The sequence below is a fragment of the Pedobacter cryophilus genome, from assembly GCF_005116455.1.
GTDB lineage: Bacteria > Bacteroidota > Bacteroidia > Sphingobacteriales > Sphingobacteriaceae > Pseudopedobacter > Pseudopedobacter cryophilum.
Window position 1 is genome coordinate 115,344 of sequence record NZ_SWBP01000001.1, and the last position, 922,746, is coordinate 1,038,089.

Sequence of the window (922,746 nt, forward strand, 5' to 3'; positions counted from 1 at the left end):
CTGCTAATGTAAACCTCAATTGCTCAATCCATTCGTCGCTTAGCCATTCCAAAGAAGCTATGCCCATGTCATCTGTATTTGATGGAAAGGAAATTGGGTTAATTTCTACACCTCCAATACCAGCATCTTTCAATAACCTGAGCTCTCTGGCCAGTTCAGTTTTTTCTATTTTATTGCCATTCCACCACCAACGCACAAAAGGGCGGTAATTTGCCGATGGATCTTTAAATAGTTTGTATAAATTATCTGTGGAATTGTCACCAAGGGTATCTAAAATTTCTTTTGAAAAAGAATTGGTGCTCAGCATTAAAACGCCAGCTGCCGAAAGTATGGAGCCTTGTAGCAAGAAATTTCTTCTCTTCATAATTTTTTATAATTGGTGATGAGTTCAAATTAAGAACTGACTTTATATTATTATTTATTTTTTGGGCGTTTTAACACGCTTTTCGCTGTATCTTTTTTTGTCACCCTGAGCGGAGTTGAAGGGCTCGCAAAAAAAGCCTGCCCGACCGTTCAGGCGGGGATGCCGCTTCAATCGTTAACGCAGCCTATTCAACCCATTAAGATTGGTAACGATGTTGTAAAAAATCTTTCATCCAAAGGTTCAATCGCCATTGTTCCTTAACTAAAGAAATTTCTCTGTTTCCTTTAGCCATGTAAGGTGGCGGACCAAATTCTGGTGTGAAAGAAAAATAATCTCTGTTATGTTGCTTCGCTAAGGCCACACATTTATCCCAAATTATTAAATGCTGTTGCAAAGCTTCTGCATATTCGGCATTTGCCGGATCCCAAACCTGCGGTCCCTCTGTATGCCCTACTCTTGCATGAATATGGCGGGTATGGTTTATGGCTTCATTTACTGCTTTTTGTTGATCCTCCAAGTAACTTTCAGACACACAAAACCAATGAGAAACATCAAAAGTTAATTGCACATTTTCATTCTTTTCAAGAACAGGTCCTACTATATGTGCCGCATAAGACCATTTATTACGATGCGTTTCCTGATAAATTGGTGTGCTGTATTCTTCTTGAATTTTATCACAAAGCTGCAAACATCCTTTTATTTCATCATCATTAAAAAACTCTCTTCCGGTTTGTGCACTTATAAATAATGGAGCTTTTTTTGAATTTCTAATCTCCATTAATTGAATCAAATCTTTTTCCAATGCTGCAAGGTAATCCTGATATCTATTGTATGGTTGCAAAACTGCCATTACTATGCAAAAATCTAAATCGTAGTGATGAAGAAGATCTAAAACTTCCTGAACATCACATTTTTCGCCGAAAGGGAACCACTCTATACCTGCATAGCCAGCTTCTTTTACTGAACTTAAAAACTCATCCCAAGGAATAGATTCAGAACCCCAACGCGGACAAAAGAATTTAATTTGAAACATTTGCGGGGATTTTATGAATGATAAATTAAAGGGTTTTGTTCATCATCATTCAGCAAATCACCAACTGTTAAGGTCTTTAAATATTTTTCGGGCAAAATATTAGGTTCGCCATTAAAAACATTTCCATCTGGCATATAAGCACAAGTCATGGCTCTTCTATGTCCGCTGGTCATATTTGCGCCAGCGCCATGTATGGTTAAGCCGTTGTGAAAAGAACAACTTCCGGCTTTCATAGCTGCTGGCACCGAAACCACTTGAGCAAATTGAGGATAAGCTTCAAAAATACCATCCATGTTTTTACCAATGCCTTTATTTACAAACGTGGTTTCTTTAAAAGATGCCGGGATAAAATAAAGACAACCGTTTTCTAAAGTTGCATCATCTAATGCCACCCAAATTGATAGTGCTCTTCTGTCTGAAAAAGACCAAAAAGGAGTATCTAAATGCCACGACGTTGGATTTGCCCAAGGGCGTTTAAATAAAGCCTGATCATGCCAAATTCTAATACCTTCAGCACCCGAAAGTTGAGCTGCCATTTTACCAATCCGCTCATCTAGCATAATCTCTTTCACCTTATCATTGGTTTGCCAAAGATTAAGCAACTGATCAAAAACCTTAGAGAAATAATCTGAATCCTCGTTTATACCGTCATCCATACCAACTTGCACATCTTTACCGGGCATTTTAAGGCCTTTTCTCTCTTTAACGGCTTCTGTCACAGCAATACGCCATTTTTCTACTTCTTCAGGCGTAAGAAAATCTTCAATAACAACAAAACCATTAGTTTGGAAATGTTGTATCTGATCTTGAGTTAATTCACATTTCATGATATAAAAAATTAGTGATTAATAAATTCCTAAAAGAAACAGCCCGGTTTGAAGCTGCAACCTTAATGGGTAACAATTAGCAAAACCTAAAAATTATGTCTAATAAATACGGACACTGCTTTTTTCATCTAAAAACAATATGGCGTTTGGATGCTCTCTTAACTTAGTAGAAGGAAATTTAGCACTGATTTCTTCCTTTAAAGTATGATAAATTGCATCAGCTTTTTTATCACTTGGCACTGTACAAAAAGCATAAGGAGCACTCATTAAAGCGGGAATAGTGAGTGTTAAAGCATGGGTAGGTACTTCTTCAATACTGTTGAAACAACCATCATTAACTTGCTGCATTCTACATTTCTCATCCATATCCACCACTTTTACCAAAAGTGGATCGTTAAAATCAGCCACATGCGGATCATTAAATGCCAAATGGGTATTTTCTCCTATTCCAAGACATACAATATCTGTTTTGTATTGCTCCAATAACGCAGCATAACGCAAACATTCCTCCTCAGGATTTTCTAAATTCCCGTTAAGGTAATTAGCGGTATTAAATGGAACTTTCCCAAATAAGTATTCTTTCAAAAAATTACCAAAACCCTGTGGCGCATCAGCACCTAAATTGATGTACTCATCCATGTGAAAAGCATTCACTCTAGTCCATTCTACATCTTTTTTAATTAAAGATGCAAAAAACTCATTTTGTGACGGAGCAGCGCCAAATATGACATTAACAAATGGCTGTGTTTTTAACAATTCATTTATTTTTTCGCTTACCGCCACAGCAACAGACTCCCCCATAAGGGTTCTGTTTTCAAAAATCCTCACCTTAAGCTTGTCTTTTATTAATTCTATCATTTGAAATTATTTTATTTACCTATTTTTTAGAAATCGGATGCATTGTAAACTACTTTCCCATTAATTATGGTGGTTTGTATATTAATATTGTCGTCAAAAATTACAATATCTGCATCCTTACCTGCCACCAAAGATCCTTTAGTATCGGCAACACCCATAATGGTGGCCGGTGTTTTAGAAATCATTCTAATAGCTTCAATTAAAGGAACATCAGCCATTTTAATCATGGTTCTTACCAACCTATCGGTAGTAGCTACACTACCAGCAAATGAAGAACGATCTGGCATAATGGCCACTCCGTTTTCTACAAAAACTTTTGTGCCGGTATCTATATTTCCAAGAATACTATCGCCTTCAGGCATCCCTGCTGCTCGCATTGCATCAGTAATTAGCGCAATATGATCTGCCCCTTTTATTTTATAGGCTAATTTTAAAAGTGGCGGCGGCATGTGAATTCCATCTCCAATGACTTCAATATCCATGGAATCAATTAAATACGCAGCTTCAATTACGCCCGCATAACGGTAAGTATTACGCCTGGTTACGCCCGACATTGCCGAGTAAAAATGCGTAGCTAAGGTGTAACCTACTTCAAAAGCTTCTACCACTTCTTCATAAATAGCATCTGTATGAGCTATTGCGGCTAGTACTCCTTTAGATTTTAAATATCTGCCAAACTCAATAGCGCCTTCTAATTCAGGAGCGGCGCTCCAACGTTTAATATCATTTGAGTAGGCTAAAACTTCTTTATATTCTTCTATATCTGGATTTCTGATGTAGCGAGGATCTTGAGCGCCACTTTGAGCAAGTGCAAAATAAGGGCCTTCTAAATGCATCCCTAAAAACTGGGCACCCATGGTGTTTTGCTTATTGGCTTCTGCATAAACATCCAATGATTTTAACAAATCAGCTTTGCTACAGGTGAGTGTTGTGGGAAACATGGAAGTTGTACCATATTTAGCATGTGTTTCGGCAATCTTTAAAAATGCATTTACAGTGCCATCCATAAAATCATGTCCACCGCCGCCATGTATATGAATGTCAATAAATCCGGGAGAAACATATTTACCCTCGGCATCAATGATCTCGGCATCTGTTGCATAAATATCCCCTTCACTTACCGCTTCAATGGATGTGCCTTTAATGAGTAAAGTTCCACCATCAATAATGCGATATGGAGTAATGATACGGCCGTTAATTATTTTTATTCTTTTCATATTTATCGTTAAAGGTGATTTGCACCTCCAAATTCTATCGCTCCAAAAAATTCGGGTAAATGAAAATCAGGAGATGGAGCTTTAATCATGTTCCAGGCAAAAAAATGTGGCTCGGGCAAATCATCTCCGCATTTAAAAAAGTTGCCATATCCATTTTGGCCTGCAAAAGATTCGAAATTGTTAAACTGAAAAACTTCTATGGGAATAACAAGCGTAATTTGCCATTCAAAATTTGTAGGACTATTTGCCGGTGCAGATTTAATGATGATACTTCTCTGAATTTTGTTGATGATTTCTTCAGATAAGTTTTTCCTATTTGATCTTCCATTACCATAAGCCATTAAACAAACACCTAAGCAGTTTAGCTCTATATTGTAGTATTCTTTTTCTGAGGCAAATGCAACAAAAAATTCTACGCAATTGTCTTTATGTACCTGATCATTGGTTTGATGCATAGCAACTTTAATCACATCATCGCACACATAATATTTTAAGAAAAGGGCATTCCCAGAATGTGCAATGGCAAATCTGGTTTGAGATTTACTTGTAAATTCTGGCCAAGGTTGATGATTGATGTAATTTTTTGGAAATGTATCCATCAACGCCGCTACCTCTTCAATATCAGAATGAACATCAATAGAATCTGTAAATGGGAGAAATAAATTTTTCATCTGATAATAAAAAGATCTTTCGTTATTATTTTAAAACTTATAGTTATTTACTCATCATAAATTTAGCCACAGGCTTTTTACCCCGCCTTAGCGACCAATAGCTTATTTTATGACCATAAAAAGCATAAAACATGAGATATAAATAACAAGGAAATAAAATCCAATAAGCACTTCGCACATTATAAATATCTGCTACATAACCGTATAAAAGAGGGAAAAGTGCACTTCCGCACAAAGCCATAATGAGTGCTGATGAACCTACTTTGGTAAATCGACCTAAGTTATTTAATGCCAATGGCCATATTCCAGCCCATACTAATGAATTAGCTAATCCTAATAATACCACAAACCATATAGAAATATCTGCAGTATGACCCAAAATAGTACGTGTGCCGAAAGCGTAAATAATAAGCAGCGTAAATATTGCCCCCAGAGAGGTACAAATTCTTAAAACATTTACTTGAGAAATATATTTAGGAATGAGAATAATACCCAATACATAACCCACTATGGTACTAAATAAGGTGTAAGACGGAAAAACCTTGGCTTCCATAATTTGTATACCCATAGAATTTGCATAACCAATAATGGTATCAATAGCAATAACTTGTGTGCCTACATGGAAAAAAATAGCCAATACACCCAAAATCAAATATGGAAACTGAAATAGGTTTTTCTTATCTGCATTTAAAGTAAGTAATTCCGGACTTTCTTGTTCGGTATCAATTTCGGGTAGCGGAGAATAGCGTATAAAAATTCCAAAACCAATAAGGGCAACACCAAGAATAGCATAAGGCACAATTACCCTTCTTATTAATTCATCTAAGACCTCGTTTTTTTGAATTTCGCCCATAAAGGGTAATTGCTGAAGCAATTCATTATCTGTTACTTTAAATATGACTGATGCAAATAATAAAGGCGCTAATATTCCTGCTCCTTTGTTGCATATCCCCATCATACTGATACGCTGAACAGCTCTTTCTTTATGACCAAGAATGGTGATGTAAGGGTTTGCTGCCGTTTGCAGAATGGCTAGTCCGGATCCTATAGTAAATAACCCGATCAGAAAAATTTCATAAGTTCTACTTAATGCAGCAGGAATAAAAATGAGCACCCCAATGGCCATTAACCAAAGCCCATACATAATTCCCTTTTTAAAGCCTACAGCCTTAAGCAAATAAGACGAAGGAACCGACATTAGAAAATAAGATATATAAAAGGCGAATGCTACTAAATAAGACTGAAAATTGGTAAGCTCACAGGCGATTTTAAAATAAGGTATTAAAATAGCGTTTACCCAAGTAATAAATCCGAAAACAAAAAACAAAGACCCTAAAATAAGCATAGAAATAGTAGTTTCTCTCCCGCTTAGCGTTCCCACTTGCACTTGCACTATACTTTTCTTGGTTTTTATCGACATACTTATAAGGATAAATATTTTATAAAAGATGAAAATTAAAATTCGTTAGATTACCTAAATTTTGTAAACAAGCCACATTTAATTTGCCTATTGTTTATTTATCAAATCAATTTTCGGATTAATTATTAAGTTTTGGCTGTTCGTTAACGTACACGAATATAGGAAAGATTTTTTATTACCAAAATTGTTTTTCATTTAATTTGCTTGGCTCTGTGTGTAAATAAATAAACTTGATAAGATTTAGCTCATTATTTTAAACCCTTTTAAGCTTTCTTGATTTTATAAAACAAAATCAAGAAATTCTTTAAACAAAAAAAGCGTCCCAAATGGAACGCTATTAAATAAAGTTAGAGAAGAATTAAATACTAATCTATAAAATCAAACCCGGTAAAAGGCACTAAACATGCTGGCACTTTAATGCCGTTTTCTGTTTGGTTATTCTCTAAAATAGAAGCCAATATTCTTGGCAAAGCTAAAGCACTACCATTTAAAGTATGTGGCAATTGTGTTTTACCTTCTTTACCTTTAAATCTCAATTTTAAGCGATTACTTTGGAAAGTCTCAAAGTTAGAAACAGAAGAAACCTCTAACCAACGCTCCTGAGCTGCACTATAAACTTCCATATCATAAGTTAATGCAGAAGTAAAGCCCATATCGCCACCACATAATCTTAGTACACGATATTGTAAACCTAATTTTTGTAATAAACTTTGTACATGCAAACTCATTTGCTCTAAAATCTCGTAAGATTGATCAGGATGAACAATTTGTACAATTTCTACTTTATCAAACTGATGCAAGCGGTTTAAGCCACGTACATGTGCCCCGTAAGAACCAGCTTCTCTTCTAAAACATGGCGTGTAACCGCAATTTTTTATGGGCAATTCCTCTTCTTTTAAAATTACATCTCGATATAAATTAGTTACCGGAACTTCGGCTGTTGGTATTAAATATAAATTATCAATCCCTACATGATACATTTGCCCTTCTTTATCTGGCAATTGGCCGGTACCAAAACCAGAAGCTTCGTTTACCAAAAGAGGCACCATCATTTCATCATAACCCGCTTTTTCTGCCTCAGCTAAAAAGAAATTAATTAAGGCTCTTTGCATTTTTGCGCCTTTACCTTTATAAACAGGAAAACCTGCTCCGGCAATTTTTACGCCCAATTCAAAATCTATGATATTGTATTTAGCGGCTAATTCCCAATGCGGTAAAGCACTAGAAGGTAAATTTGGTTTTTCACCATTTTGCAATACAACCTCGTTTTCTTCGGGAGTTTTTCCTAAAGGAACGCTAGCATGTGGAAGATTTGGTAATTGCACCAGTTTTTGATACAATTCAAGCTCAATTGCAGCTAAATTTTCCTGCAATTGTTTAACATCTTCTTTAGATTGTGATGTTTGTGATTTAAGCTGTTCTGCTTCGTCTTTTTTACCGTTACGCATTAATTCGCCAATCTGTTTAGCAGCGGAATTGCCTTTTGCTAAAAGATCATCAGCTTGTGATTGAGTACTTTTTCTTTGATCGTCTAATAAAATAATTTCATCTACCAATTCTAATTGATTGAAATTCTTTACACTTAATCGCTCTAAAACCTGCTCTTTATTTTCGCGGATATAATTAACTTGCAGCATCTTTTTAATTTTTTACAAATATAGTATTGCGTATGGAGTATTTGTGTAGGGAGAATTGATAAATGTTAAAAATAGAAGATAAATGTAAAATATGAACGGCAAACTATACCTTGTACCCACACCTATTGGCAATTTAGAAGACATCACTTTAAGAGCATTAAGAGTGCTAAAAGAAGTGGATTTAATTTTAGCTGAAGATACCCGAACATCAGCCCCACTATTAAAGCATTTTAATATTGATCAGAAAGTTTTTGCGCATCACCAACATAATGAGCATAAGGCTGTTGCCGAGATTGTTCGCTTTTTAAAAGAAGGACAAAATATTGCACTCATTTCTGATGCCGGCACTCCAGCTATTTCTGACCCCGGTTTTTTATTGGTTAGGGAGGTTTTAAAAAATGATTTACCTGTAGAATGTTTACCAGGTGCTACAGCATTTGTTCCGGCCTTAGTCAACTCTGGTTTACCTAATGATCGTTTTACTTTTGAAGGTTTTTTACCAGTTAAAAAAGGCCGTCAAACCCGTTTAAAAGAATTAATTTATGAACCAAGAACGATGATATTTTATGAATCCCCACATCGCTTATTAAAATTTTTGGAAGAATTAATAGAATATTTTGGTGCAGACCGACAAGCTTCTATTTCTAGAGAGCTCACTAAAATGTTTGAAGAAAACGTAAGGGGAACTTTGGAAGAGATGAAAACTCATTTTGAAGAGAACATTTTAAAAGGCGAATTTGTAATTGTGGTTGCTGGTAGCACCGAATCTGCACCTAAAAAAGACGATAAATATTATAAAAAATGAAGCGACAAATTTGGTTAGCCCTGTTTTCGGCAGCTTTACTTTGGTTGGCATGGCCACCTATACCATTTACCTCTCCTATCCTACTCTTCGCTTTTTTACCTTTGATGATTGCTTTGCAAGAAATTGAAGAATCTGACCGAAAAAAGAAAGGAAGAATTGTTTTTTTAACTGCCGGATTAACTTTTCTAGTTTGGAATACCGCTTCTATTTATTGGGTTTTCAACTCTTTAAATGCGGTAATGCCCACTTTTATTGCTGCTTTACTTTCGTTGATTCCTTTTGGCTTAGGCGCTTTTTTAATGACCCTTAGTTTTTGGTTGTATCGCAAAATCAGTAAAAAAACTAAGCCGCTTATTGCTGATATCTGCCTGATTGGTTTTTGGATAAGTTACGAATTCCTACACCAAAGCTGGGATTTAAAATTCCCTTGGATGACTTTAGGGAACGGATTTGCTACCACACCACAACTCATTCAATGGTATGAATATACTGGCGTTTATGGCGGTAGTTTTTGGATTTTATTAAGTAATATTTTACTGTTTAGAATTTGGGTAGTTTTAAGAGCCGAAGGCGGAAGGCAAAAGGCAAAAGGTTATTTAATTGCTTTTATTGTTTGGATTTTTGCACCCATCAGTTTATCTATTTTAGTATACGCCACTTATGAAGAAGAAGTTAATCCTTCTAATGTAGTGGTGGTGCAACCTAATATTGATCCTTATGGCAAACATTTTATTTTAACTCCAGCTCAGCAAACTCAAAAATTGATTGATTTGAGTAAAAATAAGGCTCAAGTAAATACTGAGTTTTTTATATGGCCAGAAACTGCTCTTACCGGAATGACGGAGGAAGATGATTTTAGAAATACCGATAACTTTAAATCTGTTCAGGTTTTTTTAGATAGTTTTAAAAATGCCACAGTAATTAGTGGTGCCGAAACGTATTTGATTTATGATTACCAAAAAACTTCTACAGCCAGATTTAGCAAAGAAAACAACTTTTGGTGGGATAGTTTTAATACTGCTGTAGCGATAGAAAACACCCCGAAATTGCAGTTTTATCATAAATCTAAACTAGTACCGGGAGTAGAAAAAATGCCATTCCCAGAAGTTTTATCAGTGATAAGCCCTTTATTTGAAAAATTTGGAGGAACACCTGGTGGTTACGGTTCACAAAAAGAGCCTTCTAATCTTTATGCATCAAGCGGAATTGGAGTAGTACCAGCTATTTGCTATGAATCTATTTGGGGCGAATGGATTGCAAAATCTGTACAAAAAGAAGCTCAATTTATCACCATTATTACTAATGATGGTTGGTGGGGAAATACATCAGGTAAAGATCAACATTTAGATTATGCCAGCTTAAGAGCGATAGAAAACCGCCGTTGGGTGGCCAGATCTGCCAATACTGGGATTTCTGCTTTTATTAACCAAAGAGGAGAAATTGTACAACAAACAAAATGGTGGGAAGCCGCAGTAATTAAACAAGATATTAACTTAAATTCTAACCTTACTTTTTACACCACTCACCCAGATTGGATTGTTTATCCTTTTTTATTAGTTGGTAGTATTGGGGTGTTGTTTTTAGTGTTTTTAAGGTTTAGAGGAAGAAAGACGGGATAAAGATTTTTTTTTGCCACGAATTGTACAGATTAACACTAATGCTTTGTGGCTAACTTTTTAACACGGATTTCACGAATTCTTTGCGGCTACCTTTTGAATGATATGATTTTTTCGCCACTCATTTCACGAATAAACACGAAAGCTTTGTCACTGATTTTTTAACATGGATTTTGCGGATTAACATGAATGCAAATCATTTTTTGTCATTCAGATTTGTGAAAATTCGTGAAATTCTTGGCTAACTTTTAATTTTCCTTTTTTGCCACGAATTGCACAGATTAACACTAATGCTTTGTGACTATTTCTTAGCTGGTCAGACTTGTAGAATTCCTAGAATTTGTGTTTAACCAAGCTTCCTTAACAACACTTCAAACCGCTCTCTCCATTCTAGCGTGAGTTCCTCTAAATTCACTAAACGCTGTAATTCGGCTTTATTTTTATTATCGTGGTAACGAATTTGGTTTACATGCATAACAGAAATTTTCTCGGGATGAGAAGATAAATGAATTAACTTATCAGTCTTTTTTACTACGCCTTCTTTAATGGTTCTAAAGTAAAAACCTGTAAAACCAGTTTGCTGGCAAAGGGCTGGAAAAGGTTTGAAATTATATCTTATTCCAATCATATAACATGGCCCGCGAGGTTCTGAAACTTCTACAATGGCTTCTCCTAATTGATACCGATCTCCAATAAAAACATTTTCTTCTAAAGCGCTCTCGCCTTCTAAAGTTAAATTTTCTCCAAAGGCAGCAAATTCTAAATCAAAACCTAATTCGCTTTTCCAATGAGAAAATCTATCAGAATTGTAACAACAAATGGCCTTATCATTTCCGCCATGATGTTTTTTATCTACTACAATGTCTCCTTCAAAACCTGTTAGGGTTAAAAATATTACTTCTTGTTGAACAGGTTCTTTGCAATAAGCAGTTTTTGCAGATTGATGATCGGCTTTTAATTCTTCGGCTTTGCTTTTGATGTTGATAGACTGTATGGAAATGTTTTTATTCATATTCTAATTTTACTGTTTTAGGCTTTTGCGTTAACGATTGAAGCGGCATCTTTTTTGGCTTTTTCTGCCAAAAAAATATAGCGGAAAGCGTGTATAAACGCCCCAAACCATTTCGGCTTTAAACATTTAAAATATAAAACTAAAGAAAAACAACATCAAATACTGTAAAATCAAAATTCCATCGAGATAGAAAAAATAATAATATTCGTTCTTTTCCCATTTAGATTTAAAAATTAACCATCCTGTTAAAAAAGTAGTTGCGGTAAGTGCAAAAAAATTAGAATTAAAACCTTGATTTCTAAAAACAAAAAGCAAAACCAAATAGCTCACAAGCATAATTTGACAAAATATATAAGCTCCCTTTTCACCAAAAACAGTAGGGATGGTTTTTAAATCATAAGCTTTATCTTGAAAAATATCTCGGATATCAAAAGGGATGGTAATTGCCGCAACTAATAAAAATCTTTTAGCTGTGAGGATGATGATATCTGGCAAAGAAACCTCCTGATTTTGAAGCTCAAAAATGGGTAAAACCACCGAACTTAAAGACCAAACTAAAGCAATTAGAATTAGTTTTAAGCCTGGGATATTCCTCAATCCAAATTTTCGATCTCCGGCAGAAAACAATGGCAAAGCATAACCCAAAGAAAGAATTCCTAATAAAATAATTAGAATTTTAGATGGAGTGGAGACTAATAAAAAAAGAAAAAACAGAAGTATTGCTGCCATAATGGCGATACTCACATTAAGTTTAAAATGAGTAAAAATCCATCTTACCCGCCTAAATTTGGATAGTTGAGGTTGTTTTGGCTTAGCTATTAAAATGCTAATATTATAGATAAAAATGGTTGCGCAAAAAAGGAAGGTTAATATAATATAAGAAGGTTGAGCACCTATTAAATGATAGGTGACCAAACCTTGGGCTACCGCCCCAAAAGCAATAAATATATTGGTGAATAAGAGAAAATCTAAAGATTGCCTGAGGTATCTCATTTATCCAACCATTAAATTAGGTTTAGCCTTTGCGCAATTCAAAAATGGTAATTTCGGGCATAATACCTACCCTACCTGGGTAACCAATAAAACCGTAACCCACGTTTACATATAATTGCTGTTTACCTTCTTGATATAAGCCATTCCACTCATTATATATGTATTGAACAGGACTCCATTTTAAATATTCAGTTTCTACGCCAAATTGCGAACCGTGAGTATGCCCAGCAAAAGAAGCATCAATTTGAGGATATTTCTCTAAAACTTCTGCTCGCCAATGAGAGGGATCATGAGATAAAAGTAATTTTACAGCCAAATCATCGGTGTTTTTTATGGCTTCCTCCATTTTCCCGAACTTAGGGAAACGACCGGCTCCCCAGTTTTCTATTCCTAAAATTCCTATTTCTTGTCCGTTTACTTTTAATCTTTTATGCTCATTCATCAATAAATTCCAACCCATTAATTGATGCACTTTTTTGATAGCTTCTAAATTATCTAATCTTGCTTTTTCGGTTGGCCATTTTTCATACAAACCGTAATCGTGGTTTCCTAAAGAAGAATAAACGCCCAAAGGAGCTTTCACTTTTGAAAAAACATCTTGATAATCTCTCATTTCAGATGCCTTTCCGTTTACTAAATCGCCGGTAAAGAAAATGAAATCTGGTTTTTCTTTCAAGAGCATATCTACGCCACCAGCAACTGCTTTTTGATTATAAAAACTCCCGGAATGGATATCAGAAAGTTGCCCCAATTTAATACCGTCAAACTCTTTAGGAAGGTTTGGAAAATACAGCGTTTGTCTTTTAACATGATAATCATAAGCACCAGAAACAATTCCCCAGGTTAAAGTCCCAAAAGGAATAGCAGCAACGCCCATTCCTGCTTTAACTAAAAATTCTGACCGAGAAATTTGAGTTGATGTTTCCTGTTTAGGTTGAGGTTCCTTTTTAAACTTATTCTTAAGCCAAATAATGCTTCTTCTAATATCGTCTATAAAAAGAATGGGGATGAAAGATAATTTGGTGACAAACGTGATAAAAAAGCCGACCAATAAAACTGCCCTTATCCCTAATTGAATATTAAAGAAAATACTAATAAATACGCCTGCAATTAACAAAAGACTGAATCCCCACCAAATAGCAGTAAAATTATTCTTCTTTTTTTTGCTCCAACTTGGATAAATATTGAGAATAGCCTTATAAATGTATAAATCAAAAATTAGCAGTAAAATGCTGACAAATATTAATGGAATAACTCTACCCATGTTTTAAAAATAAATATTAATAAACGGCTGCAAATTAATACTTATCATCAAAACCGTCCTCATCATCATCGGCAAATTCTGAACTAAATAGGCTATTAAACATATCTTTAAATTCAAAACCCTTTTCTAGATAACCTTTGCTCACCATAGAAAACTCGGCTAAACCATGTAAAACAAACTCCATTAACAACAATTGCTGATTCGCACTTATTTTTGGATGAAAAAGTTTTACTACCTCTTTTAATCCAGGAACGGTATTTAAAAGCTTTTTATATTCCTGATCAGAAATATCATCTAATAAATTTAAACTATTTCCATTAGCAAACCAGTTGATGACTTCGGTATAAGGATTGGCAGTTTTTGCTTTTTTAGTCTTTTCTGGATCGGGGAAATAGGTTTGCAATAAAGTTTTAATCGCTTTTCCAATTAAAATATTGGCCACTTTTGCCGGCCCTTCTAATTCACCTTCATAAACTAATTCTATTTTACCGGTAATAGCAGGAATTACCCCTAAAAAATCGCTGATACGAACAACGGTAGAGCTATCGCCGTTAATTAACATTCTACGCTCGGCATGTGAAATTAAATTCTCATAAGCAGAAATGGTTAAACGAGCCGAAACTCCAGATTTTTTATCAATATATTCTGAATTACGGGCTTCAAAAGCAATTTGCTCAATCAAATCTTTTACCAAACCATCTGCCTCAATTGCTTTTTGATCTGGTGTGATAGAAGCTTCTTGCTGCGTAATTTTTCTTGAAATGGCTATAGATTTTGGATAATGCGTTAAAATCTGGCTTTCAATTCTGTCTTTTAAAGGGGTTACAATAGAACCACGGTTGGTATAATCTTCTGGGTTTGCAGTAAATACAAACTGTACATCTAAAGGTAATCTTAGTTTAAATCCTCTAATTTGGATGTCTCTTTCCTGCAAAATATTAAACAAAGCAACCTGTATTCTGGCTTGTAAATCGGGTAATTCATTAATCACAAAAATACTACGGTGTGCTCTCGGAATCAATCCAAAATGAATCACTCTTTCATCAGAATAATTCAGTTTTTGTGTAGCTGCTTTTATAGGATCTACATCACCAATTAAATCGGCAACGGTTACATCTGGTGTGGCTAACTTTTCGGTATATCTTTCAGATCGGTGCCACCAAGCTATCTGAGTTTCCTCTCCATGAATCTCGATGGTATTTTTTCCAGCCCAGCTAATTGGGTTTAATGGATCATCAAACAACTCGGTTCCGGCTATATAAGGTATATATTCATCTAATAAATTCACCATTAACCTGGCAATACGGGTTTTAGCCTGCCCTCTTAAACCCAATAACAAGATATTGTGCCTGCTTAATATAGCTGTTTGTAAATCTGGCATTACGGTATCTTCAAAACCAATAATTCCTTCAAAACCTAAGTCTTTTTGTTTTAACCTGGTAATCAAATTTTGTCTCAACTCGTCTTTAATTGAGCGACTTTGATAACCTGATTTTTTTAAATCTCCTAATGTTTTTATGTGCAATAAATCTTTCATGTATCTATTTCTGTAGTATTTTTTTAATTAATAAGCCAAAAAGGCGTCTTCAAATTTTCAAATCTTTAACGAACCGTTTTTCTTCTGTTTTTAATGTAGTCTTCAAATATATATTCGCCCAATCCTTTTAAAGAACTGTAGAATGCTCTCCCTCCATTTACCTCTGTAAATTTCCTTACAAATTGCTGTAAATATGGGTCTTGGGCAATCATAAAAGTAGTAATAGGTATATTTAATCTTTTACATTGCGCAGCCATAGTGAGCGTTTTGTTCACCACCTTTTTATCTAAACCAATACTGTTTTTATAATACTTTAAACCTTCTTTTAAGCAAGTTGGTTTACCATCAGTAATCATAAAAATTTGTTTGTTGTGAGTTTTTCGCCTCCTTAAAATGTCAGCTGCCAATTCTAATCCCGCATAAGTGTTGGTATGGTAAGGCCCAACTTGTAAATAAGGTAAATCTTTAATTGTAATAGGCCAAGCATCGTTACCAAAAACTACAATATCTAAAGTATCTTTTGGGTATTTTGTTCTAATCAACTCGGCCAAAGCCATGGCTACCTTTTTGGCTGGTGTAATTCTGTCTTCACCATAAAGAATCATCGAGTGCGAAATATCAATCATCAAAACGGTTGATGTTAGCGTTTTATAATCCCTTTCTTCTACCTCCAAATCACGCTCTGTCATCATAAAATCGCCAATTCCATGGTTAATTTGCGCATTTTGAATAGAAGCCGTCATATCTATCTGATCAGAACTATCTCCAAACTGATATTCCCTTCTATCAGCATTTTTTTCTTCTCCCGTACCAGATTGTGGCGCATTATGATTCCCTTTTCCAGATTTTTTTAGCTTCCCAAAAATTTCTTCCAAAGCAGATTGTCTAATAGTTTGTTCGGCTTTAGCAGTAATTTTAAAACCACCATCGGGCTCATTATCGCTTAAATAACCTTTATTTTTTAAATCCTCAATAAAATCGCCCATCCCATACTCCTTACTGGTAATGTTATGCTGCTTATCCAGCTCATTCATCCAGTCTAAAGCCTCATTGGCATCTCCTGCGGTATAATTTAGCAGCTCCAAAAAAAGCTTAAAAAGATCCTCAAACCCTCCTTTAGGAAGATTGCTGGGTATATATTGTGAAAAAGCGTAACCTCTCATGTTTGCTCTGTTATACTCTGTTAACGATTTTCTAAAGTTAAAAGTTTGAATTTGGCTAAACTCTTTCTTAAGGTTATATTGCTGTCATATTATTTTAACGTTTGAGGATAAAAGATAGAAGGTTTAAAGCGCATTCAAATGTAATTTAAAGTCAATTAATTTAGTTTAATTAGGGCGTTTAAACACGCTTTACGCTGTATCTTTTTAGCAAAAAAGCTAAAAAGGATGCCGCTTCAATCGTTAACGCACCTTGCAAAATCAAAAAAAACAAAATAAAAATATGAAAAAATTAATCCTGTTTTTCGCCATGTTAATGAGCAGCTATATTGGTTTTGCTCAAGAAAATGAAATCAAAAACTTATTAGAACAACAACGCTCAGGCTGGAATAAAGGCGATATGGAAGCGTACATGCAAGGTTATTGGAAATCTGATTCCTTACTTTTTGTTGCTAGAAGTGGCCCCGACTATGGATGGCAAAAAACACTAGAATCTTATAAGAAATTTTATCCTGACAAGGCTTCTATGGGATTTTTAACTTTTGATATTAAAGAAATCAAGATGATTGATAAAACCCATGCCTTTGTTTTAGGTGCTTGGAACATAAAGAAAGAAAAAGATGAAGCGAAAGGCTTTTTCACTTTAATAGTTCAAAAATTTGAATCTGGCTGGAAAGTTATTGTTGATCACTCCAGTTAACTAACGGAAACAGGTTGAAATATATTCATCAGCGTATCTAAAGTAATTGGCTTGATCATATATTTTGAAATTCCCGAAATTCCTTCTGCTCTCTCAACATCTCTTGGGTTTACAGATGAGCTAATCATGTAAATAGTTACTTTTTTAGCCGGATTTGAATGAAGTTTAGTAAACTCTTCAACAAATTGCCATCCATCCATTACAGGCATATTAATGTCTAAAAGAATAATTTCGGGCAACAAATCTGGCGTATTAATAATAGGCTTTAAATAATTTAGAGCCTCTTGCCCATTACCAAAAACCATTAAATTTTCACAAAGTTGTTTTAATTGAATTAATTTTCTTACTCCATAAACATAAATATCATCATCATCTATGATACAAGCAATCTCAATTTTTTTTTTCATTCTAGACTAAGAAAAATAAGCACAAATTTTTTAAATCGTCCCCAACAACATTAATTATTTAAATGTAAGGCAAATTTTTGTCAAAAAAAAAGCCTCAGTTTACACTGAAGCTTTCTTTAAAATTTTTTGAAATTTATTTTGGAGTTACCACACTATCAATAACATGTATCACACCATTTTTTTGGTTAACATCAGCAATAGTTACATAAGCAGTACCACCGTTTTCATCTGTTAACTTTACTTTTCCTGCATCTACAGAAGCCATTAATTTACCGCCAGAAACTGTAGTGAAAGTTGCAGTTCCTTTTCCTTTTTTAATAGCTGCCATTACATCACTTGCACTGTATTTACCAGAAATTACATGGTAAGTTAAAATTTTAGTTAAAGTTGCTTTGTTTTCTGGCTTAACCAAAGTACCTACTGTACCTGCTGGTAATTTATCAAACGCTGCGTTTGTTGGCGCAAACACAGTGAACGGGCCTTCACTAGCTAAAGTTTCTACTAAACCTGCTGCCTTTACTGCGGCAACTAAAGTGGTATGATCTTTAGAATTTACTGCGTTTTCTACAATATTTTTAGTTGGGTACATTGCTGCTCCGCCTACCATTGGATTTTTTTGAGCGAATGTTTCTGGTGCAAATGCTATAGCTACTAAGGCAAATGCTGCTACAATAATTTTTTTCATTTTTATTTTTTTCTTTGTTTGGGGAAATTAACGAAGAAAAAAAACTGCTGGATTTTTGGATTTGAAAAAAATATTAGATAACCAAAAACTTGAATTTTCTAAATCACTTTTCTCTTCCTAATCATTTTTGAGAAATACTTTGGGAAAAACCTTTTAATAAATACGCCATACTTTTCCTTTCCTCCTATTAAAACTTCTTCTTTTTTAGCGTCAACAGCTTCTAAAATTTTAGTAGCACATTCACTGGCACTTATTCCGTTTTCTTGGTTAGTATCCATCATTCCGTATTTACCACCATTTGCAGTTACAGAATTGATGCTCACATTAGTTTTTACAAAGCCCGGGCAAATGATACTTACAGTAATTCCTTTATCATAAACCTCGCATCTTAACGAATCAAAATAACCATGTAAAGCATGTTTAGATGCCGAATAGGTACTTCTATATTGTGTGCCAAACTTACCTACCAAAGAACTCAAAACAACCAAATGCCCATTTCCCTGGTCTATCATTTTTGGGAGCAATGCCTTACTCAAATTTACAGTCCCCCAAAAATTAGTATCCATAATTTTTTCTTCTACCGTAGATTCTGTCTCTACAGCTTCAGATCGCTGACTAATTCCACCTGCATTAATTAAAATATCTATCCTACCGTAAATTTTAAAAGCTTCATCAGCTTTGCTAAAAAGAAATGGCTTTTGCTCTAAATCCAAAGGTAAAACGTGAATATCTAAAAGATTTTTTTTGCATCCTTGTTTTACTTTGTATAAGCTCTCAGCTTTGCGAGAAGAAATAATGAGCTTTGCCCCTTGCTGGTTTAACTCATAAACTAAAGCTTCGCCAATACCAGATGAAGCTCCGGTAATCCAAACAATTTTATTCTTAAAATTCATTTTCGGTAATAAATAATTCTGAAGCTATTAAATCGGCATAGAGTTTACCTTCTTGGGTTAAAATCAGTTTTTCATCGGCGTAAGCCAACCAATTTTTAGAGAGGTATTCATCGGCAGCAGCCAATAATTTGTCTTTTATTTGAGAGTCAAAATCATGATTAACCTTTCTCAAATCTATTCCCCACATGGTTCTTAAACTGGTCATAATGTATTCATTAAATCTATCGTTTAAGCTTAGCGTCTCCATTTCAAAAGGGATTTTTTTGGTTGCTAATTCTGCTAAATACTTGGCATTATTGGCAATATTCCATTGCCGGCTTTCGCCATTAAAAGAATGCGCCGAAGGACCAATTCCTAAATAATGAACCCCTTTCCAATAGTTTGTATTGTGTTTTGAAAATTGATTAGGCTTAGCAAAATTGGAGATCTCATAATGTTGAAACCCATTGGCCGCCAATTCGGCCATTAATATTTGAAACTGAGCTGCACTTTGGGCATCATCTAAAGGCTTCTGTTTTTCTGTATTTATAAAATTAGCCAATGCCGTTTTTGGCTCCACCGTCATACTGTAAGATGAAATGTGCGGAATTTGAAACTGAATGGCTTTTTGAATATTCTGTTCCCATTTTTGGTCGGTTAGCAAAGGATAGCCGTAAATTAAATCGATAGTGATGTTCTCAAAACCAAAATCTTGCGCCCTTTTTATGGCACTTTCTGCTTCGTTAGCCTGATGAGCCCTATTCATCCACTTTAAATCTTCATCAAAAAAAGATTGTACGCCAATGCTAAAACGGTTGATGCTGGTGTTTCTAAACTCTCGTAATTTTTGAAGATTTAAATCATCGGGATTTGCTTCTAAAGTAACCTCAGGCATTTTAGACAAATCATATTGAGTTTGAATGGCTTCGATAATCCTAGAAACCTCATCTCCAGTTAATAAAGAAGGCGTTCCTCCACCAAAATAAACCGTTTCTATAGTTTGACTGCCCAAATAATTTTGCTGTAACCCAATTTCTTTGATGATAGATTGAAGCATTTCATCTTTATATTTTAATGAAGTGCTAAAATGAAAATCGCAATAATGACAAGCCTGCTTGCAAAAAGGGATGTGAATATAAATACCTGCCATTTTACGAAAGTACGTAAATCTGGTAAATGCTTAAATAAATGGCAATTCTTAGATGTATAAGCTTCGTCATTTTTTTCTTCGATGATATAAAGCTAATTTTAGGCTTGATTTGGCAAAAGGTAAGGATGAGAATTGCTTTTACGGCATTATTTGTTTTTTTTACAAGTATTTGTTTTGCGCAAAATCAAAAGATAATTCTTCAAATTTCGGGTTTACCTAAACCCTTAAATAAAACTACTTTTCAAAATTTTACAGATTCATTATCAGCCTTTAAGGCGATAAAAAAAGAAATTTCGGCTTTACAATTTGTTGGCTATTTTAATGCAGATGTTGCCTCTTTAAAATGGAATAAAGACACTTTAAATGCTGAAATTATTACCGGAGATTTAACTAAAGGCATTTATTTTAAAAATGGAAATATTAGTCAAGATGTAATTATTGCGGCTGATTTAAAAGATAAATTGGAGAAAAGAAGAGCTTTACCCTTACAAACTTTAACTAAGATTTACGAAAACCTTTTAAGCCATTATGAAAACAATGGTTATCCCTTTGCCGAAGTTTGGCTAGATAGTTTAAAAGTAGAATCAGATGCCATCTCTGCAAAAATATTTAGCAACCCTAATCAAAAAATAATTATTGATACGCTAAGATTAGTGGGAAATGCTAAAATAAATCAGGGCTTTTTAACTTCTTATTTGGGGCTTAAAAAAAATCAAAACTATAACGAAGAAAAAATCAGACTATTAGATAAAAAGCTGCGTGATTTAGCTTTTGTAAGTATCCCTAAGCCTTCGGAAGTTGTTTTTGCTGGAGAAAAAGCTAAAATTAATATCTTCTTAGAAAAGCAAAATGCAAATCAGTTTGACGGAATAATTGGTTTTTTACCCAATTCAAACAACGGAAAATTACAACTTACCGGAGATTTTAAACTGAGTTTACAAAATGCTTTAAAAAGTGGCGAATCTTTCGATTTTAATTATCGAGGCTTACCCTCACAATCGCAAGAATTAGCTATCAAACTAAAATACCCGTATTTATTTAGGAGTCAAATTGGTTTTGATTTTGATTTTCAACTTTTTAAAAGAGATACCAGTTTTTTAAATCTTACTTCAAAAATTGCATTTAGTTATCACTTTAATACTTATCAAAAACTAAGTTTTTTTTTAGAGAATTTTAACGGAAATCAAGTCGCTAATCAACTTAATACTCCATCAGGAATACCCACATTTGCCAATATTAAATCTACTTTTTATGGCCTTTTAGGAAATTATATAAAGTTAGATGATAAAATAACGCCTTTAAAAGGCTTCGATTTTATTTTGCAGACCGGCGTAGGAAACAGAAAAATTAGCCCGACAGAAAATTTTAATCCTAATGATTACTTTGGGGCAAAAGCACCTGTTCAAATCAAAATAACAACAGATTTAAAAAACTATATTAAAATGAGCAATCGCTCTTCGTTTTATTTACGCACCCTAGCTTCTTACCTCAGCGGAAGCAATTTATTTGAAAATGAAGGCTTTAGAATTGGTGGCTTTAAAACTTTAAGAGGTTTTGATGAGCAATCTTTAAATGTGAGCAGCTTTATTGTTCAAACTTTGGAGTTTAGGTATATTATTGAAAAAAACTCTTACTTAAGCGCATTCTATGATCAAGGTTTTATCAAAAAAGACTTTATTAATCAGCAATCTAAAGATCATCCATTAGGTTTTGGTTTAGGAATTAATTTTCAAACCAAAGTGGGTATTGCATCTTTAAATTACGCATTGGGAAAACAAAAAAATATTCCTGTAGATTTGCAGAAGGGGAAAATCCATTTTGGGATCATCAGTTACTTTTAATTCATGAGATTTTTATTTTTTGTATCATTCTTGTTTTGTTTTGCTTTAACGGGCTTTGCAGATGTACAAAAAGATTCTACACTTTTAAAAAGAGACAGCTTCCAAACCTCAACCATTAGAAATAGATTCCTTCCAGACTCTGCAACATTGGCTAGAAAAACATTTTTAAGAGATTCTTTAACCTATCAATACCTAAAACCAGACCCCAACAGACCCAATCCGTTTATAGAAGATCTGCTGAAAAAAGTAATTATTACCGATCCTTATTTACTGACCCCAGCAAAATCTGTAAAAATTAAAAAAAGCAATTTTGGTACTGGTGAATATATCGGTAAAATGCCCATTTGGTTCTTTTTAGTTATTGTTTTACTATTTGTATTCTTTGGTATTGTAAAAATTGCATTTAAAAAACAGGTAGATCTAATTTTTAAAGCTTTTTATGATAACAGAACCCTGCATCAGATTAACAAAGAAGATAACATATTCATGTCATGGCAGTTTCTTTTTCTTTACCTCATTTTTTCATTTACAGTAGGCCTATTTACCTGTTTAATACTGTATAAAACCAAAGCTTCCAGTACAGCGACAGATTTTTATACTTTTTTATTGGTTTCTTTCTCTGTATTTATATTTTTTGGGTTGAAAATTTTGATGGTTAGATTTTTAGGCATCGTATTTCAAGTTCAAAAGTTAGTTAGAGAGTATACCAATATTATTTACCTCACTTATTTTAATTTATTATTTGTTTTATTACCGATAACATTTTGCTTAAGTCTTATAAATTTAGAACATCAATACACTGTTTTTTGGTTATTTACCGCTTTTTTACTGATCATTATTGCGATTCAGTTTACCAGAATTACAATTAATATTTTATTAAACTACAGGTTATCAAAATTTTATTTAATTCTTTATCTTTGCGCTCTTGAAATTTGTCCGATTTTGATATTTGCGAGAACAATTAATATCAGTTTATAGTGCTTATGGAAATTAATTTGGAAGATCGAAAAACGAAAGTTAAAAGTATACTGGTTACGCTACCTGCACCAGAGAGTGAGAAATCTCCTTATTATGATATAGCGGCTACACTAAATTTGAAAATCGATTTTAGATCATTTATTCATGTTGAAGGTGTGCCAGCAAAGGAAATTAGAAAAGAAAAAGTTAATCTTGCTGATTTTAACGCTGTAATTTTAACAAGCAGAAATGCCGCTGATCACTATTTTAGAGTATGCGAAGAGATGCGATTTGAGGTTCCGGCAGAAATGAAATATTTTTGTATTTCAGAATCTATTGCATTATATCTTCAAAAGTATATTCAATACAGAAAAAGAAAAATATTTTTTGGCAAACAAACACCAAAAGATTTAGCCGAGGTATTAAAAAAACACACCACAGAAAAATTCTTATACCCTTGTTCAGATGTGGCCGCAGAGGCAACTGAAACTTTTTTAAGAACTCAGGGAATAGATTTTACCCCTGCAGTTTTGTTTAAAACGGTGGTATCAGACTTGTCTGATTTGGCAGAAGTATTTTATGATATTATAGTTTTCTTTAGTCCATCAAGTGTGCAATCATTGCTTATAAATTTCCCCAATTTTAAACAAAACAACACACGCATAGCGGCATTTGGAAAAACTACACAACAAGCAATTTTAGATGCTGGTTTAATCTTAGATATCCCCGCTCCTACACCAGAAGCGCCATCTATGACCATGGCCATTGAACAATATATTAAGTCTGTTAGATAATTTGGATTACAAATTGTCTACTAGTAAAGCAGCTAAAATTTTAGCTGCTTTTTTTTTGAAACTTTATCAATATGATAACGTATTACGATAAAAATTATATTAATAAAAATACCTATTAAAAGGTATTGCAACTATAACATTAGGAGTTTACATTTAGAAATATTCTTTTTGTTTTATAAATATTGGTGCTAAAATTATTTTTTTTTACTTGGAAGTGTTGAATTTCTGTATATTAGAAACGTTTTTGCACAATTAAAACACAATAAAACTTGAAATGCACATGAGAAATTTATACATATCGTCTTTGATACTGGTCTCTTTTGCCCTATTTAGTTGCGGAAAAGGCGACGGTAGAGGAGAGCTAATAGGTACCAGAGCAAAGACTGTTAAACAAGAATTACCCTACGGAATGGTTTACATACCGGCTGGAACTTTTGTTATGGGTCAGGTAGATCAAGATGTGACCATCTCGCAATTCCCTCAAAACAAGCAAGTTACTATCTCGGCATTTTACATGGATGAGACTGAAATTTCAAACAGCGAATACAAACAATTTGTAAACTGGGTGAGAGATTCAATTGCTTATTATCAAGTTGGCAAACCAGCAAAATATACTTTAAAATCTAAAGGTGGTAAGTCTAGCGGTTACATCAACTGGAAAGCAATGCAAGCCGGTAAAGGAATTTGGGCTGATAAAACTTTAGGCCCTAAGCTTGAAAAAGCCATGTATTATGATGGAAATGAAAAATTTTTTAACAAAAAAGAATTAAAAGTAGAGCAGCTTAAATATGATTATGCTTGGATAGACTTTAAAAAAGCAGCAAACTACAGAGCAGCAAGAAATCCTAACCTTAATAAAAACGGTTTATCTATTACCAGAGATAGTTTTATTGTAAAAGAAGAAACTTTTATTTATCCAGATACTTTAGTTTGGATTTCTGATTTTACGTACGCACAAAATGACCCAATGGCAAAAGGATATTTCTCACATCCTTCTTTCTCAAATTACCCTGTTGTAGGAGTAAATTGGGAACAGGCAAAAGCTTTTTCAGTATGGAGATCTAGATTAAATGAATCTTACAAAAATTCTAAAAAATTACCTGCTCGTTTAGATTATGATTTACCAACTGAGGCGGAATATGAATATGCTGCCAGAGGCGGAAGAGTAGGCACAAGTTATCCTTGGGGTGGACCATACATAAGAAATGCTAAAGGTTGTTTATTGGCAAACTTTAAGCCAGGAAGAGGAAACTACATTGATGATGGAGGCGCCTTTACCGTTTATGTAAAATCATATTTCCCTAATGATTATGGTTTATATAATATGGCAGGTAATGTTTCTGAATGGACCAGTTCTATTTATAATGATGCTGCATCTGCTTATGTAAGCACCATGAATCCATCATTTAATAAAGCCATTCAAAAAGGAGATCCTGATTATAACAAAAGAAGAGTTGTTAAAGGTGGCTCTTGGAAAGATATAGGTTATTTCTTGCAGAATTCAGCAAAATCTTACGAATACCCAGATTCAGCAAGATCATCAATTGGTTTTAGATGTGTTACTCCTTTCTTAGGACGAGACATCAAAGATAAACCAGGCAAAATGAAACCTTAATTTTTAAATTCAAATATTCTCAATCCAAAACTTAAAAAAACGTCTAAAAAAATGGCTCAAAAAAAGAAATTTAAATTTTCCCTTGATGCAGTTATATCTTGGGGAGCTACAGTAGTAATTGTAGGTGCAATGGCAAAAATCCTTCATTGGCCAGGTGGCGAATTAATTATTGGAGTTGGATTAGCTACTGAAGCAGTTTTATTTTTCATCATGGGATTTGTTCCTCCTCATAAAGATCCTCAATGGGATAAAGTATATCCTCAATTATCAGAAGATTTTGCCGGCGCTTCTATTGACACTACTAAAGCTGTTAAATTAAATGAATTAGAGATTAAAGGTTCTGCTGGTGGTGGTCTTCCTGATTTAAAAATAGGTGATGATGTAGTTGCAAAAATCAAAGAAGGTTTAGACAATTTCAGTAATAAGGTTGCTTCCATATCAAATTCAGCAGATGCCTCTATAGCAACCAAAGAATTCTCTGACAATTTAAAAACTGCATCTTCTAAAGCAGTGAATTTGAGTTCAGCTTTTGATCAAGCTACTGCTGGAGTTTCTGAAATTGCTGGTGCTGCTCAAAGTTCTAAAGAATATCATCACCAAATAAACACTTTAGGTAAGAGTATTTCTGCTTTAAATGCAGTTTATGAGTTAGAATTACAAGATTCTAGTGCTCACCTAAAATCAATGAATAAGTTTTACCAGAACTTATCACAAACCATGTCTAATTTTAATGAATCAATGGACGATTCTAAGCAATTTAAAGAAGAAGTTGCAAAACTTTCTAAGAATTTGTCCAGCCTAAATGCAGTTTATGGCAATATGCTATCTGCTATGAATCAGCCTAGAGCTTAATCTTTTGTTCATTAATTTAAATACGCTTTTAAAAAAATAAGATATGGCAGGCGGTAAGGAAACCCCAAGGCAGAAGATGATTGGTATTATGTACTTGGTGTTAATGGCAATGTTAGCATTAAACGTAAGTAATACTGTATTAGATGCCTTTAAAACAGTAAGAGATGGTTTAGAAAAGAGTAATGACAACATGAATGATCGTTTAAAATTCATCATGACATTATTCCAAAACTATTATAATAACGCTCCTAAAAAAGCAGAAGTAAATTTTAATAAAGCCAAAGAAGCTAAAAAAATAGGTGACGGTCTTGTTGAGGAAATAGAAAAGCTAAAGAAAGAACTCATCACCATGACAGATGGCCTTGATGATTTAGGCGATTTAAAGAAAAGAGATGATTTAGGTATTTCACACAAAGAACTTGTTGAAAAGAAAAAAGCAGATGTTTTACAGAAAAAAATTGAAGACGCTGCTTTAAAACTGGGTAAGTTAGTTGGCCAAACACCAAAGGCAATTGGGTTAGAATTATCTTGGCCGAAGATAAATCCAAGCACCAAAGGAAAACAAACTTGGGCTGATTATAATTTTGGGGAAGGCAAACCTCTAACATCTACCATTACTTTACTTTCTAAGTTTCAAAACGATGTAAAGAATGCCGAAGCTTACGTAATTAACAAACTATACCAAGAAACTACTGGTGGTGGAGTTGTAGATTCATATAAAGCAGTAGCAGTAGCTAAAAGTAGCTATATTTTAGCCGGACAAACTTATGAGGCTGATGTTTTTTTAACAGCTTCAAGTTCAAGTATTCCAATTACAGCATCAGTAAATGGTTCTTCTTTACCTTCTGAAAACGGTGTTGCTACCTACAAATCAGGCGGAACGAAAGAAGGTGTTTACAAATGGACGGGTACTGTTTCTTTTAAAGATCCAACTTCAGGAGAAATTAAATCTTTTACTACAGATCCTATAGAGTATCAAGTTGCCAGACCATCAGCTGTGGTTTCTCCAGATAAAATGAATGTATTTTACATGGGAGTGAATAACCCTGTTTCTGTTTCTGCGCCTGGTATTGCTAAAGAAAAATTAAAAGTAAGTGTAAGCGGGGGTTCAATTAGCGGCTCAAACGGTAATTATGTTGTAAAGGTGAGTAGCGGAACTGAAGCTACTGTTACAGTTTCAGCAGAGATTGAACCAGGTAAATCTCAAGTTTTGGGAGCTACAAAATTTAGGATCAAAAAAGTTCCTAATCCTATTGCCACGTTTGCAGGTAAAGCATCAGGACAAATTTCATCTGCTTCGGCAAGAGGAACCAATTTATTGGAGGCTGAATTAAAAGATTTTGACTTTGATTTAAAATTTAGAGTAATTAAATTTAATTTATTTATCACAAGACCAAGACAAGATCCATTGTTTTATCAATCAAATGATGGTAATTTTTCTGGAAGTATAAAGCAAAACATCGCAAGCTTAAACCCGGGTGATGTAATCAACTTCCAGAGTATTGTAGTTGCAGGAGAAGATGGTACAACCAGAACACTTGAAAGTCCAGTTAGTATATCAATAGGGAGATAACATGAAAAAAATTAGCATCACATCACTACTTTTCTTTTTGACCATTCAATTATTTGCTCAAAAAGAATCAGACAAGCCTAAGACTATGCCTATTTACTCTATTTTTCAGAAATCAGAAGCTGAAAAAGCACTTAGGGAAAAAGATTTGGGTAAATCTGTGCAAAACTGTGCTCCTGCATTACCAAATGTTAAGAGTGATGATGTAATTTTCGCAAAGAGAGTCTCTAGAGATATTTACTTTGCTGATCCTGCAAACAGATACCTTGTTCCTGTTGATACAAATAGAAATTTTTTAACTGTATTATTAAGAGGGATTTCTACAGCTAATGTAGAAGCTTACCAATCTTGGAACCCAAGTACTGGAAGAGTAGAGGAATTAATTGACTATAACACGTTATTAACAAAGTCTGATGCATCTGCAGGATTAGGATTTGCTTTACAATTCTCAGATCAAGAATTATTAGCTAAATGTGGGTTAAGATTGGTTGAAGATTGGTACTTTGATACTAATCGTTCTGAACTTAAATCTTTTATAGTTGCTATAGGATTTATTGTTCCTGGGGCTGCGGCAGCTTCGGCAAATGTTCCAAAACTTAAAGATCCAAATGTTAAATTAGGAGAAACTGGTGATGGAATGGTTGGTTTATTTTATGTCAACTACCCTACCATCAGAAATTACATCTGCAAATTCAATGTATATCATCCTAATGAAAAAATTAGATACAGTTTTGATGATGTTTTTCAACTTCGCTATTTTTCAAGTTTAATTATTGAGGAGTCTAACCCAGATGGTTATAAGTTGGCTAACAGACCAGATCTTAAATCTGGTTTAGACAAATTATTAGAAGCAGATAGAATTAAGAAATCTTTGATTCAATATGAGCAGGATATGTGGCAACACTAAATCTAAAATTTAAATTTATACCAAAAGCCCTTTCTATTTAGAGAGGGCTTTTCTGTTGGAAGAAGTTTAAAATGGCCTTTGCTTGCTTGGTGTTTACCACTTTTAACAATTCTGTTTCTTCTGCCTCTTTTATTTTTTTAACCGATTTAAAATGCTTCAATAAATTATCGGCTGAAGTTTTACCAATCCCTTCTATTAATTCTAGCTCGGTTTTTAATGTCCCTTGATCTCTTTTTTTGCGGTGAAAGGTAATTCCAAATCTATGGGCTTCATCTCTCAACTGTTGAATAATTTTTAACGTTTCAGATTTTTTATCTAAATACAATGGGTATTGGTCTCCAGGATAATACAACTCCTCTAATCTTTTTGCAATACCAATTACAGTAAGCTGATTAAAAATTTCTAACTTTTTTAAACTCTTTACAGCTGATGATAGCTGCCCTTTACCACCGTCAATAATTACCAATTGAGGCAGAGGTTCTCCTTCCTCTAATAAGCGCTTATATCTTCTATAAACAGCTTCTTCCATGGTGGCAAAATCATTAGGCCCTTCTACCGTTTTTACGTTAAAATGCCGATAATCTTTTTTAGAAGGTTTTGCATCCTTAAAAACCACAATAGCCGAAACCGGATAATCACCTTGAAAATTTGAGTTATCAAAACATTCTATATGCCTTGGCAATTCAATTAATCGCAAATCCTTTTGCATCTGCGTAAGCAAACGATCTGTTCTAAACTCGGGATTCAATTTTTCATATTGATCTATCCTGTCTTTCCTAAAGAAATGAACATTTTTTTGTGAAAGTTCTAATAGCTTTTTCTTTTCTCCCTGCTTTGGTACGGTGAACTTCACGTTTGCATCATCCAATTCTAAATCAAATGGAACTATGATTTCTTTAGATTGGCTTTGAAATCTTGTCCTAAATTCTGAAATCGCAATAGACAGTAATTCTTCATCAGATTCATCTAACTTTTTCTTTATTTCTAAAGTTTGAGTTTGGATAATGGTGCCATGCATCACTTTTAGGTAATTTACAAAGCCTATTTTCTCGTCAGATGCAATGCTAAAAACATCTACTTCGGTTATGGATGAATTTACTATGGTAGATTTGCTCTGATACTTTTCTAAAAGCTCATATTTTCTTTGTAAACGATGTGCCGCTTCAAAATTAAGCAAAGCAGATTCTTGGTTAATCTCCTCTTTTAAAGCCTTTAAAACAGTATAAATTTTTCCGCTTAAAATATCTTTAATCTCTTCTATAAAAACATTGTAATCATTTTCGCTTTGTAAAGCCTCACAAGGGCCTTTGCAATTTCCTATCTGATATTCTAAACAAACCTTAAATTTTTTTGCCCTAATATTTTCAGGCGTAAGCTGCAAATTACAAGTCCGGAGTTGGTAGGTATCTTTAATTAATCCTAAAATAGAATGCATCATCCCTACCGAAGGATAAGGTCCTAAATATTTAGAACCATCTTTCACTAATCTTCTGGTGTATTGTATTCTTGGGAATTTCTCATTTTTGATGACTATCCAAGGATAAGTTTTATCATCCTTAAGCATCACGTTATACCGTGGCTGATGCTTTTTGATTAAGCTATTTTCTAAAAGCCAAGCGTCAATCTCGGTATCAACAATAGTGAAAGTTATTTTATTGATTTTACTGACTAAAACTCTGGTTTTTGCATTTACCTTATAGTTATCCCCATTAAAATATGAATTAACCCTGTTTTTTAAATCTTTTGCTTTCCCTATATAAATCAATTCTTCATGCACATCATAGTATTGATATACACCCGGTTTATGAGGGATATTTTTAATTGCAGATTTATAATCGAACATAAGATTGGCAAAATTAAAAAAACCACCATAAGGTGGTTCTCCTAAATTAAAATGATGTTTTTAGAATCCTAACCTATCATCTAAAGTAGATGATTTCCCACTTTCTTGATTTTGATATTGGTTACAATCTAATGTAATGGTATTGCCTCCTTTAGGTGGCGTAAAATCTCCTTTTTTAATCCCTAAAGAATTATCAGCATATACTTTTTTTAAGAATAGCGCAAATATTGGCAAAGCGGTATTGGCTCCTTCTCCTAAATTGGTACTTCTAAAATGTATGGCTCTGTCTTCACAGCCTGTCCAAACACCTCCAACAAGCTGTGGAGTAATTCCCATAAACCAGCCATCAGAATTATCATTAGTTGTTCCTGTTTTTCCTCCAATTGGGTTGTTTAAGCCATATTTATATCGCATTCTCACACCAGTTCCTTCTTCTACTACACCTTTTAACATATAAGTCATTACGTATGCTGTTTGTTCACTCAATGCCTGCACCACTTTGGGTTTACGTTCATAAAGCACATTTCCATTTTTATCTTCTATTCTGGTTAAATAAATAGGTTCTGTCCAAACGCCATGGTTTACAAAAGTACCGTAAGCACCAACCATGTCATAAACAGAAGCTTCAAAAGAACCTAATGCAATAGAAGGATAAGGAGGCACCGGCGTAGTAATCCCCATTCTTTTAATCAAAGTAGAAACTGCTGTTGGCCCTACTTGCTGCATCACCCATGCCGTAATATAGTTTTGAGAATTTGCCAATGCTTTGCGCAGAGGAAGATAACCGGGAATAGAATTGAACCCTCTTGGCGTCCATGGTTCTCCAAAACCAGTAACGGTATATGGCACATTATTTACTTGGTAACAAGGAGAATAGCCATTATCTATACCCACAGCATAAGTAAAAGGTTTTGCTGTTGAGCCCACTTGTCTGGTTCCCATTTTCACCTGATCATACTTAAAATGCTCATAATCTATTCCTCCTACCCAAGCTCTTACCTCTCCATTTGAAGGGTCCATCGCCATCATAGAATTTCTTAAAAACATTTTATAGTATTTTATGGAATCCATGGGAGTCATGGTGGTATCAATATTTCCTCTCCAACTAAAAATCTCCATTTTTACCGGAGTATTAAATTCCTCTTTTATCTCACTTTCTGTTTTTCCACTTTCTTTAAGATTGATATATCTATCAGACCTTCGCATGCCTTGAGTAAGTAACGCTTCATTTCCTTTAAAAGGATTCATCCCTTTCCAATGCTTATTAAATTGCTGCTGAAGATCTTTCATATAAGTTCTTTGAGCTTCTTCTGCATATTTCTGCATTTTAGAATTTATAGTGGTATAAACTCTTAATCCGTCTCTATCTAAATCATAAGGAGTGCCATCAGCTTTTGAAATAGATAAATCTTGAAAAGTTTTTTGAATATCTTGTTTCAAGATCGTTCTAAAATAGGTTGCAAGTCCTTCGTTATGATTGGTTGGTCTAAATTGTAGCGCTAAATCGGTTGTTTTTGCTGATTGATATTCTTCTTCGGTAATAAACTCTTCATCAACCATTTTACTCAAAATAAGATTTCTTCTGGCCAAAGACCTATCGGGATTCCTAGTTGGAGAGTAAAGCGTAACGCCTTTTAAAATACCTACTAAAGTTGCTGCTTGAGCAGGCGATAATTTACCTGGTGTTGTACTAAAATAAGTTCTGGCTGCTGCTTTTATTCCAAATGAGTTATTTCCAAAATCTACGGTATTTAAGTACATCGTAATAATTTCTTCTTTGGTGTAATTACGCTCTAATTTAATAGCCACAATTAATTCCTTCAATTTTTGTGGAATTCTTTTCCAAGCAGATTTTGCCCTGCCCTCTTCAGAAAATAGATTTAATGCCAATTGCTGTGTAATGGTACTTGCACCTTGTTTTTTACCTATCAGGTTATAAAAAACGATAGAAAAAGTTCTTTTAAAATCTATTCCAGAATGATCTTTAAACCTTACATCTTCTGTGGCAATTAAAGCGTTGATTACGTTTGGAGAAATATCTTGATACCTGATATTAGACCTGTTTTGCACAAAATAATTCCCCAACTCTACTTTATCTACGGTATAAATTACTGATGCTTGGTTACTTTTAGGGTTTTCAAGATCCCGAAATGAAGGAAGGTCTCCAAATAATCCAAAACCGGTTACCGTAATTATTAATGCTATAAATATTACAAACCCAATAACTAGCTTCCAAAAGGATTTATTAAATGATGAGATTTCGTTTTTATGAAGAGTTTCTTTGTTTTGCATTATTTTTTTTCTGAAATAGATTTGACATATTGTTCTATGGCTTCTCTGGTGGTAAGTAAATTTAAATTGGTTTCAGAAACAACAAATTTGATATACTTTGCGGCTTGCCCTTCCATAATTTTAGGCAAATTCTCGTCTAATTCGCTTGCTATTTTATCAGCATCAGCTTTAGCGTAAAAATCACCACTAACGATAATAAATTTATCTGTTTGCCCTACAACTCTAATTACCAAATTAACCTTTGAAGGGTCAAATTTAGAATAAAAATATTGAGATAGCCGAGAAAAAGGTTGTGCAACATTCACCTTTGGATCTGTTATATCAATAACTATAAAATGTCTTTGTCTGGTATTGGCATTAAAAATTATTCCTTTAGGCTTCTCGGGCACAAATACAACAGCTTCTTTTTTTTCTGGAACTATTTCAACTGATTTATTTGTAACTGCTAAAACTGGTTTATCGTCTAATTCCTTTTTAGCTTCTTTTTTTTCTGAAACCAATTCAACTGGTTTATTGGCAACTGCTAAAACTGGTTTATCATTTACCTCCTTTATAGTTTCTACTTTAGGTGGCGCAACCGTTGAAGGTTGCGGCTGCTCTACTTTAGGAATATTCAAAATCTCCTGATTTTTTGCCAACTGCTCATTTCCATCATAAGCCAAAAGAGCCGTTGGTCTTTGATCAAAAACACTTCTATTGCTTGTTATAAATGCTATTTGTTGTTTTACTAACGGGGTAACTTCTGTATTCTCAGGATATTTAATTACGATATCATTTAAACTGGCTAAAAATGGAGGTAATTTTTGTGTATTACCTAAAGCCAATGCCTTTAAATAAGCAAACTGAGGTTCTAATTTTCTAAAAGAGCCCAAACTATCTTGCAATAACGTAATTTGTTGCAATACCTGATTGTACTTTTTTTGCTGATAAAGCTCATATAAACTAGTGTAATACAGTTTAACTTTCTCATCCGATAGCTCTTCATCTTTACCAAAATTGGGATCTGAAATTGTTTTGGCAAAAACCGAATTAGGATATTTTTGGAGCAATTGAGTTTTAAAATTTTCAGAACGATTTTTATCAGTACTTTCTAACAACCTGTAGAGTTGATAATAAATGCTTGCTGCATTGGTATCATTAGGATAATTGATAATTAAAGCTTCTAAAGCCTCCGCAGCTTCAAAATTATCTTTCAAAACATCTTTGTAAAAAATTGCGATTTCATAAAGTGCGGTAGATATTTTAGAATTTGCACTTTGCTTTGCTCCTGGGCTATAGGGTAATGTCTTCAAAAAATCAGCTTTTAGCGAATCCATGTTTACAGAAATTGTAGCTGCGGTATTTGCTAAGCCGTTATTTATCGGATTCTTAGCAACATCATTAGCTAAACTATTGGTGCTTATTCGCCAATTATCTGCTAATTTCCTATTGCCCCATCTTTTCTTAAATTCATTTAATCCCTGACTTAAAGCCGCAGCATTATAAAAATAAAAATTCCCGCCAGACTGATTAGGATTTAAAACAGGCGTATTATTATCTATCGAAGCAGTATTTGAAGGAGTTGGTTGCGCTACTAAAGCATCTTGTTTTTCTTTAAACAATTGATCAACTTTTTCATCAATCTCTTTATCAGACAAATTAGCCAATTGCAATAAATTCTTTTGAGTTTCTATAATCGTAAGTCTATCTGCCAAATATTTTAAGTTATTGGCTTTTATAGCGATATTCTTATAATCCGGATAATTCTTAGGAAGATATTGTAGAGTGCTATCGTAATAAAGTTGGGCTTGGGTATAATTTTTTAACGAATCAAAATTAAGCTGAGCCAGTTTCAAAAAACTTAATCCTTTTTGTTTAACCGTACCCGGCACCGTATGTGCTGATGTTTGAAAATATTCTGTTGCTTTATCAAATTGTCTTATTTCACTGTGAGCTATTGCTATTTGATAATAAATTTGTTCTTTAAACTCTCTGTTTTTATCTTCTTTTAAAAGCTTTTTTAAAGTTGCAATCTTGTTAAATTGCTTTCCGTCGGCATTTTCATTAATTCTTATGCTTGCTAAATTGGCATTAAAAGACATTTCAAATGAAGCATTACTTTTTGCAATTTTTAAGTAGTTTTTGTAGGCTTCATCAGGTTCGTTATTTAACTCTTGTAATTGCGCAAGAATATATCTCCATCTTATTTTGTTATAGCTATTACGAGTTAGATTAACCGCTTTTTCTAAATGAAGTATTGCTTCTTTAATATCATTTTTATTTAAAGCCAATTGAGCCTGAGCGGCTTCCACCTCATCTTTAAAATATTTATAATCTAGCTGAACCGCTAATTTAAGTACAGAATCTGCCTCTACAGCGTTATTTAAAGCAAAATCGCTTTTAACCTGCCCTAAATATGCGGCTAATTTATTCTTTTTCTCTTTCGGAAAAGTTGATCCTACATAACTGTAATACTCAACTGCATTATAAAAATCACCTTTTAGATACTCGGCTTTAGCCAATAGTAAATAAGAATCATCTAACCAATTACTTTCATATTTATCTATTGCAATGGTATTCGCTTTTTTTATAACTTCATTTAAATTTCCCGTTTCATTTGCCGAAGATTCTTCATTAGGAATTGGAAATATCGCTAAAATCAGATTAAAATCATCTTCTAAAGATTTCTTAATAGTCTGTTCACTTTCCTTTAGAAGTTCATTGGCATTAAAATATATGTTATAGTGAGCCGTTACATTTTTCATGAAACGAACTTTTGGTCCTTCTTTCTTAGCGGAACAACTCCACATCATGAAGCAAATTAAAGAGCTAAAAAAAATAGTACACTGTTTATAAGGAAACTTCAAGATGGTGTTTTTAAATAATCGAAATTAATACGAACAAAAATATTTTATATTGCCGATATTTTGGAAATAAAGATATTAATTAAGCCATGATTTTTTAATAAGAATGAGTAAAAGAAAAAAACTCATAGACAGGTTAAAAGAAAAATACAAATTAGTAATTCTTAATGATGATACTTTTGAAGAGAAAGCATCATTTAATGCATCGCTATGGTATTTAATTATTGGGACAACTGCATTTGCAATTATTCTGATATTTTTAACCATCACCACTATTAGGTACACGCCTCTTAGAGAATATTTATCTGGAGTGACGGATGAAGGCTCAAAAAAAAATATTATTGAGGCCTATACCAAGATAGATTCGTTAGAACAGCTTTCAAAAGCAAATGAGGTTTATCTAGCCAACTTAAAAAACATTATCAATGGCGAAGTAAGTAATGTAAAACTAGAAAAGCCCAAAGATTTATCTAAAGCCTCTGATAGCATTAGGCTTAATCAAAAACTATCAAGCGAAGAAAAAGAATTAAGAGAACTCATAGAAGCCGAAGGGAAATTTGATTTAAATGCAGAAAATGAGCCTTTAAAAACAGGAATTGCTTCTTATGCTTTTTTTAATCCATTAAGAGGTAAAATAAACAACGTTTTTAATTCTCAAAAGCAACATTACGGAGTAGATATTACCTCCCGAAAGAATGAAAACATTAAAGCTACTTTAGATGGCACTGTTGTTTTTTCTAATTTCACCTCAGAAACCGGATACGTTATTGCCATTCAGCATGGTAATAATCTGCTTTCGTTTTACAAGCATTGTTCCGTTTTATTAAAAAAAGTTGGTAGCTTCGTTAGTGCAGGTGAAGTAATTGCAGTAGTTGGAGATACAGGAGAATTTTCAACCGGACCACACCTCCATTTTGAATTATGGTTTAATGGAATACCTGTTAACCCACAAAATTATATGACCTTTTAAAACTTTAGTCATGTTCAAAAAAAAGAAAGAAGCTTCTTTACAAGGAGAGCAAAAAGCTGGCTCCATTAACATTATTGGTGTTGGAACAGAAATAAATGGTGATTTAAGCACCAAAGGAGATGTTAGAATAGACGGAAAAATCATTGGCGATGTAAGCTCAAAAGCAAAAGTAGTAATTGGAACTACCGGAGAAGTAATTGGCAATATATACTCTGAAAGTGCCGAAATATCTGGTTCTGTTAACGGAAATCTTAATATTACTGAAATCTTATTTTTAAAAGCCACCGCCAATGTAAAAGGAAATGTGGCTTCTAATAAATTTGTGGTAGAAAACGGAGCAAACCTAACCGGCCATTGCGAAACAGGAATAACCCAAACGAAATCTATCATCATTAATAATTTAGATGGAAGAGAAGAAATTGCCTCAAAAAGAGAAGCCAGCGCTTAATAGCTACATTAAATATTCTGGATTAGGCTTTCAAATGATTGGTGTTATTGGCGCATTTACATTTGCAGGGTATAAGTTGGACGAATCCCAACAAACCAAAACACCCATATATACTGGTATTTTGAGCTTAATAGGTGTACTCGCTTCTTTATATATTGTTTTAAAAGGATTAAAATCAAACTAAATTGAGCTTACAAAAATTTGCAATTTACTTTATCATATTAATTACCTCTACCGCCCTTGGTTTTTACTTATTAGATCATTTTAGCGCAACAACCATTCTTATCCCACACTTTTGGCTTGTATTTACTTTTATGGCAGCCATTACTTTAATCATTTATTTTCTCTCTGTTTTAGGAATTAAAAAAGGAGGTGAGTATCAATCTTTCATCTTACTTGGAGGTATTGTAATAAGATTATTGGCAAGCATGGCTTTTGTATTGATATACCTGCTTAAAGTTAAAGTAAACGGCATTTTATTCATCGGTAATTTTTTTTCTATTTATTTCTTATTTACTGTCTTTGAAATTTATTGTTTGTTACGTAACTTGCGCCACCAAATTAAAAAGTAAAAAACACGTAATAAATGTATTTTAGCCACATTTTAAATTTTAAAAATTCCTCTCAAAGAGCAGTAATCGCTCTTTTTCTTACATTTTTATCATTTAATTCTTTTGCAAAGCAAGAAAATGAGGCTCCTGCAAATGAGGTAAAAAAAGAAGAAGTAGCTGTTTCACATGAAGCTAAAGCAGAAGAAAAATTTGATCCTACTGTTACTATTTTGGAACATATTGGTGATTCTCATAGCTGGCACTTGTGGGGACATACCACAATCCCTTTACCAGTTATTCTTTACACTCCTTCTGGATTAGAGATTTTTTCATCATCAAATCTGATGGATGCCCATCATGAATCTACTCCATACAGAGGGGAATATTACACTTATTTTAACGAAGAAGAACATATTAAAATTTTAGGTGCAGATGGTAAAATTGATGAGGAATTATCATCAAAGCTTTATGATTTTTCTATCACCAAAAATGTAGCTGCATTATTTGTTGCCGTAATACTAATACTAGTTGTATTTATAAGTGTAGCAGGTTCTTACAAAAAACGAGTTGGAAAAGCTCCTAAAGGTTTACAATCTTGGATTGAGCCTCTTATCATTTTTATTCGTGATGATATTGCCAGACCAAACATTGGCTATAAATTTGAGAAATTTATGCCTTTATTATTAACCATTTTCTTTTTTATATGGTTTAATAACTTGTTAGGATTGATTCCTATATTTCCAGGAAGTGCAAACGTAACAGGAAACATAGCGGTAACCATGGTATTATCTGCAATTGTATTAATTGTAGTGAATGTTAATGGTAACAAATACTATTGGTCTCATATTTTTAAACCAAACGTTCCTTTTTGGTTATTACCAATTATGTGGGTAGTGGAGATTATAGGTGTTTTCTCTAAGCCATTTGCATTGATGATTCGTTTATTTGCGAACATTACAGCAGGTCACATTATTGTTTTGAGCTTAATCTCCTTAATTTTTATTTTCAAAACTATTGCTATAGCACCAGTTTCAGTTGCATTCGTTTTATTTATGGATGTTTTGGAACTGTTGGTCGCATTTTTACAAGCTTTTATTTTTACTATGCTTACTGCTTTATTTATAGGTACAGCAGTAGAAGAGCATCATCATTAATTAGAAACATTTTGTTTAATAATCATATATAAATTTAAAGTTATGGTAGGTTCAATCGCTGCAATTGGTGCAGGTTTAGCAGTTATCGGTGCTGGTATCGGTATCGGACAAATTGGTGGTAAAGCAATGGAAGGTATTGCTCGTCAGCCAGAAGCTGCATCAAAAATTCAAACTGCAATGATCATTGCTGCTGCACTTGTAGAAGGTGTTGCATTATTCGCAGTGGTAGTAGCACTTTTAGGAAATAATCCTGCTTAAGGATTTCCTCACAAAATCAAGAATTTAGCGATTGGCTAAATTCTTGATTTTAACAAAGACTATTTATTAAAATTTATATTAATAAAAATGGATTTAGTAACCCCAAGTATAGGTTTAGTTTTTTGGACATTAGTATCCTTCTTAATTTTGTTAGTTTTATTAAAAAAACTAGCTTGGAAACCAATGTTAGGTGCCATTCATGAGCGTGAGCGTTCTATTGAAGATGCATTAAACAAAGCAGAATTGGCTAGAGAAGAAATGTCTCGTTTATCTAACGAAAACGAAATATTAATGAAACAAGCCAGAATAGAGCGTGATGAGATTTTAAAAGAAGCTAAAGAATTAAAAGATCAAATTTTAGTTGAAGCTAAAAATCAAGCTCAAATAGAAGGTGCAAAACTGATTGAAAAAGCAAAAATTGAAATCAACAATCAAAAGGTTGCTGCTTTAGACGAAGTGAAAAATCAAGTGGCTTCTCTTTCTATTGAAATTGCAGAAAAAGTATTGCGTAAACAATTTGATGATCAAAAAACGCAAAATACTTTGGTGAGTGATTTGCTAAAAGACGTTAAGTTAAACTAAGTTATTAAGTGATAAGTTTTAAGTAATAAGTTATAGGTGTAAAGGGTGATACTTTTTATACTTAAAACCTAAAACTTACAACTAATTAACTCAAAGATATGTCAGAAATAAAAGTAGCTTCAAGATACGCTAAATCATTAATTGATCTTGCTTTAGAACAAAAAGCGTTAGAGGAAATTAAAGGTGATATGGAGCTTTTTGTGAATACATTAAAAGCGAGTTCTGAATTACAGGCTGTAGTAAAGAATCCGATTATTCCTTATGATAAGAAAAATTCAATCATAAAGGCATTATTTGCAGATAAGGTTCACAAAGTAACTTCGGCTTTTTTAAAGATTGTAATTGACAAAGGCAGAGCCGATATTATTTTTGGAACTGCTAAAGAATTTTTAAATCAGTATTACGAATTTAAAAATATTGTAACTGCTAAAGTGGTATCTGCGGCACCTTTAAATGAAGAAGCTAAAGCTGAAATCATCAATAAAGTAAAAGCTGTTACCGGTGGTGAGGTTGTTTTAATTGCAAGTGTTGATGCTGATTTAATAGGTGGATTTATTTTAACTGTTGGAGATAAGCAGTTTGATAGCAGCATAGCCAGTAGCTTAAGCAGATTAAAAAAGGAATTTGCCGAAAAGGTGATTGCTTAGTTTATAAACCTGATAGAAATCCCTGCCTGACGGTAGGCAGGGATACCGGCATTGTGGCTAAAGCCTGTGCAGTATGAATGGATAGCAGGACTGCATTTACAAAAGAATTACAGAAACAGAGTTTTTCAAAAAATAAAAATCTTAAATAAAAACAAAGATGGTAGAGGTAAGACCAGATGAAGTTTCGGCGATTTTACGTCAGCAATTATCGGGCTTCAAGTCTGAAACTGAATTAGAAGAAGTAGGTACTGTGCTCCAAGTGGGTGACGGTATTGCTCGTGTTTATGGTTTAACCAAAGTACAAGCTGGAGAGCTGGTTGAGTTTGAATCAGGCTTACAAGGCATTGTATTAAACTTGGAAGAGGATAATGTGGGCGTGGTTTTGTTGGGTCAATCTGACGAGATTAAGGAAGGTGATACCATTAAACGTACAAAACGTATTGCATCTATTAACGTAGGTGAAGGTATGTTGGGTCGTGTGGTAAACACTTTAGGTGCTCCAATTGATGGTAAAGGACCAATAACTGGACAAACTTATGAAATGCCTTTAGAGCGTAAAGCTCCGGGTGTTATTTACCGTCAGCCAGTAACAGAGCCATTACAAACAGGTATTAAAGCTATTGATGCGATGATTCCTATTGGTAGAGGACAACGTGAGTTGGTTATTGGTGATCGTCAGACTGGTAAATCAGCAGTTTGTATTGATACCATTATCAACCAAAAAGAATTTTACGATGCCGGACAACCTGTATTTTGTATATATGTAGCTATTGGCCAAAAAGCAAGTACTGTAGCTAACGTAGTTAAAGCGTTAGATGAAAAAGGCGCAATGGCTTACACATGTGTAGTTGCTGCAACTGCTGCTGACCCTGCTCCTATGCAGTTTTACGCTCCGTTTGCTGGTGCTGCAATTGGTGAGTTTTTCCGTGATACAGGAAGACCAGCTTTAATTATTTATGATGATTTATCTAAACAAGCGGTAGCTTACCGTGAGGTTTCATTATTATTAAAACGCCCTCCAGGTCGTGAGGCTTATCCAGGAGACGTTTTCTATTTACACAGTCGTTTACTAGAAAGAGCAGCAAAAATCAATCAAAATGATTCTATTGCTCAACAAATGAATGATTTGCCAGAGTCTATTAGATCAATAGTAAAAGGTGGTGGTTCTTTAACTGCTTTACCAATTATTGAAACTCAGGCTGGCGACGTTTCTGCCTATATCCCAACCAACGTAATTTCTATTACTGATGGTCAGATATTCTTAGAATCTAATTTATTTAACGCAGGTGTTCGTCCGGCTATTAACGTAGGTATTTCGGTATCTCGTGTGGGTGGTAATGCTCAAATTAAATCAATGAAGAAAGTAGCTGGAACACTTAAATTAGACCAAGCACAATACCGTGAATTAGAGGCTTTCTCTAAATTTGGTTCTGATTTAGATGCTTCCACTAAACTAGTTTTAGATAAAGGTGCTAGAAACGTTGAAATTTTAAAGCAAGGTCAATTCTCTCCGGTATCAGTTGAAAAGCAAGTTGCCATCATCTATGCAGGTGTTAAAAACTTAATGAGAAACGTACCAGTAAATAAGGTAAGAGAATTTGAAGCAGAATATACTACACAATTAGAGCAACGTCATCCAGAAGTTTTAGCAGCCCTAAAAGCTGGTAAATTTGATGATAGCTTAACCAGTGTTTTAGAAACTGTAGCAAAAGAAATTTCAGGAAAATACTAATTAAGTAGCAAGATATTAGTATCAAGTATCAAGAGACCACATGTGGTCTCGATACTTGATACTCTCTACTAGATACTAAACAAGAATGGCAAATTTAAAAGAAGTAAGAATCAGAATCAAATCGGTAAGCTCTACACAGCAGATTACCAAGGCGATGAAAATGGTTTCGGCTGCTAAATTAAAAAGAGCAACTAATGCCATAATTCAGCTACGTCCTTATGCTAATAAACTAAAAGAGATTTTAAGTAATCTTTCTGCAAGTTTAGAAGATGGAGTTTCTGTTTATACTCAAGAGCGTGAAGTAAAAAACGTGTTATTGGTTGTAGTTACTTCTAATCGTGGATTGGCTGGTGCATTTAATACCAATGTGATTAAAACAACCAATCTTTTAATAGCCGAAAAATATAGTTCTTTTCACAAAAGCGGAAATTTACATATTGTAGCCATAGGTAAAAAAGCGCAAGATTATTACGAAAAACGTAAATACAATACCATTGGAAACAATAATGAAGTATTTGCAGCTCTTAATTTTGAGAATGTTTCTTTAATTACCGATGCCATAATGGATGGTTTTGTAAGTGGCAAATATGATAAAGTAGAGGTTGTTTATAATCAGTTTAAAAATGCAGCAATGCAAATTTTAACTGTTGAGCAATTGTTACCTGTACCTAAAGTTGAGAAAAAAGAACAAGTATCTGCCAACCAAGTTGATTATATTTTAGAACCTTCACAAGAGGAAATTGTAGAACAACTGATTCCAAAAAATATTAAATTACAGTTATACAAAGCAGTTTTAGATTCTCATGCATCAGAGCATGGCGCTAGAATGACGGCTATGGATAAAGCGACTGATAACGCTGGAGATTTATTAAAGAAATTAAAATTAGCTTATAACCAAGCTCGTCAGGCAGCCATTACAACCGAACTTTCTGAGATTGTAAGTGGAGCAGCAGCTTTGTCTAACGGATAATTACCAAGAATAAAGCTTAAAACTAAAACCTCTATCAAATTTGATAGAGGTTTTTTTATGAATAATAATATTTAAAATCCTAAATTATTATGTTTATTTTAGAATTTAATCCTAAATTATTATGTTTATTTTAGAATTGAATCCTAAATTATCATATATTTGAGATGTGATTAAGAGATTACAAATAAATTATGCTTTACAAAGAATGTTTAAAAACAAAGCTTTTCTTGTTTTTGGACCAAGACAAACTGGCAAAACCACTTTTGTAGAAACGCTATTAAAAGAAATTAATAAACGTACTTTAACATTAAATGGTGATGATGCTGATGTTAGAGACCTTCTTGCTAAACCTAATGCAACACAAATAGCCCAATTATTGAATGGGTATGAAGTTTTGTTTATTGACGAAGCACAAAGAATTAATGAGATTGGTTTATTGTTAAAAATAATTGTAGATAGATTCAGAAACGTACAAGTAATTGCAACAGGTTCATCAGCTTTTGAATTATCAGGTAAAGTGAATGAATCTTTAACTGGTAGAAAATATGAAATGATGCTATTGCCTTTTTCATACGCAGAGCTAGTTAGCCATACTGACTATCTAACAGAAGAAAGATTATTAGAACAAAGATTGATTTACGGTTCTTATCCAGAAATTATAAATAAACCTACTGATGCAGAGGAACACCTTAAACTTTTAGCAGATAGCTATTTGTATAAAGACTTATTTGCCTTAGAGCAAGTGAGTAAACCCGCTTTATTCAAAAAAATAGTAAAAGCTTTAGCCCTACAGGTAGGAAGTGAAGTTAATTTCTCTGAGTTAGCACAATTAGTAAAAGCCGACCAGAAAACAATTGAGAAGTACATCAATTTATTAGAAAAAGCTTTTGTGGTTTTCTCCTTAACTGCTTTTGCTGGAAACGTTAGAAATGAAATTAAGAAGAATAGGAAAATTTATTTTTATGATAATGGAATTATAAACGCTATAACCCGAAATTTCAACAGTTTAAACAACAGAAACGATGTTGGTGCGCTTTGGGAAAACTACATGATAAGCGAAAGAATTAAATTCTTAGCTCAAAATCAATTAGAAGCAAAAACTTATTTTTGGCGAACTACGCAACAGCAGGAAATAGATTATATTGAACAAACAGGCGATGCTATTTTAGCAGTTGAATTTAAATGGAGAGAAAATCAAAAAGTCAGAATACCTACAACTTTTACAAAAGCTTATCCTCAAACAAAAACGTTAATCTTGTCAAATAAAGATAGAGTTTCCTTTCTTTTAACTCCAGCCCCCTTAAAGTAAAAATGCCCTATTTCTAATAGAAACAAGGCATTGGGGGTTATTCATTAATTGTTAAGGTTAATTATTTTTGCAATAGAATTACTGTAGGGCTCGTGTTAGAAAAAGAAAGTACTGAATTATTGAGCTTAAGCTGTGTGATTTGTAAAATATCGCAACAAGTCTGATTAATAAATTTAGTTTCAACTTTAAGTTCATCAGTTGCTGTGTTAGCTAATTTAATAGCAAACTCATCAGTAACGCTGGTAGAAATTAAAATATATTTATCTGATTTAGTTGTGCTATCTACGTTAAAATCAATATTTCTTTTAAATCTGCTGCTGTAAATTTTTAAATCATTAAGGCTATACTTTGCTACTGTTCCAAAAAATAAATCAGTTTGTTTATCCTTATCAATAAATTTTAACTTAAAAAATTGGGTGGGTGTGGCGCATAAAACAGTAGGACAAACTGAATCTGAATTATCATTTTCTTGATTACAAGCTAAAAGTAAAAAGGCGAGAAAACTGATGTATAATTTGATGCTCATAAAATGATTATGCTGTTATTACGCCAGAGTTTTAATAAATGATACAAGATTTTGATTTTATCAGAAGATTTTGCGATTTGATAACAAGTATTTGAACAATAGTATTATTTTTGCAGCACATAAAAACAAAAAAATCTTATGGTAAATGCAAATAACCCTTCTCATTACAAATTGATCATCGGCGGACTTTTCGTAACGTTATTCGGTATTTATGTTAAACAATTTATAGAGCATTCTACAATAGTAGATTTAATTGGATGGGCTTTAACTTTTATAGGTGCTTTTATTAGCATAGCTGGAGTTTTAAGAGTTTTAAAAGACTAATACACAAAAATATAAAAGGCATAATTTAAATATTATGCCTTTTTCTTCTCTACTAAACCTAGTAACTCCTTATTTTTTGCGATTTGATTTAGTGCTTCTTCATGCGCTATCCAAAAAATTTCTTCCGCTTTTTTTACATCAAAAATACTGGTTTCACCTAAAGATTTAGGCTCTATCAAAACATCTATTAATTTCCGCTTTTCATCCATATCATGATTAATAGATAATAAAGCTGCCCTTTCTATCACATGTTTCATGTTTCGGAATTTATCTAAAAGAGGTAAATGATTACAAGACGACCCAATAATAACGTCGCATGTATTTTGAAGAGGCTGTATGGGGAAATTATTGAGTACCCCGCCATCTACATAAAATTTGCCTTCAATCATAATAGGATTAAAAACACCGGGAATGCAACTAGAAGCTAATACTTTTCTGATTAAATCTCCTTCGGAAAAGTAAACCAGTTTACCTTCGTTAAAATCTGTTGCGGTAACCGTCAACGGAATTTTTAAACCCGAAAAAGAATCATGAGGTAAATAGGCTTTAAACAATGGATAAGCCGTTTCTAAATTTAGTAAAGCAGGTGATCTAAATGCCGGACGAATGAATTTAAGAAGTTTAGTTCCGATAAAAATCTTTAATGCTTCATAAGGTGGGATGTCGTTTGCAAATAAAGCTCCTGCTATTGCACCGGCACTTGTTCCGGTAATCATTGCTATTTTAACTCCCTTATCTTGTAAAGCTTTTAAAACACCTAAATGAGCAATTCCTCTTATCCCTCCTCCACTCAATACAATTCCTATTTTCATTTTTCTAGATTTTAGATGGCGATGTATTCTATTAGACCTTTATGATTCCATTAAATAATTAGGTTTATTCCTTTGGTTTATTTGAAGGCCTATATTTTGCCTGATTCAATATTTTTTGCTCATCTCTTTCCAACATCAAATCCTTTAAGGTCATCTCTGGATTATTCTCCACAAACTTTTTTACAATTTGCCACCCAATATACAAACCTAATTTTGGCGCCGAATCATTTTGATTACCTAAGCCAGGCGTAAATGGTGCCTCGGCTAAATATTTTTGAGTTTTGAAATAATCTGTATCAAACAATAAATCTTGCTCTAAAAAATAAGCCCAAGCATCCGATTCAAAATCATTTGCCCATTTCATTTGCTTTTCAGAATACCCAATAAGCGTACTATCGGAAACATCTGGCAATACTTTACTCATAAAATAAAGTACTTTTCCGTTATAAATCATTTTAGCTAAAAGACTCTTGTCTTGATCTATAGTCGGAAAAAGATCTTCTCTGGCAATTACTTCTACCACTCGTGGTGTAATGTTTTCTGGAGTAAATCTTCTACTTATATATCTTGGAACACTTTCTACCAAAGCCGGATAAAATTTAGATTTAGAACCTAAAAACATATCTAATCCAATACCTATATAATCAGACCCTATTGGTGTTTGAACTTGAAAACCAGATATATAAGCAATTATTTTTGGCTCTTTCCAATCTGGGTACTCATATTTTATATGTTTAAAAGCATCTTCTAACTGCGGCCTTTGTTTCTCTAAATTAGGATAAACAGAATCTGTTTCTTTTTGCAAATCCTGAAAAGGTTTCCCAGTTAAAATTTGCTCAACCATGGTGTAGTATTGTTGATCTTTGGTTGAGCCCACACTTAATATTTTCTCAAAATAATCATCGTAAAATACCCCATACTTTTTTTTAAGTTCAGGAAGTTTTACAGCTAGTTCGTTGGGTTTAATTTTAGCAAATTCTTGGTCGAATCTTTGTATAGATAAGTTTACTTTAACATGGCTTACATCAACTCTTTTATCTTGATTACAGCCAAAAGCCAGAAATGATATCAGAAAAAAAAGAGTAATTTTGAATCGATTTGAAATAGAATTGAACACAGAAAAACATTTAAATGATAAGTAAAGTTATAAAACTTTCACGAGCCGTTAATTGTAGAAAATTAAAAAATTAAACATTACAATAAAATCAAACACTAATTAAATAGATTTATTATCATGAAAAAAATACTAACTAGTACATTTTTAATTTTAACTACCTTTTTTGTCTTTGCGCAAGAAGAAACTCCATCTCAATTTAGACTAGGCTTAACCGCTCATCCAACTTTTGCTTGGATAAAATCAGATATCCAAGGCATAAAGTCTAACGGATTAAGAGCTGGGTTTTCTTATGGTGTTTTAGGGGATTTTTATTTTGCCGAAAATTATGCTTTTAGTACCGCTTTAAAGTTAACCACCATTAACGGACAAACAGAAAGTGAATTAGTAGCCAATGCTGGTGAACAACAAACGTATAAACTACAATATATAGAAATACCTTTAAAACTTAAGCTGAGTACTAATGAAAGCAATGGCCTAAAGTTTTTTGGTGAATTTGGATTAGGTAATGGCTTTAATGTAAGAGCAAAACAAGATATTAAATCAGCAAATAATTCAACTATAGAATCTGATAAAGATATTTATTCAGAGACCGCCTTTTATAGAGCTTCTTTAGTAATTGGGGCAGGCGCTGAGTTTAAAGTGGGTGAAAAAACTTCTATTGTTGGTGGTTTATCTTTAGATAATGGCTTTACTGATATCAAATCAGGAAGTGGAACTCTAAAAAGCTCTTATTTGGGTTTAAATTTAGCCGTGTTTTTTTAATAGCCAATCAATCCTTAAATATTCATGAAAATAGCTTTAGCACAACTAAATTACCATATTGGTAATTTTGAAGCCAATACACAAAAAATCATCAAAACTTTAGAAGAACAAAAAGCTAAAGGAGTAGATTTAGTGGTTTTTGCCGAATTATGTATTTGTGGCTATCCGCCAAGAGATTTTTTAGAATATCCTGAGTTTATTGATCATTGCGAAGCTGAGGCACAAAAAGTTGCCGCTGCAAGTGTAGGCATAGCCTGTATTATTGGTTTGCCCAAATTAAACCCCGTTTTAGAAGGCAAAGATCTTTACAATGTTGCTTACTTTATTGAGGATGGTAAGGTGAAACAAACTGTAAAAAAAGCTTTGCTCCCTACTTATGATGTTTTTGATGAATACAGGTATTTTGAACCTGCCCATGAATTTAAATGTGTAGATTTTAAAGGCTATAAAATTGCCTTAACCGTTTGTGAAGACCTTTGGAATTTAGGTGATAATCCCTTGTACAAAACTTGCCCCATGGATGAGCTCATCAAAGAAGAACCAGATTTGATGATCAATATTGCGGCTTCTCCTTTTGCTTATAATCATGATGAAGAGCGTATTTTTGTACTCTCTCAAAATTGCCATAAATACAACTTGCCTCTTTTTTATGTAAACCACGTAGGCGCCCAAACCGAATTAATTTTTGATGGCGGATCCTTAGTTTTTGATAAAGCCGGAGACATTGTACATGAATTTAAATACTTTGAAGAAGATGTCCAGGTTTTTGATGTAGAGCAAATTAAGAGATCTATTGTTTTAAATAAAGAACAAGTTAGACAAACCCATACAGAACAAGTTTATCAGGCTTTAATTTTAGGGATTAAAGATTATTTTGAGAAATCTGGTTTCACAAAAGCAACTTTGGGCTTGTCTGGCGGCATTGATTCGGCAGTTGTTTGCGCATTAGCTTGTGAAGCTTTGGGCGCAGAAAACGTGATGGCGGTACTAATGCCTTCTAAATATTCATCAGATCATTCTATTAAAGATGCCGAAGACTTGGTGAAAAACTTAGGCTGTAAAAGCACTATAATTTCTATTGAAGAAGTTGCTGATGCATTTGAGCATACGCTAAAACCTGAGTTTAAAGATTTGCCAGCAAATGTAACTGAAGAAAATATTCAGGCCCGTTCTAGAGGAGTGATATTAATGGCGATGTCTAACAAGTTTGGCTATATTTTATTGAATACTTCTAATAAAAGTGAATCGGCGGTAGGTTATGGAACACTTTATGGCGATATGTGTGGAGCTATCTCTGTAATTGGCGACTGTTATAAAACCCAAGTTTACCAGCTAGCAGAATATATTAACAGACAAAAAGAAATTATACCGGTAAACAGCATTGTAAAACCACCATCTGCAGAATTACGTCCCGGGCAAAAAGATTCTGATTCTTTACCTGATTACGATATTTTAGATAAAATTCTTTTTGAATACATTGAGTTAAAGAAAAGCTTAAAAGATATTGTTTCTTTAGGTTATGATGAAGCTTTGGTAAAAAGGATTTTAAAAATGGTGAATCAAGCTGAGTTTAAACGTTACCAAACTCCACCTACCTTAAGAGTTTCTCCAAAAGCTTTTGGCATGGGCCGAAGAATGCCTATAGTAGGGAAATATTTAAGTTGATTTTTTAATTTCCACAGTGTTTCCAAAAAAATGCTGTGGAAATTAAATTCAAAGTCATCTCCTAAATTAATTAGACTCATTTTTTATTAACTTAATTAATATTACATTAGATTTTTAATCTTTAATGAAAATCTAATGAGCAAAAAGAAATTGATATTAAAGGTTTCAGGATTCATATTTATCCTGCTCAACTTAAATTCTAACATTTCTTACAGTCAATTAAACAAAATTGATGTTGGTTTAAGGTTTCAAAAAACCATTGATCTTTATTACGAAAACGGCATTACCGGTCAATATCACTTTTCTAAAAGAATAGTTTTTGGAGCATCTTATATCACCAGTCGTTTAGGTTCTGGCATAAACTCTAACGCCATTAAGCAAGATAATTTTACCATTTCAGGCGCTTATCTGTTTCGGCCAAATAAAAAATTACAGCCCTTTGCCCGCTTAAACACAGGTTATTTTACTGCCGATTACGAATCGCCTATTTTTAATAATTTGCAAAATAATTCTGCAATATTCGCTCTTGATGCAGGTTTACTTTATTCGTTTAAAAACCCTTTAAAATTGAATATTTCTTTAGGATATAACGCCATTACTGGCGACGGAAAACAAGGTGCAGGCACTCTATATCCAGTTTATTTGCAAACAAGCATCTTATGGAACTTAAAAAAATCTAACTCAAAATGAAAAAGCAACTCGTACCATTTATAGCCATATTTTTCATTGCCTCCTGCAGCAAGGATCCTAAAATAGATGATACCATGTTAGATAGCGGGTTATATTTCGACCAATCTATCTACAATCCGGAAAAATACTTAGTCTCTAGCTCTAATCCTAGCCCAACTCCTACCGAAGCATTAAAACCAATAATTATTGCCATACATGGTTATGGAGCTACCACCTTTGAATGGGACGAATTTAGAAATTGGAAAGGGCTTAGAACAGATTTTTCTATATCACAAGTACTTTTAGGTGGACATGGCAGAGATTACCAAACTTTTAAAAATTCTACCTGGCAAGATTGGCGCCAACCTATTATTAATGAGTTTGAAAAACTGGAAAGTCAGGGTTATAAAAACATCAGTTTTGCAGGTTCATCTACAGCTTGTACCTTAATATTAAAAATGCTTGCTGATCATTATTTTGATGATCATATTAAACCCAAACATATTTTTCTAATCGACCCCATTATAGTTCCCGGTAATAAAACCTTATCATTAGTTGGGGTATTAGGACCAATGATTGGCTACACAACGGTTGAAAACTCTGCTGGCGAAGAGAAATATTATTTTCATTACCGCCCTTATGAAACGCTCCAGCAACTCCGAGATGTTATAAATGTGGTACGTAAAGATTTAGAAAAAGGAATTGTTTTGCCTGTAGGTTGTACTTTAAATGTGTTGAAATCAGAAAAAGACGATGTGGCCGACCCTGTAAGTGCTGTGCTAATTTATAAAGGCACAAAAGCCAGCAATGGAACCTCTATAAATGTAAAATTAGTTGCCTCTGATTTACACGTTTTTACCAGATTGAGTGCTAGAAATCCCACGCCAACTGCAAATGATTTCATCAACCAAACCAATGCTTTTAATGAGATTGCTAATTTGCTTACTCAGTAAAAATTAAATATTACAGGTTTGTTAGTTTGAAGATAATGGGTTAGTTTTTTTGATACAACTTAGCACTCAATTCCACTTCTTTTTTACTTCCTGTAAGGAAATAATAACCTAATGCGTTACTATCATAATATTTGATCTGCAGATTTTGGTTATTCAACTCTACATATCCATTGTACGTGTCTTGAAAATAAAGTGCGTATTTTTTTGAAGAATAAATAGCTTTTAAAGTCTTCATCTTATAGATCTTCTGTTTTAACTTTCTGTTTTTATGCTTAAAAAAGTCTTCATTTTTTGTAGTAGATAAACTAAAAGAATGACAAGAATCGGAGAGAGAAACACTTTGATTAATGGTATAAAGTTGCTCTTTTGTGGTTTGAAATTTAATTTTAAAATCAAGCTTATTAATGATTACTAAAAGAGAATCTGTTTGCATAAAAATATCATCTAAGTTTTGAGTAATCCTCACATCAACTGAAGTATCAGCTTTTTGCTCCTCTTGTATCTCTGGCGCAGCTTTCTTATAGAAATTCACTTTTATTATGTTTGCTTTAATTACCTGAAGCTTAATTAAGCCATTATCTGAAAAAACTTTCAGCGTTTGATTTTCAAACTCCTTATGATCATAAATATCTAAAGAATCTAATATTTGGGCTTCGCCAAAAAAAGGGAATAAGAATAGTAAAAAGATGTAACAGCATTTCATAATCAAAAGATTGCTCCAAAGAAAAAAGGCCTTTTGGGCCTCTTTAATCAAATTTATTTATTCGTTATTAAACTTATATCCTACTCCTCTTACGGTTTGTAAAAAATCAGGTCTATCGGGGTTTTTTTCGATTTTTTTCCTCAACCTCACAATATGCATGTCTAAAGTACGAGTGTTTACATCTGAATTATAACCCCAAACTTCCATCATTAAATTATCTCTGCTAATTACTTTATTCATGTTTTTTAAGAAATAAAGTAATATGCGGTTTTCTAATATGGTTAATTCAATTTTTTTATTCCCTTTAATTAAAGAATGGGTATTGGGGTGGTGTTCCATATCGCCAAACTTAATCTCTATTTTATCATGTACCACATATTTCACCTTACTTTCTAGCATGGCTACTAAAACATCCATATTAAAAGGTTTGGTTACATAGTCAGAAACTCCAAAATTAAAGGCATCAATCTTATCAGGATCTTGAGATTTTGCTGTCATCATGATGATCACATTTTCAAAGCCCTTCTCCCTCACTTCAGCACATACTTCGGAGCCTTCTTTATCTGGCAACATCCAATCTAATAAAACAATATCCGGCTTTTCGGTTAAAATTAAATCTACGGCATCATTTCCATTGCCTGTTTCTAAAACCTTATAACCTTCTTTTTCTAAGCGATGAGTCACTAAAAATCTTAAGTTTTCATCATCTTCTACAATTGCAATTTTAGTTTCCTTTTGCATATTTAAATATCGTAAGGGAGCATTACATCAAACTGTGAGCCTTTTCCGGGCTTACTTTTTACTGTAATATTTCCATTCATAAAATTAACCAGTTCTTTACAAAATGCCAAACCTAAACCAACGCTGCCCTGCTGGTTATATCTGTTTTGTATCCTATAAAATTTCTTAAAAATATTTTCTAACTCACTATCTTCAATTCCAATTCCTTGATCTTTGAAAGAAAACATTAAGCCCTTCTTGATTCTATAAATAGAAATTTCTAACTTTTTTTGACCTGGCATGGCGTATTTGTAAGCATTCTCCATTAAATTATGGTAAATACTACTTAGTAAAACCGGATCGGTAAAAAAGTGGGTAACATCTTCAATGTTTAATTCAATTTCATAATCTGGATATTTTAACTGAAAAGCATCAATCATATTATGAGAGAAAACTTCTAAATTTATTTCCTGAGATTTTATTTTAATTGCCTTATTCTCAATTTGAGTGAAAGATAATAGTTTATTCATCAGATCGTTCAACTTATCAGCTTCTTCGTCTAAAATTTTTCCATACCTCAACCGTTCTTTTTCACTTAGCTCTTTAGCATTTAAAATATTATTACCCGCAATTTTTATTACCGATACTGGCGTTTTAAACTCGTGAGTAAAATTATTAATGAAATCATATTGAAGGCTAAACATTTTCTCATTCACATTCAAATTTCTATAAATAAGAAAAGTAATGAAAGCCAAAACCAAATAAATCACAAAAACTCCTATGGCTATAGGCAAAAACCTATGATTAACTTCTTTATCCAAAAATCCTTTTTCACTGGCAAAGTAAATTTTATAATCAGCGAAAGCACCAGGCAAAGTAATATCTGTGGTCACTAAATCTGGTCGTTCTAAAATTGGATCATAAGAAAGTGGTCTGATACTTATAAATTGATATAATTCTGGATGAATATTTTTGATTTGCAGCTTAAACGGATTCAGTTCAAAAGAAAAAATATCTTGCTCAAAAAGCGGCGAAGGAGCTCTGTCTTTCAACATCAAATCCTGATAAATTTTAATGTCTTCCCTCCTGGGGATATTCATATAATTTATTTTGTTGGATGCGATACTATAAAAAATCTTAAATATCTGATCATTAGTAAATGCTTTGGTAGTATCGGCGGTTTCTACATAGCTAGCAAATTTTAACCCTATTTTATTGAATTCATCGCCACTGCTGAGTGATAAAGTACCCGGTTTATTATTCTTAAATATTAAAGTAGAATCTTTAGGGATATTCTGGCCAAACTGATACAAGCTTTTAACGCCTAAAGAAAGTCTTCCAATCCTTAAACCATCTTCAATTGGGCGGTTACTTATTTGTGTATCAAAAAATTGAATTTTTTCTACAAAAGGATAATTTTTAAAAATGGTATCTACATATTTTGCCGCAGATAGAGAATCTAAAAATCCTTGATAAAAAGATATTTCTGGAATTTTATTCTGAAAAAGGCTATTATAAGGTGCTATGGTTTGTTCATGCACTTCTATTTTTAAAGAAGCAAATTCATTTTCAATGTATTTTTTGGTAAAATTATAACCCAAAAATAAGGCTATTACTAAAGAAATAGAGATCAATACCATAAATGATATGATCAGCATGAAGTTTTTTCTGTAGCTATTTTTTTTTGCGTCCATTTAATATTGATCTGGATGCAAATATTTATCTAAAAAGAGTTCTAGTTTTTTATAAAATGCCAGCCTATTTGCAGGATCTCTAAAATAATGACTCTCGTTATCGTTTAAAATATATTCTACCTTAATATTTTTCTTCTTTAATTCTTTCACAAACTGGTTAGTCTCATTAACGTTAACCCTATCGTCTTTCCCTCCTTGTGCAACTAAAAGTGGGGTTTGAATCCTGTCTATCTGAAAAATTGGCGATGCATATTTAAGATAATCAGCATCAAGTTTTGGGTTTCCAATAATTTCATTTAGCATTTGCTGATAAGGCTTGTAATAAGCCGGAAAACCTTTTATGTAGGTAAATAAATTGATAAAACCAGAGTAAGATGCCGCACATTGGTATAAATCTGGATGATATATAGCTTGATTTAAAGCTGCATATCCGCCAAAACTATAACCATAAATTGCTATTTTTTCTGGATCTGCAATCTTTTCACTAATTAACCAATTTACACCATCGGTAATATCATCCTGAATTTTTTTACCCCATTGTTTATGCCCAGCAGTTTGAAAATCTTTCCCGTAACCTGTAGAACCACGAAAGTTCATCTGAAAAACAGCATATCCTCTATTGGCTAAAAATTGGACTTCTGGCGAATAGCCCCAAACATTTCTGGTTGCTGGCCCTTGGTGCGGAATAACCACGCAGGGTAAGTTTTCACCTTTTTTATTCAACGGAATAGTTAAATAACCATGTATAATCAATCCGTCTCTGCTTTTATAGCTTACAGGCTTCATTTCACACATTTGGTCGGCCTTAATTTCTGGATTTAAATCAGCTAACTTAATCAGTTTCTTATCTTGATATAAATAATACGCTCCAGGATCTTTGTCAGTATAGGTTTTAATCAAGAAACTTTTTTCTTTTTGATCTCTATCTATAATTTTCACCTCTTGATTTGGGAGTTGTGAGCGTACATCATCATACATCTCTTTTACTTGATTATCTAAAAAGAAAATTTCTCTTTTAGAAATTTCATAAGTAAGATAGGACAGCTTATTAGATGACTTTGAATAAATTACGTCAAGTATATCCGCTTCTGGGTTTTCATAAATTACTTTTATCTCTTTCCCGGTAGAGCAGTCAAAATCTACCAAAGCCAATTTATCTCTGTTTATATTTGATAAAGCGTAGATGTGATTTTTTTGATTAGTAAAGCCTAAAGGTTTTAGGGTGTTTTTAAAATTGTTACTAATTACAGGTTTAAATTCCCCGTTATTATGTTCTCTGTAATATAAGGTTTCATTAACCCCGTCACTTCCTACTGCCAATCTAACGTTTCCTTCTTTATCAGAAATCCACTCTACAATACTTCCCGGGTTTTTAATGATCATTGTTTTTTGCCCGGTATTGATATCCAATTTGTAAACGTCAAAATTCTCTGGATTACGCTCGTTCATCGCTATCAAAATATATTGATCATCATTTTTCATTTGATCAATAATTTCAACTCTGGTATCTGTAGCGGTTTCTATAAGGCTGGTTTTGGTTCCATCTTTATTTACCGAGAAAAGCTGATAGTGTTGCAAACCATCCTTATCTTTCATGTAAAAAAGCTTCTCGTTCCCTGCCCAAAAATAATTTTTAACAGACTTATCTATATAAGCGGTAATTTGGGTAACCTCATTACGTTCTAATGATTGAACAAAAATATTGAGTTTGCCTTTATAGGGTTGTAAATAAGACAAATACTTGCCGTCTGGAGAAATATGAAAAGAAGATTTTTGAGGATCGTTAAAAAAAACCTCTGCCTTTATTTTTTCTGTTTTAGTGTTTGAACTGCAGCTTAACAGCATCACACTTAAACAGATATAAAAGTATTTTTTTAACAAATCTAACATCAGGTTAAGCTTTTTTATTTAATCGTAGATTTTTAAACTAAGGTAATATAATGTCCAAATTAACTAAATCTGAATAACAAGGCTATATAAAATGAGTAACATTTAAAATACAAGTATTAAACAAGTAGAAAGCAAATAATTACTGCTTCTAAGTTTATTTTTTTAATTTTAATATCATGCTTCAACTAAAAAAATCTCTCTTTTTAATTATTATATTTTCGATAAGTTTTTCGGTTTTTGCTCAAAATTTAAATGATCCCTTATTAGCTGAGCAATTCTTTAGAAATGGCGAATATGAAAAAGCGTTAACTATTTATGCCAAATTGTATCAAGCTAAAAATGGGTCGAACCAATATTATAACGATTATCTAAACACACTGCTCAAGCTTAAACAATATGATGAGGCCGAAAAAATTATCAATAAAAAAATAAGGGAAAACCCAAATTTCAAATTAGACCTAGGGCAGCTTTACCTAGAAAAAGGTGATTTAGCAGCCGCCAATAAAATATTTGACAGCGTGATTCAAAATATGCCCGCAGATCAGTTTGAGATTACAGAAATTGCCAATTCCTTTTATACCTCTGCTAATTATGATTATGCCATTAAAACCTTTTTAAACGGCAGAAAACTATTAAAAAATGAAGACTTTTTCATTTACGAACTAGTTAATTTATACCGATTTAAAAGAATTAAAGATGGCTTGGTCTTTGAACTTTTAAAACTTATTGAAAGCCGCCCAGAAATGCTTCAAATGGCAAAAACCAGCGTCAGCCGAACTTTTGAAACAGATGCTGATTATGACAATCTCAAATCTCAATTATTAAAGAAAATTCAGAAAGACCCTCAAAATGTAAACTATATTGATTTTTTAGCCTGGCAATACATCCAACAAAAGCAATTTGATTTGGCTTTAATTCAAATGATAGCTTTAGATAAAAGAATGAACGATGTTGGTGGTAGAGTATTTAATTTAGGGAGTTTATTATTAGAGAACAAAGCTTATGATGCCGCCAATAAAGCTTTTGAATATCTAGTGAGTAAGGGAGAAAGTTCTCCTTATTATATCCCAGCTAAGGTTTCTCTATTGAAAAATAAAAATCAACAAATTTTAGAAGGTTTGTACACCACCAAAGATTTAGAATCCTTGGTTTCTTCTTATGAAAGCTTACTCGCTGAATTTGGTAAAAACAACCAAACTATTTTTGCGATTAGGCAATTAGCCAATATTAAAGCATACTATTTAAATAAGTTGGTAGAAGCTCAAGATTTATTGGAACAAGTACTCACATTTAATGGCACAAAACCACAAACCCTAGCAGAAGTAAAACTAGATTTAGCCGATATTTATGTTCTCAACAATGACAGATGGGAAGCAACGTTACTTTACGGACAGGTAGAAAAATCTTTTAGTAACGAGCCTTTAGGGCAAGAAGCTAAATTTAAAAATGCCCGACTTTCTTTTTATAATTCTGATTTTAGTTGGGCAAAAGCTCAATTAGATGTATTAAAAGCATCTACTTCTCAATTAATTGCAAATGATGCCTTAGATTTGAGCTTGCTTTTGCAAGATAATTTAGCTTTTGATAGCACTGGTAATGCGCTTAAGTTGTATGCTAAAGCAGAGCTCTTGTTGTTTAAAAATCAAAACGAAGCCTCGCTTGCCGTTTTAGACAGCATAAACACTCTTTTCCCTCAAAATGATTTAGCTGATGATGTTTTAATGACCAAATCAAAAATTTACAGAAAGCAAAATGATTTTAAAAAAGCGGCCAATGTGTTAAAAGAAATTATAGAAAAATACAATTACAGCATTTGGGCTGATGATGCCTTATTCACTTTAGCTACAATAGAAGAAGAAAAACTGAATGATAAAGCCAATGCTCAAAAACATTATGAACTATTGCTCACCAACTTTCCAGGAAGTTTATATGTAATAGAAGCCAGAAAAAGATTTAGAAATTTACGAGGAGATAGTTTATAATAAAATCCCTATGATTAACTTCGCCGCATGATTATTTATAACGTCACCATCATTTTAGAAGAAAATATTCACGATGAATATTTAACATTTATGCAGCAAATTCACATGCCAGCAGTGATGGCCACAGGAAAGTTTACTTCCTGTGTTTTGTTAAAATTAACAGAACCTGTAAACGAGGGCATTACTTATTGCGCCCAATATATTACAGATGAAATAGAAAAATTAAACGATTACCGCGAAAACTATTCCCCTAAACTTCAAGAAGATTTTAAACAAAAATTTGAAACTGGCTATGTAGCCTTTAGAAGTGTTTTAGAATCTTTATAACCCAACACCATGAATATTATTGAAACCCCAATAAAAGATCTTTTAATTATAGAACCAAAAATATGGAAAGACGATAGAGGTTATTTTTTTGAAAGCTACAACAAAAAAGCATTTAAAGATGCTGGTATAGATGCTGAATTTGTTCAAGACAATCAATCTTTTTCTCAAAAAGGCGCTTTAAGAGGTTTACATGCACAAGCAAATCCTTATGCTCAGGGTAAATTGGTTAGAGTAATTCAAGGAAAAGTTTTAGATATTGCTGTAGATATTAGAAAAAACTCTCCAACTTATGGTGAACATTTTAGTTTGGAATTAAGTAGTGAGAATTTTAAAATGTTTTGGGTTCCGCCAGGCTTTTTACATGGCTTTTCTACCTTAGAAGACAATACCATTTTTAGCTATAAATGCACCAATCTTTACCAAAGAGATGCTGAAATTGGCGTAATGTGGAATGATAAAGACCTCAACATTGATTGGAAAGTTGATAGTAAGGACGCCCTTCTTTCTTGCAAAGATATTGCCCTTCAAAATTTTAAGGATCTAAAAAGCCCTTTTTAATATCCCTGCTACATGTCAGCTCAACAAGAAACTTTACGCCTAAACAAAGCCATTAGTGATACTGGTTTTTGCTCTAGAAGAGAGGCCGATAGAGTGATTGAAGAAGGTAGAGTAACTATTAATGGCAAAGAGGCGGTTTTAGGAGACCGTGTAACCAGTCAAGATGATGTAAGAGTAGATGGCCGTAGAATAAAATTTAAAAATCAAGACGACTCTATTTACATTGCATTTAATAAACCACGAGGCATTACTTGCACTACAGAAACAAATGTGCAAGGCAACATTATTGATTATATCAGGCATCCTAAACGTATTTTCCCTATTGGCCGCTTAGATAAACCATCCGAAGGTTTAATATTTTTAACCAGCGATGGAAACATCGTGAATAAAATACTTAGAGCCGGCAACCAACACGAGAAAGAATATATAGTAACCGTAAACAAACCCATTACCCCAGAATTTTTAAAGAAAATGGGGAATGGCGTACCGGTTTTAGATACCATTACCGCCAAATGTTTCATCAAAAAAGAAAGTGATTTTGTTTTTAAAATTATTCTTACCCAAGGCCTAAATCGCCAAATTAGGAGAATGTGCGAATATTTAAATTACGAAGTAACCAAATTAAAACGCGTTCGCATCATGAACATTTCCCTACAAAATATCCCAGTAGGTAAATGGAGAAACCTCACTAAAGAAGAGTTAGCAGAGATCATGAGAATGGTGGAAAGCTCTAGCAAAACCGAAGAAGCTTCTACCAATTATTCAAAACCCACAAAAAAGAAATTTTAATTTTTTGAAGCGCAATGCCTCTGCTACTATTAAACCGCTAATCCTGCTTTGCGCTACAAATCCTCGCCCAATAAAAATTGGGCTGCGGGTTTTCCGCTTCAATCAGGGCTATTTAAGAAAAGACGTTGCAACAAACCTAGTTTTACATTAAAATTATAAAAGCAATTATATTCTATTTACTTGAACTTCCTTTTTCTTTATAAAAACCATCTTAAACAGAATAACCAATTTTTCAACCAAAAAACCAACAATCAATCCGCCAACGGCACAAGCTAATGCTTTTGCAAGCCAAGCAATTACGGGTATTTCTGCTAAAGCAACTTCTAAATTATGCAATAAATGAGTGGTAAAAGGAATGCCATGTGCTATAATTTCGGCACCTACCCAAAGCATAGCAGCAGTACCCACGTAGCTTAACAGACTTAAAAAATGCGGCATAAATTTAACCACGCCTCGTCCAATTTTTTGCGTAGCTGGATGGTATTTATCCTGCGCAAGGTGTACTCCAATATCATCAGCCTTAACAATAAAACCAACAAAACCATAAACTGCAACAGTAATAAATACAGCAACAGCAAGCATCACAATAATTTGGTTTACCACCGATTGTTCGGTGACTTGGCTGTAAGCAATAGCCATAATTTCGGCAGATAAAATAATATCAGTTCGCACAGCACCTTTTACCCTTGCTTTTTCTAATTCTTCGGGTGTAATTATTTCTAAATCTGCTACCTCTGGTTTAACTTCAGCATGTTTGCTAAACATAGAATGTACCTTTTCATAACCTTCAAAACACAAATAAGCACCTCCAAGCATTAAAATAGGCGTGATGGCCCACGGCGCAAAGTATCCCAACAATAAAGCAGCTGGACTTAAAATTAAAACTTTATTGATTAAAGATTTTTTGGCTATTTGAAAAATAATGGAAAGCTCTCGCGAAGGGTCGAGACCAACCACATATTTTGGTGTAACCGCCGTATCGTCAATTACAATACCTGATACTTTCCCTGTGGTTTTAGCAACTTGAGCAGGTATGTCATCCAAACTTGCAGCACTTGCTTTTACCAAAGCAGAAATATCATCTAATAATGCAAAAAATCCTGAAGCCATATTTTAAATTTCGTTAATAATTTTTCATAAATATAAGTGAGGTAATTTTAGTGAATTTTACTTACTAAATGTGTTAATCAGCGTAAAAAAATGATATTTTTACTTTACTCTTTTTACAAATTATTAAGTGCAAAAGCTTAATTGTTGATAATAATAGTAAATTAGATTAAAATTAATTGTCAAACTACATTATTTAAATCGACAGAAGCTTAACCACAAATTCTTATCTACATTTAAATTTCGCTTGATGAAAAAATCCTTCTTCTTTTTATTAGTATGTTTCCTGATTAAACAATCAGTTTTGGCACAATCACCAGAGGCGTTAAAAATTAGAAAATACGGCAGTGAAAATGCCATAAAAATTATTAGCGAGTTCTCAGAGTTTTTATCCATACCAAACGTGGCCTCAGACCCTATTGGTCAGCAAAAGACTGCTTCATTTATTATGGAAATGATGCAAAAACGCGGAATACAAAACACACAGCTATTAAATGCTACTACACCAAATGTTCCTCCAGCGGTGTATGGGGAAGTAATAGTTCCGGGTGCAAAACAAACCCTTATTTTTTATGCCCATTATGATGGTCAGCCAGTTAATCCTACCCAATGGGCGGCTGGGCTTGAACCATTTAACCCCAAATTATTTACAAATGCGCTAACTAAAAATGGAATTGATATTCCTTTTCCAAAAGACGGTAACTACCAAGATGATTGGAGGATATATGCCCGTGGCGCTTCTGATGACAAGGATGGGGTAGTTGCCATTTTAAATGCATACGATGCAATCAAGAAAAACGGACTAACGCCAAACTATAACCTTAAATTTTTCTTTGAGGGCGAAGAAGAAGCTGGTTCTCCACACCTAAATGAAATATTAGAAAAACACAAATCATTACTCCAATCAAACCTTTGGATTATCTGCGATGGACCTGTTCATCAATCTGGTAAAAAGCAAATTGTATTTGGTGTGCGGGGCGATACTCATCTTGATCTTACGGTTTTTGCCTCGAAAAGACCATTACATAGCGGTCATTACGGCAATTGGGCTCCAAACCCCGGTTTGATGCTGGCAAAATTATTATCATCTATGAAAGATGAAAAAGGAAAAGTAACTATTAAAGGATTTTATGATGATGTAACTCCATTGTCTCCATCTGAAAGAAAAGCTTTAGATGAAGTACCCTCTGTTGATGAACAAATGAAACTAGAATTGGGAATAAATGACGTCGAAATGCAGGGATTAAACCTATTTGAGTCTGTCAACCTACCTTCATTAAATATTAATGGTATGCAAAGCGGTAATGTTGGTAAAATGGTTTCTAATCAAATACCCACCAATGCAACTGCTGTTCTTGATTTGAGATTGGTTTTAGGTAATGATTGGGAGAGGCAACAACAAAAAGTTATCGATCATATAAAAACACAAGGCTTTTATGTAACGGACAAAGAGCCGACTGATGAAGAAAGAAGTAAATATGCTAAAATTATAAAAGTGATTCGAGAAGATGGCGTTAATGCGCAACGTACATCTATGGATTTACCGATTATACAAAAAGTGATTACCGCAGTAAAATTGACCACTAATGATCAGGTTGTATTGCAGCCAACAAATGGAGGTACGCTTCCTCTTTTTTTATTTGAGAAATATCTGAAGGCTATAACTGTTACGGTACCGATAGCCAACCACGATAATAACCAACATGCTGAAAATGAAAATATCCGGATTGGTAATTTATTTGATGGCATTGTTACCATAGGCGCAGTGATGATGATGAGATAATGGACTAATAAATGGAGAATTAGCTTTATATCCATATTTTAAAATTTAAGCGCATCGGTCTTTTTCATTAATTATGTTAAAAAAGTTTTTCTGAAATTTACATTTTCTAAAGAAATTAATGAAATATCAGGATTTCTAATATTCATCTAAAATCCCTACTTTCATATATTAAACCCTTTCCAAAATCAATTGAATTATGAAAAGAACCCTACTTTTTTTAGCTGCATTTTTGATGCTGCAAACCTCCTTTGCGCAAAAGAAATCTAAATTAACAAATACACTTAAATCTAATTTTCAGTTTGATAGTGTTTTATATGCCAATTTAAAATACCGTGATATAGGTCCGTTTAGAGGTGGCAGAAGTGCTGCGGTAACTGGCGATTTAAAACAGAAAAATTTATTCTACATGGGAGCTGCCGGTGGTGGAGTTTGGAAAACCCAAGATGGTGGCAATAATTGGAAAAACATATCAGACAAATATTTTGGCAGCAGCATTGGTTCTGTAGCCATTGCCCCTTCAGACAATAGCATTTTATATGTTGGTGAAGGAGAAAATACCATGCGAGGAAACGTAAGTGAGGGGCTTGGTGGCATTTGGAAAAGTGAGGATGGCGGAAGAAGCTGGATAAATAGAGGATTAAAAGACACCCGACATATTACAAGAATTATTATTCATCCTAAAAACCCGGATATAGTTTGGGTAGCCGCTGTTGGGCATTTATTTGGCCCAAATGAAGAAAGAGGTGTTTATAAAACTACAGATGGCGGTAAAAATTGGAAAAGGGTTTTGTTCGCTAATAATTTAGCCGGAGCGGTTGATTTAGTAATGGAGCCAGAAAATCCAAAAGTTTTATATGCTACCACTTGGAGAGTGATTAGAACTCCTCACAGTATGGAAAGTGGCGGTGAAGGAAGCGGTTTATGGAAAAGTATTGATGGTGGCGATTCTTGGAAAAACATTTCTCGTAATAAAGGTTTGCCTACCGATACCTTGGGTATTTTAGGCGTTGCGGTAAGCCCATCTAATCCAGATCGTATTTATACCATCATTGAGTCTAAAACTGGTGGGCTTTTTCGTTCTGATGATGCTGGCGAAAGCTTTACTAAAGTGAATAGCGAAAATGAGATTCGCCAAAGAGCTTGGTATTATAGCAAAGTTTTTGTAGATCCTAAAAATGAAAATACTGTTTACGTCTTAAATGTCGACTTTTTACGTTCTCGGGATGGAGGTAAAACCTTTCAAGAAATTAGCACTCCTCACGGAGATCATCACGATTTATGGATTGATCCTGAAGATGGAAATAGAATGATTATTGGTGATGACGGTGGCGGGCAAATAAGTTTTGATGGTGGTGCAAATTGGAGTACTTATCAAAATCAGCCTACTGCGCAAATTTATCGCGTAAGCACAGATAATCATTTTCCTTACCGCATTTTAGGTGCGCAACAAGACAATTCTACCATCAGAATTATGTCTAGAACTTACGGTGGTGCAATTACCGAAAATGATTGGGAATCTACAGCAGGGTCAGAATCTGGTTATGTAGTTGCCGATCCTTTAAATCCTGATGTAGTTTACGGTGGTAATTATGGTGGTTATTTATCTCGTTTAGACCATAAAACGGGCGAAAATAGAGCTGTTTCTGTTTGGCCAGACAATCCGATGGGTGCTGGTGCTGATGTTTTAAAATATCGTTTCCAATGGAATTTCCCTATTTTCTTTTCTCCAAACAATCCAAAAGCTTTATATGCTGCCGGAAATATCCTTTTTAAAACCTTAAATGAAGGTCAAAGTTGGGAAGCGATTAGCCCTGATTTAACAAGAAATGACAAGAAACGTCAAGGACCAAGTGGTGGAATTATTACTAAAGATAATACCAGTGTAGAATATTACGGAACTATTTTTACTGCAACAGAATCACCTTATGAAGCCGATTTATTATGGGTTGGAAGTGATGACGGATTACTTCACGTAAGTAAAGATGGTGGTAAAAACTGGGAGAATGTAACGCCTAAAGGAATGCCAGAGTGGATGATGTTTAATAGTATAGATGCGCATCCATTTAAAAAAGGAGCTGCTTACGTAGTTGGAACAAGGTATAAATCTGATGACTATCATCCATACATTTATAAAACCGAAGACTATGGAAAATCTTGGAAGCTCATTACGAATGGAATTCCTGCCAATCATTTTGCTAGAGTGGTAAGGGCAGATCAAAAACGCCCCGGATTGTTATATGCCGGAACAGAATTTGGAATGTACATTTCTTACAATGATGGAGAAGATTGGAAACCTTTTCAATTGAATTTACCTATGGTTCCTATTACAGATCTTACCATTAAAGAAAATGATTTGATTGTGGCTACACAAGGAAGAGCTTTTTGGGTGTTAGATGATTTAAGCTTGGTGCAACAATTAAATACAGGTTTAACTGGTAAAAATTTACATGTTTTTAATCCAGGAGAAACTTACCGAAGAGACGGTTTTGTAAGAAACATGCCTAATGCAGGAAAAAATCCAGCCAATGGTGTGGTTATTAATTATTATTTAAAGAATGTTACCGACTCTTCAAAGGTATTTGTTAGCCTTTACGACCCAAATAATAAGTTAATCAGAACTTACAGCACCAAAGGGAAAGCTGATGAAAAGATTGAAGTAAAAGCAGGAATGAATCAGTTTGTTTGGAACTTGACTTACCCAGCTGTAGAAAAAATTGATGGAATGATTTTATGGAATGGAAATATAACTGGACAAAAAGCTACCCCCGGAAACTATAAAGCCATTATTAAAAATGGAACAGATTCTTCTGCCGTAAATTTTGTAGTAAAACCTGATCCTAACTATAAATTATCTATAGAAGAATATCAGCAACAATTTGCTTTCTTAACTATGGTGAAAGATAAATTCTCTGAAACTCAAAAAAGCATAAAAGATATTAGAAACATAAGATCGCAGCTGAATAGTTTTACTGAAAAAAGTAAAGATTTACCTAAAGAAATAAAGGATAAAGCAACTGAAATCAATAAAAAAATAACAACTATTGAAGAAACACTGTATCAAACAAAAGCTAAAAGTGGGCAGGATGTATTGAATTATCCAATTAGATTGAATGATAAACTATCTGGTGTATTTGATGTAGCTAGCTCTGGCTATGCCGCACCAAGCAAACAAGTTAAAGAAGTTTATACTGAGTTAGCTAAGCAAATTGACGCTGAATTAGTAAAGTTAAAAGCCGTAAAAGAAACTGATTTAAAAGAGTTTAATGATTTGGTAAGAGCGAAAGCTGTACCGGTAATTGTAGTGAATTAAGAAACCATCAATTAAAAAAAAAAACGGATGAAATTGAAATTCATCCGGTTTTTTTATGCTATTTAATTAAGTTGTACAGCTCATCTAATTTAGGAGAGAGTACAATTTCTATTCGTCGGTTTTTACTTCTGGCTTCTGGCGTATTCCCTAATGCTATAGGTTGGAATTGCCCTTTACCGGTTGCGGTTAATCTTTCGGGAGTAGTTTTTTGTAATTCGGTTAAATATCTAACTACAGAAGTAGCTCTTAAAACACTTAAATCCCAATTATCTTTGATTTGACCTAAATTTCCTACTTTTTGATTATCAGTATGACCTTCTACTGCAATATTAATTTCTGGCTGAGTATTTAAAACTTTAGCTAATTCTTGCAAAGCCAATTTCCCTTTATCATCAATCACAATAGAACCTGTATCAAACAATAGTTTATCAGATAAGGAAACATAAACTTTTCCGTTTTTAATTTCTACCGTTAGGCCACTTTCCTGAAAACCTAATAATGCTTTTTGCAATTTCTCTTTTAAAGCATTTGTAGCTTCATCTCTTTTTCTAAGAATTTCTTCAACCTCCTTTAATCTTGCTTCGCGTTTCTTTAAATCATCTGAAAGCGAATTTAAATCTCCAGAGAGTTTGTTAATTTCTGACGAAGAATTACTCCTTAGCGCTGCATAGTTTGCGTTAAGCGCTTCTAATTGACCATTTAAATCGGCTATTTTACTATTTAGCTTAGCCGTATCAGCTTGTAAGGCTGCTTGTGTTTCTTCTAAAGATTGTATGTTTACTTTTGCGGCATCCCAACCAATACTTAATGAATCTTTTTGTGATAATAAAGCTTCGTATTTTTTCTTAGACAAAACAACACAAGAACTAAGTCCCAATAATAAAAATAGTGTGGCTAACAACCCTGATTTCTTCATATTTAATTTGATTTTATAAAATGGCGTGTGATAAAAATACGTTTAGTGGATAAATTAATTTTAAACCTTTTAGAACAGCTGCTACAGCGTTTGGGCCCATAAGCTCTTCATCTGTAAAAGAATGAGTAACAGTAAAACTTTTTAATTTCAAAATTTCAATATAAGGATGTTCTGCATCATATCCTTTAGGAGTAGTCTTCAATGTTTGCTCTTTATCAAATCCCCCAAAAAAATCTTTAAATTCTTTATCATCAATAACTTTAAGCAAATCACCTGTATTATAATCTATCTCTTGCCTGATGGCTTTTAAATGCTCTGCTTGCGGCAGCCAATAACCACCTGCTACAAAACTTGCACCCGGCTGAATATGAATATAGTAACCTGCACCATCATTTCCTTTTCCTCTGGCAGAAATACCTATTCCAAAGTTATTTTTATAGGGAGATTTATCTTTGCTAAATCTAACATCCCTGTAAATCCGCATCACACATTGCTTTGCAGTAATTTCTTTGGGAATAGAGCCATCTGTTTTGATGAGCTCGGCAATAATTACATTAGCAAAATCATCAACATTCTTTTTAGCATCATCATAACGAGATTTATTCTCTTGAAACCAAACCCTATCATTATGCGCAATCAGATCGTTTACAAATGCTAAAGTTTCCTTTTTAATCATGATCGTAATGCGCTACATACTTTACTTTCGGCGAAAGCCAATACAATAAAATTACCCGAGAATATCTAAAATTTATAGGGGCTGTTATAAAACTAGCCAGTAGAATAGTGATAATATAAACCCAAGGAGACTCCAATTCATTTGTGACCATATATGTTGCAATTCCAACAGTTACTGCTAAAGCTACATTTAAGGTATAACCTACATACATGGCTGCATAAAAGTATCCTGGTTCAATTTCATATCGCATGCCACACTTCGGACAAACATCAAACATCTTCTGCGATTTGAATCCGTACATTGATGTTTTAAACAAATCTCCTCTTCTGCATCGTGGACATTTTGCATGCAACATTGCAGTTAATTTTGGTGTTTTTGGCATATACAAATATAAAAAATCCCGCCTCATTGGGCAGGATTAGATTTGTTAAATTTCACTTAGTTTAAATGAATTTTATTCTCTTTTATGTTAATGGCAACGTTCTTTTTCCTGTATTTTTTATACCATAAAAAGCCTATGGCAGCCATGGCTAAATAAGGAACTGCTAGTAAATACATAATCCCGCTGTTTAAACCACTACCCGTTGTACCACCACTTTTTAAGTTAGATTCTACTGTAGCGGTACACATGGCGCATTGCGCTTGAGCGTTTGTGCTCAATAATGCTGGACTAATCAAAATAAACAAAATCACTACTATTTTTAATACTCTCATGAATTGAAATATTTAAAAATTAAAAATTGTAATATGGAGAAATCATTAAATAAACAATCACTCCGGTGGTGGTCACATAAAGCCAGATTGGGAAACTCCATCTCACCAATTTTCTATGCTTCTCTACTTGCATTTGTAACCCTTTATGAAAACTCAATAAAATTAAAGGCAAAACACCCGCAGCCAAAATGATATGACTAATTAAGATAACGTAATAAACGTACCTTAAATTACCCGCATTTATGATCTCTACAGCACTTAATACACCATTATGATCTGAATCTCCAAACTTTGTTTCAGGAGCGAAATAATGGAAAACGATGTAGGAAACTAAAAAGCCAGATGATAAAACAAAAGTGAGGATATTGGTTCTTTTGTGGTTTTTAATATCTTTTCTTTTAATAAAATAAAGAGAGACTAATAGTAAAACACTACATGCACCATTAATAATTGCATTTAAAGTCGGCAAGAAATAAACAAAATTTGGAGTAGGAATAGTTACCGGAATAAGTTTTCTATTTAAGATTACCACCACCAAAAAAACAAAAATAGAAACGCCACTTATTAACCTGAATATTGTTTTATCACTCATATTTACTAAACACTAATTATTTAAATCAGTTTCAAAATTCTGCTTTAATTTTCCTTAATTCTTCTGTGATTAAAACTTTAATCTCGTCACTTAATCTTTTCACTTCATCTCTTGAAGTTCCAATATAATATCCTCTAATTCTGTGATCGGCATCTAACAAAATAAATTGATCGCTAAAAACAAAATCATCACCATTATTATTTGGCTTCAACACATTTACAAAGAAATCTTTTTTAGCTAATGGATAAACTATTGAGGTATCCGCAACTACAAAATCCCATTTATTAGGCTTTGCGCCGATGGTTTGGGCATAACTTTTTAAAACGTCTTTAGTATCAAAAAAAGGATCTACAGAAATAGATAAAAACCTAATCATTGAATTTGTTTCGTATTCACTGTTTAAGCTTTTAAGCTGCTCATTCATTGCCTTCGCAGGATCGTTATTTCTACTGTAAAAGAAATTCACTATCAACAACTGCTTTTTGATATCAGCTAAATCTAAAGAATCTCCATTACCAGTTAAAAATTTAACATCAGCTATTTGGTGATAAATGGTATCGGGTATTTTTTTACCTCTTTTGGTTTTAAAGGTAGCCGCAACTTCTTTAGGGCCGTAAATAGGTAATGGTTTATACCTGTTTTTACCTTTAGCCTGAAGTAAATAATATAAAAATCCTGGTACCGCTAATATGGTTACCAGGATTAAAATTTTTAAAATAGGAAATTTACGATTACTCATATATTCATATGGCTATTCATATAATCTCCTTCTGTAAGCATCAAAATAATAAAGTAAATGATGAAGATGAAAGAAACGAGAATACCAACAATGAGGGCGTATTTTTCGAATTTAAGGTGCATAAAAAATGCAACTATATAATATGCTTTTACTAAAGTTAAAGCAACATAAAGAAAGTTTTTAATCCCATGTGGCAATACTGTATCTGGTATTGCTAATGCGATAATAAATTCTACAACCGTAATGGCTAAAAGAATGAAAAAAACTTTCCATATTCTACTTTTAGACATGGTTTCATGCTCTCCGGCATGTTCTAGGTTTGTATTTTCAGAAGACATTGCTTATGTATTTAAAATAAATTATACTAAATAAAAGAAGGTAAAAACAAATACCCAAACCAAATCAACAAAGTGCCAGTAAAGACCTACTTTTTCTACCATTAAATAATGACCACGTCTTTCAAAAACGCCTACCATTGTCATAATTAAAATAATGATATTAATGATTACCCCAGAGAAAACGTGGAAACCATGAAAACCCGTGATGGTAAAAAATAAATTAGAGAATTGCTGGGCACTCACTCCATCGGCGCCTAGTTCTTTAATTGTTTCTGCATTAGGAATAGTTCCCCACCAAAATCCTTCGTGGTGTAAATGAGACCATTCTAAAGCTTGGCAACCTAAAAACATGAATCCGCCAATAATAGTAGCAACCATCCACCAAACTACTTCTTTTTTAGAATTACGGTGACCAGCTTCAACTGCTAAAACCATGGTAACCGAACTCATAATTAAGATAAAAGTCATAATCCCTACGAATACTAAGGGAGCTCCTGAATCTGTAATGCCGGGAATTGATTGAAAAACCAAATCTGGATCTGGCCAAGTAAATTTACTGAAACGTTGTGCTCCATAATAAATTAAGAATGCAGAAAAGGTAAATGCATCTGATAAAAGAAAAAACCACATCATCAGTTTACCGTACTCTACAGAGAATGGAGATCTTCCTCCGCTCCAAGGAGTGGTTTTAACTTCGTCTAATTTTGCTATCGTGTCCATCAAATATTATAGGTTGTAAATTTTAAGTAAAATTTTTACTGGCTCAAAAGTAAGAAAACGTACAAATAAATCCATAAAATATCTACAAAATGCCAAAATATTGAGGCAATTTCCATTCTAAAGAGATTTGTAACGTTAGGCAATTTTTTATAACTACTAGCTAAAGCGGTTAGAATGATGATTAAACCCGCAATTATGTGTAAAATATGGGTTAAAGTGAATACATAAACAAAACTGATGGAGGCATTAGAATTTATAAAAAATATGCCCAAATCGGTCCAAACCGCCCATCCATAAATTTGCATTCCAATAAAAACTAGTCCTAAAACTAGGGTAATCCATAAACCTAGCTTCTGCCCTTCAAACTTTAGTCTTTTGGTTTGCAAATAAGACCAATGTAAAGTAAAGCTGCTGATGATGATAATTACAGTACTATAAATAAAAGCTTTTGGCAAAGGCACATTTAAAGATTTGCCAGCTCCATCTCCAGAATACACAATAAATCCGCTGGTTAGGCCTGCAAAAAAGATAATAGAAGATATCATAAATAACCACATGATAAACTTCTTAGGCTGCAAATTATACCTATCTACTTCGTTATTCATACTTTGCATATTTCTATTTTAAATTAAAAAGTAAAACTAATTGTACAATTGGTAAATAAATAAAACTACCAAACATGAGTCTTCTTGCAGATTTAACATCTAGTTTTCTAACCAAGGTTAATGCTTGGTAACAAAAAATTAATCCACAAATTACAGATACCACCGCTATCGTATAGCCTCCAAAACCATAAAAAGTGGGTAATAAACTCACCGGTATCAAAATAATAGTGGATATGAAAGTGATGATGGCACTAATTTTATCTCTTTTGGTGGTAGGCAATAATCTAAATCCTGCTTTCTTGTAATCATCATCTAATACCCATGCTATGGCCCAAAAATGAGGGAATTGCCATACAAACTGTATCCCAAATAAAATTAATGCAATATGATCTATTTTACCATGTGCGGCAACATAACCAATTAAAGGAGGCAAGGCACCAGGAATAGCTCCAACAAAAACTGCAATAGGTGTTTTCCTTTTTAAAGGAGTGTAAATAAATGCATAAAATAATATAGAAAAAACAGATAATATGCCTGTTAGATAATTTAAACTCCCTAATAAGTAGGTGCCAAAAATACCCATCAATAAACTCAATACTAAAGCCTGCCCATTGTTCATCCTACCAGAAGGTAAAGGTCTATCGGCTGTTCTAGTCATAAGTTTATCTAGATCTTTCTCTATGATCTCATTAAATCCGTTGGCAGCTGAAGTCACCAAAAAACCACCAATAATTAATTTTAGCCAGTTTATCCAATTTATGTCTCCATCAGTTCCAATAAGAAATGAAATAGAAGCAGAGAAAACCACTAACAATGTCAACCTTAGTTTGACTAAATTTTTAAAATCTTTTAAAAACACCCCCACTACTTCTTATTTAATAAAATCTTGTTTATTCTTAAAAATTAACAGCAAATAAAATTGTGCTCCAAAAAGTACTGTAGCAAATAAAACATGTGTAGCTTGTGCCCATGGCGCCAAAGCAAAATTACTTAAGGCTAAACCTGTAACAATTTGTAAGGCAATTAGCAATCCTACAAAATAGGCTGTATTCATCACCTCTTTCTGAATTACTTTGCGCCTCAGTAGAAAATACAACAATGTATTTAGCAATACTACAAGCAAGGCAATATCTCTGTGGTAAACAAAAATTCTTCCTACTTCGTCTAACCACTCTTCTCTTTTAAGCTCTGGAAAAAAATCCTGTACAGCATCTACAGCTTCTCTAACTTCTGTTCCGATAGTGATTTGAACAATTGAAATGATTACCGTTAACAACGACACAAATTTAACCAACCAGCCTGCTTTCTTAGTCAGTAAAGATTCATTTCTAAGAGACTTTATATCATGATAAGTGTAAATAGAAACCGCAAGAATAAGAATGGCAACCAGCATGTGTATAGTGATAATCCAAGCAACTAAATTGGTAGAAACCACAATAGAACCTAACCAAGCTTGAAATACAACTAAAAGTATATTAGCCAAACTTATCCAAAAAACCCTTCCTCTTGCTTTTCTAATGCCCCAGGCATAAAAACACGTTAACACTAAAAATATCCCAGTAAGCGCACCAATTAATCTGTTAATGTATTCCGTATAGGTTTTAACAGGATTAAATTCTTCTGGAACTTTAATACTTTCATCATTTCTGATTTTAAAAGCTAAATCTTTGTAGCCTGCTTTGTCTAATAGCTTGGCAAAACGTTCATTCTTAGCTAATCTTTCGGTAACATATTTCTCTTGATAATCTTTGGGTAATTGAGAAATATCTGTTGGTGGAATATATTGATCGAAACATTTAGGCCAATCTGGGCATCCCATACCAGAACCTGAACTTCTCACTATCCCTCCTGCAAGAATAAGTAAGAAGAGCGATAGGATAGAAATAAAATTAATTCTTAAAAATCGCTTTTCAGCTTTAGAATACATTTTGCTAAGATAAAAATTGGGGTATCTGTAATTAAATACTAGATACCCCAATAGATTTACAACACCAATAAAGAGGTTACTTTACTTCTTCTGTATTGTTGATATTATTATGTTCAGTATCCCATTTACTTTGGATTCTTTCTGCCTCTTCATTTCCTTCGAAATCATGTGCAAGATTAGAACTCATTGTTTGAGAGTGAGGTGTAGTTTGCATAATAAAGTCTGTTTCATGACCTGGTTTGCTGTAATCATAAGGCCAACGATAAACTGTTGGTATTTCACCTGGCCAGTTACCATGTAAATGTTCTACCGGGGTAGTCCATTCTAAAGTTGTTGACTCCCAAGGATTTTGTGTTGCTTTCTTACCAAAGAATATAGAGTAAAAGAAATTATACAAAAATGCTGCCTGCGCAACCGCTCCTAATATAGCAGCCCAAGTGATAAATTTATTAACTGATAACCACTCAGCCATAGATTCAAATTCAGTGAAAGCGTAGTATCTACGAGGTACTCCGTCTAATCCCATAAAGTGCATTGGGAAAAACACCAAATAAGCAGAAATGAAGGTTAACCAAAAATGCAAATAACCTAATTTAGCATTCATCATTCTACCAAACATTTTAGGGAACCAATGATAGATTCCTGAAAGCATACCAAATATTGCAGCAGAACCCATTACCAAGTGAAAGTGAGCTACTACAAAATAAGTATCATGTAAATTGATGTCTAAAGCTGCGTTACCTAAGAAAATACCGGTTAAACCGCCAGAGATAAAGAAAGAAACCAAACCAATAGCAAAAAGCATAGCTGGTGTAAATCTTATATTCCCTCTCCAAAGTGTAGCTAAATAATTAAAGGTTTTTACCGCAGATGGAACCGCGATAATTAATGTGGTAATCATAAATACGCCTCCTAAGAAAGGATTCATACCTGTTACAAACATATGGTGACCCCATACAATAAATGATAGTACTGTAATCCCAATTAATGAATAAACCATGGCGTGGTAACCAAAAATAGGTTTACGTGAATTAGTGGCAATTACTTCTGATGTGATTCCTAAAGCCGGCATCAAAACGATATAAACCTCTGGGTGACCCAAGAACCAGAATAAATGTTGCCATAAAACCGGACTTCCACCTTCATTTGGTAATACTTGTCCTTGAATAACGATATCTGAAAGGTAAAATGAAGTTCCAAAACTACGATCGAAAATTAATAGTACTACTGCCGCAACCAAAACCGGGAAAGACAAGATACCTACGATAGCTGTTAAAAAGAATGCCCAAATAGTTAATGGCATTTTCCATAAATCCATACCTTTAGTACGCATGTTTAATACGGTAGAAACATAATTGATACCACCCATTAAAGATGATGCAACAAATAATACCATAGATATTAACCACATCGTCATTCCTAAACCTGAACCTGGCATAGCTTGTGGCAATGCCGAAAGTGGCGGATAAATAGTCCAGCCGGCTCCCGCAGGTTGAGTTTCGATAAAGAAAGTAGATAACATAATCACACTGGCAGTAAAAAAGAACCAGTAAGAAAGCATGTTCATAAAAGGAGAAGCCATATCTCTTGCTCCTAACTGTAATGGTATTAAAAGGTTAGAGAAAGTTCCACTTAAACCTGCTGTTAATACAAAGAAAACCATAATAGTTCCATGTATAGTAACAAGTGAAAGGTAAAAGTTAGAGTCTAATCTTCCTTCTGGTGCAAATTTCCCTAATAATACTTCTAATAATGGAAAACTTTCATCTGGGTAAGCGAGTTGAATTCTGAAAAGTATAGATATTCCCATGGCTATTACACCCATGATGATACCTGTAATCAGAAATTGCTTGGCAATCATCTTATGATCTTGACTAAAAACATATTTAGTTAAGAAGGTTTCTTTGTGATGAGCATGTGAATGATCATCATGATGGGATGCGGCTGGGTTATGAATTGCAATTGTTGACATAATCTCCTTCAGTTTTTCTTAATTGTTTAATGCAATTTTATTGTTTTCGCTTTTGATGTCTTCTTTCATCGCTAACTGATATACTTTTTTCATTTCTTCAGTAACAATTGGCTTTTGATCTTTTAACCAAGCCGCATATTCTTTTTCTGAAACTACTCTAACAGCAAACTTCATGTTGTAATGAGAACCACCACAAATTTTAGCACAATATAACTGATAACTAAATTTAGGATCGTTTGTTTTTTCTCTCATTTCTGCCGTAGTAATTTTTGGAGTAAATTGAAAGTAAGTAGCCATACCTGGTACACAGTTCATTTGGACTCTAAAATGGGGCATGTAAAAACTATGTAAAACATCTTGAGAACCTAATGTAAATCTTACCGATTTATTAACAGGAAGTACAATTTCCGTCACCTTTAAATCATCGTAATTTTTACTATCAGCTAAGTCTAAGCCTAAATTGTTTAAGCCATTTAAACTTCCAACTAACTTATAGTTCTTTTTTCCATTTTGGTTATCCTTACCACCGTATCTAACATCCCAAGCAAATTGGTGCGCAGTTACATCTACTTGAATTGCAGCTTGCATATCACCTTTTGATATGTTAGTAATGCCTCTCCAAGTGAAAAAACCCATCAATACCAAAATAGTTAAAGCAATAGCAGGAATAATAGTCCAGTACTTTTCTAAAGTATTGTTGTGGGCTAAGTAGTAGGCTTTTTTCTTAGTGCTGTGTTTGTATTTGTATGCAAAAAGAAATAAAAGAATGTGTGTTATTACAAATACAATTGTTGTAATAATTAAGGTAATATTAAACATAGAGTCAATTTTTTCTCCATGTTCTGAGGCTGCATCTGGTAAAATTTGAGCTCCTTGTACAGTATAAGACCAATATGAACCATATAAACCTGCAATTAAAGCAACAACAAAAATATATCCGTTCACTTTATCCCAAGAAATACCTTCTTTTTTTCCTTGTATCTTGCGGGTTAATTCGTAAACCTGTAATACTTTACCAATAATTCCGATAAATACACAAGCAAGAAGAAACAATAGCAAGTAATAACCTACCATTTTTCCTAGACCTTCATTTTTATCCACCACATCTGCTGCTCCAGCTACTTGAGCCATCGCTTGATGAAGTGAAAGTCCTAATACCATTAAAAATGATAATAATAATTTCGGGTTGAAATATTTTTTTATATCCATTTTATTAATCGAATCTTATTAATGCTTAAATGTGATGATTTATACTTTCTTCTAAAAATGGGTGATTTTTTGGCGCTAGCGAAACTTTACTTAAACTAGTTAACATAGAAAAAGCAAACAAGCCAACAAATCCTAAAGCTGTACCAATTTCAATAATTCCAAATCCAGATTCTTCACCTAATGTACCTGGCATAATCATCATATAATAATCTAACCAGTGACCGCAAACTAGTATGATACATATTGCAAGTAACACATTTGCTTTTCTTTTAGCATCTCTTGTCATTAAAATTAAAAGAGGGGCTAAAAAGTTAACGACTAGATTTAACCAGAAGTATGGTAAAAATTTTGGTTCCCATCTCTTATAGAAATACACTGTTTCTTCAGGAATGTTTGCGTAATAAATCAAAAGGAATTGAGAAAACCAGATGTACGTCCAAAAAATAGAGAAAGCAAAAACAAACTTTCCTAAATCATGTAAGTGACTTTCGTTTAACCAGCCTAAATAACCAGCCTTTCTTAGAAGAATAACAGTGATAGCAATAGTTGCCATCCCAGAAACCCACATGGCAGCAAAATTATACCATCCAAACATGGTAGAGAACCAATGTGCCTCTAAAGACATGATCACATCAAATGCCCAAATTGGGGTAGTGAATCCAAAAATCACTAAAAATATAGCGGAATTTTTAATACTTCTCTTGTAAGATGATAAACCACCTATCAAATCTTCGTTAGTAGATAGTTTAGTAATTAAAACTGCGAAAAAACTGTAACTCGCTAAAAATATAACCAATCTTGTAATAAAGAAAGGCACATTAAGATAAGCAGATTTACCAGCAATTAAAGCATCATAATTTGGACTATTAGGATCTGACAATCCTTCTTCAGCCCAATGGTGATAAAGATTATGAGTAAGCAATCCTGTGGTTACAACAGCGATAAGAATTAAACTAGCAAAAGGTAACACTCTGGCAAATGCCTGAGGAACTCTAAGTAAACCTGCCGACCAACCAGCTTGTGCCACAAACTGAACCGCAAGAAAAAATAAACCTGCCGCACAAACACAGGTAAAATAATAACTCATTAATAATAAGTTAAGAAATGTACGCTCTGCATGGCCTGAAATAAAACCATAAGCAATTGCAGCAATACCAACAAGAATAGCAACTATACTTAGTGTTTTTACTTTGCCACTAAAGTCAAATTGTTCTGAAAAATTATATGTCTGAAGATGAGCTCCCATTATTTTAATCTATTATTGTCCTTTTTGTAATTCGTGAACGTACATTACTACTTTCCATCTTTCTTCTGGAGATAGTTGAGAAGCGTATGATCCCATTAAATTTAAACCGTATTGCATTGTATGATAAATTTTACCGTCGGTTAAATCTTTCATTGCTCCACCTCTTGATGACATACCAGATGCGTAAGCGGGAGGTGCAGGATATTTACCTAATTCAACAATTTTACCATTACCGGCACCTTTTTCTCCATGACATGGAGCGCACATAGCAATATATAGTTGTTGACCTTCTAATAAGTTTTTCTTATTTACAACTAAAGGATTAACCATATTATTACTTGCCTCTAAATAACCTTCTGGTGTATCTGCAAACTGATCATAGCGAGTAAAACCTACCGGAGTTGTATTATTTGGCGGCAATTGTGCTGTTTTACCATCTGCAAAATTCTTATTCTTTTGATCTGGGTTAAAAGCTATAGGATAGTACATATTAGGTGCGTATTCTAATCCTCTACTTCTCTTATCCTGACAAGAACTTAGTATAGCAGCTACTGCTATTCCTACAAAAATTAAACTAAATATATTTGCCTTATTCATAACTAACATACTTTCTATCGTTGTGTTTAATTTCTATAGCTCCAGCCTCTTTTAATAAACTGTCAATTTTATCTGCATCAAAACCTTTGTTAGCTTCAATTGCAATTACAAATCTATCAGCCGAAGCTCTTAATTCCATTACTCTGGGTGCTCTGCCTGGGAAAAAGTGGTTTTTAAAAAAGAACGCACCAACCATTCCAAAAGCACAAAATAAAACAGTAAGCTCAAAAGTAATTGGAATAAAATCTGGTAAAGCAAAATTTGGTTTACCACCAATATTCATTGGCCAATCAACAGCCATGGTAAAGTACATTAAACTTAATGCTGTTATTGTTCCTGTGATACCACAGCAAAATGCAACAATTGGAAGTCTGCTTCTCTTTACTCCTAATTTATCTTCAATTCCGTGAATAGGCATTGGGGTAAAAACATCATAAATACTGATGTTATTTTTTTGAAGTTGATCAATCCCATGCATCATATCATCAGGATCTTCAAAAAGGCCTAAAATATATTTGATATTACTCATTTTTAAATTTTTTCGTATTCTGCTTGTTCAACACTATCATATTTCTCTAAAGACTCTACATAGTATTCTGCCTCATGAGCTTTCACTTTTCCTTCTGCCATTAATTTTTTCTTAGCTTGTTCTGAAGAAGATTTTACTAGTAACCTCACTTCGGCCATAGCTACTGAAGGTAATACTCTTATAAACAATAAGAACAAAGTAAAGAACACACCTATTGAACCAATAAAGATTGAAATATCTACCCATGTAGGATAAAACATAGCCCAACTTGATGGCAAATAATCTCGGTGTAAAGAAGTTACAATAATTACGAAACGCTCAAACCACATCCCAATATTTACGACGATAGATAATATCCAAGATAATGGAATATTAGTTCTCACTTTCTTAAACCAGAATAACTGTGGGGTAATAACGTTACAAGTCATCATAATCCAATATGCCCAAGCGTAAGGACCAGAAACTCTATTTAAGAAAGCATATTGTTCATACTCAGCACCTGAATACCATGCAATAAATAATTCAGTTAAATAAGCCACCCCAACAATTGAACCTGTTAATACAATGATTTTGTTCATTGATTCAATATGGAACATGGTGATGTAATTCTCTAATCCTAATACTTTTCTAGTGACTAATAAAAGTGTTTGCACCATTGCAAAACCAGAGAAAATTGCTCCAGCAACAAAGTAAGGAGGGAAAATTGTAGTATGCCATCCGGGGATAACCGATGTTGCAAAGTCCATAGATACAATAGTATGTACAGAAAGTACCAAAGGTGTAGAAACACCTGCTAAAACAAGAGATACTATCTCAAATCTTTGCCAAGTTTTTACTGATCCATTCCATCCAAAAGACATGATAGAATAAATTTTTCTTCTTAAGCCTGTCGCTCTATCTCTAATAGTTGCAATGTCAGGCAATAAACCAACATACCAGAACACTAATGAAACCGAGAAATAGGTGGAGATTGCAAAAACGTCCCATACTAATGGAGAGTTAAAGTTAACCCATAATGATCCAAACTGATTTGGAAGTGGTAAAGGCCAATAAGCTAACCAAGGACGACCCATGTGAGAAACTACATAAGTAGCCGCACATATTACCGCAAAAATGGTCATTGCTTCTGCTGATCGGTTAATAGAATTACGCCAGTTTTGACGGAAGAGTAATAGTACAGCTGAGATTAATGTTCCCGCATGACCAATACCTACCCACCATACGAAACCTGTAATATCCCAAGCCCAACCTACAGTTTTATTTAATCCCCATGATCCGATACCGTACCAGAAAGTATAACTTACTGCAAACAACCAAAGACCCGCTCCTGCTGCTGCAACAATAAAACCTATCCACCAAGCTCTATTTGGCTTGTTTTCTACAGGCATCAATACTTCTTCTGTAATTCTAGAATAAGTAATGTTTTTACCTGTAATTAACGGTTCTCTTAATATTGATTCGTGATGAGATGCCATATCTTAATTTATATCTTTTAAATATTAAGCTTCTTGTAATCCAGTGTTGGTAATTTTTGTCATATAACCTACACCTGGCTGTACATTTATTTCTTCCAATACATAGTAGGTTCTTTCATTTTTCAAAGCTTTTGAAACCTCTGAATTAGGATCATTAGCATCTCCAAATACAATAGCATTGGCCGGACAAGTTTGTTGACAAGCAACTTTAACGTCTCCATCTACTAAAGGTCTTTTCTCAATCTTAGCTTTTAATTTACCAGCTTGAATTCTTTGAATACACATAGAGCATTTTTCCATCACCCCACGAGAACGTGTAGTAACATCAGGATTTAATACTAATTGTGTGAATTCATTATTTAGGTAATTATCAAAACGAGAATCATTCCAGTAGTTAAACCAGTTGAAACGACGCACTTTGTATGGACAGTTATTTGCACAATATCTTGTACCTACACAACGGTTATAAGCCATGTGGTTTAAACCTTCTGTAGAGTGAACAGTTGCTAAAACCGGACAAACAGTTTCACAAGGTGCATGTTCGCAATGTTGACACATCATTGGCTGATGAACAACAGATACGTTTTCCATTCTACCTTCTATATGATCAATTTCTTTCTCTTCAGTAATTTGCTTGCCTTCTTCGTTGAAAGTGTAGTAACGATCTATACGAATCCAGTGCATATCTCTTCTGCGACGAACTTCATCTTTACCTACAACCGGAACATTATTTTCGGTATTACAAGCAACAATACAAGCGCCACAACCGGTACAAGCATTTAAATCAATTGCCATTACCCAATTATGCCCTGGTTGCTCGTACTTATTCCATAAATCGTAAGTCTCGTGTTTAGCACCATGATTTCCACTTCCATGTGCTGCATCTTCTTTGTACTGCGCAAAAGTGGCTTCACGAATAATGTTTCTTCCTTCAAAAGAATGGTGAGTTTGTGTTTGAGCCAATTCCTCAATTGCACCAGTTTTAGAGATAGTTACATTATTTGCAAATTGAAACGTACCATTACTCATCGCTAAAAATGGATAAGCATTTTGACCTACGCCATCTGCAACTTTACCGGCTTTAGTTCTTCCGTAACCTAAAGCTACAGAAACAGTACCTTGTGCTTGACCAGGTTGAAAAAGAACTGGTAAATCAATCTGATACTCTCCACCTTTTAAGGTCACTACATCATATTGAGCAAGACCTAAACTCTCTGCATACTTAGGATTTAAGGCTGCGTAATTGTCCCAAGTTACTTTAGATACTGGATCTGGAGTTTCTTGTAATAATGGATTATTAGCTTGCTGACCAGATCCTATTGCTACAGATTGGTAAACATGTAATTCAACATCTTTAGCAACAGATTTGCTTTGCGCCGAAACAAAAGAAGCGGCAGCAGCTACATTTCCTGCAAAAACAGTTGCTCCAACAGCTTTGGCTGGCAAAACAACAAATCCGCTTTGTAAAATCTCATCCCATTTCTTACCTGCCGCTAAAAGAACTGATTTTTCCCAGTTGTTTCTTACGTAAGTGTAATAATCCGAAACAGGATTATTAGACCATATCAATAAGCTTTGCTCTGCCTGACGGGTGTTGTAAATAGGATTAATAGTTGGCTGTACCAATGAATAGTAACCTTCTACTGCATTTGCATCTCCCCAAGATTCTAAGAAATTATGGTTTGGAGCAATTAATTGACATAAACTAGCTGTTTCATCTTCTCTATCAGAGAATGAAATGGTTAGCGAAACTTTTTTCAAAGCTTCAGCAAATTCTTTGGTATTTGGAAGGCTGTAAACAGGATTAGCGTCTAAAAACATTACTGCTCCAACTTTACCCGCTTTCATATCAGCTAATAAAACGCTAAAATCTGCTTCTTTACCAGTAAATTGATAAGATGGATTGTCTAAATCTATTGTAGTACCGTAACTTCCTAATGCACTGTTAATAGCATTAACAATAGTTTGGGTAGCTACATCATTTGAACCAGCTACTACTAATGCAGCTCCTTTTGCGTTCAACAGTTCTTTTGCTGCTAATTTAATGGCGCTATCAGCAACTTTATTTTCTCCTAAAGAAGAATTACCTAAGCTTGATCCTGTTACGGCTGCATATAATGCGAGCAACGCTGGACCTTCTTCTGATAATTTAATAGCAATTCTAGAATCGGCATTGGTACCTGTCATACTCATTCCAGCTTCAAACTGAATATGTCTCGACATTCTTTTCTCGTTAAGAGAAGCCATACCACGGTTACTTACATATTGCTTGGTAAACTGAACCGGAGAAATCCATGATCCTAAAAAGTCTGCACCAAAACTTACAATAACATTTGCTTTATCAAAACGATATTGAGGCAATACTGCTTTACCAAAACTAGCTTCATTAGCTGTTATAATACCTGCATAAGAAACAGGATCAATAGTAATATGCTTTGTTGAAGGAAACTGGGTAGTAAAATCTGCAATTACTGCTTTAGAAGAAGGACTATTAATAGTTGAACTTACAATAGCAATGGTTTTACCTGATGCCTGAATCTTGTTTAGTTCTCCTTTTACGTGTTGATCTATATCTTCCCAAGATTGTTCTGCTCCTTTAAACCAAGGGCCTTTCAATTTAGAAATATCATAAAGATCTAATACTGTAGCCTGAGCTTGAGCACTTAATCCACCTTTATTAATAATACAGTTTGGATTTCCCTCCACTTTAATAGGGCGACCTTCTCTGGTTTTCACCAAGATACTTCCGCCTTTATAACTTGAGGCATAATAATTTGGAATACCTGGAGTAATCTCTTCTGGCTTAATTAAATAAGGAATAGATTTTTGAACCGGCGCAACATTACATGCTGCTAAACTCACCGCCCCTAAACCAAAGCCCATTGCCTTTAAGAAATCTCTACGAGGTGTAGCGGCTTTTAAGCCAGAACCTTCCAATAATTCTTCAATAGGAAGAGATTCAGCAAATTCGTTTTTATTCTTTTCTACGAACTCAGGAGTTTTATTAATCTCCTCTAAACCTTTCCAATATTTTTTTGTGCTTTCCATTTAAGCTATATAAAACTGTAATTGTTTATGCTAATTAATTAATAATGACACTTACCACACTCTAAACCACCCAACACTGCCGCTGTCACTTTTTCACCTTTTTTAATCTTATCATGAGCTGCAATTACTTTATCGTAATAAGCATTATCTTGATATTTAACTTCAGTTTCTTTATGACAGTTGATACACCATTTCATTGTTAATGGAGAGTATTGATAAACTTCTTCCATAGTTTGAATAGGTCCGTGACATTTCTGACAATCAATACCTGCAACTTTAACGTGTTGTGAGTGGTTAAAATAAGCTAAGTCTGGAAGGTTATGAATTCTTACCCACTCAATAGGTCTTGGGTTTTCACCATACTTTTGAGTTTCTGGATTATAATCTAAAGCCGAGTAGATTTTGTTGATTTCTGGAGAAATTTCGCCATCATACTTTTCTGTTGCTTGAACGTATTTATGACAGTTCATACAAACGTTAAGTGATGGAATAGATGCATTCTTAGATTTCCATGCACCAGAGTGACAGTATTGACACTGTATTTGATTGGTTCCGGCATGTAACTGGTGAGAAAACTTAATAGGTTGTACGGGCTGATAGCCAGTTTGAATACCTGTATTCCATAAACCCATCCATCCAAAAGAAGCTAAAGTAATAACACCTGCTAAAACTACAAAAAACACAAACTTCTTATTTTTTGCTAATTTCTTAACTACGGCAAATCTGTCTTTTGTTTCACCTTCTAATTCTTCCTCTTCTTCAAGCAATACTTTGCTATCTGTTTTTAATAACAGTCGCTCTAAAGTTCCAATTACTCGGTTTAAAACCAAAATAACCAAGAAAGCAATAATAACAACGGCAATTAAACCAATTAACATAAAGTCACTGATTCCGCCACTTTCAGTAGAAGCTGCTGCACCTGCATCAGTTGCTGCTGGAGCTGCTGCTTTCTTATCGCCCTCTACTTGGATGTAAGCTAAAATGTTTTTTACATCATCATCAGAGAACTGAGGAAATACGGACATGGCTGCCTTGTTGTATTCTTCATAAATGGCTACCGCTCGTTTATCCCCCGCAGCAATCATTGCCGGAGAATTTTTAATCCATTTAATTAGATACGCTTCATCGTTATACTTTTGGTTAACGCCAGCTAATGCCGGACCCAATACTCTTTTATTGAGCGCATGGCATGAAACACAATTGGCGGTCCATAAAGCTTCTCCAGCTGTCGCGTCTCCGGTTGGAGCTGCGGCACCGGCTGCTGCTGGTGTTGCTGTTTTTGAAGTATCTGCAGGAACTGCTTGACCAAATATTACCCCAACCGAACTTAAAGTAATGGCCGAAACCACCGTTAGGGATCTAATTAATCTTCTAAAATCAGATGAGAAGTTTCTCATATTGAGTTTGTTATACACTAAATTTGATTATTAAGATTTAAAAAAAGGCTCGATTAATTGTTTAACCTCACATTTTCGAACCACAAAAGTATAATTAATTACGTTTTGCCTGACAATTTGATGACTTGTTTTACTAATTTAAAATCATTCTAAACAAGGTTAAAAAACTCACTTCCTATTAAAAAATAAAGCTTTTAATAGAAATAGCACAAATCACACTTTTGTTTTGGATTTTATAATTTGATTTAAATTATTTATTGTCTTAAAATCCAAGCGAAAATAAGTGGGCAAACTATGGTAGCATCAGACTCTACAATAAATTTTGGAGTATGGATATCTAACTTTCCCCAAGTGATTTTCTCGTTAGGAACTGCTCCAGAATAAGAACCATAAGAAGTGGTCGAATCTGAAATTTGGCAGAAATAACTCCAGAAAGGAATATTTTCCATTTCCATATCCTGATAAAGCATTGGAACTACACAAATAGGAAAATCTCCGGCAATACCACCACCAATTTGGAAAAAGCCTAAACCTTTACCCTCAGAGTTTTTCGGATACCAATCTGCCAACCAGGTCATGTATTCGATCCCACTTTTCATGGTGCTGGCTTTTAATTGACCTTTAATCACATAAGACGCAAAAATATTACCCATGGTAGAATCTTCCCATCCTGGAACTACAATTGGCAAGTTTTTTTCGGCGGCAGCCAACATCCATGAATTTTTTGGATCAATTTCATAGTATTGTTCTAAAACCCCACTTAAAAGCATTTTATACATGTATTCATGAGGGAAATAACGTTCGCCAGCGGCTTCGGCATCCATCCAAATCTTTTGAATATGCTTTTGCAACCTTCTAAAAGCCTCTTCCTCAGGGATACAAGTATCGGTTACCCTGTTATAATGATTCTCTAATAAATCCCATTCATCTTGTGGGCTTAAGTCTCTATAATTTGGCACTCTTTTGTAATGAGAGTGTGCTACCAAATTCATAATATCTTCTTCTAAATTGGCACCTGTACAAGAAATAATAGCCACTTTATCTTGTCTAATCATTTCTGCTAAAGAAATACCAAGCTCGGCGGTACTCATTGCTCCTGCTAAGGTGATCATCATTTTTCCACCTTCTGCTAAATGAGTTTCATAACCTTTAGCCGCATCCATTAATGCCGCAGCATTAAAATGCAAATAGTTTTTTTCTATAAATTGTGAAATTGGACCTCTTGATTCGCTCATTTGAATTGTTTTTGCTTGCAAAAATAGAATTTTGGTTTACATTCTGGTGAATGTTATTTTAAGCCATTCAACATTAATACCCTATATAAAGTTAAAATTGCAGTGACTATGGAGCATTATTGGATAAAAATTATAGATAATTAACCCTTACGTTAAATTATTAATTGTTTATGCATTGATAATTTATATTTTTGACACAGTAAAAAATACTTAAAAAATAGTGAGGAAACCTAAAGTTTTAATTACAGGAGCAAGCAGAGGTTTAGGATTAGCAATTGCAAACGCTTTAAATGATGATTACTGCCTAATTTTACATGCTACAAAAACAGAAAATATCACTCACCTAAAAGAAGGCAATTACATTTTAGCCGCCGATTTTTCTAAACCTGAAGAAGTTACCGCTTTTTGTAAAGAACTTAAAGCACAACATGGTGATGATTTATATGCAGTAATTAACAACGCAGGTATCAATGTAAGTAAACCTTTATCTTTTCAGCCCGAGCGGGAAATTGATAATGCGATACAAATTAATCTAAAAACCCCAATTCAAATATCTAAAACAGCATTCAAAATTTTTTCGGTTAAACAAAAAGGAGTAATTATTAATATGAGTTCTTTAGTTGCCGATACTGGGAATGCGTACCAAACTGTTTATTCGGCAACAAAAGCAGGTATTGCAGCATTCACAAAATCATTAGCTAAGGAAGCTGGCGCACTTTTCGAAAATAATCAAATTAGGGCAATCAGTGTTTCGCCAGGTTTTATAGAAACAGAAATGACGGCAGTAATCCCTCAAATAGAGCAAGATAAATTGGTTGCAAATATTCCATTGAAAAGAGCTGGCAAAGCCGATGAAATTGCACAAGTTTTAGCTTTTTTAATTTCAGACAAAGCATCATTTATCAACGGAAGTACTATCAATATAAACGGAGGAGTACTTTAATGGAAGTAAATTTAGTAGGTACTGCCCCTAACAAAGTTTTAATTCACGGACCAAGTAAATTATTGGTAAATGAATACAATTGGCATGATCCTAATCATGGTATTGTTGCAAGTTATACGCCTACAGCTTTTGATGTAAAAGACCACTTTGGTGTTTTTAGAGGGGTAGATATGATAGAATCTTTTGCCCAGGCAACCTCAGGTTCTTGTGCAGAGTTTTTAACTCGATTGAAACGAGGTGATGATACTTCAAAAACTCATAGTGATTTTATACCTACTTTCATTAGTGTAGGTGGAGTTAATTTTCACTCTTACCTTTTAGAAGGCGACACATTTATCAGCATGGGTAAAATTATGTTTTTTAAATTTAGGCAAATTGTTATTGATGGAAGGGTTTATAAAGTGCCAGCAGGTTTAGATTTAAATGCACACTTTAAAGACTTTACTACAGAGAAATTAAATAATTACGAAATAGATGATAGCTTTACTTTAGTTGCTGAGTTATTTGGCATTACTGGTAGAGCCATTAAAAGAAAATAAATATAGAATACAACATGGAAAGAAAAGAAATTATTGATGGATTGGTAGAAATTCTACAAACGGTTAGAACAATCGATCAAGAAAAGTTAAAAGATATAAAAGAGGAGACTGATTTTATTGCTGATTTAAAAACTCCATCTACAGAGATGATTAATATTGCAGCTAAAGCCGAGCAAAAATTTGATTTAGAATTTGATGATGATGATATTGATGATTTAGGATCTAAGGTTAGAGATTTTGTAGATTTAATTATCAAAACAAAAGCTAACAGTTAAAAATGAATATGAAAGGCAGAAAGGTTGCAGTTGTGGGCATGGGAGGTGTTTTCCCAGATTGTAAAGATCTTTTAGATTTTGAACAAAAACTATTTAGCAACCAAAGCCTGATTAGAAGCTGGGATAAACCTTTAAGCTACGGAAAGCAAGTACGTTCATCAGTTGCAGGTTATATTACCGAAGCAGAGGTGAATTTAGAGCCTGTAACGTCTAGTTTGGTAGAAGGTTATCCAGAATCTTATATTGATTTATTGAACAGAATTCCAGATAGAAACTTGGCTACCGCAGACATAGGGAGTATTTGGGCAATGTTAAGCTCAATAGACGCTATAAAAATGGCTGGATGGAATAACTCCGAAGTTGAGTCTGAACAAACAGGCGTAGTAGTTGGTTCTGGGAGTTGTGGTAACGAGATACAACGTATTGCATGGCACAACTTTTTTGAACTTGGCAAAAAAACACGTACAGTAGGTGCTCATACTGTAGATAGGGGAATGGTTTACCGTGAAGCAGCCAATGTATCCTGTCTAATTAAGAATAGAGGAGTATGTGAAGCGATGGGCTCTGCTTGTGCAACTGGTCTTGGTAATATTGGATATGCTTACCGTTTAATAAGTTTCGGTTTGCAAGATCGTATTGTTGCCGGAGGCTCAGAAGGCACCGCATTAGAAACTTTTTTAGGTTTTGATGGTATGCAGGTTTTGAGTCGTGGGTTTGAACCGCACCAAAGTTCAAGACCATTCGATAAAGATAGAAATGGGTTCGTTTGCTCTTTTGGAACTGGTATAGTTTGTTTAGAAGCTTATGATATAGCCAAAGCTAGAGGTGCAAATATTTTAGGAGTAATAGATTCGTACTTTAATAATTCAGATGGTGATGGTGATATGTTTGCTCCATCATTTTCTGGACAAAAAAGACTTTGGAAAGGTCTTTTGAATGATACTTCTCTTCGCACTGATGTAGTAAAGGTTCATGGAACTTCTACACCAACAGGCGATGCTGTTGAATTACTAAGCGTAGTAGATACTTTAGGCGATAAAGGCTTTCAAATAGCAGCTCCAAAATCACAATTTGGGCACATGTTAGGCGCAGCTGGTGCGGTTGAATTTATAACAGCGATACTCATGCTTAAAAGGCAAGAGGTTCTTCCTTGTTTAAATTCTGATAACTTAAATCCAGAGTTAGAAACTTTTCAAACTGTAGATAGTTGGAGTGGACCAAAAGAACCGTTGCTTTATTATAGAGATTTATTAAAGCAAGAAGTTTTTTCTAAAGAAATAAATAGTGTTGCCTGTTTAAATTATGGCTTTGGCGGAACCAATAGCGCCATGTTAGTATCAAAAGATAATTAATGATTGATAATAAAAATAAAGTAGCCGTTGTTTTTGGCGTAAGAAACGAAAGTTCTATCGCTTTTCAAATCGCTTTAAAACTACATTTATCAGGATGTAGAGTAGCTGTTAGTTATACAAAAGAAACCAAAGATGAGGTTTTAGCTATTTTAAAGGCACATGAGATAGAAAGTATTACCCAAGAAGTTGATGTAAGAAACGAGCAAGAAATTGCAGACTTTTTAAATGCTGTTTATAATACTTGGGGTCCAATTAACTACTTATTGCATGGCGTTGCATTTGGAAATCAAAATGTAATATGCAATAGTTTTTATGGTTCTGATGAAGCTGCGCCAAGTTATATTGATATTCCTTTTGAGGATTTGATGGATTCTTTTAATATCAGTGCGTATTCATTATTGAGAATTTGTAGAGTTGCAGAGCCACTTTTAACCGAGAAAGCATCTATTTTAACCCTAACTTATAACGCATCTCAACGGGTTTTTCCAGATTACGCAGGAATGTCTATAAATAAAGCAGCTTTAGAGAATATCATGAAATTTCTATCTCATTATTTTAGAAAGTCAAAAGTAAGAGTAAATGCAATTTCTGCGGGATTAGTGATGACCACTTCTTCTGGAGGTATAAGTGGTGTAAGAAAGCTAAGGAAAATTGGTAAAGTAACAGCGCCACTAGGAAATGTAACTGCCCAAGATGTTGCAGACACTGCCATTTATTATTTCTCTGATTTATCTACAAAAGTAAGTGGTAATATTCATTTTACTGATGGTGGTTTTAATATTATGGGTATTGTAATAGATGAAGAATAATATAGAACAATCATTAATAAATCTTATTCCTAAACAAGGTTTTTCATTAGGAAACGATTTAGTTTTTCTCCCTGATTTTGAACTTTCATTTAATCCGCTATTTCAACAAAAAGTTTATACCAAGCGTGAGATTGAATATTGTAAACTTTTTAATCCCTCAATTTTAAGATATGCCTCTACTTGGGCGGCAAAAGAAGCTACTTATAAAGCTATAAAGCAAATATATAGTGAAGCATTACCTTTTAAAAAAATCGAAATTTTAAGAGAAAAAATTTCTGGAAGACCTAGTGTTCACTTACCTGAAAATCTCATCCATCTAAATATAAGTTTAACAATAAGCCATGATGGAGATTACGTTTGGGCGGGTGCCTTAGTTAAAAATGTTTGCTAATGATAGACTATTATTTTGACCATCCGCTAGCAAAAATTCATTATTACAGATTTGGGGTTGGAGATAAACCCATGCTTTGCTTTCACGGTTATGGTATGCATGGTAAACAGTTTAAAGTTTTAGAAGAGCAATTAGGTCACAAATATACTTTTTATGGTTTTGATTTATTCTTTCATAAAGAAACCGTTTTAAAGCATCCAAATCTCGAATTTATAAAAAAGGGAATCAGCAAAAAAGAGTTAAGTGATTTATTTTTAGATTTTTGTAACAATCACCAAATTACTACTTTCTCAGTATTGTCATATTCTATGGGTTCGCATTATGCGGCAACCTTAGTAGAAGAAGTTCCAGAGCGTATCAACGAATTTATTACAGCAGCACCTTCTACATTGCAACCGGGTTGGTTAGTTACATTTCTCAGCACAAAAAAAGTTGGTAACAAATTATTAGAAAGGCTAGCTCTTAGTGATAAAGGAATGTTAAATCTTTTGAAGCTTATTAAAAAAGTTAAAATAGTTGATGATAAAACCTTTCACATTCTTCACAAAGAAATAGAAACATACGAGCTTCGTTTTGCATTTTACGCAAGTACTACCTTTTTAAAACAACTCGAATTAAATAGCTCTAAATTTATCACCAACTTAAATACCCATCAAATTAAAAGTTTCTTCATTTTTGGGGCTAGAGACAAAAATTATCCAGAAAAGATTGGCTACAAATTCATTCCAAAAATCAAAAATGCCACACAATTGGTTTTAGATGAAAATCATGAAATGATTAATGTTAACTTTTCAAGTCAATTAACTAAGTTATTAAATGATTATTAAAGCCAAATTACTTCCAAAATCAGTTTATTTTGCTTGTGCAAAGTTTTTAAATTGGTTTTTAAAGAGACGATTTAACAAGTTAATAATTCATGATGTTCCCATACAATCTGATTGTTCTTATTTATTAATGTGTAACCATCTAGGTTTTTGGGACGGCTTTTGGGCATTATTTCTAAGCTACAACGCAATTCATAAAAAGCAAAATTTAACTGGTTTTAATATTATGATTTTGAAAAAGCAACTTCAGAAAAACCCTTGGTTAAGATATTTTGGCTGCTTTTCTATAGCTCCACACTCAAAATCATCATCAGAAAGTTTAGCCTATGCTGCAGAAATATTAAGTACACCTGGCAATGTATTAATCATGTTTCCACAAGGTAATTTAGAGTCTCAACATGTTAGATACATAGAAGTTAAGGATGGCATTAATAATATTTTATCAATGGTTAAAGGAAAATGTCAGTTAATTTGGAGTAGCAACTTAACAGAATACTTTGAAAGTCTAAAGCCATCTGTTAATTTCCAAATGTTAGACTGTGGCAATAATGACCAATTTGATTTTGAGGTATTAAAATCAAAAATTAATAGCCACCATCAACAAGCTATTCAAAAACAGTTTAGGTTTACAAAAGAACAATAATAGAAGTGGTTTTAGTTCGATAATTATTATTTATTTAAGAGTTAATTAGCATAGTTTTTGTACTTAAAAAGAGCATTAACTTTAGCAGTCTACCGTGTAAACACATCTGTTTTTAAAGCAAATCCAGAATAAATTTGATAAAATTTATTGCTGCTATTAAGAATAGTTGTAGTCTCTGACTTTCTTTAATTTCTATATCCCATCCTTCCTTTTAGTCTAGAGAATATCATCCATAAAGTACAAGCATTAACTTTAATAGCAATAGGGAGATTTGGTATTGTGAGAACACAGACCGAGGTATTAAAACACTTACATCACTTCGTCTTTACTATTTTATTAATCAAACTATCTTCTGCCGAAGCTTTCATTTTTACCACATCGTCCATTATTGGATTTGGAATTGTTGCAGATAAAATATATTGCTTTACTTTCCACTGGTCGCCTTGTTTAATCAATACGCCAGAACCTCTACAAATTTTCATTTGGGTGTTTAGCAATTCATCAAACCAAGCTATATTTCCTGTGCTATCAAAATTGATATGCCTTTCTAAAGCAGTGAAATTCCAAGCTCTTCCTCTTTCAAAAATAGGCTTAGCCCAAACCATAAACTCTTCTTTATCCCAGCGTTCGGTAGCATCTGTTCCAGTGAAAATAGCATCATCGGTATAAAAACTAAAATACAGATCAAAGTTAGCATCGGCAGCAGCCTGATTAAAAGAATCTAACATGATGTTAATCTCTGGCTTTTCTTTTTCGGCATTAAATGTAAATTGGCTTGTTTGATTTTCTTGTGGATTGCAAGAGTAAATTAGGATAGCTATTAAGCTGATGATATTAATTTTGAGGTATCTCATGAAACTATTTTATTAACAAAAGATTTAAACTATAAATTTATGATTCAAGAACTTGGATTAAATAATTTGCTCTTCAAAAACTCAACTCGTATTTTCATAAATGGTTTCTCTATACAATAATGAAGTATTAGGGAAAAAAAACCACAAAATATCAAAGAAAATAAAAAAGTAAGATTACTGTTTTTAATTATTCCAAACTCAAAAAGTATGGTTTGCATAGACAGAAAAACTGCCATGTGAATAAGATATATACTATAAGAAAGTTGTGCTATTTTAGAAAGCAGTTTAGACTTCCATTGATACAACATACTATTGGGCATAATAGCGCCTAATACCAGCAAACCGAAAGCTAGACATATTGTAGGAAAACCAAAAATGGTATTCACAAAATTATATTGGTACCTGCTAGGAAAGTAAGCAATAATAACAATCAATATCCCTACAACAATAATTGTATTTGCGTAATTAGAAAGTTTTAAGAAAAGAGAAGGCAGGTAATTATAAAATGCTGCTATTACAACTCCAATCAATAAACCATCTAGTCTACAATAAGTAGGAAAGTAAATTGTACTTAGCCAGATTGCCTTATTAGCTATTCCATTAATTGCTGAGAGATAGATATACTTATAACAAAACATCCTAATTAAAAAACCGCCTAAAAACAAAATAATTAACAGCAGATAAGCTTTTTTAAGCTTACCTACTTTTAAAAAAAACAATAAGGTAAAAGGTAGTATCAGGTAAAATTGTTCTTCTACACAAAGCGACCAAACTTGGCTAAAGGAACCAGTATTGGCAAAATCGGCATTAAAGTTTTGCGTAAAGGTTAAAAATTTCCAAAGTGGAGGAAGTTGTTGTCTGGCACCAAAATCATTACTAAAGAAAGAGAATAGAAAATAAATAGCCACAACAAAATAATAGACTGGTATAATTCTGAAAAATCTTTTGATGAAAAATTCTCTCATTGAAAAAGCACCTTCCTTTTTGATTTGGACAAACAGTTGAGAGGATATTAAAAACCCACTAAGCACAAAAAATAAATCAACACCTATCCAGCCAAACTCAAAAACTTTAGGAAACCAAGCTGGGTGTTGAAACCATCCTGAATAATGAAAAAGTAATACCATAATAATAGCAAAAGCTCTTAAGTTATCTAGACCATAAAATTTTAAGGGATTTGATATCTCTGCCATCTTTTTGATGAATAATAAAATTTGAAATTACATCTTACAGATTTATTATTTCATTTTAGGAGTAAATATTTTGTCATTCAGTTTTTTAAAAGCTGAATTCGACAAATAAATGAGGTTAATTTGGTTTTTTTAATAGTTTAATATTTGATTACTGTTTGTTTTTAAATAATATTTACTTAAAGAAGTTTTCAGTTTTTGAAGGAGTTCTATCATCCTTATTGGCTTCGTTATCAATAAATTAAGTGTTTCTCTTTTATAATTGATAACTCAATGGAGTTTAAATTCATAAAATTCCATCTATATTCTATTTCCTTTTATGTCCCAATCTATAAAATTATAGTTGTGTGTAAAGGGTAAGTTTGGAGTGGCAATTCTGCCTTTTTGGTCGGGCATCCTTATTTCCATTTCGGAGATGAAGATATAGCGGATAGCCCCAAAAGGATGGGTTTGATACGTATTAAAACGCCCAAATTATTTTGTTTTTATTATTGAGCTTAGGTTTTAATAACCCAATCTACTTAAACCATCCTTCGCTTTATTTTCTATACTGCTTTCATATTCATGATTTTTCATCGCAATAGCTTGCTTGTAAAAATTGGCTGCTTTGCCTTTATCTTGCTTTTGCTCATAAATTAAGCCTATGTTTAAAGCAGAATTAGCAGCAAAATAATAGCTGCTTGACTTACCAGCATAAATAGTTTTTTGATAATTAATTAAAGCATCATTGCTTCTCCCTAACTCGTCATAAATTCTCCCTAATCGATAATAGAATTCTATTTGATCTCTTGGGAGTTTAAAATTAGCTATTGTTTTATCTTTCAAATAATTTAAAGCTTTACTGTGATAACCACCGTCAAAAGCAAAACGAGCTCTTAATAAGTCCAAATTTGGCGGATTGTCATTCGCTTCCTTTAACGCTTGTTTATCTTTTTCATCAAAAACATTTCCTTGTGTTTTTACCTGCCTTAAAAACGTTTGGTATCTAGGTAAATCATTTCTTAGATAATAATAGTAAGCCAGCTTCAAATAAGCATCTTTCACATAATTTATTCCGCTATATTCCTTTAAATACTTTGCAAAATAAACATAAGCGTCAGAATCGTTCCTGTTTAATTTTGCACTACCCAACAAGTAGTTTATTCTGGGAAAATTGATATAGGTCTTCTCTAATGACGTTACTTTACTTAAATAACGAATAGCATCATCATTATGGGTGTTTTTATAAGCAACATAACCTTGCAAGTAGCTTTTTAACAAACTATCATCACCAAAACCATTGGTAAGATTAATGATTTTTTGGTAATTGGCTCGGTTATGCAATAGTTCTGTCTCTATGTAACACAAAAAAAATATCACTTCCTCCTTGTAAAAACTGTAGGAGCTATTGGATAGGGATGTGGAAAGAAGATCTAACTTTTTTATCCCCTGGTTTACATCTCCTCTAAAACCAAAAGACTGCAAAATTCCTTTTATATTTGGTGGGATGGCTCCTAAAATAACATTTACCAAGCCCGAGCTTTTTTTATTTGGCAAAAAACCAGGAAACTTAGCCTCATTTTCTTTTAACAGATTATCAGCTTTTCTAATATCTAAACCCGATGAAAGATAATCTTGATATCTACTTTTTAGCATTCCCCATTGTAAATTAATCTCGGCCTGTGCAAAAAGATAATAAGGAGAAGATCTGTCTTGCTTCTCTAGTGCTGATAACCTACTTGATTTTAAATTTTTTAAGTTGTTATACTCAGCCAGATTCTCAGATATTAACAGTGAAAAGAAATCAACGTAATTATCTAAAAGAATTGTAATGCCATTATTGGGATGTACTTGCTTTTCTTGTTTAATAAGAAATTTAGCATCATTAATTCTTAAATCAAAAATTGCTTGATAAGCCTTCACGCAATTATTGTTGAAATCAAAATTTGCTTTTGTATTTACCGTAAAACCAAGAAAAATAATTAGAAATAAACTTAACCTTTTTAACATTTTAACATTTTAAATTAAGAGCTTCAGCAATTTATGTACAGCGCCAAGGCTTTTAAGTTTTTAAATTTTTAATAACCATTCAAACTATTTTTCACCAATTAACTTATATAGCAAAAATTTAGTCGAAACATGGTAAGTGCTACAAAGGTGTAAAAAATTAATAAAAGCCCTTAGCAAATCACAAGCCAATTAATTTTGACAAACTAAATCAGAGAGATATTATGAAACAACATCACCATGTTTTTCAAATATTGATATGTATCTTTGCCCCAAATATGAAAAAAATCATCATCACCTTAATGTTAATTACTTCAACATTAAGCGCTTTTTCCCAAAAAAAACTTATAAAAAAACTATTCTCTAGTGATACTACAAGGCATAATAGTTTTTTACCTGTTCCTCTTTTTGGTTACAGCCAAGAGGCCGGCTTTGAATTTGGTGCAGTAGGGATTTACTCTTTTTATATAGACAAAGCCGATACCATTATTAGAGCGTCACAAGTATACGGTGTGGCCTATACCAGTACAAAAGGCGTTACTCAGATTTCTGCTAGAGGTGATATTTGGTCTAAAAAAAATAAATGGCACCATATCTATGAGGCAAGATTTTCTAATACTCCTTTTAATTTTTATGGCCTTGGCAACCAAACTTTAAGAGCTGATGAAGATTTGATTACTCAAAAAAGGTATCGTTTTAATACTGAAATAGAGCGCCAATTAACTAAATCTTATTATCCGGGCTTGGGTGTAGAATTTGAATCTTTAAACTTTAAAGACCGTGAGGCAGGTGGCATTTTTGATACCGAAAGTCAGGCGCCTTTGTTTGATAAAGACGGTGGCAGATTTTTATTATTGAAATTAACCCAATTACTTGATACCAGAAATAGCAACACCTACACCACAAAAGGCTTTTACACCAGGTTAAGATATGGATATGCCCCCAATTTATTTGGCGGCAACAACTTTACAGGAAACCTTTTTACGGCCGATGCTCGTTATTTTTATACGCCAACCAAAAAATTAACCATTGGTAGTCAATTATTTTACGAAACCATAAGCAGTAAAAATGAAATTCCGTTTTACCTATTGCGCCAATTAGGGAACGACCAAATTATGCGTGGTTACTATTTAGGGCGTTACCGCGATAGAAATTATTTGGCTTTACAGGCAGAGTTAAGATTAAGGTTGATAGATAGATTAGGTTTGGTTGCTTTTGGAGGAACTGGTTCTACTTATGGAAAGGATGCAAACGTCACACAAAACCTTAAACCCAATTACGGTATTGGCACCAGAATATTTTTTGATCTAGATAAAAGTTTAGCCTTAAGATTAGATTATGGATGGGGAGAAAAACCCACAGGCGAAAAAAGAATTTCAGGCTTATATATTTCCTTAGGCGAATCTTTTTAGTAACATTTTAATGGTAAAGACCTTAAAAACGAAACATTTTTTAAGGTCTTTTCTTTTTTCACTAATTTGAACTTTTAATTATCTTTTGTAAAAGATATCAAACCAATTTTATGAAAAAATTTCTCCTGCTTTTTCTATTCCCTGCAACATTATTTGCTCAAAAATTTACAAAAACAGAAATAAAGCGCTATCAGGCCCAAGCCAAACAAGTCGAAATTATTAGAGACCAATATGGCATTCCTCATGTTTACGGAAAAACCGATGCAGATGCTGTTTTTGGTTTGCTTTACGCTCAATGTGAAGATGATTTTAAAAGAGTAGAAATGAACTATGTGGAGAAATTAGGTCGTTTATCAGAAATTAAAGGAGAAAAAGAAATTTATAACGACTTACTTATCAGGTTATTAATTGACTCTACCGAAGCCATTTCAGATTACCAAAATGCTGAACCCTGGATGAAAAAATTATTAGATGCTTACGCCGATGGAATAAATTATTACCTCTACAAAAACCCAAATGTAAAACCAGCCCTACTCACTAAATTTAAACCCTGGTACCCATATTTATGGACAGATGGAAGTATTGGCGCCATTAGTACCGCAGATATTACTGTAAATGAATTAAGAAATTTTTACTCGGGAGAACAAAAAATTGGCACTTTGGTTCCTAAAATCTTAGATCATCAAACGGGTTCAAACGGGTTTGCCATTGCACCACAAAACACCTTATCTGGCAATGCCATTTTATACATTAACCCGCATACCACTTTTTATTTCAGACCAGAAGTACAAGTCACTAGCGAGGAAGGCTTAAACGCTTATGGAGCGGTAACTTGGGGACAGTTTTTTATTTATCAGGGCTTTAATGAAAACTGTGGGTGGATGCATACCTCCAATAATGTGGACGTGGCGGATAGTTATATTGAAAAAATAAGTAGAAAAGACGGAAAACTTGTTTACGAATATGATGGAAAATTACTTCCTGTTACACAAAAAAAGATCAGTATCAAATACAAAAACGGAAACCAAACAGCAGAAAAAAACATTGATGCTTATTTTACACAACATGGCCCAATAATGGCCGAAAGAGATGGTAAATGGGTGAGTTTAAAATCGTTTAACCGATCAGCAAAAAGCTTAGAACAAAGCTGGGTGCGCACCAAAGCCAAAGGTTTGGATGACTACATCAAAGCCATGGATTTAAAGGCAAATACCTCTAATAACACCGTTTTTGCAGATAGCAAAGGAAATATTGCTTATTGGCATGGCAACCATATTCCGGTAAGAGATACTAAATTTAATTGGTCTAAACCGGTTGATGGATCTACATCGGCGACAGCCTACAAAGGCTTACATAGCGTAGAAGAAGGCGTACATATCTATAATCCAAAAAATGGCTGGTTACAAAATTGCAACTCTACTCCTTTTACAGTAGCCGGAATTTACAGCCCTAAAAAAGAAAATTACCCAGCTTATATGGCTCCTGATGGCGATAACTTTAGAGGTTTAAATGCGGTAAAAGTACTCAGCAAAGAACATCAGTTTACTATAGATAAAACTATTGAAACCGGTTACGACCGCTACCTATCAGCTTTTGACTTATTAATTCCTGCCTTATTAAATGCTTATCAGGCTAAAGCCGATGCCTATCCCAACTTAAAAGAACCTATTGCTGTTTTAAAGAAATGGGATTATCGTTCTTCGGCATCTTCTGTTGCCACTACTTTAGCCATAGAGTGGGCACAAAAGTTAAGCCCCGATATTCAGAAAGTTTATGTTGACCAAGGCGAGGCCGATCAGGTAGAAAAAACCACTGCTTTTGTAAAAACCGCTACCCCCGAAAAATTATTGGGCACCTTAAATACTATTCTGAAAGATTTAGAAAGCAAATTTGGAAAATGGGAAATGCCTTGGGGCGATGTCAACCGCTTTCAAAGGTTAACCGGCAATATTGATGAAGTTTATGATGACCAAAAAGAAAGTATTCCGGTAGGTTTTGCTTCTGCCCTTTGGGGACAGTTACCTTCTTTTAATAGCAGAGTGATGCCCGGTACCAACAAACGCTATGGAGTAAGCGGAAACAGTTTTGTATGTGCCGTAGAATTTGGACCCAAAATTAAAGCAAAATCTTTACTGGCTGGCGGTGTAAGCGGAAATGCAAACTCTCCTCATTTTTATGATCAAGCAAAAGCTTATACCGAAGGAAAGTTTAAAGATGTGCTATTTTATAAAGAGGAAATACTGAAGAACGTAAAGAAAAGGTATCATCCGGGGGAATGATTTTTTAGCTTTTTCCAAAATTTCTTGCAAAAGACGCACTTATATGATTATATTTGTTTTATTAAGACCTTAAAGATAAAAGGATTGGGGTGTCCCCGGTCGAGCTAAAGCCAAACCTTGTGTTTGGCTTTCGTTTTTTATGGAAATGTTTTAAGTCCATACTTTTTTCCATTTTTCGAGTAGAATTTATCTGCAAAGTTTTCAAATGCAGGATTAGCCCTTTTAGGCTCTAATATATACCTAGCTGTTGGATAAGCCAACAAATCTGCTAATTGTAACCCATTAATATTTTCTTTTTTATCTCTGAATGTAATTTTAAGTTGCAGATATTTTAATCGCTCTGGAGAAACATAACCTGTGCCTCTGGCAATTAAGCGCTGAAAATGTTCTCCTAATTTCTTGTCTTCTTTAGGGCCTCGTTTCTCTATCACAATCTCCAGTTCTTTATTTGGATCTGGTTGTTCATCTAAATAAAATACTGCTCTTTCAATAATAAAAGACAATGAAAGCTCATAAACATCATTTGATAATTTTCCGTATTGTTTAATGTACTTTTCTTTGCCAATAGCCGATGCTATAACGGTATAATTCTGATTAATTATAGACTGATTTAATTGATGATAAAATTGCTGTTTTAACTCTAAATCAAATAAAATCTGAAACTCCTTTTCACACTTCCTAATGTCACGAGAATGAAAAATCACTTCTTTGTTACCCCAAAAATTAGCTTTTATTTCATTAAAGTCTTCCCTCACTTTTTGGTAATGATCTTGATGAATCACTATGCCACATAATAAAAATATAGGAAAATTTAGGTCTAAAGTAACTAAGCCATGATCTCCACTTTCATCAATGAACAAAAAATATTTATTTATAATTTGGGACATACTAAATAAAAATACAACTAATATCTAGATTTTAAGTTCGTCCAAAAGGTATCTCAAATTTGAATTTCATCATTTAAAAAAATAAAATATTTCAACGCGACATTTATTGAGCCGATCTTACTTTTTTCTGTTCGGTAATATCCCAGGAAATCCCTAATAAATAAAGTGGGTTTCCTGATTCATCTTTAATGGTTATTTTTCTGGTATGAAGCCAATGTTTACCCGTTTTGGTTTCTAGTACCTCTTCTGGGATGTCAAGAATTCCACCTTTATTGATCACGTCTTTGTCTTTAGCGGTAAAAAAATCAGCTTGTTCTTTCGGAAAAAGATCGTAGTCATTTTTTCCAATTAAATCTTCTTTTTTATATCCTAGTAATTCTTCCCCTGCTTTATTGAGACGAACAAAGCGCAATTCTTTTGCATCTTTTACAAAAATCATATTCGGGATGTTTTCAAGAATAGAATCGAGAAAAATATTACCCTGTTTTGTTTCCTCAGATTTTTGCTTTAGTGCTATTTCTATTATTTTTTGTTCGGTAATGTTGCGGGCAATGGCATAAATTTTTCCCGTAGCTGGATCTGGAGTGGAGTTCCAATCAAGCCATAAATAACCACCGTCTTTTTTCCGAAACCTATTCATAAAATTAACAGTAACAGCTCCGCTTTTTAGTTTCTCAATTTCCTGCAGGGTAGAATCCAAATCATCAGGATGTACAAAATTAAAAAACTGTTTTTCAAGCAATTCTTTTTCCGAATAGCCCAACACCTTTTCAAAGTTGGGATTAAGAATTTCAAAATAGCCCTGTACATTGGCAATGCAAGAAAGGTCATAACTGTTATTAAAAAAGTGCTGGTATTCTTTTAATTTTTCTTTCGCTTTCTTAGTTTCTGTAATATCTTCTATAATGGCAGTAAAAAAATCTTCATTATTAGATTTCCAGGTCTCTACACTCAATTCAATTGGAAATTCAATTCCGCCTTTTTTAAGGCCACTCATTTCAATATCTCCTTTACCAATAATTCGGGCTTCTTTAGTTTTAAGAAAATGATCAAATCCTACTTTATCTTTTTCAAGGTATTGTTGAGGTATTATAAGAGATATGGGCTTTCCAATAGCTTCGTCTAAAGAATAACCAAACATTTTTTCGGCTGCTGTATTCCAATAAATTATTTCCCCTTCTTTATCAGCCGAAATAATAGAATCGTTGGCAGATTCTACAATAGCATGAAACTTTTCTTCGCTAGAAGACAGCTCAGCAGTTCTGGCTTTGATACGTTCTTCCAGTACTTCATTTAATTTTTTTAAATCCTCCTCGGTTTTCTCCCTTTCCTCAATTTCTAATGAAAGCGAAACTATACCTGCAATGGAGGTGGCAAAAGCCTGTTCTTCATAAGTCCATATTCTTTTTGGCCCTACGTGTTCATGACAAACAATCCCCACTATTTTTCCTTTAAACTTAACTGGAATGTTCATAATGGATGTTATTCCATAATGCTTCAAATAATCTTTGGTTAATTCAGCCGTACGTGGATCATCCTCTGCATTATTTGCATCAATGATATGATCAAACTCCAATTCCGAAAAATATCTTGGATAATCCGTTCTGGCAATGGAAACACCAAGGCCATAATCAGATTTACTCAATAAATAAGTGTTTTCAGAGGTCAAAGAAATCCGGTCAGTATCAAACATTTTGATGCTCACTCGCTCTACTTTAATTGATTTACTATCCGTTTCAATTATTTTTTTTAGCTTTTCCTTAATCGGCAAACTATTTATTAAATTATTTAACCTCAATAATCCGGTTTGGCGTTCAATGATGGTAACAATCCTATATTTTTCCTCTTCCTCTTCTTTTCTACGTTCGGTAACATCCATCAATGCCCCAATCATTCTAATGGGTTGCCTTTGTGGGTTGTAAATAATAAATCCCCTGTCAATTACATTGGCATATCCTTTATTTAAAGTATTAAAACGGTATTCTTGATTCCATAACTGATCATACCGGCTAAAAACACTTTCACGCATTGCATTAACACCCGCAACTTCATCAGGGTGAATATTTTTGTTCCACCATTCTAAATCGGGGCCTGTGGGCCCACCAAACAACTTTTCAAATTGTTCATTCCGCCAAATTCTACCGGTCTCCAAATTCCAGTCGTAAATAGAATCTTGTGTTGCCGCAAGTACATAATTAAAACGGCTTTGATTTTCTTGGAGAGATTCTTTTAACCGTTTAAGATCAGTAATATCAGTAGCAATTCCACCTATGGCGTAAATCTTACCCTCTGCATCTCGTAAAGGGAATTTCACAATAATGTAAGTATGTAAACCGTCATCATGCGGAATGTTTTCTTCATAAGTAAGCGGTTTTTCTGTTTTAGCTATTAACTTATCTTTTGCTATAAAAGACTCGGCAAATTCTTTTGGAAATATCTCATAATCAGTTAAATTAATTACTTTTTCTCTGCTTACTTTATACAGCTTTTCAAATTCTTTGTTGATAAATAAATATTTTCCGTTTAGAAATTTGGCAAAAATAACAGCCGTAGTATTATCCATAATATCCTGAAATCTCTTTTTAGAAATATCCAGGTTATTAAACAAAATCATGTTCTCATAAGAAACGGCGGCTTGTGTAGCTAAAATTTTTAATGCCACCACTTTTTCGGCAGTAAAAACACCCGTGAAAAGACTATTTTCAAGATAAATAATCCCAATCATCTTTTTTTCTTTAAGAATAGGGATGCAGGCAATTGATTTTGGATGTGCTGTTAAAATGTACTTATCTAACCCAAACATTTTATCCTTAGAAACATCATCAATTACAACTTTCTCATTTGTTTTTTTAACATATTCAATAATATTGTTGGGAAGGAAACTATTATCGGGACCTTTTAACTTAGCATACGTTTTTATTTCAATTCCTTTGTTTACTACTGCTTCTGCGGTAATAGACAATTGATTTTCAAGCTCAAGCAATAAATAACCTTTATCCGCTCCAGACGCTTGCATAGCAATTTGCATTAATATTTCAGAAAGTTTTCCCGGCAACAGCTGTTCTGAAATGGCAAGGGAAGCCTTAAGGATGGCATCCAAGTCGAGCTGTTTAAGCGGAAATCCTTCTGTTGAAGTGAGTCTTGATTGCATATTTATCATTTTCTCTAAGCGTAAACTTTTCTTTTCCTTTTTTCTTCAGTTATATATCCACAAGAATTACAATCAATAGGTATGATGTTTTTTATATCACAATAATAACCTACTGAAAATAAGATATTTATATTCCTACTAATTAATTTTCTAATTATTTATTTTATTTGTGCGAGTTAATAAAAATACCATACAACTACTTTTAATTAGTTGACGACAGTCAAAATGGGGCTTGATTCTGATCATCTGTAGATAAATTTATCAGTTAAATTTAATTACTTGTAAATCATCTATTTATAGGCAAAACGATCTTTATCATGCGCTGTTTTGACCGCCATCAATACTATAAATTTGAATGTCTCCTAAATTTGAAAATTTCAGAAAGTTAATTCTTAAACTTTTGGAATTTCAGAACTAGGAGCCATGGTTGAAGTAAAAAAAGAAGGGATTATTTTAGAAAAAACATCATTAGGTTTTGAGAATGACGGAGTATTTAATCCGGCGGTAATTAAAGAAGGAAACACGGTACATCTATTTTACAGGGCGGTAAGAGTTGGCAATTACTCAACCGTTGGCTATTGCCGTTTAGAAGGCCCTTTAAAAGTTGTGGAACGTTATGATAAACCGGTTTTGTTTCCTCAATTTGACTATGAAATTCAAGGCGTAGAAGACCCCAGAATTGTAAAAATTGATGACACTTATTACATGTCATACTGCACCCATGATGATTTAAACGCCATAGGTGCACTTGCCACCTCTAAAGATTTAAAAGAATGGACAAAACACGGCATCATCACCCCTTTATTAACTTATGACGAATTTAAAACCCTTACCGAGGTAAATATTGGGTTAAACGAAAAATACTACCGTTATTATTCAGACTATAAGCTTCGTGGATTTTTAGATAAGAAACTTTATTTATGGGATAAAAACATTGTTTTTTTTCCGAGAAGAATAAATAACCAACTCGTTTACCTGCACAGAATACGTCCCGGAATTCAAATTGTTAAAATTAATTCCTTACAAGATTTAACCAAAACCTTTTGGGAAACTTATATGCTTAATTTTAAAGACAATATTGTGCTCGACCCTAAATATCAACATGAAGCAAGTTACCTTGGCGGGGGCGCTCCTCCCATAGAAACCAAAGAAGGTTGGGTAATGATTTACCATGGGGTGGAAGATGCCCCTAAAGGATATATTTACAATGCTTGCGCTGCACTTCTGGATTTAGATCACCCCCAAAAAGAAATTTCGAGATTAAAAGTCGCTTTGTTTAAACCTGAAAATAACTATGAACAAGAAGGTGTGGTAAGCAATGTGGTTTTCCCCACCGGCACTGCCATGTTTGATGAACGCTTATACATTTACTACGGTGCAGCCGATGCAAAAATAGCCGTTGCTTCTTTAAATTTTAATGAGCTGTTAACCGAGTTGATCAATTCTAAAAGCTGATGGTTTTAGAGGATGTTTTGGAAATTAGGTAGAAAAGCAATATCACTGGTCTTTAAGAGAAAACTAAAATAAGGGAATGGCTTATTTTAGAAAATCAAGAAAAACTAAAATAAGAACATTTCTTATTTTAGAAAATTGCAAAAATCTAAAATAAGAATGCTCCTTATTTTAGATAATTGGTAAAAACTAAAATAAGGAGTACATTTGATTTAGATTTTTCTAAAAAAATGAAAACATTTAAATCAGGAGTCTATATCAACCAGGGTTATTATAAAAGCTTTCAGCCTGAAAATATCAATCAGACTTGGAAACTTGATGATATAGAAATCATTAATTTATTAAGTCAAGCAGATAGACAATTAGGCAGGCTGGATATGTATTCTGAATACATTCCAAATATTGATCTATTTATTAGTATGCATATTGCTAAAGAAGCTACACAATCCAGTAAAATTGAAGGTACGCAAACCAATGTAGAAGAAGCGTTCTTAGAAAAAGAAGAAGTTGCAAAAGAAAAACGTGATGACTGGGAGGAGGTGCAAAATTATATCTTGGCAATGAATAAGGCTATTACCTTGTTAAATGATTTACCTTTTTCATCAAGATTAATTAGAGATACCCATAAAATTCTATTGCAAGGAGTTAGAGGCGATCATAAGCAGCCGGGAGAATTCAGAAAAAGCCAAAATTGGATTGGAGGAGCAACAATCAATGACGCCATATTTATTCCGCCAGTACATACCAGTATTGCAGAATTGATGTCTGATATAGAGAAATTTGCAAATGATGAACTCAACCAATTTCCCGACTTATTAAAGATTGCTTTAATTCATTATCAATTTGAGACTATACATCCTTTTTTAGATGGCAATGGAAGAGTTGGACGATTAATGATCACACTGTATTTAGTGAGTAAAGGAATTTTAAAAAAGCCCATTCTTTACCTCTCTGATTTTTTTGAACGTAACAGAGGTTTGTATTATGATAATTTAATGAATGTGAGAACTAAAAATGATTTAAGCCAATGGTTTAAGTTTTTTTTAGTGGGTGTAATAGAAACCGCAAAAAACAGTATTACAACATTTGACGGAATATTGAAATTACAAAAACAGGTAGAAATCAAAATTCAAACTTTAGGATCAAGAGCTGTAAATGCGCAAAAATTGATTTTATATTTATACCAAAGACCGGTTATTGAAGTACAAAAAGCCGCTGAAGTAATAGGTTCATCCCCCACCACAGCTTATAAGCTATTAGCCGATTTCGAAAAATTAGGTATTTTAAGCGAAGTAACCGGCTCACAAAGAGGTAAATTATATACGTTTAAAGATTATTTGGAGTTGTTTAAATAAGCCTTGGTTCGTGTCCCCACGAAACATTGCGATGTTTTAGCATTAAGAATAGCTGATCTCATTTTAGGTGTCCCCCGCTGGCGGGGGTTGGGGGTGGTAAACCTATTTCAGGATAAGACACACTTTTCAATATCAATGTACATTTCTCATTTCCTCTAATTTACCTTCACATAACTTTATGGTAATTTGCAAAAACGCACCCACCTTTTTTAATAAAATCTCCGCCTCTTCTGCTGAAACTATAAACCCATCTCTATATCTGGCTTCCGAATAGCTTTTTTGCAACAAATCAAATAATCGCTTTTCTTCAAGGCTATTTTGTGGAAATACAGTTAAAAGCTCCTCGGTAAAACAAAGGCATAATTTTAATAGCCTTCCCAAATGATGAATATCAGAACGATAAGCTAAAAACACTCGAATCAATGCTGCGCAAGCCTGCTCTACACTTTGATGCAATAAGAAAACAGCATTTGCCTCGTAATTAACTTTTAATAAAGCGGCCGCACCTTCTAAAAAACCTTTAGCCATTTCTAAACGATTATAAAAACACTTTTCTGTTTGTTCAAAAAGTTCAGCAGGATTGAAATAGGGTAATTGATTGGTGATACCCATCCCATCAGCAGCATACAGAATTGTCCCAAAATTTAATACCCTGGTAAAAAATTTGTGCTGCGCTATTATTTTCTCTGCTATGGTATCAGAACCATGCGAAAGCAAAGTAATTTCCCCCTCGGTAAAATGAGTAGTCACAAAATCTTGCGCTTCATGTTCAAAGCGGGTTCTGCCTTTGGTCACCATGAGTAAAAAGTAATGGTGATCACTTGCTAATTGTTGTTCATTAAAACAAAGGTAGCTTTCTTGATGCCTCAAGCGATAAGCAAAACAAATGATCCAAACAGGTTGATACCGATGGATCATTTGAGTTAACATAGGTTTTAACGGAGAAAACGTAGCGTTTGAAAATCCAAAATAAGGCGACCTGCTATTCATCGAGTTTTCCATTAGGCATCCCCTCCTTTCGCATTCATTTCATCCTCAGCAACATCCAGTAAGGTGGTGAGGTAATAAAAATCAATTAAATAGTCCTCAAAATCTACCGGGAGCCCCCCAATATTATAATGTAAAAAATCAAGCATCATTTTTCTCAAATTTCTATTCAGCCGCTTGGCTGGGGTACTCTCTACAAAAGCTTGAAAAGCCTTAAATAATTTTTCATTGACTGGCCCTTTAGCATGCTCCCTATTCTTTTTATTTAAATAGCTCAAACATTGCTGTTCATCTTTAGCTTTTGTGGCCTCATCTTCATTTCCTAATAAAAATGCCACCTCAATCATCTTTTCTAAGTATTCATAAGCCACCAGAAAATCGGCATCCTCTGTAGCGCTTGTAAAACTGGTTTGAGTTAAGGCATACTCGGCCCACTCTGCTAAAACATTTTGCCACTGCGCTAATGACTGAAATTGGAAACAAGCCTTAATAGCCAGGTAAGGGTTTTCAAGCTCCGCCAAGCTCAATTTTTTCACTTTACCTGTATGACTGTAAAATACCTTATACAGGTTCTTTAATTCTTCTCGCTCCAAAATAATTTGCTCCCGACTGCCTAACTGAAAATGATCAATTTGCAATTCCCCTTCTTCCACTTCCCGGCTTTTTAACAATAAATAAAGGGCTTCCAGTAAGCGGAGCATATCTTTTTGAATCCTAACAACACAACCCGGCTCCCCACGGTAAGTCCAACTAAAATTAGAAACAGTTGCTTTAAGCAGTTCCCATAAGTCTTTTTTAAAATTTTCCGACGATTGCGCATCAAATAATTGAATCAACACCTCTTGGGGTTGCTCCATTTCTGCTGCACTTAATAAACTGGTTTCGCATCTTAACTCTTCATTTTCCATCACTGTTATTTTTATACCTACAAATGAAGCGCAGCAAATAGGCGTACCCAACCAATTTCAATTGTATTTTACAATCAAACAGTTGTTTTGTACATTTACCTTAAAGCAATACATTTACACCATGAGCGAAACTTTACACATCGGCAGAAAAATTAGTCGTATCCGCGAACTGCGAGGTATGAAGCAAGAAGCATTAGCGGTAGAATTGGGCATTAGCCAACAAGCAGTTTCTAAACTAGAGCAAAGTGAAAAAGTGGAAGAGGAAGTGTTGGATAAGATTGCGAAGGCTTTAGGAGTGACTGCGGAGGCTATGAAAAATTTTAGTGATGAAGCCGCTTTAAATTATTTTAACACTTTTAATGATAGTAGCACTGGGGCTTTTAATAACTTCAATTGCACCTTCAATCCAATCGATAAAATAATTCAACTATATGAAGAAAAAACAGCTTTATTAGAAAGGCTATTGGCTATTGAAAGAGAAAAAGTAGAACTTTTGAAGGGGAAATAATAAACTCATGATTTATCAGACATTTATCGGACATATAGTACATTTATCAGACATTCTATTCTGAATTATACTGCCCATATAATTACGATGGACTAAAGCATTCAATAACATCTCTCTTAAAGCTGCAACGGAGTATTCCCCCTTTCTCAACTCGCTGAATACCTTCAAAAACAACTAAAGCCTAGGTTCGTGTCCTCACGAACCTATATTTATCTTTATCCTGCTTAGTATAAGAACCGAAAACTTGACATCTTAATTTTTCAATAAAAACCTTATAAATAAAGAAAGCGAGGTTTTATCCCCGCTTTAAATGTTTTCACAACGGAATAATCCTTATTGTGATTTGCTTTCAATTCAAATTTAGAAATTATTTTCATTAAAAAATATTTAATGAAAATTTTAAAATATTTTTTCTTTTTAGTTTTATTTTCAGGACCTTACAAGAAATAAATACCTCCATTTCACCAAACTATTTAAAACACATTTAAAAATACCTCAAAAACATTATGCTTATGAAAACAATTTTAGGGCTTGATTTAGGGACCAACAGTATTGGTTGGGCTTTAATCGAGCAAGATTTCGATAACAAAAAAGGAAATATTATAGGAATGGGTAGCCGTATTATACCTATGACACAAGATATCAAAGATGAATTTGGAAAAGGGAACTCTATTTCACAAACTGCAGACAGAACAAATTTTAGAGGTATTCGACGTATTCGGGAGCGCTACCTTTTAAGGAGAGAAAGATTACATCGTGTAATAAATGTTCTGGGATTTTTACCAAAGCATTATGCCAATCAAATTGATTTCGAAAAGCGCTTAGGAAAGTTTATTGATGAAACAGAACCAAAACTGGCTTATGATGAGAAGAACTTCATCTTCAAGAAATCTTTTGAAGAAATGCTAACCGACTTTAAACAACATCAACCTCAAATATTAGTCAATGAAAAAGGAGAAGATAAATTAATTCCTTACGACTGGACAATTTACTACCTAAGAAAGAAGGCTTTAACTGAGAAAATAGAGAAGAACGAGTTGGCTTGGTTAATTCTAAATTTTAATCAAAAGCGAGGATATTATCAACTACGTGGAGAGGAAGAAGAGGAAAATCCGAACAAGTTAATTGAGTTTCATTCACTCAAAATTAGTGATGTAATTGCTGATGATACACTAAAAGGTAAATCAGAAATTTGGTATTCTTTAATTTTAGAAAATGGATGGATATACAGACGTTCTAGTAAAACCCCTTTGTTCGATTGGAAAGATAAAGTGCGTGACTTTATAGTCACAACTGACCTGAATGATGACGGATCTGTTAAAACCGATAAAGAAGGTAGTGAAAAGAGAAGTTTTAGAGCTCCAAGTGAAGACGATTGGACTTTACTAAAAAAGAAAACAGAACAAGAAATTATCCACTCTAAAAAGACTGTCGGCACTTACATTTACGAAGCGCTACTACAAAATCCTAAACAAAAAATTAAAGGAAAATTAGTTAGAACTATTGAGCGCAAATTTTATAAAGAAGAATTAAAGGCCATACTAAAAGCACAACAAGTATTTCATCCAGAATTGAATGATATGGATTTATATATTGAATGTGTGAGAGAATTATATCGTAATAATGAAGCTCATCAAACCTCATTAGGCAAAAAAGATATTGTTCATTTGTTAACAGATGATATTATTTTTTATCAGCGGCCACTACGAAGTCAAAAGTCATCTATCAGCAGCTGCACTTTAGAGTTTAGGAAGTATAAAGACGAAAATGGAGTAGAACAAACTAATAATCTCAAAGCAATTCCAAAATCACACCCACTTTATCAGGAGTTTCGCTTATGGCAGTGGATTTACAACTTAGGCATTTATACAAAAGAAAATGATATAAATGTAAGTACTAAACTTTTAGAAAACATTGAGGATTACGAGAATCTTTTCAATTTTTTATTTAGTAAAAAGGAAATCAAACAAGATATTTTACTTAAGTTTTTATTGGAACAAAAAGGATATAAAAGCAAACTATTATCCGCAGAAGTGGCAAAGTACCGTTGGAATTTTGTTCCTGATAAGATTTACCCATGTAATGAAACAGGATCACAAATACGCTATAGATTATCTAAAATAGAGAATATTTCTGATGATTTTTTGACCTCTGAAATGGAACAAAAGCTATGGCATATCATCTATTCGGTAACTGATAAAATTGATTATGAAAAAGCCTTAAATACTTTTGCCCAAAAACACAATTTAGATGTTAATTCCTTTGTAGATAACTTCAAAAAGTTTCCCCCATTCAAAAGTGAATATGGTTCTTTTTCTGAAAAGGCTATTAAAAAACTTTTACCATTAATTCGAATAGGTAAACATTGGGACTGGAATACTATAGACCATAAAAGTCAGGAAAGAATTAGTAAAATAATTACTGGAGAATTTGATGAAAGTATAAAAGATAGAGTAAGAGAGAAATCAATTAATTTAACAACTGAAGATCATTTTCAAGGCTTACAACTTTGGTTGGCACAGTATATTGTTTATGGACGTCACTCGGAAGCTGTGAATTTAGGTAAATGGAATACTGTCAGCGACTTAGAAACCTATCTTAAAGAATTTAAGCAGCATTCCTTAAGAAATCCGATTGTAGAGCAAGTAATTACCGAAACACTTCGAGTAGTGAAAGATATTTGGAAGAAATACGGAGCTGGTGCAAAAGATTTCTTTAAAGAAATACACGTAGAGCTTGGCCGTGAAATGAAAAATACCGCTGATGGCAGAAAGCAACTTACTAATCAGATAACAGAAAATGAAAACACTAATTTAAGGATAAAGGCTTTACTTACAGAACTACTAAATGATAGCAATGTTGAAAATGTGCGCCCATTCTCTCCAATGCAGCAAGAAATTTTGAAGATTTATGAAGATGGTGTACTCAACTCAAATATAGAAATTGATGATGAATATTTAAAGATTAGTAAAACTGCTCAACCATCAAGTTCAGAATTAAAACGTTATAAACTATGGTTAGAACAAAAATACCGTTCACCTTACACTGGAGAAATTATCCCATTAAATAAATTGTTTACACCAGAGTATGAAATTGAACATATCATTCCTCAATCAAGATATTTTGATGATAGTTTCAGTAATAAGGTCATTTGTGAGTCGGCTGTCAATAAACTAAAAGATAAGCAGCTAGGCCTTGAGTTTATTAAAAATCATCACGGTGAGATTGTGCCTACTGGCTTTGGTAGGCAAGTAACTGTCTTTGGTGAAGATGAATATGAAACATTTGTAAAAGAAAACTATAGTAAAAACAGAGGGAAGAAAAATAAGCTAATGTTGGAAGAAATTCCAGATAAAATGATTGAACGACAGCTAAATGATACACGTTACATTAGTAAATTCATCTCTGCCCTTTTATCAAATCTCGTACGTGAAGAAAGCAACGATGATGGCGTAAATTCGAAGAATGTATTACCAGGAAATGGAAAAATCACTACAGAACTTAAAAGAGATTGGGGCTTAAATGATGTATGGAATGATTTGATCTTGCCACGTTTCGAAAGAATGAATAAATTAACAGACTCTACAGCTTTTACAGCATGGAATGCAAATCATCAAAAATTTCTCCCTACAATACCCTTAGAATTTTCAAAGGGTTTTCAAAAGAAAAGAATCGATCATAGACATCATGCTATGGATGCTTTAGTAATTGCCTGTGCGTCTAGAGATCATATTAATTTATTAAATAACCAATCGGCAAAATCACAAACAAAACGATACGATTTACAACACAAACTTAGGCGGAAAGAACCTTATTTCAACCAGAAAGAACAAAAGCAAAAAGAAGCCTTTAAAGAGTTTTTTAAACCTTGGGACAGTTTCACGGTTGATGCTCGAAATAGCTTAGAAAATATAATAGTAAGTTTTAAACAAAATCTTCGTGTTATTAATAAAACAACAAATAGCTATGAGAGTTACAAAGACGAAAACAACAATTTAAGAATTGGTAAAGATGGAAAGTTTAAGAAAGATTTAGTACCACAAACTAATGGGGACAGTTGGGCAATTCGTAAGTCTATGCATAAAGATACAGTTTCGGGACTTGTTAAATTGGATAGAGTTAAAATACCTAATGGTAAGATTTTAACCGCGACAAGAAAAAGAATTGACACCTCCTTCAATTTTAAAACCATTGAATCTATTACAGATACTGGAATTCAAAAAATCTTAAAGAATTATCTTATCAGCAAAGGAAATGATCCAGAATTAGCTTTTTCTCCGGAAGGTATTGAAGATATGAATAAAAATATCAGAAAATATAACGACAATAAAAATCATCAACCTATTTATAAAGCCAGAGTTTTTGAATTAGGCAGCAAATTTCCATTAGGTCAAACTGGCAATAAAAAATACAAATTTGTAGAAGCAGCCAAGGGTACAAATCTCTTTTTTGCAATTTACCAAGATGAAAAAGGTAAAAGAAGTTATGAGACTATTCCTCTAAATATTGTTATTGAAAGGCAAAAACAAGGCTTAAACTCTGTTCCTTTAGAAAATAATAAAAGTGAAAAACTATTATTTCATCTTTCGCCAAATGATTTGGTTTATGTGCCAAACCATGAGTTATTATTTGAAGATAATGAAGTTAGCATAAATAATTCCCTAAAGGGCGAAAGAGAGAATATATACAAAATGGTAAGTTCCTCTGGTGTTCAATGCTTTTTTGTTAAGCAAGAATTAGCTACAACTATTGTAAATAAAGTTGAATATTCAGCATTAAATAAGATGGAAAGAAGTCTTCATGGAGTTATGATAAAGGACAGTTGTGTGAAGTTGAATATTGACAGACTAGGAAGTATTTCTATAGTTATATGATCAAACGAACCCTTTATTTTAGCAACCCCTCCTATTTAAATTTAAAAGACCAACAATTACAAATAGACTTACCTCATTTAAAAAGTTTAGGAGAAAAAGAGAGTAAAAAGCACATCCCTATAGAAGATATAGGGATTGTGATTTTAGACCATCAACAAATTACCATTACCCATGCTTGTATGGCGGCACTGTTGGCTAATAATGTGGCTTTAATTACCTGTAACCATACACATCATCCGGTAGGCTTATTATTACCCATGGATGGGCATCATACCCAAAGCGAAAGATATAAATACCAGATTGAAGCAACACAACCTTTAAAAAAGCAACTTTGGCAACAAACTATTCAAGCTAAAATATTAAACCAAGCGGCGGTATTATTTGAAAGAGGCATTGCTTGCGATAATATGATCCATTGGGCAAAGGCGGTAAAAAGTGGCGACCCGGATAATTACGAAGGCAGGGCAGCAGCTTATTATTGGAAAAACGTTTTCCCTAAAAAGATCGACTTTTTTAGAGGGAGAGAGGGCGACCCACCCAATAATTTACTCAATTATGGTTATGCCATATTAAGAGCTATTGTGGCTCGAGGTATAGTTTCTTCTGGCTTAATACCCACTTTAGGCATTCATCATAAAAATAAATACAATGCCTATTGCTTGGCAGATGATGTGATGGAACCTTATCGCCCATTTGTAGACCAAATTGTTTTAAAAATTATTGATAAGGGTGAAAACTTTTTAGACCTATCTCCTGCTATAAAAAGTCAGTTATTAAACATTGCCAGTGTAGATGTAAGTTTTGAAAGAGGAACCAGCCCTTTAATGGTAGGCGTACAATATACCACCGCCTCTTTAGCTAAATGTTATGAAGGCGGTATAAGAAAAATTAACTACCCCATATTGAAAGACTTTGAAGCAAAAAAAGCAAAACTTTATAAAAACGAAGATCATATTAGCTTAGCTGCCGAAGAGGAGATGAAATTGAATAAGCAAAATGCTGATGATGATGAGCCATTGCCATTTTAAACATGCGCCTTAATGAATATAGAATTTTGTGGGTATTAGTATTTTTCGACCTCCCAACAGAAACCAAAAAAGAACGAAGCACTGCAAGTAAGTTTCGTAAAGAAATTATGCGTGATGGTTTTGCGATGTTTCAGTTTTCTATTTATTTAAGACATTGCAGCAGCCGTGAAAATGCAGATGTGCACATTAAAAGAGTCAAAAGATTATTACCATCCAAAGGCCATATAGGCATCATGACAATTACGGATAAACAATTTGGGATGATGGAATTATTTTATGGAAAAGAAGAAAAAAGTTTGCCTGATACTCCTCAACAGCTAGAATTATTTTAAAATATTAGCACTATAGCCTGAAAATTTCATTAGAATAAAAATCGAAGAGCATAAAACCCTTCGATTTTTTAAATTCTAATTTTAAATACAACAAACTGATTAACAGCAAAATAAGACCACCTATGTTGTTGTAAATATCAGTTCTTCAAAGAATGAAAGCAAATCACAACGAGTTTCTCCGATTTGTAAAAGGCATTTTCGTTGTTGTAAATATCAGTTCTTCAAAGAATGAAAGCAAATCACAACGATAAGCTTTCGGTTAATAATGTGGCGCAGTTGTTGTAAATATCAGTTCTTCAAAGAATGAAAGCAAATCACAACGGATTTTATATTCTATGTAAGCAAATTGTTGTTGTTGTAAATATCAGTTCTTCAAAGAATGAAAGCAAATCACAACCAGTATCAGTGAATCTTTTTGCCATTTGTGTTGTTGTAAATATCAGTTCTTCAAAGAATGAAAGCAAATCACAACTCTAGTCAATAATTAATAGTCAATTAACAAGTTGTTGTAAATATCAGTTCTTCAAAGAATGAAAGCAAATCACAACGCCCTCGCATTTGGAGCGGTAAACCTTATAGTTGTTGTAAATATCAGTTCTTCAAAGAATGAAAGCAAATCACAACGTGAATGATGTTTTGGTTGTAACACTAAATGTTGTTGTAAATATCAGTTCTTCAAAGAATGAAAGCAAATCACAACATCAAAAAGGCTATCATTTAGGCAATATTGTTGTTGTAAATATCAGTTCTTCAAAGAATGAAAGCAAATCACAACGACAAAAACTCTTTCCATTAAACCTAATTTGTTGTTGTAAATATCAGTTCTTCAAAGAATGAAAGCAAATCACAACATGTTTTCATGTTTTGGATTTCTTAATTCTGTTGTTGTAAATATCAGTTCTTCAAAGAATGAAAGCAAATCACAACAACAGATGGAATCAAAACTTTAAGCGGAAAGTTGTTGTAAATATCAGTTCTTCAAAGAATGAAAGCAAATCACAACTATTGGAAGTTCTGTTCCTTATATCTTAGAGTTGTTGTAAATATCAGTTCTTCAAAGAATGAAAGCAAATCACAACAACTATACAGTAGTAAGTAGAAGACCCGTGTTGTTGTAAATATCAGTTCTTCAAAGAATGAAAGCAAATCACAACAAATTATCACAAATAATGTAAAAGGCATATGTTGTTGTAAATATCAGTTCTTCAAAGAATGAAAGCAAATCACAACAAAGTAATGTATTGAGTATTACTGTTGCGTGTTGTTGTAAATATCAGTTCTTCAAAGAATGAAAGCAAATCACAACAGCAAACGAGCCGAATGAGGCAATAATTAAGTTGTTGTAAATATCAGTTCTTCAAAGAATGAAAGCAAATCACAACATCGATATATGCTAAAGTTACAGCTGATGGTTGTTGTAAATATCAGTTCTTCAAAGAATGAAAGCAAATCACAACAGCTTTAAGCTCTAATATTGTTTTTACTGAGTTGTTGTAAATATCAGTTCTTCAAAGAATGAAAGCAAATCACAACACACATGGTTTGCAAAATGCTCGGTTGAACGTTGTTGTAAATATCAGTTCTTCAAAGAATGAAAGCAAATCACAACATAGCTCAAACAACTGATTTAAAGCGTGTTGTTGTTGTAAATATCAGTTCTTCAAAGAATGAAAGCAAATCACAACCCTCTTGCGGATATTGCGGATTGCTATCGGGTTGTTGTAAATATCAGTTCTTCAAAGAATGAAAGCAAATCACAACATAGCGGAAATTGGGGGGTAGGGGTTACTAGTTGTTGTAAATATCAGTTCTTCAAAGAATGAAAGCAAATCACAACACCAGGTGGTGATGTGATTTGCTTTCAATCCAACGTTGTTGTAAATATCAGTTCTTCAAAGAATGAAAGCAAATCACAACAAACAACTCAGCTTCAAGATACCTTTATTAGTTGTTGTAAATATCAGTTCTTCAAAGAATGAAAGCAAATCACAACCTTAGCGCAAAGAGGCATCGCATTAGTGGCGTTGTTGTAAATATCAGTTCTTCAAAGAATGAAAGCAAATCACAACGGGTTATACCATTTTTCAACCGGAACAATAGTTGTTGTAAATATCAGTTCTTCAAAGAATGAAAGCAAATCACAACGATAAATGGCACTATTCGAGACAGGTAATCGTTGTTGTAAATATCAGTTCTTCAAAGAATGAAAGCAAATCACAACCATGTTCTGTAAATCCAATTGTACTTCCTTGTTGTTGTAAATATCAGTTCTTCAAAGAATGAAAGCAAATCACAACCCGGTGTTAACAAGGTGTCCAATTTACCGAGTTGTTGTAAATATCAGTTCTTCAAAGAATGAAAGCAAATCACAACATCTTGAGTCCCAGTAATAATAAACTTTCTGTTGTTGTAAATATCAGTTCTTCAAAGAATGAAAGCAAATCACAACAAGGGCAACCAGACAGTAGGCATTTTAAATGTTGTTGTAAATATCAGTTCTTCAAAGAATGAAAGCAAATCACAACTATAAACATGGTTTTTTAAGTTATGGTAGAGTTGTTGTAAATATCAGTTCTTCAAAGAATGAAAGCAAATCACAACATTAAATGATTCAGGAAAAAATAATAGTGAGTTGTTGTAAATATCAGTTCTTCAAAGAATGAAAGCAAATCACAACAATAGCATCTAATTTATGTCTTTCAGAAGGTTGTTGTAAATATCAGTTCTTCAAAGAATGAAAGCAAATCACAACACCCGCCCCAGGTGTTACCTGTCAAACATAGTTGTTGTAAATATCAGTTCTTCAAAGAATGAAAGCAAATCACAACATTTAAAAGACAATGATTTATAATTACAAGGTTGTTGTAAATATCAGTTCTTCAAAGAATGAAAGCAAATCACAACATGGGAGACAAAGAAGTTTCTTTTTTTATCGTTGTTGTAAATATCAGTTCTTCAAAGAATGAAAGCAAATCACAACACTGGCCAATGGCTTTGTTTTAGTTCCTGCGTTGTTGTAAATATCAGTTCTTCAAAGAATGAAAGCAAATCACAACATAAATTAGGCATTATTTTAGCACTCATTGTTGTTGTAAATATCAGTTCTTCAAAGAATGAAAGCAAATCACAACTACAAGCTTACTTGCATGGCTTTGGTTGTAGTTGTTGTAAATATCAGTTCTTCAAAGAATGAAAGCAAATCACAACAATGAAGATTCTTACTTAATTTGTCAGGATGTTGTTGTAAATATCAGTTCTTCAAAGAATGAAAGCAAATCACAACACTATTGAAGATATTGAAATGACTTGGTCTGTTGTTGTAAATATCAGTTCTTCAAAGAATGAAAGCAAATCACAACGAACGGACGCTAACTTTCTGCTTATTTGAGTTGTTGTAAATATCAGTTCTTCAAAGAATGAAAGCAAATCACAACAAAGCAATGTATTAACTATTACTGTTGCGTGTTGTTGTAAATATCAGTTCTTCAAAGAATGAAAGCAAATCACAACATGTCATGTATTACGGTGGCGAAGCTCTTTGTTGTTGTAAATATCAGTTCTTCAAAGAATGAAAGCAAATCACAACTAATGTATAAATAGTCTTTCTTCCAAAGTGGTTGTTGTAAATATCAGTTCTTCAAAGAATGAAAGCAAATCACAACATATATCTTAGCTTATCTATTCTTTGATAAGTTGTTGTAAATATCAGTTCTTCAAAGAATGAAAGCAAATCACAACTTAAATCATCTTCAATAATGTGCAAGCCTAGTTGTTGTAAATATCAGTTCTTCAAAGAATGAAAGCAAATCACAACTGGGTATGAGCAGGAATAATATTAAACGCTGTTGTTGTAAATATCAGTTCTTCAAAGAATGAAAGCAAATCACAACTTGATTCTAGAACTCTTTCTTTTATTTTTGTTGTTGTAAATATCAGTTCTTCAAAGAATGAAAGCAAATCACAACACATTGCCAGCGTTATTATTTTTAAAGTATGTTGTTGTAAATATCAGTTCTTCAAAGAATGAAAGCAAATCACAACGATGATTTACAAGGTTCTCAACTTTGCCGTGTTGTTGTAAATATCAGTTCTTCAAAGAATGAAAGCAAATCACAACGGTGTGTATCACACAAACTTCTAAAATACCGTTGTTGTAAATATCAGTTCTTCAAAGAATGAAAGCAAATCACAACAAATGAATTATGCACTAAAATTGAATGCTCGTTGTTGTAAATATCAGTTCTTCAAAGAATGAAAGCAAATCACAACGGCGCCACATATTGATAACCCATATCTGCTGTTGTTGTAAATATCAGTTCTTCAAAGAATGAAAGCAAATCACAACCAGAATCAACCGCATACTTATATCAAGAAAGTTGTTGTAAATCTCAGATTCTCAAAGAATGAAACGGAGCTTGCGGAGTTCTTGAATACCTTAAAAAAACAATGAAAACTAATGAAAAAAGCAAATCACAACTAGGCATAATTATACTGAAGCCATGGTTCGTGTCCCCACAAACTGATCTTAAATTTCAATAAAAATGCTGTTTCGTGAGGACACGAAACAAGGCCTAATATAACCAACCACCATACTACAACTATAGGATAAACGTAGGATGAAGCCGAGAACACTAAGGGATAACGAAGAGACAAGACCAGTAGCACACCTGATCAACGAATGGATAGAAATAAAAATAGTAATATTTTTAAAAATAAGCTAAATTTAGTTTATCAAACACATTAAAATATGGCTACAAGTAAAAATCCCTTACTCAAAGGTTTTAGCGGGCAAATTGGTAAAACCATTGTGGTAAAGCAATATCCCGGAGACCGCACCATTATTACTGCTTACCCAGACATGAGCAAAGTAAAACCTACTGCCGCACAATTGGCAGCCAAAAGTAAATTTGCTGATGCGGTGGCTTATGCGCAAAACATTAAAGCCAAGCCCGAATTAAAGATGCTGGCAGAAAAACGCCTAATAGACCGTACTGGAACACTATACCACGCTTTAATTAAAGAATTTATGCAGCATAAAACGTAGAACGAAATAAATAATCTTAATCAATTTGTTGGGTTCAACGAAATCATAAATTGGCACATCTTCAAATCAGCAAATTTTCAAATCTTCAAATCCCCCATCTTCAAATCAAAAGAATTTATGCAAAAATTGAAAGAGTAACAAACACCATCTCTTCGGGAAGGGATATAGTCTTGTTCTGGACTCCTTTTGCCATCCTACGTTGGCCAACGTAGGATCACCGAACAAGGTCAAAAGGAAACCAAAAGGGATACCGAAAGATGATCGTTTTTTTATCCCTTTTTAAAATAAACCCTTCAAAAACATAAAGCTTATAAATACGGCATAAAGTCCTCTATAGGTAAAAGAAAAAGCCTTGCTTTTTCTTAAAAACAAGGCTTTTCTATACTCAAACACACTATTTTAAGTATCTATTCTTAATGTTTAGCACCCAGTTTCATAACCGTCTAAGATTAGGTTGCAAATTTTTCTGATATGAACTTCATCATTCACAAAATTAAAGCTATCCCGAAAACTTATATTTCCCATCTCTACCAATATGGATGGAACTAAAGCATCGGATAAAACAGCTAATGACTGCTCTTTTAAAGAATCTCTAACCGTAATGCCCTTTATATTCTTCAAGGATTTTAAAACCTGATTTCCAAACATTTTAGATTCTTTTAGTTTGTCACCTGCCTTGGCTTCAACACTTACATAAACTTCTATCCCATTAAAAACATTTGGATATTTTGAAGCCCTTTCTATTGGCATTGAATTAAAATGTAATGAAATAAATGCATCTCCATCAATACCTCTGTTTCTTCTTTCATATAGCCCTAAATATTCATCTTTCGTTCTAGTCAACACCACTCTAATTCCTCTTTTCTCTGCTTCTTCTTTTAAAATAAAAGCAGCATTAAGCGTCATGTCTTTTTCTAAAATACCTGTAACACTTTTGGTAGCACCATCTTTTCCTCCATGACCTGGATCAATTACCAATGTTCTTTGATTTTTAATGACAGGCATTTGTGAAGCAAAGTTTATTGTATTAATTCTTGAAATTTGTTTGGTTTCTACAACGGCTATTAATTCTCTTTTAAGATTGCTCTCCGGCATATTCGCCTGTTTAGCGCTTACCGTACTTTCAAACCTTAAATCTGTTTTCTTAATGGTCTCTTTCGGTTGTTGATGAGCAGCAATACTTAAAGAATTAGCTGGAGACTGCATATAAACGAAAACTTCCTTTTGATTGATGAAAGCCATGCAGCAAATAATCACCAATGGCAAAGCGGTTAAATAAATGAGTTTTTTCATGTAATTGCTTGGTTTTTTAAACAGCATATGCATCCTTTTTTTTAAAGGCAACTTGCTGAAATGGTTAATAAATAAATGAGAAGAAGGTTGTGCTAAATTCAGAATTAAACTGGCATAGGTTCTTTTATCAAAAGTCAATACACTTTTGGCATCAACTTCATATTCGTGATTGGCATCAATAGAATTTAAATAAGCATACGCAAATGGATTAAACCAAAGTACACATTTACATAATTGGGCAATTAGTTTATCCATAAAATGAAAGGCCTTTATATGAATTTTTTCGTGATGGATAACTTGCTCCTTTACTTTCTCAGGAAGGCTTTGATCAATAAAAAGATAATGACAAAAAGAAGAGTTTTTAAAGCTACAATTGGGTGAAACTGAAACGTACTTTAGCTGGTCTTTATAAACATAGTTTCTACTTTTCCATAATATGTGTCCTATGCCTATAAATAGTTTGGTCAATAAAATAGCAAAGACCAAAACATAAAGGGCCATCAATATCGCTTCTAAAGAGATCTGATTCAGCACAGTATGTTCCCCATCAATATACTCAGGGTCCATGGCATTTCCCCGGCTATTACTTATAGCAATTTCGCCTGCACTTTGCTGTAAAGTGGTTAAGGGAGAAACTACTTCTCTTTTTACGGTAACGCTTAACAGCGGAATAATAAAGCTTAAAACCAATGTCCCAATTAAATACCATCTATTAAAACTAAAGAAGGTAAACCTAGAGAGTATAAAATGATAGAAAAAATAAAATACTGCTGTACAAGCCGACACTTTTGCGAAGTATAAAAACAGTTCCATAAGCTTAAGAATTTTGGTTGATTATTTTTTTGATCTCCTCTAAATCACTTTCTGATAATTGCTCTTCTTTTACCATAAAAGAAAGCAGGCTTGAAGCAGAATTATCAAAATAGTTAGCGAAAAACTTTTTAAATGATTGCTTTCCGTAAGTGTCTTTATCTATAGCAGGGAAATATTCATACGTTTTTCCATAGGCTTTGTAAGACAAATAACCTTTTTTCTCTAATATTCTTACAATAGAGGAAATGGTATTATAGGGAGGTTTAGGCTCTTCGTCAATTTCTTCAATTACATCTTTCACAAATGCCTTTTGCAGCTTCCAAAATATCTGCATAATGCGTTCTTCTGCTTTGGTTAATTCTTCCATAACCAAATGTAAAACTTATAATTCAGTTTTACAACTTATTTTTCAGTTATATAACTGATTAATCAATTATATAACTTACCCAACCGTGAAAATCAAAAATATGATTTTTGATTTTCACGGTTATTTGATTAAAACCTCACTCTAAAATCTTCTTTAGCTTGCCCTTTTTTGAAAAATACTAAGCCTATCCAAAAAAGATCAATGCTTACACTCACTTGTGGATGCGCTTTAATTTGCTCCCAGGCTTCTTTCATTCCGGCACTCCAGTAAATGTCATCAAAAATCATTACTGAGCGATCATGAACTTTTGGCAAGCACCATTCAAAATAATCTAATGTAGCTTGTTTGCGGTGGTTTCCATCTACAAAAACAAAGTCTAATTGCGCTAAATTTTGAATAATTGGAGGTAATGTGTCATCAAAATTGCCAACAATCACATCAATATCATTTAGCTTAAGCTGATCTAAATTTTCTTTAGCAATTGCGGCTGTTTGGGGGCAGCCCTCTAAGGTATAAATCTTTGCATCGGCAACAGCCTTACCAAAATAGCCAGTGGTAATGCCTAAACAAGTGCCTAATTCTATGATGTTGTTTGGTTGAAACTCTTTAGCTAAACGATAAAGCAATTGCGCTAATTTTTTAGGTTTTAAAGCATTTTTAGCTAAGGTTTTTATTTGCTTTTGTTTTTGATTATTTACATGTGAACCAGCACCTAAATCGGTAATGGTGATGCTTCGCTCATCTTTAAGTAACCTTTTACGTAAATCTTCTATGTTTTTGTAGGAAGATTTATCTTTAAAATCGTAAATTACTTCATCTATTAATTTATATACAAAAGGTGAATGCACACCATGGCGAGTTTTAGCACTGATGATGTGTTTGATATAATTGATGAACAAAGTACTGTTTAACATGGTTGCGAAAATACGCTTTAAGGATCAAAGAGTAAAGAACAAGGAATAAAGATTCTAAAAGCGTCTAAAAACAAAAAAGATGAACGAGAAAGAAATAGCGTCTCTAATAAAATTGTTGGATGATCCTGATCCACAAATTTTTGAGCACATAGAAGATAAGCTTTTATCTTATGGCAATCAGGTAATTACTTACTTAGAAAGCGCATGGGAAAAATCTTTTGATGCCATTTTACAGGAACGATTAGAAAATTTGGTACATAAAATTCAATATAATAATGCAAAAGAAGATTTAGCATTATGGTATCAAAGTGGTGGTTTTGATTTGTTAAGAGGTATTTTAATTATTAACCGCTACCAATATCCTGATTTAAATGAAGAAAAAATTATTAACCAGATAGAGGCCATTAAAAGGGATATTTGGCTTCAAATGATGTACGAGGCTAGTCCGGTAGAAAAAGTAAAGCTCATTAACCATATTTTTTATAACGTTTATGGTTTTTCTGGGAATACAGCTAACCACCAAGACCCTCAAAACTCTTACCTGAGCCAGGTATTGGAAAGCAAAAAAGGGAATCAAATTTCATTAGCTATCATTTATTCTATTATTGCTCAAAAGCTAGATATCCCAATTTATGGGGTAAACCTGCCGCAACATTTTATTTTAGCTTACACAGATGAGTTAGAAAAAACCGACGAAGAAAATGGAATCCTATTTTATATTAATGTATTTAACAAAGGCTACATTTTTGGAAAAAGAGATATAGACCAATTTTTACGTCAGCTAAAAATAGAACCCGAACAGCTTTTTTATCAGCCTTGCTCTAATACTGATATTTTAAAAAGAGTATTGAGAAATTTAATAAGTTCTTACGAAAAAGCCGGAGCAGAAGAAAAAGTAAGTGAGCTACAAAAACTTTTAACGGTATTAGAAGACTAAGAATTAATTACTCTTAAACCCAAAATACGCCATAGATTTCAGCCAAGATAGAGGCCTAGTTTAGTCTATTTAAAAAGATTTATCTTTTAAACTCCGTGTCCTCTGAATCTCTGTGGTTCTAAAAAAACACTTGGTTAAGGTTCTATAAAACAACCGCTAAAATCCTTTAGCTATGATGAAAAAATCTAAACCACAAAGCTCACGGAGGTCACAGATCGAAATGGTGGCAATAAAAAAGATAAACGCACTTCATTAGACATCTTTATTGCTTCATTCAGGCTAAAACAATACATCAAAAAAAAATCAATCCGTATTAAATACAGATTGATTTTTTTATGGATTAATCATTCGCTAAAATTATTCAAACAACTTAGCATCAGCCATCCAATTTTTCAATCGGTCTATCCATTGGTCTGAAGTGGTTTTGTTGTTTAACCCAAAACCATGTCCACCCGCAGGATACAAATGCAATTCGCATTTTACGCCCACCTGCTTAAAAGCTCTAGCCAAAAACAAGCTATTTTCTGATGGTACGGTTTTATCATCATTAGCATGAGCTAAAAATGTAGGCGGGGTATTGGCAGTAATCTGTAATTCGTTAGAGTATAATTTCACTTGCTCTTCAGTTGGATTTAAGCCTATCAAATTATTTCTAGATCCTTTATGTGCAAATTCTCCAAAAGAAATTACCGGATATAACAGCACCATAAAATCAGGTCTTAAACTGGTGTTTTCTGTATTAGCAATTTTTGCTTCGTTAAAATGAGTGCCTAAAGTTGATGCCAAATGCCCACCAGCAGAAAAACCCATAATCCCTATTTTAGCAGGATTAACTTTATACTTTAAAGCATTTTCTCTCACCATTTTTATAGCTTGTTGCGCATCCTGCAAAGGCCCTATGCTTTTATCAACCATAATTAAATCAGATGGTAAACGATATTTTAACACAAAAGCAGTCACGCCCATTTTATTAAATACTTCCGCAACATCATATCCCTCATGTTTAATGGCTAAAATAGAATATCCACCACCGGGGCAAATAATTACGGCCGCCCCATTAGGTTGAGCTGGGTAGTAAGCAATAAGTTGTGGCTTTATAACTTTACCTACTCTAATTTTACCATCGGCAGCTGTATCTGCTTTTTCTACATAATCAGCAGCCTGTTTAGCATTAGGCACACCATTAGGATACAAATTAATGACCTCTGTTTTTTGCGCTTTTACCGAAACAAATGCCAGCATTAAACTAAAAATTAAAGTATACTTTTTCATATTGTTAATTATTTCCACCAAACTCCATTAAATAAGCTTTTAAAAACTCGCCTAAATCACCATCTAAAACTGCTTGCGCATTAGAGGTTTCATAATCTGTTCTTAAATCTTTCACCAATTTATAGGGATGTAAAACGTAATTTCTTATTTGAGAGCCCCACTCAATCTTCTTCTTATTTCCCTCAATGGCATTACTAATTTCCATCTTTTTACGCAGTTCAATCTCATAAAGCTGAGATTTTAATAAGCGCATTGCATTTTCTTTATTTTGCAACTGAGAACGCGATTCTTGGTTTTTAATAATAATTCCCGAAGGCTTGTGATGTAACCTTACCGCCGTTTCTACCTTATTTACATTTTGCCCACCAGCACCACCAGATCTAAAAGTTTCAAACTCCACCTCAGCCGGGTTAATGTCAATTTCTATCGTATCATCTACCAAAGGGTAAACATAAACCGATGCAAAAGAAGTATGACGCTTAGCATTAGCATCAAACGGAGAAATACGCACTAATCGGTGCACCCCATTTTCACCCTTTAAATAGCCATAAGAAAAATCACCATCAATTTGAATAGTTACCGTTTTAATACCGGCCACATCTCCCTCCTGGTAATCCTGCTCAGTTACTTTATAGCCATTTTTTTGTGCCCACATGGTGTACATCCGCAATAACATACCAGCCCAATCGCAACTTTCTGTACCGCCTGCACCTGCCGTAATTTGGACTACCGCACTTAACTGATCTTCATCTGCCGAAAGCATGTTTTTAAACTCCAAATCTTCCATTTTTGCCAAAGCGCTTTCATACTGCTCCTTCATCTCCTCTTCCGTAGCATCTCCGGCTTGTAGAAATTCCAGCATCACCGCAGCATCTTCTACAGCAGCAACTACCTGTTCAAACCCATCTGTCCAGGTTTTTTTCAATTTAATGGCGTGTAAAACCTTTTCGGCTTCTTTTGGCTTGTCCCAAAATTCGGGACTCATGGTAATGGCTTCCTCTCTGGTTAAAGCTTCTAATTTAGCATCAACGTCAAAGATGCCTCCTCAGAGACGTTACCCTGTCTCTCAAATCCTGCAATTGTTCTTTAGTCATGCGGCAAATATAATAGAAATGTAGGCAGCAATAAATAATTTATGGTTCATTCATTTTAATAGGGAAAAGCAAGGTTCTAAGCATCCTTTAAAGTCAGTCTTGCTATTTGTTCATACTGCGCTCCTTACCCTCAAAACCAGCCCCAGCCTTAAACTCTTGGCCGGTATCCACTGCTATCAAGTTTATTTAACTCGGGCATTTACAATCTTACAAAGCCAGCTCTCATAAATGTCCACAAAACGAAGTTGGGCTTTACCCTGAATGTCGTTAGATGTCACCCTGAGGTTTAATATATTTCATATAAATCAATATAAAATGACGTTCACCTTCGATATTAATCAAATCGATCAAGCCTAAGCAGAAAACCTCCGTTAGCTTTTTTTCCGCCTTGGCTATTGCGGCAAAGATGAAGAAGTGATAGCACTAACTTTAATAGCAATAGGCGCAGCGGGGAGTTTTTGGGTACTTTTTTCGGAAAATTGCGAAGCACTCTTGAATGCCTTTTTGATTAAATAAATACTAATGAAAAAAAGTGCCTAGCTTGGCCGGTAATGAGGCCGGAAAGCCTTAAGGGTAAGGGCCTTGAATTTTTTATTATTTAGAAAGAACGTCAATGGTAGCGGAGTCGAAGGGTCTACACATGTAGCAAGGGCTTCCACTCCGCTCTGCCTGACAAATATCAGATAGTCATATAATTTAGCATTAAATGTAAATCGACAAAGAATATTATCTTGAGTGTTGTTTTGATGTCACCCTGAGCGGAGTCGAAGGGTAATTCCAAATTCCTACTCAACCAAAAAATCCTCAACTTTCGAAGAGGATTTTTTAGGATAGGATATTTAAATTTCTTTGAACAAGTTTTTAAATCTTATAAAGCGTTAGCGCTTCCAGTGCCGCTCACCAATAATTTTTTAGCGTAAACTCTAGTGTTAGCACTTACTTTAACAGTGTAAACACCAGCGGCTAAGTAACCAAAAGAGAAATGTAATTTTTGTTGCCCTTGAGAAACATTAAAATCTTGAGACTTAACAACCTGACCCCACATATCAACTAAAGCAACTTTAGCACCGTTATCATCAATTAAGTTTAAAACTAAGTCAGTATAATCAACCGCTGGATTAGGGAAAACATCCATTTTTACTAATTCTAAATTTGGGAAAGCTGGAGATAATAAAGCTTCAATACCTTTAAAAGATGGTTGCTCAAAACCTTGAGTAACGTAATCAGCATTGTTTTCAGTTAATGTATTGGTTACATAAGCTTGACCAATAGTGAATTGAATGTTTTCTCCAAAAACTGAAGTAGCTTCTCCACTTCCTGAATTAAAACCTTGTTGAGATATTTCTTGGCTGTAAGATGTTAATCCTAAAACTGCTATGATGATGGTTAAAATGATTGACTTGTTCATGTTTAGTATTAGGCAAGTTCTAAGCCAGCCAAAATAAACCACCCCTAATTCCCCAATTTGAGGCTCAAAAACAATGTTTTTTGCATAAAAATCAGTCTCATTTAATAAATAGATTATTTCAAAAATGGCCTTCAAACCTTTTAAAACACCTTTTATACCTAAAGTGAGGCGCTAATAAAGAAAAAATGATAAGATATAGCTGTAGGCGATTTGACAAAAGGCATTAGAAATTATATTGGGGAATAAAAGCCTTATTTGGGGAAATTATATTGAATATATGTAGAAATAAATTCTCTTTATGGAACCCAATAAACCTACATATTCTCATTTTCAGCAGCTCATAGAGAGTTAGCCGCCTTTATACGGATATCATTTTAAATAGATTCAAGAAAATAAAAAATATTTCAATATTAACACAACCCATAATCGGTAATTAAATACCCGATAATACATTAAATACTTAACAAAAACAATGCTTTAATATATATTTACCCAAATAGGGTAATTATCTCTACATTATAAGTAATAATAAAGTTGAGATCACTATTTATAAATTTTTCTTAAAACAAAAAAAGTCCCTTGAGAAAAATCTCAAGGGACTTAGGTATTTAAAAAAGATCTATCTACTTAACTAATGATATTAACTGCCAATCAGTACCATCAGATTGTATGGTCATGATTTCATCACTTTTCGCTTTACTTTGACTAGCGCCTGTTCTATCTAAATAATTACTGATGTTCCAATCATTACTTGCAATGTTCTTGATGATGTAAATTCTACCAGTACAACTGCTTGCAGTAGGCAATGTTATGGTTCTTGCAGAGCTTCCCTTACAAATTACCGTATAGTGTGCTTCATTTAAAGTGAGGTTGGCTGTTGTTGAAACAATAGACATTGAAACAGAACCAGTTACTTGTAAAGTAGAATTAGCTATTGTACCATTATTATTAATACCTATCCTCACATTATCATTTAACCCATTACCCTGCATTCTCATCATTTCCACATTACCTGCTGGGCTATAATTATATTTAGAAAACACTATAGGCTCATCACCATCATCACCAACAACAAACTCTAATCTACCGCTATTAGCAGTTCCTGCACTTCCTATTTCAAAGAAATCGGTGCCAGCCGCACTTCCTTTTAACCTAAAATTACCATCAGTTGTAGTAAAGAACATTGGCTTATAAAAATTAGCAGCACTAGCAGCAAATTGTAAAGCAGAGGTAGTTCCATCTCCGTTAATGTAAGCTAATGGTTGATCATTATTGGTATAATCTGGATAAGTTTGAGTTAATCCCAATGTTTGTCTTCTTCCAAACTGCATCATAGTCCAGTCATTAGACTTAATATTCATAGCTATATCATTGGTATTTCCCAGAAAAGAAGCTGCTGTTGCGTTTGAGTTCCCTGTAGTTAACCAGTTAGAAGAAGCGGCTTCCGTAGCTGGCGCCCAATTTGTACCATTATATTTTAATACTTGGCCGTTTGTTGCAGACATTGCATTTAATTTAGCTGCCGTTATAACTCCATCAGCAAGATCTGCTGTCGCAATGGCTCCATCAGCAATTTTTGCTGAAGTAATCGCATTATCTGCTAAATCAACTGTAGCAACCGCACCAGTTGCAAGTTTTGCTGTAGTAATAGAATTGTCGGCAATATCAGCAGTTGCAATGGTACCATCAGCAATTTTTGCTGAAGTAACTGCATTATTGGCCAAGGTTGGCAAAGCAGCAGTACCTGATAAATCACCAGCTAATTGAACAATTCCTTTTGCAGAGGCGCTAGCATCAGTAGCAGCACTTGCATTTGCAGGCACCCAACCTCCACCATTCCAAGTAAGAACCTGATTATTAGTTGCTCCAGTTTGAGCTAATTTATTTGGATTGATGGTAGCGTAACCAATAGCATTATCTGTTACCGATGCACTTGCTAGTTTTGCAGCAGAAATTACACCATCTTGGATTTTAGCTCCTGTTACCGTAGCATCAGCTAATTTTGCAGTTTGAATCGTTCCATCAGCAATTTGATATCCTTCTACCGCTCCTGTTACTAATTGCATTTGATTAAGTGAACCACTTATATCTCCACCGCCAGTACCAATTGCACCAGTCAAATTAACTGCAACTACATTACTATTGAGGGTAATTAATGAGCCAGCAGTATAAGTAGTTCCTGCTGCTGTTGTAGCAGGCGCCCAAGTTGTACCATTCCAAGTTAATACCTGATTGCTTGTCGCTCCTGATTGAGCTATTTTTGCCAAAGTGACGTTACCATCTACTATTTTTGCGGTGGTAATAGAATTACTTGCTAAATCACCTGAAACTATCGTTCCGTCGGCAATCTTTGCTGAAGTAATTGCATTATTAATTATGGTTGGCAAAGCAGCAGTACCTGACAAATCACCAGCTAATTGAATTTTACCTTTAACAGAACTACTTGCATCTGCTAATGTAGCCCCATCTGCTCCCGCAGGACCAGTAGCTCCCGTTGCTCCGGCAGGACCAGTTAATCCTATTGGACCTTGTGAACCTGTTGCTCCAGCTGCACCTGTTAAGCCTTGTATTCCTTGAGCGCCTGTTGATCCAATTGCTCCGGTTAAACCCTGTGGACCTGTTGCTCCAGTTAAACCTATATCTCCTTTTGCGCCTGTTGCACCCGTTAATCCTATATCACCTTTCGCTCCTGTTGCTCCTGCAGCTCCGGTCAATCCTATATCACCTTTGGCTCCCGTTGCACCTGCAGCGCCAGTTAATCCTTGAGTTCCTGTTGCTCCGGTTAATCCTATATCGCCTTTAGCACCTGTTGCTCCAGCAGCGCCAGTTAATCCTATATCACCTTTGGCTCCGGTTGCTCCAACAGCACCCGTTAATCCTTGAATTCCTTGTGGACCTGTTGCTCCAGTTAATCCTATATCGCCTTTAGCACCTGTTGATCCGGCAGCTCCGGTCAATCCTATATCACCTTTGGCTCCTGCAGCGCCAGTTAATCCTTGAGTTCCTGTTGCTCCGGTTAATCCTATATCGCCTTTAGCACCTGTTGCTCCAGCTAATCCTTGTGGACCTGTTGCTCCAGTTAATCCTATATCGCCTTTAGCACCTGTTGATCCAGCAGCTCCGGTCAATCCTATATCACCTTTGGCTCCCGTTGCACCCGTTAATCCTATATCACCTTTAGCACCTGTTGATCCAGCAGCTCCGGTCAATCCTATATCACCTTTGGCTCCCGTTGCACCTGCAGCGCCAGTTAATCCTTGAGTTCCTGTTGCTCCGGTTAATCCTATATCGCCTTTAGCACCTGTTGCTCCAACTAATCCTTGTGGACCTGTTGCTCCTGTTAAACCTATATCCCCTTTGGCACCTGTTGCTCCGGTAGCTCCGGTTAATCCTATATCACCTTTGGCTCCCGTTGCTCCGGTAGCTCCGGTTAATCCTATATCACCTTTGGCTCCCGTTGCTCCAGCTAATCCTTGTGGACCTGTTGCTCCAGTTAATCCTATATCGCCTTTAGCACCTGTTGATCCAGCAGCTCCGGTCAATCCTATATCACCTTTGGCTCCCGTTGCACCTGCAGCGCCAGTTAATCCTTGAGTTCCTGTTGCTCCGGTTAATCCTATATCGCCTTTGGCTCCTGTTGATCCAGCAGCTCCAGTCAATCCTATATCACCTTTTGCTCCTGTTGCTCCAACTAATCCTTGTGGACCTGTTGCTCCTGTTAATCCTATATCGCCTTTTGCTCCAGCAGCACCCGTTAATCCTTGAGCTCCTTGTGGACCTGTTGCGCCAACAGCTCCAGTTAAACCCTGTATTCCCTGAGAACCTGTTAAACCAGTTGCTCCCGCATCACCTTTGTCGCCTTTTGCTCCATCTACTCCGTTTGTTCCTGCATCACCCTTTGCTCCGGCTGCTCCAACAGCGCCATTTAATCCTTGTATTCCCTGAGAACCTGTTAAACCAGTTGCTCCCGTATCGCCTTTGTCGCCTTTTGATCCATCAACTCCGTTTGTTCCTGCATCACCCTTTGCTCCGGCTGCACCAACAGCTCCGGTTAATCCTTGTATTCCCTGAGAACCTGTCAAGCCAGTCGCTCCTGTATCACCCTTATCGCCTTTAGCTCCAGTTAAACCTGTTACTCCAACATCGCCTTTATCTCCTTTTACTCCATCTACTCCGTTTGCACCAGTTGCTCCTATTAATCCTTGGATTCCTTGTGGTCCTGTTGAACCAACATCACCTTTATCTCCTTTGACTCCGTCAACACCATTTGTTCCGTTCGTTCCTGCTGTTCCGGTATCGCCTTTTGCCCCAGTTAATCCTTGTGGACCTGTTGCTCCTGTTAATCCTATATCGCCTTTAGCACCAGATGCTCCAGCAGCACCTGTTAATCCTTGTGGACCTGTTACTCCAGCATCTCCTTTGTCTCCTTTTGCTCCATCTACTCCGTTAGTTCCTGCTGTTCCAGTATCGCCTTTTGCTCCAGTTAAACCTTGAATTCCTTGTGGACCTGCAGCTCCTGTTGCTCCTGTATCACCTTTTGCTCCAGCATCTCCTTGAGGCCCTTTATCGCCGTCTGAACCTTTTAAACCTTTATCGCCGGCTAAACCTTTGTCGCCATCTGCTCCTTTTGAACCAGCTAATCCTACTGGTCCTTGATCACCAATTACTCCTTTGTCGCCTGTTAATCCCTTGTCTCCTGTTAAGCCTTTATCACCCGCTATTCCTTTTGATCCTGTATCGCCAGTTAAACCTTTGTCGCCTACTATTCCTTTATCGCCATCTGCTCCTTTTGAGCCAGTTGCTCCAGCTAATCCTATCGGACCTTGATCGCCTATTAAACCTTTATCCCCTGTTAAGCCTTTATCACCATCTGCTCCCTTTGATCCTGCATCGCCGGTTAATCCTTTATCACCCGCTATTCCTTTGTCGCCGTCTGCTCCTTTTGATCCTGCATCGCCAGTTAATCCTTTATCACCTGAAATTCCTTTATCGCCATCTGCGCCTTTTGTTCCTGCATCTCCAGTTAATCCTTTGTCGCCTGAAATTCCTTTGTCGCCGTCTGCTCCTTTTGAACCGGTTGCTCCGGCTAATCCTATTGGACCTTGATCGCCTACTAAACCTTTATCTCCTGAAATTCCTTTATCGCCATCTGCTCCTTTTGAACCGGTTGCTCCAGCTAATCCTATTGGACCTTGATCGCCTACTAAACCTTTATCTCCTGAAATTCCTTTGTCACCATCTGCTCCTTTTAAACCTGCATCGCCGGTTAAACCTTTGTCGCCATCTACGCCTTTTGAACCAGCTAATCCTACTGGACCTTGATCACCAATTACTCCCTTGTCGCCTGTTAAACCTTTATCACCTGTTAAGCCTTTATCGCCATCTGCGCCTTTTGAACCGGTTGCTCCAGCTAGTCCTATCGGACCTTGATCGCCAATTAATCCTTTATCACCTGCTATTCCTTTATCGCCATCTGCGCCTTTTGTTCCAGCATCGCCGGTTAAACCTTTGTCGCCTGTAATTCCTTTGTCACCATCTGCTCCCTTTGATCCTGCATCTCCAGTTAAGCCTTTGTCGCCTGTAATTCCTTTTTCGCCATCTGCTCCTTTTGAACCGGTTGCTCCAGTTAATCCTTTGTCACCTGCTATTCCTTTTTCGCCATCTGCGCCTTTTGAACCGGTTGCTCCAGCTAGTCCTATCGGACCTTGATCGCCAACTAAACCTTTGTCGCCTGAAATTCCTTTGTCTCCATCTGCTCCTTTTGAACCAGCATCGCCAGTTAAACCTTTGTCTCCTGAAACTCCTTTATCACCATCTGCTCCTTTTGAACCGGTTGCTCCAGCTAGTCCTATCGGACCTTGATCGCCAACTAAACCTTTGTCGCCTGAAATTCCTTTATCGCCATCTGCTCCTTTTGAACCAGCATCGCCAGTTAAACCTTTGTCACCTGTTAAGCCTTTATCGCCATCTGCGCCTTTTGAACCAGCATCGCCAGTTAAACCTTTGTCACCTGCTATTCCTTTTTCGCCATCTGCGCCTTTTGAACCAGTTGCTCCAGCTTGTCCTATCGGACCTTGATCGCCTACTAAACCTTTGTCGCCTGCTATTCCTTTATCGCCATCTGCTCCTTTTGATCCTGCATCGCCAGTTAATCCTTTGTCTCCTACTAATCCTTTATCGCCATCTGCTCCTTTTGATCCTGCATCGCCAGTTAATCCTTTGTCGCCTGAAATTCCTTTGTCTCCATCTGCTCCTTTTGAACCAGCATCGCCAGTTAAACCTTTGTCACCTGTTAAGCCTTTATCGCCATCTGCGCCTTTTGAACCAGCATCGCCAGTTAAACCTTTGTCACCTGCTATTCCTTTTTCGCCATCTGCGCCTTTTGAACCAGTTGCTCCAGCTTGTCCTATCGGACCTTGATCGCCTACTAAACCTTTGTCGCCTGCTATTCCTTTATCGCCATCTGCTCCTTTTGAACCAGTTGCTCCAGCTAGTCCTATCGGACCTTGATCGCCAATTAAGCCTTTGTCGCCTGAAATTCCTTTGTCGCCATCTGCTCCTTTTGATCCTGCATCACCAGTTAAACCTTTGTCTCCTACTAATCCTTTATCGCCATCGGCGCCTTTTGATCCTGCATCGCCAACTAAACCTTTGTCGCCTGTAATTCCTTTGTCACCATCTGCTCCCTTTGATCCTGCATCTCCAGTTAAGCCTTTGTCACCTGCTATTCCTTTTTCGCCATCTGCGCCTTTTGAACCAGTTGCTCCAGCTAATCCTACTGGACCTTGATCGCCAATTAATCCTTTGTCGCCGTCTGCTCCTTTTGTTCCAGCATCGCCAACTAAACCTTTGTCGCCTACTAATCCTTTATCGCCATCTGCTCCTTTTGATCCTGCATCGCCAGTTAATCCTTTGTCGCCTACTAATCCTTTATCGCCATCTGCTCCTTTTGATCCTGCATCGCCAGTTAATCCTTTGTCGCCTGAAATTCCTTTGTCTCCATCTGCTCCTTTTGAACCAGCATCGCCAGTTAAACCTTTGTCACCTGTTAAGCCTTTATCGCCATCTGCGCCTTTTGAACCAGCATCGCCAGTTAAACCTTTGTCACCTGCTATTCCTTTTTCGCCATCTGCGCCTTTTGAACCAGTTGCTCCAGCTTGTCCTATCGGACCTTGATCGCCTACTAAACCTTTGTCGCCATCCGCCCCTTTTGAACCAGTTGCTCCAGCTAATCCTACTGGGCCTTGATCACCAATTACTCCCTTGTCGCCTGTTAAACCTTTATCACCTGTTAAGCCTTTTGATCCTGCATCACCAGTTAAACCTTTATCGCCATCTGCGCCTTTTGATCCTGCATCGCCAGTTAATCCTTTGTCGCCTGAAATTCCTTTGTCTCCATCTGCTCCTTTTGAACCAGCATCGCCAGTTAAACCTTTGTCACCTGTTAAGCCTTTATCGCCATCTGCGCCTTTTGAACCAGCATCGCCAGTTAAACCTTTGTCACCTGCTATTCCTTTTTCGCCATCTGCTCCTTTTGAACCAGTTGCTCCAGCTTGTCCTATCGGACCTTGATCGCCTACTAAACCTTTGTCGCCTGCTATTCCTTTATCGCCATCTGCTCCTTTTGATCCTGCATCGCCAGTTAATCCTTTGTCTCCTACTAATCCTTTATCGCCATCTGCTCCTTTTGAACCAGTTGCTCCAGCTAGTCCTATCGGACCTTGATCGCCAATTAAGCCTTTGTCGCCTGAAATTCCTTTGTCGCCATCTGCTCCTTTTGATCCTGCATCACCAGTTAAACCTTTGTCTCCTACTAATCCTTTTTCGCCATCTGCTCCTTTTGAACCAGCATCGCCAACTAAACCTTTGTCGCCTGTAATTCCTTTGTCACCATCTGCTCCCTTTGATCCTGCATCTCCAGTTAAGCCTTTGTCACCTGCTATTCCTTTTTCGCCATCTGCGCCTTTTGAACCAGTTGCTCCAGCTAATCCTACTGGACCTTGATCGCCAATTAATCCTTTGTCGCCGTCTGCTCCTTTTGTTCCAGCATCGCCAACTAAACCTTTGTCGCCTACTAATCCTTTATCGCCATCTGCTCCTTTTGATCCTGCATCGCCTGTTAAGCCTTTGTCTCCTACTAATCCTTTATCGCCATCTGCTCCTTTTGATCCTGCATCGCCAGTTAATCCTTTGTCGCCTACTAATCCTTTATCGCCATCTGCTCCTTTTGATCCTGCATCGCCAGTTAATCCTTTGTCTCCTACTAATCCTTTATCGCCATCTGCTCCTTTTGATCCTGCATCGCCAGTTAATCCTTTGTCGCCTACTAATCCTTTATCGCCATCTGCGCCTTTTGAACCAGCATCGCCAGTTAAACCTTTGTCACCTGCTATTCCTTTTTCGCCATCTGCGCCTTTTGAACCAGTTGCTCCAGCTTGTCCTATCGGACCTTGATCGCCTACTAAACCTTTGTCGCCTGAAATTCCTTTGTCTCCATCTGCGCCTTTTGAACCAGCATCGCCAACTAAACCTTTGTCGCCTGCTATTCCTTTATCTCCAGTTAAACCCTTTTCGCCATCTGCGCCTTTTGAACCAGTTGCTCCAGCTAATCCTACTGGACCTTGATCGCCAATTAATCCTTTGTCGCCGTCTGCTCCTTTTGTTCCAGCATCGCCAACTAAACCTTTGTCGCCTACTAATCCTTTATCGCCATCTGCTCCTTTTGATCCTGCATCGCCAGTTAATCCTTTGTCTCCTACTAATCCTTTATCGCCATCTGCTCCTTTTGAACCAGTTGCACCAGCTAATCCTATAGGACCTTGGTCGCCAATTAAACCTTTATCTCCTGTTAAGCCTTTCTCACCATCTGCTCCTTTTGAACCTGAATCGCCAGTTAAACCCTTTTCGCCATCTGCGCCTTTTGAACCAGTTGCTCCAGCTAGTCCTATCGGACCTTGATCGCCTACTAAACCTTTGTCGCCTGCTAATCCTTTATCTCCATCTGCTCCCTTTGAACCTGCATCACCAGTTAAACCCTTGTCGCCATCTGCTCCTTTTGATCCTGCATCGCCTGTTAAGCCTTTGTCACCTGAAACTCCTTTATCACCATCTGCTCCTTTTGAACCAGCATCGCCAGTTAAACCTTTGTCACCTGCTATTCCTTTTTCGCCATCTGCTCCTTTTGAACCAGTTGCTCCAGCTTGTCCTATCGGACCTTGATCGCCAACTAAACCTTTGTCGCCTGAAATTCCTTTGTCGCCATCTGCTCCTTTTAAACCTGCATCGCCGGTTAAACCTTTGTCGCCATCTACGCCTTTTGAACCAGCTAATCCTACTGGACCTTGATCACCAATTACTCCCTTGTCGCCTGTTAAACCTTTATCACCTGCTATTCCTTTTTCGCCATCTGCGCCTTTTGTTCCAGCATCGCCGGTTAAACCTTTGTCGCCTGTAATTCCTTTGTCACCATCTGCTCCCTTTGATCCTGCATCGCCAGTTAATCCTTTGTCGCCTGTAATTCCTTTTTCGCCATCTGCTCCTTTTAAACCTGCATCGCCGGTTAAACCTTTATCACCTGAAATTCCTTTATCGCCATCTGCCCCTTTTGAACCAGTTGCTCCAGCTAGTCCTATCGGACCTTGATCGCCAACTAAACCTTTGTCGCCATCTGCTCCTTTTGAACCAGTTGCTCCAGCTAATCCTACTGGGCCTTGATCACCAACTAATCCTTTTTCTCCTGAAACTCCTTTGTCACCATTTACTCCTTTTGATCCTGCATCGCCGGTTAAACCTTTATCACCTGAAATTCCTTTGTCGCCTGTTAAGCCTTTGTCGCCATCTGCTCCTTTTAAACCTGCATCGCCAGTTAATCCTTTATCACCGTCTGCTCCTTTTGAACCAGCTAATCCTACTGGACCTTGATCACCAACTAAACCTTTGTCTCCCGCTATTCCTTTATCCCCATCTGATCCTTTTGAACCGGTTGCTCCGGCTAATCCTACTGGACCTTGATCGCCTACTAAACCTTTATCCCCTGTTAAGCCTTTATCGCCATCTGCTCCTTTTGAACCAGTTGCACCAGCTAATCCTATAAGACCTTGGTCGCCAATTAAACCTTTATCTCCCGTTAAGCCTTTCTCACCATCTGCTCCTTTTGAACCTGAATCGCCAGTTAAACCTTTGTCTCCTGAAATTCCTTTGTCGCCATCTGCTCCTTTTGAACCAGTTGCTCCAGCTAATCCTACTGGACCTTGATCACCTATTAATCCTTTGTCGCCTGTTAAACCTTTATCGCCATCTGCTCCCTTTGAACCTGCATCACCAGTTAAACCCTTGTCGCCATCTGCTCCTTTTGATCCAGTTGCACCAGCTAATCCTACTGGGCCTTGATTACCAACTAATCCCTTGTCTCCTGCTATTCCTTTGTCACCACTTAAACCTTTGTCGCCATCTGCGCCTTTTGAACCAGCTAATCCTATTGGACCTTGATCGCCTGTTAAACCTTTGTCTCCTGCTAATCCTTTGTCACCACTTAAACCTTTGTCGCCATCTGCGCCTTTTGAACCAGCTAATCCTATTGGACCTTGATCGCCTGTTAAACCTTTGTCTCCTGCTATTCCTTTGTCACCACTTAAACCTTTGTCGCCATCTGCGCCTTTTGAACCAGCTAATCCTGTTGGACCTTGATCGCCTGTTAAACCTTTGTCTCCTGCTATTCCTTTGTCACCACTTAAACCTTTGTCGCCATCTGCGCCTTTTGAACCAGCTAATCCTGTTGGACCTTGATCGCCTGTTAAACCTTTGTCTCCTGCTAATCCTTTTGAACCAGAATCGCCAGTTAAACCTTTGTCGCCATCTACTCCTTTTGAACCAGCATCGCCAGTTAAACCTTTATCTCCTGAAACTCCTTTATCACCAGTTAAACCCTTTCCGCCATCTGCTCCTTTTGAACCTACATCGCCGGTTAAACCTTTATCACCCGCTAATCCTTTATCGCCGTCTGCTCCTTTTGAACCAGTTGCTCCAGCTAGTCCTACTGGACCTTGATCGCCTGCTAAACCTTTATCGCCTGAAACTCCTTTATCACCAGTTAAACCCTTTCCGCCATCTGCTCCTTTTGAACCTACATCGCCGGTTAAACCTTTATCACCCGCTAATCCTTTATCGCCGTCTGCTCCTTTTGAACCGGATACTCCAGCTAGTCCTATTGGACCTTGATCGCCTACTAAACCTTTATCGCCTTTTGCTCCAGCATCGCCAATTAAACCCTTGTCACCAACTGGCCCTTTTGGACCACTATCTCCAGTTATTCCTTTTTCTCCTTGTGGACCTTTTTCTCCAATAGGACCTTGAGGGCCAACTGCTCCGGCAGAGCCCACACCACTGTTACTGAGATTACTTGATCCGCTTGATTTAGCGTAAAGGGCAAAAGGAACCGCAATTAATTCGGAACTACCAAAGGGTTGAAAATTATTTCCCCCAGTTAAATCTAGTTCTACTTTTAAATAATAATTAGATACTGAAAAGTCAATATCAATTAATTTTATAGAAGAAACCGGTGTTCCACGACCTATGATATGGGTAAAAAGACCAAATTGATTTGAATTTATCTTTTGTGTTTCAGAATATACCTCTACGCCGTTAGATGATCCACTTAAAAGCGTAAACCTTGCGTTAATTTTTTGATTAGAGAGTTCTTTTCCATCTGCCTTTCTAACAACAGCCTGGTATTGGAAACCATTTAATCCGTTTTGAGCATAGGCGGTACCTAATGACAAAAACAATAAACAAAAATAAAGGAGTAAAGATTTTTTCATGCGTTTTGGATTATGTATTATATTAATCAAGAGTTAAGCCACTAAGAATTTGAACTGAAATTTATTTATTTTGTACATTTATTTTATCTGCATTATTCGTCTTTTAATAATTAAAGTTGCATTTAAACGCCCTTTATATTACAATTTTGAATAAAGCGATCAAAATAATAGGTTAAACAGATTTTAAAATCATGAATATTTTTTTTCTAAATAATTAAAACTAATGTAGTTTAATTTGACCCCATAATTAAGTCGGTTATAATCGGGCAAATAGTTCCCATATATTTTATTTTTTGTAGAATATTTTACCTCCTTAAAATCCACTAAGGTTTTGCACATTTTTTTATTGTAATGTTAATAACTTTTTGAAGCCTTGTTAAAAAACATCCTTCTAGGCATCATAACTTAGTGTTTTTGTTTTAAACATTTTATTCTATTTGTAAGATAGCATGTATTGGCTTTACCTTTTAGTTCTAAATCCAATCATAATCAATGATACAATTGAAATCAATCACAAGTTTGTTAAATTTTAAACAACGCATTCAAAAGACAAAATTCTTAATGTTTGCCAGAAATGTTAAATTTGGGCTATGACAAGCATTGCTGAGAAGTTTGTAGAAGTTTCTACTCAAAAATCTTTTGATTTATCCCATCGTGGGATTATCAACCACAATATTGGGAAATATGATTCTGCGGTAGAAAGAGGGTTATCAAGATTGATAAATTTAGAGCATGCTAAAAAGAAAAGCCATTTAATTAAATGGAAGGTGATGGAGAATTTGGATAAAATACTACCTGAATTTGAAGCTAATTTTCAAAAACGTGGAGGCAAAGTATTATGGGCTAATACAATTGAGGAAGCTCAAAAAGAGATTCTAAATATTATTACTAAAGCCAATGCTAAATCTGTTATCAAATCAAAATCTATGGTAACAGAGGAAATTCATTTAAATGAATTTTTAGAGAGCCATCAAATTTCTTCTTTGGAATCTGACTTAGGAGAATATATTGTTCAATTGCTTGGTCAAAAACCTTATCATATTGTGACCCCTGCAATGCATTTGAGTAAAGAGAATATAGCTGATCTTTTTCACGAAAAATTTGGAACGCCAAAAGATGCTACTCCAGAACAACTCACGATGAAAGCCCGTGAATTGCTAAGAGATAAATATTTAAGCGCTGATGTTGGAATATCTGGAGCTAATTTTTTAATAGCAGATACTGGCAGTATTGCCATTACAGAGAATGAGGGCAATGCAAGGCTAACTACCACATTCCCAAAAATACACATTGCTATTGTAGGAATTGAAAAACTAGTTCCTTCTATTGCTGATTTGGATTTATTTTGGCCAATGCTTTCTACGCATGGAACTGGCCAAAATTTAACAGTTTACAATACTATTTTAAGTGGCCCAAAACAAGCTGGTGAAACTGATGGACCAGAAGAAATGTATGTAATCTTATTGGATAACGGCAGAACGGATTTATTGGCTCAAAAAGAACAAAGACAAGGCCTTTATTGTATCAGATGTGGCGCTTGCTTAAATGGATGCCCTATTTACAAAAACATTGGCGGCCATGCTTATGACACTACTTATAGCGGACCAATTGGCTCTATTATTACCCCTCATTTGAGCGGAATGAAAGAGTTTAAACATTTAAGCTATGCATCAAGTTTGTGCGGCAAGTGTACCGAGGTTTGTCCGGTAAAAATTGATATTCATAAAATGTTACTTTTTAACAGAAGAGATGCCGTAAATGAACAACTCACCACTAAGACTGAACGTTGGGGATGGTTTTTTTGGAAAAAGGGAATGCTAAAACGAAGCTATATGGATAAATTTGGAGGAAAATTCAAAAACACTATTTTGCGCAAGTTTTTTAGTAAAACCTGGGGAGAGAAAAGGGTTTTACCGGAAGTTGCCCAAAAATCTTTCAGTAGTGAATGGAAAGAAAATCATCCGTCTTAAGCTTTAAAGATTGAGGCTGAAGCCGAGCTGCTGAAAGCCTACTTAAAATTTACTCTCAAAAGAATTGTTTAATAGTGGATCAAAAAGTTAAAATTCTATCTAAATATATTCCTGAAGAAGCAGCGCCTTTGATCAGTAAATGGATTGATTTTTATAAATGCGATTTTAAAATTTCTAAAAGCCGAGATACAAAATTAGGAGATTACAGATCTCCTTATAATGGCGACGGGCATAAAATATCTGTAAATTACAATCTTAATCCGTATGCTTTTTTGGTAACTACGGTACATGAATTTGCACACTTAATTACCTGGAATGAGCATAAGCATCATGCTAAACCTCATGGACAAGAATGGAAGAACAACTTTAAGAGGATGATGATCCCTTTTTTTGAGTTAGAGGTTTTTCCAATGGATGTAAAAAAAGCGATAGTTTCTTATTTACAAAATCCGGCTGCTTCTAGCTGCTCTGATTTAAATTTATACAAAACATTAAGAAATTACGATCAAAAAGATCCTTCTTTTATTTCTGTGGAAAAGATCCCCCATCAACATCATTTTATGATGAAAAATGGGCGGGAATTTAAAAAATTAGAGAAAATTAGAAAAAGGTATCGCTGTGTGGAAGTAAAAACAGGGCTAATTTATCTTTTTAGCCCCATTGCCGAGGTGATGTTATTGAATTCAGAAAGCGCTTAGTTCTCCACCTTTATAAATCATTCTTGTGCCTTGTTTAGCATGCTTAACTTTCAGTTTCTTTCCTTTATAAGCATAAGGATTCTCTTTAATTTTTGAAATTAAAGAATCGGCTTTTGTAATCTGATAGGTTGATTCATAAGTGTTGGCCTTTTTATTTGCCATCACTAAGTATTGTTTGGTTGCAGAAAGTGAATCTATCCTATCAAAAGTCAAATTAAAATCTCCTACCTCGGCATTTGCATCTTCTAATCTTTTAAAATCAAACTGCTTATTCTTGTCTAACAAATAATCATCCACTAAAACAAACGGAATTTGACTCAATAAAGAATCACCGGCGGCTACTCTTTCCTCTCCTTTTAAGAAAACATTGTTTCTAAAATATATTCGGGTTTCTTTAAACTCATAAACAGGTTTTTCTGTAGAAGATGCCTGTTTAGTTTTCTCCCAATAAAGCACCAATTCTCCATTATCCAAATAATACTTTTTCTCTACAAATCCGTTATCACCAGCTTCTCCATATTCTATAAAAAGTACAGGAACACTATCTTGACTGTAAATTGAAGTATAAAATGAATAATCTCCTTTGGTGAAAACCGGACTTTCTTTATTTGCTAATGACTCTTTTAATTTTTCTAAACCATCAGTATATATTAAAATACTGCTATCAGAACTGTTAAGAGCCTTTAAAGAATCTTGAACTTGAGCCATTTTTTGCTGGTTAGATTGGCAGCCCATCCAGCTTATAGAAATGAGTAAGAAGAGTATTAAATAATAAGCGTAGTTTTTTTGCATTTAAGTTAATTTGCGTTTAAAATGATATCAATTTCTGTATGTTTTGATGCAATCTAGAATTAGCCAAAAACTGATGTTCTAATGCTTTATTCATAGGTATTGCGGTGTCTAAACTAGCACACCGAAGTACAGGTGCGTCTAAAAAAGCAAAACAATGCTCAGTAATAGAAGCGGCAATTTCTGCACCAAAACCACAACATAATGTATCTTCATGCAAAATGAGTGCCCTACCCGTTTTTTTAACCGATTTATATACCGCCTCTTTATCCCAAGGCTGTAAAGACCTTAAGTCTAAAATATCAAAATCATATTCAGAATGCTCTTTTTGATACGCTATAGCCCAATGAACGCCTAAACCATAAGTAATAATGCTAAACATATCTCCATTTGCATGTAGTTTTGCTTTTCCTATCGGGATACTAAAATAACCATCGGGAATAGTTCCGGAGCTTTTTCTGTACAAATATTTGTGTTCAAAAAACATCACTGGGTTGGGATCTTCAACTGCTGCAATCATCAACCCATAAACATCTTCTGGAAAAGCAGGATAAACCACTTTTAACCCCGGAGTTTTAGTAAACCAAGCCTCGTTACTTTGCGAATGGAAAGGTCCGGCTCCAGTACCTGCTCCGGTTGGCATTCTTATCACTACATCTGCTTTTTCTCCCCACCTATAATGCGTTTTAGCCAAATTATTTACAATCTGATTAAAACCACAAGTTGCAAAATCTGCAAATTGCATTTCCATAATAGCCTTATAACCATTAATGGATAAGCCTAAAGAGGCTCCCACAATTGCCGATTCGCAAATAGGGGTATTCCTCACCCTCTCTTTGCCAAATTTTTCAACAAAACCTTGTGTAATTTTAAAAGCGCCACCATACTCGGCAATATCTTGTCCCATAATTACCAAATTGTGGTATTTCTCCATCATTAAGCTCATGGCTTTGCTTATGGCATCAATATATCTTCCATCAGTAAATTCAGTTGGTTTATTTATAGGCTTTTGCTGATAAGGGAAATACATATCCTCTATTTCCAGCTCTTCATCAACAACAGGTTCTGGTTCGGCGAAAGCCTTCTCTATCTCTGAATTGATATAAGCTGTATTATCTGACCGAATTTGTAGGATGAAATTTTCGTCAATTATTTCTTGCTCTAATAAATAGGTTTCATAATTTTTTAGAGGATCTTTTTGTTCCCATTCTGTAAACAACTCTTGTGGAACATACTTAACTCCTGAGGCCTCCTCATGTCCACGCATTCTAAAAGTGATACATTCAACTAAAACTGGTCGGGGGTTTTCTCTTAAATCTTCGGCCAAAGCTTTAATGGTGTGGTAAACTTCTAACACATTATTTCCATCAATTTTAACACCTTGCATTCCATAACCTTTGGCTCTATCTACCAATTGTGCGCATCGGTATTGTTCGTTGGTTGGTGTAGATAAACCATAGCCATTATTTTCGATGATGAAAATAACAGGCAAATCCCAAACGGCGGCAACATTTAATGCTTCATGAAAATCGCCTTCGCTGGTTGCGCCTTCACCTGTAAAGGCCAGAGTTACTTTTTCCTTTTTTTCTAAAATATCTGCTAGCGCAATTCCATCTGCTAAAGCCAACTGAGGCCCTAAATGGGAAATCATTCCAATAATTTTATATTCTTGAGTGCTAAAGTGAAAAGAGCGATCTCTACCTTTTGTAAAGCCTGTTGCTTTGCCCTGCCACTGCGCCATTAATTTCCATAAGGGAATCTCACGAGCAGTAAAAACCCCTAAATTTCTATGCATTGGCAAAATATACTCATCAGCATTTAATGCTAAAGTACAACCAACAGCAATAGCTTCTTGCCCAATGCCCGAGAACCATTTCCCAATTTTTTCTTGCCTTAACAACTTCAACATTTTCTCTTCAATCATTCGCGGAAGCAAAAGATTTTTATAAATGTTTTTAAGTTCTGTTGTAGAAAGGTTTTTAGGATCAAAAATCATCTATCTAAGCTAATGCTTTTTTAAAAAAACTGGAATGCTTCTTGAAATTTATTTGGGTATAATGCTGTATGCTTAATCTTTTTGGAAAGAAAAAACCAGAAAGAATTTTAAACACAGAGGGCGCTGAGTTCACAAAGCTACAGGACTGTAAAATTTATGAAATCAATAATCGAAGCTTATAAAACCATTTAAATTTCTTTATTTCTCAATATCCAACTCTATGGCTGGATCCCAATAATGGGCTTTGAAATTAATAATCTGATCGTTTTCTACTTTAATCCCTTCGTTTTCTAATAGTTCTTCCATTTGAGTTAAGGAACCAAAATGGAATTTACCCGTTAATAACCCATTTCTGTTAACCACCCTGTGTGCGGGTAAATTAGGATGAGATTGAATAGCGCCATTCATAGCGTAACCTACCATTCTAGATGATCCTTTTGTGCCCAAATAGGAAGCTATTGCACCATAAGAAGTCACTTTACCTTTGGGAATTAAAGCGACCACTTGATAAACCTGATCATAAAAAGACGCTCTATCCATTAAATTGAAACTTCAGGTAATTGATGTTTTTTCCCTTTTGTAGGTATATTCTTTCATAATGAGTTTTGATAGAAAGAATTTCGTCTGAATGATGGTCTCTGTAAACGTTGGTGGTTTGCTGTAAAGCAGGAATATTTAATTCGGTGATTTTTTCTAAAGTGTAATCGTAAAAACCATCGTTATCTGTTTTAAGATGCATGATTCCGCCTGGTTTTAACACTGTTTTATATTTTCCTAAAAAAGTGGGGTTGGTTAATCTTTTACGTTCTAATGGGCTTTGCGCCTGGGGATCTGGAAAAGTAAGCCAAATTTCGTCTATCTCATCCACTTCAAAATAATCTAATAGATTTTGGATTTGAATTCTTAGAAAACCAACGTTATCTAAACCTTCATCAATAGCCATTTTTGCTCCAACCCATAACCTGTTTCCTTTATAATCAATGCCTATAAAATTCTTATCAGGAAATTTCCTTGCTAGGTTAACACTATACTCTCCTTTTCCACAGGCTAACTCTAAAATTATAGGATTTGTATTTTTAAAAAAATCTTTACCCCAATTTCCTTTAAAGGGTTTTCCTTCTTCTAATTCCTTCACATTATTAAATGTTCCTATTTCTGTGAAACGCTGTAATTTTCTTTTAGCCACTACTCCTTATTTTATAGCACAAAAGTAAGATTTCATCTTTATTAATCAGATTATTAAAAGAATAGGTTTTAACACAAGGATTAGAATTTTATCTTTGAACATATTTACAACAAACACATTGGAAAAAACAGCAAAAATTTATGTCGCAGGGCATAACGGAATGGTAGGTTCGGCCATTGTAAGAAAATTAGAAAAAGAGGGTTATACCAACATTATTAAAAGAAGCTCTAAAGAGTTAGATTTAAGAAATCAGTTGGCTGTTGCCGAGTTTTTTGATCAAGAAAAACCAGATTATGTTTTTTTAGCCGCCGCTAAAGTGGGAGGCATTATTGCCAATAATACTTACAGAGCCGAGTTTCTTTATGAAAATTTACAAATTCAAAATAACGTTATCCATCAATCTTATTTGCATGCAGTAAAAAAATTGATGTTTTTAGGCTCAAGCTGTATTTATCCAAAAATGGCTCCTCAACCTTTAAAAGAAGAGTATTTATTAACTGGCTTATTAGAAGAGACTAATGAACCTTATGCCATTGCTAAAATTACTGGAATCAAAATGTGTGATGCATACAGAGCACAATATGGTTGCAATTACATATCAGCAATGCCCACCAATTTATATGGTTATAATGATAATTACCATCCTCAAAACTCTCATGTTTTACCTGCTTTAATCAGGAAGTTTCATGAAGCTAAAGTAAACCATGATAAAACAGTAACCATTTGGGGAAGCGGCAGCCCAATGAGAGAATTTTTATTTGCTGACGATTTAGCTGATGCTTGTTTTTACTTAATGCAAAATTATGATGAGCCTAACTTAATTAACGTTGGAACTGGGGAAGATTTAAGCATTAAAGATTTAGCTTTATTGATAAAAGAAATTATTGGCTTTGAAGGCGAATTGGTTTTTGATAGCAGTAAACCTGATGGCACTCCACGTAAATTAATGGATGTAAGTAAACTACATGGCAAAGGTTGGAAACATAAAATTGATTTGAGAGAAGGAATAGCTTTAGCTTACCAAGATTTTTTAGAGAAGTTTGTTTAACAAGGAATTTAAATCTCATAAAAAAGCCCTAAAATGATTAAGTTCATTTTAGGGCTTAATTTTTTAACTATTTCTTTAGTGAATAGGCTTTCCAGAATAGGTTTCACTTTCTGGCGAAATGCCGTAATCAATATCTTCATTCTTGCTCCTAGCTTTTTTAGAAGAAGGAGAATCTACCCAGTCTACTAATTTATCTATCCAACCACCCAACATTCCTTTATTAAAAATTTTAGAATTTATGGTGTTTTGCGAAAGTAAAGAGACAATTGATTTAAAAATAAAACCTCTACCACTCAGTAGCGTTTTATTAAGCAAGAAAGGAATACCTATTCTAGCTAAATTTGTAACCCAATCTGCTTCTTGTGGTGCTTTACTTTTATTATCTCTTAAGCCTAAAAATGAAAGTGATCCTTTTATAAAACTTAAAGGGCTATTTAAAGCTTTGCTAAAACTAGTTACCTTTTGGCTTAAATAAATCTCCTGTTCTGCTCTATGCAATCTCAAAATTGCAATTTCTAATCTTAATTGATCAATGTTTTCAATTTTAGTTTTTGCCATTACTCCTCCTCCTCGTTTTTAAAGATCTTTTTAATCATTCCATTAATGATTGGCTTTTCTAAATACTTGTCTTTGATTAAATAAATTATCAAAGCGAAAATAAAATAAATGATTGCCATGATGAAAAACCCACCAAAAGAGTTTCCTAATAGTTCTGACAAATAAAAACCTAGGGCTAAGCTGGTAAACAAAAAAGCCAAAATCAGAAATATTACAACTAACCCATCAGTAATTAAATTAGAAAATAAGTAAACGCCTTTTTCTATCAGCGTAAGCTTACCTAACTTCATTCTGGTGTTAAGGTATTCTTTTAATTTTTCTAATAATTGCTCTAGGCCTTTATTACCGCTATCTTCCATAGTGTTGTATTAAAATCACTATACGTGATCAGTTTCTTGAGTGTATTCGTTTTCTGCCTGTTTAATTTTAGATTTAATGTTACTAACAACTTTTTCTTTAAAATCAGTTAGGTTATCAATTTCACTCGCAGCTCTTTCTTTGATACTATCTCCTAAATTTTTTAATGAATCTGAAAGTTTATCTCTTGTATCTGAACCTTTTTCTGGTGCAAATAACATTCCTAAAGCGGCGCCAGCAGCTAAACCTGCTAATAAAGCAATTACGGTTTTTGAGTTATTGTTCATGTTATAGATTTTTAATTTTATGAATAATTTAAGACTTACATTGATATAAGAAAATACCTTGCCAAACTATTAATTAACACCTATTAATTTTCACTTTTTTGTAGTTGTTGTTCTAATCGCTCGGCAGCAATTTTATCGGTTTCATAAACTTGTATCAAGTGTAAAAACCAAGATAATAATAATGGACCAAAAACCAATCCTACAAAGCCAAATAAAGGAAGCCCTATTACTACGCCAACTACTGTAATGATGGGGTGAGTATCTGCTATTCGTTTATTGATCATAAATCTTATTACGTTATCAATATTTATAATAATTATAAGAGTAACCAGAAGTACAAAAGTTCCCTGCCAATTTTCTCCGTTAATAAAAAGAATTAATGCGGCCGGAATTGTCACTATAGGCGCCCCAATTACTGGCATAAATGATAAAAACAAGCTCACTACTCCCCAAAACACAGCATCGTTAATTCCCGCAATAAAAAAACAAATGCTAACTAACATTCCTTGAATTAGTGCTATAAAACCTTGCCCTAACACATTGGAATAAGTGGTGTTTTTTAGTTCTGTTGCAAATTTAATGGCGTGATGTTCTCTTAAAGGGGCGTACTTTAATAAGCCTCTTTCAAATTCCTGATATTGTACAAACATGAAGTAAAGTATAAAATACATCATGGCTATAGTTAAAAATATATCTAAAGTACCTCCTAACACTGTTGGAAATAAGTCTTGAACAAATTCACTAAACCTTGCTACATATTTATCAATTAAATTTGGCTGATCTAATTTTAATCCAACATAATCATCTAAACGAGAAATCATTGCCTTTACCATAAACTGATCTTTTTTAAGATCACTTAACCTATTTACAATCATAAAACTGAGTGTAAAAAATGGGATGATAATGATGCTAAATGAAATTAAAATTATAGAAACAGCAGAGAAAACTCTACCTATTTTCTTTTTAAAATATATAAACAACGGCTTAAATATAGTGTAGAGGATAATAGAACCCAAAAAGGCAGTAAATAATCCTTTTAGACTGTAGAATATAACAACTGCCAAAATAATAATGGCTAACAGTACTAAATTGTTTCTTTGTTTATAAGAGAAAACCGACATGCTTTAATTTTTTTTCAATCTAAACAAAAAAAGCTCCGAAATTATTCGAAGCTTTTAATTTTTTTATTGGATGTTATTTATTGTTTTAAAACATTTAAAGGGCAACCTGCTCCATCTACTTTAACACCTGTTGGCGTACTAGGGCATTTATCTAAATGATCTGCAACTCCGTCTCCATCAGTATCTTTCTTAAGATCCTGAATTTTTTCTTCAACTTTAGTTGTACGTCCTTTTAATTTGTTAACGTCTTCACGTAATGATGCATCATTTAATTCATCATACATATTGGCTACAGGATTAGCCCAAGTTAAATCTTGTTTAGATTTTGGCCCTAAAGCAAATTCTAATCCTAATGAAGTATAAGAAAATTTATCTTTAGAATTTGCTTTTGCATAATTAGCATCTAAATTATCACTATCAAGGTAATTCATTGTGTAACCTAAATCAAAGTTGATCCCTTCTGAAACTTTGAATTTTATGCCCATTCCTAAAGGAATATAAGCTTCTTTAATATAATCATCACCGCCATCTGCTTTACCTTTCCAATCAACGGTTGTACCGGTTGCATTTACATAACTTGGTGCGTAACTTAATAAGCCGTATCCCAAATTAAGAGAAAAGTTAACTGCATTTTCTCTTTTTAAAAAGTCTACAGATCCTAAACTTAATACTCCTCTTAAATCTAAACCAAAAGCCATTTTAGTATCAAAAGATCTGAATCCGTTTGTTGCAACATCGTTATTACCTGATAATTTACCAAATAACAAATTACCTTGTAAGCCAAAAGAATGCGCTAATTGTTTACGTAAAGAAACACCATAACCTAAATTAACGTCCCAATTTGCAAAATCATTTGATCCTCCTGTTAAAACAACCGGAGCTAAAGCGCCTGCATTTACTCCAATAGAAAAAGTTCTGTATTGGTCTCTGCCTCCAAAGGTTTTTGCTTTTGCTGATGCTGTTGTTTCTTGTGCATTAGCTGATGCTGATAGTAATAAACCAGCGGTAATAAATAAATTTACTATTTTTTTCATATTTAATTTTTTGATCGCCAAAGGTAATATTTTTATAAAAACAATTAAATTTTTCTTTTTAATTAAACATCAAAGCCTTCCCACAGTTGCGTTTGGTTGGTAAGCGGCAATTTAATTACAAATTTAGTCCCCTGATTCTCTGTGCTTTCAAAGTGTAAATTACCTTTATGGTTGATGATGCTTTTTTGTGCATTGGTTAAACCCAAACCCAAGCTTTTTTGCTTTGTAGTGAAAAAAGGTTCGTAAATTCTAGCTTGATTTTCTACAGAAATCCCTTCGCCATCATCAATAATTTCTATGATTGCGAAATCATTTTGTTCATATACATTAATGATTATTTCTTTAGAGAATGCTCCAATTGCATTTGATAAAATGTTGTAAAAAGTACTTACAATTCTTTCATTATCTACATCAACCAATAAATCTGTTTGATTAAACTCTTTGTTTAATACAACTCTGCTTTTATCTATTTCTAATTTAATTCTATCAATACTTTCATCTATTAAAATATTTAAAGCTCGGGGCTGAATATTTAATTCTAATGATTGGGTAGAATTTATAAAATCAGTAATCAATAAATTTATTCTTTCAAAATTAGTTTGGATAATGTCTATATAAAGATTAACAGACTCATCTTCTGATTGAACATCTAACTTTAACTGCTCTATAGATAAATTGATGTTAGAAAGCGGGTTTCTTATTTCATTGGCTAAACTTTTTGCAATGCGCTCTGTCACCGCAATTTTCTCAGCATCTACAGAAGCTTTTTCTTCTTTCTTTCTATCGGTAATATCATGAATAATGCAATAATAAAGTTCTTCTGTAGCATGTTGGTCTATTTGTAAAAAAGCAGATATGGTTACTTTTTTTATCTCTTTATCTTTTGTAATTAAGTCGGTTTCAAAATCATTTACGGCTCCCTTCTCATCCATTAATTCTGAAAAACTCAAACTATCTTGCTTGTTAGCATAAAGACTAGTTGCATTTAAATTTCTTATTTCATCAATAGAATATTGAAAAAATTTAAGCCCGGCTTTATTAATATCTCTTACCCCGCCTAAAGAATCCATTATTATGAACGGCTCTTTTGATCTCTCAAAAATTATTCTGAATTTGTTTTCGCTTTCTCTTAAGGCTTTAATGGTGTGTTTACTTTTTAAGGCATAGCGTAATGATCTTTCAATGGTGTAAGGATTAATTTGATCTTTCACTAAATAATCTGCAGCACCAGTTTCTAAAGCCTCTTCATCAACTTTAGCATCTCCTTTTCCTGTTAGAATAATGATAGGTTCATCTACATTAGATTTAATTGCTTCGTGTAATAAATCTAAGCCAGTATACTTTCCCAGGCGGTAATCCACTAAATAAACATCATAATGACTCTTAAGCATTGCATTAATACCTTCTTCGTAGTTATTAATCCAGCTTAATTTATACTTTTCCTTTTGTGGAATATCATTAAAAATATCTCTGGTTAAGATATAGTCGTCTTCATCATCATCTACTAATAATACTTTTATTGGTTTCATATTAGCTTAATTATCCGTATTTAGATATTAGATTTTTTGTGATTTCAATCATCAAATCAAAACTAAAAGGCTTGGTAATAAAATCATCAGCCCCCATTTTCATGATCTTCTCTCTATCGTGAGCATTTCTGGATGTGGTGAGAATAACAACAGGAATGTCTTTAGTTTTATTGCTCTTTTTAATTAAACTCAAAAGCTCTAAGCCATTAATTTTTGGCATATTTAAGTCTAATATCAGCAATGAAGGATAACCTGATAAACCATCAACTTCATCTTCATTAATTTTTAATAAAACTTTTTCTCCATCCTCAAAAAAACTTAACGTTTCTAGATAATGATTTTCTTCAAAAGCTTCCTTAATAATTAGCCTATCGTCAGGATCATCTTCTGCTATCCAAATAGATCTTTTCATCATTCTTGATTATTTATTATTGGTTTACAGGTAATATGATGGTGAACATAGTCCCTTCGTTTTGTTTACTATTAACTTTAATAATTCCATTATGTTTCTCAACAATTTTCTTACAAACAGCTAATCCAATACCGGTTCCCTGGTATTCATTTCTGGTATGCAATCTTTGAAAAAGTTCGAATATTTTTTCAGAATATTGTTGGTCAAATCCAATTCCGTTATCTTTTACTGTTATTCTGCAGTAATCTTTATTTTGCTCTAATTGCTCTTCGTTAAAGGCATCTCCTCTTAATATTTCCGATTTAATTTCCACTAAAGGTGGCACTCCTTCATTAGTAAACTTTACTGCATTACTAATTAAATTTTGGAATAACTGCCTAATTTGACCTGGAATTGCACAAATACTGTGGTTAACCATTAAATCTATTGTAGCGTTTTTCTTCTCAATAGTAAATTCTAAGTCTTCAATAATTTTTTGAAGTTGATCATGCAAATCTACTTCCACATAACCTTCATCCGTACGGGTTACTCTTGAGAAAGTGAGCAAATCATCAATAAGGGTTTGCATCCTTTCAGATGCGCTTTGCATTCTTTTAATATAATCTAAACCTTCATCGGCAATATTGCTGCTAAATTTAGTTTGCAATCTATCGCCAAAAGCTCTAATTTTTCTTAGTGGTTCTTGCAAATCATGTGATGCTACATAAGCAAACTGCTCTAAGTCTTGGTTAGATCTGTTTAATTCTTCTACTTTAGATTCTAAACTTTTTTGAACTTTTTTGATCTCTGTAATATCATGCATTACCACCATTACATTAAAAATATCTCCCGAAGCATTTCTTACTGGTTTAAAATCAATCATGAAAGTTTTCTCGTTTTCAAAATCTTTCTCAACTTGTAATTCTTCACCTTCAAAAGCTCTTTTTAAAATATCTTCATTTTGTTGAGCTTCTTCTGCCGAAAACATATCACTTAAAGGGATACCGGTGTACAGTTCGTTCTTAAAAGTAATGTTTTCTAAAATTGGGCCATCAAAAAGTATCAATTTGAAACTTCTATCGTACATTAATACTACAGAATCTGGCACATTGCTGGCAATAGTTTTATAAATACTTTCTGTTTTTTCTAATAATATAGCGGCATTTTTTAGCTCGGTAATATCTTGTAGGTTTCCTATAATTTTATTGATACTTTCATCTTTAGACAGGATTACTTTAGCCGTTAAATAAACATATCTTACTTCTTTATCTGGCCTAATAATGCGGTATTCTAAAGCAAAATTCTTCTTGCTCTCGGCTATTTTTTGTTGAAGTTTCTCACACCTTTCTAAATCATCAGGATGAACTAATTTTTTATAAAACTGAAAAGTAAGGTTAATCGAATTAGGTTCATATCCATGAATCCTGAACAACTCATCCGACCAAAAAATATGATCTACTCCATTAAACCATTCAAAACTTCCGTTATGAGCAATAGACTCTGCTTCTTTTAATAAAACTTCATTTTGACTTAATTTTTGTGTGGTTTCTTTTAGTTCAGAAATATCTAAACAAGTACCAATAATCTTTTTATCAGAAGCAATATATCTGCACTGTGCTAAAATGTATCTTCTTTCTCCGTTAACCCATAAAACCTCATACTCTGTATTAAAAGAAGTTTGATTGGTAATGGCATTTTCTAACATTTGCTTATACTCCGCCCTGTAATCGGGGATAATCATGTTATACATCAATTCTAAACTTGGAGATATAGAATTAGGCATGTAACCAAATATTTTATAAAGTGCATCAGAAAAATTTATTTCCTTGGTTTCTACATCCAAATCCCAACTCCCCATATTGGCTAATTTTTCTGCATGTTGTAATAAACTTTGTCTTCTTTCTAAATCTTCTTGTACTTTTTCTTTTGCCCTTATTTCCTCATCTAACATCATATTCATTTGATGTTGTTTGGCAATATTTCTAGAGTAGTTTAAGCTGATTCCAATTAAAGGAACCACATAGGCTACTAGCTTTAAAAACTGGGCAAAGTTATATTCAATATCAAAATTCTTAAAAAATATAGCCATGTGTATATTTGAGAAGATGGCTGGTATCATGCTTAAAATAAGCATTTGAAAGAAAATACCCTGATAAATTTTTAATACTTTAGGCATCGCTAAGCCTCCCCAAACCAAATAAATAAGGATACTTAATAACTCAAAAGGATGTGTGAAAAAAGAATCTCTTTGGATAATACTTTCGGGAATTTCTTTTACTTTAATTACGTAAACAATTAAAAACAACGTGATTACTAAAAATGATATCCCTAATGTTTTAACTAATTTAACTTTTTGCTTATCAGATTTTATATACTCTGGCCTGGTATTTAAAATAAATATGGTACCTGCCAATAACAACACCGCATGGAGCAACCTACTGATAAACCAACTGTAATAAATAGCTTCATCTAAACCTAATTTAACATGTAACGCACCAAGCACAATAAGAAGGTGAACCATATCAAATATGGCACTACAAACCAGTATTAAACCTATTACTGGTGCTGCAATATTTTTTTTAACCTTAAAATCTATAAGTGTGAGTATGCAAGTAAAAATACCTACGGCGATACTAAAAATGATCCAGATGGTAGTAAAAGTTCTACCAAGAATAAGCTCTGTAGAAATACTTTGATTTATTTTTGAAAACGAGATGAGCTTGTATTCATCATAAATAATTTCAACGCCCAACAACGATAATAAAGTTGGAGTAATACATACTATAAAAATGGCCCAAAAATATCCCATAGGGATGTTGAATCCATTATTTTTTTTCCCTATAGGAATTGCACTTATTGCCACCTTATTAAGTTAGGTTTAATTGTTATTCTAAATTAATTGCTTTCATTTTATTGTAAAGCGTTTTTCTATCAATATTTAAGAGCTGTGCTGCTTTGGTTTTATTAAAATTCACCTCTTTTAAAACCTTCAAAATAGTTTCATATTCTGCTTCAAGAGCAGCGTTTTTTAAATCTAATTTTCTCTCTTTAATATGGCCATTTGTAGAAATATCCATGGCGTTTTCAAAAGCAGAAACTTTAGAATGTGTAGAAATCTCTAATGGCAATGCTTTACTTTGTATAAAATCTCCTTCACTTAAAAGAACAGCTCTTCTTAACACGTTTTTTAGCTCTCTAACGTTTCCTGGCCAAGGATAAGTTAGAAAACACTCTTCCACTTCGGCAGAAAATCCTTTAACTTCTTTATCTAATTCTTTATTTGCTGAAAAAAGAAAGTACTCTGCAAAAATCATAATATCCTTTCCTCTTTCTCTTAGCGGTGGCATATAAATACCAAACTCATTAAATCTGTGATATAAATCTTCTCTAAATCTTCCTTTTGTAATGGCATCTATTAAGTTTTCATTAGTTGCAACAATTATTCTTACATCTAAATCTATTTCTTTGGTAGAACCAATTCGTTTTACTTTTCTTTCTTGTACTGTTCTTAAAAGTGCCGCCTGAATCTCGTAAGAAAGATTTCCAACCTCATCTAAAAACAAGGTACCTCCGTTAGCCATTTCAAAATGACCAATTTTGGTGTACAATGCTCCGGTGAACGACCCTTTCTCGTGACCAAAAAACTCTGAACCTGCTAATTCCTTGGTGAGCGAGCCACAATCCATAGCAACAAAAGGTTTATCTCTTCTAGGGCTTTTAAGATGGATACTTTTAGCTACCGACTCTTTACCGGTACCGCTTTCTCCAATTAAAATTACGCTGTAGTTGGTTGGCGCAACCAAATCAATTTGTCTAATTAATTCTTTAGCTGCCGGGCTTTGTCCAATAACGTAATCTTCTTGCTCAAAAGAAGCTTTTTTTGCTTCTCTGTTTTTGGGTAAATCTGAGGTAGACTTTGGCTTGTCCATCTCTTCATTTAAGGCTTGCTGAGTTTCTATAGCCTTATTAATAGTATTTAGAATTTCATCTGGATAAAGTGGCTTAGTGATATAATCATAAGCACCCATTTTAATAAGTTCTACCGCAAGCTTAATATCTGAATAACCTGTAATAATAATCACACCGGTTCTTGGATATAATAACTTAATTCTTTTCAGAATTTCTCGTCCATCAGTATCTTCTAATCTGAAATCACATAAAACAAGGTTAAAACTCTCGTTACCTAATATCTCAAATGCGGTTGCCCCAGATGTTGCTGTCTTTACTTCAAAGCCATTTCTTGATAAAAACTTAGAAAGAAGCAAGCCAATATTTACTTCATCATCAACAATCAGAATTCTTTTCATGAATATAATTTGTGTTTAAACAGTTTTGCTGTTTAAAAGCATGAAGCGAATATAAATATTTATTTTAAACGGGAAAAACATTCCACACAATTAACTTTTGATTAAAATTAAATCTATAAAATAAACTTAATCTCTTTCAAAAGTAGATTTACGCTTCTCTAAAAATGCAGAAACCCCTTCTTTGAAATCTTTGTTGCCAAAACACTTTCCAAATTCTTCAATTTCTACGGTAAAACCGTTTTGATTTTTGTCTAAAGAGGCATTTACAGCAACTATTGCTGCGCTAATTGCTTTTGGAGAACGACTTAAAATCTTGCTCATCATTTCTTCGCAGCTCAACATTAAATTTTCTTGTGCCACTACTTTATTTACCAAGCCACAAACAAGGGCTTGTTCACCATCAATCATATCTGCGGTGAGTATCATTTCCATGGCTTTGCCTTTTCCTACCAGTTCTGTTAACCTTTGTGTGCCACCATAACCAGGTATTAAACCCAAAGTTACTTCGGGCAAACCCATTTTAGCATTTTCTGAAGCTATTCTGATATGACAAGCTAAAGCTAATTCCAGACCTCCGCCCAAAGCGAAACCATTAATTGCGGCTATTACAGGCTTTGCGCTATTTGCAATTACGTCAAAAACTTTATGATGCCCTTCTTGCGAAAGCATTTTCCCTTCCTCCTCATTAAATAACGCAAATTCAGAAATATCAGCCCCAGCCACAAAAGCCTTTTCACCAGCTCCGGTAATGATAATCCCGCCAACGGTAGCATCTATTTGGGCGCCTGAGATTGCAAAATGCAATTCGGCCAAGGTTGCTTTATTTAAAGCATTAAGCCTATTTTCTCTATTAATTACAATGAAAAGAATTTCATTACTAATGTTTAATAAAAGGTTTTCGTAAGTCATGATAAAATTTTTAGAAATTTCTATTTTCGTATGCCCAATCATTGATATAATTTACAATATCTGTTGTTGGTGTGCCTGGTGTAAAGAGTTTACCCACACCTATATTGGTTAAAGCTTCGCTGTCTTTATCAGGAATTATGCCTCCTCCAGTAACCAAAACATCATCCATTTCTTTTTCTTTAAGGAGCTGCATAATGCGAGGAAAAACCGTCATGTGTGCGCCAGAAAGTATGGAAACGCCAATAGCATCTACGTCTTCTTGTAAAGCGGTATTTACTACCATTTCTGGTGTTTGCCTTAAACCGGTGTAAATCACTTCCATACCTGCATCACGTAATGAGGTAGCAATAATTTTTGCGCCTCTATCATGCCCATCTAAACCTACTTTTGCGACCAAAACACGTACCGGACGATTCAATTTTTTTTCCATCTGTTTAAGCTTTTACTGAATTGGTTATTTTGGTAAAAGTACTAAGAAAAATTCTTTTGCTGCATTTGCAATAGCTTTGATTTTAAATGGGATATTAAACAATAAAGCATGCCGCTTTTATTAAATTGTAGTGTATCTTCATTTATGTTTAGTACGCTAAAAATCTTTAAATTTTTTGTGTTTTTTGTCTTTTACGGTTTAATGATTACCAATGTGAGGGCAATTTCTTTAAAAGACTTTCTATTGATTAAAAGTTATTCTGTTGAACAAAAATCTTTAATTACAACAGCTTTTAAACATCCTGATTTTTTAATTGGCGACCAGCTAATAGATTTAGACTCCAAAAGTTTTATAATAACAGGTGCTGATAAGCTTCAACTAAATATTTATTTAAGTGGGATAAATAATAAGCATTTTATTCATTTTGACACTAATTTTGAAGGTGCAACCACTCAGAAACAACTTTTAGCATTTACTAATTTTCAAAAAATCAAAGCCATTAACTTCTGTTACCAAGGTTTGTATTCATCGGCTATAGCTAATTATAATTCTGCGTTATCAGGTTTTAAAATTTTAAAAGACACACAAAACATGGCTTCAACGAGTGCTAATTTAGCTCGCTTATATTTTTTAAAACGTGATTTTACACAATCGGGAGCGCATAATAAAACGGCAATAACTTATTACAGTTTGCTAAAAATTAAGAATCAACAAATAAACGGTCTAATTTTTAAAGCACATCTAGCTTTATTAAATGGCGACTTTAAAACTGCTGAAAATTTAATCCTAAAAAATGTATTATTGTTGGGGGTTAACAAAATAAATGAACAGAAATGCTATCTTGAATTAGGAAAAATATATTTAAAAAGCAAAAGATATACCGAAGCAAAATGGTTTTTTATCCAATCTTTAACCTTAGCAGAAAAACTAAATTCTAAATCATCCAAAATACAATCTTTACTACTTTTAGCTCGGGTTAAAAACATTATCAAAGATCATTCGTTAGCATTGAAAGATCTTAATATTGTAAAAATGTTACTAGATAAATCATCTGAGAGTTATAAACAAGATCTGGATTTTGAAATGGCTCAGACTTATTCTTACCTTCAAAACCGAAGCGGAAAGAAATAAAGATTTAAATAAAAAATAAAAACCTAAATCATACTTTTGCGCCCAATTACAACTTGATAAAGTGAGTTTTTATTAAAAAAATTACTTTATCATCAACAAAAAACAAACATGTATATTATAACCTTTTTTATCGGTCACTGGTTCCTTTCTTTATTTGTTCAAACCTTTTTCTTACATCGCTACGCTTCTCATAAAATGTTTAGCTTAAACAGTTTTTGGTATAAGTTTTTCTACGTTTTAACTTATGTTGGTCAGGGTGCATCATATCTAAAACCAAAAGCTTATGCTATAATGCACAGGATGCACCATGCTTTTAGTGATACTGAAAAAGATCCTCACTCTCCTCATTTTTTTGAAGATGTTTTTCAAATGATGTGGAACACAAGAGGAATGTACGTGATTTACGAAAAAGATTTACAGCAACCAGAACCACAATTTAGAGGCGAATATGCTGAATGGAAACTTGTAGATAAAATGGGGACTTCCATGACATCAAGAATTTTATTTAGTGTGGCTTACGTAGCTTTTTACGTTGTTTTTGCAACCCAATGGTGGATGTGGTTATTCTTGCCTTTCCATTTTGTGATGGGACCATTGCATGGTGCTATTGTAAATTGGTGCGGACATAAGTATGGCTATTCTAACTTTGATAATCAGGATAAATCAAAAAACACTACCCCGTTTGATTTTTTAATGCTTGGTGAGTTATTTCAAAACAACCATCATAAGTTTCCAAACAGCCCAAATTTTGGTAAAAAATGGTTTGAGATAGACCCTGTTTATCCAATTATGAAGGTTTTAAGCTGGTTAAGAATTATAAAATTTAGAAAAGTACAGTCTTAAAATACACCACCTAAGTGTAGTGAGAACACCTTTTATGTTAATTAAATATTATTTATACAATTATATGTTGTAATTAATAAAAATAATATGCTCTTTTGCGGAAGAAAACAGGTATAACTACCTGATAGCTAAAGAAAATGAAACAAAATAATTTACATACAGAAAAAAGCAATTCATCAAATTACGGTGACGCATTTTCTATGGTTATTTGTTTACCTTCTTCAAGAATAATCTCTTTACGACGACGACCCCTATTTATTCCCAGATTTTGATTAATCTGAGAATAAAATTCTAAAACCAAAAAGGTCATTTTCAATGGCTTACGTCAATTAACAATTCCATTTAATTAAAAATATGTGGTTTTAAAAGCCACTCTCTATCAATGCATACTCCAAATTTTAATATACTGGTTGCAGGATTACAACATGTAAACTTTGCAGAAACCATTTGTGATGAAATGGCTGTATCTGCCAAAGCAAGAGGCACAGGTATTGCTAAACGTTCACCAGAATATATTTCTAACAAAATGCTAGAAGGAAAGGCCGTAATTGCGCTTCATAAAGATGGCACATGGGCTGGGTTTTGTTATATCGAAACCTGGAGTCATGGAGATTTTGTAGCTAACTCCGGTTTAATTGTAAACCCAATTTATAGAAAAGCAGGTTTAGCAAAGGCTATTAAAACCAAAATATTTGAACTTTCTCGCCAAAAATACCCCGACTCGAAAATATTTGGTTTAACCACTGGTTTAGCGGTAATGAAAATTAACTCTGATTTAGGTTATGAACCCGTTACTTATTCAGAATTAACTCAAGATGAAAATTTTTGGAAAGGTTGCCAAAGCTGTGTGAATTACGATATTTTAATGAGCAAGGGCAGACAAAATTGTATGTGTACGGCTATGCTTTATGATCCGGCAGAGAAAAAAATTGAAGAGGAAGAACGTTTTACAAAAATCGCTAAAAAGGCAAATTTATTAAAACGATTAGAAGCTAAAATTCGCAGTTTCACCAAAATTGTAGCAGTTAGTTTAACAAATTAAATTTTATTGATTAATGATTATGCGATTGCAAGGTCTCATATCTCACATCTCATCCCGGTAGCTTATCGGGACTCATATCTGATAATAATGAAAAAGAAAGTAGTTTTAGCTTTTAGTGGAGGATTAGATACCTCATTTTGCTGTATTTATTTAACCAAAGATTTAGACCTAGAAGTCCATTCTGTAATTGTAAATACCGGTGGTTTTTCTGAAGAGGAATTAAAACAAATTGAAGAAAGAGCTTACAGTTTAGGCGTAACCTCACATCATGCTGTTGATGCCGTTAAAGGATATTATGACAATTGTTTAAAATATTTGGTTTTTGGAAACGTATTAAAAAACAATACCTACCCACTTTCTGTGAGTGCCGAAAGAGTAACCCAAGCTACTGCAATTGCAAATTATGCTAAAAAAATTGATGCTGATTTTGTTGCTCACGGAAGTACCGGAGCAGGGAATGACCAGGTTAGGTTTGATATGATTTTCAATATTTTGGTTCCAAAAGTGGGTATCATCACTCCTATTAGAGATTTAAAATTAAGCAGAGAAGCAGAGATTGAATATTTACACAAACATGGTGTAGAAATCAACGCAGAAAAAGCTAAATACTCTATCAATAAAGGAATTTGGGGCACATCAGTTGGTGGTAAAGAAACTTTAACCTCTAACGGAATGCTTCCTGAAGAAGCTTGGCCAACTCAAGTCACTAAATCAGAACCAGAAAATGTTGAATTAGAGTTTGTTAAAGGCGAGTTAGTAGGCCTGAATGGCGCATCTTATAGCCACCCAACAGAAGCGATACAAGCATTACAAGAAATTGCTGCACCTTTTGGTGTGGGCAGAGATATTCATATTGGTGATACTATTATAGGAATTAAAGGAAGAGTAGGTTTTGAAGCGGCAGCTCCAATGGTAATTATTAAAGCTCACCACGCTTTAGAAAAACATACTTTAACCAAATGGCAATTAAGCTGGAAAGACCAATTATCTATGTTTTATGGAAATTGGATGCATGAAGGTCAGTTTCATGACCCTATTATGCGTGATATTGAAGCTTTTTTAAGTAACAGTCAAAAAACAGTAAGCGGAAAAGTTTTCATCCAATTAATGCCTTATCGTTTTGTTGTAATAGGTATTGAATCTGAACATGATTTGATGAGTAGTAAATTTGGAAGCTATGGAGAAATGAATGAAGGATATACCGGAGATGATGTAAAAGGTTTCTCTAAAATATTTGGAAATCAAGTATCTATTTGGCACAAAGTAAACCCCCAAACCCCCTAAAAGGGGCTTTCCTACGAGTAGGAATTAAAAAATTTGAAATTATGAGTAATAATTTAAATAAAGAATTGCAAAGTAATGCCCGCTCAAGGGGCTTGGGGGTGGGAATTATAGGTGGAGCAGGTTATACAGGTGGTGAGTTACTAAGAATCCTAATTAACCATCCGAATGTTGAAATTGCATTTATTCATAGCAACAGCAATGCTGGAAACCTAATTTCTGATGTACATACTGATTTATTAGGAGACACTGATTTAAAATTTACAGATCAGCTTTCGCAGGATATTGATGTTCTTTTCCTTTGTGTAGGACATGGAGATGCCAGAAAGTTTTTAGAAGCAAATCCAATAAGTGATACTATTAAAATCATTGATTTATCTCAGGATTTTAGACTAAATCAAAAATCGGAAATTGGAAATCGGAAATTCATCTACGGTTTACCCGAACTCCATAAAGAAGCCATTAAAACCGCTCAAAACATTGCTAATCCAGGTTGTTTTGCTACTTGCATTCAAATGGCTTTATTACCGCTAGCTAAAGCTGGATTATTAAATGCAGAAGTTCATATTTCTGCTACCACTGGTTCTACAGGTGCCGGACAAAAACCCGGCTCAACTACTCATTTTAGCTGGAGAAATAATAACCTATCGGTTTATAAAGCTTTTGAACATCAGCATTTGAATGAAATCGGCGAAAGCTTAATACAACTACAAGCCGATTTCTCTAAAGAAATTAATTTTATTCCTTACCGTGGAGATTTTGCTCGTGGGATTATGGCATCATCTTATATAGAATCTGATTTAACTATAGAAGAAGCAGAAAAACTATATACAGACTTTTACGCCGAACATCCTTTTACTCATATCAGCAAGCAAAATATAGATTTAAAGCAGGTAGTAAATACCAATAAATGTTTAATCCATTTAGAAAAGCATGGTAATAAATTGTTGATTTTATCCATCATCGATAATCTATTAAAAGGTGCATCCGGGCAGGCAGTGCAGAATATGAATTTGATGTTTGGGTTGGAAGAAATGGCGGGATTAAGGTTGAAAGCTTCTTATTTTTAGCCTCACCCTAACCCTCTCCAAAGGAGAGGGAACACTGGGCGCAGACTTTAAAAAAACAGTAAGATTTTCAGATTTAAAAAATCTCAAAACAAATTAAATAAGTATTAAAAATTTATAAGAACTCCCTCTCCCTTGGAGAGGGCTGGGATGAGGCAATTATGAAACTATTCGACGTATATCCAATCAACCATATAAACATTGTTAAAGGCAAAGGAAGCCAGGTTTGGGATAATAATGGGCAAGAATATTTAGACTTATATGGAGGTCACGCCGTGATTTCTATTGGTCATACTCATCCACATTATGTAAAAAGGCTAAAAGACCAATTGGGTCAAATAGGATTTTACTCTAACTCTATTGAAATTCCTATTCAAGTAGAATTAGCTAAAAAATTAGGCGAAATATCTGGTAAAGAAGATTTTCAGCTTTTCCTTTGCAACTCGGGTGCAGAAGCAAATGAAAATGCGCTTAAGTTGGCTTCGTTTGCTAATGGAAGAAAGAAAATTATTGCTTTCACTAAATCTTTTCATGGTAGAACTTCTTTAGCCGTTGCAGTTACAGATAATCCTAAAATTATAGCTCCGGTTAATGAGAATCCAAATATTATTTTTCTTCCTTTTAATGATATTGAAGCTTTAAAAAACGTTTTTGAAGACGAAGGAGAAGAAATTTGTGCTGTAATTATAGAAGGCATTCAAGGTGTAGGTGGAATTAGGGTAGCAAGTGAAGAATTTTTAAAAACCATTCGTATGCTTTGTGATGAAAACGGAGCTTATTTTATTGCCGATTCTGTACAATGTGGTTACGGTAGAAGCGGTAAATTTTATGCTCATGATTTTTCTGAAGTGGATGCAGATATTTATTGCATGGCTAAAGGAATGGGCAATGGCTTCCCAATTGGTGCAATTAGCATCAGCCCGAAATTAAAACCTTGGCATGGAATGCTAGGAACCACTTTTGGAGGAAACCATTTGGCTTGTGCAGCAGCTTTAGCAGTTTTAGAAGTAATAGAACAAGACAACTTGATTAAAAATGCTGAAACAGTTGGAAATTACTTGATTACCGAACTTCAAAAATTTGATAAGATTATAGAAGTAAGAGGCAGAGGTTTAATGATAGGTATTGAATTACCAGAAGAATTAAGTCATGTTAAAAAAGACTTACTTTTTAAAGAACATATTTTTACCGGCGAAGCCAAACCCAATGTGATTAGGTTATTGCCTGCTTTAAATTTAACAATGGCTCATGCCGATAGGTTTTTGACTTCGCTGTCAAAGTTTGTTTAATGGCATTTAATTATATTTGTATATGACAGTAAAATATTTAATCTACGAAAAGGGGAATAAAACTGCAGTTCAAATGAGCCTAGAGGATTATCATGCACTTTTGGCAAGTGCAAATATTTTACCTGATTATGTAATTAATGGTATCAAAAAAGGTCAGGAAGAAGGGAAATTAGGCATGACCAAATCTACTGAGGAAGTGATGAATAAATACAAATCATGAAATTAGAAGTTCGTTGGTCACCTAATTTATGAAGTATTTGATAACTACATCCTTCTAGTTTTCTTCTGGGATAATCGACAACAACCTATTTTTTAAATCAATCTCATATAAATGAAATTATTCACTTCTGTAAATGATGTAACCGACATCAAAAAACTGGTTTCAGAAGCCATTTCAATGAAGAAAAATCCTTTTGCTGATGAACAACTGGGCAAACATAAAACTTTAGGTTTAATTTTTTTAAACCCGAGTTTGCGTACCCGTTTAAGCACTCAAAAAGCTGCCTTAAATTTAGGAATGCAGGTAATGGTAATGAATCTTGACAAAGAAGGTTGGGCTTTAGAAACCAGAGACGGCGTAATTATGAACGGCACAACGGTAGAACATATCAGAGAAGCTGCCGGTGTAATGGGCCAATATTGTGATGTTATCGGTTTCAGATCTTTTCCTGGTTTAATAAATAGAGAAGAAGATTATTCGGAAGGAATCTTTAATAAGTTTGTTAAATATTGTGGTGTTCCTGTCGTAAGTTTAGAATCAGCTACCCGTCATCCTTTACAAAGTTTGGCGGATTTAATCACCATAGAAGAATTAAAGAAAACGGCAAAACCTAAAGTGGTTTTAACGTGGGCACCTCACGTTAAACCTTTACCTCAAGCTGTTGCCAATTCTTTTGCTGAGTGGATGAATAAAGCCGATTATGATTTTGTAATCACCCATCCAAAAGGTTATGATTTAGCCCCGGAGTTTGTAGGAAATGCAAGAGTAACTAATAATCAGGATGAAGCTTTGGCTGGCGCCGATTTTGTGTACGTTAAAAATTGGTCGTCTTACAACGATTACGGGAAAATTTTATCTGACGGTGAAGGTTGGATGATGACTAATGAAAAGCTAAAACTCACCAACAACGCCAGTGTAATGCATTGTTTGCCCGTAAGAAGAGGTTTAGAACTTTCTCACGAAATTTTAGACGGTACAAATTCTTTAGTTTTAAATCAAGCGAATAACAGGGTTTGGGCAGCACAAGCTGTTTTGAAAAGGTGCCTCACCCAAACCCTCTCCAAAGGAGAGGGCTTACCTGAAATGAGAATAAAATGAGTGATAACAAAAATCAACTAAAAAAGGAAACACTTGGCTCCCTCTCCTTTGGAGAGGGCCGGGGTGAGGCTCTTTATATCATAAAAATAGGCGGAAATGTAATTGATGATTCTGAAAAATTACATCATTTTTTGAATGCTTTCGCCGATTTAAAAGGTTTTAAAATACTTGTTCATGGTGGCGGTAAAATGGCGACCAAATTAGGTGATGAAATGGGTATTGAAGCCCAAATGATTGATGGTAGAAGAATCACAGATATTGAAACTTTACGCATCGTAACCATGGTTTATGCGGGTCTAATCAACAAAAAATTGGTGGCACAACTACAGATGAATAGTTGCAATGCTATTGGTTTAAGTGGTGCAGATGGAAATATCATTACAGCAAAAAAAAGACCTATAAAAAAATTGACAGCCAAAGATGGAAGCATTAAAGAAATAGATTTTGGTTTTGTTGGCGATTTAGAAGAAAAATCTATCCACACTAAAAACCTTTCCATTTTAATTGATAACGGCTTTGTCCCTGTTTTTTCGGCAATTACTCATGATGGCGAAAGTCAGCTATTAAACACCAATGCAGATACCATTGCTTCGGTAATTGCAGTAGCCATGTCGGCTCATTATGAAACCTCATTGGTTTACTGTTTTGAGAAAAAAGGCGTTTTGATTGACGTTGATGATGAAAATTCTGTTATTAGAGAAATTAACCCTATCACTTACGAAGAATTAAAAACCACCGGAGTGATTACCGATGGAATGTTGCCTAAATTGCATAATGCTTTTGAGGCTATTAATAAAGGAGTAAAAGAAGTTTTTATTGGCAAAGCCGATGATTTAACCGACTTAAAAAACGGAACATTATTTGGCACACGATTAATGAAATAGTATTTTTTTTACCACAAAGAGAACAGAGATTTGCACAAAGAACACAAGGATATAAATATTTGACTGACTAGATTAGGAGAATTAAACTATAACATTGCCTGCGTTAACGATGGAAGCGGCATCCTTTTTTGTCATTCTGAGCGGAGTCGAAGAATAAGGCAAAAAAGATATAGCGAACAGCGTGTTTAAACGCCCAAATTAATTATGTTTTAGTCTCGTCAACTAACAAACTGAAAAAATGAACTCAAATAAAATCACCATTATAGGAAGTGGAAACATTGGTTTATCACTTGCAAAAGGCTTGGTAAAAAGCGGACTTTATCCTGCCAGTGCCATCACCTTAACCAGAAGAAATATAAACTCTTTAGCAGAATATGCAGCACAAGGTTTCCAAACTTTTGATAATAATGCCCAAGCTGTTAAAAATGCAGATATCATTGTTTTAGCCGTTTTGCCGCAACAGGTAAACAAAGTTTTAGATGAAATTAAGCCTTCTATCAACCCAGAAAAGCAATTATTTACCTCTGTAGTTTCTGGCGTAACCTGTAATAATATCAAAGCAAAATTATATGATAGCTTACAAGTGGTGCGGGTAATGCCAAATACTTCTATCGCTATTCAGCAATCTATGACTTGTTTTGCCACTGATAATGCATCGGCGGAAAGCCTAAAATTAGTGAAAGATATTTTTGATACCGTTGGCATGACCATCCAAATTGAGGAAGGATTAATGACATCAGCTACCGCTTTGTGTGCTTGCGGAATTGCTTTCTTTTTACGCTCTATCAGAGCGGCTTCGCAAGGTGGTGTAGAAGTTGGTTTTCATGCTCATGATGCTTTAATGATGGCGGCACAAACCGCAAAAGGTGCAGCAGATTTATTGTTGCAATTGGCTTCTCATCCAGAACATGAGATTGATAAGGTGACATCGCCAAAAGGCTGTACCATAGCCGGCTTAAATGAAATGGAGCACAATGGTTTTAGTTCTGCAATGATTAAAGGGATTAAAACATCGGCTAAAATTGCAGGAGAATTGTACACCAAAGAGTAGCAAGATATAAGTATCAAGATGCAAGACAAAAATACGCTATATGAAAATGCAGTTGAGCTTTTAAAAAACCTCATCTCCACCCCTTCTCTAAGTAAGGAAGAAGAGGGAACATTTAACATTTTATGCAATTTTTTTAAGCAAAATGAGATTCCATGCCATACCAAAGGCTTTAACATTTGGGCTTATAACAAGCATTTCGATAGCAAAAAACCAACAATTCTTTTAAACTCTCATCATGATACCGTAAAGCCAAACAAAAGCTATAGCCGAGATCCTTTTGCTCCTGATGAAGAAAATGGTAAATTATTTGGCTTAGGAAGTAATGATGCTGGCGGTTGTTTGGTTTCATTAATTGCTGCTTTTCTTCATTTTTATCCTCAAGAAAATCTTAAATATAATATAGCGGTAGCAACAACCGCCGAGGAAGAAAACTCGGGGAAAGGCGGTATAGAATCTATCCTTCCTGATTTAGGGAAATTAGATTTCGCCCTAGTTGGCGAGCCTACTTTAATGGATTTGGCTATTGCCGAGAAAGGCTTACTGGTTTTAGATTGCTTAGTAAAAGGAAAATCTGGTCATGCTGCCCGAAATGAAGGCGACAATGCCATTTACAAAGCGCTACAAGATATAGAATGGTTTCAAAATTATCAGTTTACTAAAGTTTCTGAAACTTTAGGCCCAATAAAAATGACGGTGACTATGATTAACGCTGGCAGTTTGCATAATGTAGTGCCAGACCAATGTTTGTTTACGGTAGATGTTAGGATAACTGATGCTTATAATAATGAAGATGTTTTAAAAATCATTCGATCTTTTGTGAGTTGTGAAGTAACGCCAAGGTCAGTAAGATTGAAGCCTTCCTCCATCCCAAAAGAGCATCCAATTGTACAAGCCGGATTAGCCTTGGGTAGAACAACTTATGGCTCGCCAACCACCTCAGACCAAGCTTTATTAAATATTCCATCTTTAAAATGTGGCCCTGGAGATTCCGCTAGGTCGCATACAGCAGATGAATTTATTTATTTAAAAGAAATTGAAGAAGGAATAGAAGGATATATTAAAATGATTGAGAGGGTGGTAATTTAGGATTTGGGCAATTCCCTGATGAAAAATCAGGGTCGGGCTTTGCAAAAAAACCTGTTCAAAACGAACAAATTATTCAAAATTCATATGTCGATTCAATCGACATATAATTATAACGTGTCGATTTTTTTGATTATTTTCGACATATCAATTCCTTATGTCGATTCAATCGACATATACAAAATCAAAAAAAATGAAGAGTTTTGATAGAAATAAACCTTTTAATAGCATTGCAAATTTACCTCCAAAAGTAAATTTAGAAAGCGTAGAAATACTAAAAGCGAGTATTGAGGCGAACAAACTATTAGCAGAATTAAAAGGATATTGCCAAACACTTCCAAATCCAAATTTATTGCTAAACACCATTGTGCTGCAAGAAAGTAAGGAATCTAGCGCTATAGAAAACATTGTTACCACACAAGATGAGCTTTATCAAGAAACGTTAAGAATATCTGAAAACATAAAAAATGCATCTGCTAAAGAAGTAATTCAATACCGCGAGGCCATGTATTGGGGTTTACATGAAATGCAAAAGAACGGGTTAATCACCACCAATTTGTTAGTTGGCATTATGCAGCGATTAAGAAATACTAATGAAAACATCAGAAACACACCCGGAACAAAATTAGCAAACCCAAGCAATCAACAAATTGTATATACTCCGCCTGAGGGAGAAAACATCATTAGAGAAAAGCTAAAAGAACTAGAACAATTTATGAATGATGATGAATTTTCTGGTTTAGATGGCTTAGTAAAAATGGCGCTCATACATTATCAATTTGAAGCTATACATCCTTTTTCTGATGGAAATGGCAGAACCGGAAGAATCTTAAATGTTTTATACCTCATTAATCAAAATTTAATTGGCTTACCAGTTTTATACTTAAGCTATTACATTATCCAAAATAAATCTGATTATTATAGATTATTAAGAGAAGTTACAGAAAAAGGTAATTGGGCAGAGTGGGTACTTTTTATTGTAAAAGGCGTAGGTGAAACAGCAGCATTAACCTTACAAAAAATCAACGCAATCTTACAACTAAAAGCAAATTCTGAAGAGAAGATAAGAGCGGCGTTAAAGGCCTCCTACTCTAGAGAATTATGTGATTTATTGTATAGTTATCCTTATATCAAAATAAAAATTTTAGAAGAGAATAATATTGCAAAAAGGCAAACAGCTTCAGAATATCTTAAAAAATTATCAAAAGCTGGCTTGTTAGAGGCGGTTAAAATTGGGCAAGAAATGTATTACATCAATAAAGGATTGATGGAAATTTTAGTGAAATAATTAAAAAGCATATATGTCGATTGAATCGACATATCTAAAACATATGTCGATTTTTTTTAATTTTTTCGACATACAAAATTCTTATGTCGATTCAATCGACATACATATTTATATTTAAAACAATAGTAAATCAAAATGAAACTTTGGCAAAAAGAAACATCAACTAACAATTTGGTAGAACAATTTACTGTTGGACAGGATAGAGAAATGGATTTACATTTAGCCGCATTTGATGTATTAGGTTCATTAGCTCATACTCAAATGCTAGAAAGCATTGGATTAATGAGTGCTGATGATTTAGTTCAAATACAAAAAGAGCTTAAAAATATTTACCAAAGTATTCAAAAAGGAGAATTTGTAATTGAGGAAGGTGTAGAAGATGTACACTCTCAAGTAGAAATGCTTTTGACTAAGAAACTAGGCGAAGCCGGAAAAAAAATACATAGTGGCCGTTCTCGTAACGACCAGGTTTTGGTGGACTTAAAACTTTTTTTTAGAAGTCAGATTGCAGAAATGGTGACTTCTGTAAACGAATTATTTGAACTGCTCATTCAACTTGCTGAAACTCATAAAGGCAAATTAATGCCTGGCTATACGCATTTGCAAATTGCTATGCCATCATCTTTTGGTTTATGGTTTGGCGCTTACGCCGAAAGCCTAATTGATGATTTAGAGTTGATGTTGGCCGCTTATAAAATTTGCAATAAAAACCCTTTAGGTTCTGCTGCAGGATATGGTTCTTCGTTTCCGCTAAACAGAACCATGACAACTCAATTATTAGGTTTCGAATACCTGAATTACAACGTAGTTTATGCGCAGATGGGACGTGGAAAAACCGAAAGAATATTAGCTCAGGCAATGTCATCCATCGCGGCAACGCTCAATAAAATGGCGATGGATGCCTGTTTATTTATGAATCAGAATTTTGGTTTTATTTCTTTTCCTGATGAATTAACTACTGGTAGTAGCATTATGCCACATAAGAAAAACCCTGATGTTTGGGAACTAATTAGAGGCAGAAGCAATCAATTACAAGCTTTACCAAACCAAATCATGATGTTGACTACTAATCTACCATCAGGCTATCACAGAGATATGCAATTACAAAAGGAAACGCTTTTTCCTGCTTTCCAAAGTTTAATGGCTTGTTTGGATATGTCTAAATTGATGTTGCAAAACATCAAAATTAAAGACAATATTTTAGACGATCCTAAATATCAATACCTTTTTTCAGTAGAAGAAGTCAATAACTTAGTCTTAGCCGGAACACCTTTCAGAGAAGCGTATAAAAAAGTAGGTGCGGATATTGAAGCTGGAAATTTTGGTGGTAAATATGAAATTAACCATACTCATGAAGGTAGCATTGGCAATTTGAATTTGCCTGAAGTGAAGGAAATGATGGAGAAAATTTTGGGTGAGTTTGAATTTGAGAAAGTGGAGAGGGCGATTAAAAAATTGGTCTCTTAAATCTATATCAACAAAAAACAGCAAGGCTTACTTCAAAAAAAGCTTAAAAACAATTGAATTTTATACTTAAAAATTCAATTTTTTTGAGCCCTCAATAGATTTTTAAGCGTTTTGAAAAAGTTGAAAAATAGTTTCATAACCCATCCAAGCCATAAAAATCACTACTAAACCACCCAAAATACTCAGCCATAAAGGATGCTTATACGTATTTACAATTTTTGTTTTATAGGCCGCGATGAGCATCACACCAAGTGAAACAGGTAATATCATCCCATTTAAAGCGCCAACATAAATTAATGTTTTTATAGGTTTCCCGATAGATAAAAATAAACCCGTAGAGATTAAAATGAACAAGATGGTTATTGGTCTATCCCATTTTACAATTAGCGGATGAAACGATTTAATAAATGAAACTGAAGTATAAGCAGAACCAACCACAGAGGTAATTGCAGCCGACCACATTACTAAGCCAAACAATTTATAGCCTATTTCTCCGCTTGCTATTCTGAAAATTGATGCTGGTGGATTTGCAGGATCTAAATGAAAGCCTTTATAAACTACGCCAAAAGCGGCTAAGAAAAGTAAAATCCGCATTAATGATGCAATACCTATGGCAGTAACTGCACCTTGGTTTACATGTTTTAAATTAGCTTGTCCAGTTATGCCAGCTTCAAGTAGGCGATGCGCACCCGCAAAAGTGATATAACCACCAACAGTTCCACCAACTATCGTTAATACAGCGGGAAAACTAAACTGCAAAGGAACAAAAGTACGGAGTACTGCTTCCTGGATTGGTGGACTACTAGAATAAGCAATGTAACAAGTTAAGGTGATCATCACTAAACCCAATAATTTTGTCACCCAATCCATTAATGCCCCAGCTTCTTTATAAATAAAAATAGCTATTGCTAGTATAGCACTTATTAAACAGCCTTGCCAAATACTTATCCCAAATAAAACATTTAGGCCTAAACCTGCTCCAGCTACATTTCCAATATTGAAAGCTAAACCGCCTAAGAAGACTAAAAATGATAAAAAATAACCTAAACCAGGGAGAACAAGGTTAGCGATTTCTTGAGCTGGTTGATTAGAAACAGCAATAACTCGCCAAATATTTAATTGAGCAATGGCATCTAAAAAAACTGAAATTAAGATCACAAAACCGAAACTCGCCCCCAATTGCTCGGTAAATACCGCTGTTTGTGTTAAAAAACCTGGTCCAATGGCTGAAGTAGCCATTAAAAATGCTGCTCCAACTAAAATACTTCTGGTAGACTTTTTCATGAACGAGTTGGCGATTTGATACTGATTCCTTCTCTTATTAATGTCTCTTTAATTGTTTTTGCAAACTCAACGGCATGTAAACCATCACCATGAATACACAATGTATCTGCTTTTATTGAGATAATTTTTTTATTCACAGTTTCTACTTGTTGATGATTCACCATTCTTAAAACTTGTCTTAGAGATTCCTTTTCATCAGTAATTAAAGCATTACTTTGAGAGCGAGGAGTAAGTGAACCATCATCCTGATAAGTACGATCAGCAAAAACTTCTGAAGCCGTTATTAATCCGATTTTTTGAGCAGCGGTAATCATCTCACTTCCTGCCAAAGCAAATAATATTAAAGATGGATCAAAATCATGAATAGCACTTACTATAGCTTTCGCTAAATTCTCATCTTTAGCTGCCATATTATATAAAGCACCATGTGGTTTTACATGATTAAGCTTTCCTTGTGCCGCCTTTACAAAAGCATAAAGGGCTCCAATTTGGTATAAGGTAAGCTGATAAGCTTCTTTGGCTGAAATTTTAATTTCACGTCGACCAAAACCTTGAAGATCTTGCAAACCAGGATGCGCACCAATAGACACGCCTTTTCTGATAGCCATGTTTACGGTGTTTTGCATTACTTGTGGATCACCTGCATGAAAACCACAAGCAATACTCGCAGAAGAAATATAATCGAATAAAATTTCATCATTTGGCATTGGATAATTCCCAAATGCTTCCCCCATATCACAGTTAATATCTATAGTTGCCATGGTACTTAATTAAATAATATTGAATTTAAATTGGATAGCATGATTCAATTTTCGCAAATCCTTTTCTTGATTAAGATACAGAATTTCAGCTTGTTCCATACTTATTGGCTCAAAATTCAAAAGATCTCCTGGTTTTAACTGAGCACATAAAGGCATATCAACTTCTGCTACTTTAGCTATTCTTGGATAGCCCCCAGTTGTTTGGCAATCAGCCATTAATAAAATAAGAGCCCCGCTACCAGTTACCTGGATAATTCCTGGAGCGACAGCTGTTGAAAGCAACTCTTGTTGATGGCTGTTTTTTCTATTCAAAACCGGCCCATCTAAATGATAACCCATTCTATTACAATTAGCTGTTAGTTGATACGGCTTTGTTAAAAAATCAGCAATTGCAGATTCATCAAACCACTCAAACTCTCTTCCTAAAATAACCCTTATTGTATTGGCTGTATTTGTTAAGAACTGCTTTGGCGGAACACTCCACATGGTGTAATTTATCTTCTCTCCTTGTAATTGAGCTAAAATTATTTGGCTTGTTAAAGAAAGTTGCTCATTACTACTTGGCACATCATTTTCTTGGAGCTGTCTTCCTTCAAATCCACCAAAAGAGGCAGTAAGAAAAGTACTTTTACTACCTAAAACTTCCGGCACATTCCATCCCCCAGCTACTGCGAGATATGAATGACTTCCTTGTGTGTTATTTTCAATAAAAACTTGCGTTCCTTTGGGGATAAATACCGGTCTGTTTAATGGAATTTTAATTTCATTAGCCTTAAAAAAAGCACCTAATCCTACTAATGCTATTAAGCAATCTGTTTCTGTTGTAAAAAGGATGCCTCCGTAAGTAAATTCAATCACAGCATCGTTATCGGCATTTCCAAGTAATTTATTAGCTATACCAGATAACAATTGATCTAAAGCCCCAGAAATAGGAACTGCTTGAGCAAGAAATTTTATTCTCCCTGCATCCTGTATGGTGCTTAATAAGCCTGGTTTTTTAATCCTTATCCTCATGATAAGATTGAAAATTTGCTAAACTAATTGGATTAAATTTCACACTATCGCCAGCTTTTAATAAAGAAGGTTGTTCTCTATTTACATCAAATAATGTTAAGGGTGTTTTACCAATAATTTGCCATCCACCTGGAGTTTCTAAAGGATATATCCCTGTTTGCTGTCCAGCTATCCCAACAGAACCAGCTGGTATAAATTTACGTGGCGTTAACTTTCTTGGACTAGCCAAAAGCTCAGGCATTCCTCCCAAATAAGCAAAACCAGGCACAAAGCCAATCATAAAAACAGTATAAATTGCTGAACTATGTAATTTAATAATTTTTTCTTTAGGTACCTGATGCAAGATAGACAACTCATCTAAATCTAATCCAAATTGTTCATCATAACATACCGGAATATTGATGATATCCTTAGGTTTCTCAATAGAATTATCATTTGTTTGAGCCATTTGAGACAAATAGTTAGAGACTTTATCAAAACAAAATTTCCCACTTAAATTTTTATCACTAATAACTTTTACAGGGTTATAAAACAAAGTTAAAGTTGTGTATGCTGGCACTGTACAGTCTAACCCAATAAAAGGATTTTCTAGAATAAGCCGATTCAAATTGCTTATTCTTTTCATTATCTCTGCCTCTATCTTTTGCCCAAACTCTATTGAAACCGCTTTTTCGCTGATAGGATAAATAAGAAATTTTGTGTGATTATGGGCCATAATTTGATTGAAATATACTTAATTTTCTACCCAATAAAAAAGCCCCTGAATTTCAGAGGCTTTTGTGTTTCAGACGAGAATCGAACTCCTATCTAAAGTTTAGGAAAATCTAGCTATTTCGGAATAATTTTAGCCTATTGTTTCACAAATTGTTTAATCATCACACCGCTTTTTCCTTGTAATTTGATGATGAAAGTTGAAGCAGGTAATTCTAAAATGTTTAAACTAACTTTACTTTCTGTTTCAGCAATCTCTTTTTTGATGATTACTTTCCCAGCCAAATCTATCACTGATATATTACTGAATTGATTAGTTTCAAATTCAACGTTTACAATAGATGTACTAGGGTTTGGATAAATTTTAATTTCACTGCCATCATCAAAACTAAAGTTTACAGCTTTTATACCTAACACTGTTTTTGTGCCATCTAAATCTATTTGGACCAACTTGTAATAGTTTTCTCCTTTAACGGGAAATAAATCTGTAAAACTATATTGATTTTTGCTACTGCTATTTCCGTTTCCTTTAATAAAACTAGTCTTGCTGAAGATCTTACCATCTGTGGATTTTAAAATCTCGAAGCCCTGGTTATTTTGCTCTGATATTGTTGTCCAGCTTAACAGCACTGATTTATTATTTTGGATCTTAGCTTGGTAATCAATCAAACTAACAGGCAATGTACCTTTCTCAACAGTTATCGTATAGGTTTTAGTAGTACTACCATCTTGTGCCGTAACTTTTACCTCTACGGTATTGCTACCTGCGTTTAAAACTAATGCTGTGGAAGCGTTTCCACTGATTAACGTTGCATAGCCACCAGAATTTACTTGTACTTGAATAGTTGTACTAGCATCTGATTTTGTTGGTGTTACGGTAATGCTTGTTGTTGTGTTATCAACATTAGCTGTGTATGTAATTGTGCCCGCAGCAAAAGTAGGACTCAATGTTCCAGAACTGATGCTTAAATTACTTAAATCTGCATTTTTGGATACATTTTGTAATACCGAAAAAACTGCCTGACTTGAAATCACTAATTCAGGCTTACTGTCTCCATTCAAATCGCCAATGATTACTAAATATGGGTTTGAACTAGTTATAAAATCAACCTTTGGGGTAAAACTACCTGATCCAATGCTGCCAGTAGATGATGTATTTCTATAGACGGAAACCGTACTTGAACCCTGATTTGTAACTGCCAAATCGGGTTTTCCATCCCCGTCCAAATCGCCTATGGCTACTGAAAATGGACTATTACCTGTAACAAAATCTTGTTTAACTGCAAAGCTGCCAGCACTTATACTGCCACTACTAGAGGTATTCCGTAATACCGAAACAGTACTTGAACCCTGATTTGTAATTGCCAAATCGGGTTTCCCATCCCCGTCCAAATCGCCTATGGCTACTAAAAATGGATTATCACCTGTTGTAAAATCTTGTTTAACTGCAAAGCTGCCAGCACTTATACTGCCACTACTAGAGGTATTCCGTAATACCGAAACAGTACTTAAACCACTATTGGTTACTGCTAAATCAGGTTTTCCATCCCCATCCAAATCGCCTATGGTTACTGAAATTGGATTATCGCCTGTTGAAAAATCTATCTTTGACGCAAAACTTCCAGTACCTAGGCTTCCAAGAGTGGAGGTGTTACGTAAAATTGATACGTTATATGAACTATAATTCGTTACTGCTAAATCGGGTTTTCCATCTCCGTCCAAATCGCCTATGGCTGCTGACCAAGGACTTAATCCTGTTGCAAAATCAACCTTTGTGGCAAAACTACCTGATCCAATGCTACCAATAGATGATGTATTTCGATAGACTGAAACCGTATGTGAATCAAAATTTGTAACCGCTAAATCAGGTTTGCCGTCTCCATCTAAATCTCCTATGGCTACCGACCATGGCTGTGATCCTGTTGCAAAATCAACCTTTGCGGCAAAACTACCTGATCCAATGCTGCCAGTGGATGATATATTTCGATAGACTGAAACCGTATTTGAGCCGTAAGTTGCAACCGCCAAATCGGGTTTGCCATCTCCATCCAAATCTCCCATGGCCAATGAAAAAGGATTTGTTCCTGCTGTAAATTCTTGTTTTGTTGCGAAATCACCAGCTGCAATGTTGGTTTTAGCTGGGCTATAAGTAGGTGTAAAGTTTTTTAAGGTATAAGCCGCTAAACTAGTACCTGTATTTAATAAAGTGATAGGCGCATAAGTAGCTCCGCTGGGTACTGTTACGGTTACGCTTGTTGCAGTTGCTGCAGTTACTGTTGCTTGGGTTGCGCCAAAGAACACGATATTATTGGCACTGGTGGTGTTAAAACCTGTACCTGTTAATGTTACTGGATCTCCTGGTTTGGCATTTAATGGACTAAAACTAGTAATGATAGGTGGGCCAATTGCTCTAGTAACTGTTGTAGTATAAGTTTTGATGGTTGCGCCGTCTTGTGCGGTAACTTTTACATCTATGGTATTTGTACCCACTGCTAATGTTAATGAACCTGATGCATTTCCACTGGTTTGTGTAGCGTAACTACCTCCATTTACTCTTACTTCTATCGTTGCATTTGCATCCGATTTTGTTGGGGTTACTGTTAAACTGCTTACTCCGTTAGTTACACTTGCTGTATATGCAATTGTGCCAGCAGCAAAAGTAGGACTCAATGTTCCAGAACTTAAGCTTAAATTACTTAAATCTGCATTGTTGGATACATTTTGTAATATAGAAACAGTATTTGAACCTGAATTTGTTGCTATCAAGTCGGGTTTGCCATCTCCGTCTAAATCGCCTATAGCTACTGAATTTGAATATGTTCCTGTTGCAAAATCTACATTTGTTGCAAAAATACTACTTGTAATACTACCCATGGTAGCGATATTGCGATAGACTGAAATAGCAGGAGATTCATAACTTCCAACTGCCATATCGGGTTTGCCATCCCCATCCAAATCGCCTATGGCCATTAGTTTAGAACGATTACTTACAGTTACAACATATACTTTTGCAGCAAAACTACCACTAGTAATGCTACCATTGGTTGCGGTATTGCGAAATATTTCTACACCTTCGCTATTAAACGCAGCTACGTCTAGTTTTCCGTCTCCATCTAAATCGCTTAGGATTAAAGACGATAGAATGCCATCAGTTGCAAAATCGACCTTTGCTGCAAAACTGCCTGAAGATATATTACCGCTGATAGTGGTATTTCTCAATACCGAAAACCCATTAACACCATAATCATTTTTAGTAATTACTAAATCGGGTTTGCCATCTCCATCTATATCACCTATATCTATTGAATTAGGAAAACCCCCGGTTGTAAAATCTTGCTTTGCAGCAAAACTACCTGTATTGATGTTGCCACTTGTAGTGGTATTTCTAAATACTGAAACACCATTTAAATAAGCGACAGCCAAATCAAGCTTGCCATCCCCATCTAAATCGTCTATGGCTACAGAATTAGGTGAATTACCTGTTACAAAATTTACCTTAGTTGCAAAACTACCTGTTGTTATGCTTCCACTAGTTGATGTATTTCTAAATATCGAAATATCATTTGCAGAGTAATCGTTTGGACCAAAATCAAATGAACGATAGTTCACAAACACCAAATCAAGCTTACCGTCCCCATCCAAATCGGCTAAGGCGATTGATGATGCTTTTGTATTTGTCGCAAAATCTACCTTAGGTGCAAAACTGCCTGCTCCAATGCTACCAGAAGATGATATGTTTCTATAGACAGAAAAACTACTACCAGAATTTGCCACTACTAAATCGGGCTTCCCATCCCCATCTATATCACCTACGGCTACCAAATTAGGAGCATCCACGGTTGTAAAATCTACCTTTGCAGCAAAATCACCAGCTAAAATATTAGTTTTAGCTGGGCTATAAGTAGGTGTAAAGTTTTTTAAGCTATAAGCCGCTAAACCATTACCTGTATTTAATAATGTGATAGGTGCATAAGTAGCTCCGCTTGGTACCGTAACGGTAACGCTTGTTGCAGTTGCTGGGGTTACTGTTGCTTGGGTTGCGCCAAAGAATACGATATTATTTGCAACTGTGGTATTAAAACCTGTACCTGTTAATGTTACTGCATCTCCTGGTTTGGCGCTGGTTGGGCTAAAACTAGCGATAATAGGAGGCCCAATTGCTCTAGTAACTGTTGTAGTGTAAGTTTTAATGGTAGTACCATCTTGTGCTGTAACTTTTACATCTATGGTATTGCTACCTTCATTTAAGCTTAGTGCTACTGATGCGTTTCCACTGTTTACCGTAGCGTAGCTTCCGCTGTTTACCCTAACCTCTATCGTTGCAGTAGCATCTAATTTTGTAGGCGTTACTGTTACACTTGTTATGTTGTTGCTCACGCTTGCAGTGTAGGTTGTGGTGCCAGATGCAAAAGTAGGACTTAACGTTCCAGAACTGATTGCCAATGCACTTAAATCTGCATTGCTAGATATGTTTTGTAAAATAGAAACGGTATTTGAACCTTCATTTGCCACCACTAAATCAGGCTTGCCATCTCCATCCAAATCGCTTATGGCTACTGAATAAGGACTTGTTCCTGTTGCAAAATCTACTTTGGCGGCAAAACTACCTGATGTTATGCTGCCGTTAATTGCCGTATTGTGAAAGACTGAAATATTTTGTGAATTTTGATTAGTCACCGCCAAATCAGGCTTACTATCTCCATCCAAATCGCTTATGGCTACTGAATAAGGACTTGTTCCTGTTGTAAAAGCTACTCCAGTAGCAAAACTACCTGCTGTTATGCTGCCACTAGTTGTCGTATTGCGAAAGACTGAAATATTTTGTGAATTTTTATTAGCCACCGCCAAATCAGGCTTGCCATCTCCATCTAAATCGCCTATAGCTACTGAAGTAGGACTAGTTCCTGCTGTAAAATCTACTCTAGTAGCAAAACTACCTGCTGTTATGCTGCCAATGGTGGAGGTATTGTGAATGACAGAAATATAACTTGTATTAGAATTAGCAACCGCCAAATCAGGCTTGCCATCGCCATCTAAATCACCTATAGCTACTGAATAAGGAGAACTTCCTGTGGCAAAATCTACTTTAGCGGCAAAACTACCTGCTGTTATGCTACCACTGGTAGAGGTATTGCGAATCACTGAAACAGAAGATTGATTTGTCACCGCCAAATCAGGTTTGCCATCGCCATCTAAATCGCCTATAGCTATTGAATTAAGACTACCTCCTATGGCAAAATCTACTTTAGCGGCAAAACTACCTGCTGTTATGCTGCCACTGGTAGAGGTATTGCGAAAGACTGAAAAAGTAGTTGAACTTCGATTAGCGACCGCCAAATCAGGCTTGCCATCGCAATCTAAATCGCCTATAGCTACTGAAATAGGTTGACTTCCTGTTGCAAAATCTACTTTAGCAGCAAAACTGCCACTGCTCACACTACCATTAGTACTGGTATTGCGATAGACAGAAACACTATTTGAGTAATGATTAGCTACCACTAAATCAGGCTTGCCATCACCGTCCAAATCGCTTATGGCTACTGATTGAGGATTATATTCAGTTGCAAAATCTTGTTTAGCGGCAAAATCACCAGCTAAAATATTGGTTTTAGCAGGGCTATAAGTAGGGGTAAAGTTTCTTAAACTATACGCCGCTAAACTAGAGCCTGTATTTAGTAAGGTGATTGGTGCATAAGTAGCTCCGCTGGGTACTGTTACAGTAACACTTGTAGCTGTTGCTGCTGTTACAATAGCCCTAGTTGCACCAAAAAATACGATATTATTAGCAGTTGTAGTGTTAAAACCTGTACCTGTTAAAGTTACTGCATCTCCCAGTTTGGCATTTAAAGGACTAAAACTAGTGATGTTAGGGGCGGGTATTGATGTAACAACGCCGGCCACCCAATTGCTGCTATTACCAGATAATGCGAAACCACTTAATGTTCCATTATTGGCATTTCCAGAAGCATCTATAGCAGTAGTTATTCCAGTATTGGTGCCATTAGCAATACCTTGATTAAAACGATATAAGCCTACCAAGCCTGTTTGTGCACTTAATTCGGTATTCATATTGGCCGCTAATTGTGCTTGTGTACGCACCACATTCCAAACCCTAACCTCATCTATTGTTCCATTAAAATAGTAGGGCTGGTTGTGTATTCTTCCTATTGAAAAATGAGTACCAGTGGGCATTTGTGATGGGGAAAGGGTATTGCTGTTACTAGCAACCTCTACTCCGTTTACATATAATTTTTTACCATTAACAGAACTATTGGTAATAGCAATGTGATACCAAGTATTTGCAACGATGGTACCTCCTGCAAAAACACTTGTTCCTACACCTGCACTTTGGTTGTAGGATACTAACTGACCGCCACCTATTTCTAATTGAAGTCTTTCGTTTAGTGTCCCATCAGAAAAGTGCATAATCCACGCTGAGCCTCCTTTGTAATAGATATTGGCCTCTATGGTATAATCAGTTATCGAGGACATTCCTGTTCCTGCGTCAACATAATCATCTGTTCCGTCAAAATCTAAGGCGTTTCCGGTAACTTGCGCAAACGATAAATTGCCCAAAAAGAGAAATGTAAAAATGAGTAAAAGTTGTTTCATGATTTGATATTTTATGTGAGCGTTTTATAAAATTTAAGCACTAGACTTTTTTAATCTGAAGCGAAAACAAAAACCATATAATAGCAATCAAAACTATGGTTGCCATCAACAGTAAAATGAATGGAAGTTTTGATTCTTCTTGCTTCATTAACAAACGTAGTAAAGCCAATAGCTTAAAACATCATTTTTAGGCGGACCATTTCGGACGATTAACAATTAATTGAAAATCAGTTATTTACGCCATTAAAAGGAGATCTTAATTGATTTATTAGTATTGGAGAAACACTAGATTGGAGAAATTAGATCAAGGTAATGATGTAGTCTTCGAGCTGCTCGATGCTATTAAAGTTTAGGTTAGCTCTTAAACGTCGCTTAGATTTACTAACGCTATCTTTACTAATTCCTAGGGTGTGTGCAATTTTTTCATTATCCAATTTCAGGAAAATGAGCATGGCCAAACGTTCATCTGATTGAGTGAGTTCTTGGTGCTTAGAGCGAATGAAAGGTAAAAAACGTGGGTAGGCTTTAGTAAAATCAATTCTGAATTTATTCCATCCATCGTCTGTAATCAAAGTGAAATGATGGAGACTTTCTGGTAATTCTTCTACATTTCTCCAGCTTGCTTCTGCTTTAGCTTCTAAACTAGCAATCAAGTCTTCTTTTTCAAAAATATTCTTTTTGAAAATTTCAATCTGACTTAATGCGTTTTCCACTTCCTGTTCTTTTAGCTCCGTTTCTAGTGCCAAAATCTGTATTTTCTTCTGCTGCTTAGATTTATAATTACGGTAAATGAAAAAGCCGAAAAATGAAAGGAGAATCACAAACCCTATTAATGAATTTCTAATCCATGTTAATTGGTTTATTTTTAACAGTCTTTCTCCTTCCTGTTTTTGAATGTTATTGTAATAGAGCTCTGTTTCAATTTTTTTTAGTTTACTATTCTCTATCAAAGATTGGTCGACTTTCTGATATTGATTATAAAGCTCTAAATAAGTAATTGCCTTTTCTAAGCTACCTAACCTTTGGTTTGCTTGATATAAAACTTTATAAATTTCGGCAGCAATTTTTCCCTTATAGATTAACTTGTTTAAATAGGTTTCTGCTTTTAAAGCGTACTTGATAGCCTGCTCGTCTTCACCTTTTAAATAATATATATTGGCTATATTTTGGAGAAATTCGCAAGTATTACCTTGATCATTATATTTAATAGAAGCATTTAATCCTCTTTCTAACAAAGGTAAGGCTTGGCTTATTTTCTCATCCGCTAAATAGGCTTGACCTATATTTCCATAAGTAAATTCATACCAAAAATCATAGAAAGGAATTCCCTTTAAATGATTCATTTCTATTGCATTAGTAATTTGTTGGTAGTAAAAAATAGAAGTTTTGTATTGCCCAATTTTTTTATTTGCCGCACCTAATATGTCATTCATTAAAATATTTGGTTCTTTACTTTCATTCTTTTGCAGGTTAAAATATTTTAATGAAAGCTGACCATAATAAATACATTTTTTATAATCTCTGGTTTGATATAAGGCTTTAGCTAAAGAATAATAAACATTACTAAAAACCGCAAAAGAGTATGACTTAATACCTACCTTTTCATGTAAATCGACAGATAGTTTAAGGTAATAAACAGCTTTTTCAAGTTCCCCTTTCCAAAAACACACATCACCCAAAAACCGGAAATACCAAGCCAATGCGTAGTCATTTTTTACCTTAGCTGCAAGCGGTAGTAAATTGAGCATTTCATTATAAATGGGTTTTTTATTATCCCCAGCTATATCAGAGCCCGTTATTAACTTAGAGATCTCAAAATAAAGCTTTATTTTAGGGTCAGCATCTTCATCAATTAAATTGGCTATCTCATGATACTGTTCTTTTACAGAATCTGGTAAGCCATAATCCAAATACTTCGCAAGGTCTCTATATTTAGGGTCAGTCTTTTGCTCATCATTTTCCCAATAATCAACAATCTGCTTGGAAGTATATTTATGAGCTTTGGCAACCTTAAATAGAAAGCTTAGAATAAGGACAAGTAGAAATAGTTTTTTAGACATTTATGATAAATATTCTACCTAAAATAGAATTTGTTTTTCTTTTAAAAAGAAAAATAGTATAATAAGTTAAAATAGAGCTAAAACAGTAATTATTTTAATTTTCAATACATTAAAAAAACTCAGCGGAATTTATAATCTCCAAACATGTAACTAATTTTATAAAGGCAAAACCATTGTTTTAAATCAATAATTGACTATTTGTACATAAAAAAACCTCTAAGATTATTAGAGGTATTTGTGGTCCCGACGAGAATCGAACTCATATCTAAAGTTTAGGAAACTTCTATTCTATCCGTTGAACTACGGGACCATTCTATTTTTGATTTACTATTGCAAAGCAAATCTAAAATCGTGATTTATCTTATCACACTTCCAGCAGGAAATTTATCCTTTGGAGTCGCAAAAGTAAGTTTTCCATCCGAGTTTTCGGCCATTAAAATCATCCCTTGAGATAAAATGCCTTTTATCTCTCTGGGTTCCAAATTAATTAAAATATTGACTTGCTGTCCAATAATATTTTCAGGTTCAAAAAACTCGGCTATGCCAGAAACAACTGTTCTATGATCCAACCCTGTGTCTATGGTTAACTTCAATAATTTCTTGGTTTTAGCTACTTTCTCGGCGGCTAAAATAGTCCCGACTCTAATGTCTAAACTCGCAAAAGATTCAAAACTGATGTTCTCTTTTGCAGGTAAAACCTCTATTTTTTGCTCAATAACCATTTGTTCTTTTTTATCTGCTAATTTTTTGATTTGGAAATCCACCACTTCATCTTCTACTTTCTCAAATAATAAAGAAGCCGGGTTTAGCTGATGTCCATCGGCGAAGGTAATTTCCTCATCGTAAGAATAGCCATCTTTATCTGCGTTAAGCATATAAAACAACTTTTTAGCGCTGTTAGGTAAAAATGCCTGCGTTAACGTTGCCAAATGAGCAATAATATGCAAGCAATTTTGCAATACTTCTCTGGCTGCCTCTGGGTTTTCTTTATAAACCTTCCAAGGTTCGTTTTCTGTTAAATAACGGTTACCTAATCTGGCTACATCCATTATTGCAGAAATGGCATTTCTAAATTTATAGGCATTTAAATTTTGTTCCACTTCATCATAAGCAGTCCCAATTTGATCGTAAATAGATTGATCTTTTAAAACCTCTCCACCCAAAACTTTACCATCATAAAATTTGTGCATCAAAATCATCACCCTGTTCACAAAGTTTCCTAAAATAGCTACCAACTCATTATTTACCCTAGCTTGGTAATCTTTCCAGGTAAACTCGCTATCGCTAGTTTCGGGCATAATAGAGGTCAAAACGTAACGTAATTCGTCTTGCTTATTAGGGAATTCTTCTAAATACTCATGCAACCAAACCGCATGATTTCTAGAAGTAGACAATTTATCGCCTTCTAAATTTAAAAACTCATTAGCGGGCACTTGTTCTGGTAAAATATAATCTCCGTGTGCCTGCAAAATGGAAGGGAAAGTAATGCAATGGAAAACAATATTATCCTTACCTATAAAATGAATCAAACAGGCATTATCGGCTTCATTTTCTTGCTTTTTCCAATACAATTGCCAATCCTTATCATTGTCAATAGCCCATTGTTTTGTGGCAGAAATATAACCAATAGGTGCATCTAGCCAAACGTATAATTTCTTTCCTTTTGCTTCTGTTAAAGGCACATCTACACCCCAATCTAAATCTCTGGTCATAGAACGAGGCTGCAAACCCTGCTTTAACCAAGAACTGCACTGCCCGTAAACGTTGGTTTTCCAAACATCTTTTTTACCTTCTAACAACCATTTTTCTAACCAAGGCTGGTATTTATCTAATGGCAAATACCAATGTTTAGTAGGTTTAAGAATCGGGTTGTTTCCGCTTAAAGTAGAGCGAGGATTGATTAACTCGGTCGGACTTAATGAAGTACCACACTTTTCACACTGATCTCCGTAAGCATTATCGTTTCCGCAATTAGGGCAGGTTCCAATAATATACCTATCCGCTAAAAACTGCTGAAATTCTTCGTCAAAATATTGATCCGAAAATTTCTCTATAAACTCCCCTTTTTCATATAAATTCAAGAAAAACTCTTTCGATAAATCATGATGAATAGGAGAAGAAGTACGGTGGTAAATATCAAAAGCAATCCCAAAATCTTCGAAACTCTTTTTAATTTGAGTATGGTATTGATCTATAATGGCTTGCGGAGTAGTACCCTCCTTTTTTGCCTTAATAGTAATTGCCGCACCATGCTCATCAGACCCACAAACGTAAACTACGTCTTTCTTTTTTAAGCGTAAGTGTCTTACAAAAATATCGGCAGGTAAATAAGCTCCAGCTAAATGGCCAATATGTAAAGGTCCGTTTGCGTAAGGCAAAGCCGATGTAATGGTATATCTTTTAAAAATTTTATCCGTCAAAACTGAATTTCTGTTTGTTTTACTAATTTGCAAAGATAATTGATATTATGAGAATGGCTCAAGAGAATGAGAAAAGAAAAAATAGAATCTCTTATCAATCAATTTAATGCACAAACCAAAAGGTAATATAATTAGTCCTATTAATTTGGGCGTTTTAACACGCTGTCCGCTTTATCTTTTTTTGTCACCCTGAGCGGAGTCGAAGGGCGCTCAAAAAAAGGATGCCGCTTCCATCGTTAACGCTTTAAAAAAGAGAAAATATTCAAAAATGATTCAACCACCAGCTTTAAAAAAAGGAGACAAAATAGCCATCACATGTCCTGCAAAATCATTACTAAACCCTATGACAGCAGCCATTCAGCTTTTAGAATCTTGGGGGTTAGAAGTGATTTTGGGAGAAACTGTAGACGCTAAGTTTCATCAATTTTCTGGCACTGATGAATTAAGAGCCAAGGATATGCAAACGTTTATCAACGATAAGGAGATTAAAGCCATAATAGCTGCCAGAGGCGGATACGGTTGTATTAGAATTGTAGATCAAATTGACTGGACTCCTTTAATTGAAAACCCTAAATGGATTATTGGTTTTAGCGACATTACCGTTTTTCATCTTCAACTGCAAAGTTTAGGAATACAAAGTTTACATGCTCAAATGCCCTCAACCATTAAAGAAAGTAGTAAAGAGGGATTAGAAAGTTTAAGAAAAGTTTTATTTGGAGAAGAATTGGCTTATGAAATTGAAACGTCTAATTTAAATAAACAAGGAATAGCCCAAGGAGAATTAATTGGAGGAAATTTGAGTCTATTGATTGCCAGTTTAGGATCTAAAACAGATGTAGATTATACCAACAAAACCCTCTTTATTGAAGACGTTGGCGAATATTTATACAGTATTGATAGGATGATGAGGACGCTTGACAGAGCAGGCAAACTAGCCCAATTAAAAGGTTTAATTGTTGGTGGCTTTACTTCTCTAAAAGATAACGACATCCCTTTTGGCTTTACACATCAAGAAATCATAAATGATGTAATTTCAAAATACAATTATCCGGTTTGTTATGATTTCCCTGCAGGACATTTGCCAGATAATAGGGCCTTAATTTTTGGGAGGACCGTACAATTAGAAATTAATGACCATTGCACAAAAATCACTTATAAATAAAAATATGGCTTACTTATCAAAAATTAAAAATTACAAAGACCAAGGATTATTGATTGCTAGAATTGGACTTGGCGGCATGATGATTTTTCATGGATTACCAAAACTTATGGGTGGTATAGCAAAATGGGAAGCCATTGGTGGCAGTATGCAAAATTTGGGAATTACCTTTATGCCTGCATTTTGGGGATTTATGGCCAGTGCTGCCGAAGGTGTTGGTGGTTTACTCATTCTAATAGGCTTACTATTTAGACCAGCTGCAATACTCATCATCTTCACCATGATAGTTGCTGCAATTCAACATTTATCAGCAGGTGACGGCTTAATGGGCGCCTCTCATGCCATTGAAACCGCTTTTGCATTCTTTATTCTGTTATTTACTGGTCCGGGGAGATTTAGTTTGGATAAGAAATAAAAAAGTCTCCCTAATTGGGAGACTTTTTTTAAACTCATTTAAATATTCGATTAGTTTGGGACAATTAATGTATTTGTTCTTATTTCATTAATTGGAATTGGCCAAATATATGCCTTTTCTGTAGGAGCAACTGCATTTACAGGTTCTGTCGGGCTAATTTTTCCTGGAATAGTTTGATTTGTTCTTAATAAATCAATTGATCTAAATCCTTCGCCAATTAATTCAATTCTTCTCTCCGTTAAAATTGTATTAATCAATGCTGCTGGAGTAGCAAGATTAGTAGGGTCAAAGTTATATGTTGCATCTGATCTTTGTCTAACTGCATTTAGTAACGCAATTGCTCTTAAACTTGGCGTAACAGATGTTCTAGCATTTGCTTCAGCAAGATTTAATAAAACCTCTGCATACCTTATAACAGGAACATAATCTGCAAATGGCGAAGTTTTATTATACTTTATTAAGTAAGATTGCCCTCCACTTACTGTAATGAAGTTTGTTTTTCTTGCATCCGTAGCAGGCCATAATGGATTATTCAAGATTCCAGCTGAGGCAGTATTCAAATAATATTCTCCGTTTCCAAATCCAGAACCAGCTTTATTAAAATAATATCCAAGTTGGTTTTGAGTGCCTGGAGGGTTTGCATCTGTCATAGGCATAGACATAATGGACTCTACTGTTGTATAATTTGTATATGGAGTAGCCACACTAGCCTGAAGCTGGTGAAGAACTCCTGTAGGGGCTCTATATGGAGCAACTGCAGGAACCAATTTGTTACCTTCTGTGATCACATCAGCATATCTTCCCATGGTTAAATATACTCTAGTTTTAAGTGCTATTGCGGTATTTTTATGCGCTCTTGTTGTGTTTAACAATGCTGTTGAATAAGTTGAAGGCAAACCTGGTTCCGCTTCATTTAAATCCAAAAGAATTTGAGTATAAACTTGTGCAACAGTACTGCGAACTAAATCATTATTTGCACCGGTAGACTCAGGAAGTAATCTCAAAGGCACACCTAATGAAGCACCATTATCCAACGTAAAAGGTTTAGCATATAACTGTAATAAACTATAGTAAGTTAAAGCTCTTATTAATTTAGCTTCTCCTCTATAACTTGCTAAAAGAGTAGGGTCTATTTTAGCAGCATTATCATCTAATCCTTTTAAAAACACATTTACTCTGTTAATAGTTGAATAGGCTGTAGCCCATAGATTATTAACTTCATCTCTGCCAGACTCTACGTTTAGAGACCACACCGCTTTACCTGTAACAAGGTTATCTAACCTGTTGATAAATTCTTCACCTCGTATATCGTTATAAATTAAATACCTGCCACCATAAAACTGACCACTTTTTAATGTAGAGTAAAGTCCATTTATTTGTTGCTCAATTCTAGTAGGAGTATCAAAAGCATTGGCATCTGAGATAGCCGTTTCTGAGACAGGACTAAGTATTTCTTTATCGCAAGAGGATAATAAAAATAAGGTTGTCAGAGACAGTAAAACTATCTTCTGATTATGTTTTTTAAATATTCTAAATTTCATCTTAGTAAATTTTAAAGTTAAAATCCAACGTTTAAACCAAAAGTAAAAGTCCTTCCTTGTGGCACACTGTTTCTCTCTACTCCTGGAGCTAAGTTAGAATTACCATTTGTAGAAGTTTCTGGATCAGAACCAGTATAATTTGTTATCAAAAATGCATTGTTAACAGATGCATAAATTCTAACTGATCCAATTTTTGCTTTAGTCAATAAATTAGTTGGCAATTTATATCCCAATGTAGCATTAGAAAGTCTTAAAAAGTCTCCGTCTTCAACGTTAGCATCAATTGGGAAAGCAGAGCCATTTGAGACGTTATCACCAAAAATAGGTCTTGGAATATCTGTGATTTGTCCTGGTGTAGTCCATCTTCTCAAAACATCAGTCTGGTTGTTCCAAAAACGTTGATCTCTTAATCCTGCTTGAGAACCATTGTAGATAACATTACCACCACTATAAGTAAATTGTAAACCTAAATCTAACCTTCCGTAAGAAAAGTTATTGTTAAACCCACCATACCATTTTGGAATTGCGCTTCCTTGAATTTGAGCATCAGCCAAAGTGATAGCAGGAGCAATTGATCCATCCATAAAAGTCCATCTACTTTGTCCAGTCAAATTAACATGCTGATATTGAACCATTTGACCAGCTTTATTGATGAATATTCTTCTACCGTTATCAGGATTAATACCTGCAGTTTTAACGGCGTTTATACTTCCAACGGAATAGCCAACTCTTGTAATATTAGCTGTTTCTAAAGATGTAACACCAGCTATGTCGGCGTTACCTGTAGCTAATGATGTAACCTCATTTTTAACATTTGTATAATTGATATTTGCATTCCATTTGAACTTTCCTTTTTCTAAAATAGATGCATTAATACCAAGTTCAATTCCTTGATTGTACATTGAACCAATATTTTGTAATATAGTATTTCCAGGAATACCTTTAGATGGGGATTGTGGCGCATCTAAAATTAAACCATCAATGTTGTTTTTGAAATAAGTGGCTTCAAAAGATATTCTATCGTTTAAAAACCCTAAATCTAAACCAATATTGGTTTGCTTACTAGTTTCCCATTGCAATTCTGTATTTCCTGCTTGCGCAAATACTAAAGTAGAAGAAGCTCCATAAAGACCCGATCCAAATAAGAAATTTGAACCAAAGTCAGAAGGAAGATTTCCATTACCAACAACTCCATAACTTCCTTTAATTCTAATTTTAGAAATATTATCAGATAACTTTGAGTTTTTAAAGAATCCTTCTTCTGATATTAACCAACCAGCAGAAACACCACCAAAATTTCCATATTTTCTACCAGCTGCAAGAGTTGAATTACCATCTCTTCTTAAGTTAGCTGTTACAAAATATTTACCTCCATAGTTATAATTTAATCTAGTAAAAACAGCTGCAAAAGCTCTTTGACCAATTGCATTTCCTACTGGAGGCTGGTTAAGTGTATAATTACCTTGATAATCGTTGAAGAAAGGATCAGCTACTTGCTGACGTAAGCCACCCCAGTTTCTGGTAGTGAATTCTTGCGCCTCATAACCAACTAAAGCATCAACATTATGTTTTGTGGCAAATGTTTTATTATAATTTAATGAACTTGACCAATTCCAATTATTCCTATTTCCTAAATAATTTGCTGCTTCTCCTTGAACGGTAAAGCCATCACCATGCACTGGAGATGAAAAAGAAATACTTTCTGTAGTAATTTTATCAACAGAATAATTAGAAGTTAATGTTAATCCTTTAACTAAGTTAATTGTAGTACCAACAGTTGCTAAAATTCTATTACTTTCGGAAGTAAAAGTGTTTAAATCAAGAATTGCTGCTGCGTTTGTAAAACCAGATTGACTTAAATTATTACCTTGACCAACTAGGTTAGCACTCGAAATATTATAAGATCCATCTGGATTAACTGCATAAACGTTAGGAGCTGTTAGAACAGCTAATCTACCTAATCCAGAAGTGCCAAAAGCTTGACCTGGTAAAGACCCTGTATTTGGCGCTTCATTTTTAGAATTGGTTATATTAATGTTTCCTACAAATTTCAACCAATCTGTAACTTTTTGATTTACATTAAATCTAGCCGTGTTCCTTTTAAAATTGTTCCTTTTGATGAAACCATCTTGATCTGATAAACCTGCTGAAAAATAATAAGTAGTTTTATCAGTAGCGCCAGAAATTGACAGCGAATGATTTTGAGAATAGGCTTCTCTGTAAACTTCATCATACCATCTCGTATCTACTATAGAACCATCAGGATTATTGATTGGGAAGAAAAGTGCAGACGCTACTGCAGGATTAGCTGCATTTCCACCGGAAATCTTCGAATTTAATACGGCTTCGTTTTTATACGCAATATATTCAGAAGCATTTAAAATGTCAGGCAATCTTGTTGGGTTTGTAATCCCAAACCAACTGTCTAAATTAACTTTAGCTTGGCCTTGCTTACCTTTTTTTGTTGTGATAATTAATACTCCGGCGGCACCTCTTGACCCATAAATGGACGTTGAAGCAGCATCCTTAAGGATGTCTATTGATTCGATATCTGAAGGATTAATATCTCCTAAAGTATTGTTAGCCGCATTATTTGGAGAGACATCGCCTGAAACAATAGGAATACCATCTACCACAATTAATGGGAATGAACTTAAAGAAATAGAATTAAAACCTCTTACTCTAATCACAGGTGGATTGTTTAAAACACCGTTTGGCTGAATAATATTCACTCCGGCGGCTTGTCCTGTTAAACCTTGTCCAAAACTTTGAATTGGCCTATCTTTCAAAACATCACCAGATACTTTAGCGCTTGACCCAGTGAATTCATCTCTTTTTTGCGTACCGTAACCAGTTACAACTACCTCAGATAATGCTCTTGAATCAGATTCTAATACAACATTTACAGTGCTCCCTTTAATAATTGCCGTTTTACTTATAAAACCGACATAAGAAAATACTAATTCGCTAGAATTTAAAGGTACTTGTATAGAATACCTTCCATCTAAGTTGGTTTGTGTTCCTACCTTATTACCCTTAATAGTAATACTTACTCCTGGCAGTGGTGTACCATCATCTTTTGCTGTGACAGTACCAGTAATTGTTCGATCTTGTGCTATTGCGGTAGATGCAATAAACAAAAGCGTGAACAAAATTTGTACAAGTTTTTTCATACAATTCTAATTAATGTTAGTTAGTTATTAGTGTTAATTAATTTTAAATATACCGTAACAAAATTGTTAAGTACAAGCAATTATTTAACAATTTTTAACACTAAAAATCAATGATCTGATTTTCAATACTTTAGTTTTTTATTGTAAATAATTATGATACTAATATTAAAAAATGTCTATTAATTAATATTTGCTAAAAAAGACGCCCTAAGCATCCTGTATTTTATATTTATTGTAATTAAAACATGACTGATTAACAATCAGCTCACATTAAAATCAACATTAAAATTTTTTTAGTACTTTGTATTGCATAATACTAAATAAAACATATATCTTTGTATTATGATAATAGATAATACACAAACTCAAATGAGGAAAGGTATTTTAGAATACTGCATCCTCTCCATAATTTCTAGAGGAGAGACTTACGCCTCAGATATTATAGAAGAATTGAGGGTGGCTAAACTTCTAGTTGTAGAAGGTACGTTATACCCTCTTCTTACCCGCTTAAAAAATAATGGTCTCTTAAATTATAATTGGCAAGAATCTACATCGGGGCCACCCAGAAAATACTACCAACTTTCTGATGCCGGTAAAGAAATACTTCACCAATTAGATCAAACTTGGTTTGATTTAGCTTATGCTGTACAAACCAGCATTAAAGACAGAGTTATAAATATCAACACCAATCCTATTAAACCTTAACATCATGAACAAGACTATTATAATAAATATAAGTGGGGTAATCTTTCATATTGAAGAAGACGCCTATGAGATGCTTAAAAATTACATGAATGAGATCAAAAGACATTTTTCTTCTTATCAAGATAATTTTGAGATCATTACCGACATTGAAAACAGAATTGCTGAAATGTTTACTGAGTTACTAGAAAAAGAAAGTAAACAAGTAATTGTTACTGCTGATGTAGTTTTAGTAACCTCTAAAATGGGGAATACAGAAGATTTTGGAGACGACAATGCATCGGATTTTGAGCCAAACCCAACGGCCGATCCCATTGAAAACAAAAGAAAACTTTTTAGAGATATTGATGACCGAGTAATTGGCGGAGTATGTTCTGGCGTTGGTCATTATTTTGGGATAGAAGCCAGATGGATAAGAATTGCCTTTTTTGTGCTTTTCATCTTTTATGGCTTTGGCCTTTTCCCTTACCTATTACTTTGGATTATTATGCCAAAAGCGGTAAGTAGAACTGATAAAATGGAAATGAAAGGTGAGAAAATAAACCTTCAGGCTTTTCAAAAAAATGTGGAGGAAGAGCTTCAGGCAGTCACACATAATATTTCTAAAGCTCATGAATATGCTAAACCAGGCTTAGGTAGATTAGGCTCTTTTATAAGAGATGTGGTTACTGGTTTGTTAAAATTTTTAGGTGGTACAGGAAAACTAATCCTAAAAATTATTGGTGTTTTGATCATCACTTTTGTTGGATTTTTACTTATCGCCGCTTTTATTGCGCTATTAGTGTTTTTAGGTTATGCTGGTAATACAGATGTTTCTACCATTTTTCCTATTAATGCACTTACGCCGGCACTAAGACCAGCCATATACGTTTGTGCTTTCTTGGTTATTTTTATTCCGCTTTTAGGGATTATCCTTTTCATTATAAGAGTACTTTTTAATAGCAGAAAACTAACCAGAACCATTGGTTTTAGCCTATTAATGACCTGGGTTTTAGCCTTAGCTGTTGGCATCTTTTGTATTGCCAAAAATGCTACAGATTTTAAAGAAGAAGCCAGCTTTAGCGAAGCCACAGGATTAAAAACTAACACGCAAAATATTTATTACCTACAAATGGGCGAAGAAAGAACCATACAAGAGGATTTTGTAGATGGCAATAGAACCAAAATTATTACTATAACAGGAAATGACAGAGATTTTGATACGCCAAACAGAGTTGATATTGATTTACATTTAGTAGAAAGTGGTACACCTACTTTAACCAAAACATATTCGGCAAGAGGTAAAAACTTTGATATGGCTTTGCGTAATGCTAGGCAAATAGAATATTATTATACCCAAAAAGATTCTCTATTAGTTTTTGATTCTCACTCTGAATTAAAAGAAGGAAGTTTATGGCGCAACCAAGAGGTTAGATTAAAACTCAATATCCCAATTGGAACAGTCCTCTATATTCAAAAACAATTTGCTAGTCGCTTTTTCCAAAGTCAAATGTATGATTGTTTAGACTATGATGATGACAATGAGGATTTGATTAAAGTTGTGGCCACTAAAGAAGGTTTTACCTGCCAAAAAACAGATAAAGCAATAGCAAGACAAAAAGAGTATAACCAAGAAAATGAAATTAAAGACTCGGTAAGCACTATACTTAAATTTTAAAAATTTTTAGCCAAAAGGTGTAACCTTTTTTAAAGTTTATACATCTAATCTAAAAACACAAACTCACCCGTTAAGAAATCTTAACAATTTGATAATCAAATTAAAAGAAAATTTTAGGATTTTCTTAACGGGATAAATATTGCTCAAAATGAAGACTTTAAAAACTTTAATTTACATTTTTGTCGCCCTCTTTACCATTGGAAAAGTAAGCGCACAAAACACAACCCGCATCAATGGAAAAGCCGAATTAAAAAACGGAAGCTCGGCAGATTTTGCCACCATTACTTTATATAAATCTGCAGATTCTACTTTAGTTAAAGGAGGTTTTAGTGATGATAGCGGAAAATTTACCTTCGAAAACATCAAATCTGGATCTTATTATATTGAAGTGAGTTTAATGGGATTTCAAAATACAAAATCCGCGTTTTTTGAGGTGAACGGACAAGAGAAATTAGATCTCCCAACTATAATATTAACTGATCAGAGTAGAAGTTTAAAAGAAGTTGTAGTAACAGCAAGTAAGCCTTTTATAGAAAGAAAATTAGATAAAATGGTGATGAATGTTGAAAACAGCAGTTTAAACGTAGGGAACAATGCCTTAGAAATACTTGAAAAAGCACCTGGTGTAACTATAGATAAAGATGATAATCTGGCTATGAAAGGGAAACAAGGCGTTTTAGTGATGATGGATGGAAAACCAACCTATATGAGCAATGCTGATTTGGCTAATATGCTACGTAATACGCCTAGCGCAAACATTGAAAGTATTGAGCTCATCACCAATCCATCTGCTAAATATGATGCTGCCGGAAATGCAGGTATCATCAATATCAAAACCAAGAAAAATAAAAATTATGGTTTAAACGGAAGCATATCAGCCGGAAGTGGGTATGGCCAAACTTCTAAATATAATACTGGAGTAAACCTTAATTATCGCAAAAACAAAATCAATGTTTTTGGAAACTATAATTATGGTAATAATGGCAATTTAAGTAGCTTAAAACTACAAAGAGCGGTTAATTACCAAACTCAAACCACAAACTTTCAACAAAATACAGATTGGGAAAGACGCCGAAACAGCAATTCTTATAAAATAGGAGTCGATTTTTATGCAACGCCTAAAACCACTATAGGTGTTTTGTATAATGGCTACCAAAATGGAGTTGATGGAAGCAGTTTAAGCGGGACTAACATGTCAAACGGTGCTTTTCAGCTCGATTCTTCTATTGCCGTAAGTAGCAACAATTTAGAACGATATAGAAACAATGCTTTCAATGCTAATTACAAAACCACTTTTGACAGCTTAGGTAATGAATTAAGTGTAGACGTAGATTATTCTAATTATTTTGGAAACGGAAATGAATTTAGAAATAACAGCTACTTTAAAAGTGATGGAAGCATCAATAAAAATCCATTAAACATTAATTTTTCGACTCCAAGTCAAATAGAAATTAAATCAGCAAAAGCAGATTTTACGCATCCCATTAGTAAAGCCTCCCGCTTAGAAATTGGCTGGAAAAGCAGTTGGGTAACTACCGATAATAATTTCAAATTCTCAAATTTAGTAAGTAACGAGTGGCAAAACGACATCAGCAAAAGCAATCATTTTGTGTACGAAGAAAACATTAATGCCGGCTATTTAAATTTTAATACCGAAATTAAAAAAACAAGTCTTCAATTTGGCTTAAGAGCCGAGCAAACCGTATCAAAAGGAAACTCGGTAACTTTAAACAAAGTAGTGGATAGAAATTATTTAGAGTGGTTTCCAAGTGTGGCCATCTCTCAGCAATTATCAAAAAACCATCAGTTAGGATTAACCTACAGCCGCAGAATAGACAGACCGGCTTATGATGATTTAAATCCTTTTAGAGATTTTTTAGATGAATTTACTTATCAGGAAGGAAACCCATTTCTTAACCCTCAATTTACTAACGCATTTGAAGCATCTTACACCTATAAAAGCAAATACACGCTTGGTGTGAATTACAATATCACTAATGACGCCATTACAACCGTTACTGAGCAAAATGATGAAACCAAGGTTACCATAGCAAAAAACATAAATCTTGATACGCAAAAACAATATGGGGTTTCTGTTTATGCACCTTTTAACATTACTAAAGGGTGGAGCGTTAATAACAATTTAATGGTTTTTTACATGAGCTTTAGTTCGGCAATTGCGGGCAGTCAATTACAGGCTGGCCAAACCGCCTATAACTTTAGTAGCAACCAAAATTTTGTATTGAGTAAAACAAGTAGTGCTGAAATGTCTTTCAACTATCAATCTGGACTGAAATATGGTATTTTCACTATTAAACCACAATACGGTTTAAACTTAGGTTTCAAACAAAATGTGTTAAAAAATAAAGGAAGCCTAAAACTGAGTATAAATGATGTGTTTAATACTCGAATTCAAAGAATTTCTACAAACTTTAGTAACATGAATATAAGCTTTAATGAAAAACGAGAAACTCAAACACTTAATTTATCTTTCAATTATAGGTTTGGTAAAAACACTGTAAAAGCAGCCAGAAAAAGAGCTACCGGCTTAGAAGATGAATCTAACAGGATAAAAAACTAACCAACTTTTTCGCAAAAAAACGTTCTTAAAAAATTTAAGGACGTTTTTTTTGTTTAGTTGATGCTTGATATTTAAGATTTTACGTACTTTTCAGGTCTGTAACAATATTTTTGTACTAATACCTACCTATGGTTAAAAAATTACGTTTTCTATTTACATTGTTAATCATCAATAATGCGCTTGTCTATTGTCAAACTTCAGATTTTAAAATTACTGGTAAAGTATTTGCCAAATCAGAAAATATAGAGAATGTAAACGTTATTCTAATTACTGTTAAAGATTCTACAGTAGTAAAAAGTGTATTATCAGATGCTATTGGCAATTATGAAATTCTCAATATAAAGCCAGGCAATTACCGTCTTTCCTTTATTAAAACTGGTTATCAAACTGTATTTACTGATGAATTACAGCTTAATCAAAAAGGTTTGGGGCTAACCATTCCTTTAATAGAAATAATTAAGCAACCAAAACAACTAAAAGAAGTGGTGGTGCAGGCAAAAATACCTTATATAGAAAGAAGAGCCGGCAAAACTGTAATCAATGTAGAAAACAGTGTTTTTGGATTGGGCAGTTCGGGTTTAGAAGTATTACAAACCGTACCTGGCATTAGAATTGAAAATAACGACCAACTTTCTATCCAAGGGAAAAACAATGTAGCTGTTTATATAGATGGCAAACCCAGCAACCTATCGGGAATTAATTTAGTAGAGTTTCTTAAAAACATCCCCACCAATAATATAGAACAAATAGAATTATTAAATGGCTCTTCGGCCAGATATGATGCTGCGAATAACGGTGGAATCATCAACATCAAATTCAAAAAAGGAAAAAATATTGGCGCAAACGGTACCGCTTCTTTTGGCGGTGGCTTAGGCCGAAATTATAGATATAATGCTGGTTTGAGCTTAAATAACAGAACCGAGAAATCTAATATCTATTTCAATTATGATTTTAGCGAAATTAAAGCAGTTGATGATAACTACCTACGTAGAAACATAAATAACCCCAGTTTAAAAACTCTTTTTGATATAAAAAACAACGATTTAAAGACGAGGACTAATCATAATTTTTTGTTGGGATTAGATTATAACCTGAATAAAAATCATGCGGTAGGTTTTTTGGTGAATGCCTTTAGCAATAAAATGCTGTCTGATGAGCATAACAAAAGCTTAATTTTTAATAATAGTATTCAAGATTCTACCATTTTATCTACCTCTTTAGAAAACAGAAGAATTAACAATATTTCTACCAACATTAATTATGCTGGCAATCTTGGTAAAAAAGGCACCAGCTTAAAAGCCGATGTAGATTACCTTAATTACGCCAGAAAATCTGACGAAAATTTAGGAAGCATTTATTTAGACAACAACGGTTTTGAGTTTAAATCCCCATTGCAATTTAACAACTTAAGCCCTTCTCAAATTGATATTTTGTCTATTAAAGCTGATATTTCAAATCCTATTAATAAAAATTCATCATTAGATGCCGGTTTAAAAAGCAGTTGGGTAAAAACATCAAGCCAAAGAAATATAAATATTACCTCTGGCCAAAATTATATTTTTAACCCAAGTACTTTATTTAATTATAAAGAGCAAATTTATGCCGGCTTTATAAGCTTTAAAACTAAAACAGAAAAAAGCAATTTAGAAATAGGTTTAAGAGCCGAACAAACCATTGCCAAGGGAGATACTTCTTTAACAACTAAGTTAATAGATAGAAACTACCTCAACCTTTTCCCAAATTTATTATATGCTTTAGATTTCAACCAAAATCATAAAATTAGCTTTTCATTTAGCCGAGGAATCACCAGACCACGTTATGAAGATCTTAATCCGTTTTACTATTTTTTAGATCAATACACCTATAATCAAGGAAATCCTTCGCTTTCGCCATCCTACATTAATGCCTCTAAAATAAACTGGGAAATTAAGTCGAAATACAATTTTAGCTTGCAGTACAACTACATCAAAGACTTTGCTTACGTTGTTTATGAACAAGATAACGCCACACAAACCGCAACAACCAGCCGAAATAATTTTGATTACCGCCAAACCTTAGGTTTTGAAATTGGCATTCCAATCACCCTTGCATCTTGGTGGGATATAGATTTTAACACCCAAGCTTATTACGAATTTTTTAAATACACCAACAACCAAAAAAAACAAATTAATAACGAGAGCACTAGCTTTTTAGTCACTCTAAATCATACTTTAACGCTTCCAAAAGGTTTTAATGCTATGGCTAATATGCATTACGAAAGCCCTACTTCTTATGGCATTTTCACCTTTAAGCCGCTTTATTATGTCAACTTTGGCATCTCTAAATCTATTTTAAATAAACAAGGAAGCATTAGGTTTTTAGCTACCGATTTGTTTGACACCAACAGCAACAGATACGGTACCAACTTTTACAATTTAGATTTAAACGCCAAAGAGAAAGCCGAAACCCGTAGTTTCAGACTCAGCTTTAGCTATAAATTTGGTAAAAAAGAAGTGAAAGCCTATCGACAAAGAAAAGTTGGCGCAGCCGAAGAAAAATCTAGAGTAGGACAATAAGAATAATTTGAAAAGCAAGTTCCTGTTCAACTATTAGCGGTAGCCCCGCTTTACGCATTACAGGCCTTCTCTCACAAAACCCATTACGGTAATTGCTGCAATCGGGTTTAGCTTACATAGGCTTGTGCTACTTATTCAAATTCAAGCCAACCTCAGTCTATAAAAAAAGCAGGGCTAACTTAAATTTAAGTTGAACCCTGCTTTTCCAAAAATATTTTTAATTATTGCCCAACCATAAAAACGGCATTGCTAAACAACAATTTTCCGTTTTCCCAAAAGCTTCTAAACAATGGGTTATCAGCCATGTAAACTACAGAGCCTCTTCCAATTTCTTCAACGGCCAATAAAGTTCCGTCTTGAATTTTCTTTTTGGTTTGAGTTCCGGCAAAACCAGTTACATAGTTATTCTTTTTAACGGTTCCAACATTCCAACCATTTTCTAAGAAATTATAGGTGTTGGCATCTAACTTTAAAGTGTAATAATAAGAGGGGAAACCAAAACCTAATGGGTGCGTATTGTCTAAATCAATTTTATAAATAGCCCCAGGAATGTTGTTTACAATACTGGCTCGCTCTCTATCAGCGTAAGGCTTAATTAGATCATAAGCATCTTTTTTGGCAGCGTCCTTTTCTCCTTCTTTTTTCTCTTCTTTAGATTTTAAAGAAAACCCTTTTTTGTCTGCCAGTTGCTTTACAGCACCATCAATGGCAATTAATTTACCGCCAGCTTTAATCCATTCCTGAATTTTCTCGTTATCTAAATTTTGGTAGTAACCATCAGGCGCAATAAGTACTTGAATATCGTTCCATACTACTCTACCTAAATCAGAAGTTTTAATTACCGTAATTGGATACCCAATTTGTTGCTCAAAAAAGTGCCAAACTTCGCCAAAAGCTAAAGAATTTACTTCATCTCCAGCTAAAACTGCTACAGTTGGTTTGTTTATAAATCTAATTTTATCAGATCCAAAATCAGCACCTTTATCTACAAAACCACTGTTTATTTTGGTTAAATCTTCTCCACTTTCATTGGCTATTTTCATTAAAGAAGCTTCTAATTTATCGCCCATAGCTTCATTACTGGTTTTAGCAATAATTAAAGACCCGGCTCCAAATTTTTTACCATTTACTTCAAAAGGCACTTCGGTATATCTTACTTTAATGTTGTTTTTAAGCAAGGCCGCTAAAAATTTAACATCATTTAAAGACTTCCATTCGGCAATCCAGGCATAAGCACTTCCAGTAACCTCTGGGGCTTTTGGAGGCATTGGTGGTGCAATTTGCTGTGTAGCTTTAATAGATTCTTTAATGGCGTAAGCCTGCAAACCATAAGCGTAAGGTAAAGCCCAAGCAGTAATATCATAAGTATTAGAATCGGCAACAAAAGTGCGGGGTTCTAATAATACTTTAGCCAAAACAGATTTTGGTTGATATAAATTCACTATCAAATCTGAAGAAGCGATGTTAAAAGTCTCGGTTTTACCAGAAAAATAATTGAATCCACTGGCAGATTTTGAAACTCCGTAACCTACTTCTATTCCGTTAGTCTTCAATAATGAAGCTAATTTATTGGCATTATCTGTATTCTCGCTTTTAATTACATAGGTTTTATACTCGCTTTGAGGATTGTTTTTTGAATCGTTAAAGAATTTTTTAAACTCAACCACTACTTTATCTGCATGGTTAGCAGTAGCTTCTACAGTAGAAAGTCCGGTAGTGTAATGGTGTGCAATTCTATCTTTTAATGTTAAAGTATCTCCTTCTTCATTCAAAATAGCTAAACCTGCTACTCCACCGCCACCTTGTTCAAAAGTCATCCCAATAGACCCATTGTAAATTGGATAAGTATCTCCATAAGAAGGGTACAATAAATCAAAACGTTCTTTAGTAAAGTACATCCAACCTTTTTGATCAAAATATTTGGCGTTATTTTTTCCTATAATGGTTTGAAACTCTCTTTGCCAAGGCGTAATTACCTGATGAAAAGGCTCGGCAGCAGGCGCAAAATAATAAGGTTCGTTTACGCCTTGCTCATGAAAATCAACATGAATTTGGGGTAACCAACTGCTATATAAAGCTAATCTTTGCTTGGTTTCTATTTGTGTTTGCCAAGCCCAATCTCTGTTTAAATCAAAATAATAATGATTTGCTCTACCTCCTGGCCAAGGCTCTCTATGCTCACGGGCGTAAGCCTTTGGATCTGAAATTAAATTAGCCACCGGATTATAAAAATTCACATATCTATCTCTCCCATCAGGGTTAATACATGGGTCTATCACCACAACGGTATTTTTTAACCATGCTTTAGTTTTGGTATTAGTTGGGTCTAACAAATCATAAATGGTTTTCATAGAAGCTTCTGTAGAAACCGACTCGTTACCATGTACATTATAACTCAACCATACAATTGCAGGCTGATTAGCCATTGCCGTTCCGCCTTCAAAACCAGCGTTAGCTAAATTACTTTTTCTAATTTCTTCTAATTTGTTGATGTTTTCATCATTGGCTACCATTGCCACTAAAAGCTCTCTGCCTTCGTTTGTTTTACCATAATATTGCAACTTTACATTTTTAGAGTTTGCGGCTAAATATTGGTAATACTGCACCACTTTATAGTGAAGCGTAAATTTAGACCCTAGCGGGTAACCTAAAAATTCATCAGGAGATTGCAGTTTTTGTTGCGCAAATGTGAAGGATATACCTGTAATGAGCAAGCAAAAGGAAAATAGAAGTTTTTTCATATTACTAAACTAACTATTTAGCCTTGTTAAAAAAACGATGTTTAATAATTCCTCTTATTTTTGGGAAATAAGCCCTACAAAACTAATATTGTAAATAAAAAATTACACATGACCATTGCGCAATTGTATCAACATTACCTTTTACACCCAACAATTTGTACCGATACCAGAAAAATTACTCCGGGTTGTTTATTTTTTGCCTTAAAAGGTGAAAATTTTAACGCCAACACTTTTGCTTTACAAGCGTTAGAAAACGGAGCTGCTTTTGCAGTGATAGACGATGTTGAATATCAAAAAGACAATAGGTTTATATTGGTAAATGATACTTTAATAGCTTTGCAGCAATTGGCTAAGCACCATAGAACGCAACTTAACATACCGATAATTGGGCTTACGGGCTCTAACGGAAAAACCACTACCAAAGAATTAATTTACAGTGTACTTTCTCAAAAACTGAATACACATGCCACCAAAGGGAATTTCAATAACCACATTGGCGTACCCTTAACGCTTTTAGAAATTAAACCCGAGGCGGAAGTTGCGATAATAGAAATGGGCGCTAATCACCAAAAAGAAATTGAGCTGTTATGTGATATTTGCCAACCCAATTACGGCTTAATTACCAATGTTGGAAAAGCACATTTAGAAGGTTTTGGCGGTTTTGAAGGCGTAAAAAAGGGGAAGGGAGAACTCTATAATTTTTTGGAAAAGAACCACGGTACGGCATTTATCAATAAAGACAATACGCATTTATTAGGCATGGCCGAAACTAGAAAGCTAGATAAAATTGTTTATTACGGCACTCATCCTTCTAATGATGTAAGTGGCGAATTAATTAAAAACGACCCTTTTTTGGAAGTGAAATGGAGACATCAAGGAGAAAACTATACGGTACATTCTAAACTGACGGGTATTTACAATTTTGAAAATATTTTAGCCGCTGTTACTATTGGTTTAGCGTTTGGCCTATCGGCTGATGAAATAAACCAAGGGATTAACACTTATGAACCGCAAAATAACCGATCTCAAATTATTAAAACAGCAAACAACACCGTAATTGGCGACTATTATAATGCCAACCCAAGCAGCATGTTGGTTGCCATAGAAAATTTAGCCAAGCTAGCTGCCAACGAAAAGGTGATTATTTTAGGAGATATGTTTGAACTTGGCGATGAAGCCGCTGCTGAGCATGAAAATATCCTACAAAAAGCTTTAGAGCAACATTTTTATAAGACTATTTTTATAGGGCAAGAATTTTACAAGCTGAATGCATCAGCTGATACTTTTTTCTTTAAAACCACTTTAGAAGCAGCTGCCGAATTAAAGAAAAAACCAATTAAAAACGCTTTAGTTTTGTTAAAAGGCAGTAGAAGTATGAAGTTAGAAAGCCTGATGGAGTTATTATAACTAATGAAATTTACCGGGGTATCCTAAATAAAATACCTAAAGACATGCTCTGGCTAGATTGTATTTTTCCGCTAAAATCATCATCGTACAAAGCAGTGCCGTTAACCGTAACATTAATCAATCTGTTTACTTTTGCTGTTATGGTTACATCTAATCTTTGATCTATGTTGTTTAATTTTTCATAGGCTGCAAAAAGCAGATACCTCGATTTTAAATTTAAATTTTCGGCAATATCCTTATCAAAATTTGCTACAGCCTGAAAAGCCAGCTCATTTCTAAATGTTGCGCCAACGGGTACCCCAAAGTTTTTTGGATTATTTCTATACAAAGCAGTATCTATCATAAAAGTTTGCCTAGCCGTTCCTGTACCCAATCTTAAACTAAAATACTTTTTTGGCTTATATTCAAACCCAAAAGATTCGGTTAAATATCCCGGAGCTAAAAAATTAGAGATAACTTTTCTGGTTTCTTTTCCCTGAGCATCTTTTCCAAAGCTATAACCTAAATCAAACTGAGATTCAAAACTTATAGAACCAAATACACTCCAGTTTTTAGATAAAGACATGGCAGCTTTATTATCAAAAAATATTCTGTCGTTGGTTTTTCTTTCTAACTGCCCTTGGTTCTTTAGTTTTCCATATTGCATTAATATCTCCGACGTAAAATTCATTCCGTCTTTATTATACTCGCCTTTATAATTCACCAATGCCCCTAAAGCAATAGAATTTACCCCTCCGCTACTCCAGTTATCACTAAAAGCAGCCTGATTAAGGTTAATTCCAAAACTACCTTTGGTTTTCCAATAATTAACTTTGAGGTTTAAAACACTTAAAGAAAGGTTTCTTTTATAAATATAAAATAAGGGAGGCCGGGTATAAAATGGATTCTTTTTAGGCTGCAAACTGCTTACCTCAACAGGTTCTATTTTTTCTCTTTGAGCCAAAACCGACTTAAAAGACAATAAAAAAGCAACTATTAAAAGAAAGCAAACACTGAATTTGCATTTATTCATACCGCAAAGGAAATAATTTAAGAAGGATTACTGAAATCTAATTGAAATTAATGATGAGAAAGGCTTAAATTAAACCTCCTAAATTAAAATTTGAGCTAATGTGCTTTTAGCTTTATCTGTTTAATAATATTACTATTATCAAATCTGTATCTTTAGTTTCATTTACTCGTAATACCTTTATCCTCATGAAATACTCTATACAGAAACTCTAGATAAATATCTATTGTATTTAAAAAAATCATCTTCAACAAATTTTAATTATGAAAAAATTAACTTTTTTTACTCTCATTCTTAGTTGTTTTCTTTTATCATGTGAGAAAGAGAAATTAACTAAAGCTACTCAAATAGGAGCGAATACTTTTTCTTGTAAAGTAAACGGACAAATCCTAATTCCTAATAATGAAGCTTTTTCAGTTGATGCAATAAGTACTTCACTTGTCTTAAATGAAGATCCGAATTTCTACAATCTCAAAATTTTAACTAATTACTCGAAAACAAATCCATCCAAAAAAATTTATTTAACGATTTATAAAATCAATTCAATCGGCGTGTATATATTCAGCGGTAGCGATTTTAGATATGGGGAGTATTTCATTAGTGCCCCAGACAATAAAGAATATAATTCTAGAACATCAAATATTGGAGAAGTAAAAATCACTAAACTAGATTTAGCAAATAAAATTGTATCTGGTACTTTTTCATTTGAAGCCACTAATAAAAACGATCCAAATGACAAAGTTTCCATTACAGATGGAAGGTTTGATTTAAGATTAAGATAATCTAAATTAAAACAGGATCTCTCATTTGCTCTAAGGCCATCATGGCATCATCAATATTTCTAACGTCTTCAATACCATCCTCGTTTAAGTGTTCCGCTAGGATCACTTAAATGCTTTTTAAAAACTGAGGACTGTGTCCGGAATAATATCACCACATTCTTTCTATTGGCAATAAACCTATAACAGTAACGTGATGCTATAAATAATTAAGATAATTTTAATAATTATCTTTAATTACTGAACGGAACTGAAATTTATCAGAAATTATAAATGAGAAACAATTAAATTAAAACAGGATCTCTCATTTGCTCTAAGGCCATCATGGCATCATCAATATTCCTTACGTCTTCAATCGCAATACGTAAAGTACTTTTTACTTCTTTCAAATTTACTTTTCTAGGGTTTTGTTGTGCATACTGTAAAATCCTACCAAAAGATTCGGTCTCAAAATATTTTGATTGCTTATCGCTGATAAAATAACCTCTTAATACTCCTTTTTTCCAGCTAATTTTTTCTAAGCCAATTTCCTTACCAATCCATTGCAGCTCCACGGTTCTTAATAAATCTCGCACTTGCCTTGGCATTGGCCCAAAACGATCATGCAATTCTCTACCGAAAGCTTCTAAATCATTTTGATTTTCAATTTTTGAAAGCTCAGTATATAAGTTATATCGTTCTTGAATGTTGGTGACATATTCATCCGGAATTAATAATTCCATATCGGTTTCTACCTGCGTAAAACTCACAAAAGCTCTAGGTTTATCATCAGGAAAAACACCTTTAAACTCGTCTTCTTTTAATTCCTGAATGGCTTCGTCCAAAATTTTATGGTACATATCAAAACCAATTTCGGCAATAAAACCACTTTGCTCGGCTCCTAAAAGATTCCCGCTTCCGCGGATGTCTAAATCTCGCATAGCCACGTTGAAACCGCTACCCAAATCAGAAAACTCCTCAATAGCACTTAATCTTTTTCTAGCCTCGGGAGTTAAAGTAGATAACGGCGGACTTAACAAATAGCAAAAAGCTTTTTTGTTAGAACGTCCTACCCTGCCTCGCATTTGGTGTAAATCACTCAAACCAAACATGTGGGCATGGTTAATTAACATGGTATTTGCATTGGGCACATCTAAACCTGCTTCTATAATGGTGGTGGCCACTAAAACATCGTATTTACCATCAATAAAAGCCAGCATAATATCTTCTAACTGGTCGCCTTCTAACTGCCCATGCGCAATAGCTATTTTTGCCTTTGGAACTAATTTCTGAATCAATCCACCTAATTGCCTTAAATCTGCTACTCGGTTATGAATAAAGAAAACCTGTCCATCTCTATCCAATTCAAATTCTACCGCTTCTTTAATCAATTTTTCATTAAAAACATGTAATTCTGTTAAAACGGGTTGCCTGTTTGGTGGCGGGGTTTGCATAATAGATAAATCTCTGGCGCCCATTAAAGAGAAGTGCAATGTTCTTGGTATTGGAGTAGCGGTAAGCGTAAGCGTATCTACATTGGCTCTAAATTGCTTTAATTTTTCTTTAACGGTTACCCCAAACTTTTGCTCTTCATCAATAATTAAAAGACCTAAATCTTTAAATTTTACATCCTTACTTACCAGTTTGTGCGTTCCTATAATGATATCTACTTTACCAGCTTTTAAGGCTTCTAAAGTGTCCTTAACTTGTTTTGATGATTTAAATCTGTTGATATAATCTATCCTTACGGGGAAATCAGCTAATCTTTCGTTAAAAGTTTTGTAATGCTGCATCGCCAAAATAGTGGTAGGCACTAAAATAGCCACCTGTTTGCCATCTGTTGCGGCTTTAAAGGCTGCCCTTATGGCAATTTCTGTTTTTCCGAAGCCTACATCACCACAAACCAACCTATCCATTGGGTGCGGAGATTCCATATCCTTTTTTACATCGGCTGTAGCTTTTTCCTGATCTGGCGTATCTTCATAAATAAAAGATGCTTCTAACTCATTTTGCAAATAGGTATCAGGCGAGAAAGCCATTCCCATTTGAGTTTTACGCAAAGCATAAAGTTTAATCAGGTCTCGGGCAATATCTTTAACTTTTTTTTTTGTGGTTTTCTTCAGTTTATCCCAAACATCTGTCCCTAATTTGTTCATTTTAGGCACATGGCCATCTTTACCGGTATATTTAGAAATGCGGTTTAAAGAGTTAATATTTACATAAAGCAAATCATTATCGGCGTAAACCAGCCTAATCATTTCTTGCACTTTATCATTTACCGTCACCTTTTCTAAACCAGCATATTTTCCAATTCCGTGGTCTATATGGGTTATGTAATCGCCTGGTTTTAGGTCTCTAAGTTCTTTTAAAGTGATGGCTTGGGAACGGGCATAACCTCGCTTCAATTTATATTTATAAAACCTATCAAATATTTGATGATCTGTATAACAAGCTATTTTTTGTTCGTGATCTATAAACCCTTCTCTGATAGAAATATTGATGGGCGCAAACTTCACTGTTTTATCTAAATCGTCAAAAATGGCAAATAAACGTTCTTGCTGTTTGGCGGAATCAGTAAGGATAAAATTATTGATTCTTTGAGCTTCGTTTTGTTTGATATTATGGATAAGCAAGGTAAAATCTTTATTAAAAGACGGCTGTGGCCTTGCATCAAAATTAATTACGGTGGTTGCATGGTAAAAAAACTGCTTTCCAAACTCTATCACCGGAAAATCATTCAGCTGATCTGAAATCATTTTCTCATCTGTAAAAGCAAATTTTGGATCAATCCAATCTGGGTTTTGTTGCTTTTGTTCGGCAGATAAAGCTTTCCATAATTCGGTAGACTTTTTATAACCTGCTTTAATCACATCGAGTGTAAACTCTACATCTTTAAACCATACAATGGCATCTTTATCCAAAAATTCTAATATAGAGATATTACTTTCTGTTAAAAATTTAGCCTGCACATTAGGTACAATCGTAATAGATTTTACTTGTTCTACCGAAAGCTGACTTTCAATCTCAAAAGTTCTGATGGTTTCAATATGATCTCCAAAAAACTCTATTCTGTACGGTAAATCATGCGAGAAAGAAAAAATATCTACAATGCCTCCACGAACAGAAAATTGACCAGGCTGATAAACAAAATCTGTACGATCAAAATCATAATCAATTAAAAACTCATTAATAAATTCGATACTGAGCTTATTGTTGATAGAAATTTCTAAGGTGTTTTTAATGAGCGAATTTCTATCAATTACTTTTTCTGCTAAAGCTTCGGGATAGGTTACAATTAGGTTTCCAAATTCAGTGGCATGATTAAGATCATTTAAAACCTCGGCTCGCATGAGTACATTTGCAGAGTCGGTTTGGGTAAAGTCGAAAGATTTTCTGTAAGATGATGGAAAAACCAACACCGTTTTATCCATTAAACTTTCTAAATCTGCCTGAAAGTAATTGGCTTCTTCCCTATCTGGCAGCACAAAAACCATATTGCTATGATTTAAACAATAAAGTGCCGCAGCAGCAAATGCATCTAAAGAACCTATTAAGCCTTTTAACTGAACTCTTGAATTTTTTGATTGAACAACTTTTGCCAAAGCAAGTACTCGCTCATCAGTTTTATATAAATCTAATATCTCTTTAATATTCATTTACGGTAATTGCTGCAAATATAACTATTGACAAAGTAAACCAACATAGAAGATAAATTTGCCAATAAAATTGATAAATCTTATATTTAATTAAAGATTTCTACAAATTTAAAAAAATATGAAAAACGCAGTCATATCGGGAATAATCATAGGCATAGTATCTGCCTTATGGATTATAATTATGCAAGCAGCTGGTTATAATCCGCAAAATTTAGAAGATTCTAAAAATAGCTGGTTAGAATACACCTCCATTTTAATTCCGTTTTTTGGTCTTTATTTTGGAATAAGAGGCTTAAAAAAACAACAAGGGAATAAACTTACTTTTTTTGAAGGACTGTTTGAAGGCTTTAAAATTTTAGCTGTAGGAGGCTTGTTGGCTGCTGCTTTTAGCTTTATATATGTAAGCTTATACGCCAAAGACCTTACAGTTGATTATATGGAGCGTATTTTTGGAGCATTAATTATTGGCTTATTATTCACTTTAGCCAATTCTTTGTTATTAATGAATAGCCCAAAAGATTTATAATGTTGTTGGGATATTTAAAAAAAGCACCCCTTGAACTCCTTTTTTTCACCTCAGCTTTAGTGTGTTTGTTTTTTTTAGACACCAATAAACCTCATTTTACTTTATGCCCATTGGCGGCTGCCGGATTTGATTTTTGCCCTGGTTGCGGTTTAGGTCGTTCTCTTCATCATTTAATGCATTTTGAGCTTCATCAATCTTGGAAAATCCATCCTTTAGGTTTTTTTGCATTGATTGTAATAACTCATAGAATTTATACTCTAACAATAAAACAAATCAAGCTTTTTAAACCGTTAAAACCATGAATATAAATTACTTATTTAATTTCTCTAACATCACTGTTGAAGAAATGATGTATCTGAAAGAACTTATTGCAAACTTAAATGAAGAAGAACAAAAAACTTTTGCCATGATTTATTCTGGAAAAAGAAGAGATCCTCAACATCTTCTTTTATTTGCTATTTTAGGTTTTTTTGGTGTTGCGGGTGTTCAACGTTTTGTAACCAACCAAATAGGAATGGGCATTTTGTATTTTTTAACGGCTGGTTTATGCTTTATAGGAACTATTATTGATTTAGTGAACTACAAAAGCTTGGCTAATGAGTACAATCATAAAATGGCAATAGAATCTAGAAGGTTTATGGAAATGATGAAAAAAAATTAATCATCAATCATTTTATTAATTTGATTGATGGTTGCATCTAAAGATTGAGCTTCTGATTCCAATAGATTTAGATACTCTTTCTTTTCGCCTTCATCCTTCAATAAAAAAATTAATCCTAAAATATTAGCTAAATGCTTTCTTAATTTATGTGAATTAAAATAAGCCAATTCCTTTAATTTTTTATTTTTCAGAAAAATGGTGTCGGTTCTTGTTGCTACCGTTTCCTCTAGGTTAGCATTGTGCTTTTTGATAATTAAATTAGCTTCGTGAAGTTTTGCATAAGCTTTATTTCTCTTTTTAAAGTTTGAAAAGGCAATAAATCCTAAACAAACAGACACAGTTATTCCCCCTAAAAGAATAATGAGTATTATTTTTTGTTTAGATAATTCATTTTCCTTTACAACGGCATCCATTCTTAACACATCATTCTCTAAATCTTTTTGTTCTGTAATAATGCTATTTAAATCGCTAATTATTTTACCAGATGTTTGGTAACCCAAAAGCGCATCTTTTAACGTATCCTTTTTACTCATATAATTAATGGTAGATTTATAATCCTTCATTAACAATGATAAATTACTTAAGCCTTCGTAAATTTTAATCAACTCAAATTGGGCGTTTGATTGATTTGCGATGACTAGAGCTTTGTCAAAAAACATTTTACTTTCATTAAATGAGCCTTTATCTTTCGCTAAAGTGGCTAAACCATAATAAGCAGTTATAACTTGGTCTGGTTCTGCTGGTTCAAATTTTAAAACCTTTTTAAAGGCTATTTCTGCCGAATCAACAATTCCAGCTCTCAAATAAATGTCTCCCAATTCTGTGTTAAAAAAACCCTCATCAAAAATCCCGATTACTCCCTCCGCTGTTTCTTTTGCATCGTATAAATGAGTTAAAGCTTTGCTGTGTATATTTTGAGCACTATATATTCTAGCCATTAGCATTAATGAAATTGACGTTGATTTCTTATTCTTATACTTTTGATTGAGGCTGTAAGCTTGTGCTATATATTTTTTAGCATTTTCAACATCTCCCATTTTCAACAAAACCTCGGCTATATTATTTAAATTTTTGGGAGTTTCGTCTTCAATTCCTGCCTTTTTATTTGCGTTAAGAGCCGCCAAATAATTTTGCAAAGCTTTATCTAACTTACCTATAGAAGAGTAGCTTAAACCTATAAAATTATAAGATTTTGCAATCCCTCTGGGATAGTTAATTCGCTTTGCAAGTTTTAAAGCTTCGGTAGAGTAATAAAGACTTCTAGTAAAATCTACATATTGGTATACAAAAGAGAGCTTCCCCATAATTTGTACCTTTACAGCATCGTTGGTTTCTGATTTTAATTCCTTTATACTTGCTTTAATACTAGAATCTTGAGAACTAAAACAAGCACAAGAAAAAAACATCAAAAAAACAAGCAAGATATATTTTAAAGTCATTCAGTTGTTTTTTGTAAAAAATTACCGTTATTTTTTTGAGAGGTTTTAATAAGAATTAGAATAAATTTATAAACAAATAGCATATAACAAACAATTATATAAATTAATAAAATGCGCCTAAAGGAATTAATTGATTGTTTAGAAGAATTTGCCCCTTTAAATTATCAAGAAAGTTATGATAATTCAGGTTTAATAATTGGAAATCAAGAAAATGAGATTCATAAAGCGCTCATTAGTTTAGACTGTACTGAAGAAATAGTTGATGAAGCCATTGCAAACCAATGCGACATTATTATTTCACACCATCCTATTGTTTTTAAAGGTTTAAAAAAGTTTAATGGAAATAATTATGTAGAAAGAGTAATTATTAAAGCCATAGAAAATAGAATCGCCATTTATGCTATTCATACCAATTTAGATAGCGTTTTAAATGGCGTAAACGGAAAAATTTGCGAGAAAATAGGCCTCAAAAACTGTAAAATTTTAGCTCCAAAAACTGGCCTACTCAAAAAATTAGTGTTTTTTGTTCCTCTTAAAAACGCAACAGAGGTTAGAAATGCAGTTTTTGAGGCTGGTGCAGGTAGTATAGGTAATTATAGTGAATGTAGCTTTAACACATCCGGGCAAGGTACTTTTAAAGCAAATAATGAAGCTAAACCTTTTGTAGGAGAGCTTAATAAATTGCATGAAGAAAATGAAATGCGGGTGGAAGTGATTTATCCGGCCCCTGCCGAAAAAAAAATTATGACTGCTTTATGGGAAAATCATCCTTATGAAGAAGTAGCTTATGATATTTATGCTTTAGAAAATACACATCAACAAGTGGGGTCTGGAATGATTGGCGAACTGGAAACAGAAATTTCTGGCTTAGATTTTCTTCATCAATTAAAAGAAAAAATGGGCTTATCTGTTATTAGACATACCAAAATACTAGATAAAAAAATAAAAATAATCGCCGTTTGTGGCGGTTCAGGTAGCTTTTTGTTACCCAAAGCTATTCAGGCTAAAGCCGATATTTTTATCACTGCAGATTTTAAATATCATGAGTTTTTTGATGCTGATGAAAAAATACTAATTGCCGACATTGGACATTTTGAAAGTGAGCAGTTTACACAAGAATTACTATTAGAAATAATTACAAAAAAATTTCCTAACTTTGCGGTCCGTTTAACAGGAAATAATACAAACCCAATAAAATATTTGTCTTAATGGAACAAACCGTAGAACAAAAGCTTGAAGCTTTATACGAGCTACAGACTATCCACACTAAAATTGATAAAATCCGTCAGACACGTGGGGAACTTCCAATGGAAGTAGCAGATTTAGAAGATGACGTTGCCGGATTAGAAACTCGTATCCAAAAAATCAAAACCGAATTAGATGATTTAGAAGATTCAATTGTGAATCGTAAAAACATCATCAAAGAATCTTTGGCTTTGGTTAAAAAATACGAAACACAGCAAAACAACGTAAAAAACAATCGTGAATTTGATGCAATTTCAAAAGAAATTGAAATTCAAGGTTTAGAAGTACAAGTTTGCGAGAAAAAAATCAAAGAATTTCAGTTTGAGATTAACAACAAAACTGAAGTTTACGATAAGGCACTTTCTGATTTAGAGGAAAGAAAAAGCGATCTTGAAATCAAAAGAACTGAATTAGCTAATATTACTTCTGAAACTGAAAAAGAAGAAGAAGTTTTAATTAAGGATTCAGAAAAAGCTGAAGAAAAAATTGATGCTCGTTTAAGAGTGGCTTACAACCGTTTAAGAGGAAACTTTAAAAATGGTTTAGCGGTAGTAACTATCGAGCGTGATTCTTGCTCAGGATGTTTCAACCAAATCCCACCTCAACGTCAGTCTGATATTCGCCAACGCAAAAAAGTGATTGTTTGCGAGCATTGTGGTAGAATTTTAGTTGATGAAACTATGGCTGAAGACATTAAAAACGTAGCAACTACAGTTTAATCATCTTATTTTTAGATATAAAAAAAGACCCAAACGTTGTTTGGGTCTTTTTTTATATGTGTTACTCCGGTATTACTCGCAATTCTCTTTTCTTCTGGTATCAGCTATCTGAATAATTTTCCAATTGTTGTTTTCCTCCTTAAAAAGCTGAAAAATATTTACGCCACAATGGCTTAGTTTATTGTTGACATAAAATTGATAAGGCGTCCATGCGGTGGCTAAATTACCATCAATCTTAATTTCAAAAGATAAAATCCTTTCTTCAATATTAACTGACAATGGAATGGAAGCAATTTGCTTTAAAAAATCTGACACATGATCATCCTTCAAAACAGATTTTCCATTTTTATCAAATGAAGCACTTTGCAACCTTGCTGATTGATGCATCACCGACTTTATTTTTACAGAATCTTTACTAGCCATGCTACTAAATAAAGCCTCAATGCTTTGCTTTACTTTTAATTCTTCAGGAGTCTGAGCCATTGCAAAAAAGCTGAAAAACACAATTAAACCTATTAATATAGTTTTCATCATGAGTTTAAAACTGATAAACCATTGCATTGATGTTCATTCCAGCACCAACAGAAGCAAGTAATGCCACATCTCCTTTTTCTAAATGCTGACCATCCATTTCATTTTTTAAGATAATATCTAACAAAGTAGGAACTGTTGCTACCGATGAATTTCCCAATTTGGCAATGGTCATAGGCATAATAGCTGCTGGAGGAGTATCAACCCCGTATAATTTAAAAAACCTTTTTAAAATGGCTTCATCCATCTTTCCATTGGCTTGATGAACCAATACTTTGGTGATTTTATCTAAAGAAACACCAGCTTTTTCAACTGCTGCTTTCATTACTAAAGGAACATTAATTAAAGCATACTCATACACTTTACGTCCATCCATTTTTAGATAAAGATCGTCTTCTGCTTCATAATCTTCTTTATAAGAACCTTCCATACGTAAAAACCAAGCTTCGTTTTGAGTATGTGTTTGAGATTTATGACTTAAAATTCCAGCCTCTCCTTCAACAGAAGCTGATAAAATAGTAGCTCCAGCTCCGTCAGAATAAATCATACTATCCCTATCATGCGGATCGGTAATTCTTGATAAAGCTTCGGAGCCAATTATCAAAACCTTTTTAGCATCTCCAGATCTGATGAAATAATCAGCCTGAATCATTCCTTGTAACCATCCTGGGCAACCAAAAGGCAAATCATAAGCCACACAATCTGGATTTTGGATATTCAATTTGTGCTTTACTCTGCTGGCCAAAGTAGGAACCATATCTGTTCTATTTCCGCCAAAATTAATATCACCAAAATTATGTGCTACTATAATATAATCTAATTCTTCTGGATTTTCTCCAGAACTATCTAAAGCATCTTTTGCAGCAAAGTAAGCTAAATCAGATGTGTTTTCATCTGCTTCGGCATATCTTCTCTCCTCAATTTCTGTAATAGCCTGAAACTTATTTATAACGTCGGTATTGTTTCTTAAAACTAATGAACCATCTTTCTCAAAAAAGGTGTGACTTAAAAAATCTTCATTCTTAATCACTTTTTTTGGAACATATTTCCCTGTTCCGCTTATCACTGACTTTATCTTATGAACCATAAACACACTATATAGACTAAAAACTTAATTGGTATAAAGTTAAAGTTAGGAATTAATATTAATTCGGCAACTGCTCTTCATAAATATTAAAATTTTAAACGGAGAAAATTAATAAAAGATTTGTTGGGAATAAAATTACGGTCGAGAATCCTTAGATTTTAGGAAAAAAAATATTAGGGTCAGCTAATTTTTCTCAAAATTATTGACAAATCACATCAATTTAAATAAGGGTATTTATTTGGGACTATCGTCTAATAAAAAAACATATAACTCTTTAGGACCATGGGCTCCTAAAACTAAAGTTTTTTCAATATCAGCAGTTCTGCTTGGCCCCGTAATGGTAGAAAGCATGGATGGCAATTGATTACCATATCTCTCCTTAATAATTTTAAAAGCATCTTTTAAATCCATTACCAATTGGGAAGTATAGGCCACTACAATATGTTGATGAGGATAAATGCTTAATCGTCTGCCGGCCGCATTGGCGTTACTTACCAATACTGATCCATTTCTGGCAATTAATGCTTCACATAACGTTAAACCTACTTCTGCAAGCTCAAAATCCTTATCTGTAGCGTAAAAAGGATATTCATATTGATTTAACAATTCTTGCAAAGCTGGCTCCCAGCAATAGATTTTTCGCCATTTTTTCTGTTCTGCTAATAAAAGAATATTTTCTATAAACTGTATTTCGTCTTCACAAAAAACAAATTGACCACTTACTTTGCTAAGTTCTTCTGCAAAAACTACTTCCAAAATTTCTGAGTTTGGAGGATAAAGAGGAAGTTCTTCTAGATTTGGATAGGGATTCTCTCTTTTTTCTAGTAAAGCTTTTCTGATTTTTTTAAGCAATTTTTCTTTAGAGGTGGTACTATCCTTCATTCATGCTAAGTTAAAGCGATTTTTTCTTTTATACTTTAAATAAAAAGCCCCTCGGATGGTTAATCCGAGAGGCGCTTTAAATAATTTACTTTATTTCTGCCGTATCACTATTCAATGGTTCGGTAGAATCTCCAACCGGTTCGGTATGGATGTTTTCTGCAATAATGCTTTGGTCTCCACCTTCAATTCCATTCACAAATTCATCATAAGTGGTACGGTTATCAAATGGTCTTTTACCTAATATTTCTTCCAAATCACTTTGAAAAAGAATTTCCTTCTCTAAAAGTTTAACCGCCAAAGCTTCTAACCCTTCTTGCTTATCTTTTAATAAAGCCTTAGTTTTTTGATAAACGCCATCAATTAAGGTTCTAACTTCGCTATCAATTAACTCAGCTGTTTTATCTGAATATGGCTTATTAAAGTTGTATTCTCCTCCTTGATCATTAAAAGAAACGTTACCAACTTTTTCACTCATCCCGTAAACGGTAACCATTGCATAAGCTAGTTTGGTGATTCTTTCTAAATCGTTTTGCGCACCAGTAGATATCTTACCAAAGGTAATGTCTTCTGCAACCCTACCACCCATGGTCATACACATCCCATCAGAAAGTTGCTCTGTAGTGTACAAAAATTGTTCTTTAGGTAAATATTGCGCATAACCCAATGCTGCTACCCCACGAGGAACAATAGACACTTTAACCAATGGATCTGCATGTTCTAAAAACCAACCTGCAATTGCATGTCCGGCTTCATGATAAGCAACTATCTTTTTCTCTTCTGGAGAGATAATTTTGTTTTTCTTCTCTAAACCACCAATTACACGGTCAACAGCATCTTGAAAATCTTGCATATCAACTGCTTCTTTGTTTTTACGAGCCGCAATTAAAGCTGCTTCATTACAAACATTGGCAATTTCTGCCCCAGCAAAACCTGGAGTTTGTGCAGATAATTTTTTAGGATCTACGCCTTCAGCTAATTTTAGTGGTTGTAAGTGAACTTTAAAAATTTGCTCTCTACCTACTAAATCTGGTTTGTCAATAGAAATTTGTCTATCAAAACGACCTGGTCTTAACAATGCAGAGTCTAATACATCTGGCCTGTTGGTTGCTGCCATAATGATAATCCCTGAATCAGTTCCAAAACCATCCATCTCAACTAAAAGTTGATTTAAAGTATTTTCGCGTTCATCATTTCCACCTACCATACTATTTTTTCCACGAGCTCTGCCTATGGCATCAATCTCATCAATAAAAATAATACAAGGTGCTTTTTCTTTGGCTTGTTTAAATAAATCTCTTACTCTTGAAGCTCCAACGCCAACAAACATCTCTACAAAATCAGATCCTGATAAAGAAAAGAATGGTACTTGAGCTTCACCAGCAACAGCTTTTGCCATTAAGGTTTTACCTGTTCCGGGCGAACCTACTAAAAGAGCTCCTTTAGGTATTTTACCTCCTAAATTGGTATACTTCTTAGGGTTTTTAAGGAAATCTACAATTTCCATTACCTCTTGTTTGGCTTCTTCTAGGCCTGCAACATCACTAAAAGTAATATTTACCTGAGATTCTTTATCAAACAAAGTTGCTTTAGATTTACCAATATTAAAGATTTGACCACCAGCACCTCCGCCAGCTCCTCCGCCCATCTTTCTCATGATAAATATCCAAATCAGTGCAAATAATACTACTGGAAAAATGATTGTCCAAAAGATATTAGACAAAGGATTACTTCTAGATTCGTAGCTTAAAGGTACTTTTAAGTTTTCGGGAGTCTCTTTTTGTGAGTTATTTAATCTTGCTTGTAAGGATTCAAAAGAGCCATCGGTAAAGTAATATTGAGGGTTGCTTCCGCTTACCGAAAAATTATTTTTACCTTGAGAATCTTTATATTTCTCGGCATTTAATTTTTCCTTTTTGATGTAAACTTCTGCAATTACCAGCTCCTCTTGCTTATAAGCCACAACTTTCTCTACATCTCCCGACTTAAGCATTTCGTTTTCAAACTTTTGATAAGTAATTAAACGAGCACTGCTGCCGCTCATAAAAAATTGTATGGCTAAAATACTAACAATGATGATTCCATAAAGCCACATAATATTAAACTTTGGTGGCTTAGGAATAATTTTTTTCCCAGGAACTTTCTTGATTAATTTCTTTTTATCTAAACTTTCTTTCATTTCTTTAATTTGGAAACGCCCTTATGCGCTTTGATAATGTTTCATTTCTGCGTCGCCCCATAAATCTTCAATACCGTAATATTCTCTCTTATCGGTTTTAAAAATATGAACAACTGCGTCGCCATAGTCTAATATGATCCATTCGGCATTTTGAAACCCCTCTTTTCTAATTGGGTCTTCTTTTAGCGCTTTAAATACCTCTTCTTCTACGCTATCGGCAATAGCTTTTACCTGCGTAGTTGAGTCTGCATTACAAACAATAAAATAATCGGCAACAGAACTGTGAATGTTTCTTAGATCTAATCTCACGATATCATTTCCCTTCTTTTCCTGTATTCCGTGAACGATAGCTTCGGATATATTGGTAGATTGGATAGCAATTTTACTTTTTACCATCAAAAAAAATTAGTTTTGAGCAATTAAATTAATATGATTAAACATTGCAAAATAACACAAATTTAGCGCTATTTGTTGGACATAGTTTAGTAAAATTACATGAAATTGATTCTACTAATACTTATCTTAAAAACTTACTTTCAAATTCTAAGCCATTAATAGAGGGAACTGTTATTATGGCAGACCATCAATATGCTGGCAGAGGGCAAAACCAGAATGTTTGGGAAAGCGAAGCTGGTAAAAATTTAACCATTAGTATTTACCTAAAACCTAGTTTTTTAGCTGTAAATGAACAATTTGATTTAAACAAAGCTGTTTCTCTTGGAATAATAGATTGTTTAAACAACGTTTTAGGGGAAAATTGCCACATAAAATGGCCTAATGATATTTATTTTCATGACAAAAAAATTGGTGGAATATTGATCGAAAATGTCACTAAAGGCTATAATTTAAAAGAAAGTGTTATTGGAATTGGAATAAACGTAAACCAAATAAATTTTCCAAATCAACTAGGTAGGGTAAGTTCCATTTCAAAGGTCTTACATAAAGATTATAAACTTGAAAAATTATTAGCGCAAATTTGTAAAAATATTGAAAGCAGGTATTTGCAATTAAAAGCAGGAAAAAAAGAACTTTTAGCTCACGACTATAAAAACAATTTATTCAGACTAAATGAACAGCATTATTTTGAAATTGAAAATGATGTTGTTTTAGGAACAATTAAAGGTGTAACAACAACAGGTAAGTTATTATTACAAGTTGGTAAAGAACTTAAAGAATTAGATTTAAAAGAAGTGAAATTCATTTTCGATTAGCCATTCAAAACTATTAAAATCATAAATTAATGAAAAAATTTATTGCCATTACGGTATTTATTTTGGCCAGTTTATCTGGATTTACTCAAATTTTAAAGCCAGTAAAATGGTCGTTCAGCTCAGAAACTATCAATGAAAAAGAAGCTTTTATTCTTTTAACTGCCAACATAGATCAAGGTTGGCATGTTTATTCTCAATTTATAGAAGAAGGAGGCCCAATACCCACAGCTTTTATTTTTAATAAAAGTGCAGATTACAAACTCCTAGGTAAAACTTCAGAAACACCTAAAGCCACATCAGCATTTGATAACAACTTTGGAATGCAAATTTCTTGGCATGAGCGCAAAGTAGTTTTCAAACAAAAAATAAGCTTGAACAAGCCAGAAGTTAAAGTAAATGGCACTTTAGAGTTTATGGTTTGTAACGATAAACAATGTTTACCGCCTGAAGAATTAGAGTTTTCATTAGTGGTAAAAGCAGGGAAATCAGCAATAATTGCCACTACTCCTGTTGCGACAACTGTACCCATTGAAAACATTTCGGATAGTACTACATTAATTGACACCAGTAATAAGATAGTCTCTACAACTATTAAACCTACAAAAATCGAGATTAATGATGCTACCAATCAAACATCCAACCCATCACTCTGGGCCATTTTTTTAGCCGGATTTATTGGTGGCCTATTAGCATTGATTATGCCTTGCATTTTTCCAATGTTGCCTTTAACGGTAAGTTATTTTACCAAAAAAGCCGGAAGCAGACGTAAAGCCATTTCACATGCCGGTATTTATGGATTATCCATCATTGTGATTTACGTAGCCTTAGGAATGATTATTACCTTAATTTTTGGTTCTGACGCTTTAAATGAATTAGCCAGCAACGGCATTTTCAATTTTCTGTTTTTTGTTTTGTTGGTTGTTTTTGCTATTTCATTTTTTGGAGCCTTTGAAATTAACCTTCCTAGTTCATGGATCAATAAAATAGACGCACAATCTGATAAAGGCGGATTGGTAGGATTATTTTTTATGGCTTTTGCATTAGCATTAGTTTCATTTTCTTGTACCGGACCAATTATTGGAACATTATTGGTTCAAGCTGCCGCAATGGGAGAATTAATGGGCCCAGCAATAGGAATGTTAGGCTTCTCTTTAGCTTTAGCCATTCCTTTTACACTATTTGCCAGCTTTCCTTCTTTACTTAAATCTTTACCAAAATCTGGCGGATGGTTAAATAGTGTGAAAGTTACTTTAGGTTTTATAGAATTGGCTTTAGCCTTTAAATTCTTATCAAACGTAGATTTAGCTTACCATTGGGAATTTTTAGACCGAGAAATATTTTTAGTGCTATGGATTGTGATTTTTGCCATGATGGGTTTCTATTTATTAGGAAAACTAAAGTTCTCTCACGATAGTGATTTACCTTTTATTACCATTCCAAGGCTTTTTTTAGCCATTATTACTTTGGCTTTTACCATTTACATGATTCCCGGCTTATGGGGCGCTCCACTAAAAGCAATTAGTGCTTGGCTGCCTCCACAAACCACACAAGATTTTGATTTATATACGAATACTTTATCTTCGCCAGAAGTTAAGCAAGATACTGTTAAGAAAAAATACGGAGGCTTATTTAAAGCGCCACACAATTTAAATGCGTTCTTTGATTACGAGCAAGGTTTAGCTTATGCAAAACAACAAAACAAACCAGTATTAATAGATTTTACTGGTCATAGTTGTGTGAATTGCAGAAAAATGGAAGCTGCCGTTTGGAGCGAACCAGAGGTTTTAGAGCGATTAAAAAAAGATTACGTTCTAATATCGCTTTATGTTGATGATAAAACAGATTTACCAGAAAATGAAAAATATATTTCTAAATTTTCTGGCAAAAAAATCAAAACTATTGGCAATAAATGGAGCGATTTTCAAGCTTCAACATTTCAAACCAACTCGCAACCTTATTACGTGATTGTGAATAGCGAAGGAAATGTATTAGTTGAACCACAAGCTTTTAATCTCGACATTAAAAATTATGTGAATTTTCTTGATAGTGGTTTAGCAGCTTATCAAAATAAAAAATAACAATGAGTGAAATTAAAAAAATAGGTGTTTTTACTTCGGGCGGAGATGCCCCAGGAATGAATGCTGCCATAAGAGCAGTGGTTAGAACTGCTTTATATTATAATGTAGAAGTAGTTGGTATTGGACGTGGATATGAAGGGATGATTAACGGCGAATTCTACCCAATGAACCGACGATCTGTAGCCAACATTATACAAAGAGGAGGAACTATATTAAAAACTGCCAGAAGCAAAGCTTTTATGACCCCTGAAGGTAGAAAAGAAGCTTATAATCAACTTACAAATCAAGGTATTGATGCTTTAGTGGCTATTGGTGGAGACGGAACTTTTACTGGTGCAAAAATTTTTGGTGAAGAATACAACATTCCAATTTTAGGCTTAGCAGGTACTATTGATAACGATTTGTACGGAACCGATTTTACCATTGGATATGATACCGCTATTAACACCGTAACTGATGCTGTGGATAAAATTAGAGATACTGCCGAATCTCATGATCGTGTTTTTATAGTTGAGGTAATGGGTAGAGATTCGGGTTTAATTGCTTTAAGAAGTGGAATTAGCATTGGTGCTGAGTCTATCATGATTCCTGAAACTAAAACTGATATTGAAGCTTTGCTCAACCGCTTAGAAATGAGCAGAAAAGATAAATCTTCAAGAATCATTATCGTTGCCGAAGGTGAAGAAGATTCTGGTGGAGCCTTTCATGTTGCTGATGTGATTAAAAATCGTTTTCCAACTTTTGACACCCGAGTTTCTATTCTTGGCCATATACAAAGAGGCGGAAAACCAACCGCAATGGATAGAGTTTTAGCTTGCAGAGTCGGTGTTGCTGCAGTTGAAGAACTTTTAAAAGGAAGAAAAGCCGAAATGGTGGGTTTAGTACATGGAAAAATAGCTTTCACGCCTTTTGATCATGCCATTAAACATCACGTAGAAATTAACCAAAATCTACTTAGAATAGTAGAAATTTTATCGTTGTAAAATTATGAGCCATCAACAAATTAAATCCCATTTTGAAGAAGCAGAAAACGTGTTGGTTAATTTTTTAGCCAATGAGCAAAACTTCATTAACATAGAAAAAGCTGGGATTTTTATGGTTGATGCCATCAAAAACAATAAAAAAATCATCTCTTGCGGCAACGGAGGTTCCATGTGTGATGCCATGCATTTTGCCGAAGAACTCTCTGGCCGCTACCGCGATGACAGAAAAGCTTTACCCGCCATTGCCATTGCAGATGCTTCACACATTACCTGCGTAGGCAACGATTACGGCTTTGATCATATTTTCTCTCGTTTTGTGGAAGGTTTAGGCAACCAAGGCGATGTTCTTTTGGCCATTAGTACCAGCGGAAACTCTGCAAATGTGCTCAATGCCATTAAAGCCGCAAAAGATAAAGGGATAAAAGTAATTGGCTTAACCGGTAAAGACGGTGGTAAAATGGCTTCTTTATGTGATGTTGAAATTAGAGCGCCATTCTCTAAATACTCCGACCGGGTGCAAGAAATTCACATCAAAGTCATTCATTCTTTGATAGATTATATAGAGCAAAATCACTAAGTTTTATTTTTTTAGAAAAGCAAATGCTATGGTTTTTTAAGGACCGACAGTCTGGTTTTCCGCTGTATTTTTTGCCCAAAAACACAAAGCCAACCAGCAAAAAGATGCCGCTGCACCCCAGTTTATTTTACTTAATGCAGTGCAATAACCAAAATAAACCGGATTGAAGTGGAAATCCCTGCCTGTCCGGCAAGGCAGGCTTTTTGTTTTTCACAAAAAGATTGCAACAAAAAGCCGGACTAGCCTTTCTTAAAAAGCAGTACAGCGCCTTTTCAAAAATTATTTTTTCTTTTTCAGCCTTAAATCGTAAAAATCAGTTCTTCTGTCTTTTAAGTTTTTAACGCTTCCAAACTCATGAAGTTCTTTCAATAAATCTAGGTTAACATCTGCAATCAAGATATTTTCTGTATTCGGAGTAGTTTCGGCAACTATGGCGTTAGAAGGAAAAGCAAAATCTGATGGCGAAAAAATGGCGGATTGTGCGTACTGCAAATCCATATTATTAACCTTTGGCAAATTACCCACAGAACCTGTAATGGCTACATAGCATTCGTTTTCTACGGCTCGGGCCATGGCGCAAAGTCTTACTCGGTTATAAGCATTTTGGGTATCTGTCCAAAACGGAACAAAAAGAATATCCATTTTTTCTAAGGCAAGTAAACGGCCTAGTTCAGGAAACTCTACATCGTAACAAATTAAAATTCCAATTCTACCGGCATCGGTATCAAAAACCCGAAGATCGTTTCCTCCCCTCATCCCCCAAGAACTAATTTCTGAAGGTGTTGGATGCACTTTAATGTAGCGGTCAAAACTTCCATCTCGGCGACACAAATAAGACACGTTAAACAATTGATCATCTTCTAACAAAGGCATACTGCCAGAAATGATATTTACGTTGTATGAAACCGCAAGTTCACAAAATTTATTACGGATAGATTCTGTGTAGTTTGCTAATTCTCTAATGGCTTTTGCCTCGCCCAAATGGTTATAATCTGCCATTAAAGGCGCATTAAAAAACTCGGGAAAAACCACAAAATCTGAAGAATAATCGCTTACCGCATCAACAAAATACTCGGCACTTTCCATTAAAGCTTTCACGTTTGGAAACAAGCGCATTTGCCATTGTACCAAACCTATTCTTACCGTAGATTTCTTTAATAGGTTATCTTTTTTCTCATCTATATAGTAAATATTATTCCACTCTAAAAGCGTGGCAAATTCTTTAGATTGCTGATCTTCTGGTAAATAGTTTTTGAGAATTTTCTTTACGTGAAAATCATTAGAGATTTGAAAAGTTAAGGTGGGATCGTAAATTTCCTTCATTTTCACCTTATCAATATATTGACGAGGGGTGAGTGTATCATGAAATTTTTCATAATTAGGAATTCGGCCCCCCAAAATAATTGATTTCAGGTTTAGGTTTTCGCAAAGCAATTTACGGGCATCGTATAATCTTCTGGCTAATCTTAATCCTCTATAATCTTGATGAACAAAAACTTCTATCCCATATAAAACATCTCCTTCATTATCATGTGTGCTAAAGGTATAATTCCCTGTGGCTTGTGCGTAAGTATGGGTTTCTCCTAATTTGGCATAATCAACAATAATGCTTAAAGCGGTAGCTATCACTTTTCCATTTACTTTTATACAAAGCTGGCCTTCTGGAAATATTTCAATCAAACGTTCAATAGATTTTTCTCTCCAATAGCTTTCTCCCATTTCTTCATATGCAGAAATCATGGCCGATTTTAATTCTAGATAATCAGCTTGCTTTAAGGTTAGCAATTCAACTGTTTCTATTTGTATTGGTTTCATTTTCATAATATTTTATATAAACGAAAAACCCGAAAAGGACATTTTCGGGTTTTCAATATCTCTTAGTTTAATAATTACTTTAAAATTAATTTCCTTGTGGCTCTTTTGTCTCCACTAATAATTCGCATTAAATACATGCCTCTGTTTAAAGAGGTGAGATCGGTTTCTTGTTCACCGTTAAGATTATTATTTTCAAAAACCTTTCTACCAGAGGTATCATAAAACTCTAAATTGTAACGTTCAGAAAAATTAGTGTGTAAACTAGTTACTACTGGGTTTGGATAAAAACTAAATGTTTTGAAACGGGCATCCTCTCTAATTGCTGTTGTAAAATAATTGATAGGATCTGAAAATGTACTGCAACCAGTAGCCGTATTTTTTGCTTCTACCCTATATACACCACTTTGCGTTGGATTATAGGTTTGTGAAATGGCCCCAATAATTAATGTGTTAGAAACGTACCATTGATAACTTGTAGAAGTAGTGGAAGTTAAAGTTGTTGCAGTTTGTGAAATAACAGGTTTGGCAGGAGATGCCGAAACAGCAACTGTTTTTGAAACCACAGGACCAGCACAAGGCCCGTTAGTTTGATTAATAGGCGTAACTTGTATGGTTACATTTGCGCTGGCAAAAACAATACTATATTCTGTATCTGAAACTCGGGTGAAATCTTGTGCTCCGGTAATTACCCAATTGTAAGTGGTGGCATTGCTTACACCAGAAATGGTATAAGTAGCTACTCTATCTGTACAACCTGTTGCGCCTCCATTAATAACTCCTCCTGCCGGAATAACACAAGTTTGCGCTATAGAATAGATAGGGAGTAAAAATGTTAAAACAAAAAGAAAAGGTAGTAATTTCTTCATATAATTAAATTTGCCTAAAGTTAGCTAAAATATTATTTAACTGATTAATTAATTGAAATATTCATTTATTGTAACCAATCTGCAATAAGTACAATTAAATACTTCATTTAGTTATGGTCTTATACCCCTTTTATAGGAAATAGATTCATAAATGTTTAATTTTGCATCATGAAAATGCCAATTATAGCTTACGGAGATCCGGTTCTTAAGAAAGTTGCTGAAGACATTACTAAAGAATATGATCAACTTACCACCCTTATTGAAAACATGTTTGAAACCATGTATGCAGCTAATGGCGTAGGTTTAGCGGCTCCACAAATAGGGCTTCCCATTAGACTTTTTGTAATTGATGCAACACCTTTTTTTGAAGACGAAACTAAATCTACTGGCTTAAAAAAAGTTTTTATAAATGCTACAATCTCAGAAGAAAAAGGAGAAAAATGGATATTTAATGAAGGCTGTTTAAGTATTCCTGATGTGAGGGAAGATGTAAGCCGTCATCCAGATATTTTCATATCTTATTATGATGAGAACTGGAATTTTCATGAGGAAAGTTTTACTGGTTTAATAGCCAGAGTAATTCAGCATGAATATGATCATATAGAAGGAAAACTGTTTACTGATAGAATTAATCCTTTAAGAAAAACAATGCTTAGAGGGAAGCTTGATGCGATTACCAAAGGATTAATAAAGGTTGATTATAAAATGAGGTTTCCGTTCTTAAAAAAGAGAAGGTAATTAATCCTTATTTCTATTTTTATCTCCATCCATAATCTGCTTAATTAAAGCACCCCAAGCAAATGGGTTTAATAATGGATTAGTTTGAACCATATTTTTGTTAGATAAACCTATATGGTTATTGTTAAAACTAGACCCTGAAAACTCTCGACCATCTCTGGGTAAACTAGCAGATAATTCGGTTAAACTAGTTTTAGATAAGTTTTTTCTAGCAATTTCTAAATCATCATCAGCAAATTTCATCGTCAAGAATTCTTTTTTGAATTCATCAGTGCTAGCCCAGGGAAAAACCCTAACCGTAGGCAACTGAATATTATCAGATTTCATCTTAATAATAACAGTAAATTTTTTCTCCTTTAAATTAGTTGGAATAATTACTTCTACTCTTTTATATCCTATGGAACTAAAAATAATGCTATCCCCTTCTTTGGCTACAAAAGAGAAATAACCTTTAAAGTTAGCAGAGTAACTTTTTTTCTCGCTAATGTTTCTTAAAGTTACGTAAGGAACTACGGTATTGCTATCCAAATCATAAATAACACCCGAAAACTGGACCAAAGGCTTACTTTGCTGTGCAAAAGCCCCACATCCAACAAACATTAGTATTATGATTATTAATTTTTTCAATGTTCTAATTTTAAAATTTAAATTTATAACAAACCTTTTAATTATAAAGTTAAATATTGTTAAAGAAAAAAGCCTTCATCAGTATTAACGATGAGGCTTTTTTAATGTTTTACTTTTAATAAAATTACTTCATATTTTGTGGTAAAACCGCATGCGGATCATCTATTGCGGTGATATTAATTGCCTCTACCCCAATTATTTCTGGTACTGCTTTTAACACCGCTTGTTCTATCCCGGCTTTTAAAGTCATGATACTCATTGGGCAAGATTCGCAAGAACCTAATAATCTAATTTTTAAAATTTTATCTTCTGTAATTTCTACAATTGAAACATTACCCGCATCGGCTTCTAGATAAGGCCTAATGGTATTTAATGCCTCTTCTACCTTTTGTAATAAGCTTTCTTGAGTATTCATTTAATTTAATTTTGGTAAAATATTTTTTTTTGTAGCCTCAAATTAGCTGTTTGAAGCAGTTTTAGCTTTGTCGTTTTGTATAGCTACTTGTTGCGCTACTTTTTGTGCAAGTTGTAAAAAAGCTTGAGCCATTGGGTTGTCTTTTTCCAGAATTACAGGCTTGCCCGCATCTCCTGCTTCACTAATACTTTGCACCAAAGGAATCTCGCCTAAAAATGGAGCATTATAGCTTGAAGCCAGTTCTTGACCTCCATTTTTACCAAAAATATAGTATTTATTTTCTGGGAGTTCGGCAGGTGTGAAATATGACATGTTCTCTACAATGCCCAATAGAGGCACATTTATAGCATTCATCATAAACATTCCTATCCCTTTTCTAGCATCAGCCAAAGCTACTTGTTGCGGAGTGGTTACTATTACCGCTCCGGCAATTGGGAAACTTTGTGTAACCGTAATATGAATATCTCCTGTTCCTGGTGGCAGATCAACTACTAAGTAATCTAACTCGCCCCAATCAGCATCATTAAATAACTGCTTAACTGCTGTGGATATCATAGGACCTCTCCATGGCACTGGTTGATTAGGATCTGTAAAAAAACCAATAGATAATAATTTGATTCCGTATTTTTCAATAGGTTCTATAGTAGTTTTTCCGTTTATTTCTGATGCTTTTGGCCTTGCGCTTTCCAAACCAAACATAATAGGTACTGAAGGCCCATAAATATCAGCATCAATTAATCCAACTTTTGCGCCATTTAAACTTAATCCTATGGCTAGGTTAGCCGCTACCGTAGATTTCCCTACTCCACCTTTGCCAGAAGCTACTACAATAATATTTTTAATATTACTAGAAAACTGCTGTTGAGGTGTGGTTACTCTACTAGTCATTTTTATGCTAATCTCTGCATCTTTACTTACAAAATGCTTTACCGCATTACTGCAAGCGTTTTCTAACATCTCTTTCATTGGGCAAGCTGGCGTAGTTAAAACAACTGTAAAACTCACTTTGTTTCCGTCAATAACTACGTCTTCTATCATGTTGAGCGTTACCAAATCCTTTTTCAGATCAGGATCCTCTACATTTTTTAAAGCACTAAATATATTTTCTCTGGTAATAAGCATCATTAATTAAATTATCTTCGAAATTACAAAAACTCGCCCGATTACTTTTTGTTTCGGCTTGGTTTTTAAGATAACTTTGAAAATTATTTAAATGCACCAAAATACAGCAGCCCAACGTTTTTTCTTCTTATGAAAAATATATTTAAAAATTTCTCTTTCAGGAAATATAAAAAAACTTTGCTCATTGTGTTTGCAAGCGTCTTTTTATTGTTTTTTGTGGGTGGGGTAATTGCTTATTCTAAAAGAGAAGCATTGCTTAAAACTGTGATTGAAAAAAGCATTGCCAAAGCAAAATCCAAGTATAATTTGAATGTAAAAATAGGTTCTTATCGTTTTAGCGGCTTAAGTACAGTACATTTTGAAAATATTACCGTAGTGCCAAACCAAAGAGACAGCTTAGCGAATATTAAAAATTTAACTATAGGAGTTAAATTATTCCCTCTAATATTTGGAAAGGTAAAAATATCAGAATTAGGTATTGAAAACTCACTTATTTCACTCACTAAAAAGGACAGCATTAGTAATTACGATTTTATTTTCAAAAAAGACAAAAAAGATTCTACTAAGAAATCTGCTATTGATCTTTCAGATTTAGCTAATAAACTGATTAACCAAACATTAGATAAAATTCCTGAAGAAATGAATATTAAACAATTCATGATCAGGTTTGATGAGGACACTACTCATGTTAGTTTATTAACAGAAACTGCAACTATTAATAACGGAGAAGTAAATTCTACTTTAAAGGTGAACGGTAATGAAGCTATTTGGCATGTTGCAGGTACGGCTGATCCCTCCAATCAGCAATTAGATTTAAAATTCTATGGCGATCGTAAAAAAGTTGAATTCCCTTATTTGGAAAATAAATACGCTTTAAAACTGAATTTTGATACTGTTAGAACCATTATGACTAGTGCAAAAAAGGTTGGAGACGAATTTGAGATTGAAGGAAGTTGGTCGGTGAAAAATCTTTTAATTAATCATATGCGAATAGCTGCAAATGATGTGATTATTAAAGATGGTTCTATTGATGCAAAAATATTAGTAGGCAGCAATTATGTTGGTTTAGACAGTACATCGGTGATTTATTTAGGTAAGGCGCAAATAAATCCTTTTATCAAATACACCATTAAACCTCACAAAATTTATGAAATGCAGCTTCATGCTTTTGACCAAGAAGCACAAGACATTTTTGATGCTTTTCCTGTCGGATTATTTGAATCTTTAGAAGGTATAAAAGTGAATGGAAGATTAAGGTACGATCTTAACTTTTATTTGGATAGTAGTAACCCCGACAAGGTTATTTTTAATTCGGCTTTAACAGGAAGTGATGATTTTAAAATCACCCAATTTGGCAAAACCAATTTTCAGAAAATAAATAGTGCATTTATTTATACTCCTTTTGAAAAAGGGAAGCCTGTACGTCCAATTTTAATAGGTCCAGAAAATCCAAATTACACTCCAATAGATCAAATTTCTCCTAACATTAGAAATGCGCTACTTACGTCTGAAGATCCTTCGTTTTACACACACAACGGTTTTGTAGAAGAATCTATCAGGCAATCTATAGCTACAAATTTTAAAGCAAAATCTTTCAAAAGAGGCGGAAGTACCATTTCTATGCAATTGGTAAAAAATGTTTATCTCAACAGACAAAAAAACTTGGCTCGTAAAATTGAAGAAATATTAATTGTATGGCTCATAGAAAATCAAAAATTAACCCCAAAATCCAGACTGTATGAAGTGTATTTAAACATTATAGAATGGGGAAGAAATGTTTACGGAATTGGAGAAGCGGCTAGATATTATTTTAGTAAAACTCCAGCTGAGCTTACCATAGGAGAAGCTATTTATTTAGCTCATATTGTTCCTAAACCAAAATCATCTTTATATGCGTGGCAGTCTGACGGATCTTTAAAGCCATACCTATCAGGATATTACAGATTAATTGGGGGATTAATGGCCCGAAGAGGTTATACCACCAATGATAGTAGTAATTATGGTTACTACGGCGTGAGGCTAAAGGAAAGTTTGAGGCAACAAATTGCTCCATCAGATTTTATTCCTGATAGTTTAAGTGAAGAAGAAGATAATAACTTCTTTAATCTCAATATTTTTAACCCCTCAAAAAAAGATTCGCTATCAAAAAAAGAACCTTTCTCAAATAAATCAATTGTTTCGCCAGAAAACAAAAAAGATACCACCAACAAAACGCCTAAGGAACTTAGGCTAGAAAAAAGACAAAAAAGGAAAGAAAATATCATTAATTAATTTCAATATACCTGTCTCCATTTTTTTTGTGAGCTGCTTTGTTTGCTATAACAATGGAAATAACTTTTTTTTAGGACAGGCAGGTAGCTAATGGCTTATTCTTTCTCTATTTTTAACAAAAAATTATCCAAATCCCCCTAAAAAGTCCTTTTAACTTCATCATTTATAAGTCATAACAAATTAAAAAAAACATTTGCATGTTTAAACACATATATTTGCATAAAATAAATTTGAAATGGAAAATACACAAACAGAAAATATTATTAGCTCTTTAGATTGGAGATACGCCACCAAATCATTTGATGCTACTAAAAAATTAAACAATCAACAGTTAGACTTATTACTAAGTGCTGTTCAATTAAGTCCTAGTTCTTACGGTTTACAACCCTACCAAATCATTGTAGTAAGCAATCAAGAAATTAAGGAGCAATTGAAAGCCGCCGCTTATGGACAAGCACAATTAGCTGATGCCTCTCATGTTTTTGTTTTTGCAAGAACCAAGAATTTCGGCACTCAACATGTTGATGAATATGCGGATAACATTGCAAAAACAAGAGGAACTTCTATTGATGCTATTAAAGGATTTGTTGATGTGATGAAAGGTACTGTAGATAGCCGTAGTCAAGAAGAATTAGCAAATTGGAATGCTCGCCAGGCATATATTTCTTTAGGAATTTTATTACAAACTGCTTCACTTACAGCGATTGATGCTTGCCCTATGGAAGGATTTGACAGCTCTAAATTTGATGAAATATTAGGTCTTGATGAAAAAAACCTGACTGCCGTAGTAATAGCTCCAGTTGGTTTTAGATCAGAAGATGATGCTTACCAACATTTTCAGAAAGTAAGAAAATCAAAAGAAGATCTTTTCATACATATCTAAAAAATACAATTTCATAAAAAAAGCTTCCTGAAATTTCAGGAAGCTTTTTTTGTGCCTTAAAGTTTAGAAAACTTATTCAGCAGCTGGAGTTTCTTCAGACGCATCGTCAGCAGCTACTTCAGCTTCTGCCGTTACTTCTTCTTCTACTTCTGCAACTGGTTCTTCTTCAACAACTGGAGCATTTTTAGCCGCTACAGCAGCTGCTACAGCTTCTTTCTTTTTAGTTTCAGCTTCTAAAGCGACTTTCTTCTCAGATTCTTTCTTAGAAAGTAAACCGTCTTTTTTAGTTTGAATTTTTCCTTCTTTACCTTCTAACCAAGTAGCAAATTTAGCATCTGCTTGTTCTTGAGTTAAAGCGCCTTTAGTAATACCACCGTTTAAGTGATTTTTGTAAAGTACACCTTTGTAAGAAAGGATAGCTTTTGCCGTATCTGTTGGAGTAGCACCTGTACTTACCCATTCTACAGCTTTTTCGAAGTTTAATTCGATAGTAGCTGGGTTAGTGTTTGGATTGTAAGAACCTAATCTTTCAATAAATTTACCATCTCTTGGAGCTCTTCCGTCTGCTACCACGATGTAATAAAAAGGTTTACCCTTTTTACCATGTCTTTGTAATCTAATTTTAGTTGCCATTTTTTAAATACATTAAAGTTTTGCAATATTCCTTTTTCTCGAAAAGGAATGCAAAAGTACCATTTATAAACTATAAAACAGTGTTGGTCAGAAAATTATTTTTTTTATCAATAACTTATGAAATGTCTGTACTTTTATCAAATGGTTCATAAATCGGTATTCATAACACTCGCCTTTTGTTTTTGCTTATTGCTGTCACAAGCTCAAGAAAACAGAATTTTAATCACTTATCAAAATAAAGAGACCAAATCTTTAAAAAAAGGAGATAATATTCGTGTTTCTTATCCAACAGCCAAGCTTGATCTAAAAAAAGACAATAGAAATCCAGAAATTTTAGGCTTTAGGGGAAAAATAGACTCCATTAGCGCTAATCAAATATGGCTAAAAACCGATAAAAGAAGCTCTAAGAACCTTGCCTTAAACGTAAATGATTTGATAGCGCTAAAAAAAATATCAGGTAGTTCTACCTTTTTTACTTTTTTAGCAACATATGCAATTATAGGAACCGGAGCAATTCTGTATACGAATTCTTTGGATATTAATTCTGGCGTTACTGCATTTGCGGGTGCTTTTTCTATTTTCCCTGCCGCAGTTATTACTGCAAACGTGTTTTATCCGGCTAAACCGCACAAAAAAATAGGTAATGGATACACTATTAAGGTGATTACCATCAACTAAATTTTAGAATTTGGAAGTAACATTTTCAAAGTAACACTATCTAAATTGATAAAAAACAAGAACATGATTATTACAACAACTCATAGTATAGAAGGAAAAAAAATAGTTAAATATCTAGGATTGGTTTCTGGAGAGGCTATTATTGGGGCTAACCTTGTAAAAGATTTTTTTGCTGGGATAAGAGATATAGTTGGCGGAAGAGCTGGCTCTTATGAAGAAGGTTTAAGAGAAGCTAAAAACATTGCATTGGCCGAAATGCAAGAACACGCAGCAAGGTTAGGCGCAAATGCAATAGTTGGAATAGATTTAGATTACGAAACAATGGGAGGCAGTGGCAGCATGCTTATGGTGTCAGCAAGTGGAACGGCTGTAATTGTAGAATAATTTTATTTTCAAGAAGCAAGTAGTTCAAGTATCAAAAATGCTTGAACTATTTTTTTGTTTCAATTTGCGAAAAATCTACGCCGCATTTGCAACTAGAACCACATCCTTTTTTAGCTTTTAAGCTTAGAAAAACTGATCTTGAGATATAAAAAACCGCTCCCAAAAAAAGAATAAATATAATTATGATTTGAAAATCCATGATGTTATAAAGTTAAATTATTATTAATTATACATAGTCATATAAAATTCAAATGATTAACCTGCTGAAAGTTCCAATTTAAACCCTAACTTTGCAAAAATTTTTTTAGAGCTTTTTTTAATGCAAAAGATAAGGAATATTGCGATTATCGCACACGTTGACCACGGTAAAACCACATTGGTTGACAAAATTTTACACTCTTGTTCTATCTTTAGAGATAACGAATCTACAGGAGAATTAATATTAGACAACAATGATTTGGAGCGTGAACGTGGTATTACTATCGTTTCTAAAAACGTTTCTGTTCAATATAAAGATGTAAAAATCAACATTATTGACACTCCTGGTCACGCTGATTTTGGCGGTGAAGTAGAGCGTGTATTGAAAATGGCTGATGGAGTTTTAATACTTTGTGATGCTTTTGAAGGCGCCATGCCTCAAACTCGTTTTGTAACTCAAAAAGCTTTAGCATTAGGCTTAAAGCCAATTGTTGTTGTAAACAAAGTAGATAAAGAAAATTGCCGACCAGAAGAGGTTTATGAGCAAATTTTCGAATTATTTTTCAACTTAGAAGCCACAGAAGATCAATTAGATTTCCAAGTAATTTACGGATCTTCTAAACAAGGTTGGATGAGTACTGATTGGAAAGTTCCTACAGATAATATTTTTCCATTGATGGATGCTATCTTAGAAAACATTCCTCCAGCTCCTATTCAAGAAGGTACTTTGCAAATGCAAATTACTTCTTTAGATTATTCTTCTTTCGTTGGTCGTATTGCAGTTGGTAGAGTTGCCCGTGGTACTATCAAAGAAAACATGCCAGTTTCTTTAGTGAAACGTGATGGTAAAATTGTAAAATCAAGAATTAAAGAATTATACACATTTGAAGGGTTAGGTAAGGTTAAAGTTACCGAGGTTTCTTCGGGTGATATTTGTGCTGTAGTTGGTATTGAAGGTTTTGACATTGGTGATACCATTGCCGATTTCAACAATCCTGAGCAATTAGAAGTTATCCATATTGATGAGCCAACAATGAATATGTTGTTTACTATCAATAACTCTCCTTTCTTTGGTAAAGAAGGGAAATTTGTAACCTCACAACGTTTACGTGAGCGTTTATACAAAGAGATGGAGAAAAACTTAGCCTTAAAGGTGGTAGAAACAGAATCTCCTGATGCTTATTTAGTTTACGGACGTGGAATTCTGCATTTATCGGTTTTAATTGAAACCATGCGTAGAGAAGGTTACGAAATGCAGGTTGGTCAGCCACAAGTTATTGTGAAAATGATTGACGGCGTTAAATGCGAACCAGTTGAAACCTTAATTGTAGATGTACCAGGTGAAGTTGCTGGTAAAGTAATTGAATTGGTAACTCAGCGTAAAGGTGATTTATTAATTATGGAGCCTAAAGGCGATTTACAACATTTAGAATTTGAAATCCCAGCTCGTGGCATCATTGGATTAAGAAATAATGTTTTAACTGCTACTGCAGGTGAAGCGATTATGGCACACCGTTTTAAAGCTTACGAGCCTTGGAAAGGTCCAATTCCTGGAAGAGGAAATGGTGTTTTAATTTCTATGGATAAGGGTATGACAACTGCTTATGCGATTGATAAATTACAAGACAGAGGGCGTTTCTTTATTGATCCAGGAGTTGATATTTACGAAGGTCAAATTTTAGGAGAGCACATTCGTGATAATGATTTGGTAATTAACATCACAAAAGGAAAGCAATTAACCAACATGAGAGCTTCTGGTACTGATGACAACGTTCGTATTGCACCAGCTATTAAATTCTCTTTAGAAGAATGTATGGAATACATACAAGCTGATGAATATATTGAGGTTACACCAGCGAGCATCCGTTTACGTAAAATTTACTTAACAGAAAATGAGCGTAAAGTGAATGGCAAAAAGTTTGTGAATCAATAAGCAATAGCTATTTTTATAAAAGCCCTTCAAGTTTAAAACTTGAAGGGCTTTTTTTTTGTGATATTTTTATCTCTTTATTCCAAAACATGACATAACTTATTAATTTCAGAAACACTTAAAACTCTATTATAAATTCTAAATTCGTCTATTTTTCCTTTTAAAGGAAAAGAACCATCATATCTGCAACCTAATTTTGCTATTACTTCATTGTTGCTATAAAATGGCAGAACATTAAAACTTGATGATACTTCACCTACTAAATTACAATCGACAAATAGTTTTAAGGTATTATCGGACCTTGTTGCAATCAATAGATACCATTTTTTAGCCTCTAAAGGAATATTACTTGCCTTAAAAAAAGAATTGTAATTTTTATTGTAAGCTCCAATAGCCCACCCATCTCCATCAGATACATTATTCATAGCTTGAAAATGTTGATCTCCACCAATATTTCCTATTGAAAAAGGCATAAACTGACTAGAAAATACTGGAACTTGATCTAAATAAACCCATAAACAATAGGTGTAATTATTTAAAATAAGTTTTTCTGAAGGTATCTTAATATAGCTATTGGCACTTCCATTAAATTGATAAGCAGAATTCAAAACACCTGCTTTACCAGTCGTAAGCAAAACTTGACTTGAATTTCCGTGGATCAAATTTCCAGACTTATCATTAGTGTTTCCATCAAAATCATAGTGAAGTACTAATCCTTTTTTTAAAATATTATTCACTTGAATAATTACCTTAACCTCTACAGAATCTTTTCCATCTTTTGAATAAACCATAAGTTTAGCGGCTGAAAACCCTTCTCTAAAATACTTAACAACTGGACTTAATTCCTTAGATTGATTTGGAGATCCTCCTTCAAATGTCCACTTAAATTTAGCGTCTTTAAATAGACTTGACGTATTGGTGAATTTGATACTGTCTCCTTCAAAAATATTAGTGTTTGAGACTTCAAATGAAACTTTAGTTTTAAAATCATCATCAACCACAATAGAATCTTTCTTTTTACAAGAATAAAATACAGTTATAAAAAGAAGGATAAAACAAAGATTTTTCATAAAAAGAAATTTATTAAATCTACTTAATTCAAAATAAAATATTGTGAGGATATGATTTATGATCAAACTTAATTAGCCAACGGTAAAATTTATGAAATTAAACATCCTCTTTATTAAGTATCTATTATTTTGTTAAAAAAGTATATTTGCATTTAATTTAAAGATTGTTGAATGGCAGATGACAGGTTAAATCCCACCCTTTTTCATACTCGATATGTCGTTTTAACGCAGTTAAGAGATACAACTGTGGCTAAAATAAAAGAACTTACATCTAGTAAAAGGGATCAAATTCTTGTAGATTTTGGATGTGGAGATATGCCTTATAGAAGTATTATTGAACCTCTGGTTGGTAAATATTTAGGCGTTGATTTAGATATTAACCCAAAAGCTGAGCATTTTATTGATTTTGACAGTAAAACCAGCCTGCCAGATAATTATGCTGATATTATTTTATCTAATCAGGTATTGGAACATGTGGACACTCCAAGTGGCTATTTAAAAGAAGCATTAAGAATTTTAAAGCCTGGCGGATCTATAATTTTAACTACACATGGATATTGGTTTTATCATCCTACACCAAATGATTACTGGAGATGGACAAGTGCGGGGCTAAGAAAAATTATAGAAGCAGAAGGTTATAAAATTGACTCATTTTATGGAATACTAGGTTTAGCGGCTAGTGGTTTGCAATTATTGCAAGATGGTATAGTTTTAAAATTACCAAAATTCTTAATCCCACCTGTTGCTTTAGTAATGCAATCGCTCATTCGTCTTTTTAATAAAATAAACTCACAAACGCAGCGCAACCGAGATGGGGCACTATATGTAGTAGTTGCTCGAAAACAATTATAATATCGAAATTATACCTTTCATTTTTTTTGCTAATACTAAATGTCTGAAAAAATAACCCATAATAATGTTGTCTCTTATTATGATGAACACACAAAATTCAAAATAAACGATTTTGTTAAAGTAAATCCTCGAGTTGAGGAAGCTTGGCAAACATTAATCAAAAACACCCCAGCTAAACCAAAACGCATATTAGAAGTTGGTTGCGGAGTAGGAAGTATTTGTGCCAGAATGAGCAAAAAATGGCCAGATGCACAAATTACAGGCATAGATATTAGTGTTCAATCAATAGCTGCCGCTCAAAAATTATTCGCAAATCACAAAGTTAATTTTATTGTTTCCTTACTTTCTGAAGAAACTTTTGATGAAAAGTTTGACCTCATTGTCTTTATGGATGTATATGAACACATTGCAATAACAGACAGGCCTTTTGTAAATACTGCTCTTAAAAAGATTTTAAATAACAAAGGGAAAATATTCTTATCAGTTCCTACACCACAAAATCTAAAATGGTCATTAATTCATAAGCCAGAGACTATGCAACCTGTTGATGAGCATATTTCTTTTGATGTGATTAATAAATTAGCCTTAGATACAGATACAGAAGTACAATTGTATCAAGTAAAAAGTATTTGGAATACAGGGGATTATTCTCACGTAGTACTCGAGAAAAATGATGATTTTGAGTCTGCTTTTTTCTCTAACAAACCTGTAACCAAGTCTGAAAGAGCAAAACGAATCCTCAATAAAATAAAAAATATGCTTACTCAACCTTTAAGACGTTACTTAGTGGTTAAGAAATTAGGATAATGAATGATATCGATTTTAATTTATGCATCATTAAACCTAATGCTTCTGTTTACTCCGAAACATTTATTCAAAACCATATTGACAATTTACCGGGGAACGTTTCTCTATTATACGGAGGTGCGTTTCCTGTTTATGAACAAGACGGCAGGTATCTAATAAAATCCAAACTAGATTTATTAATCTACCTATTTCAGAAGAAGATTTTAAAAAAAACAAATATTAAAGTTAGAAACAAAGCTCTTGTTCATTATTTAAAAAGTAATAAAATTGATGTTGTTTTAGCAGAATACGGGATGGTTGGAGCTTCTGTTTGCAATGCTTGTGAACAAGCAAATGTCCCACTTATTATTCATTTTCATGGTGCAGATGCTCATCATTCTCCAACAATTAATAAGTTTAAATTCTCTTATAAAAACGCATTTAGATATGCAAGTGCCGTAATTTGCGTATCTAAATTCATGTATCAAGCTTTACTAAAACTTGGCGCATCTCCTGAAAAATTATTCTTAAATCCATATGGAGTAAATTTAAATAAGTTTGAGATTTCACATCCAGAAAACAACTCCCCTATTCTTTTTTTTGCAGGTAGATTTGTAGCTAAGAAAGCCCCTCAAATAATAATTAAAGCTTTCTCAATTGTGAAGAAAGAAATGCAAGATGCTAAACTTATTATGGCTGGTGATGGGCCCTTATTAGCAGAAAGTAAATTATTGGCACAATCATTAAACCTCGAAAATGATATTGAATTTCCTGGCGTTTATACTCATGAAAAAGTGGCAGAAAAATTAAAATTTGCTAGGGCGTTTGTGCAACACTCAGTTACCGCATCTGACGGCGATAGTGAAGGAACTCCAAATAGTATTTTGGAAGCATCTGCCTGTGGTTTACCTGTGATTTCTACCAAACATGCAGGAATAAATGAAGCTGTACTAAATGAAAAAACTGGATTATTATCTGATGAATATGATATAGATACTTTTGCGAAAAATATGTTACGTGTTTTAAAAGATCCTACATTAGCTTCTGAATTAGGAAAAAATGGAGCTTTACATATCAAAGAAAATTATGACTTAAGTTCTCAAATTTTATCACTTAGTCAAATTATAAAAAATGCTGTCTCAAAGTAAAAATATCTTTCTTAAACATTCAACATGAACCTCCTCAAAAAACAAGGCTTTTACAATAGTATCACTTTATATGTGGGTACTCTGCTTGGTTTCTTGAATCTCATAATCCTGTTTCAACGCTACTTACAAATTGAGGAAATTGGTTATTTTAGTTTACTCATTGCCATATCGTTGTTGTACACACAATTATCTTTATTGGGTTTTGGAAGTGTAATTACACGCTATTTTCCGTTTTATAGATCAAATGATAAAAAACATGGCGGATTTGCAACCTTAACTTTCTTATTCGCTTTAATTGGTTTCGCTATAATCACCATTGGTTTTATTGGCTTAAAGCAACTTATTATTGGCCTACATCAAGAAGATAAAGGTTCATCCCTACTCAACCAATATTACTATTATATTATCCCGGTTGCATTATTTACCATGCTATTTAGCATACAAGAAACCTTTGCTCGCACTACCTTTCACAACATTTTTCCTGCTTTTTTAAGAGAAGTATTTTTAAAATTGAGTACCACCGTTGGAATCATATTAATTGGTTTCAATATCTTAAATTTTGAAGGCTTTATCACCTATTATGTTGCCGCCAACCTTTTCATTTTATTAGCTATCACCTGGTATATCAATAAAATTAATAGTTATAAGCTTTCGCCGATAGAAACCGCTTTAAAATCGCAGACTAAAAGCATGTTGAAATACGGATTGTATTCTACCCTAGCTGGAGGCTCTGTAGCACTGATCCAAAACTTAGACATCATCTTTTTAAAGTTCTTTACTGATGAAAAAATGGTAGGAATTTACAGCACTTTTTTTGGAATGGCTTTAGTGATTAGTCTACCGGCTAAAGCTTTAAATACAACTTCTTATCAAATTATTGCCGAAGCATGGAAAAACAACGACCTTCAAAAAATCGCAAAGATTTACCATAAAACATCTGTAGTACAATTTCTTATTGGCTGTTTATTACTTGTCGGACTCATCGCCAATTGGCAAAACATTTTAATCCTTTTACATAAACCTATTTACAGCTCTTATTTTTCTGTTTTTGTAATTATTGGGCTCGCTTTTTTAGCCGACATTACCGGAGGTTTAAACGGTGCCATTATTAGTTTTTCTAAAAACTATAAAAATGTGATGTACTTTTTAATTAGTGCAGCAATACTTTGCGTTTTACTCAACATCATTTTAATCCCAATTTATAAATTACCCGGAGCAGCTATGGCTTACCTATTTACCATGATAGCACTCAACTTTGCCTATTGGCTATACAATAAAGTAAAATTTAATCTACAACCTTTCGATTCCTCATTTATCAAAATTATCATCATCAGTGCTGTTGCGTTAACCCCCGGAATATTTTTACCGAAAATAGATTTTTATATTTTGGATATCTTATTTAGATCTGGCTTAGTTGGCGGAATTTTTGTTGGTTTAGTTTATACCATGAAAATCTCTGCAGACATTAACGAGTTTTTAGAGCAAATCATCAGTAAAATTAAATTTAGATAAAGCGATGCAAAATTTAGCTCCAATTGCACTTTTCGTATATAACAGGCCCGATCATACCCGAAGAACATTAAAATTTTTACAAGCTAATTTTCTAGCCGAAGAATCTCGTCTTTTTATTTATGCCGATGCAGCCAAAACAACTAAAGAAACAGAAGCGGTAAAAGAAGTTGAAGACATTATACATGCTGCAGAAGGTTTTAAATCGATAAAAATCATAGTCCAAAAACAAAATTTAGGTTTAGCACAATCTATTATCAATGGCGTAACAGAATTAGTGAATGAATATGGTAAAGTAATTGTTTTTGAAGATGATTTATTGAGCTCGCCTTATACTTTAGAATATTTTAATGAAGCTTTAGATCTTTATAAAAACGATTCAAAACTTATGCACATTAGTGCTTACATGTATCCTTTGGCTAAGGCCGATGATTTGCCCGAAACTTTTGTTTACCGAGCAGCACATAGCTGGGGATGGGCAACTTGGAAAAGAGCTTGGGATCATTTCAATCCAGATATAGACCACATCATTGCTCAGTTTGACGCTAAAAAAATCAAAGATTTTTCTATTGATGGAAAAATGAATTTTTGGAAACAAATACAAGGTTTTAAAGCTGGTAAAAATAATTCGTGGGCCATTAGATGGTACGCTTCTGTATTTTTAAATAACGGTTTAAGTTTAAATCCTTCCAAATCATTAATCAATAATATTGGGCATGATGGTACAGGCATACACTCTATTATAGAAAACACCTACGCAGTAGAAATTCACAAACATGCTATTAAAGAATTTCCAAAAACCACAAAAGAAAACCCAATAGCTTATAAAATGGTGAAAGACTTTTTAGCCAAAAGAAAAGGAAATATCCTTCAAAGAGTTATCAGATTTATTAAACAGAGAATACGTTAATCTTATCTATTCGCCTTTAAAACAATGTAAGGTGATAATAATTTACTTTCTACCGGAATAATACGAGTAATAATTTTACCTGCGTACCAAATGCCTTTAACTAAAAATTTGGTCATAAAAGATTTCTCTTCTTTATTTTCTAACCAAGTACTAAATCTTCCAAAATAATAGGCTTCTATATTTTTTAATCCTAATTGCTTAGCAATTTGAGCTAAATGAACAGGATTCATACATTCTAAAACATGCTTATCATAGTTGTAACGGTCAAAAGTTTTTTGAACCCAACCATTTACTCCTTTAAAATTTGGGAGCGTAATTAATAGCGTTCCATTTGCATTTAGAAAGGGAATATGTTTAGCAATAATTTCTTCTGTGTTTTTAAAATGCTCAATTAATCCGCAAGAAAGCACTAAATCATATTGTTTAGTGGGCTGGTGATTAAACAAATCTGCTTCAATGACTTCTACATCTTTCTCATCCAAATTATTCACCGTTAAAACCTCTTTTAAAATTTTGGGATGAATAAAATAATCTAAAAGTGAAGCTTCAATACCAAAATACTTTTTTAGAAAAATGGCATAATAACCCGGAAAACCGCCTAATTCTATGGCCGAAGCCATCTTTTTTTCTTTTGTGATTTGCTGAATAATTTGATAAAAAGTATAATTTTCTGGTACTTTAAAAGCCAATCCTTTTTTAGATTCCCAGTAATTTGCCCAAAACTGCTTATCGGTTAATTCGTTCTCCGTCATTTCAACAAAGAAAACAAAAAGAAAAGCGCTTTCAAAAATTAAAATAGCGAATAGTTAAAGTGAGTCTAAATTTCCAATTGATGAGTGCGTTAACGATTGAAGCGATATACTTTTTATTTGATTTTAGATTTGTCAACTCTCTAAATGATTTGGCAAGAGAGTTGACAAATCTTCAAATAAAAAGATTTAGCGAAAAGCGTGTTAAAACGCCCAAATAAACATTCAACAGCTCAATTTAATCTTAACTAGCGCAAATCAATTGCATAGTCTTATCAAATCACACAAAGAATTGTATTTTTACAACTCATGAAAGTGATTCACCTTAATACTTATGATGGCAACGGAGGTGCAGGCAGGGCTTGTTACAGGTTAAATACCGCCTTACAAAATGCCGGCTTAGAAAGTGAAATGTACACTTTTATGAAATTTAGCCAAAAGCCAAATATCCACGCTTTATATCCAAATTTGGTTCAGCGGGCTTTAGCTACCACCAATATTTTAGCCGAAAGGTATTTGCCAAAGTTTTATACCAAAGACTTAAAGCTTCCGTTTTCGCTATCTCTTTTTGGGATAGATATTCATCAACATCCGGCAGTTAAAGCAGCAGATATTATCCATTTACATTGGGTAAATCATGGATTTTTAAATCCGGCGGCGTTAGAAAAACTCGCACTTTTAAATAAACCCATAGTTTGGACCATTCATGATAGTAACACCTTTACCGGAGGTTGCCATGTAAGGTTTAATTGCCAGCAATATTTAAATGCTTGTGGTTTTTGCCCCTTGTTAAAAAAACCAGCTAGTAATGATATTTCCAATCAAATTTGGCTAAAAAAGCAAAAAGCTTATCAAAAAATAAAACCACAAATTATTAGTCCGAGTACTTGGTTAGCTGAAGCCGCCGGGCAAAGTGGACTGCTAAAAAATGCTTCTATAAACGTAATTCCAAATACTTTAGAAACGCAAATTTTTAAGCCCACCAATAAATCAGCAGCTAAAAAAGCTTTAAATATTCAAGAAAATCAATTTGTTCTACTCAGCGGATTTATGCCATCAAAAAAAGATGCGCACAAAGGAACCGCTTACTTAGTAAATGCTTTAGACCTTTGGATTACAAAAAACCCTGATTTAAAAGATAAAGCAACACTGCTTATATTTGGTAACCGACAAACAGAAACGAACTTGCCTTTTAAAATACCAGTTCAGTTTTTAGGGACCATTAATGATGATGAAAAATTAGCTATAGCTTATGCCGCTGCTGATGTTTTTTTAACCACTTCTTTAGAAGACAATCTGCCAAATACAGTAATGGAAAGCTTGGCCTGTGGCACTCCAGTGGTTTCTTTCACTACGGGCGGCATTCCAGATATGGTTATTCACCAGCAAAACGGTTATTTGGCCGAATATAAAAATACCGAAGATTTTACCCGAGGAATTCACTGGGTTTACCAACATCCTGAAAAGGAAAAACTAAATACCAATGCTCGCGAAACGGTAATGAACAAGTTTTCAGAAGAAATTATAGCGCAACAACATCTTAAGTTATACCAGCAAATCTTAAATAAATGACCAATCAAGAATTCAAACCTCTTTTGTCAGTCATTACGGTGGTATATAACAACGCAAAAGATATTGAACGCACCATTAACTCGGTATTGCAGCAAAATTATGCCAACATAGAGTATATTGTGATTGATGGCGGCTCAACCGATGGCACTTTAGAAATTATTCATCAATTTAAAAACAGATTAGCTCAATTTATTTCAGAGCCTGATAAAGGAATTTATGATGCCATGAATAAAGGTTTGCAACTTGCCACCGGAGATTATGTGTTGTTTATGAACTCTGGCGACGAGATTTATGAAAAAGATACCGTTCAAAAAGTTTTTAGTAGCGCCCCAAATGCCGATATTTATTATGGAGAGACTGAAATGCTAAATGAACGACTTTTAAGCGAAGGCAGGCGACGACATCAATCTCCCGAAGAGCTAACCTTAAAAAGCTTTAAATACGGCATGAGCGTAAGCCACCAAGCCATTTACATTAAACGTAACCTTACTAAACTTTACGATGCTCAATACCAACTCAGCGCAGATATTGATTGGATTTTATCAGCAATTAAGCAATCTAATAAAGTAGTGAATACGCAACAGTATGTAGCTAAATATTTAATGGGCGGAATGTCTAAAAAGAAACATCGTCAAAGTTTGTTAGAACGTTACCGCATTTTTAGAAAATACTACGGCTTTTTACCTAATATTTTCCATCATTTCATCATCTCCTATAGGTTAATGAGCTATTGGTTGGCTAATAAAAAGACAAACGATTAATTTTTAGAAAAGCAACAACAGTGGTTCTTAAATTCCGCTAGTCCCGTCTTCCGCTTATACTACACAAGGCCTTATTCTTGAGGCCGGTAAACGCTTCAACCGGGTTTATTTTACTTAAACTATTGCAATAAAAAAAGCCCTAAAAATAGAAATCCCGATCTTTTTGAATCGGGATTTTCTCTTATAAAACTGGTTAGTTTAAGCTGGTTGCTTACGGGATTTTGCTTGGTATATTGCAAAACCTAAGATTAAAGTTAAGAGAATAGATCCAATTAATGAAATATTTTCTCCTAAAAAATAACTTTGAGGTTCAAATCGCCATTCAACTTTGTGATTTCCACCCGGTAAAACAGCTGCTCTTAAAATATAATTTGCTCTAAAATAAGGCTTTTCTTCCCCGTCAACGTACATTTTCCAACCTTTAGGATACCAAATTTCTGAGAATACAGCTACCACATCTTTATCAGAAGTATATTCATATTTTAATAGATCTGGATGGTAACTTGTTAAAACAATACCACCATTTTGGGCAACTCCTACTTTTTTAACATCAATTAACGACTTAAATTCTTGATGAACAATAGCTTCTTTCTTAGGATCAAAAGAACTAATGGCTTTCATCTCCTGATCATTGTTATCCGCAAATTGAATGCTTTGTACAAACCAAGCGTGACCACTAGCCGTTGGGTTTACTTGCATAGAAACATTTTGCCCATCTTTACCCTGAGTGATAAAGTATTTGGTATTCAACATATCCAAAACATCCTGATTAAGACTCCCAGTAAACTGCTTATCAATCACTTCTTGAAAACGCTTTAATTTTGCGGCATGATAACCTCCAATAGTTTTATGAAAATTAGTAGCATCAGCACTTTGGAAAGTAGAAATAGTTAAATCAAGTACTCTAAAATTAGGGTCTTTATCTCTTAAAATAAATTCATCTACTTCTCTAGGCTTAGCTTGTTGAGTCATAATGGCTTTGGCTACAAACTTTTCATCATTTAGGTATCTTTTATCTACCGACCATAAATCTGTAAGGATAATTAAACCAATAATGATAAAGCCGATAGGCTGACTAACTTTTTTATTGATCAATGCCCAAAGCACTCCTATTCCAACAGCAATAAATAAGAACGAACGGAAAGCATCTGCTCTAAATAAAGACATCCTATCTTCTACCAAGGCTTGAGCTATACCAGCACCAAAACTTTGGTCGCCACCAGCCATTTGATTTAATTGGTTTAAAAGATCTTGATGCGTATCTGATTTAAAAGAGAACAGTAGAGAAGGTAAACCTATCATTACTATTAATATTCCTAAAACTATGTAAGCACTGGTTTTAAGTTTTTTAATGATTTCTTTTTGATCAACCCCTGCTTTTGTAGCTTCAAATACGGCTAGACACGCTAAAATTGGTACACATAAACTGGCTATAACTAAATTAAATTCTACCGATCTAAACTTATTGTAAAGTGGGAAATAGTTAAAGAACAAATCAGAAACTACACTAAAATTCTTCCCAAATGAAAGCAAAATACTTAAGATAGTAGCGCTTAACAACCACCATTTTAACCTGCTTTTTACTACAAACAAACCAAAAACAAATAGAAATAAAACAAAGGCTCCAAAATACCATGGACCAGAAGTAAAAGGTTTTGGACCCCAATAAACGGGCATTTGCTGTGCAAATCCAAAAGCTTGTTGTGCGTCTGCCCCCTTGGCTTGTAGGGCTTTTGCTACTTGAGAATCTTCTTTTAAAATTGGGGATGATGCGCCTCCGTAAGCATTAGGAATTAATAAAGTAATGGTTTCTCCTACTCCCTGGCTCCATTGGTAAGCATAATCTTTATCTAAACCATTATTAGGTTGAGCGCTATCTGTGGTGATGTTAGATTTTCCTCTGGTAGAAAACTGTCCGTATTCATAAGTTGTCCATAATGTACCTGCATTTACTGCGATGGCTAAAACAACTCCTAAAGTTAAAAATCCAAAAGCTTTACCAAATTGGGGTAATGTTTTGTTTTTATAAGCATGATAAAATTCTATCCCAACTAAAATAAGCAAGGCTATAAAAAGATAAAAGGTCATTTGAATGTGGTTAGACCTAATTTCCATAGCAATAAAGAAAGCTGTTAAAGCTGCCCCAAGCCAATATTTTCCACGTAAGGTGAGCAAAATACCTGCTAAAATTGGAGGAAAAAAAGCAATTGCCATAGCTTGATTGCTATGCCCCGCTTCTAGAAATATGAAATTATAAGAAGAAAATGCAAATGCGATGGCACCTGCTGCTGCTAACCAAGGACTCAACCCTAAAACCAGCAGTAAAAAATAAGTTCCTAAAAGGTAAATTAAAACAGTATCTACCGGGTTTGGAAATGTAACCTTTAAAAAAGTAATAACATGAGTAGTAATGTTTTTAGGATACTTTAACCAAATTTGATAAGTGGGCATTCCGCCAAACATACTGTTTGTCCATAACGGAGATTTACCGTCTATGGCCTTGTATTTCATAATTTCGCTTTGCGTAGCTGCTGCTTTTTGCACATCGCTTTGCATTAATACTTTACCCTGAAACGCGGGTGCAAAATACACAAAACATAAGGCTACAAAAAAAGCTGCAATAGCTAAATGTATACCATTCTTCTTAAACCAATTATTCATTTTAAATTAAATTACGAGCATCAAAAATAGAAATATACTCCTTGAAAAGAAATCAACAGGTCCAAAATAATGAATATGATACCGATATTAACTGTTTTAATTTTAAAAGCTACTGTTTAACCTATCATAACCCTAATTAATTGGCTTAAAATCTTTTTCATTTAGGTTTGGCATCTAAAATTTACAATCAAAAAAGCCAAATGCTAAAACAATAACATCGCTCATCAAAAGGTTTAAATTTCAGTTAGTTATAAAAAAATATGAATTTATTTTCAGTTTAACAGAATCTATTAGTAGATTAGAATTTTTTCTATCTACTACCTCCTTAAATTACCTAAATTTTTTTATCCATTTAATGTTAAGAGTTGCAACAGATAAACCCTGTAAGCTAGTATATTCATTTGCTAAGCATGAGTATTTAGGCTTTTTAATTGAACCTCATATTGTTCAGTTAAATCCTGACGGGGATTTTTCTCTCACCTACCAAAGACTTTTTACCAGTACGGCAAAAGAATTTACCAAATGGCTTGATCCTACTGATTTTAAGCTAATAAAACTTTTAGAGGATGTAGAACAAGATAGCATCATTAAAAAATTCTACAAAAAACCCATTAGAGCTACCGAATTTTTTAGTAAAAACTGGGATGAAAAATTTTATGATGCTGTAAGACCAAAAATTGAACAAAAATTAAGTGACGCTTTACTCCTTTTAAGAAATAAAGAAGTTTATGTGATGAGTAAAGAAGGTTGGCCGGTAGAAAAACAAATACATTTTGCAGAAGAGCCTGCAACCGTTTTATTTCATTTTAGAAGAAACGAAACAGAAACGAGATACTTCCCGACTATAAAATATTTAGAAAAAAGAATAGATTTCATGTTTAAAGATGCACAGGTGATTATCAATCATCCTGCTTATTTATTATTGGATGATGTCCTTTACAATTTTGAACAAGACTTAGAAGGTAAAAAATTATTGCCTTTTTTAAATAAGCGTTTTATTTCTATCCCAAAATCATCAGAGGCCACTTATTTTGAAAAATTTGTTGCTCCCTTGATTGAGAAATACCATGTTTATGCAGAAGGATTTACCATCCATACCGAAAAACATGAAGCAAAACCTATTTTAAAAGTGGTTTATGTATCTGGCGGAGTATCAGAAATCCAGCTATTTTTTAAATATGGAAATTACGTTTTTGCGGCTGGTGGCGATTTAGCCGTAACCGTAAGGATGGAAAAGGAAGATGATAATTATGTTTTTCACAGGATAAAAAGATCATTAAGCTGGGAGAAAAAGAAATTAGAGGAGCTTTTGGCTATGGGTTTAACCAAGCAAAGCGAATTATTTGTTCATTTAGAAGTTGCCCAAGTGAATGAAGAAAGCGATCGTTCTTTTTCTGTTTTTGACTTTATTAGCGAAAATCATGATGTTTTAATTGAAAAGGGTTTTGAGTTTGAACAAGATACCAGCGCTAAAAAATATGTTATTGGCAGCAGCAAAATAGACCTCGAGATTAAAGAGAAAAACGATTGGTTTGATATTGAAGCCATTGTACAATTTGGGAATTATAAAATTCCGTTTATTCAGCTAAAGCATCATATCCTCAATAAAAAAAGAGAATTTACTTTACCCAACGGAGAGATTGCTATTATTCCTGAAAAATGGTTTTCTCAGTATGGAAATCTGTTAAACTTTACAGAAGGCGATGAGGAGCTACGGTTAAAGAAGCTGCATGTAGGCTTGGTACATGATTTTGCCAATAGCGAGTTGGCTACCATTACCATGGACAGAAAATTACAACGCCTTTCTGATTTTGATAATATTGAAGAAATAGCTGCTCCAATTAATTTTAAAGGAGCTTTGCGTCCTTACCAAAAAGCAGGTTATGATTGGTTTCACTTTCTGCAAAAGTATAATTTTGGTGGTTGTTTAGCTGATGACATGGGTTTGGGGAAAACCATTCAAACTTTAGCCTTACTTCAAAAAGGAAAAGAAGAGCAAGCAGAACAAGGAATACACACTACATCATTAATTGTGATGCCTACCTCATTAATTTACAATTGGGTAAATGAAGCTAAAAAGTTTACCCCAAAACTAAAAATCCATACCCATACCGGAACTTTTAGAGATAAAAATATTGCTGTTTTTGATAAATACGATGTAGTAATTACCACCTATGGCATTACCAGAGTAGACATTGACGTGATAAAAGAAATGTATTTCCATTACATTATTTTAGATGAAAGTCAGAATATTAAAAACCCATCATCTAAATCTTTTAAGGCTGTAAAACAGTTAAAATCTAAGCATAAATTGATTTTATCGGGCACACCGGTAGAAAATACCGTGAATGATCTTTGGACACAAATGTCATTTATTAACCCAGGCTTATTGGGTTCGCAAACTTTCTTTTTAAAAGATTTTGTACAGCCTATAGAAAAGAAAAAAGATGAGGAAATGGCCCAAAAGCTACAGGTATTGATTAAGCCTTTTGTAATGCGAAGGACCAAAGAACAAGTAGCAACAGAATTGCCTCCAAAAACAGAAAACTTATTCTTTAGTGAAATGACTGAAGATCAGCTAGAGATTTATGAGCAAACAAAATCAGATTACCGCAACGAAATATTAAAGGCTTTAGAAACTGGTGATTACAGCAAATCGCCCATTCAAATGCTACAAGGCTTAACCAAATTACGCCAAATTGCTAATCACCCTGCTTTAGTAGATGCGGATTACAAAGGAGAATCGGGTAAATTTGAAGACGTAATTGATAAATTAAAAAGCGTAGTAGAAGCTGGGCATAAAGTTTTGGTTTTTTCTCAGTTTGTGAAACAATTAGATCTTTACAGAAAATATTTAGAACGTCATCATTACAAATATTCTTATTTAGACGGCGCTACCACCAACCGTGGAAAAGTAGTAGAAGAATTTAAAGCCGAACAAGACATTCAAATATTTTTAATCTCTATTAAAGCTGGCGGTGTTGGTTTAAACCTTACCGAGGCAGATTATGTATTTATTTTAGACCCTTGGTGGAACCCCGCGGTAGAACAACAAGCTATAGATAGAACCCACCGAATTGGGCAAAAAAAGAATGTGTTTATCTATAAATTTATCACTAGAGACACGGTGGAAGAAAAAATTCTGGCTTTACAAAATAAAAAACTACGAGTAGCCAAAAGCTTAATTACTACAGAAGATAGCTTTATGAAATCTTTATCAGAGGCTGATATTAAAGAGATTTTAGCCTAAACAAGTTTACCTCTCCAATTTCTGAGATCATTTTTTAAAAAATTTTAACGTTTTTATTCTTAAATAAAAACATCTTTCGCGTTTACATGTTCGAACATGTAAATAAAAATAAGATCATGAAAAAAATTTATATCCTAGCCATAGCATTAATAGTTAGTGCTACGGCGTTTAGCCAAACCAAAATGGCATGTTGTAATACTGCGGCTTCCACTCCAGATGGCTCAACAAAATCTACTGCAACAGTACAGTTTGCTTCTTTAGCAGATGATAAAAGTTTTGTTCAAGAACATCAAAACCCTTCTCCTTTTACAGCTACTACAGATTTAGGCGAAAAAATTACTTTTAAAGCAGCTGATGGTACTGATGCGAGCGGCTTTATGATTAAAGCTGCAAACCCAACTAACAACTACATTTTTGTAATTCACGAGTGGTGGGGATTAAATGATTACATCAAAGAAGTATCAGGCAAATTATATAAAGATTTAGGCAACATCAATGTAATTGCTTTAGATCTTTATGATGGAAAAGTAGCTACTACACAAGAAATGGCTGGTAAATTTATGCAAGGTGCTGATGAAAATAGGATCAAAAATATTATTAACGGGGCTATTAATTTAGCCGGTCCAAATGCTAAAATTGCAACTATTGGTTGGTGTTTTGGCGGAGGCTGGAGTTTACAAACTGCTATTATGGCTGGTAAACAAGCTGCTGGTTGTGTAATGTATTATGGTATGCCCGAAACTAATATAGAACGTTTACAAACTTTAAACACCGATGTTTTAGGGATATTTGCTAACAAAGACGGATGGATTACGCCTAAAGTTGCCGAAGATTTTCAGGCCAATATGAACAAAGCTGGAAAGAAATTAATACTAAAACAATATGATGCAGACCATGCTTTTGCAAATCCATCAAATCCAATTTACAATAGTGTTGCTGCTTCTGATGCTTATGCAGCAACTTTAAGTTTTTTAATGCCCCGATTGAAATAACATAAAGAATTTATAAATTATAAAAGCTCCTTTCTTTTTGAATTGGAGCTTTTTTTATGCCTTTAATATTCAATAAAAATTTAAAGCCTCATTAAGAATAATTTATAAGTTTGCAGAACTAAAATTTAGATAGATTTTGTATGCTTTTTTATTAGACGATTGAATCTAAATTTGCAGGTTGCGTTAACGATTGAAGCGGCATCCTTTTGGCTTTTCGCCAAAAGATACAGCGTAAAGCGTGTTAAAACGCCCAAATAAAATATTTTAAAAATGAATCGTTTTCAAATCACCTTTACTCTTCTTATTCTAATTATTGCCGGCTGTTCACCAAAGCCTTTTCAGCAAGCTCAAAAAATTCAGGAAGAAAAAGTAAAAGCAGTGGAAGAAAAAATGGAATTAAATGTAGCTCCATTTTTAGCAGATTCTTTTGGAAATGTTATTCCAACTTCTTATGTCCCTACGGTTAATTTTAGTAGTAGAAAACCTAATTTTGTAGTTATCCATCACACAGCGCAAGATTCGCTAGAACAAACCATTAAAACTTTTATTTTAGAACGCACACAAGTAAGTGCCCATTATGTAGTTGGCCGTAACGGGCATATTGTACAAATGTTAAATGACGAGTTAAGGGCATTTCATGCGGGTGTAAGTAAATGGGGAAATAATTACGATATGAATTCTTGTTCTATTGGGATAGAATTAGACAACAACGGTACAGAGCCTTTTAGCGACGCTCAAATTAATAGTTTATTAATTTTGTTAGCAAAACTAAAAACCACGTATAGTATTCCAACTCCTAATTTTATAGGTCATGCGGATATTGCACCCAAACGTAAGTCAGATCCAAGCATTTTATTTCCATGGAAAACTTTAGCCGATAAAGGTTTTGGTTTATGGTATGACATTCCAAGTGCATTGCCTCCTAAAGATTTTGATGTAGAAAATGCTTTACACAGAATTGGCTATGATACCAGAGATTTACCCTCGGCAATCATCGCATTTAAAAGACATTTTGTGAAATTAGATATCAGCCCAATAATGAGCAGTTGGGATAAATGTGTGCTGTTTAATTTGTATAGAAAGTATTGATTGAGTTATAAGTTGTAGGTTATAAGTTCTAAGTACTCTGCCAACCTAAAACTTATAACCTAAAACTTAAAACTCTTATCTCAAAACTTCTTTAGCCCAAGTATCTTTTAAAGTTACAGTTCTGTTAAATACTAAATGATCTTCTGTAGAATCTTTGTCTACACAAAAATATCCTTTTCTAATAAACTGGTAACGTCTATCGGGGTTTTCTTCTAATTGTTTACTCGCGTTGGCTAAATCTGGTTCTATGTAGGCATTTTTCAATACCACTAAACTTTCTGGGTTGATATAGTCTTTAAAATCGCCTTCTTCACGGTCGGGTTCTTCAGATGTAAATAACCTGTCGTACAACCGTACTTCGGCAGTTTTAGCATGTGGAACACTTACCCAATGCATAGTTCCTTTTACTTTTAAGCCCGATGTATCTTCTCCAGATTTAGAATCAGGGAAATAAGTACAATGAATTTCGGTTACATTTCCATCTGCATCTTTAACAAAAGAATCACATTGTACGATGTAAGCATTTTTTAAACGGCTCATTAAACCAGGCCCCAAACGGAAAAACTTTTTAGGCGGTTCTTCCATAAAATCTTCGCGTTCAATCCATAATTCTTTGCTAAAAGGAATTGCTCTTTCGCCATCATGACCCTCAACTTCTGGATTATTCTCGCCATGCAATAGTTCTTCTTGTCCTTCTGGATAATTGGTAATCACCATTTTAATGGGATCTAAAACCGCCATTCTTCTCCATGAAGTTTTGTTTAAATCCTCTCTGATAAAGAATTCTAACAAACTGTATTCTAATAAGTTATCACGTTTAGAAATCCCTGTTCTATCACAAAAGTTTCTGATTGATGACGGCGTAAACCCTCTTCGGCGTAAGCCACTTATCGTTGGCATTCTTGGATCATCCCAACCATTCACATATTTTTCGGTTACTAATTGCAACAATTTACGCTTGCTGGTAACGGTATAATTTAAATTTTTACGAGCAAACTCATATTGATGAGAAGGATAAATCTCCAATTGCTCAATCAGCCAATTATATAATTCGCGGTGCGGAATAAATTCTAAAGTACAAATGGAATGGGTTACATTTTCAATGGCATCACTTTGTCCGTGGGCAAAATCATACATCGGGTAAATGCACCATTTATCTCCGGTACGGTGATGATGGGTATGTTTTATGCGGTATAAAATAGGATCACGCATCAACATATTTACATGCGCCATATCTATTTTAGCTCTTAAAGTACGGCTTCCATCAGGGAATTCGCCGTTCTTCATGCGTTCAAATAGGTCTAAATTTTCTGCTGTAGAACGGTTTCTATATGGACTATCTTTTCCAGGTTCGGTAGGTGTACCTTTCAAAGTTGCCATTTCTTCTGCACTAATCTCATCTACGTAAGCCAAACCTTTCTCAATCAGTTTTACTGCGTAAGTATAAAGCGTATCAAAATAATCTGACGCATAAAACTCATTTTCCCAAGTAAAACCTAACCATTTAATATCATTTTTAATACTCTCTACATACTCTGTATCTTCAGTTACAGGGTTGGTATCATCAAAACGGAGGTTGGTATAGCCATTAAACTTTTGCGTTAAACCAAAATTTAGGCAAATGCTACTCGCATGCCCAATATGTAAGTAACCATTGGGTTCTGGCGGAAAACGAGTGACAATTTGAGCGTATTTTCCACTTTTCAGATCGTTCTCTACAATCTCTTCAATAAAGTTTAATGATTTTTCTTCAGACATCTTCAATAATTAACAAGTCACAAAAGTAAGAAAAAGGCGGGAAGCCTGTTTGTCATCCTTAATTTATTTCGGCAGCTGTAAATTAATGGTTTAAACTTTTTAATAATCAGAAAAGCAAAACCTATAATTCTTAGGTTATGATAGTCCCGTCATCCGCTCATACTGCACAACCTGTCCCGAATATCCATCGGGAGGCATTATTCGCAGGGCCGGTAAACGCTACTACCGGGTTTAGTTAACATAGGTTATTGCTACTATCTAAAAAAACCATATATCATTCACAAATTTTAATCTTCACCGTAAATTGATATTAACTTAAAACTTAAATGATAATTATTTAACATTTTAATTAAACGGGCTTAACCACAGCGAAATAGCTTTGGAAAAATTAAAATCCGAATATGAAATTAAAATTAATTACACTCTCTTTTATTTTATTAGCCTTTGCATCTTGTAAGAAAGATGAACCAGAATTTTTTGTTAATGAAGACGCCGCTACTTTTAGCGAGATAGGAAGTATAGATATTGGTGATGTTGGTGCAGCAGAAATTTCTGCTTTTGACCCTCAAACTAAAAGGTTATTTGTGGTAAATAACGGTACAGTTAACAAAATAGATGTGTTAGATTTTTCTGATCCTACAAATATTAAAGTAATTGCTACTATACCAACACTACCTTATGGTGGCGTAGTAAATAGTGTAGCCGTAAATGATGGTAAACTAGCTGCTGCAATAGAATCAACAAATAAGCAAGCAAATGGTAAAGTAGTTGTTTTTAAAACCAGCGATTACAGCGAGATTAAAGTAATAGAAGTTGGTGCATTGCCAGATATGATTACCTTTTCGCCAGATGGAAAATTTATTTTAACGGCTAATGAAGGTGAACCAAGTGACGATTATGCAAACGACCCGATGGGAACAATTTCTATTATAGCTGTAGAAAATTATACGGTAACCACCCTTAACTTTACTTCATTTGCAAGTCAGAGTGCGACCTTAAAAAGTAAAGGTTTCAGAATTTTTGGACCAAGCAATGATTTTGCTAAAGATATTGAACCAGAATACATCACCGTTTCTGAAGACTCTAAAACTGCTTGGGTTACGTTACAAGAAAACAATGGAATTGCAAAAGTAGATTTAAGCACAAAAACCATTACCAGCATCTTTCCTCTTGGTTTTAAAGATTATAATGTTGCAGGTAATGAAATTGACCCTAGCGATAAAGACAGTAAAATGAGTTTAACTAAATGGAAAGTAAAAGGCATTTATATGCCAGATGCTATTGCGGTTTTACAAAGCGGAGGAATTCCTTACCTTTTTACAGCTAACGAAGGTGATGCCAGAGAATATGCTGCCTTTGCAGAAATTAAAAGAGTCAAAGATATCAACTTAGATGCAACTGCTTTTCCAGACGGAGCCACTTTAAGAACTGATGCGCAATTAGGAAGATTAAATATTACCACTACTTTAGGAGATACTGATGGAGACGGAGATTTTGATGCTCTTTATTCTTTAGGAGCAAGATCTTTTAGCGTTTGGAATGGGAATGATGGAAATTTAGTTTTTGACAGCAAAAACGAATTAGATGCAAAAGCTATATCTGCTAATTTTTACGACGATGCAAGAAGCGATGATAAGGGTGCAGAACCAGAAGGAATAGCCATTGGAACCGTTGGAAATAAAAAAGTAGCCTTTATTGGGATGGAAAGAGTTGATGCCGTTGCTATTTATGATGTAACAGTGCCAAGTGCCCCAGTATTTCTACAAATCATAAAATGTGGCGATGCCCCAGAAGGTGTGTTATTTATTGAGGCTAAAAACAGTCCAACCAAAAAGAGTTTATTGATTGTTAGTAGTGAAAACGATGGTGTTATAAAAATTTACAGTCCAAGAACAATATAAAAACATAAACTAAATCTTTAAAAAGCCACTTTTAACCGAGTGGCTTTTTTGTTGAAATTTATGCTCCTATTATGTGAATTCTATAAATTATATTTTTAATTGGAGCAGCAAAAACATCAAAAAAAACATGAACAAAACGAAATTTTAAAAAAGATTTTAGAAATTCTGGAAAAGTCCCAATCAAATTAACCTAAGAGCGGTTATTTTTTTACCTAAAAACACCTATTTTAAATACCATAATCTTCACTATTATCTAACAAAACTGAACTAAAATCGTCTTCGTGATTTACGGCATAAATAATAGCTGTTTTAACAAAGTCATTTAAAGAAATATCATGTAAAGAAGCAAATGTTGCGGCCTTTTTATGTAAGCCTGCAGGTACTCTCACATTAAACATTCCTTTATAGGTTTTATCGGGAGTTTTACCTAAATTCTTACAGCTTTCGAAATAATCTTCTACTGCTTCTTTAAAAGCAGCTTTCAACTCTGCAACAGAAGTCCCTTCAAAAGTAATCAAATCTGTAATGCCCACTACTTTACCAAAAAACACTTCATCATCTGTACTGTATTGAATAGAAGCTGTATAATCCTGATATTTTAAGGAGTTAATCATTTTATTTTTCCTTTCTCTTTTAAATGATCCAAAACTTGTTCTATCACATAAGATTTAACAATAGGTTTTGGGTGTGGCTTGTGTAAACTAATAATTGATTGATCCTTATCCGAAAATTTCCTTCTAGACCCCCCGGTTTTTCCAGTTGCTATTTCTAAATAACCATAGTAACCTAAAATGACTACCAATTCATCCCAAGTCAAATCTTTTGGCTTATTTAAAAAACGGGTAATTAGTTTTTCTATTTTACTCAAATCAATATGTAACTATAATTCAGTTACAAATATAATAAAAAAATCATTTTCACGAATTTATCTCCTGCACATCAACTTGTAGTACTCCAAAAAATATTTAACTTCAGTATTCCAAAATCAAAACCTTAACGTTATTAAAAATGAAGAAGTTAAACCCAATTCTAACCATCGCTTTACTTTTTACGATTACCTTATTTTATTCCTGTAAAAACCAACAAAAGCAAACCACAGAAAACACCTACTTTGAAAAAACGGGAGATGATGTACAAACAGGTGGGGTAAAAATGATTCCTATTAAAACTCCAAAAGGGACTTTTAATGTGTGGACTAAACGTTTTGGGAATAACCCAAAAATGAAGATTCTTTTGCTAAACGGAGGTCCTGGTGCTACCCATGAATATTTTGAATGCTTCGAGAATTTTATGCCTGCAGAAGGAATTGAATTTATTTATTACGACCAATTAGGTTGCGGCAATTCAGACGATCCTAGAGATACTAGTATGTGGGATTTACCAAGGTATGTGGAAGAAGTTGAACAAGTACGCCAAGCTTTAGACTTAAGTAAAGATAATTTTTATGTGTTAGGACATTCTTGGGGTGGCATTTTAGCCATAGAATATGCTCTTAAATATCAAGACAACTTAAAAGGGTTAATCATTTCTAATATGATGGCTAGCGCTCCAGATTATAGTAAATACGCAGAAGAAGTGCTTTCTAAGCAACTAAAGCCTGAAGTTTTAAAAGAAATTAGAGAAATTGAAGCAAAAAAGGATTTTCAAAATCCACGTTATATGGAGCTGCTAATGCCAAACTTTTACGCCGAACATATTTTAAGAATGCCTGTAGATAAATGGCCCGAGCCAGTAAATCGCTCGTTTGCCAAAATGAACCAATCTTTATATGTAACCATGCAAGGACCTAGTGAATTTGGGCTTTCTGGAAAATTAGAAAAATGGGATCGTATGGCAGATTTAAAGAAATTGACCGTCCCTACTTTGGTGATTGGCGCAAAACACGATACCATGGACCCTGCACACATGGAACAAATGTCTAAAAATGCTCAGAACGGAAGTTATTTATTTTGCCCAAATGGCAGCCACATGAGTTTGTACGATGATCAGGAAACCTATTTTAAAGGGCTCATCAAATTTGTGAAAGGTGTAGATGGTGGTGAGAAAAAAGTAAGTCTCTAAAATATTTAGTAATCAAAACCATCATTAGAAAGAAGAAAAAGTCATCCTAAAAAAAAAGCGAAGGTTAATCTTAAAAAACCTTCGCTAAATAATTACCCAATCAAATGAGCTTTAAAATCTTGAAAGCTGTTATTCATGCTTTTCTTTTGATTAACTTTTTGATATAATTCTTCTACCTGAGCTGGAATATCATATTGAATATTTAGCTCTTCAAAAACATCTGGAAATTTACAAGGATGTGCGGTTGCTAAAACCACATAAGCTGTTTTTTTCTGCTTAGGATGTTGTTCTTGATCTGCTTTTACGGCTAAATAACCGGTTGCTGTATGCGGACAAACCACATAGTTTTCGGTTTGGTAAACTTCTACAATGGCTTTTTTAATTTGCTCATCGTTAAAAGCAAAAGAGCTTAACATTTCTTTTAAAGCCGATAAATCGTTATTAAACAAATCTAAAATTCTCACAAAATTACTTGGGTCGCCAACATCCATCGCGTTAGCTAAAGTTTGAACAGAGGGCCTAGCATTGTAAATTCCAGTTTCTAAAAATTCAGGAACAATATCATTGCTATTGGTAGCGGCAATAAAACGTTTAACGGGTAAACCTAATTTCCAAGCCATCATTCCGGCAGCAATATTTCCAAAATTTCCGCTTGGCGTTACAAATATAATGTCTTCATATTGATCTTTTAGCCTTGCATAAGTATTAGCATAATAAAACATCTGAGGAATTAACCTGCTAATGTTAATGGAATTTGCAGAGGTTAAATTTAATTTCGCATTCAGTTCTTCATCATGAAAAGCTTGTTTTACTAAAGCTTGGCAATCATCAAAAGTACCTTCAATGGCTATGGCTTCAATATTATTTCCGTTGGTGGTTAACTGCAATTCCTGTATCGGACTTACTTTTCCCTCTGGATATAAAATGGTGACTTTAATTCCCGGAACATTTAAAAATCCTAAAGCTACGGCTCCGCCAGTATCGCCAGAAGTGGCTACTAAAATTTGAATTTCTTTTTGTTCTTTTTTTAGAAAATGAGCCATAATTCTGCTCATAAATCGTCCGCCAAAATCTTTAAATGCTAAAGATGGTCCGTGGAAAAGTTCTAGAACAAAAGTATCATGAGCTAATGGATGCAAAGGCGCTTCAAAATTAGCCGCATCATCAATAATTGCTTTTAAATCCTCGGCAGAAATATCATCTTTCAATAAAGTATAAGCAATATCAAAAGCAATTTCGGGCAAAGTTTTTTGTTCCCAATTAGCCATTAAAGTAGCCTCAAGTTTTGGGAAAATTGTGGGCATATATAAGCCTTTATCAGCCGGAAGGCTATTAAAAACTGCGGTTTCAAAATCTACAGAAAGCTCGTGATTTTTAGTGCTGTATAATTTCATTTCTATTTAGTATCGAGTAGTTAGTATCAAGTATCAAGACACTTATAGATCTTGATACTTGATACTAATGTCTTGCTTCTATAAAACAATTGGTCCGTTTTTATTAATTTCTGATAAGTAAATATTGCTTTCAATTCCTTTACTAGCTAACAGCTGTTTTAAGTTTGAAAGTACTTTTTGAGCATTATCTGCTGATCTATAAAGAGAAAAAACAGTTGGGCCAGAGCCTGAAATACCAAAACCCAAAGCTCCATTTTCCATGGCTGTTTCTTTCATTTTATCAAACTCCGGAATCAACATTGATCTTACAGGTTCTACAATCACATCTTTCATGCATCGGCCTAATAAATCATAATCTTGAGTGTAAAGTGAACTGATTAAACCTGCAATATTTCCCCATTGAGTAACGGCATCTTTCAATAAAACTTTAGATCTGATGATTTGGCGGGCATCACGAGTAGGCACATCAACATGTGGGTACAACAAAGCACAATATAAATTTGGAACTGGCAATGCAATTACTTCTAAAGGTTCATAACTTTTAATGAGTGTAAAGCCTCCAAATAAAGCTGGCGCAACGTTATCAGCATGCCCATGTCCACAAGCTAAAGCTTCGCCTTCCATGGCAAAAGGCAATAATTGTTCTTTGGTTAAAGGCTGGTCTAGCAATTCATTAAGGGCAAATAAACCCGCCACAGCACTAGCCGCACTAGAACCTAATCCGCTACCCATTGGCATTTTTTTCTTTAAGCGAATATTTACGCCTAAATCTTCTCTGCCAATTTGTTTAAGTAAACTAATTACACTTGCACTTACCGTATTTTTTTGTGGATCTAAAGGTAATTTACCTTCATCACCTTCTATAGATACAATATTTACTCCCGGCTTCTCGGTCAGCTCCATCATCAGCTCATCGCCAGGTTCATTTACTGCAAAACCCAAAATATCAAAACCACAAACCACATTGGCTACAGTGGCGGGTGCAAAAACTTTTATAGATTTTTTCATTAACCTCGTCCTAAATCCTTGTTCTTTAATCTTTGTTCCTTATTCCTTTAGCTCTTACTTGCTCCTACCTTAACCAAATCTGCAAATACACCGGCGGCAGTAACTGCTGCTCCTGCTCCTGGTCCTTTCACTACCATTTGCGTTTCGTTGTATCTATCAGTAGTAAATGCAATGATATTATCACTTCCTGATAAGGCATAAAAAGGATGATCTGCCCCTACAGATTGTAAGCTGATTTCTACTTTTCCGTTTTCTAACTTCCCAATATATCTTAACACTTTTCCTGCTTGGGCAGCGTCTTTTTTCATTTTCTCGAAATAAGCGTTAGAGTTTTTCAACTCTTGATAAAAGGCATCAACATTTGGTGCTTCCGCACAGTTTTGAGGTAAAATTGCACCTAAATTTACATCACTAGCCTCCACTTCAAAACCTGCGTTTCGGGCTAAAATCAGCATTTTACGCATAAAATCTATCCCACCTAAATCATCACGAGGATCTGGTTCGGTATAGCCTTTTTCTTGTGCTTGTTTTACCACATCATGAAAATTATGCTCACCTTTAAAATTATTGAAGATAAAAGATATAGTTCCCGATAGGATGGCTTCAATTTTGGCAATCTTATCTCCACTAACTATTAAATCACTTAAAGTTTTAATGATGGGCAAACCTGCACCAACATTGGTTTCATAATAAAAATCGACGCCATGTTTTTGTGCCGTGTTTTTTAAATCGGCAAACTGGGAGTATGCACCAGAATTAGCGATTTTATTACAAGTTACCACCGAGATATTCGCCTCAAAAGCTTCTTTATAAAATTTAGAAGGATAAGGGCTTGCGGTATTATCAATAAACACACAATTTGGCAAGTTTAAAGCCTTCATTTGGGCCACAAATTCTTCTAAATTGGCTTTCGCCGATGAGGAATCTAAAGCGGCTTTCCAATGAGCCAAATCGATCCCATCGGTATCAATCAACATTTTTTTGGTGTTAATTAATCCCAATATTTTAATGTTAATGAGATTGTTTTTGGCTAAAAACTCTTGATGCCCGTTAATCTGATTCAATAATTCGGTACCTATGTTTCCTACACCCACCACAAACACATTTAAGGTTTTTTGTAGTTCGGCAAAGAAGGCATCATGTACTGCATTTAACGCTTTTGATAAATCTTGTTGATAAATAATTACCGAAATATTATACTCAGAAGAACCTTGTGCAATGGCAACCACATTAACTCCGTTTCTTCCTAAAGCGTTAAAAAGCTTCCCGGAAATTCCTGGAGTTTTCTTCATATTCTCGCCAACAATGGCTAAAATAGAAAGATTGGTCTCAATTTTTACGGGCTCTAATTTACCAGCTTGCAACTCTAATTCAAACTCTAACTCAATTAAGGCTTTTGCTTTTAAAGCATCATCCGGGTTGACTGCAAAAGTGATAGAATGCTCTGAAGAAGACTGCGTAATTAAAATCACATTCACTTGTTCGCGAGAAAGTAAGGAAAATAACCTACCGCTAAAACCTGCTTTACCCACCATTCCGCTTCCTTCAATATTAATAATGCTGATATGATCTACCGAAGAAATTCCACGTATAATGGTTTGAGTTGGTTTTAAATCATGTTTGATGTAAGTTCCTTCAAAATCTGGCTCAAAAGTATTTTTGATTACAATTGGTATCTTCTTTAAAAAAGCCGGAATCATGGTTGGCGGATAAATCACCTTAGCGCCAAAAAACGAAAGTTCCATAGCTTCGGTATAAGAAAGTTCTTCCATAGAGAAGGCCTTTTTCACTCGTCGTGGGTCGGCGGTCATCATTCCGTTTACATCAGTCCAAATTTCAATTTGGCTGGCGTCTAAAGCTGCACCTAAAATAGCTGCGGTATAATCGCTTCCACCTCTACCTAAAGTGGTTATTTTTTGTTGGTTATCGCTAGAAATAAAGCCTGTAACCACCACTAATTCTTCTTTATGATGCTCAAAATAATCTTTTACCAAAAAATTAGTTTGCTCAAAATCTACTTTTGCATTCCCATAAGAACTGTCTGTTTTTATCACTAAAGAGGCATCTAAAAACTCAGTTTTTTCATGAATGGTTTTCAAAATCCGGCTGATCATAAAAGCCGAACTTTTCTCACCAAAGCTTAAAACAGCATCTTTAGTTTTTGCGCTTAACTCCTGCAAAGAACTAATGCCTTGCAAAATGTCTTCTAACTCTTGAAAATACAACTTGAGTTTAGTGAGTACCTGATTTTGCTGCTGCAAAGGCACTAATTCCTTTATGACTGCAAAATGTCTTTTTTCCAGTTCTAATAAAGAGGTAGAAAAATCTAGTCTTTCTACTGCGTTTTCAGCCATTTTTAACAGTTGGTTAGTTACACCTCCCATGGCAGAAACCACTATAATAATTTGCTCTTTTTGATCAAGATTGGTCTTGATAACTGCCTTTAAGGCTTTTAGTGCTTCTACGGAACCTACGGATGTCCCCCCGAATTTTAAAATTTTCATTGTTTGAGTATAAAAAAAAGCGCCTTCCGGTTTCTCGGAAGGCGCTTGAATATGTTATTTTAAACCATAAACTACCTTCCCTTACGCTTTAAGCGTAGTGGTTGTTGTAGTATATGTTGTGTAAAAAGTCATTCTTAATGTGTATTTGATACACCAAAGCTAATGTTTCAAATTTTATTTACAAAATTTTTGTTACAAATAAAATAAGGGCGTTTTAAACCCAATGAAATATTGGGAAAAGCTAGTCTATAAAGCTATATTCTGCTAGATTAACCATCTTTTGGCTGTAGGGATAATCCTCGGATTATCAGATACGATTTTATTTAACAATACTCATTTTACTCAATTATTGAGTATTAACTAAACACAAAACAATTTTCAAAGCCATTCTTTGTCAAAAAAGGTTTATGGCTATCTTTACAAACAATGCAGGGACTAGTTATAAAATCTACAGGAAGTTGGTACACCGTTATAGGCGAAGATCAAAATAGGTACGATTGTAGAATTAAAGGGAAATTTAGGATGAAAGGTTTGGTAAGCACCAATCCGGTTGCTGTGGGTGATCAGGTTGATTTTGAGCTAGAACCCGACCAAGAAACTGCGGTAATTTCTAAAGTTCACCCCCGTAGAAATTATATCATCAGAAAATCCATCAACCTTTCTAAGCAGGTTCAAATTATTGCTACAAACTTAGATCAGGCTTGTTTGGTAGTTACTTTGGCTTCTCCACGCACTTCTTTAGGTTTTATTGATAGGTTTTTGGTTACTGCCGAAGCTTATAGAATCCCTGCTGTTTTGATCTTTAATAAGTTAGATTTATTTAGTCAGGAAGGATTAGAAATTTTAGATAATTACATAGATCTATACGAAGGGATTGGCTATAAATGTTTGGCTGTTTCTGCCATTAAAGGAACTAACTTAGACCAATTAGAAGCGCTATTAAAAGATAAAACAACCTTATTTTCTGGCCATTCTGGTGTGGGAAAATCTAGTTTAATTAATCAGATTATTCCTGGCAAAGAATTAAGAACTGGTGAAATTTCTGACTGGAGTGATACCGGAAAACATACCACCACTTTTGCAGAAATGTTTGAATTGCCTTTCGGCGGAAAATTGATTGACACCCCAGGTATTAGAGAATTAGGCCTTACAGATATAGAACCGAAAGAATTAGCTCATTTTTTCCCAGAAATGAGGGCTTTAATGAATCAATGCAAATTTAATAACTGTGTACACATTAACGAGCCTGGTTGTGCTGTTTTAAAAGCATTAGAAAATGGGGATATAGAACCAACCCGATACGACAGCTATCAAAGTATGTATTTTGGTAATGATACGAGGCATTAGAATAGATGCAAGAATCAAGACACTAAACTACAGAGATATGATTCGAGTAACACGAGTAACAAGGACTGTAAACTGATAACCGAAAACCAACAACTGAATGAGAGCAGTAATACAAAGAGTAAGTGAAGCAGCCTGCAAAGTAAACGGTGAAATTACCGGAGTTATTGAGCAGGGGTTTTTAGTTTTATTAGGAATTGAAGATGCTGATACGGATGAAGATTTAGTTTGGTTGGCTCAAAAAATTGCCAATATGCGTGTATTTGGTGATGAAAATGATTTGATGAATAAATCATTAGCTGATATTGATGGTAGAATTCTTCTCATCTCTCAATTCACTTTATTTGCCCAAACCAAAAAAGGAAATCGCCCATCTTTTATAAGAGCTGCCAAAGTAGACAAAGCTATTCCGCTTTACAATAAAATGATTTTAGAACTAGAAAAACTGACTGGTAAAAAAACTGAAACAGGAATTTTTGGAGCTGATATGAAAGTGAGTTTGGTGAATGATGGACCAGTGACGATTATGATTGATAGCAAGAATAAAGAATAAAAAGATTTTTGACACGGATTATAAGGATTTCACAGATTCTGAATGTTTAGGATTTAGTAGATTTTTGTAACGTAATCTTGTTTATTGTGATTTTGTATTTACCTTGAGTTTCATTTATTTCTATCTATCTGAATAATGACTGAACTTTTATTTAAAGAAGAATCATACGAAATTATTGGTGCTTGTATGAAAATTCATAGTGCATTAGGATGTGGTTACAAAGAAGCTATTTACCAAGATGCTTTAGAAGTGGAACTGATTAATAGAGAAATACCATTTTTGAAAGAAAAGAAATACGAAGTTGTTTATGAAGGAATCATACTCAAACATCATTTTATCGCAGATTTCGTCGTTTTTGAAAATATAATAGTCGAGCTAAAATCTAGTAAAGAGATTGTAAATCCATTCATCGCTCAAACTATAAACTATTTAAAAGCATCGGGATTAAAAGTTGGTCTTATTATAAACTTTGGGACACCTTCTCTACAAACAAAAAGAATAATATTCTAAATAATCTAATCCTTATTCAATCTGTGAAATCCTTATAATCCGTGTTAAGAAAAAAATCAAACTTTAAATTATGACCATACAAGAAGCTCAAAAACTAGTAGACAATTGGATAAATACCACCGGCGTTAGGTATTTTAATGAGTTAACCAATACGGCTATTTTAATGGAAGAAGTTGGAGAAGTGGCCAGAATTATGGCTAGGAAATACGGGGAGCAATCTTTCAAAAAATCTGATGAGGAAGTAAATTTAGCAGATGAAATGGCAGATGTTCTTTTTGTTTTAATTTGCTTAGCCAACCAAACAGGTATTGATTTAACTGATGCTTTAACCAAAAATATGGATAAGAAAAGCATTAGAGATGCTACCAGACATAAAGAAAACGAAAAACTAAAATAAGACCAGCTGTTCTTTTTTATTAGCTGCTGCCTTTTGCGTTAGGGGTTGAAATGGCATCCCCGCCTGAACCGGACGGGTAGGCTTTTTGGTTTTTTTTACCAAAAAGATATAATGGAAAACCCGCCCGAACGCCCCAAAAAACTTATTATTTTAGTTTGCGTAAAACTCTTTCTCGGCCTTTTTTCTCTTTTTCTCTACCCTGCCTGATACTGCTATACTAAGTTCATACAATAAAAATAAAGGGAAACTTACCGTTAACATGGTGGGTACATCTGGCGTTGGCGTCACTATTGCCGCAATTAATAAAATGATTACTACTGCATATCTTCTTTTCTCTCTCATAAATTTTGGTGTCATGATGCCTAAACGAGAAAGGATGTAAATTACAATAGGTAATTCAAAAATTGCTCCTGTACACAAGGTTAGCGTGGCAACTGAAGAGAAGTAAGAATCTATGGTGATGGTGTTCTCAATATCTGGACTGATACTGTAATTAGATAAGAAATTGATAGATAATGGAGCGACGATAAAATAGCCAAACATTAAACCAATGATGAATAACATACTGGCGTAAAACACAAATCCGCTGGCCGATTTACGTTCGTTATCTTTTAAAGCAGGTTTTACAAAAAGCCAAACTTCCCATAATAAATATGGAAAACCAAGGATGACGCCTATCATTAAAGCCGAATTAATTTGCAAAGTAAACTGCCCTGCCATCTCGGTATTGATAATTTTACCGGGAATATTGGTGATGCAAAAATCTGGCCCCATGTTAAAGTATTCGCCAACTTTACACATCATTCTATAAGTCCAGAAACTAGGCTTATGAGGCCCCATAATGATGGTATCAAATAGAAAATCGTAGTAAAAGAAACAAACAGTAGTAAAAACTATTACCGCTATAGAAGCTCTAATCAAATGTATTCTAAGTTCGGCTAAGTGATCAAAAAAAGACATCTCTGCCTCTATTGTTTTGCCTTTTTCTTTGATGGATTCTACTAAATCTGTTTTTCTTGCTTTACTCATTCTACAATCTCTCGAAACAAAAATACCATTTTGAAACTATTCAAAATGGTATTTATATATACATATTTTCAAATATTAATCTTCGGCAGTAAGATCAAAGGTTTCCATAAACTTAGTAGTAAAATTACCAGCTCTAAAATTAGGATCCTTCATTAATTTTAGGTGAAAAGGAATAGTGGTTTTTATGCCTTCTATTACAAATTCACTTAAGGCTCTTTCCATGGTACATAAAGCTTCTTCTCGGGTTTGAGCCACGCAAATTAGCTTTGCAATCATAGAATCATAGTTTGGAGGAATGTTATAACCTGCATAAACGTGGGTATCTACTCTTACACCATGCCCACCTGGAGAGTGAAAATGGGTGATTTTTCCGGGTGAAGGTCTAAAGTTGTTAAATGGATCTTCGGCATTAATTCTGCATTCTATAGCATGCATTTCTGGGGTGTAAGATTTTCCAGAAATAGGAATTCCACAAGCTACTTTTATTTGTTCTTTTATTAAATCGAAGTTAATTACCTCTTCTGTTACGGGATGTTCTACCTGAATACGGGTATTCATCTCCATAAAATAGAAGTTACGATGCTTATCTACCAAAAACTCTACTGTTCCGGCACCTTCATAGCTTACTGCCATTGCTCCTTTAATAGCGGCTTCGCCCATTCTTTCTCTCAAATCTGGAGTCATAAATGGTGATGGAGCTTCTTCTACCAATTTTTGATGGCGACGTTGAATAGAGCAATCTCTTTCTGATAAATGGCAAACTTTTCCAAACTGATCTCCAATAACTTGGATTTCTATATGCCTTGGATCTTCAATATATTTTTCTAGATACATGCCATCATTACCAAAAGCGGCAGCTGATTCCTGACGAGCAGAATTCCATGCATCTTCAAAATCTTCATCTTTCCAAACTTGTCTCATTCCACGACCACCACCACCGGCAGTAGCTTTCAAAATTACAGGGTAACCAATTTCATTTGCAATTTTTAATCCTTCTTTCACATCAACTAGTAAACCTTCAGATCCTGGGATGGTAGGTACACCGGCAATTTTCATGGTTTCTTTAGCAGATGCTTTATCTCCCATACCATTTATTTGGGCAGCAGTTGCTCCAATAAATTTTATTCCGTACTCTTCACAAATGGCAGAAAATTTTGCGTTTTCTGATAAAAAACCATACCCTGGATGAATGGCATCAGCATTGGTTAACTCTGCTGCAGAAATAATATTTGGGATATTTAGATAAGAATCTTTACTTGGTGGTGGGCCTATACAAACTGCTTCATCTGCAAAACGCACATGCAAACTTTCTCTATCAGCGGTAGAATATACTGCTACTGTTTTTATCCCCATCTCTTTACAAGTACGGATAATACGAAGTGCAATTTCTCCTCTGTTTGCGATTAATATTTTTTTAAACATCTTAATTCAATTTGTCGGTTTGTTTATTTTGCTAAATAGCTTTTCATAGGGAAAATTTACTGGCTAATTGACAAATTGATTTAAATTGGTTCTACTAAAAATAAAGGTTGATCATATTCTACAGGTTGAGAATTATCAATTAAAACTTTCACAATTCTTCCTGAAACTTCAGATTCTATTTCATTAAACAATTTCATGGCTTCTACAATACAAAGCACCTGACCTGCTTCAATTTCATCACCAACGTTCACAAAATTGGCTTTATCTGGCGATGATGAACGATAAAATGTTCCAATCATTGGAGATTTTATGGTAATGTATTTACTTTCATCTGCCCCTGCAATTACAGGTACATTTGGCAAACTAACAGGGGCTTGTTGATGAGCCATTGGAGCAGCAACCGGAGCTGCAGCTGGCATAGCCGATGTTACATAAGTATGTTCCTGAGTAGTTTTTATAGTGATTTTAAAATCTTTTTCTTCAATTGATACTTCATTCACTCCTGATTTTGATACAAATTTAATCAGATCTTGAATTTGCTTAATATCCATTCCCATGTTTACTGGTTTAATTTTGTGTTTAATTTAGAAAACTAATATAACAATTATATGTAAATACCTATTGTTAATAGGCCCATTTTAGATAAACCGAACCCCAAGTGAATCCACCACCAAAAGCGGCAAGAATCAAATTATCTCCTTTTTTCAATTTACTTTCCCACTCCCATAAGCATAATGCTATGGTTCCGTTGGTTGTATTTCCGTAACGTTCAATATTGATCATTACTTTATCAGACCCAACACCCATACGGTTGGCTGTGGCGTCAATTATTCTTTTATTAGCTTGATGAGGTACTAACCAAGCAATATCTTCGGCAGTCAGGTTATTTTTATCCATAATCTCTGCTGCAACATCTGCCATATTAGTTACTGCAAATTTAAAAACTGCTTGCCCTTCTTGATGAACCGCATGCTCATGAGCATCAACCGTTTCATGTGAAGCTGGCTTTAGAGATCCTCCTGCTTTTTGATGCAGATATGGCCTGCCAGATCCATCACTTTTAAGAATAGAATCTATTACTCCGTAACCATCAGTATTTGGCTCTAATAATACAGCACCACAACCATCTCCAAAAATAATGCAAGTCACCCTATCTTGGTAATTGATGATAGATGACATTTTATCACCACCTACTATTAATACTTTTTTATGCTTTCCAGATTCTATAAATTGTGACCCTGTGGCAATTCCGTATAAAAAACCAGAGCATGCTGCATTTAAATCATATCCCCAGGCATTTTTTGCTCCAATTTTATCTGCTAAAATATTTGCCGTTGCCGGGAAAGGCATATCTGGAGTAGAGGTACAAAAAATAATTAAGTCTAGTTCATCAGCGGTAATGCCTCTTTTTTTCAATAGCCCTTCTACAGCAGGGACTGCCATATCTGAAGTAGCTAAACCTTCTCCTTTTAAAATTCTTCTTTCTTTAATTCCAGTTCTGCTGGTAATCCACTCGTCATTGGTGTCTACCATGGTCTCAAGCTCCTGATTTGTTAAGATATAATCAGGGACATAACCGTTTACAGCAGTAATTGCAGCATGAATTTTACTCATAATTAATGGATTTTATGAATTGAAGGCTGTTTTAAACTTTTCAATTATTTTGGTTTCTACCATCTCTTTAGATAGTAGTATCATATTTTTAATGGCTTCGGGACTAGAAATCCCATGACCTATCATTACCGGAGCATTTACCCCTAATATTGGGCTTCCTCCGTATTGTTCGTAATTAAATCTATCAAAAAACTCATCTTTTAAGCCTTTCTTTAGGGTTAACACATAAAAAGACTCGGCTAACTTTAACATTACATTACCTGTAAAGCCATCACAAACCACTACATCTGCTTTATCATTAAATAAATCTCTGCCTTCAATGTTTCCAAAAAAGTTAATCAGTTTGCTTTCTTTGAGTAAAGGATAAGTAGCTTGAGTTAATAAGCTGCCTTTTTCGGCTTCTTCCCCCAAATTCATTAAACCAACTTGAGGATCATCAATATGATAAACATGTTTGGCATATAAACTTCCTAAAATGCCAAACTGCAAAAGATTTTCAGGTTTACAATCTGCATTTGCGCCAGCATCAAGTAAAATCTTAAAACCACCTTTCAATTTGGGCATAATCGCAGAAATTGCTGGCCTAATAACCCCCGGAATAGCTTTTACACTAAACAGGGCGCCCACCAACATTGCACCTGTATTACCCGCAGACGCAAATGAATCTATATTTCCTTCTTTTAAAAGTTGAAAACCTACTGAAATGCTTGAATTTGGTTTTTGAACGATGGCTTTTGTAGGATGTTCTCCCATGCCTATCACTTCTGTAGTATGAATATACTCGAAATGATCTGGATTAAAATTTTGTTCTTGTAGGAGCGGAGTAATCAAATCCTTATCTCCTATTAATACTAAATGCTGATTAGTTGCAAGGTGCGCTTGTGCTGCTATAGCCCCCAAAACAGTTGAATTAGGCGCATAATCGCCACCCATAATATCTAAGCCAATTCTCATTAAAATAAATATTCAGTATTAGTGGAGAATAACCTCTTAAGGCTAAATAATTTGCTTGTAAAAAAAAACGAAGAACCCTTGTACATTAGGTTCATTTAAAATTTTGAAGTATGTACAAGGGATCTGTCATTATTATTTTCTTAAGCTATAGAAGTGTTTTCTATAATCAACTTACCTCTAAAATAAAGGTTACCATCTACATTGTAAGCTCTGTGTGGCAAGTGAACCGCACCTGTTTCTTTACATGTCCATAATGATGGAGCAACTGCTTTATAGTGGGTTCTTCTTTTATCTCTTCTTGATTTCGAGATTTTTCGTTTTGGATGTGCCATTTTTTCCTATTTTTAATTTTTGCTAATATTCTTTAATTTATCCCAGCGAGGATCATTATCATCGCTTTTTTCTTGTTCTTGTTCTTCAGAAAATTCTTTCAGTTTAGAAAGCATTTCTTGATCGCAAGCACTTAAATTACCGGGATCTTCACATACGTTGATGTAAGGAGCCGATAAATTGATTATCTCATATATAAATGATGAGGTATCAATTTCACTATCATTCTTTGATAAAACCATTACCTCTTCGGTATCTTGTAAATCTTCTATATTAGAAAATTTCGCAATTAAACGGTCTTTTGCGTCTAACTGATGTGGATAATCAGCTAAACACTTATCACAATTTAATTTAATATGCCCGGTAATATGAAAATCAAGCACCAACATGGTTTCTTGCTTTTCTAACAAAAGATCTACTTTTAACAGACCTTGCTTTACCAGAGAATACTCAAACTCATTAAAGAAGCGATCATCAACTTCAAAAGTGAATTGATGCTGACCAATCTTTAATCCCGTAAAGGGAATTGAATATTGTTTTAACGATTTCAAAGTTCGACAATTAAGCCTGCAAATTTAGGAAAAATAATTTAGCTGTAAAGGTTTTTTTCAAAAAGACATCAATAGTCTAATTATAGCTCGGTGTTTAACCTATAAAACAACCTGATTTTTATCTTCTGGATGGTTAAAGTTTAAGAAACAAATCGATCAAAATTTAATTTCTAATCTCTATCTCGGCTCATTTTAGTAAAAGGCAAGGTGTTTTCTTCCAATTGCTGTTGCTCTCTTCTTCTTTTTACAATATGAATGGCTTCAAAAAGTGCATCTCTAAATGAAGTTGGCGAAGCGCTATTTTTACCAGCAATATCATACCCTGTACCATGATCTGGCGAAGTTCTTACCACAGGCAACCCAGCTGTAAAATTTACACCATGGTGAAAAGACAATGATTTAAAAGGAATTAAGCCTTGATCATGATACATGGCTAAAACTGCATCAAATTTGGTATAACCTTGATTTCCAAAAAAACCATCGGCAGGGTACGGACCGTAAGCAAAAATACCTTCTTTTTTAACGGTTTCTAAAGCTGGAATAATGATATCTAACTCTTCGTTACCTAATAAACCATTATCACCAGCGTGAGGGTTAAGCCCCAATACCGCTATTTTTGGTTTCTCTATCCAAAAATCTTTCTTTAATGATTGATGCATTAATCTTAGTTTAGAAACTATGGCATCATGTGTGATATTTGTGGCAATATCTTTAACCGGAATGTGCCCGGTAACTACGCCTACTTTTAATTCATCGCTCATTAAAAACATTAATGAATCTGGAGCACCAGACATGGCTTGAACGTATTCTGTATGACCAGCAAATTTAAAAACCTCATTTTGGATATTGTGTTTATTGATTGGCGCAGTAACTAAAGCATCTATTTTCCCCGAAACCAAATCTTCGGTTGCTCTTTGTAAAGACAGGAAAGCGTATTTGCCGCCCGTTTCATTTGCAACGCCTAACTCTATTTTTACATCTTCTTCCCAACAGTTAATCATGTTGGGTTTTCCCTGATGAGCCTGATCTGCATTGTTAATTACCTGAAATATAAACTCCTGAATTCCAACAGTTTTACGATGAAATGAAGCTACCTTGGTGTGCCCGTAAACTATGGGTGTACAGTACTGATAAACTTCGGCTTCGGCTAAAGTTTTAATAATGACTTCTAAACCAATTCCGTTTACATCACCTATAGAAATTCCAATCTTTAACAAATCGCTCATAAAAAATGAATGCTTAATTTTTCTGCAAATTAAAGATTTTGAAATGAATGTTGATTTTAAAGATTAAACTTTCCGTAATTTGTAGTTCATCTTTACATAAATATGAGTCTGGTAAAAGCAAAAAAACATTTAGGGCAGCATTTTTTAACCGATAAAAACATTGCAGAAAAGATTGTAAACAGCCTGATTCATCATAATGCTTATGATAAAGTATTGGAAGTAGGCCCCGGAATGGGTGTTTTGTCTGATTTTCTATTACAAAAAAAAGAATACGAAACTTTTTTAATTGATATTGATAAGGAGTCGTTTTTATTCCTCCAAAAAAAATATCCCGATTTAGGAGATAAATTATTAAATGCAGATTTTCTTCATCTTGATTTTAAAAGTGTTTTTCCATCGGCTTTTGCCATTATTGGAAACTTTCCTTACAACATTAGTTCTCAAATTTTATTTAAAATTTTAGATAACCGAAACCAAGTACCCGAAGTAGTAGGCATGTTTCAGAAAGAAGTGGCCGAGCGTTGTACCGCAAAACCGGGCACCAAAGAGTATGGCATTTTAAGTGTTTTTCTGCAAGCATATTTTAAGTGTGAGTATTTATTTACGGTGAAAGCTGGCGTTTTTAATCCACCACCAAAGGTGCTTTCTGCAGTAATTAGGTTGAGCAGAAACGAAGCTTTACATTTAAATTGTGATGAAAAATTATTTTGGCAGGTGGTAAAAGCAGGTTTTAATCAGCGAAGAAAAACTTTGAGTAACGCTTTATCTGGTATTATCCCAAAAGAAAAACAAGACGACCAAAATGTTTGGACTTTAAGAGCCGAGCGTTTAAGTGTAAATGATTTTGTAGAGTTGACTCAAAATATTAGTTTAAAATTAAAATGAGCAATAAAATATTAATAGTTGATGATTTGCATCCAGCTTTTAAGTTGGCTGCAGAAGCGATTATTCAAATTCATTAAAAAATGAAGCAAAATAATTTAGAGCAAAAGGAAAACTTAGTAAGCGAAATTAAAACGCTTATAGAAGATAGTAGGCAACAGGTTTCTATTGCAGTTAACTCTACCATGACTATGCTTTATTGGCAAATTGGCAAAAAAATTAATACTGAAATTTTAAAAGATACTAGAGCAGAATATGGAAAACAAATTGTCGCTACACTGTGGCGACAATTGGAATTAGATTATGGGAATTCATTCTCTGAAAAAAATCTTCGAAGAATGATTCAGTTTGCAACAGTTTTTACAAACCATGAAATTGCCGTTTCATTGATACGGCAATTAAGTTGGTCTCACATAAAAATCTTAATTCCTATTGATGAAGAGTTGAAGAGAATGTTTTACATAGAAATGTGTAAAATAGAAAAGTGGAGCACAAGAACTTTGCAAGATAAAATCAACTCCATGCTTTATGAGCGTACTGCTATCAGTAAAAGGCCAGAAGAAACCATAAAAAGAGAGTTAGAACGCCTATCCAATAAAAATCAAATCACGCCAGATTTAGTTTTTAGAGACCCTTACTTTTTAGATTTCCTAGGTCTAAAAGACACTTATTCAGAAAATGATTTAGAGTTGGCAATTTTAGCAGAGTTACAAAGGTTTATTTCTGAGCTAGGCTCTGATTTTGCTTTTGTTGCTCGACAAAAAAGGTTAATGATTGATAATAGAGATTATTATATCGATTTACTTTTCTATCACCGAAGATTAAAATCTTTAGTAGCTATTGATTTAAAAATTGGTGAGTTTGATGCTTCCCATAAAGGTGAAATGGAGTTATATTTAGCTTATTTAGAGAAATATGAAACTATTGAAGGAGAAAATCCTCCCATTGGATTAATCTTATGTGCGGGTAAAAATCCAGAACATGTTGAGTTATTACAACTCCATAAAAGCAATATCAAAGTAGCAGATTATTTCACCATTTTACCATCAAAAGAAATTTTACTTAATAGATTAAACAGAGCAATTGAAATAGCTCAAAACAAAAGAATAGATGAGCAATAAAATATTAATAGTTGATGATTTGCATCCAGCTTTTAAGTTGGCCGCAGAAGATTTAGGTTTTGAGGTAGATGATTTACCGCTTATCAAAAAAGAAGAAGTTCTAAAAATTCTTCCAAACTATATTGGTTTAGCCATTAGAACCAAATTTAGGGTAGATAAAGAAGTGATAGACGCTGCGCCAAACCTAAAATTTGTTGCTAGGGCTGGTGCCGGAATGGATAATATTGAAGTAGCTTACGCCGATGAAAAAAATATCCAACTCATTAATGCGCCCGAAGGAAATTCTGATGCCGTTGGCGAGCATGCTACAGGTTTATTGCTTTCGCTGATGAATAATTTTAGAAAAGCAGATATAGAAATTAGAAAACAAATTTGGGACCGAGAAGGTAACCGCGGTTACGAGCTAAAAGGCAAAACCGTAGCTATTATAGGTTACGGACACATGGGACAAAGTTTTGCTAAAAAATTAAAAGGTTTTGAGGTAAATGTAATTGCCTATGATAAGTATAAAACAGGTTTTTCTGATGAATTTGCCAATGAGGTAAGTATGGAAGAAGTGGTAAAACACGCCGATGTTTTGAGCTTGCATATTCCACTTACCAAAGAAACCAAGCAAATGGTAAATGATGAATATCTTTTACATTTTAGACGCCCCATATTTTTCTTAAACACCGCCAGAGGCGAAATAGTGAATACATCATCTGTTTTAAAAGGCATTAAAAACGGTAAAATATTAGGTGCCGGTTTAGACGTTTTAGAAACAGAGAAATTCCCAAATTTAGCTAAGGAAGCATTTTATGAAGATTTAATTACCGAAGGAAAACTCATATTAACCCCACACATTGGTGGCTGGACTTTTGATTCATATCGGAAAATATCAGAGGTATTAGCGCTCAAGCTTAAAAATTTGGAATTATAAATTCTAAATTTATATCTTCGTATAATTAGAAACAAGACTATGTATGCGTAAAGCAAATGTAGTCTTGTTTGTTTTTTAGAGCTTGGCAATGTCCAGGCTCTTTTAGTCAATAACCAATTAAAAAGGAAGAAGATGACAGAGGTAGCTTATTTTACCAAAGAAGGTTTAGAAAAACTAAAAGAAGAATTACATTATTTAAAGACTGAAGGACGAAGAAAAATATCTGCTGCTATTGCCGAGGCAAGAGACAAAGGTGATTTATCTGAAAACGCCGAATATGATGCAGCAAAAGAGGCGCAAGGTCATCATGAAACTAAAATTGCCCAGTTAGGAAATATATTAGCTTCTGCTCGCTTAATTGACGAATCTAAATTAGATACTTCAAAGGTGTTGGCTTTATCTATCGTAAAAATAAAAAATACCAAAAACGATACAACCATGACTTATCAACTAGTTTCAGAAAACGAAGCGGATATGAAGACTGGTAAAATCTCAGTAAAATCGCCAATTGCTAAAGGTTTGTTAGGCAAATCTGTTGGAGACAAAATAGAAATTACTGTACCTGCTGGGGTTATAGAGTTTGAGATTTTAGAAATTTCAAGATAGTTTTTAAAAAAATCAAGATTTAAGACGTAAGAATCAAGACTAATTAACCAACCATTTCATGTCAACCATATTTAGCAAAATAGTTTCTGGAGAAATACCGGCACATAAAGTGGCCGAAACTTCAGATTATCTGGCTTTTTTAGATATCAACCCATTAAGAGCGGGTCATGTTTTGGTGATTCCTAAAACCGAAGTTGATTATATTTTTGATTTAGATGATGAGCAATATACTGGCTTAATGATTTTTGCTAAAGTGGTAGCTACGGCTTTAAAAAAAGCCATGCACTGCAAAAAAATAGGAATCACTGTTATTGGTTTGGAAGTGCCACATGCACACATCCATTTAATTCCAATTAATGGAATTGCCGATATGAATTTTAGTCAGCCTAAGCTAAATCCTACCGAAAAAGAATTAAGTGAAGTAGCACTCAAAATTTTAGAGGCACTTAAAGAAAGTTAAATATTAATGGCAACCCAAAAGGTTGCCATTTTTGTTTGCGGTTAATTCCTTAGATTCTTTCTAAACACCGCTTCTAGAAAGCATTATCTAAAAAGAATAGATAAATTAGATAAAAATATCAACCAAATTTATGCCTGCCAATCATTTTGATATTAAAGGATTAACCGACGCACAAGTTCTTGCTTCGAGAGAAAAAAACGGACAAAATGTTTTAGACTATAAAAAAGAAAACAGCTTTTTAGATGCCCTTAAAAGCATTGCAAAAGAACCCATGGTGATTTTACTTTTGGTGGCATCGTCAGTATATTTTATAAGCGGCGATGTTGGTGATGGCTTTTTTTTGGCTTCGGCAGTAGTTTTAGTGGCCACTATTTCGCTTTATCAAGATTCAAGAAGTAGAAATGCATTAGAAAAACTCAAAGACTTTACGCAACCCAAATGTAAAGTCATCAGAAATGGAGAAGTAGTAGAAATAAAAAGTGAAGATTTGGTATTAGGCGATAGCTTAATGGTAGAAGAAGGCACTTCGATAAGTGCTGATGGAGAAATTATACATTCTAATGATTTTTCGGTCAATGAATCTATCCTTACCGGCGAATCTTTATCAGTAGAAAAAGACCAGTCTAAAGATGATCATTTTATTTACCAGGGAACTGCCGTAGCTGGTGGTTTGGCCATTGCTACTGTTACAGCTATTGGAAATCAAACAAAACTAGGTGCTATTGGCAAAAGTTTGGAGGGAATTAAAGAAGAAAAAACTCCATTAGAAGTCCAAATCAGTGATTTTGTAAAGAAAATGGTAATTGCGGGGGCAATTGTTTTCTTAATTGTTTGGGCTATAAATTACGCTCAATCTTTAAGTGTATTAGATAGCTTAATTAAAGCCCTTACCCTGGCTATGAGTATTTTACCCGAAGAAATTCCGGTAGCATTTACCACATTTATGGCTTTAGGTGCTTGGCGATTGATGAAAATGGGCATTATCGTTAAACAAATGAAAACCGTAGAAACTTTAGGTAGCGCTACCATAATTTGTGTGGATAAAACCGGCACCATCACAGAAAATAAAATGAGTTTAGCAAAACTTTACCTGCTTTCTAATCAAAAAATAACTGATGCAGAAAACATCAACTCGGATGAAGAAAAAGACCTCATTCGTTTGGCGATGTGGGCCAGCGAACCTATTCCTTTTGATGCCATGGAAGTTGCCTTGCATGAAGTTTACCAAAAAACCACTTCTTCAGATCAAAGGCAGGCTTTTAAAATGATTCATGAATATCCGCTGAGTGGTAAACCACCCATGATGACACATATTTTTGAAAATGAAGCTAAAGAAAGAATTATTGCTACAAAAGGCGCTGCCGAAGCGTTAATAAACGTTTGCAACCTTAACGAGGTAGAAAAAAAACAAATTGAGAAAGCTATTCAGCTTCTATCATCTGAAGGTTACAGGGTATTAGGCATTGGAGAAACTCATTTTGAAGGAACTCAATTCCCGTCGAAGCAACAAGAATTTAAATTTAATTTTAAAGGGCTCATTGCCTTTTATGATCCTCCAAAGAAAAACATAAAAAAAGTTCTACAAGATTTTTATAAAGCCGGCATTCTGGTAAAAATTATTACCGGAGACAATGCCCTAACCACCACCGCAATTGCTAAACAAATTGGCTTTAAAGGTTATGAAAAAAGCCTTACCGGCGATGAATTGATGGCTTTAACAGATGGCGAACTGATCCAAAAAGTTTATGATACCAATATTTTTACCCGGATGTTTCCAGATGCTAAGCTCAAAATTATTAATGCCTTAAAGGCCAAGCAAGAAATTGTAGCCATGACAGGTGATGGCGTAAACGATGGACCAGCACTTAAAGCCGCTCATATTGGTATTGCAATGGGTAAAAAAGGGACTGAGATTGCTAAAGAGGCCGCCTCCTTAATTTTAATGGAAGATGATTTAGCCAGCATGGTAGATGCCGTAGCCATGGGCAGAAAAATATATACCAACCTCAAAAAAGCCATTCAGTACATCATTTCTATTCATATCCCTATCATCCTCACCGTATTTATTCCTTTGGCGCTAGGCTGGCTTTATCCTAATATTTTTTCGCCCATTCACGTTATTTTATTAGAGTTGATTATGGGTCCCACCTGCTCTATCATATTTGAAAACGAGCCCATGGAAAAAAACACCATGATTCAACAACCAAGGCCATTTACCAATACTTTTTTTAATTGGAAAGAACTGGCAACAAGTGTTGTACAAGGCTTAATGATTACCGCTGGAACTTTAACAGCGTATCAATTTGCAGTTTATAACGGCTTAAATGAAGACAGTACGCGGGCATTAGTTTTTAGCACCCTCATTTTTGCAAATGTTTTCCTTACGCTAGTCAATCGCTCATTCTATTATTCGGTTTTAACCACACTAAAGTATAAAAACAACTTAGTAGCGTTAATTATTGGAATTACGCTAGTGTTTTTAGCCTGCTTACTTTTCATCCCTCCTTTTACCAAATTTTTTGGTTTCCAAAGGCTTTCTTTATCAGCTATAAGCATAAGTGCAGGCATAGGTTTCTTATCTGTAATATGGTACGAATTGGTGAAATGGAAAAAAAGATTGAGCAAATAATGAGCTAAGCGTATGTTTTTTATTTGGGCGTTCCCCAGAAAAGGGTCGCGTTTTGCAGGGCTTCACTTCGTTACGGTGCTACGCACATTTGCCAAAAGGCAAATCCCTTACACCCGCTAACGCAAAAGCCTTAATAATCAAACAAAAAGCTTGTAAAACAATAGGGAAAATTTATTTGATGACTAAGAAAAGCTTAATAAATGATACTTATCATCTTATAAATAATCAACTATACTTATATTAGTTTTTATTAAAAAAACAGCTTTTAAAGCCCAACGGAATTAAAAAGTGTTAAAATTTAACAACCTTCATTAAAGAAACATAATTTTAAAAACACATCAATTCAAATAGAAAAAAAATCAGGTAAATGGAATTTATAGACTATTACAAAATATTAGAAATTGATAAAAAAGCAACTGATGATGCTGTTAAAAAAGCTTACAGAAAGTTAGCTAGAAAATACCACCCTGATTTAAACCCCGAAAATAAGGAAGCAGAAAAAAAATTCAAAGAAATAAACGAGGCTAATGAGGTTTTGAGTAACGCCGAGAACCGAAAAAAATACGATAAATACGGCAAAGACTGGAAAAATGCGGAGCAGTACGAGCGAGCAGGTCAACAGCAATATGGTGGAGGTAACAGAGGCCAGCAAGCTAATGGCGGCGGAGGATCTGAAAATGATTTTACCGACTTTTTTGAATCGATGTTTGGTGGAGGAGCTAGATCTAGAGGAGGAGGCCAAGTAAAATATAAGGGGCAAGATTACCAAACAGAATTGCACTTAGATTTAAAAGATGTTTATACCACGCATCAAAGAACTTTAACGGTAAACGGACGAAACATTAGATTAACCATTCCGGCGGGAGTAAAAAATGGGCAGGTTATAAAAATTAAAGGTTACGGTGGCGAAGGCGTAAATGGTGGCCCTAAAGGAGATTTAGATATTAAATTTTCTCTTGCAAATCACACCGCTTTTAAACGTGATGAAGAAAACTTATACAGCACTGTTGATTTAGACTTATATACCGCAATATTAGGCGGAGAAATCACCGTAGATACTTTTGATGGTAAGGTAAAACTTAAGGTAAGCCCAGGCACTCAAAATGGAACAAAAGTAAAACTCAAAGGAAAAGGATTTCCTGTTTATAAAAAAGAAGGGGTATTTGGAGATTTATACATTACCTATCAAATTACTATTCCTACTGTTTTAAGCGAAAAAGAAAAGGAATTATTTATGGAGCTTCAAAAATTAAGAACGCCATGAACACAGAAAACTTCATCTCATTAAATACTTTGAGTAGCCATTACCAAGTAGATATATCTTTTTTTAACACCTTAGTTGAAATGGGATTAATTGAAGTAGAAGTATTAGACCAATCTTTCTATATCCAACAAGATAAAATAACGGTGGTAGAAAAAATGATTAGGCTGCATCATGAATTAGAAGTTAATGTAGAAGGAATTGATGTGGTTTTTAATCTTTTAGAAAGAATACAAGATTTACAAAACGAGTTAATGATAACAAAAAACAGGTTACGTTTATATGAGAGTTAACAAAAAATGCTATTAAACGCTGATCATAAATATTAAAACACAAAAATTATGAAAAAAAACATGGGAAATGCAGACCGTATAATCAGAATAATTATCGCTGCAACTATTGCTTTACTTTATTTCAACAACATCATTACCGGTACATTAGGCATTATTTTAATGGTTTTTGCAGCAGTATTTGTTCTTACATCTTTAATTAGCTTTTGCCCGCTTTACACCTTGTTTGGATGGAATTCTTGTTCAACAAAAAGTAGAGATTTAGTTAAGTAAGCACTATTTCATTCTTTTTTGATTGTCTTTAGCAAAAGCTTCCCAACCGCTATAGCTTTTACCGGTACCAGCAGTAGATATTTTTTGGAAGGAATGACAAACAGCCACTGCTAAACCATCTGTAGCATCTAAAAATTCTGGAGTTTCGGTAAATTTTAAAAGTTGTTTAAGCATAGCGGCAACCTGCTCTTTGGTGGCGCTTCCGTTTCCGGTGATAGATTGTTTTACTTTTTTTGGCGAATATTCAAAAATCGGAAGTCCTTTAGCTAAGCCAGCCGCCATGGCTACACCTTGCGCTCTTCCTAATTTTAACATTACCTGTATGTTTTTACCATAAAATGGCGCTTCTAAAGCCATACAATCTGGTTTATATTGTTCTATTAAACTGCTGGTTCTTTCAAAAATGCGTTGTAGTTTTAAAAAATGATCATCTAAATGAGTCATTTTTACCACGCCCAAACTCAATAATTCAATTTGATTTCCGGTTTCTTTTAGCACCCCATAACCCATTACCGCAGTACCCGGATCTATTCCTAAAATAATACGTTCTTTGGATTTTTCTCTCAACATGAAAGCAATATTAAGGTAAATTCTTAACATTGCACAAATTCTATAGGGTTTGACCAAGTCACAAAAAAAAATATTCAGCTACATCATAAAGACAATTATTGTGTCTCTTGCTGCGGTATTTATTTATGAAAAACTGTCAGATAATCAAAATCTTAAAAATTTTTTACAACTTATTAATCAGCTCAATACCTCAAATGTATCGTTGGTAATCTCTTTAATTTTTTTATTGATGCTGCTTAACTGGTTTCTAGAGAGCTTAAAGTGGCAATACCTCATTAGTAAAGTAGAGAAAATTAGCCTTTATAAAGCCATAGAATCTGTTTTTTGTGGTTTAACCTGGGCCGTTTTCACCCCAAACCGCATTGGAGAATATGGCGGAAGAATCTTCTTTTTATCACCCCGAAAAAGAATTCAAGGAATGGTTGCCATGAGTGTTGGTCACATTGCGCAAATGGTGATTACCAATGTTTTAGGCTCTCTTTCTTTATTATGGTTTATCTATAATTTTATACCCTTACATGCTTGGCTTTTTACTGCTTTTTGCTTTTTGGTATTTATATTTTGTTTGTTCTTTATCTTGTTCTATTTTAATATCAGGTGGTTAGAAGGCTTGTTAAATAACATTGGATTTCTTAAAAGATTTAAAAAATACTTTTCAGTTTTAAACAGATATCATCAAATAGAATTAACAAAAGTAATGCTGTACAGCTTAAGTAGGTTTGCGGTATTTACCACCCAATACTTATTAGTTATTCATTTATTAATTGCTGATATTCCATTTTTTCCATCAGCTTTAATGGTATTGATTCTGTTTTTTATACAATCGGCTTTACCTTCTTTAGATTTATTAGATATTGGGGTGCGAAGCTTAACAGCAACCTATTTTTTTGGCTATATTACCCACCAAGAAATTGCTATAATGGCTTCAACAGCTTTAATATGGTTTGTAAATCTTATTATCCCTGCTATTTTAGGCTCTTTCTTTGTGTTTAAACTCAATTTCTTTGGCAACAACAATCGTTAGTATAATTTCTCTGCTGCTTACATTTTTGTACGCCTTTTTAGTCCTTTTTTTAAGAAGTGGTTGGTTAAAAATACTTCCCTTTCAAAAAGCAAATATTAGCCCTGCCACTAAGGTTTCTATTTTAATTGCCGCCAGAAACGAGGAAGATAAAATACACCTGACTATAGAAGATATTATTGCTCAAAACTATCCCAAAGAGCTTTTTGAACTTATTATTGTAGATGATCATTCTACAGATAGCACCTCTCAAATTATAGCCAGCTATGCTCCACAAGGAGTAAAACTTATTAAGCTTAATGAAAAAGAACCTTTAAATTCTTACAAGAAGAAGGCTATTGCCGAAGCTATTCAAATTTCAACAGGCGAATTAATTATTACCACTGATGCAGATTGCCGAATGGGTAAAAATTGGTTAAGCACCATTGTAAATTATTACGATCAAAATAATTATAATTTAATTAGCTCACCGGTAATTTATTTTGAAGAACGCAGTCTTTTTGAAAGATTACAAACTTTAGAATTTTTATACCTGATAGGCTTGGGAGCCGCTGGAATTGGGAATAAAGTACCTTCTACCTGTAACGGAGCAAATTTAGCTTATAAAAAAGAAGTGTTTATAAAGTTAGATGGCTTTAAAGGCATTGATGATTTAGCATCTGGCGATGATGAGTTGTTTTTACACAAAGTAGCACTTGCCTACCCGGGCAGCATTGGTTTTTGCAAAGCAGAAGATGCCATAGTTTACACGCATGGCAAAGCAACAGTTGAGGAATTTATACAGCAAAGAAAAAGATGGGCCAGTAAAAGCGTAAAGTATAAAGACAAAAAAATGATGTTTTTAGCCATTGCCATTTGGCTTTTTAATGTCTCTTTAGCAACCAATTTAATTTTAGGCCTATTTTTTCCAGATTTACTAAAATTAGTCTTCATCCAATTTGTAATTAAATTTATTGCCGAACTCTTTTATCTAGAGCCTCTTACCACTTTTGCTAAAAGAAAAAGTTTACTTTATTACCTTACATTTCTTACCTTTTTACACGTAGCTTATTTTATTTATATAGGCTTGGCAGGCAATTCTGGAAAATATCACTGGAAAGGCAGAATGGTTAAATAAATAATGAAAATATAGCTTGTGAATAGTCATCCTCAAAAAAGCGATTGGAAAAAATTTAAAAGAAATAAGCTTTCTGTTGCGGGTTTAGTATTCATCATATTGATTACTTTAATTTCAGTAATTGGCTATTTAATTACGCCTGATGATAGCCCAATGGCTAATAAAATGAATTTACCACTCAACATAGAAAAACCAGGAAAAACTTTTACACTACTCAAAATTCCAAAAAGCCCACAACCAGAAAGCCAAAATTTTTTAAATAAAATGCTTTTTGGGCAAACTACTCAATTTGATGAAATTCCTGTTTCTGAATATCGTTTCCATAAAAACCAGCTGATTTACCGCGAATACATTGGCGGAGATGAAGCCGGCGAATTAGTAGCGCTTCCTTTAAAAACTTTTCAATCAAACAACATCCAAAAAATTAAGGCTGATTATATTATTAAAAAAACTTATTGGTTAGGCACTGATATTTATGGCCGAGATTTATTAAGCCGAATAATTATAGGTTCTAGAATATCCTTAATGGTAGGTTTTATGGCCGTACTTATTAGCTTAATTTTAGGAATTAGTTTGGGCGCAACCGCAGGTTATTTTGGCGGAAAAACCGATGCCTCTATCAGCTGGTTAATGAATGTGATATGGTCTTTACCTGCTTTACTTTTAGTAATTGCCATTTCATTTGCTCTAGGTAAAGGCTTTTGGCAAGTATTTATTGCTGTAGGTTTATCTATGTGGGTAGAAGTTGCAAGGTTAGTAAGAGGCCAAGTTTTAGCCATGAAAAATGCTCAATTTATTGAAGCTGCAAAATCTTTAGGCTTCGGAAATACGAGAATTATTTACAGGCATATTTTACCCAATATTGTTGGACCAATTTTAGTTGTGGCAGCCTCTAATTTTGCGTCGGCCATTTTGTTAGAAGCCGGATTAAGTTTTTTAGGCTTTGGCGCTCAGCCACCAATGCCTACTTGGGGAGGAATGATTAAAGAACATTACGGCTATATTATTATTGACGCGGCGTATTTAGCCCTCATTCCCGGGTTAATGATCATGTTAACAGTATATTCTTTTAATCTCATTACCTTAGGTTTACGAGATTTATTCGATGTTAAATCACAAAATACAAATGTTTAGTTGTAGTTTTTCAAATGATTAATTACTTTCGATAAGTTCTAAAAAATCGATTTGACATCAAAAGAAAATTCATCAGAAAATGAGGATCAAATAGATCTGATTGAACTTTTGCTTAAAAGGCAAGCTGAGCTTAATGCTTTATTAGAAATTACCAGAGCAATCAATAGCAATGTACCAAGTGAAACATTGATAGAGATGCTGCAAATGATTATGATGAGCAATCTGAGAATTAAAAAATTCAGGTTGTTACTTCAAAACATTGATGAGTTTCATTGCGTTTCTAATTTTGGTGGCGAGCTAGAATCTTTTGAAGATCTACAATACATTGCTGCCGAACTAGCCGAATTAAAAATTCCTATCCCAATTACTGATCATCCCCATCCATTAATTAATGCTTACGATTTTTTTATTCCGGTACATCATAAAGATGAAGCTTTGGCTTTTGTACTAGTTGGAGATTTTGAAGCTGATGAAAAATTAGTGAACAATAAAATAGATTACATACAAACCTTAATTAATGTAATAGTTGTTGCTTTTGAAAATAAAAAGCTTTTTAAAGAACGTTTACACCGAGAACGTTTACAGCGTGAAGTTGAGTTAGCTAGCCAAGTACAAAACATGCTCATTCCGCAAAAACTGCCCAGTAACCTGGTGGTAGATGTAGAGGCTATTTATCGTCCGCACCAAAGCATTGGTGGCGATTTTTTTGATTTCATACAGCTTAACGATGATAAATTTTTATGGTGCGTGGCTGATGTTTCTGGTAAAGGAATCTCGGCAGCATTAATTATGGCAAACTTTCAGGCTAGTTTAAGAGCTTTGGTTTCTTTAGACATGAGCCTTACAGATTTAATTGAAAGACTAAATCAGGTAGTGTTTAACAATACCAAAGGAGATAGGTTTATCACTCTTTTTATTGGTGTTTACAATAAAATTACTCGTACAGTAAATTATATAAATGCTGGGCATAATGCCTCTTTGGTGATTCAAAACAACAGCATTACCCCTCTAAAAAAAGGAACCACCATGATTGGGGTTTTTGATGAGCTTCCGTTTGTGAACGAAGGAGAAATTACTATTGAGGCAGAAGCCATCATCTTTAACTACACAGATGGTATTATTGAGTTTGATGGTGATGAAGAACAATCTTTATCTGAAGATGATTTAATGGAATTTTTATCAAACAATAAAGACGAAGATTTAAAGGAAATTCACCATTTATTAATGGAAAAAATTGAAGATTTAAGACACCAAAGTGAAGCATCTGATGATATCACTATTTTATCTTTAAAGTTTCATTAACATCGGCTTTATGCCTAATTGCTATCGCAATACACATTCCCATCATCGCCCAAAAAATAACTGCGGCTTTATCCTGATCTAAAAAATTATTCATCAGGCCATGAAAAAAATAGGTCATTAAACTCAGCAACAACGCTAAACTCAACATTTTTACTTCTCTATTTACCGTTTGATAATAGGTTTTCATTAAGGTTTGAATGTAAATCCCAAAAACAAAAAGCATAGTCAACAAACCAAATATTCCACTTTCTACTAAAGGTCCAAAATACTCACTATGTATGTTTCCCATGGTACCTTGTGTGGTACTTATAGAAGTCATTTCATGTGCTCTTTGATAGGGCGAATATTTAAACATGTAAGTCCCCGGACCAAAGCCTAAAAAAGGTTTTTCTTTAAACATTCGCCAACCTGCTTCCCATCGATTTAAACGCTCTACATTAGATTCGTCTGTTTTTACATTGGCAATAGACTTGATATCGCCTTGTAAACTTTTTCCAGATGCCGTTTTATTAAATCTTAACTGCTGATAAATTTCATCTTGATAAATAAAAGCAACGCTTAAAATAATTACAAAAGAAAGCACTAAGGTTTTAAACCTGATTTTTAGTTTCAAAATCAAGTAAAACACAAAAGCAAAAGCAATACTCAGCCAAACCGCTCTTGAGTAAGAGAAAACAACACCAACTAAGGCGCATCCGCTGATAAAAAAAGCCAATAAACGTTCGGTAAAATTCACTCCCGAGTTTTTATACCAAGTAATAATAAGGCTGTAAACCAAAACAATAGCGCAAACAGCACCATAAATGGTATGATCATCCATAAAAGGTTTCATCACTTTATTTGCATCATCTTGGCTAAAGCCTTTTAAATAGTGCTTGCTAAAAGTATAAAAAACAACCACCGTTAATCCTAAACCAAATGCCAATAAAAAAGCTTTTATTTTTTTTGGTTGATTAAACAAAATGCTTCCCCAAAAAAAACCAGTAACTATAAACCATAATCTGGCGATAAAGAATTTAAACGAGACTAAAGGCATACTACTGGTTATTGTAGTGAACAAAACCCAAAGTAAATTGATACTAATAGCTAATGTTAGCGGGTGTTTTAGTTGTTCTTTAATAAGGAGAGATTGCTCAAATAATTTGATGAAAAACACCAACATCATCACCAGCATTAAAGGCTCATCTATTAAATTAATTCCCGAATTTCCAATCAGTATTTTAACCGAAAAGGGCGTACAAAAAGCAATTAATAAAAGGATTTTATCTAAAGAAAGTAACACTAAACATAAGCCAAATAATAATGCCGGCAATATTAAAGCTGTTAAAATTAACTGCGAATAGGCTAAGTAAATGGCCAATAAAAGCAATCCTAAACCATAGCTGTAAAACCTTTTAACGGCTAATGTTTGCATTTAAGCTTTCTTAAAATTCGGCAGAATGATATCGTTATAAATAGCCATAAACAACCCGATTAAGAATGCAACTAAGGTGGTAATTAAAACCACTAATAACCTGTTTGGATATGATTTCATCTCAGGCTTTTGAGCTTTATCAATAATAAATTTTTGGTTAATAGATTGACCAAAATCTACCTGAGCGTTTTCGTATTTGTTTTGCAAAATGGCCAATGCTTCTTTTTGCTTTTCAAATAAGGCTTCATTCTCCACGTAATCTCCACTATACTTTCCAAAAGTTTCTATACGTGGTTTTAAAGAACTAATAGCTGCTTTAGCTGCGGCTAACCTGCCCTTTGCCCTAATAATGGTGGTATCAGGTAATTTGCTTTTATAAGCATCATAAACTTTTACTCTAGCTTCTTCTTCTTGCAATTGAGTTTCGGCTTTTACAATAGCAATAGTTAACACTTCAGATTGTGCCAAATAATCATAAATCCCTTTTTGCCTTAAGCCAGTTAAAACATTTTGTAGCGAATCTAATTCCTTCTTCTTAGAAAAGTATTGAATTTTTATGATTTCAAAAGCTTGTTTGGTTCTTTGTTGTTGAATGTTGGTTTTTAAACTGTCTAAAATATAACCTACATAATTAGCCATATTAGCCGCGTAATCTGGGTTTTCATCCGTAATGGTGATTTTTACCGCTAAATAATCTGTACGCTTAAATTCGGCATTACTTTCAAATTTCCTTTTTACTTTAGTGATTACGTATTTATCGTTTTTATCTATCCCGTAATGTTCTATCAGGTTAAACTTTTGAATTGCTTTTTCTTTGATCTGATCAGAATTTAAGATTTGCAGCATTTGATCGGTTTGCTCTTCAGACCCAAATTCCATTAAGCCTTCTAGGTTGTTGTTATCTAAAACAGATTTAGAAATAGAACTGTTAGCCGGCGCATAAAATATGGTGAAAGCCTCATATTTAGGCTTAATTACAAAGCTTAAGATAATGCCTAATACAGCGCCTATTAAAGTGAAAATGATAATATGCTTACGATACTTAATCCCAACCTTGGTAATAGCTATAAGGTTAAACTGTTGGAGTTCTTCTGATTGCATAATTAAGTTAGGATGGTAAAGTGGTTAAACGGTTTGCAAGTTTAAGTTGTGCCCGATTTACATCATTGCTTTCTATGTTTGCGCAAACATAGTTAATTTGCAATGCAGGCAAAGTGAGCACCTTGCCTAGCCATAGATTAAACTTGCTGTTAGTGGTTGCCTTTCTCATTGTTCTATTTTAAAGATTTAGTTAATTTCCACATAATGTCCAAATAGGAGCTTGAACAGATTCCAAAAATCAAAATGATTACACAAAACCCTAAAAAATCTATCCAATTCCATCTTCTATTATAGTCTTCTTTCGAGTCCTTAGCACATTTTACTAAAATTAAAATAGCGTGAAATAACATGCAAACTATAATAATAAAATAGAAAATAATGTCGGCTCCACCAGAATGATTGAATAAGAAAAGCGAACTAAAAAAGAAATATATCACGAAGATTGCCAGCTGTCTTAAAATTCTATTTCTGATTTCGTTCATGTCGGGTTTAGTTTACCGCTAACAATTATTTTGGTGAATATAAAAAGAAAGGTCAATTGATTCCTTCAATGGCTTCTATTTTAATTAAATTCTTTATTTTTTTAATGGAGAACAACCTCAATAATAATGTATAAGAAAGAGCTAAGATGAGATAAATTGCTAAGCCTAATAACCAATTAAAGTTTGTAAAAGTTAAAATATAACCAGTGCCTAATAACAGACCTATAAGAGCACTCATTTTAAATACTGTATTTAAATTTATTGCAGATTTAAAGTATCGATAATAATATAAAAAATATAACAAACCCACCCAAAATAGAGATATTAAGGTGCTAATTGCAGCTCCAAGCGCCTGGTGTTTTGGAATTAAAAAAAGATTGATAAAAAAGTTAAGCAGCAAGCCCGAAGCAGAAATTAAATTCAAAACCTTTAAGTTTTGATTAGCTGTAAGCACTGTACTAAAAATATAAAACAGCACAACTAAAGGACTGCTAAACATTAATACCCCAAAAATTTGTGCTAAATAAACGCTACTTTTTGTTCCATAAATAAAAAACATCAGCTCGGTTTTGTAAAACCAACAAGCAAAAGCAATAATAATTGATAAACTAAATAAAACTTCAAAACTCACATTTACCAGTTTGGAAATGTCCTTTTTTAGGGCTAAATATTGGCTTACAACCGGATAAAATAAAGAAGCAAATAAAATAGGCAACATATTAGAAGCATCTAATAAGCGATAAGCAGCCGCGTAAATACCCGTCTCTAATTGTCCGTTAATCAACATTTTATCTAGCATAATGGTATCTATTTTATTGTAAGCCAAAACCAAGAAAGTGAACAAGGCAAAAGGTGCTACTTTTTTTAACACAGAAAACTCTGGCTTAAAATCTCTAAAATCAAAAAGCACAATTCCTTTGCTTTTGAGTACAAAAAAACAAAGCACAATACTTATCAAAATCGCAATAACCTGACTTACCGCAAAAAAGTAAATGCTACTCATAAAATCTGTTTTTAGATAAAGAAAAGGCAAAAACAGGGCAATTAACAGTGTTTTATCAAAAACAGAAAAGAAGGTTTCTAAATTAAATAATTGATGCGCTTTTAAATATCCTCTCAAATAAATTAAGAACGACCATAAAAAGTGATACACACTTAATAGTAGTAAAAGCTCAAAATAATCATCGCGGTAGCCCATTAAATAACCTAAACTTAGGGCTATAAAAAAGAAAGCAAATGATAAAAAGAGCTTTAAAAAAAACAGACTAGAATAATGATCGGTGTTTATTTTATCAATAGATAAGGAGTGGATAAGGTAATTACTGAGGCCAGGATCTGAAATTGCACTTAAAATAAAAGTGAAATTAAAAAGGCTGTAATAAAGTCCGTATTCGGCAAAGCCAACGCTAATTTGCACTCCTCTTTCTACCCCAAAAATCCAGATTAATTTAATGATTAAATTAACCAACACTAAAACAACTACCTGACTTGCAAATTTTTTAGACATATAATTTCTTCAGCAAAATAAATGTTTAAAAGCTAAGCCGCAATTTTATTATGGCAAGGCTTTATTTAACTTAGCGATACCTAAACCAAAATAAGGTGATTATAGCCGTTAACACTCGTTTATTACAAAAAAACAATTTAGAAGGAATTGGAAGATTTACTTTTGAAACCTTTAAAAGAATGGTGCTTAACCATCCTGAAGTTGATTTTATTTTTTGTTTTGATAGAAAGTTTGACGCCTCCTTTATTTTTGCTTCAAATGTAAAACCGCTCATTATTTATCCCCAGGCAAGGCATCCATTTTTATATTATTTATGGTTTGAGTATGCTTTACCAAACGCTTTAAAACCATATAAAGTTGATGTTTTACTATCTCCTGATGGCTTTATTCCCCTAAAATCTAATATCAAAACACTTGCTGTAATTCATGATATTGCTTTTGAGCATGATGCAAACGGTGTAGATTGGCTCACTCAAACATATTATAAACATTATTTTCCAAAATTTGCTAAAAAAGCAAATAGAATAGCCACGGTTTCTACCTTTAGTAAGCAAGATATCATTAAAACTTATGGCATTAATGAAAGCAAAATTGATGTAGTATATAACGGTGTTTCAGCTGTTTTTAAAGCACTTTCTTTACCAGAAAAAGAGCAAGTGAAAGTGAAAATCACCAATGGGAAACCTTATTTTGTATATACGGGATCTATTCATCCTCGTAAAAATATCATCACCTTATTAAAAGCTTTTGAAGCGCTAAAAAAACAACATCAAGTCCAACATCAATTGGTTTTAGTGGGCAGAAAAGCTTGGAAAAACAAAGAGTTAGAACAATTTTTATCGCAAATGACGTTTAAAAATGAGGTGATCTTTACAGGAAAATTGAGTGATGAAGAATTAAGTAAGGTTTTGGCTTCCGCCGATGTTGCCGTTTATCCTTCTACCTTTGAGGGATTTGGATTGCCCGTTATTGAAGCTTTTGCTTGTGGTGTTCCTATCATTACTTCTAAAAACACAGCAATGGAAGAAATTGCAAAAGGAGCAGCCCATTTATTTAATCCTTTAGATGATGATGAACTAAAAAACTTACTATTCAACTTGATTACTCATCCATTTAAAACAGAAGAAAAAATTAAACTTGGTTTTAAGGTTGCACAAAGTTATACTTGGGATGGTGTAGCCGAAAAACTTTGGACATCTTTAATAAAAACGACAACATGTTAGCATCATTTTATCAGCAAGAATTTATAGAAGCAGGTTGTGACGAAGCTGGAAGAGGTTGCCTAGCTGGACCCGTTTTTGCTGCGGCTGTAATTTTACCAGCAGATTTTTATCATCCACTGTTAAATGATTCTAAGCAAATTAAAGAGAAAGACAGGTTCACATTAAGGGATGAGATAGAAAAAACAGCTATCGCTTTTGCCGTGGCCATGGTTGATCATCAAGAAATTGATAAAATAAATATATTAAATGCCTCTTTTTTAGCCATGCATAGGGCAATTGATCAATTATCCCTAAAACCAAAATTCTTAATTATTGATGGTAACAGATTTAATGCCTATCCCAATATTAAACATCATTGTATTGTAGAAGGAGATTGCAAATATTTTTCTATCGCAGCAGCTTCAATTTTAGCTAAAACTTATAGAGATGAATTTATGGAAAACCTACATCAGGAATATCCTATTTATAATTGGAATACCAACAAAGGTTACCCAACAATACATCATAGAAATGCGGTTTTAAACCACGGTTTTAGTCCTTACCACCGAAAAACTTTTCGTGTTACTGCCCCACAACTATCCATTTTTTAGTAATTTGCATTTATGCGTGTATTGCTAGTTACAAACCGAGTTCCTTTCCCTGCCGATGGTGGTTATGCCATTGTGGTACACCATACCATTAAGGCTTTAGTTGACTTAGGTTGCGAGGTAACTTTGTTTAGTTTAAATACCACCAAGCACTTTGTTAAGGTAAAAGATATTAAAGACCCGCTATTTAAAAGCATCAAATTTGTTCAGTATAAAATAGATAACAGGGTAAAAGCTAAAGATGCTTTTCTCAATCTATTTTCAGATCAATCTTACAATATCAGTAGGTTTTATGATGCTGGCTGTGCCAGTAAATTGGGTCATCTTTTAAGAAGCAACACCTTTGATATTGTACAGTTTGAGGGCTTACAAGTTACGCCGTATTTAGAAGTAGTAAAAGCAAATACCACCGCAAAACTTATTTATAGAGCCCATAATATTGAACACCAAATTTGGAAACGCTTAACCACCAAAGAAAACTTCTTCATCAGAAAAATATATTACAACATTTTAAGCAAAAGATTACAACGTTTTGAATTCAAAATCTTAAATAGTTTTGATGCCTTAATAGCCATTAGCTTTGTAGATGAACACTTTTTTAAAAGCATTTGTAGTATTCCGGTTCATACTTTTCCGGTAGCTTTAAATCTCGAAAATTACAGTAATAACTTTCGCTTATCGCCAAACAAAAGCGTAGGCTATATTGGATCAATGGATTGGCGCCCAAACATAGAAGGATTAGAGTGGTTTTTAGATACCGTATGGCCTTCTATAAGGCAATTAGACTCTGGCATTACCTTCCATTTGGCGGGTAAAAATATCCCAAAACAATTTAAAATAATGGGCGATGAATCTTTTATTATGGAAGGTGAAGTAGAAAATGCGACCGAATTTATAAGCAGGCAACATGTGCTCATTGTGCCCTTACTATCTGGCAGCGGCATGAGGGTTAAAATTATTGAAGCCATGGCTTTAGGTAAATGTATCATTGCCACCTCTATTGCTGCCGAAGGCATTAATTATCATCATGATAAAAACATATTAATTGCTGATAAAGCTGATGACTTTTACAAGCAAATATTACGCTGTTTTACCGATAAAACTTTAATTACTAAAATTGGTGAAGGCGCCCGTAAGCTGGCCGAAAAAAATCACGACAATGCTAAACTCAGTAAATCTTTACTAAAAGTTTACCAAGAACTTTGCGAACCCAAAGGGTGAAAATTTTTATTAATTTCGCCTTTTAAAATTTAAATTTTTAATCGGCCTTATGGGCCATTTACTTCCTTTAAATAAGATGAAAAATACCGCTTTAACAGACAAACACATTGCCCTTGGCGCTAAAATGGTGCCTTTTGCAGGATACAATATGCCGGTTTTATATGCCGGAATTAATGCAGAACATGAAACGGTAAGAACAGCTGTTGGTGTTTTTGATGTAAGCCACATGGGCGAATTTATTTTAAAAGGCGAAAAAGCTTTAGACCTTATTCAACAAGTAATTTCTAATGATGCCTCCAAACTTTTTGATGGCAAAATTCAATACGCTTATCTTCCTAATTTAACCGGAGGAATAGTGGACGATTTACTGGTTTACCGCATAGACGAAAAAACTTATATGTTGGTGGTAAATGCATCAAACATAGAAAAAGACTGGGACTGGATTAGTCAATTTAATACCTACGGAGTAGATATGAATAACATTTCAGATCGCACTTCTTTGTTGGCCGTTCAAGGTCCAAAAGCTACTGAAGCTTTACAAAGTTTAACGGCTGTAAATCTTTCTGAAATGGAATATTACACTTTTAAGAAAGGAACTTTTGCTGGCGTAGAAAACGTTTTAATTTCGGCTACAGGTTACACTGGCGCTGGTGGCTTTGAAATTTATTTTGATAACGCCCATGCTGATGTAATTTGGGATGCTATTTTTAAAGCAGGAGAACCTTATGGCATTAAGCCGATAGGTTTGGGCGCAAGAGATACCTTACGTTTAGAAATGGGATTTTGCCTTTACGGAAACGATATTGACGATAGCACCTCGCCAATGGAAGCCGGCTTGGGCTGGGTAACCAAGTTCACCAAAGAATTTAACAATTCAGCTGCCTTATTAGAACAAAAACAAAACGGAGTAGCTAAAAAACTAGTTGGTTTTGAAATGGTAGAAAGAGGCATTCCTCGCCATGATTATGAAATTGTTGATGCAGATGGAAACATCATTGGAAAAGTAACATCAGGCACTCAATCGCCATCCTTACAAAAAGCCATTGGCTTGGGTTATGTTCACACTTCATTTGCCAAAGAAGGCGATGAGATTTTCATCAAAATTCGTGAGAACAAAGTGAAAGCAAAAGTGGTAAAATTCCCATTCTACAAAAATAAATAATGGATAAAAGAAAAATTGAAGTTTGCTTCACCCCTGCCCTTTTGCCCATTTATGATATTAGCAATGCCATTGTAGTGGTGATAGATATTTTTAGAGCCACCTCTTCTATTTGTTACGGTATAGAAAACGGTGCGGCAGCAATTATCCCCGTTGCCACAGTAGAAGAATGTAAAAGCTATGAAATTGATGGCTTTTTATTGGCTGCTGAGCGAGATGGAAAAGTGGTAGAAGGATTTGATTTTGGCAATTCTCCTTTTGCTTACGCCGAGGATAAAGTAAAAGATAAAACCATTGTATTAACTACCACCAATGGTACTTACGCCATTGACGAATCCAAAAAAACTGCCTTTCAAGTCATTATTGGTTCTTTTCTAAATTTAGACGCCATTTGTAATTACTTAAAATCACAAGATAAAGATGTGTTTTTATTATGTGCCGGTTGGAAAAACAAATTCAATTTAGAAGATACTTTATTTGCTGGTGCTGTAGTTCATCATCTTAAAAATGAAGATTATTATTTAGACGATTCTAGCATATCTGCTGATGATTTATACAACATTGCAAAACACGATTTAGAGGCTTATACCGCTAAAACTTCTCACAGCGAAAGATTAAAAAAATTAGGAATTGAAGAAGATATAAAGTTTTGCCTCAACGTAAATATCGCTACCACTATTCCGGTTTTAGAAGGTAATAAATTGGTAAAGTTGATTTTAAACTAAATTGATATTAACACTCAAAAAAAACCAATCAAATCTATTTTTACAACCAAATCTTTACAAATAAGAAGCTTCAAAAAAACTACATTTGGTTTGCAATAATCGAATAAATTAAGATTTGCATAACCAATCATCAACATTTAAAATAAAGATTAAATGAAAAAACTATTCATTATTACCAGTTTAATGGCTTTTACCCTTGCGACCCAAGCACAGGATAAAAAAGCAATGAAATACGCTAAAACAATTACCAGTAAAGATGCTACAGAAATTTTAACCATTCTTGCTGGCGATGATTATGAAGGCAGAGAAACCGGTAAAGCTGGCGCTAACAAAGCGGCTCAATATATAAAAGAGAAATTTCAAAGTTTTGGTTTAACCGCCCCAGTAAATGGCGATTATTTTCAAATGTTAGACTTAAAAGAAAGAACTTTAGCACAAAAAAACGTGATAGCCAATGGCGAAACTTTAGAGTTTTTAAAAGATTATTACGTTTTACCCGGCAGTTTTGACGACACCAAAAAAACTTTCAAAAACTTTGTGTTTGTAGGTTACGGCATCACTTCTGATAAATACGATGATCTAAGTAGCTTAAACTTAGAAGGTAAAATAGCGGTAGTTTTACCTGGCGAACCTTCTTTAAACGGAAAATCATTAATTAGCGGTACAGATAAAATGTCTGATTGGACCACCAGTCGCACCAAAAAAATCAATGCCTTAAAAGCAAAAAAACCAGCTGGAATTATCATTTTAAATGCTGATATGTCTAGAATGGCGGCCAATAAAGCATATTTTGATCGTCCATCTTTAGTTTTAGGCGAAGTGAAAACCGGAAATTTATTGACCGTTTATGCTAGTAAAATGGCTATTAATAAATTAATGGCAAATTCTTCAAAATCAATTGATAGCCTATCGGCACAAATTAATAAAACTTTGCAACCAGCATCTTTTAGCTTCAACGCAAACTTGGATGTAGATTTACAAAATAAAATGACTCCAGTAGAAGCCAAAAACGTTTTAGGCTTTCTAGAAGGTTCAGATCCTATCCTGAAAAAAGAAATTCTGGTGATTACAGCGCATTATGACCATGTTGGCGTTGGCGATGATGGCGAAGTATTTAACGGTGCAGATGATGATGGATCTGGAACTACAGGTGTTTTAGAAATTGCTCAAGCTTTTACAAAAGCTAAAAAAGCAGGAAAAGGACCCAAAAGAAGTATTCTTTTTATGACTGTGGTTGGAGAAGAAAAAGGCCTATTAGGTTCTGAATGGTATTCAGATCATCCGGTTTATCCTTTAGAAAACACCATTACTAATTTAAATATTGATATGATTGGTAGGGTAGGCGATTTATATAAGGGTAAACAAGATTCGGCTAATTATATTTATGTGATAGGTTCTGAAAAGTTAAGCTCTACCTTAAAGGTAATTAACGAGAAAAATAATAACACCTACACTAAAATGACTTTAGATTATAAGTTTGATGATCCGGCTGATACCGAAAGAATTTATTACCGTTCTGATCATTACAACTTTGCAAAGCACAACATTCCTATCATTTTTTATTTTAATGGTACGCATGAAGATTATCACAAAAAAACCGACGAGGTAAAGAAGATTAATTTTCCTTTACTTACCAAAAGAACTCAGTTAGTATTTTATACCGCATGGGAAATTGCAAACATGGCCAACAAACCTGTTGTTGATAGACAAAATGATATGCCTAATAGCAGATAAATAAACAACTTATTCCTAATAAACTCCATTTACATAAAAAAGGCTTCGAAAATTCGAAGCCTTTTTTGTTTTATACCAAAATTGACTATAAAATTTCTTAAATAAACCCTAAATAATCTTTATTTAATTTTTATAGCAGCCAATTTTGAATCAAATTTCTATAAACACAATAATTAACACCATTTATTTACAAAATTTAGAGTTTAAACATCAATTAATGCCATTTTTAAACAATTTATTTTGTAAAAAACTACTTTATTATAAAATATACATCATTTGAAAATAAATATTTAATATAATTTTTATAGTTTTTATTAAATCAGTACAAAAATTGGCAAATAATAGCTTATTTACTTACCTATATTTGAAATAATAACAAAAATTAATGAAAAATTAACGCACTATTAACGTTTTAATTAAAAAATTCTAAATTTAAATTTCAAATTTAATCAAAAACAACGCATGACTAAAAAACTACTACTCATTTTGCTTCTTTTTGGTATTTATACTAAAAACTTAAAAGCACAAACCCGTATTATTACCGGAACAGTAACAGACAAAATGGACGGATCATCATTACCAGGTGTGGCCATAATGGTTGTTGGTTCTAATAATGGTATTCAAACTAGTGCTGACGGAAAATTTTCATTAAAAGTTCCAACTGGTGCACAATCTTTAAAATTCACTTATGTAGGCTACTTGTCAAAAACATTAACTGTTACCGGAAATGTAATAAATGTTGCCCTTGAACAAGATTCTAAACAATTAAGCGAAATTGTGGTAACGGGCTATGGAACTCAAAGAAAAGCTGATAATGTAGGCTCGATAGCAAGAGTTTCTAGTAAAGAATTAGAAAACAAGCCAGTTCAAAGTTTTGATCAAGCTTTAGGAGGAAAAGCTGCCGGAGTTCAAATCACTATTCCAAATGGTGTATTAAACAACCCTCCAGTCATAAGAATTAGAGGTACAAACTCTATTTCTCTTAGCTCTTTTCCATTAATTGTGATTGACGGAATTGCCACTTTTACTGGGGATGCCAGCGGATCTAGTGCTGCAGGTAATGCTTTAGCAAGTATCAATCCAAATGATATCGAATCAATTGACGTATTAAAGGATGCAGCAGCGGCTGCAATTTACGGAAGTAGAGCTGCAAATGGGGTATTGATAGTTACTACGAAGAAAGGTAAATCAGGCAAAGCAACTGTATCTTATGACGCTTGGGTAGGAAGTGTAAAACCACGAAATTTAGAACCATTATTAGATGCCTTTCAATACACCGATTTAAAGAACGAAGCATTAAAAAACTTTGGAACTTATAACACTGGCCCTACTGGCACCAGAGCTTTTTTTGCTTTAACTAATGACGCAAGTGGGAATCCTATAAATACAAACTGGTATGATTATATCTACCGCGAAGGATTTTCTCATAGCAATACAGTTAGTATTTCTGGTGGTAACGAAAGCACTTCGTATTATTTATCAGGTAATTTTACAGCCCAAGAGGGAATTATTGTAAAAAACGACTACAATAGAAAATCCGGATTATTTAAAATTGATCATAAAGAAGGTAAAATGTTTTTATTGGGAGGTAAGATATCTTATACCAATCAAGAAAATTTAGCCGCTACTTCTTCAGGATCTTTGCCTGGAGAGGCTTTTGGAACTGGCGGATTAGGCAGACTAGCTATAGTAACAGCTCCCAATGTTGCGCCTTTAAATCCTGATGGATCATATAGTATTTTTAATGCAACTACCATTGGCAGAATGGGAAATGTTGGATCTGATGTAGGTTTTTATAACCCTTCAACCGTTATAGATTTAGATCGTTCTAATAACGAATTAAACACGGTTCAATCTAACTTTTACCTTCAAGCTAATTTAACCCCCTGGTTAAATTTAAAGACAGTTTATGGTATTGATTATATTTTATCAGATAACGATGCGTTTTTCAACCCAATTAATGGTGGTTCTGCTGCCTCATTAGGTTCTGCTGCTAAAAGTTTGAATAAAAACAAAAGATGGGTTTGGACAAATACAGCTCAAGCTGATTATACTTTTTCAGAAAAGCATAATTTCTCTTTGTTATTAGGTAATGAACAACAAAGAAGTGAATCTGATGGTTTCAGTGGTAGCAGAACAACATTATCAGATTTAGCTTTTGATAATTACGCTGCAGGATTTGCTACGCCAGCAACAGCAGGTGCCGTTGGAGAAAATTATCTAGTTTCATTCTTTAGCAGATTTAATTATGATTTTAATAAGAAATATTTTTTAACCGCTAATCTGCGTCAGGATGAATATTCTGCATTTGGAGCCAACAATAAAAAAGGAATATTTTATGGTGTTGGTATAGGTTGGGAAATTGCTCAAGAGAAATTTTGGACCAAAGCTGGCCTAGATAACCTATTTACCACTTTTAAAATTAGAGGAAGTTACGGTACAATAGGAAACTTTAGTGGTTTAGGGAATCTTGCTTCTTATTCATTCTATGGAACAGGTTTATATGCAGGAGCATCTACTTTGGTTCCAACACAAACCGGTAATGACCAAATTGGATGGGAAACTAGTGATAAATTAGATGTTGGTTTCAATTTTGGAATACTTAATGACAAGATCACTGTTGAGGCAGCTTATTACAAGAATTCTTTAGGAGGCTTGATCTACAATGTCCCTCAAGTCCCATCAGCTGGTTTACCAAGTACTCCGCAGATCAATATTGCTTCTATGTATAATAAAGGGTATGAATTAACCGTAAACGCAGACCCTGTTAGAACTAATAATTTTAGTTGGAACACCTCATTAAACATTTCATTTAATGAAAATAAAATCACTTCTTTATCACAAGGTATAGATCAGTTTTTAACCACAACATCTGGATTAGAATCTGCGAGTATTTCGAGAGTAGGAAGCTCATTAGGGATGATCTATGCAGTTCCTACAGCAGGGGTTGATCCTGCAACAGGCAGAAGAATATTCATTGAAAAAGCTACAGGAAAAAAAGTTCTTTATAGCCATAATATCACAACAAGTGGTTTCTTAAGGTGGAGTTATGAAGACGGTACTGCCGCACCAGTTATCTCAATAAATGATGCTCAAGTTGCAGGAAATACACAACCGAAATTTGTTGGAGGTTTTTCAAATAATTTTAGATATAAGAAATTTGATTTAACTACAACCTTAACATACCAGTTAGGCTTCTCAATCTATTATGGAACCAATGCTGGTTTAAGAGATCAACGTTTTTGGAATAATTCAACAGATATGTTGAGAAGATGGACTACTCCTGGTCAAATCACAGATATTCCAAAATTAAATTTTACAGACAACGTATCTAATGGCTCTTCTTTTCCAATTGATGTAAATATATACAAAGGAGATTTTGTGAAATTGAGGAATATTAGTTTAGGCTATACTTTGCCAACCCAGTTCTTAAGTAAGGCGAAAATTTCTAGTGCCAGATTATATGTAAGCGGTGATAATTTGTTGATCTTAACAAAGTATCCAGGGTCAGACCCAGAAGTTTCTTCTAACGGAAATTCAACTTCTTCGTTAGGGGTTGAAAGAAACTCAGTTGCAAATGGAAGAACTTTAACTGCAGGTTTATCACTTAAGTTTTAATTTTTAAAAGGAATATCATGAAAAAGAAATTTTTATATATAAGTATATTGATTACCGTGATGATGGGCGGTTGTCAAAAGGATCTATTAACTCCTGATTCAGAGACACAGGTTTCAACACTTGATTTAGCCCAGTTCTCAACCGTTGCCAGAATTGATGGCCAAGTAAGAGGATTATATACTGGCTTAAGAGCGGCAGATTTTTATGGCGGCAGATATATTGTTTATAATGAATTAAGGGCAGATAATTATGTTGCACAAAGTTCAAATTCTGTTACTGCAACCCAAACGTATGCTTATACTTTAGGTAATGGTGCGCAAGAAGTTAATGGCTTTTGGGCATCAGCTTACAACACTATCAATAGATGCAATTTATTTATTGAAGGAATGGCCGCAAAAGGAAATGCTGTTATTGGGGATGCAACTGGTAAGAATTATATAGCCGAAGCAAAAATGATACGGGCAATTTGTTATTATAGCTTACTAACCTTATACGCAAGACCTTATTATGATGGAAATGGCAGTAAACCAGGTTTACCTTTGCGTTTAACCGGAAACTCGGTGTCGGGTAATTTTGATTTAGCTAGAAGTACAGTTGCTGAAGTTTACACTCAAGTTTTAAAAGATTTAAATGAAGCAGAGATAGACTTACCAGCCAACTATTCTACGGCTTTAAATAATACCATTAGAGCACACAAAAATACTGCTATTGCTTATAAGACACGTGTTTATTTAACTATGCAACGCTATGCAGATGTAGTAACTGAGGCTAATAAGATTGTGCCATTAGTAGCTCCATTTACAGCAACTTCTGGTGTTGCACATGCTTTACAAGCAGATATTACCAATGTATTTAAAACACCATACACCACAACAGAATCTATATTATCTATGCCTTTTGTGAGTGGCACTGAGAATGCTGCCGGACAAAGTGCTTTAGGTTCTTATTTCTTCGGTGTTGTATTATATTCAATGAATCCTACTGGTATTATTGCTGATGCAGGATGGAAATCAACCGATAAAAGAAGAAGTTTCATAGGCTCTAGATCGGGCTTTACTGTTCTATCAAAGTACCCAACATTAGCTGCATCCAACTATGCTGATTATGTTCCAATAATAAGATATGCTGAGGTTTTATTAAATTTAGGGGAAGCGCTTGCAAGAAGCACCACTTCCGTTAATCCTAGGGCTGTAGCATTACTTAATGCTGTTAGAAATCGTTCTGATGCTACAACAACCTTTTTAGTAACTGGCTTTGCAGCACCACAGGCTTTGTATGATGCATTTCTGAAAGAAAGAAATATAGAATTACTGGGAGAAGGTTTCCGCAGTCCTGATTTATTACGTTTGGGACTTACAATTCCTGGGAAAGAAAGTATACCAGCTGTTCTACCGTCATCTCCTCTTTATATTTGGCCAATTCCTTCAAGTGAGTTATTGTACAACAAGTTAATGACAGATAATTTGTAATCATCATTAATAAAAATATCCTTTAAACAAAACAGCCTCTGATTAAAAATCAGAGGCTGTTTTTATTTTATTTTAATTAAGAATTAAGCCATTTGTATTTTATCTATTTTCAAGAAAAATTCTTCAAAGTTTACGGTATTTCCACTCAAACAATTAAATAAAGCAAATATTCCTTGATCTTCTTTTTTACCATTACCAGTTTGTACAACAAACTTTTTTACTACTGTAGGAATAAGCACTTCTGCTATTTCTTTAGCCGCCGAAGAACTAATGGAATAATATTTATTTAATCGGTTGGCGTATTTATTAATCATCATTTTAAGTAATAGATCACTTTCCGCCTTCTTACCTTTAAAAAAACTCATTAAATCTTTTGCCTTACCATTATCAAGTTGCGATTTAAGAATATCTATAATCACACCTGCAGCCTCATAAGTTGCAGATTCAAAAGAACTTGCAGTTATTCCAGCACTTAAGAAAACCTCCTTCTTAGAATTTTCTTTCACCAATTGATTTAGTTTTTCAAACATCTCTTTAAAGATTAAATTATTGATTAGCAAATTGATTACAAACAACTATTATTAATGTGATATATTTAAATATTTAACAAATAAAATAAATTTTACTTAATTAAAAGACCTGTTATTTAAAAATATTTTAATACAAAAAAGGAATTTAATGTGTCCACTAAATTCCTTTTCTAATTGTATATTTTTTGGTAATTAATTACCTGCCGCAGCTTTTGCTTCAGCCTTCATTGCTTCATTAGCAACAATTACAACTTCTACTCTTCTGTTTAAAGTTCTACCTTCATCTGTATCGTTAGATGCAATTGGCTCATTTTCACCTCTACCAGAAGTTTTTAATCTATTTAAATCAACCCCTTTAGATACTGCATAATTTTTTACAGCATTTGATCTTTCTAAAGAAAGTTTGTTATTTATTGCATCCGTTCCCACTGCATCCGTATGACCAATAATCATAATGTCTGTATTTGGATACTTATTTAATGATGCGGCAAGGTTGTCTATGTTTTGCTTTGCTGCAGTAGATAAACTTGATTTACCAAATTCAAATAATAAACCAGAATCAAATTTTACAATAATTCCTTCTCCTGCCGGTATTACTTCTGCACCTGGTACGCTTTGCTCAATTTCTTTAGCTTGCTTATCCATGTTACGACCAATGTATGCACCCGCTGTACCACCAATTGCACCACCAATAATTGCACCTACAGCAGTATTACCTGCCTTTTTACCAATTAAAGCACCAATAGTACCACCAGCTACAGCACCAATACCCGCTCCTTTTTGAGTATTTGATAAAGACTTACAAGCCGGAAAAATTGCAGATGTTCCTACTAAGGCTACTAAACCTAATACGGAAACTTTTAATTTATTTGAATTCATCATTTTTTTATTTCTTTTTTTATTGAATACTTAGTTCAAAGTGGATGCCAAAATTTTGTTTTAGTACTTTTGACTAGTATGAATATAACAAAAATTAATAAAATTGCAGTATTAGGTTGTGGCTGGCTGGGGCTTCCTTTAGCTAAAGAACTAATAGAAGATGGTTATTTTGTTAAAGGTTCTACCACCACTATCTCAAAAATAGCTGTATTAGCTGCGCAGCATATCGACCCGTTTTTAGTACAATTAAATCCAGAAATTGAGGGTGATGATATCCAACTATTTTTAGATGTTGATCTTTTAATCATTAATATCCCTCCAGGGAGGCATAAAGGAACAGAAAATAACTATGTGACCAAAATGGCGAACATCGCCAAAGCAGTTACAAATTCTCCTATTTCTAAAATAATTTTTATTTCTTCCTCTTCGGTTTATCCCGAAAATTGTACCGAAGTAGCTGAAGAAACAGCGATAGATGAGCATACGCCATCAGCTTTAAGCTTATTCCAAGCCGAAGAAATTTTTAGAAATTTAAAGCAAATCAAAACAACCGTTGTCAGAATGTCGGGTTTAATTGGGCCAGAAAGACACCCGGGAAGGTTTTTTGCCGGAAAAGAAAATATACCTAACGGACTAGCTCCAGTAAATTTGATTCATTTGGTAGATTGCATAAGCATCATCAAATTCATTATTGAAGAAGAAATATGGGATGAGACGATCAATGCCGCAGCTCCTGATCATCCTAACAAAATGGATTTTTACGCTTTAGCTTCTGAGAAGTATAACCAAAGCACAGCTCAATTTATTGCCGAGAAACAGAATTTCAAAATTGTAAGCTCCAAAAAATTAATAGATAAATATGGTTACCAGTTTAAGATTCCTAATTTGATGGAATGGCTTCTTCAAACTCCTCAAAGTTAAAATTAGCTTTATCTAAAACATCCCAGGTAGAATCAGACAGTAAACGAATGGTTGATATATGTCTTTTAAAAGATTTTGACCTCCCCCATTCTTGAGGTGCAATCATGCTCACCAAAAATTGTCCTTGCTCTTCTTTTTCATAAAGATGATAAACTTGCCCCATTACAGGCTTAAACTTCATATCAGCTTTATAAATTAATTCGGATATTTTTAAACGATCTTCAATGTCTTTTACCTGCTGCATAATGAGTTCGGCCTGTTTTCTAAGCATCCCAATTTGTTGTTGAGCTTGCATGTGCATGGCTTCAACGGCATTGGCTCTCACCTTATTCTTATCAATTAATTTAATAACTGGCGAACTTACCGTCATTGGAACCGGCGAAAACTTTGCTTCGCCAGTGTAATAAGAAAACTTATCTTTTTTTTCTTCTGAAGATTCCTGATTATTCATGCTCACTCTTAAACCACAATTCTTTAATTTAGTTTCCGTTTATCGATAAAAAATTACCTTTCATCTGATTATTTGACTGACGGTCTGATAATTCATCAGCATTTACAATGCTATACTTACTTTAGCAGAAACAAATTTAAGCATGAAAGACTTTATAAAATGTGCAATTAATGGTTTAAAAATTGGGGCAATAGTTGCTGCTATTTTAATTGCATTCTACTTTATTTCTGCAAATAATGTAAGTTGGCGCTATGTAGGGGTAACTTTTATGTTTAGCGTTGCTATTTCTACCTCCATTTCGAGCTTTATGCAATTAGTAGAAAACTATCGTAAAAAATACAACCCTAAAAACTACTATTTTATTTGGGGCTTATATTATTTATCTGCTTTAGTGGGGATGACCATTGCTAGCGAAATTTGCCTTTTTATTCTTAATGCATTTATTTTAAAAATTGATTACACCATTTTTTCCGACCCAAAACAGCTTTTAATTAATTTAGTGATTTCTTTAGTAGTTACCACCATAGTTGGCGTTTATCAAACACAACGCAGCAATTTAGAGTTAAGATTAAAGCAAAAGGAAGTTGATATTATCAAACTCAATCAACTTAAAACACAAGCCGAATTACAAACTTTACAATCTAGAATTAACCCTCATTTTTTGTATAATTCTTTAAATTCTATTGCCAGTTTAATTCACATTGATGCAGATAAAGCCGAAGATATGACCCTTAAACTTTCTAAACTTTTTAGATACAGCATCAACACTCAAAACGAAAATTTAACTTCTGTAAAAGAAGAAGTAGAGATTGTAAAAACCTATTTAGACATAGAAAGAGTACGCTTTGGAGAACGTATTAATTTTAATTTAGAAATTGATGATGCCGCATTAGAAGAGAAAATTCCTAGATTTATATTGCAGCCTTTAGTAGAAAACGCTTTAAAGCATGGCTTAAACGATCAAATAAGTGGTGGTTTATTAAAAATAATTATAAAAAACGCACCAAATGAACTGTTACTAATTGTGAGTGATAATGGCAAACCTTTTCCATCGGAGTTAAATTCTGGTTATGGTTTACAAAGCACTTATGAAAAATTACAATTATTATATCCAGATAATTATCAATTACAAATAGTAAACGAACCCGAAAAACAAATTAAAATCTCTATACCAAAACAACATGAATCATAAATTTACCTGTATCATTATTGATGATGAAGAACTTGCCCGCCAAAGACTCATCAGATTAATTACGCCTTACAACGTGTTTGAGGTAATTGCCCAAGCTACAAACGGACAGGAAGGCTTAAAATTGGTAGAAGAACACCAACCCGATGTTATTTTTTTAGACGTGGAGATGCCGGTAATGAATGGTTTCGAGATGTTATCTAAGCTTAAAAAACAACCCAAAGTTATTTTTACTACCGCTTATGATCAATATGCGATTAAAGCCTTTGAAGAAAATTCTTTAGACTATTTACTAAAACCTGTAGAAAAAGACCGATTAGAAAAATGTATTGCCAAGTTACAAGCCACTCATAAACCTATGGAAATGCCTTTACAGCAATTGCTAGAGCAATTAAAACCAAAAAAAGAAATAAAAACACTGACCGTAAAAATTGGAGACAAAATTTTATTGATTCAGCTTAATGCGATAATTGCCATTGAAGCCGAAGAAAAATATGTGTTTTTACTCACCGAAGACGGAAATAAACACCTTACAGATTTTACACTGAGTAATTTAGAAGACCGTTTGCCTGATACTTTTTGTAGAATTCACAGAAGCACCATCATCAATACCGATAAAATTAAAGAAATCAGAAAAAGCTTTAATGGTGCTTTAGTTTTTGTAATGAACAACAAAGAGCAAAGCAAATTCACCAGCAGCCGCAGCAATTCTGAAGCATTAAGGGAAAGGTTTGATATATAATAGGTTGTAGGTTTTAGGTTGTAAGTTTTATAAACTATAACTTATAACTCAATTTACGCAAAGCTTTTTACTTAAAACTTTCAACCTAAAACTTAAAACTGACTTAATAAACCCTACACAACAATCCCTTTAAATACTCCCCTTCTGGAAAAGAAATTCTAATAGGATGATCTTCTGGTTGGCTAAATTGATGTAGAATTTGGACTTCCTTACCTGCATCTAAAGCCGCCCAGGCAATAATTTGTTTAAACGTTTCCATATCCACAGCGCCCGAACAGCTAAATGTAGCCAGCAAACCGCCTTTTTCTAAAACCAGCATTCCCAATCTGTTCAAATCCTTATAAGCTCTCGCTGCTCTGTCTAATGCCGAACGGGAAGGCGCATATTTTGGTGGATCTAAAATTACTACATCAAACTTTTCTTCTTGTTCTTTAAACAAACGCAATTGTTTATTTACATCACTTTGAATCGCACTAAACTGGGTAGAATCAAATCCATTTAATACTATATTTTTGTTCAAAGTTTCTATCGCCAAAGCAGAACTATCTACTGAAACTACTGAAGTTGCACCATTCAATAAAGCATTTAAAGTAAAACCACCGCTATAACTAAAGCAATCTAAAACACGTTTTCCCTTAGCATAAGAAGCTAATATTTTTCTATTATCCCTTTGGTCGCAATAAAAACCAGATTTTTGCCCTTCAACAATATTAATGTGGTATTTAACCCCATTTTCCTTTACCTCTACAAAATCTGGAGGTAATTCCCCCCAAAGCAAGCCTTCGGTTGCTTCTAATCCATCATGCGCTCTGGCGCTGGCGTCACTTTTATCAAAAATTCCTTTAGCTCCTGTTAATTTCTGTAATTCGTCTAAAATCACAGGCTTCATATTCTCTGCTCCAGATGTTAAAATCTGCAACGATAAATAATCTCCATATTTATCAGCAATTAAACCTGGTAAGTAATCAGATTCGCTAAAAACCAAACGACAAGCATTGGTATCTTCACTTAAAATAGTTGCTCTTGCAGCCACAGCAGCTTGCAAACGCTTTCTCCACCACAACTCTTCGGGCAAATTATCTTCTTCCCAACTCAACAACCTAACTGCCACTCTAGACGATCCGTTGAAGTACCCGTAAGCTAAAAACTCATCGTCAAAAGCAATCACTTTTACTAAATCGCCGTTTTTTGGTTTGCCTTTAACCTGTTGCAAAGCGCCAGAAAAAACCCAAGGATGACGTTGTAAAACAGCTTTCTCCTTACCCTTTTTTAAAATTATTGTGTCCATTGTGTGCAAAAGTAGTTAAAGACAATGAAAAGATTTTGAAAAGCAATGCTATTGCTCCTATTACCGGCAGTCCTGCTTTCCCTACAAGTACGTTTGTCTTCCCCTAATCACCAGCCAAAACACGCCAATCCGGGCTTTTCGTTCAATCAGGTTTATTTTGCAAGGCTTGTGCAAAAAACTTAAACTTATATTACACCACAAATAAATTTGAAGGATTTTATATCCTCTACGTTAAAACTTTTAGCTCCGTGATCTCCGCGTCCTCTGTGGTTAAAATCTTTTTATCACAGCACTTAATTTATATTAAAAAAGCTTTCAGGGGAAGCTTTATTTTATAACCACAGAATAACAGAGGGCACAAAGTGAAAAGGTAAGTCTTTTATGAGAAAAAAATTATTCTCAATACTTAGATTCCGGATTAAATCTTTCTACCGTCTCTTATCAAAACTTCAGATCCTTCAGCTAAAAATACCGAATTAGGCTTTTCTTGATTTAAAAAGGCAAAATCAGCTCCATACATATCTTCAAAATCAACCTCTATTTGGTGGTTGTTAACTTTATAAATCTCCCATGACGGATGCTCTACCCCATATTCTGAAGTCGTTTGTTTTCCGGCTGTGGTATAGCCCCAGTAATGTTCAGTAATAAATTGCTCCTCACTTCCTTGCAAAAAGGGTTGTGCTTCAAATTCTGCTTCTAAAGCAAATTTGCACCATTCCTTCTTTTTCCATTGGTAAGAAATATGCAGCTTATTATTTTTTGTTTCCCAACTATGTTTGGTTTTTAGGGTGGTATAATGTTCGTGAAACAAAGTGTTGGCAACTAAAGAAATCATAGGTTTAGAAACCACCTCACTAATAAAAACGGCTCCTCGTCGCCATTCGTTTCCTTCTTTATAACGCACATAAAAACGCAAATTTACTTCCTCAAAATTTATATGAAAAGGAATTTTAAAGCCTTTTATTTTGGTATTCAAAAACATAAAACCAATTAAACTCACATAGCAATTGCCGTTGTAAAAATCTAGTTCGGTATGAGGCGGAACATACTTTTGTAGGATAGTTGGGTCAATTATATAATTGGCCATGGCCAGTTTTCGCCATTCGGCAGTTAAAAAAATCTTCTTCATTTATAATACAACAGCAAAAATAGGCTGGCTTTTGTTTTTAAAGCTGCGTTTATTTTTAAGTTAATTAGCAATAACCTGGGTAAAATAAACTTGGGTGAAACGGCAGCCCGATTGAGGTGGGTTTGAGACTTGGGCGGACTACAGTGTAAAACAAGACTAGCGGAACGTAAGAACGAATGAATTTGCTTTTCTAAAAATCAATTTAAAATTGAGATATAGGTATTACCACAGCTAACTTCAACCCAAGAAAACATAAAGAATTACAAAATTACATTTCAAATTAGGAGATAAAGTTATTGACTTGATTTAAGGCTTTTTGATGCTATAATTTAACCTAACTATTTAAAGAATAAAATTTTATGCTTTAAGCTAAATTTGTATCTTGCGCCCTCTAAAATTAAAAAAAAATACAGGTCATATGGGTATTATGGGTTTTTTGCGTAACCGAGCGGGGGTGATTATAGTTGTCGCTATTGGTATTGCAATTGTGGCGTTCCTTTTAAGTGATGCGATAAGAAGTGGACAAGGTTTTATAGCCGATTCGCAAAGTGAAGTAGGTAAAGTAGCCGGTGAAGCTATTTCTTACAAAGATTTTAATGAAAAAGTAGAACAAAACTCTCAACAGTTTAAAGCCCAAATGGGAAGTTTAAACGGTCAGATGATGTCTTACGTGGTAGAAAACACTTGGAATCAAACAGTTTCTGGAATTATTTTAAAACAACAAACTGCCAAATTAGGCTTAACTGTTGGTCAGGCTGAGTTATTTGATTTATTGTTTGATAATCCTTCTGATCAGGTAAAACAAATTTTTACTAATCAGCAAACCGGTCAATTTGATAGAGCTACAGCCATTAATTCTAGAAAAAGCGCTGATACTGATCCTTCTGGGCAAATGAAAGCTCAATGGGTAGCTTTAGAAGACAATGTACAGCAACAAAGAATTAATGAGAAGTATATTAATTTGGTTAAAAATGGTGTTTACGTAAATAGCTTAGATGCAAAAGACGATTATACCAACAGAAACAAATTAGTGAATTTTGATTATGTATTTACTGATTACGGAGCCGTACCAGATGCAGAAGTTAAAATTACCGATACAGATTACAAAGATTATTACGAAAAAAACAAATACAAGTTTAAAAACGCTACCGAAACCAGAAGTTTTGAATATGTAGCTTTTGACGCTGCTCCATCTAAACAAGATACTTTAGACACAAAAATGAAAATGTCTAAAATTACTGATGGATTAAGAACTTCAACCAACGATTCTTTATTTGTTGCGATTAATGCGGATACAAAAGCACCTTTAGTTTATCAGAAAAAAGGACAATTAGAACCAGCTTTAGATTCTGTAATGTTTAGCGCAGGTAATGGCTTTATTTACGGTCCTTATTTTTCTAATGGCGCTTATAAAGTAGCCAAGTTAATTGATGCAAGAGTGAGTCCAGATTCTGTAAAAGCTCGTCATATTTTACTTAACCCAGCTACAGAAGGTGGTGCTGATAAAGCGCTAGCCAAAGCTGATTCTTTAAAGAAATTGATACAAGGTGGTGCTGATTTTGCAAAATTAGCTGCTCAATATGGAACTGATGGTTCTAAAGATAAAGGTGGCGATTTAGGAACCTTTGGTAGAGGAGCAATGATTCCTCAATTTGAAGATGCTGTATTTAACGGCTCAACTGGTCAGTTAATGATAGTATCTACACAATTTGGAGTGCATTTAATCAACATTCAAAGTCAAATAGGTTCTTCTAAAGTAGTAAAAGTAGCTATCGTTGATAAAGCATTAGCACCAAGCTCTTCTACAGAACAGGTTGCTTACCAAAAAGCACAAAGCTTTTTAAGTACCGTAAGTAATGCTACTCAGTTTAATGAAAATGCTCAAAAAGAGAAATTAAATAAATTGGTTGGAGAAGATGTTGGTCCATTACAATCAAGTTTACCTGGTTTAGAAGATGCTCGTAACTTAATTCGTTGGGTTTACAAAACAGATGAAGGTAAAGTATCTGACGAGATTTTTGACATAGGAGATAAGTACATTGTAGCGGTTTTAACTAAAGTAAAACCAGAAGGTACCTTATCTTTAGAAGATGTTAAAAAACAAATTGAGCCAGAAGTAAAGAAAGCCGTACAAGCAAAAGTTTTAAAAGAAAAATTTGAAAAAGCTACAGCTGGTGCATCTTCTTTAACTCAAATTGCACAAAAATTAGGTACAAGTGTAGTTCCAGTAGAAAATGTGGTTTTTGCAAACCCAGTGATTCCGGGTGTGGCACAAGAAAACAAGGTAATAGGTTCTATTTTTGGATCTCAGCCTAATAAATTGTCAAAAATAGTAGAAGGTGATAGAGGTGTTTATGTTTATACTGTAAAAAGTTTTACTAATCCACCTGCTTTAAGCAATGTTTTAAAAGTTAAAGAACAATTAGAACAATCTATCTCTCAACAAGTTGACGCTGCTGTTTTTGAAGTTTTACGTAAAAAAGCAAACATTAAAGACGATAGAGCGAAGTTCTATTAATAGATAAAATACTTAATTTTGAAACCGAAGGCTTTAATGGTCTTCGGTTTTTTTGTTTAAAAGAATATGGAGATTCAAGAAAATATAATCAATAAAGTAGCGCAAAGCGGATTAGTTTCTTTTGACCTTGCTGATCTTTATCATCCCGGCGAAAGAGTGGTTTATGATATCAAAGAAAATCTTTTTCATGGATTAATGCTAAGAGAAAAAGATTTCAGAGAATTTATAAAGACTCACAACTGGCAATCTTATGAGGGGAAAAACGTAGCTGTAATTTGCTCTGCAGATGCCATTGTACCGACTTGGGCTTATATGCTCATTGCATCTAAATTAACTAATGTGGCTAACTATTTTGTGTTTGGCGATTTAGAAATGCTAGAGACTTCTTTGTTTTTATCAGCTATTGATAAATTAGACCTTGAACAATTTAAAGATCAGCGTTTGGTGATCAAAGGATGTGGAGATATTCCAGTTCCCACGGCAGCCTATGTCGCTATCACTTCAAAATTAATAAATGTAGCCAAAAGCGTGATGTATGGCGAGCCCTGTTCTACAGTACCCGTCTTTAAAAGGAAAGATTAATTTTGGTGCATTTATTGTATAATTAGCATTATGAAAAAACTATTTTCGATACTTTTCTTTCTAATTTCAACCACGCTCTTATCACACGGACAAAATATACCATATTTAAATAGCTCAACATTTAATGCTGGTGAAACAATCAGATATAAACTTAAATATGGCTTTATCACTGCTGCTGAAGCCACCATACAAGTAACAACAACTGATATTAAATTCAACAATAAACCCACCTATCATCTTACGGCACAGGGAGTAACTTCTGGTACTTTTGATATGTTTTATAAAGTGAGAAACAGGTATGATTCTTATATAGATCAAAAAACTTTCACTCCTTATTTGTACACAGAAAACATTCGTGAAGCCCGATACACTAGAAATGATAAAGTAAGATTTTACCAATCTGAACAAAAAGTTATAGCTAAAAAGGGAACTTTTAAATCTCCGGTGAGCCAAACTTTTGATTTGGTATCTGCTTATTATTTTGCCCGTAACTTAGATTTAAGCAACGTAAAACAAGGTGATTTATTTACGCTCAATTATTTTTTAGATGATGAGGTTACACCCCTAACCATAGAATATATTGGTAAAGAAGTTTTAAAAACTAATTTAGGATCCATAAGATGTTTAAAATTTAGCCCCTCTATAAAACCAGGTAGAATTTTCAGAAAAGACAGTAAACTATATTTATGGGTGACTGATGACGGTAACAGAATACCCGTTAGGGCGCAAGCAGAAATCTTAGTGGGTTCTATCATTATGGAAATAGAATCTGCAAATGGACTAAAACAACCCTTAGCGCTGGCTAGGTAACCAGTACTATATTTCAAATAATTTCATATTTTTACCTTTCGATGAATAAGAACATCCCAAAAAAGGTAGCGTATAAAATAGGAATCATAGGGCAGGGATATGTGGGTTTACCATTGGCAGCTGCCTTTGGTAGCGTTTTCGAAACCATAGGCTTTGATATCAATCAACACCGAATCAAAGAATTACAACAATTTAATGATCAAACCAAACAACTTTCTAAAGAAGAAATAAAGAGTGCTCAGCTCCTCACCTTTTCTTCTCATTTGCAAGATATTGAAGATTGCAATATTTATATCGTTACCGTCCCTACGCCTATTAATCAGTTTAAATCACCAGATTTAAGTTTGCTGTTAAAAGCTACCGAAATGATTGGGCAGATACTTAAACCCAATGATTTGGTCATTTATGAATCTACTGTTTATCCGGGTTGCACAGAGGAAGATTGCATTCCATTATTAGAAAAAATAAGTGGCTTAAAAATTAATTCAAATTTTTTTGTAGGCTATTCGCCAGAACGCATCAATCCTGGAGATAAAATCAATACCCTCTCAAAAATCATAAAAGTAACCTCAGGCTCCAACACTGCTACTGCTCAAAAAGTAGATCAACTTTATCAAACCATCATTACCGCAGGAACGCACTTAGCCCCTAGTATAAAAGTAGCTGAAGCTTCTAAGGCTATTGAAAATGCACAAAGAGATCTCAATATTTCTTTTGTAAATGAACTGGCACTCATTTTTGATCGGATGAATATTGACACCAGTGATGTGATTGAAGCAGCAGCCACCAAATGGAATTTTTTAAAGTTTAAACCCGGTTTAGTTGGAGGGCATTGTATAGGCGTTGATCCTTACTATTTAGCTTATAAAGCAGAATCTTTGGGTTATCATCCACAGGTTATTCTTTCTGGACGCCGAGTGAACGACAATATGGGTATGTTTGTAGCCAATAAACTCGTTAAATTAATGCTCAAAAAAGAGCATAAAATTGTAGAATCAAAAGTTCTGATTTTAGGCTTTACTTTTAAAGAGAACTGTCCGGATATTAGAAATACCCGAGTGATAGATATTTATAAAGAATTGGTTTCTTTTGATTTATGTGTGGACGTTTATGATCCTTGGGCTAATGCCGAAGAAATAAAAAAAGAATACAAAATAGATATCATCAATCAAATAGATGCTCAAAAATACCAAGCGGTAATCATCGCGGTAGCGCATAGCCAATTCCTTGATATAGATTTTAGCTTATTCAAAGAAAACAACGCCGTAGTTTTTGATACCAAATCTATTATTGATAGAAATTTTGTAGATGCCCGACTTTAGCATGAAAGAGATTAAAATGATTGATCTTAAGGCAGAATATCAGCTACTCAAACCCATACTGGAGGAAGAAATTATTCAGGTTTTAGAAAAAGCAAGCTATATTAAAGGAGAAGAAGTCGCTCTTTTTGAAAATAATTTAGCCCAATACCTAAAAGTAAAGCATGTGATCAGCTGCGGAAACGGAACAGATGCCTTACAAATTGCCCTCATGGCTTTGGGTATTGGCATTGGTGACGAAGTGATTATCCCAGCTTTTTCATACATCGCCGTTATTGAAGTAGTTTGTTTATTAGGCGCAACACCCGTTTTAGTAGACGTTGATGCTGATTATTTTCAGATCAATAATCTGGATTTAGAAAAAGTGATTACGGCTAAAACAAAAGCTATTATTCCTGTACATTTATTCGGACAATCAGGGAATTTAGAGGAGCTCCTTCAAATCGCTAAAAAATATAACATTCCAATTATTGAAGATAATGCACAGGCATTAGGCGCAAAATATATGCTGCACAATGAAGAAAAGTTTTTAGGCACCTTTGGGGCTATAGGCTGTACTTCTTTCTTCCCAACCAAAAATCTTTCTTGCTTTGGTGATGGTGGAGCATTATTCACTAATGATGATGAATTAGCGAACACAATAAGAATGATTGCCAATCATGGGCAAGTAAAAAAGTACGAACATGAAATGGTAGGCATCAATTCTAGATTAGATACTTTACAGGCCGTTATATTAAATCATAAATTAAACCTTTTATCTAAAAACCTATCTATTAAGCAAAATATTGCTATTCAATATTTAAATGAATTGGTCAGCTTATCATTTATTCAATTACCCAAAGTGTATCAACATAATTTACATTCCTGGCATCAGTTTACTATTAAAGTTCCTGATCATCAAAGGGATAAATTAAAATCTTTTTTAAAGCATAAAGGGATAGAAACGATGGTTTACTATCCTAAAACATTAAATCAACAAAAGGCTTATACCCGTTTTAGGGTATATTGTCCTATTTCTGAAGATTTATGCAAAGGTGTGTTATCTTTACCCATTCATCCTTTGCTCCGTAAAGAAGATATTAACTATGTGAGCAATAGTATCAAAGCGTTCTTTCATGCAAAAAACTGATTTTTATATTCATTCTTCTTCATTTATAGATGAAAATGTAAGCATTGGAAAAGGCACTTCTATTTGGCATTTCTGTCACATTTCTGAAGGAGCAGAGATTGGTGAGCATTGCAACATTGGTCAGAATGTGTTTATAGGAAAAAACGTGAAGATTGGTAATGGGGTAAAAATCCAAAATAATGTATGCCTTTTTGATGGAGTGGAAATAAAAGATGATGTTTTTATTGGTCCTTCGGTGGTCTTTACAAATATTTTAACCCCTAGAGCATTCATTAATCGCAGAACCGAATTTTTAACTACAACCGTAGAAAAAGGAGCGAGTATTGGCGCCAATAGTACCATCATTTGTGGAAATACAATTGGAGAATATGCGTTAATAGGCGCTGGCAGTGTATTAACAAAGTCAGTTTGTGATTTTGAGCTTTGGTATGGCAATCCAGCTCAAAAAAAAGGAATGGTGAACAAGCTTGGAGAAAAGATAAAGGGATAAAGAATTAAATATGAAAGAGAAAATAATGATTGAGGTAGGCGGGCATTTAGTTTCTGAAGAATTGATTAAAGAAAACTTCATTTGTCACTTAGAAAAATGTAAAGGAGCTTGTTGTATTGAAGGAGATGCCGGAGCACCATTATCAGCAAGTGAAGTGGCTATTTTAGAAGAAATATACCCAGCAGTGAAACCTTACATGACCGCTAAAGGTATTCAAACCATTGAGGCAGTTGGCACTTCTGTAAAAGACTTTGATGGAGATTTAACCACTCCTTGTGTAGACACCAATAAAGAATGTGCGTATGTGATTTGGGAGAATGGCATTACAAAATGCGCCATTGAAAAAGCTTATGAGGATGGAAAAATAAATTGGAAAAAACCAATCTCTTGTCACCTCTACCCTATTCGCTTAACAGAATATCCAGAATTTGACATGTTGCATTATGATAGGTGGAGCATTTGTAGTACGGCTTGCAGTTTTGGTGATGAGCATCAAGTTAAGGTTTATCAATTTTTGAAAGATCCGTTGATCAGAAAATATGGTGAAGCTTGGTATCAAGAACTAGAAGAAAATATTATTGCTTTAAATCAGGCATAATTTTTTAGCTTTGTCGCACTTATGTTAAAATATTTAAATTTTAATCCTTAAAATCAATAAAATTGAAAGGAATTATACTTGCAGGTGGCTCAGGCACCAGATTACACCCATTAACACTAGCAGTAAGTAAGCAAATGATGCCTATTTACGATAAACCGATGATTTATTATCCTTTATCAACATTAATGTTAGCTGGAATTAATGAAATCTTAATTATTTCTACCCCTCATGATTTGCCGGGTTTTCAAAAGCTATTAGGTAACGGAGAAAATTTAGGATGTACATTCTCTTATGCCGAACAGCCTTCACCTGATGGATTAGCACAAGCTTTTATCATTGGTGCAGATTTTATTGGCGATGACGCTGTAGCCTTAGTTTTAGGAGATAACATTTTCTTTGGAGACGGAATGGCTAAATTAATGCAAACCAATAATGATCCAAAAGGTGGCGTAGTATTTGCCTATCCGGTAAACGATCCAGAGCGTTACGGAGTAGTAGAGTTTGATGAAAATAAAAATGCCATTTCAATAGAAGAAAAACCAACACATCCAAAATCTAATTATGCAGTCCCAGGACTTTATTTTTATGATAATGAAGTGGTAGAAATAGCAAGCAATATTAAGCCCTCCCCAAGAGGTGAATTAGAAATTACGGATATCAATAGAGTATATTTAGAAAGAGGTTTATTAAAAGTTGGTTTATTAAGCAGAGGAACTGCTTGGTTAGATACCGGAACCTTTGAATCTTTAATGCAGGCAGGGCAATTTGTTCAAGTAATTGAAGATCGCCAGGGATTAAAAATTGGCTGCATTGAAGAAATTGCTTTTCGCATGAATTTTATAGACGCCAACCAACTGCGTAAATTGGGCCAGCCATTAATTAAAAGTGGTTATGGTAAATATTTGATAGACATTGCCAACGGGAAAATCCTGTAACGGTTTTCACCCTGAGCGGAGTCGAAGGGATTTTAATAGGTTTAATAGAGTGCTTCAACTCCGCTCAGCATGACAAAAGATTTAGAACAGCGTTAAAAGAAACAACAAACATAACAGGAAGAAGAATTTAAATTGAAGACACATTCAAACAATCCAAAATTCCAATCCTCCAAACAAAAAAAATGAGTAAAGTTGCCCTTATCACAGGAATCACCGGACAAGACGGTGCGTATTTAGCTGAATTTTTATTAAAAAAAGGCTATCATGTACATGGTTTAAAAAGAAGATCTTCACTATTTAATACCGATAGGATAGATCATTTGTATCAAGATCAACATGAAGAAGGGGTGAAATTGACCCTGCATTACGGAGATTTAACGGATTCTACCAATTTGATTCGTTTAGTTCAAGAAATACAGCCAGATGAAATTTACAATTTGGCAGCTATGAGCCATGTAAAAGTAAGTTTTGATACGCCAGAATATACCGCTAATGCGGATGGTATTGGAACATTAAGAATTTTAGAAGCGGTAAGGTTATTAGGTTTGACTCAAAAAACCAGAATTTACCAGGCATCTACTTCAGAATTATATGGTTTAGTACAAGCTGTACCACAATCAGAAACTACTCCTTTTTACCCAAGATCGCCTTATGCTGTAGCTAAAATGTATGCTTACTGGATTACGGTAAATTACAGGGAAGCCTATAATATGTATGCTTGTAATGGGATTTTATTCAATCATGAAAGTCCTATCAGAGGGGAAACTTTTGTGACACGTAAAATAACCAGAGCAGCCGCTAAAATAGCCATGGGCCTACAAAACTGTTTGTATTTAGGGAATTTATCTTCTCAAAGAGACTGGGGACATGCTAAAGATTATATAGAAGCCATGTGGTTAATTTTACAACAAGAAAAACCAGAAGATTTCGTTATTGCAACTGGCGTAACCACTACAGTAAGAGAATTCATCAGAATGAGTTTTGAAGAGTTAGGGATTACCTTAGAGTTTTCAGGAAAAGATGAAAACGAAAAAGGAGTGATTATTGATGTAGATCAAGAAAAAGCTAAGGAATTAGGTTTAAATATAGATTCATTAAAATTAGGGCAAACCGTAGTAAAAGTAGATCCTAAATATTTCAGACCAACTGAAGTAGAATTACTTTTAGGTGATCCTACCAAATCAAAAGAAAAACTAGGTTGGAAATTGAAGTATGATTTACCTGCTTTAGTAAAAGATATGGTTCATTCTGATTTGCATTTGACTAAAAAAGATCAATATTTGAAAGATGGTGGTTATCAAACCATGAATTATTTTGAGTAAAAAATTGTCATGCTGAATTTATTTCAGCATCTCACTTGCAAATCATTGATTTACAGAGCGTTGATTTTGAAAGGGCTGTCACCCTGAGCGGAGTCGAAGGGTAATTAACGGGTCAAATGAGCATAAGGGGATTCAACTCCGCTCACCCTGACAAAAAAATTGAGGTTAAACAAAATGTCACCCTGAGCGGAGAAGGGTAAGTTAGAACATTATAAGTATTACATAATCGATAAATGAACATCAAAAGAATATTTTTCTGTCTAGTTATCCTTATAGGTTTAACCTATTCCAATATAGGTCATGCCCAAAGCGTTAATCAACAAAACTTCAGTAATGTAAGAGTTGATGATTTAACCGATGACCAAATCAGACAGATTGTAAAGAACATCGTTTCTTCTGGGATGTCTGAATCTCAATTAGAACAAATTGCAGCAGCAAGAGGAATGCAACCCTCCGAAATTCAAAAACTAAGAACAAGAGCTAATGCGCTAAATGCTAAAAGTTCTTCCACTGGTGCAGCAGATGCTACTGTTAAAGGAAAAGATGGGAGTAGCAGCAGAAGCTTTGAAGGGGAAGTTTCTACCATAGCCAGTTCTGATCAAAAAAAGACAGAAACCGAAGCAGATGCAGCCTTACAATCTTTAAAATCTAAGATTTTTGGGAAAGAGCTTTTTTCTAATGCCTCCACCACATTTGAGCCAAATTTGCGTTTAGCAACCCCTTTAAATTACATTATAGGGACTAATGATCAATTGTTAATTGATATTTATGGCTATTCTGAAGTAAGCTATCAACTAACCGTAAGCCCAGAGGGAACAATTAACATTCCTTACGCTGGAGTAACACAAGTAGGTGGTTTAACTATAGAAGCAGCTACTTCCCGTATCAAAAACAAACTATCCACCATTTATAGTGGGTTAAATACAGGAAACACTAAACTAAGCGTAACCTTAGGAAATATTAGAAGTATCAAAGTGATTTTAACGGGCGAAGTGATGAAACCAGGCACCTATACCTTACCGTCCTTAGCTACTTTATTTAATGCTTTGTATTCCTCTGGTGGTCCTACAGAAAATGGTTCTTTTAGAAATATTGAAGTCATTAGAAATGGAAGAAAAATAGCAACGCTTGATGTGTATGATTTCTTATTAAAAGGCGAATTAAAAAATAACATTCGCTTACAAGATCAAGATATTATTAGAATTCCTGTTTATCAAAAAAGAGTAGAAATAGTAGGAGAAATTAAAAGACCCGCTATTTTTGAAATGAAAGATGATGAGGATTTAAATACTCTTTTAAGTTTTGCAGGAGGATTTACCGAAAGAGCTTATCAAGCTAGAATTAAAGTATTAAAAAACACCCCCACTGAGAGAAAAATTAACGACATTACTAAAGAACAATTTTCTACCTATAGCCCAGAAAGTGGTGATAAATATTTTGTAAATGAAATATTAGACCGTTTTGAGAACCGAGTGACTTTAAATGGTGCTGTATTTAGACCTGGTGAATATGAGTTAGAACCCGGTTTAACTCTTAAAAAATTAATTGAAAGAGCAGAAGGTTTAAAAGAAGATGCTTTTAGAAACAGAGCTTTTATTACCCGTTTACTACCTGATAACCAAACGGAACTGGTTTCTTTTGATCTTCAAAAAGTGATGGATGGAACAGCAGAAGATATTATTTTGAAACGTGAAGATCAAATTTCCATATCCTCCATATTTGATTTAAAAGAAGAATTTCAAGTCACCATTAATGGAGAAATTAGAAGACCAGGGCAATTCAAATATTATGAAAACATGAGTTTAGAAGAGCTCATCATATTGGCCGGTGGTTTAAATGTTTCAGGTTCTAACCAAAGAATAGAAATTGCCAGAAGGGTCATCAATGATAATCAAACCGCTATTTCAGCAGCCGCAAAAACTGCTCAAATCTTTCAAATTGATGTCAATAAAGTATTAACCGTAACTGATGCTAAATTTGTTTTACAGCCTTTTGATATCATTACCATTAGAACAATACCTGGATATGAAGTCCAAAAGCAAATAAGAATAGATGGCGAAGTTTTATATCCAGGAAATTACACTATAGTAAGAAAAAATGAAAGAATCTCTGATTTAATTAAGAGAGCAGGAGGCTTAACAGAGCTCGCCTATACTGATGGTGCTTCTTTAAAAAGAGCTGGCGCTTTTGAATCTCAATTGGAAAAAGAAAAAGAAGATCAAAAATTGCAACAATTCAAAAAAATCCAAAAAGATGCTAAAGATTCTACGGCATTGTCATTAGATAATGTAGCCTCCAGAAACAGCTTTGTTGGCATTAACTTAACAGAAATCATCAATAAACCAGGAAATAAAAAGGACTTGTTTTTAGAAGACGGAGATATTTTGAGCGTCCCAAAAGAATTACAAACGGTAAAAGTAAGCGGAGAGGTTTTGTCTGCAAATACAGTAATATACACTAAAACGAAAAGCTTTAAGCAATACATCACTAATGCAGGTGGTTTTGGACAAAATGCTTTAAAAGGCAGGTCTTATATTATTTATGCAAATGGTTCTGTAAGAAGCACAAAAAAATTCCTGTTGTTCAACAATTACCCAATAGTTAAAACTGGTTCAGAAATTTTTGTACCAAAAGCTCAAGATAAAAGAAAATTAACTGCCACAGAAATTGTCGGCATAACTTCCGGATTGGCTTCATTTGGCGCTATTGTATTGGGAGTAATGAATCTATTGAATTAAAAAGATGACTCAAGAAAATACAAATTTTCCTTCAGACGAAAATATTTCCCTCAGAGAACTAATAATTATTTTTAAGAAATGGTATTTATTATTGTTAAATAAATGGAAAACGATTCTTTTAGTTAGTTTTCTTGGAGGGTTGCTAGGTTTAATATTAGCGATTATTATTAAGCCAACTTATACAGCAGAAACAACTTTTGTACTAGAAGAAGGTGACAAAACTAGTTTGGGACAATATTCCGGTTTGGCTTCTATGGTCGGTTTAGATTTAGGAGGAGGAAGTGGTGGAGTATTTCAGGGAGATAATATTCTTGAATTATATAAATCAAGAACTATGATTAAACAAACTTTATTGACTAAAGATACTTTCAATAATAAGTTGCAATTTTTAATTGATAGGTATATTCAGTTTAATAATTTACGAGAAAAGTGGAGAAATCAAAAGGAATTGAGTGAAATTACTTTTGATACGAATTTTTCTAATTACACACGATTACAAGACTCTGTTATTGGGAAAATAACAGAAACCATTAATAAAAGTAGTTTAATGGTAAGTAAACCAGATAAAAAACTCTCTATTATTAATGTGAAATTTAAGTCTAAAGATGAACTATTTGCAAAATCATTTACAATGAAAATTGTTTCAAATGTTAATAAATTTTATGTCCAAACCAAAACAAAAAAATCATCAGAAAATTTAGCCATATTACAACATCAGGCTGACAGTATTAAATCGGCATTAAACTTTAGCATATCGGGTGTTGCTTTAGCCACTGATGCAAATCCAAATACTAATCCTGCCTTTCAAACTTTAAGGGTGCCATCTCAAAGGAAACAAGTGGAAGTACAAGCTAATCTAGCAGCGTATCAAGAGATATTAAAAAATTTAGAAATTGCCAAGATAACATTTAGAAAAGAAACCCCACTAATTCAAGTAATTGATGACCCAACTTTACCACTAGACAAGGAGAAATTTGGAAAAATAATTATGTCTGCTATATTTTCATTATTTTTTGTAATTACATATTCAGTAATTTTACTATCAAGACATATAATTAGGAATACATTATGAATATTAGATATAAATTATTGAACAAAAACAACAGATTATTCATTAATGGATTTTTATCTATACTTCAAGTAGTTTTCCTTTCACTATCCTATTTTATAATATACACTTTATTATTAAGAAAATTAGGCCCAACAAAATTAGGGATATGGTCAATTGTATTAGCAACATCATCCGTTGGTGGAGTTGCAAGTGCAGGTTTAACATCAAGTTTAGTAAAATATATTGCAAATTATTCAAGAGAGAGGGATTATCAGAAAATAAATAGCTTAATTAAAACTGGATTAATCTCCTTAACAGTGTTAAACTTATTTATAATTATTATTTTATTTTATTTAGGAAATTTTTTTTTGCCAAAAGTTGTACCCATAACTGAGCTAGCTGAAGTGACATCATTACTACCTCTATCTTTACTTAGCTTGTTGTTAAACACTACAGGAGGAATATTTTTATCTGCAATTGATGGGTTACATTTTTCCTTTCTAAGAAGTGTAATTTATATATTTTCTTCATTACTATTCTTATTGTTAGCCTACTTTTTTATTGATATTTACGGATTAAAAGGAATTGCATTTGCTCAAATTGCACAAGGATTTTTTGTAATAATATCAAGTCTAGGTATAATTAAATCAATATTTATTAAGTTTAGTCTTTATCCTTTAATTTGGGAAAAAAAAGTGTTTAGAAAAATATTTAACTACAGTTTAAATTTTCAAATAATTAGTTTCTGTTCCATTTTCACAGAACCATTAACAAAGTTTTTACTCTCCAAATATTCTGGACTTGATTTTGTTGGTATATATGAGATGGCTAGTAGACTTATAAGTCAGCTTAGATCTTTGATGGTTTCTGCTAATCAAATATTAGTTCCATTTATTTCAAACAAATTTTCAATTGGTAAAAATGCCAAAGACGAAAGCTATCCAATTGTATTAAAATTTTCATATTACATTGCTTGTATATCAATGCTCTTTTTAATTATTTTTTCCCCAATAATTTCATTTTATTGGATTGGTGTTTACAGTGACGTTTTTGTTTACTCAACAATTTTAGTTGGTTTAGCAATGATAGTGAATATAGTAAGTACACCTTCTTATTTTTCAAGCATGGGAATGGGGAAATTAAATGGTATTAAATATTCACATATTGCTATTTTAATAGTTAATGGAATACTAGGATTAATCTTAGGTCCAATTTTTAAAGGTTGGGGAATCTTGGTTAGCTATTCTGTTGCATTAATAGTTGGATCCTTAATCACATTAATTTATTATCATAAAATGTATGATTTCTCAATTAGAGAGATTTTTAAAAAATCAGGAATATTAAGCACTTTATATATCTTTTTATGCTTAATTATAACAACAGTTAGTTATAATTTCAACCTTACTGCGAATCGCTTGATATACTCTATTGTTGCTTTCATAATTTTATCAATCTATATCATATGGATTTATTTTAATGAAGATTATTTAAAATTTAAGATAGATAAATTTATTAAAAACATATAACGCATTTATATATAGATTTTTAATGGATTTTAAACTCACATTTTTATGAACAAAATAAAAGATTTGCAAAAGAACTTAAAATTATCTTTCCCAACACTTTCGATAAATTCTATTGATTTTATTATCTCTTCACTAATTAAAGATGATAGCATTTTTAGTGACGATAATTTTTTTGAGTGGCTTAAAAAATTGAATCAAAAGGTTACATTTAAAACTGAATTTATCTCAATAAAACAGATAGCAAATTGGGAATTAGATCGGAACAATAATTTACACCACATTAGCAAAAAATTTTTTAGTATAATAGGATTAAGCATTAAGGCTCAGTTTAAAGATAAAATTTATGAATGGAAACAACCTATAATTAATCAAGCAGAAATAGGATTTTTAGGTTTCTTATGTCAAAAGAAAAATGGAGTTTTATTTTTTTTAATGCAAGGAAAAATTGAACCCGGTAATGTCAATAAAATACAATTATCTCCAACTCTACAGGCCACTAAAAGTAATTTTACCCAAGTCCATGGGGGTACACCACCCCCATTTCTTGATTATTTTAAAAATCAAATGGAAGGAAAAACAGTATTAGTAGATCAACTTCAATCTGAACAAGGAGCTAGATTCTTGAGGAAAAGGAACAGAAATATGATTGTTAAAATTGAAGAGCAAATTGAAATCGATACTCCAGAAAATTTTTGCTGGCTTACAATTAAACAAATTAAGATGCTTTTAAAATATCCTAATTTAGTTAACATGGATACAAGGACCGTTTTATCGACTATACAAATTATTTAGCATGGAATTATATAAGGATCCGTTCCAAAGGGACATATTTGAGTCTTTAATAAACAGAGATAATCAAACTAATTCATTTGAAAATATAATCAGTTGGTTTACGAACCTCAAAATGTTTGCTAATCTTGAAATTAAAGAATGTAATATTGATGATTTAGATTTCTGGAGTGTTTCAGAAGATTCAATTTCACATAATTCAGGTAAATATTTTGAGGTTTTAGGTATAAAATGTACAGTTGGAAATCGAGAACTTTCAGAATGGTGCCAACCTATAATCAGACAAAGAGAAGAAGGTGTAATCGGGTTTATTGTCAAAAAGATAAATGGAGTTCTCCACATATTAATTCAGGCTAAATTAGAAGCGGGAAATTTTGATATTTTAGAGATGGCCCCTACAGTTCAATGTATCACGGGAAGTTATACAAATCCAGAACATAGTGTTGAGTATTTGGACTATTTTTTAAATAAAAAAGGTATAGTTCACTATGATGTGATTCAATCTGAAGAAGGAGGGCGATTTTTTCACGAGCAAAATAATAATATTGTTATCGAGGTGGCTGAATCCGATTTAAATCAGATTCATCCCAATTTTATTTGGATGACCTTTAATCAAGCTAAAGAATTTATAAAATTCAACAACTATTTTAATATTGAAGCCAGAAGTTTGTTGGCTTGCATAACACCTGTTTAATGGAAAAGATTAAAATTGGAATAATTGGATGTTCGGCAATAGCAAATAAGACGGTAATTCCTACTATTCAAAAAAACAATTTATATGAATTAACCTACTTAGGATCAAGATCTTATGAAAAAGGAAAGTTGTTCTCTGAAAAATTTAATTGTCCATTTGGAAGCTATGATGATGTACTAAATTCTAACAATGTTGACGCTATCTACGTATCTGTTCCTACTGGTTTACATTTTAAATGGGGCAAAAAAGTTTTGCTTTCAAATAAGCATTTATTGTTAGAAAAACCTTTCACATCAACCCTTGAACAATCTAAAGAATTAGTTAAAATAGCTAATATTAATAATAAAATCGCAATGGAAGGCTTAGCATATGTTTATCATCCATGGTTTATAGAATTACAAAAACAACTAAACAATAGAGTGATTGGTGAAATCAAGCAAATTAGTTCGTCTTTTGGCTTTCCTTATTTACTTAAAACTGATATTAGGAATAATCCAGATATTGGAGGAGGTGCAATTTTAGACAATTTAATTTATCCTTTAAGTCTAAGTTTAAACTTACTTGGAGAACCAACCTTGGGAATTTCATATCATATTATTAAAGATAAAATATTAGGGATAGATGAAAGTGGTTTTTTACGCTTAAACTATTTAAATGCCGCTGCAACTTTGACTTATGGTTTTGGCTTTAGTTATAAAAATGAAATTGAGATATGGGGAACTTTAGGTTCAATATTCATTGAAAGGGCATTTACGAAACCACCTGATTTAGAAGCTAAACTTTATGTAAAAATTAATGACTCCATTAAGGAAATATCAATTGGTTACCATGACCAATTTTATTTAATGTTTAATGCTTTCTATCAAAAAATAATTAAACAAGATACCTCAAACAAGAATGAGTCAAAAGACATCATAACAAGAATGAAAATTATATCAGAAATATATAAAAGTACTAAAAATGAATAAAATTGTTTTACTAGGTGCAAATGGTTACATAGGACAACACTTAGCTTCTAAGTTAATAAATGAAAATTGTTTAGAATTATATTTATTTGATATTCAGGAAAAATCAGTGAATAACTTTCCAAATTATTACCAATTAAATTTATTGGAGGATATCCCTGAAGAATATAAAGAAATCATTATATCTGCAAATTATATTTTTCATTTTTCAGGAATAACAGGAACCTTAAAAAGTATCGAATATAACCGGACATACATTAATGTAAACGAAATTGGATTATTAAATATTCTTGATATAATCAGAAAAATTGATGGTATTAAACCTAAAATAATATTTCCATCTACCCGATTAATATATAAAGGCGCTAAGAATACTTTACTTAGAGAGGATGCTGAAAAAGAGTTTAAAACAATATACTCAGTAAATAAATTTGCTTGTGAGCAATATTTAGAAATTTATAAATCTCTGTATAATATTACCTATTGTATACTGAGAATATGTGTTCCATATGGCAATATGTTAGAAAGCAATTTATCTTTTGGGACAATTAGTCATTTTATTAATAAAGCTAAATCCAAAGAAAATATTATAATTTATGGAGATGGGAGCTTAAAAAGAACTTTTACTCATATTGATGATTTAACAAATTTAATAATAAAAGGAGGCTTAAGTAAAAAAACAGATAATCAAACTTTTAATATTGCTAGTAATAATCATCTAACTCTTTTAGAAGTAGCGCAACCTATTGCAACTAAATATAACGTCAAAATAGAATTAAAAGAATTTCCAGAACAAGATTTAATAATAGAATCCGGAGATACAATTTTTGATGGGAGAAAATTAAAAGACATTTTGTTTTATGAATATAAGCATAATTTTAATGATTGGATTAAAAACTTAAAGACGGTGTAATTCCTTAACAAAATGCAAAAACTAAAAGCTATTTTATCACAAGGACATGGCCGCATACAATTAGGTGAAACTAGCGTCTTTTTAAAGCAATCTGGTATTAATGTAAGATTAATAACTGGATGGGTTCCGAGAAAAATCAGCCCTAAATTGGTTAATTTTTTAGGAAAAGTTGTAGGTAGGCCTAATTTATACAAAAGAATAATTATTAGGCAACCTAAAGAATTATCTAATGAAGAAGTAATCAGTTCTTCTTTACCTGAATTTACCTTTTGGTTTTTGATATTACTAAGTAGATTTAAATTTATTAGTGAAGACAACGCCCTGACATTTGGCTGGTTATTTTTAGGATGGCGTTCGAAAAAATACATTAAAGACGCGGAAATATTTCATGTTAGAAGTGGAGCAGGCCAAGGCGGAGCAATTCAAATAGCAAAAAAATTAAAAATGAAAATCATAGTTGATCATAGTATAGCTCATCCTGTTTCTATGAAGAATTATTTATTGAAAGAATATGATAAATTTAACAAAAAATATGACTTGGATCCGAGTACAAAATTCTGGACTCTTGTTCAAAAAGATTGTGAAGAAGCTGACTACATAGTAGTTAATTCTGACTTTGTGAAACAGACTTTTCTAGAAAATGGCTTTGAAAATGAAAAAATAAAGGTAATTTATTTTGGAGTAAGAAAAGATTTTATTGGAATCAAAAAAGATTGGAGAATAAAACTAGGCGAACCTACTAAGTTATTATTTATAGGGAATTTTGGGTTCAGAAAAGGGGCTAGAGTATTAATTGATGCAATTAAAATTTTAAACTCAAGAAACCTAAATGTCCAACTAGATATATTGGGAATTGTTGATGAAATGGGAAGAATTGATATCCCTTCAAACATTAATTTTAGAGGTATCTTTCTTTATGATGAGTTAAAAAACTTTCTAAAAACCCGAGATATTTATGTTTTCCCCACCTTTGCTGAAGGCTCTTCTAGAGCAGCTATGGAAGCAATGGCTTCAGGAATACCAGTAGTTACAACTTATAATTGTGGAGTTCCTATTACACATAATTTAAATGGCATAATAGTTCCGATAGATGATTCAACAACATTGGCAAATGAAATTGAAAGATTAATGTTAAATGAATCTCTAAGACAAACGATAGGTTTAAATGCTTCCAATCTAATTAGGGATTCATACACTTGGGAAATTTATAGAAAAAATATTGTCGAATTTTACAGAGAAATTATTGCTAACTAATTATGCCATACACCCCTTTTATTACTATTATTATAGCTACTTATAATTCGAAATTAAAATTAGAGTCATGCTTGCAAAGTATTTGGAACCAAGACTTTGCAAATTATGAGCTTATTTTAATAGATGGTTTATCAAGTGATGGTACTTTAGAAATAATCTTAAATAATCAAGATAAAATTAATTACTGGATCAGTGAAAAAGATGAAGGTATTTACGATGCTTGGAATAAAGGAATAAGCAAAGCAAAAGGTGATTGGATAACATTTATTGGATCAGATGATTTATTTTACCCTAATGCTTTAAGTGATTATGTAAATTTTATTACTAATTTAGAAGATTTTCAAAAGGTTGAATTTATTTCCTCGAAAATGGACTTAGTAAATTCTAAAGACAAATTAGTTAAGACATTTGGCTTACCTTGGGACTGGAGGATATCAAAATATATAAACACAATTTCTCATCCTGGTTCATTACATAAAAGAAGTCTTTTTGAAAAGTACGGTTTATATAAAACAAATTATAAAATCTGTGGCGATTATGAATTTTTATTGCGTCCAAAGGAAAATCTAAATTCAAAATTTATGAATAAAGTAACTGTTAGAATGGCACAAGGTGGAGCTAGTTTTAATGGGAGAAAATTATTTAATGAGCATTATCATGCTACAAAAAATACTGCTAATATTAACAGTATATATGCATTATATTTTTATATACTTCAAATGAGTAAATACTACATTAAAAATTTATTGCGATTTTTAAGCTTTAATATTTAATCTTCGAAATTTACTTATGTTAAATACAAATGAACTTAATCTTCATAAAACTAATAATTTTACAATTCATCAGTTTTTGATGAAAGCTTTTTTATTTTTTTTACCTTTTTCACAAGCTCTAACTATCAATATCTCATTCCCTTTAAAATTATCAGAAATCTTTCTAATATTAATTGTATTAGTTGAATTATTAAACAGAAAGTTCAATAAAAACACCTTAGACAAAAAAATACTTTGTTTGCTTATACTTTTTATATTTTTCATATCAATTTCAATTGTAGTGAATACATTTTATACATATAACTATCCTTTAGCGGAAGATGCCGTTAGAATAAGTGGTTTAGTTGATAGTCTATTGAAATTTTTTTACGTATTAATGGTAATTATATCACTAATAATTACTTTCAATGCCTTTAAAGAAACCCGTAACCTTATAAATTATTTTTTATTTGGAGCATTTATAGCCTCCTTATACTCATGGTATCTTTTTTTTTCTGGTTTTCTTTCACTCCCAACGTTCATTCTTCCTGGAATTGATAATCCTCAATATATAAACTTAAAGCTTGGTGGAGATTTTATTCGGTCTGGCACATTCACTGAGGGAAATTTCATGGGGTTTTATTTATTTATATCTGCCGTTCTAGCTAAATATTTTACCAAAAATAAGTTGTCTCTTTTTTTTTTCATAACAATTATCACGACTTTTTCTACAGCTTCATTTTTGTGCTCAATTATTTTTTGGTTAATTATTTTTTATAATAAATACAAAAAACATAAAATAAAGATGATTGCTGGACTATTTTGTATTTTCACAATGTTTTCTGTTTTAACAGAATTGAGTCCTACATTTAAAAGTTTATTTTATAATAAGTTATTTGCAACTGAAGAGTCCTTGGAAAACCCCAATGATATCTATTCCAGAGTGGATAGATTAAATACTAGCTATTCAGCGCTTATTATCTTTTATCATAATCCTGTATTAGGAGTTGGACTTGCAAATTTTGGACGACATTTCCGTCATTATAATCCCTTGCCAGAGCTTGATTTGGGCGGTAAAGCTATACCTAATGACATTTATGTAGAAATACTTTCAGAATGCGGAATTTTCGCTTTTTTTATATTTCTCTTATTTTTGAATCAAATATTTAAGAAATCCAAAATAAGTTTAGTGTTATCGTCTGGTTGTTTTGTTTCTTTACTTTATTTTTTTGCATTTCCGACATTCTCAATGTTATTCATTTGGGTTTTCTTTGGGATAATATTATCGACTAATCAACTAAAAATTTCAAATTGAACTTAAAGATCTCAGAAATTAATGTAATTGTGATTAATGATTTCTCCAATATTAATGGTGGAGCTGCTAAGATTGCTATAGAAACTGCAATTGGATTAAGTAAATTTGAATGTGTAAAAGTATATTTTTTTTGCGCAACAGGATCGATAGATCCAGAACTTTTAAATTCCGGAATTGAGGATATATATCACTTGGAGCAAAATGAAGCAATAAAGAACCCTAATAAATATCATGGTATTTTAAATGGCATATTTAATATCAAGTCTTACCAGAAAATAAGCAATATATTAGATAACTTTAATCCCAATAATACAATCATCCATGTGCATGGCTGGACTAAATCACTTTCATTCAGTCCAATTTATGCTTGTTTAAAAAAAAAATTCCATTTAATTATTACGCTTCATGACTTTTTTATTGCGTGTCCAAATGGAGGCTTTTATAATTATCATAAGGCTGAAATATGTACTAAAATTCCATTATCTCTTGATTGCTTGACTACAAATTGTGATTCCCGTAACTACAAAATAAAGCTCTATAGATTCACTAGAACATTTTTACAAAATTTCATATTTAACATTTATAGAAAACAAATAAATCTGATATCACTTAGTAAACTATCCTATAATATTTTAGAACCTTATATTGAAAAATTTAATAACATATCTTTTATTGAAAATCCAATAGATTTAGAAAGAAATGGTAAAGCTGACGCAATAAAAAATACAAATTGTATCTTCATAGGAAGATTGTCTGGGGAAAAAGGAGTGGAGTATTTTTGTGAGGCATTAAAATCTCTAAATCTTCATAATGGAATTGTTGTTGGAGAAGGAGACAAACTAAACGAACTTAAAATTAAATATCCAATGGTGAAATTCTTGGGTTGGAAAACTAAAGAAGAAATATATACCCTCTTAATAAAATCTAGATTTCTAGTATTCCCTTCTGTTTGGTATGAAACCTACGGACTAGTAGTACAAGAGGCTGCATCTTATGGCATACCTAGTATCGTTTCTGACTGTAGTGCTGCAAAAGAATTAGTTACAAACAATTTTGATGGTTTACATTTCCAAGCAAAAAATATTACTCAACTATCAAAATGTATTGACTTATTAATGACAGACAATAATTTGTTGCATAAATTAAGTTTAAATGCTTATTCCAGATTTTGGAATAAAAATAGATCTAGGAGTGATTATTCCACTAAAGTACTTTCTTTTTATAATATGATTTTAAACTCTTAATAAGAGAATATTTAATGAAAAAAACCGCAATAATTACCGGAATAACGGGCCAAGATGGAGCATACTTAGCTAAATTTTTATTAAAAAAAAATTATAGAGTAATAGGTCTTACAAGAGGTTATTCAAATTATAATAATAAAAACCTTTCTTATCTAGAAATAAGTGAATTAATAGAGATTGAAGAATGTGATTTATTAGATTTCTCCAGCTTATTTAAATTAATGCTAAAGTATCAGCCAGATGAGTTTTATAATTTAGCTGCTCAAAGTTCTGTTAGTCTTTCATTTGAACAACCAATTGGTACAATTAATTATAATACTCATTCTGTGCTGTCAATTTTAGAATGTATTAGAATTTTAGGTTATTCAACTAAATTTTATCAGGCTTCCAGTAGTGAAATGTATGGGAAAGTTAAAAATTTACCCGTTAATGAAGATATGCCATTACATCCTTTAAGTCCATATGCCATTTCAAAAGCTTCAGCTTATTGGATTTTGACCAATTATAGAGAGTCTTATGGGATTTATGGAGTAAATGGAGTTCTATTTAATCATGAATCTTATTTAAGAAGCCCCAATTTCTTCATTAAAAAAGTTTTAAAAACATCTTTAGACATCATTCATAAAAAAACTGACAAACTCATTGTAGGTAATATTGATATTAAGCGTGATTTTGGCTACGCAAAAGATTACGTTAAAGCTATGTATTTATCATTACAACAAAACAATCCTGATGATTATTTAATATGCTCCGGCCAATCTCTATTTTTACGAGATATCATCTATTATGTATTTGAAAAGTTGAACATCTCAAAAAGCAAATTATTTGAGGATTCAAAACTTTTTAGACCAACAGAAATAGAGGATATTTATGGAGACAATACAAAGGCAAAAAAACAGCTTGGGTGGGAATACAATAAAACATTTTATGATGTTTTAGATATTTTAATTGACGAAGAAATAAAAAATTATATTATATGAAAATTGCAATTGTACACGATGAGTTATTAAGAAAGGGAGGAGCAGAACAAGTTGTTCGTTGCATGCACATGGCATTTCCTATGTCAAAAATATATACCATGGCATATAATAAGGAACTAACTTATCCTTATTATAAAAGCACAGAAATAGTAACATCTAACATGCAAAAAATTGCAAATAATGAGATCTCTATGAAAAGACTTTTTTTTCCATTTGGTATAATCGCAATGAGAAACCTCAAAATCCCAAATGAAATTGACATTCTTTTAATTTCAACTACCCATGCAGGAAAATATATAAATGTTTCTGACAGGACCATTGTAATAACCTATTGTTACACCCCCTTTAGATTAGTTTGGAGTCCAAATTCATATTCAGAGTATGTTGATAGCAAAGGGGTTAAAAAGTGGATTTTTAATCTAGTAATTAAATTAATAAAAAAAATTGATTTTAAAGCTGCGCAAAGAACTGACTATTTTATTGCAATGACTGAAGAGACAAAGCAAAGAATCAAAGATTCTTATCATCCAAGAAATGAAATAATAATAATAAAACCTCCAGTTAACATAGGTAATTTTTATATTTCACCAAAACAAGGTAATTATTATTTATTAGTATCGCGTCTAGAATTCTATAAAAAAGTTGATCTGGTTATAAAAGCTTTTAACGTTTTAGGATTCAAACTAATAGTAGTTGGGAAAGGGTCAAAAGAAAATGAACTGAAAGAATTAGCTAATGAAAACATTGAATTTAAGCATGGACTAAGTAGTGAAGATCTTGCAAGTATTTATTCTGAAGCAAAAGCATTTATATTTCCTCAACATGAAGATTACGGCATAACCCCTTTAGAGGCTAATGCTTCTGGAAGGCCTGTTATAGCTTATGGTAAAGGAGGTGTTTTAGATACTATGATACCATATACTGATGATGCAAAGAAGGCTACTGCCTTATTTTTTATGGATCAAGAAGTTGAATCCTTAATCAATGCAGTAAGAAAATTTGAGTCCTTAAAGTTTGATAGCAATTTCATAAGAAGACATGCTGAAAATTTTGATGAACCTATATTTATATCAAAAATTCGTAACTTCATCGATGCGAAATACAAAGCTAGTTTAGACAAATAAACTAATTCAAGTCTATGTCATTAATTAAACATAAAGTATACACAATTAGGTTTATTGCTGACATTATATGTCTCATTCTATCTTATTTAATAACTTTTACCTTGATAAGAGTAAAGTTAAATTCATTTTATTTCACCCTTTTAGACTTAGGATTTCTATTATACTTAATTTCAACTTGGTATTTTACCTCAAAATCAAATCAATTATATGATGAATCTAGAAACAGAAAAGCATTTGCAATTGAATTGTTAAAAAGTTTTAATTCTATTTTCTTTCAGGCAATAGCTTCTGGTTTATTTTTATTCACTATAAATTATGAATTATATGGTAGAACTTTCGTAATTATATATATAAGTAGTTTACTTTTTATTATTCCCTCAACCAAAATACTTTTAAAAAGAGGTACACTTTATCTTAGAAAAAGAGGTCAAAATTTAAGGTCAATTATTATAATAGGTGCAGGGAAAACAGGCTTAGATTTTTATAAAACGATTAAACTAAATCCTAATTTTGGTTATGAAGTTATAGGTTTTTTAGATGATCAATCAAAGAAATATATAAGCGCAGAATATCTTGGCAATATAAATCAATTAGAAAATGTCATAAAAACATATCCTAATTTGAATGAAATCGTAATAGCATTACCTAATTATGCCCATGAAAAAGTATTTGAAATTGTAAAAAAAGCCAACAATGGTGGTGTAAGGGTAAAGCTTATACCTGACTATAATTATATACTTTCTAATAGATACACCATTGATATATTTGGTGGTCAACCAGTAATTACCTTAAGACATGAGCCATTAGAAGCTCCACATTTAAGATTTGTTAAAAGATCATTTGATATAGTTTTTAGCGTTTTACTTATTTTACTTGTATTTCCGTGGCTATTTTTAATAATTGCAACATTAATAAAAATTGATTCAAAAGGACCTGTCTTTTTCTTACAGAAGAGATTAGGTAAAGATAAAATACCTTTTTTTTGCTTCAAATTTAGAACTATGAAAACAAATAATACTTCAGATACCTTTCAGGCAGTGAAGAAAGATAACAGAGTTACAAAAGTTGGAGAATTCTTAAGAAAAACAAGTTTAGATGAGCTCCCTCAATTCTTAAATGTTCTTTTAGGTGAAATGTCGGTTGTTGGTCCAAGACCTCACATGATATTGCATAATGAAGAATATTCTAAATTAATATCATCATATATGGTTAGACAACTAATTAAGCCAGGTATAACTGGGTGGGCTCAGGTCAACGGGTATAGAGGAGAAACGAAGCACATAAACGATATGAAAAAAAGAGTGGAATATGATGTTTTTTATTTAGAAAACTGGTCACTTTCACTTGATTTAAAAATTATTTTTTTAACTGTTTGGAATGTATTAAAAGGCGAAGAAAATGCCTATTAAGTATAATAACATGAAAAAAATTATTTTTTTTACCTCATTCTTAATCTTTATAATTCTAAATCAGGCAATTTCTCAAACAAATAATCAATATATACCTTACACTTTTGAATCCTACCATAAGCTAGATAGCTTTTATTATAATAAATATACATGGATTCATACTGCTTTAAAGCCATACTTTAAAAGTGATACAACTGATTTTTTCTCAAAAAAAAATGATACACTAATTGTTTCAAATAAAAGTTGGATTTACAGAAAATTATTTGAAGAACATTTAATTGATTTAAAACGTAAAGATTATACGTTTTACATTGATTTTTTACCCGATTTTCAGTTAGGCAGTTCAAATAAAGAAACAACTTGGCAGAATACCAGAGGATACCAAGTTGGTGGAACTATAGGAAAGAAATTTTCATTTTATACAAGTGGTTACGAAAATCAAGCTCTATTTCCTGAGTATCTAAACCAATATATCTTTAAAACTAATATAGTCCCTGGACAAAGCTATGATAGGACGCCTCAAGATCTTGCCAGAGATTGGTCTTACTCTACTGCGATTTTATCATACACACCGGTCAAATATTTAAATATTACCCTTGCTCAAGATAAATTATTCCTTGGGGATGGTTATAGATCTATGCTTTTATCAGATTATGGATCAAATTATCCGTTTCTGAAAGCTACTGCTAAACTAGGAAATGTACAATACACATCTATTTGGGCTGGATTTCAGGAGCCAAAAGCTAATAAGTTCTCATATGATGCAGGGAACAGAAAAAAAGGAGGAATTTTTCATTATTTAGACTGGAATGTTAATAATCGTTTATCATTGGGATTTTTTGATGCTATAATTTGGGCGGCTTATGATGATTCAGGAAATAGAAGAGGTTTTGATTTTACCTATATTAATCCATTTATTTTTTTAAGGCCTATAGAAGCAATGAATGGATCTCCAGATAATGCATTGATTGGCTTTACATCTAAATACGAATTATCTAAAGGAATTACACTATATAGTCAATTTGCTTTAGACGAGTTTGAAGCAAAGAATTTTTTTAAGAAATCTGGTAGTAGTAGAAATAAATGGGGTATTCAATTAGGAATGAGAGGGGCCAATTTAATTGGAATAGAAAATCTAAATTATTTATTAGAATACAATACTGCTAGACCTTATACCTACTCATCCAGAAATTTAATTGGTAGTTATACTCATTATAGTGAGCCATTAGCTCATCCATTTGGTGCAAATTTTAAAGAGATAGTAGGTTTTTTGAGTTATAATATCAATCGATTTAATTTCATCACAAAACTTAACATAGGTGATTATGGCTATGATATAGGCACAAGTAATTATGGCAAAGATCCCTTTAAACCATACCTTACTGCGGTTAAGCCGTTAGATAATACTATCGCTCAAGGATTAGAAACAAATCTTTTTTTCTTAGATGCAAAAGCTTCTTACCTTATAAATCCTAAAACAAATCTAAGATTAGAAATTGGATCTGTGATTAGAAGAGAATCAAATTCATTAATAAATCATAAAACCAGCTGGATTTCTATAGGACTAAGGAGTAGTTTTAGAAATATTTATAATGATTTTTAGTTTTATGTCTTTTTAATATGGATAATAACGATATTAAGCAAGTCATTTTAATATATCCTTACCTAAGAGAAGAAACTACATCAAAAGCTAGATTTCTTAGCATATTAAATTCTTTAATAGAAGAAAAATTTGATGTAAAAATTCTTGAGTTTAAATATCCATTAAAAAAGAGAATTGGTCTTGGTCATGATGAAGAAAAGAAACCTCTTGATGAATTTGTCGAGGATAGAATTTTGAAGATTAATCCAAGGCTTAATTTTATTCAGAAAATTGTTTTCCTACTAATTAACAAAGGGTATAATCGAACATGGAAATTATTTAATTTTATAAATCAAATTTTAACTGGCAAGGATGTATTTAGTCCCTCTAACTCGAACATTGAGGAGTTAATTATTGCGTTAGCGCCTATCAAAAATGGATATGTAATAGTATTTGGTGGCCCTTTTGGGATATTTACTTATGCTGACAAGCTTTCAAAAACAATAAATTACAGACTTATATTAGATTATAGGGATCCTTGGACTTTTGGTTATTGTGCTTTAGATGCGAATCCCGTAATCCAATTTCTTAAAAAAAAATTACACATTAGTAGAGAGAAAAACCTTTTAGATAGGGCTTCATTGATAATTACAGTTTCCGAAACACTTAGGAATTATTTTCCAAAAAAGTACCAAAAAAAAATTAAGGTCATAATAAATGGAAGCAATTTTGAATATAAACAACCATTAAAGTTTATAGAAGCTGGTACATTTAATATAGTATACCTTGGTACAATTTATAATGAACAATTAAAGGATGGAACTTTTTTTGAGGCAATTAATATTTTTTTAAAAAATAAAAATAGAGCAAAGGTGAAGGTGCAATTTCTTGGAGCGCACTTAAATAAACTATTATTCTCCAAAATTAATGACTACAAATTAAATGATGTTTGTGAGGTAACAAATAGGTTGAAAGCTGAAGAGTTAATCCCCTACTTAAATGATGCATCTTTATTTCTACACCTTAAATACGGTAATAGGTCTGGTATAATTACTTCAAAACAAATGGACTATATTTCATTTAGAAAGCCTATTTTATTACCTAAAACAGATAATGGCGATTTAGAAAAAAGTATTACTGAACATGATGCTGGTTTTGTTTGTAACTCAATTGAGGAAACATTAAACATCTTGGAAAAAATGTGGGTTAAGTTCGAAAAAAATGAAAATTTTAATATCACTCCAAATAATTACTCCAACGAGAACAAAAGACAAAGTCAATCGAAAAGATTTGTTGAGTATATTTTACAAAATGAGTAACCTATTTTATACAATACCAATATACTGGTATTGAAAATTCAATATTAAACCATAATTTTGAATTTAATTACAATTATTTAGAACTATTTAAATAATTGCTATATATAATTGTTTATATTTTAATTGAACGCTCTATTAATTTTTAAATTCACCTATTCTATTCCTAAGAATCGGTATAATTGAATATATGAATTTTAAAAATTTCTGCTAATTAAAATTAAACCTTTTGGATTAAAATACATCTATTATAAAAATACTCTCATGAAAAATTTTACAATAACTACTCAAAACAATATCAGTCACTTTTGGAGCGAACTATCAAAAACCGTTATTTTGCTTATTATTTGTATAACAATTTGGTTCATAACTGATTTAATTTAGGATCAAAAAAACCAATACTTGAAACATACTGGTTTTTTGTTTATTTTATTACCCTACCAAACTCTTCGTTGGTCTGGCCATTACCATTTGCTTCACTTCATAAATAATCGCATGGGCATCATAGCCACATTCGTCCCATAATTCGGCTTGTTCACCATGTTCAATCACAGCATCGGGCATACCTAATCTTTTGATCTCCGCTTTGTATTTATGATCGGCTGCAAATTCTAGTACGGCACTTCCAAATCCACCTTGAATACAACCGTCTTCTATGGTAATGACTTTACTAAATTTAGAAAAAACTTCATGCAGCATTCTTTCATCTAAAGGCTTAGCAAATCGCAAATCATAATGTGCAGGATGATAGCCTTCAGCATTTAATTCTAAACAAGCTTTTACCGCTTCGTTACCAATATGACCTAGAGTTAAAATAGCTATATCTTCTCCATCGCAAATTTTTCTTCCTTTTCCTACTTCAATTTCTTTAAAAGGACGTTTCCAATCTGGCATTACGCCATTCCCTCTGGGATAACGAATAGAAAATGGTCCGCCATGATGTTTGAGTTGAGCCGTATACATCAAATTTCTTAACTCCTCTTCATTCATCGGAGCAGAAACAATCATATTAGGAATACACCTAAAGAATGCAATGTCATAAGCGCCATGATGTGTTGGTCCATCAGCTCCAGCTATTCCTGCCCTATCTAAACAGAAAACAACAGGTAATTTTTGTAACGCCACATCATGCACCACCTGATCAAAGGCTCTTTGCATAAAGCTAGAGTAAATATTGCAATAAGGAATTAAGCCTTGTGTAGCTAATCCAGCAGAAAAAGTGACTGCATGTTGTTCGGCAATACCCACATCAAATGCCCTGTTTGGCATGGCTCTCATCATAATATTTAGAGAACAACCAGAAGGCATGGCTGGGGTAATCCCCATAATTTTATCATTTTGCTCGGCCAACTCTACCATAGTATGTCCAAAAACATCTTGATACTTTGGAGGTTGTGGTTTATCTACCACAGTTTTTTTAATCTCTCCGGTAATTTTATCAAAAAGACCTGGGGCATGCCATTTGGTTTGATCTTTTTCTGCTAATGCAAATCCTTTCCCTTTAATTGTTACACAATGCAAAATTTTAGGGCCTGGAATATCTTTTAAATCATTTAACACTTTTACCAGATGCTCTATATCATGCCCATCAATAGGGCCAAAATATCTGAATTTTAACGACTCGAATAAATTACTCTTTTTTAATAAAGTTCCCTTGATGCTCTTTTCTATTTTTTTAACAATCTCATGAGCGTTCGGACCTAATTCAGATATCTTGCTGAGTACCGCAGATACATCATCTCTGAAACGATTGTAAGATTTACTGGTAGTAATATCTGTAAGATATTCTTTTAAAGCTCCCACATTGGGGTCAATAGACATGCAGTTGTCATTCAAAATCACTAAAAGATTAGAGTTTTCTATTCCTCCATGATTTAAGGCCTCAAAAGCAATTCCTGCTGTCATAGCTCCATCGCCAATTACGGCTACATGTTGACGGTCTGTTTCTCCTTTGTAATGAGAAGCTACAGCCATACCTAAAGCAGCGGAAATAGAAGTAGAAGAGTGACCTACACCAAAAGTATCGTATTCACTTTCTGATCTTTTTGGGAATCCACTAATCCCATTATAAATTCTGTTGGTATGAAAAACGTTTCTTCTACCAGTTAATATTTTATGTCCGTAAGCCTGATGTCCTACATCCCAAACCAATTGATCGTATGGTGTATTTAACACATAATGAAGCGCCACAGTAAGCTCAACAACACCTAAACTAGCTGCAAAATGCCCACCATTAACCGAAACAACATCAATAATATATTGCCTTAATTCTTTACAAATTTCTTCTAACTGATCTTCATTAAATTTCTTTAAATCGGATGGATAATTAATTTGTGATAAGAGAGGCCCCGCCTGAACTTCCATTTTATGCTTAGGATGAATTATAATCTACAAAGTAATAAATTCTTTACTAATTATCATGACAAAGCAAGCCAAATAATGTTTTGCTAAGATGATATTTTTAAAGAATTTTTATGTTTTATAAAAATACGCTGACTACTAATTAAAGAACTTTAGATTTTCCAAAGAAAAAATAAATAATAGCCCCAACTAAAGGAATTAAAATAACTACAATTATCCAAAGTAATTTTTGGTTATTGTTGAGTAATTTGTTGTTAAAAATATCTTTTATAGCGAATAAACTCACTAATAATGGGAATAAAAACAAGCCTACAAGCACTATTTTTTCCATTTATTTTAATTCTAGTGTTTCAGCTTGAAAACGTTCTCCAATCTGTTGCCTCCACATGGCAAAATAAAGTCCTTTTTCTTCTAATAATTGAGCATGCTTACCTTCTTCAACAATATTACCTTTTTCTAAAACAAAGATTTTATCAGCATGCATAATGGTAGATAAACGGTGTGCTATTAAAATAGTAATACGATCTGATTCATCAGAAACATCTCTAATAGTTTTAGTGATTTCCTCTTCGGTGATAGAATCTAAAGCAGAAGTGGCTTCATCAAAAACCAAAATATTAGGCTTTCTCAATAAAGAACGAGCTATTGACAAGCGTTGCTTTTCTCCTCCAGAAACTTTCACGCCTCCTTCACCAATGATAGTATCTAAACCGTGTGCTGCTCTTGCCAATAAAGATTCGCATGCTGCTTGTTTTAAAACCGCCATACATTCTTCATCTGTTGCATTTGGCCTAACAAATAATAAATTTTCTCTAATAGTACCCGAAAAAAGCTGAGTATCTTGTGTTACAAAACCTATTTTTTCTCTTAAATCATCTAAATCAATTTCTAGGCTATCAACCTCATTATATTTTATTTTTCCAAATATTGGAGGATATAAACCCACCAGCAACTTCACCAAAGTAGTTTTACCCGAGCCTGATGGACCTACAAAAGCTATGGTTTCGCCGTTCTTCACTTTAAAACTGATGCTATTTAAGGCGTTTCTGGTTGCTGTTAAATGTTTAAAGCTTACTTCTTCAAAAACTAATTCCTTAATTATTCCAGTTGCAACCGGATTTGAAGGTTTCACTTCAACAGGCGTACTTAAAATACGCTGAAAGTTATTTAACGATGCTTCTGCCTCCCTATAGGTTAAAATAATATTTCCAAACTCTTGTAATGGACCAAATAAAAAGAAAGAGTAAAACAAGAAAGTGAAATACTGCCCTGCCGAAATATCATTTTTAAATATCAGCAACAGTAAAATAATCACCATCGCACTTCTTACCAAATTCACGGTGGTTCCTTGTAAAAAGCTCATGCTTCGTACGTATTTAACCTTCTTTAGCTCCAAGTCTAAAATTTTGTACGTGGTATTGTTTAATCTATTGATTTCTTGATTGGCCAAACCTAAACTTTTCACCAATTCTATGTTCCTTAAAGATTCTGTAGTAGAGCCGGCTAATGAAGTGGTTTCCCCAACAATTTTCTTTTGGATCACTTTAATTTTTTTACTGAGCACCCAACTCACTAAAAAAATGAGTGGAATAGCGGCAAAATAAACCAGCGTAACTTTATAACTGATGGTTAAAGAATAAATGATCACAAAAATCATCCCTACCAAGCTTGTAAACAAAATATTAATAAAGGATATGATAAATTTCTCTGAATCTGTTCTTACCTTTTGTAAAATACCCAAAGTTTCGCCACTTCGTTGATCTTCAAAGGTTTGATATGGAAGTTTTAGAGAATGTGCTAAACCATCAGCATACATGCTGGCTCCTAATTTTTGTGTAATGATGTTGGCAAAATAATCTTGAAAGTTTTTAGCAATTCTTGACACCATTGCTGCACCAACCGCCAAGCCAATAAGCTTTAATACCCCGTAAGTAAATTCTTGCTCAGAAAGCTGATCTTTCTTTTCGATAAACTCATCTACTATTCTTCCAGTAATATGTGGATCAATTAAAGAAAAGCATTGATTAATGGCTGCAAATAATAATGCTAATCCAATTAAGCCTTTATATTTTTGAAGGTAAACCTTTAATATTTTCATCTATTTTCAATAATCCGCAAAAATACGAAAGGGAATAAGTATTTATCCTATTCCCTTTAGATGTGATGATGAAATGACTTATTAAACAGTCATTACGTCTTTTTCTTTGAGTTCAGCTAACTGATCTACTTTTATAATATAACTATCCGTTAATTTTTGAACTTCAGCTTCACCAACTTTAATATCATCTTCAGAAGCACCATCATTTTTCAATTTCTTGATGCTTTCGTTAGTTGCTTTTCTGATATTTCTAACGGTAATTCTTCCTCGCTCTGCCTCTTCTTTTACCTTTTTCACTAAATCTCTTCGGCGTTCTTCTGTTAATGGCGGCACATTTAAACGAATAATTATCCCATCGTTTTGTGGGTTTAACCCGATGTTTGCCTCCATTATAGCTTTCTCTATAGGGTTAATCATGCTTTTCTCCCAAGGCTGCACTACAATTGTTCTTGCATCTGGCGTATTAACGTTTGCAACCTGACTTAAAGCAGTAGCAGCGCCATAATAATCAACCATAATTCCGTCTAACATTCCTACGGTGGCTTTACCTGCTCTAATTTTTGAAAATTCTAAATCTGTATGAGTTAAGGCCTTATCCATGCTAGACTTTGCCTCATCTAGTTCCATTTTAATGAATTCGTTCATGTTTTTAATCTTAAAATTTTTACTTCACTAAAGTTCCTATAGTATCTCCTTTAATTAGCTTCATCAGGTTTCCGTCTTTATTCATGTCAAAAACAATAATAGGTAAATTGTTTTCATCACATAAAGTAAAAGCAGTCATATCCATTACATTTAGGTTTCTTTTGTAAACTTCGTCAAAAGTTAAATGTTCAAATTTGGTAGCTGTTGGATCCTTTTCTGGGTCGGCTGTATAAATGCCATCTACTCTTGTTCCTTTTAACACCACATCAGCTTTAATTTCAATAGCTCTTAAGGCTGCGGCAGAGTCTGTAGTAAAATATGGATTTCCTGTACCAGCACCAAAAATTACTACTCTCCCTTTTTCTAAATGCCTGATGGCTCTTCTGCGAACGTAAGGCTCGCAAATTTGCTCCATTTTAATAGCAGATAACAATCGGGTGTAAACCCCTAAAGTTTCTAAAGCATTTTGTAATGCCATAGAGTTAATTACTGTGGCTAGCATTCCCATGTAATCTGCTTGGGCTCTATCCATTCCAGATTTTTCAGCACTTAAGCCTCTGAAAATATTACCACCACCAACCACAATAGCTACTTCTACACCTTCTTCTTGAATTGCTTTAATCTCATGGGCATATTGCAGCACCATTGCATTATCAATACCGTATTGTTGAGAACCCATTAATGATTCGCCACTTAATTTTAGTAGAATTCGTTTATATGCCATCAGCTATTTAATTGATTTGATAAAATGCCGTTGCTCTTGTTATTTTTTTAAAAACATAAAGACGGTCACATTTCATTTTGGGGAATTTTGTCAAAAATATGAAAATTATCGTTTTTATACGATTTGGATTTAGAAAATATCAAACACAAAAAATCCCCATCTAATTAAAGACGAGGATTTTTTATATCATTTTGCAAAATATTGGTACTTGATACTTCTATCTCGATACTTATTAAGCACCTAAAGCAACTCTTTTAAAAGCAGTTACTGTTAAACCTTTAGAAACTTCGTCTAAGAATTTACGAACATCTTTAGTAGAATCTTTTACAAATTCTTGGTTTAATAAGGTTTGTTCTTTGTAGAACTTGTTTAATTTACCAGCAGCAATTTTTTCAACCATTTCTTCTGGCTTTCCTTCTGCTCTGATTTGCTCTTTAGCAATTTCAGTTTCTCTTTCGATGATACGAGTATCAACATCAGCTTTATCAACTCCAACTGGGCTCATGGCTGCAATTTGCATCGCAACGTCTTTTCCTGCTTCGTCTAAACCACCAACCGATTGATTAAAACCAACCAAAACAGCTAAACGGTAGTTACCGTGAATGTAAGGAACAACTTTATCAGCTGAGATGGTTTCAAATTTAGAAACACCAATTTTCTCACCAATTTTACCAGTTTGATCAATAATCAAATCAGCAATTTTAGTTCCGTTTAAATCTAAAGAAGTTAATTCTTCAATACTATTCACATTGTTTTCTACTGCTTTATCAGCAATAGCCTGTGCAAAAGCAACAAAATCAGCATTTTTAGCCACGAAATCTGTTTCGCAATTTACTTCAACAATGATTCCTTTTTTACCATCAGCAGTAGTTTTAGCAATTACCACTCCTTCGTTAGAATCTCTATCCTGACGAGAAGCAGCTACTTTAGCTCCTTTTTTACGTAAAAAATCAATTGCCGCTTCAAAATCACCATTAGATTCTGTTAAAGCTTTTTTGCAATCCATCATGCCTGCGCCAGTTTGTTGACGAAGTTTATTTACATCTGCTGCAGAAATTTGTACTGTAGACATCTTATAAAAATTTGGCCCCCTCGTTCCCCCTTAAGGGGGATGAACCGGGTGTGAATATTTTGTTTATTACTTATAATGCAAATCCATTTCGACATCCCCTTTAGGGGACCCGAGGGGCTTATTCTCCTTTTGCTTCTTCAGCTACGGGAGCTTCAGCAACTGGAGTTCCAGCGTCAGCACCTTTTCTTACTCTTTTACCAGCTTCAGCAGGTGTTTTTTCTGCTGCTACTGCTGCAGGAGCATCTAATTTTGCTTTCTCTGCTGCTGCTTCTTTATCAGTTTCAGCATCTTTTTCTTGCTTGCGTTCTTCTAAGCCTTCAATAATTGCATTTACAATAATGCCAGTAATTAAAGAGATAGATTTTGTAGCATCATCATTTGCTGGAATAGGGAAATCGATGTTAGAAGGATCAGAGTTAGTATCAACCATTGCAAAAGTTGGAATATTTAACTTTAAGGCCTCAGTAACTGCGATATGTTCTTTCTTCACATCCACTAAAAATAATGCCGCTGGTAAACGATTTAAATCAGCAATACCTCCTAAAAGGCTTTCTAACTTAATACGCTCACGTTGTATCATTAACTTTTCTTTCTTAGATAATACATCATAAGTACCGTCTTTAGTCATCTTGTCAATGTTGGTCATTTTCTTGATAGACTTTCTAACAGTTGCAAAGTTGGTTAACATACCACCTAACCATCTTTCGGTTACGAAAGGCATGTTTACAGATTTTGCGTATTCTGCAACGATGTCTTTTGCTTGTTTCTTGGTAGAAACAAATAATACTTTACGACCAGACTTTACAATTTGTTTGATAGCAGAAGCTGCTTCTTCAACCTTTGTAAGAGTTTTGTTTAAGTCGATAATGTGAATTCCGTTACGCTCCATAAAAATGAATTGCGCCATTTTCGGATTCCACTTGCGGGTAAGGTGACCAAAATGTACACCTGCATCCAATAAGTCCTGATAAGTTGTTCTTGCCATTGTCTTGTCCTCCGAATTTTAACGTTTACTGAATTGGAATTTCTTACGAGCTTTAGCTCTACCTGGTTTCTTACGTTCAACCATACGGTTATCACGTGTCATTAAACCTTTAGCTCTAAGAGCTGGTTTCCTAAGTGCGTCTAATTCTACAATAGCTTTAGCAATTGCTAAACGAACAGCCCCAGCTTGTCCTTTAACACCACCACCTGCAACATTTACAGTTACATCAAATTGGCCTGTTACCTCAGCAACAATAAAAGCCTGATTTACAATGTACTGTAAAGGAAGTGTTGGGAAATATTCTTTGTAGTCTTTACCGTTAACGATAATGGTACCGTTACCCTCTTTCAAATAGATACGGGCAACTGCAGTTTTTCTTCTTCCAGAAGTGTTTGTAACTGACATTTCTTTTCTCCTTTAAATTTAAAATTTAATTGTTGTAGGGTTTTGCGCAACATGCGGATGCTCGTTTCCTGCATAGATATACAGGTTTTTGAAGATTGCTCTTCCCAAACGATTTTTAGGTAACATTCCGCGAACAGCCTTCTCAATCACACGAGTTGGATGCTTTGCCATTAACTCCTTAGGAGAAATGAAACGCTGACCACCTGGGTATCCGGTGTAAGAGATATAGGTCTTATCAGACATTTTATCTCCGGTCAGTTTTACCTTGTCTGCATTGATAACAATCACGTTATCTCCGCAGTCTACGTGTGGGGTAAAATAAGGCTTGTTTTTTCCTCTGATAATCTTAGCGATATTAGAAGACAAGCGCCCCAAAATCTCGCCCTGAGCGTCAACAACAACCCATTGTTTGTCAACGGTCTTTCTATTGGCAGAGACAGTTTTGTAACTTAACGTATTCACTTGCTTTATATTTAAATAATTAATAAATTGATTTCCCCTAATTTTAGGGACTGCAAAGATAGAACTATAACTTTAAAAGTCAAACAGTTGAGAAGAGTTTTTTTGTTGGAAGTTATAGGTGGTAATTTTTAGGCAAGATAATTGTAGAAATTTATAAGTGACTTCGCGTCTTAATACTTTATTCATTTTGGCAAGTCAACGATTTATTTTTCACAAATCATCTGCTTTGGATTCAATTTTTTTCTTTTAACAGGATTTATTTTATGCTGAATTAATTCATCTATACACTTAAAAACTGTGGCTATGCATTTTTCATGGCTTTGTTAATCCTTCTATAACCTCACTAATTTCTAAATCTATTCAGATTTTTCACTCAATAAATTTCGCAACCTCGAAAAAATTCTAATAATTTGAATATTTACTTGAATAGCTTGGTGGCTGTTTAAAACACTAGACAACATCAAAACTCCATATTCAGTAAAAACGTTGGGTAATTTCCTTCTACCTCCCCAACTTGATATCACAAATTGTGACTTCAAGTTTAACCACTCTTCATCATTCAACTGAAACATAAAATCTTCAGGAAATCTATCTAAATTTCTTTTAATCGCCTGATTTAAAAAACACCATAAAGTTCTGCCAAGTCACTGTCAAGCATTACCTTAAAATTTCTAATCTCTTAATTTTATTGATTAGAAAGTCGTCAGAGATGGTATTCAAAATAGTGGATGTCTTAATCATGAGTAAATGTTAAAATCCAATATAAACTTTTCTCATCAAACTATTTTCAAGCTTCAATCTTACTTTTTAAGATCATCACCTTCCATAAATTCTCTTAAAAAACAGAGGCTTAATGTATTTATAACACTTTTGCCTGAATAATTCTTTTTGTGAATTAAATTCCTAAATTCACAGTACCAAATAAACTTAATTCATGTCAAATCAAATCTATGATGCCATAGTTATAGGCTCTGGTATATCTGGAGGCTGGGCTGCTAAAGAACTCACCGAAAAAGGCTTAAAAACTTTATTGCTAGAAAGAGGCGAGAATATAGAACACGTTAAAGATTATAAAAACGCCACAAAAGCACCATGGGAATTGCCTCACAGAGGTGGAAGAACCCAGGAAATGATTAATAACTACCCGGTTTTAAAAAGAGACTATGCTTTATCAGAGAAAAACCTAAATTATTGGGTGAATGAAAAAGAGTCGCCTTATGTAGAAACTAAGCGTTTTGATTGGTTTAGAGGCTACCATGTTGGTGGACGATCTTTAATGTGGGGAAGGCAATCTTACCGCTGGAGTAATATGGATTTTGAAGCCAATGCTAAAGATGGTATTGCGGTTGATTGGCCTGTAAGGTATGATGAAATTGCCCCTTGGTATAGCCATGTAGAAAAATTTGCAGGCATAAGCGGGTCAAAAGAAGGTATAACGCATTTGCCTGATGGTGAGTTTTTACCTCCTATGGATTTAAACTGCGTAGAAAAAGACGTGGCCGCCCGTATAAAAAGCGAATACAAGGATCAGCGACAAATGATTATTGGTAGAGTTGCTCATGTAACTGGCCCTTTACCCGGCAGAAGCAATTGTCAATACAGAAATAAATGTGATTTGGGTTGTCCTTTTGGAGGATATTTTAGCACACAATCTTCTACCCTTCCTGCTGCTGTGGCTACGGGTAACCTTACTTTAAGACCTTATTCTATTGTTACTAAAATATTGTATGATAAGGATTCACAGAAAGCTACCGGCGTAGAAGTACTAGATGCACAAACTAATCAAACCATAGAATATAAAGCAAAAGTGATTTTTTTGTGTGCTTCCACTTTAAACTCTGCTTGGGTATTAATGAATTCTGCAACTGATGTTTGGGCTGGTGGTTTAGGCAGTAGTAGCGGAGAATTAGGACACAATTTAATGGATCATCATTTTAGAACTGGTGCATCTGGAGATGCCGAGGGTTATGAAGATAAATATTACTTTGGGCGAAGACCTAATGGTATTTACATTCCTCGTTTTAGAAACATGAACGGAGAAAAAAGAGATTATATCCGTGGTTTTGGCTATCAAGGTGGTGCAAGCCGACAAGGTTGGAACAGGGAAATTGCAGAGTTAAGCATCGGCGTAGACCTAAAAGAAGCTTTATCTGAACCTGGAAAATGGACCATCGGTATGACCGGTTTTGGAGAGATTTTACCCTATCATGAAAATAAAGCGGTATTAGATAAAAACGTAAAAGACAAATGGGGATTGCCTGTTTTAGCTTTAGATGCCGAGATTAAAGAGAATGAAATTAACATGAGAAGAGACATGATGGAGGATGCAAAGGAAATGTTAGAAAGAGCTGGAATTAAAAATGTGAAAGGAAGAGATTCTGGTTATGGCTTTGGGCAAGGTATTCATGAAATGGGAACTGCCAGAATGGGGCGTGATCCTAAAACTTCTGTTTTAAACAAGCATAACCAAGTTTGGGATGCTAAAAACGTTTATGTAACTGATGGCTCATTTATGACATCAGGGAATTGTGTGAATCCATCATTAACTTATATGGCTTTTACGGCAAGAGCGGTTGACCATGCAGTTTCAGAATTAAAGAAAATGAATTTATAATTAAACCTATGAATAGAAGAGAAGCCCTTTCCTCTGTTGCGGTGTTGCTTGGAGGTACAATTATAGGAGGTCAGCTATTTAGTTTAGCTGGCTGCAAATCTACACCAGAAATGGTGAATAATCTTTTTAATAGCGATGATGTAGGCTTGATGGATGAAATTGCAGAAACCATTATTCCAGAAACTAACACTCCTGGCGCAAAAGCTGCTAAAACCGGTGCTTTTATGGCGCTTATGGTAAAAGATTGTTATAAGCCAGAGCATCAACAGATATTTACTGCAGGTTTAAAAACCATCAATGATTTAGCCCAAAAACAATATCAATCGTCTTTTATGGATTTAGATGCCGAGAAGAGGAAAACCATGCTTACAGCTTTAGATGTTGAGCAAAAAGAATATTCTGAAGTTGAAGCAAATAAAGAAACGCCTCATTATTTTAGAATGTTAAAGGAGTTAACCTTATTAGGATTTTTTACTTCAGAAGTTGGAGGCACACAAGTTTTAAAATATGTAGAAGTACCTGGCAGGTATGATGCTTGCATCCCGTATAAAAAAGGAGATCCCGTTTATCTATAAATCAATACCATAATTAATGAAAAAATTAAGATTAGGCATGATTGGAGGCGGTCCAGGCTCATTTATTGGCGCTATCCACCGTATTGCCGCCCGAATGGATAATCATTACGATTTAGTTTGTGGAGCTTTTAGCAGTTCGGCAGAAAAATCTATCCAAACAGGGAATGAATTAGGCTTAAATACAGATAGAATTTATCCTTCATACGAGAAGCTAATTACTGCAGAAAAGTCTTTACCAGAGGAGAAACGCGTACAAGTCATTAGCATTGTTACCCCAAATCACCTTCATTTTGAGCCTGCTAAAATGGCGCTAGAAAACGGTTTCCATGTTATTTTGGATAAACCCATTACCCTTTCTTTGGCTGAAGCTTTATTATTAAAAGATATTCAAGAAAGAACAGGTAAATTTTTATGCTTAACCCATACTTATACTGGTTATCCAATGGTTAAAGAAGCTCGTCAGCAAATTTTAGACGGTAAATTGGGTGAAATAAGAAAGGTTTATGTGGAATATCCACAAGGATGGTTAAGTACTGCTGTAGAAAACAAGCAAGCCGACTGGCGTACAGACCCATCAAAAAGCGGTATTGCTGGTGCAATGGGAGATATTGGTACTCATGCTTTTAATTTAGCGGAGTATGTAAGCGGTTTATCTGTTCAAAAGCTTTGCGCTGATATAAATACCGTGGTGGCTAACCGACGATTGGATGACGATGGTGCGGTATTATTAAAATTTGAAAACGAAGTAAGTGGTGTTTTAATGGCGACTCAGATTGCTGCCGGAGAAGAAAATAACGTTAAAATAAGAGTTTATGGTGAAAAAGGCGGTTTAGAGTGGCAACAGGCTGACGCCAACACCTTAACACTTAAATGGTTGGATGAACCTGCTCAAACTTACAGAACTGGTGGCTCTTATTTAAGCTCTTTTGCGCAACATAATACCCGCACTCCATCTGGTCATCCGGAAGGATATTTAGAAGCTTTTGCAAATATTTATAAAAATTTTGCAGAGCATATTTTAGCCATTCAAAATCAGTCGGAGCCTAAAAAAGAGTCTTTAGATTATCCGGGTATCACCGAAGGAATAAGGGGAATGGCTTTTATAGAAACGGTAATTGCATCCGGGAAATCAACACAAAAATGGTTAGATCTTAAAAAATCATGAATGAAAACAATTAAAGGTCCGGCATTATTTATTGCCCAATTTATTGGGGATGAAAAACCTTTTAACAATTTAGAAAACATTTGCGAGTGGGCAAGCAGTTTAGGTTTTAAGGGATTACAAATTCCAACTTCAGACAGTCGGTTTTTAGATCTTAAACTAGCCGCAGAAAGCAAAACTTATGCTGATGAAATTAAAGGAAAAGTAAATGCTGCGGGCTTAGAAATCACAGAATTATCTACCCATTTACAAGGGCAATTGGTAGCCGTTCATCCGGCTTATGATGATTTGTTTGATGCTTTTGCGCCTACCGAATTACATAAAAACCCTAAAGAAAGACAAAAATGGGCAGTACAGCAGTTAAAATATGCCGCTAAAGCTTCAAAAAATTTAGGCTTAAATGCCCATGTTACTTTTAGTGGCGCCTTATTGTGGCCTTACGTTTATCCATGGCCACAAAGACCAAGTGGTTTAGTAGAAACAGGTTTTACTGAATTAGGTAAACGTTGGACACCCATTCTTGATGTTTTTGAGGAAAACGGAATAGATCTTTGTTATGAGTTACACCCCGGTGAAGACTTGCATGACGGCATAAGTTTTGAGCTATTTTTAGAAAGTGTAAATCAACATCCAAGAGCCAATATTTTATACGATCCTTCACATTTTGTTTTGCAATGCCTTGATTATTTGGCCTTCATAGATATTTATCATGAAAGAATTAAAATGATGCATGTAAAAGATGCTGAGTTTAACCCAAGCGGCAAACAAGGTGTTTACGGTGGCTTTCAAAATTGGATAGACAGGGCTGGGCGTTTTAGGTCATTAGGGGACGGACAAGTTGATTTCAAAGGCATTTTTAGCAAACTGGCTCAATATGATTATGAAGGATGGGCTGTTTTAGAATGGGAATGCGCCTTAAAACATCCAGAAGATGGGGCAAAAGAAGGTGCTCAATTTATTAAAGACCATATTATTAGGGTAACCGAAAGGGCCTTTGATGATTTTGCTGCGGCTGGCGGAAATCAAGATTTTAACAATAAACTTTTAGGCTTATAATTTTAAAATATCACACCATGAAAAAGTATTTAGGACTATGCCTGATAGGCGCATTTTTAGTAGCCTGCGGAGGTCAACAAAGTTCAGAAAACAATGAATCACCCATTCCAGAACTTGAAAACTTTGCCCCAATTGAATTAAAAGGGAAGCAATTAATTGCTGAATCAGGCTGTTTAAGCTGCCATAAAGAAAGAGAAAAATTAATTGGACCAGCTTACGCCGATGTAGCCAAAAAGTATGAAAACACGCCAGAAAACATCAGCCTTTTAGGCGGAAAAATAATTACTGGCGGAAAAGGTGTTTGGGGAGAAATACCTATGACACCCCATCCTCAAATAAGTCAGGAAAATGCCGAAGAAATGGTAAAATATATATTTACGTTAACTCCATAAATATGAAGGCTTTATTAAGCATTACTACCTTGTTTTTTATAATTACATCATGTAGTTCTCAAAAAAAGCTGAATATGGAAAATTGGCAAAGTTTAGTAAGTAACAACACCAATGGTTGGCATACTTATGGAAAAACCTATGCGGGTAAAGCTTGGTCTGTTAATAATAATGTCCTTTATTTTAATCCATCTGTAGAAGATCAGACCCAAAGAGGTGATTTGGTGACAAATGAAATTTATGAAAACTTTCATTTAAAATATGAATGGAAGATTTCTAAAAATGGGAATAGCGGGGTAATTTTTAATGTAAATGATGACGCTACAAAATATCAATATCCTTATTTAACAGGTCCAGAAATGCAGGTCTTAGATAATAGTGGTCATCCTGACGCTAAAATTTTTAAACACCGGGCTGGCGATTTATATGATTTAATTGCAAGCAAACCAGAAACTGTTAAACCTTCCGTAGAGTGGAATGCTGCCGAAATCATCTTAAATAATGGGAAATTAGCCTTTTTCTTAAATGGAAAAAAAGTTGTTTCAACCATCATGTGGGATAATAATTGGAAAAAAATGGTAGCAGGGAGTAAGTTTAAAGATATGCCAGATTTTGGAAAATCACGTTCAGGCAAAATTGTATTACAAGACCACGGCGACGAGGTTTGGTATAAAAACATCGTCATCAAAAAATTATAACTAACCCACTAAACTAAAATAATAAACAATGAATAACATTAACAAGAATCAACTTTTTTGGGCAAGTTGCTTGGCTTTATTAGTAACCTCTCTATCATTTGGAATTAGAGCTGGGATTTTAGGAAAGTTAGGAACTGATTTCCAACTTACTACTGCAGAATTGGGAACTATAACAGCCACTGCTTTTTGGGGATTCCCCTTAGCGGTAGTTATTGGTGGGTTTATTGTGGACGTTATTGGAATGAAAAAGCTCTTAGTGATGGCCTTTCTTTTCCATTTGCTAGGTATCGTTTTAACCATATTTGCACAAGGATATTGGACACTTTTCATCTCTACTTTACTTATTGGTATAGCTAATGGAACTGTGGAAGCGGCTTGTAATCCATTGGTGGCAACCATATATTCTGATAATAAAACCACCAAACTAAATCACTTTCATTTATGGTTTCCTGGAGGAATATTCTTAGGAACTTTAATTGTTATTTTGTTTAACTCATTAGGTTTAAGTTGGCAAATACAAGTTGCAGTGATGATCATCCCTACATTGGTATATGGTTACTTATTCTCCAAATTAGAATTTCCAGTAACAGAGAGAGTAGCTTCCGGTGTATCTACATCAACAATGTATAAATCTGTAACCTCACCTTTATTTATTTTTATGTTTATATGCATGTTTGGCACTGCTATAACAGAATTATTTACTGGGCAATGGATAGACGTTTTATTGAAAAATGTAACTGATAATGCCATTCTTATTTTAACACTCACCACAGGAGTGATGGTAATTGGTAGAGGATTAGCAAAACCTGTTGTGCATCGTTTTTCACCTCAAGGAGTATTATTGATCTCAGCAATTTTATCAGCTTTAGGCTTATACTTATTAAGCACTTTGACAGGAAATTCTATCTTTTTTGCAGCATTCATATTCGGTTTAGGCGTATGTTACTTTTGGCCAACTATGTTGGGATTTGTAGCAGAAAACATTCCTAAATCGGGTGCTTTAGGTTTAAATCTAATGGGCGGAGCCGGAATGTTTGCAGTATCTGTTTATACTATTTTTATGGGAGGATTTTACGATAAATTAATTTTACAAAAACTACCCGAAGGAGCAAATGAAGTCGATTATCTAAATGCAACACCGGGCTCAGAGATGGCTGATGCACTAAATTTAGCAAAAAATGCTGCTGGACCAGAAATACTACAAGCTACATTAATTGTCCCTATTATTTTAACAATTGGTTTTTTGGGATTAGTGATTTACATGAGAAGTAAGAAAACCAACTTAATAATTTCTAAATAGACCACCATTTAAATACAAATTATGCAAAGTAGAAGACAAGTGATTAAAAATATCATCGCCGGTTCTGCGGCAATTTCATCAGCAGGAATACTTTCTTCATTTTCAAATTCTAATCCTAAAGAAAAATATATGTTGAAAGGAAATATCAATCATGCTGTTTGCAGATGGACTTATGGCTTTTTAAGCCTAGAAGAACTTTGTAAAGTAGCTAATGATATAGGCATTAAAGCCCTTGATTTAGTTGGACCAAAAGATTGGCCAATTTTAAAAGCACATAACTTAGATTCTAGCATGTGTAACGGTGCCGAAATTAATTTAGTAGATGGCTTTGCCGAACCAAATTTTCATGAAAAACTACTTCAAAATTATACAGAAATGATTCCTATTGTGGCCAAAGCAGGTTATAAAAACTTGATTTGCTTTAGCGGTAACAGAAGAGGAATGGATGATGAAACCGGTTTAAATAATTGCACCAAAGGTTTACAAAAACTAATGACATTGGCCGAAAAGAATGGGGTAACTTTAGTTATGGAGCTCCTAAATAGTAAGATAAACCATAAAGATTATTTTGCTGATAAAACTGCATGGGGAGTTGAACTCTGTAAAAGAGTGGGCTCACAAAATTTTAAATTGCTTTATGATATTTACCACATGCAAATTGATGAGGGAGATGTAATTAGAACCATCCAAACTTCGCATCCATACATTGCGCATTACCATACCGCTGGCGTACCCGGCAGAAACGAGATAGAAGAAAACCAAGAATTGTATTATCCAGCTATTATGAATGCTATTTTACAAACAGGCTTTAAAGGCTACGTAGCTCAAGAATTTATTCCTAAAAAAGAAGATAAAATTGCCTCTTTAGCTAGAGCAGTAAAAATATGTGATGTTTAATTTTTAAAATAAGATGAATAACAGCAGAAGAAATTTTATTAAACAAACAGGCTTAGCCGCTGCAAGTATTACCCTATTGCCTTATTTGGGTTGTGCCGAAACAGCAAAAATAAAGAAATTTGGCATTCAGCTTTATTCCTTAAGAAATGAGATTACAAGCGGAATAGAAAAAGTAATTGGTGAAGTTGCTAAAGCCGGATATAATTACGTAGAAGGTTATGGTTATTCTGAAAAAACAGGCTTTTTTGGACTTAAACCTCAAGCATATAAGGACTTATTAGACAAAAACAACTTAACCACTCCAAGTGCTCATTATGATTTTGGAGATTGGGAAAAATCGCAGGATGATAGTATCCTAAAATCTTACATAGATGCAGCAAAAATATTAGACCAAAAATATATTGTTGTTCCTTATACCAATCCTGATATTTTTAAGGATGAAACTGCCTGTAGAGCCTACATTGCAAAATTAAACAGAGCCAGTAAAATTGTGAAAGATGCGGGTTTAAAATTAGCCTACCATAACCATGATCTAGAATTTTTTGATTTGAAGGGTAAAACTGGTTTTTCTATTTTATTAGAAGAATCAGACCCTGAGCTTTTAGATTTAGAGCTTGATTTATATTGGGTAATGAGGGCAAAACAAGATCCTATTCAGTTATTTAAAGATCACCCCGGGAGGTTTACCATGTGGCATGTAAAAGACATGAGTAAAACCAATAATTTAAAAAATACAGAAGTTGGAAATGGAACTATTGATTTCACCACTATCTTTAAAAACGCTAAACTATCTGGCTTAAAATACCCTTTTGTAGAACAAGAAAATTTTGAAATTGATCCTTATCAAAGCATCACAAAAAGTGCTAGCTATTTAAGTAAATTGATAAAATAATGAGGTAAAAGATAGATGTAAGGGCAAGCTAAAGCAAAGTTTATTTGTCTTTGTTGCTGCTCAATACCTCCATAAAAACAGTAAGTTCTTTTGTAAAAGCATCTAAAGAAACAGCAGATTTTTTAATGTTATCTATTAATATTTTTAAATCCTCGTACTCAATCGAATAATCTAACAAACCAGACAAGCCTATGATGTTTGCAACAGGTTGTCTTACTTTATGAGAGGTCATAAACATCATTTCTTCTAAACCTAAAATGTATTCCTTTAAATATTCTTCGGTTTTTTTTAATTCGCTATAAGCACTAACTAATTCACTAGCTCGCTTCTCTTTTTCTATGTTTTGATATGCAAGTTCCTTATTGGCAATTATTAATTCGGCAGCTCTATTTTCCTTTTCCAAATTCTGATACGCCAATTCTTTATTAGCAATAATCAACTCATTTGCTCTATTTTCTTTTTCTAAATTCTGATAAGCTAATTCTTTAATGGCGATAACCAACTCATTTGCTCTACTTTCCTTCTCTTCATTTTGATACGCTAATTCTTTAATAGCTATAACCAACTCATTTGCTCTACTTTCCTTCTCTTCATTTTGATAAGCCAATTCTTTGTTTGCAATGATCAACTCATTTGCTCTATTTTCTTTCTCTAAATTCTGATAAGCTAATTCTTTATTAGCAATTACTAATTCGGCAGCTCTATTTTCCTTCTCTTCATTTTGATACGTAAGCTCTTTATTGGCAATTACTAATTCAGCAGCTCTATTTTCCTTCTCTTCATTTTGATAGGCCAATTCTTTATTGGCTATAACTAATTCACTTGCCCTATTTTTCTTCTCTTTTTTTTGATACGCTAATTCTTTATTGGCTATTTCAAGCTCGGCAGCTCTATTTTCCTTCTCTTCATTTTGATACGTAAGCTCCTTATTAGCAATTTCCAATTCACTCGCTCTATTTTTCTTCTCTTTTTTTTGATACGCTAATTCTTTATTGGCTATTTCAAGCTCGGCAGCTCTATTTTCCTTCTCTTCATTTTGATACGTAAGCTCCTTATTAGCAATTTCCAATTCACTCGCTCTATTTTTCTTCTCTTTTTTTTGATACGCTAATTCTTTATTGGCTATTTCAAGCTCGGCAGCTCTATTTTCCTTCTCTTCATTTTGATAAGCAAGCTCCTGATTTGCAATTACCAATTCAGCGGCTCTCTTCTCCTTTTCTTCATTTTGAAAAGCAAGTTCTTGATTAGCTAAATTTAGTTCTTCGGATTCGTGTTTTTTTTGCATAGGGTACTTAAAAAGAATTTAATAAAAATAATTTTTTCTTCTTTAAATCACAATTAATTTTGACTTTAAAAATTTAAGTACAAAATTATGCCAATTTTATCTTTATCTACAAGAAGTGGTTTTTACGAAAAATTTAGTCGATTTTTTTCTTGCTCATGATTTCTTATTTTAAATCAAGATTTAATTAAATAGGCTTAAGCATACATTTAGGCAGATGTTAAACATTGATATAGCTTCCATTTTTTGGTTTGGATAGCCTATTTTGACAGAAAAAAGGCCCTTTGCCTTGTGTTTAAAAATTAATCTTTTTGTACTAAACAAACGGCATAAGCTACTACGCCTTCTTCTCTACCAATAAAACCCATGGTCTCATTAGTGGTAGCTTTAATAGAAATATCTTCTACATCTAAACCCATTGCCTTGGCAATATTAACTTTCATTACAGGCACATGTGGGTTAATTTTTGGGGCTTCTAAACAAAGCATGGCATCTACATTATTAATACTATAGCCTTTTTGGGTAAGCATTTTCACACACTCTGTCAATAAAATTAAGCTACTAATTCCTCGCCAGCGTTCATCAGTATTTTTAAAATGATGCCCTATGTCTCGAAGATTTGCCGCCCCTAATAAGGCATCGCAAATGGCATGCACCAAAACATCGGCATCTGAATGCCCAAAAGCACCTTTATGATGGTCTAAAGTTAAACCTCCTAAAACAAATGGATGTCCGTCTTTTAATTGATGAACATCAAAACCAAAACCAACTTTAATTTTCATTAGTTTGCGTTAGCGCCTGTATCACCAAAGTTAAATATGAGCGAAAATCTTAAGGTATTTGCCAAAGGCGATTTTTGTTGATTTGCAATCAGGTATGAAAAATCTATATCTACAATATTATATTTCAAACCTAAACCCAGTGTTAAATACTGGCGGTTTCCTTTGTTCGGGTTTTCGTAAAAATAACCTGCTCTTACTGCAAACTGACGGTTGTACCAATATTCTAATCCAGTAGAAATACTTACTTCTTGTACTTCTTCTGAAGCACCACCCGGAGCATCAGAAAAAGAACCAAAAATACCTGCGGGTACAGAGCGATTTGGATCTTTACCGCTTACAATTCTTCCGTTTGCATCATAAATTGGAGGCGTTGGCACTAGTAATTTATTCAAATCAAGGGCAAAAGTAAAATCGTTAAAATCATCTAAATGAAAAGTAGATGCGCCACCTAATCTCATGTTGGTTGGTAAGAAATATTTTTGACCACCATCTGCATAGCTCATTTTTGTACCAATGTTAGAAATATCTAAACCAAAAGCCAAAGTGGTATTTGTATTAAAAATTTGTTTGTCGTCTTTGTAATAAGCAGAAACATCTGCCGCTACCGCGGTACCTGGCTTTGTTTGCTGTCCGTCAAAAAACTGACCAGATGAAAGGTTAGAATAAATAAATCTTAATGCGGTACCTAGTGAAAAATTCTCGCCAAAGCTTCTGGCAAAAGTACCATCAACGGCTAACTCGTTTGGGCTGTAATTTCCTAGTTGAGTTTGGTTGGCATCCACCAGTTGAATTTCTCCTAAAGAGAAATACCTTAATGAGCCTCCAATTACATTTCTATCGTCAATACGATAATAACCATTTATGTAAGCTAAGTTAATATCGGGCACAAGCTTTTGTAACCACGGACTGTATGATAAACCAAAGCCATACTGATCTTTCATAAAAGCTAATTTTGCCGGATTCCAGTGAGTAGCATTTACATCAGGCGTTGTGGCTACACCAACATCTCCAAGGGCGCCAGATCTGGCATCTGGTGTAATCAATAAAAACGGAACTGCGGTTGTAATGGCATTTCCTTGCCTTCCATCTGTTGTCGGATTTTCTGTCCCTCCAACTTGTGCAAAAGCCGTTGTTAACCCAAAAACTACAAATATTAAAAGAAAAGTAAAAGGTTTAAAATTCATATGGTAAAACTAAAATATTAAATGTAAAATTTTGATTTAAAGTAAAACAAGTTTTTCTATTTTCTGAATCGATTTTCCCGATAGGAAAGAACGTACTTTTAATTCATAAATGTATACTCCTCTGCCAATTTTTTCGCCATAATCATCTTTACCATCCCAAAAAATATCATTCACTCTAGTTCCTGTAGAATTCACTAATTGATTAATTGTTTTAATTAACCTGCCAGAAACTGTTTTAATGTTTATTTGAACTTCTAAATCTTCATTTGGATGGTTATGCTCAAATTGAAAACTGGTGCGTGTGGTAAATGGATTTGGGTAATTAAGTACATGAGCAAGGGTAAGCTCTTCGGCGTTTTTTACTTCAAAGGTGAGGGTCTCTTCTGAAGAATTATTGAAAACATCCCAAGCTTTAATTTTTAAAGAATATAAGCCCGGGGCCAACTCTGAAATTGGGTATTTTACTGTTCCTTTTTGATAAGAATCTAAAGTAGCTTCATAAAAAGTATTTAAAATAATGGTTTTGTCTTGTGCCGTTTGCGAACTTAGGGTAGCTACAATATCATGTCCAATCCCTATTCCTGTGGTGTTTATCCCGCTTTCATCTTCCAATTTAACCAATAACATGGGTTTAGGATTGGTAATGCCGCCAGATACAAACTGCTCATCATTTAAAAATAATTTAATTGCTGGTCCAATTTTATCGCTGCTATTGGCATTTACAATTCCTCCTATATTAATATTGTTAAAACCACCATTAGCATCTAACAAAGAATTATTGGCATAATAGCTTATTTTTCCTTTCCCAACCTGTAAGTTAATGTCTTTGGGTACAATAAAATCAAAACTAAAATCGCCGTTTGTGACGGTAGATTTTCCTTTATAAATAATGTTTTTTTGTTGATTAAAAGCTTGTTCATAGCTTCCATTTATCTTTTTATCTTGCCCTAAAGTGGTAATTACCGATGGCTTATCATAAATTAAAGGATAAACAAAACCGTTAAAATTGGTGAGTTTAATGCCGTTTTCATTAGTCACTATTCCTTTAATATTAACTTTTTGACCCGCTTTTAATGTATCTAATGCTGTAATTGGTTTATTGTTTATACTACTTGTAATTATATTGTTGGTAGGAATTGGAAACAAGGTAGAAGGATCTCCCAATAAGGTAAAGTTTCTTGAATTGATATTTAATCCACCAATATTATTGTTCTTAGCGGCTTTAAAAACCTCTCCAAAACTTATTTTCTTATTAAAAAAAACAGGGTCAAATAGGGCTTTTAAAAAACTTTGGTTTAAATCAAAATTGTAGGAAGCAAATACAATACGTGTTGTGGTAAATAAAGCTGGAACGCCTGCATTTTCTTTGAGTAAAGTTAACTCGCCTGCTGAGGTCACTTCGGGATCATCCCATCGTCCAAAAGAACAAGTTGCGGTAAAAATAATAGGTAATTTCTTAGGATTATTCCATGAATTGATAATAGGAATGGTTAATACTCTTTCTTCTGCCCAGCCACTTTCGCCACCGTGGCCGGTATAATTAATTAATAAGGAACCCGAATTTACTTTCTGGCTTAACGCAGCTTCGGCTTCGGGATACCGGTTTCCTCCGGCAGCACTTTCTTGCTGATAGGCATCAAAATATATTTTATCGATATTAGGTTTGTTTGTTCTTTGAGCAATAATTGCGGCGTTGGCTTCTGCCTGATTTAAATGAAGGTTATTATCTTCATCATCTGCAATAATAGTAAATTGATTGCGCCAATCTCCAAAACTTGATTCATCAGCATAATCAATTAACTTATCTACTACATTTTTTGCTTCAGTTAATGATTTAACTGGAATACGACCAATAGCAATGTCTAATAATCCCGGGTTGGTGTTAAAATCTTCAGAAAAATCTCCTTCATTATCATCTAATAAACCAAAATAATCATCTGAGGTATAGCTTTGGGTTGGCGACAAAGAGTTTTCTGATTGGTAAGTCGGCACAAAGTTATTGTCATTAAACTTGATCATCTTATTATCAAAAGATCCTTTACCAAAAAGCAGCAAATATTTGGGTGCTGATACAGAATTGAATCCTGCTCGGTCATAAAACATTTTCACAAAATCTCTAATGGCAGTAGCTTCTCTCCCTCCTGAAGAAAATTCATTAAACACTTGCTGAGGCGTAACTATCTGATAGCTTATATTTTGCTCTAACTTTCTAAAATCTCCTAATCTTTTTGCTTCAGGAAACCATTCTTGTGGTGATATAATAATCATATCAGCCTGAGCTAAAGCATGTAAATTTTGATTTTGTATTTTTCCTATTGCTACGGGCTCTTTAAAAGTGATTGGATTAAAAATTACAAACTCTTTGAGTTCATCAGTATTGATGATAAAGCTTGCATTGCTGCCTAAAAGAGTTAAGTTTTGTTGAATAGGTTGAAGAGGATTAGTCACATCCCAAACTTGGGAGCCGGCTGCCACATTTTTGACATCAAACCTAGAAATATTTCCAAGCCCAACATTATTTTTATCCCTAAATCTTAAGAAATTTTGAGCGGCATCTAAATCTCTTCTAAAATTAATTTCCAAATAATCTAACCAAGCATTAGCAGATGAATTAGGTTTAATATAGTTAATATTTACCCTTAAATTAGTTCCGGTTAAGCCGTTAAAGGAATTTACACCATTAGCTTCTCTGGCAAAATCAGTCTCAAAATTTAAAGGTAAGGAGTTAGCCTGTAAACTATAAGCGGGTTGATTATTTACGCTAATTGATGCACTTGAACTTACATTAGCCCTAATTAACATATTAGTTTTAAGAAATAAGGGCGTATTAGGCTGTATGCCACTTATATTAAAGTCAAAATTTCTGGATGCGTTAAATTCAAAATCTTCACCATACCAGTTTCTTCCAGATTTTATGCTTGAAGTAACCAGCGTGTATAAATCTTTTTCATAAAGTTGGTGGTCATCATATTCATTACTGGTGTAATTTGGCGTTTGAACTACAGATGAATTGAGGCTAATTCTTTTTCCTAAGCCTTTATCAACATTAATAAAGTAGTAAGAACTATCTGTATATACGTTATTCTGGTGCTGAAAATATTCGTTAGTATTATTTATACTCCACTTTGTGTTTCCTTGAGCATAAAATAGAATGTAATCTGTATTATCTAATTTTCCATCGTTTTCTCCAAAAACCTGAATGGCATTTTCTTGTAAATCATCAATCCTATTTTGAGCATTATTTTGAGGTAGCATAGCGCCTCCGTTTCCATAAACTCTAATGTTTTTAGGATTAATGGAGTTAACATCTATCCCTAAATTTCTTAAAAAATCATAGCTAATTCTATAAATGCCTTCATTTTTTACAGCAATTTTATACCAATTACCAGTAGCTAATACAGAATTGGGCAAATAGGTTCTTAAATTTTTTGCTGGCGTACCAAATTCTTTAACTGCATTAATTTGTAAACTATACTCTTCTACTTTTTTTAACCCTTGATTATCTTCAAAAAGAGGCAAAAAGCTAATCAATAAAAAAGGCTTTTTATTCTCGTAAACGGTATGATAAGTAAGCTGAATATCTGATTTTATTATGTTCTCATCCTCCTTATTTGTTGCTAAAAAGGCAACAGAAGTTTTGTTTAAATTGATGCTTACAGTATGATTAGGACTATTAACCGGTATTTTTAAATAAACTGAAGGAAGGTTTCCAAATTTTTCAGATGAAAACCTAGGGAACTCTTTACCGGTAATTAAACCTGTATACTGGTTTAATTTTACAGAGTCAGAAATCCATTTAATACTCCTGTTTTCAGATAAATCTTGTGCAGAAAGATCTGCTAAAGGATTTAAGAGAAAAATAAAAATGATAATAAGCTTATTTACAATGTCTTTCAAAGTGAAATAATTATTTATCTTTATTGTAACTATTATCTTAACTGTTCGTTTTAATAGTTAAAATTATTGAAATGCTTTTAATAACGTACAATTTAAATTAATCAGTTTGATTAATCATAATTTATTATTTTTAGCTTTGAAAACACAATAAAGCACATGAGAAAACTTATTTTACCTGTTCTTGCAGTATGTATTGGCTTCACGGCTATATTATCATCTTGCTCTTCTCCCGGTAAATCGGCAAAAATATCATCTAAAACAGGGGCGCAATATAACGCTAAAAGACCTGGTTCACTTCAAGTATCCGGAAAAACTAAACCTACACCGGGTCCTGGTTTGGTACATATAGAGGGTGGAACTTTTGTTATGGGAGGATCTAATATAGATGATATTGGTTTTGATTACGCCGCACCAAAAAGAAGAGTAACCGTTGCTACCTTTTACATGGATGAGACCGAAGTTTCAAACGTTGACTGGTTAGAATATTTAAATTGGATAAAAGAAGTTCCCGCAGATCCAAGATGGTATTATGAAGCGCTACCAGATACTTTAGTTTGGAGAAGCCCTTTAGCCTATAATGAACCTTACGTAAATAATTATTTAAGACACCCCGCTTATCAGGAATATCCTGTAGTAGGTGTAACTTGGGAACAAGCAATGGCTTATTGCGATTGGAGAACCAATATAGTAAATGAAAATATTTTACGTAATAAAGGAGTATTAAATGATTGGAAAACTTATGCTACTGCAAAAAGCGGTGTAACAGGAAAAGGCGGAGCTGCTGCAACTGGAAAAGGTGGAACACCTGCTAAAGTAAGTACAGATCCTTTTGATCTTGATTTATATTTAAATGGTCAATATGATGATAAAGGAAAAGGAGCTCCAAAAGATTTAAATCCAAAACCTGGAGCCGCTGGTGCTGTTGGAGCAAGTGGGAAACCTTCAGCTTCTGAAAAAAATCAAAGATTTGCCAGAATTGAGGACGGTGTTTTCACCCCAGGCAGATATAGATTACCTACCGAAGCAGAATGGGAATATGCAGCATTATCTTTAATTGGTACTGCTAATAATAATATTGTAAATAATAGCAAAACATATCCTTGGTATGGCCTAGGAATTAGATCTCCTGGCAAAAGTACAAGAGGTTTAATATATGCCAACTTTAAAAGAGGAGAAGGAGATAATATGGGTGTAGCTGGCTATTTAAATGATGGTGCAGATATTACCGCCCCTGTTAAAAAGTATCTGCCAAATGATTTTGGTTTATATAACATGGCGGGTAACGTGAGCGAGTGGGTATTAGACACTTACAGACAATTAACTTTTGATAAAGTTGAAGATTTTAGTCCGTTTAGAGGAAATGATTTTGAAAACAATGAGTATGACACCAACGGTAAAATACAAACTATTGGCAAAACTAACGTTCCAAAGAAAACTAAGGCTACTTCTGGCAAAAAAGATCCGTATGACAAGCAAGCAAATAAATATGGTAACATTACAGAAGCAAGCCCATCTACACCAGATGCAATAGATACTACTAAAATGCCTGCTTTAAAACCATCATTTGATGCAGATGAAAGAGGCGCCTTAGACCCACAAAATTTAGACCTTTACGGAAAAATCACTTTAGTGAATGACCGTTCTAAAGTTTTTAAAGGTGGTTCTTGGAATGATAGAGCTTATTGGTTAAACCCAGGAACAAGAAGATACCTTGATCAGGGAGAAGCCAGTTCAGAAATTGGTTTTAGATGCGCAATGAGTAGTGTTGGCGATCCTCAAATTAACAAGAAAAGTACGCCTCAGTTTAAACAACCTAAATCAAGAGTCGGCTTTAAAGGCAAATAAATAAGAGCGTCCATAATATTTAAACAAAGCCCTTCTAAATTTTAGAGGGGCTTTTGTTTTAAAGAAAAATAATATGTGTTATAAAAAAGCACTTATTTATTTGTTAAATACCTATTTAAGACATCTTTAGCCTAGAATTTAATTGATAAATATAAATGAGCGATGTAAATCACAATAGATTATTATAAAGTGTTTAGAAGGGTTATAATGGATGCTTTAAAAGACTACGGATTAGTGGCTGATGTCAATTTAATTGTTTATTGTGATAATAATGATGAAAGCAATTATCAAATTATTCATCATTTAAGAGACCCACAAATACCAGATAGCTTATTATCTTCGGTACAAAAATTAGCCTTATTATCTTATCAAAGTTGTATTGATTTAAAAATTAATATTCCTCGTGATTTAAAATCAATAGTTTTTCTAGCCTTAAAATGCCTTTCTATCTTACTTTAAGCCCCATTAAACAGCTCCGCATTTGAAATGGCGTTCGCTGCAAATATTCTTTTTAAAGCAATTAGAAGAGAGCAAAGACAATCTTATAGAAATGGAATCAGAGATTGTAATAGAGAATTTTCTCAATAACCAAATCTATAAATTATAAGATTTCTTAATATACAAAATAGGCTATACCGAAAATCGATATAGCCTCTTTTATGTTTGAACTAATTTAATGTAGCCGCCAATTAAATTTCAACTGCTTTCATTTTAGGCACCAATGCTTTCATCACAGACCAAGCAACAATGTAAGCCAAAGCGCAAATGGTAAACATAATGGTATAACCTGTTTCTATATGCCCTAAAGCTTTATAATGATCAAATAAATAACCACCTAATTTAGACATAAATACACCACCTAAACCACCTGCCATTCCGCCAATTCCAATAACAGAAGCTACTGTTTTCTTTGGAAACATATCTGATACTGTAGTGAAAATATTAGCAGACCATGCTTGGTGAGCTGATGCTCCAATACCAATAAGGATAACCGGAAACCAAACACTATAAACACCTAAAACTGGCGCTAATAACACAACTAAAGGAATTAATGCAATAATCAACATTGCTTTCATTCTACCATCATAAGGCTTGTACCCTTTGTTGATAAAGTAAGTAGGGAAATAACCACCACCAATACTTCCAAACATAGTCATGGTATAAAGAACCGCAATAGGCAACATAATATCAGTACCTGTTAACCCATATTGTGCCTTTAAATACGCCGGTAGCCAGAATAAGAAAAACCACCATACGCCATCTGTCATAAATTTACCAAATACAAATGACCATGTTTGCTTGTACCCTAAAAGTTTAAACCACGCTACTTTTTCAGTAGCAGGTAATGTATCTTCTTTTGTTATTTCATCTACATCACTTTCAATATATGCTCTTTCAGCTACAGATAAGCGCTTTTGTTTAGAAGGCAATTCGTAAAATAAAAACCAAAAAATAAGCCATACAAAACCAAAAGCCCCAATTGCCCAAAAAGCAAATTGCCAACCATATTGATAGGCAATCCAAGGCACCGTTAAAGGAGCCAAAATAGCGCCAACGTTAGAACCAGAGTTAAATATACCAGTTGCAAAAGAGCGTTCTTTCTTAGGGAAATATTCTGCAGTTGCTTTTATGGCAGCCGGAAAATTTCCTGACTCTCCAAAACCTAATAAAGCCCTAGAAACCATAAATCCTAATACAGAAACAGATACCGTTGTAATGCCTAACCATGTTGTTAAAGGAAGCATTAAAGCGCCAATACCTTCGGCGTAAGCATGTAATATAGCCGCTATAGACCATATAATTAATGCTAAAGCAAAACCTGTTTTAGTTCCTAATTTATCTATTAACCTACCGGCAAATAACATAGAAATTGCATAAGAAAACTGGAAAACAGCGGTGATATTAGCATAATCTGTGTTAGTCCAACCAAATTCATCAGCTAATAATGGTTGAAGAAGACTTAATACCTGACGATCTAAATAATTAATGGTGGTAGCAAAAAATAACAGCGCACATATTGTCCACCTGTATTTTCCTATTTTTTCTTGTATCATGTTTTAAAGATTAACCTTTAATAGATTTTATAACTGCTAATACGTCTTTCGTATTTTGCGCTAAAAGAGCGTAGTTGCCATCAGTCATTATTTCTTTACTGATTAATTTACTTCCCATTCCAACTGCACAAACACCTGCTTTAAACCAGCTACCAATGTTTTCTTTACTTAAATCCACCCCACCTGTTGGCATAAATAGCTGCCCAGCAAAAAGTTCTTTTATAGAAGAGATAAACTCTTGGCCTAAAATATTAGCAGGAAAAATTTTAATTAATCCAGCACCATTTTTTTGTGCAATAGAAATTTCTGTAGGCGTCATACAACCAGGTATCCAAAGCAGATCGGCTTTTTGACAAACCTCGGCAACCTCAGGAGTTACAATTGGGCAAACAATAAAATCAGCACCTGCATCAATAAAATCTTGTGCTTCTTTAGGGTTCTTAATAGTTCCAATACCTAACATTAACTCGGGCATTGTTTCTAAAGCAACTTGTTTCAATTTTCTAAAATTGGCCAAAGCCTCTTTTCCTCTGTTGGTATATTCTATTACTCTTACACCTGCATCATAAACAGTTTGAGTAATGTCTATACTTTTTTGCTCATCGGGATGAAAAAATAAAGGAAGCATTCCTTGGTCAGTAATCGCTTTTAGAAGTGAAGATTTCTTATCCATTTAAGTTTAATTTGGTTATTTTATAATAGCTAACTAAAGTAGAAAATTTATGGCTTTAAAGAAGAAAATGAGGGTGATTTAAAAAAACAATCTACGCAATCGATACCGATGATTTTTTTTAAAATCTTCTTCGATATATGCCATTAAGTGTATTTTTGGATTCTGTTCGATATAAAATTGAATATAACCACTTTATTTACTTAATACAACACAAAACGATGTCTAAAAAAGTCGTAACACTGGGAGAAATCATGATGAGATTATCTACACCAGACTTCAAAAGATTTGTACAAAGCGATACATTTGATGTAACCTATGGCGGTGGAGAAGCTAACGTGGCTGCTGCTCTTTGCAATTACGGATTAAACGGAACATTTGTTTCTAAAGTGCCTGATACTGCTATTGGCCAAGCGGCAATTAACCATTTACGCAGATATGGTGTAGACACTAAATTTGTTGCCAGAGGTGGTAACAGATTAGGAATTTATTTCTTAGAAACTGGTGCTTCTATGAGAGCTTCTCAAGTAGTTTATGACAGAGCAGACGCTTCTATTTCTGATGTTGATGCTGCTGAATTTGACTGGGATGCAATTTTTGAAGGTGCAGATTGGTTTCACACTACCGGTATTACACCTGCATTAAGTGATAAAGCTGCGGCTTTAACTTTAGCAGCTTTAAAAGCTGCAAAAGAAAGGGGCATTACTACAAGTATCGATTTAAACTATCGTAAAAAACTTTGGAGTAAAGAAAAAGCTAGAAAAACAATGACAGAACTTTGCCAATACGTTGATGTTTGTATTGGAAACGAAGAAGATGCCGATACTAGCTTAGGTTTTACCAGCAAAGGCACTGATGTAACCAAAGGCGAATTAAACTTAGACGGTTTTAAAGATGTTTGTAAGCAAATGAAAGAGAAATTTAATTTCAAATACATCGCATCTACTTTAAGAGAAAGCCATAGCGCATCTGATAACGGATGGAGCGCATTGGTTTATGATGGCACAAGTTTTCACCATACCAAGCAATATGAAGTTCGTATTGTAGACCGTGTTGGAAGTGGAGATTCATTTGCAAGTGGATTCATTTACGGCTTAGTAACCGGAAAATCAATGGCTGATGCTGCTGAATTTGGTGTTGCTGCTTCTGCATTAAAACACACTATCCCTGGCGATTTAAACCATGCAACACTTTCTGATGTAGAAGGTTTAGTAGGTGGCGATGGTTCTGGTAGAGTTCAAAGATAATTTAAGAAAGTCGGCAGTCCGCAGTAAACTTATATAAGCGGTACGCGGACTGCTGACTTTTAACCCTAATCTTTAAAAATCATGATTATAGATACTTTGGCTAACGCCGATAAATACCTAAGTGTTCACCCATTATTTGCACCTGCATTTGAATACCTTAAATCGGTGGATTTAGAGGCTATTGAAGATGGAAAATATGAAGTTTCTGAAGGCTTAAAATCTATTGTTGCTACTAAAATAGGAATGACGGCGCAAGAGTCTGAAGCTAAATTTGAATGCCATAACAACAACATTGATATTCAGGTTTGCATCAAAGGAAACGAAACTTTTGGTTGGAAATCTAGAAACGATTGTAAAAGTCAAAAAGGAGAATACAATCCAGAAAAAGATGTATTGTTTTTTAATGATGAACCAAGCATGCACTTTACCCTAAACGGTGGAGAATTTGTGATCTTTTTCCCTGAAGACGTTCACGCCCCAATGATTGGCGAAGATGAAATCAAGAAAATGGTGATTAAAGTGAAGAAATAATTTTCGCTTTTTAAAGCTGATAAAATTTGAGGTCTGTGGTTTTCTGCGGACCTTTTTTTGTGTTTTGTGTTTTGGGCGTTCGAGCGGGCTTTACGTTACAATCTTTTTGTGAAAAACAAAAAGGATTTTCACTGCAATCCCTAACGCATTATTATCTCACTGATAAACCGTTGAAACGGTTTCAACTAAATTCAATTTACATAGCCCACGGTTTAAACCGTGGGCTATTTATGGTCAATATTTCCCTTTTTAACAGTTAAAACATCCTGAGTAGTTGCATCGCCTTGTTCTTGCAGTTTGCCAAAAGCAGCTGCTGTAGCGTAATCTACAATTTCTTGAGCTTGATGTTGGTTGTAAAAGCCATAAATTAACCCGCCCATAAAACAGTCGCCGCTACCTGAACGGTCAACTACGCCTTCGCAACTCAACTCTGGCGAGTGGTAAGATTTTCCTTGAGTAAATAAAGCGGTATAATAGTTTAACAAATTGCTATCGCTATCAAACCTAAAAGTGTTAGCTACAGTTTTGCATTTTGGGAATTTTTGAATCAACTCCTTTGCGGTGGCTTCGGCATGAGCCAAATAATCTTTTCTATTGCCTTTAGCATGAATGTTTTCATCAATTGAGGTACCCAACAAACTATTTGCCGACCAGATATTTCCCATCAGTACATCACAATATGCTGCTAATTTGGGCATAATTTCTATTGGTTCTTTACCGTATTTCCATAACCGGGCTCTGTAGTTTAAATCGCAAGAAATGGTAATCCCTTTTTGTGCGGCAGCCTCGCAAGCTTCTAGGCAAACATCGGCTACGTTTTCATTTAATGCCGGACTAATGGCTGTAAAATTAAACCACGAAACATCTCTTAACACTTTATCCCAATCTATCATTCCTCTTTTTAATTCAGAAAAAGAAGAATGCTCACGATCATATACCATACTGCCTTTTAAATCGGCACCACGTTCTAAATAATAAACGCCTATTCTTTTACCAGCAAAAAGTATGGCCGAAGTAAAAATTCCTTTGTACTCTAAATAGTCTAACACATGGCGTGACATAAAATTATCTGGCAAAACTGTGCAGTATTTCACTGGAACATTCCAACCTGCTAAAGCTGTTGCCGCATTAGCTTCGGCGCCACCCATGTATAGTGTGAAAGGATTATTTTCACTTAATAAATCATCTGCTGGTGAAGGAGAAATACGCAGTAACAATTCGCCAAAACAAAGGACTTTTTTCATGAAAATGCTTTAAAAATAACAAATCTATTTTATCGCAGAGTCCTCTGCAAGAGAACCTGCTTGGCCGTGAATTTAAATAGCCCACGGTTTAAACCGTGGGCTATTAATAATTACAAGCTAAAATATTCTTTTGCGTTGTTGTAAGATATGTCCTGTACAATTTTACCAATCCACTTTTCATCATCAGGGATTTGACCATTTTCCATTTCGCTTCCCAATAAATTACATAGTACTCTACGGAAATACTCATGACGAGAGTAAGAAAGAAAGCTTCTAGAATCTGTTAACATCCCAACAAAAGTGCTTAAAACGCCCATGTTAGATAAAGAATTCAATTGCTTTTCCATTCCGTCTTTCTGATCTAAAAACCACCAGCCAGAGCCAAATTGCACTTTTCCTTTAGTTTTTCCATCGGCAAAGTTTCCAATCATGGTTGCAAAAACATCGTTATCTGCAGGGTTTAAATTGTAGATAATGGTTTTAGCCAACTGATCATCTAAACTTAAATTTCCTAAGAAATTAGATAAACTTTGTGCTTGTTTAAAATCGCCAATAGAATCATAACCTGTATCTGGACCAAGCTGACGCATCATCCCATGGTTATTATTTCTAATGGCACCTAAGTGAAATTGTTGCACCCAACCTTTTTCGTGGTAGATTTTGCTTACTGCTGTTAAAACATATCCAGCGAAAGCATCCGTATCAGAAAAAGTATCTACGGCGCCGCTTAAAAATTTAGCAAACTCTGATTTTTGCGCATCAGTTAAAGTTAGTTTTGCAGGAACGGTAGTTAAACCATGATCTGAAATAGAGCATCCATGAGCTGCAAAAAAATCAATCCTGTTTCTTAGAGCTGCAATTAAAGACTCTACATCTTTAATTTCTACGCCCGAAGCAGCAGATAGTTTGGCTATGTAAGCTCTGTAAGTTGCTGCATCACCAATTATCAAAGATTTATCAGGACGGAAGGATGGTTTTACTTTGATCTCAAAATTTTGATCAATTAAAGCTTTGTGGTATGCTAAACTATCTGTAGGATCATCAGTTGTGCCCACCATTTTCACGTTAAATTGCTTTAACAAACCTTGGGTTGAGAAATTATCCTGAGCTAAAAGTTGATTACTATGTTGATAAATTTCCTTCGCCGAACCTTCATTTAAAAATGAATTTACCCCAAATGGATTTTTTAGTTCCATGTGTGTCCAATGAAATAATGGGTTTCTGATTGTTGCAGGAACTACTTTTGCCCAAGCATTAAATTTCTCTTCATCAGATGCATCACCAGTAATAAAACGTTCGTTTACTGCCAAAGTACGCATGGCTCTCCATTTGTAATGATCGCCTTTTAACCAAATTTCAGTGATATTTTTAAACTTTTTATTCTCGGCAATTTCTTGCGGAGGCAAGTGATTATGGTAATCTATAATCGGCATATCTTTAGCATAATCATGATAAAGAATTTTTGCCTTTTCAGAATAAAGTAAAAAATCTTCTGGGATTACCGCTCCGTCTTTCATCGTACTTAGTGTACGAATGGTATCTAAAATATCCATTTTAAAACTTATTTAAATATTTATAATGAAACCCCTCTTTTCCAAGGGATAAAATCGTCTTGTACGTGTTTTACTGCTGCTACCTCAATTTCTCCACTAGCTACTTTTATGAGGTAATCTAAAATTCTTTCTCCAGCTTGGTAAATTGTTTCCTCACCATCAATAATGCTTCCGGTATTTACATCCATAATATCACTCATTTTATTAAAGAGCGTAGTATTGCTAGAGATTTTTACCACTGGTGTAATTGGATTGCCTGTTGGCGTACCTAAACCCGTAGTAAACAACACTAAATTTGCTCCGGAGCCTACTTCTGCTGTGGTAGATTCTACATCATTACCTGGCGTACATAATAAGTTTAAACCTGGTTTGGTTACTTTTTCTGGATAATCTAAAATGGCTACAACGGGAGAAGTTCCTCCTTTTTTTGCTGCACCGGCTGATTTAATGGCATCGGTAATTAAACCGTCTTTAATGTTCCCTGGTGAAGGATTCATGTCAAAACCAGAACCTGCTTCAACCGCTCTTTGGTTATAGGTTTTCATTAATGATGAAAAACGAGTGGCTTCTTCTGCGGTCACACATCTATCGCTTAAGTTTTGTTCTACACCACAAAGCTCAGGGAATTCGGCAAGGATTACTTTACCACCTAAAGCCACTAATAAATCTGAAGTATAACCAATAGCCGGATTTGCCGAAATGCCTGAGAAACCATCAGAACCACCACATTCTAAACCAATAGTGATTTCACTTAATGGAGCGGGTTTTCTGGTGTTTTGATTGGCTTGCATTAAGCCAGCAAAAGTTTGTTTAATGGCTGCGGCTAGTAAATCTGCTTCGGTACCTACTTTTTGTTGATCTAAAATATAAAGTGGTTTACTAAAATTTGGATCTCTTTTTTTAATCTCAGCTTCTAAAATAGGCACTTGAGCATTTTGACAGCCTAAACTTAATACCGTTGCGCCCGCCACATTTGGATGGGTAATGTAACCAGCTAATAAGCCGCAAAGTGTTTCGGCATCTTGTCTTATTCCGCCACAACCGCCATCGTGATTTAAAAACTTAATTCCATCTACGTTAGGGAAAAGCCTTTTACTTTTCTCTGCTTGTTCTTCAATAAAAATATCAGCGTTTATGATGGTTTCTACATCGGCACCAGCCTGATACAAATCAATTAATTTAAGCGCTTGATTTTGGTATGCTTTTTTGCGACCATAACCTAAAGGCGTAACTAATGCTTCTTGTAAAACCTCTAAATTTCTGTTTTCGCAAAAAACCATTGGTATCACTAACCAATAATTTGCAGTTCCAACGCTTCCATCCGGCCTATGAAAACCATTGAAAGTAGCATTTTGCCATTTGCTTACATCGGGTTTATCCCAAGCCAAATTTCTTTCGCCAACTTCAAAAGAATTGGCGGCATGCTTAATATTTGCGGTGGTAATTAGGTTTCCGGCTTTTAAATCAATTTGTGCTTTACCCACTAAAACACCATACATGATGATTTCTTGACCTTGCTTTAAATCTACGGTTACAAATTTATGCTTGGCTTTTACATCATCTAAAAGGGTGATTTTTTCATCATGAAAAATGATGATTTCGCCTTTAAAAAGATTTGTTAATGCAACCAGCAAATTATCTTTTGGATGAACTTTTAATACTCTTTCCATGATACTAAGATTGAATTTTTGCTATTTCACTTTTCACCATTTCTTTAAGCGCAGCTTGGCTATCCATTTTACTTAAGTACTGATTTACTGCTTTACTAAAGCCCGGAATAATGGTTAATTTATCTCCCCAAAGAAGGGTGTCATTTAAGACGGCATCAACAATTTTATCTTGCGAATTTTTATTCCACAAATCAGCTAAATGGGCTGCCTTGGTATCATTAATCAGGTATTTTTTACCTTCAAAAGAGCCAAAAACCTCTGTTCCTTTTTGGATTTCGGGCTTCATAAACCTGATATAAGCCGCAAAACCTAAAGCCATTAAATTTGGCGCCGATTTAAACACTTCTTGGTATTGAAGCAAGATGGGCACTACTCTCATTTTAAGTTTTGATGTAAAATTTGCCGTAATACTTAACCATTGGTGGTTGATATGTGGATTACGAAACCGATCTAAAACCTTGTAAGAGAAATCGTCTGTTTGTTCTTTTGTAACCTTGTAAGGAATTGCCGGAGCAATTTCATTCCTCATTAAATTTGAAATAAAATCTGCTGTTGATGCATCGTCCATTGCAGATTTTACGTTATCAAAACCTGATAAATAGGCTAATCCACAACTTAAAGTATGTGTGCCGTTTAGTAAACGAAGCTTTAACTCGCGGTGTAAATTAATATCAGGAGTAATGACTACGCCTTTATCTGCTTTGGCAAAAGTGAGTTTTTCGCTTATTTTTCTATCGCCTTGTATGGCCCAAAGTCTGTAAACTTCAGAAGAGATTAATAAATTATCTTCATAGCCTAATTCGGTTTGCAGATTGCTAATTTGCTCGGCATCTGGTTTGCCTGGTACAATACAATCAACCAAAGAATTACAAAAAGAATTGTGATTTTTTATCCAGGCTATAAATCCGTTTGGTAGGTTGTTTCTTTTAGCCAACATGATCACAATTTCTTCTAGCTTGGTTCCATTATCAACAATTAATTCTGTTGGAACAATTACTAAACCCTTGTCTTTTGCACCATTAAATTTTTTGTATCTATGAAGCAATAAAGCCAACAATTTACCCGGAAAAGAAAGCGGTGGTTTTGCATAAACATCATCTTCTACCAGTTGAATTCCAACTTCTGTGGTATTGCTGATGACGATTTCTAAAGATTCACTAGCGGCTAATTCTAAAATTTGATCCCATTGTTTGCCAGCAGTTAACACTCTGCTAATGGCTGATGAAATAATATTTTGCTCAATAGTTTCGCCGTTTTCAATCCCTTTTATACATAAAGTATAGAGCGAATCTTGCTCATCAAAATCACTGGTAGAACCTTGGTCGGTTGATTTTACGACTACAATTCTGCCATTAAAAACACCTTGTCTGTTTGCTTTATCAATAAAATAATCAGGCAAGCCTCTTAATAAAACGCCTGTTCCAAATTGTAAAACTTTTTCTGGCAAATTAAAGATAGCATACTCCGGAACGGTTACTTTATCTTTATTTACAGCGTGGATATTTAATTTATTTAAAATCATTTTCTTAATTATTTCTTTGGGACTTGCTTTAAAAGCCATTCCATTAATTCTTTAGTAGCCGTTAAATTTTGGAAGCTATCAGAAAGTCTTCTGCCATCTATATACTCATTATATAACCAAGGATCGCCAACGGCAAACACAGTTCCTTTACCTAATTTAGAAATTGCCATTACCACATCTCCTTTATGGGTTACTACTGGTGTTGCTGGCGCTGTTAAATTTAAAGTGCTAATTTCTTTTAAATAAGCATTAGGACCCGATGGGAAAACCATATTTCCTTTTGGGATGCTAATCATTCCCATTTCATATTGGGTACCAATTACTGGGTTTTTCATTTCCTTTTTAAACTCTATTCCAAAAGCTTTTGATAATCCGTTAAAACGATCTAATTCTGCATTGGTAGAATCATTAGCCAACAATAATAAAACACCTCCATTTTTTACCCAATTGGTAATATTTGTAATGGAAGTAGCATCCATAAAGTTTGGTTTTTCTGTTTCCTTTTTGGTATCAGGATCTACAATGATGTACACATCGGCTTTGCCTAAATTTGAAAGTGTAGGTGCATCTTTTAAGGTTTCTGTTTTTGCGCCCATGTTTCTGATGCTTTCTCCTAAAAGCCCAAAACCGTTATTATCCCACTCGTCCCAAACGTAATGAAAGCTTTCTTTTTTACCTGTAATATCTATTCTAAACTCGTTATTAAAATAATTATCAAGCATTACAGTTTTACCATTACCCACAGCAGGAATATTTCTTAGCTCCATTTCATTGCTAGCCAAAATAAATGCACCCATTCCTTTGGCATCATCCTGAATTACTTTTTCGCTCAAGTAATACTCATAACTACCATCTCTGTATGGTTTTCCGCCTAAACCAGCAACGCTTACGGTGCCGTTAAGGTGTAATAATCCTTTATCATCAACTTCTAAAAATTCTTTTTGGATGCCTTTATATGCTTTTGCCGCCACCGACTCGAATTTTGAAGGTAAATAACCCAACCTTACCCCTTTAGCTAACGCATATACAAACATGTTAGCTGCAGAAGCTTCCAAATAATTTCCTTTTCCGGTTGGTTTATCCATTACTTGGTACCACAAACCAGATTTAGCATCCTGACTTTTTTCTATAGCAGTAGAAAAACGTTCTAAAATTGCAATCAGGTCTTTTCTTTTTGGGTGATTTGCTGGAAAGTTATCTAAAACATCCACTAAAGCCATCCCGTACCATCCCATCGCTCGGCCCCAAAAATGAGGGGAGTTTCCGGTGGTTTTATTAGCCCAAGCTTGTTCTTTAGATTCGTCCCAGCCGTGATAAATCAATCCAGAATTTGCGTCTCTGGCTACACTTTCTATATGTATAAACTGGTTGGCAATATCATCAAAAGCTTCAGGCTCATGAAATTCTGCTGCCCACTCTGCTAAAAATGGCATTCCCATATATAATCCATCTAACCAAACCTGGTGTGGATAAATCTTTTTATGCCAAAAGCTACCTCCTTTTGTACGTGGATGATCTTTTAATTGCTTCCTAAGCTCGGCAGCAGCGGTATAATATTTCTTTTTTCCGGTAACCTGATACATCAATAACAGAGATCTGCCGGTGCGTACGTTATCAATATTATAATCTTCTAACTTGTAGGTTTTGATTTTGCCATCTTCTCCTACAAAATTATCCATACTTCTTTGTACGTAATTATAGTAATCTCCATTTCCGGTACGTTTCCAAACATTGGATACGCCTTCTAAGTAAACTCCTGTTTCATAAGTCCATTTTAAAGGGCGACTTTCATTTTCTATTGGAAAAGGCCATTTCACTAAAACGGTTTTAGCCATTTCTTCTGAAAGGCTTTTCTGATCTTTTACATTAGCCGTTTTATAAGAAGCACAAGAACTAACTACAGTTAGTAGGATTAATAATGCGACACTATATTTTTGAAAATGATTCATATTATTTGATGGTTAATGAAGAAGAATTTGCTCCGAGACTGTAGGTTACTTTTTCTTTTGCTGCAGGAATCGTTGAATTTGAAATGCTCACTCCTGATGTTTTTTCGCCTGATAGATTTAAAAGAGTTTTAAAATCAGCTAATGGTTTTAAGGCATTAAAGCTAATTTGCTTACTGTTTCCAACAGCAATTAAATGATCAGTTTTAGTGCTTAGTAAACTCAAATTTTTGAAGGTTACATTACTAGCTTCTGAAATTTCTACTCCTTTATCAGACTGAATAACTATGTTTTCAAAGTGAATATCTTGAATGTTTATCTCAGGCAAACCTCTAATAAATATTGCTTTAGCGGCACCGTTACAAACTACATTTCTGATATGAAAATCTTTAAATTGAGGAGTTTCTTCTGTTACTGGAAGTAAAACTACTTTTGGAGCATCGGCTTTTTCGCCAGCTAAAGGAACCGGATCTTTTGCCATGTAATACATATCAAATAAAATAGCCTCGCCAGCAATATCACTCATGTTGATATCAGAGATGTAAATTTTTTCTACCACGCCTCCTCGGCCTCTGGTGGTTTTAAAACGTAAACCTATATCGGTACCAATAAAAGAATTTTTATAAACGAAAAGATTTTTAGCTCCGCCAGACATCTCGCTACCTATTACAAAGCCGCCATGTGCATGGTAAACCACATTGTTTCTTACAATTACATTTTCTGTTGGCATTCCTCTTTTCCTACCATCCTCATCTCTGCCAGATTTGATACAAATTCCATCATCGCCAACATCAAAAGTAGAGCCTTCTATCATCACATTTTTACATGATTCTATATCAACGCCATCGCCATTTTGTGCGTACCAAGGGTTTTTAACGGTTAGGTTTTTTAGGGTAAGATCTTCACACATTAATGGGTGTAAACCCCAAGCTGGTGAATTTTGAAAGGTTACGTCTTCTAATAAAACCTTTTTACAATTGGTAAGAACCATTAAGTTAGGACGAAAGAAATCTTTCATATCCTGATAATCTGCTAAAGATTTACCGGGTTGAATGACGCCGGCATCTTTAGTTTGATCTCCTTTTAAATAGCTGTCAGATGGAAACCAAATTCTTTTATCGGCATTTAACAATCCGCCAGATGCTACCAGCTTTTTCCACTGAGATTCTGTTAATTTATCTTTTTTAACCGCTCTCCAAACATCTCCGTTACCATCTATAATTCCAGAACCTGTAATGGCAATATTTTCTAAGTTAGTGCCTGAAATTGGTGATTGATTTCTAACTGCTTTTTTACCTTCCCAATTACCTTCTATTAATTTATATTGAGATTTATCTGGTGTGAAAAGCAAAATTGCGCCCCTCTTTAAATGCAAATTTACATTGCTTTTTAACTCTACCGGACCAGTTAGCCATAACCCACTAGAAATTAAAACTACGCCGCCACCTTTTTTGTTACAAGCAATAATTGCATCATTAATACTTTTAGTATTGAGTGTAATTCCATCGGCCTTAGCCCCAAACTTTAAAATATCAAAGGTATCTTTTCTAAAAACCGGAGTTTTTATAATGGGCATTTTAACCTTAAAATAATTGATAAAAGCCAGTGAATCTGTAATTTCTGATGAATTACTTATTGCTGATTTAACTGTTTTAGCTGAGCATGATAATAGTAAAACCTCAAAAACAAGGCCCATTAAAATTGCTGATTTTAGATTTTTCATTTATTTTTCCCCGTTTTAACACAAATAACTTAGGCTATTTATTTAAAAATTAACCTAAGTTATTTATGCGTTTGTTTAATTTAAAAAGCCCCCTTAAAACATTTGAACTAACCAATAGAAAAAAAATGAAAAACGGGGGCTTAAAGCTTTATTTGGTTTATTTTATATCTGTAATTTTTATAATATCCATATCACCATAATCTTGGTTTTCGCCGCCCATTCCCCATATAAAAGAATAACTAGCGGTACCACAACCAGAGTGTATAGACCATGGTGGACTGATGATTGCCTGGTGATTATGCACTAAAAGGTGACGAGTTTCTTGTGGTTCGCCCATAAAATGAAATAGCGTTTGGTCTTCAGCTAAATCAAAATAGAAATAGGCTTCCATTCTTCTATCATGTGTGTGAGATGGCATGGTATTCCAAACACTACCTGTTGTTAAAGTGGTTAAACCCATTACTAACTGGCAACTTTGAATGCCATCTGCATAAATATATTTATGAATTGTTCTATGATTAGAAGTATCTGCAGAGCCTAAAACTACTGGGGTAGCTGCCGCTTCTTTCATTAATGTGGTAGGATATTCTTTATGTGCCGGAGCAGAAAGAATATAAAATTGTGCTGGCTCACTTGCAGATACAGAAGTAAAACTCACTTCTTTGCTTCCTCTGCTTATGTATAAACAATCTTTTTTAGCTACATCGTAAGTTGTTCCGTCTACGGTAATACTTCCTTCGCCACCAACATTAATTACGCCTAGCTCTCTTCTTTCTAAAAAGAAATCGGCTTTAAGCATTGGATAATTTTCTAGTGCCAAGGCTTTAGTTGTGGGCACTGCGCCACCAACAATAATTCTATCATAATGGCTGTAAGTAAAAACTACTTCTCCATTTTTCATTAACTCTTCTATCAGAAATTGTTCACGCAGTTCTGCGGTGTTCATTCCTTTTACTTCTTTTTGGCTGTTGTGATATCTTTGTTTCATGTTCTAAATTTTATCTGCCCATCCAACCACCATCAACGGTGATAATGGTTCCATGTACATAATCTGCTGCTTTTGATGCTAAAAAAACGGTAACTCCACCAAAATCTTCTGGGGTGCCCCATCTTCCGGCCGGAATTCTGCCGAGTATAGATTTACTTCTTTCTTCGTCGTTTCTTAATGCTTCGGTATTATCTGTTGCTATGTAACCTGGCGCTACTGCATTTACATTAACCCCTTTTGATGCCCATTCATTAGCAAAAGCTTTTACTAAACTACCTATTGCTCCTTTACTTGCGGCATAACCAGGTACAGTAATTCCACCTTGGAAAGTTAAAAGAGAAGCAGTAAATATGACTTTACCCGAGCCATGTTCTAGCATTCTTGCTCCAATTTCTCTGGTTAAAATAAATGGTGCATCTAAATTGATGGCTAAAACATTATCCCAATATTCATTTGGATGTTCTGCTATTGGTTTACGCATGATGGTGCCTGCGTTATTCACCAAAATATCTATGACTGGGTTTTCTGCTAGTACTGTTACTATGAACGACTCTAAAGCTTCTCTATTGCCAAAATCGCATTGATAAGCCTTAAATTTTTTACCTAGTTTTTGAACCTCCATTTCGGTTTCGCCTCCACTTAATGGCATATTTGCAGATACGCCAATAATATCAGCTCCAGCCGCAGCAAGTGCTAAAGCCATCCCTTTACCAATGCCTTTATTACAGCCGGTAACCAAAGCAACTTTCCCACTTAAATCAAATAAATTCATCATTTTTCTTTAATAAAATATTGTTTGTGTTGGTTTAAAAAATATTTCTGATTGATTAGAAATCTTGGTTTATTAACAATTTTAATCATTATTAACCTGTTTTTGATGCCAATATAGCCTATTTATTTATGCAATCGATGCCGGTAAGGTTTGCGTAAAGTGTGATTAGGGATGATCGTGTTTTAAATGCGAAGGGTATAGTTGAAAGTGAAATTTTAACCACTAAGAACACAGAGATCTCAGAGCTAAAATACAAACTTAGGTTTAAATTTTTTATAGCCACGAACACACGAATTTCCTCGAAGCTGGGTTGGTGACTACAAATTAAATAAAGTTTTTTTTGCCACGAATACACGAATTTTCTCGAAGCTGGATGGCTATTCTTCCTAAATCATTTAAACTTTTTATCTGCAATAGCTTATCTCCTTAATGCATTAGTGTTTTATTCGTGTATTCGTGGCAAAAAATTAAACGCTTTTTTTTAAGACACAAATTTTCTCGAAGCTGGGTGGTTATTCTTCCAAATCATTTAAACTTTTTATCTGCAATAGCTTATCTCCTTAATGCATTAGTGTTTCATTCGTGTATTCGTGGCAAAAAATTAAACGCTTTTTTTTTAAGACACAAATTTTCTCGAAGCTGGGTTGGTGACACAAATTAAATAAAGTTTTTCTTGCCACGAATACACGAATTTTCTCGAAGCTGGATGGCTATTCTTCCAAATCATTTAAACTTTTTTATTTGCGATAGCTTAATCTCCTTAATGCATTAGTGTTTTATTCGTGTATTCGTGGCAAAAAATTAAACGCTTTTTTTAAGACACAAATTTTCTCGAAGCTGGATGCCCAATTATCGCTATTTAAAAACGCGATCTAAAAACTTAATGGTGTAATTTACCGTTGGGCTAAACCAAGGATTAAAAAACCAAAAAGGATGTGGCGTATTGGGAAACTCATGTATTTCTGAATAAATATTAAAGCTATTTAGTTTTTTAACCATGTCATCTCTTCCGCCATGAAACCTAGGTGTGGAGCTATTGATAAAAATTATTGGAACCGAGTTTTTATCCACATGGCTTAAAGCCGATGCCTCGTTCCAAATTTCTGGTTTATCTAAATAAGTTCCGCCTAACCATTGAGCAGCTACAACACTTTCAGAAGATTCGGGATGATGGAAAGCTAAAACGCCATCTACATCTATAACGGCTTGTATGTCGCCAGCTATTTTTGAATCTGCTGTGGGTCCATCGTATTTTTTATCTCCATTGGTTGTGCCTAATAAAGCCGCCATTTGGCCACCAGAAGAAAAACCCATTGCCGCTATTTTATTAGAATTGATTCGGTACTTTTTAGCGTTTTCTCTCATCCAGCGAATAGCTGATCTAACATCTTGTAATCCGGCAGGATATGCTGCTTCTAATGATAATCTATACTCCACAGCAACAGTTACATAACCACTTTCGGCAATTTTTTTGGCGATGGCTATGGTTTGAGATCTATCACCAGAGCGCCAGCCACCACCATGAATTAAAATAACAGCTGGATAACCATTTTTTATCTTCTTTTTAGGATAAATAATATCTAAATGCAGCGCTCTGTCCCCAATCTTTTTATAAACTAAATTCCCTTTTAATAAGAGATTTTTGCTTAGCAGAGAATCGGCAATGGTAATAAAAGGAAATTTCTTTTTCTCCTTGATAAAAGTGCTTTGCAAAGTAAAACTGGTATCTCTAGGAATATTGGTTTTTTGCCGGCCTAAAGCCGAATTTGTAAATAACACGAAAAGAAAAATCCAAAATATCTTCATTAAAATTTATTTCAATTGGTACGCTATTACTGAGTTTTTAAAAAAAGTTGGAATGTAAGCTGTCTTTTTTTGAGCGTTATAACCCAAATCAGCTGTATTAATTTTTTGCTTTCGGGTATCCATTAATTGGGTTACTGTTCCATCCATTTTAACTTCATACACTAAACCAACCCAACAAGAAACTAAAAAAGTATTTGCAGCAATGGGCTCAATTCCATCTCCGCCAGATGCTAACCCTTTAGCAATTGTGGTTATTTTCCTTTCCGCATCTACCTTTAATAATGTTGGTCCGCTTAAAATAAAAAGATTATCACCAACTACTTTTAAGCCGTTGGCATTGGTCATTTTATCTAAATAAAGTGCGACTTTGTTGTTTTCAATTTTATAAATATGCCCTAATCTGGTATCAGAAACATACACTCCACCTTTAGCGTCTATGGCAATATCATTTAAAAATACGGTTCCTTCTACAGGAATTTTATTGGTGATTTTTCCTGCTTTTACCTCAATCACCACCACTTCATTAAGATCAGCAACGTAAAGTTTTCCTTTATAAATACCCATTCCTTTGGGTGCATTTAAACCGGTTACCCAATTTTTATTGATGATTTTTCCGTCTTCACTTAAAATTGCAATTCCACCTTTTCCATCTGCTTTAGCGGCATCGCCGTCTATTAAAGACACATACAGGCTTTTTCCATTTTTAGTTGGCAAAACCGATTCGGGTGTGGGCAAATCTGTAGTTTCCCAAAGTTTAGTGAGCGTAACTTGCGCATTTGCAGTAACAACAAATAAAAGGAAGCAAAGAATTAGACTATTTTTCATGATTTTGAATAAGATTATTTTTTAGCTTTAAAATAATAAGTTCCCCCAGCTTCTGTCTCAAAATCTGACAGAGTAGTTCCCTGAATTTCAATTCCTTTTAATACTGCTTTTGTTGAAATTAAAGGTTGTTTTACAATATTTACCGCATAAAAAGAATTTGTATTTTCTCCTACTGCTGCTTTTAAAATCGCATCTCCTATTAATTCCACTTCGGCATAAAGCCTTAATCGGCAATTTCCACCTAATTTAGAATAAACGGTGAGTTCTTTGATTTTTTTATTCTCCCATTTCATGTCAATTTCAAAACCACCTCTGGCTTTTAAACCCTTTACGTATCCATCTCTCCATGCATTTGGTAATGCAGGCAAAAGAAAAATATCTCCATCGTAACTTTGCATCAACATCTCAGAAATCCCGGCGGTACAACCAAAATTACCGTCAATTTGAAACGGGGGATGAGCATCCAATAAATTAGGATATGTGCCACCAGATTGCCCATTGGTTTCTTCTGGCGCTGGATTCAATTGATCTGAAATCAATTTATAGGCTCTTTCTCCATCCAATAATCTAGCCCACCAATTCACTTTCCATCCCATAGACCAACCAGTTGATTTATCGCCACGATAGGTAAGCGAATTTTTAGCAGCTTCAAATAATTCGGGATTTCTAAATGGGGAGATTTGACCAGAAGGAAATAATCCATAAAGGTGTGAAATATGGCGATGTTTGTCTGCCGGCTTGTCTAAATCTTTTAACCATTCCTGTAACTGATTATACTGCCCAATTTGCATCGGTGGCAACCTTTTTAAAGAACTTTTTACAGAGTCTACAAATTGCTCATCCGTCTTTAAAATCTCAGCAGCCTTAATGATATTATTAAAAACATCAAATACCAGTTGGTTATCCATTGTAGTACCCGCCGTAATAGCTACACTTTTCTCATAAGTGTTTTCAGGCGACATAGATGGTGATACCACCAGCCACTTATTGCTTGGCTCTTCTTGTAAAACATCTAGATAGAATAATGCCGCATTTTTTAAAACCGGATAATATTCTTTTAAAAAAGCTTTATCGCCAGTGAATAAATAGTGTTGCCATAAATGTTGGGTAAGCCATGCGCCACCCATGGGCCAAACCCCATAAAAACCACCATCAACTACCCCAGTAATTCTCCATAAATCTGTATTATGATGCATATTCCACCCTCTGGCGTGATACATTTTTTTGGCACTTTCTACACCAGTTTCTGAAAGATCTTTAATCATTGAAAACAATGGCTGATGCATTTCACTTAGATTAGTGACTTCAGCAGGCCAGTAATTCATTTCCGTATTAATGTTAACCGTGTATTTACTATCCCAAGGAGGCGAAAGTTTATCATTCCAAATTCCTTGAAGATTAGCGGGCTGACCTCCCGGTTGAGAGCTTGATATCAAAAGATACCTCCCAAACTGAAAATATAAAGACACCAATTGCGGATCTTGATTGGTTGCAAATTCTTTTATCCTTACGTCTGTGGTTTTAAGAGATTGCGGAGAATCACCCAGCATTAAATCAACCCTTTTAAAGTAATTCTGGTATTTCTTAATGTGCTGCTCTTTAGCTTTATCATAAGAAATAAGAACAGCTTTATCCAATATTTCCGTAGCTTTTAAAGTAGAATTAGCAGAAATATCTTTATAGCTTTTAAAATTTGAAGCAATAGAAACGTACAAAATAACCTCATCGGCGTTTTTAATTTGCAACTGATTTTCTGTTGATGTTAAAGTCCCACCTTTTAACACCGGCTTCACTTGCATCTCAAATTTAATCTTACCCGTCTTATTATCATTCGATCCACTAAATCCATTAAGCAGCAATCGATTGTTATTTACTTTAATACTTTGATTTTTTTGAGGGCTGGTTACATTGATATCAAAAGTGATGCTTTTACGCTTATTGGCTGTTAAGCGCACAATCATGATATCATCTGTAAAGGAAGAAAAAAATTCTCTTTTATACTTTACGCCATCCACAGTATAGCTTACAGATGAAATTGATTGTTCAATATCTAAATCACGGGTGTAATTTTTAAACTGCTCATGACCAGGAAAATTAAGCCATAAATTCCCTACCGATTGATAAGGCATTCCATAATTTAGGTCGCTAGGGGCCTTTCTTGGAAATGCAGTATTGGAGAGATCTTGCGCTTCTTGATTTTTGCCTTCAAACAGTAATTTTCTAATTTGTTGAATATCCTCAAATTTATTCTCTGGCACATTATTTCCGGGCTCACCCGCCCAAACAGTTTCCTCATTGAGTTGCAATTGCTCAATCGCAGGATTACCAAAAACCATCATCCCCAGTCGGCCATTCCCTAAAGGCAGGGCCTCATTCCAATTTTTCGCAGGCTTGTTATACCATAATTTATATTTATTCTGACCAAATGCACTACACTGAATAATAGCAAGGAGTAGTAAAATATGTAGCGTTTTTTTCATCTTATTTAGGATTCCAATTTTTAAACACGTTTTTTATGGTGTATTCTTTGGCTTCTGCCGATGATAATTGCTTAGACCAGCTTACTCTACTTGAGGGTTGCGCCCCAGGACCATAATTTTCATATTCAACATATCGCGATAGCGGAAACGTATCTAATTTATTCCACACCGACCAACCTTCTGATTTGATATGCGGTCCCATATAACAATGAATATAGGCCACACTAGCGTAAGGACGCCATGGCCTACCGAGCGAAACTTTGTTTAAAGAAGTATCGCCAGTTAAAACGCAATTGTAAAAAACATAGCCATAAGAATTATTTTGTGGCGTTGAAGCTGCCGTAACATGCGAATTCTTATTGCTTTGAATATGACAGTTTTGAAACCACGCAGTAGCCGAACCAAAAATAAAATCGGTGGTGCCCTCTAAGTAACAATTCTCATAATATTGACGGCTACCTTCTGCATTTAAATAGAGAATATCTTGATTCCCGATAATTCTACAATTTTTAAAAACCGCCCTGTCGCCACGTACTTCTAAGGCAACAGCCTGTCCGGCTGTAAAACCTGCATCGTTTTGAAAAGTTATATTTTCTGCAGAAAAATCATCGGCTAAAGCCAAAAAACTATACGATGATTGCGTATTTATTGGCGATCCCGTTTTAACTACTTTGCTAGGGGAATCATCATAAGTTAAAATGGTTTTAAACTGATCTTCACCAATCAATTTAACGTTGTTTTTGGTAGAATCTAAAAGCAATTTCTCTTTATAAACGCCATTTTTGATGTATATTTCTACCTTCTCTTTATTATGAAGCGGCACCGCATTTAAAGCTTGCTGAACGGTTTTGAAATTACCATCGCCATCTTGGGAAACTACTATTTTGGTTTGGGAATAAGCAAGAGCGCCAAATCCAAGGAATAAAAAAGTAAACAATGTTTTCTTCATCAGGTTTATTTTATGGATTTATGGATTCCAATCTCTAAAAATATTTTTAAGCGTATATTTTTTGGCTTCCGCCGATTTAAGTTGCCTAGCCCATTTCACTCGGTTAGAAATTGCTGCTCCAGCACCCAAATTTTTATATTCGGCATAGAAAACCGTTTTTTCTTTATCAGGAAACATGGCATCTCCTTTCCAAGGGTCCCAACCTTCGGGCTTAATATGCGCCCCTATTTCTGTGTTTATAAAAACGGTTTTTGCATACGGCCGCCAAGGTCTTCCTAAATAAACTCTATCTATTCCATCAGCAGCAATTAATTTACAGCTCAAAAAAACGAAACCAAAAGCTTGCTCTTTGGTGGTTGATGCAGCGGTGATAAAAGAATTATGTAAACTCTTGATGGTGCAGTTTTCAAAAACCGCAGTGGCTTCTCCAAAAATAAAATCGGTAGTGCCTTCTATGTAGCAATTTTCAAAATAGTTTCTACCATCTTTTGCCAAATAAAGCGTATCCTGATTTCCAAGAATTTCACAACTTTTAACCACACATCTATCGGCTTCAATCATCAAAGCTACGGCTTGCCCAACTTTACCCGCTGTGTTTTTAATGGTTAAATTTTCTAAACTACAATCATTGGCTTGCATTAAAACGGTGTAAGAAGTGTAAGTGCTGTATTTTGCACTTCCAGTTTGGTCTTTTCCCAAAAAATCTTTCCCCGAATAATCATCATTGGTAATAATGGTTTGCGCTTGGCTTTCGCCAATTAAAGCGATGTTTTTTTTCCAAGATGGAATCACTAATTTCTCTTTATAAATTCCGTTTTTGATAAAGATGGTGACCTTTTTTTGTGAATGATCTCTTACCTTGTTTACCGCTTCTTGAATAGTTTTAAAATCGCCACTACCATCTTGAGCAACGGTGAATTTTAAAGGCTGCTGTTGAGCTTGTAAACCCAGCATCAGCGTAAGCAAAAAAGTAAACAGACTAATTTTTTTCATACCCAATTATTTTACGAACTCGCTCCTAATCATTTAAAAGAGATTATTTCAGTTTTAAAAAGTCTATTTCAGGCAAACTTCCATCTGCTTTGCGGGGCTTATAAAGTTCTTCAGTATCTAAGCTTTTAAAATCACTAGCTTTTAATGCCGAAGAATTTTGCCAGCTATTATTCTCGATATCCTTCACATCGGCATTTAAACCTCCTACTTCACCATAAACCAGCGAATTTTTAATGGTTAGTTTTGATAGTGGATTCTTGCTGCCGAAACCCATATTAGCTTGCTGATTGTTGTATGCTTTGCAATTTATTAAAGTAACTTCACCACGGTTGCTGTTATGATCAAAGCCTTTTTTAAGGTTTGAAACCGAAATGCAATTTTCATAAACTGCATTGTGTTTTAACAATTTATCATCGCTTCCGCCAGATTTAAAACCGTTGCCATCGCCACCGCTAGGTTTTCCATCCTTCAACTCTCCGTTATTAAAAGCCCAGCAGTTAATGTAGGTGGTTGTAATATTATCAGTGTTTTTTAAGTAGCCATCCCAACCATCATCCAAATTTTGCCAAGCTCGGCATCCTTCAAACTTATTGCCAGTACCAGCATCAATTTTACAAGCAAAACCATCGGCATTTTCAATTTTAGAATCGGCGTTATGGTAAGAATCGCAGTTTAATATCAGGTTGTTTGCCGCACCAGCAACCAATTGCAAACCTGTATCAGAACATTCAGAAAATGTACAAAATTCAATGATATTATTGCTTCCGCCGGCAATCAATAAACCGTTGTCGCCGGCATTAAAAATATCTAATCCTTTGATGTGCCAATTACTGGCTCTCAAAATTATTCCTTGGTTAGAATCATCTTCTGGCAAAGCAGTGAAATTAAATTTTGGTCGGCTAGCGCTTTTTTCATCCGCCTTAAAAACAATTTTATCTGTTAAGGTACCGCTTGTTTTAATATCAATTCTTTTATCAAATAAATACGCTCCGCCCTGCACCAAAATTACATCTCCGGGTTTGGCAATTTTTACTGCATCAAAAACTTCTTGAACGGTACTTACTTTCAACTCGGTTTTTCCTGTTAAACTATTTTTAGCTACAGAACAAGATTGCGTTATTAAAAAAATAAGCACAAAAGATAAAAAACTGAGTATTAGATTTTGCTTTTTTAAATATGTCATGAACTAATTTTTTTTATTTATCTATCCTAAACCAGTCAAAATCGGCATAGCCTGTATCGTTAATTTTTGTGTTTCCGGTACTAAACAAACCTATTTTAGCACCTACCCATTTACCCGGTAAAGCCTGAAAATTTTGAATGGCTTCTGTATAGGTGATTCCGTCTAAACTGTAAGAAAAAGTACATTTTGCCCCTTTATCAACTTTAACTTTTAACCAAACTTCTGCAGTGTTTAATTTGGTGATGATGGTTTCAATTTCTGGATTTCCTTTATCCGCTTTTTCACAAATTCCTTTTACCAGATACAATCCATCTGTTTTACTTTTAATAGAAAGATTGGCGTAACTTAAACCCAATATTACTAGGCCGGCTTCTTCATTCTTAGTTTTTAAATTGGGATTTGGAGTAAACTTTAATTTGGTAGTGGCAGTAAATTCATCGGCCGGAAACTTTTGCCCAATAATATTAGGCACATCCCAAAGATTACGGGCACTATCTGTAGCATGAGCATATAATCTTAGTTTTCCATTATTGGCTGTCATTAACCAATTACCCACCCAATTAGCTTCCCATTGCCATTGTTTACCCAATTCTTTATCATTAAACTCATCAGATTCTGCCGGAGTTTGAATAGGATAAGTTTTGCCAATAGCTGGCTTTTTATAAGTTAAAACAGGTTCTCCAATTCCGTCACCATCTTTATCCAACCCAATTACTGGCCAATCATTTATCCATTTCATGGGTTGTAAATGCACCACTCGTCCATAAGCATCTTTATCTTGAAAATGAAAAAACCAATCTTCGCCTTTTGGGGTGCTTACCCAAGCGCCTTGGTGTGGACCATTAATTTCGCTTTTTCCTTCATCCATCACTACTTTTCTTTCATAAGGACCTAAGATATTTTTTGACCGCAAAACCAATTGCCAGCCTGTTGATACTCCCCCAGCAGGCGCAAAAAGATAATAGTAATTATTTCTCTTATAAACTTTAGGCCCTTCAATGGTTGGGTCGGTTTCGTGACCATCATATACCACCATACTTTCCCCAGTAACTTCTGTTCCATCAGTATTCATGGGTGCTATGGAAATAATGCTTTTAATACCTGCTCTACTCCCAGCATAAGCATGTGTTAACCAAGCTTTACCATCTTCATCCCAAAACGGACAAGGATCTATAATTCCCTTGCCGGGATATACCAATAATGGTGTTGACCAATCTTTGGCAGGATCTTTAGTTTTTACCATGTAAATGCCATAATCAGGATCGGGATAGTAAATATAAAACTCATTATTATGGTAACGAATAGCAGGCGCCCAAACTCCGTTTCCATGTTGAGGCTTGTTAAAAACATTAAATGGCGGCTGTTTTTTTAATGCATGGTTAATGAGCGTCCAGTTTACCATATCCTTAGAATGTAAAATGGGTAGCCCTGGGATATGCTCAAAACTAGAGGAAGTTAAATAATAATCCTCGCCAACTCTTATCGCATCCGGATCTGAATAATCTGCATTTAAAACAGGATTTTTATAAGTTCCATTGCCTTGATCAGAGACCCAAACTTTGGAAACCTCGTTCTTAGTTGCTTGTTGTGCGAAAGAAGTGCTTACTAAACTTACTAGAATGGTTAAATATTGAAAAGCTTTGATCATGAAAATAATTTTGAAAATGGATAATCATTGATACCGAATTAAAAAAACGATATATTATAATTGGTAAAAATTTAATTGGGTTGCCAGCCTCTTAATATATTATTCAGACTGTAATTTTTCACTTCATCATCACTAAGTTGATGAGACCATTTTACTCTTTTATCAGGCTTAAAGCCGATACCTTTATTTTGATATTCGGCGTAAAAAGCGGTTTCTTTATTAGATTCTTTACCCCAATGGTCCCAACCTTCTGGTTTAATAAAAGCGCCTAAATCACAATTGATAAACACGGTTTTGGCAAAAGGACGCCACGGCCGACCTAAAAAATAAGACGCTCCTTCTTCTCCTTTAATATTGCAATTGATAAAAACGTAACCAAACTTTGTAGAATCTGGCGTAGAAGCTGCGGTAATATACTGTCCTCCTTTTTTACAAAAAATCTCGCAATTTTTAAAAACTGCGGTTGCTGATCCAAAAATAAAATCGGTAGTTCCTTCTATGTAGCAGTCTTCAAAAAATTGTCTGCTGCCATAACCATAAGTGTACAAAGTATCTTGAAAGCCTAAAAATTTACAGTTTTTAAAATGCGATTTATCTCCGGCAACCCAAATTGCAACTGCTTGCCCCACCGGCCCAGATGAATTTGCAAAAGTGATATTCTCGGCAGAAAAATCGTCGCCATAAACATAAAAAGAAGCAGAACCTGATGTGCCTTTCTCCTCACCAAAAACATTCTTCTTTTGGGCATAATCATCATAAGTTAAAATGGTATTGGCTTGGCTTTCGCCGATGATTTTTACCATCTTTTTAGATGCAGCTAATACCAATTTCTCTTTATAAATGCCGTTTTTAATAAAGATAGTACTGGTTACTTTTCTAAAATCGGGTACGGCATCAAAAGCTTCTTTAATAGTTTTAAAATCTGCACTTCCATTAGCATCTACCACAAAATCATAATCTTTGGCTTTCGCCGATAAAAGACTAAAACTTAAAATCAAGAAAAATAAAAGATACTTTTTCATTATTATTTTGAGTTTACGATGAACTTAGAAAGTGGGAGTTTTTGAGCTTTGATATCGTTTAAAACTAATTCTGCTATTAATCTAGCTCCATATTCATTAAAATGAGTGCCATCTGTTACGCCAGCCGGGTAATTTGGATGTACGTTTGCCGCCATATCTAAAAACAGCAGTTTAGAGTTTTCTGCTCCATATTGCTGATACAATTTTCGGCTCATTTCATCTAAATCAATTAAAATAACTTGCTCTGATTTGGCTAATTCCCTTACCACATCTGAATAAGGAGCATGAGTTTGTCTGATATTACCTTCTTTATCAAAATAGCGACGAGAAACCGGGGTAATTAAAATTGGAATGGCTTTTTTAGCTTTAGTTTCTTCTAAATATTTAATGAGGTTAACTTTAAATTCATCGGGCGTGGTGCTTCTATCTTTATAACGTTCTCCTTTTCCTTCGTCATTATGCCCAAATTGGATAAAAACATAATCACCTGCTTTTAAATTTTGTTGAATAGGCAACCACGAGCCCTCAGCCAAAAAAGTGCGGGTACTTCTTCCATTTTTTGCTCGGTTTTCTATAGTCACTTTTTGAGTGTCAAAGTAATTTTGGAAAGGCATTCCCCAACCTGTTTCTGGATATTTAGTCGTTAATTTCTCGGCAATGGTAGAATCACCCACTAACCAAATGGTTACTTTTTCATCAGCTGATTTAAAAGCTAAAAGGCAAAAAACTAAACCGAATAATAAGATTTTATTTTTCATTATTTTTTTGGTTCTACTGGTTTTACAATTTGGTTAACCAAGGATAAATTCAAGTTTTTGATCTCGGCTAATACCAATTGAGCCATTAATCTGGCCCCCAATTCATTAAAATGGGTATCGTCTGTTTTCCCATTAGGGTAATTTGGATTTTGCCCCGCTTCTAAATGATTGAACAAATATTTAGATTTTTCTATCCCATAATTTTGGAGTAGCTCCATGCTTTTTACAGATAAATCTATTAATGGAACTTGGTTTTTTGAGGCTACCTCCCTTACCAATTGCGCATATTCTTGGTGTGTATCTACCACTTTACCTTCTGCATCAAATTTTCTGCGGGCTACTGGTGTAATTAAAACCGGAATACCTTTTTTTGCTCTTGTTTCTGAAACATAAAGCAACAAATTAGCCTTAAATTCTTCGGGTGTGGTATATGTTTTTTTGGTAGAAACTTCATCGTTATGCCCAAATTGGATAAAAACATAATCACCTTCTTTTAAGGTTTCTAGTACTGGTTGCCACCTATTTTCTTTAATAAAAGAACTGGTGCTTCTGCCATTCATGGCTCGGTTATTAATCTTTATATTTTTATCAAAAAATTGAGTAAAAGGCATTCCCCATCCTGTTTCTGGGTATGTTCTTTTATCTTTTATGGATAGGGTAGAATCACCAATTAAATACACTGTAATTTGCTTTTCTTCTAATGATTTAAAGCTCAATAAAAAAAAACAGATGGTTAGAAAGTATGAAATATGTTTTTTGCTCATCGCTTATTTTACTAAAGAGTTGATATAGATTTCTATGTTGGTGTAATTATTAGCTAAGCTTTTTAAAGACGCATCATTTAGTGCCGGATTTAAGCCTTTTTCCTTTTCCCAAGCATCGGGCATTCCGTCTCTGTCGCTATCTTTTTTAGGTTTTTTTGATTTCAGAGTTGGCCAAGCATTTACGGTTTCCTCATAAGTTGTGCCGTGTTTAAACCCGCCTTGCACATCAATTAATCCTCCAGTTCTGTTCCTCACATTTTTGATGATTCTTTTGTCCAAAGTATCTCTGCAAAAGCTTGCTCCTGCTGATTTTAAAACATCGGCGTAAGCCAAAACAGCTGATTTTTCTATTAAATTGATAGCCTGAAATGGTGTTTTAACCAAAGCTTTTTGTTTCTCAAAATCAGTGGTGTTTTTATCTAAATGAACTCCTAGTTCGTTATTTACAGTTACATCTTCAGCACCATCTACAAAATTACCAGCCACATAAAATTCACCAATTCCTGATTCTCCTTTGCTCGGGTTCACAATCCTAGATTTTACGTTTTTACTAGTTATTGGGCCGTATTTGTAGTAATTGTTTACCATGTTATAATTGCCGCCCTCGCCACCGTAAACATTATTATGCCCCCAATTATAAATTACGTTATTTCTAAAATCAACTAATTCTTCTGTAGCACCCAATCTTGCTCCATTAAAACGAGGGTTTCTGCTGTTGCAGTGTGCAAATAAATTATGATGAGCACTTAAATGTGTACCACCCCAAATTCCGCCGTATCCATGTTTTTCAAAATCTTTATCGCCGGTTTCAAAATGATAAGAATAGTTGAGTGGTTCTGATAAAATATTCCATTGCAAGGTGGTGCTGTCTCCTCGGTAAACCGACATGACTTCATCGGTACTCCAGCTGATGCTGCAATGATCTATAATGATATTTGTTTTGCCGTTGCCACCAAAAGCATCGTCGCTACCAGCGCCATCAACCATTCCGTTGTTTTGATACCTATCGCCCATTCTAAAACGTAAATACCTTACAATAATGTTATCGCCACCTAAACTTACCGGATAATCGGCTAAGCAAATACCATCTCCCGGTGCAGTTTGCCCGGCAATGGTTGCGTTTTTAGAAATATCTAATCTTGATTTTAAATGGATAGTTCCCGAAACTTCAAAAACAATAATTCTAGGGTGTTTTGCAGTTGCAGCAACTCTAAAACTTCCTTCGCCATCATCATTTAAATTGGTAACAATATAAACCTTGCCTCCTCTGCCTCCGGAGGTGTATTTCCCAAACCCTTCGGCCCCGGGAAAAGCAATTGATTGAGCATAGGTATTTTTTTGGCTGATAAAAATTAAGATCAAAAGAACTTTGATTGTTTTACTTATCATCTTAAGTGAATTTATATCAGTAAAAAACCAAAAGCAAAGTAATAAACCCTGCTTTTGGTTAATATGATTAATAATTTGGATTTTGCTTCAATATACCACGATAAGCATCTAAAGTAGCTTGATCAAAAGGAAATAATTCGCTTTTATTTGGAACAAAGAATCTAGCAATTCCTTGGTCTAAAGGTAAATTATCTATCAAAGTATTTGATGTTAAATGCTGTCTCCAGTCTGTTCTAGTCCAGCCAGTAGTTGGGCTAGGCACCGCAGTTGTTGTAAAAGGAGTTGGAGAAAAGAATTGAATTTCTTCACCGTTTAATTTCCAATAAACATACTGAGGAACGTTGGCATAAGCACCTTGAAAGTTTCTAATTTGTTGAAGCTTAGTTCTAGTCTCAGCAATTTTAGAGGCTAATAAATTCCAGCGGATTAAGTCATATTTGCGGATAGCTTCACCACCAAATTCTAAATAACGCTCATTCACAATAGCATTAAAAAAAGCATCTTTAGTTGTTGGTGTAACTCCAATACTGTTCACATTTCCTCTGTAAGCTCTTTTTCTAACCTCTTCAAATGCTGCAATAGCCGCTGCTGTTGGAGAGCCATTAATCTTATTCTCTGCCTCGGCAAACATTAACAATACATCGGCAAAACGAATAATTGGCCAGTTATAACCTAAATTTAGTACTGTACCTGGTAAAAATGGGTTACGCCAATCTCTTCTAAATTTACCATCAGTAAGTTCTGCTAAACGTCTTAAGCTTTTGTTATTGTTGGCTGCAATTGCATAATAGGTGATAGATACATCTCTTCTCGTATCTATTGGTTCAAAAGAATAAAAGTAATTTGGTAATGTTAGAATACCCCCGCCACCAGTACCATATCTTGATGCTGCATTCACACTTGGACCATTGTAATTTCCCATTCTGCTATCAGAATTGCTATTGCCGCCACCTGCACCTACTTCAAAAATAATTTCTCCGAAAGGGTCAGGTTGAAAAGAACTTAAATAACGCTTCCAAATGTCTTCATAATTAGGATTTAAAGTATGTTGGTCTCTTCTAGCCATTAAATCAGCACATTCATCTCTTGCGATGGTGTAATATTTAAGAGAATCGCTTCGGCGCTCCATAGTTTTGGTTTCGTTTCTTAGCGAAAAACCGCCTCTAAACATTGCTAATTTAGCTCTTATGGCTTTCACCGCTCCTTTTGTAATTCTTTCATTTCTAACTACTTCTGTTCTCCAAGGCACTAAATCTTTGGCAATTGCTAAATCGGCAATTAAACGATCGTAAGTAGAATCACGATTAGCTTGAGGAATATATAGATTCGGATTTTTATAAGAAGGTGTAAATGGAGCAGGAACATCGCCCCAGTTTCTTACCAATTCAAATAAAAATTGTGCTCTCAAGGTAAGTGCTTCTCCGTGTAATCTTCTGAGTTCTTTCTTTTCTGCTTCAGTACCGTTATTATACTGGGTCATTTGAGGTATCTGATCGATACATAAATTGGCTTTTTCTATCCCACGGTATAACTGTACAAAAGGATTACGTAATTCTGAATTGGAAAGTAATAACTGGTATCTTCCAATTCCCCTTCTTCCATTGTCTAAACCTCCACTTACTATGGCTTCATCAGAATCATAAGGATAGTATAAATTAATACGTATTCCATAACCATTATCACCCTGCAACTCATCATATACACCTAAAAGTGCTGTAGTTGCATTTGATACGTCGGAGAAAGCTTGTTCTACATTGTATTGAGAAACTGGTTCAACTTCTAAATACTTTTTACACCCTACAAATCCTAATGTAGAGATTATGGTGATTGCTATTATTATTGATTTTGAAAATCTCATTTTCATATTCTTAAAATTTAAAAAGAAATATTTGTTCCAAAAACCCATGTTTTTGCCCTTGGGTAACCTGCAAAATCTACTCCCTGTGTCAATGGATCTGATCTTCTTGTGCTAATTTCCGGATCAAAACCTGTGTATTTAGTAATAGTTGCCAAATTATTAACCGTTGCATATAATCGCAGATTAGCAATTTTTACTTTTTGAAGTACTGTTTTTGGAATGGTGTACCCAAAAGTTAAGTTATTGATACGAAGGAAAGAACCATCTTCTATTGCATAAGAATGTAAATAATACCTTTGGTTACGTACTGGCGACCAAATTTTTGCATTTGCATTTAAAGTAGTTAACTCAACAGGGTCTGTTACTACTTGACCAGTACTGTTGATATTGGTAAACCTGTCTTTCATTTCACTTAATAAATTGAGGTTCAAGAAACTTCCGTTGGTCCACTCAATTCTGTTTGCATTATAAACATCATTACCCACTACAAAATTCACAAAAACGCTCATGTCAAAGTTTTTATAAGAAACTTGATTGTTCCAGCCTCCTGTAAATTTTGCATTTGCATTTCCTAAAACAGTTCTGTCTTTATCTAAAGTTACTAAACCGTCTCCGTCAATATCTTTAAACTTAAGAGAGCCAGGCTGTGGATTTCCAAACAAGGAAGTATTGTTGGCCATGCCGGTTTTTAATGTGTAAACCCCAGCTGCGTAATTAAAATCGTCTACTTTATAAAAACCATCAGTTACAAAACCATACATTAAACCAATTGGCTGTCCAACTTTAACTAAATAATCATCAGCACCATCAGACCCTTGCCAACCTGCACTTCTAGTTTGCTCTCTAATAGCGCCTAAGTTTTCTACCCGGTTTCTATTAAAAGCGATGTTGAAACTAGAAGTCCAATTCACATTTTTAGTATTAATGGCTGTGGCATTTAATTGAAATTCTAAGCCTCTATTAGTAGTAGAACCCACGTTTTGTAATTGTGAAGTATAGCCTGTAGTTGGTGGTATTGCTGCAGAAAGCAATAAATCGTTTCCTCTGTTTAAGTAAGCATCTGCAGTAAATTGAATTCTATTATTTAGAAAAGAAAGATCAAGACCTATATTTTGAGAAACAGACCTTTCCCATTGTAAATCTTCATTAGCTAAGGCCGATGGTGCGAAGCCAGGTAAAACAGTATGACTTAAAGCATATTCACCTGTTACTCCATATAATTGTTGATATAATAAATCGCCGATTCTATTGTTTCCTGCTACACCATAACCAACTCTAACTTTTGCGTCATTAATAAACTTAATATTCTCCATAAATTTTTCGTTAGAGAAGCGGTAAGCTACTGTACCAGAAGGAAAAACTAACAATCCTTTTTCATACTTAAATTTTGTAGAACGATCTGCCCTTACAGCAACTGATGCTAATATCTTTTTATTGAATGAATAATTAGCTCTTCCAAAGAATGATAAAATTCTGTTTGGTGGATTCTCAAAAGAAGTGGGCCTAGGTTGAGTTGAACCTGTTGGAGGAGAACCCAAACCTAAATTTGATAAAGCTTTTTCGGCAGAAATATCAGCAGGGAAATAACGTGTTTCTACTGTGCTACCTTTAGAAAGTGTTTCATAGGTTTCTTGCCCAATCAACAAATCAATATCATGTAGCTTTTTTATTCCATTTTTTACAAATTGTAGCGTGTTAGAATTATTAAAAGTTCCGTTGGTTTGTATAGCAAGAGAAGCTACAGGTAATGTTCCAAAATTTCTGGCTGTTGGCGTAATTTTACTAAAAAATAATTCCTGCCTAACATTTGTGTTGTCAAAACCAGCAGTAGTTTTAAAGGTTAAGCCTTTTACAATTTGGTAACTTAAATAACCACTAATGTTGGTCCCTGTTGTTGGAGCATTACGATATTCTGCCCTTGTTAAATTAACAGGATTTTGAATTTGATTTGAATTTAAATAATAATCTTCATCAGATTGATCAATCTGAGGAGCATTAGCTAACTCAAATGGGCGATAAATAATGCTATGGCGTAATCTATTGGTAGTTCTTGTACCGCTTGATGTAGTGCCAGCGCCTTGCACTTCTTGAGACAAATATCTTGCTGTTAAACCAACTCTTAATTTACTAGATGCTTTATGGTCTAACTTAAAGTTGGCTAAATATCTTTTAAAGCCCGACTCAAGCAATAATCCTTGCTCATCATTTGCTGTTAAACTTAAGTTAAAAGTAGTTGATTCACTACCCCCACTTATGGCAACATTATGATTTTGATAAAAAGCGCTTCTACCAAATACCTCTTCTTGCCAGTTAACAGCTGGTATATTTTTGTAAACACTTAAAGTATCAAAAGTACTCCCATAATTTCTGGCAAAAGCATCAATATCTGTTTGGCTACTTCTACTTCTCTCATATTGCCATAAAACAAAATCGTAAGGGTTTAAAACATCAATTTTTTTAGATAATTCTCTAAAACCAACCGAGCCATTATAAGAAACTATCGTTTTACCTGGTTTACCTGATTTTGTAGTAATAATAACCACTCCGTTTGCACCTCTTGCGCCGTAAATAGCGGTTGTAGAGGCATCTTTCAAAACATCAACTGATTGTATATCTTGAGGTGATAATACTGACAAAGCATTTTCTACTTGCACACCATCAACAATAAAAATAGGAGAATTATCTTGTGTAATAGACCCTCCGCCTCTTACTCTTATTTGCACTTCGGCTCCTGGTGCTCCTTCTGATGTAGTCACCTGCACACCCGCTAATTTTCCTGTTAAGGCCTCTGCAGCATTAGTTAGTGGAATATCTCTCAGTTGTTTTGCTCCAACTGAAGAAACTGGACCAGTTAAATCGCTCCTATTTACTGTTGCGTAACCTATAGCTACAACTTCTTGCAACTCTTGTGCATCAGACAATAAAGTAACATTTATTGTGGTTTGATCAGTAATAACGACCTCTTGAGTTTTGTAGCCAATATATCTGAAAACCAACACTGCATTTCCGTTGGATACGCTGATGCTATAATCTCCATTAACATTAGTTTGGGTGCCTTGTGAGCTATTTTTAACTGATACGGCAACTCCAATTAAAGACTCGCCCTTGTCGTCTCTAACTTTACCCTTAATTTGTTTAGTTTGTGCTTGCACAAAATCTTGCAGAACAAAACATAACGTAAATAATAGTAGAATTTTTTTGATCATAAATTTAGATTTTAATTGATGGTTATCAATAGCGCTTATCCAGAATAATTTTGCTCGCAAACAAGTCTTATAAGTAAGGCTAAATGGCTCGAAAAAAATTAAATAGAAAGTCTATTTTATAATTGGTTCTAACAATATTACTGAGTAAAATGCCAATAAAGAAGAATAACTAAGTAAATAAATGTGCAATCGATGCCGGCAACGTTGCCGTATAAAAACTAAAGGTCTTATCCATGCAAAAGTGTTTTCACATTTAAGTTTTAATATCTATTTTAGCCATAAGCAGTTCAAGAAATTTAAACCAGAAAATGTTCAAACCTACTACCATAAAAGACATTGCAAAAGCGTTAAACCTTTCTACATCAACGGTATCCAGAGCATTAAGAGGTGGCTATGAAATTAGTGAAGAAACAAAAAAAATTGTTTTGGAATATGCAGAGAAAATTAATTTTACCAGAAACCCAATTGCATTAAGTTTAAAAGAAAGAAGGAGCTATTCTATAGGAATTATTGTGTGCGAGGTAGCTAATGTTTTTTTCTCTCAAGCCATTGCCGGGATTGAATCAATTGCCTACAATAAAGGATACCATGTGGTTATTTCCCAAAGCCATGATCAATATGAAAGAGAAGTAACCAATATACAGCATTTAGCCAATCGGTCTGTTGATGGAATTATTATTTCATTAGCAGCAGAAACTAAAGATTATACCCACATTGAAAAATTACATGAACAAGGTTTACCCATAGTTTTCTTCGACAGGATTTTAGAAAGCATGCAAACGCATAAAGTAACTAGTAACAATACACAAGGGGCCTTTGAAGCTACCGAGTTTTTGATTAGTAAAGGATGCAAAAAAATAGCTCATTTAGCAAACGCACCTCAATTATCTATCACCAAACAAAGGCAAATTGGCTATGAAGATGCTTTAAAAAAGCATGGAATACCTGTAAAAAACGAGTATATTAAATATTGCGAACATGGTGGCAGTGAAAAAGGTGAAGTAGAACTGGCCGTAAAATCTTTATTAAATTTACCCCAAAAACCCGACGCTATATTTGTAGCCAGCGATAGGTTAAGCATGGGCTGTTTAGCCGCTCTTAAAAAGTATAATACCGGAGCCGATTTAGTAATTGCTGGTTTTAGCAATTCTGATGTGGTTGATTTATTAAAACCTTCCCTTTCTTGTGTAAGACAACCTGCATTTGAAATGGGCCGAATTGCTACTGAAATGTTGATTAATTTAATAGAAAGCAAGTATCCGGTAGAAGAGTTTGAAACCAAAATGTTAAACACTACTTTTCAAATTAACGAATAGAGATTGTAGCTTTTTAATTCCTTATAAACTAGATTTCAAATTACCATCAATTAACAAATCATGAATAAACAACGTTTAAACAGATTAAAAATTTGTTTAGTTGCCCTTGCCTTTATATTTGGTTTTTTAAACCCTCTAAAAGCGCAACTCAATAAAGCTGAACTCATTCAAATCATTATCTATCATTGTAGTACAGATTCTCAGGTATTAAAAACAGAAAGGTATTTAGAACAGGCTTTTTTACTAGCCCTTCATCAATCTAAAATAAACAGAGTTGGTGTTTTTAAGCCCCTTGACTTTGAAAAAGATAAACGAATTATGGTGATTATTCCTTACCAATCTTTTAAGCATTTCACAAAAATAAGCGCCCTAATAAAACAAGATAAACAACACCTTCAAAATGGTAAAGCTTACCTTAATGCCGCTTATAACGCATCTCCTTATGATAGAATGGAAACTATTTTTTTAAACAGCTTTTTTAAAGAACCGGTATTAAAGAAACCCAATTTAAGTGGCTCTATTAAAGATAAAATTTATGAATTGAGAAGTTACGAAAGCGCTACTGAACTATTGCACCAGAAAAAAGTAAAGATGTTTAATGAAGGTGGGGAAACAGAAATATTTAGTCGTTTAAACTTTAACCCTGTTTTTTACGGGAGTGTTATTTCAGGTTCAAAAATGCCAAATTTAATGTACCTCACTAGCTTTGAAAACATGGACGACCGCAAAGCACATTGGGCAGCTTTTAGTGCTGATAATGCTTGGAAAAAGTTATCGGCTTTGCCAGAATATAAAAACACTGTTTCTAAAAACGAGACTACCTTTTTAAGAAGCACTTCTTATTCTGATTTATAAAAAAAGCAGCCCACAATTTAAATCGTGGGCTGCTTTTTTTTAATTGCCTCTATTACTTGGCCTGCTTGGTCTACTTTCACTAGTACTTCCTGATGATCTGGAATTCCCACTTTCACTTTTTGCAGGTGCTGATCGCTGACTTTCTACACTTCTGCTTGGTGCAGGCTGACTTCTTTCTGGCCTGCTGCTGGTTTCAGGTCTTGTTTCTTGCCTTTGTGGTGCTGAACTCCTGCTTTGATCTGCACTACCTTGCGAGGTTGGTCGTTCTGTTCTGGCTGGAACATCTGAGCGATTAGACCTGCCGGATGGTTGACCATTTGAAACATCAGGCCTTTGACTTCTACTTTCTGAAGTTCTAGAAGGTTGATTATTTCCATCAGGTTGAGTTCTTACATCAGGCCTTTGAGATCTGCTATCTGTAGCACTACCGCTCGGTCTTGAACTCCCGGTGTTTCCACTTGCATCTGGTCTTTGAGAACGATTATCAATTCCTCTATCTGTAGCGCTACCGCTTGGTCTTGAGCTTCCTGTATTTCCACTTGCATCAGGTCTTTGAGAACGATTATCAATTCCTCTATCTGTAGCACTACCGCTTGGTCTTGAGCTTCCTGTATTTCCACTTGCATCTGGTCTTTGAGTTCTTTGAGCAACAGATCCATTACCATTTCCATTTCTGTCAATAGAATTATCACTACTTCTACTCGGTCTTGCAGAACTGCTTGCAATAGATTTTGGAGCAGAGCTTCTATCGTCTTTTCTTACATCGGGCCTGTAAATGCTAATGGCATCTTTTTCCACTCTAGTAGAACCTGGTCTGATATTATCTGCTATGCGATAAACTGGTACATTTTGTCGGGTTGCTCTTCTAATATCATCAGCCCTTGGGCCACTATTATACCTTACGTTTCTGTTTACATATACATTATTAATAATAGTGGTATTGTTAAAGATGTAAACGTTACGCCTTGGTTCCCAATACCTGCTGTACGATGGATAATAAATGCACCTTTGTGGTATAAACACCCAATGATTATGAGGCGTATTATATCTTCTGCCAATATTAATGTTGATGTTAATTCTTGGTCCTAAAGGTGCCCATCCATAGTAACCACCACCGGTTCTCCAATCTACCCAAGCTGGGCCCCATTCTGTATCTGGTGTCCAAATCCAACCATCGTAATCATCATAAAACCATCTTCCGTAATGGAAAGGCGCCCATCCCCATTCATAATCAGAAACCCAAGTATTTCCATACTCTGTCATTGCCCATCTTCCGTTGGTATAATATGGCCTAAAATCGCTTCCAACATCTGGTCGCCAAACGTAACCATAATCAGGATTGTTAATCCAATCACCATAATAAGATAATTCATCATAAAAAACCTGTAAAGAAACGCTCCTGTTAGGGTACGCTTGTACCTTGTTAGAGCCTAAGCTTAGTAATAAGATAAATATTCCAAAAGCCGCTACTGTTTGATTGATTCTCCTGCTCATGTTTTTCTTCTTTTAAAAACTAAATATTCTGTTAAATAACGCTCTCAATATTATTTTTAATACTCTGCTATTCTTAAATTATGTAACATAATCGAAACACAATTTTGCATTTAAGCATATTTATAAATTATAATATTGATATAAGAACAAGTCTCAAATTAAATGAGTTCTATAAGTATAGACGATATCCATTTTAAAAAGGTGTCAACAAATTTTTAGATTTTACAATTTGAATTATTTTAAAACCAAATGGTTTACTTTGTAACATGATAAAAGGTACTTTATATCTGATTCCGGTGGTAATGGCCGAAGGAGCCGAGAGCAAATCTTTAACTCCTTACCTTCAGGCAACCATTAATCAAATCAAAGAATACATTGTTGAGAACGAAAAAACCGCTAGACGTTGTTTAAAAGAAGCCGGTTTACAAACCAAACAAAGCGAGCTTATTATTCATGATTATGGAAAACATCAGCGTGGCGGCAGTATAGCCGAGTATTTTGAAGGCTTAGAAGCCGGAAATGATGTTGGATTAATGAGTGAAGCTGGTTGCCCTGGAGTTGCTGACCCCGGTGCCGAAATTGTTGCAGAAGCGCACAAAAGGAATATAAAAGTTGTGCCTTTGGTGGGCCCGAGTTCTATTTTATTGGCTTTAATGGCTTCGGGTTTTAACGGACAAAGTTTTGCTTTTCATGGCTATTTACCCATTGATAAAATGGATAGATCTAAAAAAATTAAAGATTTGGAAGGTTTTGCCGAAAGATTTAAGCAAACCCAAATATTTATGGAAACGCCTTTTAGAAATAACCCTATGTTGGATGAAATTCTAAGAAGTTGTAGAAATGACACTAAATTATGTATTGCCAGCAATCTTACTGCTGCTGATGAGTTTGTACAAACTAAAACTATTGGCGATTGGAAAAAAGCACAACCAGATTTACATAAACAGCCTACTATTTTTGTTTTGTATAGAACACGATGAGAATTCCTTCTAGTTCATCAATTCTAATATCGGGGATAAACCCAGTTTCTTTAGCTTTTGCAAGTATTTTAAGTACTTGTGGGGTTAAAGTTTTAGTGGTTGATGAATGGAAACCAGTAGCATTTGGTATTGCAGAAATTACCCTAGATAATTATAGTTTTGAATTGCTACAGCACATTGGTTTTGAATTAGAAACCAATATGAAACCTAAAATTAATGCGGCTGATTTTGTTAAGCAAAGCCTAAAGGTTTTGGCAACTAATCTTTGTAGTGTGATTTGGGATACCCAGGTATCATCAAAACCAAAAGCATCTTCTCAAATTTATAGGTTAAAACACGAGAACGAAATTTTTGAACACCAAAGCCAATACTTTTATACTACACATGATTTGTTATCAAATCAAACTCAATCCATTTTAAATTTTAGAAATATTTTTGCTTTGGCCTGGCGCTTAATTGGTGTTTTAAACAACAATTTGGATCAAAAAATATTAGAATCTTACCCTAAAGAAGTAGACCTTTTAAAAGAACAATTTGATATTTTTAATAGTTCGAAAAAGCAATTTCATAAAGTAATTCAGCAATTATTTAGCTCAAAAAAGCGAGAACTTAATTTGGTTGACAGTAAAATTAGTTTGCATTTAAGTCAGCATAGAAATATTGAAGCTGGTGATTTACTCCCCGATTTAAATTTTTATGACGAGCAGCTTCAAACAGAATCCTCTCTTTATAAATGGTGTAACTATCGCCATTTTTCTGTTTTTATGTTTGGCTATTTAACACCCAGCCATCTGTTTACCATTGCTAAATGGCTACAGTTAAACTATGCTGTACAATTATTTTATTTGCCACCAAGCGAGAGAAATCAACCCGTTTTTGATACTTTTCAAATATTAACAGGAGAAAGAAAAACCTTGATTATTAGGCCTGATAGATACATTGGACTAATTAGCGATTCTATTGATATAGACATTATAGATAATTACCTCAAAAGCATTATCATGATGAAAGCAAAAGACCCTTTACAACCAAAAGAATCAAAAGGCCTAGATAATTAATGCAAAAGTCTTTTAATTAACATGATAATTAATAATAAAATTAACATGAAAATATACGCTAATGGCTTAGCAAAATTGAGTGTCCAGCCAAATAAAGAATTAGCTTTTGGAGCAATTAAATTCTCATCATCAGGGTTAAAATAAAATATTCCCCACTTATATTTAGATTGATCTGGTTTATTATCCATTTTAATTAGCCATGTATAGTTTCGGCTTTGCCGTAATTTTGTATCACTTTGCCTTCATAATCTAACCATTCTTGCCAGCGCTTTTCTACATCAATGCCTTCGCCGTATTTGCGGGCCAAACCAATAAAAAGGGTATAATGTGTGGCTTCAGAAATCATAAGCTCATGATAGAATTCTGATAGCTCTTTATCATCTACATACTCAGAAAGCACTTTAAATCTTTCGCAACTGCGGGCTTCAATCATGGCGGCTAATAAAAGCCTGTCAACCATGCTTTCTGTTCTTTTAGATTCGCCACCGCCACGTTTTAAAAATTTAATGAGTTCGTTTACGTAATTGTCTTTACGTTCTAAACCTAAAGTATAACCGCGTTTAATAATAATTGCATGCACTCGCTTAAAATGATCCATTTCCTCTTTTACCAATTCGGCCATTTCTTGAACCAGCTCAGCAATATTTGGGTTTTGAATAATTAGCGTAATGGCATTAGTCGCCGCTTTTTGCTCGCAATAAGCATGATCTGTTAATATTTCTTCGATGTTACTTTCTACTACGTTTTTTACCCAAAAAGGATCGGTAGGCAGTTGAAGTTTAAACATGGTTTTCTCGCTCATAGTGCAAAATTAACTTATTTGGACAAAATTTGTTTTCAAAAAGTATAATAGCTATTGATTTATAATTTTTTAGAAGAACACCCTCAATGCTACTTATACAAGCTTTTACTATCAATAAAATCAATCACTTTATCAGGAAGGAAGAATTGTACGTTTTTATCATCGGCAATGGCTTTTCTAATAAATGTAGAGGAAAGCTCCATTAAAGGTGTTTTGGTGATGGTAACAGACGAGTGGTTTTGTAATTCTTCATTCTCAAATCCTGGCCTTGGGTAAATATAAATGTGGTAATCTCTTAAAATCAATTCGTAATTTTTCCACTTCTTTAATGATTTTAAATTATCGGCACCCATAATTAAGATGAACTCATGTTCTGGATAAAGTTCTCTTAAATAAGTGAGCGTATCTATGGTGTAAGATGGCTGTGGAAGTTTTAATTCTACATCACTCACCACAATGTTTTCAGCTTCTTCAATGGCTAGTTTTGCCATCTCTAATCGGTCATAAACCTGTATTAAATCTTTTTTTTCTTTTAATGGATTATGAGGCGAAACTACTAACCAAACTTTATCTAAACTGGTGTGGTTTGCCATGTAGTTGGCAATAATTAAATGCCCAATATGGATGGGATTAAATGAACCGAAAAATAAACCAATTTTCATGTTTAGATCATTAAATTATTGGTTTAATCAACTCTGATTTGTCATCAACTTCTTTAGGTTGTTCCGACTTTTCATCTTTGAGAAAATTTTCTTTCAAATACACATTTACATCTCTTTGTGGGAACGGAATTTTAATTTCTTGCTTATAAAATTCCTCATAAATGGAACTCATTAAAATACTTCGCACTCGCAACCAATCATCAATATCACTTACCCAGCAAAGAACTTTAAAGTTTAGGGAACTATCGGCAAAATCATTCAATAGAATAAGTGGCGCAGGTATTTTCATTACCTCGGCATTAGCCTCTACAATATCTTTAAAAATGCTTTTCACTTTTTCTATATCTGTACCGTAAGCTACCCCAACCTCTAAAGATATTCTTTTGTGGTTATTACTTAATGTCCAGTTGATGAGGTTTTGCGAGAGTAAATCGCCGTTAGGCACAATTACTTCTGAGCCATCTAAAGTTAAAATTTTACTTGCCCTTAAACCCATAGAGCGAACCGTACCGGTTTTATCACCCACTTCAATTAAATCTCCAACCTGAATAGGTTTTTCAAACACCATCACCAAGCCAGATACCACATTGTTTACAATATTTTGCAACCCAAAACCAATACCTACTCCTAAAGCTCCTAAAATAATGGTTATTTTATCTGTCGGCACACCCGATGCGGCAATAGCGATTAAAAACCCTATAATCCAAATAGATAACCTTACCAATAAAAGAGAAGATCCGTATTTTACTTTTCGAGTTTTTTTAGACGATTGTTCATCGGCAAATTCAAAGAAATAACTGACTACCCTAGCTATTATAGTAGCAATATAAATAATGAATAGGAATAGGATAAACCCTCCAAAAGTAAATGAGGTGCTGCCAATTTTTCTAACCTCTAATAAAAATTCTTTGGTGGCATCATAAATATTATCAAAGATGCCTAGGTTTTGGGTGAAGAAGATAAAAAGCAACCCAAAAGACAAAAACCTTAAGAAATTACCAATTCTGTTTTTTAGGTTCTTAAAATCTAAATAAGATGAAATGGTATTGATTTGAATTTTACCCACTTCCATTTGTAAGTAAATAGCTTCGGTAATAATTTTCACAAAAATGAATAAGCTATAACCTTCTATTAAGGTGAAAATAGCTGTAGTAGTGGCAATTTTAGATAAGCTGTATCGCCCAAAAACATTAGTAACAAGTGATGATGCTAATAAAATAAAATAGATCACTAAAAGGTATTTTCCCCGGGTTTGATTCTCTTTTGGAATGCTTTGCCAATGCCTTTTATAATACCAAATAGAAAAAGTTAAGAGCATGGCAGTAAGTAAAAAGAAAACTAATCTTTCTGATACAAAAACTCCAAAATATAAATTTACAATGCTAAAGAAAAGCAGGAATGGAAATAGAAACAGCCAGCATTTGATGAATACTTTAGAGTAGATTTTTCTAATTAAAATACCTACGCAAACCATCAATACAATTAAATAAATCTGATTTAAAATAATAGGTGGGTGGTAGTAAAAAAACGGACCAATGGTACAGGTTACAGCTAAAGCCGCTACTTTGGGGTACCTTGAAGTAAGCATAGCCTGCTTAAAAATACTAATGGCTGACGGGTTATCCTTTAAAATGGTATTTCTATTTTTGGTTAACCACAACGCTATAAGAAGAAACAGAAAGAAATTGATGAGATGTACTTTGTAACTGTATTTTAAATAATAAGCTAATATTCTAAAATTAACAACTACTGTTCGTAGTAAAGTATCTTTAAGCTCACTAAAAAAATTTTCAGTTTTAAGCTCCCACAAATAATCATATTCCTTTGTAAAAGTCCTTACACTAAGTAGTTTTAAGCCTGTTTTTATTTGCTCATTAAACTCTATAGATTGCACTTGCGCTGCCGAAACCCTGCTTTGTAAAAATCCAATATTTAAAATGGCCTTGGTACTTAGGGAATCTAAACGAAACCATTTACTCCCTAAAGAATTTACCCTACTAAAAAACCGTTCTCGTAGAGCAGAATCGGCAGGTAAATTTTTAAAAGTAGAATCAGTAGTTAAGCCGCAAAGGGTTTCTTGCATGGCTATTAAAGAAGTATTGTAAATGGTCAATTCATTTTCCCATTTATCAAGCTGCTTTTGAGAAGTAGCAAAATAATCTTTAAACGTTGATAGGTACCTCAAAGTGATGGCGTTACCATCAAAAGAGTTGTTTTTTAACCTCAATTGCATGGCTTCAATCTCTGGCAAACCCGCACTAATTTCTAAGGTATCAAAGCCGTTATTAAGCTGCGTATTTATTTTGTTAAACTGATCTGCATAATAATCAACCCTTTGAATGAGGGCATTAAAAGAAGTATCGGCAGAGCCGACTGTGGTAGCAGAAGAGGTAGTGTTTTTGTTTTCTTTGCTGGTCTTAAAAATAGAATCTTTAAGATTTTGCCCATAGATTGGAGAACCTAAAATGTATAAAAACAATAACAGACAAAAACGTTTATACATTTTAAATGAACTTATTAGAAATTTAAATTAAAGAAAAATAATTAGTCTTTCTTATTCATAAAGTTTAAAACCAAATCTTCTGCTTGTGAGCAAGCGGTATGAAGATCATCATTTTTTAAAATCACATCAAATTTTGGGGCATAAGCCAATTCTTTGGCTGCCTTATTAATTCTTTCAATAATTTTTTCGTCAGAATCTGTACCTCTACCTTTCAACCGCTCTATTAAAACCTCTAAAGAAGGTGGTTGTACAAATATGGCCAAGGCATTTTCTTCATATTTCTTTTTAAGTCTTAAGCCACCTTCCACATCTAAATCAAAAATTACCGATTTCCCTTCGTTCCAAATTCTTTCTATTTCACTGTGTAAAGTGCCATAAAAAGTACCAGAATAAACTTCTTCAAACTCCACAAACTCATGCTTTGCCACTTTATGCAAAAACTCGTCTTTAGAGATAAAATAATAATCTTTATTGTGTTGCTCATCTCCCCGGGCCTGCCTGGTGGTTGCAGAAATAGAAAATGCAATTTTATCAGGAAATGTTTTTAACAGATGTTGTACTATGGTGGTTTTACCGGCACCCGATGGTGCAGAAAATATAATGAGTTTCCCTTTTTTCATTCTTAAAAGCTAATGCTTAAAGCTGAATCTTAAAGCCTTTTGCCTTAAGCCTTCTTACCTTAAGCCTTATAGTACGTTTAACAGTTGTTCTTTAATTTTTTCTAATTCTTCTTTCATCCCAACTACATAACGCTGAATGTTGGCATCGTTAGCTTTAGAACCCATGGTATTAATTTCTCTTCCAATTTCTTGGGATATGAAACCTAGTTTTTTGCCGTTGGCATCTTTATCCATTAGGGTTTCTACAAAGTAATTGCAATGGCTTTTTAGCCTTACTTTTTCTTCGGTAATATCTAATTTATCGATATAATAAATCAACTCTTGCTCTAACCTGTTTTGATCTACGTTTTCTGCCCCTACAGCAGTAGCAAGCATATTATTTAATTTTTCTTTTATAGCAGGCACACGGTTTGGCTCGTCTCTTTCTACTAAGCTCATTAAATGTAAAATGCCCTCTATTCTAGAAATTAAATCAATTTCTAAAACCCGACCTTCATCTGCTCTAAATTGTTGGAAATTTTTAATAGCTTGATAAAAAGTTTCTAGCATTTGTTTCCACTCGTCTTCAGAAACAGCGTTTTCATCATATTTTACCACTTCGGGTAAACTTACCGCTATTGACATTAAATCCCCACTGTTTTCTCCTAATTCTTGAGCAGCAGTTTTTAATTCGGTAAAATAATGCTTTAATAAATCTTTATTGATTGAGGCGGCTTTTGTACCTGCATCATTAGTTTCTGAAGTAACAGAAAGCATTACTTTTCCTCTTTCTATCAGTTTGCTACATTCGGTTCTTAAGAAAAACTCTTTGTCTGAAAACGCTTTGGGCAGTTTAATATTGAGTTCTAAAAATTTGCTGTTTAGCGATTTTATTTCTACGGTGTATTTTCCGTTATCGAGATCTTTGATACTGGACCCGTATCCCGTCATGGATTTAATCATTTGCAAAGATAAAATTTATCAAGCAATTAAAGGAGTGCTTTGGTTGATGCTTTTGTATTTGAGTAATTCAGCTTCCATTTGGTTATAAACCTGCTTTTTTAATTTTCCCATATCTTCTGTTTTTAAGCCTTTTACAGGGATAGCGTCAGAAAAAACGCAATGAATCAATCCTGGTTTTATTGCCGTAGCATCGCTTCTGGGCATTAATTCTTTGGTATTGATAATGGTTAATGGCATAATGGGTGTTTGTGTTTCAATAGCAATTCTAAAAGCGCCGTCATAAAAAGCCCCCAATAATTGGTCGCTTTTGTTCATGGTTCCTTCAGGGAAAATTAAAATAGATTGCCCTCTGGCTATTTCGGCTTTTAAATCTTTCACACATTTCTCTCGGCTTTCTCTAGAACTTCTATCTATTAAAACCACCAATTTTTTATAAATCATTCCGAAAATTGGAATTTTAACCATCTCTACTTTTCCTAATGGTTTAAAAGATTGTGGAATTACCCTTACTACTGCTAAGGAATCTAAATAAGAACTATGGTTTACTACAAAAATGTAAGGTTGATTTTTTTTAACCCATTGCTTTCCTACAACATGATACCTGTAGCCCATTAATAGGTTTACGCCTCCAGCCCAAATATTAAGAAAAATAGAAACAACATCTGTTGCTTTTTTACCGTTCAATAAAGCATAAGAAAGCAATATGAAGGGCATCATTAATAGCATAAATACAAAAAATGTAATTAAGCCCCAAAACAAGTAAAGAATGTTAAATAATCTTAAAATTGATTTCATTTTTGTTTGTTAAGCATTTCAACTGCTAATTTTAAGCATCTTTGTTAAAGCATCAAAATGTTAAAGCAGCTATTTTTAATAATTCTTCTTCTTTTTTTAAGCTCCCTCACTTTTGCTCAAGAAAAAATTACCCTAAAAGGTTTAATTTTTAAACGTGGAAGCAGCCAAAGGCTAAGTAATGTAAGCATTAAAAGCAAAGCTTCAAATACTTTAACTTATAGTGACGAATGGGGAAATTTCTCTATCCTAACTACTTTAGGAGATACTTTAGTTTTTCAAAAAGACGGTTTACAGGATTTTGAAAAAGTAATTATACAGCCTCAAAACTTAATTATTTATATGGCCGTTCCTTTATTATTAGAAGAAGTGGTGGTAAAAGAGAAAAGTAAAAAACTAGAGCAAAAAGAAATTTTAGATGGCTTTAGAAGTAAAGGTGTTTTTTATAACGGAAACCCGCCTTTATTGGTTTATATTTTTAGCCCGCTAACGGCTTTAAATGAATTGCTTGGTAAAGATGCCAACAACGCTAAACGTTTTGGAAATTACATAGAAAGAGAAAATGCCGAAAGTAATGTAGATGCACATTTTAATATCCAAATTATAAAAACAAGCGTAGCCATAAAAGATACCGAATTGGTAGAGTTTATGTATCTGTATAGACCCAAGCCAGAAGAGGTAATTTACAGAAACACTTATGACGATATGAACTATATCAAAAAAAGTTATCAGGCTTATCTTGCCAAAAAAAATTAACCCGTTTTAGCCAAAAAAAAGCCTCCTAACAACAATAGCTATGAGGCTTTTTTAATGATCAATTATTTATTTAAAAGCTTCAATTGCTTTTTCTATTCTATTAATAGTTTCTTCCTTGCCAATTTTTGTGGCTATATCAAAAACTTGGGGTCCAAATTTACCGCCTACCAACATAATTCTAAAAGGCAACATCAATTCTCCTACTTTAATATTTTTTTCGGTAGCTAAGGTTTTAAAGTTTTGTTCTAAAACGGCGCTGTTTTCAAAATTTCCCAACTTTAAATTTTGTATAAAAGCTTCAAAAAATTCTACTTTTTCTGTATTCCATTTAGGTTTCACTGCATTTATATCATAAGCTTGTGGTGCTTTAAAAAAGAATGCTGCTTGCTCGTAAAAATCGGGCAGTAAAATGCATCGTTCTTTTACCATATCAATAATACTTAATAGGTAATCCTCAGGAATATCAACAATTTCATGCTTCTCAAACACTTCTTTTACGTAAGGTAAAAGATAAGAAGCATCACTTCTTTTTATCCATTCGGCATTGTACCATTTGGCTTTTTCATAGTCAAATTTTGCTCCGCCTTTATGTATCCTGTCTAAAGAAAATTTAGATATCATTTCTTCTAAGCTGAATATTTCTTGGTCGGTTCCATCATTCCAACCTAACATGGCCAGCATATTTAAAAATGCTTCGGGTAAAAAACCTACATCTTTAAAACCATCGGCTTTTTCTTTAGTGATGGGATCAATCCAGTTAATGGCATAAACAGGAAAACCCAATCGTTGTCCATCACGTTTACTCAATTTACCATGCCCATCAGGCTTCAAAATTAATGGCAGATGCGCCCATTTTGGCATATCGTCTTCCCATCCTAAATACTTCCATAGTAAAATATGAACCGGAGAAGACGGCAGCCATTCCTCGCCTCTAAAGGCATGAGAAATTTTCATTAAATAATCATCTACCACAACCGCTAAATGATAAGTTGGCATTCCATCGGCTTTTAAAAGCACTTTATCATCTACTTCATTGCTGTTAAAACTCACATGCCCACGAATTAAATCAATAAAGGATATATTTTCATCAGATGGCATTTTTATTCTAATTACATGGGGAGCACCTTCTTTAATAAGGTTTTCTACCGCTTCATGCGGAATAGTTAAAGAATTTCTAAGCAGCTTTCTGGTTTGATGATCATACCTAAAGTTTTCTATCACCTGCCTTTTGCTTTCTAATTCTTCGGTAGTATCAAAAGCATAATAAGCATATCCGGCTTTTACCAGTTCTTCGGCGTATTTTCTATAATCGGCTTTTCTTTCGCTTTGGCGATAAGGACCAAAATTTCCTCCAACTTGCGGACTTTCGTCAGGGGTAATTCCGCACCATTTTAAGCAATTTACAATGTACTCTTCTGCACCTTCTACAAAACGGGCTTGGTCTGTATCTTCTATCCTTAATATAAATTCTCCCTTATTTTGTTTGGCAAAAAGGTAGTTGAACAAGATGGTTCTCACACCACCAATATGTAATCCTCCAGTTGGGCTGGGGGCAAATCTTACTCTTATTTTATTTTCCATATCACGTTAAATAAACTTGTCGCAAACAAAAACTATGCGAAATTTTGATTCACACAAAGTTAAGATTAAAGCTGAAAACACAGGATTGTGTTTTCTGAAATAAAAATTAAGTGATTCCTAAACCCGCTTTGGCTTCTAAAATATATTTACCACCAATAAATTTGGGTGTTTGATAAGGATTGTTGCTGGTTAAAAAAGGTCCGTCTAAATCGGCCCAATCACATAAAGGTGCTAATGCAGCACCGGCTAAAGTGGCTATACTGGTTTCACTCATGCAGCCAATTAAAACCTTTAAATGATGTTTTCTAGCTGCTTTTATCATTTTAAAAGCTTCATGCATTCCGGCAGATTTCATCAATTTAATATTAATACCGTGGTAAATACCTTCGGCTTTTTCTACATCGGCTAATCGTTGTACGGCTTCGTCTCCAACAGTGGGAATAGGACTATGCGCTGTCAGCCAAGCATTGCCTTCTATATCTTCTTTAGGCATAGGTTGTTCAATTAATAAAACGCCTTGTTCTTTAAGCCAATACGCCATTTCTAAGCCTTCATGTTTATCTGTCCAACCTTGGTTTGCATCTACATATAAAGGCAAATTGGTGACAGATCTAATGGTTTTTATCAATACTTTATCGGTGTTTCTACCCAATTTTATTTTCAACAATTTAAAATCATCAGCCAAAGCATCATTTATTTTTTTAATAATGATATCAGGCTCATCAATACCAATGGTGAAAGTGGTGAAAGGCATTTTATCGGGCGAAGACCCAAAAAATTCATAACAAGGTTGTTGAGCTATTTTTCCAGACAAATCATGTAAAGCAATATCAATTGCAGCTTTAATAGCGGGTTGCCCGGGTGCTAATTCATCTAAATAAGCCATAATTTCATCCATGTTAAATGGATAAGAAAAGGGAGATAAATTTACTTTTTTAAGAAACGCTGTTGCTGTTGCCAAGCTTTCGCCCATATAAGGCACCATAGAAGCCTCGCCTAAACCAATAAAACCTTCGTAATTAATCTCAATAAGCATTAAAGGGGTAGATGTGCGAGAGAATTTTGCAATAGTAAAAGGGTATTTTAATTCTAATTCGAAGGCTTTGTGGGTGATTTTCATTTTATGCTACGCTATTTGGTAAAGATGATCATTATCAGCGTTTAAATAAAGATCAAAAATATTTTGGGCGTGTCCTTACAGGTCGGGCTTTTTATTCATACGCCTTCAAGGCCTTACACATTGGCCTGTATCCATTTCAATCCCTCACGCAAACAAATTTTGTAGCCAGAAATTTTAAAATTTATTAAATACGAGAATTTAAAACTGACAGATTTATTTTAACAACATTTATTTTAATAAATAGCAACCTTTTAATTAATTGAGCGTAGAAATTGTGAAATCGGCACTCTCATGAAGATATTTTTACTTTCCATTTTACTTTTTTTCGTAAAAAGTATTTCTGCTCAAGTTGTTCAACGGCAAATGATTTCATCACTTGGCGTGAGTAAATCATTGTCTAATGGCTTAATGGTTAGTCAAACTATAGGGCAGCAAAGTATTACAGGCACTTCTTCAGGAGATAAATTTTTAATACAACAAGGTTTTCAGCAAGCTTTAATTTCTAAAATAGTTCCTGTTACTAGTTTTATGACTATACAAACTGCTGCTTTTCCTAATCCATTTGTAGACATTATCTGTTTTAAATTTTCTCAGCATCTTAAAGGAGATTTAACTGTTGCGGTTTATGATTATGTAGGAAGAGTTGCTTACAAAAAAGTATTTAACTCGCCAGGAGATGTCGTTAATGTGAACTTAGGTGTATTAACTCCGCAAAAATATGTTGTTAATTTAACTGCAACCAATTATTCTTACTCCACCATTATAGCCAAAGAATAACCTCCACCAAATTAACACTCATTCAAATCATAAAATTAAACTCCCATCATATTCCTTATTATGAAAAAAGCTTTACTATTTTTCTTATTCTTTATTAGCATCCAAGTTTATGGGCAAAATAAGGGTATCAATTATCAAGCTGTTATTTTAAATCCGGCAAGTCCTAATACCACAAACACACCTTTAGCAAATAAGCAAGTGTGTATGTCTTTTAAGATTATGGATGTCAACTCTCAAATAGAGTATCAAGAAACTATACAAACCACCACCGATCAATTTGGGATGGTGAATTTAGTGATTGGAACAGGTAGTCAAATAAGTGGATATGCTTCTTCTTTTGGTACAATTACATGGAATTTGTTATCAAAAAGTTTAATCACTAGTATCAATACAGATGGAAGTTGTTCTACTTTTACAGAGATTAGTAACCAACCTTTTACAGCTGTTCCTTTTGCTTTATTTGCTGCAAATGCGCCATTAATAAACGCGACCAATACCATAAAAGGATCTATCCAGTTGGCTGGAGATTTGGCAGGTTCTGGCTCAACATCAAGCAATCCAATTATTTCTAATAATGCCATTACTACTATAAAAGTAGCCGATGCTGCTATTACTGATGCGAAAATTGCAACAGGAATTAGTGCTACAAAAGTAGGTTTAGGAAACGTAAATAATACGAGTGATGCAAATAAGCCAGTAAGTACAGCTGCGCAAATTGTACTGAATACGAAAGAAGACGTTATAAATAAAAGCACCAATGTAAGTACCGATGGAACATCCGATATAAAGTATCCGAGCGTAAAAGCAATAAAAAGTTATGTAGATGAAAATATCACTATAAATAATAGCGGACTAACCAATGAAGTTTCTAGAGCGACAACGGCAGAGGGAATAATTGCTTCCAATTTAACTATAGAAATAGAGAGAGCCAAAATAGCTGAATCAACAAATGCAATTGCAATAGCAGCCAATACAGCTAAAGTTGGATATACAGACGCTCTAGTTGAGGCTAATCCAGCAGTAGCTGCAAATACGGCGAAGGTTGGAATTACAAATCGACAAGCAAGTGACATTACGGCTAATAATGCGAAAGTTGGTTATACAGACGCATTGGTTTCTGCGAACACGGATGTAGCAGCAAACACGGCTAAGGTTGGGATTACAACTCAACAGGCAATTGATATCACCGCAAATAATGCGAAAGTTGGGATTACATCAGCACAAGCAAGTGCAATTACAGCTAATACGGCAAAAGTTGGTTATACAAACGCTTTAGTTGCAGCAAATTCAGCAGTAGCTGCAAACACAGCTAAGGTTGGAATCACCACACAACAAGCGAGTGACATCACTACAAATAATGCGAAAGTTGGGATTACATCAGCACAAGCAAGTGCAATTATAGCTAATACGGCAAAAGTAGGTTATACAGACGCCCTAGTTGCAGCAAATTCAGCCGTAGCAGCTAATACAGCGAAGGTTGGAATTACAACTCAACAAGCAAGTGACATTACGGCTAATAATGCGAAAGTTGGTTATACAGACGCATTGGTTTCTGCGAACACGGATGTAGCAGCAAACACGGCGAAGGTTGGAATTACAACTCAACAAGCAAGTGACATCACTACAAATAATGCTAAAGTTGGTTATACAGACGCTTTAGTTGCTGCAAATTCAGCCGTAGCTGCAAACACAGCTAAGGTTGGAATCACCACACAACAAGCTAGTGATATCACTGCAAATAATGCTAAGGTTGGAATCACCACACAACAAGCTAGTGACATTACCGCTAATAATGCAAAAGTTGGTTATACAGATGCTCTAGTTGCTGCAAATTCAGCCGTAGCAGCTAACACGGCGAAGGTTGGAATTACAACTCAACAAGCAAGTGACATCACTACAAATAATGCTAAAGTTGGTTATACAGACGCTTTAGTTGCTGCAAATTCAGCCGTAGCTGCAAACACAGCTAAGGTTGGAATCACCACACAACAAGCGAGTGATATCACTGCAAATAATGCTAAGGTTGGAATCACCACACAACAAGCTAGTGACATTACCGCTAATAATGCGAAAGTTGGTTATACAGACGCATTGGTTTCTGCGAACACGGATGTAGCAGCAAACACGGCTAAGGTTGGGATTACAACTCAACAGGCAAGTGATATCACCGCAAATAATGCGAAAGTTGGGATTACATCAGCACAAGCAAGTGCAATTACTGTCAATACCGCTAAAGTAGGTTACACAGACGCTTTGGTTTCTGCTAATACCGATGTAGCAGCAAACACAGCTAAAGTTGGTTATACAGATGCTCTAGTTGCTGCAAATTCAGCTGTAGCAGCTAACACGGCGAAAGTTGGGATTACATTAGCACAAGCAAGTGAAATTACAGCTAATACGGCAAAAGTAGGTTATACAGATGCTTTGGTTTCTGCGAACACCGATGTAGCAGCTAATACAGCAAAAGTTGGTTATACGGATGCATTAGTTGCAGCCAATTCAGCAGTAGCAGCTAACACGGCGAAAGTTGGGATTACATTAGCACAAGCAAGTGAAATTACAGCTAATACGGCAAAAGTAGGTTATACAGATGCTTTGGTTTCTGCGAACACCGATGTAGCAGCTAATACAGCAAAAGTTGGTTATACGGATGCATTAGTTGCAGCCAATTCAGCAGTAGCAGCTAACACGGCGAAAGTTGGGATTACATCAGCACAAGCAAGTGAAATTACAGCTAATACGGCAAAAGTTGGTTATACAGACGCTCTAGTTGCTGCAAATTCAGCCGTAGCAGCTAATACAGCGAAGGTTGGAATCACGACTCAACAAGCAAGTGATATCACCGCAAATAATGCGAAAGTTGGGATTACATCAGCACAAGCAAGTGAAATTACAGCGAATACGGCAAAAGTAGGTTATACAGACGCTTTGGTTTCTGCTAATACCGATGTAGCAGCAAACACAGCTAAAGTTGGTTATACAGATGCTCTAGTTGCTGCAAATTCAGCCGTAGCAGCTAACACGGCGAAAGTTGGAATTACATCAGCACAAGCAAGTGAAATTACAGCTAATACGGCAAAAGTAGGTTATACAGACGCTCTAGTTGCTGCAAATTCAGCAGTAGCAGCTAACACGGCGAAAGTTGGGATTACATCAGCACAAGCAAGTGCAATTACAGCTAATACGGCAAAAGTTGGTTATACAGACGCACTAGTTGCTGCAAATTCAGCAGTAGCAGCAAACACGGCTAAAGTTGGAATTACATCAGCTCAAGCAAGTGAAATCACTGCAAATACAGCTAAGGTTGGTTATACAGACGCTTTGGTTTCTGCAAATTCAGCAGTAGCAGCTAATACAGCGAAGGTTGGAATCACGACTCAACAAGCAAGTGATATCACCGCAAATAATGCGAAAGTTGGGATTACATCAGCTCAAGCAAGTGCAATTACAGCTAATACGGCAAAAGTTGGTTATACAGACGCACTAGTTGCTGCAAATTCAGCAGTAGTAGCAAACACGGCTAAAGTTGGAATTACATCAGCTCAAGCAAGTGAAATCACTGCAAATACAGCTAAGGTTGGTTATACAGACGCTTTAGTTGCAGCCAATTCAGCAGTAGCTGCAAACACAGCTAAGATTGGAATTACATCAGCTCAAGCAAGTGAAATCACTGCAAATACAGCTAAGGTTGGTTATACAGACGCTTTAGTTGCAGCCAATTCAGCAGTAGCTGCAAACACAGCTAAGATTGGAATTACACCTCAACAAGCAAGCGATATCACAGCAAATAATGCAAAAGTAGGAATCACAACAGGACAAGCTAATGCAATTACAGCAAACACAGCTAAGGTTGGAATCACTACTCAACAAGCAAGTGACATTACCGCTAATAATGCGAAAATTGGTTATACAGACGCACTAGTTGCTGCAAATTCAGCAGTAGCAGCAAACACGGCTAAAGTTGGAATTACATCAGCACAAGCAAGTGCAATTACAGCGAATACAGCTAAAGTAGGTTACACAGACGCTTTGGTTTCTGCTAATACCGATGTAGCAGCTAATACGGCTAAGGTTGGAATTACATCAGCACAAGCAAGTGCAATTACAGCTAATACGGCAAAAGTAGGTTATACAGATGCTCTAGTTGCAGCAAATTCAGCAGTAGTAGCAAAAGCACCATTAGCTTCACCAACGTTTACAGGCACAGTTTCAGGAATTGATAAAACGATGGTAGGTTTAGGTAACGTGGATAACACAACAGATGCTTTGAAACCAATTTCAACAGCTACTCAAACTGCTTTAGATCTAAAAGCAAATTTGGCTTCGCCTACATTAACAGGAACTCCATTAGCACCAACAGCTATTGCTGGGACATCTACTACACAAATTGCAACTACTGCTTTTGTTAATTCTGCTATCAGTGCGTCTACTGTCACAGGTCTTGACGGGCTATCCGATGCCAAAGTGGGTGGCACTAATTTCACAAACAGTATATTGATAGGACATCAAACTACTGGAACACTGACTTCTGCTGATAGAAATATAGGTATAAGTGGACTTGTCTCAATAACCGAAGGTGATGATAATATTGCAATTGGAACCCAAACTTTAAATAATACTACAACAGGCAGTAATAATACAGTAATAGGTACTGGAGCTGTTTATTATAATACTTCAAATAGTTATATAACAGCAGTGGGTAAAAGTGCGTTGCATGCAGAGCAAGGCGGAGGAAACACTGCTTTAGGATATAATGCAGGGTCAAGAGGACCAGTTGCAAGTACCCTCACCAATAGTACATTTTTAGGTAATAGTGCATCTGCCGGAAATGGAACTATTGACAATGCAACAGCCATTGGTAGCGGAGCTTCTGTTTCTGCAAGTAATACTATACAACTGGGTAACAGTAGCGTAACATTAGTCAATACCAGCGGTGCTATTACAGCATCAGGTGCCATAACTTCCAGTGCCGGATTAACCGGTACTACAATTACCGGTACTTCCATTGTCAAATCAGGTGGCACCTCTGCACAGTTTTTAAAAGCAGACGGTAGTGTAGATGCAACCTCATATTTAGTTAGAGAGGTAGCTGTTGAAGTTTCAGCAGCAGCAGCTCAAACAAATTTCACTTTATCTCAAGCTCCATCAATAAATAGTAAAGTAAAAATGTATATAAACGGAATTAGAATTAGTAATACTGCTTATAGTCTTGATGGTGCTAGGACTACCCTAACTTATATTCCTGCAAATAATGGGGCTTATGCTTTAACCTTAAATGATAGAATTCAGTTTGATTATTATTATTAGTTAATCAAACAAATGCTAAGGATAGTAACTAGTTTATTGATAATTTAAAGTTTTATATCAAACCAAAAAATATTTGAAATGAAGATAAATTCATTGATCAACATAAATATTTATAAATTTATAAATCATAGTTTTTTAGTAAAAAAAAGCCTCTCCATAATATTTCTTTCCTTGTTAATTTTATTGGGAAACTTACGCCTGTTTGCGCAAAATATTAGCGCTACAGGTACATTAACATCTTTTACAAGTTGTGCTGGAAATCCATCAACTTCACAAGATTTCACGGTAGAGGGTACAAGTTTAACCAATGACATTATTATAACAGCTCCAACAGGGTATGAAATTAAGTTAAATTCAGATCTTACTTATGGTGCCTCTGTCACTTTAACACAAATTAGTGGTAATGTAAGTACTACTACAATTAACGCTCGTTTAATGAGCAATGCTGTTAACGGGGCATCGGGTAATATAGTAAGTTCTTCCTCTGGTGCATCCGCTGTAAATATAGCCACTGGCACTGCCGTAGTAACAACATTAGTTGTAAACCCTATTACTGGTCCAAGTACAGTATGTGTAGGATCAACAATTAATTTATTTAGCTCAAATTTAATTACTACTACGCCAATTATGGTAGGCTATAGCTTACGTAAATTAATAGGTAGCCATTCAGGCCCGGCTGTAAAAGTGAGAAGAAGTATAGATAATGTTGAAACAGATATAGGTTTTACTTCATCAGGTGATTTAGATGAAGCTGCATTAAAAACATTTGCAGGCACTGGTAATGATGCTTTTGTGACAATTTGGTATGATCAAAGTGGAAATGGTAAAAATATGACCCAAACAAATACAAGTCTTCAGCCTAAAATTTTATTTGCAGGTAACTTAAAATATATCAACAGCAGACCCACTATAGATTTTTATTTGAATAAGGGATTATTTTTTAACACCACTACAAACTTAGCTAGTGTCTCAGCGGTTATTAAATCAGAATATAATGCTTTTCCACAATATCATACTATTTTAGGCTCTGGAAACAATAGACTTGGTGGCTTATTAGAAAATAACGGCACAAATTTTCATGGCAACGTATATCCTTCAGCTTTATGGAAAAATGGGACTTCTTTAGCTTCTAATGCTTCATTAAATCCTATTCTAAATACACCAATGGTAATTTCATATACCACAACTATTGCTCCAAGTGGTACTACAGTTGGGTTATGTATTGGAAACTATAATAACGGTACTAACGGTGGCGCTATACTTCAAAGTGAAGTTATTGGTTATGCAACTACTGTTTCTTCAACAGACAGACAAATAATAGAGGTTAATCAAGGGACTTATTACGGTGTTTCAGGTGTGGTTGGGGCAAGCTCATCTGGTACTGGTGCTTGGTCTAGCGATGATACTAATATAGCAGATGTTGACGCAACAACAGGTGTGGTTACAGGTAAAGTTGCAGGAAATGTAAACATCAATTATACTTTAACCTCAGGAAGCTGTAGTATCATTGCTACAAAAAACATTACTGTAAACAGCGTACCAACAATCACCTCCTTTACGCCAGCATCAGCAACAACAGGTGCTACTGTTACGATAACAGGTACAAATTTCACAGGTGCTTCTGTAGTAAACTTTGGAGGCACAGCCGCCACATCATTTACAGTAGTTTCATCAACAAGTATTACGGCAGTTTTAGGTAATGGAACAACGGGAAGTGTAGGCGTAACTACCAATAACTGTACAGCAACAAGAACTGGTTTCACCTTTATATCCTCAGATGCAAATTTATCAGCATTAAGCACCTCAGCTGGAACTTTAAGCCCTATGTTTGTATCGGGAACAATAGCCTATATCGCTAATGTGAGTAATGCAACAACTAGTATTACGGTAACTCCAACAAAATCAGATGCGAATGCAACAATCACTGTAAACGGAACAACGATAACCTCTGGCTCTGCATCTGGTTCAATAGCTTTGGTTTCTGGAACTAACACCATTACAACTATAGTAACTGCACAAGATGGTTCAACCACAAAAATCTATACTATAACGGTTAACAGAGGTTTAGCGCCAACTATTATTAATTTTAATAACGTAGCAAAAAATTATTTTGATGCTTCTTTTACTATAACAGCACCAACAAGTAATAGTACCGGTGCATTTACTTATAGCAGTAGTAACTCAGCGGTAGCTACAATTAGCGGTACAACGGTCACCATTAATGGTGCTGGTAGCGCTACCATTACGGCTACACAAGCTGGAGATGCTACCTATTATAGCAGTAGCGTTACGTCTACTTTAACAGTAAGTAATGTTTCCGTAGTTACTAAAAATGGTCAAGTTTCTACTAGTAATGCAAATTTTGTAAGTAAAAATGGGGTAGTAGGAGGTGATTATGGTGTTAATCAAAATGGGATGTCTCAACAAACAAAATCATACGACTTAACTACTGGTTTAGTGATGCATTTAGATGCTGGTAATGCAGCCAGTTACTCAGGTACAGGTACAACATGGACAGACTTAAGTGGTAATGGAAATAATGGTACGTTAATAAATAATCCTACTTATAACTCTTCAAATAACGGAAATCTTGTTTTTAATGGTTCCAATACTTACGTAGATGTCCCGCTTACCAAAACTGCCTCATGTACATTCTCTGTCTGGACAAAATCATCTTCTGCAAACAATATGTTGTTTAATGCGGGTAATGATGGCTCTGGTCCTGATTTATTTTTCAATGGTGGGATAGTGAGTTGGAATACCTGGGATAGCTCAAACAATCCTTTTGGAAGCATTCCAGCTACTGCATCAAACGGTAATTGGCATAATTACATACTCGTAAACGATGCCGTATCTAATACAGCTAAATTATATTATGATGGGGTGCTGTATGGAACTGCAGGTTACAGAAATGCCTCTACAAATACTAAATTATATATTGGAGGTTCTAATGGTAGCTGGGTATGGAATGGTGCTATTGGAAATTTCCAAGTTCATAATAGAATTTTAACCTCTGCCGAAGTTTTACAGAATTTTAATGCTCTAAAAACAAGGTATGGCTTATAGCATTAAATAATTTTCTTTTAATGGAATATCCCTTTTTTTTATGCTTCAATCCGAGCGCCCTTTCACCTAATAGCTTTTGATAAACTCCTAAATTCAGTACAAACTAAACATTTTTTTATCCCCTGTAAAGGGTAATTTGTTATTTTTCTCTCCTCTCAGTTTCCATCAAAATCACAAAAAAAAGTCATTACAATTGGTTGTTTTGCAAAAGCCGTTTATACATATTATCTCCATTGAATTTTATTTTTAACGATAAATCCTAAACTATAAGTATTAAATTTTTTTGTGGTACGCAAGTTGCGTAGTGTTCACTATACAATTTAAACCCCTCATTTAGAGTACACAAATTACTTTTAAATCGAATATTCTTTTAACCAAAAAAATTATGAAACTTAAAAAAATTACAAAATTTCTATTAGCAATAGGCTTAGTTACCGCTTTTGCTACATCGTATGCACAAGAAATAGACAGAAATGATAAAGACGGCGATGGTATAAAAGACAGAAAAGATTTATGCCCAGCTACACCTGCCGGTGTAAAAGTGGATGCAAACGGTTGTCCGCTGGATACAGATAGAGACGGTGTGGTTGATTATTTAGACAAGTGCCCAGATACCCCGGGAAGTGCCGCTATGAATGGTTGCCAAGATAAAGATAACGATGGTGTTGCCGATAATGAAGATAGCTGCCCTGATGTACCCGGACTTGCAAGATTTAAAGGTTGCCCTGATAGTGATAATGATGGCGTGGAAGATTCAAAAGATAAATGTCCTAATCAAAAAGGTTTAGATCGTTTTAACGGTTGCCCAGATACAGATGGTGATGGCATAGAAGATTCAAAAGATAAGTGTAATGACACCCCAAAAGGTGTTAAAGTAGATGCTAACGGATGTTCTGCAGATAGTGATAACGATGGTGTAATTGATTCTGATGATAAATGCCCTAATACAAAAGCAGGCATTAAAGTAGATGCTAATGGTTGTGCTGCCGATACAGATAAAGATGGCGTAATTGATTCTGAAGATGCTTGTCCTGCAGTTGCTGGTACTGCGGCTAATAAAGGATGCCCTGAGAAGAAAGTTGATGTGAAAAAACGTTTGCAATTTGCTGCTCGTGGGATTAATTTTGAAACCGGAAAAGCAACTTTAACCACGGCTTCTTACCCCATGTTAGATGAAGTGGTGAGCATATTAAATGAATACGTTGATTATAACTTAAAGATGGGTGGCCATACAGATGCTGTTGGTAAAGACGCTGCTAACTTAGCGCTTTCTCAAGCCCGAGTAGATGCTGTAAAAGCTTATTTACTAAGTAAAGGAATAGCAGATACCCGTGTGGTGGCTACTGGTTTTGGTGAAATAAGACCCGTTGCATCTAATACAACTGCGGTTGGGAGAGCAAAAAACAGACGTGTTGAATTAGAACTGTTCTTGAAATAGAAAATTTTAAAACCTCTGCCAAATTTAAATTGGCAAAGTTTAGTCAAAAAGTAAAATTTAAAAGCAAGCTTAATTTATTAGGCTTGCTTTTTTTGTGGACTATACTTCTTATTTTCGCTTTGGGGAAAGGATTTTCCTAACCATCTTTTGCTTAGCAAAAAGCAGGTATTTAATTAAAATTAACAAGATGTTAGACGCAACCAAACGGGGCTGATTAGCGTCTAATATTTAGGAATCGTTTAAAAATCATTCATTCTTCAATAAAAAAATATGAACAGCAAAGGTTTTGGAGTGCTCTTAATAGGATTAATCACTCTGGTTTCAGTTTCATGCAGCAGCGGAAAAAAATCATTACAAAATGGCAATTATGATCAGGCTGTTTATACCGCTGTTAATCGTTTAAAAAGTAATCCTAATAAAGGAAAAGCAATAGCCACCTTACAAAAAGGTTATGATTACGCACTGGATAAACACCTTAGCAACATAAAAGATATTAAACTTACTGATGACCTATTTAAATGGGAACAGGTTATTAATGAGTACCAAAGCATCAATAATTTAGCTCTTGCAATTTCTAATTGCCCGGCTTGCATGGATGCCATTCCACAGCCTCAAAAGTTTATTGCCGAAGTAAGTGATGCTAAATATTTTGCTGCTGAAGCAAGGTATGATAAAGGAAAAAAACTGTTGAGTCAAAACAACAAGGCGGCAGCAAAAGAAGCCTATTTTAATTTTGAAAGAGCCGAGCAACTTTATCCTGATTTTAAAGATGCACAAGAAATGATTGATAATGCTTATTGGGCTGCATTAACAAGAGTTTTGGTTGAGCCTGCACAAGTAAATTCTAGGTTTTATAAATTGAGTAATGAATACTTCCAAAATAAGGTAAACGAGTTTATGAAAAATTACGAAGCTAAAAGCTTTGTTCGTTTTTATACTCCAGATGAAGCCAAATTGGTAAAAGTAAAATTTGATCAAATATTAAGTTTAAATTTTGATGATTTTGTGGTGGGTCAAACTTATTTAAAAGAACGAATTGAAGACATCAAAAGAGATAGTATTAAAATTGGTGAAACCAAAGATTCTTTAAAAAAACCTATTTACACTACCGCTAAAGGCAAACTCACCACTTTTGAGAAAACAATTACCTCATCGGGTTTATTAGATTTTAAGATTATAGACATTGCCACCAACAAAGTAGTAAACCAAGAGAAAATGCCGGGCACCTTTATTTGGAAGGATGTTTGGGGTACTTACCGTGGTGATGAACGAGCATTAACAAATGATGATAAAGCGCTATTGAAAAGAAGAGAAAGCATTCCGCCTGCGCCCCAAGATTTGTTTATAGAATTTACTAAACCTATTTATGACCAACTGACTAATAAGGTAAGAAACTTTTACGCCAGAAATTAATAAACAGCAAATCGTAATAATTGCAAATGCCCAAGGTTTTTTACCAAGGGCATTTGTATTTTTGTAGCTTATGCAGTCAAAATTATTCCATCCGTTTAAAAAAATGCAGTTTGATAACCAGCATTGCTTTTTAAGTGGAGAGTTACTTAATAAAGGGCAAAACAAATTCCCGATTTTTGCCAATTGGCTAACCGAAGCTTATAAATTAAAAGAAATGCCTTTTAAAATGCTTGATGAAAGCATGTTAAGCTATGCTGATATTCAGGTGCCTTGTTCTGAAACGGTGGCCAAGCAATTAAATGATTTAGAATTAACTATTCAAAAAGCATTTGAAAACGGCTATGAAAGTGTGAAAGAATTAGATCAAGATCTTCTTTTTCTTTGGGTAGCAAAAACGGTTTATGGTGTTATTTTTAACGAAATTCAATCGGCCATTAAACAGCAAAACACTTTTACTGATGGCTTTAACATGTCGCAGGGCTTAATTCATAAATTTGGAATGCTGCATACCATGTTACAAAAGGTAAATCAACCTATAGTTTTTGAAGATTTTAAACCCTACAGTATTTTCATTTCTAAAGTAAATAATCTAGAAAATGACTTTGCTTATCGCGATGAAATAAATACCCTTACTTTTTCTTTACGGATGAAAGATTTTGGACTGTTGGTAAACCTTCAAGACAATGGCGTGAATAAAAAATACCACGAAGAAGTTTGGGAAAAAATGAAAGACAAAACCTTGCATCCCATTCAGTTTGAAGAGCTTTGTGCAAAGGTTTTTTACTCCGCTTATTTGTTTAACCGATTGCCAGAATATCATATTATCCCAACAGATGATACTATTTTTATAGAAGCCATGCCATTAAGAGGGATGAATGCCAAACCCATTTTTGACGATTGGCAATTTAAAACCTACGGACAAGTGGTAGAAAATTTTTGGAAAGCCTGGGGTTTTCTATTATTAGAAATTATCAAAAACCCTGAAAAACCCATGAGTTTTATTTTAGATGAAAACGGGGAGTTTATTGCCGAAGTGAGTTTATAGTATTCAGTTTGTAGTTGTGGGTTATCAGTTGTCAGTCAATGGACCGTATAAAATGGACTATCGTCAAATCAACTATTCATCACAGAACCAGCATTAATATCAATAGTTTGCCCAGTAATAGAACTTTGTTTAACTAAATAAGAAACCAAATCGGCAATTTCTTGTGGTTGGCTCATTTTCTTTAAAGGCACACTTTGCATCGCAATATCAAAGAATTCGGGTTTAGAAATACCAATTCCATCGGCTATGCCCTGTAAACCTTGTTGCGCCATATCGGTATCTACCCAGCCGGGTGCTATAGCATTTACTAATATATTTTTAGGTGCAAACTCCATTGCCCACGAACGCATTAAACCTAATAAACCCGCTTTTGAAGCACAATATGCGGTATAATTCACTACGCCCAATCTGGCTAAAACAGAAGAAGTTAAAAGAATATGTTTGGTTTCATTTTGTGATAACTGAAGATTGGGTAAAAACGCATTCACAAAATTATAAGTCCCGGTTAAGTTGGTATTAATAATTTCATCCCATCTATCTTTTTCTCCCCAATTATTTTCTCCTCCAACTCCGGCATTCGCAATAATTCCGTCAATGGCTAGGTTTTTTATTTCATCGGCGCAAGCCAAAATCTCTTGCTTATTGGTAATATCAGCCTGAATAATCAGATGCTTTCTATCACTTAAAGACACAAAAGTTTCTTCTAACTTTTTTAAATCTCTACCCACTAATATCACTTGATGACCTGAATGATCAAATTTTTGAGCAATTGCTTTTCCAATTCCGCTACCGCCGCCGCTAATGATGTAAGTTTTTGTGTGGGTCATATTAAAATGATAAAAGTTGAAAGTCCTATTTTTTAACTTATGAGATGCTAATTTGAGCAAATCTTTTAAATTTTTAACCAACATCAATAAAAATTTACCGTTATTTAAAATATGGAAAATAAAATTAAGGTAGGCCTGATGGCTTACGGAATGTCTGGCAAAATTTTTCATGCCCCATTTTTTGCAAATCACCAAGGCTTTGATTTGGTTGCTATAACCGAAAGATCAAAAAATGAGGCTGCAAAAGATTATCCGGGAGTTAGAATTTATAGAGACGTGGATTCATTATTAGCTGATGATACTTTAGAGCTGATTGTAGTGAATACGCCTAATTACACACATTACGAATTTGCTAAAGCAGCTTTAAATGCTGGAAAACATGTATTGATAGAAAAGCCATTTTCTGTTGTGAAGGCCGAAGCCGAAGAACTTTTTTCTTTAGCTTTTAGAAAAGGTTTAAAAGTGATGGCTTACCATAACAGAAGATTCGACAGTGATTTTATGGCGGTTCAAAAGGTGGTAAAAAGCGGAAAATTGGGTAGAATAATAGAAGCACACATTCGATTTGATCGTTACAGAAATGAGATCAGCCCGAAAGCTTTTAAAGAAAACCCAGTACCTGGAGCAGGAATTTTTTATGATTTAGGTTCTCACATGATAGACCAAGCCATTGCTTTATTTGGCATTCCATCTGAATTTCATAAAACTTATGGAAAATACAGAGCAGATTCTGAAGTAGATGATTTTGCACAAGCGCATTTAAAATACCCAACCGGCTTAAATGTTTATGTCACTACCAATATGTTAGTGGTAAAACAACACGCAGCCTACACTTTTTATGGCACTACAGGTACGCTTACCAAATACCGAACCGATGAACAAGAAAACCAGTTAAATGCAGGTGTGAAATTAACCGACCAACAATACGGAAAAGAAAAACCCAACCAAGAAGGCCATTTATACACTTTAGATGCTGATGGAAATGTAGTTGAGGAATTGCTACCAGCCGAAACCGGAAATTATAGATTATTATTTGATGAAGTTTATAATGCCATAAGGGGCGATGGTTCTTATTTTGTGAATCAGAATGATGTTTTGGGGCAGCTTTCTATTTTGGAGAAATAGAGAATGATTAAATTTTTGAAACTCTAATTTTATCACTAAAAACCGGTTTGTATGGTTGTCATTCCGAATTCATTTCGGAATCTTATCATAGATTATTTCTTACCTATGAGATGCTGAAATGAATTCAGCATGACAAGATTTAAACAAATAAAGGATAAGCCGAGGCTTATCCCTACCTAAATTTTACTTGATGAGCAGAGGAAATCTTCCCCACTCTTTTTACTTTTTCTCTGGCAATAAAATTAATTTGATAAAATCAGATGATTTTAAATATTGGTTTGCCGTAGCTTTTGTACTGGCGACAGATACCTGATCTAAAGTTTTTTCATACGTTAAAATATCCGCAGGGTTTTTACCTGTAGTGTAAGCATCTTGTAAATAACCTAACCAAAAACCGTTTTCTCTAACCTGTAGTTCTAACTGTCTTTTTTCTTCGGCTTTAAACTTTTGAATATCTTCTGCCGTAGCTCCGTTTTGTTGCAATTTGCTTACTTCATCAACTGCAGCGGCAATCAACTTATCTACATTTGCGGTTGCACAGCTAAAATAAATACTCATGCTGTAATTCCCTTTTGGCTCATCATTATAACTTACACCAACACCCGGGCTGTACACACCACTTTCTTTTTCTCTTAAACGCTCGGTAATTTTAATATCTAAAATGGCTTTAAGTGCATCTAATTGCAAATTGTTTTGATCAGAGTAATTGTAATTACCATGATAAACCAAAGTAACGGTGGCTTTGTCTTCTAAACCTTTGTAAACTTTTTTGGTAATAGCGCCTTTTATTGGTTCTAAACCTAAATCTTTAAAGTTTTCTTTATTGGTATTTGCAGGTAAACTTCCTAAATAAGTAGCTAACAAAGGTTTAATTTCTTCTACCTTAAAATTACCCACAAAAGTGAAGGTGAAATCGCCGGCATTTGCAAAACGTTCTTTGTAAAAAGAAATAGCTTTATCTAAATTAATTTGATTAAGCTCTTCTATTTTAACTTGTTGCGCTCTGGCTTTATAGCTATTTAAAACTGCTGTAGCAGTATCCTGATAAACTGCTGTTGGTTGCGTTAAACGGTTGCTTAATACCGTTCTCATTTCTTCTAGCGCTGTTTTTAATACTTTATCGTCTTTACGAGGCATGGTAAAGTATAAGTTTGCCAGTTGTAAAGCTGTTTCTAAATCTTTTGGAGAAGCAGAACCACTCATTCCTTCGCGGTAAGTGCTAATGTAAGGATTTACACTCGCTACTTTCCCGGTTAAAAGTTTGCCCAATTGGATTTCGTCAAATTCAGAAATACCAGAAGAACTTACCAATTGGCTAGCCATCTCTGCCGATCTAAAATCGGCATCAGAAGCTAAAGAAGTTCCACCTTTACTGGTTGCTGCAAAAATAATCTGATCGTTTTTAAAATCAGTAGGCTTTAAAACCACTTTAATTCCGTTAGATAAAGTCAGCTCGGTTACACCAATAGCATCAACTTTTTTCTCGGCAGTTACGCTTCCCGCTTTTGGTTTAGTTGCCATTAAAGGTTTAGTTACTGCATTATCTACGTAAGGCGTAACATTTGCACCAGCATTTTTAACCCAAGATAATAATCCTTCTTCTGAAGGTAAATTTTCTTTTTCTTTCTCAGGAGCTTGAACAATGGCTACTAAATTATTATCGGTTACAAAAGTTGCCGCCAATTGGTTAATGGCTTCTAAACTTAATTTACTCAAGTTTTGAGTATAAAACTGATGAACATAATCTAAACTAGGAATAGCTTCTCCTTTTAAAAAGTTCTCTACATATTGCTGTACAAAAGCAGCAGATTTAGTTTTATCTTTTTCTTTAAACTGCTTATCAATACCGGTTTGTAAATTGGTTTTGGCTCTGTCTAATTCAGATTGCGTAAAGCCAAATTTTTTCATCCTTACGTTTTCTGCCAATACTGCAGAAAGCGCTGCTTCTAAACCTTTGGCATCTTTAGAAACGGCTATACTGTTAAAAGCGTCTAAGTCTACTAAACCACCCTGAAAAGCGCCATAATTGCTTTGTGCAAATATGAAAGGTGCATTTCCTTTTTGTACAATTTCTGTTAATCTGGCTCCCAACATGGTGTTAATTAAACCAGTCATTATTTTAGTTTTTAGCTGCTCCTCATTAGTTTCTACTTCTTCGGCGTGTTTGTATGTAATAGCCGCAATGTTGTACGGAAACTCAGGATCGGTAATAATTTTAACCAAAGGTTGTTCATTAGCCGGAATGCTGTATTTTTCTCTCTTTCTTGGGTTTGCGGGATTTTTAAGATCAGAGAAGTTTTGCTTAATTAAGTTTTCTACCTGTTTTACATCAAAATCTCCCACTGCAATTACAGCTTGTAAATCAGGGCGATACCAATCTTTATAAAACTGCTTTATGGTTTCGTATTTAAAACTTTGTAATATTTCTACTTTCCCGATAGGAATACGTTCTGCATATTTAGAGTTAGCTAATAAAACAGGTAGCAATTGCTTGCTCATTCTTTCCTGAGCATTTTTACCTCTTTGTCTGTCTTCTTCTACAATTACACCACGTTCTTGGTCTATTTCTTTATCATCAAAAGAAACATATCCTGCCCAATTGGCTAAAATATCAAATCCTTTTTCAAAAACGGCAGTACTATCTGTTGGTAAGGGCAATTGATAAACTGTTTGGTTAAAACCGGTATAAGCATTTAAATCGGCACCAAAACGTACACCCGCTTTTTGTAAATAACTTACTAATTCGTTTTTAGGAAAATCTTTAGTTCCGTTAAAAGCCATGTGCTCTGTAAAGTGCGCCAAGCCTTGCTGATCATCATTTTCTACAATAGAACCTACTTTGTTTACTAAATAAAGTTCGGCTCTTTTCTTAGGCTCCACATTTTTTCTGATGTAATAGGTTAAGCCATTAGGTAGCTTACCAATATTCACACTGCTATCAATTGGGATAGCCGGCGATTGAGCGTTAGTACCCATTTTTTGATCTGCCATTTTTGGGCTACAGGCAGCAATTGTAAATGCAATACAAGCAGATACTAGGAGATAATTTAGCTTCATGATTTTTGAATTGGGTAATAGATGATTTTTAATAATTACTGTTTTTGCTTTTTAAATAGAATTAGATGCTAAAATAACTGAATTATTACAAATTTTGTTTTTTAAGGAAGTTTTCTACCGCAGAAATAGCTTTTTTTAATCTATCATCAGTACCCCCAACTTCTACAAATGAAGCGTTTATGTTGTTTAACTCTTTACGCCAAACTTCCATAAAATGGTCGCCCATATCTTTAAAATCTCTTAATGGGTCATCTTCCCAAGGCAAATCATTTTTCAATAAAAGATAATGATCATAATGATGTGTTTTTATAGCTTCTAAAACCGTTGCAGGAGTTTCGCCTAACTGATGATCGCTCCAAATTTTTACCGTCATAAAGGTGGTATCACAAATCAGCAAATTGTTTTTAGCCACTACTTCCATAGATTTTTCTAAGGCTAGCTGCCCATAAAACATGTTTAATTCATCTTGTAAAGTGCAAGCAGCGGTTAATCCTTCACAATAGTAACGGGCATATTCTGGCACCCAAACCGTATTAAAATGTTTAGCTAATGCTGATGAAATGGTGGATTTCCCGGTAGACTCTGGACCAACTATCGCAATTTTAATGAGTTCTTTTTTCATCCCACAGACACAGTTTGACTGTTTAAAGTTTTTTTCCAGTCTAAATATCCTTTCAAAGCTATAAACAAGAAAACAAAATATAAAACGGCGGTAGCCAATAAATCTTTATGAATGTATAATGGGATATAAATGATATCGACAAAAATCCAGATGAGCCAATTTTCTAATTTCTTTCTGGTCATTAAATATTGTGCAATAAAGCTGGTAACGGTACAAAATGCATCAATAAAAGGCACATCAGAATCTGTGTATTTATCTAATGCAAAACCAATTAAAATGCTCAATGCAATTAGTAAAACACTTAAAATAATCCATTCTTTAGGCTTTACTTTGCTTACCGGCCTTTCAGATTTTAAATGCGTTGCTTTTCCGTAAGTCCAGTAATACCAACCATAAACAGAAGTGGCCAAAAAATAAAACTGTAAAATGGTATCGCCATACAACTTAGCCTGATAAAAAATATAGATGTAAGAAATTACACTTAACATGGCAATGGGCCAGTTTAAAATGTTTTCTTTTGCCGCCAAATAAACACATAAAGCCCCGGTAATTACACCAAACCACTCTATATAACCAATGGCTTTAAATTGCTCCCAAATTTGAAAAAAGGTTTCCTCCAAAATAAAAAAATCTTATCCCGCAAATTGGGGATAAGATTTTATGCTTCAAAATAATGTTTTTTATTAATTAGCGGTAGTTGGGCTGCTGTTAAAACCTAAACTCGCTTTTACACTTAAGTCTACATTTAAACCACTTTGTAAAACGTAATCCATTCTTACTCTTAAAGTGCCAGCTTTAACGTAATCATCTAAAAACTTACTGTTATCAATGTCTAATACCAATGAACTGCCAGAAGTTGCTGATACATCATTTCTTGATGCAACCAATACTTCATTAGAACCATTTAATAAATAAACTTTAACCGACTTAAAAACCCCTAAACTCTGACTGCTTGGACTAACCGCTTCAATTTTTGCTGAAGCCATTCTCACTTGGCTAATCTGACTGGTATTTGAGCCACTCCCTGTAAAAATTTGATCGATACTACTTGCTGTACTGGTAGCAGAAAAAGTTCTTCCTGTTTGTGATGTAGCAGGAATAATCAATGTTGAAGTATAAGGAAAGGTAGATTTTACAATAGATTGCAAAGTTGCGCAACTGGTTACAAAAACGGTAAGGATAATTAATCCTGATAATATCTTTTTCATGTTCTTAATTTTTTCATGGTAATGGCAAATACTATTCCAGATGAAATTTTTTTAATATTTTAGTGGTAAAATATCTAATTATGAAAAAACTATTTCTACTTAATTTTTACATTTTGCTAGCATCTCAAATTTTTGCACAAGAAAAAACTACTTATTATATAAAGGAGCAAAATAGGCCCGTAAGTAATTTAGATAGTGCAGATTATATCAGAACAATTGCGAATTATAAAAATAATGAGGGATTATATGATGTTTTTGAATATTATAAAGATAACTCCAAGAAGAGAATTGGTAACTCATTAAAAAACACTTTCTCTCCAGAGTATTCAGGTAATGTTTTATCTTACTATAAAAACGGAAACAAACAATCTGTAGAAAACTATACTAAAGGCAAGAAGAACGGAATCAGTAATTATTTTTATCAGAATGGGAATCTCAAAAAAAAAATCGAGTTTTCAGTGAATGAGAAAAAAGAGGAAGTAGAATTGATGATTCAGATTGCAGATTCTTTGGGCAAAAATTTTTTGGATGAAACATCATCAGGAAGATTTAAAATAATTGATGGTAATAATGAAATTGAAGGCGAGTATTTAAATGGAAATAAAAATGGCGTTTTTAAAACTCATGATTTTAATCTTAATGAAGATTATTTAGATGAATATAAAAATGGAGAATATATAAAAGGTAAAACAACCGACTCATCAGGAAAAGAAATCGAATACAACAAGCTATTTGTTCTCCCAACATTTAAAGGTGGGCTACAGGCTTTTGGGAAATTTTTATCAAAAAATCTTGAATATCCAGACATTTCAAGAAGAAATAAAACCCAAGGACGAGTATACTTATCATTTGTTGTTGAAAAGGATGGGAGCTTAAGTGAGATAAAAGTTTTAAAAGGTGTTTCATCTGAAATAGATACCGAAGCCCTGCGAGTTCTTAATATTTCCCCAAATTGGACCTCTGGCACTTATAGAAGTAAACCCATAAGAGTTTCTTATACTCTTCCTATTAGTTTTCAATTGTAAGAAGCATGATTAAATACCTATTTACAGCAATTTTTACTTTAACTTCTATTTTCTCTTTTGCTCAAAAAAAGCAAAACGTTTACTACTACAAAAACAATGGTAAACAAGTAACAATACCTGATAGTGCAGATTTTGTTAGGATTATAAAAGAACCAGACTTTGGGTCTGCAAATTTTGATTTAATAGAGTATTATCCTAACAGTAAAGTAAAAAGAGAAGGACACGTTTCTACTTATACCCCTCGTTTAGTTTTTGAAGGAAAATTGACTTCTTATTTTGAAACTGGTATCATAAAAAGTATAATGAATTATAAAAGCAATAGGCTTGATGGAGAATATATTTATAATTACGCTAATGGAAATTTATATGAAAGTAGGCTTTATTTTCTTTCAGTAGAAGACGGAGCTAAAGAAACCTTAGAATATAAAACTACTCAAGTAGGCGACTCTCTTGGCCGTAAATTTTTTGATGATAAAGGTACAGGCACTGTAGATATTGTTTGGCCAAAAGGGAATAAAGATTACGGCAATTATGTAAATGGTTTAAAAGAAGGAACTTGGACACAATACATTGCCAAAACAAAAACCACTTATGAAGACCAATATAAAAACGGCGTTTTTGTAAAAGGAAAATGTATTATAGAAAATGGCGAATCTACTAGCTATAACACTTTAGACGCCATACTTCCCTCTTTTAAAGGTGGTGTAACAGCATTTGGTGATTTTTTAAATGATAATTTAATTTATCCAAAAGAGGCGGTAAAGCTACAGGAAGAAGGAAAAGTTTATTTAAATTTTAAAATAGATATTGATGGTAGCTTAAAAGATATTAGAGTAGCAAGGTCTGTTTCTTTCTTGTTAGACCAAGAAGCAATGAGGGTAATGAAGTTGTCTCCTAATTGGGAGCCTGGTATGCAAAGAGGGAGAAAAATTCAGGTTACTTATACTGTTCCGATTGTTTTCCAACTTAAGAAAAAATGATTTTTTAAATTAATCCTCTAAAAACCCATACAATTTCTATCTTTGCATCCCGAACAAGCATTCGGGATTTTAATATAAAAATGCGTAAAATCCCATAAATTTACGCCATGCCAAAAAATAACTCCATAAAATCAGTTTTAATCATCGGTTCAGGTCCTATCATTATTGGTCAGGCTTGCGAATTTGATTATGCCGGTTCTCAAGCTGCTTTATCTTTAAAAGATGAAGGAATAGAGGTTTCTATCATCAATTCTAATCCGGCCACCATCATGACGGATAAAGTAATTGCAGATCATGTTTACCTTTTACCTTTAACCGTTGCTTCTATTGAAGAAATTTTAAAAGAGCGTAAAATTGATGCCGTATTGCCAACAATGGGTGGTCAAACTGCATTAAATTTAGCTATTGAAGCAGAAGAACGTGGCATTTGGGAAAAATACGGCGTACAAATTATAGGTGTTGATACCGCTGCGATAGAAAAAACAGAAAATCGCGAAGCCTTCAGGCAACTGATGGTGGATATTGGCATTGGCGTTGCCAAATCAAAAATTGCAAACTCATTTTTAGAAGGTAAAGAAGCAGCACAACAAATTGGTTTTCCTTTAGTGATTCGTCCATCTTATACCTTAGGTGGTTACGGAGGTGGTTTTGTACACAAAAAAGAAGATTTTGACGCCGCTCTTTCTCATGGTTTACAAGCTTCCCCAACTCACGAAGTTTTAATTGAACAGGCCGTTATTGGTTGGAAAGAATACGAATTAGAATTATTAAGAGATAATAAAGACAATGTGATCATCATTTGCTCTATAGAGAATTTTGATCCCATGGGCATACACACCGGAGATTCTATTACGGTTGCGCCAGCCATGACATTGTCTGACCGTTGTTACCAGGATATGCGTAACCAGGCTATCAAAATGATGAGAGCCATTGGTAATTTTGCAGGGGGTTGTAACGTACAGTTTTCGGTAAATCCGGAGGATGAAAGCATCATTGCGATAGAAATTAATCCAAGAGTTTCTCGGTCATCGGCCTTAGCCTCAAAAGCAACCGGCTATCCTATTGCTAAAATTGCGGCAAAACTGGCTATTGGTTATAACCTAGACGAGTTAGAAAATCAAATCACCAAAACCACTTCAGCATACTTTGAACCGACTTTAGATTACGTGATTGTTAAAATTCCTCGTTGGAATTTCGATAAATTTAAAGGCGCCAATACCGAATTAGGTTTACAAATGAAATCGGTTGGCGAAGTAATGGCTATTGGCCGTTCATTTATTGAAGCTTTACAAAAAGCTTGTCAGTCTTTAGAAATTGGCAGAGCAGGTTTAGGTTCAGATGGTAAACAAAACCGTAATATAGAAGACATTATGCATAAGCTAGAGCACCCAAGTTGGGATAGGCTTTTTGCAATAAAAGATGCTTTTAGAATGGGCGTTCCGTTAGAATCTATAAGAAAAGTAACCAAAATAGACCGTTGGTTTTTAAATCAAATACAAGAGTTAGCCACTTTAGAACAAGAGTTAAAACGTTATTCGTTAAACAACATTCCTAAAGATTTCTTCATCAATATGAAGCAAAAAGGCTTCTCTGATATTCAAATTGCCTGGATTTTAGGGAATGTAACGGAGGATGAAGTTTACGACAGAAGAAAAGAATTAGGTATTAACCGAGTATATAAAATGGTGGATACTTGTGCGGCAGAATTCCCTGCAAAAACACCTTATTTTTACTCTACTTATGATGGTGAAAACGAATCTATTCCATCTAACAAGAAAAAAATTATTGTATTAGGATCTGGTCCAAACCGTATTGGGCAAGGTATAGAGTTTGATTATTCTTGCGTACATGGTTTAATGGCCGCCAACGAAGAAGGTTACGAAGCCATTATGGTAAACTGTAATCCCGAAACTGTTTCTACCGATTTTAACATGGCCGATAAACTTTACTTCGAGCCTGTGTTTTGGGAGCATGTAAGAGAGATTATAGAGCTAGAGAAGCCAGAAGGTGTAATTGTACAACTTGGCGGGCAAACTGCTTTAAAAATGGCAGAAAAGCTGCATGAGAAAGGCATAAAAATTATTGGTACTTCTTACAGCAATATGGACATTGCCGAAGACCGCGGACGTTTCTCAGATTTATTAAAAGATTTAAATATTCCTTATCCTAAATATGGCGTTGCCGAAACTGCCGAAGAAGCCATTGAAGTAGCACATGAGGTTGGTTATCCGGTATTGGTGCGTCCTTCTTATGTTTTAGGCGGACAAGGAATGAGCATTGTGATTAACGATGAGGATTTAGAAAAAGCAGTAGTAAAATTATTAGGTGATTTACCCGGTAACCGAGTATTAATTGACCATTTTTTAGACCGAGCAGAGGAAGCAGAATCAGACGCAATTTTTGATGGTGATGATGTACATATCATAGGTTTAATGGAACATATTGAGCCTGCAGGTATTCACTCCGGAGATTCTTTTGCAGTATTGCCTCCATTTAATTTATCAGCAAATGTGATTGCTAAAATGGAAGAATATACTGATAAAATTGCCCGAGCTTTAAATATCAGAGGTTTGATGAATATGCAATTTGCCGTTAAAAACGAAGATGTTTATGTAATAGAGGCCAATCCACGAGCTTCAAGAACGGTTCCTTTTATCGCCAAAGCGTATGATGTGCCATATATTAACATTGCAACCAAAATTATGTTGGGCACCAAAAAGTTAAAAGATTTTAAAATCGAAAGAAAGCTAGAAGGTTACGCCATTAAAGAACCTGTTTTCTCTCACCATAAATTCCCCGAAATTCAGAAAGAATTAGGCCCAGAAATGAAATCAACCGGCGAATCTATCCGTTTCATTAAAGATTTAGAAGATCCTTATTTTATACAGTTATACAAAGAGAAATCAATGTATTTAAGCAAGTAGGGATAACCCGAGGGTTATCCTTTTGGAGTTACATTTTAAAACCATCTCATTCATTTGAGGTGGTTTTTTTGTTTTATTAACTATCTTATTTTTTTGTAAGTGAGAACTAAATAACTTTAAAGCACATTATTTAGTTTTTATAAATATTTAATTATAAAATTAATTCTTAATTATAATTTTTTTCTTATATTTATAATATTTGTAAAAAACTACAGGGTGTATATTTTTTACTTTTTATCACTAAAACTACTAAACTATGAAATTAATTCACTTCCGATTAGGCATGTTATGTTGCCTAATTGCCACTACAACGTTATTTAACGGCTGCAAAAATGAAAAAGTTGAAACTCCTCTTGAGAATAACAAATTAAATCTAATCAATAATTAAATTAATAATCTCACAGTATCCTATAAATCGGGATTGTACATTATATCCTATGATGCTAGAACACATGAGAAAATAACCGAATCTAATGTAGTTATTAAAAGAGCTGCTGATGGTAATGTTGTTTTTAAATCTACATACACAGTTAACGTTGGTTTGACAGCTTATAAATTAGCTTCACATGAAAGTATAATTAATCAAGCTGAAATAGTAAAAGAAACATATCAAAATGAAATAGAAAATATCAAAATTTTATTTGAAGATTTCGGTAAAACCCTTGTTAATGACCCAAGATTAGATCATACGTTACAGATTATTCAATCTGTTTTCTATCATAATTCAATAATAAATACTGCTTATAGAAGTATTATTGAAGAAACTGATTGCGGTTGTACACCACATCCCGCCTATATTCTTGATAAAAAAGGGTTTTGGTGTCAAGAAGACTACATGATAAATCCCGAACAATTATTAACAGCAATAAAAGATTTTAATTATAAAATTCAAGACCGCGAGATTAAAGCCTTTGAATATCTAAAGAGCCACAGAAAAGAATCTAGTATTTCTCTTGACAAAATATCAAACTTAATTGAGCCAAGAGAACAATTTATGAATAGAATAAATAGTGCTTATTACAGTAATTCAAATAACTACATAAAACAAAACTCTATTAAAATAGAATGTACTTCTCAAGGTTCTGATCTTGGTTGTTGCGGTAATTACTCAGGTTGTTGCATTTATTGGAGCTTAGTGTGCTTAGAACATGATCTGTACTGCTTAAAATGTGATCATTGGTATTGTGGACCTCAATGTAAACCTTTATAAATATGAAACAATTAGCTAAATTTATTACCTTTTTATCGGTTTTATTGAATTTTTATTACAACGGAAGTTGGATTTATTCTTTCAATAAATTTAATTTACAATTAGAAAGAACCAGTTATTTTTCTGAAAATTTCTTTTTTGCGTTGTCTGTTTTACACATTAATATTTCTTTAATTGTTTTAACAGTAAGCAGTTTGATTATTTTATTTGCTTTAAACTATAAATATATGATGCTAAAAACAGTTTTAATTGTTGTCCAATTTATGTTTCTAGTTAATTATTTATGGCAACTTATTTAAACCATAATCTTATCTTTATACCTTTTAAAGGTCTATCCCAAAACCGGTTTTAAATGTTCCGAAGGGTCACTTAAATCTAAACTTAAAAATTGAGGACTGTGTCCGGCATTCGAAGAGAAAAGGAAATTTATACCAGACAGAGTCCTCGGTTTCTAAGAAGCATTTACGTGATCCTGAAAAAGGAACAATAAACGAGTTGCATAAGTGACGTTTGTCTTTTTAAAATCGTTGGCTATGGGTTAAAATCTCTTTAGCCCAGATAGCAATGGATACCGGCCAAGCGCTTAATGCCTCGAGCAGTATGAATGGATAGCTGGAATAGCTTCAAATAAAATTAAAGTTGATTTTGTATCATGATGCAGTCTTTGGTCCAATTAACTAATAAATAAGTTATTCTTTACTCTAATTGCAAAACGCTGATAAACTAAAAAGGTTAAAGTATTCATTAAGAACGAACACTTTAACCTTTTTAATAAAATTTATTACCGTTAACGAATTACAAACACCTGTTTGGGTCGAACGTTAGGGAAGCATTAGCCAAATTACCTGCCCAGTTATCAGCAGGGAAAGATGGATATGGACCAGCTATGTTAACACCTTCTAAAGGCCATCTCCAAGTTCTTGGTATAATAACACCATTTGGATAAACGTTTCCAGATGCTGAAGTCCAGGTATCCTGACCTGAAAAATCATAAATAGAAAGGTCGTAATTGCCACCACCGTAAGGCGCTGCACCCGAAGGATAAACGCTGATGAATGGTAGGTACGGCTTGCTAGTATTGTATTCAAAATCCTCATTTACTTGAAGCGTGATTTCTTTTACGCCAAATGCCACACATGGATATTGAAGGAAAACATTAGCTTGATCATACGGTGCTCCATTGGCTTGCATAGCAAATTTAGTACTGCTAAAAATGGTGATGATATAGTCATTACCATCAGTGGTATAACTAGACTGACCGCTATTTGCATCCAAAATACCAGTGATACCAGTTTTAGGAATTCTGATTTTAAACTGGTGATCGTTCCAAGCTCCTCTTGCAGAAATTTTAAAAGTAAGTTTGAGATCGTTTCCAGTGCGTAAGCCATTAGCCATAACTACAAGGTCATTATAGTCTCCATCATTACCGTGGTTTTGAAGGTCTTCCCATGCAAATGTAAAGTCTACGCCACTACATTCTGAAGTATTAAAGTCAAAATAAACAGACCAGTTAGCTCCTGGAAACTGATAAGCATTTTCTAAAGATGTGCCTTTAGAGCTATCTTTAGTGATACCTGCCCATGCGCTATCTCCTGTTGAAAGCGTTGCGTGTGTTGCAATAAATAACTTGCCGTTTACAGCATTTTGGTCAACATAAGATTTTGGAATTACAACTGTGTAACTTGTTGTTTTGCTTTCAGCAGTAAAGGTGTTGCTATAATTAAATTTACCTGGTACTGCACCACCTCCACTAATTTTTCTATCGCCTTTAAATTGTTCAATGGTTTCAAAAATGTCAGCATGTATTTGCAATAAATAAACATTAGGCTTAGTAATGTTATAAGTTAGATACAATTCTCCTTTAATGCCTACGGCTACATCTACCGTACCAACAATTGTATTTTGCCCAGCAACCAGCGAGCGTTGAATACATGGTTTTGGTAGAGATGCCAATAACAAATTGTTTGTTGAAGCTTTTTTAGAAACAACATTGGTTTCAACTAAATTTGAAAATTCTTTTTGACAAGAAGAGAGTAGAAACAGTAAACTGCAGCAAGTAATTATTAGATTAGTTTTAATAAATTTCATTTTATAATTGTTTTTTTTACGTTTATTCAATTACTGCACCAATTTAATAATGCAGCATATAAAGGGTTTTCAGGTAAAATTTGGGGATTTATAGGCTTAAGTATTACTCAACTTGCGTCATTAAATACCCGTATAAATTGCCTCCAACACACTAAAATCATCTTTGTAAATACAACATAGAAAGTTAATAATATATGGATAGGAACAAAAGCCTTCAGATCTGTAGTCTCTAACATGTACTACCAACTACGCATTTAGTAATAAAAAAGATTTTTTAGTTCTCTAAAATCAAAACGAGGAGTTTTGTAAAACCTTTTCTGTATTTAACCCCTCGATGTTACGGATTCATCGATAAAAAAAGAGTTTTCAAATCCGCTAAATAAAAATCAATTTTTATAGAATTTAAAAGCTAAACTATATTACAAAAAGTAACATTAGGAGGTCTCTGCAGAAGGATTTCGATGTGTTAAATTACTCTAATTGGTAATTCTTATGCAAAACTAAGAAGCTTGCTTTTTCTTCCTTTTTAAAAGGGATATCCCAGTTTCCTTGGTAGCTGATTTTTGTAGGCAGCAAATCTCCACCAAAATAGCTCATTTCAATGTTCATTTGTACATCAAATTCAAAAGCCATGTTGTCTATCTTCATATCAATGTATCGTCCTAAAATTTGGAAGTTTCTTTGATCAAAAATGGTGGTGAGTTCTTTAATCATGATGCCGTCTTTTGTCCAGTTGCTCAAATCAGGTTTCATCAAAACTTTAAATCGGTAAACCGGAATAGAATCTAAATAAGTTCCTTTAAAAAAAGAGTAATCGTAATACTGACGCATGTTGGCAGTAAAAATTTCAGTTTTACCCGCTATAAAAGGAACTCCTTTAATTGGCCTGCCTGGTGTGAAAACTAAAGTTTTTAATTTGTCTTTGTAAGATTCATTAGTACCGCCTTTGCCGGCGGGTGCGTTAGCAGAATTGGGAACAAAATCTGAATTATAGGCATTCATAAAAATATAGTCGAACATCTCAACAGTGTATAAATCATATTTGCCGTTTTTTTTGTAGAGGTTTCCGCTATCTCCTTTTTCTAAAAACTTTAAATTATGGCCTTTTGCATCGTTATTATGAAATATCTTTCGGTAAACCTTCCCTTCTACCTTATCTTTTTTATCATAAGTAAATACTCTGTTTTCTGCAGTAAAAGCATATTTTTTCATGTTTCTAAAAGCCTGATAAAAGCTGGTATCAGTGACAATTTCCTGAATAAAATCTTCAATATCTAATCCTGCTTTACCAATTTTAACTACCGCATCCTGATCCATTTTCATGGTTAAAACTGTATCGGGATTAAAACGTGGTATAGCCTGACTAAAAGCTGAAGAGCCAGAAAAAAGTAAAATAAAAAAAAGGATGTGGTTTTTCATCGTCTATAAAAAAAGGCTTCCGTTTTGTGAAAGCCTATATTGTTAACCTTTTAAATACATTTTTGTGTTAATTGCCTAATTCTTTTATGGTCATATAAGCCATTAAACCAGTACTTATACCTAAAGCATTTTCATCAATATCAAAAGTTGGAGTATGTACAGATGAAGTAATTCCTCGGGCTTCGTTTCTGGTTCCTAATCTGTAAAAACAGGCATCAGCGGCTTGAGAAAAATATGCAAAATCCTCGGCAGCCATCCAAATATCTAAGTCTAAAACATTTTCTACTCCTAAATATTCAATCGCATTTGCTTTCACTCGGGCTGTTAACTGCTCTTCGTTTACTAAAAAAGGATATCCTTTTTCTATTCTAAAATCACAGCTTCCACCCATACCTTCAGCAATGCTTTCGGCCATTTTCTTCATTTTCAAATGTGCTTCTGCTCGCCATTTTTCATTCAATGTTCTAAATGTTCCTTCTAAATAAACTTCATTAGGAATTACATTGGTTGCGCCATTGGCAATCACTTTCCCAAAAGAAAGAACTGATGGTGAACGAGGATCGGCACTACGGCTGATAATGGTTTGCAAAGCGGTTATCATGTGCGCCATAATCACCACCGGATCTATATTTTGTTGTGGTTGTGCGCCATGCCCACCTTTTCCTTTTATGGTAACATAAAGCTCATCTGTTGATGCCATATATTTACCCGGGCGAATACCAATTTTACCAGCATCTATCAAAGGCATTACATGTTGCCCTAAAACAGCATTCGGCGTTGGGTTTTCTAAAACCCCTTCTTTAATCATTAAATTTGCGCCACCGGGCAATCTTTCTTCGGCAGGTTGAAAAATGAGTTTAACCGTTCCGGCAAATTCATCTTTTAATTGATTTAAAATACTGGCGGTTCCTAAAAGTGACGAAGTATGTACATCATGTCCGCAGGCATGCATTACTCCTTGGTTTTTAGATTTATAAGTAACATCGTTTGCCTCTACAATGGGTAAAGCATCCATATCTGCCCTTAAAGCGATTACTTTATCTGATTTTTTACCTTCAATTAAACCCACTACACCGGTATTTGCCATTTCTTTAAAAGGAATGCCCATTTTGGTTAATTGTATTTTCACAAATGCAGACGTGTTGTATTCCTCAAAAGATAGCTCTGGATGAGCATGCAAGTGTCTTCTGTTTACAGTAACTTCCTCGTGGATTTCACTGGCTAGGGATTTGATTTTATCGATCAACATTAAATTCATCAGCTTTAATCGGGTTAATGCGCTCACTAAAAATAAATAAGGTAGGAAACTCTGCCCTCAATTCATTCATTAATTTTTGCGCTTCTGCTCGGGTTCTAAAATCGCCTACTTTAACCCTATAATTGGGTTGGGTGTAAGACAAATAAGTATTTAATTCTGGATATAAAGACTTAAATCTGGCTTGTTCATTATAAGCATCTTTCCTATCGGTACCAAAAAAAACCTGCACTCGGTAACCATAAACAACTATTGGTGTTCCGTTATTAGAAACACCTTTATTTAAAGCAATTCTTCGGGCAATTAAACTGTCTATTAAAGGGTTTTTAACTACCGTAACTTTGCCATTTGATTGCGCAAAGCCAATGCTTGAAATTACAAGCAACAGGATAGTTAAAATATTCCTTTTTATAGTCATTACGCAGTTAATCCGTGACAGCTTTTATATTTTTTACCACTACCACATGGGCAAGGGTCGTTTCTACCGATTTTAATTTCGGCTTTAATGGGTTGTGTTTTTTGTATTTCACGAGTATCATCAACCGGTATGCCGTTACTTTCTTGTGCAAGCTCTGGTTTAGAGATTTTTAGCTTGCTCATATCAGTTTTAGGCTGAGGCTTGGCTTCTTTTAGCGGCGCTTCGCCTTGTACAGGGATGCCACCTTTAAATAGGAAACTCACTACATCTTTATTTACTACCGCCAACATGTTTTTAAACAAGTTAAAAGCTTCCATTTTATAAATTACTAATGGATCTTTTTGCTCATAAACTGCATTTTGAACTGATTGCTTTAAATCATCCATTTCACGTAAATGCTCTTTCCAGGTCTCATCAATCAGCGAAAGCGTAATGGTTTTTTCAAAAGATCTTACCACTTCTTTACCATGAGTTTCTACTGCCTTTTTAAGCGGTGTAGCCACTTGAATGCCATGTAATCCATCGGTAAAAGGAACAATAATATTCTCGATGCTTTCTCCTCGGGTGTCAAAAACATCTTTAATTACCGGATAAGCTTGTTGTGCTACCATTTCAGATTTGTGTTTGTAGAAATTACTAGCTTCTGCAAAAACTTTATCTGCTAATTTATCAATGTTACTACCAGCAAATTCAGCATCGGTGATGGCACTGTCCATGGCAAAAACCCTTAATAACTCTAATTTTAAACCTTCGTAATTATTGGTTTCTTTAAACTCAGTCACCACATCATCTACCACGTCTAAAATCATGTTTTCAATATCCACGTCTAAACGTTCGCCAAATAAAGCATTTTTACGTTTAGAGTAAATTACGCTACGTTGTGAGTTCATCACATCATCATACTCTAACAAACGCTTACGAATACCGAAGTTGTTTTCTTCTACTTTCTTTTGCGCTCTTTCTATAGAATTGGTGATCATAGAATGCTGAATGACTTCCCCTTCTTCAATACCCATTCTCACCATTAAGCTGCCAATACGTTCTGAACCAAATAAACGCATCAAGTTGTCTTCTAAAGAAACGAAGAATTGCGTAGAACCTGGGTCTCCCTGACGACCAGAACGACCTCTTAACTGTCTATCCACACGACGAGATTCGTGTCTTTCTGTACCTACAATAGCTAAACCACCAGCTTCTTTAACGCCTTCGCCTAGTTTAATATCCGTACCACGACCAGCCATATTGGTTGCAATCGTAACCGTTCCGGCTTTACCAGCTTCGGCAACAACATCCGCTTCTTTTTGGTGGAGTTTTGCGTTCAATACATTGTGCTTGATGCCTTTCATTTTTAGCATCCTACTCAATAATTCAGAAATTTCAACCGAAGTAGTTCCCACCAAAACTGGTCGACCAGCTTGAGTTAATTCTACAATTTCATCAGCAACGGCATTATATTTTTCACGCATGGTGCGGTAAACTTTGTCTTGCCTGTCTTCACGGGCAATAGGGCGATTGGTTGGGATTTCTACCACATCTAATTTATAGATTTGCCAAAGTTCACCTGCTTCTGTTACCGCAGTACCCGTCATACCCGCTAATTTGTGGTACATTCTGAAGTAGTTTTGCAAAGTAATGGTGGCGTAAGTTTGCGTAGCATCCTCTACTTTTACATTTTCTTTAGCTTCTATGGCTTGGTGTAAACCGTCGGAATAACGGCGACCATCCATAATACGACCAGTTTGCTCATCAACAATTTTTACTTTTCCTTCATCAATGATGTATTCTGTATCTTTTTCAAATAAAGTATAGGCTTTTAGCAATTGATTTACCGAGTGGATACGCTCTGATTTTACCGAGAAATCTCTAATCAATTCGTCTTTTTTAGCCGCTTTATCTTCGTTGCTCATCGCAGATTTTTCAATATCGGCAATTTCTGTCCCTACATCTGGCATCACAAAAAAGTGTGGGTCTTCGCCCGAGGCAGTAATCAATTCAATTCCTTTTTCGGTTAATTCAACCTGATTATTTTTTTCGTCAATCACAAAGAAAAGCTCCGCATCAGCTTTTGGCATTTCTTTGTTTTGATCTTGCATATAATAATTTTCAGTTTTATTAAGGACTCCCTTCATACCGGGCTCACTTAAAAACTTAATTAATGCTTTATTTTTTGGCAACCCTCTATGTGCTCTTAATAGCGCTAAGCCACCTTCATCAGGCCCACCTTTACCATCGTTAATTTGCTTTTTAGCTTCGTTTAAAACGCCAGTTACAAAATTCTTTTGTGCATTTACTAAACGCTCAATTCTTGGTTTTAAATCATAAAACTCATGCTCATCTCCTCTTGGAATAGGACCAGAAATGATTAAAGGCGTACGGGCATCATCAATTAAAACCGAATCAACCTCATCAATTAAAGCATAATGCAATTTGCCTTGTACTAGTTCTTCTGGAGAGCGTGTCATATTGTCACGCAGGTAATCAAAACCAAATTCATTATTGGTTCCGTAAACTACATCGGCTTGGTAAGCTTTTCTTCTTTGTGGCGAGTTTGGTTGGTGTTTATCAATACAATCAACAGCTAAACCATGAAATTCGAAAACTGGTCCGTTCCACTCCGAGTCACGACGAGCTAAATAATCATTCACCGTTACTACATGAATTCCTTTTCCGGCCAATGCATTAAGATAAATAGGAAGCGTTCCTACTAATGTTTTACCCTCTCCAGTACCCATTTCGGCAATTTTTCCTTGGTGCAAAACAATACCACCAATTAACTGCACATCATAATGAACCATGTTCCATTTTACCTCTGTACCAGCAGCCAACCAACTATTATGGTGGACGGCCTTTTCACCTTTTATGATTACGTTTGGTTTTTTAGTTGCTAAATCGCGGTCAAATTGGGTAGCAGTAACTTCAATGGTTTCATTTTCTGTAAACCTACGGGCGGTATCTTTCATTACCGCAAAAGCTTCGGGCAATATTTCTAGTAAAACAGCTTCTAATTGCTTGTTTCTGTCTTTTTCTAGTTTATCAACCTCGTCATAAGCAGCTGTTTTCTCGTGTAAAGGCAAATCTGGATTTTGCTCTACATTGGTTTTAATCTCTTGTATTTTGTTATCAGTTTCTGCTAAAGCAGTTTTAATACGCTCTTTAAATTCTAAAGTTTTCGCTCTTAACTCATCATGTGTGAGACTACTTAACTTTTCAAATTCTTCTTTTATCTTATCAACAATAGGTTTAACTATTTTTATATCGCGGTCTGATTTGCTACCAAAAATCTTATTTATAAAACTTAACATTTCTTAATTTATGTTTAAAAATCATTTAAAAACAACAATTACGCCACAGACTGATTTAAGTCAAGTTGACATTGTTGGGGGCGTAAAAATAAGATTTTATTTAGGAGTTTATCTTTAATACTAACAGAAACAAGGCTTTTAACAAAAAAATTATCATTGATAGATACTGATTTATTTTAGGGATGCTTGTATTAAGGAATATTCATTTTTTTTGTTGTCTTCAAACCACATATTTTTATTGAGATGATCAATCTAAACTCTTTAAAATACAGATGAGATTTTTATCTTTTAGTGGGAATTCGTGTATTCATGGCAAAAATCATTTTTTAAAATAGCCATCGTAATATGAAGCCCCGAATATGGATGAAATCGGTATCGTTTTAAATACTGGTTGATTGCTTAATCCTTATTTGCAATTATTTTATTAAAGTTAACAGGATCGGTTGCTCCTTCGGTATTAAAAAATAAGATGTTGGATGTTGGGGCGATTTGTAATTCTTCTTTAACTTTTTGGAAACCATTTTTAGTCATGATCGCAATGAATCCTGCTAAGCCGCCAACTCCAGATTCTCCAGCAATTATTCTTTCATCACTTCCGCTTGGATAGTATAAATCTCTTATAGCTTGTTCTGCAAATTCGTCTCTTATTTTTATCGAAATATCAACTCCGTTTTTGATGATGTCCCAAGCGCTTAAAGATGGGATTCCGCAGTTAAGCCCTGCCATAATGGTTTTAAAATTTCCTTGTGGAGTTACAGGCTTTCTTGCTTTAAATGATGCTAAAATTCCATCCGATTCATAAGGTTCAACTAGTACAATTTTAGGTTTTTGATGCCCATATCTATTCAAATAATACCAAATACCAGCGGCGGCCCAACTTCCCACACCCGCTTGCAAAAAAACAACATCAATTTTAGGATTTGAAATGAGATGTAAAGTGCTTTCCAATTCTTGAAAATGAGTTAAATACCCCGCCATTATTTGAGCAGGAATCTCTTCATAGTTTTCTGATGAGGTATCCTGAATTAATTTCCAGCCGTTTTCTTCACCTATTTTTGCAGCTGCAATACAGGTTTCATCATAGTTGCCATTAATAACTACAACTTTTGCGCCTTCGTTTTCTATAGCTTTGATTCGGCTTGCTACAGTATCTTGTGGGACAAATACCACCGCTTTTTTACCTTCTTTTTTTGAAGCCCAAGCAACTGCCCTACCATGATTACCATCTGTAGCAGTACAAAAAGTGGAGATATTTCTATCTGTTTGAAGGGTTTTATAGATAGCATAAGATGCGCCCAAGGCTTTAAAGGCATTTAACCCAAAACGATGAGATTCATCCTTGATATAAATATTTCCCACACCATATTTAGTAGCCAAATTTTTCAGCTGAACCAAAGGAGTTGATTTGTATTCTGCTAAAGTTTGATGATATTTTAAAGCTTCGCTGTTCTTAAGAATTTCGGTTGTTAAATTATGATTGACGATGCAGTTAGGCTGTTGAATATGATAATCTATCATTTGAAATTATTCTGTTCCTTTTTTCTCTAAAGTTGGATAAGTAATTCCTAACTGCTCTAAATAGGTTTTGTACTTGGTAGGGTCGTAATAATATTTCTTTAGCTGAGGTCTAAATTCGTCCATTATCTTTTTGTTGAGATGTGTTGCTGCAGGTGTGCTTGGCTCTAAAAAAGGAATGTATTTTACATCTTTTGTTTGAACATTTTTATGATAATCAGCAGCATCGGTAATAATTTTAGGATTGGTTAACATATCTAATAAAGTTGCTGCAACAACCTTGCTCCCAGCTACTACACCTTTGTGCGCAATAGGTGTGGCCATAGAAATGGCATCGGCCCAATTATGCCCTGGCGTACCTGGAATGTTTGATGGATAACGAAAAACCACCGTTGGCACATTCCAAGCTATATCTGCAATGTCATCGCTGCCGCCTCCAGATGAAAACTGAACGGGTCCGTTTAAAGTGTCAATTTTTGTAGCTAAACCGTCAATTGGTTCTCCTCTTTGAGTTTTCTTTGGCGCATTTACTAATTTTTGAACGGCTCTGGCCAATTGTTGGTCGGCGGTGTCCCAAGTTGGTAACCCAACTGTTTTAATGTTTTTATAAACCGTCTCGGCAATTGGTTTGTTAAAATGACCCGGCCAAGCGGTCCCTAATAATTGATGAGAAACTTTTGTACCGGTCATAGCCGCTACAGATTTTGAATATAGAATAGCTTCATCATACATGCTTTTAATATCCTCGTAGGTTCTTTCTCTTAAATAATACCAAACCGAAGCTTTTGAAGGAACTACATTGGGCTGGTCGCCACCATCGGTAATTACATAATGAGATCTTTGTGTTGGTTTAAGGTGTTCTCTTTTAAAATTCCACGCAATATTCATTAATTCTACAGCATCTAAAGCACTTTTTCCTCTCCAAGGTGCTCCTGCCGCATGAGCAGAACTTCCCTCAAACTTAAATTCGACTGAAACCAAGCCGTTATTGCCAGCATCGCCCCAAGAAACGCCCATATTACTACCTACATGGGTAAAAATACACGCATCAACATTTTTAAAATAGCCATCTCTAATGTACCAAGCTTTGGTACCCACTAATTCTTCAGCAACACCCGGCCAAATGATTAAGGTACCGGCCATTTTCTCACGCTCCATTATTTTTTTCACTTCAATAGCTGATAAAATCACTAAAGGCAATCCTGAATTGTGCCCTTCGCCATGCCCCGGTGCATCAGCAACAATAGGTTCTTTATATGCCACTCCTGGTTTTTGAGATGCTTTTGGGATGCCATCTATATCACTTCCTAAAGCGATGAATGGTTTTCCGTTTCCCCATTTTGCCATCCAAGCGGTTGGTATGCCGCCGATGCCTCTTTCTATGGTAAAGCCGTTTTTCTCTAAAATATTGGTGAGATAATTAGACGTTTCTGTTTCTTGGAAACCTAACTCAGAAAAACTGAAAGTCATATCTACCATTTCTTGAGCGGTTTTAGATTTTGCTTCCAAAGCATTGATGACTTCCTTTTTGAGTGCTTCAGTTTTTGAGTTTTTGCTTTTTTGTGCGAAACCGAAAGAGGAAATGAATACTAAACTTAGGAGAAGTATTGATTTTGGGTAAGAGTTGGACATATTTTGAAGTTTATGATTGATGAAGAAAATTAAACCGTCTGTAAAATTTAAACAAAAGAAAAAACATACTAAAAGAGAAAATGACTCTTAAAAATACAATTAATATTAACACAAAATAAACAGGCTCAATTTGAGAAATGCTAATCAGTGTAATTATGCTTTTTATAAACATTAAAATAGAAATTATAAAGCATAGAAGTGTTAATACTTTTAACCAGTTTGCCGAAATAATAAACTTACCATTTACCTCCTTTAAAACGACCCAATTGAAAAGCAAAATAATGGCAATACCAATGAGACTAATCCAATCTCCTTCACTTTTTATAATCGCAAAAAGACATATACCGTAAATAAGATTAAAGTAGGAAAGCTTCTTAATCATTATAATTTATAATTACGGTCGCCATTTAAAAGATTTAGCATCAACAGCTCGCATGGTACATAAAACACCATCCAAATGGTCGTACTCGTGTTGTAGCAATTCGGCTAAATCGTTTTCCATTTTCCAAACCTGAGGTTGCCAATGCTCATCTAAATAATTCATTTTTAAATGTTGGTGACGTTTTACTTTGACCAATAAGTTGGGGAAACTCATACAATCATCCCAAAGCTCAAACATTTCTTCGCTTAGTTCAACAAATTCTGGGTTGATAAAAACTACAGGTTGATCAATATTCATGTAAATCAGCCTTTTCATAATGCCTAGTTGTGGTGCGGCAATGGCTCTGCCGAAGTTATATTTTGCCCTAATTTCTTGCATCACATTGTGCAAGTCAGCCACCCAATCTTTTACTAAAGGTAATTCGCTTTCTAAAACTGGTTCACAAACTTCGTAAAGTTTTGGATGGCCAAGTTGGAGTAAATCTGAAAGGGTTTTCATTAATTAATATTCTAAATGATCATTCGAAGACAATAACTTTAAAATACTAAAGGTAATTGATTATCACTTAATTTAAAATTTGGAATGATGAGGCTAACATCACCAAAAAAAGAACATAGCTACGCTAAAAACCAGTCTATCATTCTGATTTTAAAAGATAATGTAAAAGAGATTTTGGATAGTACTAAATATCTTTGAAGGTTGTTCCAGCTGCTAAAACTAAAAATCCAATTAACAATAAAGGATAATTGTATTCTGTAAGCATTGGAACGCTAGCATAATGACCAATAATACCGGCAATACCAGCAACTAAGCCAATAATCCAAGTAATTTGTTTTGGGGAAGAGGGTGCTTTCATAATTGTTATTTATGAAGCTGTTGGCAATAAGCGAACCGAGTTTTATGAAAGGGGATTTTGATGTTATCTCCACTTATTTAGTGTAAATAAAATAAATAAGTGGAGTTTTATTGACCCATAAAAAGAACAGAATACTGTTTACCGTAAAGAAATACTGCCATTCTCTTGGGTATTTGCATTAAAGGCTTTTAAATTTCTATTTGGTCAAATGATGTAATTAATCCTCATTTTATGTTTCCTGAGCCCCAAATTCTTATTTAAAAGCAATAACCCAAGTTAAATAAACTGGGGTGAAGCGGCATCTTTTTGCTCATTAGGCTTGTGCAGGGCGCAAAAAATATAGCGTAAAACCAGGCTATTGGAACTTTTGAAATACGGGTGTTGCTTTACTAATCTTCTACCACTTCTACCGGTTTTTCACGCTTACTGCCATCATATAATTCATATTCTAGCAAACGGCAATCTAATTTTCCGTTATAAAATTCTATTCTTTTAGATGCTCTTAAGCCTATTTTTTTGGCCAAATCTGGGTTGCCTGTAAAAATATAGCCTTTATAGCCTTTACAACTTTGTTTCATAAAATCGCCAATGCGTTTGTATGTGGCTTCTAGTTTAGAATGAACGCCTAAACGCTCTCCATACTCTGGGTTAAACATAATTACTCCGCCACCTTCTGGAATTTGGGTATCGGCAAAGTCACAAACAACAAAATCAATTAAAGTATCTACGCCGGCTGTTCGGGCATTTCTTTCAGAAATATCAACCGCATCTTCAGAAATATCTGAAGCTATAATTTTGAAATCTATTTGCTTCACCACCTGATCTTTTAATGCTCTACGCTCGGCAAAGAAAACTTCTTCATCGTAACCTAAAATATGCATAAAGCTATAGTTCATTCTAAACAAACCTGGTGCTCTTTTGGTGGCAATTAAAGCGGCTTCTATAGCCAAAGTTCCTGAACCACACATGGGGTTTACAAAATTTGATTTTTTGTCCCAACCGGTTGCATGAATGGTGCCTGAAGCTAATGCTTCTAACATAGGCGCTTTTCCCGGAATTTTACGGTAACTGTGTTTTGCTAAGGTTTCGCCAGAGGTGTCAATATAAATTTCGGCATTTTCATTTTTCCAATATAAATGAATTACAGCCTTGGTATAATCGGAGCCAGAATCAGGACGAATTTTGTGTTTTTCTTTAATTCTATCTACAATGGCATCTTTTACTCTAAGGTTTGCGAACAAAGGAGTGGTGATAGTAGGGTTATCCACATTAGAGGTTACAGAAAAATATCCACTAAAATCTATGAGACTTTCCCATTCTAATTTTACTAATTCTCGGTGTAATTCATCAGCGTTTTCTGCAGTAAATTCGTGTAAACGATAAAGAACCTGACTGGCGCATCTGAGGTTGAGATTCAGCCTGATACATTCATTTAAACTAAGGTTTAGTTCTACACCGGTAGAGAAAACTCTTATCGGCTTAAAGCCTAATTCCATCACCTCTTGTTGAAGGTAAAGTGCTAGTCTTTTATTACAGGTGATGATCACCTTTGAGGGAGTGTTGAAAACTTGATTCATATAGTTGCGCAATTTACTCAAATAAATTTTAGAGATTTGAAACAGTTTCAAAACGTTTTTAATATGGATATCAAAGGAAAAGTTCACGAAGTTTCAGAAGTCATTGAAGTGACCGAAAAATTTAGAAAAAGAGAGTTAGTGGTAGAATTTGCTGAGAATCCTCAGTATCCTGAATATGTAAAATTTGAAGCCATCCAAGACCGTTGTTCTTTGATGGATAATATAAAAGTTGGTAATGATGTAGAAGTTTTCTTTAACCTTAAAGGTCGTAAATGGACTGATAAAAACGGTAAAGATCAATTTTTTAACACTTTACAACTTTGGAAGGTAAATGTGCTTAGCGCTTCAGAAGCAGCGGCTAGCAATTCAACTCCAGCCTATGCTGCTCCGGTAGATATTAGCGCAGCACCTGGAGAAGATGATGATCTTCCATTTTAAAGAGCCTATTTTCTAATTACAATGCGATAAAAGCGGCTTCAACTTCCCAAGTTGGCCGCTTTTTTATTTCTTATTTTTGTAGGATAAAATATCCCAGAAAACAAAAAAAGGCATCAGTTTTCACCAATACCTTTCCCAAATTTAAACCACAAAACTAATTTTTAATCACTTTTTTGAGGAAAGTTTTACTTCCCTGCTTCACCTGCAAATAATATATTCCGTTTTTAGCCCAAGGAAACTGCTTGTTATAGGTATCACCAGTAAGGGTTTTCTTTTCTGAAAAAATGGCGTTTCCTGACGAATCTAGTAATTTAACATCTAAAACACCTTTGACACTTGTGGTAAATGAAAGCGATGTTTTACCTGAAGAGAAATTTGGGTAAAAAACTAAATTATCCACTGATAAAGTGTTGATATCTACATTTTCACTTTTAAAAACCGCTTTAACATCTGATGGAGTAGGGTCTATTAATGAGATTTGGGTACGAGTGGTAAAGCCATCTTTATCTGTTGTTGAATAATTAAAATTGCTTGAATTTGGTTTAGTTACCGCTCTTTCAAAATTAAGATTTGAACCATTTCCTCTAAGCATTGGCATTGCAGGCATACCAGGAGCTCTTTTAGGATGCACCATTCCCCAATCTAAATCATCATTTAAATGTTTACGAATAATAATTTCACGATCTTGAAAATCGTTTATTCCATTTGATAAACTATCATTTCTAAATTCTAACGTCATAGGTTGATGATCTCCTTTGAAAGTAAAAACCTTGGTTTTTACAGAGTCCATAGTTAAGGTCTCCACACCATCAACATTTCTAACAATCACTACTTTAGATTGATTTGAGTGAGGCCCAGACATCTTCAGTCTTTTCGCTCCCGAATTCATCCCTTCAAACTTTTTTCTCAATTCAATTTTTTCGTTTTCGGGTATCTCTTTAAATTTTTTTCCGTTTACAATGGTATCGCCATTATTTATAATAATTGAAGTTCTAATCTCTTCTGTGTTTTGAGCTTGAGCGGTTTGAAGAGCACCTGTAAGTGTTCCTAATAAGCAATAACCAAAAAGTATTCGTTTTTTCATGACCTTAAAATTTAGTTTATCAAAGGTAAACTTCATTGCCTCATCATTTTGTTAAAGCTCTGTTAATGAATGTTAAAAATTGTTAAACAAATTATCGCAAAATTGTACTTGAGTATATTTGCTTGGTAATGAAAAGAAAAAGCATCAGTTTGATTATAGGTTTAATGAGTTTTGCTCTGCTTGGAGTAATGGCCATGCAATACTATTTCATCAAAGAATCTTACGGCTTAAAATCTCAACTTTTTGACCAAGCTGTAAATGATGCTTTAAATAATGTAACCAATAAATTAGAGAAGAAAGAGGCTTTGGTTTTTTTAACCAATAAAGCAGAGCAAGAGATAGAAGAAAACAACAGGCTTTTAAAAATCCGACAGCTGGTAAAAAACAAAGTCCAAAAAATTGTTGAGCCGCTAATAGAAAACAATAATCCATTAAAAAGTCAACCAAAAAAATTATCATTTATAAATAATAGAAAGTCTCGTTTAGCAACGATGATGGGTAAAAATTCTACTAATGAGCCCATTATTTTGTTTGGAGAGCCTACTCATTTATATCATTTAGAAAGTAAATCTAAATCACAATCATTTGATAAAGGCAATGCTGCCATTTTTGAAGCCACAAAAGCTAAATTTCAACGGGTAAATAAAGATTTTAATACTGATACCAACCTCAATTTTGTGAGGTTGATGAAAGCAAAGCAATTACAATCTGATAGTGTTTTTAAAATTAGAGACAGTATTTTAAGAACAAGATACCCTAGCAGATTAGTTTATAACGGTCCTATTGAGGCTGAATTTGCGGCTCCCACCAATTTTGATTTGCGCATAGATGTAAATGAGGTGGTTGATGAATATGGAAATGTTTATAACGAAGTGCAACAATCTGTGGTAGAGCGTCCGGTAAAACCCACTCGTCAGCGGGTAATTAGAAGAGGTGTAGCCGTGGTAGATTCTATTAAACAATATGTTGTACAAGATCCTATTCAAGGTTATGTATTAAGAACTCTCCCAAAAGCTAATTTTTTAACTGGCATATCTGATATTGAATTAGCCCTAGCCTCGCAAAAAAAAGAATCCGAAACACAAATTAAAAATGTAAATAAATATTTGGCTGCCGCCGAAAAAAAAGGATCAAAAAGTGCGGTTTTTGAGTCTATTGCGTCAGAAATGCAGCAAGTAAATATTCCACTTAGAAAACGTATTCAGCCCCAAACTATAGATTCATTATTGGATATTGAATTGGCCAATCATGGCATTCATTTAAATTACAGTTACAAAATCAGCAACAGCAAAGAAGATTCTGTTATTTTTATTAAAGCTTCTCAAAACGAAGAAGAATTTGTGCCCGAAAACACTTACAAAACTGTTCTTTTTACTAAAGATATGGTAAGAGACGCTGGTTTTTTAACAGTGACTTTTCCCGAAAAAAACACCCTGATTTTGAAAAACATGGATGTAATTTTGTTTTCTTCAGCAGGTTTATTGCTGATTTTAGCCGGAAGTTTTGCTTACACTATTTCCTCTATTTTGCGTCAGAAGAAAGTTTCTGAAATGAAAACCGATTTCATTAATAACATGACCCACGAGTTTAAAACTCCGGTAGCAACCATCATGATTGCCAGTGAAGCCTTAAAAGACCCTGTAATTAACGAAGATAAAGCCCGGGTAAATAAGTTGGCTGGTATTATTTATGATGAAAATATCCGACTAGGAAATCATATAGAAAGAGTCCTAAATATTGCTAAAATTGAGAAAGATGATTTAAAGTTAGAGCGTCACCCGCAAAACATGAATGAGTTAATTACCAACGTAATTGACAGCATGAATTTGCAATTACAAAAAAAGAATGCGCTGGTAAGCCTAAATTTAAATGCCACCAAAACCACTATTATGGGCGATGAATTGCACCTTTCTAACGTAATTTATAATTTGGTAGATAACGCCAATAAATACTGTAAAGAGCAGCCAGAAATAGTTATCACTACAGAAAACCACCACAACCAACTCATTATAAAGGTAGAAGATAAGGGAATTGGGATGAACCGAGATCAACAAAAGAAAATATTTGAGCAATTTTATCGCATCCCTACCGGAAACTTACATGATGTAAAAGGTTTTGGTTTGGGCTTAAGCTATGTGAATAACATGATTAAAAGAATGAATGGCAGCATCAGCGTTAAAAGTGAAAAGGATAAAGGTTCAGAATTTGAAATTAAATTTCCGTTAACTTAGCAGATAAGCAAAAGTTGATTCCCTAAACACTATAAAAAGCAGAAACATCAGCTAAAACCAAAAAACATGAGTCGAAAAAAAATACTTTTAGTAGAAGATGATCCCAACTTAGGAATGCTTTTAGAAGATTATCTCGCTTTAAAAGGAAATTTTGAAGTAAAACTTTGCGTTGATGGCGAAGAAGGCCTAAAAGCATTTATGGCAGATACTTATGACATTTGTATTTTAGATGTGATGATGCCAAAAAAAGACGGTTTCACCCTAGCTCATGATATTAGAAAAGTGAATACCGCCATTCCTATAATTTTTGCTACAGCAAAAGGAATGATGGAAGACAAAACCGAAGCATATAGTTTAGGTGCCGATGATTATATTACCAAACCTTTTAGAATTGAAGAGCTTTTATTGCGTATTAATGCCTTGTTAAAAAGAGTAGCGCAGCAAGATATTGAGCCCGAAAATAAACCCACAAAGTTTGATATTGGCGGCTATCATTTTGATTTTCAAACCCAAATTATTACCAAAGAAAACGACCAACAAAAGGTAAGTACCAAAGAAGCAGAACTTTTAAGATTGCTGTGTTTAAAAATGAATGATGTACTTACCCGCGAAGAAGCTTTATTAGAGATTTGGCATGATGACAACTATTTTAACGGCCGTAGCATGGACGTTTTTTTAAGTAAATTAAGAAAATACCTTCGAGACGACCCTAAAGTAGAAATTATTAATGTACATGGTAAAGGCTACAAGCTGTTGGTGAATTAATATCATTACTTTATATTTATGGAAATAAGCTGATATGAAATTTCCATCTTTAAGTCAATTATGGCTTTCTACCTCAAAAGTTTTCTTAAGATTTCCTATCCCTATTTTATTTGCAGCACTTGCCACCATTTGTGCTTACGTACTTTCTTACCAAACCAAAGATTTATCTCTTGAGCAAAACCTCATTAAAGGCATTTATTTAGGGAATTTAGGTTTAGCTTTTTCTTTGGCTTTCACATTATTTTCAGAAGCCAGGGCTTTAAAAGGAATATCAAAATGGCTAGGAAATACTTTGGTATTTGCCATTATTATCCCCATATATCTTTGGTTAAACCCTTTTAATAAACAGGTTGATGTTGTTGTTTTATTAATCATTGTTTTTGCTTTTCATTTAATGGTGGCCATTTCTGCTTTTATTTCTAAAGAAGAAAATAATGGCTTTTGGCAAATGAATAAAACCTTTTTTATCCGTTTTGCTACGTCGGCTTTATACAGTGCTGTATTATTTGCGGGTTTAAGTATTGCCTTATTAAGTATCCAAACTTTGTTTGATATTAAATGGGAAGGTGAAGTTTATTTAAGGCTTTGGATTATCATTGTAGGTCTGTTTAATACTTTATTTTTCCTATCGGGAATTACCCAGCCTTTAAAACAACTTAATGAGGAAAAATCCTACCCAAAAGGCTTAAAGGTGTTTACTCAATATGTACTTATCCCGCTTACCAGTATCTATTTATTAATATTATTAGTTTATGAAGCTAAAATTTTACTAGAATGGAGTTTGCCTGAAAGCTCTGTGGCAATTCTTATTTTAGGCTATGCCGTTTTTGGTATTTTATCTCTTTTATTGGTTCATCCCTTACAACATTTAGAAGAAAACAAATGGATAAAATTGTACAGCAAAAGCTTCTATTTATTAATGCTTCCGCTGATTATTTTACTGGTTTTTTCTATCCAAAAAAGAGTGGCTGATTACGGCATTACCGAAAGTCGTTATGTAATTATTGCTTTAACCGTTTGGCTTATATTTATCACACTTTATTTTTTGATCAAAGGAAGAGAACAAATCAGGATGATTCCGATCAGTCTTTGTATCATTTCCTTGATAATTATTGTTGGACCATGGGGAATAAAAGCTGTTTCTAAAAACTCTCAGCAAGAAAGATTAGCTGGTTTTCTAAATCAGAAATCCAGTCCAAAAAGAAATAACGAAGTAAGAGACATTACCCGATATTTATATCAACACCATGGTGTTTTGTCTTTACAATCTTTCATAAAAGATGATGTTTTAAGCGTGGAAAAGCATTTTGAAAATAAATATGCTAAAGAAGTTTACTCCGCCTATAAAATTAAAGGCGAAACTCAAGATTCTTTATTAAGACTTTTAAAAGTAAATCCCGAGTATGAAATTGCCGATGATAATGGCTTATTAATTTCTCAAGAAAGAAAATTTGACAATCAGGAAAAAGGAATTTTAGATATAAATGGTGCTATAAAAATTGTAGAGTTCAATTCTAATATGAATATTCAGGACAAAAAAAGCACTCCTTTTTATGTAGACAAAGAGCAATTTACATTGACTGTAGATTCTCTCAACAACTTAAATATAAGTGCTAAAAACGGAGAGAAAATTACTTTTAACAACAATAATATGCTTAAAAAATTACTCTCTCATAAAGAATTTAAAAGCCAAAAAACAGATATAGAAAGATTTGATGTCCCAAATTCTTTAATGTTAGTACAACAAAATTTTAAAGATTACACCTTTGTTTGCCGCTTTGAAAGAATAAATGGAGGTTATAAAACCAAAGCTAAAAAGGAGATGAGTAATATTTATTTTAATGGGTTTTTGATTATTTATCCAAAAAAATAAGGATGAAGATTTAATTTAACCTTCATCCTTACACCCTAAACCTAAAACCTCAAAAACTACAAATCAAATTTTATCCCCTGCGCCAAAGGTAAAGTTGTAGAATAATTAATGGTATTGGTTTGGCGTCGCATATAAGCTTTCCAAGCATCAGAGCCAGATTCGCGGCCTCCGCCAGTTTCTTTTTCGCCTCCAAAAGCACCACCAATTTCAGCTCCTGAGGTGCCAATATTTACGTTTGCAATACCACAATCAGAACCGGTAACAGATAAAAATCTTTCGGCTTCACGCATATTGGTGGTCATAATTGCGGAGGATAAACCTTGTGGCACACCGTTTTGCATCGCGATAGCTTCATCTAAATCTTTATATTTCATGATGTACAAAATAGGCGCAAAAGTTTCATGCTGTACAATAGCCATTTCGTTTTTAGCTTCGGCAATACAAGGCTTTACGTAACAACCAGATTCATAGCTTTCACCAGTTAAAACGCCGCCTTCTACCACAAAATTTCCACCTTCGGTTTTACATTTTTCTATAGAATCTAAATAATTTTTTACCGCGTCTTGATCAATTAGCGGCCCAACATGAATGTGCGTATCTAAAGGATTTCCAATACGTAATTGCCCATAAGCTCTCACTAATTTCTCTTTAAAAGCATCATAAACACTTTCGTGGATAATGAGTCTTCTGGTGGAAGTGCAACGTTGTCCGGCTGTACCAACGGCGCCAAAAAGTGCTCCAATTAAAGTCATGTCTAAATCAGCATTTTCGGTAATGATGATAGAATTATTACCTCCCAATTCTAAAATATGTTTTCCTAATCTGGCACCAATGGCAGCACCCACTGCTTTCCCCATTCGGGTAGATCCAGTTGCAGAAATTAAAGGCAGTTTGGTATCATGAGCCATTAATTCGCCAATAGCTCTATCACCTATCACCAAACAAGAAACACCTTCAGGAATATCATTTCTCACCAAAACTTTTTGCATAATTTTTTGGCAAGCAATGGCGGTTAAAGGTGTTTTTTCAGATGGCTTCCAAACACAAACGTTTCCACAAACCCAAGCTAAGGCCGCATTCCAACTCCAAACAGCAACAGGGAAATTGAAAGCAGAGATAATTCCTACTACGCCAAGCGGATGCCATTGCTCATACATTCTGTGGAAAGGACGTTCAGAATGCATGGTTAAACCATATAATTGGCGAGATAAACCCACTGCAAAATCACATATATCAATCATCTCTTGCACTTCGCCCCAGCCTTCTTGCAAGCTTTTACCCATTTCATAAGAAACCAGTTTGCCTAAATCATCTTTATGCGCTCTTAATTCGTCTCCTAACTGACGTACAATCTCCCCTCTTTTAGGCGCAGGCACCATTCGCCAGCTTAAAAAAGCCTCTTGAGCAACTGCAATAGTTTCCTCATAATCTTTAGCTGTGGCAAATTTAACAGCCGCTATTTTTTTTCCGTCAACTGGAGAATGAATATCTTTTAGTTGGGCTTGGCCACTACTTTTCCAATTTTTACCGGTGCTTACGGCATCATTAATTTCATCTATTCCAAGATTCTTTAATACATTTTCTATGGCTACTTGCATATTAATTGGGATGATAAGGGGTTATTTTTATGTTAAAACCTTAGGTTTAATTTGGTAACTTTGTAAAGTTAATAATTTATAAAGAGAGCGCATTCATACTAACATCACCACAAAATAATAATCACATCTTAGAATTATTATACCATTTTAAAAATCAATTGATTAGCGTTTTAATTGTCTAATTGTTGAAAAATAAAAATCAAACTTGTTTGTATAAATTATAATTTGAGAGTAATAAATCAGAAAGTGGTGTTTACACTCAAATTTTAGCCACTTTAAAACGTTCTCTTAATATTTGATAAAGAATGGAAGAAGAATTCGAATTTGATTTTACTGAAGATCCAAAACTTTCAGTAGAGCGTTATGAAGAGATGATTCGTAATCAGGATCAGTATTTCTTTGATGCGCAAGCATTTGAAAACATCATCGATTACTATATTGATAAAAACGATCCTGTTAAGGCATTGCAAGTAATAGATTATGCGGTAATGCAACATCCTTACGCTGCAATTTTCCACATAAAAAAAGCCCAGTTAAATGTTTTCACAAACGAAATAACACAGGCTTTTGAATCGCTTGAAAAAGCAGAATTGTTAGAACCATCTGATCCTGATATCTACATGATTAAAGGAAACATCTACGAGAGCATGGATCGCCATGAAGATGCTTTAGAAAATCTGAAAAAGGCTTTACAAATGGCCGAAAACAAAGATGAAGTTTTAATGCAAATTGCTTTTGTTTATCAAAACATGGGCGATTATGATGAAGCGGTAACTTATCTTAAGCTTTGTTTAGAAAATAATATGGAAAACCAAGATGCTTTATATGAACTGGCATTTTGTTATGATGTTTTAGATAAACAAGAAGAAAGTATCCAGTTTTATGAGCAATATATTGATAACGAGCCTTATTCTTTTGCCGCTTGGTACAATTTAGGAAACGCTTTTCATAAACTTTCTCTTTTTGAAAAAGCGATTGATGCTTATGATTACGCCATTTTAATTAAAGACAGTTTTGCATCGGCATATTTCAACAAAGGAAATGCGCTGGTTCAATTAGATCGTTTTGATGAAGCTATTGAGGTTTACCGACAAACTTTTGAGTACGAAAAACCCAATGCCGATACTTATTGTGCTATAGGCGAATGCTATGAGAAGTTAGAAAAAATGGATGAAGCCCGTTCTTTTTACAAAAAATCTGTGAAAATGGACCCTAAGTTGGCTGACGCTTGGTACGGAATTGGCGTTACCCTTGATTTTGAAGAGCGTTATTTTGAATCGCTTCATTTCTATAAAAAAGCCTTAAACATTGATGATCAAAATCCAGATTATTGGTTTGCTATTGCAGATGCACACTATAAATTAGGAAATTTAAAAGATTCTGAAGCGGCTTATGAAAAAGTGGTGGAATTAAATCCATTAGATACAGAGGCTTGGCTAGATTATTCTTCCGTTGTTTTTGAACAAGATAATATCCCAAAATGTATTGAGATTATTGCGCTAGGAATAAAAAACAATCCAGATTCTGCGGAGCTTTATTACCGTTTTGTAGCTTATTTGTTTGCAAACGGAGAGTACAATGAAGCTTTAAATCAGTTAGAGATTGCTTTAAATACAGATGTAGAAAAAAATTATCTCTTGTTTGAATACCTTCCACAATTACAAACTAATAAGGTAATTGTAGATATCATTAACAGATTCTCAAAATAAATTTTACTTACCAGATTACAAAAAAAATCAATTTCATAAAATTTTGATTTTTTTTTTTGATTTTTGCACCCAAATATGAATTATACTTTAAATAATATTCCTGAGCGTACCGCAAAACCTCGCCAGAATGGCCTAACCATGGTAATGGATAAAGGACTAAGCTTAAGACAAGTAGAAGACTTTTTAGAAGTTGCTGGTGGACATACAGATATTGTGAAATTAGGTTGGTCTACGTCTTACGTGACTCCAAATTTGACCGAAAAATTAAAATTATACAGGGATGCCGGTATTCCCGTTTACTTTGGTGGAACTTTATTTGAAGCCTTTGTAATTAGAAACCAGTTTGACGATTACCGTAAAGTATTGGATAAATATGGAATGGAGTATGTAGAAGTTTCTGATGGTTCAATAGAAATTCCTCACGAAGAAAAATGCGAATACATCCAAACCTTAAGTAAAGATGTTACCGTAATATCTGAAGTAGGTTCTAAAGACGAGAAAAAGATTTTTGCTCCTTACAAATGGATTAAACTGATGAAAGCCGAAATTGAAGCCGGTTCTTGGAAGGTAATTGCCGAAGCAAGAGAAGGTGGAAATGTAGGAATTTACAGAGACTCTGGAGAAGTAAGACAAGGTTTGGTTGATGAAATTTTAACACAAATACCAGAAGAAACCATTATTTGGGAAGCTCCTCAAAAAGCACAACAAGTTTGGTTTATAGAATTAATTGGCGCAAATGTAAACTTAGGTAACATTGCCCCAGCTGAAGTTATCCCATTAGAAACCATCAGATTAGGCTTACGTGGCGATACTTTTAACCATTTTTTAAATATGAAGTAATGAAAATAGGTAGGTAAAACTACCTGTGGGTTTAGATTGTGATGAAAAAATTTGGTTTAATTGGTTATCCCCTTGGGCATTCTTTCTCTGAAAAATATTTCACAGAAAAATTTAAAGCAGAAAACTTAGAAAATTGCGTATATGAGCTTTTTCCTGTACAAAATCTAAGTGATTTACCTCAACTATTAGCAAAGGAGAAACACCTTTGTGGTTTAAATGTAACCATTCCGCATAAAATTGGAGTGATGTATTATTTAGACGAGATTGATAAAGATGCGCAAGAAATTGACGCCGTAAATTGTATTAAAGTAACGCATCACCATTCGGTAAAATCTATTTTTTCTGGCGAATTGTGTACTTTAAATCCTCATAAACCTAAATTAGTTGGCTATAATACAGATGCTTATGGTTTTGAAAAATCATTAAAACCATTATTAGAAACTCATCATAAAAAAGCTTTAATATTAGGAAATGGAGGAGCGGCCAGAGCAGTTAAATTTGTATTAGAAAAATTAAAAATCGACTATAAATTTGTTAGTCGCAGGCCTTTAAAAGGAATGCTGAACTATAATGACCTTAGCGAAGCCACTTTAAAAGAATATAGAATTATTATCAATACTACCCCATTGGGTACTTTCCCTGATGTAGAAAACTGCCCGGATATTCCTTATCAGTACTTAACAAATAAGCATTTGCTGTATGATTTAATTTATAACCCGGCCGAAACTACTTTTTTAAAAAAAGGAAAAGAAAAAGAGGCTAAAATTAAAAATGGCGCAGAAATGTTAGCGCTACAAGCCGAAAAATCTTGGGAAATCTGGAATAAGTAACAAATTCCTTTTCTCTTTTAAGGTAGATATTTGTTGCTCATGATTCATCAAAATTTTATACCTTAAACCCATGAAATATTATTTTTTCATTCTTTTTTTAGTATTGGCTATTTCTTCATGCAGCACCTCTGAAGATTATGCCCCTAAACCAAGAGGGTATTTTAGAATTGAGTTTCCTAAAAAAAGCTATCAGTTATTTACAAACCAAACGCCTTACAGCTTTGAATACCCAAAATATGCTAAAATGTATTTGGATAGTGCTAATGGAAATCAACCTAACTGGTATAACCTAACTTTCCCTCAATTTAATGCTCGTTTACACATTAGCTATTACCCCATAAATTCTAAGCAAGAATTTGATAAATTAGTGGAAGACTCTAGAAAATTAGCTTTTAAACATACCGTTAAAGCTACCGGAATAGATGAAGGGCTAATTAAAATTCCAGAAAACAAAGTCTATGGAATATTTTATACCATAGAAGGAAACACAGCCTCTTCTTCACAATTTTTATTAACAGATAGTACAAAGCATTTTTTAAGAGCTTCTTTATATTTTAACGAAAAACCAAAAGAAGATTCTATACAACCTATTATAAAATTCATAAAAACAGATATAGACCGAATGATTAAAACCTTAAAATGGTCTAACAATTAAATATCCATAACCATAAATGATTAAGAAATTTAAACTTTTATTAATAGCATTATTTTTAAGTACTGCTACTTTTGCCCAAAATATATTAGCCTATATTGATACTGCAAACAGCTTTTTCTCTACGTTAGATGAAGGAAAATATACAGATGCTCAGGCATTTTTTGACCCTTCATTAAAGGATAAAATTACGGCAGAAAGTCTGGAAAAAATTTGGGGACAATTGAGTGCTAGCTTAGGCAAATTAGAATCTGTAGATGGTGCTCAAAATAAAGCTCAGGGCGAATATCAAATCGTTGTTTTAAATTGTAAGTTCACAAAAGATAAACAAGCATTTCAGTTTGTATTTAATAAAGACCAAAAATTAGTTGGCTTTTTTATACTTCCAAAACAGCCAAATACCGATTATAAATTGCCTATATATGCAGATACTACTTTGTATAAAGAACAGTTAATTACTATAAAATCTGGTACGCATAATTTACCGGCTATGCTTACGCTTCCAAAAGATTCGTTAAAATCTCCAATTGTAATTTTTGTACATGGATCTGGTCCTGGAGATATGGATGAAAGTGTTGGGGTACAAAAACCTTTTAAAGATATGGCTACCGGTTTAGCGTCTAAAGGAATTGGATCTATCAGATACGTAAAAAGAACCGCCTTGTACGGGCAAGAATTTGACAAAGCATTTACCACCAAAGAAGAAGTTACAGATGATGCTTTAGCTGTTATAGAATTTGCTAAAACCGTACCCCAAATTAATGCTGAACAAATTTATGTATTTGGCCATAGCTTAGGCGGAATGTTAGCGCCCAAAATTGCAACACTAAATCCAGAAATTAAAGGAATTATTTTAGCCGCAGCACCAGCCAGAAAGCTTCAGGATGTTTCTGTAGAACAGTATAATTATATGTTTAAGCAAGCTAATGATACTACAAAAGCAGGCAAAGAAGCTTTAACTAAAGCCATAAAAGACGTTAATTTTACCAAAACCATCACCCCTACTAATTTCCCTGCCGATTCTGTTATTTTAGGTTTACCTGCGGCTTATTGGGCTGATTTAAATTCGCTTGACCAAGTAGCTTTAACCAAAAAATTAAAAATGAAAACCTTTATTATTCAAGGAGGTAACGATTTTCAGGTTTCGGCGCAAGATTTGAACTTATGGATTGCTGGTTTAAAAGGTAAAAAAGAGGTGCAAACCAAACTTTATCCAATGCTTAATCACTTATTTTCTTTTGTAAGCGAGAAAGGTACGGTAGCACAATATCAACAAGTTAACCACGTAGACCAACCTGTTATTGATGATTTGGTAAATTGGATTTTAGAGAAATAATGAACTTAAAAGCTTTTGTAAATAATCCTTATCAGGAGAATACCTATATCGTTTATGATGAAACAGGCGACTGTGCCATTATAGACCCAGGGATGTATAACGCTGACGAGCAAAATGCAGTCGTAAAATACATTAAAGACAATAACTTAAAACCCGTTTTACTACTCAATACGCATTGCCATATAGACCATGTATTGGGCAACAAATTCATTTTTGATCAGTATGGTTTAAAGCCACAATGCCATAAAGGCGAATTGCCTCTTTTACATTCCATTCCTTCTTATGCGCCAATGCAAGGGATAAATTATGAAATATCGCCAGAACCAGAAGTTTTTTTACCTGAGTTTGGAACCATTAAATTAGGAAATTCCACATTAGAGATCCTATTTGCGCCTGGCCATTCTCCAGCTCATCTTTGTTTTTACAGCAAAGCTGATGGCTTTTTAATAGGTGGCGATGTCCTTTTTAAAGGAAGCATTGGGAGAACAGATTTACCCGGCGGAAATTTTGATATTTTAATCAGCAGCATAAAAAATCAATTATTTGTATTGCCTGATGAAGTAAAAGTATATCCCGGTCATGGACCGTTTACCACCATAGGTTTCGAAAAATTATATAACCCTTTTTTAAATTCCTAACTTTTTGAATACCGCTTTCTACATAGCTAAAAGGTATCTTTTTTCAAAAAAGTCTACCAATGCCATCAACATCATTTCGGGCATTTCTATGTTGGGCGTTTTTGTAGGAAGCGCCGCTCTAATCATCATTTTATCGGCTTTTAATGGCTTAGAAACTTTAGTGATTTCTTTATCAAATACCCTAAATCCCGATTTAAGAATTGAACCTGTAAAAGGCAAAACTTTTGACCCAAATAACAGCATTTTGTTGTCTTTTAAGAAAAACTCAGCTATTGCAAATTATACAGAAGTATTACAAGAAAAAGCGCTTTTAAGGTATGATGGACAACAATTTATTGGGCAAATAAAAGGGGTAAGTGCTGATTTTTTAAAAAACAAGGAAATAGATTCTACCTTAACACAAGGTCTTTTTTTATTAGAAGAAAATGGACAAAATTATGCGGTAATTGGCTCGGCGGTGCAATATACTTTAGGCGTAAACATTAATGACCATATGCGTTATTTAGAAATTTATTCGCCTAATAAGAGAACCAGTTCTGGTTTAAGTCCTTCAGATGAATTTGTTTCTAGATATTTACTGCCTGTAGGTGTTTTTCAGTCTAATCAAGAATCTGATAACGATGTAATTATTCCGTTAAATGTAGCCCGAGAGTTACTTGGAGAATCAAAAAATATTAGCACCGTTGAAGTTATTTTAAAAAACCCAGAAGAAGCCCAAAAAGTTAAAAAAGATTTGCAAAACAAGCTAGGCACTAGTTTTATAGTAAAAGACAGAATGCAACAAAATGCCCTGCTTTATAAAATTTTAAACTCCGAAAAATGGGCGGTTTACCTTATTTTAACTTTTGTTTTATTAATAGCCACCTTCAATATTGTAGGTTCTTTAACCATGCTGGTAATAGATAAACAAAAAGATATAGCCGTTTTAAATAGTTTAGGCGCAGATAAAACCATGATTAGGCAAATATTTTTATTTGAAGGCTTAATGATTTCTTTTATTGGCTGTGTAATGGGCTTATTGCTTGGCGGAATATTCTGCTTCCTACAAATTCAATACGGTTTTATCACCATGTCGCAAGAAAACATGGTGGTAAGTGCTTATCCAATTACCCTAAAACCAATGGATTTTATATTGGTGTTTTTCACCGTTTTTGTGATCTCTTTTATAGCGTCGCTCATTAGCTCTAGATTGAGTGTGAAAAAATTTGAACAGTTGAAGCAGGCTTTATAATTTATTTTTTGAAGCTATTCCTGCTATCCATTCATACTGCACAAGGCCTTATTCACCTAGCCGGTACCATTTCTATCAGGGCTAAAAAAGCAAATAAGAGTGTTGCTTGGTACAAAAAGGGCCACTCGCAGTTGAAGAAGAGCCAAAAAGTAAATTTATCATTTTGAAAATTAAACAGCGCAGGGTCCTCAAAAGAGAGACCCTGCTTGGATAAAGATTTACTTGGAAAGAGAACCTAATTTTTTACAGCAACCGAATATTAGGTAAGCGTCTAATGTGTAACTAAAATGCACCGAATGGAGTAAAATAAACGTGGGTGAAGCGGCACCCCACAGTAGTGATGGGCTTTGCGAATTGGGAAACTGTGGAGTATAGCGTAAAACACGACTGGCGGAAATAATAAGCTGTGCGGTTGCTTTTCCAAATTATTTTATCTTTATTAAAAAGATTTTATGCCGGCTGAATACTTGAATGGGCTTTAATTATTATATTTAAAGAATGGACGAAAACCCTCTTCCTCAAAAAAAGCATACCCTGGTAAAATGGTTAATGAGTTTTTTTGGGTTACTCATAATTGTTTTATTGGCTTCGGCATGGTACATTAACCACCGTTGGAAACCTTTGCTAACGTCTATTATTCAAAATACGGTAATCACAGCTACAGATAGCTTATACAAGGTGAGTTTTTCTAATATAAAAATCAACATTATATCTGGCGGGGTTACTATTGATAGTATTGAGGTAATTCCGGATTTAAAGGTTTACCAAAAATTAATTGATCAAAAAGCAGCGCCAGAAAACATCATCAATTTAAAGGTGACTAAGCTTACACTTAAAAATGTTAATCCAATAAAAGTATATCGCCACAAAAAACTAGACATTAAATCTATTGTTATTGAAAACCCATCTTTAACGGTGTTTTATTCCAAATTAAAAAACCAATTAGCTCAAGCCAAAGACAACAGAACGGTTTATGAAAGGATAAAAGAGGTTTTAAAAGAGGTGAAAATTGAAAGTTTATTTTTATCTGACGTGAATCTAAAATATGTTGATCAATCTTTTGAAATTCCCAAAACCACGTATTTAGATAAAGTAAATATTCGCTTAAATGATATTTTAATTGATTCTACCTCAGCCACTGATCATCATAGAATTTTTACAGCAAAAGACGTAATTGCAGAAATTAGCGACTATAATTTTGCTACGCCAGATTCTATGTATCATTTAAACATTAAACATGTAGGGGTTTCTACGCAAAACAAGCATTTGATTGTAGAGGGTATAGCTTTAATTCCTCGGTATAAAGAAATAGCGTTTTCTAACCAATTTGAATATCAAAAAGAGCGTTATAAAATTATGTTTGATAGCTTAATAGCCAATAACATTAATTTTAATGATTTATTAGAAAAAAGAACTTTTGCAGCATCAAGTGTTAAATTAATGAACGGCGAATTAGACGTTTTTTTAAATAGAGATAAAGCAAAACCGAAGGTAGATAAGGGTAAAAATTTTCCTCATTTAGCTTTGCAGCGAGTAGCTTGGGGTATTATTACTGACACTTTAATACTTAAAAATATAAATATTAGTTATAAAGAATATAACCCTAAAACTAAAAGCAGAGGGGTGGTTTTTTTTAGTGATTTAGACGGCCGAGTATTTAATGTGACCAATGATTCTACTGCGTTGAGTAAAAACCATTTTGCGAACGCACATTTATCAACTTTATTAATGGGGAAGGGAAAATTAAACGTTCATATTTCTTTTGATTTAACCGATGCAAAAGGCGGCTTTAGTTATGATGGAGATTTAGGACCCATGCAAACATCAACCATTAATGCGTTAACTAAACCTTTGGCCATGGTAATGACAAGTTCTGGCAAAGTAAACAGTATGAATTTTGCTATGAAAGGGAATGTTGATGGCGCAGGCGGAAGCATGACTTTAAACTATGAAGATCTTAATGTGATTTTGATGAAAAAGGATGAGCAAGAGAACTTCAAAAGAATGGGCTTGATGTCTTTATTTGCCAATGCTTTGCTTTTAGAGCGAAATAATCCTTCGGGAAAGAACCCGATTAGGGTTGCAAAACCTTATTACGCCCGACCAACAGATGGCTCGTTTTTTAATTTAATGTGGAAAGTTATTTTTGCAGGATTAAAAGAAAGTGTAGGAATTACTAAAGAAAAAGAAGCTAAATTATTGCAAAGGGCAGAGAACTTTAAAGACGCCAAAGTGAAAAGAGAACAAAGAAAATATATCAGACAAAAACGTAAAGCCGAAAGGAAATCAAATAAATAATGTTTAAAAAAATGAATATAAAGTTTAGAATATTAGCCCTCGCTTTTATTGGGCTAACAGTGGTTACTGCTTGTTCAGAAAAAGTAAGTAACGGTTTAGTTGCCGCCACCAACTTAAAGAAAATTGGGGTTGATGAAAAAAATCTGGATAGGGTGGATAGCTTAATTGCCACCGGATTAGTAAACAATTGGATGGCTGGCGCAACAGCATTAATTGCTGTTGATGGGAAAGTAATTTATGATAAAGGTTTTGGATTTAGAGACCGCGAAACTAAAGCTTTAATGCGCCCTATAGACCAGTTTAGAATTGCTTCTATGACCAAGCCTATAGTTACCGCTGCAGCAATGATTTTAGTTGAACAAGGCAAATTAAAACTAACCGACCCTGTTTCTAAATACATTCCTGAGTTTAAAAATATGAAAGTATTGGCTTCTTTTAATGCAAAAGACACTACTTACACTACTGTTGACGCTAAAGAACCCATCACTATTAAAAACTTAATGACGCATACCTCTGGTGTGGGTTATGGATTTATTGATCCTAGATTGGCTTTAATTTTTGCTAAAAATGGCGTTCCAGATTTAGCTTCGTCTGATAAAATTACCATTGCTGATAAAATGAAAACTTTAGGAAAACTGCCTTTAGGCTTACAACCTAATGCCGCATTCTATTATGGTTTAAATACTGATGTTTTAGGCTATGTGATTGAAATTGCAAGTGGTAAAAACTTAGACGAATATGTAACCGAAACCATTTTAAAGCCTTTAGGAATGGAAAACACATTCTTTTTTATTCCAACGGAAAAAGCAAATAGATTATCTGTAATGTATGGCGAAACTAAAGATGGCAGGTTAGAAAGATTGCCTTTAGTTACCAAAGGCTACAATGTGAATTTCCCAATTACAGGTGCAAAAACTTATTTCTCCGGCGGATCAGGATTGTCATCTACCGTAGAAGATTATGCTAAATTTTGCCAAATGATTTTAAATGAAGGCTCTTTTGGAGGAAAACAAATTTTAAGCTACGAAACCGTAAAACAAATGACCACCAACCAAATTGGAAACCTAAACGTAGGTAAAAACAAATTTGGTTTAGGTTTTGAAATTGCCACCAAAGAAGGATTAGCAAATGGAGCCAAAATTGGTAAATTAAGTTGGGGCGGCGCTTTTAATACTACTTTTTGGATTGACCCAAGTAGAGGATCAATTGCCATATTAATGACTCAGGTTTACCCCGCTGTTCATAAAAAAGAATTATTCAGTCAGTTTGAAAAATTGGTGAATGAGGCTTTGGATAGATAGGTTTGGGATGAAAGAGGAAAGAGCAAGTAATAAAGACATTTCAATATCAACCAAAAAGAGCCAAGACGTAACATCTTGGCTCTTTGTTCTTTAATCCTTTATCTAAAATCTAAACTACAAAATTCCAGCCTTTTACATCTTCTACTCGGCCGTATTTAATATCATCTAAAGCTTTTCTCATTTTTACAGCAAATACGCTTTCAGATGGATTTGGCAAAGTATAAGTTTTCCCTTCATGTACAATCTCTGCAACTTGGGCAATGGTCGCGGCTGTTCCAGCACCAAAAGCATCTGTACAGGCTCCATTTGCAATGGCTTCTAAAACCTCTTTAACAGAAACCCTACGCTCTTCCACTTCCATTCCAAAATCTTTAGCTAATTGGATAATGCTTTCCCTAGTTACTCCATTTAAAATGGTATCTCTGGTAGATGGAGTAACTAATTTGCCATCAATTACAAACATCACGTTTGCCGCACCCATTTCTTCTACATATTCATGGGTTTTAGCATCTGTCCAAATTAATTGGTCGAAACCCTGTTCCATCGCTTTCTTTGCAGGCAGCATAGAACCACCGTAATTTCCGGCTGCTTTAGCAAAACCAAAACCACCTTCACTAGCTCTGGTATATTCAGTTTCTATTTTCACCTTCAAGTTTTTAGAAAAATACGGACCAGTTGGACCTAATAAAACCATAAACTTATAAGTACTTGATGGCGCAACACCCAAATATGGGTCGGTTGCAAACATAAACGGTCTAATGTAAAGCGTATAGTTTTCTTTGGTTGGCACCCAATTTCTATCCATATCAACAATTGCCGCTATACTTTGAATAAAAAATTCTTCTGGCAATGCGGGCATACACAATCTCTCTGCAGATTTATTGAAACGAGCAGCGTTTTTCTCTGGCCTAAAAACAGAAATCTTTCCATCAGCATGTTTGTAAGCCTTTAAGCCTTCAAAAAAAGCCTGGCCGTAATGTAAAGCAGAAATAGCTGGACTCAAACCAATATCGCCGAAAGGCAAAATTTCAAAATTTTTCCACTCGCCATCTGCATAATCAGCAGTTAACATGTGGTCAGAAAATGTTTTACCAAACGGTAGATTATCAAAATCTACCCCTGCTAATTTAGAACTTGTTGCCTTTGTTACTTTGATATTTAATGTCTCGGTCATGTGATTGGTCTCCTTTTTCAAGTCTCGCAATTTAGCAAATTGTTTATTGATTTCTTATTTAGAACTATGTAATACTTCGTTTACCCACGTTTTTCCCCATTCTTCTGTTTCTAATTCAGACCATAAAGCCGGGTAAAATATCCGCTTTTGAAAACGCGGAGGCAAATATTTTTGCCAATTGGTTCCTCCGGTTGCTTTAATCTCTTCTGGTTCTCGGTTTAAATACCGCACTGCCGATTTATAATGCACCAAAGGCCAGTTCACATTTACCAAAACATCAAACCTTCTCAATAAATTCTCTGCTTCTGTTAAATCAATTTCTTTTGCTATAAGCTGCAAATAACATTGCCACAAATTGCTTTGCTTTACCTTGTTTGCTAATGAAATAAATCCTTCGGCATACTTCTTTTCAAACTGTTTTAAAGTCAATGTTTGCTTTCCAGTAGAAAGTTCTGTCGCACCAAATTTCCAATAAATTTGCTCAAATTGCTTTTCCACCAATTCATTTCTCAAAACCTCTCTTTGGTCTTTAGCCACCAGATTAATAAAATCTGTCGCATAAATTTCAATCATTCTATACTGCCCACTCTGAAAACCACTCGCCGGTAATAAAGACATCCTGAACTGCAAAAACTGCTCTTTTTCCATCCCTTCCACCATAATTCCGAAAGACTGAGTTAAGGCTTCGAAGTAATTAATCATCCGCTTTAAGCGAGTGCAAAAAAAAGATGCATCCAAATTTTGATGCTCTGCCAACTGTTCGCACTCATGCAAAACCAATTTAAAGTACAACTCGGTAATTTGATGGTACATTATAAAAATTTCCTCATCAGGGAAAGGCGTTTTGGGTGTTTGCAAGCTCAACAAAGTATCTAAATGGATATAATCCCAATAGGTCAAATAATCAGCGTAAAGCAACCCATCTAAATAAGACGACATATCTTGCCCCATTGCCTCATATTTCTGCTGCAATTTCTCTAATCTATCCTTAATTTCTGGAGTGATTTCCATTTTTTGAGATCCTTTAATAATTCATCCAATGCACCAAATTTTTCATTTAGGCACATCAAAATAACATATAAAATTAGGCATTATAAAAGATAAAATAAGGAGGGCGCATGCTGAAAAAGCACTAGGCTATTTGTTCATACTGCACCGGGCATTAGCCACAACCCAATGCTCAAAAAACCCAACGCTTTGCCGGTATCCACGCCTATCCCTTACGCAAAAACCTATATGATGGCAAAAGAAAAAAATAGATATATTTGAAGCATCAAGCAAAGGGTAATGGTGTTCTACCCATTTGAACCGACCAAAATATTTCATTTTGGTATGATGACGCCTACCGATAAAATATATTTTTAATTTTTATTTGTAGGAATGTTCGAAAAAACCATCAAATCAGCTCATTTTTTAATCATCAGGTATTTCTTTAAGTGGTTTTTTTTAACCTTTCCGGTAGCCATTACAATTGGCAGTATGGTAGCCTTTTTTCTTTGGTTACTTAACGCAGCTATATTTTATCGCTTTGCGCAACCTTGGTTACTTTATCTTTTACCATTGGTTGGGGTAGCTATTCATTTTTTATATAAATTATTGGGTAAATCATCTGAAAAAGGGAATAACCTCATCATAGATGAAATTCACGAACCAGGCGCTGGCATTCCAGCCCGAATGGGTCCTTTAGTATTATTAACAACGGTATTGACCCATCTTTTTGGCGGTTCGGCAGGCCGAGAGGGTACAGCCGTTCAAATTGGAGGTAGCATAGCCCAACTTTTTGCAAAATGGTTTAAACTGAATGAAAAAGAAGTAAAAACCTTATTAATGGCCGGAGTAGCAGCAGGTTTTGGAGCTGTTTTTGGAACTCCTCTAACCGGAGCTATATTTGCTATTGAAGTTATTGCCTTGGGTAAATTACAATACAATGCCATTATTCCTTGTTTAATTGCCAGTATCATCAGTGATTTTACGGTTAACATTTGGGGCATTCAACACACCGTTTACCATCTAGATTTTGTGCAAAGCAAAGATTTTTTCTTATCCGCTTATTTACATTGGGATGTCTTATTGATGGCTAAAATTATTGGCGCTTCAGTTGCTTTTGGTTTAGCCAGTTATTTATTTGCAACCTTAGTACATAATGTTAAAAATATAGGCTTAAGCATTTTTAAAACTACTTGGTTAATTCCATTAACAGGTGGAATCATTATCATATTGCTTTACTGGCTGGTAGGCAAACCAGATTACTTGAGTTTAGGTGTTAACGCCGAATATCCTACAGCGGTAACCATTTTATCTGCCTTTAACCAAGGTGGTGCCGATGCCATGAGTTGGCTTTGGAAAACTATTTTTACCGCCGTTACCTTAGGCACAGGCTTTAAAGGCGGCGAAGTTACTCCGCTATTTTACATTGGGGCAACCTTAGGAAACAGCTTAGCCACTTTATTAAATGCACCAGTAAGTTTATTTGCTGCATTGGGTTTTATTGCTGTTTTTGCTGGCGCCACCAATACGCCTTTGGCCTGCACCATTATGGGTGTTGAATTGTTTGGCGGCGAATATATTTTGTTTTTTGCCATCGCTTGTTTTACCGCTTACTTTTTTAGCGGACATTCTGGTATTTACAGTTCGCAACGTATTGCTATTCCTAAATTATTTGAAACCGATTTTTCTGAAGGTGATACTTTGAAAGAAGTGCAGGAAAGAAGGAGGGGTTATTTTGGGAAGAAGTTGGGGAAGTATAGGGTTTAGCTTCTTATCATCCTGAATTCATTTCAACACCTATTTAAATTCTATAGTCTTCAACTTTCATCCAATTTGGCAAGAAAGTTGACACCTTGTTGTTTTATAAAACAATTTATCATGCAAAATTTAGTTAATAAAGTAGCGCTCATTACTGGCGCAAGCAAAGGAATAGGATACGGTATTGCAGAGGCATTAGTAAAACAAGGAATAAAAGTAGCTATTACCAGTCGCTCTCAAGAAAGTGCAGATGAAGCCGCTAAAAAATTAAGCAGTTTAGATGGCGAAGTTTTAGCCATTGCTGCTGATGTAAAAGATTATGAATCTCAACAAAAAGCAGTAGAACAAATTATTGCCAAATGGGGACAAATAGATTTCTTGATTGCCAATGCTGGCGTTGGGCATTTTGCACCTATTGATGAAATAGACATTAAAGACTGGAATGATACCATAGACACCAATTTAACCGGTGTGTTTTACAGCGTAAAAGCGGCTATACCGGCATTAAAAAATTCGGAAGGTTATATTATTACCATTTCTAGTTTGGCAGGAACCAATTTCTTTCCAGAAGCTTCAGCTTACAATGCCAGTAAATTTGGTTTAACAGGTTTTTCACAAGCTATTATGCTAGATTTAAGAAAGTATGGCATTAAAGTAACTACCATTATGCCGGGTTCTGTAGCCACTCATTTTAACGAACACGAACCAGATCAAAATGCAGATGCTTGGAAAATTCAACCCGAAGATATTGGACAAATGGTTTCTGATTTACTACACATGAACCCAAGAGTTTTACCAAGTAAAATTGAAGTAAGGCCTACTAAGACCTCTAATTAACTGGTTTTTAATTGATACTCTTTTAAAAGATATTCAGCCGGAATTTTTAAAAGCTGGCTGAACTTTCTAATCATGCTCAGAGAAAGCGATTGTTTGTAGTTTAAAACTTTACTCACTGTTCCTTTATCTCCATAAACCTGAGCTAAATCAGCAGATTTGTAGCCAAAGTCTTCCATTCTAATTTTGATCATCTCTATGGGATCAACATCTGGCAAAATAGTGGTCCTCTCTTCGTAATTCGAAATCAAATGAACAAGCAAAAGTTTCTCTTTATGCTCTTGAGTTCCTTTTAGCGCAGATTTAATGGCTTCATATCTGGCAATTGCTTCCAAATATTCTTGCTATGTTTCTATTATAAACCAATTTGACTTTTTCATTTTTTATGGTTTAAAGTTAATTGCAAAAACCCAAGTAAAATAAACCGGATTGGCAGCGGTATGCCACTTTTTCTGTGGCATTTAGCAGAAAGCCGGACTAGCGGAAGCTATGAAATACAGGTATTGCTTTTCTAAAAAATAATAGCTTAAAAGATTTAATACAATACCCTAAACTTAATGGTATTCTCAATCTTCCTCAACTCTTTTAGCAAAGTTTTATCGTAAGTGGTGTCAATATCTGTAATTACGTAGCCAATTTTTGGGTTGGTCATTAAAAACTGCGCTACAATGTTAATTTCATGTTTAGCCAGCACTTTGGTAATTTTAGACATAATGCCGGGAACGTTTTTATGGATATGGACCAAACGGTGTGATTCGGCAATTTTTGGAAGTTGTAAATTAGGGAAGTTTGCGCTTCGGTGGGTTGTTCCGGTATTGATAAAATCGGCCATACGGCGAGCAATTAGGGTTTTATTTGCTGTACTACTGTTTGAACTATCAAAAACTACAATGCCCATTTCGGTACAAAGGTTTAAATTGATTTTTTCTTTAGCGCTCCCTATAAATCCCAAAGTCTTCAATTTCACAGCATTTTTAAGCTGCTCATTGCTAATTAACTCGCCATTTCCTAAAAGCAACATGCCCACATCTTTCACATATTTTTCTTCGAAAGTGTCTTTATGGCGGATAGAAAAGCCGTCTTTCTTTAATAATTCGATGCTTTCTTGAGGTACATCACCAACCAAAAGACAAAGAATTCTGTTTTTAGGATAAGAAATGGCTCGTGGTAAATCACTTACATATAAAAACTCGTCGAAACTTGGTGCCACATGATCTGCTTTTTCGGCAACGGTTTTTCTTTCAATATTTTCTGTAAAAGCAAAAAACTTCTTAATCATTCCAAATTCTTTGAGTTGGAAATCAGAATGACCATCTCCAATGCCATAAATATCTCCTTTTAAGGCCATTTGTTTCAATAACTTTACTTTTCCGTTTTCTTGAGATAATGGGTTTTCAGCATCGTAACCTATAATTTGATCATCGGCATCAAACACAAAAGTATTGGCATAAATATTTTTCTTTTTGATGTAATAAGGGGAAACTACGGGCGTAATAAATTCTTTAAAACCACCAGAAACAATCAAAACTTCATCGGCGTGTTTTTTGAAAAACAATTTGTTTCTATGAAAAGAAGCGGATACTTTTTTCTTTAAATGCTTTATCAGTTGAGTTAAATGGCTCTTATTGGCGTTTAACAATTTCACTCGTCCTTCTAAACTTTCTGAAAAAGAAAGCTTGCCTTCCATGGCTAAATTGGTTAAATCTTCTATTTTTTGATAGATGATTTCTCTATCTGGATGATGTTTTAAAGAAATTCGAGCTAACTCGTCTAAGGCTTCTACCTGGGTAAAAGTACTATCGAAATCTATGATAAAGTATGGCTTCAAAGCAATTTTTTTATTCCGCAAAAATGCAGAAATGATTTCTAAAAAGCTAAAAATTTATAGGTTTTAGCTAATTTTTAGACTATTTACGATTTTGGTAATGCTTTGGCTAATGGGGATAAACTCTAAATTTAATTGCTTTTTAATTTTGGCATTATTAAACTCCCGAATGGTAGATGCACTTTTTGAAGTAGATTTTGTTAATCCTCCTTTGGCATTGGTGATTGCATTTTTTATCGCATTTGCTCGCCAAACTAAAGCCAACATCCAAGGTTTTGCCTCTTTTGTGGGAACAGGAAGATGAAAAGCCTGAGCAATTTCGGTAAATAAGTTTTTATAAGAATAGTTTTCGGCATTGATGATGAAACGCTCATTGCTTACCTCGCTTTCCATCAATAAAATCATCGCTTTTGCTACATCTTTAACGTCAACAAAGCCGCCTGCACCACGGGTATAATATTTGATCCCACTTTTTACGGTTTCAAAAAGAGCTCCGCTTCCTGCTGTTCCTGCATCCTCCCCAATAATGATAGATGGATTAACAATTACGGCATTTAAACCTTCATTAATTCCTCGCCAAACTTCCATCTCAGCTCTATATTTAGAAACTGAATAGGCATCATGAGATTCAAAACCTTCCCAAAATATTTTTTCGTCAATTAACTCGCCTTCTTTAGCCTCGCCTAAAGCAGCAATAGAGCTTACATGAACTAACTTTTTAACAGAATGGCTTAAGCATAAATTTACAATATTGGCCGTTCCTTCTGCATTTATAGCTAACATTTTTTGCTTTAACGATGGATCAAAAGAGACCAAAGCCGCACAATGATAAACTTTAGAAATACCTTCAAAGGCATCATCCAAATCCGAATAATCTAAAATATCGGCAATAAGCCATTCTATTTTATCATTAAAAGGAATAAGCTTTTGTGGAATTGCTGAATTTGCCCTTTTAATACATTTAATTTGAGTTTCTTTTTGTAAAAGTTGAACTACCAACTCTGCACCTAAAAACCCTGTTGCGCCTGTAACTAAAATCATGCTGTTAAAATTTGATCCGCAAAATTCACTGAGGAATTACAAAGCTAAAAGAAAAAAGTCTTAAAAATATTTGCACTCTGCCAGTAAAAAATGATTCTGAACACCTCAATTTAATTTAAAAAATAGATATTTGGGAGAATTGTTTTTCTTATGTCTTTATCTGATTTTTTTTCTCCTGTAAACGTTTCTAAATTCACTCCAAAAGAGGGGTATTATTCTAGCCATTTAGGTTCGAAAATAGCTATTCATGAAACGTCTTTTCCTGATTTGGAAGAAGAAAAATATGATGTTGCCATTATTGGGATTTTAGATGACAGAGGTGCGGTAAATAACCAAGGTTGTGCCTTAGGACCAGATTATATCAGAGAAAAATTATATGCCTTAAATGAAGGCGCTTACAAAGCAAAAATTGTTGATTTAGGGAATATCAAAGCCGGAGAAAAAATTTCTGACACTTATATTGCTTTAAAAATGGTGGTGAATGAGCTCATTAAGAATGAGATTTTTCCCGTTATTTTAGGTGGTGGGCAGGATTTAACCTACGCCCAATACATGGCTTATGAAGAATTAGAGCAAAAAGTAGATTTAGTAATTATAGATTCTCAGTTTGATTTAGATGAATCTGAAGATGATTCTGTGGCAACTAATTCTATTTCTTACCTCAATAAAATTTTCTTGCATCAACCCAATTACCTATTCAATTTTAGCAATTTGGGTTACCAAACCTATTTTGTAAATCAGGATAGTTTGCGGGTAATGGATAAACTTTTTTTTGACGCTCAACGTTTAGGAGAAATTAGTGGCGCTATGCATATTGCAGAGCCTGTGATTAGAAATGCTGATATGATTAGCTTTGATATATCTAGCATTAGAGCTTCTGATGCTATGGCTAATGCCAACGCCGGCCCAAACGGTTTTTATGGCGAAGAAGCTTGTCAGCTTTGCCGCTATGCGGGTTTTAGCGATAAATTAAGTTCTATTGGTTTTTATGAATTTAATCCGGCTTATGATCAAAACGGACAAACCGCAATGTTGGTAGCCCAAATGATTTGGTGCTTTTTAGATGGCTTTTACAACAGAAAGAAAGATATTCCGTTAAAGCCAAAAACAGATTACGTAATTTATAAAACCAGCTTAAAGGAAGATGCACATGAGCTAATTTTCATCAAAAGCAAAAAAACAGATCGTTGGTGGATGCAGGTTCCTTATCCAACTTTAGGCTCTAAAAACGAACGCTTTCATTTAGTGCCTTGCTTGTATGAAGATTATCAATTGGCAGTGTCTGGAGAAATGCCCGATTTATGGTGGCGAACCTATCAAAAATTAAACTAAAATGAAACGATTTATATTTTCTATCATCCTGCAAATTCCTTTATTGGTTTTTGCGCAAAGCACTTTTAGCCTTAAAGGCGAGATTAAAAATTTAAAGGCGAATAAAAATATTTACCTTATTCATCTTGCTAATCAGCAAGAAAAATTAGATTCTGCCAAAATAATTAATGGAAAATTTGAGTTTAAAATAGGATTAGCTTCACCTGCTGTAGCCATTTTATTATTAGACCATAGCGGCAAAGATTTGCAAGACAAGCAAAGCCCTAAAGATATTTATCGGTTTTTTATTGAACCCGGCGAAGCTACTTTAACAGCTTCAGATTCTGTAGCTAAATCTATGGTTTCGGGCTTAAACATTTTTAAAGATAATGCCGCTTTTATTAATGCAACCCAACCTATAGAACAAAAATTAATGGCTATAAACGATGAGTTTGGAGCTTTATCACCAGAAAAAAGGAATAAACAAGAAATTGCCCAAGGCTTTCAAGACAGATATTTGGCTTTGATAGAAGATAGGAAGAAATCCATTGCAGACTTTATCACTTCCAAACCAAATTCTTATATCAGTTTATATGCTTTAAATGCGGATTTAGCCACCGAAGATATGAATGTTGATATGGTTGAAAGTACTTACCAAAAACTTTCTGATGAGCTGAAGAAAGATATTTTAGCACAATCTGTTTTAGAAAGACTCTCCTTAGCAAAAAGAACTGCCATTGGTGTGAATGCAGTAGATTTTGAAGAAAAAACTGCCGAACAAATTGCGATTAAGCTTTCTAGCTTCAAAGGACAATATGTTTTAATTGATTTTTGGGCGTCGTGGTGTGGCCCATGCCGACAAGAAAACCCTAATGTGGTCAATGCCTATGAAACGTTTAAGGACAAAAACTTCACTATTTTAGGTGTTTCAATAGATCAACGAGAAGACCTTTGGACAAAAGCGGTAAAAGCAGATGGTTTAGTTTGGACTCAGCTTTTAGATAGAACTAATAATATTGCCCAACTTTATGGTGTAAATTCTATTCCTAAAAACTTTTTAATAGATCCAACGGGGAAAATCATTGCAAAAAACTTAAGAGGTCCGGCTTTGCTTGATAAACTGAATGAGGTTTTGAATAAAAAGAAATTTTAAAGTTTCATTAAAAACCCAATTAGGGCAAAAATTATTCCGGCTATAGAAATTAAGTAGGCCATTTTTCCAAATATCAAACCTAAAATTACACCCATTACACCTAATACTAAACCGGCTAATAAAAAATTATTGCCTCTTTTAGCATTTGTCATGGGTTCAAAACTTTTTGTACTACTGCTATCTTCTATAATAGGTTCTCTTTGAAACGATGGAGAAGAATCTTTTGAAACAACCTGATTTGTAGGTTTTTCGGTTGTCTTGTTTGCTATCGGTTCAGCTAAAACTTTTTTTTTAGCTGGTTCTTTAATCACTTTTTTATCCTTTACAGGAATTTTAAGTGCTCCGTTTAATTTATCGGCTGAGGTATCTTGTACTTCTTTAGCTTTTACAACAGGTTTTTCTTTTTCTACTTTTACTTCGGGCTGTAAAGCTTTTACAGGTGTAGTTTTGATTGGGGCATCTGATTTCTTTTTACCACTTTTTTTGACGGTAACTTTGGGTTTTACTACTTCAACAGGAGCTGTTGGTTGTGCTGAAATATAAGCTTCCGGACTTTCAAAATAAACCCTTTTTTCTTTTTCTTTAAGATCTAAAGTTAAATCTACCTGCCTTACCCCTTTTTGATATGGCGTACTTTTACTGGCTGAAATAAGTTTATCGGGATTAATATTAACCCATTCAAAATTCTGACGACAAGCCGAAAATATGAGCAAAACAAATAAACTTACACTATATTTTTTTAAAGTAACCATCATTTTTGTAATCAAATATGAAAGTATGAAACACCAAAAACCATGCAAAAACAAAGTAAATTATGGTGATATGGGCTTAAAATTGGCTGTAAAGCATTTCAATCTAACTATAAATTTAAGGAAGATTTTTTAAATTATTTCTCAAACACTAAAAAGAGTAGAATTTAAAGAAAAATTTTGCCCAAATTTCTACAACAAATCAAAACCTATGTCTTTTCTAAAGTTGGCGCCGTCAAAATAAACTCTTCCAGCATCTGCGGTGGCTTGTTGTAAAGCATCAAACATATTGTCTTGCAGGCTAGTAATGGCTAAAACCCTACCGCCATTGCTCTTTATAATTCCGTTTTCTAATTCGGTACCGGCATGAAAAACCAAACTTTCTTTAATGTTTTCTAAACCTGTAATGCTTTTTCCGTTAATATATTCTCCGGGATAACCGGCAGATACAATCACAATTGTTGCAGCAGTTTTATCAGAAATTTTCAACTTATAATTAGCTACTGTTTCATTTGCTACAGCTTGCAAAAGCTCCACAAAATCACTTTCCAATCGTGGTAAAACGCTTTCCGTTTCAGGGTCACCCATTCGGCAATTATATTCTATCACCTGCGGCTCTCCATTAGTGTTCATCAAACCAATAAAAATAAATCCTTTATAATGAATATTCTCAGCTTGTAGCCCTTTTATGGTTGGAATTACCACTCGCTCTTCTACTTTCTTTAAAAAAGCAGCATCGGCAAATGGAACCGGCGAAACCGAACCCATACCGCCGGTATTTAAACCTGTATCTCCTTCACCAATTCTTTTATAATCTTTTGCAGAAGGCAAAATCACATAGCCTTTACCATCACTCACCACAAAAACAGAAAGCTCAATACCAGTTAAAAACTCCTCAATTACCACTTTTTCACTTGCAGCACCAAATTTAGATTCGGCTAACATTAAACGTAATTCTTCTTGCGCTTCTTCTAAAGTAGTACAAATCAAAACTCCTTTTCCGGCAGCTAATCCATCGGCTTTTAAAACTACAGGCATAGGATGATGCTTTAAATAAGTTAATCCCTCACGCAAAGTTTCTACTGTAAAAGTGTGTGATGCGGCAGTAGGGATTTTATATTTCTCCATAAAAACCTTCGAAAAATCTTTGCTTCCCTCTAATTGAGCTCCATCTTTTTTAGGTCCAATTACCGGAATATTTTTCAAAGCTTCATCAGCCAAAAAATAATCATGAATACCTTTTACTAAAGGTTCTTCGGGCCCAACTAGCACCAAACCTATTTTTTTACTCAGCACAAATGCTTTAATCCCATCAAAATCGGTCACTTTAAGTGCTACATTTTTTCCGTAAGCACCAGTTCCTGCATTACCAGGAGCAATAAACAATTCGTTACATAAAGGACTTTGAGCTATTTTCCAGGCGAAGGTACTTTCTCTACCGCCAGAACCGAGGATTAGAATATTCATGCCCCAAAAATAGAACATCTCTTTAATATGAGCGGTTTAAATATGAAATAAGCTGTTTCTTTTTTCGAAAAGCAATTTCCTAAGGTTTTTGGGGCCTATTCTCATTCGCTTTTTTGTGCTTTTAAAATGTTAATTTTGCAGATAATAATGGAACAGATTCAAAAAAAGGATATTAGGGCTTTAAGTTTGCCTGAGCTGCGAGAGGTTTTTGTGCAAATGGGCGAAAAGGCTTTTAGGGCAAACCAAGTTTACGAATGGTTATGGCAAAAAGCGGCTTATAACTTTGAAGAGATGAGTAACTTATCTAAGGAACTAAGAGAAAAATTGAATTTGAATTTTAGTATTAACGCTGCTAAAATTAACAGTTCGCAGTTTAGCGCTGATAGAACTATTAAAAACACCTTTAAATTGCATGATACCCATTTAATTGAAGGAGTTTTGATTCCTACATCAGAAAGAATGACGGCTTGTGTATCTTCTCAGGTAGGATGCAGTTTAACCTGTAAATTTTGCGCTACTGGCTATATGGACAGAAAACGTAATTTAAATGCCGATGAGATTTTTGATCAGGTGGTTTTAATTAATAAACAAGCACTAGAAAATTACAACATTCCGCTTTCTAATATTGTTTATATGGGCATGGGTGAGCCTTTGCTTAATTACAGTAATGTGCTAAAATCTATTGACAGGATTACGGCTGAAGATGGCTTAAACATGTCTTACAAAAGGATTACTGTTTCTACTGCTGGTATTGCAAAAATGATTAAGAAACTAGGTGATGATGGCGTAAAATTTAATTTAGCACTTTCTTTACATGCTGCAAATGATGATAAGCGTAATGAAATTATGCCCATAAATGAGCAAAATACTTTAAGTGCTTTGGCCGAAGCCTTGAAATATTACTTTGCTAAAACTAAAAACCCTGTCACCTATGAATACATCATTTTTAAAGATTTTAACGATGGTATAGAAGACGCTATGGATTTGGCTAAATTTTGTAAACATGTACCTTGTAAAGTAAATATTATAGAATACAACCCTATTTCTTTTGCTGATTTTGTAAATGCAGATGAAGACAAAACGGAAATATTTGCTAATTATCTTAAAAAACAAGGCATCAACACCAATATAAGAAGAAGTAGAGGAAAAGATATTGATGCTGCTTGTGGGCAGTTAGCGGTTAAAGAAACCCAATAACCTATTTGCATGAATGTGATTACAGGTTACCTAAAAGATTTTGCATCGCTTATTTTCCCAGAGCTTTGTCAAGCTTGTGGAGATTCTTTAGTAAACACCGAAAAGCATTTTTGTACCACCTGCATTTATCAATTACCCTATACCAATTATCATTTAGTGCCTGATAATAGATTGGCTAAACAATTTTGGGGACGAGTAAATATTAATGCAGCTACAGCGTTTTTATATTTTAACAAAGCCGGAAAGGTGCAAAACATGATGCATCAATTAAAATATAATAACCAACCACAAATTGGTGAAGAGCTAGGTAAAATGTTTGGCAAACAATTGAAAGAAACTTTTCCTTACCATTTAGCCGAAGCTATTATTCCAGTTCCTTTGCATCCTAAAAAATTAATAAAAAGAGGTTATAACCAAAGTGAAACATTTGCTAATGGTTTAGCCGAAATTTTGCAAATTCCGGTGGTTACTGATTTGCTTTTTAGAGACAAAGCGGCCGAAAGTCAGACTGCAAAATCAAGAAGTAGTAGATTTGAGAATATGAAAACGGTATTTAAAGCTTTAGATAATCAACATAGCTACAAAAGTGTATTATTAGTGGATGATACCATTACAACTGGAGCTACATTAGAAGCTTGCGCTTTTGCACTTCAAGAAATTGGAATTAAAGAAATAAATATTGTTGGGATAGCTTTCACAGAATAATTAATTAAAGCATATTTGGTGTAATGAAGAATTTTATTCTTGTATTTTCTTTTCTGATTCTTGTGATTTCTGCTTGCCGCAAGGATGAAATTATTGACGACAACCCTAATATTCAACTTCAATTCTCTACCGATTCTATTTTATTTGATACCATTTTTACCAATAGCGGTTCTACCAGTAGAGTTTTAAAGATTTTTAATTACAACAAGAACAGCATCATTATTTCTGATATTCATTTAAAAGGCGGAAGCTCATCAGCTTTTAAAATCAATATTAATGGTGTAGCCTCATCTGCGATAAGCAATTTAAAAATCCGAGGAAATGATTCGGTTTATGTTTTTGTAAAAGCTTTTATAGATCCAAACAACATTAACAGTCCTTTTATAGTAGAAGATGAAATATCTATTACTATGAATGGGAATTTAGAGAAAATTCCTTTGCAAGCTTATGGCCAAAATGCTATTTATTTAAACGGAGCTACCATTAATACTAATACCACTTTTACTAAAGATAAACCCTACATTATTTACAACTATGCAATTGTTAATCAAAATGTTACGCTACAAATAAATCCTGGGGCAAAATTATTTTTTCATAAAGGTGCTACCTTATTTGTATCGGGAAGTTTAAAGGCTAATGGAACTTTTGCTGATAGCATTACTTTTTCTAGTGATAGATTAGAAAGAATTTACGACGATGAACCTGGCCAATGGGGCGGGATTCATATTTTACGTCCGAGTTTTGATAATCAAATTAATTATGCCGCTATAAAAAATGCTTTGGTAGGTATAAGGGTTGATTCTTTGAGTAATAATGCCAATCCTAAATTGCTGTTGAGCAATTCTATTGTTAAAAACCACGAGGTTGCTGGCTTATTGGGCTATACGGCTTCTGTAATTGGGTTAAATAACTTGTTCTATAATTGCGGTCAGTTTTTAGTGATTGGCTTATACGGGGGCAATTACGCCTTTTATCAGAACACTTTAGCTAACTATAACTTTAATTTTCCACGTAAAACACCGTCTGTTTTTTTTAGCGATAATTTAAATGACAACACTACTATAACTAAAGGCCTAAGCACTATTTTTATAAATAACATTATTTACGGCAGCTTAACAAGGGAACTAGAATTTGATAAAAAAGGAACAGGTTTGTTTATTACCGATTTTCAGAATAATTTAATCAGAACAGATATCCAAACCTTAGGGAATAGTAATATATATAATCAAGATCCATTATTTATTAATACTCGAAAAGAGAATTACAAATTACCAGCTAATAGTGTTGCAGTAGGGAAGGGGAAAGATTTAACGACTAACAGCTACTTTAACAGCTATTTATCTAAAGATTTGGAACAAAATAACAGAATTTTTCCATCTGTTTTAGGCTGCTATGAAAAATAATTGTAACCTTTTGAAACCTGCAGGAGTACAAGTATTTGAGAGCGTTAATTTAGATTAGGAAAAGCGGAATTCAAATTGAATTTCGCTTTTCCCTTTTATAGGGTTTTTTACTTTTTAAGGTATTTAGCAATTTTCTCAATCAACTCATCTGGTTTAAATGGTTTAAGTTGATAATCATTCATCCCATATTTATAAATGGTATCTAAATCTTCATTCATTATAGAAGCTGTTAGCGCAATAATTGGGAGTTCTTTAAAATACACATCGTCTATTGCTCTTAATTTTTCAGTAGCTTCATAACCAGACATTTCTGGCATGTGAATATCCATTAATACCACATCAAAATCTTTTGCTTGTAATAATTCAATAGCTTTTAAACCGCTTTCGGCAGTAACTACTTCTACTTGAAATTTAGTTAATACTTTTCTTGCAAGAATTCTATTGATTTCATTATCATCAACTACTAAAACCCTTGCATTTAGCGTTTTAATAGCATTAGACTCCTCTTTAATTTCCATCTCTGTTTCTTTAAAATTATCAAATTTAAGGTCAAAATAAAATGTTGAGCCTTTTCCTAATATACTTTTGACTTTAATTTCGCCGCTATAAAGTTCTACTAATTTTTTTGTGATTGTTAAACCTAAGCCTGTACCGCCATATTTTCTTGAAGTATTAGCTGCTGCTTGAGTAAAGGATTCAAATATATCTTCAAATTTATCCTCGGGGATTCCTATTCCGGTATCGGTTATTTCAAAATGAACGAAGGTATGCTGTTTAGTAATTTTAGCGACAGCTACAGCTACTTTTACAAATCCTTTTTCAGTAAACTTTAAGGCGTTATTAATTAAATTGATTAAAATCTGATAAAGCCTCGTTTTATCACCTCTTACTAATTCGGGCAAATCTGGACTAATTATATAATTTAGTTCAATTCCTTTTTCGTTTGTTTTAAAAGCTAAAGAGTCTACAATATCTTTAATAAGATCTCTAATATTTACTCTTTTATATTCTAGTTCCATTTTTCCAATCTCCATTTTAGAAAAATCAAGAATATCATTAATAAGATTTAAAAGGTTATCAGAAGAAAACTTAAGTAAGTTGAGCGATTGTACTTGATGCTCTAATTTTTCTTCGTCTAATAAAATATTAGTTATTCCAATTACGGCATTTAAAGGTGTTCTAATTTCATGACTCATCACAGAAAGAAACATTTCCTTTGCCTTGCTTAATTGCATAGCTTGCTCTTTAGCAGCTAACAACTGTATTTCGGCTTGCTTTCTATCCGAAATATCGTTAATGATTTCAATTTCTCTTTCTATATTTCCTTGCTGATCAAGAATTGGGGTATTAGAAACAGATAACCAAACGGGTGTTCCATCCTTTTTATTAACTTTTAATTCTAAATTATATGGGATAGATTTTCTAGCTCCGTCTCGGGCTTGATTAAGCATTTTAATATCCGTTTCCTCGCCTTTAACAATATCTCCTACTCTTTTTCCTATGAGCTCTTCTAGTTGGTAACCTATCATTTTTGATAAAGCAGCGTTAATCCATTTCACTCTGCCAGTTTTATCACTTATAGAAACCCCATTCTCGGTTTTACTAGCAACTAATGAAAGTAATTCTAACTGCTCTTCTGCTTCTTTCCTTTCTGTAATATCTATAACAATTTCAATTAAGCTTTCTACTTCACCTTTAGAATCTAAAATAATAGTGTTGTAAATAGAAAGCCAAATAGGTTTTCCATCTTTTCTATAAGCCAATAATTCTACAGAAAAAGATTTTTTGTTTTGGGTTTCTATTCTTGCTTTCTCTATAATGTCAATATCGCTATTTGCACCAACTATTACATCACCTAGCTTTTGATCTTCTAAATCCTCTATGGTATATCCGGTTATTTTTGTAAAAGCATCATTTATCCATAAAACATTGTTGTTGGCACTACTAATAACCACCCCATTATTTATTTTACTTGCTACTGTTGATAATTGATTTAATTGATGTAAAGTTTCTTTATATTTTGAAATATCTCTGCCAGTAACAAACCACATTTTGTTTTTAGAGATGGCATTCCAACTAATCCATTTTATGCTTTTATTCTTATTAACTACCCTGGTTTCAACTTCAAAATGCTTAATCTTATTCCTCAAACTTTCTGTTGCGGTATTAAAAACATTCATTTTATCTTCTGATAACATGAACTCAGAAATATTTAATCCGATACAATCTTTAACATCATAACCCATAATATCAAAAACAGCCGAATTAATATTTACTATTTTTTGGTCGGCACTTAATAAGCAAATTAAATCAGGCGATGAATTAAATAAATCTGTAAATTCTTCACTTTTTAATTTACTTTTTATTTCTTGAATATCTTTTTTACGTAACTCAAGGTTATTAATTACCTGCAATCCTAAGGCATAAAATGCTTTGATTTGGCTATCTGTTAATTTTTTTGATTGTTGATCAATTACGCAAATTGTGCCAATAATTACGCCTTTTGGACTAACAAGAGGAAGGCCAGCATAATATTTAAAGTCATAATTAGCCCCTTTTAAAAGAGCTTTTGCTTTGGCATTATTGGGTACATCTTCTATTTCAAAAAAATTATTTTCAAGAACAGTAAATTGACATAAAGATTGCTCAAGAGGTATTTCTGAGGTAGGAATACCTTTGGTGTATTTAACACATTGAAGGTTTTTCTCAAAAAAAGAAATAAAAGAAATTGGACTGTTTGTGATAAAACAGGCCAATTCCAAAATGTGATCAAATTCTATATCGGAGGAAGATTCATAGTAATCATATTCTACCTTTACTGGTAGGTTAGATTTATGATAATCTAAAATAGAAAATTCCTCGGCATTCATGTTTACTATTTTTTATAAAGAGGGTGTTTAGCCATCATCTCATTTACTTTTTTACGAATTTTATCTAAATAAGGTTCGTCATCGTGATGTATTAATGCTTCGTCAATAAACTCAACAATTTTTTCCATGTGCTTCTCTTTCAAGCCTCTTGTAGTAATAGCCGCGGTTCCAACTCTTATTCCTGAGGTAACAAATGGAGATCTCTTATCAAAAGGGACCATGTTTTTATTTACAGTAATCTCTGCTTTTCCTAAAACTTCTTCGGCTAGTTTCCCAGTAATATTCTTATTGCTAAGGTCTATTAACATCAAATGATTATCTGTACCACCAGAGATTAATTTATAGTCTCTAGCTACAAAAGCTGCCGCCATAGCTTGGGCATTCTTTTTAACCTGAACAATATAGTCCATGTATTTATCACTTAAAGCTTCGCCAAAAGCGATTGCTTTTGCAGCAATAATATGCTCTAATGGCCCACCTTGTGTACCTGGAAAAACAGCTCCATCTAACAACGCCGACATCATTTTTATTTCTCCCTTTGGTGTTTTAATGCCAAAAGGATTTTCAAAATCTTTTCCCATCATAATTAAACCACCACGTGGTCCTCTTAATGTTTTGTGAGTTGTAGTTGTTACCACATGGCAGTAAGGAAGTGGATCTGCAAGTAACCCTCTGGCAATTAACCCTGAGGGGTGAGAAATATCTGCTAAAACTAATGCTCCAATTTTATCAGCAACTTCTCTAATAAATTTATAATCCCAATCTCTAGAATAGGCTGATGCTCCACAAATAATTAACTTAGGCTTCTCTCTAAGTGCAACTTCTTCTAATTGTTTATAATTAATTAAACCTGTAGCTTCTTCTACGCCGTAGAAAAAAGGCTTATATATTTTACCCGAAAAATTAACAGGCGAACCATGAGTTAAATGACCACCATGAGATAAATCAAATCCTAAAATTTTATCCCCAGGATTTAAAAGCGCTAAAAAAACTGCCGCATTTGCCTGTGCGCCAGAGTGTGGCTGCACATTAGCCCAAGCTGCGTTAAATAATTCTTTTGCTCTTTCTATTGCAATATTTTCAATTTCATCTACTACTTCACAGCCACCATAATATCTTTTCCCTGGCAATCCTTCTGCGTATTTATTGGTTAATACAGAGCCTGCTGCTTTCATAACTTGCTCGCTTACAAAGTTTTCTGAAGCAATTAGTTCAAGGCCGTTTTCTTGTCTGGCTTCTTCTTCTTCTATTAAACTGAAAATTAATTTATCCTTTTTCATTTATTTTTATTGAAAATGTATATTATTACAAATTAAACAGATACATTCAAAAAACAAGGCCTAAACCCCCGTTTTGAATGAAAGCCCTAAATTAGATATTTTGCACCATTTTTAAATATTAAAACTGTACATGAAAGAAATTAGTTTCGTTATTATAGGTGTGGGCAATATTGGCGCAAAATATTCGAGTTTACTTTCAAACTTTAGTGATACAGAATTAGTTGCCGCTGTTGACATCGATTTTAACAAACGAAAATCTATTGATAAATTGATTCCCTTTTTTACTTCTGTTGATGATTTTTTTGCTGCAAAAATTCCGGCTGATGTAGTTTGTATTTGCACCCCAAATGGCTTACACCCAAAACACACCATTGATTGCTTAAATAAGGGATATCATGTAATATGTGAAAAGCCCGTTGCTTTGCAAGCAGATGAGGTTTTTGAGATGATGCAAGCGGAGCGAAATTCTGGTAAGAAAGTTTTTGCAGTAATGCAAAACCGTTACAGCCCAGTTGCTATTTGGCTTAAAAAACTAGTTTCGCAAAAGAAATTAGGCGATCTCTTATTTCTTCAGATCAATTGTTTTTGGAATAGAAACCAACGATATTATGATGATTCTCAATGGAGAGCTTCAAAAGCCATTGGAGGAGGCCCTCTTTATTCTCAGTTTAGCCATTTTATTGATTTGATGATTTGGCTTGTTGGTGAGCCAAACCAAATTAACAGCGAATTATTTACACTAAACAAAGACATCAAAACTGAATTTAACGATAGTGGAATTATTACTTTTAATTTGGCAAATGGAGGCAAAGGAGTTTTTAATTTCACCACAGCTGCTTATCAAAACAACATAGAAAGTAGCTTGACAATTATTGGCACCAAAGGCAACGTAAAAGTTGGCGGGCAGTATATGGAAAAATTAGACTTTGTTAATATTGAGGATAAATTTGACATGCCTGTTTTTGATCAAATTACTCAAGCTAATACTTACCAATATTATAAAGGATCCGCTGATAAGCATGATGACTTCTTAAAAAAAGTGATCTACTGTTTACGCAACAACCAAGAACCTGAAATTGGCTTAGAGGATGAATTAAAAGTGATTCATTTTATTGAGCAATCGCTTACTTTTGCTGAATCCAAAAGTTATTAAATCCCAAGCCAATTTGGATGCTTAACAGTTGTTGCTGCAACATTTCTAGAACTGCCAAAAAATTATAAACAAACTGTACTTTATCTTTTGATATCTTCAAAAGATTTTTAAAATCTAATTGAGAGTTGATATTTAGAAGATTAGTAATTTGTATTTTTTGCTCTTCTATGCTGTAAGGATATTTTTCTACGGTATGTTTTACCTCTTCGGTTCTTACCATATAATTTCCCATTACTTTTTGGTAAGTCTTTAACAATTTATATAAATCAAAAGAAGAAAGATCCTCTGCTGGTTCTGTTTGGCTCATTAAATTATGAATATCTTCAGCCATATTACCTCGCTTTTCTTTATGGAAACGGGCTTCCTCAAGTAATTTAAACTCTTCAGTAACTTCCTTAAATCTTTTATATTCTAAAAGTTTTTGTACTAAATCTCTTTTTAAATCAATTTCCTTGCCTTCTTCATTAAGCTCTGGTCTAGGTAAAAGCATTTTTGCCTTTATCCGCATTAAAGTGGCTGCAACAAAAATAAATTCGCTTGCCAACTCCATATTTAATGAATTGAGTTGATGCAGGTAGCTTAAAAAATCATCAGTAATTTTTGCTATTGGGATATTATGGATATCCAATTCATCCTTTTCAATAAAAAAAAGAAGTAAATCAAACGGCCCTTCAAAAACAGGAAGCTTAACTGAAAAATCTTCATCATCTTTCATATTAAACCTATTGAATTAAGAGTTACTAATGTCTTCTAAAGACATGGGAACCAACTTTTTGGTTTTATACCATGTTACAGCAGCAACAAACAAAGTCATACTGCCTCCAAAAACTATTGCGGGAACAGTTCTCATTAATTTTGCGGTTAAACCTGATTCAAACTGCCCAATCTCATTTGACGACCCAATAAACATTGAATTTACTGCCGATACTCTTCCTCGCATTTCGTCAGGGGTAACGAGCTGTAAAATAGTAGATCTAATAATTACGCTTATGCTATCAAAAGCACCTTCTAAAAAAAGAAAGAAGAGCGTAAGGTAAAAATTTGTAGACAAACCGTAACAAATAATAGAAACGCCAAATCCGGTAACGGCAAAAAGCAAGTTTCGCCAAGGCTTTCCCATTGGAGAAAATCTAGTCATTAATAACATGGTTAAAACTGCTCCAACTGCTGGCGCTGCTCTTAACATCCCAAATTCTGTTGCTCCAACATGTAAAACTTCTGTAGCTACAACGGGTATTAAAGCTACCGCCCCTCCAAAAAAAACAGAGAAGAGGTCTAAACTTAAAGCACCAACCAATATTTTGGTTTTAAAAACAAATTTTAATCCTTCTGAAAGGCTTTTATAAATGCTTCCTGTTTTTACAAAAGTTGATGGTCTGCTTTTAAAGAAAAATGTACCTATAAATGATATAGATATACAAATCAACACAAAAATGAAAGTGTGGTTTATACCTGCAAAACCATATAACAACCCTCCTAATGCTGGGCCAACAATTGAAGCCGTTTGCCAGGCAGAGCTATTCCAAGTAGATGAATTTGGATAATGCTCCCTTGGAATAATCATTGCCATTATGGAAAAAGATGTGGGAGCATAAAACCCTCTGGCCATTCCAATCACAAATACCATAATATAAATGGTAGTAATTAATAAAGATTGACCCAAGTAAACGGTAACAGCAGGAAGTGTTACAATATACAACACTATAGATGCAAATAGAATTACACCTACAACCCTATTTAACAGCGTTTTTTTATTTGATTTATCAGCAATATAACCTCCATAAAGGGCAATTCCTATTGCAGGAACCGCTTCGCAAAGACCAATTAACCCTAATGATAAAGGATCTTTGGTGAGATTATAAATGTACCAGCCTAAAACTACCCCTTGAATTTGATAGCCTATGGTTAGAAAAAAACGCATCACCAAAAAAGACCTAAACTCTGGAAACTTTAATGCGACGTAAGGATCTTTTTTAAGATTATTGGATTCCAAAAAACAAAACTAAAATATAATTATTTAATACCGTGTTGATCTATTAAGTAAACCAAAGCCGTCATCGCTGCAGCGCCTAATTCTAATTCTCTTTTATTTACGTTTTCAAAAACATCATTTGGTGTGTGATGAATATCAAAATAGCGTTGAGAATCTACTCTATATCCAATTAAAACAGCTTCTTTAAAAACAGCTAATGGTGCAATGTCACTACCGCTACCGCCTTTGCTTAAACGATCTGCAAGGTAAGGCGTAAGTAATTCTTTCCAGTTTGAATTGATATTATTGATGGTTTCAGTAGAAACATCCTGAAAAGTAAAACCTCGGGGAGTAAAGCCACCACCATCAGATTCTATGGCTGCAATGTGTTGTTCTTTATTTTTGAGTGCTAATTCGGCATATTTATCACCTCCTCTTCCTCCATTTTCTTCATTCATAAACATTACTGCTCTAATAGAATGTTTAGGTTTCATACCCATTGCTTTGTAAATTCTTAAAACTTCTAAAGACTGAACGATACCTGTACCATCATCATGAGCGCCTTCTGCTAAATCCCACGAATCTAAATGACCTCCAACAGTAATAAATTCATTCGGACTTTCGGATCCTGTAATTTCCCCAACTACGTTATAAGATTTTGCGTCAGGTAGAGTTTTACAGTTTTGTTTAAAGTAGAACTGTACTGTTGGTGATTTTTTAAGTTTTAATAAAGCACTCAGTTGATTGGCTCCGTTGGTTGAAATTGCTGCGGCTGGTATTTTTCTGGATCCTTCTGGAAACTGAGTAGTTCCGGTATGAGGATAATCATCCAAGCTCTCTGTTAAAGATCTTACTATTACACCTACGGCTCCTAATTTAGCCGCAACAGCCGGACCAGCAAATCTTTGATCACCTGCAGCACCATAAGCTTTGCCTGTTTCTATAAATCTAGGGTCAAATGGGCGATTGAAAAAGACAATTTTGCCTTTTATGGCTGCTTCACCTAAAATTTCTAACTCATTTAAACTTTTAACTTCTATAACTTGAGCGGTAATTCCTCCTTTTGGTGTTGCAGGAGACATTCCTAAGGCACAAATTGGAACATCAATACTGGTTTTTCCATTAATTATTTTTCCAACTTCTTTTTCTCCTCTAACCCAATGCGGAACCATACATTCTTGCAAAAAAACTTTGTCAAAACCGTAGCTTTCCATTAAGCTTTTAGTCCACTCAACTGATTTTTGTGCTTGAGGAGATCCGCTTAAACGAGGCCCTATTTGCTTACATAAATATTTTAAATTTTCGTAGCTTTTTCCGTTTACTAGCGCTTCATCATAAATTTTTCTCAACACTAAAGAGTCTTGACTATGAACTGTTAAAACAAATAAAAAGATAACAGCAACAAGCAATTTAAAAGATTTCATATTTCAAGTTTTAAAATCAAATGTAATAGATATATGCTAAATATTATGATATTTTATCTAGGGTAATTCCGTTTTCGGTTTTAGCAAAAAAACTTTTTAAACCTTCGTGTTCTGATTTTAAAAGCTCGGGGTCTTCATCTAAAATTTTAATCACACATTTTCTAGCTTCCTGCAAAATTTTCTGATCTAGTGCTAAATCAGCAATTTTTAAGTCCATTATGCCGCTTTGCTGTTTCCCTTCTATGTTTCCTGGGCCACGTAATTGCAAATCTATCTCTGATATTTCAAAACCATCATTAGTTTTTACCATGGTTTCTAATCTGATTTTACCTTCTCTGCTTAATTTTGTACCCGACATTAAAATGCAATAAGATTGATCAGCACCTCTGCCAACTCTACCTCTTAATTGGTGCAACTGAGATAAACCAAAACGCTCAGCATTTTCTATAATCATTACTGTTGCATTAGGCACATTTACTCCAACTTCTATTACCGTTGTAGCCACCATAATTTGAGTTTCGCCTTTTACAAATCTTTGCATTTCAAACGCCTTATCTGCGGCTTTAAGCTGCCCATGAACTATGCTAATTCTATAATCAGGTAAAGGAAATTCTCTGCTCATTACATCAACCCCATCCATCAAGTTTTTTAAGTCCAATTTAGCGCTTTCTTGAATTAAAGGATAAACAACATAAACTTGCCTTCCTTTTGCTATTTCCTGTTTCATAAGGCCAAACATTCTGAGTCGTTGGTTTTCAAACAAGTGCAAAGTTTCAATCGGTTTTCTTCCGGCTGGTAGCTCATCAATTACAGATACATCTAAATCGCCATAAAGCGTCATTGCCAAAGTGCGGGGAATTGGGGTTGCTGTCATCACTAAAACATGAGGTGGAATGATATTTTTTCTCCATAACGCTGCTCTTTGTTCTACACCAAAACGATGTTGCTCATCAATTACTGCAAAACCCAAATTTTTGAATTTTACAGGCTCTTCTATTAAAGCATGGGTTCCAATCAAAATAGATAAAGTTCCTAATTCTAATTGTTCAGCTATAATTCTTCTGCTCTTCTTTTTTGTTGACCCAGTTAAAAGTTCAACAGAAACAAATTCGTCTTTTAGTAATGATTTTATAGAATGGTAATGCTGTGTGGCTAAAATCTCTGTAGGAGCCATTAAACAGGCCTGAAATTTATTATCAATAGCCAATAGCATTGCCATTAATGCAACAACGGTTTTACCAGACCCAACATCACCTTGCACCAGTCTATTCATTTGGATACCCTTATAAGTATCAGCCCTAATTTCTTTAATTACCTTCTTTTGTGCGTTGGTAAGCTGAAAAGGCAATATATTTTCATAAAACTCGGTGAATTTCTCTCCCACATTTTCAAAAACATTTCCTTTAAACTTTTTAGTACGAAGCAATTTAGACCTCAATAATTTAAGCTGAATGAAAAAAAGTTCTTCAAATTTTAAAGTGTTTTGGGCTCTTTTAAGTGTATTAGCATCCGCTGGAAAATGGATATTTTGAAATGCTTCGGCTCTTTTGTTTAATTTATATTGATGAATTAAATAAGTTGGTATTACTTCATCAATCTGAGACAAACAAACATCAAGCAAGGACGCCATTAACCTTTGAATTCCCTTAGAATCTAAACTATACTGTTTTAACTTTTCTGTAGAAGAGTAAACGGGTTGCAAACTAAGGTTTCCTCTGTTGCTTTGCTCTTTGTTAAACAGCTCCATTTCTGGATGAGCCATTTGTGCTTTTCCATTATAAAAAGTTACTTTCCCAAAAATGATATAAACTTGATTGAGATGAAGGTTTTTTTGAACCCAAGAAATGCTTTGAAACCAGATTAATTCAATTTCACCGGTATCATCAACAGCTTGGGCAATTAAACGTTTTGTTCTTTTATCGCCTAAATGCTCAAAAGATTTAAGTCGTACTAAAATTTGAATATAAGGAAGATCAAGGTTAAGATCTCTTATTTTGTAGAACTGAGTTCTATCAATATATCTAAAAGGGTAATAACTAAGCAAATCTCCATAAGTAAATACAGCTATTTCTTTTTTAAGGATCTCTGCCCTTTGCGGACCAACTCCTTTTAAATACTCAATGGGTGTTTTAAATATTTGATCATTCAAAATCAGGAAATGACATCAACTTCTGGTTTGCTTTTGATAATTTTAAAGATATTTTCTTTTAAAATTTTCCAATTAAAAATTACAACGGCAATAGCTAACAAGCTGTAAGCAAATAATTGGTTCATTTTAATAGTTTCATGAAAATAGAAAAATGCTACACCAAATGCAACAATTGGATTAACATAAATTATAATCCCAACGGTTGATGATGGCAAACTGTTTAAAGCAAATAAACTTAATAATAATGGTACAAGCGTAAACAATACCGCTATAATTACAATATCAACCCAAAATGACAGATTTAAAGGAATAGGTTGTAGATTGATGAAAAACAAAGGCAAAATTAAAAATAATGCTATCAATAATTGAAAACCCAGCATATTTAATTTACTAATGTTTTTGATGATTCTTTGAATAACCAAAAAGAAAGCATAAAAAGCGGCTGTAATTACTGACCACATTACATCTGTAAAAGAGCCTGTAGCTAAGGTAATTATGGAGATGATTGCAATTGCTATAGCTATTAATTTTAACCTGCTTAATTCTTCTTTTAAAATTAAAAAGCCTCCTAAAGCGGTAATTAACGGACAAACCATGTAAGCAAATGCTCCTGATTTTAGATTTACATTGTTAACCACATAAATAAAAGTAAACCAGTTTAGTGTGATTAAAACTCCTGATAAAACAATTAGAAACCACAGCTTTAACTTAGGTATTTCATTGTCCCCTTTTAATTGTAAGATATCAGACTTTAATTGTTTCCTGTTAAATAAGAAAATGACAATCCAACAAATGATAAACGAAACAAAAATGCGATAGTATAAAATTTGATCTACTGAGTAATCCTTTAAAAATCTTAATGCAATTGAAAAAAATCCCCAAATTATATTTGCACTTAAGGCTGCTAATAACCCACCAACCCTTTTACTCATTAAGATTTAAGAGCCGTTATTGAGATTTCTACATTTACGTTTTTGGGTAATGTTTTAACCGCTACAGTTTCTCTTGCTGGAAAATCAGCGGTAAAATACTGCCCATAAGTATCGTTTACCTTTCCAAAGAAATCCATATCACTTAAAAAAATGGAAGTCTTCACTATATCATCAAATGTCATTTCGGCAGCATCTAAAATTGCTTTAATATTTTTCATTACTTGATGCGTTTCTTCTTCAATAGATTTATCAATAATGTTTCCTGTAGCAGGATCTATTGCAATTTGACCGGAAGCAAAAAGCATGTTATTTACTAAAACCGCTTGACTATATGGACCAATAGGAGCAGGAGCATTAGGCGTATTAATTATTTTTTTCATCTGTTTTAGCTTATTTTTTTAAAATGAATAGGTCTATGAGTTTCCATATTACGCCACCAAGGAAAACAATAATAGCAATGCGGTTAATCCAATGCATTGCTCTCAGGTTAAAATTATCTGGTCTGTTGGGATCTTTTTTTCTAAAAAAATACATCATAGTCAAATTTAAAAATAAAAAAAAGGGAGTCCGTATGAACTCCCTTTTTTTACAAATTAATGTTTTTAATTATAGTTGTCTAAACTCAACACGACGGTTAGCTACACGACCTTCTTCAGTTGCATTTGATGCAATTGGACGAGTTTCGCCATAACCTTTTGTCATCACTCTTTTAGCATCAACACCTGAGTTTACTAAATAAGTTTTTACTGCATTTGCTCTGTCAATAGATAATTGCATGTTATATTCGTCAGTTCCTTCTTGAGAAGCGTGACCATCTAATTGCAAATTCATGTTATTATCTGCTCTCATGCTTGAAGATATTTTATCTAAAGTAGCATAAGAAGAAGTTCTTAACACTGAAGAATTATATTCAAATTGAATGTTTTGAACATCTTTCATAGTAGCAGTTCCCATTTCTGGACATCCGTTTAACTCAGCAGTACCTGCTTCTGTTGGACATTTGTCTTTCCAATCTGGAACACCATCACCATCTGTATCTAATTCACAACCTGCACCATCAACTTTAGCACCTGCTGGAGTATTAGGACATTTGTCTAAATGATCAGCAACACCGTCACCATCTGAATCTTTTTTCAAATCTTCAACAGCTTGTTCAACATTTGTTACTCTTCCTTTTAAAGCTTCAACTTCTTGACGTAATGTAGGATCTTTTAATTCATCATACATCATAGCAATTGGATTCACCCAGTTTAAATCTGGCTTAGATTTAGCACCTAAAGAAAATTCTAAACCTGCATGAGTATAAGAAAATTTATCTTTTGAAGTTCCGTTAGCTCTAACACCATCAAAATTATCTCCATCAATAAACTTCATATCATAACCTAAATCTAAAGCAACTCTATCGTTTAATTTAAATTTAAATCCTAATCCAACTGGAATGTAAGCTTCTCTGATGTAATCATTATTATCACCTGCTCCACCCCATTTTCCTTTGTTGTTTACTGATCCAGCTTCAACATCATAAGATCTATAAACTTGAGGATTGTAAGCTAATAAACCATAACCAGCAGTTAAGTAAAAATTAACTGCATTTTCTCTGTTAAGAAAATCAATAGTAGCAACATTAACTACTCCACTTAAGTTAACATCATATTGAACTTCAGTTTTTGCAGAGCTGTATGGACCTGTACCACCTGTAAGGCTTGTTCCAGAGTTTTTGTTGTAAGATACAACATGACCTCTATTTAAATTAGCTTGTAAACCAAAAGCATGAGTTAATTGCTTTCTCAAGTTTAAACCATAATATGCTCCAAAAGTATATTCGCCTAATCTAACGTTTCTTCCAAAATCGTTAGTACCGCCAATAATTACTGCTGGTGCTGTAAAACCTCCGTTTACTCCAAAGGTCCATGTTCTGTACTGTGCTCTTCCACCAAATACTTTGGCAGGGCTAGTAGTTGCGCTAGTAGTAGCATCTTGTGCATTCGCAGTTACAGCGAAAGCAGTTGCTAAAGACAAAGCGACTGTTTTTTTAAATGTAGAATAATTCATAAATTCTTTTTTAAGGTTAACAAATTTAATTGCTTAATTATTTGTAAAATTAATTATAAGTTTGACATGAACAAACTATTCAAAATCTGTTCCAAACTTTAATTACGACAAAAATAAGTATAAAAGCTTTGTAATTATAAAATTTTCTCCTTTAAATGAAATATCAAATTTTAAATTTTAAATTATTTTCACAAAATAGATCGAATTTTACTTCTAAACTAAAAAAAAATAGTTTAGCAATTATAAATTCTAGTGATGAATTTCCAAGAAGTGGTGATCAAATCTATGCTTTTAAGCAGAATCCAGACTTGTTTTACCTGTCTGGAATAGATCAAGAGCAAACTATTCTCTTACTTTTTCCCGATTGTCCTAATCCGTTATACAAAGAAGTCCTGTTTTTAAGACAGACGAATGAACACATTGCAATTTGGGAAGGGCATAAATATACTTTTGAAGAAGCTAGAAAAATATCAGGCATCCAAAATATCTATTGGATAGACGAATTTTGGAATATTTTATCTGCAATTATCCATTATGCAGATCATATTTATTTAAATACGAACGAAAACGATAGGTATGCGCATACAGTACCTTATAAAGATATCAGGTTTATAGAAGAGTTAAAATCAAAATATCCTTTACATCATTATGAAAGAGCTGCTTTAATATTCAGGTCTTTGCGCCCAATAAAATCTGAAGCAGAAATATTTTATACTCAAAAAGCATGTGACATTACTGGAGATGCCTTTAGAAGAATTTTGAAATTTATAAAACCTGAAGTTCAGGAATATGAAATAGAGGCAGAAATTATTCATGAATTTATTAAACAGCAAGCTACTGGGCATGCCTACACTCCAATTATAGCATCGGGTAAAAATGCATGTATTCTTCATTATAACGATAATAACCAAACTTGTAAAGACGGTGATGTTATTCTTTTTGATTTTGGAGCTGAATATGCTAACTACAATGCAGATTTAAGTAGATCTGTGCCTGTGAGTGGCAAATTTACTAAAAGGCAAAAAGACGTTTATAAATCGGTGCATCATGTGATGAAAGAAGCCACAAAGATGCTTGTTGCCGGAACTATATGGAATGAATATCATGAAGAAGTAGGTAAGATTATGACTAGCGAACTAATTAAATTGGGATTGTTAGATAAACATGATGTAGAAAAACAAAACCCCAAAATACCGGCTTACAAAAAATATTTTATGCATGGCACTTCACATCATTTAGGGATAGATGTTCATGATTTTGCAAGCCGATACGAGCCATTTGCTGTGGGTAATATTTTAACCTGTGAGCCTGGAATATACATTTTAGAAGAAGGATTAGGAATTCGTTTAGAGAACGATATATTAATCACACCAAATGGACCAGTAGATTTAATGGCTAATATTCCTATTGATGCAGATGAAATAGAAGAGATTATGAATTCTTAAATTTCTCTACAAATTTATAAAGATTAAAATCTTTTTTTAAAGCTTCAGCAATTTCTTGTTGAAGCTTTTCTTTGTTTAAATCTTTCATTCTAAAGTGTTGGATCAGTCTCCAAGCCTTTTCAGTTAATAAATAGGGCTTTCTTAAATTGTTTTTTGAGGAAACAACTTGAATCTGTTCAATTAATTCATTAACTCCTTGCGACTGCGATGCAACTGTTTTTAATACCGGAATAGGTTGATGATTGTGATTTAGCATCATTTTTAAATGATTTGCAAAGGTATCTGCACCTTCTCTATCGGCTTTATTTACTACAAAAACATCTGCTATTTCCATCAATCCCGATTTTATGCTTTGAATTTCATCTCCAGCTTCGGGCACTAAAACCACAACTGTTAAATCTGCAAGACCGGCAATTTCAATTTCTGATTGCCCTACACCTACTGTTTCTATAAAAATATAATCAAAATCAGCAGATTTAAGTACATCAACCATTTCTATGGTTTTGGCAGATAAACCACCCAAAGAACCTCTTGTTGCTAATGACCTGATGAATACATTTTGATTATTAAACTGATCTGTCATTCTAATACGGTCTCCTAATAAAGAGCCCCTATTAAATGGAGAAGTCGGGTCAATAGCTAAAATGGCTATTTTGTTATTTTTTGAGAGTTCATTTAAAACTGCATTTACCAAAGTACTTTTTCCGGCTCCCGGCGGGCCAGTAACTCCAATAACAGGAACTTCTTTAATTTTTAAAGTTTTAAGAATATCATCGGCGCCAGCCAAATTATTCTCTACAATAGTTAATAATCTAGCCAGCGCTTTTAAATTACCATTTTGAAACTGATTTATTAACTGTTTTGCCTTCTCTAACATTAATTTACCTTTGGTATCAATTAAAGTAAAAATATCATTTTAAAATGAGCAAGATAGTAAGCAAAGAAAACTATTCTTCTTTCATTAGCAATAATGCTTTGGAATGGTCTTGTTATCTATTAGTTTTTGGTTTGTTTTACTCAAGAGCGTTACTCTCTATCAGCACCGTTTTAATCTTATTAAGTGGTCTTTTATCCTTTTATCAAAAGAAAAATAAAGAAATTAAAATTGGATTAATTCAGTATTTATTTCTTGCAATTTATGCCGCTTTCATTTTTAGTATTTTTCATACTGAAGATATAAATGAGTGGAAAAGCATTGTATTTAAAGTTAATTACTTGATTTTATTACCCTTTGGGTTTTTATTAGCGCCAAAACTCAATCAAGTAAAAATAAAATATTTATTAGCTTTCTTTATTTTATGTTGTTTTGCTTGTTTAACTATTGATAGTATTTATGTTCTTTTAAATTATGAGCATTTTATTAAACAGGTTGCTGTAAGTAAAAATATAGTATCGGTATTTGGGCCGGTACATACTGAGTTAGGATTGCTAAGCACCGTTTCCTTTGTTCTCATCATATATTTTATATCAATTGAAAAAAACAAGCTCAAATTACTGTTGCTTACTTCTCTTTCCCTTGTATTTTTTCTTGAGCTTTGTGTTATTTCTTTTAGGTTTTCTTTACTTAGTATATTCATAATTGGCATTTTATACCTCCTCTATCAAACGTTTATCTTAAAAAAGTACATTCAATTGATTTATTTGGTTTTAGTTGCGTTTAGTGCTGTTGTTCTTATTAAAACTGTGCCACCTGTAAAAGCCAGATATGACAATACAGTACAAGATATTTATTCTATTATTGAAAATAAAAACCCAAACTATCAATCATTGGGTCAGCGTTGGGCGGCAGTAAAATGTACAACAGAAATTATTAAAAAAAATGCTTGGTTTGGCGTATCTCCATCTGATTTAAAAGATGATATGCAAGCTCAATATCAAAAAGATTCCTATTTATTGATTCCTGAAAACAGAATTTTTATTCATAATCAATTTCTTTATTACGCGGCCTCTTTTGGAATCCCATTTACTGTGGTTGTTTTCATTGTTTTTCTGATTTTAATCATAAAAAAAACTCAAAAAAACTACCTCATTTTTTGGTTGATGGTGCCTTTTTTCCTTCATATGTTTTCTGATAATACTTTAGAAAGACAGATTAGTGGTGGCTGTATCCTATTTTTTTTACTTTTACTCCCTAATCTTAATATGAAATCTCAAACATGAAAGTAGCCGGTTTTACATTCATAAGAAATGCTGTAACTAACGATTATCCAATTGTGGAAGCTATAACTTCCATTTTACCCTTATGTGATGAATTTATTATCGCTCATGGTAATTCTAGCGATGATACCTTGAAATTGCTTCAATCTATAGATTCTCCTAAAATCAAAATTATTGAAACCACTTGGAATGATGAAGTAAGAGAAGGAGGTAAAACATTTGCTTTAGAAACAGATAAAGCATTCAAAGCCATTTCAAAAGATGCTGATTGGGCATTTTATATCCAAGGAGATGAGGTAATTCATGAAAAATACCATGCTGAGATTAAAAAAGAAATGGAAAACTGCCTAAATGATAAAAACGTTGAAGGCTTACTTTTTAAGTATTTACATTTTTATGGTTCTTATGATTATGTAGCTGTTTCTAGAAGATGGTATAGAAAAGAAATAAGAATTGTAAAAAATTTGGAAGGAATTTCTTCTTACAGAGATGCCCAAGGCTTAAGAATTAACGGCAGAAAAATAAAAGTTAAAGAAATAGAGGCTTATGTGTATCATTATGGTTGGGTAAAACCTCCACAAGGATTAAATAATAAAGTTAGAAATTTTAACAAGTTTTATCATGAAGATGATTGGATTGAAACCAACATGCCAAAAGCACAAAGCTTTGATTATGGAAATGCCGATGAATTAAAGAAATTTACTGGCTCTCATCCCATCGCTATTCAACAAAGAATTACCAATACAAATTGGGAGTTTTCTGTAGACCCTACTCTTATTAAGAAAAAGCTATCTTTAAGAAGAAGATTTTTAAAGTTAATAGAAGAGAAAACGGGTTATCGCCCATTTGAATATAAAAACTATAATAAAATTAAATAGAAACAGGCTTTTTTAAACGTAGTTAAGACGAAATACCAAAATATAATTAATAGTTAGTATGTTAGAATACATTAAGAATTCTTTAGCTAGAAAAAGAGCAAGAAGAATTACCCAAGAGTATCCACCGCAAGTTGAAACTTTTGATTTGGGAAAATATGGCGCTATAGAATTTGCCAATTGGTCTAATCCTTTGGTTACTCCAATTAAAATAGATTCTGCTATGGTTGAGTTTTTCAATCAATTTATAAAAGAAGGTGATTTTGCTATTGATATTGGTGCAAACATTGGAGATACCACCGTTCCAATGGCTTTATGTACTGGCAAAAGTGGATTAACAATTGGCTTTGATCCTAATCCGTTTGTGCAGAAAATTCTTCAAAAGAATGCCTCTTTAAACCTAGATAAATATCATTTAGTTCCTCAGCCTTACGCCATTTCTACTCAGGATGAAGAGTTTTTCTTTGTTTCATCAGAAGCTTCTTTTGCTAATGGCGCCATTTCACCAACAAAAGATAGTCAGCATGGTAAATTTGTTCAGCCAGAAAAGATTAAAGGCGTAAATCTGAAATCCTTTTTAGAAAAAGATTATCCAGATTGGATGAATAAATTATCATTTATTAAGATAGATGCTGAAGGTTACGACAAGGAAATTATTAAATCTATTACTGATTTAATAAAAGGATGTAAGCCTGTTATTATTGCAGAGAGCTTTGGAGAAGCGAGTGATGAAGCTAAAATTGAGCTTTATGATGTTATAGCCAAAAATGGTTATGATATTTTTTATTTTGAAGATTTCAATATTAACTTAAGAGTAGAGAAATTGGATAAAAACACAGATATGTTGAAATTTAAAAAAACCGTCAACATTTATGCTACACCAAGATAGCTTAAAATTAAACCCCAATTCTCGATAAAATTCAATGATACGCTTAGAAAAGTGCACTTTATTAATTTCAACCTATAATTGGCCCGAAGCTTTAGAATTGGTTTTAAAAAGTGTGACTTTACAAACCGTTATCCCTTCAGAGATTATAATTGCTGATGACGGCTCTACTCATGAAACAAAAAAAATCATCGATTCTTACAGAGCAGTACTCAACATTAAACATGTTTGGCATACAGATGAAGGATTTAGAAAAACCATCATCATGAATAAAGCGATAAAAGAAGCCGAACATGATTATATCATACAAATTGATGGTGATATGATACTTCATCCTAAATTTATTAAAGATCATCTTCATTATGCCAAAGAAAACTACTTCATAAAAGGCAGTAGAGCGATGCTGCATCAAAACCTAACTCAAGAAATATTAAAACTAAAAACATTTGATTTTTCGGTATTGAGTAATCATGTTAGGTCAAAAATTAATGCAACCCGACTTCCTTTTTTAGCACCTTTGTTTTTTGGGAATAAATATAGAACCAACAATCTTAGAGGCTGTAATTTTGCTTTTTGGAAAAAAGATTTTATACTGGTAAATGGCTATAATAATGAAATTAATGGCTGGGGACATGAAGACATTGAACTTGCTGCCAGATTGGTTAACAATGGTGTATTAAGAAGACAATTTAAAATGATAGCCATTTGTTTTCATTTATATCACAAAATAAACACCAGAGAAAAAGAATTGGAGAACTTGTTTGTTTATGAGCAAACAGTAAAACAAAACATAAAAACTATCCCAAACGGATACCAACAATTTTAATATTCATATTAATGAAAACCTATTTTCGCTTATTATCTTTTGCAAAACCCATAGGAAAATTTGCTTCTCCATATTTCTTATTTACATTATTATATGCCTTATTTAACACCGTAGTTTTTTCTTTATTAATGCCTGTTTTAAATGTTTTATTTAAGCAAGGAGAAAACACAAGTAAAAAGATAGATCAATTGCCTCATTTTGATTGGACATTTCAATACTTTTCTGATCTTTTTAATTATCATTTCAATTCTTACATCCAAATAAATGGACAAAAAGGGGCCTTAATTTTTGTAGCCATATCTTTAGTTTTATGTGTGTTTTTAAGCAACGTTTTCAGATACCTGTCTCAAAGGATAATGGAAAACTTGAGAATTTACACTTTATTAAACCTAAGAAAGTCTGTTTTTGAGGCCGTAACAAGATTACATCTTCACTTTTTTAATAGTGAAAGAAAAGGAGATATTATTGCAAAAATAACCTCTGATGTGCAGGTAGTCCAGTTTTCTGTAACCAATACACTCCAAGTTATTATTAGAGAACCACTGTTAATTATTGGCTACCTATATCTTTTATTCACAATTTCTGCCCAACTCACTTTATTTACCCTTTTACTACTTCCTGTTTCGGGTTTAGTAATTGGGCGAATTGTAAAAAGTTTAAGAGCCCAAGCTTCTGAATCTCAAAACTCATTTGGAGTAATGGTGAGCTATGTTGACGAAGCCATTAGTGGAATGCGTATAGTTAAAGCCTTTAATGCCTTACCGTACATTCACAACAAGTTTAATTCAGAAAACAACAAGTATTCTAATATTAATAAATCAATTGCCAGAAGGCAGCAAATGGCTTCTCCAGTATCAGAATTTTTAGGAGTACTTACCCTTTCCGGAATTTTAATTTACGGCGGTTCATTAGTTTTTGAAAACAATTCAGACATTACTGCCGCGGGTTTCATTACTTATATAGCTGCCTTTTCACAATTACTTCGTCCGGCTAAAGCTATTTCAGACTCATTTAGCAATATTAATCAAGGGTTAGCTGCTGGGGAAAGAGTTCTGGACTTAATTGACACCAAACCGTCTATTGAAGATGCTAATAACGCTGTAACTATTGGCGAGTTTAAAGCTGAGATTAGTTTTAATCATGTTGATTTTTTTTATGGCGAAAAACAAATATTACAAAACATCAACCTCACTATCCCGAAAGGAAAAACTGTTGCTTTGGTAGGTCCATCGGGTGGAGGAAAATCAACTTTATTAGATCTTATTCCTCGGTTTTCTGATCCAAAATCTGGGAATATCCAAATAGATGGAATTGACATCAAAACCGTTAGTCAAAATTCTTTACGTAGTTTAATGGGTATTGTTAATCAAGAATCTATCCTTTTTAATGATACCATTTACAACAACATAGTTTTTGGAAGAGAAGGATTTACACTAGAAGAGGTTGAAAAAGCAGCAAAAATTGCAAACGCACATGAATTTATTATTAAAGCTGATGAAGGATATGAGACCAACATAGGCGATAGAGGAATCAAACTCTCTGGAGGACAAAAACAACGTATTTGTATCGCAAGGGCTGTTTTGGGCAATCCGCCTATCATGTTATTAGACGAAGCGACATCAGCCTTAGATACCGAATCCGAAAAATTGGTACAAGATGCTTTAGATCATTTAATGCAGAACCGAACAACTTTGGTAATTGCACATCGCTTAAGTACCATTCAAAAAGCTGATTTAATTGTAGTGTTAGAAGCCGGAAAAATTATAGAAGCTGGAAGTCATGAAGAGCTTCTTCAAAAAGGAGGCCTTTATCAAAAATTGATTTCTATGCAAAGTTTCGAGTCTTAAATCAATATTAAGCTGACTCTTACTTTTTGCATTAACGATAGTAGTGAAAATCCTTTTTGTTTTTCACAAAAAGATTGTAACGGATAGCGTAGCCTGTCCCGATTTTTCATCGGGATTAAAACGCCCAAATTATCAATTTTAAATTCTCTTAAATTTCATTTATTTAGTGCCTTGAGCGTGTCCTTACACGCCGGGCTATTCATTACAAGTCCTCATTCCGTTGCACTTCATTGTGGGCTTTCCATTACTATCCCTTACGCAAAAAAACCTAAAAACTAAAAAAGCCATTCAGCATATAAACTGAATGGCTTTTATTCATTTTATTTGAAATTAAAGTTTCCTTTTCACTTCTACTTGTTCGTAAGCTTCAACTATATCACCTTCTTTAATATCATTAAAGTTTTTGATGTTTAATCCGCACTCATAACCTCTGGCTACTTCTTTAACATCATCTTTAAATCGTTTCAACGAAGCCAATTCACCTGTATAAACTACAACACCTTCACGTATAATTCTGATTTTACTATTTCTACTAATAGTACCATCTAACACCATACAACCTGCAATAGTACCTACTTTAGTGATTTTGAAAGTTTCTCTAATCTCTACGTTAGCAATAATTTTCTCTTCAAATTCTGGTGCCAACATACCTTCCATTGCTGCTTTAATCTCATCTATTGCTTTGTAAATAATAGAATATAACCTTACATCAATTTCTTCGGCTTCGGCTAATTTACGAGCACCCGCTGATGGACGAACCTGGAATCCAATAATGATCGCATCTGAAGCGGTTGCTAATAAAACATCTGACTCGGAAATTGGACCAACTGCCTTATGAACAATTTTAACCTGAATTTCTTCAGTAGATAATTTTTGTAATGAATCTGATAATGCTTCCACAGAACCATCCACATCACCTTTAATAATGATGTTTAATTCTTTAAAGTTACCAATCGCTAAACGACGACCAATTTCATCTAAAGTAATGTGTTTCTGAGTTCTTAAACCTTGCTCTCTTTGTAATTGTAAACGCTTGTTAGCAATTTCACGAGCTTCTGGTTCGCTATCTACACCATTAAAACGATCTCCCGCTTGTGGCGCACCTTGAAAACCTAACACCTGAACTGGTGCTGCTGGACCAGCAGATTCTACTCTGGTTCCTCTTTCATTATATAAAGCTTTTACTCTACCGCTGTAAGCGCCTGCTAAAATAGGGTCACCAACTTTCAAAGTTCCGGCTTCTACCAAAACGGTAGCAACATAACCTCTACCTTTATCTAATTGTGCTTCTATTACGGTACCCACAGCTCTTTTATTAGGATTAGCTTTTAATTCTAATATCTCAGCCTCTAGTAATACTTTTTCTAATAATTTATCGATGTTAAATCCTGTTTTGGCAGAAATTTCTTGAGTTTGATATTTACCGCCCCACTCTTCAACCAAAATATTCATTGCAGATAACTGCTCTCTTATTCTATCGGCATTAGCGCCTGGCTTGTCAATTTTATTGAAGGCAAAAACCATTGGAAGGTTTGCTGCCATAGCATGGTTTATTGCTTCTCTTGTTTGAGGCATCACGCTATCATCTGCAGCAATTACAATAATGGCAACATCAGTTACCTTAGCTCCACGAGCTCTCATCGCTGTAAAGGCTTCGTGACCAGGTGTATCTAAGAAAGTGATACTCTTGTCTCCGTCTACCATTACTTCATAAGCTCCAATATGCTGTGTAATACCTCCGGCTTCACCAGAAATTACATTTGCTTTACGAACAAAATCTAATAAAGATGTTTTACCATGATCTACGTGACCCATTACAGTAACAATTGGAGAACGGGGAACTAAATCTCCTTCTTCATCTGCTTCCTCTAAGTTTATTTCTTCTTCCTCGGCACCAACAAATTGTATTTCATATCCAAATTCATCAGCAACAATTGTTAAAGTTTCTGCATCTAATCTTTGGTTAATAGACACGAATAAACCTAAGCTCATACAGGTTGCAATAATTTCAGTAACAGAAACATCCATCATAGTAGCCAACTCATTTGCTGTAACAAATTCTGTTGTTTTTAATACTTTAGATTGCATTTCCTCTGCCGCTGCTCTTTCTTCTGCAGTGGCTGCTACATCATCACGTTTTTGTCTACGTAACTTAGATCTCTGAGCAAATTTACCAGATTTCCCTGCTCCGCTTAAACGGGCCAGTGTTGCTTTAATTTGATCTTGTATTTCTTTTTCTGTTGGTTCTGCTTTTGGAGGAACTGGTTGCCCTCTTTTATGTGGAGGTCTAGCATTCTTGTCAGCTCCTGCTCTGTGAGCTGGGGCATTCCCACTTCCGGCTCCGGCACCGCCGCCAGCTGGTCTGTTATGTTGAAAACCGCCTGGTGTACCTGTAGTTTGTTGTTGACCTGGTGTGCCAACTCCTGGACGATTACCGTTACCTCCTGGTGCTGGTTTACGCTTACGTTTTCTTTTGCTATCTGCTGTATTTGGGTTTGAAGAAGAAGCAACCGGTTGATCTTTCTTTTTATTTACTGGTAATTCAATTCTACCAACAACTTTAGGACCTGTTAATTGCTTTGCCTTTGCTCTAATTACTTCGTCATCTTCAACTACTGCTGTAGCTTCAACAACTGGAGTGATGATTATTGGCGCTATTTCAGTTTTTTCAACTTCTTTAACTTCCGTCTTTACTGGCTGCTCAGCTACAATTTCAACTTTAGGTTTGTCTTCTTTTACAGGTTGAGGAATAACTTCTTCAACCTTAGGCGCTTCAACTATAATTTCTTTTGGCTTTTCAACTACAACTTCTACCTTTTCCACCTCTTTAACTGGGGTAGGTACTGTTGGTTTTGAAACTTCTTCAACTTTTTCTTCTTTAGCTCTTTTATCAGGACGAGTTTTAGAATTTAAACTACCAAGGTCAATTTTTCCTACAATTTTTACTCCTGGGTTACTAGAAGTATCTGCTTTTGGAGCTGCAGGAGGAGCAATATTTACAACAGGCACAATAACTTCCTCAGCAATTACTACTGGTGGTTTTGGCGTTGAACCTGTGTTTTTAATCAAAATCTCCTCTTGCTCTTCATCTTGACGATGATGAGTTGGTTGTGGGGCATCATGCTTTTCTATAACAACATTAGCGTCATCACGACGTATCTTGCCAATCACAATACTTTTAGCTTCCTCTCTAAGGATTTTATCCCCTTGATATTCTTTCAAAAGGGTACCATACATTTCGTCGGTAAGCTTTGTTGTTGGACGGGCTTCAACTTTAAAGCCTTTTCCATTCAAAAACTCAGCTATGGTTCCGAGACCAATGTTTAGTTCTTTTGCAACTTTTAATATTCCTAAATTTTTGTCTTCTGACATTTACTCTTCTATTTCTAAGCTATATTTATAACAAAAGTACGTTTAGTTACCGCAAAACAAAAATTATTCGAACTCAGAACGTAAAATTCCAAGCACTTCTTCCACAGTTTCTACTTCTAAATCAGTACGTTTTACTAAATCAGCAGCAGATAATGCTAAAACACTTTTTGCAGTATCTAAACCTATTTTCTTCAATTCATCTATTACCCAACTTTCAATTTCATCAGAGAATTCTTCTAAATCTACATCTTCTTCTTCTTCTGATGATTCACGATATACGTCAATTTCGTATCCGGTCAATTTTCCTGCCAATTTGATATTATGACCACCACGTCCGATTGCTAATGAAACCTGATCTGGCTTTAAATAAACTGCGGCTCTCATGGTTTCATCATCTAATTTAATAGAAGTGATTTTTGCAGGTGATAATGCTCTTTGTATATATAATGAGATGTTATTGGTGAAGTTGATCACATCTATATTCTCATTTCTTAATTCTCTTACAATTCCGTGAATACGAGAACCTTTCATTCCAACACAAGCTCCAACCGGATCAATTCTATCGTCATAAGATTCTACAGCCACTTTTGCTCTTTCTCCTGGCTCACGAACTATTTTTTTGATGGTAATTAAACCATCAAAAATCTCTGGAACTTCTAATTCAAATAATCTTTGTAAGAATTCTGGAGCTGTTCTAGAAATAATAATTCTTGGATTGCTGTTTAGCATTTCTACTTTAAGAACTACCGCTCTTACGCTATCGCCTTTTTTGAAATAATCAGCAGGTATTTGCTCTGTTTTTGGTAAAATCAGTTCGTTACCTTCATCATCTAAAACTAAAGTTTCTTTTTTCCAAACTTGGTAAACTTCTCCGGTTACTATTTCACCAACTCTATCTTTATAATTTTTGAAAATTTCGTCTTTTTCTAGTTCTAGAATTTTTGAAACTAAGGTTTGACGAGCTGCCAAAATGGCTCTTCTTCCAAAACTTTCTAAAGTAATTTGCTCAATAAAATCATCGCCAACTTCTAAATCTGGATCTATTTTGTGGGCGTCTAATAATTCAATTTCCAAATCATCATCTTCAGAAAAACCATCTTCCATTACAGTTCTTGTTCTCCAAATTTCTAAATCTCCGTTATCTGGATTTACAATCACATCACAATTTTCATCGTTACCAAAACGCTTACGTAGCATGCTACGAAAAACTTCTTCCAGTACGCTTATTACTGTTGGTCTGTCAATATTCTTGAAGTCTTTAAACTCCTGAAAAGAATCAATTAAATTAATGCTGCTCATTTTGTGTCATTGATATTTTCTAAAATTAATGCTCTATTTGAATGATACAACCACTTTTACTTCGATAATATCATTTCTATTTATTACTTTTTCTACTGAAGTACTTTTTTTACCTTTTTCTTTTACTGTTTCTAATAAAGTGATGGTTTGTGCATCAGAAGCCAATAGTGTCCCTTCTGCTTTCTTACCTTCAGGTAACTTTACTTCTACATTTCTTCCTATATTTTTTTGAAATTGCCTGTCTAAAATTAATGGTGTATCCAAACCTGGCGAGCTTACTTCTAAAGTATAGGCTTGATCTATTAGGTTTTCTTCTTCTAAATGAAACCCAACATGACGACTTACTAATGCGCAATCATGAATGCCAATGCCATTATCGCCATCTAAAAGAATGGTAACCTTTATATTATTTACTACTTTAATTTCTACAATAAAAAGATCGGGCCTATCTGCTAATTTCTCTTCTATTAAGGCTCTTATTCTCTTCTCTACACTCATCAAATATTGCTTTTTGATACAAATAGAAAGAGGGGACAATGTGTCCCCTCTTTCGAATCAATGCAAATGTAAGGAAATTTTATTTATTTTCAAGTACTTGATCAAATTATCCTTTTCAAAATCTCACTAAAGCTTTGATTTAAAGAACATAAGAACTCATAAAACACTACCGGCAACACTATCTATAAAAATACTGATGGCTTGTGGATATAATGCAATTGTGATGATTACTCCGGCCAAAGCGCCATAAAAATGTGCATCGTGATTGATTCCATCATTTGCTTTTCTGCCGGCATAAGAGGTATAAACCAAAAACAAAAAGCCGTATAAAACTGCTGGAATTGGAATTGGAATAGGAAAGATGATCAATTTTGTCATCGGTGAAAACATAATAAAACTGAACACGATGGCACAAACTGCCCCCGAAGCACCTAAACTATTGTACCAAAAATGGTCTTTATGTCTAAAAACAGAAGGTAAATCGCTCAAAATTAAACTCAAGAAATACAATAAACCAAATTGCCAATGCCCAATAGTACGTTCTAAATTAAAAGCAAAAAAGTAATAGGATAGCATATTAAAAATCAGATGTGACCAATCTTTGTGGATCAGTCCACTGGTAATTAACTGGTATACATTTTTTCCTTTAGCCACACTGTAAGGATGAAGCATAAATTTACCGTAAGTACCTTCATCATAAAAAGCGTAAATACTAGTGATAATGGTAAATAAAAATATAAGTGCCGAAACCGGAGTTTCGTTAAATATTTCCTGCATATTATTTTAAATTTAGTTTTGTTGGTGTAATTAATCTAGCTACAGGATACCTAAGATATGTTTTTTCGAAATATGGAGAGTGCTGATAAACCCAATTGAGTTGGGCCTGACCATTTTTTAATTTATCATCAGAGAGAATGGCTTCATTTAAAGATTTTCTAAGATTTGGGTCTTTCTTTAATAAATCAGCAGCCAGATCTTCAAAAACGTAGGCCGAAAAATGTTCTTTCTGACCTAAAATACCATCGAAGAAATTCCAAGCAAAATAAGAATCGGTGGCTTGAGGCTCTAGGGTTTCTACAATATATCTATTAGTGGTTTGATTGGTAAAAATCACAAAGTCTCCGGCATAAAAATTTACAGCGGTTAATACTTTTTTAAGCTTAACGTTGCTATGTAAATAATGCCCTTCATAAGGACGAGGACTGGTTTTATAATCTTCGAGGTAATACATTTCTACATTTAAAGTAGTGTCATGCTTTAGTTGCTGAAGTTTAACATTATTCAATTTTAAAAGACGAATTGCTTTATCCCAAGCTTGCGGTAAAACGTAAGCTAAAGGTTTGTTTACCTCAATACCGGGCTCAAATTTATTGAGTTGAGGAATTTTCTTTGTAAAAGGCTCTTTTTCATCATAATATAAGCGGGATTGATTGCTAATTTCGCTTGGTTTATGCTTTCCTTCAAAACCTTTAAAATCAATCATCTTTGCAGAGTCTTTGTTTAAAACCCAGGTTAAAGGAAATAAATTTTGCTTTGCTACTTGTTCATTTGCTTTTTTTCTAGTCGCTATAATGAGTTTAGCCTTGCTAGAAACTTCATCAATAATGATATTCAAAAAACTTGCCGTTGCTGCTTCTCTTTGTGCAAAAGGCTTAAGCATGTGCGTTTCTGTAATAAAACCAATAGTGTTGTGAAGAGTTGCGTAGCCGGTTGCAAACCTTGGCGTTTCTAAAAAACCCACAATGCCTGAGTCTGGTGTTTCGTAAATATGATCTACATAAGGAGTCATCTCAAAACCAGATTTTTTCATTTTCTCATATAAATTTGGAACCAAATTTTGAGTCATAAACTGAGAAAGAATAGGATTAAGCTTATCTTTTTGTGTTTCTATTAAAGTCATCACATATTGATAATCCGCACCATTACTTACATGAGTATCTACAAAAACGTCTGGATTCCACTGGTTAAATATTTGTTGAAATACATAGGAGTTTTTAGAATCGGTTTTTATAAAATCTCTGTTAAGGTCTAAATTTTGTGCATTCCCTCTAAAACCGTAAGCTTCTGGTCCGTTTTGATTGGCTCTAGAAAAACTTCCTCTGTTTAATGCGCCATCAATATTATAAATTGGAATGATACAGATGATCAAGTTGTCTGGTAAAGATTTACTTTTAACTAAATCTCTGGCCAATATCATACTCGCATCTATCCCTTCGGGTTCGCCCGGATGAATTCCATTGTTGATTAATAAAATCGCTTTATTTTGTTGGCGAAGAATTTTAGGATCAAAAATTTTACTTTTTGATAATACTACTAAATTTAAAGGTTTACCAACATCGGTTAAACCATAAGTAAGCATTTTTACTTCTTCGTGGTTCGCATCTAATTGCTTATAAAAGCTAATACACTCACTGTAAGTGGTGGTTTTTTGACCCTTACTAATTTCAAAAGGCGTGAGTTGAGCAAAACTTGTTAGATAAAAGAAAAAGGAGAAAACAAACAGATAAAATTTCTTCATGAAAATAAGTTTAATCTCAAAAATAAAAAACCTTAAACTAGTTTGTCTATTTCTGCTGCTAATTTATGATCTAGATCTGTAACAATATCCCCGGCATCATGGGTAGATAGTTTAATGGTTACTTTATTATAAACATTACTCCAATTGGGGTGATGATCCATTTTTTCGGCCACTAAGGCTACCTTACTCATAAACCCCCAAGCTTCTTTAAAGTTTTTAAACGTAAAGGTTTGGGTTAATTGATTGTCTTCTACTATCCAACTCATAATTGATTAATTTGATTTTGTAATATTTTTGGAAGGCTTTGTAAAACCAAGTTGTAAGAATGGTCTATCATTTCAAAGATTTGTATTTCAGATAAACTACCATTGTAATAAACCGTATTCCAATGTTTTTTGTTCATGTGATAGCCTGGTAAAACCTCACTATGTTTTTCTCTTAAAATTATCGCTTCCTCGGGGTCACACTTCACATTAAAACTAATGGGTTGATCTAAACTTGCGAGTAAAAAAATTTTATTGGCTACTTTAAAAACCAAAGTGTCATCACTAAAAGGAAAGCTTTCTAAAACTCCCTTCTTAGAAATGCAATATTCTCTTAGGGATTCAATGTGCACAATAAAAATTTAACGGTAATACAATCCTTTTGGACCAAAAAGATATTTAACTGAAACGCCTAATGTGGTGTAAGCGTCTTTAGAGTTGTTTTGAAATACCGCCGGATCATCATTGTAACCGTCTATATCATCAGAAAGGGTGAAGCTCATTTTATAATTTACGCCTATAACAAGCTTAACTTCCTGATAGGCATCATAAATATTAAGATTGTAGCCAATGGAAGCCGGAATAGATATAACACCACTATATTTGCTCTTTCCAAAATCATTTGCATGTTGCCTGCTAGGAAACAATCCTGATCCAAAATCTGCAACATTATTTGTTCCGCTAATGAAACCTAAACCCAAAGAAGCATTTACATTCCTAATATTATAAAGAAAAGGACTGTAAGCAAAATCAACAAATTGCCCTACAGCAACTGTTCCTTTTACTTCAATAGCACTTAATTTAGATACAAAAGCTCTATTATGCTTATCGGTGCCGTCTTTAAGTTCTACGCTATTGTATTCTATACCGGCTGTAATAAAAGGCGTGAAATAGTAATCTAAAAAGCCTCCAAAATATTTACTTTTATTGGTAGCAAATCCTCTAACAGGGTTAAAACCCGGAATAATTGGGCTCAAACCAAAAGATAAATCTGTATATGCTGTGGTTAAACCACCTCCTGCTCCTATTCCAATTCTACTAAAATTAGCTTGCGGAAAAGCTTTTAGAGCTCCAAAAAGTAAAAGTATTACGAGTAACTTTTTCAAATTATATATATGTGAAGCAAAAATAGTTGAGTTAAATAAATGTTTAAGAACTATCTTTTACTTTATTTGTCCTTCAATGATTTAGCCATAAAAATATTTTAAATTATCCGCTTATCAAAATTCTAGCTATGAATATAATTTATACTGTAAAGGAAAGGTTTCTAAACTATGTAAAAATAGATACTCAATCTGATCATCATTCTAAAACTGTGCCATCCACCTTAAAGCAAACTCACCTCTCAAAAATTTTGGTTGAAGAGTTATTGGCCATTGGAATTACCGATGCTCATTTAGACCAGTTTGGCTATGTATATGCCACCATCCTCTCTAATAGCCATAAAAATGTACCTGTAATTTGCTTTTGCTCTCATGTAGATACCTCGCCAGATTGTAGTGGTGCAAATGTAAAACCTATTGTTCACCATCATTATACTGGTGAAGATTTGATTTTACCTGATGATTCTTCCATTGTTTTAAAAATGACTGAGCACCCAGATTTAGCTCAACAAATTGGAAATGATATTATTACCGCTAGCGGAAATACTTTGCTTGGCGCCGATAATAAAGCTGGTATTGCCGAAATTATGGATGCAGCAACCTTTTTAATGTCTCATCCAGAGGTGAAGCATGGCGAAATAAAAATTCTTTTTACCCCCGATGAAGAAATAGGACGCGGGGTAAATTATGTGGATATTAAAAAGCTTGGCGCCGATTTTGGCTATACCATAGATGGCGAAACTTTAGGTTCTTATGAAGATGAGACTTTTTCTGCCGATGGAATGACGATTACCATTTATGGAATAAGTGCTCATCCTGGCTTTGCGAAAGGGAAAATGCAAAGTGCTATTAAAATTGCTTCGCACATTATAAACAGCTTACCAAAAAACAGAATTTCGCCAGAATCAACTGAAAAAATGGAAGGTTTTGTGCATCCGGTAAGTATAGAGGGGCAAGTAGAACAAGCTACTATTGAATTTATTATTCGTGATTTTGATGATGAAAATCTTTTTACTCATGAAGAGGAATTAAGAAATATCACCTTGCAAATTCTAGAACAATATCCTGGCGCTTACGCTGAATTTACAGTGACAGAGCAATATAGAAACATGAAAAAAGTGATTGCGCAATATCCAGAAGTGAGCCAATATGCCTTAATGGCTATTGAACGGGCTGGAATTGAGCCAAAAAAGCAAAGTATTAGAGGCGGAACGGATGGTTCTCGACTTTCTTTTATGGGATTGCCTTGTCCTAATATTTTTGCTGGTGAGCATGCTTTTCATGGGAAACAAGAATGGGTTTCTGTACAGGATATGGAGGCTGCGGTAAGAACTATTGTGAATTTGGCGTTGATTTGGGAGGAAAACTCGATTTAAAGATTTTTTGCCACGAATTTCTCGAATGATCACGAATGCTGAGTGGGAAATTATTGGAGTTTTATTTTGACACGGATTATAAGGATTACACGGATTTCTAAACTGGACACAATGATTTGTTGGATGTTTATTTTTTTGTCACGAATTTCACGAATGGTCACGAATGCTGGCCGGGAAATTATTGTGTTTTTTTGACCCGGATTATTAGGATTACACGGATTTTGAATTGAAAATTTTTAAAGCAGAATAAAGCTTACAAATTTTTCTTGGTGATCTCTGCGATTTTCTCTGTTGACTCTGTGGTTAATACTTTTTTCTAAAATTAATATTTATACTTTTTCCAAAGATTTTTGAGGTGTTCTCTAATTTTATTTTCGGCTGGGTTTTGTTGTGGGCTGTATAGTTTTGTGCCGCTTAAGGTATCAGGAAAGAACTCTTGATCGGCAAAATTATTTTCAAAAGCGTGGGCATATTTGTAATCTTTGCCATAATCCATTTGCTTCATGAGTTTGGTGGGTGCATTTCTAAGATGCAAAGGAACGGGCAAATCTCCGGTTTGTTTTACCAAAGCTTGAGCCTTTCCAATGGCTTCGTAAGATGCGTTACTTTTTGCCGAGGAAGCCAAATAGGTGACTGCCTGAGCAAGAATAATTCGAGACTCGGGCCAACCAATCACATTAACCGCTTGGAAGCAATTATTAGCCAACAAAAGTGCGTTTGGATTGGCATTTCCTATGTCTTCGGAAGCTAAAATCAATAATCTGCGGGCAATAAAAGAGGGATCTTCGCCACCTTCAATCATACGGGCTAACCAATAAACTGCCGCATTTGGGTCGCTGCCGCGGATAGATTTGATGAAAGCCGAAATGATATCATAATGCTGTTCACCGGTTTTATCATAAAGCGCCATGTTTTGCTGCACATTATCTAAAACAAATTGATTGGTTATGATTACCTCTTTCTCGCTTTCGGCATTGACTAAAAGCTCAAAAATATTTAACAATTTTCGTCCATCTCCACCAGAAAGACGTAATAAAGCTTCGGTTTCTTTAAGCTGAATGGTTTTTTGCTTAATAATTTGGTCTTGTTGGATGGCTCTTTTTAATAAGGCAATTAAATCTTCTTCGCTTAAGTTTTGCAACACATAAACCTGGCAGCGAGAAAGTAAAGCCGAGATGACTTCAAAAGAAGGATTTTCTGTGGTTGCGCCAATTAAGGTGACCAAACCTCTTTCTACGGCGCCCAATAAGGAGTCTTGTTGAGATTTTGAAAAACGGTGGATCTCATCAATAAACAAAACCGGAACGATTCCGCCTTTTTTATATTGAGCGGCTTTTTCTATGGCATCTCTTACATCTTTTACGCCCGAATTTATAGCACTTAGTGAGAAAAATGGCCGACTTAAACTTTCTGAAATGATATTAGCTAAAGTGGTTTTACCCACTCCGGGAGGTCCCCAAAAAATCATGCTGGGGATATTTCCATTCTCTATGGCTTTACGCAGAACGGCATTTTTACCTACCAAATGTTGCTGGCCGGTATAATCATCCAATGATTTTGGACGCATTCTTTCTGCTAAAGGATCTGATAAAGCCAAGATTTGATTTTTTATAAAGTTAAAAAGATGATTTGATATTGCTAAAAGCTGATCACTTTCTTAATGTATTGATTTTTAAACGGTGAGTTTTGTGGTTTTAATTGCTGTACCACATCTGTGTTTGGATTTTGCAGATAAATCTCTACTACATAGTTTTTTCCTTTTTGAAAACGCTGCAAAGGTTCAAATATAATGACGTTGTTAGTTAATTTATATTTCCCAAGAATGGGTTTTTGTAAATCCTGTAAATCTTCTTCCACTTGTGGATAAACTGATACATTTTGCTGCCAATCTTTTTCAGATAAAGAATCGGCTTCTAATTCTTTTAGGATAAAAGGATCTAATCCGCTGATTAATAAGATGGTAGAATCTTTATTAATGGCAACTTTAATTACATCAACCAATTTATTATTGGTCTGAGAATTGCATGCAAATAGCACAACTATAAATATTAAAACTAATTTATTCATCACTCAAATCTTAAACAATATGAAACTGTTATTAGAAATTTTATTAATGGGTCTCGCTGTAGTTTTAGCGGCCTTTATTTTACCGGGTGTAAGTGTTGATGGTTTTTTTACCGCTATTCTTGTCGCTATTTTAATTGCATTAGCAAACGCAACCATTGGCTTTATTTTAAGGCTTTTAACATTCCCTATCAATTTTTTAACCTTAGGGTTAATGTCTTTTATTATTACCGTTTTAATGATTTTATTGGTTGACAACTTAATGGCTGGTTTCTCTACTTCAGGGTTTTTCTCTGCCATGTTTTTCGCCATTATTTTATCTATCATCAAAATGATTTTTGGAAGCTTCAACAAGGAATCTAATTAAACTTTCCTTGTTTTAAAGCTTTTTGTACTAAAAGAGATGGGTCGGTTTTTAACTGTTGGCCTATCTCTTTTTTTGTTTTAGCACTTTTTATTTTAGCTAACACCATTAAAGAAGCTGCTCTTACTTTAGATTCTGAGGCTTTTAAAGCCAATATCATGAGTTTAGTCGCTAGTAATTCCTGCTCTTTAACCTCTAGTTTTTTGATATAATTTAAAGCCATCACCATTAACGTTGCGCTCTCATCATCTAACGCTTTTAGCATTAATTCTTTAGTAAATTTACTGTTTTGATGCTTATTAAAATAGTTTAATGATTCGTATCTGTCTATAAAATCATCAGCATATTGATATTGTAAAGCGTAATCTTCCTCAGTTTTAAGCTCTTGTTTTTCTACCAATAACTGATTATCTGCATCAAACTTTACATAAACTGGTTTTGTATCCATAGGAAATGAAAACTCTTGATGCGCTTGATTTAACAATACTGAAAATACCTGTTCTTGATTTGCATTCACAATTTTAACCTTAAAAGGTAATTGATAAATCTTTTGATGGGTGGTATCAATGATTTGATCTACCATAATTTTTAAAGCATTTTCTTCGGGATAATAAACTTTTGAAATTTTAATTTGTGGATTAGAATTAGCCAAAAACCATTGGTTAAAAAACCAATTCAAGTCGCGACCAGTAACCTCTTCAAAAGCCAAACGTAAATCATGAATTTCGGCTGTTTTAAATTCATGTGTTTTTAAATATAAATTTAATGAGGTAAAAAATGCAGCATCACCCACTTCTTTCCTTAATTGATGTAAAATTAAACCTCCCTTTTGGTAGGTAATGGCATCAAACATTTGGTCTTTATCGGCATAATCAAACCTAATGAGGTCTGGATCTTTGATTTTTACATATTTAAAATATGCCTCAGCATCTTGCATTAAATGTTCATCTGCGTAAGCATTTCCAAATTTATGCGCCAACCATAAATACTCTGCATAAGTAGCAAAAGATTCATTTAAAGACAGGTTTGACCATGACTCGGCTGTTACCAAATCTCCAAACCAATGGTGAAAAAGTTCGTGTGCAATAATAGGATCTTGACTTTCATCTGCAATTTCACCTGCTGTTTTGTTCAACTGATCATAAAAAACGGTGGCTGTGGTATTTTCCATGGCGCCACTCACAAAATTTTTGACCACAATTTGATCATATTTTGGCCAAGGAAAAGGATAGTTTAAAGTATCGGAAAAAAAAGAAATCATTTCTGGTGTATGCCCAAAAACAGCTTTTGCATGTGGGGCAAATTCTGGTTCGGTGTAATAGTTTAATCTTATATCTCGATAGCTGTCTTCGGTAATTTTAAAATCTCCAACGGCAATCATCGCTAAATAAACAGAATGAAGTTTTTGCATTTCCCAAGAATCTGTTCTTGTACCGTCGCTGTTTTCTTTTGAAGCTATTAAAATCCCGTTTGATAAAGTCTTTAAATTTTTTTCAATGGTGATATTGAATTGCTGGGTCATTTTCTCAGCAGGGTCTTCAATAGTTGGAAACCAGCCCGAGTTGCAATCCGTTTCTCCTTGTGTCCAAATTTGTTTGTTAGGCTTATTTTTATTGATAAAATACAAGCCTCTATCATCAATTGTGGTAATGTCTTTCCCTACTTTTAATTTTTCGGGCATGGCGGTGTAGCTAATGAATATTTTAAATTCCTCTTGAGCTGAATAGGTTTTATCTAAGAAAATAGTGAGTTTATTTTGCTGATAAGAAAATTCTAATTCTTTAAAAACCGAATTATTGAGCAAGCCAATTTTATTAATTTTAAACCCTTTTGCATCTAAAATCACCTTATTTTGTGGCATAAAATAAGCTTTAGCCGCGATGGTTGCATTACCATAAACAAATGCGCTATCCCAACTAAAACTGATGTCTAATTGGGTGTTTATGATGTCAATAGTTTTTTCTTTACTTCCCTGATAAACGTTAGAACCCACTGCATTTGCTCTAACAAAAATAGGTTCAAACTCTATGAAGTGAATTTTGGCACATCCTGATAAAAAAAATGCTGCCCCAATGAGACAGCACACACCTTTTTTTATTTTCTTCATGATTCTTTCAGAAGATCATTAATTAATTTCTCAAACTCGTTCACAAATTCTATGTAATGATTACCTGTACCAGGACCACTAAAACCGGTATGAATTTCTCTCACTTCTCCTTTTTTATCAATGATAATCATAGTAGGAAAAGCAATAACTTTATTTAACATGGGAAGGCTTTTAGCTGCATCTTCTTTATCTTTTGTGTAGCCTGTCACCAACAAATTATATTTCACATTGAAACGATTTTTTAACCGTTCAATATTTTTCTTTGACTTATCAAAATCACGGGTTCGCTCATAAGCTAAACCAACCACCTCTACTCCTTTAGCTTGATATTTATCATAAAATTTAGACAAATAAGCGGTTTCGTCCATACAATTTGGGCACCAAGAACCTAACATTTGCAGCACAACCACTTTGTTTTTGAATTGAGGATCATTCAAAGAGATCATTTTCTTCTCTAAATTTGGAAACGAGAAATTGATTTTCTTCTCTCCGGTTTTTAGAACTGTTAATCCGTAGGCATCTGGTAATTTAGCTTGATCATCTTTAACTGCCGACCATGTTTCAACAGAAGAAAAATCAGAATAAAATTTACCGTCAGTCAATTTATCTCCATCTAAAGTTGCTGTAAAAAGATAGGCATGTGAGCCATCAAAAGTAGAAATCATCAATTTATTACCATCTAAAATGCCATCTAAATAACGATAATCTCCGGTTGAGGTTAGAAAAGTACCGGTAACTTTAGCGTCGTTTTGAACAAATTCGCCAATAGCAATGGTGGTATCTTTTCCATCTGTACTTAAAAAAGTGGTTGCCCATTTACCTGTAACTTGTGCCATAGGCTTTTCAAATTCTTTTTTAATTCTCCAGTCAATTCCTGCCTCTGCAAAAAATTGCATTACCACATCTGTATCTGCTAAATGCTTAGTCCAAACTCCGGTTATTTTTCCATCAGCTAAAACCCCTTTAATTTCAGAATCAAACAATGGCATTTGAATATGTATGGAATCTCCATTTCTAGAAATTTCATTTACTCTAAAACGTTCAGAACTATTGAATATATCTAAATGATTTTTCCCGGCGCTGTCTGCAACTTCAAAATTGAAAGGAATTTCGGCTCCCGACTCGGTAATTAAAGCTCCTCTCCACATTCCGGTATTAAATACTGAACTTGGTTTATCGCATGAAGCAAAAAGGAAGAGAATGGAGCTCAAAAGGAAAATTAAATTGCTGATTTTTTTCATTCGAAAAGATTTGATTGTTGTTTAACTGATTCTTATTTGAATTCTAATATCAACAAACAAGAATCAAGTTTATCTCCTAAATTTTAGAAAAATAAACTTGAAACACAAATATTCAAAAATTATACCGAATTACTTGAGGATCTCTCTTGAAATGACAACTTTCTGTATTTCTGAAGTACCTTCATAAATTTGAGTGATTTTAGCATCACGCATTAAACGTTCTACATGATATTCTTTTACAAAACCATATCCACCATGTATTTGAACGGCTTCTACCGTGGTTTTCATAGCTACTTCTGAGGCAAATAATTTGGCCATAGAACTAGCTTGTGCATAAGGTAATCCATTATCTTTTAGCCAAGCAGCTTTTAATACCATTAATCTGGCGGCTTCAATTTCTGTAGCCATATCTGCTAGTTTAAAAGCTATAATTTGATGATCTGAGATTGGTTTTCCAAAAGTTTTGCGTTCTTTGGCGTATTGTGTGGCTAATTCAAAAGCGCCAGATGCAATACCTAAAGCTTGAGCGGCAATTCCAATTCTTCCGCCTTCTAAGGTTTTCATAGCAAATTTAAAACCGAAACCATCTTCACCAATTCTATTTTCTTTAGGAACTTTAACATCTGTAAACATTAATGAATGTGTATCAGAGCCTCTGATTCCCAATTTATTTTCTTTTAAGCCAATTGTAAAACCAGGCATTCCTCTTTCTACAATTAAGGCATTTATCCCTTTATGACCTTTAGAAACATCAGTTTGCGCAATTACTAAATAAGTAGAAGCAGAACTTCCGTTGGTAATCCAGTTTTTTGTTCCGTTTAATAAATAATGGTCTCCCATATCTATAGCCGTAGTATGTTGTGAAGTAGCATCAGAACCGGCTTCTGGCTCTGAAAGACAAAATGCTCCAATTTTTTCTCCAGATGCTAAGGGTTTCAAATATTTTTCTTTCTGCTCTTCTGAACCAAAATGCTCGATACCAAAACAAACCAAAGAATTATTTACAGAAACCACTACAGATGTTGAAGCATCAATTTTAGAAAGCTCTTCCATTACTAAAACATAAGAAATAGCATCCATACCTGAACCATTATATTTGGGATCAACCATCATGCCCATAAATCCCAGTTCGCCCAATTTTTTTACTTGTTCGGCCGGAAATTTTTGATGCTCGTCTCTTTCTATTACACCTGGTTTTAACTCAGTTTGCGCAAAATCCCTGGCTGCTTGCTGAATCATTAAATGTTCTTCAGAAAATTGAAAATGCATAGTATAAGTTCTTATTTGTTGGTTTAAACCTTAGAAATTAAAATTTTGTTTTGTCTGGTTTACTTAAGACAAACAAAGATAAGAAATTATTATGCAAGCATAGTAATGTAAAAAAATTATTACTGCGCTTTTATAATTTTTTGTTCTATTGCAGTGGTAGAGTAGCCTTCTATAAAAGTGATGGTTTTCACTTCGCCATTGTTTGCTAATACTTCTTTTGCACCTACTATATTTGCTATTTCGTAATCTGCACCTTTTACTAAAACATTGGGCAAAATTGCATTGATTAAGCGAAGAGGAGTTTCGTCATCAAAAAGAATAATTGCATCAACAAAGAAAAAAGCGGCTAAAATACAGCTTCTAGATTGTTGATCATTTATGGGGCGAGTGGGGCCTTTTAATCTTTTTGTAGAATCATCAGAATTTAATCCGATTACTAATTTTGTGCCTAAATCTGCTGCTTTAGATAGATAATCTACATGTCCTAAATGCATAATATCAAAACAACCATTAGTAAAAACAATCTTTTGATCAGTGTCTTTCCATTTGCTCAGTTGTTGCTCAAAATCTTCGATGTTGTTATAGATTTTAGCTTGCAGCGTAGTTTTGTTATTTTTCATGAGCTGTGTTGTTGATTTTGAACCCTAAAATTAAGCCTAAAAATCCAAAAATTATTACGGCTAAAGTTTGAGCGGCGTGAATGATGGTGGCGTATTCTAAACCGGCCGCTTTATTGATGTTTAGTATAGCCAAAACCTCGGTCACCATAAAGTGAAAAGCCCCAAGTCCACCTTGAATTGGGGCAATCATACCTAAACTGCCTCCAATTACGGTTAAAATTGCAGCAGAAAAACCCAGTATTGATGTTTCTTGCAAAACATTGAACCCTATTAAAGAAGATAGTATGTAAAACAGCCAAATTGCATAGGTATAAACCACAAATAAAAAAGGGTTATTAATTTTTTTTACCGATAATACGCCTGTTTTAAACTTGTTAAAAAGACGATTGATTCTTATAAAAACCCCTTTTTTGCCTTTACTATAATTTAAAAAGAGAAACAAGCCTAAGAAAACTATAAGTAATAATACTAACCACAACCATTTATCGCTTTGCAAAAAAGAAGAAAAATTGAGTTTTTGAAAAAGTGAAATCAGCAAATCTGCATAAATAAACAGCGATGTTAAAACTAAAATTAACAACATTAACAAGTCTATCACACGCTCTGCAATAACGGTTCCTAATAAAGAAACCATGTTTAATTTTTCTTTTTTTGCAAGTATAGCGCAACGGGCTATTTCTCCTGCTCTTGGCACAGCTAAATTGATGAGGTAGCCAACCATTAAAGCATTAAAAGTATGAGCCAACTTTGGTTTAGTTTCGGTAATTGAAGCAATCATTAATTGCCATCTTAAAGCTCTAAAAAAATGTGCTGCCATTACAAAAAAAGCTGATCCAAAAGCCCAGTTCCAATTGGCGCTTTTTAAATCTGCAAATAAATCAGGATGGTATTGATTTTTAAAAAGAAAATAGACAATACTTAATCCTATTAAGAATAAAATAACATACTTAATTATGGCAATAAGATTGATTTTCAATCGGTAAGTTTATTTGATAAGCTGATTATTTTCATCAGGAAAAACTAATACCGGTTCGTATTTTTTGGCCTCCTCCATTTCCATGTGGGCATAAGAAACAATAATTATTATGTCTCCAATTTGTGCTAACCTAGCACAAGAGCCGTTTAAGCAAATGGTCCCGCTGCCTCTTTCTCCTTTAATGATATAAGTCTCAAAACGAGCTCCGTTATTGTTATTAACTACCTGAACTTTTTCGTTAGGAATCATGTTCGCAGCATCAATCAAATCCTCATCAATGGTAATACTACCAACGTAATTTAATTCTGATTGAGTAACCTTCGCTCTGTGAATTTTAGATTTTAAAACTTCAATAATCATGTTGCAAATTTAGAAATAGAAATGAAAATTATTGTTACGAAAGCATCATATTATCTATGAGCCTTGTTTTACCAACCATACAAGCCACTAAAGCAATAGCACTTTCATTATCGTTTATTTGCTTGTCTAAGAGTGTGTTTTGATCACAAATTTTAAAATATTCCAGCTTCAAATCCTCATCATTTTGATAATATCCAATAGCTTTTTCCAATAATTCACTCAAAGAATAGCGATGGTAATTCTCCTTAACAAACAACAATGATTGGTATAAGGTAAGTGCTTTTTCTCTCTCCAAATCATTTAACCTAATATTTCTAGAACTCATAGCCAAACCATCTGGTTCTCTAATGATTGGGCAAGCCACTAATGCTATACCTAAATTTAAATCATCATTCATTTTTTTGATGACTAAAAACTGTTGATAATCTTTTTGTCCAAAAAATGCCCTAGTTGGTTTCACTAAATCAAATAATTTAAATACAATTTGAGTAACGCCTTTGTAGTGGCCGGGCCTAAATTCACCTTCCAGTATTTTGTCTAAAGCCCCAACTCCATAATTCCATTCTTCATGGTTATGATACATTTCACTCACCTCAGGCAAAAAAAGCACATCGCAGCCAGCCTGCACTAACATTTTTGTATCCTCAACAATAGGTTTAGGATACTTTAATAAGTCATCAGAATTGTTGAATTGTGTGGGATTTACAAAAATACTCACCACAGTTAAATCACATGCTAATTTTGATTGTTCAATTAAAGATAAATGCCCATTATGTAATGCTCCCATTGTTGGGACTAAGCCTATCTTAAACTTATTATTTCTAAAAGATTCTAGGTAACCAGAAAGTTCTAATTGGGTTTTTATGATTTTCAAAAACTAAAAAATTTAATGTGCAAAATTGTGTAATTAGTTAGTAATAAACAAAAAGCATTTGCATAACTCATTGTTTTTTTGCTAGATTATTCTTATATTTGCACTTCTAAAAATACTTCTTTAACAAAAACTTAACAAAGATTAGGAGATGGGAAAAACCAAGCTTTTGTTTATCACACATGAAATGTCGCCATTTCTGGAACTAACAAACATTTCAAAGATCACCAGACAATTACCGCAAGCTATGCAAGATAAAGGTTTCGAAATTCGAATCCTTATGCCAAGATTTGGTAGTATTAATGAAAGAAGAAACAGATTACATGAAGTAATCAGATTATCAGGAATGAACATTGTAATTGGCGAAACAGATAATCCGCTGATTATCAAGGTAGCCTCTATTCCGGCTGCAAGAATGCAAGTTTACTTTTTGGATAACGAAGATTATTTTCATAGAAAATATGTCTTTAATGATGCAAAAGGCAAGTTTTATGGCGACAATGATGAAAGAACAATTTTCTTTTGTAAAGGCGCTTTAGAAACTGTTAAAAAATTAGGCTGGGCACCTGATATTGTTCACTGTCATGGTTGGATGAGTGCTTTGGTTCCTGCCTACTTAAAAACAAATTACAAAGACGATCCTACGTTTAAAGATGCTAAAATCATTTATTCTATATACAGCGATACTTATCCTGAAACATTAGGAGCTGAGTTTGCTAAAAAAGCAGTAATGAAAGGAATGAATGCATCAGACACTGCTGATTATGCAGAAGCAACACACGCAGCGATCAATAAAGCAGCAATTAAATATTCTGACGGAGTGGTGATAGGCGATGAAAATATTGATGTAGAACTGTTAAACTTTGTTAAAAAATCAGAAAAAACAGTTTTAAACTACGATGCTACATTAGATTTCGAAAATTATTACAATTTTTACCAAGAAATCGCGTCTGATGAATTAGTATCAGTTGCTTAATTATTGAAATAATCATATGAAATTTATAAAATCAGGCTTATTAACTTTGTTAGTAAGTCTTTTTATTTTTAGCGGGTGTAAAAACTCAACTAGTGTAGGATTAGATGTTGATCCTAACATTGCTTTAAATTCTAAGTTTATTGATACTAGTACCGTCTTTACTAAACTAATGAAACAAGATAGTATTGTTTCTAATGGTACAAACAATAGTGTTTTAGCTTATTTTAAAGACCCTGTATTTGGTACTACAACGGGTAATATAGCTGTAGCTTTAACCTTACCCTCTGCCAATTATACTTTTGGTAAAAATCCTGTTTTAGATTCTGCCATTTTAGTTTTGCCATTTGCAGGTTTTTATGGAGACAGTACAGGCACCAATTATACAGTAGAAGTAAGACAATTAGATGAAGTGCTTTACACAGAAAGTCCAAAAACTTATTATAATACAAAGAAATGGAACTTTAAGACTACATTAATAGGATCTAAAGATTTTAACGCCCGTTATAAAGACAGTATCATTTTACAAGATATTTTAGTTGGGAAAAAAGATACCATTAAAAAAGTTTCTGCACAACTTAGAATAAAACTTGACCCAAGCTTTATTAACAATAATATCTTAAAAACAGATTCATTAAACTTGCTATCAAATAAAGTATTTAATGATTTTATAAAAGGATTATATGTTTCTTTAAATAAAAGCACAACCACCAATAACGGAGGAGTATTTTTATTTAACACTTACGCCCAAAATGCTGCAAAACTAGACTTGTTTTACAAAAAAACATCCACCACAGGATCAATAGATACTGTAAATACCAGTTTAGCCATAATGGGAACTAGCGGATATGCAGTTTCTGAAGTAACATGGGATTTAAACGGTACTGCTGTTGCAACAGAATTGCAAAACACCAGCAAAAATAGCAACAATCTTTACATTAAAAGTTTAGGCGGCACTCAAGTTAAAGTTGATTTTCCTTATTTAAGTAAATTAAAAGCTTTAGGAGATAATGTAGCCATTAACAGAGCAGAACTTATATTGAAAGTTGTTAATGGATCTGAAACCCCATACAAACCTATCTCAAGATTAAGAGCATTTAGATGGGATATAGCTGAAAGGCCACAATATATTCCTGATGAAAACCCAAGTGACTTTAGAAACCTTGGACCAGGTTTTATAGGAGGTTTTTACAATAGCGCCACTAAAGCTTATGTGTTTAATTTCACAGGATATATTCAAGATTTAATTAATGGCAAAACAAAAAATTACGGCACATTCATTACTGTATCCGATTTCACCAGTTCAGGAAGTGTTTTTGATGTGGCATCAAGATCTTTAACAGGCGGTAGCAATGTAACGTACAAAGCACAACTTAAAATTTACTACACAGATTTAAAGTAAGAAAATATAAAGAATTTTATAATGAAACTATATTTTGTAGCTTAGTAAATAATCTACAAAATATAGTTTTTTTTATGTGTGGTATAGTCGGATATATAGGTTTTAGAGATGCCTATCCAATCATCATTAAAGGTTTACATCGCTTAGAATACCGAGGGTATGATAGTGCTGGTATTGCCTTAATCAATAACTCTTCTCATTTAAATATTTATAAAAAAGCTGGTAAGGTTAGTAACCTAGAAGAATTCATTGGTGAAAATGATCAAACTGGTCATGTAGGCATGGGACATACCCGTTGGGCTACCCATGGAGCGCCTAACGATAAAAATTCTCATCCACATCAATCAGGTGATGAGAATTTAGCTATTATCCACAATGGCATTATTGAGAATTACGGTCCTTTAAAAGAAGAATTAATTTCAAGAGGGCACACTTTTAAAAGTGATACCGATACGGAGGTATTGATACATTTAATAGAAGATATTCAAAGTAAAGCAAATCTTGATTTAAGAGAAGCCGTAAGGGTGGCGCTTAATGAAGTGGTGGGTGCTTATGCTATCGTAATCATGAGTAAAGACGATCCTAATCAGCTTATTGCGGCTAGAAAAGGAAGTCCGATGGTGATTGGTGTAGGTGAGCATGAGTATTTTGTAGCTTCTGATGCTACACCAATTGTGGAATACACTAAAAACGTAATCTATTTAAATGATAACGAAATTGCCTACTTAAAAAAGGATGAACTCCTGATTAAAAACATAGATAACACCGTTCAAACTCCTTATATACAAGCTTTAGAACTCAAACTAGAGATGCTTGAAAAAGGAGGGTATGAACATTTTATGTTGAAAGAGATCTTTGAACAACCACGCTCTATTCGTGATTGTATGAGAGGAAGAATTTATCCGGAAGAGGGAAAAGTACAACTTGGAGGTATTAAAGATTATACCGAGAAATTCAAAAATGCAGATAGAATAATTATTGTAGCCTGTGGGACTTCATGGCATGCTGGTTTAGTTGGAGAATATCTGATTGAAGAATATGCAAGAATACCGGTGGAAGTGGAATATGCGTCTGAATTTAGATATAGAAACCCAATTATATCAGAAAAAGATATTGTAATTGCCATTTCTCAATCTGGCGAAACTGCTGATACCATGGCGGCAATTGAGTTGGCTAAGGAAAGAGGAGCCACAATTTTTGGAGTTTGTAATGTTGTTGGAGCATCTATTCCCAGATTAACTCATGCGGGAGTTTATACCCATGCCGGACCAGAAATTGGTGTGGCTTCTACAAAAGCATTTACGGCTCAAGTTACAGTTTTAACTTTGATGGCTTTTTATATGGCTCAAACAAAAGGAACCATTACGCAAAGTAAGCTCATTAGTTTATTAATTGAGTTAGAAAAAATTCCTGATCTAATTGAAAGAACGCTTTTATCTAATGATTATATTTTAGGTATTGCAGAGAAATTTAAGGATTCTAGAAATGCGCTTTTCTTGGGTAGAGGAAGTGGTTTCCCAGTAGCCTTAGAAGGAGCTTTAAAACTCAAGGAGATTTCATACATCCATGCTGAAGGTTACCCTGCGGCAGAAATGAAGCATGGACCAATTGCTTTGATTGATGAAGAAATGCCCGTAGTTGTTATTGCAACCAAAACTTCATCTTATGAAAAAGTTATTTCTAACATACAAGAAGTAAAAGCAAGAAAAGGAGTTGTAATTGCCATTGTAACCGAAGGAGATACAGAAGTGAAAAATATGGCTGATTATGTGATAGAAATACCTCATGCAGATGAAGCGTTTTTACCTTTATTAGCAACTATTCCATTGCAATTGCTATCCTATCATATTGCAGTTTTAAGAGGTTGCAATGTAGATCAGCCAAGAAATTTAGCTAAATCTGTTACGGTAGAATAATATATTACATTTCAAAAATTAAGGGATGCAATATCCCTTAATTTTTTGAATTCATTGCCCCAAGCTTATAGAATATATCTATATTAGAGCATGACTATTGTTCAATTAGAATATGCAGTAGCGGTAGATACTTACCGAAGTTTTGTTTTAGCTGCAGAAAAATGCTTTGTTACCCAGCCAACTTTAAGCATGCAAATCCAGAAACTGGAAGAACATTTAGGCGTCAAACTTTTTGATCGCTCTAGGCAACCTGTTGTGCCTACTGAAATTGGGATTGAAGTGATAGAGCAAGCTCGAAAACTTTTAAACGAAAGCTACAAAATCAAAGAAATTATTGACGAAAGAAAAGGGGAGATTGTTGGAGAATTGAAAATTGGTGTAATTCCTACTGTTGCACCTTATCTTTTGCCCCGAGTTATTGGTGGCTTTATGGAAAAATATCCTAAAGTAACCCTCACCATTTCTGAATTTACTACTGAAAACATTATACAACAACTTAAAATTGGGTTATTAGACTGCGGTATTTTAGCCACGCCGCTTGATGAAAACACATTATTTGAAAGGCCTGTATTTTATGAAAATTTTGTGAGTTATGTATCTAAAACCAGTCCGCTTTTTAAGAAAAAAGCTTTAACCACCAATGATTTAGATATTGATGAACTTTGGCTACTAAATGAAGGTCATTGTATGCGTAACCAGGTTTTAAGTATTTGTAAACATAAAAAATCTAATGGACACCAATTAAATTACAATACAGGGAGCATAGAAACCTTAATTAAAATGGTAGACTTAAACAATGGAATCACCATTTTACCAGAATTATCTTTACAAGATTTTTCGGTTAAACAAATGGATAAAGTTCGCTATTTTAAAAGCCCTGAACCTAGTAGAGAAATTAGCATTGTAACAAACAAGAACTTTATAAAAAAGAGAATAATTGATGCTTTAGAAACCGAAATTTTGAACAGTGTCCCAAAAAGAATGAAATCTAAAAAGAAGAAAGAGGTTTTAGATATTTAGGCTTTAAAACAGCAACTGAAGTAGATATAAAAAATAATCCCGCGTTTAAGCCTTCATTTTAATTAAATGATGCGTTTTGGATTTTTTATTCCTTTTTTGAGCAAAACTAATGGTAAAGGTTGTTCCTTCATTTAGCTGGCTCTTAAAACTGATATCGCCATTAATCAATTCAAGATATTTTTTTACAATATACAGCCCCAAACCCGTACCCTGAATATATTCTTTATTACTGGCTCTAAAAAATTGAGTGAACAATCCTTTTTGATCCTCTTGGGGAATGCCAATTCCCTGATCTTTAACGGCAATAGTCACTCTGCCATTTGCAACAACCGAAGAAAGGTATATATTTTCACCATCATAAGAATATTTACTAGCATTAGATAGCAGGTTTAATATTATATTTTTTAGTGTTTTATTTGATTGTTCTATTAACAATTCACCTTCATGAGTATAAATAATTTGCTGATTTTTATCCCTCAACATCCCTTCCATTTCTTCCATTAATAATTGCATAAATTCAGGAAGATTAATTAGTGACGCATCAATATCCCAAATTCCTTTTTCTAATTCACCAACTGAAAGAAAATTATTAAGAATATAGATTAGATTTTTTACAGATGAGGAAATACGTTTGGTATGCTTTAACCTTTTCTCTTGCTGATTTGAATCTTTATACACTTCTATAATAGACGCACTAGAGAGGATGGTAGCCAAAGGTGTTCTAAACTCATGCGAAGCCATAGAAACAAAACTAGACTTCATTTCATGTAATTCCTTTTCTCTTAATAAAGATCTGGTAAGCTCTAAAGTTCTTTCTGTCACCTTATTTTCCAGCTCATCTCGAGAGCGCATTTGCTCAGAAACATCAACAATTACAGAATGGAGTAAAAATGTTTTGAAATTATATTTCATATTCATTCTTGCCCAAAAATATGTTCCATCCAGTCTTTTCATTTGATGGATAATCACTTTTACACCATCCTCAATTATCAAAGATTTAATAATTCTTTCTCTTTCTGGCATATCCAACCAATGCGCTTCTGATTTATAATTGTCTAAAAAATCTTTTTTTGATTGGTATCCCAAAAGTTGTACCCCTACATTATTTACATCAATTACTTTAGCTGTTTTTGTATCAAATGAGAATATAGATACCAATGAGTTTTCATATAAATCACGGTATTTTTCTTCGCTACTTATAAGATTTTGGTGAGACTGTACTTGTTCTGTTATATCTATAATTACAGTTTGGGCAGAATTAATTTCTTTATCTGATTTGGTTGAAATATTAGCCCAAAAATGAGTGCCATCAAGTTTTTTCATTTCTTGAATTTTATTTCTCACCTCACCTTTTTTCATTAATATTTCTATGTGGTATAATCTTTGGGATATATTTACCCAGTGGTTTTCGGGCTTAAAATTTTTTAGAAAGTCTTTTTTGGACTGATAACCAAAAAGTTTAACACCAATTTGATTCACATCAATTACTTTGGTTGTTTTAAGATCTGAAGAAAGTATTGCGATTAAGGAGTTCTCAAATAAATTTCTATATTTTTCTTCGCTGGCTATCAGCTTAGCTTCATCTAGCTTACGCAGAGTAATGTCTGAGCGAATACTTAAATATTTATACGGCTTTCCTTCTTTATTTAAAAACGGAACAATAATAGTATCTACCCAATACGTTGTGCCATCTTTAGCCTTATTTTTTAGCTCGCCCTTCCATACATTACCACTAACAATAGTTAACCACAGATCTCGCATAAATTCTTTTGAATGATGACCTGAGTTGAAAAATCGATGATTTTTACCAATCAGTTCCTCTCTTGAGTATTTGGAAATTTTACAAAAATTATCATTCACCAATTGTATAGTGTCATTTTCATCTGTTACCACTACTATACTAGCTTCATCTATTGCTGCTATATAATCAGATATGTTTTTATTTATACTGTCTAACTGTAAATATCTATCAACCAATTGCTGTTGCAATTCTTTATTTTGATCTCTTAAATCAAGATTAGTTGAATTTAAATGTAATTCAAAAGAAAGTAAATCCACTTCATTTGCAGGGTGGTCACTTAATACATATTGATTTGTTTCACAAACGGCATCAGTTACATCTTCTAGCTGGGTAATAATATAGAGAACCTCATTTTCTGAGTTCAGAACTGGCTTATTTTTAATGTTAAAGTATTTTTCTTTTAGAATTCCGTATGAATTATGAACTAGGTATTTTTGAGCTAACAAAGTATGCTTTGTCTTTTTTTGCAGTACAATGCTGTAGGATGTTAAGGCATTAGCAACCTCTTTCTGATTTACATCATAAGGTAAATTAGGAAAACCCTCTAGGATGTATTTACCAATAATTTCGCTTTGTTTGGTATTTGTAGTTTCTAAATAATCATCACTAGCCGTAAGAATTAATAATTGAGGCGAAACCACAATCAATAAACCTGGTGTAGATTTAAATAAAACCCTAAAGTCTATATCTTTTGCTGTGCTTAACATTTGTAAAACAATTGGTATAATCAGGCTATGCTATGAAATTCTAAGGTTCAGAAAATAACACCCTATTTATTATGTAATAAACTTGGATAAAATTGATTGAGCATTAAAACTGTTACTTAAAATTACAAATTGCTTTACTCTTTTCAATAAATAAAACAACATAAAAATAATAGCGCTTCTTGGAAATTAGAAGTCGGTAGGTAAATAAAAGTCGCCTCACTTTTTTTAGCGTTAGAAACAGCGGTTTTTTGAAATTTTATTTTATCAATTTGAGTAAAAAAAATTTATAAAAATCTACTCTTTAAATTGGAGTTAGGCACCATACATTGTTCTGTTTTACCAAACCAACGATACCTGTTTTTTGCAATAAAACTGTAAATACCGTTTCTAATAAATTTGGGAACTACGAGTAAAACACGAGCCAATGGCCAAGCACCTCCTAAGTATTTAGCAATTTGTAAAGCCGCATCTGATTGGGTGTAAACCTTATTATTTGCAATAAAAATTACTGTTTTTAGGTCTTTTATTTGGATATTATGAGCGCTTAATAACGCTTTGGCAGCATCTGATTGTAAATCAGCAAATTTGAATTGAGCCTGAGGATCTCTTTTAATAACGAATTGCACAAATCCATTACAAAGATTACAAACGCCGTCAAAAAGGATAACAAATTGCTGCATTACCAAAGGTAACTATTTTAAGAGTGAATGGTTTTAGAAACAAACAAGGCAGTCTGATTGAGACTGCCTTGTTTGTTTATTCTATAATTAAATACACTTTAAATTACATGATTAAAGGCTGCTCTTTTGCTTATTGAACCGAAAATTTTGTTTTGAGGTTAGCGATTTGAATTTCAAAATCACCAGATTCTACTACATTTTTGTTTTGTTGATTCACAAAAGACAACTCGTTTTTACCGAGTTGAAAACTTACCGTTTTGGTTTCGCCGGGTTTAAGACTTATTTTATCAAAGCCTTTTAAACGCTTAATATCTGGAGTGACAGACGCATATAAATCACTTAAATACAAATCAACTACTTCTTTTCCTTCTCTAGACCCTGTATTTGTAACGTCAACAGAAACTGTTAAAACATCATTTGCTGTGATTTTACTAGCACTCATTTTTAAATTATCGTATTTAAAAGTGGTGTAACTTAAGCCAAAACCAAATTCGTACTGTGGGTTATAATCTGCATCATAATTATAAACACCTGCCACCACAGACCTACTTTCTGATGGTTTATGGTTATAATTTACCAAAGAGTTAGGGAATTTTGGATAGTTATAAGGTAGTTTTCCTGATGGATTTACATCTCCAAAAAGAATATCTGCTAAAGCATCTCCACCAAAATTACCGGGCAAATAAGTTTGTAAAATAGCGGGTATGGAAGCTTCAAACTTGCTAATTAATCTTGGTCGGCCTTCATTTAAAACCAAAATTACTGGCTTACCTAAAGCTGCAATTTGCTTGGCATATTCTGTTTGAAGATCTGAAAGGTATAGATCACTTAAATTACCTGGTGTTTCTGTATAAGAGTTTTCACCTAAACAAAGAATAATAGCATCGGCATTTTTTGCGGCTTCTAATGCTTCTTTCATTTGATCGGCGTATTCTTCATAATACTTTCCATCCATTTTATAGCTTACCCCGGGAATAAAATTTACTTGATTGTTTCCAATTTTGTTTTGAAGCGCTTCTACAATGGTGTTATATTTTGCAGCAAATTCTTCTACTTTTTCTCCTTGCCAAGAGTAGGTCCAACCGCCGTTTAAGGTTCTCATTGAATTAGCATTTGGACCAGTAACCAAAACTTTCATATCCTTTTTTAAAGGAAGAATGTTGTTGGTGTTTTTTAATAAAGTGATAGATTCTGCTGCGGTTTGGTAAGCGGCCTGCTCAAATTCTTTGCTTCCAAATTTTGGGTAGTTTTTAAAATTGGTTACTGCTGTTTCAAATAAACCAAGTTGATATTTTAGCTTTAAAATTCGGGTTACTGCTTCATCAATACGTTGTTGCTTTACTTTTCCTTCTTTTACTAAAGCTATTAAATCATCACAAAAAGGCTCGTATTGGTAAGCAATCATAGACATGTCTATTCCTGCATTTATGGCCATCATTACGGCTTCTCTATTGCTTTTTGCCACACGATCTCTGCTGTATAAGTTCTCAATATCGCCCCAATCTGTTACCACTAATCCTTTAAAGCCTAATTCTTCTCTTAACAATTTAGTTAAAAGGGTAAAATTTGCATGAACAGGAACTCCGTTTATTAAGCCAGAGTTGATCATAATGGTATGCGCACCTGCATTTATAGCGGCTTTAAATGCTGGTAAATGATATTCTCTTAATTGTTGATCTGATAAAGAAACTGGGGTTCTGTCTTTACCAGAAATAGAAACTTGGTAACCTAAAAAATGCTTTAAGCAAGAAGCCACATGAAATGGATCAGAAATATTATTCTTATCTCCCTCATAACCTTTAATTACCTGCACACCTAATTGGGTGGTTAAATAAGGATCTTCCCCGTAAGTTTCCCAAATTCTTGGAAAACGAGGATCAGGACCTAAATCTAAAACAGGAGAAAAATTCCATGGAATTCCACTTGCTCTGGTTTCATAAGCGGTAATTTCTGCTCCTTTTCTAAGCAATTCTCGGTTACGAGTAGCTGCTTGCCCAATTTGCTGAGGAAACATAGTGGCTCCTGCAGTATAAGTTGCTCCATGAATAGCGTCTATTCCGTAAATTACTGGAATATTTAACCTGCCTTTTCCTGCATTTTGAATTTCACTGATAATTCTAAACCAAGTTTCGGGTGTTCTAGCCCTGTTATTTGCGGTATTTAATACCGAACCTAGTTTATAAACGCCAAAAGCTTTTTTCATAGCTACTTCATCTAAAACAACAGGTTCGTCACTAGAAAATCTATCTGGACCTTTAGTAATTACATCAAGTGTGATTTGCGCCATTTGACCCACTTTTTCTTGTAAAGTCATTTTTTGCAATAAGGTGGCTACTTTAACATCAAGCTCTTTTGAGGCATTTGAAGTTTGTGCTTTTAAAGAATATGGTGATAAAGTACCTGATAAAAAAATCAGCATAATTAGCACATAACGAAAATTATTTTTCATAATCGAGTTTAGAGTTAAATGCATTTAAAAAATGAAAAGACAATCTTAAGGTCAAAAAAAATAGAAGTGTCAATTGATTTTAACACTTCTATTTTAAGTTTTAGCATTGATTATTTATAAACCCTAATATAGTCTACTTCCATTGTGGCATTGGTTATCGCTGGATCTACTGCACCACCAAAATTTCCACCCATTGCCATGTTCAGGATAAAAAAGAAATCATGATTAAATGGAATTGAGGAAGAGTTGTTAACCGTATGAACAACCTGCCCATCGGCCAACATTCTAATAGAAGAAGCCGTCCATTCCAATGTATAAATATGAAATTCTGAGGTTGCATTTGCTATCATTCTGGTGCCACCGTCTGCACTTCCGCCTGAGCGACCAGGATAGTGTAACGTTGCATAAATTTTATTCAAATCCCTTCCCAAATGTTCTACAATATCAATTTCACCGCATGCTGGCCATGGTACTGTATTGATATTACTTCCTAACATCCAAATGGCTGGCCAAGTACCTGTTCCTGTAGGAAATTTAGCTCTTACTTCTACCTTCCCGTAAGTGAAAGCAAATTTATCTTTAGATAAAAGCCTAGCAGAAGTATAAGTACTCCCGCTATAATTTTCTTTGATGAGTTTAATTTTTAAAACACCGTTTTGAACAATTGAATTTTCTGGTCGGTTGGTATAATACTGTAATTCGGCATTTCCCCATCCGTTAGAACCTGTTCCTAAATCATAACCCCATTTAGTTGCATCAGGCGCACCATCTGTATTAAACTCATCAGACCAAACCAAACTTGCCACCCCAGCAATAACATTTACAGTAACGTCTATTGACTTTTTAAGCGTAAGACCAGTACTACTTGTAGCGGTAACTGATACTGTATAGGTGTTATTTCCTACCAATGTATATTGATAATCTATGATACCCGTAGCCGCAGATTTAATTGTCCCGTTACCTAGCTCGTAAGTATAAGCAACTGCATTATCTGCAGTTGCTTTAAATGAAACATTACCGCTCCCATTTGTGTTGGGTGTGGCTGTGATGACCAAATTAGTGGGTGCCGTTTGTGAACTTCCCTTACCAGAATCAGCTTTTTTACAACTGGTAGAAATAAACAGAAGGAAAATTAAACCGATGTTTTTAAAGTATCCCATTTTAATTATTATTTAACTATTAATTTTTGATACCAAGCATTTCCATCAGCACCAATATTTCTTAATAACATGGTGTTTGCAGTAAATGTAACAATCTCGTAAGCTGTTCCGCCGGTACCAAAATTGATGATTCCATTACCCGGTACTGTAAATTGTATAGTAGTGGAATTTGCACTTGTTGAACCAGATGTTGCATTACTGAAAGCTAATTTCTTTTCAGGACCCGAAATAATACCATAACAACCATCGGGACCAGCAAAGCCATAAAAACCTGTTGCTGCACCTATAGAAAATGATGCTCCTTTATTATCAACGGTCATAAAGATGTTATTATTTGCATCTTTTCTAAAGGTAATTTCATCATCATAAGCACAAGGCTCTCTGGTATTTGGATCTGCATCATAATACCAAGTTGGAGAATCGTCAGTAATTTGATTGGCAGCTCCAACCCCAAAATGACCTAATGCTTCTTTATCTGTTACCCAAATTTTTGAACCCGTTCCGGCTATAGCCGAAATCATAGCTGCAGGAATTTCAAAAGCAACAAATACTTTGATCTTTTTACTGGTAGTAGAGGTGATGCCTCCAGTACCTACTACGTTAACAGTCACTAAAAACTCATTAGTTCCTGGTGTAGTGTATTTGTAATTAATGGTGCCAGATGGTACTACTTGTGTATTTCCATCTCCAAAATCTACATTATAAGTAATGGCATTGTTTGCTGTGGCGGTAATGGCAACCACACCAGTTCCGTTACCGTCTGGGTTGGCTGTGTTTGCACCTGCAACGGCTGTTGTTAAAACAACATCAGACGGAGATTTTAATTCTCCAAAAGAGTATTCAGTTTTTTTACAGGAACCTAAGCCAATTCCTGCTATTAAAAAAACGATGATCAGTGATTTTATATGATTTATCATGATTTTTAATTTTTAAATGTTAATTAAGAGTAATATCATCAAAGTAATAAGTGAAATTAGCAGTGCCATTACCCATAGTACCTAAATCAAATATCCAAACTACTTTATCGTACGTTCCACCCGGAATTGCACTAAAATCAAAAGTAAGTTCTTCCCATGCATTAGCAGTAGTGGTAGTTACTTCTCTTTCAAAATTTGAACCTCCATTAAGTGAATTTTCCACTTTAAATAAAAGTTTAGCTCCTACTCTAGGGGAAAAAACTTTAACTTTTACAATTTTCTTTACTGAAAAATTAATTGAGTTAGTTAGTGTTATTGTGCTACCTCCATAAACTTCGCCGGCATTTTTAACCATTTTAGCAACTTTGCTGCTAGTATTAATGCCAGAAGCGCTTGGGTTGTTAACTAATGTAACAACACCTCCTGCAAAATCTCCAAATTCATAAGTAAACTTAGTAGACTGGAAATCTATAGGTATGCCTAGGTGTTCTGGAGTTACATTTGTTGTTAAAAAGGTAACATCATCCCAATAAAATACTTTTCCATTAGCGGTTTTAAGGAAATCAAAGAAAATAGACGCCATATCGTAGTTATTGGCAAGGTTTATACTCGCTGTACCTACAGATGGAGTAGAAAAATCGAAAATCAAAGTTTCCCAATTATTAGCAACCGTGGTTACTGATTCTGTTTCTACAGATTTAGTATTGTTAGTATGATCCTCTACTTTTAATCTAACCTTTATACCTGCAGCAGGAGAGTAAACTCTTACACTCATTTGTGTTTGTGTAGCCGTAAAAGGTATTTTAGCGTTAAAATAACTTCCTATAGTAGTTCCAGCCCAAGGTTCAGCACCTGTAGGTTTCGTTGTTTTAGCAACTTTATTAGCTCCACCAGCTGGGTCTGCCACAGCTTCTAAAGTACTGGCGTTACCAAAATCTGTTACTGCATAATTAACACCTGCCTGATCAAAAGTAACAGGTAAAGATAATACGCTAGTTGGAATTTGATTGGTTAACCTAATATCATCAAACAACCAAGTAAAATTAGCAGAGCCATCACCTCTAGTACCATTGTCAAATATTAAAACAATGTTGTTGTAGGTTCTTCCAGCTCCTAAATTAATTGCTCTGTAATCAAAAACTAAATCTTCCCATTCATTAGCTTTAGTGGTTAATACTTCTTTTTCAAATTGAATAGTTCCGTCTACTGCGTTTTCTACTTTTAATAAAACTTTAGCACCAACTCTTGGAGAGTAAACTTTCATTCTAAAAACTTTATTTGCAGAAAAATCGATGTTTTCACCCAATTTTATTAAGCTTCCTCCATACGTCTCACCACTATTTTTCACCATTTTACCCACTCTGGTGCTGGTATTAATTCCATTAGGTTGCGTGTTGTTAATTACTGTAACCACACCACCTGCAAAATTATTAAATGAATAATCTACTGTAGTTGATTGAAAAGTAATCGGCAATAAAACAGGATCTGTAATTATAATCACTTTGGTAAATACCGTTTTTGCAGCACCACCACTTAGAGCCTCCACTTTTAAAGTGTAAGAACCCACTGACGCGTAAGTATGACTTACTGTTTCGCCCTCTAAGAAAGACACTGGCACTTCATTAACGCCGCCATCTCCATAATAAACTTTAAATAGCGTTTCATATAAGGCTTTAGCAGAAACGTTAACTTTAAAATTATTGGCAGCATCAATAACTGCAGTAACTTCTAAATTCTCTGGTGCTTTAAAAGAAACGGTTAACTGTTGAGTAGCTTCAGTAGTTTCGCCTTTGGCGTTATAACCTACTATTTTAACAGTATAAACTCCCTCTGGATAAACATGTTGGGTGCTTTTTCCGGGAGCAACTTTAACAGGAGTTGCAGCTCCATGGCCGTAATAAATATCATAAGTAGTGACCCCTTCTCCGTTTGGAGTGATGGTTACTAAACCTGTATTATCCTGCGTGATATCAAAAAGGGCTGTTAATTTACCTGATGGTGAAGCACTGTTAATAAAAGAAATATCATCATAATTCTCTTTCTGACAGCCTACTGTAATGGTAAACAGCAACACGATGCTAAAAAAATATTTTATTGTATTCATGATCGTTAGTTCTAAATGATTAAATGATTTAGTTGTAGTTTGGATTTTGCGTGTACCCAGAAATATCAATCTCTTGTTGTGGGATTGGGAAAATTTCGTTTCTACCCACCATAAAACCAGTAATTTTTGCTGCCGCCTGACCTGTTCTTACTAAATCAAAAAAGCGATCGCCTTCCATGGCTAATTCTAATCTTCTCTCATCCCAAATGGCTTGTCTTAATGCTGTTCCGGTTGAAGTGATATTATGCAATTGATCTGCAAAAGCTCTTTGACGCACTCTGTTTAAGTAACCCTGAGCCTTGGTATCATTAGGAGTAGTAGCTCTATTATTAGCTTCGGCAGCCATTAATAAAACATCGGCATAACGGATAGTTCTGTAGTTGTTTAGGTAATTTAATTCTACCTGGCCAGAAGTTTCGCCTTTTCTTGGAAGATATTTTTGATTATACAGCCCTGTATTTCTATAAGGCGCAACTGTATATTTAATATTAAATTGAGGATTAGCTGCTTTATAAGCTTCAATATCTAAAATGGTTACCGCTTTTCTGGTATCGCCAGCAGCATAAGCATTTGCTAAATTTACAGTTGGTAAATTGGTACTCCAACCTTCTCCGTAAGGGCTAGACCCTGTAATATTTCTAATTCCACAAACCTGAACAGCTAAATTTCCTTGCCCTCTGCCTGGGTTAGACCAATCATAAAATGGGCTAATATTAGAGTATTGAATTTCAAAAACAGATTCAGTTCCATTTTCACCCGCTTGTAAAAAGACATTTCCAAAATTTGTAACTAAACTGAAAGGGCCGTTTACTACGTTTTCTAACATGGCAGCGGCAGCATCAAATTTACCTTGATACAATAAAACCTTACCTAATAATGCTTGTGCCGCATATTTTGTAATTCTACCTGGCTCTGCAGCTACTCTTACGTTTGGTAAATTAGCTGCTATTGCATTATTTAAGTCTAACTCAATTTGCTTGTAAACATCTGCTTTTGCCGTTCTTGGAATTCCTTTCGAATCAGAAACTCCTAATCTTTTATCAACAAAAAGAGGCACATCACCAAACATTCTTACTAACTCAAAATAATAATACGCTCTTAAAAAATAAATTTCTCCGTAAAGCGCATCTTTACCGACAAAGTCTAATTTGGTTTTATTTTCTTCTAAATAATTTACCCTGTTAATGCCTTCATAACAAGATTTCCATGCTTCTGTAAGGTTACCATTGTTAGCAGTAATTTGGTAATTATCTATTTCTTGAAAACCAATTTGATCGGTAGCATTCTCACCTCCAGATACAGAATTATCTGAAGCGATATCTCCAATTACCGGGTTAGCCCACAACCATTGTAGCGGCGAGTAACAAGCAACAACCATTTTTTGGTAATCATCACTGGTTTTTAAATAATCGTCTGATGTAATTTGAAAATCTTCTTTTGGAGCGTAGTCCACAAATTTTTCGCAACCTGTAGTCATTGTTACAACTAAAAGTGATGCTATGATATATTTATTATTTTTCATTTTAACGTTCTTTAAGGGTTTAGAATTTAACATCAATTCCCATTGAATAAGTTCTTGCTTGAGGGTATGCGCCACGATCTATACCTGAGTCGAAAATTCCACCTGCTATTTCAGGATCATAACCAGAATATTTTGTGAAAGTATATGCGTTTTTAACTTGAGCATAAACACGAATTCTAGAAATTGTTTTGCTTTTTAATAAAGAAGCTGGCAAGGCATAACCTAATTGAATATTCTTGATTTTAGCAAAAGAACCATCTTCTACATACCTATCAGATACACGACTATTCACGTTTCCGTCTGTAAAGCTATATCTTGGATTACGAGCATCATTTGTGGTGCCTTCGCCTGTCCATCTTGCTAAAACCCCTCTAAATTTATTGGTCATTGCTAAATTTCTTTCGTAAGCTCTGTAAATATCATTCCCTACAGATGCGTAAACAAATGTGTTAAAGTCAAAACCTTTATACTCAAAATTTAACCCCCAACCTAAAGTAAACGTTGGAAAAGGATCGCCAATTTTAGTTCTGTCGTTTGCGTCTATCACATTATCTCCATTGATATCTACATACTTAATATCACCTGGTTGTGCATTTGCTTGTGTTGGGCTTGCAGCAATTTCGGCTTGGTTTTGAAATAAACCTGCTGTTTGGTACCCATAGAAATAACCCGGAGTAAATCCTTTTTCAAACCTAGTTACTGTTTGATTAGGAATACCATAATTACCACCTTGAATTAAACCATTATTGGTTTCAGTTACTTTATTTTTAGCGGTTGTAAATGCAAAATTGGTTCCTATTTTAAAGTTGTCGCCAATTTGATCGTTATAACCCAAGTTCATATCTACTCCACTGGTTTTTGTTGTACCAATGTTTGATGTTGGAGAAGAAGCTGTACCTAAATACAATGATAAAGAGGGCGTAAACAATAAACCACTGATATTTTTCTCAAAATAATCAGCAGTTAAAGAGAATTTGCTTTTGTAAAATCTTAAATCAAAGCCGGCATTTAACTGCTTTTGTTTTTCCCATCCTAAATTATCGTTTCTAAAAGAGGCTATAGTTGCACCAATAGATGTTGCGTTATTACCAAAAGTATAACCCGCATTTTGACCTAAATTGTAACTGTAGATATCAGTAGAAATTCTTTGAAATTGTGGGTTCACATTTTCGTTTCCGGTAACGCCATAACTTCCTCTAAGTTTTAGGAAATCAAAAAAGTCAGATTTGTAAAAGCTTTCGCTTGATACCACCCAACCTAAAGAACCTGCAAAGAAATTTGCAAATTTATTGTTTTCACCAAATGCATAAGAACCATCTCTTCTGGCAGAAAATGAGGCTAAATATCTTTCCTTATAATCATAGTTGATACGACTAAAATAAGAAAGGTTTCTACGCTCATACTGGTAAGATCCAACAGATAAACCTGATGTTTGAGCAATTCCTGTTGCAGCAGAAATATCAGCAAATTCCCAAGAATTAAAAGGAACATCTTGTCTTGATCCATTTATAGCATTTCCTGTTACTTTAGCTAAAGAAAATCCACCTATTACGTCAAAACTATGGTCTTCACTTATTTTAAAGTTGTAATTACCAAACTGCTCAAAAGTAAAATTGTAATAGTTTATTTTACCTTCTGCAACAGAATTGTGAGAACCTGGTCTAGGCGTACCATCAGCATTTAAAGTAGAATTAATGTGTGAAGCGCCATAAAAAGATAATGGATTGAAACTTTTTGTAGATACATCAGTGTTGGTATAACCATATCTTGACGTAATTTTAAAGTTTTTTAACACATCATATTGCAACTCTAATTTTCCGTACAACTTATTGGTATTAGACTCATTATAAGTATCATCTAATTGAGTAAGCGGGTTATATATTTCGGAAAGTATGGTATTACTAATAGAATATTTACCGTAAGTGTTAGGAACGGTATTAAAGATAGAAACCGTAGGGTCAAAATTTAAAGCATTTGAAATTACACTGTTGATAGAGTTTTCTGGAACACCTGCGCCTTTAATATTTACAAAACTAGTATTGGCAATAAACTTTAATTTAGGTGTTAAATCAAAAGAAAGGTTTACCGTACCGTTGGCTCTGTTAAAATAAGATTTGCTTCCGCCTCCAACAATACCATCTTGCCCTAAATATCCACCAGAAACAAAGTAAGATAGTTTTTCACTTCCACCCCTAGCGGTTAAGTTGTGAGACTGTAATGCGGCATTTTCAAAGATTTGATTTTGCCAATTAGTCCCAACGCCTAAAGCACTTAAATTTGGAAACAGAATAGCACCACCAGAAGCTACGCTTCCTTCATTAAGTATAGCGCCATATTCTGTGGCATTTAAAACGCCAATTGTACTTACTACCTCTTGTTGTCCGTAAGAACTTCCATAAGTAAATTCATTCTTTTGGTTTTTTCTTCCGGTTTTAGTAGTGACTACAATTACTCCATTACCACCCTTTACCCCGTAAATAGCAGTTGTTGCAGCATCTTTTAAAATATTAATAGATTCAATATCAGCAGCATTAATAGAGTTTAAATCGTCTAAAGACTGAATAGAACCATCTACCACCACTACCGGATCTGTACCGGTGTAAGAAGGAATACCTCTAATTAATACTGTAGGCTTTGCCCCTGGCGATCCCGGAGAAATAACAGTTACTCCAGATGCTCTTCCTTGTACAGCATCTTCTGCTCTTACTGGGTTTAGTTTTTCAATATCAGCACCTTTTACGGTAGATATTGCGCCAGATACTTTGGTGATTTTTTGTGTACCATAACCTATCACTACAACTTCTTGTAAACTGGTTTGGTCTACTTTTAAGTTAATGTCTAAGGTGGTTCTGCCGTTTACCGCAACTTCTTGAGTAGAGTAACCTAAATAAGAGAAAATTAATACGGTTTGTGCCGAAGGGACTTTTATAGCATACGTACCGTTTGCAATTGTTTGTGTTCCGCCGGTAGCGCCTTTAATTCTAACACTTACACCTGGTAGCGTTTCGCCGCTTTCATCGGTAACTTTTCCTGATACTGTTAAATCCTGTCCTCTAACAAATAGAGCGCAACATAAAAAAATCATCAGAAAAATTGAGGTAATTTTTCCTTTCATAAGAAATTAATTAAGTTTTAAAAATTGGTTAATTGGTTGTCTTAGAGCTTTTGAGATAGGCTATAAAACCACACTACAAATGTAATAGCGTGTATGCAATGTTATTCACATTAGGCTACTATATAACCTATACAATTATAAATATCAGTTGTTTTTTATAAAATATTGATACTACATTAATACTACAAATTACTTAAATGCTTCTAAAACCAAATTTAAACGCATTAATTTTATTTCTAAAAAACATTAAACCTTGAAAAAAAATTTACATTTTTAACATTAGAAAAAGATACCATCTTTTTTGTTGTTTATCCCTCAAACCAAAATATTATAAACTGATTCTTTTTTAATGAAGCGACTGATATTATTTCTGATCACCTGGTTGATGATTACCGTTTCAAATGCCCAAATTGGAATTCCTCAAATAAACAATTACTCTAATCTTGATTATAAAGGCGGCACACAAAACTGGGCTATAGACCAAGATCAAAATGGGATGATGTATTTTGCAAATAATGAAGGTCTATTAACCTATAACGGCAAATATTGGAAGCTTTATCCATTACCAAATAAAACAATTGTAAGATCGGTAAAAATTGATGTTGACGGTAAAATATACGTAGGCGCACAAGACGAGATCGGTTATTTTTTTCCTAATCAAAATGGGGTATTAAAATATCACTCGCTTAGAGAGCTCATTCCCACCAACGAAAGACAATTTGCAGATATATGGGATATTGTTATCCTTCAAAAAGACATTTACTTTAGAACAACTACTAAAATATTACACCTTAAGGATGATGCTTTTAAAGTTTACCAATCTAATGGTACTTGGGAGTTTTTAGGAAGCGCTAATCAGCAGGTGTTTGCTCAAGATACTTCTAAAGGATTGTTAACTATTAAAAACGGTGTTTGGGAAACCCTTTCTTCATCACCAGATTTAAAAAGAGCTATTATTACCTCTATTCTTGATTTTAATGGCGATACTGTTTTAATTACCACCTTAAAAAACGGACTTTATTTATTGAGTGGCTCACAACTCATTAAAAAACCAGCTGTTGATGACAATGCCTTGTTTAAAAACAGAATTTACAATGCCATTAAGGTAAATGAAAACTGGAATGCCTTTGCTACAGTTTCTGCAGGGTGTTTAATTACAGATAAGCAAGGTAAAATAGTGCAGCAATTTTCCTTTGCTGATGGACTTCAAAAAAATAATATCCGAAGTATTTTTAAAGATAAAAACCAAAATTTATGGCTTGGTTTAGATAACGGGATAGATTTTATTGCCTTTAATAACGCAGTTAAATACATTTATCCTGATAAGAGCAAACAAACCAGCGGATATTCTACCCGAATACTAAATAACAACCTTTACATAGGTACTTCTAATGGCTTATACTATTCGCCATTACAAAGCGGGTTTAAAGACATTAGTTATTCTAGCAGTAATTTTGCCGAAGTAGGTAATACCCAAGGGCAGGTTTGGAACCTTAACGTGATCAATAAAACATTGTTGGTAGCCCATGAAGATGGTACTTTTGTGGTTAATAATGGTACCGCAAATCGACTATTTGCCTATCCCGGCACTTGGTTATTTGAAGCCCTATCTCCTTATTATCCTGCCGAAGAAATTATTGCCGGCACTTACTCCGGCCTTCATCACTTAGTTTTTCAAAACGGAAAATTTATTAATAAAGGCTACATCAGTGGAATTAATGAGCCTTTAAGGTTTATTTTACATGATAACAACAGCAATACGGTTTGGGCATCACACCCGTACAGAGGGGTTTACCGTTTTAAGCTATCAAATGATAAGAAAAGTATAGCCAAAACTTGGTTATATCAACAAAAAGATGGTTTACCATCAGCCTTAAATAACTATATCGCCAGAATTAAAAACCGAATTGTAGTAGCCACAGAAAAGGGAATTTATGAGTTTGATGAAGCCAAACAAAAATTCTTCCCTTCCAAATTTTTAGCGCCTATACTGGGCGAAACGCTTTTTCAATATTTAAATGAAGATCAAGAAGGGAATATTTGGTTTGTAACCAATAAAAAAGTGGGTGTAGTAGATTTTCATCGAAAAGAAGGAAATAAAGATTATGCTATAGTTTACTTTCCAGAGCTTAATGCAAAAGTAGTAGCCGGCTTCGAAAACATTTATCCTTACAATAAAGAGAACGTTTTTATTGGCTCAGATAAAGGAATTATCCATATTAATTATTTAAAATACTTAGAAAATATAAAGCCCCTCAGGGTGACTTTAACCTTGGTAAAAGCCTTAGGAAATAAAGACAGTATTATTTTTGGAGGTTATTTTTTAAACAAAAACAGAATTAGTGACCATCAGGATACTGAGCAAAAAATTAACCTATCTAGCACTAACAATTCCTTGCACTTTGAGTATTCCTCCACACTTTATGAACAACAAAACAACATAGAATTTAGCTACCAATTGGCTGGTTTTGATGAAAACTGGTCGGGTTGGAGTGCAAAAAGCGAAAAAGATTATACCAATTTGCCACATGGGACTTATACTTTTAAAGTAAAAGCAAGAAACAATTTAGGTAACGAATCTCAACCTGTTTCCTACACTTTTACCATAGACCCAGCTTGGTATGAAACCGTTTGGATTTACCTTATTTACGTTTTAATACTATTTGGAATCATCTATTTATTAAGTCAAAGACAAAAAAGAAAATACGAGAAAGAACAAGAATATTTAAAGAAAGAACATCAATTAGAAATTGAACATAATGAAAAAGAAATTGTAAAACTTCAGAATGAAAAACTAGAATCTGAAGTAAATTTCAAAAACAAAGAACTGGCCACCGCCACCATGCACTTGGTGCAAAGAGGTAAATTGTTAACCAAAATTAAAGAAGAGTTATTACCAATAGTAAAAACAGATAACCCAGAAACCGCCCCTGAAGAGTTTAAAAGAATTTTAGGTTTGCTAAACGAAGCAGAAAGAGCCGATAGTGATTGGGAACAGTTTGCCGTTCATTTTGACCACGTACATTCTAATTTTTTAACCAAGCTAAAAGAAAGAATTCCATCTTTAAGCGCCAATGATTTAAAACTTTGTGCGTACTTAAAAATGAATTTATCATCTAAAGAAATGGCGCAATTAATGAGCATCTCCATTAGAGCCGTAGAAGTAAGCCGTTATAGATTGCGCAAAAAATTAAATGTATCATCAGACACCAACTTGTTTGATTATTTAATAGAAATTACCAGCTAATTTCTTGGTACTATCTTTGTAATTAATGATTGGCTTATTAATAATTTTTTAGGCAAAAATTTAAAAATCAACATTTACTCCAATGAAAAAACATATTCTATCTGGCTTTTGTGCTGTAAGTATTCTGCTCTTAAATGCCTGTTCTGTAAACCCTGTTACGGGTAAAAAACAATTGGTATTAATGTCTACAGAACAAGAAATAGCGATGGGAAAAGAAGCCGATCCGCAAATTGTTGCGCAATATGGTTTGTATGAAAATAAAGAATTGCAAAGTTTTATTACCAACAAGGGAAAACAAATGGCAGCAATTTCTCACAGACCAGGTTTAAACTATGAATTTAAAATTGTGGATTCGGAAGTTTTAAATGCTTTTGCAGTACCTGGTGGTTACGTATATTTTACCCGAGGGATAATGGCTCATTTTAATAACGAAGCTGAGTTTGCCGGTGTTTTAGGTCATGAAATTGGTCACATTACTGCTCGTCACTCTGTGGCTCAACAAAGAAACTCTATTTTAGGTCAGGTAGGTTTAATTGCCGGAATGATAGTTGCCCCAAATTTAGCCCAATTTGGGCAACAAGCATCAGAAGGTTTGGGTTTGTTATTTTTAAAATTTGGTAGAGATGCCGAAAGAGAATCTGATGGCTTAGGCGTAGAATACTCTTCTAAAATTGGTTATGATGCACAGCAAATGGCTGGCTTTTTTAACACTTTAGAAAGAAAATCTGCAGGACGAGGAGAAGAATTACCTGATTTTTTATCAACCCACCCCAACCCAGGAGATAGAAACGCAACCGTTGCAAAACTAGCGGTAGACTGGAAAAATCAACTTAATCTTACCAATCCACAAATTAACAGAAACACCTATTTAAGAAGAATTGAAGGTTTAATTTATGGTGAAGATCCTAAACAAGGTTTTGTAGAAAACAATGTGTTTTATCACCCAGTTTTAAAATTTCAATTTCCAATACCAACAAATTGGTCTTTTCAAAACTCGCCTCAAATGGTTCAAATGGCGCCTAAAGATGGTAAAGCCATTATGAACATGACTTTAATACCCGGACAATCTTTAGAACAAGCCGCTACTGAAATGTTAAAGCAATACGGTTTACAGGCTATAGAATCAAGAAACATAACTGTTAATGGTTTAAACGCAATTTCTATTATTGCAGATCAAGCTCAACAGCAACAACAAGGTCAGCAACAGCAACAACAACAGCCCGCAATTAGAACTTTATCTTACGTAATTCAATACGGAGGCGTTTTTTATCACTTAATTGGCGTTTCTCAAGTAAATGATTTTAACACTTACGCTCCCTCTTTTACCAACACCATGCAAAATTTTAGAGAATTAAAAGATGCGGCTAAATTGGCAAAACAACCCGAACGTATCCGCATTAAAACCGTAGCACAAAGCGCCACTTTAAATCAGGCTTTAATTAGTTTTAAAATGGATAGCAAAAGGTTTGAAGAGTTAGCCATTTTAAATGGAATGAAATTAACCGACCGAGTAGAAAAAGGAACTTTAATTAAGGTGGTAGGGTTTTAATTTTTGGAAAAGCAAGGCTAGTATTTCATATTTACGGCAGTCTTGCTGTCCATTCATACGGCTACAGGCCTTAGGCTTTTGGCCGGTATCATTTCCATCAAGTTTATTAAACATTGGCTTGTGCACAAAATAGCGTTGAGTTCTCTGCATTCTACTTTTCTTCTACCGCAAAAATAAATCGACCCTATAAAAAACAATCTCCCTAAATTCATCTTTTAAATAGGTTATTAAAAGATGAATGCCTAATCAAAGCGCTGTAAATAAACAAAAAATCAACATCGTTTGGTTTAAACGAGATCTCCGATTTACAGATCACGAACCTTTGTTTTTTGCACAACAAGAAGCACTTCCTATTTTGTTTTTATACTGCTTTGAACCTTCGGTAATGGCTTATCCAGATAGTGATGTGCGGCATTGGCGTTTTGTACATCAATCGCTGCAAGACATGCAATCTAAGTTAGATAACCTTAACGGCAAACTCCATGTTTTTCATCAAGAGGTGAATTTTGTTTTTGAAGAATTAGCCAAACATTATTCCATCAATACTATATTTTCTCATCAAGAAATTGGGAATAAAATTACTTATGACCGAGATCTCCTCATCAAAGATTTTTGCAAAAAAAATGATATTCAATGGAAAGAATATCAGCTTCATGGGGTGATTAGAAAATTAAAATCCCGAAAAAATTGGGGGCAGCTTTGGGAAAATAAAATGTCAGAATATCCCAAATTTGTAAAAGAAACCGACTGGAATATTTTAAACATCGACGAAAGTCTTTACCAATTTTTAAAAGGCGAAACTTTAGCCCAGGAAATTACCCAACCCAATAAAGATTTTCAGCCTGGCGGCGAAACTTTTGCCTGGCGTTACTTAGAAACTTTTGTGAAAGAACGTTACACCAATTACAGTACAAATATTTCTAAACCAGCCTTAAGCAGAAAAAGCTGTAGCCGTTTATCCCCCTATTTAACTTATGGCAATATTTCTATGCGGATGGTTTACCGCTACACTAGGCAGCATTATGAAAACGCCAGTAACAAAAGAGCTTTATCAAACTTCATTTCCAGATTACATTGGCATTGCCATTTTATTCAAAAGTTTGAAGATGAATGCCGCATGGAGTTTGAAAATGTAAACAAAGGTTATGATGACATTATTAAACCCAAAAACCAAACCTATATTGATGCCTGGGAACAAGGTAAAACCGGAGTGCCTTTGGTGGATGCTTGTATGCGTTGTTTGGTAGCAACGGGCTATATTAATTTTAGGATGAGGGCTTTAGTGGTTTCCTTTTTTACGTTTAACCTTTGGCAAGATTGGCGAGAGCTCAATTTCTTTTTAGCCCGTCAGTTTTTAGATTATGAACCCGGTATTCATTATCCGCAAATACAAATGCAGGCTGGCGTTACGGGTGTAAACACCATCAGAATATATAACCCAATTAAAAACGCCGAAGAGCATGATAAAGACGGTATTTTTGTGAAACAATGGCTTCCCGAACTTAAAAATGTACCCGCCCATTTAATTTATGAGCCTTGGAAATTAAGCCTGATGGAACAAGAAATGTATCAGGTAGAAATTGGAAAAGATTATCCTAAACCCATTGTAGATATTGAGAAAAGCCGCAAATACGCTTCAGATTTAATTTGGGGCTTACGCAAAAACCAAAACGTTAAAACAGAAGGTAAACGCATTTTAAATAAGCATGTAAATTTAGGAGACGCAACCGTTAAATCTGTTAAACCTAAGATTAAAAAAGTAGGGCCTTCTAAGAAAGACCCTACTTAGAATCGAGTTTGATTTTAGTTTTAGTTAAACTTTAAACTAAACAGCTGTTTTTGCTCTGTAAGAGCAAAAACCTTTCGCTGCTTCTCACGCTTATTCCTCTAACAACCTACTATCAATTTCTTTAGTGGCTTTTGCGCCTAATTTTTTTAAATTCTCTACTCGGTTTACTAAGTTTCCGTTTCCGGTGGTGAGTTTGCCCATGGCTTCGCCATAAACTTTTTGAGATTTATCTATACTTTTTCCAACTTCTTGTAAATCGCTAACAAAACCAACAAATTTATCATATAAAGCACCGGCTTTGGTGGCAATATCTATGGCGTTACGGGTTTGTTGTTCTTGTTTCCAAATAGAAGCTACGGTTTTTAAAGTAGCTAATAAAGTAGATGGAGTAACAATTACCACCCGTTTATTCCAGGCAAAATCAAACAGCTCTTGATCATGCTGAACAGCTATAGCAAATGAAGATTCTATTGGGATAAACAGCAACACAAACTCGGGCGAGTTAATTTGATATAAATCCTGATAATTTTTACCGCTTAAACCACCAATATGTGTTTTAATAGAGTTAATGTGTTGTTTTATAAAGCCTTCTCTTTCTTCATCTTCGGCATTTACCAATTTCTCATACGCCACTAATGAAACCTTAGAATCAATCACAATATGTTTTTCATCAGGTAAAAAAATCACCACATCGGGTAATAACCTGCTGCCATCTTCGGCTATAAAACTGCTTTGCTTGCTGTAATTGGTCCCTTCTATTAAGCCCGATCCCTCTAACAATTTATCTAAAACCATTTCGCCCCAGTTGCCTTGTTTTTTGTTATCGCCTTTTAAAGCTTTGGTTAAGTTTGCCGCATCGTCACTAATTTGTTTGTTAAGTTCCATCATTTTAGTGATTTCCCCTTTCAAAACATTCCGCTCGTCTGATTCTGATTTATAAACCTTTTCTACTTTATCTTCAAAAGCTTTGATATTCTCTTTCAGCGGATTTAAAAGCAGATCTAAATTGGCTTTATTCACTTCGGTAAATTCTGCTGTTTTTGCTTTTAAAACTTGGTTAGCCACATTTTCAAACTCGGTTTTAAAACGAATTTGAGATTCTTCTACAAAAGCTTTTTGTTCTTGTAGCCTTTCTTGTTGGGCGTTAAATGATTCTTCTGCTCGTGATAGTTTTTTCTTTTCGGTGGTGAGCTGTTCAATTAAATCTGTTTTTTCTGCTTCTAATCTGTTGATTCTTTGTAAAAAGCGATGCTCGTTTTCTTGCTTTTCTTCTTTAGTACTTTTTACTTTTTGTTCGCTTACGGCGAGTTCGGTTTTTAATGCGTTGTAGGTTTCTAAATCAACTCCAGAAGTTGATTTAGGCTTTTTTATAAACAAAAAAACGGCAATTAATAAAATAACAACAGCAATAATTACAAATGCGAATTCCATTTAGAGAAGGGTTTTGTGGACACGAAAATAGGGATTTTGAGTTAATAGAACTGTTGGAAGTTAATTAAACCTGATAGTAGCGGATACCGGCCTTTTTGTGGTTAAGGCTGTGGCGTGGGCTTGTGAAATGGGGGTGCAGTATGAGCAAATAGCAGGACTATCGGAACCGAAGAACGAATAGCCCTGCTTTTCAAAAAAAATTATTTCCCTTTGTTTAAATAATCAATGGCTAAATCTGCTAAGGCTTTTACACCTAAGGTAAAACCGCTTTCGTCAATAAAAAAATCGGGGGTGTGGTGTGATGGTGCTTTTAACGGATCTTGACCTTTTGGCATTCCGCCTAAAAAGATAAATAAACCGGGTGCTTTTTCTTGATAAAAAGAGAAATCTTCTGCTCCGGTAACGGCTGGTCTTAACAAGATGTTTTCTGCACCTGCAACAGCTTGTAGGGTAGGCAACATTCTGACGGTTAAAGCGGGGTCGTTATAAGTTACCGGGTAGTGAACGCTAAAAGGGATTTTTACTTCGGCAGTTGCGCCGGCTGCTTCGGCAGTTTTGGTGACTATGGTTTTAATACGCTCAATAAACATTTGCTCATCTTCTTTACTGAGGTTACGAACGGTACCCATCATTTCTACTTGTTCGGGAATAATGTTAGAGCGCACACCGCCATGAATGGAGCCAATGGTCACTACGCCAGCATTTTCTGTCACGTTTAAATTTCTGCTCACAATGGTTTGTAAAGCGTTAATAATTTGTGCCGAAACCACTATGGGATCTACTGAAGACCAAGGATAAGCGCCATGAGCTTGCACACCTTTTACGGTAATTTTCATATCATTTACGGCCGCCATTGTTCCGCCCGGGCGATAAGTGATTTTGCCAACTTCGGTTTGAGAATTGATGTGTAAACCAAAAACGGCATCTACTTTTGGGTTTTCCATTACGCCTTCTTTAATCATTAATTCGGCACCACCTTCTTCGCCAAATGGCGGGCCTTCTTCTGCCGGTTGAAAAATGAATTTTACTGTTCCTTTTAAGTCATTTTTCATGGAGGCTAACAATTCGGCAACGCCCATTAAAATGGCGGTGTGGGTATCATGTCCGCAAGCATGCATTACCCCAACTTCTTGTCCGTTAAACTGTGCTTTTACTTTAGATGTAAAAGGTAAGTTTACGCGTTCCACTACTGGTAAACCATCAATATCTGCCCTTAATGCTACCACCGGACCAGGTTTTCCGCCTTTTAAAATGGCTACCACTCCGGTTTTTGCTACTCCGGTTTTAACTTCCATCCCTAAAGATTGAAGGTGTTTGGCTACAATTTCTGCGGTTCTTTTTTCTTGATTTCCTAATTCAGGGTGTTCATGAAAATCTCTTCGCCAAGAGATTACTTTTTGTTCTAAAGCATCGGCTTTTGCAGATACTTTTAGTTTTAAAGCTTCGGTTTGTGCAAAAGCAGAAGCTGATATTCCTAAAAAGGAAAGGAGTAGTATTTTTTTCATTTTAATGAAATGAGTTTAGTTAAGGATTTACAAGATAGGGATTTGTAGATGGAAAATAAAATTTCGGCTGATGGGAGTTTTTTAATGGATTCTTAGCGTTTAAGCCTGTAAATTATTTAAAAACGATTTCTTCTGGACCAGATATTTTAGAAATATGGCAGGCGCATTCTCCGCCACTTACTACAAAATCTACTTCTTTAATTGTGCCATTAACGGGATGTTTTGCTGAAACTCTAATATAATCACCTTTTGAAGAAAGGTCTTTGGTGTTTGCATCTGTAACTACCGTATAATATCCTTTTGCATTTATAGGATCAACATAATTTGAAGACGTTAAATCTTTATTGGTTCTTAAATTAAGGGATTTAAAATCTTTTACTTCTATTGCATTGCCCAAAGCATCAATAAATTTTACGTTTACTATTCGAAATTCTTGTGTACAGATTAAATTTTCACAGTTAATTTCCTCTGGTTTATTACAAGACCAAAACATGATTACAGTAATGAAGCAACATAGAGTTTTCATTATTTTATTCTTTAAATTATGGTATCAAATAGGATGATTTTGGTATTTGATTATAAATGTAAAATTTAAATGAGATGAATTGTTCACAAATGCTAATTTCCTTTTGCATACCCGCAATTAAAAATCGTACTTCGTATATCTAAAATCAAAAATCAAATTGGCTAAAACTAAAACGTCATATTTCTGTCAGAGTTGTGGGTATGAATCTGCAAAATGGTTGGGTAAATGCCCTTCTTGTCAACAATGGAATACTTTTGTAGAGGAAGTTGTAGAGAAAGGAGCTGGAAATTCGCCTGATTGGAAAACCAGTTCAAATACACTTTCTAGGGTAAATAAGCCAGCAAAGGTTCAAGAAATTGTTTATACAGAGGACCATAGATTAATTACGCCTGATAAAGAACTAAACCGAGTTTTAGGAGGCGGTATTGTAGGTGGTTCATTGGTTTTAATAGGTGGCGAACCCGGAATTGGAAAGTCGACTTTGATGCTTCAAGTAGCGCTTACTATTCCAAAACTTAAAATATTATATGTTTCTGGTGAAGAAAGCGAGCAGCAAATTAAACTAAGAGCCGAACGTATTTTACCTCACCCGGTTTCAGATTGTTATATCCTGACAGAGACCTCTACTCAAAATATTTTTAAGCAAATAGAAATTCTAGAACCCAGCTTGGTGATCATAGATTCTATTCAAACTTTACACTCGGCACATATAGAATCTACACCGGGAAGTGTTTCGCAGGTTAGAGAATGTACTGCAGAATTGCTTCGCTTTGCAAAGGAAACCAATACTCCTGTTTTTTTAATTGGGCATATTACCAAAGATGGGATGATTGCCGGACCAAAAATATTGGAGCACATGGTTGATACGGTTTTGCAATTTGAGGGCGACAGGCATCATGTTTACAGAATTTTACGAGCCATTAAAAATAGATTTGGTGCAGCTTCTGAATTGGGGATTTACGAGATGTCTGGTGCTGGTTTAAGAGAAGTTTCTAATCCTTCAGAAATTTTGCTTTCGCAGAGAGATGAGCCTTTAAGCGGCGTCACTATTTCTGCTACTATGGAAGGAATGAGGCCAATGTTGATAGAAACCCAGGCTTTGGTAAGTACTTCGCCTTATGGCACACCACAACGATCTGCAACGGGATTTGATACCAAAAGAATGAATATGTTATTGGCCGTTTTAGAAAAACGGTGCGGCTTTAAATTAGGCGCTAAAGATGTTTTTTTAAACATTGCAGGCGGCATTAGGGTAGAAGACCCTAGTATAGATTTAGGGTTGATAGCCGCTATTATTTCCTCACATGAGGATATGCCGGTTTCTTACAAAACTTGTTTTGCTGCTGAGGTGGGTTTATCTGGAGAAATTAGAGCAGTAACCAGAATAGAACAGCGTATTGCCGAAGCACAAAAATTAGGATTCGAACAGATTTTTATCTCTAAATACAATAAAAAAGGTCTCGATTTATCAAAATATGAAATAGAAATAAAAACAGTTTCTAAAATTGAGGAAGTTTTTAATTTACTGTTTGGCTAGGCTATAAACAACAAATCCGCTTTGTTTTCGAAGCGGATTTGTTATTAACAATTAAAATTTGTTTCGCTTAAAGTTTGGTTTAAAAACGCTAAGACTTTTTGATTAACCTTAGGTCTAATATAGGTTATTTAAAAGATTAAAAGCAAATTGTTTAACCTGATCTTTTTGCTATCTGCTTTTAAAAATAACTCAAAAAAAAATAATTAAACTGTTAAGATTAAAAATCCTGTTTATTGCAAATTCAGAGTTTTTTTGTGGAAAAATGTGGAAAAATATTTTAAAAAATAGGCAAATAAAAGTTAAACCCGATACACTATCTAAGCTATAATGTATCGGGTTTAAGGTTTAATAAAGTGTATTATTTGGTTAACTCAGCAATGCCACCTTTTTTACTATCTACTTTAACAGTGTATTTAGTGCCGCCTTGTACAATCCACCTTACTACCACCATATTCTGACCTCCAATATTATTCACTTTAATTACCGTTGGATTTACTTTTTGTTCGGTAGCAATATTCAAGTCTTTATTCTGGACAATCATGCCAGCTAAAACTTTTCCACCGGTTAAAGAGACCAAATCAGGCACTTCAATATTGTATTTTAAATCTTGAGAAGCATGTGTAGGCATCATTCTTTTATTGGCAATAGTTGCCGTTACTTCTTTTAATCCGTTGCCCAAATCTTTCACCTCTATATCATCTACTGATAGTTTTGGGGTATGGTAAGCATGGTAAAAAGTGAAAGCCATATTTCTATGCGCATCAGATTCTAATAAAAAACCAGGGTGTGTTCTGCCAAAAGTCTTTTTAAACCCGCCAATTTCAATATCACCAAATTGTGGGTGTTTAAATGGTTTCCAATCTACAAAAGCATCCTTAAACAATAGATATTTATCAAAATTGTACGATGTGGATTGTGGGTCTGTATCAGCTTTGCTAAAATATTGGAAACTGTTCCACAACTCGTTAGAGAAAGTATAAATTCCTCTACTTCCGTAAAACCAATCCAACTCGCCACCAAAAACAGAATATAAATCTTTATAAACTACTAAATATCTATATCCAGGAATCAATTCTTCTCCTTTTTTACCTAAAGCATCATAAACCCTAACATCTTCACGGTTATAAGTTCCTTCATCTTCTGCCGCACCTGGGCCACGTAAAATCATCCCGCCATTGTTGTGGTAAGATTGTGCTGCGGCTATGTTTGGGTGTTTTAATACAAAATCTGCAACAGCTCTGTTTTCGGGAATAGAAAATGGATATTTATAAGCGCCGCTTTGGATATAATTGGGTTGCCAATTCCAAGCCCAATCTCTGTTTGGGTCGTAAAAACCCTCGCCATCTTCATTCACTTGTCCGTCTAAATCATTATCAATCCCTTCATAACCTAACATTTCGTATTCGCCATCTTCATCAGCTCCAACCTGAATCATTCTTCGTGGATCTGTTGGGTCTAGTTTCATTCTGCCATTCACGTTTTTTCTACGCATCATGGTAATGTGTCCGTTTTTATCTAAATCATCAAAACCATCTTCATTTGTAGCGCCATCTCTATCGTTATCAACGGCAATCATTCCTGATCTAGGCGAGTTTGCATTATTAGGCTGCTGTAAAAAATTATCTCTTCCATCAGGATTGATAGACGGAACGATGTAGAAAATTTTATCATGCAATAATTCTTTAATAAAAGTATTGTTAGCAAAAGATTCTGCTAAATACCAAGCGGTATAAGAGGCAAATTCCGACCCTTGAATTTCATTAGAATGGATATTTCCATCAATGTACATTCCGGGTTTTTTATCAGGAGAACTGCCGGTTTTATAATCTGTAATTGCCAATAAAATTAAATCTCGACCTTGAGCCGTTTTACCGATCACCTGTACTTTTACCAAATCAGGATAAGCTTTTTCTAATTTACGAGCAATGGTAACATGGCCTTCGTAATCATAATATTTGTTCCAGCTAACAGCAACTTTTGGATTAACTGGGCTGCCAACTGCCTGAAACATTTGAGAAGATTCTTGAGCAATTGAGCTTAAAATACTTCCCGAGATTAATAAACTGAATATAGATTTTTTTATGTTGATGTGCATAACGTACAGATTAAAGGTTAATAGAAACAGTTTTTTGACCATTTGAAGGGCTGGCTATCGTAATGGTTACTTTTCCGCTTCCGCTGATGAGCCAACTCAAAGATTCCTTACCATAGCCAGCAATAGCGCCAATGGTTTGGTTTGCTCTGCCCGATAACACTTTTCCGCTTGTTTCTAATTTTACATGAATATTTTTAACCCAATTGCTTTTTTCTCCTACTTTGGTTTGAGTAGCAAAAGCACCATTATTTACCACATCTAAACTAATTCTGGTTAAGCCACCTTCTAATTTTTCTGTTTTCACATTCATTGGCGCCACCGTAGGCACCATTTTAGAAAGAGCCATCACAAAATTGGTATGCTCAGTTACTAAATTATCTACCATTTTGTAAGGAGGATTCAATAAAACAAAAGGATCTAAACCACCAACTTCTACTTTAGCATCCGGAAAGTCTGGATGTTTTACTGCCGCCCAAGTAGAAAAAGTGCCACTTATATTTTCTTTTTCGGCCCATCTTAAATAAGCAGTTTCGTCATTTTTTTCAGCAAATGCTTTTTGCTTTTTTGCCGTATCAGGTTTGGTTTCTGGCAACCACCAACCGGGTGTACTAAAGCTAAATCTGCCATAATGGAAATAAGCCCAATCTGCAAAATTACCTTCTGTAGCTTTTGAAACAGGTGCGTTTTTAGCTTTCACTATTTTGTTATAGGTTTTAGAAACTAAATCGTTCACTTTCACATCTTCCTCATACCAACTAGAAATAATTCTTTTACTGGTGCCGGCTTTGTTAAAACTTACCGGGTTAGATAAATTATTTTGAGGACCAAAAGTTAAAACTGCATATACATTATAGGCTTCAAAAAGAAAATCTAATAATGCTCTGTTTTCTAATTCTGAAACCATGTGTTCGCCAGAACCTGCCACAAAGTTTGGATAATTATAGCTCATGTTTTTATTGAAAGCCACGCCACCTTCTCCATCTTCATTAAAAACACCGTCTTTATCATTGTCTGTTCCTTCGCTAAGCAACAAATATTTACCTTTTTGTCCTTTAGTGAGTTCAGCTTTTATCATTATTCTTTCATCATCCGGCGAGGCAATCCATTCTCCTGTTGGATGTTCTATACGCATCATGGTAATTTTTCCATCTCCATTTAAATCTTCAAAGCCATCTTCATTAAAAACACCATCACGGTCGTCATCAGTTGATTTCGCATTTCCGCTTCTAGCGTATTTTAGCTTAGCAAAATATTGCTCGGTAGCATCCGGACTTAGGTTTGGAAAAACATAATAAGTTTGTTGATTGAGCAAGTTTTTAACGCTGTCTGTTGCTGATTGAGCTAATAATTTTTCGGCAAAGCCGATGGCTAGTTCAACACCTAAAAGATGACTACCTTCTACTCCTCCAACTACTGCAACAGCTGGTTTTTCGGTTAAATTTCCAGTGCCAATAGAAAGCATCCAAATATCTTTACCGCCTAAAGTTTTGGTTAATGATTTCACTTTTACCAGCGAAGGGTACTTTTTCTCTAGCTGTTGCGCTCTTGATGTGAGTGTTGAGTAATTGCTATAATCTTGTGCGGAGGCGAATTGGCTTCCTATTAAACAAGAAAATAGCAGGGTGTAAAATTTATTCATATCTATATTAAGTTTGACTGATTTTTATTGGATTCAATTTTAGCTTTTTACTTCTTCAAACTCTCTTCAAAAAGTTTATAAATTCTTGAATATTCGTCTCTCCAACTTGTCGGTTCTTCAAAACCGTGGTCTTCTACTGGGTAAACGGCCAATTCCCAATTTTCCTTTTTTAACTCGATGAGTTTTTGAGAAAGACGAACAATATCTTGGAAATGCACATTTACATCCACCATTCCGTGAGCCATTAATAATTTACCTTTTAAGCCGGTTGCAAAATTGATGGGAGAGCTTAACTCGTAAGATTTTGGATCGTTAAAAGGCTCATTTAAAATATTAGCTGTATAACCGTGATTATAATGTGCCCAATCTGTTACGGAACGTAAAGCGGCACCAGCAGCAAATACCTCAGGCTCATTAAATAAAGCCATTAAAGTGATAAAACCGCCATAAGAACCGCCGTATAAACCAATATGCTTAGGATTAACGCCGTATTTATCTACTAACATTTTAGCGCCATCTACTTGGTCGCTTAAATCTTTTCCGCCCATGTGGCGATAAATGCCTGTTCTAAAATCTCGGCCATAGCCAGAACTTCCGGTATAATCAATATCTAAAACGGTGTAGCCATTATCTGCCAATAAATTATGGAACATGTACTCTCTAAAATAAGTGCTCCAACGGTAATGTACGTTTTGTAAATAACCCGCTCCGTGTACAAAAATTACGGCTGGTTTTGCAGCATCAGCATTTTTAGCTTGATATAAACGAGCATAAACTGTAGTTCCTGTTTTATTCGTAAAAGTGACCATTTCGGGCTCTCTCCAAGCGTAAGAATCAAATTCTTTTGAAGTCGATTTGGTAATTTGAGTAGTTTTTGCCCCTGCCGAATTACTTTGGAAATACAATTCCCAAGGTTTATTAGAGTAGCTATAACGTAATGCAATAAATTTTTCATCAGGAGATAAAGATGCTTCGTTACCACCTTTCATCGAAGTAATTTTTGTGGCTGTTCCTCCGCTTACGCTGATTTTATAGAAATGGGTAATCCCCGGATGCTCGGTATTTGCTGTGTAATAAAAGCTTTTTGCATCATTAGAAAGCTGTAAACTTTGTACTTCCCAATTGCCAGATGTAATTTGCTTTTTTTGTTTGGTAATGATGTTTAAAGTGTAGAGATGAGAATATCCCGAGGCTTCGCTTTGGAAATACAAGGTTTCATCATCAATCCATCCTAAACTTCCTCCACCAAAACCACCACCAATGCCGGGGCCACCAATCCAAGCTTCATCTCTTTGGCGGTCTAATAAAGTTAATGCTCCAGTTTGTGGATTTAACTCCATTAACCAACGGTCTTTATTGTCTTGAGCGCTTACGGTTACAAAAGCTTTGGTTCCGCTTTTATTCCAAATAGGGATACCCACACTTACGGTACGGTCTTCGTTTTTCTTTTGTCTTTCTGCCAGTTGCTTTGGATAATCTTTCACATAATCTGGCAAATCTTTAATACCTAATATATCATTAGTTTTAATGCTGATGGTGCTGTCTTTATCTATTTGATAAATAAAAGTTTCTGTTGTTGAAAGCGGTGCGCCAACTTTTGTTCTGCCTGCAATATCGGTTGTAAAACCAGATGCATCAATAAAATCAGGAATGACAGTGTTTTTGGCCTCCGCTCTTTTTAATAAACGATAAGTGATGTATTTACCATCAGGACTTAATTGAATGCCAGAAATCGCTTTATCATCTACACTAATTTCTTTTGGTCTTTTAACCTCTCTAAATTTGGCTTCAATTTTATTTTCTTTAGCGATTTGATCTTCTTTTTTAACAATATCAAAAAGATCTAATTGCTGTTCCTTTAACCAAGTTTCTTGTGAATTTAATTTAGCATCAGGTCTTTTTCTGGTTCTTACAAAATTAGTAAGCTGAATTAATTCGCCATCTACTAAAGATTGTTGGTATAAATTTTCTCCTCTTTGATAAACTACAGCTGTTTCATTGGCAGTAAAATCAGCACCAGCTTCTCTGTCTAAAGTGTTGGTAATTTGTTTAGATGTTCCTGTTTTGATATCTAAAATAAATAAATCACCGTTTTTTTCATAAAGCTTTTTTGTTCTGGCTTTATTTAATGTCCCTCTAAAAGATGGCAAAGCTATTTCTGCTTCTTTACTTAATTTTTGAGGTTGTAGGTTTTTGGTGGTAATAAAATACCAAGAATCTTTACTGGCTCCGGTTGGATTCCATTGAAAATAAACGGTTTTACTGTCCTCACTCCATTGAATATTTGATGGAGATACACCCATCCAAATGGGGTCTCGCATAATTTTGTCAACGGTTAATTTCCCTAATTCCTGGGCATTTACGTTTGCAATGCCGCTTAGTAATAAAGCAATAAGTACAATTTTTTTCATGTTGTTGTGAGTTGAAATTCCACAGACCGCTGTCCGCAGATAATTTCGTTATAAATTGAATTTTATTTTTTTAAGTCATTACAGCGGACTGCCGACGTCGGTCTGCGGACTTAAAAGCACACAGACAGCGGAAACCGACCACCGTCTGCGGACTTCAAAAAACTAATCTTCTCCACCACCTCCGCCGCCACCAATGGTTTGACCGAAGAAAATAGCGTTCATAAATAATTTACTGGTTCCAAACCAAAAAGCTCTGAAGTTGGGATTATCAGAAAAAGAAATTACTCTTCCTCTGCCAAAACCGTTGGTAATTACTGCCGCAGATCCTTTTAAAATTTTCTCGTTAGCAGGAGAAATATAACCTGCTAAAAGTGGTTTTGCAGTATAAGTTAAAGGCGTAATAAACGGATTTTTTGGTTTTTCAAACATTCCGGTACCTTCTCTAAATAATGGAATTTCTGAGGTGGTAATTCCGTAAGCAATAGGATGAGTTTTATCTACTCGGCTATTAAAAATAGCACCCGGAATGTATTGCGCTCTGGCAACTTCTTGTTGGGTATCGTAATTTCTAAAAGCAATAGAATCATTGTTTTTGATCACTTTGTATTTGATATCAGCTATTCCGTTTGCAGATACCCAACGGTTAGCATCGCCCATGGCAATTAAAGTTCCGCCGGCTCTTACAAATCTTTTAACTTCATCAATTCCAGCCTGACTAATACCTGCATATCTGCCGTCAGCCATAATCATCACATTGTATTTCTCTAAACTTATTCTGTTAATATCAGTTTGTTCTACCAAAACTGGAGGCATATCAAAACGTTGATCTAATAAATGCCAAGCTTCACCAGCATCATTTGCATTTACGCCGGCACCTGTAACTAATAAAGTTTTAGGTTGTTGTACCACTCTAAAATTGCTACTTCCTAAGTTAATTCCTTCGGTAATTCCAGTGCCTACAGGGTAAACTGTAATTCCGGTTGATTTGGCCAAAGCCGATATTAAAGTATAGATCTCATTTGCGCTTAATGATTGGTTACTGGATTGAACCATCATGGTGCCACTTTCAAAAGTCTTGGGTTTTCCATCAATCATCATGCTGAATGATTTAGAAGCCACTTTTGCTAATAAACCTTTCTTTAATAACTCGTTCAATAATTTTGGTGCGTAAAATTCGGTCCATTCAAAAATATAGGCATAATTACTTGCAGCACCCATTATTTTACCTTCAGGGAATTTTGCTTCTGGAATTTCATCTCCAATTAAACCTGCTGTAGAAGCTACTTCTGCATATTTAATATTAAAAGCTAATGGGAAAGTCCAGGCAGAAATATCATAAAATAAACTGTCTTGAAATTTGGTTTGCTTAGCAAAAATTGCTTTAATAGTGGTGTATTGCGTTTGATCTGCCGGAACCACATAAGCTGCTTCCTGCTCAAAATTCTTTCCTGCAACACTGGTGTTTTTGGCTAATTGAAAAACCTTTATCTGATGTCTTTTTAAAATATCTAATAAATGATAGCTCACCGCTTTATTATCTGCCGAGCCAAAAACATACCCTTTTATCGCATCAGTTTTAGCTACCTCTAAAGCGCCTTTATAAAAGTCTTTTTGGAATTTCAGCATCTCCACTCGCATGCCTTGTGCTGCTTTTAAAGTAGAAAAAGCGGTAACCACTTGGTTTTTTACAGTAAAAGGAAATCTTAAAATTCCGTTATCACTTTCTTGCGCATGTCCTCTTGAACTGGCTTGCTCAAATAGAATTCCAACGGCTCCATTTACATCTGGGTAAGTACTTCCTTTACCATAATAGAAATCATCATAGTTTTCTTTGGTGAAATATAAAGAGCCAATTTTATCTAATTCTGCAGCATGGTAAGTTCCAATTTTAGCAGTTAACTCCTGATTGATTTTTGGGGTAAGCGGATTGGTTCTTGAAGGTACACCAGGCTGAAAAAAGAAAGTGGCGTTGGTACCTTGCTCATGGTGATCTGTTAAAATATTAGGCTTCCAGTTATGAAATTGAGCCAATCTACCTTTAGATTCATTGTGTTGTAAAGGCAACCAATCGCGGTTTAAATCAAACCAATAGTGGTTGGTTCTTGAGTTTGGCCAAGGTTCGGCAAATTCTCTGGAGTTTGGGTCGGTGACTAAAGTAGTGCTTTTGTTGGCATTTACCCAACTAGCAAAACGCTGAATCCCATCAGGATTAATAGCCGGGTCAAATAAAATCACCGTATTTTTTAGCATTTGGTCTACCTCACTACCTTCGGCAGCAGCCAAATAATAAGCTACCGCGATGGATGCATTTACCCCACTAGGCTCGTTACCATGAACAGAAAAACCTTGCCAAACCACGATAGGCATGTTATCAACATTGATATTTGCTGATTTTGATGGATCAGACAAAGCTACATGTTGGATTCTAATTTGTTCAATATTTTGTTGATTCTCTGGACTCGTTATCGTCAATAAAATCATCCTTCTGTTCTCATAAGTTTTGCCGTATTCGGTAATGGTGATACGGTCTGATGCTTGATCTAAAGCGGTCATATACATTACCACTTGGTCATGACTCACATGCTGGTCGCCCACGTTAAAACCCAAAATAGATTGTGGTGTTGGAATTTTTGGATTGTAAGAAACACCTTGAGGAAGGTAATAAGACAATGGCGTTTGGCCGTTTACAAAGTTTATAATCAGGCAAAAGCTTAGGAATAAGTAAAGTTTACGCATACGTTTAGTTTATTGTAAAATGCAAGTTAAAAATTTTAATGCTTTTGTACTAGAGCATTAGAAATAGATGGGTAGCGCTACAAGATTGTTACCAATTACTACCTGTTTAAACCCTCTTAGCTGTTTTAAGGCCCCATTATTAAGTGCAAAATTTGCAAAAACAGGTACGCGATTGATACAAATCATATCATTTACAGAATGTTCTTTTTACCTTAATAGCTGCATATTATAAAGCATTTATAATGGCATTTATAATGGCATTTCTATTTATCTAAAAAATCTAATAACATGGGAACATTTTTAATTTTAATAAGGAAAAACGGAGAATTTCAGTTTAACTTAAAAGCCAGTAATGGACAGGTTATTTTAAGCAGTGAAGGTTATGCTTCAAAAACCAATTGTTTAAACGGAATAGATTCTGTTAAGAAAAACGTTAAAGACGACCAAAAATTTGAGTGTAAAGAGGCGGGTAATGGAAAGTTTTATTTCAACTTAAAAGCCAGTAACGGACAAATTATTGCAACTAGTCAGATGTATGAAAGCATGAGTTCTAGAGACAATGGTATAGCATCAGTTAAAAAAAACGCACCAGATGCAGAAATTGAATATGTAGCTATTGAGGACGCCACTTTTTAAAAAGTAAATGATGAATAGCTGGTTTCTTTGTTATTTTTCTATCATAATTTAGCTTTCCGCATCGCAATGTGTTTATTTCATTAAAATATATCCTGATATTTGTTGCAACATATAAATTATGATTCATGAAAAAAGCCATCAAAACTATTCATTCGGCAGTTTACGCTCCAATAGATGATTTGATTACTTATAGGGCTATACCCACCAGAAGTATTGATTATTTAGATCCTTTTTTATTTTTGAATCATCATGGACCACAGGTTTATGGTCCAAATAACAGAGGTTTACCTTTTGGTCCGCATCCGCATAGAGGTTTTGAAACCTTAACTTATGTGATTAAAGGAGACATTGCTCACCAAGATTCTAGCGGTGGAGAAAGTGTAATTACTGAAGGTGGTGTACAATGGATGACCGCCGGAAGTGGCTTAATTCACTCAGAAGTGTCGTCAGAAGCATTTAAGAAAAACGGTGGCGAAGAAGAAGTTTTACAACTTTGGATGAATTTATCTGCAAAACATAAAATGGTGAAACCAAATTATGTGGGTTTAAGCAAAGAAGAAATTACGCACATTGCTGTTGCAGATGGAAAAGGCTTTGTTGATTTAATTTCTGGAACTTGGGGAGAACACAAAGGACCGATTGATTCTTTAAGTGAATTAACCATGACAAGCATTCGTTTAACGGCCAACGCCAAATTAGAAATTCCAATTCCAAGCGGAAACGAGGTGTTTTTTTACGTGGTAAAAGGAAACTTAAATGTAAACGGAACAGCAGCAGAAATGCACCAATTGGTGCAATTTGAAAAAGAAGATGGCGATATTACTGTAGAAACTACTACAGATACTTATATATTATTTGGTTACGGAAAACCTTTTAATGAGCCAATGGTTGCTCAAGGGCCGTTTGTAATGAATAGCGACGAAGAAATTACACAAGCTTATCAAGATTATAGAACCGGGAAAATGGGAAGCTGGAATTAAATTAAAATAGATACTAAAAGCACACACCGAGACAAAACCGAAAAGCCCACGATGAAAATCGGGGCTTTTTAATTTTAAGGATAATTTACTCTTGCAAACAGTACATTAAAACGCTGCAATTTGTATTATTGTTAATACTTTAATTAAAGTTAAAGCGCATCACTTATTTTAGTTGATTATCTAATTCAAATTATACATGAAAAATTTTGTGTTTACGGCTGTGTTTGTTTCATTTATTGGATCAACCTACGCTCAACAATCAGAATCGTTATCGGCCAAACATTATGAACATGCCGAAAGTTTCATGAGTTACCATACTCAAAAATATGTTGATGGTGCCCCAGTAAGAGCAAATTGGTTAGCTAATGATAAGTTTTGGTTTTTAAAATCGTCAGCTGCAAAGCAAGAATTTTTATTGGTGAATGCAGCTAAGAAAACCAAGATTCCTGCTTTTGACCATCAAAAATTGGCAGCAGCAATGTCTAAATCAACCGGAAAAACTGTTGATGCAACACAATTACCTTTTAAAACCATTAAATTTTCTGCTGATGAAAAAGAGATTACTTTCTCTACAGAAGATAAAAACTGGAAATATAATTTAGGGCAAAATCAATTGACAGAAGAACCAAAAAGTTCTGGCTCAAATGATGCAACACCAAGAGGAAGAAGAGCTAATCCAGAGGTTCTATCTCCAAATGGCAAACTTGCTGCCTTTATCAAGGAAGATAATTTATGGGTTAGAAATACCGAAACAAACGAGCAAACTCAGCTTACTTTTGACGGAATAAAAAATTACGGTTACGCTACAGATAATGCCGGTTGGACACATAGCGATGCCGCTATTTTACGTTGGTCGCCAAATTCTCAAAAAATTGCAACCTTTAAGCAAGACCAACGCAATGTGAGTGATATGTATTTGGTGACCACCAATGTGGGTGCTCCAAAATTGCAATCATGGAAATATCCTTTGCCGGGCGATAAAATTATCCCGATGATTGAGCGAGTGATTATTGATGTGGCACAAAAACAGGTGATCAAATTAAATATTCCTGCCGATCCACACCGAGCATCTTTAAGTGACGACATATCAAGTAGTGGTACTTTTGATGATGTAGATTGGAACGAAGATGCTTCTCAATTGGCTTTTTTATCTACATCAAGAGATCACAAACAAGAAAAATTTAGAATTGCAGATGCCGCAACCGGTAAAGTGAGAGAGGTTTTTGAAGAAGTGGTAGCTACGCAATATGAATCTGGGCAGGGAGCCATCAACTGGCGATATTTAGCCAAAAGCAACGAAATTATTTGGTACTCCGAACGTGATGATTGGGGACATCTTTACCTTTATGATGCCACAACCGGAAAAGTAAAAAACCAAATTACCAAAGGAAATTGGTTAGTTAGACAGCTAATAAAAGTTGATGAAAAAACCAGAATGCTTTACTTTATAGGTGGAGGTAAAGAAGACGGGAATCCATATTTTGCGTATTTGTACAAAGTAGGTTTTGATGGAAAAAATTTAAGTTTACTAAGTCCTGCTATAGGAAATCATCAAATAAGTTTTTCACCTTCTGATAAGTATTTTGTAGATACTTATTCGCAGCCAAATGTTCCATCTATTTCAGAATTAAGAGATTTAAATGGGAAGTTAATTACCCCTTTAGATAAAACTGATGTGAGCCGCTTAATGGCTACAGGTTGGAAAGTACCAACACCAGTAAAGTTGTTAGCTGCTGATGGCAAAACTGATATTTATGGGTTGGTTTTTACGCCAAGCAAAATAGACCCAAGCAAAAAATATCCTGTAATTGATTATATCTACCCTGGTCCGCAAGGTGGAAGCGTGGGCAGTTGGGCTTTTAATGCATCAAGAGGAGATCATCAGGCTTTAGCCGAGTTGGGCTTTATTGTGGTTTTAATTGAAGGAACTAGTAATCCGCTAAGGTCTAAAAGTTACCATGATATGAGTTATGGCGATATGTCTACCAATACTTTGGCAGATCAAATTACCGGTATTAAACAATTAGCTAAAACTTATCCAATAGATATTGATAAAGTTGGAATTTGGGGACACTCAGGTGGAGGATTTGCAACCGCAACAGCCATGTTTAAATATCCTGATTTTTTTAAAGTAGGGATATCAGAATCAGGAAATCACGACAATAGAAATTACGAGGACGATTGGGGCGAAAGATATAACGGCTTAGCAGAAAATGTTGATTACGAAGCACAGGCCAACCAAAACTATGCGCATCAGTTAAGAGGGAAACTGATGTTAGCACATGGTTTAATGGATGATAATGTACCGCCATCTAACACTTTATTAGTGGTTGATGCTTTAATAAAAGCCAATAAGGATTTTGATTTAGTGCTTTTTCCTAACAGTGCACACGGTTTTGGTCCGTTTAGCCCATACATGATGCGTCGCCGTTGGGATTATTTTGTAAAGCATCTTTTAGGGGTAGAACCGCCAAAAGAATATGCTTTAAAAGGAGCGGTACTTAAGAAGTAAATAAGCTGTTTTACAGGCGTTTTTTAAAAAAAGGGTATAACCATAATTGTATAAAGCCCAATAACTTGCTCCGCAGGAGTAAGTTATTGGCAAATTTTTATGGCAAGCCCTAAATACCTAAACTGGATAGTAGTGGAAAACCCGCAGGAAAAGAGCGAGCGGATTTGGAACGCATAGCCAGACTATCTTTTGTAAACACCTACTACAGCACCTTTTCTAAAAATTTTACTTTTCTTCTTCTTCGTGTGGCGTGTTTCTTAAATGAACTGGTTCCGTTTTTTTCTTCTTAGCTCTTAGGTTTAATGCTTCTACTAAAACCGAAAATGCCATTGCAAAATAAATATACCCTTTTGGTATATGTTGTTCAAAAGCTTCGGCCAAAAGAGAAACGCCAATTAATAAAAGGAAAGAAAGGGCTAGCATTTTAACCGTTGGATGGTTGTTTACAAAATTTGAAATGGCGTTAGAAGAAAACATCATCACTATAACTGCAATAACTACCGCGGCTATCATCACCCATATTTCACTGGCCATACCTACTGCGGTAATTACAGAATCAAGCGAGAATACAATATCTAAAATTAATATTTGGATAATTACGCTAGAAAAAGACAGGGCTTTTCTTTTGGTTTCTAATTCTTCTTCGCCTTCTAACTTTTGGTGAATTTCGTGTGTGCTTTTATAGATAAGGAACAAGCCACCAATTAGCAAAATTAAATCTCGACCAGAAATGGCAAATCTTTCTAGCATTTCTTTATCTGTTAAGCGCATCCAATCGCCAGCGTTAAAAAGAGGGGCGGTTAACTGCATAATCCAGTTTAATGAAAGGAGCAACAAAACACGGGTTCCCATAGCTAGCGCTAAACCTAAAGTTCTTGCTTTTTTTTGCTGATGAACAGGTAATTTACCTGCTAGAATAGAGATAAAAACAATGTTATCTATTCCTAAAACTATTTCTAAAACAGTTAGTGTTAAAAGAGAAACCCATATTTCGGGGTTAGAAAGCCATTCCATAATTTGAATTTTTTCTAAAAATAGAAAAAGCATGTCAATTAGAAATAAAAAAGGCGAACTATTCATTCGCCTTCTTCATTTCATATCAAATTTTCTAGTTAAACTTTACACTTCCGTAATTAGATTTTACTATTATGGTTGCGTCAGTTGTTTTTCCGTAAACGCCTTTATATTGTTTAGAAGAACTCCAGCCTTTGGCTTCGTCATCAGGGTATTTACTGGTAATTTTTGTTTTTGTACCGTCGTATTTAAAGCTGGCGTAATTGGTATTGATATCAAAATTAAAACCATCTATGCCTATTAAATCTAGGTTTACGCCCGAGTAATTCGCATTAATATTTAGCGATTTAAAATCTTTATCAAAAGCGGTGATTTTAAAGCCTCCAGAATAGTTCATTTTAATAGTGTTATTCCCGCTTAACTTCCCTAAAGTTGCTCCGCTGTAGTTTAAATTGGCATTTAAATTATTCAAATCATCAGCTTTAAAGCTGCCGTAATTGCAAGATATTGTGGCATTATTTAAGGCCATTAATTGTAATTTACCATAATTAGAACTCAATTTATTGGTGTTACCTGATAGTTTTTGAGCCGTTAAATCCCCATAATTCATGCTTACAGAAACAGGTCCGTTTAAATCTGGCAAAATAATGTTGGTGTAATTTGTTTTCAGATTTAAAGCATTTTTAGATGGCATATAAACCGTATAATAAACATCTACTTTTTGTTTTTCGCCTGGGTTATTCCACCAACTTATAGACATCCAACTATTACCACGACTGTTTTTTTCTATTGTTGTTTTAAACACAATTTGATCACCTGTTTTGCTGTTAGCAATGGTTACGCCATCTAACAATTTTTGCGCATCGTCTTCACTTTCTGCAAACGCTTTCACTTCAACGTCAACCTTAATCTCGTTTTTATCCCAAGTATTTACGGTAATTCTACCATAGCTGTTTTCAATAGCCAAAACATCATTTGCATCTACGGTGTAGGATTTAGTTAGTTTTTTGATTTTCTCTGCCGCATTTTCTGGTGCGCCTATTTTATAAGAAAAATTTGAATTAAAGGCTGGTACTTCTGGTAAGTCTGGCATTTCTGGCATGGCGGGCAATGCCGGCATTTCAAACTTAAAATTCTGATCAAAATTTTTAAACTTTTCTTTCAGTTTTTTATCAAAGTCAACCATGCTCAATTCTAAACCTTTCATTTTCACATCAAAACCATCAAAAGCTTTTTCAAATTTTTTCCCAAATTCTTCCCATTTCTGTTGAGGAATTTCGGGTGCAATAGGCGGCATCGCTTCTGTATTTACAGCTGGTGGAACCGGTGCAACCGGTGGTACTTCTTGTGCTTTTACTGCGTTTGCAAAAAACAAACTCACAATAAACGTATAGCAAGCTAATTTATATAGATATCGTTTCATTTTTAGTGCTTTTTAATTGTTTTACTTCTTCTATAATATTTAATTGTTGGTTCAATAAAGAGATTTGTGCCTGCAAGTTCCGAATCATTGCTTTTACTACTCTATCTTGATTTGGGGTATTTGGAAGCTCTTTTTCAAGCTCGTTATATTCTTTTTCTAATTTGTTTTGCTCGTCTACAAAAGCTTTATATAAGTTGGGTTCTAGCTTTCCAAAGCTTTTAATTTCTTCTTGTTTCATTTCTATTAAAGAAGCAAAACGAATTTCTTTTTTAGCGTATTCGGGGCTAATATTACTCAGTTTTAAAGCTTCCTTGTTTTGGTAAGCAACAAAAATATAACCTGCAGTACAAACCAATAGCAATACAGCGGCAACTCGCATAAAGCTGTAAAAAATGTTCATTTTTACTTTTCTGCTTTCCTTTTTCTCATACTCGTTTAAGCCAGCATCAATCTTATCCCACATCAATTCTGGCGCTTCAAAACCATCTAATTGTTTCTTATTGTCCTGAATAAATTTTTCTAATCTATCGCTCATGCTTCTACTCCTTTTTCTTTTAAAATATCAAGCAACTTTCTTTTTGCTCTTAAAAACTGTGTCCGAGAAGTTCCCTCGTTAATTTTTAAAATCTGCCCAATCTCCTCATGGTCATAACCTTCAATTAAATACAGGCTAATTACTAATCGGTAACCTTCTGGCAATAATTGTATGGCTCGCCTCACTTCCTCAGCTTTTAAAACCACCTCTTCATCATCGTAAGGCTCATTATCTGGCAAACATTCTACATCTAAATCGTCAATATCTGCAAACTCAATTTTGCGCTTTCGCAAACAATTTATGGCTCTATGAATCACAATTTGCTTTAACCACAAGCCAAAAGTAGTTTCTTGCCTAAAATCTTTAATCTTACAAAACGCATCTAAAAAAGCTTCCTGCAAAACATCTTCGGCCTCATCATTTCTGTTTAATACACGCATAGCCACGTTATACATAGCCTTTGCGTAAAGCTTGTACAAATCTTGGTGTGCATTACGGTCTCCATTTTTACACTTTACCACCAAGTCAAAGTGTTTGTCTCTATAAATAGCCTCCAAATTTTTAAGCTTCTGTATTAAATGACAGCACAGTTTTTAAAACGTTGCACCTCACTCAAATTTTTTAAATAAATTTCGATATTATTTTTCACAAAGAATTAAATGGGCGTAATAATGCCTTTAAAGCTATTTTTTTGAAGCACAGGGCAATTACTATTTATTAAAGCTAGTCCCGCTATTTATTCATACTGCACAGGCATTAGCCACATAGGCCGGTATCCATTTCTATCGGGGCTAAAAACTTACGACAGAATTAATCAACAAAAACTAAACAGGATTAACTAAATTAGTTCCATGAAAAAAACCTTAATCTTCTTTTTATTCGCCATTTTAATAAGTATTAACGTTAGGGCGCAAAAAGCAAGCAAAATTTGGATTGTTCGCCACGCCGAAAAACAAACCATTGACCCAAAAAATGCCAACCCCGCTTTAAACGCCGAGGGAGAAAAAAGAGCAGAAGATTTAGCAGAATACCTTAAAAAAGAAAAAGTAGATTATATTTTCTCTACCGATTATTTAAGAACCAAGCAAACAGCAGCTCCGCTTGCTAAGCAAAAAGGCTTAGAGATTGAAACTTATAATCCTAAAAATCATGCAGTGTTGGTTCAAAAAATAAAAAGCTTACCGCAAGGCAAAAACAGCTTAATTGTTGGGCATTCTAATACCGTTTTAGAAATTTTAGCATTACTGGGCGGTACAGCTCCAGTAAAAACCTTAACAGATGATGATTATGACTTTCTTTTTAAATTGAGCCTTAAAAGAGATAAAGTTAAAGTCAAAACTGGTCGTTTTGGCGAAAGTCATCATTCTACCGAGCTTAAATGAAACCGGTAATTATCCAATCGGGTTACCAACCAAAAGTTAATGTTGATAAAGAAAAACATTTGTTTTTTGGCGGCACCTCTTATTTGGGTTTAAACTATCATCCAAAAATTTTAAAGATTTTTTGCAATGGATTAAAAATTTGGGGTTTAAATAATGGCGCCTCCAGAAATAACAATATTCAACTTTCTATTTATAATGAAGCCGAAAAAGCTCTAGCAAAAGATTACCAAACCGAAGTGGCAGTTACTTTTTCTAGCGGCTGGCTAGCCGCCCAAGTTGCCGTAGAAGTTTTAAGCAAAAACAGAGATTGTGTTTACATTAATGAGGCTCATCCGGCATTAAATGCGCATAACAATGCCGTTTTAGAAATTCAAACCGCAGTAAATTACATCAACCTTTCTCATCATACTAATTTCCTTATGGTGAGTAATTCATTAAATAATGTGATGCCGCAAATTTTTGATTTCTCGGCTTTAAGCCAAATCTTACCCAGTAAAAATGTGGTGCTGTTGTTAGATCATTCTCATGGCTTTGGCATCTTAAAAGACGAATGGTTACTTACCATAAAAAAGATTAATGCAAATATTGATGTGGTGATATGTGGTTCTTTAGCCAAAGGATTAAGTTTAGATGCCGGTGTAGTTTTAGGTTCAAACCATTGGATTTCTCAAATAAAATTGAGCTCTACTTTTAATGGTGCTTCGCCATGTAGCGCAGCCAGTTTACATACTTATATGAATAGTGAATCCATTAGAAATAAAGCATTGGCTAAGTTAACAGCAAACCTAAACTATCTGTTTTCTAAATTATCAAAAGACAACTTTTATTGGATTCCAAACTTCCCGGTAGTGGTGATAAAAAACCAAGCATTAGTAGAAAAACTGATCACTAATAAAGTTTTATTCACCTCCTTTCCTTACCCAAATGCTAATAGCCCTACTATTAACAGATTGGTAATTACATCGGCACACAGCCAAAAAAATTTAAAAAAATTAATGGCTATTTTAAAGAATTAATGGGCTTATAATTTAGAACCCTTCTTTAAAAATAAGCTATAACTTTTGGAAAGGAATATCCATTAACGGGTAATTTTCCCAGCCTTTAAAATCAAAATGCCACCATTCACTTTTGATCACATTAAAACCATTTTGCTTCATCATGTTGATTAAAAAGTCTCTATTTTTCTTTTCTTCTGGTGGGATATTTTCATAATCAGCGGCAGCTTCTTTAGTAAAACTATCATAAGGTGTGGGCATTTTTAATTCTACACCAGTTTTTAGATTAATGATGGTTAAATCTACCGCACAACCTCGGTTATGTCTTGATCCTTTATTAGGATTTGCCACATAATCTTTTTTATCAATTGGGGTGAGTTTCCAAAATTTAACGGTAACGGCATAAGGACGGTAAGCATCAAAAATTTTTAAACCTAAGCCTTGTTGGTTTAATTCTTTTTGGATTTTTCGAAGAGCATCTATAACAGGTTTTCGGGCATAAGCTTTCGCTTGATGATAAACAGCAATTCCAGAAAAGTTATCCTTTGTGGCGTACTTGATATCTAATTTTATAGTTGGTATTTCTTTAACAATCTCCTGTAAAATTTGCTCGGGATACTGCTTTATTACCGCCTGATATTCTTTTTGAGATGAAATAACCACGGGTTGCTCTTGTACATTAAAAACCAAATAAAAAGAAGCTATTAAACCTACAGTTAACGCTTTCATTTACAAATTTTTTCTTGATCTATAGGTTGTTTTCCTTGCTCAATTTCCATTTTTTTAACAGAAACCGCATATTTTGATGGTCTAATTTCTTCTCCTCTAACTTTAGCATAAGCCCACGTAAATTCGGCGCCAAAAAACAAAATAGCTGCCGAATAATAAACCCAAACAGCAATAACCACAATAGCACCGGTAGCACCATAAATAGAGCCTATTGCTGCATAAGAAATGTAAAGACCAATTAAATATTTCCCTAACATAAAAAGTAAAGCAGTAAAAACGGCTCCAGCCCTCACATCACGCCAGGGGATTTCGGCATCGGGTAATATTTTATAAATAACGGCAAACAGGCTTACCAAAACACCAAAAGTGATCACGAGGTTAATGATATCTATAAAAACTAAAGTAAAATCAGGTAAAAATCGACTTAGCGAATCGCTTAAAATTAATACCAAACTATTAATCATTAAAGAAACAATGAGTAAAAAACCCAAACTAGCCACCATAGATAAAGATAGAATTCTATCCATCAACAATTTTAACCAGCCTTTTTTTGGCACCGATTTTACTCGCCATATTTCATTAATAGAATCCTGAATCTCTACAAAAACCCCTGTAGCGCCAATTAAAAGGGTGATTACTCCGGTGGTTATTGCAACTGTACTTTTTCCAGAAAGAGCTAAATTTTGCAACATCTCTTGAACTTGTATTGCAGCATCATTCCCTATAAAATCATTGATCTGAGAAAATATTTTTCCTTGCAGCGCCTCTTTTCCGTAAAAAATTCCTCCAATAGATAATAAAACGATGATCATGGGGGCTAAAGAAAATATAGTATAATACGCTAAGGAAGCGCTTAATTTTAAACCTTTATCTTCTAAAAAGCCATTAAAAGTCTCTTTAAAGACGTTCTTGTAATCAAAAATCTTGATTTTTTTAAGCATTATTTTTATTATCGATTGCTGAGTACCAGCAAATTCAAATCTTTATATATCAAATCAAAGCGCTTTGCTAAGTCATTATTTGTCATGGCTCCTTGATAAATGTAAACAGAATTTCTAATGCCGGGCTTTTCCCAAATTAAATTCATTAGGCCTCCCATTTCTCCAATATCTAATAAAATAGGCGTAAAAATATTAGTTAAAGCATAAGTTGCCGTTCTACTTACTCTTGATGCAATGTTAGGCACACAATAATGTATCACATCATGTTTTCTAAAAACAGGGTTTTTATGATTAGTTACTTCTGAAGTTTCAAAACAGCCTCCTTGATCTATACTTACATCAATAATTACCGAATTAGGTTTCATTTTAGCTACTGTTTCTTCTGAAACTATGCAAGGACTTCTGCCATTTGATGCTCTAATGGCGCCAATAGCAACATCACAAGTTTTAATAGCTTTTTCTAATACCATTGGTTGCATTACGGAAGTAAAAAGCCTACTGCCTATATTATTTTGCAAACGTCTTAATTTATATAATGAAGAATCAAAAACCTTTACTTCTGCACCTAAACCAATGGCGGTTCTGGCAGCATATTCACCCACTGTACCCGCACCTAAAATCACAATTTCTGTGGGTGGCACACCAGTTACGCCTCCTAACATTAATCCTTTTCCGCCAAATACATTACTTAAATATTCGGCCGCTATTAAAATGGATGTTGCACCAACAATTTCGCTCATCGCTCTTACTACACTCAGTACATTTCCATCATCACGTAAGTATTCAAAAGCCAAAGCGGTTATTTTTTTTGCCATTAAAGCCAGAATAAATTCTTTCTTCATGGTAGACATTTGAAGAGCCGAAAAAATGATTTGGTGAGACTTCATCATCTCTATGTTCTCCATAGTAGGCGGAGCAATTTTTATGATGATATCAGCTTTATAAACTTCACGAGTATCGTAAACTATTTTCGCTCCCTGTTCGCTGTAATTATTATCGCTAAAATTAGCAGCTAAACCAGCCCCAGCTTCTATCACCACACGGTGACCGTTACTAACTAATAAAGCAACAGAAAGTGGTGTAAGGGCAATTCTATTTTCTTGAAAAGAAGTTTCTTTTGGTATTCCAATATACAGGTTATTTTTTTTGGGCTTTACTTCTTCCAAAGCTTCCTGTGGCTGCATTAAGGCTTGTTTAGCCACTTCAGAAAATCCTCCCATCAATGTTAATCCCATAAAAAATTGATTGTTTTTTGTTTACTGAAATTACAAATTTTACCGAATAGCTAAATATATTTTTTAAGATTATTGTATCAACTCTACCTCAATTAATCTTTCCTTTTCGCTTAGCGTTTTAATCTCTACTTTTAAATAGCGCTGTGGAATTAAATCGGGTATTTTTTCTGGCCATTCTATCATACAATAATTATCAGAATAGAAATAATCTTCGTAACCTAAGTCAAAAGCTTCATTTTGATTTTTTAACCTGTAAAAGTCAAAATGAAAAATGGCAGCATCTTCAATTTTGTATTCGTTTACGATAGAAAATGTGGGACTAGAAGTATGATCGGTAGTCCCTAATTGCTTGCATAATTCATTTATCAACGTAGTTTTACCTGCCCCCATTTCTCCGTAAAAAAGAAATATTTTTTCTTCTTTTGCTGCTTTTAAAATTTGGTTTGCAGCTTGGGGCAATTCACTTACATTCTTAATACTCAGTTGCATCTTCAAAAAAATTATTTGTTCTTATAGGTTGCAATAGGAATAATCATTTCTTCTAATGAGATTCCGCCGTGTTGAAAAGATTCATTGTAATAATTCACAAACTGATTATAATTATTCTGATAAACAAAATAACTATCTTCTTTAGCGAAGATAAAACTAGAACTTACATGTAGTTTAGGCAATAGGGCTTCATGCGGGTTTTTAACCAAAAACACTTCTTTACTGTTATAATTTAAGTTTTTACCTTGTTTGTATCTTAAATTAGAATTGGTGTTTCTATCACCAATTACTTTACTAGGTTTTTTCACTCTAATGGTGCCATGGTCTGTAGTAATCACAAGCTTCACTCTTTTTTGAGCTAGTTTTTTGATCAGATCTAACAAAGGAGAATGTTCAAACCAAGACAGCGTAATAGAACGATAAGCGGCGTCATCATTTGCCAGCTCTCTTATCATTTGCATATCTGTTCTGGCATGAGAAAGCATATCTACAAAATTATAAACAATGGCATTTAAATCATTTTTCATTAAATTATTTAATGAATCATTTAAATCTCTGCCTTGGTCGTAATTTAAAATTTTATGGTAAGAAAACTTGATGTCTTTTTTTACTGATCGCTTGATCTGGTCTTCTAAAAACTTTTCTTCAAACAAGTTTTTTCCACCTTCATCTTCATCATTTTGCCACATATCAGGAAAACGTTTTTCCATATCAACAGGCATTAAGCCCGAAAAAATGGCGTTTCTGGCATATTGGGTAGCTGTTGGCAAAATGCTGAAATAAATATCTTCTTCTTCTAGTCTAAAATATTCGGTAATAATTGGATTAATAATTTTCCATTGGTCATACCTTAAATTATCTATCAAAATAAAAAAAGTAGGCGTTTGCTCACTCAATATTGGAAATACTTTTTTCTTAAATAGTTGATGTGAAAGAGTTGGCGCTTTATCTTGGTTTTGAATCCATCCTAAATAATTTTTCTCAATAAATTTAGAGAACTGCGCATTAGCTTCGGCTTTTTGCATGGTTAAAATTTCATGCATCCCGGCGTCTTCTAACTTTTCTAACTCTAATTCCCAAAAAATAAGTTTTTTATAAACATCTATCCATTCTTGATAACTTAAATTTTCATTTAAAGTCATCCCTAATGTTCTAAAATCTTGCTGATAAGCCATTGATGTTTTCTCACTTACCAAACGCTTATTATCAATTAACTTTTTAATACTCAATAAAATTTGCTTCGGGTTAACCGGCTTTATCAAATAATCGTCAATCTTAAATCCAATGGCATCCTCCATCAAATATTCCTCTTCACTTTTGGTAATCATCACCACGGGTACATCCGGATTAATAGTTTTTATACTACTTAAAGTTTCTAAACCAGTTAAGCCGGGCATATTCTCGTCTAAAAAAACAATATCAAAATCTTTCGTTTTAAATATATCTAGAGCGTCTCTTCCGTTTGTGGCTGTTTCAATATGATATCCTTTTTCGGTAAGAAAAAGAATATGAGGCTTTAAAAGGTCAATCTCGTCGTCGGCCCATAATATATTTGCTGTTTGCATATAATATTGATTCTATTTAAATGGTTATATTGAGACTTTATGCCAAATATTTATTGACACATTACAATAGCGTCAATAAAATTAACAAAATTTGTGCCTCATAATTAAATTAGCTTGAATAAGAATAAAATAATTAACGATCCTGTTTACGGTTTTATAAGTATCAAAACGCCATTACTGTTTGATTTGATACAACACCCGCATTTTCAAAGATTAAGATACATTAAACAATTAGGGATGACACATTTGGTTTATCCCGGCTCATTACACACCAGATTTCACCATGCCTTAGGCGCCATGCACTTAATGCAGTTGGCCGTAGAGCATTTACAAAGCCGTGGGCATGATATTTCAAAAGAAGAGGAAGAAGCGGCATCAATAGCTATTTTATTACATGATATTGGCCACGGACCATTTTCACATGCCCTAGAACATACTATTGTAGATGGTGTTTCTCACGAAAAAATTAGTCGTTTATTTATGGCTAATCTAAACCGAGAGTTTAACGGTCAGCTAAATTTAGCGCTTAGTATTTTTAATAATCATTACCACAAAAAATTTTTACACCAATTAATTTCGGGTCAATTAGATCTTGATCGGTTAGATTATTTAAATAGAGATAGTTTTTTTAGCGGAGTTACCGAAGGCATGGTAAGTTCAGATAGAATTATTAAATTATTAAATATAAAAGACGGTAATTTAGTGGTAGAAGAAAAAGGGATTTACTCTGTTGAAAAATTCTTAATAGCCCGCAGGCTGATGTATTGGCAGGTTTATTTACACAAAACGGTTATCGCAGCAGAACAATTACTGGTCAAAATTTTAGAACGAGCAAGAGAATTAGCCCTTTCGGGGAAAGATTTGTTTGCAACTCCGGCTTTAAAACATTTTCTTTATCATGATATTAGTGAATCAGACTTTGCAGAAAACGAAGAACACCTTCAGTTTTTCTCTTTATTAGATGATCATGATATTATGAGTTCTATAAAAGTTTGGCAATTACATGATGATTTTATCTTAAAAACACTGTGCACAAATTTAATTCACAGAAATTTATATAAAGTAGAAATTAGTTATGACATGCCTAATGAAGAAAGAATAAACCAATTAACCGCCGAAGCAATTCGTAATTTAGGGATAAGTGAAGACGACTCTTCCTATTTTGTATTTACAGATACAATTAATAATATGGCCTATAAAACCGGTAATACCAGTATTAATGTGCTTATGAAAGACGGAAGTTTGCAAGATATAGCTATCGCTTCAGACAATTCAAATCTAGAAGCTTTATCAAAAACAGTAACCAAAAACATTTTGTGTTACACCAAATTTTAAACCTTTCAAATTGTTATTAAATTAACAATTTGTTCATATAATAATATCAGTTAATTTTGAAGATGCAATTTTCAGCAAAAGAGATCAGCTTATTACTGAATGGTAGCCTGCAAGGCAATCCCGATGTGAAAGTTTTTCAGTTAGCAAAAATAGAGGATGCCCAAGAAGGCTCATTGTCTTTTCTTGCCAATCCTAAGTATGAAGCTTTTCTCTACACCACAAAAGCATCTGTGGTTATAGTGAATGAAGATTTATTAATTGATAAGCAGGTAACACCCACTATTATTAGGGTTAAAGATGCTTACAGCAGTTTTTCAATCCTTTTAGAAAAGTATAATACCCTTAAATTAGATAAAAAAGGAATAGAACAGCCCTGTTTTATTCATCCCGATGCTAAAATTGGAAAAGATGTTTACATAGGTGCTTTTGCCTATATAGGCGCTGGCGTGGTAATAGGAGATAGAAGTAAAATTTATCCACAATGCTATATTGGTGATGATGTAAAAGTTGGTGATGATTGCTCGCTGCACTCTGGAGTAAAAATTTATCATGATTGCGTTTTAAAAAATACAGTTACCATTCATTCAAATGCAGTAATTGGCGGCGATGGTTTTGGTTTTGCGCCACAAGCAAACGGAGCATACTCTAAAGTAAGCCAAATAGGAAACGTAGTTATTGAAGATGACGTTGAAATTGGTGCAAATACATGTATAGATAGAGCTACCATGGGTTCTACCATTATTAAAAAAGGCGTGAAATTAGATAACCTGATACAAATAGCCCATAATGCCGAAATCGGACAAAATACTGTAATTGCATCACAAACTGGTATTTCTGGCAGTGCCAAAATAGGTGACAGTAACATTATTGGTGGCCAGGTAGGTATTGTTGGTCATGTTACGCTAGCAAAAGGAACGCAAATTCAAGCAAAATCTGGCATCAATAAATCCATTGAAGAAGAAGGTAAAAAATGGGGCGGTGCACCAGCTACCTCTTATCAAAATTATATGCGCTCACAAGTAATTATTCAAAGATTGCCAGAAATGGAGAAAAAAATAGAAGAACTTCAAAGAGCATTATTAGCACTCCAACAAAATTCTTCTGCATCAAATTAACCTACAAATGAATCTAAGACAAAGAACAATAAAATCAGAGATAAGTGTTAGTGGAGTAGGCTTACACACAGGCGTTAAAGTAACTTTAACTTTTAAACCTGCACCAGAAAATCATGGTTTCAAATTTAAAAGAGTAGACTTACCAGGCCAACCGGTTATAGATGCCGATGTTGATAACGTATCAGACACTTCAAGAAGCACCACCTTAACTCAAAATGGCGCAAGTGTAAGTACAACAGAACATGTTTTAGCGGCTTTAGTGGGTTGCGAAGTAGACAACGTGATGATTGAGCTTGATGCTTTAGAGGTTCCTATTTTAGACGGAAGCGCTATAGAATTTGTAAACGCTATAGAAACCGTTGGTTGTAAAGAGCAAGACGCCGAAAGAGAATACTATATTATTCCGCACAATATTCATTATTCTGAGGAAGATAGAAAAGTAGAAATGGTGGTAATGCCCTTAGATGATTATCGTTTTACCTGCATGGTAGATTATAATTCTCCCGTTTTAGGAAGCCAACACGCTACAATAACCTCAATTACAGATTTTAAACAAGAAATTGCCTCTTGTAGAACTTTTGTGTTTTTACACGAGTTGGAAATGTTATTAAAACATAACCTAATTAAAGGTGGAGACATTAACAATGCGATTGTAATTGTTGACCATGAAATTGATGAACAAGAATTAAAAGATTTAGCCAAAGCTTTTAATAGAGAAGAAATAAAGGTAGCCCGAGAAGGTGTTTTAAACAACATTGAGCTGCGCTATCAAAATGAACCTGCCCGTCATAAATTATTAGATATGATTGGTGATTTGGCGCTTATTGGTACTCCCATAAAAGGTCATGTGATGGCTGCCCGCCCAGGGCACTCTGCAAATGTAGCTTTCGCCAAAAAAATTAAGGCGGCCATTAAAAAAGAGAAGAAAAAGAAAGTTCAGCATTTATATGACCCTACGGTAAAACCATTGTATGATATTGTAGATATCATGAATATTTTACCTCATCGCCAGCCGTTTTTATTTATTGATAAAATATTAGAATTAACAAAAACTTATGTGGTTGGGGTAAAAAATGTAACTATCAACGAAGAGTTTTTTAAAGGTCATTTTCCTGGTGCCCCGGTAATGCCTGGTGTAGTTCAAATTGAGGCTATGGCACAAGTAGGGGGCATTTTAGTGCTAAGCACCGTTCCAGATCCAAGTAATTATCTTACTTATTTTCTAAAAATAGACAAAGTGCGCTTTAGGGCTCAGGTTTTACCCGGCGATACCATTATCTTTAGATGCGATTTAATGGAGCCTATTAGAAGAGGAATTGCACAAATGAAAGGCGTTGGAATGGTGGGAGAAAAAGTGGTGATGGAAGCAGAAATGATGGCGCAAATTACAAGATATAAAGAAACAGAAACACCAGCATGATACAGCCCTTAGCATATATACACCCACAAGCAAAAATAGCCGATAGCGTAGTAATTGATCCTTTTGCGGTTATTCATAAAGATGTTGAAATAGGGGAAGGAACCTGGATTGGTTCTAGCGTAACCATTATGGATGGCGCAAGAATTGGTAAAAATTGTAAAATTTTTCCTGGAGCCGTAATTTCTGCTATTCCTCAAGATTTAAAATATTCTGGCGAACACACCACCGTTGTAATTGGTGACAATACCACAATTAGAGAATACGTAACCATTAACAGAGGTACTGCTGATAGATGGGAAACAAGAATAGGAAATAATTGCTTATTAATGGCTTATTGCCACGTAGCACATGATTGTGAAGTGGGAGACAACTGTATTTTCTCTAATAATACTACGCTAGCAGGTCATATCACTATTGGTGATAATGTTGTTTTAGCCGGAATGGTAGCTATTCATCAGTTTTGCAAAGTAGGGTCTCATTCTTTTGTTACCGGAGGTTCTTTAGTTAGAAAAGATATTCCGCCTTACGTAAAAGTAGCCAGAGAGCCCCTTTCTTATGCCGGTATTAATTCTGTAGGCTTAAGAAGAAGAGGTTTTACTTCTGAAAAAATCAACGAAATTCAAGAAATTTACCGAGTGCTTTTTGTGAAGCATAATAACGTAACTAAAGCTTTAGACATTATTGAGGCTGATTTTAAGCCAACGGAAGAAAGAGACGAAATCATTAATTTTATTCGTAACTCTAACCGCGGGGTGATGAAAAGCTTTGGCAATTCTTAACCTCCTATGCAAATAATTCTTGAGCAAATTGGCAGAAGATTTAATAGAGAATGGATTTTTAAAAAAATTGATTACTCCTTTAAATCTGGCCAATCTTATGCCATTTTAGGCATAAATGGCTCAGGAAAATCTACTTTATTGCAAATGATATCTGGTGCTCTCACTCCTTCTGCGGGTACGCTTTCTTATTCTTTAAACCATAAAGAAATTGCGGTTGAACAAGTTTTTCAACAGTTGAGCATTGCAGCACCTTACTTAGAATTGATAGAAGAATTTACACTTACCGAAGTACTAGACTTCCATTTCAATTTTAAAACCCGCTTAAACAACCTCACCAATAAAGATTTAATTGACCTGCTTAATATGGATAGCAGTAAAAACAAGCAATTAAAACACTTTTCATCTGGCATGAAACAAAGGGTTAAATTAATTTTAGCCCTTTGTGCTGATACGCCTCTACTTTTATTAGACGAGCCTACTTCTAATTTAGATGATCAGGGGATTAAATGGTATAAAGATTTAGTGGCTCAATTTACCGCCAACAGATTGGTTATTGTTTGCTCTAACCAAGCCCACGAATATGAGTTTTGTACTCATCATTTATTAATTTCTAATTATAAAAATTAAAAACGTTTACTTCTCCAAGTTAAACTTCAATTTTAGCAAATACCTTCTATTGTGCCTCACAATAGGCTAAATATTAATTACTTAAAGTGTGATTTTGGTAACATTATTGTGCTGTTTTAAATTACCTGTTTATTTATTTTAGTTTTAATCACATGATTTTAAGTGTATTCATATTTATTTTTAATAGCTATTGCATTTATCAAAAATTAATAACACCTTTGCACTCCCAAAATAATTCGTTTTTATTGCGATTTTAGGTTGATTTAAAGAATTAAATAAAAAGAATAAGATAGTTTTTTCATATAAGTTTAGGTTTAGGTTGATAGAGCGGTCTCATTTTCTGAAAAGAAAAGAGGCCGTTCGTTTTTTAGGAGATTTTAATATCTTTTGTAACTTTAAAACTTAGCTATCGTTCAAATACGATGTAAATCAATCACCATAAAATTTAAATGATAATACCCTTTGATTAAACAAAAGCTTAGAGCTGTAGCGATAGAAAAACGCCGATCTTTATCAAGAGCAGATTATTGGAATTTAAATGATCAAATTATTGAGCAGTTTAAGCTTTTTGACTGGTCGGATTTTAATTATGTGCACCTTTTTTTACCTATAAAAGAAAAAAATGAGGTCGATACTTTTGAAATTCTTTCATTTTTTAAGACAAATTATCCCGATTTAAAAATTGTGGTGCCCAGAACACACTTTGCAGAATTGAGTTTGGCTCATGTACTTTTTGATCATGAACATACGGTATTAAGAAAAAATAAACATCAAATTCCTGAGCCTTTATACGGGCAAATTGTTCCTGTAAACCTAATTGACGCCGTAATTGTCCCCCTCTTAACATTTGATCTTGAGGGAAATAGAGTAGGCTATGGTGCTGGTTTTTATGATCGCTTTTTAAGAAACTGCCGACCAGATATTCTTAAAATTGGTTTGTCTTTTTACCCTCCAGAAAACGAACTTATTGATACCAATGAGTTTGATATCAAGCTTACCCACTGCATTGTTCCTCATAAAACTTACGTTTTTTAATTCCTTATTGTTCTTAAAACACAACATTCTTAGTCTTAGAATTTTATTACGTTTTCATCTTTAAAATTTCCTGCTATATTTGCGCCATCAATAAGGGGTGCCTTGTTTGTGTAAATTTTAGGATAAATGCTAGCTCATATCCTAACACAAATGCAAAAACAGGCTGAGAACATACCCATTTTGGATGTTATAAGTGATAAGTAATTAAGTGGTAAGTTGCAATACTTACAACCTTAAACCTAACAACCTATAACCTTCAAATACACCTGATCCGGATAATGCCGGCGTAGGGAATAGGTAGAAGTTAAATATTTTGAAAATGGTTTACCCCTAAACCAGGTTCTTTAACTTAAAAATTTAAATACATTGAAAAAATTTATTCTAGTGGTTTTTGCCACTTTGTTATGCCCTTATGTTCTTTGGGCTCAGTTCTCTTTGCAGGGAAAAATTACCAATGCAGAAAATCAACAATTATTAGCGGGTGCTACTTTAAGCTTGGATAATAGTTTATTTACCATTCAAACCAATGAAAAGGGTAATTTCCTATTTAAAAATCTAAAAAAAGGCACTTACACCTTAAAAGCAAGCTACGTTGGGTTTAAAACGCAAGACATTACGCTGGTTTTAGATGCCAACAAAACTATCAACCTTACCTTAACTAAAAGCACCTTATTAACAGATGAAGTGATTGTTAGCGCCACCAGAGCATCAGAAAACTCGGCAACTACCTATAAAAATTTATCTAAAGAAGATTTGGAGAAAAACAATTTTGGGCAGGATTTGCCATTTTTGCTCAACCAAACGCCGGGTGCCGTAATTTATTCTGATGCAGGCGCAGGAATTGGTTATACCGGAATTCGTATAAGAGGGTCTGATCCCACTCGTATCAACGCCACTATTAACGGAATCCCTTATAATGATACCGAAAGTCAGGGTACTTTTTGGGTAAATTTACCTGATTTTGCTTCTTCGGTAGATAATATCCAAATTCAACGTGGCGTAGGAACTTCTACCAATGGAGCGGGTGCTTTTGGAGGGAGTTTAAATATCCAAACCACCACTTTATCAGATTCTGCTTATGGCGAAGTAAACAGTTCGGTAGGTTCTTATCAAACTTTAAAAAACACTTTAAAATTAGGAACCGGCTTAATTAACGGAAAATGGAGTTTTGATGGTCGGTTATCAAGAATTGTATCAGATGGTTATGTAGATCGTTCTGCATCTAATCTAAAATCTTATTTCCTTTCTGGTGCTTATTACGGAGAAAACAGCCTTTTACGTTTAAATGTTTTTTCGGGTAAGGAACGTACTTTTCAGGCTTGGAATGGTATTAACGATGAAAAGTTAGCAACGAATAGACGTTTCAATAGCTTTACTTATGATGATCAAACCGATAATTATCAGCAAGATCACTATCAACTATTGTATTCTAAAAGTTTTTCTAGCCAGTTTTCTTTTAATGGAGCTTTGCATTATACCAAAGGAAGTGGTTATTATGAAGAATTTAAAGACGATGAGGAATTAGCAAATTACGGTTTAGACAATGTAGTGATTGGCAATCAAACCATTACCAATACAGATTTGATAAGAAGACGTTGGTTAGACAATGATTTTTATGGTTTAACTTATGCGTTTAATTATACACCAACTTCTGATTTAAATTTCACTTTAGGGGGTGCTTATAATGAATATGATGGCGATCATTTTGGTGAAGTAATTTGGGCAAAATATGCTTCAAACGGTAATATTAGACAACAATATTATTTTGACAATGGTTTTAAAACTGATTTTAATGTTTTTGGAAAAGCCAGTATAGAGCTTAATAAAGTTTCTCTTTTTGCCGATTTACAATACCGAACGGTTAATTACAAATTTTTAGGTTTTGATAACAATTTAAATAATGTTACACAAGAAGCATCCTTAGACTTTATTAATCCAAAGCTTGGTTTCACTTATCAGTTAAACACACAGGGAAACTTTTATGCCTCTTTTTCTATTGCTAACAAAGAGCCCAACAGAAATGATTATACAGAATCATCTATAAATAGCCGACCAAAACCAGAGAATTTGAAGAATATAGAAGCGGGTTATCGTTTTAAAGGTCAAACAATTACAGGCGGAGTGAACATTTATTCAATGCTTTACAAAGACCAACTGGTTTTAACCGGTCAAATTAATGATGTTGGTGCTTATGTTCGTTCAAATGTTGATAACAGCTACAGAAATGGAATTGAGCTAGACGGAACGGTGAAAATAACCCCAACATTTAACTGGGGTTTAACAGCGGCATTCAGTCAAAACAAAGTGAAAAACTTTGTAGAATTTATTGATGATTATGACAACGGCGGACAAATTCAAAATAATTTTTCTAAAACTGATTTAGCTTTTTCACCTTCTTTTGTTGGCTCAAGCACCTTAGCTTATAAACCGTTTAAAAATGGAGAAATTGCATTGCTCACCAAATATGTAAGCAAACAATATTTAGATAATACCTCTAATGATGCTAGAAAATTAAATGCTTTTTTTGTAAATGATATTCGCTTAGGCTATGATTTCAGACTTAAAAAGTTAAAAAAACTAAGTTTAGGCTTATTAGTAAATAATGTTTTAAACGAGTTATATGAGAGTAATGGTTACACTTTTAGTTATATAGCTGGAGGTTTAACAACAGAAAACTACTACTATCCACAAGCAGAAACTAACTTTTTGTTCTCTATGAATTTGAAGTTTTAAGAAATTCGTATGAATAAAAAAGCCTGCAAATTGATTCGATTTGCAGGCTTTTTTATATCTAAAATTTAAAAAATTAGGCTTATTTGCTTTTTACTACTCGCCACACTATTCCTGCGCCATCATCGGCAACTAATAATGCACCGTCTTTTGCTACAGTAACACCAACTGGCCTCCCGTGAACATCACCGTTTTCTTCATCGGCAACAAAGCCTGTTAGAAAATCTTCGGCTTTGCCTGCTGGCTTTCCATCTTTAAAAGGTACAAAAATCACTTTATAACCCGTAAATGACGATCTATTCCAAGAGCCATGTTGACCTACAAAAACTCCATTTTTATACTTTTCCGGGAAATTATTACCATCGTAAAAAGTTAAACCCAAAGATGCGCTATGTGGTGCTAAGGCAAAATCTGGTTTAATTGCTTTAGCAACCAAAGCTGGGTTTTCTCCTGCTCTGCGAGGGTCAACATTTTGGCCGAAATAACTATAGGGCCAACCATAAAACCCATCAGGCTTAACAGAGGTGATATAATCTGGTACTAAATCATCCCCTAATTTATCCCGCTCATTTACTGCTGTCCATAATTCTTTAGTAATTGGGTTCCAATCCATACCAACTGGATTTCTTAATCCTGAGCCATAAATTTTTTCTCCGCTACCGTCAACATTCACTTCTAAAATATTAGCTCGCCTCACTTCATTTTCCATTCCATTTTCGCCAACATTGCTTCCAGAGCCTACAGAAATATAAATTTTAGTGTTATCCGCATTTGCAATCATATTTCTAGTCCAATGATTATTGTAGCCGCCGGCTGGTAAATTCACAATTTTTTTACCTACACCTTCAATTTTCAAATCCTCAGGTTGGTATGCATAAACCATAACTCCATCGGTATTTGCAACATAAAACTTATTCCCAATAATTAACATCCCGAAAGGTTGATTTAAACCGGCTAAGAAAACGCTTTTAGTTTCGGCAACTCCATCTCCATTGGCATCTCTATAAAGCATTATCGTATTAGCGCTTTTTCCACCAACTTCAGAACCAGATAGTCCAACCACAGTACCTAAAATTTTTTGTTTTACCGTTCTTTCTGAATTTGAAAGCACCACTAAAACATCTCCATTTGGTGTGATATAAGTATGACGAGGACTTTTAATTCCTTCGGCAAAGCGGGTAACCGTAAAACCTGCCGGAGCAGTTGGTACTTCGTTATCTTCCCATCCAATAATATTGCTAAACTTCATGTTAGATTCTGAAATTGGGCTTAGAGAATCAGCGTTGATGACCGTTGTTTTGGAATCGGTATTGTTTTGGGACGTTTTATTTGTATTACAGGCGATGGCTAAAAATGTAAAAGACGCTAAAGCCATTAAACTAAAATTATTTTTCATGATGAATGATTTTGATGTTAATAGCTAAAGACAATTATGCTGCCATATTTTTTTAATTAACCTTATCCCACGTTTAATACTTCCGTCCATTTGATTTCAGGTCTGTCTTTTGGGTATCCAAACTCGTTTCTGTATTGCTTTCTTTCGTTGGTAAAGTCCCACCATTTTTTAGCGTAATCCTTATTTTTGGCAAAATCTACTGCCAATCTAAATTGGTCCTCCACACAAGGGTCGGTTTGGTAACCTTTCTTTTTTTCATAAAGGTCAGTCAATTCTGCACCACTTTTTCCATTCAATTCCTCAACGCTGTAATAACCTAAAAAAATCAAGTCTTTTGCAAACTCAATTCCAATTGATGGAATTTGTTGAAAATCGGCTAAAGCATAAATTTCCTTTGCTCTTACGTCCGAAACGTTTAATAGATATGCTAATTCGTCAAAAGCATATTTCAAAATCTCGGATTTTTTTATTTTGTTCTTTCGCAGATTTGTTCTTTCGTTATCGGACAGTTCTAATATGATGTTTGTCTTAATTTTCATAATTCCAAAATGCTATTCAGTTAGTTTGAAATATTGGGACAAAAAGCACTTCGGCCATTTTTGTACAAACTTGCTGTTACCAGTTGGGCTTTTTGACCCCTCATATTAATTTTATCCCTTGTTTTTCAAGTAGGTCGGCTCCCGATAAAACACCAAGACTTCCAATTTTTCTTGTCGCTAATTTATTATGTATTTGATATTTTAATTTTCTCGAAGTCATTTGAATTTCTGTCCAATCCCATAAATTAACGAGTCCATTAATTTTATTAGTTTCTTCCCATTTTAATGCTCCTTTTTCATTAAAATGTCCTATGTGAGATTGATTCAGTTCTTTATCTTTTATACCACCAAAATATAATTGAATAAGTCCCCATCCATCTGTCGAATAACGAAATTTATGTCCATTGCAACGCCTTGGGTCAAGTTCAACTTTTCTAAAAATAGGATTGCCTTTATGTCTTGGTGACCATAATTGAAATGTATTTGCGAATTTGCCACCGTTATGAAGGTCAAACTTTGATGAGATTTCTTCAACTGTTTTGTATTCACTTATTTCTTGTTCATAACGGGAACTTAAATCATAAACACGCAAATCAGTGTCATTGAAAATAAAGTCAAGTATTTTCAATTTATCTGTCTTGTCTGCGAAAAAGTCGTATGTCATTTTCTGTATTTAGTCAGTCGTTTTAGCCTTACTGGTAACTTATATATACGCAATGTTACTTCCTTTATAAACCCAAATTTAGGAGGATTATGGAAGTATTTTCTAATATACAAATTCCAAATAAACTTGATGGAAGCTGGATTTTTTTGCTTTAACAGGAGCGTTAACGATTGAAGCGACATCCTTTATCCCCCTTTTCGGGGATGAAGATATAGCGGAAAGCGTGTTAAAACGCCCAAATTATTTAATTATATTTTTATTAATTGAATTAAGTAATTAGTCTTTTTCCTACATTAAAACACCATCATCATTCGGCTTGATTTTACCGGGGATTAAGCTCTCGTTTAAACTTTCTTTTAAATCTCGCTCTATAGTGGTGCTTAATGCGCTCATAGAAACATCTTCTAAACGGTTTTCAAAAGGGTCTTCGGTACGTTCGCCAATTAAATCTAAAGCTAAAAATACAAAGGAAATGGCGACAGAAATTGGAATCATGGCGAGGTGTAAATCGCCAACAAAGGCAAAAGGAATTAAGGATGCGTGAATGAAAACAAAAACCCTTGAAAAGTAACTGTATTGCCTTATAAATGGGGTGTTTTTTATCCGCTCGCACATGCCTTGTATGTTGTTAAATTCAATGAGTGTTTCTTCTAATCTCACCAAATGAAACTCGGCTATCCAACCTTTTTCATAAGCGCTTTTTAAATCATCGCCTTGTTGGTCTATCAAATAATTTGGCGGATTTATTTTGTGATAAAAGGTAAAATACTCTTTAGGGTCGAGGTATTCTTTAACTTCAAAATATTGATTTTCCTCTTCAAAAAGCTCTGATTCTTTATTCATAAAACCATTTGGCTTACGTAAATAAACGCGTAAGGCATTTACAAAACCAATATGTCTAAAAACCAGCTTTCGCCTAAAAGCGGTTAATTCCTTTTGGTCATCAGGGTTTGAGCTTGTAATTAAAATACGTACTTCACGCTCCCAAACTCGGCTATAGTTTACTAAAGTACCCCAAATTTTGCGGGCTTCCCACCACCTATCATATGCGTTATTGTTTTTGAAACCTAAAAATATAGCTATTGCTGCACTTAAAGCGGTAATGGTGCTAAATGGAATGCTAAGGTTGACTATTTGATAATAATCATGCAGTAAAAAAACTGCTATGGCTAATAAGATATAATATAAAAGATTTCTCCATGTGTAAAATAGTATCAATTTCCATTTTAGGTTTCTGGTAACTAACATGCTTTAATATTTTTTAACTGATTGACTAACAAAGATGATACTTTTTTTATTGAGATTGCCGAATTATCGGTCAATCATCACGGCATCTTTTGTTACCAATGCTTTTAATAGAATATTCTATTTAATACTATAGACGTAGTCCTTTATTTTCAAAAGGCATTTAAGGAATATAAATTTCATATTAGTCTCCAGTATGAAATTTGCGGGCTGTCCCTTTTTAATGTTAAGTTAACTTTGCCATTATGTAATATTTTGATCTCAAAATACCCCTAAAGAATTAAATCTTAACTTTACAATTTAAACCATTCATCAACAATATGAATATTGTAAAATCAATTTTATTGAGTGTTGCATTACTTCCATTAGTAGTTCAGGCACAAAACCCAAAAAAGCAAGCGTTAACTTCAAATAACTTAACCAGTAGTCCTGCCCGCCCAAAATTGGTAGTTGGTTTAGTGGTTGACCAAATGCGCTGGGATTATCTTTATCGTTACGCTAATAGATACGGTGCTGGTGGCTTTAACCGAATGTTAAGAGAAGGTTTTTCTTGTGAAAACAATCAAATCACCTATATTCCTACAGTAACTGCTGCTGGTCATACCGGTATTTATACAGGTTCTGTCCCATCAATTCATGGTATTGCCGGTAATGATTGGACCATTCAAGCTACCGGAAAATCTATGTATTGTACAGATGATCCAACTGTAAAAACAGTAGGCAGCACTTCTACTGCGGGATTAATGTCGCCAAAAAACCTATTGGCCACCACCATTACAGATGAGTTAAGATTAGCTACCAATTTTAAATCAAAAGTAATTGGCATTGCTTTAAAAGATAGAGGTGGGATTTTGCCAGCCGGTCATTCTGCAAATGCAGCTTATTGGTATGATGATTTAACCGGTAACTGGATTACCAGTACCTATTATATGGACGTTTTACCAAATTGGGTAAACAACTTTAATAGCCAAAAAATTGCTGAAAAATACATTAAACAAGACTGGAACACGCTTTACCCTATCAACACTTATACACAAAGTACCGCAGATGATAATCTTTATGAAGGAAAACTAAGAGGCGAAACAGCACCTGTTTTTCCTCATTTAACTTCTAAAATGTTGAATGGAAATTTTAGCGCCATCAGAAACACGCCTTATGGAAACTCTATTACCTTAGATTTTGCAAAAGACGCCATCAAAAACGAACAATTAGGTAAAGATGATATTACTGATTTTTTAGCAGTAAGTCTTTCTTCTACAGATTATATAGGCCATCAATACGCCATCAATTCTATTGAAGTAGAAGACGCTTATTTACGGTTAGATAAAGACATTGAAGAGTTTTTAAAAACCTTGGATGCAACCGTTGGGAAAGGACAATACACCGTTTTTCTATCTTCAGATCATGGCGCTGCACATAACCCAAAATTCTTAGCCGACAATAAAATACCAGCCCAATTATGGGATGGAAGAACCATTTTAAACAACCTCAATACCGAGTTGGAAAAAGAATTTAAACAGCCAAAATTGGTTCTTGGATTTGGGAATTATCAAGTAAATTTTAACAATCCATTAATTGCATCATCAAAACTTAACCTGTTAGAAATTAAACAATTCACCATTAATTTTTTGAATAAACAAGAGGGAGTAACTTTTGTAGTGGATATGGAAAATATATCTTCTGCTTCTCTTCCCGATGCCATAAAATCTAAAATTATTGCTGGTTATAATAAAGACAGAAGCGGCGCTATACAAATTTTGTTAAAACCGGGCTGGTTCCAGGGTTATTCTGCAACAGGCACTACGCATGGATCTTGGAATCCTTATGATACCCATATTCCATTAGTTTTTATGGGCTGGGGAATTAAACAAGGAACATTAAACAGACCAACAAGTATGGCTGATATTGCACCAACTATTGCGGCCTTATTACACATACAAGAACCTAATGGGAATGTGGGGGAAACTATTGAAGAAGTGCTAAAAAAATAGGAGCAGGATTTTCAGGATGCTTTGCTAAATTATAAATAGGAGCAGGATTTTTAGGATTGTAGAATTTTCAGGATGTTGACGGGTGAAAAAAGAATAGTTAGAATTTTGGAATGATAGAATTTTAAAATATTAAATGCCTTTTTAAAATGATAGAAAATGATGAATTAACTTATAAAATCATTGGTTGTGCGATGAAGGTTCACAACACTTTGGGTAATGGTTTTCAAGAATTGATTTATCAAAGATGTTTAGCTATTGAATTGCAAAAATCTGCTTTAAAATTTGAACGGGAAGTCAACCAAAAAATTTATTACGAGGGGTTTGATGTTGGCACAAGAAGATGTGATTTTATTGTTGAAAATCGAGTAATTATTGAACTTAAAGCCTTTATTAATTTAGAAGATGCTCATTTAGCACAAACAAAAAACTACTTAACCGCTTACGGTTTTGAAAAAGGATTATTGATCAATTTTGGATCAACCAGCTTACAGTATAAATTGATTTTTAATAATAATACAAATTACAAAAAAGATTAAAACAGGTGTTAAATTTAGCACCCTGTTTATCCTACAATCCTTAAAATCCTGATACAGACATGAAAAAATTTATATCCCGCTTACATTACCTCACACAAGATTTACCGAATTGTAGTCATTTAGAACAAGTTCAAATAGCTTGTGAAGCAGGTGCCAATTGGATTCAATACCGTTGTTTAAGTAAATCTGATGCGGAAATGCTGGAAGAATTACATCAAATTGCTGCTATTTGCGATGATTGGGGAACTACATTAATTATTACCAATCATGCTCATTTGGTGCATTTAGCAGATATTCAAGGAGTACATATAGAGGATATGGATGCCGATTTAACCTTGATTAGGGAACAAATTGGAGAAGATAAAACTTTGGGCGCATCAGCAAATACATACGAACAAATTATAAATCATATTAAAAACGGAGCAGATTATATTGGTTGCGGACCATTTGGACATACTGACACCAAGCCCAATGATGCGTCACATTGGGGTGTTAAAGGCTACCAAGAAGAGATAGAAAGATTGCAAGAAAACAAATTAGAAATTCCTCTAATTGCTGTGGGAGGAGTACAAATAGAAAACGTAGAATTATTGATGGCAACCGGTATTCATGGTATTGCTGTTTGTGCGGCCATCAACAAAAGTGAAAATCCTGGGGCTGCCTATAAGGCCTTTCATCAATTGATTTTTTAACACCCATTAAACCTATGTCAAGCCATCATATCGTTAGAGAAAAACAAGAACCTGCATTATTGGTGATGACCATGGATCATTTTAATGAGGAATACTTAGGACAATTATTAGAATGGTCTCCAACCATTCTGGTATCTGCAAAAGTTGCAGAAAAAGTGCTTTCTACGGGTATTAAAATAGACATTATTATTACGCCAGAAAATGAGTTAGTTAACACCCAAGAACATGTAAAAATACTAGCCGCCAAAGATGATGATGATATTTTAGAGGCAGCACTAAAACATTTAATTGCCGAGGGCTATCCTGCGGTGAATATCATTACCAATCATTTTCAGGCTAAAGAATATCTTTTTTATGTAGATATGATAGATTTGGTTGTTTTTGATGAGGATAAAAAAATCTATCCTATTAAATCGGGTTTTAGTAAATGGCAAACTAAAGGAGAGGATATTTATATTTATCATCCAGAAATGATTCACGAGTTTTCTGTCTCTGGATTAGAAAAAATAAACAACAACCATTATCAAACCGTAAAAGACGGGTTTTTTAGTTTTACGTTTGAACCGCCTTTCATATTTATTGCAGAACAGTTATGATTGAAATAAAACTTGCTGCTATTGAAGATCTAGAAATTATACATCAGTTGGCTTCTGATATTTGGTGGCCAACCTATAAAAATGTGATATCTGATGAGCAGATAGCTTTTATGCTAAATAAAATGTATTCCATTAGCGCTCTTCAAAATCAAATGCATGAAGAAAATGTATTCTTATTGCTTTATGTAAATGAGCTTGCCAAAGGCTTTGCCAGTTATTCAAAAACAGCTATAGATAAAACCTATAAACTTCAAAAACTTTATCTACATCCAGATCAACAAGGAAAAGGGACTGGTAAATTATTAATTGTTGAAGTCGAAAAACAGGTAAAAACCTTGGGTGGAGATGCTTTAATTCTTAATGTAAACCGAGGGAATAAGGCAAAGGATTTTTACAAAAAAGTAGGCTACCAAATACTACAAGAACTAGATATTCCTTACTTTCATTTTGTACTTAATGATTATGTGATGGGTAAAAAATTGATCTAATTCAAATCTACTAAAACTAAATCAGCTACTTCCATTCCGGTTAAACTGCCTAAAGCAACACCCATTCCGTTGCATCTTGCGGCAACAAATAATCCTTTTCTTATTTTTTTAACAATAGGTTCTAATGGCTCTCCAAATCCCATAATTCCGCTCCATCTATAATCTATTTTCATCTTATTATTTGGAAGGATAATTTGATAAAGCATTTCTTCTAACTTTTTTTGAATCTCTTCGCTAGTATTCAAATCAAAAGTTTCTTCTGCTTTAAAGTCTATATTTCTTCCCCCGCCTAAAAGAATTCTATCATCAACATCTCTAAAATAATAATAGCCTTCATCGTAATGAAAAGTTCCCTTTACTTTTAATCCTTTAATAGGCTCGGTCACCAAAACCTGTCCTCGGCCGGGTTTAATATCAATTTCGGGTAAAAGTTGAGCGGTAAAAGCATTGGTAGCAAACACAATTTTATGGGTGGTAAAAGTAGCTTCCTTAGTTTTTATGGTGATTAGTTTATCTTCTTCAAATGATAAAACCTGAGTTTGGTTAAATATCAACACGCCTAAACTTTGTGCTTTTTGTATCAAAGCCAGCATCATTTTACCGGTATCTATTTGCCCTTCAAATTTATTTTCAATTAATCCTTTCACTCCATCAAAGCCAAAATCTGCAATTTTAGCATTGTTAACGGCAAAAATGTCAGCCCCGCTAAACAAGGGTTTAAAAATGTAATTTAAATGGCTTAAGCCTAAAAAGGCGGTTTCCATTTGCTGCAAATCGTTTTTTAAAAAAAGTTCATATCCACCTTTTTGTTCAAAGCAAATAGCGCTATCCCCTAAATTCTTTCGCAAAGTGGCTAAGCCTTTTATCCGCTTGGTAACCAAATTAAAAACAGTTTCCTCGCCGTAGCTTTTAATATCGCTTAAAAGCTCAGAAACACTTCCAAAACAGGCAAAACCAGCGTTTTTAGTGCTTGCACCACTTGGCAACATTCCTCTTTCTAATATCGCTATTTTTAAACGCGGACTTTGTGTTTTTAATTGTAAAGCCGCATTTAAACCTACTATTCCGCTTCCAATAATGATTACATCATAATGGTTTAAAAATGAGCTTTGTTCCCAGTAAGAAAATGCGTTTTCAATCATCTTTTAAAGGTAATTTATTTGTGTAAACTTTTAAAAGGAATACTTTTTGAGTATCATTATATAATTAATTTAAAAAAGATATGATATTATTTATAATCATCCTGGTAATGAGCCTGGGGGTTCAATGGAGATTCAAAAGCAAATTCAAAAAATATTCTGAAATCGCATTAAGCTCTGGTTTAAGCGGTGCAGAAGTAGCTAAACAAATGTTAAGCGACCATGGAATTAGTGATGTAGAAATTATTTCTGTAGATGGGCAATTAAGTGACCATTACAATCCTGCTGATAGAACTGTAAATCTTTCTCCTGATGTTTATCATGGACGAAGCATTATTGCAGCTGCTGTGGCAGCTCACGAATGCGGACATGCGGTACAACATGCAAAAGCTTACAGTTGGTTGCAATTGAGATCATCATTAGTTCCGGTAGTTGGTGTGGCATCTAAACTTGTTCAATGGGTGTTAATTATTGGCGTAGTGATGTTGATGTTTTCTGGCAATACAATAGTTTTAGCCGTAGGTGTTGGGGCTTTAGCAATTGTAACTTTATTCAGTTTTGTAACGCTTCCAGTAGAATTTGATGCGAGTAGAAGAGCATTAGCCTGGTTAAAAACCGGACATGGCGTTACCCAAACCGAATTAGAAAACGTACAGGCAAAAGATGCTTTATGGTGGGCCGCTATGACTTATGTTGTTGCCGCTTTATCTTCTTTAGCCACTTTATTGTATTACGCTTCTATGTTGTTTGGAAGAAGAGATTAGGCCTCATCCCCCAGCCCCTTCTCCAAAAGAGAAGGGGAGGTAGAACGGATTAAAAACAAAAAAGCCCTCGATTTATAAAAATCGAGGGCTTTTTTATTTTTTGCGTTAACGATGGAAGCGATATCCTTTTGCTTTTTGGAGCAAAAGATTTAGCGGACAGCGTGTTAAAACGCCCAAATTATTATTGTTTAATTAATTCAATTTAAAAGGCGCAATTAAAGCAAACTGAGGAATACTTACGTCAAATATTTCTCCATCTACCAATCTTTTCATTTGATAAGTTCCTTTCATGGTGCCCATATCTGTTTTAAGATTGCAACCAGATACATATTCGTGGTGTTGCCCCGGCGTAATAATAGGTTGTAAGCCCACTACACCTTCGCCTTCTACTTCTCTTTTGGTTCCGTTAGAATCAAAAATAGTCCAGTGTCTTCTTAATAATTGTACGCTATAATCTGTCAGATTTTCTATCTGGATTTTATAGGCAAACATATAGTGTTCATTAGCCGGATTTGAATATTCTGGCTGGTAGGTAGTTTCAACAGAAACTTTTACTCCTTCGGTGATTTGCGCTACCATATTCTTGTTATTAATTTTAGAGTCAAGGTAAATAATATATATTTGATATACCAAAAACTAAACCAATTCTACATCGAATTTGTTTCTGATATCATTTAAAACATCTTCTATGGCTTCTACACTTTCTAAAGAAACCAATTTCATTCGGTATTCTTTAAAATTTGCAATTCCTTTAAAATAATTAGCATAATGGCGTCTCATTTCAAAAATGCCTGTTTTTGGTCCTTTCCATTCAATTGATTTTTGAAGGTGAGTGCGGCAAACATCAATTCTTTCTTCTAAAGTTGGTCCTTCTAAATGAGTTCCGGTTTCAAAAAAATGTTTTACCTCTCTAAAAATCCAAGGGTAGCCAATCGCTGCTCTGCCAATCATAATGCCATCCACCTCATATTCTAAACGCCAATTTGCAGCTTTCTCTGGCGAATCTATATCGCCATTACCAAAAATAGGAATCTGTATTCTTGGGTTTCTTTTAATTTCTCTAATTAAAGACCAATCTGCTGATCCTTTATACATTTGAGAACGCGTTCTGCCATGTATGGTTAAGGCTTTTATGCCTACGTCTTGTAAACGTTCTGCCACTTCATAAACATTTTTGGTGTTGTCATCCCAGCCTAAACGGGTTTTTACCGTAACGGGCAAATGAGTAGCGTTTACAACCGCAGCGGTCATCTTTACCATTTTATCAATATCCTGTAATAAGCTGGCTCCAGCTCCTTTACAAGCTACATTTTTAACCGGACAACCGTAGTTAATATCAATTAAATCTGGATTAGCCATCGAAGAAATTTCAGCAGCTTGCCTCATGTGGTCTATCTCCGATCCAAAAATTTGAATTCCGATAGGTCTTTCATATTCAAAAATATCTAGTTTTTGACGACTTTTTGCAGCATCACGAATTAAGCCTTCCGAAGAAATAAATTCTGTATACATCATATCTACGCCGTTTTGTTTGCAAACAAAACGAAACGGAGGATCGCTGACATCTTCCATTGGCGCTAACAATAAAGGGAATGCTCCCAAATCAATATTTCCGATTTTAACCGACATTCAAAAATCTATTTCTTAATTTAACTGCAAATTTACAAAATATCATTTGTTATGCATGACATTCAAAAGTCAAGTCCTTACCATCCTGCTTTACAGCTCATGTTTTTAGTTTTAATGGCTTTTGTTGGGGCTATAGTTTTTACAATTATTGGCTTTTTAGTCTGGATTCCTTTTAATACAGATCATTTTTCACTCCTCAGTTTAACAGAAAATAACATGCAAAACATGGATATTTCTTTTTTAAGGATGATGCAAATTTCTAGTTCGTTAGGGCTTTTTATAGCCGGACCCATTGCTTTTGCTTATTTAAATCAATCTAAACCTAAAACTTACTTCTATTTTGACCAGCCTTTAAAATGGACCTTATTCTTTTTAGTGGTGGCTATTATGTTTGTTTCTAACCCGGTTTTTGAACTCATTAATGAGTTAAACCAAAAATTAGCTCTACCAGATTTCTTAAAAAGTTTAGAAATTTGGATGAAGGAAAAAGAATTACAAGCCGCCGAATTAACCAAAAAGCTTTTGGAAATGCGAACCTATAACGATTTGATTATTAATTTAATAATGATTGCCATTATACCTGCCATTGGCGAAGAACTTTTTTTTAGAGGAGGCATTCAAACCATTTTAAAAGATTGGTTTAAAAATTACCATGTGGCCATTTGGGTTACCGCTATTCTTTTTAGCGCCATACACTTACAGTTTTACGGTTTCTTTCCAAGAATGCTTTTAGGAGCGCTTTTTGGCTACTTATTAGTTTACGGAAAAAGTATTTGGCTACCCATTTTAGGGCACTTTTTAAATAACGGAACCGCAGTAGTGATGGCTTTTGTAATGCAAAAACAAGGAAAAAGTATAGCTGAAATTGAACAAACAAGTAATTACTCTATTTATGGCTATGCTATTAGTGCAATAATTACTTTAGTTTTACTGCTTATGTTTTTTAAACAAACCAAAAACAACACTTTATATAGCGCTTATGAATAGTGAATGGGTTAAAGTTTATGCCTCCAATCAATTTTTTAAATCAGAAATAGTAAGGCAGGTATTGGTAGACAATGAGATAGAAGCTGTAATTATAAACAAGCAAGATTCATCTTATAAATTTGGCGAAGTGGAAGTCCACGTCAGAGAAACTGATTTTCAAAAGGCATCGAAAATTATATTAACCAACGATCTTTAATATAAATTATGAAAACCAGAGCAATAACCGGTTTTGTTTTTGTAATAGTCATGCTGGCTTCCTTACTTTTAGGCCCTTATGTTTTCACCGGCTTTTATATTTTTTTAAGCTTGGTTTGCGTGATAGAATTTTTTACTTTGGTTAAAACCACCGGCATTAGGCCGCACCGCTCTATTGGCTATGTTGCCGCCTTAATTATATTTGCATCTGTAGCCGGAAAGCAGTTTTTTGTTTATGAAACCAAGTGGTTATTAATTAATATTCCCTTGTTTTTCGGCATTTTTATCAGAGAGCTTTTCAAAAAATCTACCCTGCCTTTTAGCAATATTGCCTATACTTTTTTGGGCTTAATTTATGCCGTTGTCCCATTTATTTTCTTTTTTAGTTTGGTTTTTATATCCGGCAGTTACAATGTTCACTTGGCTTTAGGTTTTTTTCTGATGCTTTGGGGGAATGATACCGGCGCTTATCTTTTTGGGGTAAAATTTGGTAAAACACGCCTTTTTGAAAGGCATTCTCCAAAAAAATCTTGGGAAGGTTTTATAGGCGGTATTTTCACCAGTTTAGTAGTCGGTTTTATTTTATCTATCTATTTTACAGATTACGCCTTACAACATTGGTTAATTATGGCGCTCATTATCTCTTGCTTTGGCACCTTAGGAGATTTGGTAGAATCTATGTTTAAACGCAGTATAGATATTAAAGACTCCGGAACAATACTGCCAGGCCACGGTGGTTTTTTAGATCGCTTTGATGGCTTGCTGCTTTCGGCTCCAGTAATTTTCGTGTACCTCTATTTAATTACTTATTAGTAATTTCGCATAAAATTTTTAAAAATGACCATTCACAAAGAAGGCTATACCTCTATCGCGTTAAGCATATTATTTATTTTTGTAACCAACACTATTATCAAATATTACCTGCCAGATGTTACCTGGTTTATTTGGTTTTGGTATTTACTTTCTTTCGCCTTATTTATTATCATTTTACAGTTTTTTAGAAGCCCAAGCAGAAAATTAACCCTTCATGATCGTAAAATTATTTGCCCTGCCGATGGTAAAGTAGTAGTGATTGAAGAAACCGAAGAAACCGAATTTTTAAAAGACAAACGCATTCAAGTTTCGGTTTTTATGTCGCCCGTTAATGTGCATATCAACAGAAACCCAATTAGTGGAATAGTAAAATACTTTAAATATCACCCTGGGAAATACCTTTTTGCCTGGGATCCAAAATCTTCTACTGAAAACGAAAGAACCACCACCGTGGTAGAACATAAAAGCGGCGTTCAAGTGCTTTACCGTCAAATTGCCGGCGCATTAGCTCGCAGAATTGTTTGGTACGTAAAAGAAGGAGATACAGTAGAGCAAAGTCAAGAATTTGGGTTTATTAAATTTGGTTCAAGAGTAGATATTTATTTACCCTTAGGTACACAAATTAACGTGAATTTAAACGAGGTTGTAAAAGGCGGAGTAACCGTTTTAGCCACACTTTCTTAAATTTTAGAAAAGCAATTTCCGTGTTTCAAATGGATGGATAGCCTCGCTGTCCATTCATACGGCTTTTGGCCGGTATACCTGCCTGCCGGCAGGCATTTCCATCAAGTTTATTTTAGCTGGGCTTGTGCTGTAAAAGTGCAAAGTCATCTGTGATAGACTCCTGCTAAGAAAAAACAGATTGATCTTATTTAGTTAAACAATGTTAAAAACTGTTGTTAAGATTTAAAAAACTAACCGCTAATTAATAAAAACTTTACTTTTATTAGATCAATCCTTATCTAATGAACAAAATTACCTTAATTACCATTTGCTGTTTAATGAGCAGTTTATCTAAAGCACAAGAAACAAGCGTAGAAAAATCTTTATTTGGAGCACAAATTGGTTATTTAGGTGTATGGGCAAATCACGAAGCAAAACTTTCAAATAGAATTACTTTTAAAACCGAAATTGGTTTAGATAAAGGCTATGTGGCGGAGACCTTACTTTTTACATCGAAAAAAAGCTCTTTTTATCCCTTTTTTATTTTAGAACCACGTTACTATTATAATTTAGGGAGGAGAGAAGCTGCTTCAAAAAAAGTAAAAGGTAATACCGGTAACTTTTGGGGATTACAAATGAGATATAGCCCTAATTTGTTTGTTGTTAACGATAAATACATTGATAATGACAGAGAAATTTTAACAATAAGCCCTAAGTATGGATTGAGAAGAACTTTAGGAAATCATTTTAATTTAGAAACTACTGTAGGATTTGGCTACGGCTATGAATTTAATAAATATCCAAATTATCCGGATGGTGGTTTTTTTAGTATTGAGGCGACTATAAGAGTTGGAATTCACTTTGGTGCAAAAAAATAAATTTATATTCCAATTTATTTTAAGTGATTATTAAAACGAATAGACTGGAATTTTTGAGGTAAGTGTTTCATTAGATTTTTCGTTTGAACGAAATAGAATTGTGCGTTAGTTTTAGATTATATGACCTTCAAAAGCAAAAAAGACCCCTTATTCCTGACCATTGTTTTTGGAGTTATATTTTTAATTGTTGGGGTTTCTGTTTTAGCTATTATTGATAAAGGATTAAACCTCAGCAACACTATATTTCATGTTATTGATTTAATGGTTATTGCTTTATTATTGTGGATTTTTTATGGTACTTATTATCAATTAAGCGCAACCCACTTAAAATACTTTTGCGGACCAATTAAAGGAAAAATAGAAATTTCATCAATCAAAGAAATTAATAAAAACCTAACCATGTGGGTGGGTTTTAAGCCTGCAACAAGCAGAAATGGACTTATCATAAAATACAATAAATACGATGAGATTTATATTAGCCCAATTAATAACGATGATTTTATTGCGGAAATGCTAAAACTTAACCCATCTATTAGTATTAAATAATCACTACAAATTTTGTGGATTCTTATTTAAATGTAGTGTTCTTAAATCATCTAAACCACAAACCAATCATCTACCAAAGCGCCAAAAACCTCTACCAACAGGTTGTTCGCTAAATATCAGGGTTTAATCGATTCTTTTTCTCGTTCGTCTATTCATCCTCCGCTTTGGTATAAAATATTCTTGTACCAGTTAAAAAGATTGAATATTTGATTGTTAAACAAAATTTTAGAGTCATGAAAAAATCATTGCCCTTTTTATCTCCCTTTTTACTAATGATATTTCCTGTGGTAATATTTCTATCAGCTACTTTAATTTTTAAACCAAATACATCAGCAAAAGATTTTGCTACTATTGATATCAAAAATAATAGGCTGGCCAATACCAGTCATATCGCTATTGTTAAACAATTACTAAAAAAATAATGATGCAGGAACTCATCATCCAAACAAAAAACCTCAATTTTAATTTTGCACAGCAAAAAGTGCTCAATCAGCTTTCATTAGAAGTACCAAAAGGCGGTATTTATGGTTTCTTAGGTCCAAACGGATCGGGTAAAACTACTACCATTAAATTGCTGTTGAACCTGCTAAAATCCGACGAAAAAAATATTTTCCTTTTTGGCAAAGAGCTACAAGAAAACCGAACCGAAATATTAAAAAAAATAGGTTCGCTGGTAGAGCAACCTGCTATTTATCCACACCTTACCGGCTATGAAAACTTAAAAACCAGAGCTCTACTTTTACAGGTTTCTAAAAGTAAAATCAATAAGATTTTAGACATCGTTGGCCTTACAGATGCCGCAAATAAAAAATCTGAAAAGTATTCTTTAGGAATGAAACAACGCTTGGGAATTGGGTTGGCCTTGTTGGATGATCCCGAGTTATTGATTTTAGATGAACCTACCAATGGTTTAGATCCAAATGGGATTATAGAAATCAGACATCTGATCAAAGATTTAGCTGCAAATCATCAAAAAACCATTTTTATTTCCTCGCATTTACTGGCCGAAATAGAAAGAATTGCTACCCATGTTGGCATTATCAACAAAGGAAAAATGCTTTTTCAGGGAAATATCCATGAGCTTCATTCTTTAAAAACAAGCCTTATTTGTATAGAAACCAACGATAATGAAGCGGCACAATCTATTTTAAAATCCAAATATCCGTCGCTCAGCCTCAACGGTCACTTAGAAATTCCTTTTGAAAGTTTAGAACAAATGGGTTTCATCAATCATCATTTAATTCAAAATGATTTGATTGTTTACAGCATTTACAAACAGAAAAAAGACCTGGAATCTTTATTCTTAGACATCACTAACGCTTAAATCTTATGAAAACTTTTTTACTTTCTCTACATTCAGAATATTATAAAACCCGTAAAACCTTAGCCTTTTGGGGCGCCATTGTTTTACCTGTATTTTTATGCACCGTAGTTTTTATAGGCTATTATATAAAAGCCGATGATGTGATGAAAAAACTAGCTAAAGTACCTCCAATTGCTATTTGGGGCCAATATTCCTTTGCAATTGTTGGCGTAATGGGCACTTTGCTTTTACCTATGTATTTGGTTTTTATGACTTACTCGGTAAATAATATAGAACACAAAGCTGATACCTGGAAAAGTCTGTTTTCTTTGCCTATTCCTAAATGGAAAATTTACTACAGCAAAGCCCTATACACCGTTTTACTGATTACTTTAAGCATGCTTCTTTTTGTGGGCTTAACTTTGGCTTATGGTTATATTTTAGGTTGGTTAAAACCTCAGTTAACTTTACAAAATGCCGATATGGCTAAGGTAACAAGCTATCTAGCTGTTATTTATTTAAAAATGTTTTTGGCTTCATTAGGCATTATTTCTATTCAGTTTTTGATGAGTTTGGTTTGGAAAGATTTTTTAAAACCCATGGGTATTGGTTTTTTACTTTTGGTAACCGCCATGATTGTTTTAAAATGGGAATACAGCTATTTAATTCCGTTTACACATCCTATAAAAGCGCTCATGTCTTCGAGCGGTAAAGAGGTTGAAATTTTAACCAAAGAAGTTTGGGTAAGCTTTGCTTATGCCGCTGTGTTTTTTACTGCCGGTTATTTTATTGTGATTAAAAAAAGCGTGAAATAAGGCTGCTTTAAAAAACGATTAAATGGGTTTGACGTTTGTTAATGGATGAAGAGTCACATTTAATCGTTTTTAGTTTTAATTATTCGCACATGAAACCTCTCTTCTTTTTATGGTTAATAACTTTTGGTAGCCTCAACACTGCTTTTTCTCAAAGCCAAATTTACCGTGAAGTATTGGTTTTTGCACCCGAAGGATTTTCTGAAAAGTTAGAAAAACAGGTAAAAATTTTAAAATCCGACTCAAAGGGATTGCAAGAAAGAGATATAAAACTTAGCGTATACAGGATCACTTCTAAAACCTTAACTCGTTATAAAAATTTAAACCTGTCTAAACAAAACTTTACTTTTATTCTAATTGGAAAAGATGGCGGAGAAAAATTTAGATCAACCGAGGTGGTGAGTTTAGTAAAATTATACAGTTTAATTGACGCTATGCCTATGCGTAAATATGAAATGAGAAAACAATAATTTTGGTTGGTTAAAGGTTTATCGAGTCTGTAGACTCTTTTTTATTAGTAAATCCTTAGTCACGCTAGCGCTTAAGACTAAGGACAGAATAGGAGCTTTAGATAGAGCTGTTTATCAATTGTTGAAAAAGCCTATTTTAAGGTCATATTTTTTCAAGGTCATTTGATGCTTCGATACTTATTTTATAATTCATTTACTCAAATGTTCATTGTGCAAATCCTGTAAAAAAGTATCTCGATTATAATTCTTTACAAATCCAGATTTTTCTCCTTTTTTTAATTCTTTTATGAGTTCTACCTTTTTTGATTCTTCTTGCTCAAACATTTCAATTTCTACATCTTTTCTTGTTGTTTTCATCATTATAAATTTCTAAAATCTTTGCTCTAGTTTGAAGACTCTTTTTTATTTGTAAATCCTTAGTCACGCTAAAGCCTAAGACTAAGGACAGAATAGGATCCTGAAAAAGGAACACTGAAGCCAGTTTGGGGTTGGTTAAATGTTTATCTAGTCTGAAGAATCATTTTCATTTGTAAATACTTAGTCACGCTAGCGCTTAAAACTAAGGACAGAATGGGTATTCCGTTTCATCAATCAACATTCCTTGGTCATGACAAAACGCTGACAGGATTAGCAAACCAATTTAAATATCATTTAGCTCTTTCAAGGTATCACCTAATACATAAGACATCAGCTCTGTGACTCGTAAAAAGTGTGTTTTATCATGGAGAGTGTATTCGGAAAAGAATTGTGGAATTTGTTTTGCTCTGTCAGATGCTTCTTCACAAAGTGAAATGATATTTCCAACAAACGCTTGCGTATCTGCATTCTTTCTTTCTAACAACTCCTTATAGAGAGTAGTGTCTTTTACGCTTTCTATGTTTATTACTTTACTCATCAATAATTCTTTCTTAGGCTATTAAAATATTTTAGGATGAAATTAAATGCTGTCTTTATTGCTTTAGGATTTCCGCTAACGGTTACAGGTTTAAGTTGTACCCGATTAAAGAGCACTTTATTGTCGCCCGAGCACTAAAGTAGTTAAAAGAAGAACAGAACAAGAACCACGTCACCCGGGCATAATTTAAACCTGATGTTACCACCAGTTATTTTTTTATCCTCATTATTTCTCTATTGGGTAGTTTCAGGAAGTTCAAGTCATTGTCAGGAACAAGAGTCGGAATTGAAAATAGCTCGTCTTTGATAGCTTCAGGTTTTATAGAAACTAAAGTCATTGTTACTTCCATCATTCCGTTTGTTGATTTAACGATTTTGAGAGGTAATGATTTAGAAATTTTTAAGAATTCTGCCCAACCATCATAAATGTGCGTTGTAAAAAGCAAAGGGTCAACAGTCAGTTTTGTTGAATTGAAGTAATAGTCATATACCCCGCTTTTCCATTTTACTCTAACAATATTGCACTTTACTCCCTCAACTATTGCTGTAGAGTCAAGTTTATAGATATGCGGCATTTTTCCTGTCATCTTAAATTCTAGGTCAACCGATGCATCCGTTACAGTACAAATATCTGATCCCGCCCCATCTTGCATAGAATAGATTTTGTTTGTTTCTGATTTATAAACAGCCCATGTTCTTGGGTTATTATTAGTAAGATTATAATAGTCGCCTTGCTTATAGCTAGTTCTAATGGTGTCTGACCAAGAACCTTCACTTCTCATTTTGTCTAATATGATTTTTTTAGACATTCCCATTTCCTCAAGCTTTTTGGAAACTTCCAAATTTGCCACATAGGTCAAGGTACCTTCAAATGATTGTCCATAAGAAAGGGTTGAAGTGAGGATTATAATTGTCACAAGGATTTGTTTCATGTATGTCGGTCTTTTTATAATTGGTGGTAACTAGTTGCTATACGCTACCTATAGCGTATATTTTTCATATATGTAATTCAATTTTAGATATTATTTAAATAGATAGTTAAAAGTAGCATAATTAACTTAACCTACAATAGAATTTTAAAAGTACTGCCCATTTGCGTTAACGATTGAAGCGGCATCCTTTTTTTGTGCGCCCTTCGACTCCGCTCAGGGTGACAAAAAAAGATATAGTGGAAAGCGTAGCCTGTCCCGATTTTTCATCGGGATATAAACGCCCTCATCATCTTACCTAATCAAAGTCACACTGTTTTTTCTGAAAAGCTTGTTTCCGGCTACATCAAGGCCATCAATAATAAAATAATAAACACCTACGGGCATGGGTTTGCCTTGGTAATTTCCGTCCCAACTGTCTAATATTTTTGTGGAGGTAAAAACAAGTGATCCGTAACGGTTAAATATTTTGATGTTATAGGTTTTAAGATTGGCAATCAGGATGTTGAAATAATCGTTCACGCCATCATTATTAGGGGTAAAAGTATTAGGGACAATGATATCGCCTTCGGCTAAAATCTTAATCACATTGGTGCTTAAAGTATCTGCACAAATGCCATTATTTGCAATAAGGGTAACCACGTAAGAGCCTGGCTGATCAAAAGTATGTGAGGGATTGGTTTGGGTAGAGGTAGCGCCATCACCAAAATCCCATTGGTAACTAACGGCATCCACACTGTTATTGATAAAATTAAAAGAAATAGGTGCCGAAAATAATTGATCTATACTGGGATCTAAAGTAAAAGCCGCCACTGGTTTGGCCAATACGTTAATATCTATAACTGTACTGGGGCTGCCGCAATCATCTACCACGTATTTTAAAGAAATGGTTCCTGTTTGATCTATACTGGTGATGGGAACTTTTAAAATGGTTTCTCTAATTTCAGTTCCGTCGGGTAAAGTCCAAACCACATCTGTACCTTCTGGCTGGTTTGCGGGTTCTAAAACCAAAGTATCGCCAACACAATAAGTGGGTGGCTGATTTAAAATTTGTGGCTGATTTAAAACCCCTAAATCTTTAAAAAAATAAGATTGATACGTAGTGCAACCAATAGGGCTGGTAACTTCTAAAGTCACGGTGCGCTCTCCCGGATTATTGTAATTCACTGAAACCGGACCTGGTGAAGTGCTTTTTCTGATGTTTCCGCCCAATCCAAAATCCCAATTATAAGTGTAACCTGCTTGCACATCATCTGCCTGGTAAGTAGTGGTGAAAACGTTATCACAAAAAGTATTGGTGGTTTTAAAGGTTGGTTTTGGACCTAAAAATTCTCCTGTGCCGCCAAATTCTAAGGTAAACCCATTGTTTCCGCTCGAAAAATTATTGATGAGCAAAGCGTAAGTTCGGCCTTGTTGCATGTCTATAAATCGCACAAAACCATCTTGTCCGGGTACACAACCACCTGTTTCTTGAGTATCGGTAGAATTGGCATCTAATCCGGTTAAATAATATTTGGGCGAACAAGTTACTCCGCTTCCGGCAGCACAACGAATGGCGTTTGCAGCAGTAACGGCACTGCAATTTCCACTAGGTCCTAAATCATACAAAACCCAATCTATATCATCATTATTATTGGTGGGAGTAATGGTAAAAGTAAGCGTCCCGTTGTTGGCGGCTATCCATTTATACCAAGCGGTGTTTGCTTCAATAGAACCTCCATTAGAGTTAATGTCAATACAAGTGCCCGCCGCTTCTCTGTTATTTAAGCCTGCTCCGGTAACGTTAATGGGAGAAACTCGGTCTTTTGAACATAGCAAAGAAGCGGTGGCACAATCTTGCCCCGGCTGTATGGCTGGGAAAAAATTATCTACACATAGCTGAAAAGTTCCAGTTGCATTATTGGTAGCGCTTACACGGATAAAATAAGTGACACCCACCGTTAATGCGCCTTTATAATAAGCTGATTGGGTATTTCCGGGATAACTCTGACCAATTTCTTGAAGTATGGTAGTACAATCTCCAGAATAAATAGCAATTAAGGGGTTTAACAAAGTTCCGGCAGCAGTTCCTCCGGCTTTTACGTTAATATTTACATCATAAGCCGTGGCCACAAAAGAAAACCAAACATCGTTTCCGATAGCAGGCCATTCAAGCGCTTTATCAAAACCACTGGGCGTTGCCCTTACATTAGAATATGCAGCCTCTGCAGAACAAAAGCCTCTAACGGTTCCAAGTTTTATGGCTCCAGCACAATCATCGTTTCTTGGAACTTGTGCTTTCACAAATTTTGGCGAAAAGCCCATTAAAAAAAATACAACTAATGATTTCATCAAAAACGATTTTGTGCTTAACCTTTTGATATTAGAAATCATGTATTTGATTTTTGGATAATGAAAATTGAAAAATTAATAAATAATTGCTTTGAAGCTTAAAAAACGATATTCCAGATCTTAATATTTCACAGAAAATCCATTTTTTCAAATATGAACAAAGATCATCAACTAAGATAAATTAACTAACGTAATTTTGCGGCTCAAAATTTATAGTTTAGCTGTTGAATATGAATTTATCTCAAGAAAAGCTTTTTGTCACCTACCAAAGCAATATTACCACGCTTCAGCAACTTATAGCAAAACACCAAAAAAAAATAAATACCTACTCTTTTTTACGGTTGGGCGTTTTTTTATTAACCATCCTGCTGGTTTTTTTGCTATTTAGTTTAGGCGCATTGGCTTTAATTATGGTAGCGATAGTTATGATCAGTTTATTTTTGTGGATTGTGGCTAAGCAGGCTAAGCAACAAGAGCAGCTTGATTTTGATCTAAATAAACAGCTTTTATTGCAAAACGAGCTTAATATTTTAAATGATAAACACAATATTTATGATGCAGGCCTAGCTTTTGAAAACCCCAGACATGCTTATACAGACGACTTGGATATTTTTGGAGAACGCTCTTTATTTGCCTATCTAAACAGAACAGCTACCCCACAAGGAAATGAAATTTTAGCCAGTTGGCTTAAAAATGCAGATGCTAAAGACCAAATTCTTGATAGGCAAGAAGCCATTAAAGAACTGGCAAACCATCAGGAAGAGAACTTAAATTTAAGGGTGCAACTTTATCCGCTAAAAGGTGCCGTTTTAAGCCAACTCAAAGAAAATATAAAAGATAAACTTCCGGCAATTACTCAGTTTATCACTTTACCTTATATCAACTTTATCATTTACTTTTTGCCTGCGGTAAGTTTCTCTTTATTAATTGCTGCCAGTATTTTTAACGGTGTTTGGTGGAGTTTTTTAGGCCTTTCTTTACTGATAAATTATGTGGTTTATGCTTTTCACTTAAAGCATATTAACCTTGCCCATTTACTTTTTAGTAAAAGCGCCAGTCAGTTAAAAACCTTTGCCAAAGTAATTAAACCCATAGAAGAGCAGCCATGGAAAAGTAAAGAGTTAAAGTTTATTGTAGAGAAAATAAAGAATAACAGCGGCCAAGCCACGCATCAACAAATTCAATCTTTGGCAAAAATTATTCAAGATTTTGATGCCCGACTGAACGTTTTTGTGGGCACTTTTTTAAACCTCTTTTTATTTTGGGATTTAAGAGTGGTAAAAAGATTGCATCAATGGCAGCAAAAATCATCAGGAACCATCATTAACAGTTTTAAAACCATAGCAGAATTTGAAGCTTTAATTAGCTTGGCAAATTTAGATGTTAACCATCCGCATTGGGTTTATCCCGAAGTGGTTGATGCTTATTCTTTTGAAACCAAAGCAATGGGTCATCCACTTATTCCAGACTCAGTAAGAATAAATAATGATTTTAAATTTTCTAATGAGCGGACCATAGATGTAATTACAGGATCTAATATGGCCGGGAAAAGCACTTTTTTACGTACCGTTGGCATTAATATGGTTTTGGCTTACGCCGGATCTAAAGTATGTGCTAAACAATTTAAAACCGGTGTTTTTTCTTTGGTAAGCTATATGCGAATTAAAGATTCTTTGATGGATCAAACTTCTACTTTTAAAGCCGAATTAGACCGTTTAAAAATGATTTTAGCTTTAACAGCGAAGCAAGAAAACACTTTTATTTTGGTAGATGAAATGCTACGAGGCACCAACAGTAAAGACAAATATTTAGGCACTAAAGTATTTATTGAAAAACTGTTGCTCCAACAAACTCCAGGCTTAATTGCCACTCACGATCTTCAAATTGCAGATTTAGAAAAAGAGCATCCCACTAAAGTGAGAAATTTTCATTTTGACATTACCATGAATCACGATGAAATGTTTTTTGATTATTTAATTAAAGACGGAGAATGTAAAACCTTTAATGCCGCAATTTTACTAAAAGCCATTGGTTTAAGTTTAGACAACAACGTATCATAAAAGCATTTTAGCCTTAATTTTTGGGGAAGACAAAAAATGTGTACCTTAATTTCTTAAAACCTTGCCTGTGAAGCATCTTATTTTTATTTTACTGCTGAGTTGTTCTTTAATCTTGAACGCTCAAAACAAAAAAACCGTTTTATTAAAGCCAGATAGGGTTTTTGATGGAAAAGAAATGCATCAAAATTGGGTGGTGCTGGTAAAAGACAGTAGCATTTTATTTGTCGGCGAAAGCAAAAATATACCGAATTTAAAAATAGATACGTCTATATTATTGCCTAATCAAACCTTATTACCAGGCCTTATTGAAGGGCATTCGCATTTATTTTTGCATCCTTATAATGAAACTGATTGGAATGATCAGGTTTTAAAAGAAAGCCGAGCAGAGCGTTTAGTGAGAGCAGTAAACCATGCCAAAGCAACTTTAATGGCTGGTTTTACAACGGTAAGAGATTTAGGAACCGAAGGTGCCGGTTATGATGATGTAGGTTTAAAAAACAGCATAGATAAAGGCATAATCCCCGGTCCCAGAATGATAGTGGCCGGAAGAGCTATTGTAGCAACGGGTAGTTATGGTCCAAAATCTGAAAATTCGGAATTAACTTTAATAAAAGGAGCCGAAGAAAGTGACGGAGACCGCCTTATTAGTACCGTAAGAGACCAAATAGGGCATGGTGCCGATGTAATTAAAATTTATGCCGATTACCGTTGGGGATTAAACAAAACCAGTGCGCCAACTTTTAGTGTTCAAGAAATTAAATCTATGGTAGAAACCGCAAAAAGCACCGGCAGACCTGTTGTGGCTCATGCTTCTACCAAAGAAGGGATGAAAAGAGCCATTGAAGGCGGCGTAGAAACCATTGAACATGGAGATAGTGGCGATGAAGAAATTTTTGCACTCATGAAAAGTAAAAACGTAGCCCTTTGTGCAACTATTGCCGCTGGTGATGCCATTAGCCAATATACGGGTTGGAAAAAAGGAGTGGGTGCCGAGCCAAAAGGTATTCAACAAAAACGTAAAAGTTTTTCAGCAGCCTTAAAAGCGGGAGTAACGATTGTTTTTGGTGGTGATGTTGGGGTTTATACTCATGGAGATAACGCCCGGGAAATGATATTAATGGTAGATTATGGCATGTCGGCTTTAGATGTTTTGCGTTCTGCAACTTCGGTAAATGCCAAGGTTTTTCATCAAGATAATATTGGGGAGTTAAAAGCGGGTTACAAAGCAGATATCATCAGCGTAAGCGGAAACCCCATAACTGATATAGCAAACATGAAACAAGTAAAAATGGTGATGAAAAGCGGTAAGGTATATAAATTAGATTAATAATTATGGAAATAGTAATTAAGGTTTTGATTGGTTTTATAGCATTAATTCATTGCTATATTCTTTGGATGGAAATGTTTGCTTGGACAACCCGCGGACCAAAAGTTTTTAAGAATTTCCCTAAAGAACTTTTTGTGCCCACTAAAGCTTTAGCGGCCAACCAAGGTTTGTATAATGGTTTTTTAGCCGCTGGTTTACTATGGACTTTCTTTATTGAAGATGCTATTTGGAGAAATAATGTGGCTATTTTCTTTTTAGGATGTGTAGCTGTTGCGGGTATTTATGGTGCGCTTACCGCTGATAAAAAGATCTTTTTTGTGCAAGCTATGCCGGCTTTAATTACATTGTTTTGTATTTCAATTTTATAATTTATTCTGATTTTCTATAACTAACACCACCACCATCATAAGCGTCTAAAAATAGTTCTAATCGAGAATTTGAAACGGTAGTGAAAATTCTCGGTGAATTTGTTGAATTATCAAAGATTAATCTATTGCCAACTTCACGAGTTATTAAACTATTTTCTTTCATTAATTTATAAGTTCCACTACTTAACAATTGATTGTTTTCATAACGTTGGTAAGTATCACTTGAAAACTTTATAATAATTCCATTTCCAATAGGAAAATCTTTTGTTTGTCCCGTGAAACCGCCAGTTTCTCTACTCAATTCCCATGTTCCAACTATTGAAGGGATTTCTTCTTTCTTGCAACTAATGATTAAAAAAGTAGAAAGAAGTAAAAAGTATAGATAGTGTTTTTTCATGTTCACGTTTTATATGGTGGTTACGCTAAAAAAACAATTAACGATACAAAAACACTTTTATTCCTCGGGTTGAAATAGCAACATACTCAGTTTTTCGGGTGCAAAAATATCATTTGCAATGTCTATTAACTGGTCTGCATTTACCTTGTTAATTTTTGCGAAAACCTCTTTTAAAGAATCTATTCGGTTATAATCTAATAAACTTTTAGCCATTGAAATTAATACGCCCATTCGGTTTTCTTCGCCTAAAGCAATCTGACCAATAAACTTTTGCTTGGCTTGAGCCAATTGTACGGTTCCTAGTTTATTCTCTCTTAATTTCTTTAATTCTTTATGGGTAAGTTTTAAAGCTTTTTCTACTTTCTCGGCATCGGTACCAAAATAAATGGAGAATAATCCGGTATCACTTAAAGGCGAATAATTAGATTCTATGGTATATGCAATGCCATATTTTTCTCTGATTTCTAGGTTTAATCTGGAGCTCATTCCTGTGCCGCCCAAAAGGTTGTTCAGTAATAATAAACCTGTTTTTTGCTCTTCATGAAAAGAATAAGCTTTGCTGCCCAACATACAATGAGATTGGTTGATAGGCTTTTTAACCAACTTATCTTGCTTTTGAATAGCTGATGGTGAAATTCTATTTTTTAACGATGCATTACTTGCAATACAACCAAAGTATTGTTCGGCTAGTTTAAGTACCTTAGCGGGATTATAAGCGCCAGATATGGCAAAAATTATCTCGTTGGTATTATAGTTTTTGGCCATAAAATCTGATAAATTTTGCTGGGTAAAGCTTTTTACAGATTCGGGAGTGCCTAAAATATTTTCTCCTAAAGTGTGTCCGGCAAAAAGCATCGACTCAAAATCGTCATTTATGGCTTCTTCTGGTTGGTCTTCATAGCTGGCAATTTCATCTAAAATCACACTCTTTTCTTTTTCCATTTCGTCTTTTGGGAAAGTAGAAAAGAAAGCAATATCCTGTAAAAGATCCATTGCTCGTTCTAAATGTGTTTTTAGAAACGACGCTTGTAAGCAGGTATATTCTTTGGTGGTATAAGCGTTTAAATCTCCACCTACCACTTCTAAACGATTTAAAATTTGATTGGTGTTGCGTTTTACTGTTCCTTTAAACAATAAATGCTCTATAAAATGAGCTAAGCCTGGCGCCCCGTTTTCTTCATCTCTAGAACCGGCGTTTATAATTAAGCAGCAATGTGCAATTGTAGATTTTGCCGGTTTAAATAAAATTCTGATGCCGTTGTTGAGTGTAAAAACCTGATGATCCATTTTTTTCTATATCGACTAAGATAATAATTTTTATAAGGCTTACGCCGATGCTTGATTTTGAGCTTTAATATTTGATTTTAAACGAGGTTTGCGTGAGGGATAGCAGTGGAAATCCCCGCCTGAACCGGTCGGGCAGGCTTTTTTGTCATCCTGAGCGGAGTCGAAGGAAAACAAAAAAGATTGCAACGCATAGCCCGAACCGCAGGGACACGCCCAAAAAATTTTAAATTAACAAAGATTCTATACGGTGAGCTTGTACTTTTTGCGCAATTGGCGACCAAGAAAAAATAGTGAAATGGCCATCTTGAGAGGCCACCATTGCGATACAATCTTGCTGATCATGAATAAATTGTGCGGCTGATAAGTGCCTTGTTCCTCCAATTTCTGTAGAGTATTTATCTATGGCTTCGCCACCCATAACAGGTTCAATATAGGATATCTCTTCTATAGCATTACTGTTTTTCTTCCTCGTAATTTTAGCTCCAAAAGTGTGTAAATGATGGTCTCGGCTAATTACTGTTGCTCCGTCTACTGCGGTTAAGCCAGCAATATTGTCTACTTCACTTTTTAAAGCGCTTTGCCAAACGGCTTGCCCTAATTCTTGGTGATCTTGATGAAGAAGTTCATTTAATGCACTAAAAGAGGGGTTAATTGGATACTGTAAGGGGTGCACAATAGATTTTTTCCACTCGGTAGAGTTTGGTGGTACAATTAACAAAATTCCGCCATGCTGATGCGCTCTCATTGAAACTGCCAGCTGGATAAAAACGTTTAAGCCATCATTCCAAGAGCAAGGAGAATCTACATCTAATAAAGCGGTTACAATAGCGGGGCAATCTTTTTTAAAGCCGCAGTTTTTATCTATAATTTTAATTTCGTCGCCTTTTAAAACGGCTACGTTGGTGTATTTTCCAAATCCGTGTAAACGCCTGTGTTTAATAACAATAAGTGCTGGCTCTGAAACATCTAAAACAAAACAATAATTAGGAATTTTTAAGGCTGTACCCCAAATATATAAGAAGCCGTTTTCTTCCCAAACACCTAAATGAATACCTGCTCGCTCAATTCCGGGTGCTAATTTGGTTAGTGTGGCCGAATTTAATGGCAATTTATTCCCAAAAAGTAAGGGTTGTTCTACTTGCTCTGGAGGAAGAAATGCGATAGAAATTTTTGGAAAATTACCTTCTTCTTTTCTTAAACTCGCCCAAAAAGCCGCATTAATAATGGTCTCAATATTTTTTTGATTAGGAACAGAGGCCAACTTTTGCTCGCCACTTTCTACAGCACTACCAATATGTTTGATAAAGTGCTGTTCTAATATTTCTGATGCGGACTTTGCAGCTTGGTACGTAGTTTTATTCATGAATACCAAATTTAATAGATTGGCTTATATCTAATGCTATGGAATTGATTGCGAAAAGTAAATTTATCTATTCCTCCAAAAAAAGCTTTTAGTTAAAGTGATATAAGAAAACAACTTCACCGGTTAAAGCTGGTTTTTTTTGATCTTTAATTTCTAAGCTAATACCAATGTTAGCTTTGGTAATTCCTCTTAAATTGGCAATAGAAACTAGTTTTACCACTAATCTTACTTCGCTATTTACAGTTACGGCTTGGGCAAATCTCAATTTTTCTACACCATAGTTAATCTCCATTTTTAGGTTTTGGATGCTTACTATTTGTTTCCATAAATATGGGATTAAGGAAAGGGTTAAATATCCATGTGCTATAGTGGTTTTAAAAGGACTTTCAGTAGCTGCTTTTTCTGGATTGGTGTGTATCCACTGGTGATCTAAAGTAGCATCGGCAAATTTATTAATTTGCTCTTGCGTAATTTTATGCCAGTCAGAACTTCCTAAATCTTTCCCTAAATAAGCTTCAAATTCTTCGTAATTATTAATGGTAATCATAAAATATAAACGTTTTTATAAATTTTAACTTTGTGTTGATGTGAAGGCATTCCAGCCTTGTGCTTTAATATCATGTACGTTCCCTGCTTTGGTAATCAATTGATTGCCTGCACTTTCTTCGGTAATATAGCCAATAATAGAAATATCAACATCGTGTTTCATTTGATCGTAATCTGCTTGCTTAATGGTAAAAAGCAGTTCGTAATCTTCGCCACCACTTAAAGCACAAACTGTTGGGTCTAAACCAAAACTCAGGGCAGTTTCGGCAGTCATTGGATCTATTGGAAGTTTTTCTTCGTAAATTTTACATCCTTTTTTAGATTGACGAGTGATATGCAAAATTTCTGAAGCTAAACCATCAGAAATATCAATCATAGATGTTGGTTTAATTTTTAATTTCTTTAATAAATCAACAATATCAATTCGGGCTTCGGGCTTTAACTGACGCTCAACGATATAATCTTTTCCTTCTAAATCTGGCTGAATATTAGGATTGGTTAAAAAAACCTGCTTTTCTCTTTCTAATAATTGTAGCCCTACATAAGCTCCGCCTAAATCTCCTGAAACACAAATTAAATCCCCTTCTTCTGCTCCGTTTCTGTAAACAATATCGCTTTCGTCTGCATAACCAATACTTGTGATAGAGATGACTAAGCCTTGTCGGGACGAAGTAGTATCTCCTCCAATAATATCTACATTAAATTTTTCGCAAGCCAACAACATTCCGGCATACAATTCTTCAATAGCTTCTAATGAAAATTTACTCGAAAAACCTAAAGAAACAGTGACTTGAGTAGCCATCCCATTCATGGCATAAATATCACTCAGGTTAACCATAATAGCTTTATAACCTAAATGTTTTAAGGGTGTAAAAGCTAAATCAAAATGGATTCCCTCTAACAGCATATCTGTAGAAATTAATGCTTTTTTACCTTTAAAATCTAATACGGCTGCATCATCTCCAACTCCTTTAATACTGCTTTCATTTTTTATATGGATATGCTTGGTTAAATGGTCTATAAGGCCAAATTCTCCTAGTTTTGCTATCTCGGTTCTATCAGTTTGTTCGAACATTTCTTCAATTTTTGATTTGCAAAAATGCGAAAATTAATTGGGATGCTTTACCACAAACAAAGCCCCTGATTTTAACCAGAGGCTTTGTTAAATTTATAAAATTTAAGCTTGCTATTTATTCCACCAAAATCTTAGTTGTAATACCCTTTTCACCAATACTCAAAAGGTAAGTTCCTTTTGCTAAACTTTTACTCAATTTATAAGTTCCTGAGCCATTGTTTAAGCTAATTTTATCTTTTAATACTTCTTTTCCTGAGGTGTTAAATATCTTAAGTATTTGCAACCCTTCTAAACCTGTATCCTTAATGTTAATAATCCCATCAGTAACAGGGTTTGGGTAGACTAACAAATTACTTTCTGTTAAAGTATTTAAATTAACAGTCTTTATTCCTAACTCCTCTGTTTTACCATCTAAATCTGTTTGGCTGAGTTTATAATAGCTTGCTCCCGCAAAAGGAGCATAATCTACTAACTCATAATTTGCACCATTGCCTTTAGATTTTACTGAGCCTATAGTTTCAAAGGTTTTACCATCTCTACTTTTAGAAATGGTAAAATAGTTATTGTTAGTTTCTGTGGCGGTTTTCCATGTTAGGTTTATTTGTCTATCGAATTTGACTGTCGCTGTGTAATTTTTAAGTTTTACAGGTAAGGTACCTAAAACAATCTTTTTAGCAAACGCCTTTCCAGAACCATAAACAACAACCAATTCGCTACCATCAATGGCAATACTGGTGTAACCTGCCGTTCCTGCTGAAAAACCTGCGGTTCCTACTGCCTCCCATGCCGTTCCGCCTGTATTCAATTTCATCACCGTCGCTTTAGAGCTATTTCCTCCATCTCGATAAACCACGTATGGGACGCTCCCATTAAAGACGATACCGGTGTAAATTGCTGTTCCAGCGGAGAAACCGGCGGTTCCTACTAACTCCCATGCCGTTCCTCCTGCATTCAATTTCATCACCGTCACTTTAGAGCTATTTCCAAAGTCCTGATAAACCACATAGGGGATGCTCCCATTAAAAGCGATACTAGTGTAATCAGCTGTTCCGACTGAGAAACCGGCGGTTCCTACTACCTCCCATGCCGTTCCGCCCGCATTCAATTTCATTACCGTGGCTTTGCCATTATTTCCTCCATCTCGATAAACCACATAAGGGACGCTCCCATTAAAAGAGATATTAGTGTAATCAACTGTTCCGGCTGAGAAACCGGCGGTTCCTACTAACTCCCATGCTGTTCCGCCTCCATTCAATTTCATCACCGTGGCTTTACTGCTATTTACTCCATCTCGATAAACCACATAGGGGACGCTGCCGTTAAAGGCTATACTCGTATAATCTGCTTGTCCGGCTGAAAAACCTGCGGTTCCTACTGCCTCCCATGCAGTTCCACCTCCATTCAATTTCATCACCGTGGCATTAGAGTTATTTCCTCCATCTTGATAAACCACATAAGGGACGCTCCCATTAAAAGCGATATTGGTGTAATTTGCTAAGCCGGCTGAAAAACCTGCGGTTCCTACTAACTCCCATGCTGTTCCGCCGGCATTCAATTTCATCACCGTCGCTCTAGATATATTTGCTCCATCTCTATAAACCACATAAGGGACGCTCCCATTAAAAGCGATACTGGTGAAAGTTGCCGTTCCTGCTGAGAAACCAGCGGTTCCTACAACCTCCCATGCGGTTCCGCCGGCATTCAGTTTCACCACCGTGGCTTTATTGCTATTTCCTCCGTCTCGATAAACCACAAAAGGGACACTGCCATTAAAAGCTATACTCGTGTAATCTGCTGTTCCAGCTGAGAAACCGGCGGTTCCTACAACCTCCCATGCGGTTCCACCTCCATTCAATTTCATCACCGTGGCATTAGAGTTATTTCCTCCATCTCGATAAACCACATAAGGGACGCTGCCATTAAAGGCGATACTAGTGTATGCTGCTGAGCCTGCTGAGAAACCTCCCGTACCTACCACTTCCCATTCCGTTCCGCCGGCATTCAATTTCATCACTGTGGCTTTAGAGCTATTTCCTCCATCTTGATAAACCACATAAGGAACGCTGCCATTAAAGGCGATACTAGTGTATGCTGCTGAGCCTGCTGATAAACCTGCTGTACCTACTACCTCCCATGCTGTTCCGCCAGCATTCAATTTCATCACCGTGGCTTTAAAGCTATTTTCTCCATCTTGATAAACCACATAAGGAACGCTGCCATTAAAGGCGATACTAGTGTGTACTGCTGTTCCGGCTGAGAAACCAGCGGTTCCTACTATCTCCCATGCAGTTCCCCCGGCATTCAATTTCATCACCGTGGCTTTACTACTGTTTCCTCCGTCTAGATAAACCACATAAGGGACGCTGCCATTAAAGGCGATACTGGTATAAAGTGCTGAGCCTGCTGAGAAACCTCCCGTACCTACCACTTCCCATTCCGTTCCGCCGGCATTCAATTTCATCACTGTGGCTTTAGAGCTATTTCCTCCATCTTGATAAACCACATAAGGAACGCTGCCATTAAAGGCGATACTAGTGTATGCTGCTGAGCCTGCTGAGAAACCAGCGGTTCCTACTACCTCCCATGCGGTTCCTCCTGCATTCAATTTCATCACCGTGGCTTTATTGCTATTTTCTGCGTCTCGATAAACTATATAAGAGACGTTACCATTAAAGGCGATACTAGTGTATGCTGCTATACCATAACTAGCTTGTCCAAAATCATCAGGACCTAAAGCTTGCCAGGTTTGGGCCGTTAGGCTTTGCTTTAATAGCAATAAGAAAATGATTACGAAGTAATGTTTTATTTTCATTAAAAGGATTTTACATAGAATAATTTTATAAAGAAACAAATAAAAAATGGATAAAAAGTTAATCAGTTATTATAGCACTAACTAATCTTAATCTGGTGTTAGATTTGGATATTTACTAATTACACATGCAAATCATCGTTATATTTGGCTAAATATTGTATGAACTTGGATTTTTTGGATTAAGGGATAATTTGGATTATACCTTTCAAAGTATCCTATTAATCCATTCATATGATTCATCCTGATTCTGACTAATTATTGCCTGAATATAGATTATTAGGATGATAGGATAGATTGGATTTCCTTACAGCATCCAATTAATCCATTAATCTGATCAATACAAATTCTGACTACTTTTATCAATCGCTTTTTCCATCACCACATCTTTACCCTTTAAAATATCTTCAAGTGTTGTTTTAACTTCAATATCTGGAAAAACACCTCTTCCTTTTAAATCTATAGGTTCAGCTATCTGTATTACTTTTAAAGGCAATCTTAACTTTAAACCGGTGTTAGGTAAACTTAATAAAGGAATGCTTCCTGCCGTACATTGGTTAAAGCCTCCTCCAGTTTCTTCTCCAATAAAGATACCTCTGTTTACTTTTTTTAGATTGGATGATAATAATGAAGTTGCCGAAAATGAATAACCATTAATTAACACCTCCAAATTACCATTATAAGTTAATTTTTTAGGTTTCTTTGCTTTATCAGTGGGTAATTTATCATAAAAACCTTGATTATCTTTTTTAACAAAAATGAAAGGAAAAATACCAGTAAACCTGTTTATTAGCGTATGATCTACATATTTTCCAGTCGAAAAATACCTTGTTGCCATACTCGCTCTTCCAGTAAATTTATGGGGTTGGTTGTATAAATACCTAAATAATAAATTGCAATACATGAGGTTTCCACCACCATTGCCTCTTAAATCTAATATCAGATGTTCTATTTTTTCATTTTGGATGGTTGTAAATGTTTCCTTAAAAAACCTCTTAAAATTACTGTGTGAGAAAGAGAAACTTTTAACTTTTAAAACAGCAGTTGAATTTAAAGTGCTGTCAATTTTAAAATCTAAAAGTGGTTTTTTCTGCTCGTCAAAACCTTTATACCTATTTTTTTTATCGACTCTCTTTTGCTGCTTTGCTAATTCTTTTTGTTTAATTTTTTCTTCTTCACTTTGCTTTTTTACCGCTGGTTTTGGTTTAAGATTGTATATCCATTCTCCACATAAACCACTGCTATCTTTTAAAATAAATAAAGAAGAATCTTTTTTAGGGTAAGCTAAGTAGTAATAATTAGGAAAAGTTTTATTAAGTACTTCATCATAAAATGTGGTATTATATCCATCTGATGAGTATAATTTTTTTAGACTGTTAATAATGGTAGGAGTAGAAATGCTATCAATTGATAATATTTCCATAGCAGGTTTAATATGAGTTAAGGCTTTATTTGCCGATACCACAAATAATTGATTTCCTTCTACTTTATATTTTAATTGAGTAATTGGTGCTTCTCCTTTTTTCTTTATTGCTGCTTTTTGTTCTTTATTTAATTTTAATCCCGGATGGATTAATCGGGTATGCCCGCATTTTACTTCAGAAACTAAAGGTGCTGTTAATCTATAAAACTCAACAGAATTCATAGAATCTTTTAATAAACTTTTTATGCTATCAAATTTAAAATCTAGCTTTTCCTTTTTGATATACCAATAAACACCAGGATGTGCTTCTTCTAAACTTGTTTTAATAATAGAAAGATCTTTTTGAAGTTGATCTGGTGAATGTTTACTCATCAGTTTTTCATTGTATTTTTTATTTGAAATACATGAGGCAAAATTTAAAATGATTAGTAATAAGTAAACAATTTTTTTCATGGGTAAAGCTGCGTTAGGGATAGAAATGGATACCGGCCAAAAGCTTAAGGCCTTGTGGCGTATGAATGTATAGCCCGCCCCATTTTTTTCATTGGGGAACGCCATCATCTTAATTTTATAATCCTAAACTAGCAGAAATATCTAGCATTCTTTCTATTGGTTTTCTTGCTTTTTCTATTATTTCACGTGGAACATCAACTTCTGGTAATTCATTTTTTAAGCATAAATAAAGCTTTTCTAAAGTATTCCTTTTCATGTGTGGACAATCATTACAAGCACATGAATTATTTGGTGGAGCAGGAATAAAAGTTTTATCAGGACTTGATTTTTCCATTTGATGGATAATTCCTGATTCTGTAGCTACTATAAATGATTGAGCAGGATTACTAATGGTATAGTTTAATAATCCGGTGGTAGAACCTATATAATCTGCCATTTCTAAAATAGCTTCCTCACACTCTGGATGCGCAATAAATTTAGCTTCAGGATGGCGTTGCTTTAATTTGGTTATTTTTTCCCTGGCAAAAATTTCATGAACCATACAAGCACCATTCCATAAAACCATGTCTCTACCAGTTTTCTTAATCACGTAAGCGCCTAAGTTTTTATCTGGTCCAAATATGATCTTTTGATCTTTAGGTAAGCTATTTACAATTTGAACCGCATTACTTGATGTACAAACAATATCACTCATTGCTTTTAGCTCAGCAGTACAGTTCACATAAGTAATCACCAAATGATCAGGATATTTCTCTTTAAACTTTTTAAATAAATGAGGCGGACAGCTATCAGATAAAGAGCATCCGGCTTTACTATCTGGTAATAATACTTTTTTATCAGGAGATAAAATTTTAGCAGTTTCGGCCATAAAATGCACACCCGCAAAAACAATCACTTTTGCATCAGTTTTAGCAGCTTGTTGAGATAAGCCTAAACTATCTCCAATATAATCTGCAACATCTTGTATATCAGATTCTTGATAATAATGAGCAAGAATTACTGCATTTTTTTCCTTTTTAAGAATTTCTATTTCCTTAAATAAGTCTAAGGTGGGGTCAATGTATTCATCAACAAAACCTTTTAAATTTATTTCTTCAGCTGTATTCATTTTTCGTTGTTCAAATGTATAAATTCAAAATTTAGCTTTTTCCACTTTTCTAATAACAATCAATTTTTTATATGTAGAAGAACTTATTATTTATTAAGATGTTAGTTTGGTGTATAAGTTGTGTAGCTTTAATTAGGAAGAGTTACTAATTAAAATGAACCAACATGTTATTAACATTTAATTAATATTATAATGCTGATTATCAGCAGGGTTTTAAATTACCGTATTTATTTTAACTTTTTATACTGTGAATGAATATACTTTTGTAAACGTTAATTACTATAAATAATTGACCTAGTAAGTTCCTTAAAAAATGATGACTCATGTAACATTGTACATAGTTATAAACAAAAAGTAAAAGTTTTAATAATTTGCTTACACAAAATTAACACCTTTAAGTGTTTTATAAACATTGCTTTTTGTAATGTTTATAATTAAGAAAATAGATATGAAAAATGTGGATTTCCTGGTAATAGGATCAGGTATAGCGGGATTGAGTTTTGCCCTTAAGGCTGCAAAACATGGTAAAGTTCTGATAGTTACAAAGTCTAATGAGGATGAATCTAACACCAAGTATGCCCAAGGTGGTGTTGCTGTAGTTGTGGATAAAGAAGAAGATTCTTTTGAAAAACATATTCAAGACACCTTAATTGCTGGCGATGGTTTATGTGATAGAGAGATTGTTGAGATAGTAGTTAAAGAAGGTCCAGATAGAATTAATGAAATAATAGCGTACGGAACTAAGTTTGATAAAACTAAAGGAGGCGTTTATGATTTAGCAAAAGAAGGTGGACATTCTGAACACAGGGTATTACATTATAAGGATATTACTGGTTTTGAAATTGAAAGAGCTTTATTAGCAGAAATTCATGAGAACCCTAACATTGAAATTTTAACTCATTATTTTGTTGTTGATTTAATTACGCAACATCATTTAGGAGATATGGTTACTCGCCAATCTGATGATATAGAATGTTATGGAGCTTATGCTTTAGATACAAAAACGGGTAAAATTGATAAGTTTTTGTCTAAAATAACATTATTAGCTGCCGGCGGTGCAGGTCATATTTATAGTTCAACAACCAATCCAACTATTGCAACCGGTGATGGAATTGCAATGGCTTATCGAGCGAAAGCGAAAGTAAGAAATATGGAATTTATTCAGTTTCATCCAACAGCATTATATCATCCTGGTGAATATCCTTCTTTTTTAATATCCGAAGCTGTAAGAGGTTATGGTGGCGTTTTAAAAAGAAGAAACGGAGAGGAGTTTATGTATGAATATGATGAAAGAGGATCTTTAGCTCCTAGAGATATTGTTGCAAGAGCCATAGATGCAGAGATGAAAAAATCTGGTGATGATTTTGTTTATTTAGACATCAGACATCGTAAAAAAGAAGATATTTTAAATCATTTTCCTAATATATATGCGAAGTGTTTATCTATTGGTTTAGATATGACAAAAGATATGATTCCTGTTACACCAGCTTGCCATTATATGTGTGGTGGAGTTTTGGTAGATAAAAATGGTCAATCTTCTTTAAAGCGATTATACGCTTGTGGCGAAGTAACTTCCACAGGTTTACATGGTGCTAATCGTTTGGCATCCAACTCTTTATTAGAAGCATTAGTTTTTGCACATCGTATTTACTTAGATTCAAAAGATAGATTAAATCAATTCACCATTCCAGAAGGAATAGCAGATTGGAATGATAAAAATACGCAACTCTCTAACGAAGATATTTTGGTGACTCATAATATTAGAGAAATGCAAAAAATGATGAGTGACTATGTAGGGATCGTCCGTTCTGATTTTAGATTGGTAAGAGCGATGAGAAGATTAGGTTTACTTTATGAAGAGACAGAAGATTTTTACAAGAAAACTAAGTTATCCGTAAAGCTTTGCGAGTTGAGAAACTTAATTCAGGTTTCTTATATTGTCATCAAATCTGCAATGGAACGTAAAGAAAGCAGAGGTTTACACTATACAACAGATTACCCAAATCATACTGAAAAATTAACCGACACAATTCTATAATATGCCATTAATAAGATCAGTAAATGATAAAATTCCTGTTTGGGGAGATGATTGTTTTATTGCAGATAATGCGACAATTGTTGGAGATGTAACCATGGGACATAATTGTTCGGTTTGGTTTAGTACCGTTATAAGGGGAGATGTTAATTACATTAAAATTGGAGATTATACTAATATTCAAGACGGTGCTGTAATTCACGCTACTTATTTAAAGGCAGCCACAACTATTGGTAGTTATGTTTCTATCGGGCACAATGCTTTGGTTCATGGTTGTACTTTACATGATCACGTTTTGGTGGGTATGGGTGCAATCGTTATGGATAACGCTGTAGTAGAAGAGTTTGTAATTATAGCCGCCGGAGCCATTGTTTTAGAAAATACCATTTGTGAATCAGGCTATTTATATGCCGGCGTTCCAGCTAAAAAAATCAAACCAATAACCGATGAGCAAAGAGAATTATTAAAGAAGTTACCACATAATTATGTGATGTATGCGGGTTGGTTTAAGTAATTATTAAATAAATATTTGGGTGTTACCCTCTATTAAGTGCATAGCATATAACAAAATCTAATACTTCGGGTCAGGCTTTATGCTAAATTTTTTTTGCCAATCTGCATGTTTTTTGAGGGCAAAAAAAGATACCGCTTCAATCCTTAACACTTCTAAAAAACCTTAGGAATCACTATTTTTTCTTCTCTATCCCAATTGGCTCTGGTCACAATATCTTTTTCATAGAACCAACTTTTCTCAGGCTGAATTTTAAGTTTCACATTTCCAGTATCAAATTCTCCATTGCTATTACTGTCCTCCACAACTTTTACAGTATATTTTCCCGTCGGGATATTTTTAATAACAATGGTGGTATTGCTTGTAATTGGCGTTTCTTTATAAATGATGTTTTTATCAGTTAATAACATAACAACATAGTTTTTAACGCTATCTTCTTTGCTGATGTTTAAACTTAAAGTCCCATAATTTTCAATTTCATCTAATTCAAAATCAAGTTTTATAGCTTTGTTATTGGTACCATAAATATCTTGAATGGCATTATCCTGAAAGCTCAGAGTATAGCGTTTTTTAACAACCCAAGGATAGGTAACGGCATATTTTCTTGCGGAGGTTTCTATTTTCTTAATGTTAAAATTTCTTTTTGGAACAGAATCTTCTAACAGGTCCACTTTATTCATATCAATTGTAGCAATTGGAATGTTAAAAGTAATATTTAGTGTATTTCCTGGTCTTATTTTCCCTCCAGATAGGTTATTACTAAAAGTGATGATTCTTTGATAAGTATCTTTCTTACCTCTTTTAAAAACAAGCGTATCTAAAGGTTTATTATCACTATTGATAGATACTTTAAGCGAATCAAAAGTAATTTCCTTTAACCAAATTTGAGTAGTATCTCCTTTTGCAGAAAACTCAATAATGGGATCTTTAATATCACCGTCTAAAAATTTTATAGACGGTTTATTAACGGGTTTATTTGCAATAATTAAAATTTTGCCATCATTATCTATTTTTCTATCTACAATTCTAAATTGCTCTGGAACTTCTTTAAATAGTTTTAAAACAATATTGCTGGTGTCTTTGATTAGGTTAATGGGGTCTTTTAAAAATGCAATTTCTTCATTGGCACTATTGTAAATCCTATCTGGTGAGGTTTCTTTTAAGGCGTAAATGGTATATTTTTGATCTCTTAAATTTTTGATGCTAAAGTTTCCTGCACTATCTGTTGTGGTATAAAGGGAAGCTCTTTTTTTAGCAAATAATGTATCTCTAGCTAAAGGGAAAATAAAAACCGTTGCATCTTTAACCGGTTTATTGTCAGTTGAGCTCACCACGTTTCCATTTATCTGTAAAGAATCTAAAGTTGGGCCGGTAGAAAAAACAAAGCTGTAATTTTTTAACTGGTTAGATTCATTTACATCTTGTACCGCTTTACCAAAGTTTACTGTATAAGTTGTGTTTTTTTCTAAAGAATCTTTAAACGTAATTTCTAAACTTTTTTGTTTGGTTTTAAAAACCGGAGGAATTTCCATTGATGGAGAAACGCTAATCTCCGTAAATTCATTTGTCAGTTTAAAATATTCGTCAAACTCAATTTCTATTTTATCACCTTTAAAATTTCTTGTTAAATTTTTTGGAGTTTCCTTCAAAACTTTTGGAGCCTCAGTATCTCGAGGACCACCTTGCGGTTGTTGTAAACTTGCGCATGAGCAATAAAGCAAAGAAGCCAAAAATAGAGAGAAGATAAAATGCTTTTTCACTGGTTTTTTATTTAAGCTTATTTATAAGCGATTTAACGAATTTTTAGTTTTTTATGAAGATTATGTCTCGGAAATAAAAATAGGCGCTATAATCAAATAATTTTAGTAAGCGTTTTTATTTATTTAAACAACTGATAAACAAGTATTTATATTTATTTTGAGATATGAACCATTAAAACTGACACATCAGAAGGAGTAACACCCGAAATCCTAGAAGCCTGACCTAAAGTTCTAGGTTTTATTTTCATTAACTTTTCTCTAGCTTCTTTTGACAACGATTGTAATTGATGGTAATTAAATTCGGGATTGATTTCCTTGTCTTCCATCTTTTTCATTTTACCTACAATCTCTAATTCTTTTTCAAAATAGCTATCGTATTTAATTTTAATTTCTGCCTGTTCTATAGTTTCTCTATCAAACTGATTTAAATAGTCATCTAAATCCAAACTCATTTTTCTAAGATCGTTAATCGAAATTTGTGGTCTGCCTAATAGGTTATGAAGTTTTGCGCTTTGGCTTATCGCCGATGTTTCTAAAGCTTCTAAAATAGGATTGGCTATTTCCTTGCTAATAGATTGTTCTTTCATAAACTGAACAATGGCTAAAGAATTTGCAATTTTTTCATTCACCTTATTTAATCTCTCATCATTAATTAATCCAAGTTGATGCGCTATTGGACTTAACCTTTCATCTGCATTATCTTGTCTCAACAGCAATCTGTGTTCTGCTCTCGAGGTAAACATGCGGTAAGGTTCTTCCGTTCCTTTGGTCACTAAGTCATCAATTAATACACCTATATATGATTCAGACCTTTTTAAGATAAGAACTGGTTTTTCATTTACCTTTTGATGCGCATTAATTCCTGCGATGAAACCTTGTGCTGCTGCTTCTTCATATCCTGTGGTACCGTTAATTTGACCGGCAAAAAATAGGTTTTGAATCAGTTTGGTTTCTAAGCTTAAACCTAATTGCGTAGGAGGGAAGAAATCATATTCAATGGCATAACCCGGTCTAAACATTTTGGCATTTTCAAAACCAGGAATTAAACGTAATGCTTTTTGTTGGACATCTTCGGGTAAGGAAGTCGAGAATCCATTAACGTAGATTTCAACTGTATTAAAACCTTCTGGTTCTACAAATATTTGATGTCTTTCTCTTTCTGCAAATCGGTTTATTTTATCTTCAATAGAAGGACAATACCTAGGACCCAAACCTTTAATTCTACCCGTGAACATGGGAGATTTTTCAAAGCCTTCTTTTAAAGCTTCATGTACAGCCGCATTGGTATAGGTAATCCAGCAGCATCTTTGTTCCTTAGGTTTCTCTACTTCTGTGTAGGAGAATCTGCCACCATCATCGTCTCCCCATTGTTCTTCCATTTTAGAATAATCCAATGATCTTCCGTCAACTCTTGGAGGCGTACCTGTTTTCATTCTTCCAGATTCGAAGCCTAATTCTACTAATTGCTCAGTAATTCCCGTAGCTGATTTTTCTCCTGTTCTACCGCCACCCATTCTCTTTTCACCTATATGGATTACCCCATTTAAGAAAGTACCGTTAGTTAAAACAACTGATGAGGATTCTATTTCTACACCTAATGATGTAACAACACCACAAACTTTATTGTCTTTAACAATTAGGCTAGAGACCATGTCTTGCCAAAAATCAACATTTGGTGTTTTTTCTAACGCTAAACGCCATTCTTCTGCAAAACGCATTCTATCATTTTGTGTTCTTGGCGACCACATTGCTGGTCCTTTAGAGCGATTCAGCATTCTGAATTGAATGGTTGATTTATCCGAAATAATTCCAGAATAACCACCCATGGCATCAATCTCTCTTACAATTTGTCCTTTTGCTACGCCGCCCATTGCTGGGTTGCAACTCATTTGTGCAATAGTGCCCATGTTCATGGTGACTAATAAAACAGAAGAACCTAAGTTAGCCGCCGCTGCCGCCGCTTCACAACCAGCATGACCAGCACCAACTACAATAACATCGTATTTTTTAAACATAATTTATATAATGTTTCACGTGAAACATTTTGATTTTATAAAGATACAGCTTATATTTTTCAATAAAATTTATCAGCCAATCATGACTTCTTGTTGAATGTTTCACGTGAAACAGTTCCTTTAAAAAGCGAAAGAATAGCTGTAAAAGACCAAATGATATTTAAAACAACAAAAGGGTAGAAGTCAACCATCCAAGAAGCATAGCAACTTATTAAACCGCCAATGGCGTTTAATAAGGCATAAAGCTTGCTTTTATTATCAACGTAGCCAAAAATATTCAAGAAGAAAGCAATTAATAATATACCAACACCTAATGATGCCACCCAGTTTGCTACACTCACGCTAATTCAGTTAAAGTGATCCATTGCATAGATTTTTCATCTAACAAAGTGTTTGTTTCCTCTATTGTTTTAGAAAGAGCTATTAATTCTTCATGAGAGGCATTTGGATTATTTAGCTCGTTAGTCAGTTTTTCTACTGTGGCTTCTAAATCGGCAATCTCTTTTTCTAAGAGTTCAATTGCTCTTTGTTCTTTGTATGATAATTTGCTTTTTACAGTTTCCTTTTTTACTTCTACAACAGGAGCAGGCTTCTCTTCTTTTGTTTTAGATTTTAATAATTCCTGTTCAAAGCGATAAGATGAATAGTTTCCATTGTAAATTCTAATGTCTCCATTGCCTTCTAAAACGAAAAGTTGCTCAGTAAGTTTATCCACCAAATACCTGTCGTGAGAAACTAAAAGTAATACACCAGGATAGGTTTCTAAAAACTCCTCTAATACGTTTAAGGTATCTATATCTAAATCATTGGTAGGCTCATCTAAAATTAAAAAGTTAGGATTTTTGATCAACACCTTCATTAAATGAAGTCTCTTTTTTTCACCACCACTTAGTAAACTCACAAAACCATGTTGTTTTTTAGGAGGGAAAAGAAAGTGGGTGAGGAGTTGTGATGCTGATATGGTTTTACCGTCAGACATGGTGATGTATTCGGCAATGTTTTTTACCACATCAATCACTCTTTCACTTTCATCAAAACTTAAACCAGATTGATGGTAATAACCAAAAACTGTGGTTTCTCCAATGACTACGTTGCCAGCATCTGGTTTTAATTCATTGGTAATGATATTTAATAGCGTTGATTTTCCCGTTCCGTTTTTACCTGTTAAACCAATTTTGTCTCCCTTTTTAAAAACATAAGAGAAATTATCAATAATGTTTCTTTCCTGAAAGGTTTTAGAAATATGGTGTAATTCTAAAATTTGCTTGCCTTGTCGGCTTACCTTCACATCAAGCGTAACAGATTCTTTGATAAATTGCCCTTTTGTTTTGGTTTCCAAATCATAAAAAGAATCTATCCTTGCTTTTGATTTGGTTCCCCTGGCTTGAGGCATTCTGCGCATCCACTCTAATTCTTTTTTGAGTAGGTTTTTGTTTTTAGCTAATACCGCACTGTTTATAGCGTCTTGCTCTGCTTTTTTCTCTAAATAATAAGCATATTTTCCTTTATAGGTATAAACAGTGCCGTTTTCTAATTCTATAATTTCATTGCAAACATTATCTAAAAAATAACGATCATGGGTAACCATTAAAATGGTTTTGCCTCCAGTAGTTAAAAAGCTTTCTAGCCATTCTATGGTGTCAATGTCTAAATGATTGGTTGGCTCATCTATGACATAAACATCAGGTTCATCTATTAAAAGTTTTGCAAGACTTAAGCGTTTACGCTGACCACCAGATAAGGTGTCTATTTGTTGATCAAGATGATGAATATCTAAACGACCCAAAATAGTCTTAATTTGATGTTCATATTCCCAAGCTTCTAAATTGCTCAACTCTTCTGTTAAACGATTAATCTCATCAACATCTGGATTTTCTTGTTCTAATAATTCCTCATATTCTCTTATGATTTGTTGCGAACGATTATCCATACTAAAAATGAAATCGCTGATGCTTTGCCCGGCTTCAAACTGAGGGTCTTGTTCTAAATAACCAAAACGAATGTCTTTTTCTTTGACAACCTTTCCTTCTGTTGGTTTTATTTTTTCTGCCAGAAGTTTTAAAAGGGTTGATTTTCCGGCACCATTTATTCCAACCAAAGCAACGCGTTGCCCTTGTTGTAGTCCGAAAGTTAAATTTCTAAAAAGCCAATGGTCATTAAATGCATGGCTTAATTGTTCTGCTGATACGATACTCACACTAATTCTTTAATTTGATCTGATTGATGTACAAAGATGCCTTTTTTATTTTTAATAGATTCATTTATCATTGCTTTGGCAACATCCTCAGCGGCAATACTGCGGTATTTTTTAAGAGATCCAATCAATAACGGATCAATCACTTTTATTAGTACAAGTGCTATTTTTTCTAGCGGACGATTCTCATTCCTATTTCCTCTTAAAAAAGAAGGTTGATATATATGTAAAGACGAGATGCCTAGTTTCTTTAAATCCTCCTCAGTATCTCCTTTCATTTTAGTGTAAAAGTTCGCCGATTTTGAATTGGCGCCTAATGCAGAAACCAAATGAAATTGACGCAGTCCATTTTTTAGACCTTCCTTAGCAAAATATAAGGGATAATCATGATCTATCTTTTTGTAAATAGCAAGATCCGGCGTTTTCTTTTGGGTAGAACCTAAACAACAAAATATTATATCGGCCTTTATTTCTTCCTTTTTCAATTCCAAATGCTCAAAATCTGTAACAATTTGAATCAGTTTTGGATGCTGAATAGGTAATAATTTTCTGACAAATATTTTAATGCTATCAAAATGAGGGTCGTTTAGGAGTAATGTCAGTAAATGACTGCCAATTAGTCCGCTTGCGCCTAAAACTATTGCTGATGTTTTCATAATTGCTTAAATAATAAAACAAAAGTACGTATTTAGAGTTTGGAATAAAATTTGTATGTTTAAACATGTAATTAGTAAACGAATAAAATATGAAAACAATATTTCATCCTGCCGAGCAAAGAGGCTTTGCAAGCAGAGGTTGGTTAAAAAGCTATCATTCATTTAGTTTTAGTCAGTTTTACGATCCAGAGAAAATGAATTTTGGATTGTTAAGAGTATTGAATGATGATTTTGTAGAGCAGGGAATGGGTTTTGGGACTCACGGACATGATAATATGGAAATTGTAAGCATCCCGCTAGAAGGCGCTTTAAAACATAACGATAGTACGGGTAGAGAGGCCATCATTAAACAAGGAGATGTACAAATTATGTCGGCGGGTTCTGGCATTCAACATTCAGAATACAATGAATCTAAAACTGAGCCTGTAAAATTTTTACAGATTTGGGTTTTCCCAAAAGAAAAGGATATCACTCCAAGATATGAGCAAAAATCTTTTACAGAAGAGGATAAGAAAAATCAGTTTTTAACGGTGGTTTCACCTGAAAAAGACGGAAAAAATATCTGGATTAACCAAGATGCCTATTTTTCTTTGAGCAATTTAGACGCTGGAAAAACACTTACTTATGATTTACACGGTAAACAAAATGGCGTTTATGTTTTTATTTTGGATGGAAAAGCAAAAGCTGCCGACCAAGATTTAAGTAGCAGAGATGCTTTAGGTGTTTACGAAACTGAAAAAGTAGAAATTACCGCTCAAGAAGATGTTAAAATATTGGTGATAGAAGTTCCAATGGCATAATAGCGGGGCATAAATTTTTTAAAAGCATTTAGATGAGTTTTCTAGGTGCTTTTTTTATGTTTTAATAAGCGAAACTTTTTTTATGAGAGTGAATGTCATTTTTTGACAAAGACTATGGTTTTTAAGAAACATTTAAATTCATAATTCTATTTTTTCAATTTCTTTACTTCCTTATCAAAGTCAGAAATTATTTTTTGAGTCTTGTTAAATTGGTCATATTCTGAACCGGCTTTAGAAATAGCGTTGCTATGTGAAATTTTCCCCTTACCATCTAAAATTTTGAATTCGTTAAAGTTCAAGAATTTGTCAACGCTGTTAGCCAATCCTTCCATTGTAAAAGTATTTTCACGCTCTATTAAGTTTTCGATATAATCAAAATAACCTGTTACAGTTCTTTCTAATTGCTTTATCTCTTTTTCTTGAAGATAGTTTTTTGCAATTGCAGTATCTGATTTTATGATTCTTCCGCTAGGTGCATTTTTCCAAGTGGTTAAACCCATATTTTCTTTTACTGCGTTGGCATTTTTATAGATGATTTCAGCAGCAGTTTTACCAGTAATTGCGTAATGAAATTTATTTTGTACTAAAGCATAAAAATTTTTAGTGATCTCTGATTGAGGGTTATAATCAATACTGCATTCTGAAAAAATGTCTGTGATTTGTTGATAAATTCTTCGTTCGCTTGCTCTGATGGAACGAACCCGATCTAATAACTCTCTAAAATAATCTTTACCAAAAACAGCTTCACCTTGTTTCAATCGGTTGTCATCTAAAACAAACCCTTTGATGATGTATTCTTTCAGGGTTTTGGTAGCCCAAATTCTAAATTGTGTGCCTCTTTGTGACTTCACTCGGTAACCAACCGAAATGATAACATCAAGATTATAGAACTTAACGGGCTTATCTGATCCACTAATGTGCAAAATTTGCACATTGCTTTTTTCTTCCAATTCACCCTCGCTGAAAACATTGCCTATGTGCTTGGTAATCACACTCCTTTCACGGTCAAAAAGCTGTCTCATTTGCTCTTGTGTGAGCCAAATGGTTTCGTTTTCTAACAACGCATTCAACTTCACCTCGCCTTCGGGCGTGGTGTAAAGAATAAAGTTGTTTTGTTTGGGTGTTAATTCACTCATAATCCCGTTCTGTTTTTTTTAGTATCTAAAAAGGAAATAGCTCAGTTCACCATTCATAACTTAAAAATCTTGTGATGTCTCTTGGTATTTTTTTGAAAATGATATTCTTTTTTGCCATTAATTTTAATGTAAGCAAGCAATTATCAATAGATAACACAGTCTAAGCGTACTTTTTTAAATCATCACTTAAACGGGTTACCAGAATTTATTTTTTCAGAAATCCAATCTTTAAATAATTTTAGATTTTTCAACCACAAATTAAGCTATAATTTGATCGTAGCAAAAGCCCGAGTAAAATAAACTGGGGTGCAGCGGCATCTTTTTGCCTTTTGGGGCAAAAAATACCATGCCTGCGGCAGGCAGGCAGCGGAAAACCAGACTACACAAACCTATGAAATACAGGTATTGCTTTTCTAAAAAAAAATTAATAGGTATATTTTAGAAATTTCTGATGGCGAGGTATTGGTTCTCTTTAGCGGTCATTTTTTCTTTATCGGCTTTCTTTTTATCTGGATAACCTAATAGGTGTAAGGTGCCGTGTATGACGACGCGATGAAGCTCGTTTATAAGCGTTGTTTTGAATTCTTTTGCGTTTTCTCTAACTCTATCAATGCTGATAAAAATATCGCCGTAAATCTCTCCTTTTTCTTCGGAGTTATCAAAAGTGATGATATCTGTATAGGTATCGTGATCTAGGTACTGTTGATTTATTTTTAGCAAATACTCGTCAGAACAAAAAATGAAATTGAGCTCTTGTAATTGATGTTTTTCTGAAAGTATGGTTTCATTAATCCAATTTCTTAAAGCGGTTTTTGCTTTTGGCGAAAAGGAGGTTTCTTCTGAAAAAAAGTGAATAGGTAAACGACTCATTTAAAGTTTAAAGTGTAATTCAACCTCATTGCCTAGGGTATTAAAAATACATTGATCGGCCAATTTTTTCATAATATAAACGCCTCTACCGGTTAGCTTCTCTAAATTATCTGCATCGGTTGGGTCGGGAATATTGTTGAAATCAAAACCATTTCCCTCATCAGCAATGGTAAATATCAGTCTTTTTTGATTCACTACTTCTAAGTTGATGAATACTTTCTTTTCTGGATCTTGTTTGTTGCCATGATAAATGGCATTAGTAATGGCTTCGTTTAAACAAGTCATTAAGTTGGCGTAAACATCATCGCCAATATTAAGATTAAGAACCAAATCGTCTACAAAGTTTTCTAAAACAGCAACACTGTCGCTGTTTGAGGGTAACTGTAATGCATATAACCCGTTTTCCATAGTTTCAATAAAATTACTCATTTTAATTTCCCAAATTTAATTTCTCAAAATACACACTTATTTTAGATTTATAAAAATAATTTAACGATGGAGAAACAGTTTTAATTTGTTCTGTTTCTTTAGCTTTCAGTTTTTGATATTCTTGCAATATTAAATTATAGTTTGGCGCAAAATCTTTAGCCGCTTTGCTTTCTCTTTGATTGTCTTGTTCTCTTTCTCGCTCGGCTTTATCTGCCTCTAATAAACGTGTTTGAATTTCCTGTTGCCTAATTAAAGCTTCGTTTGTAATGCGTTTGTTTACGAGTTCTGTTTCGGTTTGTTCCATTTGTTTCATGATTTTTTCAAAATCACCTAATTTCCCTTGCCCGTCTTTATTTAAATCGTTATTAATTTGTTGTAATGTTTGCCTTAACATTTGCTGTTGTTGGGCCATTTTAGCCATTTGTTCGCTCATTTGCTTAGATGCTTTTTGCCCAGGCTGTATTCCTTGCTGTTGCATTTGCTCTTTCGCTTTTTGCATATTTTTGTTGAGCTCCTTTTGCATTTCCGAAAGTTTGGCTAGCCCAGGCTGGGGTTTTCCTTTGCCTCCAGATTGTGCATTTTTCATCGCATTTTGCAATTGTTGTAATGCCTCGCTCAGCATTAAAGCTAAATTGTTTATAGATGTTAACGCAAATTGCTGGTTTTTGTTGGTTTCGGCTACTTTTCTATCAGAAAGTTGGTCTAAAGCTTCGGTTAATTGTTGGTTAATGGTTTGAATTTCTTTATTTACGGTTGATTCTATTTGAGGAACGCGTTTGCTTAAGCTAAATAAACTGTCTTCTACTAATTTTAAATTGTCTTTAATTTCTTTTTGTTTCTGCCCAATTTTAACAAAACGAGGATCGTTGATGTCTGTGTTTTTTAAATCGGTCATTACTTTTTCTTGGTCAAATGATGATTTTAACAGGTTTTGCAATATTTGTCTAAGTTCTTGAGCGTTAACTTTACTTTCTTCTTCCTGTCCGCTTTGTTGCATTTGCTCTAATTTTTGCGCCAATTGCTTCATTTTTTGAGCGGCATCCTTTTGTGATTGAGCTGCTTTTTGCGATTTTTTTTCTTCTAAATTTTGCTCAGCTTCATCCATTTCTTGTTGAATGTCTTTTTGGTCCTGCTCTGGATTTTTAAAATCTTCTGGCTGTTCTAATTGCTGATTTTTTTCATCAGCTTCTTTTAAATCTTTTTTTAGCTCAGAAAACTCTTTTTCCAAGTTTTGCTGCTTTTGTTGAACCTGCTCTTGATTACTTTTTTTATCTAAGCTTTCTTTACTGAGTTGCTCTTGATTTTTAGATAGCTCATTTAACTTTTCTACCGCATCGTTTAATTTTTGTTCTACTTCTAATTTTTTATAGAGTTCTAAAATTCTATCCAATTCTTTTTGTAATGATTTACTATCTGCCTGCATTTGCTGTAATTGATCTTGTGTTTGCTCTTTTTGATTTTGATCAATTAACTTTTGTAAATTCTCTAACAGTTTTTTTGTTTTTTCGTCTAAAACATTGTTAAATAAATCCTGAATTTGTTTCTGTTTTTCTAATAATGCTTTTTCTTCGGGCTGAAGTTCTTTACGCTCAAAAAGATTTTGTTTACTGTCATCCTGAATATCTTTAATCAGCTCTTCTAGCTTCTTTTGTTTGTCTAAAAGCTGTTCCATTTGCTTTTTTTGTTCGTAACCTAAAGATTTTTGATCCATTAAATCTTGGTTCATTTTTTTTGCTTCCTGCTGTATTTTTTCTGATTGTCTTATTGCCGACTGCATTTTTTGCTTAATGGCATTAGAGGTTTCTTCTATACTTTTTAAAGCCTCGTCTTTAGAAGCTAGTTTGTAAACCCCGGTTGATGATCTTACATGTTTTGGTCCCAAAACAGCGTCATTATCAGCTAAATCAAAGTAATAAGAAATTTCTTCACCTGGTTCAATACCTAAATCTTTCAATTGCCACAAATATAAGAAGCTACTTTGGGCACCATTTTTATCTAATTTAACCGGTACTTTAAAGGCATTTCCCTTTCTTTTTTCGTTTGGAGATTTTAGTATTTCGTAATGAAAATTTAGGGCAGTTAAACCATAATCATCACTTGCCTTGCCAATAAAATAAACTACTCTGGCATTCGCCGAATCAGGTCTTTCACTAACGTCTATTTTTGGAAACTCATCTGCAATTACATTTAATTGATAACCAACAGAATCTCTACTGCTTATTTCATTGTTTTTTAAAAGCAAACTATAGTTGGTACTTCTTATCACTCGCTCTTGGTAGGTAAATTCGTTGTTTTTGGTAAGGGATAATTCGCTATACTTTTTGCCTAAATTAAAGGCTATGGTGCCAACATATTCTGTTTTAAAAAACCACTTTACCAAAGTGCCCGCCGGAATGGTTAAATCGCCTGGATTTTTAATAGTTTCATTTTGCTTTTTTAGGTACGATGGATAAATCAACTGAACCTCAAAACTTAATAACGACGGTTTATTTTTAACGTTTAACACAAATTCTTCTGAAGAAAATTCGCCGGCAACCAATTTAAATTTTTTGTCTTTTTGGAGGTTTTTAAACTGATAGCTAAAGTTAATAATGTCTTTTTTATCTAGCTTAAAAGTGTTTACACCGTCTTCTAAGTAGATATCCTCAGGAATTTGATTGCCGTTTATCTTCACTTCCAAATCAAAATCATCACCCTGTACGGCGTCTAAATTCTTATTCTTTATCACAAATTCAAAAGGCGCTTTCTTTTTGTAATAAGTATCGTGATTGATCAATCTTTTGGTACCATCTTTAAGAATAGAAGGAGCGGCAAACGCAATAATCACCATTATGGCCAAGGGCACCAAGGCATAGCGCAGGTATTTTTTATTATCCCTTATTTTAATAGCCGATGCAAAAGGAATAGGTTTAAAAGAAGCAATTCTTTGATCAATACTGGCTTCAATTAAGTTTTTACTTTCTGGATTTTCATCAGCTAGTTTTTTGAGCTGTAAAGTATTAATGAGTTTATCTTTTATTTCGGGGAAATGGTTTCCTATAATTTCCGAAGCTTGCTCATGATCAATAATTCTTCCTAAACGGAGGTAATTAACTAAATGTTGGGCAACTAAAAACCAAATTAAACCAAGTTGAGTGACAATAAATGTGTAAAAAAGGAAAGTTCTAACCGAGGTACTAAAATAACCGTAGTATTCAGAAATGATGATAAATAAGTAGCTTAAAATAAAAATGCCCGCCAACCATATTGCACCCCGAACCACTTTGTTCAGATAATATTTTCTGATAAAGTTGTCTATTTTATGGATGAGTTGCGTGTAGCTATTATTCATGTTAAGAATATAAACTTAACTAAACAGAATGATATTGTAGATATAGAAATAATTTTATGGTGTAAATGCTTTAGCTAAAGGTTTTGGAAAGCTAAATTTTAATGGATAATGCAAATAAGCATCAGTAAAAAAAATGGGCCATCATTACAATGGCCCACATTTAACTAAACCTAAACAAATTTTATATGATTTTCCTAAGCGTCTCAGGATTTCTTACACTTCAAAAATAGAATCTTATTGTTAGCCCAACATTAATTATGGATGAACAAATAAGTTTTTAAACGCACTCCCAAATGGTATCTAAAAACCAGCTTTTACTATCTAAAAAGTGTTTAATAGGTTTAAAACCTGATGCTATTGCCAATTCATCAGTTTGATTGATGCTGTATTTTTGAGAAATCTCCATAAAAATGAATTCATTCTCTTTAAAATAAATCATATCAGCATTATTAATTTTAACCTTTTGATCTTTTAAACTAATCAGGTAGCTTTTACAAGCGCCAGTTTCAGGGTCGTACATGGCATAATGATCAAAGCAAGTCACATCAAAATCAGCATTCAACTCTTTATTTATCCTTTTTAAAAGATTAAGGTTAAAAGCTTTGGTGTATCCCTTTGCATCGTTATAGGCAGCCAATATTATTTGTGGATTTTTCTTCAAATCAAAGCCCATTAATACATAATCTCCTTTTTTGAGGTGACTTCTAAGGGTTTTACAAAACTTTTCGGCTTCGTTTATAGGGACATTTCCAATATTAGAACCTAAAAATAAAACCACCTTCATTTTAGAAGAAATTTGAGCCGCTTTCTCCAGCATTTGAAAATATTCTCCGTTTAATCCGGTTACCTGTAAACCTTCAATTTTTTGAGGCAATATTTCTTCTAAATGTGCCACCATACTTTTAGAAATATCTATAGGATAATAAGTGAAATTGGCTTTTTCAATAATGAGTTGCTGTAAAAGATGACTTGATTTTGTGGCATCGCCAGCGCCTAATTCAATTAAATCAAAGGTATCAAAGCCATTTTTAAGAGTTTTAGCGAGTTCATGAGTTTGTGTGGTAAAAATTTCTAACTCACATTTTGTTGGATAGTATTCTTCACTATCCATAATTTGCTGAAATAATTTGTCGCCAGCTTTATCATAAAAGTATTTAGATAAAAGATATTTTGGTTCGGAGTGAAGACCTTCTAAAACCTCTTCTAAAAATTTATTCATGTATTATTTTGCTAATCTTATGCCATTATAATGCCAACGTAAATTGGGATGAAAAAAATTTCGATAGGTAATTCTTTGATGATTTGGGGAAGTTGCAATAGAGGCACCTCTTAAAACTTTTTGGTTTACCATAAACTTGCCATTATACTCGCCAATTGCACCTGGTGCTTTTGAAAAACCCGGATAAGGAAGATAAGCGCTTTCTGTCCATTCCCATAATTGGCCCCAGTTAAATTGAGTGGCAGCAATTTCCCATTCAAATTCGGTAGGTAAGCGCATACCTTTCCATGATGCAAAAGCAGCAGCTTCATAAAAGCTGATATGACTCACCGGATCGTTTAATTTTATCGGCTTTAAGCCTGATAAATCATATCGCATCCAAACGCCATCAACCTCATACCAATATAATGGGGCTTTAATGGCGTTGACTTTTACCCAATCCCAAGCCTCGGCATACCAATGCTTAAATTCGTGATAAGCGTTTTCTTTAATAAACTCTAAATAATCTGCATTGGTGACTAAAGCACTAGAAATTTCAAAATCATTTAAATACACTTTATGTAGGCCTAACTCATTATCAAAACAAAAATCAGTTCCTTTATGTCCAATTTCATACACTCCAGCGGCAATTTTTATCCAATTTTGTGGTGACGAGTGGAGGTTTTGCTCAATATTTTCATCGGCGTAAGCTGGAAAAAGTGGATTATGCCCTAAAATATATTTGATATCATACCATAATAATTCTTGATGTTGTTGCTCGTGATTTAAACCTAAAATCAATATTTCTTTAACCGCTACAGATGGTTCTTCGTGTAAGAAATTCTCCATGGCTTGGTCAACGTAAGCTCGGTATTGGTAAACATCGGCAACAGTTGGTCTACTTAAATTTCCTCTGTCTGTACGAATTACCCTAGCCCCAACGGTTTCATAATAACTGTTAAAAACATAGTTATAATTGGGGTTAAATTCTTTGTAGCCTTTAAAGTTTGGTTTAAGAATAAAGGTTTCAAAAAACCATGTGGTGTGGCCTAAATGCCATTTAGGCGGACTAACATCTACCACAGGCTGCACTACATAATCTTCAGTTTGCAGTGGTTGACAAATAGTTAAGGAGTGTTTCCTAACTTTTTTATATTGAGTTTTTAAATCCATGTGGGTTAATTATTCGGTTGTTTTTAACGCTTTTCCAAATAGAAAGATAGCCGGCAATATTTTTGGTGTGTTAGTCTTCGTTTTATAAAACAATTTACATTATTAATTGATTTTTTATTTGAGACAAAATCAATTAATTGTTTACAAGGTTAATACCAAAAATTTATCATTCTAACATGGATTTATTTAATTCCTCAGCGGTAGCTAATATTTTACCTTTTGATGGAACTGTAGAATATTACGGATCGGTATTTAATGCAGAAAAAGCTACAAATTATTTTGATTTGCTTTTAAAAAATATTGAATGGAAAAATGATGAGGTGATGATTTTTGGGAAGCAAATTACTACCAAGCGTAAAGTGGCTTGGTATGCAGATGATGAAATAGAGTATGTTTATTCTAACGTAAAAAAGCAAGGTTTGGCTTGGACAAATGAACTTTTGGCTATTAAAAAGCAAACTGAAGAACTGACTGGAGAAAGCTATAATGCTTGTTTATTGAATTTATATCATGATGGTGAAGAAGGAATGGGCTGGCATAGTGATAACGAAAAAAGTATAGTAAAAGATTCCGCCATAGCATCCATTAGTTTTGGTGCGGAGAGGAAGTTTTCTCTTAAACATAAAAGCTCAGGAGAAACGGTTTCTCAAATTTTAGAAAGCGGAAGTTTACTGATGATGAAAGGTGAAACCCAAACTTTTTGGTTGCATGCTTTAACCAAAAGTAAAAAAGTGAGGTCGCCTAGAATTAACCTCACTTTTAGAAAAATGGTTATTTAAACGGCGTTTTTATTGTGCTAAAATTAACTTCATTTCTTCGTCAGTTACTGTTAAAAGTTTAACTGCAGGTAGCCTTTTAGTCATTTCTTTCCAATCGGTGTTTTGAGAAAAAATCTTTTTAAACATGGGTAGCGCTTTAGAAACTTCTTTATTATTGGCTAAAGTTACAGCTGTCCAATATTGCATTTCTAAATTATCAGGAAACATTTTCATAGCGGCTCCATAAAGAGACATGGCTTTAGGCATATCGTTTTTCTCCACGGCTAAATCGCCTTCGTTCATAAATTGGTATGCCTCATGTACTTTTAAAAGTCTTTCTAGTTCTAGCAAAGGTTCTTGAGCATCATCCACTCGTAAATCAACGGTTCTTTCATTCCAAGGTTCGTTATTTGATTTTGCCGGCACCACTAAAATAGCGGCAGATTGCTTTCCGCGAATATCTCCCCCAACAGCTTGGGCTGCATTTAAAGCGCTCATCACTCTTTGCGCTAATGGCTTTCCTTTGCTGGCTTCAAAAGCTTTAGACATTGCTGTCGGAACTTTATCTGTCAACATCATGTTAGATTGAACAGAATATTGTTCTCCTTTAATATCACCTGCAAATTGTACGCAACCTTTTCCGGTGTGAACCGCTACATTTCCTTTGTTATCTACAATAGCCACCTGTCTAACGTCTATTCCGGGATCATCACTCAATAAAATATCTAAAGCTTGTTGGGCGGTTTTGCCTTCTTTTAACAATTTTAAACCTCTAATTCCAAAAGATTTATTAGTGAAAGATTGGGTAGCAACAGCTCCAACTCCGGCTTCGGCCCAAGAAACAGATGTGCCTACAGAAAACCAATGACTTTGCACACCAACAGCTATTTCACCTGTTACAGGATCACGAGCCACAATAGAAAAAGTATGCGCAAAAGGCTCTTTAGATTTAAACTGAGCAAAAGTTTGAACGCCAACAAGGGAAAGCAATAAAAAGAAAAGTTTTTTCATAATACAAGATAAGAATTAGGCATAAAAAAAGCTATCTCTTTTAATCAGAGATAGCTTTTTGTTACAAATTATAATGATTAACTCTTTACAAACTCGGCAGTAAAGAATTCTCTGTTCATTCTGGCAATGTTGGTTACCTTAATTTCTTTAGGGCATTGTGCCTCACAAGCGTAAGTATTTGTACAACTTCCAAAACCTTCGGTATCCATTTGATTCACCATTGCTTCTGCTCTGCGGTAGCGCTCTGGCTGACCTTGAGGTAATAAAGCATATTGAGATATTTTAGCAGAAACAAAAAGCATAGCAGAAGCATTTTTACAAGCCGCCACACAAGCACCACAACCAATACAAGTTGCGGAGTTAAAAGCTTCATCTGCAATTACTTTTGGAATAGCAATTTCATTGGCATCTGGCACCCCGCCAGTTCCTACAGAAACGTAGCCACCAGCTTGTTGAATTCTATCAAAAGCAGAACGATCTACCGCTAAATCTCTTACTACAGGAAAAGATCCTGCTCTAAAAGGTTCAATTACAATGGTATCATTATCTTTAAAACTACGCATGTGAAGCTGACAAGTAGTAGTAGCCCTTTTTGGTCCGTGGGGCTCGCCGTTAATAACCAAAGAACACATTCCGCAAATTCCTTCGCGGCAATCATGATCAAACTGGATAGGTTCTTCACTTTTTTTAACCAAATGCTCATTCACCACGTCTAGCATCTCTAGAAATGACATATCAGGAGAAATATCTGGTGCTTTGTAGGTTACAAATTTACCAGGTGTACTACTGCTTTTTTGACGCCATACTTTCAACGTCAGGTTCATGTTTCCACTCATATTTTTAGTATTGAGTATCAAGATTTTAGTATCAAGTATCAAGATTTAGTCTTGCTACTCGCTACTTGCTACTTGCTACTATTTATAGCTACGTTGTGTTAATTTAACATTTTCAAATACCAATTCTTCTTTATGAAGTTCTTCTGGTACGTTTTCTCCTTTGTATTGCCAAGCAGCTACGTATGCAAAATCATCATCGTTTCTTAAAGCTTCGCCTTCTGGGGTTTGGTATTCTGCCCTAAAGTGACCACCGCAAGATTCGTCTCTGTTTAAAGCATCATCTATCATCAGTTCACCTAATTCAATAAAATCTGCTACTCTACCTGCTTTTTCAAGAGATTGATTTACCTCTGAATTATCTCCTAAAACAATAGCGTTTTTCCAGAAATCTTTCTTCAAATCTTGAATCATTTGCTTGGCTTTAGCTAAACCTACAGCATCTCTAGACATTCCACAGTATTCCCACATAATTTTACCTAAATCTCTGTGGTATTCGTCAACTGTTTTGTTTCCTCTTAAGGATAAGAAAGTTTGAATACGTTCTTCTACTTCTGCCTTAGTTTTGGTAAAGGCAGGGTGGTTTGCATCAATTGGCGCTGGCCCTATATTGGCTAAATAATCTCCTACGGTGTAAGGAATTACAAAATAACCATCAGCTAAGCCTTGCATTAATGCAGATGCCCCTAATCTGTTTGCACCGTGATCAGAGAAGTTTGCTTCTCCTAAACAGTATAAACCAGGTACGCTAGTCATTAAATTATAATCTACCCAAAGACCACCCATGGTATAATGCACCGCTGGATAAATTCTCATTGGTGATTCATAAGGGTTTTCATCAGTAATCTGACTGTACATATCAAACAAGTTGCCATATTTAGCTGCAACTGCTGGTTGTCCTAAACGCTTGATAGAATCAGCGAAATCTAAATAAACCGCTAAACCAGTTTTTCCAACACCTCTGCCGTCATCACAAACTTCTTTTGCGTTTCTTGAAGCCACATCTCTAGGTACTAAGTTTCCAAAAGATGGATATTTTCTTTCTAGGAAGTAATCTCTGTCGACCTCTTTAATATCTTTTGCTTTGATTTCTCCTTTACGAAGTTTTTCGGCGGTTTCTTTGCTTGCAGGAACCCAAACTCTTCCATCGTTTCTTAAAGATTCAGACATCAGCGTAAGCTTAGATTGATGATCTCCAGATACAGGAATACAAGTTGGGTGAATTTGAGTATAACAAGGATTTGCCATTAAAGCGCCACGTTTGTGTGCTCTCCAGGCAGCAGTAACGTTAGAACCCATTGCATTGGTAGAAAGATAAAAAACATTACCATAACCACCTGTACACAACAATACAGCATGGCCAGCATGACTTTCAACTTTCCCACTTACCAAATCTCTGGTTACAATTCCTTGTGCTTTTCCGTCAACTACTACCACATCTAACATTTCAGATCTGGTGTACATTTTTACTGTACCTAAGTTGATTTGACGGTTTAATGCAGAATAAGCTCCTAATAATAATTGTTGTCCGGTTTGGCCCCTCGCATAGAAAGTTCTGGAAACTTGAGCGCCTCCAAAAGAACGGTTATCTAACAAACCGCCATATTCACGAGCAAAAGGAACCCCCTGAGCAACACACTGATCTATAATATTAACCGATACTTCTGCTAAACGGTAAACGTTGGCTTCTCTGGCTCTGTAATCGCCACCTTTTATGGTATCGTAAAATAAACGGTAAACAGAGTCACCATCGTTTCTGTAATTTTTTGCTGCATTGATACCTCCTTGAGCCGCAATTGAATGCGCTCTTCTTGGACTATCCTGAAAACAAAATGCTTTTACGTTGTAACCCAACTCGGCAAGAGATGCCGCAGCAGAAGCACCAGCCAGGCCAGTTCCTACTACTATTACATCATATTTACGTTTATTAGCCGGATTAACCAGTTTCAGATTGAATTTGTGTGTGTTCCATTTTTCAGCTAATGGGCCTGCTGGAATTTTTGCATCTAATTTCATCTTAATCTATTTTATAACTCAAACAGTAGTAGAAAATTATTGTTTTGAGCTTTGATTTCATTTTTTATTTAAAAAGAAAATATAATGGCATTGCTGCAAAACCAATTGGAATAATTACAGAGAAAACCCAAATGCCAACAAAGTTGATTAATGGTTTGTACTTACTGTGATTCCATCCTAAAGTTTGGAATGCACTTTGGAAACCATGTACCAAGTGAAAAGATAATGCAACCATAGCTAATACGTACAAAGCTACAATCCACCATTGTTGGAAAGAAAATGCAACTGCTTTGTAAAGATCTTTTGATTTAATAATTTCTACACCGTTATCTACATAGCTTACGTAATCAGTGTATTCTGCTGATGAAATTTCTTTAGATACAGTTGTACCGGTATTTAAATCTGTTCTGTATTCTATAAATGGTGTATTTCCCCAATGGTACTCATACCAAAAGTTGCTCATGTGTACTACAATAAAAACAAAAAGGATGGTTCCTAGTATTCCCATGTTTCTTGATGACCAAATACTTCCTTCTTTTGGTTGTACAGCATAAGCTACTGGGCGAGATTTTTTATTTTTTTGAGTGATGATGATTGCCCAAATGGTATGAACCAAAATAGAACTGTATAACAAATAAGAGACTACTTTAATGGGTGTAAAGTGAGTCATAAAATGTGCGTATTGGTTAAATGCTAATCCATCATCGTTTTTAAATAGCTGAAAATTTCCGGTTAAGTGAATGATCAAGAAAGAACATAGAAACAAACCGGTTAAACACATAATTAATTTTCTCCCGAGTGATGAAGAAAATGTTTTGGAAAAATTACTCATTCTTTGGTATTTAAAGGTTTTTTTGAACGCCAAAAGTATTCATTATATGATAAAAAAAGACTAATAGATTACAGGAAACACAAATTTATTTTTATTTAGAAACGTTTTAAATAAAAAGGCAAACAAAGAATAGGTGATTTTAGACATCGTTAAAAATAAAAAAGTCCTGATGGATTAGCCATCAGGACTTTAAAAATATATGTTGATTTGATATTATTTGATTGGGAAAGTCACTCTAAAACGACTTCCATCAGGAACGATACCTTGCAAAGAAACCATTTTAGGATCTTGCTTTAGAGCCGCTACCACCTGATCATTGTTGTTTACTCCTTTACCATTGATACTAGTAATGATGGTTCCTTTTGGCATATCATACATATCAAAAACTTTACCAGCTACCACTTCCGTAACAATTACACCAGTGCTAACACCATATTTCTTTTTAGTAGCATCTGTTAAAGGAGCAAATTTTGCACCTAAAGAACCTACCACTTCAGAAACTGATGCGCTATTGTTTGAAGCTAATTTATTGCCTTCATCACCTTTTAAAGTTACGTTATACGTTTTTAAACTACCCTCTCTTAATACTGTCAATTGCACTTTATCACCTGGGCGCATGGTTCCAATTTTTTCTTGTAGGTTAGATGAGTTTGAAATATCAGCGCCATTTAGTTTTTTAATGATATCACCTTTTTTAATTCCGGCAGAAGCTGCGGCACCACCTTCTAAAGTAGAGTTAACATATAAACCATCAATTTCTTCGGTACCAAAATCCTTAGCATTATCAGCATTTAACTCTTGAAAAGTAATGCCAATATAACCGCGTTTTACTTCGCCATATTTTAAAAAGTCGTCCATTACTTTTTTAGCCAGGTTTACCGGAATCGCAAAACCATAACCTTCATAAGTGCCAGATTGAGAGGCAATAGCAGAATTAATTCCTATCAACTCACCTTTAGTATTCACTAAAGCACCGCCACTATTTCCTCTGTTAATTACTGCATCAGTCTGAATAAAAGATTCAATAGAAGTATCGGTTGGTGGATTTTCTGGATCATAATTATTTCTATTATCAGAAGTTAAAATACCAATTTTACGAGCTTTTGCGCTCACAATACCTGCGGTAACGGTAGATTCTAAGGTTAAAGGATAGCCTACTGCTAAAACCCATTCTCCTACCCGTACCAAATCAGAATTTCCTAATTTTACTATCGGAAGATTAGTCGCTGTAATTTTAATTAGCGCTAAATCGGTGTTTTTATCTCTTCCAATTACTTTAGCTTGTAATACTCTTTTATCGGTTAAAATCACTTCAATTTTCTCGGCATTTTCTACCACGTGGTTATTGGTCATAATGTAACCATCATCAGTAACAATTACGCCAGAACCTTTTCCCATTGGCGCAGGAGAGTTTTGATTTGGTGTTGATGGTCTTCTTCTGCCAAAGAAATCTTCAAACATTTCGCCAAAAGGATCACCACCTTGATTGCCTGCCGATCTACTGTAGGTGGTTCTTACGTGAACTACTCCAGGCGAAACTATAGCCGCAGCTTGTGTAAAATCTAATGCGCCTGCAGATGAAGTGATTTCTGAAGGATTATTGGCGAAGTAAACTTTTTGTCTTTCATCAAGACTTAAGCCCGTTAAAGACTTTTGTTCTAATAATTTGTAAGCGCCAATAGCAACAGCCCCACCTACAAAAGCTGTAATTAGTGTAATTCCTATTTTTCTCATGTTACCTTTCATGTTGTTATCATTAAGCTTTAAAACTGTTTTCAAAAATAATACCAATAAGACGTTTCATACAACAGTATGTTATTTAATTAGGTGTTAAAAAATGTTAAATACCGAAGATTAAAAACAGCTTTTTCTACAACTGAATTAAATATAACAATGATTTGGAGCTAAGATTGTTTTAAGGTTAATTTTTACTGATTTTTGCATATAAATTACAAGCATGAACGTATCTTTTTTTAAATATCAGGGAGCAGGAAACGACTTTATTATGGTAGATAACCGTGATTTAGCTTTTAATCATCATCAACCAGCGCTTTTGGCTCGTTTATGCGACCGTAGATTTGGAGTGGGCGGCGATGGAATTATGTTTTTAGAATATACCGAAGGCTTTGATTTTAAAATGGTTTATTATAATGCAGATGGGCAGCCTAGCAGTATGTGCGGTAATGGCGGAAGATGCATTGTTGCCTTTGCAAAATATTTAAATGTGATTAATAGCGAGACTAATTTTTTGGCAGTTGATGGCGCTCATTATGCCAAAATTTCAGATTCTGGTGATTGGGTAAGCTTACAAATGATTGATGTGGAGACCGTTAATAAAGATGGCGAAGCTTATGTACTTAACACCGGCTCGCCGCATTATGTGAAATTTGATTTGGCTGTTGCCGATAAAAACGTATTTGAAGAAGGCAGAGCGATTAGATATAATGAAACCTATAATGCCGAAGGTATTAACATTAATTTTGTGGAAGATAAAGAGGATCATCTTTTTGTACGTACTTATGAACGTGGAGTAGAAGACGAAACTTATGCTTGCGGCACCGGAGTTACCGCGGTTGCTTTAGCACATGCAATAGAAAAAAACCAAATTGGTAAAATTGAAACGCCCATTAAAGTTTTAGGTGGTGAGCTAAATATAAAGTTTGAGTATGACGGAAAAATATTTACTAATATTTTCTTAGAAGGACCAGCAAAATTAGTTTTTGAAGGCGATATTGATATTTAATTTATTGAAAAATAAACCTATTTAGACTTTAAACACCTCAAATGGAGTTTCAGCAGAAATTAGTTTTTCCCAAAGCTTGGGTGTTTCGGCAAGTTTTTCTTTTGCTAACTTTTCTATTTGGGTGTTATTTGCACTTTGATTTTGAAGTTTAATATGAAGGAATTGCGGCTGTGTGATAGGCTTTCCTATTTGCGAAACAATGTAAACCTGCGCTTCATCAGCAAAATGACTTTCAACAATAGATTTGCTTAAATCAAAAGCAAAGTGGTTATAAATTTTACCAATATGGCTGATTGGATTTTTACCCGCAACGGCTTCTAAACTCATAGGGCGGTAAGGGGTAATTAAACCATTAATTCGGTTTCCTCTGCCTACTTCACCATCATCGCCGGCCTCGGCACTGGTGCCAGATACGGTAAGGTATATACTTTCTGTTTGGTAATTATCTGCAGTGTTAATTTCAATAAACTGGGGTTCTATTTTAAAAGATGTGGAGATGAAGTTTTTTATCGTTGTAATTTTGTGTTGATAATCATCAATATTAGCAATAAAACGATCTATAATAGCAATAGCAATGGTGTAATAAATGCCGGTTAGAGCGTTTACGCCCATCACTTTAATGTCTTCGCCAATGAATGGAAATTTTTGTTTAACAGATTTGTTGTTGAGTAAAAGCTCAATATCTAAAACAGTTTTTTGTAGCAAAGAATAAGGATAGTATGCCACCCCAAAAGAAGAATCATTTGCTAAAGGGATTTGGCCTTCTTTAAAGCGTTTAAAAAGGTCAACCAAATCATTACTTCCTTTTCTAATTTTAGTAATCATGTTGATGTTTTTATCTGCATCAAGAAAACGGATATTTTTTTTGAGCCAGTTTTTTGCAGCTTCTTCTGCTATTTCATTTACAGGGATTTTCTTTCCTTTTACTTCGTTGGAGGCTCTTCCGGCTAAAATAATTTCTATGGGAGCCAAAATTTTACCGCCCTTATAAGCAGTTTGCGAACTTCCGCCAATTAATAAAGCTTTATCTACATTGTGATGTAAAATGCTGCCAAATTGGGCAATATAATATTTGCTTAAGGCAACTGAAACCTCTTCGGCAATGCAATCGCAAATGGTATCTGGATGTCCAATTCCTTTGCGCTCTACCATTTCAAAGGAAGAGATTTGCGCTTGTGACTGTATGAGTATGTTGCTTGCCATTTTTTGCTTTTATTAAAAAACGGAGGTAAGATTTATATTGGTGATGAATATAAATATAGCGAAAAGGCTTGATTTTGAGGTTGATTTTTGTTGCCTGAAATTTATTTTAAGATTTTAGGATGACGCAATTGACGGGTTGTGAAATAGAAGCAAAGGCTTAAGTACAATAAACCGGGTAATAGCGATATCCCCGCCTGATACGGACGGGCAGGTTTTTTTGCGCTTTTGGCCTTTGCTTGGGAAGAAAAAAGATTTAGCGGTTAGCCGGACTAGCGGAACTAATGGAAAACAGCCTTTGTTTTTCTAAATAAAAAAATATTAATTCATAAAACTACCATCACCTCGTCTAATTATGTTTCTGTTATTTCCGCCCACTGCGCCAGTCCATTTTTGAAGGTTCATACTTAAGTTAAGCATTACGTAACGGCTGTTTGGGTTGGTTAAAGTTTCTGTAAAACCTAAACCGTTTTGGGTTCTGTTGATGAAATTGTTTTGTTTCAATAAATCATAAGCTCTGAGTTGTAAAGTGCCTTTGTTTTTGAAAACACGTACTTGCAACATGGTGTTAATGATGAATGGATTGTTGGTTACGTTATTGCCAATACCGCTTACATAATTTTTGCTTAAAGCGTAGCCAAACTGATATTTTTTAGCAAAATAGATGTTTCCGTCTAAGCTTATAGCCCATATTTTTTGGGTAACATCTTGATTTCTTGCTAAAGAATAATTGGTTTTATTGATGTCAAAAGAAACATAAGGGTTAATTTCTAACCAAGGCTTAGGCGTCATTCTTGGTCCAAAGTTTTCTTTAAAACCCCAAGTTGTTGAGGTGTTAATGATGCCATTACTCATAGAAACTCTGTTAGAGTTTACCATGTTTCCAGAAAATGAAAGGCTATATTTTCTATCATTCAATTGTTTTGAGATGGAGTAATCTGCATTATGGCTTTTATTTCCGTTTAAGTTAACATATTGAGTCTCGTTTTTTAAGCTACCGTAAGCATCATTAACCTGCAAAATATTACTGGTCACCTGGTTTTCTGTAAAGGAAGTGCTTAGTCTTAAATCGTAATTTAATTTAAGGTTTGCTATGTAATTGCTGTATTGGCCATTTATGCTATGTGTAAAAGCTACTTTAAGATTTGGATTACCCACAATTGCATTTTGTGGGTTAGAAACGTCTCTAACCGGTTGAATTTGGTTAAACTCGGGCTCATTAGCTCTACCGTTGTAGTTTAAGGAGATTCTGTGTGTACTAGATAATTTAACTTGTAAACGAGCAATTGGAATTAATTTAAAGTATTGCTGATCAGTACTGGTTCCTAAACTTGCTTTTGTACCAACTAAAGAGGTAGAAACGGCTGTTAAGCCTAGTGAATAACTAAATAAACTGTTGTTATTACCATATCTGTAGTTAAAAGAATTACGGTATTGGGTAAAAGCGTATTCAAAAATATTGCTTAAGCTATCAATTTGGATTTGGTTTCCAATATTATCTATATTACTGGTTAAACGACTGTTATCATAAGCTCTGTACTCAATATTTGAGTTAAATTCTAAGCGAGATAGTTTGCCTAAAGGTTCAGAATAAGTTAAGCTACCGCGATAATTGTTTTGTAAATTATTGGTCCCTATAAAACGATGAACCACCGAATCTCTTACAATATTTTGTTGCCCATCTCTATAAATGATGTTGTTGTCTTGCTCTGCACCGCTATCATTTTGTTGCTGCCCAACGGTGGCTTCTAAAGAAAAAGAACGAGAAGGTTTTTTGAAAATATGTTGATAAGCAATGGTACCGCCAATGTTTGGACGCGTATTGCTGTTATTATTTATGTTAAGTTGATCTTGATTGATTAAACCTGTTTGAAAATTTGATGAGCTACTGTTTCCGCTGCTGTTGGTAAAGCTAAGGTTTGGCGTAAATTGTAAATAGTTAGCGCTATCTATTGCGTATTCTAATTCAAAACTAATGGTATGTGCTTTATTTAAAGATGCGTTTAATGCATCTCGGTTAGAAAATGTTTCTCCTCTATCACTTATGTTTAATGAATTACTAATGGTTTGCGTATTGTTGTTGGTATATCTGTAAGAGTAATTGGCCAAAAAATCTACTTTGGTGCCAAATTTATCACGATAGGTGAATGCTGGCGCTGTACGGGTATTTGTTCCTCCGGTTGCGTTTCCGCCTCCGCCACCACCAAATCCTTCGCCACTTCTTCCACCACGGTTAGCGGCACCGCCTAAACGCCCAACGCTGGCGTTTCCGCCGGCAATTCCGTTTGGTGTTTGTTGAAGGGTAGTGTTTACGGTAATGGTTTGGTTTTTATTAATTCTGGTAAGGTTGGCGCTCCCTTCTAATTGGTCCATGGTGCCGGCACCGGCATTTAACCTGGCCATCATCCCAACAGATTTATCTGCTCGGGTGGTAATGTTTAATACTTTTGTAGGGTCGCCTTCTTTTACACCTGTTCTTGCAGCGGTATTTCCATAATCATCTACCACCTGAATTTTTTCTACAATTTCGGCAGGTAAATTTTGTATTGCGGCAGCTACATCACCACCATAAATATCTTTACCGTTTAAACGGGCTTTTGCAATAGCGGTTCCATTTACAGATACCGAACCATCATTTCCTACTTCAAAGCCTTCCATTTTTTGCAGCAATTCATCAACCGTTGCGCCTTGTCTTACCACATAATCACTGGCTCTAAATTCAACGGTATCAGTTTTGTAAACTATAGATGGCGTACCATTTACAATTACTTCATTTAAAATATTATTATCGGCTTTAAGGGTAATAGGATCTAGCGTAAGTCTGGCTGTGGCATCATTATATTTTCCGGCTATTACTTTGGTGGTATAACCAATAGAACTCACTTTTAAGCTAAACACCCAAGCTTTTACGCCTTTAAAAATAAAAACGCCATCTTCATTTGTACTGGTTCTTAAAGTATCAGCAACAGAGGTTAGGGTAATAGTTGCACCAATTAAAGTTTGATCTGTTGAATCTTTTACAATCCCACTTACTTGCCTTACCGGAATTGGAGGCGGAGTAGTACCACCAGCTGTTCGGGGTGTGTTTTGAGCAAAAATTTGGCTTGCGCCGAGGATTAATAACAGCATCAAAAGCCATTTTTTTAACAACAAAACAGATAAATAATTTAGCTTTTGTACTGATTTTTTCATGATTTTGATAATGCTGAAATGGTATTGCTTTTGATGACTTTGAAAAGGACTATTTACTGTTTGTTAAAATGTATTTACCCCAAAAATCTGTTGGACTTAATAATTCCTGGAAGTTACCGCCACCAAAGCCGCCGCCACCTTCTGTTCTTACAACGGTTACCACGTTACCGCCACCACCACCAGCTCCTCCGGGTCTTCCACCACCAAAATTTCCGCCGCCAAAATTGCCCATTTGTAATCCGTTAACTTTAATGTTGTAAGAAAATTCTTTAGGCTTATCTGCAGACATTTCTAATAAACTTAATGGAATAGCAATTTCATAAGAAAATAAACCAGCCTCATTAATAGTAGCTACGGCTTTAATCCCGTATTCATTATAGATAGAAACTAAACTGTCTGTAATATCTTTAAAACCAAAAATTTTGATCTCTTTTGCCGCTATTAATTGGGTTTTTGCCATTGCAATTTGCATAGAGTCTCTTTGTGCCGGCGTTCTTTGTTGAAACTGACCTAAACTACCAGGTCCGCCCTGAATTCTTACCGTTCCGCCACCGCCGCCTTGGCCACCCCCCTGTCTTCTCACCCTATTAATTACAGGGTAAGTTAACATATAACCCTCTTTATCTTTTTTCTTTCCGGTTGGGTTTACCGTTAAAGTAATACCGCCCAGCATAATTTTATTGTTATTAGTTAAATCTTTAGATTGTATGGCCAAGTATAAATTCTTACTGTCATTTGCTATGGTGTAAGAAAGATTGGTGCTTTTATTTACCGCTTTTAACGGTGCTTCCCACTCGGTAATTTTACCATCAACTTTTACGGTTGGGGCCCATAAGCTTTCTTCTTGAATGTCGCTTGCTTTTTGTGCGAAAGCGTTGATGTTGGCTATAAAAATTAGCGAAAAGGTACTTAACCCTAATTTGATGGTATTTAAGAAGTTTGAGTTCATTTGATGTTAAATTTAATGATGGTACAATATCTATGTTATGAATTTATGAAAAGATTAAATGCTACCTGATGCGTTTAAAAAGCTACCAAGTACATGAATTTGTAGAACAAATTTTAGATTAATGTTTTTGAATTTTGTTTTTGAGGTTCATCATCTTTTCCTCAAGCGCCAATCCATTTCCTTTATCTAACATATTTGGGATTTCTTTTAAGCTATCGTTAATTTTAGTTAGAGCGGTTTCGTAATCAGACTTTAAAAAGTTTATTGCTGCTTCTGTTGCATAAATTAGCGCTTTAGAAACAAAAGCATTTGCTTTAAACTGATTCCAGTATTTTAAAGCCGAATCTAAATCTGCTTTGGCATAAGCGTAAAAAAAAGCGGCGTCTAACCAAACGGTATTTCTCATTCCGGCGGGTATTTCCTCTATTTCCTCCACATAATTTAATAAATGATTTTCGGCTTTTTCTAATTGGCCTAAATCAAAGGTGGTTTGGTGGAGTAAACCATGCATATAAACACCATAAGATAAATTCAATTTTTTAGCCAGCGTTTTAGCCTCTTCCAGCTCATCAATAGCTATTAATTTTGGAGGGATGCCACCAGTACTTTGGGCAATAATTTTTAAAAGTAGAACTTCAAAATGGGCCGCTTCACCACCTTTTAATATTCTTAAAATACGAGCACCGTCAGAAGAAAATCCACCACTGTGAATGGGAATAATGGTGATTAAAAAAATTAAAAAAGAAAGAATGGCTAACATTAAAAAGATAAAACCCAAAGTTTGTAGGGCTGCCATGTTTGTGGTGTTTAAGCTGCTCAATAATAAAAATAAGAAGTAAGCTAAGGCTGATAATAATAAACTGGCAATAGGGCCACCCGCCGCATATATTGCAAATCTTTTATTTAAATTATTGGTGCCAATGGGCAAGCAAACCACTAAGCCGCCAGCAGTGTTCACATTTTTGTTCCACTTAAATTTCCACTTATTTTGCTCTTTATTCCATAAAAAAGGACCAACCACAAACATTCTAAAATCAAAATTCACCTTTACACCGGCAAAAGCATGCCCTGCTTCATGAAAAGCAATCACTATTAAAAATGCAGGGACAAATAGGAATACCACAAATAATAAAGCGGTTTTTGGGAGGTTGATTCCGGCTAAGCCAAATTTTCCAACTAAATAACCTACGCCAGCTCCAATCACTATAGCGATGAAGAAGCCTAATATTTTAAGTGTTTTTTTGTTTTTCATTTGATCGCCGTTAAGGCTTTAATTTTCATTTGACGCCAAGGGAGGGCAATTATTACAGTGTCAGCATAAATTACAAGGAAAGGAAACGCAATTTTAAAATACAGAAAAGAGCAATACAGCTAAAGCTGTTGTAAAAATAACACCATAACCTATATACAGGTACTTTCTTAAAGATTTGCTGCCCGCCCAAATGCCAATACCCATTTTAACCAAGGTATTAGAAATAGTAGCAATAAGTACGGCATTGCTGGCCAAAGAAAAATCTAGCTTAAGCCCGGCTAATTTAGAAACCGTAATGGTAACGGCATCAATATCAGAAAAGCCGCCAATTGCACTAGAAATCATTAAGCCTTTTTCGCCCATGTTTTCATTAGCATAACTTACCACCAGTAAAATAACGATGTAAATGATACCAAATACCAAAGCGCCTTGTAGGTCTAGTGGTTTGCCTTGGCGAATAGTGGCATCTATTATTTTGTTGCTTCGAGGTTTAAAATAAAAGAAGAGCGTGATACCTATTCCTGCTAAAAAAACCAAAAATATGGTAAAATATATTTGATTGAAAAATGCTTTATTAAAGATGAAAGTCCAAACCAAAACCCGGATGATCATGATAGATGATGCGGCCAATATTGCTATGGCGCAATCATGCGAAAGGGCTTCATTTTCTTTGCTTTTTTTGGCAAAAACCCAGGTAACGGCAGTACTAGAAATCAATCCGCCGATTATACCGCTGAATAAAATTCCTTTTCTGGCGCCTAAAAATTTCATCAGAATATAACCAACAAAACCTAAACCCGATGTTAGGATAATCACCCAACCAATTTCATGGGGATTAATGATGTTGTAAGGACCAAAAGTTTTATTGGGTAAAAAGGGAAAAACCAAAAGGGCAATCACCACAAAACGAATAAAATCATACAATTCTTCTGCGGTAATTTCTCCAATAATAGATTGAAGCCTAACCTTTGCAGAAAGAATGACGACCACCAATACGGTAATCATTAAACTGATTTCTAGTATTCCCAGGAAAGTTAAAGTACCCAAAAGAAAGCAAATGACGACAGAAAACTCGGTAGTTACCCCTACATCTCCTTTAGTTGCTGTTATAAAGTAAGAGATACCGGTTAACAAAACAACAGATAATAAAATGGCAATATAAACCCAAGGCGTAAATAATTGGTAAGCTAAGCCGCCAATAAAGCCTAATAGCACCACAAATATGAAAGTTCTTATTCCGGCAAAGCTTTTAGCTTTTTCTTTAATTGCGGCGTATTCGCGTTCAAGCCCAATAATAAAACCTATTCCAATGGCCACAAAAGTCCTGATAATGAAGTCAGCTTGAGTGATTTGAAAGGTTTCTGTATTGATGACGAAAGTATCCATTGTGGCCTTAGAGTTTTATCGCTAAAGTTAAGCGATGTTTTTTCTAAGATACGTAAAAATTGAAAGAGGATATTAGGTTGTTTAAAGGGGGTGAATAATGTTTTTGGGATGAGGGATTTGTATCTTTTTTTACATAGATAAGCCGAGGCTTATCCCTACATCAATTTCAATGATTAATCTCATTTAAAATAATCAAAAATAAACAAAATACTAAAGGCTTATAATTGATTATGTTTTTTGAGTTTTATCATTGGTTTCAAATTCTTTTAGCGTTTTTCCTGCATTGTTTTTCCATTCAGTAAGTCCGTTTGCATTACGCCCCATTACCATAACGGCGGCTGTTGATGGGCTACTAAAAATGTAATCATCAGAAAATTCAAAATGATCCCCTCTATCAACAAGAATACGTTCGTCAATAAGTTTTTGTCTGTAAGTGATGAAGTTAGGAGTCATTGAATTTACAATTGTTGCAGCTGCTTTTGAGTTTTTAAAAACTACAAAACCATCAGAAGTCGGTTCGCCTTGTCCTTCAGCGCCTCGGGCTGCTTTTATAAAAAATGTTTCTTGTTTTTGTTTTGGTTTAAACTCTCTTTTTTCATCAAATACTTTATGACCTAGTGTGTTTACTAGCATTTTAATATATTCGATAAATTCTTCCATTTCTGCTCGGTCTGATTCAGAAATAGAAGATTGAGTCGGAATGATAGAGTTATCGATCTTATAACGATTAGCAGATTTTGCAATGTCGTGAAGCCGGTTTTCTAAATATTTTATGTGCGCTTTGTTTAAGTTTTCATCTTTACTTATAAATATAATTGCTTCATTCCAAAAGTCCTTTTGTGTCAATTGTTGATTTAGCCTCTTTAAAATTGATTCGGCTTCACCTATATAAACTTGGTCCTTACCTTCTTCGTCTTTTCCAAAAAGTAAATAAACCCCTGTACTTGTCAAGTCATCTCTGTCTGTGCAGTCCTTAATTTTAATTCTAGGAATTTTATATGCTTTTCCTGACCAATTAGAAAGTTCGCAACTCATACGTCCGTTTGGGTCTCCGTCAATGAGGAATATTTTTATTGTTTTGCCAAATTTCATTTTAGAATTTTCCTGTTTTTATTCGGTTTTGTAGCAATGATTTCACGTTTTTGGTAGATGAAATTTTCTTTCACAATGTAGGGTTTTTTCGGAAAATAGTAGTAAAGGCCTAAGTAAAATAAGCGGGATTGCAACGGCATCCTTTTTTGCCTTTCCACTTTGCAAATTGTGACGAAAATGTAGGGGGCAAAAAAGATACAGTAAAAAGCCCGACGGGTTTAATTTTAAATGATGGAATTTGCCTTTCTAAAAACACCATAAAATTGTATTTCATAAAGGGTTTGAAGGATAGCGATTAATAACTATTTTTGCAGACCAAAAAAACACACATTATGGCTAAAGCTGGAGATTTAAAAACTGGAAATATTATACGTTTTAACGGGGAGTTAGTAACGATTGATGAGTTAATACACCGTACACCAGGCAAAGGCGGTGCTTTTTATACTGGTAAAATGCGCAACATTAGATCGGGAAGAATTATTGAGTTGCGTATGAGAACAGATGAAGAGGTGGAAATTTGCAGAGTAGAAACCAATGATTACCAATATTTATACCCAGAAGGTGATTATTTTGTGGTGATGGATAATAATTCTTACGAGCAATTTAGCGTAGAAAAAGCGTTGTTTGGTGATGCTGCAAGGTTTTTAAAAGAAGGAATGAATGTGATTGTTTCTTTTGAAAGTGATGAACCTATTTTGGCAAAAGCGCCTAATAACGTAGAGCTAGAAATTGTTTATACAGAACCTGCCGTTAAAGGCGATACTTCTACCAACGCATTAAAAAATGCCACTGTAGAAACCGGAATTGAAATTAAAGTACCTTTGTTTGTCAACCAAGGCGATAGAGTAAGAGTAGATACGGCAACTGGCGCTTATATTGAAAGAGTGAAATAAGAGTTTTTAAGATAAACAAGAAAAGGGCTTCATTTTTATAAATGAAGCCCTTTTTTATTGCTTTTGAATTGGAATGTCGAGTAAATTTTATTGACTATTTTACGTCTTCGTAATCTACAAAATCGCCGGCTTGGTCTAATTTTGGCTTTTTCTTGGGTGGTGGAGGCACAAAATCTACCGAAATAGTGCCTTGCGGCTTCTCTGTAGCAGTATGGCCATTTTGATAAGCTTGTTGCTGCTCATTCATTTTATCCTGCATTTTGCTTACCGCTTTCTTAAACAGAAATGGTAAAAAAATACGGGCGAGTATTCTCAAAATATATATCACTGCTATAGCGATGATTAAAAATCTTAGTAATCCCATGGGATGCAAATATAATTCTTTAGCTCAATTTGATTATAATTTTTGAGTAATGTTACTTTCCAAACTTCTCTTCCATCATTTTTTCTAAAGCAAACATTTCGTCTCTCAATTTTGCTGCCAACAAGAAATTCATTTCTTTGGCTGCGGTTTGCATTTCTTTTTTAGTGTTTTCTAATGATTTTTTAAGCTCGGGTTTGGTCATGTACTGCACAATTGGATCGGCCGCTAAACTAGCTTCGGCATTGTCGCCAGTATAAATTTGTTGTACCCCACCTTTAAAATCCATTACTGATGTTTGTTCTATAATGGCTTCTCTGGATTTTCCTACCGTTTTTGGCGTAATGCCATGTGCTTCATTGTATTTTATTTGTTTTTCTCTTCTACGGTCGGTCTCTTCCATTGTAATGCGCATAGAATTGGTAATTTTATCAGCATACATAATCACTCTTCCTCTATCATTTCGGGCAGCTCGTCCAATAGTTTGTATCAATGATCTTTCTGAACGTAAAAAACCTTCTTTATCGGCATCTAAAATGGCCACCAAAGAAACTTCGGGTAAATCTAAACCCTCTCTTAATAAGTTAATTCCAATTAAAACATCAAACTCGCCCAAACGTAAACCTCTTAAAATTTCTACTCTTTCAAGCGTTTTTACTTCAGAGTGGATATAGCGAACTTTAATGTTTAACCTGTCCATGTATTTAGCCAGCTCTTCGGCCATTCTTTTGGTTAAAGTGGTCACCAAAATACGGTCGCCCATTTTTATGGTTTTATCAATCTCATCTAGCAAATCATCTACTTGGTTTCCTACCGGACGAATTTCAATCATTGGATCTAATAAACCCGTTGGCCTAATGACTTGCTCTACAAAAACACCTTCTGTTTTTTCTAATTCGTAATCTCCAGGTGTGGCACTTACATAAATGGTTTGTGGCGCCAGGGTTTCAAACTCGTTAAAATTTAACGGGCGGTTATCTAATGCTGCCGGTAAACGGAAACCGTATTCTACCAATGATAATTTTCTTGATCTATCGCCACCGTACATGGCTCTAATTTGTGGAACGGTAACATGGCTTTCATCAATCACCATTAAATAATCATCTGGGAAATAATCTAACAAGCAAAAAGGACGAGCTCCAGGTTTTCTTTGATCAAAATACCTTGAGTAGTTTTCTATACCAGAACAATAGCCCAATTCTCGCATCATTTCCATATCGTAATTGGTGCGTTCTTCTAATCTTTTGGCTTCTAAAAATCGGCCTTCGCTTTCAAATTGTTTTTTCCTGTCTACCATATCTTCTCCAATTTGGTGAAGTACGCTGGTAAACCTATCTCTTGGCGTAACAAATAAATTAGCTGGGAAAATAGCTACTTGGTCCATTTTTTCGATGGTTTTTCCACTAGCAGGGTCAATCACACTCATTTCTTCTACATCATCTCCAAAAAAAGAAATGCGATATGCCAAATCTAAATAAGCAGGGTAAATATCAACAGTATCTCCTTTAACTCTAAAAGTTCCTCGTTTAAAATCAGCAGTGGTACGGGAATATAAAATTTCTACTAAACGATGTAAAAAAGCATTTCTGCTGATTCTGGTCCCAACGCCAAACTTGAAAACAGAGTTAGAAAAGTCCTCGGGGTTACCCATACCATAAATACAAGATATGGAAGAAACCACAATTACATCTCGCCTGCCCGACATTAAAGCCGATGTGGTTCTTAACCTTAGTTTTTCAATCTCTTCATTAATCTGAAGATCTTTCTCTATATAAGTATTGGTGGTGGGTAAAAAGGCTTCGGGTTGGTAATAGTCATAATAAGAAACAAAATAGTTGACCGCATTTTCAGGGAAAAACTGCTTAAACTCTCCGTAAAGTTGTGCGGCAAGTGTTTTGTTATGGCTTAAAATTAAAGTAGGTTTTTGCGTTTGCTCAATTACATTGGCAATAGAAAAAGTTTTACCAGAGCCCGTAACACCTAATAAAGTCTGATAGTTTTCGCCACTCTGCACTCCTTCAACCAATTGTTTAATGGCGGTAGGCTGGTCTCCGGAGGGAGTATAATCAGAAGTAATTTTAAAATCCATGTGTCAAATATAAATATTTAGGAATTTGGACGAGCCAATAAAAAAAGGGATTCATCTTTACAGACAAATCCCCTCGTCAAACCTTATACATGAACATTGCTGTTCAAATATACAGACGTTTGAAACCTACTTTTGGTTTACCACATCTTTAAAAAGTGCTGTTTTTTACTTTCAGATGTTTATATAACGTGATTTCCTAAAAATAGATTTTCATTAACAATGTATTAACACCAAGGTTAGAATATTCACAAATTGATTATCTACAATTTTTACTGAGGAAATCTACGCCCTCTAGTTTCGCAAGAAAAATAATTCATATTGAAAACACGTATACACCTTCGCAAAGCAAAGTTTATTTTGCTGCTCATCTTTACTTTTATTGTTAATGAAAGTTTTAGTCAGCAACCTGTTATTTCGGGTATTATTACTGATAACAAAGGAAATCCATTACCGGGCGTAAGTATTTTAGGAAATAAAATAGCTACCGCTTCTGATGTTGATGGAAAATTTAATCTTAAATCATCGGCAGTTGTTAATGGTGATGTTCTTGAATTTAGATACTTAGGATTTGTGAGTCAGAAAGTGACTTATAATTCAAATAAAAGTTTAAAAATTATTCTTGAAGAGGATATTAATAAACTAAGTGAAGTGGTGGTAACAGCTCTTAACATTAAAAGAGACCAAAAGTCTTTAGGCTATGCTACTCAAACCATTTCTTCAGAACAATTAAATGATTCTCGCTCAAATAATTGGGCAAGCGCCTTATCTGGTAAGGTAGCTGGTTTAAGTTTATTATCATCCGGCTCTGGACCATTAAATTCTACTCGTATTGTATTAAGAGGAGTAAATTCTTTAAACCCAGATGGTAACCAAGCTTTAATTGTTATTGATGGAATTCCTGTTGGTGGCGGTTTAGTGTCATCAGGAGTAAATAATGCTTACAGCGCTGGAAGCGGAAATGATATACCCGTTGATTTTGGAAATGGAATTGCCGATTTAAACCCTGATGATATAGAAAGCATTACGGTACTAAAAGGATCTGGAGCGGCGGCACTTTACGGCAGTCGAGCTCAAAATGGCGCTTTAATGATTACCACAAAATCAGGCGCTAGAAAAGGAAAAGGCTTAGGCATTACCATTAATTCTAACACCAGTTTAAATGATGTTTTAAAATGGCCAGACTTTCAACATGAATATGGACAGGGTACAGGTACGGCCATAAGACCAGCAAGTGAACTTTATTATTCTTATGGCGCATCTGCAGATGGAGCAAGTACATCTGGAACAAGTAGTGCATTTGGACCAAAATTTAACGGACAAAGCTATTTTCAGTATGATCCTATTTTACAAGGGCAATCTGCTGAGCGTAGACCTTGGGTGCCTTATGAAGACAACGTTAAGGGTTTTTGGCAAACAGGCTCTACCATTACTAATAGTGTAGCTTTAGAAGGCGGTAATGAAAAAGGAAGTGCTAGAGCATCTATTACTCAAACTAAAAATCAGTGGATAATGCCAAACACCGGGTTTGATCGTTTAACGGCTGCCGTAAGTTTAAATTATGCAGTTTCTGATAAGCTTAAATTGGTTTCAAAAATAAATTACACCAACAAAAGCAGTGATAATTTACCGGGTACGGGCTACAATAATCAATCTATTTCTTATTTCATGATTTTTCAAAATCCTAATGTTGATTTAAACTGGTATAAGGACAAATGGAAAACAGGTTTGGTAAATATTGATCAAATTCATCCTTTTAGCCAGTTTATAGATAATCCATTTTTAATTGCTGAGGATATGATTAACTCGGTAAATAATTATAAAACGGTAGGAAACATAGCGGCAACCTATGAAATAACCCCAAAACTCAGCTTTTTAATTAGATCTGGTTTAGATATGACTACTGAAGACCGAGCAACCGAAAGGCCTTATGGGACAGCTAATTATCAACGAGGGTATTTTAAGCAACAAAATTTGTTTTATTATGAAATGAATACTGATGCTTTGCTTACCTACAAAACAGATATTGGCAGCTCATTTAAATTAAATACTTCAGCTGGTGGTAACCTCTTAAACCGCAGAACAACCGCTACTAACGGCTCTACTATTGGGTTAATTATTCCTGGAGAATTTAAGTTAAGCAATGGTATAAGTAGTCCAGTTTTAACTACCGATTACCAAAATAAAAAGGTAAACAGTGTTTACGGCTTAGCGGCTCTTTCTTACAAGGAAGTTGTGTTTTTAGATATTACCGGAAGAAATGATTGGAGCAGTACTTTGTCAAGAGAAAACCGTAGCTTCTTTTATCCATCTGTAAATACAAGTTTTATTTTAAGTGATATATTTAAACTGCCCACTCAAATATCATTTGCAAAATTAAGGTTATCTGCCAGTCAGGTGGGTAATGATACCGATCCTTACTTAACCGGTAAATACTACGGACAAAGTTTATTCGCAGGGTCAGCCTCATCTCCAACAACATTATACAATACTGATTTTAAGCCAGAAACCACCACTAGTTATGAAGCTGGTTTAAATTACAGCCTGTTTAAGGGAAGATTAAGCATGGACCTTTCTTATTACAGCAACATCACCATAAACCAAATACTTAGAGTTCCGTTAGATTATTCAACCGGCTTTAATAGTGCGGTTTTAAATGCAGGAAAAGTTAGAAACAGAGGGGTTGAAGCCAGCATTACAGCAATACCAGTAAACACTAAATTTTTTAAATGGAATACTACCATTAACTGGTCAAAAAATCAAAACCGTGTGTTAGAACTTGCAGATGGAATTGGCGACAGACAAGATATTGGCTATGGCGGAAATGCAACTTTGCAAGCCAGAGTTGGTGGCACAACCGGAGACATTTATGGTTTTGGTTTTGTACGTTCACCTGATGGGCAAATTGTTTATAATGCCAACGGAACTACTGCTAGAGGCCCAGAAATACAATATATTGGTAATGCTTACGCAGATTGGCGTGGAGGCTTTAGTAATGAGTTTTCTTATAAAAATTTCAGATTCAATTTCTTAATTGATGGCCAATATGGAGGAATAGTTTATTCTCAAACGCATCATAAAATGAGCGAACAGGGGAAATTAAAACATACGCTCCCTGGCAGAGAAGAAGGCTTTGTGATAGGACAAGGAGTGGTGTTAAATGCAGACAATACTTATAGTCCAAATACCACAAAAATTTCACCAGCATCTTATTACGGCGATTTTTACAGAAGAGCAAATGTAGAGTCAAACAGCTTTGACGCCTCTTTTGTAAAGTTACGTGAGGTAAGGTTTGAATATAGCTTGCCTAAAGCAATAAGCTCAAAAATTAAGCTTAATCAAGTTACCGTTGGTTTATATGGCAGAGATTTAGCCATGATAACCAGTTTCCCAATGTTTGATCCTGAGACAGCAGCACTAAATGGCTCAACATTATTGCCAGGTATAGAAATGGGACAACTGCCATCTCAACGCACTTTTGGTCTTAACCTAACTATTAAATTATAAAATCATGATATTCAAAAAATATATAGTAATTGCCGTAATTACGCTTTGTACACTTAACTTTTCTTGTACCAAAGATTTTGAGGAGGTAAATACCGATCCTAATCGTATCAGCCAAATTTCTCCGGGTTCATTATTAAACCCTATTGTATATGAGGTTTCAAGCTTTAATACCTTAAGAGCAGATGCATTTACTTTTGACATTATGCAAGTAGCACTTCCTTATCCAAGTGTGGCTGGTGGCGTTCATCGTTATGATATTTCTGAAAGTGCCGGAAACTCCACTTGGAGTACTTATTACCGTTGGTTAAGCAATGTGAAAGAAATGCTTGCCACATCAGAAAAAGCACAAGACGTAAATTATCAGGCCATTGCATTAACACTTAACGCTTGGATATATTCTAATTTAACTGATTGTTTTGGTGATATTCCTATGGTTGAAGCTTCAAGCGGAGAAGAAGGAATATTAAAACCTAAATTTAATACACAACAAGAGGTTTACACAAAAATTATTGCCGATTTAGAGAAAGCAAATACCCTGTATGATGCCACTAAACCAATGATTTATGCTACCGATATTTTATACGGAAATAGCGTAGCCGGCTGGAAAAGGTTTACAAATTCGTTAAGGTTAAGGTTGCTTTTAAGAGTTTCTAAAAGAACAGAAATGGACGCTTTCACAAAAATGGCAACTATACTAAATAATCCTACGGTAAACCCTGTTTTTACCAATATTAACGAAGGGGCGGTTGTAAAACTAAGCGGAGTAACACCATTAATCTCTCCATGGGGTAGAGCTATAGATTTTACTACTTTTAGAGCTACTGGTGGGTTTTTCTTAGATAATTTAAATGCTTTCGCAGATCCAAGAAGAGCAAAGTTCAACAGCTTTTCCAGAACTTTAGCTGGTGCATCAACCGGAACGTACCAAGGTATTCCGAGCGGTTATTCTCCAAATGACCCAGCACCAAACTTTCAGCCATCAAATTTTAATGTGGCTTTGGTAACCGCACCAATGAGCAATATCATTATGACTTATGCCGAAGTAGAATTTATAAGGGCAGAGCTGGCTCAAAAAGGATTAATTACTGCCGATGCAAAAACAGCGTATGAAAGAGGGGTTAAAGCAGCTATTGAGCAATGGGGAGTGACCATGCCCACAAATTATTTTACAAATACAGCAACAGCATACAACGGAACATTAGAGCGCATTATGCTTCAAAAATATTATGCTTTGTTTTTTACTGATTACCAACAATGGTTTGAATATCGCCGTACAGGTTTCCCTGTTTTACCAAAAAATGCAGGAATGTTAAATGATCAAAAATTACCGGTGCGTTTCAGATTTCCTACAACGGTTTCTTCTAACAACAGAGATAACTATTTAAAAGCAGTAGAAAATATGGGTGGCGATAACATCAACACCAAATTATGGTGGGAAAAATAACGGGATACAAAAATGTTTAGAAGAGAATTTTTAAAAAGTTTAAGTCTGCTTGGTGCAGGCTTAACTGTTTCTGGTTTTGTAAGCGCTGCTTCAAAAAACAAAACCTCTTTATTAATCCAAACAAAACTTACCGGCACAATTACAGCCGGTGGTAAAGGTTTAGCTGCTGTTGCAGTAACAGATGGCTATACTGTATTTGTAACAGATAAAGAAGGCAAGTATGATTTTTTTGCTCACCCTAAAGCCAAGTTTGTTTATTTTTCAATACCATCAGGATATAAAATTCCTCATCAAAATAGTATCAGTCAATTTTATAGCGCTATTAACATTAATCAGGTCAATCATTCGGCTAATTTTAGCTTAGAAAAAAATGCTGATAATGACGAAAAACATGGCTTTGTAGTTTGGGCTGATACTCAAATTCAAACTAAAAGAGATGCCGAGTTATTGTTAGCAAACGCAGCTCCTGATCTTAAAAAATTGACTAATAACTATCCTTCAAATTATTTACATGGCATAGGTTGTGGAGATTTAGTTTGGGATAATTTTGATCTTTTTCCAGATTATAAAAGTGCTATTTCCTTATCGGGATTACCATTTTTTAATGTGATTGGCAATCATGATATGGATTTAAATGCCCGTTCGGATGAAGGTTCTACTCAAACTTTCGAAAGCCATTTTGGTCCAACTTATTATTCATTTAACCGAGGCAAAATTCATTATGTAGTTTTAGACGATGTGTTTTTTGTAGGGACTGATAAAAAGTATATCGGTTATCTCACAGAAAATCAGCTGAGCTGGTTAGAACAAGATTTAAAGTTGGTAAAAGAAGGCTCTACCTTAGTGGTAAGCTTGCATATTCCAACTTATACTAATCAGCATAAGCGAGATAAAGAACCCGAAGAAATGGGCGGAACCGTAACTAACAGAAAGCGTTTGTATGATATTTTAAAAAATTACCAGGTTCATATTATGAGTGGGCATACCCATTTTAATGAAGTAATTATTGATAAAAATATTACAGAGCATATCCATGGTACAGTTTGTGGCGCTTGGTGGACAGGTCAAATTTGCGGAGACGGAACGCCAAATGGTTACGGTGTTTATGAAGTTGATGGCGATAAAATTAGTTGGTATTACAAAGCAACAGGAAAAGAAAAAGATCATCAAATGCGTATTTATGCTGCCGGTAAACAAAAAGATTACCCCAATGAGGTTTGCATAAATATTTGGAATTTTGATAAAAACTGGAAAATAAATTGCCTTGCAGACGGAGTAGCTATTGGTACTCCTGTTCAAAAAACGGCTTTAGATCCTTTAGCAACAGAAAGTTTATTAGGAAAAGATTTACCTTCTATTAGAGGTTGGGTAGAACCTAAATTAACCGATCATCTTTTTTTTATAACAGTTCCAGATAAAACACGTTTATTTATCGTAAAAGCTACTGATGGTTTTGGCAATAATTATTCAGAATCTATTTTCTTTAATTAAAAATATGTATTTAAAAATCGCTGTTGCACAGCTATTCATGTTAATGGCTTCTGTTCAAATATTAACCGCCCAAGTAAAAACCAATAATAGCATATTATTGAGCAATTATACTTTCTTAGAAAGTGAGCGAGTTATTGGTCAAATTAGTGTGCAACAGCCAAATACCAGCATTAAAAAAGTAAGCATTTCTGGTGCCGATGCTGCTTTTTTCAAAAGCAACAAAAAGCATCAATTAATTATAAAAAGCAATAAAAGTAAAAAGTTTTACAACATCCAATTGCTGGTGACTAATGATCAAAACATCCAGCTTCAGCAAAATTTTACTATTGTAAAAGATGAGTTTCTAAAAAACAAAGTAATTGCTCATCGTGGTGCTTGGAAAAACTTACCTACCGCAGAAAATTCTATTGCAGCATTGCAGCAAGCCATAAAATTGGGTTGTCAAGGCAGCGAGTTTGATGTTCATATTTCGGCAGATTCTGTCGCTTTCATTAACCATGATCCCGCTTTTAAAAAGGTAGAAATTGAACAAACTTCTTCCTTAGTTTTAAAAGAACTTACCTTATCAAATAATGAGAAATTGCCTTTGTTAGATGATTATTTAAAGGCGGGTAAAAATCAAAATCACACCAAACTTATTTTAGAAATTAAGCCTACCAAACTAGGTTTAGACAGGGTAAAATTAATAGCAAAATCTGTTTTAGAAAGTGTAAGTGAAAATGAAGCTCAGGCATGGGTAGAATACATCAGCTTTGATTACGAAATATGTAAAGCCTTAATGGCGATAGATCCATTTGCAAAAGTAGCTTACCTAAACGGAGATAAATCGCCCGAGCAATTAGCTGCCGACAAATTTTATGGTTTAGATTATCATTACAGTGTTTTCAAAAAAAATCCGGATTGGATTAAAAACGCATTAGCATTAGGCTTAACCGTAAACGCCTGGACAGCGAATGATACCGAAACCATTCAATGGCTTTTAGATAGCAAGGCTACTTTTATTACCACAAACGAGCCAGAATTAGCGCTTAAAATGGTCAGTAAATAGATTTTTTTTAAAATCGAATCAAAAAAATAAGGAATCAAAAAAACAAAAGGCATTACCAAAATCAATCATTGGTAATGCCGTGTTTTATCCTTTATTTTAAGCATGCAATTGTTAGTTTATGCAAACCCTATTACCGCCCGGAAAAGATATATTTTTCAATTCCTTTTTACGCATATTTTAGGGGTTCAAATTAAACTATCTGATAATTTAGAGGAGTTTTTAAGCAGTTCTTCCCCCAAATTAAGCTATTCTCTAAACGCTTTAGCAAAAGAAATTCATTTTAAAGAAACTCCATTTTTAACCGAAACAGAAATTAGAAAGCAAAATTTGGCTTTCGCCGATTTTAACCAAACTCAAGTCCCATTTCCGGTAAAAAATTCTGTTTTTCCATTTGATGTTTTTGCCGCCTCATTCTATCTTTTAAGTAGATACGAGGAATATATTAGCATCAAAAGGGATCATCACCAAAGATTTGAAGGAAAAAATTCTTTGGCTTTTAATTTAGGGTTTATCAACCGACCCATCATTGATGAATGGGCTTTGGCTATAGCCGATGAAATTAAAAAGCAATATCCAGAATTTGAAATTGCCCAACGAGATTTCCAATTTATTCCCACTTTAGACATAGACCGACCTTATTATTTTAAAACCGACCCATTTTACAAAAGAGTTTTAAAGCAGCTTAAGCTTTTTAAAAAAACGGATCCTTTTGATGTATATGAGCAGGTAAAAATTTGGGATGCTCAATTTAATTTGAGCACCATTTATTTTATTTTGACGGGCAATCAGCATCAGAATGATCCGGCACCTTCAATTAAGAACAACCTTTTCCAAAAAGTGATTCAAAAATTGGCGCAAACTCATCAAATAGGAATTCATCCTTCTTATTTTTCACATCATCAAGTAGAAGTAGTAAAGCAAGAAAAAGAAGAATTGGCTAAAATTGCTCAAACAGAAATAACCATTAGCAGGCAACATTATTTATTATTGAGTTTACCTAAAACCTATCGTGATTTAATTGCCTTAGGTATAAAAGAAGACTATACTTTGGCTTACGCAGATGTTGCAGGTTTTAGAGCCGCCACCTGTACGCCATTTTTTTGGTACGATTTAGAAAAAGAAGAAATCACCTCGTTACTTATTCATCCTACCACAGTAATGGATCAAACTTTACGCAGCTATATGAGTCTTTCTCCGGCAGCAGCAATCCAACAAATAGAAGAATTGATGTGGAATGTTAAAAAAGTAAACGGCACTTTTATTAGCCTTTGGCACAATGAATCTGTCAATAATTTTGGGGTTTGGAAAGACTGGAAATGTGTTTATTTAAACATGTTAGAAAAAGCTGTTGACGGTAGAAAAATGGATAAATCCATTTAATAGAACGGTTAATATTTAATAGCCCAAGGTTTAAACCTTGGGCTAATTATATTGCATTTCCATTTGGTTTAAAAACGCATCCTCACACGGCAGCCCAGCAACTATAAATGGATAAATCCATTTAACAGATCGGGTAATATTTTACGAGCCCACGGTTTAAACCGTGGGTTATTTGAAATGCGATTTTTAAAAATCATTTTAATGATTTAATTTACAGACACCTAAACCCTATTCTATGTCACATTCCTACAATAAAATATGGATTCATGCTATTTGGGCTACAAAAAATAGAGAGCCTTTAATCAATCGTGATATTGAAGAAAACAGCTATGATTTTATTAAAAATCAGTTGGAAGAAATGGGCTGTAAGGTGAGTTTAATCAACGGCATGTCCGATCATATTCATTGTCTGTTTTTATTAAATCCTCAAAAATCAATAGCAGATGTAATTAAACAAATTAAGGGAAGTTCATCTCATTATGTAAATCAACAAGAGTTTATTAATGAAAAATTTTCTTGGCAAACAGGCTATGCTGCTTTTTCAGTTAGTGAATCGGTATTTAAAAAGGCATTTTATTACATCAAAAATCAAAAACAGCATCATTCTCAAAATACATTTGAACAAGAATATAACCAGTTTTTGAAATTGAACGGATTAGAATAATAGTTGCCCACGGTTTAAATCATCAACGATTAAAAGAAAAATCGTAAATTTAAAAATGATGTTCATACTTAATAAAACCAATAGCATTGCCAATCATTATTTGGCCGAATTACGTGATGCTGGTGTACAGCAGGATAGCATGCGTTTTCGTAGAAATATGGAAAGGCTGGGCGAAATATTTGCGTATGAAATTAGTAAAAAACTAACTTTTGAAGAATTTGAAGTGCAAACTCCTTTGGGTTTAGCCAATGTGAATATGATTCCCCAAATGCCGGTTTTAGCCACCATTTTAAGAGCCGGTTTGCCGTTGCATCAAGGAATGTTAAACGTATTTGATAAATCAGATTCAGCTTTTATTTCGGCTTATCGTAAAACCAAAAAATCAGGAAGTTTTGTCATTCAAATGGAATATGTGGCTACTCCAGATTTAGAAGGGAAAACCGTAATTATTTCAGATCCTATGTTGGCCACCGGACAAAGTATGGTATTATGCTGCAAAGAATTATTAGCTAATTATAACATCAAAAATCTTCATATTGTGTCTGTAATTGCCAGTCAGGAAGGGGTAGAACACGTAAAAGCAAACCTTCCAAAAGCACATTTATGGTTAGGTTCTATAGATGAGGAGATGACCACAAAAGCCTATATTGTTCCTGGTTTAGGCGATGCCGGAGATTTAGCCTTTGGCGAGAAAGTGTGATTCAGTTAATAGTTATTAGTTGCGAGTTATCAGTTCTTGTGTAGCGACTATAAGTTCCTTTTTTTTATCTTATGAAATATACAGATTTAGAGTTTTGGAAAGAAGCCCGATCATTAGTCAAAATCATTTATGATATTACCAAAACCTTTCTGGAACTAAAAAAATTTGGACTCGCCTCAAAAATTCAAAGAGCCGTTATATCTGTGCCTTCCAATATTACCGAAGGTTGTGGAAGAGAAGGGAAAAAGGATTCTATTCGTTTTTTTATATTGCCCGAGGTTCTCTTTATGAATTAGAAACTCAACTATATTTGGCTTTTGATTTAAACTATTTGAACCAAGAAGAGTTAACTATAAGATTGACAACATTACAACAAGTAAGAAAATTGTTAAGTGGATTCATTAAATACTATGAATCATTAATTCAAAAATAAAAGATCGACAATATATTAACTGAAAACTGTTAACTAACAACGGTTAACCGAAAATAACTGACAACCCATAACTGTAAACTGATAACTGAATGAAATATAACCACATCTTCTTCGATCTTGATCATACCTTATGGGATTTTGATAAAAACGCCGAAGAAACTTTAAATGAATTATACCATAGCTACCAGCTCAAAAATTTGGGGTTAAATTCAGCTGATGTTTTTATAGAAACCTATACTCAAAATAACCACCAGCTTTGGGCTGATTATCATTTAGGAAAAATATCTAAAGAGGTTTTAAGAGAAACTCGCTTTAAAAAAACATTTATAGATTTAGGGCTTTCGCCCGATTTAATACCACTACAATTTGAAGACGATTATGTGAATATTTGTCCAACAAAAACCAATCTTTTTCCTCAAACACATGAAACTTTAAGCTATCTGCAAAGTAAATATCAGTTGCATATTATTTCAAATGGGTTTAAGGAATCTACCGAGTATAAAGTAAAAAATAACAAGCTTACTCCCTATTTTAAAAACGTGATTATTTCTGAAGTAATTGGAATAAATAAGCCAGATAAGGCTATTTTTCAATACGCTATAGATAAAGCAAATACTACAGCTACGGAAAGTTTAATGATTGGCGATAGTTTAGAAGCCGACGTAAGAGGAGCTTTAAATTTTGGAATGGATGCCATTTATTTTAACCCTCATTTTGCCGAAGTGCCAAATGACATTAATTGGGATATTAACCACTTAAAAGAACTTACCGCTTTGCTATGAGCATTAACTCCAACAAAGAAAAACTAATAAAATCCCTTCGCTTTTACGAGGAGTTTTTAAAAACCGTTAATGAAGAAGCTTTTTCTACCACGCCATCTATAGGCGGCTGGTCTTATTCAGAAGTTTATTCGCACATTATTGGTGCTAACTTTATGTCGGCAATTGCCATAGAAAAATGCTTGAATAAAACTGCGGAAATCAAGATGCGTAAACCAAATTGGAAAGTGAGACTGATACTTTTCATCGGTAAATTTCCTCCCGGCAAAATAAAAGCCCCTGCACAAGTAGAAGCGGCGGTTAAAAAAATCACTAAAGAAGAAGCTTCCAATCAATTAATTAAGCTGAATAAAAAAATAGAATCACTTCATCCCGAAATAAAAAAATCTGACACTCATTATAAATTTAAACATCCCCGTTTAGGGTATTTAGATGCAGCTTCATGGTTGCGTTTTATGCTCATCCACACTCAACATCATCAAAAACAAATTGGTAGAATTTTAAAATCTTATTCTTAATCTCATTTGGTTTATCAGTTTTATGCAATAAACCTGTTTTTAAAAATCTTAATTAAACTTTTCTCGTTAACTAAGTCATACTAGCATTGTAAAAAATTAAGTGCTTAAAATTAATACAGGCTTAACTTTCTAGTAATGTTTTAATTAGACATTTGTTAAACGTTATAAATATGATGGATATGTTTTATTGCGGGGTAATAGTAATTGTTTTGGTGGTTATCACTGCATTTTATTTTAGCCCATTTGAATTAAAAATTGAGGAAGAAAAAGACTAAAATTTTTTATCAAGTTGTTTTGATTGCGGCCTTGAAAACAGGTTGTGCTTCTTCTACTCTCCCAAAAAAAATCTTAAACTTTCTTCATGTCTAAAAGAGAAATCGATATTGCCATTATATCTGATGTGCATTTGGGTACCTATGGCTGTCATGCAAAAGAGCTCTTAAAATATCTAAAAAGCATTAAACCTAAAATGCTCATCCTTAACGGAGACATTATAGATATTTGGCAGTTTAGTAAATCTTATTTTCCAGAAGACCATACCAAAGTAATTCGTCGCATTTTAAAATTTGTGACAGATGGTGTTCCGGTTTATTACCTCACGGGTAATCATGATGAAATGCTTCGCAAATTTGCCGATTTTAACATGGGAGGCTTTCAACTCTTAAACAAATTGGTGCTTAATTTAGACGGTAAAAAGGCTTGGGTTTTTCATGGCGATGTTTTTGATGTTACCATGCAGCATTCAAAATGGTTGGCAAAATTAGGGGCTGTAGGTTACGATACCTTAATTTTAATTAACAGCATGACCAATTGGTGTTTAACCAAAATGGGGAAAAAGAAATATTCGTTCTCCCAAAAAATAAAAGCAAGTGTAAAAGAAGCGGTTAAGTTTATCAATCAGTTTGAACAAACTGCGGCAGAATTAGCCATAGAAAAGGGTTATTCTTATGTAATTTGTGGTCATATTCATCATCCAGAAATTAGAGAAATTGTAACCGATAAAGGCAAAGTGACTTATCTTAATTCTGGCGATTGGGTAGAAAGCCTTACTGCATTAGAATTTGATAAAGGTGAGTGGAGTATTTATCATTACGACGCTTCCTTACTTACCAAACAAGATGATGACCTTACAGATATCGAAGATTTAAACAATATGCTGGATGTGAAAGGTCTTTTTGAAAAATTTAAACAAGAGCTTGCATAATTGGCTTTTATAGTAAATTTGTATACGCACATTTTGAAAAACATCATCATCAAATGAAAATACTTTATGCCATACAAGGAACCGGAAACGGTCATATTTCCAGGGCAAGGGAAATTGTTCCTTTATTGCAGCAATACGGCGAGTTAGATTTATTAGTAAGTGGCTCGCAGGCCGATGTTTCCTTATCGCAACCTTTAAAATATAAGTTTCATGGTTTTAGCTACGTTTTTGGAAAACATGGCGGCATAGATTATTGGAAATCATTAAAAGCAATGAAATTAAGACGCTTTTGGAAAGATATGCATGCTATTCCTTTAGAAGAATATGATTTAATTATTAATGATTTTGAACCTTTAACTGCTTGGGCTTGTCGGTTAAAAAAAATAAAAAGTGTTTCTTTAAGTCATCAGGCCTCTTTTTTATCGCCAAAAACGCCTCGCCCAGCTAAAAGTGAGAAATACGCCGAAATTATTTTAAAACATTATGCCCCGGCAACGCATCACGTAGGTTTTCATTTTAAAGCTTACGATGATTTTATACATACGCCCGTTATCAGAAGTGAAATTAGAAATCTAAAGCCTCAAAAAAAGGGTTATTACACCGTTTATTTACCAGCGCTAGATGATAAAATATTGGTAAAATACTTACATGCCCTGCCTAATGTAAAGTGGGAAGTATTTAGTAAGCATCAAAAAATTCCTTACCAATACGGCAATGTGAAAGTGTGGCCAATTTCAAATGAGCTTTTTAATAAAAGTTTAGAAAACTGTGAAGGCTTATTTACAGGCGGTGGTTTTGAAGGACCAGCAGAAGCACTTTTTTTAGGTAAAAAAGTGTTGTTAATGCCCATGAAACATCAGTTTGAGCAAGAGTGCAATGCAGAAGCAGCAAGGTTAATGGGCATTCCGGTGGTGCGGCAAATAGATCATCAGTTTATTGATGTTTTAAAAAATTGGGTAAATCAAGATCAAAATATAAAAGTGAATTTCCCTGATGAAACAGCTCAAATTATACAAAACTTGGTGCAAAATTTTGCCAACAATGAAATTAGTTTAGCTTAGATTTATAGATTATCCTTATTATTGCTTATCTGCAAAAACAGCGCATGATTCAGCAATTCAAAAACTTCAGTATTATCAATCTATTTTTTTTATTCATCCTGCTATTTATTTTGCGGTTGGGTATTTATTTAGATTTACCAGTCACCATTAATACCGGTTTTACCGAGCTTTTTTCGAGGCTTTTAATACCGGTAACCATAGATAATTTATTTTCCCCAGCTGTAAATATCACTTTAGCCGGAATCATCCTTTTTATACAGGCTTTAATCTTCAATAAAATTGTAAATAATTTTAACATTTTAGGAAAATCTACTTTTTTACCCGCTTTATTTTATGTGGTAGCAGGTAGCGTTTTTACTCCGTTTTTGTTTGTATCACCACCTTTAATATGTAACTTTTTCATTTTGTTTATCATTCATAAAATAATGATAGACTTTAAAGGACCAGATGCCATTGGCTCTATGTTTGATTTGGGATTAATAGTAGCTGTAGGAACTTTATTTTACTTTCCTTTTGTATTGTATTTAATTTTACTGTGGGTATCGCTCATTATTTTAAGACCATTTAATTGGCGAGAATGGGTAAGCGTACTTATTGGCTACATCACTATTGTTTTCTTTTTGGGGGTATATTATTATTGGAATGGCAGGTTGTTAGACTTTTACGAAATTTGGAAGCCATTATCTAACAAATTCCCTTTTTATATTAAAATTCAGGTGACAGATTATATTGTTTTATTTCCAATTGTTGCTTGTTTGTTGCTGGGCTTTATACAGTTGAGGTTAAATTTTTTCAAAAGCTTTGTACAAGTAAGAAAGTTTTTTCAGGTGTTGTTTTTCTTATTTATATTTTCGGCACTCTCCTATTATTTGAAGTCTGATTTTAGAATTAACCATTTTTTGCTTTGTATTATCCCGGTAGCGGTATTGTTAGCCTATTATTTTGCTCACGCTAAAAAAAGATGGATTTATGAATCATTCTTTCTCATCATCATTTCTTTTATCGTTTATTTCCAGTTTGTTTAACAAATTCGTTTAACTTTTTTTAACAGATATCAATAACTTAAACTATTAAATTTTGATAGTTTTGTAGTAATTAAAAATTTAAGGTGTCTCATCTTAATCAAATAAATAATAAATGAAAATTGGAGTAGTAGTTTTCCCGGGTTCAAACTGTGATCAAGACCTGATACATGTGTTTCAAAAAATATTAGGACAAGAAGTAGTTCCATTATGGCATAAAGACCAGGATCTTCAAAATGTTGATTTTGTGGCTCTTCCGGGTGGTTTTTCTTACGGAGATTATTTACGTTCTGGCGCAATTGCAAGGTTTTCGCCAATTATGCAAGAGGTAATTTCTTTTGCAAATAAAGGCGGTTATGTTTTAGGCGTTTGTAATGGTTTCCAAATTCTTACCGAAGCTGGTTTATTGCCAGGAGGTTTATTGCATAATGCCAGCAGAAAATTTATTTGCAAAAATGTTCATATCAAAGCAAGCACTCAAAATAGTTTAATCACCAGTAAAATTGATACTAATAAAGCATTAAAAATTCCTATTGCACATGGCGAAGGTAATTTTTACGCTCACGCTGATGATTTAAAAAAACTGAATGATAACGACCAGATATTGTTTAGATATTGTGACGAGCAAGGAAACGTTACGCCAGAGGCAAACCCAAACGGATCTATAGAAAACATTGCAGGTGTTTGTAATATTGGAAGAAACGTTTTTGGAATGATGCCTCATCCAGAAAGAGCTGCCGACCCAATTTTAGGGAATGAAGATGGTTTAGTTTTGTTTGAATCTATTTTATCATTGATAAAAGCTTAAATGACCAATTTAGTGGTTGATATTGGCAATTCTTTCACAAAAATTGCAGTTTTTGATCAGGATCATATCGTTTTTTCTGATCATTTATCAACACTAGAAAAGGTAAAACTTCATCAAATAAAAGAAGACTTTAAGGTTAGCAATCTTATTATTTCATCAGTAAAAAAAGAGATTGCTTTTGATGAAGCAGATTTAAAAAAGCATTTCAACTACATCCGGTTTGATCATTTTACACCAACGCCAGTTAAAAACAAATACAAAAGTCTCGAGACTTTAGGTTTAGACAGGCTGGCCGCTGTAATTGGAGCAAAACATATTTTTCCGGCGCAACAGGTATTAGTCATAGATGCAGGCACTTGTATTACGTATGATACTATTAATGATGCCGGAGAATATAATGGAGGAAGCATTTCGCCGGGTATAAAAATGAGATTTGAAGCCATGCATCATTTTACATCAAAACTACCTTTAGTAAATTTTGATCAGAATTTTGATAAAGCTTATGGCGATAATAGCAAAGACGCTATGCTTTCGGGTGCTATAAATGGCGTATTGTTTGAAGTTGAAGGTTTTATTCATCAACAATTAAAGAAACATCCCCAATCAAAAATTATACTTTGTGGTGGTGATTCAGCGTTTTTTGATTCCAGATTTAAAAGTAGCATCTTTGCCCACCTAATTTTGCATGAACCAAATTTGGTTCTTATTGGTTTAAACACCGTTTTTAATTATCAGCATGATCATAAATAAGAAATATATACTGGCATTTTCATCTTTAGTGATGCTGGTTTCTATCGCCAACGCACAATCTACTACCAATTCTCCTTATTCTAAATTTGGCGTTGGGAATATAAGAGGAAGCTATTTACCACAAAATAGAGCCATGGGGAATTTGGCTTTTGGTATTAGCAGCATGGGCGCTTACAACAATATTAATGTTTCTAACCCGGCTTCTTACTCCCAAATTAGATTAACAACCTTTGATGTTGGCGCTTATACTAACTTACAAAGTTTAAAAAAAGGTAGTATTTCAGAAAAAAACTTTAATGCAGCTTTAGATCATTTTATGCTTGCGGTACCGGTTACTAAAAAATCTGCGGTAAGCTTTGGTTTATTACCTTATAGTAATTTAGGGTATCAGTTTACAAACAATGGTTTGGTTGATACATTTTCTGTAGAACAAATTTATGGCGGCGAAGGCGGTTTGTCTAAAGCTTATTTAGGTTACGGACTTGCTTTAGGAAAGAATTTAAGTATTGGTGTAAACATGAGTTATATTTTTGGTAACCTAAAAGAAACCAGATCAACCGAGTTTTCAAAATATAATGGTTTCTTAAATACTAGAACAGAAAATAACAATAGTGTTGGAGGCTTAAATTTTGATTTTGGGGCTCAATATATTGCGGCAATTAACAAAACCACAAAATTAACTATTGGCTATACCGGAGGTGTAAAAACACAATTAAATACTATAAACACGGTTTTATCTACCAGATATACAAAAACAATTCCTGATTTAACCGAGCCAGATAATTTTGAAGAGAACAGGGCGGATACTACTTTATTTAGAGACGAGGTAGCCGGAAATTTAATATTACCATCAAACCATAACTTTGGCTTTAGCATAGAAAAACTAAATAAATGGTTAATAGGTGCTGATATTAGATTAGCCAATTGGTCTCAGTTTTCTAATAACGGGGCAAATCAAAATTTGAATAATACTTTTGGATTTTCGGTAGGCGGACAAATTACTCCTAATATTAATGCAGTAACTAATTATTTTAAACTGATTGATTATCGTTTAGGCTTAAATTATGATAAGACTTATGTAAATATCAACAACCAAGATATAGACGTAAAATCTTTAAATTTTGGAATGGGCTTTCCTTTGGTATCTAGCAGAAGCGCTTTCTATAAATTTAATTTCACTACAGAAATTGGTAATAGAGGAACACTTAAAAGTAATTTGGTAAAAGAAAACTTCATTAATTTTTACTTAGGGTTTACCATTAACGATAGATGGTTTCAAAAGTATAAATACGATTAATTTTCATGCTTAAATCTGCCGCCTATATTGCATCTCTAATTTTCATTCTTGCTGTTTTCACCGCTTGTGAAAACGATTTAAGCAAGGTTAAAGCAATAGAGTTAAAGCAAAAAGGAGAGGTAGAAATTACCAAACAAGCTGAGATTATTTACAGCGACTCTGCCAAGGTAAAAGCGAGGTTAAAAACGCCCATCTTATATAACCACAAAACCACCAACCCTTACTACGAAATGCCAAAGGGAATTGAGGTGGTGTTTTTTGATGAAAATTTAAAGCAAACCAGTAAGGTAACTTCTGATTATGCGATTAGAAAAGAGAATCAAAAAATTGTAGAATTACAAAGAAACGTAGTTGCAGTAAATGCCGAAGGAAGAACGTTTAGATCTGAAGAGTTAATTTGGGACGAAAACCTTAAAAGATTTTATTCTAATAAAGTAGTTACCATTATTACAGACAAAGCCACCATATCTGGAACTAGTTTTTGGGCTACCGAAGATTTTAGTTACTATGAAATTAAACAAGGCGCTGGCCCTATTCAGTTTAATGGAGATATGGGACTTACTCCTCAAAACTAATTTTCAAATCAAACCTTAATGATGATGTTTTTACGATACATCATCCATAAAATAAACCACCAAATCAAAATAAAAGTAATTGCTCCCGCTAAAGAAGCATTGTAAGGAGAAAAGTTGGGCGTATAAAAAGTTTCGTAAAGCCAAACTTTAGCTCCTACTTCTGTCCCGTTTAAATCTAACTTTATTAAGCTTAAAATTCTTGGGATTAAACCCGAAGCAAAAAATACGGTAATGGCATTTACACCATAAACCACAAATGGAGAAGTAAATTTTGTATAGCCTTTTACATCTATTAACCAATAGCACAAAGCCAAACCAATAGCAGCCAAACCACCAGCATACATCACATAAGAACTGGTCCAAAGAGATTTATTGATTGGGAAAGTTAAATCCCAAATTAAACCTATTATTACCGCTAGGGTTCCTAACGTAAATATCCAGGCAATTTTATCGGCTTCAGCCTGATCTTTTTTCTTCAATATGCCGCCAATCATCAATCCAAATAAACCAGTTCCTATAGCTGGTAGTGTACTCAAAATTCCTTCGGGGTCCCAAGTTTTAGATTGTTTCCAGGTGTGATTTTCGGTCAATATTAACCTATCTAACCAAGCGCCTAAATTTGTTTCTTTCTCTAGGTTGGCGTAACCAATATCTGGCACAGGAATTAAAGTCATGATAGCCCAGTAGCCCACTAATATTCCAAAAAACCACTTCCAATAAGCTTTTGGGTTAATTTTTATAAAAATTACAGCACAAAAAAAGTAAACAATTGCAATTCTTTGTAAAACACCCAATATCCTCACGGTAGTAAAATCAAAGAAAGGAAACAACGATAAAAATAAACCTAAACCAAAAAGAACAGCCGATCTTTTAAGTGCACTAAGAATAAGTTGTTGATGATTTTCTGAATGCTCTTTTTTAGAACTTAAAGCAAATACAATAGATACGCCAACAATAAATAAAAAGAAAGGAAAAATAAGATCTGTAGGAGTACAACCATTCCACGCTGCATGTTCTAAAGGAGCGTAAATATGCCCCCAATCACCAGGGTTGTTTACTAAAATCATGGCGGCAACCGTAATTCCTCTAAATACATCAAGAGAACGCAATCTGTGTTTTAGGTTTGGTGTTTGGGTCATGATTTTTGATTTGCTAAAACAATATATGAACAAGCTTTAATTATTTGTGTATGAAATGTGTTTTTAAAACGCTCAAATTATTGAAATAAAAAAGCCGCAGCAATAACCGCGACTTTCTTCAATCAACCTAAACCTATGAGTTGAATTTCCATTTTACAAAAGCTTCCATAGCTTCATAATTTGCCAAACCTAATTCATCATACTGTTTGGCAGTATCTCTATTTCTTTCTTCGGCTCTCACCCAAAACTCTCTTGCATCATCTCCAGGAAAAACCGGACGATCTTTTTGAGATTGATGCTTAAAAATGGCATTTCGTTTTCTTTCTAATTCTTGCGGAGATAAAGGAACGGCCATTTCTATTTCATGTGTTTCCCATTCATGCCAAGCGCCTCTATAAAGCCAAACCCAACATTCTTTTGCCCATTTTTCGGTTTTTCTTAAAGTTTCTAAGGCTAATTTAACCGCTTCAAAACATACTTTATGTGTACCATGAGGATCTGCAAAATCGCCGGCTGCAAATATTTGATGAGGCTTTATTTTTTGTAATAAAGCGATCGTTACTTTTATATCATCTTCTGTAACCAAATTTTTTCTGCTCGATTTTCTTTTTTCGTAAAACGGCATATCCATAAAATGGATATGATCGTCGTTTAAGCCACAGTATCTGGCGCCAGCAGTTGCTTCGCCCTTTCTAATTAAGCCTTTAATTAGTTTTAGCTCTTCAGGATCGTTCTGATTAGGATTTTTATTGGCAATAAAATCCACCAATTTTTCATAAGTACTTTTTAGTTTTTGATAATCTTCAGACATCGCATCAGCAAGATCTAAAGCAAACTCTAGGTATCTTAACGCATCATCATCCCAAACAGCGTTATTTCCTGAGGTTTGGTAAGCTACATGTACATCATGTCCTTGATCTACCAATCTAATGAATGTGCCACCCATAGAAATCACATCATCATCTGGATGGGGAGAAAAAATCAAAGATTTTTTTATCGCTGGTTCTGCTCTTTCTGGTCTTTGACTGTCATCTGCATTGGGTTTACCGCCAGGCCAACCGGTAATTGTATGTTGTAAAAGGTTAAATATTTGAATATTGATATGATAAGCTGGCCCTTTTTCTAAAGCTAATTGCGCCATGCCGTTTGTATTATAGTCTTCCTCGGTTAATTTAAGAACGGGTTTTTTAGTATTTGCAGCTAACCAAATCACCGCTTTTTTAATCAGTTTATCGTTCCAAACACAATCTTTAACCAACCAAGGGGTGTCAAAACGAGTAAGTAATGAAGCGGCATCTTCATCTAAAACAAATTCTACATTTTCTGAAAGTTGTAAATAAGTTGCAGGGACTTCGCCCGAGATTTCGCCTTCGACGGCTTTTTTAATAATGGCTGCTTTTTTACTGCCCCAAGCCATTAATATAATTTCTTTGGCTTTAAAAATAGTACCCACACCCATGGTAATGGCTTTTAAAGGCACATTAGCTTTACCTCCAAAATCTTTAGCGGCATCTTTTTTGGTTAAATCATCTAAGGTAACTAATCGTGTTCCCGAGTTTGGTGCAGAGCCTGGTTCATTAAAACCGATGTGCCCTGTTCTTCCAATTCCTAAAATTTGAAGATCCAAACCACCATAAGCGGTAATCTTTTTTTCATAATTAACACAAAACTGCTGTACTTCTTCTTTTGATAAGGTACCATCGGGAATGTGAACGTTATCAAAATTAATATCTATATGATCAAATAAATGATCTTTCATAAAATTAACATAGCTCTGCTCTGCCAATGGGTTCATCGGATAATATTCATCCAAATTAAAAGTCACCACATTTTTAAAGCTTAAACCCTCTTCTTTATGAAGCCTAATTAATTCGGCATATACCCCAATTGGAGAAGCGCCGGTGGCTAAACCTAAAATGGTTTTTTCCATTTTATCGTTCTTTTCAAGAATAAGTGTCGCTATTCTTTTTGCTACTTTTTTGCAGGCTTCTTTTTCGTTTGCAAATACAGTTACAGGTAATTTTTCAAAACGAGTTTCTTCTAAAAGATTTAAGCGAGCCATAATGTGGTTATTTATTCAAAGATAATATTCAAATGTAAATTTTGCAGGGTTTAAATATTAATTTTTGTTTTTGCGTTTTATTGCATTTTTTATAAATCTATAAACAGATTGTATATCTTGTATTCATTAAAGGCAAAAGTATGAATCGGTCAATATTAAAGTTAAATGAAATAGCAGTTAAAAAAGAAAGGCTGATTATTGGTTTAATGTCTGGTACTTCCTTAGATGGTTTAGACATCGCTTTAATTAAAATAAAGGGGTTTGGAAAGCATACTTTTATTACCCTTTTAGCCTACGAAACAGTTTCCTATGGCGAGGAAATAAAAAAAGCTATTAAAAGTATTTGCTTTGTGAAAGCTGTTGATTTAGAAAGGGTTTGCTTGTTGAATAAGGAAATTGCTACACTCCATGCTGAACTTATTAATGCCTTTTTATTAAAACACCAATATAAAGCTGCCGACATTGATTTAATTGCCAGCCATGGGCAAACTATTTACCATGCGCCAGCAAGATTGAGGGAGCCGGATCAAATAGGAAATGCAACTTTTCAAATAGGTGATGGAGATCAAATTGCAGTGAAAACCGGTATCATTACCTTGAGTGATTTTAGGCAAAAAAACGTTGCTCAAGGAGAAGAAGGAGCTCCTCTAGCATTATATGGTGACTACTTATTATTTAATAACATTGCAGAAAACCGCATTTTATTAAATATTGGAGGAATTGCAAATTTTACAGTTTTAGCAAAAGGCTCAAATTTCATAGATATTATAAGTACAGATGTAGGCCCCGGAAACACCATCATGGATCAGTTTGTACAAGCAAATTTTGAAAATAAATTTTTTGATGACGATGCACAGATTGCCTCAAAGGGAGTATTCAATCAAAGTTTAGTTAATGAGTTAATGAAGCACCCGTTTTTTGAACAGGATTTTCCAAAAACTACAGGACCAGAGCTGTTTAACTTATTGTATTTAAAAAACGCGATGGCAACCTTAGGATTGACAGCACTAACCTTAGAAGATAGTTTGGCTACCCTAAACAGGTTTACAGCTTTGTGCATTGCTAACGGAGTGAAAAAATATTTCTCAGAAAACCACCAGCCAGTTGTTTATTTAAGTGGTGGCGGTGCGCATAATCCTTTATTGGTTAAGAATTTAGAAGAATTGATTCCTTTTGCAGTTTTTAAAGATACCTCCGCTTTAGGCATTAATCCCGATGCAAAAGAAGCCATATTGTTTGCGCTATTGGCTAATGAAACCGTTGCCGGTGATTATGCTGTTTTTAGTGAAGAAACCAAAAGTATGGGTAAAGTAAGCTTTCCTAATTAAAGAATTTGAATGTTAAATTCATTAAAAGCAATAAGGTTTGGGTGGTTTGGCGATAATTCTGTTATAAAATGAGTGACTTGGTTTAAGCTGCAAACTTTCATTTTTTGTACGGAATTTAGCTTTTCAGCGATACTTAAAATCACCACTTTTGCAGATGATTTAAGCATGGCTTTTTTTACTTGCACCACTTCCCAATCAGAATCTGTAATGCCTTCTTTGGTATCAATGCCATTTGCGCCTAAAAAACATAAATCAACTTTAATTTCTGATAAATCATTCACTACGCTTGCGCCGATATTTATTTGAGCATTTTTTGACAATTGACCGCCAATAAGTATCACCGTTAATTTGGCATGTTCTGCAAGTTCTAAAGCTACTAAAGGGCTAATGGTAAAAAAAGTGGCCTCTAAATCTGTGGGAATCAATTTAGCAAGTTCTATCATGGTGGTGCCACCACCAGTAAGCACTACCATTCCTTCTTTTATTAGGCTAATTGCTTTTAAAGCTACCTCGCGTTTGGCGTCTTGAGCGTAAACTTCATTTTGATGAAAAGGGAAATGGAATGATTTAGAAAGTGCACCTCCATGAACTTTTAAAAGCTTTTCAGCTTCGGCCAGTTCATTCAAATCTCTTCTAACGGTATCTTCAGAAACGTTTAGCAGCTGACTTAAATCTGAAGATAAAACCTTGTTATGCAGATTAATCTGCTTCATAATAAAAGAATGTCTTTCCTTTTTTAACATTATCAATTTTTTTCAAATATAATTTATTGAAATTAATTAAAACAAATCCTTAATCGTATTTAAAGCATGTTTATGCGGATTAACCACTTTAAAAATGCAATTTATTGCATTAATTAAGGTAGGGTTTATGGTATAAATATATACAAAATCAGATGTGGTTTTATATATAATAATTTTTAAATTACTGTAAACAAGCGTCTTAATTTTTTAGATAGTGTGTGCAATACACTTATAATAATTTGTTTTTTTGTTAAATATATTTGCGTTTTTGTGCAATTATTTGAATCTTTATGAGATTATTTCTATTAAATACTGCATTTTTTATTAATTAATTGTTAACCTCAAATATTCAGATATGAAAAAAAGCTTACTCATGTTACTTTTTGGTCTGTTTTTTCTAATTGGGCAAACTATTGCTCAAGAAAATACCGTTTCCGGAACAGTAACTTCTTCAGAAGACGGTTTATCACTCCCGGGTGTCTCCGTAAAAATTAAAAGCTCAAACGTAGGTACTCAAACCAATGTAGATGGTAAATACACCATTAGGGCTAAAGCGGGCGATATACTGGTTTTTTCTTTTTTAGGGACTATTGCCCAAGAAAGAATCGTTGGAACAGCTTCTCAAATTAATGTTTCCCTAAAGCAAGATAGCAAAGCCTTAGATGAAGTGGTGGTAACAGCCTTAGGTTCAACAGTTCAAAAAAGGTCTTTAGGAACTTCTCAACAAACGGTTAAAGGAGAAGACATCGCGGGAACGCAAAGAGAAAACTTTATTAACTCTTTACAAGGAAGAGTAGCGGGAGTAGATGTTATTAGTACTTCTGGTGTTCCCGGCGCATCATCTTCTATTACTATCAGAGGAGTAAGTTCTATCAGCGGAAGCAACCAACCACTTTTTATTATTGATGGTTTACCTATTGACAATAAAACATTGAATACATCTGCTTTTTTCTCTGAAATTAGCTCAACAACTTCACAAGCAAATAGGACTAATGATTTTACCAATAGATCATCAGATATTAATCCAGAAGATATTGAAAGCTTAGTGGTTTTAAAAGGACCAGAAGCTGCCGCCTTATATGGTATTGATGCGGCAAATGGAGCAATTGTAATTACCACAAAAAGAGGTAAAGTTGGAGCTGGCGTTATTGATTATAGCAATAGTTTTAGAATAGAAACACCTAGAGGAAAACCTGAGATTCAAAGAGAATATGGTCCTAGTGCAGTAGGATCAACAACCTTTTTATATTTTGGAGATAAATACCCTGCTGGAACAAAATTTTATGATAATATTGATGGTTTTTTTAAGACCGCTTTAACTCAAAAACATAACTTATCATTAAGTGGTGGCGCAGAAAATGTTACCTACAGAATTTCCAGTTCTTTTACTAATCAAAATGGTATTGTTCCTAATTCTAAATACGATAGAATAACTTTAACAGGTGCAACACAAGCAACATTAAATAAGTGGTTAAAAACAGATTTATCATTAAATTATACTTACGCAAATAATGATCAACCACGTAAAGGTGATGGAGGTCCGCTAATTGGATTATTGGTATGGCCACAAACAGATGATGCAACAAACTATCTTACAGCTGTTGGTGAAAGAAGAAGAATAACCACTTTGGGCGCCGGTAGTGAGATTGATAACCCTTATTTTAATGTTAACAAGAACAAAACCAACTCTAAAAACAATAGAATTTTGGCTAATTTGGGTTTAACCATCACACCTTTTAAATGGGCCAATATTAAATCTAACATTGGTGTTGATAATTACACAAATCAAAATGTTATCTTAAGACATCCTGAAAGTACAGCTGGATTTGGATTTAGGGGTATTTTGGATATTGCTAATGATGTTACCCGCAATATTAATGTTCAAAACCTTTTTAATATCAATAAATTCAATATTAATAAAGACATATCTTTTGATGCTACTATTGGTCAATCATTACAAGATTTAAGGTCAAATATTGATGCTTCTTATGGAGAAAATTTCTTGGATTTTAACTTTGTATCTATTAACAATACTTACATAAGAAATGGTAGAAATTCACAAGTAAGACGTCGCTTGTTTAGTGCTTTCGCTAGAGCAACAGCTTCTTATAAAAATTATTTGTATTTAACCTTAACAGGTAGAAATGACTGGACTTCAACTATCCCAGAAGGTTCAAATTCTTTCTTTTATCCTTCCATTTCATCTAGTTTTGTTTTTACAGATGTTCCAGCATTTAAAGGATTACAAAAATATTTAACCTCCGGTAAACTAAGAGCTGCTTTTGCACAAGTTGGTAAAGACGCTCGTCCATATGCATTTGTCCCAGGTTTAGAATATAAAGGCACAGTTGCAGGCGGTTATGGTTTAGGGTTTACAGGACCAAATCCTGGTTTAAAACCTGAGTTTGCTAAATCATACGAAATAGGAACTGAATTATCTTTTTTTAAAGACAGATTAGGCTTAGATGTAACAGTTTACAGGAAAGAAACTTCAGATCAGATTATAAATGACATCAGAGCGAGTTACGCTACTGGATATATTTTGTTTAACTTAAATGGTGGTAGTACTAGAAACCAAGGTTTAGAAATTACATTAAGCGGTACACCTATTAAAAATAAAAACTTCGCTTGGAATTTGCTAACTAATTTTGAAAGTGCGAGAGGAAAAGTATTGGCTTTACCCAACGCATTGCCAGAATCTTATGTTTCAGATACTTGGTTGTATGGTAACGTTAGAAATGGAAATACTCCAGGTAAATCTACCAGATCTTTAACGGGCACATTTTATTTAAGAAATAAACAAGGCAGTATTATTATTGACCCAACTACCGGCCTACCATTAAGATCTACCACGTTTATAGATGGAGGTTATGATAGACAACCAGATTACACAATTGGTTTAACCAATAGTTTTTCTTACAAAAATTTATCATTATCTTTTTTATTAGACTTTAGAAAGGGAGGTGATATTTTAAACGCAACCCAACAGTATTTAACTGCTAGAGGTTTAAGTATGAGAACTTTAGATAGAATGGAGCCACGAGTAATTACTGGTGTTTTGCGAGATGGAAGAGAAAATTCTGATACCCCAACAGCTAATAATATTGTTGTAATACCAAATTACCAAACTGGATATTATACCGGGATTAGTGAAGAATTGTTTATAGAAAAAGATATTAATTGGGTGCGTTTAAGAGATGTTACTTTAAACTATAAATTACCAAGTACTCTGCTAAAAAAGCAAAACTTCATTAAAAATGCTAGTTTATTTGTAACAGGAACTGATTTGTTTTTAATTACAAATTACTCGGGTTTAGACCCAATTGTTAATGGTAATAGTGCCGCAGTAGGTGGATCGGGTGGTGCTGGTATAGATTATGGAAATTTTCCTATTCCAGCTGGAATTAACCTAGGTTTAAGAATTGGTTTATAAATAAGGAGATCATAAAATGAAAAAAATATTAATGATATGCTTAATTACTTGCCTGGTAGCGGCAAGTGGTTGTAAAGATTATCTGGATGTAAATAAAAATCCAAATGCTCCAGAAAATGCGGCAGCTAATTTATACTTAGCCCCTATGTTACATTGGATGGTAACATCGCCACAGTTTGATGCAAGGTTTATAGGTAGATATACTCAAAATTGGTATCTTCCTACTACCGCAATAACAACATGGGACCAACAAGGATATGATACATCAAGTGACAATGGAGGGCAATTGTGGAGAGATGTATATTGGAGCTTAGGGCATAATTTAAATAGAATGATTACGCAAGCCGAGGCAGAACAACGCTGGGATGTTTTAGGAGTAGGTTATATTTTAAAGGCCTGGGGCTGGCAATCTTTAACTGATTTACATGGCGAAATAATAATTAAAGAAGCTTTTGATGAGACTAAAACTAGTTTTAAGTATGATACACAAGAATTTGCTTATCAAGAAGTACAAAGGTTATTAACTTTAGCTATAGCTAACTTGCAGAGAACGGATGGCTTTGTAAATCAATCTTATTTAGCAGTTGGAGATAAAATTTATAATGGTGATAGAAGTAAATGGATAAAATTTGCTTACGGTTTATTAGCTATTAACTTAAATCATTATTCTAATAAAACCGGTGTATATAATCCTGATGCGGTAATAGATGCCGTAAATAAATCATTTGCAAGTAATATTGACAACGCACTATTGGCTTATTCTAATACTGCAAATGATGACACCAACTTTTTTGGTCCTCGACGCCAAAACATGCAAAATTATCGTCAAACTCAGTTTATAGTGAACCTCTTAAACGGGTCGCAATTTGGTGGAGTAGATGATCCAAGAAGAACTAGAATGTTGGCCCCATCTCCAGATGGACAGTATAGAGGCTTAGATATCAACATTATTAATTTTGGTACATTAACAACAGCTCAAAGACCAAATAATATTTGGGGTTATGCAGCAAACATTTCATCAGGAGTAAAAACAACTTATATTTTTGATGATAAATCTATTATGCCCGGAATGACTTATTCACAATTGCAATTTATAAAAGCAGAAGCAGCTTATAAAAAAGGTGATAAAACAACTGCATTAACAGCATATACCAATGGGGTTTCTGCACATATAGATTTTGTGAATGAAAGAAACCTTGATAATAAGCAGTTACCTACACAAATTACACCAACAGAAAAGGCTACTTTTTTGGCAAATCCAAACATCATTCCAACTGCCGCCAATTTAAATTTATCTCAAATTATGAGTCAGAAATATATTGCTCAATGGGGTTGGGGGCATTTAGAAACTTGGATGGATTTAAGAAGATATGGATATACAAATGTGGAAGCATTAACTGGAAAGCAAGTGTTTTTAGGCTTTGGAGTTCCTACGGCTTTGTTTGGAGATAATGGAGGTAAAACTGTTCAAAGAATAAGACCAAGATACAATTCTGAATATGTTTGGAATATAAAAAGTTTAGAAGAAATAGGTGGTTTAGCAACTGATTATCAAACTAAACCTTTATGGATTATTCAACCTTAATTTTAAAATTATGAAAACTAATAATATTTATACTTTATTAATTTTTTGTGCAATGCTAATCATATCTTCTTGTGATAAAGATGCAGTACAAATAATTCACACACCGCCAAATGGCCCTTTGGTAAGGGTTTATAATTTTGCTCTTAATGGTCCTAGTGCAAATTTCTTTATCAATGATTTTAAAATATCTGCTGCAAACTCAACAACTGGTAAAGAATTAGCTACCGGATTGGGTTACAGCGGCGTTTTTCCTACTAATAATAGCTATATAAATGCGCCAACAAGTGGCAGCGTGGCCTTTAAAACAATTGTGCCTTTAAACGCTACTGTAAATCCTGGTATAACAGTAGCTAATGTAACCTCAACAATAGAAACGGGTAAATACTATTCTTTTTACACCAGCGGAGTTTTTGATGCAACCGCAAAGACCACATCTGGCTTTATTATAGAAGATATGATTCCTGCGGTTGATACCTCCACAGCTTATGTCAGAATTGTAAATACTGTTCCAAATGCAGGCATTGCCGGGTTTGATTTAAAAGGGGTAAATACAACTACGTTAGCTACAGTTGTTATTGCTGCGCCTACGGCATATAAAGCAGCGTCAGAATTTGTAAAAGTGCCTAATGGCATTTATAATTTAACTGCTGTAAGTACAAATACACCTACAAGTTATACCATCATAAGAAATGCGGTATCGTTTTCTAAAGGTTTTGTTTATACCATTTCTACCAGAGGAGACGCAACCTTAGCTACAGGTACAAATGCTAGGGCTTTAGATTTAACCCGAAACAGGTAGTAAACATTTATTCTTCACATAATCAATCTTAATCCTCACCCCTAAAAGGTGGGGATTTTTTTATCCCAAATTCTTCACCGTTTATCGGTTTTAAATTTCCACTCATCGGAAACACCTTCTAAAAACTGGGCTTTAGCTTCACCTTTACATCGTTACTTAAAACAACGGTATGAAAAAGTTAATTCTTGTACTTTCTTTCAATTTAATCATCGGCTTTAGTTACGCTCAAACTTTAATTAGCGGAATAATAAAGGATAACAAATCAAAGCTTTTACCTGGTGTAAGTATTTCTATCAAAAACTCTTATGACGGAACCAGCTCAGATAGCACCGGAAAATTTACTTTTAAATCTTTTGAAAAAGGAGAGCAATGGCTTGTTTTTTCGGCTATTGGTTTTGGCTTTGATAGCACTAAAATAGTGTTAGACGGACAATTAATACAGCTTTCTTTAACTCTAAAAGAACAATTAAACGAGTTAAATGCGGTAGTAATTTCTGCCGGAACATTTGAAGCTAGTGACACTAAAAAAGGGGTGGTTTTAAATTCTTTAGACGTAGCCACCACCGCTGGTGCCGAAGCTGATGTTTTTGCTGCCTTACAAACTCTACCAGGCACACAACCTGCTGCTTCAGAAAACGGATTGTTTGTTAGAGGTGGCGCAGCATCAGAAACCAACACTTATTTTGATGGAATGTTGATTAAAAATCCTTTCAACACTCAAGTACCAGAACAAGCTTCAAGAGGTAGATTTAGTCCGTTTTTGTTTAAAGGAACAACATTTTCTGCAGGTGGTTACTCAGCCGTTTACGGACAAGCTTTATCATCAGCATTAATTTTAGAAAGTAAAGATTTACCTGCTAAAACTGTTTCAGATATTTCATTGATGACGGTTGGTGCTGGCTTTAATCAGGATATCAGATTTAAAAATAGTTCACTTTCTATCGGTGGAAACTACATCAATTTAAAACCTGCTTTATCGGTTTTTAAACAACAAACAGATTGGGTAAATGAGCCAACTTCAGCAGGTGGAACTATCCAATATAAATGGAAAACTTCAAATACTGGGATGTTTAAATCTTATGTAGAATATTCAAAATCAGATTTAAGTTTAAACACCAACAATTTAGACAGCCAAACTAAAAATCCGTTTAGTAATGGAAACCATAACTTCTACAGCAATTTAAGCTATCAGGATTATATCGGTAGCAACTGGAAAATTAACACCGCTTTCTCTGCAAGTAATAACCAAGATAATGGCTTAATCAATATCAATCAATACGGTAGAACCGATAGATTGGCGCAAGCAAAAGCGACCGCAACAAGATATATTGGTACTTTATCAACCCTAAAAATCGGAACGGATTGGTTAAATAGTAATCGTGAAGAAAGTTGGGATGGTTTAAAAAGAGATTACAATGATAATTTAAATTCAGCTTACGCCGAAGGAGATATCTTCTTATCTCAAAACTTAGTTGCTAGGGTGGGTTTAAGAGGCGAATACTCTTCCTACTTAGGTGCAGCAAATGTAGCTCCTCGTTTATCATTGGCTTATAAAACTGGTAAATTCAGTCAGCTTTCATTTGCTTATGGCGAGTTTTTCCAAAACCCTGAGGACCAATATTTGGTGCAAAGCAAGCAATTAGATTTTCAGAAAGCAACACATTACATGGCCAACTTTCAAAAAATTGGAAGCGGACAAACCTTTAGAGTTGAGGCTTATTACAAAAAATACGCTGATTTGGTAAAGACCAATCCAACTTTTAACAACAACGGTTTTGGCTACGCAAAAGGGGTTGATTTATTTTGGAGAGATAAAAAGACTTTTAAAGGTGTTGACTACTGGGTTTCATACTCGTACTTAGATACCAAAAGAGATTTTCAAAATTACCCAACATTGGCTACTCCTCATTTTGGAGCAAAACACTGCTTAAACATTGTTTACAAGCAGTTTTTCTCAAAGTTGAAATCTTATGTTGGGGCAACTTACAGTGTAGCATCTGGTAGACCTTTTAATAACCCAAACGCTGTTGAATTTATGAATGAGCGTACCAAAACCTTTCAAAACTTAAGTGTGAACGTGAGCTATTTAACCAGAGTTTTTGGAAACTACACGGTGCTATATACTTCGGTAAGTAACCTGCCAGGTTTTAGAAATGAATTTGGATATCGCTATTCTCAAAACGGAAATAACCGCCAAGCTATTGAGCCTCCAGCTTTAAGAAATGTATTTGTAGGCTTATTTATCACAATAGGAGATGATACTTATAAAAATTAAAGGATTAAGGTAGAAAGAACAAAGATTAAGGACTAAATAAATCAAATAACAAAAAGTAACAAACTATTAATAATAAAAATCATGAAAACTAAAATCACCACAACAATCGCAATCGCATTTATCTTTATTGCAACATTAGTAAAAGCACAAGACGAAAAGTACATTGCAGCTATGAAAACAGGGATGCAATTATTCTCTACTGCAAAATCAGGAGCAGATTTTACAGCAGCTTCAAACCATTTTGAAAGAGTGGCTGGCATTGCAAAAACAGAATGGTTACCTTTTTACTACGCTGCTTATACGCAAATGATTAACGGAACAACTTTACAAGACGCCAATCAAAAAGATTTGGTTTATGATAAAGCCTTAGAATTAATTGGCAAAGCCGAAGTTTTAAATCCTGCTGAAAGTGAAATTGCTGCTTTAAAAGGCTACATCACTTTTATGAAAATTTATGTTGACCCAATGACTAGAATGCAAAGCGGAATGGGAGAAGCTATGGCATCTTTACAAAAAGCAAAAGCTTTAAATCCAGAAAATCCTCGTCCGTATTTTATTATTGCACAAAACCAATTTTATACTCCTGAAGCTTATGGTGGTGGAAAAAAAGTGGCTAAACCAAGTTTAGAAACAGCAGCAGCAAAATTTGAAGCTTTTAAAGCAGATGGTTTTGCACCGTCTTGGGGAAAAGACCAAAACCAAGCGCTTTTAGAACAATGTAAATAGTTATAGAATTATTTAGAATTGAAAAAGGCATTTGGATGGTGTTCCAAAAGCCTTTTTGATATTTTAAGAGACTTACTTATACTTACTCAATTTTTATATCAAATCTACCCTCAGTAGCATCAATAATTGAGCATCCACTTTTTACTAGTTTAAAGTTAAAAGTTCCGGAGATAAATTTATTGGTAAGGTCTAATTTAGTTATTGTTAAACTACCAGAAATAGTTGTGTCATCTAAATAGTAACAATTACTTTTTGAATCATAGTAAATAATATTTTTTGAGGCTGTGGAAAATTGATAAGTTCCTGTTTTATTTACTCCGGTAGATCCTATTGCTAATTCCATTATATCTTTTTCTGAAATATATCTATTTGCAATAATTCCAAATGAACCATTTAAGTAACCAGGATCGTACGTTAAATCTAATCTTTGTTTCAACAAAGGCGTTTTGGGAACCCATACTTCGCCATTTAATAAAAATCCGAAAGTGTTTTTCCCTTCTTGAGTAGCAGGTGGTAAAGCATTAATTCCTGTTTCTTCCTTTTTACATTGCATTCCTGTAAAAAGTAGAAAGCTTAAAAAAAGAAGAAATATTAGTGGTTTTAGATATTTCATTGGTGCGATTTATATATTCTAGATAGTGAATTTATCATCAAACCTTCCTTCGGTTATTTCGACAATTTCTCCAGAACTACTTTTAGCTTTAAACCAAAACTTACCTGAAATGATTTGATTTACTTTATCATACTTAGTGACTGTAAGAATACCTTCAGTTATTTTGAAAATTTTAGTATCAACACTGTATTCAACAAAATTTATATCCAAACTTAAATTATAAGTACCAACATCAACCATATTTCTTACACCAAAACTAATACCTGTGTTAGACTTACTTGCTCCAATACTCAAGATGTTGAATTGAATTGTTGTTGTTAAGCCCGCATAAGGAAATTTCCCTCTTGGCAACCACACTTCTCCATTTACCAAACAACCAAAGGTGCCTTTTCCGGTTTGAGTTTCTGCTGGAAGTACTTCTTCTTTATTCGTTTCATCTTTCTCACATTGCATTCCTGTAAAGAGTAGAAAGCTTATAAAAAGGAAAAGAGATAATGATTTTAAATATTTCATAAGGTAATTTTTAAAGAAGATACGATGTTAAAGCTAATAAAGATACAAAGCTCAATAAATAAGCATGTTAAATTATTATCAAATCTTTTAAAAACCAAAAAAGGCTTCTAGGTGTAAACCTAGAAGCCTTTTAATTTATAACCGAAATACGTTGTTGATTTATTGTGAAGATGGTTTATCGCTGTTTCTACGTTAATACATGCGTTAACGATTGAAGCGGTATCCTTTATCCCTTTTTCGGGGATAAAGATTTAGCGAAAAGCGTGTTACCTTGCCTGCGGCAGGCAGGAAACGCCCTCAACCAAATTCAAATTTTACTTTACTCTTTCTAAATAAGCGCCTGTTGCGGTATCAACTTTTACCCTATCGCCTTGGTTTACAAACATTGGCACTTTAATTTCTACACCTGTTTCTACAGTTGCATATTTTAAATCGTTGGTAGAAGTATCTCCTTTTACGGCAGGTTCTGTATAAGTAATTTCTAGCTCCACACTGTTTGGTGCTTTTGCTATTATTGGCTCATCGCTTTCGAAAGAAACAATTACATTCATGCCTTCTTTTAAGAAACGGGCTGAATCCTCAAACAAAGATTTAGGAATATTAAATTGCTCGTAACTGGTGTTGTCCATCACTAAAAAATAGTAGCCGTCGGTTTGTTTAAAATATTTTAAACCCTAAACTTAAATGCAATAAACTTTGTCTTTGTCCATCATTCTGATTGATATCTTGTAAACTAGTCTCATACCTTAAATCAACAGCTAAATTTCCAAAATCTACACCTGCACCAGCTTGTACATTGGTTACAAAATCTTTGTATTTATAAAAATCTGGATTGGTGGCTTGGTCAAAAGCGCTGCTATTATCATCTAAATTAAACTGAAAAGATGGTCCGGCCATAATTCTAAAGTTCAATTTATCGGTTCCAATTTTTGTGCCTAGTAACAAAGGGACATCTAATGTGGTAAATTTTTGTTTTTCTTCTACCGTGGTGCCCCCGGTTTGAAACTTAAAGGTTGACCCTTTGGTGCCAATATAAGCTTCGGGTTGTAGGTAAAAACCTTTACCAAACCTAGCCCAAGCTCCAACTTGATATCCTAAAACACCACTTTCATCAAACTCATTGTTTTGCGCTTTAATAGTGGTGTAGTTTAAACCGCCTTTTAAGCCTAAATTAAATTGTGCAAATGCCCCTGCAGATGTAATCAACATCAAACAAGCAGCTAATATTAGTTTTTTCATTGTTTTAATTTTAAATAAATATTCCAGTAAAACTATAAAAGTGCAAATTTATTGCCAAATTATATTTTCTTGGAAAGCAAAATTCATGCAAAAAAACTTCCCACAGTCTTGCTTTTCACTATTGTCCGCCCATTAGCACCATTCCCCCGCACTTCGGGCTGCCGTTGCAATCAAGTTTATTATACTCGGGGTTGTACAAATCACCAGCAGATTAAAAGCATATAAATAGTTTCAATTTAAAATCAATGTGCTATTTTTGCAGCAAATTAATATCATGGCAGAAATTACCATCAGTAAAGAAAACTGGGAAAGATTAAAACTTAAGCTTAAAAGAAAATACAATCACTTAAGTGATGAAGATTTAGTTTTTGAAGCTGGGCAAGAAGAAAATTTAATCAACCATTTACAAGGTAGGCTAAAAAGAAACAGAGAATATGTTGTTTTTACCTTAAAAAAGGGCTTGTTAAATATTGAAAATAACCGTTTGTAATTTTTTTTGGTAGCCAACTCAATCAAATTAATTTTTATTTCAAACCTTAATTAAGGTTTTCAACTATCCTAAAAACTGGTTTAACTGTCAAATAATGTGTCTACCCCATTAATGGCAATATAATTTTCACTCGTTTTCGTACATTTAATTCAAAATGTAACCACATGAATTTTTTTAAGAGAAACAGAAAGTTAAGTATAGGCATAGCTTTATTAGCTATTAGCACCACCACTTTCTCCTTCCGTGAAGATCTTTTTCAGATTTCTAAAAACCTAGATGTTTTTGCATCGGTTTATAAAGAACTTAATATCAATTATGTAGATGAAGTAAATACCTCTAAGCTTTTAAGAACGGGTATTGATGCCATGTTAGAAAACTTAGATCCTTACACAGAATTTGTTCCCGAGTCGGAGATTGAAGATTATAAAATGAAATATGTAAGCACCCAATACGGTGGTATTGGTGCAGGTGTAATTCATAGAGATGGCCGAGTATTTATTTCTGATCCTTTTGAAGGGTATCCCGCTCAAAAAGCTGATATCAGAGCAGGAGACGAGGTAATTTCTATTGATAATGAGTTGATAAAAGGAAAAAATAATGAACAAGTAAGCCAGTTATTAAAAGGACCAAGAGAAACGGCATTAAAAATTGTGGTTCAAAGAGATGGTAAGAACATTGAAAAACTCATTAAGAGAGCAGAAATTAGCCAGCCTAACGTAAGCTACCATGGCATGTTAGAAGGCAACGTGGGTTACATTAAACTCGATAAATTTTTAGAAAACTCTGCTCAGGAGGTGAGAGATGCTTTAATTGCTATTCAAAAAAACAACCCCAACGGATTAATCATTGATTTAAGATATAATGGTGGAGGTATTTTACAAGAAGCCGTAAAAATTGTTAATCTTTTTGTAGACCGTGATATTGAAGTGGTGATACAAAAGGGAAAAAACCCAGAGAAAACTATTGGTTATAAAACCTTTATGAGTCCGTTGGAGCCTAATTTACCTTTAATAGTTTTGGTAAACAGCCGTTCGGCTTCGGCATCAGAAATTGTTGCGGGTGCTTTACAAGATTTAGACCGAGCAGTGATTATTGGGCAGCGAAGTTTTGGAAAAGGATTGGTGCAACAAACCTTTAATTTGCCTTACAACAGCTTGGTTAAAATTACGGTTGCTAAATATTATACGCCATCTGGCAGATGTATACAGGCTTTAGATTATACGCATAGAAATGAAGATGGATCTGTAGATAGAGTAGCCGATTCTTTAATTACCGTTTATAAAACCAAAGGCGGCCGTTCTGTTTATGACGGGAGTGGTATTTATCCCGATTTTTATGTTGATCCTTACCAATATCATCAAATTACACAGGTTTTGGTGAGTAAATACCACATATTTGATTACGCCACACAATTTGCCAGAAAAAACCCAACGGTAGCCACTGCTAAAGAATTTAAATTGAGCGATGCCGAGTATCAAAACTTTGTAAGCTATTTAAAAGATAAAGATTACAGCTATCAAACGCCAACAGAAAGAACTTTAGCAGATTTAAAGTCTGATGCCGAAAAAGACAAAAAATACGAGGAAATTAAAGGGGAATTTGAGAGTTTAAAAACTAAAGTTTCTACCAGCAAAAAGAACGATTTAATGGAATTTAAAACCGAAATTAAAAGGGTTTTAGAAAGTGAAATTGTACAACGTTACTATTTCCAAAACGGCCGAACTTTACAAGCTTTTCAGTACGATTTGGAATTAAGAAAAGCCACAGAAATTATCAATAATAAAACACTTACCGCCTCTGTATTAAAAGGAGAAGGTAATTTTAAAGTGATTGGTAAACCCGGTCAGGTTTCTGCGCAGGTGGAAGATTAACGTTTCTTTGTCCTCCCGAATTCATTTCGGGGATCATACAAAGAGGTTACTCATTTTAGGTTTGTCCTCCCGAATTCATTTCGGGATCTTACAAATAGGTTTACTCATTTTAGGTTTTGAATATAATTGTGGCTACCTATTTCATGAGATACTGAACCAAGTTCAGCATGACAAATGTTTAGGTTTGTCCTCCCGAATTCATTTCGGGATCTTACAAATAAGTTTACTCATTTGAAGTTTTGAATATAATTGTGGCTACCTATTGCATGAGATGCTGAACCAAGTTCAGCATGACAAAGGTTTAGGTTTGTCCTCCCGAATTCATTTCGGGATCTTACAAATAGGTTTACTCATTTTGGGTTTTTAAATATAATTGTGGCTACCTATTGCATGAGATACTGAAACGAGTTCAGAATGACAAACCTTTGTCCTCCCGAATTCATTTCGGGATCTTACAAATAGGTGTACTCATTTTAGGTTTTGAATATAATTGTGGCTACCTATAGCATGAGATACTGAAACAAGTTCAGCATGACAAACCTTTGTCCTCCCGAATTCATTTCGGGATCTTACAAGTAGGTGTACTTCAATTTAGGTTTTTGAATATATTGTTGACTACTTATTTAATGGGATACTGAAACAAGTTCAGCATGACAAATGTTTAGGTTTGTCCTCCCGAATTCATTTCGGGATCTTACAAATAGGTTTACTCATTTTGGGTTTTTAAATATAATTGTGGCTACCTATTGCATGAGATACTGAAACGAGTTCAGCATGACAAACCTTTGTCATTCTGAATTCATTTCGGGATCTTACAAGTAGGTGTACTTCAATTTAGGTTTTTGAATATATTGTTGACTACTTATTTAATGGGATACTGAAACAAGTTCAGCATGACAAAGGGCTCTTACAAATAGGTGTACTCATTTTAGGTTTTTGAATATATTGTTGGCTACTTATATAATGTGATCCTTTACCAAGTTCAGCAGGACAAAGAAAAAAAGGTTGGGCAACAAACCCAACATTTCCGATTTATTTAAACCTAACCAAAACTTCTTACTCTTTCTTTTTGGTGGTAATTTCTATCACACCATCTTTTCCTTTATCACCATATTTTTTAATGGCTGCTTCTCCTTTTAAAACATTAATACTTTCTATTTCATTAGGGTTTAAATCTTTCTTCAAATTGTTTTTATCTCCTTTATATTCTAAGCCGTCTACAATGAATAATGCATTATTGCTTGATGAAATATCCATTGGTGCTGGAGGTGGCGGTGGCGTTCCATTAACGCTGGGTGCGGGTGGTGGTGGAGGAGTTTTTCCTGTGGCTCCTTTCATTTGAAAAAATATGGGCACAACATAACTTACCCTTACTACTTTTCCATTTTGCATTCCCGGTGTCCATTTTGGAGATAATGCCAATACTCTTACCGCTTCTTCATCACAACCGGATCCAATCCCTCTTACTACTTTAATTTCAGATAAACTTCCATCTTTCTCGACAACAAATTGAACAAAAACTCGTCCTTGAATCTTATTATCTCTGGCTAATGCCGGATACTTCATGTTTTCGCCCAGAAACATACCAAAAGCTTGTAATCCGCCAGGAAAAGAAGGTAACTCGTCAACTTTAGTAAATACAGAATCTATGTTTTCAAGATTTGCGCTAGTTATTTGATTGATAGTTGTTGGATCTTTAAATATTTTGTTGGTTACCTCTTTTTTTGAATTCAAATTCGGAAGACTTTCGGTGATGTTATGCTTAGGGGCAACTTGTTTCGCAATAGTTTTTAAATTCTTATTCTCGCTAATAGTAGCCGAAGATAAAATCATCGCGATTAGAAATAATGGGGCAGATAAGCCGTATTTTAACAGGGCTGTTTTCCTTGATTTAGGTTTTTGTAACATTTGAATCCTCCTTTTTAATAATGATTGGTTAAAGAAATTATTAGTTAAACTGTTGGGGTTAATGCCAAAGCTTTTACTGAAAAGCAGTAAGGCATAATCTTTTTTATTGTTTTGTAGATGCAAGGCTTGTTCATCAGCAATAAATTCATGAATATGGCGGATAGATTTTTTGTACAAATAAACAATTGGGTTAAACCAATTAATGATGCATAAAATCTCTAAAAACAATACATCCGCCGAGTGTAATTGCTTGGCATGAGTTTGTTCATGCTTTTCTATTTGTTCTTTTTGTGGTAAATCAGGGTTTACCCTTACTTTTCTAAAAAATGAAAATGCTTCTGGATGATGATCCGAATTCAACATTTTTTGTACTCTGGTTAATCGATATATCAATCTTAAAACCAAAAAAATCATCATGAATAGATAAACAAAAGTTAAATAATCTCCCAATGTCCAAATGGTTTCCTCTACTATTGGGGAGGCAAAGCCCTGCAACATCATCATGTTTACGCTGGTCCAGCTGGTTTGCACCTTTTCTGTAATGAAAAATGATTGTACCCAATTGGTTCTGTACAAAGGAATCATTAGCGCAAAAATGGAAGTACTTAATAAGTAAGTTCTATTTAGGTTAAAAAATGTTTCGTTCCTTAAAATAAAAATATAGAACGCATAAAACAACATCAAATAGAGGTTGATTTGGATGAGGTAGTTTGCCCAATTCATTATTGCTCGTTTTTAAGTTTTTCAATCATTTTCATAATCTCATCAGCTTCAGCTAAATCAATTTTTTGCTTTTTCACAAAAAATGAAAACATGCTTTCTACCGAGTTTTCAAAATAGCCGTTCATTAGTTTTTCTGTGGCGAAGTTTTTATACTCTTCTTTACTAATCACAGGATGGTATTGGTGACTTTTTCCAAAGGCAGCATGATCTATAAAACCTTTAGTTTCTAAAATTCTAATGATGGTTGATACCGTATTATAAGCAGGTTTAGGTTCAGGTAATTGCTCAATTACATCTTTCACAAAGCCTTCTTTTAAATCCCATAATACCTGCATAATTTGTTCTTCGGCTTTGGTTAGTTCTTTGATTTCCATTTGTTTGTATATTTTTATAATAAGAGTTTATCAATTTATTTTTAGGCTATAATCAAATATATAACTAATATTTTAGTTTTACAACTATTTATTTAGTTTTCATCTGGCTAAATTATTGTTACCTTCATTAAAACCTAAAAGCTTTGATTTTTGACCGTAAATAAGGTTAGATAAATCAGAAAGCGTTTAAATAACGCTCAAACCAATTTTTGCAATTCATTTTTATTAAACCATTATTATGAACATTACTTTTCATGGCGCTGCACAAACCGTTACCGGAAGCAAGCATTTAATTAAACTAGATAGCGGTACTCAAATTTTATTAGACTGTGGCATGTTTCAGGGTCATGGAAAAGATACTGCAAAACTGAATGAAGATTTTGGTTTTAATGCTTCAGAAATAGACTTTTTGATTCTTTCTCATGCTCATATAGATCATTCGGGCTTGATTCCTAAATTGGTAGCGAGTGGTTTTAAAGGGCAAATTTTAGCTACACCGGCTACTTATGATTTATGCAAGATTTTATTAGAAGATTCGGCTAATATTCAAGAATCTGATGCCAAATATTTGAATAAGAAAAGAGAAAAACAAGGCAAACAACCAATTGAGCCGTTGTACACTAAAAAAGATGCCTTACTAGCGCTTACTTTTTTTAAAAAGATAAAATATGAGACCATTCACCAAGTTACAAATGGGGTGAAACTTATTTTTAAAGATGCCGGGCATATTATTGGTAGCGCATCGGTCCATTTAGATATTACTGAAAACGAAAAAACAACCAAAATTTCTTTTAGTGGTGATGTGGGCAGGTTTAAAGATTTGATACTAAAAGAACCCGCTACTTTTAGGCAAGCCGATTATATTTTAATAGAATCTACTTACGGCAGCAGCTTGCATGAAGATGCCATTGCTGCAGAAGATAAAATATTAGAAATTATTAGAGACACCTGTATCAATAGAAAAGGCAAAGTGATTATCCCTGCATTTAGTGTTGGCCGTACGCAAGAGCTGCTATATTCTTTAAATAGCTTAGAATTGAAGGGAAAATTGCCCGATGTAAAGTATTTTGTAGACAGTCCGCTTTCTGGAAAAGCAACTTTGGTGGTTAAAGCACATCCTTGGAATTTTAATGAAAAAGTACAAGAAGTTTTAAAAGTTGATGAAGATCCTTTTGATTTTAAAGGATTAAGATATGTGGAAGATGTAGAGGAATCTATGGCTTTAAATGATGATCATTCGCCAATGGTAATCATTTCTGCCAGTGGAATGGCCGAAGCTGGTAGAGTGAAACACCATATTAAAAACAATATTAATGACCCAAACAATACCATTTTAATGGTGGGTTATGCAGAACCTTCTTCTTTAGCTGGTCGTTTATTAAATGGGGTAAATCCGGTACATATTTTTGGAGAGGAGTATATGGTAAATGCACAAATTAAGTTTTTACAATCATTAAGTGCGCATGGAGATCAGGCTGATTTATTGCGATTTTTAGCTTGTCAGGATAAAAGCCTCATCAAAAAAATGTTTTTGGTACATGGCGAAATCAAAACTCAAGAAATATTTAAAGAGAAATTAATGAGTGAAGGTTACCACGATATAGAGATTCCTACTAGGCATCAAAGTTTTGAGTTATAAAACAAAAACAGCCCACGGTTTAAACCGTGGGCTGTTTATTTATGCTAATTTTTTAGAATTATCTAGCCACTGGTAGTTGTGCTTTTGGCAATTCTTTTCTCGGAATCTTTTCCACTCTTTCTGATGTATTATAAACAAAAGCAGCTATAATAGTTGCTGCTTGCATTAAATCAGCAGGAATTAAACGATCGTAAGTATCTTCATTACTGTGGTGCGTACGGGTGTTGTACTCTAATCCATCTTGAATAAATTGGAAACCTGGAATTCCTAAAGCATCAAAAGACTGGTGATCTGTTCCGCCTGTGTTTCTAGCCGTTACTGTAGTTGCGCCTAAATCTGCAAAAGGCTTTAACCATTCTGTAAAAATTGGTCCGGCTGCTTCATTACCTTGTAAATAAATACCTCTTATTTTGCCGCTGCCATTATCTAAATTATAATAAGCAGAAATTTTCTCATGCTCAGGTTTTAATACCATGGTGGTACGGTCGCCATAATGTTGCGCTACATAACCTCTAGATCCAAATAAACCTTGCTCTTCTGATGACCATAATGCTATTCTAATAGTTCTCTTCGGCTTTAAGCCTAAAGATTTAATAATTCTTACCGCTTCCATCATCACTGCACAACCTGCCGCATTATCTGTAGCGCCGGTAGCTGCATGCCATGAATCTAAGTGGCCGCCCAACATCACCACTTCGTCTTTTAATTTAGGGTCGCTTCCAGGAATTTCGCCTACTACATTATATCCAGTTAAATCTTTATCAAAAAATTTAGTTTTGATATCAGCCTCCATTTCTACTTTCATACCAGCCACTAATAAGCGTTGCATTCTTAAAAAATCTTCTGATGAAACTTCTAATTCTGGCAAAGCTGATGGGGCATCTTCTGCATAAGAAGCGCCATTACTGGTAAAAAATGTGCCATGATTTCCTCTAGAATAGGTAAGAATTAAAGCCACACCTTCTTCTTTTAAAAACGCTGTTAGTTGAGTTCTAAATTCTCTTAATTTAGTCATTCTAGCTAAAGCAGCAGGGTCACGCTGACCGCCACGTTGTCCACCGCCGGCAGGTGTTGGCGCAACCATTGCCGCTAATTCTTCTTCAGTATATCTTTCTCCGTCAGATTTAAAAGAAGTTGCTAAAACAGCTGTTGTTGGTGTTAAAACTATCTTCCCTTTTAATTTTCCTTTAAATTGAGCTAAATCTGGTAACGAATCTGCCTTCATTAAAAACACCTCACCTTTTATTGGTCCGTTAGTACTTGGTGTCCATGCTTTTGGAGATGCTATAATATTATGGTAATAAGGGCTGGTAAAAGCAGCGTAGTATTTTTCTACTTCCCATCCTTTTCCAAACTTACCCCAAGGCTCTAATTTTACGTTTTGTAAACCATAAGATTTTAACTTTTCTACCGCCCATTTTTCTGCTCTTTCTAAGCCAGGGGAATTAGATAATCTAGGGCCAGAAACATCGGTTAAATAAAAGGCCGTTTCCATTACTTTGGATTTGTTTAAGCCTTCGTCTTTAATTTTTTGAGTAACTTCATTATTCTGTGCAATTGCTACTGCCGATAAGAAGAAAGCAAATGTACTGGTGAGGAGTAAGTTTTTTTTCATTTTGACGAGTTTGAGGGTTTAAATCAAACTTATTCATTTTGAATGAATAAAAACAGCTTATAAATTTAACAAACTTGTTACCTGATAAATGCTTATAAATTTAGAAATTGGAAGCTTATAACCTTAAACCAAACAGCATGAAATTTTTAAAACTCATTGCCCTTCTTTTCATTGTTCAGCAAGCATCGGCACAAACTACCATCATTAAAAAAGATATGATCATCAAAAATATGATTGATGAGGTTTCCGAGAAAAATATTGAAGCCAGCGTAAGAAAGTTGGTAAGTTTTGGAACCCGACATACCCTTAGTGATACCTTGAGTAAAACAAGCGGAATTGGTGCCGCTAGAAATTGGTTAAAAAGCGAGTTTGAAAAATATAGTAAAGAAAGTGGCGGACGTTTAAAAGTAGAATTTGACACTTTTGTGCAACCTGCTGATGGTAGAAGAGTGACTAAAGATGCCACTTTAAAAAATGTAATCGCCATTTTGCCAGGAACCGACCCTACTGATAACAGAGTATTTATAGTTTCGGGACATTATGATTCTAGAGCATCAGGCGCTAATGATGCCACTTCTGCAGCTCCCGGTGCGGTTGATGACGCCTCAGGAACGGCTGTTTCTTTAGAGTTAGCCCGAGTGATGAGTAAGCAAAAATACAATGCCACCATTATTTTTGTGGCTGTTGTTGGCGAAGAACAAGGACTTTATGGAGCAGCACATTTAGCCAAAAGAGCCAAAGCCGAAGGTTGGAATGTGGTTGCCATGATTACCAATGACATTGTAGGAAATACTTACGGCGGCGAAACCAACTTAAAAGATAACCGCTCGGTAAGGGTTTTTAGTGAAGGAGTACCGGTTGTTGAAACCAAAGAACAAGGCGCTTTAAGAATTTCTATAGGTGCAGAAAATGATGGTCCGGCTAGAGAGTTTGCCCGTTATGTAAAAGAAGTTGCAGAGCGTTATGTAGATCAATTAGATGTGAAAATGATTTATCGCAGAGACCGTTATTTGAGAGGCGGAGACCATACCGCTTTTTCTCAGGAAGGTTTTGCAGCAGTTAGGTTTACAGAAATGAACGAGAATTTTGACAGACAGCATCAAGATGTACGAGTAGAAAAAGGTAGAGAGTATGGCGATTTGCCCGATTTTGCAGATTATACTTATATCCAAAAAGTAGGGCGAATGAATTTAGCCGTTTTGGCAAATATTGCAAAAGCACCAGCCGAACCATTAAATGTAGGCATTGTTACTTCAGATTTAACTAATAATACTACCCTAAAATGGGAAGCACCAAAAAGCACCAAACCAGCTGGATATTATATTTTAATGCGTGAAACGGTGTCGCCTTATTGGGAAAAGAAAATTTTTGTGACCGAAACTCAGGTTACACTTCCTTACTCTAAAGACAATTACTTTTTTGGTTTACAGTCTGTAGATGCCGAAGGGCATGAAAGTGCTATTATTTTCCCTAAACCAATGAGGTAGAATTTTCAGATTTTTTTTGAAAAGCAATACCTGTGCTAATTAAGGTAGGCCAGTCTGGTGTTTCGCTATATTTTTTGCTGCCCAAAACACCAGCCCAAAAGCAAAAAGATGCCGCTGCACCCCAGTTTATTTTACTTTAGCTTTTGCTATATAATACTGGCCTTACCAACCGAAATACAATTCCTTCCAATCAGGGTTTCTAGCAGAGACCCTGTTTTGTTTTAAACTTATTTTAGGATAGTTGTCAATGTCTTGTTTAGCTTAAATAAATTATTACTTTTAACTATCTATTTAATATATCTAAAATTGAATTACATATATGAAATATATACGCTATAGATAGCGTATAGCAAGTAGTTAGCAGCAACCTTAACAGACGACACCTACATTATGAGACTTTTACTTTTAATATTGACAATTTCCCTGACAAGTTGTTTTAATCAGACAAATAAAGTTGATGATTATAAAGTTGACGATTTTACCGAAGACGAACTTATTTGGTACAAGCCATTTACAAAAACAGACTCGGTTATCTTCATTTCAGACAAAGGTGAAAAGGACACGATTATTTTTATAGCACCAGAATCTGCAAGCGACTCGACAAGGGACTTTGAACAAGGATTTTCAAATACGAATTACTTGACGGTTGTGTACGAATTTTCAAAAGGCAGTTATCATCAGTCGGCAATAACGGGAGACGGCAAGACACGTTACGACCATTGGTTCGTAAATTCATCTAAATCTTCGTCTGGTTATGGTAGTGTTGAAATAACATTTATTGGAACATTTTTTAGTGACAGCTTGAAAAACATTCAAAAAGTAAACGACACAACATATTTTTTTGACAGTAACAAAGCAGACTACTCGGGAATGAATGTTGAAAAAGAAATTAACAATTTTACTTTTAACGCCAGACTTGGAGTAACAGAATTTGTGGACGACAGAAACATCAAATGGAAGAGAAAATAAAGGCAGCTGCTAACAGCGGCTTACCGCAAGTGGGGGTGCGAGGTAACTTGTAGCTTTGAGCTTTTATTTTACATTTGTTGTAGCCGACAGTTGGTCGTTCCAAAACCCCACCTGCGGTAAGCCGCAAAACGTTAAAGCGAAGCGATCTCTAAGGATTTAAGAAATGGAAAAGAATCTCCAGACCCGATAAAACAGAAAAGAAAATTTACCCATTTTTAAGATGTTGAAATGAATACAGAACGACAAAGCGGTGCCCAAATGTTCTGCTAAAATTTTTTGCTCACTCACAATATGAGTTGGACTTTACACAATACCCTCGGTTGGTGCCTCCGCAAGCCTAAATCTCAATTTATCTACATACAACCAATTCTAACATTTATATTTGAGCAAATCAGATTCAAAAAAATTGAGGCATTTCTTTCATATCGCTTATCAGGGGAAAAATTATAATGGCTGGCAAAAGCAGCAAGATAATTTTAGCTTACAACAGGTTTTAGAAGAAAGTTTAAGTCAGGTTTTAAAAACCCCAATTGCCATTGTGGGCTGCGGAAGAACGGATGCTAAAGTAAACGCCAGTCAATTCTTTTTTCATGCAGATTTAGCAAAACCAGCAGATGAAAACCTGTTGTTTAGGCTAAACAGAATTTTACCAGCCGATATTGCCGTTTTTGACATCATCCCTATGGAAAACCTTCCGCATTGCAGGTTTGATGCCATTCAACGTCAATATGATTATTTTATTCATACCTATAAAGACCCATTTTTAAGTGATTTTAGCTCGCTTTATTTAGGGTTAGAGATAGATTTTCAGCAGCTAAAAAGGGCAACAGATTTATTAATCCAATACGAAGATTATCGGTGTTTTTGTACTTCGCCAGATAAAAATGAGCATACCATTTGTAGGGTTTCTGCTGCAAAATGGTTAGTATCAGAAAATGGAAATCAATTGAGGTTTCAAATTTCTTCTAATCGTTTTTTAGGTAAAATGATTAGAATTTTGGTTGGGCAATTATTAAAAGTAGGTAAAGGCCTATTAAGTGTAGATGCTTTTGAAAGCTATTTAATTAATAAAGAAACGCCAAAAATATTATCTCCGGCTCATCCGCAAGGGCTTTATTTATCAAAAGTAACTTATCCTTATTTAGACTTAGCACCCAAAACAGACTTTTTAGGCTTGCAAAAAGTATCTAATGATTGGAAATTAATTGAATAGTGAAGCTTTAGAACGTTTTTTGCGTTAACGATAGCAGTGAAAATCCTTTTGCTTTTTGGAGCAAAAGATTGTAACGGATAGCGTAGCCTGTCCCGATTTTTCATCGGGATTAAAACGCCAAAAAAAATTTAAAACTTTCACAAAGTATCAGAAAACGGGAAATTAATTTTACAAAAAAAGCGCTTTGATTTATGAAACCAAAGCGCTCTCTTAAACTATTTATAATGGCTTAGTTTCCGCCGCCCATTCTATTCATTCTTTGTCTATCAAATTCAGATGGTGGTGCTGTTGAATTACCAGCAAACTTAGAAATGTTTAAGCTAAAGCTCAACATAAAATATCTGGCTAAACGGTTACTTTGAGAATCGGTAATGGCATTACCGGTTACAATTCTAGAAATACTGGTACTTTCATTCAGCAAATCAAAAGCTTGAAATTTTAAACTTCCTTTTTTGCCTTTTAAAAATTGTTTCTCTACGTAACTATTAATAATAAGTGGGTTTGCGTTGATGCCGCCATAACCACTATTAATGGTTTTATCTGTGGTGGTTCCCCAAATCCAAGTTTTTAAGATATAAATTTTACTATCAAAACTTAAGCTCCAAGCTTTTACTTCGCTATTTGCTCTGGTATTAATGGTGTTTTGGTTTTTGTTGTATGTAAAATTTGCTGCTGGAGTTAACTCAATAGCTGTTGTAGGATTAAGCTGAAGACTTAAACGCTGACTCAAGATTAAGTTTTTACCTGTATTTTTTACATCGTCAATAAAAGAAATATTGTTATTATAATTGGCAGATCCTCTTACCCCGATAACATATTTTTTCTCTGCCAAAGGCTTAGAAAAAGCATAAAATCCGTTTAAAGTATAAAATCCATCAGCATTTAAATATTTGTATTCCTGTAAAACAGATGGATCACTTGCAACAGGAGCGTTAATGGTATTGGTTACAATTTTATCATTGGTGTAGCTGTAAGACAGGTTAGTGAATAGCACATTTCCAGATGCCATATCAAAATTGTTGAACCTAATGTTTAATCGGTTGCTAAACTCGGGGTTTAAATTAGGGTTACCTGTAGTATAAAATTGTGCGTTAGCTTGGTTGGTAATAGGTTGTAACTGATCATAACTTGGTTGATTAGTGTTTCCGTTATAATTAATATTTAATTCCATAGTTCTAGAAAACTTGTAGGCAAACCTAGCCGCCGGAAAAATATTGTTAAAACTTCTATTACCTGTTGTAGCGCCAGTTAAAGTTGCTGGTTGTACCGCCAAACCCAAAGAGTAATTGTATAATTTTTGGTTAACACGATAGTTAACGCCAAAACGGTTGGTAATGTAATCAAATACATATTCGTTACTTTGATTGGCATTAAATACAGGTGTACTGCCTTCTGTATCTGTAGTTAAAACTCTTCTGCTATTATCTGCTCTAGAAAAACCGTAAGCATAGTTAAATTCTAAGTTGTTGGTTGCACTTAAAGGCTCTGAATAAGATAATCTGAGGTTTACGTTATCATTGTTATTATCGTTTGTGATAAGCTGGCGCTGATACTCTTCAATTTGCCCGCTTGGAGTGTTACGATAAATTTGATCTTGATCTTGATTGTTAGATGTAGAATTTAACGTGGCATTAAAAGATAAGTTTCTTGCGGCCGCTCCAAATCTATGGTTATATAAAATTTCGGCTCCGTAATTAGGATTTAATGCCCCAGTAGTATTAAAAGTAGAACCTACAGAAGAACCTTGATTAGAAGAAATGTTAAATCTGGTATCAGAAAAGCCATCATTTTTACTAAATGATACATTAGGAGTAATTTTTAAATAGTTTAAAGAATCTATTTTATATTCAATATTAAAATTAATTCTGTGGCTTGTGCTGCCCGCATCAGTATCAGAAAAATTGTTATTAAAAACAGAACCTTCTGATGCTAAGTTATTTTGAAGCCTGCTGCTGGTGGTGTTATTGTTTCTATCAAAAAAACTGTAACTACCGTAAGCAGTAACTTTAGAGCTCCACTCATCTCTGTAATTAAAACCTATAGAGTTTACGTTGGTTAAGCCATCGTTACCACCTTGCTGAAAACCACCGCCTCTGCCGCCTCTACCACCAGCTCCGGCGTTAGAAGTTAAACTAAATATGTTTGCATTGGTATTGTTAAAATTGCCCAAAAAGGATAATTGGCGGTTATTATCAAAAGATTGTAGATACGCGGATCCTTGGTAACGACCTTCGTTTCCACCACCTACTACACCTTTCATTACATAGCCTTTGTTTTTATCTTTTCTAATGGTAAAGTTTAAAACCTTATCTGGCTCACCATCTCTAACACCAGTAATATTTGCTTGGTCGCCGTAATCATCCACAATTTGAACTTTCTCAATCACATCTGCAGGTAAGTTTTGAGTAGCTGTTTTAATGTCTCCACCAAAATAATCTTTACCATTAATTCTCACTCGGGTTACTGCTTTACCTTGTGTGGTTACGTTTCCATCTCTGTCAACCTCCAAACCGGGTAGTTTTTTCAATAAATCTTCTGCTAAAGCATTTTCTCTTAGTTTGTAAGCTCCGGCTCTGTATTCTGTAGTATCTTCTTTAATGGTAACATCAGGCGTTCCGTTAACTACTACTTCGTTCAGCATTTTGTTATCATTTTTTAAAATGATAGGTTCTAAAACTTCTTTTTTTGAATTAGGATCAAAAAAGTATCTTTTTTTAACGGCTTGATAGCCTAAAGCAGATATGGTAATAGAAAACTCTGAAGATTTAATGTTTGAAAACACAAAAACCCCATCTAAATTTGTTAAAGCCGATAAGGTGTCTTTGGCTGTCGCTATTTTAACAGCAGCTCCAATTACGGTGGTGTTGGTAGAATCTTTAACTACACCGCTCACTTCCATATTAGTTTGTGCTTTTAGGCTTTGTAAAGCAAACAGGCAAAACACAAAAAGTATTATTTTTTTCATCAAAATTATTTTAGTAATGTCTTTTTTATTAATTATTTTTTTGTTTTTAATCATTTAGATGATGCTTAAACGTAATTGTTATAAAATTGATTGATAGGTTTTGTATCATTTTAGTGATACGATAAAACCCTAAAATTCAATTTTAGAGAAACAATGTTAAGCAAGCTTAAGTGGAAATAGTAATTTTTGATACATCCCTAGATTAAAAATAGATGAAAGCCCTTTTGAAAGAGATTAGTCTTAAAGGTTTTTATTACTGATGTGTTTTAGTAATGCTTCTCGGTAAAAATCTGTTACAGGAATTTCTTTATGAGGGAGTATAAGATGATTCCTTTTAAAGGCCGTCATGTGGTTTAATGATGCGATATATGATTTATGCACTCGTAAAAAATGATTGCTACTTAGTTTTTCTTCTAAATAGCGCATACTTATACGTGTTATTATAGGCTTGTCTGCATTTATTAGATAGATTTTTACATAATCTTTTAAGCCTTCTATGTATTCAATGTCTTCTAACTTAATTTTGATATGAGCATAATCGGCATTTACAAAAAGGTAATCATTTTCTGTGTTTTGCTCTGTTTTGCTCAGTTGTTTTAAGTTAAATAAATCATAAGCTTTGTTTGCCGCCTTTAAAAATCTATCAAACGGTACAGGTTTTAGCAAATAATCTATCACGGCTAAATCAAAACCTTCTAAGGCATATTGCTCATAAGCGGTCACCAAAATTACCATTGGTGGGTTTACCAAACTTTTAACCAGTTGCAAACCGTTTAGGCCGGGCATTTGGATATCTAAAAAAAGGAGATCTATTTTTTCTTTTTGTAAGGTATCAAGCGCTTGCATGGCGTTTTTACAAGAGCCAGCAAATTCTAAAAACGGAACCTGCTTTATATTGTCTTCAATTAACTCAATTGCTAAACGCTCATCATCTACCACCAAACATCTAATCATGCATTTCTAAGTTTAAATCGACTTTATATTTTTGATTTTCTTCTTTCACTTCTAAGCTATAAAGCTTTCCGTACAATAAAGCTAAACGTCTTTTAATATTATTTAGTCCAATACCAGAGCTTGCATCTTTGCTTTCGCCAATAGGGGCAACATCATTTTCTACCTTAAAATTCAGGTTTTTATTTTGCACAACCATGGCAATTTTTATTTTTGGTTGTAATAAAGTTCCCATGCCGTGTTTAAAAGCATTTTCTACAAATGGAATGAGTAGCATAGGCTCTAATTTAAAGTCGTTGGTGTTGCCTTCAACAGTAAAATCAATATCTATATCATCTCCAAATCTTAATTTTTGAAGGTCTATATAGCCTTGTAAATAATTAATTTCTTGATTTAAGCTAATCCTGTCATGGTTTCCTTCATAGAGCATATAACGTAAGAGGGAAGATAATTGTAACAAAGCAGGTTCCATTTTATCGCTTTTCTTTCTGGCTAAAGAAACCAAGTTGTTTAATACATTAAACATAAAATGCGGGCTCACCTGCGACCGTAAAAAACTAAGTTCGGTTTTAAGATTTTCTGTTTCTCTTTCCTTATTTGTTTTTTGAAGCTTTAAATGATCGGTTATAATTCTATAGCTGCAACTAGTTCCCAAAATAAAAATATAGGAAATAAGGTTGGGGAAAATAGATCGATTCCATTTTCTTTTGCCAGGAAAAAGCTCTGTATCTATATATTGAGATAAAAACCACATCCCGGCAACGGCAGCTATTAATACTAACAAGTAAATCCAAAGTCCTCTTTTTTTAAAAATAGAAGGGAAAAAATAGAAAGCATTTAAGTAAAAAAGCAATGCCAAAAAGGCGTTACTAATTAATATACGATATAAGGAATACTCGGTAAATCTATTAGGCGGGGCATTGTACCTAAACAAAAAAGGAGGTAAAACCAGCATGATCCAAAATATAACATGCACTAAAATGAGCTGTAATCCCAGACGACTAATTTTGTAATTATTCATTTATTTAATTAAAATAAGTTGATTCAAATTTAAAAGTAGAATTATTAAAGGGTGTTGACTACTAAATAAGCTTAAAGCGGATAATTAATAGACAAAATAGAAAATGATATCTATATCTGATTTTGATTAAAAAACAAATACCCAAACTCACGTTCCGAGTTTGGGTATTTTACACAATAAAACTTTAAAGATTTTAAATTCTGATTAAAATGTAATTTAAATTCTTTTTGCAGCGCTTTGCACAAGACTGCAATTGTTTGTACGATAAAAATGAAATTAGGTTTATAATTTCTAAATAAAATTAATAATTTTTTTGTTAAAATGCACTAAGCTAAGGCAACAAATTTTATTTTTAAGACAATGATGGCCAATATGTAAAAGGAATAACCCCTACAATCAAATGGTTTTTATAAAAGATATAGCCCAATAGTTTTAAGCGCCCTCATTGTTATTAAAAAATTATTGCTGTTGCATTTCTATAAACTTTCTGTAAGAATTAATTGGAGCATCGTGTGTACTAATATCCGCTTCGGTTTCTTCTAATTTTGGAATAGGATCATTTTCATAAGATACGCTAACTTTTACTTCCAAAGTATGACGAGAAGTGCCTTTATAGGTACCTTTTACCGGACTACAATCTACAAAGTTTCTGCCTACAGCTAACCTTACGTGGGTGTCTTCTACTATGCAATTATTAGTGGGATCAAAACCTAACCATCCATAATCTGGTAAATAAGCTTCTACCCAAGCATGGGTTGCGCCTTCGCCCCTCATCCCGTTTTTATTTGGGCAAATATAACCACTCACATAACCAGCCGGAATATTCATGTATCGTAACATTACTAATAAAATATGAGCAAAATCTTGGCATACGCCTGACCGTAGTTTCCAAATTTCATCTACGGTAGTTTCTACCGTGGTAATTCCTTTTACGTATTGAAAGTTTTCGAAAACGTAGCCGCAAAGGTATTTAGCTACCTCAAAAGGAGATTCGTTTTTAGCTTTTAAAGGCTCCAGTATAGACATGATATCTTCTTGAGCTTTAAAATTTTCTTGCTTTAAAAAGTTAATATAAGGTAACTGATGAGATAAATACTTGAGTGTTTGCCATTGGTTATTTTGAAAAATATTAGTAACCGGCATTGGGTTTTTCTTCACATTTACTACTATAATAGTTTCTATTTGTAGTAGTTTGTGAGACTCGGGGTTGGTAAAAGTACCTACTTCGTTGCCGTAATAATCTGTAAAAACATCAACTAAAGGGTCGCCAGTAATTTTTAGTTGAAAATCTACCACTTCTTGATATTTATCTTTGATAGGATAAAGCATAATCTGATTAGCGCTATCATAAACTAAGGCATCATATTTATAAGTAGTGGTATGGTGAACCGTAAATTTAGGCATGGATATATTTTTTTTCTGCTGTTTAATTTAATTGAAAGCAAAGTAATAATGATTAAAAGCATGGCCAATAGCTAATAAATCTTGCTTAATTTCTTGAAGATACTCTTGTAAACCTTTAGATTCTAAATCTTTTAAATCAGAATATTTAATACTGCTCTCTAATTTACCAATCATAAAACTGATAGCTTTGTATGCTTCGCCGTTTCTATCAGATTTTAGGGTTTCAAAAGACTGTTTTAATCTTCTTACCGAGTACATAATAGAACGAGGAAAATGTTCATTCCATACAATTTGGTGCAATATGTTTCTTGAATCTAAGGCAGAGCGGTAACTTTTTAAGAATATTTCATATCCAGAAATAGATAATAAGAGATATTTCCAATAGGTAGGATCAGACCTTTCTTCTAATGAGTAATTGAGTTCGCTAAATTTTACATTTAAGATATCTACAGATTGAATGGCTCTTTCTAAATATTTTCCAATATTCATGAAATAATAGCCTTCTCCTCTGGCCATGGTAATTTCACAAGTACCATAATAGTGCATTCCTTGTTGCACCAAATCATCTATTACAGAAACAGGATCTTCTTTTTGTAGAGAAGTGGCAATATCATTTAATCTCACTTTATGATAATAATCATTTAAACACTGCCAAAGCTCTTTGGTAACATTCTCTTGTACCGAGCGGGCATTCTCTCTGGATTTACTTACTAAGTTAAAAACAGAATTTTTGTTTAATCTATCTGTAATCATGTATTGGAGAACTTTTCGGCCCTCATGTTTTACATCGGCAATGTTTTTAGCATCCATATCGCTAAAAATCATTAATACGGGGCGCCAGCTAAATTGTTCAAAATCATCCTGAGAATAAGCGTAATTTACTCTTAGCAGTCTCAAAATACCATCACAGCGCTCCATATATCTAGAAAGCCAGTATAAAGAATTTGCAACTCTACTTAACATATTTCTTTTTTAAATTATACACTTAATACCCAAGTATCTTTACTTCCACCACCTTGTGATGAATTTACAACCAACGATCCCTCTTTTAAGGCAACCCTAGTTAAGCCGCCTGGCACAATCTCTATTCCCGATGGTCCAAATAAAGCAAAAGGCCTTAAATCTATTCTTCGGGGTTGTAATTTGCCGTCAATATAACAAGGTGCAGCCGATAAGCTGATGATGGGTTGTGCAATAAATTGACGGGGATCTTCTAATACTACCTTTTTATAATCGTCTATTTCTTGTTCAGTAGCGGAGTTTCCTATAATCATACCGTAGCCACCAGAGCCATTGGTTTTTTTGATTACCATTTTTTCTATATTTTCAAAAACGTGTTTCCTTTCTGATACATCTTCCATTTTATAGGTAGGTACGTTTTTTAGAATAGGTTCTTCATTTAAGTAATATTTAATCATATCGGGCACATAAATGTAAATGGCTTTATCATCTGCAACACCATTTCCTGGTGCATTTACAATAGTTACATGTCCTTTTCTATATGCCGACATTAAGCCTGCAACACCCAGCATACTATCTGAATTAAATACTAATGGATCTAAATATTCATCATCAACCCTACGATAAATTACATCTACTCTTTGTAAACCCTCGGTAGTTTTCATAAAAACTCGGTGATTATCTACCACTAAATCTCTTCCTTCTACTAATTCTATCCCCATTAAACGGGCTAAAGTTGAATGCTCAAAATAAGCCGAGTTGTAAATTCCTGGAGTAAGCATCACAATGTTTGGATTAGAATTGTGACGTGGTGATAACGCTGCTAAATTTTTATACAGGATTTGTGGATATTGAGTTACCGTTCTTACGTTATTTTGTGGCAGTAAATCAGGAAAAATACGTTTAGTAATTTCTCTGTTTTCTAACATATAAGAAACCCCTGATGGCGTTCTTAGGTTATCTTCCAACACATAAAAAGTACCATCAAAATCTCTGATGATATCTATGCCTGAGATATGAACAAAAATATCATGCGGAACTTTTAAGTTGTGCATTTCCCTTAAATAATGCTCGCAAGAATAAATCATGTCTATAGGCATTATTTTATCTTTAATGATAAACTGATTAGAGTAAATATCATTTAAAAAATGGTTAAGCGCTTTTAAACGTTGTTTAATGCCACTTTCAATGTATGCCCATTCTGCGGCGGTAATAATACGTGGAATAACATCAAAGGGAAAAATCTTTTCTATGCCTTCATCGCCAGAGTAAACAGTAAAAGTTACCCCCTGACTCATAAATAAACGCCTTGCCATTTCCTCTTTTTTGGTAAGTTCTTCGGCAGGGAAGTTTCTTAAAAAGTCATAAAGCTTTTTATATGATGGCCTGATTTCATTTTTATTGTACATTTCATCATAAAACTCATTACTAATTGGGTAATTATTAAATAACGTTGATGAATCCATAGAAAATACTAAATAATAGAAATGATATTTTTAATTTTTTCATAAGGTATATAAATTTCATTATATAGGCTATATATTTTTAAATTATTTTGATTAAAGGCAATTAATTAGGTGAAATTTCATAAAATTAAGTGTGGTTCTCCCGTTTTTGTAAGCGGTTTCTAATTCCGATAAATCAATATACCTTACCGTTTAATCAAGTCGGCGGTTACGGGTATTGGTTTTCTGTATATTTGGATAACAGATACATCTATTTGTGAAAAACCAGTGCCTTGGGCATCACCTTTAAAAAGGTAAGAATCTAAAAAGATTCTTAATCGCTAATATCTTGAAAACAAAAAAAGCCTCCCACATCGGAAGGCTTTTTTTACTGCTTTATTTTTTATTTAGTTTGTGTAAGAATGGCTAAATTTAATCTTACATATTCATCATTACCACTTTCTTTGGCCAATTTCATGCCTTGCTCTGCAGCGGTGGCGGCAGCTTTTTTATCTCCCATTTTCAACAAAATTTTAGCTTTCCATAATTTAAACCATGGTGCTTTTAAATCTGTTTTCTCTGCTTCGTTTATCCATTCTAATGCTTTACCTAAATCTTTGTTGTTTTCATAATAATATTGTGCGGCGGCAAAATATGGTTTTTTATCACCGCTCATTGCTTTTTCTATGTTTACCATTACTTTGGCATCATAATCTACTGTCATTGGGATGCTAATTGCGATGTTTTCCCATTGCATATTCAATAGCATACTCCCTGCTTTTACATTTGAAAATTGCAAAGTAAAAGTTTCTACAGGAGTCTTAAGAATTATTGGTTTAATGGTAAATCTTAATAAATCATCTTCCTTTTTGTAATCATAAGCGCCCCATTGGTCGGCGGTTTTATTTAAAATAATTGTCCAAACATCTTTACCTGGGATGGTAAACAAAGAATATTTCCCGGCTGGAATTTTATTTCCGGCTACGGTAACTTCGTCAGTAAAATTAATAGTAGTAGCAGAATTAGCTCCTGTACGCCAAACTTGGCCATAAGGCTCTAGTATTCCAAATATTTTTCTTCCCTTTAAATTTGGTCTGCTGTAGGTAAGCATTACTTTTCCTAAGCCAAAATCTTGAACAATAGTTTGACCAGAACTAGGCTGAGGCACTAAAGCGCCTTGTGCTTTTACCATATTTACACTTGCCAATAATGCCAGTGAAATGCTTAATGTTTTAAAAAATTGTTTCATTGTTGTGCTATTTATATTTGATGAATTTTGCTGAGGGTCCTTTTTAGAGGCTTTATAATAAAAAATGTTTCAAAAAAATTGATATTCAAGTAAGAGAATTAAAAAAGCCTGCTGATTTTATTCAGCAGGCTTAAATATAAGTCTAAAATTTAAGCCATTATCAATGGTTTATTTTTTACGTCTGCAATAGAAATGTCTTTTATTAATTCTTCTTCTAACTGGTTTATCCAATTTTTTAGATAAACCATAACGTCAGTTTTTAAATTGTGTTTTAAATATTTTCTATCCTGAGGTAATAGTTTTAAAATTTCAGGATCAGAAAGTTTTTCTAAATGTGCTAAATCTTCTCTGCTAAAGCCAAAAGCAAGCATTTCGTCTATAATATGATCTATAGGTAAGCCACTGGTTGGGCAATAATCTATTAACTGCTCGTTCCAATCGCCATGCCTTCTCATCGCTGATTTATGAATTTCTGCTTTGTCTAAATTGGTAATTACCTGTGCTAAATTACCACAATTACAACTTCCCATGTGTCCCCATTGGTAAGAAGCACTTTTATCTAGGTTATCTACGGTTTTACGTAAAGCCTGTATTACTGAAATTGAAGCTTTTGCCATGTTTTATTAACAGTAAGATTTTTAAAAAGTTTAGCACTAAAATAAAAAAAATCCTAGCTCAAATTAATGGAGTAGGATTTTTAAAATTGTTTTGAAAGGTTTAAACCAGTCTTTTTCTCAAATATTTATCCAAAATCATTAGTCCCGCAACAATATCAAACATAAAAAAGGAATACATTAAGCCTGTTTTAATGCCAGATGAAAGCACAAATTTGCTGCCTATTTGATTATAATTAACAGTTAAGTTTTCTGGCAAAGCTATAGCGGCCGACCAATTAATTTCTTTCAATAAAACAATCAAGCAAGCTAAAAGCATAAAGCCAAACAAGGCCGAAATACCATAGATAATTCTTTTATCAATTAAAGATTTTGCGGTTAATGGCTGGCTTTGCAGGGCAATTTTATCCATTACTTTATTGGTAAAAGCCATAGAAGGCTCATCCAATTCTAATTGGGTTAAGCTTTGCTGTAGAGCTATTAACTCCTCATATTTATCTCTGTAAACAGGATCATGTACTATTAATTGGGAAATGGTTTCTTGCTCTTCTAAAGAACAAAAGCCGTCTATATAATCCCAAATTCTATCTTCTATAGGGTTCATAATAATTCTTTTACTTCACCTTTTAATAAACGTTCTAATTTTTCTTTTAACCTATGCCTTGCTCTATGTAATTTCACTTTTACAGTATTGGCTTCCATTCCCATTACAACAGCTATTTCTTCTAAAGATTGTTCGCCGTGATAAAACAAGTTGATAATAGTGGCATCATCTGGTAACAACATTTCAATGGCCTTGTTTACATAAAAAGTCCTTGATTTTTTCTCTGCCGAATAAACATCCGAGCCAGATGAATGACTTTCTAACTGTATCATTGTTTCTTCATCATCTATAGAGCTGGTATCTAACCTTTTCTTACGCAAATAAGTCATAGATGTATGATAAACAATGGTGTACAACCAAGTACTAAACTTTGCCGACCTTTGATAAGAACCTAAAGAACGATACGCTTTTACAAACACATCTTGCGAAATTTCCTCGGCGTTTTCACGGTTGCGAGTAAATCTTAATGCCAATGTAAATATATAACGCTGGTGTCTTTTTACCAAATCGGCATACGCCAACTGGTTTCCACCTAGTACCGCATCTATAATTTCTATATCAGAGCTTTTGTTATGCATTGTTACAGGCTATGACAAGCTAAATTGCTTTTGGGTTACACGCTAATTTAAATTTACCAATAATTTTTAATTTTTGGGCACTTCCTTATAGTTAGGGCTATAATGGGCTACACTTTTATAGTGCTGCGTTTACTTCGTAAAACCCTTACCATCTTTAAATGCAAAGAGTGCTTTGTTTGAAATGTGAGGGATTTATTGCAATATTACTTTTGAATTTTAAAGAGTTTTCAAACGCTTTTTTGTGTAAATTATTAGTCATGCAGGCTAATGAGATTATAGAGGACATCTTAGGAGTAAATTTATAATATTTTTAAAAACGATACGATATGATACGATATAATTCGATAAGTTTTTTGAATGATACGAAAAGGTACGATTTTAAACGATAGTAGAACGATAAATAGTTTTACCGTCTTGCTGAGAACTGGATTTCGAAGTGCTAAACAGCCTTTTCTCTTATTTCAATTAAACGAATAGCTTTTTTTAGCCTTGGTCTGTTGTAGCGTTGAAGAAATATGGGATAAAGATTGAGCAAAATATTTAAAACAAGAAGCCATACTGATTCTCCAAATCCAAATTTAAAGGCGACCATTATATTGAATATGATCACAATAAAAAAGATAATGAGATGCCCAAACTCAGATTGCTTAGTGGAATATTCTAAATGAATTAAGGCTTTTGAATTCTTTTCTACAGGATTTGCCTTTTTATTGAGTTTTTCCCAACCTACTAAAACCAATAACTTTCTAAAAACATTAATGCCTAGTGATTCGTAGATTTTCCCTTTATTTTCCCAACTCTTTTCATCATAATAAGTTGAATCAAATTTAGGTTTAAGCGTTTGAGTGTAAGCAAAAACACACATCATCAGTACAAAATTCAGCATCCATGCAAATAAAAATCCTTGTAAACCAAACTGGTTAACTAACCAATAAATTATAGCAACAGTAACGGAGATAATTAAACTAGTGATTAAGAATTTACGCATTCTGTAAAGGCTTTTTTGGGATAAGATTTAATAATTATCTGATTTTTCTCTGTTGCAAATTTATATAAACTTGGTAATTATTATTTCTAATTGTTTTTCTATTGCAAAAGCGTATTTTAAATTCCAAGTGTAATACTCTGTTTTCATTTAAAGATAGGAGTGTTCCTTTTTTTAGGAACACTCCTATCTAAATTAGCTTTTGACTTAAATAATAACGGCTTTACAATTACTGTGATACTTAATTTTAGTATTTAACTTATTGCCTTGACTTATTAGGCGCCGCTGGTGCTGGAGCTTTTTTAACTGGGTTCTTTTTTAATTCATCTAACACAATTTGTATTGCTTTTTCTAATTGCGGATCCTTTCCGTTGATAACATCAGCCGGCCATTGTTCTACTTCAATATCTGGTGGAGTACCTACGTTCTCAATTCCAAATCCATTTTCATCAAAAAACGCAAGGTTTGGAGCTGTAACCACGCCGCCATCTAGTAACTCTGGATAACCTAATACACCAACTAATCCGCCCCAAGTGGTTTTACCTACAATAGTTCCCAATTTAGCCTGGCGAAAAAGATATGGAAGATAGTCGCCGCCAGACCCAGCGGTTTCGTCTATTAACATCACTTTTGGTCCCTGAATAGAAGCATTAGGTGCTTTTTGATCTTTACCATAGCGGTATCTCCAATAAGATTGTACTGGGCGTTTTAGTAAATCAATATAATAATCTGCTAGTTGGCCTCCGCCATTAAACCTTTCATCAATGATGATTCCAACTTTGTCTACCTGCGGAAAGAAATAACGCTTGAAATATTCATGTCCACCCGAGCCAGTATTAGGCACATAAACATAAGCTACTTGTCCGTTAGTGGCCTCGCTTACTTTTTTCATATTACCTTCTACCCAGTCTCTGTTGCGTAAAGCAACTTCGTTAGAAACAGGCACTACTTTTACAATTCGGGTATTGGTGCCATCTGCTGAGGACCCAACAGTAATGGTTACAATTTTTTCAGCCGTATTTTCAAAATAGCTGTAAAAGTTTTTATCGGCAGTAACATCGGCGCCATTAACTTTTAAAATATAATCGCCTACCTGCACATTTACACCAGGCTCTGTTAAGGGTGAGCGTAAATCTGGTGTCCAGTTCAGTCCGCCATAAATTTTCTTAATCTGGTAGCGGTTATTTTTAATTTCATAATCAGCACCAAGCAATCCACCGGGTACTAAATCTGGGTTTGAACGCCTGTCGCCACTTGCATCAAAGCGATGATGACCTACTGAAAGTTCTCTAAACATCCATTGCATTACACGGTATAAATCATTGGTGCTGGCTACGTCTGGCAATAATGCCCCATACTTTTTCTTCATCGCAGCCCAATCAACGCCATGCATTTTTGCATCATAAAAGAAATCTCTGTTTACCCGCCATGCTTCGTTAAAAATATTATTCCATTCTTGCTTTGGAGATATTTTTACCTGTATAGCACTGGTGTTAATCATCGCCTCGGGAGTTGGCTTTTGGCCAGTGGCAGCAACGCCCCATTTTCCTTTGGTAACAAACAATGTTTTTTCGCCTTTTGCGGCAATGCTGTAACCATCAGCTGGCATAATCACTTCTTCTTTTCGCTTTTTAAAAGAATAAAGATGAAGATTTGTAGGCCCAGTATCATGAGGGGCAGCAGCTAAGTAAAAAAGTTCACCTTCTTTAACAACTGATAAAGAGCGGTAGCGCCCTTTTGCCAAAGGAAAAGGAATAATCCTGTTTTGGATACCATCCCAATCAATTTTTAATTTGGTACGGGCCGAGTCTGCTTTGTATGGTGCTTTGCTTGAAATGTCTGCAGTTACCTGCTCTGTTTCATTCTCTTTCGCAAACGGTGAAATTACTTGCTTTTGAAGGGTTACCAAATAAATTGAATTGGTAACTTCCATATCATTGCTGGATTGATCAAACCAGTTTAAAACCGGACCAGCATCTGTACTGGCAAGCATATAAATATATTTTCCTGAAGGATCAAATGTAGGTTCTGTTACGTTTGATAAAGCATCTGTAAGGGCGTATGACTTGTTTTCGGATACTGAGTAAACAAAGGCCCGCTGAAAATTTGTTTCTGCAATGGTGGTATAAGCAATATGATTGGCATCAGTAGACCAGCTTCCAAAAAGTTCTCTAAACGCACCTGGAATATAATGGGCATCCTCGGCAATTTTTGTTGTTTTACCGGAAGTAATATCTGATACATATAAACTTCGGCCATTATCTACAAAAGCTATTTTTTTACTATCGGGCGACCAATGGATATAGGCATAAAAACCAGAGCCATTTAGTTTAATAGCCTGAGCTTGGGAATTCCCATCTTGGTTTTTGATATGCAATTCATATTCACCAGATGCATCGCTGAAATAAGCAATTAATTTTCCATCAGGAGACCATGAAGGTTCTTTTTCATGTACACCTGGCGTATTGGTTAAATTAAAAACATCCCCTTTACCAGCCGGAATCGTGATGATATCGCCACGATAATCTAACACCACCCTTGCACCTGAAGGCGAAATATCTCCACCACGTATGTATTGATCTCCCTTTACATATCTTTCTCGTTGATCTAACAAATCGGCAGCAATGCCAATTTTGATTTTTGTAGTATTGTTATTGGATGGATTGTAAACCTGTAAGTATCCGGCCTGTGAAAAAATGATATCGTCAGAAGATCCTTCAAGGCTAGAAACAGGGAAGTCATTATTTTTTGTAAGCTGGCTTACAGATTTAGCGGTGACATCATAACTATATAAATTAAACTCTCCATCCCGATCGCTTCGGAAATAAACCTTGTTGCCTTTCCAAACCGGTTTGGAATCATTACTACCGGTTTTAGGTTTAGGTATTTCTGTAACGTTGTGCGATTTAGTATCATAAAGCCATATCCGGCTCATGGTGCCACCACGGTAATTTTTCCACTGCTCAAACCTATCAGGGATATTTGTATATGCAATGCTGTTACCATCAGGACTGTAGGATGCCCAAAATGCATTGGGAATTGGCAATTGCTGCTCCGCTCCAGTGGCTATATCTACTGTATATAATTGAAGGTAGCGATTGGTAAAACTGTTGCGTTGTGAGGCAAACAATATTTTTTTGCCATCGGGAGAAAAATCACGAACTAGGTCGCTGCCAGGATGCCAAGTCAATCTTTTAGGAACGCCTCCAGCGGTAGGAACTACAAAAACATCGGTATTTCCATCATACTGGCCTGTGAAAGCAATCATACTTCCATCAGGAGAAAACACCGGGTTTGATTCTGTTCCTTCACTTACGGTAATTCTTCTGGGGTAGGAACCATCTTTGTTTGCCACCCACAAATCTTCGGCATAAATAAATGCAATGGCATTTTTACTGATAGTGGGTTGCCATAATAACCGGGTATCAACAGTGTTTTGAGCAAACATTACCGAACTTAAAAAGAGGGTAAATATTACCGTTAAAGAAGAGCGAAGTTGTATCATAATTAAAGAATTAGGTTAAAAGATTATTTGCTGATTATTAGTGTTTTAAAAAGAAACACTAATTGATAAATATACACTTTTGTGATGAAGAGCTAATGCAGTATGTATAATTTTTTATATTTAAATTAAGTTTATTGCACCAGCCTAAATTAGCTAAACCCGGTAGTAGCGTATACCGGCCTAAGCGACTAAGGCCTTGTGTAGTATAAGCGTATAACGGGACTGGCGGATTATAGCAGCAATGGAATTGCTTTTCAGAAAAAAATATTTAATAAAGGTGTAACCTGATTAAAAAAGGAGTGGTCATAGTATTCGAATCACTTGAGGTGATAAAAAAAGGTTAAACAATTTAAAATAAAATAAAATGGATAAGAATGTAGTAGTATTTATTGTGCCAATAGTAATGTTTATTTGCACTGCAGCAGTCATTTTTGGGTTAAGATACATGTCTAATAAAGAAAGAATGGCCATGATAGAAAAAGGCATGGAAATAGGGAGTAGCAAGGCGCCGTCTCAGCCGTATAAAAATTTAAAATGGGGCTTATTATTAATTGGAGCTGGTTTAGGTTTGTTTTTGGCTTTTGTATTAGATAATTCGGTTTTTAACAACGCCGACCAATGGGGGAATAAAGAAAATGAACCTATTTACTTTTCTTTAATTGCAATTTTTGGAGGATTGGGTTTGTTTGTTTCTTATTTAATAGAGAAGAAGGAAGCGTTAACTAAATAAGTTTTTAGATCTAAAAATAACGCCAACAAGGTTTAAATCTTGTTGGCGTTTTCTATTTTACGGCTGGCACAACAGCAACTGTTAACCGACTTACGCAGGTTATTTTGCCAGCATCGTTATACAGTTTAATGTCCCAAACATGGGTTTTACCACCAATGTGGATGGGAGTACAAATGCCGGTGACCAAGCCACTTTTTACCATCCTTAAATGGTTGGCGTTTATTTCTAAGCCTACGCCCATGTTTCTATCTGGGTTGAGTACTAAATTACTGGCTATACTTCCCAAAGTTTCGGCTAAAACTACGGAAGCGCCACCGTGTAAAATACCTACTGGTTGGTGTGTACGTTGGTCTACAGGCATGGTGCCTTTGATAAAATCATCCCCAATTTCGGTAATTTCTATTCCTAATAACGCACCAATATGATTTTTTGGTCGGTTGTTGATTTCTTCAACACTGGGTTGGGTAAACCAAATCATTTTTTTAAGTAAAATTCTTTTAGGATGTTGAAATGATGTTCTATATGGCCAACAATAATAAATAATAAGGCTCCTACAGAGACTACATTGCCGTTTGCGGTTCCTTTTTTCTTATAATCTTCTTCGGTTAAAGATTTAAAAAAGAATAAATTGGCCTGACGAAGCATTACCAATTCGTCTACCAAATCACTATAGGTGTATTTGTCAATATCGGTGTTTGCTACTATTAAATCTTGATCGTATCCTGGTAAATCTGTTGTGTCATTTCTGGCAATGCGCATTGCTCGGTAAGTCATCACTCTTTCTGTATCAATTAAATGAGAGATCACTTGTTTAACTGTCCATTTTCCATCGGCGTAAGCATAATCATATTTTGCTGGTGGAATATCGGCTAAAAAATCGTCAATGCTGTTTAACTGACTTTTTAGTTTTCTCATAATGGGTTGCCCCGAAGCTAGTTTTATGTAGTTTTCATAAAACGGTGCGTATTCATTACTAAGTGGTTGGTACATATTTTAAGCTGCTTTTGATGATAATTCTAAACGTGGTTCCTTTTTCAAGTTCAGATTCTTTAACAAATATTTGTCCTCTGTGATAATTTTCTATTATTCTTTTAGTAAGTGATAAGCCTAAACCCCAACCTCTTTTTCTGGTGGTAAAACCGGGTTGGAAAATGGCATCAAACTTTGAACGAGGAATTCCTTTTCCTGTATCTGTAATATCTACAAATATCTGTTCTTTTACCAGATTTTCTACAATATTTACCGAAATTTTTCCACGCCCTTCTATGGCATTCACTGCGTTTTTTAAAATATTTTCTATCACCCAATCAAACAAAGGAATATTTAATAAAGCTTCTTGGTTTTCATCACCGGTCACTACAAACTCAATTTTATCACTTACTCTTACTCTAAAATAATCTACATAATCTTTAATGGTTTCATAAACAGAGTGGCTGGTTAATATAGGTTTAGAACCAATTTTAGAAAATCTATCGGCCACTATTTCTAACCTTTTCACATCATTTTCCATCTGTAAAATTAGAGGGTCATCTTCGGCATTAAATTTATCTTTTAAAAGTTCTACCCAAGCCATTAATGAAGAAATTGGAGTACCCAACTGATGGGCAGTTTCTTTGGCTAAACCTACCCAAACCTGGTTTTGCTCAGACCGCCTGGAGGAGTTAAATGTGGTATAAGCTATAATTAAGAAAATGGCAATTACAGAGAGTTGTATATATGGAAAAAACCTTAATTGGGTGAGTAAATAACTGTCTTTATAATACACATAACTGGTTTTTCCGTTAAGCTCTAAAGTAATAGCCTGATGTTGTGATTTCATACTTTTAAGCTCTCTTACAAAGTATTTTGGATCATATTTTTTATCAGTTTCTATTTTATCATAAGTGCGTGAGGTATCTAATGCTACGTAAGTGATAATAGAATCTTTCTCGTTGGTTACAATAGCGGGTACTACCAAACTATCTCTTACGGCGAATAAGTAATTCATCATTTCGTCATCATCGGTTTCAAACATTTTTTTGAAACTTTGCGACCAAAGTTCGGCCCGGGTTCTTTCAGATTTGGAGATTCTTTCCACTAAAAAATCGGTATACCATAGTGATGAGGCTGCAATGATGATTGCAAAAAAAAGAAGAAGATATTTCCAGCGTCGTTTGTTTTGATATGGATTCATGAATAAGCAAATTACAAAAAAACAGCAGGGAAATTAATCCGCTGCTGTTAATTTTTTTTAACGAAGAAGCTTTTAATTAATTGCCTCCAATAATTACGGGGTTTTTGCCGCTGCCCATAATAATTACTTTAGTATTTGGTGAGGTAGCTATTTCTTTTTGAGCTTTAATGCTTTCGTATTGTAATTGTTTATCAGATAAACCGGTAGAAAGTATTTTTTGATAATCAGCAATACCTTGTGCTTCTACTCTTTTACGTTCTGCCTCTTGTTTTTCTTTTTGAAGTACAAAAGTCATTTTTTGAGCATCTTGTTCGGCATTTATTTTAGATTCTATACTTGCTTTTACAGATGCTGGTAAGGTAATGTTTCTAATTAAAAGTTGTTCTAACCTTAAGCCTCTATCGGCAAAACTTTTCTCAATGGTTTTGTATATTTTATTTTGGAATTCATCTCTTTTTGAAGAGTAAAGTGCTACAGCATCATAAGAAACAGCGTTATCTCTTATGGCGGTTCTTGAAACCGGGCGTACTATTTTATCTAAATAATCTGTACCAATTTGTTGTAAAATTTTAGGAGCTTCAGAACTTTTAACATTAAAAAGAACAGAAAGATCTATTACTACTTCTAAACCATCGGCAGTTAAAATTCTAATGGCGTCATCTCCTTTTTGGGTACCTTCTTCATGTGAAGCAGACATGGTGTAGTTTTGTGTTCTTACGTCAAAAGTGGTGATTTTTACTAGCGGATTCACAAAGTTTAAACCACTATATAATACTTGATCATCTACTTTTCCAAATAAAGATTTTACGCCAACCTGACCTGGTTCTACGGTTTTAAAACAAGAAGTAAATACCCCAATAAGTATTAAAACTGGCCCAACAACGTATAATAATTTGCTGGTTTTTTCAGTTGCAGGGTTGCCTTGTTTAGACAAAACCGAACCAATAATGAATGCAAAAACTCCTAAAACGATTAAAATCATGTGTGTTTTTTATAAAAAATGTGAATTATTTCTTTTTCTTGGCTCGTTCTCTCATTTTTTCTGAGGCCTTAATCTGCATTTCACCTCTTACCACTTTAATGTGCTTAAACTTGTAAAAAACGGTTAATCCAAATGCGGCTGCGCACAAGATAGGAATAAAATAATTGCCCATTTTAAAACCATATATTCCTATAATTAAAGAAGCAATAATGAGTACGTTAAGTATTACACTAAAAATTATATGCTTACCCATGTTGTTAATAAACTTTCATTCCTGGTTCTACTTCGGCTGCCCAAGCTAAAATACCTCCCTTTAAATTGTATAGGTTGGTATAACCCAAATTTTGTTCTAATTGCATTAAAGCGGCTGCACTTCTTGCTCCACTGCGGCATTGCATAATAACCGGCTTATCTTTAGAAATTTTATCAGCCTCAATTAAAATGCCTGACAAAGGAATGTTTTCTCCTTCAATGTTAGACATTTCATACTCAAATTGCTCACGAACATCAATTAATTGGAAATCTTTACCTTCTTCTTTCCATTGTTTAAGTTCTAAAACCGTAATTTCTCTCATGTTTTTTATAATTTAATCTATCAAATTTAGGAAAATTTTTGAGCACAATACTTTAACTTCATCTGTCTTAGGTAAACATTTTAAAAATCAAATTTTTCTTAAAAAAGCCTGTTCAAAATTACATTTTGTAAATACTAAATGCTAAGAATTTATAAAACAGATTTTATTTTTTGGCTGAAAACGCGATTATTTTTTCTAAATATGAAATAAAAAGAAATAACGTTCTTTGTGGAACAATTTTTGAAAATATTTGCTGATGAAAAAAGTTACCGATTTCTTTTGGTTTTGCTCTGGTGCGCATGTAGACACGCTTAAAAAGTATCCAACAGAGCATAATAAATACGTAGGAATTGGAGCAACCATTTTTTTTACGGCTTTATTTGCAAGTTTATCTGGTGGTTATGCTATGTATTTTGTGTTCTCGGGTAGTAATGCAGCCGTTTTCTTTGCTATTTTTTTTGGTTTAATTTGGGGTTTAGCCATTTTTAATATGGATAGATACATTGTAGCCAGTATCAAAAAAACCGGAGGCACAAATCATCAAATTGTACAAGCTTTACCCCGTATTTTGCTGGCTATTATGATTGGTATTGTGATTTCTCGTCCGCTGGAGCTTAAAATTTTTGATAAAGAGATTAGACAAAAGTTAAAAACAAGTTACCTTAATGGTCAGCGGTCTAAAATAGATACGCTTAACAAAGCTTTTACAGAAAAATACAGTTTAGAACTTACCAAACTACAAGGATTAAAAACCGAAAAAGATTCTTTAGAGAAAGACATCAATAGATCAAGATATTTATTAAATCAGGAAGTTTTTGGCGATAAAACCAACCAAACCAGTGGAATTACAGGTTATGGAACTTACGCCAAGCAAAAGGAAGTGGTGGTTACTCAAAAAGAACAGCGTTTAATTCAGGTGAGGAACGAGTTGGATTTGGTTGATAAAATTATCAATACCCGAAAAGAAATTGAAGGCTTAAATAGTACCAAGCTTTTTAATGAAACGCAATTAGACAGTCTTTCTAGTGTGGCCGGTTTTGCCGATAGAAATTATGCTTTGGGACAGCTTTCTTTTAACCCTGATGGAAGCAGAGATTTAGACACTTATTTAGCCATTTCCTTTATTTCCTTTCTGTTTATTTTGTTAGAATGTTTACCGGTTTTTGTGAAACTAATGTCGGATAAAGGGCCTTATGATGTGGCTTTGCAAAACATTGAAAGTGTAGCTACGCATCAAAGTTTTAAAGATAAAGATCTTGAAATAGTGGTGACTGATAACGTTTTTGATACCCGCAATGAAGCCGAAACAGATAAACATAAAACATTGGTTCGCCGAAAGGTAAAGCGAGACTTAGAAGAAGAATAAGTTTTTTTCTTAGCGATTAGATATAGGATAAGCTGACGTTTTGTACGCCTTCGCTCATTTTGCGTTTTTTAACGTTGGATGAACGAAGGTTATAATTTTATATACAATCTGCATCTCACCAAACATACATCCTGTAAAGATTATTGATAATTAAAATCTGATTCAATTATTGAATGATGTTGACTTGTGCTTTTATTTTTTAGATTAGAGGGAAATAGGTAAACACACACTAACCATGATAAACAAAAAACAGTTATCTCCAGAAGAAAATAAAGACCTTCTTAGCAAATTGAAAGACCGTTTTGAGAAAAATAGCAATCGCCATACAAATATGGAATGGGTTAAAGTGCAAGCAAAGCTAGAAGTTGATGCTGAAAAACTATGGTCGCTTAATGAAATGGAAATAACTGGTGGTGAGCCGGATGTGGTAGCTTATGATGAAAATTCTGGTGAATATATTTTTTATGATTGTGCTACAGAAAGCCCAAAAGGGCGTAGAAGTATTTGTTACGACAGAGAAGCTTTAGAGGCAAGAAAAGAGTATAAACCCGCAAATAGCGTTATTAATATGGCCGCTGAGATGGGTGTTGAATTGTTAACAGAAGAAGAATATAGGGCGTTGCAAAAACTCGGAAATTTTGACACAAAAACCTCAAGCTGGTTAAAAACACCTTCTGAAATTAGAAAACTAGGCGGTGCTATCTTTGGAGATTACCGCTATGGAACGGTTTTTATTTATCATAATGGTGCCGAATCTTACTATGCCGGCAGAGGATTTCGCGGCTCGTTAAAAGTTTAAATATTGGAAATACAGCTCATTTAATTGGCGGCATTTTTGGAAAAATTTAAATCACCCAAACAAATTGCTTTCTAATTTAATTATAAAGTATAAATTAAATATTTCAAAATGACCATTTTATTAGTTGAAGATGAGCCCAATGTAGTGTCGGTTATTAAACGTGGCCTAACAGAACAAGGTTATGCGATTACCGTTGCTTCCGATGGTTTAACGGGTTTGCAAATGGCATTAGATTATACTTTTGATCTCCTAATTTTAGATGTGATGCTACCTTCTTTAGACGGAGTGCAAATTTGTAAAAGAGTAAGAGCACAAAATGCCACAGTGCCAATTTTGATGTTAACAGCATTAGATTCTACCATAAATATTGTGAATGCTTTAGATAACGGTGCTGATGACTATTTGATAAAACCATTTGAAATGTTAGAACTTGCCGCTAGAATTAGAACTTTATTAAGAAGAACTTCTGGAGGATTAGTTGAAGCCACTCATGTTTTTAGAATAGGAGATATGGAAGTAGATACTGATGCTAAAACAGTAAAAAGAAATCAAATTCCTTTAAATTTAACTTCTACAGAATACAGATTATTGATTTATTTTGTGAAGAATCAAAAAAAAGTGCTTTCTAGAATTCAGATATTAGAAAGTGTTTGGGATATAGATTTTAATTTAGGAACCAATGTGGTTGATGTTTACGTTAATTATTTACGTAAAAAAATAGAATCAAAAAATCATCAAAAACTAATTCATACCGTATTTGGAATGGGTTATATGATGAAATTAAACCAAGAGCAATAAGCAAATACCAAGAATAATTTATTCACATAAAATTATATATTAATGAAAATTCAAAGTAAAATCACTTTGTTGTTTTTGGGATTATCTGTAAGTATTTTACTGCTCTTTAACGCTTTTATCCTCTATTTTCAATATCAATTTAATTTCGAAGATTTTTTTAAAAGATTAGATACTCGGGTAAACCTAACCGCTCAAATTAGTTTATTCCCTAGCGAAAAAAGTGATGTTTATCAGGATGTAAGAAATAAATATTTAGAAAAACTAGATTCGGAGCAAGAATATGTAATTAAAGCAGATAGATATGGGAAATATGAAAATAAATTGTTTCCCAAATCATTTTTTCAAAAAATTATAACCTTTGGGAGTTCGCAATTTAGAAATGAAGATACATTTTACTCTGGTAAAGTAGTATTAAAAGGTAAAGATAGATTCATTGTTATCGTATTGGCAAAAAACCCCTATGGTTTAAGGGAGTTACAATCTTTACGAAACACATTATTTGTGGGTTTTTTAATTTCTATTGCTATTATATTTTTTGTAGGAAAAGTATTCTCGGCCTATACTTTTGAACCCGTAAGAAAACTCACTAAAAGAGTAAAAACCATTACTTCTAGCAACTTACACTTTAGGTTAGAAGAGCCAAAAGGTAAAGATGAAATTGCCGAATTAACCAATACGTTTAACGAAATGTTAAACCGATTAGAAACTGCCTTTGAAACCCAAAACAATTTTGTAAGCAACGCCTCACATGAGTTAAGAACGCCATTAACTATCATCAATAGTGAAGCAGATTTAGCCTTAAGCAACACAAAAATTAATGCCGAGCAAATACAGGTTTTTAAAACAATAAAAGAAGAGGCCAATAAGCTTACGCAGATATTAAAAGGACTTTTATTATTGGCTCAATCTGGCTACGATGGAAAAAATCAAAGTCAGCAAAAAATAAGAATTGATGAAACCATTTTATCTTGCATAGAATCAGTAAAAAAGATTAATTCAGACGGGAAAATCAATGTTGATTTTGATAATTTACCAGATAATGAAAACTTATTAATAGTGAATGGCTATTATAATGTGCTTTGTTTGGCTTTAACCAATATTATTGGCAATGCTTGTAAATATTCTAAAAACAAACTGGTAACTATTAAATTAACTGTCGAAAAAAATAACATTGTGGTTTCTGTAACCGATTTAGGTATTGGCATTCCACAGTCGGAATTGCAACATATTTTTGTGCCGTTTTTTAGAGCATCTAATACACATGAGTATGAAGGGCATGGCGTGGGTTTGCCGCTTACTTTAAATATCATCCGTTTGCATAAAGGAACTATAGGTATCAGATCTAAAGAAAATGAAGGAACAGAGATCCAGGTTTTCCTTCCAATAGCCTCCGTATAAAATTCTAATGAAATTCTAATAAGTCTCTTAATAGTTATTAATAATTGGCCTGTACTCTTGTTGAGTATCAAATAAGGTTCAACTAAAAAATAAATATTATGAAAACAGTATTAATTCCAACAGATTTTGAGTTAGCATCTTTAAAGTATTTACCAGAAGTTACTAACCGTTACTATCCCCAAAAACTAAACATTGTTTTGGTTCACATGATTAAGATGACCGATTCTATTACCGAGTTGTTAATGTTATCTAGAAGAAGAACAGAGTACAAAAAAATCACACCAGAATTTTTAAAAGAATTTAATGATTTTAAAACAAATCATTCAGATGTGGTGGAGAATATCAGAATTGAATTTTTTTACGGCAGCACCGTAATTGCATTTAAAAACTTTTTAGAAGCCAATGCCATAGAAGAGGTAATTAATGTGACCAACTACGAGTTTAAATTACCCACCAAACAAAGTATTAATCCAACTACATTAATCAATAAATGTGGCCAAAAAACCATCAATATTGATTTTAGCGCACTAAAAAAACCAGCAGTTACTGCTGCTAAAGTTAAAGCGCCAGTACAAACGGCAGAAGAAGTGCCGCAAGAAGAAATAGAAAACGTTTAAAAATTTAAAATTATGTTACTTAAAGATAATATTCCGGTTTCTTATGTACTGGGGAAAATAAAGAAAGAGATGTTAGTGCTCACTGTTTATTCAGCAGCAGTTTATTTAGCACACATATTTTATGGCTTCCAAGGAATTAATGTTCCGTTAGCGGTTTTAGGAATTTTAGGAACAGTTATCTCTTTACTGTTGGCTTTTAGATCTAACCAAGCTTATGACCGTTGGTGGGAGGCTAGAATTTTGTGGGGCAGAATTGTGAACGATTCGCGTTCTTATGCTCGTCAGGTATTGTCATTTATTGATAATTCTTACGATGATTCTGATAAAACAGCCATGAAAAGGCGCATCATTAAAAGGCAAATTGCTTGGTGCCATAGTTTAAGTCACTATCTGCGTAAGCAAAATTCACATGAGTGTGTTAATAATTATGTTTCTGTTGAGGAAATGAGAAGTTTAGCAAAAGCAGATCATGTGCCTTTAGCTTTAACTGAAAACCATGCTAATGATTTAAGATTATTATTAAGAATGGGTTGGATAAATGAGTTTCAACAGGTTAAAATGGATGAAACTTTAACGCGTTTAACAGACTCTATGGGAGGCTGCGAACGAATAAAGAACACCGTATTTCCAACCACTTATAGCGTGTATATTAGATTTGTGGTGTTATTATTTGCTATTCTTTTACCTTTTGGTTTGATAGAATACTTCGGAATATTTCAAATTCCTTTGGTGGTAGCCATTTCATCTTCATTCTTTTTGATTGAAAAAATGGCTATTCATTTACAAGATCCGTTTGAAAGAAAACCAACAGATACACCAATGACTTCTATTAGCAAAAGAATTGAAAAAGATTTAAAGCAAATGATGAATGATGATTATCCTAATGAAAGCGCTTTAAATAATGCGATTTTAAATGAATCAGGAGTGTTTTACGTTTTATAGAATTTTTATGATGAGTTTACTAAGCCATTTAAGATGCAAATCTTAAATGGCTTCATTTTTTTAAACAATTTTAAAAGCTTTTGAGAAGCTACATTTAATTTACATTCCTTATTTCCGCAATATTTATCTTAATTTCAATCTTTCAAAAAATTGAAATTTCACATGAATAAAATTATTGTACTCCTTATTTTATTAAGTTTTTCGTCTATACTTAAAGCTCAAAACGCTATTCAATACACCGTTTCTTTAGAAAACGCGGTACATCACGAGGCATCAATTAGTATGGTTATTCCTCAAGTTCCGGCAGGTCCTTTAAAGGTAAGAATGAGCCGGTCATCACCCGGTAGATATGCCACTCATGAGTTTGGTAAAAATATTTACGATGTGCATGCTTATGATATTGATGGAGCCGAGATTAAAATTAACCAAATAGAAGGCGATGTTTACGAAATTCCAAATCACCAAGGTAAAGTAAAAATTACCTATACCCTTTTTGCAAATTGGGTTGATGGAACTTATGCCGGTATAGATCATCGTCATGCTCATTTAAATATGCCAGCAAGTTTTATGTGGGTTCCAACCATGCAAAACATCCCTATGGAAGTAAAATTTAATCTTCCTTTAAATTGGAAAGTAGCCACTCAGCTGATCCCAAAAAATGGAGTTTATTATGCGCCAAACCTTCAGTATTTTATGGATAGCCCAACCGAGCTTTCTAATTATCAGCTTAAAAGCTGGGAAGTAAAAAACCCTGATGGCTTAAAGCAAAAAATAAACATAGTTTACCATGGCGCCACTTCAGATTCTGTTTTTAATGATTTTGAAAACAAAGTAAAAAAAGTAGTGATAGAAGCGCAAGCCGTTTTTGGCGAATTACCAAAATATGAAAATGGCGAATATCGTTTTTTGATAGATGTTTTACCAACCCATGCCGGTGATGGTATGGAACATAGAAATTCTACCATTATTACTAGCCGTGGCGAGAGTTTAGACCAAAAAGCAGAAGACGTTTTAGGTACTGTTTCTCATGAATATTTTCATGCTTGGAATGTAGAGCGAATTAGACCAAAAACTTTAGAACCTTTTAATTTTGAAAAGGCTAATATGAGTGATGGTTTATGGTTTGCCGAAGGTTTTACCCAATATTATGGAGAGCTTTTACTGGCCAGAGCAGGAATTAATAGTCCAGAGGATTTCGCTTCTTTACAAGGTAATTTTTTAAACGCCGTTTTAAATGCCCCAGGCGCAAATAAATATTCTCCAATTTTTATGAGCCAGCGAGCGGTTTTTGTTGATGCAGGTGTGGCCATAGATCAAAATAACCACGCTAATATTTTTAGTTCTTATTACCTGTATGGTGATATTACCGCCTTAGCTTTAGACCTCACTTTGCGTAGCCAATTTAAACTCACTTTAGATGATTATATGAAAGCGGTTTGGAAAGCGCATGGCAAAACAGAAATTGCTTATAACATCTCTGATTTAGAAAAAATTTTAGGAGAAATTACCCGAAGTGAAGATTTTGCCAAAACCTTTTTTAGCCAATATATTTATGGATCGCAAAAAGCAGATTATGAAAAATTATTGGCTCCAGCCGGATTTGTTTTTAGAAGGTCTCAACCCAATGCAGCTTGGATAGGTAATTCCAGAATCGTAATGAAGGAAGGAAAAGCTATTGTTTCTTCGGCAGCCATAAAAGGAACTCCGTTATATTTAGCCGGCTTAGATGCTGGTGATGCCATCATAAAAATGGATGAAAATAATATAGTAAATGAACAATCAATCCTAGGTTTTTTAAAAACTAAAAGCCCTGGAGAAATGCTAAACATCACTTATGAAAGAGATGGAAAAACAATGTCGACAACACTAAAATTAGCCAATAATCCAGCGGTAGAAGTCGTTACTTTTGAAAAAGCAGGTTTAACAATTACACCAGAAATTGAAGCTTTTAGAAAAAGTTGGTTAAATTCAAAAGCTTCAAACTAAAACGATATGAAAAAAATAAATATAATAGCAATTGCAGCAGGATTGATCATTTTGCAATCATGTGCCACACAAAAAACTCCACAATCTATCATCACTCAAGAAGAGGTGAGTAGGGTAATAAAAACTTTATCTGCCGATGATATGCTTGGCCGAAGTGCATTAAAACCCAATGAAATTGGTAAAGCTGCTGATTTTATTTCTTCGGAGTTTAAGAAAGCTGGCTTAAAATATTTTGACGGGGCAACAACCTATCGTCAGAATTTTACCATGAGTAATATTAAGCCCGAAGGAGGCAAATTAACCATTAACGGTAAAGAGGTTTCGACAGAAATTTTTGGCGTATCTTCTTCTAAAGAGAGTTTAACGATGACTAACGTCCCACAAATTCTTAAAATTGAAAAAGGAGATAATTTTAATGCAAAATACAGACAAGCTTTAAATGGCGATAAAGACCTTTTAGTTTGTATAGACGAAAGTTTTAAAAGCACTTTTAGCAGGGTAAAAGGATTTTTAAATAGAGGAAATATGGTAGCTTCTGATAAAAAAGAATCTCCTTCAATTGTGTTTCTTTTAACTAATGAAACTCCGGTAAACATGAGCTTGCAATTTAAAAACAAAATTACGCCAATGCCTATGTTTAACGTAGTGGGAGTTTTACCTGGTAAATCTAGGCCTAATGAATACGTGGTTTTTAGCGGTCATTATGATCATTTGGGGATTATTAAAGCTACCAATCAAGATTCTATTGCAAACGGAGCAGATGATGATGCCAGCGGAACTACCGCTGTAATAGAATTGGCTAAATACTTTGCTCAGAAAAAGGATAACGAACGCACCTTAGTTTTTGTGGCTTTTACTGCCGAAGAAATTGGCGGTTACGGCTCTCAGTATTTCTCTAAACAGTTAAATCCAGACCAAACGGTGGCCATGTTTAACATAGAAATGATTGGTAAAGAATCTAAATTTGGAATTAATAATGCCTTTATTACAGGTTATGATCGTTCTGATTTTGGTAAAATTTTGCAAAAGAATTTAGAAGGGACAGCATTTAAGTTTTATCCAGATCCTTACCCTCAACAAAACTTATTTTTTAGGTCTGATAATGCCACTTTAGCTAGATTGGGCGTTCCGGCTCACACCATTTCTTCAGATCAAATTGATACTGATAAATTGTACCATTCTGTAGATGATGAGTTTGAATCTATGAATATTAGTAACATCACTGAGATTATAAAAGCCATAGCCATAAGTTCTACATCTATTATTAACGGAAAAGATACGCCAAGCAGAGTAAGCGGCGTAGAGTAAGGGAGTGTTGAGCAATGCACTACGTAAAATAAACCGGGGCGGCAGCGGCATCTCCCAATTTTTTATTGGGAATATAGCAGAGCACCGGACTAACGTTAATAGTAGAATTTGCCCTGCTTTTCAAAAAAAGTAAACCATAAATTGAATATGAAAAATCTTGTTAAAATAAAATTTATCATCAGCGCAGTATTTATTTTTGCGGTTTCTGGTGCATTTGCTCAATTTGGTCAAGGGACTTATTGGTCGGCAGATGGAAATAAAATTATGGAGGTAGAAGAGGGCAATATTGTACAAGTTGATGCCTTAGATCCCTCTAAAACAGCGGTGCTCATCTCTAAAGAAATGCTCACTCCAAAAGGGGGCGCACCTTTAGATGTGGTTCGTTTTGCTTTCGCCGATGGTAACCAAAAAGTATTAATTAATACCAACACCAAAAAAGTTTGGCGTTATGATACCAAAGGAGATTTTTGGGTGTATGATTTAACTGCAAAAACTTTAAAGCAAGTGGGTAAAACTAAACCCGAATCAAGTTTGATGTTTGCAAAATTCTCTCCTGACGCTAGTAAAGTGGCTTATGTAAGTGAGCATAATATTTATGTGGAAGATTTAGCAACCGGAGCTGTAAAAGCGCTAACTACTGATGGTACTTTGCGTTTAATTAACGGAACTTTTGATTGGGTTTATGAAGAAGAACTAGAGTGTAGAGATGGCTTTAGATGGTCGCCAGATAGTAAATCTATTGCTTATTGGCAAATTGATGCCCGTAAAATCAAAAATTATTTGATGTTGAATACTACTGATTCTTTGTATCCATTTACTATTGCGGTAGAATATCCGGTGGTGGGCGAAGATCCAAGTTCTTGCAAAGTAGGTGTGGTTGATATTGCCACAGCGCAAACCAAATGGATGAACGTTCCGGGTGATGCGGTGCAACACTATATTCCCAGAATGGAATGGGCAAATAATTCGTCGCAGTTAATTATTCAGCAATTAAACAGAAGGCAAAATGAAAGTAAAGTAATGTTGTTAAACATTGCTGAAAACAACTCAAAAACCATATACAGCGAAACAGACGAAGCTTGGGTAGATGCTAAAGCTGAGGCAACCGGCTGGACTTGGATTGAAAAAGGAAAGAAATTTATTTGGCTCACCGAAAAAGATGGCTGGAGACATATTTACGCCGTTGGTTTAGACGGAAAACAGACTTTAATTACCAAAGATGATTTTGATGCCATTGAATTAAACTTGGTTGATGAAAAAAACGGGTTGGTTTATTTTATGGCTTCGCCAACCAATGCCACTCAAAAATACCTTTATAGAGTGAGCTTAAAAGGTGGCAATGCAGTAAGAGTAACTCCGGCAGACCAAAGCGGAACACATGGTTATGATATTTCGCCAAACGGAAAATTAGCTTTTCATGATTATTCTAGCAGCACTGTTTTCCCTTTGAGTGATGTAGTGGCTTTGCCTACACACAAAAGATTAAGCGGAGGCGAAGTGAGCGAAAGAGCTAAAACCATGATGCTTCCTAAAGTGGAATTCTTTAAAGTTACTACCGAAGACGGAATTGAAATAGACGGTTGGATGGTGAAACCAAAAGACTTTGATCCTAAAAAGAAATATCCGGTTGTTTTTTACGTCTATGGCGAACCAGCAACTCAAACAGTGGTAGACCGCTTTGGAACCGGATTTAATCGTTTGTACAACGGCAATATGGCTAATGATGGCTATATCTATCTATCTGTTGAAGGTAGAGGAGCGCCAGCGCCAAAAGGCAGAGAGTGGCGCAAAGCTATTTACCATAATATTGGCAAAATTAATATCAGAGATCAGGCAATGGCGGCTAAAGAAATTTTGAAATGGGATTATGTAGATGCCACCCGAGTTGCCGTTTGGGGCTGGAGTGGTGGAGGTTCTTCTACACTAAACCTACTAATGCAATACCCAGAAATTTACCAAACCGGAATTTCTATTGCCGCAGTAGATAACCAACTCAATTACGATAACATTTATCAGGAACGTTACATGGGTTTATTGCCAGCAGATAAACACTATTTTGAAGAAGGTTCTCCTTTAGCTCACGCAAAAAATTTAAAAGGCAATTTGTTGTTAATTCACGGTACTGGAGATGATAATGTGCATTACAACAACGCCGAGCAAATGATTAATGAGTTAATCAAATACAATAAAACTTTTCAGTTGATGAGCTATCCCAACAGATCTCACAGTATTTCTGAAGGAGAGGGAACTAACCAGCATTTAAGATCTACTTTTACTAAGTTTTTAAAAGAAAATTGTCCTCCAGGCGGGAGGTAGAATTTTTAATATTATCGAAGAGCCGTTTCTGTAAAGAGCGGCTTTTTTGTTCGATTTGATCCTTATCCCTCTAATATTCTTATTAAGTCATCATTCACATAAAAGACTTCTTTACCATCTTTTCTAATACTTAAGACTTTGTTTTCTACTAGTTCATTAAAATATTTGGTAAGGGTTGTTCTTGATGATATTTTAAGAAATTCGCCAATTAGCTTGGGTTTAATGTAAGGTTGGCTAAATAAGAGTTCATTTACTTCTTTGCTGTACCATTTTATTTTTGATTTGGCCTGATTTAAAGTGGCTTCCATTTGAGCCAATATGCTTTCAATTAGCTGACTGGTTAATAGCGCTGTTTTTTCTACGGCATCTAAAAGATATAATATCCAGTCTTTCCAAGCCCCTCTTTGGGTAACCACTCCTAAATGATAATAATAATCGTCTTTGTTTAAGATAATATATTTTGAGAGGTAAAGTGCTGGTTGAGACAACAAGCCTTTATTTACTAAATAAAGTAAATTTAATATCCTTCCTGTTCTGCCGTTACCATCAACAAAAGGATGTATGGCTTCAAATTGATAATGCGCCACACACATTTTTAATAAGGGATCTGTAGGGTATTTTTCATCATCATTTAGATAATCAATTAAATTATCCATCAAATTTTGCAAAACTTGTTCCCCTCTAGGCGGCGTATAAATTATTTCACCGGATCTAAATTCACTTTGCCCTCTGCGAATAACCGTTAAAGATTGTGCAGATCTTAATCCCGCTGTTGTGTTTTTAATTTGCTTAAAAATACCCTTAATGATATTCAAATCAATTCGTTTGTTTTTATCCATTAATTGATAGCCTTCCCACAAAGCTTCGCGGTAACGCAAAACCTCTTTGGTGGCAGCATTTGCATTTTCTTCTTTATAAGTATCTGAAATGGCCTTATATAATTCGTCTTCAGTAGTAAAAATATTTTCTATTGCAGTAGAAGCCTTTGCTTCTTGTAGTGCAACCGTATTGATTAGAATAAAAGGATTAGGCAACCTTTGAATGCTCATGTTTACAGTAGCAAGCGCCCTAGAAGTGGTTACCAAAGCTTTTAAAATTGTCACATCATCTTCTATTGCTACTGCGGGCGGCAATAGTGGTAAATTATTAAAAGGTTTATTCCTATCGTAAGCCATGTTTTATAGGTTCATTTTTTAGTTAAAATCTGAACATATCACAAACTTATTGATTTAATTGGACATATTTATCACATATGTTCATTTTTTTAATAAAAGTGAACATGTTTTATTGCTTGGACAAGAAATGGACAGATAACGGCTATATGTTCATTATTTTAAATAAAATGAACAAGTTATAATATTGATTGATGAAGTCTAAAATATTGATTTGGGCATTTTAACACGCTGTTCGCTATATCTTTATCCCCGAAAAGGGATAAAGGATGCCGCTTCCATCGTTAATGCGAAAAAACTATCGAGAGTTGATAATTTAAAAAAGCGTACAAATTGTTTAGAGAAAAAAAAGCCATTCTCTTCAGAACAGCTTTTTACTTGTCTATTTTTAAATTATTCACCCAACCTAAAAAGGCAAATCATCATCGTCATTTCCTTTAGCAAATTCATCAGAAACAGTACTCTTAGGCGATGCCTCGCTAGTTTCATGATGTGTTGTTGCTTGGGATGGTGCAGACCCATTCTCAAAATCTGTTTTACGACCAAGTAGCGTAAAGTTCTCGGCCACCACTTCTGTGGTATATTTTTTATGCCCTTCCCTATCTTCAAAAGAACGGGTTCTTAACTTGCCTTCTATGTAAACTAACTTTCCTTTTTGCAGGTATTTTGCAGCAATATCAGCTAAACCACGCCACATCACTATGTTATGCCATTCGGTTTGCTCAATTCTTTTGCCGTCTTTATTAAATGTTTCGGATGTTGCTAAAGGAAAACTTGCTACGGTTACATTTCCATCTAAATGCCTCACTTCGGGATCTTTCCCTAAATGCCCTACTAAAATAACTTTGTTAATTCCTGACATAATTCCTGGTAAATTTTAATACAATTTAAAAAAGTTTTTCAAGAACTCAAAAATTAATTTGGGCTGTCCAAATTGCGATACATCATCAATATTTACCCAAAACCAGCCATTTTCTTGGGTGAATTCTGGGTTGATATGCTCTATATGCACAAAACGGGCATAAATCCGCTGATGTGTTAAAATGTGCTTAATTTGATCTGAAACCGAATGAATAATAGGATCTCCTGAAAACCAGTCTTGGAAATTTTGATCAACAAATAGCTGATCTAATGATGTTTGTTCAATAAATTCTATAGAAGGTAAATCATGTAAGCCAGCCCAAATATCTTCGTTACCTCTTCTTTTAATTAATATTTGTCCTTCTTTTATCGCTAAAAAGAAATAGAAATAACGCTCTCTAATTTTTAATTTTTTAAGCTTTACTGGTAATTCGTTCACTTTTTTGTGTTGGTAGGCAAAACAAGAAGTGATAAAAGGGCATTGCTCACAATTAGGGTTTTTAGGTTTGCATTGCAAAGCCCCAAACTCAATCATGGCTTGGTTATGTTCGGCAGCGTTGGCTGGGTTAATTAATTCATCGGCAATTTCTTGAAACTGCTTTTTCCCTTTTCCGGTGTTTATGGGTGTATCTATTCCAAAATATCTGGCTAAAAGCCTGTAAACATTTCCATCAACCACGGCCTTTGCTTCATTAACAGAAAAAGAAGAAATTGCAGCGGCGGTATATTCGCCAATTCCAGTTAATTTTATCAAATCAGCGTAAGCGGTAGGGAAAATGCCGTTAAAACTTTGCTCAATAACTTTTGCTGTCTTCAGCATGTTTCTCCCTCTGGAGTAATAGCCCAAACCTTGCCACATTCTTAAAATATCATCTTCAGATGCTGCTGCAAAATTTTTCACAGTTGGATATTGCTCAGAAAATCTCAGAAAATAAGGCATTCCTTGCTCAACTCTGGTTTGTTGCAGAATAATTTCCGACAGCCAAATCAAGTATGCATCAGTGGTATTTCGCCAGGGTAAATCTCTCTTATTAATTCTATACCAGTTAATTAGCTCATTAGAAAATATCATTCGTATCTTGTCGTTTTTGCAAATATAATAACCTTAAAAGTGCTTAATGGTTGTAATATAAGGGGTTGATATAAAAAAGTAGGTATTTATTTCCCTTTTACAACAAAAAGCAATACTTTTGCAACCCCAAATCGTCCGATAGGAATAGTAAATATAATTGAAAATATAGGAAAATGACAAAGGCAGAAATCATTGCAGAAATTGCAAGCAAAACCGGAATTGAGAAAGTAGATGTACAAGAAACTGTTGAAGCATTCTTCAAAGTAGTGAAGAGTTCTATGGTGAGCGGAGAAAACGTTTACGTTAGAGGTTTTGGAAGTTTTGTGGTAAAGAAAAGAGCAAAGAAAACTGCTAGAAATATTTCTAAAAATACTGCGATAATTATTCCTGAGCATTTTGTACCTAGCTTTAAACCAGCTAAAGTATTTGTTGATAAAGTGAAAATAGGAAACAAAAACAGCATTAACGCTTAAAATTTATGTTAAAAACTAAACAATACATTTTATTAGGCTCGGTAGGAATATTGATGGCTGCCTTGTATAGTTTAGACATTAAAGGTTTAATAAAACCAAAAGAAAACGAAGGAATGCAAAATACTGCAACCGCCGGTGATAAACCAGCGGCTGTAGTTTCTGCAGAAAGCGTATCTTCCCTTTCTAAGCAAATGATAAATGCCAGCCTTGCTGCTGATATTGAGAAATTAGAAGCTCAATTAAAAGATGCAAGTGGTGATAATGCAATTACACTTCAAAAAGAAATTGCTAAAAAATGGGACGATGTAAATCAACCCGCAGCAGCAGCTTTTGCTTATGAAGCCATTGCACAGGAAGAACAAACTTATCCAAACTGGCTAACTGCAGGGGATAGATTTACCGAAGGTTATCAAAATTTTAGGGATACCACAGCAACAGCAGGCTTGTTAAATAAAGCCATAAATGCTTACAACAAAGCTTTAGAGCTTAACCCAAAGAGTTTAGATGCGCAAACGGGATTAGGAGTAGCTTATGTTTCTGGCACTCAAGAGCCAATGAAAGGCATTAGCTTATTATTGGGAGTGGTAAAAGAAGATCCAAAAAACATTAAGGCTAATATGAATTTAGGCATGTTTTCTATGAAATCAGGTCAGTTTCAAAAAGCTTTAGACAGATTTAAAACGGTAATTTCCGTAAGTCCAACACCAGAAGCATGGTTTTATTTAGGAACCAGTTATGAGAATTTGGGAATGAAGTCTGAAGCTGTTTTAGCTTATCAAAAAAGTAAAGAATTGGCAGCAGATCCTAGCCTTTCTGACTTTGTAGATAGAAAAATAAAAGAACTTAGTAATTAAATAAAACATTAAAAATTTAAAATTATGCCAAGCGGTAAAAAAAGAAAAAGACATAAAATGGCTACCCACAAGCGCAAAAAACGCTTAAGAAAAAACAGACACAAGAAAAAATAGGCTAATTAATTAGTCTCATTTATAAAATAATTACATACAATTTGTGTGTAATTATTTTGTTGTGTATATTATTTTCAATCATTCTTCTGTGGATTAAAAGATTTCAAAAATCTTTTCTAAAAAAGTAGCTGTTGGTAAAGGAGTTAATTATTAATTCTACCCCCATCGGGGTAACTATTGCATTACTGCAAGACAAGCAACTTGTAGAACTAAACAAAGAGCAAATTAACAACAGTTACGCTGTTGGTGATATTTATATGGGCCGAATCAAAAAGATTATGCCTAGTTTAAATGCTGCTTTTGTTGATGTTGGCTATGAGAAGGATGCTTTTTTGCATTATTTGGATTTAGGTCCTCAGGTACAATCATTGCTTAAACTAAGCAAAATTGCTAGAAGCAACACTTTTAAAGATCATTTACTAGATCACTTCCAAAAGGAAACTGATATAGATAAAGCAGGAAAAATATCAGATATTTTAACAAAAAATCAGCTGATACCTGTTCAAATCGCAAAAGAACCCATCTCCACTAAAGGACCTCGTTTAAGCTCTGATCTTTCTATTGCAGGCAGATTTGTAGTATTGGTACCTTTTTCTGATGTGATTTCTATCTCTAAAAAGATAAGAAGCAATACTGAAAGAACTCGTTTAAAAAAGATTGTTGAAGGCATTAAGCCAAAGAATTTTGGAGTAATCATTAGAACGGTTTCAGAGAAAAAAGGAGTAGCCGAAATTCAGAAAGACCTTTTAGATTTAATTTCTAAGTGGGAAACTTTCATGAAAAAGTTGCCTACTACTGAGCCTTCTAAAAGAATTTTAGGAGAAATGGGTAGAGCTTCTACTATTTTAAGAGACATTTTAAATGATGAGTTTACCAATATTTATGTTGATGACTTATCCATTTACGAAGAAATAAAATCTTATGTACATGAGATTTCTCCCGAATTAGAAAAGATTGTAAAGCTTTACAAAGGTAAAGAACCCATTTTTGATCATTTTGGAATAGAAAAGCAAATTAAAGGCTCTTTTGGTAGAACCGTAAATTTGGCTGGTGGTGCTTATTTAGTGGTAGAACATACCGAAGCACTGCATGTAATTGATGTAAATAGCGGTAACCGAAGCGCCAGCCCTGAAAACCAAGAGCAAAATGCTTTTATGGTGAATAAGGAAGCGGCAAAAGAAATTGCTCGTCAGTTGCGTTTACGCGATATGGGCGGCATAGTGGTAATAGATTTTATAGATATGCACAAGGCGCCAAACAGAAAAGACCTGTTTGATTATCTAAAAGCCGAAATGAACTATGACCGAGCTAAACATACCATTTTACCCCCAAGTAAATTTGGTTTAGTTCAAATCACACGTCAAAGGGTAAGACCCGAGATGAATATTGTTACCGTTGAAAAATGTCCAACTTGCGAAGGAACCGGAGAAATTAAAGCAAGTATTGTTTTGATGGATGATATTGAAAGTAATTTGAATTACATTTTAAACGAGCAAGCAGAAAAAGGCATTACACTTTGTGTGCATCCTTATATTGAAGCCTTCATTAAAAAGGGTTTAATGTCTCAGCAAGTGAAATGGTTTTTCAAATACAACCAATGGATAAAAGTGAAAGCAATTTCATCATATCATTTAACAGAATTTCACTTCCTAAACAGCAAGGAAGAAGAAATTAAGTTGTAAGTTTTTCGAAAGCTTAAACTCCCTTTTAATTTAAAAATATTTAAAACCTAAGCCCGATGAAAAATCGGGCTTAGGTTTTTTATTTCCATCTCTATGCTAAAGGATTTCTTCAACGCCACTAAAAGTTAATTTCCTCGGTATGATAAACAGGAGTTTCTATTCCTTTTAGTTGAATTTTAATGGAAAGTTTATTTCCAATATTACTAAATTCCATTAAACCGTAATGTTTTTGATTAACTAATGGACCAACCCTGTATGGGTTAGCTTCGCCGTTATTATTGGTTGCCGAATGTGTTAATCCGCTTGAGGTTACATCGTAGAGAGGAAAATTTAATCCTTTAACTTCCATTTTAGAGAATTCGCCAATGTGTCTGTCACCACTTAATAAAATTGCTCCTTTTATTTTAGTCTTTACTAAAAGTTCTAACAATCTTTTCCTTGCAGCAGGGAAATTAGCCCATTTCTCATACGGGTGTTCGACAGATAAAATTTGAATACCAGAACCAATAATGTAAGCATCAGCTTTGCTTTTCAATTCCTTTTTTAACCATTTCCATTGCGCTTTACCTAAAATATCTCCATTTATGTTTGGGACATAATTTTTATCAGCATCTTTCATTAAAGTATCACGGTGATAACGGGCATCCAATAATATTACTTTTACAGTTTTTGAACCTACTTGATAGGTATTTGCAGAATATAAACCTTCGATTTTCCGTAATGGACTTTCTTTAGAAACATTTAAGAAATCTAATGCCAATTGTTGACTTTCCTTTTTGTGCGGATAACCAATACCCGCATCGTTTCGGCCATAATCATGGTCATCCCATGTACCTATAACTTTGGTAATTGCGGCAAATTTTTTGTAACCTTCGTTGTTTAATTGTATATCGTATTTTCCTTTTAATACGGTCATATCATCGGTGTCACCATAAATATTATCCCCTAACCATAACCAAAGATTCGGTTTGTCTTTTCCAATAACATCCCACATAGGTTGAGGTAAATTTTGGCGATTACAAGAGCCAAAGGCAATAGAAAAAGTATTGTTTTGCTGTGCTGATGTATTTAGCACAAAAAGAAATAAAATGGCAATAGTTAAAATACGTTTCATCATGTTATTATTTTGAGAAGCAATATTGCGATTATATTGTTAGCTGTAGGTTAAGTCTATTTAATATTCTTGATGATTTGCTATAATAAATTTATTAAAATTCAAGTTGCAAAGGATGTTCTATTAAAGAAAGCAATTTCAGATTTGTTACCTCTTTAATAAAGCAGCAAGACAATTGACAAATCTTCATTCAACTTTACTTTTCAAAACTTCCAAATAATTTTTAATAAAAAAAAGCCCAACCAAATGGTCAGGCTTTTAATCTTGAATCTTGATACTTTACTCTTGATACTTAATATCTAAACCGTCGTTTCAATATATAATTCTTTCTTCTGCTTATCATCAATATTAGATGGCGAATCAATCATTACATCGCGGCCCGAGTTGTTTTTAGGGAAAGCAATTACATTTTATCAATTAACCAAATTTCATTTCCTAAGGTCCCTTAATTAAGTTTTAATTTTTTTCCATTATAATCAAATAAGTAAAACTTATTATCTAGCAAAAAATATATCATCCCAATTTCTGGGCTTTTTGGCCTTTCTCTTATGATTTGAAAAATTTTATTTCCATATTTCTTAATCGCCCAACTCCTAGTTTCAACATCATTCAATCCGATTATAAAAAAATCAGCTTCTTGGCATTTTTCATCATATTTTATTTCTACAATTTCTTTACCTGTTTTGTCTATTAAGCCCCATTTACTGTTTAATTGAACCAAAAATCCAGTTGGTGTTCTCTCAATGTTATCGTATTTGTTTTCAAAAATCTCTTTGCCAGATTTATCCAAAACACTCCACTTACCGTTTAGTTGAGCCAAAAATCTATCATCAATATGGGCTAATTCAAATTTTATTTCATCGTACTTCATTTCCAATACAGCCTTACCTGTTTTATCTATCACTCCCCACTTACCATTGGTTTTTACTCGAGCAAAATTATCTGAAAAAAGATCCGCTTCATCATATTTTATAGGGATTACGATTTTACCTGTTTTATCAAGGAAGCCAAATTTGTTACTTAATTTCACTTTAACTAAACCACTAGCCTCATAAGGCTCACTTTCATATTCAATCGGTATGATTACATCTCCTTTTTTATTAATCATACCCCACTTCCCGTTTAAAGATACAGCCGCCACTTCGTTAATAAAGGGGGTAAATTTATCATAACCTGTTGGAGATATTATTTTACTTGAACCCACCATTTTACCACGGGCATCAATAGTGAATTGTTCATGATCTTTGTTTACTAATGCAATGGGCGATCTAAGTCTGAGTAGTGTATGCCCATCCTCCGGTATTTTTCCTGGATAATTGGGTGCAGGAATGTTAAAGCTGGTGACAATTTCATCAAATTGAAAATCTATCAATATAGCACCATTTTTATCAAGAAAACCCCAGTATTTACCTTTCTTCATCGCAAAATACCCGTTAGATTCTGCTTTGTAATCATCGTACAATAAAGGTATCACAGCATATCCAAGCGTGTTTATATAGCCAACTTTTCCTTTTTGGGATACCAAGGCTAATCCGTCTTTAAAAAAAGATACGCGGTCATATTTTAATGCGATAACGACTTTCCCGTTTGGATCAATAAAACCTGATTTGCCATTCAGGATTACCTTAGCCAGACCATTATAAAAGACCGATGCATCATCATAAATCAAAGGAATCACCAGTTTTCCGCTAGCATTAATGTAACCAGATTTTCCTTTCATCTTTACTGGCGCAAGTCCATTGCCGAAAGCATCGGCAGAGTCATATTTGGCTGGAATAACCATTTTTCCACTTTTATCAATAAACCCCCACAATTTACCTGTTTTTACACTTGCTAGTCCTTCGCTAAACTGATGGATATCATTATATTCCCTCCCAAATTCGGTTCCTGCTATGTCCACAAATATCTTTTTACCCATTCTGGTTACCATGGCAATACCTCCGTTGACCTCACTATTTAAATCATCATATTTAATAGATATCACTACTTTCCCGGCCTGATCTACAAAGCCCCAATAACCAAATTTTTTAACTCCAAAGTAGCTTGGAGTACTAAATTTCAACCCATCATATGCTAACGATAATACGATGTCATCGTCACTGTTCAAATACCCCCAATTGTAATTAAACCTTGATTGAACCATTCTTAAATTTCCATTGAGCTCGCCTAAAAATCCCAATTCGTAAACAACCAATCTTCTTTTAGCATCTGCCAATTCCTTTAGTTGACTGCTAGATGCGGGAGCAACATATCGTCGAGTTGTGGCAGCTTCCGTAGTGCTTGGGGAAGATTTAGGGGTGACAAATGGTTTGTTTTGTTTATTCCTAGCTTCCTCAGCGGCCTTGTCTGAACTTGTTCTCACCCCGTTTTTATCGTAAGCAGGTACATATTGAGCATTTATTTGTTGAACAGTTATTGTCGAGATTGATATTAAGGCGATAAAAAACCTTTTGACTGACAAATTTTTCATGGTTTATGCGCTTTTTTAAAAAATTATAATATTAAGCAATATAAATAAATCCTGACTAAGTTTATTTTGGTGCTGCTTAAATAAAGTAACTTTTTTCAAGGATAAAGCCCTCAACTTCCTGCTTTTTGCACATTTCCTCCAAAATCATTTCTTTTCTAAACACAAAAAAGCCCAACCAAATGGTCAGGCTTTTAATCTTAAAATGAACAATGCAAATCATCTTGCATCTTGATACTTAATATCTAAACCGTTGTCTCAATATATAACTCCTTCTTCTGCTTATCATCAATAGTAGATGGTGAATCAATCATTACATCACGGCCCGAGTTATTTTTAGGGAAAGCAATTACATCTCTAATGGTATCTAAGCCGGCTAAAATAGAAACCAATCTATCAAAACCGAAAGCGATTCCACCATGCGGAGGTGCGCCATATTCAAAAGCTTCTAATAAGAAACCGAATTGTTTTTGAGCTTCTTCTGGCGTAAAACCTAAATGCTTAAACATAATAGATTGTAATTTTCTATCGTGAATACGGATAGAACCACCACCAATCTCGGTTCCATTAATTACCAAATCATAAGCGTTTGCTCTTACATCACCTGGGTGAGTATCTAACAAAGCAATATCTTCTGGTTTTGGCGAAGTAAATGGATGGTGCATAGCGTGGTAGCGCTCAGTTTCTTCATCCCACTCTAATAAAGGGAAATCTATCACCCAAAGTGGCGCAAATTTATTTTTATCGCGTAAACCCAAACGGTTACCCATTTCTAAACGTAATTCATTTAATTGCTTACGGGCTCTATCTTTTGCTCCTGCTAAAACTAAAACTAAATCCCCTGGCTCTGTTGCAAACGCTGCCGACCATTTTTTTAGTTGTTCTTCATCATAAAACTTATCCACAGATGATTTTAAAGTTCCGTCTTCGTTATGACGCATGTAGATTAAACCAGTTGCGCCAATTTGTGGTCTTTTTATAAAATCTGTTAGCTCATCTAATTGCTTACGAGTATAATGTGCTGCTCCTTTTGCATTAATACCTACTACAAATTCAGCGTTATCAAAAACCGGAAATACAGCCTCACCCCCGCCTCTCCAAAGGAGAGGAGCCTCGTCTACTGGCAAAGTTGAATTCTTCAGCTCAACAAACTGCATCCCAAAACGGATATCAGGTTTATCAGACCCGTATAAACGCATCGCATCAGCATAATCCATTCTTGGGAAATCCTCAAATTCCAAGCCTTTCACATTTTTAAACATGTGACGAGTTAAGCCTTCAAACATATTTAAAATATCTTCTTGCTCAATAAAAGCCATTTCGCAATCAATTTGCGTAAACTCAGGCTGTCTGTCGGCTCTTAAATCTTCATCTCTAAAGCATTTTACAATTTGGAAATAACGGTCAAAACCGCTTACCATTAACAATTGCTTAAACGTTTGTGGCGATTGTGGCAAAGCATAAAACTCACCAGGATTCATTCTGCTGGGTACCACAAAGTCTCTGGCACCTTCTGGAGTAGACTTAATTAAAACCGGAGTTTCTACTTCTAAAAAGCCCTCAGCATCTAAATATTTTCTAATTTCTTGCGCCATTTTATGACGAAGAATTAAGTTATTTCTAACCGGATTACGACGTAAATCTAAATAACGGTATCTCATACGCAGCTCATCACCGCCGTCAGTTTCGTCTTCAATCATAAACGGAGGCAATTTAGCCACGTTTAAAATCTCTAAGTCAGAAACCTTAATTTCAATATCACCAGTCGCTATTTTTGGGTTTTTGTTAGAACGTTCTAACACCGTTCCTTTCACTTTTATCACAAACTCACGACCTAAATCTTTCACCTTGGTACGTAAATCATCCGCATCATCGGTATTTACCACCAATTGTGTAATTCCGTAACGGTCACGCATATCAATAAAAGTAGTTCCGCCTAAATCTCTTGATTTTTGTACCCAACCGCTCAATATCACTTCCTGACCTAAGTTTCCGATGGTTAATTCACCACAAGTATGTGTTCTGTGCATTTCTTTTGATTTTGTAATTGGCTACGAATATAAGTTTAAATATATTTTTAGGGAAGTTTATTGTCTTTTTGGTCGGTTTTACGATACATAAAAAGCCATTTATTTTTTTTAGAAAAGCAAACGCTGTGTTTCATAGCTTCTGATAGTCAGGTTTTACTTCTACGCCACAAAGCATTAAGCTCAAATGCCGTTATCTGCTTCACTTGGCTTTATGATGAAATTAAACTCCAAATAATCAGTATTTTAAGTTAAAGTGTGAATAATTTTTCTTTTAATTATGCTTATTTAATAAGTTTGAAACTTATAAAAATCTTAAATGAAACTTAAAATTATTACCATTTCAGCCTTTTTAGGCTTCGTTTTGTTTGTTTCTTCATGTTCATTTAAAATGAAGGCAAAAAATTTACCTGCTGGATTACCTGATTATACTGCCTATAATAACGGTGATACGGTATTTACTGACGGCAGTATAAAAAAAGCAATTGAACCTATTAAAGTAGAAAAAAAAGAAGTTTCTGAAGTTAAAAAGGGACAATCATTTACAGTATTTAGTGAGGGCACTTCTTACCAAGGAAGTTATTACGGTAAACTTAATGTGTTTACTGAATATGGAGGAAGACAATATACAGGGATGCAATATAACTCGCCAACCGGAAATAGTATGGGTCCAAGTTATCAAAGCACTTACAATTACTACATCCAAAAAAGAGGACAGAATGAAGTCTATAAATTTTCCTTAAATCAGTTAAAAGAATTAATTACTGATAATCCTTTAGCTTTTAGAAAAGCTAGCGCAGCAAAAATTTATAGTAAAATTGCGATTCCATCAGTTTTAATCGCAATTACTGGAATAACCGCGGGAGTTTTTTTAAAAGAAGGACCAATTAAATCTATAGCGGGTACAGCAGGATTAATAGCACTTCCTCTTTATATTATTACTTTACCAATTGCATCTGCTAAATCTAAAAATGCTATTAAAGTTTACAATCGTTAATAAAAACTCTTTGGATAGGTTATTGCTTTCCCTATGTTGTAATCACTTAAATAAAAGATGATGAAAACGAAAGAAAAAAATCCAATTCCAGAAACAGATCAACAAGGAAAAACAAAATCAGATAGAGCGCATATTGACCCATTAGAGAAAAAGGCATTTAATATTCCTAACTCGGGCGGGCAAACCGGAAAAAACACTAACAAAAAAGATGAATAATAATAATTAAAAAACTCTCTATGTTACCAAACACAGAGGGTTTTTGCTTAAAGGGTTTGTTAAATTAATAACTAGAATTTATAATTATCCAATATTATTTCAAATGCTTTAAAATGAATGGAAATTTTTTCATACAATAGTTTATTTTTGCCTGATGATGAAGCACATGGCAGATACACAAACTAAAGAAGAAACTTTTACGCTTGATGAAATTTTAAGTTCTTTAAAGGTGATACACCGCTTAATTTTATGGAATGACGAAGTGAATAGTTTTGACCATGTGATATATTGCCTGATGAAATATTTAGATTACTCTGAAAATCAATCTGAGAAAATAGCCTGGAAAGTACATAACGAAGGTAAATGTGCTGTTTTAGAAGGTTCTTTTACCGAAATGGAGGTTTACCGTAAGATTTTGCAACAAGAAGGTCTTACCGTTTCTGTTGATTAATATTATAAATTTTCTACTCTTATAGTCATCATTTTAAACTTCTTGAGTTAGGTTTTTCTTATCTCAAACCTTTGTTTTTTCTGACTCTCTTTAACGCCAAAACGCCACTGATTTTCTAGGTAGAATCCATCAAATTATGTGTTTACATCATGTTTTTTACTGTAATAATGTGGTTACTATCATAGTTTATATGAAACACCAAGCCACCTTTGTAGTTTAGAATTAGAAATTATACTACAGTTATGAAATCCAAATTAATTGCCTTTTTAATGTTTTTTGTTTTTGCAACAACCAGCTACGCTCAAAACAGCGCTAGTACAGATCAAAAAGGCGTAAAAATTACGGGAAAGGCAGTTGATGAAAAAACGGGTGCAACTTTAGATTTTGCAACTGTTGCTTTGGTAAATCCGGTAAATGGAACGCCAGTTAGAGGCGGGCAAACGGATTTGGATGGGAAATTTACTTTTGAGAATATTCCAACAGGCAACTACACCATAAAGATAAGTTTTGTAGGTTATGAAGCTTTTTCAAAAACTATTATAGCCAATACTAATACTCCAGTTTTAGATTTAGGCGCTTTAAAAGTTAAAAAAGCTTCGGGTTCGGTTTTAAATGAGGTGGTGGTTACGGGTAGAAAAGATGTGATCCAGTTAGGAATTGATAGAAAGGTTTTTAATGCCGATCAAAGTTTGGTTTCACAAGGCGGCTCGGCCAGTGATTTACTTTCTACTGTTCCATCTGTACAGGTAGATTTAGATGGCAATGTAAGCTTAAGAGGAACAAGTAATGTTAGAATTTTAATAGATGGCAAACCCTCTACTTTTGGTGGGGCTAATGTGGCTCAAATCTTACAATCTTTACCAGCTAGTGCTATAGAAAAAGTAGAATTAATTACCAATCCATCTTCAAAATACGATCCTGAGGGGCAATCGGGTATCATTAATATTGTTTTAAAGAAAAACCAGCGTTTAGGAATCAATGGAAATATAGCTTTAACTACTTCAAGGTTTAATGGTTTTAATGCCAATACAGGTTTAAATTATAGAAATGAGAAGTGGAATTTATCAGGTAATTACAGTTTTAGAACTGGCGATAGGTTGGGTTCTGGTTTAAATAATACCGAGTTTTTATCAAGCAGTTTAGCTACTCCTTTTAGTTTTGCGAATGAAAACTCTTTATCAAATGATAAAAACCATACGACTAAAATAGGGGCCGAATATTACTTTACCGAGAAAACAAGTTTAGCGCTTTCGGGTAATTTAAATACAGGTAAAGAGAGTGGAAATGAAAATTTAACACAACGCTTTTTAGCTCAAAACAGAGATTTAGTTGATTTTGGATCGGGTTTTAATAAAAACACCGAAGATGGATATGGGTTTGATGTAAATATGGATTTCTTCCACAAGTTTAAGAATCCTAATGAAGAGCTAACGGCAAATTTATCTGTTGGTAAAAGCGGAGAAGATCAGACTGAAAATATTGTACAAAATTTCTTTGATTTAAACGGCGAATTATCCAATAATAGAATATCTAGCAATAGAAGAAATGTAGTTGATCAAAGTAATAGAAATTATAATATTCAGGTTGATTATATAAAGCCCCTATCTGAAGAAAGTAAATTTGAACTTGGTTTTAGAAGCACCATCAGAAACAATAATGAAGATCAAATTTCTGACACCTTAGTAAGCGCTACTAATAATTATTCTTTAGATAGAAATCTTACCAGTTTGTTTAAATTAGAAGATATAGTACATGCTTTATATACTAATTATCAAAATCAATTTACCAAAAATTTTGGCGTACAAGTGGGCTTGAGAGCAGAGCAAGCCTACCTAAATACGTCTATTACCGGTACAGATATTAACGGAAACTCATTAACCACACCCGGCAGATTAGATTATTTTAGAATATACCCAAGTGTGTTTTTAACTCAAAAGTTTACAGGCAACAACCAATTACAATTAAGCTATACCCGTAGGGTAAACAGACCAAGAGGTTGGCAGGTAAATCCTTTTCCTGATGTAGATGATCGTTTCAATATCAGAATTGGTAATCCAAACTTAAGGCCAGAAGATATTCACTCATTTGAGTTTAGCTATGCAAAATTTTGGGATGCCGTTACTTTTACATCTTCCCTATATTTTAGACAAGTAAATGATGTGGTGCAAAGCTTAAGAACTTCTAACCCAGATCAGTTAGGTGGAACCATTTCCAGGTTTTTTAACTTGGCTAAAAACCAGGCTTATGGTTTAGAATTAATTAGCAGGGCTGATATCACTAAAAAAGTAAACGTAACCGGAAACTTAAACTTTTTTCAAAGTGTTTTTACAGGGGATGCAAGTTTAGGTGTTAATGATAATTCGGGCTTTAACTGGAATGGAAATTTAACCGCAAATGCCACTTTAGCTAAAAATTTATCGGCTCAATCTACTTTTTTTTATAGTGCACCAAGAGTTCTTGCGCAAGGTAAAATGAAAGAAATGTACAGCTTTGATGGCGGATTGAGATATGATATACTAAAAGCAAAAGGAAGCTTATCTTTTAATATGAGAGACATTTTAAACTCCAGAAGATTTGGCAGCACTACCGATAATGGTTTCTTTTTACAAGAATTTGAAAGAAGAAGAAGAGGTGGAATTTATAGTTTAACGTTTAGTTACCGTTTTGGAAAGCAAGATTTTGCACCAAGAAAAAATCAGAAGAAAGATAATCAACCAGCAGAGGAAGAAGGTTTTTAAACCTTTAGTCTAATAAATAGTCGAAGTATTTCAATTGATTTTTCTGATATTTATGGGGCTAATAAACTTACTTTGATCAACCTGTCTTTTCCAACAAAAATATTGTTTGTTTTCTTGTTTACATTTTGTGCTTTTACACTCCAAGTAAAAGCGCAAAGTGCTGTTGGAACTTTGCAAGGGAAAACTTTAGACCTAAAGAATAAAGAAATTATTCCTTTTGTGAATGTTGTTATTTACCGTGATGCAGATAGTTTGTCGGCAAAATCATTTCAATCAAATGCTGATGGAGTTTTTGATATTAAAAATCTTTTATTAGGGAGTTATACCGTTAAGTTTTCATTCATCGGCTACCAAGCTAAAACCATCACCAAAATTGTTTTAGATGAAAATAAACCCATTCTAAATTTAGGAACTATTGAGCTAGATGCAGACAGTAAAATGCTGAACGAAGTGGTGATTGAGTATAGAAAGCCAGTGGTTGAAATGCAGGATGACAAAATAGTTTATAACGTTGATCAAACCATTTTTGCCGAAGGCAGTGTAGCTTCTGATATTCTAAAAAACGTACCCATGGTTTCGGTTGATTTGGACGGAAAAGCTACCATTGCAGGGAAAAGAAATACTCGAATTTTTATTGATGGAAAGCCATCAGATTACAACGCAGCCAGCATTGGTGATTTACTCAGTATTCTTCCATCGGATGCTTTAGAAACCATAGAAGTGATTACCGATCCTTCTTCTAAATTTGATGCTGATGGAGATGGTATCATTAATATCGTTTTAAAGAAAGGAAGAAAAGTAGGTTTAACAGGTAATCTTTCTTCAAGAGTGGGCACCCAAGGAAACCATAATACTGGTGCATTTTTATCAAAAAAAACACCTAAATATTCTTTCTCTTCTAATGTTGGGTACAATCATGCAACTCGTTTTTCTGATGCAAATTCTAACAGAAGCAACTTATTTACAGATACCACTTTTTACAACAACCAAAGCAATAATTCTGATAGAATATCTGATGGATTTAGCGGGAGATTTGGCGCTACTTACCAACTAGATTCTGTTCAAAGTTTTAAATTTTCTGCCCGAGGCGGCTTTAATAAAGGAATTAGTACTTCTTTATCTGACAACTTATATTTAGACGAACAAAAAATTGGGCAAACTTTGCGTTTTCAAAACAACAGTAGCGGAAACAGAAATTTTGATTACGCTATAGATGCTACCTACAATATCAATGCAAAAAAAAGAGGGCAATTTGATTTGGGTATAGTTTACCTCAAAAACTCCTCTAATAATAATAGGGATTACGCCAGATATTTGCTTAACGCAGATGGTTCGCCCAGAACCACCAACCCCACTTTGCAGTTAAATGATAATAATGATTTAGGGCACAACATTGATTTAAATGCCGATTATGATAAAAGTTTTGCTTTTTTAAACACCAAATTAGAAGCGGGTTTAAAAACCAGCATTAATTTTTCTGACAATAGCCAAGCGGTTCAAAATTTTGATTATGCCATTAATGATTATGTGTATAACCCAAACCTTACCAATAGCTTTCTTTTTCAGCAAAATATTTATTCGGCCTATGTTTCTTTAAGGTTTAAGATCCAAAAATGGAGTTTTAGATTAGGTAACCGAGCCGAGGTAACCAACGTAAACTTTATTCAAGAAAACAGCCCAAATGTAGAAATAGCTCCTTACACTAATTTTTTTCCAAGCTTTGGTGTCAATAGAGTTTTTAATAGCAAATACAGCATCGGCATAAGCTATAGTAACAGAGTAGCCAGGCCAAGAGCTTTAAGTTTAAATCCTTTGATTGATGATTCTGACCCTCAAAACTTAAAATTTGGAAACCCAAATTTGATTCCTTCTTTTACCCATCAGTATGAACTTAATTTTAGTGTTTTTGGGAAAGATTGGTCGGTTTCGCCACGTTTAAGTTATGCAGATTCTAAAAAAATTATTGAAAGACTAAAAACAGTAAGTACTGATGGAAATACCATTACCACTTACCAAAATTTGGCTAATAGCACCTCTTTAAATCTCAACGTTTTTAGTAATTATAGAATGGATAAGCGTAAAACTTTTAATGCGGGTTTTACCTTAAGTCAAATTAATTATACTTCTGCTGCTAATGCCGCGTACAATAGAAAAGGGATGAATATAAGGTCTAATTTAGGGATAAGTTATGCGCTTAAAAATACATCGGCTTTTGAGGTAAACGTAAACTACATTAAAAACACCGCTGCACAAGGTGTTACGCAGGGTTCGGTAGAAACACAGTTTGGGTTTAGAAGAAATTTTTATAAAAACAAAATTGGGGTTAGATTTACAGCAATAGATCCATTTACCCAAAGAAACTTAACTACCGTTACAGAAGGACCAAACTTTTATCAAGAAAGTTTTTCTATCCAAAGAACAAGAAACTTTTTATTGGCCTTAAGTTACAGGTTCACAAAAATTGAAAAAGGACCAATCATCAAAAAGAAAGTTTAAAAATAACAAGCGGTATGGTCTCTGCCTCTAACGGGCAATCTAAATTGAAGAGAGATTTCATGAGAACCTTTTTGAACTTTAGCTAATGCCGTATTGGTAAAATCAAATGAATAGCCAACTTGAAAATCAGGAGTGATACGAAAAGCAGCAACAGCATCAAAAGAATCTAAGGTACGATAAGAAGCACCAAGCCATAAAGTTTCGCTAATGAGCACACTTGCATTTAAATCAAACTGAACAGGAGAGCCATTTACATATTTGATTAAAAAATTAGGTTTCAGCTTTAAATTGGCATTTAATTGAACTAGGTAGCCTGCCTGTAAAATATAATGTGCCCTGTAAGCGGTAGAAGCATTGGTTTTTGCAATACTATTGATGTCTCTATAAAAAAAATGTGGAGAAGAAATACCAAGATAGTATTTATCAGAAAACAGCATGGCGCCCCATCCTAAATTTACCTTCATGTTATTTGCATCTTGAAAAACAGGGTCGTTAACGGATGCCGGACTTTCGCCATATTTTTCTGAATAAGTGGCACTAAAGCTGCTTGCGCCACCATTTATGGCTAAAGCTAAGTAAGAGTTAGTGCCTACAGGTACTCGTTGTGCAATGCTTAAATCGCCTCCTGTTTCCTTTATTACTTCACCAATTTGATCATTCATTAAAATGGCGCCTATGAAAGTGTTAGATTCTTTTATGGGTGTGTGAACAGAAATAGTTTGCGTACGAGGAGCGCCTTTAAAACCTACCCATTGATGCCTGCTGAGTGCGGTAAACGTTAATGATTCATCAACAGCAGAGTAAGCTGGATTAATTGCTAAGGTATTAAACATGTATTGGGTGTACATAGCTTTTTGCTGCCCATGTACAAGATAGGCAGTAAGTACTAAAATACATGTTAGAATAAATTTCATTTTATTTCTCCCAATGTTTCGGGCTTAAAAAATTTTGAAGGAAGGAGAGGCCTAGCAAAATAATTTTAGTGTACCGCTTTGTTGTGCGTACTTTTTTACGAAATAAAGGAGGTTAAGGTTACTGCAAATTAGCCGATAAATTGTGGAGTTGAACAAAGAATTTGAGTATAAAAATTGTTGATTAACAGGCTATTAAGAGTTAAACAAATGCTTTTAAAAGAAACTATTTTGCATAAAATGAGTTTAAAAAATCTTGAAAGTTAATTTCATTTCAATAAATTATCAATGCTGTTGTAAGCCACAGAATGATAATTAGGACGAGCAGATAAATAAATTTCTTTAGCTAATTTTTTTCCTTCGGGAGTTTTAATTAATTCTTTATAAATGGGCATTAAAAATTTTCGTCGGCCTACGTTTATTAAGAAGTTTTTCATTGGAGGATAAGCTACAGCATATTTAGTTTTTGCCGCTAAAGTGTACCAAGCGCATTGAATTTCGGCATTGCCAGAATTACTAAAACCAAACTCTTTATCTATGGCTTGTATTTCGTTTAATCCAATATTTTGAGGTAAGGTATTAATGAAATATAATTTTTCATTTGTTGAGCTTATTTTATTGCTTAAGCCCACCGGGTTTTTAGAAGTATTTAAAGCCTTTTGCAGGATTTCTATTTGTTTAAATTTAGTACTTACCGGCGCTTTAAACTCTTTAGGTAAACCAGGTTGATAAACCCAGGCATAAGAATTTATTTTATTTTTTATTTCTTCATTTCCTTTAATCAATTTGGTGTTGATCTCTTCTAAAAACCTATCATTTGTCATACTTTTAAAGGCATATTCATTGAAATAAGATTTTAAAAAGGAATCAAATTGTGTTTTTCCAATAGCTTTTTCTATGTTTTTAAGAAAGAAATATCCTTTTTCATAAGCAATATCACTTACGCCACCATCAGGGTCTCTATTTGTAAAATCAACATTTAAGCGAGTGTCAGGACTTTTCTCTCCTAAATCCTGAATGGTTTCCATAAGACTATTATAACCCAAAACCTCCTGCATTTTAGCCTCCTCCGGTCCGTAAAGCTCTTCTAAAATCCTTCTTTCAAAGTAAACGGTAAACCCTTCATTAAGCCAAAAGTCGTTCCAAGTGGCATTGGTTACTAAATTACCGCTCCAGCTGTGTGCCAATTCATGAGCCACTAAACTCACCAAAGATCGGTCTCCAGCAATTACCGTTGGAGTGGCAAAAGTTAGCATAGGGTTTTCCATCCCACCAAAAGGAAAACTAGGTGGGAGTACTAAAATATCATACCTGCCCCATCTGTAATCTCCATATAACTTCTCAGCAGTATTTACCATTTTACCCATATCAGCAAATTCATACCCTACTTTTTCTAACATAGAAGGTTCGGCGTAAACGCCAGTTCTATTATCTATGGCTTTGAAAGTAATATCGCCAACGGCTAAAGCCATTAAATAAGAAGGGATGGCTTGCTTTTGCTCAAAATGGTATTGGCCGGTTTCATTTTTTACGGTTGGGTTTTGAGCACTCATTAGCGCTAACAATTCTTTTGGCACCGTTATATCTGCGGTATAGGTAAACCTAATGGCTGGGCTATCTTGTGTTGGAATCCAGGTTCTGGCTAAAATGGCTTCAGATTGGGTAAATAAATAAGGTTGTTTTTTGCCCGCTGTTTGTTGTGCGGTTAGCCATTGTAAAGCGGCAGCATTTTCACCTGTGCTATAAAAAATGTGAATTTTTTTGGTTTGCGGGGTAATTTGGATGCTTAATGGCTTACCAGTAAATTCTTCTTCATCGCCTAAAGCAAAAAAAGCACTATCTGTTTGGTTATCTAATGTTACTTTTTCTATGTTTAAACCTTTGGTATCAAATATTACTTCATCTACTTTTTGGGTGTTATTGATGGTCCAAACGGCTTCTCCATTAAGTTCTTTAGCTGTAAAATTAACTTTCAGCTTTAAATCTAAATGGGTAACTATACATTGTTCTGGATTTGAAAAAGAGTGAGGATCTTGCCTTTTTATAGGTTCTTCAATCGCTACATTTTCTGCTTTCTTTTTATCCTGATTGCAAGAAAAAATAATTAAAACAGGCAATAAAAGGAATAACTTTTTCATCAGCTTAAAATATTTTTATTATTTGAATCTAACAGCAACTTTAATTTTTTGCGCTCTACCATCAGCAGCACCATGCCAAGATGTATAGCCTTTTATTAACTCAAGGGCTTTATTATTAGCATTATTACTCAATCCTTTTTGAATATTAAAATCAGAAAGTTTGCCATTCTTTAAAATTACAAATTCTACCACCACTCTACCTGTTTCTCCGTTATTTAATTGTGCATTAGCATCTAAATATTTTCTGAAAGCTCGCCATCCATCTTTTGGACCTGCAAAAATTTCTTCTGATTTTTTTGCAGTGCCATAACCTACCACCACGACTTCAGATAATGCCGATAAATCTGGTTTCAAAGAAATATCTAGGGAAACATCTTTATTATTTACCGCCACAGTCTCTGATAAAAAACCGAGGTAGCTGATTTTTAAATCAGCTTTTTCTGATGCTAAAATTTCAAACTCTCCTTTAGCATTAGAAACGGTTACCTCTCCATTTTGCTGGTTAATAATTTGGACCCCGGGTAAAGCAACGCCATCGGTAACATCAGTAATTTTGCCACTGATAAGTTTAGTTTTTGAAGTAGCGGCAACACTAGCTATCCTAAATGCAAGAGCAGAATTATTCTCTGTTTTCATTTTTGCACTGAGGTTAGCAGCCAGTAGGTCTCTTTTTTGTTGTACCGCATAGCCAATTACACTTACCTCATCAAGAGCTAAAGTATCTGCTTTAGAAGTTGCAGACATTTGCGCCATAGGTTCTATCGTAATTTCATCTGCTGGTGAATATTGTTTGGCTTGCGCCGATGGATTGGCATCATTTTGAACAATTGCCGGGCTGTTGACTAAATCAGCAATTAAATTTTCATCACTTTCTATGAGTGTATCTCCCATTATTTTGGTTGATTTGGGATAACCCTCTTTCTTTTGTAATTCTGTAACTGCAATTGCTTTATTTTCTGGTGTTTGGTTAAAGTATATACTGATAACTGCAATCCCAAAAATGACTGATGCGGCAATGGATAGCTGTTTTAGCCCCCAATTTATAACGATACCTTTTTCCTTATTTTCTATTCTTTTGGCTAGTCTTAAAGATAGCTCCTCTAAATCTTTGTCTTTTACTTTAAAAGCTTCAAAACCATCCATAGCTTCCTGCAAAAAAGGATCTTCCAAAGCCCTTTTTTCCAAGTGATGCTTGGCAGCAGGCGTTAGTTCTCCGTTAAAATACTGGCGGATTAATGCTATGTCAGTGTTTTGCTTATTCACCTTGTTTTTCTATACAAATTTTTAAATTTCGTTTCCCGTTTTGGATATAGCTTTTCACCTTGTTAAGCTCAAAACCTGTATTTTGCGCAACTTCGGTATAACATTGTTGTTGTAAATAAAACAAGTTAACACTTATTTTTTGCTCATCAGAAAGGGTTTCCATACATTTTTCCATGGCCGTTAAATACCATTCTTTTTGGTTACTATCTTCATGATGCTGTGAAGACTCTAATTCCATAAATTGGTCTTCTATGTTTACCATAGTATGTTTTTGGCTTTTACGTAATTCCATTAAACAATAGTTTCTACTTAAAACGTATAACCAGCTTTTAAAATTTTTTACTTCATGCAATTTTAATTTATGGATAAGTTCTTCAAAAATTTGCATTACGGCATCTTTACTTTCCTCCTCATCTTTAAAATATTTTAAGCAAACGCCATACACTAAAGGCATATATTGCTCATAGAGTTTACCTAAAACTAACAGATCTCCTGATTTTTTATAATCGGTGATCAACTGCTCGTCTAAGCTTATTGGCTCAATATTTTTAGAGATCAATTCCATTAATTCCATCAATTTAAAAAAAATATTCTGCCCTTTTATGGAATTCTATCAGAATAGCATCTTCATTAAAAAACTTAACAATATGAAAACAATAGTCACCTCCATTTTCATCGTCATGATGTTCATCGGCTTTAAGCCAGATGAAAACCAAGTTATTAGCGGCTATGTGTATGATCAAAAAGATAAACTACCCTTGCCAGGAGTAATGGTTTATGCTCAAAATTATCCACAACAAAAAACAGCGACAAATGCCAAAGGCTATTTTAAAATTACGGTTTCTAAAAATGAAAAGAATTTATTTTTTAGCTATTTAGGTTACGTAAACCACATCGAAAAAATTACAGCTAAGGCCATAAATATTTATTTACAACAAGATACTAAGCGCCTAGGGGAAGTGGTGGTGATAGGCTACAGTACGCAAAAGAAGGAATCTTTAATGGGAAAAATGGCGGTTAGAGGGTCTGTTAATCAAGTTTTTAGTCCGCAAGTTGCTGATTTTAATACCGAAACTTACAGCGCCATTAATGAAAACGGATTTAAAAACACATCCGATCATCCGCTTTCTACTTTTTCTGCCGACGTAGATGCAGCTTCTTATAGTAACATTAGACGGTTTATACAAAGTGGGCAATTACCGCCAAAAGATTCCATTAGAATTGAGGAAATGATTAATTATTTTGGTTACAACTACCCAGAACCTAAAGGCGATGATCCCGTAAGTATTACCACTGAAATGAGTGAAGCGCCATGGAATAAAAATCACAGATTGGTTAAAATTGGCTTAAAAGCTAAAAATATCTCGACAGAAAAATTACCAGCATCAAACTTGGTTTTTTTAATAGATGTATCTGGTTCTATGCAAGGTGCAAATAGGTTAGAGTTGTTAAAAACTTCCATGAAATTATTAACCAACCAATTAAGACCAAATGATAAAGTTGCTATTGTAGTTTATGCAGGGGCGGCTGGTTTGGTTTTGCCATCTACGCCGGGTAATCAGCAAATAAAAATAAAAGATGCCTTAAATAGGCTAGAAGCTGGCGGAAGTACGGCCGGCGGCGCTGGAATTAAATTGGCTTACGAAACCGCACAAGAAAACTTTATTAAAGGCGGAAACAACAGGGTGATTTTAGCCACCGATGGCGATTTTAACGTAGGCATATCTAGTGATGGTGATATGCAAAGAATAATAGAAGAGCAACGTAAAACGGGTATTTTTTTAAGCGTTTTAGGTTTTGGTACTGGAAATTTTAAGGACAGTAAAATGGAAACTTTAGCCGATAAAGGAAACGGAAATTACGCTTATATAGATAATTTAAATGAAGCCAAAAAGGTGCTGGTTAACGAGTTTGGCGCTACATTATTTACAGTAGCAAAGGATGTAAAATTGCAAGTAGAGTTTAACCCAGCCTATGTTGCAGCTTACCGTTTAGTAGGTTATGAAAACAGGTTGTTAAATACCGAAGATTTTAAGGATGATTTAAAAGATGCCGGCGAAATGGGTGCTGGCCATACCGTAACCGCTTTATACGAAGTGATTATGCAAGGTGTAAAAGATAAATTTGTGAAGAAAGCCGATGCCCTTAAATATCAAACAAAGGGCAGTGTAAAAGCCTCAAATGAATTACTAACGGTTAAAATGCGGTATAAAAATCCTGATGAAAATAAGAGTAAAGAATTGAGCGTTTCATTGGCTAATCAATTTAATAAAATGGAAAATGCTTCCGCAGATTTTAAATTTGCAGCAGCCGTAGCTCAGTTTGGTTTGCTCCTTAGAAATTCTGAGTTTAAACAAAACGCTACATTTGAGCAATGTGTAGCTTTAGGCCGAGCCGGAAAAGGGGAGGACAAATATGGGTACAGGGCAGAATGTATTCAATTAATAGAAAATGCAATGCTTTTAACTAAAAAAGATTTAACTTCAAATTCAGAAGATTAATATGAAAAAAATAGCATTATTGGCCTTAGCAGCCTTTTTTTTAACTGCAAATGCATCTTTTGCACAGTTCGGAAAATTAATTGAAAAAGCTAAAACAGCAGCTACTAGCGGCACAACAGCAACGGCAAATCCAACGGAAATTGCAACGGCATTAAAGCAGGCGTTAGAAATTGGAGCTACTAAAAGTGCCGATTTACTTTCTAAAGAAAACGGTTTTTTTGCAAATCAAGCTGTTAAAATATTGTTTCCGCCAGAGGCTTTAAAAGCAGAAGCTACTTTAAGAAGGTTAGGACTAAACAAAATGTGTGATGATGCTATTTTAAGCTTTAATAGAGCGGCAGAAAATGCAGCCATAGAAGCCAAACCTATTTTTATTTCGGCAGTAAAAAACATGACCGTTAAAGATGCTACCAATATTTTAATGGGCTCTAAAGATGCCGCTACTACTTATTTTAAGCAAAGTACCACAGATTCTTTAACTAAAGTTTTTGCGCCAATTGTACAAAAAAGCATGGATAAAGTAGGCGCAACTCAATATTATACAGACGTGGCTACTAAATACAATAAAGTGCCAATGGTTGCTAAAATTAACCCAGATTTAAAGGGATATGTGACTCAGAAAGCGATTGAAGGCTTGTTTATGCAAATAGCAGCCGAAGAATTAAAAATTAGAGAGAGTAGCGCTTTTAGAACTACTGATTTAATGAAAAAAGTTTTTGCTATTGCAGATAAGAAATAGAACTTATTAGAAAAGGATAATTTTTAACAAAAGGAGCTTTCTGATAGCTCCTTTTTTATGAATAGGTATTTTACATGGCAACATTATTGCAATAGTTTATTAAACAATCACATGAGAAGAATTTTCGCTATTTCCGCACTGTCATTAACTCTTGTTTTATCAAGTTGTGACACTTTAAATCAGTACGCAGGAGTACTAAATCAAGCAGTAGGAGTAGTAGCACCTACACAAACTGAAATGGGTTTAGGCTTAAAACAAGCGTTAGAATTTGGTACTAATTATAGTGCAGAAAGACTAGCAGCAAAAGATGGTTATTTGGGAAATTTGGCCATAAAAATTCTTTTTCCTGAGGAAGCTCGTAAAGTTGAAAATGCTTTAAGAGCGGTAGGCTTAAATTCTTTATGCAATAATGTAATTACCAGTTTAAATAGAGCCGCAGAAGATGCCGCAATGGAAGCTAAACCTATTTTTGTGAGTGCTATTAAGCAAATGAGCTTTCAAGATGTAACCAATATTTTATTAGGACAAGAAGATGCTGCTACCCTTTATTTTAAAAGAACCACCAACATTGCTTTGGCAGATAAATTTAGACCTATTATTAACGCTAGTTTAAGTAAAGTAGGCGCCACTCGTTATTGGGGTGATGTTGTAAACAACTACAACCGTTTGCCTTTGGTAAAACCTGTAAATACAGATTTAGCCGGATATGTGACCGATAAAGCCATCAACGGTTTATTTATGGAAATAGCTAAAGAAGAATTAAAAATCCGTCAAAATTTATCAGCAAGAAGTACTTCTTTATTACAAAAAGTTTTTGCTTACGCAGATAAACAAAAAGCTGGGTAAAATTAGCTGAAGATTTGTCAACTCTTTTGCAAGCTGGTAAGAGAGTTGACAAATCTATTATAAATAAAAAGAGAATCGTTTTAATTGATAACGCTTCTTAATTAATATGGTTTCTATCTGTAAACGCATTTTTACGTACGAATAAATGTAATTCGCCACAATTTTCCAAAGGAATAAATGTAATTCAATACACTTTTCCTAATGAAAACACATGAAACTTGTTTGATTAATTATTAGAATGGGGGCTCTAAGTAAATACAATAAAAAGGTTTGAGGTAAAGTTTACTTCGCCTCCTCAATTTTTAAACCCACATCATTTATCCCTTTTAGTGGGTTATCTCTCATGTTTTGTTCTACCACAATGGTATGAGTTCCTTTAGATTTGAATTTGTAATTTTCTTTATAAATGAGTTGGTAACTGTATAAACTTCCTGATCCTTTTCCTAACCATTCGCCATCAGGCAAAGCCAATTGAAATTCTTGGCGTTCTATAACGTCCTTTTTATCAGGGCCAATAACATGAAATCTGAGCCAGATATTGGCATATTTATAATCTGCAGTATGCCTAAAATTTACATAAATATTGTAGGCTTTGGTGCTATCAGCTATAGCAATACTTGCTTTTACAGGTTTAAGGTAAGTCCAGTTTTGATTAGGAACCGATTCAAAACTATCAATAATGGTATCACTATTACAGCTTTGTAAAGCCATAATAGTGAGGCAAAAAAGAGCAAGTTTTTTAATTCTATTCATTATTCCTGCTCTGGTTTTTTGTTTTGGTTGTTTTTACGCTTTTTGTTCCTGTTTTTGTTGGGTCTTGGCGCAGCCTCACCCGTAACTTGATCTGGCTTTGGAGTGTTTACAGCTTTTGGAGCCGCAGCAACACCTTCAACTTTAGGGGCGTTAACTTTTACATTTCCCTCTGGCCTGTTGCGTGATTTGTTGCGGTTGTTATTGTTTCTCTTTTTGTTTTTGGCTTTATCGTCTAATCTGGTTAAGCTATCCTGTCCTACTACGTTTTCGTAATCAAAAGATTTTTCTACCAATTCTAAGTCATCCTCAATAGCGCTATAATCTTTCAGGTCTTCAGGTTTTTCGCCTTTTTTGTTCATCTCCTGAATTTCCTTTACCCTAGCCACTTCAACCGGAATCCAAGTGTTTTCTTCGCCGAAATAATTAAACCACATTACTTGCTTAAAGATGTCGGTTTTTTGTAGGCGAGCTTCTCCTTTTTCGGTTTTTAGTCTGTCTGCATTATCTGGGATGGTTTTTAAAGCATCCATATAAGTATCCAACTCATAATTTAAGCAGCATTTTAACTTACCACATTGCCCTGCTAACTTTAAAGTATTTAGAGACAAATTTTGGTATCTGGCTGCTGATGTAGAAACGGTTTTAAAATCGGTTAACCAAGTACTGCAACACAATTCGCGGCCGCAAGAGCCAATTCCGCCTAAACGACTAGCTTCCTGGCGCATCCCAATCTGACGCATTTCTATACGAACTCTAAAAGATTCGGCTAATTTTTTAATCAGTTCTCTAAAATCTACCCTGCCTTCTGCGGTGTAATAAAAAGTTGCTTTTGTTTTATCACCTTGATATTCTACATCGCTCAGTTTCATGGCTAAACCTAATTCTAAAGCAATGGTTCTTGCTTTATACATGGTTTCAGATTCACGTTCTTTAGCGGCTTTCCATTTATCTACATCCTGAACGGTGGCTTTTCTGTAAATTTTAAGAGCGGCTTTTTCTTCGGTTACACGTTTGCGATTCATTTGCATACGCACCAATTCGCCGGTAAGGGTAACATGGCCAATATCATAACCACCAGTAGCAGTTTCTACGGCTACCAGTTCGCCAGCTTCCAAATAAATATTTTCTTCGTTTCGGTAAAAATCTTTTCTAGATCCTTTAAATCTGATTTCTACATAATGAAACGGCTTATAGTTAGAAGGTAAATCCATATCGGATAACCAATCGTAAACATCTAATTTGCTGCAACCCCCGTCTGTTAAACAAGAGCCATTACTTTTGCAGCCTCCAGGCGTACATCCGCCTGTTGAACAACTTCCACATCCCATAATTTATAATAATATATGTTGAGTCCCTTTCGGGAGCGAATTAAACTTTAAAATCTTAACTAACTTCAAAGATACATCTAAAAATAATATTTTGGGATTTGCATTTCTTTCGATATGAAAGTGTGCTTTCTCCAATTCATCAGCTATAGCTTCGGCTTTGGCCAGGTTTAAAATTTGCGAAAATTTACTAATAAATTCTAATTCTTTTTCTGGTAAATGAATAAGTTCAGAAGCATTGGCCATAAAAAGCATACATTCTCGCATTAAATTAATGCCGTAACGTAAAAAATTCTTTTGGTTTTCTCGGCCCATTTTAGAAAGTTCGCCGTCAGTATATTCTACTATTTTAAGTCCTTGATTTCCCCAACAAGAGCGTAACCAGCTTAAAAATAATTCGTGATAGTCATTTTCTTGATGGATGAGCAGGTGTTGTGCTGTTTGTAAATTTCCATTACTTAAGTAAGCTAACTGTGCTGCTTTGTTTGTGTCAGCACCTTTTTCTTTGATTAAATATTGTTCAATTTCTTTTGTTTTAAGCTTGGGGATTTTTACAATTTGGGTTCTAGAAAGTATGGTATTTAAAATTTGATCTTGGCTTTGAGCCACTAATAGAAACAAGGTTTTTTGGGATGGTTCTTCTATAATTTTAAGCAGCGCATTACCAGATTTTTCTAAATATTCTGGCAACCACATAATGAGTACTTTATATTCAGATTCGAAAGGTTTTAAGCTTAATTTACTGATGATGCTATGCGCTTCCGCAATGTTAATGTTGGCTTGTTTGTTATCAGCGCTTAAGTGGTCTCGCCATTCATCTAAGCCTAAATAAGGGTTTGCTAAAAAAGCTTTTCTCCATTCTTCAATAAAAGTAAGTGCCGTATCTTCTTTATGTTTAGCAAAAAATGGATAAGAGAAATGCAAATCTGGGTGAACCAGTTTATTGTATTTGCGGCAAGAAGAGCATTCGCCGCAAGAATCATTCTCTAACTTATTTATGCAACTAATAAATTGAGCATAAGCCATGGCTAAAGCCAAACTTCCCGAACCTTCTGGACCTAAAAAAAGTTGTGCATGGCTAATTCTATCATCCTTAACGGTTTGTATTAAATGATTTTTAACCTCGTCTTGACCTACAATATCTTTAAACTGCATTGCTGCAAAATAAAAATAAGTATTGAGATTTGGGTAAAGAGTATAGAGATTTGATACCTTGTTTTGTAAATTTGATTAAACAAAAATTATGGCTGCTCTAATTATCGAATCAACTAACTCAAAGAATCTTAAACTTATTGCTGAACTTGCTAAACAGCTAGGAAGTAGGGTAAAATCAGTTTCTGATGAAGCTTTGATAGATTTTGAGTTTGAAAAAGATGCTAAAGATGAGTTACCTGATTTTGTTTTAAAAGGAATTGAAAGAGGTTTACAAGATGTTAAAGCTGGAAGGGTAAAATCTTTTGAGGAAGTAAAAGAAATAATAGCGAAAAGATGAAGCGAGAACTCTGTTTTACAGAGGAGGCTTCTGAAATACTTCTAACAACAAGTTTATTTATTGTAGATGAGGTACAAAATCAATTCCTGTACAGTTTGCATTTTCAATTTCTTCCTTTAAACTTTCCGAAACGTAATAGTTGCTACCTTTAAATCTGTCAATAAAAATCATTTCATCAGGAATATTATCTTGAAGAACCAACTTATCTATCCAAACTGACACTCCCGTATTTGGTGAAACTATTTTTTTAATAGCAGTTTCTAGTTCACTTGCTGAATTAATTTTTAAAGTCTCAATTTTCACGCGACCAATTCCAACTTTGTTGATTATAGATTTTTTAAAATCGATATATTGATAATCAAACTTATAAGCATTCATTAGCCAATAGTCTATTTTTTTATCTTTAACAATTAAATGGGTGGGTAAAAATTTAAGGCCTGTGCTTCTGTGCTTAGCTAAAATATTTTTTAATTTATCACTTATTATTGGATAATAAATGGGTGAAGAAGATATTAAATCGGTTACCTTAGCTTTTCTGTGCAAAATGGAATCAGGAATATATATATCATCTGGCAGTTCACCCCATACTGACCATAAATGATTAGGATGATCAACAGGAATTAAACTCACAAATTCTTGAGATTGAGGCGCTGTTTTACCAATAACTTCTTCATCTGAACTATATTCTAATTTATAAAAGCTCATATACTAACTAAAAAGTTATATTATTAATGTTCACACCTGGATTATTATTAATCCAAATTAAGAAATATTTATTTCTTAATAATTTAATTTATCTTTATTGTTTCTTTTAATAATTATATGCCCCGTCTTCTCGCTTTCGATTTTGGAACCAAACGTTTAGGAATAGCCGTTACAGATCCTATGCAATTATTTGCAACGGGTTTAACTACTATTCATCCAAAAGATACTCTAGATTTTTTACAAAAGTACCTCTTAACCGAGCAAATTGAAACCTTTGTGGTAGGTGAACCCAAACAAATGGACGGCAGCGCATCACAATCTATGCAGCATGTAAAAGGTTTTGTCACCATTTTGAAAAAGAATTTTCCAGGAATCCCTGTGGAGATGATGGATGAGCGTTTCACCTCAAAAATGGCTTCTGCTGCAATTGCACAATCTGGATTAAAAAAATCAGATCGTCAGAAAAAGGAATTGGTAGATACCGTTTCGGCTACCATTATTTTGCAATCTTATTTAGAGAAGAAATCTTTTCAATAGCTAAGGGTTTTGTTCTAGGTAATTTTTTGCATTAACGATGGAAGCGGCATCTTTTTTGGTTTTTCACCAAAAAAATACAGCGTACAGCGTGTTAAAATGCCCAAATAACTCTCTTAATTTACTTTTTCTTATCTGTAAATTAGCTTAAAAAGCGTTGAAAATAAAAAAAACGCCCCACGTTCTGGGGCGTTTACCTGCATAACACTAACTAACTAAACTTTCTTTCTCAACTGCAGGTAATCGAGATAGTAAAGGATCTTTATAGAGAAATTATTATTTTGAGGAGAATTGATGGTTTGATTAAAATTCTTAAAATAATTAACAGAATTAACGTGGGGCACAATAGGTGTTGAATCTTTCCAAACAGCACTTAACTCACTGCCCGGAGCAAAACGCCAGATGTAAACCATATCTACATTAAAAGCATTAAAATTTCTGTCAGATGGTTTATTAAAAGAAGCGTTTGATGCTAAAGTTCCATCAGCGTTAAGCGTATAAAATTCTTTGTTAATTAATTTAGACCAATAATGTCTGGCGGTTAAATTGAGCCCCATTTTATTATTGAAAGTATATTTAACGGTTAAAGAATTCTCTACCGTTCTTTGGTCTCGTCTAGAAAAAATGATGTTTTGCTGCTCATCTTTAGCAATATATCCAGCAAAATTATGTCGAGGGTTAATGCTAAACTCGGTGCCAAAACTAAACTTATTGTTTACTCTAAAATTTTGGTAACTGCCATAAGCAAACGCTCGCCCGTTAAATAGCTGGTTGTTTCTTGTCGAGAAAAATGCGCCCCCACTAATTTTTTTTGATCTATTACTATTGATATTGAAACTGTAAGATTCTGTTGCTGTACTTTTAAAAAACCTACCATTTGTTCGGGGTTCATAAAAATCGTTTCCCTCTGCGGCAATGTTAATATTGGTGTTAAATGACCATAAATTTTTAAATTGAACCCAACCGCCAACGTAAATTCCTTTAGATTGGTAGGTTCCTGGTTTAAACCTTCTCATGTATTCGCCTTCAAACCAAGCTTCTAATTTATTATACCACTTGGTGGCTTTATACCAGTTGTATGCCAAAGAAACGGAGTTGGTGATATAGTTGTTATTAAACAAGATTCCTAAATCATTAGGGTTATATTGATCATCAACTACAGAAAAGCGGTAATTGTAGTTGAAATTTCCACTTCTTTTACCGGGGTTAATTTGATAGCTGTAGCCAACAGAGGGCTTGGCAAAATTGCCACCAAAAAGCCTGCTCATTTTTGCTTCTCCATTTAAATTGTATTTATTTTCTTTGGTATTTAAGTCAAAAACAAGCGCACTTACATTGGCATCATAAGTATTTCCTTCTCTTAACACATTAGAATTAATAAATGAAACCGAAGAGTTATTCTTCAAATTTTGGTCTAATACCAAAATGTTATAATTGCTTAAAGGAGCAGTTTCTATGGTTTCTCTGCTTCCGTTGGGATGCTCTATAATGGCTACTGTTTTTTTAGAAACCGCATTAAAAAACCCAATTCCTAATCCTTTGGCAGTACGACCAGATATTTTTGTAGCATTTATTAACTTGGTTTGCGCAGGGTTTTCAATAATTTTATCATTTGTGCCTAAAGCATCATAAAGTTTGTAAGCATTGATTGGTGATGCACCTACTCGTCTGCTATAAAATAAATCTCCTTTGTTAAATAACTCGGTTCCTTCGGTAAAAAACTGACGATTCTCATTAAATCTTACTTCAAAAGGAGTGAGATTTAGTACCTGATTATCTGATTGAACCTGACCAAAATCAGGAATCAATGTCATGTCTAAAGTAAAACTTTGGTTAATTCCGTATTTAATATCCATACCACCATTTAAAGATTGAGTGGTATTATTAATTCCAGTTTGGTTGAGAGGATAATTATTTACATAAGAAGAGATATAAGGACTAAAAGATAACCTTAAAGGCGATTTTACTTTTTCTATGCCTACCAATTCCCCTTCTTGATTAATAAAACCACTTCTAACAGGATCTAACCTATTCCAAGTTAATTTTTGTTGAAATTTTTGGCGGCTTCGTACAATGTTTAAGCCCCAGTTTTGTACATCTTTACTCGCAAACCTTAACGCCGAGTAAGGAATTTTCATTTCGGCAACCCAAACATTACCGTTAATTTTTACGGCACTTTCCCAAACCGCATTCCATGCATCATCTTCACCCTGAGCAGAAAATTTAGCATCAAACTGAACGCCTGCTGCCGTTACGGCAAATTCTTGGGCATTAATTTTATCATTATAAGTATCTAAAATCACATCAATAAAATCGGCATTGCCAATTTGGTCTCTGTTGGTTAATTCCTTTGCAATGTCTTTTGCATCCAATTCATACATTCTGGCGGCTATATAAACAGCTTGGTCATCATATAAAATGTACACTTCCGTTTTATGATTTTCGTCTTCTTTTACATCCGGAACTGGCTGAAAAGCTATAAAATTTGTTGCTAAAGGGGCGTTTTTCCAAATATCTTCATTAATAATCCCATCTATTTTTGGAGCAGTAGTTGTTCTTTTTGCAGCTAATGTTTTATTAGGAGCTTGTGCCGTTGCTATAAATGTAAAACTAACCAGTATAAAGCTTAGTAAAAATATTCTCATTGTATAAGGTTTGGTTTATTAGACGCCACTTACACCTAAACGTTGCAAGCCTATTTGTTAAATTTTTGTTAAAGCCTGTTTGTAACTTAAATGTTATTTTTAAAGACTCATTTATAGATTGAAATCAGCGTCTTTTCTTTTCGCTCAAAATGATAACTTTGTCCTTACAAAAGAGTTCCGCATTTATGAAATGATTTGCTGCGGAACAATCCAAAATTTTAAGAATAAACAGGGATAAGGCATGTTTGATAATTTGCAGGATAAGCTCGAAGGAGCGTTTAAAGTATTAAAAGGACAAGGTAGCATTACCGAAATTAACGTGGCCGAAACCATGAAAGAGATTAGAAAAGCTCTTTTAGATGCCGATGTTAACTATAAAACTGCTAAAACTTTTACCGATGAGGTAAAACAAAAAGCATTGGGTCAAAATGTATTAACTGCAATTTCTCCGGGTCAGTTATTAACTAAGGTAATGAATGATGAGTTGACTGCTTTAATGGGAGGCAGCGTAGAAGAGCTCAACATTAAAACCAACCCAACCGTTATTTTAATTGCAGGTTTAAATGGTGCGGGTAAAACCACATTTTCAGGAAAACTGGCGCTTTATCTTAAAACTCAAAAAGGCAAAAAACCATTATTGGTAGCTGGTGATGTTTACCGCCCAGCAGCTATAGACCAATTAGAAGTATTAGCAAGCCAGGTTGATGCAGAAGTATATACCAATAGAGAATCTACAGATCCTGTAGCTATTGCTTTAGAGGGTATAGCTTACGGTAAAAAGAATGGCAACAACATTATTATTATAGATACAGCAGGTCGTTTAACTTTAGACGATGCCTTGATGGATGAAATTGCTGAGGTGAAAAGAGCGACTCAACCACAAGAAATTTTATTTGTGGTAGATGCCATGACCGGGCAAGATGCTGTAAATACCGCCAAAGTATTTAATGATAGATTAGATTTTACTGGCGTTGTATTAACCAAATTAGATGGTGATACCCGTGGTGGAGCAGCGCTTTCTATTAAATCTGTAGTAAATAAACCCATCAAATTTGTAGGTACCGGCGAAAAAATGGATGCCTTGGATGTTTTCTATCCAGACAGAATGGCTTCCCGTATTTTAGGTATGGGTGATGTGATTTCTTTGGTAGAAAGAGCACAACAACAGTTTGACGAGAAAGAAGCAGCCGCTTTACAAAAGAAAATCCGCAAGAATAAATTTGATTTCAACGATTTCTTGGGTCAGATACAGCAAATCAAAAAGATGGGTAACATCAAAGATTTAATGGGCATGATTCCCGGTGTTGGTAAAATGATGAAGAACGTAGATATAGATGATAACGCCTTTAAAGGAATAGAATCTATCATTCAATCTATGACTCCTTATGAGCGTGAAAACCCAGATAGCATTAGCCAAAGCCGTAGAAACCGTATTGCAAAAGGTAGCGGAAACGACATGACCGAAGTAAATAAACTCATTAAACAGTTTGAAGATATGCGTAAGGTAATGAAACAATTCTCAGATCCATCTGCCATGGCTAAAATGCAAAAAATGATGAAAGGAATGCCCGGAGGAGGAATGAGGTAAAAAAGCTGAATGCTTAAGGCAGAAAGCTTAAAGCTGATTTGCGAAATATTTGAAAGCCTGAGAATTTATTCTTGGGCTTTTTTGTTTTTGGGCGTTTAAACACGCTATCCGTTACAATCTTTTGCTCCAAAAAAGCAAAAGGATTTTCACTGCTATCGTTAACGCAGAATTGGTGCTTTATAAATTCTATTGTAGGTTAAATAAATTGTGTTACTTTTAAATATCTATTTGAAGCACAATCTATTAATTGAAAACATGATCATTACTATCAATATCATCGAAAATAACATAGACAAAACCCCCATAAGCTAACCAAAAACAGAGGGATAACGGGGGTTTTATTGCGCCTATATACAAGTTAGCAGGCATTATAAACGACTACTTAAATGAAAGCAACTCCTGAAGGAATCTATTTTGAAAATTCTGACTTAAAGCTGAAATGGGACGATAAAATTGAAAGTTTTACATCTGAAAATAATCTTGTTGTAGAAAAAAGCCGAATTGGTTTTTATTCCTATTTAGGTGAAGACACACTTATAAAAGACTCCGAAATTAATTTAAGAACATTTTTTATTAATTCTGCCTCGACCTTTAAAGAACTGGAATATAGTGTATCAAGCCGAACAAAAGCCATAAAGGACTTTGACATTTTAAAAGAATATTTTACAAAATCATTTGGCCCACCCATTCAAGACAATCAAAATGAAATTGTTTGGAATGACAAATTTTTAAAAATAAAGCTAGACCTTGAAGATTTTCATGGACTTAATCTGAATTTAATAATTACTAAAATAACGCCTGCTAACAACAAATTTGTATTATAATGGCCGAAGTGCTTTTACTTCCTGTTATCTAATTAATTTAATTTCTACTTTAACCGAAATTAGTGCTATAAAGCCATTACAACACAAATTCGCAACCGTTAGCTGCAACCTTACAAAAACTACCATATCGACAAACTTGACAAGAAATGACTAAAATTATTAATCTAAAAAAACGACTTTCAGTAGACTTGGCAAAGTCTATAGAAGAACCATTGCGAAACTACTTCGGGTTATTTAATATCATTGACAAAAATGACAGTTTGCTTTACTTGTCTGATAAAGACAATACATCTGATTTATTTTTTTCCATTGTTAAAGAAACATATGAATCAAATGGACATATTATTCACTACAGTTGCAAGCCATTCAATAATTCCAGAAAAGACAATTTAACCACTGTGACCAAACTAGAGAATTTTATTGCTGTTTTAACTGGCTGGCTTGAAAATGTAAAGTTTTACGAAGAAGATTCTGTACTTAACGACCCAATAATTAGAGGTTATACAAAGGAGTTTTATGCTGACTTCAAAATAACCGACCAAAGTGCAGACTTTGAAGGTTTTAACTATACACAACAACGACAACTGGGAGAGTTTTTTGAGAAACTTTCGAGAGATATAGAAACTCTCAAAGACGAAAATAATCCTGAGATTATTGAAGACCTTAAAACTGAAATTATTGACCTACAGAAAAGTGTAACAAGTGAAACAAAAAACGGAATAATGAAGAAATTTTCCTCTGTTTTAGCAAAAGCAAGAAAAGGAGGTTTTAAAGTTTGTGATTTTATTCTTAAAGAATTTGTAAAAGATTTTTTAACGGAAGGGGCAAAATTTGCATTCAACTACATTACAAAAAATCCAAATAAATTACCTGAATACATTGAACATTTAACCCCCCAGCTGGCGCAAGTCTTCCGAGCGTGAGAAAAGTGGGTAAGGAGACTTGTGCTTTTGTGTAAGAACCAGTAGATTTAAAAATGAGTACAAAATACAAGTTCAACGATCCTGAGGGTATTTATTTTGTTTCGTTTGCCGTAGTGGGTTGGATAGATGTTTTTACGAGGCAGGTTTACAGAGATATACTTTTAGAAAGCTTAATTTTTTGTAGAAAAGAGAAAGGTTTGATGATTCATGCTTGGTTAATCATGAGTAACCATGTACATCTTATTATCAGTAGAAAAGGAAATCAAAAACTAGAAGATATTATGAGAGATATGAAAAAGTATTCTGCTTATAGAATCTTAAAAGAAATAAAGGAAAGTTCAACAGAAAGCCGTAAAGAATGGATGCTATACTTATTTGCAAAAGCAGGCAAGCAGAATAGCAATAATACAAATTACCAATTTTGGAGGCAAGATAATCATCCAATAGAATTAGATTTTCACAGCAATATGTTTGAGCAGAAATTAAATTATCTTCATGAAAATCCTGTAGAAGCTGGGTTGGTGAAAAAAGCATCCAATTATTTATACAGTAGTGCCATAGATTATGAAGAAGGTAAGGGATTGTTGGAAATCGATGTGTTGCAATAAATATGAACGCACAAGTCCGGCTTTCACTCACATCCATTTCACTAAGACTTGCGCTAGTGGGGAGAGTTTACAAAAAAAATGATAACCAAAAAATAAACCATCCTAGTTTCAGTGTTCCTTTTTCAGGATCACTGAAATCTTTTCATGAAAAAAGAGGACTCTGTCCGGCAAATGGAAAGAAACGTTTTTAGAAAGTACATATTCGTAAATTTTAGCCTTTGATTGAATACGTTTTATCAAATACAGATTAGTCTTCCACCATAAATTTGCCTGCAAAAAAATATATACTTAACTTGTATCAAAGAAAAACACCATGACTAATACGGAGCTCAAAAAACAACTGATGGAAAAGATTCAAAAGACAGAAAATCATAGTCTTTTAGAAGAGGCTTATCGACTTTTGGAACTCGAGACCAAAGATGAGGAAGTTTTTAAATTGGGTGAGCAACAAAAAGAGTCCATAGAAATTTCACGTCATCAGATTAAAAATGGTGAGTTTCTTACTGGTGAGCAAGCAAATAAAGAAATTGATGAATGGTTAGGAAAGTAATTTGGTCTTTAAGAGCTCAGCAAGAAAGAAAACACATTTTAACATACTGGCAAACCAGAACAAAATCTAATATCTACAGCAAAAAATTAAATCAACTTTTTATTGAGGCAATAAATATTATTAGTGATTTTCCTCAAATTGGAAAATTAACGGATGATCAAAATGCAAGAATAAAAATAGTTAAAGATTACTTCATCATTTATGAATATTTTGAAACTCAAATATTGATATTGTCAATTTTTGATAGCCGACAAGATCCTGCGAAAATTGATTTTATTTAATAGAAGCCATCCTAGTTTCAGTGTTCCTTTTTCAGGATCACTGAAATCTTTTCATGAAAAAAGAGGACTCTGTCCGGCAAATGGAAAGAAACTTTTTTAGAAAGCACATACTTTTTGCTTTATACTTTTCATCAAATACAGATTAGTCATCCACCCACAAATTTGCCTGTAAGAAATATAATTTAATCCTCATTTTGAACACAAAAAACTGCGTTTTGGATACATCCAAATTTTAGAATGCTCCGACCTTGGCACTTCACAATTAAATTAAAAATGATGAAGTACAAAATTTTAGGAAATACAGGCTTGAAAGTTTCAACGCTCTGTTTAGGGACAATGAATTATGGTGGAAAAGGTTTTTTTGGTTATATGGGAAATCTTGACCAAAAAGCAGTTGATGAACAAATTAAAACCGTAACTGATGCAGGGGTTAATTTTATAGATACTGCAAACATATATTCCGAGGGTCTGTCAGAAGTGATGATAGGCCAAGCAATAAAAAATCTTTCTATCAACAGAGACGAATTGATTTTGGCGACAAAAGTGAGAGGCTCAATGGGTAAAAGTGAAAATGATAGAGGGCTTTCAAAAAAGCATATTATCCAACAAGTTGAAGCTAGTTTGAAAAGGCTTGGTACAGATTATATTGACTTGTACCAAATTCATACAGCCGACCCATTAACGCCAATTGAAGAAACAATTAAAACATTAGACGATTTAGTTCGAAGTGGCAAAATTAGATATTTTGGTGCAAGCAATATTTCGGCTTGGCAGTTGATGAAAGGTTTGGCTTATTCACAATACAATCATTTAGATAAGTTTGCCTCTTTACAAGCAAATTACTCATTAGATGTGAGAGATGCAGAAAGAGAAATTGTACCTATGTTACAAGATCAAAAAGTGGGAATGATGGTTTGGAGTCCTTTAAGTGGTGGTTTGCTCACAGGAAAATACAAAAGAAACGGACAAAAAGAAGAAGGTAGATTAAATAGCTTTCCATTTCCGCCTTTTCACGAAGAAAGAGCCTATGATGTTTTAGATGTGCTTACACCAATGTCGGAGAAAAAACAAGTTTCAATTTCTCAATTGGCGTTGGCTTGGTTATTACATCAGCCAGTAGTAAGTAGCATTATTGTTGGTGCCACCAAAATACATCAACTTCAAGACAACTTAAAATCTGTAGATATTGTGTTTACGGCAGACGAATTAAATCAGTTAAATGAAATAAGCAAATTGCCTGTTGAATATCCTGCCAATGTTTTAGAATTAATGACGATGGACAGAAGTGCAGGGGTTGATTTTCTAAATGCTTAAATTCACAAAATAAAGAAGGTAATATTTATTATTTCCTACTTATTCTAATGATGAGAGAGACAGAACAAAATATTAAAAAAATTAATTCAGTAAAAGAATTACATTCTTTTATGGGTTTACCATGTCCATTAAACCCTTTGCTAACTATTATTGATCATTCGCGAAATAATAAACAACCTACACATCAAAAAATACTTTTAGATTTTTATAATATTTCAATCAAAAGAAGTTTTAAAGGGAAATTAAAATATGGTAAAAATCATTATGATTTTGATAATGGCACCATGTCATTTATAGCCCCAAATCAAATCATTAGTGTTGATAGCCAAGAAGTTAAAGACAATGATGGTTGGTCTTTATTGTTTCACCCTGATTTAATTAGGCAATACCCATTAGGCAAAATCATTAAGGATTATGGTTTTTTTTCCTACGCTATAAATGAAGCATTACATCTTTCAGACGAAGAAGAAAAAACGATTGAAGCAATTGTTCAAAACATTGAAAAGGAAATAAATTCAAGATTAGATAATTTCAGTCAAGATGTAATTGTTTCCAACCTAGAATTACTTTTGAGTTATTGCAATCGTTTTTATAGCAGACAATTTATTACAAGAAAGATGGCTACAAACGATTTGCTTACAAACTTTGAAAGAATTTTAGATGATCTCTTTAGTAATAATTCAAATTTTTCTCTACCAACAGTAGAGAAATTAGCAACCGAACTCAATGTTTCCTCTTCGTATTTAAGTGATATGTTGCGAAGCTTGACAGGGCAAAATACCCAACAACATATACACGAAAAATTGATTGAAAAAGCAAAAGATATTTTAACAACAACCAATTTTACAGTAAGCGAAATTGCTTACCAATTAGGTTTTGAATATCCACAATCATTTAGCAAACTGTTTAAAAGTAAAACAAATTTGACACCAATTGATTACAGAAATAGCTACAATTAAAGCCACTACTCATTCTGGTTTCAGTGTTCCTTTTTAAGGATCACTGAAATCTTTTCATAAAAAAAGAGGAAGTTGTCCGGCAAATGGAAAGAAGTGTTTTTAGAAAATATTTTAGTGCTTTAACTTATCTTGAAATGAGTTTACAAAACTAAACAAGATTAACATATAACGCAGGGCCCTCTGCGAGAGAGACCCTGCTTAGACAATACACTACATTCCATAAGATTCTGAAATGAGTTCAGAATAACAAAGCTCGAAAAAGTCAAAGTAATCCTTACAATTTACTGATGCCATTTCTTAAACTCGCTGGTATCTTTGTCGAGTTTTAAAATCATGAAAAGAAAAATAAGTTTATTGCCGTTCATCGTTATCGCCATCATTTTATTGTTAATGAATTGGTATGTGATGGCAGGTTTATCGGTGATTTTCCCTTCAAATTTATGGAAGCCCGTTTTTATTGCCATTATTTTAACCATTAACCTTTCCTTTATTATGGCGTTAATAAGGTTGGCTAAAATTGGGATTGATACTTTTTTTAAAGTTACCGTTCATGCTTTTATGGTGGTTTTTGTTGCCGAGCTGACCTTCTCTGTTCTTGTTTTTTTAGGAAGTATTTTTAAACTTCTTGTTGGTTTTTTAGGTTTCAACCTATCAAGTGGTATTTTTTCTGTTGTGGCTTTGGCTTTTACGCTCCTGCTCTTTTTGTTTTTTATTCATGGAATGATTTGGGGTAAATACGCTTACCGAGTAATTAGGCAAACCTTATATTTTGATGATTTACCGATGGCTTTTGATGGCTTTACGCTCACCCAAATTTCTGATGTGCACTCCGGCAGTTTTACCAATGCAAAAGCGGTACAAAAAGGAATAGATTTAATTAACGCTCAAAACTCTGATCTTTTTGTTTTTACAGGAGATTTGGTAAATAACAAAGCCGATGAAATTGTGCCTTGGATGGCTCATTTCTCCCAAATTAAAGCTAATTACGGTCAGTTTTCTATTTTAGGTAACCATGATTATGGCGATTATGTAAGCTGGAATAGTGACCTTGAAAAAATAGAAAACCTACAAACTTTAAAAAGTCATCACCAGCAAATGGGTTTCCGCTTGTTATTAGATGAACATATTACCTTAGAAAAAAACGGAGAAAAAATGGTGTTGGCCGGAGTTGAAAACTGGGGCAAAGGTTTTGGAGAAAGAGGCGATTTACAAAAAGCCTTAACTAAAACTGATATTCATGATTTTAAAATTTTGCTTTCGCATGATCCTTCTCATTGGGATGAACAGGTGAAAACTCATCCTTCAAAAATTCATTTAACCTTAAGCGGCCATACCCACGGGATGCAATTTGGTATAGAAGCTTTTGGTATTAAATGGAGTCCGGTGAAATACCGTTACCCACATTGGGCAGGTTTAAAAGAAGAATTTAATAGGTTTTTGTATGTAAACCGAGGTTTTGGTTTCTTGGGTTTTTCTGGGCGAGTAGGCATTTGGCCAGAAATAACCGTAATTGAATTAAAAAAGAAGTAAGTTGCTTTTTTGCGTTAGGGATTGCAATGAAAATCCTTTTTGTTTTTCACAAAAAGATTGTAATGTAAAGCCCGCTCGAACGCCCTCATTAATTAATTTTTTTAAGCTTCTCTTTTCTCTAAAATTGCCATCGCCAGTCTAATTTTATGATAAGGAACGACTTCTTTTAAATGCTCAAAAATGGGTTTCATTATTTTTGTTTCGCCTGTAGCTTTTATAGCTTCTTTTACACTTACTACCTCGTCTTCATTTACAAACTGAGCCAGACTTTCAATTTCGCCACTTAAATATAAAGCAGCAATGTGAGAAAAAACAGTGGCAACGGCGATGTTTCTTCTTACCGCAATTTCTTCGATAGATAAACGCTGACGGTAGAGTGATAAGGTTTCTTTATAAGTGCTTCCTTTTAATTTTTTGGAAGATGAACCCGAAGAAAAATCAATAATAGCGTTTAAAAAAGCGTTACCGTATTTTTCTAACTTATGCTCTCCAACACCAGAAATTAACAACATATCTTGTGAAGTGATAGGTTTTTGATTAACCATTTCTGACAAGGTAGCGTCTGAAAAAATGACGTATGCCGGAACGTTTTCTTCAATAGAAAAATCTCTTCTTACTTTACGTAATTGGTTAAATAATTCTTCATCATCAGTAATAGCATTGTTTTTTCTGGTTTTTACTGTTTTATCTGTTGCTTGCAAGGTTTGTAAAACGGTAAGCTCCATTTTTCTTTTTCCAAACAAAATATCTTTACCTAGTGGGGTAATTCTAAGCGCAAAATTTTCATCGTAAGCAATTTCTAAAACCCCTAAATTTAACATCTGCATGAGGTAGCGTTGCCAATCTATGGCAGGGACTTCTGCTCCGGCACCATGTGTTTTCAGTTTATCATAACCTGCGGCAACAATTTCTTGTTTTTTAGAGCCTCTTAAAACATCAATAACCATGTTGGCGCCTTCTTTTTCGCCCATTCTCATAATTGCCGAAAGCGCTTTTTGCACCATTAAAGTGCCATCAAAATGCTTTCGAGGGTTGCTGCAAACATCACAATTGCCACAATTTTCTTCCAAATTTTCTGAAAAGTAATTCAATAAAATTTTTCGTCGGCAACTGTCTGCTTCAGCATAATGTTGCATTCGCTTTAGCTTTTCTAAATTCACCTCGGCCATGGCGCCTTCACTGGCAAATTTATTCAACATAATTAAGTCGGCGTAATTGTAATATAAAATGGTTTCAGATGGAATTCCATCTCTGCCAGCCCTACCAATTTCCTGATAATAACCTTCTATATTTTTAGGTAAATTATAGTGAATTACCCAGCGTACGTTAGATTTATCAATCCCCATTCCAAAGGCAACAGTGGCGCAAACTACCTGCAATTCATCGTTAATAAAACGATCTTGAACAGATGAACGGGTTTCACTACTCATACCTGCATGGTAAAACATAGCGCTCACTCCTGCATTTGCTAAAGCTTCATAAGCTTCTTCACATTTTTTTCTGCTGAGGCAATAAATAATCCCACTCTGTTGATCTCGTTCCTTCACAAAATCTATAATCTCCTCCATTTTTTCTTTTGGCTTTACGCCGATGCGGACATCAAGACTTAAATTTTTTCTGTCAAAAGAGGTGATAAAAACTTGTGGGGTTTTAAGTTTTAATTGTTTGATGATATCTCTTCGGGTTACTTTATCAGCCGTTGCTGTTAAGGCCATAAATGGGATATGAGCAAAACGCTGTCTTAAAAAACCGAGTTGCGTATATTCTGGTCTAAAATCATGTCCCCAAGAAGAAATACAATGCGCTTCATCTATAGCAAATAAACTTGGTTTACAAACTTGGTTGATGATATCGATATCAGAAATTAATTTCTCTGGAGATACATATAACAAGCTAATTTGACCTTTGTGGCAAGCATCCAAAATCATTTGCTGTTCTTCAAAAGTTTGCGAGCTATTTAAAAATGCGGCTGCAATTCCGTTGCTTCTTAAGGCATCTACCTGATCTTTCATTAAAGAAATTAAAGGAGAAACTACAATAGCTGTTCCGGGCAGTAATAAGGCAGGAATTTGAAAACATAAAGATTTTCCACCTCCGGTGGGCATCAATACTAAAGAATCGGCACCACTCAACACTTTTTCTATAATTTCTTCTTGCTGAGGGCGAAAAGAATCATATCCAAAATATTTTTTGAGGAGTTCTGGTGGTTTTAGCATCGTAAATATAAAATTAATAGGAAAATCAATTCATCATCAAAATTTGATAATGAATTGGCGAAGATAGAAAATCAGTTTCGACTACTAAGCTTAGATATTACGAATGGGGAAAGAATTTATTTAATGTTTAAAGCGCTCAAACGAACTTCTTTCTAGTTCTTCTCTATGATCTGGATGGGCAATATTTGTTAACGCTTTGGCTCTTTGTTCCATATTCATTCCAAACAAATTTACAGCGCCATACTCTGTAACCACCCAATGGATGTGGCCACGGGTGGTCACTACGCCTGCGCCAGGTTTTAATAAAGGCACTATCCTTGAAATACCTTTTGCGGTAACAGACGGGATTGCAATAATTGGTTTTCCACCTTCAGATAAGGCAGCGCCCCTTATAAAATCCATTTGGCCGCCAATGCCAGAGTATTGGTAAGTACCAATAGAATCAGAACAAACTTGTCCGGTTAAATCTATCTCAATAGCACTGTTAATGGCCGTTACTTTTGGGTTTAAACTTAACACTCTTGGGTCGTTAACATAGCTAATGTCCATTGCCTTAATAATGGGATTATCATCAGCAAAATCATATAATTTTTTGGTGCCCAGCATAAAAGAAGTTACGCAGTAGCCGTTAACAACCTTTTTTAAACTGTTGTTTATGGTTCCGTTTAAGATGAGAGGAATGGCACCGTCAGAAAACATTTCTGTGTGTAAACCTAAATTTTTATGGTTGGTAAGGTTCTTTAAAACCGAATCTGGTATGGTTCCAATTCCTAATTGTAAAGTGGCACCGTCTTCTACTAAGCCGGCTACAATTTTTCCGATTTTATCATTTATTGGGTTTGAGGCCGAGTAGCTTACTTCTTGCAAAGGTTCATCAACCCATACCGCAGCATCAAATTTACTAAAAGGTACAAAAGCATCTCCGTGTACCCTAGGCATATTTGGATTTACCTGAGCAATTACTTTTTGTGCTGTACTTACCGCCGATCTTGCAATATCAACCGAAGTACCTAAAGAGCAGTAACCGTGTTTATCTGGTGGCGAAACTTGTACAATGGCAACATCTATTGGTAAAATATTACGCGTAAATAATAATGGAATTTCACTTAAAAAAACAGGTACATAATCGCCCATACCACTGTTTACAGCCTTTCGGTTACTTTCAGAAACAAATAAAGAATTCATAAAAAAGTGCCCAGCCAAATCAGGGTTGTTCATATCTACGCCTTGTTGGGTAATACTTACTAATTCTATATTGTGTAAACGATGTTTTTGGGCAACCATTTCATTAAATAAATGAACCGGGGTAGCCGCACTACCATGTAAAAAAACCCTTTGATTAGATTGAATAAGCTGGATTGCCTCTTGAGCGGTACAGTACGTATTAGATGTGTGCATGTTTAAAATTTGTATAAAACTATTGAAACTAAATCATCGTAAAAATGACAGTAGTCACGAAATTTAATGAACTATTGCCAAATCATCTACATTAAAAGAGTTATCCTATAGAAGGATTGGCTTGATTAATGATAAACACAAAACAAGGTTTATTGTAGTTAAATATCACAATTATTACTTACAAAAAATTTAAAAGCGTTGCTATTAGCATTGGATTAAAAATTTCCTCTTATTTTTACGTCAAATTTTAGAATATGAATTTCCCTGCAGAATTAAAGTACACTAAAGATCACGAATGGATTAGAGTTGAAGGTGACGTAGCCTTTGTTGGTATTACAGAATTTGCACAGCGTGAGTTGGGTGATATTGTTTATGTGGATATTAACACCGTAGGTAGTGAAGTTGCCGAAGGCGATGTTTTTGGAACCGTAGAAGCTGTTAAAACAGTTTCAGATTTATTTATGCCCGTTACCGGAACCATTTTAGAGGTTAATGCTGCTTTAGATGCAAATCCAGAAATGGTAAATCAATCTCCTTACGGCGATGGTTGGATGGTAAAAATAGCTCTTGATCCTGCTTTGGCAGAAGCTCTTTTATCTGCTGATGATTATAAAGCTTTAATAGGCGCTTAGTATGTTTAACACATTAAAGTTTCAGTGGCCAGCAATGCTTTGGTCAGTGTTGGTACTGATTCTTTGTAATATCCCTTCTGAAGATGTTCCTGGTGCGGGCCTTTTTTTTGAAGGGTTTGATAAGCTAGCTCACCTAGGTTTTTTTTTCACCTTAACAGTTTTACTGTTTTTTGGTAAAATAAACCAACAAAACAGTTATGAATACCGTATACTCACCATTGTAAAAATATTATTAATTAATGTTGCTTTAGGTGGAGGAATTGAATTATTGCAATGGAAAGTTTTTACCTACCGTTCTGCGGATTGGTGGGATTTCTTTGCGGATATGACCGGTTTAGGCATGGGAATTTTCAGCTATCTTTTATTACATAGAAAAGCTTACTTGATAAGATTTGTAAAGCAGGATTAAATTAAAATCATGAAAAACACTTTAAAAATCACTTCCATTTTTTTGTTCGTATTTTGTTTAAGTGCTTGTGGTGTTTTTAAAAAAGGCTGTCAATGCCCAAAATTTAATCAACAGATTGTTCCTGCAAAAGGTATTAAATAAGAATTGTTTTAGGTTTAGGGATTCATTTAAGTCTAAAGAATGAATTGAAACTTAAATGACAAATGGCTTAAATCTTATTTGGATTTAATATAAATAAGCTTTAATTTCGTCTCACTCATTTAAAACACCATGAAGTTATCGCAATTAGCAATAGGACAGCAAGGCATCATCAAAGAATTTACAGATTTAGAAATGTCTGTGAAACTGATGGAAATGGGTTGCCTACCAGGAGAATTGGTTAAAGTAGAACGTGTTGCTCCTTTTGGAGATCCAATAGCCGTTTCTGTTTCAGGTTACCAATTATCATTAAGAAAAAAAGAAGCTTCTACCATAGAATTAATTTAATCTTTAAGATTGAAAAATAAACTCCGAGTAGCATTAGTAGGTAATCCCAACACCGGAAAATCAACGATATTTAATGCGCTAACGGGTTTAAATCAAAAAATCGGAAATTTTCCTGGAGTAACTGTTGATAAGAAAACAGGAATTAGTAAACTGCCAGACGGTCAGTTTATAGAAATTGTTGATTTACCAGGTACTTATAGTTTATACCCAAAAAGTGCCGATGAAACCATCGTTTTTGAGGTTTTATCTAATCAAAATAACCCTTCTTATCCAGATTTAGTGTTAATTGTAGCTGATGCTACCAATCTAAAAAGAAACCTTTTACTGTACACCCAAATTGCCGATTTAGGTTTGCCGGTCATCATTGCATTAAACATGATGGATTTGGCGGCTAAGGGCAATATGGAAATTGATATAGATGCTTTAGCCAAAAGGCTAAATATCCCTGTAATTCCACTAGCGGCAAGAAAAATACAAGGCATTGAGGAGCTTAAAAAAGCGATTCAATACCATACCAAAATACCTTTGCAGTTACCTACTATTGATGTAGAAGTGATTGCGCCAGAATTAATCAAAGATATTTCTAGTTATTTAGCTATTGAAAATCCTTATGTAGCGCTTCAAATTGCGCATCAGCATGATCATTTAAAGTATTTAAGTAAAGCTCAAAATGAACACATTAAGGCCTTAGAAATTAAATATGACTTTCATAGTCAAAAGGCACAAGCATCAGAAACTATTGCCCGCTACAATTACATTAACGATATATTATTAGATACTGTAAAATATACTTCGGTTGCTTTAGAAGAGAATATCAGTAATAAAATAGACCATTATTTGACCCATAAATTTTGGGGACTAATTATTTTTGTTGGAGTGCTTTTTGCTATTTTCCAATCCATTTTTGCTTGGTCAGAATATCCAATGCTTTTGATAGAAACCGTATTTGTATGGTTAGCAGAAATGGGTCATCAGTATTTACCAGAAGGCGCTTTAACCAACTTATTAATTGATGGCGTTTTAGCCGGTTTAAGTGGTGTTATGGTTTTTATTCCGCAAATAGCGCTATTATTTGCTTTCATATCTATGTTAGAAGATACGGGCTACATGTCTCGTGTTACTTTTATGATGGATAGGCTCATGAGAAAAGTGGGCTTAAGCGGAAAATCTGTAGTGCCTTTAATTGGAGGTTTAGCTTGCGCTGTTCCTGCTATTATGAGTGCCCGTACCATTGAGAGTTGGAAAGATAGAATTATCACCATTATGGTGACTCCTTTGGTGAGCTGCTCTGCTCGTTTGCCTATTTATACCTTGTTAATCTCTTTAGTGGTCCCTAAAAAAATGCTTTTGGGCTTCATTAATTTACAAGGCTTAGCCATGATGTCTTTATACCTGTTAAGTATCATAACAGCGGTTTTGGTAGCCTGGGTAATGAAATTAATTATCAAAAGCGACTTAAAAAGCTATTTCATTATGGAATTGCCCGTTTACCGGATGCCAAGATGGAATAACGTGGGGATAACCATGTATGAGAGCGTAAAAACTTTTGTTACAGAAGCAGGAAAAGTAATTGTAGCAGTTTCTATAATTTTATGGGTTTTAGCCAGTTATGGTCCATCTAATAAATTTGAGCTGATAGAGAAAAAATATCAAACCCAAGAAATTATTAAAGGCTATTCTCCAGAAGAAATTAATAGACTAAGAGCGTCAGAAAAGTTAGAGAATTCTTATGCCGGCGTATTGGGGAAATCCATAGAACCCGGTATTAAACCTTTAGGTTTTGATTGGAAAATTGGGATTGCATTAATAACTTCATTTGCTGCCCGAGAAGTTTTTGTAGGCACAATGGCCACCCTTTATTCTGTAGATGGTGATGATACCAAAATGGAATCGGTAAGAGAAAAAATGGCTAAAGCTACCAATCCAAACACAGGCGAAATTGTTTTTACCACTGCAACCGCTTTTTCTTTAATGATTTTTTACGCTTTTGCTATGCAATGTATGAGCACAATGGCTGTGGTTTACCGAGAAACAAAAAACATTAAATGGCCATTGATTCAGTTTTTTTATATGTTGGCGTTGGCTTATGCCGCTAGTTTTGTTGTTTATCAAATCTTAAAATAAGTTAAAACGCTAACTAATTTTTCTCCCTAAAAAGCATATTTAAACATTTTCCGTTACCTATTGGCTATTTCACTGTAAACCGCTTCAGGTTATCTAATTATATGCTAAGAAGATTAATAAAAACTTGGTTTTATTAGGCAATAAAACAATCTGTTAAAAAGTTATTTGTACTACAAATATTTTATGCAGCATTAATCCTTATCATTTTCATTTCGTCATAAAGGCCATTAAACAAATCATAAAATGAAAACATTGCTTAAATATTTTTATTTGCCTTTTGTCCTTTTAGTGGGTGTATTGTTTTTTTCTTCTTTTTTAGTCGATAAAAGCGATAAAGGTCAAGCCTCATTTCCTTATAAAAAAGCTGGATTAACTGATCGTCAGGCGGCGCTTCATTTATTAAATCGTTTTACTTATGGCGCAAAAACCGAAGATATAGACTTTGTTTTAAAAACCGGATTAGAAAAATGGTTTCAGCAACAACTTACCGGTAAACTGGCAGATGATTCCTTAAAGCAAATGCTTTCTGTTTATGATGTTATCAATTTAAGCAATCAAGAAGTATCCAATATTTATCCAAAAGGAGCACAAGTATTAAGAAGAGCCATCAAAGATGGTTATATTGATAAAGATTCTGTAAACAAAGCTGATCAAAAAGAATATCGTAATAAGTTAAAAGCTTACATGGATGATAAAGGTTTAAAGCCTCAACAAGAGCTTTTTAGGCAATTCATCAATCAAAAAATATTAAGAGCTACCTACACAAATAACCAATTACAAGAAGTATTAACAGATTTTTGGTTCAATCACTTTAATGTATCTATTACTAAGAATGATTGTGCCATGTTTATTCCAGCTTATGAGCGAGATGTAATTAGACCCAATGTTTTTGGAAAGTTTGAGAACCTAGTTTTAGCTACAGCAAAATCACCGGCCATGCTTTATTACTTAGATAATTTTAGTAGCGCTGGCACCAATACAAACTTGGAGGTTCAACCTAAAAGAAACCCTGCTATGCTTAATCAAACTGTTAATGATAACATGAAAGCGGCAGCATTACAAAAGCTACAACAGAATAGAAAAAATCAAGGTTTAAATGAAAACTATGCCCGTGAAGTAATGGAACTACATACTTTGGGTGTAGATGGCGGTTACACGCAACAAGATGTAACACAGGCAGCAAAAGTGCTCACTGGCTGGACGGTTTTCCCTATGGATGAGGAAGGTGCTGGAGGAGCGATAAAAAAAATGATTGAAAAAGTTGGCGAAAGTAAGCTAGAAGAGAGAGGTTTTATACATCAAGGAGATTTTTTGTTTGCTGCCAACAGACATGATACTGGTGAAAAAAATGTTTTAGGTAAACGATTTACCGCAAACGGAGGATATGAGGAAGGCGTACAACTATTAACAATGTTGGCTAAAAACCCATCAACTGCAAAATTTATTACTAAAAAATTAGCAGTACGTTTTGTAAGTGATAACCCGCCACAAAGCTTGTTAGATAAAATGAGCAAAACCTTTTTAGATAAAGGTGGAGACATTAAAATGGTATTGACTACCATGGTAAATTCACCAGAGTTTTGGAGTAAAGAAGCACTTAGAGAGAAAACAAAATCTCCTTTTGAATTAGCCATTAGTGCCGTTAGAACTTTAGATGCAGATATCACTCAGCCTTTCCAGTTGTACAACTGGATTACAAAAATGGGGCAAAAAATGTACTATTACCAAGCACCAACAGGTTTTCCTGATAAAGGGCAATACTGGATTAATACTGGTGCATTATTAAATCGTATGAATTTTGGATTGGCATTGGCCGCTCAAAAAATTCCGGGAGTAAGAATTAATTTGGCTAAGCTAAATAACAATCACGAGCCAGAAAGCCCAGAAGCAGCTTTAACAACGTATTCAAAAATAATTATGCCCGAACGTGATTTAAGCGAAACCATTAAAAGGCTTACGCCGATGTTGAGCGACCCGGATTTAATAAATAAAGTAGATAAAGCAGCTAGTAATGCCGTTGTTCCTAACGCATCGTCTACTATGATGAATGCTGACGAAAATAGGTTGATGAGCGATGAGAACATGATGGTTAAACCAAAAGATCCAAAAGGAAAACTAGCTGTTAATAAAGCCAAGCAAAGTTCATTTGGAAATAATACCATGTTGGCACAAGTAGTAGGCGTAATTATAGGATCGCCAGAATTTCAAAGAAGATAAGTATTCATAGATAAATAGAATTAGTATGACATCTAGAAGAGGATTTTTAAAAGCCGGAGGAATAGCCCTTTTTGGAGTAGGATTAGGCGGTGTGCCTTCATTTGTTGCGCAGGCTGCGCAAATGATTCAAGCACCTGCGTTGTTTAAGAAAAGAAAGACTTTGGTTTGCATTTTTCAACGTGGGGCAATGGATGGTTTAATGGCCGTTAATCCGTTTACAGACCAATATTTAAAAGCCGCCAGACCAACCTTATTTATGTCGGCAGCAAAAAACGCAACAAATAAACCTTTAATAGATTTAGACGGACGTTTTGGTTTGCATCCATCCATGGCAGCTTTCGAATCTGTTTTTAAAGATGGAAGTTTAGCCATTGTGCATGGCATAGGCTCGCCAAATAGTACCCGTTCCCATTTTGATGCGCAAGATTATATGGAATCTGGCACACCGTTTAATAAAGGGACTGCTAGCGGTTGGTTAAACAGAGCGGTTGGCTTGCTAGGGCATGAAGCTGCTACTCCTTTTCAAGCGGTAAGTATGACTTCTTCTTTACCTCGTTCTTTTTACGGTGATCAGCCTTCGGTAGCGATTAGTAATCTTCAGGATTTTGCCATTCAACTGAAAGGAAACCCAAACGGGGCAAATATGGCATCAAAAAGTTTTGAAGATTTATATGATCAAACTTCTTCTGGTCTTTTAAAAGAGACCGGTAAAGAAAGTTTTGATGCAGTGAAGATGCTCGATAAAATAGATACCAAAAACTACAAAGCAGCAAATAATGCAATTTACCCAAATACAGCTTTAGGGAATGCGCTCAAACAAATTGCACAATTAATTAAAATGGATGTAGGTTTAGAAGTGGCTTTCGCCGAATCTGGTGGTTGGGATACGCACTTTAACCAAGGAACCACAAACGGGATTTTTGCCCGTAATGTGAACGATTTAAGCGAATGTATCATGGCTTTTTGGACAGATATGGGAACACTTCAAGATGATGTAACCGTAATGACCATGACAGAGTTTGGACGTACCGTAAAACAAAACGGAACCGGCGGAACAGACCATGGTAGAGCTTCTTGTAATTTTATTTTAGGTAATGATGTAAATGGGGGTAAAGTACATGGCTTGGTAAAACCATTAGCCATAGAAAACCTAGAAGATGGTAGAGATTTAGCCGTAACCACCGATTTTAGAAGTGTTTTTAGTGAAGTTGCTGATAAGCATTTAAAAATCAACAATGATAAATTATTGTTTCCAGATTGGACTGGGAAACATATAGGGATGATGAAAGGATAATCTCATTTTAAGTTTTGTATTAGGGATTGACGTGGAAATCATTTTTGTTTTTTACAAAAATATTGGAGCAAAAGCCCGACCCCAGATTTTTTTTTCTGGGGTAATGCCCTAATCTACCTTTTGCAAAGGAATTCCTTTACTGCCAAACTCATGATATAAAGTTCTGGATGGAAAAGCGAAATCGGCTTCGTTTTTTAATACAATATCCATTACGCTATAATTAATTTCCTCTTTAATTTTCATGTACATATTGTAATCTACAATTTCAATAAAATACAAAACCTGAATGTTTAAAGATGAATCGCCAAAAGAATCAAAAGTTACTAAAGTATCTTGTGTAGTTTCTTTATGTGTTTGAATATAATCTGTTATTTCTTCTGAGATCTTTCTAATCACAGCAGGAGATGTGCCATACAAAACACCCACGTTAAACTTCACTCGTCTTAAATTTCTTAAGGTTAAATTTTCTAACGGACTATCAATCATTTTTTTATTTGGGATGACTACTAAAGTTTTATCCATAGTTCTTAATAGCGTACTTCTAAAGCCCACTTTCTCTATCACACCATCGTAACCTGCTACATTCACTAAATCGCCCACAACAAAGGGTTTATCTGCAAAAATGGTAAAAGAGCCTAGTAAGTTTTGTAAAGTATCTTGAGCGGCTAAAGCAATTGCTAAACCACCAATACCCAAACCAGCAACAATGGTAGCAACATTCATATTAAATACAGCGCCCATCACTACAAAAACGCCTAAAATAATAGCTATAATTTTGCTCAATTCCCTTAAAAAAGGAACCATTTGGTCGTCTGTTTTAGATTCTGTTAAACTAGCCCGATAAGAAAACACATGAGAAATAAAATCTATGGTTCTTAATAAAATTCTAAAGGCAGAAATTATAATGAGGAATAAAAATACCTTGTCTAAAACCTGAATAATAGTAATGGTATATAAAGATTTGCCAACTGTTCTTTTAAATACCACCACCTCTAAAGGGTAATTTAATTGGTTAATGGCGACATAAAAAACAATAATGCTGATTAAAAATTCTATAGGTTTTACCAGTAAGTCTAAAAATTTATCAATTTTAATTTCTTTAGAAAACTTATGGAATAAGGTAAATAGTGATTTACTTATAATTTTAGAAATCACCTTTTTAAGAATCAATCCCAAAAGAATAATCCCAATAAAAAGCAGGTAACTTTTAATGGTATTTCCCCAAACTATCTGATTTAGAAATTGTGTGTCCATTTGCTCAAGATATTGTTTTTGAATTTAAATGTCAATTTAAAATTTAGTACAAACAAAAAAACCTCCCGATGTTTGTCGGAAGGTTTTTAATATTTTTAAAGTATTAAACTCTTTTAGTTTTGATACGAGCAGCTTTACCAGTAAGTTCACGTAAGTAAAATAATTTTGCTCTACGTACTTTACCAACACTGTTTACTATAACTTTATCAATGTTTGGAGAATTGATAGGAAATATACGCTCAACGCCAATACCGTTAGATATTTTACGAACTGTAAAGGTTTCAGTTGCGTTTGTGCTATTTCTTTGGATAACTACACCTTGGTAAACTTGGATACGCTCTTTATTTCCTTCGCGAATTTTATAATGAACACTAACTGTATCTCCAGCTTTAAATGCAGGGAAAGATGTTTTAACTACTGCCTGCTCTTCTACAAATTTTAATAAATCCATGATTTTTTTGCGATTAAACGATGATCTAAAATGTGATGATCGCCCCTAAATTTCGGAGTGCAATATTAGGGATTAATTTTTATAAATAAAAACGAATTTAAAAAATTTAGTTGTCAAATTTATTTTATCTGGGAATTTTAGACTTTCTGGTACTGTAATAAGCAATAATTGAATAAACAAAAGCGCCAAATAATGCGTTAAATGCAAAGTTAATTAAGGTGTCTCTTACAGAGTGCGTTCGTATATCTACACCAATAAAAGTATATATCCAATAAGCTATCAGTAAAATTAACAGCAACCATCCTACGGTAGAAGATGGGATATATAAAATTCCTTTTCTTTTAAACCAGGGCTTTTCCATAAATAAAATGAATTAGAATGTTTCATTTAAATTTACGCATTAATCCAGCAAATCGGGTCTTCTTTCTTGTGTTCTTTTTAAAGCTTCCTCATAACGCCAATTCTCTATTTTAACAGGGTCTCCGCTTAATAAAATATCAGGTACTTTATGCCCTTTCCAATCGGCGGGTCTGGTGTATAAAGGTGCATCCAGCAGTTCTCCTTGGAAAGAATCAGACAGCGCAGAAGTCTCGTCATTTAAAACACCCGGAATCAATCGCACTACCGCATCTACCACAATAGCAGCGGGCAGCTCTCCGCCAGATAAAACATAATCTCCTACAGATATTTCACGAGTCACATAAATATCTCTTATACGCTGGTCTATGCCTTTGTAATGGCCGCAAAGAATAATGATGTTCTCTTTTCCTGATAGCTCATTAGCCATCTCCTGGTTTAAAGTGACCCCATCAGGCGTCATAAAAATAATTTCATCGTAAACCCTTTCAGCTTGTAGTTTTTCTATGCAATTAGAAAAAGGCTCAATTTGCATTACCATGCCACTGCCGCCCCCGTAAGGATAATCATCTACGCTTTTTTGCTTATTATTAGTGTATTCCCTCAAATTATGGACATGAATTTCTGCTATTCCTTTTTTTTGCGCTCTTTGTAAAATAGAATGTGCAAACGGACTTTCTAATAAGCCAGGTAAAACAGTAATGATATCAAAACGCATATTTTTAATTTACGATTTTTTTGAATGATGATTTATAATTTTTGGGCGTTTTAACAGGCTTTCCGCTAAATCTTTTTATTGCCGTCCTTCGACTCCGCTCAGGATGACAATAAAAAGGATACCGCTTCAATCCTTAACGCAAATTCAGGGTCACTAAAAATCAATTACTCCAAATACAAATCCAGTAAACCTTCTGGTAAATCTAAAGAGATGGTATTGGCTTTAATGTCAATTTCTAAAATAAAAGCTTCATTTAACGGAATTAAAACTTCCTTTTCCTGATAAATAATGGTTGCTATAAATTGCTGCGGAAACTCTTTTACTTCTATAATTTCTCCTAATAAACCTTCATGTTCATCAGTAGCAATAAAACCTTGTAAATCTGTAAACGAAAATTCTTCTTTCTTCTTTTTAGGCTTTAGCCTATTTGGAAGGTATATTTTCTTTTTAGTAATGTTTTGCGCCTTATCAATATGATCTATATCCTCAAAAGAGAAATAGCCTACTTGTGGCATAGGTATTTTATAAGCAGAAACAAAAAAGGGAACCAATTTGCTATTCACCTCAACAAAAACCGAACTAATTTTGAGTTTCTCAGGCTCAGGATAGGTAAAAGAAACCTGTACTTCTCCCTTTAAACCTCTGGTTTTTGTGATGTAACCAATTTCAAAACACTCTTCAATTTTCATTCAAATCTTAATTTGATGCAAAAATACAGATTTGAGACCTATTAATCCGCCATTTCTAAGCTTTCCCAAGTTTCTTTTTTATACGAAGCAAAAGAAATCCATGCAAATAAAGTCATTAATGCAGCGCTTATCCATATAACGGTTTCCCATTTTGCCGCCCAATTATGTAAAAAACCAAAAGCTATTGGGATGAGCATAATAAAAAAGGTAATAAATGTTCTTCCTCCTTTTTTAATATTAATAGGCTGAGAAAAGGGTAAACCTTTTACCTGAAAAACAGCCACTAATAAGCCATAAATAATACCCACCATAAAGGCTAAAATTAAATCGTTTATCACTTTTGTACCCCAAAAAGTTAAGCTAAATATAGAAACCACTAAAAAGTAAGGAACGTAATATTTGGTAATTACTGCTTTAAACATTCCTGCTAAAATTTTACCGGGCTGTTGGTGTGGGGTAGTAAAAAATATCCACGATGCTTTGTATTTCTCTGTGAGGCTCACATATTGTAAAACAGTAGTGAGCACAAAACTGGTAAGATAAATAAGTAGGATATACATATCTCCTGATAGTAAAGATTGCCAGTTTTCACTAATGCTGCCTTTTTTACCTATAAAACCGAAATACACAAAATATACAGGGACATAAGCAAAAGAAGGATAAACTTTCACTTTAAAATCGCGGTAGCGAGAAGATAATAACCAAGTGAGTTTAAAGCCTGCATTTTCTATAGGATCTGGCGCTAAGCTTTTTGCTAAAACATTCATAAATCCTTTAGAAGCTCCTTTTCCTTCTGAAGAAATAATAGTACCATCATCGCCACTGCCGCTGATAGAAGATAGCTTTTGATTAAAACCTGGCGCCAATACTTTTACCACTAAATACAATGATAATACAGGAGAAAACACCGCTAACAAAGCATAAGCTACCGTTAATAAATCTGTAGATTTAAAATTAACAGCCATTTCATGCAATGCGGCTATCCAAACCGGGGGTACAATGGCTAAAATTTTAATGCTCTTAATTTCAAAATTTTGTAGCGTACTGGCGGTCATTAAGCGGGGTAAGGTGTAATAAGCCGCAAAAATGAGTACCGAGAAAATGATTTGAAAGTAAGAGATAAAGTCTTTAAACTTTTGCGGACTGGTTACTTTTAAAACAATTAAGTAAATGATATTTACTAAAAAAATGCTGAGTACAGTTGCTATAAAAACTTCTAAAATAAAAACCAAACTAGCTATTGGACCTTCCCAAATAAAGCTATAAATCATCCCCGAAAGGGAAATTGCCAAAGCCATTTTTGTGGTATGAATGCCAATATGTAAAATTCTGGAAATGGTAAATGTGCTATCAGAAACCGGGCGAGGCAAAATAATATAATTGTCTCTTACGTCTATTAATACACTGGTGAAATCAGAAATTAAAGTGATGGCCAGCATCACCATAAAAGCCGAAAAGTAAATGGTATGGCCTACAAAAGGTTGTTTGGCAATTACTAAAAGAGCGGTAAAAAATAAGCCGGTAATCCCTAAAAAAAACATGGTAAGCCAGCTAGAGTGGTTCACTTCTTTTTTTTGTTTTTGTCTTTGTTGGTTATAAACGTTTGGTCTGCGGTCGTCCATTTTCATTTTGGTGGTTAAAATGATGCGGAGTTGATTTGGATCTACGCCAAAACGCACAAAAACGCCTTTAAAAAGCAATACGAAATTGATGATGTATTTATTAAACATAAAAAATTAGTTTAAAGCGTTTAATACATCATTTGCTTCTTTATTAGATTCTTCTTTGCCGGTAAGTTTGGCAAAAATGCTTTCTAATGTTTGGTTTCCACCGGCTTTTAAATCTTCAAAAGAACCATCGGCAATAATTTCTCCGTTGGCAATCAGTAATATTCTGTCTGATACTTTTTCTACCACATCCATCATGTGCGAGCAATAGAAAATGGTTTTTCCTTCTTTGGCTAAAAGAGCAATTAATTCTTTTACCATAATCACCGCATTGGCATCTAAACCAGAAAGCGGCTCATCTAAAATGATAATTTTTGGGTTGTGTATAATACCAGATATTAACAACACTTTTTGGCGCATTCCTTTAGAAAAAGTATCCATACGTTGGTCGGCATTGCTACCAATTCCAAAAGCGTTTAAGAGTTTTAGGGCTCTATCTGCAATATGGTCTTCTTCCATGCCGTAAAGTTTACCCACAAAATCAAGGTATTCTAAAGGGGTTAATACTTCGTATATTTCGGCGTTTTCTGGTACATAACCAATCTGACTTTTAATGCTTACCACATCATCTTTAATGCTTTTGTTGTACATGAATACTTCTCCTTCAAAGTCAGGAATTAAACCAGTTAAAATTTTAACTGTGGTTGATTTTCCCGCTCCGTTTGGTCCTATATAACCAATCACCTGGCCCGGATAAATTTCTAAATTAATGCCTTTTAGAACTTGTTTTTCGCCGTAGCTTTTCTTTAAATTTCTAATGCTGATGATAGGTAGTATTTCTGATTCCATGTTGTTGTTTATTTTTTAAACCTGAATTAGATTATTGATTTTGCGCTTAGTTACAGAATTGTTTTTTTGCGTTAACGATTTAGTGAAAACCCTTTTTTGTCCTTCGACTCCGCTCAGGACGACAACAAAAGATTGTAATGGATAGCGTGTTATCCCGATAGCTATCAGGACGCCCAAAATTCCTTGTTTTTGATCTTATTAATCTCAATCTCTAAATATAAGATATGTTCTATAAACGAGTGTATTTAAGCATATAAATTAGAAGGTTTTTGTAATTACGAATTTTTTAATATTTTCACAGCATACAAAAACATGAAAAAATATCTATCCATGTTATTAGTTACACTAGGTGTAGCTTTAACAACTTATGCACAGGAATCGGCAAAGCAAGTATTTGAAAGTCCCAAATTACAAACAGAAATAGGCACTCATAAATTAGTAGCTATTTTACCTTTTACGGTTTCTATTAAGTATAAAAAGCCGCCCAAAAATTTTAGTGCAGAAGCAAACAGAGATCAAGAAAAATCAATGTCTAAATCTATTCAAAGTAGTATGTACACTTTTTTGCTAAGAAAAGGAGAAAGCTATTCTGTTGAATTTCAGGATGTAGAAAAATCAAATATTCTATTGAAGAAAGCTGGGATGTTAGATAAAATGGATGAGTTTACTAAAGATGAAATTTCTAAAGTTTTAGGAGTTGACGCCGTAATTGGTGGAACTTTTGAATCTGAGCAAACTAGATCTGATGGTGCTGCAATTGCAACCACTATATTGTTTGGAAGCATGGGCGGAAAAACTGGATCTGGAACTTCTGTTCTTACCTTAAACAATGGTAAAGATGGAGAATTACTTTGGAGATTCTTTAAAACAATGGACGATAATATTTTTTCTTCTACAGATGATTTGGTAGAAAGAATGATGAGAAAAATAAGCAGAAATTTTCCTTATATGAATTAGTAAAAAAATGGCTTCCAAAACATCTGGAAGCCATTTTTGCTTTTATGAAATGAGATTTTAAACTCCCTTTTTCAACTTCCCTTTATACGTTTTTTTAAATTGCTCAAAACGAGGTAAAGAAACATTATTTACATAAGGGTTTCCACTTCCTTTACCAGCATTAATATAATCTTGGTGGTATTCTTCGGCTTCGTAGAAAGCTTCTAATTTTTGTAATTCGGTGACCAAAGGTTTTGCAAAACGATTGGTTTTGCTGATTTCTCTAACCGCATTCATGGCAATTTCTTTCTCCGCATCTGTTTGGTAAAACAAAATAGAGCGGTAAGAAGAACCTCTATCTGGTCCTTGTTGATCTTTGGTTGTTGGATCATGCGATGCAAAAAAGACTTTTACCAATTCTTCATAAGAAATCACTTTTGGGTCGTAATAAACTAAAACGGTTTCTGCATGGCCTGTAGTTTCTGTATTCACTAAATCGTAAGTTGGGTTTTTGGTAGTTCCCCCTGCATAACCAGAAACTACTTCGCCAACACCTGCTACGGCTTCAAAAATATGTTCGCTACACCAAAAGCAACCTTCGGCAAAAGCAACAACAGCTTTCCCTTTGGGCGGAGTAAGATCCATTTTTTTGTCTTTTTGTTTAGATGAATTGGTTTGTCCGTTACTGTTGCAGGCAAATAGAAACACTAAAACGCTTATTGAAAATAATTTTATAATCTTATTCATAACAGTTTTTAAAAGCTTTGTCTATTGATGAACGCATTCCTTACATGAATAGTTTTGTAGAAACGAGAATTAACCCGCCCAACTTTCTCTGTCTAAACTTCTAAAATGAATAGCTTCGGCCAAATGTTCAATGCCAATTTCTTCGCTTTGAGATAAATCTGCAATGGTGCGGGCTACTTTTAAAATTCTATCGTAAGCTCTGGCAGATAAACCTAATTTCTCCATCGCTTTCTTCAATAACAATTGCCCTGCATCAGAAATTAAACAAATAGACCTTACCATTTGCGGACTCATTTGCGCATTGCAGTTAATGTTGTCGTTTTCTAAAAAACGCTTGTCTTGCATTTCTCTGGCTTTAATTACTCTTAATCTCACTACTTCACTTTTTTCTGATTGCCTGTCAGAAGATAGTTCATCAAAATTTACGGGTGTGACTTCCACATGTAAATCAATACGATCTAATAATGGTCCGCTTACTTTACTTAAATACTTTTGCACCACTCCAGGTCCGCAAATACATTCCTTTTCGGGATGATTATAATAACCGCAGGGACAAGGATTCATTGCCGCTATCAGCATAAAACTGGCAGGATAATCAACAGACATTCGAGCTCGGGCAATGGTTACTCGCCTTTCTTCTAACGGTTGGCGCATCACTTCTAAAACAGTACGTTTAAACTCAGGTAATTCATCCAAAAATAAAACCCCATTATGCGCTAAAGAAATTTCGCCGGGTTGAGGATTACTTCCTCCACCTACTAAAGCCACATCTGAAACTGTATGATGAGGCGAGCGAAATGGGCGAGTGGTAATGAGGGAATCTGTAGCGGCTAGCTTACCTGCTACCGAATGTATTTTAGTGGTTTCTAAAGCTTCGTGTAAATTAAGTGGTGGTAAAATAGTGGGTAAACGTTTAGCTAACATAGTTTTTCCGGCTCCCGGCGGACCAATTAAAATAGCATTGTGACCACCTGCGGCAGCTATTTCTAAAGAGCGTTTAATGTTTTCTTGCCCTTTAACATCAGCAAAATCTGCATCGTAATTGTTTACGGCATTGTAAAATTCATCTCGGGTATCAACAATGGTGAGTTCGGGTTTAATGCCTTTGCTAAAAAAGTCTATAATTTCTTTCACATGGCTTATTCCATAAACTTCTATTCCGCTTACTATGGCAGCTTCCCGGGCATTTTGTTTGGGTAAAATAAAACCTTTGAATTTCTCTTTTTTTGCTTGAATAGCAATTGGAAGCGCTCCTTTAATGGCTTGCACTTGACCGTCTAAAGAGAGTTCGCCCATAATTAAATAGTCTCCAATTTCGGCGAGTGGAATTTGACCAGAATCAGCTAAAATACCTGTAGCAATGGTTAAATCATAAGCCGATCCTTCTTTTCTGATATCGGCTGGAGCCAAATTCACAACAATTTTTTGTCGTGGCATTTTTAAACCACTGCTGGTTAAGGCGCTTTCTATCCTTAACATGCTTTCTTTAACGGCGTTATCAGGTAAACCTACCACCAAATAAATGGGCTTTCCAGAAAATATATTGACTTCTACAGTAATATTTTGCGCTTCTACTCCATAAACAGCACTCCCAAAGGTTTTTACAGGCATAAATTTTTTTATTGAAAGTAGAAAAAATATATGAAAGCAAAAATTAAGTATTTCCTCCTGTTAAAGTGCTTTCACAAAATCAGCCATTGCCAATCCCGGGTTTGCGGTTCTCATAAAGTTCTCGCCAATTAAAAAACCATTAAAACCTACCGACTTTAATAATTTTATAGTTTCGGGTTTGCTAATAGCACTTTCAGATATTTTCAGAAATTCAGATGGGATCACTTCGGCCAAAGTAATAGAGGTTTCAATACTTACCGAAAAATCTTTGAGGTTGCGGTTATTTACACCTACCACATCTAAATAAGGATTTAAACTGCGGTCTAATTCCTCTCGGTTATGGACTTCTAAAAGCGTACTTAAGCCTAAAGATTTAGCCAATTTGGCAAAGCCGAGGATTTCCTGAGGCGTTAAACAGGCTGCAATTAATAAAACAATATCTGCACCTAAAGCTTTTGCTTCCACAATTTGATATTCATCAATCATGAAATCTTTACGTAAAATGGGGATTTTATTTACAGCCCTTGCAGCAATCAAATCATCATCATGACCCATAAAAAAATCATGATCTGTTAAAACAGATAAAGCCGAAGCACCCGCAGCCGCATAACCAGTAGTTACTTCTTCTACCGTAACCTGATCATTGATGATGCCTTTAGAAGGTGATTTTCTTTTAAACTCAGCAATAATTCCAGTTTTTTTATGATCGGTTAAAAAAGTTTTTAAGCTATAGGTTTCCCTGTTAAAGCCTAATTTATTTTCTAATTCTCTTAAAGAAGTTTTGGCTTTCGCCGATGCTACCTCTTCCTTTTTGCGAGCTACAATTTGATCTAGAATATTCATTTTTATTTCTTTTTGTCACATTGAGCGGAGTCGAAATGTACTGTCAAAAGGCTTCGACTCCGCTCAGCCTGACATTCAGTGATTACCCCTAATTCTCCAGCCAATTTTTAATCATTTCTTTGCCAAACTCTGTTAACACAGATTCTGGATGAAATTGTACGCCTCGCACATCAAAATTGCGGTGACGCAAAGCCATCATTACGCCTTTTTCATCTTCGGCTGTAACTATTAAATCTGAAGGTAAGTTTTCTGATTTTACAGCCCAAGAATGGTATCTACCCACTTTAAAAGTTTGGGGCAATCCTTTAAAAACAACTTCGTTTGTCTCTTTAACAACAATATTTGTAGCTGTGCCGTGAACCGGTTTTTCTAAATTATATAACTCGCCACCAAAAACTTCGGCAATAGCCTGCTGACCTAAACAAACGCCTAAAATACTTTTTGTGGGGGCATATTTTTCTATCACTTGTAATAACAAACCTGCCTCAGATGGAATTCCTGGTCCTGGCGACAATAAAATTTTATCAAAAGCAGCTACATCTTTCAACTCAAATTTATCGTTTCTCCAAACTTCCGCATCCTGATTTAGCTCATGTAGTAAATGAACTAAATTGTAAGTAAAGGAATCGTAATTATCTATAACTAATATTTTCATTTTATTTGGGGTTTAAGGTTTGGGGTTTAAGGTTTAAGGAATTTTGATGCGTTTTACAAGCACCTTCTACCCAAAACCTTACACCTTCTACCTTATTATATTTCCTGCGCTTGTTTAATGGCATTTCTTAAAGCTGCAATTTTATGGTTCACTTCATTCATTTCCATCTCTGGGTCAGAATCTGCCACAATTCCGGCTCCAGCTTGGTAATGTAGTTTGTTATTTTTACTGAGGAAAGACCTGATCATGATGGCGTGATTAAAATCACCGTTAAAGCCCATAAAACCTATGGCACCGCTGTAAAAACTGCGTTTATCTTTTTCATACAAATCAATTAATTCCATGGCTCTGTATTTAGGTGCACCACTTAAAGTGCCGGCAGGGAAAGTATCGGCAACAATTTTAAAAGGATTTACGCCTTCCTTAATTTGCCCGCTCACTTTAGAAACTAAGTGAATTAAATGCGAGTAAAATTGTACCTCTTTGTATGCTTTCACCTCTACGTTTTGGCAATGTCTGCTCAAATCATTTCGGGCTAAATCAACCAACATCACATGTTCTGCAGATTCTTTAGGGTCTTGTTCTAATTTTTCGGCCAGTAGTTTGTCCTGAATATCATTACCAGATCTTTTAAAAGTACCAGCAATAGGATAAATGGTGGCCGTATTGTTTTTAATAGTTAATTGAGCTTCGGGCGAAGACCCAAATATTTTAAAACTGCCGTAATCAAAATAGAAAAGGTAAGGTGACGGATTGATGGATCTTAAAGCTCGGTAAACATTAAACTCATCTCCTGTAAAAGAGGTTTGAAAAGCCCGTGAAGGTACAATTTGAAAAACATCACCACGGTAAATGTGTTTCTTCATTTGTACTACAATTTGCTTAAAATCTTCGTCGCTTAAATTTGAGCTTTCTTCTCCTTTCACTTTAAAATGATATTCGGGGAAGTTTTTGTTTTGAATAAGGTATTCTATTTTTTCTAAACCATTGCTTTCGCCTTCAAAATCACTTTCGTTTTTAACAATGTATAATTCGTTTTTAAAGTGATCAATAGCTATAATATATCGGTAAACATGGTATTGAAAAGTAGGAATTACCCTTTCATTATCATAAGAAGTTTTCAGCTTAATGTCTTCAAAATATTCTACGGCTTCATGTGTGAAATAGCCAAATAAACCATCGGCAATAAACTTCATGCTCTTATCTGCATCGCTTTCAAAGCTTTTTCTAAAAGAGCTTACTTCTTCGGTTAAATCAAAACTTCCCGGATTTAAGGTTTCTGAGCTGCCATCTGGGTAGGTTTTTGTTAATGTTTGCTTATCTAATACAATACTAGCAATGGCATCACAACAAACGTAACTCATGCTATTTTCTCTACTATGGTAATCAGAACTTTCTAATAACAAGCTGTTTGGGAAAACATCGCGTAAACGCAAATAAATACTTACTGGTGTGGTGGTATCGGCCAGTAGTTTTTTGAAGCTTACTTTTAAACTAAATTTTTTCATGTGGTTTTATTAAATTCCTCACCGTAAAACAAAAAAACCCGACGGTTGAATGTCGGGTTCGTTATTTGTTTAGGTTTGGTTTAAGTTCTCTTTTATGATACAAATAGGATTACCGAGGCTACAATTTTGTTGTGCCACCACCATTTTTTTGTATTTGTTTGATTATTCATCGACAGCAAAATTAGAAAGAAAATCGACTTTGAAAATATTTTTATCAAATAAATTTACACAAACGTTTTTTTACATATTCCACCATGGGTTTCTATCCTTCATGGTAAAAATTGCTAAAAGTACGATTACGATGCCTAAGGTGTAAAAAACATAAATGGCTTTGTGCTTGGCTTTTGCTTCTATTGCTTTTTTAGATTTTGAATAACCCACAGTAATTAAAGCGATAGATAAAATCATCATGCTAATATGTTCTACATTCCAATACCTGTAAGTAGGTTCACTCATTTTAGAGAAATCTACATTTGGGCTCATAAAATATAAAACTAAGCCAATTACCAATTGAAGGTGGCAACTGATGAGCGCAAAAAGGTTTACTTTTTTATTTGCCGGTGTATAGGGCTTGTTACCAGCCGTAATAGCTTGTAAAATTGATAATAAAACCAATATTAAGACCACATATCTTAATATAGAATGAAGGTGTAATAATCCTGTGTACATAACTTTTTTTAACAAATATAAAATAAAAAAGGAGGAGTGTAAATTAATACATTCCTCCTACTCACTCAGCACTAAAACCACAATTAACTATCTTTAATTTGTTTATCTGGCATCTAAAAAGATGGCTTCTGGTAAGGTGGTAACGGTTGCCATGGTTGTTGGCGCCATGTTTCCACTATCAGTTAATCTAAAAACCAGGATTGATTTATTTGCTTTTTCGGCAATATAGATTAGTTTTTTTCCGCTTCTGGCGTCAAATTTTACATCAACCGGATTACCTAATTTTGTGTTTGATCCAATAATTGTTCTATCTGGAGTTACGGCTGCATTTGCTGTAAATTTTGCCAAAGCACCTTCTATAATATAAATTCCACCATCGGCATTAAATGCGGCAACTGTTGGGTTAGGAATGGCTGGTGCAGCTGCTGCTCCAATTTCTGTGGCAATTAACACATCAGAAGAAGCATCATAAGTTAAACCATGCAATCTTGTAGAGGAAGGAATAGTAATTTTGTTTGATGGCGTTACCGTACCTGATGCAATACTATTTACATTGTTAAATAATTGAATTTCTTTACGATCTAAATCAATTAAAACCATTAATTTATTGGCTGCAAAGGCAATTCCCCAAGGCTGTCCGTTTAATTTAAAAACTTTGTTTGCAGTTACTGTACCGCTTAAAGCAGGCGCATTATTGTAAACTCTAATGGTGCTATCGGTATTACTTGCAACGTACAATACTTTGTTAATGGCATCATAAGCAGCGCCTCGGCCACTTGCTAAACTTGCATCTGTAAAAGAACTTCCGTTCATTACACTTCCTGTGCTACTTACCGAGAATAATTTTATGCTTTTAGTAGATCTGCTTACTTGAAAGCCTACATTGCTGGAAGCATCATAAACAATTCCATTACCATCTGGCGCTGCGGTATTATAAGTCATAGGAGCGGCTAAAGTAGCACCATCTGCAGGGTCAAAAATAGAAAGATTTGCAACAGCCGGATCGGTATCAGCATTAGAAACAAACAGTTTTGATACGGAAACAGTTGGCTCATCGTCTTTTGAACAACTAGTTACAATTGTTGCTGCTATAAAAAGAGCAGAGATTGAAAATATGCTATAATTTTTCATTGTTTTCTTTAATTAATGTTTAAAATTTCTGATTAACAGACTGAATTACGAAAGTAAATGGGCAGTAGATTTAGAAAGGGAACAAAAAATTTACAAAGTAGCTTAATTTTTAGCTTAAAAACTGTTTAGATTTAGATTCTAAACTTTTTTGTATGAAAAAAACACTATTACTCTTATGTTCATTGTTGATTGCTTTTATAGCTAAATCGCAGGAATCGTACCCTGTAAACGGATCAGGCGATATAAGGTCTGGCCAATTTGCCTTTATAAACGCAAACATTGTTGTAAATGCCGATCAAACTATTACTAACGGCGTTTTAATAATTAAAGGTCAAAAAATTGAAAGCGTGGGTGCTGGACTAGCAGTTCCTAAAGGTTATGTTACTATTGATTTAAAAGGAAAATATATCTATCCTTCTTTAATTGATGCCTTTTCTAGTTATGGTATCCCCGAAACACCAAGAGCTGTTTTTGCTGGTCGTGGAGTACCCGTTTTTACTTCTACAAAGGAAGGTGCTTATAATTGGAACGAAGCGATAAGACCCGAAGTTCATGCAAAATCTATATTTAATGTTGATGCTAGAAAAGCTGAAGATTTAAAGAAAAGTGGTTTTGGCGCTGTTAACACGGTGATTAAAGACGGAATTGCCAGAGGAACTTCTTTAGCTGTTACTTTAAGTGACGAAAGTGTTAATACAGTTGTTTTGAATGATTTAACTGCTGCAAATTATTCTTTTAATAAAGGAACCGCAAAAACAAATTATCCAAGCTCATTAATGGGTTCTATTTCTTTATTAAGACAAACTTATTTTGATGCTGCTTGGTACAAAAATCAAAAGAAAGAATACAATATTTCTTTAGATGAATTTAACAAAACCCAAAGCTTGCCTCAAATTTTTGATGCAGGAAATTGGGAAGATGTTTTAAGAGCTGATAAAATTGGTGATGAATTTGGCAAGCAATACATTTTTAAATCAGGCGGAGATGAATACAAAAGAATTGCCGATATAAAAGCAACAAACGGAAGCTTTATTATCCCAATTAATTTCCCTAAAGCTTATGATGTAGAAGACCCTGCTGATGCTAAGAATGTAACTTTAGCTCAAATGAAAAATTGGGAATTGGCTCCAACCAATCCTGCTGCATTAGAAAAAGCGGGAATTAACTTTGCTATTACCGCAGCAGATTTAGAAAGTCCAAGAGATTTTTGGACTAACTTAAGATTAGCAATTGATTTCGGTTTAACCGAAAAACAAGCTTTAAAAGCATTAACAGAAGTACCAGCTAGAATTTTAGGAATTAGCGATAAAGTAGGAACACTTGCAAAAGGAAAAGAAGCTAACTTCTTGATAACTTCTGATAACCTATTCAAAAAAGAGAATATCATTTTTGAAAACTGGGTACAAGGCAAGCAATACATTGTTGCACAAAAAGACATTAAAGATTTAAGAGGAGATTATAACCTTATTATTGCTGGAGTTGGAAATTTAACCCTAAAAATTGGAGGTACAATTAGTGCTTATGATGCAAATATTGAAAGAACTGGCGCTGATAGTGTTAAAACTAAAGCCAATTTTAACAGAACCGGCGATTTAATTAGTTTATTCTTTGATCTAAAGAAAAACCCTAAAGGCGATGTTCGTTTAACTGGTTATTTAGATAAAGTTAGTCCTGTTACTTTTAAAGGCGAAGCCGTTTTAGCTGATGGAACCGTAAGTAATTTTACAGCAACATATACCAATCCTATTAAAGAAAAAGAAAAGAAAGAAGAACCAAAAGGTACTTTAGCTACTGGAAAAGTAATTTATCCATTTGTTGCTTTTGGCGAGGCCGAAGCTCCAAAGCAAGAAGCTACATTATTTAAAAACGCTACCGTTTGGACTAACGAAAAAGACGGAATTCTACAGAATACTGATGTTTTAGTTGAAGGCGGAAAAATCAAGTCTATCGGAAAAGGTTTATCAGCCGGAGGCGCAAAAGTAATTGACGCAACTGGAAAGCATTTAACTCCAGGTATTATTGATGAACACTCCCATATCGCTATCGCGAGAGGCGTGAACGAAGGAACTCAAGCGGTAACTTCTGAAGTAAGCATTGCTGACGTGGTAGAATCTGAAGATGTAAACATTTACCGTCAGTTAGCCGGTGGAGTAACAACATCTCATTTATTACATGGTTCGGCAAATCCAATTGGTGGTCAATCTCAATTGATCAAACTACGTTGGGGACAAACACCAGAAGGTTTGAAATTTGGCGGAAACGAAGGTTTCATCAAGTTTGCCTTAGGAGAAAACGTAAAACAAAGTAACGCTGGAGATTTTAGTACCGTTCGTTTCCCACAAACTCGTATGGGGGTTGAGCAAGTTTATGTTGATGCTTTTACCAGAGCTAAAGAATACAGAACGGCTTGGGCTGCATATAATGGCGCTAAAAACAAAACAGGTTTATCGGCTCCACGACGTGATTTAGAATTAGATTGTTTAGTAGAAATTTTAGAAGGCAAACGTAATATTACTTGTCACTCTTATGTACAATCAGAAATCAACATGTTAATGCATGTTGCTGATAGCATGGATTTCAAAATCAGGACTTTTACGCACATTTTAGAAGGCTATAAAATGGCTGATAAAATGGCTGAGAGAGGAATTGCTGGTTCAACCTTCTCTGATTGGTGGACCTACAAAATGGAAGTTTTTGAAGCCATCCCATATAATGGTAAATTAATGAGCGCTGTTGGTGTGTTAACTGGTTTCAATTCTGATGATGCTGAAATGGCTAGAAGACTAAATCAAGAAGCGGGTAAAGCAGTAAAATATGGTAATGTGAGCGAAGAAGAAGCTTTCAAATTTGTGTCTTTAAACCCTGCTAAGATGTTAAAAATTGATAACAGAGTAGGAAGTGTAAAAGCAGGTAAAGATGCTGACTTAGTGCTTTGGTCTGATAATCCACTATCTGTTTATGCCAAAGCCGAAAAAACTTTTGTGGATGGTATCGCCTATTGGGATATCCAAAGAGACGAAGTTAAACGTAAGGAGATGAAAGCAGAAGAAGCTCGTTTAATCCAAAAAATGTTAGATGCAAAAAATAAAGGAGCTAAAACTCAACGTCCATCTTTAGAGAGAGCGCCACTTTATGATTGCGAAACATTAGAAGGAGATTTTACAGCAAACGGCAGTCATTCACAACATTAATCAGCTAAATCATGAAAAAAATTATATATCAATTCATCGCATTAAGTTTGGCAAGTACATCGGTATTTGCACAAGCCAACATTTATCCAGCTAAAAAACAAGCGGGTACTTTTGCCATAGTTGGCGGAACCATACATGTAGGTAACGGCAAGGTAATCCAAAACGGAACCGTCGTTTTTGCAAACGGAAAAATAACTTCGGTTAAAGAAGGAAACGTAGCTCCGCAAAATGTAACTGTCGTAAATGCAGCCGGAAAGCACATTTATCCAGGTTTTATCGCTCCATCAAACAGTTTAGGTTTGGTAGATGTAGAATCAGTAAGAGCAACCAGAGATGCCCAAGAAGTGGGAAGCATCAATCCACATGTAAGGTCCTTAATTGCTTACAATACCGATTCACGAGTAATTGCAACCGTACGTTCTAACGGAACTTTATTATCTCAGGTAACGCCAGAAGGCGGCTTGGTTTCAGGCACTTCATCAATTGTACAATTAGATGCTTGGAATTGGGAAGATGCCGCTTACGTAAAAGATAACGGGTTACATTTCAATTGGCCTTCATCAGCCGCTGGTGGCGGTGGTGGACGTAGATTTGGCGGCCCAGTACTTTCTGAAGAAGCCATAAAAGAACGTTATCAAAAGCAATTATTAGAGTTAAAAAGCTATTTTGCTCAAGCAAAAGCTTATGCCGATACCGATAAGCCAGAGATTATGAATGCCCGTTTTGAAGCCATGAAAGGTTTATTTAACGGTGCTAAAAAAGCCTTTGTAAAAGTAAATCGCCAAAAAGACATCATTATTGCCGTTCAGTTTTTTGAAGAATTTGGAATTAAGCCCGTTTTAGTAGGTGCCGAAGAAGCTGTTGATGTTACAAGTTTCTTAAAAGAACATAACATTCCGGTAATCATTTACCAAAGTCAATCGTTACCAGGTAATGACGACGATGATGTGTATTTACCTTATAAAAACGCTAAAATTTTGCATGATGCTGGTGTTTTAATCGCCATGAGTGTTGATGGTTATTGGCAACAACGCAATCTGCCATTTATGGCTGGTACAGCTGCTGCTTATGGCTTAACTAAAGAAGAAGCACTGGCAATTATCACTTCCAATACCGCAAAAATATTGGGGATTGATAAAACTACCGGAACCATAGAAGAAGGGAAAGACGCTAACATTATCATATCAGAAGGCGATGCCTTAGATATGCGTACCAATAACGTAACCAGAGCTTTTATTCAAGGCCGAGACGTTAATTTAGATAACGTTCAAAAACAATTATACAAGCGTTACGCAGATAAATATGGCATCAAAGCCGATTAATTTTTGAAAAGCAAATGCAGTATTTCATTACAACCGCTAGTCCCGTTTTCTGCTTTATTTTTTGTTTGTCTAAAAACAAACAAAAAGATACCGCTGCCAACCGGGTTTAGATACTAAAGCTTTTGCAATAAACTCAAACAAAAAATCCTCTTAGATACGTTCTAGGAGGATTTTTTGTTTTAGAACATCTTGCCCAACTCTGTGAACTTTTCGCCCTCTGTGGATAAAAGAAAATCAAAGATTACAGAGCTTTAAAAATTCGTGTCATTCGTGAAATTCGTGGCAAAAAAATAAAACACCTAGCAAAAAAATTATTTAAAGAAAACCTCCGTAGCTCCATATCCAAATTTCTCTTTTCGGGCATCCATAAATGTCTTCACTTGAGGATGCTTACTTACTATTTTATGAATCTCGTGACGTAATGATCCATTCCCAGCACCATGAATAAATACAATACTTTCTAATTTATGAACAATAGCGGCATCTAAATTTTTTCTGAAATGGTCTAGTTGTATCTGCATCATTTCTTGTTTATCTAAGAAATCATGGTCGTCTCTTAATTTTTCAATATGCAAATCCACCTCTTTTGCCGGCTTTTCAATGGCTTGTTTTTCTTCCGAAGATTTAAAAAAGCTTTCTTTAATTTTTTCGGCGTTTAAAACCAATTCAGGTTCATCCAACCTAAACAACCAACCTTGTTGCTTAATTAATGGCGTAAGTTGTTTACTACCCGAAAAATCTTTAGCTCTAAACTTCATGTCAAATACCAAAGGTTTTACCAAAGGCTTATTTAATGAAGTGTAAAACAAAGCCTGAAAATGGAAAGTTGGCCATAAATCTAACTCCGCTAAAGAAGCAGAAAATACTTTTGTAGAACTTTGGGCGGCAACTATCCCAGAAAACTCCCCTTTAAAAATTGCTGCTAAATTTGTTTTTAAAGTCGCTAAAAGCTGATAAGAAGTTTCATTAATGATATAAAAATGAACAACTGATCCTTTATTTAAATCGGGAATAGCGGCTGCAAAAACTCCTTTTTCTATAAAATTCACTCCATTAGAAGCGGTTTCAGTAGTGGTTTTTTCAAAAGATGGATTAGAAGAATGCCCGTGAACCCTAGTCAGGTTATTAACCATTACCGGAATTTCAAAATCATCTTCACCAGTTACGCCCACCATTTCATCATTAAAAATTTTAGTGATGTATCCTTCTCTTCTTTCGTCTACAAAGCGTACAAACTCTCCTAATTGGTATTTCATTTAAAAAAATATTAGCCACAAAGATGAGAAATTATCACCTGTTTAAATTTATTATATTTGAATTAGCCGAAAAGGAGTTTGAACTTTTGAGGCCGCAAAATGCGATCTCAAAGGATTGAAGAGACCCCCAATCTGTCAGTTCTCTCAAGCCAAGCGTTTAATTGATTCATAAATAAAAAGTCTTCTCTAAACTCTTTTAAGATTCGGGTATAACAAAAAAATAGGTGGTATCATTTTTGAATTAGAACGTTAAAATAAAATTCTCAAATTATTTTAACCCATAAATTTAAAACACATGAAATGGTTAGGTCGTAAGCAAAGTGATAATTTTGAAACAGGCGGTGGTGGAGGTGGAAAAGGCCTAGCTATTGGCGGAATTGGAACTGTTATAGTGGTAATTATTGGTTTAATTATGGGTAAAAGCCCTGGTGAATTATTAAACCAAGTACAAAATGCTGCTCAAACAGAGCAAACTAATACCAATCCAGATCAGGCAAATTTATCTGAAGCAGAGCAATTTACTAGGGTAGTTTTGCAAGACACTGAAGATGTTTGGAACCAATTATTTAAAGACATGGGAGAGCAATACAAAGAACCTAAATTGCTTTCTTTTAAAAACAGTGTTCAATCGGCATGTGGTTCGGCAGGTTCTCAAACTGGTCCGTTTTATTGCCCCGCAGATGAAAGAGTTTATATTGATGTTTCATTTTACGATGATTTAAAAAACAAATTTAATGCTCCCGGAGATTTTGCCATGGCTTATGTAATTGCGCATGAAGTAGGGCATCACGTTCAAAACTTGATGGGTACTACCCAAAAACTCGATGAAGCAAGAGGAAGAGTGAGCGAGAAAGAGTACAATAAATTATCTGTGATGCTAGAATTACAAGCCGATTTTTATGCAGGTGTTTGGGCTCATCATGCACAAAGAACTAAAGATATTTTAGAAGAAGGGGATATTGAAGAAGCTTTAAACGCTGCAACAGCCATAGGTGATGATAAGTTACAAAAACAGGGACAAGGTTATGTGGTACCTGATGCTTTTACTCATGGAACTTCTGCCCAAAGAATGAGATGGTTTAAAAAAGGTTTTGAAACTGGAGATGTTAAACAGGGCGACACTTTTAATGCTTCTGACCTTTAAAATCAGGTAGCCCACTTGATTTTATATTTTTTACTTATTTGCACTATTTTTGAAAAATAAACGGGGGTGAAATGGCAGCGCCCCGCTTTTTGCGGGGACTAAAATGAAACACCCGACTATCGGAAGTAATAAATGACGAACTTTGCTTTTCAAAAATTAAAAATATGAGTGAACAAAACCCTTGGACCATTCTAGAGAGTAAAATAATATATCAAAACCCCTGGATAAGTTTAACCGAACATCAAGTTTTGAATCCATCAGGCGGAAAAGGGATTTATGGCGAAGTACATTTTGAAAATTACGCTATCGGCATTATTGCTATTGATGAAGATGATATGATTTGGCTGGTTGGGCAGTACCGTTTTCCTTTAAAACAATACAGTTGGGAATTGCCAGAAGGTGGTGGTCCGTTAGGTGGAAACCCCTTAGATTCGGCAAAAAGAGAGCTTTTAGAAGAGACGGGTTTAGTCGCTAAAGAGTGGACTGAGGTTTTAAGAATGCATTTATCTAACTCGGTAAGTGATGAGTTAGGGATTTTATACCTAGCCAAAGATTTTGAACAATTTGAAGCTGAGCCAGAAGAAACCGAACAACTGGAAGTGAAAAAAATTCTATTTGATGAAGCATTTGCTATGGTAATGAACGGAGAAATTACCGATTCTTTAAGTGTTGCGGGCATTTTAAAGGTTAAGCTGATGCGAGAAGGTTTTTAATCTATAAGTTTATATTTGCATCATGAATAAAATAATAGGACACCTATTAAGCCCGCTACATCATTTTTTGTTCTTTTTTGTTCTTTGTGTTTTTCAGCCCATACAGTGGGTGAGTTTAAAATTAGGCGGTTATAAAGCGCATAAGAAATCTGTTGATGTGATGAATTTCTTTTTGTTGTTTTCTTACTATGCCTTAGGATGTAGTATTAAATTTAAAATGACCGAACAATTGCCTAAGAACCGACCTATAATTTTTGTGGCAAACCATCAAAGCATGTATGATATTCCGCCGCTAATTTGGTTTTTGAGAGATTATCACGCAAAATTTATCTCCAAAATAGAGCTCACTAAAAATATTCCTTCTATTTCCTTTAACCTCAGACATGGCGGAGGAGCCAATATTGATAGAAAAGATTCTAAACAAGCCGTTGGTGAAATTTTAAAATTGGGCGAACGGATGCATAAAAATAATTGGTCGGCATTGATTTTTGCCGAAGGTACCCGTTCAAAAGATGGCAAAATGAAAGATTTTCAGGTAGGAGGAATTGCCACTATCTTAAAAAAAGCACCTAATGCTTTAATTGTTCCGGTGGCTATAGAAAACTCTTGGAAAATAGTGAGAAATGGCTTGCTGTGGCTTGATGCTTTTCACCCCGTAAAATTTACCGTTCTAAAACCTATAGAGCCAGCAGGAAAGCCTTTTGAAGACAGCGTGAAAGAAGCAGAAATGGCAGTAAAAGCCATAGTGGAAGCTTAAATATTCTTATCCTCAATCATTTTGAAGAAATAATCTCGGTGCGTATCTCCAATAGGAATAACTTTGTCTTTTATAAAAATACGGCTTCGCTCTATACTTTCTATTTTATCTAAAGCTACAATGTATGATTTATGCACTCGCACAAATAAATGATCAGGCAAGGCTTCATCAATTTTTTTCATGCTTTGCAGCGTAATAATTCTTTCTTTTTGGGTGTAAATGGAGATATAATCTTTTAAGCCTTCTATAAAGAGAATATCATCTAAGTAAATTTTCTGAATTTTATATTCGGTTTTTACAAAAATAAAGTTGTGCGCAACAGGAATTGGAGCAGCAACTTGGGTTTCTATTACGGTTGCTTGCGCAGGGGTACTACATAATAATTCTTTTGCTTTTTGTGCGGCTTTGTAAAACCGGTCAAATGCTATGGGTTTTAATAAATAATCTACCACATTTAATTCATAACCATCTAAAGCGTATTGAGAATAAGCGGTAGTTAAAATCACTTTGCATTTTCCGTTAGCAATTTTTAAAAATTGAATACCGGTTAACTCAGGCATTTGAACATCCAAAAAAACCAAATCTATATCTCCTTCTTGCACTGCAGAAAGTGCTTCAATAGGGTTTTGGTAGCTTTTAACTAAAGATAGAAATGGGATTTTGGAGATGTAATCTTCTAAAATATCTATTGCTAAAGGCTCATCATCTACTACCAAACATTTGATCATGCTATAAATTTAAATATAATTCAGAAAAATAATCGTCTTCTTTGTTTTCTATAGTGAGCTTATATTTTTCCGGATAAGAAAGATCTAAGCGTCTTTTAACATTTACCATTCCTATACCGCCAGTTTGATCTTTGTTGAGCTTGTTTTTTCTGTTTTTAATGGTAAAAAGCAGTTTGTCTTCAAAAACAGAGATATTGATATGGATAGGATTTTTTTCATCGGTTGCTAAGCCATGTTTAAAAGCATTTTCAACAAAAGAAATAAGAATTAAAGGTAAAATATGTTGATGATGAATTTGCCCTTCCACCTCTAAAATTACATGTGCATTTCCTCTAAATCTTAACTTTTGAAGTTCTATGTAGCTTTTTAAATAGGTAATTTCTTTTTCTAAAGAAACTCGGCTATCGTTACTTTCATATAGCATGTAGCGCATAATTTCCGAAAGCTTTAAAATAGCATCAGGCGTGGCATCAGATTTTTGATAAGCCAAAGAGTAGATGTTGTTTAACGAATTGAATAAGAAATGGGGGTTAATTTGCGATTTTAAAAAGGCTAATTCGGCGGTTAAGCTTTGTTTTTCTAAATCAGATTTTTCTCGTTCATTAAAAAACCAATCGACAGTAAATTTATAAACGGTACTTAAAAAAATGAAGAATCCGTTGGTTACAAAAGTGCTGATTAAGGTTTGAGAAGAAGAACCAAAAAGCATTACCTTATCCTTGGCAATCATTTTTAAGCCACTTAATTCATGCATATAAAACATAAAACCATATTTAATGGCTACAAAAGAAATCACAATAACGAGGCAAGCCAGCATCCACATAAAGAATTTGCGTTTGTCTAACGTTATTGGAATAATTAAATAAAGGTTGGTGTAAAATATTAAAACGTTGAGTAAGGAAAGGCCTATAAATAAAATGTATATGCCATTGCTGGAATTAAACCCGGCGGTAGCGGCAAAAGTAAATATAGTAATGAGGAAAGCCCAAACTATGGTATGCAATAAAAACTTTTGTACACTCGTCATGTCTTAAAATTAGCTGAAGAAATATTTTGCCTAGTGATATTTAGACCAACCGTCTTTTTTTATCTACCAATTGGCTTAAAAAAGGATAATTGTCGCTCATCGCCATAAAATCCCGTTTGTCTTTAAATAATTGCCATTGGTCTAATAGATTTTAATAGCCTAAAAATAAACTGAATCTTTGATCATCAAATTAAAACAAAATATCATGAAAAAGTTATCTACTTCTGTTTCTCCATTTTTAATGATGATTATTCCGGTAATTTTATTTGTTGGATTATCATTAGCGGGAACGGAAAATCAATCTCAAGAAGAATTTAGTGGTAATAGTTTATCGGTAAAAAATGCTACTACCACTATGGTAAAAGTAGGAGAGCAGTCTCTTATGCGTTTCTTATTAAGAAAATAAGGACGTTTTATCCATTTTAGGGAAATAGAAAAAGCTAATTTTATTGCTTAAATTGTGTTTCATAAATTTTGATCCACTCTTCTACAGATATTTTTCCTGCTAATTCTCCAATTAACTCATAAGGTATTTCATTTAATTTTTTAAATCTAATACAGCTTTTACCCATATCTAATTTAGTTTTACAATGTTTTGGGTATTCATTCATAAACCAATCCATAAGTATTGTATTGGCATATATTCCCATATGATAAATAGCTACAAAATGCTTTTGCGAAGCAATAGCTAAAAAAGGTAAGGGTAGTTTGGTATCACAATGATAACCATTTGGGTATATAGAATGTGGAACTACATAGCCTATCATGCCATAATTAATGGTCTCCTCAAATCCTTTAGGGATGTTCTTAATAATTACCTCTCGCAATTTACTCATCACCTGTTTTCTTTCATCTGGTAATTGCGCAATATAATCTTCGGGTGTTTCTGCTGATAGTTGCATAGTAATAGGTTTAGCTTTCTTTAGTCAAATAATTAATAATTCAAAAGCCCTGCATTTTAATCAAATGCAGGGCTAATCTTTTTATTTTAAAGCTCAATTATTAAGAGCAGCCCATACTAGTTCCGCAATTTAAACACTTGTAACAAGTGCCAGATCTAATGGTAGTATGCCCGCAATTGCTACATGCCGGAGCATCAGATTGTGCACCCATAGATAAGTCAAAAGTTTGTCCTTTTACAGTTGCTTGTGCTGTTACCGTTTTTTTCTCAGCAACGGGTTGGTAAACATTAGTTACATCAGGGTTCACATCACTGTCTTGCATTTGTGGGTTGCCAGTTACAGCTTGTTGTTCTGTAATTACATGCACTAAATCTGTGCGGTTTAAATAATCATAACCCAACATTCTAAAGATGTAATCGATTATAGAAGTCGCAGATTTGATATTTTCATGTCCAACTACCATTCCGGCTGGTTCAAAACGAGTGAAGGTAAATTTCTCTACGTATTCTTCTAAAGGCACTCCGTATTGTAAACCAACAGAAACTGCAATAGCAAAACAGTTCATTAATGAGCGGAAAGTAGCACCTTCTTTGTGCATGTCTACAAATATTTCTCCTAAAGTTCCGTCGCCATATTCACCAGTTCTTACAAATACGGTTTGTCCGTCAATGCTTGCCTTTTGAGTAAAGCCTCTACGTTTGGCTGGTAATACTTTTTTCTGTACCACTCTAGATAGCTGACGCATAAAGCTGGTATCTTCTGAACGTTGTAAAATAGCATTTGCTGCTTCTAAAACTTGCTCTGGTGTTAAGTCGCTTAATTTTAATTCTGCTGCTTTTCCTAAAACCTCTTCAACGGTATCTAACTTCTCTTCTTTAGTATCAGATTTGGTAGATAGTGGCTGAGATAATTTACACCCATCGCGGTAAAGCGCATTGGCTTTTAAACCTAAGCTCCATGATAATTCATAACTTTCTTTAATCTCTTCTACTTTAGCTTCGTTTGGAAGGTTAATGGTTTTAGAAATTGCTCCCGAAAGGAAAGGTTGTGCCGCAGCCATCATTTTAATGTGACCATGTGCGTGAATATATCTTACGCCTTTTGCGCCGTTTTTATTAGCACAATCAAAAATTGGATAATGCGCTTCTTTTAAGAAAGGCGCACCTTCAATGGTCATGGTGCCACAAATAAATTCATTTGCCTCGGCAATTTGTTGGCGATTAAAACCTAATGCTCTTAAAACATTAAAGTCTGGCGCATTGTATTGCTCGGCTTTAAAGCCTAAACGTTGTAAACAATCTTCACCTAATGTCCAAACGTTAAAAGCAAAGCCAATTTCAAAAGCAGAAACAATGGCTTTATCTAAGCTTTCTAAATCAGCTTCGGTAAAACCTTTTGATCTTAAACTATCTGGATTTACATGTGGAGCACCTTTTATAGTGGCAGATCCTTTAGCGTAATTAACGATGGTTTCAATTTCGTCTTCATTGTATTTTAAATTTCTTAAGGCCGCAGGAACCGCTTGATTAATAATTTTGAAATACCCCCCGCCAGATAATTTTTTAAATTTTACTAAGGCAAAATCTGGTTCAATACCTGTAGTATCGCAATCCATTACCAAACCAATAGTTCCGGTTGGGGCAATTACCGTAGTTTGTGCATTACGGTAACCGTATTTTTCGCCCATTTCTACTGCTTTATCCCAAGCATTACATGCAGCAGATAATAAGTAATCAGGACAAGTTTTTTGATCAATTCCCGGAGGCAGAATTTCTAAACCTTCGTAAGCATCTGTGGCGTTATATGCTGCATAACGGTGGTTACGCATTACTTTTAACATACTTTCTTTATTTTCTTGATACTTGCCAAAAGTACCCAACTCTCTAGCTATTTCTGCCGAAGTTGAATACGCAGTACCCGTCATAATTGCGGTAATGGCCCCACCAATCGCCCTGGCTTTATCGCTATCATAAGGAATGCCTGCAACCATTAACATAGATCCTAAGTTGGCATAACCTAAACCCAAAGTTCTATAATCATAAGATAATTGAGCAACTTCTTTAGATGGGAATTGAGCCATCAAAACAGAAATTTCTAATACGGTTGTCCAAATACGGCAGGTGTGTTCAAAACCTTTAACATCAAAAATCAGCGTTTTTAAATCGAAGAAGTGACGTAAGTTGATAGAAGCCAAATTACATGCGGTGTTGTCTAAAAACATATACTCAGAACAAGGGTTAGAAGCATTTATTCTTCCTCCCGCTGGGCAAGTATGCCATTCGTTAATGGTGGTATCATATTGTACTCCAGGATCGGCGCAAGCCCAAGCTGCAAATGCAATATCGTCCCATAGTTTATTGGCATCAATGGTTCTTAATCTTCTACCATCAGAACGGGCTGTTAAATCCCAGCCTTTTCCTTCTTCTAAGGCTTTAAAAAATGTGTTTGGGATACGAACTGAATTATTAGAGTTTTGCCCTGATACCGTTCTATAAGCTTCGCCTTCGTAATCTGAGGCATAACCAGCCGCAATTAAAGCAGCTACTTTTTTCTCTTCTTCTACTTTCCAGTTTACAAAACTTTCAATTTCTGGGTGATCTAAATCTAAACACACCATTTTGGCGGCTCTTCTGGTTGTACCACCAGATTTGATGGCTCCTGCTGCTCTGTCTCCAATTTTAAGGAAAGACATTAAGCCAGATGAGTAACCACCACCAGATAGTTTTTCGCTTTCGCCACGAATACGAGAGAAATTGGTTCCTACACCAGAACCGTATTTGAAAATACGAGCTTCACGCACCCAAAGATCCATAATTCCACCTTCGTTTACCAAATCATCTTCTACAGATAAAATAAAGCAAGCATGTGGTTGTGGGCGTTCGTATGCTGAGGTTGATTTTTCTAATTTTTCGGTAATTGGATCAACATAATAATGACCTTGTGGGCCGCCGGTGATACCGTAAGAGCTATGTAAGCCAGTATTAAACCATTGCGGAGAATTTGGCGCTGCTAATTGTCCAACTATGGTGTAAACCAATTCATCGTAAAATATTTGAGCATCTTTTGGTGTAGCGAAATAGCCATAACGCTCTCCCCATGTTCTCCAGCAATTTGCCATACGATGCGCAACTTGCTTAATGCTTTTTTCTGAACCTGTAGTTCCATCAGCTTGTGGAACCCCTGCTTTTCTAAAATATTTTTGTGCTAAAATATCAGTAGCAACTTGAGACCAAGTATTTGGGACTTCTACATCATTCATTTCAAAAACCGCATCTCCTGATGGATTTCTGATGACCGAGGATCTTTTGTCGTACGTAAAAAGGTCATAAACGCTTTTTCCCTCTTTACTAAAATGGCGCTGAAATTGTAAGCCTTTTCCGGCGTCTTTAACGGCTTTGTTTGCAGAAGATTTTCCCATTGTTGCTAATGATTTTAATTGTTGATCTAATTTAACTAAAAAAACTTTAAGGGTTTTTGATCAAATTTAATTTCCTAGATGATACAGTTGGTTTGTAGTTTTCCACAGCGATGGGGATAAAATTTAACTGTAACATTTTTTTGCTGTCAGGGATTTGATTTTCAGCAATTTATAGGTGTGGATAACTAAAAAAAATTGAATCTTATCACTTTAATGATAGATTTTTTTAAGGATAGAAGAGCGGTTAATTCAAGCGTAATTTTATTGGTTTTTGTGTCCCTAAAAACAGGTAGAAACAAAAAAATCCCAATCGTTTAAAATTGGGATTTTTTGTTTTATTGAAATAGATTCTTATTCTATCACACTTACTTTAATCATGTTGGTTTTTCCTTTCTTTTCGATCGGAATTGCTGCTGTATTAATTACAACATCACCAGATTCAATAATTTTTTCGGCTTTTAAAATTTTATTTACTTCACTAATGGTTTTATCAGTACTGTCAAACTTATCGTAATAAAAACCTTTTACGCCCCATAATAAACTCAAGGTGTTTAATAAATTACGGTTTGAGGTGAAAATATAAGTCCCTGCTTTTGGTCTGTGACTACAAATTTGAAAAGCGGTATAACCAGAAGAAGTCATAGAGATTATTCCTGCGGCGTTGGTTTTATCAGCTAAAAATACAGCAGAGCTACAAACTGCATCAGCCATGTAAGTGGCACAGGTTTCGTCTAATTCTTTTTCTTTGTAATAAGGGTAAGAAGTGCTTTCTACGTGGTGAATAATTTTGCTCATCGTTTCAATAACAATTAAAGGAAACTCACCAACAGATGTTTCTCCACTTAACATTACCGCATCAGCACCATCTAAAACAGAGTTAGCCACATCATTTACCTCGGCTCTTGTTGGGCGAGGTGTAGTAATCATGCTTTCTAACATTTGCGTAGCAACAATTACTGGTTTAGAAGCAATGTTACATTTTTTAGCAATCATTTTTTGTAAAACCGGCACTTCTTCTAAAGGCATTTCAACCCCAAGGTCTCCACGGGCAACCATTACGCCATCAGTTACTTCAATAATAGCGTCAATGTTGTCAATTGCTTCTGGTTTTTCAATTTTAGCAATTACTCTAGCTGTTTTTCCGCTTCTACTGATGATGCGCTTAAGATCAATAATATCTTCGGCAGTACGTACAAAAGATAAACCAATCCATTCTACATCATTTTCTAAAGCAAAATCTAAATTGATTAAATCTTCTTCTGTTAAAGATGGGATAGAAACTTTTGTGTTTGGAAGATTTACACCTTTTCTGCTGGTTAATACACCACCATGTACTACTTCACAAATTACAGTGTCTTTTCTGTTGGTTTCTATTACTTTCAATTGTAATTTTCCATCATCCAACAAAATAATTTCACCTGCTTTTACATCTTGTGGGAAGGTGCTGTAAGTGATGTAAATTTGGTTATCATCGCCAATGCACTCTTGAGTAGTAATTTTAACTTGTGTACCGTTAATAAGATTGATACCCCCATCTTTTACTAAACCAATTCTAATTTTTGGTCCTTGTAAATCTGCTAAAATGCCAATATTGGTTTTATATTTTTGGTTAATTTCTCTAATGGTATTGATTACTTGTTGGTGATCTTCTTGTTTACCATGAGAAAAATTTAATCTACAAACGTCAACGCCAGCCTTAATTAAAGATAATAATACGTCTTTATTGGAAGAAGCTGGACCAAGAGTTGCTACAATCTTGGTTTTTTTCTGAATAATTTTCATATATTTTTTTGGATCTATTGGTTCAATTTTAAAATTCTAAAATTTCGAATTTGCAAGCCAAAAGTAGTGTATTTTTAACACGAAGTCAAGCGGCTTTTAAAAAAGCAGATTTTCTCTTGATTTTAATCTTTCAGGATTAAGCTCTACAACAGCTTGAATATCTTTAACTAATTTAAGCCTGCTTAAGAAGAATTCTAGGTCTTCTTCATCAATAAAATCTTTAATCAGGATGAAATAATCAGCCTCTTTCATCTCTGGAATTAAAAAACCTTCTGAACCTTTATTCGCAATTAAAAAAAATTCGCACTCACTATTTGAGGGGCGATGTACGTATTTAGAAAAATATTTTGAGGCTATTCCTTTAAAATTTACAATTAAATCTTCGGTTTTTCTGAAATCAGTTTCTGTGAATTTATTGATGTTAAAGCATAATCTATAGTCTTTTAGCTGTGAGGTCACCGCAATCAATATGAAATCGAAATCAAGTTCTAATTTTAAAAATTTCTTAATCAAGATAATAAAGTTTAATTTAGACCACCAAAAATATCTATAAATGCTGTTAATTGTCGAACCAAAATTAGATCAAAAACAAAAAGGTTTGATATTTAATAGAATTTATTTTTCTTTGCACAGAAATATTTAACCCTTAATAATAGAATTATGTCTGATATCGCTTCAAGAGTAAAAGCAATTATCGTTGAAAAACTAGGTGTAGACGAAGGTGAAGTAACGCCAGAGGCTTCTTTCACTAACGATTTAGGTGCTGACTCGTTAGACACCGTTGAGTTAATCATGGAATTTGAGAAAGAATTCAACGTTGCTATCCCAGACGATCAAGCTGAAACCATCAGCACTGTTGGTCAAGCCATCACTTATTTGGAAAAAAACGTAAAGTAATTATTGCTTAGTTTAATAAATGGAGCTTAAAAGAGTTGTAGTAACAGGATTAGGTGCGCTTACTCCAATCGGTAAAACTGTCCCAGAATATTGGGAAGGTTTGATGAATGGGGTGAGCGGTGCTGCTCCTATTACGCGTTTTGATACAGAGAAATTCAAAACAAAGTTTGCATGTGAAGTCAAAAACTTTGTAGCTGAAGATTACCTTGAAAAAAAGGAAGCTCGAAAAATAGATCCATTTGTTCAGTACGCATTAGTTTCTACTGAAGAGGCTGTAAAAGATGCAGGATTGGATTTCGAGACATTGAACACCAATAGAATTGGTGTGATTTGGGGTTCGGGAATTGGTGGTTTAAAAACTTTTTTAGATGAAATAATGATTTTTGCCAAAGGCGATGGAACGCCGAGGTTAAATCCATTCTTCATTCCTAAAATGATTATAGACATTGCTCCGGGTCATATTTCTATGAAATATGGATTAAGAGGACCAAATTTCTCTTGTGTATCTGCTTGTGCTTCTTCTACAAATGCCCTTATTGATGCCTTCACTTACATTAGATTAGGAAAAGCAGATATTATTGTATCTGGTGGATCTGAAGCGATATTAAATGAAGCGGGAATAGGTGGTTTTAATGCCATGCATGCCCTTTCTACCAGAAATGATGATCCACAAACGGCTTCACGCCCTTTTGATAAAGACCGAGATGGTTTTGTTGCAGGCGAAGGTGCGGGGACTATTATTTTAGAAAGTTTGGAGCATGCCAAAGCCCGTGGGGCAAAAATTTATGCCGAAATAGTTGGTGGCGGCATGAGTGCTGATGCTAACCACATCACAGCTCCTCATCCAGAAGGATTGGGCGCAAGATTAGTGATGCAATCTGCCTTAGATGATGCAGGCTTAACCACTGCTGATATTGATTACATCAATGTACACGGCACTTCTACTCCCTTAGGTGATATCAGCGAAACAAAAGCTATTGGAACTCTTTTTGGGGATGATGCTTATCGCTTAAATATCAGTTCTACTAAATCTATGACCGGCCATTTATTAGGTGCGGCAGGAGCGGTAGAATCTATAGCTTGTATTTTAGCTATTAAAAATGGAATAGTACCTCCTACTATTAATCATTTTACAGACGATCCGGCTTTAGATTCTAAACTTAACTTTACTTTTAACAAAGCTCAAAAAAGAGATATTAGAGCAGCTTTAAGTAATACATTTGGTTTTGGAGGGCATAACGCTTCAGTTATTTTTAAGAAATTTGAAGAATAATTTAAACTCCAGTTTAAATTCGAGTGATATTCTAAATAAACAGATTATATTCGTTTCTATAAACAGAATAAATTACTGAATGCCTTTATCTAGAATTTATAAACTTCATCTCTCCCCAGATAGAAAGTATATTAAGATATTAAAGAATTTACTAGGCTTTGTGCCCGGTAATTTATCTTTATATAAAATGGCTTTCCGTCATAAATCTGTGGCTACATTTTTAAAAGATAGGGCTAAAAACAGTAATGAACGCTTAGAATTTTTAGGTGATGCTGTTTTAGGATCTGTAGTTGCCGAAGTATTATTCAAAATTTACCCCTATAAAGACGAAGGTTTTTTAACCGAAATGCGCTCTAAAATTGTAAGTAGAGTAAATTTGAATCAATTAGCTAGAAAGTTGGGGTTTAATGAATTGGTTGAATTTGATCCAAAATCAGTAAACGTAACTTCTAAACAAAGTTCTTTATTAGGCGATGCCTTTGAAGCTTTAATAGGGGCAGTTTACTTAGATAAGGGATATGATTTTACCAAAGAGTTTTTGTCCCAAAGAATAATTAAGCCACATGTAGATATTCATACTTTAGAATTAACTGAGACTAATTTTAAAAGTAAACTCATAGAATGGTGCCAACGCCATTCAAAAGACATTTCTTTTGAACCTATTCCTAATGAGGTTGGAGAAAACCTAAAATTATTTACCATTCAGGTATTAATTGATGGGGAAGCAATGGCATCTGGAGTTGATTACAGCAAAAAAAATGCAGAGAAATTTGCCGCTGAAAAGACTTGTGAGTTATTGGGGATATAGAATTGAGTATAGAATCAAGATGTAAGTATCAAGATATTAGTATCAAGTATCAAGACGGAAGATGTTTGCCCTTTTCTTTATTAAACCCTTTTTAGAAAGCATTGCTGTAATTTAATTAGCCCCGATGGCAATGAGCTCTTTTTATGTTTGGGGTATAGAGGGTTAAGCCACATAAAAAAGCGGAATGTACAGCGGGACTAGCTATAATAATTGGGGAGAAACCTGCGCTTCAAAATTTTATATTTTTTACTATTTATTGCTATAATATTGTGGCATTTAATACCCTTCACTTAGCTTGCTTTTAAAACAACATTAATTATATTTGCGTTCCTTAAAATAATTTAGAGACATCATAATGAGAGAAATACAATTCAGAGAAGCGCTTAGAGAAGCCATGAACGAAGAAATGCGTAAGGACGACAAAATATTCTTAATGGGCGAGGAAGTGGCTGAGTATAACGGTGCTTATAAAGTGAGCCAAGGAATGTTAGATGAGTTTGGTGCTAAAAGAGTAATTGATACGCCTATTGCTGAGCTTGGTTTTGCTGGTATTGCTATTGGTGCGGCTATGAATGGTTTGCGTCCGATTGTTGAATTTATGACTTTTAATTTCTCTTTGGTAGCAATTGATCAAATCATCAACAGTTCTGCTAAAATTCTTTCGATGTCTGGCGGCCAGTTTGGTTCCCCAATTGTTTTTCGTGGGCCAACAGGTAATGCTGGTCAGTTAGGAGCGCAACACTCACAAAATTTTGAAAATTGGTTTGCTAATTGCCCTGGTTTAAAAGTGGTAGTTCCATCTACTCCTTATGAAGCTAAAGGCTTATTAAAATCTTCTATTATTGATAATGATCCTGTTATTTTTATGGAATCTGAATTGATGTATGGAGATAAAGGAGAAGTGCCAGAAGAAGAATACTACATTGAAATTGGCAAAGCTAATGTAATGCAAGAAGGTACAGATGTAACCATTGTATCTTTTGGTAAAATGATTACCAGAGTAGTTAACCCAGCAATTGAAGCTTTAACTAAAGAAGGAATTAGTGTAGAGTTAATAGATTTAAGAACAGTTAGACCTATTGATTATGACACCATTTTAGCTTCTGTTAAAAAGACCAATAGATTAGTAATTGTAGAAGAAGCATGGCCATTGGCTTCTATTTCTTCTGAAATTGCATTTAACGTACAAAAAAATGCTTTTGATTATTTAGATGCACCAGTTTTACGTATTACTTGTGCTGATGTACCATTGCCATACGCACCAACTTTAATTGCAGAAAGTTTACCTAATCCAGAGCGTGTAATTAACGCTGTGAAGAGCGTGATGTATGTGAAGAAATAAAAAATTAAATCATATAATTTAAAAAGTCGGGTAAATAAAATTAATTTACCCGACTTTTTTTTGTTCTTTTACCTTTTTAAAACTAAAACTATAAACATGAAAAAATTAATTTACCTAAGCATTTTATTTGTTTTTCTAGGATTTTTAAACGCTAGCGCACAAGACAAAATTTATAAAACCAATGGAGAAGTAATAGAGGCGAAAGTTACTGAAGTAGGCGCTACAGAGGTTAAATACAAGGTTTTTGCCAATTTAAATGGACCAGTTTATACCCTAACAAAACAGCAAATTATTAAAGTGGTGTATGAAGGTGGAAAGGTTGAAACTTACGAAGTAATTCAAGAAGCAAGTTTGCCAAAGGCCGAAGAAAAAAGAGCACAAAATGTTTTTGTAGAATTTTTAGGTCAAGGGCTTTTATTTACAGCTAATTACGATACCAGATTTAGCAATAAAAGAAATGGAATTGGTGGTAGAATAGGAATTGGAGCTATAGGCGGTGATGGAGATACGTTTGTTTCTATTCCTGTTTCATTAAACTATTTATTAGGAGAGGGTAAAAATTTGTTTGAAATAGGCGTAGGCGCAACCTATGCAAGTATTTCTGGAAATAGCGACTCGATTTTTAGTGAAGGAGGAGATACTGTTATTGGGACTATGAGTTTTATGTACAGGTTGCAACCCGTTAAAAGTGGTTTCTCTTTTAGAGGAGGATTTACGCCTATATTTACCAGTGAGGGTTTTATTCCTTACTATGCAGGTTTAAGTTTAGGCTATACTTTTTAAGAGTTTATTTATTACGCATAAAAAAAAGCTGCCCTTTTGGAGCAGCTTTTTTGTTTTATAGAGAAAATTGAATTAAAACTTCAAATTCACTTGTAGTCCAACTTGTTCATTACTTCTGGCCAATGAGTTTTGTAGGTTGTACACATCATTTTGCAAATTAATAATTGCAGCTTCTTTTCTTCTCAATTCATCTTCTTGCATAGTAGATCTTAAAGGCACTAAATTGCTTCTGGCACCTGTTAATTTTTCTATGGCAACAGCCAATAATTGCTCACCAAAAGAAAGTGTTTCTGTAGTTGAGGTATATTGGTTATAATAATCATTTCTAGTGTTCCAATAAGAATCGCTGTGGGTGCTTCTGTCATAATCTCTACATTCGCCAATGTAATCGCCGTGGTTTAAATGAGCTTTTACAGCATTTTCTGATACATTAATCATTACGGGATAATTACCACCTGTTTGGTGACAAATAGAAACTTTTTTGTTTCCTTTTGGTCCTTTGTTATCATAATAATCGTTATTACCATTAAACCAAACTACTCCAGGATAATAGGTGCTATTTACCCAATTAGATTTTTTAAAACCCTTTAATTTTTTCATTCTCGTATCAAAACGGTCATCATCCCATTTACCATCATTCCATCTTTCCTCTACTCGCCACTGGTTGTCATCCTTTTTCTCGTTTTTTTGACCTTGGTTTTTATAATTTCCCTTATCCTCGTTTTTATTGTATTGCTTATTGCGATTTTCGTTTCTATCATCATCACGATCGTCATCATTTTGATCTCTTTTTTGATCATTTTGATTTTTAGACGATTGTTCATTTCGGCTTTTTTCTTTATTACCGTTTCCGTTACCATTTTTCTTTTGACCTTGATCAAAAGTTGAAGTACCTAATACCATAAATGGGATAATAGCTACACTAAATAAATATCCTAGTTTCATAATATTAATTTTTTGCTTGAAATTCGTTTTCTACTTCTTTTAATGATTGTTGCACTTTTTCTATCTGCTCTGCAACTTCTTTCTCAGATTTTTCGAGAGAATCTCTTACCGAATCCATTTTTGTGATTTCAGGCTCTTTAGCGCTTGATGTATTGCTACTGCAAGAGGTGGCTAAGCCTAAGCTTATCACGCTAAAAAACAGTATGTTGAATGCTAACTTTTTCATTTATGATTATTATTTAAATAAGGTTTAATTTTTTTACTTAGAATACAATTACCCTGCCGTATAAAATTTAGATTCAAAATCTTTCCACTCCCTTTTTATATTGATATCATTATTCACATCTTCGCATAGCGAAACGATATGGAGAAATTTAATTTACAAATAGCACAAGAGTTAGGAATTGGCTACCAACAGGTAAACACCACAATCCAATTATTAGACGAGGGAGCTACCATTCCCTTTATTGCCAGGTATCGAAAAGAGATGACGGGTAGTTTGGATGAAGTGCAAATAGCCGCAATTAGAGATCGGATTCATCAATTAAAAGAGTTAGAAAAAAGAAAAGAGGCTATTTTAAAATCTATTGAAGAGCAAGGTAAATTAACCCATGAGTTAGAAAGCCTGATACTTAAGGCAGAAACCATGACCGTTTTAGAGGACATTTATTTACCCTATAAACCTAAAAGGAAGACTAAGGCTTCTGTTGCCCGAGAAAAAGGATTAGAGCCCTTAGCGCTTCAGATTTTAGCTCAGGACAAAAACAATCCAGAAGAGGAAGCTTCAGATTTTATCGATACAGAAAAAGGAGTAAATTCTATTGCTGAAGCTTTACAAGGAGCAAGAGATATTATTGCCGAAATTATTTCGGAAAACGCAGAAGCCAGAGCTACTATTAGAACCTTGTTTTTTGAAAAAGGGATTTATAAATCGGAAGTAATCAAAGGAAAAGAAGTAGAAGGCATAAAATATAAAGATTATTTTGATTGGAGCGAGCCCGTAAAAACAGCGCCATCACACAGAGTTTTAGCCCTTAGAAGAGGAGAAAAAGAGCTGATTTTAAAGTTAGATGCACTTCCAGAAGAGGAAGACGCTATTCGTATTTTAACTCAAAATTTTATCCATGCAAATAACTCAAAAGCAGCGCAAGTACAATTAGCAATAGAAGATGGATACAAAAGGCTGCTAAAACCTTCTATGGAAACAGAAACTCGTTTAAAATCTAAACAAGCGGCTGATGAAGAAGCGATTAGAGTTTTTGCTGAAAATGCTCGTCAGTTATTGCTGGCAGCACCCATTGGGCAAAAAAACGTGTTGGCCTTAGACCCAGGTTTTAGAACTGGCTGTAAATTGGTTTGTTTAGATAAACAAGGCAAGCTATTAGAAAATACCACTATTTACCCACATACTGGAGCTGGTGTAGCTAAAGAAGCGGCACAAACATTAAAATTTTTAGTTCAAAAACATCAAATAGAAGCTATTGCTATTGGCAACGGAACGGCAAGCCGCGAAACAGAAGATTTTGTAAAAGCACAACAATTAGAAAATGTATTGGTAGTAATGGTGAATGAAAGTGGGGCTTCCATTTATTCGGCATCTGAAACCGCAAGAGAAGAATTTCCAGATCATGACATTACCGTTAGAGGAGCTGTTTCTATAGGGAGAAGAATGATGGATCCTTTAGCCGAGTTGGTTAAAATTGATCCTCAATCTATCGGCGTAGGCCAATACCAGCATGATGTGGATCAAAATAAGTTACAAACTTCATTAGATGATACGGTGATGAGTTGTGTAAATGCCGTTGGAGTAGAGTTAAATACAGCGTCTAAACAAATTTTAGCTTACGTATCTGGTTTAGGTCCGCAATTGGCGCAAAACATTATAGAATACCGCAATTTACATGGTGCTTTTAAAAATAGAAATGCCTTAAAAAAAGTAGCTCGCCTAGGCGATAAAGCTTTTGAACAAGCCGCTGGGTTTTTAAGAATCAGAAATAGCGATCATCCATTAGACGCCAGTGCTGTTCACCCAGAGCGTTATGCTTTGGTAGAGAAAATGGCTAAAGATTTAAATTGCAAAGTAGCCGATTTGTTGAAAGATGACCAATTAAGAAAGCAAATTGAGCTTAAAAAATATACCTCAGATGAAGTTGGATTACCCACATTAAAGGATATTATTGCCGAATTGGCTAAGCCAGGTCGAGATCCAAGAGCACAATTTGAAGCTTTTTCATTTGCTGAGGGCATCAATAAAATTGACGATTTAAAAGCCGGAATGAAATTACCAGGTATTGTAACCAATATTACCAATTTTGGTGCTTTTGTAGATATAGGCGTTCATCAAGACGGATTGGTGCATTTGAGTCAAATGGCTGACAAATTTATCTCCAATCCAAATGAAGTGGTAAAAGTTTCGCAAAGGGTACAAGTAACGGTGGTGGAAGTAGATGCTGCCCGTAAAAGAATTTCTTTAAGCATGAAAACTGGAGGAGAGGCTAAAAAAGATATTCCAAAGCCTCAGCAAAAAACAAAAGCTAATCAACAGCTGGTAGTTAAAAAGCCAGCATTTGTAAAGAAAGAAGAGCCCAAAGCAGTAGAGGGCGATATGCAGGATAAGCTGAAAGCTTTATTTGGTAAATTTAAATAGTGAACTTTAATTAGGAAGATAAATGTATAACGTGTTAAAATATGTATTCTTAAAAGTATTTTTTTTGATTTTATGTGTTGCTTGTGGCCATGTAAGTAGTGCTCAAAAAATAGATAGTATTCCTTTTTCATTAGATAAGCAGCTGTTGGTGTTTAAGGGGCAGTTAAACGGAATCACTGTTGATTTTGCTTTTGATACAGGCGCATCATCAAGCGTGGTGAATTCAAAAAACATATTGGTAGCAGGCATTAAAGAATTGAAAGGAAGCAGTGGTATTACAGATGCCAACCAAACAAATGCCACATTAAAAAACGTTTTGATAGAAGATTTGGCTATTGGGCAGTTCCATATCAACAAGTTAAAAACAATCACTTTTGATATGCCTTATTTGTATTGTGCAGATTTATTATTATTAGGGCAAGATGTAATCAAGAAGTTTAATTGGAAAATAGACTTTGAAAAAAAAGTAATTTATGTGAGTAATACCCCATTTGTAATTAGTAATGATATGCTTGTTTGGCCAATAAAATATCATAATAATCGCCCAATGGTTGAACTTATTTTGAACAATGAAGTTGAAAAAAATTGTTTAATTGATTTTGGTTTTAATGGAACTTTAAGTGTAAACCCCTTATTAGGGTCAATAAACAAAACTTTTGATGATAAGCAAGCTAAAAATCAAGGTAAGCTATCCATTTCATCAACCATGGGATTAACAGGTTTAGGAAAGCCCAAGCCCGTAAAAGAGTTTATAATGGACAGTTTGTTCTTGAATAAAACACTTATTAAAAACATTCCTATTTCCATTAATGAGCAGTCTGATCATAAAATTGGCGTTCAATTTTTTAATACTTATTGTAAGTCGGTTATTTTGAATCATAGCAACAATACCTATTACTTAAGTCCTTCAAAGCAACAGTTTACTACTAAAAGCACTTTTGATGCAAGAGTGACCTATAAAAAAGAAAAGCTTTTTATAACCGCAAAAAACATGAATAAAAATAGTACTGCTTTAGCTTTTGAAATGGACGAAGAAATAAAGACTGTTAATGGTAAAGATGCTATGTTTTTTAAAGACGAGTGCGAATTCTTGCTGTGGTTTTACTTAAATAAAGATACAGAGGTTGAAATAGAGAAAATGAACGGAGTAAAAATTAAGGTTAAGAATTCCAATTTCTTATAAAATGTTCTAAAAAGAGGAAAACAAAAAACTCAAAGCCATATCGCTTTGAGTTTTTTGTTTTTTATATCTATTCTTTTTCAGTTTCTGGAGGGGTAGGTTGTTGGTCTAGTTTAGGCTCACTTTTAAGACCCTCAAACTGCTTATCTTCGTCACCATTTTTTTCTTGGTAACTCCCTTCACCTTTATCATCTAAATTATCTTTCCTACGGTCAGCTTCTTCCGCTGCCCTAGTTATTTGCTCTTTAATCCGCTTATCTAAATGATCTTGATGCGGACCAGATTCCCAATTTTTATCTTTGACATCCATAACTCCCTTATTAATAATTTATAAGGAATAGAAGTCAAAATTCCTGCCAGTTTATTTTAAGGTAATTTGTCTTTTAATGCTTTCTTCTAAAGAAATAAAGGTCTCTGTACGTTGAATACCCGGAATGGCTTGCACCTCATCATTTAATACATGGCGTAAATGCGTAGTATCCCTACAAATAATTTTGGCAAACATAGAATAAGCACCAGTACAATAGTGCAATTCTACTATTTCCTTTACTTGTTTTAATTTTTCAACCGCATCATGGTAAATAGAACCTTTTTCTAGATAAATGCCTAAGAATGCACAAATATCATAACCCACTTTTTGGGCATCTACAATTAAGTTAGAGCCTTTAATTATTCCCAAATCCTGCATCTTTTTCATTCTCACATGTATGGTTCCGCCAGAAACGATCAATTCTTTAGCAATTTCAGTATAAGCAGTAGTTGCATCATTCATTAAAATGGATAAAATTTCGATATCCAAATTATCAATTTCCAAATTAGGTCGGGTTTTATCAAGCATGTTTTTATTGATTATTAATATTAAACAAGTATAAATAAAAAATTTATAAAAATTAAAATATAATGTTGAAATATTTGCAACGTATTGGCTTATGCTTTACATTTGTTCTATACAATAAATCAAAAGGGCAAGCCTGATGATTACAATTGAAAAAATAAAATACACTGTAGGGTGGTGAAATTGGCAGACACACCTCCTTGTCTCGGTGGCGAAGATTTGGGAAATAGCCGCAAGGTGAAATAACTGCTTCGTGTAGGTTCGACTCCTACCCCTACAGCCCTTTCGTTTAATTTAGGTTTATAATTGGTTAGTTTAAGCTCCTTCTCCCCGTTGGAGCTTAACTGTTTTATAAGCTTTTTTTTGTCATGCTGAATTTATTTCAGCATCTTATTAAGCAAGTAGCTTCCGCATTTTGCTTTCCGCTTTTTTTGTCATGCCGTTCCGATAGCTATCGAGATTATTTCAGCATCTAATCAAGCAATATTTAAACATCATAAATAAGCTTTTAGCTTTCCGCCTTCAGCTTTTTTCTGTCATGCTCCATCTTCAGCTTTTAGCTTTCCGCATTTTGCCTTAAGCTTTTCAGTGCAACAAGCACTATTTATTTTCCATTTTAAGCTTTAAGCTTTCCGCTTTTTGCCTTAAGCTTTATATGGGCGTTCCCCTTTAATCCCGATAGCTATCGGGAGGGTCGGTGTTTTACGCACTCCGCTACGCTGCGGTTTTTTTGCCCAAAAGCAAAAAGAACAGGTTTTTGCAAAACCTCACTCTAAACACCTAACGCTGCCTTGCTTAATGGTAAATATTATTGTGATAAATTCAATCCCCTAATTTTTAAATGATTAGAAATAATTACGATATTGGGTTTAATCTAAACTATCCCCTTAAAGACATATGAAGAATGAAATCATTTTGTATCGACCTAACGAACTTGCCGAGCATATTGAAGTAAGGATAGAAGATGAAACCGTATGGCTTTCACAACAACAAATGGCTACATTATTCCATCAAACTAAACAAAACATCAGTTTGCATATCAATAATTGTTATCGCGAAAATGAATTAGATAAAGCAGCAACTGTCAAGGAATCCTTGACAGTTCAAAAAGAAGGAAGCAGAACAGTTAAACGAAAAACAGAATATTATAATTTAGATGTAGTAATATCCGTTGGTTACAGGGTAAAATCAAAACAAGGGACTCAATTTAGAATATGGGCTAACAATATTCTTAAAGATTATTTACTAAAAGGCTATGCTTTAAATAATAGAATGAACCGAATTGAGGATAATATGGAGGCCTTGCATAAAAAAGTAAACGAAATAGATTTGCAAATAAGCGCTCACTTAATACCTACCCAAGGCGTATTTTTTGATGGACAAGTATTTGATGCCTACCAATTGGCCTCTAGAATTATCTTAACGGCTAAAAAAAGCATCATACTTATTGACAACTACATAGACGAAAACACCCTACTCCATTTAGCTAAAAAGCAAAAAGAGGTAAAAGTTTTACTTTTAAGCAAAACAAGTACTAAACAGCTCTTACTAGATATACAAAAAGCAAATGAACAATACGGAGGCTTCACTCATACATCTTTTTCCAAAAGCCACGACCGATTTTTAATTATCGATAATCAGGATATTTATCATTTAGGAGCATCACTTAAAGACCTTGGCAAAAAATGGTTTGCTTTTTCTAAATTAGATAAAAGCTCTTTAGAAAGCATTTTAAACTCAATTTTAGAACAGTATTAAAACTCAAAATAATAAAGCCGTTCCCCAAGAAGGGTCGGTGTTTTACGTAACCGCTACGCTTCGGTTTTTTTGCTAAAAAAGCAAAAAGAACAGGTTTTTGCAAAACCTCACTTCAAACACCTAACGCAGGCTGTGCAACGTGGTAAAATATATTGGTGAGTATAAAACGTCCGATGTTTTCGGACAGTTGCTAACACCTTTGTGTATATTATAAATAGATGTATTTTCTAAATTTTATATTAGCAAAGAAATGAAAAGAGGATTTGTTGAGTAACTTTAGCTAATGAAAAACCAGAACAGAAAAATTTTCTTAATTGCTAGCTTAATCATATTGATTGCAATCATGCTTTACAATAGCCTTTCGCAACCGGGCATTAGTGACTTAAAATCAGAATTTAAAGAAATTACCTCCACCCGAAACGAACAAAACGACGGTCCAATTTTACGGGCTTATATTGTTACTATAGATAGCTTGGATGTAACCGATATGACCGCTTACGGCAATTTTATGCCACATACCAAATACGGAAACACCAAAGTTTACTTCTTTTACCCCAATAAACCCTTCCCAAAAAAAATAAATTTAATCGAACCTGTTTTCGACCAAACTTTCGAAAAATATTGCTTAGCTATTTATGAAAAAAATGGAATGGGCGAAGCAGTGGTAAGGGATTTTTGATTAAATGTTTCTAAGCGGGGTCTTTCTTTAAATGATACTGCGTTTTTAACGTGACTTATAAGCAAATGCTCCTTTAAATAGTGACTTATAAGCAAATGCACTATGAGTCACGTTTTGTTATTTTAGGCTCGTGGATATAAAGCTTAAGATTGCACAACGCATCAAAGAGTTAAGAGAACAAAGAGGTTTAACCCAAGAAGCCTTAGCCTATAAATCTGATGTTGACCGTACCTACATGAACCATGTAGAAAAAGGCAAACGCAATATTTCAATAATCAATCTTGAAAAAATAATAGTGAACGGTTTAGAAGTTTCTCTGCTAGAATTTTTTAACGTAAAAGTATTTGAAAATGGTAAATAAGTTAACCTATATAGACTTATTTGCAGGTTGTGGCGGTCTTTCTCTAGGATTACACAATGCTGGTTGGAGTGGTTTATTTGCTATTGAAAAAAGTCCTGATGCTTTCAAAACCCTTGAATACAATCTTATAGATAAAAAGAATCATTTTAATTGGCCAAAATGGTTACCAAAAGAAAACCATGAAATAAACAAAGTGCTTGATAAATATTCTTCCCAATTACAAAAACTAAAAGGTAAAGTTACAATGATTGCTGGTGGTCCGCCTTGCCAAGGTTTTTCGATGGCTGGAAAACGTAATGAATTTGATTTAAGAAATGATTTAATTAATTCTTACATAGAATTTGTTCGAATTGTTGAGCCTAAAATAATTTTCTTTGAAAATGTAAAAGGGTTTACAATGGAGTTCAAAAAGAATAAAGAGAAAGGACTTGCCTACTCTTATCAAGTAACTAAAAAATTAGAAGATGCAGGATATTTTGTAAAGGGGCAGTTAGTGAATTTTGGAGATTATGGTGTTCCTCAAAAAAGAACTCGTTTCATCTTAGTTGGCATAAAAAAGGGTTTAAAAAGTGCTTCGCAAGAAAAAGTAGAATCCTTTTTTAACAGTTTAGAAGAAAATAAATTTGAATTTCTAGAGGCAAAAGGGCTTACTGAAAAAACCAATCTCCAAGATGCTATCTCGGACTTATTCAAACAAAATGGATTAAAGGAAACGCCAGATTCTCCGAGTTTTCAATCAGGTATTTATACAGAAGAGAAAAGTAATTATCAAAAATTAATGCGCAAGGGAATTGAAAATAAAATTGCGGATAGCCACCGTTTCCCGAAACATTCACAAACTATAATTGATAGATTTCAAGTTATTCTTAAAGAGACTACTAATAGAAGAAATTTTAATATTAGTAAAGAAATTCAGCAAAAGTACGGGATTAAAAAACGCACTGTGATTCCATTAAATGAATTTGATAAAACACCAACTATAACAACTTTACCAGACGATTACATTCATTACAAAGAAGCCAGAATACTTACTGTACGTGAGTATGCCAGAATTCAATCTTTTCCAGATTGGTATAAGTTTAAAGGAAAATATACAACAGGCGGAAAATTAAGAATTCACGAAGTGCCTAGATATACACAAATTGGAAATGCAATTCCACCTCTTTTTAGTGAGCAAAGCGGATTAATTTTGAAAAATTTGTTATGTTAAAAGAGGATAATAAACTGTTTTTTAGGATCAGTTCTGCTCTAAAAGATATCATAGGTAAAGATTTGATAACAGATGACTATATAGCTGTTTTTGAATTAGTTAAAAATAGTTATGATGCTCATGCAACTAATGTAGATATATATTTTAAAAACATTTACTCAGAAAATCCAACACTTACAATTATAGATAATGGTAAAGGTATGGATATCGAGGATATTAAGAGCAGATGGTTATTTGTCGCATACTCTGCTAAAAAAGATGGAACTGAAGATGAGTCTTATGATTATAGAGATAGGATTTACACGAAAAGGGTATTTGCAGGAGCTAAAGGTATTGGTCGATTTTCTTGTGATAGACTAGGCGAAATATTATATGTAGAAACAAAAAAAAACAAACCAAACTCATATACAGAGACACTACTTACAGATTGGGGTAAATTTGAAACAGACACAAAAAATGAGTTTGTTGATATTTCCATAATTTATGAAAGAAAAAATTCAACATCCTTTAATATCTCCCATGGAACTTGTTTGGAAATATCAAGCTTAAGGAGTGAATGGAATAGAGAAAAATTACTTAAACTAAAAGATTCGCTTGCGAAATTAATTAACCCTAATCAAGATTTAAATAGACGAAATTTTGTAATAAATCTTCATGTTCCAGAAGAATTAGAGGACGATGGGAAAAATGAAGACAAATTTGATAAAGTAAATGGAGAAGTAAACAACTTTATTTTTGAAACGCTTGGTTTAAAAACCACTAAAATTAAATGTTCAATTTCTTCTAATGGTGAATATGTAAATACAGAATTAATTGATGGTGGAACTTCAATTTATAAGATTACTGAAAAGAATGAATTCCCTCTACTTAACAATATTGAATTTACCTTTTACTACTTAAACCAATCTGCTAAATTAACTTTTGCCAAAAAAATGGGTGTAAATTCCGTTAGTTATGGCCATGTTTTTATATATAAAAATGGATTTAGGATTTATCCTTATGGAGAACCAGGCGAAGACTCTTTTGGCGTTGATGTAAGAAAAGCTCAAGGATACAGTAGGTATATTGGAACTAGAGAGCTTTTAGGTCAAATTGAAATCAACTCATCGGACATTAATTTAAAAGAGACAACCAGCAGAGGAGATGGATTTATCAAGAGTTCAACTTATGAATCCTTAGCAGAATGTTTTTGGGAAGTTATAAAAAAACTTGAAAAATATGTTGTTGAAGTACAACAGTGGGGTTTAAGTATAGAGATTAACGAAGATTCTTTTGGGGTTAGAGAAAGAATATCTGAATTATTAGCAAAATTATCAGGTAGTGACTCTATAATTAATTTTGAAGTTCCAGATAATATTATAGAGATTTTAGAAGCAAGCCAAGTAAATAGTGCAATTACTTTATCAAAAAATTTAAACAAAATAGCTTTTGAAAGAAAGGATGACAAGTTAATTGAAGAAGCAAAAAAAATAACTGATAAAATTGAAATAATTCAAAAGGCTAGAGAAGAGGCAGAGTTTCAAGCAAAAATTCAATACAAAAAAGCTATAGAAGCTACAAAGCAACTTACAGATCAAATAAGTGAAAACCTATTTCTTAAATCAATAAATACAACTGAGTATCAAGAAGTAATTAGTTTAATCCATCATATTGGCATTTATGCTGGCACTATTGATAATAAGTTGAAAGGAATTTCTTTGAGGGTACAAAATAACATCCAGCTTTCGAACGCCGAACTTTATAATATTATTAGAGATATTAGTTTTGAAACAAAGAAAATAATAAATATATCGTCATTCGCAACTAAAGCCAATTTCAAACTTTCTGCTGAAGAAATAGATACAAATCTAAATGAATATGTAAGAGAATATATTCAAAATATTATCCCGACAACAACAGATAAAAATTTAAATATAAAAATCAATAACTACACAAGAAATCCCTTTCAAAAGAAGATCAAACCAATTGAAATTAATATAGTAATTGATAATTTAATAGTTAATGCTAAAAAAGCAAAAGCTAAAAATTTAATAATTTCTATTAGTGAGGTTGAGAATGAACTAATATTGTCTTTTAAAGATGATGGTATTGGTATCCCTAGTGAGAATTTAAAAAGAATTTATGACTTTGGTTTTACTACAACAGATGGTTCGGGTTTGGGATTGTACCATTTAAAAAAAATTATAGAATCATTAAGTGGTAGTATTGATGTATTTAACAATGATGATAAAGGAGTAACATTTACAATTAAAATAAAAAAATGAGGCAAGTTAAAATTTTATGGATTGATGATTCTGAACAATGGGTTAGCTCATTACAAGAAAATTTGAATTTAATTAGCGAAAAAAACGATATTCGTTTCAGCTTTATAAATGCAATAAATGGCGATGATATTATACAGCAATGTAGAAGTTTTGATTTTGATTTAATTGTGATGGATTATGATATGGAACCTTTTACAGGGGAAAAATATATTGGTGATGTAAGAGATGAAGAACATCTTGAGCATATAGACATCATCTTCTATTCCCAAAATAATTCAATCAAATTAGAAGACTTGGTAAGTGAATATAAAAAAGTAAAAACTGCATTCAGGCCTAATCTGGAAGATTTAATAAAAGAAAGATTTTTTAAGATGTAAAAATAAATATTTAAAATTAGTAGTTATTTATACTGCCTAAAGTTAAACATCAGACTCTATTCAATTTATAAATTAAAAGCAATCATTGTTAATATAAGCAGAATTCTGCCAATTATATCTTATGATTAAGATTGCTTTCTCAATTTAACAAGACAAATTGTTATTTGATGACTTCTAAATTTGAGAAACCCCTTTTCGTTTTTTACACCAAACCCAAGTTAAATAAACCAGATTGGCAGCGGTATGCCGCTTTTTCTGCGGCATTTAGCAGAAAGCTGGACTGGCGGAAGCTATGGAAACAGGAAATTGCTTTTCTAAAAAAATGAAGCTTTCTATCCTAAATTCCTTGTGCATCCTTTATTTCGAATGCTTGTTAGGCTGAGGGGAGTCGAAGCCTTTAAAAATTAAATTTACCGTGATGCCCAAAAATACCAAAGCTCAATTCTACCACAACTATAGGATAAACGTAGGATGAAGCAGAGAACACTAAGGAAGCACTAAGGGAAAAGACCAATATTAGGCTTAATCATAGGTTTTCCTTCCAAATCAATTCTCACGACAAGCAAAAATCTTCCTTGCAATAGCTCATCAATAAGAAAAAAGCCTCTTCGTTTTCACCAACTCAAAAAAACCATTAAACACCTCCTTCCAAAATTTATTCATTTGAACCATTAAACACCTCAGATTGAACCAAGGCAACCTCGCCACCAATAATTTAAAACATTAACATTACCTTATCAATATTAAACCGTAACCAATTGGTGTATTTGTTAAAAGCAGCTAAGAGAACCATCGGCTTTAGCAACAAAAAACCATCAAAAAATCTGTTTTATGCAATACAAAAACATCTTTAAAACTTGGCTAATTCTATTTTTTATCAGCTTTATCACACCTCTTTTGGCTCAAAATATTACACCCGGAACCGTTTGGTTAGATACTGATGGTAAGCCTATAAATGCACATGGAGGGGGTATTTTATACCAAAAAGGGAAGTATTATTGGTATGGCGAATTTAAAGGACAAGGGCCAAATGGCGCTAAGGCAATGGATGGCGTAAGTTGCTATTCTTCTAAAGATTTAGTCCGCTGGAAAAACGAAGGAATTGTGTTAAAAATGGTTCCAGATACCAATATTATGTTACAGCCGGGCTGTATTGTGGAGCGTCCTAAAGTGATTTACAGTGCAAAAACTGACAAATATATCATGTGGTTTCACCACGAATTAAAAGACCAAGGCTACAAAGCCGCCATGACAGGTTTAGCCATTGCAGATAAAGCCACGGGGCCTTTTCAGTACATCAAAAGTATAAGACCGCATCAAAATATTTGGCCCATAAATTTGCCTCAGCAAAGTAGAGTTGTTCCCAGCTCTTTTCCAGCAAACTTTCGCCAACTCCCTAATTGGAAAGAGCGAGTAGAGGAAGGCGTTTTGGTTGGTCGTGATTTTAATACGGGGCAAATGTCTAGAGATATGACTTTGTTTGTTGATGATGATGGAACAGGCTATCATATTGCTTCTTCGGAGGATAATCAAACGCTACATGTTTCCAAACTGAGTGATGATTACCAAAGTTTTACCAACGAATATTATAGAATTTTAAACGGACAAAGTAACGAGGCTCCAGCTGTCATCAAGCATGAGGGCAAATATTATATGATTGCATCGGGCACCACCGGCTGGAAACCAAATCCCGGTCGTTCTTTTGTTGCCGATAAAATTACTGGTCCTTGGCAAATTTTGGGCGACCCTGTGATAGGCACCGAAGCTGATAAAGCCACCACATTTCAATCACAAAGCACATTTATTATCCCCGTTCAGGGTAAAAAGAACAGCTATGTTTACATGGGTGATAGGTGGAATGCCGATAACCTTGGCGACAGTCGATACATTTGGTTGCCCCTAACGTTTGAAAATAATAAGCCTCAATTAAAGTGGCTCAACAGCTGGAATCCAAAAAAAATGCCGAGTAATTAAGGTAAGTATTTGGGATGAAAAATGATGTAGTACGTAGATATAAATCCAAAAACAACACATTGAAGCCTGAGAAATGGTTAAAACCATTTTTTTAAATAAACTTCCCATAGCCCACGGTTTAAACCGTGGGCTATGGGAATGTAGCACATAACAAACCGTTTTAACGGTTTATAAAATAATCTCATGCCGCATTCTTAAAATAAAATTTCAGAATCAGTAATTGAGAAAGTATATGAATATATTAAAAACCAAAAACAACATCACTTAAAGAAAAACTTTCAGCCGGAATATAACGGATATTTAAAATTGTATGGATTAGAAAATTAATATCAATAATAACAAATGATAAGCAAAAATTCGAGTAGGTCTCAACTCAATTAAGTAATTTCAGAAGCCAAAACCCTAAGCCCCTTCCTCCACCTTTTCTTTCTCACTCATTCTTGTATTTAACTTAGCAATTACTAAAATACTCAACAACGTTACGGCGATGCTTATATACCCCGTAATTTCATAATTAAGAATAGCATTAGAGGGTGTTTTTACTACTACAAAGCCTGCCAAAACCGATGCAATGCCCACAAAAATTTGTTGTATAGCTGAATTAATACTCATAAAACTTCCGCGTCGTTCGCTAGCTACCACATTGCTAATCATAGCTTGTGCAGGGATCATTCTGCCAGATGAAACCACAAACCAAAAGCCAGTAATCCCTAAAACAAAATAAAATGGCGTAGTGGGTAGATTAGTAATCACAGCTATTGGAATAGTGACCAGCAAAGCCATTATTACAAAAAGGCGGTGTTTACCAATTTTATCGGCTAATTTCCCTAAAAAGGGAGAAGTAATTAATGTTAAAGCCCCGCCAACCATGTAAACAATAGGCGTTTGTGCTTTGCTAAAACCTTTGTTAAACTCCAAAAATGGGTTCAAAAAAGGAATAATTAAGAAATGCCCCAGCATAATAGTTGCCGATAAAGACAAAGCCAATACCTGATTTCTGTCTTTGGCAATATCTTTCAATAACACCATTGGGTTAACTTTCACTACATTTTTAGCAGTAATGTGGCCGTCCATTTTTGGTAAATATTTAAGTAAAAAAGGAACTAATAAAGTGCCAATACCGGCAACAAAAAAGAATGGTCCATGCCAATTAAATATATTTGCGAGGTATAGTGAAAACGGTACCCCAAAAACAGATGCTACAGAAAATGCAGCCATAATAATTCCCATCGCTGTACCTCTTCTTTCATACGGAATGGTATCGGCAACAATAGATAATACTTGTGCACCAATTAAACCGCCAAAAATGCCAGCCACAATTCTAGATATCAATAAAACCCCATAAGTTGGCGATAAAGCACAAAACAGCGTACCTATTAAAAACCCAGCATAACCTACCATTAATACCTTTTTTCTATCAAACCTATCTACAAAAAAAGCCGCTAAAAACCCCGAAATACCAGCGCTAAAAGTGTATGCCGCTACCAACATAGAAAATTGCTGAGAAGAAATATTAAAGTATGGCATCAAATAATTTCCCAGTGGCATCATGATCATAAAATCTAGAATATGGGTAAAATTAATAGCGGCAAGTAATAATAAGATGATTCTTTCTTTACTGTTCATTACGCAAAATCATTATAACCAACAATGTTAATTAAATGATGAGAAACGAGCCTCAAATGAATGAAAACATGACGATAATTTGTCTTTAGGTTTTAATTTGGGCGTTCCCCAAGGGTCGGTGTCTTTTTTACTTCGCTGCGCTTCGGTTTTTTTGCCTCAAAAAGGCAAAAAGAACAGGTTTTTGCAAAACCTTAAACAGCCACCTAACGCAGGCGTTACAAAATCAATGCTAAACAATTAAAAAGTCGATCCATCAAAACTATATGTTTTTATATTTAAAGGCATATCAAATTGCACCTAAACACAATAATGCTGTATATATGATATAGCTATGCTTAAGAAAATAAAATAATAGCTTTGCACAAACTCAAATTTTAGAAATGAAAAAGGTAATATTGGTGGCAGGCGGAACGGGTAATCTTGGACTAAGAATAGTGAAAGCTTTAATAGCCAATAATGCTGAAGTGAGGGTTTTGGCAAGGCCTAATAGCGATGCTCAAAAAGTACTATTACTTGAAAAACTTGGCGCAAAGGTTTTTAAACTTGACATGAATAATGTGGCTGAGGTTACTAAAGCCTGTGAGGGTGTTTCTTGTGTGGTTTCTGCTTTGGCGGGGTTAAGAGAAACCATTATTGATACTCAAAAAGTGTTGTTAGATGCAGCTATAAAAGCCGGAGTAAAGCGTTTTATTCCCTCAGATTTTTCTTTAGATTTTACAAATTTGGTAGAAGGAAAAAATAGAAATCTTGATTTAAGAAGAGAATTTTATCAATATCTTGATCAAACAAATATAGAGGCTACAACAATTTTTAATGGTCCTTTTGCTGATTTATTGACAGACCAAATGCCTATGATTCTTTTTAAATTTCATAAAGTTTTGTATTGGGGAAATGCAAATCAAAAAATGGATTTTACTACAATGGATGATACTGCTGCATTTACCGCAAAAGTTGCTGTAGATGAAACAAGTCCGCGTTATTTAAGAATTGCTGGCGACCAATTAAATGTAAAAGAAATTGCTACTATCATGACACAAATTAGTGGTAAAAAGCATGGACTAATAAAAGCCGGAAGCGTAGGTTTTTTGAACATGATGATTAAGATTGGAAAAACATTTGCACCCGCAGAAAATGATTTATACCCAGCATGGCAAGGAATGCAATACATGAGAGATATGGTTGAAGGAAGAGTGGATATTGCTCAACATGATAACAATAGGTATCCAGAAATAAAATGGACAAGTGTTAAAGATGTGCTTTCGGCACATTTATCTAGAATTTAAACACTTTTAAGAAATTAATTTATATGATGCAAAATGCCATAGAAACCACCATCAACTTTGTTAAAAAAGAATTGCAACATGCAGAAGCCGGACATGATTGGTGGCATATCGAACGCGTTTGGAAATCGGCGAAAGCCATAGCCAAAGAAGAAAATGTTGATTTATTAGTGGTAGAATTTGCTGCTTTATTGCATGATATTGCCGATCCAAAATTTCATGCTGGAGACGAAGAAGTTGGTCCACAAAAAGCTGGTAACTTTTTAAAATCCATTTCGGTACAGGAGCATATTATTGTTCATGTTCAGGAAATCATCAGAAATATGTCGTTTAAAAGTAGTTTAGGCGAGATAAAATTTACTTCGCCAGAAATGTTGGTGGTACAAGATGCCGATAGGTTAGATGCTATTGGCGCCATAGGCATTGCCAGAGCTTTTACTTATGGCGGTTTTAAAAACCGAGAATTGTATAACCCCGAGATTAAACCTGCTTTAAACCAAAGCAAAGAAGCCTATAAAAATACTACAGCGCCAACCATTAATCACTTTTATGAAAAGCTGTTGTTGTTAAAAGATAAAATGAATACCCAAACCGGAAAAAAACTGGCTCAACAAAGGCATCAATTTATGGAAACCTATTTAGAGCAGTTTTATGGCGAGTGGAATGGGGAGGTTTAGTTGGTTAGTTTGTTAGCTGGTTTTTAGTTTTTTAACCACAACCACAAAAAATAACTTAACATCACTCCGCTACTTATTAAAGTCATTTGCATCGTGTTTTTAAAATTTGCTTCGGCAGGATTTTTTAAAACTTTGCCAAACCACCAAGTAAAATAAACCAAAACAGGAGTGCAAAACAAAAGGAAAACCCAAAAATTAAATAGGCTTTGTTGGTTTTTCCAGTAAATAAGCATCAGGCTAATGCCTAAAAAAAACACCAAGCCCGAGAAAATAAAAGAACCTTTTATGCCTAATAAAATGCTCAAAGTTTGGTCGCCACGTTTGCGGTCTTCGGCATGTTGGTACACTTGTGTAAGCGGGTAAGAAGCTCCAATTAAGCAGGAACAGATTAATGCAGCTAGCCAAGCATCGGCTGAAAAGCCAACAAAAAATTGTTGAAAAGCATAATAGCAGCTGAGGTAAATAAAACCTCCCTGAAAAATAAAAACCACCAAAAAGCTGATGATAGGATATTTTTTTAACCGGGTGGAAGGATGACTATAAGCTTTTGACAAAAAATTATAAACTAAAACGCACAAAGCAAATGGCCAACTTACCAATAAAGCCAAAAGTACACCAAACCACTCTAGTATAATTGCCGTAATATATAATGAACGATTAACTTTTGGTGGCGTTTTAATTAATGCAATACTGCCTTCGTCTTTATCAAAATAGCTATTATAGCCATTACTGGCAGGGTAAATAAATAGATGTAAGATAATAAAAACCAGTAAGGCATGGCTATTGTTAATATTTTGTGCGGTACTTAAAGCAAAAAGGTAAACCGGCAAAAGCATTAAAGAAAAAGGAAAGCGCAAATGAAGGAGTACGGATTTTGAAAGTAATGCTGCCATAAAAGCCTTTAAAGGAATATTCACTAAATTTAGAAAAACAAAAGTAAATGGGAAGCATCATTTCGGCAATTGGAACCAGTAACCCTGAGAATAGGTTTACACAAGACCAAATTTTTAGGTTTATGAAAGATGCGCACCAATTAGACCCGCAAAATGCTAGGCGATTGGAAAAACTATACCACGTTTCGGGCATAGATTATCGTCATTCGGTATTAAATGATTTTGGTAAAGACAGAGGAGAGTATGATTTTTTTGGAAACGGTTTAGGCTTAGAGCCTTTTCCATCTACAGCTAAACGAGGTGATATTTTTGAATCTCAGGCCTTAAATTTAAGCCTTACGGCGATAGAAAACTGTACCAAACAACTCCATAATTTTGATAAAAAGAAAATTACGCATTTAATTACGGTGAGTTGTACCGGTATGTATGCCCCGGGTTTAGATATTGAAATTGTAGAAAAACTAGGCTTAAATTCCTCTGTAGAGCGTACTTGCATTAATTTTATGGGCTGTTATGGCGCATTTAATGCCTTAAAAGTAGCCGATTATATTTGCAGGGCGCAGCCAAATGCTACTGTTTTAATTGTTGATGTGGAATTGTGCACCCTGCATTTTCAAAGAGACAACACTTTAGATAACTGGTTGGCAAATTCTTTATTTGCCGATGGAGCTTCGGCAGTGGTGGTACAGCATGAAGATTATGCCGAAGAAAAATTGTTTAGCATCAAGTCTTTTTATACCGAAGTTATCACCGAAGCCAGAAATGAAATGGCTTGGAAAATTGGCAATCATGGCTATGAAATGCAACTCACTAATCAGGTTTCTAAACAAATTAAATCTGGAATTAGAAACGTAGCCGACAAACTTTTAAAGAAAGCAAATTTAGCTTTTGATGAAATTGGATCTTTTGCCATTCACCCAGGCGGACGAAAAATTTTAGAAGTTTGTGATGAAGTTTTTAAACTTTCTACTGCTCAAAATGAACATGCTTATGAGGTGTTAAAAAACTTTGGAAACATGTCTTCTACCACCGTAATATTTGTTTTAGACGAGTTGAGCAAGAAACTGAAAGCCAAAAAATCTGAAGAGCAAGTGATGAGTTTTGCTTTTGGTCCGGGATTAACTTTTGAAAGTATGGTTTTAAGTTATGCCTGATTTTAGCAAACGCAGCACCCAAGACGAAATAATGGATGATTTTGGGCTTTCGCCCGATGAATTGCATCCGGTTTTAAAAGAGTTAGATGTGATTAACAGATTGTTAGGTGGTTTTTCTGTTTATCACGATGCTTTTAAAACGTTAAAAATCGAATCTGGAGATACCATTGCAGATTGGGGTTGTGGCGGTGGAGATACCTTTAAAGTGCTGCAAAAAAGCTTCGATAAACAAAACATTCAACCCAAATATATTGGGGTTGATGCCACACCGGCCACTTTAGCCTATGCAAAAAAGCAGTTTGAAAATCATGAAAATGTGAGCTTTGTTTTAGCTGATGTTTTGAAAGAGAATTTTAAAGAAAGAGAATTTGATTTTGTAATCAGCAGTTTATTTACGCATCATTTTGAAGATGAACTTTGGGTAAATTTGATTAAAAAAATGATGTTTTCGGCTAAAAAGGCAGTAGTGATTAATGATTTACACCGGCATCCTTTGGCTTATTATTCTATTGGCTTGTTAACCACCTTATTTTCTAAATCGCCAATGGTAAAGCATGATAGCAAAGTTTCTGTATTAAGAAGTTTTAGGAGAAAAGAATTAGAAAGTTTATTAGAAAAAGCTGGGGCTAAAGTTTATACCATTAAATGGATGTGGGCTTTTAGGTGGCAGGTAATTATATATGTTTAACACGAGCCACAAAACAGGAAATTCGCATGATAAGAAAAGAAAAATTTTTAGCCACGAATACACGAATTTTCACCAATGTATTGAGGTTTACTTGTGGTGATTTTTAAATAAAAAATATAAAGCGGCAAATACAGGAAATTCGCATGATAAGATTCGTTTTCATTCGTGTATTCGTGGCAAGAGAAAAAAAATTTAGCCACGAATACACGAATTTTCACCAATGTATTGAGGCTTACTTGTGGTAATGTTTAAAAAAATAAAAAGCCACAAATACAGGAAATTCGCATGATAGGATTCGTTTTCATTCGTGTATTGGTGGCAAGAAAAGAAAAATAATTTAGCCACGAATACACGAATTTTCACCAATGTGTTGAGGTTTACTTGTGGTGATTTTTAAATAAAAAATATAAAGTCACAAAACAGGAAATTCTCATGATAAGATTCGTTTTCATTCGTGTATTGGTGGCAAGAAAAGAAAAAAAATTTAGCCACGAATACACGAATTTTCACCAATGTATTGAGTTTTACTTGTGGTAATGTTTAAATAAAAAATATAAAGCGGCAAATACAGGAAATTCTCATGATAAGATTCGTTTTCTTTCGTGTATTCGTGGCAAGAGAAAAAAAATTTAGCCACGAATACACGAATTTTCACCAATGTGTTGAGGCTTACTTATGATAATGTTTAAACAAAAAATTCAGAGCCACAAATACAGGAATTTCGCATGATAAGATTCGTTTTCATTCGTGTATTGGTGGCAAGAAAAGAAAAATAATTTAGCCACGAATACACGAATTTTCACCAATGTGTTGAGGTTTACTTGTGGTGATTTTTAAATAAAAAATATAAAGCGGCAAATACAGGAAATTCGCATGATAAGATTCGTTTACATTCGTGTATTCGTGGCAAGAGAAAAAAAATTTAGCCACGAATACACGAATTTTCACCAATGTATTGAGGCTTAGTTGTGGTAATGTTTAAAAAAATATAAAGTAGCAAATACAGGAAATTCGCATGATAAGATTCGTTTTCATTCGTGTATTCGTGGCAAGAAAAGGAAAAAAATTTAGCCACGAATACACGAATTTTCACCAATGTATTGAGGCTTACTTGTGGTAATGTTTGAATAAAAAATATAAAGCGGCAAATACAGGAAATTCGCATGATAAGATTCGTTTTCATTTGTGTATTCTTGGCAAGAGAAGAAAATAATTTAGCCACGAATACACGGATTTTCACCAATGTATTGAGGATTACTTGTGGTAATGTTTTAACAAAAAATATAGAGCCACAAAACAGGAATGTCGCATGATAAGATTCGTTTTCATTCGTGTATTCGTGGCAAGAGAAAAAAATTTAGCGATGAATACACGAATTTTCACCAATGTATTGAGGTTTACTTATGATAATGTTTAAACAAAAAATATAAAGCCACAAAACAGGACGGTCGCATGATAAGATTCGATTTCATTCGTGTATTGGTGGCAAGAAAAGAAAAAATTTAGCCACAAATACTCGAATTTTCACAAATAGATTGGCGACAAAAACAATATGCAAAGCAAACCTACTATAACCATTATTGGTGGCGGCTTAGCCGGCTTAACTAATGCTATTCTTTTGGTTAAATCCAATTTTGTGGTAACGGTTATTGAGCGTAAGAAATATCCTTTTCATAGGGTTTGTGGCGAATATGTAAGTAATGAAGTGTTGCCTTTTTTAAAAGATTTAGGCTTAAAGCCCGATGATTTAGGCGCTGCTAAGATTTCTAAATTAGTGGTAAGTGCACCAAACGCAAAGCAATTAAAAGCCAATTTAGATTTGGGTGCTTTCGGCATCAGCCGATACGTTTTAGATCACGAGCTTTATAAAATAGCATCAGCCTTGGGCGTAAAATTTATACTCGAAAAAAAGGTTTTAGACATCCGCTTTAGCGAAGAAAAATTTGAAATAGAATTGGCAAATGAAACTCTAACCACTGATTTAGTGATTGGCGCATTTGGAAAAAGATCAAACTTAGATCAAAAGTTAAATCGAGATTTTTTTTATCAACGCAGTCCTTATGTAGGCGTTAAATACCATATCAAAACTAATTTTCCGGAGGATACCATTCAGCTAGATAATTTTAAAGGCGGCTATTGCGGAATCAATAAAATTGAGAAAGACCTTTATTGCTTGTGCTATTTGGCAGAAAATAAATATCTAAAAGAGCTTGGTTCTATTACTGCCATGGAAGAGGAGATTTTGAAAAAGAATCCTCATTTGCAGAAATTTTTTAATGATGCAGAATTTGTTTGGGACAAGCCCGAAACCATTAATGAAATCTCGTTCGAGAAAAAATCATTAGTAGAAAATCATATTTTAATGTGTGGAGATACCGCCGGAATGATTGCACCACTTTGCGGAAACGGAATGGCTATCGCTATACATTCTGCAAAATTATTGTCAGAGAATATCATTCAAATTTGCAAGGACGGTTTAAATCCTCAAAAAAGAAGTCAATTAGAGAAATCTTATCAATTGGCTTGGGAAAATCAGTTTGCCCTAAGATTGAAAATTGGAAGAGGAATTCAAAGTTTATTTGGCAGCAATTTCTTAACACAAATGGCAATTGCAGGTTTAAAAATGTTTCCATCAGTAACGCAACAAATCGTTAAAAAAACTCACGGTAAACCGTTTTAAATTTTTTTATCTTGCCTTATGAAATTACGCACCCTCGTTTTCTTAAATGCATTTGCCGTAGGTATTTCCATTGGTATCGTAAATTATTATTTCCAGCACAACTGGTATTATTTTATGTACGCATTAGGAATTTCTACATCGGTAAGTTATTTGGTTTTCTATTTTTTGATAGAGAAATACGTTTACTCCAAAATCAAAATCATTTATAAAATGATTCATAGCCTAAAGCTGGGAAAAGATTTAAAAGATGCCTTAGGCGAATATGTAAGTCCAGATCCCATTAATGATGTAGAGCAAGAAGTGAAGGAATGGGCCAGAGAAAAGAAAACAGAAATAGATGATTTAAAAAAGCAGGAAAAATTTAGACGCGAATTTTTATCCAATATCTCTCATGAATTTAAAACTCCTTTATTTGCCATAGAAGGTTATGTAGAAGCTTTGCAAGATGGCGGCATGGATGATCCTGAATTGGCAAAATCATTTTTGGCAAAAGTTGCCAGAAATGTAGACAGGTTGAGTGTGCTGATTAAAGATTTAAACGAGATTTCTAAATTAGAAAGTGGCGAAATCCCTATCAATTATCAGAAATTTGAATTAACGGCTTTAATTAAAGAAGTGATGGAGTCTTTAGAGTTTAAGGCAAAAAAGAGTAAAATCAACTTTGTTTTTAAAGATAAATATGATCAGCCTACTTGGGTAGAGGCTGATAGAGAAAAAATTAGGCAGGTATTGGTTAATTTACTAAGTAATTCTCTCAAATATGGAAAAGAAAACGGGTTCACTTCTATTACTATTTTTGAGTTGCATGATCAATTTTTGGTAGAGATTACCGATAACGGAATTGGAATTGAAGAAAAATATTTACCCCGCTTATTTGAAAGATTTTTTAGAACAGATACCAGCAGATCAAGACAAATTGGAGGCTCGGGCTTAGGATTAGCCATTGTAAAACACATTATAGAGGCTCATGATCAAACTATTAATGTAAGAAGTACTGAAGGTTTAGGCTCTACTTTTGGCTTTACTTTAAAGCGAGTGAAAGATATCCGTATTAACATACCGTTGATTAATAATTAATCGGTTAATCAAAACTTAACATTGACTTAACATTGGTGTATTAGCTTTGCAGTTCAAAATTATTGATCTGAAATGAATAATATCTTTTCTTATTTTATTCCAAAAGACAGAAAATTTTTCCCTCTTTTTGAAAAAGCTAGTGCCAATTTAGTCGAAATGTCTGTTTTGGTAAAAAAGCTAGTAAACACGCCTGATTTAACTCAAAGAGAGCCAATTCACAAAGAAATTGAAGATTTGGAACACAGAGGTGATGAAATTACCCACCAAATTTACCTGGAATTAGGAAAAACTTTTATCACTCCATTTGATAGAGAAGACATACACACTTTAGCAACTGCTTTAGATGATGTTGCCGATTATATGCATGGTTCTTCTAACAGAATATTGCTGTATAACGTGGTTGATATGACGGAGCCAATTAAAAAATTAGCTGAGTTAGTGGCACAGGCTTGTACAGATGTTGATAAAGCCATCAAAGAACTAAAAAACCTTAAAAATATTAGAGTAATTACAGATTCTTGCGTTAGAATTAACAGCATAGAAAACCAAGCGGATTATGTTTTTGACAAAGCCATTGGAGAACTCTTTGATTTTGAAGACGATGCAAAAGTAATTATGAAATACAAAGAAGTGCTTTCTGGATTAGAAACCGCGACTGATATGTGTGAAGATGTTGCCAATGTGTTGGAGACTATCTTAGTTAAGAACGCTTAATATTCTAAATAAGAATTTAATAATGGTTACTTCCCTTCTTGTTATTGTAATTATTTTAGCCATAGTTTTTGATTTTATCAATGGCTTTCATGATGCTGCCAATTCTATTGCTACCATAGTTTCTACTAAAGTACTTACTCCTTTTCAGGCGGTAATGTGGGCTGCACTATTTAATTTTGTTGCTTATTTTATTTTTACAGATCATAAAGTAGCCAATACAGTTGCCAAAACAGTAGTAGAAGATTACATCACTTTAGAAGTGATTTTGGCAGGTTTGGTAGCCGCAATTATGTGGAATTTACTCACCTGGTATTACGGAATTCCATCAAGTTCATCTCATACATTAATTGGAGGTTTTGCCGGTGCTGGTATTACCCATGCTTTAATACTTGGAGATACGGCGTTACAAGCCATCAATCTTACCCCAATATTAAAAACAGTAGCATTTATTGTTCTTGCACCCATTATTGGTATGGTGATAGCTATTATTATTAATCTCCTCATCATTAATATTTCTAAAAATGCCAGACCTTCAGTTGCCGAAAAATGGTTTAAAAGACTTCAACTGGTATCTTCTGCAGCTTTAAGTTTTGCTCATGGTGGTAATGATGCCCAAAAAGTAATGGGGATTATTTATATTGCTTTAGTAGCTAATAATGTGCTTGCAACCGGAGATACTATGCCAGAATGGATTCCATTGGTTTGTTACGCAGCCATAGCTTTAGGTACCATGAGTGGCGGTTGGAAAATTGTTAAAACCATGGGATCAAAAATCACCAAAGTAAACTCATTGGAAGGTGTAAGTGCCGAGACTGCTGGAGCAGTTACCTTAGGAATTACTCAACATTTTGGAATTCCAGTTTCTACAACACATACCATTACAGGTTCTATTATTGGCGTAGGATTAACCAAAAGAGTTTCGGCGGTAAGATGGGGCGTTACTTATAGCTTAATTTGGGCTTGGGTTTTAACCATCCCAGTATCGGCTACATTAGCAGGTATAGTTTATACCATTACTCATTTCCTTTTTTAGACCTAAATTAACATCATTTCACTTTGATGTTTTCTAAAATAATTTCTGATAGTTTTACCAATTCATCTTTTTCGTAAAGCTTATAATAATTTAAAAGGGGAGATTTCTCTCCTTTTTTGCTTTCATAATTAATATAGTTCTGTAGGATTAAACCATCAGCTGGTTTTAATTCTTTTACAGCTCTAAAGCGGTTTCCGCCGGTGCTATAGGCAAAATAATCCATGCTGTGATCTTGTTGGTCAAACCAAAAGTAATATACATCATCATGGTCTTTACCGCCCTTATCTTCGCTAAAGCGGATTTCAATTTCATCAAATTTCTTCCCCTTAATTTGAACGGTTTTTAAATGCTTTTTACGCACTGCCCCATCATTTAATTTTAAAGGTAAAAGCACAAAGTAAACTACTGAATTTACTGCCGCAGCATGTTTCAAAGAATCCTTTTCGGTTTGAGGAGTCACCAATCCGTTAATTTCTCTTACAAAACCATGGTTAGATAATTGATCTTTTACCTTTCCTAAACTATCATCAGTAAAAGTGCGCTCGTAAAAATAATTACCATCATTATGTTTTATGGTAAGATGATAGGCTCTAAAATCAAAGGAAATTGTTTTTTTATCTAATTTATCCATGCCGTAGAAAGCAATAGATTGATCAATAATTTTTTGAGCATCAGGCTTTTGTGTGCAAGCATTCAACAAAAAAAAGAGGGTTAAAAAGAGTAGAACAGAAGGGTATTTTTTCATACTTAAATTTAAAGATTTAAACCGATTATTTAACCGCAAAGGTCGCAAAGAATATTTAAGGAGAAATATGAGCGTTTTAGCGCTCTGTGAATCTCCGTGTCTCTGTGGTTAAAATTTTTCACGCAAAGGACGCAAAGTTTTAACCGCAAAGGTCGCAAAGAATATTTAAGGAGAAATATGAGCGTTTTAGCGCTCTGTGATCTCTGTGTCTCTGTGGTTAGAATTTTTTACGCAAAGGTCGCAAAGTTTAATCGCAAAGGTCGCAAAGAATATTTAAGGAGAAATATAAGCGTTTTAGCTCTCTGTGAATCTCCGTGTCTCTGTGGTTAAAGATTTTTTTATGCGAAGTTTTACGCAAAGGAATAAAGAGCGAAATTTAAGAATTTTATGCGTTCAGCTCTGTGATCTCTGTGTCTTTGTGGTTAGAATTTTTCACGCAAAGGACGCAAAGTTTTAAGCGCAAAGGTCGCGAAGAATATTTAAGGAGAAATATGAGCGTTTTAGCTCTCTGTGAATCTCCGTGTCTCTGTGGTTAATTTTTCACGCAAAGGACGCAAAGTTTTAAGCGCAAAGGTCGCAAAGAATATTTAAGGAGAAATATAAGCGTTTTAGCTCTCTGTGTCTCTGTGGTTAAAATTTTTCAGCCAAATCTCTCTTCCATCTCCGTATCTCTTTGGTTAATTCAAAAGACTTCGCTTTCGTAATTTTTTTATGCCAAATCTCTCTACTAACATAACTTTATTAAATTGCTCTCTATTTCCTAAATCCAACAAATGAAATTAAGAATTTTAACTGTAGTCTTTTTACTGGTATCTATATTTACACAAGCGCAAACATCGCCTCAGTTAAATGCAGCCGAGATTTTACAGAGCATTAAAAAGTTAAATGTAACAGGGAGCGTACTCTACATTGCCGCTCATCCAGATGATGAAAACACCAGGTTATTATCCTATTTAGCCAAAGAAAAATTATATAAAACGGCTTATTTATCTATTACCAGAGGTGATGGCGGACAAAATTTAATAGGGAATGAGCAAAGTGAAGATTTAGGGTTGATTAGAACACAAGAGCTTTTAGCTGCCCGCAGAAATGATGGCGCTCAACAGTTTTTTACCCGGGCTAACGATTTTGGTTTTTCTAAAACGGCCGAAGAAACTTTTAAAATATGGAATAAAGATTCGATACTTTCTGATGTGGTTTACCTGATTAGAAAATTCAGACCCGATGTAATCATCACCCGCTTCCCGCCTGATGAAAGAGCCGGACATGGGCATCATGCAGCTTCTTCTATTTTAGCCCAAGAAGCATTTTCTGCCGCCGCTGATCCGAGAAAATTTCCAGAGCAATTAAAGGAAGTTCAGGTTTGGCAAGCCCACCGCATTTTATGGAATAATTACAATTTTGGGGATAATAACAATACAGCGCCAGATCAATTTAAGGTTGATGTTGGTGTTTACAATCCGCTTTTAGGAAAAGGATATGGAGAAATAGCAGCCGAAAGCAGATCTATGCACAAAAGCCAGGGTTTTGGAAGCAGTAAACAAAGAGGCAGTTCTTTAGAATATTTTAGCGAGTGGAAAGGTGGTTTACCACAAACAGATTTAATGGAAGGCGTTAAAGTTGGGTGGGATAAATTGGAAGGAGCAGAAGAAATTGCTAAGCAAATAAGTGCTGTTCAAAATAATTTTCAGCCTCAAAAACCCGAGAAAAGTATCTCTGCTTTATTAAATATTTATACCGCTTTAAGCGGAATGTCAAAAACCAATAGTTTGGTAAATGAGAAATTGGAGGAGGTTAAAACACTTCTTTTGGCTTGTAGCGGAACTTGGTTTGAAGCTTATGCACAAAGTGCGAGTATTGCGGTAAATACCCCATTAAAGGTAAGGATTGATGCCATTACTAGGCAAAAAGGGATTGTTATTTCATCAAGCTTAAAAAAGAATGAGGAAGAGCTATCTATAAATAAAATAGTAAGTTTTGAAGGGACTCAAACGATGACCAGTACTAGTCAGCCTTACTGGTTAAATGAGGCTCATGAAATTGGTAGGTATCAAATCGGAAGAAGAGATAATTTGAACTATCCAGAGGGTAAAACAGTTTCTTTTGTGAATTTTGATGTGAGTATTAACGGTGTAAATTTGTCATTTGAGCGCCCAATTGTTTACAAATACACTGATCAAGTACGTGGAGAAATTTATCAGCCTTTGGCCATCACGCCTCCGGTAACGGCAAATTTAGAAGCCAAAGCTTTTCTGTTTAACAATGCTGATGCTAAAAATGTGACCATCAAATTAAAGGCTTTTAAAGATAATACATCGGGCACTGCAAGCTTAAGTTTGCCAACTGGTTGGGTGGCTTCGCCAGCAAAAATCCCTTTTGATTTAAAGAAATATGGAGAGGAAACCAGTTTAACGTTCTCAGTTTCTCCTTCGGCGCAAGCCAAAAACGGACAATTAAAAGTAAATTTGGCTATAGCCGATAAAACCTATCATCAAGGAATTAAGGTGATCAGTTATGAGCATATTCCTACCATCACTTATTTTCCAGAAGCTGAAGCTAAACTGGTGAAACTAGACTTAAAAACTGCTGGAAAAAACATAGGTTATATAGCTGGCGCTGGAGATTTGGTGCCTGATATGTTAAAGGAAATAGGTTTTAAGGTCACCATGCTTTCAGAAAATGAAATCATGAGCGGTGATCTTTCTAAGTATGATGCAATTATTGCAGGTGTGAGGGCTTATAACGTAAACGAGCGTTTAAAATTTGAACAAAATAAATTGATGAAATATGTAGAAAATGGAGGTGTTTACGTGGTGCAATATAATGTAAACCGTCCGTTAGTATTAGATCAAATTGGCCCTTATCCTTTTAGTATTACCAGAGATCGGGTAACAGAAGAAGATGCTGAAATTAAATTAGCGCTTCCAGAAAGCAAAGTGCTAAACTATCCTAACAAAATTACCGCTAAAGATTTTGAAGGTTGGATTCAGGAACGTGGAATTTACTTTGCGAATACTACATCCCCACAATATGAAAAACCATTAAGCATGAAAGATACTGGCGAAAAAGCAACCGATGGTGCTTTGTTAGTTGCCAATTACGGAAAAGGGAAGTTTGTTTATACAGGTTTGGTTTTCTTTAGAGAATTACCCGCCGGTGTGCCAGGCGCTTACAGGTTATTTGTGAATTTAATTTCTAAATAAAATGAGACATTCTTTTTACGCTCGTTTTTTTCATTTACCCTATTTATCCATTAGATTTGAATTAAAAATAAACACACATGGAAGAGAATTTTGATTTTCAAGATTATAACTGGTTATACTACGTAATAGGTTTGTTTTTTGGTGCTTTAGCCGGTTGGGCTGTAGAAGGTCATTTAATTATTGGTGCTATTTTAGGTTTATTAACCGGTGGATTATTCCAGTTTTTAATCAATAAAAGTCGTGGAGGAGCCTAATCAGGATCTTCCTCCTTTTATAAAAACTTGGAATCATTTCTACGCCATTGTAATGATATGGCTGTTTTTTCTCATTTTCTTTTTTGATTTTATTACCACTTATTTTTCATGAGTGCAATAGACTGGATAGTTTTAGGCTGTACCATACTGTTTATTGTGGTTTATGGTATTTACAAAAGCCGAGGAAGTAAAAATATAGATGGTTACCTATTGGGTGACCGTTCTTTGCCTTGGTATAATGTGGGTCTTTCTGTAATGGCCACTCAAGCTAGCGCTATTACTTTCTTATCCGCCCCGGGTTTGGCTTACGCCGATGGAATGCGTTTTGTACAATTTTATTTTGGCCTCCCAATAGCCATGATTATCCTTTGCATCACCTTTGTACCCATTTATCATAAATTAAAAGTTTATACTGCATATGAGTTTTTAGAGCACAGGTTTGATGTAAAAACAAGAGCATTAACAGCTTCTTTATTTTTGATTCAAAGAGGGCTTTCTACCGGGATAACCATTTATGCACCATCCATTATCCTATCTACAATTTTAAATATAGATACTACTTATACCACTTTATTTATTGGTTCGGTAGTGATTATTTATACCGTTTTTGGCGGTACAAAAGCCGTTTCTTATACTCAAATGCTGCAAATGAGCATCATTTTTTGCGGATTGTTTTTAGCCGGATTTGTAGTGGTTTCTATGTTGCCAGCATCCGTTGGTTTTACCAAAGCATTAAATATTGCGAGTAAAATGGGTAAAATGAATGTGATAGATTGGCATTTTGATATGAACAATCGTTACACCATTTGGAGCGGAGTAATTGGCGGTTTATTTTTACAACTTTCTTATTTTGGAACAGATCAATCTCAGGTTGGGCGCTACCTCACCGGAAGTTCTGTAGGGCAAAGTCGCATGGGATTGCTAATGAATGCGATGCTGAAAATACCTATGCAATTTCTGATTTTATTAATCGGGATTCTAGTTTTTTCATTTTATCAATACCAAAAGCCTCCTATTTTTTTTAATAGCTATGAGCTAAATAAAATTCAAAAAAGCAGTTATAGCGAAGAGTTTAAGCTTAAAGAAGCCGAGTTTAATGTTGCATTTGAAGAGAAAAAATTAAAGGTAATTGCTTTAGACAAAGCCTTAACAAAAAATGAAAATGTGGCCGCTACAAGCAGTGCGGTAAAAGCCGCAAACCAAAAATTACAAGATAAAAGAACCGAAGCTTTGGCCATTATGAAAAAGAATGACGCCAAAGCAGATACTGATGACACCAATTATGTGTTTCTACGTTTTGTGACGCAGTATTTACCCAAAGGGTTGATAGGATTATTAATAGCTATTGTTTGTATGGCCTCTATGGGTTCAACGGCCAGTGCATTAAACTCTTTGGCCTCCACCACCTCGGTAGATATTTATAAAAGATTTATTAACAAAGGCGGGTCAGAATTAAATTACTTAAACATTAGTAAGCTGGCTACTTTGTTTTGGGGGATTCTGAGTATTGGAATGGCACTTTACGCCAGTAAATTAGGTAACTTATTAGAAGCGGTAAACATATTAGGTTCCTTATTTTATGGGACCATTTTAGGCGTGTTTCTGGTTGCTTTCTATTTCAAAAGAATTGGCGGAAAAGCCGTTTTTTACAGTGCCATCATCAGCGAAATCATCATTTTTATTGCCTTTAAATATGACTGGATGGCTTATTTATGGCTCAATGTTTTTGGTTGTGCTTTAGTCATCAGTTTTGGATTATTGATACAACAATTTATACCTGCTAAAACAGTAAAGCAGGTATGAATTTTATCAAAGACATTCTCTCTTTCTTAGAAAACAGGAATTTATCAAGCTTAAAAACTCAGCTCCAGTAAAATTGGGCAATGGTCAGAGTGTTTAGCTTCTGGTAAAATAGTGGCTCTTTTTAAATTGTTTTCAAGTGCAGTAGTCACCATATGATAATCAATGCGCCAACCTAAGTTTTTAACTCGGGCTCCAGCCCTATAACTCCACCAAGTATAATGATGAGGATCGGTATTAAAATGCCTAAAAGTATCTATAAAGCCACTTTTTATAAAGTTTTCCATCCATTCTCTTTCCTCAGGTAAAAACCCAGATGAATTGGCATTAGATTTTGGATTATGAATATCAATAGGTTTATGGCAAATGTTATAATCACCAGAAATTACCATTTTAGGATATTTAATTTTTAGCTGATAAATGTAATCTGCAAAATCTTCTAAAAATTTATATTTAAACAGCTGACGCTCGTCGCCACTAGAGCCTGATGGAAAGTAAGTGCTCATCACAGAAAAATCTTTAAAATCAGCTCTTATCACTCTTCCCTCACGGTCATATTCTTCAATGCCACAGCCATATTCTACATGGTCGGGCTCTATTTTACTGAAAATGGCAGTTCCAGAATATCCTTTTTTTTCTGCCGGATACCAATAATGCTTATAGCCTAATTGTTCTAAAACCAAAATATCTACAATTTGATCTGGCGTGGCTTTTATTTCTTGTAAACAAACCACATCTGCATCAGTAGCTTGCAGCCAGGCAAACCATTCTTTATTAATTGCCGCCCTAATTCCATTTACGTTGTAAGAGATAATTTTCATTTGCTTAAGCCTTTTAATAATTTTCTAGTTTCTCCTTTTTTCAATAAAGTCACCTGCATTTTAACATCTTCTTTTGGTCGGTTATTTCCATCTACAGCAAGTGCGGTAATTTTATCAACCATTTCTAAGCCTTTTACTACTTCGCCATAAACGGTGTAAGACTGATCTAAAAATGGCGTACCACCTAAAGTTTTGTAGATCTCTCTTTGCTCTGTAGGGATTTTTCTACCTGCTAATCGGCCATTTTCAACAGCATCTAATTCAGCATCGGTGTAAACTTTTCCTTGTACAATATAAAACTGACAACCGCTAGAGGCTTTCTCGGGATTGTTATCTCGGGCAGCAGCCAAAACTCCTTTTTTGTGAAATAAATTAGGCACAAACTCGGCAGGTACCGTATAACCTAAATCGCCATTACCTAATTGCTCGCCTGCTTTTGCCGTTTTAGAATTGGGATCACCACCCTGAATCATAAAGTTTTTTATCACTCTGTGAAAAAGTGTTCCATTTAACGAGCCTTCTTTAGCCAACTTCATAAAGTTGTCTCTATGTTTTGGAGTTTCGTTGTAGAGTTTAATAAAAACTTCGCCATAAGTGGAGCTAATTTTAACGTAAGTATTTTTAGGTTTAGAAGCCATTGCCTGCAAACTAAATACTGTAAATAGTAAGAGTATCGCTTTTTTCATGTAACAGCGTTTGATTATAATATGTAAATAAAAGGGATCAACAAATTTGTATTAGATCTAAAATTAAGATGTTTTTGAAGATTAAAAAATATCTTCAAAGTATTTTACAATTAAGGTTTTCAAAAGCATCTCTTGCTCTAAAACATTGTATGCCGGAATAGGCTTAATTCTTTTCCAATGAGGCCAGCCATCTTGGTCTACACCTTCTAATTCGTAAAAACCCAATTCAGAAAAAAGCCTGCAATTTGCAATGTGCATGAGTTCTTCTTTTTGCCTTTTACTAAATTTCTTTGGTCCTTTTCCTAATTCTTGTACGCCAATTAAAAATAAAATCACCTTTAAATCGGGCGCTTCGTTATCAAATTGCTGAGCTAGTTTATTTTGTAGCTCCTTAAATTTTATGTTAACTTCTGAGGGTTTCATCAGTAGCAAATATATAAATGATGTGTACTTATGATTGTAAAATTCAAGGCTATTTAATTCTACATCATGCTAATGTTACTTTCAAATCACATATTTAAGGCTTAAATACTTAAATTTGTGAATATGGGTAAAGGTTTTGCAAAAGTAACGCTATGCATTGTACTTACATTTTCTATGTTAAGTGCAGCCATACCTTTGCACAATGTTTTTCATAACCATTATTTTATTAAATTAGATGATTGTGCAGAAAACACCTGTAAAAGTCATTTAAAAAACCATACAGAACATTGTCATACGCATTCTGATGCAGTTTTTCTGGCAGATTTGCCAAAAGAAATAGCAGTAATAAACTTGCTGCAAACTGCAAAACAGCTGCAAAATTTCTTTAAAGAAGATAACTATTTTCAATTCTTTTTCCTTACTAAAAATAAGGCTCCCCCTGCTTTAATTATTGCGTAATACGTTATTAATTAATTTCCACTTATTTTTTTAAAATGGTTTTTTTAAAAAAGCTGATTTCTATAGCGTTTATAATGCTCCTAGGATTTAGTGATGTTGTATTCAGTCAAGAATGTGATTTAATGTTGTTTGGCGCAGTAAAAGATGCTCAAAGCGGCGATTTATTACCTGGCGCTAGCCTAAAATTAATAGATAGCAAGCAACAAGTAGTCACTGATATTGATGGTCATTATCACTTTGAAAAACTCTGTAAAGGCGATTATACTCTAGAAATTACTTATATAGGTTTTCAAACGGTTAAACAAAAAATCAGTATTACTAAAAATACAGAATTAGATATCCTTTTAAAAGTGGATGCCAGTTTATTAAACGAAGTGGTGGTTGCTGAAAAGAAAACTATTGAAGCACCTGTGCAAACTAAGTCTGTATTAAGTGGGAAAGATTTAGAGCTAACAAAAGGAGCGAGTTTGGGAGAAGCGCTAAAAAAAATCCCTGGTTTAAGTTCTATCCAAACAGGGCCTTCTATTTCTAAACCGGCTATTCATGGCATGCACTCTAACCGAGTATTAATTTATAATGCAGGGGTGAGACAAGAAGGGCAGCAATGGGGGGCAGAGCATGCACCAGAAATAGACCCTTTAATTGCTGATCAAATTGTGGTTTTAAAAGGTGCTTCGGCCGTGGTTTATGGTTCTGATGCCATTGCGGGCGTAATTTTAGTGGAGCCTCAAGAATTGCAATACGGAAAAGGCTTTAACGGCGAAGCTAATCTTATTGGTGGATCTAATAACGGACAAGCCTTGTTTAATGTGAAGGTAGAAAACTCTTCCTCAAAGAATCCTAATTGGAGTTGGCGGGCATATTTAACCTCTCAAATTGCTGGAAACGCAAAGGCGCCAAATTATTACTTGGCAAATACCGGTTATCAGCAATTAAATGGTGCGATAATGTTGGGCTACAAGAATAAAGGTTTTGGGACCGAAATTTATGCGAGTAGTTTCAACTCCAAACTTGGGGTTTTTAGAGGAGCGCAAATTGGTAGCACTACCGATTTACAAAACGCTATTGACGGATTAAGACCTTTGCCCGATGCAGATTTTGGCTATAGCATTGGTCGTCCTTATCAATTGGTGAGTCACAGTATTATTAAACTTAAATCGTTTTTTGAATCTAAAGGTTTGGGAACTTTTGAGTTACAATACAGTTTTCAGCAAAATAATAGGGAAGAATATGATCAAATTAGAGCTTCAACCGGTAAAGATTATCAGTTAAGATTTGAGCTTTCTACGCACAACTTAGATTTCCATTTAGACCATAAAATTGGCGATAAAATTTCTGGTAAAGTTGGCGCTACAGGTGTATTTCAACAAAACTTTTACGACGGCCGCTTCTTAGTTCCATTTTTTAATAGTGCGGCATCTGGTTTTTATGTTTTAGAAAAATACAGGGCTAATAAATTTGAAATTGAAGCCGGCTTACGTTATGATTATAAATACATGATTGCAAGGTTGCGAGAAAACCCAAACGTATCCACTTCGCCAGAAATCAGACCCGAATTTAATTTCAGTCAATTCTCTGCTTCTTTAGGCACAAACTATCAAATTGGAAATGCGGTGTTGGCTAATTTCACTTTTAGTAAAGGTTGGAGACCGCCTTCTATTAATGAATTGTTCAGTTTTGGTACACACCAAGGAAGCGGAACTTTTGAAATTGGCGACAGAAATTTAGTAGAAGAAAGTGCCTTTAATTTTTCTGCCGGATTAAAGAAAGAACAAGGGAAATTTACATTTGACGTAAACGCATACCTCAATTTAATTGACAATTACATTTACTTAAAACCTAGTAACGAGTTAATTTTAACCAGCCGCGGCGCATACCCAACATTTAATTATGTACAGGTAAATGCAAGGTTTGCCGGTGTAGATTTTTTAAGCGGTGTACAAGTAAGCAATCGTTTCCAGTTGTTAGGGAAATACTCAACCGTAAGAGCTTACGATAGAAATACTAATGCGCATTTAGAATTTATACCAGCAGATAAATTTGGATTAGATGCCGTTTTCAATTTCGAAAGTATAGGGAAATTTAAAAAGAGCACTTTAGATTTCGGCGTAAGCCACACCACTCGTCAGGATAGAGTTTTGCAAGCCCAAGATTACGCCGCTACGCCAGCAGCTTACACTCTGTTTTCGATGGATTTAAGTACCAACATTAATTTATTTAAAAAGTCACTTGGTTTTAGCCTTACCGTTCAAAATTTAACTAACCAGGTTTATAGAGATTACTTAAACAGGTTTAGATATTTTGCTGATGAACAAGGCCGTAATTTTATTTTTAGAACAAAAATTCCTTTTTAACTTATTTAAAATTCAACAACATGTACAATAACAAATTAAAATTTATAGCTATCGCAATTGCAGTTCTTACATTATCACTAAACGGATGTAAAAAAGACGATTTACCAGATGTTGAAGAAGAAGAGCTGATTACCACCATCAGGTTAAAATTTACTAACACAGCAAACGCTGCCGATGTAAAGACAATTACCTGGAAAGATGTTGATGGTACCGGAGGAAACGCACCAGTAATAGATGCTTTAAGCTTAAAAGCGGGTTCTACTTATGCTGTTGTAGTTGATGCCGTACTTAATGAAACCAAGAGCCCTGCCGAAGATATAAAGGCAGAAGTAGTAGCCGAAAGTGACGAACACTTATTTGTTTACAAAGCATCTGGCGCTAATCTTACTTTTAGTAATTTTGATAAAGATAAAAACAACTTTGCAGTAGGTTTAAGCGCAACCGCAACCACAGGAGCGGTAAGTACTGGTACTTTTACTATTATTTTAAGACACCAACCCGCTGGAGCAAAAAACGGAACAGAAACTCCAGGAAGTACAGATTTAGAAGCGGTATTTCAAACATCCATTACCAACTAATTTAAAATAGCTTTAAAATGGCGTTCAGTTTTTATTGCTGAGCGCCATTTTTTGTATCAACCTATTTAGGTGAGCAGTCTAAATTTTAGCCATTTTTAGCCTTTATTAAGCTTAGAATAAATTTTTATTTTATCATCATTTAGCCTTTGCAAATTTTGCAGAGGCTTTTTTGTATGTTCTTTTAGGGTAAAGAAAAAGAATAATTTGGGCGTAACCCCAATGAATCCCGATAGCTATCGGGATGGGGTCAGGCTTTACGTTTCAAGTCCTCGCTTCATTGTATTTCGCTGTGGGCTTTGCACTGCAATCCTTTACGCAAAAGGCTGTGCTTTATATATTCTATTGTAGGTTAAATAAATAATGGTACTTTTAATTATCTATTTTTAAATACATCTAAAATAAGATCACATATATGAAATATATACGCTATAGGTAGCGTATAGCAACTAGTTAGCGGTAATTTTATTGGGCAGACCTTTATACAAAATCCAAATGAAAAAAAATATATTCTTAACAATATTTGTTTTAACATTATTGACAATTATTGGTTGCAAAAATGAAAAAAAAGAACAGCTAAAGAATGAAAATGTTAAAGCTCTGACAAATCGTAATTTTCAAAATATAACTAGACAAGGAAAAGATACAATAATTGAAAACAAGAAAAATTTGAATATCAATTCTATTTATAATTCAAAATTTATTGAAATCAAAAATGTATTAGTTAACGAACATAAAGTAATATTATTGAAAAATGAATTTGATGCAATATATCCTAAAAATGACTCAATAAGAACTATACTTTGGGAATGTGGAAGTCCGTTTGAATGGTTAGATAAAGAATGGATGGTAAAAACTTATGGTAATGAAAATAAAGAGAAAGGAACGTTTGAAAATTTTAATGGCGTAATAACCACGATTTACGGGAAAAATATTGAATTCAGTACAAACGATCATATTGTATTATTTGATATGGCATTCGCTGAAAATAATTCTTTTAAAATATTAAGTCATAATATTACATTAGATAAAAACTTAACATTAGAAGAATTTAAAAAAATATTTCCAAATGCAGAAATTGAGAATTTAGAGAATAAGAATGAAGTTAGAGCCAGATTTTATCTAGCAAAAAATATGGACGATGCATTTTTGTTTTATTTTAAAAATGGAAAATTAGATTATTTTACTTTATGGTGGCTTTTGTGCTAAAAAAACTACCGCTAACATGGGTTTGGCAAAAGTGGGGCTTTAGTACTAGACTGAGCACTTGTACTTTCTATTAGCTTTTATGCTAAATTTGAACTTTAGTACTTTTTAATCCCCACCTTCGCCAAGCTCAAAAACGTTATAGGCAATTCAAACGAACCTAATGAAAACAAATATCCTCGCTTTTATATGTTTTCTTCTAATCACTTGTAATAATCCAAAAAAACAAGTAGTTAAAATTTTCCCAGACTGTGAAGCTGGTTTAATGGAGGCTGGAATATATGAACTTGGAGCAGTTACTTCTATTCCGAAAATTAAAGTTCCAGACAATGCATTTTCGGTAATTATAGATACAAGTTTTAAAGCAGAAAATTATACTCCTTATTTCGTTGAAGCTATAAAAACAATACGACAGGTTAAGACTGACGAATTTGAAACTCGTTTCAAAGATTTTAATGACGGGAAACAAATCGTGTGGTTAATAAACAAATCACATAAAAAGATTTTACTCCAAACTGCGCTTTTCGACCTTATCGCAGTTTTAGAAGCACAAGATTCGAACAATATTTGGAAACCTGTGGAGTACATGAGACCAGTTTTTGATAATTTTCAGTACGACTACATAGAAATTGCTACGAATACAGCGAGTTTTTTTAAAGTGAAACTGCCTACCGAAGGAAGCTTTAAAACAAAATTTAGATACAAAATTTTAGGAGAAAAAGCTTTTCTTTATTCGCCAGAATTTAGTGGTAAAATAGACCCTTGTAAATTTATTCAAGACACGACAGAAACTTTAAAAAAAAAATCAATGCTCGAAAAATTTGTAAATTATGTCAACTGAACTGGCTATAACAGCAAATTTGTTCAAAAATGGCTGAAGGTGGTTCAAGTTAATTCATTAGTTATTTACTTAATTTAGTGCGGGCTGAAAATGATTCTGCAAGCAATGCCATTTCTGCACAAATTTTCAAAACGTTGTGCGACACTTTAGAAAACCTGAACTTAAAATAACAATCTCCTTTAATTTTTGACATTGAAGAATTTTATCAATAAAAATTTACTTTTATTAGGCGGCATTTTAATGCTGTTCATTTCCTGTATGGCAATTTGGGGAAACTTAGTTGACTATGATATTTATCGAAATGGATTTGAAATTACAGCAAACGTTATTGAGGCGCCAGAAAATTGCGATGATATTTCATCACGAGGGGGATTTTGTAAATTAGAATATAACGGAAAAATTTATGTTGAAAAAGCAGGTAATAAATTTTGCCATTTAGTTTCGGGAAAAAATAAAGTGAAAATGTTGACAAACAAAAATTTTTCAGAATTAATTTTCCCAAACGAGTTCAATGATTTTGAATTTGCATCAGGATTTTTGTTGCTAGCGTTCGCATTATTTTTAATTATTAAAAACTTTGTAAAAAAATAGCAAATACAGGAAAAATCAAAAAGCGATCGCACAACAGCGGTTTTGCGCAACTGCTGGTTTTGTTGTAAAAGTTCGTTTTTATTTTCATAACTTCGTTTTGTCCAGCCGAGAGAACTCAGTTCCAATTGCCGCAGCTGTCGCAAAGCCACAGGACGTCAAACTGTCTAAAAACCTCCAATCTGTTTTCCACAATTAATGATAACTTCTAAGGTGGCTATTTTGTATTTTCAAGTATGAAATTCATCACTGGAAAAGACAGGAACCAAACCGAGTTTTTCTGCTTAGAACAAGCAATCGTTCAAGATAACGAGGTTCGTCTGATTGATTTATTTGTTTCCTCCATCAAACTTCAAGACTATGGTTTTGAGATGGACTTTATTGATAACGGCAGACCCGCCTATCACCCTGCTGAACTGTTACGTCTTTTTATATATGGCTACCTCAACCGTATCCGTTCTTCCCGTCAGCTAGAAAAGGAATGCAGACGTAATATCGAACTGATGTGGCTCATGAAAGGTTTGGCTCCCGATCATAATACTATTGCCAATTTCAGAAAAGATCATCCTAAAGCCATTCGCAAGGTGTTTCATGCTACAGTAGCCTTAGCTAATAATTTCGATCTGATTGGCGGTAAACTCCTGGCGGGTGACAGCACCAAATTGAGGGCGCAGAATTCTAAAAAGAACAATTTCAATCCTGCTAAGATTGAACGCCATATTGCTTATATTGATGTTAAACTAGATGAATACCACCAGCTTCTTGCTGCTCAAGACAATGACACCAACCAACCAAAAAAAACAGAGATTGAGCAAAAGATAGTTAAACACCAACAGCAGAAAAACAAATACCAAAGCTTCCAAAAAACTTTGGATGAAACTGCAGAGCCGCAGATATCTACCTCAGACCCTGATAGCAGGCAGCTCATTACCCGCAACAACATTACCGAGGTAGCCTATAACATCCAAAGCACCGTGGATGCCAAACATTGCCTAGCGGTAGATTACAAAGTGACCAACCAGAATGACAGCAAAGCCATGGGCAACATGGTACGCAGAGCAAAAACAATATTAGGGACTAACGATTTTACCATCCTGTATGACAAAGGTTACCATACAGGTACCGAGTTCGATTATGCCCATAAACAAGGCGTGGAAGTGATGGTGGCTATTCCTGAGGTGGCTTCTCATGCTCCTGATGTCGCCTTTGATGTGGCTAACTTTCGATATGATTTGATTGCCGATGCCTACTATTGCCCTGCTGGGCTGGCTTTAACTACCAATGGCAGATGGTATTTCAAGAAACATGGAAAAACCACCAACCGGATGAAGCATTATAAAACCAAAGCTTGCCATTCATGCCCCTGTTTTGAACGTTGCACCAAAAACAAAGCAGGTAGGCTGATTGAACGGACGGAACATGCAGAAGTTATTCAAGCTAACAAAATCCGAATTGAACTCAACAAAGAGCTATACCGAAAGCGGCAGGCTATTGTAGAACACCCTTATGGTATCATCAAAAGGCAATGGGGATTCTATTATATCATGACCAAGAAAACCATCAAACATGCCGGGGCTGATGTGGGATTGATATTCACGGCTTTCAATCTGCGAAGAATATTCAATATCATCGGACATGATTTGCTTAAAAAGTACCTAACGGTACTTGCCTACTTTTTCTTACTTGTGAGGACTTATTTTAAGCGCTTATACGCTCTCGCTATTTTAGAAATCCACAACCTCATTCAAAAAATACGTTGCTTTTTTATGCCTGTAAATCGCTTATATTTACGTTGTAATCAGGGTGGTTTAAAGATTAATTTAGCTTTTTAGACAAACTGACGTTACCAGTAAGTTTAACAGACGACAATACTAATGAAAAACGACAGAAGAAATAAAACTCGAAACTACATTTTAGCAATTCTAATACCTTGTGTTATTGGATGGATATTTTCTTATTTAGCAACCAATATTTTCATTGCATATTCGTATGGATTATTTATTTGGTTGCCTTTTGTAATGGGTTTTTCATCAACTATGCTACTTGCTCATAATAACGAATCCCGAACTAAATATGATTGCTTAAATATATCCTTTTTCACACTATTCATTTATTGTCTAGGTCTTTTAACTTTTGCTTTTGAAGGTCTTATTTGTATTGTTATGGCTGCGCCAATCGGCTTACTTTTTAATTGGTTGGGTTTCCTTGTTGCTTGGAAAGTTGTGAATAAAAAAATTGCTAAAAATCTACCGACCACACTTTCAATTTTAATTCTCTCGGTTCCTACTCTTATGGGATTTGAGTTTGCAGTAAATAAAAATGAAGACCAACTAAGATCTGTAAAGACATTAATTGAAATTAAAGCTACTCCAGAAAAAGTTTGGCAAAACGTAATTGAATTTCCACAACTTAAAAAGCCGACAGAATTTATTTTCAAAACAGGAATTGCTTATCCAATAAATGCTAAAATTAATGGAAAAGGAATCGGTGCAGTTAGACATTGTAATTTCTCAACTGGAAGTTTTGTTGAACCTATAACTGTTTGGGACGAACCAAAGCTTTTAAAGTTTAATGTTGTCGACCAGCCGGAAACAATGAAAGAAATAAGTTTTTATGATGTTCATCCAAATCATTTAAACGGTTATTTTGTTTCAAGACAAGGTCAATTTAAATTGACAAGTTTACCAAATGGAAATACATTATTGGAAGGCACTACTTGGTATTTCAACAGAATCAAACCGAATATCTATTGGACAATTTGGAGCGATTTTATTATCCACAAAATACATGAAAGGGTCTTGAATCATATAAAAGAACAATCTGAAAATATATAATGGAAAACAAACCTACTGGTAACAACAAGTTTGTACAAAAATGGCTGACGGTGGTTCAACTCAGGTTTTTCGTTATTTATTCAGTTCAGTTCAGTTCAGTACGACGTTGGTTCTGCAAGTAATGCCATTTCAGTACAAATTAGCAAAACGTTACCAGCAATGAACAAACACATTTGACTAATGGGAGTAGAGGTTTATATTATTAATCTAGTAATTGGGACAGTAATCTTTTTCATTTTACGTTGGACATTTAAAAAGTTTGTAAAGGCCGACAAATTGAGAATCGGGCTGACTTGGCTCGGGACAATTATTCTGACACCGATAATCTACTTGGGTCTGATTTTTATCTTTATAAACATTATCTTTTATGAACCGACAAGGGACTTTGATAAAGGAAAATGGTTTGCCGACAAAGCAAAGAGATATGAAATGAGAGACAACATTGTTGAAAGCGAAATGCTAAAGGCAAAGAACAAAAAGGAAATAATCGACTTAATTGGACTACCCGACTTTGGTTCCGACTCGACTGACAATTGGAATTACGTCTTAGGGACTTCGGGAGCAGGATTCGGTTGGCAGTTCAATTCGCTTTTGGTCACGTTTGATAATGACAAAGTTGTAAAAGTTGAGAAGAGAGAAGTTGTGGACTAAGTGCACTGCTGGCAACAAAATATTTGCGCTAGGCGGTGTTGATCTTTATGTCCTTAGAGTTCAGCGCAGCGTCTCTAAGGATTTAATAATAGAAAAGAGTCTCCAGACTCGATAAAACCCAAATAAAATCAACTCATTCAATAAGATTCTGCAATGAATTCAGAATAACAAAATGTAATGAAATTAGTGCAATAAATATTTAAAGCAATGACGCTTAATTGATAAATTTGAGCAATGAATGCTATTTTAGACAATCCTATTTACCATGCTTTAACCACCAATCATCTTTTATTTTCTAAAGGAGATGAAAACATCAAATACTATCACCGCGAGGTAGCTTCCTTTGCCGGGATGAAAACTTATACCGAAGCAGATTTTTTAAAACTATGCGAGCAATTGCCAGATAATGGCGTTTTCATTGTTTTTTCTCCTCAAACTTTAACCATTCCTAAGCCATGGAAATTGGCTGCGGAAATTGATATGTTCCAATTTGTTTACGAGCATAATTTTGCACCCCAGCAGCAATTAGAAATTACTTTAGAAGATTTAAATAAGGAGCATGTAGAAGAGATGATTGCATTGGTAGAACTCACCAAACCCGGGCCTTTTCTCTCCAAAACTATTGATTTAAGTAATTATACTGGGGTTTTTGAGAATGGCAGATTAGCCGCAATGGCGGGACATCGTTTTCACCTAGGGAATCATATAGAGGTTTCCGCAGTTTGTACCCATCCAGATTTTTTGGGTAAAGGCTATGCTTATGCGGTTATTAAAGAGCAAGTGAAAAGGATATTAGCGAAATCTCAAATCCCGTTTCTACATGTTCGTCAGGATAATTTAGGCGCTGTAAAATTATACGAGAAATTAGGTTTTACTATCAGAACAAAAATGCAGGCTTACGTATTAACTAAATAATTTCCCCGTTCTTTTTACAGAAATAAAATCTTAACCCAAGTTTTTAAGCTTCGTTAAAATTTCTTGAATAGAAAGCTTCTCTTGCTCACCACTTTCCATGTTTTTTAAGCTTAATAAACCACTTTGCATTTCGTCGCCACCAATAATTACCACAAAAGGAATTTGTTTATCATTGGCATATTGCATTTGCTTTTTCATTTTTGCGCCAAAAGGAAAAAGCTCTGTATTGATTTCTGCTGTTCTTAATATATTTAGAATAGGAATAGCAAAAGCTTCTTCGGCCTCCCCAAAAACACAAATTAAAACTTGGGTACTTTGTTGGTTAGAAGCGGAGAACAATTGTAATTCTTCTAAAACATCATAAATTCTATCTGCACCAAAAGAGATACCCACGCCGGTTAATCCTTCTTTACCAAACATTCCGGTTAAGTCATCATATCTGCCGCCACCACCAATAGAACCCATAGCGGCTTCGTTGGTTTTGACTTCAAAAATGCACCCGGTATAATAGTTTAATCCACGGGCAAGGGTAAGGTCTAATTCAACTTTTGCTGTTCTTATACTGAAATTTTGTAGATACGAAAACACTTTATCAATTTCTTCTATACCTTTTAATCCTATCATAGAATTTGACAGTATCTCTTTTAAGGAATTTAATTTCTCTTGGTTGTTGCCTGATAAAAGGATGACTGGCTTAAGAATATCAAGTTCTTTTTTATCAAAACCTTTTTCTAAAAGTTCTTTTTCTACTCCATCAAGCCCTATTTTGTCTAATTTATCAATGGCAACAGTAAGGTCAATAATCATATCAGGTTTTCCTATTAATTCGGCAATACCTGATAGTATTTTTCTATTGTTTATTTTTATTGTAAAATCCTTTAATCCTAAATGAGTTAAAGCTTCATCATAAATGCAAACAAACTCAGCTTCGTTCAATAAAGAATCAGAACCTACCACATCTGCATCGCATTGGTAAAACTCACGGTATCTACCTTTTTGTGGTCGGTCTGCTCTCCAAACCGGCTGTATTTGAAATCGTTTAAAAGGCGAGGTAATTTCGTTTTGGTGCATGACCACGTATCGGGCAAACGGAACAGTTAAATCGTAGCGAAGGGCTTTTTCAGAAATTTGAGGAGCAATTTTTTTACTTAAGGTTCTGTAATGCTCCATTGGCTTCATAATGTTATTGAATGATTTCTCGTTATTCAATAATTTTATACTTCTCATTTCTGTATCATCATCACGGATATCACCTAATTCAATTCCAGCAGTATCTAATTGTTGAGTAATTAAACCAACTTGATCCAATACTTTTTGATTTAGAAAATCGCCAGAGTTCAAAACCTTAAATATTAATTGATCTCCTTCATCACCGTATTTCCCGGTTAAGGTATCCAAGTTCTCCATCGTAGGAGTTTGAATTTCTTGATAACCATATTTTTTAAACACCTTTTTAATGGTATCAAAAATATAATTACGTCTAATCATTTCAACCGGACCAAAATCTCGGGTTCCTTTAGGAATAGCTGCTTTCACATTTGCCATGCCGCAAAAGTAAACATTCGGCGCTTTTTAAGGAATTATTTAAAGGGAATAGTTATGGAGCGCTTTAATTGGCTGCAACCTCGGTATAATACCATTTGTCGATAATATTTTGACGCTCTTTTGCAGATAGCTTATAAAATTCGGGGTTTTTCTTGATAAAGGTTTTTAAACTAGTCATCTGGTTAAACCATAATTCGGCGTATTCTCCGGCATTTTTCATCCCATAACGGCTTAAAAACTCGGCATAAGTTTTTTGGCTTTTTAATATTTTATCTTGTTGGGTTTCAATTTCCTTTACCGCTTCTTTTGAATTAGGCAGTTTAAAATCATACTTTTTAATTTCAAATTCTTTCTTGGCTTTTAGGTAAGCCATAAAATCTTTATCCTGATTAACGTAGTAATAATAGTATTTCAAATCTTTTTCTACCTTTTGGGCAAAAGTGTTTAGACTAATTAAGGCAAAAATTAAGATGAATAACTTTTTCATTACGGGTTGTTTTATAATTAGCTCAATGTTAGCTATTTTCTTTCTTCAGGCTTTGTAAAAGTTTTTCACATTGTGCGCTAATCAACTGATAAACAGGATCAAACATGGCGTCATCTGTATAAGGATCTGGTACTGCTTCATCTTTTATAAAAAGCTGAACTTTAGCTCTTTCGTTTACATCATTGGTTAAAGAAACTACATCAGCGTAATTATTTTTATCCATCACATAAATTAAATCGAAATTTTGAAAATCTAAGGCATTAAATTTTCTTGCTTTTTGATCAGATATATTGATGCCGTGTTTTTTAGCCACCTCAATAGATCTATAATCAGGCATTTGCCCAATGTGCCAGCCTCCAGTTCCGGCCGAATCTATTTCCCAATTTAAGCCTTCCTGATTTACTAAATGTTGCATCACACCATGCGCAATAGGTGATCTGCAGATGTTTCCCAAACAAACTATTAAAATTTTCATGTTAATTATTGGTATTAGATGAACAAACTAATTTTTCTTTTCTTATTAGTTGATGCACTAAGCCTTTTTGCAGGCTTTTGATATTTATTAAGCCATCAGCTTTATCGTTTAGAATAAATTTTTCCTCATATTTTCCTACTCTATAGCAGCTGCCTTCGGGTTTATATTTATAGGTTTTATTTACAAAATTACCTTCAAGCTTCAAAGTATCATTTACTAAAGTGTAATATCCTTTAGCAAATTCCTGCCATTCTTTAGTGTCGTAACAAGCTCCTCCATTTAAATTCACACTAGAGTGAGTTTGAATGTTTAAATAAAAAGAATCGCAAGTGAAAGTGATATGGTATTGTTGGTAAGAAACCAATTGATTTTTGTTTTCAACCGAATCTTCACTCCATTTTCCTTGTAAAAAATCAACTCCGCCAGCCTGTTCCTTTTTATTAAAAGTACAAGCGCTCAAAAAAATGGCACCAAGAAATAACAGATAATATATGTTTGCTTTGAATTTCATTTTTTGCGTTAACGATTGAAGCGGCATCCTTTTTATTGTCATCCTGAGCGGAGTCGAAGGGTAACAATAAAAAGATACAGCGGAAAGCGTGTTTAAACGCCCTCATCTTATTTTAATGAACCTACCATTTCTTCTGGTTTTACCCATTCGGTAAATTGTTCTGAAGTAAGTAGTCCTAATTCTATAGCGGCTTCACGTAAAGTTTTATTTTCTTTATGTGCTTTTTTAGCAATTTTAGCTGCATTCTCATAACCAATATGCGGGTTTAATGCGGTAACCAGCATCAAAGAATTTTCTAAATGCTTTTGAATCTCTGGTAAGTTTGGCAAAATACCTGCGGCACAATTATTAGTAAACGATACGCAAGCATCGCCAATTAAACGGGCAGATTGTAATACGTTAGAAGCGATAACCGGCTTAAAAACGTTTAACTCAAAATGACCGTTAGAGCCACCAATAGAAACCGTAACGTCATTTCCCATTACCTGGGCGCAAACCATAGTTAATGCTTCTGGTTGTGTAGGATTTACTTTCCCCGGCATAATTGATGAGCCCGGTTCGTTATCAGGAATAATAATTTCTCCAATACCACAACGCGGCCCAGAGCTTAACATTCTAATATCATTGGCAATTTTCATTAAAGCTACGGCAGCTCTTTTTAAAGCGCCAGACATTTCTACCATGGCATCATGTGCGGCCAAAGCTTCAAATTTATTTGGCGCAGTAATAAAAGGTAAGCCAGTTAAATCTGCAATATGCTTTGCAACTATAACATCATATCCTTTGGGTGTATTTAAACCTGTACCAACTGCTGTACCGCCTAAAGCCAATTCTTTTACTACTTCTAAAGCGTTATTTATAGCTCTAATGCTATTGGTAATTTGTTGTGCATAGCCAGAAAACTCTTGGCCTAAAGTAAGCGGTGTAGCATCCATAAAATGGGTACGTCCGGTTTTTACAATAGTAGAGAACTCAGCTGCTTTTTTAGAAAGCGTATCTCTTAACAGTGTTAAGCCTGGTAAAGTAATTTCTACTACTTGTTTGTAAGTAGCAATGTGCATTGCTGTTGGGAAAGTATCGTTAGATGATTGAGATTTATTTACATCATCATTTGGATGCAAAACTTTTTTCTCATCAGCTAAATTACCGCCATTCATTACATGCGCTCTGTAAGCAATTACTTCATTGGCATTCATGTTAGATTGAGTGCCCGAACCTGTTTGCCAAATCACTAATGGAAACTGATCATCTAAAGAACCTGTTAAAATTTCATCGCAAGCTTTGGCTATTAAATCTTTTTTATCAGCAGATAAAACGCCTAAATCACAATTAGCTAATGCTGCTGCTTTTTTAAGGTAGGCAAAAGCATGAATAATTTCTTTAGGCATTGAAGCCTCAGGACCAATTTTAAAATTGTTTCTTGAGCGTTCAGTTTGTGCTCCCCAGTATTTATCTGCCGGAACCTTTACCTCGCCCATGGTATCATGTTCTAATCTGTATTCCATTATTGTGGTTTTTATTTGCGGCAAAATTAAGATTTTTTGTGGGGATGTATTATAATTAGCCCGTCAGATTAATGTTTAAAACTCATTTTGTTTTTATAGACATATAATTTCTAATTTTCCAGCTCGTTAAATTCAGAAAAAACATGATTAAAAAATACGCTCTTCTTCTTACTATTTGTACGACATTTTTAACCGCTTGCTCTTCTAATCCAGAAAAAAAAGAAGCTGATTTAAAGGTTAGAACAGTAGATAATGATAAGACAGATAGCTTGTTATTACTTTATAATCCTAAAAAAGAAGATAAATTTATTGCGGAGTTTGCAAGAAATCTTCATAAAAAAAGTGGCTTTAACGGAAATATACTAGTTGCCAAAAAAGGAAAAATTATTTTTGAAAAAGCCATAGGTTGGGCAGATTATTTGCACCGAGACAGCTTAAAAATAAATTCGGAGTTTGAATTAGCTTCGGTTACTAAGACTTTTACCGGTGTTGCAATCATGCAATTGATAGAAGCCAAAAAGCTTAAACTAAGTGATAATGTCAAAAAGTTTTATCCTAATTTTCCTTACGATGGCATTACCATAAAAATGTTATTAACGCATAGAAGTGGGATGATGAACTATGTTTATTTTACTGATGGCATTTGGAAAGATAAAAAGAAACCTATGAGCAATTTAGATGTAATGAACCTAATTGCAAAACATAAACCAGCGCCATACGCAAAGCCAGATACCCGTTTCCACTACAATAATTCTAATTACATGGTTTTAGCGTCTATTATAGAAAAAGTAACTGGTGGTACTTATGCTAAGTATGTAAATGAGCACATTTTTAAACCAGCCGGAATGAAAAATACACATGTTTACTCTACCACTCAATACAAAAAAATACCTGTAGATGTGGTGGGGCATGATCGTACTTGGAGGTATTCTGTGGTACAAAATTTTTTAGATGGCCCAGTTGGCGATAAAGGAATTTACAGTACCCTACATGATTTAGTTTTATATGACCATGCTTTAAAAAACGGTAGATTGTTAACTAAGCAAAGTTTAGACTCGGCTTATAAAGGACATAATACTGCGGTTAATGGTCATTTTAACTATGGTTATGGCTGGCGTATGTTTGATGGTGATAGAGGCCGTAAAGTGGTTTACCATACGGGCTGGTGGCATGGTTTTAGACATATTTATGTGCGAGATTTAAACCAAGATATTGTAATTATATTTTTAGGAAATTTAACCAACGGTAGTTTGTTGCATTTAGATGAACTGTACAAATATTTAAAAGTTCCTATCATTAGAAAAGGTGCTTACCAGGGTAATGGTAGTTTGCCCGGGAGTGATGAAGATTAGTCTAACTATTTTCTAACTCAATTTTATTTTTTTATTGAGGGATTGAAACCACCTTTAAGCCTGTGCCGCATGGACAGGCTTTTTTTGTGCTTGGTAACTTTTGAAAAACCAATCTAATTTTAGTGGAAACAATCACCAATCGGCGTAAGCAAACCAGCTCATTTATTATAGTTTTAGCCTCACATTATTCTCGATTTTTAATAAATTACAAATCCTTTTGCCTCATTTTCAATTTCTTTTGATAAAAAAGTAGGGTAAGGGACTAAAAATGCGGTATTAATGATATCGGCAGATTTTTAATTTTAAAATTTCCAGTTGAGCAGAGAAGACTTTAAATTATTATTTGATACTTATTTTGATGCGATAAAAAACTATTTGTTTTATCGGATTGGAGACATAGACATTGCTACTGATATTACTCAGGATGTTTTTGTGCGTATTTGGGAAAAGCAAATGAAGTTGGATATGAATAATGCCAAGTACATGCTTTACAAAATTGCCAGAGATATGTTGGTGAGTAAATACAGACGCTTAGAAGTAGAAAACAAGTACTCACAGCGTATGCAATTTGAAATGACAGAAGTGGTAGAGGATAACGATTTTGATTACAAGCAACTGAAATTGAAATATGAGAATGCATTAATTAAGCTTCCTGATAAGCAACGGACGGTTTTTTTAATGAGTAGAATGGAAGAATTAAAGTATGCAGAGATTGCAGAAAGACTAGATATTAGTATTAAAACTGTAGAAAAACGAATGTCTAACGCATTGTTTTATTTAAGAAAGGTTTTAACCGTATGAAAAATTTAAATAGTAAGGATTTGAATGATCCTGTAGCATTAATCAAAAAAATGAAACCCATGAAAGCTCAAAAAAGTAAGGAGCAGGTTTGGGCAGAATTGGAGCAAATGATGGAGCAGCCCGTTAAAAAAGGAGGGGTAATAAAAAGCATCAATTTCAGTAAATGGAGTATTGCGGCCAGTATTGCTTTGTTAGTTTCTTTAAGTGTGTTGGCTTTCTTAAAGTTTTATACAGTTAACGTAGAATGTTTGCCCGGAGAACAAAAAATGGCTTATTTGCCAGATGGTTCTTCGGTGCAGTTAAATGCAAAATCTAGTTTATCTTTTCATCCACTTTGGTGGAAAATGGATAGAGAAGTGGAGCTAAACGGAGAAGGTTTTTTTCAGGTTAAAAAAGGAGAAAAGTTTACGGTGGTTTCTGACAACGGATCTACATCTGTAATGGGAACAAGCTTCAATATATTTGCTCGTGATGAAGATTATGAAGTAACTTGTTTAACCGGAAAAGTAAAAGTTTTATCAATAATCACTAAAGATGAAGTGATTATAACGCCTAACCAAATGGTTGTTTTAGACCAAGCCGGTAATTTAAATGCAAATTTAAAAGTGAACGCAAAACTAGCAGTAGACTGGACAATGGGTAAATTTGTATTTACACAAACGCCTTTAAACAAAGTACTTGCGGAAATTGGTAGAAGATACGGTGTAGAAATAAAAAACACCGAAAATCTTACCCAATTATACACTGGTAACTTTGCCAAACAAAAAGAAATTGAACCTATATTAGACCTTGTTTGTAAAACTTTTGAAATTGAGTACAAAAAATTACCATCAGGAGAGGTTATTATGCAATAAACGGTGCAATAAAAACCTTTTTTCTCTTGTAATTTTTTTCTTTTTGCTCCTGCCTTTTAATCACTTATTTGCGCAGCAAGCTATTGTTTTGAAAGTAAATAACCAATCTTTAAACAAAGTAATTACCACATTAATAGATAATTACGACATTAAACTTTCTTTTAATGATGATAAACTTTCTGCCTATACGGTTAGCATAAATAGAAGTTTTTCATCTGCAGAAGAAGCCCTTAATTTCTTATTAAAAGGCTTGCCATTTAACTTAGAGAAGAGTAATGAAGTGTTTATTATTACTTCGCAGAAAGCAGCAACTTCAAACAAAAAGTTTTTACTAACCGGCCATGTTTTAGATGGAATTAATCAAGAATCATTACCATTTACCAGCATTGTAATTAATGGTTATCCTTTAACAACAGATTTAAAAGGTAATTTTTCTTATTCGGCTTTTGCCGATAGCCTTTTTAAACTACAAGTATCCTATTTGGGTTATTATAAGTTAGATACTATTGTTGGAGCTAGCAGCAATCTAACCATACCGTTATTCCAAAATAGCATTAAAATTGAAGAAGTGGTATTAACTTCAAGAAGTACAGATAAAGCTGCTAATACCAATTATAGCTCAGGCAATGTAAAGCTTAACCGTAACGTGGGTGAGGATTTGCCTGGAAGTAGCGATAATTCTGTTTACAATATTTTACGTTTACAGCCGGGAGTTTTAGCTGCTGGCGAACAAGCCAATGATTTAATTATTTGGGGGAGCTACCGTGGGCAAACTAAAGTTTCTTTTGATGGATTTACCATTTTTGGACTCAAAAATTTTAATGATAACATAGGTGCAATTAACCCATTAATGGCTAAAGATATTACTGTTAAAAAAGGAGGCTACGGAGCAGAGCAAGGAGACAGAGTTGGCGGAGTGGTAGATATAAACGGAATGGAGGGCAGCGGAAACGCCCCAACGTTAAATGTAGGCGTAAATAATTTAACCATCAATGCATCAGCCAGTACGCCGCTTTTTAAAAATACATCTTTAGTATTGGCAGCCCGGCAAACCTATTACAACTTGTATAATAGTTACAGCGCAAGCCAACCTTCCAATAATAGAAACGGAGTAAGAAACTTGGTTGATTTAACCATTAAACCTGATTATGTTTTTAAAGATATTAACCTAAAATTTTCTGGTCGCTCTTTAACTGGAGATCACTATTATTTAAGTCTTTTTTCTGGTAATGATAAATTAGACGCTGCTTACTTAACTACCGAAGGCAGAGTGAGGGTAAATGGCTCAAATAACGAAGAAAATAAACAAGCTGGAGGGGCTGCATTTTATAATAAAATTTGGAAAAACGGGAGCATCAGCAGCGTAACCTTAGCTTCATCTGGTTTAAACAACAATGATTTAAGCAAGCTAAACTTAACTCAGGAAAATGACGGGAAAAATATTAGAACTGTTGCCGATTTAACAAATAACACCATTCAAGAGCAAAGCTTAAAATTTACCCACAAGCTTTCTAGTACCAAAAAATATAATGCTTTAACGGGCTTTGGTTATATCCAAAATAGAACAACATTGCTTAGAGATTCTTTAAATATCCAAACCACCAACGAAGAAAACTACAGTAATAGGTTGTTTACTTTTTTAGAGAGTCCGTATTTTTTTACTCCAAATTTTAAAGTGATCCCTGGCATTAGAGCCGATTTTGATTTAGGCTTGCAAAAGCTTTTTATCCAACCTAGGTTATCAGCATCGTACAAATTTGATGAACAATTTAAAATGACAGCTTCCTGGGGATTATACAGGCAATTTATTGCTTATACCGGAGAAACTGATGATGAAGGTAACTATCAATACAGATGGACGGTAAGCAACGGAACAAGTATTCCGGTTTATAAGGCGCAGCATTGGGTATTAGATGCCGCTTATGAACGCAATAGGTTTTGGATAAATACCGATATTTATTACAAATATACCACAGGTGTTACCCGTTTTATTCAAAATGCCCAAGGCCGAAGAACTATTTTAGGAGATGGAAGATCTTTTGGGTTAGATATTTTGATAAAAAAAGAATTTAAAACCAATTACGTTTGGATGTCTTATTCTTTAAATAACACTCAGGAGCGTTTTGATAAGAGAATTAAAAACATCGTGATTAGCGAATATGAAAGAGCGCCACAAGATCAAAGGCATGAACTAAAATTTGCTGGCCTCATCAATTTCTCTTCTTTTTTCTTATCGGCTAATTACGTTTATGGTTCTGGCTTTAGAAGCACTCGCCCAACAGATGATCCCTCACAAAATCAGTTAGCTTATAATAGGTTTGATACTGCACTAACGTATAAGTTTAACGCTAAAAAATATCGTTTACAAACCGGCTTATCCATTTTAAATTTGTTTAACACACAAAATCTAAAAGCTGGTAATTTTGAAAGAATCCCTACAGAACAGCTTCAAACAGTAAATATCTACTCTCAAACTGTACCTTTTACCCCTACAATTTTTCTTAATTTTTCTCTTTAGTTTTCTATACCTGTATTTTTTTAAAATATTTTTAGGGTGGTGGTTAATTTCTACGGTATTGTTATAAATCAACATAAAAATTAAAACGAAATAATATTTGATAGAACGATTACTTTTTTAATTATCCTTTTATTAACCACTTAAATCTTTAAAAAATGAAAACTATAACTAAACTTCCAACCCTACTTGCATTATTAGCAATTGTAGCATTTGGTTTTACGGCCTGTCAAAAAGGTGATGATGTAAGTACAGATTCTTCTTTAATCGCTAGCCAATTGGGCGCTGTTGCTGTTGCTCCAACTTCAAGCGTTTTATCAACATCATCTACAACATCTGCTGATTCTCTTTACGCAATGGGTGCATGTCAAAAAAATCAAAGAAAAACAAAAGTAGCCCAAGAAGCTTTATCAGCATCAATTACTACTTACTTAACCACAAACTATGTAGGTTACACTTTTATTAAAGCTTTTAGCACCACTTTACCAAATACAACCACTTTAGATAGTTATGTGGTAGCCGTTTTATTTAACGGTAAGCCAGTAGCTATAAAGTTTGATGCTACGGGTACTTTTGTAAAAGTATTAGAATTAAGAGAGGGAAAAGATTTAGGTAGAAAAGGCGGGCACCATGCTGGAGGTTTTTTTGATAACAGAGATGGCAAACAAAGAGATAGCATAGCTGTAACCGCATTACCACAAACTATTAAGCAATATTTTGCAGCCAATTATGCTCAAGATACTTTGAAAAGTGCTTGGGTTGGTAAAGACGGTAGTATTTTAGTAATAAGTAAAAATGTGAAATACTTTGGTACAGCTTTTAAAGCTGATGGGACTTTTATTAAAAGAGAAAGCTTGCCTGGCCACCCCGGTAGAGGAAAAGAAATAGCACAAGACAAATTGCCTGCCACCGTACTTGCGTATTTAAATACAACTTATCCAAATTATGTATTCAAAAAAGCTTTTGAACACAGCATAAATGGAACTTTAAAAGGTCATTTGGTAATTATTGATGCAAACCTTACCAAATATGCTGTATTATTTAATGCAACAGGAGCTTTTGTTGAAGCAAAAATTATTAGATAATATTTTCTGATTAATTTAATATAGGGATGAACATTGTTTATGCTCATCCCTTTTTGTTTTATTTATTTGGTCTTTTAAAAGCGTAAGCCACTCTAAAAGCAACCATTCCATTGCTTGAATTATCGTACTCAAAACCTTCATATCTTAATGCAAAATCCCATTTGTTATTTGCGTAACCTAAGCTTGGCGCATAAGTGAACGGATTTCCATAATCTTCCTTAGTTGAAAACGAAACTCCAACCTCGGGTTGAAAATAAAAAGTGTTTCCGAAGAAAAATTTAGCTCCTGCTTTAAGCGGAATTAAATCTGCCATTAATTCGTTACCAAACGCATCTTTCTCTTTACCAATAAAGCCATAATACCCTGTTGTTAATGTTAAAGATGTTCTTTCTCCTAAATCATGTTGCAATCTTAAATCGGGTGCAATTACAACATCGCCCATATAAGATTTAGTAGGTACGCCTAAGCCTAATCCAAAGCCTAATCTTGTTTGATGACCATCATCAGTAGATTGAGCAAAAGCTCCTGTAAATTGTAATAAGGTTATTGCAGCTACTGCAATTATTCCTGTAAGTTTGTTTTTTTTCATTTTTGTAATTTTTTACAATTTTACAAGGGTTGTGCCAATTTTCATTTTTTTCTCACTTTTTACACAAATTGTAACCTCATTTAAGACTTTAAAAACAAAAATTGCCGACCTTTATTTTCACAATTAATTTAAGATACCATGTTTGATAAAATATTTGAAGCTCAACAAAAGGCCGAGGAAGTAAAGAAAAGATTAGAAAATATAAGCGTTACCGCCGAGGTAGAAGGAGGCGCAATAAAAGTAGTTGCATTAGCATCTAAAGCCATAAAATCTATTGAAATTGACGAGAATTTTTTAGCCGAAAATGGTAAAGAAGGCTTAGAAGAATTACTGGTAATTGCAATAAACAAAGCTTTAGCAGAGGCAGAAAACGTGTCGCAAGCAGAAATGGCTGCCGTTACCCAGCAAATGCTTGGCGGAATGGGCGGTTTAGGAAACCTGTTTGGAAAAAAGTAATCATTAATCTAAAAAACGATAATATGAAATTAAATTATTTGGGGCATTCCTCTTTTCTACTAGAAATTGAGGGTAAAAAAATATTATTTGATCCTTTTATTTCACCAAATGAATTGGCCAGTCACATTAAAGTAGAAGAAATAGTATGTGATTATATATTGGTTTCTCATGGTCATGGAGACCATGTTGCCGATTTAGTTCCTATCGCAAAACGTACCAACGCTAAAGTGGTCAGTTCTTTTGAAATTATTCAATGGGTAGAAAACAAAGGCATTACCAACGGGCATCCAATGAATTTAGGTGGGAAATGGGATTTTGATTTTGGCACCGTTAAAATGGAATATGCGGCCCATTCAAACTCTTTACCTGATGGAACTTACGGCGGAACTGCCTCTGGTTTTATTATAAAGGCAGCGGGTAAAACGGTTTATTACGCAGGCGATACTGCTTTAAACCAAGAAATGAAGCTGATAGGTGAATTAAACACTATAGATTACGCTTTTTTGCCTATCGGTGATAATTTTACCATGGGAACAGACGATGCCATTATTGCAGCTAAATACTTAAACTGTAAAAACATCATCGGAATGCATTATGATACCTTTGGTTTTATAAAAATAGATCATGAAAAAACACTTAAGGCTTTCGCCGATGCTGGATTAAATTTGCATTTGCTTAAAATTTCTGATCTCCCAAAAGATGCGATAGCATTATAATAAAAAAAGTCCCGATTTTGTCGAGACTTTTTTTATTACATAATTCTTTTATGCATTAACCAATTACGGTTCCTTCTTCTATTACTGCATTTTTTTTCACCACAATAATACCCTCTTTGATGGTGTATTTTTCATGCTCAAAATCTGCTAAATGATGCCCTCCTTTAATGGTTACATTATTCCCAATAAAACAGTTTTTATCTAAAATGGCATTACTAATCACACAATTTTCTCCAATTCCGGTAAGTGGTCTTTGAGATTTATTAGCTCCTTCTATTTCTTCAATAGTTTGGTAATGATCACTTCCCATTACATAGCAATCAGAAATTTTAGTCCCTTTTCCTATTCTGGTTCTAATGCCAATTACAGAGTGTACAATTTCTTCTGCATTGATAATGCAACCATCCGCAATAATGGTTTTTTCTAATTTTGTTGATAATATTTTTGTTGGCGGAAGCATTCTCGCTCTAGAGTAAACCGGATTTTTATCAAATAAATTAAACTGAGGCACATCATCGGTTAAACCTAAGTTGGCTTCAAAAAACGAATCGATATTTCCTATATCTGTCCAATAACCTTCGTATTGGTAGCTAATTACTTTTTTATGGCCAACAGCACCCGGGATAATTTCTTTACCAAAATCGTGGTTTTCATTTCCTTCTAACATGCTAATTAATACATCTTTATTAAAGACATAAATACCCATAGAAGCCAAATAATTTCGGCCTTGAGCATGCATTTCTTCACTCACTTCAGATTCCCATCCAATAATTTGATCCGCGTTTGGTTTTTCTGTAAATGAGGTAATATTAGTTTCGGCATCAGCTTTTAAAATCCCAAAACTAGTCCCATCTTTTGCATTCACCGGAATGGTGGCTATGGTAATATCGGCTCCTTTTTCAACATGGTTATTAATCATCATTTCAAAATCCATTTGATAAAGCTGATCGCCGGATAGGATTAATACATACTCAAAATCATGTTGCTTTAAGTGGTGTAAGCTTTGTCTTACCGCGTCAGCAGTTCCTTGATACCAGCCTGTATTTCCTGGTGTTTGCTCGGCAGCTAAAATATCTACAAATGCTTTACTAAAAACACTAAAGTGATAGGTGTTTTTAATGTGTTTGTTTAATGAAGCAGAGTTAAATTGTGTTAAAACAAAAATTCTATTTAACCCAGCGTTAAGGCAGTTAGAGATTGGAATATCTACTAATCTGTATTTTCCGGCAATAGGAACGGCTGGTTTAGATCTGGTTGCGGTAAGCGGAAACAATCTTGATCCTTGTCCCCCGCCCAAAATAATGGAAATTACTTTAGATGCTATCATTTTTTTTAGAGATTAAATTGGCGTATAAATTGATGTATTGTTGAGCAGATTGATCCCACGAAAAGTCTAAGCCCATCATGAGTTGTCTTAATTGGTTTAATTTCTTTTGGTTTTTAAAAAGATCAATGGCCCTTTTTACTGCCTGTATCATTTGGGTGAGTTCTAACTCTTCAAATCGTATTCCGTAACCATTTTCTTCGTCAAAATCTATTACCGAATCTTTTAAGCCACCCGTAGATCTTACTATTGGAACGGTACCATATTTTAAAGCATAAAGCTGGTTTAAACCGCATGGCTCTACCCTTGAGGGCATTAAAATAAAATCGGCGGAAGCATAAATTCTATGTGATAAAGCTTCATTATATCCGATAACTACAGCACAATCTGCTAACTTTAAATTGTTTATTTCTTCTTCAATTACTTTATCTCCCGAACCTAAAATTAAAAAGCTTACCTCATTTTTAAATTGTGATAAGCATTCTTCTATCAGCTCGGCTAATTTATCAGCACCTTTTTCTAACACCATTCGGCCAATAAAAGTGACCAATGGTTTTTTTGCATCTAAATTAAACTCCTCACAAATTGCAATTTTATTGGCTTCTTTACCAAGCTTTATATTGGTTTGGTTGTAATTACTTACAATCATAGCATCTGTCGCCGGATCCCAAACATCAGTATCTATCCCGTTAATAATTCCTATGCCTTTATGTTGTTCTAATTCAAATAAAAACTCTAAGCCATTTGAATTAACTTTTAATTCTTCTAAATAACTTGGTGAAACGGTGGTGTAAGCCCAGCAACATTTTACTGCTGCCGCCAAAGGATTGATACAGCCTCCCCAATCTAATAAGCCGGTTTGACTTAAATCTACCTCTGGTAAATAATAAAATTTATTCCAACCCATCCAACCTTGATATTGGCCATTATGAATGGTGCAAACGCTGGCTACTCTGGTTAAAGCGTTAAATTTTCGGGAATGTTGAATTAAAAATGGAACTAAACCCGAATGATGATCATGACAATGAAAAACATCCACCTTAAAATTGGTTTTAATTACCCATTCTAAAACCGCTATTTGATAAGCAACAAATTGTTCTGTTTCATCAGGATAGCTATAAACCTCAGAGCGATCTAATAAACCGGGTATTTTAATGAGATATAAAGGAAAACCCAAAACATCATGAGTTTCTTTAAGTACTTCAAAATCAAATGTTTTTTGTCCTAACTCTGCAGAACCTAAATAAACTTGTTCTAAAGCATTTTCTTGAGTAAATTTTCTATCGTAAAACGGAAGCACTACACTTGCATAAATGCCTAGTTTATTTTGATATTTTGGTAGTGCACCCACCACATCTCCTAAACCTCCAACTTTGGCAACGGGATAGCATTCTGCACTTAAATGTAAAATATTCATGTAAAGGTTTATTTGGCGCTTTAAGTTAGAATTTTATTCTTTTAAGAAAAAATAATTTGATGATAAAATTAATTATATGTTGAATTTAATGCGCTTCTAGCCAATTATTTCCTTCTCCAACCTCTACCACTAGGGGAACTTTAGTTTTTATGGCGTTTTGCATCCTGTTTTTAATGATGGTTTTCATTTGCTCTTTTTCTGATTTTAACACATCAAAAACCAATTCATCATGCACTTGCATGGTCATTTTTGATTCCAACTTTTGATCTTTAATATCTTGATGGATATGAATCATCGCTATTTTAATCATATCAGCTGCAGAGCCCTGTATTGGGGCATTTATCGCATTTCGTTCGGCAAAACCTCTTACCGTTTGGTTAGCCGAGTTGATGTCTCTTAAATATCTTCTTCTGCCCATAATGGTTTCTACATAGCCGTTTTCTCTGGCAAAATTCATGGTATCGGCCATGTATTTTTTTACACCGGCATATTGGGTAAAATAGTTCTCAATAATTTCGGCAGCTTCTTTTCTTGGGATACCTAAACTTTGCGACAAACCAAAAGCAGACTGACCGTAAATAATTCCAAAATTTACTGCTTTAGCATTTCTTCTTTGGTCTGATGTGACTTCTTCCAATGTGATTCCGTAAACTTTTGCCGCCGTTGCGGTGTGAATATCCAAGCCATTTAAAAAGGCATCCATCATATTTGGATCCTCACTTATTTCGGCAATAATTCTTAATTCTATTTGTGAATAATCGGCAGATAGTAAGACATAATCATCACCTCGGGCAATAAATGCTTTTCTAACCTCTCTTCCCCTTGCTGTTTTAATTGGGATATTTTGCAGGTTTGGATTGTTAGAACTTAACCTGCCGGTTGAAGCTACAGCTTGGTTATAAGAAGTATGCACCCTGCCCGTTTTTGGATTAATTAATTGAGGCAGCGCATCTACATAAGTTGATTTGAGCTTGCAAAGCTGTCTGAATGCCAAAATATCCTGAACAATATCTGACTTTGTGGCCAAAGCGGTTAACACATCTTCACCGGTTTGGTATTGGCCAGTTTTTGTTTTTTTTGCTTTATCGTCGAGCTTTAATTTATCAAATAACACCTCACCCAATTGTTTTGGTGAAGCCAGATTAAACTTTACTCCAGCTTTTTCATACACCAGTTTTTCTAAACGATTAATTTCTATCTCCAACTCTTTAGAATAAACATTTAGCTGGTCCATATCTATTCTTACCCCTTCAATTTCCATATCTGCTAAAACATAAACCAAAGGATTCTCAATCTCTTCGGCTAATTTTTTAACCTTAATTTCGGCAAGCATAGGCTCAAAAATGGCTTTTAGCTGTAAGGTGATATCAGCATCTTCGGCAGCATATTCTTTAATGGTTTCCATATCCACATCACGCATATTGCCCTGGTTTTTTCCTTTTTTTCCTATCAATTCGGTGATAGAAACAGGTGTATAACCCAAATAATTTTCGGCTAAAACATCCATTCCATGGCGGGTATCTGGGTCTAAAAGATAATGAGCCAGCATGGTGTCAAATAATTCTCCGGCAACTTCAATTCCGTACCATTTTAAAATCAGGATATCATATTTAATGTTTTGCCCAATTTTTTTAATCGATGGATTTTCTAAGATTTCTTTAAACTCATGTACAATTGCTTTTGCTTCCACTTGATTTTCGGGAAGGGGAACATAAAAAGCCAAGCCAATTTCATAGCTAAAAGATAAACCCACCAACTCTGCATTATTTGCGTCAATGCCGGTGGTTTCTGTATCAAAACAAATAGAATTTTCTTTCTTTAAATTTTGAATGAGATCTTGTCTTTTTTGGGCATCATCAATTAAAAAATATTGATGATTGGTGTTTTCAATATTTTTACCGCCCTCTACTAAAGTGGCAGATTGTGCAGGTGTAATATTTAAAGTAGTCACCCCTTCGTTTGGGGTAGCATTTCCAAACAAATCCATTTGGCCACTGGTTTGTGCTTTTACATCGGTCACACTAAAATCTTCTCCAAAAACCCTTCTTCCTAAAGTTCTAAATTCCATTTCGGCAAAAAGAGGCTCTAGTTTTTCTCTATCTGGAGGACCTAATCTGAAGCTTTCTTCGTGGAAAGTAACTGGAGCGTTGAGTATAATGGTGGCTAGTTTTTTAGATAGCAGTCCTTGTTCGGCAAAGTTTTCTACATTTTCTCTTTGCTTTCCTTTTAACTCGTGGCTGTGTGCAATAATGTTTTCTACCGAGCCATATTGTTTGATGAGTGATTTCGCATTTTTCTCTCCAATTCCGGGTATACCAGGGATGTTATCTACAGCATCGCCCCATAAGCCTAAAATATCAATCACTTGAAGTACATTTTCTATTTCCCACTTTTCTAATACTTCTTTTACGCCCATTATTTCCATATCATTCCCCATTCTGGCGGGTTTATAAACGAAAATATTTTCTGAAACCAATTGCGCAAAATCTTTATCAGGAGTCATGCAATAAACTGTGAAACCTTCTTTTTCTGCTTGTTTGGCTAGCGTTCCAATAATATCATCGGCTTCAAAGCCATCAGAAGTAAGAACCGGAATGTTAAAACCTTCTATCAATTTTACCACGTAAGGTAATGCTATTGATAAATCCTCCGGCATGGCTTGTCTTTTGCCTTTATAAGCTTCAAAATCTGTATGCCTTTCTGTAGGTGCCGAAGTATCAAAAACAACGGCAATATGAGTGGGATTTTCTTTCTTTAAAACTTCTAAAAGGGTGTTGGTAAAACCCATTACTGCTGATGTGTTGACCCCTTTAGAGGTAAATCTGGGATTTTTACTTAATGCAAAATGTGCTCTGTAAATGAGCGCCATTCCGTCTAAAAGAAAGAGTTTTTTTGACATATTTTGTAAATTAGGAAATTTGTTGTGATGTCCCTTAAGATATTTCAAATTTAATATTCCTTGGTTAAAATTGAGCTATATAATGGAGCAGGATGCAAATTAATGGAAGCTAATGATTAAGGCTTTTTGAGATTTGTCAACTCTCTGTAACAGCTAGCAAAAAAGTTAACAAATCTTTAAATAGAAAGGAATTTTGTTACGTCAAGATAAAATTTTAACCACAGAGGACACGAAGTTCACAGAGCTGAACGAGTAAAAAAAAGCTGTTAATGATAAATTTAAGTTTATACTACCCTTCAATTTCTTTAGTGTTTAATTTGGATTAAGGCTTTTTAAGATTTAATAAAGCTTTTAGCTATTTCCATAACCTGCTAATAAACTTAAAGCAGGAATAAAATTATAAGCGGCATGAAAAATAATGGCGTTTTTTAATCCGAAACGCATTCTCACATAGCCTATAATAAAGCCAATAAATAGTTGAGGAAGAACCAATAAAACGATAGACCAACCGTATTGAAAAGGCTGTGTATAATTGGTGACATGTACCAATCCAAAAACCACTGCGGTTAAATAAAAATGATATTTAAAGGTGCTTTTTATAAATTCAAATCGGATGCTTTTATTGGTTTTGAAGTAGAATGGAATACTACAAATGGTTATAAATATGGCGGCTGTAATTAGGCTTTGATGAGGAACTAGTTTATAAAACAAAAAGCTAAAAAGTACTGCCCAAGCTAAAAAAGCTACATACCAATTTTTGAGTTGATACCTAAAGATAGATTCTTCTAACAAAGGCGCTAAAATGGTGATAGAAAAAAATAGGGCGACCTTTTTTTCCTTGATATCCAATAGTTTAAAAGCCGGTAAAGGTTTTATCCAATGTAAATTTTCTAGAACCTGAATAAATGTAACTGCAAAAAGAGCGAAAACTAAACTGATGAGTACCAGTGGAAACAGTTGATTATAAAATAAAGTGTTTTTATCTTCTCTGATAAAAGGATTCGGGTTTTTGATGTAAGCAAAAAAATCTTTAGCGCTTTGTTGAATCATTTATCTAAACGTACAGTCTAAAGCATGATCATTTACCATTCCTGTTGCCTGCATGTGCGCATAACAAATAGTGCTTCCAAAAAATTTAAATCCTTTTTTCTTCATGTTTTTGGCAATTGCATCTGAAATAGCTGATGTTGCTGGTGTTTGTTTACTATCAACAAGTTCGTTTTGCAAAGGTTTTCCATTTGGCATAAATGAATAGAGGTATTTATCAAAAGAGCCAAATTCTTTTTGAACGGCTAAAAAAAGTTTAGCGTTGCTTACGGCTGCTTTTACCTTTAATCGGTTACGGATAATGCCAGGATCAAGTAAAATACGCTCAATATCTTCATCAGTAAACTGAGAAACTTTTACAGCGTCAAAGTTGGCAAATAAGCGGCGGTAATTTTCTCGCTTACGTAAAATGGTAATCCAACTTAAACCCGCTTGGGCAGCTTCTAAAATCAAAAACTCAAATAAAATTTGGTCGTCATGAGTTTCTTTACCCCATTCTTCATCATGGTATTTAGTGTAAAGTGGGTCAGTACCGCACCAGTGGCAACGTTTAGGGTTTAGCATTTTATAAAAAATTAAAAAGAAGGTGCTTGTCTAGTATCCCAAAAGAAAAGTATTTCAATATGGTCTTCATGGACCTTGTAGATTACAGATGTTTGCTTAGTAATTACTGCTTTTCTAGTGTTTTGAAATGAAGTTTTTGGATAGCTATAAGGGTTTTGAGGTAGAGCATCAATTACATCATATACCTTAGTAACGAAGCTATCAGCTGTTTTTGTATTCCATTTATTTTCTATAAATGAAATAATCATTAATAAGGTATCAGTAGCGTAAGGAGAAAATCTAACTTCCAAATCACCTATTTTTTATACGTTGTTTAACTTCGTCATATGTATAAAATTGACCGTTTTTTATTTGCTCTTCGCTTTTTTTAACGGCTTCAACAACATGTGGGGGCAAAATGCAAATTTCATCCTCACCTCCAGCTTGAAAGTTTAGTTTTTCAAAAGCAACATTTAAGGCTTCCAACACTGCTTTTACAGCCTTTTCTTGTGCTTTATTTTGCGGATGTACGATATAAGAATCCATAATCTAATTTAAGTTTTAATGCTTAGCTACCCAAATTTAATAGGTGAATTTTTTTTAGCTCAGTAATAGTTAACGTGTTGGGAATTGACTTAAACCCCACACAACTCATCCCAATATTCTACCGCTCTTCTATAATGTGGAATCACAATAGAGCCACCTACCAAATTTGCAATCATAAAAATTTCGTTCATTTCTTCGGTGTTTACTCCAGCTTCATGGCATTTTCCTAAATGGTATTTAATGCAGTCGTCACAACGTAAAACCATAGAAGCTACCAAACCCAGCATTTCTTTGGTTTTTACATTTAATGCGCCATCTGCATAAGTGGTGTTATCTAAAGCTAAAAAACGCTTCATATTTGTATTTGCAGTCTCGGATATTCGACCATTCATTTTGGTGCGATAGTCGTTAAACTCTTCAATAAGTTTGCCCATTTTTATTAAAATTAGTATGTAAATATAAGGATAGCTTAAATTTAAGCGAATAGAGGTGGCCCTTATTATCAAAAAAATGGCGAATAGAATTAATCTACTCGCCATTTTTAACATCAATAGGTTAAAGAGCTAAGCGCTTTAATTATTTATACCACTGTTTTTTTTTCTCTTTTGGAGCTGATGAAGTGTTTTTTGCTGTTTTATCAGGCCTTCTTGATGCCGTTCTTTCTGCTGAACCTCTAGGTGGGCGAGCTTGTTTTACTGCTTTCACCACGTTATGATTCATCAATGGATAATCATGATCTGCAATAACAGGAATGTCTTTCCCTATCAGTTTCTGAATATCTTTTAAATATTCTTTCTCTTCTGCATCGCAAAAAGCAATGGCTATACCGCTAGCGCCAGCTCTTCCTGTTCTACCAATGCGGTGAACGTAAGATTCTGGTACGTTTGGTAATTCATAATTTACTACGTGGGTTAACTCGTCAATATCAATTCCTCTGGCAGCAATATCTGTAGCTACTAAAACTCTGGTTACTTTTGCTTTAAAGTTTGTTAACGCAGCCTGACGGGCATTTTGAGATTTATTACCATGAATGGCTTGTGAATGTATGCCAGCCTTAGTTAAGTCTTTAGCCACTCTATCTGCACCATGTTTGGTGCGGGTAAAAACTAAAGCTCTTTCAATGCTTTTATCTTTTAACACATCCATTAACAAATGTCTTTTGTTGTCTTTATCTACAAAGTAAACCACCTGATTAATGGTGTTTGCAGTACTAGAAACCGGTGTAACTTCTACCTTAGCAGGATTTACCAAAATGGTATCTGCCAGTTGTACAATTACCGGAGGCATAGTTGCAGAAAAGAATAACGATTGTCTTTTAGCAGGTAATTTTGCAATCACTTTTTTAACGTCGTTTACAAAGCCCATGTCTAACATTCTATCAGCTTCATCCAAAACAAAAAATTGGATGTCGTTTAAATGAACATGTCTTTGGTTCATTAAGTCTAATAAGCGACCAGGTGTTGCAATTAATACATCAATACCCGAACGTAAAGATTCTACCTGTGAATGTTGGTTAACACCGCCAAAAATTACTTTGTATTTTAAATTGGTATTTCTACCGTAGCTTTCAAAGCTTTCGCCAATTTGTATGGCCAACTCTCTGGTGGGTGTTAAAATTAAACTTCTTATTAAACGCTTTCCGGGTTTTAAATTTTTATCCTGCGTTAATAACTGAATAATGGGAATTGCAAAAGCGGCTGTTTTTCCGGTTCCGGTTTGTGCGCAACCTAAAACGTCTCTTCTGTTTAAAAGTAATGGAATGGCTTGTGCCTGTATGGGTGTTGGGGTGGTGTATCCTTCTGTTTTTAAAGCCTTAAGGATGGGCTCAATTAAATTTAAATTTTCAAATAACATGAATTGTTGATTAATATTTAAGACCGGATATCATTGTAAAGGTTCTTAATCGCCGGTCTGTTGAAAAGGAATTCTTTTTGATAAGCTTTTAGTTTTTAGAGGATTAAACCAACATAAACTAAATTATAAATGCTTGTTTAAATTGATTTTCTAAATTAAAAAACTCAATTTAAATTTTTGCAAAGGTAAGCAAATAAGCTAAACTCTGCTTTTTTCATTTATAAATGAGAATTAATGCTTTTTAGAAATTGAAAATGAAGTTAATTAAGAAGAGAAGGATGATTTTAGTTCACCCCTCTCAGTCGTATTTATATCAAAAACCTTGTTTAGTAAAAGATTTTTTGATGTATTTATTTATTGTTAAGAAACAAATGTGGTTTCTAATGTAATGGGTATAGCACTTAATGCTTTAGAAACTGGGCAGCCAGTTTTTGCACCTTCGGCCAATTCTTTAAATTTTTCTTCGCTTAATCCGGTTACTTTTCCTTGTAATTGAAGGGTAATTCCGGTAATTCCATAACCGCTTTCTACTTTGTCTAAAGTTACTGTTGCGGTTACTTTTAATTCATCAGGGGTAAAGCCAGCCTCGGTGATGGCAAAACTTAAAGCCATTGCAAAACAGCCAGAGTGTGCGGCTGCAATTAATTCTTCGGGGTTGGTTCCTAATATTCCATCTTCATTTTGAAAACGATTTTTAGAGCTGTAAGGTGTTTCGTTAAAAAAATTATTTGCAGATTTCAGTGTTCCTTTACCTTCTAATCCTGTACCGGTCCATACTGCTGTTACGTTTCTTTTGATTGACATTTGCTATGATTTTTAATTTGGTTGAATTAATTTGATCTATTGTTTAACAGTTGCCCAAAAACTGTTCCAGCAATTTAACTATTAAAATTAATCCGTTTTATAGGTTTTATGGAGGTTTTTTGCATTGCAGGAAGTTCTTAAACCCGATTGAGGTTTTGTTTGAGCTCTTTTATGTAGTGCAACGGAATAAAAAGCGAGTACCGAAAGCGGGGCTATCGGATTTTTTGAACCCAAGCCTTGCTTTCCAAAAAATAAATGCGTTTTTTAATCTTTATGATGGGATGATTACCTTTACCGTATGAGTTTAATATCTGATGAATTAAGTGATTATTTAGAAAAGTGTTGCGAGCCCGAACCTGCATTGTTAGAAAAAATTGACAGAGAAACGCAGTTAGAAGTTTTAATGCCCAGAATGCTATCGGGCCATTTGCAGGGTAGGGTTTTAAGTATGCTGAGTAAAATGTTGCAACCTAAAAGGATTTTAGAAGTAGGCACTTTTACGGGTTATGCAACGTTGTGTTTTACTGAAGGTTTAGCGCCAGATGGAAAAATTATCACTTTAGATATTAATGAGGAGCTAGAAGATAGGGTGAGAGGTTATTTTGAGGCTTCGGATGTGAACGATAAAATAGATTATAGAATAGGTAATGCCGCACACATTATTCCAACTTTAACCGATGTTTTTGATTTGGTTTTTATAGATGCCGATAAAAAGAATAATGGTTTATATTATGATCAGGTTTTTGATAAGGTGAGGAGTGGCGGCCTAATTATTGTTGACAATGTTTTGTGGAGTGGCAAAGTGACTGCAAAAAACATGGATCAGGATACTTCCAATATTATAAATTTTAATGATAAAGTTACCGCCGATACTAGTGTAGAAAAATTGATTTTACCCGTAAGAGATGGTTTGTTTGTGATTAGGAAAAAGTAAAAATAGGCTTATGAAGAAATTAATTGTGGTGTTTTTTGTGTTTATTCAATCGTTTTGTTTTGGGCAAACAGTTACAGAAAAATATATTGCTAAATACAAAGATTTAGCAGTGCAATTAATGAATCAAAACAGTATTCCGGCTAGTGTTATTTTAGGGGTCGCTATTCATGAATCGGCTAGTGGAAGTAGTAAAATTGCCAGATATTTAAACAATCAGTTTGGCATGAAAGGGTCAAATAAAAGTGTAGAAATAAAGTCGGCTTATAAAGGTTATGCTAGCGTGGAAGATTCTTATTTTGATTTTATTTCTATGATGCAATCTCGACCAAAATTTAATATTCTATTTAAGAATTACACCGATTCTGATTACCATTCGTGGATTTTCGGCATCCAAAAGGGAGGTTATGCAGCTAGTAAAACATGGGCTTCTCAAGTTATAGCTATTATTAAGAAATATCAATTAAACCAGTTTGATAACACTTCTAATCCCGAAAGTATTATTAAACCCCAATTTGAGGAAGAGATAAAAGTAACCGAAACTACAAGTTACAGGGTAAAAAGAGGAGACACTTTAAATGCAATTGCAAAAAGATTTAATACCTCTTCAAAAAGCATTATGTTTAAGAATAATTTAAAATCTACTATATTACAGATTTATCAGAAACTAATAATTTGATGAACAAACTTTTAATTACGCTTTCGCTGATATTTTTACTCTCGGCCTGTTCTACAAAGAAAAAAATCTATCAAAAAGAAAATAAGAAAATTGAAAAATCTGCAGATAAAAAATCTGATAGCAATTACCCTTCTTACACTACCACTTCTTATATTTCTAAGTTTAAAAATATTGCCATTACAGAGATGAATAAATACGGCATTCCGGCTAGTATAACTTTGGCGCAAGCTTTATTAGAATCGGGAGTTGGAAATAGTGATTTGGCTAAATATGCCAACAACCATTTTGGTATTAAATGCACTACAGATTGGAAAGGTAAAGGCTATTATAAAGACGATGACCAAAAAGACGATTGCTTTAGGGTGTACAATAATCCCGAAGAAAGTTTTAAAGATCATTCGGAGTTTTTAAAAAGAAAGCGCTATGCTGCCTTATTTGAGTTAGACAAAAACGATTATGAAGGTTGGGCGAAAGGCCTAAAAGCGGCTGGTTATGCTACTAATCCTAAATATCCGGATTTGTTGATCAGCATCATCTTAAGAAATAACCTGCAACAATATGATAGAAAAGAAGGCGAAATAGAAAAAATAAAAAGAGAAGACAGGGTTTTAAGTGATATCAACAATAATATTCCTAAAGAAAAAGCAAAAGACAAACCTACTGATGCTACCGCAATTATTAGCGGAAATAAATATGTGGTACAATCTGGCGATACACTTTATAATATTTCGAAACGTTTTGGAATCAATATTGATGAGCTAAAAGCTTTAAATAATATGACTGACAACGCTATTAAAATTGGTCAGGAATTAACCATCAAGAAATAAGATTTTGAAATATTTAATTGGCCTATTGGGGCTTTTATTTTTTACGCTTTCTGCATTTTCTCAAGATAAAAACTTGGGCGGAATTGTGTTTGATAAAGAAACCAAGTTTAGGTTAAACCGAGTAAAAATTTTTAATTCCAGAACTCAAATCTCGGTTTTTAATAATACAAAAGGCGAATTTTTTATTGATGTAAGAGCAGGTGATTTATTGATTAGCACCTTATCTGGATATAAAAATGACACGCTTAAGGTTGCAAATCAAACATCATTGGTAATTTATTTAAAAAGATTAGCCATCCGTTTGCCCGAGGTGGTTTTTAAAGATTCGGTACTATCGGCAAAAGCCAAATACGAAGAAACCAAAAAAGAATTCAATAAATTATACAGGCTAGGTAATAATAAAGACATTATAAATGTTGGGCCAGGTGGTGCTGGTTTAGGTATTGATGCCATTTGGAGTGCTTTTAGTAAAGAAGGCAGAAATGCCCGTAGGTTATTAGAAGTAATGGAAAGAGATTATCAAAACGCCATTATCGATCAGGTTTTTAACCGAGAATTAGTAGCCAGATCAACTGGTTTAAAAGGAGATAAACTCTTGATTTTTATGCTCAACTTTAGACCCTCTTACGCATTTGTGGTTAAGGCAAATGAATATGATTTGGTGAATTATATTAAACAAGCTTCCATGAGATTTAATATGTCTAACTTTCAAAATATTTCTGAATTAAAGCCTATAGAATTACCTTAGAAAGCTAAAAAAACACCGCCTTTTTATTGCTTGCTAACTGAATTAATGTAAATTGAGTCAGTTGATTGACTGAATTAACGTTAATTGAGTCAGTTGATTGACTGAATTAACGTTTTTTATTATCTTTGGATATGAAAATTAAAAGAGCGGTACAGCAATTATTGGCTAAAAGAATAGGACAAAATAAGGTTTTATTACTTTTTGGTACACGCAGAGTGGGAAAAACCCATTTGCTTAAAGCTATTGAGCAAACGCTTAATATCCCTTTTTTGCATTTAAATGCAGAAGATATTGATGTTTTAAACATTTTAGAAAATAGAAGTGTAGCCAATTATGAGCGTTTGTTAGCCGGACAAAAGCTTTTAGTGATAGATGAAGCACAAGTAATTCCAGAAATTGGGAAAATTTTGAAGCTAATGATAGATACTTTTAATGATCTCACCATTATTGCAACAGGTTCTTCTGCTTTTGATTTATCTAACCAAACCGGTGAGCCTTTAACCGGCAGAAGCTACACCTACTTTTTGTATCCAATAGCGCAATCAGAATTAGCGGCAACAGAAAATATTTTACAAACCAAACAAAATTTAGATGATAGATTAGTTTTTGGGTCCTATCCAGAAATTTTTCAGTTAGAAACACCCAACGAAAAAGCCGAGTACCTTAAAAACTTAGTGAACTCCTATTTATTAAAAGACATTTTACATTTTGAAAACATCCAAAACAGTGCTAAAATATATGATCTTTTGAGGTTAATTGCCTATCAGGTAGGTTCAGAAGTATCTTTAGATCAATTAGGTAAAAAGTTAGGCCTCAGTAAAAATACGGTAGAACGCTATTTAGATTTATTAACCAAAGTACAAATTTTGTTTAAACTGAGCGGTTTTAGCTCAAACCTCAGAAAAGAAGTCACTAAATCTTCTAAATGGTATTTCTTTGATAATGGAATTAGAAACGCAGTAATTAACGATTTTAGGTTGGTGCCCGTAAGGCAAGATATGGGCTTACTTTGGGAAAATTATTGTATTTACGAACGCATAAAAGCCAACAACAATGCACAAACCGGAGCTGAATATTTTTTCTGGAGAACCTATGATCAGCAAGAAATTGATTTGATAGAAAAGAAAAATCAAGTCATAAATGCTTTTGAATTTAGGTATGGCGAAGCCAAAAAGAAAGCACCAGCATTTTTTGTTAAAAATTACCCAAATGCAGGCTATAAAATTATCAGTAAAGAAGATTATTTAGATTTTGTGTTGGGCAAAATTTAGATTTATCCTGGCAATTGTTGGCCACACAGTCTGTATATATCTTGTAAATTCCGGCCTAAATTTTTGTAATCTAAGCCATAACCCACCACAAAATCATTCGCAATTTCAAAGCCTATAAACTCAATTTCATCAAATTGATATTCTAAAGCTTCGGGTTTTAAAAGTAAAGTAGCTACTTTAACAGATGCAGGCTCTAATGATTTTATCTTATCTAACAAAAATTTTAGCGTTCGGCCGGTGTCTACAATATCTTCTATAATCACCACATCTCTGCCTTTAATATCCATACTTAAAGGAAATTCTTCTGTTAACATTCCACTACTTTTTGTGCCTCCGTGGTAAGAAGCCAGCTTCACAAAAGTAGTTTCGCAACCAATATGAATCTCCTTCATCAAATCGGCCATAAACATAAAAGCACCGTTTAAAACACCAATAAAAACCGGCACTTTATCTTCATAATCTACATTCATTTGAATGCCAATTAATCTAATCCGCTTCTCAATCATGCTGTATTCAATAAAAGGCTCAAACGTTTTATCGTCTATGGTAATTTTCATGTTGGTAATTTACAAAGATGAGTTGAGTATTAAGAAATTATTTGGGCGTTCGAGCGGGCTTTACGTTACAATCTTTATCCCCAAAAAGGGGATAAAGCCTGCCTTGCCGGTCAGGCAGGGATTTTCACTGCAATCCCTAACGCAAATTGCAGCAAGCACCAAATTAGAAATATAAAATTGAATTTCTCTTGCTTATCATTACCTTCAAAATATCAAATTTTAACAATGAATTGGATCATCATTATAATAGCTGGGTTATTTGAAATAGCTTTTGCAGCTTGCTTAGGCAAAGCAAAAGAAGCCACCGGAAATTTAGCCCTGTATTGGTATGCCGGTTTTTTACTTTGCCTAACCATAAGTATGGTTTTATTAGTAAAAGCCACACAAACTTTACCCATTGGTACCGCTTATGCCGTTTGGACAGGTATTGGAGCCGTAGGAACAGTTTTAGTCGGGATTATTTTCTTTAAAGAACCTGCAGATTTTTGGCGATTATTTTTCATCACCACCTTAATAGCATCTATCATTGGATTAAAAATAGCATCACATTAAAATGGAAATAAGCTGGCAAGATTTTGAAAAGGTAGAACTGCGGGCAGGCACTATTTTAGAAGTTTTAGATTTCCCCGAAGCCAGAAAACCAGCCTACAAAGTAAAAGTAGATTTTGGAGATTTTGGCATTCGTTGGTCTAGCGCACAAATCACTTTTCACTATCAAAAACAAGATTTAATAGGCAAACAAATTGTTGGCGTGGTCAACTTTCCAAAAAAGCAAATTGGCAAATTCATGTCGGAGTTTTTAGTTACCGGCTTTGCAGATGAAGATGGAAATATCGTATTGACAACTTTAGAAAGGGAAGTGACAAATGGCTCTAAAATGATATAGGTATCTTTGCATTAGGGATTGCAATGAAAATCCTTTTTGTTTTTCACAAAAAGATTGTAATGTAAAGCCCGCTCGCCCCGATTTTATCGGGGTGGAAATGCCCAAATTCACCATTCTCTTTCCTACACCAAAAGATAAAATTTATCTTTGTGCTTTCGCAGTTCAAAATAACAACATGAAATACTATTCCTTTACCGACGAACCTTTAGTTTCTCCTGATGATTTTTTTATGAAAGAAGCATTAAAAGAAGCTCGTTTGGCGCTAGAAGCTGATGAAGTGCCGGTTGGAGCAGTTTTGGTAAGCAATGGCAGGATAATTGGTAAAGGACATAACTTAACAGAGCGGTTAAATGATGTAACGGCTCATGCAGAAATGCAGGCTTTTACAGCAGCAGCTAATTTTATTGGCGCAAAGTATTTAACAGATTGCACTTTGTATGTGACTTTAGAGCCTTGCGTAATGTGTGCCGGAGCAGCTTATTGGACACAAGTTAGTCGCATTGTTTTTGGCGCTTTTGACCCAGTAAGAGGTTTTTCTAGAATTAAACCATCTGTTTTACATCCTAAAACACAATATTTAGGTGGTATTTTAGAAAACGAATGTAGTATGTTAATAAAAAGCTTTTTTCAGTCAAAAAGAGATAAATCATAGAAACGGTTTAAATTTATAAAGAGAAAATTTTTATAGATTATTTTTGAGCGAAACGAGGCATGTTTTTGAAGAGATAGCGAAGCTTCTACCTCAAAAAAACATAACGAAGTAACAGCCAAAAAGAAGCATAAAAAAATTATTAGATAAATTTTAAACTGTTTCTTAACATTAAACTGAACAATTTTTAATTTCATGTGCTTACCTTTATAACATAAATATTTCACAAATCTAAAATCAACATATTATGGCTTTTGAATTACCAGCGTTACCATACGCATCAGACGCATTAGAACCAAACATTGACAAAGCTACCATGGAAATCCACCATGATAAACATCATGCAGCTTATGTTACCAATCTTAATAAAGCTTTAGAAGGCAAAGAAGACGGAAGTTCTATAGAAGAAATTTGTAAAAACATTGCTAACTACCCAGTAGCGGTAAGAAATAACGGTGGTGGACATTTTAACCATTCTTTATTTTGGTCTGTTATGGCGCCAAATGCAGGTGGCACTCCAACAGGAGAATTAGCAGTAGCAATTGATGCTGCTTTTGGTTCTTTTGAAGATTTTAAAACTGCTTTTTCACAAGCGGGTATCACTCGTTTTGGTTCTGGTTGGGCTTGGCTTTGTGTTAAAGACGGAAAGCTAGAAGTTTGCTCTTCAGCAAATCAAGATAATCCTTTAATGCCCGGTGTAGGTTGTGGTGGCACTCCAATTTTAGCCATGGATGTTTGGGAACATGCTTATTACTTAAAATACCAAAACAGACGTCCTGATTACGTTGCGTCTTTTTTCAACGTAATTAACTGGACAGAAGTAGCTAGATTATTTGCAGCTGCAAAATAATTTTTGGCATCATTTTGATCATATTTTAAACGGGAAGAAATTTATCTTCCCGTTTTTTATTTCTCAAACATGAAAAAATTCATTTTACCATCTCTAGTTTTCTTGCTGTTTTTCTTAAGTAGTTGCGCTGCAATAGAAGGAATTTTTAAAGCCGGTTTATACTTAGGAATTTTTGCTGTAATAGCTATTTTGGTGGTTATTGTGTTCATATATATGAAAGTTAAAAAATAAATTTTATGAAAGCATTGGTATTAGAGGGTATTCACGAACCTTTAAAAATCAAAGAAGTTCCTAAACCAGTTTTATTAAAGGCTGGAGAAGCTTTAGTGCAAATTAAAGCGGCGGCATTTAACAGAAGGGATTATTGGATAAGCCAAGGTAAATATGCAGGCTTAAAATTCCCAATTATTTTAGGTTCTGATGGTGCAGGAATTGTTGCCGAAGTTTTTGATGATGCAGATGAGCCTTGGTTAAATAAGGAGGTAGTAATTAATCCTGGAAATAATTGGGGTGCTAACCCAAATTTTCAAAGTCCAGATTTTAAAATATTGGGTTTACCAGATGATGGTACTTTTGCCGAATATGTAAAAGTAAACACCTCAAATTTATACGCTAAGCCATCACATTTAAATTTTAAACAAGCAGCAGCTTTTCCTTTGGCTGGTTTAACAGCTTACAGAGCTTTATTTACTAAAGCTAAACTAACACCAAATGATACAGTGTTAATTGCCGGAATTGGTGGCGGTGCCGCATTATTTGCCTTACAATGGGCTACTCATTTTGGTGCAAAAGTATTTGTTACTTCAAGTTCTGATGAAAAAATTAGGTTAGCGCTTGAGTTGGGCGCAAAAGGAGGGGTAAATTATAAAGAACACAATTGGGAAATAAAATTAAAAGAATTAGCAGGCGGTGTAGATGTAATTATTGATAGTGCTATTGGGCCAGGTTTTGCAAAACATTTTACCTACGTAAACGCAGGAGCAAGAATAGTTTTCTTTGGCGCTACAGCTGGAGATATGCCAGAATTGAACGCTAGAATTATTTTTTGGAAACAATTGCAAATTATAGGAACAACCATGGGCACTTCTTTAGAGTTTGAAGAAATGTTGCAATTTATTTCTACCCATAAAATTGTTCCGGTTATTGAAGAGGTGTTTAGTTTTAAAGACGCTAATAAGGCTATTTCTTTAATGGATCAATCAAATCAGTTCGGAAAAATTGTATTAGAATTCTAAATAAAGGTGGCAGGTTATTTGTTTAATAGTTCAAAATATAATTATGAATTTAAAAAGAACCTTCGGAGCCGTATTAACAGTTTTAGGAATTGTTGGCCTAATTTATACCGCAGTAAGTTTTGTTCAGCACTCAGCTGATGTGCGTACTGCCATAGTAATTGGTGTATTAGGCGTAATATTCTTCTTTACAGGAATTAGTTTGGTAAGAACTACAAAAGATGAAGCATAGATTTTTGATGCCGACTAGAAAAGAGATATCAAAAAAAATACCGCTCTAGGCGGTATTTTTTAGTTATTATTTAACTGGTCTTTTATAGATTCAAGGATTCTTCCTCCTTTATAAAAATATCTTTGCCAATAAGGCTCGTCTAAATTGCTAATCATTACGCCCTTGCTTGATGAAGCATGAGCAAATTTATTATCGCCAATATAAACGCCAACATGGCTAATAGATTTACTGTGTATTTTAAAAAAAACTAAATCGCCTTGTTTCAAATCAACTTTATTAATAGGATTCACCATACTAAAAATGTTTCTGGAGTTGTTTCCTATAATGGTATTGAAAGTTTTGTCGTACAATTTATAAGCAAAACCAGAACAATCTATTCCTTTTTCGGTATCGCCACCTAAACGGTAAGGAGTGCCTAACCAATCGTAAATAAATTGATACATTTTGGTATTACTAGTAGCAGAAATAGCCACACCCATTACTTGAGAGAAAAATCCGCTTGCTAAGTTATCTGGGTCAGAAACTTCGGCTTTTGATGCCGAATTAGAAGATGCAGGTTTAGAATTTTGAGCTTTAACAGTGTAGAAAAAACAAATTAGAAGGGCAAAAATTAAACTTTTCTTCATAAAACTATATTTAAGGTACTGATTTTAACTAAAAACCGAACGTCCTAAACAAAATTATATTTTGTATTGCTGCGAAAATAGAACTTAAGTTTGTCTTACGCAAGAAATAAATAAAAGTTTTAACTCTTTTTAACAAAAATACAAAGCAACTGCTATTTAATTAAAAATGATGAGTTTTATATTTGTCCAGATATTGATAGATTTGCTTTCCTTAAAATAAGAATTTACGAATGAGCTCAGTTGCAATTACAAAAGAAACTTACCTGTACTGGTATGAAATGATGCTTCTCTTAAGAAGGTTTGAAGAAAAAGCAGGTCAACTTTATGGACAACAAAAAATCAGAGGATTTTGTCACTTGTATATTGGGCAAGAAGCCGTAATTGCGGGTACCATGTCTGCAACAAAAAAAGATGATAGTTTAATTACGGCTTACCGTGATCACGCTCATCCTATTGCAAAGGGAATGTCTCCAAATGCAGCAATGGCCGAACTTTACGGAAAAGCAACTGGTTGTTCTAAAGGAAAAGGTGGTTCTATGCACTTTTTTGACAAAGAGAATAAATTTTTTGGTGGTCATGGTATTGTTGGTGGTCAAATTCCATTGGGTGCAGGTATTGCTTTCGCAGAAAAATATTTAGGAACAGACAATGTAAACGTTTGTTACATGGGAGATGGTGCTGTACGTCAGGGTTCATTAAATGAAACCTTTAATATGGCTATGCTTTGGAAGTTACCAGTAGTTTTTGTTTGCGAAAACAACGGTTACGCCATGGGAACTTCAGTAGCTCGTACCTCAAACACTACTGATATTTATAAATTAGGTTTAGGTTATGAAATGCCATGTATGCCAGTAGATGGTATGGATCCGGTTGCGGTACATAACGCCATGGATGAAGCGGTACAAAGAGCCAGAAAAGGAGAAGGACCTACTTTCTTAGAAATAAGAACTTACAGATACAAAGGACATTCCATGTCTGATCCTCAAAAATATCGTACCAAAGAAGAGGTAGAAGAATATAAAGCAAAAGATCCAATTGAGATTGTAAAAGCACATATTCAGGCAGAAAAATGGGCTGATGAAGCTTGGTTTGAAGAAATTGCAACCAAAATTAAAGCTCAGGTAGAAGAATCTGTGAAATTTGCTGAAGAATCTCCATATCCAGATGCTTCTGAACTATACAAAGACGTTTATGCACAGGATAATTATCCTTTTGTAAAAGACTAATCTTATTTTAATACATACCGATCAAAAAAATTATTCAAATAGAT

At 34.3% G+C, this 922,746-nt stretch carries 773 protein-coding genes, 2 tRNA genes, 3 pseudogenes, 1 CRISPR repeat array and 1 riboswitch; of the genes and pseudogenes, 388 read left to right on the top strand and 390 right to left on the bottom strand.

Annotated elements, in window-relative coordinates:
- Positions 1–10 precede the first annotated feature (10 nt).
- The 8 genes and pseudogenes from FA046_RS17590 to serS all read right to left on the bottom strand — a co-directional run.
- Positions 11–364, bottom strand: a pseudogene (locus FA046_RS17590) (glycosyl hydrolase); the annotation flags it as partial.
- Positions 365–560: 196 nt separating this feature from the next.
- The gene (locus FA046_RS00525) at positions 561–1,397 is read right to left on the bottom strand and encodes a sugar phosphate isomerase/epimerase family protein (RefSeq protein ID WP_136824410.1); all 837 of its coding nucleotides are present in this window, start codon (positions 1,395–1,397) and stop codon (positions 561–563) included.
- 11 nt (positions 1,398–1,408) lie between these two features.
- A complete protein-coding gene (locus tag FA046_RS00530; RefSeq protein WP_136824411.1) occupies positions 1,409–2,224 on the bottom strand; it encodes a phytanoyl-CoA dioxygenase family protein in 816 nt (271 codons plus the stop codon).
- A gap of 99 nt (positions 2,225–2,323) precedes the next feature.
- Positions 2,324–3,082: a glucosamine-6-phosphate deaminase gene (locus FA046_RS00535; RefSeq protein ID WP_136824412.1), complete on the bottom strand. Its 759-nt coding sequence runs from the start codon at positions 3,080–3,082 to the stop codon at positions 2,324–2,326.
- A 26-nt stretch (positions 3,083–3,108) separates the two neighbouring features.
- On the bottom strand, positions 3,109–4,299 hold the full coding sequence (gene nagA, locus FA046_RS00540; protein ID WP_136824413.1) for an N-acetylglucosamine-6-phosphate deacetylase: 1,191 nt from the start codon (positions 4,297–4,299) through the stop codon (positions 3,109–3,111).
- An 8-nt stretch (positions 4,300–4,307) separates the two neighbouring features.
- A complete protein-coding gene (locus tag FA046_RS00545; protein ID WP_136824414.1) occupies positions 4,308–4,970 on the bottom strand; it encodes a carbohydrate-binding family 9-like protein in 663 nt (220 codons plus the stop codon).
- Positions 4,971–5,013: 43 nt separating this feature from the next.
- On the bottom strand, positions 5,014–6,390 hold the full coding sequence (locus FA046_RS00550) for a sugar MFS transporter (RefSeq protein WP_136824415.1): 1,377 nt from the start codon (positions 6,388–6,390) through the stop codon (positions 5,014–5,016).
- Between the two features lie 365 nt (positions 6,391–6,755).
- Positions 6,756–8,027: a serine--tRNA ligase gene (gene serS, locus FA046_RS00555; protein WP_136824416.1), complete on the bottom strand. Its 1,272-nt coding sequence runs from the start codon at positions 8,025–8,027 to the stop codon at positions 6,756–6,758.
- Between the two features lie 91 nt (positions 8,028–8,118).
- Between serS and rsmI the strand changes: the two genes are divergently transcribed.
- Complete coding sequence (gene rsmI, locus FA046_RS00560; RefSeq protein ID WP_136824417.1) at positions 8,119–8,832, top strand: 16S rRNA (cytidine(1402)-2'-O)-methyltransferase; 714 nt, start codon at positions 8,119–8,121, stop codon at positions 8,830–8,832.
- Positions 8,829–10,451: an apolipoprotein N-acyltransferase gene (gene lnt, locus FA046_RS00565; protein WP_136824418.1), complete on the top strand. Its 1,623-nt coding sequence runs from the start codon at positions 8,829–8,831 to the stop codon at positions 10,449–10,451. Before rsmI ends, lnt begins: the two co-directional genes overlap by 4 nt.
- A gap of 343 nt (positions 10,452–10,794) precedes the next feature.
- Here the strand turns inward: lnt and FA046_RS00570 are convergent, their stop codons facing one another.
- The 5 genes from FA046_RS00570 to FA046_RS00590 all read right to left on the bottom strand — a co-directional run bounded on the left by FA046_RS00570 (position 10,795) and on the right by FA046_RS00590 (position 16,417).
- Complete coding sequence (locus FA046_RS00570) at positions 10,795–11,460, bottom strand: MOSC domain-containing protein (RefSeq protein WP_136824419.1); 666 nt, start codon at positions 11,458–11,460, stop codon at positions 10,795–10,797.
- Between the two features lie 126 nt (positions 11,461–11,586).
- Positions 11,587–12,453: a UbiA family prenyltransferase gene (locus tag FA046_RS00575; RefSeq protein ID WP_136824420.1), complete on the bottom strand. Its 867-nt coding sequence runs from the start codon at positions 12,451–12,453 to the stop codon at positions 11,587–11,589.
- 22 nt (positions 12,454–12,475) lie between these two features.
- Positions 12,476–13,717: a metallophosphoesterase gene (locus FA046_RS00580; RefSeq protein ID WP_136824421.1), complete on the bottom strand. Its 1,242-nt coding sequence runs from the start codon at positions 13,715–13,717 to the stop codon at positions 12,476–12,478.
- Positions 13,718–13,751: 34 nt separating this feature from the next.
- Positions 13,752–15,254 carry an AAA family ATPase gene (locus FA046_RS00585; RefSeq protein WP_136824422.1) on the bottom strand — a complete coding sequence of 501 codons (1,503 nt, stop codon included), beginning with the start codon at positions 15,252–15,254 and terminating at the stop codon, positions 13,752–13,754.
- Positions 15,255–15,319: 65 nt separating this feature from the next.
- Positions 15,320–16,417 carry a vWA domain-containing protein gene (locus FA046_RS00590; protein WP_136824423.1) on the bottom strand — a complete coding sequence of 366 codons (1,098 nt, stop codon included), beginning with the start codon at positions 16,415–16,417 and terminating at the stop codon, positions 15,320–15,322.
- Between the two features lie 250 nt (positions 16,418–16,667).
- Between FA046_RS00590 and FA046_RS00595 the strand changes: the two genes are divergently transcribed.
- Entirely contained in the window at positions 16,668–17,114 is a 447-nt protein-coding gene (locus FA046_RS00595; RefSeq protein ID WP_225870850.1) for a YybH family protein, read from the top strand.
- Here the strand turns inward: FA046_RS00595 and FA046_RS00600 are convergent.
- From FA046_RS00600 to hemW, 4 genes are all read right to left on the bottom strand, one after another.
- Complete coding sequence (locus tag FA046_RS00600; protein WP_136824424.1) at positions 17,111–17,521, bottom strand: response regulator; 411 nt, start codon at positions 17,519–17,521, stop codon at positions 17,111–17,113. The two genes, FA046_RS00595 and FA046_RS00600, sit on opposite strands and share 4 nt — an antisense overlap.
- 133 nt (positions 17,522–17,654) lie before the next feature.
- Complete coding sequence (locus FA046_RS00605) at positions 17,655–18,206, bottom strand: fasciclin domain-containing protein (protein WP_205943584.1); 552 nt, start codon at positions 18,204–18,206, stop codon at positions 17,655–17,657.
- Between the two features lie 98 nt (positions 18,207–18,304).
- On the bottom strand, positions 18,305–19,099 hold the full coding sequence (locus tag FA046_RS00610) for an SDR family oxidoreductase (protein ID WP_136824426.1): 795 nt from the start codon (positions 19,097–19,099) through the stop codon (positions 18,305–18,307).
- Positions 19,089–20,228 (bottom strand): radical SAM family heme chaperone HemW, encoded by a 1,140-nt coding sequence (hemW, locus tag FA046_RS00615; protein WP_136824427.1) that lies wholly within the window; start codon positions 20,226–20,228, stop codon positions 19,089–19,091. Before hemW ends, FA046_RS00610 begins: the two co-directional genes overlap by 11 nt.
- A 125-nt stretch (positions 20,229–20,353) precedes the next feature.
- Between hemW and FA046_RS00620 the strand changes: the two genes are divergently transcribed.
- The 7 genes from FA046_RS00620 to FA046_RS00650 all read left to right on the top strand — a co-directional run bounded on the left by FA046_RS00620 (position 20,354) and on the right by FA046_RS00650 (position 28,764).
- On the top strand, positions 20,354–22,069 hold the full coding sequence (locus tag FA046_RS00620) for a ShlB/FhaC/HecB family hemolysin secretion/activation protein (protein WP_169303274.1): 1,716 nt from the start codon (positions 20,354–20,356) through the stop codon (positions 22,067–22,069).
- A 3-nt stretch (positions 22,070–22,072) separates the two neighbouring features.
- Complete coding sequence (locus FA046_RS00625; protein WP_136824429.1) at positions 22,073–23,047, top strand: DUF4271 domain-containing protein; 975 nt, start codon at positions 22,073–22,075, stop codon at positions 23,045–23,047.
- 5 nt (positions 23,048–23,052) lie between these two features.
- The gene (locus FA046_RS00630; protein ID WP_136824430.1) at positions 23,053–23,820 is read left to right on the top strand and encodes a uroporphyrinogen-III synthase; all 768 of its coding nucleotides are present in this window, start codon (positions 23,053–23,055) and stop codon (positions 23,818–23,820) included.
- A 280-nt stretch (positions 23,821–24,100) separates the two neighbouring features.
- Positions 24,101–25,435 (top strand): T9SS ring complex lipoprotein PorK/GldK, encoded by a 1,335-nt coding sequence (porK, locus tag FA046_RS00635; RefSeq protein WP_136824431.1) that lies wholly within the window; start codon positions 24,101–24,103, stop codon positions 25,433–25,435.
- Positions 25,436–25,486: 51 nt separating this feature from the next.
- Positions 25,487–26,287 carry a type IX secretion system motor protein PorL/GldL gene (porL, locus tag FA046_RS00640; RefSeq protein ID WP_136824432.1) on the top strand — a complete coding sequence of 267 codons (801 nt, stop codon included), beginning with the start codon at positions 25,487–25,489 and terminating at the stop codon, positions 26,285–26,287.
- Positions 26,288–26,330: 43 nt separating this feature from the next.
- Positions 26,331–27,860: a type IX secretion system motor protein PorM/GldM gene (porM, locus tag FA046_RS00645; protein WP_136824433.1), complete on the top strand. Its 1,530-nt coding sequence runs from the start codon at positions 26,331–26,333 to the stop codon at positions 27,858–27,860.
- A 1-nt stretch (position 27,861) separates the two neighbouring features.
- Positions 27,862–28,764 carry a hypothetical protein gene (locus FA046_RS00650; RefSeq protein WP_136824434.1) on the top strand — a complete coding sequence of 301 codons (903 nt, stop codon included), beginning with the start codon at positions 27,862–27,864 and terminating at the stop codon, positions 28,762–28,764.
- Between the two features lie 37 nt (positions 28,765–28,801).
- Here FA046_RS00650 and uvrC read toward each other — a convergent pair whose 3' ends face one another.
- From uvrC to porW, 3 genes are read right to left on the bottom strand one after another with little or no spacing between them, the layout of a single operon-like run.
- Positions 28,802–30,607 carry an excinuclease ABC subunit UvrC gene (uvrC, locus tag FA046_RS00655; RefSeq protein WP_136824435.1) on the bottom strand — a complete coding sequence of 602 codons (1,806 nt, stop codon included), beginning with the start codon at positions 30,605–30,607 and terminating at the stop codon, positions 28,802–28,804.
- Positions 30,608–30,667: 60 nt separating this feature from the next.
- Positions 30,668–32,899 carry a penicillin-binding protein 1A gene (locus FA046_RS00660; protein WP_136824436.1) on the bottom strand — a complete coding sequence of 744 codons (2,232 nt, stop codon included), beginning with the start codon at positions 32,897–32,899 and terminating at the stop codon, positions 30,668–30,670.
- Positions 32,899–35,691, bottom strand: a complete 2,793-nt coding sequence (gene porW / locus FA046_RS00665) for a type IX secretion system periplasmic lipoprotein PorW/SprE (RefSeq protein WP_136824437.1) — start codon at positions 35,689–35,691, stop codon at positions 32,899–32,901. The genes FA046_RS00660 and porW overlap by 1 nt, the downstream gene beginning before the upstream one ends.
- A gap of 157 nt (positions 35,692–35,848) precedes the next feature.
- Between porW and FA046_RS00670 the strand changes: the two genes are divergently transcribed.
- The 11 genes from FA046_RS00670 to FA046_RS00720 all read left to right on the top strand — a co-directional run bounded on the left by FA046_RS00670 (position 35,849) and on the right by FA046_RS00720 (position 44,363).
- Positions 35,849–36,712 (top strand): M23 family metallopeptidase, encoded by an 864-nt coding sequence (locus FA046_RS00670; protein ID WP_136824438.1) that lies wholly within the window; start codon positions 35,849–35,851, stop codon positions 36,710–36,712.
- A 10-nt stretch (positions 36,713–36,722) separates the two neighbouring features.
- Complete coding sequence (locus FA046_RS00675) at positions 36,723–37,160, top strand: bactofilin family protein (RefSeq protein WP_136824439.1); 438 nt, start codon at positions 36,723–36,725, stop codon at positions 37,158–37,160.
- Positions 37,117–37,344 (top strand): AtpZ/AtpI family protein, encoded by a 228-nt coding sequence (locus FA046_RS00680; protein ID WP_136824440.1) that lies wholly within the window; start codon positions 37,117–37,119, stop codon positions 37,342–37,344. Before FA046_RS00675 ends, FA046_RS00680 begins: the two co-directional genes overlap by 44 nt.
- 1 nt (position 37,345) lies before the next feature.
- A complete protein-coding gene (locus FA046_RS00685) occupies positions 37,346–37,732 on the top strand; it encodes a hypothetical protein (protein WP_225870851.1) in 387 nt (128 codons plus the stop codon).
- A gap of 14 nt (positions 37,733–37,746) precedes the next feature.
- Complete coding sequence (gene atpB, locus FA046_RS00690; RefSeq protein WP_136824441.1) at positions 37,747–38,865, top strand: F0F1 ATP synthase subunit A; 1,119 nt, start codon at positions 37,747–37,749, stop codon at positions 38,863–38,865.
- A 42-nt stretch (positions 38,866–38,907) separates the two neighbouring features.
- Positions 38,908–39,123, top strand: coding sequence for an ATP synthase F0 subunit C (gene atpE, locus FA046_RS00695; protein WP_136824442.1), 216 nt, complete (start codon positions 38,908–38,910; stop codon positions 39,121–39,123).
- An 87-nt stretch (positions 39,124–39,210) separates the two neighbouring features.
- Positions 39,211–39,705 carry a F0F1 ATP synthase subunit B gene (gene atpF, locus FA046_RS00700; protein ID WP_136824443.1) on the top strand — a complete coding sequence of 165 codons (495 nt, stop codon included), beginning with the start codon at positions 39,211–39,213 and terminating at the stop codon, positions 39,703–39,705.
- Positions 39,706–39,803: 98 nt separating this feature from the next.
- On the top strand, positions 39,804–40,352 hold the full coding sequence (atpH, locus tag FA046_RS00705) for an ATP synthase F1 subunit delta (RefSeq protein ID WP_136824444.1): 549 nt from the start codon (positions 39,804–39,806) through the stop codon (positions 40,350–40,352).
- Positions 40,353–40,509: 157 nt separating this feature from the next.
- Positions 40,510–42,084 (top strand): F0F1 ATP synthase subunit alpha, encoded by a 1,575-nt coding sequence (gene atpA / locus FA046_RS00710; protein WP_136824445.1) that lies wholly within the window; start codon positions 40,510–40,512, stop codon positions 42,082–42,084.
- Positions 42,085–42,169: 85 nt separating this feature from the next.
- On the top strand, positions 42,170–43,054 hold the full coding sequence (gene atpG, locus FA046_RS00715) for an ATP synthase F1 subunit gamma (protein ID WP_136824446.1): 885 nt from the start codon (positions 42,170–42,172) through the stop codon (positions 43,052–43,054).
- 166 nt (positions 43,055–43,220) lie between these two features.
- Positions 43,221–44,363: an ATP-binding protein gene (locus FA046_RS00720; protein WP_225870852.1), complete on the top strand. Its 1,143-nt coding sequence runs from the start codon at positions 43,221–43,223 to the stop codon at positions 44,361–44,363.
- Between the two features lie 61 nt (positions 44,364–44,424).
- On the opposite strand, the gene FA046_RS00725 is transcribed toward FA046_RS00720, so the two are convergent.
- Entirely contained in the window at positions 44,425–44,889 is a 465-nt protein-coding gene (locus FA046_RS00725) for a hypothetical protein (protein WP_136824447.1), read from the bottom strand.
- Positions 44,890–45,027: 138 nt separating this feature from the next.
- On the opposite strand from FA046_RS00725, the gene FA046_RS00730 reads away from it, so the two are divergent.
- Positions 45,028–45,213, top strand: a complete 186-nt coding sequence (locus tag FA046_RS00730; protein ID WP_136824448.1) for a hypothetical protein — start codon at positions 45,028–45,030, stop codon at positions 45,211–45,213.
- Positions 45,214–45,245: 32 nt separating this feature from the next.
- Here the strand turns inward: FA046_RS00730 and FA046_RS00735 are convergent, their stop codons facing one another.
- Positions 45,246–46,025 (bottom strand): patatin-like phospholipase family protein, encoded by a 780-nt coding sequence (locus FA046_RS00735; RefSeq protein WP_136824449.1) that lies wholly within the window; start codon positions 46,023–46,025, stop codon positions 45,246–45,248.
- Positions 46,026–46,089: 64 nt separating this feature from the next.
- Entirely contained in the window at positions 46,090–47,142 is a 1,053-nt protein-coding gene (gene gldB, locus FA046_RS00740) for a gliding motility lipoprotein GldB (protein WP_225870853.1), read from the bottom strand.
- A 117-nt stretch (positions 47,143–47,259) separates the two neighbouring features.
- Between gldB and FA046_RS00745 the strand changes: the two genes are divergently transcribed.
- From FA046_RS00745 to FA046_RS00760, 4 genes are all read left to right on the top strand, one after another.
- A complete protein-coding gene (locus tag FA046_RS00745) occupies positions 47,260–47,904 on the top strand; it encodes a porin family protein (protein WP_136824450.1) in 645 nt (214 codons plus the stop codon).
- 24 nt (positions 47,905–47,928) lie between these two features.
- Positions 47,929–49,569, top strand: a complete 1,641-nt coding sequence (locus tag FA046_RS00750; RefSeq protein WP_136824451.1) for an NAD+ synthase — start codon at positions 47,929–47,931, stop codon at positions 49,567–49,569.
- Positions 49,570–49,704: 135 nt separating this feature from the next.
- Positions 49,705–50,259, top strand: a complete 555-nt coding sequence (locus tag FA046_RS00755; RefSeq protein WP_136824452.1) for a hypothetical protein — start codon at positions 49,705–49,707, stop codon at positions 50,257–50,259.
- Positions 50,256–51,191, top strand: coding sequence for an alpha/beta hydrolase (locus FA046_RS00760; protein ID WP_136824453.1), 936 nt, complete (start codon positions 50,256–50,258; stop codon positions 51,189–51,191). Before FA046_RS00755 ends, FA046_RS00760 begins: the two co-directional genes overlap by 4 nt.
- A 40-nt stretch (positions 51,192–51,231) precedes the next feature.
- Here FA046_RS00760 and FA046_RS00765 read toward each other — a convergent pair whose 3' ends face one another.
- The 4 genes from FA046_RS00765 to FA046_RS00780 are packed head-to-tail and all read right to left on the bottom strand — an operon-like array spanning position 51,232 to position 56,198.
- Complete coding sequence (locus tag FA046_RS00765) at positions 51,232–51,894, bottom strand: alpha-glucosidase domain-containing protein (protein ID WP_136824454.1); 663 nt, start codon at positions 51,892–51,894, stop codon at positions 51,232–51,234.
- Between the two features lie 57 nt (positions 51,895–51,951).
- On the bottom strand, positions 51,952–52,635 hold the full coding sequence (locus FA046_RS00770; RefSeq protein ID WP_136824455.1) for a response regulator transcription factor: 684 nt from the start codon (positions 52,633–52,635) through the stop codon (positions 51,952–51,954).
- A gap of 2 nt (positions 52,636–52,637) precedes the next feature.
- A complete protein-coding gene (locus FA046_RS00775) occupies positions 52,638–54,272 on the bottom strand; it encodes a sensor histidine kinase (RefSeq protein WP_225870854.1) in 1,635 nt (544 codons plus the stop codon).
- 36 nt (positions 54,273–54,308) lie between these two features.
- Positions 54,309–56,198: a S9 family peptidase gene (locus tag FA046_RS00780; RefSeq protein WP_136824457.1), complete on the bottom strand. Its 1,890-nt coding sequence runs from the start codon at positions 56,196–56,198 to the stop codon at positions 54,309–54,311.
- A 176-nt stretch (positions 56,199–56,374) separates the two neighbouring features.
- Here FA046_RS00780 and FA046_RS00785 point away from each other — a divergent pair, with 176 nt between their 5' ends.
- From FA046_RS00785 to rluF, 4 genes are read left to right on the top strand one after another with little or no spacing between them, the layout of a single operon-like run.
- Positions 56,375–58,180, top strand: coding sequence for a tetratricopeptide repeat protein (locus FA046_RS00785; protein WP_136824458.1), 1,806 nt, complete (start codon positions 56,375–56,377; stop codon positions 58,178–58,180).
- A 27-nt stretch (positions 58,181–58,207) separates the two neighbouring features.
- A complete protein-coding gene (locus FA046_RS00790; protein ID WP_136824459.1) occupies positions 58,208–58,507 on the top strand; it encodes a DUF4286 family protein in 300 nt (99 codons plus the stop codon).
- Between the two features lie 9 nt (positions 58,508–58,516).
- Positions 58,517–59,065, top strand: coding sequence for a dTDP-4-dehydrorhamnose 3,5-epimerase (gene rfbC, locus FA046_RS00795; protein WP_136824460.1), 549 nt, complete (start codon positions 58,517–58,519; stop codon positions 59,063–59,065).
- Between the two features lie 12 nt (positions 59,066–59,077).
- Positions 59,078–59,854 (top strand): 23S rRNA pseudouridine(2604) synthase RluF, encoded by a 777-nt coding sequence (gene rluF / locus FA046_RS00800; protein WP_136824461.1) that lies wholly within the window; start codon positions 59,078–59,080, stop codon positions 59,852–59,854.
- A 165-nt stretch (positions 59,855–60,019) separates the two neighbouring features.
- Here rluF and FA046_RS00805 read toward each other — a convergent pair whose 3' ends face one another.
- Positions 60,020–60,964 (bottom strand): DUF808 domain-containing protein, encoded by a 945-nt coding sequence (locus tag FA046_RS00805; protein ID WP_136824462.1) that lies wholly within the window; start codon positions 60,962–60,964, stop codon positions 60,020–60,022.
- A gap of 247 nt (positions 60,965–61,211) precedes the next feature.
- On the opposite strand from FA046_RS00805, the gene FA046_RS00810 reads away from it, so the two are divergent.
- Together FA046_RS00810 and FA046_RS00815 are read left to right on the top strand one after the other, a co-directional pair.
- The gene (locus FA046_RS00810; RefSeq protein ID WP_136824463.1) at positions 61,212–62,744 is read left to right on the top strand and encodes a M20/M25/M40 family metallo-hydrolase; all 1,533 of its coding nucleotides are present in this window, start codon (positions 61,212–61,214) and stop codon (positions 62,742–62,744) included.
- Positions 62,745–62,940: 196 nt separating this feature from the next.
- Complete coding sequence (locus tag FA046_RS00815) at positions 62,941–66,054, top strand: WD40/YVTN/BNR-like repeat-containing protein (protein ID WP_136824464.1); 3,114 nt, start codon at positions 62,941–62,943, stop codon at positions 66,052–66,054.
- Positions 66,055–66,112: 58 nt separating this feature from the next.
- On the opposite strand, the gene FA046_RS00820 is transcribed toward FA046_RS00815, so the two are convergent.
- The 20 genes from FA046_RS00820 to FA046_RS00915 form a co-directional block, all read right to left on the bottom strand.
- Positions 66,113–66,970: an OmpA/MotB family protein gene (locus tag FA046_RS00820; protein ID WP_136824465.1), complete on the bottom strand. Its 858-nt coding sequence runs from the start codon at positions 66,968–66,970 to the stop codon at positions 66,113–66,115.
- Positions 66,971–66,983: 13 nt separating this feature from the next.
- Positions 66,984–67,646, bottom strand: a complete 663-nt coding sequence (locus FA046_RS00825; RefSeq protein WP_136824466.1) for a DUF2461 domain-containing protein — start codon at positions 67,644–67,646, stop codon at positions 66,984–66,986.
- Positions 67,639–68,028, bottom strand: coding sequence for a DUF983 domain-containing protein (locus FA046_RS00830; RefSeq protein ID WP_136824467.1), 390 nt, complete (start codon positions 68,026–68,028; stop codon positions 67,639–67,641). The genes FA046_RS00825 and FA046_RS00830 overlap by 8 nt, the downstream gene beginning before the upstream one ends.
- A gap of 56 nt (positions 68,029–68,084) precedes the next feature.
- Positions 68,085–68,360: a hypothetical protein gene (locus tag FA046_RS00835; RefSeq protein ID WP_136824468.1), complete on the bottom strand. Its 276-nt coding sequence runs from the start codon at positions 68,358–68,360 to the stop codon at positions 68,085–68,087.
- A 19-nt stretch (positions 68,361–68,379) separates the two neighbouring features.
- On the bottom strand, positions 68,380–68,952 hold the full coding sequence (locus FA046_RS00840; RefSeq protein ID WP_136824469.1) for a DUF420 domain-containing protein: 573 nt from the start codon (positions 68,950–68,952) through the stop codon (positions 68,380–68,382).
- A gap of 31 nt (positions 68,953–68,983) precedes the next feature.
- Positions 68,984–69,691 carry an SCO family protein gene (locus FA046_RS00845; RefSeq protein WP_136824470.1) on the bottom strand — a complete coding sequence of 236 codons (708 nt, stop codon included), beginning with the start codon at positions 69,689–69,691 and terminating at the stop codon, positions 68,984–68,986.
- Positions 69,688–70,029 (bottom strand): cytochrome C oxidase subunit IV family protein, encoded by a 342-nt coding sequence (locus FA046_RS00850; RefSeq protein ID WP_136824471.1) that lies wholly within the window; start codon positions 70,027–70,029, stop codon positions 69,688–69,690. Before FA046_RS00850 ends, FA046_RS00845 begins: the two co-directional genes overlap by 4 nt.
- 21 nt (positions 70,030–70,050) lie before the next feature.
- Positions 70,051–70,749: a cytochrome c oxidase subunit 3 gene (locus FA046_RS00855; RefSeq protein ID WP_205943585.1), complete on the bottom strand. Its 699-nt coding sequence runs from the start codon at positions 70,747–70,749 to the stop codon at positions 70,051–70,053.
- 35 nt (positions 70,750–70,784) lie between these two features.
- A complete protein-coding gene (locus tag FA046_RS00860) occupies positions 70,785–71,354 on the bottom strand; it encodes a cytochrome c oxidase subunit 3 (protein ID WP_225870855.1) in 570 nt (189 codons plus the stop codon).
- A 13-nt stretch (positions 71,355–71,367) separates the two neighbouring features.
- Positions 71,368–72,219 (bottom strand): heme o synthase, encoded by an 852-nt coding sequence (gene cyoE, locus FA046_RS00865; protein WP_136824474.1) that lies wholly within the window; start codon positions 72,217–72,219, stop codon positions 71,368–71,370.
- 6 nt (positions 72,220–72,225) lie between these two features.
- Complete coding sequence (locus FA046_RS00870; protein WP_136824475.1) at positions 72,226–73,281, bottom strand: COX15/CtaA family protein; 1,056 nt, start codon at positions 73,279–73,281, stop codon at positions 72,226–72,228.
- Between the two features lie 76 nt (positions 73,282–73,357).
- The gene (locus tag FA046_RS00875) at positions 73,358–75,253 is read right to left on the bottom strand and encodes a cytochrome c oxidase subunit I (protein ID WP_136824476.1); all 1,896 of its coding nucleotides are present in this window, start codon (positions 75,251–75,253) and stop codon (positions 73,358–73,360) included.
- Between the two features lie 18 nt (positions 75,254–75,271).
- Entirely contained in the window at positions 75,272–76,462 is a 1,191-nt protein-coding gene (locus tag FA046_RS00880) for a cytochrome c oxidase subunit II (RefSeq protein WP_136824477.1), read from the bottom strand.
- A gap of 25 nt (positions 76,463–76,487) precedes the next feature.
- On the bottom strand, positions 76,488–77,708 hold the full coding sequence (locus FA046_RS00885; protein WP_136824478.1) for a quinol:cytochrome C oxidoreductase: 1,221 nt from the start codon (positions 77,706–77,708) through the stop codon (positions 76,488–76,490).
- 12 nt (positions 77,709–77,720) lie between these two features.
- A complete protein-coding gene (locus tag FA046_RS00890; RefSeq protein WP_136824479.1) occupies positions 77,721–78,305 on the bottom strand; it encodes a c-type cytochrome in 585 nt (194 codons plus the stop codon).
- Positions 78,298–78,834: a DUF3341 domain-containing protein gene (locus tag FA046_RS00895; RefSeq protein WP_136824480.1), complete on the bottom strand. Its 537-nt coding sequence runs from the start codon at positions 78,832–78,834 to the stop codon at positions 78,298–78,300. Before FA046_RS00895 ends, FA046_RS00890 begins: the two co-directional genes overlap by 8 nt.
- A 2-nt stretch (positions 78,835–78,836) precedes the next feature.
- Complete coding sequence (gene nrfD, locus FA046_RS00900) at positions 78,837–80,309, bottom strand: NrfD/PsrC family molybdoenzyme membrane anchor subunit (protein WP_136824481.1); 1,473 nt, start codon at positions 80,307–80,309, stop codon at positions 78,837–78,839.
- Positions 80,310–80,333: 24 nt separating this feature from the next.
- The gene (locus FA046_RS00905; RefSeq protein ID WP_136824482.1) at positions 80,334–83,357 is read right to left on the bottom strand and encodes a TAT-variant-translocated molybdopterin oxidoreductase; all 3,024 of its coding nucleotides are present in this window, start codon (positions 83,355–83,357) and stop codon (positions 80,334–80,336) included.
- Positions 83,358–83,395: 38 nt separating this feature from the next.
- Positions 83,396–84,754 (bottom strand): cytochrome c3 family protein, encoded by a 1,359-nt coding sequence (locus FA046_RS00910; RefSeq protein ID WP_136824483.1) that lies wholly within the window; start codon positions 84,752–84,754, stop codon positions 83,396–83,398.
- Positions 84,755–85,008: 254 nt separating this feature from the next.
- Positions 85,009–85,989: a deoxyhypusine synthase family protein gene (locus FA046_RS00915; protein ID WP_136824484.1), complete on the bottom strand. Its 981-nt coding sequence runs from the start codon at positions 85,987–85,989 to the stop codon at positions 85,009–85,011.
- 220 nt (positions 85,990–86,209) lie between these two features.
- On the opposite strand from FA046_RS00915, the gene FA046_RS00920 reads away from it, so the two are divergent.
- From FA046_RS00920 to FA046_RS00955, 8 genes are all read left to right on the top strand, one after another.
- The gene (locus tag FA046_RS00920; RefSeq protein ID WP_136824485.1) at positions 86,210–86,932 is read left to right on the top strand and encodes an SDR family NAD(P)-dependent oxidoreductase; all 723 of its coding nucleotides are present in this window, start codon (positions 86,210–86,212) and stop codon (positions 86,930–86,932) included.
- The gene (locus FA046_RS00925; protein WP_136824486.1) at positions 86,932–87,471 is read left to right on the top strand and encodes a hypothetical protein; all 540 of its coding nucleotides are present in this window, start codon (positions 86,932–86,934) and stop codon (positions 87,469–87,471) included. The genes FA046_RS00920 and FA046_RS00925 overlap by 1 nt, the downstream gene beginning before the upstream one ends.
- Before the next feature lie 14 nt (positions 87,472–87,485).
- Entirely contained in the window at positions 87,486–87,746 is a 261-nt protein-coding gene (locus tag FA046_RS00930; RefSeq protein WP_136824487.1) for an acyl carrier protein, read from the top strand.
- Positions 87,747–87,754: 8 nt separating this feature from the next.
- Positions 87,755–89,098 carry a beta-ketoacyl-[acyl-carrier-protein] synthase family protein gene (locus FA046_RS00935; protein WP_225870856.1) on the top strand — a complete coding sequence of 448 codons (1,344 nt, stop codon included), beginning with the start codon at positions 87,755–87,757 and terminating at the stop codon, positions 89,096–89,098.
- A complete protein-coding gene (locus FA046_RS00940; RefSeq protein ID WP_136824489.1) occupies positions 89,098–89,907 on the top strand; it encodes an enoyl-ACP reductase FabI in 810 nt (269 codons plus the stop codon). Before FA046_RS00935 ends, FA046_RS00940 begins: the two co-directional genes overlap by 1 nt.
- Positions 89,897–90,298, top strand: coding sequence for a holo-ACP synthase (locus tag FA046_RS00945; RefSeq protein ID WP_136824490.1), 402 nt, complete (start codon positions 89,897–89,899; stop codon positions 90,296–90,298). Before FA046_RS00940 ends, FA046_RS00945 begins: the two co-directional genes overlap by 11 nt.
- Entirely contained in the window at positions 90,298–91,125 is an 828-nt protein-coding gene (locus FA046_RS00950) for an alpha/beta hydrolase (RefSeq protein ID WP_136824491.1), read from the top strand. Before FA046_RS00945 ends, FA046_RS00950 begins: the two co-directional genes overlap by 1 nt.
- A 127-nt stretch (positions 91,126–91,252) precedes the next feature.
- The gene (locus tag FA046_RS00955; RefSeq protein WP_317130531.1) at positions 91,253–91,765 is read left to right on the top strand and encodes a lysophospholipid acyltransferase family protein; all 513 of its coding nucleotides are present in this window, start codon (positions 91,253–91,255) and stop codon (positions 91,763–91,765) included.
- Positions 91,766–92,079: 314 nt separating this feature from the next.
- Here FA046_RS00955 and FA046_RS00960 read toward each other — a convergent pair whose 3' ends face one another.
- From FA046_RS00960 to FA046_RS00970, 3 genes are all read right to left on the bottom strand, one after another.
- The gene (locus FA046_RS00960; RefSeq protein ID WP_136824493.1) at positions 92,080–92,619 is read right to left on the bottom strand and encodes a nuclear transport factor 2 family protein; all 540 of its coding nucleotides are present in this window, start codon (positions 92,617–92,619) and stop codon (positions 92,080–92,082) included.
- Between the two features lie 44 nt (positions 92,620–92,663).
- Positions 92,664–93,812 (bottom strand): acyltransferase family protein, encoded by a 1,149-nt coding sequence (locus FA046_RS00965; protein ID WP_136824494.1) that lies wholly within the window; start codon positions 93,810–93,812, stop codon positions 92,664–92,666.
- A gap of 501 nt (positions 93,813–94,313) precedes the next feature.
- A complete protein-coding gene (locus tag FA046_RS00970) occupies positions 94,314–95,798 on the bottom strand; it encodes a tetratricopeptide repeat protein (protein ID WP_136824495.1) in 1,485 nt (494 codons plus the stop codon).
- Positions 95,799–96,073: 275 nt separating this feature from the next.
- Here FA046_RS00970 and FA046_RS00975 point away from each other — a divergent pair, with 275 nt between their 5' ends.
- Positions 96,074–97,207, top strand: a complete 1,134-nt coding sequence (locus FA046_RS00975) for a BamA/TamA family outer membrane protein (protein ID WP_136824496.1) — start codon at positions 96,074–96,076, stop codon at positions 97,205–97,207.
- Between the two features lie 110 nt (positions 97,208–97,317).
- Entirely contained in the window at positions 97,318–99,486 is a 2,169-nt protein-coding gene (locus FA046_RS00980) for a penicillin acylase family protein (protein ID WP_136824497.1), read from the top strand.
- A gap of 137 nt (positions 99,487–99,623) precedes the next feature.
- On the opposite strand, the gene FA046_RS00985 is transcribed toward FA046_RS00980, so the two are convergent.
- Together FA046_RS00985 and FA046_RS00990 are read right to left on the bottom strand one after the other, a co-directional pair.
- A complete protein-coding gene (locus FA046_RS00985) occupies positions 99,624–100,373 on the bottom strand; it encodes a DUF3800 domain-containing protein (RefSeq protein ID WP_136824498.1) in 750 nt (249 codons plus the stop codon).
- A gap of 103 nt (positions 100,374–100,476) precedes the next feature.
- Positions 100,477–103,524 carry a PAS domain S-box protein gene (locus FA046_RS00990; RefSeq protein WP_169303277.1) on the bottom strand — a complete coding sequence of 1,016 codons (3,048 nt, stop codon included), beginning with the start codon at positions 103,522–103,524 and terminating at the stop codon, positions 100,477–100,479.
- Positions 103,525–103,947: 423 nt separating this feature from the next.
- Between FA046_RS00990 and FA046_RS00995 the strand changes: the two genes are divergently transcribed.
- Both FA046_RS00995 and FA046_RS01000 read left to right on the top strand, forming a co-directional pair.
- Positions 103,948–104,979, top strand: a complete 1,032-nt coding sequence (locus tag FA046_RS00995; RefSeq protein WP_136824500.1) for a glycoside hydrolase family 130 protein — start codon at positions 103,948–103,950, stop codon at positions 104,977–104,979.
- Between the two features lie 227 nt (positions 104,980–105,206).
- Positions 105,207–106,331, top strand: coding sequence for a Fic family protein (locus FA046_RS01000; RefSeq protein ID WP_136824501.1), 1,125 nt, complete (start codon positions 105,207–105,209; stop codon positions 106,329–106,331).
- 132 nt (positions 106,332–106,463) lie between these two features.
- Here FA046_RS01000 and FA046_RS01005 read toward each other — a convergent pair whose 3' ends face one another.
- Together FA046_RS01005 and FA046_RS01010 are read right to left on the bottom strand one after the other, a co-directional pair.
- On the bottom strand, positions 106,464–107,321 hold the full coding sequence (locus tag FA046_RS01005; RefSeq protein ID WP_169303278.1) for a HEPN domain-containing protein: 858 nt from the start codon (positions 107,319–107,321) through the stop codon (positions 106,464–106,466).
- Positions 107,322–107,332: 11 nt separating this feature from the next.
- Complete coding sequence (locus FA046_RS01010; protein ID WP_136824503.1) at positions 107,333–108,226, bottom strand: hypothetical protein; 894 nt, start codon at positions 108,224–108,226, stop codon at positions 107,333–107,335.
- A gap of 121 nt (positions 108,227–108,347) precedes the next feature.
- On the opposite strand from FA046_RS01010, the gene FA046_RS01015 reads away from it, so the two are divergent.
- From FA046_RS01015 to FA046_RS01035, 5 genes are all read left to right on the top strand, one after another.
- Positions 108,348–108,734: a helix-turn-helix domain-containing protein gene (locus FA046_RS01015; protein WP_136824504.1), complete on the top strand. Its 387-nt coding sequence runs from the start codon at positions 108,348–108,350 to the stop codon at positions 108,732–108,734.
- 512 nt (positions 108,735–109,246) lie between these two features.
- The gene (gene cas9 / locus FA046_RS01020) at positions 109,247–113,608 is read left to right on the top strand and encodes a type II CRISPR RNA-guided endonuclease Cas9 (RefSeq protein ID WP_136824505.1); all 4,362 of its coding nucleotides are present in this window, start codon (positions 109,247–109,249) and stop codon (positions 113,606–113,608) included.
- Positions 113,605–114,636: a type II CRISPR-associated endonuclease Cas1 gene (cas1, locus tag FA046_RS01025; RefSeq protein WP_136824506.1), complete on the top strand. Its 1,032-nt coding sequence runs from the start codon at positions 113,605–113,607 to the stop codon at positions 114,634–114,636. Before cas9 ends, cas1 begins: the two co-directional genes overlap by 4 nt.
- Before the next feature lie 2 nt (positions 114,637–114,638).
- Positions 114,639–114,968: a CRISPR-associated endonuclease Cas2 gene (gene cas2, locus FA046_RS01030; protein ID WP_136824507.1), complete on the top strand. Its 330-nt coding sequence runs from the start codon at positions 114,639–114,641 to the stop codon at positions 114,966–114,968.
- A gap of 124 nt (positions 114,969–115,092) precedes the next feature.
- Positions 115,093–119,313: direct repeats of the CRISPR family, unit length 46 nt; unit sequence GTTGTTGTAAATATCAGTTCTTCAAAGAATGAAAGCAAATCACAAC.
- A 402-nt stretch (positions 119,314–119,715) separates the two neighbouring features.
- The gene (locus FA046_RS01035) at positions 119,716–120,012 is read left to right on the top strand and encodes a hypothetical protein (RefSeq protein WP_136824508.1); all 297 of its coding nucleotides are present in this window, start codon (positions 119,716–119,718) and stop codon (positions 120,010–120,012) included.
- 420 nt (positions 120,013–120,432) lie between these two features.
- On the opposite strand, the gene FA046_RS01040 is transcribed toward FA046_RS01035, so the two are convergent.
- The 3 genes from FA046_RS01040 to FA046_RS01050 all read right to left on the bottom strand — a co-directional run bounded on the left by FA046_RS01040 (position 120,433) and on the right by FA046_RS01050 (position 123,399).
- The gene (locus FA046_RS01040) at positions 120,433–122,118 is read right to left on the bottom strand and encodes an N-acetylmuramoyl-L-alanine amidase (protein WP_136824509.1); all 1,686 of its coding nucleotides are present in this window, start codon (positions 122,116–122,118) and stop codon (positions 120,433–120,435) included.
- Positions 122,119–122,122: 4 nt separating this feature from the next.
- Positions 122,123–122,485 carry a BlaI/MecI/CopY family transcriptional regulator gene (locus FA046_RS01045; protein ID WP_136824510.1) on the bottom strand — a complete coding sequence of 121 codons (363 nt, stop codon included), beginning with the start codon at positions 122,483–122,485 and terminating at the stop codon, positions 122,123–122,125.
- Positions 122,486–122,613: 128 nt separating this feature from the next.
- Positions 122,614–123,399 carry an O-methyltransferase gene (locus tag FA046_RS01050; RefSeq protein ID WP_136824511.1) on the bottom strand — a complete coding sequence of 262 codons (786 nt, stop codon included), beginning with the start codon at positions 123,397–123,399 and terminating at the stop codon, positions 122,614–122,616.
- A gap of 79 nt (positions 123,400–123,478) precedes the next feature.
- Between FA046_RS01050 and FA046_RS01055 the strand changes: the two genes are divergently transcribed.
- Entirely contained in the window at positions 123,479–124,336 is an 858-nt protein-coding gene (locus FA046_RS01055; RefSeq protein ID WP_136824512.1) for a transglutaminase-like domain-containing protein, read from the top strand.
- Between the two features lie 357 nt (positions 124,337–124,693).
- On the opposite strand, the gene FA046_RS01060 is transcribed toward FA046_RS01055, so the two are convergent.
- The 4 genes from FA046_RS01060 to FA046_RS17180 form a co-directional block, all read right to left on the bottom strand.
- Complete coding sequence (locus FA046_RS01060; RefSeq protein ID WP_136824513.1) at positions 124,694–125,608, bottom strand: alpha/beta hydrolase; 915 nt, start codon at positions 125,606–125,608, stop codon at positions 124,694–124,696.
- Positions 125,609–125,612: 4 nt separating this feature from the next.
- Positions 125,613–126,702 (bottom strand): peptide chain release factor 2 gene (prfB, locus tag FA046_RS01065; protein ID WP_136824514.1). Its coding sequence is split into 2 segments (ribosomal slippage): positions 125,613–126,641 and positions 126,643–126,702, totalling 1,089 coding nucleotides; the frame shifts between segments, so codons are not numbered across the junction.
- 868 nt (positions 126,703–127,570) lie between these two features.
- Positions 127,571–128,110, bottom strand: a complete 540-nt coding sequence (locus FA046_RS01070; protein ID WP_136824515.1) for a T9SS type A sorting domain-containing protein — start codon at positions 128,108–128,110, stop codon at positions 127,571–127,573.
- Between the two features lie 623 nt (positions 128,111–128,733).
- A complete protein-coding gene (locus FA046_RS17180; RefSeq protein ID WP_169303279.1) occupies positions 128,734–139,926 on the bottom strand; it encodes a hypothetical protein in 11,193 nt (3,730 codons plus the stop codon).
- Positions 139,927–140,516: 590 nt separating this feature from the next.
- On the opposite strand from FA046_RS17180, the gene FA046_RS01090 reads away from it, so the two are divergent.
- Positions 140,517–141,896 (top strand): LutB/LldF family L-lactate oxidation iron-sulfur protein, encoded by a 1,380-nt coding sequence (locus tag FA046_RS01090; protein ID WP_136824516.1) that lies wholly within the window; start codon positions 140,517–140,519, stop codon positions 141,894–141,896.
- A gap of 74 nt (positions 141,897–141,970) precedes the next feature.
- Positions 141,971–142,594: a SprT-like domain-containing protein gene (locus FA046_RS01095; protein ID WP_136824517.1), complete on the top strand. Its 624-nt coding sequence runs from the start codon at positions 141,971–141,973 to the stop codon at positions 142,592–142,594.
- Here FA046_RS01095 and FA046_RS01100 read toward each other — a convergent pair.
- From FA046_RS01100 to trmB, 4 genes are all read right to left on the bottom strand, one after another.
- On the bottom strand, positions 142,580–143,386 hold the full coding sequence (locus tag FA046_RS01100) for a hypothetical protein (protein WP_136824518.1): 807 nt from the start codon (positions 143,384–143,386) through the stop codon (positions 142,580–142,582). The genes FA046_RS01095 and FA046_RS01100 overlap by 15 nt on opposite strands.
- A 16-nt stretch (positions 143,387–143,402) precedes the next feature.
- On the bottom strand, positions 143,403–145,379 hold the full coding sequence (locus tag FA046_RS01105; protein ID WP_136824519.1) for an alpha-ketoacid dehydrogenase subunit alpha/beta: 1,977 nt from the start codon (positions 145,377–145,379) through the stop codon (positions 143,403–143,405).
- A gap of 198 nt (positions 145,380–145,577) precedes the next feature.
- The gene (locus FA046_RS01110; RefSeq protein WP_136824520.1) at positions 145,578–145,919 is read right to left on the bottom strand and encodes an MGMT family protein; all 342 of its coding nucleotides are present in this window, start codon (positions 145,917–145,919) and stop codon (positions 145,578–145,580) included.
- Positions 145,912–146,565, bottom strand: a complete 654-nt coding sequence (gene trmB / locus FA046_RS01115; protein WP_136824521.1) for a tRNA (guanosine(46)-N7)-methyltransferase TrmB — start codon at positions 146,563–146,565, stop codon at positions 145,912–145,914. The genes FA046_RS01110 and trmB overlap by 8 nt, the downstream gene beginning before the upstream one ends.
- A 118-nt stretch (positions 146,566–146,683) precedes the next feature.
- On the opposite strand from trmB, the gene fcl reads away from it, so the two are divergent.
- Entirely contained in the window at positions 146,684–147,613 is a 930-nt protein-coding gene (gene fcl, locus FA046_RS01120) for a GDP-L-fucose synthase (protein WP_136824522.1), read from the top strand.
- A gap of 75 nt (positions 147,614–147,688) precedes the next feature.
- Here the strand turns inward: fcl and FA046_RS01125 are convergent, their stop codons facing one another.
- The 11 genes from FA046_RS01125 to FA046_RS01175 all read right to left on the bottom strand — a co-directional run bounded on the left by FA046_RS01125 (position 147,689) and on the right by FA046_RS01175 (position 158,536).
- Positions 147,689–148,171 (bottom strand): hypothetical protein, encoded by a 483-nt coding sequence (locus tag FA046_RS01125; protein ID WP_136824523.1) that lies wholly within the window; start codon positions 148,169–148,171, stop codon positions 147,689–147,691.
- Positions 148,171–148,530 (bottom strand): phage holin family protein, encoded by a 360-nt coding sequence (locus FA046_RS01130; RefSeq protein WP_136824524.1) that lies wholly within the window; start codon positions 148,528–148,530, stop codon positions 148,171–148,173. The genes FA046_RS01125 and FA046_RS01130 overlap by 1 nt, the downstream gene beginning before the upstream one ends.
- A gap of 18 nt (positions 148,531–148,548) precedes the next feature.
- Entirely contained in the window at positions 148,549–148,815 is a 267-nt protein-coding gene (locus FA046_RS01135) for a YtxH domain-containing protein (protein WP_136824525.1), read from the bottom strand.
- A gap of 83 nt (positions 148,816–148,898) precedes the next feature.
- Complete coding sequence (locus tag FA046_RS01140) at positions 148,899–149,936, bottom strand: AI-2E family transporter (RefSeq protein ID WP_136824526.1); 1,038 nt, start codon at positions 149,934–149,936, stop codon at positions 148,899–148,901.
- Between the two features lie 77 nt (positions 149,937–150,013).
- Positions 150,014–150,970: a porin family protein gene (locus FA046_RS01145; protein ID WP_136824527.1), complete on the bottom strand. Its 957-nt coding sequence runs from the start codon at positions 150,968–150,970 to the stop codon at positions 150,014–150,016.
- 62 nt (positions 150,971–151,032) lie between these two features.
- A complete protein-coding gene (locus FA046_RS01150; RefSeq protein WP_136824528.1) occupies positions 151,033–152,499 on the bottom strand; it encodes a hybrid sensor histidine kinase/response regulator in 1,467 nt (488 codons plus the stop codon).
- Between the two features lie 10 nt (positions 152,500–152,509).
- Positions 152,510–152,914 (bottom strand): response regulator, encoded by a 405-nt coding sequence (locus FA046_RS01155; protein ID WP_136824529.1) that lies wholly within the window; start codon positions 152,912–152,914, stop codon positions 152,510–152,512.
- Between the two features lie 13 nt (positions 152,915–152,927).
- Positions 152,928–155,753, bottom strand: a complete 2,826-nt coding sequence (locus FA046_RS01160) for a PAS domain-containing protein (RefSeq protein ID WP_136824530.1) — start codon at positions 155,751–155,753, stop codon at positions 152,928–152,930.
- Between the two features lie 22 nt (positions 155,754–155,775).
- Entirely contained in the window at positions 155,776–157,197 is a 1,422-nt protein-coding gene (locus tag FA046_RS01165) for a sigma-54-dependent transcriptional regulator (RefSeq protein ID WP_136824531.1), read from the bottom strand.
- Positions 157,198–157,323: 126 nt separating this feature from the next.
- The gene (locus tag FA046_RS01170; protein ID WP_136824532.1) at positions 157,324–158,106 is read right to left on the bottom strand and encodes an enoyl-CoA hydratase/isomerase family protein; all 783 of its coding nucleotides are present in this window, start codon (positions 158,104–158,106) and stop codon (positions 157,324–157,326) included.
- A gap of 10 nt (positions 158,107–158,116) precedes the next feature.
- Positions 158,117–158,536: a cobalamin B12-binding domain-containing protein gene (locus FA046_RS01175; RefSeq protein WP_136824533.1), complete on the bottom strand. Its 420-nt coding sequence runs from the start codon at positions 158,534–158,536 to the stop codon at positions 158,117–158,119.
- Between the two features lie 243 nt (positions 158,537–158,779).
- On the opposite strand from FA046_RS01175, the gene FA046_RS01180 reads away from it, so the two are divergent.
- The 13 genes from FA046_RS01180 to argH all read left to right on the top strand — a co-directional run bounded on the left by FA046_RS01180 (position 158,780) and on the right by argH (position 172,280).
- Positions 158,780–159,667 (top strand): tetratricopeptide repeat protein, encoded by an 888-nt coding sequence (locus tag FA046_RS01180; protein ID WP_136824534.1) that lies wholly within the window; start codon positions 158,780–158,782, stop codon positions 159,665–159,667.
- Positions 159,668–159,775: 108 nt separating this feature from the next.
- The gene (locus FA046_RS01185; protein WP_136824535.1) at positions 159,776–160,510 is read left to right on the top strand and encodes an acyl-CoA desaturase; all 735 of its coding nucleotides are present in this window, start codon (positions 159,776–159,778) and stop codon (positions 160,508–160,510) included.
- Positions 160,511–160,892: 382 nt separating this feature from the next.
- Entirely contained in the window at positions 160,893–161,552 is a 660-nt protein-coding gene (locus FA046_RS01190) for a GNAT family N-acetyltransferase (RefSeq protein WP_136824536.1), read from the top strand.
- 87 nt (positions 161,553–161,639) lie between these two features.
- Positions 161,640–162,836 carry an argininosuccinate synthase gene (gene argG / locus FA046_RS01195; RefSeq protein ID WP_205943586.1) on the top strand — a complete coding sequence of 399 codons (1,197 nt, stop codon included), beginning with the start codon at positions 161,640–161,642 and terminating at the stop codon, positions 162,834–162,836.
- Positions 162,837–162,877: 41 nt separating this feature from the next.
- Positions 162,878–163,903 (top strand): N-acetyl-gamma-glutamyl-phosphate reductase, encoded by a 1,026-nt coding sequence (gene argC / locus FA046_RS01200; protein WP_136824537.1) that lies wholly within the window; start codon positions 162,878–162,880, stop codon positions 163,901–163,903.
- A 158-nt stretch (positions 163,904–164,061) separates the two neighbouring features.
- Complete coding sequence (locus tag FA046_RS01205; protein WP_136824538.1) at positions 164,062–165,189, top strand: aspartate aminotransferase family protein; 1,128 nt, start codon at positions 164,062–164,064, stop codon at positions 165,187–165,189.
- 73 nt (positions 165,190–165,262) lie between these two features.
- Entirely contained in the window at positions 165,263–165,409 is a 147-nt protein-coding gene (locus FA046_RS17185; protein ID WP_169303280.1) for a hypothetical protein, read from the top strand.
- A 111-nt stretch (positions 165,410–165,520) separates the two neighbouring features.
- Positions 165,521–166,507, top strand: coding sequence for a Rossmann-fold NAD(P)-binding domain-containing protein (locus FA046_RS01210; protein WP_136824539.1), 987 nt, complete (start codon positions 165,521–165,523; stop codon positions 166,505–166,507).
- Positions 166,504–167,391 (top strand): acetylglutamate kinase, encoded by an 888-nt coding sequence (gene argB, locus FA046_RS01215; protein ID WP_136824540.1) that lies wholly within the window; start codon positions 166,504–166,506, stop codon positions 167,389–167,391. The genes FA046_RS01210 and argB overlap by 4 nt, the downstream gene beginning before the upstream one ends.
- Positions 167,392–167,629: 238 nt before the next feature.
- Positions 167,630–168,442, top strand: a complete 813-nt coding sequence (proC, locus tag FA046_RS01220; protein ID WP_136824541.1) for a pyrroline-5-carboxylate reductase — start codon at positions 167,630–167,632, stop codon at positions 168,440–168,442.
- Between the two features lie 18 nt (positions 168,443–168,460).
- Positions 168,461–169,528, top strand: a complete 1,068-nt coding sequence (locus tag FA046_RS01225; RefSeq protein WP_136824542.1) for a M20 family metallo-hydrolase — start codon at positions 168,461–168,463, stop codon at positions 169,526–169,528.
- A 190-nt stretch (positions 169,529–169,718) separates the two neighbouring features.
- Positions 169,719–170,813 (top strand): Fic family protein, encoded by a 1,095-nt coding sequence (locus tag FA046_RS01230; RefSeq protein WP_225870857.1) that lies wholly within the window; start codon positions 169,719–169,721, stop codon positions 170,811–170,813.
- 135 nt (positions 170,814–170,948) lie between these two features.
- Positions 170,949–172,280 carry an argininosuccinate lyase gene (argH, locus tag FA046_RS01235; RefSeq protein ID WP_136824544.1) on the top strand — a complete coding sequence of 444 codons (1,332 nt, stop codon included), beginning with the start codon at positions 170,949–170,951 and terminating at the stop codon, positions 172,278–172,280.
- A 102-nt stretch (positions 172,281–172,382) separates the two neighbouring features.
- On the opposite strand, the gene FA046_RS01240 is transcribed toward argH, so the two are convergent.
- From FA046_RS01240 to metG, 8 genes are all read right to left on the bottom strand, one after another.
- Entirely contained in the window at positions 172,383–173,564 is a 1,182-nt protein-coding gene (locus tag FA046_RS01240) for an NRAMP family divalent metal transporter (protein WP_136824545.1), read from the bottom strand.
- On the bottom strand, positions 173,561–174,325 hold the full coding sequence (locus FA046_RS01245; protein WP_136824546.1) for a LamB/YcsF family protein: 765 nt from the start codon (positions 174,323–174,325) through the stop codon (positions 173,561–173,563). Before FA046_RS01245 ends, FA046_RS01240 begins: the two co-directional genes overlap by 4 nt.
- A 9-nt stretch (positions 174,326–174,334) precedes the next feature.
- Complete coding sequence (locus FA046_RS01250; protein WP_136824547.1) at positions 174,335–175,339, bottom strand: 5-oxoprolinase subunit C family protein; 1,005 nt, start codon at positions 175,337–175,339, stop codon at positions 174,335–174,337.
- Complete coding sequence (gene pxpB, locus FA046_RS01255; protein WP_136824548.1) at positions 175,323–176,054, bottom strand: 5-oxoprolinase subunit PxpB; 732 nt, start codon at positions 176,052–176,054, stop codon at positions 175,323–175,325. Before pxpB ends, FA046_RS01250 begins: the two co-directional genes overlap by 17 nt.
- A 134-nt stretch (positions 176,055–176,188) precedes the next feature.
- A complete protein-coding gene (locus FA046_RS01260; RefSeq protein WP_136824549.1) occupies positions 176,189–182,662 on the bottom strand; it encodes an FG-GAP-like repeat-containing protein in 6,474 nt (2,157 codons plus the stop codon).
- Between the two features lie 299 nt (positions 182,663–182,961).
- Positions 182,962–184,722 carry a tetratricopeptide repeat protein gene (locus tag FA046_RS01265; RefSeq protein WP_136824550.1) on the bottom strand — a complete coding sequence of 587 codons (1,761 nt, stop codon included), beginning with the start codon at positions 184,720–184,722 and terminating at the stop codon, positions 182,962–182,964.
- Between the two features lie 238 nt (positions 184,723–184,960).
- Positions 184,961–185,032: transfer RNA gene (locus FA046_RS01270), tRNA-Arg, on the bottom strand.
- Between the two features lie 46 nt (positions 185,033–185,078).
- Positions 185,079–187,142 (bottom strand): methionine--tRNA ligase, encoded by a 2,064-nt coding sequence (gene metG, locus FA046_RS01275; RefSeq protein WP_136824551.1) that lies wholly within the window; start codon positions 187,140–187,142, stop codon positions 185,079–185,081.
- A 268-nt stretch (positions 187,143–187,410) separates the two neighbouring features.
- On the opposite strand from metG, the gene FA046_RS01280 reads away from it, so the two are divergent.
- Complete coding sequence (locus FA046_RS01280; protein ID WP_136824552.1) at positions 187,411–188,304, top strand: S66 peptidase family protein; 894 nt, start codon at positions 187,411–187,413, stop codon at positions 188,302–188,304.
- Between the two features lie 4 nt (positions 188,305–188,308).
- Positions 188,309–188,716 carry a DoxX family protein gene (locus tag FA046_RS01285; protein ID WP_136824553.1) on the top strand — a complete coding sequence of 136 codons (408 nt, stop codon included), beginning with the start codon at positions 188,309–188,311 and terminating at the stop codon, positions 188,714–188,716.
- A gap of 50 nt (positions 188,717–188,766) precedes the next feature.
- On the opposite strand, the gene FA046_RS01290 is transcribed toward FA046_RS01285, so the two are convergent.
- Both FA046_RS01290 and FA046_RS01295 read right to left on the bottom strand, forming a co-directional pair.
- The gene (locus tag FA046_RS01290) at positions 188,767–190,257 is read right to left on the bottom strand and encodes a RagB/SusD family nutrient uptake outer membrane protein (RefSeq protein ID WP_136824554.1); all 1,491 of its coding nucleotides are present in this window, start codon (positions 190,255–190,257) and stop codon (positions 188,767–188,769) included.
- 17 nt (positions 190,258–190,274) lie between these two features.
- Positions 190,275–193,430 (bottom strand): SusC/RagA family TonB-linked outer membrane protein, encoded by a 3,156-nt coding sequence (locus tag FA046_RS01295; protein WP_136824555.1) that lies wholly within the window; start codon positions 193,428–193,430, stop codon positions 190,275–190,277.
- Between the two features lie 342 nt (positions 193,431–193,772).
- Between FA046_RS01295 and FA046_RS01300 the strand changes: the two genes are divergently transcribed.
- From FA046_RS01300 to FA046_RS01315, 4 genes are all read left to right on the top strand, one after another.
- Positions 193,773–194,135, top strand: coding sequence for a PadR family transcriptional regulator (locus FA046_RS01300; RefSeq protein WP_136824556.1), 363 nt, complete (start codon positions 193,773–193,775; stop codon positions 194,133–194,135).
- A gap of 4 nt (positions 194,136–194,139) precedes the next feature.
- Positions 194,140–195,789, top strand: a complete 1,650-nt coding sequence (locus FA046_RS01305; RefSeq protein WP_136824557.1) for a PspC domain-containing protein — start codon at positions 194,140–194,142, stop codon at positions 195,787–195,789.
- 148 nt (positions 195,790–195,937) lie between these two features.
- Positions 195,938–198,370, top strand: coding sequence for an outer membrane beta-barrel family protein (locus FA046_RS01310; protein WP_136824558.1), 2,433 nt, complete (start codon positions 195,938–195,940; stop codon positions 198,368–198,370).
- Between the two features lie 128 nt (positions 198,371–198,498).
- A complete protein-coding gene (locus FA046_RS01315; protein WP_136824559.1) occupies positions 198,499–200,925 on the top strand; it encodes a TonB-dependent receptor in 2,427 nt (808 codons plus the stop codon).
- A gap of 221 nt (positions 200,926–201,146) precedes the next feature.
- Here the strand turns inward: FA046_RS01315 and FA046_RS01320 are convergent, their stop codons facing one another.
- The gene (locus FA046_RS01320) at positions 201,147–203,666 is read right to left on the bottom strand and encodes a M14 metallopeptidase family protein (RefSeq protein WP_136824560.1); all 2,520 of its coding nucleotides are present in this window, start codon (positions 203,664–203,666) and stop codon (positions 201,147–201,149) included.
- Positions 203,667–203,774: 108 nt separating this feature from the next.
- Here FA046_RS01320 and FA046_RS01325 point away from each other — a divergent pair, with 108 nt between their 5' ends.
- Complete coding sequence (locus FA046_RS01325; RefSeq protein WP_136824561.1) at positions 203,775–205,073, top strand: UDP-N-acetylmuramoyl-tripeptide--D-alanyl-D-alanine ligase; 1,299 nt, start codon at positions 203,775–203,777, stop codon at positions 205,071–205,073.
- 10 nt (positions 205,074–205,083) lie between these two features.
- On the opposite strand, the gene FA046_RS01330 is transcribed toward FA046_RS01325, so the two are convergent.
- Positions 205,084–206,034 (bottom strand): DUF3078 domain-containing protein, encoded by a 951-nt coding sequence (locus FA046_RS01330; protein ID WP_225870858.1) that lies wholly within the window; start codon positions 206,032–206,034, stop codon positions 205,084–205,086.
- 311 nt (positions 206,035–206,345) lie between these two features.
- On the opposite strand from FA046_RS01330, the gene FA046_RS01335 reads away from it, so the two are divergent.
- Positions 206,346–206,864, top strand: a complete 519-nt coding sequence (locus FA046_RS01335; RefSeq protein WP_136824563.1) for a DUF6252 family protein — start codon at positions 206,346–206,348, stop codon at positions 206,862–206,864.
- A gap of 281 nt (positions 206,865–207,145) precedes the next feature.
- Here the strand turns inward: FA046_RS01335 and mfd are convergent, their stop codons facing one another.
- The gene (gene mfd, locus FA046_RS01340) at positions 207,146–210,496 is read right to left on the bottom strand and encodes a transcription-repair coupling factor (protein WP_136824564.1); all 3,351 of its coding nucleotides are present in this window, start codon (positions 210,494–210,496) and stop codon (positions 207,146–207,148) included.
- Positions 210,497–210,614: 118 nt separating this feature from the next.
- Here mfd and FA046_RS01345 point away from each other — a divergent pair, with 118 nt between their 5' ends.
- The 3 genes from FA046_RS01345 to FA046_RS01355 are packed head-to-tail and all read left to right on the top strand — an operon-like array spanning position 210,615 to position 211,683.
- The gene (locus tag FA046_RS01345) at positions 210,615–211,022 is read left to right on the top strand and encodes a DUF4199 family protein (RefSeq protein ID WP_136824565.1); all 408 of its coding nucleotides are present in this window, start codon (positions 210,615–210,617) and stop codon (positions 211,020–211,022) included.
- Positions 211,022–211,324 (top strand): DUF2752 domain-containing protein, encoded by a 303-nt coding sequence (locus FA046_RS01350; protein ID WP_136824566.1) that lies wholly within the window; start codon positions 211,022–211,024, stop codon positions 211,322–211,324. The genes FA046_RS01345 and FA046_RS01350 overlap by 1 nt, the downstream gene beginning before the upstream one ends.
- Positions 211,321–211,683, top strand: a complete 363-nt coding sequence (locus FA046_RS01355) for a TM2 domain-containing protein (protein ID WP_136824567.1) — start codon at positions 211,321–211,323, stop codon at positions 211,681–211,683. Before FA046_RS01350 ends, FA046_RS01355 begins: the two co-directional genes overlap by 4 nt.
- On the opposite strand, the gene FA046_RS01360 is transcribed toward FA046_RS01355, so the two are convergent.
- The gene (locus tag FA046_RS01360; RefSeq protein ID WP_136824568.1) at positions 211,680–213,122 is read right to left on the bottom strand and encodes a tetratricopeptide repeat protein; all 1,443 of its coding nucleotides are present in this window, start codon (positions 213,120–213,122) and stop codon (positions 211,680–211,682) included. The genes FA046_RS01355 and FA046_RS01360 overlap by 4 nt on opposite strands.
- Positions 213,123–213,233: 111 nt before the next feature.
- Here FA046_RS01360 and FA046_RS01365 point away from each other — a divergent pair, with 111 nt between their 5' ends.
- Both FA046_RS01365 and FA046_RS01370 read left to right on the top strand, forming a co-directional pair.
- Positions 213,234–214,331, top strand: coding sequence for a Nif3-like dinuclear metal center hexameric protein (locus FA046_RS01365; RefSeq protein WP_136824569.1), 1,098 nt, complete (start codon positions 213,234–213,236; stop codon positions 214,329–214,331).
- Positions 214,331–215,086 (top strand): zinc ribbon domain-containing protein, encoded by a 756-nt coding sequence (locus FA046_RS01370; protein ID WP_136824570.1) that lies wholly within the window; start codon positions 214,331–214,333, stop codon positions 215,084–215,086. Before FA046_RS01365 ends, FA046_RS01370 begins: the two co-directional genes overlap by 1 nt.
- 72 nt (positions 215,087–215,158) lie before the next feature.
- On the opposite strand, the gene FA046_RS01375 is transcribed toward FA046_RS01370, so the two are convergent.
- The 5 genes from FA046_RS01375 to rsfS form a co-directional block, all read right to left on the bottom strand.
- Positions 215,159–215,620: a nuclear transport factor 2 family protein gene (locus tag FA046_RS01375; protein WP_136824571.1), complete on the bottom strand. Its 462-nt coding sequence runs from the start codon at positions 215,618–215,620 to the stop codon at positions 215,159–215,161.
- A 4-nt stretch (positions 215,621–215,624) separates the two neighbouring features.
- Entirely contained in the window at positions 215,625–216,704 is a 1,080-nt protein-coding gene (locus tag FA046_RS01380; protein ID WP_136824572.1) for a 3-oxoacyl-ACP synthase III family protein, read from the bottom strand.
- A 234-nt stretch (positions 216,705–216,938) separates the two neighbouring features.
- Positions 216,939–217,586 (bottom strand): LutC/YkgG family protein, encoded by a 648-nt coding sequence (locus tag FA046_RS01385; protein WP_136824573.1) that lies wholly within the window; start codon positions 217,584–217,586, stop codon positions 216,939–216,941.
- A gap of 85 nt (positions 217,587–217,671) precedes the next feature.
- A complete protein-coding gene (ftsH, locus tag FA046_RS01390; RefSeq protein ID WP_136824574.1) occupies positions 217,672–219,762 on the bottom strand; it encodes an ATP-dependent zinc metalloprotease FtsH in 2,091 nt (696 codons plus the stop codon).
- A 21-nt stretch (positions 219,763–219,783) separates the two neighbouring features.
- Entirely contained in the window at positions 219,784–220,158 is a 375-nt protein-coding gene (rsfS, locus tag FA046_RS01395) for a ribosome silencing factor (RefSeq protein WP_136824575.1), read from the bottom strand.
- 44 nt (positions 220,159–220,202) lie between these two features.
- On the opposite strand from rsfS, the gene FA046_RS01400 reads away from it, so the two are divergent.
- From FA046_RS01400 to lpcA, 4 genes are read left to right on the top strand one after another with little or no spacing between them, the layout of a single operon-like run.
- Positions 220,203–220,973 (top strand): biotin--[acetyl-CoA-carboxylase] ligase, encoded by a 771-nt coding sequence (locus FA046_RS01400; protein WP_136824576.1) that lies wholly within the window; start codon positions 220,203–220,205, stop codon positions 220,971–220,973.
- A 29-nt stretch (positions 220,974–221,002) separates the two neighbouring features.
- Positions 221,003–223,051: a protein-disulfide reductase DsbD family protein gene (locus FA046_RS01405; protein ID WP_136824577.1), complete on the top strand. Its 2,049-nt coding sequence runs from the start codon at positions 221,003–221,005 to the stop codon at positions 223,049–223,051.
- A 2-nt stretch (positions 223,052–223,053) separates the two neighbouring features.
- Entirely contained in the window at positions 223,054–224,034 is a 981-nt protein-coding gene (gene pfkA, locus FA046_RS01410) for a 6-phosphofructokinase (protein WP_136824578.1), read from the top strand.
- Between the two features lie 4 nt (positions 224,035–224,038).
- Entirely contained in the window at positions 224,039–224,611 is a 573-nt protein-coding gene (gene lpcA, locus FA046_RS01415) for a D-sedoheptulose 7-phosphate isomerase (protein WP_136824579.1), read from the top strand.
- A 279-nt stretch (positions 224,612–224,890) separates the two neighbouring features.
- On the opposite strand, the gene FA046_RS01420 is transcribed toward lpcA, so the two are convergent.
- Together FA046_RS01420 and FA046_RS01425 are read right to left on the bottom strand one after the other, a co-directional pair.
- Complete coding sequence (locus FA046_RS01420) at positions 224,891–226,432, bottom strand: carbon-nitrogen hydrolase family protein (RefSeq protein ID WP_136824580.1); 1,542 nt, start codon at positions 226,430–226,432, stop codon at positions 224,891–224,893.
- Positions 226,433–226,500: 68 nt separating this feature from the next.
- Entirely contained in the window at positions 226,501–227,292 is a 792-nt protein-coding gene (locus FA046_RS01425; RefSeq protein ID WP_136824581.1) for a T9SS type A sorting domain-containing protein, read from the bottom strand.
- Positions 227,293–227,460: 168 nt separating this feature from the next.
- Here FA046_RS01425 and def point away from each other — a divergent pair, with 168 nt between their 5' ends.
- Positions 227,461–228,030 carry a peptide deformylase gene (def, locus tag FA046_RS01430; RefSeq protein WP_136824582.1) on the top strand — a complete coding sequence of 190 codons (570 nt, stop codon included), beginning with the start codon at positions 227,461–227,463 and terminating at the stop codon, positions 228,028–228,030.
- On the opposite strand, the gene FA046_RS01435 is transcribed toward def, so the two are convergent.
- From FA046_RS01435 to FA046_RS01445, 3 genes are all read right to left on the bottom strand, one after another.
- A complete protein-coding gene (locus FA046_RS01435; protein ID WP_136824583.1) occupies positions 228,031–228,657 on the bottom strand; it encodes a carboxypeptidase-like regulatory domain-containing protein in 627 nt (208 codons plus the stop codon).
- Between the two features lie 124 nt (positions 228,658–228,781).
- Positions 228,782–229,072 (bottom strand): NifU family protein, encoded by a 291-nt coding sequence (locus tag FA046_RS01440; protein ID WP_136824584.1) that lies wholly within the window; start codon positions 229,070–229,072, stop codon positions 228,782–228,784.
- Positions 229,073–229,114: 42 nt separating this feature from the next.
- Positions 229,115–230,194: an Mrp/NBP35 family ATP-binding protein gene (locus FA046_RS01445; protein ID WP_136825296.1), complete on the bottom strand. Its 1,080-nt coding sequence runs from the start codon at positions 230,192–230,194 to the stop codon at positions 229,115–229,117.
- A 129-nt stretch (positions 230,195–230,323) separates the two neighbouring features.
- Between FA046_RS01445 and FA046_RS01450 the strand changes: the two genes are divergently transcribed.
- The gene (locus FA046_RS01450) at positions 230,324–232,465 is read left to right on the top strand and encodes a transglycosylase domain-containing protein (RefSeq protein WP_136824585.1); all 2,142 of its coding nucleotides are present in this window, start codon (positions 230,324–230,326) and stop codon (positions 232,463–232,465) included.
- Between the two features lie 235 nt (positions 232,466–232,700).
- Positions 232,701–233,348, top strand: coding sequence for an NAD(P)H-dependent oxidoreductase (locus FA046_RS01455; protein ID WP_136824586.1), 648 nt, complete (start codon positions 232,701–232,703; stop codon positions 233,346–233,348).
- A 72-nt stretch (positions 233,349–233,420) separates the two neighbouring features.
- On the opposite strand, the gene FA046_RS01460 is transcribed toward FA046_RS01455, so the two are convergent.
- Entirely contained in the window at positions 233,421–233,981 is a 561-nt protein-coding gene (locus FA046_RS01460; RefSeq protein WP_136824587.1) for a 30S ribosomal protein S16, read from the bottom strand.
- A 117-nt stretch (positions 233,982–234,098) separates the two neighbouring features.
- On the opposite strand from FA046_RS01460, the gene FA046_RS01465 reads away from it, so the two are divergent.
- A complete protein-coding gene (locus FA046_RS01465; protein ID WP_136824588.1) occupies positions 234,099–234,659 on the top strand; it encodes a hypothetical protein in 561 nt (186 codons plus the stop codon).
- A 63-nt stretch (positions 234,660–234,722) separates the two neighbouring features.
- Positions 234,723–235,043 (top strand): heavy metal-binding domain-containing protein, encoded by a 321-nt coding sequence (locus FA046_RS01470; RefSeq protein ID WP_136824589.1) that lies wholly within the window; start codon positions 234,723–234,725, stop codon positions 235,041–235,043.
- Between the two features lie 46 nt (positions 235,044–235,089).
- On the opposite strand, the gene FA046_RS17435 is transcribed toward FA046_RS01470, so the two are convergent.
- The gene (locus tag FA046_RS17435) at positions 235,090–235,242 is read right to left on the bottom strand and encodes a FeoB-associated Cys-rich membrane protein (RefSeq protein WP_136824590.1); all 153 of its coding nucleotides are present in this window, start codon (positions 235,240–235,242) and stop codon (positions 235,090–235,092) included.
- Between the two features lie 120 nt (positions 235,243–235,362).
- Between FA046_RS17435 and typA the strand changes: the two genes are divergently transcribed.
- Positions 235,363–237,174 carry a translational GTPase TypA gene (gene typA, locus FA046_RS01480; RefSeq protein WP_136824591.1) on the top strand — a complete coding sequence of 604 codons (1,812 nt, stop codon included), beginning with the start codon at positions 235,363–235,365 and terminating at the stop codon, positions 237,172–237,174.
- A 74-nt stretch (positions 237,175–237,248) separates the two neighbouring features.
- Here the strand turns inward: typA and FA046_RS01485 are convergent, their stop codons facing one another.
- Positions 237,249–238,241: a LamG-like jellyroll fold domain-containing protein gene (locus tag FA046_RS01485; protein WP_136824592.1), complete on the bottom strand. Its 993-nt coding sequence runs from the start codon at positions 238,239–238,241 to the stop codon at positions 237,249–237,251.
- Between the two features lie 171 nt (positions 238,242–238,412).
- On the opposite strand from FA046_RS01485, the gene FA046_RS01490 reads away from it, so the two are divergent.
- From FA046_RS01490 to FA046_RS01510, 5 genes are read left to right on the top strand one after another with little or no spacing between them, the layout of a single operon-like run.
- Positions 238,413–239,093 carry a class I SAM-dependent methyltransferase gene (locus FA046_RS01490; RefSeq protein WP_136824593.1) on the top strand — a complete coding sequence of 227 codons (681 nt, stop codon included), beginning with the start codon at positions 238,413–238,415 and terminating at the stop codon, positions 239,091–239,093.
- A gap of 39 nt (positions 239,094–239,132) precedes the next feature.
- Entirely contained in the window at positions 239,133–239,900 is a 768-nt protein-coding gene (locus FA046_RS01495; RefSeq protein WP_136824594.1) for a class I SAM-dependent methyltransferase, read from the top strand.
- The gene (locus FA046_RS01500; RefSeq protein ID WP_136824595.1) at positions 239,900–241,027 is read left to right on the top strand and encodes a glycosyltransferase family 4 protein; all 1,128 of its coding nucleotides are present in this window, start codon (positions 239,900–239,902) and stop codon (positions 241,025–241,027) included. The genes FA046_RS01495 and FA046_RS01500 overlap by 1 nt, the downstream gene beginning before the upstream one ends.
- Positions 241,028–241,051: 24 nt before the next feature.
- Positions 241,052–242,539 carry a lipopolysaccharide biosynthesis protein gene (locus tag FA046_RS01505; RefSeq protein ID WP_136824596.1) on the top strand — a complete coding sequence of 496 codons (1,488 nt, stop codon included), beginning with the start codon at positions 241,052–241,054 and terminating at the stop codon, positions 242,537–242,539.
- Positions 242,540–242,543: 4 nt separating this feature from the next.
- Complete coding sequence (locus FA046_RS01510) at positions 242,544–243,446, top strand: glycosyltransferase family protein (protein WP_136824597.1); 903 nt, start codon at positions 242,544–242,546, stop codon at positions 243,444–243,446.
- A gap of 2 nt (positions 243,447–243,448) precedes the next feature.
- On the opposite strand, the gene FA046_RS01515 is transcribed toward FA046_RS01510, so the two are convergent.
- Positions 243,449–244,198 carry a class I SAM-dependent methyltransferase gene (locus FA046_RS01515; RefSeq protein WP_136824598.1) on the bottom strand — a complete coding sequence of 250 codons (750 nt, stop codon included), beginning with the start codon at positions 244,196–244,198 and terminating at the stop codon, positions 243,449–243,451.
- A gap of 306 nt (positions 244,199–244,504) precedes the next feature.
- On the opposite strand from FA046_RS01515, the gene FA046_RS01520 reads away from it, so the two are divergent.
- Together FA046_RS01520 and FA046_RS01525 are read left to right on the top strand one after the other, a co-directional pair.
- Complete coding sequence (locus FA046_RS01520; RefSeq protein ID WP_136824599.1) at positions 244,505–245,767, top strand: glycosyltransferase; 1,263 nt, start codon at positions 244,505–244,507, stop codon at positions 245,765–245,767.
- Positions 245,764–246,528 carry a glycosyltransferase family 2 protein gene (locus FA046_RS01525; protein WP_136824600.1) on the top strand — a complete coding sequence of 255 codons (765 nt, stop codon included), beginning with the start codon at positions 245,764–245,766 and terminating at the stop codon, positions 246,526–246,528. Before FA046_RS01520 ends, FA046_RS01525 begins: the two co-directional genes overlap by 4 nt.
- A 198-nt stretch (positions 246,529–246,726) precedes the next feature.
- Here the strand turns inward: FA046_RS01525 and FA046_RS01530 are convergent, their stop codons facing one another.
- Complete coding sequence (locus FA046_RS01530; protein ID WP_136824601.1) at positions 246,727–249,189, bottom strand: glycosyltransferase family protein; 2,463 nt, start codon at positions 249,187–249,189, stop codon at positions 246,727–246,729.
- Between the two features lie 355 nt (positions 249,190–249,544).
- Here FA046_RS01530 and FA046_RS01535 point away from each other — a divergent pair, with 355 nt between their 5' ends.
- From FA046_RS01535 to FA046_RS01545, 3 genes are all read left to right on the top strand, one after another.
- The gene (locus FA046_RS01535) at positions 249,545–252,439 is read left to right on the top strand and encodes a DEAD/DEAH box helicase (protein WP_136824602.1); all 2,895 of its coding nucleotides are present in this window, start codon (positions 249,545–249,547) and stop codon (positions 252,437–252,439) included.
- A 116-nt stretch (positions 252,440–252,555) separates the two neighbouring features.
- Positions 252,556–253,431, top strand: coding sequence for a dienelactone hydrolase family protein (locus FA046_RS01540; protein ID WP_136824603.1), 876 nt, complete (start codon positions 252,556–252,558; stop codon positions 253,429–253,431).
- A 270-nt stretch (positions 253,432–253,701) separates the two neighbouring features.
- Complete coding sequence (locus tag FA046_RS01545) at positions 253,702–254,520, top strand: N-acetylmuramoyl-L-alanine amidase (RefSeq protein ID WP_136824604.1); 819 nt, start codon at positions 253,702–253,704, stop codon at positions 254,518–254,520.
- Positions 254,521–254,595: 75 nt separating this feature from the next.
- Here the strand turns inward: FA046_RS01545 and FA046_RS01550 are convergent, their stop codons facing one another.
- Positions 254,596–256,278 carry a glutamine--tRNA ligase/YqeY domain fusion protein gene (locus FA046_RS01550; protein WP_136824605.1) on the bottom strand — a complete coding sequence of 561 codons (1,683 nt, stop codon included), beginning with the start codon at positions 256,276–256,278 and terminating at the stop codon, positions 254,596–254,598.
- Between the two features lie 401 nt (positions 256,279–256,679).
- On the opposite strand from FA046_RS01550, the gene FA046_RS01555 reads away from it, so the two are divergent.
- Positions 256,680–258,179: a choice-of-anchor I family protein gene (locus tag FA046_RS01555; RefSeq protein ID WP_136824606.1), complete on the top strand. Its 1,500-nt coding sequence runs from the start codon at positions 256,680–256,682 to the stop codon at positions 258,177–258,179.
- Positions 258,180–258,406: 227 nt separating this feature from the next.
- On the opposite strand, the gene FA046_RS01560 is transcribed toward FA046_RS01555, so the two are convergent.
- The gene (locus tag FA046_RS01560; RefSeq protein WP_136824607.1) at positions 258,407–258,793 is read right to left on the bottom strand and encodes a type II toxin-antitoxin system HicB family antitoxin; all 387 of its coding nucleotides are present in this window, start codon (positions 258,791–258,793) and stop codon (positions 258,407–258,409) included.
- Positions 258,790–259,047 (bottom strand): type II toxin-antitoxin system HicA family toxin, encoded by a 258-nt coding sequence (locus tag FA046_RS01565; protein WP_136824608.1) that lies wholly within the window; start codon positions 259,045–259,047, stop codon positions 258,790–258,792. Before FA046_RS01565 ends, FA046_RS01560 begins: the two co-directional genes overlap by 4 nt.
- Before the next feature lie 140 nt (positions 259,048–259,187).
- Between FA046_RS01565 and FA046_RS01570 the strand changes: the two genes are divergently transcribed.
- Positions 259,188–260,240, top strand: coding sequence for a proline iminopeptidase-family hydrolase (locus FA046_RS01570; protein WP_136824609.1), 1,053 nt, complete (start codon positions 259,188–259,190; stop codon positions 260,238–260,240).
- A 92-nt stretch (positions 260,241–260,332) separates the two neighbouring features.
- Here the strand turns inward: FA046_RS01570 and thrC are convergent, their stop codons facing one another.
- The 3 genes from thrC to thrA form a co-directional block, all read right to left on the bottom strand.
- Positions 260,333–261,634 (bottom strand): threonine synthase, encoded by a 1,302-nt coding sequence (gene thrC, locus FA046_RS01575; RefSeq protein ID WP_136824610.1) that lies wholly within the window; start codon positions 261,632–261,634, stop codon positions 260,333–260,335.
- A gap of 78 nt (positions 261,635–261,712) precedes the next feature.
- Positions 261,713–262,642, bottom strand: a complete 930-nt coding sequence (locus FA046_RS01580) for a homoserine kinase (RefSeq protein WP_136824611.1) — start codon at positions 262,640–262,642, stop codon at positions 261,713–261,715.
- Positions 262,643–262,689: 47 nt separating this feature from the next.
- The gene (thrA, locus tag FA046_RS01585; protein ID WP_136824612.1) at positions 262,690–265,146 is read right to left on the bottom strand and encodes a bifunctional aspartate kinase/homoserine dehydrogenase I; all 2,457 of its coding nucleotides are present in this window, start codon (positions 265,144–265,146) and stop codon (positions 262,690–262,692) included.
- Between the two features lie 426 nt (positions 265,147–265,572).
- On the opposite strand from thrA, the gene rsgA reads away from it, so the two are divergent.
- The 4 genes from rsgA to FA046_RS01605 all read left to right on the top strand — a co-directional run bounded on the left by rsgA (position 265,573) and on the right by FA046_RS01605 (position 267,950).
- Positions 265,573–266,493 carry a ribosome small subunit-dependent GTPase A gene (rsgA, locus tag FA046_RS01590; RefSeq protein ID WP_136824613.1) on the top strand — a complete coding sequence of 307 codons (921 nt, stop codon included), beginning with the start codon at positions 265,573–265,575 and terminating at the stop codon, positions 266,491–266,493.
- Positions 266,494–266,590: 97 nt separating this feature from the next.
- Positions 266,591–267,043: a D-aminoacyl-tRNA deacylase gene (gene dtd, locus FA046_RS01595; protein WP_136824614.1), complete on the top strand. Its 453-nt coding sequence runs from the start codon at positions 266,591–266,593 to the stop codon at positions 267,041–267,043.
- Positions 267,044–267,178: 135 nt separating this feature from the next.
- On the top strand, positions 267,179–267,553 hold the full coding sequence (locus tag FA046_RS01600) for a GxxExxY protein (protein ID WP_136824615.1): 375 nt from the start codon (positions 267,179–267,181) through the stop codon (positions 267,551–267,553).
- A 70-nt stretch (positions 267,554–267,623) separates the two neighbouring features.
- On the top strand, positions 267,624–267,950 hold the full coding sequence (locus tag FA046_RS01605; protein ID WP_136824616.1) for a nucleotide pyrophosphohydrolase: 327 nt from the start codon (positions 267,624–267,626) through the stop codon (positions 267,948–267,950).
- 150 nt (positions 267,951–268,100) lie between these two features.
- On the opposite strand, the gene tatC is transcribed toward FA046_RS01605, so the two are convergent.
- From tatC to pdxA, 8 genes are all read right to left on the bottom strand, one after another.
- The gene (gene tatC, locus FA046_RS01610; protein WP_136824617.1) at positions 268,101–268,979 is read right to left on the bottom strand and encodes a twin-arginine translocase subunit TatC; all 879 of its coding nucleotides are present in this window, start codon (positions 268,977–268,979) and stop codon (positions 268,101–268,103) included.
- Between the two features lie 75 nt (positions 268,980–269,054).
- A complete protein-coding gene (gene accC / locus FA046_RS01615) occupies positions 269,055–270,401 on the bottom strand; it encodes an acetyl-CoA carboxylase biotin carboxylase subunit (RefSeq protein WP_136824618.1) in 1,347 nt (448 codons plus the stop codon).
- 80 nt (positions 270,402–270,481) lie between these two features.
- Positions 270,482–270,958: an acetyl-CoA carboxylase biotin carboxyl carrier protein gene (gene accB, locus FA046_RS01620; RefSeq protein ID WP_136824619.1), complete on the bottom strand. Its 477-nt coding sequence runs from the start codon at positions 270,956–270,958 to the stop codon at positions 270,482–270,484.
- 67 nt (positions 270,959–271,025) lie between these two features.
- Complete coding sequence (locus tag FA046_RS01625; RefSeq protein ID WP_136824620.1) at positions 271,026–272,015, bottom strand: beta-ketoacyl-ACP synthase III; 990 nt, start codon at positions 272,013–272,015, stop codon at positions 271,026–271,028.
- 12 nt (positions 272,016–272,027) lie between these two features.
- A complete protein-coding gene (gene plsX / locus FA046_RS01630; RefSeq protein WP_136824621.1) occupies positions 272,028–272,969 on the bottom strand; it encodes a phosphate acyltransferase PlsX in 942 nt (313 codons plus the stop codon).
- Between the two features lie 140 nt (positions 272,970–273,109).
- Positions 273,110–273,301 carry a 50S ribosomal protein L32 gene (gene rpmF, locus FA046_RS01635; RefSeq protein ID WP_136824622.1) on the bottom strand — a complete coding sequence of 64 codons (192 nt, stop codon included), beginning with the start codon at positions 273,299–273,301 and terminating at the stop codon, positions 273,110–273,112.
- 12 nt (positions 273,302–273,313) lie between these two features.
- Positions 273,314–273,850 (bottom strand): YceD family protein, encoded by a 537-nt coding sequence (locus tag FA046_RS01640; protein WP_136824623.1) that lies wholly within the window; start codon positions 273,848–273,850, stop codon positions 273,314–273,316.
- 170 nt (positions 273,851–274,020) lie between these two features.
- Complete coding sequence (gene pdxA, locus FA046_RS01645; RefSeq protein ID WP_136824624.1) at positions 274,021–275,076, bottom strand: 4-hydroxythreonine-4-phosphate dehydrogenase PdxA; 1,056 nt, start codon at positions 275,074–275,076, stop codon at positions 274,021–274,023.
- A gap of 102 nt (positions 275,077–275,178) precedes the next feature.
- On the opposite strand from pdxA, the gene rsmA reads away from it, so the two are divergent.
- The 9 genes from rsmA (at position 275,179) to FA046_RS01690 (ending at position 283,517) form a co-directional block, all read left to right on the top strand.
- Positions 275,179–275,961, top strand: coding sequence for a 16S rRNA (adenine(1518)-N(6)/adenine(1519)-N(6))-dimethyltransferase RsmA (gene rsmA / locus FA046_RS01650; protein ID WP_136824625.1), 783 nt, complete (start codon positions 275,179–275,181; stop codon positions 275,959–275,961).
- A gap of 80 nt (positions 275,962–276,041) precedes the next feature.
- Positions 276,042–277,079 carry a PDDEXK nuclease domain-containing protein gene (locus FA046_RS01655; protein WP_136824626.1) on the top strand — a complete coding sequence of 346 codons (1,038 nt, stop codon included), beginning with the start codon at positions 276,042–276,044 and terminating at the stop codon, positions 277,077–277,079.
- Entirely contained in the window at positions 277,069–277,998 is a 930-nt protein-coding gene (locus tag FA046_RS01660; RefSeq protein WP_136824627.1) for an NAD(P)-dependent oxidoreductase, read from the top strand. Before FA046_RS01655 ends, FA046_RS01660 begins: the two co-directional genes overlap by 11 nt.
- Before the next feature lie 132 nt (positions 277,999–278,130).
- Positions 278,131–278,604 (top strand): transcription elongation factor GreA, encoded by a 474-nt coding sequence (gene greA / locus FA046_RS01665; RefSeq protein WP_136824628.1) that lies wholly within the window; start codon positions 278,131–278,133, stop codon positions 278,602–278,604.
- A gap of 58 nt (positions 278,605–278,662) precedes the next feature.
- Positions 278,663–279,064 (top strand): HIT family protein, encoded by a 402-nt coding sequence (locus FA046_RS01670; protein ID WP_136824629.1) that lies wholly within the window; start codon positions 278,663–278,665, stop codon positions 279,062–279,064.
- 130 nt (positions 279,065–279,194) lie between these two features.
- Positions 279,195–281,693, top strand: a complete 2,499-nt coding sequence (locus FA046_RS01675) for a cation-translocating P-type ATPase (RefSeq protein WP_136824630.1) — start codon at positions 279,195–279,197, stop codon at positions 281,691–281,693.
- 367 nt (positions 281,694–282,060) lie between these two features.
- On the top strand, positions 282,061–282,957 hold the full coding sequence (locus FA046_RS01680; protein ID WP_136824631.1) for a DnaJ C-terminal domain-containing protein: 897 nt from the start codon (positions 282,061–282,063) through the stop codon (positions 282,955–282,957).
- Positions 282,954–283,247 (top strand): chaperone modulator CbpM, encoded by a 294-nt coding sequence (locus tag FA046_RS01685; protein WP_136824632.1) that lies wholly within the window; start codon positions 282,954–282,956, stop codon positions 283,245–283,247. The genes FA046_RS01680 and FA046_RS01685 overlap by 4 nt, the downstream gene beginning before the upstream one ends.
- Before the next feature lie 48 nt (positions 283,248–283,295).
- Complete coding sequence (locus FA046_RS01690) at positions 283,296–283,517, top strand: YgaP family membrane protein (protein WP_136824633.1); 222 nt, start codon at positions 283,296–283,298, stop codon at positions 283,515–283,517.
- A gap of 3 nt (positions 283,518–283,520) precedes the next feature.
- Here the strand turns inward: FA046_RS01690 and ruvC are convergent, their stop codons facing one another.
- Positions 283,521–284,087 (bottom strand): crossover junction endodeoxyribonuclease RuvC, encoded by a 567-nt coding sequence (gene ruvC / locus FA046_RS01695; RefSeq protein WP_136825298.1) that lies wholly within the window; start codon positions 284,085–284,087, stop codon positions 283,521–283,523.
- A gap of 49 nt (positions 284,088–284,136) precedes the next feature.
- Between ruvC and FA046_RS01700 the strand changes: the two genes are divergently transcribed.
- The 4 genes from FA046_RS01700 to FA046_RS01715 are packed head-to-tail and all read left to right on the top strand — an operon-like array spanning position 284,137 to position 288,661.
- Positions 284,137–285,111, top strand: coding sequence for a lysylphosphatidylglycerol synthase domain-containing protein (locus tag FA046_RS01700; RefSeq protein WP_136824634.1), 975 nt, complete (start codon positions 284,137–284,139; stop codon positions 285,109–285,111).
- Entirely contained in the window at positions 285,092–286,225 is a 1,134-nt protein-coding gene (locus tag FA046_RS01705; RefSeq protein ID WP_225870860.1) for a glycosyltransferase family 2 protein, read from the top strand. The genes FA046_RS01700 and FA046_RS01705 overlap by 20 nt, the downstream gene beginning before the upstream one ends.
- An 18-nt stretch (positions 286,226–286,243) precedes the next feature.
- Positions 286,244–287,359, top strand: a complete 1,116-nt coding sequence (locus FA046_RS01710) for an ABC transporter permease (protein WP_136824635.1) — start codon at positions 286,244–286,246, stop codon at positions 287,357–287,359.
- Between the two features lie 51 nt (positions 287,360–287,410).
- Positions 287,411–288,661, top strand: a complete 1,251-nt coding sequence (locus FA046_RS01715; protein WP_136824636.1) for a PP2C family protein-serine/threonine phosphatase — start codon at positions 287,411–287,413, stop codon at positions 288,659–288,661.
- Here FA046_RS01715 and FA046_RS01720 read toward each other — a convergent pair.
- The 3 genes from FA046_RS01720 to FA046_RS01730 all read right to left on the bottom strand — a co-directional run bounded on the left by FA046_RS01720 (position 288,636) and on the right by FA046_RS01730 (position 293,165).
- Positions 288,636–290,075 (bottom strand): O-antigen ligase family protein, encoded by a 1,440-nt coding sequence (locus FA046_RS01720; RefSeq protein WP_136824637.1) that lies wholly within the window; start codon positions 290,073–290,075, stop codon positions 288,636–288,638. The two genes, FA046_RS01715 and FA046_RS01720, sit on opposite strands and share 26 nt — an antisense overlap.
- A complete protein-coding gene (locus FA046_RS01725) occupies positions 290,076–291,176 on the bottom strand; it encodes a Wzz/FepE/Etk N-terminal domain-containing protein (protein ID WP_136824638.1) in 1,101 nt (366 codons plus the stop codon).
- Positions 291,177–291,710: 534 nt separating this feature from the next.
- Positions 291,711–293,165, bottom strand: coding sequence for an oligosaccharide flippase family protein (locus FA046_RS01730; RefSeq protein WP_136824639.1), 1,455 nt, complete (start codon positions 293,163–293,165; stop codon positions 291,711–291,713).
- Between the two features lie 95 nt (positions 293,166–293,260).
- Between FA046_RS01730 and FA046_RS01735 the strand changes: the two genes are divergently transcribed.
- The 8 genes from FA046_RS01735 (at position 293,261) to FA046_RS01770 (ending at position 304,901) form a co-directional block, all read left to right on the top strand.
- Positions 293,261–294,388, top strand: a complete 1,128-nt coding sequence (locus FA046_RS01735; RefSeq protein ID WP_136824640.1) for a glycosyltransferase family 4 protein — start codon at positions 293,261–293,263, stop codon at positions 294,386–294,388.
- Complete coding sequence (locus FA046_RS01740; RefSeq protein ID WP_136824641.1) at positions 294,382–294,978, top strand: ribonuclease HII; 597 nt, start codon at positions 294,382–294,384, stop codon at positions 294,976–294,978. The genes FA046_RS01735 and FA046_RS01740 overlap by 7 nt, the downstream gene beginning before the upstream one ends.
- A gap of 12 nt (positions 294,979–294,990) precedes the next feature.
- Complete coding sequence (locus FA046_RS01745) at positions 294,991–296,196, top strand: glycosyltransferase family 4 protein (protein ID WP_136824642.1); 1,206 nt, start codon at positions 294,991–294,993, stop codon at positions 296,194–296,196.
- A gap of 76 nt (positions 296,197–296,272) precedes the next feature.
- Positions 296,273–297,358 carry a glycine cleavage system aminomethyltransferase GcvT gene (gene gcvT / locus FA046_RS01750; RefSeq protein WP_136825299.1) on the top strand — a complete coding sequence of 362 codons (1,086 nt, stop codon included), beginning with the start codon at positions 296,273–296,275 and terminating at the stop codon, positions 297,356–297,358.
- A complete protein-coding gene (locus tag FA046_RS01755; protein ID WP_136824643.1) occupies positions 297,358–298,080 on the top strand; it encodes a 2-phosphosulfolactate phosphatase in 723 nt (240 codons plus the stop codon). The genes gcvT and FA046_RS01755 overlap by 1 nt, the downstream gene beginning before the upstream one ends.
- Positions 298,081–298,233: 153 nt before the next feature.
- Complete coding sequence (locus tag FA046_RS01760) at positions 298,234–299,814, top strand: M28 family peptidase (protein WP_136824644.1); 1,581 nt, start codon at positions 298,234–298,236, stop codon at positions 299,812–299,814.
- Between the two features lie 462 nt (positions 299,815–300,276).
- Complete coding sequence (locus FA046_RS01765; protein WP_136824645.1) at positions 300,277–303,432, top strand: SusC/RagA family TonB-linked outer membrane protein; 3,156 nt, start codon at positions 300,277–300,279, stop codon at positions 303,430–303,432.
- Between the two features lie 17 nt (positions 303,433–303,449).
- On the top strand, positions 303,450–304,901 hold the full coding sequence (locus tag FA046_RS01770) for a RagB/SusD family nutrient uptake outer membrane protein (RefSeq protein ID WP_136824646.1): 1,452 nt from the start codon (positions 303,450–303,452) through the stop codon (positions 304,899–304,901).
- A gap of 83 nt (positions 304,902–304,984) precedes the next feature.
- On the opposite strand, the gene FA046_RS01775 is transcribed toward FA046_RS01770, so the two are convergent.
- Positions 304,985–305,431: a hypothetical protein gene (locus FA046_RS01775; RefSeq protein WP_136824647.1), complete on the bottom strand. Its 447-nt coding sequence runs from the start codon at positions 305,429–305,431 to the stop codon at positions 304,985–304,987.
- A gap of 192 nt (positions 305,432–305,623) precedes the next feature.
- A complete protein-coding gene (locus FA046_RS01780) occupies positions 305,624–306,313 on the bottom strand; it encodes an OmpA family protein (protein WP_317130532.1) in 690 nt (229 codons plus the stop codon).
- 75 nt (positions 306,314–306,388) lie between these two features.
- Between FA046_RS01780 and FA046_RS01785 the strand changes: the two genes are divergently transcribed.
- Positions 306,389–307,231, top strand: a complete 843-nt coding sequence (locus tag FA046_RS01785) for an NAD-dependent epimerase/dehydratase family protein (protein WP_136824648.1) — start codon at positions 306,389–306,391, stop codon at positions 307,229–307,231.
- On the opposite strand, the gene FA046_RS01790 is transcribed toward FA046_RS01785, so the two are convergent.
- Positions 307,191–307,682, bottom strand: a complete 492-nt coding sequence (locus tag FA046_RS01790) for a DUF2452 domain-containing protein (RefSeq protein WP_136824649.1) — start codon at positions 307,680–307,682, stop codon at positions 307,191–307,193. The genes FA046_RS01785 and FA046_RS01790 overlap by 41 nt on opposite strands.
- 142 nt (positions 307,683–307,824) lie before the next feature.
- Between FA046_RS01790 and FA046_RS01795 the strand changes: the two genes are divergently transcribed.
- Together FA046_RS01795 and FA046_RS01800 are read left to right on the top strand one after the other, a co-directional pair.
- Entirely contained in the window at positions 307,825–308,874 is a 1,050-nt protein-coding gene (locus tag FA046_RS01795; protein WP_136824650.1) for a sensor histidine kinase, read from the top strand.
- On the top strand, positions 308,864–309,613 hold the full coding sequence (locus FA046_RS01800; protein ID WP_136824651.1) for a LytR/AlgR family response regulator transcription factor: 750 nt from the start codon (positions 308,864–308,866) through the stop codon (positions 309,611–309,613). The genes FA046_RS01795 and FA046_RS01800 overlap by 11 nt, the downstream gene beginning before the upstream one ends.
- Before the next feature lie 103 nt (positions 309,614–309,716).
- Here FA046_RS01800 and FA046_RS01805 read toward each other — a convergent pair whose 3' ends face one another.
- Both FA046_RS01805 and FA046_RS01810 read right to left on the bottom strand, forming a co-directional pair.
- Positions 309,717–310,901, bottom strand: a complete 1,185-nt coding sequence (locus FA046_RS01805; RefSeq protein WP_136824652.1) for a class I SAM-dependent rRNA methyltransferase — start codon at positions 310,899–310,901, stop codon at positions 309,717–309,719.
- A 418-nt stretch (positions 310,902–311,319) separates the two neighbouring features.
- Positions 311,320–312,030 (bottom strand): YqjF family protein, encoded by a 711-nt coding sequence (locus FA046_RS01810; protein ID WP_136824653.1) that lies wholly within the window; start codon positions 312,028–312,030, stop codon positions 311,320–311,322.
- Between the two features lie 427 nt (positions 312,031–312,457).
- On the opposite strand from FA046_RS01810, the gene FA046_RS01815 reads away from it, so the two are divergent.
- The 25 genes from FA046_RS01815 (at position 312,458) to FA046_RS01935 (ending at position 341,388) form a co-directional block, all read left to right on the top strand.
- Positions 312,458–314,548 carry a SurA N-terminal domain-containing protein gene (locus tag FA046_RS01815; protein WP_317130539.1) on the top strand — a complete coding sequence of 697 codons (2,091 nt, stop codon included), beginning with the start codon at positions 312,458–312,460 and terminating at the stop codon, positions 314,546–314,548.
- Positions 314,549–314,614: 66 nt separating this feature from the next.
- Positions 314,615–315,130, top strand: coding sequence for a DUF2480 family protein (locus FA046_RS01820; RefSeq protein WP_136824654.1), 516 nt, complete (start codon positions 314,615–314,617; stop codon positions 315,128–315,130).
- A 30-nt stretch (positions 315,131–315,160) separates the two neighbouring features.
- A complete protein-coding gene (locus FA046_RS01825) occupies positions 315,161–315,940 on the top strand; it encodes a DUF3108 domain-containing protein (protein ID WP_136824655.1) in 780 nt (259 codons plus the stop codon).
- A gap of 41 nt (positions 315,941–315,981) precedes the next feature.
- Complete coding sequence (locus FA046_RS01830; protein WP_136824656.1) at positions 315,982–317,262, top strand: nucleotide sugar dehydrogenase; 1,281 nt, start codon at positions 315,982–315,984, stop codon at positions 317,260–317,262.
- A 1-nt stretch (position 317,263) separates the two neighbouring features.
- Positions 317,264–318,388 carry a DegT/DnrJ/EryC1/StrS family aminotransferase gene (locus FA046_RS01835; protein ID WP_205943587.1) on the top strand — a complete coding sequence of 375 codons (1,125 nt, stop codon included), beginning with the start codon at positions 317,264–317,266 and terminating at the stop codon, positions 318,386–318,388.
- Complete coding sequence (locus tag FA046_RS17565) at positions 318,375–318,878, top strand: acyltransferase (protein WP_136824657.1); 504 nt, start codon at positions 318,375–318,377, stop codon at positions 318,876–318,878. Before FA046_RS01835 ends, FA046_RS17565 begins: the two co-directional genes overlap by 14 nt.
- A gap of 25 nt (positions 318,879–318,903) precedes the next feature.
- Positions 318,904–319,476 carry a DUF3109 family protein gene (locus FA046_RS01845; RefSeq protein ID WP_136825303.1) on the top strand — a complete coding sequence of 191 codons (573 nt, stop codon included), beginning with the start codon at positions 318,904–318,906 and terminating at the stop codon, positions 319,474–319,476.
- Between the two features lie 62 nt (positions 319,477–319,538).
- Entirely contained in the window at positions 319,539–320,411 is an 873-nt protein-coding gene (gene rfbA / locus FA046_RS01850) for a glucose-1-phosphate thymidylyltransferase RfbA (RefSeq protein WP_136824658.1), read from the top strand.
- A gap of 182 nt (positions 320,412–320,593) precedes the next feature.
- The gene (gmd, locus tag FA046_RS01855; RefSeq protein WP_136824659.1) at positions 320,594–321,733 is read left to right on the top strand and encodes a GDP-mannose 4,6-dehydratase; all 1,140 of its coding nucleotides are present in this window, start codon (positions 320,594–320,596) and stop codon (positions 321,731–321,733) included.
- 233 nt (positions 321,734–321,966) lie between these two features.
- Complete coding sequence (locus FA046_RS01860; RefSeq protein WP_136824660.1) at positions 321,967–324,471, top strand: SLBB domain-containing protein; 2,505 nt, start codon at positions 321,967–321,969, stop codon at positions 324,469–324,471.
- Between the two features lie 4 nt (positions 324,472–324,475).
- Positions 324,476–325,543, top strand: a complete 1,068-nt coding sequence (locus tag FA046_RS01865) for a Wzz/FepE/Etk N-terminal domain-containing protein (RefSeq protein ID WP_136824661.1) — start codon at positions 324,476–324,478, stop codon at positions 325,541–325,543.
- Positions 325,540–327,048, top strand: coding sequence for an oligosaccharide flippase family protein (locus tag FA046_RS01870; RefSeq protein ID WP_136824662.1), 1,509 nt, complete (start codon positions 325,540–325,542; stop codon positions 327,046–327,048). The genes FA046_RS01865 and FA046_RS01870 overlap by 4 nt, the downstream gene beginning before the upstream one ends.
- Positions 327,049–327,093: 45 nt before the next feature.
- Entirely contained in the window at positions 327,094–327,840 is a 747-nt protein-coding gene (locus FA046_RS01875) for an NDP-hexose 2,3-dehydratase family protein (RefSeq protein ID WP_136824663.1), read from the top strand.
- Position 327,841: 1 nt separating this feature from the next.
- Positions 327,842–328,531 (top strand): NDP-hexose 2,3-dehydratase family protein, encoded by a 690-nt coding sequence (locus tag FA046_RS01880; RefSeq protein WP_136824664.1) that lies wholly within the window; start codon positions 327,842–327,844, stop codon positions 328,529–328,531.
- Complete coding sequence (locus FA046_RS01885; protein WP_136824665.1) at positions 328,531–329,499, top strand: Gfo/Idh/MocA family protein; 969 nt, start codon at positions 328,531–328,533, stop codon at positions 329,497–329,499. Before FA046_RS01880 ends, FA046_RS01885 begins: the two co-directional genes overlap by 1 nt.
- Positions 329,492–330,409 carry an NAD-dependent epimerase/dehydratase family protein gene (locus FA046_RS01890; protein ID WP_136824666.1) on the top strand — a complete coding sequence of 306 codons (918 nt, stop codon included), beginning with the start codon at positions 329,492–329,494 and terminating at the stop codon, positions 330,407–330,409. The genes FA046_RS01885 and FA046_RS01890 overlap by 8 nt, the downstream gene beginning before the upstream one ends.
- A gap of 12 nt (positions 330,410–330,421) precedes the next feature.
- Positions 330,422–331,663, top strand: coding sequence for a glycosyltransferase (locus FA046_RS01895; RefSeq protein ID WP_136824667.1), 1,242 nt, complete (start codon positions 330,422–330,424; stop codon positions 331,661–331,663).
- 2 nt (positions 331,664–331,665) lie between these two features.
- Positions 331,666–332,436: a glycosyltransferase family 2 protein gene (locus FA046_RS01900; protein WP_136824668.1), complete on the top strand. Its 771-nt coding sequence runs from the start codon at positions 331,666–331,668 to the stop codon at positions 332,434–332,436.
- A gap of 16 nt (positions 332,437–332,452) precedes the next feature.
- On the top strand, positions 332,453–333,730 hold the full coding sequence (locus FA046_RS01905; protein ID WP_136824669.1) for an O-antigen ligase family protein: 1,278 nt from the start codon (positions 332,453–332,455) through the stop codon (positions 333,728–333,730).
- Positions 333,727–334,974: a glycosyltransferase gene (locus FA046_RS01910; protein WP_136824670.1), complete on the top strand. Its 1,248-nt coding sequence runs from the start codon at positions 333,727–333,729 to the stop codon at positions 334,972–334,974. Before FA046_RS01905 ends, FA046_RS01910 begins: the two co-directional genes overlap by 4 nt.
- Positions 334,975–334,988: 14 nt before the next feature.
- On the top strand, positions 334,989–335,954 hold the full coding sequence (locus tag FA046_RS01915) for a GDP-mannose 4,6-dehydratase (protein ID WP_136824671.1): 966 nt from the start codon (positions 334,989–334,991) through the stop codon (positions 335,952–335,954).
- A complete protein-coding gene (locus FA046_RS01920; RefSeq protein ID WP_205943588.1) occupies positions 335,951–337,078 on the top strand; it encodes a glycosyltransferase in 1,128 nt (375 codons plus the stop codon). The genes FA046_RS01915 and FA046_RS01920 overlap by 4 nt, the downstream gene beginning before the upstream one ends.
- Positions 337,079–337,092: 14 nt before the next feature.
- Entirely contained in the window at positions 337,093–338,487 is a 1,395-nt protein-coding gene (locus FA046_RS01925; protein WP_136824672.1) for an undecaprenyl-phosphate glucose phosphotransferase, read from the top strand.
- 10 nt (positions 338,488–338,497) lie between these two features.
- Positions 338,498–340,090 carry a gliding motility protein RemB gene (locus FA046_RS01930; RefSeq protein WP_136824673.1) on the top strand — a complete coding sequence of 531 codons (1,593 nt, stop codon included), beginning with the start codon at positions 338,498–338,500 and terminating at the stop codon, positions 340,088–340,090.
- 17 nt (positions 340,091–340,107) lie between these two features.
- Entirely contained in the window at positions 340,108–341,388 is a 1,281-nt protein-coding gene (locus FA046_RS01935) for a glycosyltransferase family protein (protein WP_136824674.1), read from the top strand.
- A gap of 429 nt (positions 341,389–341,817) precedes the next feature.
- Here the strand turns inward: FA046_RS01935 and dxs are convergent, their stop codons facing one another.
- The 10 genes from dxs to FA046_RS01985 all read right to left on the bottom strand — a co-directional run bounded on the left by dxs (position 341,818) and on the right by FA046_RS01985 (position 350,709).
- On the bottom strand, positions 341,818–343,749 hold the full coding sequence (gene dxs, locus FA046_RS01940) for a 1-deoxy-D-xylulose-5-phosphate synthase (protein ID WP_136824675.1): 1,932 nt from the start codon (positions 343,747–343,749) through the stop codon (positions 341,818–341,820).
- A gap of 139 nt (positions 343,750–343,888) precedes the next feature.
- Positions 343,889–344,077 (bottom strand): PLDc N-terminal domain-containing protein, encoded by a 189-nt coding sequence (locus FA046_RS01945; RefSeq protein WP_136824676.1) that lies wholly within the window; start codon positions 344,075–344,077, stop codon positions 343,889–343,891.
- The gene (locus FA046_RS01950; protein ID WP_136824677.1) at positions 344,078–345,844 is read right to left on the bottom strand and encodes an ABC transporter ATP-binding protein; all 1,767 of its coding nucleotides are present in this window, start codon (positions 345,842–345,844) and stop codon (positions 344,078–344,080) included. It lies immediately after the preceding gene.
- A gap of 81 nt (positions 345,845–345,925) precedes the next feature.
- Positions 345,926–346,489 carry a ribosome recycling factor gene (gene frr / locus FA046_RS01955; RefSeq protein ID WP_136824678.1) on the bottom strand — a complete coding sequence of 188 codons (564 nt, stop codon included), beginning with the start codon at positions 346,487–346,489 and terminating at the stop codon, positions 345,926–345,928.
- A gap of 19 nt (positions 346,490–346,508) precedes the next feature.
- Positions 346,509–347,213, bottom strand: coding sequence for a UMP kinase (gene pyrH, locus FA046_RS01960; RefSeq protein WP_136824679.1), 705 nt, complete (start codon positions 347,211–347,213; stop codon positions 346,509–346,511).
- Positions 347,214–347,445: 232 nt separating this feature from the next.
- Complete coding sequence (tsf, locus tag FA046_RS01965) at positions 347,446–348,285, bottom strand: translation elongation factor Ts (protein WP_136824680.1); 840 nt, start codon at positions 348,283–348,285, stop codon at positions 347,446–347,448.
- A gap of 118 nt (positions 348,286–348,403) precedes the next feature.
- A complete protein-coding gene (rpsB, locus tag FA046_RS01970; RefSeq protein WP_136824681.1) occupies positions 348,404–349,270 on the bottom strand; it encodes a 30S ribosomal protein S2 in 867 nt (288 codons plus the stop codon).
- 18 nt (positions 349,271–349,288) lie between these two features.
- A complete protein-coding gene (rpsI, locus tag FA046_RS01975) occupies positions 349,289–349,675 on the bottom strand; it encodes a 30S ribosomal protein S9 (protein ID WP_136824682.1) in 387 nt (128 codons plus the stop codon).
- An 18-nt stretch (positions 349,676–349,693) separates the two neighbouring features.
- Entirely contained in the window at positions 349,694–350,137 is a 444-nt protein-coding gene (gene rplM / locus FA046_RS01980; protein WP_136824683.1) for a 50S ribosomal protein L13, read from the bottom strand.
- A 356-nt stretch (positions 350,138–350,493) separates the two neighbouring features.
- Positions 350,494–350,709 carry an ORF6N domain-containing protein gene (locus tag FA046_RS01985; protein WP_262709941.1) on the bottom strand — a complete coding sequence of 72 codons (216 nt, stop codon included), beginning with the start codon at positions 350,707–350,709 and terminating at the stop codon, positions 350,494–350,496.
- A gap of 362 nt (positions 350,710–351,071) precedes the next feature.
- Here FA046_RS01985 and FA046_RS01990 point away from each other — a divergent pair, with 362 nt between their 5' ends.
- The 9 genes from FA046_RS01990 (at position 351,072) to FA046_RS02030 (ending at position 359,720) form a co-directional block, all read left to right on the top strand.
- Positions 351,072–352,751: a GMC oxidoreductase gene (locus FA046_RS01990; protein WP_136824684.1), complete on the top strand. Its 1,680-nt coding sequence runs from the start codon at positions 351,072–351,074 to the stop codon at positions 352,749–352,751.
- Between the two features lie 8 nt (positions 352,752–352,759).
- Positions 352,760–353,326, top strand: coding sequence for a gluconate 2-dehydrogenase subunit 3 family protein (locus FA046_RS01995; RefSeq protein WP_136824685.1), 567 nt, complete (start codon positions 352,760–352,762; stop codon positions 353,324–353,326).
- Positions 353,327–353,342: 16 nt separating this feature from the next.
- The gene (locus FA046_RS02000; RefSeq protein WP_136824686.1) at positions 353,343–354,491 is read left to right on the top strand and encodes a Gfo/Idh/MocA family protein; all 1,149 of its coding nucleotides are present in this window, start codon (positions 353,343–353,345) and stop codon (positions 354,489–354,491) included.
- On the top strand, positions 354,492–355,544 hold the full coding sequence (locus tag FA046_RS02005; protein ID WP_136824687.1) for a sugar phosphate isomerase/epimerase family protein: 1,053 nt from the start codon (positions 354,492–354,494) through the stop codon (positions 355,542–355,544).
- Positions 355,545–355,561: 17 nt separating this feature from the next.
- Positions 355,562–355,936, top strand: a complete 375-nt coding sequence (locus tag FA046_RS02010) for a c-type cytochrome (protein ID WP_136824688.1) — start codon at positions 355,562–355,564, stop codon at positions 355,934–355,936.
- A gap of 74 nt (positions 355,937–356,010) precedes the next feature.
- Positions 356,011–356,631, top strand: coding sequence for a 3-keto-disaccharide hydrolase (locus FA046_RS02015; RefSeq protein ID WP_225870861.1), 621 nt, complete (start codon positions 356,011–356,013; stop codon positions 356,629–356,631).
- Positions 356,632–356,659: 28 nt separating this feature from the next.
- Entirely contained in the window at positions 356,660–357,931 is a 1,272-nt protein-coding gene (locus FA046_RS02020) for an MFS transporter (protein ID WP_136824690.1), read from the top strand.
- A 21-nt stretch (positions 357,932–357,952) separates the two neighbouring features.
- Positions 357,953–358,828, top strand: a complete 876-nt coding sequence (locus tag FA046_RS02025; protein WP_136824691.1) for a hydroxypyruvate isomerase family protein — start codon at positions 357,953–357,955, stop codon at positions 358,826–358,828.
- A 13-nt stretch (positions 358,829–358,841) separates the two neighbouring features.
- On the top strand, positions 358,842–359,720 hold the full coding sequence (locus tag FA046_RS02030; RefSeq protein WP_136824692.1) for a sugar phosphate isomerase/epimerase family protein: 879 nt from the start codon (positions 358,842–358,844) through the stop codon (positions 359,718–359,720).
- Between the two features lie 40 nt (positions 359,721–359,760).
- Here FA046_RS02030 and FA046_RS17450 read toward each other — a convergent pair whose 3' ends face one another.
- The 4 genes from FA046_RS17450 to porU all read right to left on the bottom strand — a co-directional run bounded on the left by FA046_RS17450 (position 359,761) and on the right by porU (position 366,865).
- Positions 359,761–361,005 carry a coiled-coil domain-containing protein gene (locus tag FA046_RS17450; RefSeq protein ID WP_225870862.1) on the bottom strand — a complete coding sequence of 415 codons (1,245 nt, stop codon included), beginning with the start codon at positions 361,003–361,005 and terminating at the stop codon, positions 359,761–359,763.
- A gap of 299 nt (positions 361,006–361,304) precedes the next feature.
- Positions 361,305–361,784, bottom strand: a complete 480-nt coding sequence (gene ispF, locus FA046_RS02040; RefSeq protein WP_136824693.1) for a 2-C-methyl-D-erythritol 2,4-cyclodiphosphate synthase — start codon at positions 361,782–361,784, stop codon at positions 361,305–361,307.
- Positions 361,784–362,968, bottom strand: a complete 1,185-nt coding sequence (gene porV / locus FA046_RS02045; protein WP_136824694.1) for a type IX secretion system outer membrane channel protein PorV — start codon at positions 362,966–362,968, stop codon at positions 361,784–361,786. The genes ispF and porV overlap by 1 nt, the downstream gene beginning before the upstream one ends.
- 36 nt (positions 362,969–363,004) lie before the next feature.
- On the bottom strand, positions 363,005–366,865 hold the full coding sequence (gene porU / locus FA046_RS02050; RefSeq protein WP_169303281.1) for a type IX secretion system sortase PorU: 3,861 nt from the start codon (positions 366,863–366,865) through the stop codon (positions 363,005–363,007).
- A 156-nt stretch (positions 366,866–367,021) separates the two neighbouring features.
- Between porU and FA046_RS02055 the strand changes: the two genes are divergently transcribed.
- Both FA046_RS02055 and FA046_RS02060 read left to right on the top strand, forming a co-directional pair.
- Complete coding sequence (locus FA046_RS02055; protein ID WP_136824696.1) at positions 367,022–368,710, top strand: SUMF1/EgtB/PvdO family nonheme iron enzyme; 1,689 nt, start codon at positions 367,022–367,024, stop codon at positions 368,708–368,710.
- A gap of 207 nt (positions 368,711–368,917) precedes the next feature.
- Positions 368,918–369,169 (top strand): type 1 periplasmic-binding domain-containing protein, encoded by a 252-nt coding sequence (locus FA046_RS02060; RefSeq protein WP_136824697.1) that lies wholly within the window; start codon positions 368,918–368,920, stop codon positions 369,167–369,169.
- A 230-nt stretch (positions 369,170–369,399) separates the two neighbouring features.
- Here the strand turns inward: FA046_RS02060 and FA046_RS02065 are convergent, their stop codons facing one another.
- Positions 369,400–370,764, bottom strand: coding sequence for an MFS transporter (locus tag FA046_RS02065; protein WP_205943589.1), 1,365 nt, complete (start codon positions 370,762–370,764; stop codon positions 369,400–369,402).
- Between the two features lie 10 nt (positions 370,765–370,774).
- Positions 370,775–371,437 (bottom strand): bifunctional 4-hydroxy-2-oxoglutarate aldolase/2-dehydro-3-deoxy-phosphogluconate aldolase, encoded by a 663-nt coding sequence (locus FA046_RS02070; protein ID WP_136824698.1) that lies wholly within the window; start codon positions 371,435–371,437, stop codon positions 370,775–370,777.
- A 218-nt stretch (positions 371,438–371,655) separates the two neighbouring features.
- Here FA046_RS02070 and FA046_RS02075 point away from each other — a divergent pair, with 218 nt between their 5' ends.
- Together FA046_RS02075 and FA046_RS02080 are read left to right on the top strand one after the other, a co-directional pair.
- Positions 371,656–372,681: a sugar kinase gene (locus FA046_RS02075; protein ID WP_136824699.1), complete on the top strand. Its 1,026-nt coding sequence runs from the start codon at positions 371,656–371,658 to the stop codon at positions 372,679–372,681.
- Between the two features lie 81 nt (positions 372,682–372,762).
- Positions 372,763–373,212, top strand: coding sequence for a YhcH/YjgK/YiaL family protein (locus FA046_RS02080; protein ID WP_136824700.1), 450 nt, complete (start codon positions 372,763–372,765; stop codon positions 373,210–373,212).
- A gap of 224 nt (positions 373,213–373,436) precedes the next feature.
- Here the strand turns inward: FA046_RS02080 and FA046_RS02085 are convergent, their stop codons facing one another.
- From FA046_RS02085 to FA046_RS02185, 21 genes are all read right to left on the bottom strand, one after another.
- Positions 373,437–374,456: a sugar kinase gene (locus FA046_RS02085; RefSeq protein ID WP_136824701.1), complete on the bottom strand. Its 1,020-nt coding sequence runs from the start codon at positions 374,454–374,456 to the stop codon at positions 373,437–373,439.
- 110 nt (positions 374,457–374,566) lie between these two features.
- Positions 374,567–375,973, bottom strand: coding sequence for a glucuronate isomerase (uxaC, locus tag FA046_RS02090; RefSeq protein ID WP_136825307.1), 1,407 nt, complete (start codon positions 375,971–375,973; stop codon positions 374,567–374,569).
- Positions 375,974–376,029: 56 nt separating this feature from the next.
- A complete protein-coding gene (locus tag FA046_RS02095; RefSeq protein WP_394347361.1) occupies positions 376,030–377,679 on the bottom strand; it encodes a UxaA family hydrolase in 1,650 nt (549 codons plus the stop codon).
- A 4-nt stretch (positions 377,680–377,683) separates the two neighbouring features.
- Positions 377,684–379,240, bottom strand: a complete 1,557-nt coding sequence (locus FA046_RS02100; RefSeq protein ID WP_225870863.1) for a tagaturonate reductase — start codon at positions 379,238–379,240, stop codon at positions 377,684–377,686.
- Complete coding sequence (locus FA046_RS02105; protein WP_136824703.1) at positions 379,210–381,150, bottom strand: glycoside hydrolase family 88 protein; 1,941 nt, start codon at positions 381,148–381,150, stop codon at positions 379,210–379,212. Before FA046_RS02105 ends, FA046_RS02100 begins: the two co-directional genes overlap by 31 nt.
- Position 381,151: 1 nt before the next feature.
- Entirely contained in the window at positions 381,152–382,870 is a 1,719-nt protein-coding gene (locus FA046_RS02110; protein WP_136824704.1) for a glycoside hydrolase family 28 protein, read from the bottom strand.
- A 157-nt stretch (positions 382,871–383,027) separates the two neighbouring features.
- A complete protein-coding gene (gene kduI / locus FA046_RS02115; RefSeq protein WP_136824705.1) occupies positions 383,028–383,858 on the bottom strand; it encodes a 5-dehydro-4-deoxy-D-glucuronate isomerase in 831 nt (276 codons plus the stop codon).
- 10 nt (positions 383,859–383,868) lie between these two features.
- Positions 383,869–384,633 carry an SDR family oxidoreductase gene (locus tag FA046_RS02120; RefSeq protein WP_136824706.1) on the bottom strand — a complete coding sequence of 255 codons (765 nt, stop codon included), beginning with the start codon at positions 384,631–384,633 and terminating at the stop codon, positions 383,869–383,871.
- Between the two features lie 852 nt (positions 384,634–385,485).
- Positions 385,486–386,436, bottom strand: coding sequence for an alpha/beta hydrolase (locus FA046_RS02125; RefSeq protein ID WP_136824707.1), 951 nt, complete (start codon positions 386,434–386,436; stop codon positions 385,486–385,488).
- Between the two features lie 6 nt (positions 386,437–386,442).
- A complete protein-coding gene (locus tag FA046_RS02130) occupies positions 386,443–387,261 on the bottom strand; it encodes an SMP-30/gluconolactonase/LRE family protein (protein WP_136824708.1) in 819 nt (272 codons plus the stop codon).
- A gap of 14 nt (positions 387,262–387,275) precedes the next feature.
- Positions 387,276–389,741, bottom strand: coding sequence for a glycoside hydrolase family 95 protein (locus FA046_RS02135; protein WP_136824709.1), 2,466 nt, complete (start codon positions 389,739–389,741; stop codon positions 387,276–387,278).
- A 1-nt stretch (position 389,742) separates the two neighbouring features.
- Entirely contained in the window at positions 389,743–390,690 is a 948-nt protein-coding gene (locus tag FA046_RS02140; RefSeq protein WP_136824710.1) for a pectinesterase family protein, read from the bottom strand.
- 18 nt (positions 390,691–390,708) lie between these two features.
- Positions 390,709–391,683, bottom strand: a complete 975-nt coding sequence (locus FA046_RS02145) for a pectinesterase family protein (protein ID WP_136824711.1) — start codon at positions 391,681–391,683, stop codon at positions 390,709–390,711.
- A 43-nt stretch (positions 391,684–391,726) separates the two neighbouring features.
- On the bottom strand, positions 391,727–392,866 hold the full coding sequence (locus FA046_RS02150) for a right-handed parallel beta-helix repeat-containing protein (RefSeq protein WP_136824712.1): 1,140 nt from the start codon (positions 392,864–392,866) through the stop codon (positions 391,727–391,729).
- A gap of 13 nt (positions 392,867–392,879) precedes the next feature.
- Positions 392,880–394,514 carry a glycoside hydrolase family 43 protein gene (locus tag FA046_RS02155; RefSeq protein WP_136824713.1) on the bottom strand — a complete coding sequence of 545 codons (1,635 nt, stop codon included), beginning with the start codon at positions 394,512–394,514 and terminating at the stop codon, positions 392,880–392,882.
- A 71-nt stretch (positions 394,515–394,585) separates the two neighbouring features.
- A complete protein-coding gene (locus FA046_RS02160) occupies positions 394,586–395,536 on the bottom strand; it encodes a pectinesterase family protein (protein WP_136824714.1) in 951 nt (316 codons plus the stop codon).
- Between the two features lie 2 nt (positions 395,537–395,538).
- Entirely contained in the window at positions 395,539–396,294 is a 756-nt protein-coding gene (locus tag FA046_RS02165; protein WP_136824715.1) for a rhamnogalacturonan acetylesterase, read from the bottom strand.
- Positions 396,294–397,058, bottom strand: a complete 765-nt coding sequence (locus FA046_RS02170; RefSeq protein ID WP_136824716.1) for a rhamnogalacturonan acetylesterase — start codon at positions 397,056–397,058, stop codon at positions 396,294–396,296. The genes FA046_RS02165 and FA046_RS02170 overlap by 1 nt, the downstream gene beginning before the upstream one ends.
- A 3-nt stretch (positions 397,059–397,061) precedes the next feature.
- A complete protein-coding gene (locus FA046_RS02175) occupies positions 397,062–398,447 on the bottom strand; it encodes a pectate lyase family protein (RefSeq protein ID WP_136824717.1) in 1,386 nt (461 codons plus the stop codon).
- A gap of 67 nt (positions 398,448–398,514) precedes the next feature.
- Entirely contained in the window at positions 398,515–400,311 is a 1,797-nt protein-coding gene (locus tag FA046_RS02180; protein WP_136824718.1) for a RagB/SusD family nutrient uptake outer membrane protein, read from the bottom strand.
- 11 nt (positions 400,312–400,322) lie between these two features.
- A complete protein-coding gene (locus FA046_RS02185) occupies positions 400,323–403,511 on the bottom strand; it encodes a SusC/RagA family TonB-linked outer membrane protein (protein ID WP_136824719.1) in 3,189 nt (1,062 codons plus the stop codon).
- Positions 403,512–403,819: 308 nt separating this feature from the next.
- Between FA046_RS02185 and FA046_RS02190 the strand changes: the two genes are divergently transcribed.
- The gene (locus FA046_RS02190; RefSeq protein WP_136824720.1) at positions 403,820–404,827 is read left to right on the top strand and encodes a LacI family DNA-binding transcriptional regulator; all 1,008 of its coding nucleotides are present in this window, start codon (positions 403,820–403,822) and stop codon (positions 404,825–404,827) included.
- 60 nt (positions 404,828–404,887) lie between these two features.
- Positions 404,888–405,682: an NIPSNAP family protein gene (locus tag FA046_RS02195; protein ID WP_136824721.1), complete on the top strand. Its 795-nt coding sequence runs from the start codon at positions 404,888–404,890 to the stop codon at positions 405,680–405,682.
- Positions 405,683–405,721: 39 nt separating this feature from the next.
- Here the strand turns inward: FA046_RS02195 and FA046_RS02200 are convergent, their stop codons facing one another.
- Positions 405,722–407,176, bottom strand: coding sequence for a DUF6600 domain-containing protein (locus tag FA046_RS02200; protein ID WP_136824722.1), 1,455 nt, complete (start codon positions 407,174–407,176; stop codon positions 405,722–405,724).
- Between the two features lie 266 nt (positions 407,177–407,442).
- On the opposite strand from FA046_RS02200, the gene FA046_RS02205 reads away from it, so the two are divergent.
- Both FA046_RS02205 and FA046_RS02210 read left to right on the top strand, forming a co-directional pair.
- Positions 407,443–408,156: an SAM-dependent methyltransferase gene (locus FA046_RS02205; RefSeq protein WP_136824723.1), complete on the top strand. Its 714-nt coding sequence runs from the start codon at positions 407,443–407,445 to the stop codon at positions 408,154–408,156.
- Positions 408,153–409,214 carry a hypothetical protein gene (locus tag FA046_RS02210; protein WP_136824724.1) on the top strand — a complete coding sequence of 354 codons (1,062 nt, stop codon included), beginning with the start codon at positions 408,153–408,155 and terminating at the stop codon, positions 409,212–409,214. The genes FA046_RS02205 and FA046_RS02210 overlap by 4 nt, the downstream gene beginning before the upstream one ends.
- Here FA046_RS02210 and FA046_RS02215 read toward each other — a convergent pair.
- From FA046_RS02215 to FA046_RS02245, 7 genes are all read right to left on the bottom strand, one after another.
- Positions 409,211–409,402, bottom strand: coding sequence for a hypothetical protein (locus FA046_RS02215; RefSeq protein WP_136824725.1), 192 nt, complete (start codon positions 409,400–409,402; stop codon positions 409,211–409,213). The genes FA046_RS02210 and FA046_RS02215 overlap by 4 nt on opposite strands.
- Before the next feature lie 5 nt (positions 409,403–409,407).
- Positions 409,408–410,016, bottom strand: coding sequence for a tRNA-(ms[2]io[6]A)-hydroxylase (gene miaE, locus FA046_RS02220; RefSeq protein ID WP_205943590.1), 609 nt, complete (start codon positions 410,014–410,016; stop codon positions 409,408–409,410).
- 89 nt (positions 410,017–410,105) lie between these two features.
- Positions 410,106–410,678: a nicotinate (nicotinamide) nucleotide adenylyltransferase gene (gene nadD, locus FA046_RS02225; RefSeq protein ID WP_136824726.1), complete on the bottom strand. Its 573-nt coding sequence runs from the start codon at positions 410,676–410,678 to the stop codon at positions 410,106–410,108.
- Between the two features lie 10 nt (positions 410,679–410,688).
- Positions 410,689–413,181: a mechanosensitive ion channel family protein gene (locus tag FA046_RS02230; protein ID WP_136824727.1), complete on the bottom strand. Its 2,493-nt coding sequence runs from the start codon at positions 413,179–413,181 to the stop codon at positions 410,689–410,691.
- 41 nt (positions 413,182–413,222) lie between these two features.
- A complete protein-coding gene (gmk, locus tag FA046_RS02235; RefSeq protein ID WP_136824728.1) occupies positions 413,223–413,801 on the bottom strand; it encodes a guanylate kinase in 579 nt (192 codons plus the stop codon).
- Between the two features lie 66 nt (positions 413,802–413,867).
- Positions 413,868–414,731 carry a YicC/YloC family endoribonuclease gene (locus FA046_RS02240; protein ID WP_136824729.1) on the bottom strand — a complete coding sequence of 288 codons (864 nt, stop codon included), beginning with the start codon at positions 414,729–414,731 and terminating at the stop codon, positions 413,868–413,870.
- Positions 414,732–414,761: 30 nt separating this feature from the next.
- Positions 414,762–415,538 carry a lysophospholipid acyltransferase family protein gene (locus FA046_RS02245; RefSeq protein ID WP_136824730.1) on the bottom strand — a complete coding sequence of 259 codons (777 nt, stop codon included), beginning with the start codon at positions 415,536–415,538 and terminating at the stop codon, positions 414,762–414,764.
- 57 nt (positions 415,539–415,595) lie between these two features.
- Here FA046_RS02245 and FA046_RS02250 point away from each other — a divergent pair, with 57 nt between their 5' ends.
- Complete coding sequence (locus FA046_RS02250) at positions 415,596–416,291, top strand: carboxypeptidase-like regulatory domain-containing protein (protein ID WP_136824731.1); 696 nt, start codon at positions 415,596–415,598, stop codon at positions 416,289–416,291.
- Positions 416,292–416,357: 66 nt separating this feature from the next.
- Here the strand turns inward: FA046_RS02250 and gltX are convergent, their stop codons facing one another.
- Both gltX and FA046_RS02260 read right to left on the bottom strand, forming a co-directional pair.
- Positions 416,358–417,872: a glutamate--tRNA ligase gene (gene gltX / locus FA046_RS02255; RefSeq protein ID WP_136824732.1), complete on the bottom strand. Its 1,515-nt coding sequence runs from the start codon at positions 417,870–417,872 to the stop codon at positions 416,358–416,360.
- Positions 417,873–417,978: 106 nt separating this feature from the next.
- On the bottom strand, positions 417,979–418,992 hold the full coding sequence (locus tag FA046_RS02260) for a dipeptide epimerase (RefSeq protein ID WP_136824733.1): 1,014 nt from the start codon (positions 418,990–418,992) through the stop codon (positions 417,979–417,981).
- A 363-nt stretch (positions 418,993–419,355) separates the two neighbouring features.
- On the opposite strand from FA046_RS02260, the gene FA046_RS02265 reads away from it, so the two are divergent.
- The 6 genes from FA046_RS02265 to FA046_RS02290 all read left to right on the top strand — a co-directional run bounded on the left by FA046_RS02265 (position 419,356) and on the right by FA046_RS02290 (position 432,038).
- Positions 419,356–419,769, top strand: a complete 414-nt coding sequence (locus tag FA046_RS02265) for a hypothetical protein (protein ID WP_136824734.1) — start codon at positions 419,356–419,358, stop codon at positions 419,767–419,769.
- A gap of 60 nt (positions 419,770–419,829) precedes the next feature.
- Positions 419,830–425,076, top strand: coding sequence for a beta strand repeat-containing protein (locus tag FA046_RS02270; protein ID WP_136824735.1), 5,247 nt, complete (start codon positions 419,830–419,832; stop codon positions 425,074–425,076).
- A 171-nt stretch (positions 425,077–425,247) separates the two neighbouring features.
- A complete protein-coding gene (locus FA046_RS02275) occupies positions 425,248–428,142 on the top strand; it encodes a beta strand repeat-containing protein (protein WP_169303282.1) in 2,895 nt (964 codons plus the stop codon).
- Positions 428,143–428,527: 385 nt separating this feature from the next.
- The gene (locus tag FA046_RS02280; protein ID WP_136824737.1) at positions 428,528–429,580 is read left to right on the top strand and encodes an OmpA family protein; all 1,053 of its coding nucleotides are present in this window, start codon (positions 428,528–428,530) and stop codon (positions 429,578–429,580) included.
- 270 nt (positions 429,581–429,850) lie between these two features.
- Positions 429,851–430,993 carry a hypothetical protein gene (locus tag FA046_RS02285; protein WP_136824738.1) on the top strand — a complete coding sequence of 381 codons (1,143 nt, stop codon included), beginning with the start codon at positions 429,851–429,853 and terminating at the stop codon, positions 430,991–430,993.
- 103 nt (positions 430,994–431,096) lie between these two features.
- Positions 431,097–432,038 (top strand): hypothetical protein, encoded by a 942-nt coding sequence (locus FA046_RS02290; protein ID WP_317130533.1) that lies wholly within the window; start codon positions 431,097–431,099, stop codon positions 432,036–432,038.
- 68 nt (positions 432,039–432,106) lie between these two features.
- Here the strand turns inward: FA046_RS02290 and FA046_RS02295 are convergent, their stop codons facing one another.
- Positions 432,107–432,865 carry an SDR family NAD(P)-dependent oxidoreductase gene (locus FA046_RS02295; RefSeq protein WP_136824740.1) on the bottom strand — a complete coding sequence of 253 codons (759 nt, stop codon included), beginning with the start codon at positions 432,863–432,865 and terminating at the stop codon, positions 432,107–432,109.
- Between the two features lie 111 nt (positions 432,866–432,976).
- Here FA046_RS02295 and FA046_RS02300 point away from each other — a divergent pair, with 111 nt between their 5' ends.
- Entirely contained in the window at positions 432,977–433,990 is a 1,014-nt protein-coding gene (locus tag FA046_RS02300) for a Gfo/Idh/MocA family protein (protein ID WP_136824741.1), read from the top strand.
- Between the two features lie 219 nt (positions 433,991–434,209).
- Here the strand turns inward: FA046_RS02300 and FA046_RS02305 are convergent, their stop codons facing one another.
- From FA046_RS02305 to FA046_RS02320, 4 genes are all read right to left on the bottom strand, one after another.
- Positions 434,210–437,047, bottom strand: a complete 2,838-nt coding sequence (locus FA046_RS02305; RefSeq protein WP_136824742.1) for a M16 family metallopeptidase — start codon at positions 437,045–437,047, stop codon at positions 434,210–434,212.
- Positions 437,048–437,132: 85 nt separating this feature from the next.
- The gene (locus FA046_RS02310; RefSeq protein ID WP_136824743.1) at positions 437,133–437,669 is read right to left on the bottom strand and encodes an AAA family ATPase; all 537 of its coding nucleotides are present in this window, start codon (positions 437,667–437,669) and stop codon (positions 437,133–437,135) included.
- Positions 437,666–438,289 (bottom strand): nicotinamide riboside transporter PnuC, encoded by a 624-nt coding sequence (gene pnuC, locus FA046_RS02315; RefSeq protein WP_136824744.1) that lies wholly within the window; start codon positions 438,287–438,289, stop codon positions 437,666–437,668. Before pnuC ends, FA046_RS02310 begins: the two co-directional genes overlap by 4 nt.
- Positions 438,290–438,352: 63 nt before the next feature.
- Entirely contained in the window at positions 438,353–438,877 is a 525-nt protein-coding gene (locus tag FA046_RS02320) for a hypothetical protein (protein ID WP_136824745.1), read from the bottom strand.
- Between the two features lie 80 nt (positions 438,878–438,957).
- On the opposite strand from FA046_RS02320, the gene FA046_RS02325 reads away from it, so the two are divergent.
- The 5 genes from FA046_RS02325 to FA046_RS02345 all read left to right on the top strand — a co-directional run bounded on the left by FA046_RS02325 (position 438,958) and on the right by FA046_RS02345 (position 445,315).
- On the top strand, positions 438,958–439,902 hold the full coding sequence (locus tag FA046_RS02325; RefSeq protein ID WP_136824746.1) for an energy transducer TonB: 945 nt from the start codon (positions 438,958–438,960) through the stop codon (positions 439,900–439,902).
- Between the two features lie 5 nt (positions 439,903–439,907).
- Positions 439,908–440,882, top strand: coding sequence for an energy transducer TonB (locus FA046_RS02330; protein ID WP_136824747.1), 975 nt, complete (start codon positions 439,908–439,910; stop codon positions 440,880–440,882).
- 107 nt (positions 440,883–440,989) lie between these two features.
- On the top strand, positions 440,990–443,806 hold the full coding sequence (carB, locus tag FA046_RS02335) for a carbamoyl-phosphate synthase large subunit (RefSeq protein ID WP_136824748.1): 2,817 nt from the start codon (positions 440,990–440,992) through the stop codon (positions 443,804–443,806).
- A gap of 421 nt (positions 443,807–444,227) precedes the next feature.
- On the top strand, positions 444,228–445,016 hold the full coding sequence (locus FA046_RS02340) for a hypothetical protein (RefSeq protein ID WP_136824749.1): 789 nt from the start codon (positions 444,228–444,230) through the stop codon (positions 445,014–445,016).
- Positions 445,017–445,018: 2 nt separating this feature from the next.
- Positions 445,019–445,315 (top strand): hypothetical protein, encoded by a 297-nt coding sequence (locus tag FA046_RS02345; RefSeq protein ID WP_136824750.1) that lies wholly within the window; start codon positions 445,019–445,021, stop codon positions 445,313–445,315.
- A gap of 496 nt (positions 445,316–445,811) precedes the next feature.
- On the opposite strand, the gene FA046_RS02350 is transcribed toward FA046_RS02345, so the two are convergent.
- The 10 genes from FA046_RS02350 to FA046_RS02390 form a co-directional block, all read right to left on the bottom strand.
- Positions 445,812–447,104, bottom strand: a complete 1,293-nt coding sequence (locus FA046_RS02350) for a DUF4842 domain-containing protein (protein ID WP_136824751.1) — start codon at positions 447,102–447,104, stop codon at positions 445,812–445,814.
- Positions 447,105–447,575: 471 nt separating this feature from the next.
- The gene (locus FA046_RS02355) at positions 447,576–448,523 is read right to left on the bottom strand and encodes a hypothetical protein (protein ID WP_136824752.1); all 948 of its coding nucleotides are present in this window, start codon (positions 448,521–448,523) and stop codon (positions 447,576–447,578) included.
- Positions 448,524–448,590: 67 nt separating this feature from the next.
- Complete coding sequence (locus FA046_RS02360) at positions 448,591–449,772, bottom strand: M20 metallopeptidase family protein (protein WP_136824753.1); 1,182 nt, start codon at positions 449,770–449,772, stop codon at positions 448,591–448,593.
- Entirely contained in the window at positions 449,759–450,196 is a 438-nt protein-coding gene (locus FA046_RS02365) for an SPOR domain-containing protein (protein ID WP_136824754.1), read from the bottom strand. The genes FA046_RS02360 and FA046_RS02365 overlap by 14 nt, the downstream gene beginning before the upstream one ends.
- Complete coding sequence (gene secA, locus FA046_RS02370; RefSeq protein WP_136824755.1) at positions 450,196–453,498, bottom strand: preprotein translocase subunit SecA; 3,303 nt, start codon at positions 453,496–453,498, stop codon at positions 450,196–450,198. Before secA ends, FA046_RS02365 begins: the two co-directional genes overlap by 1 nt.
- Positions 453,499–453,897: 399 nt before the next feature.
- Positions 453,898–455,016, bottom strand: coding sequence for a diaminopropionate ammonia-lyase (locus tag FA046_RS02375; RefSeq protein ID WP_136824756.1), 1,119 nt, complete (start codon positions 455,014–455,016; stop codon positions 453,898–453,900).
- Positions 455,017–455,022: 6 nt separating this feature from the next.
- On the bottom strand, positions 455,023–456,645 hold the full coding sequence (locus FA046_RS02380; protein ID WP_136824757.1) for an amidohydrolase: 1,623 nt from the start codon (positions 456,643–456,645) through the stop codon (positions 455,023–455,025).
- Between the two features lie 394 nt (positions 456,646–457,039).
- Positions 457,040–457,525 (bottom strand): peptide deformylase, encoded by a 486-nt coding sequence (locus FA046_RS02385; protein ID WP_136824758.1) that lies wholly within the window; start codon positions 457,523–457,525, stop codon positions 457,040–457,042.
- Positions 457,526–457,709: 184 nt separating this feature from the next.
- Entirely contained in the window at positions 457,710–457,883 is a 174-nt protein-coding gene (locus tag FA046_RS17190; protein ID WP_169303283.1) for a hypothetical protein, read from the bottom strand.
- Positions 457,884–458,272: 389 nt separating this feature from the next.
- Positions 458,273–459,460, bottom strand: a complete 1,188-nt coding sequence (locus FA046_RS02390) for a THUMP domain-containing class I SAM-dependent RNA methyltransferase (RefSeq protein ID WP_136824759.1) — start codon at positions 459,458–459,460, stop codon at positions 458,273–458,275.
- Between the two features lie 63 nt (positions 459,461–459,523).
- Here FA046_RS02390 and FA046_RS02395 point away from each other — a divergent pair, with 63 nt between their 5' ends.
- Positions 459,524–459,898: a DUF3127 domain-containing protein gene (locus FA046_RS02395; protein WP_136824760.1), complete on the top strand. Its 375-nt coding sequence runs from the start codon at positions 459,524–459,526 to the stop codon at positions 459,896–459,898.
- A gap of 154 nt (positions 459,899–460,052) precedes the next feature.
- On the opposite strand, the gene FA046_RS02400 is transcribed toward FA046_RS02395, so the two are convergent.
- A complete protein-coding gene (locus FA046_RS02400; RefSeq protein ID WP_169303284.1) occupies positions 460,053–460,982 on the bottom strand; it encodes a T9SS type A sorting domain-containing protein in 930 nt (309 codons plus the stop codon).
- A gap of 128 nt (positions 460,983–461,110) precedes the next feature.
- On the opposite strand from FA046_RS02400, the gene FA046_RS02410 reads away from it, so the two are divergent.
- The 3 genes from FA046_RS02410 (at position 461,111) to FA046_RS02420 (ending at position 465,851) form a co-directional block, all read left to right on the top strand.
- Positions 461,111–463,213, top strand: coding sequence for a sensor histidine kinase (locus FA046_RS02410; protein ID WP_225870864.1), 2,103 nt, complete (start codon positions 461,111–461,113; stop codon positions 463,211–463,213).
- 66 nt (positions 463,214–463,279) lie between these two features.
- On the top strand, positions 463,280–463,978 hold the full coding sequence (locus FA046_RS02415; RefSeq protein WP_136824762.1) for a response regulator transcription factor: 699 nt from the start codon (positions 463,280–463,282) through the stop codon (positions 463,976–463,978).
- 34 nt (positions 463,979–464,012) lie between these two features.
- Positions 464,013–465,851 (top strand): DUF4153 domain-containing protein, encoded by a 1,839-nt coding sequence (locus FA046_RS02420; protein ID WP_136824763.1) that lies wholly within the window; start codon positions 464,013–464,015, stop codon positions 465,849–465,851.
- 56 nt (positions 465,852–465,907) lie between these two features.
- Here FA046_RS02420 and amaB read toward each other — a convergent pair whose 3' ends face one another.
- Positions 465,908–467,449 carry an L-piperidine-6-carboxylate dehydrogenase gene (amaB, locus tag FA046_RS02425; protein ID WP_136824764.1) on the bottom strand — a complete coding sequence of 514 codons (1,542 nt, stop codon included), beginning with the start codon at positions 467,447–467,449 and terminating at the stop codon, positions 465,908–465,910.
- Between the two features lie 305 nt (positions 467,450–467,754).
- On the opposite strand from amaB, the gene FA046_RS02430 reads away from it, so the two are divergent.
- The 9 genes from FA046_RS02430 to FA046_RS02470 all read left to right on the top strand — a co-directional run bounded on the left by FA046_RS02430 (position 467,755) and on the right by FA046_RS02470 (position 478,284).
- Positions 467,755–469,158 (top strand): tetratricopeptide repeat protein, encoded by a 1,404-nt coding sequence (locus FA046_RS02430; protein WP_136824765.1) that lies wholly within the window; start codon positions 467,755–467,757, stop codon positions 469,156–469,158.
- A 75-nt stretch (positions 469,159–469,233) separates the two neighbouring features.
- On the top strand, positions 469,234–469,998 hold the full coding sequence (locus tag FA046_RS02435) for a phosphosulfolactate synthase (protein WP_136824766.1): 765 nt from the start codon (positions 469,234–469,236) through the stop codon (positions 469,996–469,998).
- 41 nt (positions 469,999–470,039) lie between these two features.
- Positions 470,040–470,828, top strand: coding sequence for a shikimate dehydrogenase family protein (locus tag FA046_RS02440; RefSeq protein ID WP_136824767.1), 789 nt, complete (start codon positions 470,040–470,042; stop codon positions 470,826–470,828).
- A 70-nt stretch (positions 470,829–470,898) separates the two neighbouring features.
- Entirely contained in the window at positions 470,899–471,483 is a 585-nt protein-coding gene (gene gldD, locus FA046_RS02445) for a gliding motility lipoprotein GldD (RefSeq protein ID WP_136824768.1), read from the top strand.
- 16 nt (positions 471,484–471,499) lie between these two features.
- Positions 471,500–472,816, top strand: a complete 1,317-nt coding sequence (locus FA046_RS02450; RefSeq protein WP_136824769.1) for an alpha/beta hydrolase — start codon at positions 471,500–471,502, stop codon at positions 472,814–472,816.
- Positions 472,816–473,454 carry an MBL fold metallo-hydrolase gene (locus FA046_RS02455; protein WP_394347362.1) on the top strand — a complete coding sequence of 213 codons (639 nt, stop codon included), beginning with the start codon at positions 472,816–472,818 and terminating at the stop codon, positions 473,452–473,454. The genes FA046_RS02450 and FA046_RS02455 overlap by 1 nt, the downstream gene beginning before the upstream one ends.
- A gap of 4 nt (positions 473,455–473,458) precedes the next feature.
- Positions 473,459–474,685: an FtsX-like permease family protein gene (locus FA046_RS02460; protein ID WP_169303285.1), complete on the top strand. Its 1,227-nt coding sequence runs from the start codon at positions 473,459–473,461 to the stop codon at positions 474,683–474,685.
- Positions 474,686–475,183: 498 nt separating this feature from the next.
- Positions 475,184–476,983: a hypothetical protein gene (locus FA046_RS02465; protein WP_136824770.1), complete on the top strand. Its 1,800-nt coding sequence runs from the start codon at positions 475,184–475,186 to the stop codon at positions 476,981–476,983.
- Positions 476,984–476,994: 11 nt separating this feature from the next.
- Positions 476,995–478,284, top strand: a complete 1,290-nt coding sequence (locus FA046_RS02470; RefSeq protein ID WP_136824771.1) for a serine hydrolase domain-containing protein — start codon at positions 476,995–476,997, stop codon at positions 478,282–478,284.
- A gap of 109 nt (positions 478,285–478,393) precedes the next feature.
- Here the strand turns inward: FA046_RS02470 and FA046_RS02475 are convergent, their stop codons facing one another.
- A complete protein-coding gene (locus FA046_RS02475) occupies positions 478,394–479,458 on the bottom strand; it encodes a branched-chain amino acid aminotransferase (RefSeq protein ID WP_136824772.1) in 1,065 nt (354 codons plus the stop codon).
- Positions 479,459–479,512: 54 nt separating this feature from the next.
- The gene (locus FA046_RS02480; RefSeq protein ID WP_136824773.1) at positions 479,513–480,469 is read right to left on the bottom strand and encodes a tryptophan 2,3-dioxygenase family protein; all 957 of its coding nucleotides are present in this window, start codon (positions 480,467–480,469) and stop codon (positions 479,513–479,515) included.
- Positions 480,470–480,732: 263 nt separating this feature from the next.
- Positions 480,733–480,810: riboswitch (Fluoride riboswitch) on the top strand.
- 28 nt (positions 480,811–480,838) lie between these two features.
- Between FA046_RS02480 and FA046_RS02485 the strand changes: the two genes are divergently transcribed.
- Both FA046_RS02485 and FA046_RS02490 read left to right on the top strand, forming a co-directional pair.
- The gene (locus tag FA046_RS02485) at positions 480,839–482,212 is read left to right on the top strand and encodes a voltage-gated chloride channel family protein (RefSeq protein WP_136824774.1); all 1,374 of its coding nucleotides are present in this window, start codon (positions 480,839–480,841) and stop codon (positions 482,210–482,212) included.
- A gap of 111 nt (positions 482,213–482,323) precedes the next feature.
- Entirely contained in the window at positions 482,324–483,040 is a 717-nt protein-coding gene (locus FA046_RS02490) for an SDR family oxidoreductase (RefSeq protein ID WP_136824775.1), read from the top strand.
- Here the strand turns inward: FA046_RS02490 and FA046_RS02495 are convergent.
- From FA046_RS02495 to FA046_RS02505, 3 genes are all read right to left on the bottom strand, one after another.
- On the bottom strand, positions 483,037–483,372 hold the full coding sequence (locus FA046_RS02495) for a helix-turn-helix domain-containing protein (RefSeq protein WP_205943591.1): 336 nt from the start codon (positions 483,370–483,372) through the stop codon (positions 483,037–483,039). The two genes, FA046_RS02490 and FA046_RS02495, sit on opposite strands and share 4 nt — an antisense overlap.
- 200 nt (positions 483,373–483,572) lie before the next feature.
- Positions 483,573–484,865, bottom strand: a complete 1,293-nt coding sequence (locus FA046_RS02500; RefSeq protein ID WP_136824776.1) for an HAD-IB family phosphatase — start codon at positions 484,863–484,865, stop codon at positions 483,573–483,575.
- A gap of 63 nt (positions 484,866–484,928) precedes the next feature.
- Positions 484,929–485,903, bottom strand: coding sequence for an NAD-dependent epimerase/dehydratase family protein (locus FA046_RS02505; RefSeq protein WP_136824777.1), 975 nt, complete (start codon positions 485,901–485,903; stop codon positions 484,929–484,931).
- Between the two features lie 150 nt (positions 485,904–486,053).
- Between FA046_RS02505 and FA046_RS02510 the strand changes: the two genes are divergently transcribed.
- Both FA046_RS02510 and FA046_RS02515 read left to right on the top strand, forming a co-directional pair.
- Positions 486,054–487,235 carry a formimidoylglutamase gene (locus FA046_RS02510; protein ID WP_136824778.1) on the top strand — a complete coding sequence of 394 codons (1,182 nt, stop codon included), beginning with the start codon at positions 486,054–486,056 and terminating at the stop codon, positions 487,233–487,235.
- Position 487,236: 1 nt separating this feature from the next.
- The gene (locus FA046_RS02515; protein WP_136824779.1) at positions 487,237–488,367 is read left to right on the top strand and encodes a TlpA disulfide reductase family protein; all 1,131 of its coding nucleotides are present in this window, start codon (positions 487,237–487,239) and stop codon (positions 488,365–488,367) included.
- Here FA046_RS02515 and FA046_RS02520 read toward each other — a convergent pair.
- Together FA046_RS02520 and purD are read right to left on the bottom strand one after the other, a co-directional pair.
- Positions 488,364–489,122: a hypothetical protein gene (locus tag FA046_RS02520; RefSeq protein WP_136824780.1), complete on the bottom strand. Its 759-nt coding sequence runs from the start codon at positions 489,120–489,122 to the stop codon at positions 488,364–488,366. The genes FA046_RS02515 and FA046_RS02520 overlap by 4 nt on opposite strands.
- Before the next feature lie 186 nt (positions 489,123–489,308).
- On the bottom strand, positions 489,309–490,583 hold the full coding sequence (purD, locus tag FA046_RS02525) for a phosphoribosylamine--glycine ligase (protein WP_136824781.1): 1,275 nt from the start codon (positions 490,581–490,583) through the stop codon (positions 489,309–489,311).
- Positions 490,584–490,730: 147 nt separating this feature from the next.
- Here purD and rlmN point away from each other — a divergent pair, with 147 nt between their 5' ends.
- Genes rlmN through FA046_RS02540 form a run of 3 tightly spaced genes read left to right on the top strand, consistent with a single transcriptional unit; the run spans position 490,731 to position 493,888 of the window.
- Positions 490,731–491,780: a 23S rRNA (adenine(2503)-C(2))-methyltransferase RlmN gene (gene rlmN, locus FA046_RS02530; RefSeq protein ID WP_136824782.1), complete on the top strand. Its 1,050-nt coding sequence runs from the start codon at positions 490,731–490,733 to the stop codon at positions 491,778–491,780.
- Between the two features lie 9 nt (positions 491,781–491,789).
- Positions 491,790–492,485, top strand: coding sequence for a ComF family protein (locus FA046_RS02535; protein ID WP_136824783.1), 696 nt, complete (start codon positions 491,790–491,792; stop codon positions 492,483–492,485).
- Between the two features lie 23 nt (positions 492,486–492,508).
- Entirely contained in the window at positions 492,509–493,888 is a 1,380-nt protein-coding gene (locus FA046_RS02540; protein ID WP_136824784.1) for a hypothetical protein, read from the top strand.
- Positions 493,889–493,995: 107 nt separating this feature from the next.
- On the opposite strand, the gene FA046_RS02545 is transcribed toward FA046_RS02540, so the two are convergent.
- Entirely contained in the window at positions 493,996–496,758 is a 2,763-nt protein-coding gene (locus FA046_RS02545) for a PAS domain-containing hybrid sensor histidine kinase/response regulator (RefSeq protein WP_136824785.1), read from the bottom strand.
- Between the two features lie 5 nt (positions 496,759–496,763).
- Positions 496,764–498,038 carry a serine hydroxymethyltransferase gene (gene glyA / locus FA046_RS02550; RefSeq protein ID WP_136824786.1) on the bottom strand — a complete coding sequence of 425 codons (1,275 nt, stop codon included), beginning with the start codon at positions 498,036–498,038 and terminating at the stop codon, positions 496,764–496,766.
- A gap of 130 nt (positions 498,039–498,168) precedes the next feature.
- Between glyA and FA046_RS02555 the strand changes: the two genes are divergently transcribed.
- Positions 498,169–499,191 carry a Gfo/Idh/MocA family protein gene (locus FA046_RS02555; RefSeq protein ID WP_136824787.1) on the top strand — a complete coding sequence of 341 codons (1,023 nt, stop codon included), beginning with the start codon at positions 498,169–498,171 and terminating at the stop codon, positions 499,189–499,191.
- Here the strand turns inward: FA046_RS02555 and FA046_RS02560 are convergent.
- The 8 genes from FA046_RS02560 to FA046_RS02590 form a co-directional block, all read right to left on the bottom strand.
- Positions 499,163–499,906 (bottom strand): segregation and condensation protein A, encoded by a 744-nt coding sequence (locus FA046_RS02560; protein WP_136824788.1) that lies wholly within the window; start codon positions 499,904–499,906, stop codon positions 499,163–499,165. The genes FA046_RS02555 and FA046_RS02560 overlap by 29 nt on opposite strands.
- Positions 499,907–499,921: 15 nt before the next feature.
- Positions 499,922–501,184 (bottom strand): MFS transporter, encoded by a 1,263-nt coding sequence (locus tag FA046_RS02565; RefSeq protein WP_136824789.1) that lies wholly within the window; start codon positions 501,182–501,184, stop codon positions 499,922–499,924.
- 20 nt (positions 501,185–501,204) lie between these two features.
- Positions 501,205–502,587 carry a M20/M25/M40 family metallo-hydrolase gene (locus FA046_RS02570; protein ID WP_136824790.1) on the bottom strand — a complete coding sequence of 461 codons (1,383 nt, stop codon included), beginning with the start codon at positions 502,585–502,587 and terminating at the stop codon, positions 501,205–501,207.
- Positions 502,588–502,630: 43 nt separating this feature from the next.
- Positions 502,631–504,736: an ATP-dependent DNA helicase RecG gene (gene recG, locus FA046_RS02575; protein ID WP_136824791.1), complete on the bottom strand. Its 2,106-nt coding sequence runs from the start codon at positions 504,734–504,736 to the stop codon at positions 502,631–502,633.
- Between the two features lie 2 nt (positions 504,737–504,738).
- Entirely contained in the window at positions 504,739–505,668 is a 930-nt protein-coding gene (locus tag FA046_RS02580) for an EamA family transporter (RefSeq protein ID WP_136824792.1), read from the bottom strand.
- Positions 505,668–506,048, bottom strand: a complete 381-nt coding sequence (locus tag FA046_RS02585; protein ID WP_136824793.1) for a RidA family protein — start codon at positions 506,046–506,048, stop codon at positions 505,668–505,670. The genes FA046_RS02580 and FA046_RS02585 overlap by 1 nt, the downstream gene beginning before the upstream one ends.
- 10 nt (positions 506,049–506,058) lie before the next feature.
- Positions 506,059–506,205 carry a DUF6728 family protein gene (locus FA046_RS17570; protein WP_317130534.1) on the bottom strand — a complete coding sequence of 49 codons (147 nt, stop codon included), beginning with the start codon at positions 506,203–506,205 and terminating at the stop codon, positions 506,059–506,061.
- 69 nt (positions 506,206–506,274) lie between these two features.
- The gene (locus tag FA046_RS02590; protein WP_136824794.1) at positions 506,275–507,720 is read right to left on the bottom strand and encodes an OmpA family protein; all 1,446 of its coding nucleotides are present in this window, start codon (positions 507,718–507,720) and stop codon (positions 506,275–506,277) included.
- A 155-nt stretch (positions 507,721–507,875) separates the two neighbouring features.
- Here FA046_RS02590 and FA046_RS02595 point away from each other — a divergent pair, with 155 nt between their 5' ends.
- Positions 507,876–509,165: an aminopeptidase P family protein gene (locus tag FA046_RS02595; RefSeq protein ID WP_136824795.1), complete on the top strand. Its 1,290-nt coding sequence runs from the start codon at positions 507,876–507,878 to the stop codon at positions 509,163–509,165.
- On the opposite strand, the gene meaB is transcribed toward FA046_RS02595, so the two are convergent.
- Positions 509,152–510,042 (bottom strand): methylmalonyl Co-A mutase-associated GTPase MeaB, encoded by an 891-nt coding sequence (gene meaB / locus FA046_RS02600; RefSeq protein ID WP_136824796.1) that lies wholly within the window; start codon positions 510,040–510,042, stop codon positions 509,152–509,154. The genes FA046_RS02595 and meaB overlap by 14 nt on opposite strands.
- A gap of 44 nt (positions 510,043–510,086) precedes the next feature.
- On the opposite strand from meaB, the gene FA046_RS02605 reads away from it, so the two are divergent.
- From FA046_RS02605 to FA046_RS02625, 5 genes are read left to right on the top strand one after another with little or no spacing between them, the layout of a single operon-like run.
- Positions 510,087–511,325 (top strand): O-antigen ligase family protein, encoded by a 1,239-nt coding sequence (locus FA046_RS02605; RefSeq protein WP_136824797.1) that lies wholly within the window; start codon positions 510,087–510,089, stop codon positions 511,323–511,325.
- Positions 511,322–512,200 (top strand): glycosyltransferase family protein, encoded by an 879-nt coding sequence (locus FA046_RS02610; RefSeq protein ID WP_136824798.1) that lies wholly within the window; start codon positions 511,322–511,324, stop codon positions 512,198–512,200. The genes FA046_RS02605 and FA046_RS02610 overlap by 4 nt, the downstream gene beginning before the upstream one ends.
- 58 nt (positions 512,201–512,258) lie before the next feature.
- Positions 512,259–513,086, top strand: a complete 828-nt coding sequence (locus tag FA046_RS02615; RefSeq protein WP_136824799.1) for an FkbM family methyltransferase — start codon at positions 512,259–512,261, stop codon at positions 513,084–513,086.
- 34 nt (positions 513,087–513,120) lie between these two features.
- The gene (locus FA046_RS02620; protein WP_136824800.1) at positions 513,121–513,909 is read left to right on the top strand and encodes a glycosyltransferase family 2 protein; all 789 of its coding nucleotides are present in this window, start codon (positions 513,121–513,123) and stop codon (positions 513,907–513,909) included.
- Positions 513,910–513,920: 11 nt separating this feature from the next.
- Complete coding sequence (locus FA046_RS02625; protein WP_136824801.1) at positions 513,921–515,756, top strand: ABC transporter ATP-binding protein; 1,836 nt, start codon at positions 513,921–513,923, stop codon at positions 515,754–515,756.
- A gap of 330 nt (positions 515,757–516,086) precedes the next feature.
- Here FA046_RS02625 and infB read toward each other — a convergent pair whose 3' ends face one another.
- The 8 genes from infB to FA046_RS02665 form a co-directional block, all read right to left on the bottom strand.
- The gene (infB, locus tag FA046_RS02630) at positions 516,087–519,128 is read right to left on the bottom strand and encodes a translation initiation factor IF-2 (RefSeq protein ID WP_136824802.1); all 3,042 of its coding nucleotides are present in this window, start codon (positions 519,126–519,128) and stop codon (positions 516,087–516,089) included.
- A gap of 63 nt (positions 519,129–519,191) precedes the next feature.
- Positions 519,192–520,427 carry a transcription termination factor NusA gene (gene nusA / locus FA046_RS02635; protein ID WP_136824803.1) on the bottom strand — a complete coding sequence of 412 codons (1,236 nt, stop codon included), beginning with the start codon at positions 520,425–520,427 and terminating at the stop codon, positions 519,192–519,194.
- A 33-nt stretch (positions 520,428–520,460) separates the two neighbouring features.
- On the bottom strand, positions 520,461–520,925 hold the full coding sequence (locus FA046_RS02640; RefSeq protein WP_136824804.1) for a ribosome maturation factor RimP: 465 nt from the start codon (positions 520,923–520,925) through the stop codon (positions 520,461–520,463).
- A 156-nt stretch (positions 520,926–521,081) separates the two neighbouring features.
- The gene (locus tag FA046_RS02645; RefSeq protein WP_136824805.1) at positions 521,082–521,702 is read right to left on the bottom strand and encodes a rhomboid family intramembrane serine protease; all 621 of its coding nucleotides are present in this window, start codon (positions 521,700–521,702) and stop codon (positions 521,082–521,084) included.
- A 1-nt stretch (position 521,703) separates the two neighbouring features.
- Complete coding sequence (locus FA046_RS02650) at positions 521,704–523,443, bottom strand: M14 family zinc carboxypeptidase (RefSeq protein ID WP_136824806.1); 1,740 nt, start codon at positions 523,441–523,443, stop codon at positions 521,704–521,706.
- Between the two features lie 32 nt (positions 523,444–523,475).
- Positions 523,476–523,709 (bottom strand): 4a-hydroxytetrahydrobiopterin dehydratase, encoded by a 234-nt coding sequence (locus FA046_RS02655; protein WP_136824807.1) that lies wholly within the window; start codon positions 523,707–523,709, stop codon positions 523,476–523,478.
- Positions 523,706–524,059 carry an MmcQ/YjbR family DNA-binding protein gene (locus FA046_RS02660; protein WP_136824808.1) on the bottom strand — a complete coding sequence of 118 codons (354 nt, stop codon included), beginning with the start codon at positions 524,057–524,059 and terminating at the stop codon, positions 523,706–523,708. Before FA046_RS02660 ends, FA046_RS02655 begins: the two co-directional genes overlap by 4 nt.
- Before the next feature lie 9 nt (positions 524,060–524,068).
- Positions 524,069–524,812 carry a hypothetical protein gene (locus tag FA046_RS02665; RefSeq protein ID WP_136824809.1) on the bottom strand — a complete coding sequence of 248 codons (744 nt, stop codon included), beginning with the start codon at positions 524,810–524,812 and terminating at the stop codon, positions 524,069–524,071.
- 128 nt (positions 524,813–524,940) lie between these two features.
- Between FA046_RS02665 and pepT the strand changes: the two genes are divergently transcribed.
- Complete coding sequence (gene pepT, locus FA046_RS02670; protein WP_136824810.1) at positions 524,941–526,185, top strand: peptidase T; 1,245 nt, start codon at positions 524,941–524,943, stop codon at positions 526,183–526,185.
- Between the two features lie 322 nt (positions 526,186–526,507).
- Here the strand turns inward: pepT and FA046_RS02675 are convergent, their stop codons facing one another.
- Positions 526,508–527,782 (bottom strand): replication-associated recombination protein A, encoded by a 1,275-nt coding sequence (locus tag FA046_RS02675; protein ID WP_136824811.1) that lies wholly within the window; start codon positions 527,780–527,782, stop codon positions 526,508–526,510.
- Positions 527,783–527,823: 41 nt separating this feature from the next.
- Complete coding sequence (locus tag FA046_RS02680) at positions 527,824–528,252, bottom strand: hypothetical protein (protein WP_136824812.1); 429 nt, start codon at positions 528,250–528,252, stop codon at positions 527,824–527,826.
- 19 nt (positions 528,253–528,271) lie between these two features.
- Between FA046_RS02680 and FA046_RS02685 the strand changes: the two genes are divergently transcribed.
- Positions 528,272–528,616, top strand: a complete 345-nt coding sequence (locus tag FA046_RS02685; protein WP_136824813.1) for a phage holin family protein — start codon at positions 528,272–528,274, stop codon at positions 528,614–528,616.
- Here FA046_RS02685 and FA046_RS02690 read toward each other — a convergent pair.
- From FA046_RS02690 to panC, 7 genes are all read right to left on the bottom strand, one after another.
- A complete protein-coding gene (locus tag FA046_RS02690) occupies positions 528,609–530,720 on the bottom strand; it encodes a M1 family metallopeptidase (protein ID WP_136824814.1) in 2,112 nt (703 codons plus the stop codon). The two genes, FA046_RS02685 and FA046_RS02690, sit on opposite strands and share 8 nt — an antisense overlap.
- A complete protein-coding gene (locus FA046_RS02695) occupies positions 530,717–531,961 on the bottom strand; it encodes a peroxiredoxin family protein (RefSeq protein WP_136824815.1) in 1,245 nt (414 codons plus the stop codon). The genes FA046_RS02690 and FA046_RS02695 overlap by 4 nt, the downstream gene beginning before the upstream one ends.
- 129 nt (positions 531,962–532,090) lie before the next feature.
- A complete protein-coding gene (locus FA046_RS02700) occupies positions 532,091–533,230 on the bottom strand; it encodes an acyl-CoA dehydrogenase (protein WP_136824816.1) in 1,140 nt (379 codons plus the stop codon).
- Positions 533,231–533,349: 119 nt separating this feature from the next.
- The gene (rfaE2, locus tag FA046_RS02705; RefSeq protein WP_136824817.1) at positions 533,350–533,850 is read right to left on the bottom strand and encodes a D-glycero-beta-D-manno-heptose 1-phosphate adenylyltransferase; all 501 of its coding nucleotides are present in this window, start codon (positions 533,848–533,850) and stop codon (positions 533,350–533,352) included.
- On the bottom strand, positions 533,840–534,826 hold the full coding sequence (locus FA046_RS02710; RefSeq protein WP_136824818.1) for a lysylphosphatidylglycerol synthase transmembrane domain-containing protein: 987 nt from the start codon (positions 534,824–534,826) through the stop codon (positions 533,840–533,842). The genes rfaE2 and FA046_RS02710 overlap by 11 nt, the downstream gene beginning before the upstream one ends.
- A gap of 9 nt (positions 534,827–534,835) precedes the next feature.
- Complete coding sequence (panD, locus tag FA046_RS02715) at positions 534,836–535,186, bottom strand: aspartate 1-decarboxylase (protein ID WP_136824819.1); 351 nt, start codon at positions 535,184–535,186, stop codon at positions 534,836–534,838.
- Positions 535,187–535,220: 34 nt separating this feature from the next.
- The gene (gene panC, locus FA046_RS02720) at positions 535,221–536,060 is read right to left on the bottom strand and encodes a pantoate--beta-alanine ligase (protein WP_136824820.1); all 840 of its coding nucleotides are present in this window, start codon (positions 536,058–536,060) and stop codon (positions 535,221–535,223) included.
- 148 nt (positions 536,061–536,208) lie between these two features.
- Between panC and FA046_RS02725 the strand changes: the two genes are divergently transcribed.
- From FA046_RS02725 to FA046_RS02740, 4 genes are all read left to right on the top strand, one after another.
- Entirely contained in the window at positions 536,209–537,033 is an 825-nt protein-coding gene (locus FA046_RS02725; RefSeq protein WP_136824821.1) for a glycogen/starch synthase, read from the top strand.
- Positions 537,034–537,049: 16 nt separating this feature from the next.
- On the top strand, positions 537,050–538,432 hold the full coding sequence (locus tag FA046_RS02730; protein ID WP_136824822.1) for a DUF4270 domain-containing protein: 1,383 nt from the start codon (positions 537,050–537,052) through the stop codon (positions 538,430–538,432).
- Between the two features lie 74 nt (positions 538,433–538,506).
- Positions 538,507–540,348 (top strand): glutamine--fructose-6-phosphate transaminase (isomerizing), encoded by a 1,842-nt coding sequence (glmS, locus tag FA046_RS02735; protein WP_136824823.1) that lies wholly within the window; start codon positions 538,507–538,509, stop codon positions 540,346–540,348.
- A gap of 90 nt (positions 540,349–540,438) precedes the next feature.
- Positions 540,439–541,368, top strand: a complete 930-nt coding sequence (locus tag FA046_RS02740; protein WP_136824824.1) for a hydrogen peroxide-inducible genes activator — start codon at positions 540,439–540,441, stop codon at positions 541,366–541,368.
- A gap of 45 nt (positions 541,369–541,413) precedes the next feature.
- Here the strand turns inward: FA046_RS02740 and FA046_RS02745 are convergent, their stop codons facing one another.
- From FA046_RS02745 to FA046_RS02780, 8 genes are all read right to left on the bottom strand, one after another.
- Positions 541,414–543,876, bottom strand: a complete 2,463-nt coding sequence (locus tag FA046_RS02745) for a PAS domain-containing sensor histidine kinase (RefSeq protein WP_136824825.1) — start codon at positions 543,874–543,876, stop codon at positions 541,414–541,416.
- A gap of 284 nt (positions 543,877–544,160) precedes the next feature.
- Positions 544,161–544,556, bottom strand: a complete 396-nt coding sequence (locus FA046_RS02750; RefSeq protein WP_136824826.1) for a thiol-disulfide oxidoreductase DCC family protein — start codon at positions 544,554–544,556, stop codon at positions 544,161–544,163.
- A gap of 130 nt (positions 544,557–544,686) precedes the next feature.
- A complete protein-coding gene (locus tag FA046_RS02755) occupies positions 544,687–547,005 on the bottom strand; it encodes a glycoside hydrolase family 3 N-terminal domain-containing protein (RefSeq protein ID WP_136824827.1) in 2,319 nt (772 codons plus the stop codon).
- Positions 547,006–547,115: 110 nt separating this feature from the next.
- A complete protein-coding gene (locus FA046_RS02760; protein ID WP_136824828.1) occupies positions 547,116–548,165 on the bottom strand; it encodes a family 16 glycosylhydrolase in 1,050 nt (349 codons plus the stop codon).
- 8 nt (positions 548,166–548,173) lie between these two features.
- Positions 548,174–549,082: a PKD domain-containing protein gene (locus FA046_RS02765; RefSeq protein ID WP_136824829.1), complete on the bottom strand. Its 909-nt coding sequence runs from the start codon at positions 549,080–549,082 to the stop codon at positions 548,174–548,176.
- 19 nt (positions 549,083–549,101) lie between these two features.
- A complete protein-coding gene (locus FA046_RS02770; protein ID WP_136824830.1) occupies positions 549,102–551,186 on the bottom strand; it encodes a hypothetical protein in 2,085 nt (694 codons plus the stop codon).
- Between the two features lie 28 nt (positions 551,187–551,214).
- A complete protein-coding gene (locus FA046_RS02775) occupies positions 551,215–552,708 on the bottom strand; it encodes a RagB/SusD family nutrient uptake outer membrane protein (protein ID WP_136824831.1) in 1,494 nt (497 codons plus the stop codon).
- A 19-nt stretch (positions 552,709–552,727) separates the two neighbouring features.
- Positions 552,728–555,823, bottom strand: a complete 3,096-nt coding sequence (locus FA046_RS02780; protein WP_136824832.1) for a SusC/RagA family TonB-linked outer membrane protein — start codon at positions 555,821–555,823, stop codon at positions 552,728–552,730.
- A 349-nt stretch (positions 555,824–556,172) separates the two neighbouring features.
- Here FA046_RS02780 and FA046_RS02785 point away from each other — a divergent pair, with 349 nt between their 5' ends.
- From FA046_RS02785 to FA046_RS02795, 3 genes are all read left to right on the top strand, one after another.
- Positions 556,173–559,070 carry a triple tyrosine motif-containing protein gene (locus tag FA046_RS02785; protein WP_136824833.1) on the top strand — a complete coding sequence of 966 codons (2,898 nt, stop codon included), beginning with the start codon at positions 556,173–556,175 and terminating at the stop codon, positions 559,068–559,070.
- Between the two features lie 82 nt (positions 559,071–559,152).
- Positions 559,153–560,619, top strand: a complete 1,467-nt coding sequence (locus tag FA046_RS02790) for a M48 family metalloprotease (protein WP_136824834.1) — start codon at positions 559,153–559,155, stop codon at positions 560,617–560,619.
- 238 nt (positions 560,620–560,857) lie between these two features.
- Positions 560,858–562,408, top strand: coding sequence for a cryptochrome/deoxyribodipyrimidine photo-lyase family protein (locus tag FA046_RS02795; protein WP_136824835.1), 1,551 nt, complete (start codon positions 560,858–560,860; stop codon positions 562,406–562,408).
- A gap of 90 nt (positions 562,409–562,498) precedes the next feature.
- Here FA046_RS02795 and rmuC read toward each other — a convergent pair whose 3' ends face one another.
- The 3 genes from rmuC to FA046_RS02810 all read right to left on the bottom strand — a co-directional run bounded on the left by rmuC (position 562,499) and on the right by FA046_RS02810 (position 565,870).
- Positions 562,499–563,839 (bottom strand): DNA recombination protein RmuC, encoded by a 1,341-nt coding sequence (gene rmuC, locus FA046_RS02800; RefSeq protein WP_136824836.1) that lies wholly within the window; start codon positions 563,837–563,839, stop codon positions 562,499–562,501.
- A gap of 200 nt (positions 563,840–564,039) precedes the next feature.
- A complete protein-coding gene (locus FA046_RS02805) occupies positions 564,040–565,344 on the bottom strand; it encodes an amidohydrolase (protein ID WP_136824837.1) in 1,305 nt (434 codons plus the stop codon).
- 112 nt (positions 565,345–565,456) lie between these two features.
- Complete coding sequence (locus FA046_RS02810) at positions 565,457–565,870, bottom strand: hypothetical protein (protein ID WP_136824838.1); 414 nt, start codon at positions 565,868–565,870, stop codon at positions 565,457–565,459.
- Between the two features lie 157 nt (positions 565,871–566,027).
- Here FA046_RS02810 and radA point away from each other — a divergent pair, with 157 nt between their 5' ends.
- Positions 566,028–567,407: a DNA repair protein RadA gene (gene radA, locus FA046_RS02815; RefSeq protein ID WP_136824839.1), complete on the top strand. Its 1,380-nt coding sequence runs from the start codon at positions 566,028–566,030 to the stop codon at positions 567,405–567,407.
- Between the two features lie 358 nt (positions 567,408–567,765).
- Here radA and FA046_RS02820 read toward each other — a convergent pair whose 3' ends face one another.
- The 4 genes from FA046_RS02820 to FA046_RS02835 form a co-directional block, all read right to left on the bottom strand.
- Positions 567,766–569,502: a M14 family metallopeptidase gene (locus FA046_RS02820; protein ID WP_136824840.1), complete on the bottom strand. Its 1,737-nt coding sequence runs from the start codon at positions 569,500–569,502 to the stop codon at positions 567,766–567,768.
- A gap of 10 nt (positions 569,503–569,512) precedes the next feature.
- The gene (locus FA046_RS02825; RefSeq protein ID WP_136824841.1) at positions 569,513–571,141 is read right to left on the bottom strand and encodes a M14 family metallopeptidase; all 1,629 of its coding nucleotides are present in this window, start codon (positions 571,139–571,141) and stop codon (positions 569,513–569,515) included.
- A 47-nt stretch (positions 571,142–571,188) separates the two neighbouring features.
- On the bottom strand, positions 571,189–573,552 hold the full coding sequence (locus tag FA046_RS02830) for a S9 family peptidase (RefSeq protein ID WP_136824842.1): 2,364 nt from the start codon (positions 573,550–573,552) through the stop codon (positions 571,189–571,191).
- A 162-nt stretch (positions 573,553–573,714) separates the two neighbouring features.
- Positions 573,715–576,288, bottom strand: a complete 2,574-nt coding sequence (locus FA046_RS02835) for a M14 metallopeptidase family protein (protein ID WP_136824843.1) — start codon at positions 576,286–576,288, stop codon at positions 573,715–573,717.
- A gap of 288 nt (positions 576,289–576,576) precedes the next feature.
- Between FA046_RS02835 and FA046_RS02840 the strand changes: the two genes are divergently transcribed.
- The 3 genes from FA046_RS02840 (at position 576,577) to FA046_RS02850 (ending at position 580,416) form a co-directional block, all read left to right on the top strand.
- Complete coding sequence (locus FA046_RS02840; RefSeq protein WP_136824844.1) at positions 576,577–576,924, top strand: YegP family protein; 348 nt, start codon at positions 576,577–576,579, stop codon at positions 576,922–576,924.
- A 125-nt stretch (positions 576,925–577,049) separates the two neighbouring features.
- Entirely contained in the window at positions 577,050–577,904 is an 855-nt protein-coding gene (locus tag FA046_RS02845; RefSeq protein WP_136824845.1) for a pirin family protein, read from the top strand.
- 196 nt (positions 577,905–578,100) lie between these two features.
- The gene (locus tag FA046_RS02850) at positions 578,101–580,416 is read left to right on the top strand and encodes a S9 family peptidase (RefSeq protein WP_136824846.1); all 2,316 of its coding nucleotides are present in this window, start codon (positions 578,101–578,103) and stop codon (positions 580,414–580,416) included.
- Positions 580,417–580,641: 225 nt separating this feature from the next.
- Here FA046_RS02850 and FA046_RS02855 read toward each other — a convergent pair whose 3' ends face one another.
- The 4 genes from FA046_RS02855 to FA046_RS02870 form a co-directional block, all read right to left on the bottom strand.
- On the bottom strand, positions 580,642–581,463 hold the full coding sequence (locus tag FA046_RS02855) for a TerC family protein (RefSeq protein WP_317130535.1): 822 nt from the start codon (positions 581,461–581,463) through the stop codon (positions 580,642–580,644).
- Positions 581,464–581,524: 61 nt separating this feature from the next.
- On the bottom strand, positions 581,525–582,853 hold the full coding sequence (locus FA046_RS02860; RefSeq protein WP_136824847.1) for a DUF4097 domain-containing protein: 1,329 nt from the start codon (positions 582,851–582,853) through the stop codon (positions 581,525–581,527).
- A complete protein-coding gene (locus FA046_RS02865; protein ID WP_136824848.1) occupies positions 582,834–583,388 on the bottom strand; it encodes a hypothetical protein in 555 nt (184 codons plus the stop codon). The genes FA046_RS02860 and FA046_RS02865 overlap by 20 nt, the downstream gene beginning before the upstream one ends.
- Positions 583,385–583,945 carry an RNA polymerase sigma factor gene (locus FA046_RS02870; protein WP_136824849.1) on the bottom strand — a complete coding sequence of 187 codons (561 nt, stop codon included), beginning with the start codon at positions 583,943–583,945 and terminating at the stop codon, positions 583,385–583,387. Before FA046_RS02870 ends, FA046_RS02865 begins: the two co-directional genes overlap by 4 nt.
- A gap of 294 nt (positions 583,946–584,239) precedes the next feature.
- Here FA046_RS02870 and FA046_RS02875 point away from each other — a divergent pair, with 294 nt between their 5' ends.
- On the top strand, positions 584,240–584,770 hold the full coding sequence (locus tag FA046_RS02875) for a SixA phosphatase family protein (protein ID WP_136824850.1): 531 nt from the start codon (positions 584,240–584,242) through the stop codon (positions 584,768–584,770).
- Entirely contained in the window at positions 584,767–585,786 is a 1,020-nt protein-coding gene (locus tag FA046_RS02880; RefSeq protein ID WP_136824851.1) for an aminotransferase class I/II-fold pyridoxal phosphate-dependent enzyme, read from the top strand. The genes FA046_RS02875 and FA046_RS02880 overlap by 4 nt, the downstream gene beginning before the upstream one ends.
- Positions 585,787–585,822: 36 nt before the next feature.
- Here FA046_RS02880 and FA046_RS02885 read toward each other — a convergent pair whose 3' ends face one another.
- The 5 genes from FA046_RS02885 to porX form a co-directional block, all read right to left on the bottom strand.
- Complete coding sequence (locus FA046_RS02885) at positions 585,823–586,494, bottom strand: M15 family metallopeptidase (RefSeq protein ID WP_136824852.1); 672 nt, start codon at positions 586,492–586,494, stop codon at positions 585,823–585,825.
- Complete coding sequence (locus FA046_RS02890; RefSeq protein ID WP_136824853.1) at positions 586,491–587,435, bottom strand: YihY/virulence factor BrkB family protein; 945 nt, start codon at positions 587,433–587,435, stop codon at positions 586,491–586,493. The genes FA046_RS02885 and FA046_RS02890 overlap by 4 nt, the downstream gene beginning before the upstream one ends.
- An 8-nt stretch (positions 587,436–587,443) precedes the next feature.
- Positions 587,444–588,655 (bottom strand): alanine dehydrogenase, encoded by a 1,212-nt coding sequence (locus tag FA046_RS02895; RefSeq protein ID WP_136825314.1) that lies wholly within the window; start codon positions 588,653–588,655, stop codon positions 587,444–587,446.
- An 84-nt stretch (positions 588,656–588,739) separates the two neighbouring features.
- On the bottom strand, positions 588,740–589,159 hold the full coding sequence (tsaE, locus tag FA046_RS02900) for a tRNA (adenosine(37)-N6)-threonylcarbamoyltransferase complex ATPase subunit type 1 TsaE (protein WP_136824854.1): 420 nt from the start codon (positions 589,157–589,159) through the stop codon (positions 588,740–588,742).
- Between the two features lie 11 nt (positions 589,160–589,170).
- Positions 589,171–590,724: a T9SS response regulator signal transducer PorX gene (porX, locus tag FA046_RS02905; RefSeq protein ID WP_136824855.1), complete on the bottom strand. Its 1,554-nt coding sequence runs from the start codon at positions 590,722–590,724 to the stop codon at positions 589,171–589,173.
- A gap of 114 nt (positions 590,725–590,838) precedes the next feature.
- On the opposite strand from porX, the gene FA046_RS02910 reads away from it, so the two are divergent.
- The 7 genes from FA046_RS02910 (at position 590,839) to FA046_RS02940 (ending at position 599,768) form a co-directional block, all read left to right on the top strand.
- Positions 590,839–592,059: an HD domain-containing protein gene (locus FA046_RS02910; protein WP_136824856.1), complete on the top strand. Its 1,221-nt coding sequence runs from the start codon at positions 590,839–590,841 to the stop codon at positions 592,057–592,059.
- A 62-nt stretch (positions 592,060–592,121) separates the two neighbouring features.
- On the top strand, positions 592,122–593,174 hold the full coding sequence (gene lpxD, locus FA046_RS02915; protein WP_136824857.1) for a UDP-3-O-(3-hydroxymyristoyl)glucosamine N-acyltransferase: 1,053 nt from the start codon (positions 592,122–592,124) through the stop codon (positions 593,172–593,174).
- A gap of 7 nt (positions 593,175–593,181) precedes the next feature.
- On the top strand, positions 593,182–594,594 hold the full coding sequence (locus FA046_RS02920) for a bifunctional UDP-3-O-[3-hydroxymyristoyl] N-acetylglucosamine deacetylase/3-hydroxyacyl-ACP dehydratase (protein ID WP_136824858.1): 1,413 nt from the start codon (positions 593,182–593,184) through the stop codon (positions 594,592–594,594).
- Positions 594,591–595,373 carry an acyl-ACP--UDP-N-acetylglucosamine O-acyltransferase gene (gene lpxA / locus FA046_RS02925; protein WP_136824859.1) on the top strand — a complete coding sequence of 261 codons (783 nt, stop codon included), beginning with the start codon at positions 594,591–594,593 and terminating at the stop codon, positions 595,371–595,373. The genes FA046_RS02920 and lpxA overlap by 4 nt, the downstream gene beginning before the upstream one ends.
- Positions 595,374–595,379: 6 nt before the next feature.
- Positions 595,380–596,000, top strand: a complete 621-nt coding sequence (locus tag FA046_RS02930; RefSeq protein ID WP_136824860.1) for an ABC transporter ATP-binding protein — start codon at positions 595,380–595,382, stop codon at positions 595,998–596,000.
- A 462-nt stretch (positions 596,001–596,462) separates the two neighbouring features.
- Positions 596,463–597,035, top strand: a complete 573-nt coding sequence (locus FA046_RS02935; protein ID WP_225870866.1) for a 5-formyltetrahydrofolate cyclo-ligase — start codon at positions 596,463–596,465, stop codon at positions 597,033–597,035.
- A gap of 366 nt (positions 597,036–597,401) precedes the next feature.
- Positions 597,402–599,768 (top strand): TonB-dependent receptor, encoded by a 2,367-nt coding sequence (locus FA046_RS02940; RefSeq protein WP_136824861.1) that lies wholly within the window; start codon positions 597,402–597,404, stop codon positions 599,766–599,768.
- 79 nt (positions 599,769–599,847) lie between these two features.
- On the opposite strand, the gene FA046_RS02945 is transcribed toward FA046_RS02940, so the two are convergent.
- The 4 genes from FA046_RS02945 to FA046_RS02960 all read right to left on the bottom strand — a co-directional run bounded on the left by FA046_RS02945 (position 599,848) and on the right by FA046_RS02960 (position 603,612).
- On the bottom strand, positions 599,848–601,161 hold the full coding sequence (locus tag FA046_RS02945) for a PQQ-dependent sugar dehydrogenase (RefSeq protein WP_136824862.1): 1,314 nt from the start codon (positions 601,159–601,161) through the stop codon (positions 599,848–599,850).
- A 62-nt stretch (positions 601,162–601,223) separates the two neighbouring features.
- Positions 601,224–601,700, bottom strand: coding sequence for a helix-hairpin-helix domain-containing protein (locus FA046_RS02950; protein WP_136824863.1), 477 nt, complete (start codon positions 601,698–601,700; stop codon positions 601,224–601,226).
- 100 nt (positions 601,701–601,800) lie between these two features.
- On the bottom strand, positions 601,801–602,364 hold the full coding sequence (locus FA046_RS02955) for a hypothetical protein (protein ID WP_136824864.1): 564 nt from the start codon (positions 602,362–602,364) through the stop codon (positions 601,801–601,803).
- Positions 602,365–602,652: 288 nt separating this feature from the next.
- A complete protein-coding gene (locus FA046_RS02960; RefSeq protein WP_136824865.1) occupies positions 602,653–603,612 on the bottom strand; it encodes a bestrophin family protein in 960 nt (319 codons plus the stop codon).
- A 317-nt stretch (positions 603,613–603,929) separates the two neighbouring features.
- Between FA046_RS02960 and pafA the strand changes: the two genes are divergently transcribed.
- The 5 genes from pafA to FA046_RS02985 all read left to right on the top strand — a co-directional run bounded on the left by pafA (position 603,930) and on the right by FA046_RS02985 (position 607,912).
- On the top strand, positions 603,930–605,600 hold the full coding sequence (gene pafA, locus FA046_RS02965; protein ID WP_136824866.1) for an alkaline phosphatase PafA: 1,671 nt from the start codon (positions 603,930–603,932) through the stop codon (positions 605,598–605,600).
- Positions 605,601–605,746: 146 nt separating this feature from the next.
- Positions 605,747–606,136: a GxxExxY protein gene (locus tag FA046_RS02970; protein ID WP_205943592.1), complete on the top strand. Its 390-nt coding sequence runs from the start codon at positions 605,747–605,749 to the stop codon at positions 606,134–606,136.
- Between the two features lie 59 nt (positions 606,137–606,195).
- Entirely contained in the window at positions 606,196–606,828 is a 633-nt protein-coding gene (locus FA046_RS02975) for a thiamine phosphate synthase (RefSeq protein WP_136824867.1), read from the top strand.
- Positions 606,829–606,842: 14 nt separating this feature from the next.
- Entirely contained in the window at positions 606,843–607,424 is a 582-nt protein-coding gene (locus FA046_RS02980) for a thiamine pyrophosphokinase (protein ID WP_136824868.1), read from the top strand.
- Positions 607,421–607,912: a GNAT family N-acetyltransferase gene (locus tag FA046_RS02985; RefSeq protein ID WP_136824869.1), complete on the top strand. Its 492-nt coding sequence runs from the start codon at positions 607,421–607,423 to the stop codon at positions 607,910–607,912. The genes FA046_RS02980 and FA046_RS02985 overlap by 4 nt, the downstream gene beginning before the upstream one ends.
- Here FA046_RS02985 and FA046_RS02990 read toward each other — a convergent pair.
- The gene (locus FA046_RS02990) at positions 607,909–609,054 is read right to left on the bottom strand and encodes an NAD(P)/FAD-dependent oxidoreductase (protein WP_136824870.1); all 1,146 of its coding nucleotides are present in this window, start codon (positions 609,052–609,054) and stop codon (positions 607,909–607,911) included. The genes FA046_RS02985 and FA046_RS02990 overlap by 4 nt on opposite strands.
- A gap of 80 nt (positions 609,055–609,134) precedes the next feature.
- Between FA046_RS02990 and FA046_RS02995 the strand changes: the two genes are divergently transcribed.
- Positions 609,135–609,815: a zinc metallopeptidase gene (locus FA046_RS02995; RefSeq protein ID WP_136824871.1), complete on the top strand. Its 681-nt coding sequence runs from the start codon at positions 609,135–609,137 to the stop codon at positions 609,813–609,815.
- 192 nt (positions 609,816–610,007) lie between these two features.
- Here FA046_RS02995 and apaG read toward each other — a convergent pair whose 3' ends face one another.
- Entirely contained in the window at positions 610,008–610,394 is a 387-nt protein-coding gene (gene apaG, locus FA046_RS03000) for a Co2+/Mg2+ efflux protein ApaG (protein ID WP_136824872.1), read from the bottom strand.
- 57 nt (positions 610,395–610,451) lie between these two features.
- Positions 610,452–611,444: a tRNA dihydrouridine synthase DusB gene (gene dusB / locus FA046_RS03005; protein WP_136824873.1), complete on the bottom strand. Its 993-nt coding sequence runs from the start codon at positions 611,442–611,444 to the stop codon at positions 610,452–610,454.
- Between the two features lie 51 nt (positions 611,445–611,495).
- Here dusB and FA046_RS03010 point away from each other — a divergent pair, with 51 nt between their 5' ends.
- The 10 genes from FA046_RS03010 to FA046_RS03055 all read left to right on the top strand — a co-directional run bounded on the left by FA046_RS03010 (position 611,496) and on the right by FA046_RS03055 (position 618,111).
- Positions 611,496–612,431: a CPBP family intramembrane glutamic endopeptidase gene (locus FA046_RS03010; RefSeq protein ID WP_136824874.1), complete on the top strand. Its 936-nt coding sequence runs from the start codon at positions 611,496–611,498 to the stop codon at positions 612,429–612,431.
- On the top strand, positions 612,424–612,627 hold the full coding sequence (locus FA046_RS03015) for a putative signal transducing protein (protein WP_136824875.1): 204 nt from the start codon (positions 612,424–612,426) through the stop codon (positions 612,625–612,627). Before FA046_RS03010 ends, FA046_RS03015 begins: the two co-directional genes overlap by 8 nt.
- Before the next feature lie 8 nt (positions 612,628–612,635).
- Positions 612,636–613,439 (top strand): phosphatidate cytidylyltransferase, encoded by an 804-nt coding sequence (locus tag FA046_RS03020; protein WP_136824876.1) that lies wholly within the window; start codon positions 612,636–612,638, stop codon positions 613,437–613,439.
- A 24-nt stretch (positions 613,440–613,463) separates the two neighbouring features.
- On the top strand, positions 613,464–614,123 hold the full coding sequence (locus FA046_RS03025) for a phosphatidylserine decarboxylase family protein (protein ID WP_136824877.1): 660 nt from the start codon (positions 613,464–613,466) through the stop codon (positions 614,121–614,123).
- A 281-nt stretch (positions 614,124–614,404) separates the two neighbouring features.
- A complete protein-coding gene (locus FA046_RS03030; RefSeq protein ID WP_136824878.1) occupies positions 614,405–614,980 on the top strand; it encodes a DUF3575 domain-containing protein in 576 nt (191 codons plus the stop codon).
- A 120-nt stretch (positions 614,981–615,100) separates the two neighbouring features.
- Positions 615,101–615,526, top strand: a complete 426-nt coding sequence (locus FA046_RS03035; RefSeq protein WP_136824879.1) for a PH domain-containing protein — start codon at positions 615,101–615,103, stop codon at positions 615,524–615,526.
- Positions 615,527–615,759: 233 nt separating this feature from the next.
- On the top strand, positions 615,760–615,948 hold the full coding sequence (locus tag FA046_RS03040; protein ID WP_136824880.1) for a hypothetical protein: 189 nt from the start codon (positions 615,760–615,762) through the stop codon (positions 615,946–615,948).
- Positions 615,948–616,850 carry an ABC transporter ATP-binding protein gene (locus FA046_RS03045; RefSeq protein ID WP_225870867.1) on the top strand — a complete coding sequence of 301 codons (903 nt, stop codon included), beginning with the start codon at positions 615,948–615,950 and terminating at the stop codon, positions 616,848–616,850. Before FA046_RS03040 ends, FA046_RS03045 begins: the two co-directional genes overlap by 1 nt.
- A gap of 5 nt (positions 616,851–616,855) precedes the next feature.
- Positions 616,856–617,644 (top strand): ABC transporter permease, encoded by a 789-nt coding sequence (locus FA046_RS03050; RefSeq protein ID WP_136824881.1) that lies wholly within the window; start codon positions 616,856–616,858, stop codon positions 617,642–617,644.
- An 89-nt stretch (positions 617,645–617,733) separates the two neighbouring features.
- Complete coding sequence (locus tag FA046_RS03055; protein ID WP_169303286.1) at positions 617,734–618,111, top strand: DUF4174 domain-containing protein; 378 nt, start codon at positions 617,734–617,736, stop codon at positions 618,109–618,111.
- Between the two features lie 189 nt (positions 618,112–618,300).
- Here FA046_RS03055 and FA046_RS03060 read toward each other — a convergent pair whose 3' ends face one another.
- The 4 genes from FA046_RS03060 to FA046_RS03075 form a co-directional block, all read right to left on the bottom strand.
- Positions 618,301–618,471: a type II toxin-antitoxin system ParD family antitoxin gene (locus FA046_RS03060; protein WP_205943593.1), complete on the bottom strand. Its 171-nt coding sequence runs from the start codon at positions 618,469–618,471 to the stop codon at positions 618,301–618,303.
- Between the two features lie 280 nt (positions 618,472–618,751).
- Positions 618,752–619,006: a hypothetical protein gene (locus FA046_RS03065; protein WP_136824883.1), complete on the bottom strand. Its 255-nt coding sequence runs from the start codon at positions 619,004–619,006 to the stop codon at positions 618,752–618,754.
- A 208-nt stretch (positions 619,007–619,214) separates the two neighbouring features.
- Positions 619,215–619,937, bottom strand: coding sequence for a hypothetical protein (locus FA046_RS03070; RefSeq protein WP_136824884.1), 723 nt, complete (start codon positions 619,935–619,937; stop codon positions 619,215–619,217).
- A gap of 291 nt (positions 619,938–620,228) precedes the next feature.
- Positions 620,229–622,265 carry a PKD domain-containing protein gene (locus tag FA046_RS03075; protein ID WP_169303287.1) on the bottom strand — a complete coding sequence of 679 codons (2,037 nt, stop codon included), beginning with the start codon at positions 622,263–622,265 and terminating at the stop codon, positions 620,229–620,231.
- Positions 622,266–622,495: 230 nt separating this feature from the next.
- On the opposite strand from FA046_RS03075, the gene FA046_RS03080 reads away from it, so the two are divergent.
- From FA046_RS03080 to FA046_RS03090, 3 genes are all read left to right on the top strand, one after another.
- Complete coding sequence (locus FA046_RS03080; RefSeq protein WP_136824886.1) at positions 622,496–624,325, top strand: MutS-related protein; 1,830 nt, start codon at positions 622,496–622,498, stop codon at positions 624,323–624,325.
- 67 nt (positions 624,326–624,392) lie between these two features.
- Positions 624,393–625,652 carry a metal-dependent hydrolase family protein gene (locus FA046_RS03085; protein WP_205943594.1) on the top strand — a complete coding sequence of 420 codons (1,260 nt, stop codon included), beginning with the start codon at positions 624,393–624,395 and terminating at the stop codon, positions 625,650–625,652.
- A gap of 5 nt (positions 625,653–625,657) precedes the next feature.
- Positions 625,658–626,020 (top strand): DUF1304 domain-containing protein, encoded by a 363-nt coding sequence (locus FA046_RS03090; RefSeq protein WP_136824887.1) that lies wholly within the window; start codon positions 625,658–625,660, stop codon positions 626,018–626,020.
- 1 nt (position 626,021) lies between these two features.
- On the opposite strand, the gene FA046_RS03095 is transcribed toward FA046_RS03090, so the two are convergent.
- The 8 genes from FA046_RS03095 to nadA all read right to left on the bottom strand — a co-directional run bounded on the left by FA046_RS03095 (position 626,022) and on the right by nadA (position 636,481).
- Positions 626,022–626,417: a hypothetical protein gene (locus FA046_RS03095; RefSeq protein WP_136824888.1), complete on the bottom strand. Its 396-nt coding sequence runs from the start codon at positions 626,415–626,417 to the stop codon at positions 626,022–626,024.
- A gap of 57 nt (positions 626,418–626,474) precedes the next feature.
- On the bottom strand, positions 626,475–627,704 hold the full coding sequence (locus FA046_RS03100) for a M16 family metallopeptidase (protein WP_136824889.1): 1,230 nt from the start codon (positions 627,702–627,704) through the stop codon (positions 626,475–626,477).
- 223 nt (positions 627,705–627,927) lie between these two features.
- Positions 627,928–629,067, bottom strand: coding sequence for a putative sensor domain DACNV-containing protein (locus FA046_RS03105; RefSeq protein WP_136824890.1), 1,140 nt, complete (start codon positions 629,065–629,067; stop codon positions 627,928–627,930).
- 88 nt (positions 629,068–629,155) lie between these two features.
- Positions 629,156–629,614 (bottom strand): MaoC family dehydratase, encoded by a 459-nt coding sequence (locus FA046_RS03110; protein WP_136824891.1) that lies wholly within the window; start codon positions 629,612–629,614, stop codon positions 629,156–629,158.
- A gap of 24 nt (positions 629,615–629,638) precedes the next feature.
- A complete protein-coding gene (thiL, locus tag FA046_RS03115; protein WP_136824892.1) occupies positions 629,639–630,688 on the bottom strand; it encodes a thiamine-phosphate kinase in 1,050 nt (349 codons plus the stop codon).
- Between the two features lie 115 nt (positions 630,689–630,803).
- A complete protein-coding gene (locus tag FA046_RS03120; protein ID WP_136824893.1) occupies positions 630,804–633,500 on the bottom strand; it encodes a T9SS type A sorting domain-containing protein in 2,697 nt (898 codons plus the stop codon).
- 334 nt (positions 633,501–633,834) lie between these two features.
- Positions 633,835–635,292 carry a S41 family peptidase gene (locus FA046_RS03125; protein WP_169303288.1) on the bottom strand — a complete coding sequence of 486 codons (1,458 nt, stop codon included), beginning with the start codon at positions 635,290–635,292 and terminating at the stop codon, positions 633,835–633,837.
- 196 nt (positions 635,293–635,488) lie between these two features.
- Positions 635,489–636,481, bottom strand: a complete 993-nt coding sequence (gene nadA, locus FA046_RS03130) for a quinolinate synthase NadA (protein WP_136824895.1) — start codon at positions 636,479–636,481, stop codon at positions 635,489–635,491.
- 448 nt (positions 636,482–636,929) lie between these two features.
- Here nadA and nadB point away from each other — a divergent pair, with 448 nt between their 5' ends.
- Complete coding sequence (gene nadB / locus FA046_RS03135) at positions 636,930–638,519, top strand: L-aspartate oxidase (RefSeq protein ID WP_136825320.1); 1,590 nt, start codon at positions 636,930–636,932, stop codon at positions 638,517–638,519.
- 1 nt (position 638,520) lies between these two features.
- Positions 638,521–639,030: a gamma carbonic anhydrase family protein gene (locus FA046_RS03140; protein WP_136824896.1), complete on the top strand. Its 510-nt coding sequence runs from the start codon at positions 638,521–638,523 to the stop codon at positions 639,028–639,030.
- Positions 639,031–639,182: 152 nt separating this feature from the next.
- Here the strand turns inward: FA046_RS03140 and FA046_RS03145 are convergent, their stop codons facing one another.
- From FA046_RS03145 to FA046_RS03165, 5 genes are all read right to left on the bottom strand, one after another.
- Positions 639,183–640,787 carry an Ig-like domain-containing protein gene (locus FA046_RS03145; protein ID WP_225870868.1) on the bottom strand — a complete coding sequence of 535 codons (1,605 nt, stop codon included), beginning with the start codon at positions 640,785–640,787 and terminating at the stop codon, positions 639,183–639,185.
- 152 nt (positions 640,788–640,939) lie between these two features.
- Positions 640,940–642,802: a tRNA uridine-5-carboxymethylaminomethyl(34) synthesis enzyme MnmG gene (gene mnmG, locus FA046_RS03150; RefSeq protein WP_136824897.1), complete on the bottom strand. Its 1,863-nt coding sequence runs from the start codon at positions 642,800–642,802 to the stop codon at positions 640,940–640,942.
- Positions 642,803–642,882: 80 nt separating this feature from the next.
- On the bottom strand, positions 642,883–643,143 hold the full coding sequence (locus tag FA046_RS03155; protein WP_136824898.1) for a CBU_0592 family membrane protein: 261 nt from the start codon (positions 643,141–643,143) through the stop codon (positions 642,883–642,885).
- Positions 643,140–644,999 (bottom strand): ABC-F family ATP-binding cassette domain-containing protein, encoded by a 1,860-nt coding sequence (locus tag FA046_RS03160; RefSeq protein ID WP_136824899.1) that lies wholly within the window; start codon positions 644,997–644,999, stop codon positions 643,140–643,142. Before FA046_RS03160 ends, FA046_RS03155 begins: the two co-directional genes overlap by 4 nt.
- The gene (locus tag FA046_RS03165) at positions 644,996–645,652 is read right to left on the bottom strand and encodes a Rossmann-fold NAD(P)-binding domain-containing protein (RefSeq protein ID WP_136824900.1); all 657 of its coding nucleotides are present in this window, start codon (positions 645,650–645,652) and stop codon (positions 644,996–644,998) included. Before FA046_RS03165 ends, FA046_RS03160 begins: the two co-directional genes overlap by 4 nt.
- An 89-nt stretch (positions 645,653–645,741) precedes the next feature.
- Between FA046_RS03165 and FA046_RS03170 the strand changes: the two genes are divergently transcribed.
- Positions 645,742–646,452 carry a pirin family protein gene (locus FA046_RS03170; protein WP_136824901.1) on the top strand — a complete coding sequence of 237 codons (711 nt, stop codon included), beginning with the start codon at positions 645,742–645,744 and terminating at the stop codon, positions 646,450–646,452.
- 146 nt (positions 646,453–646,598) lie between these two features.
- On the opposite strand, the gene rhuM (FA046_RS03175) is transcribed toward FA046_RS03170, so the two are convergent.
- From rhuM (FA046_RS03175) to egtB, 6 genes are all read right to left on the bottom strand, one after another.
- Complete coding sequence (gene rhuM, locus FA046_RS03175) at positions 646,599–647,588, bottom strand: virulence RhuM family protein (RefSeq protein WP_136824902.1); 990 nt, start codon at positions 647,586–647,588, stop codon at positions 646,599–646,601.
- 438 nt (positions 647,589–648,026) lie between these two features.
- Entirely contained in the window at positions 648,027–648,458 is a 432-nt protein-coding gene (gene ybeY / locus FA046_RS03180) for an rRNA maturation RNase YbeY (protein WP_136824903.1), read from the bottom strand.
- Complete coding sequence (locus FA046_RS03185; protein ID WP_225870869.1) at positions 648,459–648,887, bottom strand: ATP-binding protein; 429 nt, start codon at positions 648,885–648,887, stop codon at positions 648,459–648,461.
- Between the two features lies 1 nt (position 648,888).
- On the bottom strand, positions 648,889–652,218 hold the full coding sequence (locus tag FA046_RS03190) for a DUF4175 family protein (RefSeq protein WP_136824904.1): 3,330 nt from the start codon (positions 652,216–652,218) through the stop codon (positions 648,889–648,891).
- Positions 652,219–652,495: 277 nt separating this feature from the next.
- Entirely contained in the window at positions 652,496–653,437 is a 942-nt protein-coding gene (locus tag FA046_RS03195; protein WP_136824905.1) for an L-histidine N(alpha)-methyltransferase, read from the bottom strand.
- A gap of 3 nt (positions 653,438–653,440) precedes the next feature.
- On the bottom strand, positions 653,441–654,589 hold the full coding sequence (egtB, locus tag FA046_RS03200; protein ID WP_136824906.1) for an ergothioneine biosynthesis protein EgtB: 1,149 nt from the start codon (positions 654,587–654,589) through the stop codon (positions 653,441–653,443).
- Between the two features lie 176 nt (positions 654,590–654,765).
- Between egtB and FA046_RS03205 the strand changes: the two genes are divergently transcribed.
- Positions 654,766–655,368, top strand: coding sequence for an alpha-ketoglutarate-dependent dioxygenase AlkB family protein (locus FA046_RS03205; protein WP_136824907.1), 603 nt, complete (start codon positions 654,766–654,768; stop codon positions 655,366–655,368).
- Between the two features lie 9 nt (positions 655,369–655,377).
- Here the strand turns inward: FA046_RS03205 and FA046_RS03210 are convergent, their stop codons facing one another.
- The 5 genes from FA046_RS03210 to FA046_RS03230 form a co-directional block, all read right to left on the bottom strand.
- Positions 655,378–656,358: a DUF1028 domain-containing protein gene (locus FA046_RS03210; protein WP_136824908.1), complete on the bottom strand. Its 981-nt coding sequence runs from the start codon at positions 656,356–656,358 to the stop codon at positions 655,378–655,380.
- 77 nt (positions 656,359–656,435) lie between these two features.
- Positions 656,436–657,194 (bottom strand): succinate dehydrogenase/fumarate reductase iron-sulfur subunit, encoded by a 759-nt coding sequence (locus FA046_RS03215; protein WP_136824909.1) that lies wholly within the window; start codon positions 657,192–657,194, stop codon positions 656,436–656,438.
- A 78-nt stretch (positions 657,195–657,272) separates the two neighbouring features.
- Entirely contained in the window at positions 657,273–659,207 is a 1,935-nt protein-coding gene (locus FA046_RS03220) for a fumarate reductase/succinate dehydrogenase flavoprotein subunit (protein ID WP_136824910.1), read from the bottom strand.
- A gap of 64 nt (positions 659,208–659,271) precedes the next feature.
- A complete protein-coding gene (locus tag FA046_RS03225) occupies positions 659,272–660,039 on the bottom strand; it encodes a succinate dehydrogenase cytochrome b subunit (protein WP_136824911.1) in 768 nt (255 codons plus the stop codon).
- A gap of 213 nt (positions 660,040–660,252) precedes the next feature.
- Positions 660,253–661,785: a Do family serine endopeptidase gene (locus FA046_RS03230; RefSeq protein ID WP_136824912.1), complete on the bottom strand. Its 1,533-nt coding sequence runs from the start codon at positions 661,783–661,785 to the stop codon at positions 660,253–660,255.
- 211 nt (positions 661,786–661,996) lie between these two features.
- On the opposite strand from FA046_RS03230, the gene dapF reads away from it, so the two are divergent.
- A complete protein-coding gene (dapF, locus tag FA046_RS03235) occupies positions 661,997–662,782 on the top strand; it encodes a diaminopimelate epimerase (protein ID WP_136824913.1) in 786 nt (261 codons plus the stop codon).
- 21 nt (positions 662,783–662,803) lie between these two features.
- Here dapF and FA046_RS03240 read toward each other — a convergent pair whose 3' ends face one another.
- The 6 genes from FA046_RS03240 to FA046_RS03265 all read right to left on the bottom strand — a co-directional run bounded on the left by FA046_RS03240 (position 662,804) and on the right by FA046_RS03265 (position 671,853).
- Positions 662,804–663,985 (bottom strand): methionine adenosyltransferase, encoded by a 1,182-nt coding sequence (locus FA046_RS03240; protein ID WP_136824914.1) that lies wholly within the window; start codon positions 663,983–663,985, stop codon positions 662,804–662,806.
- Between the two features lie 318 nt (positions 663,986–664,303).
- Entirely contained in the window at positions 664,304–667,174 is a 2,871-nt protein-coding gene (locus FA046_RS03245) for a TonB-dependent receptor (protein WP_136824915.1), read from the bottom strand.
- Positions 667,175–667,223: 49 nt separating this feature from the next.
- Positions 667,224–668,123 carry a hypothetical protein gene (locus FA046_RS03250; protein ID WP_136824916.1) on the bottom strand — a complete coding sequence of 300 codons (900 nt, stop codon included), beginning with the start codon at positions 668,121–668,123 and terminating at the stop codon, positions 667,224–667,226.
- A 118-nt stretch (positions 668,124–668,241) separates the two neighbouring features.
- Positions 668,242–669,375 (bottom strand): M50 family metallopeptidase, encoded by a 1,134-nt coding sequence (locus FA046_RS03255; protein WP_136824917.1) that lies wholly within the window; start codon positions 669,373–669,375, stop codon positions 668,242–668,244.
- A gap of 93 nt (positions 669,376–669,468) precedes the next feature.
- Positions 669,469–670,761, bottom strand: coding sequence for an MgtC/SapB family protein (locus FA046_RS03260; RefSeq protein ID WP_136824918.1), 1,293 nt, complete (start codon positions 670,759–670,761; stop codon positions 669,469–669,471).
- Positions 670,762–670,989: 228 nt separating this feature from the next.
- Complete coding sequence (locus FA046_RS03265; protein WP_136824919.1) at positions 670,990–671,853, bottom strand: GIY-YIG nuclease family protein; 864 nt, start codon at positions 671,851–671,853, stop codon at positions 670,990–670,992.
- Positions 671,854–672,185: 332 nt separating this feature from the next.
- On the opposite strand from FA046_RS03265, the gene efp reads away from it, so the two are divergent.
- Positions 672,186–672,746, top strand: a complete 561-nt coding sequence (gene efp, locus FA046_RS03270; RefSeq protein ID WP_136825323.1) for an elongation factor P — start codon at positions 672,186–672,188, stop codon at positions 672,744–672,746.
- A 94-nt stretch (positions 672,747–672,840) separates the two neighbouring features.
- Here efp and FA046_RS03275 read toward each other — a convergent pair whose 3' ends face one another.
- Positions 672,841–673,110: a DUF4834 family protein gene (locus FA046_RS03275; RefSeq protein WP_136824920.1), complete on the bottom strand. Its 270-nt coding sequence runs from the start codon at positions 673,108–673,110 to the stop codon at positions 672,841–672,843.
- A gap of 52 nt (positions 673,111–673,162) precedes the next feature.
- Positions 673,163–675,196: an excinuclease ABC subunit UvrB gene (uvrB, locus tag FA046_RS03280; protein ID WP_136824921.1), complete on the bottom strand. Its 2,034-nt coding sequence runs from the start codon at positions 675,194–675,196 to the stop codon at positions 673,163–673,165.
- 318 nt (positions 675,197–675,514) lie between these two features.
- On the opposite strand from uvrB, the gene FA046_RS03285 reads away from it, so the two are divergent.
- The 17 genes and pseudogenes from FA046_RS03285 to lptC all read left to right on the top strand — a co-directional run bounded on the left by FA046_RS03285 (position 675,515) and on the right by lptC (position 693,874).
- Complete coding sequence (locus FA046_RS03285) at positions 675,515–678,700, top strand: SusC/RagA family TonB-linked outer membrane protein (RefSeq protein WP_225870870.1); 3,186 nt, start codon at positions 675,515–675,517, stop codon at positions 678,698–678,700.
- Between the two features lie 4 nt (positions 678,701–678,704).
- Positions 678,705–680,144: a SusD/RagB family nutrient-binding outer membrane lipoprotein gene (locus FA046_RS03290; RefSeq protein ID WP_136824922.1), complete on the top strand. Its 1,440-nt coding sequence runs from the start codon at positions 678,705–678,707 to the stop codon at positions 680,142–680,144.
- A 12-nt stretch (positions 680,145–680,156) separates the two neighbouring features.
- Positions 680,157–681,635, top strand: coding sequence for a calcineurin-like phosphoesterase C-terminal domain-containing protein (locus FA046_RS03295; RefSeq protein ID WP_136824923.1), 1,479 nt, complete (start codon positions 680,157–680,159; stop codon positions 681,633–681,635).
- Between the two features lie 4 nt (positions 681,636–681,639).
- Positions 681,640–682,683: a glycerophosphodiester phosphodiesterase gene (locus tag FA046_RS03300; protein WP_225870871.1), complete on the top strand. Its 1,044-nt coding sequence runs from the start codon at positions 681,640–681,642 to the stop codon at positions 682,681–682,683.
- A gap of 102 nt (positions 682,684–682,785) precedes the next feature.
- Entirely contained in the window at positions 682,786–684,063 is a 1,278-nt protein-coding gene (locus FA046_RS03305; protein WP_136824924.1) for a polysaccharide deacetylase family protein, read from the top strand.
- 235 nt (positions 684,064–684,298) lie between these two features.
- Positions 684,299–684,727, top strand: a complete 429-nt coding sequence (tnpA, locus tag FA046_RS03310) for an IS200/IS605 family transposase (protein WP_136824925.1) — start codon at positions 684,299–684,301, stop codon at positions 684,725–684,727.
- Positions 684,728–684,782: 55 nt separating this feature from the next.
- Entirely contained in the window at positions 684,783–685,427 is a 645-nt protein-coding gene (upp, locus tag FA046_RS03315; protein WP_136824926.1) for a uracil phosphoribosyltransferase, read from the top strand.
- Positions 685,428–685,498: 71 nt separating this feature from the next.
- A pseudogene (locus FA046_RS17595) lies at positions 685,499–685,860 on the top strand (four helix bundle protein).
- A gap of 89 nt (positions 685,861–685,949) precedes the next feature.
- Entirely contained in the window at positions 685,950–686,642 is a 693-nt protein-coding gene (locus FA046_RS03325; RefSeq protein ID WP_136824927.1) for a YjjG family noncanonical pyrimidine nucleotidase, read from the top strand.
- Positions 686,639–687,157, top strand: coding sequence for a DinB family protein (locus FA046_RS03330; RefSeq protein WP_136824928.1), 519 nt, complete (start codon positions 686,639–686,641; stop codon positions 687,155–687,157). The genes FA046_RS03325 and FA046_RS03330 overlap by 4 nt, the downstream gene beginning before the upstream one ends.
- A gap of 361 nt (positions 687,158–687,518) precedes the next feature.
- Positions 687,519–688,361: a UDP-2,3-diacylglucosamine diphosphatase gene (locus FA046_RS03335; RefSeq protein WP_136824929.1), complete on the top strand. Its 843-nt coding sequence runs from the start codon at positions 687,519–687,521 to the stop codon at positions 688,359–688,361.
- Positions 688,362–688,414: 53 nt separating this feature from the next.
- Entirely contained in the window at positions 688,415–689,422 is a 1,008-nt protein-coding gene (locus FA046_RS03340; RefSeq protein ID WP_136824930.1) for a glycosyltransferase family protein, read from the top strand.
- A gap of 44 nt (positions 689,423–689,466) precedes the next feature.
- On the top strand, positions 689,467–690,447 hold the full coding sequence (locus FA046_RS03345; protein ID WP_136824931.1) for a DUF6427 family protein: 981 nt from the start codon (positions 689,467–689,469) through the stop codon (positions 690,445–690,447).
- A gap of 112 nt (positions 690,448–690,559) precedes the next feature.
- Complete coding sequence (purQ, locus tag FA046_RS03350) at positions 690,560–691,252, top strand: phosphoribosylformylglycinamidine synthase subunit PurQ (protein WP_136824932.1); 693 nt, start codon at positions 690,560–690,562, stop codon at positions 691,250–691,252.
- Entirely contained in the window at positions 691,253–692,002 is a 750-nt protein-coding gene (locus FA046_RS03355) for a type III pantothenate kinase (RefSeq protein WP_136824933.1), read from the top strand. It abuts the gene before it with no gap.
- A complete protein-coding gene (locus FA046_RS03360; RefSeq protein ID WP_136824934.1) occupies positions 691,989–693,299 on the top strand; it encodes a PorV/PorQ family protein in 1,311 nt (436 codons plus the stop codon). Before FA046_RS03355 ends, FA046_RS03360 begins: the two co-directional genes overlap by 14 nt.
- A 5-nt stretch (positions 693,300–693,304) precedes the next feature.
- Complete coding sequence (gene lptC / locus FA046_RS03365; RefSeq protein ID WP_136824935.1) at positions 693,305–693,874, top strand: LPS export ABC transporter periplasmic protein LptC; 570 nt, start codon at positions 693,305–693,307, stop codon at positions 693,872–693,874.
- An 8-nt stretch (positions 693,875–693,882) separates the two neighbouring features.
- Here lptC and FA046_RS03370 read toward each other — a convergent pair whose 3' ends face one another.
- On the bottom strand, positions 693,883–695,013 hold the full coding sequence (locus tag FA046_RS03370) for an acyltransferase family protein (protein WP_136824936.1): 1,131 nt from the start codon (positions 695,011–695,013) through the stop codon (positions 693,883–693,885).
- Positions 695,014–695,146: 133 nt separating this feature from the next.
- Positions 695,147–697,075, bottom strand: coding sequence for a glucosamine-6-phosphate deaminase (gene nagB, locus FA046_RS03375; protein ID WP_136824937.1), 1,929 nt, complete (start codon positions 697,073–697,075; stop codon positions 695,147–695,149).
- A gap of 140 nt (positions 697,076–697,215) precedes the next feature.
- Here nagB and FA046_RS03380 point away from each other — a divergent pair, with 140 nt between their 5' ends.
- Positions 697,216–698,403: an anhydro-N-acetylmuramic acid kinase gene (locus FA046_RS03380; RefSeq protein WP_136824938.1), complete on the top strand. Its 1,188-nt coding sequence runs from the start codon at positions 697,216–697,218 to the stop codon at positions 698,401–698,403.
- On the opposite strand, the gene FA046_RS03385 is transcribed toward FA046_RS03380, so the two are convergent.
- Entirely contained in the window at positions 698,400–699,146 is a 747-nt protein-coding gene (locus tag FA046_RS03385; RefSeq protein ID WP_136824939.1) for a DeoR/GlpR family DNA-binding transcription regulator, read from the bottom strand. The two genes, FA046_RS03380 and FA046_RS03385, sit on opposite strands and share 4 nt — an antisense overlap.
- 355 nt (positions 699,147–699,501) lie before the next feature.
- On the opposite strand from FA046_RS03385, the gene FA046_RS03390 reads away from it, so the two are divergent.
- From FA046_RS03390 to FA046_RS03410, 5 genes are all read left to right on the top strand, one after another.
- Positions 699,502–702,579, top strand: coding sequence for a SusC/RagA family TonB-linked outer membrane protein (locus FA046_RS03390; protein ID WP_136824940.1), 3,078 nt, complete (start codon positions 699,502–699,504; stop codon positions 702,577–702,579).
- Between the two features lie 16 nt (positions 702,580–702,595).
- On the top strand, positions 702,596–704,164 hold the full coding sequence (locus FA046_RS03395; RefSeq protein WP_136824941.1) for a RagB/SusD family nutrient uptake outer membrane protein: 1,569 nt from the start codon (positions 702,596–702,598) through the stop codon (positions 704,162–704,164).
- A 10-nt stretch (positions 704,165–704,174) separates the two neighbouring features.
- Complete coding sequence (locus FA046_RS03400) at positions 704,175–704,963, top strand: DUF4397 domain-containing protein (protein WP_136824942.1); 789 nt, start codon at positions 704,175–704,177, stop codon at positions 704,961–704,963.
- A gap of 169 nt (positions 704,964–705,132) precedes the next feature.
- A complete protein-coding gene (locus tag FA046_RS03405) occupies positions 705,133–707,238 on the top strand; it encodes a TonB-dependent receptor (protein ID WP_136824943.1) in 2,106 nt (701 codons plus the stop codon).
- An 81-nt stretch (positions 707,239–707,319) separates the two neighbouring features.
- Positions 707,320–707,964: a hypothetical protein gene (locus FA046_RS03410; protein WP_136824944.1), complete on the top strand. Its 645-nt coding sequence runs from the start codon at positions 707,320–707,322 to the stop codon at positions 707,962–707,964.
- 82 nt (positions 707,965–708,046) lie between these two features.
- Here FA046_RS03410 and FA046_RS03415 read toward each other — a convergent pair whose 3' ends face one another.
- The 4 genes and pseudogenes from FA046_RS03415 to FA046_RS03430 form a co-directional block, all read right to left on the bottom strand.
- On the bottom strand, positions 708,047–708,577 hold the full coding sequence (locus tag FA046_RS03415) for a DUF6252 family protein (protein WP_136824945.1): 531 nt from the start codon (positions 708,575–708,577) through the stop codon (positions 708,047–708,049).
- Between the two features lie 18 nt (positions 708,578–708,595).
- Entirely contained in the window at positions 708,596–709,090 is a 495-nt protein-coding gene (locus tag FA046_RS03420) for a DUF6252 family protein (RefSeq protein WP_136824946.1), read from the bottom strand.
- 314 nt (positions 709,091–709,404) lie between these two features.
- A pseudogene (locus FA046_RS03425) lies at positions 709,405–709,740 on the bottom strand (elongation factor P); the annotation flags it as partial.
- Between the two features lie 7 nt (positions 709,741–709,747).
- Positions 709,748–710,329 carry a porin family protein gene (locus FA046_RS03430; protein WP_136824947.1) on the bottom strand — a complete coding sequence of 194 codons (582 nt, stop codon included), beginning with the start codon at positions 710,327–710,329 and terminating at the stop codon, positions 709,748–709,750.
- A gap of 274 nt (positions 710,330–710,603) precedes the next feature.
- On the opposite strand from FA046_RS03430, the gene FA046_RS03435 reads away from it, so the two are divergent.
- Positions 710,604–710,819, top strand: a complete 216-nt coding sequence (locus FA046_RS03435) for a hypothetical protein (RefSeq protein WP_136824948.1) — start codon at positions 710,604–710,606, stop codon at positions 710,817–710,819.
- A 164-nt stretch (positions 710,820–710,983) separates the two neighbouring features.
- Positions 710,984–712,690, top strand: coding sequence for a S41 family peptidase (locus FA046_RS03440; protein WP_136824949.1), 1,707 nt, complete (start codon positions 710,984–710,986; stop codon positions 712,688–712,690).
- Between the two features lie 1,056 nt (positions 712,691–713,746).
- Here FA046_RS03440 and FA046_RS03445 read toward each other — a convergent pair.
- Positions 713,747–715,321 carry a M56 family metallopeptidase gene (locus FA046_RS03445; RefSeq protein ID WP_136824950.1) on the bottom strand — a complete coding sequence of 525 codons (1,575 nt, stop codon included), beginning with the start codon at positions 715,319–715,321 and terminating at the stop codon, positions 713,747–713,749.
- Positions 715,321–715,695 carry a BlaI/MecI/CopY family transcriptional regulator gene (locus FA046_RS03450; protein ID WP_136824951.1) on the bottom strand — a complete coding sequence of 125 codons (375 nt, stop codon included), beginning with the start codon at positions 715,693–715,695 and terminating at the stop codon, positions 715,321–715,323. The genes FA046_RS03445 and FA046_RS03450 overlap by 1 nt, the downstream gene beginning before the upstream one ends.
- Positions 715,696–715,933: 238 nt before the next feature.
- Between FA046_RS03450 and FA046_RS03455 the strand changes: the two genes are divergently transcribed.
- Entirely contained in the window at positions 715,934–717,334 is a 1,401-nt protein-coding gene (locus FA046_RS03455; protein ID WP_136824952.1) for an MBL fold metallo-hydrolase RNA specificity domain-containing protein, read from the top strand.
- Positions 717,335–717,392: 58 nt separating this feature from the next.
- Here the strand turns inward: FA046_RS03455 and FA046_RS03460 are convergent, their stop codons facing one another.
- Positions 717,393–718,949 (bottom strand): M28 family metallopeptidase, encoded by a 1,557-nt coding sequence (locus FA046_RS03460; protein ID WP_136824953.1) that lies wholly within the window; start codon positions 718,947–718,949, stop codon positions 717,393–717,395.
- 137 nt (positions 718,950–719,086) lie between these two features.
- Here FA046_RS03460 and FA046_RS03465 point away from each other — a divergent pair, with 137 nt between their 5' ends.
- From FA046_RS03465 to FA046_RS03475, 3 genes are all read left to right on the top strand, one after another.
- A complete protein-coding gene (locus FA046_RS03465; protein WP_136824954.1) occupies positions 719,087–720,436 on the top strand; it encodes a M20/M25/M40 family metallo-hydrolase in 1,350 nt (449 codons plus the stop codon).
- Between the two features lie 411 nt (positions 720,437–720,847).
- Positions 720,848–721,405, top strand: coding sequence for a hypothetical protein (locus tag FA046_RS03470; RefSeq protein ID WP_136824955.1), 558 nt, complete (start codon positions 720,848–720,850; stop codon positions 721,403–721,405).
- A gap of 382 nt (positions 721,406–721,787) precedes the next feature.
- Complete coding sequence (locus FA046_RS03475) at positions 721,788–722,618, top strand: tRNA pseudouridine synthase A (RefSeq protein ID WP_225870872.1); 831 nt, start codon at positions 721,788–721,790, stop codon at positions 722,616–722,618.
- A gap of 229 nt (positions 722,619–722,847) precedes the next feature.
- Here the strand turns inward: FA046_RS03475 and FA046_RS03480 are convergent, their stop codons facing one another.
- The 12 genes from FA046_RS03480 to FA046_RS03535 form a co-directional block, all read right to left on the bottom strand.
- Positions 722,848–725,583, bottom strand: a complete 2,736-nt coding sequence (locus tag FA046_RS03480; protein ID WP_136824956.1) for an outer membrane beta-barrel protein — start codon at positions 725,581–725,583, stop codon at positions 722,848–722,850.
- 240 nt (positions 725,584–725,823) lie between these two features.
- Positions 725,824–726,537: a LytR/AlgR family response regulator transcription factor gene (locus FA046_RS03485; protein ID WP_136824957.1), complete on the bottom strand. Its 714-nt coding sequence runs from the start codon at positions 726,535–726,537 to the stop codon at positions 725,824–725,826.
- A complete protein-coding gene (locus tag FA046_RS03490; protein ID WP_136824958.1) occupies positions 726,530–727,555 on the bottom strand; it encodes a sensor histidine kinase in 1,026 nt (341 codons plus the stop codon). Before FA046_RS03490 ends, FA046_RS03485 begins: the two co-directional genes overlap by 8 nt.
- A gap of 459 nt (positions 727,556–728,014) precedes the next feature.
- A complete protein-coding gene (locus FA046_RS03495) occupies positions 728,015–728,959 on the bottom strand; it encodes a transglutaminase family protein (protein ID WP_136824959.1) in 945 nt (314 codons plus the stop codon).
- 27 nt (positions 728,960–728,986) lie between these two features.
- Positions 728,987–729,922, bottom strand: a complete 936-nt coding sequence (locus FA046_RS03500) for an alpha-E domain-containing protein (protein WP_136824960.1) — start codon at positions 729,920–729,922, stop codon at positions 728,987–728,989.
- 14 nt (positions 729,923–729,936) lie between these two features.
- The gene (locus FA046_RS03505) at positions 729,937–731,385 is read right to left on the bottom strand and encodes a circularly permuted type 2 ATP-grasp protein (protein ID WP_136824961.1); all 1,449 of its coding nucleotides are present in this window, start codon (positions 731,383–731,385) and stop codon (positions 729,937–729,939) included.
- Between the two features lie 382 nt (positions 731,386–731,767).
- The gene (locus FA046_RS03510) at positions 731,768–732,613 is read right to left on the bottom strand and encodes a DUF2911 domain-containing protein (protein ID WP_136824962.1); all 846 of its coding nucleotides are present in this window, start codon (positions 732,611–732,613) and stop codon (positions 731,768–731,770) included.
- 149 nt (positions 732,614–732,762) lie between these two features.
- Entirely contained in the window at positions 732,763–733,230 is a 468-nt protein-coding gene (locus FA046_RS03515) for a hypothetical protein (protein ID WP_136824963.1), read from the bottom strand.
- A gap of 100 nt (positions 733,231–733,330) precedes the next feature.
- The gene (locus FA046_RS03520; protein ID WP_136824964.1) at positions 733,331–733,831 is read right to left on the bottom strand and encodes an anti-sigma factor; all 501 of its coding nucleotides are present in this window, start codon (positions 733,829–733,831) and stop codon (positions 733,331–733,333) included.
- Positions 733,828–734,409 carry an RNA polymerase sigma factor gene (locus FA046_RS03525; RefSeq protein ID WP_136824965.1) on the bottom strand — a complete coding sequence of 194 codons (582 nt, stop codon included), beginning with the start codon at positions 734,407–734,409 and terminating at the stop codon, positions 733,828–733,830. Before FA046_RS03525 ends, FA046_RS03520 begins: the two co-directional genes overlap by 4 nt.
- 439 nt (positions 734,410–734,848) lie before the next feature.
- A complete protein-coding gene (locus FA046_RS03530; protein ID WP_136824966.1) occupies positions 734,849–735,397 on the bottom strand; it encodes a glycosyl-4,4'-diaponeurosporenoate acyltransferase CrtO family protein in 549 nt (182 codons plus the stop codon).
- A gap of 256 nt (positions 735,398–735,653) precedes the next feature.
- Positions 735,654–738,899, bottom strand: a complete 3,246-nt coding sequence (locus FA046_RS03535; RefSeq protein ID WP_136824967.1) for a S41 family peptidase — start codon at positions 738,897–738,899, stop codon at positions 735,654–735,656.
- 364 nt (positions 738,900–739,263) lie between these two features.
- Here FA046_RS03535 and FA046_RS03540 point away from each other — a divergent pair, with 364 nt between their 5' ends.
- Complete coding sequence (locus tag FA046_RS03540) at positions 739,264–739,629, top strand: DUF6249 domain-containing protein (RefSeq protein ID WP_136824968.1); 366 nt, start codon at positions 739,264–739,266, stop codon at positions 739,627–739,629.
- 52 nt (positions 739,630–739,681) lie between these two features.
- Here the strand turns inward: FA046_RS03540 and FA046_RS03545 are convergent, their stop codons facing one another.
- From FA046_RS03545 to FA046_RS03570, 6 genes are all read right to left on the bottom strand, one after another.
- The gene (locus FA046_RS03545) at positions 739,682–740,107 is read right to left on the bottom strand and encodes a hotdog fold thioesterase (protein ID WP_136824969.1); all 426 of its coding nucleotides are present in this window, start codon (positions 740,105–740,107) and stop codon (positions 739,682–739,684) included.
- Positions 740,104–740,619, bottom strand: coding sequence for a DinB family protein (locus FA046_RS03550; protein ID WP_136824970.1), 516 nt, complete (start codon positions 740,617–740,619; stop codon positions 740,104–740,106). Before FA046_RS03550 ends, FA046_RS03545 begins: the two co-directional genes overlap by 4 nt.
- Positions 740,603–741,802: a sensor histidine kinase gene (locus FA046_RS03555; RefSeq protein WP_136824971.1), complete on the bottom strand. Its 1,200-nt coding sequence runs from the start codon at positions 741,800–741,802 to the stop codon at positions 740,603–740,605. Before FA046_RS03555 ends, FA046_RS03550 begins: the two co-directional genes overlap by 17 nt.
- 76 nt (positions 741,803–741,878) lie before the next feature.
- Positions 741,879–742,784: a prohibitin family protein gene (locus FA046_RS03560; protein WP_136824972.1), complete on the bottom strand. Its 906-nt coding sequence runs from the start codon at positions 742,782–742,784 to the stop codon at positions 741,879–741,881.
- Between the two features lie 25 nt (positions 742,785–742,809).
- Positions 742,810–743,037 (bottom strand): DUF6358 family protein, encoded by a 228-nt coding sequence (locus FA046_RS03565; protein ID WP_136824973.1) that lies wholly within the window; start codon positions 743,035–743,037, stop codon positions 742,810–742,812.
- A 4-nt stretch (positions 743,038–743,041) separates the two neighbouring features.
- Positions 743,042–743,359 (bottom strand): rhodanese-like domain-containing protein, encoded by a 318-nt coding sequence (locus FA046_RS03570; protein WP_136824974.1) that lies wholly within the window; start codon positions 743,357–743,359, stop codon positions 743,042–743,044.
- 256 nt (positions 743,360–743,615) lie between these two features.
- Between FA046_RS03570 and FA046_RS03575 the strand changes: the two genes are divergently transcribed.
- From FA046_RS03575 to FA046_RS03615, 9 genes are all read left to right on the top strand, one after another.
- Positions 743,616–744,725 (top strand): DUF4407 domain-containing protein, encoded by a 1,110-nt coding sequence (locus FA046_RS03575; protein WP_136824975.1) that lies wholly within the window; start codon positions 743,616–743,618, stop codon positions 744,723–744,725.
- A gap of 235 nt (positions 744,726–744,960) precedes the next feature.
- Positions 744,961–745,524 carry a DUF4256 domain-containing protein gene (locus tag FA046_RS03580; protein ID WP_136824976.1) on the top strand — a complete coding sequence of 188 codons (564 nt, stop codon included), beginning with the start codon at positions 744,961–744,963 and terminating at the stop codon, positions 745,522–745,524.
- A 108-nt stretch (positions 745,525–745,632) separates the two neighbouring features.
- Positions 745,633–746,322 carry a response regulator transcription factor gene (locus FA046_RS03585; RefSeq protein WP_136824977.1) on the top strand — a complete coding sequence of 230 codons (690 nt, stop codon included), beginning with the start codon at positions 745,633–745,635 and terminating at the stop codon, positions 746,320–746,322.
- A 42-nt stretch (positions 746,323–746,364) separates the two neighbouring features.
- Positions 746,365–747,720: a sensor histidine kinase gene (locus FA046_RS03590; protein ID WP_136824978.1), complete on the top strand. Its 1,356-nt coding sequence runs from the start codon at positions 746,365–746,367 to the stop codon at positions 747,718–747,720.
- 98 nt (positions 747,721–747,818) lie between these two features.
- Complete coding sequence (locus FA046_RS03595) at positions 747,819–748,337, top strand: hypothetical protein (protein WP_136824979.1); 519 nt, start codon at positions 747,819–747,821, stop codon at positions 748,335–748,337.
- A gap of 12 nt (positions 748,338–748,349) precedes the next feature.
- Entirely contained in the window at positions 748,350–749,279 is a 930-nt protein-coding gene (locus tag FA046_RS03600) for a bestrophin family protein (RefSeq protein WP_136824980.1), read from the top strand.
- 162 nt (positions 749,280–749,441) lie between these two features.
- A complete protein-coding gene (locus FA046_RS03605) occupies positions 749,442–751,265 on the top strand; it encodes a M61 family metallopeptidase (protein ID WP_136824981.1) in 1,824 nt (607 codons plus the stop codon).
- Positions 751,266–751,271: 6 nt separating this feature from the next.
- The gene (locus FA046_RS03610) at positions 751,272–752,573 is read left to right on the top strand and encodes a M20/M25/M40 family metallo-hydrolase (RefSeq protein ID WP_136824982.1); all 1,302 of its coding nucleotides are present in this window, start codon (positions 751,272–751,274) and stop codon (positions 752,571–752,573) included.
- A 147-nt stretch (positions 752,574–752,720) separates the two neighbouring features.
- Positions 752,721–754,889: a S9 family peptidase gene (locus tag FA046_RS03615; RefSeq protein ID WP_169303289.1), complete on the top strand. Its 2,169-nt coding sequence runs from the start codon at positions 752,721–752,723 to the stop codon at positions 754,887–754,889.
- 62 nt (positions 754,890–754,951) lie between these two features.
- Here the strand turns inward: FA046_RS03615 and FA046_RS03620 are convergent, their stop codons facing one another.
- The 3 genes from FA046_RS03620 to mutY all read right to left on the bottom strand — a co-directional run bounded on the left by FA046_RS03620 (position 754,952) and on the right by mutY (position 757,994).
- Positions 754,952–756,064 carry a Fic family protein gene (locus FA046_RS03620; RefSeq protein WP_136824983.1) on the bottom strand — a complete coding sequence of 371 codons (1,113 nt, stop codon included), beginning with the start codon at positions 756,062–756,064 and terminating at the stop codon, positions 754,952–754,954.
- A 403-nt stretch (positions 756,065–756,467) separates the two neighbouring features.
- Positions 756,468–756,923: a single-stranded DNA-binding protein gene (locus FA046_RS03625; protein WP_136824984.1), complete on the bottom strand. Its 456-nt coding sequence runs from the start codon at positions 756,921–756,923 to the stop codon at positions 756,468–756,470.
- 15 nt (positions 756,924–756,938) lie between these two features.
- Complete coding sequence (mutY, locus tag FA046_RS03630) at positions 756,939–757,994, bottom strand: A/G-specific adenine glycosylase (protein ID WP_136824985.1); 1,056 nt, start codon at positions 757,992–757,994, stop codon at positions 756,939–756,941.
- A gap of 173 nt (positions 757,995–758,167) precedes the next feature.
- On the opposite strand from mutY, the gene FA046_RS03635 reads away from it, so the two are divergent.
- From FA046_RS03635 to FA046_RS03645, 3 genes are all read left to right on the top strand, one after another.
- Complete coding sequence (locus FA046_RS03635; protein WP_136824986.1) at positions 758,168–758,467, top strand: HU family DNA-binding protein; 300 nt, start codon at positions 758,168–758,170, stop codon at positions 758,465–758,467.
- 5 nt (positions 758,468–758,472) lie between these two features.
- Entirely contained in the window at positions 758,473–759,321 is an 849-nt protein-coding gene (locus FA046_RS03640; protein ID WP_136824987.1) for a tetratricopeptide repeat protein, read from the top strand.
- 245 nt (positions 759,322–759,566) lie between these two features.
- Positions 759,567–761,117: an Rne/Rng family ribonuclease gene (locus FA046_RS03645; RefSeq protein WP_136824988.1), complete on the top strand. Its 1,551-nt coding sequence runs from the start codon at positions 759,567–759,569 to the stop codon at positions 761,115–761,117.
- A 118-nt stretch (positions 761,118–761,235) separates the two neighbouring features.
- Here the strand turns inward: FA046_RS03645 and FA046_RS03650 are convergent, their stop codons facing one another.
- The 3 genes from FA046_RS03650 to aspS all read right to left on the bottom strand — a co-directional run bounded on the left by FA046_RS03650 (position 761,236) and on the right by aspS (position 766,728).
- Entirely contained in the window at positions 761,236–762,234 is a 999-nt protein-coding gene (locus FA046_RS03650) for an alkaline phosphatase D family protein (RefSeq protein ID WP_136824989.1), read from the bottom strand.
- A gap of 442 nt (positions 762,235–762,676) precedes the next feature.
- Positions 762,677–764,701, bottom strand: a complete 2,025-nt coding sequence (locus FA046_RS03655) for a WG repeat-containing protein (protein WP_136824990.1) — start codon at positions 764,699–764,701, stop codon at positions 762,677–762,679.
- A gap of 242 nt (positions 764,702–764,943) precedes the next feature.
- Positions 764,944–766,728 carry an aspartate--tRNA ligase gene (gene aspS, locus FA046_RS03660; protein WP_136824991.1) on the bottom strand — a complete coding sequence of 595 codons (1,785 nt, stop codon included), beginning with the start codon at positions 766,726–766,728 and terminating at the stop codon, positions 764,944–764,946.
- Between the two features lie 316 nt (positions 766,729–767,044).
- Between aspS and FA046_RS03665 the strand changes: the two genes are divergently transcribed.
- From FA046_RS03665 to FA046_RS03680, 5 genes are all read left to right on the top strand, one after another.
- Positions 767,045–767,722 (top strand): hypothetical protein, encoded by a 678-nt coding sequence (locus tag FA046_RS03665; protein WP_169303290.1) that lies wholly within the window; start codon positions 767,045–767,047, stop codon positions 767,720–767,722.
- A 60-nt stretch (positions 767,723–767,782) separates the two neighbouring features.
- Positions 767,783–767,938, top strand: a complete 156-nt coding sequence (locus FA046_RS17195; RefSeq protein WP_169303291.1) for a hypothetical protein — start codon at positions 767,783–767,785, stop codon at positions 767,936–767,938.
- 154 nt (positions 767,939–768,092) lie between these two features.
- Positions 768,093–768,389, top strand: a complete 297-nt coding sequence (locus tag FA046_RS03670) for an ATP-dependent Clp protease adaptor ClpS (protein WP_225870873.1) — start codon at positions 768,093–768,095, stop codon at positions 768,387–768,389.
- A 242-nt stretch (positions 768,390–768,631) separates the two neighbouring features.
- The gene (locus FA046_RS03675; RefSeq protein ID WP_136824993.1) at positions 768,632–771,127 is read left to right on the top strand and encodes an outer membrane beta-barrel family protein; all 2,496 of its coding nucleotides are present in this window, start codon (positions 768,632–768,634) and stop codon (positions 771,125–771,127) included.
- Positions 771,128–771,241: 114 nt separating this feature from the next.
- On the top strand, positions 771,242–773,623 hold the full coding sequence (locus tag FA046_RS03680; RefSeq protein ID WP_136824994.1) for a TonB-dependent receptor domain-containing protein: 2,382 nt from the start codon (positions 771,242–771,244) through the stop codon (positions 773,621–773,623).
- Here FA046_RS03680 and FA046_RS03685 read toward each other — a convergent pair.
- The 4 genes from FA046_RS03685 to FA046_RS03700 all read right to left on the bottom strand — a co-directional run bounded on the left by FA046_RS03685 (position 773,620) and on the right by FA046_RS03700 (position 778,500).
- Positions 773,620–774,537 (bottom strand): PorP/SprF family type IX secretion system membrane protein, encoded by a 918-nt coding sequence (locus FA046_RS03685; RefSeq protein WP_136824995.1) that lies wholly within the window; start codon positions 774,535–774,537, stop codon positions 773,620–773,622. The two genes, FA046_RS03680 and FA046_RS03685, sit on opposite strands and share 4 nt — an antisense overlap.
- A gap of 266 nt (positions 774,538–774,803) precedes the next feature.
- Complete coding sequence (locus tag FA046_RS03690; protein ID WP_136824996.1) at positions 774,804–776,672, bottom strand: M1 family metallopeptidase; 1,869 nt, start codon at positions 776,670–776,672, stop codon at positions 774,804–774,806.
- An 18-nt stretch (positions 776,673–776,690) separates the two neighbouring features.
- Positions 776,691–777,935 (bottom strand): carboxypeptidase-like regulatory domain-containing protein, encoded by a 1,245-nt coding sequence (locus tag FA046_RS03695; protein WP_136824997.1) that lies wholly within the window; start codon positions 777,933–777,935, stop codon positions 776,691–776,693.
- The gene (locus tag FA046_RS03700) at positions 777,928–778,500 is read right to left on the bottom strand and encodes an RNA polymerase sigma factor (protein ID WP_136825329.1); all 573 of its coding nucleotides are present in this window, start codon (positions 778,498–778,500) and stop codon (positions 777,928–777,930) included. The genes FA046_RS03695 and FA046_RS03700 overlap by 8 nt, the downstream gene beginning before the upstream one ends.
- 82 nt (positions 778,501–778,582) lie before the next feature.
- Here FA046_RS03700 and FA046_RS03705 point away from each other — a divergent pair, with 82 nt between their 5' ends.
- The 3 genes from FA046_RS03705 to FA046_RS03715 all read left to right on the top strand — a co-directional run bounded on the left by FA046_RS03705 (position 778,583) and on the right by FA046_RS03715 (position 782,021).
- Positions 778,583–780,436 carry a vWA domain-containing protein gene (locus FA046_RS03705; protein ID WP_136824998.1) on the top strand — a complete coding sequence of 618 codons (1,854 nt, stop codon included), beginning with the start codon at positions 778,583–778,585 and terminating at the stop codon, positions 780,434–780,436.
- A gap of 1 nt (position 780,437) precedes the next feature.
- The gene (locus tag FA046_RS03710; protein WP_136824999.1) at positions 780,438–781,175 is read left to right on the top strand and encodes a DUF4197 domain-containing protein; all 738 of its coding nucleotides are present in this window, start codon (positions 780,438–780,440) and stop codon (positions 781,173–781,175) included.
- Between the two features lie 111 nt (positions 781,176–781,286).
- A complete protein-coding gene (locus FA046_RS03715) occupies positions 781,287–782,021 on the top strand; it encodes a DUF4197 domain-containing protein (protein ID WP_136825000.1) in 735 nt (244 codons plus the stop codon).
- Between the two features lie 282 nt (positions 782,022–782,303).
- Here FA046_RS03715 and FA046_RS03720 read toward each other — a convergent pair whose 3' ends face one another.
- From FA046_RS03720 to FA046_RS03730, 3 genes are read right to left on the bottom strand one after another with little or no spacing between them, the layout of a single operon-like run.
- Positions 782,304–782,774: a gliding motility lipoprotein GldH gene (locus FA046_RS03720; RefSeq protein WP_136825001.1), complete on the bottom strand. Its 471-nt coding sequence runs from the start codon at positions 782,772–782,774 to the stop codon at positions 782,304–782,306.
- Complete coding sequence (locus FA046_RS03725) at positions 782,774–784,102, bottom strand: PSP1 domain-containing protein (protein ID WP_136825002.1); 1,329 nt, start codon at positions 784,100–784,102, stop codon at positions 782,774–782,776. The genes FA046_RS03720 and FA046_RS03725 overlap by 1 nt, the downstream gene beginning before the upstream one ends.
- A gap of 3 nt (positions 784,103–784,105) precedes the next feature.
- The gene (locus FA046_RS03730; protein ID WP_136825003.1) at positions 784,106–785,254 is read right to left on the bottom strand and encodes a DNA polymerase III subunit; all 1,149 of its coding nucleotides are present in this window, start codon (positions 785,252–785,254) and stop codon (positions 784,106–784,108) included.
- 88 nt (positions 785,255–785,342) lie between these two features.
- Between FA046_RS03730 and FA046_RS03735 the strand changes: the two genes are divergently transcribed.
- Positions 785,343–785,591 carry an amidohydrolase family protein gene (locus FA046_RS03735; protein ID WP_136825004.1) on the top strand — a complete coding sequence of 83 codons (249 nt, stop codon included), beginning with the start codon at positions 785,343–785,345 and terminating at the stop codon, positions 785,589–785,591.
- Positions 785,592–785,648: 57 nt separating this feature from the next.
- Here FA046_RS03735 and FA046_RS03740 read toward each other — a convergent pair whose 3' ends face one another.
- Positions 785,649–786,296: an imm11 family protein gene (locus tag FA046_RS03740; protein WP_136825005.1), complete on the bottom strand. Its 648-nt coding sequence runs from the start codon at positions 786,294–786,296 to the stop codon at positions 785,649–785,651.
- A gap of 117 nt (positions 786,297–786,413) precedes the next feature.
- Here FA046_RS03740 and ruvX point away from each other — a divergent pair, with 117 nt between their 5' ends.
- Positions 786,414–786,833 (top strand): Holliday junction resolvase RuvX, encoded by a 420-nt coding sequence (gene ruvX, locus FA046_RS03745; RefSeq protein ID WP_136825006.1) that lies wholly within the window; start codon positions 786,414–786,416, stop codon positions 786,831–786,833.
- A 212-nt stretch (positions 786,834–787,045) separates the two neighbouring features.
- On the opposite strand, the gene FA046_RS03750 is transcribed toward ruvX, so the two are convergent.
- Complete coding sequence (locus FA046_RS03750; RefSeq protein WP_136825007.1) at positions 787,046–789,475, bottom strand: DUF5916 domain-containing protein; 2,430 nt, start codon at positions 789,473–789,475, stop codon at positions 787,046–787,048.
- 241 nt (positions 789,476–789,716) lie between these two features.
- Here FA046_RS03750 and ffh point away from each other — a divergent pair, with 241 nt between their 5' ends.
- From ffh to FA046_RS03795, 9 genes are all read left to right on the top strand, one after another.
- On the top strand, positions 789,717–791,063 hold the full coding sequence (gene ffh, locus FA046_RS03755; RefSeq protein WP_136825008.1) for a signal recognition particle protein: 1,347 nt from the start codon (positions 789,717–789,719) through the stop codon (positions 791,061–791,063).
- A 386-nt stretch (positions 791,064–791,449) separates the two neighbouring features.
- A complete protein-coding gene (locus FA046_RS03760) occupies positions 791,450–791,887 on the top strand; it encodes a hypothetical protein (protein WP_136825009.1) in 438 nt (145 codons plus the stop codon).
- A gap of 146 nt (positions 791,888–792,033) precedes the next feature.
- The gene (locus FA046_RS03765; protein WP_136825010.1) at positions 792,034–792,810 is read left to right on the top strand and encodes a hypothetical protein; all 777 of its coding nucleotides are present in this window, start codon (positions 792,034–792,036) and stop codon (positions 792,808–792,810) included.
- Positions 792,811–792,863: 53 nt separating this feature from the next.
- A complete protein-coding gene (locus FA046_RS03770; protein WP_136825011.1) occupies positions 792,864–793,418 on the top strand; it encodes an REP-associated tyrosine transposase in 555 nt (184 codons plus the stop codon).
- A gap of 343 nt (positions 793,419–793,761) precedes the next feature.
- Positions 793,762–793,968, top strand: a complete 207-nt coding sequence (locus FA046_RS03775) for a hypothetical protein (RefSeq protein ID WP_136825012.1) — start codon at positions 793,762–793,764, stop codon at positions 793,966–793,968.
- Positions 793,953–794,249 carry a type II toxin-antitoxin system RelE/ParE family toxin gene (locus FA046_RS03780; RefSeq protein WP_136825013.1) on the top strand — a complete coding sequence of 99 codons (297 nt, stop codon included), beginning with the start codon at positions 793,953–793,955 and terminating at the stop codon, positions 794,247–794,249. The genes FA046_RS03775 and FA046_RS03780 overlap by 16 nt, the downstream gene beginning before the upstream one ends.
- A 273-nt stretch (positions 794,250–794,522) precedes the next feature.
- Positions 794,523–795,563, top strand: a complete 1,041-nt coding sequence (locus FA046_RS03785; protein ID WP_225870874.1) for an aldo/keto reductase — start codon at positions 794,523–794,525, stop codon at positions 795,561–795,563.
- A 50-nt stretch (positions 795,564–795,613) separates the two neighbouring features.
- Positions 795,614–796,522, top strand: coding sequence for a helix-turn-helix domain-containing protein (locus tag FA046_RS03790; protein ID WP_136825014.1), 909 nt, complete (start codon positions 795,614–795,616; stop codon positions 796,520–796,522).
- A gap of 333 nt (positions 796,523–796,855) precedes the next feature.
- Complete coding sequence (locus FA046_RS03795; RefSeq protein ID WP_136825015.1) at positions 796,856–798,052, top strand: metallophosphoesterase; 1,197 nt, start codon at positions 796,856–796,858, stop codon at positions 798,050–798,052.
- A 101-nt stretch (positions 798,053–798,153) separates the two neighbouring features.
- Here the strand turns inward: FA046_RS03795 and recQ are convergent, their stop codons facing one another.
- Both recQ and FA046_RS03805 read right to left on the bottom strand, forming a co-directional pair.
- On the bottom strand, positions 798,154–800,268 hold the full coding sequence (recQ, locus tag FA046_RS03800; RefSeq protein ID WP_136825016.1) for a DNA helicase RecQ: 2,115 nt from the start codon (positions 800,266–800,268) through the stop codon (positions 798,154–798,156).
- Between the two features lie 120 nt (positions 800,269–800,388).
- Complete coding sequence (locus tag FA046_RS03805; RefSeq protein WP_136825017.1) at positions 800,389–801,666, bottom strand: acetyl-CoA hydrolase/transferase family protein; 1,278 nt, start codon at positions 801,664–801,666, stop codon at positions 800,389–800,391.
- A gap of 254 nt (positions 801,667–801,920) precedes the next feature.
- Between FA046_RS03805 and gcvH the strand changes: the two genes are divergently transcribed.
- The 7 genes from gcvH (at position 801,921) to FA046_RS03835 (ending at position 808,828) form a co-directional block, all read left to right on the top strand.
- Positions 801,921–802,298, top strand: coding sequence for a glycine cleavage system protein GcvH (gene gcvH / locus FA046_RS03810; protein ID WP_136825018.1), 378 nt, complete (start codon positions 801,921–801,923; stop codon positions 802,296–802,298).
- Between the two features lies 1 nt (position 802,299).
- The gene (locus FA046_RS03815; protein WP_169303292.1) at positions 802,300–802,707 is read left to right on the top strand and encodes a VanZ family protein; all 408 of its coding nucleotides are present in this window, start codon (positions 802,300–802,302) and stop codon (positions 802,705–802,707) included.
- A gap of 9 nt (positions 802,708–802,716) precedes the next feature.
- The gene (locus tag FA046_RS17515; RefSeq protein ID WP_262709945.1) at positions 802,717–802,848 is read left to right on the top strand and encodes a hypothetical protein; all 132 of its coding nucleotides are present in this window, start codon (positions 802,717–802,719) and stop codon (positions 802,846–802,848) included.
- A 129-nt stretch (positions 802,849–802,977) separates the two neighbouring features.
- Positions 802,978–803,193, top strand: a complete 216-nt coding sequence (locus tag FA046_RS03820; RefSeq protein WP_136825019.1) for a FeoA family protein — start codon at positions 802,978–802,980, stop codon at positions 803,191–803,193.
- A gap of 9 nt (positions 803,194–803,202) precedes the next feature.
- Positions 803,203–805,317 carry a ferrous iron transport protein B gene (feoB, locus tag FA046_RS03825; protein WP_136825020.1) on the top strand — a complete coding sequence of 705 codons (2,115 nt, stop codon included), beginning with the start codon at positions 803,203–803,205 and terminating at the stop codon, positions 805,315–805,317.
- Between the two features lie 243 nt (positions 805,318–805,560).
- The gene (locus tag FA046_RS03830) at positions 805,561–807,534 is read left to right on the top strand and encodes a DUF1800 domain-containing protein (RefSeq protein WP_136825021.1); all 1,974 of its coding nucleotides are present in this window, start codon (positions 805,561–805,563) and stop codon (positions 807,532–807,534) included.
- Between the two features lie 25 nt (positions 807,535–807,559).
- Positions 807,560–808,828, top strand: coding sequence for a DUF1501 domain-containing protein (locus FA046_RS03835; RefSeq protein ID WP_136825022.1), 1,269 nt, complete (start codon positions 807,560–807,562; stop codon positions 808,826–808,828).
- 108 nt (positions 808,829–808,936) lie between these two features.
- Here FA046_RS03835 and FA046_RS03840 read toward each other — a convergent pair whose 3' ends face one another.
- The 7 genes from FA046_RS03840 to FA046_RS03870 form a co-directional block, all read right to left on the bottom strand.
- Positions 808,937–810,082, bottom strand: coding sequence for a mechanosensitive ion channel family protein (locus FA046_RS03840; protein WP_136825023.1), 1,146 nt, complete (start codon positions 810,080–810,082; stop codon positions 808,937–808,939).
- A 103-nt stretch (positions 810,083–810,185) separates the two neighbouring features.
- Positions 810,186–810,533, bottom strand: a complete 348-nt coding sequence (rplS, locus tag FA046_RS03845; protein ID WP_136825024.1) for a 50S ribosomal protein L19 — start codon at positions 810,531–810,533, stop codon at positions 810,186–810,188.
- A 124-nt stretch (positions 810,534–810,657) separates the two neighbouring features.
- Positions 810,658–810,894 (bottom strand): hypothetical protein, encoded by a 237-nt coding sequence (locus tag FA046_RS03850; RefSeq protein WP_136825025.1) that lies wholly within the window; start codon positions 810,892–810,894, stop codon positions 810,658–810,660.
- Between the two features lie 39 nt (positions 810,895–810,933).
- Positions 810,934–811,608, bottom strand: a complete 675-nt coding sequence (trmD, locus tag FA046_RS03855) for a tRNA (guanosine(37)-N1)-methyltransferase TrmD (protein WP_136825026.1) — start codon at positions 811,606–811,608, stop codon at positions 810,934–810,936.
- A 164-nt stretch (positions 811,609–811,772) separates the two neighbouring features.
- Entirely contained in the window at positions 811,773–812,297 is a 525-nt protein-coding gene (gene rimM / locus FA046_RS03860; RefSeq protein WP_136825027.1) for a ribosome maturation factor RimM, read from the bottom strand.
- Between the two features lie 41 nt (positions 812,298–812,338).
- Positions 812,339–814,027 carry a hypothetical protein gene (locus tag FA046_RS03865; RefSeq protein ID WP_136825028.1) on the bottom strand — a complete coding sequence of 563 codons (1,689 nt, stop codon included), beginning with the start codon at positions 814,025–814,027 and terminating at the stop codon, positions 812,339–812,341.
- A gap of 6 nt (positions 814,028–814,033) precedes the next feature.
- Positions 814,034–814,813, bottom strand: coding sequence for an ABC transporter ATP-binding protein (locus FA046_RS03870; protein ID WP_136825029.1), 780 nt, complete (start codon positions 814,811–814,813; stop codon positions 814,034–814,036).
- A 312-nt stretch (positions 814,814–815,125) separates the two neighbouring features.
- On the opposite strand from FA046_RS03870, the gene FA046_RS03875 reads away from it, so the two are divergent.
- Positions 815,126–815,770 carry a hypothetical protein gene (locus tag FA046_RS03875; protein WP_136825030.1) on the top strand — a complete coding sequence of 215 codons (645 nt, stop codon included), beginning with the start codon at positions 815,126–815,128 and terminating at the stop codon, positions 815,768–815,770.
- A gap of 57 nt (positions 815,771–815,827) precedes the next feature.
- On the opposite strand, the gene msrA is transcribed toward FA046_RS03875, so the two are convergent.
- The 7 genes from msrA to FA046_RS03910 all read right to left on the bottom strand — a co-directional run bounded on the left by msrA (position 815,828) and on the right by FA046_RS03910 (position 822,913).
- Positions 815,828–816,496 (bottom strand): peptide-methionine (S)-S-oxide reductase MsrA, encoded by a 669-nt coding sequence (gene msrA, locus FA046_RS03880; RefSeq protein ID WP_136825031.1) that lies wholly within the window; start codon positions 816,494–816,496, stop codon positions 815,828–815,830.
- A 69-nt stretch (positions 816,497–816,565) separates the two neighbouring features.
- Entirely contained in the window at positions 816,566–818,107 is a 1,542-nt protein-coding gene (locus FA046_RS03885; protein ID WP_136825032.1) for a YifB family Mg chelatase-like AAA ATPase, read from the bottom strand.
- 60 nt (positions 818,108–818,167) lie between these two features.
- Complete coding sequence (gene trpC, locus FA046_RS03890; RefSeq protein WP_136825033.1) at positions 818,168–818,950, bottom strand: indole-3-glycerol phosphate synthase TrpC; 783 nt, start codon at positions 818,948–818,950, stop codon at positions 818,168–818,170.
- Between the two features lie 88 nt (positions 818,951–819,038).
- Positions 819,039–819,605, bottom strand: coding sequence for an anthranilate synthase component II (locus FA046_RS03895; protein ID WP_136825034.1), 567 nt, complete (start codon positions 819,603–819,605; stop codon positions 819,039–819,041).
- 95 nt (positions 819,606–819,700) lie between these two features.
- On the bottom strand, positions 819,701–821,113 hold the full coding sequence (locus FA046_RS03900; protein WP_136825035.1) for an anthranilate synthase component I family protein: 1,413 nt from the start codon (positions 821,111–821,113) through the stop codon (positions 819,701–819,703).
- Between the two features lie 240 nt (positions 821,114–821,353).
- Entirely contained in the window at positions 821,354–821,782 is a 429-nt protein-coding gene (locus tag FA046_RS03905; protein WP_136825036.1) for a cytochrome B, read from the bottom strand.
- 102 nt (positions 821,783–821,884) lie between these two features.
- Positions 821,885–822,913 carry a hypothetical protein gene (locus FA046_RS03910; RefSeq protein WP_136825037.1) on the bottom strand — a complete coding sequence of 343 codons (1,029 nt, stop codon included), beginning with the start codon at positions 822,911–822,913 and terminating at the stop codon, positions 821,885–821,887.
- Between the two features lie 152 nt (positions 822,914–823,065).
- Between FA046_RS03910 and FA046_RS03915 the strand changes: the two genes are divergently transcribed.
- Both FA046_RS03915 and FA046_RS03920 read left to right on the top strand, forming a co-directional pair.
- Positions 823,066–826,104 carry an amidohydrolase family protein gene (locus FA046_RS03915; RefSeq protein ID WP_136825038.1) on the top strand — a complete coding sequence of 1,013 codons (3,039 nt, stop codon included), beginning with the start codon at positions 823,066–823,068 and terminating at the stop codon, positions 826,102–826,104.
- An 11-nt stretch (positions 826,105–826,115) separates the two neighbouring features.
- Entirely contained in the window at positions 826,116–827,426 is a 1,311-nt protein-coding gene (locus FA046_RS03920) for an amidohydrolase family protein (RefSeq protein ID WP_136825039.1), read from the top strand.
- Positions 827,427–827,737: 311 nt separating this feature from the next.
- On the opposite strand, the gene FA046_RS03925 is transcribed toward FA046_RS03920, so the two are convergent.
- Positions 827,738–828,682, bottom strand: coding sequence for a Smr/MutS family protein (locus tag FA046_RS03925; protein WP_136825040.1), 945 nt, complete (start codon positions 828,680–828,682; stop codon positions 827,738–827,740).
- A gap of 295 nt (positions 828,683–828,977) precedes the next feature.
- Here FA046_RS03925 and ypfJ point away from each other — a divergent pair, with 295 nt between their 5' ends.
- From ypfJ to FA046_RS03940, 3 genes are all read left to right on the top strand, one after another.
- Positions 828,978–829,826: a KPN_02809 family neutral zinc metallopeptidase gene (gene ypfJ / locus FA046_RS03930; RefSeq protein ID WP_136825041.1), complete on the top strand. Its 849-nt coding sequence runs from the start codon at positions 828,978–828,980 to the stop codon at positions 829,824–829,826.
- A gap of 164 nt (positions 829,827–829,990) precedes the next feature.
- A complete protein-coding gene (locus tag FA046_RS03935) occupies positions 829,991–830,539 on the top strand; it encodes an NUDIX domain-containing protein (protein ID WP_136825042.1) in 549 nt (182 codons plus the stop codon).
- Positions 830,540–830,561: 22 nt separating this feature from the next.
- Positions 830,562–831,296 carry a lysophospholipid acyltransferase family protein gene (locus FA046_RS03940; protein ID WP_136825043.1) on the top strand — a complete coding sequence of 245 codons (735 nt, stop codon included), beginning with the start codon at positions 830,562–830,564 and terminating at the stop codon, positions 831,294–831,296.
- Here FA046_RS03940 and FA046_RS03945 read toward each other — a convergent pair.
- Together FA046_RS03945 and FA046_RS03950 are read right to left on the bottom strand one after the other, a co-directional pair.
- Positions 831,293–832,024, bottom strand: a complete 732-nt coding sequence (locus FA046_RS03945; RefSeq protein WP_136825044.1) for a LytR/AlgR family response regulator transcription factor — start codon at positions 832,022–832,024, stop codon at positions 831,293–831,295. The two genes, FA046_RS03940 and FA046_RS03945, sit on opposite strands and share 4 nt — an antisense overlap.
- A 1-nt stretch (position 832,025) precedes the next feature.
- Complete coding sequence (locus FA046_RS03950) at positions 832,026–833,051, bottom strand: sensor histidine kinase (RefSeq protein WP_136825045.1); 1,026 nt, start codon at positions 833,049–833,051, stop codon at positions 832,026–832,028.
- A 205-nt stretch (positions 833,052–833,256) separates the two neighbouring features.
- Here FA046_RS03950 and FA046_RS03955 point away from each other — a divergent pair, with 205 nt between their 5' ends.
- Positions 833,257–833,457, top strand: coding sequence for a hypothetical protein (locus tag FA046_RS03955; protein ID WP_136825046.1), 201 nt, complete (start codon positions 833,257–833,259; stop codon positions 833,455–833,457).
- A gap of 40 nt (positions 833,458–833,497) precedes the next feature.
- Here the strand turns inward: FA046_RS03955 and FA046_RS03960 are convergent, their stop codons facing one another.
- The 4 genes from FA046_RS03960 to FA046_RS03975 form a co-directional block, all read right to left on the bottom strand.
- Positions 833,498–833,953 carry a DUF1801 domain-containing protein gene (locus FA046_RS03960; RefSeq protein ID WP_136825047.1) on the bottom strand — a complete coding sequence of 152 codons (456 nt, stop codon included), beginning with the start codon at positions 833,951–833,953 and terminating at the stop codon, positions 833,498–833,500.
- A gap of 100 nt (positions 833,954–834,053) precedes the next feature.
- Complete coding sequence (locus FA046_RS03965) at positions 834,054–837,371, bottom strand: vitamin B12-dependent ribonucleotide reductase (protein WP_136825048.1); 3,318 nt, start codon at positions 837,369–837,371, stop codon at positions 834,054–834,056.
- A 351-nt stretch (positions 837,372–837,722) separates the two neighbouring features.
- A complete protein-coding gene (gene pyk, locus FA046_RS03970) occupies positions 837,723–839,153 on the bottom strand; it encodes a pyruvate kinase (protein WP_136825049.1) in 1,431 nt (476 codons plus the stop codon).
- A gap of 96 nt (positions 839,154–839,249) precedes the next feature.
- Positions 839,250–839,666 (bottom strand): IPExxxVDY family protein, encoded by a 417-nt coding sequence (locus FA046_RS03975; RefSeq protein ID WP_136825050.1) that lies wholly within the window; start codon positions 839,664–839,666, stop codon positions 839,250–839,252.
- 147 nt (positions 839,667–839,813) lie between these two features.
- Between FA046_RS03975 and FA046_RS03980 the strand changes: the two genes are divergently transcribed.
- The 5 genes from FA046_RS03980 (at position 839,814) to FA046_RS04000 (ending at position 844,256) form a co-directional block, all read left to right on the top strand.
- Entirely contained in the window at positions 839,814–840,050 is a 237-nt protein-coding gene (locus FA046_RS03980; RefSeq protein WP_017258001.1) for an acyl carrier protein, read from the top strand.
- Between the two features lie 19 nt (positions 840,051–840,069).
- The gene (gene fabF, locus FA046_RS03985; RefSeq protein ID WP_136825051.1) at positions 840,070–841,323 is read left to right on the top strand and encodes a beta-ketoacyl-ACP synthase II; all 1,254 of its coding nucleotides are present in this window, start codon (positions 840,070–840,072) and stop codon (positions 841,321–841,323) included.
- A 79-nt stretch (positions 841,324–841,402) separates the two neighbouring features.
- A complete protein-coding gene (gene rnc / locus FA046_RS03990) occupies positions 841,403–842,131 on the top strand; it encodes a ribonuclease III (RefSeq protein WP_205943595.1) in 729 nt (242 codons plus the stop codon).
- A 355-nt stretch (positions 842,132–842,486) separates the two neighbouring features.
- Complete coding sequence (locus FA046_RS03995) at positions 842,487–843,473, top strand: pyruvate dehydrogenase complex E1 component subunit beta (RefSeq protein ID WP_136825052.1); 987 nt, start codon at positions 842,487–842,489, stop codon at positions 843,471–843,473.
- 96 nt (positions 843,474–843,569) lie between these two features.
- Positions 843,570–844,256: a hypothetical protein gene (locus FA046_RS04000; protein WP_136825053.1), complete on the top strand. Its 687-nt coding sequence runs from the start codon at positions 843,570–843,572 to the stop codon at positions 844,254–844,256.
- Positions 844,257–844,328: 72 nt separating this feature from the next.
- Here the strand turns inward: FA046_RS04000 and FA046_RS04005 are convergent, their stop codons facing one another.
- Together FA046_RS04005 and FA046_RS04010 are read right to left on the bottom strand one after the other, a co-directional pair.
- Positions 844,329–845,201, bottom strand: a complete 873-nt coding sequence (locus FA046_RS04005) for a hypothetical protein (RefSeq protein ID WP_136825054.1) — start codon at positions 845,199–845,201, stop codon at positions 844,329–844,331.
- Positions 845,202–845,205: 4 nt separating this feature from the next.
- Complete coding sequence (locus tag FA046_RS04010; RefSeq protein ID WP_136825055.1) at positions 845,206–845,427, bottom strand: hypothetical protein; 222 nt, start codon at positions 845,425–845,427, stop codon at positions 845,206–845,208.
- Positions 845,428–845,565: 138 nt separating this feature from the next.
- On the opposite strand from FA046_RS04010, the gene FA046_RS04015 reads away from it, so the two are divergent.
- The gene (locus tag FA046_RS04015; RefSeq protein WP_136825056.1) at positions 845,566–847,848 is read left to right on the top strand and encodes a Tex family protein; all 2,283 of its coding nucleotides are present in this window, start codon (positions 845,566–845,568) and stop codon (positions 847,846–847,848) included.
- 64 nt (positions 847,849–847,912) lie between these two features.
- Positions 847,913–849,031 (top strand): retropepsin-like aspartic protease, encoded by a 1,119-nt coding sequence (locus FA046_RS04020; protein WP_169303293.1) that lies wholly within the window; start codon positions 847,913–847,915, stop codon positions 849,029–849,031.
- Positions 849,032–849,098: 67 nt separating this feature from the next.
- Here the strand turns inward: FA046_RS04020 and FA046_RS04025 are convergent, their stop codons facing one another.
- On the bottom strand, positions 849,099–849,338 hold the full coding sequence (locus FA046_RS04025) for a hypothetical protein (RefSeq protein ID WP_136825058.1): 240 nt from the start codon (positions 849,336–849,338) through the stop codon (positions 849,099–849,101).
- A 51-nt stretch (positions 849,339–849,389) separates the two neighbouring features.
- Complete coding sequence (locus tag FA046_RS04030) at positions 849,390–849,866, bottom strand: Lrp/AsnC ligand binding domain-containing protein (RefSeq protein ID WP_136825059.1); 477 nt, start codon at positions 849,864–849,866, stop codon at positions 849,390–849,392.
- A gap of 165 nt (positions 849,867–850,031) precedes the next feature.
- On the opposite strand from FA046_RS04030, the gene FA046_RS17200 reads away from it, so the two are divergent.
- The 8 genes from FA046_RS17200 (at position 850,032) to FA046_RS04065 (ending at position 858,486) form a co-directional block, all read left to right on the top strand.
- Positions 850,032–850,143, top strand: a tRNA-Asp gene (locus tag FA046_RS17200).
- A gap of 617 nt (positions 850,144–850,760) precedes the next feature.
- On the top strand, positions 850,761–851,621 hold the full coding sequence (rhuM, locus tag FA046_RS04035) for a virulence RhuM family protein (RefSeq protein ID WP_136825060.1): 861 nt from the start codon (positions 850,761–850,763) through the stop codon (positions 851,619–851,621).
- Between the two features lie 283 nt (positions 851,622–851,904).
- Complete coding sequence (locus FA046_RS04040; protein WP_136825061.1) at positions 851,905–852,300, top strand: hypothetical protein; 396 nt, start codon at positions 851,905–851,907, stop codon at positions 852,298–852,300.
- A gap of 130 nt (positions 852,301–852,430) precedes the next feature.
- On the top strand, positions 852,431–852,661 hold the full coding sequence (locus FA046_RS04045; protein ID WP_136825062.1) for a helix-turn-helix domain-containing protein: 231 nt from the start codon (positions 852,431–852,433) through the stop codon (positions 852,659–852,661).
- On the top strand, positions 852,651–853,871 hold the full coding sequence (locus FA046_RS04050; RefSeq protein ID WP_136825063.1) for a DNA cytosine methyltransferase: 1,221 nt from the start codon (positions 852,651–852,653) through the stop codon (positions 853,869–853,871). The genes FA046_RS04045 and FA046_RS04050 overlap by 11 nt, the downstream gene beginning before the upstream one ends.
- Positions 853,865–856,135, top strand: coding sequence for a sensor histidine kinase (locus FA046_RS04055; protein ID WP_136825064.1), 2,271 nt, complete (start codon positions 853,865–853,867; stop codon positions 856,133–856,135). Before FA046_RS04050 ends, FA046_RS04055 begins: the two co-directional genes overlap by 7 nt.
- Entirely contained in the window at positions 856,132–856,512 is a 381-nt protein-coding gene (locus tag FA046_RS04060; RefSeq protein ID WP_136825065.1) for a response regulator, read from the top strand. Before FA046_RS04055 ends, FA046_RS04060 begins: the two co-directional genes overlap by 4 nt.
- 831 nt (positions 856,513–857,343) lie before the next feature.
- Positions 857,344–858,486: a glycoside hydrolase family 43 protein gene (locus FA046_RS04065; RefSeq protein ID WP_136825066.1), complete on the top strand. Its 1,143-nt coding sequence runs from the start codon at positions 857,344–857,346 to the stop codon at positions 858,484–858,486.
- Between the two features lie 402 nt (positions 858,487–858,888).
- Here FA046_RS04065 and FA046_RS04070 read toward each other — a convergent pair whose 3' ends face one another.
- A complete protein-coding gene (locus tag FA046_RS04070; RefSeq protein WP_136825067.1) occupies positions 858,889–860,112 on the bottom strand; it encodes an MFS transporter in 1,224 nt (407 codons plus the stop codon).
- Between the two features lie 380 nt (positions 860,113–860,492).
- On the opposite strand from FA046_RS04070, the gene FA046_RS04075 reads away from it, so the two are divergent.
- On the top strand, positions 860,493–861,395 hold the full coding sequence (locus tag FA046_RS04075; RefSeq protein WP_136825068.1) for an aromatic alcohol reductase: 903 nt from the start codon (positions 860,493–860,495) through the stop codon (positions 861,393–861,395).
- A 26-nt stretch (positions 861,396–861,421) separates the two neighbouring features.
- Positions 861,422–862,069, top strand: coding sequence for an HD domain-containing protein (locus tag FA046_RS04080; protein WP_136825333.1), 648 nt, complete (start codon positions 861,422–861,424; stop codon positions 862,067–862,069).
- A 23-nt stretch (positions 862,070–862,092) separates the two neighbouring features.
- Here FA046_RS04080 and FA046_RS04085 read toward each other — a convergent pair whose 3' ends face one another.
- Positions 862,093–862,962, bottom strand: coding sequence for a UbiA family prenyltransferase (locus FA046_RS04085; protein WP_136825069.1), 870 nt, complete (start codon positions 862,960–862,962; stop codon positions 862,093–862,095).
- Between the two features lie 47 nt (positions 862,963–863,009).
- Here FA046_RS04085 and FA046_RS04090 point away from each other — a divergent pair, with 47 nt between their 5' ends.
- From FA046_RS04090 to FA046_RS04115, 6 genes are all read left to right on the top strand, one after another.
- Positions 863,010–864,116: a type III polyketide synthase gene (locus FA046_RS04090; RefSeq protein ID WP_136825070.1), complete on the top strand. Its 1,107-nt coding sequence runs from the start codon at positions 863,010–863,012 to the stop codon at positions 864,114–864,116.
- A complete protein-coding gene (locus FA046_RS04095; protein WP_136825071.1) occupies positions 864,109–864,804 on the top strand; it encodes a methyltransferase domain-containing protein in 696 nt (231 codons plus the stop codon). The genes FA046_RS04090 and FA046_RS04095 overlap by 8 nt, the downstream gene beginning before the upstream one ends.
- A gap of 1,552 nt (positions 864,805–866,356) precedes the next feature.
- Positions 866,357–867,484, top strand: a complete 1,128-nt coding sequence (locus FA046_RS04100; RefSeq protein ID WP_136825072.1) for an NAD(P)/FAD-dependent oxidoreductase — start codon at positions 866,357–866,359, stop codon at positions 867,482–867,484.
- Positions 867,485–867,502: 18 nt separating this feature from the next.
- On the top strand, positions 867,503–868,561 hold the full coding sequence (locus tag FA046_RS04105; protein ID WP_136825073.1) for a sensor histidine kinase: 1,059 nt from the start codon (positions 867,503–867,505) through the stop codon (positions 868,559–868,561).
- Between the two features lie 72 nt (positions 868,562–868,633).
- Positions 868,634–869,275, top strand: a complete 642-nt coding sequence (locus tag FA046_RS04110; protein ID WP_136825074.1) for a DUF47 domain-containing protein — start codon at positions 868,634–868,636, stop codon at positions 869,273–869,275.
- Between the two features lie 22 nt (positions 869,276–869,297).
- Entirely contained in the window at positions 869,298–870,308 is a 1,011-nt protein-coding gene (locus FA046_RS04115; RefSeq protein WP_136825075.1) for an inorganic phosphate transporter, read from the top strand.
- Between the two features lie 13 nt (positions 870,309–870,321).
- Here FA046_RS04115 and FA046_RS04120 read toward each other — a convergent pair whose 3' ends face one another.
- Positions 870,322–871,053: a DUF6503 family protein gene (locus FA046_RS04120; protein ID WP_136825076.1), complete on the bottom strand. Its 732-nt coding sequence runs from the start codon at positions 871,051–871,053 to the stop codon at positions 870,322–870,324.
- Positions 871,054–871,826: 773 nt separating this feature from the next.
- Between FA046_RS04120 and FA046_RS04125 the strand changes: the two genes are divergently transcribed.
- From FA046_RS04125 to FA046_RS04130, 3 genes are all read left to right on the top strand, one after another.
- Positions 871,827–874,256, top strand: a complete 2,430-nt coding sequence (locus FA046_RS04125) for a PIG-L family deacetylase (protein WP_136825077.1) — start codon at positions 871,827–871,829, stop codon at positions 874,254–874,256.
- A gap of 77 nt (positions 874,257–874,333) precedes the next feature.
- Positions 874,334–874,510: a hypothetical protein gene (locus FA046_RS17205; protein ID WP_169303294.1), complete on the top strand. Its 177-nt coding sequence runs from the start codon at positions 874,334–874,336 to the stop codon at positions 874,508–874,510.
- A 108-nt stretch (positions 874,511–874,618) separates the two neighbouring features.
- Positions 874,619–876,313 carry a sodium:solute symporter gene (locus FA046_RS04130; protein ID WP_136825078.1) on the top strand — a complete coding sequence of 565 codons (1,695 nt, stop codon included), beginning with the start codon at positions 874,619–874,621 and terminating at the stop codon, positions 876,311–876,313.
- Between the two features lie 50 nt (positions 876,314–876,363).
- Here the strand turns inward: FA046_RS04130 and FA046_RS04135 are convergent, their stop codons facing one another.
- The 3 genes from FA046_RS04135 to FA046_RS04145 form a co-directional block, all read right to left on the bottom strand.
- Positions 876,364–877,131, bottom strand: coding sequence for an exodeoxyribonuclease III (locus FA046_RS04135; protein ID WP_136825079.1), 768 nt, complete (start codon positions 877,129–877,131; stop codon positions 876,364–876,366).
- Positions 877,128–877,817: a peptidylprolyl isomerase gene (locus FA046_RS04140; RefSeq protein WP_136825080.1), complete on the bottom strand. Its 690-nt coding sequence runs from the start codon at positions 877,815–877,817 to the stop codon at positions 877,128–877,130. The genes FA046_RS04135 and FA046_RS04140 overlap by 4 nt, the downstream gene beginning before the upstream one ends.
- An 81-nt stretch (positions 877,818–877,898) precedes the next feature.
- Positions 877,899–878,240, bottom strand: a complete 342-nt coding sequence (locus tag FA046_RS04145; protein WP_136825081.1) for a hypothetical protein — start codon at positions 878,238–878,240, stop codon at positions 877,899–877,901.
- A 123-nt stretch (positions 878,241–878,363) separates the two neighbouring features.
- On the opposite strand from FA046_RS04145, the gene FA046_RS04150 reads away from it, so the two are divergent.
- From FA046_RS04150 to FA046_RS04195, 10 genes are all read left to right on the top strand, one after another.
- Complete coding sequence (locus tag FA046_RS04150; RefSeq protein WP_136825082.1) at positions 878,364–878,699, top strand: hypothetical protein; 336 nt, start codon at positions 878,364–878,366, stop codon at positions 878,697–878,699.
- Positions 878,700–878,773: 74 nt separating this feature from the next.
- The gene (locus FA046_RS04155; RefSeq protein WP_169303295.1) at positions 878,774–881,053 is read left to right on the top strand and encodes a TonB-dependent receptor; all 2,280 of its coding nucleotides are present in this window, start codon (positions 878,774–878,776) and stop codon (positions 881,051–881,053) included.
- 20 nt (positions 881,054–881,073) lie between these two features.
- The gene (locus FA046_RS04160; RefSeq protein ID WP_136825084.1) at positions 881,074–881,631 is read left to right on the top strand and encodes a hypothetical protein; all 558 of its coding nucleotides are present in this window, start codon (positions 881,074–881,076) and stop codon (positions 881,629–881,631) included.
- 492 nt (positions 881,632–882,123) lie between these two features.
- Positions 882,124–882,837: a hypothetical protein gene (locus FA046_RS04165; RefSeq protein WP_136825085.1), complete on the top strand. Its 714-nt coding sequence runs from the start codon at positions 882,124–882,126 to the stop codon at positions 882,835–882,837.
- Positions 882,838–882,997: 160 nt separating this feature from the next.
- The gene (locus FA046_RS04170; protein WP_136825086.1) at positions 882,998–883,675 is read left to right on the top strand and encodes a hypothetical protein; all 678 of its coding nucleotides are present in this window, start codon (positions 882,998–883,000) and stop codon (positions 883,673–883,675) included.
- Between the two features lie 192 nt (positions 883,676–883,867).
- Entirely contained in the window at positions 883,868–884,266 is a 399-nt protein-coding gene (locus tag FA046_RS04175) for a hypothetical protein (RefSeq protein ID WP_136825087.1), read from the top strand.
- 233 nt (positions 884,267–884,499) lie between these two features.
- Positions 884,500–886,095, top strand: a complete 1,596-nt coding sequence (locus tag FA046_RS04180; protein WP_205943596.1) for an IS1182 family transposase — start codon at positions 884,500–884,502, stop codon at positions 886,093–886,095.
- 42 nt (positions 886,096–886,137) lie between these two features.
- On the top strand, positions 886,138–887,097 hold the full coding sequence (locus tag FA046_RS04185) for an SRPBCC family protein (RefSeq protein WP_136825088.1): 960 nt from the start codon (positions 886,138–886,140) through the stop codon (positions 887,095–887,097).
- 180 nt (positions 887,098–887,277) lie between these two features.
- Positions 887,278–887,748 carry a hypothetical protein gene (locus FA046_RS04190; protein WP_136825089.1) on the top strand — a complete coding sequence of 157 codons (471 nt, stop codon included), beginning with the start codon at positions 887,278–887,280 and terminating at the stop codon, positions 887,746–887,748.
- Between the two features lie 234 nt (positions 887,749–887,982).
- Positions 887,983–888,663, top strand: coding sequence for a GNAT family N-acetyltransferase (locus FA046_RS04195; protein WP_136825090.1), 681 nt, complete (start codon positions 887,983–887,985; stop codon positions 888,661–888,663).
- A gap of 30 nt (positions 888,664–888,693) precedes the next feature.
- Here the strand turns inward: FA046_RS04195 and hisS are convergent, their stop codons facing one another.
- The 5 genes from hisS to fumC form a co-directional block, all read right to left on the bottom strand.
- Entirely contained in the window at positions 888,694–890,208 is a 1,515-nt protein-coding gene (hisS, locus tag FA046_RS04200; protein WP_136825091.1) for a histidine--tRNA ligase, read from the bottom strand.
- A 64-nt stretch (positions 890,209–890,272) separates the two neighbouring features.
- Complete coding sequence (locus FA046_RS04205; protein ID WP_136825092.1) at positions 890,273–890,695, bottom strand: hypothetical protein; 423 nt, start codon at positions 890,693–890,695, stop codon at positions 890,273–890,275.
- 28 nt (positions 890,696–890,723) lie between these two features.
- Entirely contained in the window at positions 890,724–891,170 is a 447-nt protein-coding gene (locus tag FA046_RS04210; RefSeq protein ID WP_136825093.1) for a low molecular weight protein-tyrosine-phosphatase, read from the bottom strand.
- A gap of 1 nt (position 891,171) precedes the next feature.
- Positions 891,172–891,681, bottom strand: coding sequence for a hypothetical protein (locus tag FA046_RS04215; protein ID WP_136825094.1), 510 nt, complete (start codon positions 891,679–891,681; stop codon positions 891,172–891,174).
- Between the two features lie 107 nt (positions 891,682–891,788).
- Positions 891,789–893,186, bottom strand: coding sequence for a class II fumarate hydratase (fumC, locus tag FA046_RS04220; protein WP_136825095.1), 1,398 nt, complete (start codon positions 893,184–893,186; stop codon positions 891,789–891,791).
- Between the two features lie 143 nt (positions 893,187–893,329).
- Between fumC and FA046_RS04225 the strand changes: the two genes are divergently transcribed.
- The 5 genes from FA046_RS04225 to FA046_RS04245 all read left to right on the top strand — a co-directional run bounded on the left by FA046_RS04225 (position 893,330) and on the right by FA046_RS04245 (position 899,793).
- Positions 893,330–894,538: a serine hydrolase domain-containing protein gene (locus FA046_RS04225; RefSeq protein WP_136825096.1), complete on the top strand. Its 1,209-nt coding sequence runs from the start codon at positions 893,330–893,332 to the stop codon at positions 894,536–894,538.
- Between the two features lie 315 nt (positions 894,539–894,853).
- Entirely contained in the window at positions 894,854–895,339 is a 486-nt protein-coding gene (locus FA046_RS04230; protein ID WP_136825097.1) for an RNA polymerase sigma-70 factor, read from the top strand.
- A complete protein-coding gene (locus FA046_RS04235) occupies positions 895,336–896,193 on the top strand; it encodes a FecR family protein (protein WP_136825098.1) in 858 nt (285 codons plus the stop codon). Before FA046_RS04230 ends, FA046_RS04235 begins: the two co-directional genes overlap by 4 nt.
- A gap of 43 nt (positions 896,194–896,236) precedes the next feature.
- A complete protein-coding gene (locus FA046_RS04240; protein ID WP_205943597.1) occupies positions 896,237–898,711 on the top strand; it encodes a TonB-dependent receptor in 2,475 nt (824 codons plus the stop codon).
- A 155-nt stretch (positions 898,712–898,866) separates the two neighbouring features.
- Positions 898,867–899,793 carry a PepSY-like domain-containing protein gene (locus FA046_RS04245; RefSeq protein ID WP_136825100.1) on the top strand — a complete coding sequence of 309 codons (927 nt, stop codon included), beginning with the start codon at positions 898,867–898,869 and terminating at the stop codon, positions 899,791–899,793.
- 58 nt (positions 899,794–899,851) lie between these two features.
- Here the strand turns inward: FA046_RS04245 and FA046_RS04250 are convergent, their stop codons facing one another.
- Positions 899,852–900,382 (bottom strand): hypothetical protein, encoded by a 531-nt coding sequence (locus FA046_RS04250; RefSeq protein ID WP_136825101.1) that lies wholly within the window; start codon positions 900,380–900,382, stop codon positions 899,852–899,854.
- Positions 900,383–900,520: 138 nt separating this feature from the next.
- Between FA046_RS04250 and FA046_RS04255 the strand changes: the two genes are divergently transcribed.
- Positions 900,521–900,838: a YbaB/EbfC family nucleoid-associated protein gene (locus FA046_RS04255; protein WP_136825102.1), complete on the top strand. Its 318-nt coding sequence runs from the start codon at positions 900,521–900,523 to the stop codon at positions 900,836–900,838.
- A 23-nt stretch (positions 900,839–900,861) separates the two neighbouring features.
- Positions 900,862–901,554, top strand: a complete 693-nt coding sequence (locus FA046_RS04260) for a metal-dependent hydrolase (RefSeq protein ID WP_136825103.1) — start codon at positions 900,862–900,864, stop codon at positions 901,552–901,554.
- A 55-nt stretch (positions 901,555–901,609) separates the two neighbouring features.
- Here the strand turns inward: FA046_RS04260 and FA046_RS04265 are convergent, their stop codons facing one another.
- The 10 genes from FA046_RS04265 to FA046_RS04310 all read right to left on the bottom strand — a co-directional run bounded on the left by FA046_RS04265 (position 901,610) and on the right by FA046_RS04310 (position 911,988).
- Positions 901,610–902,878, bottom strand: a complete 1,269-nt coding sequence (locus FA046_RS04265; RefSeq protein ID WP_205943608.1) for a glucose-1-phosphate adenylyltransferase — start codon at positions 902,876–902,878, stop codon at positions 901,610–901,612.
- Positions 902,868–904,295 (bottom strand): glycogen synthase, encoded by a 1,428-nt coding sequence (locus FA046_RS04270; protein ID WP_136825105.1) that lies wholly within the window; start codon positions 904,293–904,295, stop codon positions 902,868–902,870. The genes FA046_RS04265 and FA046_RS04270 overlap by 11 nt, the downstream gene beginning before the upstream one ends.
- 85 nt (positions 904,296–904,380) lie before the next feature.
- A complete protein-coding gene (polA, locus tag FA046_RS04275) occupies positions 904,381–907,194 on the bottom strand; it encodes a DNA polymerase I (protein WP_136825106.1) in 2,814 nt (937 codons plus the stop codon).
- 351 nt (positions 907,195–907,545) lie between these two features.
- Entirely contained in the window at positions 907,546–908,244 is a 699-nt protein-coding gene (locus tag FA046_RS04280) for a CPBP family glutamic-type intramembrane protease (RefSeq protein WP_136825107.1), read from the bottom strand.
- Positions 908,245–908,805 (bottom strand): DNA-3-methyladenine glycosylase I, encoded by a 561-nt coding sequence (locus FA046_RS04285; protein ID WP_136825108.1) that lies wholly within the window; start codon positions 908,803–908,805, stop codon positions 908,245–908,247.
- Between the two features lie 11 nt (positions 908,806–908,816).
- Positions 908,817–909,095, bottom strand: a complete 279-nt coding sequence (locus FA046_RS04290; protein ID WP_136825109.1) for a type II toxin-antitoxin system RelE/ParE family toxin — start codon at positions 909,093–909,095, stop codon at positions 908,817–908,819.
- Position 909,096: 1 nt separating this feature from the next.
- Positions 909,097–909,330, bottom strand: a complete 234-nt coding sequence (locus tag FA046_RS04295) for a DUF2683 family protein (protein WP_136825110.1) — start codon at positions 909,328–909,330, stop codon at positions 909,097–909,099.
- Between the two features lie 89 nt (positions 909,331–909,419).
- Positions 909,420–909,764, bottom strand: coding sequence for a carboxymuconolactone decarboxylase family protein (locus tag FA046_RS04300; RefSeq protein WP_136825111.1), 345 nt, complete (start codon positions 909,762–909,764; stop codon positions 909,420–909,422).
- Between the two features lie 142 nt (positions 909,765–909,906).
- Positions 909,907–911,184 (bottom strand): DEAD/DEAH box helicase, encoded by a 1,278-nt coding sequence (locus FA046_RS04305; RefSeq protein WP_136825112.1) that lies wholly within the window; start codon positions 911,182–911,184, stop codon positions 909,907–909,909.
- A 360-nt stretch (positions 911,185–911,544) separates the two neighbouring features.
- Entirely contained in the window at positions 911,545–911,988 is a 444-nt protein-coding gene (locus FA046_RS04310; RefSeq protein ID WP_136825113.1) for an OsmC family protein, read from the bottom strand.
- A 298-nt stretch (positions 911,989–912,286) separates the two neighbouring features.
- Here FA046_RS04310 and FA046_RS04315 point away from each other — a divergent pair, with 298 nt between their 5' ends.
- From FA046_RS04315 to FA046_RS04335, 5 genes are all read left to right on the top strand, one after another.
- Positions 912,287–912,922 carry an O-methyltransferase gene (locus tag FA046_RS04315; protein WP_136825114.1) on the top strand — a complete coding sequence of 212 codons (636 nt, stop codon included), beginning with the start codon at positions 912,287–912,289 and terminating at the stop codon, positions 912,920–912,922.
- Positions 912,923–912,932: 10 nt separating this feature from the next.
- Complete coding sequence (locus FA046_RS04320) at positions 912,933–913,598, top strand: glucosaminidase domain and LysM peptidoglycan-binding domain-containing protein (protein ID WP_136825115.1); 666 nt, start codon at positions 912,933–912,935, stop codon at positions 913,596–913,598.
- Positions 913,598–914,425, top strand: coding sequence for a glucosaminidase domain-containing protein (locus tag FA046_RS04325; protein ID WP_136825116.1), 828 nt, complete (start codon positions 913,598–913,600; stop codon positions 914,423–914,425). The genes FA046_RS04320 and FA046_RS04325 overlap by 1 nt, the downstream gene beginning before the upstream one ends.
- A gap of 4 nt (positions 914,426–914,429) precedes the next feature.
- Positions 914,430–915,173 (top strand): hypothetical protein, encoded by a 744-nt coding sequence (locus FA046_RS04330; protein WP_136825117.1) that lies wholly within the window; start codon positions 914,430–914,432, stop codon positions 915,171–915,173.
- 131 nt (positions 915,174–915,304) lie between these two features.
- Positions 915,305–916,444: an ATP-binding protein gene (locus tag FA046_RS04335; protein ID WP_136825118.1), complete on the top strand. Its 1,140-nt coding sequence runs from the start codon at positions 915,305–915,307 to the stop codon at positions 916,442–916,444.
- A gap of 2 nt (positions 916,445–916,446) precedes the next feature.
- Here FA046_RS04335 and hpt read toward each other — a convergent pair whose 3' ends face one another.
- A complete protein-coding gene (hpt, locus tag FA046_RS04340; RefSeq protein ID WP_136825119.1) occupies positions 916,447–917,001 on the bottom strand; it encodes a hypoxanthine phosphoribosyltransferase in 555 nt (184 codons plus the stop codon).
- Positions 917,002–917,226: 225 nt separating this feature from the next.
- Between hpt and FA046_RS04345 the strand changes: the two genes are divergently transcribed.
- The 4 genes from FA046_RS04345 to FA046_RS04360 all read left to right on the top strand — a co-directional run bounded on the left by FA046_RS04345 (position 917,227) and on the right by FA046_RS04360 (position 919,386).
- The gene (locus tag FA046_RS04345) at positions 917,227–917,553 is read left to right on the top strand and encodes a DMT family transporter (protein ID WP_136825120.1); all 327 of its coding nucleotides are present in this window, start codon (positions 917,227–917,229) and stop codon (positions 917,551–917,553) included.
- Position 917,554: 1 nt separating this feature from the next.
- Complete coding sequence (locus FA046_RS04350; protein ID WP_136825121.1) at positions 917,555–917,887, top strand: tRNA-binding protein; 333 nt, start codon at positions 917,555–917,557, stop codon at positions 917,885–917,887.
- Between the two features lie 175 nt (positions 917,888–918,062).
- Entirely contained in the window at positions 918,063–918,539 is a 477-nt protein-coding gene (locus FA046_RS04355) for a nucleoside deaminase (RefSeq protein ID WP_136825122.1), read from the top strand.
- 244 nt (positions 918,540–918,783) lie between these two features.
- A complete protein-coding gene (locus tag FA046_RS04360; protein ID WP_169303297.1) occupies positions 918,784–919,386 on the top strand; it encodes a superoxide dismutase in 603 nt (200 codons plus the stop codon).
- Between the two features lie 56 nt (positions 919,387–919,442).
- On the opposite strand, the gene FA046_RS17210 is transcribed toward FA046_RS04360, so the two are convergent.
- The gene (locus FA046_RS17210) at positions 919,443–919,595 is read right to left on the bottom strand and encodes a hypothetical protein (protein WP_169303298.1); all 153 of its coding nucleotides are present in this window, start codon (positions 919,593–919,595) and stop codon (positions 919,443–919,445) included.
- Between the two features lie 27 nt (positions 919,596–919,622).
- On the opposite strand from FA046_RS17210, the gene FA046_RS04370 reads away from it, so the two are divergent.
- Entirely contained in the window at positions 919,623–920,621 is a 999-nt protein-coding gene (locus FA046_RS04370; RefSeq protein WP_136825125.1) for a zinc-binding dehydrogenase, read from the top strand.
- A 43-nt stretch (positions 920,622–920,664) separates the two neighbouring features.
- Entirely contained in the window at positions 920,665–920,850 is a 186-nt protein-coding gene (locus FA046_RS04375) for a hypothetical protein (protein ID WP_136825126.1), read from the top strand.
- 59 nt (positions 920,851–920,909) lie between these two features.
- On the opposite strand, the gene FA046_RS04380 is transcribed toward FA046_RS04375, so the two are convergent.
- Positions 920,910–921,476 carry a C40 family peptidase gene (locus FA046_RS04380; protein WP_136825127.1) on the bottom strand — a complete coding sequence of 189 codons (567 nt, stop codon included), beginning with the start codon at positions 921,474–921,476 and terminating at the stop codon, positions 920,910–920,912.
- A 230-nt stretch (positions 921,477–921,706) separates the two neighbouring features.
- Here FA046_RS04380 and pdhA point away from each other — a divergent pair, with 230 nt between their 5' ends.
- Complete coding sequence (gene pdhA, locus FA046_RS04385; RefSeq protein WP_136825128.1) at positions 921,707–922,702, top strand: pyruvate dehydrogenase (acetyl-transferring) E1 component subunit alpha; 996 nt, start codon at positions 921,707–921,709, stop codon at positions 922,700–922,702.
- Positions 922,703–922,746: the final 44 nt, after the last annotated feature.

What these genes read in the sequence shown, in the direction of transcription:
- FA046_RS01355 (WP_136824567.1), top strand. Translation starts at nt 211,321, where the DNA reads ATGAATATAAATTACTTATTTAATTTCTCTAACATCACTGTTGAAGAA.
- FA046_RS03070 (WP_136824884.1), bottom strand. Translation starts at nt 619,937, where the DNA reads ATGAAACAAATCCTTGTGACAATTATAATCCTCACTTCAACCCTTTCT.
- FA046_RS01315 (WP_136824559.1), top strand. Translation starts at nt 198,499, where the DNA reads ATGGTTAAAAAATTACGTTTTCTATTTACATTGTTAATCATCAATAAT.
- FA046_RS02760 (WP_136824828.1), bottom strand. Translation starts at nt 548,165, where the DNA reads ATGGGATACTTTAAAAACATCGGTTTAATTTTCCTTCTGTTTATTTCT.
- FA046_RS02265 (WP_136824734.1), top strand. Translation starts at nt 419,356, where the DNA reads ATGATTTCATCACTTGGCGTGAGTAAATCATTGTCTAATGGCTTAATG.
- rfaE2 (WP_136824817.1), bottom strand. Translation starts at nt 533,850, where the DNA reads ATGAAAAATAACAAAACTACGCTGCAAGCTAAAATCTATAACAACATC.
- FA046_RS01510 (WP_136824597.1), top strand. Translation starts at nt 242,544, where the DNA reads ATGCAAAATTTAGCTCCAATTGCACTTTTCGTATATAACAGGCCCGAT.
- cas1 (WP_136824506.1), top strand. Translation starts at nt 113,605, where the DNA reads ATGATCAAACGAACCCTTTATTTTAGCAACCCCTCCTATTTAAATTTA.
- FA046_RS00885 (WP_136824478.1), bottom strand. Translation starts at nt 77,708, where the DNA reads ATGGGAGCTCATCTTCAGACATATAATTTTTCAGAACAATTTGACTTT.
- FA046_RS03125 (WP_169303288.1), bottom strand. Translation starts at nt 635,292, where the DNA reads ATGAGTAAACATTCACCAGATCAACTTCAAAAAGATCTTTCTATTATT.
- FA046_RS00530 (WP_136824411.1), bottom strand. Translation starts at nt 2,224, where the DNA reads ATGAAATGTGAATTAACTCAAGATCAGATACAACATTTCCAAACTAAT.
- FA046_RS02680 (WP_136824812.1), bottom strand. Translation starts at nt 528,252, where the DNA reads ATGAATAAATTAGTTTTAATATTTATAGTTGTGCTATTTGCATGCAAT.
- def (WP_136824582.1), top strand. Translation starts at nt 227,461, where the DNA reads ATGAAAATGCCAATTATAGCTTACGGAGATCCGGTTCTTAAGAAAGTT.
- FA046_RS04060 (WP_136825065.1), top strand. Translation starts at nt 856,132, where the DNA reads ATGAGGCAAGTTAAAATTTTATGGATTGATGATTCTGAACAATGGGTT.
- FA046_RS03735 (WP_136825004.1), top strand. Translation starts at nt 785,343, where the DNA reads ATGGCTGCTCTAATTATCGAATCAACTAACTCAAAGAATCTTAAACTT.
- FA046_RS03570 (WP_136824974.1), bottom strand. Translation starts at nt 743,359, where the DNA reads ATGAGAGAAATTACGGTTTTAGAACTTAAACAATGGAAAGAAGAAGGT.
- FA046_RS03850 (WP_136825025.1), bottom strand. Translation starts at nt 810,894, where the DNA reads ATGGAAAAGCCCTGGTTTAAAAGAAAAGGAATTTTATATATCCCATCT.
- argG (WP_205943586.1), top strand. Translation starts at nt 161,640, where the DNA reads ATGAAAAAGAAAGTAGTTTTAGCTTTTAGTGGAGGATTAGATACCTCA.
- FA046_RS03290 (WP_136824922.1), top strand. Translation starts at nt 678,705, where the DNA reads ATGATATTCAAAAAATATATAGTAATTGCCGTAATTACGCTTTGTACA.
- mfd (WP_136824564.1), bottom strand. Translation starts at nt 210,496, where the DNA reads ATGAATATTAAAGAGATATTAGATTTATATAAAACTGATGAGCGAGTA.
- FA046_RS03785 (WP_225870874.1), top strand. Translation starts at nt 794,523, where the DNA reads ATGATGAAGTACAAAATTTTAGGAAATACAGGCTTGAAAGTTTCAACG.
- FA046_RS02205 (WP_136824723.1), top strand. Translation starts at nt 407,443, where the DNA reads ATGATAAAAGGTACTTTATATCTGATTCCGGTGGTAATGGCCGAAGGA.
- FA046_RS02520 (WP_136824780.1), bottom strand. Translation starts at nt 489,122, where the DNA reads ATGATGGTTACTTTAAAAAAATATAGTGTAAGTTTATTTGTTTTGCTC.
- FA046_RS03360 (WP_136824934.1), top strand. Translation starts at nt 691,989, where the DNA reads ATGATCATAAATAAGAAATATATACTGGCATTTTCATCTTTAGTGATG.
- FA046_RS02810 (WP_136824838.1), bottom strand. Translation starts at nt 565,870, where the DNA reads ATGAAAACTCTATGTTGCTTCATTACTGTAATCATGTTTTGGTCTTGT.
- FA046_RS03595 (WP_136824979.1), top strand. Translation starts at nt 747,819, where the DNA reads ATGAAAACAGTATTAATTCCAACAGATTTTGAGTTAGCATCTTTAAAG.
- FA046_RS03920 (WP_136825039.1), top strand. Translation starts at nt 826,116, where the DNA reads ATGAAAAAAATTATATATCAATTCATCGCATTAAGTTTGGCAAGTACA.
- FA046_RS03730 (WP_136825003.1), bottom strand. Translation starts at nt 785,254, where the DNA reads ATGCAGTTTAAAGATATTGTAGGTCAAGACGAGGTTAAAAATCATTTA.
- FA046_RS02755 (WP_136824827.1), bottom strand. Translation starts at nt 547,005, where the DNA reads ATGAAAAATAATTTTCGTTATGTGCTAATTATGCTGATTTTTTTATCA.
- FA046_RS02775 (WP_136824831.1), bottom strand. Translation starts at nt 552,708, where the DNA reads ATGAAAAATAATAAATATATCATAGCATCACTTTTAGTTGTAACAATG.
- FA046_RS03245 (WP_136824915.1), bottom strand. Translation starts at nt 667,174, where the DNA reads ATGAAAAAATCAGTACAAAAGCTAAATTATTTATCTGTTTTGTTGTTA.
- hpt (WP_136825119.1), bottom strand. Translation starts at nt 917,001, where the DNA reads ATGAAAATTACCATAGACGATAAAACGTTTGAGCCTTTTATTGAATAC.
- atpE (WP_136824442.1), top strand. Translation starts at nt 38,908, where the DNA reads ATGGTAGGTTCAATCGCTGCAATTGGTGCAGGTTTAGCAGTTATCGGT.
- FA046_RS04180 (WP_205943596.1), top strand. Translation starts at nt 884,500, where the DNA reads ATGAAATTCATCACTGGAAAAGACAGGAACCAAACCGAGTTTTTCTGC.
- FA046_RS03940 (WP_136825043.1), top strand. Translation starts at nt 830,562, where the DNA reads ATGAATAAAATAATAGGACACCTATTAAGCCCGCTACATCATTTTTTG.
- FA046_RS02930 (WP_136824860.1), top strand. Translation starts at nt 595,380, where the DNA reads ATGCAAATAATTCTTGAGCAAATTGGCAGAAGATTTAATAGAGAATGG.
- FA046_RS02230 (WP_136824727.1), bottom strand. Translation starts at nt 413,181, where the DNA reads ATGTATAAACGTTTTTGTCTGTTATTGTTTTTATACATTTTAGGTTCT.
- atpB (WP_136824441.1), top strand. Translation starts at nt 37,747, where the DNA reads ATGTATTTTAGCCACATTTTAAATTTTAAAAATTCCTCTCAAAGAGCA.
- FA046_RS17570 (WP_317130534.1), bottom strand. Translation starts at nt 506,205, where the DNA reads ATGATGTATTTTTTTAGAAAAAAAGATCCCAACAGACCAGATAATTTT.
- thrA (WP_136824612.1), bottom strand. Translation starts at nt 265,146, where the DNA reads ATGAAAATTTTAAAATTCGGGGGGACATCCGTAGGTTCCGTAGAAGCA.
- FA046_RS01335 (WP_136824563.1), top strand. Translation starts at nt 206,346, where the DNA reads ATGAAAAAATTAACTTTTTTTACTCTCATTCTTAGTTGTTTTCTTTTA.
- purD (WP_136824781.1), bottom strand. Translation starts at nt 490,583, where the DNA reads ATGAATATTCTAATCCTCGGTTCTGGCGGTAGAGAAAGTACCTTCGCC.
- FA046_RS03610 (WP_136824982.1), top strand. Translation starts at nt 751,272, where the DNA reads ATGAAAAAAATAAATATAATAGCAATTGCAGCAGGATTGATCATTTTG.
- FA046_RS02430 (WP_136824765.1), top strand. Translation starts at nt 467,755, where the DNA reads ATGGAAGAAGAATTCGAATTTGATTTTACTGAAGATCCAAAACTTTCA.
- gcvT (WP_136825299.1), top strand. Translation starts at nt 296,273, where the DNA reads ATGAAAAATACCGCTTTAACAGACAAACACATTGCCCTTGGCGCTAAA.
- FA046_RS03685 (WP_136824995.1), bottom strand. Translation starts at nt 774,537, where the DNA reads ATGAAATTTATTCTAACATGTATTTTAGTACTTACTGCCTATCTTGTA.
- FA046_RS03520 (WP_136824964.1), bottom strand. Translation starts at nt 733,831, where the DNA reads ATGAACCCTATAGAAGATAGAATTTGGGATTATATAGACGGCTTTTGT.
- FA046_RS02535 (WP_136824783.1), top strand. Translation starts at nt 491,790, where the DNA reads ATGAATGTGATTACAGGTTACCTAAAAGATTTTGCATCGCTTATTTTC.
- FA046_RS03140 (WP_136824896.1), top strand. Translation starts at nt 638,521, where the DNA reads ATGCCATTAATAAGATCAGTAAATGATAAAATTCCTGTTTGGGGAGAT.
- FA046_RS00950 (WP_136824491.1), top strand. Translation starts at nt 90,298, where the DNA reads ATGATAGACTATTATTTTGACCATCCGCTAGCAAAAATTCATTATTAC.
- cas2 (WP_136824507.1), top strand. Translation starts at nt 114,639, where the DNA reads ATGCGCCTTAATGAATATAGAATTTTGTGGGTATTAGTATTTTTCGAC.
- FA046_RS02130 (WP_136824708.1), bottom strand. Translation starts at nt 387,261, where the DNA reads ATGAAAAATAGTCTAATTCTTTGCTTCCTTTTATTTGTTGTTACTGCA.
- FA046_RS03455 (WP_136824952.1), top strand. Translation starts at nt 715,934, where the DNA reads ATGAACATTACTTTTCATGGCGCTGCACAAACCGTTACCGGAAGCAAG.
- FA046_RS01690 (WP_136824633.1), top strand. Translation starts at nt 283,296, where the DNA reads ATGAAAAAAAACATGGGAAATGCAGACCGTATAATCAGAATAATTATC.
- FA046_RS01880 (WP_136824664.1), top strand. Translation starts at nt 327,842, where the DNA reads ATGGAATTATATAAGGATCCGTTCCAAAGGGACATATTTGAGTCTTTA.
- FA046_RS02345 (WP_136824750.1), top strand. Translation starts at nt 445,019, where the DNA reads ATGAAACAATTAGCTAAATTTATTACCTTTTTATCGGTTTTATTGAAT.
- FA046_RS02025 (WP_136824691.1), top strand. Translation starts at nt 357,953, where the DNA reads ATGCAAAGTAGAAGACAAGTGATTAAAAATATCATCGCCGGTTCTGCG.
- FA046_RS03300 (WP_225870871.1), top strand. Translation starts at nt 681,640, where the DNA reads ATGTATTTAAAAATCGCTGTTGCACAGCTATTCATGTTAATGGCTTCT.
- FA046_RS02455 (WP_394347362.1), top strand. Translation starts at nt 472,816, where the DNA reads ATGAACTTAAAAGCTTTTGTAAATAATCCTTATCAGGAGAATACCTAT.
- FA046_RS00870 (WP_136824475.1), bottom strand. Translation starts at nt 73,281, where the DNA reads ATGTATTCTAAAGCTGAAAAGCGATTTTTAAGAATTAATTTTATTTCT.
- FA046_RS01365 (WP_136824569.1), top strand. Translation starts at nt 213,234, where the DNA reads ATGCGCCTAAAGGAATTAATTGATTGTTTAGAAGAATTTGCCCCTTTA.
- FA046_RS03385 (WP_136824939.1), bottom strand. Translation starts at nt 699,146, where the DNA reads ATGTTAAAAAAGGAAAGACATTCTTTTATTATGAAGCAGATTAATCTG.
- gcvH (WP_136825018.1), top strand. Translation starts at nt 801,921, where the DNA reads ATGAATTTCCCTGCAGAATTAAAGTACACTAAAGATCACGAATGGATT.
- FA046_RS00910 (WP_136824483.1), bottom strand. Translation starts at nt 84,754, where the DNA reads ATGAGAAACTTCTCATCTGATTTTAGAAGATTAATTAGATCCCTAACG.
- FA046_RS02625 (WP_136824801.1), top strand. Translation starts at nt 513,921, where the DNA reads ATGAAAACCTATTTTCGCTTATTATCTTTTGCAAAACCCATAGGAAAA.
- argB (WP_136824540.1), top strand. Translation starts at nt 166,504, where the DNA reads ATGAGTGATAACAAAAATCAACTAAAAAAGGAAACACTTGGCTCCCTC.
- FA046_RS01190 (WP_136824536.1), top strand. Translation starts at nt 160,893, where the DNA reads ATGCATACTCCAAATTTTAATATACTGGTTGCAGGATTACAACATGTA.
- FA046_RS01835 (WP_205943587.1), top strand. Translation starts at nt 317,264, where the DNA reads ATGAAAGAGATTAAAATGATTGATCTTAAGGCAGAATATCAGCTACTC.
- FA046_RS03065 (WP_136824883.1), bottom strand. Translation starts at nt 619,006, where the DNA reads ATGAGTAAAGTAATAAACATAGAAAGCGTAAAAGACACTACTCTCTAT.
- rhuM (WP_136824902.1), bottom strand. Translation starts at nt 647,588, where the DNA reads ATGAGTGAATTAACACCCAAACAAAACAACTTTATTCTTTACACCACG.
- FA046_RS04360 (WP_169303297.1), top strand. Translation starts at nt 918,784, where the DNA reads ATGGCTTTTGAATTACCAGCGTTACCATACGCATCAGACGCATTAGAA.
- FA046_RS03460 (WP_136824953.1), bottom strand. Translation starts at nt 718,949, where the DNA reads ATGAAAAAAAACTTACTCCTCACCAGTACATTTGCTTTCTTCTTATCG.
- FA046_RS02885 (WP_136824852.1), bottom strand. Translation starts at nt 586,494, where the DNA reads ATGAAAGCGTTAACTGTAGGTTTAATAGCTTCTTTTTATTTGGTTTTT.
- FA046_RS03330 (WP_136824928.1), top strand. Translation starts at nt 686,639, where the DNA reads ATGAGCATTAACTCCAACAAAGAAAAACTAATAAAATCCCTTCGCTTT.
- argC (WP_136824537.1), top strand. Translation starts at nt 162,878, where the DNA reads ATGAGTAATAATTTAAATAAAGAATTGCAAAGTAATGCCCGCTCAAGG.
- FA046_RS02830 (WP_136824842.1), bottom strand. Translation starts at nt 573,552, where the DNA reads ATGAAAAAAATTGTACTTATTGCTTTATTACTAAGCGGCATTGCAAAC.
- tsf (WP_136824680.1), bottom strand. Translation starts at nt 348,285, where the DNA reads ATGTCTACAGTACAAATTTCTGCAGCAGATGTAAATAAACTTCGTCAA.
- FA046_RS03515 (WP_136824963.1), bottom strand. Translation starts at nt 733,230, where the DNA reads ATGGCAAAAGCTTCAATTTCAGTAATACAGGCTTTACGTAAAACCGTA.
- FA046_RS02765 (WP_136824829.1), bottom strand. Translation starts at nt 549,082, where the DNA reads ATGATAAATCATATAAAATCACTGATCATCGTTTTTTTAATAGCAGGA.
- FA046_RS02975 (WP_136824867.1), top strand. Translation starts at nt 606,196, where the DNA reads ATGAAAAAATTTATATCCCGCTTACATTACCTCACACAAGATTTACCG.
- FA046_RS01185 (WP_136824535.1), top strand. Translation starts at nt 159,776, where the DNA reads ATGTATATTATAACCTTTTTTATCGGTCACTGGTTCCTTTCTTTATTT.
- FA046_RS04140 (WP_136825080.1), bottom strand. Translation starts at nt 877,817, where the DNA reads ATGAAAAAAGCGATACTCTTACTATTTACAGTATTTAGTTTGCAGGCA.
- FA046_RS03510 (WP_136824962.1), bottom strand. Translation starts at nt 732,613, where the DNA reads ATGAAACAATTTTTTAAAACATTAAGCATTTCACTGGCATTATTGGCA.
- pepT (WP_136824810.1), top strand. Translation starts at nt 524,941, where the DNA reads ATGAATATAATTTATACTGTAAAGGAAAGGTTTCTAAACTATGTAAAA.
- FA046_RS02595 (WP_136824795.1), top strand. Translation starts at nt 507,876, where the DNA reads ATGAAATATCAAATTTTAAATTTTAAATTATTTTCACAAAATAGATCG.
- FA046_RS03060 (WP_205943593.1), bottom strand. Translation starts at nt 618,471, where the DNA reads ATGATGAAAACAACAAGAAAAGATGTAGAAATTGAAATGTTTGAGCAA.
- uvrC (WP_136824435.1), bottom strand. Translation starts at nt 30,607, where the DNA reads ATGTTCGATTATAAATCTGCAATTAAAAATATCCCTCATAAACCGGGT.
- FA046_RS04030 (WP_136825059.1), bottom strand. Translation starts at nt 849,866, where the DNA reads ATGCTTGATAAAACCCGACCTAATTTGGAAATTGATAATTTGGATATC.
- FA046_RS17195 (WP_169303291.1), top strand. Translation starts at nt 767,783, where the DNA reads ATGAAAACGAAAGAAAAAAATCCAATTCCAGAAACAGATCAACAAGGA.
- FA046_RS02485 (WP_136824774.1), top strand. Translation starts at nt 480,839, where the DNA reads ATGTTCGAAAAAACCATCAAATCAGCTCATTTTTTAATCATCAGGTAT.
- FA046_RS04165 (WP_136825085.1), top strand. Translation starts at nt 882,124, where the DNA reads ATGAAAAAAAATATATTCTTAACAATATTTGTTTTAACATTATTGACA.
- FA046_RS02475 (WP_136824772.1), bottom strand. Translation starts at nt 479,458, where the DNA reads ATGACCGAGACATTAAATATCAAAGTAACAAAGGCAACAAGTTCTAAA.
- FA046_RS02700 (WP_136824816.1), bottom strand. Translation starts at nt 533,230, where the DNA reads ATGCATTTTCAATTTTCTGAAGAACATTTAATGATTCAGCAAGCAGCC.
- FA046_RS03535 (WP_136824967.1), bottom strand. Translation starts at nt 738,899, where the DNA reads ATGATACAACTTCGCTCTTCTTTAACGGTAATATTTACCCTCTTTTTA.
- FA046_RS03815 (WP_169303292.1), top strand. Translation starts at nt 802,300, where the DNA reads ATGTTTAACACATTAAAGTTTCAGTGGCCAGCAATGCTTTGGTCAGTG.
- FA046_RS02785 (WP_136824833.1), top strand. Translation starts at nt 556,173, where the DNA reads ATGAAGCGACTGATATTATTTCTGATCACCTGGTTGATGATTACCGTT.
- gldD (WP_136824768.1), top strand. Translation starts at nt 470,899, where the DNA reads ATGAAATATTATTTTTTCATTCTTTTTTTAGTATTGGCTATTTCTTCA.
- porL (WP_136824432.1), top strand. Translation starts at nt 25,487, where the DNA reads ATGGCTCAAAAAAAGAAATTTAAATTTTCCCTTGATGCAGTTATATCT.
- atpG (WP_136824446.1), top strand. Translation starts at nt 42,170, where the DNA reads ATGGCAAATTTAAAAGAAGTAAGAATCAGAATCAAATCGGTAAGCTCT.
- FA046_RS04010 (WP_136825055.1), bottom strand. Translation starts at nt 845,427, where the DNA reads ATGAAAAAGTTAGCATTCAACATACTGTTTTTTAGCGTGATAAGCTTA.
- FA046_RS02795 (WP_136824835.1), top strand. Translation starts at nt 560,858, where the DNA reads ATGCCTAATCAAAGCGCTGTAAATAAACAAAAAATCAACATCGTTTGG.
- FA046_RS01225 (WP_136824542.1), top strand. Translation starts at nt 168,461, where the DNA reads ATGCAAGACAAAAATACGCTATATGAAAATGCAGTTGAGCTTTTAAAA.
- FA046_RS01050 (WP_136824511.1), bottom strand. Translation starts at nt 123,399, where the DNA reads ATGTTAAACAGTACTTTGTTCATCAATTATATCAAACACATCATCAGT.
- FA046_RS01720 (WP_136824637.1), bottom strand. Translation starts at nt 290,075, where the DNA reads ATGCAAACATTAGCCGTTAAAAGGTTTTACAGCTATGGTTTAGGATTG.
- FA046_RS02820 (WP_136824840.1), bottom strand. Translation starts at nt 569,502, where the DNA reads ATGCACATCAACATAAAAAAATCTATATTCAGTTTATTAATCTCGGGA.
- FA046_RS02305 (WP_136824742.1), bottom strand. Translation starts at nt 437,047, where the DNA reads ATGAAGCTAAATTATCTCCTAGTATCTGCTTGTATTGCATTTACAATT.
- FA046_RS02490 (WP_136824775.1), top strand. Translation starts at nt 482,324, where the DNA reads ATGCAAAATTTAGTTAATAAAGTAGCGCTCATTACTGGCGCAAGCAAA.
- FA046_RS03185 (WP_225870869.1), bottom strand. Translation starts at nt 648,887, where the DNA reads ATGAGTAATTTTATTGAAACTATGGAAAACGGGTTATATGCATTACAG.
- FA046_RS04380 (WP_136825127.1), bottom strand. Translation starts at nt 921,476, where the DNA reads ATGAAGAAAAGTTTAATTTTTGCCCTTCTAATTTGTTTTTTCTACACT.
- FA046_RS00895 (WP_136824480.1), bottom strand. Translation starts at nt 78,834, where the DNA reads ATGAGTAATATCAAATATATTTTAGGCCTTTTTGAAGATCCTGATGAT.
- FA046_RS01930 (WP_136824673.1), top strand. Translation starts at nt 338,498, where the DNA reads ATGAAAAAAATTATTTTTTTTACCTCATTCTTAATCTTTATAATTCTA.
- FA046_RS01950 (WP_136824677.1), bottom strand. Translation starts at nt 345,844, where the DNA reads ATGAAAATATTAAAGGTTTACCTTCAAAAATATAAAGGCTTAATTGGA.
- FA046_RS04190 (WP_136825089.1), top strand. Translation starts at nt 887,278, where the DNA reads ATGGGAGTAGAGGTTTATATTATTAATCTAGTAATTGGGACAGTAATC.
- FA046_RS02470 (WP_136824771.1), top strand. Translation starts at nt 476,995, where the DNA reads ATGAATATAAAGTTTAGAATATTAGCCCTCGCTTTTATTGGGCTAACA.
- apaG (WP_136824872.1), bottom strand. Translation starts at nt 610,394, where the DNA reads ATGGTAGCGCAAATCACCGAAGGAGTAAAAGTTTCTGTTGAAACTACC.
- FA046_RS03075 (WP_169303287.1), bottom strand. Translation starts at nt 622,265, where the DNA reads ATGAAATCATTAGTTGTATTTTTTTTAATGGGCTTTTCGCCAAAATTT.
- FA046_RS03210 (WP_136824908.1), bottom strand. Translation starts at nt 656,358, where the DNA reads ATGAAAAAACTTTTCTTTTTATTGCTTTCCCTTGTTGGCGTTCAAACT.
- FA046_RS03710 (WP_136824999.1), top strand. Translation starts at nt 780,438, where the DNA reads ATGAAAAAAATAGCATTATTGGCCTTAGCAGCCTTTTTTTTAACTGCA.
- atpH (WP_136824444.1), top strand. Translation starts at nt 39,804, where the DNA reads ATGTCAGAAATAAAAGTAGCTTCAAGATACGCTAAATCATTAATTGAT.
- lpcA (WP_136824579.1), top strand. Translation starts at nt 224,039, where the DNA reads ATGAGCCATCAACAAATTAAATCCCATTTTGAAGAAGCAGAAAACGTG.
- FA046_RS02970 (WP_205943592.1), top strand. Translation starts at nt 605,747, where the DNA reads ATGATAGAAAATGATGAATTAACTTATAAAATCATTGGTTGTGCGATG.
- FA046_RS03015 (WP_136824875.1), top strand. Translation starts at nt 612,424, where the DNA reads ATGAATAGTGAATGGGTTAAAGTTTATGCCTCCAATCAATTTTTTAAA.
- FA046_RS01935 (WP_136824674.1), top strand. Translation starts at nt 340,108, where the DNA reads ATGGATAATAACGATATTAAGCAAGTCATTTTAATATATCCTTACCTA.
- pdhA (WP_136825128.1), top strand. Translation starts at nt 921,707, where the DNA reads ATGAGCTCAGTTGCAATTACAAAAGAAACTTACCTGTACTGGTATGAA.
- FA046_RS04195 (WP_136825090.1), top strand. Translation starts at nt 887,983, where the DNA reads ATGAATGCTATTTTAGACAATCCTATTTACCATGCTTTAACCACCAAT.
- recQ (WP_136825016.1), bottom strand. Translation starts at nt 800,268, where the DNA reads ATGCTAAAACCACCAGAACTCCTCAAAAAATATTTTGGATATGATTCT.
- FA046_RS04370 (WP_136825125.1), top strand. Translation starts at nt 919,623, where the DNA reads ATGAAAGCATTGGTATTAGAGGGTATTCACGAACCTTTAAAAATCAAA.
- FA046_RS02850 (WP_136824846.1), top strand. Translation starts at nt 578,101, where the DNA reads ATGAAAAATTTTGTGTTTACGGCTGTGTTTGTTTCATTTATTGGATCA.
- FA046_RS01560 (WP_136824607.1), bottom strand. Translation starts at nt 258,793, where the DNA reads ATGATTAACTCCTTAAAATATCAGGATTATACAGCTTCTATTCAATAC.
- FA046_RS04075 (WP_136825068.1), top strand. Translation starts at nt 860,493, where the DNA reads ATGAAAAAGGTAATATTGGTGGCAGGCGGAACGGGTAATCTTGGACTA.
- FA046_RS04315 (WP_136825114.1), top strand. Translation starts at nt 912,287, where the DNA reads ATGAGTTTAATATCTGATGAATTAAGTGATTATTTAGAAAAGTGTTGC.
- FA046_RS01485 (WP_136824592.1), bottom strand. Translation starts at nt 238,241, where the DNA reads ATGAAAAATCTTTGTTTTATCCTTCTTTTTATAACTGTATTTTATTCT.
- FA046_RS02215 (WP_136824725.1), bottom strand. Translation starts at nt 409,402, where the DNA reads ATGGATAATAAACCAGATCAATCTAAATATAAGTGGGGAATATTTTAT.
- FA046_RS01890 (WP_136824666.1), top strand. Translation starts at nt 329,492, where the DNA reads ATGAATAAAATTGTTTTACTAGGTGCAAATGGTTACATAGGACAACAC.
- FA046_RS04260 (WP_136825103.1), top strand. Translation starts at nt 900,862, where the DNA reads ATGAAATTAAATTATTTGGGGCATTCCTCTTTTCTACTAGAAATTGAG.
- FA046_RS03380 (WP_136824938.1), top strand. Translation starts at nt 697,216, where the DNA reads ATGAATCGGTCAATATTAAAGTTAAATGAAATAGCAGTTAAAAAAGAA.
- ftsH (WP_136824574.1), bottom strand. Translation starts at nt 219,762, where the DNA reads ATGAAAGAAAGTTTAGATAAAAAGAAATTAATCAAGAAAGTTCCTGGG.
- rsmI (WP_136824417.1), top strand. Translation starts at nt 8,119, where the DNA reads ATGAACGGCAAACTATACCTTGTACCCACACCTATTGGCAATTTAGAA.
- FA046_RS01445 (WP_136825296.1), bottom strand. Translation starts at nt 230,194, where the DNA reads ATGCTTATTACCAGAGAAAATATATTTAGTGCTTTAAAAAATGTAGAG.
- FA046_RS00785 (WP_136824458.1), top strand. Translation starts at nt 56,375, where the DNA reads ATGCTTCAACTAAAAAAATCTCTCTTTTTAATTATTATATTTTCGATA.
- FA046_RS02075 (WP_136824699.1), top strand. Translation starts at nt 371,656, where the DNA reads ATGTCTAAAAAAGTCGTAACACTGGGAGAAATCATGATGAGATTATCT.
- FA046_RS02790 (WP_136824834.1), top strand. Translation starts at nt 559,153, where the DNA reads ATGAAAAAACATATTCTATCTGGCTTTTGTGCTGTAAGTATTCTGCTC.
- FA046_RS01140 (WP_136824526.1), bottom strand. Translation starts at nt 149,936, where the DNA reads ATGTCGGTTTTCTCTTATAAACAAAGAAACAATTTAGTACTGTTAGCC.
- FA046_RS03955 (WP_136825046.1), top strand. Translation starts at nt 833,257, where the DNA reads ATGAAAAAGTTATCTACTTCTGTTTCTCCATTTTTAATGATGATTATT.
- FA046_RS03690 (WP_136824996.1), bottom strand. Translation starts at nt 776,672, where the DNA reads ATGAAAAAGTTATTCCTTTTATTGCCTGTTTTAATTATTTTTTCTTGC.
- FA046_RS03265 (WP_136824919.1), bottom strand. Translation starts at nt 671,853, where the DNA reads ATGAAATTTGGCAAAACAATAAAAATATTCCTCATTGACGGAGACCCA.
- FA046_RS03010 (WP_136824874.1), top strand. Translation starts at nt 611,496, where the DNA reads ATGCATGACATTCAAAAGTCAAGTCCTTACCATCCTGCTTTACAGCTC.
- FA046_RS01730 (WP_136824639.1), bottom strand. Translation starts at nt 293,165, where the DNA reads ATGTCTAAAAAATTTGCAAGTCAGGTAGTTGTTTTAGTGTTGGTTAAT.
- FA046_RS02440 (WP_136824767.1), top strand. Translation starts at nt 470,040, where the DNA reads ATGAAAAAATTTGGTTTAATTGGTTATCCCCTTGGGCATTCTTTCTCT.
- FA046_RS02160 (WP_136824714.1), bottom strand. Translation starts at nt 395,536, where the DNA reads ATGAAAAAGTATCTTTTATTTTTCTTGATTTTAAGTTTTAGTCTTTTA.
- rpsI (WP_136824682.1), bottom strand. Translation starts at nt 349,675, where the DNA reads ATGTCAGTTACAAACACTTCTGGAAGAAGAAAAACTGCAGTTGCCCGT.
- FA046_RS03450 (WP_136824951.1), bottom strand. Translation starts at nt 715,695, where the DNA reads ATGGAAATCAAAGAACTAACCAAAGCCGAAGAACAAATTATGCAGGTA.
- FA046_RS03865 (WP_136825028.1), bottom strand. Translation starts at nt 814,027, where the DNA reads ATGTTTAATAAATACATCATCAATTTCGTATTGCTTTTTAAAGGCGTT.
- FA046_RS01040 (WP_136824509.1), bottom strand. Translation starts at nt 122,118, where the DNA reads ATGGAACTGTTTTTATACTTCGCAAAAGTGTCGGCTTGTACAGCAGTA.
- FA046_RS01385 (WP_136824573.1), bottom strand. Translation starts at nt 217,586, where the DNA reads ATGAAGGATAGTACCACCTCTAAAGAAAAATTGCTTAAAAAAATCAGA.
- FA046_RS03340 (WP_136824930.1), top strand. Translation starts at nt 688,415, where the DNA reads ATGAAAATACTTTATGCCATACAAGGAACCGGAAACGGTCATATTTCC.
- upp (WP_136824926.1), top strand. Translation starts at nt 684,783, where the DNA reads ATGATGTTCATACTTAATAAAACCAATAGCATTGCCAATCATTATTTG.
- FA046_RS02200 (WP_136824722.1), bottom strand. Translation starts at nt 407,176, where the DNA reads ATGAGCAGGAGAATCAATCAAACAGTAGCGGCTTTTGGAATATTTATC.
- FA046_RS01295 (WP_136824555.1), bottom strand. Translation starts at nt 193,430, where the DNA reads ATGAAAAAACTTGTACAAATTTTGTTCACGCTTTTGTTTATTGCATCT.
- FA046_RS03395 (WP_136824941.1), top strand. Translation starts at nt 702,596, where the DNA reads ATGAAAAAAATATTAATGATATGCTTAATTACTTGCCTGGTAGCGGCA.
- FA046_RS03430 (WP_136824947.1), bottom strand. Translation starts at nt 710,329, where the DNA reads ATGAAAAAACTAATATTAGCTGCTTGTTTGATGTTGATTACATCTGCA.
- pxpB (WP_136824548.1), bottom strand. Translation starts at nt 176,054, where the DNA reads ATGGCCCATAATCACACAAAATTTCTTATTTATCCTATCAGCGAAAAA.
- FA046_RS00840 (WP_136824469.1), bottom strand. Translation starts at nt 68,952, where the DNA reads ATGAGTGATAAAACAATATTCAGGTTAATAAGTGGCGTTTCTATTTTT.
- FA046_RS02980 (WP_136824868.1), top strand. Translation starts at nt 606,843, where the DNA reads ATGTCAAGCCATCATATCGTTAGAGAAAAACAAGAACCTGCATTATTG.
- FA046_RS01900 (WP_136824668.1), top strand. Translation starts at nt 331,666, where the DNA reads ATGCCATACACCCCTTTTATTACTATTATTATAGCTACTTATAATTCG.
- FA046_RS01490 (WP_136824593.1), top strand. Translation starts at nt 238,413, where the DNA reads ATGGCAGATGACAGGTTAAATCCCACCCTTTTTCATACTCGATATGTC.
- FA046_RS03400 (WP_136824942.1), top strand. Translation starts at nt 704,175, where the DNA reads ATGAAAACTAATAATATTTATACTTTATTAATTTTTTGTGCAATGCTA.
- FA046_RS02920 (WP_136824858.1), top strand. Translation starts at nt 593,182, where the DNA reads ATGAATCTAAGACAAAGAACAATAAAATCAGAGATAAGTGTTAGTGGA.
- FA046_RS02240 (WP_136824729.1), bottom strand. Translation starts at nt 414,731, where the DNA reads ATGACGGGATACGGGTCCAGTATCAAAGATCTCGATAACGGAAAATAC.
- FA046_RS04090 (WP_136825070.1), top strand. Translation starts at nt 863,010, where the DNA reads ATGGGAAGCATCATTTCGGCAATTGGAACCAGTAACCCTGAGAATAGG.
- rplS (WP_136825024.1), bottom strand. Translation starts at nt 810,533, where the DNA reads ATGGATTTATTAAAATTTGTAGAAGAGCAGGCAGTAGTTAAAACATCT.
- FA046_RS00765 (WP_136824454.1), bottom strand. Translation starts at nt 51,894, where the DNA reads ATGAAATGCTGTTACATCTTTTTACTATTCTTATTCCCTTTTTTTGGC.
- FA046_RS17190 (WP_169303283.1), bottom strand. Translation starts at nt 457,883, where the DNA reads ATGAAAGCACCCTCTTCCCCAAAACAAATTACTTGGATTATTGGCTTA.
- FA046_RS01240 (WP_136824545.1), bottom strand. Translation starts at nt 173,564, where the DNA reads ATGAAAAAGTCTACCAGAAGTATTTTAGTTGGAGCAGCATTTTTAATG.
- FA046_RS01305 (WP_136824557.1), top strand. Translation starts at nt 194,140, where the DNA reads ATGAACAAGACTATTATAATAAATATAAGTGGGGTAATCTTTCATATT.
- FA046_RS00775 (WP_225870854.1), bottom strand. Translation starts at nt 54,272, where the DNA reads ATGCTGATCATATCATTTATGGTATTGATCTCTATTTCTTTAGTAATA.
- FA046_RS01175 (WP_136824533.1), bottom strand. Translation starts at nt 158,536, where the DNA reads ATGGAAAAAAAATTGAATCGTCCGGTACGTGTTTTGGTCGCAAAAGTA.
- FA046_RS02290 (WP_317130533.1), top strand. Translation starts at nt 431,097, where the DNA reads ATGCAGTTTGATAACCAGCATTGCTTTTTAAGTGGAGAGTTACTTAAT.
- FA046_RS04025 (WP_136825058.1), bottom strand. Translation starts at nt 849,338, where the DNA reads ATGGATGTCAAAGATAAAAATTGGGAATCTGGTCCGCATCAAGATCAT.
- FA046_RS00805 (WP_136824462.1), bottom strand. Translation starts at nt 60,964, where the DNA reads ATGGCTTCAGGATTTTTTGCATTATTAGATGATATTTCTGCTTTGGTA.
- FA046_RS01375 (WP_136824571.1), bottom strand. Translation starts at nt 215,620, where the DNA reads ATGATGAAAACTATATTAATAGGTTTAATTGTGTTTTTCAGCTTTTTT.
- FA046_RS03775 (WP_136825012.1), top strand. Translation starts at nt 793,762, where the DNA reads ATGGAAAAGATTCAAAAGACAGAAAATCATAGTCTTTTAGAAGAGGCT.
- FA046_RS00735 (WP_136824449.1), bottom strand. Translation starts at nt 46,025, where the DNA reads ATGAAAATAGGAATTGTATTGAGTGGAGGAGGGATAAGAGGAATTGCT.
- FA046_RS01885 (WP_136824665.1), top strand. Translation starts at nt 328,531, where the DNA reads ATGGAAAAGATTAAAATTGGAATAATTGGATGTTCGGCAATAGCAAAT.
- FA046_RS01990 (WP_136824684.1), top strand. Translation starts at nt 351,072, where the DNA reads ATGTCAAATCAAATCTATGATGCCATAGTTATAGGCTCTGGTATATCT.
- FA046_RS03080 (WP_136824886.1), top strand. Translation starts at nt 622,496, where the DNA reads ATGAATTTATCTCAAGAAAAGCTTTTTGTCACCTACCAAAGCAATATT.
- FA046_RS04295 (WP_136825110.1), bottom strand. Translation starts at nt 909,330, where the DNA reads ATGGATTCTTATATCGTACATCCGCAAAATAAAGCACAAGAAAAGGCT.
- FA046_RS00820 (WP_136824465.1), bottom strand. Translation starts at nt 66,970, where the DNA reads ATGAAGAAATCAGGGTTGTTAGCCACACTATTTTTATTATTGGGACTT.
- FA046_RS02355 (WP_136824752.1), bottom strand. Translation starts at nt 448,523, where the DNA reads ATGAAAAACCACATCCTTTTTTTTATTTTACTTTTTTCTGGCTCTTCA.
- FA046_RS00935 (WP_225870856.1), top strand. Translation starts at nt 87,755, where the DNA reads ATGAAAGGCAGAAAGGTTGCAGTTGTGGGCATGGGAGGTGTTTTCCCA.
- FA046_RS03255 (WP_136824917.1), bottom strand. Translation starts at nt 669,375, where the DNA reads ATGAAAAACAAAAAAACACTTAAAATATTAGGCTTCTTCATCGCTATA.
- FA046_RS04155 (WP_169303295.1), top strand. Translation starts at nt 878,774, where the DNA reads ATGCTCCTAGGATTTAGTGATGTTGTATTCAGTCAAGAATGTGATTTA.
- FA046_RS03120 (WP_136824893.1), bottom strand. Translation starts at nt 633,500, where the DNA reads ATGAAAATAAAACATTACTTCGTAATCATTTTCTTATTGCTATTAAAG.
- FA046_RS02185 (WP_136824719.1), bottom strand. Translation starts at nt 403,511, where the DNA reads ATGATCAAAAAAATTCTACTATTATTTACGTTATGTTTTGTTCTGCAA.
- FA046_RS01130 (WP_136824524.1), bottom strand. Translation starts at nt 148,530, where the DNA reads ATGGAAGATAGCGGTAATAAAGGCCTAGAGCAATTATTAGAAAAATTA.
- porV (WP_136824694.1), bottom strand. Translation starts at nt 362,968, where the DNA reads ATGAATTTTAAACCTTTTACTTTTCTTTTAATATTTGTAGTTTTTGGG.
- lnt (WP_136824418.1), top strand. Translation starts at nt 8,829, where the DNA reads ATGAAGCGACAAATTTGGTTAGCCCTGTTTTCGGCAGCTTTACTTTGG.
- FA046_RS01525 (WP_136824600.1), top strand. Translation starts at nt 245,764, where the DNA reads ATGACCAATCAAGAATTCAAACCTCTTTTGTCAGTCATTACGGTGGTA.
- FA046_RS02740 (WP_136824824.1), top strand. Translation starts at nt 540,439, where the DNA reads ATGACTATTGTTCAATTAGAATATGCAGTAGCGGTAGATACTTACCGA.
- FA046_RS00990 (WP_169303277.1), bottom strand. Translation starts at nt 103,524, where the DNA reads ATGCAATCAAGACTCACTTCAACAGAAGGATTTCCGCTTAAACAGCTC.
- dusB (WP_136824873.1), bottom strand. Translation starts at nt 611,444, where the DNA reads ATGTCGGTTAAAATCGGAAATATTGATTTGGGAGCATTCCCTTTATTG.
- FA046_RS02070 (WP_136824698.1), bottom strand. Translation starts at nt 371,437, where the DNA reads ATGGATAAGAAATCTTCACTTCTAAAAGCGATTACTGACCAAGGAATG.
- FA046_RS01470 (WP_136824589.1), top strand. Translation starts at nt 234,723, where the DNA reads ATGATTATTACAACAACTCATAGTATAGAAGGAAAAAAAATAGTTAAA.
- FA046_RS04310 (WP_136825113.1), bottom strand. Translation starts at nt 911,988, where the DNA reads ATGTCAATCAAAAGAAACGTAACAGCAGTATGGACCGGTACAGGATTA.
- pafA (WP_136824866.1), top strand. Translation starts at nt 603,930, where the DNA reads ATGAATATTGTAAAATCAATTTTATTGAGTGTTGCATTACTTCCATTA.
- FA046_RS02320 (WP_136824745.1), bottom strand. Translation starts at nt 438,877, where the DNA reads ATGAAAAAGATATTATCAGGATTAATTATCCTTACCGTTTTTGTAACC.
- aspS (WP_136824991.1), bottom strand. Translation starts at nt 766,728, where the DNA reads ATGCACAGAACACATACTTGTGGTGAATTAACCATCGGAAACTTAGGT.
- FA046_RS01845 (WP_136825303.1), top strand. Translation starts at nt 318,904, where the DNA reads ATGATTGAGGTAGGCGGGCATTTAGTTTCTGAAGAATTGATTAAAGAA.
- FA046_RS03095 (WP_136824888.1), bottom strand. Translation starts at nt 626,417, where the DNA reads ATGAAAAAACACTATCTATACTTTTTACTTCTTTCTACTTTTTTAATC.
- FA046_RS01740 (WP_136824641.1), top strand. Translation starts at nt 294,382, where the DNA reads ATGTTAGCATCATTTTATCAGCAAGAATTTATAGAAGCAGGTTGTGAC.
- fabF (WP_136825051.1), top strand. Translation starts at nt 840,070, where the DNA reads ATGGAGCTTAAAAGAGTTGTAGTAACAGGATTAGGTGCGCTTACTCCA.
- FA046_RS04305 (WP_136825112.1), bottom strand. Translation starts at nt 911,184, where the DNA reads ATGTTATTTGAAAATTTAAATTTAATTGAGCCCATCCTTAAGGCTTTA.
- FA046_RS01425 (WP_136824581.1), bottom strand. Translation starts at nt 227,292, where the DNA reads ATGAAGAAATTACTACCTTTTCTTTTTGTTTTAACATTTTTACTCCCT.
- FA046_RS02645 (WP_136824805.1), bottom strand. Translation starts at nt 521,702, where the DNA reads ATGCAGGAAATATTTAACGAAACTCCGGTTTCGGCACTTATATTTTTA.
- FA046_RS02375 (WP_136824756.1), bottom strand. Translation starts at nt 455,016, where the DNA reads ATGATAGATTATCATATTCAACAGCCTAACTGCATCGTCAATCATAAT.
- nadA (WP_136824895.1), bottom strand. Translation starts at nt 636,481, where the DNA reads ATGAATACAGCTGAAGAAATAAATTTAAAAGGTTTTGTTGATGAATAC.
- FA046_RS02085 (WP_136824701.1), bottom strand. Translation starts at nt 374,456, where the DNA reads ATGAAAAAAGTCCTTTGTTTTGGCGAATTGTTACTGCGTATTTCTCCT.
- FA046_RS02310 (WP_136824743.1), bottom strand. Translation starts at nt 437,669, where the DNA reads ATGAAAAAAGAACTCATTAAAATTGCGATAGTTGGTCCAGAGTCTACC.
- FA046_RS02010 (WP_136824688.1), top strand. Translation starts at nt 355,562, where the DNA reads ATGAAAAAGTATTTAGGACTATGCCTGATAGGCGCATTTTTAGTAGCC.
- FA046_RS00545 (WP_136824414.1), bottom strand. Translation starts at nt 4,970, where the DNA reads ATGAAAAATTTATTTCTCCCATTTACAGATTCTATTGATGTTCATTCT.
- FA046_RS02580 (WP_136824792.1), bottom strand. Translation starts at nt 505,668, where the DNA reads ATGAGTAAAAGGGTTGGTGGGTTATTAGCAGCCTTAAGTGCAAATATA.
- FA046_RS01505 (WP_136824596.1), top strand. Translation starts at nt 241,052, where the DNA reads ATGAACCTCCTCAAAAAACAAGGCTTTTACAATAGTATCACTTTATAT.
- FA046_RS01755 (WP_136824643.1), top strand. Translation starts at nt 297,358, where the DNA reads ATGGATAAAAGAAAAATTGAAGTTTGCTTCACCCCTGCCCTTTTGCCC.
- ruvX (WP_136825006.1), top strand. Translation starts at nt 786,414, where the DNA reads ATGCCCCGTCTTCTCGCTTTCGATTTTGGAACCAAACGTTTAGGAATA.
- uvrB (WP_136824921.1), bottom strand. Translation starts at nt 675,196, where the DNA reads ATGGATTTTAAAATTACTTCTGATTATACTCCCTCCGGAGACCAGCCT.
- argH (WP_136824544.1), top strand. Translation starts at nt 170,949, where the DNA reads ATGAAACTTTGGCAAAAAGAAACATCAACTAACAATTTGGTAGAACAA.
- kduI (WP_136824705.1), bottom strand. Translation starts at nt 383,858, where the DNA reads ATGAAACAAAGATATCACAACAGCCAAAAAGAAGTAAAAGGAATGAAC.
- FA046_RS04040 (WP_136825061.1), top strand. Translation starts at nt 851,905, where the DNA reads ATGAAAAACCAGAACAGAAAAATTTTCTTAATTGCTAGCTTAATCATA.
- FA046_RS02095 (WP_394347361.1), bottom strand. Translation starts at nt 377,679, where the DNA reads ATGGAAAGAGTATTAAAAGTTCATCCAAAAGATAATTTGCTGGTTGCA.
- FA046_RS02585 (WP_136824793.1), bottom strand. Translation starts at nt 506,048, where the DNA reads ATGAAAAAAATAATTAATACGCCTAATGCTCCTGCTCCTATTGGTCCA.
- polA (WP_136825106.1), bottom strand. Translation starts at nt 907,194, where the DNA reads ATGTCAAAAAAACTCTTTCTTTTAGACGGAATGGCGCTCATTTACAGA.
- FA046_RS03625 (WP_136824984.1), bottom strand. Translation starts at nt 756,923, where the DNA reads ATGTCAGGAATTAACAAAGTTATTTTAGTAGGGCATTTAGGGAAAGAT.
- FA046_RS02380 (WP_136824757.1), bottom strand. Translation starts at nt 456,645, where the DNA reads ATGTCCAACTCTTACCCAAAATCAATACTTCTCCTAAGTTTAGTATTC.
- FA046_RS04105 (WP_136825073.1), top strand. Translation starts at nt 867,503, where the DNA reads ATGAAATTACGCACCCTCGTTTTCTTAAATGCATTTGCCGTAGGTATT.
- FA046_RS02300 (WP_136824741.1), top strand. Translation starts at nt 432,977, where the DNA reads ATGGAAAATAAAATTAAGGTAGGCCTGATGGCTTACGGAATGTCTGGC.
- FA046_RS03805 (WP_136825017.1), bottom strand. Translation starts at nt 801,666, where the DNA reads ATGCACACATCTAATACGTACTGTACCGCTCAAGAGGCAATCCAGCTT.
- FA046_RS03370 (WP_136824936.1), bottom strand. Translation starts at nt 695,013, where the DNA reads ATGACCCAAACACCAAACCTAAAACACAGATTGCGTTCTCTTGATGTA.
- FA046_RS03240 (WP_136824914.1), bottom strand. Translation starts at nt 663,985, where the DNA reads ATGGCAAGCAACATACTCATACAGTCACAAGCGCAAATCTCTTCCTTT.
- FA046_RS04345 (WP_136825120.1), top strand. Translation starts at nt 917,227, where the DNA reads ATGAATTGGATCATCATTATAATAGCTGGGTTATTTGAAATAGCTTTT.
- FA046_RS04335 (WP_136825118.1), top strand. Translation starts at nt 915,305, where the DNA reads ATGAAAATTAAAAGAGCGGTACAGCAATTATTGGCTAAAAGAATAGGA.
- dxs (WP_136824675.1), bottom strand. Translation starts at nt 343,749, where the DNA reads ATGGAAGTTCAGGCGGGGCCTCTCTTATCACAAATTAATTATCCATCC.
- rluF (WP_136824461.1), top strand. Translation starts at nt 59,078, where the DNA reads ATGTCAGCTCAACAAGAAACTTTACGCCTAAACAAAGCCATTAGTGAT.
- FA046_RS00680 (WP_136824440.1), top strand. Translation starts at nt 37,117, where the DNA reads ATGGAAGAGAAGAAATTGCCTCAAAAAGAGAAGCCAGCGCTTAATAGC.
- FA046_RS03700 (WP_136825329.1), bottom strand. Translation starts at nt 778,500, where the DNA reads ATGGAATTGATCTCTAAAAATATTGAGCCAATAAGCTTAGACGAGCAG.
- FA046_RS04125 (WP_136825077.1), top strand. Translation starts at nt 871,827, where the DNA reads ATGAAATTAAGAATTTTAACTGTAGTCTTTTTACTGGTATCTATATTT.
- FA046_RS03705 (WP_136824998.1), top strand. Translation starts at nt 778,583, where the DNA reads ATGAAAACAATAGTCACCTCCATTTTCATCGTCATGATGTTCATCGGC.
- FA046_RS03715 (WP_136825000.1), top strand. Translation starts at nt 781,287, where the DNA reads ATGAGAAGAATTTTCGCTATTTCCGCACTGTCATTAACTCTTGTTTTA.
- dtd (WP_136824614.1), top strand. Translation starts at nt 266,591, where the DNA reads ATGAGAGCAGTAATACAAAGAGTAAGTGAAGCAGCCTGCAAAGTAAAC.
- FA046_RS01520 (WP_136824599.1), top strand. Translation starts at nt 244,505, where the DNA reads ATGAAAGTGATTCACCTTAATACTTATGATGGCAACGGAGGTGCAGGC.
- FA046_RS02390 (WP_136824759.1), bottom strand. Translation starts at nt 459,460, where the DNA reads ATGAATCAAGTTTTCAACACTCCCTCAAAGGTGATCATCACCTGTAAT.
- FA046_RS03105 (WP_136824890.1), bottom strand. Translation starts at nt 629,067, where the DNA reads ATGAATAAAACTACGTACCAAGCTGCAAAGTCCGCATCAGAAATATTA.
- gmk (WP_136824728.1), bottom strand. Translation starts at nt 413,801, where the DNA reads ATGAAAAAAGGGAAACTCATTATATTTTCTGCACCATCGGGTGCCGGT.
- FA046_RS02995 (WP_136824871.1), top strand. Translation starts at nt 609,135, where the DNA reads ATGATATTATTTATAATCATCCTGGTAATGAGCCTGGGGGTTCAATGG.
- FA046_RS03410 (WP_136824944.1), top strand. Translation starts at nt 707,320, where the DNA reads ATGAAAACTAAAATCACCACAACAATCGCAATCGCATTTATCTTTATT.
- FA046_RS00955 (WP_317130531.1), top strand. Translation starts at nt 91,253, where the DNA reads ATGTGTAACCATCTAGGTTTTTGGGACGGCTTTTGGGCATTATTTCTA.
- lpxD (WP_136824857.1), top strand. Translation starts at nt 592,122, where the DNA reads ATGCAATTTTCAGCAAAAGAGATCAGCTTATTACTGAATGGTAGCCTG.
- FA046_RS04130 (WP_136825078.1), top strand. Translation starts at nt 874,619, where the DNA reads ATGAGTGCAATAGACTGGATAGTTTTAGGCTGTACCATACTGTTTATT.
- FA046_RS00980 (WP_136824497.1), top strand. Translation starts at nt 97,318, where the DNA reads ATGAAAAAATTTCTCCTGCTTTTTCTATTCCCTGCAACATTATTTGCT.
- FA046_RS00610 (WP_136824426.1), bottom strand. Translation starts at nt 19,099, where the DNA reads ATGAATTTTAAGAATAAAATTGTTTGGATTACCGGAGCTTCATCTGGT.
- rhuM (WP_136825060.1), top strand. Translation starts at nt 850,761, where the DNA reads ATGAAGAATGAAATCATTTTGTATCGACCTAACGAACTTGCCGAGCAT.
- FA046_RS03405 (WP_136824943.1), top strand. Translation starts at nt 705,133, where the DNA reads ATGAAAAAGTTAATTCTTGTACTTTCTTTCAATTTAATCATCGGCTTT.
- FA046_RS02155 (WP_136824713.1), bottom strand. Translation starts at nt 394,514, where the DNA reads ATGATCAAAGCTTTTCAATATTTAACCATTCTAGTAAGTTTAGTAAGC.
- meaB (WP_136824796.1), bottom strand. Translation starts at nt 510,042, where the DNA reads ATGTTAGAGAAGGCAAAACAGTTAATAAATCAGTTTCAAAATGGTAAT.
- FA046_RS02150 (WP_136824712.1), bottom strand. Translation starts at nt 392,866, where the DNA reads ATGACATATTTAAAAAAGCAAAATCTAATACTCAGTTTTTTATCTTTT.
- FA046_RS00790 (WP_136824459.1), top strand. Translation starts at nt 58,208, where the DNA reads ATGATTATTTATAACGTCACCATCATTTTAGAAGAAAATATTCACGAT.
- FA046_RS04355 (WP_136825122.1), top strand. Translation starts at nt 918,063, where the DNA reads ATGAAATACTATTCCTTTACCGACGAACCTTTAGTTTCTCCTGATGAT.
- FA046_RS03770 (WP_136825011.1), top strand. Translation starts at nt 792,864, where the DNA reads ATGAGTACAAAATACAAGTTCAACGATCCTGAGGGTATTTATTTTGTT.
- FA046_RS03345 (WP_136824931.1), top strand. Translation starts at nt 689,467, where the DNA reads ATGATTCAGCAATTCAAAAACTTCAGTATTATCAATCTATTTTTTTTA.
- FA046_RS03830 (WP_136825021.1), top strand. Translation starts at nt 805,561, where the DNA reads ATGAAAACATTGCTTAAATATTTTTATTTGCCTTTTGTCCTTTTAGTG.
- FA046_RS01775 (WP_136824647.1), bottom strand. Translation starts at nt 305,431, where the DNA reads ATGTTTGAAAAACTAAATCAATTGGTGAAAGAAAATTCTAAGAAGGAG.
- FA046_RS04100 (WP_136825072.1), top strand. Translation starts at nt 866,357, where the DNA reads ATGCAAAGCAAACCTACTATAACCATTATTGGTGGCGGCTTAGCCGGC.
- FA046_RS01300 (WP_136824556.1), top strand. Translation starts at nt 193,773, where the DNA reads ATGATAATAGATAATACACAAACTCAAATGAGGAAAGGTATTTTAGAA.
- FA046_RS01780 (WP_317130532.1), bottom strand. Translation starts at nt 306,313, where the DNA reads ATGATGAATTCAAATAAATTAAAAGTTTCCGTATTAGGTTTAGTAGCC.
- pfkA (WP_136824578.1), top strand. Translation starts at nt 223,054, where the DNA reads ATGAGTGAAATTAAAAAAATAGGTGTTTTTACTTCGGGCGGAGATGCC.
- FA046_RS04325 (WP_136825116.1), top strand. Translation starts at nt 913,598, where the DNA reads ATGAACAAACTTTTAATTACGCTTTCGCTGATATTTTTACTCTCGGCC.
- accC (WP_136824618.1), bottom strand. Translation starts at nt 270,401, where the DNA reads ATGTTTAAAAAAATATTAATCGCAAACAGAGGAGAAATTGCACTTCGT.
- FA046_RS02015 (WP_225870861.1), top strand. Translation starts at nt 356,011, where the DNA reads ATGGAAAATTGGCAAAGTTTAGTAAGTAACAACACCAATGGTTGGCAT.
- FA046_RS02360 (WP_136824753.1), bottom strand. Translation starts at nt 449,772, where the DNA reads ATGTTGATCGATAAAATCAAATCCCTAGCCAGTGAAATCCACGAGGAA.
- FA046_RS03390 (WP_136824940.1), top strand. Translation starts at nt 699,502, where the DNA reads ATGAAAAAAAGCTTACTCATGTTACTTTTTGGTCTGTTTTTTCTAATT.
- FA046_RS00985 (WP_136824498.1), bottom strand. Translation starts at nt 100,373, where the DNA reads ATGTCCCAAATTATAAATAAATATTTTTTGTTCATTGATGAAAGTGGA.
- FA046_RS03465 (WP_136824954.1), top strand. Translation starts at nt 719,087, where the DNA reads ATGAAATTTTTAAAACTCATTGCCCTTCTTTTCATTGTTCAGCAAGCA.
- FA046_RS03585 (WP_136824977.1), top strand. Translation starts at nt 745,633, where the DNA reads ATGACCATTTTATTAGTTGAAGATGAGCCCAATGTAGTGTCGGTTATT.
- FA046_RS02840 (WP_136824844.1), top strand. Translation starts at nt 576,577, where the DNA reads ATGGGAACATTTTTAATTTTAATAAGGAAAAACGGAGAATTTCAGTTT.
- FA046_RS01380 (WP_136824572.1), bottom strand. Translation starts at nt 216,704, where the DNA reads ATGGTTCATAAGATAAAGTCAGTGATAAGCGGAACAGGGAAATATGTT.
- lptC (WP_136824935.1), top strand. Translation starts at nt 693,305, where the DNA reads ATGCTTAAATCTGCCGCCTATATTGCATCTCTAATTTTCATTCTTGCT.
- FA046_RS04250 (WP_136825101.1), bottom strand. Translation starts at nt 900,382, where the DNA reads ATGAAAAAAAACAAACTTACAGGAATAATTGCAGTAGCTGCAATAACC.
- FA046_RS02835 (WP_136824843.1), bottom strand. Translation starts at nt 576,288, where the DNA reads ATGCGTAAACTTTACTTATTCCTAAGCTTTTGCCTGATTATAAACTTT.
- FA046_RS01455 (WP_136824586.1), top strand. Translation starts at nt 232,701, where the DNA reads ATGGAAAATACACAAACAGAAAATATTATTAGCTCTTTAGATTGGAGA.
- FA046_RS00575 (WP_136824420.1), bottom strand. Translation starts at nt 12,453, where the DNA reads ATGAGATACCTCAGGCAATCTTTAGATTTTCTCTTATTCACCAATATA.
- FA046_RS02385 (WP_136824758.1), bottom strand. Translation starts at nt 457,525, where the DNA reads ATGAAAACCCTTTCAGATTTACTCCAACTTGGCCATCCAAAACTTTAC.
- FA046_RS04205 (WP_136825092.1), bottom strand. Translation starts at nt 890,695, where the DNA reads ATGAAAAAGTTATTCATCTTAATTTTTGCCTTAATTAGTCTAAACACT.
- FA046_RS02855 (WP_317130535.1), bottom strand. Translation starts at nt 581,463, where the DNA reads ATGCTTTTTCTATTTTTAGAAAAAATTCAAATTATGGAATGGCTTTCT.
- FA046_RS00600 (WP_136824424.1), bottom strand. Translation starts at nt 17,521, where the DNA reads ATGAAAAAAAAAATTGAGATTGCTTGTATCATAGATGATGATGATATT.
- FA046_RS03325 (WP_136824927.1), top strand. Translation starts at nt 685,950, where the DNA reads ATGAAATATAACCACATCTTCTTCGATCTTGATCATACCTTATGGGAT.
- FA046_RS01100 (WP_136824518.1), bottom strand. Translation starts at nt 143,386, where the DNA reads ATGCAAAAAAACTACGCTTATTATTTAATACTCTTCTTACTCATTTCT.
- rsgA (WP_136824613.1), top strand. Translation starts at nt 265,573, where the DNA reads ATGCAGGGACTAGTTATAAAATCTACAGGAAGTTGGTACACCGTTATA.
- FA046_RS02260 (WP_136824733.1), bottom strand. Translation starts at nt 418,992, where the DNA reads ATGAAAATCACCCACAAAGCCTTCGAATTAGAATTAAAATACCCTTTT.
- FA046_RS03575 (WP_136824975.1), top strand. Translation starts at nt 743,616, where the DNA reads ATGAAAAAAGTTACCGATTTCTTTTGGTTTTGCTCTGGTGCGCATGTA.
- FA046_RS03740 (WP_136825005.1), bottom strand. Translation starts at nt 786,296, where the DNA reads ATGAGCTTTTATAAATTAGAATATAGTTCAGATGAAGAAGTTATTGGT.
- rpsB (WP_136824681.1), bottom strand. Translation starts at nt 349,270, where the DNA reads ATGGCAAGAACAACTTATCAGGACTTATTGGATGCAGGTGTACATTTT.
- FA046_RS04300 (WP_136825111.1), bottom strand. Translation starts at nt 909,764, where the DNA reads ATGGGCAAACTTATTGAAGAGTTTAACGACTATCGCACCAAAATGAAT.
- rsmA (WP_136824625.1), top strand. Translation starts at nt 275,179, where the DNA reads ATGAGTCTGGTAAAAGCAAAAAAACATTTAGGGCAGCATTTTTTAACC.
- FA046_RS04225 (WP_136825096.1), top strand. Translation starts at nt 893,330, where the DNA reads ATGATTAAAAAATACGCTCTTCTTCTTACTATTTGTACGACATTTTTA.
- FA046_RS03090 (WP_136824887.1), top strand. Translation starts at nt 625,658, where the DNA reads ATGGAAATAGTAATTAAGGTTTTGATTGGTTTTATAGCATTAATTCAT.
- FA046_RS02065 (WP_205943589.1), bottom strand. Translation starts at nt 370,764, where the DNA reads ATGATACAAGAAAAAATAGGAAAATACAGGTGGACAATATGTGCGCTG.
- FA046_RS01500 (WP_136824595.1), top strand. Translation starts at nt 239,900, where the DNA reads ATGAATGATATCGATTTTAATTTATGCATCATTAAACCTAATGCTTCT.
- frr (WP_136824678.1), bottom strand. Translation starts at nt 346,489, where the DNA reads ATGAACGAATTCATTAAAATGGAACTAGATGAGGCAAAGTCTAGCATG.
- FA046_RS02480 (WP_136824773.1), bottom strand. Translation starts at nt 480,469, where the DNA reads ATGGAAATCACTCCAGAAATTAAGGATAGATTAGAGAAATTGCAGCAG.
- FA046_RS01920 (WP_205943588.1), top strand. Translation starts at nt 335,951, where the DNA reads ATGAAAATTGCAATTGTACACGATGAGTTATTAAGAAAGGGAGGAGCA.
- nagA (WP_136824413.1), bottom strand. Translation starts at nt 4,299, where the DNA reads ATGAAAAGAATAAAAATAATTAACGGCCGTATCATTACTCCATATCGC.
- FA046_RS01865 (WP_136824661.1), top strand. Translation starts at nt 324,476, where the DNA reads ATGACTCAAGAAAATACAAATTTTCCTTCAGACGAAAATATTTCCCTC.
- lpxA (WP_136824859.1), top strand. Translation starts at nt 594,591, where the DNA reads ATGATACAGCCCTTAGCATATATACACCCACAAGCAAAAATAGCCGAT.
- FA046_RS00550 (WP_136824415.1), bottom strand. Translation starts at nt 6,390, where the DNA reads ATGTCGATAAAAACCAAGAAAAGTATAGTGCAAGTGCAAGTGGGAACG.
- FA046_RS01985 (WP_262709941.1), bottom strand. Translation starts at nt 350,709, where the DNA reads ATGTTTCAGTTGAATGATGAAGAGTGGTTAAACTTGAAGTCACAATTT.
- FA046_RS01495 (WP_136824594.1), top strand. Translation starts at nt 239,133, where the DNA reads ATGTCTGAAAAAATAACCCATAATAATGTTGTCTCTTATTATGATGAA.
- FA046_RS01285 (WP_136824553.1), top strand. Translation starts at nt 188,309, where the DNA reads ATGGCTTACTTATCAAAAATTAAAAATTACAAAGACCAAGGATTATTG.
- porW (WP_136824437.1), bottom strand. Translation starts at nt 35,691, where the DNA reads ATGATGTGGAGTTGTTCCGCTAAGAAAGAAGGACCAAAAGTTCGTTTC.
- FA046_RS01070 (WP_136824515.1), bottom strand. Translation starts at nt 128,110, where the DNA reads ATGAACAAGTCAATCATTTTAACCATCATCATAGCAGTTTTAGGATTA.
- FA046_RS01680 (WP_136824631.1), top strand. Translation starts at nt 282,061, where the DNA reads ATGGAATTTATAGACTATTACAAAATATTAGAAATTGATAAAAAAGCA.
- FA046_RS02180 (WP_136824718.1), bottom strand. Translation starts at nt 400,311, where the DNA reads ATGAAAATGAGATTTTCAAAATCAATAATAATAGCAATCACCATAATC.
- secA (WP_136824755.1), bottom strand. Translation starts at nt 453,498, where the DNA reads ATGTTAAGTTTTATAAATAAGATTTTTGGTAGCAAATCAGACCGCGAT.
- FA046_RS02295 (WP_136824740.1), bottom strand. Translation starts at nt 432,865, where the DNA reads ATGACCCACACAAAAACTTACATCATTAGCGGCGGCGGTAGCGGAATT.
- nrfD (WP_136824481.1), bottom strand. Translation starts at nt 80,309, where the DNA reads ATGGCATCTCATCACGAATCAATATTAAGAGAACCGTTAATTACAGGT.
- FA046_RS04350 (WP_136825121.1), top strand. Translation starts at nt 917,555, where the DNA reads ATGGAAATAAGCTGGCAAGATTTTGAAAAGGTAGAACTGCGGGCAGGC.
- FA046_RS17435 (WP_136824590.1), bottom strand. Translation starts at nt 235,242, where the DNA reads ATGGATTTTCAAATCATAATTATATTTATTCTTTTTTTGGGAGCGGTT.
- greA (WP_136824628.1), top strand. Translation starts at nt 278,131, where the DNA reads ATGACAGAGGTAGCTTATTTTACCAAAGAAGGTTTAGAAAAACTAAAA.
- FA046_RS00745 (WP_136824450.1), top strand. Translation starts at nt 47,260, where the DNA reads ATGAAAAAAATACTAACTAGTACATTTTTAATTTTAACTACCTTTTTT.
- FA046_RS00725 (WP_136824447.1), bottom strand. Translation starts at nt 44,889, where the DNA reads ATGAGCATCAAATTATACATCAGTTTTCTCGCCTTTTTACTTTTAGCT.
- FA046_RS01830 (WP_136824656.1), top strand. Translation starts at nt 315,982, where the DNA reads ATGAATAAGAACATCCCAAAAAAGGTAGCGTATAAAATAGGAATCATA.
- FA046_RS04145 (WP_136825081.1), bottom strand. Translation starts at nt 878,240, where the DNA reads ATGAAACCCTCAGAAGTTAACATAAAATTTAAGGAGCTACAAAATAAA.
- FA046_RS02395 (WP_136824760.1), top strand. Translation starts at nt 459,524, where the DNA reads ATGGATATCAAAGGAAAAGTTCACGAAGTTTCAGAAGTCATTGAAGTG.
- FA046_RS04095 (WP_136825071.1), top strand. Translation starts at nt 864,109, where the DNA reads ATGCCTGATTTTAGCAAACGCAGCACCCAAGACGAAATAATGGATGAT.
- FA046_RS17205 (WP_169303294.1), top strand. Translation starts at nt 874,334, where the DNA reads ATGGAAGAGAATTTTGATTTTCAAGATTATAACTGGTTATACTACGTA.
- FA046_RS02120 (WP_136824706.1), bottom strand. Translation starts at nt 384,633, where the DNA reads ATGATGAATTTATTTGATTTAAGTGGGAAAGTTGCTTTGGTTACCGGC.
- FA046_RS03110 (WP_136824891.1), bottom strand. Translation starts at nt 629,614, where the DNA reads ATGATTACCATTAATAATTACGAAGAATTTGAAGCTTATTTAGGGAAA.
- FA046_RS03215 (WP_136824909.1), bottom strand. Translation starts at nt 657,194, where the DNA reads ATGAGTGGAAACATGAACCTGACGTTGAAAGTATGGCGTCAAAAAAGC.
- FA046_RS02250 (WP_136824731.1), top strand. Translation starts at nt 415,596, where the DNA reads ATGTTAAAGCAGCTATTTTTAATAATTCTTCTTCTTTTTTTAAGCTCC.
- FA046_RS00875 (WP_136824476.1), bottom strand. Translation starts at nt 75,253, where the DNA reads ATGTCAACAATTGCAATTCATAACCCAGCCGCATCCCATCATGATGAT.
- FA046_RS04050 (WP_136825063.1), top strand. Translation starts at nt 852,651, where the DNA reads ATGGTAAATAAGTTAACCTATATAGACTTATTTGCAGGTTGTGGCGGT.
- FA046_RS02615 (WP_136824799.1), top strand. Translation starts at nt 512,259, where the DNA reads ATGTTAGAATACATTAAGAATTCTTTAGCTAGAAAAAGAGCAAGAAGA.
- FA046_RS00925 (WP_136824486.1), top strand. Translation starts at nt 86,932, where the DNA reads ATGGAAGTAAATTTAGTAGGTACTGCCCCTAACAAAGTTTTAATTCAC.
- msrA (WP_136825031.1), bottom strand. Translation starts at nt 816,496, where the DNA reads ATGAATAAGATTATAAAATTATTTTCAATAAGCGTTTTAGTGTTTCTA.
- rnc (WP_205943595.1), top strand. Translation starts at nt 841,403, where the DNA reads ATGCCTTTATCTAGAATTTATAAACTTCATCTCTCCCCAGATAGAAAG.
- FA046_RS03790 (WP_136825014.1), top strand. Translation starts at nt 795,614, where the DNA reads ATGAGAGAGACAGAACAAAATATTAAAAAAATTAATTCAGTAAAAGAA.
- FA046_RS02175 (WP_136824717.1), bottom strand. Translation starts at nt 398,447, where the DNA reads ATGATAAGTAAAACAATCAAAGTTCTTTTGATCTTAATTTTTATCAGC.
- FA046_RS03915 (WP_136825038.1), top strand. Translation starts at nt 823,066, where the DNA reads ATGAAAAAAACACTATTACTCTTATGTTCATTGTTGATTGCTTTTATA.
- FA046_RS01345 (WP_136824565.1), top strand. Translation starts at nt 210,615, where the DNA reads ATGAAAAACGCAGTCATATCGGGAATAATCATAGGCATAGTATCTGCC.
- plsX (WP_136824621.1), bottom strand. Translation starts at nt 272,969, where the DNA reads ATGAGAATTGGCTTAGATATTATGGGTGGCGATTATGCGCCTAATTCA.
- FA046_RS03935 (WP_136825042.1), top strand. Translation starts at nt 829,991, where the DNA reads ATGAGTGAACAAAACCCTTGGACCATTCTAGAGAGTAAAATAATATAT.
- FA046_RS04170 (WP_136825086.1), top strand. Translation starts at nt 882,998, where the DNA reads ATGAAAACAAATATCCTCGCTTTTATATGTTTTCTTCTAATCACTTGT.
- FA046_RS01005 (WP_169303278.1), bottom strand. Translation starts at nt 107,321, where the DNA reads ATGAATAGCAGGTCGCCTTATTTTGGATTTTCAAACGCTACGTTTTCT.
- FA046_RS17450 (WP_225870862.1), bottom strand. Translation starts at nt 361,005, where the DNA reads ATGCAAAAAAAACACGAATCCGAAGAACTAAATTTAGCTAATCAAGAA.
- FA046_RS02610 (WP_136824798.1), top strand. Translation starts at nt 511,322, where the DNA reads ATGAAAGTAGCCGGTTTTACATTCATAAGAAATGCTGTAACTAACGAT.
- FA046_RS01250 (WP_136824547.1), bottom strand. Translation starts at nt 175,339, where the DNA reads ATGAGGATAAGGATTAAAAAACCAGGCTTATTAAGCACCATACAGGAT.
- FA046_RS02875 (WP_136824850.1), top strand. Translation starts at nt 584,240, where the DNA reads ATGAAAAAAACCTTAATCTTCTTTTTATTCGCCATTTTAATAAGTATT.
- FA046_RS04375 (WP_136825126.1), top strand. Translation starts at nt 920,665, where the DNA reads ATGAATTTAAAAAGAACCTTCGGAGCCGTATTAACAGTTTTAGGAATT.
- FA046_RS03490 (WP_136824958.1), bottom strand. Translation starts at nt 727,555, where the DNA reads ATGAATAATTACAAAATTAGTCGTCTGGGATTACAGCTCATTTTAGTG.
- FA046_RS01150 (WP_136824528.1), bottom strand. Translation starts at nt 152,499, where the DNA reads ATGAAACCAATAAAAGTATTATTAGTAGATGATGATGAAGACGACTAT.
- FA046_RS01770 (WP_136824646.1), top strand. Translation starts at nt 303,450, where the DNA reads ATGAAAAAGAAATTTTTATATATAAGTATATTGATTACCGTGATGATG.
- FA046_RS03040 (WP_136824880.1), top strand. Translation starts at nt 615,760, where the DNA reads ATGAAAAAATCATTGCCCTTTTTATCTCCCTTTTTACTAATGATATTT.
- fumC (WP_136825095.1), bottom strand. Translation starts at nt 893,186, where the DNA reads ATGGAATACAGATTAGAACATGATACCATGGGCGAGGTAAAGGTTCCG.
- FA046_RS03165 (WP_136824900.1), bottom strand. Translation starts at nt 645,652, where the DNA reads ATGAAAACATCAGCAATAGTTTTAGGCGCAAGCGGACTAATTGGCAGT.
- FA046_RS03765 (WP_136825010.1), top strand. Translation starts at nt 792,034, where the DNA reads ATGACTAAAATTATTAATCTAAAAAAACGACTTTCAGTAGACTTGGCA.
- FA046_RS03565 (WP_136824973.1), bottom strand. Translation starts at nt 743,037, where the DNA reads ATGGGTAAGCATATAATTTTTAGTGTAATACTTAACGTACTCATTATT.
- FA046_RS03750 (WP_136825007.1), bottom strand. Translation starts at nt 789,475, where the DNA reads ATGAGAATATTTTTACTAAGCTTTATACTGGTTAGTTTTACATTTATA.
- FA046_RS03220 (WP_136824910.1), bottom strand. Translation starts at nt 659,207, where the DNA reads ATGAAATTAGATGCAAAAATTCCAGCAGGCCCATTAGCTGAAAAATGG.
- FA046_RS00780 (WP_136824457.1), bottom strand. Translation starts at nt 56,198, where the DNA reads ATGTTAGATTTGTTAAAAAAATACTTTTATATCTGTTTAAGTGTGATG.
- FA046_RS01035 (WP_136824508.1), top strand. Translation starts at nt 119,716, where the DNA reads ATGGCTACAAGTAAAAATCCCTTACTCAAAGGTTTTAGCGGGCAAATT.
- FA046_RS01545 (WP_136824604.1), top strand. Translation starts at nt 253,702, where the DNA reads ATGAATCGTTTTCAAATCACCTTTACTCTTCTTATTCTAATTATTGCC.
- FA046_RS03485 (WP_136824957.1), bottom strand. Translation starts at nt 726,537, where the DNA reads ATGATTAGATGTTTGGTGGTAGATGATGAGCGTTTAGCAATTGAGTTA.
- FA046_RS01325 (WP_136824561.1), top strand. Translation starts at nt 203,775, where the DNA reads ATGACCATTGCGCAATTGTATCAACATTACCTTTTACACCCAACAATT.
- infB (WP_136824802.1), bottom strand. Translation starts at nt 519,128, where the DNA reads ATGTCAGAAGACAAAAATTTAGGAATATTAAAAGTTGCAAAAGAACTA.
- FA046_RS02605 (WP_136824797.1), top strand. Translation starts at nt 510,087, where the DNA reads ATGAGCAAGATAGTAAGCAAAGAAAACTATTCTTCTTTCATTAGCAAT.
- rlmN (WP_136824782.1), top strand. Translation starts at nt 490,731, where the DNA reads ATGGAACAGATTCAAAAAAAGGATATTAGGGCTTTAAGTTTGCCTGAG.
- FA046_RS01655 (WP_136824626.1), top strand. Translation starts at nt 276,042, where the DNA reads ATGAAGCAAAATAATTTAGAGCAAAAGGAAAACTTAGTAAGCGAAATT.
- FA046_RS00760 (WP_136824453.1), top strand. Translation starts at nt 50,256, where the DNA reads ATGAAAAAGCAACTCGTACCATTTATAGCCATATTTTTCATTGCCTCC.
- FA046_RS01625 (WP_136824620.1), bottom strand. Translation starts at nt 272,015, where the DNA reads ATGAGTAAAATTCATGCTGCAATTACTGCTGTAAACGGTTATGTCCCT.
- FA046_RS02515 (WP_136824779.1), top strand. Translation starts at nt 487,237, where the DNA reads ATGAAACGATTTATATTTTCTATCATCCTGCAAATTCCTTTATTGGTT.
- panD (WP_136824819.1), bottom strand. Translation starts at nt 535,186, where the DNA reads ATGATTATTGAAGTTTTAAAATCTAAAATTCACAGAGCGAAGGTTACT.
- FA046_RS02725 (WP_136824821.1), top strand. Translation starts at nt 536,209, where the DNA reads ATGGGAAAAACCAAGCTTTTGTTTATCACACATGAAATGTCGCCATTT.
- FA046_RS01945 (WP_136824676.1), bottom strand. Translation starts at nt 344,077, where the DNA reads ATGGAAAAAATAGTGCTTGTAGGCTTGTTTTTATTCCCATTATTAGTG.
- FA046_RS02890 (WP_136824853.1), bottom strand. Translation starts at nt 587,435, where the DNA reads ATGCTTAAAAAAATCAAGATTTTTGATTACAAGAACGTCTTTAAAGAG.
- tatC (WP_136824617.1), bottom strand. Translation starts at nt 268,979, where the DNA reads ATGAGTAAAGCAAGAAAAACAGATTTAGTAGAATCCATCAAAGAAAAA.
- FA046_RS03035 (WP_136824879.1), top strand. Translation starts at nt 615,101, where the DNA reads ATGACCTTCAAAAGCAAAAAAGACCCCTTATTCCTGACCATTGTTTTT.
- FA046_RS02100 (WP_225870863.1), bottom strand. Translation starts at nt 379,240, where the DNA reads ATGGCTTTTAAAGCAAGTCCCAAAGAAATAATTAAGAAAATGATTTTA.
- FA046_RS00860 (WP_225870855.1), bottom strand. Translation starts at nt 71,354, where the DNA reads ATGAATAACGAAGTAGATAGGTATAATTTGCAGCCTAAGAAGTTTATC.
- mnmG (WP_136824897.1), bottom strand. Translation starts at nt 642,802, where the DNA reads ATGTTTAAAAAATACGATGTTATTGTAGTTGGTGCTGGTCATGCTGGT.
- FA046_RS01320 (WP_136824560.1), bottom strand. Translation starts at nt 203,666, where the DNA reads ATGAAAAAACTTCTATTTTCCTTTTGCTTGCTCATTACAGGTATATCC.
- FA046_RS00525 (WP_136824410.1), bottom strand. Translation starts at nt 1,397, where the DNA reads ATGTTTCAAATTAAATTCTTTTGTCCGCGTTGGGGTTCTGAATCTATT.
- FA046_RS01675 (WP_136824630.1), top strand. Translation starts at nt 279,195, where the DNA reads ATGCCTGCCAATCATTTTGATATTAAAGGATTAACCGACGCACAAGTT.
- FA046_RS02030 (WP_136824692.1), top strand. Translation starts at nt 358,842, where the DNA reads ATGAATAACAGCAGAAGAAATTTTATTAAACAAACAGGCTTAGCCGCT.
- FA046_RS02170 (WP_136824716.1), bottom strand. Translation starts at nt 397,058, where the DNA reads ATGAGCAAAAAACATATTTCATACTTTCTAACCATCTGTTTTTTTTTA.
- FA046_RS04070 (WP_136825067.1), bottom strand. Translation starts at nt 860,112, where the DNA reads ATGAACAGTAAAGAAAGAATCATCTTATTATTACTTGCCGCTATTAAT.
- FA046_RS04215 (WP_136825094.1), bottom strand. Translation starts at nt 891,681, where the DNA reads ATGAAATTCAAAGCAAACATATATTATCTGTTATTTCTTGGTGCCATT.
- FA046_RS01995 (WP_136824685.1), top strand. Translation starts at nt 352,760, where the DNA reads ATGAATAGAAGAGAAGCCCTTTCCTCTGTTGCGGTGTTGCTTGGAGGT.
- FA046_RS01260 (WP_136824549.1), bottom strand. Translation starts at nt 182,662, where the DNA reads ATGAAACAACTTTTACTCATTTTTACATTTCTCTTTTTGGGCAATTTA.
- FA046_RS01875 (WP_136824663.1), top strand. Translation starts at nt 327,094, where the DNA reads ATGAACAAAATAAAAGATTTGCAAAAGAACTTAAAATTATCTTTCCCA.
- FA046_RS00825 (WP_136824466.1), bottom strand. Translation starts at nt 67,646, where the DNA reads ATGATTAAAAAGGAAACTTTAGCATTTGTAAACGATCTGATTGCGCAT.
- FA046_RS00585 (WP_136824422.1), bottom strand. Translation starts at nt 15,254, where the DNA reads ATGAAAGATTTATTGCACATAAAAACATTAGGAGATTTAAAAAAATCA.
- FA046_RS03580 (WP_136824976.1), top strand. Translation starts at nt 744,961, where the DNA reads ATGATAAACAAAAAACAGTTATCTCCAGAAGAAAATAAAGACCTTCTT.
- FA046_RS00855 (WP_205943585.1), bottom strand. Translation starts at nt 70,749, where the DNA reads ATGGACACGATAGCAAAATTAGACGAAGTTAAAACCACTCCTTGGAGC.
- FA046_RS04285 (WP_136825108.1), bottom strand. Translation starts at nt 908,805, where the DNA reads ATGCTAAACCCTAAACGTTGCCACTGGTGCGGTACTGACCCACTTTAC.
- FA046_RS17185 (WP_169303280.1), top strand. Translation starts at nt 165,263, where the DNA reads ATGAGCCTAGAGGATTATCATGCACTTTTGGCAAGTGCAAATATTTTA.
- nagB (WP_136824937.1), bottom strand. Translation starts at nt 697,075, where the DNA reads ATGGCTCGCTTAAATCTTTTAGAAGAAACTCGTTTTGAAAAATTACCT.
- FA046_RS02845 (WP_136824845.1), top strand. Translation starts at nt 577,050, where the DNA reads ATGAAAAAAGCCATCAAAACTATTCATTCGGCAGTTTACGCTCCAATA.
- FA046_RS04150 (WP_136825082.1), top strand. Translation starts at nt 878,364, where the DNA reads ATGGGTAAAGGTTTTGCAAAAGTAACGCTATGCATTGTACTTACATTT.
- FA046_RS01820 (WP_136824654.1), top strand. Translation starts at nt 314,615, where the DNA reads ATGGAGATTCAAGAAAATATAATCAATAAAGTAGCGCAAAGCGGATTA.
- FA046_RS01450 (WP_136824585.1), top strand. Translation starts at nt 230,324, where the DNA reads ATGAAAAATATATTTAAAAATTTCTCTTTCAGGAAATATAAAAAAACT.
- FA046_RS01785 (WP_136824648.1), top strand. Translation starts at nt 306,389, where the DNA reads ATGAATATAACAAAAATTAATAAAATTGCAGTATTAGGTTGTGGCTGG.
- FA046_RS00835 (WP_136824468.1), bottom strand. Translation starts at nt 68,360, where the DNA reads ATGAGAGTATTAAAAATAGTAGTGATTTTGTTTATTTTGATTAGTCCA.
- FA046_RS01055 (WP_136824512.1), top strand. Translation starts at nt 123,479, where the DNA reads ATGAACGAGAAAGAAATAGCGTCTCTAATAAAATTGTTGGATGATCCT.
- amaB (WP_136824764.1), bottom strand. Translation starts at nt 467,449, where the DNA reads ATGCAAGTAGCCATAGAAAATGTATTAAAGAATCTTGGAATAGATGAA.
- FA046_RS01135 (WP_136824525.1), bottom strand. Translation starts at nt 148,815, where the DNA reads ATGAACAATAACTCAAAAACCGTAATTGCTTTATTAGCAGGTTTAGCT.
- FA046_RS01010 (WP_136824503.1), bottom strand. Translation starts at nt 108,226, where the DNA reads ATGGAAAATGAAGAGTTAAGATGCGAAACCAGTTTATTAAGTGCAGCA.
- FA046_RS03445 (WP_136824950.1), bottom strand. Translation starts at nt 715,321, where the DNA reads ATGAATTGGGCAAACTACCTCATCCAAATCAACCTCTATTTGATGTTG.
- FA046_RS02695 (WP_136824815.1), bottom strand. Translation starts at nt 531,961, where the DNA reads ATGAAAAAAATCAGCAATTTAATTTTCCTTTTGAGCTCCATTCTCTTC.
- FA046_RS03295 (WP_136824923.1), top strand. Translation starts at nt 680,157, where the DNA reads ATGTTTAGAAGAGAATTTTTAAAAAGTTTAAGTCTGCTTGGTGCAGGC.
- FA046_RS01915 (WP_136824671.1), top strand. Translation starts at nt 334,989, where the DNA reads ATGAAAAAAACCGCAATAATTACCGGAATAACGGGCCAAGATGGAGCA.
- FA046_RS02350 (WP_136824751.1), bottom strand. Translation starts at nt 447,104, where the DNA reads ATGAAATTTATTAAAACTAATCTAATAATTACTTGCTGCAGTTTACTG.
- FA046_RS03650 (WP_136824989.1), bottom strand. Translation starts at nt 762,234, where the DNA reads ATGATGAAACGTATTTTAACTATTGCCATTTTATTTCTTTTTGTGCTA.
- FA046_RS17210 (WP_169303298.1), bottom strand. Translation starts at nt 919,595, where the DNA reads ATGAACACAATAACCACCAAAATAGCTATTACAGCAAAAATTCCTAAG.
- FA046_RS03440 (WP_136824949.1), top strand. Translation starts at nt 710,984, where the DNA reads ATGAATTTTTTTAAGAGAAACAGAAAGTTAAGTATAGGCATAGCTTTA.
- FA046_RS01290 (WP_136824554.1), bottom strand. Translation starts at nt 190,257, where the DNA reads ATGAAATTTAGAATATTTAAAAAACATAATCAGAAGATAGTTTTACTG.
- FA046_RS02055 (WP_136824696.1), top strand. Translation starts at nt 367,022, where the DNA reads ATGAGAAAACTTATTTTACCTGTTCTTGCAGTATGTATTGGCTTCACG.
- FA046_RS00845 (WP_136824470.1), bottom strand. Translation starts at nt 69,691, where the DNA reads ATGAGTAATCGTAAATTTCCTATTTTAAAAATTTTAATCCTGGTAACC.
- FA046_RS03995 (WP_136825052.1), top strand. Translation starts at nt 842,487, where the DNA reads ATGAGAGAAATACAATTCAGAGAAGCGCTTAGAGAAGCCATGAACGAA.
- FA046_RS02270 (WP_136824735.1), top strand. Translation starts at nt 419,830, where the DNA reads ATGAAAAAAGCTTTACTATTTTTCTTATTCTTTATTAGCATCCAAGTT.
- FA046_RS00570 (WP_136824419.1), bottom strand. Translation starts at nt 11,460, where the DNA reads ATGAATAAAAACATTTCCATACAGTCTATCAACATCAAAAGCAAAGCC.
- FA046_RS02540 (WP_136824784.1), top strand. Translation starts at nt 492,509, where the DNA reads ATGAAGAATTTTATTCTTGTATTTTCTTTTCTGATTCTTGTGATTTCT.
- FA046_RS03540 (WP_136824968.1), top strand. Translation starts at nt 739,264, where the DNA reads ATGGATAAGAATGTAGTAGTATTTATTGTGCCAATAGTAATGTTTATT.
- FA046_RS00965 (WP_136824494.1), bottom strand. Translation starts at nt 93,812, where the DNA reads ATGGCAGAGATATCAAATCCCTTAAAATTTTATGGTCTAGATAACTTA.
- FA046_RS01460 (WP_136824587.1), bottom strand. Translation starts at nt 233,981, where the DNA reads ATGGCAACTAAAATTAGATTACAAAGACATGGTAAAAAGGGTAAACCT.
- FA046_RS01155 (WP_136824529.1), bottom strand. Translation starts at nt 152,914, where the DNA reads ATGATGAAAAGATCTATTTGGATAGCAGAAGATGATCCTGACGATAGG.
- FA046_RS00670 (WP_136824438.1), top strand. Translation starts at nt 35,849, where the DNA reads ATGAGTAAAAGAAAAAAACTCATAGACAGGTTAAAAGAAAAATACAAA.
- FA046_RS02020 (WP_136824690.1), top strand. Translation starts at nt 356,660, where the DNA reads ATGAATAACATTAACAAGAATCAACTTTTTTGGGCAAGTTGCTTGGCT.
- FA046_RS02330 (WP_136824747.1), top strand. Translation starts at nt 439,908, where the DNA reads ATGATTAAATACCTATTTACAGCAATTTTTACTTTAACTTCTATTTTC.
- FA046_RS03415 (WP_136824945.1), bottom strand. Translation starts at nt 708,577, where the DNA reads ATGAAATATCTAAAACCACTAATATTTCTTCTTTTTTTAAGCTTTCTA.
- FA046_RS02280 (WP_136824737.1), top strand. Translation starts at nt 428,528, where the DNA reads ATGAAACTTAAAAAAATTACAAAATTTCTATTAGCAATAGGCTTAGTT.
- FA046_RS01125 (WP_136824523.1), bottom strand. Translation starts at nt 148,171, where the DNA reads ATGGCAAAAACTAAAATTGAAAACATTGATCAATTAAGATTAGAAATT.
- FA046_RS02745 (WP_136824825.1), bottom strand. Translation starts at nt 543,876, where the DNA reads ATGTTAAGCACAGCAAAAGATATAGACTTTAGGGTTTTATTTAAATCT.
- porM (WP_136824433.1), top strand. Translation starts at nt 26,331, where the DNA reads ATGGCAGGCGGTAAGGAAACCCCAAGGCAGAAGATGATTGGTATTATG.
- FA046_RS01760 (WP_136824644.1), top strand. Translation starts at nt 298,234, where the DNA reads ATGAAAAAACTATTCATTATTACCAGTTTAATGGCTTTTACCCTTGCG.
- FA046_RS02570 (WP_136824790.1), bottom strand. Translation starts at nt 502,587, where the DNA reads ATGAAATCTTTTAAATTGCTTGTTGCTGTTATCTTTTTATTTGTTTTA.
- FA046_RS03870 (WP_136825029.1), bottom strand. Translation starts at nt 814,813, where the DNA reads ATGGAATCAGAAATACTACCTATCATCAGCATTAGAAATTTAAAGAAA.
- FA046_RS02825 (WP_136824841.1), bottom strand. Translation starts at nt 571,141, where the DNA reads ATGAATAAATTTTACACCCTGCTATTTTCTTGTTTAATAGGAAGCCAA.
- FA046_RS02210 (WP_136824724.1), top strand. Translation starts at nt 408,153, where the DNA reads ATGAGAATTCCTTCTAGTTCATCAATTCTAATATCGGGGATAAACCCA.
- FA046_RS00905 (WP_136824482.1), bottom strand. Translation starts at nt 83,357, where the DNA reads ATGGAAAGCACAAAAAAATATTGGAAAGGTTTAGAGGAGATTAATAAA.
- FA046_RS03030 (WP_136824878.1), top strand. Translation starts at nt 614,405, where the DNA reads ATGAACAAAATTACCTTAATTACCATTTGCTGTTTAATGAGCAGTTTA.
- FA046_RS00970 (WP_136824495.1), bottom strand. Translation starts at nt 95,798, where the DNA reads ATGTTAAAAAGGTTAAGTTTATTTCTAATTATTTTTCTTGGTTTTACG.
- FA046_RS02650 (WP_136824806.1), bottom strand. Translation starts at nt 523,443, where the DNA reads ATGAAGAAATTTTATCTGTTTGTTTTCTCCTTTTTCTTTTATCTAACA.
- FA046_RS02435 (WP_136824766.1), top strand. Translation starts at nt 469,234, where the DNA reads ATGAATTATACTTTAAATAATATTCCTGAGCGTACCGCAAAACCTCGC.
- FA046_RS01165 (WP_136824531.1), bottom strand. Translation starts at nt 157,197, where the DNA reads ATGAAAAGAATTCTGATTGTTGATGATGAAGTAAATATTGGCTTGCTT.
- FA046_RS03635 (WP_136824986.1), top strand. Translation starts at nt 758,168, where the DNA reads ATGACAAAGGCAGAAATCATTGCAGAAATTGCAAGCAAAACCGGAATT.
- FA046_RS02450 (WP_136824769.1), top strand. Translation starts at nt 471,500, where the DNA reads ATGATTAAGAAATTTAAACTTTTATTAATAGCATTATTTTTAAGTACT.
- FA046_RS03275 (WP_136824920.1), bottom strand. Translation starts at nt 673,110, where the DNA reads ATGGGATTACTAAGATTTTTAATCATCGCTATAGCAGTGATATATATT.
- FA046_RS00650 (WP_136824434.1), top strand. Translation starts at nt 27,862, where the DNA reads ATGAAAAAAATTAGCATCACATCACTACTTTTCTTTTTGACCATTCAA.
- rfbC (WP_136824460.1), top strand. Translation starts at nt 58,517, where the DNA reads ATGAATATTATTGAAACCCCAATAAAAGATCTTTTAATTATAGAACCA.
- FA046_RS03725 (WP_136825002.1), bottom strand. Translation starts at nt 784,102, where the DNA reads ATGGGATGTGGAAGTTGTTCAACAGGCGGATGTACGCCTGGAGGCTGC.
- FA046_RS03670 (WP_225870873.1), top strand. Translation starts at nt 768,093, where the DNA reads ATGATGAAGCACATGGCAGATACACAAACTAAAGAAGAAACTTTTACG.
- trpC (WP_136825033.1), bottom strand. Translation starts at nt 818,950, where the DNA reads ATGAATATTCTAGATCAAATTGTAGCTCGCAAAAAGGAAGAGGTAGCA.
- FA046_RS01535 (WP_136824602.1), top strand. Translation starts at nt 249,545, where the DNA reads ATGTTAAGAGTTGCAACAGATAAACCCTGTAAGCTAGTATATTCATTT.
- FA046_RS02135 (WP_136824709.1), bottom strand. Translation starts at nt 389,741, where the DNA reads ATGAAAAAAACGCTACATATTTTACTACTCCTTGCTATTATTCAGTGT.
- FA046_RS03760 (WP_136825009.1), top strand. Translation starts at nt 791,450, where the DNA reads ATGAAAGCAACTCCTGAAGGAATCTATTTTGAAAATTCTGACTTAAAG.
- nadB (WP_136825320.1), top strand. Translation starts at nt 636,930, where the DNA reads ATGAAAAATGTGGATTTCCTGGTAATAGGATCAGGTATAGCGGGATTG.
- FA046_RS02245 (WP_136824730.1), bottom strand. Translation starts at nt 415,538, where the DNA reads ATGAAATCAATTTTAAGATTATTTAACATTCTTTACTTGTTTTGGGGC.
- FA046_RS04080 (WP_136825333.1), top strand. Translation starts at nt 861,422, where the DNA reads ATGCAAAATGCCATAGAAACCACCATCAACTTTGTTAAAAAAGAATTG.
- FA046_RS00940 (WP_136824489.1), top strand. Translation starts at nt 89,098, where the DNA reads ATGATTGATAATAAAAATAAAGTAGCCGTTGTTTTTGGCGTAAGAAAC.
- ruvC (WP_136825298.1), bottom strand. Translation starts at nt 284,087, where the DNA reads ATGTTGAGAGAAAAATCCAAAGAACGTATTATTTTAGGAATAGATCCG.
- FA046_RS01790 (WP_136824649.1), bottom strand. Translation starts at nt 307,682, where the DNA reads ATGAATAATCAGGAATCTTCAGAAGAAAAAAAAGATAAGTTTTCTTAT.
- FA046_RS02400 (WP_169303284.1), bottom strand. Translation starts at nt 460,982, where the DNA reads ATGAAAAAACGAATACTTTTTGGTTATTGCTTATTAGGAACACTTACA.
- FA046_RS03190 (WP_136824904.1), bottom strand. Translation starts at nt 652,218, where the DNA reads ATGAATAATAGCTACACGCAACTCATCCATAAAATAGACAACTTTATC.
- typA (WP_136824591.1), top strand. Translation starts at nt 235,363, where the DNA reads ATGCAAAAGATAAGGAATATTGCGATTATCGCACACGTTGACCACGGT.
- FA046_RS00830 (WP_136824467.1), bottom strand. Translation starts at nt 68,028, where the DNA reads ATGCCAAAAACACCAAAATTAACTGCAATGTTGCATGCAAAATGTCCA.
- FA046_RS01265 (WP_136824550.1), bottom strand. Translation starts at nt 184,722, where the DNA reads ATGTCTAAAAAACTATTTCTACTTGTCCTTATTCTAAGCTTTCTATTT.
- pyrH (WP_136824679.1), bottom strand. Translation starts at nt 347,213, where the DNA reads ATGGCATATAAACGAATTCTACTAAAATTAAGTGGCGAATCATTAATG.
- FA046_RS01420 (WP_136824580.1), bottom strand. Translation starts at nt 226,432, where the DNA reads ATGAAAATGAAACCAATACAAATAGAAACAGTTGAATTGCTAACCTTA.
- FA046_RS03555 (WP_136824971.1), bottom strand. Translation starts at nt 741,802, where the DNA reads ATGAATCCATATCAAAACAAACGACGCTGGAAATATCTTCTTCTTTTT.
- FA046_RS03045 (WP_225870867.1), top strand. Translation starts at nt 615,948, where the DNA reads ATGATGCAGGAACTCATCATCCAAACAAAAAACCTCAATTTTAATTTT.
- FA046_RS17180 (WP_169303279.1), bottom strand. Translation starts at nt 139,926, where the DNA reads ATGAAAAAATCTTTACTCCTTTATTTTTGTTTATTGTTTTTGTCATTA.
- hemW (WP_136824427.1), bottom strand. Translation starts at nt 20,228, where the DNA reads ATGGCAGGTATTTATATTCACATCCCTTTTTGCAAGCAGGCTTGTCAT.
- FA046_RS02105 (WP_136824703.1), bottom strand. Translation starts at nt 381,150, where the DNA reads ATGAATCATTTTCAAAAATATAGTGTCGCATTATTAATCCTACTAACT.
- FA046_RS00755 (WP_136824452.1), top strand. Translation starts at nt 49,705, where the DNA reads ATGAGCAAAAAGAAATTGATATTAAAGGTTTCAGGATTCATATTTATC.
- FA046_RS02770 (WP_136824830.1), bottom strand. Translation starts at nt 551,186, where the DNA reads ATGAATACAATAAAATATTTTTTTAGCATCGTGTTGCTGTTTACCATT.
- FA046_RS03435 (WP_136824948.1), top strand. Translation starts at nt 710,604, where the DNA reads ATGGCAGAAATTACCATCAGTAAAGAAAACTGGGAAAGATTAAAACTT.
- rpmF (WP_136824622.1), bottom strand. Translation starts at nt 273,301, where the DNA reads ATGGCACATCCAAAACGAAAAATCTCGAAATCAAGAAGAGATAAAAGA.
- FA046_RS02950 (WP_136824863.1), bottom strand. Translation starts at nt 601,700, where the DNA reads ATGAAAATTAAGACAAACATCATATTAGAACTGTCCGATAACGAAAGA.
- FA046_RS02165 (WP_136824715.1), bottom strand. Translation starts at nt 396,294, where the DNA reads ATGAAAAATAAAATCTTATTATTCGGTTTAGTTTTTTGCCTTTTAGCT.
- FA046_RS03500 (WP_136824960.1), bottom strand. Translation starts at nt 729,922, where the DNA reads ATGTTAAGTAGAGTTGCAAATTCTTTATACTGGCTTTCTAGATATATG.
- FA046_RS02545 (WP_136824785.1), bottom strand. Translation starts at nt 496,758, where the DNA reads ATGAATGCCGAGGAATTTTCTATTTTAGATTATCATAAATCTAACCTA.
- FA046_RS02560 (WP_136824788.1), bottom strand. Translation starts at nt 499,906, where the DNA reads ATGAAAGATGATGAAGATTTTTCAGTTAAGCTTCCTGTTTTTGAAGGG.
- pyk (WP_136825049.1), bottom strand. Translation starts at nt 839,153, where the DNA reads ATGAAAATTATTCAGAAAAAAACCAAGATTGTAGCAACTCTTGGTCCA.
- FA046_RS04110 (WP_136825074.1), top strand. Translation starts at nt 868,634, where the DNA reads ATGAATAATATCTTTTCTTATTTTATTCCAAAAGACAGAAAATTTTTC.
- FA046_RS04255 (WP_136825102.1), top strand. Translation starts at nt 900,521, where the DNA reads ATGTTTGATAAAATATTTGAAGCTCAACAAAAGGCCGAGGAAGTAAAG.
- FA046_RS03225 (WP_136824911.1), bottom strand. Translation starts at nt 660,039, where the DNA reads ATGAGTAATTTTTCCAAAACATTTTCTTCATCACTCGGGAGAAAATTA.
- ffh (WP_136825008.1), top strand. Translation starts at nt 789,717, where the DNA reads ATGTTTGATAATTTGCAGGATAAGCTCGAAGGAGCGTTTAAAGTATTA.
- gmd (WP_136824659.1), top strand. Translation starts at nt 320,594, where the DNA reads ATGAGTAAAGTTGCCCTTATCACAGGAATCACCGGACAAGACGGTGCG.
- FA046_RS00930 (WP_136824487.1), top strand. Translation starts at nt 87,486, where the DNA reads ATGGAAAGAAAAGAAATTATTGATGGATTGGTAGAAATTCTACAAACG.
- FA046_RS01800 (WP_136824651.1), top strand. Translation starts at nt 308,864, where the DNA reads ATGAATCATAAATTTACCTGTATCATTATTGATGATGAAGAACTTGCC.
- FA046_RS00915 (WP_136824484.1), bottom strand. Translation starts at nt 85,989, where the DNA reads ATGAGCGAATCAAGAGGTCCAATTTCACAATTTATAGAAAAAAACTAT.
- rsfS (WP_136824575.1), bottom strand. Translation starts at nt 220,158, where the DNA reads ATGGTAAAAAGTAAAATTGCTATCCAATCTACCAATATATCCGAAGCT.
- FA046_RS01670 (WP_136824629.1), top strand. Translation starts at nt 278,663, where the DNA reads ATGTCAACCATATTTAGCAAAATAGTTTCTGGAGAAATACCGGCACAT.
- mutY (WP_136824985.1), bottom strand. Translation starts at nt 757,994, where the DNA reads ATGATATTTTCTAATGAGCTAATTAACTGGTATAGAATTAATAAGAGA.
- FA046_RS04235 (WP_136825098.1), top strand. Translation starts at nt 895,336, where the DNA reads ATGAAAAATTTAAATAGTAAGGATTTGAATGATCCTGTAGCATTAATC.
- FA046_RS00625 (WP_136824429.1), top strand. Translation starts at nt 22,073, where the DNA reads ATGAGATTTTTATTTTTTGTATCATTCTTGTTTTGTTTTGCTTTAACG.
- FA046_RS03910 (WP_136825037.1), bottom strand. Translation starts at nt 822,913, where the DNA reads ATGAAAAATTATAGCATATTTTCAATCTCTGCTCTTTTTATAGCAGCA.
- FA046_RS01350 (WP_136824566.1), top strand. Translation starts at nt 211,022, where the DNA reads ATGTTGTTGGGATATTTAAAAAAAGCACCCCTTGAACTCCTTTTTTTC.
- FA046_RS03530 (WP_136824966.1), bottom strand. Translation starts at nt 735,397, where the DNA reads ATGCGTAAATTCTTAATCACTAGTTTAATTATCTCCGTTACTGTTGCT.
- gltX (WP_136824732.1), bottom strand. Translation starts at nt 417,872, where the DNA reads ATGGAAAATAAAATAAGAGTAAGATTTGCCCCCAGCCCAACTGGAGGA.
- FA046_RS03545 (WP_136824969.1), bottom strand. Translation starts at nt 740,107, where the DNA reads ATGATTTGGTTTACCCAACCCAGTGTTGAAGAAATCAACAACCGACCA.
- FA046_RS03655 (WP_136824990.1), bottom strand. Translation starts at nt 764,701, where the DNA reads ATGAAAAATTTGTCAGTCAAAAGGTTTTTTATCGCCTTAATATCAATC.
- FA046_RS02420 (WP_136824763.1), top strand. Translation starts at nt 464,013, where the DNA reads ATGAAATTTCCATCTTTAAGTCAATTATGGCTTTCTACCTCAAAAGTT.
- FA046_RS02960 (WP_136824865.1), bottom strand. Translation starts at nt 603,612, where the DNA reads ATGTTAGTTACCAGAAACCTAAAATGGAAATTGATACTATTTTACACA.
- FA046_RS01230 (WP_225870857.1), top strand. Translation starts at nt 169,719, where the DNA reads ATGAAGAGTTTTGATAGAAATAAACCTTTTAATAGCATTGCAAATTTA.
- FA046_RS03170 (WP_136824901.1), top strand. Translation starts at nt 645,742, where the DNA reads ATGAAAACAATATTTCATCCTGCCGAGCAAAGAGGCTTTGCAAGCAGA.
- FA046_RS04320 (WP_136825115.1), top strand. Translation starts at nt 912,933, where the DNA reads ATGAAGAAATTAATTGTGGTGTTTTTTGTGTTTATTCAATCGTTTTGT.
- FA046_RS00770 (WP_136824455.1), bottom strand. Translation starts at nt 52,635, where the DNA reads ATGCAAAAGGAAACTAAAATTGCAATTGTAGAAGATGATGAAAACTTA.
- FA046_RS02590 (WP_136824794.1), bottom strand. Translation starts at nt 507,720, where the DNA reads ATGAATTATTCTACATTTAAAAAAACAGTCGCTTTGTCTTTAGCAACT.
- glmS (WP_136824823.1), top strand. Translation starts at nt 538,507, where the DNA reads ATGTGTGGTATAGTCGGATATATAGGTTTTAGAGATGCCTATCCAATC.
- FA046_RS04015 (WP_136825056.1), top strand. Translation starts at nt 845,566, where the DNA reads ATGGAGAAATTTAATTTACAAATAGCACAAGAGTTAGGAATTGGCTAC.
- FA046_RS01725 (WP_136824638.1), bottom strand. Translation starts at nt 291,176, where the DNA reads ATGCAATCAGAAGAACTCCAACAGTTTAACCTTATAGCTATTACCAAG.
- FA046_RS02990 (WP_136824870.1), bottom strand. Translation starts at nt 609,054, where the DNA reads ATGATTGAAAACGCATTTTCTTACTGGGAACAAAGCTCATTTTTAAAC.
- FA046_RS01810 (WP_136824653.1), bottom strand. Translation starts at nt 312,030, where the DNA reads ATGAAGAAGATTTTTTTAACTGCCGAATGGCGAAAACTGGCCATGGCC.
- FA046_RS03480 (WP_136824956.1), bottom strand. Translation starts at nt 725,583, where the DNA reads ATGAAAAAAATAATACTTTTTGTGTTTTGCCTGTTTGCTTTACAAAGC.
- porK (WP_136824431.1), top strand. Translation starts at nt 24,101, where the DNA reads ATGAGAAATTTATACATATCGTCTTTGATACTGGTCTCTTTTGCCCTA.
- FA046_RS02140 (WP_136824710.1), bottom strand. Translation starts at nt 390,690, where the DNA reads ATGAAGAAAACATTGTTTACTTTTTTATTCCTTGGATTTGGCGCTCTT.
- FA046_RS00815 (WP_136824464.1), top strand. Translation starts at nt 62,941, where the DNA reads ATGAAAAGAACCCTACTTTTTTTAGCTGCATTTTTGATGCTGCAAACC.
- FA046_RS03305 (WP_136824924.1), top strand. Translation starts at nt 682,786, where the DNA reads ATGCAATTGTTAGTTTATGCAAACCCTATTACCGCCCGGAAAAGATAT.
- FA046_RS00810 (WP_136824463.1), top strand. Translation starts at nt 61,212, where the DNA reads ATGAAAAAATCCTTCTTCTTTTTATTAGTATGTTTCCTGATTAAACAA.
- FA046_RS03020 (WP_136824876.1), top strand. Translation starts at nt 612,636, where the DNA reads ATGAAAACCAGAGCAATAACCGGTTTTGTTTTTGTAATAGTCATGCTG.
- tsaE (WP_136824854.1), bottom strand. Translation starts at nt 589,159, where the DNA reads ATGCAACTGAGTATTAAGAATGTAAGTGAATTGCCCCAAGCTGCAAAC.
- FA046_RS01745 (WP_136824642.1), top strand. Translation starts at nt 294,991, where the DNA reads ATGCGTGTATTGCTAGTTACAAACCGAGTTCCTTTCCCTGCCGATGGT.
- rimM (WP_136825027.1), bottom strand. Translation starts at nt 812,297, where the DNA reads ATGAAAATTGAAGAGTGTTTTGAAATTGGTTACATCACAAAAACCAGA.
- nadD (WP_136824726.1), bottom strand. Translation starts at nt 410,678, where the DNA reads ATGAAAATTGGTTTATTTTTCGGTTCATTTAATCCCATCCATATTGGG.
- FA046_RS03605 (WP_136824981.1), top strand. Translation starts at nt 749,442, where the DNA reads ATGAATAAAATTATTGTACTCCTTATTTTATTAAGTTTTTCGTCTATA.
- FA046_RS01280 (WP_136824552.1), top strand. Translation starts at nt 187,411, where the DNA reads ATGATTCAACCACCAGCTTTAAAAAAAGGAGACAAAATAGCCATCACA.
- FA046_RS03840 (WP_136825023.1), bottom strand. Translation starts at nt 810,082, where the DNA reads ATGGACACACAATTTCTAAATCAGATAGTTTGGGGAAATACCATTAAA.
- FA046_RS01440 (WP_136824584.1), bottom strand. Translation starts at nt 229,072, where the DNA reads ATGAATACTCAAGAAAGCTTATTACAAAAGGTAGAAGAGGCATTAAAT.
- FA046_RS03925 (WP_136825040.1), bottom strand. Translation starts at nt 828,682, where the DNA reads ATGAAATACCAATTAGGAGAGTTTGTACGCTTTGTAGACGAAAGAAGA.
- FA046_RS01605 (WP_136824616.1), top strand. Translation starts at nt 267,624, where the DNA reads ATGACCATACAAGAAGCTCAAAAACTAGTAGACAATTGGATAAATACC.
- FA046_RS02555 (WP_136824787.1), top strand. Translation starts at nt 498,169, where the DNA reads ATGAAAGAAATTAGTTTCGTTATTATAGGTGTGGGCAATATTGGCGCA.
- FA046_RS02780 (WP_136824832.1), bottom strand. Translation starts at nt 555,823, where the DNA reads ATGAAAGGAAAAATTACCTCAATTTTTCTGATGATTTTTTTATGTTGC.
- FA046_RS01060 (WP_136824513.1), bottom strand. Translation starts at nt 125,608, where the DNA reads ATGAAAAAGTATACTTTAATTTTTAGTTTAATGCTGGCATTTGTTTCG.
- purQ (WP_136824932.1), top strand. Translation starts at nt 690,560, where the DNA reads ATGAAAATTGGAGTAGTAGTTTTCCCGGGTTCAAACTGTGATCAAGAC.
- miaE (WP_205943590.1), bottom strand. Translation starts at nt 410,016, where the DNA reads ATGAGCGAGAAAACCATGTTTAAACTTCAACTGCCTACCGATCCTTTT.
- FA046_RS00630 (WP_136824430.1), top strand. Translation starts at nt 23,053, where the DNA reads ATGGAAATTAATTTGGAAGATCGAAAAACGAAAGTTAAAAGTATACTG.
- FA046_RS01550 (WP_136824605.1), bottom strand. Translation starts at nt 256,278, where the DNA reads ATGTCTGAAGAAAAATCATTAAACTTTATTGAAGAGATTGTAGAGAAC.
- FA046_RS03195 (WP_136824905.1), bottom strand. Translation starts at nt 653,437, where the DNA reads ATGAATAAATTTTTAGAAGAGGTTTTAGAAGGTCTTCACTCCGAACCA.
- FA046_RS03640 (WP_136824987.1), top strand. Translation starts at nt 758,473, where the DNA reads ATGTTAAAAACTAAACAATACATTTTATTAGGCTCGGTAGGAATATTG.
- FA046_RS03230 (WP_136824912.1), bottom strand. Translation starts at nt 661,785, where the DNA reads ATGAAAGGTAACATGAGAAAAATAGGAATTACACTAATTACAGCTTTT.
- FA046_RS02060 (WP_136824697.1), top strand. Translation starts at nt 368,918, where the DNA reads ATGGATGCTTTAAAAGACTACGGATTAGTGGCTGATGTCAATTTAATT.
- FA046_RS03620 (WP_136824983.1), bottom strand. Translation starts at nt 756,064, where the DNA reads ATGGCTTACGATAGGAATAAACCTTTTAATAATTTACCACTATTGCCG.
- FA046_RS03665 (WP_169303290.1), top strand. Translation starts at nt 767,045, where the DNA reads ATGAAACTTAAAATTATTACCATTTCAGCCTTTTTAGGCTTCGTTTTG.
- accB (WP_136824619.1), bottom strand. Translation starts at nt 270,958, where the DNA reads ATGGGAATGGATATTAAGCAAATTCAAGATCTGATTAAATTTGTATCA.
- FA046_RS03025 (WP_136824877.1), top strand. Translation starts at nt 613,464, where the DNA reads ATGACCATTCACAAAGAAGGCTATACCTCTATCGCGTTAAGCATATTA.
- FA046_RS02620 (WP_136824800.1), top strand. Translation starts at nt 513,121, where the DNA reads ATGATACGCTTAGAAAAGTGCACTTTATTAATTTCAACCTATAATTGG.
- FA046_RS02685 (WP_136824813.1), top strand. Translation starts at nt 528,272, where the DNA reads ATGAAACTGTTATTAGAAATTTTATTAATGGGTCTCGCTGTAGTTTTA.
- FA046_RS04270 (WP_136825105.1), bottom strand. Translation starts at nt 904,295, where the DNA reads ATGAATATTTTACATTTAAGTGCAGAATGCTATCCCGTTGCCAAAGTT.
- FA046_RS17515 (WP_262709945.1), top strand. Translation starts at nt 802,717, where the DNA reads ATGAAAAACACTTTAAAAATCACTTCCATTTTTTTGTTCGTATTTTGT.
- FA046_RS03945 (WP_136825044.1), bottom strand. Translation starts at nt 832,024, where the DNA reads ATGATCAAATGTTTGGTAGTAGATGATGAGCCTTTAGCAATAGATATT.
- FA046_RS02005 (WP_136824687.1), top strand. Translation starts at nt 354,492, where the DNA reads ATGAAAACAATTAAAGGTCCGGCATTATTTATTGCCCAATTTATTGGG.
- FA046_RS17565 (WP_136824657.1), top strand. Translation starts at nt 318,375, where the DNA reads ATGCAAAAAACTGATTTTTATATTCATTCTTCTTCATTTATAGATGAA.
- FA046_RS00995 (WP_136824500.1), top strand. Translation starts at nt 103,948, where the DNA reads ATGGTTGAAGTAAAAAAAGAAGGGATTATTTTAGAAAAAACATCATTA.
- FA046_RS01555 (WP_136824606.1), top strand. Translation starts at nt 256,680, where the DNA reads ATGAAATTAAAATTAATTACACTCTCTTTTATTTTATTAGCCTTTGCA.
- FA046_RS04245 (WP_136825100.1), top strand. Translation starts at nt 898,867, where the DNA reads ATGAAAACTATAACTAAACTTCCAACCCTACTTGCATTATTAGCAATT.
- FA046_RS03795 (WP_136825015.1), top strand. Translation starts at nt 796,856, where the DNA reads ATGAAAAGAAAAATAAGTTTATTGCCGTTCATCGTTATCGCCATCATT.
- FA046_RS03420 (WP_136824946.1), bottom strand. Translation starts at nt 709,090, where the DNA reads ATGAAATATTTAAAATCATTATCTCTTTTCCTTTTTATAAGCTTTCTA.
- FA046_RS04210 (WP_136825093.1), bottom strand. Translation starts at nt 891,170, where the DNA reads ATGAAAATTTTAATAGTTTGTTTGGGAAACATCTGCAGATCACCTATT.
- FA046_RS03495 (WP_136824959.1), bottom strand. Translation starts at nt 728,959, where the DNA reads ATGCCTAAATTTACGGTTCACCATACCACTACTTATAAATATGATGCC.
- FA046_RS01105 (WP_136824519.1), bottom strand. Translation starts at nt 145,379, where the DNA reads ATGATTTTTGATCCTAAAAACCTTTCTACAACAGAACTTAAAAACATT.
- FA046_RS01015 (WP_136824504.1), top strand. Translation starts at nt 108,348, where the DNA reads ATGAGCGAAACTTTACACATCGGCAGAAAAATTAGTCGTATCCGCGAA.
- FA046_RS03560 (WP_136824972.1), bottom strand. Translation starts at nt 742,784, where the DNA reads ATGATTTTAATCGTTTTAGGAGTTTTTGCATTCATTATTGGTTCGGTT.
- FA046_RS01540 (WP_136824603.1), top strand. Translation starts at nt 252,556, where the DNA reads ATGAAAAAAATTTATATCCTAGCCATAGCATTAATAGTTAGTGCTACG.
- FA046_RS01310 (WP_136824558.1), top strand. Translation starts at nt 195,938, where the DNA reads ATGAAGACTTTAAAAACTTTAATTTACATTTTTGTCGCCCTCTTTACC.
- FA046_RS03905 (WP_136825036.1), bottom strand. Translation starts at nt 821,782, where the DNA reads ATGTACACAGGATTATTACACCTTCATTCTATATTAAGATATGTGGTC.
- FA046_RS02285 (WP_136824738.1), top strand. Translation starts at nt 429,851, where the DNA reads ATGAACAGCAAAGGTTTTGGAGTGCTCTTAATAGGATTAATCACTCTG.
- FA046_RS02145 (WP_136824711.1), bottom strand. Translation starts at nt 391,683, where the DNA reads ATGAAAAAAATTAGTCTGTTTACTTTTTTGCTTACGCTGATGCTGGGT.
- FA046_RS04065 (WP_136825066.1), top strand. Translation starts at nt 857,344, where the DNA reads ATGCAATACAAAAACATCTTTAAAACTTGGCTAATTCTATTTTTTATC.
- FA046_RS02880 (WP_136824851.1), top strand. Translation starts at nt 584,767, where the DNA reads ATGAAACCGGTAATTATCCAATCGGGTTACCAACCAAAAGTTAATGTT.
- FA046_RS00750 (WP_136824451.1), top strand. Translation starts at nt 47,929, where the DNA reads ATGAAAATAGCTTTAGCACAACTAAATTACCATATTGGTAATTTTGAA.
- FA046_RS02410 (WP_225870864.1), top strand. Translation starts at nt 461,111, where the DNA reads ATGAAAAGAAAAAGCATCAGTTTGATTATAGGTTTAATGAGTTTTGCT.
- FA046_RS01530 (WP_136824601.1), bottom strand. Translation starts at nt 249,189, where the DNA reads ATGAATAATTGGTTTAAGAAGAATGGTATACATTTAGCTATTGCAGCT.
- FA046_RS01045 (WP_136824510.1), bottom strand. Translation starts at nt 122,485, where the DNA reads ATGGAAGAATTAACCAAAGCAGAAGAACGCATTATGCAGATATTTTGG.
- FA046_RS00660 (WP_136824436.1), bottom strand. Translation starts at nt 32,899, where the DNA reads ATGCAAAACAAAGAAACTCTTCATAAAAACGAAATCTCATCATTTAAT.
- FA046_RS04280 (WP_136825107.1), bottom strand. Translation starts at nt 908,244, where the DNA reads ATGATTCAACAAAGCGCTAAAGATTTTTTTGCTTACATCAAAAACCCG.
- FA046_RS00730 (WP_136824448.1), top strand. Translation starts at nt 45,028, where the DNA reads ATGGTAAATGCAAATAACCCTTCTCATTACAAATTGATCATCGGCGGA.
- FA046_RS00890 (WP_136824479.1), bottom strand. Translation starts at nt 78,305, where the DNA reads ATGAATAAGGCAAATATATTTAGTTTAATTTTTGTAGGAATAGCAGTA.
- glyA (WP_136824786.1), bottom strand. Translation starts at nt 498,038, where the DNA reads ATGAAAAAGGATAAATTAATTTTCAGTTTAATAGAAGAAGAAGAAGCC.
- FA046_RS03615 (WP_169303289.1), top strand. Translation starts at nt 752,721, where the DNA reads ATGAAAAATCTTGTTAAAATAAAATTTATCATCAGCGCAGTATTTATT.
- FA046_RS02655 (WP_136824807.1), bottom strand. Translation starts at nt 523,709, where the DNA reads ATGAGTTGGATAGTAGAAGACAATCAATTAACCCAAACCTTTACGTTT.
- thiL (WP_136824892.1), bottom strand. Translation starts at nt 630,688, where the DNA reads ATGTTCGAACAAACTGATAGAACCGAGATAGCAAAACTAGGAGAATTT.
- FA046_RS00850 (WP_136824471.1), bottom strand. Translation starts at nt 70,029, where the DNA reads ATGTCTTCTGAAAATACAAACCTAGAACATGCCGGAGAGCATGAAACC.
- FA046_RS03600 (WP_136824980.1), top strand. Translation starts at nt 748,350, where the DNA reads ATGTTACTTAAAGATAATATTCCGGTTTCTTATGTACTGGGGAAAATA.
- FA046_RS02195 (WP_136824721.1), top strand. Translation starts at nt 404,888, where the DNA reads ATGAATAAACAACGTTTAAACAGATTAAAAATTTGTTTAGTTGCCCTT.
- FA046_RS01660 (WP_136824627.1), top strand. Translation starts at nt 277,069, where the DNA reads ATGAGCAATAAAATATTAATAGTTGATGATTTGCATCCAGCTTTTAAG.
- FA046_RS02110 (WP_136824704.1), bottom strand. Translation starts at nt 382,870, where the DNA reads ATGAAAAATCTAAAATCAGCAATTTTAATGGGCCTTGTTTTTGAGGTT.
- FA046_RS01405 (WP_136824577.1), top strand. Translation starts at nt 221,003, where the DNA reads ATGAAAAAATTTATTGCCATTACGGTATTTATTTTGGCCAGTTTATCT.
- atpF (WP_136824443.1), top strand. Translation starts at nt 39,211, where the DNA reads ATGGATTTAGTAACCCCAAGTATAGGTTTAGTTTTTTGGACATTAGTA.
- FA046_RS03900 (WP_136825035.1), bottom strand. Translation starts at nt 821,113, where the DNA reads ATGAAAAAATTTAGTTTAAAAGTAAGCTTCAAAAAACTACTGGCCGAT.
- FA046_RS02325 (WP_136824746.1), top strand. Translation starts at nt 438,958, where the DNA reads ATGAAAAAACTATTTCTACTTAATTTTTACATTTTGCTAGCATCTCAA.
- serS (WP_136824416.1), bottom strand. Translation starts at nt 8,027, where the DNA reads ATGCTGCAAGTTAATTATATCCGCGAAAATAAAGAGCAGGTTTTAGAG.
- FA046_RS01805 (WP_136824652.1), bottom strand. Translation starts at nt 310,901, where the DNA reads ATGGACACAATAATTTTAAAAAAGGGTAAGGAGAAAGCTGTTTTACAA.
- FA046_RS02125 (WP_136824707.1), bottom strand. Translation starts at nt 386,436, where the DNA reads ATGAAGATATTTTGGATTTTTCTTTTCGTGTTATTTACAAATTCGGCT.
- FA046_RS03100 (WP_136824889.1), bottom strand. Translation starts at nt 627,704, where the DNA reads ATGGATCATCAGGTTTTTACACTCAACAACGGCATCAGAATTTTATTT.
- FA046_RS01515 (WP_136824598.1), bottom strand. Translation starts at nt 244,198, where the DNA reads ATGACGGAGAACGAATTAACCGATAAGCAGTTTTGGGCAAATTACTGG.
- FA046_RS00960 (WP_136824493.1), bottom strand. Translation starts at nt 92,619, where the DNA reads ATGAGATACCTCAAAATTAATATCATCAGCTTAATAGCTATCCTAATT.
- ypfJ (WP_136825041.1), top strand. Translation starts at nt 828,978, where the DNA reads ATGAAATGGTTAGGTCGTAAGCAAAGTGATAATTTTGAAACAGGCGGT.
- FA046_RS03720 (WP_136825001.1), bottom strand. Translation starts at nt 782,774, where the DNA reads ATGAATAGAATTAAAAAACTTGCTCTTTTTTGCCTCACTATTATGGCT.
- atpA (WP_136824445.1), top strand. Translation starts at nt 40,510, where the DNA reads ATGGTAGAGGTAAGACCAGATGAAGTTTCGGCGATTTTACGTCAGCAA.
- FA046_RS01600 (WP_136824615.1), top strand. Translation starts at nt 267,179, where the DNA reads ATGACTGAACTTTTATTTAAAGAAGAATCATACGAAATTATTGGTGCT.
- FA046_RS02640 (WP_136824804.1), bottom strand. Translation starts at nt 520,925, where the DNA reads ATGAGTGTAGAGAAGAGAATAAGAGCCTTAATAGAAGAGAAATTAGCA.
- FA046_RS01825 (WP_136824655.1), top strand. Translation starts at nt 315,161, where the DNA reads ATGAAAAAACTATTTTCGATACTTTTCTTTCTAATTTCAACCACGCTC.
- FA046_RS04000 (WP_136825053.1), top strand. Translation starts at nt 843,570, where the DNA reads ATGAAAAAATTAATTTACCTAAGCATTTTATTTGTTTTTCTAGGATTT.
- nusA (WP_136824803.1), bottom strand. Translation starts at nt 520,427, where the DNA reads ATGAGCAGCATTAATTTAATTGATTCTTTTCAGGAGTTTAAAGACTTC.
- FA046_RS03820 (WP_136825019.1), top strand. Translation starts at nt 802,978, where the DNA reads ATGAAGTTATCGCAATTAGCAATAGGACAGCAAGGCATCATCAAAGAA.
- carB (WP_136824748.1), top strand. Translation starts at nt 440,990, where the DNA reads ATGCCAAAAAATAACTCCATAAAATCAGTTTTAATCATCGGTTCAGGT.
- FA046_RS03335 (WP_136824929.1), top strand. Translation starts at nt 687,519, where the DNA reads ATGTCTAAAAGAGAAATCGATATTGCCATTATATCTGATGTGCATTTG.
- proC (WP_136824541.1), top strand. Translation starts at nt 167,630, where the DNA reads ATGAACTCAAATAAAATCACCATTATAGGAAGTGGAAACATTGGTTTA.
- FA046_RS02690 (WP_136824814.1), bottom strand. Translation starts at nt 530,720, where the DNA reads ATGAAGAAAATAAAAAAAGGTGTGTGCTGTCTCATTGGGGCAGCATTT.
- FA046_RS02505 (WP_136824777.1), bottom strand. Translation starts at nt 485,903, where the DNA reads ATGATTTTAGTTACAGGCGCAACAGGGTTTTTAGGTGCAGAGTTGGTA.
- tnpA (WP_136824925.1), top strand. Translation starts at nt 684,299, where the DNA reads ATGTCACATTCCTACAATAAAATATGGATTCATGCTATTTGGGCTACA.
- FA046_RS02895 (WP_136825314.1), bottom strand. Translation starts at nt 588,655, where the DNA reads ATGGGAGGATTTTCTGAAGTGGCTAAACAAGCCTTAATGCAGCCACAG.
- FA046_RS02805 (WP_136824837.1), bottom strand. Translation starts at nt 565,344, where the DNA reads ATGAAAAAAATACTACTCCTTTCCTTTTTAGGAATATCAGCTTCTGCT.
- FA046_RS03250 (WP_136824916.1), bottom strand. Translation starts at nt 668,123, where the DNA reads ATGAACTCAAACTTCTTAAATACCATCAAATTAGGGTTAAGTACCTTT.
- FA046_RS01570 (WP_136824609.1), top strand. Translation starts at nt 259,188, where the DNA reads ATGAAGAAGTTAAACCCAATTCTAACCATCGCTTTACTTTTTACGATT.
- FA046_RS01110 (WP_136824520.1), bottom strand. Translation starts at nt 145,919, where the DNA reads ATGGATAGAGCGTCTTTTTATGATCAGGTTTATCAAGTGGTCGCTTTA.
- uxaC (WP_136825307.1), bottom strand. Translation starts at nt 375,973, where the DNA reads ATGAAAGACGGAGCGGTAATCCCAGAAGATTTTTTACTTTATTCTGAA.
- FA046_RS02955 (WP_136824864.1), bottom strand. Translation starts at nt 602,364, where the DNA reads ATGACATACGACTTTTTCGCAGACAAGACAGATAAATTGAAAATACTT.
- FA046_RS03885 (WP_136825032.1), bottom strand. Translation starts at nt 818,107, where the DNA reads ATGCCTGTAAAAACCTTTGGGAGTGCTGTTTATGGAGTAGAAGCGCAA.
- FA046_RS03505 (WP_136824961.1), bottom strand. Translation starts at nt 731,385, where the DNA reads ATGGATTCATCAACGTTATTTAATAATTACCCAATTAGTAATGAGTTT.
- dapF (WP_136824913.1), top strand. Translation starts at nt 661,997, where the DNA reads ATGAACGTATCTTTTTTTAAATATCAGGGAGCAGGAAACGACTTTATT.
- FA046_RS00620 (WP_169303274.1), top strand. Translation starts at nt 20,354, where the DNA reads ATGAGAATTGCTTTTACGGCATTATTTGTTTTTTTTACAAGTATTTGT.
- FA046_RS02465 (WP_136824770.1), top strand. Translation starts at nt 475,184, where the DNA reads ATGGACGAAAACCCTCTTCCTCAAAAAAAGCATACCCTGGTAAAATGG.
- FA046_RS03675 (WP_136824993.1), top strand. Translation starts at nt 768,632, where the DNA reads ATGAAATCCAAATTAATTGCCTTTTTAATGTTTTTTGTTTTTGCAACA.
- FA046_RS03780 (WP_136825013.1), top strand. Translation starts at nt 793,953, where the DNA reads ATGGTTAGGAAAGTAATTTGGTCTTTAAGAGCTCAGCAAGAAAGAAAA.
- FA046_RS03960 (WP_136825047.1), bottom strand. Translation starts at nt 833,953, where the DNA reads ATGCAACTATCAGCAGAAACACCCGAAGATTATATTGCGCAATTACCA.
- FA046_RS00535 (WP_136824412.1), bottom strand. Translation starts at nt 3,082, where the DNA reads ATGATAGAATTAATAAAAGACAAGCTTAAGGTGAGGATTTTTGAAAAC.
- FA046_RS03590 (WP_136824978.1), top strand. Translation starts at nt 746,365, where the DNA reads ATGAAAATTCAAAGTAAAATCACTTTGTTGTTTTTGGGATTATCTGTA.
- egtB (WP_136824906.1), bottom strand. Translation starts at nt 654,589, where the DNA reads ATGGATTTAAAAACTCAATATAAAAAAGTTAGGAAACACTCCTTAACT.
- FA046_RS01210 (WP_136824539.1), top strand. Translation starts at nt 165,521, where the DNA reads ATGAAATTATTCACTTCTGTAAATGATGTAACCGACATCAAAAAACTG.
- FA046_RS02730 (WP_136824822.1), top strand. Translation starts at nt 537,050, where the DNA reads ATGAAATTTATAAAATCAGGCTTATTAACTTTGTTAGTAAGTCTTTTT.
- FA046_RS03895 (WP_136825034.1), bottom strand. Translation starts at nt 819,605, where the DNA reads ATGAAAATATTAGTTATAGATAATTACGATTCCTTTACTTACAATTTA.
- FA046_RS02190 (WP_136824720.1), top strand. Translation starts at nt 403,820, where the DNA reads ATGTTCAAACCTACTACCATAAAAGACATTGCAAAAGCGTTAAACCTT.
- rmuC (WP_136824836.1), bottom strand. Translation starts at nt 563,839, where the DNA reads ATGGAATTCGCATTTGTAATTATTGCTGTTGTTATTTTATTAATTGCC.
- FA046_RS02415 (WP_136824762.1), top strand. Translation starts at nt 463,280, where the DNA reads ATGAGTCGAAAAAAAATACTTTTAGTAGAAGATGATCCCAACTTAGGA.
- FA046_RS01465 (WP_136824588.1), top strand. Translation starts at nt 234,099, where the DNA reads ATGAAATGTCTGTACTTTTATCAAATGGTTCATAAATCGGTATTCATA.
- FA046_RS00605 (WP_205943584.1), bottom strand. Translation starts at nt 18,206, where the DNA reads ATGAAAAAAATTATTGTAGCAGCATTTGCCTTAGTAGCTATAGCATTT.
- FA046_RS02750 (WP_136824826.1), bottom strand. Translation starts at nt 544,556, where the DNA reads ATGCAGCAATTTGTTATCCTTTTTGACGGCGTTTGTAATCTTTGTAAT.
- FA046_RS01205 (WP_136824538.1), top strand. Translation starts at nt 164,062, where the DNA reads ATGAAACTATTCGACGTATATCCAATCAACCATATAAACATTGTTAAA.
- FA046_RS01685 (WP_136824632.1), top strand. Translation starts at nt 282,954, where the DNA reads ATGAACACAGAAAACTTCATCTCATTAAATACTTTGAGTAGCCATTAC.
- FA046_RS02865 (WP_136824848.1), bottom strand. Translation starts at nt 583,388, where the DNA reads ATGAGCGATAGATTAGAAAAATTTATTCAGGACAATAAGAAACAATTA.
- FA046_RS03835 (WP_136825022.1), top strand. Translation starts at nt 807,560, where the DNA reads ATGACATCTAGAAGAGGATTTTTAAAAGCCGGAGGAATAGCCCTTTTT.
- FA046_RS03260 (WP_136824918.1), bottom strand. Translation starts at nt 670,761, where the DNA reads ATGGATACTTTCGTCATCAATACAGAAACCTTTCAAATCACTCAAGCT.
- FA046_RS02080 (WP_136824700.1), top strand. Translation starts at nt 372,763, where the DNA reads ATGATTATAGATACTTTGGCTAACGCCGATAAATACCTAAGTGTTCAC.
- FA046_RS01090 (WP_136824516.1), top strand. Translation starts at nt 140,517, where the DNA reads ATGACAAGCATTGCTGAGAAGTTTGTAGAAGTTTCTACTCAAAAATCT.
- FA046_RS01000 (WP_136824501.1), top strand. Translation starts at nt 105,207, where the DNA reads ATGAAAACATTTAAATCAGGAGTCTATATCAACCAGGGTTATTATAAA.
- ybeY (WP_136824903.1), bottom strand. Translation starts at nt 648,458, where the DNA reads ATGAGTCGTTTACCTATTCACTTTTTTTCAGAAGAAACCTCCTTTTCG.
- FA046_RS01815 (WP_317130539.1), top strand. Translation starts at nt 312,458, where the DNA reads ATGGGTTTTTTGCGTAACCGAGCGGGGGTGATTATAGTTGTCGCTATT.
- FA046_RS03525 (WP_136824965.1), bottom strand. Translation starts at nt 734,409, where the DNA reads ATGCATAACAAAAGCTCTGATATAGAAATTATAGATGCGGTACTAGGT.
- FA046_RS01170 (WP_136824532.1), bottom strand. Translation starts at nt 158,106, where the DNA reads ATGACTTACGAAAACCTTTTATTAAACATTAGTAATGAAATTCTTTTC.
- FA046_RS02860 (WP_136824847.1), bottom strand. Translation starts at nt 582,853, where the DNA reads ATGAAACGATATCTATATAAATTAGCTTGCTATACGTTTATTGTGAGT.
- FA046_RS01245 (WP_136824546.1), bottom strand. Translation starts at nt 174,325, where the DNA reads ATGGCAACTATAGATATTAACTGTGATATGGGGGAAGCATTTGGGAAT.
- FA046_RS03055 (WP_169303286.1), top strand. Translation starts at nt 617,734, where the DNA reads ATGAAACCTCTCTTCTTTTTATGGTTAATAACTTTTGGTAGCCTCAAC.
- FA046_RS03050 (WP_136824881.1), top strand. Translation starts at nt 616,856, where the DNA reads ATGAAAACTTTTTTACTTTCTCTACATTCAGAATATTATAAAACCCGT.
- porX (WP_136824855.1), bottom strand. Translation starts at nt 590,724, where the DNA reads ATGCAAACAGCAAATATATTATGGGCCGACGACGAGATTGACCTTTTA.
- FA046_RS00880 (WP_136824477.1), bottom strand. Translation starts at nt 76,462, where the DNA reads ATGGATATAAAAAAATATTTCAACCCGAAATTATTATTATCATTTTTA.
- FA046_RS02985 (WP_136824869.1), top strand. Translation starts at nt 607,421, where the DNA reads ATGATTGAAATAAAACTTGCTGCTATTGAAGATCTAGAAATTATACAT.
- FA046_RS01360 (WP_136824568.1), bottom strand. Translation starts at nt 213,122, where the DNA reads ATGACTTTAAAATATATCTTGCTTGTTTTTTTGATGTTTTTTTCTTGT.
- FA046_RS00675 (WP_136824439.1), top strand. Translation starts at nt 36,723, where the DNA reads ATGTTCAAAAAAAAGAAAGAAGCTTCTTTACAAGGAGAGCAAAAAGCT.
- FA046_RS01145 (WP_136824527.1), bottom strand. Translation starts at nt 150,970, where the DNA reads ATGAAAAAAATAGTAAATTTATTTATTACCGCTGGTTTATTACTATCA.
- FA046_RS03205 (WP_136824907.1), top strand. Translation starts at nt 654,766, where the DNA reads ATGGATTTATTTAATTCCTCAGCGGTAGCTAATATTTTACCTTTTGAT.
- FA046_RS04115 (WP_136825075.1), top strand. Translation starts at nt 869,298, where the DNA reads ATGGTTACTTCCCTTCTTGTTATTGTAATTATTTTAGCCATAGTTTTT.
- FA046_RS04055 (WP_136825064.1), top strand. Translation starts at nt 853,865, where the DNA reads ATGTTAAAAGAGGATAATAAACTGTTTTTTAGGATCAGTTCTGCTCTA.
- FA046_RS01580 (WP_136824611.1), bottom strand. Translation starts at nt 262,642, where the DNA reads ATGAAAAAATCTATAAAAGTTTTTGCACCCGCCACTGTAGCCAATGTG.
- trmD (WP_136825026.1), bottom strand. Translation starts at nt 811,608, where the DNA reads ATGCGTTTTGATATCATTACTGTTTTACCTGGCTTATTAGAAAGTCCG.
- cas9 (WP_136824505.1), top strand. Translation starts at nt 109,247, where the DNA reads ATGAAAACAATTTTAGGGCTTGATTTAGGGACCAACAGTATTGGTTGG.
- FA046_RS00945 (WP_136824490.1), top strand. Translation starts at nt 89,897, where the DNA reads ATGAAGAATAATATAGAACAATCATTAATAAATCTTATTCCTAAACAA.
- thrC (WP_136824610.1), bottom strand. Translation starts at nt 261,634, where the DNA reads ATGAAATTATACAGCACTAAAAATCACGAGCTTTCTGTAGATTTTGAA.
- FA046_RS02365 (WP_136824754.1), bottom strand. Translation starts at nt 450,196, where the DNA reads ATGACTATAAAAAGGAATATTTTAACTATCCTGTTGCTTGTAATTTCA.
- hisS (WP_136825091.1), bottom strand. Translation starts at nt 890,208, where the DNA reads ATGGCAAATGTGAAAGCAGCTATTCCTAAAGGAACCCGAGATTTTGGT.
- FA046_RS04085 (WP_136825069.1), bottom strand. Translation starts at nt 862,962, where the DNA reads ATGGCAGCATTACTTTCAAAATCCGTACTCCTTCATTTGCGCTTTCCT.
- FA046_RS04120 (WP_136825076.1), bottom strand. Translation starts at nt 871,053, where the DNA reads ATGAAAAAATACCCTTCTGTTCTACTCTTTTTAACCCTCTTTTTTTTG.
- FA046_RS03980 (WP_017258001.1), top strand. Translation starts at nt 839,814, where the DNA reads ATGTCTGATATCGCTTCAAGAGTAAAAGCAATTATCGTTGAAAAACTA.
- FA046_RS01905 (WP_136824669.1), top strand. Translation starts at nt 332,453, where the DNA reads ATGTTAAATACAAATGAACTTAATCTTCATAAAACTAATAATTTTACA.
- FA046_RS02000 (WP_136824686.1), top strand. Translation starts at nt 353,343, where the DNA reads ATGAAAAAATTAAGATTAGGCATGATTGGAGGCGGTCCAGGCTCATTT.
- FA046_RS01370 (WP_136824570.1), top strand. Translation starts at nt 214,331, where the DNA reads ATGGAACAAACCGTAGAACAAAAGCTTGAAGCTTTATACGAGCTACAG.
- FA046_RS00975 (WP_136824496.1), top strand. Translation starts at nt 96,074, where the DNA reads ATGAAAAAAATCATCATCACCTTAATGTTAATTACTTCAACATTAAGC.
- FA046_RS04160 (WP_136825084.1), top strand. Translation starts at nt 881,074, where the DNA reads ATGTACAATAACAAATTAAAATTTATAGCTATCGCAATTGCAGTTCTT.
- FA046_RS00580 (WP_136824421.1), bottom strand. Translation starts at nt 13,717, where the DNA reads ATGGGTAGAGTTATTCCATTAATATTTGTCAGCATTTTACTGCTAATT.
- efp (WP_136825323.1), top strand. Translation starts at nt 672,186, where the DNA reads ATGGCTAAAGCTGGAGATTTAAAAACTGGAAATATTATACGTTTTAAC.
- FA046_RS04185 (WP_136825088.1), top strand. Translation starts at nt 886,138, where the DNA reads ATGAAAAACGACAGAAGAAATAAAACTCGAAACTACATTTTAGCAATT.
- FA046_RS03355 (WP_136824933.1), top strand. Translation starts at nt 691,253, where the DNA reads ATGACCAATTTAGTGGTTGATATTGGCAATTCTTTCACAAAAATTGCA.
- FA046_RS03950 (WP_136825045.1), bottom strand. Translation starts at nt 833,051, where the DNA reads ATGACGAGTGTACAAAAGTTTTTATTGCATACCATAGTTTGGGCTTTC.
- FA046_RS04005 (WP_136825054.1), bottom strand. Translation starts at nt 845,201, where the DNA reads ATGAAACTAGGATATTTATTTAGTGTAGCTATTATCCCATTTATGGTA.
- FA046_RS03550 (WP_136824970.1), bottom strand. Translation starts at nt 740,619, where the DNA reads ATGTACCAACCACTTAGTAATGAATACGCACCGTTTTATGAAAACTAC.
- FA046_RS02945 (WP_136824862.1), bottom strand. Translation starts at nt 601,161, where the DNA reads ATGAAAAATAATTTTAGTTTAATGGCTTTAGCGTCTTTTACATTTTTA.
- ispF (WP_136824693.1), bottom strand. Translation starts at nt 361,784, where the DNA reads ATGAAAATTAAAGTTGGTTTTGGTTTTGATGTTCATCAATTAAAAGAC.
- FA046_RS01795 (WP_136824650.1), top strand. Translation starts at nt 307,825, where the DNA reads ATGAAAGACTTTATAAAATGTGCAATTAATGGTTTAAAAATTGGGGCA.
- FA046_RS03965 (WP_136825048.1), bottom strand. Translation starts at nt 837,371, where the DNA reads ATGGGAAAATCTTCTGCAAACAAAGCCGTTAAAGACGCCGGAAAAGGC.
- FA046_RS01765 (WP_136824645.1), top strand. Translation starts at nt 300,277, where the DNA reads ATGACTAAAAAACTACTACTCATTTTGCTTCTTTTTGGTATTTATACT.
- FA046_RS02510 (WP_136824778.1), top strand. Translation starts at nt 486,054, where the DNA reads ATGTCTTTATCTGATTTTTTTTCTCCTGTAAACGTTTCTAAATTCACT.
- FA046_RS01870 (WP_136824662.1), top strand. Translation starts at nt 325,540, where the DNA reads ATGAATATTAGATATAAATTATTGAACAAAAACAACAGATTATTCATT.
- FA046_RS01860 (WP_136824660.1), top strand. Translation starts at nt 321,967, where the DNA reads ATGAACATCAAAAGAATATTTTTCTGTCTAGTTATCCTTATAGGTTTA.
- FA046_RS00590 (WP_136824423.1), bottom strand. Translation starts at nt 16,417, where the DNA reads ATGAGAGGTTACGCTTTTTCACAATATATACCCAGCAATCTTCCTAAA.
- FA046_RS01925 (WP_136824672.1), top strand. Translation starts at nt 337,093, where the DNA reads ATGTCATTAATTAAACATAAAGTATACACAATTAGGTTTATTGCTGAC.
- pdxA (WP_136824624.1), bottom strand. Translation starts at nt 275,076, where the DNA reads ATGAGCGATTTGTTAAAGATTGGAATTTCTATAGGTGATGTAAACGGA.
- FA046_RS03875 (WP_136825030.1), top strand. Translation starts at nt 815,126, where the DNA reads ATGAAAAAATATCTATCCATGTTATTAGTTACACTAGGTGTAGCTTTA.
- FA046_RS01895 (WP_136824667.1), top strand. Translation starts at nt 330,422, where the DNA reads ATGCAAAAACTAAAAGCTATTTTATCACAAGGACATGGCCGCATACAA.
- FA046_RS04135 (WP_136825079.1), bottom strand. Translation starts at nt 877,131, where the DNA reads ATGAAAATTATCTCTTACAACGTAAATGGAATTAGGGCGGCAATTAAT.